Annotated in this window: 864 protein-coding genes, 22 tRNA genes, 6 rRNA genes, 3 other RNA genes and 61 pseudogenes (2 of these 956 only partly in view); 454 read left to right on the top strand and 502 right to left on the bottom strand. The window is 41.4% G+C overall.

Features of this window, described 5'->3' with window-relative positions; translation table 11 throughout:
* The 11 genes from galU to ribD all read left to right on the top strand — a co-directional run.
* Window positions 1-46, top strand: the end of a protein-coding gene (gene galU, locus AACL23_RS04080) for a UTP--glucose-1-phosphate uridylyltransferase GalU (protein WP_339050294.1). The gene continues 848 nt to the left of window position 1, outside the view; the window shows 46 of its 894 coding nt (coding positions 849-894); the start codon falls outside the window, past its left edge; its stop codon occupies window positions 44-46.
* A gap of 61 nt (window positions 47-107) precedes the next feature.
* A complete protein-coding gene (gnd, locus tag AACL23_RS04085; protein ID WP_339050296.1) occupies window positions 108-1,520 on the top strand; it encodes a decarboxylating NADP(+)-dependent phosphogluconate dehydrogenase in 1,413 nt (470 codons plus the stop codon).
* A 161-nt stretch (window positions 1,521-1,681) separates the two neighbouring features.
* The gene (locus AACL23_RS04090) at window positions 1,682-2,182 is read left to right on the top strand and encodes a prepilin peptidase-dependent protein (protein ID WP_012737778.1); all 501 of its coding nucleotides are present in this window, start codon (window positions 1,682-1,684) and stop codon (window positions 2,180-2,182) included.
* Window positions 2,173-2,790, top strand: a complete 618-nt coding sequence (locus AACL23_RS04095) for a prepilin peptidase-dependent protein (protein WP_012737777.1) — start codon at window positions 2,173-2,175, stop codon at window positions 2,788-2,790. The genes AACL23_RS04090 and AACL23_RS04095 overlap by 10 nt, the downstream gene beginning before the upstream one ends.
* Complete coding sequence (locus AACL23_RS04100; protein ID WP_100095928.1) at window positions 2,787-3,266, top strand: YgdB family protein; 480 nt, start codon at window positions 2,787-2,789, stop codon at window positions 3,264-3,266. The genes AACL23_RS04095 and AACL23_RS04100 overlap by 4 nt, the downstream gene beginning before the upstream one ends.
* A gap of 41 nt (window positions 3,267-3,307) precedes the next feature.
* On the top strand, window positions 3,308-3,676 hold the full coding sequence (locus AACL23_RS04105) for a prepilin-type N-terminal cleavage/methylation domain-containing protein (protein ID WP_012737775.1): 369 nt from the start codon (window positions 3,308-3,310) through the stop codon (window positions 3,674-3,676).
* Between the two features lie 58 nt (window positions 3,677-3,734).
* Window positions 3,735-7,106: an exodeoxyribonuclease V subunit gamma gene (gene recC, locus AACL23_RS04110; RefSeq protein WP_339050305.1), complete on the top strand. Its 3,372-nt coding sequence runs from the start codon at window positions 3,735-3,737 to the stop codon at window positions 7,104-7,106.
* Complete coding sequence (gene recB, locus AACL23_RS04115; RefSeq protein ID WP_012737773.1) at window positions 7,072-10,698, top strand: exodeoxyribonuclease V subunit beta; 3,627 nt, start codon at window positions 7,072-7,074, stop codon at window positions 10,696-10,698. The genes recC and recB overlap by 35 nt, the downstream gene beginning before the upstream one ends.
* A gap of 2 nt (window positions 10,699-10,700) precedes the next feature.
* The gene (gene recD / locus AACL23_RS04120) at window positions 10,701-12,587 is read left to right on the top strand and encodes an exodeoxyribonuclease V subunit alpha (RefSeq protein WP_339051579.1); all 1,887 of its coding nucleotides are present in this window, start codon (window positions 10,701-10,703) and stop codon (window positions 12,585-12,587) included.
* 30 nt (window positions 12,588-12,617) lie between these two features.
* Window positions 12,618-13,091, top strand: coding sequence for a transcriptional regulator NrdR (gene nrdR / locus AACL23_RS04125; protein WP_100095926.1), 474 nt, complete (start codon window positions 12,618-12,620; stop codon window positions 13,089-13,091).
* Between the two features lie 12 nt (window positions 13,092-13,103).
* Window positions 13,104-14,282: a bifunctional diaminohydroxyphosphoribosylaminopyrimidine deaminase/5-amino-6-(5-phosphoribosylamino)uracil reductase RibD gene (gene ribD, locus AACL23_RS04130; protein ID WP_095033738.1), complete on the top strand. Its 1,179-nt coding sequence runs from the start codon at window positions 13,104-13,106 to the stop codon at window positions 14,280-14,282.
* 6 nt (window positions 14,283-14,288) lie between these two features.
* On the opposite strand, the gene AACL23_RS04135 is transcribed toward ribD, so the two are convergent.
* On the bottom strand, window positions 14,289-16,220 hold the full coding sequence (locus AACL23_RS04135; protein ID WP_339050308.1) for an exoribonuclease II: 1,932 nt from the start codon (window positions 16,218-16,220) through the stop codon (window positions 14,289-14,291).
* A gap of 146 nt (window positions 16,221-16,366) precedes the next feature.
* Between AACL23_RS04135 and AACL23_RS04140 the strand changes: the two are divergent.
* The 3 genes and pseudogenes from AACL23_RS04140 to ubiH form a co-directional block, all read left to right on the top strand.
* A pseudogene (locus tag AACL23_RS04140) lies at window positions 16,367-16,441 on the top strand (IS6 family transposase); the annotation flags it as partial.
* A gap of 41 nt (window positions 16,442-16,482) precedes the next feature.
* Window positions 16,483-17,802, top strand: coding sequence for a Xaa-Pro aminopeptidase (pepP, locus tag AACL23_RS04145; protein ID WP_254591773.1), 1,320 nt, complete (start codon window positions 16,483-16,485; stop codon window positions 17,800-17,802).
* Window positions 17,802-18,986: a 2-octaprenyl-6-methoxyphenyl hydroxylase gene (ubiH, locus tag AACL23_RS04150; RefSeq protein WP_095033736.1), complete on the top strand. Its 1,185-nt coding sequence runs from the start codon at window positions 17,802-17,804 to the stop codon at window positions 18,984-18,986. Before pepP ends, ubiH begins: the two co-directional genes overlap by 1 nt.
* Here the strand turns inward: ubiH and aat are convergent.
* Window positions 18,971-19,663 carry a leucyl/phenylalanyl-tRNA--protein transferase gene (gene aat, locus AACL23_RS04155; RefSeq protein WP_100095924.1) on the bottom strand — a complete coding sequence of 231 codons (693 nt, stop codon included), beginning with the start codon at window positions 19,661-19,663 and terminating at the stop codon, window positions 18,971-18,973. The two genes, ubiH and aat, sit on opposite strands and share 16 nt — an antisense overlap.
* Before the next feature lie 259 nt (window positions 19,664-19,922).
* Between aat and recA the strand changes: the two genes are divergently transcribed.
* The 3 genes from recA to gap all read left to right on the top strand — a co-directional run bounded on the left by recA (window position 19,923) and on the right by gap (window position 23,368).
* Window positions 19,923-20,987, top strand: coding sequence for a recombinase RecA (gene recA, locus AACL23_RS04160; protein ID WP_012737766.1), 1,065 nt, complete (start codon window positions 19,923-19,925; stop codon window positions 20,985-20,987).
* Window positions 20,988-21,054: 67 nt separating this feature from the next.
* On the top strand, window positions 21,055-22,119 hold the full coding sequence (locus tag AACL23_RS04165; RefSeq protein WP_012737765.1) for an AI-2E family transporter: 1,065 nt from the start codon (window positions 21,055-21,057) through the stop codon (window positions 22,117-22,119).
* A gap of 256 nt (window positions 22,120-22,375) precedes the next feature.
* Window positions 22,376-23,368, top strand: a complete 993-nt coding sequence (gap, locus tag AACL23_RS04170; RefSeq protein WP_095033735.1) for a type I glyceraldehyde-3-phosphate dehydrogenase — start codon at window positions 22,376-22,378, stop codon at window positions 23,366-23,368.
* 199 nt (window positions 23,369-23,567) lie between these two features.
* Here the strand turns inward: gap and minE are convergent, their stop codons facing one another.
* The 4 genes from minE to trxB form a co-directional block, all read right to left on the bottom strand.
* Window positions 23,568-23,852 (bottom strand): cell division topological specificity factor MinE, encoded by a 285-nt coding sequence (minE, locus tag AACL23_RS04175; protein WP_095033734.1) that lies wholly within the window; start codon window positions 23,850-23,852, stop codon window positions 23,568-23,570.
* 3 nt (window positions 23,853-23,855) lie between these two features.
* The gene (gene minD / locus AACL23_RS04180; RefSeq protein ID WP_012737762.1) at window positions 23,856-24,668 is read right to left on the bottom strand and encodes a septum site-determining protein MinD; all 813 of its coding nucleotides are present in this window, start codon (window positions 24,666-24,668) and stop codon (window positions 23,856-23,858) included.
* 16 nt (window positions 24,669-24,684) lie between these two features.
* Window positions 24,685-25,398, bottom strand: a complete 714-nt coding sequence (minC, locus tag AACL23_RS04185; protein WP_012737761.1) for a septum site-determining protein MinC — start codon at window positions 25,396-25,398, stop codon at window positions 24,685-24,687.
* Window positions 25,399-25,579: 181 nt separating this feature from the next.
* Window positions 25,580-26,554, bottom strand: a complete 975-nt coding sequence (gene trxB / locus AACL23_RS04190) for a thioredoxin-disulfide reductase (RefSeq protein ID WP_174888237.1) — start codon at window positions 26,552-26,554, stop codon at window positions 25,580-25,582.
* A 247-nt stretch (window positions 26,555-26,801) separates the two neighbouring features.
* On the opposite strand from trxB, the gene AACL23_RS04195 reads away from it, so the two are divergent.
* Both AACL23_RS04195 and AACL23_RS04200 read left to right on the top strand, forming a co-directional pair.
* Window positions 26,802-27,407 (top strand): DNA translocase FtsK 4TM domain-containing protein, encoded by a 606-nt coding sequence (locus AACL23_RS04195; RefSeq protein ID WP_012737759.1) that lies wholly within the window; start codon window positions 26,802-26,804, stop codon window positions 27,405-27,407.
* A 203-nt stretch (window positions 27,408-27,610) separates the two neighbouring features.
* Entirely contained in the window at window positions 27,611-29,377 is a 1,767-nt protein-coding gene (locus AACL23_RS04200) for a potassium/proton antiporter (protein WP_100097050.1), read from the top strand.
* An 85-nt stretch (window positions 29,378-29,462) separates the two neighbouring features.
* Here the strand turns inward: AACL23_RS04200 and AACL23_RS04205 are convergent.
* The 4 genes and pseudogenes from AACL23_RS04205 to alaS form a co-directional block, all read right to left on the bottom strand.
* Window positions 29,463-29,539: transfer RNA gene (locus AACL23_RS04205), tRNA-Arg, on the bottom strand.
* A gap of 9 nt (window positions 29,540-29,548) precedes the next feature.
* A tRNA-Ser gene (locus AACL23_RS04210) sits at window positions 29,549-29,641 on the bottom strand.
* 299 nt (window positions 29,642-29,940) lie between these two features.
* Window positions 29,941-30,108, bottom strand: a pseudogene (gene csrA / locus AACL23_RS04215) (carbon storage regulator CsrA); the annotation flags it as partial.
* Window positions 30,109-30,286: 178 nt separating this feature from the next.
* Window positions 30,287-32,914, bottom strand: a complete 2,628-nt coding sequence (gene alaS, locus AACL23_RS04220) for an alanine--tRNA ligase (protein ID WP_339051585.1) — start codon at window positions 32,912-32,914, stop codon at window positions 30,287-30,289.
* Between the two features lie 277 nt (window positions 32,915-33,191).
* Here alaS and prfB point away from each other — a divergent pair.
* The 6 genes from prfB (at window position 33,192) to lysA (ending at window position 39,411) form a co-directional block, all read left to right on the top strand.
* Window positions 33,192-34,290 (top strand): peptide chain release factor 2 gene (gene prfB, locus AACL23_RS04225; RefSeq protein ID WP_339050317.1). Its coding sequence is split into 2 segments (ribosomal slippage): window positions 33,192-33,266 and window positions 33,268-34,290, totalling 1,098 coding nucleotides; the frame shifts between segments, so codons are not numbered across the junction.
* Window positions 34,291-34,299: 9 nt separating this feature from the next.
* The gene (lysS, locus tag AACL23_RS04230) at window positions 34,300-35,814 is read left to right on the top strand and encodes a lysine--tRNA ligase (RefSeq protein WP_100095919.1); all 1,515 of its coding nucleotides are present in this window, start codon (window positions 34,300-34,302) and stop codon (window positions 35,812-35,814) included.
* Between the two features lie 511 nt (window positions 35,815-36,325).
* On the top strand, window positions 36,326-36,760 hold the full coding sequence (locus tag AACL23_RS04235; RefSeq protein WP_095034748.1) for a winged helix-turn-helix domain-containing protein: 435 nt from the start codon (window positions 36,326-36,328) through the stop codon (window positions 36,758-36,760).
* Between the two features lie 202 nt (window positions 36,761-36,962).
* The gene (locus AACL23_RS04240) at window positions 36,963-37,622 is read left to right on the top strand and encodes a winged helix-turn-helix domain-containing protein (RefSeq protein ID WP_095033729.1); all 660 of its coding nucleotides are present in this window, start codon (window positions 36,963-36,965) and stop codon (window positions 37,620-37,622) included.
* The gene (locus AACL23_RS04245) at window positions 37,607-38,083 is read left to right on the top strand and encodes a hypothetical protein (RefSeq protein ID WP_012737750.1); all 477 of its coding nucleotides are present in this window, start codon (window positions 37,607-37,609) and stop codon (window positions 38,081-38,083) included. The genes AACL23_RS04240 and AACL23_RS04245 overlap by 16 nt, the downstream gene beginning before the upstream one ends.
* 65 nt (window positions 38,084-38,148) lie before the next feature.
* Window positions 38,149-39,411: a diaminopimelate decarboxylase gene (gene lysA, locus AACL23_RS04250; RefSeq protein WP_339050325.1), complete on the top strand. Its 1,263-nt coding sequence runs from the start codon at window positions 38,149-38,151 to the stop codon at window positions 39,409-39,411.
* Here the strand turns inward: lysA and AACL23_RS04255 are convergent.
* The 3 genes from AACL23_RS04255 to AACL23_RS04265 all read right to left on the bottom strand — a co-directional run bounded on the left by AACL23_RS04255 (window position 39,408) and on the right by AACL23_RS04265 (window position 41,802).
* A complete protein-coding gene (locus AACL23_RS04255) occupies window positions 39,408-40,085 on the bottom strand; it encodes an amino acid ABC transporter permease (RefSeq protein WP_100102828.1) in 678 nt (225 codons plus the stop codon). The two genes, lysA and AACL23_RS04255, sit on opposite strands and share 4 nt — an antisense overlap.
* 1 nt (window position 40,086) lies before the next feature.
* Window positions 40,087-40,830, bottom strand: a complete 744-nt coding sequence (locus tag AACL23_RS04260; protein WP_100095918.1) for an amino acid ABC transporter permease — start codon at window positions 40,828-40,830, stop codon at window positions 40,087-40,089.
* 138 nt (window positions 40,831-40,968) lie between these two features.
* Window positions 40,969-41,802, bottom strand: coding sequence for an ABC transporter substrate-binding protein (locus AACL23_RS04265; protein ID WP_100095917.1), 834 nt, complete (start codon window positions 41,800-41,802; stop codon window positions 40,969-40,971).
* A gap of 348 nt (window positions 41,803-42,150) precedes the next feature.
* Here AACL23_RS04265 and mioC point away from each other — a divergent pair, with 348 nt between their 5' ends.
* The 14 genes from mioC to gshA all read left to right on the top strand — a co-directional run bounded on the left by mioC (window position 42,151) and on the right by gshA (window position 54,776).
* Entirely contained in the window at window positions 42,151-42,618 is a 468-nt protein-coding gene (gene mioC, locus AACL23_RS04270; RefSeq protein ID WP_012737746.1) for an FMN-binding protein MioC, read from the top strand.
* Between the two features lie 337 nt (window positions 42,619-42,955).
* Complete coding sequence (mnmG, locus tag AACL23_RS04275; protein WP_339050329.1) at window positions 42,956-44,839, top strand: tRNA uridine-5-carboxymethylaminomethyl(34) synthesis enzyme MnmG; 1,884 nt, start codon at window positions 42,956-42,958, stop codon at window positions 44,837-44,839.
* 22 nt (window positions 44,840-44,861) lie between these two features.
* Window positions 44,862-45,497: a 16S rRNA (guanine(527)-N(7))-methyltransferase RsmG gene (gene rsmG / locus AACL23_RS04280; protein ID WP_015874598.1), complete on the top strand. Its 636-nt coding sequence runs from the start codon at window positions 44,862-44,864 to the stop codon at window positions 45,495-45,497.
* Window positions 45,498-45,664: 167 nt separating this feature from the next.
* The gene (gene atpB, locus AACL23_RS04285; RefSeq protein WP_339050333.1) at window positions 45,665-46,489 is read left to right on the top strand and encodes a F0F1 ATP synthase subunit A; all 825 of its coding nucleotides are present in this window, start codon (window positions 45,665-45,667) and stop codon (window positions 46,487-46,489) included.
* Between the two features lie 86 nt (window positions 46,490-46,575).
* Window positions 46,576-46,815: a F0F1 ATP synthase subunit C gene (gene atpE, locus AACL23_RS04290; RefSeq protein WP_015874596.1), complete on the top strand. Its 240-nt coding sequence runs from the start codon at window positions 46,576-46,578 to the stop codon at window positions 46,813-46,815.
* A 63-nt stretch (window positions 46,816-46,878) separates the two neighbouring features.
* Window positions 46,879-47,349: a F0F1 ATP synthase subunit B gene (gene atpF / locus AACL23_RS04295; protein WP_015874595.1), complete on the top strand. Its 471-nt coding sequence runs from the start codon at window positions 46,879-46,881 to the stop codon at window positions 47,347-47,349.
* Between the two features lie 14 nt (window positions 47,350-47,363).
* Window positions 47,364-47,894, top strand: coding sequence for a F0F1 ATP synthase subunit delta (gene atpH / locus AACL23_RS04300; protein ID WP_015874594.1), 531 nt, complete (start codon window positions 47,364-47,366; stop codon window positions 47,892-47,894).
* Between the two features lie 67 nt (window positions 47,895-47,961).
* Window positions 47,962-49,503, top strand: coding sequence for a F0F1 ATP synthase subunit alpha (atpA, locus tag AACL23_RS04305; protein ID WP_015874593.1), 1,542 nt, complete (start codon window positions 47,962-47,964; stop codon window positions 49,501-49,503).
* Window positions 49,504-49,543: 40 nt separating this feature from the next.
* Entirely contained in the window at window positions 49,544-50,413 is an 870-nt protein-coding gene (gene atpG, locus AACL23_RS04310) for a F0F1 ATP synthase subunit gamma (RefSeq protein ID WP_171967870.1), read from the top strand.
* A 27-nt stretch (window positions 50,414-50,440) separates the two neighbouring features.
* A complete protein-coding gene (gene atpD, locus AACL23_RS04315; protein ID WP_095034743.1) occupies window positions 50,441-51,823 on the top strand; it encodes a F0F1 ATP synthase subunit beta in 1,383 nt (460 codons plus the stop codon).
* A gap of 24 nt (window positions 51,824-51,847) precedes the next feature.
* On the top strand, window positions 51,848-52,288 hold the full coding sequence (locus AACL23_RS04320) for a F0F1 ATP synthase subunit epsilon (protein WP_174888270.1): 441 nt from the start codon (window positions 51,848-51,850) through the stop codon (window positions 52,286-52,288).
* Window positions 52,289-52,514: 226 nt separating this feature from the next.
* Complete coding sequence (gene rplU / locus AACL23_RS04325) at window positions 52,515-52,826, top strand: 50S ribosomal protein L21 (RefSeq protein ID WP_015874589.1); 312 nt, start codon at window positions 52,515-52,517, stop codon at window positions 52,824-52,826.
* Window positions 52,827-52,846: 20 nt separating this feature from the next.
* Window positions 52,847-53,104 (top strand): 50S ribosomal protein L27, encoded by a 258-nt coding sequence (rpmA, locus tag AACL23_RS04330; RefSeq protein ID WP_015874588.1) that lies wholly within the window; start codon window positions 52,847-52,849, stop codon window positions 53,102-53,104.
* Between the two features lie 109 nt (window positions 53,105-53,213).
* A complete protein-coding gene (gshA, locus tag AACL23_RS04335; protein ID WP_171967869.1) occupies window positions 53,214-54,776 on the top strand; it encodes a glutamate--cysteine ligase in 1,563 nt (520 codons plus the stop codon).
* A 49-nt stretch (window positions 54,777-54,825) separates the two neighbouring features.
* Here gshA and AACL23_RS04340 read toward each other — a convergent pair whose 3' ends face one another.
* Genes AACL23_RS04340 through AACL23_RS04350 form a run of 3 tightly spaced genes read right to left on the bottom strand, consistent with a single transcriptional unit; the run spans window position 54,826 to window position 57,252 of the window.
* Window positions 54,826-55,125, bottom strand: coding sequence for a hypothetical protein (locus AACL23_RS04340; protein WP_100103674.1), 300 nt, complete (start codon window positions 55,123-55,125; stop codon window positions 54,826-54,828).
* A gap of 38 nt (window positions 55,126-55,163) precedes the next feature.
* Window positions 55,164-56,423: an HlyC/CorC family transporter gene (locus tag AACL23_RS04345; RefSeq protein ID WP_044612416.1), complete on the bottom strand. Its 1,260-nt coding sequence runs from the start codon at window positions 56,421-56,423 to the stop codon at window positions 55,164-55,166.
* A gap of 46 nt (window positions 56,424-56,469) precedes the next feature.
* Window positions 56,470-57,252 carry a cytochrome C assembly family protein gene (locus AACL23_RS04350; protein WP_339050343.1) on the bottom strand — a complete coding sequence of 261 codons (783 nt, stop codon included), beginning with the start codon at window positions 57,250-57,252 and terminating at the stop codon, window positions 56,470-56,472.
* 178 nt (window positions 57,253-57,430) lie between these two features.
* Here AACL23_RS04350 and ffh point away from each other — a divergent pair, with 178 nt between their 5' ends.
* The 5 genes from ffh (at window position 57,431) to rplS (ending at window position 60,960) form a co-directional block, all read left to right on the top strand.
* Entirely contained in the window at window positions 57,431-58,792 is a 1,362-nt protein-coding gene (ffh, locus tag AACL23_RS04355; protein WP_015874583.1) for a signal recognition particle protein, read from the top strand.
* Window positions 58,793-58,933: 141 nt separating this feature from the next.
* Window positions 58,934-59,194, top strand: coding sequence for a 30S ribosomal protein S16 (gene rpsP / locus AACL23_RS04360; protein WP_015874582.1), 261 nt, complete (start codon window positions 58,934-58,936; stop codon window positions 59,192-59,194).
* 27 nt (window positions 59,195-59,221) lie between these two features.
* Window positions 59,222-59,746: a ribosome maturation factor RimM gene (gene rimM / locus AACL23_RS04365; protein ID WP_015874581.1), complete on the top strand. Its 525-nt coding sequence runs from the start codon at window positions 59,222-59,224 to the stop codon at window positions 59,744-59,746.
* Complete coding sequence (trmD, locus tag AACL23_RS04370; RefSeq protein WP_171967913.1) at window positions 59,746-60,546, top strand: tRNA (guanosine(37)-N1)-methyltransferase TrmD; 801 nt, start codon at window positions 59,746-59,748, stop codon at window positions 60,544-60,546. The genes rimM and trmD overlap by 1 nt, the downstream gene beginning before the upstream one ends.
* 66 nt (window positions 60,547-60,612) lie before the next feature.
* Window positions 60,613-60,960 (top strand): 50S ribosomal protein L19, encoded by a 348-nt coding sequence (rplS, locus tag AACL23_RS04375; protein ID WP_015874579.1) that lies wholly within the window; start codon window positions 60,613-60,615, stop codon window positions 60,958-60,960.
* A 73-nt stretch (window positions 60,961-61,033) separates the two neighbouring features.
* Here the strand turns inward: rplS and AACL23_RS04380 are convergent, their stop codons facing one another.
* The 4 genes from AACL23_RS04380 to rapA all read right to left on the bottom strand — a co-directional run bounded on the left by AACL23_RS04380 (window position 61,034) and on the right by rapA (window position 68,609).
* The gene (locus AACL23_RS04380; RefSeq protein ID WP_339050347.1) at window positions 61,034-63,874 is read right to left on the bottom strand and encodes a glycosyltransferase family 32 protein; all 2,841 of its coding nucleotides are present in this window, start codon (window positions 63,872-63,874) and stop codon (window positions 61,034-61,036) included.
* 108 nt (window positions 63,875-63,982) lie between these two features.
* The gene (gene dut, locus AACL23_RS04385) at window positions 63,983-64,441 is read right to left on the bottom strand and encodes a dUTP diphosphatase (protein WP_044612413.1); all 459 of its coding nucleotides are present in this window, start codon (window positions 64,439-64,441) and stop codon (window positions 63,983-63,985) included.
* Window positions 64,425-65,630: a bifunctional phosphopantothenoylcysteine decarboxylase/phosphopantothenate--cysteine ligase CoaBC gene (coaBC, locus tag AACL23_RS04390; RefSeq protein WP_339050350.1), complete on the bottom strand. Its 1,206-nt coding sequence runs from the start codon at window positions 65,628-65,630 to the stop codon at window positions 64,425-64,427. The genes dut and coaBC overlap by 17 nt, the downstream gene beginning before the upstream one ends.
* Before the next feature lie 45 nt (window positions 65,631-65,675).
* Window positions 65,676-68,609, bottom strand: a complete 2,934-nt coding sequence (rapA, locus tag AACL23_RS04395) for an RNA polymerase-associated protein RapA (protein WP_339050352.1) — start codon at window positions 68,607-68,609, stop codon at window positions 65,676-65,678.
* 841 nt (window positions 68,610-69,450) lie between these two features.
* Between rapA and AACL23_RS04400 the strand changes: the two genes are divergently transcribed.
* Together AACL23_RS04400 and AACL23_RS04405 are read left to right on the top strand one after the other, a co-directional pair.
* A complete protein-coding gene (locus tag AACL23_RS04400; RefSeq protein ID WP_015874571.1) occupies window positions 69,451-69,741 on the top strand; it encodes a DNA-binding protein in 291 nt (96 codons plus the stop codon).
* A 105-nt stretch (window positions 69,742-69,846) separates the two neighbouring features.
* The gene (locus AACL23_RS04405) at window positions 69,847-70,530 is read left to right on the top strand and encodes a helix-turn-helix transcriptional regulator (protein ID WP_100097036.1); all 684 of its coding nucleotides are present in this window, start codon (window positions 69,847-69,849) and stop codon (window positions 70,528-70,530) included.
* A gap of 237 nt (window positions 70,531-70,767) precedes the next feature.
* Here AACL23_RS04405 and AACL23_RS04410 read toward each other — a convergent pair whose 3' ends face one another.
* The gene (locus AACL23_RS04410; RefSeq protein WP_100097035.1) at window positions 70,768-72,213 is read right to left on the bottom strand and encodes a hypothetical protein; all 1,446 of its coding nucleotides are present in this window, start codon (window positions 72,211-72,213) and stop codon (window positions 70,768-70,770) included.
* 289 nt (window positions 72,214-72,502) lie between these two features.
* Window positions 72,503-72,661: pseudogene (locus tag AACL23_RS10215) on the bottom strand (Tn3 family transposase); the annotation flags it as partial.
* Between the two features lie 244 nt (window positions 72,662-72,905).
* On the opposite strand from AACL23_RS10215, the gene yigL reads away from it, so the two are divergent.
* Window positions 72,906-73,739: a sugar/pyridoxal phosphate phosphatase YigL gene (gene yigL, locus AACL23_RS04420; RefSeq protein ID WP_100097034.1), complete on the top strand. Its 834-nt coding sequence runs from the start codon at window positions 72,906-72,908 to the stop codon at window positions 73,737-73,739.
* Here yigL and rsmD read toward each other — a convergent pair.
* Window positions 73,698-74,300 (bottom strand): 16S rRNA (guanine(966)-N(2))-methyltransferase RsmD, encoded by a 603-nt coding sequence (gene rsmD / locus AACL23_RS04425; RefSeq protein ID WP_100097168.1) that lies wholly within the window; start codon window positions 74,298-74,300, stop codon window positions 73,698-73,700. The two genes, yigL and rsmD, sit on opposite strands and share 42 nt — an antisense overlap.
* 302 nt (window positions 74,301-74,602) lie before the next feature.
* Here rsmD and ftsY point away from each other — a divergent pair.
* From ftsY to ftsX, 3 genes and pseudogenes are all read left to right on the top strand, one after another.
* Window positions 74,603-75,541 (top strand): annotated as a pseudogene (ftsY, locus tag AACL23_RS04430) (signal recognition particle-docking protein FtsY); the annotation flags it as partial.
* Window positions 75,538-76,224: a cell division ATP-binding protein FtsE gene (ftsE, locus tag AACL23_RS04435; protein ID WP_095034729.1), complete on the top strand. Its 687-nt coding sequence runs from the start codon at window positions 75,538-75,540 to the stop codon at window positions 76,222-76,224. The pseudogene ftsY and the gene ftsE, both read left to right, overlap by 4 nt.
* Window positions 76,196-77,146 carry a permease-like cell division protein FtsX gene (ftsX, locus tag AACL23_RS04440; RefSeq protein ID WP_339050359.1) on the top strand — a complete coding sequence of 317 codons (951 nt, stop codon included), beginning with the start codon at window positions 76,196-76,198 and terminating at the stop codon, window positions 77,144-77,146. The genes ftsE and ftsX overlap by 29 nt, the downstream gene beginning before the upstream one ends.
* A 353-nt stretch (window positions 77,147-77,499) precedes the next feature.
* On the opposite strand, the gene icd is transcribed toward ftsX, so the two are convergent.
* The 6 genes from icd to AACL23_RS04470 form a co-directional block, all read right to left on the bottom strand.
* Window positions 77,500-78,753, bottom strand: coding sequence for an NADP-dependent isocitrate dehydrogenase (gene icd, locus AACL23_RS04445; RefSeq protein WP_015874562.1), 1,254 nt, complete (start codon window positions 78,751-78,753; stop codon window positions 77,500-77,502).
* 69 nt (window positions 78,754-78,822) lie between these two features.
* Complete coding sequence (gene rep, locus AACL23_RS04450; RefSeq protein ID WP_339050361.1) at window positions 78,823-80,853, bottom strand: DNA helicase Rep; 2,031 nt, start codon at window positions 80,851-80,853, stop codon at window positions 78,823-78,825.
* 29 nt (window positions 80,854-80,882) lie between these two features.
* The gene (locus AACL23_RS04455) at window positions 80,883-81,590 is read right to left on the bottom strand and encodes a hypothetical protein (RefSeq protein WP_100097030.1); all 708 of its coding nucleotides are present in this window, start codon (window positions 81,588-81,590) and stop codon (window positions 80,883-80,885) included.
* A gap of 109 nt (window positions 81,591-81,699) precedes the next feature.
* Entirely contained in the window at window positions 81,700-82,710 is a 1,011-nt protein-coding gene (gene rsmC / locus AACL23_RS04460; RefSeq protein ID WP_100097029.1) for a 16S rRNA (guanine(1207)-N(2))-methyltransferase RsmC, read from the bottom strand.
* Between the two features lie 29 nt (window positions 82,711-82,739).
* The gene (gene fabA / locus AACL23_RS04465) at window positions 82,740-83,255 is read right to left on the bottom strand and encodes a bifunctional 3-hydroxydecanoyl-ACP dehydratase/trans-2-decenoyl-ACP isomerase (RefSeq protein ID WP_100097028.1); all 516 of its coding nucleotides are present in this window, start codon (window positions 83,253-83,255) and stop codon (window positions 82,740-82,742) included.
* Between the two features lie 70 nt (window positions 83,256-83,325).
* Window positions 83,326-85,062, bottom strand: coding sequence for an AAA family ATPase (locus AACL23_RS04470; RefSeq protein WP_171967855.1), 1,737 nt, complete (start codon window positions 85,060-85,062; stop codon window positions 83,326-83,328).
* Window positions 85,063-85,237: 175 nt separating this feature from the next.
* On the opposite strand from AACL23_RS04470, the gene AACL23_RS04475 reads away from it, so the two are divergent.
* Window positions 85,238-90,652, top strand: coding sequence for a C80 family cysteine peptidase (locus tag AACL23_RS04475; RefSeq protein WP_339050366.1), 5,415 nt, complete (start codon window positions 85,238-85,240; stop codon window positions 90,650-90,652).
* A 110-nt stretch (window positions 90,653-90,762) separates the two neighbouring features.
* Here the strand turns inward: AACL23_RS04475 and AACL23_RS04480 are convergent, their stop codons facing one another.
* The gene (locus tag AACL23_RS04480; protein WP_100097025.1) at window positions 90,763-91,257 is read right to left on the bottom strand and encodes a hypothetical protein; all 495 of its coding nucleotides are present in this window, start codon (window positions 91,255-91,257) and stop codon (window positions 90,763-90,765) included.
* A gap of 275 nt (window positions 91,258-91,532) precedes the next feature.
* On the opposite strand from AACL23_RS04480, the gene pdxJ reads away from it, so the two are divergent.
* From pdxJ to AACL23_RS04495, 3 genes are all read left to right on the top strand, one after another.
* Window positions 91,533-92,261: a pyridoxine 5'-phosphate synthase gene (pdxJ, locus tag AACL23_RS04485; protein ID WP_100097167.1), complete on the top strand. Its 729-nt coding sequence runs from the start codon at window positions 91,533-91,535 to the stop codon at window positions 92,259-92,261.
* A complete protein-coding gene (acpS, locus tag AACL23_RS04490; RefSeq protein WP_100097024.1) occupies window positions 92,261-92,641 on the top strand; it encodes a holo-ACP synthase in 381 nt (126 codons plus the stop codon). The genes pdxJ and acpS overlap by 1 nt, the downstream gene beginning before the upstream one ends.
* Before the next feature lie 133 nt (window positions 92,642-92,774).
* Window positions 92,775-92,864: transfer RNA gene (locus tag AACL23_RS04495), tRNA-Ser, on the top strand.
* Window positions 92,865-93,062: 198 nt separating this feature from the next.
* On the opposite strand, the gene AACL23_RS04500 is transcribed toward AACL23_RS04495, so the two are convergent.
* The 5 genes from AACL23_RS04500 to AACL23_RS04520 all read right to left on the bottom strand — a co-directional run bounded on the left by AACL23_RS04500 (window position 93,063) and on the right by AACL23_RS04520 (window position 97,327).
* Window positions 93,063-94,292 (bottom strand): RhoGAP domain-containing protein, encoded by a 1,230-nt coding sequence (locus AACL23_RS04500; protein WP_339050370.1) that lies wholly within the window; start codon window positions 94,290-94,292, stop codon window positions 93,063-93,065.
* A gap of 199 nt (window positions 94,293-94,491) precedes the next feature.
* On the bottom strand, window positions 94,492-94,944 hold the full coding sequence (fur, locus tag AACL23_RS04505; RefSeq protein WP_015874548.1) for a ferric iron uptake transcriptional regulator: 453 nt from the start codon (window positions 94,942-94,944) through the stop codon (window positions 94,492-94,494).
* A gap of 89 nt (window positions 94,945-95,033) precedes the next feature.
* Window positions 95,034-95,570 (bottom strand): flavodoxin FldA, encoded by a 537-nt coding sequence (gene fldA, locus AACL23_RS04510; protein WP_100097021.1) that lies wholly within the window; start codon window positions 95,568-95,570, stop codon window positions 95,034-95,036.
* Between the two features lie 334 nt (window positions 95,571-95,904).
* Window positions 95,905-96,810, bottom strand: coding sequence for a TIGR01777 family oxidoreductase (locus tag AACL23_RS04515; protein ID WP_100097166.1), 906 nt, complete (start codon window positions 96,808-96,810; stop codon window positions 95,905-95,907).
* Between the two features lie 400 nt (window positions 96,811-97,210).
* Window positions 97,211-97,327 (bottom strand): autotransporter outer membrane beta-barrel domain-containing protein, encoded by a 117-nt coding sequence (locus AACL23_RS04520; RefSeq protein ID WP_339050374.1) that lies wholly within the window; start codon window positions 97,325-97,327, stop codon window positions 97,211-97,213.
* Between the two features lie 71 nt (window positions 97,328-97,398).
* Here AACL23_RS04520 and dcm (AACL23_RS04525) point away from each other — a divergent pair, with 71 nt between their 5' ends.
* The gene (gene dcm / locus AACL23_RS04525) at window positions 97,399-98,538 is read left to right on the top strand and encodes a DNA (cytosine-5-)-methyltransferase (RefSeq protein WP_422389641.1); all 1,140 of its coding nucleotides are present in this window, start codon (window positions 97,399-97,401) and stop codon (window positions 98,536-98,538) included.
* A 26-nt stretch (window positions 98,539-98,564) separates the two neighbouring features.
* Here dcm (AACL23_RS04525) and AACL23_RS10220 read toward each other — a convergent pair whose 3' ends face one another.
* Window positions 98,565-98,765 (bottom strand): tail fiber assembly protein, encoded by a 201-nt coding sequence (locus AACL23_RS10220; RefSeq protein ID WP_422389623.1) that lies wholly within the window; start codon window positions 98,763-98,765, stop codon window positions 98,565-98,567.
* Window positions 98,766-99,018: 253 nt separating this feature from the next.
* On the opposite strand from AACL23_RS10220, the gene AACL23_RS04530 reads away from it, so the two are divergent.
* Window positions 99,019-99,783: a BRO-N domain-containing protein gene (locus AACL23_RS04530; RefSeq protein WP_339050378.1), complete on the top strand. Its 765-nt coding sequence runs from the start codon at window positions 99,019-99,021 to the stop codon at window positions 99,781-99,783.
* 385 nt (window positions 99,784-100,168) lie between these two features.
* Here AACL23_RS04530 and AACL23_RS04535 read toward each other — a convergent pair.
* The 23 genes and pseudogenes from AACL23_RS04535 to AACL23_RS04645 all read right to left on the bottom strand — a co-directional run bounded on the left by AACL23_RS04535 (window position 100,169) and on the right by AACL23_RS04645 (window position 119,021).
* Window positions 100,169-101,058, bottom strand: a pseudogene (locus tag AACL23_RS04535) (phage tail protein).
* A complete protein-coding gene (locus AACL23_RS04540; protein ID WP_339050382.1) occupies window positions 101,045-101,644 on the bottom strand; it encodes a YmfQ family protein in 600 nt (199 codons plus the stop codon). Before AACL23_RS04540 ends, AACL23_RS04535 begins: the two are co-directional and overlap by 14 nt.
* Window positions 101,634-102,704: pseudogene (locus AACL23_RS04545) on the bottom strand (baseplate J/gp47 family protein). The gene AACL23_RS04540 and the pseudogene AACL23_RS04545 overlap by 11 nt, the downstream one beginning before the upstream one ends.
* Window positions 102,694-103,098 carry a phage GP46 family protein gene (locus AACL23_RS04550; RefSeq protein WP_422389642.1) on the bottom strand — a complete coding sequence of 135 codons (405 nt, stop codon included), beginning with the start codon at window positions 103,096-103,098 and terminating at the stop codon, window positions 102,694-102,696. The pseudogene AACL23_RS04545 and the gene AACL23_RS04550 overlap by 11 nt, the downstream one beginning before the upstream one ends.
* 3 nt (window positions 103,099-103,101) lie before the next feature.
* Window positions 103,102-103,671 carry a phage baseplate assembly protein V gene (locus AACL23_RS04555; protein ID WP_339050386.1) on the bottom strand — a complete coding sequence of 190 codons (570 nt, stop codon included), beginning with the start codon at window positions 103,669-103,671 and terminating at the stop codon, window positions 103,102-103,104.
* A gap of 44 nt (window positions 103,672-103,715) precedes the next feature.
* Window positions 103,716-104,774, bottom strand: a complete 1,059-nt coding sequence (locus AACL23_RS04560; protein ID WP_339050388.1) for a phage baseplate assembly protein — start codon at window positions 104,772-104,774, stop codon at window positions 103,716-103,718.
* Window positions 104,771-106,090, bottom strand: coding sequence for a DNA circularization N-terminal domain-containing protein (locus AACL23_RS04565; protein ID WP_339051590.1), 1,320 nt, complete (start codon window positions 106,088-106,090; stop codon window positions 104,771-104,773). Before AACL23_RS04565 ends, AACL23_RS04560 begins: the two co-directional genes overlap by 4 nt.
* A 30-nt stretch (window positions 106,091-106,120) precedes the next feature.
* A complete protein-coding gene (locus tag AACL23_RS04570) occupies window positions 106,121-107,989 on the bottom strand; it encodes a phage tail tape measure protein (protein ID WP_339050390.1) in 1,869 nt (622 codons plus the stop codon).
* A gap of 54 nt (window positions 107,990-108,043) precedes the next feature.
* Window positions 108,044-108,397 (bottom strand): phage tail assembly protein, encoded by a 354-nt coding sequence (locus AACL23_RS04575; protein WP_339050392.1) that lies wholly within the window; start codon window positions 108,395-108,397, stop codon window positions 108,044-108,046.
* Window positions 108,394-108,750, bottom strand: a complete 357-nt coding sequence (locus AACL23_RS04580) for a phage tail tube protein (protein WP_095033970.1) — start codon at window positions 108,748-108,750, stop codon at window positions 108,394-108,396. Before AACL23_RS04580 ends, AACL23_RS04575 begins: the two co-directional genes overlap by 4 nt.
* Window positions 108,750-110,249 carry a phage tail sheath subtilisin-like domain-containing protein gene (locus tag AACL23_RS04585; protein WP_339050397.1) on the bottom strand — a complete coding sequence of 500 codons (1,500 nt, stop codon included), beginning with the start codon at window positions 110,247-110,249 and terminating at the stop codon, window positions 108,750-108,752. Before AACL23_RS04585 ends, AACL23_RS04580 begins: the two co-directional genes overlap by 1 nt.
* Window positions 110,246-110,452 (bottom strand): hypothetical protein, encoded by a 207-nt coding sequence (locus AACL23_RS04590; protein WP_339051663.1) that lies wholly within the window; start codon window positions 110,450-110,452, stop codon window positions 110,246-110,248. The genes AACL23_RS04585 and AACL23_RS04590 overlap by 4 nt, the downstream gene beginning before the upstream one ends.
* Before the next feature lie 477 nt (window positions 110,453-110,929).
* A pseudogene (locus AACL23_RS04595) lies at window positions 110,930-111,019 on the bottom strand (hypothetical protein); the annotation flags it as partial.
* Window positions 111,016-111,552 (bottom strand): phage tail terminator protein, encoded by a 537-nt coding sequence (locus AACL23_RS04600; protein WP_339050399.1) that lies wholly within the window; start codon window positions 111,550-111,552, stop codon window positions 111,016-111,018. The pseudogene AACL23_RS04595 and the gene AACL23_RS04600, both read right to left, overlap by 4 nt.
* Window positions 111,549-112,073, bottom strand: coding sequence for a hypothetical protein (locus AACL23_RS04605; protein ID WP_171967328.1), 525 nt, complete (start codon window positions 112,071-112,073; stop codon window positions 111,549-111,551). Before AACL23_RS04605 ends, AACL23_RS04600 begins: the two co-directional genes overlap by 4 nt.
* Complete coding sequence (locus AACL23_RS04610; protein ID WP_339050400.1) at window positions 112,060-112,443, bottom strand: phage head closure protein; 384 nt, start codon at window positions 112,441-112,443, stop codon at window positions 112,060-112,062. Before AACL23_RS04610 ends, AACL23_RS04605 begins: the two co-directional genes overlap by 14 nt.
* A complete protein-coding gene (locus AACL23_RS04615; RefSeq protein WP_171967324.1) occupies window positions 112,440-112,757 on the bottom strand; it encodes a head-tail connector protein in 318 nt (105 codons plus the stop codon). Before AACL23_RS04615 ends, AACL23_RS04610 begins: the two co-directional genes overlap by 4 nt.
* Window positions 112,758-112,807: 50 nt before the next feature.
* A pseudogene (locus AACL23_RS04620) lies at window positions 112,808-114,093 on the bottom strand (phage major capsid protein).
* A 12-nt stretch (window positions 114,094-114,105) separates the two neighbouring features.
* Window positions 114,106-114,963 carry a head maturation protease, ClpP-related gene (locus tag AACL23_RS04625; RefSeq protein WP_339050401.1) on the bottom strand — a complete coding sequence of 286 codons (858 nt, stop codon included), beginning with the start codon at window positions 114,961-114,963 and terminating at the stop codon, window positions 114,106-114,108.
* Window positions 114,964-115,040: 77 nt separating this feature from the next.
* Window positions 115,041-116,309 (bottom strand): phage portal protein, encoded by a 1,269-nt coding sequence (locus AACL23_RS04630; protein WP_339050402.1) that lies wholly within the window; start codon window positions 116,307-116,309, stop codon window positions 115,041-115,043.
* Window positions 116,309-118,057: a terminase large subunit gene (locus AACL23_RS04635; protein WP_339050404.1), complete on the bottom strand. Its 1,749-nt coding sequence runs from the start codon at window positions 118,055-118,057 to the stop codon at window positions 116,309-116,311. The genes AACL23_RS04630 and AACL23_RS04635 overlap by 1 nt, the downstream gene beginning before the upstream one ends.
* On the bottom strand, window positions 118,008-118,475 hold the full coding sequence (locus AACL23_RS04640) for a phage terminase small subunit P27 family (protein ID WP_339050406.1): 468 nt from the start codon (window positions 118,473-118,475) through the stop codon (window positions 118,008-118,010). The genes AACL23_RS04635 and AACL23_RS04640 overlap by 50 nt, the downstream gene beginning before the upstream one ends.
* A 207-nt stretch (window positions 118,476-118,682) precedes the next feature.
* Window positions 118,683-119,021 (bottom strand): HNH endonuclease, encoded by a 339-nt coding sequence (locus tag AACL23_RS04645; RefSeq protein ID WP_100096708.1) that lies wholly within the window; start codon window positions 119,019-119,021, stop codon window positions 118,683-118,685.
* Window positions 119,022-119,053: 32 nt separating this feature from the next.
* On the opposite strand from AACL23_RS04645, the gene AACL23_RS04650 reads away from it, so the two are divergent.
* Window positions 119,054-119,350, top strand: a complete 297-nt coding sequence (locus AACL23_RS04650; RefSeq protein ID WP_422389624.1) for a type II toxin-antitoxin system RelE/ParE family toxin — start codon at window positions 119,054-119,056, stop codon at window positions 119,348-119,350.
* Window positions 119,351-119,363: 13 nt separating this feature from the next.
* Window positions 119,364-119,654 (top strand): HigA family addiction module antitoxin, encoded by a 291-nt coding sequence (locus tag AACL23_RS04655; RefSeq protein ID WP_095033963.1) that lies wholly within the window; start codon window positions 119,364-119,366, stop codon window positions 119,652-119,654.
* On the opposite strand, the gene AACL23_RS04660 is transcribed toward AACL23_RS04655, so the two are convergent.
* From AACL23_RS04660 to AACL23_RS04675, 4 genes are all read right to left on the bottom strand, one after another.
* Window positions 119,655-119,852, bottom strand: a complete 198-nt coding sequence (locus tag AACL23_RS04660) for a DUF551 domain-containing protein (protein ID WP_095033962.1) — start codon at window positions 119,850-119,852, stop codon at window positions 119,655-119,657.
* Between the two features lie 5 nt (window positions 119,853-119,857).
* A complete protein-coding gene (locus tag AACL23_RS04665) occupies window positions 119,858-120,319 on the bottom strand; it encodes a lysis system i-spanin subunit Rz (protein ID WP_100096710.1) in 462 nt (153 codons plus the stop codon).
* Window positions 120,316-121,389, bottom strand: a complete 1,074-nt coding sequence (locus AACL23_RS04670) for a site-specific DNA-methyltransferase (RefSeq protein WP_339050415.1) — start codon at window positions 121,387-121,389, stop codon at window positions 120,316-120,318. Before AACL23_RS04670 ends, AACL23_RS04665 begins: the two co-directional genes overlap by 4 nt.
* A gap of 71 nt (window positions 121,390-121,460) precedes the next feature.
* Window positions 121,461-121,826: a RusA family crossover junction endodeoxyribonuclease gene (locus tag AACL23_RS04675; protein WP_339050417.1), complete on the bottom strand. Its 366-nt coding sequence runs from the start codon at window positions 121,824-121,826 to the stop codon at window positions 121,461-121,463.
* Between the two features lie 394 nt (window positions 121,827-122,220).
* On the opposite strand from AACL23_RS04675, the gene vapB reads away from it, so the two are divergent.
* Window positions 122,221-122,457 carry a type II toxin-antitoxin system VapB family antitoxin gene (gene vapB, locus AACL23_RS04680; RefSeq protein WP_174889570.1) on the top strand — a complete coding sequence of 79 codons (237 nt, stop codon included), beginning with the start codon at window positions 122,221-122,223 and terminating at the stop codon, window positions 122,455-122,457.
* The gene (locus tag AACL23_RS04685) at window positions 122,457-122,855 is read left to right on the top strand and encodes a type II toxin-antitoxin system VapC family toxin (RefSeq protein ID WP_100096713.1); all 399 of its coding nucleotides are present in this window, start codon (window positions 122,457-122,459) and stop codon (window positions 122,853-122,855) included. The genes vapB and AACL23_RS04685 overlap by 1 nt, the downstream gene beginning before the upstream one ends.
* A 211-nt stretch (window positions 122,856-123,066) precedes the next feature.
* On the opposite strand, the pseudogene AACL23_RS04690 reads toward AACL23_RS04685, so the two are convergent.
* Window positions 123,067-123,522, bottom strand: a pseudogene (locus AACL23_RS04690) (ATP-binding protein); the annotation flags it as partial.
* Between the two features lie 134 nt (window positions 123,523-123,656).
* Between AACL23_RS04690 and AACL23_RS04695 the strand changes: the two are divergent.
* A pseudogene (locus tag AACL23_RS04695) lies at window positions 123,657-124,641 on the top strand (IS3 family transposase).
* A 35-nt stretch (window positions 124,642-124,676) separates the two neighbouring features.
* On the opposite strand, the pseudogene AACL23_RS04700 reads toward AACL23_RS04695, so the two are convergent.
* From AACL23_RS04700 to AACL23_RS04725, 6 genes and pseudogenes are all read right to left on the bottom strand, one after another.
* Window positions 124,677-124,958 (bottom strand): annotated as a pseudogene (locus AACL23_RS04700) (lysozyme); the annotation flags it as partial.
* Window positions 124,959-125,131: 173 nt separating this feature from the next.
* Window positions 125,132-125,299: a hypothetical protein gene (locus AACL23_RS10225; protein WP_407079217.1), complete on the bottom strand. Its 168-nt coding sequence runs from the start codon at window positions 125,297-125,299 to the stop codon at window positions 125,132-125,134.
* A 210-nt stretch (window positions 125,300-125,509) separates the two neighbouring features.
* Window positions 125,510-125,755, bottom strand: a complete 246-nt coding sequence (locus AACL23_RS04710) for a hypothetical protein (RefSeq protein ID WP_100096717.1) — start codon at window positions 125,753-125,755, stop codon at window positions 125,510-125,512.
* 142 nt (window positions 125,756-125,897) lie between these two features.
* Window positions 125,898-126,236: an antiterminator Q family protein gene (locus AACL23_RS04715; RefSeq protein ID WP_100096718.1), complete on the bottom strand. Its 339-nt coding sequence runs from the start codon at window positions 126,234-126,236 to the stop codon at window positions 125,898-125,900.
* Window positions 126,233-126,613 (bottom strand): RusA family crossover junction endodeoxyribonuclease, encoded by a 381-nt coding sequence (locus AACL23_RS04720; protein ID WP_100096049.1) that lies wholly within the window; start codon window positions 126,611-126,613, stop codon window positions 126,233-126,235. Before AACL23_RS04720 ends, AACL23_RS04715 begins: the two co-directional genes overlap by 4 nt.
* Window positions 126,610-126,819, bottom strand: a complete 210-nt coding sequence (locus AACL23_RS04725) for a hypothetical protein (protein ID WP_339050426.1) — start codon at window positions 126,817-126,819, stop codon at window positions 126,610-126,612. The genes AACL23_RS04720 and AACL23_RS04725 overlap by 4 nt, the downstream gene beginning before the upstream one ends.
* A 277-nt stretch (window positions 126,820-127,096) precedes the next feature.
* Between AACL23_RS04725 and AACL23_RS04730 the strand changes: the two genes are divergently transcribed.
* Complete coding sequence (locus AACL23_RS04730; protein ID WP_158530974.1) at window positions 127,097-128,338, top strand: hypothetical protein; 1,242 nt, start codon at window positions 127,097-127,099, stop codon at window positions 128,336-128,338.
* Between the two features lie 212 nt (window positions 128,339-128,550).
* On the opposite strand, the gene AACL23_RS04735 is transcribed toward AACL23_RS04730, so the two are convergent.
* The 3 genes and pseudogenes from AACL23_RS04735 to AACL23_RS04745 form a co-directional block, all read right to left on the bottom strand.
* Window positions 128,551-128,964 (bottom strand): Mor transcription activator family protein, encoded by a 414-nt coding sequence (locus AACL23_RS04735; RefSeq protein WP_234817382.1) that lies wholly within the window; start codon window positions 128,962-128,964, stop codon window positions 128,551-128,553.
* On the bottom strand, window positions 128,906-129,556 hold the full coding sequence (locus AACL23_RS04740) for an ATP-binding protein (RefSeq protein ID WP_100096722.1): 651 nt from the start codon (window positions 129,554-129,556) through the stop codon (window positions 128,906-128,908). The genes AACL23_RS04735 and AACL23_RS04740 overlap by 59 nt, the downstream gene beginning before the upstream one ends.
* A gap of 39 nt (window positions 129,557-129,595) precedes the next feature.
* Window positions 129,596-130,585: pseudogene (locus AACL23_RS04745) on the bottom strand (IS3 family transposase).
* 211 nt (window positions 130,586-130,796) lie between these two features.
* Here AACL23_RS04745 and AACL23_RS04750 point away from each other — a divergent pair.
* The 3 genes from AACL23_RS04750 (at window position 130,797) to AACL23_RS04760 (ending at window position 134,487) form a co-directional block, all read left to right on the top strand.
* Window positions 130,797-131,051 (top strand): phage integrase Arm DNA-binding domain-containing protein, encoded by a 255-nt coding sequence (locus AACL23_RS04750; RefSeq protein WP_100096724.1) that lies wholly within the window; start codon window positions 130,797-130,799, stop codon window positions 131,049-131,051.
* A 300-nt stretch (window positions 131,052-131,351) separates the two neighbouring features.
* Window positions 131,352-133,442 carry a C80 family cysteine peptidase gene (locus AACL23_RS04755; RefSeq protein WP_339050431.1) on the top strand — a complete coding sequence of 697 codons (2,091 nt, stop codon included), beginning with the start codon at window positions 131,352-131,354 and terminating at the stop codon, window positions 133,440-133,442.
* Entirely contained in the window at window positions 133,360-134,487 is a 1,128-nt protein-coding gene (locus AACL23_RS04760; RefSeq protein ID WP_339050433.1) for a hypothetical protein, read from the top strand. Before AACL23_RS04755 ends, AACL23_RS04760 begins: the two co-directional genes overlap by 83 nt.
* A 154-nt stretch (window positions 134,488-134,641) precedes the next feature.
* Here the strand turns inward: AACL23_RS04760 and rpoS are convergent, their stop codons facing one another.
* The 5 genes from rpoS to ftsB are packed head-to-tail and all read right to left on the bottom strand — an operon-like array spanning window position 134,642 to window position 138,225.
* Entirely contained in the window at window positions 134,642-135,658 is a 1,017-nt protein-coding gene (rpoS, locus tag AACL23_RS04765) for an RNA polymerase sigma factor RpoS (RefSeq protein WP_339050435.1), read from the bottom strand.
* A gap of 54 nt (window positions 135,659-135,712) precedes the next feature.
* Window positions 135,713-136,678: a murein hydrolase activator NlpD gene (gene nlpD, locus AACL23_RS04770; protein WP_422389625.1), complete on the bottom strand. Its 966-nt coding sequence runs from the start codon at window positions 136,676-136,678 to the stop codon at window positions 135,713-135,715.
* Window positions 136,679-136,688: 10 nt separating this feature from the next.
* Window positions 136,689-137,162, bottom strand: a complete 474-nt coding sequence (ispF, locus tag AACL23_RS04775; protein ID WP_044612558.1) for a 2-C-methyl-D-erythritol 2,4-cyclodiphosphate synthase — start codon at window positions 137,160-137,162, stop codon at window positions 136,689-136,691.
* Window positions 137,163-137,182: 20 nt separating this feature from the next.
* The gene (gene ispD / locus AACL23_RS04780) at window positions 137,183-137,908 is read right to left on the bottom strand and encodes a 2-C-methyl-D-erythritol 4-phosphate cytidylyltransferase (RefSeq protein ID WP_095033893.1); all 726 of its coding nucleotides are present in this window, start codon (window positions 137,906-137,908) and stop codon (window positions 137,183-137,185) included.
* A gap of 2 nt (window positions 137,909-137,910) precedes the next feature.
* Entirely contained in the window at window positions 137,911-138,225 is a 315-nt protein-coding gene (gene ftsB / locus AACL23_RS04785) for a cell division protein FtsB (protein ID WP_015874084.1), read from the bottom strand.
* A gap of 127 nt (window positions 138,226-138,352) precedes the next feature.
* Between ftsB and queD the strand changes: the two genes are divergently transcribed.
* The gene (gene queD, locus AACL23_RS04790; protein ID WP_015874085.1) at window positions 138,353-138,733 is read left to right on the top strand and encodes a 6-carboxytetrahydropterin synthase QueD; all 381 of its coding nucleotides are present in this window, start codon (window positions 138,353-138,355) and stop codon (window positions 138,731-138,733) included.
* Between the two features lie 10 nt (window positions 138,734-138,743).
* Here the strand turns inward: queD and AACL23_RS04795 are convergent, their stop codons facing one another.
* A complete protein-coding gene (locus AACL23_RS04795) occupies window positions 138,744-139,313 on the bottom strand; it encodes a Sua5/YciO/YrdC/YwlC family protein (RefSeq protein WP_339050439.1) in 570 nt (189 codons plus the stop codon).
* A gap of 17 nt (window positions 139,314-139,330) precedes the next feature.
* A complete protein-coding gene (gene dprA, locus AACL23_RS04800; RefSeq protein ID WP_100096729.1) occupies window positions 139,331-140,431 on the bottom strand; it encodes a DNA-protecting protein DprA in 1,101 nt (366 codons plus the stop codon).
* Window positions 140,432-140,553: 122 nt separating this feature from the next.
* Between dprA and def the strand changes: the two genes are divergently transcribed.
* The 18 genes from def to tatC all read left to right on the top strand — a co-directional run bounded on the left by def (window position 140,554) and on the right by tatC (window position 159,278).
* Window positions 140,554-141,069, top strand: coding sequence for a peptide deformylase (gene def, locus AACL23_RS04805; protein ID WP_100096730.1), 516 nt, complete (start codon window positions 140,554-140,556; stop codon window positions 141,067-141,069).
* 73 nt (window positions 141,070-141,142) lie between these two features.
* A complete protein-coding gene (gene fmt / locus AACL23_RS04810; RefSeq protein WP_015874088.1) occupies window positions 141,143-142,102 on the top strand; it encodes a methionyl-tRNA formyltransferase in 960 nt (319 codons plus the stop codon).
* Window positions 142,102-143,391, top strand: a complete 1,290-nt coding sequence (rsmB, locus tag AACL23_RS04815) for a 16S rRNA (cytosine(967)-C(5))-methyltransferase RsmB (RefSeq protein ID WP_339050443.1) — start codon at window positions 142,102-142,104, stop codon at window positions 143,389-143,391. The genes fmt and rsmB overlap by 1 nt, the downstream gene beginning before the upstream one ends.
* Before the next feature lie 17 nt (window positions 143,392-143,408).
* Window positions 143,409-144,785: a Trk system potassium transporter TrkA gene (trkA, locus tag AACL23_RS04820; protein WP_095033888.1), complete on the top strand. Its 1,377-nt coding sequence runs from the start codon at window positions 143,409-143,411 to the stop codon at window positions 144,783-144,785.
* Between the two features lie 64 nt (window positions 144,786-144,849).
* Window positions 144,850-147,156, top strand: a complete 2,307-nt coding sequence (locus AACL23_RS04825) for a Tex family protein (protein ID WP_100096732.1) — start codon at window positions 144,850-144,852, stop codon at window positions 147,154-147,156.
* A gap of 18 nt (window positions 147,157-147,174) precedes the next feature.
* On the top strand, window positions 147,175-148,461 hold the full coding sequence (gene hemL, locus AACL23_RS04830; protein ID WP_339050446.1) for a glutamate-1-semialdehyde 2,1-aminomutase: 1,287 nt from the start codon (window positions 147,175-147,177) through the stop codon (window positions 148,459-148,461).
* Window positions 148,462-148,761: 300 nt separating this feature from the next.
* Complete coding sequence (gene mreB, locus AACL23_RS04835) at window positions 148,762-149,805, top strand: rod shape-determining protein MreB (protein WP_015874093.1); 1,044 nt, start codon at window positions 148,762-148,764, stop codon at window positions 149,803-149,805.
* Window positions 149,806-149,814: 9 nt separating this feature from the next.
* Window positions 149,815-150,672 (top strand): rod shape-determining protein MreC, encoded by an 858-nt coding sequence (gene mreC, locus AACL23_RS04840; RefSeq protein WP_015874094.1) that lies wholly within the window; start codon window positions 149,815-149,817, stop codon window positions 150,670-150,672.
* 134 nt (window positions 150,673-150,806) lie between these two features.
* Window positions 150,807-151,295: a rod shape-determining protein MreD gene (gene mreD / locus AACL23_RS04845; RefSeq protein ID WP_015874095.1), complete on the top strand. Its 489-nt coding sequence runs from the start codon at window positions 150,807-150,809 to the stop codon at window positions 151,293-151,295.
* A gap of 33 nt (window positions 151,296-151,328) precedes the next feature.
* Window positions 151,329-152,816: a ribonuclease G gene (gene rng, locus AACL23_RS04850; RefSeq protein WP_100096735.1), complete on the top strand. Its 1,488-nt coding sequence runs from the start codon at window positions 151,329-151,331 to the stop codon at window positions 152,814-152,816.
* An 87-nt stretch (window positions 152,817-152,903) separates the two neighbouring features.
* Window positions 152,904-154,349 (top strand): metalloprotease TldD, encoded by a 1,446-nt coding sequence (tldD, locus tag AACL23_RS04855; RefSeq protein ID WP_100096736.1) that lies wholly within the window; start codon window positions 152,904-152,906, stop codon window positions 154,347-154,349.
* Window positions 154,350-154,450: 101 nt separating this feature from the next.
* Window positions 154,451-154,966 carry a DedA family protein gene (locus AACL23_RS04860; protein WP_015874098.1) on the top strand — a complete coding sequence of 172 codons (516 nt, stop codon included), beginning with the start codon at window positions 154,451-154,453 and terminating at the stop codon, window positions 154,964-154,966.
* A 15-nt stretch (window positions 154,967-154,981) separates the two neighbouring features.
* Window positions 154,982-155,743, top strand: a complete 762-nt coding sequence (gene ubiE / locus AACL23_RS04865) for a bifunctional demethylmenaquinone methyltransferase/2-methoxy-6-polyprenyl-1,4-benzoquinol methylase UbiE (protein WP_100096737.1) — start codon at window positions 154,982-154,984, stop codon at window positions 155,741-155,743.
* Between the two features lie 13 nt (window positions 155,744-155,756).
* Window positions 155,757-156,404, top strand: coding sequence for a ubiquinone biosynthesis accessory factor UbiJ (locus AACL23_RS04870; protein WP_234817383.1), 648 nt, complete (start codon window positions 155,757-155,759; stop codon window positions 156,402-156,404).
* Window positions 156,401-158,032, top strand: coding sequence for a ubiquinone biosynthesis regulatory protein kinase UbiB (gene ubiB, locus AACL23_RS04875; RefSeq protein ID WP_100096738.1), 1,632 nt, complete (start codon window positions 156,401-156,403; stop codon window positions 158,030-158,032). Before AACL23_RS04870 ends, ubiB begins: the two co-directional genes overlap by 4 nt.
* 23 nt (window positions 158,033-158,055) lie before the next feature.
* Window positions 158,056-158,310, top strand: a complete 255-nt coding sequence (tatA, locus tag AACL23_RS04880) for a twin-arginine translocase TatA/TatE family subunit (RefSeq protein WP_015874102.1) — start codon at window positions 158,056-158,058, stop codon at window positions 158,308-158,310.
* Between the two features lie 3 nt (window positions 158,311-158,313).
* Complete coding sequence (gene tatB, locus AACL23_RS04885) at window positions 158,314-158,526, top strand: Sec-independent protein translocase protein TatB (protein ID WP_100096739.1); 213 nt, start codon at window positions 158,314-158,316, stop codon at window positions 158,524-158,526.
* A 32-nt stretch (window positions 158,527-158,558) separates the two neighbouring features.
* Window positions 158,559-159,278: a twin-arginine translocase subunit TatC gene (tatC, locus tag AACL23_RS04890; RefSeq protein ID WP_015874103.1), complete on the top strand. Its 720-nt coding sequence runs from the start codon at window positions 158,559-158,561 to the stop codon at window positions 159,276-159,278.
* Window positions 159,279-159,285: 7 nt separating this feature from the next.
* Here the strand turns inward: tatC and coaA are convergent, their stop codons facing one another.
* Complete coding sequence (coaA, locus tag AACL23_RS04895) at window positions 159,286-160,236, bottom strand: type I pantothenate kinase (protein ID WP_100096740.1); 951 nt, start codon at window positions 160,234-160,236, stop codon at window positions 159,286-159,288.
* Between the two features lie 307 nt (window positions 160,237-160,543).
* Between coaA and dnaA the strand changes: the two genes are divergently transcribed.
* From dnaA to gyrB, 4 genes are read left to right on the top strand one after another with little or no spacing between them, the layout of a single operon-like run.
* Window positions 160,544-161,896, top strand: a complete 1,353-nt coding sequence (gene dnaA, locus AACL23_RS04900; protein WP_100097138.1) for a chromosomal replication initiator protein DnaA — start codon at window positions 160,544-160,546, stop codon at window positions 161,894-161,896.
* 16 nt (window positions 161,897-161,912) lie between these two features.
* A complete protein-coding gene (gene dnaN / locus AACL23_RS04905; protein WP_339050458.1) occupies window positions 161,913-163,019 on the top strand; it encodes a DNA polymerase III subunit beta in 1,107 nt (368 codons plus the stop codon).
* Window positions 163,020-163,037: 18 nt separating this feature from the next.
* Window positions 163,038-164,117, top strand: a complete 1,080-nt coding sequence (gene recF, locus AACL23_RS04910; protein ID WP_100096741.1) for a DNA replication/repair protein RecF — start codon at window positions 163,038-163,040, stop codon at window positions 164,115-164,117.
* Window positions 164,118-164,141: 24 nt separating this feature from the next.
* Window positions 164,142-166,556, top strand: a complete 2,415-nt coding sequence (gene gyrB / locus AACL23_RS04915; protein ID WP_015874107.1) for a DNA topoisomerase (ATP-hydrolyzing) subunit B — start codon at window positions 164,142-164,144, stop codon at window positions 166,554-166,556.
* 152 nt (window positions 166,557-166,708) lie between these two features.
* On the opposite strand, the gene trmJ is transcribed toward gyrB, so the two are convergent.
* A complete protein-coding gene (gene trmJ, locus AACL23_RS04920) occupies window positions 166,709-167,440 on the bottom strand; it encodes a tRNA (cytosine(32)/uridine(32)-2'-O)-methyltransferase TrmJ (RefSeq protein WP_193432650.1) in 732 nt (243 codons plus the stop codon).
* 163 nt (window positions 167,441-167,603) lie between these two features.
* Between trmJ and AACL23_RS04925 the strand changes: the two genes are divergently transcribed.
* A complete protein-coding gene (locus tag AACL23_RS04925; protein WP_015874109.1) occupies window positions 167,604-168,395 on the top strand; it encodes an inositol monophosphatase family protein in 792 nt (263 codons plus the stop codon).
* An 89-nt stretch (window positions 168,396-168,484) separates the two neighbouring features.
* On the opposite strand, the gene fumC is transcribed toward AACL23_RS04925, so the two are convergent.
* From fumC to AACL23_RS04970, 9 genes are all read right to left on the bottom strand, one after another.
* Window positions 168,485-169,882 (bottom strand): class II fumarate hydratase, encoded by a 1,398-nt coding sequence (gene fumC, locus AACL23_RS04930; RefSeq protein WP_015874110.1) that lies wholly within the window; start codon window positions 169,880-169,882, stop codon window positions 168,485-168,487.
* A gap of 23 nt (window positions 169,883-169,905) precedes the next feature.
* Window positions 169,906-170,967: a quinolinate synthase NadA gene (nadA, locus tag AACL23_RS04935; protein WP_100096743.1), complete on the bottom strand. Its 1,062-nt coding sequence runs from the start codon at window positions 170,965-170,967 to the stop codon at window positions 169,906-169,908.
* A 257-nt stretch (window positions 170,968-171,224) separates the two neighbouring features.
* On the bottom strand, window positions 171,225-171,908 hold the full coding sequence (locus tag AACL23_RS04940; RefSeq protein WP_234817384.1) for a hypothetical protein: 684 nt from the start codon (window positions 171,906-171,908) through the stop codon (window positions 171,225-171,227).
* A gap of 876 nt (window positions 171,909-172,784) precedes the next feature.
* A tRNA-Trp gene (locus AACL23_RS04945) sits at window positions 172,785-172,860 on the bottom strand.
* Between the two features lie 73 nt (window positions 172,861-172,933).
* Window positions 172,934-173,049, bottom strand: a 5S ribosomal RNA gene (gene rrf / locus AACL23_RS04950).
* Window positions 173,050-173,108: 59 nt separating this feature from the next.
* Window positions 173,109-176,010 (bottom strand): 23S ribosomal RNA (locus AACL23_RS04955).
* A gap of 83 nt (window positions 176,011-176,093) precedes the next feature.
* Window positions 176,094-176,169 (bottom strand) — tRNA-Ala (locus AACL23_RS04960).
* A 56-nt stretch (window positions 176,170-176,225) separates the two neighbouring features.
* Window positions 176,226-176,302, bottom strand: a tRNA-Ile gene (locus AACL23_RS04965).
* 85 nt (window positions 176,303-176,387) lie between these two features.
* Window positions 176,388-177,936: ribosomal RNA gene (locus tag AACL23_RS04970) — 16S ribosomal RNA — on the bottom strand.
* 1,187 nt (window positions 177,937-179,123) lie between these two features.
* Here AACL23_RS04970 and AACL23_RS04975 point away from each other — a divergent pair.
* Together AACL23_RS04975 and AACL23_RS04980 are read left to right on the top strand one after the other, a co-directional pair.
* A complete protein-coding gene (locus AACL23_RS04975; protein WP_044612239.1) occupies window positions 179,124-179,459 on the top strand; it encodes a hypothetical protein in 336 nt (111 codons plus the stop codon).
* Between the two features lie 42 nt (window positions 179,460-179,501).
* A complete protein-coding gene (locus AACL23_RS04980; RefSeq protein ID WP_012738022.1) occupies window positions 179,502-180,164 on the top strand; it encodes a hypothetical protein in 663 nt (220 codons plus the stop codon).
* 234 nt (window positions 180,165-180,398) lie between these two features.
* Here AACL23_RS04980 and AACL23_RS04985 read toward each other — a convergent pair whose 3' ends face one another.
* From AACL23_RS04985 to AACL23_RS05000, 4 genes are all read right to left on the bottom strand, one after another.
* Window positions 180,399-180,956 carry a YcbK family protein gene (locus AACL23_RS04985; protein WP_339050465.1) on the bottom strand — a complete coding sequence of 186 codons (558 nt, stop codon included), beginning with the start codon at window positions 180,954-180,956 and terminating at the stop codon, window positions 180,399-180,401.
* Window positions 180,957-181,016: 60 nt separating this feature from the next.
* Window positions 181,017-181,760, bottom strand: coding sequence for a 23S rRNA (guanosine(2251)-2'-O)-methyltransferase RlmB (gene rlmB / locus AACL23_RS04990; protein WP_095033875.1), 744 nt, complete (start codon window positions 181,758-181,760; stop codon window positions 181,017-181,019).
* Window positions 181,753-184,101 (bottom strand): ribonuclease R, encoded by a 2,349-nt coding sequence (gene rnr, locus AACL23_RS04995; protein ID WP_422389626.1) that lies wholly within the window; start codon window positions 184,099-184,101, stop codon window positions 181,753-181,755. The genes rlmB and rnr overlap by 8 nt, the downstream gene beginning before the upstream one ends.
* Window positions 184,102-184,178: 77 nt before the next feature.
* The gene (locus AACL23_RS05000; RefSeq protein ID WP_100096749.1) at window positions 184,179-185,489 is read right to left on the bottom strand and encodes an adenylosuccinate synthase; all 1,311 of its coding nucleotides are present in this window, start codon (window positions 185,487-185,489) and stop codon (window positions 184,179-184,181) included.
* A gap of 257 nt (window positions 185,490-185,746) precedes the next feature.
* Here AACL23_RS05000 and AACL23_RS05005 point away from each other — a divergent pair, with 257 nt between their 5' ends.
* The 3 genes and pseudogenes from AACL23_RS05005 (at window position 185,747) to AACL23_RS05015 (ending at window position 188,880) form a co-directional block, all read left to right on the top strand.
* Window positions 185,747-186,370, top strand: coding sequence for a TIGR04211 family SH3 domain-containing protein (locus AACL23_RS05005; RefSeq protein WP_012738027.1), 624 nt, complete (start codon window positions 185,747-185,749; stop codon window positions 186,368-186,370).
* A gap of 320 nt (window positions 186,371-186,690) precedes the next feature.
* A pseudogene (locus AACL23_RS05010) lies at window positions 186,691-186,795 on the top strand (ATP-dependent 6-phosphofructokinase); the annotation flags it as partial.
* A gap of 327 nt (window positions 186,796-187,122) precedes the next feature.
* Window positions 187,123-188,880, top strand: coding sequence for a hypothetical protein (locus tag AACL23_RS05015; protein ID WP_339050471.1), 1,758 nt, complete (start codon window positions 187,123-187,125; stop codon window positions 188,878-188,880).
* A 170-nt stretch (window positions 188,881-189,050) separates the two neighbouring features.
* Here the strand turns inward: AACL23_RS05015 and tyrP are convergent, their stop codons facing one another.
* From tyrP to AACL23_RS05095, 16 genes are all read right to left on the bottom strand, one after another.
* On the bottom strand, window positions 189,051-190,181 hold the full coding sequence (tyrP, locus tag AACL23_RS05020; RefSeq protein WP_234817387.1) for a tyrosine transporter TyrP: 1,131 nt from the start codon (window positions 190,179-190,181) through the stop codon (window positions 189,051-189,053).
* A 98-nt stretch (window positions 190,182-190,279) separates the two neighbouring features.
* Window positions 190,280-191,410, bottom strand: a complete 1,131-nt coding sequence (nrdB, locus tag AACL23_RS05025; RefSeq protein ID WP_100096751.1) for a class Ia ribonucleoside-diphosphate reductase subunit beta — start codon at window positions 191,408-191,410, stop codon at window positions 190,280-190,282.
* 35 nt (window positions 191,411-191,445) lie between these two features.
* Complete coding sequence (nrdA, locus tag AACL23_RS05030) at window positions 191,446-193,734, bottom strand: class 1a ribonucleoside-diphosphate reductase subunit alpha (RefSeq protein WP_100096752.1); 2,289 nt, start codon at window positions 193,732-193,734, stop codon at window positions 191,446-191,448.
* Window positions 193,735-194,043: 309 nt separating this feature from the next.
* Window positions 194,044-195,291, bottom strand: coding sequence for a tight adherance operon protein G (locus AACL23_RS05035; protein WP_339050476.1), 1,248 nt, complete (start codon window positions 195,289-195,291; stop codon window positions 194,044-194,046).
* A 147-nt stretch (window positions 195,292-195,438) separates the two neighbouring features.
* Window positions 195,439-196,074: a tight adherence pilus pseudopilin TadF gene (tadF, locus tag AACL23_RS05040; RefSeq protein WP_044612240.1), complete on the bottom strand. Its 636-nt coding sequence runs from the start codon at window positions 196,072-196,074 to the stop codon at window positions 195,439-195,441.
* Window positions 196,061-196,525, bottom strand: a complete 465-nt coding sequence (locus tag AACL23_RS05045) for a TadE/TadG family type IV pilus assembly protein (RefSeq protein ID WP_100096754.1) — start codon at window positions 196,523-196,525, stop codon at window positions 196,061-196,063. The genes tadF and AACL23_RS05045 overlap by 14 nt, the downstream gene beginning before the upstream one ends.
* Window positions 196,522-197,286, bottom strand: coding sequence for a tight adherance operon protein D (locus tag AACL23_RS05050; RefSeq protein ID WP_339050480.1), 765 nt, complete (start codon window positions 197,284-197,286; stop codon window positions 196,522-196,524). The genes AACL23_RS05045 and AACL23_RS05050 overlap by 4 nt, the downstream gene beginning before the upstream one ends.
* Window positions 197,283-198,110: a type II secretion system F family protein gene (locus AACL23_RS05055; protein WP_234817389.1), complete on the bottom strand. Its 828-nt coding sequence runs from the start codon at window positions 198,108-198,110 to the stop codon at window positions 197,283-197,285. Before AACL23_RS05055 ends, AACL23_RS05050 begins: the two co-directional genes overlap by 4 nt.
* A 1-nt stretch (window position 198,111) precedes the next feature.
* Entirely contained in the window at window positions 198,112-198,996 is an 885-nt protein-coding gene (locus tag AACL23_RS05060) for a type II secretion system F family protein (protein ID WP_100096756.1), read from the bottom strand.
* Window positions 198,996-200,279 (bottom strand): CpaF family protein, encoded by a 1,284-nt coding sequence (locus AACL23_RS05065; protein ID WP_339050485.1) that lies wholly within the window; start codon window positions 200,277-200,279, stop codon window positions 198,996-198,998. The genes AACL23_RS05060 and AACL23_RS05065 overlap by 1 nt, the downstream gene beginning before the upstream one ends.
* 11 nt (window positions 200,280-200,290) lie before the next feature.
* Complete coding sequence (locus AACL23_RS05070) at window positions 200,291-201,424, bottom strand: pilus assembly protein CpaE (protein WP_339050487.1); 1,134 nt, start codon at window positions 201,422-201,424, stop codon at window positions 200,291-200,293.
* Between the two features lie 4 nt (window positions 201,425-201,428).
* On the bottom strand, window positions 201,429-201,881 hold the full coding sequence (locus AACL23_RS05075) for a hypothetical protein (RefSeq protein WP_095033864.1): 453 nt from the start codon (window positions 201,879-201,881) through the stop codon (window positions 201,429-201,431).
* Window positions 201,878-203,149 carry a type II and III secretion system protein family protein gene (locus tag AACL23_RS05080; RefSeq protein ID WP_339050490.1) on the bottom strand — a complete coding sequence of 424 codons (1,272 nt, stop codon included), beginning with the start codon at window positions 203,147-203,149 and terminating at the stop codon, window positions 201,878-201,880. The genes AACL23_RS05075 and AACL23_RS05080 overlap by 4 nt, the downstream gene beginning before the upstream one ends.
* A gap of 113 nt (window positions 203,150-203,262) precedes the next feature.
* Window positions 203,263-204,090 (bottom strand): hypothetical protein, encoded by an 828-nt coding sequence (locus AACL23_RS05085; protein WP_100096759.1) that lies wholly within the window; start codon window positions 204,088-204,090, stop codon window positions 203,263-203,265.
* 52 nt (window positions 204,091-204,142) lie between these two features.
* Window positions 204,143-204,565 carry an A24 family peptidase gene (locus tag AACL23_RS05090; protein WP_046493565.1) on the bottom strand — a complete coding sequence of 141 codons (423 nt, stop codon included), beginning with the start codon at window positions 204,563-204,565 and terminating at the stop codon, window positions 204,143-204,145.
* A gap of 184 nt (window positions 204,566-204,749) precedes the next feature.
* A complete protein-coding gene (locus AACL23_RS05095) occupies window positions 204,750-205,007 on the bottom strand; it encodes a hypothetical protein (RefSeq protein ID WP_339050492.1) in 258 nt (85 codons plus the stop codon).
* A 486-nt stretch (window positions 205,008-205,493) separates the two neighbouring features.
* Between AACL23_RS05095 and tolC the strand changes: the two genes are divergently transcribed.
* Entirely contained in the window at window positions 205,494-206,873 is a 1,380-nt protein-coding gene (tolC, locus tag AACL23_RS05100; RefSeq protein WP_100096762.1) for an outer membrane channel protein TolC, read from the top strand.
* Between the two features lie 115 nt (window positions 206,874-206,988).
* On the opposite strand, the gene crr is transcribed toward tolC, so the two are convergent.
* The 15 genes from crr to secG form a co-directional block, all read right to left on the bottom strand.
* Window positions 206,989-207,501 carry a PTS glucose transporter subunit IIA gene (gene crr / locus AACL23_RS05105; protein WP_012738045.1) on the bottom strand — a complete coding sequence of 171 codons (513 nt, stop codon included), beginning with the start codon at window positions 207,499-207,501 and terminating at the stop codon, window positions 206,989-206,991.
* A gap of 136 nt (window positions 207,502-207,637) precedes the next feature.
* Window positions 207,638-209,362, bottom strand: coding sequence for a phosphoenolpyruvate-protein phosphotransferase PtsI (gene ptsI / locus AACL23_RS05110; RefSeq protein ID WP_100096763.1), 1,725 nt, complete (start codon window positions 209,360-209,362; stop codon window positions 207,638-207,640).
* 51 nt (window positions 209,363-209,413) lie between these two features.
* A complete protein-coding gene (gene ptsH / locus AACL23_RS05115; protein WP_012738047.1) occupies window positions 209,414-209,671 on the bottom strand; it encodes a phosphocarrier protein Hpr in 258 nt (85 codons plus the stop codon).
* Between the two features lie 171 nt (window positions 209,672-209,842).
* On the bottom strand, window positions 209,843-211,639 hold the full coding sequence (locus tag AACL23_RS05120) for a DEAD/DEAH family ATP-dependent RNA helicase (protein WP_339050494.1): 1,797 nt from the start codon (window positions 211,637-211,639) through the stop codon (window positions 209,843-209,845).
* The gene (gene yrbN / locus AACL23_RS10230; protein ID WP_100096765.1) at window positions 211,629-211,709 is read right to left on the bottom strand and encodes a protein YrbN; all 81 of its coding nucleotides are present in this window, start codon (window positions 211,707-211,709) and stop codon (window positions 211,629-211,631) included. Before yrbN ends, AACL23_RS05120 begins: the two co-directional genes overlap by 11 nt.
* 433 nt (window positions 211,710-212,142) lie before the next feature.
* On the bottom strand, window positions 212,143-214,293 hold the full coding sequence (gene pnp, locus AACL23_RS05125) for a polyribonucleotide nucleotidyltransferase (protein WP_339050496.1): 2,151 nt from the start codon (window positions 214,291-214,293) through the stop codon (window positions 212,143-212,145).
* A gap of 158 nt (window positions 214,294-214,451) precedes the next feature.
* Window positions 214,452-214,721, bottom strand: a complete 270-nt coding sequence (rpsO, locus tag AACL23_RS05130) for a 30S ribosomal protein S15 (protein ID WP_012738051.1) — start codon at window positions 214,719-214,721, stop codon at window positions 214,452-214,454.
* A 249-nt stretch (window positions 214,722-214,970) separates the two neighbouring features.
* Window positions 214,971-215,912 carry a tRNA pseudouridine(55) synthase TruB gene (gene truB, locus AACL23_RS05135; protein ID WP_012738052.1) on the bottom strand — a complete coding sequence of 314 codons (942 nt, stop codon included), beginning with the start codon at window positions 215,910-215,912 and terminating at the stop codon, window positions 214,971-214,973.
* Entirely contained in the window at window positions 215,902-216,318 is a 417-nt protein-coding gene (gene rbfA / locus AACL23_RS05140) for a 30S ribosome-binding factor RbfA (protein WP_164703705.1), read from the bottom strand. The genes truB and rbfA overlap by 11 nt, the downstream gene beginning before the upstream one ends.
* A gap of 67 nt (window positions 216,319-216,385) precedes the next feature.
* On the bottom strand, window positions 216,386-219,034 hold the full coding sequence (infB, locus tag AACL23_RS05145) for a translation initiation factor IF-2 (RefSeq protein WP_339050499.1): 2,649 nt from the start codon (window positions 219,032-219,034) through the stop codon (window positions 216,386-216,388).
* 109 nt (window positions 219,035-219,143) lie between these two features.
* Window positions 219,144-220,628: a transcription termination factor NusA gene (nusA, locus tag AACL23_RS05150; RefSeq protein WP_339050501.1), complete on the bottom strand. Its 1,485-nt coding sequence runs from the start codon at window positions 220,626-220,628 to the stop codon at window positions 219,144-219,146.
* A 23-nt stretch (window positions 220,629-220,651) separates the two neighbouring features.
* A complete protein-coding gene (rimP, locus tag AACL23_RS05155; RefSeq protein WP_422389643.1) occupies window positions 220,652-221,095 on the bottom strand; it encodes a ribosome maturation factor RimP in 444 nt (147 codons plus the stop codon).
* A 275-nt stretch (window positions 221,096-221,370) separates the two neighbouring features.
* A tRNA-Met gene (locus tag AACL23_RS05160) sits at window positions 221,371-221,447 on the bottom strand.
* Window positions 221,448-221,515: 68 nt separating this feature from the next.
* A tRNA-Leu gene (locus AACL23_RS05165) sits at window positions 221,516-221,602 on the bottom strand.
* A 74-nt stretch (window positions 221,603-221,676) separates the two neighbouring features.
* On the bottom strand, window positions 221,677-222,006 hold the full coding sequence (secG, locus tag AACL23_RS05170) for a preprotein translocase subunit SecG (protein ID WP_095033854.1): 330 nt from the start codon (window positions 222,004-222,006) through the stop codon (window positions 221,677-221,679).
* A gap of 339 nt (window positions 222,007-222,345) precedes the next feature.
* Here secG and ychF point away from each other — a divergent pair, with 339 nt between their 5' ends.
* Window positions 222,346-223,437 carry a redox-regulated ATPase YchF gene (ychF, locus tag AACL23_RS05175; protein WP_339050504.1) on the top strand — a complete coding sequence of 364 codons (1,092 nt, stop codon included), beginning with the start codon at window positions 222,346-222,348 and terminating at the stop codon, window positions 223,435-223,437.
* Window positions 223,438-223,486: 49 nt separating this feature from the next.
* Here the strand turns inward: ychF and pabB are convergent, their stop codons facing one another.
* From pabB to AACL23_RS05255, 16 genes and pseudogenes are all read right to left on the bottom strand, one after another.
* Entirely contained in the window at window positions 223,487-224,869 is a 1,383-nt protein-coding gene (gene pabB, locus AACL23_RS05180; RefSeq protein WP_339050506.1) for an aminodeoxychorismate synthase component 1, read from the bottom strand.
* Between the two features lie 51 nt (window positions 224,870-224,920).
* Window positions 224,921-225,766 carry a prepilin peptidase gene (locus AACL23_RS05185; RefSeq protein WP_339050508.1) on the bottom strand — a complete coding sequence of 282 codons (846 nt, stop codon included), beginning with the start codon at window positions 225,764-225,766 and terminating at the stop codon, window positions 224,921-224,923.
* Entirely contained in the window at window positions 225,763-226,161 is a 399-nt protein-coding gene (gene gspS2 / locus AACL23_RS05190) for a type II secretion system pilot lipoprotein GspS-beta (protein ID WP_100096772.1), read from the bottom strand. Before gspS2 ends, AACL23_RS05185 begins: the two co-directional genes overlap by 4 nt.
* Window positions 226,162-226,243: 82 nt before the next feature.
* On the bottom strand, window positions 226,244-226,726 hold the full coding sequence (gene gspM, locus AACL23_RS05195) for a type II secretion system protein GspM (RefSeq protein ID WP_339050511.1): 483 nt from the start codon (window positions 226,724-226,726) through the stop codon (window positions 226,244-226,246).
* 10 nt (window positions 226,727-226,736) lie between these two features.
* The gene (gene gspL / locus AACL23_RS05200) at window positions 226,737-227,993 is read right to left on the bottom strand and encodes a type II secretion system protein GspL (RefSeq protein ID WP_339050513.1); all 1,257 of its coding nucleotides are present in this window, start codon (window positions 227,991-227,993) and stop codon (window positions 226,737-226,739) included.
* On the bottom strand, window positions 227,990-228,979 hold the full coding sequence (gene gspK / locus AACL23_RS05205; RefSeq protein ID WP_174889271.1) for a type II secretion system minor pseudopilin GspK: 990 nt from the start codon (window positions 228,977-228,979) through the stop codon (window positions 227,990-227,992). Before gspK ends, gspL begins: the two co-directional genes overlap by 4 nt.
* 85 nt (window positions 228,980-229,064) lie before the next feature.
* Window positions 229,065-229,670, bottom strand: a complete 606-nt coding sequence (gene gspJ / locus AACL23_RS05210) for a type II secretion system minor pseudopilin GspJ (protein WP_171967230.1) — start codon at window positions 229,668-229,670, stop codon at window positions 229,065-229,067.
* Window positions 229,667-230,041 (bottom strand): annotated as a pseudogene (gene gspI / locus AACL23_RS05215) (type II secretion system minor pseudopilin GspI); the annotation flags it as partial. The pseudogene gspI and the gene gspJ, both read right to left, overlap by 4 nt.
* 22 nt (window positions 230,042-230,063) lie before the next feature.
* Window positions 230,064-230,594 (bottom strand): type II secretion system minor pseudopilin GspH, encoded by a 531-nt coding sequence (gene gspH / locus AACL23_RS05220; protein ID WP_100096777.1) that lies wholly within the window; start codon window positions 230,592-230,594, stop codon window positions 230,064-230,066.
* Entirely contained in the window at window positions 230,595-231,065 is a 471-nt protein-coding gene (gene gspG / locus AACL23_RS05225) for a type II secretion system major pseudopilin GspG (RefSeq protein WP_100096778.1), read from the bottom strand.
* Window positions 231,062-232,291 carry a type II secretion system inner membrane protein GspF gene (gspF, locus tag AACL23_RS05230; protein ID WP_339050518.1) on the bottom strand — a complete coding sequence of 410 codons (1,230 nt, stop codon included), beginning with the start codon at window positions 232,289-232,291 and terminating at the stop codon, window positions 231,062-231,064. The genes gspG and gspF overlap by 4 nt, the downstream gene beginning before the upstream one ends.
* Before the next feature lie 3 nt (window positions 232,292-232,294).
* Entirely contained in the window at window positions 232,295-233,791 is a 1,497-nt protein-coding gene (gene gspE / locus AACL23_RS05235) for a type II secretion system ATPase GspE (protein WP_339050520.1), read from the bottom strand.
* On the bottom strand, window positions 233,788-235,851 hold the full coding sequence (gene gspD / locus AACL23_RS05240) for a type II secretion system secretin GspD (RefSeq protein ID WP_100096781.1): 2,064 nt from the start codon (window positions 235,849-235,851) through the stop codon (window positions 233,788-233,790). The genes gspE and gspD overlap by 4 nt, the downstream gene beginning before the upstream one ends.
* A gap of 68 nt (window positions 235,852-235,919) precedes the next feature.
* Window positions 235,920-236,429, bottom strand: coding sequence for a type II secretion system protein N (locus AACL23_RS05245; RefSeq protein ID WP_100096782.1), 510 nt, complete (start codon window positions 236,427-236,429; stop codon window positions 235,920-235,922).
* Window positions 236,430-237,225: 796 nt separating this feature from the next.
* On the bottom strand, window positions 237,226-238,512 hold the full coding sequence (locus AACL23_RS05250) for a hypothetical protein (protein ID WP_100096783.1): 1,287 nt from the start codon (window positions 238,510-238,512) through the stop codon (window positions 237,226-237,228).
* Between the two features lie 711 nt (window positions 238,513-239,223).
* Window positions 239,224-239,346: a hypothetical protein gene (locus AACL23_RS05255; RefSeq protein WP_267892407.1), complete on the bottom strand. Its 123-nt coding sequence runs from the start codon at window positions 239,344-239,346 to the stop codon at window positions 239,224-239,226.
* 224 nt (window positions 239,347-239,570) lie between these two features.
* Between AACL23_RS05255 and AACL23_RS05260 the strand changes: the two genes are divergently transcribed.
* The gene (locus AACL23_RS05260; RefSeq protein ID WP_012737981.1) at window positions 239,571-239,936 is read left to right on the top strand and encodes a transposase; all 366 of its coding nucleotides are present in this window, start codon (window positions 239,571-239,573) and stop codon (window positions 239,934-239,936) included.
* Between the two features lie 17 nt (window positions 239,937-239,953).
* Window positions 239,954-240,358, top strand: coding sequence for a transposase (locus AACL23_RS05265; protein WP_158530960.1), 405 nt, complete (start codon window positions 239,954-239,956; stop codon window positions 240,356-240,358).
* 441 nt (window positions 240,359-240,799) lie between these two features.
* On the opposite strand, the gene AACL23_RS05270 is transcribed toward AACL23_RS05265, so the two are convergent.
* A complete protein-coding gene (locus AACL23_RS05270; RefSeq protein ID WP_012737983.1) occupies window positions 240,800-241,063 on the bottom strand; it encodes a phage protease in 264 nt (87 codons plus the stop codon).
* A 134-nt stretch (window positions 241,064-241,197) separates the two neighbouring features.
* On the opposite strand from AACL23_RS05270, the gene AACL23_RS05275 reads away from it, so the two are divergent.
* Together AACL23_RS05275 and AACL23_RS05280 are read left to right on the top strand one after the other, a co-directional pair.
* Window positions 241,198-241,401, top strand: a complete 204-nt coding sequence (locus AACL23_RS05275) for an antitoxin MazE family protein (RefSeq protein ID WP_012737984.1) — start codon at window positions 241,198-241,200, stop codon at window positions 241,399-241,401.
* A complete protein-coding gene (locus AACL23_RS05280) occupies window positions 241,398-241,721 on the top strand; it encodes a type II toxin-antitoxin system PemK/MazF family toxin (RefSeq protein ID WP_100096784.1) in 324 nt (107 codons plus the stop codon). Before AACL23_RS05275 ends, AACL23_RS05280 begins: the two co-directional genes overlap by 4 nt.
* 485 nt (window positions 241,722-242,206) lie before the next feature.
* On the opposite strand, the gene pilV (AACL23_RS05285) is transcribed toward AACL23_RS05280, so the two are convergent.
* Window positions 242,207-242,638 carry a shufflon system plasmid conjugative transfer pilus tip adhesin PilV gene (gene pilV, locus AACL23_RS05285; RefSeq protein ID WP_100096785.1) on the bottom strand — a complete coding sequence of 144 codons (432 nt, stop codon included), beginning with the start codon at window positions 242,636-242,638 and terminating at the stop codon, window positions 242,207-242,209.
* A gap of 152 nt (window positions 242,639-242,790) precedes the next feature.
* On the opposite strand from pilV (AACL23_RS05285), the gene AACL23_RS05290 reads away from it, so the two are divergent.
* Together AACL23_RS05290 and AACL23_RS05295 are read left to right on the top strand one after the other, a co-directional pair.
* Window positions 242,791-243,045, top strand: coding sequence for a FitA-like ribbon-helix-helix domain-containing protein (locus AACL23_RS05290; protein WP_012737989.1), 255 nt, complete (start codon window positions 242,791-242,793; stop codon window positions 243,043-243,045).
* A complete protein-coding gene (locus tag AACL23_RS05295; protein WP_100096786.1) occupies window positions 243,042-243,467 on the top strand; it encodes a type II toxin-antitoxin system VapC family toxin in 426 nt (141 codons plus the stop codon). The genes AACL23_RS05290 and AACL23_RS05295 overlap by 4 nt, the downstream gene beginning before the upstream one ends.
* A 54-nt stretch (window positions 243,468-243,521) precedes the next feature.
* Here AACL23_RS05295 and AACL23_RS05300 read toward each other — a convergent pair whose 3' ends face one another.
* The gene (locus AACL23_RS05300) at window positions 243,522-244,031 is read right to left on the bottom strand and encodes a type 4 pilus major pilin (protein ID WP_095033840.1); all 510 of its coding nucleotides are present in this window, start codon (window positions 244,029-244,031) and stop codon (window positions 243,522-243,524) included.
* A gap of 49 nt (window positions 244,032-244,080) precedes the next feature.
* On the opposite strand from AACL23_RS05300, the pseudogene AACL23_RS10235 reads away from it, so the two are divergent.
* The 6 genes and pseudogenes from AACL23_RS10235 to AACL23_RS05325 form a co-directional block, all read left to right on the top strand.
* Window positions 244,081-244,176 (top strand): annotated as a pseudogene (locus AACL23_RS10235) (integrase); the annotation flags it as partial.
* Between the two features lie 200 nt (window positions 244,177-244,376).
* A complete protein-coding gene (traI, locus tag AACL23_RS05305; protein ID WP_339050531.1) occupies window positions 244,377-245,675 on the top strand; it encodes a TraI/MobA(P) family conjugative relaxase in 1,299 nt (432 codons plus the stop codon).
* Window positions 245,665-246,276 carry an LPD7 domain-containing protein gene (locus tag AACL23_RS05310; RefSeq protein ID WP_339050533.1) on the top strand — a complete coding sequence of 204 codons (612 nt, stop codon included), beginning with the start codon at window positions 245,665-245,667 and terminating at the stop codon, window positions 246,274-246,276. Before traI (AACL23_RS05305) ends, AACL23_RS05310 begins: the two co-directional genes overlap by 11 nt.
* Before the next feature lie 130 nt (window positions 246,277-246,406).
* Window positions 246,407-246,763: an HU family DNA-binding protein gene (locus AACL23_RS05315; protein ID WP_339050535.1), complete on the top strand. Its 357-nt coding sequence runs from the start codon at window positions 246,407-246,409 to the stop codon at window positions 246,761-246,763.
* Window positions 246,764-246,768: 5 nt separating this feature from the next.
* A complete protein-coding gene (locus tag AACL23_RS05320; RefSeq protein WP_339050537.1) occupies window positions 246,769-247,719 on the top strand; it encodes an Rpn family recombination-promoting nuclease/putative transposase in 951 nt (316 codons plus the stop codon).
* A 258-nt stretch (window positions 247,720-247,977) separates the two neighbouring features.
* Window positions 247,978-248,289: pseudogene (locus tag AACL23_RS05325) on the top strand (ProQ/FINO family protein); the annotation flags it as partial.
* Between the two features lie 6 nt (window positions 248,290-248,295).
* Here the strand turns inward: AACL23_RS05325 and trbC are convergent.
* The 11 genes from trbC to AACL23_RS05380 all read right to left on the bottom strand — a co-directional run bounded on the left by trbC (window position 248,296) and on the right by AACL23_RS05380 (window position 261,340).
* Window positions 248,296-250,443: an F-type conjugative transfer protein TrbC gene (gene trbC, locus AACL23_RS05330; RefSeq protein WP_339050539.1), complete on the bottom strand. Its 2,148-nt coding sequence runs from the start codon at window positions 250,441-250,443 to the stop codon at window positions 248,296-248,298.
* Window positions 250,436-251,329, bottom strand: a complete 894-nt coding sequence (locus AACL23_RS05335) for a DsbC family protein (RefSeq protein ID WP_339050541.1) — start codon at window positions 251,327-251,329, stop codon at window positions 250,436-250,438. The genes trbC and AACL23_RS05335 overlap by 8 nt, the downstream gene beginning before the upstream one ends.
* Window positions 251,330-251,446: 117 nt before the next feature.
* Entirely contained in the window at window positions 251,447-252,556 is a 1,110-nt protein-coding gene (locus AACL23_RS05340; protein ID WP_339050543.1) for a conjugal transfer protein TrbA, read from the bottom strand.
* A gap of 230 nt (window positions 252,557-252,786) precedes the next feature.
* The gene (locus AACL23_RS05345) at window positions 252,787-253,206 is read right to left on the bottom strand and encodes a type II toxin-antitoxin system VapC family toxin (protein WP_339050545.1); all 420 of its coding nucleotides are present in this window, start codon (window positions 253,204-253,206) and stop codon (window positions 252,787-252,789) included.
* Between the two features lie 9 nt (window positions 253,207-253,215).
* The gene (locus tag AACL23_RS05350; protein WP_234810962.1) at window positions 253,216-253,473 is read right to left on the bottom strand and encodes a type II toxin-antitoxin system Phd/YefM family antitoxin; all 258 of its coding nucleotides are present in this window, start codon (window positions 253,471-253,473) and stop codon (window positions 253,216-253,218) included.
* Window positions 253,474-253,558: 85 nt separating this feature from the next.
* A complete protein-coding gene (gene excA, locus AACL23_RS05355; protein WP_100096795.1) occupies window positions 253,559-254,197 on the bottom strand; it encodes a plasmid IncI1-type surface exclusion protein ExcA in 639 nt (212 codons plus the stop codon).
* A 70-nt stretch (window positions 254,198-254,267) separates the two neighbouring features.
* Entirely contained in the window at window positions 254,268-256,415 is a 2,148-nt protein-coding gene (locus AACL23_RS05360; protein ID WP_339050549.1) for a DotA/TraY family protein, read from the bottom strand.
* Window positions 256,416-256,516: 101 nt separating this feature from the next.
* Complete coding sequence (gene traX, locus AACL23_RS05365) at window positions 256,517-257,065, bottom strand: conjugal transfer protein TraX (protein WP_339050551.1); 549 nt, start codon at window positions 257,063-257,065, stop codon at window positions 256,517-256,519.
* A complete protein-coding gene (gene traW / locus AACL23_RS05370; protein ID WP_339050553.1) occupies window positions 257,058-258,185 on the bottom strand; it encodes a conjugal transfer protein TraW in 1,128 nt (375 codons plus the stop codon). Before traW ends, traX begins: the two co-directional genes overlap by 8 nt.
* A 99-nt stretch (window positions 258,186-258,284) precedes the next feature.
* Window positions 258,285-259,772 carry a hypothetical protein gene (locus tag AACL23_RS05375; RefSeq protein WP_339050555.1) on the bottom strand — a complete coding sequence of 496 codons (1,488 nt, stop codon included), beginning with the start codon at window positions 259,770-259,772 and terminating at the stop codon, window positions 258,285-258,287.
* Window positions 259,766-261,340, bottom strand: coding sequence for a hypothetical protein (locus AACL23_RS05380; protein ID WP_339050557.1), 1,575 nt, complete (start codon window positions 261,338-261,340; stop codon window positions 259,766-259,768). Before AACL23_RS05380 ends, AACL23_RS05375 begins: the two co-directional genes overlap by 7 nt.
* Before the next feature lie 136 nt (window positions 261,341-261,476).
* Here AACL23_RS05380 and AACL23_RS05385 point away from each other — a divergent pair, with 136 nt between their 5' ends.
* Window positions 261,477-261,764 (top strand): ribbon-helix-helix domain-containing protein, encoded by a 288-nt coding sequence (locus AACL23_RS05385; protein WP_100096800.1) that lies wholly within the window; start codon window positions 261,477-261,479, stop codon window positions 261,762-261,764.
* Window positions 261,761-262,057 (top strand): type II toxin-antitoxin system RelE/ParE family toxin, encoded by a 297-nt coding sequence (locus tag AACL23_RS05390; RefSeq protein WP_100096801.1) that lies wholly within the window; start codon window positions 261,761-261,763, stop codon window positions 262,055-262,057. The genes AACL23_RS05385 and AACL23_RS05390 overlap by 4 nt, the downstream gene beginning before the upstream one ends.
* Window positions 262,058-262,081: 24 nt before the next feature.
* Here the strand turns inward: AACL23_RS05390 and AACL23_RS05395 are convergent, their stop codons facing one another.
* The 11 genes from AACL23_RS05395 to icmT form a co-directional block, all read right to left on the bottom strand.
* On the bottom strand, window positions 262,082-262,675 hold the full coding sequence (locus AACL23_RS05395) for a TraT conjugal transfer protein (protein WP_339050560.1): 594 nt from the start codon (window positions 262,673-262,675) through the stop codon (window positions 262,082-262,084).
* A gap of 29 nt (window positions 262,676-262,704) precedes the next feature.
* Window positions 262,705-263,100 (bottom strand): DUF6750 family protein, encoded by a 396-nt coding sequence (locus tag AACL23_RS05400; RefSeq protein ID WP_339050562.1) that lies wholly within the window; start codon window positions 263,098-263,100, stop codon window positions 262,705-262,707.
* A gap of 47 nt (window positions 263,101-263,147) precedes the next feature.
* Window positions 263,148-263,687: a conjugal transfer protein TraQ gene (traQ, locus tag AACL23_RS05405; protein ID WP_339050564.1), complete on the bottom strand. Its 540-nt coding sequence runs from the start codon at window positions 263,685-263,687 to the stop codon at window positions 263,148-263,150.
* 12 nt (window positions 263,688-263,699) lie between these two features.
* The gene (gene traP, locus AACL23_RS05410) at window positions 263,700-264,452 is read right to left on the bottom strand and encodes a conjugal transfer protein TraP (RefSeq protein ID WP_339050566.1); all 753 of its coding nucleotides are present in this window, start codon (window positions 264,450-264,452) and stop codon (window positions 263,700-263,702) included.
* A gap of 25 nt (window positions 264,453-264,477) precedes the next feature.
* On the bottom strand, window positions 264,478-265,650 hold the full coding sequence (gene traO / locus AACL23_RS05415) for a conjugal transfer protein TraO (RefSeq protein ID WP_339050568.1): 1,173 nt from the start codon (window positions 265,648-265,650) through the stop codon (window positions 264,478-264,480).
* A 3-nt stretch (window positions 265,651-265,653) separates the two neighbouring features.
* Window positions 265,654-266,616, bottom strand: a complete 963-nt coding sequence (locus AACL23_RS05420; RefSeq protein ID WP_339050570.1) for a DotH/IcmK family type IV secretion protein — start codon at window positions 266,614-266,616, stop codon at window positions 265,654-265,656.
* 38 nt (window positions 266,617-266,654) lie between these two features.
* Window positions 266,655-267,323: a DotI/IcmL/TraM family protein gene (locus tag AACL23_RS05425; protein WP_100096806.1), complete on the bottom strand. Its 669-nt coding sequence runs from the start codon at window positions 267,321-267,323 to the stop codon at window positions 266,655-266,657.
* A 24-nt stretch (window positions 267,324-267,347) separates the two neighbouring features.
* A complete protein-coding gene (locus AACL23_RS05430) occupies window positions 267,348-267,779 on the bottom strand; it encodes a conjugal transfer protein TraL (RefSeq protein WP_339050573.1) in 432 nt (143 codons plus the stop codon).
* Window positions 267,780-267,790: 11 nt separating this feature from the next.
* Window positions 267,791-268,120 (bottom strand): hypothetical protein, encoded by a 330-nt coding sequence (locus AACL23_RS05435; protein ID WP_339050575.1) that lies wholly within the window; start codon window positions 268,118-268,120, stop codon window positions 267,791-267,793.
* A gap of 80 nt (window positions 268,121-268,200) precedes the next feature.
* A complete protein-coding gene (locus AACL23_RS05440; RefSeq protein ID WP_339050577.1) occupies window positions 268,201-270,516 on the bottom strand; it encodes an LPD7 domain-containing protein in 2,316 nt (771 codons plus the stop codon).
* A 14-nt stretch (window positions 270,517-270,530) separates the two neighbouring features.
* Complete coding sequence (icmT, locus tag AACL23_RS05445) at window positions 270,531-270,791, bottom strand: IcmT/TraK family protein (protein ID WP_100096809.1); 261 nt, start codon at window positions 270,789-270,791, stop codon at window positions 270,531-270,533.
* 105 nt (window positions 270,792-270,896) lie between these two features.
* On the opposite strand from icmT, the gene AACL23_RS05450 reads away from it, so the two are divergent.
* The gene (locus AACL23_RS05450; protein ID WP_015873471.1) at window positions 270,897-271,139 is read left to right on the top strand and encodes an antitoxin; all 243 of its coding nucleotides are present in this window, start codon (window positions 270,897-270,899) and stop codon (window positions 271,137-271,139) included.
* Window positions 271,136-271,555: a type II toxin-antitoxin system VapC family toxin gene (locus tag AACL23_RS05455; RefSeq protein ID WP_234817398.1), complete on the top strand. Its 420-nt coding sequence runs from the start codon at window positions 271,136-271,138 to the stop codon at window positions 271,553-271,555. Before AACL23_RS05450 ends, AACL23_RS05455 begins: the two co-directional genes overlap by 4 nt.
* Here the strand turns inward: AACL23_RS05455 and traJ are convergent.
* The 7 genes from traJ to pilV (AACL23_RS05490) all read right to left on the bottom strand — a co-directional run bounded on the left by traJ (window position 271,550) and on the right by pilV (AACL23_RS05490) (window position 277,004).
* A complete protein-coding gene (gene traJ, locus AACL23_RS05460; protein ID WP_100096810.1) occupies window positions 271,550-272,719 on the bottom strand; it encodes a plasmid transfer ATPase TraJ in 1,170 nt (389 codons plus the stop codon). The genes AACL23_RS05455 and traJ overlap by 6 nt on opposite strands.
* A complete protein-coding gene (locus tag AACL23_RS05465; protein WP_100096811.1) occupies window positions 272,706-273,515 on the bottom strand; it encodes a type IV secretion system DotC family protein in 810 nt (269 codons plus the stop codon). Before AACL23_RS05465 ends, traJ begins: the two co-directional genes overlap by 14 nt.
* Window positions 273,512-273,961, bottom strand: a complete 450-nt coding sequence (locus tag AACL23_RS05470) for a DotD/TraH family lipoprotein (protein ID WP_100097144.1) — start codon at window positions 273,959-273,961, stop codon at window positions 273,512-273,514. The genes AACL23_RS05465 and AACL23_RS05470 overlap by 4 nt, the downstream gene beginning before the upstream one ends.
* A gap of 67 nt (window positions 273,962-274,028) precedes the next feature.
* On the bottom strand, window positions 274,029-274,493 hold the full coding sequence (locus AACL23_RS05475) for a lytic transglycosylase domain-containing protein (RefSeq protein ID WP_339050584.1): 465 nt from the start codon (window positions 274,491-274,493) through the stop codon (window positions 274,029-274,031).
* A gap of 42 nt (window positions 274,494-274,535) precedes the next feature.
* A complete protein-coding gene (locus AACL23_RS05480; RefSeq protein ID WP_339050586.1) occupies window positions 274,536-275,156 on the bottom strand; it encodes a prepilin peptidase in 621 nt (206 codons plus the stop codon).
* 2 nt (window positions 275,157-275,158) lie between these two features.
* A complete protein-coding gene (gene pilM, locus AACL23_RS05485) occupies window positions 275,159-275,590 on the bottom strand; it encodes a type IV pilus biogenesis protein PilM (RefSeq protein ID WP_100096814.1) in 432 nt (143 codons plus the stop codon).
* A 49-nt stretch (window positions 275,591-275,639) separates the two neighbouring features.
* The gene (pilV, locus tag AACL23_RS05490; protein ID WP_339050589.1) at window positions 275,640-277,004 is read right to left on the bottom strand and encodes a shufflon system plasmid conjugative transfer pilus tip adhesin PilV; all 1,365 of its coding nucleotides are present in this window, start codon (window positions 277,002-277,004) and stop codon (window positions 275,640-275,642) included.
* 71 nt (window positions 277,005-277,075) lie between these two features.
* Here pilV (AACL23_RS05490) and AACL23_RS05495 point away from each other — a divergent pair, with 71 nt between their 5' ends.
* Window positions 277,076-277,366, top strand: a complete 291-nt coding sequence (locus AACL23_RS05495; RefSeq protein ID WP_015873465.1) for a CopG family ribbon-helix-helix protein — start codon at window positions 277,076-277,078, stop codon at window positions 277,364-277,366.
* The gene (locus AACL23_RS05500; RefSeq protein ID WP_015873464.1) at window positions 277,354-277,653 is read left to right on the top strand and encodes a type II toxin-antitoxin system RelE/ParE family toxin; all 300 of its coding nucleotides are present in this window, start codon (window positions 277,354-277,356) and stop codon (window positions 277,651-277,653) included. The genes AACL23_RS05495 and AACL23_RS05500 overlap by 13 nt, the downstream gene beginning before the upstream one ends.
* Window positions 277,654-277,766: 113 nt before the next feature.
* Here the strand turns inward: AACL23_RS05500 and AACL23_RS05505 are convergent, their stop codons facing one another.
* Genes AACL23_RS05505 through pilO2 form a run of 5 tightly spaced genes read right to left on the bottom strand, consistent with a single transcriptional unit; the run spans window position 277,767 to window position 282,589 of the window.
* A complete protein-coding gene (locus AACL23_RS05505; RefSeq protein ID WP_339050591.1) occupies window positions 277,767-278,276 on the bottom strand; it encodes a type 4 pilus major pilin in 510 nt (169 codons plus the stop codon).
* A 10-nt stretch (window positions 278,277-278,286) separates the two neighbouring features.
* Window positions 278,287-279,351, bottom strand: coding sequence for a type II secretion system F family protein (locus tag AACL23_RS05510; protein WP_339050593.1), 1,065 nt, complete (start codon window positions 279,349-279,351; stop codon window positions 278,287-278,289).
* Window positions 279,311-280,885: a GspE/PulE family protein gene (locus AACL23_RS05515; protein ID WP_339050595.1), complete on the bottom strand. Its 1,575-nt coding sequence runs from the start codon at window positions 280,883-280,885 to the stop codon at window positions 279,311-279,313. Before AACL23_RS05515 ends, AACL23_RS05510 begins: the two co-directional genes overlap by 41 nt.
* On the bottom strand, window positions 280,882-281,292 hold the full coding sequence (gene pilP / locus AACL23_RS05520; RefSeq protein ID WP_339050597.1) for a type IV pilus biogenesis protein PilP: 411 nt from the start codon (window positions 281,290-281,292) through the stop codon (window positions 280,882-280,884). Before pilP ends, AACL23_RS05515 begins: the two co-directional genes overlap by 4 nt.
* Entirely contained in the window at window positions 281,279-282,589 is a 1,311-nt protein-coding gene (pilO2, locus tag AACL23_RS05525; RefSeq protein ID WP_339050599.1) for a type 4b pilus protein PilO2, read from the bottom strand. Before pilO2 ends, pilP begins: the two co-directional genes overlap by 14 nt.
* 68 nt (window positions 282,590-282,657) lie before the next feature.
* On the opposite strand from pilO2, the gene AACL23_RS05530 reads away from it, so the two are divergent.
* Window positions 282,658-282,936 carry a BrnT family toxin gene (locus AACL23_RS05530; RefSeq protein WP_015873100.1) on the top strand — a complete coding sequence of 93 codons (279 nt, stop codon included), beginning with the start codon at window positions 282,658-282,660 and terminating at the stop codon, window positions 282,934-282,936.
* The gene (locus tag AACL23_RS05535; RefSeq protein ID WP_100096820.1) at window positions 282,911-283,198 is read left to right on the top strand and encodes a BrnA antitoxin family protein; all 288 of its coding nucleotides are present in this window, start codon (window positions 282,911-282,913) and stop codon (window positions 283,196-283,198) included. The genes AACL23_RS05530 and AACL23_RS05535 overlap by 26 nt, the downstream gene beginning before the upstream one ends.
* Window positions 283,199-283,207: 9 nt before the next feature.
* On the opposite strand, the gene AACL23_RS05540 is transcribed toward AACL23_RS05535, so the two are convergent.
* The 6 genes and pseudogenes from AACL23_RS05540 to AACL23_RS05565 all read right to left on the bottom strand — a co-directional run bounded on the left by AACL23_RS05540 (window position 283,208) and on the right by AACL23_RS05565 (window position 286,609).
* Window positions 283,208-284,890, bottom strand: a complete 1,683-nt coding sequence (locus AACL23_RS05540; protein WP_100096821.1) for a PilN family type IVB pilus formation outer membrane protein — start codon at window positions 284,888-284,890, stop codon at window positions 283,208-283,210.
* Window positions 284,887-285,069: pseudogene (locus AACL23_RS05545) on the bottom strand (TcpQ domain-containing protein); the annotation flags it as partial. The gene AACL23_RS05540 and the pseudogene AACL23_RS05545, both read right to left, overlap by 4 nt.
* Window positions 285,070-285,102: 33 nt before the next feature.
* On the bottom strand, window positions 285,103-285,471 hold the full coding sequence (locus AACL23_RS05550; protein ID WP_234817399.1) for a hypothetical protein: 369 nt from the start codon (window positions 285,469-285,471) through the stop codon (window positions 285,103-285,105).
* An 11-nt stretch (window positions 285,472-285,482) separates the two neighbouring features.
* Window positions 285,483-285,683 (bottom strand): hypothetical protein, encoded by a 201-nt coding sequence (locus AACL23_RS05555; RefSeq protein ID WP_100096822.1) that lies wholly within the window; start codon window positions 285,681-285,683, stop codon window positions 285,483-285,485.
* A 138-nt stretch (window positions 285,684-285,821) separates the two neighbouring features.
* A complete protein-coding gene (locus tag AACL23_RS05560; RefSeq protein WP_158530960.1) occupies window positions 285,822-286,226 on the bottom strand; it encodes a transposase in 405 nt (134 codons plus the stop codon).
* A gap of 17 nt (window positions 286,227-286,243) precedes the next feature.
* Window positions 286,244-286,609 (bottom strand): transposase, encoded by a 366-nt coding sequence (locus tag AACL23_RS05565; protein ID WP_012737981.1) that lies wholly within the window; start codon window positions 286,607-286,609, stop codon window positions 286,244-286,246.
* Here AACL23_RS05565 and AACL23_RS05570 point away from each other — a divergent pair.
* From AACL23_RS05570 to AACL23_RS05575, 3 genes are all read left to right on the top strand, one after another.
* Complete coding sequence (locus AACL23_RS05570; RefSeq protein ID WP_157791468.1) at window positions 286,595-286,903, top strand: DDE-type integrase/transposase/recombinase; 309 nt, start codon at window positions 286,595-286,597, stop codon at window positions 286,901-286,903. The two genes, AACL23_RS05565 and AACL23_RS05570, sit on opposite strands and share 15 nt — an antisense overlap.
* A gap of 56 nt (window positions 286,904-286,959) precedes the next feature.
* Entirely contained in the window at window positions 286,960-287,064 is a 105-nt protein-coding gene (locus tag AACL23_RS10240; RefSeq protein ID WP_086935016.1) for an IS3 family transposase, read from the top strand.
* 83 nt (window positions 287,065-287,147) lie between these two features.
* A complete protein-coding gene (locus tag AACL23_RS05575; protein WP_158530980.1) occupies window positions 287,148-287,390 on the top strand; it encodes a hypothetical protein in 243 nt (80 codons plus the stop codon).
* 20 nt (window positions 287,391-287,410) lie between these two features.
* Here the strand turns inward: AACL23_RS05575 and AACL23_RS05580 are convergent, their stop codons facing one another.
* The gene (locus tag AACL23_RS05580; protein WP_015874449.1) at window positions 287,411-287,662 is read right to left on the bottom strand and encodes a plasmid partition protein ParG; all 252 of its coding nucleotides are present in this window, start codon (window positions 287,660-287,662) and stop codon (window positions 287,411-287,413) included.
* Window positions 287,659-288,290, bottom strand: a pseudogene (gene parA / locus AACL23_RS05585) (ParA family partition ATPase). The gene AACL23_RS05580 and the pseudogene parA overlap by 4 nt, the downstream one beginning before the upstream one ends.
* An 826-nt stretch (window positions 288,291-289,116) precedes the next feature.
* On the opposite strand from parA, the gene AACL23_RS05590 reads away from it, so the two are divergent.
* Both AACL23_RS05590 and AACL23_RS05595 read left to right on the top strand, forming a co-directional pair.
* Window positions 289,117-290,238: a hypothetical protein gene (locus tag AACL23_RS05590; protein WP_339050607.1), complete on the top strand. Its 1,122-nt coding sequence runs from the start codon at window positions 289,117-289,119 to the stop codon at window positions 290,236-290,238.
* A gap of 471 nt (window positions 290,239-290,709) precedes the next feature.
* Window positions 290,710-291,334 (top strand): annotated as a pseudogene (locus tag AACL23_RS05595) (recombinase family protein).
* A gap of 279 nt (window positions 291,335-291,613) precedes the next feature.
* Here AACL23_RS05595 and AACL23_RS05600 read toward each other — a convergent pair.
* The 3 genes from AACL23_RS05600 to AACL23_RS05610 form a co-directional block, all read right to left on the bottom strand.
* Window positions 291,614-292,009 (bottom strand): type II toxin-antitoxin system VapC family toxin, encoded by a 396-nt coding sequence (locus AACL23_RS05600; protein WP_100096828.1) that lies wholly within the window; start codon window positions 292,007-292,009, stop codon window positions 291,614-291,616.
* Entirely contained in the window at window positions 292,006-292,242 is a 237-nt protein-coding gene (locus AACL23_RS05605) for an antitoxin (RefSeq protein WP_015874453.1), read from the bottom strand. The genes AACL23_RS05600 and AACL23_RS05605 overlap by 4 nt, the downstream gene beginning before the upstream one ends.
* Window positions 292,243-292,606: 364 nt before the next feature.
* On the bottom strand, window positions 292,607-293,167 hold the full coding sequence (locus AACL23_RS05610; RefSeq protein WP_100096829.1) for a recombinase family protein: 561 nt from the start codon (window positions 293,165-293,167) through the stop codon (window positions 292,607-292,609).
* 248 nt (window positions 293,168-293,415) lie between these two features.
* Between AACL23_RS05610 and AACL23_RS05615 the strand changes: the two genes are divergently transcribed.
* On the top strand, window positions 293,416-293,793 hold the full coding sequence (locus tag AACL23_RS05615) for a GNAT family N-acetyltransferase (protein ID WP_158530981.1): 378 nt from the start codon (window positions 293,416-293,418) through the stop codon (window positions 293,791-293,793).
* A gap of 146 nt (window positions 293,794-293,939) precedes the next feature.
* A pseudogene (locus tag AACL23_RS05620) lies at window positions 293,940-294,966 on the top strand (IS110 family transposase).
* A gap of 1,022 nt (window positions 294,967-295,988) precedes the next feature.
* On the opposite strand, the gene AACL23_RS05625 reads toward AACL23_RS05620, so the two are convergent.
* Entirely contained in the window at window positions 295,989-296,405 is a 417-nt protein-coding gene (locus tag AACL23_RS05625; RefSeq protein ID WP_407079218.1) for a DUF7146 domain-containing protein, read from the bottom strand.
* An 86-nt stretch (window positions 296,406-296,491) separates the two neighbouring features.
* On the opposite strand from AACL23_RS05625, the gene AACL23_RS05630 reads away from it, so the two are divergent.
* Both AACL23_RS05630 and AACL23_RS05635 read left to right on the top strand, forming a co-directional pair.
* Window positions 296,492-296,719, top strand: a complete 228-nt coding sequence (locus AACL23_RS05630; RefSeq protein WP_015873792.1) for a type II toxin-antitoxin system Phd/YefM family antitoxin — start codon at window positions 296,492-296,494, stop codon at window positions 296,717-296,719.
* Window position 296,720: 1 nt separating this feature from the next.
* Window positions 296,721-297,050: a type II toxin-antitoxin system RelE/ParE family toxin gene (locus AACL23_RS05635; RefSeq protein WP_100096831.1), complete on the top strand. Its 330-nt coding sequence runs from the start codon at window positions 296,721-296,723 to the stop codon at window positions 297,048-297,050.
* A 503-nt stretch (window positions 297,051-297,553) separates the two neighbouring features.
* On the opposite strand, the gene AACL23_RS05640 is transcribed toward AACL23_RS05635, so the two are convergent.
* The 4 genes from AACL23_RS05640 to AACL23_RS05655 form a co-directional block, all read right to left on the bottom strand.
* Window positions 297,554-299,125: a phosphoethanolamine transferase gene (locus AACL23_RS05640; RefSeq protein ID WP_100096832.1), complete on the bottom strand. Its 1,572-nt coding sequence runs from the start codon at window positions 299,123-299,125 to the stop codon at window positions 297,554-297,556.
* Window positions 299,126-299,582: 457 nt separating this feature from the next.
* Window positions 299,583-300,254: a glycerophosphodiester phosphodiesterase family protein gene (locus AACL23_RS05645; protein ID WP_339051602.1), complete on the bottom strand. Its 672-nt coding sequence runs from the start codon at window positions 300,252-300,254 to the stop codon at window positions 299,583-299,585.
* A gap of 662 nt (window positions 300,255-300,916) precedes the next feature.
* Entirely contained in the window at window positions 300,917-301,429 is a 513-nt protein-coding gene (locus AACL23_RS05650) for a winged helix domain-containing protein (RefSeq protein WP_339050615.1), read from the bottom strand.
* Window positions 301,426-302,040, bottom strand: a complete 615-nt coding sequence (locus AACL23_RS05655) for a cupin domain-containing protein (protein WP_234817401.1) — start codon at window positions 302,038-302,040, stop codon at window positions 301,426-301,428. Before AACL23_RS05655 ends, AACL23_RS05650 begins: the two co-directional genes overlap by 4 nt.
* A 508-nt stretch (window positions 302,041-302,548) precedes the next feature.
* On the opposite strand from AACL23_RS05655, the gene AACL23_RS05660 reads away from it, so the two are divergent.
* The 5 genes from AACL23_RS05660 to AACL23_RS05680 all read left to right on the top strand — a co-directional run bounded on the left by AACL23_RS05660 (window position 302,549) and on the right by AACL23_RS05680 (window position 306,993).
* Complete coding sequence (locus AACL23_RS05660) at window positions 302,549-302,881, top strand: FitA-like ribbon-helix-helix domain-containing protein (RefSeq protein WP_320410213.1); 333 nt, start codon at window positions 302,549-302,551, stop codon at window positions 302,879-302,881.
* A complete protein-coding gene (locus AACL23_RS05665) occupies window positions 302,878-303,303 on the top strand; it encodes a type II toxin-antitoxin system VapC family toxin (RefSeq protein ID WP_044612395.1) in 426 nt (141 codons plus the stop codon). Before AACL23_RS05660 ends, AACL23_RS05665 begins: the two co-directional genes overlap by 4 nt.
* Window positions 303,304-303,898: 595 nt before the next feature.
* On the top strand, window positions 303,899-304,138 hold the full coding sequence (locus AACL23_RS05670) for a hypothetical protein (RefSeq protein ID WP_339050620.1): 240 nt from the start codon (window positions 303,899-303,901) through the stop codon (window positions 304,136-304,138).
* 122 nt (window positions 304,139-304,260) lie between these two features.
* Window positions 304,261-305,829 carry a hypothetical protein gene (locus tag AACL23_RS05675; RefSeq protein ID WP_339050622.1) on the top strand — a complete coding sequence of 523 codons (1,569 nt, stop codon included), beginning with the start codon at window positions 304,261-304,263 and terminating at the stop codon, window positions 305,827-305,829.
* Window positions 305,830-305,904: 75 nt separating this feature from the next.
* The gene (locus AACL23_RS05680; RefSeq protein WP_339050624.1) at window positions 305,905-306,993 is read left to right on the top strand and encodes a hypothetical protein; all 1,089 of its coding nucleotides are present in this window, start codon (window positions 305,905-305,907) and stop codon (window positions 306,991-306,993) included.
* 78 nt (window positions 306,994-307,071) lie between these two features.
* Here the strand turns inward: AACL23_RS05680 and AACL23_RS05685 are convergent.
* Window positions 307,072-307,761: pseudogene (locus AACL23_RS05685) on the bottom strand (IS6 family transposase).
* A gap of 290 nt (window positions 307,762-308,051) precedes the next feature.
* On the opposite strand from AACL23_RS05685, the gene AACL23_RS05690 reads away from it, so the two are divergent.
* Entirely contained in the window at window positions 308,052-308,687 is a 636-nt protein-coding gene (locus AACL23_RS05690; RefSeq protein WP_171967907.1) for a ParA family protein, read from the top strand.
* Window positions 308,684-308,920, top strand: coding sequence for a hypothetical protein (locus tag AACL23_RS05695; RefSeq protein ID WP_015874472.1), 237 nt, complete (start codon window positions 308,684-308,686; stop codon window positions 308,918-308,920). The genes AACL23_RS05690 and AACL23_RS05695 overlap by 4 nt, the downstream gene beginning before the upstream one ends.
* Before the next feature lie 822 nt (window positions 308,921-309,742).
* Here AACL23_RS05695 and AACL23_RS05700 read toward each other — a convergent pair.
* A complete protein-coding gene (locus AACL23_RS05700; RefSeq protein ID WP_235661239.1) occupies window positions 309,743-309,895 on the bottom strand; it encodes a hypothetical protein in 153 nt (50 codons plus the stop codon).
* Window positions 309,896-310,040: 145 nt separating this feature from the next.
* Between AACL23_RS05700 and mobA the strand changes: the two genes are divergently transcribed.
* The 4 genes from mobA (at window position 310,041) to AACL23_RS05720 (ending at window position 312,358) form a co-directional block, all read left to right on the top strand.
* Window positions 310,041-310,349, top strand: a complete 309-nt coding sequence (gene mobA / locus AACL23_RS05705) for a plasmid mobilization protein MobA (protein ID WP_171967833.1) — start codon at window positions 310,041-310,043, stop codon at window positions 310,347-310,349.
* Between the two features lie 3 nt (window positions 310,350-310,352).
* A complete protein-coding gene (gene traI, locus AACL23_RS05710) occupies window positions 310,353-311,639 on the top strand; it encodes a TraI/MobA(P) family conjugative relaxase (RefSeq protein ID WP_234817402.1) in 1,287 nt (428 codons plus the stop codon).
* A 238-nt stretch (window positions 311,640-311,877) separates the two neighbouring features.
* On the top strand, window positions 311,878-312,129 hold the full coding sequence (locus tag AACL23_RS05715) for a BrnT family toxin (protein ID WP_100096837.1): 252 nt from the start codon (window positions 311,878-311,880) through the stop codon (window positions 312,127-312,129).
* Window positions 312,113-312,358, top strand: a complete 246-nt coding sequence (locus AACL23_RS05720) for a BrnA antitoxin family protein (RefSeq protein WP_320410216.1) — start codon at window positions 312,113-312,115, stop codon at window positions 312,356-312,358. Before AACL23_RS05715 ends, AACL23_RS05720 begins: the two co-directional genes overlap by 17 nt.
* Before the next feature lie 85 nt (window positions 312,359-312,443).
* On the opposite strand, the gene AACL23_RS05725 is transcribed toward AACL23_RS05720, so the two are convergent.
* The 15 genes from AACL23_RS05725 to AACL23_RS05795 form a co-directional block, all read right to left on the bottom strand.
* Window positions 312,444-312,800 carry a tail fiber assembly protein gene (locus tag AACL23_RS05725; protein ID WP_100096998.1) on the bottom strand — a complete coding sequence of 119 codons (357 nt, stop codon included), beginning with the start codon at window positions 312,798-312,800 and terminating at the stop codon, window positions 312,444-312,446.
* Window positions 312,801-312,808: 8 nt separating this feature from the next.
* The gene (locus AACL23_RS05730; protein WP_339050632.1) at window positions 312,809-314,095 is read right to left on the bottom strand and encodes a hypothetical protein; all 1,287 of its coding nucleotides are present in this window, start codon (window positions 314,093-314,095) and stop codon (window positions 312,809-312,811) included.
* Window positions 314,092-314,628, bottom strand: a complete 537-nt coding sequence (locus AACL23_RS05735; RefSeq protein ID WP_339050634.1) for a phage tail protein I — start codon at window positions 314,626-314,628, stop codon at window positions 314,092-314,094. The genes AACL23_RS05730 and AACL23_RS05735 overlap by 4 nt, the downstream gene beginning before the upstream one ends.
* Window position 314,629: 1 nt before the next feature.
* On the bottom strand, window positions 314,630-315,511 hold the full coding sequence (locus tag AACL23_RS05740; protein WP_339050636.1) for a baseplate assembly protein: 882 nt from the start codon (window positions 315,509-315,511) through the stop codon (window positions 314,630-314,632).
* Complete coding sequence (locus tag AACL23_RS05745; protein ID WP_015874477.1) at window positions 315,508-315,843, bottom strand: GPW/gp25 family protein; 336 nt, start codon at window positions 315,841-315,843, stop codon at window positions 315,508-315,510. The genes AACL23_RS05740 and AACL23_RS05745 overlap by 4 nt, the downstream gene beginning before the upstream one ends.
* Entirely contained in the window at window positions 315,840-316,385 is a 546-nt protein-coding gene (locus AACL23_RS05750) for a phage baseplate assembly protein V (protein ID WP_339050638.1), read from the bottom strand. The genes AACL23_RS05745 and AACL23_RS05750 overlap by 4 nt, the downstream gene beginning before the upstream one ends.
* A 29-nt stretch (window positions 316,386-316,414) precedes the next feature.
* Window positions 316,415-316,948, bottom strand: a complete 534-nt coding sequence (locus AACL23_RS05755; RefSeq protein ID WP_339050640.1) for a phage protein Gp37 — start codon at window positions 316,946-316,948, stop codon at window positions 316,415-316,417.
* Window positions 316,945-317,394, bottom strand: coding sequence for a phage virion morphogenesis protein (locus tag AACL23_RS05760; RefSeq protein WP_100096842.1), 450 nt, complete (start codon window positions 317,392-317,394; stop codon window positions 316,945-316,947). Before AACL23_RS05760 ends, AACL23_RS05755 begins: the two co-directional genes overlap by 4 nt.
* Window positions 317,394-317,822, bottom strand: coding sequence for a DUF1320 domain-containing protein (locus AACL23_RS05765; protein WP_339050643.1), 429 nt, complete (start codon window positions 317,820-317,822; stop codon window positions 317,394-317,396). The genes AACL23_RS05760 and AACL23_RS05765 overlap by 1 nt, the downstream gene beginning before the upstream one ends.
* Window positions 317,823-317,828: 6 nt before the next feature.
* Window positions 317,829-318,173: an HI1506-related protein gene (locus AACL23_RS05770; protein ID WP_100096844.1), complete on the bottom strand. Its 345-nt coding sequence runs from the start codon at window positions 318,171-318,173 to the stop codon at window positions 317,829-317,831.
* 38 nt (window positions 318,174-318,211) lie between these two features.
* Window positions 318,212-319,132 (bottom strand): Mu-like prophage major head subunit gpT family protein, encoded by a 921-nt coding sequence (locus AACL23_RS05775; RefSeq protein ID WP_339050645.1) that lies wholly within the window; start codon window positions 319,130-319,132, stop codon window positions 318,212-318,214.
* On the bottom strand, window positions 319,132-320,049 hold the full coding sequence (locus tag AACL23_RS05780) for a phage protease (RefSeq protein ID WP_339051604.1): 918 nt from the start codon (window positions 320,047-320,049) through the stop codon (window positions 319,132-319,134). Before AACL23_RS05780 ends, AACL23_RS05775 begins: the two co-directional genes overlap by 1 nt.
* A gap of 219 nt (window positions 320,050-320,268) precedes the next feature.
* Window positions 320,269-320,568, bottom strand: a complete 300-nt coding sequence (locus AACL23_RS05785; protein WP_015874484.1) for an addiction module antidote protein — start codon at window positions 320,566-320,568, stop codon at window positions 320,269-320,271.
* On the bottom strand, window positions 320,565-320,861 hold the full coding sequence (locus tag AACL23_RS05790; protein ID WP_100096848.1) for a type II toxin-antitoxin system RelE/ParE family toxin: 297 nt from the start codon (window positions 320,859-320,861) through the stop codon (window positions 320,565-320,567). The genes AACL23_RS05785 and AACL23_RS05790 overlap by 4 nt, the downstream gene beginning before the upstream one ends.
* A 41-nt stretch (window positions 320,862-320,902) precedes the next feature.
* Entirely contained in the window at window positions 320,903-321,358 is a 456-nt protein-coding gene (locus AACL23_RS05795) for a phage minor head protein (protein ID WP_339050649.1), read from the bottom strand.
* A 322-nt stretch (window positions 321,359-321,680) separates the two neighbouring features.
* Here AACL23_RS05795 and AACL23_RS05800 point away from each other — a divergent pair, with 322 nt between their 5' ends.
* Window positions 321,681-322,442 carry a hypothetical protein gene (locus AACL23_RS05800; RefSeq protein ID WP_339050651.1) on the top strand — a complete coding sequence of 254 codons (762 nt, stop codon included), beginning with the start codon at window positions 321,681-321,683 and terminating at the stop codon, window positions 322,440-322,442.
* Window positions 322,443-322,892: 450 nt separating this feature from the next.
* Window positions 322,893-323,617: pseudogene (locus AACL23_RS05805) on the top strand (class I SAM-dependent methyltransferase).
* 263 nt (window positions 323,618-323,880) lie between these two features.
* Here AACL23_RS05805 and AACL23_RS05810 read toward each other — a convergent pair.
* Together AACL23_RS05810 and AACL23_RS05815 are read right to left on the bottom strand one after the other, a co-directional pair.
* Window positions 323,881-325,269, bottom strand: a complete 1,389-nt coding sequence (locus AACL23_RS05810; protein WP_100096850.1) for an MFS transporter — start codon at window positions 325,267-325,269, stop codon at window positions 323,881-323,883.
* 80 nt (window positions 325,270-325,349) lie between these two features.
* On the bottom strand, window positions 325,350-325,739 hold the full coding sequence (locus AACL23_RS05815) for an iron-containing alcohol dehydrogenase (RefSeq protein WP_234817409.1): 390 nt from the start codon (window positions 325,737-325,739) through the stop codon (window positions 325,350-325,352).
* Window positions 325,740-326,248: 509 nt separating this feature from the next.
* On the opposite strand from AACL23_RS05815, the gene AACL23_RS05820 reads away from it, so the two are divergent.
* The 4 genes and pseudogenes from AACL23_RS05820 (at window position 326,249) to AACL23_RS05835 (ending at window position 329,222) form a co-directional block, all read left to right on the top strand.
* The gene (locus tag AACL23_RS05820) at window positions 326,249-327,115 is read left to right on the top strand and encodes a hypothetical protein (protein ID WP_234817410.1); all 867 of its coding nucleotides are present in this window, start codon (window positions 326,249-326,251) and stop codon (window positions 327,113-327,115) included.
* A 27-nt stretch (window positions 327,116-327,142) separates the two neighbouring features.
* Window positions 327,143-327,629 (top strand): annotated as a pseudogene (locus AACL23_RS05825) (transposase); the annotation flags it as partial.
* 474 nt (window positions 327,630-328,103) lie between these two features.
* Window positions 328,104-328,370 (top strand): helix-turn-helix transcriptional regulator, encoded by a 267-nt coding sequence (locus tag AACL23_RS05830; RefSeq protein ID WP_171967838.1) that lies wholly within the window; start codon window positions 328,104-328,106, stop codon window positions 328,368-328,370.
* A gap of 90 nt (window positions 328,371-328,460) precedes the next feature.
* Window positions 328,461-329,222: pseudogene (locus AACL23_RS05835) on the top strand (IS5 family transposase).
* A 162-nt stretch (window positions 329,223-329,384) separates the two neighbouring features.
* On the opposite strand, the pseudogene AACL23_RS05840 reads toward AACL23_RS05835, so the two are convergent.
* Window positions 329,385-329,711 (bottom strand): annotated as a pseudogene (locus AACL23_RS05840) (helix-turn-helix transcriptional regulator); the annotation flags it as partial.
* 200 nt (window positions 329,712-329,911) lie between these two features.
* Here AACL23_RS05840 and AACL23_RS05845 point away from each other — a divergent pair.
* Complete coding sequence (locus tag AACL23_RS05845; RefSeq protein WP_234817529.1) at window positions 329,912-330,100, top strand: DUF3955 domain-containing protein; 189 nt, start codon at window positions 329,912-329,914, stop codon at window positions 330,098-330,100.
* Between the two features lie 372 nt (window positions 330,101-330,472).
* Here the strand turns inward: AACL23_RS05845 and AACL23_RS05850 are convergent, their stop codons facing one another.
* Window positions 330,473-330,784 carry a DUF167 family protein gene (locus AACL23_RS05850; protein ID WP_015874499.1) on the bottom strand — a complete coding sequence of 104 codons (312 nt, stop codon included), beginning with the start codon at window positions 330,782-330,784 and terminating at the stop codon, window positions 330,473-330,475.
* Window positions 330,785-330,796: 12 nt separating this feature from the next.
* Between AACL23_RS05850 and msrB the strand changes: the two genes are divergently transcribed.
* On the top strand, window positions 330,797-331,186 hold the full coding sequence (gene msrB / locus AACL23_RS05855; protein WP_015874500.1) for a peptide-methionine (R)-S-oxide reductase MsrB: 390 nt from the start codon (window positions 330,797-330,799) through the stop codon (window positions 331,184-331,186).
* Window positions 331,187-331,784: 598 nt separating this feature from the next.
* The gene (locus tag AACL23_RS05860) at window positions 331,785-331,997 is read left to right on the top strand and encodes a hypothetical protein (RefSeq protein WP_171967839.1); all 213 of its coding nucleotides are present in this window, start codon (window positions 331,785-331,787) and stop codon (window positions 331,995-331,997) included.
* A gap of 26 nt (window positions 331,998-332,023) precedes the next feature.
* On the opposite strand, the gene AACL23_RS05865 is transcribed toward AACL23_RS05860, so the two are convergent.
* Window positions 332,024-332,335 (bottom strand): hypothetical protein, encoded by a 312-nt coding sequence (locus AACL23_RS05865; RefSeq protein WP_234817411.1) that lies wholly within the window; start codon window positions 332,333-332,335, stop codon window positions 332,024-332,026.
* Window positions 332,336-332,642: 307 nt separating this feature from the next.
* Here AACL23_RS05865 and AACL23_RS05870 point away from each other — a divergent pair, with 307 nt between their 5' ends.
* Window positions 332,643-333,371: a hypothetical protein gene (locus tag AACL23_RS05870; protein WP_339050660.1), complete on the top strand. Its 729-nt coding sequence runs from the start codon at window positions 332,643-332,645 to the stop codon at window positions 333,369-333,371.
* Between the two features lie 30 nt (window positions 333,372-333,401).
* On the top strand, window positions 333,402-333,908 hold the full coding sequence (locus AACL23_RS05875) for an ADP-ribosyltransferase (RefSeq protein WP_015874505.1): 507 nt from the start codon (window positions 333,402-333,404) through the stop codon (window positions 333,906-333,908).
* 267 nt (window positions 333,909-334,175) lie between these two features.
* Here AACL23_RS05875 and AACL23_RS05880 read toward each other — a convergent pair whose 3' ends face one another.
* A complete protein-coding gene (locus tag AACL23_RS05880) occupies window positions 334,176-335,015 on the bottom strand; it encodes a hypothetical protein (RefSeq protein WP_339050663.1) in 840 nt (279 codons plus the stop codon).
* 1,015 nt (window positions 335,016-336,030) lie between these two features.
* Here AACL23_RS05880 and AACL23_RS05885 point away from each other — a divergent pair.
* From AACL23_RS05885 to aspA, 4 genes are all read left to right on the top strand, one after another.
* Window positions 336,031-337,338, top strand: a complete 1,308-nt coding sequence (locus tag AACL23_RS05885) for an AppA family phytase/histidine-type acid phosphatase (protein ID WP_422389644.1) — start codon at window positions 336,031-336,033, stop codon at window positions 337,336-337,338.
* Window positions 337,339-337,484: 146 nt separating this feature from the next.
* On the top strand, window positions 337,485-337,994 hold the full coding sequence (locus AACL23_RS05890; protein ID WP_174889351.1) for a methylated-DNA--[protein]-cysteine S-methyltransferase: 510 nt from the start codon (window positions 337,485-337,487) through the stop codon (window positions 337,992-337,994).
* A gap of 145 nt (window positions 337,995-338,139) precedes the next feature.
* Window positions 338,140-338,216: transfer RNA gene (locus AACL23_RS05895), tRNA-Ile, on the top strand.
* Between the two features lie 266 nt (window positions 338,217-338,482).
* The gene (gene aspA / locus AACL23_RS05900; RefSeq protein ID WP_100097150.1) at window positions 338,483-339,913 is read left to right on the top strand and encodes an aspartate ammonia-lyase; all 1,431 of its coding nucleotides are present in this window, start codon (window positions 338,483-338,485) and stop codon (window positions 339,911-339,913) included.
* 71 nt (window positions 339,914-339,984) lie between these two features.
* On the opposite strand, the gene AACL23_RS05905 is transcribed toward aspA, so the two are convergent.
* From AACL23_RS05905 to pstS, 9 genes and pseudogenes are all read right to left on the bottom strand, one after another.
* Entirely contained in the window at window positions 339,985-341,043 is a 1,059-nt protein-coding gene (locus AACL23_RS05905) for an EscU/YscU/HrcU family type III secretion system export apparatus switch protein (protein ID WP_100096861.1), read from the bottom strand.
* A 2-nt stretch (window positions 341,044-341,045) separates the two neighbouring features.
* A complete protein-coding gene (gene sctT, locus AACL23_RS05910) occupies window positions 341,046-341,831 on the bottom strand; it encodes a type III secretion system export apparatus subunit SctT (RefSeq protein WP_339050666.1) in 786 nt (261 codons plus the stop codon).
* A gap of 1 nt (window position 341,832) precedes the next feature.
* Window positions 341,833-342,102 carry an EscS/YscS/HrcS family type III secretion system export apparatus protein gene (locus tag AACL23_RS05915; RefSeq protein WP_015874514.1) on the bottom strand — a complete coding sequence of 90 codons (270 nt, stop codon included), beginning with the start codon at window positions 342,100-342,102 and terminating at the stop codon, window positions 341,833-341,835.
* Window positions 342,099-342,749 carry a type III secretion system export apparatus subunit SctR gene (sctR, locus tag AACL23_RS05920; protein WP_095034600.1) on the bottom strand — a complete coding sequence of 217 codons (651 nt, stop codon included), beginning with the start codon at window positions 342,747-342,749 and terminating at the stop codon, window positions 342,099-342,101. The genes AACL23_RS05915 and sctR overlap by 4 nt, the downstream gene beginning before the upstream one ends.
* Before the next feature lie 142 nt (window positions 342,750-342,891).
* Window positions 342,892-343,605: a phosphate signaling complex protein PhoU gene (gene phoU / locus AACL23_RS05925; protein WP_095034845.1), complete on the bottom strand. Its 714-nt coding sequence runs from the start codon at window positions 343,603-343,605 to the stop codon at window positions 342,892-342,894.
* A gap of 13 nt (window positions 343,606-343,618) precedes the next feature.
* The gene (pstB, locus tag AACL23_RS05930) at window positions 343,619-344,383 is read right to left on the bottom strand and encodes a phosphate ABC transporter ATP-binding protein PstB (RefSeq protein WP_339050670.1); all 765 of its coding nucleotides are present in this window, start codon (window positions 344,381-344,383) and stop codon (window positions 343,619-343,621) included.
* A 155-nt stretch (window positions 344,384-344,538) separates the two neighbouring features.
* Entirely contained in the window at window positions 344,539-345,441 is a 903-nt protein-coding gene (gene pstA / locus AACL23_RS05935; protein ID WP_100096863.1) for a phosphate ABC transporter permease PstA, read from the bottom strand.
* The gene (gene pstC, locus AACL23_RS05940; RefSeq protein ID WP_171967843.1) at window positions 345,442-346,398 is read right to left on the bottom strand and encodes a phosphate ABC transporter permease PstC; all 957 of its coding nucleotides are present in this window, start codon (window positions 346,396-346,398) and stop codon (window positions 345,442-345,444) included.
* Between the two features lie 206 nt (window positions 346,399-346,604).
* Window positions 346,605-347,658, bottom strand: a pseudogene (gene pstS / locus AACL23_RS05945) (phosphate ABC transporter substrate-binding protein PstS).
* Between the two features lie 389 nt (window positions 347,659-348,047).
* On the opposite strand from pstS, the gene pilM (AACL23_RS05950) reads away from it, so the two are divergent.
* From pilM (AACL23_RS05950) to hofQ, 5 genes are all read left to right on the top strand, one after another.
* On the top strand, window positions 348,048-348,884 hold the full coding sequence (gene pilM, locus AACL23_RS05950) for a type IV pilus biogenesis protein PilM (protein ID WP_339050674.1): 837 nt from the start codon (window positions 348,048-348,050) through the stop codon (window positions 348,882-348,884).
* Between the two features lie 126 nt (window positions 348,885-349,010).
* Window positions 349,011-349,421, top strand: a complete 411-nt coding sequence (locus AACL23_RS05955; RefSeq protein WP_339050676.1) for a PilN domain-containing protein — start codon at window positions 349,011-349,013, stop codon at window positions 349,419-349,421.
* Window positions 349,422-349,432: 11 nt separating this feature from the next.
* The gene (locus tag AACL23_RS05960) at window positions 349,433-350,035 is read left to right on the top strand and encodes a hypothetical protein (protein ID WP_100096867.1); all 603 of its coding nucleotides are present in this window, start codon (window positions 349,433-349,435) and stop codon (window positions 350,033-350,035) included.
* Window positions 350,025-350,429, top strand: a complete 405-nt coding sequence (locus AACL23_RS05965; RefSeq protein WP_100096868.1) for a hypothetical protein — start codon at window positions 350,025-350,027, stop codon at window positions 350,427-350,429. Before AACL23_RS05960 ends, AACL23_RS05965 begins: the two co-directional genes overlap by 11 nt.
* A 46-nt stretch (window positions 350,430-350,475) precedes the next feature.
* Entirely contained in the window at window positions 350,476-351,735 is a 1,260-nt protein-coding gene (hofQ, locus tag AACL23_RS05970) for a DNA uptake porin HofQ (protein WP_100096869.1), read from the top strand.
* Window positions 351,736-351,933: 198 nt separating this feature from the next.
* Here hofQ and AACL23_RS05975 read toward each other — a convergent pair whose 3' ends face one another.
* The 3 genes from AACL23_RS05975 to AACL23_RS05985 form a co-directional block, all read right to left on the bottom strand.
* Window positions 351,934-355,212, bottom strand: coding sequence for an FG-GAP-like repeat-containing protein (locus AACL23_RS05975; protein ID WP_339051612.1), 3,279 nt, complete (start codon window positions 355,210-355,212; stop codon window positions 351,934-351,936).
* A 70-nt stretch (window positions 355,213-355,282) separates the two neighbouring features.
* Window positions 355,283-358,534: a C80 family cysteine peptidase gene (locus tag AACL23_RS05980; RefSeq protein WP_339050682.1), complete on the bottom strand. Its 3,252-nt coding sequence runs from the start codon at window positions 358,532-358,534 to the stop codon at window positions 355,283-355,285.
* 608 nt (window positions 358,535-359,142) lie between these two features.
* Window positions 359,143-359,457, bottom strand: a complete 315-nt coding sequence (locus tag AACL23_RS05985) for a BON domain-containing protein (RefSeq protein WP_015874533.1) — start codon at window positions 359,455-359,457, stop codon at window positions 359,143-359,145.
* A 302-nt stretch (window positions 359,458-359,759) separates the two neighbouring features.
* On the opposite strand from AACL23_RS05985, the gene rnm reads away from it, so the two are divergent.
* From rnm to prfC, 4 genes are all read left to right on the top strand, one after another.
* A complete protein-coding gene (rnm, locus tag AACL23_RS05990) occupies window positions 359,760-360,641 on the top strand; it encodes an RNase RNM (protein WP_339050684.1) in 882 nt (293 codons plus the stop codon).
* 7 nt (window positions 360,642-360,648) lie between these two features.
* Window positions 360,649-361,269: an L-threonylcarbamoyladenylate synthase gene (locus AACL23_RS05995; RefSeq protein ID WP_015874535.1), complete on the top strand. Its 621-nt coding sequence runs from the start codon at window positions 360,649-360,651 to the stop codon at window positions 361,267-361,269.
* 68 nt (window positions 361,270-361,337) lie between these two features.
* A complete protein-coding gene (gene rluB, locus AACL23_RS06000) occupies window positions 361,338-362,204 on the top strand; it encodes a 23S rRNA pseudouridine(2605) synthase RluB (RefSeq protein ID WP_171967848.1) in 867 nt (288 codons plus the stop codon).
* A 576-nt stretch (window positions 362,205-362,780) separates the two neighbouring features.
* Window positions 362,781-364,367: a peptide chain release factor 3 gene (gene prfC, locus AACL23_RS06005; protein ID WP_339050687.1), complete on the top strand. Its 1,587-nt coding sequence runs from the start codon at window positions 362,781-362,783 to the stop codon at window positions 364,365-364,367.
* A gap of 87 nt (window positions 364,368-364,454) precedes the next feature.
* Here prfC and hemE read toward each other — a convergent pair whose 3' ends face one another.
* Window positions 364,455-365,525: a uroporphyrinogen decarboxylase gene (gene hemE, locus AACL23_RS06010; RefSeq protein ID WP_339050689.1), complete on the bottom strand. Its 1,071-nt coding sequence runs from the start codon at window positions 365,523-365,525 to the stop codon at window positions 364,455-364,457.
* Window positions 365,526-365,688: 163 nt separating this feature from the next.
* Window positions 365,689-366,792 carry a porin gene (locus tag AACL23_RS06015; RefSeq protein ID WP_339050691.1) on the bottom strand — a complete coding sequence of 368 codons (1,104 nt, stop codon included), beginning with the start codon at window positions 366,790-366,792 and terminating at the stop codon, window positions 365,689-365,691.
* Between the two features lie 262 nt (window positions 366,793-367,054).
* On the opposite strand from AACL23_RS06015, the pseudogene AACL23_RS10245 reads away from it, so the two are divergent.
* Window positions 367,055-367,712: pseudogene (locus AACL23_RS10245) on the top strand (IS5 family transposase); the annotation flags it as partial.
* 551 nt (window positions 367,713-368,263) lie between these two features.
* On the opposite strand, the gene AACL23_RS06030 reads toward AACL23_RS10245, so the two are convergent.
* Complete coding sequence (locus tag AACL23_RS06030) at window positions 368,264-368,527, bottom strand: phage integrase Arm DNA-binding domain-containing protein (RefSeq protein WP_339050696.1); 264 nt, start codon at window positions 368,525-368,527, stop codon at window positions 368,264-368,266.
* 151 nt (window positions 368,528-368,678) lie between these two features.
* Window positions 368,679-369,050 (bottom strand): hypothetical protein, encoded by a 372-nt coding sequence (locus tag AACL23_RS06035; RefSeq protein ID WP_100096875.1) that lies wholly within the window; start codon window positions 369,048-369,050, stop codon window positions 368,679-368,681.
* A gap of 328 nt (window positions 369,051-369,378) precedes the next feature.
* On the opposite strand from AACL23_RS06035, the gene AACL23_RS06040 reads away from it, so the two are divergent.
* The gene (locus tag AACL23_RS06040; protein ID WP_015873959.1) at window positions 369,379-369,840 is read left to right on the top strand and encodes a hypothetical protein; all 462 of its coding nucleotides are present in this window, start codon (window positions 369,379-369,381) and stop codon (window positions 369,838-369,840) included.
* Between the two features lie 4 nt (window positions 369,841-369,844).
* On the opposite strand, the gene AACL23_RS06045 is transcribed toward AACL23_RS06040, so the two are convergent.
* Together AACL23_RS06045 and AACL23_RS06050 are read right to left on the bottom strand one after the other, a co-directional pair.
* Window positions 369,845-370,054: a hypothetical protein gene (locus tag AACL23_RS06045; protein ID WP_339050700.1), complete on the bottom strand. Its 210-nt coding sequence runs from the start codon at window positions 370,052-370,054 to the stop codon at window positions 369,845-369,847.
* A gap of 433 nt (window positions 370,055-370,487) precedes the next feature.
* Window positions 370,488-371,096 (bottom strand): helix-turn-helix domain-containing protein, encoded by a 609-nt coding sequence (locus tag AACL23_RS06050; protein WP_015873957.1) that lies wholly within the window; start codon window positions 371,094-371,096, stop codon window positions 370,488-370,490.
* A 324-nt stretch (window positions 371,097-371,420) separates the two neighbouring features.
* Here AACL23_RS06050 and AACL23_RS06055 point away from each other — a divergent pair, with 324 nt between their 5' ends.
* Entirely contained in the window at window positions 371,421-371,675 is a 255-nt protein-coding gene (locus AACL23_RS06055; RefSeq protein WP_339050702.1) for a hypothetical protein, read from the top strand.
* Window positions 371,617-372,102, top strand: a complete 486-nt coding sequence (locus tag AACL23_RS06060) for a Mor transcription activator family protein (RefSeq protein ID WP_339050704.1) — start codon at window positions 371,617-371,619, stop codon at window positions 372,100-372,102. Before AACL23_RS06055 ends, AACL23_RS06060 begins: the two co-directional genes overlap by 59 nt.
* Before the next feature lie 10 nt (window positions 372,103-372,112).
* On the opposite strand, the gene AACL23_RS06065 is transcribed toward AACL23_RS06060, so the two are convergent.
* The 7 genes from AACL23_RS06065 to AACL23_RS06090 form a co-directional block, all read right to left on the bottom strand.
* Window positions 372,113-372,484 carry a pentapeptide repeat-containing protein gene (locus tag AACL23_RS06065; RefSeq protein WP_339050706.1) on the bottom strand — a complete coding sequence of 124 codons (372 nt, stop codon included), beginning with the start codon at window positions 372,482-372,484 and terminating at the stop codon, window positions 372,113-372,115.
* A complete protein-coding gene (locus AACL23_RS06070; protein WP_100096880.1) occupies window positions 372,408-372,914 on the bottom strand; it encodes a pentapeptide repeat-containing protein in 507 nt (168 codons plus the stop codon). The genes AACL23_RS06065 and AACL23_RS06070 overlap by 77 nt, the downstream gene beginning before the upstream one ends.
* Window positions 372,871-372,978, bottom strand: coding sequence for a hypothetical protein (locus AACL23_RS10250; protein ID WP_422389645.1), 108 nt, complete (start codon window positions 372,976-372,978; stop codon window positions 372,871-372,873). Before AACL23_RS10250 ends, AACL23_RS06070 begins: the two co-directional genes overlap by 44 nt.
* A gap of 197 nt (window positions 372,979-373,175) precedes the next feature.
* On the bottom strand, window positions 373,176-373,475 hold the full coding sequence (locus tag AACL23_RS06075; RefSeq protein WP_339050709.1) for a hypothetical protein: 300 nt from the start codon (window positions 373,473-373,475) through the stop codon (window positions 373,176-373,178).
* Between the two features lie 58 nt (window positions 373,476-373,533).
* Window positions 373,534-373,740 carry a hypothetical protein gene (locus AACL23_RS06080; protein ID WP_339050711.1) on the bottom strand — a complete coding sequence of 69 codons (207 nt, stop codon included), beginning with the start codon at window positions 373,738-373,740 and terminating at the stop codon, window positions 373,534-373,536.
* 99 nt (window positions 373,741-373,839) lie between these two features.
* Window positions 373,840-374,127, bottom strand: coding sequence for a hypothetical protein (locus AACL23_RS06085; RefSeq protein ID WP_339050713.1), 288 nt, complete (start codon window positions 374,125-374,127; stop codon window positions 373,840-373,842).
* Between the two features lie 119 nt (window positions 374,128-374,246).
* The gene (locus AACL23_RS06090; protein ID WP_339050715.1) at window positions 374,247-374,609 is read right to left on the bottom strand and encodes a hypothetical protein; all 363 of its coding nucleotides are present in this window, start codon (window positions 374,607-374,609) and stop codon (window positions 374,247-374,249) included.
* Between the two features lie 423 nt (window positions 374,610-375,032).
* On the opposite strand from AACL23_RS06090, the gene AACL23_RS06095 reads away from it, so the two are divergent.
* Both AACL23_RS06095 and AACL23_RS06100 read left to right on the top strand, forming a co-directional pair.
* Complete coding sequence (locus tag AACL23_RS06095) at window positions 375,033-376,136, top strand: glycoside hydrolase family 3 N-terminal domain-containing protein (RefSeq protein WP_339050717.1); 1,104 nt, start codon at window positions 375,033-375,035, stop codon at window positions 376,134-376,136.
* Window positions 376,137-376,559: 423 nt separating this feature from the next.
* Window positions 376,560-376,874 (top strand): hypothetical protein, encoded by a 315-nt coding sequence (locus AACL23_RS06100; protein ID WP_193432605.1) that lies wholly within the window; start codon window positions 376,560-376,562, stop codon window positions 376,872-376,874.
* 302 nt (window positions 376,875-377,176) lie between these two features.
* Here AACL23_RS06100 and AACL23_RS06105 read toward each other — a convergent pair whose 3' ends face one another.
* The gene (locus AACL23_RS06105; protein ID WP_339050720.1) at window positions 377,177-378,655 is read right to left on the bottom strand and encodes a hypothetical protein; all 1,479 of its coding nucleotides are present in this window, start codon (window positions 378,653-378,655) and stop codon (window positions 377,177-377,179) included.
* Between the two features lie 430 nt (window positions 378,656-379,085).
* Window positions 379,086-379,238 (bottom strand): hypothetical protein, encoded by a 153-nt coding sequence (locus tag AACL23_RS06110; protein WP_158530988.1) that lies wholly within the window; start codon window positions 379,236-379,238, stop codon window positions 379,086-379,088.
* Window positions 379,239-379,613: 375 nt separating this feature from the next.
* On the opposite strand from AACL23_RS06110, the gene AACL23_RS06115 reads away from it, so the two are divergent.
* Window positions 379,614-380,969 (top strand): hypothetical protein, encoded by a 1,356-nt coding sequence (locus tag AACL23_RS06115; RefSeq protein WP_339050722.1) that lies wholly within the window; start codon window positions 379,614-379,616, stop codon window positions 380,967-380,969.
* A gap of 202 nt (window positions 380,970-381,171) precedes the next feature.
* Here AACL23_RS06115 and AACL23_RS06120 read toward each other — a convergent pair whose 3' ends face one another.
* Entirely contained in the window at window positions 381,172-381,294 is a 123-nt protein-coding gene (locus AACL23_RS06120; RefSeq protein WP_407079235.1) for a tail fiber assembly protein, read from the bottom strand.
* Window positions 381,295-381,439: 145 nt separating this feature from the next.
* On the opposite strand from AACL23_RS06120, the pseudogene AACL23_RS06125 reads away from it, so the two are divergent.
* Together AACL23_RS06125 and AACL23_RS06130 are read left to right on the top strand one after the other, a co-directional pair.
* Window positions 381,440-382,516 (top strand): annotated as a pseudogene (locus tag AACL23_RS06125) (IS3 family transposase).
* 15 nt (window positions 382,517-382,531) lie between these two features.
* Window positions 382,532-382,776, top strand: a pseudogene (locus tag AACL23_RS06130) (ATPase, T2SS/T4P/T4SS family); the annotation flags it as partial.
* A gap of 102 nt (window positions 382,777-382,878) precedes the next feature.
* On the opposite strand, the gene AACL23_RS06135 reads toward AACL23_RS06130, so the two are convergent.
* From AACL23_RS06135 to rpmH, 7 genes are all read right to left on the bottom strand, one after another.
* Window positions 382,879-383,235 carry a transposase gene (locus tag AACL23_RS06135; RefSeq protein WP_339050724.1) on the bottom strand — a complete coding sequence of 119 codons (357 nt, stop codon included), beginning with the start codon at window positions 383,233-383,235 and terminating at the stop codon, window positions 382,879-382,881.
* 98 nt (window positions 383,236-383,333) lie between these two features.
* Window positions 383,334-383,597, bottom strand: a complete 264-nt coding sequence (locus AACL23_RS06140) for an IS630 transposase-related protein (RefSeq protein ID WP_202972847.1) — start codon at window positions 383,595-383,597, stop codon at window positions 383,334-383,336.
* 178 nt (window positions 383,598-383,775) lie between these two features.
* A complete protein-coding gene (mnmE, locus tag AACL23_RS06145; protein ID WP_100096886.1) occupies window positions 383,776-385,152 on the bottom strand; it encodes a tRNA uridine-5-carboxymethylaminomethyl(34) synthesis GTPase MnmE in 1,377 nt (458 codons plus the stop codon).
* A 113-nt stretch (window positions 385,153-385,265) separates the two neighbouring features.
* Entirely contained in the window at window positions 385,266-386,909 is a 1,644-nt protein-coding gene (gene yidC / locus AACL23_RS06150; protein ID WP_015874343.1) for a membrane protein insertase YidC, read from the bottom strand.
* Between the two features lie 2 nt (window positions 386,910-386,911).
* Complete coding sequence (gene yidD, locus AACL23_RS06155; RefSeq protein WP_044612389.1) at window positions 386,912-387,181, bottom strand: membrane protein insertion efficiency factor YidD; 270 nt, start codon at window positions 387,179-387,181, stop codon at window positions 386,912-386,914.
* Window positions 387,160-387,507 (bottom strand): ribonuclease P protein component, encoded by a 348-nt coding sequence (rnpA, locus tag AACL23_RS06160; RefSeq protein ID WP_015874345.1) that lies wholly within the window; start codon window positions 387,505-387,507, stop codon window positions 387,160-387,162. The genes yidD and rnpA overlap by 22 nt, the downstream gene beginning before the upstream one ends.
* 14 nt (window positions 387,508-387,521) lie before the next feature.
* Window positions 387,522-387,662, bottom strand: coding sequence for a 50S ribosomal protein L34 (rpmH, locus tag AACL23_RS06165; RefSeq protein WP_015874346.1), 141 nt, complete (start codon window positions 387,660-387,662; stop codon window positions 387,522-387,524).
* A gap of 428 nt (window positions 387,663-388,090) precedes the next feature.
* Between rpmH and AACL23_RS06170 the strand changes: the two genes are divergently transcribed.
* Together AACL23_RS06170 and AACL23_RS06175 are read left to right on the top strand one after the other, a co-directional pair.
* Window positions 388,091-388,801, top strand: coding sequence for a hypothetical protein (locus AACL23_RS06170; RefSeq protein ID WP_339050730.1), 711 nt, complete (start codon window positions 388,091-388,093; stop codon window positions 388,799-388,801).
* A 20-nt stretch (window positions 388,802-388,821) separates the two neighbouring features.
* On the top strand, window positions 388,822-395,955 hold the full coding sequence (locus tag AACL23_RS06175) for a hypothetical protein (RefSeq protein WP_339050732.1): 7,134 nt from the start codon (window positions 388,822-388,824) through the stop codon (window positions 395,953-395,955).
* 80 nt (window positions 395,956-396,035) lie between these two features.
* On the opposite strand, the gene dusA is transcribed toward AACL23_RS06175, so the two are convergent.
* Entirely contained in the window at window positions 396,036-397,067 is a 1,032-nt protein-coding gene (dusA, locus tag AACL23_RS06180; protein WP_339050734.1) for a tRNA dihydrouridine(20/20a) synthase DusA, read from the bottom strand.
* A 92-nt stretch (window positions 397,068-397,159) separates the two neighbouring features.
* Here dusA and AACL23_RS06185 point away from each other — a divergent pair.
* Both AACL23_RS06185 and AACL23_RS06190 read left to right on the top strand, forming a co-directional pair.
* Window positions 397,160-397,824, top strand: a pseudogene (locus AACL23_RS06185) (tyrosine-type recombinase/integrase); the annotation flags it as partial.
* Window positions 397,825-398,302: 478 nt separating this feature from the next.
* The gene (locus tag AACL23_RS06190) at window positions 398,303-399,652 is read left to right on the top strand and encodes a hypothetical protein (protein ID WP_339050736.1); all 1,350 of its coding nucleotides are present in this window, start codon (window positions 398,303-398,305) and stop codon (window positions 399,650-399,652) included.
* A 137-nt stretch (window positions 399,653-399,789) separates the two neighbouring features.
* On the opposite strand, the gene AACL23_RS06195 is transcribed toward AACL23_RS06190, so the two are convergent.
* The 4 genes from AACL23_RS06195 to AACL23_RS06210 all read right to left on the bottom strand — a co-directional run bounded on the left by AACL23_RS06195 (window position 399,790) and on the right by AACL23_RS06210 (window position 401,481).
* Complete coding sequence (locus AACL23_RS06195) at window positions 399,790-400,221, bottom strand: tail fiber assembly protein (protein WP_339050738.1); 432 nt, start codon at window positions 400,219-400,221, stop codon at window positions 399,790-399,792.
* Window positions 400,222-400,225: 4 nt separating this feature from the next.
* Window positions 400,226-400,372 carry a hypothetical protein gene (locus AACL23_RS06200; RefSeq protein WP_174888513.1) on the bottom strand — a complete coding sequence of 49 codons (147 nt, stop codon included), beginning with the start codon at window positions 400,370-400,372 and terminating at the stop codon, window positions 400,226-400,228.
* A 264-nt stretch (window positions 400,373-400,636) separates the two neighbouring features.
* Window positions 400,637-400,801, bottom strand: coding sequence for a hypothetical protein (locus AACL23_RS06205; protein ID WP_234817416.1), 165 nt, complete (start codon window positions 400,799-400,801; stop codon window positions 400,637-400,639).
* Window positions 400,798-401,481 (bottom strand): ATP-binding protein, encoded by a 684-nt coding sequence (locus tag AACL23_RS06210; protein WP_339050740.1) that lies wholly within the window; start codon window positions 401,479-401,481, stop codon window positions 400,798-400,800. The genes AACL23_RS06205 and AACL23_RS06210 overlap by 4 nt, the downstream gene beginning before the upstream one ends.
* A 368-nt stretch (window positions 401,482-401,849) precedes the next feature.
* Between AACL23_RS06210 and AACL23_RS06215 the strand changes: the two genes are divergently transcribed.
* A complete protein-coding gene (locus AACL23_RS06215; RefSeq protein ID WP_015874321.1) occupies window positions 401,850-402,245 on the top strand; it encodes a hypothetical protein in 396 nt (131 codons plus the stop codon).
* Here the strand turns inward: AACL23_RS06215 and AACL23_RS06220 are convergent.
* Together AACL23_RS06220 and AACL23_RS06225 are read right to left on the bottom strand one after the other, a co-directional pair.
* Entirely contained in the window at window positions 402,204-402,464 is a 261-nt protein-coding gene (locus AACL23_RS06220) for a hypothetical protein (protein WP_339050743.1), read from the bottom strand. The two genes, AACL23_RS06215 and AACL23_RS06220, sit on opposite strands and share 42 nt — an antisense overlap.
* A 539-nt stretch (window positions 402,465-403,003) precedes the next feature.
* A complete protein-coding gene (locus AACL23_RS06225; protein ID WP_015874319.1) occupies window positions 403,004-403,591 on the bottom strand; it encodes a helix-turn-helix domain-containing protein in 588 nt (195 codons plus the stop codon).
* Between the two features lie 108 nt (window positions 403,592-403,699).
* Here AACL23_RS06225 and AACL23_RS06230 point away from each other — a divergent pair.
* The 9 genes and pseudogenes from AACL23_RS06230 to AACL23_RS06270 all read left to right on the top strand — a co-directional run.
* Window positions 403,700-403,903, top strand: a pseudogene (locus AACL23_RS06230) (YdaS family helix-turn-helix protein); the annotation flags it as partial.
* Between the two features lie 593 nt (window positions 403,904-404,496).
* A complete protein-coding gene (locus AACL23_RS06235; protein WP_048901574.1) occupies window positions 404,497-404,682 on the top strand; it encodes a hypothetical protein in 186 nt (61 codons plus the stop codon).
* A 111-nt stretch (window positions 404,683-404,793) separates the two neighbouring features.
* Entirely contained in the window at window positions 404,794-405,033 is a 240-nt protein-coding gene (locus tag AACL23_RS06240) for a hypothetical protein (RefSeq protein ID WP_048901573.1), read from the top strand.
* A 357-nt stretch (window positions 405,034-405,390) separates the two neighbouring features.
* Window positions 405,391-406,554, top strand: coding sequence for a hypothetical protein (locus AACL23_RS06245; protein ID WP_339050747.1), 1,164 nt, complete (start codon window positions 405,391-405,393; stop codon window positions 406,552-406,554).
* Between the two features lie 309 nt (window positions 406,555-406,863).
* Entirely contained in the window at window positions 406,864-407,304 is a 441-nt protein-coding gene (locus tag AACL23_RS06250; RefSeq protein ID WP_158530989.1) for a hypothetical protein, read from the top strand.
* Between the two features lie 518 nt (window positions 407,305-407,822).
* A complete protein-coding gene (locus tag AACL23_RS06255) occupies window positions 407,823-408,101 on the top strand; it encodes an anthrax toxin-like adenylyl cyclase domain-containing protein (RefSeq protein WP_267892410.1) in 279 nt (92 codons plus the stop codon).
* The gene (locus AACL23_RS06260; protein WP_267892411.1) at window positions 408,076-408,804 is read left to right on the top strand and encodes an anthrax toxin-like adenylyl cyclase domain-containing protein; all 729 of its coding nucleotides are present in this window, start codon (window positions 408,076-408,078) and stop codon (window positions 408,802-408,804) included. The genes AACL23_RS06255 and AACL23_RS06260 overlap by 26 nt, the downstream gene beginning before the upstream one ends.
* 5 nt (window positions 408,805-408,809) lie before the next feature.
* Entirely contained in the window at window positions 408,810-409,118 is a 309-nt protein-coding gene (locus AACL23_RS06265; RefSeq protein WP_234817417.1) for a hypothetical protein, read from the top strand.
* 332 nt (window positions 409,119-409,450) lie between these two features.
* A complete protein-coding gene (locus AACL23_RS06270; RefSeq protein ID WP_015874313.1) occupies window positions 409,451-409,942 on the top strand; it encodes a YajQ family cyclic di-GMP-binding protein in 492 nt (163 codons plus the stop codon).
* 15 nt (window positions 409,943-409,957) lie between these two features.
* On the opposite strand, the gene djlA is transcribed toward AACL23_RS06270, so the two are convergent.
* Window positions 409,958-410,788, bottom strand: a complete 831-nt coding sequence (gene djlA / locus AACL23_RS06275; protein ID WP_095034557.1) for a co-chaperone DjlA — start codon at window positions 410,786-410,788, stop codon at window positions 409,958-409,960.
* Between the two features lie 415 nt (window positions 410,789-411,203).
* Between djlA and greA the strand changes: the two genes are divergently transcribed.
* The 5 genes from greA to glmM all read left to right on the top strand — a co-directional run bounded on the left by greA (window position 411,204) and on the right by glmM (window position 416,872).
* On the top strand, window positions 411,204-411,680 hold the full coding sequence (greA, locus tag AACL23_RS06280) for a transcription elongation factor GreA (protein WP_015874311.1): 477 nt from the start codon (window positions 411,204-411,206) through the stop codon (window positions 411,678-411,680).
* Window positions 411,681-411,831: 151 nt separating this feature from the next.
* A complete protein-coding gene (rlmE, locus tag AACL23_RS06285; RefSeq protein ID WP_015874310.1) occupies window positions 411,832-412,458 on the top strand; it encodes a 23S rRNA (uridine(2552)-2'-O)-methyltransferase RlmE in 627 nt (208 codons plus the stop codon).
* Between the two features lie 50 nt (window positions 412,459-412,508).
* Window positions 412,509-414,443 carry an ATP-dependent zinc metalloprotease FtsH gene (ftsH, locus tag AACL23_RS06290; RefSeq protein ID WP_100103563.1) on the top strand — a complete coding sequence of 645 codons (1,935 nt, stop codon included), beginning with the start codon at window positions 412,509-412,511 and terminating at the stop codon, window positions 414,441-414,443.
* Between the two features lie 236 nt (window positions 414,444-414,679).
* Window positions 414,680-415,522, top strand: coding sequence for a dihydropteroate synthase (gene folP, locus AACL23_RS06295; RefSeq protein WP_100096893.1), 843 nt, complete (start codon window positions 414,680-414,682; stop codon window positions 415,520-415,522).
* A 6-nt stretch (window positions 415,523-415,528) separates the two neighbouring features.
* Window positions 415,529-416,872 (top strand): phosphoglucosamine mutase, encoded by a 1,344-nt coding sequence (glmM, locus tag AACL23_RS06300; RefSeq protein ID WP_100096894.1) that lies wholly within the window; start codon window positions 415,529-415,531, stop codon window positions 416,870-416,872.
* An 84-nt stretch (window positions 416,873-416,956) separates the two neighbouring features.
* On the opposite strand, the gene AACL23_RS06305 is transcribed toward glmM, so the two are convergent.
* The 4 genes from AACL23_RS06305 to AACL23_RS06320 are packed head-to-tail and all read right to left on the bottom strand — an operon-like array spanning window position 416,957 to window position 421,430.
* Window positions 416,957-418,234 (bottom strand): HlyD family type I secretion periplasmic adaptor subunit, encoded by a 1,278-nt coding sequence (locus AACL23_RS06305; RefSeq protein ID WP_100096895.1) that lies wholly within the window; start codon window positions 418,232-418,234, stop codon window positions 416,957-416,959.
* Window positions 418,235-418,238: 4 nt separating this feature from the next.
* Window positions 418,239-419,561 carry a TolC family protein gene (locus AACL23_RS06310; protein WP_422389627.1) on the bottom strand — a complete coding sequence of 441 codons (1,323 nt, stop codon included), beginning with the start codon at window positions 419,559-419,561 and terminating at the stop codon, window positions 418,239-418,241.
* Window positions 419,545-420,690 carry a hypothetical protein gene (locus AACL23_RS06315; protein WP_339050760.1) on the bottom strand — a complete coding sequence of 382 codons (1,146 nt, stop codon included), beginning with the start codon at window positions 420,688-420,690 and terminating at the stop codon, window positions 419,545-419,547. Before AACL23_RS06315 ends, AACL23_RS06310 begins: the two co-directional genes overlap by 17 nt.
* A gap of 14 nt (window positions 420,691-420,704) precedes the next feature.
* Entirely contained in the window at window positions 420,705-421,430 is a 726-nt protein-coding gene (locus AACL23_RS06320) for a hypothetical protein (protein ID WP_100096897.1), read from the bottom strand.
* Between the two features lie 165 nt (window positions 421,431-421,595).
* On the opposite strand from AACL23_RS06320, the gene AACL23_RS06325 reads away from it, so the two are divergent.
* Window positions 421,596-431,156 carry an Ig-like domain-containing protein gene (locus tag AACL23_RS06325; RefSeq protein ID WP_339050763.1) on the top strand — a complete coding sequence of 3,187 codons (9,561 nt, stop codon included), beginning with the start codon at window positions 421,596-421,598 and terminating at the stop codon, window positions 431,154-431,156.
* Window positions 431,157-431,377: 221 nt separating this feature from the next.
* Complete coding sequence (locus AACL23_RS06330; protein WP_339050765.1) at window positions 431,378-437,266, top strand: hypothetical protein; 5,889 nt, start codon at window positions 431,378-431,380, stop codon at window positions 437,264-437,266.
* A gap of 28 nt (window positions 437,267-437,294) precedes the next feature.
* On the opposite strand, the gene AACL23_RS06335 is transcribed toward AACL23_RS06330, so the two are convergent.
* From AACL23_RS06335 to AACL23_RS06360, 6 genes are all read right to left on the bottom strand, one after another.
* Window positions 437,295-442,577, bottom strand: coding sequence for a C80 family cysteine peptidase (locus AACL23_RS06335; RefSeq protein ID WP_339050767.1), 5,283 nt, complete (start codon window positions 442,575-442,577; stop codon window positions 437,295-437,297).
* Between the two features lie 201 nt (window positions 442,578-442,778).
* The gene (locus AACL23_RS06340) at window positions 442,779-444,221 is read right to left on the bottom strand and encodes a protelomerase family protein (protein WP_339050769.1); all 1,443 of its coding nucleotides are present in this window, start codon (window positions 444,219-444,221) and stop codon (window positions 442,779-442,781) included.
* Between the two features lie 557 nt (window positions 444,222-444,778).
* Window positions 444,779-445,057 (bottom strand): YqjK-like family protein, encoded by a 279-nt coding sequence (locus tag AACL23_RS06345; protein WP_100096904.1) that lies wholly within the window; start codon window positions 445,055-445,057, stop codon window positions 444,779-444,781.
* Complete coding sequence (locus AACL23_RS06350) at window positions 445,054-445,449, bottom strand: phage holin family protein (protein WP_339051615.1); 396 nt, start codon at window positions 445,447-445,449, stop codon at window positions 445,054-445,056. Before AACL23_RS06350 ends, AACL23_RS06345 begins: the two co-directional genes overlap by 4 nt.
* Window positions 445,450-445,453: 4 nt before the next feature.
* Window positions 445,454-445,756, bottom strand: a complete 303-nt coding sequence (locus AACL23_RS06355; RefSeq protein ID WP_015873389.1) for a DUF883 family protein — start codon at window positions 445,754-445,756, stop codon at window positions 445,454-445,456.
* Window positions 445,757-445,909: 153 nt separating this feature from the next.
* A complete protein-coding gene (locus AACL23_RS06360) occupies window positions 445,910-446,578 on the bottom strand; it encodes a DedA family protein (RefSeq protein WP_015873390.1) in 669 nt (222 codons plus the stop codon).
* Between the two features lie 308 nt (window positions 446,579-446,886).
* Between AACL23_RS06360 and arnC the strand changes: the two genes are divergently transcribed.
* From arnC to arnF, 6 genes are read left to right on the top strand one after another with little or no spacing between them, the layout of a single operon-like run.
* Window positions 446,887-447,873 carry an undecaprenyl-phosphate 4-deoxy-4-formamido-L-arabinose transferase gene (arnC, locus tag AACL23_RS06365; RefSeq protein WP_422389628.1) on the top strand — a complete coding sequence of 329 codons (987 nt, stop codon included), beginning with the start codon at window positions 446,887-446,889 and terminating at the stop codon, window positions 447,871-447,873.
* Window positions 447,873-449,885 carry a bifunctional UDP-4-amino-4-deoxy-L-arabinose formyltransferase/UDP-glucuronic acid oxidase ArnA gene (gene arnA / locus AACL23_RS06370; RefSeq protein WP_100096906.1) on the top strand — a complete coding sequence of 671 codons (2,013 nt, stop codon included), beginning with the start codon at window positions 447,873-447,875 and terminating at the stop codon, window positions 449,883-449,885. Before arnC ends, arnA begins: the two co-directional genes overlap by 1 nt.
* Window positions 449,882-450,781 (top strand): 4-deoxy-4-formamido-L-arabinose-phosphoundecaprenol deformylase, encoded by a 900-nt coding sequence (gene arnD / locus AACL23_RS06375; RefSeq protein WP_100096907.1) that lies wholly within the window; start codon window positions 449,882-449,884, stop codon window positions 450,779-450,781. Before arnA ends, arnD begins: the two co-directional genes overlap by 4 nt.
* 7 nt (window positions 450,782-450,788) lie before the next feature.
* A complete protein-coding gene (arnT, locus tag AACL23_RS06380; RefSeq protein ID WP_422389646.1) occupies window positions 450,789-452,447 on the top strand; it encodes a lipid IV(A) 4-amino-4-deoxy-L-arabinosyltransferase in 1,659 nt (552 codons plus the stop codon).
* A complete protein-coding gene (arnE, locus tag AACL23_RS06385) occupies window positions 452,444-452,779 on the top strand; it encodes a 4-amino-4-deoxy-L-arabinose-phosphoundecaprenol flippase subunit ArnE (protein ID WP_339050781.1) in 336 nt (111 codons plus the stop codon). The genes arnT and arnE overlap by 4 nt, the downstream gene beginning before the upstream one ends.
* A complete protein-coding gene (gene arnF / locus AACL23_RS06390; protein WP_339050783.1) occupies window positions 452,776-453,171 on the top strand; it encodes a 4-amino-4-deoxy-L-arabinose-phosphoundecaprenol flippase subunit ArnF in 396 nt (131 codons plus the stop codon). The genes arnE and arnF overlap by 4 nt, the downstream gene beginning before the upstream one ends.
* Before the next feature lie 34 nt (window positions 453,172-453,205).
* Here arnF and mrcB read toward each other — a convergent pair whose 3' ends face one another.
* The 5 genes from mrcB to pssA form a co-directional block, all read right to left on the bottom strand.
* Window positions 453,206-455,587 (bottom strand): bifunctional glycosyl transferase/transpeptidase, encoded by a 2,382-nt coding sequence (gene mrcB / locus AACL23_RS06395; RefSeq protein ID WP_100096909.1) that lies wholly within the window; start codon window positions 455,585-455,587, stop codon window positions 453,206-453,208.
* Window positions 455,588-455,640: 53 nt separating this feature from the next.
* Window positions 455,641-458,535: a DNA polymerase I gene (gene polA / locus AACL23_RS06400; RefSeq protein WP_339050786.1), complete on the bottom strand. Its 2,895-nt coding sequence runs from the start codon at window positions 458,533-458,535 to the stop codon at window positions 455,641-455,643.
* A 252-nt stretch (window positions 458,536-458,787) separates the two neighbouring features.
* Window positions 458,788-459,744, bottom strand: coding sequence for a hypothetical protein (locus AACL23_RS06405; RefSeq protein WP_339050789.1), 957 nt, complete (start codon window positions 459,742-459,744; stop codon window positions 458,788-458,790).
* 358 nt (window positions 459,745-460,102) lie between these two features.
* On the bottom strand, window positions 460,103-460,993 hold the full coding sequence (locus tag AACL23_RS06410; RefSeq protein ID WP_339050791.1) for a hypothetical protein: 891 nt from the start codon (window positions 460,991-460,993) through the stop codon (window positions 460,103-460,105).
* Window positions 460,994-461,379: 386 nt separating this feature from the next.
* Window positions 461,380-462,744, bottom strand: a complete 1,365-nt coding sequence (gene pssA, locus AACL23_RS06415) for a CDP-diacylglycerol--serine O-phosphatidyltransferase (protein ID WP_339050793.1) — start codon at window positions 462,742-462,744, stop codon at window positions 461,380-461,382.
* 303 nt (window positions 462,745-463,047) lie between these two features.
* On the opposite strand from pssA, the gene aspS reads away from it, so the two are divergent.
* From aspS to ruvC, 3 genes are read left to right on the top strand one after another with little or no spacing between them, the layout of a single operon-like run.
* Window positions 463,048-464,817, top strand: a complete 1,770-nt coding sequence (gene aspS, locus AACL23_RS06420) for an aspartate--tRNA ligase (protein ID WP_100096912.1) — start codon at window positions 463,048-463,050, stop codon at window positions 464,815-464,817.
* A gap of 50 nt (window positions 464,818-464,867) precedes the next feature.
* Window positions 464,868-465,632, top strand: a complete 765-nt coding sequence (locus tag AACL23_RS06425) for a YebC/PmpR family DNA-binding transcriptional regulator (protein ID WP_015873404.1) — start codon at window positions 464,868-464,870, stop codon at window positions 465,630-465,632.
* A 5-nt stretch (window positions 465,633-465,637) separates the two neighbouring features.
* Window positions 465,638-466,117 carry a crossover junction endodeoxyribonuclease RuvC gene (gene ruvC, locus AACL23_RS06430; protein ID WP_015873405.1) on the top strand — a complete coding sequence of 160 codons (480 nt, stop codon included), beginning with the start codon at window positions 465,638-465,640 and terminating at the stop codon, window positions 466,115-466,117.
* Between the two features lie 125 nt (window positions 466,118-466,242).
* Here ruvC and AACL23_RS06435 read toward each other — a convergent pair.
* A tRNA-Phe gene (locus tag AACL23_RS06435) sits at window positions 466,243-466,318 on the bottom strand.
* Window positions 466,319-467,085: 767 nt separating this feature from the next.
* Between AACL23_RS06435 and AACL23_RS06440 the strand changes: the two genes are divergently transcribed.
* Window positions 467,086-467,751: an acyl-homoserine-lactone synthase gene (locus AACL23_RS06440; protein WP_339050796.1), complete on the top strand. Its 666-nt coding sequence runs from the start codon at window positions 467,086-467,088 to the stop codon at window positions 467,749-467,751.
* On the opposite strand, the gene AACL23_RS06445 is transcribed toward AACL23_RS06440, so the two are convergent.
* From AACL23_RS06445 to pepN, 3 genes are all read right to left on the bottom strand, one after another.
* Window positions 467,734-468,465, bottom strand: coding sequence for a LuxR family transcriptional regulator (locus AACL23_RS06445; protein WP_339050798.1), 732 nt, complete (start codon window positions 468,463-468,465; stop codon window positions 467,734-467,736). The two genes, AACL23_RS06440 and AACL23_RS06445, sit on opposite strands and share 18 nt — an antisense overlap.
* Window positions 468,466-468,531: 66 nt before the next feature.
* Complete coding sequence (gene purL / locus AACL23_RS06450) at window positions 468,532-472,434, bottom strand: phosphoribosylformylglycinamidine synthase (RefSeq protein ID WP_339051617.1); 3,903 nt, start codon at window positions 472,432-472,434, stop codon at window positions 468,532-468,534.
* A gap of 143 nt (window positions 472,435-472,577) precedes the next feature.
* Window positions 472,578-475,193, bottom strand: a complete 2,616-nt coding sequence (gene pepN / locus AACL23_RS06455) for an aminopeptidase N (protein ID WP_339050801.1) — start codon at window positions 475,191-475,193, stop codon at window positions 472,578-472,580.
* Window positions 475,194-475,365: 172 nt separating this feature from the next.
* Here pepN and asnS point away from each other — a divergent pair, with 172 nt between their 5' ends.
* A complete protein-coding gene (asnS, locus tag AACL23_RS06460) occupies window positions 475,366-476,766 on the top strand; it encodes an asparagine--tRNA ligase (protein ID WP_100096916.1) in 1,401 nt (466 codons plus the stop codon).
* 226 nt (window positions 476,767-476,992) lie between these two features.
* Here the strand turns inward: asnS and AACL23_RS06465 are convergent, their stop codons facing one another.
* Both AACL23_RS06465 and AACL23_RS06470 read right to left on the bottom strand, forming a co-directional pair.
* Window positions 476,993-477,238, bottom strand: coding sequence for a hypothetical protein (locus AACL23_RS06465; RefSeq protein WP_100096918.1), 246 nt, complete (start codon window positions 477,236-477,238; stop codon window positions 476,993-476,995).
* 75 nt (window positions 477,239-477,313) lie between these two features.
* Window positions 477,314-478,561: a hypothetical protein gene (locus tag AACL23_RS06470; protein ID WP_100096919.1), complete on the bottom strand. Its 1,248-nt coding sequence runs from the start codon at window positions 478,559-478,561 to the stop codon at window positions 477,314-477,316.
* 280 nt (window positions 478,562-478,841) lie between these two features.
* Between AACL23_RS06470 and AACL23_RS06475 the strand changes: the two genes are divergently transcribed.
* From AACL23_RS06475 to AACL23_RS06565, 18 genes and pseudogenes are all read left to right on the top strand, one after another.
* Window positions 478,842-479,051, top strand: a complete 210-nt coding sequence (locus AACL23_RS06475; RefSeq protein WP_100096921.1) for a hypothetical protein — start codon at window positions 478,842-478,844, stop codon at window positions 479,049-479,051.
* A 2-nt stretch (window positions 479,052-479,053) separates the two neighbouring features.
* A complete protein-coding gene (locus tag AACL23_RS06480; RefSeq protein ID WP_100096922.1) occupies window positions 479,054-479,434 on the top strand; it encodes a RusA family crossover junction endodeoxyribonuclease in 381 nt (126 codons plus the stop codon).
* Between the two features lie 48 nt (window positions 479,435-479,482).
* On the top strand, window positions 479,483-479,776 hold the full coding sequence (locus AACL23_RS06485) for an antiterminator Q family protein (protein WP_339050806.1): 294 nt from the start codon (window positions 479,483-479,485) through the stop codon (window positions 479,774-479,776).
* Between the two features lie 160 nt (window positions 479,777-479,936).
* Window positions 479,937-480,260, top strand: a complete 324-nt coding sequence (locus tag AACL23_RS06490; RefSeq protein WP_100096924.1) for a hypothetical protein — start codon at window positions 479,937-479,939, stop codon at window positions 480,258-480,260.
* 180 nt (window positions 480,261-480,440) lie between these two features.
* Window positions 480,441-480,779 (top strand): phage holin, lambda family, encoded by a 339-nt coding sequence (locus tag AACL23_RS06495; protein ID WP_015873424.1) that lies wholly within the window; start codon window positions 480,441-480,443, stop codon window positions 480,777-480,779.
* A 3-nt stretch (window positions 480,780-480,782) separates the two neighbouring features.
* Window positions 480,783-481,262 (top strand): lysozyme, encoded by a 480-nt coding sequence (locus tag AACL23_RS06500; RefSeq protein ID WP_100096925.1) that lies wholly within the window; start codon window positions 480,783-480,785, stop codon window positions 481,260-481,262.
* Window positions 481,262-481,729: a lysis protein gene (locus AACL23_RS06505; RefSeq protein ID WP_100096926.1), complete on the top strand. Its 468-nt coding sequence runs from the start codon at window positions 481,262-481,264 to the stop codon at window positions 481,727-481,729. Before AACL23_RS06500 ends, AACL23_RS06505 begins: the two co-directional genes overlap by 1 nt.
* Window positions 481,730-482,048: 319 nt before the next feature.
* A pseudogene (locus AACL23_RS10255) lies at window positions 482,049-482,328 on the top strand (hypothetical protein); the annotation flags it as partial.
* Between the two features lie 16 nt (window positions 482,329-482,344).
* Window positions 482,345-482,713, top strand: a complete 369-nt coding sequence (locus tag AACL23_RS06520; RefSeq protein WP_015873426.1) for a phage tail tube protein — start codon at window positions 482,345-482,347, stop codon at window positions 482,711-482,713.
* Window positions 482,713-483,048 (top strand): phage tail assembly protein, encoded by a 336-nt coding sequence (locus tag AACL23_RS06525; protein ID WP_100096068.1) that lies wholly within the window; start codon window positions 482,713-482,715, stop codon window positions 483,046-483,048. Before AACL23_RS06520 ends, AACL23_RS06525 begins: the two co-directional genes overlap by 1 nt.
* A 108-nt stretch (window positions 483,049-483,156) precedes the next feature.
* Window positions 483,157-484,992: a hypothetical protein gene (locus AACL23_RS06530; protein WP_339050812.1), complete on the top strand. Its 1,836-nt coding sequence runs from the start codon at window positions 483,157-483,159 to the stop codon at window positions 484,990-484,992.
* Between the two features lie 129 nt (window positions 484,993-485,121).
* A complete protein-coding gene (locus AACL23_RS06535; RefSeq protein ID WP_100096072.1) occupies window positions 485,122-486,204 on the top strand; it encodes a phage baseplate assembly protein in 1,083 nt (360 codons plus the stop codon).
* A complete protein-coding gene (locus AACL23_RS06540; RefSeq protein ID WP_234817454.1) occupies window positions 486,204-486,800 on the top strand; it encodes a phage baseplate assembly protein domain-containing protein in 597 nt (198 codons plus the stop codon). Before AACL23_RS06535 ends, AACL23_RS06540 begins: the two co-directional genes overlap by 1 nt.
* A gap of 30 nt (window positions 486,801-486,830) precedes the next feature.
* A complete protein-coding gene (locus AACL23_RS06545; RefSeq protein WP_339051619.1) occupies window positions 486,831-487,247 on the top strand; it encodes a phage GP46 family protein in 417 nt (138 codons plus the stop codon).
* Window positions 487,237-488,385: a baseplate J/gp47 family protein gene (locus AACL23_RS06550; protein WP_100096074.1), complete on the top strand. Its 1,149-nt coding sequence runs from the start codon at window positions 487,237-487,239 to the stop codon at window positions 488,383-488,385. The genes AACL23_RS06545 and AACL23_RS06550 overlap by 11 nt, the downstream gene beginning before the upstream one ends.
* A complete protein-coding gene (locus tag AACL23_RS06555) occupies window positions 488,382-488,978 on the top strand; it encodes a YmfQ family protein (RefSeq protein WP_100096075.1) in 597 nt (198 codons plus the stop codon). The genes AACL23_RS06550 and AACL23_RS06555 overlap by 4 nt, the downstream gene beginning before the upstream one ends.
* 51 nt (window positions 488,979-489,029) lie before the next feature.
* On the top strand, window positions 489,030-489,731 hold the full coding sequence (locus AACL23_RS06560; RefSeq protein ID WP_100096930.1) for a hypothetical protein: 702 nt from the start codon (window positions 489,030-489,032) through the stop codon (window positions 489,729-489,731).
* 4 nt (window positions 489,732-489,735) lie between these two features.
* Window positions 489,736-490,272, top strand: a complete 537-nt coding sequence (locus AACL23_RS06565; RefSeq protein WP_339050818.1) for a tail fiber assembly protein — start codon at window positions 489,736-489,738, stop codon at window positions 490,270-490,272.
* A 68-nt stretch (window positions 490,273-490,340) separates the two neighbouring features.
* On the opposite strand, the gene AACL23_RS06570 is transcribed toward AACL23_RS06565, so the two are convergent.
* From AACL23_RS06570 to dcm (AACL23_RS06580), 3 genes are all read right to left on the bottom strand, one after another.
* On the bottom strand, window positions 490,341-490,544 hold the full coding sequence (locus AACL23_RS06570; RefSeq protein WP_339050821.1) for a hypothetical protein: 204 nt from the start codon (window positions 490,542-490,544) through the stop codon (window positions 490,341-490,343).
* A 261-nt stretch (window positions 490,545-490,805) separates the two neighbouring features.
* Window positions 490,806-491,507 carry a hypothetical protein gene (locus tag AACL23_RS06575; protein ID WP_339050823.1) on the bottom strand — a complete coding sequence of 234 codons (702 nt, stop codon included), beginning with the start codon at window positions 491,505-491,507 and terminating at the stop codon, window positions 490,806-490,808.
* Between the two features lie 526 nt (window positions 491,508-492,033).
* Entirely contained in the window at window positions 492,034-493,170 is a 1,137-nt protein-coding gene (dcm, locus tag AACL23_RS06580; protein ID WP_422389647.1) for a DNA (cytosine-5-)-methyltransferase, read from the bottom strand.
* Window positions 493,171-493,241: 71 nt separating this feature from the next.
* Here dcm (AACL23_RS06580) and AACL23_RS06585 point away from each other — a divergent pair, with 71 nt between their 5' ends.
* Complete coding sequence (locus tag AACL23_RS06585; RefSeq protein ID WP_339050825.1) at window positions 493,242-493,382, top strand: hypothetical protein; 141 nt, start codon at window positions 493,242-493,244, stop codon at window positions 493,380-493,382.
* 193 nt (window positions 493,383-493,575) lie between these two features.
* On the opposite strand, the gene AACL23_RS06590 is transcribed toward AACL23_RS06585, so the two are convergent.
* Entirely contained in the window at window positions 493,576-494,226 is a 651-nt protein-coding gene (locus tag AACL23_RS06590; RefSeq protein WP_339050826.1) for a hypothetical protein, read from the bottom strand.
* Window positions 494,227-494,741: 515 nt separating this feature from the next.
* On the opposite strand from AACL23_RS06590, the pseudogene AACL23_RS10260 reads away from it, so the two are divergent.
* The 8 genes and pseudogenes from AACL23_RS10260 to AACL23_RS06625 all read left to right on the top strand — a co-directional run.
* Window positions 494,742-494,843 (top strand): annotated as a pseudogene (locus tag AACL23_RS10260) (hypothetical protein); the annotation flags it as partial.
* 25 nt (window positions 494,844-494,868) lie between these two features.
* The gene (locus AACL23_RS06595) at window positions 494,869-495,393 is read left to right on the top strand and encodes a group II intron maturase-specific domain-containing protein (protein ID WP_234817425.1); all 525 of its coding nucleotides are present in this window, start codon (window positions 494,869-494,871) and stop codon (window positions 495,391-495,393) included.
* A gap of 177 nt (window positions 495,394-495,570) precedes the next feature.
* Window positions 495,571-496,140 carry a group II intron maturase-specific domain-containing protein gene (locus tag AACL23_RS06600; RefSeq protein ID WP_234817426.1) on the top strand — a complete coding sequence of 190 codons (570 nt, stop codon included), beginning with the start codon at window positions 495,571-495,573 and terminating at the stop codon, window positions 496,138-496,140.
* Window positions 496,141-496,144: 4 nt separating this feature from the next.
* The gene (locus tag AACL23_RS06605; protein WP_234817427.1) at window positions 496,145-496,348 is read left to right on the top strand and encodes an HNH endonuclease; all 204 of its coding nucleotides are present in this window, start codon (window positions 496,145-496,147) and stop codon (window positions 496,346-496,348) included.
* 76 nt (window positions 496,349-496,424) lie between these two features.
* Window positions 496,425-496,826: a hypothetical protein gene (locus tag AACL23_RS06610; protein WP_193432609.1), complete on the top strand. Its 402-nt coding sequence runs from the start codon at window positions 496,425-496,427 to the stop codon at window positions 496,824-496,826.
* Between the two features lie 68 nt (window positions 496,827-496,894).
* Window positions 496,895-497,779, top strand: a complete 885-nt coding sequence (locus AACL23_RS06615) for a BRCT domain-containing protein (RefSeq protein ID WP_015873440.1) — start codon at window positions 496,895-496,897, stop codon at window positions 497,777-497,779.
* 114 nt (window positions 497,780-497,893) lie between these two features.
* Window positions 497,894-498,478 carry a hypothetical protein gene (locus AACL23_RS06620; RefSeq protein ID WP_015873441.1) on the top strand — a complete coding sequence of 195 codons (585 nt, stop codon included), beginning with the start codon at window positions 497,894-497,896 and terminating at the stop codon, window positions 498,476-498,478.
* 144 nt (window positions 498,479-498,622) lie between these two features.
* Window positions 498,623-498,784, top strand: a complete 162-nt coding sequence (locus AACL23_RS06625) for a hypothetical protein (RefSeq protein ID WP_158530992.1) — start codon at window positions 498,623-498,625, stop codon at window positions 498,782-498,784.
* Between the two features lie 8 nt (window positions 498,785-498,792).
* Here AACL23_RS06625 and AACL23_RS06630 read toward each other — a convergent pair whose 3' ends face one another.
* Both AACL23_RS06630 and AACL23_RS06635 read right to left on the bottom strand, forming a co-directional pair.
* Window positions 498,793-499,332 carry an HIRAN domain-containing protein gene (locus AACL23_RS06630; protein WP_100096935.1) on the bottom strand — a complete coding sequence of 180 codons (540 nt, stop codon included), beginning with the start codon at window positions 499,330-499,332 and terminating at the stop codon, window positions 498,793-498,795.
* An 80-nt stretch (window positions 499,333-499,412) separates the two neighbouring features.
* Window positions 499,413-499,733, bottom strand: coding sequence for a helix-turn-helix domain-containing protein (locus tag AACL23_RS06635; RefSeq protein ID WP_171967302.1), 321 nt, complete (start codon window positions 499,731-499,733; stop codon window positions 499,413-499,415).
* A gap of 208 nt (window positions 499,734-499,941) precedes the next feature.
* Here AACL23_RS06635 and AACL23_RS06640 point away from each other — a divergent pair, with 208 nt between their 5' ends.
* The 4 genes from AACL23_RS06640 to AACL23_RS10265 all read left to right on the top strand — a co-directional run bounded on the left by AACL23_RS06640 (window position 499,942) and on the right by AACL23_RS10265 (window position 501,480).
* Entirely contained in the window at window positions 499,942-500,214 is a 273-nt protein-coding gene (locus tag AACL23_RS06640; RefSeq protein ID WP_339051620.1) for a Cox family DNA-binding protein, read from the top strand.
* Between the two features lie 326 nt (window positions 500,215-500,540).
* Window positions 500,541-500,747 (top strand): hypothetical protein, encoded by a 207-nt coding sequence (locus AACL23_RS06645; RefSeq protein WP_339049906.1) that lies wholly within the window; start codon window positions 500,541-500,543, stop codon window positions 500,745-500,747.
* 41 nt (window positions 500,748-500,788) lie between these two features.
* On the top strand, window positions 500,789-501,076 hold the full coding sequence (locus tag AACL23_RS06650; RefSeq protein WP_339049907.1) for a hypothetical protein: 288 nt from the start codon (window positions 500,789-500,791) through the stop codon (window positions 501,074-501,076).
* Between the two features lie 140 nt (window positions 501,077-501,216).
* Window positions 501,217-501,480, top strand: a complete 264-nt coding sequence (locus AACL23_RS10265) for a YqaJ viral recombinase family protein (protein ID WP_193432642.1) — start codon at window positions 501,217-501,219, stop codon at window positions 501,478-501,480.
* A 626-nt stretch (window positions 501,481-502,106) separates the two neighbouring features.
* On the opposite strand, the gene AACL23_RS06655 is transcribed toward AACL23_RS10265, so the two are convergent.
* Complete coding sequence (locus AACL23_RS06655; protein ID WP_100096170.1) at window positions 502,107-502,427, bottom strand: DUF1640 domain-containing protein; 321 nt, start codon at window positions 502,425-502,427, stop codon at window positions 502,107-502,109.
* A 144-nt stretch (window positions 502,428-502,571) separates the two neighbouring features.
* Between AACL23_RS06655 and AACL23_RS06660 the strand changes: the two genes are divergently transcribed.
* The 4 genes and pseudogenes from AACL23_RS06660 to AACL23_RS06675 form a co-directional block, all read left to right on the top strand.
* Window positions 502,572-503,426, top strand: coding sequence for an ORF6N domain-containing protein (locus tag AACL23_RS06660; RefSeq protein ID WP_171967747.1), 855 nt, complete (start codon window positions 502,572-502,574; stop codon window positions 503,424-503,426).
* A 127-nt stretch (window positions 503,427-503,553) separates the two neighbouring features.
* Window positions 503,554-504,261: a phage antirepressor KilAC domain-containing protein gene (locus AACL23_RS06665; RefSeq protein ID WP_339050834.1), complete on the top strand. Its 708-nt coding sequence runs from the start codon at window positions 503,554-503,556 to the stop codon at window positions 504,259-504,261.
* A gap of 521 nt (window positions 504,262-504,782) precedes the next feature.
* Window positions 504,783-504,938, top strand: a complete 156-nt coding sequence (locus AACL23_RS06670; RefSeq protein ID WP_171770469.1) for a hypothetical protein — start codon at window positions 504,783-504,785, stop codon at window positions 504,936-504,938.
* Window positions 504,939-505,068: 130 nt separating this feature from the next.
* Window positions 505,069-505,575: pseudogene (locus AACL23_RS06675) on the top strand (replication protein); the annotation flags it as partial.
* 92 nt (window positions 505,576-505,667) lie between these two features.
* Here the strand turns inward: AACL23_RS06675 and AACL23_RS06680 are convergent.
* Window positions 505,668-505,790: a hypothetical protein gene (locus AACL23_RS06680; RefSeq protein WP_267892635.1), complete on the bottom strand. Its 123-nt coding sequence runs from the start codon at window positions 505,788-505,790 to the stop codon at window positions 505,668-505,670.
* Window positions 505,791-505,917: 127 nt separating this feature from the next.
* Here AACL23_RS06680 and AACL23_RS06685 point away from each other — a divergent pair, with 127 nt between their 5' ends.
* A complete protein-coding gene (locus tag AACL23_RS06685) occupies window positions 505,918-506,460 on the top strand; it encodes a hypothetical protein (protein WP_339051664.1) in 543 nt (180 codons plus the stop codon).
* Here AACL23_RS06685 and AACL23_RS06690 read toward each other — a convergent pair.
* Window positions 506,379-507,353, bottom strand: a pseudogene (locus AACL23_RS06690) (IS3 family transposase). The gene AACL23_RS06685 and the pseudogene AACL23_RS06690 sit on opposite strands and share 82 nt — an antisense overlap.
* 167 nt (window positions 507,354-507,520) lie before the next feature.
* Here AACL23_RS06690 and AACL23_RS06695 point away from each other — a divergent pair.
* Window positions 507,521-507,745: pseudogene (locus tag AACL23_RS06695) on the top strand (DDE-type integrase/transposase/recombinase); the annotation flags it as partial.
* A gap of 34 nt (window positions 507,746-507,779) precedes the next feature.
* Here the strand turns inward: AACL23_RS06695 and AACL23_RS06700 are convergent.
* From AACL23_RS06700 to AACL23_RS06710, 3 genes and pseudogenes are all read right to left on the bottom strand, one after another.
* Window positions 507,780-508,499, bottom strand: a complete 720-nt coding sequence (locus tag AACL23_RS06700; RefSeq protein WP_339050840.1) for a hypothetical protein — start codon at window positions 508,497-508,499, stop codon at window positions 507,780-507,782.
* A gap of 91 nt (window positions 508,500-508,590) precedes the next feature.
* On the bottom strand, window positions 508,591-509,337 hold the full coding sequence (locus AACL23_RS06705) for a hypothetical protein (protein WP_339050842.1): 747 nt from the start codon (window positions 509,335-509,337) through the stop codon (window positions 508,591-508,593).
* Window positions 509,338-509,435: 98 nt separating this feature from the next.
* Window positions 509,436-509,665: pseudogene (locus AACL23_RS06710) on the bottom strand (helix-turn-helix domain-containing protein); the annotation flags it as partial.
* Window positions 509,666-509,692: 27 nt separating this feature from the next.
* On the opposite strand from AACL23_RS06710, the pseudogene AACL23_RS06715 reads away from it, so the two are divergent.
* From AACL23_RS06715 to ltrA, 4 genes and pseudogenes are all read left to right on the top strand, one after another.
* Window positions 509,693-510,149 (top strand): annotated as a pseudogene (locus AACL23_RS06715) (recombinase family protein).
* A gap of 259 nt (window positions 510,150-510,408) precedes the next feature.
* Complete coding sequence (locus tag AACL23_RS06720; protein ID WP_234810969.1) at window positions 510,409-510,576, top strand: Rpn family recombination-promoting nuclease/putative transposase; 168 nt, start codon at window positions 510,409-510,411, stop codon at window positions 510,574-510,576.
* On the top strand, window positions 510,551-510,745 hold the full coding sequence (locus AACL23_RS06725; protein ID WP_234813220.1) for an Rpn family recombination-promoting nuclease/putative transposase: 195 nt from the start codon (window positions 510,551-510,553) through the stop codon (window positions 510,743-510,745). Before AACL23_RS06720 ends, AACL23_RS06725 begins: the two co-directional genes overlap by 26 nt.
* A gap of 530 nt (window positions 510,746-511,275) precedes the next feature.
* A pseudogene (gene ltrA, locus AACL23_RS10270) lies at window positions 511,276-512,974 on the top strand (group II intron reverse transcriptase/maturase).
* Between the two features lie 164 nt (window positions 512,975-513,138).
* On the opposite strand, the pseudogene AACL23_RS06750 reads toward ltrA, so the two are convergent.
* Window positions 513,139-513,348: pseudogene (locus tag AACL23_RS06750) on the bottom strand (Tn3 family transposase); the annotation flags it as partial.
* A gap of 49 nt (window positions 513,349-513,397) precedes the next feature.
* Between AACL23_RS06750 and AACL23_RS06755 the strand changes: the two are divergent.
* Entirely contained in the window at window positions 513,398-513,763 is a 366-nt protein-coding gene (locus AACL23_RS06755) for a transposase (protein ID WP_012737981.1), read from the top strand.
* A 17-nt stretch (window positions 513,764-513,780) separates the two neighbouring features.
* Window positions 513,781-514,185, top strand: a complete 405-nt coding sequence (locus tag AACL23_RS06760) for a transposase (protein WP_158530960.1) — start codon at window positions 513,781-513,783, stop codon at window positions 514,183-514,185.
* Window positions 514,186-514,215: 30 nt separating this feature from the next.
* On the opposite strand, the gene AACL23_RS06765 is transcribed toward AACL23_RS06760, so the two are convergent.
* Window positions 514,216-514,749, bottom strand: coding sequence for an IS630 family transposase (locus AACL23_RS06765; RefSeq protein ID WP_320410229.1), 534 nt, complete (start codon window positions 514,747-514,749; stop codon window positions 514,216-514,218).
* Window positions 514,679-515,038 carry an IS630 transposase-related protein gene (locus AACL23_RS06770; RefSeq protein ID WP_015874446.1) on the bottom strand — a complete coding sequence of 120 codons (360 nt, stop codon included), beginning with the start codon at window positions 515,036-515,038 and terminating at the stop codon, window positions 514,679-514,681. The genes AACL23_RS06765 and AACL23_RS06770 overlap by 71 nt, the downstream gene beginning before the upstream one ends.
* Before the next feature lie 113 nt (window positions 515,039-515,151).
* Here AACL23_RS06770 and AACL23_RS06775 point away from each other — a divergent pair, with 113 nt between their 5' ends.
* Window positions 515,152-515,463: a hypothetical protein gene (locus tag AACL23_RS06775; protein WP_234817433.1), complete on the top strand. Its 312-nt coding sequence runs from the start codon at window positions 515,152-515,154 to the stop codon at window positions 515,461-515,463.
* 138 nt (window positions 515,464-515,601) lie between these two features.
* Here AACL23_RS06775 and AACL23_RS06780 read toward each other — a convergent pair whose 3' ends face one another.
* From AACL23_RS06780 to AACL23_RS06805, 6 genes and pseudogenes are all read right to left on the bottom strand, one after another.
* Window positions 515,602-516,423 (bottom strand): heme ABC transporter ATP-binding protein, encoded by an 822-nt coding sequence (locus tag AACL23_RS06780; RefSeq protein WP_407079220.1) that lies wholly within the window; start codon window positions 516,421-516,423, stop codon window positions 515,602-515,604.
* A pseudogene (locus AACL23_RS06785) lies at window positions 516,423-517,421 on the bottom strand (FecCD family ABC transporter permease). Before AACL23_RS06785 ends, AACL23_RS06780 begins: the two are co-directional and overlap by 1 nt.
* Window positions 517,418-518,239 (bottom strand): heme/hemin ABC transporter substrate-binding protein, encoded by an 822-nt coding sequence (locus tag AACL23_RS06790; protein WP_100096946.1) that lies wholly within the window; start codon window positions 518,237-518,239, stop codon window positions 517,418-517,420. Before AACL23_RS06790 ends, AACL23_RS06785 begins: the two are co-directional and overlap by 4 nt.
* Before the next feature lie 16 nt (window positions 518,240-518,255).
* Window positions 518,256-519,311 carry a hemin-degrading factor gene (locus tag AACL23_RS06795; RefSeq protein ID WP_100096947.1) on the bottom strand — a complete coding sequence of 352 codons (1,056 nt, stop codon included), beginning with the start codon at window positions 519,309-519,311 and terminating at the stop codon, window positions 518,256-518,258.
* 77 nt (window positions 519,312-519,388) lie between these two features.
* Window positions 519,389-521,443 (bottom strand): TonB-dependent hemoglobin/transferrin/lactoferrin family receptor, encoded by a 2,055-nt coding sequence (locus tag AACL23_RS06800; protein WP_339050852.1) that lies wholly within the window; start codon window positions 521,441-521,443, stop codon window positions 519,389-519,391.
* A 290-nt stretch (window positions 521,444-521,733) separates the two neighbouring features.
* A complete protein-coding gene (locus AACL23_RS06805) occupies window positions 521,734-522,441 on the bottom strand; it encodes a methyltransferase domain-containing protein (RefSeq protein ID WP_100096949.1) in 708 nt (235 codons plus the stop codon).
* Between the two features lie 53 nt (window positions 522,442-522,494).
* Here AACL23_RS06805 and gloB point away from each other — a divergent pair, with 53 nt between their 5' ends.
* Window positions 522,495-523,244: a hydroxyacylglutathione hydrolase gene (gloB, locus tag AACL23_RS06810; RefSeq protein ID WP_100096950.1), complete on the top strand. Its 750-nt coding sequence runs from the start codon at window positions 522,495-522,497 to the stop codon at window positions 523,242-523,244.
* Between the two features lie 172 nt (window positions 523,245-523,416).
* Window positions 523,417-524,652 (top strand): transglycosylase SLT domain-containing protein, encoded by a 1,236-nt coding sequence (locus tag AACL23_RS06815; protein WP_095034680.1) that lies wholly within the window; start codon window positions 523,417-523,419, stop codon window positions 524,650-524,652.
* 10 nt (window positions 524,653-524,662) lie between these two features.
* Here the strand turns inward: AACL23_RS06815 and AACL23_RS06820 are convergent, their stop codons facing one another.
* Window positions 524,663-525,469 carry an endonuclease/exonuclease/phosphatase family protein gene (locus AACL23_RS06820; RefSeq protein WP_095034681.1) on the bottom strand — a complete coding sequence of 269 codons (807 nt, stop codon included), beginning with the start codon at window positions 525,467-525,469 and terminating at the stop codon, window positions 524,663-524,665.
* 147 nt (window positions 525,470-525,616) lie between these two features.
* Between AACL23_RS06820 and AACL23_RS06825 the strand changes: the two genes are divergently transcribed.
* The 6 genes from AACL23_RS06825 to AACL23_RS06850 are packed head-to-tail and all read left to right on the top strand — an operon-like array spanning window position 525,617 to window position 531,096.
* Window positions 525,617-526,600, top strand: a complete 984-nt coding sequence (locus tag AACL23_RS06825) for a metal ABC transporter substrate-binding protein (RefSeq protein WP_015874434.1) — start codon at window positions 525,617-525,619, stop codon at window positions 526,598-526,600.
* Window positions 526,597-527,487 (top strand): ATP-binding cassette domain-containing protein, encoded by an 891-nt coding sequence (locus AACL23_RS06830; protein ID WP_015874433.1) that lies wholly within the window; start codon window positions 526,597-526,599, stop codon window positions 527,485-527,487. The genes AACL23_RS06825 and AACL23_RS06830 overlap by 4 nt, the downstream gene beginning before the upstream one ends.
* Complete coding sequence (locus AACL23_RS06835) at window positions 527,488-528,363, top strand: metal ABC transporter permease (protein ID WP_171967820.1); 876 nt, start codon at window positions 527,488-527,490, stop codon at window positions 528,361-528,363.
* Entirely contained in the window at window positions 528,363-529,193 is an 831-nt protein-coding gene (locus AACL23_RS06840) for a metal ABC transporter permease (RefSeq protein WP_171967819.1), read from the top strand. Before AACL23_RS06835 ends, AACL23_RS06840 begins: the two co-directional genes overlap by 1 nt.
* The gene (locus AACL23_RS06845) at window positions 529,190-529,741 is read left to right on the top strand and encodes a metal-dependent hydrolase (RefSeq protein ID WP_015874430.1); all 552 of its coding nucleotides are present in this window, start codon (window positions 529,190-529,192) and stop codon (window positions 529,739-529,741) included. The genes AACL23_RS06840 and AACL23_RS06845 overlap by 4 nt, the downstream gene beginning before the upstream one ends.
* Window positions 529,741-531,096: an L-cystine transporter gene (locus AACL23_RS06850; RefSeq protein WP_339050862.1), complete on the top strand. Its 1,356-nt coding sequence runs from the start codon at window positions 529,741-529,743 to the stop codon at window positions 531,094-531,096. Before AACL23_RS06845 ends, AACL23_RS06850 begins: the two co-directional genes overlap by 1 nt.
* A gap of 1 nt (window position 531,097) precedes the next feature.
* Here AACL23_RS06850 and ispE read toward each other — a convergent pair whose 3' ends face one another.
* Together ispE and lolB are read right to left on the bottom strand one after the other, a co-directional pair.
* Entirely contained in the window at window positions 531,098-531,973 is an 876-nt protein-coding gene (gene ispE, locus AACL23_RS06855; RefSeq protein WP_015874428.1) for a 4-(cytidine 5'-diphospho)-2-C-methyl-D-erythritol kinase, read from the bottom strand.
* Window positions 531,970-532,620 carry a lipoprotein insertase outer membrane protein LolB gene (gene lolB / locus AACL23_RS06860; protein WP_100096954.1) on the bottom strand — a complete coding sequence of 217 codons (651 nt, stop codon included), beginning with the start codon at window positions 532,618-532,620 and terminating at the stop codon, window positions 531,970-531,972. Before lolB ends, ispE begins: the two co-directional genes overlap by 4 nt.
* Before the next feature lie 165 nt (window positions 532,621-532,785).
* Between lolB and hemA the strand changes: the two genes are divergently transcribed.
* The 6 genes from hemA (at window position 532,786) to yjgA (ending at window position 538,638) form a co-directional block, all read left to right on the top strand.
* A complete protein-coding gene (gene hemA / locus AACL23_RS06865; RefSeq protein WP_100096955.1) occupies window positions 532,786-534,090 on the top strand; it encodes a glutamyl-tRNA reductase in 1,305 nt (434 codons plus the stop codon).
* Between the two features lie 44 nt (window positions 534,091-534,134).
* Window positions 534,135-535,217, top strand: coding sequence for a peptide chain release factor 1 (gene prfA, locus AACL23_RS06870; RefSeq protein ID WP_100096956.1), 1,083 nt, complete (start codon window positions 534,135-534,137; stop codon window positions 535,215-535,217).
* Between the two features lies 1 nt (window position 535,218).
* Entirely contained in the window at window positions 535,219-536,076 is an 858-nt protein-coding gene (gene prmC, locus AACL23_RS06875; RefSeq protein ID WP_339050865.1) for a peptide chain release factor N(5)-glutamine methyltransferase, read from the top strand.
* Between the two features lie 105 nt (window positions 536,077-536,181).
* Window positions 536,182-536,874, top strand: a complete 693-nt coding sequence (locus AACL23_RS06880; protein ID WP_148121467.1) for a DUF1190 family protein — start codon at window positions 536,182-536,184, stop codon at window positions 536,872-536,874.
* A 20-nt stretch (window positions 536,875-536,894) separates the two neighbouring features.
* Window positions 536,895-538,055, top strand: coding sequence for a glutathionylspermidine synthase family protein (locus AACL23_RS06885; protein WP_100096957.1), 1,161 nt, complete (start codon window positions 536,895-536,897; stop codon window positions 538,053-538,055).
* A gap of 31 nt (window positions 538,056-538,086) precedes the next feature.
* The gene (gene yjgA / locus AACL23_RS06890) at window positions 538,087-538,638 is read left to right on the top strand and encodes a ribosome biogenesis factor YjgA (RefSeq protein WP_044612591.1); all 552 of its coding nucleotides are present in this window, start codon (window positions 538,087-538,089) and stop codon (window positions 538,636-538,638) included.
* A 56-nt stretch (window positions 538,639-538,694) separates the two neighbouring features.
* On the opposite strand, the gene AACL23_RS06895 is transcribed toward yjgA, so the two are convergent.
* Window positions 538,695-538,771, bottom strand: a tRNA-Pro gene (locus AACL23_RS06895).
* A gap of 143 nt (window positions 538,772-538,914) precedes the next feature.
* On the opposite strand from AACL23_RS06895, the gene hemB reads away from it, so the two are divergent.
* Complete coding sequence (hemB, locus tag AACL23_RS06900; RefSeq protein WP_100096959.1) at window positions 538,915-539,931, top strand: porphobilinogen synthase; 1,017 nt, start codon at window positions 538,915-538,917, stop codon at window positions 539,929-539,931.
* Between the two features lie 6 nt (window positions 539,932-539,937).
* Here the strand turns inward: hemB and rfaH are convergent, their stop codons facing one another.
* Window positions 539,938-540,426: a transcription/translation regulatory transformer protein RfaH gene (gene rfaH, locus AACL23_RS06905; RefSeq protein WP_100096960.1), complete on the bottom strand. Its 489-nt coding sequence runs from the start codon at window positions 540,424-540,426 to the stop codon at window positions 539,938-539,940.
* A gap of 120 nt (window positions 540,427-540,546) precedes the next feature.
* Between rfaH and ubiD the strand changes: the two genes are divergently transcribed.
* Both ubiD and fre read left to right on the top strand, forming a co-directional pair.
* Complete coding sequence (gene ubiD / locus AACL23_RS06910) at window positions 540,547-542,034, top strand: 4-hydroxy-3-polyprenylbenzoate decarboxylase (RefSeq protein ID WP_015874419.1); 1,488 nt, start codon at window positions 540,547-540,549, stop codon at window positions 542,032-542,034.
* Window positions 542,035-542,757 carry an NAD(P)H-flavin reductase gene (gene fre / locus AACL23_RS06915; RefSeq protein ID WP_339050871.1) on the top strand — a complete coding sequence of 241 codons (723 nt, stop codon included), beginning with the start codon at window positions 542,035-542,037 and terminating at the stop codon, window positions 542,755-542,757.
* Window positions 542,758-542,802: 45 nt separating this feature from the next.
* On the opposite strand, the gene rpoH is transcribed toward fre, so the two are convergent.
* Window positions 542,803-543,660 (bottom strand): RNA polymerase sigma factor RpoH, encoded by an 858-nt coding sequence (gene rpoH / locus AACL23_RS06920; protein ID WP_015874417.1) that lies wholly within the window; start codon window positions 543,658-543,660, stop codon window positions 542,803-542,805.
* A gap of 197 nt (window positions 543,661-543,857) precedes the next feature.
* Between rpoH and lpcA the strand changes: the two genes are divergently transcribed.
* The 9 genes from lpcA (at window position 543,858) to asnB (ending at window position 553,422) form a co-directional block, all read left to right on the top strand.
* Window positions 543,858-544,478: a D-sedoheptulose 7-phosphate isomerase gene (lpcA, locus tag AACL23_RS06925; protein WP_100096963.1), complete on the top strand. Its 621-nt coding sequence runs from the start codon at window positions 543,858-543,860 to the stop codon at window positions 544,476-544,478.
* The gene (locus tag AACL23_RS06930; protein ID WP_100103603.1) at window positions 544,471-545,268 is read left to right on the top strand and encodes a class II glutamine amidotransferase; all 798 of its coding nucleotides are present in this window, start codon (window positions 544,471-544,473) and stop codon (window positions 545,266-545,268) included. The genes lpcA and AACL23_RS06930 overlap by 8 nt, the downstream gene beginning before the upstream one ends.
* Entirely contained in the window at window positions 545,265-546,227 is a 963-nt protein-coding gene (locus tag AACL23_RS06935) for an ABC transporter permease (protein WP_015874415.1), read from the top strand. The genes AACL23_RS06930 and AACL23_RS06935 overlap by 4 nt, the downstream gene beginning before the upstream one ends.
* Entirely contained in the window at window positions 546,214-547,113 is a 900-nt protein-coding gene (gene sapC, locus AACL23_RS06940; RefSeq protein WP_339050875.1) for a putrescine export ABC transporter permease SapC, read from the top strand. Before AACL23_RS06935 ends, sapC begins: the two co-directional genes overlap by 14 nt.
* Window positions 547,113-548,105: a putrescine export ABC transporter ATP-binding protein SapD gene (sapD, locus tag AACL23_RS06945; RefSeq protein ID WP_339050877.1), complete on the top strand. Its 993-nt coding sequence runs from the start codon at window positions 547,113-547,115 to the stop codon at window positions 548,103-548,105. Before sapC ends, sapD begins: the two co-directional genes overlap by 1 nt.
* Window positions 548,105-548,920: an ATP-binding cassette domain-containing protein gene (locus AACL23_RS06950; protein ID WP_100096965.1), complete on the top strand. Its 816-nt coding sequence runs from the start codon at window positions 548,105-548,107 to the stop codon at window positions 548,918-548,920. Before sapD ends, AACL23_RS06950 begins: the two co-directional genes overlap by 1 nt.
* 94 nt (window positions 548,921-549,014) lie before the next feature.
* Window positions 549,015-549,794 (top strand): enoyl-ACP reductase FabI, encoded by a 780-nt coding sequence (fabI, locus tag AACL23_RS06955; protein WP_100096966.1) that lies wholly within the window; start codon window positions 549,015-549,017, stop codon window positions 549,792-549,794.
* 234 nt (window positions 549,795-550,028) lie between these two features.
* On the top strand, window positions 550,029-551,744 hold the full coding sequence (gene yejM / locus AACL23_RS06960) for an LPS biosynthesis-modulating metalloenzyme YejM (protein ID WP_339051621.1): 1,716 nt from the start codon (window positions 550,029-550,031) through the stop codon (window positions 551,742-551,744).
* Between the two features lie 13 nt (window positions 551,745-551,757).
* Window positions 551,758-553,422, top strand: coding sequence for an asparagine synthase B (asnB, locus tag AACL23_RS06965; protein ID WP_339050881.1), 1,665 nt, complete (start codon window positions 551,758-551,760; stop codon window positions 553,420-553,422).
* Window positions 553,423-553,472: 50 nt separating this feature from the next.
* On the opposite strand, the gene AACL23_RS06970 is transcribed toward asnB, so the two are convergent.
* The gene (locus AACL23_RS06970; protein ID WP_015874408.1) at window positions 553,473-554,021 is read right to left on the bottom strand and encodes a DUF721 domain-containing protein; all 549 of its coding nucleotides are present in this window, start codon (window positions 554,019-554,021) and stop codon (window positions 553,473-553,475) included.
* A 104-nt stretch (window positions 554,022-554,125) separates the two neighbouring features.
* On the opposite strand from AACL23_RS06970, the gene secA reads away from it, so the two are divergent.
* A complete protein-coding gene (secA, locus tag AACL23_RS06975; RefSeq protein ID WP_339050883.1) occupies window positions 554,126-556,846 on the top strand; it encodes a preprotein translocase subunit SecA in 2,721 nt (906 codons plus the stop codon).
* Window positions 556,847-557,016: 170 nt separating this feature from the next.
* Window positions 557,017-557,361 carry a hypothetical protein gene (locus AACL23_RS06980; protein ID WP_339050885.1) on the top strand — a complete coding sequence of 115 codons (345 nt, stop codon included), beginning with the start codon at window positions 557,017-557,019 and terminating at the stop codon, window positions 557,359-557,361.
* 4 nt (window positions 557,362-557,365) lie between these two features.
* Here the strand turns inward: AACL23_RS06980 and AACL23_RS06985 are convergent, their stop codons facing one another.
* From AACL23_RS06985 to smrB, 11 genes and pseudogenes are all read right to left on the bottom strand, one after another.
* Window positions 557,366-557,503: a hypothetical protein gene (locus AACL23_RS06985; RefSeq protein ID WP_158530993.1), complete on the bottom strand. Its 138-nt coding sequence runs from the start codon at window positions 557,501-557,503 to the stop codon at window positions 557,366-557,368.
* A gap of 8 nt (window positions 557,504-557,511) precedes the next feature.
* Window positions 557,512-558,162, bottom strand: a complete 651-nt coding sequence (adk, locus tag AACL23_RS06990; RefSeq protein WP_015874406.1) for an adenylate kinase — start codon at window positions 558,160-558,162, stop codon at window positions 557,512-557,514.
* A gap of 169 nt (window positions 558,163-558,331) precedes the next feature.
* Window positions 558,332-560,260: a molecular chaperone HtpG gene (gene htpG, locus AACL23_RS06995; RefSeq protein ID WP_100096971.1), complete on the bottom strand. Its 1,929-nt coding sequence runs from the start codon at window positions 560,258-560,260 to the stop codon at window positions 558,332-558,334.
* Window positions 560,261-561,432: 1,172 nt separating this feature from the next.
* A pseudogene (recR, locus tag AACL23_RS07000) lies at window positions 561,433-562,040 on the bottom strand (recombination mediator RecR).
* A 3-nt stretch (window positions 562,041-562,043) separates the two neighbouring features.
* Window positions 562,044-562,370 carry a YbaB/EbfC family nucleoid-associated protein gene (locus tag AACL23_RS07005; protein WP_015874399.1) on the bottom strand — a complete coding sequence of 109 codons (327 nt, stop codon included), beginning with the start codon at window positions 562,368-562,370 and terminating at the stop codon, window positions 562,044-562,046.
* Window positions 562,371-562,411: 41 nt separating this feature from the next.
* Window positions 562,412-564,334 carry a DNA polymerase III subunit gamma/tau gene (dnaX, locus tag AACL23_RS07010; RefSeq protein ID WP_100096972.1) on the bottom strand — a complete coding sequence of 641 codons (1,923 nt, stop codon included), beginning with the start codon at window positions 564,332-564,334 and terminating at the stop codon, window positions 562,412-562,414.
* 43 nt (window positions 564,335-564,377) lie between these two features.
* Complete coding sequence (apt, locus tag AACL23_RS07015) at window positions 564,378-564,935, bottom strand: adenine phosphoribosyltransferase (RefSeq protein WP_015874397.1); 558 nt, start codon at window positions 564,933-564,935, stop codon at window positions 564,378-564,380.
* Between the two features lie 148 nt (window positions 564,936-565,083).
* A complete protein-coding gene (locus AACL23_RS07020) occupies window positions 565,084-565,701 on the bottom strand; it encodes a TfoX/Sxy family DNA transformation protein (protein ID WP_015874396.1) in 618 nt (205 codons plus the stop codon).
* Window positions 565,702-565,973: 272 nt separating this feature from the next.
* Window positions 565,974-566,567 carry an aminoacyl-tRNA hydrolase gene (gene pth / locus AACL23_RS07025; protein WP_015874395.1) on the bottom strand — a complete coding sequence of 198 codons (594 nt, stop codon included), beginning with the start codon at window positions 566,565-566,567 and terminating at the stop codon, window positions 565,974-565,976.
* A 37-nt stretch (window positions 566,568-566,604) separates the two neighbouring features.
* Window positions 566,605-567,552 (bottom strand): ribose-phosphate pyrophosphokinase, encoded by a 948-nt coding sequence (locus AACL23_RS07030; RefSeq protein WP_100096973.1) that lies wholly within the window; start codon window positions 567,550-567,552, stop codon window positions 566,605-566,607.
* 192 nt (window positions 567,553-567,744) lie between these two features.
* Complete coding sequence (gene smrB, locus AACL23_RS07035; protein ID WP_100097162.1) at window positions 567,745-568,266, bottom strand: endonuclease SmrB; 522 nt, start codon at window positions 568,264-568,266, stop codon at window positions 567,745-567,747.
* 208 nt (window positions 568,267-568,474) lie between these two features.
* Here smrB and ubiI point away from each other — a divergent pair, with 208 nt between their 5' ends.
* Window positions 568,475-569,689 carry an FAD-dependent 2-octaprenylphenol hydroxylase gene (gene ubiI, locus AACL23_RS07040; RefSeq protein ID WP_100096974.1) on the top strand — a complete coding sequence of 405 codons (1,215 nt, stop codon included), beginning with the start codon at window positions 568,475-568,477 and terminating at the stop codon, window positions 569,687-569,689.
* Here the strand turns inward: ubiI and ygfZ are convergent.
* Complete coding sequence (ygfZ, locus tag AACL23_RS07045) at window positions 569,641-570,651, bottom strand: tRNA-modifying protein YgfZ (RefSeq protein WP_015874390.1); 1,011 nt, start codon at window positions 570,649-570,651, stop codon at window positions 569,641-569,643. The two genes, ubiI and ygfZ, sit on opposite strands and share 49 nt — an antisense overlap.
* Before the next feature lie 121 nt (window positions 570,652-570,772).
* Here ygfZ and AACL23_RS07050 point away from each other — a divergent pair, with 121 nt between their 5' ends.
* From AACL23_RS07050 to AACL23_RS07065, 4 genes are all read left to right on the top strand, one after another.
* Window positions 570,773-571,003, top strand: a complete 231-nt coding sequence (locus AACL23_RS07050; RefSeq protein WP_234817434.1) for a hypothetical protein — start codon at window positions 570,773-570,775, stop codon at window positions 571,001-571,003.
* A 314-nt stretch (window positions 571,004-571,317) separates the two neighbouring features.
* Window positions 571,318-571,653 carry a cell division protein ZapA gene (zapA, locus tag AACL23_RS07055; RefSeq protein ID WP_015874387.1) on the top strand — a complete coding sequence of 112 codons (336 nt, stop codon included), beginning with the start codon at window positions 571,318-571,320 and terminating at the stop codon, window positions 571,651-571,653.
* Between the two features lie 77 nt (window positions 571,654-571,730).
* Window positions 571,731-571,911: non-coding RNA, 6S RNA (gene ssrS / locus AACL23_RS07060), on the top strand.
* Between the two features lie 166 nt (window positions 571,912-572,077).
* Window positions 572,078-572,689: a 5-formyltetrahydrofolate cyclo-ligase gene (locus tag AACL23_RS07065; protein ID WP_100096976.1), complete on the top strand. Its 612-nt coding sequence runs from the start codon at window positions 572,078-572,080 to the stop codon at window positions 572,687-572,689.
* 13 nt (window positions 572,690-572,702) lie between these two features.
* On the opposite strand, the pseudogene serA reads toward AACL23_RS07065, so the two are convergent.
* From serA to asd, 5 genes and pseudogenes are all read right to left on the bottom strand, one after another.
* Window positions 572,703-573,948, bottom strand: a pseudogene (serA, locus tag AACL23_RS07070) (phosphoglycerate dehydrogenase).
* 6 nt (window positions 573,949-573,954) lie between these two features.
* A complete protein-coding gene (gene rpiA / locus AACL23_RS07075; RefSeq protein ID WP_100096977.1) occupies window positions 573,955-574,611 on the bottom strand; it encodes a ribose-5-phosphate isomerase RpiA in 657 nt (218 codons plus the stop codon).
* A gap of 54 nt (window positions 574,612-574,665) precedes the next feature.
* Entirely contained in the window at window positions 574,666-575,916 is a 1,251-nt protein-coding gene (locus tag AACL23_RS07080) for an O-antigen ligase family protein (RefSeq protein WP_407079237.1), read from the bottom strand.
* Window positions 575,917-575,947: 31 nt separating this feature from the next.
* Entirely contained in the window at window positions 575,948-576,805 is an 858-nt protein-coding gene (locus AACL23_RS07085) for a glycosyltransferase family A protein (protein ID WP_100096979.1), read from the bottom strand.
* A gap of 104 nt (window positions 576,806-576,909) precedes the next feature.
* The gene (gene asd / locus AACL23_RS07090; RefSeq protein ID WP_100096980.1) at window positions 576,910-578,019 is read right to left on the bottom strand and encodes an aspartate-semialdehyde dehydrogenase; all 1,110 of its coding nucleotides are present in this window, start codon (window positions 578,017-578,019) and stop codon (window positions 576,910-576,912) included.
* 90 nt (window positions 578,020-578,109) lie between these two features.
* Here asd and AACL23_RS07095 point away from each other — a divergent pair.
* The 3 genes from AACL23_RS07095 (at window position 578,110) to AACL23_RS07105 (ending at window position 579,854) form a co-directional block, all read left to right on the top strand.
* Window positions 578,110-578,197: transfer RNA gene (locus AACL23_RS07095), tRNA-Ser, on the top strand.
* Window positions 578,198-578,554: 357 nt separating this feature from the next.
* Window positions 578,555-579,310, top strand: a complete 756-nt coding sequence (locus AACL23_RS07100; RefSeq protein ID WP_100097007.1) for a YciC family protein — start codon at window positions 578,555-578,557, stop codon at window positions 579,308-579,310.
* A gap of 1 nt (window position 579,311) precedes the next feature.
* Complete coding sequence (locus AACL23_RS07105) at window positions 579,312-579,854, top strand: septation protein A (RefSeq protein WP_015874379.1); 543 nt, start codon at window positions 579,312-579,314, stop codon at window positions 579,852-579,854.
* 52 nt (window positions 579,855-579,906) lie between these two features.
* Here AACL23_RS07105 and AACL23_RS07110 read toward each other — a convergent pair whose 3' ends face one another.
* Together AACL23_RS07110 and AACL23_RS07115 are read right to left on the bottom strand one after the other, a co-directional pair.
* Window positions 579,907-580,479: a TonB family protein gene (locus tag AACL23_RS07110; protein WP_235661234.1), complete on the bottom strand. Its 573-nt coding sequence runs from the start codon at window positions 580,477-580,479 to the stop codon at window positions 579,907-579,909.
* A gap of 226 nt (window positions 580,480-580,705) precedes the next feature.
* Window positions 580,706-581,287 (bottom strand): Ail/Lom family outer membrane beta-barrel protein, encoded by a 582-nt coding sequence (locus AACL23_RS07115; RefSeq protein ID WP_171967806.1) that lies wholly within the window; start codon window positions 581,285-581,287, stop codon window positions 580,706-580,708.
* Between the two features lie 605 nt (window positions 581,288-581,892).
* On the opposite strand from AACL23_RS07115, the gene cls reads away from it, so the two are divergent.
* From cls to AACL23_RS07135, 4 genes are all read left to right on the top strand, one after another.
* On the top strand, window positions 581,893-583,359 hold the full coding sequence (cls, locus tag AACL23_RS07120) for a cardiolipin synthase (protein ID WP_339050901.1): 1,467 nt from the start codon (window positions 581,893-581,895) through the stop codon (window positions 583,357-583,359).
* Window positions 583,360-583,853: 494 nt separating this feature from the next.
* Window positions 583,854-584,276, top strand: a complete 423-nt coding sequence (locus AACL23_RS07125; RefSeq protein WP_015874375.1) for an H-NS family nucleoid-associated regulatory protein — start codon at window positions 583,854-583,856, stop codon at window positions 584,274-584,276.
* A gap of 241 nt (window positions 584,277-584,517) precedes the next feature.
* Window positions 584,518-585,369: a formyltetrahydrofolate deformylase gene (gene purU / locus AACL23_RS07130; protein WP_015874373.1), complete on the top strand. Its 852-nt coding sequence runs from the start codon at window positions 584,518-584,520 to the stop codon at window positions 585,367-585,369.
* A 96-nt stretch (window positions 585,370-585,465) separates the two neighbouring features.
* The gene (locus tag AACL23_RS07135) at window positions 585,466-586,089 is read left to right on the top strand and encodes a response regulator (protein ID WP_100097012.1); all 624 of its coding nucleotides are present in this window, start codon (window positions 585,466-585,468) and stop codon (window positions 586,087-586,089) included.
* 543 nt (window positions 586,090-586,632) lie between these two features.
* On the opposite strand, the gene AACL23_RS07140 is transcribed toward AACL23_RS07135, so the two are convergent.
* On the bottom strand, window positions 586,633-587,154 hold the full coding sequence (locus AACL23_RS07140; protein ID WP_100097014.1) for a hypothetical protein: 522 nt from the start codon (window positions 587,152-587,154) through the stop codon (window positions 586,633-586,635).
* Between the two features lie 519 nt (window positions 587,155-587,673).
* On the opposite strand from AACL23_RS07140, the gene AACL23_RS07145 reads away from it, so the two are divergent.
* The 6 genes and pseudogenes from AACL23_RS07145 to AACL23_RS07165 all read left to right on the top strand — a co-directional run.
* Window positions 587,674-588,192, top strand: coding sequence for a thermonuclease family protein (locus tag AACL23_RS07145; protein ID WP_234810985.1), 519 nt, complete (start codon window positions 587,674-587,676; stop codon window positions 588,190-588,192).
* A gap of 30 nt (window positions 588,193-588,222) precedes the next feature.
* Complete coding sequence (locus AACL23_RS10275) at window positions 588,223-588,324, top strand: excalibur calcium-binding domain-containing protein (RefSeq protein WP_100097015.1); 102 nt, start codon at window positions 588,223-588,225, stop codon at window positions 588,322-588,324.
* A gap of 676 nt (window positions 588,325-589,000) precedes the next feature.
* Entirely contained in the window at window positions 589,001-589,552 is a 552-nt protein-coding gene (locus AACL23_RS07150; RefSeq protein WP_234817439.1) for a BRO-N domain-containing protein, read from the top strand.
* Entirely contained in the window at window positions 589,549-589,794 is a 246-nt protein-coding gene (locus AACL23_RS07155; protein ID WP_234817440.1) for a hypothetical protein, read from the top strand. Before AACL23_RS07150 ends, AACL23_RS07155 begins: the two co-directional genes overlap by 4 nt.
* A gap of 277 nt (window positions 589,795-590,071) precedes the next feature.
* Window positions 590,072-591,073, top strand: a complete 1,002-nt coding sequence (locus AACL23_RS07160; RefSeq protein WP_339050907.1) for a phage integrase Arm DNA-binding domain-containing protein — start codon at window positions 590,072-590,074, stop codon at window positions 591,071-591,073.
* 15 nt (window positions 591,074-591,088) lie between these two features.
* Window positions 591,089-591,406, top strand: a pseudogene (locus AACL23_RS07165) (phage integrase central domain-containing protein); the annotation flags it as partial.
* Window positions 591,407-591,501: 95 nt separating this feature from the next.
* Here AACL23_RS07165 and AACL23_RS07170 read toward each other — a convergent pair.
* Window positions 591,502-591,765: a phage integrase Arm DNA-binding domain-containing protein gene (locus tag AACL23_RS07170; RefSeq protein ID WP_339050696.1), complete on the bottom strand. Its 264-nt coding sequence runs from the start codon at window positions 591,763-591,765 to the stop codon at window positions 591,502-591,504.
* A gap of 151 nt (window positions 591,766-591,916) precedes the next feature.
* Window positions 591,917-592,201 (bottom strand): hypothetical protein, encoded by a 285-nt coding sequence (locus AACL23_RS07175; RefSeq protein WP_100097018.1) that lies wholly within the window; start codon window positions 592,199-592,201, stop codon window positions 591,917-591,919.
* Between the two features lie 15 nt (window positions 592,202-592,216).
* Between AACL23_RS07175 and AACL23_RS07180 the strand changes: the two genes are divergently transcribed.
* Together AACL23_RS07180 and AACL23_RS07185 are read left to right on the top strand one after the other, a co-directional pair.
* Window positions 592,217-592,516: a hypothetical protein gene (locus AACL23_RS07180; protein WP_339050709.1), complete on the top strand. Its 300-nt coding sequence runs from the start codon at window positions 592,217-592,219 to the stop codon at window positions 592,514-592,516.
* Between the two features lie 161 nt (window positions 592,517-592,677).
* Window positions 592,678-593,010, top strand: a pseudogene (locus AACL23_RS07185) (IS3 family transposase); the annotation flags it as partial.
* Window positions 593,011-593,022: 12 nt separating this feature from the next.
* Here the strand turns inward: AACL23_RS07185 and AACL23_RS07190 are convergent.
* The gene (locus AACL23_RS07190) at window positions 593,023-593,241 is read right to left on the bottom strand and encodes a hypothetical protein (protein ID WP_339050909.1); all 219 of its coding nucleotides are present in this window, start codon (window positions 593,239-593,241) and stop codon (window positions 593,023-593,025) included.
* Window positions 593,242-593,943: 702 nt separating this feature from the next.
* Here AACL23_RS07190 and AACL23_RS07195 point away from each other — a divergent pair.
* Window positions 593,944-594,315 carry a hypothetical protein gene (locus tag AACL23_RS07195; RefSeq protein ID WP_100097020.1) on the top strand — a complete coding sequence of 124 codons (372 nt, stop codon included), beginning with the start codon at window positions 593,944-593,946 and terminating at the stop codon, window positions 594,313-594,315.
* Between the two features lie 801 nt (window positions 594,316-595,116).
* On the opposite strand, the gene AACL23_RS07200 is transcribed toward AACL23_RS07195, so the two are convergent.
* The 11 genes and pseudogenes from AACL23_RS07200 to AACL23_RS07250 form a co-directional block, all read right to left on the bottom strand.
* Complete coding sequence (locus tag AACL23_RS07200) at window positions 595,117-595,689, bottom strand: tyrosine-type recombinase/integrase (RefSeq protein WP_268904242.1); 573 nt, start codon at window positions 595,687-595,689, stop codon at window positions 595,117-595,119.
* Window positions 595,690-595,695: 6 nt separating this feature from the next.
* A pseudogene (locus AACL23_RS07205) lies at window positions 595,696-595,908 on the bottom strand (phage integrase central domain-containing protein); the annotation flags it as partial.
* A gap of 15 nt (window positions 595,909-595,923) precedes the next feature.
* Window positions 595,924-596,178 carry a phage integrase Arm DNA-binding domain-containing protein gene (locus AACL23_RS07210; protein ID WP_339050911.1) on the bottom strand — a complete coding sequence of 85 codons (255 nt, stop codon included), beginning with the start codon at window positions 596,176-596,178 and terminating at the stop codon, window positions 595,924-595,926.
* The gene (locus AACL23_RS07215; protein ID WP_339050913.1) at window positions 596,153-596,380 is read right to left on the bottom strand and encodes an excisionase; all 228 of its coding nucleotides are present in this window, start codon (window positions 596,378-596,380) and stop codon (window positions 596,153-596,155) included. Before AACL23_RS07215 ends, AACL23_RS07210 begins: the two co-directional genes overlap by 26 nt.
* Window positions 596,381-596,480: 100 nt before the next feature.
* Window positions 596,481-596,903, bottom strand: coding sequence for an antA/AntB antirepressor family protein (locus AACL23_RS07220; RefSeq protein ID WP_339050915.1), 423 nt, complete (start codon window positions 596,901-596,903; stop codon window positions 596,481-596,483).
* A 381-nt stretch (window positions 596,904-597,284) separates the two neighbouring features.
* Window positions 597,285-597,794: a BRO-N domain-containing protein gene (locus AACL23_RS07225; protein WP_339050917.1), complete on the bottom strand. Its 510-nt coding sequence runs from the start codon at window positions 597,792-597,794 to the stop codon at window positions 597,285-597,287.
* A gap of 288 nt (window positions 597,795-598,082) precedes the next feature.
* Window positions 598,083-598,835 (bottom strand): phage antirepressor KilAC domain-containing protein, encoded by a 753-nt coding sequence (locus tag AACL23_RS07230; RefSeq protein ID WP_339050918.1) that lies wholly within the window; start codon window positions 598,833-598,835, stop codon window positions 598,083-598,085.
* A 170-nt stretch (window positions 598,836-599,005) separates the two neighbouring features.
* The gene (locus AACL23_RS07235) at window positions 599,006-599,653 is read right to left on the bottom strand and encodes a thermonuclease family protein (protein WP_339050920.1); all 648 of its coding nucleotides are present in this window, start codon (window positions 599,651-599,653) and stop codon (window positions 599,006-599,008) included.
* Window positions 599,654-599,680: 27 nt separating this feature from the next.
* Window positions 599,681-600,337 carry a lambda exonuclease family protein gene (locus tag AACL23_RS07240; RefSeq protein ID WP_422389648.1) on the bottom strand — a complete coding sequence of 219 codons (657 nt, stop codon included), beginning with the start codon at window positions 600,335-600,337 and terminating at the stop codon, window positions 599,681-599,683.
* A gap of 17 nt (window positions 600,338-600,354) precedes the next feature.
* Window positions 600,355-600,930: a DUF669 domain-containing protein gene (locus AACL23_RS07245; protein ID WP_339050924.1), complete on the bottom strand. Its 576-nt coding sequence runs from the start codon at window positions 600,928-600,930 to the stop codon at window positions 600,355-600,357.
* Window positions 600,927-601,610, bottom strand: coding sequence for an ATP-binding protein (locus AACL23_RS07250; protein ID WP_339050926.1), 684 nt, complete (start codon window positions 601,608-601,610; stop codon window positions 600,927-600,929). Before AACL23_RS07250 ends, AACL23_RS07245 begins: the two co-directional genes overlap by 4 nt.
* 147 nt (window positions 601,611-601,757) lie before the next feature.
* Here AACL23_RS07250 and AACL23_RS07255 point away from each other — a divergent pair, with 147 nt between their 5' ends.
* Entirely contained in the window at window positions 601,758-601,880 is a 123-nt protein-coding gene (locus tag AACL23_RS07255; protein ID WP_339050928.1) for a hypothetical protein, read from the top strand.
* Window positions 601,881-602,049: 169 nt separating this feature from the next.
* On the top strand, window positions 602,050-602,589 hold the full coding sequence (locus AACL23_RS07260; protein WP_422389629.1) for a DUF1640 domain-containing protein: 540 nt from the start codon (window positions 602,050-602,052) through the stop codon (window positions 602,587-602,589).
* Between the two features lie 4 nt (window positions 602,590-602,593).
* On the opposite strand, the gene AACL23_RS07265 is transcribed toward AACL23_RS07260, so the two are convergent.
* On the bottom strand, window positions 602,594-602,872 hold the full coding sequence (locus AACL23_RS07265) for a hypothetical protein (protein WP_339050930.1): 279 nt from the start codon (window positions 602,870-602,872) through the stop codon (window positions 602,594-602,596).
* Window positions 602,873-603,252: 380 nt separating this feature from the next.
* Complete coding sequence (locus tag AACL23_RS07270; protein ID WP_015873497.1) at window positions 603,253-603,954, bottom strand: XRE family transcriptional regulator; 702 nt, start codon at window positions 603,952-603,954, stop codon at window positions 603,253-603,255.
* Between the two features lie 122 nt (window positions 603,955-604,076).
* On the opposite strand from AACL23_RS07270, the gene AACL23_RS07275 reads away from it, so the two are divergent.
* From AACL23_RS07275 to AACL23_RS07330, 12 genes are all read left to right on the top strand, one after another.
* Window positions 604,077-604,301 carry a helix-turn-helix domain-containing protein gene (locus AACL23_RS07275; RefSeq protein WP_015873496.1) on the top strand — a complete coding sequence of 75 codons (225 nt, stop codon included), beginning with the start codon at window positions 604,077-604,079 and terminating at the stop codon, window positions 604,299-604,301.
* Window positions 604,302-604,371: 70 nt separating this feature from the next.
* Window positions 604,372-604,854 (top strand): YmfL family putative regulatory protein, encoded by a 483-nt coding sequence (locus tag AACL23_RS07280; RefSeq protein ID WP_339050934.1) that lies wholly within the window; start codon window positions 604,372-604,374, stop codon window positions 604,852-604,854.
* A 78-nt stretch (window positions 604,855-604,932) separates the two neighbouring features.
* The gene (locus AACL23_RS07285) at window positions 604,933-605,181 is read left to right on the top strand and encodes a helix-turn-helix domain-containing protein (protein ID WP_216657348.1); all 249 of its coding nucleotides are present in this window, start codon (window positions 604,933-604,935) and stop codon (window positions 605,179-605,181) included.
* Window positions 605,182-605,295: 114 nt separating this feature from the next.
* On the top strand, window positions 605,296-606,156 hold the full coding sequence (locus tag AACL23_RS07290) for a helix-turn-helix domain-containing protein (RefSeq protein ID WP_100096044.1): 861 nt from the start codon (window positions 605,296-605,298) through the stop codon (window positions 606,154-606,156).
* Window position 606,157: 1 nt separating this feature from the next.
* Entirely contained in the window at window positions 606,158-607,000 is an 843-nt protein-coding gene (locus AACL23_RS07295; RefSeq protein ID WP_339050941.1) for an ATP-binding protein, read from the top strand.
* Complete coding sequence (locus AACL23_RS07300) at window positions 606,997-607,206, top strand: hypothetical protein (RefSeq protein WP_339050943.1); 210 nt, start codon at window positions 606,997-606,999, stop codon at window positions 607,204-607,206. The genes AACL23_RS07295 and AACL23_RS07300 overlap by 4 nt, the downstream gene beginning before the upstream one ends.
* Window positions 607,203-607,583, top strand: coding sequence for a RusA family crossover junction endodeoxyribonuclease (locus AACL23_RS07305; RefSeq protein WP_100096049.1), 381 nt, complete (start codon window positions 607,203-607,205; stop codon window positions 607,581-607,583). The genes AACL23_RS07300 and AACL23_RS07305 overlap by 4 nt, the downstream gene beginning before the upstream one ends.
* Window positions 607,580-607,921 carry an antiterminator Q family protein gene (locus AACL23_RS07310; RefSeq protein ID WP_100096050.1) on the top strand — a complete coding sequence of 114 codons (342 nt, stop codon included), beginning with the start codon at window positions 607,580-607,582 and terminating at the stop codon, window positions 607,919-607,921. Before AACL23_RS07305 ends, AACL23_RS07310 begins: the two co-directional genes overlap by 4 nt.
* A gap of 206 nt (window positions 607,922-608,127) precedes the next feature.
* Entirely contained in the window at window positions 608,128-608,493 is a 366-nt protein-coding gene (locus AACL23_RS07315) for a RusA family crossover junction endodeoxyribonuclease (RefSeq protein ID WP_339050946.1), read from the top strand.
* 71 nt (window positions 608,494-608,564) lie between these two features.
* Window positions 608,565-609,647, top strand: coding sequence for a DNA-methyltransferase (locus AACL23_RS07320; protein WP_171967760.1), 1,083 nt, complete (start codon window positions 608,565-608,567; stop codon window positions 609,645-609,647).
* Window positions 609,648-609,717: 70 nt separating this feature from the next.
* Window positions 609,718-609,906, top strand: coding sequence for a phage holin family protein (locus AACL23_RS07325; RefSeq protein ID WP_100103418.1), 189 nt, complete (start codon window positions 609,718-609,720; stop codon window positions 609,904-609,906).
* A complete protein-coding gene (locus AACL23_RS07330) occupies window positions 609,903-610,400 on the top strand; it encodes a lysozyme (RefSeq protein ID WP_339050950.1) in 498 nt (165 codons plus the stop codon). The genes AACL23_RS07325 and AACL23_RS07330 overlap by 4 nt, the downstream gene beginning before the upstream one ends.
* 121 nt (window positions 610,401-610,521) lie before the next feature.
* Here the strand turns inward: AACL23_RS07330 and AACL23_RS07335 are convergent, their stop codons facing one another.
* Window positions 610,522-611,385 carry a hypothetical protein gene (locus AACL23_RS07335; RefSeq protein WP_100096052.1) on the bottom strand — a complete coding sequence of 288 codons (864 nt, stop codon included), beginning with the start codon at window positions 611,383-611,385 and terminating at the stop codon, window positions 610,522-610,524.
* Between the two features lie 294 nt (window positions 611,386-611,679).
* Between AACL23_RS07335 and AACL23_RS07340 the strand changes: the two genes are divergently transcribed.
* The 26 genes and pseudogenes from AACL23_RS07340 (at window position 611,680) to AACL23_RS07460 (ending at window position 634,177) form a co-directional block, all read left to right on the top strand.
* Complete coding sequence (locus AACL23_RS07340) at window positions 611,680-612,159, top strand: lysis protein (protein ID WP_171967320.1); 480 nt, start codon at window positions 611,680-611,682, stop codon at window positions 612,157-612,159.
* Between the two features lie 68 nt (window positions 612,160-612,227).
* Window positions 612,228-612,566: an HNH endonuclease signature motif containing protein gene (locus AACL23_RS07345; RefSeq protein ID WP_339050953.1), complete on the top strand. Its 339-nt coding sequence runs from the start codon at window positions 612,228-612,230 to the stop codon at window positions 612,564-612,566.
* Between the two features lie 207 nt (window positions 612,567-612,773).
* Window positions 612,774-613,241 carry a phage terminase small subunit P27 family gene (locus tag AACL23_RS07350; protein ID WP_339050406.1) on the top strand — a complete coding sequence of 156 codons (468 nt, stop codon included), beginning with the start codon at window positions 612,774-612,776 and terminating at the stop codon, window positions 613,239-613,241.
* The gene (locus AACL23_RS07355) at window positions 613,192-614,940 is read left to right on the top strand and encodes a terminase large subunit (protein WP_339050404.1); all 1,749 of its coding nucleotides are present in this window, start codon (window positions 613,192-613,194) and stop codon (window positions 614,938-614,940) included. Before AACL23_RS07350 ends, AACL23_RS07355 begins: the two co-directional genes overlap by 50 nt.
* Window positions 614,940-616,208, top strand: coding sequence for a phage portal protein (locus AACL23_RS07360; RefSeq protein WP_339050402.1), 1,269 nt, complete (start codon window positions 614,940-614,942; stop codon window positions 616,206-616,208). Before AACL23_RS07355 ends, AACL23_RS07360 begins: the two co-directional genes overlap by 1 nt.
* Window positions 616,209-616,285: 77 nt before the next feature.
* A complete protein-coding gene (locus AACL23_RS07365; protein ID WP_339050401.1) occupies window positions 616,286-617,143 on the top strand; it encodes a head maturation protease, ClpP-related in 858 nt (285 codons plus the stop codon).
* A gap of 12 nt (window positions 617,144-617,155) precedes the next feature.
* Window positions 617,156-618,442 carry a phage major capsid protein gene (locus tag AACL23_RS07370; RefSeq protein ID WP_339050955.1) on the top strand — a complete coding sequence of 429 codons (1,287 nt, stop codon included), beginning with the start codon at window positions 617,156-617,158 and terminating at the stop codon, window positions 618,440-618,442.
* 50 nt (window positions 618,443-618,492) lie between these two features.
* Window positions 618,493-618,810, top strand: a complete 318-nt coding sequence (locus tag AACL23_RS07375; protein WP_171967324.1) for a head-tail connector protein — start codon at window positions 618,493-618,495, stop codon at window positions 618,808-618,810.
* Window positions 618,807-619,190, top strand: a complete 384-nt coding sequence (locus AACL23_RS07380; protein ID WP_339050400.1) for a phage head closure protein — start codon at window positions 618,807-618,809, stop codon at window positions 619,188-619,190. The genes AACL23_RS07375 and AACL23_RS07380 overlap by 4 nt, the downstream gene beginning before the upstream one ends.
* Window positions 619,177-619,701, top strand: coding sequence for a hypothetical protein (locus tag AACL23_RS07385; RefSeq protein WP_171967328.1), 525 nt, complete (start codon window positions 619,177-619,179; stop codon window positions 619,699-619,701). The genes AACL23_RS07380 and AACL23_RS07385 overlap by 14 nt, the downstream gene beginning before the upstream one ends.
* Entirely contained in the window at window positions 619,698-620,234 is a 537-nt protein-coding gene (locus AACL23_RS07390) for a phage tail terminator protein (RefSeq protein WP_339050399.1), read from the top strand. The genes AACL23_RS07385 and AACL23_RS07390 overlap by 4 nt, the downstream gene beginning before the upstream one ends.
* A 38-nt stretch (window positions 620,235-620,272) precedes the next feature.
* A pseudogene (locus AACL23_RS07395) lies at window positions 620,273-620,320 on the top strand (hypothetical protein); the annotation flags it as partial.
* Window positions 620,321-620,797: 477 nt separating this feature from the next.
* Window positions 620,798-620,956: a hypothetical protein gene (locus AACL23_RS07400; RefSeq protein WP_339051665.1), complete on the top strand. Its 159-nt coding sequence runs from the start codon at window positions 620,798-620,800 to the stop codon at window positions 620,954-620,956.
* Window positions 620,953-622,452 (top strand): phage tail sheath subtilisin-like domain-containing protein, encoded by a 1,500-nt coding sequence (locus tag AACL23_RS07405; protein ID WP_339050957.1) that lies wholly within the window; start codon window positions 620,953-620,955, stop codon window positions 622,450-622,452. The genes AACL23_RS07400 and AACL23_RS07405 overlap by 4 nt, the downstream gene beginning before the upstream one ends.
* Window positions 622,452-622,808, top strand: a complete 357-nt coding sequence (locus AACL23_RS07410; RefSeq protein ID WP_095033970.1) for a phage tail tube protein — start codon at window positions 622,452-622,454, stop codon at window positions 622,806-622,808. Before AACL23_RS07405 ends, AACL23_RS07410 begins: the two co-directional genes overlap by 1 nt.
* On the top strand, window positions 622,805-623,158 hold the full coding sequence (locus AACL23_RS07415; protein ID WP_339050392.1) for a phage tail assembly protein: 354 nt from the start codon (window positions 622,805-622,807) through the stop codon (window positions 623,156-623,158). The genes AACL23_RS07410 and AACL23_RS07415 overlap by 4 nt, the downstream gene beginning before the upstream one ends.
* A gap of 54 nt (window positions 623,159-623,212) precedes the next feature.
* On the top strand, window positions 623,213-625,081 hold the full coding sequence (locus AACL23_RS07420; protein ID WP_339050390.1) for a phage tail tape measure protein: 1,869 nt from the start codon (window positions 623,213-623,215) through the stop codon (window positions 625,079-625,081).
* A 30-nt stretch (window positions 625,082-625,111) separates the two neighbouring features.
* Window positions 625,112-626,431 carry a DNA circularization N-terminal domain-containing protein gene (locus tag AACL23_RS07425; RefSeq protein WP_339051627.1) on the top strand — a complete coding sequence of 440 codons (1,320 nt, stop codon included), beginning with the start codon at window positions 625,112-625,114 and terminating at the stop codon, window positions 626,429-626,431.
* Window positions 626,428-627,486, top strand: a complete 1,059-nt coding sequence (locus tag AACL23_RS07430) for a phage baseplate assembly protein (RefSeq protein WP_339050388.1) — start codon at window positions 626,428-626,430, stop codon at window positions 627,484-627,486. The genes AACL23_RS07425 and AACL23_RS07430 overlap by 4 nt, the downstream gene beginning before the upstream one ends.
* A gap of 44 nt (window positions 627,487-627,530) precedes the next feature.
* Window positions 627,531-628,100 (top strand): phage baseplate assembly protein V, encoded by a 570-nt coding sequence (locus tag AACL23_RS07435; protein WP_339050386.1) that lies wholly within the window; start codon window positions 627,531-627,533, stop codon window positions 628,098-628,100.
* Between the two features lie 3 nt (window positions 628,101-628,103).
* Window positions 628,104-628,508, top strand: coding sequence for a phage GP46 family protein (locus AACL23_RS07440; RefSeq protein ID WP_422389642.1), 405 nt, complete (start codon window positions 628,104-628,106; stop codon window positions 628,506-628,508).
* A complete protein-coding gene (locus AACL23_RS07445; RefSeq protein WP_339050959.1) occupies window positions 628,498-629,568 on the top strand; it encodes a baseplate J/gp47 family protein in 1,071 nt (356 codons plus the stop codon). The genes AACL23_RS07440 and AACL23_RS07445 overlap by 11 nt, the downstream gene beginning before the upstream one ends.
* Window positions 629,558-630,157 carry a YmfQ family protein gene (locus tag AACL23_RS07450; protein WP_339050382.1) on the top strand — a complete coding sequence of 200 codons (600 nt, stop codon included), beginning with the start codon at window positions 629,558-629,560 and terminating at the stop codon, window positions 630,155-630,157. Before AACL23_RS07445 ends, AACL23_RS07450 begins: the two co-directional genes overlap by 11 nt.
* Window positions 630,144-631,033 (top strand): annotated as a pseudogene (locus tag AACL23_RS07455) (phage tail protein). Before AACL23_RS07450 ends, AACL23_RS07455 begins: the two are co-directional and overlap by 14 nt.
* A gap of 26 nt (window positions 631,034-631,059) precedes the next feature.
* On the top strand, window positions 631,060-631,167 hold the full coding sequence (locus AACL23_RS10280) for a tail fiber assembly protein (protein ID WP_171967449.1): 108 nt from the start codon (window positions 631,060-631,062) through the stop codon (window positions 631,165-631,167).
* Window positions 631,168-631,456: 289 nt separating this feature from the next.
* A complete protein-coding gene (locus AACL23_RS07460) occupies window positions 631,457-634,177 on the top strand; it encodes an autotransporter outer membrane beta-barrel domain-containing protein (protein WP_339050963.1) in 2,721 nt (906 codons plus the stop codon).
* Window positions 634,178-634,230: 53 nt separating this feature from the next.
* Here the strand turns inward: AACL23_RS07460 and dcm (AACL23_RS07465) are convergent, their stop codons facing one another.
* Window positions 634,231-635,349, bottom strand: coding sequence for a DNA (cytosine-5-)-methyltransferase (dcm, locus tag AACL23_RS07465; RefSeq protein WP_422389649.1), 1,119 nt, complete (start codon window positions 635,347-635,349; stop codon window positions 634,231-634,233).
* A 71-nt stretch (window positions 635,350-635,420) separates the two neighbouring features.
* Between dcm (AACL23_RS07465) and AACL23_RS07470 the strand changes: the two genes are divergently transcribed.
* Together AACL23_RS07470 and AACL23_RS07475 are read left to right on the top strand one after the other, a co-directional pair.
* On the top strand, window positions 635,421-635,537 hold the full coding sequence (locus AACL23_RS07470) for an autotransporter outer membrane beta-barrel domain-containing protein (RefSeq protein ID WP_339050374.1): 117 nt from the start codon (window positions 635,421-635,423) through the stop codon (window positions 635,535-635,537).
* Between the two features lie 455 nt (window positions 635,538-635,992).
* Window positions 635,993-636,364: a hypothetical protein gene (locus tag AACL23_RS07475; protein ID WP_100097020.1), complete on the top strand. Its 372-nt coding sequence runs from the start codon at window positions 635,993-635,995 to the stop codon at window positions 636,362-636,364.
* A gap of 899 nt (window positions 636,365-637,263) precedes the next feature.
* On the opposite strand, the gene AACL23_RS07480 is transcribed toward AACL23_RS07475, so the two are convergent.
* The 16 genes and pseudogenes from AACL23_RS07480 to AACL23_RS07555 form a co-directional block, all read right to left on the bottom strand.
* A complete protein-coding gene (locus AACL23_RS07480; protein WP_339051631.1) occupies window positions 637,264-637,836 on the bottom strand; it encodes a tyrosine-type recombinase/integrase in 573 nt (190 codons plus the stop codon).
* A gap of 6 nt (window positions 637,837-637,842) precedes the next feature.
* A pseudogene (locus AACL23_RS07485) lies at window positions 637,843-638,055 on the bottom strand (phage integrase central domain-containing protein); the annotation flags it as partial.
* A 15-nt stretch (window positions 638,056-638,070) separates the two neighbouring features.
* Window positions 638,071-638,325, bottom strand: coding sequence for a phage integrase Arm DNA-binding domain-containing protein (locus AACL23_RS07490; protein ID WP_339050911.1), 255 nt, complete (start codon window positions 638,323-638,325; stop codon window positions 638,071-638,073).
* Window positions 638,300-638,527 (bottom strand): excisionase, encoded by a 228-nt coding sequence (locus AACL23_RS07495; protein ID WP_339050913.1) that lies wholly within the window; start codon window positions 638,525-638,527, stop codon window positions 638,300-638,302. Before AACL23_RS07495 ends, AACL23_RS07490 begins: the two co-directional genes overlap by 26 nt.
* Window positions 638,528-638,627: 100 nt before the next feature.
* Entirely contained in the window at window positions 638,628-639,050 is a 423-nt protein-coding gene (locus AACL23_RS07500; RefSeq protein WP_339050915.1) for an antA/AntB antirepressor family protein, read from the bottom strand.
* Window positions 639,051-639,167: 117 nt separating this feature from the next.
* Window positions 639,168-639,446, bottom strand: coding sequence for a hypothetical protein (locus AACL23_RS07505; protein ID WP_339050967.1), 279 nt, complete (start codon window positions 639,444-639,446; stop codon window positions 639,168-639,170).
* Between the two features lie 35 nt (window positions 639,447-639,481).
* Entirely contained in the window at window positions 639,482-639,664 is a 183-nt protein-coding gene (locus AACL23_RS07510) for a hypothetical protein (protein ID WP_339049419.1), read from the bottom strand.
* A 23-nt stretch (window positions 639,665-639,687) separates the two neighbouring features.
* Window positions 639,688-639,996: a hypothetical protein gene (locus tag AACL23_RS07515; protein WP_339050969.1), complete on the bottom strand. Its 309-nt coding sequence runs from the start codon at window positions 639,994-639,996 to the stop codon at window positions 639,688-639,690.
* 111 nt (window positions 639,997-640,107) lie between these two features.
* On the bottom strand, window positions 640,108-641,517 hold the full coding sequence (locus AACL23_RS07520) for a DUF935 domain-containing protein (RefSeq protein ID WP_339050971.1): 1,410 nt from the start codon (window positions 641,515-641,517) through the stop codon (window positions 640,108-640,110).
* Window positions 641,511-642,950 (bottom strand): phage terminase large subunit, encoded by a 1,440-nt coding sequence (gene terL, locus AACL23_RS07525; RefSeq protein ID WP_339050973.1) that lies wholly within the window; start codon window positions 642,948-642,950, stop codon window positions 641,511-641,513. Before terL ends, AACL23_RS07520 begins: the two co-directional genes overlap by 7 nt.
* On the bottom strand, window positions 642,934-643,464 hold the full coding sequence (locus AACL23_RS07530) for a hypothetical protein (protein WP_044612367.1): 531 nt from the start codon (window positions 643,462-643,464) through the stop codon (window positions 642,934-642,936). Before AACL23_RS07530 ends, terL begins: the two co-directional genes overlap by 17 nt.
* The gene (locus AACL23_RS07535) at window positions 643,464-643,769 is read right to left on the bottom strand and encodes a hypothetical protein (protein WP_339050976.1); all 306 of its coding nucleotides are present in this window, start codon (window positions 643,767-643,769) and stop codon (window positions 643,464-643,466) included. The genes AACL23_RS07530 and AACL23_RS07535 overlap by 1 nt, the downstream gene beginning before the upstream one ends.
* A 118-nt stretch (window positions 643,770-643,887) precedes the next feature.
* Window positions 643,888-644,292: a 3TM-type holin gene (locus tag AACL23_RS07540; RefSeq protein WP_100096537.1), complete on the bottom strand. Its 405-nt coding sequence runs from the start codon at window positions 644,290-644,292 to the stop codon at window positions 643,888-643,890.
* Window positions 644,292-644,777 (bottom strand): M15 family metallopeptidase, encoded by a 486-nt coding sequence (locus tag AACL23_RS07545; RefSeq protein WP_339050980.1) that lies wholly within the window; start codon window positions 644,775-644,777, stop codon window positions 644,292-644,294. Before AACL23_RS07545 ends, AACL23_RS07540 begins: the two co-directional genes overlap by 1 nt.
* Before the next feature lie 190 nt (window positions 644,778-644,967).
* Entirely contained in the window at window positions 644,968-645,312 is a 345-nt protein-coding gene (locus tag AACL23_RS07550) for a hypothetical protein (RefSeq protein ID WP_171967341.1), read from the bottom strand.
* 379 nt (window positions 645,313-645,691) lie between these two features.
* Complete coding sequence (locus AACL23_RS07555) at window positions 645,692-645,937, bottom strand: hypothetical protein (RefSeq protein ID WP_339050982.1); 246 nt, start codon at window positions 645,935-645,937, stop codon at window positions 645,692-645,694.
* A gap of 280 nt (window positions 645,938-646,217) precedes the next feature.
* Here AACL23_RS07555 and AACL23_RS07560 point away from each other — a divergent pair, with 280 nt between their 5' ends.
* The 4 genes from AACL23_RS07560 (at window position 646,218) to AACL23_RS07575 (ending at window position 648,609) form a co-directional block, all read left to right on the top strand.
* Window positions 646,218-646,481: an IS630 transposase-related protein gene (locus AACL23_RS07560; protein WP_202972847.1), complete on the top strand. Its 264-nt coding sequence runs from the start codon at window positions 646,218-646,220 to the stop codon at window positions 646,479-646,481.
* Window positions 646,482-646,579: 98 nt separating this feature from the next.
* On the top strand, window positions 646,580-646,936 hold the full coding sequence (locus AACL23_RS07565; protein WP_339050984.1) for a hypothetical protein: 357 nt from the start codon (window positions 646,580-646,582) through the stop codon (window positions 646,934-646,936).
* Between the two features lie 158 nt (window positions 646,937-647,094).
* Complete coding sequence (locus AACL23_RS07570) at window positions 647,095-647,295, top strand: hypothetical protein (RefSeq protein ID WP_339050986.1); 201 nt, start codon at window positions 647,095-647,097, stop codon at window positions 647,293-647,295.
* A gap of 168 nt (window positions 647,296-647,463) precedes the next feature.
* Window positions 647,464-648,609, top strand: coding sequence for a site-specific integrase (locus AACL23_RS07575; RefSeq protein ID WP_339050988.1), 1,146 nt, complete (start codon window positions 647,464-647,466; stop codon window positions 648,607-648,609).
* A 446-nt stretch (window positions 648,610-649,055) separates the two neighbouring features.
* On the opposite strand, the gene AACL23_RS07580 is transcribed toward AACL23_RS07575, so the two are convergent.
* The 29 genes and pseudogenes from AACL23_RS07580 to AACL23_RS07710 form a co-directional block, all read right to left on the bottom strand.
* A complete protein-coding gene (locus tag AACL23_RS07580; protein WP_215231430.1) occupies window positions 649,056-649,496 on the bottom strand; it encodes a tail fiber assembly protein in 441 nt (146 codons plus the stop codon).
* 2 nt (window positions 649,497-649,498) lie between these two features.
* Window positions 649,499-650,089: a gp53-like domain-containing protein gene (locus tag AACL23_RS10285; protein WP_407079232.1), complete on the bottom strand. Its 591-nt coding sequence runs from the start codon at window positions 650,087-650,089 to the stop codon at window positions 649,499-649,501.
* Window positions 650,090-650,181: 92 nt separating this feature from the next.
* Window positions 650,182-650,518 (bottom strand): annotated as a pseudogene (locus tag AACL23_RS07585) (phage head-binding domain-containing protein); the annotation flags it as partial.
* Window positions 650,519-650,546: 28 nt separating this feature from the next.
* Entirely contained in the window at window positions 650,547-652,424 is a 1,878-nt protein-coding gene (locus tag AACL23_RS07590) for a DNA transfer protein (protein ID WP_339050994.1), read from the bottom strand.
* The gene (locus AACL23_RS07595) at window positions 652,424-653,812 is read right to left on the bottom strand and encodes a phage DNA ejection protein (RefSeq protein ID WP_339050996.1); all 1,389 of its coding nucleotides are present in this window, start codon (window positions 653,810-653,812) and stop codon (window positions 652,424-652,426) included. Before AACL23_RS07595 ends, AACL23_RS07590 begins: the two co-directional genes overlap by 1 nt.
* A gap of 12 nt (window positions 653,813-653,824) precedes the next feature.
* Window positions 653,825-654,454 carry a DNA transfer protein gene (locus AACL23_RS07600; protein WP_100096546.1) on the bottom strand — a complete coding sequence of 210 codons (630 nt, stop codon included), beginning with the start codon at window positions 654,452-654,454 and terminating at the stop codon, window positions 653,825-653,827.
* Window positions 654,432-654,899: a DUF2824 family protein gene (locus AACL23_RS07605; RefSeq protein ID WP_015980015.1), complete on the bottom strand. Its 468-nt coding sequence runs from the start codon at window positions 654,897-654,899 to the stop codon at window positions 654,432-654,434. The genes AACL23_RS07600 and AACL23_RS07605 overlap by 23 nt, the downstream gene beginning before the upstream one ends.
* A complete protein-coding gene (locus AACL23_RS07610) occupies window positions 654,899-655,255 on the bottom strand; it encodes a hypothetical protein (RefSeq protein ID WP_015980014.1) in 357 nt (118 codons plus the stop codon). The genes AACL23_RS07605 and AACL23_RS07610 overlap by 1 nt, the downstream gene beginning before the upstream one ends.
* Window positions 655,255-656,670, bottom strand: coding sequence for a packaged DNA stabilization protein (locus tag AACL23_RS07615; protein ID WP_339051001.1), 1,416 nt, complete (start codon window positions 656,668-656,670; stop codon window positions 655,255-655,257). Before AACL23_RS07615 ends, AACL23_RS07610 begins: the two co-directional genes overlap by 1 nt.
* Entirely contained in the window at window positions 656,642-657,124 is a 483-nt protein-coding gene (locus tag AACL23_RS07620; RefSeq protein ID WP_339051003.1) for a packaged DNA stabilization gp4 family protein, read from the bottom strand. Before AACL23_RS07620 ends, AACL23_RS07615 begins: the two co-directional genes overlap by 29 nt.
* Window positions 657,105-657,296 carry a hypothetical protein gene (locus AACL23_RS07625; RefSeq protein ID WP_339051005.1) on the bottom strand — a complete coding sequence of 64 codons (192 nt, stop codon included), beginning with the start codon at window positions 657,294-657,296 and terminating at the stop codon, window positions 657,105-657,107. The genes AACL23_RS07620 and AACL23_RS07625 overlap by 20 nt, the downstream gene beginning before the upstream one ends.
* Window positions 657,297-657,343: 47 nt before the next feature.
* The gene (locus AACL23_RS07630) at window positions 657,344-658,615 is read right to left on the bottom strand and encodes a P22 phage major capsid protein family protein (protein ID WP_339051007.1); all 1,272 of its coding nucleotides are present in this window, start codon (window positions 658,613-658,615) and stop codon (window positions 657,344-657,346) included.
* A gap of 10 nt (window positions 658,616-658,625) precedes the next feature.
* Window positions 658,626-659,522 (bottom strand): phage capsid protein, encoded by an 897-nt coding sequence (locus AACL23_RS07635; RefSeq protein ID WP_100096551.1) that lies wholly within the window; start codon window positions 659,520-659,522, stop codon window positions 658,626-658,628.
* 50 nt (window positions 659,523-659,572) lie between these two features.
* Window positions 659,573-661,735 carry a portal protein gene (locus AACL23_RS07640; protein WP_339051633.1) on the bottom strand — a complete coding sequence of 721 codons (2,163 nt, stop codon included), beginning with the start codon at window positions 661,733-661,735 and terminating at the stop codon, window positions 659,573-659,575.
* Window positions 661,735-663,144 (bottom strand): PBSX family phage terminase large subunit, encoded by a 1,410-nt coding sequence (locus tag AACL23_RS07645; RefSeq protein WP_339051009.1) that lies wholly within the window; start codon window positions 663,142-663,144, stop codon window positions 661,735-661,737. The genes AACL23_RS07640 and AACL23_RS07645 overlap by 1 nt, the downstream gene beginning before the upstream one ends.
* A gap of 16 nt (window positions 663,145-663,160) precedes the next feature.
* Entirely contained in the window at window positions 663,161-663,574 is a 414-nt protein-coding gene (locus AACL23_RS07650) for a DNA-packaging protein (RefSeq protein WP_100096553.1), read from the bottom strand.
* Window positions 663,575-663,647: 73 nt separating this feature from the next.
* The gene (gene lysC, locus AACL23_RS10290; protein ID WP_422389630.1) at window positions 663,648-663,860 is read right to left on the bottom strand and encodes an Rz1-like lysis system protein LysC; all 213 of its coding nucleotides are present in this window, start codon (window positions 663,858-663,860) and stop codon (window positions 663,648-663,650) included.
* Window positions 663,796-664,182: a hypothetical protein gene (locus AACL23_RS07655; protein ID WP_015874051.1), complete on the bottom strand. Its 387-nt coding sequence runs from the start codon at window positions 664,180-664,182 to the stop codon at window positions 663,796-663,798. Before AACL23_RS07655 ends, lysC begins: the two co-directional genes overlap by 65 nt.
* A 4-nt stretch (window positions 664,183-664,186) precedes the next feature.
* Window positions 664,187-664,651, bottom strand: a complete 465-nt coding sequence (locus AACL23_RS07660; protein ID WP_015874050.1) for a lysozyme — start codon at window positions 664,649-664,651, stop codon at window positions 664,187-664,189.
* Window positions 664,614-664,841: a phage holin family protein gene (locus AACL23_RS07665; protein ID WP_015874049.1), complete on the bottom strand. Its 228-nt coding sequence runs from the start codon at window positions 664,839-664,841 to the stop codon at window positions 664,614-664,616. The genes AACL23_RS07660 and AACL23_RS07665 overlap by 38 nt, the downstream gene beginning before the upstream one ends.
* Before the next feature lie 196 nt (window positions 664,842-665,037).
* On the bottom strand, window positions 665,038-665,316 hold the full coding sequence (locus AACL23_RS07670) for a phage holin, lambda family (RefSeq protein ID WP_339051014.1): 279 nt from the start codon (window positions 665,314-665,316) through the stop codon (window positions 665,038-665,040).
* A gap of 623 nt (window positions 665,317-665,939) precedes the next feature.
* On the bottom strand, window positions 665,940-666,701 hold the full coding sequence (locus AACL23_RS07675) for a hypothetical protein (protein ID WP_339051016.1): 762 nt from the start codon (window positions 666,699-666,701) through the stop codon (window positions 665,940-665,942).
* Window positions 666,702-666,958: 257 nt separating this feature from the next.
* A complete protein-coding gene (locus AACL23_RS07680) occupies window positions 666,959-667,945 on the bottom strand; it encodes a cytolethal distending toxin subunit B family protein (protein WP_339051018.1) in 987 nt (328 codons plus the stop codon).
* Window positions 667,946-668,196: 251 nt separating this feature from the next.
* Complete coding sequence (locus tag AACL23_RS07685) at window positions 668,197-668,571, bottom strand: hypothetical protein (RefSeq protein ID WP_339051020.1); 375 nt, start codon at window positions 668,569-668,571, stop codon at window positions 668,197-668,199.
* Window positions 668,572-669,045: 474 nt separating this feature from the next.
* A complete protein-coding gene (locus tag AACL23_RS07690) occupies window positions 669,046-669,450 on the bottom strand; it encodes a hypothetical protein (RefSeq protein WP_339051022.1) in 405 nt (134 codons plus the stop codon).
* Window positions 669,451-669,611: 161 nt separating this feature from the next.
* Entirely contained in the window at window positions 669,612-669,980 is a 369-nt protein-coding gene (locus AACL23_RS07695) for a hypothetical protein (protein ID WP_339051024.1), read from the bottom strand.
* A 166-nt stretch (window positions 669,981-670,146) separates the two neighbouring features.
* A complete protein-coding gene (locus tag AACL23_RS07700) occupies window positions 670,147-670,593 on the bottom strand; it encodes an antiterminator Q family protein (RefSeq protein WP_339051026.1) in 447 nt (148 codons plus the stop codon).
* Between the two features lie 451 nt (window positions 670,594-671,044).
* Complete coding sequence (locus AACL23_RS07705) at window positions 671,045-673,282, bottom strand: VapE domain-containing protein (protein WP_339051028.1); 2,238 nt, start codon at window positions 673,280-673,282, stop codon at window positions 671,045-671,047.
* A 3-nt stretch (window positions 673,283-673,285) separates the two neighbouring features.
* Complete coding sequence (locus AACL23_RS07710) at window positions 673,286-673,570, bottom strand: helix-turn-helix transcriptional regulator (protein ID WP_339051030.1); 285 nt, start codon at window positions 673,568-673,570, stop codon at window positions 673,286-673,288.
* 95 nt (window positions 673,571-673,665) lie between these two features.
* On the opposite strand from AACL23_RS07710, the gene AACL23_RS07715 reads away from it, so the two are divergent.
* From AACL23_RS07715 to AACL23_RS07730, 4 genes are all read left to right on the top strand, one after another.
* Entirely contained in the window at window positions 673,666-674,364 is a 699-nt protein-coding gene (locus AACL23_RS07715) for a S24 family peptidase (protein ID WP_339051032.1), read from the top strand.
* A 513-nt stretch (window positions 674,365-674,877) separates the two neighbouring features.
* Window positions 674,878-675,801, top strand: coding sequence for a hypothetical protein (locus AACL23_RS07720; RefSeq protein WP_339051034.1), 924 nt, complete (start codon window positions 674,878-674,880; stop codon window positions 675,799-675,801).
* Complete coding sequence (locus AACL23_RS07725) at window positions 675,773-677,092, top strand: DUF2800 domain-containing protein (RefSeq protein ID WP_422389631.1); 1,320 nt, start codon at window positions 675,773-675,775, stop codon at window positions 677,090-677,092. Before AACL23_RS07720 ends, AACL23_RS07725 begins: the two co-directional genes overlap by 29 nt.
* A gap of 15 nt (window positions 677,093-677,107) precedes the next feature.
* Window positions 677,108-677,662 carry a DUF2815 family protein gene (locus AACL23_RS07730; protein ID WP_100096565.1) on the top strand — a complete coding sequence of 185 codons (555 nt, stop codon included), beginning with the start codon at window positions 677,108-677,110 and terminating at the stop codon, window positions 677,660-677,662.
* 270 nt (window positions 677,663-677,932) lie between these two features.
* Here AACL23_RS07730 and AACL23_RS07735 read toward each other — a convergent pair.
* Both AACL23_RS07735 and AACL23_RS07740 read right to left on the bottom strand, forming a co-directional pair.
* Window positions 677,933-678,007 (bottom strand) — tRNA-Lys (locus AACL23_RS07735).
* A gap of 7 nt (window positions 678,008-678,014) precedes the next feature.
* Entirely contained in the window at window positions 678,015-678,455 is a 441-nt protein-coding gene (locus AACL23_RS07740) for a hypothetical protein (protein WP_339051036.1), read from the bottom strand.
* A 90-nt stretch (window positions 678,456-678,545) separates the two neighbouring features.
* On the opposite strand from AACL23_RS07740, the gene AACL23_RS10295 reads away from it, so the two are divergent.
* The 5 genes from AACL23_RS10295 to AACL23_RS07760 all read left to right on the top strand — a co-directional run bounded on the left by AACL23_RS10295 (window position 678,546) and on the right by AACL23_RS07760 (window position 681,772).
* Complete coding sequence (locus AACL23_RS10295) at window positions 678,546-678,731, top strand: hypothetical protein (protein ID WP_407079503.1); 186 nt, start codon at window positions 678,546-678,548, stop codon at window positions 678,729-678,731.
* Between the two features lie 36 nt (window positions 678,732-678,767).
* Window positions 678,768-678,971: a hypothetical protein gene (locus AACL23_RS10300; protein WP_422389632.1), complete on the top strand. Its 204-nt coding sequence runs from the start codon at window positions 678,768-678,770 to the stop codon at window positions 678,969-678,971.
* 221 nt (window positions 678,972-679,192) lie between these two features.
* Window positions 679,193-681,256, top strand: coding sequence for a DNA polymerase (locus AACL23_RS07750; RefSeq protein ID WP_339051038.1), 2,064 nt, complete (start codon window positions 679,193-679,195; stop codon window positions 681,254-681,256).
* Between the two features lie 139 nt (window positions 681,257-681,395).
* The gene (locus AACL23_RS07755) at window positions 681,396-681,500 is read left to right on the top strand and encodes a hypothetical protein (RefSeq protein ID WP_320409951.1); all 105 of its coding nucleotides are present in this window, start codon (window positions 681,396-681,398) and stop codon (window positions 681,498-681,500) included.
* Window positions 681,491-681,772, top strand: a complete 282-nt coding sequence (locus AACL23_RS07760) for a VRR-NUC domain-containing protein (RefSeq protein WP_339051040.1) — start codon at window positions 681,491-681,493, stop codon at window positions 681,770-681,772. The genes AACL23_RS07755 and AACL23_RS07760 overlap by 10 nt, the downstream gene beginning before the upstream one ends.
* On the opposite strand, the gene AACL23_RS07765 is transcribed toward AACL23_RS07760, so the two are convergent.
* Window positions 681,720-682,082 (bottom strand): DUF1640 domain-containing protein, encoded by a 363-nt coding sequence (locus AACL23_RS07765; protein WP_422389633.1) that lies wholly within the window; start codon window positions 682,080-682,082, stop codon window positions 681,720-681,722. The genes AACL23_RS07760 and AACL23_RS07765 overlap by 53 nt on opposite strands.
* A gap of 107 nt (window positions 682,083-682,189) precedes the next feature.
* Here AACL23_RS07765 and AACL23_RS07770 point away from each other — a divergent pair, with 107 nt between their 5' ends.
* The 6 genes and pseudogenes from AACL23_RS07770 to AACL23_RS07795 all read left to right on the top strand — a co-directional run bounded on the left by AACL23_RS07770 (window position 682,190) and on the right by AACL23_RS07795 (window position 687,917).
* Window positions 682,190-682,993, top strand: coding sequence for a KilA-N domain-containing protein (locus AACL23_RS07770; RefSeq protein WP_339051042.1), 804 nt, complete (start codon window positions 682,190-682,192; stop codon window positions 682,991-682,993).
* A 304-nt stretch (window positions 682,994-683,297) separates the two neighbouring features.
* On the top strand, window positions 683,298-684,077 hold the full coding sequence (locus AACL23_RS07775; protein WP_339051044.1) for a BRO-N domain-containing protein: 780 nt from the start codon (window positions 683,298-683,300) through the stop codon (window positions 684,075-684,077).
* 65 nt (window positions 684,078-684,142) lie between these two features.
* A pseudogene (locus tag AACL23_RS07780) lies at window positions 684,143-684,442 on the top strand (Rha family transcriptional regulator); the annotation flags it as partial.
* Window positions 684,443-684,492: 50 nt separating this feature from the next.
* A complete protein-coding gene (locus tag AACL23_RS07785; protein WP_215231439.1) occupies window positions 684,493-684,891 on the top strand; it encodes a hypothetical protein in 399 nt (132 codons plus the stop codon).
* 19 nt (window positions 684,892-684,910) lie between these two features.
* Window positions 684,911-686,293: a DEAD/DEAH box helicase gene (locus AACL23_RS07790; RefSeq protein WP_339051046.1), complete on the top strand. Its 1,383-nt coding sequence runs from the start codon at window positions 684,911-684,913 to the stop codon at window positions 686,291-686,293.
* A 451-nt stretch (window positions 686,294-686,744) separates the two neighbouring features.
* On the top strand, window positions 686,745-687,917 hold the full coding sequence (locus AACL23_RS07795; protein WP_339051048.1) for a site-specific integrase: 1,173 nt from the start codon (window positions 686,745-686,747) through the stop codon (window positions 687,915-687,917).
* Window positions 687,918-687,942: 25 nt separating this feature from the next.
* On the opposite strand, the gene AACL23_RS07800 is transcribed toward AACL23_RS07795, so the two are convergent.
* Window positions 687,943-688,019: transfer RNA gene (locus AACL23_RS07800), tRNA-Arg, on the bottom strand.
* 821 nt (window positions 688,020-688,840) lie between these two features.
* Here AACL23_RS07800 and AACL23_RS07805 point away from each other — a divergent pair.
* The 7 genes from AACL23_RS07805 (at window position 688,841) to rpe (ending at window position 696,600) form a co-directional block, all read left to right on the top strand.
* Complete coding sequence (locus tag AACL23_RS07805; RefSeq protein WP_015874023.1) at window positions 688,841-690,064, top strand: acetate kinase; 1,224 nt, start codon at window positions 688,841-688,843, stop codon at window positions 690,062-690,064.
* A gap of 70 nt (window positions 690,065-690,134) precedes the next feature.
* Window positions 690,135-692,264 (top strand): phosphate acetyltransferase, encoded by a 2,130-nt coding sequence (gene pta / locus AACL23_RS07810; RefSeq protein WP_015874022.1) that lies wholly within the window; start codon window positions 690,135-690,137, stop codon window positions 692,262-692,264.
* A 110-nt stretch (window positions 692,265-692,374) separates the two neighbouring features.
* Window positions 692,375-693,208 (top strand): PA4780 family RIO1-like protein kinase, encoded by an 834-nt coding sequence (locus tag AACL23_RS07815; protein WP_095034643.1) that lies wholly within the window; start codon window positions 692,375-692,377, stop codon window positions 693,206-693,208.
* 102 nt (window positions 693,209-693,310) lie between these two features.
* The gene (gene aroK, locus AACL23_RS07820; RefSeq protein WP_015874020.1) at window positions 693,311-693,832 is read left to right on the top strand and encodes a shikimate kinase AroK; all 522 of its coding nucleotides are present in this window, start codon (window positions 693,311-693,313) and stop codon (window positions 693,830-693,832) included.
* A 33-nt stretch (window positions 693,833-693,865) separates the two neighbouring features.
* Window positions 693,866-694,963, top strand: a complete 1,098-nt coding sequence (gene aroB, locus AACL23_RS07825; protein ID WP_339051055.1) for a 3-dehydroquinate synthase — start codon at window positions 693,866-693,868, stop codon at window positions 694,961-694,963.
* Between the two features lie 134 nt (window positions 694,964-695,097).
* Window positions 695,098-695,910, top strand: coding sequence for an adenine-specific DNA-methyltransferase (gene dam, locus AACL23_RS07830; protein WP_015874018.1), 813 nt, complete (start codon window positions 695,098-695,100; stop codon window positions 695,908-695,910).
* Between the two features lie 12 nt (window positions 695,911-695,922).
* Window positions 695,923-696,600, top strand: coding sequence for a ribulose-phosphate 3-epimerase (gene rpe / locus AACL23_RS07835; RefSeq protein ID WP_015874016.1), 678 nt, complete (start codon window positions 695,923-695,925; stop codon window positions 696,598-696,600).
* Between the two features lie 140 nt (window positions 696,601-696,740).
* Here rpe and AACL23_RS07840 read toward each other — a convergent pair whose 3' ends face one another.
* Window positions 696,741-697,457 carry a helix-turn-helix transcriptional regulator gene (locus tag AACL23_RS07840; RefSeq protein WP_044612361.1) on the bottom strand — a complete coding sequence of 239 codons (717 nt, stop codon included), beginning with the start codon at window positions 697,455-697,457 and terminating at the stop codon, window positions 696,741-696,743.
* A 171-nt stretch (window positions 697,458-697,628) separates the two neighbouring features.
* Between AACL23_RS07840 and trpS the strand changes: the two genes are divergently transcribed.
* The 4 genes from trpS (at window position 697,629) to ubiA (ending at window position 701,090) form a co-directional block, all read left to right on the top strand.
* Window positions 697,629-698,651: a tryptophan--tRNA ligase gene (trpS, locus tag AACL23_RS07845; protein WP_015874013.1), complete on the top strand. Its 1,023-nt coding sequence runs from the start codon at window positions 697,629-697,631 to the stop codon at window positions 698,649-698,651.
* 30 nt (window positions 698,652-698,681) lie between these two features.
* Entirely contained in the window at window positions 698,682-699,641 is a 960-nt protein-coding gene (locus AACL23_RS07850; RefSeq protein ID WP_339051061.1) for a hypothetical protein, read from the top strand.
* An 80-nt stretch (window positions 699,642-699,721) separates the two neighbouring features.
* Window positions 699,722-700,249 (top strand): chorismate lyase, encoded by a 528-nt coding sequence (gene ubiC / locus AACL23_RS07855; RefSeq protein ID WP_015874011.1) that lies wholly within the window; start codon window positions 699,722-699,724, stop codon window positions 700,247-700,249.
* Window positions 700,242-701,090, top strand: a complete 849-nt coding sequence (gene ubiA, locus AACL23_RS07860; RefSeq protein ID WP_095034637.1) for a 4-hydroxybenzoate octaprenyltransferase — start codon at window positions 700,242-700,244, stop codon at window positions 701,088-701,090. Before ubiC ends, ubiA begins: the two co-directional genes overlap by 8 nt.
* Window positions 701,091-701,099: 9 nt before the next feature.
* Here the strand turns inward: ubiA and metJ are convergent, their stop codons facing one another.
* The 4 genes from metJ to folA all read right to left on the bottom strand — a co-directional run bounded on the left by metJ (window position 701,100) and on the right by folA (window position 707,392).
* Window positions 701,100-701,417 (bottom strand): met regulon transcriptional regulator MetJ, encoded by a 318-nt coding sequence (metJ, locus tag AACL23_RS07865; protein WP_015874009.1) that lies wholly within the window; start codon window positions 701,415-701,417, stop codon window positions 701,100-701,102.
* A gap of 81 nt (window positions 701,418-701,498) precedes the next feature.
* Window positions 701,499-704,123, bottom strand: coding sequence for an ATP-binding protein (locus AACL23_RS07870; protein WP_339051065.1), 2,625 nt, complete (start codon window positions 704,121-704,123; stop codon window positions 701,499-701,501).
* A 39-nt stretch (window positions 704,124-704,162) separates the two neighbouring features.
* Window positions 704,163-706,727, bottom strand: coding sequence for a DNA mismatch repair protein MutS (mutS, locus tag AACL23_RS07875; RefSeq protein WP_339051067.1), 2,565 nt, complete (start codon window positions 706,725-706,727; stop codon window positions 704,163-704,165).
* Between the two features lie 179 nt (window positions 706,728-706,906).
* Window positions 706,907-707,392 (bottom strand): type 3 dihydrofolate reductase, encoded by a 486-nt coding sequence (gene folA, locus AACL23_RS07880; RefSeq protein WP_100097123.1) that lies wholly within the window; start codon window positions 707,390-707,392, stop codon window positions 706,907-706,909.
* Window positions 707,393-707,616: 224 nt separating this feature from the next.
* On the opposite strand from folA, the gene ffs reads away from it, so the two are divergent.
* Window positions 707,617-707,713: signal recognition particle sRNA small type (ffs, locus tag AACL23_RS07885), an RNA gene on the top strand.
* A gap of 286 nt (window positions 707,714-707,999) precedes the next feature.
* Here the strand turns inward: ffs and AACL23_RS07890 are convergent.
* The 6 genes from AACL23_RS07890 to dksA form a co-directional block, all read right to left on the bottom strand.
* The gene (locus tag AACL23_RS07890; RefSeq protein WP_029588993.1) at window positions 708,000-708,203 is read right to left on the bottom strand and encodes an HHA domain-containing protein; all 204 of its coding nucleotides are present in this window, start codon (window positions 708,201-708,203) and stop codon (window positions 708,000-708,002) included.
* Between the two features lie 504 nt (window positions 708,204-708,707).
* Window positions 708,708-711,848, bottom strand: coding sequence for an efflux RND transporter permease subunit (locus AACL23_RS07895; RefSeq protein ID WP_339051069.1), 3,141 nt, complete (start codon window positions 711,846-711,848; stop codon window positions 708,708-708,710).
* Between the two features lie 63 nt (window positions 711,849-711,911).
* Complete coding sequence (locus AACL23_RS07900) at window positions 711,912-713,057, bottom strand: efflux RND transporter periplasmic adaptor subunit (protein ID WP_100096581.1); 1,146 nt, start codon at window positions 713,055-713,057, stop codon at window positions 711,912-711,914.
* A gap of 248 nt (window positions 713,058-713,305) precedes the next feature.
* Entirely contained in the window at window positions 713,306-713,818 is a 513-nt protein-coding gene (folK, locus tag AACL23_RS07905) for a 2-amino-4-hydroxy-6-hydroxymethyldihydropteridine diphosphokinase (protein WP_015874001.1), read from the bottom strand.
* A 12-nt stretch (window positions 713,819-713,830) separates the two neighbouring features.
* The gene (gene pcnB, locus AACL23_RS07910; RefSeq protein ID WP_422389650.1) at window positions 713,831-715,282 is read right to left on the bottom strand and encodes a polynucleotide adenylyltransferase PcnB; all 1,452 of its coding nucleotides are present in this window, start codon (window positions 715,280-715,282) and stop codon (window positions 713,831-713,833) included.
* Window positions 715,283-715,356: 74 nt separating this feature from the next.
* Window positions 715,357-715,812, bottom strand: a complete 456-nt coding sequence (dksA, locus tag AACL23_RS07915) for an RNA polymerase-binding protein DksA (RefSeq protein ID WP_015873999.1) — start codon at window positions 715,810-715,812, stop codon at window positions 715,357-715,359.
* 199 nt (window positions 715,813-716,011) lie between these two features.
* On the opposite strand from dksA, the gene uvrB reads away from it, so the two are divergent.
* The 10 genes from uvrB (at window position 716,012) to AACL23_RS07965 (ending at window position 730,488) form a co-directional block, all read left to right on the top strand.
* Window positions 716,012-718,027 (top strand): excinuclease ABC subunit UvrB, encoded by a 2,016-nt coding sequence (gene uvrB / locus AACL23_RS07920; protein WP_339051075.1) that lies wholly within the window; start codon window positions 716,012-716,014, stop codon window positions 718,025-718,027.
* A 56-nt stretch (window positions 718,028-718,083) separates the two neighbouring features.
* Window positions 718,084-718,809, top strand: a complete 726-nt coding sequence (locus AACL23_RS07925; RefSeq protein WP_339051077.1) for an amino acid ABC transporter ATP-binding protein — start codon at window positions 718,084-718,086, stop codon at window positions 718,807-718,809.
* A gap of 345 nt (window positions 718,810-719,154) precedes the next feature.
* Window positions 719,155-721,887, top strand: coding sequence for an NADH-quinone oxidoreductase subunit NuoG (nuoG, locus tag AACL23_RS07930; RefSeq protein WP_339051079.1), 2,733 nt, complete (start codon window positions 719,155-719,157; stop codon window positions 721,885-721,887).
* A 20-nt stretch (window positions 721,888-721,907) separates the two neighbouring features.
* On the top strand, window positions 721,908-722,861 hold the full coding sequence (gene nuoH / locus AACL23_RS07935) for an NADH-quinone oxidoreductase subunit NuoH (protein ID WP_158531006.1): 954 nt from the start codon (window positions 721,908-721,910) through the stop codon (window positions 722,859-722,861).
* A gap of 74 nt (window positions 722,862-722,935) precedes the next feature.
* Window positions 722,936-723,478 carry an NADH-quinone oxidoreductase subunit NuoI gene (gene nuoI, locus AACL23_RS07940; protein WP_015873993.1) on the top strand — a complete coding sequence of 181 codons (543 nt, stop codon included), beginning with the start codon at window positions 722,936-722,938 and terminating at the stop codon, window positions 723,476-723,478.
* A 122-nt stretch (window positions 723,479-723,600) separates the two neighbouring features.
* Window positions 723,601-724,167: an NADH-quinone oxidoreductase subunit J gene (gene nuoJ / locus AACL23_RS07945; protein ID WP_339051644.1), complete on the top strand. Its 567-nt coding sequence runs from the start codon at window positions 723,601-723,603 to the stop codon at window positions 724,165-724,167.
* Between the two features lie 143 nt (window positions 724,168-724,310).
* The gene (nuoK, locus tag AACL23_RS07950) at window positions 724,311-724,613 is read left to right on the top strand and encodes an NADH-quinone oxidoreductase subunit NuoK (RefSeq protein ID WP_100096588.1); all 303 of its coding nucleotides are present in this window, start codon (window positions 724,311-724,313) and stop codon (window positions 724,611-724,613) included.
* Entirely contained in the window at window positions 724,610-726,511 is a 1,902-nt protein-coding gene (gene nuoL, locus AACL23_RS07955; protein ID WP_339051082.1) for an NADH-quinone oxidoreductase subunit L, read from the top strand. The genes nuoK and nuoL overlap by 4 nt, the downstream gene beginning before the upstream one ends.
* A gap of 41 nt (window positions 726,512-726,552) precedes the next feature.
* Complete coding sequence (nuoM, locus tag AACL23_RS07960; RefSeq protein ID WP_015873989.1) at window positions 726,553-728,055, top strand: NADH-quinone oxidoreductase subunit M; 1,503 nt, start codon at window positions 726,553-726,555, stop codon at window positions 728,053-728,055.
* A 393-nt stretch (window positions 728,056-728,448) separates the two neighbouring features.
* The gene (locus tag AACL23_RS07965; RefSeq protein WP_339051085.1) at window positions 728,449-730,488 is read left to right on the top strand and encodes a hypothetical protein; all 2,040 of its coding nucleotides are present in this window, start codon (window positions 728,449-728,451) and stop codon (window positions 730,486-730,488) included.
* A gap of 283 nt (window positions 730,489-730,771) precedes the next feature.
* On the opposite strand, the gene dxs is transcribed toward AACL23_RS07965, so the two are convergent.
* The 3 genes from dxs to xseB are packed head-to-tail and all read right to left on the bottom strand — an operon-like array spanning window position 730,772 to window position 733,900.
* Entirely contained in the window at window positions 730,772-732,640 is a 1,869-nt protein-coding gene (dxs, locus tag AACL23_RS07970) for a 1-deoxy-D-xylulose-5-phosphate synthase (RefSeq protein WP_100096591.1), read from the bottom strand.
* A gap of 26 nt (window positions 732,641-732,666) precedes the next feature.
* Window positions 732,667-733,605 (bottom strand): (2E,6E)-farnesyl diphosphate synthase, encoded by a 939-nt coding sequence (gene ispA / locus AACL23_RS07975; protein ID WP_339051088.1) that lies wholly within the window; start codon window positions 733,603-733,605, stop codon window positions 732,667-732,669.
* Window positions 733,606-733,609: 4 nt separating this feature from the next.
* Window positions 733,610-733,900, bottom strand: coding sequence for an exodeoxyribonuclease VII small subunit (gene xseB / locus AACL23_RS07980; protein WP_015873985.1), 291 nt, complete (start codon window positions 733,898-733,900; stop codon window positions 733,610-733,612).
* A gap of 126 nt (window positions 733,901-734,026) precedes the next feature.
* Here xseB and AACL23_RS07985 point away from each other — a divergent pair, with 126 nt between their 5' ends.
* Complete coding sequence (locus AACL23_RS07985; RefSeq protein ID WP_015873984.1) at window positions 734,027-734,179, top strand: hypothetical protein; 153 nt, start codon at window positions 734,027-734,029, stop codon at window positions 734,177-734,179.
* Between the two features lie 21 nt (window positions 734,180-734,200).
* On the opposite strand, the gene AACL23_RS07990 is transcribed toward AACL23_RS07985, so the two are convergent.
* From AACL23_RS07990 to AACL23_RS08000, 3 genes are all read right to left on the bottom strand, one after another.
* A complete protein-coding gene (locus AACL23_RS07990; protein WP_339051091.1) occupies window positions 734,201-734,941 on the bottom strand; it encodes a helix-turn-helix transcriptional regulator in 741 nt (246 codons plus the stop codon).
* Window positions 734,942-735,343: 402 nt separating this feature from the next.
* On the bottom strand, window positions 735,344-736,009 hold the full coding sequence (locus AACL23_RS07995; RefSeq protein ID WP_015873982.1) for a hypothetical protein: 666 nt from the start codon (window positions 736,007-736,009) through the stop codon (window positions 735,344-735,346).
* Entirely contained in the window at window positions 736,006-736,212 is a 207-nt protein-coding gene (locus AACL23_RS08000; protein WP_171967365.1) for a hypothetical protein, read from the bottom strand. Before AACL23_RS08000 ends, AACL23_RS07995 begins: the two co-directional genes overlap by 4 nt.
* A gap of 500 nt (window positions 736,213-736,712) precedes the next feature.
* Here AACL23_RS08000 and AACL23_RS08005 point away from each other — a divergent pair, with 500 nt between their 5' ends.
* Window positions 736,713-737,201 carry a hypothetical protein gene (locus AACL23_RS08005; protein ID WP_234809377.1) on the top strand — a complete coding sequence of 163 codons (489 nt, stop codon included), beginning with the start codon at window positions 736,713-736,715 and terminating at the stop codon, window positions 737,199-737,201.
* 224 nt (window positions 737,202-737,425) lie between these two features.
* Here AACL23_RS08005 and prmB read toward each other — a convergent pair.
* Window positions 737,426-738,360: pseudogene (gene prmB / locus AACL23_RS08010) on the bottom strand (50S ribosomal protein L3 N(5)-glutamine methyltransferase).
* Window positions 738,361-738,460: 100 nt separating this feature from the next.
* Between prmB and murB the strand changes: the two are divergent.
* The 6 genes and pseudogenes from murB to AACL23_RS08040 all read left to right on the top strand — a co-directional run bounded on the left by murB (window position 738,461) and on the right by AACL23_RS08040 (window position 744,677).
* Window positions 738,461-739,492: a UDP-N-acetylmuramate dehydrogenase gene (gene murB, locus AACL23_RS08015; RefSeq protein ID WP_100096595.1), complete on the top strand. Its 1,032-nt coding sequence runs from the start codon at window positions 738,461-738,463 to the stop codon at window positions 739,490-739,492.
* Window positions 739,489-740,445: a bifunctional biotin--[acetyl-CoA-carboxylase] ligase/biotin operon repressor BirA gene (birA, locus tag AACL23_RS08020; RefSeq protein WP_015873977.1), complete on the top strand. Its 957-nt coding sequence runs from the start codon at window positions 739,489-739,491 to the stop codon at window positions 740,443-740,445. Before murB ends, birA begins: the two co-directional genes overlap by 4 nt.
* A gap of 221 nt (window positions 740,446-740,666) precedes the next feature.
* Window positions 740,667-741,314: an endonuclease III gene (gene nth, locus AACL23_RS08025; protein ID WP_015873975.1), complete on the top strand. Its 648-nt coding sequence runs from the start codon at window positions 740,667-740,669 to the stop codon at window positions 741,312-741,314.
* A 310-nt stretch (window positions 741,315-741,624) separates the two neighbouring features.
* The gene (locus AACL23_RS08030; protein WP_339051097.1) at window positions 741,625-742,929 is read left to right on the top strand and encodes a serine/threonine transporter; all 1,305 of its coding nucleotides are present in this window, start codon (window positions 741,625-741,627) and stop codon (window positions 742,927-742,929) included.
* Window positions 742,930-743,163: 234 nt separating this feature from the next.
* Window positions 743,164-743,248: transfer RNA gene (locus AACL23_RS08035), tRNA-Leu, on the top strand.
* Between the two features lie 163 nt (window positions 743,249-743,411).
* Window positions 743,412-744,677: pseudogene (locus AACL23_RS08040) on the top strand (tyrosine-type recombinase/integrase).
* Window positions 744,678-744,725: 48 nt separating this feature from the next.
* Here AACL23_RS08040 and AACL23_RS08045 read toward each other — a convergent pair.
* Window positions 744,726-745,796 (bottom strand): N-6 DNA methylase, encoded by a 1,071-nt coding sequence (locus AACL23_RS08045; protein ID WP_339051099.1) that lies wholly within the window; start codon window positions 745,794-745,796, stop codon window positions 744,726-744,728.
* Window position 745,797: 1 nt separating this feature from the next.
* A complete protein-coding gene (locus AACL23_RS08050) occupies window positions 745,798-747,345 on the bottom strand; it encodes an N-6 DNA methylase (RefSeq protein WP_339051101.1) in 1,548 nt (515 codons plus the stop codon).
* A gap of 583 nt (window positions 747,346-747,928) precedes the next feature.
* On the opposite strand from AACL23_RS08050, the gene AACL23_RS08055 reads away from it, so the two are divergent.
* From AACL23_RS08055 to AACL23_RS08070, 4 genes are all read left to right on the top strand, one after another.
* A complete protein-coding gene (locus tag AACL23_RS08055) occupies window positions 747,929-748,099 on the top strand; it encodes a transposase (protein ID WP_100103364.1) in 171 nt (56 codons plus the stop codon).
* A 115-nt stretch (window positions 748,100-748,214) separates the two neighbouring features.
* A complete protein-coding gene (locus AACL23_RS08060) occupies window positions 748,215-748,397 on the top strand; it encodes a hypothetical protein (RefSeq protein WP_157791431.1) in 183 nt (60 codons plus the stop codon).
* Between the two features lie 35 nt (window positions 748,398-748,432).
* A complete protein-coding gene (locus tag AACL23_RS08065; protein WP_339051107.1) occupies window positions 748,433-748,639 on the top strand; it encodes a DDE-type integrase/transposase/recombinase in 207 nt (68 codons plus the stop codon).
* Entirely contained in the window at window positions 748,636-748,827 is a 192-nt protein-coding gene (locus AACL23_RS08070) for an integrase core domain-containing protein (RefSeq protein ID WP_339051109.1), read from the top strand. Before AACL23_RS08065 ends, AACL23_RS08070 begins: the two co-directional genes overlap by 4 nt.
* Before the next feature lie 287 nt (window positions 748,828-749,114).
* Here the strand turns inward: AACL23_RS08070 and AACL23_RS08075 are convergent, their stop codons facing one another.
* Window positions 749,115-749,939 carry a hypothetical protein gene (locus AACL23_RS08075; RefSeq protein WP_339051111.1) on the bottom strand — a complete coding sequence of 275 codons (825 nt, stop codon included), beginning with the start codon at window positions 749,937-749,939 and terminating at the stop codon, window positions 749,115-749,117.
* A gap of 188 nt (window positions 749,940-750,127) precedes the next feature.
* Entirely contained in the window at window positions 750,128-750,466 is a 339-nt protein-coding gene (locus AACL23_RS08080; protein WP_095034619.1) for an antiterminator Q family protein, read from the bottom strand.
* A 491-nt stretch (window positions 750,467-750,957) separates the two neighbouring features.
* Between AACL23_RS08080 and AACL23_RS08085 the strand changes: the two are divergent.
* A pseudogene (locus AACL23_RS08085) lies at window positions 750,958-751,369 on the top strand (DDE-type integrase/transposase/recombinase); the annotation flags it as partial.
* A gap of 311 nt (window positions 751,370-751,680) precedes the next feature.
* Entirely contained in the window at window positions 751,681-751,938 is a 258-nt protein-coding gene (locus AACL23_RS08090) for a hypothetical protein (protein WP_339051114.1), read from the top strand.
* A gap of 205 nt (window positions 751,939-752,143) precedes the next feature.
* Here the strand turns inward: AACL23_RS08090 and AACL23_RS08095 are convergent, their stop codons facing one another.
* Window positions 752,144-753,349 carry a hypothetical protein gene (locus AACL23_RS08095; protein WP_100096602.1) on the bottom strand — a complete coding sequence of 402 codons (1,206 nt, stop codon included), beginning with the start codon at window positions 753,347-753,349 and terminating at the stop codon, window positions 752,144-752,146.
* Between the two features lie 302 nt (window positions 753,350-753,651).
* Between AACL23_RS08095 and AACL23_RS08100 the strand changes: the two genes are divergently transcribed.
* Together AACL23_RS08100 and AACL23_RS08105 are read left to right on the top strand one after the other, a co-directional pair.
* Window positions 753,652-753,861 (top strand): hypothetical protein, encoded by a 210-nt coding sequence (locus tag AACL23_RS08100; RefSeq protein ID WP_100096603.1) that lies wholly within the window; start codon window positions 753,652-753,654, stop codon window positions 753,859-753,861.
* Window positions 753,862-753,863: 2 nt separating this feature from the next.
* A complete protein-coding gene (locus tag AACL23_RS08105) occupies window positions 753,864-754,016 on the top strand; it encodes a hypothetical protein (protein WP_158530967.1) in 153 nt (50 codons plus the stop codon).
* Between the two features lie 51 nt (window positions 754,017-754,067).
* On the opposite strand, the gene AACL23_RS08110 is transcribed toward AACL23_RS08105, so the two are convergent.
* From AACL23_RS08110 to AACL23_RS08130, 6 genes and pseudogenes are all read right to left on the bottom strand, one after another.
* Complete coding sequence (locus tag AACL23_RS08110) at window positions 754,068-754,325, bottom strand: pentapeptide repeat-containing protein (protein ID WP_234817523.1); 258 nt, start codon at window positions 754,323-754,325, stop codon at window positions 754,068-754,070.
* A 45-nt stretch (window positions 754,326-754,370) separates the two neighbouring features.
* A pseudogene (locus AACL23_RS08115) lies at window positions 754,371-754,451 on the bottom strand (pentapeptide repeat-containing protein); the annotation flags it as partial.
* A gap of 14 nt (window positions 754,452-754,465) precedes the next feature.
* The gene (locus tag AACL23_RS10305; RefSeq protein ID WP_158530968.1) at window positions 754,466-754,576 is read right to left on the bottom strand and encodes a hypothetical protein; all 111 of its coding nucleotides are present in this window, start codon (window positions 754,574-754,576) and stop codon (window positions 754,466-754,468) included.
* A gap of 118 nt (window positions 754,577-754,694) precedes the next feature.
* Window positions 754,695-754,985: pseudogene (locus AACL23_RS08120) on the bottom strand (transposase); the annotation flags it as partial.
* Between the two features lie 82 nt (window positions 754,986-755,067).
* Entirely contained in the window at window positions 755,068-755,427 is a 360-nt protein-coding gene (locus AACL23_RS08125; protein WP_012738147.1) for an IS630 transposase-related protein, read from the bottom strand.
* A 58-nt stretch (window positions 755,428-755,485) separates the two neighbouring features.
* A pseudogene (locus AACL23_RS08130) lies at window positions 755,486-755,803 on the bottom strand (inverse autotransporter beta domain-containing protein); the annotation flags it as partial.
* Window positions 755,804-756,023: 220 nt separating this feature from the next.
* On the opposite strand from AACL23_RS08130, the gene AACL23_RS08135 reads away from it, so the two are divergent.
* Window positions 756,024-756,218, top strand: coding sequence for a hypothetical protein (locus AACL23_RS08135; RefSeq protein ID WP_234813521.1), 195 nt, complete (start codon window positions 756,024-756,026; stop codon window positions 756,216-756,218).
* 8 nt (window positions 756,219-756,226) lie between these two features.
* Here the strand turns inward: AACL23_RS08135 and AACL23_RS08140 are convergent, their stop codons facing one another.
* From AACL23_RS08140 to AACL23_RS10310, 3 genes and pseudogenes are all read right to left on the bottom strand, one after another.
* Window positions 756,227-757,774 (bottom strand): hypothetical protein, encoded by a 1,548-nt coding sequence (locus AACL23_RS08140; protein ID WP_339051120.1) that lies wholly within the window; start codon window positions 757,772-757,774, stop codon window positions 756,227-756,229.
* 358 nt (window positions 757,775-758,132) lie between these two features.
* Window positions 758,133-758,802 (bottom strand): annotated as a pseudogene (locus AACL23_RS08145) (DDE-type integrase/transposase/recombinase); the annotation flags it as partial.
* A 29-nt stretch (window positions 758,803-758,831) separates the two neighbouring features.
* Window positions 758,832-759,089 (bottom strand): transposase, encoded by a 258-nt coding sequence (locus AACL23_RS10310; protein WP_422389634.1) that lies wholly within the window; start codon window positions 759,087-759,089, stop codon window positions 758,832-758,834.
* Window positions 759,090-759,212: 123 nt separating this feature from the next.
* Here AACL23_RS10310 and AACL23_RS08150 point away from each other — a divergent pair, with 123 nt between their 5' ends.
* The 5 genes from AACL23_RS08150 (at window position 759,213) to lpdA (ending at window position 766,114) form a co-directional block, all read left to right on the top strand.
* Window positions 759,213-759,464 carry a hypothetical protein gene (locus AACL23_RS08150; protein WP_339051122.1) on the top strand — a complete coding sequence of 84 codons (252 nt, stop codon included), beginning with the start codon at window positions 759,213-759,215 and terminating at the stop codon, window positions 759,462-759,464.
* Window positions 759,442-759,669, top strand: coding sequence for a DUF1493 family protein (locus AACL23_RS08155; protein WP_320410210.1), 228 nt, complete (start codon window positions 759,442-759,444; stop codon window positions 759,667-759,669). The genes AACL23_RS08150 and AACL23_RS08155 overlap by 23 nt, the downstream gene beginning before the upstream one ends.
* A gap of 715 nt (window positions 759,670-760,384) precedes the next feature.
* Window positions 760,385-763,051, top strand: coding sequence for a pyruvate dehydrogenase (acetyl-transferring), homodimeric type (gene aceE, locus AACL23_RS08160; protein ID WP_339051125.1), 2,667 nt, complete (start codon window positions 760,385-760,387; stop codon window positions 763,049-763,051).
* Between the two features lie 26 nt (window positions 763,052-763,077).
* Window positions 763,078-764,664, top strand: a complete 1,587-nt coding sequence (aceF, locus tag AACL23_RS08165) for a pyruvate dehydrogenase complex dihydrolipoyllysine-residue acetyltransferase (RefSeq protein WP_339051127.1) — start codon at window positions 763,078-763,080, stop codon at window positions 764,662-764,664.
* A gap of 16 nt (window positions 764,665-764,680) precedes the next feature.
* Window positions 764,681-766,114, top strand: a complete 1,434-nt coding sequence (lpdA, locus tag AACL23_RS08170) for a dihydrolipoyl dehydrogenase (protein ID WP_100096609.1) — start codon at window positions 764,681-764,683, stop codon at window positions 766,112-766,114.
* A 184-nt stretch (window positions 766,115-766,298) separates the two neighbouring features.
* Here lpdA and nadD read toward each other — a convergent pair whose 3' ends face one another.
* The 7 genes from nadD to purH all read right to left on the bottom strand — a co-directional run bounded on the left by nadD (window position 766,299) and on the right by purH (window position 775,815).
* Window positions 766,299-766,982, bottom strand: a complete 684-nt coding sequence (gene nadD, locus AACL23_RS08175; protein ID WP_339051130.1) for a nicotinate-nucleotide adenylyltransferase — start codon at window positions 766,980-766,982, stop codon at window positions 766,299-766,301.
* A complete protein-coding gene (gene holA, locus AACL23_RS08180) occupies window positions 766,972-768,030 on the bottom strand; it encodes a DNA polymerase III subunit delta (RefSeq protein WP_100096611.1) in 1,059 nt (352 codons plus the stop codon). The genes nadD and holA overlap by 11 nt, the downstream gene beginning before the upstream one ends.
* Window positions 768,027-768,614, bottom strand: coding sequence for an LPS assembly lipoprotein LptE (gene lptE, locus AACL23_RS08185; protein WP_100096612.1), 588 nt, complete (start codon window positions 768,612-768,614; stop codon window positions 768,027-768,029). The genes holA and lptE overlap by 4 nt, the downstream gene beginning before the upstream one ends.
* Window positions 768,607-771,216: a leucine--tRNA ligase gene (gene leuS / locus AACL23_RS08190; protein WP_100096613.1), complete on the bottom strand. Its 2,610-nt coding sequence runs from the start codon at window positions 771,214-771,216 to the stop codon at window positions 768,607-768,609. The genes lptE and leuS overlap by 8 nt, the downstream gene beginning before the upstream one ends.
* 90 nt (window positions 771,217-771,306) lie before the next feature.
* The gene (trkH, locus tag AACL23_RS08195; protein WP_339051134.1) at window positions 771,307-772,758 is read right to left on the bottom strand and encodes a Trk system potassium transporter TrkH; all 1,452 of its coding nucleotides are present in this window, start codon (window positions 772,756-772,758) and stop codon (window positions 771,307-771,309) included.
* A 75-nt stretch (window positions 772,759-772,833) separates the two neighbouring features.
* A complete protein-coding gene (purD, locus tag AACL23_RS08200) occupies window positions 772,834-774,120 on the bottom strand; it encodes a phosphoribosylamine--glycine ligase (protein ID WP_044612586.1) in 1,287 nt (428 codons plus the stop codon).
* 90 nt (window positions 774,121-774,210) lie between these two features.
* Window positions 774,211-775,815: a bifunctional phosphoribosylaminoimidazolecarboxamide formyltransferase/IMP cyclohydrolase gene (gene purH, locus AACL23_RS08205; RefSeq protein WP_100096614.1), complete on the bottom strand. Its 1,605-nt coding sequence runs from the start codon at window positions 775,813-775,815 to the stop codon at window positions 774,211-774,213.
* A 313-nt stretch (window positions 775,816-776,128) separates the two neighbouring features.
* On the opposite strand from purH, the gene AACL23_RS08210 reads away from it, so the two are divergent.
* The 8 genes and pseudogenes from AACL23_RS08210 to wecA all read left to right on the top strand — a co-directional run bounded on the left by AACL23_RS08210 (window position 776,129) and on the right by wecA (window position 784,935).
* Window positions 776,129-777,677: ribosomal RNA gene (locus AACL23_RS08210) — 16S ribosomal RNA — on the top strand.
* A 62-nt stretch (window positions 777,678-777,739) separates the two neighbouring features.
* A tRNA-Glu gene (locus AACL23_RS08215) sits at window positions 777,740-777,815 on the top strand.
* A 113-nt stretch (window positions 777,816-777,928) separates the two neighbouring features.
* Window positions 777,929-780,830, top strand: a 23S ribosomal RNA gene (locus AACL23_RS08220).
* A 59-nt stretch (window positions 780,831-780,889) separates the two neighbouring features.
* Window positions 780,890-781,005: ribosomal RNA gene (rrf, locus tag AACL23_RS08225) — 5S ribosomal RNA — on the top strand.
* Between the two features lie 73 nt (window positions 781,006-781,078).
* Window positions 781,079-781,154, top strand: a tRNA-Trp gene (locus tag AACL23_RS08230).
* Window positions 781,155-781,363: 209 nt separating this feature from the next.
* Window positions 781,364-781,783 (top strand): annotated as a pseudogene (locus AACL23_RS08235) (phosphomannomutase CpsG); the annotation flags it as partial.
* A 742-nt stretch (window positions 781,784-782,525) separates the two neighbouring features.
* Window positions 782,526-783,785 carry a transcription termination factor Rho gene (gene rho / locus AACL23_RS08240; protein WP_015874358.1) on the top strand — a complete coding sequence of 420 codons (1,260 nt, stop codon included), beginning with the start codon at window positions 782,526-782,528 and terminating at the stop codon, window positions 783,783-783,785.
* 76 nt (window positions 783,786-783,861) lie between these two features.
* Window positions 783,862-784,935: a UDP-N-acetylglucosamine--undecaprenyl-phosphate N-acetylglucosaminephosphotransferase gene (gene wecA, locus AACL23_RS08245; protein WP_100096282.1), complete on the top strand. Its 1,074-nt coding sequence runs from the start codon at window positions 783,862-783,864 to the stop codon at window positions 784,933-784,935.
* A 45-nt stretch (window positions 784,936-784,980) separates the two neighbouring features.
* Here the strand turns inward: wecA and AACL23_RS08250 are convergent, their stop codons facing one another.
* A complete protein-coding gene (locus AACL23_RS08250; protein WP_339051138.1) occupies window positions 784,981-786,285 on the bottom strand; it encodes a hypothetical protein in 1,305 nt (434 codons plus the stop codon).
* 845 nt (window positions 786,286-787,130) lie between these two features.
* Here AACL23_RS08250 and AACL23_RS08255 point away from each other — a divergent pair.
* The gene (locus AACL23_RS08255) at window positions 787,131-792,890 is read left to right on the top strand and encodes a C80 family cysteine peptidase (RefSeq protein WP_339051140.1); all 5,760 of its coding nucleotides are present in this window, start codon (window positions 787,131-787,133) and stop codon (window positions 792,888-792,890) included.
* A gap of 166 nt (window positions 792,891-793,056) precedes the next feature.
* On the opposite strand, the gene AACL23_RS08260 is transcribed toward AACL23_RS08255, so the two are convergent.
* The 4 genes from AACL23_RS08260 to AACL23_RS08275 all read right to left on the bottom strand — a co-directional run bounded on the left by AACL23_RS08260 (window position 793,057) and on the right by AACL23_RS08275 (window position 798,076).
* Complete coding sequence (locus tag AACL23_RS08260) at window positions 793,057-794,091, bottom strand: hypothetical protein (RefSeq protein ID WP_339051142.1); 1,035 nt, start codon at window positions 794,089-794,091, stop codon at window positions 793,057-793,059.
* Between the two features lie 100 nt (window positions 794,092-794,191).
* On the bottom strand, window positions 794,192-794,941 hold the full coding sequence (gpmA, locus tag AACL23_RS08265; RefSeq protein ID WP_100096286.1) for a 2,3-diphosphoglycerate-dependent phosphoglycerate mutase: 750 nt from the start codon (window positions 794,939-794,941) through the stop codon (window positions 794,192-794,194).
* A 100-nt stretch (window positions 794,942-795,041) separates the two neighbouring features.
* Entirely contained in the window at window positions 795,042-797,105 is a 2,064-nt protein-coding gene (locus AACL23_RS08270) for a peptidase domain-containing ABC transporter (protein ID WP_339051145.1), read from the bottom strand.
* Between the two features lie 197 nt (window positions 797,106-797,302).
* Window positions 797,303-798,076 (bottom strand): alpha/beta fold hydrolase, encoded by a 774-nt coding sequence (locus AACL23_RS08275; protein ID WP_171967206.1) that lies wholly within the window; start codon window positions 798,074-798,076, stop codon window positions 797,303-797,305.
* 80 nt (window positions 798,077-798,156) lie between these two features.
* On the opposite strand from AACL23_RS08275, the gene seqA reads away from it, so the two are divergent.
* From seqA to nuoF, 6 genes are read left to right on the top strand one after another with little or no spacing between them, the layout of a single operon-like run.
* Window positions 798,157-798,687 carry a replication initiation negative regulator SeqA gene (seqA, locus tag AACL23_RS08280; RefSeq protein WP_012737998.1) on the top strand — a complete coding sequence of 177 codons (531 nt, stop codon included), beginning with the start codon at window positions 798,157-798,159 and terminating at the stop codon, window positions 798,685-798,687.
* A 56-nt stretch (window positions 798,688-798,743) separates the two neighbouring features.
* Complete coding sequence (locus tag AACL23_RS08285; protein ID WP_339051149.1) at window positions 798,744-799,196, top strand: NADH-quinone oxidoreductase subunit A; 453 nt, start codon at window positions 798,744-798,746, stop codon at window positions 799,194-799,196.
* A 5-nt stretch (window positions 799,197-799,201) separates the two neighbouring features.
* Window positions 799,202-799,882 (top strand): NuoB/complex I 20 kDa subunit family protein, encoded by a 681-nt coding sequence (locus tag AACL23_RS08290; protein ID WP_012738000.1) that lies wholly within the window; start codon window positions 799,202-799,204, stop codon window positions 799,880-799,882.
* 7 nt (window positions 799,883-799,889) lie between these two features.
* On the top strand, window positions 799,890-801,689 hold the full coding sequence (gene nuoC, locus AACL23_RS08295; protein ID WP_100096290.1) for an NADH-quinone oxidoreductase subunit C/D: 1,800 nt from the start codon (window positions 799,890-799,892) through the stop codon (window positions 801,687-801,689).
* Window positions 801,690-801,691: 2 nt separating this feature from the next.
* The gene (gene nuoE / locus AACL23_RS08300) at window positions 801,692-802,216 is read left to right on the top strand and encodes an NADH-quinone oxidoreductase subunit NuoE (RefSeq protein WP_012738002.1); all 525 of its coding nucleotides are present in this window, start codon (window positions 801,692-801,694) and stop codon (window positions 802,214-802,216) included.
* A complete protein-coding gene (nuoF, locus tag AACL23_RS08305; protein ID WP_100096291.1) occupies window positions 802,213-803,631 on the top strand; it encodes an NADH-quinone oxidoreductase subunit NuoF in 1,419 nt (472 codons plus the stop codon). The genes nuoE and nuoF overlap by 4 nt, the downstream gene beginning before the upstream one ends.
* Window positions 803,632-803,719: 88 nt before the next feature.
* Here the strand turns inward: nuoF and AACL23_RS08310 are convergent, their stop codons facing one another.
* The 3 genes from AACL23_RS08310 to AACL23_RS08320 are packed head-to-tail and all read right to left on the bottom strand — an operon-like array spanning window position 803,720 to window position 809,335.
* Window positions 803,720-805,834, bottom strand: coding sequence for a type I secretion system permease/ATPase (locus AACL23_RS08310; RefSeq protein ID WP_339051153.1), 2,115 nt, complete (start codon window positions 805,832-805,834; stop codon window positions 803,720-803,722).
* A gap of 1 nt (window position 805,835) precedes the next feature.
* Window positions 805,836-807,212, bottom strand: a complete 1,377-nt coding sequence (locus AACL23_RS08315; protein WP_339051155.1) for an HlyD family type I secretion periplasmic adaptor subunit — start codon at window positions 807,210-807,212, stop codon at window positions 805,836-805,838.
* Window positions 807,209-809,335 (bottom strand): peptidase domain-containing ABC transporter, encoded by a 2,127-nt coding sequence (locus AACL23_RS08320; protein WP_171770492.1) that lies wholly within the window; start codon window positions 809,333-809,335, stop codon window positions 807,209-807,211. Before AACL23_RS08320 ends, AACL23_RS08315 begins: the two co-directional genes overlap by 4 nt.
* 553 nt (window positions 809,336-809,888) lie before the next feature.
* Here AACL23_RS08320 and bioA point away from each other — a divergent pair.
* Window positions 809,889-811,190: an adenosylmethionine--8-amino-7-oxononanoate transaminase gene (gene bioA / locus AACL23_RS08325; protein WP_100096293.1), complete on the top strand. Its 1,302-nt coding sequence runs from the start codon at window positions 809,889-809,891 to the stop codon at window positions 811,188-811,190.
* 91 nt (window positions 811,191-811,281) lie between these two features.
* On the opposite strand, the gene AACL23_RS08330 is transcribed toward bioA, so the two are convergent.
* The 5 genes from AACL23_RS08330 to AACL23_RS08350 form a co-directional block, all read right to left on the bottom strand.
* Window positions 811,282-814,002, bottom strand: a complete 2,721-nt coding sequence (locus AACL23_RS08330; RefSeq protein WP_339051157.1) for an autotransporter outer membrane beta-barrel domain-containing protein — start codon at window positions 814,000-814,002, stop codon at window positions 811,282-811,284.
* A 241-nt stretch (window positions 814,003-814,243) separates the two neighbouring features.
* Window positions 814,244-815,413 carry a hypothetical protein gene (locus AACL23_RS08335; RefSeq protein ID WP_339051159.1) on the bottom strand — a complete coding sequence of 390 codons (1,170 nt, stop codon included), beginning with the start codon at window positions 815,411-815,413 and terminating at the stop codon, window positions 814,244-814,246.
* A gap of 23 nt (window positions 815,414-815,436) precedes the next feature.
* Window positions 815,437-817,872 (bottom strand): TcfC E-set like domain-containing protein, encoded by a 2,436-nt coding sequence (locus AACL23_RS08340; RefSeq protein ID WP_339051161.1) that lies wholly within the window; start codon window positions 817,870-817,872, stop codon window positions 815,437-815,439.
* A gap of 88 nt (window positions 817,873-817,960) precedes the next feature.
* Window positions 817,961-818,497, bottom strand: a complete 537-nt coding sequence (locus AACL23_RS08345; protein WP_339051163.1) for a hypothetical protein — start codon at window positions 818,495-818,497, stop codon at window positions 817,961-817,963.
* Window positions 818,498-818,593: 96 nt separating this feature from the next.
* Complete coding sequence (locus tag AACL23_RS08350) at window positions 818,594-819,355, bottom strand: hypothetical protein (protein ID WP_044612235.1); 762 nt, start codon at window positions 819,353-819,355, stop codon at window positions 818,594-818,596.
* Window positions 819,356-819,612: 257 nt separating this feature from the next.
* On the opposite strand from AACL23_RS08350, the gene AACL23_RS08355 reads away from it, so the two are divergent.
* The 4 genes from AACL23_RS08355 to rhlE all read left to right on the top strand — a co-directional run bounded on the left by AACL23_RS08355 (window position 819,613) and on the right by rhlE (window position 824,413).
* A complete protein-coding gene (locus AACL23_RS08355) occupies window positions 819,613-820,500 on the top strand; it encodes a DMT family transporter (RefSeq protein ID WP_339051165.1) in 888 nt (295 codons plus the stop codon).
* 76 nt (window positions 820,501-820,576) lie between these two features.
* Window positions 820,577-821,683 (top strand): 3-phosphoserine/phosphohydroxythreonine transaminase, encoded by a 1,107-nt coding sequence (gene serC, locus AACL23_RS08360; RefSeq protein ID WP_012738015.1) that lies wholly within the window; start codon window positions 820,577-820,579, stop codon window positions 821,681-821,683.
* A gap of 69 nt (window positions 821,684-821,752) precedes the next feature.
* Entirely contained in the window at window positions 821,753-823,069 is a 1,317-nt protein-coding gene (gltP, locus tag AACL23_RS08365) for a glutamate/aspartate:proton symporter GltP (protein ID WP_339051652.1), read from the top strand.
* A 99-nt stretch (window positions 823,070-823,168) separates the two neighbouring features.
* Window positions 823,169-824,413: an ATP-dependent RNA helicase RhlE gene (gene rhlE, locus AACL23_RS08370; RefSeq protein ID WP_095034242.1), complete on the top strand. Its 1,245-nt coding sequence runs from the start codon at window positions 823,169-823,171 to the stop codon at window positions 824,411-824,413.
* 85 nt (window positions 824,414-824,498) lie between these two features.
* Here the strand turns inward: rhlE and AACL23_RS08375 are convergent, their stop codons facing one another.
* A complete protein-coding gene (locus tag AACL23_RS08375; protein WP_339051169.1) occupies window positions 824,499-826,181 on the bottom strand; it encodes a hypothetical protein in 1,683 nt (560 codons plus the stop codon).
* Between the two features lie 376 nt (window positions 826,182-826,557).
* Here AACL23_RS08375 and purE point away from each other — a divergent pair, with 376 nt between their 5' ends.
* The 4 genes from purE to zapD all read left to right on the top strand — a co-directional run bounded on the left by purE (window position 826,558) and on the right by zapD (window position 829,653).
* Window positions 826,558-827,082, top strand: a complete 525-nt coding sequence (gene purE / locus AACL23_RS08380; RefSeq protein WP_016857128.1) for a 5-(carboxyamino)imidazole ribonucleotide mutase — start codon at window positions 826,558-826,560, stop codon at window positions 827,080-827,082.
* Window positions 827,079-828,176, top strand: coding sequence for a 5-(carboxyamino)imidazole ribonucleotide synthase (gene purK / locus AACL23_RS08385; RefSeq protein WP_339051175.1), 1,098 nt, complete (start codon window positions 827,079-827,081; stop codon window positions 828,174-828,176). Before purE ends, purK begins: the two co-directional genes overlap by 4 nt.
* A 104-nt stretch (window positions 828,177-828,280) precedes the next feature.
* On the top strand, window positions 828,281-828,901 hold the full coding sequence (gene coaE / locus AACL23_RS08390) for a dephospho-CoA kinase (RefSeq protein WP_100096301.1): 621 nt from the start codon (window positions 828,281-828,283) through the stop codon (window positions 828,899-828,901).
* The gene (gene zapD / locus AACL23_RS08395; RefSeq protein WP_100096302.1) at window positions 828,901-829,653 is read left to right on the top strand and encodes a cell division protein ZapD; all 753 of its coding nucleotides are present in this window, start codon (window positions 828,901-828,903) and stop codon (window positions 829,651-829,653) included. Before coaE ends, zapD begins: the two co-directional genes overlap by 1 nt.
* Before the next feature lie 150 nt (window positions 829,654-829,803).
* Here zapD and tal read toward each other — a convergent pair whose 3' ends face one another.
* Window positions 829,804-830,760 (bottom strand): transaldolase, encoded by a 957-nt coding sequence (gene tal, locus AACL23_RS08400; protein WP_100096303.1) that lies wholly within the window; start codon window positions 830,758-830,760, stop codon window positions 829,804-829,806.
* Window positions 830,761-831,077: 317 nt separating this feature from the next.
* On the opposite strand from tal, the gene rpsL reads away from it, so the two are divergent.
* The 10 genes from rpsL (at window position 831,078) to rplL (ending at window position 839,320) form a co-directional block, all read left to right on the top strand.
* The gene (rpsL, locus tag AACL23_RS08405) at window positions 831,078-831,452 is read left to right on the top strand and encodes a 30S ribosomal protein S12 (RefSeq protein ID WP_015873275.1); all 375 of its coding nucleotides are present in this window, start codon (window positions 831,078-831,080) and stop codon (window positions 831,450-831,452) included.
* A 97-nt stretch (window positions 831,453-831,549) separates the two neighbouring features.
* Window positions 831,550-832,020 (top strand): 30S ribosomal protein S7, encoded by a 471-nt coding sequence (rpsG, locus tag AACL23_RS08410; RefSeq protein WP_015873274.1) that lies wholly within the window; start codon window positions 831,550-831,552, stop codon window positions 832,018-832,020.
* A 131-nt stretch (window positions 832,021-832,151) separates the two neighbouring features.
* On the top strand, window positions 832,152-834,257 hold the full coding sequence (gene fusA / locus AACL23_RS08415) for an elongation factor G (protein WP_100096304.1): 2,106 nt from the start codon (window positions 832,152-832,154) through the stop codon (window positions 834,255-834,257).
* 85 nt (window positions 834,258-834,342) lie between these two features.
* A complete protein-coding gene (tuf, locus tag AACL23_RS08420) occupies window positions 834,343-835,527 on the top strand; it encodes an elongation factor Tu (RefSeq protein WP_015873272.1) in 1,185 nt (394 codons plus the stop codon).
* 77 nt (window positions 835,528-835,604) lie between these two features.
* Window positions 835,605-835,988 carry a preprotein translocase subunit SecE gene (secE, locus tag AACL23_RS08425; RefSeq protein WP_015873271.1) on the top strand — a complete coding sequence of 128 codons (384 nt, stop codon included), beginning with the start codon at window positions 835,605-835,607 and terminating at the stop codon, window positions 835,986-835,988.
* 1 nt (window position 835,989) lies between these two features.
* Complete coding sequence (nusG, locus tag AACL23_RS08430) at window positions 835,990-836,529, top strand: transcription termination/antitermination protein NusG (RefSeq protein ID WP_015873270.1); 540 nt, start codon at window positions 835,990-835,992, stop codon at window positions 836,527-836,529.
* 374 nt (window positions 836,530-836,903) lie between these two features.
* Entirely contained in the window at window positions 836,904-837,332 is a 429-nt protein-coding gene (gene rplK / locus AACL23_RS08435) for a 50S ribosomal protein L11 (protein WP_015873269.1), read from the top strand.
* 4 nt (window positions 837,333-837,336) lie between these two features.
* The gene (gene rplA, locus AACL23_RS08440) at window positions 837,337-838,038 is read left to right on the top strand and encodes a 50S ribosomal protein L1 (protein ID WP_015873268.1); all 702 of its coding nucleotides are present in this window, start codon (window positions 837,337-837,339) and stop codon (window positions 838,036-838,038) included.
* A gap of 357 nt (window positions 838,039-838,395) precedes the next feature.
* Window positions 838,396-838,893 (top strand): 50S ribosomal protein L10, encoded by a 498-nt coding sequence (gene rplJ, locus AACL23_RS08445; protein WP_095034235.1) that lies wholly within the window; start codon window positions 838,396-838,398, stop codon window positions 838,891-838,893.
* A 52-nt stretch (window positions 838,894-838,945) separates the two neighbouring features.
* Window positions 838,946-839,320 (top strand): 50S ribosomal protein L7/L12, encoded by a 375-nt coding sequence (gene rplL / locus AACL23_RS08450; protein ID WP_015873266.1) that lies wholly within the window; start codon window positions 838,946-838,948, stop codon window positions 839,318-839,320.
* A 77-nt stretch (window positions 839,321-839,397) separates the two neighbouring features.
* On the opposite strand, the gene AACL23_RS08455 is transcribed toward rplL, so the two are convergent.
* A complete protein-coding gene (locus AACL23_RS08455) occupies window positions 839,398-839,556 on the bottom strand; it encodes a hypothetical protein (RefSeq protein ID WP_158530922.1) in 159 nt (52 codons plus the stop codon).
* Between the two features lie 198 nt (window positions 839,557-839,754).
* Between AACL23_RS08455 and rpoB the strand changes: the two genes are divergently transcribed.
* Both rpoB and rpoC read left to right on the top strand, forming a co-directional pair.
* Window positions 839,755-843,780: a DNA-directed RNA polymerase subunit beta gene (gene rpoB, locus AACL23_RS08460; protein WP_100103101.1), complete on the top strand. Its 4,026-nt coding sequence runs from the start codon at window positions 839,755-839,757 to the stop codon at window positions 843,778-843,780.
* A gap of 263 nt (window positions 843,781-844,043) precedes the next feature.
* On the top strand, window positions 844,044-848,267 hold the full coding sequence (rpoC, locus tag AACL23_RS08465; RefSeq protein ID WP_100096305.1) for a DNA-directed RNA polymerase subunit beta': 4,224 nt from the start codon (window positions 844,044-844,046) through the stop codon (window positions 848,265-848,267).
* Between the two features lie 147 nt (window positions 848,268-848,414).
* Here the strand turns inward: rpoC and AACL23_RS08470 are convergent, their stop codons facing one another.
* The 4 genes from AACL23_RS08470 to hemC form a co-directional block, all read right to left on the bottom strand.
* Window positions 848,415-851,438, bottom strand: a complete 3,024-nt coding sequence (locus tag AACL23_RS08470; RefSeq protein ID WP_339051185.1) for an autotransporter outer membrane beta-barrel domain-containing protein — start codon at window positions 851,436-851,438, stop codon at window positions 848,415-848,417.
* A 360-nt stretch (window positions 851,439-851,798) separates the two neighbouring features.
* Entirely contained in the window at window positions 851,799-852,419 is a 621-nt protein-coding gene (locus tag AACL23_RS08475) for a heme biosynthesis HemY N-terminal domain-containing protein (RefSeq protein WP_339051654.1), read from the bottom strand.
* Window positions 852,361-852,639, bottom strand: a complete 279-nt coding sequence (locus tag AACL23_RS08480) for a uroporphyrinogen-III synthase (protein ID WP_339051187.1) — start codon at window positions 852,637-852,639, stop codon at window positions 852,361-852,363. The genes AACL23_RS08475 and AACL23_RS08480 overlap by 59 nt, the downstream gene beginning before the upstream one ends.
* Before the next feature lie 8 nt (window positions 852,640-852,647).
* A complete protein-coding gene (hemC, locus tag AACL23_RS08485; RefSeq protein WP_100096308.1) occupies window positions 852,648-853,577 on the bottom strand; it encodes a hydroxymethylbilane synthase in 930 nt (309 codons plus the stop codon).
* 96 nt (window positions 853,578-853,673) lie between these two features.
* Between hemC and smpB the strand changes: the two genes are divergently transcribed.
* Together smpB and ssrA are read left to right on the top strand one after the other, a co-directional pair.
* Complete coding sequence (gene smpB / locus AACL23_RS08490; protein ID WP_015873256.1) at window positions 853,674-854,156, top strand: SsrA-binding protein SmpB; 483 nt, start codon at window positions 853,674-853,676, stop codon at window positions 854,154-854,156.
* Between the two features lie 101 nt (window positions 854,157-854,257).
* Window positions 854,258-854,659: a transfer-messenger RNA gene (gene ssrA, locus AACL23_RS08495) on the top strand.
* Between the two features lie 135 nt (window positions 854,660-854,794).
* On the opposite strand, the gene uvrD is transcribed toward ssrA, so the two are convergent.
* The 10 genes from uvrD to purM form a co-directional block, all read right to left on the bottom strand.
* Window positions 854,795-856,990 (bottom strand): DNA helicase II, encoded by a 2,196-nt coding sequence (uvrD, locus tag AACL23_RS08500; protein WP_339051190.1) that lies wholly within the window; start codon window positions 856,988-856,990, stop codon window positions 854,795-854,797.
* A 49-nt stretch (window positions 856,991-857,039) separates the two neighbouring features.
* Window positions 857,040-857,876: a diaminopimelate epimerase gene (gene dapF / locus AACL23_RS08505; RefSeq protein ID WP_015873253.1), complete on the bottom strand. Its 837-nt coding sequence runs from the start codon at window positions 857,874-857,876 to the stop codon at window positions 857,040-857,042.
* A 12-nt stretch (window positions 857,877-857,888) separates the two neighbouring features.
* Window positions 857,889-858,044 (bottom strand): LPS translocon maturation chaperone LptM, encoded by a 156-nt coding sequence (gene lptM / locus AACL23_RS08510; RefSeq protein ID WP_015873252.1) that lies wholly within the window; start codon window positions 858,042-858,044, stop codon window positions 857,889-857,891.
* Between the two features lie 334 nt (window positions 858,045-858,378).
* Window positions 858,379-858,666, bottom strand: coding sequence for an HU family DNA-binding protein (locus tag AACL23_RS08515; protein WP_100096310.1), 288 nt, complete (start codon window positions 858,664-858,666; stop codon window positions 858,379-858,381).
* Between the two features lie 47 nt (window positions 858,667-858,713).
* The gene (gene rpsA, locus AACL23_RS08520; protein WP_339051195.1) at window positions 858,714-860,408 is read right to left on the bottom strand and encodes a 30S ribosomal protein S1; all 1,695 of its coding nucleotides are present in this window, start codon (window positions 860,406-860,408) and stop codon (window positions 858,714-858,716) included.
* A gap of 119 nt (window positions 860,409-860,527) precedes the next feature.
* Window positions 860,528-861,208 carry a (d)CMP kinase gene (gene cmk / locus AACL23_RS08525; protein ID WP_339051197.1) on the bottom strand — a complete coding sequence of 227 codons (681 nt, stop codon included), beginning with the start codon at window positions 861,206-861,208 and terminating at the stop codon, window positions 860,528-860,530.
* Window positions 861,209-861,242: 34 nt separating this feature from the next.
* Entirely contained in the window at window positions 861,243-862,541 is a 1,299-nt protein-coding gene (gene aroA / locus AACL23_RS08530) for a 3-phosphoshikimate 1-carboxyvinyltransferase (RefSeq protein WP_339051199.1), read from the bottom strand.
* 43 nt (window positions 862,542-862,584) lie between these two features.
* Window positions 862,585-863,133 (bottom strand): spermidine N1-acetyltransferase, encoded by a 549-nt coding sequence (speG, locus tag AACL23_RS08535; protein ID WP_015873247.1) that lies wholly within the window; start codon window positions 863,131-863,133, stop codon window positions 862,585-862,587.
* Window positions 863,121-863,783: a phosphoribosylglycinamide formyltransferase gene (purN, locus tag AACL23_RS08540; RefSeq protein ID WP_193432643.1), complete on the bottom strand. Its 663-nt coding sequence runs from the start codon at window positions 863,781-863,783 to the stop codon at window positions 863,121-863,123. The genes speG and purN overlap by 13 nt, the downstream gene beginning before the upstream one ends.
* 10 nt (window positions 863,784-863,793) lie before the next feature.
* Window positions 863,794-864,861, bottom strand: coding sequence for a phosphoribosylformylglycinamidine cyclo-ligase (purM, locus tag AACL23_RS08545; RefSeq protein ID WP_095034229.1), 1,068 nt, complete (start codon window positions 864,859-864,861; stop codon window positions 863,794-863,796).
* A 448-nt stretch (window positions 864,862-865,309) separates the two neighbouring features.
* Between purM and AACL23_RS08550 the strand changes: the two genes are divergently transcribed.
* From AACL23_RS08550 to AACL23_RS08565, 4 genes are all read left to right on the top strand, one after another.
* Window positions 865,310-865,385, top strand: a tRNA-Thr gene (locus AACL23_RS08550).
* A gap of 61 nt (window positions 865,386-865,446) precedes the next feature.
* Window positions 865,447-865,531 (top strand) — tRNA-Tyr (locus AACL23_RS08555).
* Window positions 865,532-865,578: 47 nt separating this feature from the next.
* A tRNA-Gly gene (locus AACL23_RS08560) sits at window positions 865,579-865,653 on the top strand.
* 20 nt (window positions 865,654-865,673) lie between these two features.
* A tRNA-Thr gene (locus AACL23_RS08565) sits at window positions 865,674-865,749 on the top strand.
* 271 nt (window positions 865,750-866,020) lie between these two features.
* On the opposite strand, the gene AACL23_RS08570 is transcribed toward AACL23_RS08565, so the two are convergent.
* Together AACL23_RS08570 and dnaQ are read right to left on the bottom strand one after the other, a co-directional pair.
* A tRNA-Asp gene (locus AACL23_RS08570) sits at window positions 866,021-866,097 on the bottom strand.
* Between the two features lie 119 nt (window positions 866,098-866,216).
* Window positions 866,217-866,942 carry a DNA polymerase III subunit epsilon gene (gene dnaQ, locus AACL23_RS08575; RefSeq protein WP_015873242.1) on the bottom strand — a complete coding sequence of 242 codons (726 nt, stop codon included), beginning with the start codon at window positions 866,940-866,942 and terminating at the stop codon, window positions 866,217-866,219.
* Between the two features lie 62 nt (window positions 866,943-867,004).
* Here dnaQ and rnhA point away from each other — a divergent pair, with 62 nt between their 5' ends.
* Window positions 867,005-867,469 carry a ribonuclease HI gene (gene rnhA / locus AACL23_RS08580; protein WP_100096314.1) on the top strand — a complete coding sequence of 155 codons (465 nt, stop codon included), beginning with the start codon at window positions 867,005-867,007 and terminating at the stop codon, window positions 867,467-867,469.
* A gap of 91 nt (window positions 867,470-867,560) precedes the next feature.
* Here rnhA and AACL23_RS08585 read toward each other — a convergent pair whose 3' ends face one another.
* The 12 genes from AACL23_RS08585 to pdxH form a co-directional block, all read right to left on the bottom strand.
* Window positions 867,561-868,913: an APC family permease gene (locus tag AACL23_RS08585; protein ID WP_100096315.1), complete on the bottom strand. Its 1,353-nt coding sequence runs from the start codon at window positions 868,911-868,913 to the stop codon at window positions 867,561-867,563.
* A gap of 78 nt (window positions 868,914-868,991) precedes the next feature.
* On the bottom strand, window positions 868,992-870,482 hold the full coding sequence (locus AACL23_RS08590; protein ID WP_100096316.1) for an amino acid permease: 1,491 nt from the start codon (window positions 870,480-870,482) through the stop codon (window positions 868,992-868,994).
* Window positions 870,483-870,630: 148 nt separating this feature from the next.
* Window positions 870,631-871,707: an alanine racemase gene (alr, locus tag AACL23_RS08595; RefSeq protein ID WP_339051207.1), complete on the bottom strand. Its 1,077-nt coding sequence runs from the start codon at window positions 871,705-871,707 to the stop codon at window positions 870,631-870,633.
* A gap of 18 nt (window positions 871,708-871,725) precedes the next feature.
* A complete protein-coding gene (gene dnaB, locus AACL23_RS08600) occupies window positions 871,726-873,129 on the bottom strand; it encodes a replicative DNA helicase (RefSeq protein ID WP_015873237.1) in 1,404 nt (467 codons plus the stop codon).
* 181 nt (window positions 873,130-873,310) lie between these two features.
* Complete coding sequence (lipA, locus tag AACL23_RS08605) at window positions 873,311-874,291, bottom strand: lipoyl synthase (protein WP_100097094.1); 981 nt, start codon at window positions 874,289-874,291, stop codon at window positions 873,311-873,313.
* Between the two features lie 2 nt (window positions 874,292-874,293).
* The gene (gene lipB / locus AACL23_RS08610) at window positions 874,294-874,986 is read right to left on the bottom strand and encodes a lipoyl(octanoyl) transferase LipB (RefSeq protein ID WP_100096317.1); all 693 of its coding nucleotides are present in this window, start codon (window positions 874,984-874,986) and stop codon (window positions 874,294-874,296) included.
* Window positions 874,987-874,998: 12 nt separating this feature from the next.
* Window positions 874,999-875,262 (bottom strand): DUF493 family protein YbeD, encoded by a 264-nt coding sequence (gene ybeD, locus AACL23_RS08615; RefSeq protein WP_015873234.1) that lies wholly within the window; start codon window positions 875,260-875,262, stop codon window positions 874,999-875,001.
* Between the two features lie 24 nt (window positions 875,263-875,286).
* On the bottom strand, window positions 875,287-876,441 hold the full coding sequence (locus AACL23_RS08620) for a serine hydrolase (protein ID WP_015873233.1): 1,155 nt from the start codon (window positions 876,439-876,441) through the stop codon (window positions 875,287-875,289).
* A gap of 109 nt (window positions 876,442-876,550) precedes the next feature.
* On the bottom strand, window positions 876,551-877,666 hold the full coding sequence (gene mrdB, locus AACL23_RS08625) for a peptidoglycan glycosyltransferase MrdB (protein WP_100096319.1): 1,116 nt from the start codon (window positions 877,664-877,666) through the stop codon (window positions 876,551-876,553).
* A gap of 5 nt (window positions 877,667-877,671) precedes the next feature.
* A complete protein-coding gene (mrdA, locus tag AACL23_RS08630) occupies window positions 877,672-879,564 on the bottom strand; it encodes a peptidoglycan DD-transpeptidase MrdA (RefSeq protein ID WP_339051660.1) in 1,893 nt (630 codons plus the stop codon).
* 15 nt (window positions 879,565-879,579) lie between these two features.
* Window positions 879,580-880,854 carry a tyrosine--tRNA ligase gene (tyrS, locus tag AACL23_RS08635; RefSeq protein WP_095034222.1) on the bottom strand — a complete coding sequence of 425 codons (1,275 nt, stop codon included), beginning with the start codon at window positions 880,852-880,854 and terminating at the stop codon, window positions 879,580-879,582.
* Between the two features lie 89 nt (window positions 880,855-880,943).
* Window positions 880,944-881,606, bottom strand: a complete 663-nt coding sequence (gene pdxH, locus AACL23_RS08640; RefSeq protein WP_015873229.1) for a pyridoxamine 5'-phosphate oxidase — start codon at window positions 881,604-881,606, stop codon at window positions 880,944-880,946.
* A gap of 236 nt (window positions 881,607-881,842) precedes the next feature.
* Here pdxH and AACL23_RS08645 point away from each other — a divergent pair, with 236 nt between their 5' ends.
* Entirely contained in the window at window positions 881,843-882,313 is a 471-nt protein-coding gene (locus tag AACL23_RS08645; RefSeq protein WP_100096321.1) for a glycine zipper 2TM domain-containing protein, read from the top strand.
* A gap of 909 nt (window positions 882,314-883,222) precedes the next feature.
* On the opposite strand, the pseudogene AACL23_RS08650 reads toward AACL23_RS08645, so the two are convergent.
* The 4 genes and pseudogenes from AACL23_RS08650 to rlmKL form a co-directional block, all read right to left on the bottom strand.
* Window positions 883,223-883,540: pseudogene (locus tag AACL23_RS08650) on the bottom strand (TerL protein); the annotation flags it as partial.
* Between the two features lie 163 nt (window positions 883,541-883,703).
* Complete coding sequence (gene slyA / locus AACL23_RS08655; RefSeq protein ID WP_015873225.1) at window positions 883,704-884,159, bottom strand: transcriptional regulator SlyA; 456 nt, start codon at window positions 884,157-884,159, stop codon at window positions 883,704-883,706.
* Between the two features lie 1,559 nt (window positions 884,160-885,718).
* Window positions 885,719-887,644, bottom strand: a complete 1,926-nt coding sequence (locus AACL23_RS08660; protein WP_339051213.1) for an ABC transporter ATP-binding protein — start codon at window positions 887,642-887,644, stop codon at window positions 885,719-885,721.
* Entirely contained in the window at window positions 887,635-889,782 is a 2,148-nt protein-coding gene (rlmKL, locus tag AACL23_RS08665; RefSeq protein ID WP_339051215.1) for a bifunctional 23S rRNA (guanine(2069)-N(7))-methyltransferase RlmK/23S rRNA (guanine(2445)-N(2))-methyltransferase RlmL, read from the bottom strand. The genes AACL23_RS08660 and rlmKL overlap by 10 nt, the downstream gene beginning before the upstream one ends.
* A gap of 191 nt (window positions 889,783-889,973) precedes the next feature.
* Between rlmKL and AACL23_RS08670 the strand changes: the two are divergent.
* A pseudogene (locus tag AACL23_RS08670) lies at window positions 889,974-890,207 on the top strand (2Fe-2S iron-sulfur cluster-binding protein); the annotation flags it as partial.
* A gap of 45 nt (window positions 890,208-890,252) precedes the next feature.
* On the opposite strand, the gene pyrD reads toward AACL23_RS08670, so the two are convergent.
* The 5 genes from pyrD to znuA form a co-directional block, all read right to left on the bottom strand.
* A complete protein-coding gene (gene pyrD / locus AACL23_RS08675; RefSeq protein ID WP_339051217.1) occupies window positions 890,253-891,263 on the bottom strand; it encodes a quinone-dependent dihydroorotate dehydrogenase in 1,011 nt (336 codons plus the stop codon).
* 19 nt (window positions 891,264-891,282) lie between these two features.
* Entirely contained in the window at window positions 891,283-891,774 is a 492-nt protein-coding gene (gene rppH, locus AACL23_RS08680) for an RNA pyrophosphohydrolase (protein ID WP_095034217.1), read from the bottom strand.
* Window positions 891,775-891,938: 164 nt separating this feature from the next.
* Window positions 891,939-892,898: a lauroyl-Kdo(2)-lipid IV(A) myristoyltransferase gene (gene lpxM / locus AACL23_RS08685; protein ID WP_100096325.1), complete on the bottom strand. Its 960-nt coding sequence runs from the start codon at window positions 892,896-892,898 to the stop codon at window positions 891,939-891,941.
* 32 nt (window positions 892,899-892,930) lie between these two features.
* Complete coding sequence (mepM, locus tag AACL23_RS08690; RefSeq protein WP_339051219.1) at window positions 892,931-894,244, bottom strand: murein DD-endopeptidase MepM; 1,314 nt, start codon at window positions 894,242-894,244, stop codon at window positions 892,931-892,933.
* A gap of 19 nt (window positions 894,245-894,263) precedes the next feature.
* Window positions 894,264-895,184, bottom strand: a complete 921-nt coding sequence (znuA, locus tag AACL23_RS08695; RefSeq protein ID WP_100097095.1) for a zinc ABC transporter substrate-binding protein ZnuA — start codon at window positions 895,182-895,184, stop codon at window positions 894,264-894,266.
* Window positions 895,185-895,253: 69 nt separating this feature from the next.
* On the opposite strand from znuA, the gene znuC reads away from it, so the two are divergent.
* From znuC to AACL23_RS08710, 3 genes are all read left to right on the top strand, one after another.
* Entirely contained in the window at window positions 895,254-896,000 is a 747-nt protein-coding gene (gene znuC / locus AACL23_RS08700) for a zinc ABC transporter ATP-binding protein ZnuC (protein WP_015873212.1), read from the top strand.
* A complete protein-coding gene (gene znuB, locus AACL23_RS08705; protein ID WP_015873211.1) occupies window positions 895,993-896,781 on the top strand; it encodes a zinc ABC transporter permease subunit ZnuB in 789 nt (262 codons plus the stop codon). Before znuC ends, znuB begins: the two co-directional genes overlap by 8 nt.
* A 514-nt stretch (window positions 896,782-897,295) precedes the next feature.
* Window positions 897,296-897,871 (top strand): winged helix-turn-helix domain-containing protein, encoded by a 576-nt coding sequence (locus tag AACL23_RS08710; protein ID WP_100096327.1) that lies wholly within the window; start codon window positions 897,296-897,298, stop codon window positions 897,869-897,871.
* A 111-nt stretch (window positions 897,872-897,982) separates the two neighbouring features.
* On the opposite strand, the gene zwf is transcribed toward AACL23_RS08710, so the two are convergent.
* The 6 genes from zwf to xthA form a co-directional block, all read right to left on the bottom strand.
* On the bottom strand, window positions 897,983-899,458 hold the full coding sequence (gene zwf / locus AACL23_RS08715) for a glucose-6-phosphate dehydrogenase (RefSeq protein WP_015873208.1): 1,476 nt from the start codon (window positions 899,456-899,458) through the stop codon (window positions 897,983-897,985).
* A gap of 126 nt (window positions 899,459-899,584) precedes the next feature.
* Window positions 899,585-901,453, bottom strand: a complete 1,869-nt coding sequence (gene rpoD / locus AACL23_RS08720; protein WP_339051224.1) for an RNA polymerase sigma factor RpoD — start codon at window positions 901,451-901,453, stop codon at window positions 899,585-899,587.
* A 118-nt stretch (window positions 901,454-901,571) separates the two neighbouring features.
* Window positions 901,572-903,329 carry a DNA primase gene (gene dnaG, locus AACL23_RS08725; RefSeq protein WP_339051226.1) on the bottom strand — a complete coding sequence of 586 codons (1,758 nt, stop codon included), beginning with the start codon at window positions 903,327-903,329 and terminating at the stop codon, window positions 901,572-901,574.
* 193 nt (window positions 903,330-903,522) lie between these two features.
* Window positions 903,523-903,738 (bottom strand): 30S ribosomal protein S21, encoded by a 216-nt coding sequence (rpsU, locus tag AACL23_RS08730; RefSeq protein ID WP_015873205.1) that lies wholly within the window; start codon window positions 903,736-903,738, stop codon window positions 903,523-903,525.
* Between the two features lie 292 nt (window positions 903,739-904,030).
* Window positions 904,031-905,875, bottom strand: a complete 1,845-nt coding sequence (gene sppA / locus AACL23_RS08735; RefSeq protein ID WP_339051228.1) for a signal peptide peptidase SppA — start codon at window positions 905,873-905,875, stop codon at window positions 904,031-904,033.
* Window positions 905,876-905,928: 53 nt separating this feature from the next.
* The gene (xthA, locus tag AACL23_RS08740; RefSeq protein ID WP_015873203.1) at window positions 905,929-906,735 is read right to left on the bottom strand and encodes an exodeoxyribonuclease III; all 807 of its coding nucleotides are present in this window, start codon (window positions 906,733-906,735) and stop codon (window positions 905,929-905,931) included.
* Window positions 906,736-907,463: 728 nt separating this feature from the next.
* On the opposite strand from xthA, the gene murJ reads away from it, so the two are divergent.
* Entirely contained in the window at window positions 907,464-908,999 is a 1,536-nt protein-coding gene (gene murJ, locus AACL23_RS08745; RefSeq protein WP_100096330.1) for a murein biosynthesis integral membrane protein MurJ, read from the top strand.
* Between the two features lie 6 nt (window positions 909,000-909,005).
* Here the strand turns inward: murJ and argS are convergent, their stop codons facing one another.
* Entirely contained in the window at window positions 909,006-910,736 is a 1,731-nt protein-coding gene (gene argS / locus AACL23_RS08750; protein ID WP_100096331.1) for an arginine--tRNA ligase, read from the bottom strand.
* A gap of 611 nt (window positions 910,737-911,347) precedes the next feature.
* Between argS and brnQ the strand changes: the two genes are divergently transcribed.
* On the top strand, window positions 911,348-912,667 hold the full coding sequence (brnQ, locus tag AACL23_RS08755; protein ID WP_100096332.1) for a branched-chain amino acid transport system II carrier protein: 1,320 nt from the start codon (window positions 911,348-911,350) through the stop codon (window positions 912,665-912,667).
* Window positions 912,668-912,702: 35 nt separating this feature from the next.
* Here the strand turns inward: brnQ and dapB are convergent, their stop codons facing one another.
* Window positions 912,703-913,524 (bottom strand): 4-hydroxy-tetrahydrodipicolinate reductase, encoded by an 822-nt coding sequence (gene dapB / locus AACL23_RS08760; RefSeq protein WP_015873199.1) that lies wholly within the window; start codon window positions 913,522-913,524, stop codon window positions 912,703-912,705.
* A gap of 424 nt (window positions 913,525-913,948) precedes the next feature.
* Here dapB and AACL23_RS08765 point away from each other — a divergent pair, with 424 nt between their 5' ends.
* The 5 genes from AACL23_RS08765 to AACL23_RS08785 all read left to right on the top strand — a co-directional run bounded on the left by AACL23_RS08765 (window position 913,949) and on the right by AACL23_RS08785 (window position 916,694).
* A complete protein-coding gene (locus AACL23_RS08765; RefSeq protein ID WP_123875465.1) occupies window positions 913,949-914,359 on the top strand; it encodes a hypothetical protein in 411 nt (136 codons plus the stop codon).
* Window positions 914,343-914,879: a C80 family cysteine peptidase gene (locus AACL23_RS08770; protein ID WP_044612256.1), complete on the top strand. Its 537-nt coding sequence runs from the start codon at window positions 914,343-914,345 to the stop codon at window positions 914,877-914,879. Before AACL23_RS08765 ends, AACL23_RS08770 begins: the two co-directional genes overlap by 17 nt.
* A 129-nt stretch (window positions 914,880-915,008) precedes the next feature.
* Window positions 915,009-915,665 carry a hypothetical protein gene (locus tag AACL23_RS08775; protein ID WP_339051234.1) on the top strand — a complete coding sequence of 219 codons (657 nt, stop codon included), beginning with the start codon at window positions 915,009-915,011 and terminating at the stop codon, window positions 915,663-915,665.
* Window positions 915,652-916,290 (top strand): hypothetical protein, encoded by a 639-nt coding sequence (locus tag AACL23_RS08780; RefSeq protein ID WP_100096338.1) that lies wholly within the window; start codon window positions 915,652-915,654, stop codon window positions 916,288-916,290. Before AACL23_RS08775 ends, AACL23_RS08780 begins: the two co-directional genes overlap by 14 nt.
* Entirely contained in the window at window positions 916,287-916,694 is a 408-nt protein-coding gene (locus tag AACL23_RS08785) for a hypothetical protein (protein WP_100096339.1), read from the top strand. Before AACL23_RS08780 ends, AACL23_RS08785 begins: the two co-directional genes overlap by 4 nt.
* A 108-nt stretch (window positions 916,695-916,802) precedes the next feature.
* Here the strand turns inward: AACL23_RS08785 and AACL23_RS08790 are convergent, their stop codons facing one another.
* From AACL23_RS08790 to recG, 5 genes are all read right to left on the bottom strand, one after another.
* On the bottom strand, window positions 916,803-917,201 hold the full coding sequence (locus tag AACL23_RS08790) for a hypothetical protein (protein WP_095034207.1): 399 nt from the start codon (window positions 917,199-917,201) through the stop codon (window positions 916,803-916,805).
* Window positions 917,202-917,497: 296 nt separating this feature from the next.
* Window positions 917,498-918,403 carry a hypothetical protein gene (locus AACL23_RS08795; RefSeq protein ID WP_339051238.1) on the bottom strand — a complete coding sequence of 302 codons (906 nt, stop codon included), beginning with the start codon at window positions 918,401-918,403 and terminating at the stop codon, window positions 917,498-917,500.
* 571 nt (window positions 918,404-918,974) lie between these two features.
* Window positions 918,975-920,660, bottom strand: a complete 1,686-nt coding sequence (gene groL, locus AACL23_RS08800; RefSeq protein ID WP_339051240.1) for a chaperonin GroEL — start codon at window positions 920,658-920,660, stop codon at window positions 918,975-918,977.
* Between the two features lie 59 nt (window positions 920,661-920,719).
* Complete coding sequence (locus AACL23_RS08805; protein ID WP_100096343.1) at window positions 920,720-921,025, bottom strand: co-chaperone GroES; 306 nt, start codon at window positions 921,023-921,025, stop codon at window positions 920,720-920,722.
* 225 nt (window positions 921,026-921,250) lie between these two features.
* Window positions 921,251-922,746, bottom strand: the 3' portion of a protein-coding gene (gene recG, locus AACL23_RS08810) for an ATP-dependent DNA helicase RecG (protein ID WP_193432627.1). It continues 586 nt past the right edge of the window; 1,496 of the gene's 2,082 nt are visible here — the last part of the coding sequence; its start codon lies beyond the right edge, outside the window; it ends in the stop codon at window positions 921,251-921,253.

The following is a 922,746-nucleotide window of genomic DNA, read 5'->3' on the forward strand; positions in this document are numbered from 1 at the left end:
AGAAGGCTCCGCATTTTTAAATTGGTTAAAAAATCAAAATTTTTAAAACATTCACTCTTCTTCTTTTTTATTCAATAAAAAACACGTTTTTTAAAATAGGAATTCATATGCGCAAGCAACAGATAGGTGTCATAGGTATGGCGGTCATGGGCCGTAACCTGGCACTTAATATTGAAAACCAAGGTTATTCTGTCTCCATCTTTAACCGTTCTCATGAAAAAACAGACCAGGTTATCGAAGAAAATCCAGAAAAAAATCTGCTCCCTTGTTACAGCTTAAAAGAGCTTGCGGAATCACTGGCAACACCTCGCCGGATCCTGCTGATGGTCCAATCAGGATCCGCAACAGACGACACCATTCGCGCACTGACGCCATATTTAAATCAAGGAGATACTTTAATTGATGGAGGAAACAGTCACTATCAGGACACCATTCGAAGAAGTGAAGAATTATTAAAACAAGGGTTTTATTTCATGGGGATCGGCGTCTCAGGAGGTGAAGAAGGCGCTTTAAAAGGCCCCTCGATTATGCCAGGGGGGCAAAAAGAAGCTTATGAATTAATGGCTCCTATGTTCAAAAAAATTGCCGCAAAAGCCGAAGGAGAACCTTGTGTCAAGTACATCGGCCCAAATGGTGCAGGTCATTATGTAAAAATGGTGCATAACGGCATAGAATACGGGGATATGCAACTGATTGCTGAAGCTTATTCTTTGTTAAAGCAAGGCTTAAACCTCAAAAATTCTGAGCTATCAGATATTTTTAAACAATGGAATCAAGGTGAACTTAGCAGTTATCTTATTGAAATAACAGCAGATATTTTTTGCAAAAAAGATGAGCATGGCCATGATCTCATAGACTTCATCCTAGATGAGGCCGCCAACAAAGGCACAGGTAAATGGACCAGTCAAAGTGCTTTAGATCTCGGAATTCCTTTAAGTCTCATAACAGAATCCGTATTTGCCCGTTATTTATCCTCTTTAAAAACACAAAGAATCGCGGCAGCTAAAGTACTAACAGGGCCCAAAATTCAGCCATTTCACGGGCAAAAAGCAGAATTTATTGAAAAAATACGATCTGCTCTGTATTTAGGAAAAATCGTTTCTTATGCGCAGGGATTTCAACAACTACAAACAGCCTCTGAAAAAAACGACTGGAACTTAAATTACGGCGACATTGCGAGTATTTTTCGTGCTGGCTGCATTATTCGCGCTCGATTTTTACAAAAAATAACAGAGGCTTATCATCAAAAACCAAACATTTCCAATCTGTTACTTGCAGAATATTTCAAAAAAATTGCGGATCATTATCAGCAGGCATTGCGTGATATCGTCTCTTATGCGGTACAAAATGGTATTCCCGTTCCCGCTTTTTCTGCGGCCATCACTTACTACGACAGTTATCGCTCGGCACTATTACCAGCTAATTTAATTCAGGCTCAAAGAGATTATTTTGGGGCACACACTTATAAACGTAATGACAGTGGTCAGGCGGTCTTTCATACAAATTGGGTAACCGATTAACTCAAAAACCATCAGCTGATTGAATCAGCTATTGATATAAAATGCGAAGCAGATCACATCTTGTGGTTTATGAATGAAAAATATGAAAAATTTCTGTGCACCAGATCCAAAATTTGCTGATCCACGCTGGAAATCAAATCCCCGGCCAATACACTGGCTTCATGAAACCTTTTATTATAAAAAAGCAAAAAGGCATCAGCCTAGTTGAGCTCTTATTTGCAATTTTTTTAATTTCAATCATAACAAATTGGAGTGTACGAAGTTGGTACAGCCACCAGCAAAAAGAACGCTTACTGATCACGGCTCGTTCTTTGCTTATTTTTTTAAATCAACTTCAGGCAAATGCCTATTGGTATAATCGAACTGATTTTTTATGGGTTTATTATCATTCTGGCACTTGGTGTATTGGCAGTGGAAACATGGAATTGAATGCGTGTGAAAAATCAAAAAATTCGATTTACAAGCCCGATTACAAGGATATTTCCCTGTCTCATTTTCCACTCAAAAACATGGCTTTTTATGGGCGACGTAATACCGCACAGCCAGGCCATTTTACTCTGACCAATTCAGAGGGGTGCATTCGACTCATTATTTCAAAACAGGGCAGAATAAGACTATGCAGTCAAAATAAAAAAATAGCGGATCTTCCGTTATGTCGTTAAGAAGAAAAGGGGTGCCATTAAATGAAAAACAAACAAGTAAAAAAGGGTTTACCCTGATCGAACTGCTTCTGGCGCTCAGCTTTGGAAGCTTCATTATACTGAGCAGTGCAAAAATTTATCCACACTTCAGATATCAAACAAAATTTTTACAAGAATCTTTTCGCCTTGATCAAGCGATGAGGCAACTCATGTTTTCGATTGAAAAAGATCTCAGAAGAGCTGGGTTTTGTAATGGCCAATGCCCAGGGATGATCCTGCGCATTGGCCAATATCCTGGTGAAATGAAAAATTCATGCATTATCTTGTCTTATGACCTTAATAAAAATGGAAAACTAGAAGGAGAACAGCATCGTGAGTCTGAATATTTTGGTTATCGTCTACGTAAAGGTGTTTTAGAAATACAACGAGGGCAATTACATTGTTCTGGTCATGGTTGGGAAAAAATATCTGATCCGCAAGAAATAAAAATAACGCATTTTAGTATTACTCAGCTTCCCAAATCGAGATTAGGCACATTATTTAAAACAGATTTCTTTGCCAATAATCACACAAAGAAACCGCCCATTCAGCGTCAGATTAACAGTGTGATTAACAATAAAAATTTATGAAACGGCCTTATCAAAAAGGAACTGGCACCTTAATATCTGTGCTCATCATTTTCACCATGGGCCTATTATTATTGACGGCTTTACAAAGAGAACTGGAAGGCGCCTTCAACATCAGCGGCCAAGAGCGCTTTTATTTAAAAGCATACAATCAGGCGGCCTCATCGCTCAGTTGGGGAGTAAGCAAACAGTGGCCATTAAGATCACTTTCACAGAGAACCTCTAGACGCCATCAAGGCTGGTATTGTCAAACAGAACAAATCAATCAATTAAAATCCTGCATTAAGCCGATGTTAGAGATCGGTATCTTTTTGATAAAAGGGGAAAGTATATTGGGGAACAGATCAGAAAAAATTATCCTTTATCAAAGTGCCCAAACAAACGAAATGCCTAACACCACAGAGCAAAAATTAGTCCCTGTCACAGGAGGATGGCTCGATTTTTGCCCTGTAAAAAATGAAAAATTTTGTCTGGACTAAGCCGATAAAAAACTGCAGATAACGATCGTCAAAAAGAGAGCATGAAAAAAAATAAAAAATTACAATTCAATTTATTAACTTCTCAAAAAGGTTTTAGTGTGTTTGAGGCATTGATTGCAGCTCTGCTATTTTCTATCTCTGCGCTTGGATTGTTAGAATATCAACAAAAATTACTACAGGGATTTCAACGTCAATGGCAAATGAGACAAGCAAGTGCACTTATTCAACAAAATATCGAAATTTTTTCAGAGACTCACCACCCTGTTTTTTCAAAATTAACAAACCCAACATCAGGTTGGAAACTTGAAAAAATCCCAAGAAGAGTTAATGCAAATTGCATCAACTTTCATGTTGAAGCAACATCGCCACAGAATCAAAAATTTTCTTTAAATCGCTGGTTTTGTGAATGATAGAGAAAATTCAATCCTTTACCTTAAGAGCAAATAAAGAGTTCTCAATGGAGAAAAAATGTTTATCACTTATCATTCCAATCAACTGGATTTATTAAAAACATTAACAAGCACATTGATAGAGAAAGAACCTCTAAAAAATCCTTTTCAAAAAGAAATCATATTGGTACAAAGTCCGGGAATGGCTCAGTGGTTACAAATTCAACTCGCACAATCTTTAGGCATTTCAGCAAATATTCAGTTTCCTCTTCCTGCGACCTTTATTTGGGATATGTTCACCAAAGTTCTAAAAAACATTCCAAAAGAAAGCCCTTTTAACAAAGATGCCATGACATGGAAACTGATGTGTTTACTGCCTGATTTATTACAAAATCCTATATTTGCATCCATAAAACATTATCTACAAGACGACGAAGATAAACAAAAAATTCATCAATTGGCGATACGGATTGCCGATCTGTTTGATCAATATCTGGTTTATCGCTCAGAATGGTTAGACGGGTGGGAAAACGGCAAAAAATTTGACGACCTCAATAAAAACCAAGATTGGCAGGCCGCTTTATGGGTCTCATTAATCCGCTACTCTCGGCAACTTGAACAACCAGAATGGCATCGTGCTCGCCTATATCAAAGATTTATCCAAGCCCTAAATAAAAATGATGTTGACTCTGATCTTTTACCCAAAAGGGTCTTTATTTTCGGTATCTCTACCTTACCCCCCATTTACTTAAAAGGTTTAGAAGCATTAAGTAGACACATGGATATCCATTTCATGTTTAACAACCCTTGTCGTTATTTTTGGGGCGATATTCAAAACTATGACATTCTGGCTAAATTAAACATCAAAAATACCAGCAGTGATTTACGCAATATTGAGGAAGAACAAATCAACCCCTTACTTGCATCTTGGGGGCGACTAGGCAGAGACCATCTCTATTTATTATCTCAAATAGAAGGGCTCCAAGAAATTCACGCTTTTGTTGACATTGAGCCAGATAACTTACTTCATGCGCTACAACATGACATGTTAGAGTTCAAAAATCAGGCGACCCGTCACTTTTCTGAATCAAACTCTCATCACAACAAAAAACGTTTACTGGATATCAACGATCGCTCTATCGGTGTTCATTCTTGTCACAGTCAACAAAGAGAAGTGGAAATCTTACAGGATCAACTTCTGAATTTATTTTCTGAGGATCCTGCTTTGACTCCCAGAGATGTCATTGTGATGGTCGCAGACATCGATAATTATGCGCCCTATATACAAGCCGTATTTAGCAATGCTTCTTTAGAACGCTATCTACCTTTTGCTATTTCAGACAGAAAAATGACACAGGTTCATCCTGTCTTACAGACTTTTATAAAATTGCTTGATTTACCACAAAGTCGATTCAGTTCTGAACAAGTATTGGGATTATTGGAAATTTCTGCGATATCTCAAAAATTTGAGATCCAGGAAAAAGAGTTATCCCTATTACGTGAATGGGTAGAAGGATCAGGCATACGTTGGGGGCTGGATAATGAAAACGTACAGGACCTCTCTTTGCCAATCACAGGTCAACATACCTGGCAATTTGGTTTAAAACGTATGTTCTTAGGTTATGCCATGGACAGCCAAGCAGGCGATTGGGAAGGCGTATTACCCTACGATGAATCCACCGGGTTGGCGGCAGAATTAATAGGGAAGTTGGCTCAACTGTTAATGATGCTAAGCATATGGCGCAAAAAATTAAAAACCTCACGCTTATTATCAGAATGGCTTCCTCTCTGTAGAGATTTATTTTACGCATTTTTTGAATCCAATGCTGAAACAGAATCTATCTTCATTCTGATAGATCAACAGTGGCAAAACATTATTCAGTACGGGCTCTCAGCCCAGTACGCCAATACAGTGCCTGTCAGCTTAATACGGCATGACTTGGTGACTCGTTTTGAGAATCAACGGATCAGCCAGCGTTTTTTAGCGGGCCCCATCAATTTTTGCACTCTGATGCCGATGCGTTCGATTCCTTTTAAAGTCGTCTGTTTACTAGGAATGAATGAAGGGATTTATCCAAGAATATTGCCTCCTCTGGGTTTCGATCTGATGGCAAAAAAAAGACAAAAAGGGGATCGTAGCCGTAGAGATGACGATCGATATCTTTTCCTTGAAGCATTATTATCAGCTCAACAATATCTGTATATCAGCTACATTGGGCGTTCTATTCAAGATAATAGTCAGCGTTACCCTTCGGTATTAGTCAGTGAATTGCTTGAATATATTGGAAACAGTTATGTTTTGCCGGGAGATGAGAATCGCAACTCTGACGAAAGCATGTCCAGGGTAATTCAGCACCTCCTTTTTTGTCATACACGAATGCCTTTTTCTGCCAAAAATTTTATTAAAGGAACAGAACAACAGAGTTATGCGATTGAATGGCTTGAGGCTGCAAAAAAACACACCCAAGAGCAAAAACAGCCTCAAGATGATTTTATTAAACCCCTAGTCTCAGAGCCTTTCTCAGAAATCACTCTAGATGAATTAATCAACTTTTACCGACATCCCATCAAAGCCTTCTTTCAACTACGCTTAGGCGTACAGTTTAGGGTAGAGCAAAAAGAGTTATCGAATGAAGAACCTTTTATCCTGGATCCTTTAGCACGTTATCAATTTAATACAGAGCTTTTAAATGCGTTAATAGAACAAAAAAATGTTGATCAGCTGTATGCAAGAATGCAAGCGTCTGGGCGTTTACCTTTTGGTCATTTTGGTAAAATTTATTGGCAACAGCAAAAAAACGAAATGGGGTTGATAGCGAAAAAAATTCAGACAGAAACCGGGCATACAGAATTTTGTCGCCTGGAAGTCAATACAACTTTGGGTGAGAGAACCTTGTCTGGCTGGATAGCACATGCTCAAACAGATGGATTAATACGTTGGCGTCCTCGTACATTGACCATAGTTGATGGCTTGTTACTCTGGATTGAACATTTGGCTTACTGTTTATCAGGAGGTAAAGGTGAAAGCCGTATTTATGGAAAAAAAGAGTCAGTCTGGCGATTTTCTGCTTTATCACAATCCGAAGCAGGGCAACATCTCAGCCTATTCATTGAGGGATATCAAAAAGGAATGATTCAACCTCTACTGTTATTAAATCACAGTGGATGGGCATGGTTAACAAAATGTTACGATTTAAAAAATCGGCACATTTTATGGGATGAAAAAACGCAAGCAAAAGCAAAAGATCATTTATTAACCGTATTTCAAGGTAATCCTAAAACAGGGGTCAGAGGAGAAGGAGACGACCCTTACATACAGCGCCTCTTCAGATCAATCAATGACACTCATGTAGACCGTATTTTACAGGAAGCAAAAAACTATTTATTGCCAATAGCACATCACAACATCATTAAAAATGGAGTTTTCAATGAAAAAAATTCAATCACTTGACCCGATGATTTTACCGCTTTTTGGGGAACGTTTGATTGAAGCTTCTGCAGGCACGGGAAAAACCTTCACTATTGGCATACTCTATTTGCGCTTACTGCTGGGTTTGGGCGGTCATCATGCTTACATACGTCGTTTAACAGTCGAGGAGATTTTGGTAGTCACCTTTACCCAGTCGGCAACAGAAGAACTCAGGGGCAGAATTCGCTCTGAGATCTATAACTTAAGAATGGCTTGTCTTAATGAAGGGACTCAAAATGCTTTTTACCAAAAATTATTGGCAGAGATCACAGATCTTAATGCGGCGGCCTCAATACTATTGTTTGCAGAACGCAATATGGATCAAGCTGCTATTTATACAATTCATGGATTCTGCCAAAAAACTTTACTGAACAATGCATTTGAATCTGGTGTTCTTTTTAAACAAACATTCATTCAAAATGAAGACAAGCTTATTCGCCAGACTTGCGCTGATTTTTGGCGGCGCTCCTGTTATTTATTATCATTTGAAGAAGCGGTAGCAATCAGTCAAGAATGGGCTAGCCCTCAAGCATTACTTAAAGAAATTTCCCCTTACTTAGAAGGAGAAGCGCCACAATTACGTAACCCGCCTTCTGAAGACGAAAGCATTCAAAGCCGTCATCAAAAAATCATAAAACAAATCACCGAACTTAAGCTCAAATGGCAAACCACAGTTCCAGATTTAAAAACATTAATCGACAAATCGGGGGTAGATAAACGCACTTATAACAGCAGATATCTCCCGATTTGGTTAGAAAAAATCACTCAATGGGCCTATCAAGAAAGTGGGTCCTATTTTTTACCAAAGGAGTTAAACAGGTTTCGTCAATCCATTCTTTTTGAAAAAACTCAAAAAGGACATCCTCCTCAACATCCTCTTTTTTCGCTCATTGATTTTATTTTTTTTCAAGGCCTGACATTACGAGATGTCGTGCTTACAAAAGCGATTAAAGAAATTCGCCTTTCTCTTGAAAAAGAAAAACGAAGACGAGGAGAATTAAGCTTTGATGACTTACTCAAAAACCTGGATACAGCACTCAAACAAAAAGGAGGAAACTTACTATCCGAAACCATTAGAAAACAATATCCTATTGTAATAATTGATGAATTTCAGGATACCGATCCTCAACAGTATCGTATTTTTCACTCTATCTATGCTAAAAAAAAAGATTGTGGCTTATTACTGATAGGCGATCCCAAACAAGCTATTTACGCTTTTCGTGGCGCCGATATTTTCACTTATATTCGTGCACGCTCTCAAATCGCGCATCAGTACACATTAGAAACCAACTGGCGTTCTTCTCCGGCCATCGTCAAAGCAGTCAACCAGCTTTTTACTCAAATTGAGACCCCTTTTTTATTTTCACAGATCCCTTTTGTTGAAGCGATTGCTTCAGACAAAAACAGAACTTACCAATTAACAATAGATAAAAAAATACAACCTGCATTACATTTTTGGTTACAGAAAGGGGAAGGGATCACTGTTAATCAATACAAAAAATGTATGTCTAATCAATGCGCGATTGAAATAAGAGATTGGTTAACAGCAGGCCAACAAGGGCGAGCACAGCTGATGAGTGATCAGGGGGTACGCTCAGTGAAAGCAGCTGATATTGCGGTTTTAGTCAGAACCCGCACTGAAGCGGCTTTAGTAAAAAAAGCGTTAAACAGGCTGTCTATTCCTTCGGTTTATATGTCTAACAGAGACAGTGTCTTCGATACGCCAGAAGCAAAAGATCTACTATGGATTTTGCAAGCGGTGTTAGCACCTGAAATCGAAAAATTTTTACGTTGTGCTATGGCAACCAGTTTATTGGGGTTGAACACAAACGCCTTACAGGCGCTACAGTCCGATGGGCAAGCATGGGATGCTTTGGTCGATGAATTTCATGACTATCGTCAACATTGGCAAAAAAAAGGGGTCTTACCCATGCTGAGAAAACTCATTTTTCAGCGTCGGTTGGCAGAAAACCTATTGAAAACCCAAGAGGGTGAGCGTCGTTTAACCGATTTACTACATCTCAGTGAACTGCTACAGCAAATTTCAGAGGAACTGGACAGTGAACAGGCATTAGTCAGATGGCTTGCTCAAAAGATCACAGAATTCAATGCTGAATCAGAAGATCAGAAACTGAGGCTAGAAACAGATTGTGATTTGATTCAAATTGTGACTGTTCATCAATCTAAGGGATTACAATATTCATTGGTTTGGCTCCCCTTTATAGGTTATTTTCAACATCAGCCACATGATGAACGCGCCCAAAAAGAAGTTTTTTATCATGAACCTGAACACTGTACCGCGGTTTTAGACTTTAAGGCCACCCATGAAAATAGGGCTTTAGCTGAAAAAGAAAGACTCTCAGAAGACCTACGTTTACTGTATGTCGCATTAACACGTTCTGTTTATCATTGCTCTATCGGTATTGCTCCTTTCATTAAAGGGGGAAGAAAAAAACAACGAGAAAGTGACATACATCTGAGTGCTTTGGGGTATCTGATTCAAAAAGGCATGGCAGGGGATGCTCAATATTTATCTGAAAAATTAAAGGAACTGGAAGGCGAGCATATTGCCGTTTCTTTGGCAAATCCCTCCGATTTTAGCCTTTGGCAACCAACAAAAGAACCATTACCTGAATTAACAGCCAGGCACTTTACAAGAAAAATGCAAGATCATTGGCAGGTCACCAGTTATTCGAAATTACAAGACTCTTCGAGCTTAACCCATTCAACGGTTAATCGGCTCAAAACCGATCATATTTTAATGCAAGAATTGTTGCCTTCTTTGGACACTGAAGTCATCACAGACGTCATGAACGACCCCCTTTTTTCATCAGAAAACAGCTTGAGCCCTCATACCTTTCCACGTGGAGCGATACCTGGAACATTTCTTCATGATCTATTAGAACGATTAGATTTTAGTCAATCGATTGAGATCGAATGGTTAAAGATGCAATTACTTCAAAAAGGATTTGATGAAAAATGGCTACCAATGTTGCATGATTGGTTAACAGAGATCCTGGATACCCCGCTCAATGACAAAAGAGATCTGAGTTTATCGAAATTAACAGAAAAAAATAAACAAGTTGAATTGCAATTTCATTTGCCCATCGATGCAATGTTGGAATCCTCAAACCTAGATGTGTTGATTAAAAAACACGATCCTCTTTCAGCACTGTGCTCAACATTATCTTTTCCAAAGGTGCAAGGAATATTGACGGGGTTTATTGATTTGGTTTTCTTCTGGCAAGATCAATTTTATCTTTTGGATTACAAATCTAACTGGTTAGGAACAAGCGCTAAAGCGTATCATCGTCAGTCTATAGAACAGGCGATGGCCGAACATAGATATGATTTACAGTATCAATTATATACGTTGGCTTTACATCGTTATCTACGCCATCGGATTCCGAATTATCAGTATGAACGCGATTTCGGTGGTGTTATCTATTTATTTTTACGTGGGGTTGATAGCCAAACTTTGGGACAGGGGATTTTTCATTGTTGCCCATCATTTCAGCTTATTGAAGGGCTTGATCAGCTCTTTAAAGGGGAAAAAGGAGGGGCGACAGAATGACCATGATGGGGTTATTAAATCAAGCCCTGGATCAAAAATTATTGCGTTTTCTTGATGTGCAATTTGCACAAATCATTGCTGCTCATCATTCACCTTTATTGCAGCTCGCTTGTGCTCTATTGAGCTCAGATGCCGGTGCAGGACATGTTTGTTTACCCTTAGCTCGCTTAGCCCCTGAATATTTTTTTGATGGCCGTCACCCTGAATTGGCTGAAGCTTTATGGCAAGCCGCCGGAAAACCAAATAAAAATGCATGGTTGAACGCATTTCAATCCTCCTCGCTCGTCGGTGAAGGCACTTCACCAACCCCTTTGGTCTTGGAAAAAGAACGGCTTTATTTGCAAAGAATGTGGAAAAATGAAGGTCAAGTGATTCAATTTATTTCAGATTATTCTTTAGAAAAAATGACATACCATAAAAAAGATGAATCTCGTCTCAAGCAGATCCTTGATCAACTATTCACTTCGAATGAATCTGATATTAACTTTCAAAAAGTGGCGGCTGCGGTGGCGATTACCAGTAAAGTCGCCATTATTTCAGGAGGACCAGGGACAGGAAAAACCACCACAGTGGCGAAATTACTCACCGCCTTGATACGGCTTGCAGGAGAACGGACTTTACGTATTGAACTTGCCGCGCCCACAGGAAAAGCCGCCGTACGTTTAACACAATCGCTAGGCAACGCTTATCGTGAATTATCACTGAGCGCGGGAGAATCGCGACGCTTGCCAGAAAAAGCTTGTACTTTGCACCGTTTACTTGGGGCGTACTCTAAAGGACATCAATCTCGTTATCATAAAAATAATCCATTAGATCTGGATGTTTTAGTCGTGGATGAAGCTTCTATGGTGGACTTGCCGATGTTGGCCCGATTAATTGATGCTTTACCTAACTCAGCCCAAGTCATCTTCCTTGGTGACAGAGATCAACTTGCTTCAGTAGAAGCGGGGTCTGTATTAGGAGAAATTGGGCGTTTTTTGTCTCTTGGTTACAGCACATCACGAGCGGAAGAATTAAACAGGCTGACAGGATATGATTTGAAAGGGCATCCAATAGAACATTTTCCAAATCTCTGTGTTGCTCATGTCTGTGATCAGCTTTGTTTACTCAATAAAAATTATCGTTTTGATAAAAAATCAGGGATAGGTGAACTGGCGCAAGCCGTTAACTCAGGTCAGCATCATAAAGCGCACTCTATTTTAAGGGATGTCAATAAAAAATATGTTGATATCAGACAACATGCACTGAGTGATGCTAAAGATTACCAAAAATTACTGAAAGACTGCGTTGCGGCTTATCAGCCCTATCTTGAACTGATTAAACAGGGAAAAGATCCTGAAACCATATTACATGCTTTCAATCGTTACCAACTGTTATGCGCACTGCGCACGGGCTCATTTGGTCTAGAGGGTTTAAATACACAGATTGAAAAAACTTTGTGTCATAGTGGTTTATTAAGCCTATCCCAAAAACCTTTCAATAATTCATGGTATTCCGGGCGACCTATCATGATAGAGTGCAATGACAGTTCATTAGGGTTATTTAATGGTGATCTGGGCATGACTCTTTATGATCACTCGGGTGCCTTAAGAGTGTATTTTCAATTTTCAGATGGCCACATAAAATCCGTGCAACCGAATCGTTTGCCAGCGCACAGTACGGCATACGCGATGACCGTTCATAAATCACAAGGATCTGAATTTGAACACACTGCATTGGTGTTGCCTGATCATTTTACCCCTATCGTCACCCGAGAACTGGTTTATACGGCCATCACTCGAGCTCGTCAAAAATTAACGTTATATTCCACCGATAAAGTATTGAATCATGCGATTCTAAACCCTACTCAAAGACGAAGTGGTTTAGTTGCACGGTTAAAATCTTTTTAAAAATCCAAGGAAGTTCTACTAAGGAGTTTTATGCATTGTCCTTTTTGTAATACGGTTGATACAAAAGTGATAGATTCTCGTTTGGTGTCTGAAGGGTCTCAAATTAAACGTCGACGCCAGTGTGCCATTTGTCATGAGCGCTTTACCACCTTTGAACACGCAGAGTTGGTGATGCCCCGTGTTATAAAAAACGATGATCTTCTTGAGCCTTTTAACGAACAAAAATTACGCAGCGGGATGAGAAAAGCGCTGGAAAAGCGCCCTGTCAGTACAGATGCTCTTGAAACAGCCATTCATCAAATCAAATCTCAGCTTCGTGCAACCGGAGAACCTGAAGTTCCTAGCAAAATGCTCGGGCAATTTGTGATGGAAGCCTTAAAAAAATTAGATAAAATTGCCTATATTCGCTTTGCTTCTGTTTATCGCAGTTTTGAAGATGTCCGTGAATTTGGCGAAGAAATTGCCAAGCTTCAAGACAATCCCTCCCTCCATCAAAAGGATTAAAGAAGGGCTGTTATGAAAAAAACACATTCTGCTGACTCTGTGAAATGTCAGGATGAATTTTATATGTCTTATGCACTGAGATTGGCAAGTTTGGGTCGTTTTACGACCACACCTAATCCGAATGTGGGATGTGTTCTCGTGCGTCATGGACAAGTGGTAGGTGAAGGTTATCATTTGCGTTTGGGCGAGCCCCACGCAGAAATTCACGCCCTTCAAAAAGCGGGCCGTTTAGCAAAAGGCAGTGTGGCTTACATTACTTTGGAACCTTGCTGTCATTATGGAAAAACGCCTCCTTGTGTTGAAGCCTTAATTAAAGCTGGCGTCAAGCGTGTAGTGGTTGCAATCGAAGATCCTAATCCAGAAATTGCTGGTAGAGGTTTGTATCAACTCAAGCAGGCTGGTATTGAAGTGACATCAGGAATTTTAAGCGCTGAGGCTCAAGATCTGAATCCCGGATTTTTAAAACGCATGCGAACGGGCTTCCCTTATATACAACTCAAAATGGCTTGTTCTCTGGATGGTCGTACGGCTATGGCATCAGGAGAGAGCCAATGGATAACCTCAGAGCAATCCCGCCAGGATGTGCAGTTTTTCAGAGCACAAAGCTCGGCCATTTTAAGTACAGGTGTCACAGTGTCAGCAGATAATCCTGCTTTAACAGTACGTTGGGAATCATTACCGAAAAAGACTCAAGCCCTCTATCCTCAAGAGAGTTTACGTCAACCCGTTAGAATTATTTTAGACAGGCACCATAAAGTGACTCCTCAACATCAGGTCGTTCAACAACCTGGAACTTGCTGGCTCATTAGAACAAAAACTGATCATCAAGATTGGCCAAATCAGGTAGAACAATGGATCTTTTCTAGTATTCAATGGCCCGATAAAAAAAATGCGATTGATTTAGCGTCATTAATGACGGCATTAGCAAAACGAGCAATGAATTTGATTTGGGTCGAAGCCGGTGCTGAGCTGGCAGGAGGATTATTAGAAGCGGGCTTGGTTGATGAATTGATTCTTTATATGGCGCCCAAGCTTCTGGGAAATACTGCTCGTGGATTATGCCAGTTACCTGGATTAAATGAATTAGCCAAGGCTCCCGAGTTTGTTTTACAAGAGGTGAAACAAATGGGACCAGACTTAAGACTACGCTTAAAACCTGATCCTGGTTTCTCAATATCAATGGGAAAATAAAAACATTCAGATGGGTCTTGCAATCAGATTTCGGGTATCTAACCGCACTTGCGCTAATTGAACTTCAATCATGTCCCCCTGGCGATAAATAATATCTTCATTCTTGTAAACCGTCCCCATTTCAGAATTGAATACAATCTCACTACGGACAGAGTGAATCAAAGAAGCCGGAATAAAAGCGATGGCTCCGTTCTCTAACAACCGAACTCGAAGGCCACCACGAGTCATTTCCATAATTTTTGCGGAAAAATTTTTGTCAGTGCCTGCTATGGGATTGAGATAACGAGCATAGAGCCAGTCGCTGATATCTCGCTCTGCCATTCGATTGGCACGGCGACGCTCTGCAATTAATTCAGAGATATTTTCATCGAGCTTTTTCGCAGATCGATTGGCAATCACCATCTTTAACAACCGGTGATTGACCATATCACTGTATTTACGAATCGGAGAAGTCCAAGTCGCATACAGGGGCAAACCCAAACCAAAATGTGGGCCTGGCTCAACACTCAATTCAGAAAATGCCTGTAAACGACGCAGGCGACTTTCAAGCGCTTCATTGCCTAACGAATCCAACTGACGACGTAATTGACAGAAACCTTCTAATGTCAGTAAATCAGCAGGGGGAAATTCGATACCATGGGTTTTGAGTATTTGTGCGGCTTGTTTTACCAAAGCAGGATCAAAGCCCCTATGTACGTTATAAAAACCAAAACCTAAACAATCTCGTAAAATCACCGCGGCACAAATATTAGCCGCAATCATACATTCTTCAACTATGCCGTGAGCAATACGCCTTTCGTCAATAATGACATCAAGTACATTCCCATTTTCATTGATCACAAAACGATATTCTGAACGATTTTTAAAGACCAAAGCATGTTGCTGACGCCAATGATGTCTTACGTCGTAGATATGTTTCAGCCATTGAATTTGTTCAGCAATCTCAGTATTAGGCGGCACCCAATCCCCTTGATTTTCTAGCCAATCAGATACTTTGTTATAAGCCAGCTTTGCTTTTGAGGTGATCCAGGCGCTCGAAAAACGAATATCCTCACCTAAAGCGCCCTCAGGCGTAATGGTGACACGACAAATTAATGCAGGGCGACGCTGATCAGGGCGAAGTGAACAGATATCATCTGCAACTTCGCGTGGCAACATCGGGATATCAAAGCCGGGCAAATAAGTTGTAAAAGCCCTCTGACGAGCCGCCGTATCTAATGGACTATTTTCATCAATATAGGCAGTTGGGTCTGCGATAGCCACCATCAGCATGAAAGAGCCATTGCCCAGATCCGACACACAAAGTGCATCGTCCATATCTTCAGTGGAGGCGTTATCAATAGTAATAAAATTTAAATCCGTTAAATCTTCACGTTCAGATTCGGTTTCATTGAGCGCCAACGGGCACATATCAGGCGGAGTACGTTCAAGATTGTGGCGAGTTAAGGTCACCCACCAAGGCGCGAAATTATCTTCGCCATGAGCAATAAAAGAAGTGATCTCTGCTTTAAAAGCTCGAGCACCCTTCAGAGGATGCTCCCGCATTTCGGCAACGGCCCAATCTCCCTCTTCAAAAGAGTGTGCGATATCAGCAGAGACATAACATGGAATAGCTTCTTTTAATAAAGGATGATCTGGTCTGATCAGCAAAAATGTCCCTCTTTTTTGTACACGACCCACAAAACGGGAGAGGAAAGGTTCCAGCAGCGTTTCCGGTTGAACCATTTCACGATCTCTATCGTTATACAGGCTGCCCTGTACACGATCGCCATGCATGACCTTTTTCATTTGTGGAGGAGGAATGAAATAACTTTTTTGCGCATCGATTTCAAGAAACCCAAAACCTTTTTCGGTTCCTTTAACGATGCCTTCAATTTTGGGCGCTGAAACATGAAGTTGTTTTTTTAGCTTTGCAAGTAGAGGATTATTTTGAAACATACTTGTCCAGTGAGTTGTATTATTTTGTAGTGTAATTTGGGTTGACAGTTTTACCGGAATGAAAAGCATACAGCAAGTGAGTCTTGTCATTTAAGACGGGCCTATGTAAGGTTGCGTCGCGTTAAATGATTGGGAGACTCTATCCAAAACAAATCAAATATCTCAATAATCTGGTTGAGCAGGATCATCGAAATGTGAAAAGACGCATACGACTGATGCTATGGGCTTCACTTCTGAGTTAATTCATTCAAACACACAATTTATGATCACTTTAAAAGAATACCAAAAACGACGTCAAAAACTACTGGCAAAGATGTTGCCCAACAGTGTAGCACTCATTTTTTCTGCTCCTCAGGTCTTTCGAAGCACAGATTCGGAATATCTTTATCGTCAAAACAGTTATTTCAATTATCTTTCAGGTTTTAAGGAGCCAGAAGCCTTATTGGTGTTGATCAAAGAGACTCAAAAAAAAACGAAGTCCATTTTATTGAATCGAGCTCGAGATCCCCTTGCTGAAACTTGGTCTGGCGCTCGCCTGGGTCAAGAATGGGCACCCCAAAAATTGGGAATTGATCACGCATTGCCCTTTGATGAAATAGAAGAACATCTTTATTTATTTTTAAAAAATCAAGAGGTTGTGTATCACGCACAAGGCCAATATGCGTATGCGGATGAAATATTTTTTTCAGCCTGCAAAAAACTACGATTAAAATCACGCCAAAGTTCTAGTGTGCCACACGTGCTGATGGATTGGCGACCCTGTCTTGATGAAATGAGGTTATTGAAATCAAAAGAAGAGATCAATGTATTGCGCAAAGCTTGTGAAATCAGCGCTCAGGCTCATATTCGTGCTATGAAAAAATGTCGTCCAGGCCTCTACGAATATCACCTGGAAAGCGAAATTCAGTACGAATTGAGTCAACGTGGCGCTCGTTCTCCGGCTTATAACAGCATTGTAGCTACTGGCGAAAACGCTTGTATTCTGCATTACACTGAGAATGAATCCAAACTCAATGCAGGGAATTTGGTGTTAATTGATGCGGGCTGCGAATACCAGGGCTATGCGGGGGATATTACAAGGACCTTCCCTGTCAGCGGTCAATTTACCGCTCCACAGAAAGCGTTATATGACATTGTTTTAGCCGCCCAAAATAAAGCCTTAGAGTTATACAAACCAGGTATCAGTATTCATGAGGTCACCCAAGAGGTCACACGTATCATCACAGCAGGTTTAATTAACCTTGGAATATTAAAAGGAAGTTTAAAAAAACTGCATTCTCAAAAAGCCTATAAGCCCTTTTTCATGCATGGATTAAGCCATTGGTTGGGGATGGACGTACATGATGTCGGAGATTATGGCTCTGATGAAAAAAATCGCCCTTTAAAAGAGGGAATGGTATTAACGGTGGAGCCTGGATTATATATTTTTTCGGACGCGAAAGTGCCTGAGCAGTATAGGGGGATCGGCATTCGTATCGAAGACGATATTTTAATCACAAAAACAGGCAATGAAAATTTAACCGCCGCTGTTCCGAAAGATCCCGAACTCATTGAATCTTTGATGTCATCTCAAGAAGCATGATGGGCGTTATTATTGTCGGCGGGGGCATGGTAGGTTCTACCTTAGCTTTGGCTGTGGCATTCCTGACTCGTGGTCAGATTCCCATCAGACTGATAGAAGCTTTTGTGCCAGATCAAAATGCGTCTTTTTCTGATGATAAAAGAGCGATTGCGTTGGCACATGGCACTTGCCAACAGCTTGAAAGATTAGGCATTTGGAAACCACTATCACATGACGCAACGCCTATCACAAACATTCACGTCAGCGATCAAGGTCAGTGTGGTTTTGTTCATCTCAGGGCTCAAGATCATCACATTCCTTTTTTGGGCCAGGTGTTGTCATTAAAGACGGCGCAAAATAGGTTATTTTCTTTATTAAAAAGCACTCCTGGCATTCAGCTTTATTGCCCTGCCCAGGTTTTACAAATATCTCGTACCCAAAAAATGGTGCGCGTTACGTTAAATCATGGTGAAACCTTAGAGGCGCCATTATTGATTGCGGCGGATGGCTCGCATTCTTCGCTTGCTCAAGCCTGCCATATTCAATATCAAAAAAAAGATTACCAGCAATTTGCTGTAACCACTCACATCCGCACAGAAAAAGCGCTGGGAAGTTGTGCTTTTGAACGCTTTACCTCTGAAGGGCCTCTGGCATTGTTACCGATTTCTCAGGAAGAAAGTGCTCTGGTTTGGTGTCATTCTCAGGCTAACCGTTTTTTGGTAGAAGCCTGGAACGATGCTGATTTCCTGCAGCAGTTACAAAATACGTTTGGCTGGCGTCTTGGAAAGATACTGAAAGTAGGGCCACGTTATAGCACGCCACTTTATTTGACGTTTGCCTCCCGGCATATCAGCCATCGCTTGGCATTGGTAGGGAATTCGGCCCAAACTTTGCATCCTGTTGCGGGTCAAGGGTTTAATCTGGGCTTAAGAGATACGATGACTTTGGCTCAAATTTTAGCCGAAGCCGCGGCTAAAGGCGATGATTTGGGAGAATATTCCGTATTAAATCAATATCAAAGGCAGCGGCAAAAAGATCAACAAAATATGATCACCCTGACTGAAGGATTGGTGCATTTATTTTCGAATGCCTTGAAACCATTGGTAGTGGCTCGTCATTTGGGGTTGATGACAATGGAAGAAGGGCCTTTTTTTGCTCAGCTGTTGTCCCGCTCAACTTTAGGCTGGTCTCACCCGAGAGATTGAGGCGACCAGACCCCTTTAGGGAGTGAAACGCGTTGTGCCTGATCTAATAGCGATAAAAAATCGTTTCTGGGGATCTGTTCTGCTCCAAGAGAAGCGGTGTGTGCATTTAACACCTGGCAGTCAATCCATTTTCCTCCTTTTTGCGTAAAATAATGCTCAAAAATGATTAAAGCACTTTTAGAAGCATTATCTGCGATGCTGAACATGGATTCACCGCAAAACATCGCCCCTACGGATATGCCATATAATCCCCCCACTAATTTATCCTTCAGCCAAACCTCTACAGAATGGGCTCTACCCAATCGGTGTAGTTGACAATAGGCTTTTACAATATCAGAGCTGATCCAGGTGCATCCCGAGCGTTTTGTAGCACAGGTAGTGATCACATCAGAAAAAGCACAATTCAGGCTAAAGTGGTAAGGGCAACGTCCAGGTCGAATAAAACGTTTCATACTGCGGCTCACATGGCATTTTAAAAGTACGGCGCGAGGATCAGGGGACCACCATAAAATAGGCTCACCCTCGTTGAACCAGGGGAAAATACCGTTTTGATATGCGACTAACAATCTTTCAGGGCTGAGATCTCCACCTGAAGCCAACAACCCATTCGGATCTTTAAGTGCTTTTTCTGGCTTGGGAAAATCAATGATATTTTTTGATAAATTTTTGATAAACATTGGTTTTTAATCATATTCCTTTTTATTTTTAGCCCTGTGAAAAATTTTTGTATTGTTTGGAATGGATTTTTCGAAAGTGATCCCAAGTTCTGATTAATACAATAGAAAAAAAAAAGAAATACTATTATCATCAATCGCATCATTAAATTAAACATGACACAAGATTTCAGCTTCCAAATAGATATATAAAGTTTCTTTATCAAGGTAAAATAACCCTCAATTATAAAAATCAATTTTAACTTATTCAAAAGGAATAAAAATGATCCGAGATGAGAACAAACAAAAAGCATTGGCCGCTGCACTTGCTCAAATTGAAAAACAATTTGGCAAAGGATCTATTATGCGCTTGGGTGAAGACCGTTCAATGGATGTAGAAACGATTTCTACTGGCTCACTTTCGCTTGATATTGCATTGGGGGCAGGCGGGCTTCCTATGGGGCGTATTGTTGAAATTTACGGTCCTGAATCATCAGGGAAAACGACTCTCACTTTACAAGTCATTGCGGCGGCTCAACGTGAAGGAAAAGTGTGTGCATTCATAGATGCAGAACATGCGCTGGATCCTGTTTATGCAAAAAAATTAGGTGTCGATATCGATAATTTACTTTGTTCTCAGCCAGACACGGGGGAACAGGCGTTAGAGATTTGTGATTCGCTCACCCGATCTGGGGCTGTCGATGTGATCATTGTTGATTCTGTGGCGGCCCTAGTGCCCAAAGCTGAAATTGAAGGTGAAATTGGTGATTCTCATATGGGGCTTGCCGCACGCATGATGAGCCAAGCCATGCGTAAATTGGCCGGCAACCTAAAAAATGCCAACACTCTGCTGATTTTTATTAATCAAATTCGGATGAAAATAGGGGTCATGTTTGGCAACCCTGAAACCACGACAGGTGGAAATGCGCTTAAATTTTACGCTTCAGTACGTTTAGATATTCGCCGAGTTGGGGCTATTAAAGAGGGTGAAATGGTCATTGGGAATGACACTCGAGTTAAGGTCGTCAAAAATAAAATTGCCGCCCCTTTTAAACAGGCAGACTTTCAAATTCTTTATGGTGAAGGCATTAATACCCATGGTGAATTGATTGATTTGGGCGTGAAACACCAATTAGTTGAAAAAGCGGGTTCTTGGTATAGCTACAATGGTACTAAAATTGGCCAGGGTAAATCGAATGTCACTGAATATCTAAAAACCAATCCATCCATTGCAGCTGAGCTGGATAAAATATTACGTAATAGATTATTAAACCCAGTGTGTGAAAAAGATAAAACGGATTTGGATCCTTTAGATAAAATCTATCATGAAAATAGTACTGCATTTTAACAAAATACGGGACATCTTAAAACTTTAATCAGTTTTTGAAGATGTCTACTGAACGGAGCTTTCCTTGATGTTGGACATGTTATTAAAATGGTATCGCCGTCATTTTACTGATCCTCAAGTGGTTGCCTTATTAATTATATTAGTCGGGGGGTTTTGTATTCTTTATTTTTTAAGCGGTATTTTAGCGCCCCTTTTAGTCGCTATTGTATTGGCTTACCTTCTTGAATGGCCAACCTCAAAATTACAGGTTCTAGGATGCTCCCGTTTGTGTGCGGTGAGTATTATACAAGCATTATTTGTGGGGGTTGGTTTGTTAGCCATCTTTGTGGTCGTCCCAAATGTTTGGCAACAAGGCATGAATTTAACTTCAGATATGCCGAAAATGCTCAATCAGTTCAATAATTTTTCCAGCACCTTGACGAAACGTTACCCCACGTTGGTTGATGCAGGCATTGTTGACATGATAGCGGACAATCTACGTAATAGACTGGCAGGAGTCGGCGATTCAGTTGTAAAAATCTCTCTTGCTTCACTCATTGGCTTATTGACCCTCGCGATTTATCTGATTGTTGTACCTTTAATGGTTTTCTTTCTATTGAAAGATAAGAAACAAATGCTCAATAACTTTCAGAAAATATTGCCTCGTGATCGCAGCTTGGCTGGAAAAGTTTGGAAAGAGATGAATCAACAAATTACGAACTATATTCGCGGTAAAGTGCTTGAAATGGTGATTGTTGCTGTTGCAACTTATTTGGTTTTTTGGATCCTGGATATGCGTTATTCACTTTTATTAGCAGTGTTGGTCGGTTTTTCCGTACTGATACCCTATATAGGTGCTGTTATTGTCACCATTCCTGTGGTACTGGTGGCTATGTTTCAATGGGGGATAGACGCACATTTTTGGACATTATTGATTGCTTATCTTGTTGTACAGGCCTTAGATAGCAATCTGTTAGTGCCTGTTTTATTTTCAGAGGCAGTTAATTTACATCCATTGATGATCATTTTATCGGTCATCATCTTTGGCGGCCTTTGGGGTTTTTGGGGGGTTTTCTTCGCTATTCCTTTGGCCAGCTTAGTAAAAGCAGTGATTCAGGCTTGGCCCAAAGAGTTGACACCCAAAGTGAAATAGAGAGTGCGCTACATTTAGTGACAGCCCTAATAACTCGTTGATTTAAAGAAAAAGTAAATAAATGATTAGAATGGTCACTAAAAACTGAATATTTCTATAAAAAACATTATAATTCAATTAATTAATTGCTTTTGATTGAAATCATTTATGATGATTTGTTGACAACAATATGAACAAAAAAAGGATTCGTTGTATAATATTAATGCAAAATCCTAAAAGGTAATAGTTTGATTTTTTCATCAATTGGATAAAACATATGAGTATAAAAGTAGGTATTAATGGTTTTGGTCGTATCGGTCGTATTGTGTTTCGCGCCGCTCAAGAACGAACTGATATTGAAGTCGTTGCGATTAACGATTTGTTGAAAGCAGAGTACATGGCTTATATGCTCAAATACGACTCCACTCACGGTCGTTTTAAAGGAACGATCGATGTTGAGGGAAATGATCTTGTCGTAAATAATAAAAAAGTCAGGGTCACTTCAGAACAAAAACCCGAAGCCATTAATTGGGGTGCATTAGGAATAGATGTGGTGATAGAAGCCACGGGATTCTTCTTAACAAAAGAAGAGGCAACCAAGCATCTTAATGCTGGTGCCAAAAAAGTACTTATTAGCGCGCCCCCAAAAGACGACACGCCAATGTTTGTGATGGGCGTCAACCATAATCAATACGCGGGACAAAAAATTGTTTCAAATGCCTCTTGCACAACCAACTGCTTAGCACCTTTGGCAAAGGTTGTTCATGATAAATTCGGTATTATTGAAGGCTTGATGACGACGGTGCATGCAACAACAGCGACACAAAGAACGGTTGATGGCCCTTCTGCTAAAGATTGGCGTGGAGGTCGTGGGGCAGCGCAAAATATCATTCCTTCTTCCACTGGTGCTGCAAAAGCGGTCGGCAAAGTCATCCCTTCTTTAAACGGAAAACTCACAGGCATGGCTTTTCGTGTGCCGACCCCTAATGTATCTGTGGTAGATCTCACTGTTCGTTTAGAAAAGCCTGCATCTTATTCAGAGATCTGTGATGCAATCAAAGCAGCTTCAGAAGGCGAATTAAAAGGCATCCTAGGATATGTGGATGAAGAAGTCGTCTCTACTGATTTCAATGGTGAAAAACTAACCTCAATCTTTGATAAGAAGGCGGGTATAGAACTGAACAATCATTTTGTGAAATTAGTGTCTTGGTATGACAATGAAACAGGGTACTCTAATAAACTGTTAGATTTAGTCGCTCATATAAAGTAGGCACATAATAAGTTCCTTCATACAAGTCACTTAAACACCCTCATTTCGCAAGCTTTTTATTGATACATAAAAAAACCACCCTTGGGTGGTTTTTCGGCTCTATTACGTTAACTACTTGAGTGGCAATACGACAGACAATAAAGCCTCATCAAAAGATCCCTTTCACCGTCAACCCTCGCCCAATTCGAGCAAAAATAAGTCAGGGCTTAGAACAATCACCTGTGCTACTGACTTCCGGTAAGATGACATTCAGCTCCAAAACCGAAACATCATCTTCCTTTTGCTCAAATTGAACATGAAGCGCGTTGGGATCCACCTGAACATATTTACAAATCACCGCCAAGATATCGCGCTTCATATCAGATAAATAAAGAGGATCTCTGTCACAACAACGACGCTCCCTCACGATAATTTGCAACCGATCTTTCGCAATATTTGCAGCACTGTTTTTTTTATCGGGTGAAAAGAAATCAAAAAAACCCATAGGTTATCCCCCAAAAATGCGTTTTAAAAAACTCTTTTTTTCTTCCTGAACAAATCGAAAATCACGATCTTCCCCCAATAATCGATCCACGGTATCCGAGTATGCTTTAGCTGCATCTGAAGTGAGATCTAGAATGACCGGTTCTCCCTGATTTGAAGCACGTAATACCGATTGATCTTCTGGAATAACACCAATTAATGGGATCCTCAGTATATCCAAGACATCTTCCGTACTTAGCATATCACCCCGAGCCACGCGAGTAGGATTATAACGAGTCAGCAAAAGATGCTCCTTCACGGGTGCTTCGCCTTTTTCACTACGACTCGATTTTGCTGCAAGAATACCTAATATACGATCTGAATCACGAACTGAAGAAACTTCAGGGTTAGTGGTAATGATGGCTTCATCCGCAAAATACAACGCCATCAAAGCGCCCGTTTCAATCCCAGCAGGGGAATCACAAATAATAAAATCAAAATTCATTTTATTGAGCTGTTCAAAAACAGCTGCTACACCTTTTTGTGTCAGTGCATCTTTATCACGAGTTTGTGATGCCGGTAAAATATATAAATTTTCTACACGTTTGTCTTTTATTAATGCCTGATTTAATGTGGCATCATTTTGAATTACATTAATAAAATCATATACAACCCGACGTTCGCATCCCATGATTAAATCAAGATTACGAAGGCCAATATCAAAGTCAATCACAACAGTTTTTTTGCCCTTACTAGCTAACCCCGTTGCGATGGCCGCACTTGATGTCGTTTTGCCAACCCCTCCTTTTCCAGAGGTCACAACAATAACTCGTGCCATAAAATCACTTCCTTAATTAAAAAATTGAATCAAATCGCTTGAAAATTAAAGTTTTATTTAATAAACGCAAGTGAACAGCTTGGCCGAGATATTCAGGAGAAATGTGATCATGCGATACATATTCCCCCGCTATTGCTATTAATTCTGCCGCGCAATGTGTCAAAAAAATCTCGGATTCAATATCACCTGAAGCTCCTGCTAATGCTCGTCCGCCCATGATGCCGTAAACATGGATATTACCATCAGCAATCAATTCAGCACCCGCGCTCACATTGTTGATGACCACTAAATCACTATTACGAGCATAAATTTGCTGCCCAGAACGTACCAGTGAATGAATAATCTGAGTTTTAGAAAAATCCTTCTTAGGTGAAGGTTCTTTTTTTGAAATCCATTGTTGAGTTTTACCTTCATTCATAAAAGGCAAACCTAAAGCAACTAATGCCTGTTTTTGATTTTCATCTTTGCAACCGCTGATACCAACAAGTTTTAAACCTGTTGAAATCACCGCTTTATGAATTTCATGCCAATTCGCTTCTTTAGATAGGGCAGAAATATTGATGACAACAGGGGCACTTTCAAGAAAATCAGGTGCCTGTTCTATTTTTTTCTGTAAAGCATGACGAATAAGCTCAGGCCGTGAATCCAGTAAATGAATCACCGTTAAAGTAAAGCTGCAACCTTTTAGTTCAATAGAGGATTCTAATAGTTTAATAAGCGGCTTTGACATCTGTCTTAACCCAGTTGATTGTTAAAAAATGCCACTCAATACATCTTGATTTTTTTATTTGATATAAAAACATTCGACAGAAATTGATAAAAAAGATTGATGAATCAATATAATATTTAAATTAAATTTAATTTTTTAAAAAAACATATATTTTTATGTTTAAATTAGATCAATTTAAAGTTTATTTAAATCTGTTATCCATTATATCCAGATAACGCTCGGCATCTAAAGCCGCCATGCAACCACTCCCTGCAGAAGTGATAGCTTGTCGATAAATAGGATCCATGACATCTCCCGCTGCAAAAACACCCTCAACAGAAGTTTGAGTGGCATTCCCTGTTAGTCCGCCCTTTACTTTAATGTATCCTTTTTCTAATTCCAGTTGACCTTTAAAGAGCTCCGTGTTCGGGATATGCCCGATCGCAATAAAAACACCTGTCACATCTAATATTTGAAAGACACTCCCGTTCTCAGTGTGAGAAGGCTTTAAACGTACTGCTGTGACGCCCGATAAATCCCCTAAAATTTCATCTAGAATGCTATCTGTATGCAAAATAATATGGCCAGAAGCCACTTTTTTCATTAATCGATCTCGCAGTATTTTTTCAGAACGAAATTCTTGTCGGCGATGAATTAAATGAACTTCACGAGCGATGTTAGCTAAATAAAGCGCTTCTTCTACTGCTGTATTACCTCCTCCAACCACGGCCACTTTTTGATTACGATAAAAAAAACCGTCACAGGTAGCACAGGCAGAAACCCCTTTTCCTTTAAAATCTTCCTCGGATTTGAGACCAAGATAACGAGCAGATGCCCCTGTTGCTATAATCAAAGCATCACAGCTGTATTCTTGATCGTTACCAAACAGATAAAAGGGACGTCGTTGTAGATCCACTTTATTAATGTGATCAAACAGAATTTCTGTATTAAATTTTTCTGCATGTTGATGCATCCGCTCCATTAACGTAGGCCCGGTTAAAGATTCAGGGGAGCCAGGCCAGTTTTCAACGTCTGTCGTTGTGTTTAATTGTCCTCCCTTTTCCATTCCTGTAATTAAGATGGGCTTTATATTAGCACGAGCCGCATAAATGGCCGCCGTATAACCTGCAGGCCCGGATCCCAGAATAATACATTGATGATGTCTTGAAATATTCACATTTCCCTCTTCTTATTTAAATCATTTTTTTACTAAATGTCAGCTACATCATATCCGAAATTTTTATATTGTGTTATGGACCCATTCGAGAAAACACTTTATATTCATTAACAAAAAAATTGAATCAAATAAAAAAGTATTCATTTTTAAGTAAGCCTAGCCTTTTCGAGGCTGAATCTACCTTTAAAATTTATTTCAAAGTAAGTAAGAGCTCACGAGACTGTTTTATTAAAATTAAGAGGTTTTTTTGGATCAAGAAAAAAATAATATAAAAGAAAATACCCTTTTTATTAAAAAAAAAGGCTTTGAAAGTGTGTTGGCTATTTTATGTATTTTCGCCACTTATTTGATGCTGATATTGTTCAGTTTCGATCCATCGGATCCCAGTTGGTTTCAAACAGCCTGGCATGATTCTGTTCACAATCCAGGAGGTCATGTCGGAGCCTATATAGCAGGACTCTTGTTTTTTATTTTTGGACTTTGTGCCTATGCTTTATCCCCTGTTATTTTTTTATTTTGTGGCACGATCTTTTATGAAAACAAAAATAAAAAATCAAAAAATTATTTCCGTCTTTCATTCCGTTTGATGGGGAGCATATTATTGATATTTGCCTCTTGCTCTCTCATAACCCCTAGTTTTAACGATTTTTATTATTTTTTATCAGGAGGTTTACTGGGGTATGTAGTGAATCATGAGATGTTGTTTCATTTTAATCATTTAACTATCACCATGCTGTTCTTGTTGATCTGGGCACTAGGTGCCACTCTGTTGACAGGTTATTCCTGGTTGCTTCTTGCCGAGAAAATAGGTGTTTATACAATCCGTTTGGTCTTTTTTATTCGCACTCTTTAGTTAAACAACTGAAAGATAAAAGATTGTTGTCCCACCAGTCCACAGTGGTAATCGTGAAGTATTGGTTCCTGCTGATTTGTAAAGCCAATGTAAATTTCAAGTGAAATCGAGTTTTATCTGTATAATGCTTATACTATTTTTTAATTAAAATTTATTTTTTTATAAAAATAAATATCAATATAAATAATAAGGAGAAGATGATCTTGAATGCCATCACTATTAATAATCTTTTTTTGATTGGCTCCATATTGGTGGGAACGAGTATTTTATTAAGTTCCTTATCCTCTCGTCTGGGCATCCCTATTCTGGTTATTTTTCTTGCTATTGGCATGCTGGCAGGGGGAGAAGGTGTGGGAGGTATCGCTTTTGATAATTATCCCATCGCTTATCTGATCAGCAACCTGGCATTAGCAGTTATTTTGCTTGATGGAGGTATGCGAACACGCGCCTCTTCATTTCGTGTAGCACTTTGGCCTGCTTTATCACTTGCCACTGTGGGCGTCATGATCACCACAAGTTTAACGGGTGTTATGGCTGCTTGGCTTTTTCATTTAGATATTATTCAGGGTTTGTTGATAGGAGCCATTATCGGATCTACCGATGCCGCGGCCGTGTTTTCATTATTAGGGGGCAAAGGCCTTAATGAACGTGTGAGTGCCACTCTTGAAATTGAATCCGGCAGTAATGATCCGATGGCGGTTTTTTTGACGATAACTTTAATATCCATGATCTCCAATGGGCAAACTCATTTAGACTGGATGTTTTTAGTTGATTTATTACAGCAATTTGGTCTTGGGATCCTGATAGGCTTAGGAGGAGGAAGGTTATTATTGCTCCTTATTAACCGAATGAACCTTGCTAATGGGCTTTATCCTTTATTAGCGCTGGCAGGAGGACTGGTGACTTTTTCTTTAACGACCTCTATGAATGGCAGCGGAATTTTATCTGTTTATCTTTGTGGTCTGGTGTTGGGGAATCGCCCTATTCGTAACCGTTTCGGTATACTCCATACTTTAGACGGACTGGCATGGTTAAGCCAAATCGGTATGTTTTTAGTATTGGGTTTATTAATCAATCCAACAGATTTAATCACAATTGCGATTCCGGCGTTGCTGTTGTCTCTTTGGATGATTTTGTTTGCCCGCCCTCTTTCTGTTTTTATTGGATTACTTCCTTTTCATAGTTTTAATTTTCGTGAGCGTATTTTTATTTCTTGGGTAGGATTAAGGGGTGCTGTGCCCATTATTCTCGCTGTTTTCCCCATGATGGCAGGGTTGGCGAATGCACATTTATTTTTCAATGTCGCCTTTTTCATTGTGTTAATCTCCTTGTTGGTACAAGGTAGCACTCTTTCGTTTGCTGCACGTAAAACCAAATTAGTGGTACCTCCTCGATTGGCGCCGATTTCCCGTGTTGGATTAGATATCGATATTAACAATGAATGGGAACAATTTACGTATCAGCTCAGTTCGGACCAATGGTGTGTCGGTGCTGCTTTACGTGATTTAGAGATGCCGGAAGGTACCAGAATTTCAGGGCTTTTTCGTGACAAAAATCTGCTTCATCCTACAGGGAGCACCCGTTTGAAGGACGGAGATATTTTATGTGTGATAGGACATGAACGTGATCTCCCTGCTCTGGGTAAGCTTTTCAGTCATACCCCTCGTGTTCAGATTGATGAAAGGTTCTTTGGTGATTTCATTCTTGATGCTGATGCAAAATTAGAAGAAATTTCTCATATTTATGGATTAAATTTAGAAAAAGTCGCTGACCAACAAAAGAGTTTAGGCGAATTTGTGATCTATTTACTTGAAAAGGAGCCAGTGATAGGTGATCAAATAAATTGGGACGGATTAACCTGGACCATTGCTGAAATGGAATCTCAACGAGTGAGTAAAGTAGGCATAAAAATAATGAGAGATAAAAAAAGATCAAAAATTTCAGATGAATCTACCAAACCGATAAATTAATTCATCATCTATCATCACTGACAAAGAACCCGGCATCCAAACAGATCCCGGGTTTTTTATCGAACGAATTGATAACAAAAAACTTTGGTGCACCCAGGAGGATTCGAACCTCCGACCGCCCGGTTCGTAGCCGGGTACTCTATCCAGCTGAGCTACGGGTGCTAAATAAACTGGCGGTGAGGGAGGGATTCGAACCCTCGATACAGCTTTTAACTATATACTCCCTTAGCAGGGGAGCGCCTTCAGCCTCTCGGCCACCTCACCAGCATTTTGTCAAAAGTATCGATCTTGATTAATCGAAAACTTTCACTAAAAAATAGCTTTTCTTGAAACAACAAGGCTGCACATATTACTTTTTCAAGCTTATAAGTCAAACGGTTTTTCCTGGTTAAGCGAGATTTTAATGATAAAAAAATCTTCGCGCCGATTAAAAATATATCTCATCAAAATTAATCACATTAAAAATATGACTTAATTCCAATTTATTCATTTTCTTACTTGTCACAAGCGTCTTCGTTTTGATACTTTTTTTCATATTTATCATTTATTTCATTTCTTTCATCTTTTTTATCTGCTTGAATACGGTTGTAAATTTCTTCACGGTGGACAGCGACCTCTTTTGGAGCATTGATACCAATTCGTACTTGGTTACCTTTTACACCTAATACTGTTACTGTAATATTATCTTCAATAATCAGCGTCTCACCAACTCGACGAGTCAGAATAAGCATGTTTTTCTCCTTGAAAATTTAAAAAAATTGCACCTCTTAGCTTCTCGGCTAGATCTATGGTCTACCGTAAAAAATAGCTGATATAGCCACATAACATGTAAGCAACCCATTCAGATTTCTAACCTTGAAATAAAAGTTTAGTTGAAGCTAAGAGCTTTGCTTTTTATATATTAAACATTTATGAATGTGAGACTATCCATTTTTCTGCTTCGGCTAATACAGTCGCCAAAGAGTTGATATTTGTTCCCCCAGCTTGGGCCATATCGGCTCGACCACCCCCTTTCCCTCCAATTTTGGGTGCAATATAGTGTATTAAATCATCTGCTTTTATTTGTTGAGTTAAATTTTTTGTAACACCAGCAATAAATGAAATTTTATTTTTTGTCACATTTGCTAACAAAATCACCGCAGAGCCTAATTGATTTTTTAAATCATCTATCATTCTTCGCAGAAGAATGGGCTCTACGGCATCTAGCTGAGCTATCAAAATTTTTATTTCCTTTATTTGTTTTACATTTTTTAATAGCAATGAGGTTTTTTGCAGTATTTCTTGATCTTTAAAGTGTTGTAATTTTTTTTCCAAAACTTTATTGCGATCTATGATTATCCCAATCCTTTTAATCAACCCCTTTTCATCGCTCTTTAGCAAACGAGCGAGATCTTGTAATACATTCCTTTGTTGACATAAAAGTGCATTTGCCTCTTCACCTGTTATGGCTTCAATACGTCTGATACCAGCAGCTGTACTTGATTCTGATGTAATATGAAATAAACCGATATCACCAGTACGTCGGGCATGGGTCCCACCACAAAGCTCAATAGAAAAATCACCCATGCTCAACACTCTGACCTGATCCTCATATTTTTCACCAAATAAAGCGGTGGCACCTTTCTTTTTAGCGTCCTCAAGTGACATGATCTGAGTTTCGATAAGATGATTTTGACGAATCTGTTGATTGACCAACGATTCAACATTTTCAATTTCATCAGGGGTCATCATTTTAAAATGAGAAAAATCAAAACGACAGCATTTTTCATTGACCAGAGACCCTTTTTGAACAACATGTTTCCCTAAAACTTGCCGTAGTGCTGCATGAAGCAAATGTGTTGCAGAATGATTTGATCGAATGTGGCCGCGAACTTTATTATTAACACAAGCCTGAATGTGATCACTAATTCGTAACGATCCTTTAGAAAGCCGCCCTAAATGGACGATGGCCTGACCATATTTTTGTGTATCAGACACCATAAAATGTGCCGTTGTACTTTTCAGATAACCTTTATCCCCAACCTGTCCACCTGATTCTGCGTAAAAAGGTGTCTTGTCTAATATGACAAGGGCCTCTTGACCGGCATGAATTTCATTGATTTCTTCTCCACGAAAAAAAAGAGCCTTGATGACGGTTGTTTGCTGCAGCTGTTCATAACCACAAAACTCAGTGTGATGAGCTACCCGAATGAATTTATTGTAATCTGTCGAGAATGCGCTGGCTTGACGCGCCCTGGCGCGTTGTTCCGACATTTTTTGATGAAATGTCACTTCATCTATTTTTAAATTTCGTTCACGACAGACATCGGCTGTTAAATCGAGTGGAAATCCGTAAGTGTCATATAAAAGAAAAGCCGTTTCGCCTTCCAGGGTGTCCCCTTTGAGGTGATCGAGTTTTTTATCTAACAGAGATAAACCCCTCTCTAAAGTATGAGAAAACAGCTCTTCTTCTGTTTTTAATACCTGCTCAATCATCACTTGATGATGTTTGAGTTGATCGGTGATTGGTTTCATGACTCCAATCAGAGACGTTAATAACTGATAAAAAAAAGGCTTTTTAACGCCTAATTTATTCCCATGTCGAATGGCACGACGAATGATGCGCCTTAAAACATAACCTCTACCTTCGTTTGAAGGCCTGACACCATCAAAAATCAAAAAAGCACAAGCGCGAATATGATCGGCGATAACCCTTAAAGATGGATTTGAGTCATCCGTGGCACCCGTCACTTTTTTAACCCCTGAGATAAGATCACGAAACAGGTCAATCTCATAGTTAGAAGACACATTCTGTAATACAGCTGCCATCCGTTCTAACCCCATACCCGTATCAACAGAAGGCTTGGGTAAAGGCAACATCGTACCATCTGCAAGACGGTTAAACTGCATAAATACAATGTTCCAAATTTCAATATAGCGGTCACCCTCTTCCTCAGGGCTCCCTGGCAGCCCACCCCAAAGATGATCGCCATGATCGTAAAAAATTTCGCTACAAGGACCACATGGGCCTGTTTCACCCATTTGCCAAAAATTATCAGAACAAAAGGCAGCGCCTTTATTATCACCAATCCGGATAATCCGTTCACGTGGAATACCAATTTCATCTGCCCATATGTTATAGGCCTCATCGTCTGTTGAATAAACGGTGACATAAAGCCGATCTTTAGGTAAATGAAACCATTCGGATCCCGTCAAAAGTTCCCAAGCAAAATAAATGGCTTGTTGTTTAAAATAATCACCAAAACTAAAGTTACCCAGCATCTCAAAAAAAGTGTGATGGCGAGCAGTATAGCCCACATTCTCGAGATCATTATGTTTTCCACCTGCCCGTACACAACGCTGTGAGCTGGTTGCACGAGAAAAATCCGGATCTTGTATCCCTAAAAAAATATTTTTAAAAGGATTCATTCCCGCGTTGGTAAACAACAGTGTAGGATCATGATGAGGGATCAAGGAACTACTTGATACCACCTGGTGTCCTTTGCTCTTGAAAAAATCAAGAAATTTTTGACGTATATCAGCAGTACTATTGTGCATCATGTTTATATTGTCACTTCCCTGAGGATAGTATGGTTTTTTGAAAATTTCAGACATAAAGGTTAAGTGTGTACCATGCCATCATAGACTGCAAGGGAGTTTTATTACTCAATATTGCTTTGTCTTAGGTCCCTCAAATGATTTTTTTAATAGTGTTTCCTATTTGATAGGACAGCCCTGTTTCTGATAAGCGAGACTATTCAGCATCATTTCAATCCATTATAATTACTGATTAAAATGCCATATCAATTTGCCAAAAAACCTAAGGCACACCAACATGTTTGAAATCAATTTAATAAAAAATCAGATACAAAATTTTTCAGATAGAGCTGAAGCTCTCCGGGGGTATCTTTGACTACGATGAAAAAAAAGAAAGATTAGAGGAAATTAATGCAGAATTAGAACAACCTGATATTTGGAAACAGCCTGAGTGGGCACAAAAATTAGGAAAAGAACGGGCCATTTTACAGGAAATTGTTGAAACCTTGAGTCAATTAGAAAAAGAATTAAAGGATGTATCGACTTTACTAGATTTGGCCATTGAAGCTCAGGATCAGGAGATTTTTAACGAGGCCGTTTTTGAACTGGAAGCTATAGACAAAAAATTGAATCGCTTAGAATTTCGTCGAATGTTTTCTGGCAAAAATGATTTTGCTGATTGTTATCTAGATTTACAATCAGGTTCTGGTGGTACAGAAGCACAAGACTGGGCAAACATGTTGCTTCGAATGTATCTACGCTGGGCAGACTCCAAAGGTTTTAAAACAGAAATTATTGAAATTTCGGATGGTGAAGTTGCAGGGATAAAATCTGCGACTCTTAAAATCACAGGAGATCATGCTTTTGGCTGGTTACGGACTGAAACCGGCGTTCATCGCTTAGTGAGAAAAAGCCCGTTTGATTCAGGCGCAAGGCGCCATACTTCTTTTGCGTCCGCTTTTGTTTATCCTGAATTAGAGGACAACATTGATATAGACATCAATCCTGCCGATTTACGTATTGATGTTTATCGTGCTTCTGGCGCAGGGGGGCAACATATTAACAAAACTGAATCTGCTGTACGTATTACTCATTTACCCACCAATATAGTCACTCAATGCCAAAGTGATCGCTCTCAACACAAAAATAAAGAGCAGGCCTTCAAACAGTTAAAAGCCAAGCTATACGAATTTGAAATGCAAAAGAAAAATGCAGATAAAAAAATAATGGAAGACAATAAATCAGACATTGGATGGGGGAGCCAAATTCGTTCTTATATATTGGATGATTCTCGTATCAAGGATTTACGCACGGGTTTAGAAACACGCAATACTCAAGCCGTTCTTGATGGTTATCTTGATAAATTTATTGAAGCCAGTTTAAAAGCGGGATTATAAGGATCTAGCATGTCTGAAGAAAAAATATCTATTACAGAGCGAAAAGAACTTAATCATGAGTTACAAACTCGTCGAGAAAAATTGGCGTTATTACGAAAAAAAAGCATTGCCTTCCCAAATGACTTTCGTCAGAAACATTTTTCTGGTGATTTGCATACTGAATATGATCATAAAGAAAACGAAGAACTTATCGCTTTAAATAAGGAAGTGATTCTTGCGGGGCGTATGATGACAAGACGTATCATGGGTAAAGCCTCTTTTTTTACTCTTCAAGATACAAAAGGCCGAATTCAACTTTACGTTTCTCGCGATGATTTACCAGAAGGCATTTATAACGAAGATTTCAAAAAATGGGATTTAGGCGATATTTTAGGGGTGCGAGGTCGATTGTTTAAAACAAAAACAGGAGAGCTTTCTGTTCATTGCACCGAATTGCGTTTACTCACGAAAGCATTGCGCCCACTGCCAGATAAATTTCACGGGCTTCTAGATCAAGAGGCACGATACCGTCAACGTTACTTAGATTTGATCGTCAACGAAAAATCTCGAAAAAACTTTATCTTACGTTCAAAAACAATTTCAATGCTACGCCAGTTTATGATGGGCAAAGGGTTTATGGAAGTGGAAACTCCTATGATGCAATCTATCCCAGGAGGAGCTGCAGCTCGCCCATTTTTAACGCACCATAATGCGCTGAATATCGATATGTACTTGAGAATAGCGCCTGAATTGTATTTAAAACGTTTGGTGGTCGGGGGATTTGATCGCATATTTGAAATCAATCGTAATTTTCGTAATGAAGGTATTTCATTACGCCACAATCCTGAATTTACCATGATGGAGCTTTACATGGCGTATGCGGATCACCAGGATTTGATTGAGTTAACAGAGGAACTTTTTCGTGAGTTAACCCTAAACGTATTAGGAACGCATGTAGTAAAATATGGCGAACATATTTTTGATTTTAGTCAACCTTTTCAAAAATGGACAATGAAAGAAGCCATTCAAAAATATCGACCTGAAATTAATATTAACGATTTAGAAGATAAAAATAAGGCGATACTGATTGCAGAATCTCTAGATGTTCGTGTAGAAAAATTTTGGGAATTAGGGCGAATTCAATGTGAAATTTTTGAAGAAACGGCAGAAAAACATCTTATTCAACCTACTTTTATTACTGAATATCCAGCAGAAGTGTCACCATTAGCGCGTCGAAATGATCATAATTCTTTTATTGCGGATCGATTTGAATTTTTTATTGCAGGTAAAGAAATTGGCAATGGTTTTTCTGAATTGAATGATGCTGAAGATCAAGCTCAACGTTTTACCGAACAATTAAACTCAAAAGAAAAAGGCGATCATGAAGCGATGTCTTATGATCAAGATTATATTATTGCACTAGAACACGGATTACCTCCGACCGCAGGTTTAGGAATAGGTATTGATCGTATGATTATGCTATTGACTAATAGTATAAATATCCGTGATGTTATTCTATTTCCAACAATGCGCCCATTAAAATAAATAGAGTTTTCTAATTAAAAAAATAGACTGTTAATATAGAAGCCTGCTTTTTTTACTTTAACATTAAAATATTTTATTCATACTTTTGAAGTATGAATTTAAAGTTATATGAACTATTGATTTGTTGTTTTTTAATAGTAATATTAAGCTAATTTAAGAAATAGAAATCAAATAACATTTAAATATTATTTGATTATAAAAATCATACATATAAATTATATAAAATAACATATTATCTTAAATAATTTTTTATTTTTAATAAAACAAAAAATAGTCTTAGCTACATGATTTTAATCATAATTATTACTAATAACAATTGATTAATTTTAATTATTAATAATAAAAAAACATAAAATTTAGTATTTATTGTTTTTGATTATATAATAATATAATTTTATTTGATTTTTTTTACTAAGATAAATAATAATGTATATAGAAGTTAAATTTTTTTAAATTTATTTTTTTTATAAGAATAAATTCTACTTTGTTAATTTCATTAGGGAGTTATAACATGTATACCGATAGCGTGTCTGTAGTAACAGAAAGTAAGTTCATCGATATTAACAGTAAAGATATTATTGATTACAAATCAGAAATGTCATTAGATTGTTGTATGAATAAAGTTCATTTTCATAATAAAAAGATAAGTATTAATATAAACGAAAGACAAAAAAGATTAATGATGTGTCTTTTTAATGATATTAATAGAAAAAGAGATATTATTAAAGTAGTATGGTACGAAAATCACAAAGGTATATCAGATAATAATTATCATCAACTGATACATAAATTTAGAGTTTTATTAAAAGAATTTGGTATTCCTATAGAAATTTTAAAAACCATCAATAGATACGGATTAAGGTTAGATTATAGTTTATTGTCTTCTTCTGTAAACAGTGTTCTTAGTCTTAACCGTTTTAATGATTACAATGAAAAAAATCTTTAAAAAAATAAAAGAGTTCTATTTACAAAATAGGACTCTTTTATTTTAAAGAACATTATAATTATGTCATAAAATGTAATTTTTTGTCTTTTTTGTGTAATTTTGTTTTAATTATTTTATTTTATATTGTATTTTTAATGAAATTTAACACTTTAATCAAAATTAAAAACATTATAAAAATAGCTAAAAACTAAAAAAGACAAAAATGAAAAATATATTTATTGGAAATTCTCTTTTTATTCCTAAAACTCGTGTGATTAAGCAAGAAGGAAGAGAAATCAAAATCAGAAATAAAGAATCAGAATTACTTTTTTTACTTTGTAAAAAATATCCTAATCACATTTCAAGAGAAGAAATCGAAAAACAAATTTGGACACAAACTTATGTGACCGATAACACACTCACTCAAACAATCAGTAATTTAAGAAATGGATTAAATGATAAAAAGCACGAAATTATTATTACCATACCAAAAAAAGGGTATTGCTTAAATATCGAACCTAAATTTATAGATGACGAAAAGATAAAAATAGAAAACCTAAATAGTGACTTCAAAAAAAATAGCACATTAAAAAATATTCCCTTTTTTAAAAATGGATCTTCTTCTACATATATATTAAGCAGCTTTTTTTTCTTTCTTTTTTTTTCTATTAATTTTTTTGTTTTTTTTAAATTAGACAGAATAAAAATAATTCACATAAAAGCAGAAAAACTACCGATTACAGTTAATTTAGATGAAGAAAAAGACAAAGAATTTTTGAAGGAATATAAAAAGCCTCCGTTTATTTTTTTGAAAAAAATAGATGATGGAACTTACATAGCATGTGAACCTTATAAAGGAGGCTTAACATGTCTAAAAAAATAATTTATTACTATATTTTAATCATATTTTTTGGGATCTTAACAGGAGGCGTCTGCGGTTTTATCTATGCTTACTACCATCCAATGGATGAAATAAGTGGTTATTGGAAAACCAATTATTTTTTTAGCACGCCTGTAGGGCTTTATCATATTAATACACATGTTCATATTAATGGCCGTACAATAACGTTATCTAGTGATCTGTATGATCAGAAATCAAACCTTAAAATTAACCAAAATTCCGTTTATACTATTATTGATATCAGCGATAGGGTTTTTAGTGAGAAAAGCGAATCCTTTATAACGGATAAAGTTCAAAATGACGAAACTCTTGATAGTTTGTTTAAAGCCCCTTTTTCTATTAGTCGCCCCACATTTTATTTTTTAGATGAAAATACAGTGCTGGTCGATCAGTCACAAGGACTGATGATATTAAGTGCCCGTTTATGGCAACGGAGCCGCTAGCTTTCTTTCGCAATGTTAAGCAGCCCTGATCCTGTCAATTAAATATTTACTAATAAAGGCATTTCATGTCTCTTTTTTTGAATGATTCTTTCCCCCCTATAAAAAACGATCAATTCCTTTTTATATTAAAAAAATTTAAGTCCCCTATCTGGATTTATCATTCTGATACTATTATAGAAAAAATAAAAAAATTATCGCTTTTTGATTCAATTCGTTTTGCTCAAAAGGCGTGTTCAAATATCCATATTTTGAAATTAATGCGTGAACAGAATGTTAAAGTCGATGCGGTTTCATTGGGAGAAATAGAAAAAGCCTTAAAAGCAAATTTTATTCCTGGAGAAGCCTCTTCCGATATTATTTTTACGGCCGATCTCTTGGATAAGATGACTTTAAAAAAGGTGATTCAACTAAATATTCCCGTTAACGCAGGCTCCATTGATATGCTGGAGCAAATAGGTCAATCAGTATCAGGGCATCCAGTATGGATAAGAATTAATCCTGGCTTTGGTCATGGACATCATAAAAAAACCAATACAGGGGGAGAAAACAGCAAGCACGGTATATGGCATGAAGATTTACCTAAAGCTTTAGAAAAAATCGCACAATATCAATTAAAACTCATCGGATTCCATATGCATATTGGTTCTGGTGTTAATTATCAACACCTAAAGAAAGTATGTGATGCTATGGTTGAGCAAGTCATAAAATTGAACCAGGATATTAGTGCCATTTCAGCAGGCGGGGGATTATCTGTTCCTTATAAAAAAGGAGAAAAGGAGGTTGACACAGAACATTATTACAATTTATGGCACCGAGCCCGAAAAAAAATTTCCAAACACTTTGGTCATCCTATCAGTCTTGAAATTGAACCGGGACGTTTTTTAGTTGCAGAATCAGGAGTGCTCATTGCACAAATTCGGGCCATTAAAAATATGGGCAATCAACACTATATTATAGTAGATGCCGGTTTTAATGATTTGATGCGACCTGCAATGTACGGCAGCTACCATCGGATTTCATTGTTACCTGCAGATGGTCGCGATGTTTCAAAAGAAAAAAACATTAAAACCGTGGTTGCGGGGCCATTATGTGAATCAGGAGATGTCTTTACTCAAAATCAAAATGCTTGCCTGGAAACGCGTTACCTTCCCCCCGCTTTTGTGGACGATTACTTAATATTTCATAATACAGGGGCTTATGGCGCTTCAATGTCATCAAATTACAACAGCCGTCCTTTAATACCAGAGGTTTTATTAAAAAATGGAGAAGTACAATTGATTAGACGTCGACAAACCATAGAAGAGCTTATTTCATTAGAATTATTTTAATACGTATCTTTTTTAAGAAAATAATTAACAGAAAAATCTAATATGAAACATAAAATAAAATAAATAAGCCCCACAAATAAAAAGACTTCCATGGAGTGTACCATGGTTCTGTTATTGACCTGTGTCGCCAAAAACGTCAATTCATTAACCCCAACAATATAAGCCAATGAGGTGTCTTTTATGAGTGATATCCATTGATTGACAAACGAAGGAAACATGACGCGCAACACCTGAGGTAATATAATGAATCTTAATATTTGCCAGCTATTCAAACCTAATGATAAACCTGCAGACCACTGACCCTGACCAACAGCAACGATTCCTGACTTAACTGCATGCGCTAAGTATGCCGACGTAATCAAAGCAAGCCCACAAACAACAGTCGTGATTTTGGGAATATCCCATCCAAAAGCAATAGGCAATAAAAAGTAAATCCAAAAAATTAACATAATAACAGGGATAGCGCGAAAAAATCCTAATACAGCGGACAGAATCCCAGAGCATATACCTCTGCTCAGAGCCAATCCGATACCCCATATCACACCCAAAACAGAGGAAGCTATGCCCGCCAGAATGCTGATCCATAGGGTTAGGGCTGCTCCTCCTACTGGCCCATCAGGATAAGCTCCACAGAGCAAGTAACGCCAATTTTCTGAAATAACCGAAAAATCCATTTTAATGCCACTTCCGAGGAACACGTTGATGATGCCAGGTATTCCAGGCTTCAATTAAAGCAATGAGTAAAATATATAAAAATGTAGCAACACCAAATGCCTGAAAGGTGCGCAAAGTTTCTGTTTCAACCTGGCGCGAAGCGTAAGAAAGCTCAGCGACACCAATAGCCATCGTCAATGAAGAATTTTTAATAATATACATGTATTGACCCAGCAAGGGAGGTAAAGCAATTTTCAATGCCTGAGGAAAAATAACATACTTCATGGATTGCCAATGGGTTAAACCCAGCGCTTGAGCCGCGTTTTTTTGACCCAATCCTACCCCAGCAATACCGGCACGAAACTCTTCAGCGATAAATGCAGATGAATAAAGCGTTAAGCCTATCAAACCGGATAAAAACTCAAAAGACGGCCAATGAAAAGTAAAGTAAAAAATCACTAATTCATGAGGGCTATTTAACCATTGCATCCAAGATGAGGGTAAAATTTGACCCGAGCCAAAATACCAAAAAAAAAGCTGAACTAATAATGGAGTATTGCGAAATAACATGCAGTAGCAGGTGACCATAACCCTTTGAGCTTTGAAATCACTTTCTCTGGCGACCGCTAAAAAAATTCCTAATAAAGTTGAAAAAATAACAGTACAAACAGATATATACAGTGTAATAAGAAAACCATCCCACAACCAAATAATATATTTAGTGTCTAAAAATTCATCAATTAAATAACTTAATGGAAAATTCATATAATGATATCCAAAAACATTTTTTAATAACCTAATTGGTAATATCAAAATTTACTTAATATTTTAATAAAAAAATAAGTCCTGCACCAAAACAATGTAGGACATATTAAATTTTTTAAATCAACACGAATCGGCTTTTTAGCGGTTACTCTCTACTAAAGGGGTAAATTTAAAATCACCACGAGGTTGTGCTGTTTTAGTATCAGGACCAAACCAACGATTATAAATTTTCACTGCTTCGCCTTCTTTTTCCATCTTTAATAAAATAGTATTAATCGCATTAATTAAATTTTTCTCTCCTTTAGCAGTTGCAATCCCTTGATATTCTTTGGTAATACTAAAAGGCGAAATTTCAAAATTCGCTTTCATCTCTGCTTTTAAATTGCCCATCAAACCCACTAATTTAGCGTCATCTTGAGTAATCGCCTGAACATTTTCATTCCTTAAAGCCATGAATGCTTGAGGGGTATCATCATAAGAAATAACAATGGCTGATGGATAATTTTCACGCAATGTGATTTCCTGTACGGTGCCTTTATCTGCACCAATCCGCAGTGATTTGAGGTCGTCAGGTTTTTTTAATACCCCTTTTTTTGCAATAAATTTCTGACCTGTTGAAAAATAGGGCAGACTGAAATCCACTTCTTTTGCCCTTTCAGGTGTAATAGTAAAATTAGCCGCGATTAAATCCACCTTTTTAGATTTCAATAATGGAATACGATTAGCAGGATTTGTTTCAACAAATTCGATATTGACCCCAAAAGCTTTACCAATAGCATGAGCAATATCGACATCATATCCTATCAGTTTTTTTGTTTTTGGATCGTAATAACCAAAAGGAGGATTATTATCAAAAACAGCAACACGGATTTTTCCCGCTTTTTTTATATCATTGAGTTTATCGGCTTTTACCATTACAGAAAAAGGAATAAGAAGGGTCAATAACGTTAACATTAAAGCACGGTAATTCATAAAAAACTCCTAAATAATTAAATTTTCAAAAACGTCCATAAATTGATTAAAAATTAATTTTACATCGATATGGCCCTAACAAAACAGATTATCAGTACAAAATTATAAGGATAAATAATTTAAAGAAATATATTTATAACTATTTTAAAAAGAATTTCTTTTATTTTTAAATAAAAATAAAAGAAAGGTTTTTTTTAAAAAAATTTTTTACACATACAATATGTCATATTTTTTTTATACAAAACAAACAAAAAAAATAATTTTTCATATTTTATCCACAGCTAGATCACAATAAAATCGCAGAGTAGACTATTAATCTTTTCTTTTTAATTTAATTGGTTTCTTTCTATGACTTCTATGACTTTTATCACAGGCAGTACATTAGGTAATTCTGAATATGTTGCAGAACATTTGTCGGAAAAATTAACAGAAATGGGATTTGTCACAAAAATTTTTCATGGGCCTCAATTGAGCGAGCTTAATCTCAGTGGTTTATGGTGCGTGATCACTTCCACTCACGGAGCAGGAGATCTCCCCGATAATATTAAACCCCTGTTTAAACAAATTATTGAGGATCAACCAGACTTATCAAAAATCCGTTTTGGATCTATAGGTCTTGGTAGCTCAGATTACGGCGATACTTTTTGTAAGGGGATCAAAAAATTAGATCAACAGTTAATTTTAAAAGGCGCTCAAAGGATCGGAGAAATATTAAAAATAGATGTAATTGAACACGAAAATCCAGAGGATCCTGCGGAAGAATGGATAAAAAACTGGATTAATTTAAATAAAAATTTTTTAATAAGCTGTGGGTAACCATGTTGAAAAGCTGTGAATAACCTGTGTATATCTACGGGATAACTATTGTAAAAAAACACCCTGTGGATAAAAGTCATTTTTATCCACACTTTATACACAAGATAATCACAGGTAATCCACAGGAATTGATCTTCTTAAAAGCAATGATAGATATGGCAAAAAACCACTTATCCACAGAAAACAGTGATCCTAATAATAAAAATAATAAAAGATCTTTAAATAAAAAGATCTTATTAAAATAACAACCGAATAATCTGATTTCACTCTTGATCAAAATTTAAGTAGAATAGATCCAGAAAGATTGGAAAATTTTTTTCGCCCAAGGTAAAGTGACATGTTTTATCCAGATCAATTTGACGTTATTGTGATAGGTGGAGGCCATTCAGGAACTGAAGCCGCTATGGCCTCGGCTCGTATGGGTTGCAAAACGTTATTGCTGACACATAACATCGATACCTTAGGTCAATTATCTTGCAATCCAGCGATTGGAGGGATAGGAAAAGGACAACTTGTCAAAGAAATCGATGCACTTGGTGGACTGATGGGAATGGCTGCCGATAAAGCCAGTATTCAATCCAGGATACTCAACGCCAGTAAAGGCCCTGCCGTAAAATCGACCCGAGTTCAACTCGATCGCACTGTTTATCGTAAAGTTATTCGATCCGCATTAGAAAATCAGACCAATTTATCGATTTTTCAGCAACCTGTTGATGACTTGATCTTAAAAAACGATCTAGTTGTCGGTGCCGTCACTAAAATGGGGTTAAAATTTCATGCTAAATCAATCGTATTAACGGTAGGGACTTTTTTAGACGGAAAAATACACCTGGGTTTAGAAAATTATAGCGCTGGACGTGCTGGAGATACCGCTTCCATCTCGTTAGCCTCACAATTAAGAAAACTTCCTCTACGAATAGGCCGCTTAAAAACTGGCACGCCTCCGAGGATAGACGCCAGAAGCATTAACTTTAAAAACTTAAAAATCCAGCTGGGCGACACTCCCTCACCCTTATTTTCTTTTCTTGGAAGACAACATCCCCCTCTCACACAGAAACCTTGTCATATCACCTATACCAATGAAAAAACGCATGAAATTATTCAAAAAAATTTAGAAAGAAGCCCTATATACACGGGAATCATTGACGGAATAGGCCCAAGATACTGCCCCTCTATTGAAGATAAAATCATACGTTTTTCTGATCGGAGCGCTCATCAAATTTTTTTAGAGCCAGAAGGGCTTACCAGTAACGAAATCTACCCTAACGGTATTTCAACCAGTCTCCCTTTCGATGTACAACTGAAAATAGTTCGTTCGATTCAAGGAATGAAAAATGCTTTTATCGTTCGCCCTGGTTATGCGATTGAATATGATTACTTTGATCCCCGTGATTTAAAACCCACTTTAGAAAGTAAACATATTCAAGGCCTGTTTTTTGCGGGACAGATTAATGGCACAACAGGCTATGAAGAGGCGGCAGCTCAAGGATTATTAGCAGGATTAAATGCAGGGCGCCTTGCTCGAGGGGAAGAGGGATGGTTTCCACTCCGTAATCAAGCTTATATCGGTGTGTTGGTTGATGATTTAACGACTCTAGGAACTCAAGAACCTTATCGTATGTTTACCTCACGTGCTGAGTATCGATTATTGCTTCGAGAGGATAATGCAGATTTACGTCTGACAGAAATAGGTTATCAATTAGGGCTCGTCGATGAAAACAGATGGTGTCGTTTCAATCAAAAAGTAGAATTGATAGAACAGGAAAAACAAAGGCTGCGCAGCATATGGATAAAACCAAATTCAGATAATCAGATAGACCAAATTATTAAATCGCCATTATCTCGTGAAACGAATGCTGAAGATCTTTTGCGCAGGCCAGAGGTCAATTACTCTTTACTGACTTCTTTAAAACCGTTTTTACCTTCACTAGAAAACAACGAAGCAGGTATGCAAGTTGAAATTCAAATAAAATACGAAGGCTACATTATTCGTCAAAAAGAAGAAATTGCAAAGCAATTACGCAACGAAAATACTTTGTTACCTTTAAGTTTTGATTATTCGCTCATTTCTGGCTTATCAAATGAAGTGGTCTCTAAACTAAACGATCACAAACCAATCTCATTAGGACAAGCATCACGTATTTCTGGCATCACGCCTGCCGCGATATCTATTCTGCTAGTTTGGTTAAAAAAACAGGGCTTATTGCGGCGTAGCGCTTAATTTTAAATAAAAAGGGATTATTGTGTTGGACGAATTAAATATTTTGCTTTCAATCGCAAAAATAAACTTATCCGAAGAACAAAAACAAAAAATAATAAGTTATATCGAACTTCTGTGTCAGTGGAATAAAACTTATAATTTCACTTCCGTTCATGATCCAAAAGAGATGTTGATAAAGCATGTTTTAGACAGCATTATTGTTGCTCCATATTTAAAAGGTCGAAAATTTATTGATGTGGGTACAGGGCCAGGTTTACCTGGCCTCCTTCTTGCGATTGTTCTCCCTGATTCTCATTTCACCCTACTAGATAGTATTGGAAAGCGTATCTGCTTTTTGCGCCAAGTTCAGCAATCTCTTAGATTAACTAATATTCAACCCATACAAAGCAGAGTAGAGTCTTTTTTTCCGAGCAAACGTTTTGATGGCGTCATCAGCAGAGCGTTTGCCTCACTAAAAAATATGCTGTCTTGTTGTGAGCATTTGGTTGATAAAACAACAGGGTGTTTTTATGCTTTGAAAGGAGTAAAACCTGACCATGAATTGGCTGATTTGCCCTCTCAAATTACTTTGAAATCTATTTTTAAGCTACAAATACCCAAATTAGAGGCAGAACGTCATTTGATTGTTTTAAAAATAAACGCATTATTCGTTACATAAAATGGTTTCGCCTACTGAGAACACAAAAATTGCGTCAGTATCTCTCTCAAATAAGAGAATGAAAGAAAATTTCTTGTTTATGCAATTGAAGACTTTTGTTATCCTCGGTTCCGTTTTTGCTTTCTATAAATTTTATATTGCATTAATTTAAAAGGGTAAAAGACATCATGTCTGGATTAGGAGAAAGTCGTAGTTCAAAGGATTATATAAGTCACCATCTGGATCACTTGCAGTTAAATTTACTTAATTTTAAATGGGTTGATCCGAACTCAACGGATCCCGTTCCATTCTGGACAATCAACTTTGACTCTTTGTTTTTCTCTTTCACTTTAGGTCTTCTTTTTTTACTGTTATTTCGTAAGGTTGCCGTTAGTGTATCTAGTGGGACACCCGGAAAATTACAAATTATGGTGGAATTAGTGATCGGTTTTATCCATAAAAACGTTCAGGACATGTACCACGGAAAAAGTAAAGTCATAGCGCCTTTAGCGTTAACCGTCTTTGTCTGGATATTATTAATGAACTTTATGGATTTACTCCCTGTTGATTTACTCCCTTACTTAAGCGAACATTTGCTAGGATTGCCCTCATTAAGAGCAGTTCCGACTGCTGATGTGAGCACAACGCTGTCAATGGCTTTGGGTGTATTCATTCTTATTTTGTTTTATAGCATCAAAATAAAAGGGGTATCCGGTTTCATAAAAGAACTGACCTTAAGACCCTTTAATCACCCGGTGTTCATTCCTATTAACTTGCTTTTAGAAATGGTCACCTTGATTTCAAAACCCATTTCATTGAGCTTAAGGCTCTTCGGTAACATGTATGCAGGAGAACTCATTTTTATCTTGATCGCGGGTTTAATGCCCTGGTGGTTTCAGTGGATATTGAGTGTCCCTTGGGCGATCTTCCATATTCTGATCATTACATTACAAGCTTTTATATTTATGGTTTTGACGATTGTTTATCTCTCGATGGCTTCTTCAGAGCACTAATTTTATATTTTTGTAACAACATCAGGATTCAAAAAATACATTTTTTTACTATCGCTTTATCAACAAAAACAAAACTGGAGACTATGATGGAAAATATAAATATGGACCTATTGTACTTAGCTGCGGCCATTATGATGGGGCTGGCGGCTATCGGCGCTGCAATTGGTATCGGCATATTGGGGGGGAAATTTTTAGAAGGGGCGGCACGCCAACCTGAGCTCATTCCTTTATTACGTACTCAATTTTTCATCGTGATGGGCTTAGTAGATGCGATTCCTATGATTGCTGTTGGTTTAGGTCTTTATATTATGTTTGCCGCGGCATAAAAATGATTATATTTTCACTTTTTAATCACATGAAATCATCCACTTTTAAAGAGGTATTGTGTTGTGAATCTTAACGCAACAATCCTCGGACAGGCTATTGCGTTTGTCCTTTTTGTTCTTTTTTGTATGAAATATGTATGGCCTCCCATTATTAATGCCATTGAAAAACGTCAGAAAGAAATAGCTGATGGTCTTGCTTTTGCAGAAAATGCCAAAAAAGATTTGGAGTTGGCGCAGGTTAATTCAACCGAACAAATCAATAAGGCTAAACTGCAGGCCCAAGTGATTATTGAGCAGGCAAATAAACGCAAGTCTCAAATTATTGAAGAAGCGAAAGCCGAGGCAGAACAACAGCGTTCTCAAATTTTGGCACAAACAGAGACAGAAATTGAGGCAAAACATCAGCGATCTTATGAAGAATTGCGTAAAAAAATTGCTGTGTTAGCAGTCATTGGAGCTCAAAAAATTATCGAACAGTCTATAGATGAAAAAGTGAATAGTGACATCATCGATAAATTAGTCGCTGAACTATAAGGAGAAAGCGATTTATGTCTATGGCTACCATCGCTCGTCCCTACGCTAAAGCTATCTTTGACTTTGCTGTTGAACATCATTCAATTGAACATTGGCAGAATATGTTGGCTTTTTCTGCACAGGTCTCGGCTCATAAGCAAGTTACTCAATGGCTTTCTGGCGTGATGCATTCCGAAAAGACAGCACAGATATTTATTAGTCTTTGTTCTGATCACCTCGATGAATTTTCTAAAAATTTCATTAAAATTATGGCTCAAAATGGTCGTTTATCGCTTCTGCCTGAAGTACTGAAGCAATTTATGGCGTTGCGGGCAATGATCAATTCTGTGATTGATATTGAAGTGTTTTCTGCCATCCCCTTGAATGAAGATCAGAAGAAAAAAATTATTTTTGCCTTGGAAAAACGTTTACAGCTTAAGGTGACATTAAATTGCAAAATAGATGAATCTATTTTGGCGGGCGTGATTATCCGTCATGGAGACAGGGTCATAGATGGCAGTGTCAGCAATCGTCTTAAAAGACTTAAAAATTTTTTATTGTCTTGAACATGATAAATATTTTAATGTCATTTAAAGCATATTTTAAAACAGATTCTTAAGGAAACTGGAGCACATGCAACTGAATTCCACCGAAATCAGCGAACTGATAAAAGAACGTATTACTCAGTTTAATATCGTGAGCGAGGCTCACAATGAGGGCACTATTATTTCCGTCAGTGATGGCGTGATTCGTATCCATGGTTTAACTGACGTGATGCAGGGTGAAATGATCGCCTTACCTGGTGATCGCTATGCAATAGCGCTTAACCTTGAGCGAGATTCTGTCGGAGCCGTTGTGATGGGATCTTATATCGATTTAACAGAAGGTATGAAAGTACAATGTACAGGTCGCATATTAAGTGTCCCGGTGGGTCATGGTTTATTAGGCCGAATTGTCAATACATTAGGAAAACCGATTGATGGCAAAGGAACCCTAAACAATCAGGGGTTTTCTCCTGTTGAAACCATTGCGCCTGGTGTCATTGAAAGGCAATCCGTCGATCAACCTCTTCAAACGGGTTATAAATCCGTCGATTCAATGATCCCTATCGGCCGTGGTCAACGCGAACTGATTATCGGCGATAGACAAACAGGAAAAACCGCTTTAGCGATTGATACCATCATTAACCAACGCGATTCAGAAATAAAATGTGTATACGTCGCCATAGGCCAAAAAGCCTCTACCATTGCAAATGTGGTTCGTAAACTTGAAGAGCATGGCGCCTTATCAAACACAATTGTGGTTGTCGCTACTGCTTCTGAATCCGCCGCTTTGCAATATTTAGCGCCTTATTCTGGCTGTGCCATGGGAGAATATTTCAGAGATAGAGGCGAAGATGCCTTAATTGTTTACGATGATCTTTCTAAACAAGCCGTGGCTTATCGACAAATATCTTTACTATTACGTCGTCCACCAGGTCGAGAAGCGTATCCTGGCGATGTTTTCTATTTGCATTCTCGTTTACTTGAAAGGGCGGCACGGGTTAATGCCGAGTACGTTGAAACTTTTACTCAAGGTAAAGTGAAAGGCAAAACAGGCTCTTTGACTGCTTTACCGATTATAGAAACGCAAGCGGGAGATGTTTCTGCCTTTGTTCCTACTAATGTTATTTCGATTACAGATGGCCAAATTTTTCTTGAATCTGGATTATTTAATGCGGGTATTCGTCCTGCGGTCAACCCAGGTATTTCTGTTTCTCGTGTCGGGGGGGCGGCTCAAACCAAAGTTATGAAAAAGCTCTCAGGGGGTATTCGTACTGCTTTGGCTCAATATCGTGAGTTGGCGGCTTTTTCTCAATTTGCATCTGATTTAGATGATTCAACCCGTAAACAACTCAATCATGGTCAAAAAGTCACCGAATTACTCAAACAAAAACAATATGCACCTCTATCGGTTGGGCAACAATCTTTACTCCTATTTGCTGCAGAAAAAGGATATCTAGAAGACGTTGATCTCACATCATTAGCAGGTTTTGAAACAGCATTATTGTCTTTTGCAGAGCGTGAACATGCTGAGCTTTTAAACCAACTCAATCAAACCGGTGATTACAATAATGAGATTGAAAAGAAGATAACAGATCTTCTTGACCACTTTAAATCGAGCCAGGCTTGGTAGCATGAGCGTTAAAAACAAGCTGTGATTGAGGAAAATCAAAATGATCAGTGCAAAAGAGATACGCTCCAAAATAGCCAGTGTCAAAAGCACGCAGAAAATTACCAAAGCGATGGAAATGGTCGCTGCCTCTAAAATGCGTAAATCGCAGGAAAGTATGTCCGCGACTCGTCCTTATGCAGAAATGATACGGAAGGTAATAGGCCATCTTGCTCTCGGTAACCTGGAATATAAACATCCTTACTTGCAAGAACGTAAAGTGAAACGAGTCGGTTATCTGGTCGTTTCTACAGACAGGGGGCTTTGTGGTGGTCTGAACGTGAATCTTTTTAAAAAGATATTGACTGATATGCATGATCAGTCTGAAAAAAATGTGGCATCTGAATTATCTTTGATCGGATCAAAAGGCGTCGCTTTTTTCAATTCTATAGGGGCTAAAATAGTGGCTCAAGTGACCGGCATCTCTGATAAGCCTTCATTACCCGATATCATTGGCCCTGTACAAGCGATGTTAAAGGCCTACGATGAAGGTCGTTTGGATAAATTATACATCGCGAACAATAGATTCTTTAATACCATGTCTCAACAACCCCAAATCACGCAACTTTTGCCGCTTCTTCCCATGGATGAAGGCCAGATAGGTGTCACAAAAAAATCTTGGGATTACTTGTATGAGCCTGAGCCTAAAGTCTTGCTCGACACACTTTTACGGCGCTACATAGAATCTCAGGTGTATCAGGGTGTGGTTGAAAATATTGCCAGTGAGCAAGCTGCAAGAATGGTTGCCATGAAAGCGGCTACCGATAATGGGGGCAACCTCATCGATGAATTGCAGCTGATTTACAACAAGGCTCGTCAAGCGAGCATTACTCAAGAATTGACCGAGATTGTAGGCGGCGCTTCAGCGCTTTAGAACAGATTATTAAGTAGAGGATTTGAAATGTTGACTGGAAAAATTATCCAGATAATTGGTGCTGTAGTGGATGTAGAATTTCCTCAAGAGGCTGTACCTAAGGTATACAACGCCCTTGAAGTTAAAAATGATGCCATCAAATTGGTAATGGAAGTACAGCAACAATTAGGGGGAGGAGTGGTTCGGTGCATTGCAATGGGATCTTCTGATGGTCTTCAGCGCGGGCTTACTGTCACTGATTTAGGTCATCCTATTAAAGTTCCTGTCGGTAAAGAAACCCTGGGGCGGATCATGAATGTATTAGGTGACCCGATTGATATGAAGGGGCCCATAGGTGAGCAAGAAAGATGGTCTATTCACCGTCAACCTCCTTCTTACGAGGAGCTTGCCAATTCACAAGAACTACTAGAAACCGGCATCAAGGTGATGGATTTGATTTGTCCTTTTGCGAAAGGCGGAAAAGTGGGGCTATTTGGGGGTGCCGGCGTTGGGAAAACCGTCAACATGATGGAACTCATCCGTAACATTGCGATAGAACATTCGGGATATTCTGTTTTTGCCGGGGTGGGTGAACGTACTCGTGAAGGAAACGATTTTTATCATGAAATGACAGAATCTGGCGTTTTGGACAAAGTGTCTCTTGTCTATGGCCAGATGAATGAGCCGCCAGGAAATCGTCTCCGTGTGGCGCTCACCGGCTTGACTATGGCTGAAAAATTTCGGGATGAAGGCCGAGACGTTTTATTATTTATCGATAATATCTATCGTTATACCTTGGCGGGTACTGAAGTATCGGCGCTTTTGGGGCGCATGCCTTCTGCGGTGGGTTATCAGCCGACTCTAGCGGAGGAAATGGGTGTCTTGCAAGAACGCATTACTTCCACCAAAAAAGGTTCGATTACTTCTGTTCAAGCCGTCTATGTTCCTGCAGATGATTTAACCGATCCTTCACCTGCCACGACATTTGCTCATTTAGATGCAACTGTGGTTTTAAGTCGTCAAATTGCATCTCTGGGGATTTACCCTGCCGTGGATCCATTAGATTCAACGAGCCGACAGCTTGATCCCTTAGTTGTGGGTCAAGAGCATTACGATGTTGCTCGAGGTGTACAATCGATTCTTCAACGTTATCAAGAACTCAAAGATATCATCGCGATTTTGGGGATGGATGAATTATCAGAAGAGGATAAACTGGCGGTTTCTCGGGCGCGTAAAATTCAGCGTTTTCTCTCTCAACCTTTCTTTGTCGCGGAAGTCTTTACGGGGGCGCCAGGGAAATTTGTCTCTCTCAAAGACACCATTTCTGGCTTTAAAGGGATAATGAACGGTGACTATGATCATTTACCGGAGCAGGCGTTCTATATGGTTGGCACCATTGAAGAAGCCTTGGAAAAAGCGAAAAAATTATAACGCACCGGATTGGAGATAAATATGATGACACCCACTTACCTTTTAAATGTTGTCAGCGTCGAGAAAAACATGTTTTCTGGTGTTGTACAAAAAATCCGGGTCACAGGCAGCGAGGGGGAATTGGGTATTTTCTCTGGACACGCCCCTTTATTGACTGCCTTGAAGCCAGGGATGGTGTGTATGATAAATGAGCAAGGCGAAGAAGAATTCATTTATTTATCAGGAGGGATCCTTGAAGTTCAGCCAAAGCTAGTCACTATCTTGGCGGACACCGCCATTCGAGGGGAAGATTTAGATGAAGAGAGGGTGTTAAAATCAAAATGCGATGCAGAGGCGAATCTCAACAAACCGCATGCTGATATTGATTACACTAAAGCCTCAATTGAATTATCCAAAGCACTTGCAAAGTTGAAAATTATAGAACTGATAAAGTTAATATATGGCACTGTTAATAAAGTCCATTAATTTATGCAGTTTGTTTCGGGCTGGAGACGGGGCTCTGGGAGTTTAAAAAAATAGGCAGTTCTCCTTACTCTATTCTTATTTACATTTCCAATAGATTTATGGCGCGATGGCTATGCCTTCTTTCGATTCTGTTCTTGTTATCTGTTTTATATTTGCGTAAAATGCCCGGCTTATTATTAATGTATGGGGCTTTTTTATTTTTTCGCTCAGAAATCGGGGCTTTAATATGTACGCAGTTTTTCAAAGTGGTGGTAAACAACATCGTGTAACTGAAGGCGAGACTGTTCGTTTGGAGAAGCTGAGCAATGTAACCGGTGAAAAAATTAATTTTAATCAAGTCTTGATGATCTCAGATGGTGAAACGATCAAAGTCGGCGCTCCTTTGATTAATGGAGGCCTGGTTCAGGCGGAAGTGATGGCACACGGTCGTGCTGATAAAATTAAAATCATTAAATTTCGTCGTCGTAAGCATTATCGCAAACAGCAGGGCCATCGCCAGTGGTTTACAGATGTGAAAATTATTGGAATTATAAGTTAATACTTCAAGAGGAGTGATGTATGGCACATAAAAAAGCGGGTGGGTCAACTCGTAACGGTCGCGACTCTGAAGGTAAACGTCTGGGCGTCAAGCGTTTTGGAGGAGAAAAAGTTCTGGCAGGTACTATTATTGTTCGTCAGCGCGGCACTAAATTTCACCCTGGGGTTAATGTAGGTTGTGGAAAAGATCATACATTGTTTGCTTTATCTCATGGCAAAGTGAAATTTGAAGTTAAAGGTACTAAGAACCGCAGTTTTGTCAGTATTGAAACGGAATAAAATTTTGAACCCTGATCCAGTAATGCTATAAAAAAGCCTCAAAATTTTTGAGGCTTTTTTATTAATGTGTTATCCGATCATATTTGTTTTTTCAAAAAGGTAGGTCAATGTGATCCCAGACGTATCACAAGCGCTTTCTTGGTTGGAAGCACATCCAAAGGTATTAAAAGGCATCCGACGAGGTATTGAAAGAGAAACACTAAGAGTGACACCCAATGGTCACTTGGCAATGACAATTCATCCTAAAGTGTTAGGGGCTCCTCTCACTCATCCATGGATTACTACTGATTTTTCTGAAGCCCTATTGGAATTTATTACTCCTGCTGATCAGGATATCCAAAAATCGTTGATGTTTTTACGCGATCTTCATCGTTACACCGCGCGTCAGTTAAGGAATGAACGTTTCTGGCCTTTAAGCATGCCATGTTTTATTGAAACTGAAGAAGATATTCCGTTGGCTCAATACGGTTCTTCTAACCTGGGGCGTTTTAAAACGCTTTATCGCGAAGGCTTAAAAAATCGCTATGGGGCATTGATGCAAACCATTTGTGGTGTTCACTATAATTTTTCTCTGCCATTGGCATTTTGGCAAACAAAAGAAGGCATAGAAGACGAAAAAAAAGGGAAAAATGTCATTTCCGACGGCTATCTTCGCTTAGTGCGTAACTATTACCGTTTTGGCTGGGTGATTCCTTATTTATTTGGTGGATCCCCTACAGTGTGCTCTTCATTTTTAAGAGAAAAAAAATCCTCTCTGGCGTTTGAAACATTTGGGAAAAATACGTTATATCTGCCGTATGCCACCTCTTTACGTTTAAGTGGTTTAGGCTATACCAGTGCCGCTCAAAGCAATTTAAAAATGAATTTTAATGATTTGAATATTTATGTGAATGATTTAAAAAAAGCCACTCGAATTCCTTCCAAAGAATATGCAAAAATCGGTTTAAAAAATAAAAATCGTTATTTGCAGTTAAATACCAATGTATTGCAAATAGAAAATGAATTATATGCTCCCATTCGACCTAAGAGGAGTACTGAAATAGGTGAGCTTCCTTCCGATGCTTTATTGAAAGGAGGGATTGAATATCTTGAAATCCGTTCTTTAGACATCAACCCATTTTCACCTATAGGGATAAATGAAACGCAAATTCGTTTTTTGGATCTTTTTTTAATTTGGTGTGTATTGGCGCCCTCCAATGAGATGAGCGACGAGGAATTACTTTATACTCAGAAAAATTGGGAAAAAGTGATATTGGAAGGGCGTAAACCCGATCAAGTGCTGAATATCGGTACCGAAAGAAACCCTCAGTCTATCAAAAGAATAGGAAAAACCTTGTTTCAAGGTTTAACACGAATAGCAGAAATCATCGATGAAAAAGATAAAAAATATCAAAAAGCGTGCGATGAACTGCTGATGTATTTTGAAGATCCTGATTTGACTTTTTCTGCTCGTTTTCTTAAAGAAATAAAAGCAAACCAAGGCGAGAGCATTGGGCTTAAGCGTGCCGAAAAATATTTTGAACAGCTTAAAAAAGAGCCCCTTGAGCTACTTACAGAAGCTCAATTATGTGATGAGTCTCGTTCATCATGTCAACGCCAAGCTGAACTAGAGCGGGGGGATACTATCAGTTTTGAGGAATATCTGCGACTTCACTCCGGTCGTTATCGTTAATTCAGGAAGAGGGCTCATATTCCTCAGGTAGACAATTTATTTTTCACAATCATTTCTGAGTATCTTCTTTATACCATGGCTGATTATCTTTAGCATCAGCAAAAAATTCTTCTTCAGGTTCTTTATGATAACTGCTAGCCGCAAGATCAATATATCCCATTCTTTTTTCGATTTCTTTTTGTCTTTTACTGTCAGCTTCGTTTAGACCAACAGTAACATTAATAGATTCTATCTCTTCTTTTAATCTGGTTATCTGATTTTTTATATTTTCAAAATCAGCACCTGATATTTTCGGATTATCATATCTTTTTTCTAATATTGTTACCCCAATTTTCCTATCTGCTATCATAAGCTAGAGTAATAAAAAGTTTCGATAAGCTTTTATTTTTAAGACAAGGCTTTGATTCTGACTTGTCTGATCCTGTTTTCCTGTACCTCCATCACGGCAATTTGGTAAGAACCAATACATAACTCAGTATTCACAGGCGGGATTTCACCTAACTCTTCTAACAACAGGCCGTTGATTGTGCGTGATCCGATCGGTAATGACCAATTAAATGCTTTATTTAAATCACGGACACTGGCACTGCCATCAATTAATACAGAACCATCACTTTGAAGATTCACCTCTTCCGCTAAATTGGGAGACATCGAGGTCGTAAAATCTCCCACAATTTCTTCAAGAATATCTTCTACTGTGACCAGCCCTTGAATATCACCATATTCATCAACAATAATGCCCACTTTTTCTTTATTACGTTGAAATTTAATCAGTTGTATATTTAAAGGGGTTCCTTCAGGAATAAAGTAAATTTCGTCGGCCGCACGTAATAAATTTTCTTTATTAAATTCTTTTTTTTCTGTCATCAGCCGGTAAGCTTCTCTGACTCTCAGCATACCAATTGCATCATCCAAAGATTGACGATAAAGCAGAATGCGGCCATGTGGTGAATGCGTGAGCTGACGCATAATGGATTTCCAGTCGCTATTCACATCAATACCCACTATTTCACTTCGGGGAACCATAATGTCGTTGACGGACACTTTTTCTAAATCAAGCACCGAAATCAACATGTTTTGATGACGCCGTGAAATCTGTGAATGGGATTCATTAACAATACTACGAAGTTCTTCTTTACTGAGCTGATCAATATGATGAATAGATTCCTTGATTCCAAATAATCGCATGAGTAAATGCGTGGTGCCGCTTAAAAAGCATAGCATCGGCATCATGATTTTTTGCAATGGAATTAGCAGGAAGCTGCTTAAAAAGGCCGTTTTTTCGGGATATAAAGCCGCAATCGTTTTTGGCATCACCTCAGAAAAAACCAATATCAAAAAGGTTAACAACCCAGTGGCTATGGCAACGCCTATATCACCATACAAACGCATTCCAAGAATGGTTGCCAAAGAGGAGGCAAGAATGTTTACCAGATTATTGCCGACCAGTACTAGGCTGATCAGGCGAGCAGGACGTTGCAATAATTTTTCTACTCGAAGTGCTCCGCGATTTCCTTGCTTGGCAAGATGGCGTAAACGATAACGGTTCAGGGTCATCATGCCTGTTTCAGAGGCAGAAAAATAAGCAGAAATGATGATCATAACGATTAAAATAAAAATAATGGTGCCAGTTGAGACTTGCTCCAACAGAGGTTCCTTCTGTATATAGGTTAATAGTAGAAATCAATGTTTTTTAAAAACTTGAAGTTAAACGATGACCAGAATAAGCCAATGTGAGCAAAAATGCTCCAATAAAACTTAACCACAATGCAGGTCGCCCTCGTAAACCTGAACGATAATGACCCCAAAGCAACAGGATATAAACACACCAAGCCATTATTGAAAAGATACCTTTCTCTATATTCACTCTGTCAAACAAATTATCTTTGTAAAAAAGACCGCTGAGCAAAGTGAGTGTCAGTAAAAGTGTGCCAATTTGAGTAATATGAAATACATGACGCTCAATGTTCATTAATGGAGGCATATCAGAAATAAAATTGATTTTTTTGTGCTTTAATAAATAATCTAGAAAAACCAGTTGTAGCGCATATAACATCGCAATAATCAGAGTAGAGTATGCAAAAAAAGCGAGCCCAAGGTGAAAAAATAATGTCGTATTAAGCGATAAATGAATGATAAATTCACTAGGCATAAAATTTGAAAAAATAATATTCACCATGTCAAAACTATACACAATCGGTAAAAAAAACCAACCGCGACTAAGGAAAGCAGTGAGCGTCATCATGAAACAAACAAGGATACTAATGATAGAACAAATGTTCATTAAACTCAGGTTTTGCCCACTATGAACATTGAAAATTTGATATTTGAGTGCCACTGCATGACACAATAAAGCGCTGATGGCAAACACCAAAGCCCATCTTCGATAGTTGCTGTTGCGCCCTAGTAAGCTTGGCACAATCAAACTCAGGCTAAATGAATAGGCTGTCAGGGCGATAATCGAAAAAATAGACATGGCGAATCCAATCAACACCGGCTAAATTAATGAAAAGAGTTGTGAAGTATAGCTTTACCTGAGTTGCCCTCCAACTTTTATGTCAAGTTAAATCAAAGATGATTTATGCTATTATCTCCCTTTTTTTATTTTCAATACGATTCCCACAGGGCGAATTGATTTATTTGAGCAGAAACCCATGTTTAATAATTTAACTGAAAGATTATCACGCACGCTACGTAATATCAGTGGTCGTGGCCGACTAACAGAAGAAAATATTAAAACCAGTCTGCGCGAAGTACGTGTTGCTTTGTTAGACGCAGATGTCGCTTTATCCGTGGTACGCGATTTTATTCAACGGGTGAAAAAAAAAGCAATGGGCCACGAAATTAATAAAAGTTTAACACCTGGCCAGGAATTTATAAAAATTGTGAAAAATGAGATGACCTCCGCAATGGGCGAGTTCAATACCGAACTTAATTTAGCGACGCAACCGCCTGCGGTGATATTAATGGCTGGTTTGCAAGGGGCGGGTAAAACAACCAGTGTCGTCAAATTGGGCAAATTTATCACTGAAAAACAAAAGAAAAAAGTTTTGCTGGTCTCGGTGGACGTTTATCGGCCTGCGGCCATCAAGCAATTAGAAACCCTTGCACAATCGGTGAGTATTGAATTTTTTCCTTCTCACTTTGAAGAAAATCCCGTTGATATTGTCACTCAAGCTTTAAAACACGCCAAACTTAAATTTTATGATGTCTTAATTGTGGATACAGCGGGTCGTTTGCATGTTGACGAAAATATGATGAATGAAATCAAACAGCTGCATTTGTCTCTTGATCCTGTTGAAACGCTTTTTGTGGTAGATGCAATGACAGGTCAGGACGCCGCAAATACCGCTAAAGCCTTTAACGAAGTACTTCCACTGACAGGTGTCATCTTAACTAAAGTGGATGGAGATGCTCGAGGTGGTGCCGCATTATCTATTCGACATATCACGGGGAAACCCATTAAATTTCTTGGGGTCGGCGAAAAAACAGAGGCACTAGAACCTTTTTATCCTGAACGAATTGCTTCCCGAATTTTGGGAATGGGGGATATCTTATCTCTTATTGAAGATATTGAAACTAAAGTGGATAAAGTTCAGTCTCAAAAGCTGGCGGAAAAACTGAAAAAAGGTGCCCAATTTGATTTAAACGATTTTTTAGAGCAACTGAAACAAATGCATAACATGGGAGGGATGAGCAGTATGTTGAGCAAATTGCCTCAAATGGGTCAATTACCCGATCAAGTCAAATCCATGATGGACGATAATTTAACCACTCGCATGGAAGTCATCATTTGTTCTATGACCAAAAAAGAACGCATTAAACCCGATATCATCAAAGGTTCTCGAAAGCGGCGTATTGCAGCGGGCTCGGGTACAAAAATCCAGGATGTAAACCGTTTGCTGAAACAATTTTATGAAATGCAAGGCATGATGAAAAAAATGAAAAATGGAGGATTATCTAAAATGATGAGAGGAATGAAAGGGATGATGCCATTCAACCTTTTTGGGGGGTAAATTTAAGAATACAAGATTGAAATCATTTCAGAGAGTCACGAACATTGCTTTTTGTTATTAAATCAGTCAGAATTCTCGACTTTTTACTAGGAGTTTAGGTCGATTAAGCTTCAGAGAATATTCTTTATATGAGAGGGCAGTATGGTAAAAATTCGCTTGGCTCGCCATGGTTCTAAAAAACGTCCTTTTTATCAAATTGTTGTGTCTGACAGTCGCAATGCACGTGATGGACGTTTTCTTGAAAATGTGGGGTTTTTTAATCCTGTCGCATCAGGTAAAGCAGAAAAATTACGATTAAATATAGATCGCATTGAACATTGGAAAAATGTTGGGGCAGAGCTTTCTGAACGTGTTCAGGCTCTTGTCAAAGCCGAGAAAAAAAATCTTCAGACGGCTTCTTAATCTAGAGATAAATTTCAGGCGCTACTAATGACAACCCACTTAAAGCAACCTGTTATTGTCGGGAAAATAGGTTCAACCTATAGTGTTCGGGGTTGGCTTAAAATGTTTTCATTCACTGAAAAGACAGACAGTATTTTTGATTATCAACCTTGGTTTATTCAACATAAAAATCATTGGCAATTTATCGATATTGAAGATTGGAAGTGTCATCAGCAAGATTTTTTATTAAAAATCAAAAATATTGATGAAAAAGAAAAAGCCCAGCATTTTGTGAATGCTGAGATTACCGTCGATGCTTCGCAATTGCCTGTGCTCGAAGAAGGTGACTATTACTGGAAAGATATTATTGGATGTCAAGTCATTCATATTTCTGGTGACGTTATCGGAACAGTCGTTTCCATGATAGAGACGGGTGCGAATGATGTCATGGTAGTCCAAACACAGATTCAAGATCACAAATCCTGTTTAGTTCCTTTTCTTTGTGATCAAGTTGTAAAAAAAGTCGACAAGGTCATGCAGCAAATTCAAGTAGATTGGGATCTCGATTTTTGATGATTTCAACCGAACTTCAAAGCGTCAGCGAAAATAAATTATGGATAGGGGTAATCAGCCTTTTTCCCGAAATGTTTCGGTCAATAACGGACTATGGTGTTACTGGTCGTGCTATCAAAAAGGGGATTATTCATATCCAGTATTGGAACCCTCGTCACTTTGCTCAGAATTTCCATGCCAGTGTTGATGATCGTCCTTATGGTGGTGGCCCAGGCATGCTGATGATGGTGCAGCCTTTAAGGGATGCCATTCATTCAGCAAAAAAAGAAGCGATTCATACAGGCAAAAAAAAAGTGATTTATCTTTCTCCTCAAGGAAAAAAACTGGATCAACAGGCGGTGCGTCAACTGGCGCTTTACAAAAATATGATTTTGGTCTGTGGGCGCTATGAGGGTATAGATGAACGTTTAATCGACACTGAAATTGATGAGGAATGGTCTGTAGGTGATTATGTTCTTAGTGGAGGCGAATTACCGGCCATGACCTTAATTGATGCTGTCTCTCGTTGTATTATGGGCGTTTTAGGTCATGAAGCTTCTGCTAATGAAGATTCTTTTTCTGAAGGCTTGCTTGACTGCCCTCATTACACCCGACCTGAAAATGTTGATGGAATGGAGGTCCCAAACGTATTGCTTTTAGGAAACCATGCTAAGATTCGCCGTTGGCGTTTAAAACAATCTTTGGGGCGAACATGGCTTAGAAGGCCGGAATTATTGGCAAAACTCACTCTGACTGATGAGCAGATTTTATTATTAGACGAGTTCCAGAAAGAACAAAAACTGAATGATTATCATCGATAAATAACATTAATTTTTTAACCCCTCTTTTTTAAAATATCAGTTTATCTAGGAATGAAGAGAGACATTATGAGCGATATCATTAAACAAATTGAAGAAGAACAAATGAAGAAAGATGTTCCCGCCTTTCGCCCTGGGGACACATTAGAAGTGAAAGTATGGGTAATCGAAGGCACAAAAAAACGTCTTCAAGCTTTCGAAGGTTTTGTGATAGCCATTCGCAAGCGTGGATTAAATTCTGCCTTTACCGTGCGTAAAATTTCTAATGGTGAAGGTGTTGAAAGAGTTTTTCAAACTCATTCGCCTATTATTGACAGTATTACTGTCAAGCGTCGTGGTGCTGTTCGTAAAGCAAAATTATATTATTTACGTGAACTTACTGGTAAAGCCGCTCGTATTAAAGAAAGACTCAATTGATTTTTTATATAAAACGGTGATAAAAAAATACGCCACCGTTTTTATTTTTTTGTACTTGATTTTTCAAATATATTTATCGAGTGTAATTCCAGGAATGTTCATTTCCTATTTCTATTTTAAATTTTCGATAAAAGGGTAAATAATAATCAACAGCTTTATTTATTTCTGTTTGATATAACTTCCAGTTTTTAGGTAAAGGATCCATAATAGAAATGAGTCTCATTGAATCACTTAAATGGTAATAATATTTAATTTCTTCTTTTAATACATCATTAAAAAGCTGGGGTCCCACTTGATGAAATATTTTTTTCATATAATCATTTACTAAATCTTTATTGGTTTCATTTCCATTATTATCCTTTTTTAAATAAGGCCGTTCCTCAGTATAAAATATCTTGTTTTCAGAATAACGTTTCTCCATTTCTTTAATAATTTTTTTAAGAACAGGATTATTAGGGTGACTGGCAAAATTACTTGTATTATACCCTTTAAAATTAGTTGAATGATGTTCCACCTGTAAATTTAATAAAATGTCTTTCGGTCCTGCAATTAAAATAATTTTACTTACATCATTAGGGATCATATCATCGGTATCCAGATAAATGCCCCCATATTCGTCTATGATCCAGTAACGAAGAACATCAGATGCGGCTGAGTAATTTTTAGCTGGCTCTTTAAGAAAAGCCTGGAATTGTTTTCCAGATAATGTTTTTTTAAATTGATTAAAAAAAGATTCATTTTCAAGATTGCTCACACTCAAATTTAAAATACCCCGTAACTGATTTTTAACATTATGAAATGTACTGGGAAGAGAAGCCGAAATATGTACGATAGATTGATAATCACTGCTATTCCAGGTATTACGTGTCATATTTTTTATTAATTCTTCAGGAATGTTTTTATCTCCTAACCATATATAATGAATTTTTTTAGGAATAGGTTTCGCTGATAAATTAATACTTGGGAGCTCTGGTAATGGAACTGTGTTTAATTGAATATTTGAAAAATTTTCTGATAAAACAGGTTTTTTATCAACAATAAATTGCTTTCGGTTTTTAATCGGTTTTTGAATATTTTTTGTTTTATCCTTTAATTGATCCGATTTGCCTTCATACGGGTTTATATTTCGTGTTTCAGATTTTATTTTAGTGAATGCTGGACCTCCTCCTTTTAAAGCTAATTTCACCCATTCTCCATTTTTATTAAGAATCACAAATTGGCTTGTTTGTTGAATTTTTTTATCTGCATTGATTTTATATAATTGATAATGTCCATTTTTGTCGCTGTATTTATTAATATAAAAAAGATGATCATCTATATGAATAGACTTCATGTCAGTCAAAATATCAGAGGGTTTATTTGAAACCAAAGCCAGTGTTTGTTTTTTAGGAGGGCCAGAAGGGGCAATATGATCAATTGGTGATTCTTTTTGTAACTCGGTTTCTAATGATTCTGATGTTTGAGAAAATGCGTAAAAAAAGAGAATATTCACAACGCCATTAATAGAACTAGATAGTGCTTGATTAAAAGCGGCTTTTCTTTCTTCAAAAGAATCTGCATTAAAACTTTTTTCAACATTAATTCCTATTTCAGTTAACCAAAGGCTGCTGTTGACGATGAGCCCAAGCTCAGGTTGAATGAGCTGCAAGGGTAATAGTACGGTACTCAATGCGGAAATATTCAAAAGAGCTGTATCCCATCTGATTTCAGCATTTGATTTTATTTGAGTATCGGCATCCTTCTCCATTCTCATTTTTTGTTGTTTTGTTAAAAAACGAAAGGCGTCCTCTGTGATATTTGAATGAGCATATTTTATATATTGATCATCCCAGATACCTTTCTCTATGATTTCAGTGACACTTTTATGAAAAAGTCCTTTCTGTCTATCATTTAAAGAAAAATGAGATAGTAATTTATTTTTTTTATTTTCATCCAAAGACTGTATTTTTATCCAGGTTTTGATTTCTTCTAGATTATTAAATTCGAGAAATGCGTTTTCTTTATAGTTTTTTTTACTTTTTTTTTGCAATTCAATTATATTATTTGGAATATAAAGAATATATTTTGTTTTATTTTTATTAATAATGATAAGTATATCGGTAGATATATAATCTTTTATTTTAAAAGGGAAAATATCATATTGATAATTTGAAAAATTATCATATGTCAAATCACTAATGGATAAAGGTACAAAATAATCAGTATTTGGTTGATATTTATAAGCAAGATTATCCACTAATTTTAATGATAAATGATACCCTTCTTCAGATAAATCGTTTGTACTGTATTGTTTTACTAATCGTGCAATAAAATTTGCTTTTGCAACTATTCGATATTGATTTTCATATTTTGTCCAATAATCAGTCAGAGCGGTTTCATATATTTTTGAAAAATTGATATCCCATAATAAGTTCATTAGTTCAGAGGGCCTTATTCTGACTTCATTTCGGTGATCATAACATTGAGCACCGGCGCCTTCTTTATAAACACCGACATAATCATCTAAAAAATCAGGATTTTCATGATTAAAGGCACTAAAATTTGTCAGTACAGTTTGAGTTAAAGTTTCTGATTTTGTTAAGTCCCCACAGTGTTCCCATCCAGTAATGGTATCATGGTTATTTGAAGCACTTTTAAATCTATTTAAATAAGTTTTATTAGGATTAATATCTATATTAAAATTTTTTTTTATATTTTTCTTAATATAAGAAGAAGCCATTTCAATGATATTAGGCATATTTAATACGACCTCGTATGCCATTTTTTGATATTTTTTAATTTCTAATAAATCACTTTCATTAAAATGAATATGAGATTGAATGCTTGTGGGCACTTTAATATCTATTTCTTTAGCAAAAGACTTTGATATAAAGAATAAAATGATTGGGTAATACCATATTCCATTATTGATCACTAAGAAGTACTCCATATGACATATCCGACACTATTTTTTAATTTTAAATCTGAACAAAAACATAAAAAATAAATCAAGCTTTGATGTTTATTTATTTTTCAGATTGAATTACTGCCGGCCAGAGTGACCAAAGCCTCCCGATCCACGTTGACTAGATGTAAATTCAGACACGATATTCAATTCAACCTGTACAACAGGAACAAACACCATTTGAGCAAGCCTGTCACCAGGATTGATCAAAAAATCGATTTGACTTCGATTCCATACAGATAACATCAATTCACCTTGGTAGTCAGAGTCAATGAGCCCTACTAAATTTCCTAAAACGATCCCGTTTTTATGCCCCAACCCGGAACGCGGTAAAATCATAGCGGCTAGATGAGGATCGGCGATATGAACCGCCAATCCTGTCGGTAGAAGCCGGGTTTCTCCTGGAGATAAATGTTGAGGCGCCTGGGTACAAACCCTCAGATCTAAACCAGCAGATCCGCTGGTTGTATAAGTGGGTAAGGGAAAAACATCACCAATCCGTTTATCAAGGATTTTAATATCAATTTTTTTCATCATAACGAGTCAAAACCTCTTTGATTAAAAGCTGTGCAAGAATATTTTTATCTTCCAGTGGCAACGTTTTTTCTCCGTTTTCCCAAAAAAGATGTAAAGCATTTCTATCAGAATCAAACCCTTGATCTGAAAGCGAGACATCATTTGCACAGATGAGATCTAGATTTTTTTGAATTAATTTTTGTCGAGCATATTTTTTCATATCATGAGTTTCGGCAGCGAAGCCAACGACAAAAGGACGATTTTGTGTCATATGAGCGACCTCAGAAACAATGTCTGGATTTTTGACCATTTCCAGCCTGATTTTGTCTTTGTGTTTCTTCATTTTTTGTTCGGAGCATACTTGAGGTCGATAATCCGCCACAGCGGCACAGGCAATAAAAATATCTTGTAAGTGTGCTTGTTCTCGCACATTTTGTTGCATTTCAAGGGCGCTGATGACATTGATTCGATGAACACTGGCAGGGGTTTCTAAAGAAACAGACCCAGAGATTAAGGTCACTTGAGCGCCCAGTTGAGCGGCCGCCTTTGCGATTGCAAATCCCATTTTCCCGGAGCTTTGATTACTGATAAAACGCACGGGATCAAAAGCTTCTCGAGTGGGCCCTGCCGTGATCATGATGCGCAACCCGTGACCATCTTTTTGGGTTGAAAAATGATTTTTTACCAAAGCCACAATATCGCGAGGCTCCAGCATACGACCTGGTCCGTTATCCCCACAAGCCTGATCGCCACTGTCTGGTCCCCATAATAAAATGCCCCTTTCGGCCAGAATTTTTAAATTGGTTTGAGTGGCTTTCGCTCGGTACATTTGTTGATTCATCGAGGGAAGGACGACGACAGGAACGGGAGCACTTAAACAGAGCGTGGTTAATAAATCATCGGCCATGCCGACGGCAACACGTGCCACAAAATCCGCAGTGGCGGGTGCTATGATCAATAAATCAGCCCATTTTGACAATTGAATATGCCCCATGGCTGATTCAGCCGCAGGGTCAAATAAGTGATCAGAGACGGGGTGTCCAGAAACGGCTTGTAAAGTCAAAGGAGTAATAAAATATTTGGCTGCCTCTGTCATAACAACACGAACCTTTGCCCCATTTTCACGCAACCGTCGCACGATATCTGGAGATTTATAAGCAGCAATACCCCCACTGATGCTAAGCAGAATATGTTTTCCAGAAAGCGGCATTATTTCATGATCCCCTATTTTTTTAAAGACAATGTGATCATACCTTTATTCATGTGTGACCAAAATTAAACGAATGGCATCAAGGCGAAAGACAGCTTGACTAATATGGTTGAGAGTGTGATCACGGCTTTTTTCCAGAGACGCTATTTCATCATCCCGAATATTAGGGTTCATCATTTTTAATGCTTTTAATCGGTTTAATTCACAGCTTAATTCATTATCAGCTTCTTTTTTTGCTGACTCAATCAAGGCATCGGCCTCTTTAGTGATGATGGATTTTGATAATTCCAATATATCCTGTACTTCTTTTTGTACCGCTCTAATACATTGATGAGCGGTATGACGATCAACTTTATTGAGCATGGCATTCATCTTCTCAAACGCCACTTGATTCGCTAAATTATTTCCTTTTTTATCCAGTAACATGCGTATCGGCGTGGGAGGTAAAAAACGCGCCAGTTGCAAAGATTTTTTGGCTTGCACCTCGACGACATAAATCAACTCTGTCAGTAGAGTGCCTACAGGCAAGGCTTTATTTTTTAAAAAAGCAACAGAACAACTGCCGATTTCACTAGATAAAATCAAATCGATTCCATTTCGAATGATGGGATGCTCCCAGCTGAGAAACTGTGCATCCTCTCTTACCAAAGCGGTCTCGCGATCAAAGGTGATTAAATTTCCCTCCGGTGATAAACCAGGAAAATCAGGGAAAAGCATATGATCAGAGGGGATCAATAGCATCATATGCTCGCTCTGATCCTCTTGATGAATACCAATAATATCAAACAGATTCATGGCAAATTCGATTAAATCAACATCATTATTCTGTTTTAGAATCGCTTGCGCGTATTTTTCCCCGTTTTCTCCTCCACTTGAATGCAACTCAAGCAAACGATCGCGCCCTTGCTCTAATTCTAATGTGATGGCTTTTGCCTGTTTCTGACATTCCTCGATCAATTGATCGAAACCTTCTGATTCATCTGGTGCACTCAAATATTTTTTTAATCTTTGCTCAAAACTGGTATAGAGTTTATGCCCAACGCAGCAGCTTTTTTCTAAGGCATTCAACCCTTCGTGATACCAACGCAGTAAAATGCTTTGGGCACTGTTTTCGAGATAGGGAACAAAAATATCAATGTCATTTTTCTGACCAATTCTATCAAGGCGCCCTATTCTTTGTTCCAGTAAATCTGGATGAAGAGGCAGATCAAAGAGCACCAGGTCATGTGAAAATTGAAAATTGCGGCCCTCTGATCCTATTTCTGAGCACAGAAGAACTTGGGCTCCTTTTTCAATTAAAGAAAAATAAGCCGCTGCGCGATCCCGTTCAATCAATGATAAACCTTCATGAAAAACAGCCGAACGAATCCCTTGGGCTGTTCTTAATATATATTCCAGCTCTAATGCTGTGCGTGGATGAGCACATATGACCAGTACTTTTTTATCGCGATATTCGAGTAAAAAGTTTATTAGCCATGTGACTCGAGGATCAAAGTGGAACCAATCTTCTTTATCTGCCTGTTTTTGATACGCCCTTTCTAGATAGAGCTTATCTTGAATGGAAGTCGCTGTATTCAATGCTTGAATACAGGTTTGATACTGAGAGGGGAAAGGCAGCTTAATGGCATGTAATTTTCTTTTTTTAAAGCCCTTTATGCTATTTCGGGTATTCCGAAATAAAACACGGCTGGTTCCATGGCAATCTATCATAAAATCAATGAATTTTTGGGCCTGGGTTTGGTCTTCCTCTTTAAGACGGTCTGTTTTCTTGTTTTTTTGAAAATTTTCTCCAAGCTCATGGATGAGCCTTAACAAAGGCCCGAGATCTGTTTGATCAACAGTTTGAGTTAAAAAATCGGTTAATTGCTTTATTTTTTCTGTCGCCAGAGGTTTTCTTTCCAGAATAAGCGTCACTACCTCTGCAATCAGACGATAATTTTTTTGCTCATCAACAAATGTGTTGTAATCATAAAAACGATTTTTATCCAGTAAACGTAATCGAGCGAAATGACTCTCTTCACCAAGTTGTTCTGGGGTAGCCGTTAAAAACAGTATGCCCGGGACACGATCCGCCAGCTGTTCAATAGCCTGGTATTCTGGGCTGGCGTTTTTTTCACTCCAGGACAAATGATGGGCTTCATCTACAATCAATAGATCCCAATCTGCATTGACAAGATCCTTGAGTAGCGTTTCCTTTTCTTTAATCAAATCCAACGAACAAATCACCCATTGCTCTGTTTCAAATGGATTCATACCGTCACATGCGGATTCAGAATATCGATTTTTGTCGAAAAGAGAAAAATGCAGATTAAAGCGGCGCAACATTTCCACCAGCCATTGATGTTGCAGACTTTCAGGCACGACAATCAAGACACGTTCAGCTCGGCCTGACAAGAGCTGTTGATACAGGATCATGCCTGCTTCTATTGTTTTGCCCAGACCTACTTCATCGGCCAAAAGAACACGTGGCGCGTGGCGCTGTCCTATTTCATGCGCAATATGTAATTGATGAGGGATCAGACTGGCACGAACGCCTCGTAAACCCTGAGACAAAAACCGAATCTGTTTGCTCTGATGTGTGAGTGCCCGAAAACGCAAAGCAAAATGCGTAATATTATCGATTTGCCCTGAAAAAAGACGATTTTTGGGATGACGAAAAGTCAGTTTGCTGTTTAAAAATGTTTCACGGATCACCGCTGTATTTTTTTCTGTATCTGTTCTTGTGCCGATGTAGCTGATCAAATGGTTTTCTTCAACCACATCATTTACTTGCAGTGACCAACCCTCTTGATGCTGAATCAGATCACCCGGATGAAATAAAACCCGTGTAATAGGTGAACCCTGCTTCGCATAACGCCTTTTCTCGCCCGTTGCAGGAAAAGCCAGGGTCACCATACGTAGATCAATTTCAGTAATAGTACCTAAACCCAGTTCCGTTTCTGTATCGCTTACCCAGCGTTGGCCCAAAGAAAAAATCATAAATGACCTGTTTTCTTATTTTTGTAATGGAAGAAATGATATTTTTAATGAGCAGTATATTAATTAAAATACTCATGATCGTCATTTTTAAAAATCGCGATTTTTTCGGTTTCTCCTTTCTGTATGCCTCAAATTTACAGTATTCGTTAAAGTTTAAAAAGAGGTGCATAAATAGAATGTTGTCACAAAAATAGACTCAATCACCACGTTCCGAAAAATTTGTTGGGATAAGGGGTAGAATTTTTTGTTAATCAGGAGTGTTTCTCTAATGGGTGTCTGTAAAATTCATTTGTTCAAGAGCACTCTAAATAAAAATTTTATTGAAGATAAAAAAAGAGCGTTGGCCATCAACCGCTTTACCTGAGTCTCTTCTTAAGTCACCTTCAATAAACAAATTGAAATAAAAACGATAAGTAGTTATATTTAGTCAGTTGCCTAATACAAGGTAATCAAGGTTTAGTAGCCTGAATACGAAATCGGACTACCGCTTAATGCGGTTTTTTTATGTCCGTTATAAACCACAGTTACGTCTGCATTATGGTGGGGCGTAGCGGGGGAGCCGAAAGGTTCACCGGTTTCTTTCGTTCCGGTCTACTAACCTTGTTACGTCTCACCACCCCGTTTAGTAGCGGTTTGGTGAAATTTTAAAATCAACGAAAGAGGCCAAAACTATGGCTACCATTAAACTCCGCTTTAAATCCATCAATTTATACTTGATTATCTCCCAAAATTTTAATCAGCTTGTGCAAGGCATAGCGAGACGCTTTATACTTCAAGATAATATCCATATCCTTTCCTTTTTATTCATAGAAAACATCTCGACTTTTCATGGAGGAGCGGCATGAAAATCTTCGATCCTCATGATTATCCTGAGTTACGTGATATTTTTCCTGAATTAACGCCTGTCCAGTTTGAGCATTCGTTGTTATATGCCTTTGGCCTGTCTCAAAAAGAAATATCGACGGTTCGTGATGTGTCATATAAGGTGGTTAAAGCGTCAATCTCAGAGGCCAAATCTCAGTTTGAATCGAAATCCCTGACAGGATTATTGACGGTGATACACGTGAGATTAGTGCTTTTTGCTTTGTATCGGTGCCAGAGACACAGTGGTATAACGGTGAGTCAAGAATAAAAATGTATAGGTGCCTTTAAGGCACCTATATTTTTTTTAGAAGATTTGATACTGATAACTCAAAGTTATTCAATCTCTTTTCAAGATAAAACCGATGAGTTTAGTATGAGTTTCAATCCAAAAGACATTTCAAATCAGATGATTTATCTATTGAACAATCATCCTCATCCCTGCCACATCCGTGATAAAACCTCTCATTATCTTTATATGAATCTCGCGATGCGTGAATTATTGAATTTACCCAAAGGGGTTCCTATTGAAGGGAAAGGCATATCTGAAATAAAACCCGACATGCAAGGATTTTTTGAAGGTATCTCTCAGCAGGAAAAGGGGGTCATACAAAAAGAAACTTCTGTTTCTTTACTGATAACGGAGCATTTTGGAAAAGACCATCGGATTCAACCCTGTATTTTTGACATTCATCCCTTCTTTAATCAATCAGGTCAACTTATCGGGACAATGGCAGAAGCCAGACAATGCCAATTTTTTTCACCATTGGAGTATATCCAGGGTAAATCACCGAAAACATTAACAACACAACTACCCAATACGATGTTTACTCAACGCGAACTCGAGCTCATTTTTTATTTTTATCATACTGTAAGTCAAAGAGAAGTAGCTGAAATTTTAAATCTCTCTCATAGAACGGTTGACAATAAATTGCGCGGGATTGATGAAAAAATGGGCGTTTTTAACCAGGAGGGATTCAAAAAATATGTTGAAGAAAGAGGACTCAATAAGGTTATTCCCGATCATTTATTAACGTCGAGTATTAAGCTGATTGATTGACTATATATAACCATAAGCTGTTTATTGAAAATATGATCTGACCTTAAATTTGATGACAAGGTACTGAGAGTTGAGCGAAAACAAGTTTCATTTAAAAGTCTGCCCAACTCTTATATAAGTTCAGTATCATATTGAACGTTTTTTGGCAAAATAAAAGAACACAAAAGGCTTGCTTTACGCTTTGATAGCTTGATGTCACCTTCTTTTCTTTCTTCGCCATTGCTTGGCTTAAGATTCTTAATTTACTTTGTTAACAGTGCCATCCAAAACTTTTTTTTCAACATCATCTAATAGAGAACGCAAATCACTGGTTGTAATCCTGTTCTCTTGTTTACAAAGTTCATCTGTTTTTTTATAAACTTTATTTGTAATGTAATTTATTGATTTATCACACATTTTTGTTTTATTATTAGATAATTTTAAATGCATTTTAAATTTCATAAAAATATTTTGTGATATAGGATATATTACTGGATGAGCTCCAGCACCATTAACAACCCATGTACCGTTTTTATTTTGCGTGCATTTAACTCCCTTTTCTTTACATACTTTTCCAATTTCAAAAAGAAATTTTTGTCCTGTCTCCGAAGATTCACCGTATTTTTTTTTAAAATCATCTATTTTTTGAGCATAAACATTAGCTAATCCTGCATCGATAAGTTGATTTCTAGTCGTTTGATCATATTTTGCCTCATCAAAAATAGATTTTCCTTCGGGCAATTTTAATAATTTACTCAATTTTAATAATTCACTGTTGAACAAAGTTGAATAATTTACTGGATTCCTGTTAAAAGCGTCTCTATCAAAATTACTATTAACCTTATTGGTAATTTTTGTATCTTTAGATTCAACTGCTGATGATCTATTTAAAAATTGATTAAAAACTTTCATTTCTTCTTTCGTCAGACTAAACAAATAATTTTTACGTTCTTCTGGAAGTTGACTGAATGCTTTTTTAACTAATTTTAGATGACTACCTATTTCATTATTTGATCGATTAATTTTTGAAAAACATTCATAATATTCATTCACACACTTACAATATTTTTCAATTGCTTGAGCTTGTTTGACTAATTCTTTTGTGCTTAATTCTGGATTGATTTCGATCTTTTCTGTTTTAGCAGGAAACGATGTATTGTTATAATCACTTTTTGGCACAAACTTGGGTTGTCGATATATATGAGTTTTTATGAACTGCCAATCACGATTTATACTTTTTTCAGCTTCTAAACGAATATGTCTTTCTTTTGAAAGTTTAAATTCATCAAAACTTTTATTTATTTTGATTAAATCATTTTTTAAAAAATTATTTTTATTCAGTAACTTTTGAATATTCTCAACGTCTTTTGTTACTTTTTTATATAATTGAGATGTTTGAGTCTTCTGATTTAAATCTTGAGTGTCAATCGAACTATTATGCTCTTCACCTGTTGAATTTTTTATCGTCTCATTAAGAGATGTTTTTAATTTTTCTAAATCTTCTTTTTGATTAGAAAGTTTCGTGTGTTTTGCGTCAGAAGTTTTTAATTTGTTTAATTTAGCATCAATTGCTTTTTGACTAATTTCTATTAGATTGTTTAAACTAACTAATTTTTCAAGTAATTTACTTTGTTTTTTAATTGCCCCAGAAAAATGATAACTCTCTTTCGTGCCAAATATATTACCTAAGATATTCATCTTCATTCTGATGTCCTATTTTGTATTTTATTAAGTTAAATCTCAGAGAGAATTTTAAATTTACTTAAAAAAATACGCTTTTAGAAAACGCTCAAATGACACTGTTAATTAAATTAAATTTAATTAAATAGAAAGGTTTGGCTGTTTAAGGTTGAATCTTCAAATCTCCGGTTATTATTCAAAGTTTGCCTATTTGTTCGGTCCCGGATAATGATCTATACCGATCACCATCACTTTCATATATGCAGGTGTTCCAGGTTTTGTGTCTCTTCCTCTTCCTTGAGTCAGCCTTTGCAAAAACGGCTCGGGCAACTGCATTGCGGTTTTCAGCCTTATTTAAAGCGGATTGCACTCGGCGGCGTAGGCCGATCGCGAAATCATTCGAGCATAAACAACGTTTCTTGATGCGACCAATTTCACGTAATGATTTTGCCAGGCCATTCTGTTTGGGATAGCAGCCAACTCAGCGACTTTTCTAGTCGTAGAGAGAAATGTGTCATGATAAGCTGGCGGTGTATGGTAGTTGGAAGAGCGTAATTACGTAAATATTTCTGATACGCGAAACATGAAGTTTTATTTGAATAACATCGATTACGATCCTAAGCTTTCAATCTGACATTCCATTTTTTCACAGTATTAGGCTTCTTTATCCTCCCATCTTTTGTTAAACGAATTTAATTAAAGGTAAAAATATAGATATGTATCATATTGTTGCTTCTGATTTAGATGGTACCTTGTTGCTACCTAACCATACTTTATCGACTCATACCAAAAAAGTACTCAAATCCTTAGCTAAACTTGGTATTCACTTCGTTTTTGCGACAGGGCGACATCATATCGATGTTTCACAGATCAGAGATAATTTAGGGATAAAAGCCTTTATGATCACCTCTAATGGAGCGCGTGTTCATGATCCTGAGGATAAATTGATTTATACTGATGATCTTGATAAAGATATTGCTAGTGCTCTCTATGAAATGGAATACCATAATCCCGATATTCTCACGAACGTTTACCTAAATGATGGTTGGTACGTCAGCCGTGAAAGCCCTGAACAGGCTGATTTTTTTCGTGAATCTCTCTTCCATTACCAAGTTTTTTCACCTGATAAGCTAAAGACAGAGGGTGTCTGTAAGGTGTATTTCGTTTGTTATGATCATCAAAAATTGCTGTCGCTTGAAAAGGCAATTAATCTGCGTTGGGGTGAGCGTGTCAATGTCAGTTTTTCATTACCTCATTGTTTAGAAGTGATGGGTGGGCGTGTATCCAAAGGTCATGCATTAAAACAGGTGGCCGAAATACTGGAACATTCTCTTGAAGAGTGTATTGCTTTTGGTGATGGCATGAATGATTTAGAAATGTTATCGATGGTGAAAAAAGGCTGCATTATGAGTAACTCGTATCCACGTTTGAAACAGTCATTGCCTAAAATGGAAGTCATCGGATCTAATATGGATAATGCGGTTGCAAATTATTTGCAGAAGCTTTTTTTAAAAACGCCTTTGATGACAAAACCACTCACGAATAAATAATCGATAAGCCACTTGCCCCGTTATTTTTTCTTTTTGTAATCTCCAATGAGAAGGAATCATCTCCAGGTTATGACTGGATTCGGATTCAATATAAATCCACGCTTCATCAGCCAACCAGCTTTGTTGCTCTAGTAATGGAATGGCGTATGACAGAAGCCCTTGATGAAACGGAGGATCAAGAAAGATCAGATCAAAGGGCCTCTCACAGGGGCGAGCCAACCAGTTCAATGTATTGGTCTGTATCATCCGTGCATTTTTTGCTTCTAATACGGACAAATGTAAAAGCAATTGTTTTGCAACACGGTCATTGGACTCTAATAGCACGGCTTCTGCTGCATGGCGAGACAGTGCTTCAAGCCCTAGAGCCCCACTTCCAGAAAAACAATCAAGACAACGAGCATCTTTGATCATAGGAGCCAGCCAATTAAACAAAGTCTCTCTCATGCGGCAGCTGGTTGGCCTTAATCCAATACTGTCAGAGATGGTCAATTTTCTTCCTCGCCATTGACCGCCGATAATTCGAATCTGCCCTTGACGTTGAGCTTGTGATGGTTTTGCCATAAAAAATAAAGAAAGCCTTGTCATGCTTAAGAGAAGAAAATGATAGACTTTATCTTTCATACCTCAGTAGGTTTGATTAAACAAAAAATGTCATCACAGGAGTATACTCACAAATGGCAAAAGAAAAAAAATCTCATTTTTTTTCCTGGCTTGGCCGTAGCCGCCAAAATAAAGAAAAAGATGTTATCGATCAAACACACCAAAGTGATTCCATCGATCTTTGCAATGAAAAGACTTCCGGTGTTCCTTTTATTGAAATACCCCCCTCATCTTCTCAAAAAAATGATATTGATACTCAAAAGCCGCCCGAAAAAGCAGGATTTTTTACCCGATTAAAAAATAGTTTAAAAAAAACCAAACAATATTTGGGAACAGGTTTTATTGAATTATTTAAAGGCAAAAAAATAGATGATGATCTCTTTGAAGAACTAGAAGAACAATTATTAATGGCAGATGTGGGCGTGGAAACGACTCAAAAAATCATTGATTCGTTAACAACGCATTCCAATAAAAAACAATTAAAAGAGGCGAGTGGGCTGTATGTAAAATTGAAAGAAGAAATGTTGTCCATTCTTTCAAAGGTCGAGCAGCCCTTAAAAGTGAGCAATAAAAGCCCTTATGTGATTTTAATGGTCGGGGTCAACGGCGTAGGAAAAACCACCACGATTGGAAAATTAGCCCACCAATTACGTCAACAAGGTCTGTCTGTTCTATTGGCGGCCGGTGATACCTTCAGAGCAGCAGCAACGGAGCAGCTAAAAATATGGGGAGAACGCAACCAGATTCCTGTCGTCGCACAACATGACGGCGCAGATTCCGCTTCAGTTATTTTTGATGCTGTGCAATCGGCCAAAGCCCGTGGCATTGATGTTGTTTTGGCTGACACTGCAGGGCGTTTGCAAAATAAAACGCATTTAATGGAAGAGCTCAAAAAAATTGTGCGAGTGATGAAAAAATGGGGAGAGGAATTTCCTCATGAAGTCATGCTCGTACTCGATGCCAGTACGGGTCAAAATGCCATCAATCAAACAAAACTCTTTCATGAAACGGTCCCGTTGACCGGACTTGTATTGACTAAACTTGACGGTAGCGCTAAGGGCGGCATCATTTTTGCGATTGCTGACCAATTTGGTATTCCGATTCGCTATATTGGTGTTGGAGAAAAAATAGAAGATTTAAGGCCTTTTAATGCAGGCGATTTTATTGAAGCGCTTTTTGTGAAAGAGGATGAATCAGTATGATTCACTTTCTTGAAGTCAGTAAAGTCTATTTAGGGGGAAGGCAAGCTTTACAAAATGTGAGCTTTCATCTCACAAAAGGACAAATGGCCTTTTTAATGGGACATTCTGGTGCAGGAAAAAGTACTTTACTGAAACTGATTTGTGGCCTCGAACGTGCGAATGCCGGCCGTATTTTATTTTCAGGCCACGATATTACTCGTTTAAAAAATGCTGAATTGCCATTTTTAAGACGACAGATTGGGATGATTTTTCAAGAGCATCATTTATTATTTGATCGTACCGTCTATGACAATGTGTCGATGCCATTGATCATTACAGGCAAGTCGACTGAAAATATGCGTCGTCGTGTTTCTGCGGCCCTGGACAAAGTGAATTTGCTCGATAAAGCAAAAAATTTTCCTGTTCAGCTCTCAGGAGGAGAACAACAGCGTGTCGGCATCGCTCGTGCCATTGTTAATAAACCCATGGTTTTGCTCGCAGATGAACCTACAGGTAATCTGGACCCCAGCTTATCTCAAACTATTATGCAACTGTTTGGAGAATTTAATCGTGTGGGGGTGACTGTGTTGATCGCAACTCATAATATAAAGCTGGTTAATCATTCGCAGCATTTACTGTTAACCTTAAACCAGGGGCGAATGTCAGTATCGACAAATGATGAAAAAGAAAAAAATAATATTTAAAACCTTCAAAGGTGCCTGGCTTGAGCAATGGCGATATTCATGGAGACAGACTTTATTAGGTCTGCGGCGTCAGCCACTATCGACTTTTCTGACGATAATGGTCATCGCCTTCTCTCTTACTTTACCCAGCCTTTGTTATATTTTTTGGAAAAATGTTCATCATGCAGCAATCTTGTGGTATCCCAAACCGCAGCTGACCGCTTTTTTAGATAAAACCCTGGATGAGTCAGCCTCGAAAAACCTGGTCGCTATTTTAAAGCAGGAACATGGGGTAGATAAAGTACAGTATTTATCTCGAGAAGAGACTTTGGCTGAATTTCGAGAGGCCTCGGGTTTTTCCGATGCTTTGAAAATGTTGGAGGACAATCCTTTGCCTGCTGTGGCAATCATCACGCCTCAAGCACAGTTTCAAACCACAGACGCGTTGAATAAATTAAAAATTAAAATCAATAAAGTGGTGGGTGTCACTGAAGTCCGTATGGACGATAGCTGGTTTATTCGTTTAGTGGCCGTGACAGAATTGATCAAAAAAACCGCTTTAGTCATCGGTTTATTAATGTTGACCTCTGTTTTTTTGGTCATAGGTCACAGCATCCGATCCAGTCTTTTTAGTCAAAGAGAAGCGATGAATGTCATGAAACTGATTGGAGCAACGAAGAGTTTTATTTTACAACCTTTTTTAAATGTAGGCGTTTTACTCGGTTTCACTGGTGCACTTCTCTCTTTTATTTTATCTCAAGCATTGATTTGGAAATTAGATGTGTGGGTCACTCAATCCGCCCGATCCTTCGACACGATTTTTGTTTTTCGGGGCTTAAATTGGAATGAAGGTCTGTTATTGCTTTTGAGTGCGGCCATGATGGGTTGGGTATCTGCCTGGCTTGCAACAGTACAACACTTGCGTAAATTTACAGTCAGTTGAAGTGAGCGATAGTTTTTTTAATAGACCTGTGAACCTCTATGAGGTCCTTCCAATTGAAGACACAATGAAAACAGACGCCCTGGTTTTTTAAAGGGTTATTAGTGGTGATCCCGGTCTAAAGCAAGATAAGAAATGACAAAGAAATTCGGCCTTTGACATGTATAAACCGTTTTTTTTTCGATGTAGACCTCAGACATCATTTAGAGCGCAATCCTAACCTGGCAGCACAAATCATGATGGGGTACGCTTCTTAAAAAGCCCCCTTATCTTGACCCCTATCAAAATAAAAATGGGCAGTTCTATACAAATCCAGACTACCCTGAATACCATGAGTTCAGCGGGTAGCATGCTTTTTACATATTTTTAATGATATTTTGAGCAAATTCACTGCATTTATTTAATGTGGCACCTTCCATCAAACGATGAAAATCGTATGTCACGGTTTTCGCAGAAAAGGTGCGTTGCATCGCTTCAATGATTAAATCGGCGGCTTGCGTCCATCCCATATGCCTCAACATCATCTCAGCTGATAAAATCAGCGAGCCTGGGTTGACTTTATCTTGCCCCGCATATTTCGGCGCCGTTCCATGAGTGGCTTCAAATAATGCACATTGTTCGTTGAGATTCGCCCCAGGCGCAATCCCAATGCCGCCCACCTGTGCTGCTAATGCATCAGAAATATAATCGCCATTGAGATTCATACAGGCGATCACATCATATTCTTTGGGGCGTAGTAATATTTGCTGTAAAAAGGCGTCCGCAATCACATCCTTAACAATAAGGCTTTTTCCATTTTTAGGATTCTTGATTTCAAGCCAAGGGCCGCCATTAAATAATTTTCCGTTAAATTCTTCACGTGCCAATTCATAGCCCCACTCTTTAAATGCCCCTTCCGTGAATTTCATGATATTGCCTTTATGCACCAGGGTGACAGATGCACGATCGTTGTCGATGGCGTATTGAATGGCCGCTCTGATCAGTCGTTCACTCCCCTGCTTTGAACAAGGCTTAATGCCAATGCCGCAATTTTCGGTGAATCGAATTTTTTGGATCCCCATCTGTTTTTGCAAAAATTCAATCACTTTTTTGGCGTCTTCTGAACCGGCCTTCCATTCAATCCCCGCATAAATATCTTCCGTGTTTTCACGAAAAATCACCATGTCCGTTAATTCAGGCTGCTTAAGTGGGCTAGGTGTGCCCGTGTAATAACGAACTGGACGTAAACAAACATAAAGATCGAGCTTTTGCCGTAATGCGACGTTTAAAGAACTCATGCCACCTCCTATTGGCGTTGTCAGTGGTCCTTTAATCGCAACATGATATTGACGAATCAAATCCAGGGTTTCGTCGGGTAACCAAACGTCTTTTCCATAAATTTGAGTCGATTTTTCACCGGCATAAATTTCCATCCAGGCGATTTTTCTTTTGCTATTATAAGCCCGCTCAACCGCCGCATCGACCACGTTGATCATAGCTGGCGTGATATCAACGCCAATCCCATCCCCTTCAATAAAGGGAATAACAGGATGATCTGGAACGATTAACTTGCCATCAAAACAAATCTTCTGGGCTTTATTTTTAGGTGGAACAATGACTTTGCTGTTCATGAATGTCTCCTGCTCAATGTCAAATGTTTCAATGTCTGAATCATTATTTGATAATGGCTTTTTGGCCTTTTATTTTTTTCTGGCTTTTTTCAATTGTGCTCTAAGAGCGGCTAAATGCCCCTCGCTTCTTTCCATTCTTTCCTCTGTGCTGATTTCTTTTTGCCTGGATTCCCAATCGAGATCATCTTGCGGCAACTCAAGCAAAAACCGGCTGGGTGTTTGTGGAATACATTCACCATATTGGCGCCGCTCACGGCAAAGGCTGAAATACAATTCATTTTGTGCCCGCGTGATGCCGACGTACGCCAAACGCCGTTCTTCCTCGATATTGTCTTCATCGATACTGGTTTGATGAGGCAATAAACCTTCTTCCATGCCCACCAAAAAGACATACGGAAATTCAAGCCCTTTCGAGGCATGTAAGGTCATCAGTTGTACTCGATTTGCCTGTCCTTCATTTTCTTTTTTTTCCAATACGTCATTTAACGTAAAACGGGTGACCACTTGAATTAAGGTCATGGGCTCATACAGATCGGATCCCCTCAACATCTCTGTCATCCATTTAAAAAGCAGATCGACATTTTTAATCCTAACTTCCGCGGCTTTGGGGCTGGGTGCGCTGTCCTTAAACCAATGTTTATAATCGATCCCGCTCAATAATTCTGAGATGGCGTCTAAGGGATCTGTATCTGCCAAACGCCTGATTTTTTCCATCCAATGGGAAAAACGCTGCAGTGAGTCAAGGCTACGCGCAGACAAAAATTGACTCAAACCCAGATCAAAGCTGGCTTGAAAAAGGCTTTTACGACGCTGATGCGCCCATTGAGACAGCTTTTGAATCGTCGTTACGCCAATTTCACGTTTTGGTGTATTCACCGCACGTAAAAAAGCACGGTCATCACTGGGATTGGTTAACAATCGAAGATAAGCCAAAAAATCTTTAATTTCAGGCCGCGCAAAAAAAGAGTCTCCCCCTGAGATATGATAAGGCAGACGATGTTGCAAAAGCAGCTTTTCAAATAATCGTGATTGATGGTTCCCACGATACAAAATGGCATATTCGCCATATTGTGTTTTTCTCATTAACTGATGAGTGATGATCTCGTTGACAACGTGCTCCGCTTCATGATCTTCATTGTCAGCCGTGATCACTTTCAAATGCTCGCCATAAGCCAAAGTTGAAAATAACTGTTTTTGAAATACGTGAGGATTATTGGCGATTAACACATTCGCGACTTTAAGAATACGGCCTGAGGAACGATAATTTTGCTCTAACTTGATCACCTTAAGTTGCGGAAAATCCTCTTTTAACAAAGATAAATTTTGCGGTTGGGCGCCGCGCCAGGAATAAATAGACTGATCATCATCTCCGACCACCGTAAAGCGTGCGCGCTGACCCACCAACAATTTCACCATATGATATTGACTGCTGTTGGTATCCTGATATTCGTCCACCAGCAAATATCCCAGACGATTTTGCCAGCGCTCTCTAACGTCTTTATTGTTTCGAAGCAACTGGGTGGGTAATACAATCAGGTCATCAAAATCAAGCACACGACAGGCTTTCATGTGCTCATCATACAAGCCATAACAATAAGCCAATTGTTTCTCCTGATCTGTTTCAGCTGATGACAGCGCAGCCTCAGGGCACGTCAAATGATTTTTCCAGTGAGAGATAGCCTTGACTAAAGCCTCTAATTGAGTTTTATCATTATTCAAACATGTCTCGGTCAATTCTTTCAGCAAAGTCCATTGATCCTGAGCGTCGAATAGAGAAAAAGTGGGGCCCATGTTTAATTGAGCAAGCTCCGCTCTGATGATTTCCAGACCCAAAGCATGAAACGTAGAAATGATAAGGCCAAACGTTTCTTTGCGACCTAAAATATCAGCGACTCGCTCTTTCATTTCTCGAGCGGCTTTGTTCGTAAAGGTGACCGCCGCGATCTGCCGTGAAAGATACCCACAACGACGAATTAAATGGGCAATTTTATGGATAATAACCCTTGTTTTGCCGGATCCTGCCCCTGCCAAAACCAGGCAGGGACCTGTGACAAATTCAATCGCTTCTTTTTGTTGCAAATTTAAGCGCTGTTTGTTCATGCATTTTCTTTTTTATGTATCCTCAAAAATTAAACTACCGTTGATGAAAGATAAGAAGGAAGGGTGGATTCATCAGCATGATCAAAAGAAACAGTGCAAGTTGGCGCTTTTTCTGAAAGTTCAACATTTGAAAAATGGGGCGTTAAATCTGCCAGCTCTTGGGTTTCCAAGCCTATGAGTTCATCATCATATCGCTTTTTTTCTTCATTTTTTTGGCTGGCAAAAAAGGGAAATATGTAATCAAACACCGAGCGTAAAGTAGAGCGGTTATCTTGAGCTTGATGATCAATCACCGCAATTTTTTCCTTTGAAGGCATCGGCTGTTCTCCCTCTTTAAACTCATGATAAGTGACTTTGTTACGGTTAGGAGGTATCCAATAAGTAGAAAAAATTCCTTTTACCATGGGTTGGTCATCTGTGTTTTCATAATAGCTGTAATTCGTGTCATCAACACTGATTAAAAATTCATTATGGATATTTAGAAATATGTCTTTTGGTACTTTTTTCAAATAGACCTTTTCTGTGACAGACGACAATTTTCCCTCTTCCCAAATACTTTTTCTAATCACATAATTTTTTTTACCGTTGAAACCCTCGTTATAAATAATTTCACTCAAAACTTTAGGTTGATTTTTTAAAATCGGTGCTTCCAAAGCAACCGGCTCATTTTCTGAAATGGCTTGTTTTGATGAGAAAAAATAAGGGAAATTCGGGAGAATATGATTAAATATAGACATAGCATTTTGCTCCTTTAATAAAAATGAATAAGTTAATATTTAATGACTAAAGCACTTTGATTATAGACATTTTTATTTTTTTATTTTTTAAGTTGAGTACATCAAAGAATTAAAGCGTGGCTTGATATACTTTAAAGCGAGCGTTTTGAGTCAATACTTCATAGTGACCAAAAGTACGATTCAATAATTTAGGATAAGGTAAAAAAGCATTGGCGACGAGCCTTAATTTTCCGCCTTTATAAAGATGTTCAGGGGCTTCCTCAATACATTTTTCTATCATTTTCAGATCTGTTTTTAGGCCTTTATGAAAAGGAAGATTGGATAAAATGAGATTAAATCGTTCTGGAATATCTGAATATAGATCGCTGGGAACCACCCTTGCCTTGATATGATTCACAGCCAAATTGGCCCTGCTCGATTCAAGAGCCGCCGCATTCACATCGCTGAGTGTCAGTTCAATTTGAGGAGATTGACGAGCCAAAATTGTGCCTAATACACCCGCACCACAGGCCAGATCCAGCACCTTACCACTCAAGGGAATATCAAACGAAGACAGCAACAATTGACTGCCTTCATCTAATTGATTGGCACTAAATACGCCTGGGAGCGTTTTTATTTGCACATCTTTCACCTGATATCGGCGCCATTGGCTTTCCATATTGAAAACCGGTTTTTGTTTTAAACAACCATAATATAGACTGCAACGACGCGCGGCATCCATTTTATGCAAACCGACATTTTCAGCCAAAAGGTCTTTAGCACTGCCTATACCACTGCGATTCTCACCGACAATAAATATATTGGTTTGGCTGGGGAACAAGGAACATAAATGTTCTAATTGAAATTGCGCTTGGGCTTTATTTTTAGGCCAATAAAAAATGACCGTATCTGTCTTGGAGACAAGATCTTCAGACGGTAATACACCAAATTGAATATCATTTTTTAATACAGGGCTCAATAATCGCCAGTGATGATATTCTTGAGTATGAACCCTGATTTGTTTGGCGTTGAACTGAGCGGGAAGCAGATCTTGTAGATCACCCGAAAAAATCACAGATCGCTCAGCAAATTCACGAGTATGGCGCAATAGTATTTGACTCGGCGGGGTTAAATCCGACATTCGTTGCTGGTTCCCTTACATCATCTTTACTAAAACGAAGTATTTTTAAATAATCCCACTTTGAGATCATCGGCGGTGTAAATTTGCTGGCCGTCTGACAACACTTTACCGTCTGCTATCCCCATAATTAATTTACCCGTGATCACTTTTTTAAAATCAATACAATAAGTGATTTTTTTTGAATCAGGTAAAACCTGGCCCTTAAACTTGACTTCTCCGACCCCTAACGCACGTCCTTTGCCTTCATTCTCTAACCAGCCAAGATAAAATCCGACCAATTGCCACATGGCATCCAAGCCCAGACAACCTGGCATAACAGGATCATCAATAAAATGGCAACCAAAAAACCACAGATTGGGATGGACATCTAATTCTGCTTCCACGTAACCTTTACCATGCATACCCCCATCCTTGGTCATGGTAATGACACGGTCAATCATTAACATGTTGCTGGCGGGCAGCCGAGGTCCTTTTGGACCAAATAACTCGCCACGTGCTGAAGCTTCCAAATCTTTTCTGGAATAGGCACCATATTCATTCATCATATTTTTTAATTAGCCTTATATTAGTTTTAAACACTTAAATGAAACTTTAACCCTTTTTTGCGATGGGCTTTCAATGTTTCTGAAACCATTCTAAACATCGGCCCAAAAATCCTCGACGATCATGATGATGGACTTGTGCTATACGTTGCCGGATTTTGTGTAATAAATTCGGTTTATCTGTGTCGGAATAAGGCATACCTGTCAACAAGGGCAACGCATCCGCGACGGTATCTACCGCCCACAGGTGAAAATGCCCCTGTTTGACTGCCTCAACAACAGAATCATTTAAACAAAGATGGCGAACATTTTGACCAGGTAAAATCACCCCTTGAGACCCCGTCAAGCCTCGACGATCGCAAACCTGAAAAAATCCTTCTATTTTTTCGTTGATTCCCCCAATAGGCTGAACACGACCAAATTGATCGATAGAACCTGTCACCGCACGCGCCTGATGGATAGGCTGTTGAGCCAAAGCACTCGCAAGCGCGCATAATTGTGCTAAGGAAGCACTATCACCATCCACTTCAGCATAGGATTGCTCAAAAACAAGAGAGGCTGAAAATGGTTGAGCATGATCCAGTGCTAACTCAGAAATTAAAAAGGCCTGCATAATCATCATGCCTTTAGCGTGAATGTCGCCCCCCAATTCTGCTTTTCGTTCTACATCCACAAATTCGCCATCACCCAAATGCACAACACAACTGATGCGAGTCGGTTCTCCTAACGCCTGAGGATGGCCAGGGTATTCAATGACAGCCAATCCATTGACCTGGCCTATCACATCGCCTGTGGTTTCAATAAAAATTTGATCTTCTTCGATATCGTTTTGTATACATTCACAAAGATAATTTTGCCGCCAATGACGAGCGCTGATCGCATCATTGAGAGAATTAGCCGTTATCTTGCCCTGTTTTTCGTACAGAGATACTTCAGATAAACACTGTTTTATCCACACAGGACAAAGAGGTAAACGTTCCTTGTCGCCTGTTTCACGCACGGCTTCCCGGATGAATACCGGCCAGGCGTCAGACACCAAAGGCATATCTGTCAAACTATGAATGTAACGACACCAGAGGTTTATTGCTTCAGGATTCTTTAAAGACAGCTCAGTTTCAAATTCACCATAAAATGAAAACAAATTCAGTTCAGATTCTACTTGAAAAAAATCTTCTAACCGCCATGCATCCCCTACTAGTACTAGTTTCACATCCAAAGGCATGGGTGGAACCGTCACTGAAAGAGGACGCTTCTCGTCTGGTGAAAGCCATTCGAAACGCCTTTGAATGATCATTTGTTTTAATCGACGCCATATCAGGGGTTGGGCCAATAAAGTGCTGACAGAAATGACCAATACTCCTCCACCATTGACACGATGGATAAGACCAGGTTGTAGATCAATCTTGTTTTGATGAAATTTAACGGCACCAAACATTTGTTCTGGTTCAATCCAATTTTGAAAAAGGCAAACGGCTTGAGATGCGAAGGTATCCTGATCTCGACAGGTCGAAAACCAATGAATTTCATTGTCTTCAACAGCATAACGACCGCTAGAGTACTTTAAAGGTTCAGTATATTGTTTTTGAACAACCTGGCTGATAAGGGATAAATACTGATCATGTTCCTGTGCTTTAATGATCATAAAGCGCTCTTGGGATTGAGGACGACAAAATAAAGCCAACGCATTGCTTAATCTCGGCTGTACATCTTCAAAAGAGATAGGTTCTAAATCAGATGCCCGAAGAAATAGCTCCTCATAAGGGACCATATTCGGCAGCAAAGACTGCCATTTAAGATGTTGATGAGTCAAAATAGTCGATACTTTCATGTGTTAGATAAAAAGAATAAAGCATGATTATACAAGATTCCAATAAGCGACAACAGAGAAGAGAAAAGGCTTATTGAAGATCTTAAGTGCTTCTACTATGCTCCAAATAAAATGCCTGTCTTCGCACTTTTCTATTTTTTAAGGATGAAAAATAACCATGCCCCAAGGTCAATTCCCCCCGCATTCTTTGATCACCCATGATCAATCTGATGGCCAGATCCGTCGTACTAAACGAAATACCAATGAACGGGTACCCTTTGTATCCGTTAAACAATGGAAGGTTCAACCTGTCATAACAAGGCCGCCCCTATCTGGCGGTTTGACCCGATATGCGGGACAACTGATTATTCAGCTACAAGATGACGATACTGTGCTTAAGGCTGCAGTAAATCTCACTGAAAAACACCCAGGCTCAGTTTTAGTTCAACTGGATAAACGAAATAATTATCGTGTATTACATGGCTCTCCAAATACGCTTCAAGGCAAATTACGTTGGCAATTAGTCGGTCACGGCAGTAGGCCTCGTGCTCTCTCTCGCTCTATTGGATCCTTCTCTGGTATGAAGCCTGCTAGTTTAGCCAGGCTTTTAAAAGATTTTAACCAAAAATTTAACCAAATACATGGTATTAAAATGATTCCAAATCGCATCAGTTTAGTGGGATGTCAACTGATGAGTCACAAACGCAAAAATTTTGCCACTCAATTTGCCAGGGAGATAAAGCGCCAGGGTATTCAGGCGGAGATATCGGCCAGAACACAAACACTCTATGTTTCTGGTGTTGGTAGAAAGTTTACCGATAATACGAGATCACAGGGAGCGACTCAGACGGCAGGGGATACAATTCTATTAGGCTGGAATAAAAATGGAGAGCTGATACAGAAGAAGCACAGCAGCGCTTTTCGGTTGTTATCTCCTGTATTGGATGATTGGTCACCCCAGAATTTTACTGATCCCAAAATAAAAAGTGAAAAATTCAGGTATCTTGTTTATGCTTCTTCAATTCAAGATTTAATTTTTCGCACAGGCATTTTTTCAAAAAATAAAGATATTAAAGATATATTTAAGCAATCTGATTTTATTTCATCCAGTATCATGTCAAATGACACAATCAGAAGCTATTCGGTGGGATTGATATTACAGGTTCCCAACCAGAATATTTTAGCTGCCGCACCACACGAAGCCATTGTTGAGACTAATTTAGACAGTTTAGTCAATCAGTCTGGTGACCAGGCCTCCCGCATAAAAATAAATTTGCTGCAAAAATTGAAAGAGTTGACCAGTCGCAAGACAACATTGCCTCTCACAGACAACACCACTCTCTCTGAGTTAAAACGCAAAGGTCTGCTATCGAATCAATTATTTTCTTACCCGCAACGAGTCGCCACGCCGGATAATATTATCAATAGAACCCTTTTACGAAATAAAGTACTGATCACTGGGCGACCCGATGTCAATATTTATCCCCATTATCCTGTAACAGAAGAAATTAAAATCACAGGTCTGTTTTTGATAGATCATGATGCCCCCAAAAATAGAAATGAGGATCAACAGGTTTCATCCTCAGCGTCTCTTTTATCGAAAAATATTAATATATTACGTGAGTCGGCTGGAAATGTTGCCAAAGAATTAGGGATTCCATTAAAGGTCATCAAAATCTCTCATCACACTGATGATACTAGTGGTCATCAAAGAGATACGACAACAAAAATGAATCAAGAAAGTTCGATACATCTTTCAGAGACTATACGTAATGAAAAAGATCCCGCATCTTCTTTAAACGAGAAGTTAAAACGAGTTTCAGTCTTGGTGAATGATATTTCTTCCGACAAGTGGACTTCATTTAGTAAAAATGATCTCAAACTATTAATGGATTTTTTTCACTCTCCCTCAGGAGAACTCGATTGGAAAAAATTTTACCAGACATCCTCTGATCCCCTGCTTTATTCTCAATTTATGAGTCAAGTACAAAGTTTGAGGCAATTAAGTGAAACTCATGATCAATTCATTCGATCAACAGGGCAGACTGCTTTAAAACGGACTGCTGAGTGGGAAATTTTTATCGTCGAAAATATGGTCAATTGGAAAGAACGGATACAGCTATACAGTAATATGAGTGGATTTCAGGCTAGAATTCATTCTTGTATGCAAACGATTTATATAGGTGATGGCAGTATATTGGCGCAACAAAAAGCCCAAAAAGTGAGTTTGGCTTATTTAAGCATACTCAGTCTGGATGATAGAGAGTTACGTTTAAAATTACTGAATCAATTTCAAATTCATGCTGGGATAAATCAACAGGAAATATTTTTTCAAATCGATAATAACGACGAAAAAACTTTAGTGAGCCTGATTAATCAGCTAAAAGCAGAGTCTGCTTTTGTTGCAAAAGGCTCACAGAATATCTATCAATTTTTTGAAACATTGGTTAATGAAACACAAGGGTATTATCAGCTGCGTATGGGTCAAAATATCTTAACGATAGCGAAACGCAAGATTGGATATGAAAAAACAAATTGGTATGTCTATGATGCTAATTTTGGTGAAATATGCGTTACCACTGATAATTTTCAAAAAATCAATATTCCCCTTAGAACAATGTTAATTGAGTACTTAATGCGCTTAAGGGATGTGCCTCAAAAAGACGGGTTATTTGTATTTGATGTTTATCAGTTGAATCTTGACAAGATTTCAAAATCTATTCCTTTTCAAAACCTGGAAAGCTTTATCAGAGACACGGATGTGTTATCAGATCGTTCTTTGAACCAGAAGCATAAATCCCAGAAAAACAGGGGCAGCTTAGGTGTTTCAAACACATATCATGCCATCGATAAGTTGGGCCAGGCAACACAGGCTCTTTCTTGGATCGGATCTTTAAGATTCCTCTCTCATTACTCGCGGCGTCGTTCTTCTGGTCAATTAATGGAATCTGAAAAAGAAGCGCTGGATTTAGAGGCGAAGCTGGTTATGGCGGGTCTTTTTTATGATGCGGGGGGGGCTATTTTAGAGTTGGGTTTTAGAAAACTGGGCTCTCACCTTATTCAAAAGCTTTCTTATCAATCCGCTCAGATTTTTGCTTCTAGAATGAAACTTTTTCGGTATGCAGCGGGACTGAAACTGGCTCAATATGGAGGATCTATTTTAAATATTTTTGGCGCTTTTTTTGATATTTATCAAGTCAATATAGCAGCCAGTAAACTTAAAACAGAAACTGACCCTGATATCCAACAAGATTTAAAGGTCAGTATTGGCCTTTCTTCTTTAGGCGCTGGGAGCAGCGTCATAAGCGGCTTGGGATTATTAGCCCTAAGCGGGAAAATGGCATTAGCGGCTGGCACTATTGGTATCGCCTTAGGGATTTTAACCGCTGTAGTTGGGAGAATATATTACTCAGCTCGTGAAATTGAAAAAATAGAGAGCTACACTAAATTGATATTGTTACAAAAATTACGCACTGGCCTGTTTCATTTTTTGGGCGCAGAAATTGACGTAGAGGTCACCAATAAGGTCAACAAAGCAGTAACAGCAGAAGAGGCTAAAAAAAATATTCATCACCAGTTAAGAGCAAATTTTCAATCATTATTGAACTCAGATGATGAAATAGAGTCGATCTATTATAGTACAGGACCCATAATTCTGGAGGAGTATCACTATAAAAAATTAACAGGAAAAAATTTAGCTTCAAGAAGGAGCATTCAACATAGATTAAATCCGCAATATCCAGCTAATAAAACCATAAGAGACAAAATATTACCCTCTGAAGCTCCAGCCATCCTATCACACTATAAAGACCATGTAAGAAGAACTGAGAGCAATCAAACTATCTATTTTGATCTCGCTTTAGAAAACAGTGAGTATACATTTTATGACATCAAAGGGCTTTCACCTACTGACGATAAGATCGTTCTTCATACCGATTCCGATTCCGATAAAAATGGTACTTTTTCTGTCAAAAGACCGATAGAACCTTCAAGGTCTTTATCACCCTCTGTTTCTATTATAAAAACAAATAGACTCGATTCTACAACAGCGGATAAGATTTGTTTTTTTTGGGGCGCGGGAAACGATGAAGTGGTAGGTCATAGCCAAAAAAGAAATATTTTTGACATCGGTGATGGTATCAAAAATTTTAAGGGAGGCAATGAATCTGATACTTTTATCTTTACTGGAACTATTGTGCCCGATAAACCGAGCGTATTAGATGGCGTGAAGGGTTTTGATTTTTTGATAGCAAATACAAAGCCGTCACAAGCACAAGGCGGATACTATATTCATTTGAAGGAAGAGTACTTTGCTTTCACTGATTCGTCGCAAAAAATAGCCATATTAAAAAATATTCATAACGTAGAGATCTGTTCAGAAACAGACGATGTTATTTTGGGCAACAATCAACCCAATATTCTTAATGGAAATGGAGGGTATGATAAATTGATGGGTTTTTATGGCAATGATATTTTAGTGTCGCAGGCCGGTGAGCTTGATGGAGGAGAAGGCACAGATTTTTATCGTATTTTACAAAATACACGTTCTGATCACGCGACACTAATCATCAAAGAAGAAAATAACCCAGAAGAATTTAGCCCTGTTTTTTTAGATTATACGGTGAACCAGATCATCAGTATTAAAAGGATCAAACAAGATGTATTCATTGAATTACGAAATAAAAATAGCAGCATAACCACGCTGACATTGTCTGATCTCTATATTTTTTCAACTCAACAGCAAAAAGGAACTTTAACCGCCCAATATATTTTTTATACCCAGGATGGCATGATTTTTACAGGTCTGCCTTCTGAGATCACGTTCAATTTTGATAACGAAGAACCGGAACCCCTCACCTTAATAGCGCAATATGTTCCAAATTTTGATAAAAAATGTCACCTTCCTAAAACTGACAGTGAAGAAACGCCGTTAATCATTCAGAAAATGTCCTGTCAGCAAACACCCGGGGTGATCGCACTCAAAGATGAAAAAAAAATATTGCCGGATTTTTTGAAATTAGTCCCGCAAGAAAGTGGGTTTGATGATGATTTACAAGGAGATGATCTCAGCAACATTTTACTGAGTACAACAGGTCAAGATAAATTAGAAGGAAAAGGAGGAAGAGATATTTACATCGTCGAAGACAGGCCGATAGCAAAAGAGGTGCGCATTGATAATTATGATGCCCCTGCAACGGGCGACCCCGAGCAAGACATTTTGCTTTTGCCTTTTTCACTGAAAGAGATTGCAATAACACAAGAAGAGGACGATGTGATAGTGAGTCATCTCGATTCACCTGCAGAACATGTTACGCTACGTCTGATAAATTTTATGAAAGATGAACCCTATAGGCATCTTTCCGTTGTGGACAAAGAAGGAGCTGTGCACACAGTGAGCATCAACTTTCGGGATGAGGCCGGTCTCATTTCATATCAACTGTTCCCCAACCTCAGATTGAAGAACGAGTTTAATCACCTGAATCACCTAAATCAATTGAGGCAAATCACTTCTGGATTTTCAGAGATAGGGGAAGTCTTTCATGTCCCTGGAGACAAAGTTTTGCAGACAGTGACACCGGTGATTTCATCTTAAACTCTCTGCTTCACCTTTAGGGTGGACCCCTCTGATGTGATGAGAATATGAAAAAAGAGGATAATAAATATCCTCTTTACCTTGATCATTTGGAGCGCTGTTAATTTTTATTAATCAAATTTTCCAAATTTTTCACAAAATGCACGCGCAATTTCTTCAAGTATGTTTTTTTGCCGCATCTCCAAAAGCTCTTTATTGCGTTTTTTGTTATTAATATCTTTTTCTAATTCCTTTATTTTTTTATCAAGATTCCTCTGAGTACCAGAAATTCTTCCCTGTAATAATGAAATCTTTGTAGTCTTTTCCTGATCACTTTTACTGAAAGAGACTTTTTTTCGGGAATATTTTCCATCTAACTCACTCTTGTGAACACCTAACTCCTTCTTTAAACCTCTTGCATTCTTCAAGTTTTCTTCAAGAGTAGTGAGTTCTTGTTCTTCTTTTATTTTTTTTGGGGTGAGTGCTTGAGTGCTAGTATTACTCAAGGACTTGATTTGTGATGTAAAAGATTTTTTTTGTTTTCCCAATTCACAGAATTCCTTTTCTAAAGCATTTGTTCTTGCAGCTAAAGCGCTTGTACTGTTTGATGATCTAAATATAGCCATGATTTTTTATCTATTTTTTAATTTGATTGAAATTAACTTGTTTTTAATCGCTTTACTCAAAAGAATTTATTACTTGGTTATAAGCATTATTAATGAAAAGAAATATAAACTGTATAAAAATAAAAAAATATCAAAAAACGCTCATTTTATGGGGATCAGTGGTTTTAACTGAGATGGCCATTCTAGAGATGGCGATCAATGAGTGACATTAAAGTGACGGTAACGTTAAAATACCTGCCTTATTTATGCTTTTATTTTTAATCAGAGAAACATCAATGAAAGATCTCCTGTTGGGTGTCAATATAGATCATGTCGCCACGCTGAGAAATGCCCGAAGGGCCCTTTATCCCGATCCCGTTCAAGCGGCTTTTATTGCAGAACAAGCAGGCGCCGATGGCATTACGGTACATCTGCGAGAAGATAGACGGCATATCACAGAACGCGATCTTCACCTTTTATCTCAAACGATTCAGACACGTTTAAATTTAGAAATGGCGGTCACAAATGAAATGCGAGAGATGGCTTGTGCCATCAAACCGTATTCCTGTTGCCTGGTGCCCGAAAAACGAGAAGAAATTACAACAGAAGGCGGTTTGGATATGACAGTACAAACCGATAATATTGTTGAAATGATCGAGGTGTTATCAAAAGCAGGGATTGTGATATCTGTTTTTATTGATCCTGATAAGCATCAGATTGATTTGGCCGCACAAGCGAAAGCACAATATATTGAACTTCATACTGGCACTTATGCCAATGCGTCCGGCAATCAAAAAAGCAGTGAGCTCAAACGCATCGTGGATGCGGCGGCTTATGCATCTCAAAAAAAACTGAAAGTCAATGCAGGGCACGGCCTGAGTTACCATAATGTGAAAGCGATTGCGGCCATATTAGACATAGAGGAACTCAATATTGGCCATGCGATCATTGGCCGAGCACTGATCTCGGGTTTGGCGCCGGCGGTCAGCGAGATGAAAAAACTGATGAAAGAAGCGCGACAATAATGGCCATCTTGGGCATGGGCACAGATATGGTTGAAATCGCTCGCGTTCAGGCCATTATCGCCCGCAGCGGCGACAAGCTTGCTCATCGCATTTTAACTCCCCTCGAATTATCTGAATATCAACAACATCAACAGCCTGTTCGGTTTATTGCAAAGCGTTTTGCGGCTAAAGAGGCCGCAGCGAAGGCACTAGGAACGGGCTTTCGCAATGGCCTGGAATTGAGGCATTTTCAAGTGATTCATGACGAACTTGGAAAACCACATTTACTGGTATCAGATAAAGCCAATGAGATGGCGGTCAGGCTCAGCGTTAAATCCTGGCATCTTTCGATATCAGATGAAAGGCACTATGCAATAGCATTGGTGATCGTTGAAGGGTGAAACTCAAATTTGGACAATGAAAGAAACAGAAAAACGTAACAGGCCGAGGTTTTAAGTCAGACCGAACAAATAATTCTTGACCCTAATAAAGAGGATCCCTATATTACGCCGGCATTAGAAAAGTGTCATGAACGGTGAGGTGTCTGAGTGGCTGAAGGAGCACGCCTGGAAAGCGTGTATATGCGAAAGCGTATCGAGGGTTCGAATCCCTCTCTCACCGCCAAATCATGTATCACTGAAAAATACCTCTGTAACAATCAATCAACATGACGTTTCCAAATCCCCAACTATATATTCGCCTCTGACATATCTACTACAGCCGTAGTTCAATTTTCGGCTTATTGACCTTGAAAGCATCTATATCTCGTCGGAGAGGTCACTTATAGACAGAAAAATAATAGCGTATGAAGGTTTAATTTAACTATAGGCTTGTAATAGTTATATTAGTGAAAATTGCTTCTAAAGTATCTTTGTGAAGAATTTTTTCAATCATTTTAGGTATTTCTTTAGATTGTTCCAGCAACAAATTTGGGTTTCCAGATTCACATTTAATAAGATTTGGAATACATGTTGTGAAAGATGTTACATTAAATTTGCTATTCTCATTATTGGATGCTTTTTCGAAAAATTTGCCTAGCGTTTTAAGTATCATCAAGAATTCTTCTGGATACTTAGAGTTGATTATCTTAGAGAGCTCTTCCCCTATTTCCTTATGGGTTATTTTATTAGAGAGTATTGTTTGAACCTCTTCATATTTTAAAGGGGTGACTCTTTCCATAATTCTTTTAAAAAAACCAATCGCAGTGTCTCGATTATCGATTTTATCAATATCAACTTTCTCACCAGAATTAACCTGTTGTGTAAGCTCATTAAGGTGTGAAGAAGAACCTGATTCCCTAAATAATCCATCCAAACCTTCAGTTTTTATAAGTTCATCTATTTTTTTTAATAATTCGTTCAGAGTGTCTTTGCTTACGGTTTTACCTCCAGCAATTTCGGTTTTTGAAATCGTTGTCGCATCATTACTTTTGGTTTTGGTGCGTGGAAAACAACTCCGAAATAAAAAAGAAAAGACCTCTTTTATACCCTGCCATAATCGGGATAATTTATTTTTTTTCTGTGCTGAGACTGTTTCTGGACGCTCTTCTTGTTGTTGTACTGGTTCGCTTACCTGTGCTGAAGATGCCTGTGTGAATAATGATACTGCTGGTTTTCTTAATTTGAACTTGTTTTCTATCTTGTCGTCGTCTGCAGCTGAGGCTATTTTTTGATTATTGTTGGAAGCATTGGCAGTTGATGATGAGTTTGTACCAGCGGGTTGAAACTTATGGAAGTTAGTACTATACAACCACGCTTCTTTTGTACTTTCGATTTTTTCTCTTGTTACCGTTATTTTCCCTCCTTCTCCTCCTTCTTCTCTTTTTGTTAATTTTGAAGATGCTTCTGCGCTTTGACGAGACCCCGGATTCTTTGTTGTATTTTTAACAGCTTTAACAGCTTTAACAGCTTTAACAGCTGTAAACAAATTAGAGCCGCTAGTGGAGTCTGGAATATGATTCAGACTTCCACATCCCTCACTGCGATGTAATGTATTTGTTTCACTGAGGTGACCAGATGAGTGGCTTCGTTGAAGAGTCGGATTTATTGACATATATTTCCCTCATTAAAACTATCAATTCATTTTTATATTAAAATTTATTAAAACATTATTTGAAATTTGGTTTTCAATATTATTCGTTGATCAAAAAATAATTTTTATAAAAACTACGGCTCAGTTCAACTCTGATAATTTTAATTGTAAAAATATAGATAAACTACTATAAATCGCTCAAAATTTTTGATTTTATTTTTTACACATCACTGTTTTTTTCTTTTAAATCTTCCTCTTTAGAACATTCGTCTCTTTCGCAATGCCCATATAAACATAAACTGCGGTCGGTTAATTTGATACCGTGCTTTTTGGAAATTTCCCGTTGACGACCTTCAATACATTTATCAAGAAACTCAATCACTTTTCCACAATCCAGGCAAATTAAGTGATTGTGATGCTGTTGTTTTATTTCAAACACACATTTCCCACCTTCAAAATGATGGCGTGTGACAATCCCCGCATCATCAAACTGATTGAGAACCCGATACACAGTTGCCAAACCGATTTTTTCATTCATATCTATCAGTTTTTTGTAGAGATCTTCCGCGCTGACATGATGACAGACTGGATCTTGCAAGATCTCCAGTATTTTTAGACGTGGGAGGGTGACTTTAAGGCCCGCTTTTTTTAAAGCTATATTATTGTCTTTCATCTCGGTTCAATCCTATACATACTGTGCTTAACTCGGGCTCTTTAGTATAACCGTATATCTCTATCTGCTCTGTGTCCTCAAGGCTTATTTTACGCCGTTTTATCCGTCTTTAATATTTCGAGCCCCAACTCTAAAGAAACCTGCTTGAGCCAGTTATCCACGCGATCTTGCGTGAGCTCACTTTGTCTATCTTCATCGATGGCTAAACCAATAAAGTGCTCATCATCGAACAGCCCTTTTGAGGCTTCAAAATAATACCCTTCGGTTGGCCAATGCCCGACAATCTTCGCCCCATGAGGCTCGATAATATCGCGTATCATCCCCATCGCATCACAAAAATATTCGGCGTAATCTTCCTGATCACCGCAACCAAATATGGCCACCGATTTATTTTTGAAATTGATCTCCTCCAGGGTTGAGAAAAAATCATCCCAGTCACATTGGGCTTCCCCGTAATACCAAGTCGGAATACCTAAAAAAAGAATATCAAAGTTTTCTAAATCTTTTTGATGACTTTTGGCGATGTCATAAACCTTCGCCTGCTCACCAAATTGCTTTTGAATCAATTTGGCAATGTTTTCAGTGTTGCCTGTGTCACTGCCAAAAAAAATACCGATATTGGACATAGTACTTATTACACCTTAATGGAATCAGTTGAATGATTTTTTAATCAATGAATTAACAAAACAATATCATATCAAAACCTCAGAATTTCTCTCACAAAAGGGATCGTGCGTTTGAGTTGTGCACGAATGGATGCTTTTCTTAATTGCCAAATTCAAATGCAAGTTTTGGACAATATCATTGTGAATGAAGATATTTTTTATTTATTCAATTTTTTATTGCAGTCTAATTCATTAATACCAATCAGTGAATTTGATGATTCAGGAGGCGAAGTTCATGGTAATTGCTGAGCATCCTCCAGATGCCCAAAAAATGAGCGACGGTTATAGTACATATTTAATCATGTTCATGAAAAATCGCTTTTTCCAACATGGGATATTGAAAAAAGAAGTTCGCTTTTTGTAAATATTCAGGAATGACTTCTTGACCAGAAAGTAATAGCTCATCGCCCATTTGCCCAAATAATAACTTAATGAAAAAAATGGGGGTTTGAAGAAAACAAGGTCGATTCAAAGCTTTTGCCATATTTTTTGCCAACTGCTTTTGTGTCACGACTTCAGGGGCAACCATATTGATTGGGCCTGAAATTGATGGAGTTTTAATGATAAGCCGTATTGCTCGCACTAAATCCTCAATGTGAATCCAGCTGATTTGCTGTTGTCCGCTACCCAGTATGCTGGCCAAGCCAAGTTGATAAGGCATTTTCAATTTTTTCAGCATGCCATGTTGTTTTTTCAAGACGACCCCAAACCGCATAAGGGTATAGTTAATTTTATTTTCTAGTTTTTTCTGGACGGTAGATTCCCATACACGAACAACTTGTTGTGAAAAACAATTTTCTTGGAGTGTTATCGGTGTGTTTTCTGTATTTTTTATTGTATTTAAACCATAAATACCGACAGCGCTGGCATTAAGGAATCGCAATGATTGTGGTGCGCTTGAATTTAATGCCCAGCTGGCCAGCTGGGCAGTAGTTTCTACACGGCTTTGTAAAATTTTTGTTTTTTGCTCGCTTGTCCAACGTTTATCAGCGATATTTTCACCACAAAGATTAATGACGATTTGATAATCCGTTGCTGACTCTGATTTCAGTCCCTTCCAGTCGACGGCATGATGTTGAGGAAAACGTCTTTTTAGCTGGTCCATATCTCGACCCAATACGGTGATCTCAAACTCATCCGAAAATGATGATACTAAACTGCTTCCAATAAAACCGGTGGCACCGGCAATCAATATTTTCATGATGGCTGTCTCTTCTTTTTCCTGTTTCAGATGGACTTTTTTATTTTTCTCGAATAAAACTCGCGCTCGCATATTTCAATTAATATGGCGATGTTAATAAAGTCATTTAAATTACGATATTCGATCCTGTAATACAAACTTATTAAAAATAATTCATTTAAAATCAATTATATAACTTATTTTTTGATTAAAAAATAGACAACAAAAAACCTAAAAACTCGACAAAACACGATATTTTAAGTGTGATTTAACAATCACTTAAATTTTATTATGACCTGTGATTTGGCTCAAAATCAGAACATTCAGTGCTTTTTTCACTCTTTCATTTTCCAGTCACTTTCCTTTCTTAAACTTCCTTCCCGCCAGACGCCCTTATCATATAAGCAGTTGGGCACGGTGGTCATTGAAAATGATATTTGACCCCGATGGTACCCCCGGTGTCTTGCGTACTTTTTTCCCCAGTTTGTTGAGCCACATCTCCCCATACATCTAAACGCGCACGGATTAATGTCCGCACACATTCCCAGAGAGCAAGATATGAGACATACCCAGCCGCCAGAACGCCTGAAACAGGCGCGCAGCAGGTTCATGCAACCCATGCTCGAACCCGTGTTGCGCGACCTGCTGCAACAACCCGCCGCCCGCACAAAAAAAGTGAGCCCCCGCTTCCGCTTCATTGACCTGTTCGCCGGCATTGGCGGCATCCGTATGGGCTTCGATGCTCAGGGCGGTGAATGCGTTTTTACCAGCGAATGGAACAGGTTCTCGAAAAAGACCTACATTCAGAACTACGGCGCCCCTCATCCGTTTGTGGGTGACATCGTTCCATATCCGGCAGAGGACGTGCCGGACCATGATGTACTGCTCGCCGGGTTCCCCTGCCAGCCGTTCAGTATTGCGGGCGTCAGCAAAAAGAATTCGCTGGGCCGCCCACATGGTTTCGAATGCACCACGCAGGGAACCCTGTTCTTTGACGTGGCCCGTATCATCGCCACCAGACGCCCCAGGGCGTTCCTGCTGGAAAACGTCAAGAACCTGCTTTCACACAACAAGGGCCACACCTTCAACGTCATCCTGCAAACGCTCAGGGACGAGCTGGGCTATGATGTGCATTACAGGGTAATCGACGGGCAGCACTTCACACCGCAGCATCGCGAACGAATCATCATCGTCGGTTTCCGCGAAAAAACGGGCTTCTCATGGGATGACCTGAAACTACCGGAAGAAGGTCCGCGCCTTGCGTCAATTCTGCACAGGACGGATGGCACAGAGCCGGTGCTCCCCTGGGATGGAGAGCGCTTTTTCGATCACGACAGGCGGGCCGTGCCGCTCCGATACACGTTGACGCCCAACCTGTGGGCCTACCTTCAGACCTATGCAGACAAGCACCGCGCCGCCGGCAATGGGTTCGGCTTTGGTATGGCCTATCCCGACAGTGTGACACGCACACTGTCAGCCCGGTATCACAAGGACGGGTCAGAAATCCTGGTATGGCAGGGCAGCAACAACCGGCCGAGACGCCTGACGCCACGTGAATGCGCCCGCCTGATGGGCTTCCCTGACGCTTTCCAGATACCTGTCAGTGATACACAGGCTTACCGTCAGTTCGGCAATAGCGTCGTCATGCCGGTCATGCAGGAAGTCGCCCGCATCATGACGCCCCACGTGCTGGCTCAGATCGCACATGAACGAAACGGCACTTCACCTGCATTGCCCCTGTTTTCCTGATGGTTGACGTAGTAGACCGCTTCATCCTACCCCCTCGGCACTCCGGGCCAAGTGATTTCTTCTGCTGAGGGGTCGAGGCGATGAAGGGCGATGCGATAGGCTTTCCATACTGTTAGGACGAGACATGTTCGTTGCCTAACAGAGGGAAAAATGTTCAGATGAAAAATTTCACTTGAACTGCTTCTGAGTTTATTTATGTTCACAACATTGACGAAGAGATAACCCATGCGCTATATTCATCAAGCATCTGCAAATTCAGGTGCCGGGATTATCAACCCGAATATCTACAAAGGCGCATACCACGCCAGACGTGGTTTTTTTATGCGTACATCCTGAACATCCTTCTATGGTGGACTGGATGGGGCAGTCGAAAGGCTGACCGGATTCCTTTGTAGCCGGTGTTGATAACCCTATTCAGTTCATCACCAATGAGATTATCAACTCCGGTGGTGATTATCCTAACTACAAAGGAATACCACTATGAAAAATCAACCTATTTGTTTATCTTTCCAAGAATCACATGACATACGCATACAATTATTAAATGGCGAACCATGGTTTTGCCTCGTTGATATATGTTCTGTTTTAGAACTGCAAACTCGTTCAATTGGTAAATTTCAACTTGATATGCAAGGGGTGGAAAAACTTTCCACTCCCACGGTCGGTGGAAATCAAGAACTGGTATTTATCAATGAACCGAATCTTTATCGAGTTATTTTTCGTAGTAACAAACTTGAAGCCAAACAATTTCAGAACTGGATATTTAATGAAGTTCTCCCTCAAATTCGAAAAACAGGGCAATATCTTCCTGAAAAACACCAACCTCAATCACCCGAAGTGTTTAACGGCAACGACCTCAACAACCTGGCTCGCCTGGTCTGGGAGATGAGTCACGGATTTCGTTTTGACAACTCATGGCGTCACGGCATTTGGTCTGCTCTGCGGCAGGTCACCGGGATTCCCTCTCCGAAACCGTTTCAAACCCGTCACATTCCTCTTATTGCCGAAGAATGCGTTCGGATTTTTCATCTGACGAATCGCTTCAAAGACGTCGTCGCAGACACAGAAAAACAGGTCATCCGTCGTGTTATTCGACAACGGGAAGACGCCGATAACGTCATTTCGGAAATGAACGCTTTACTGGAAGCGGCGGCACATCACACCGAACACACCTTGGCATCGACCCTGGAAAAGTGGCAACAGCGTGAATTAACGCAATTTCTTCACCGAGGCCAGACGACTTAAACCTCGCCTTTTTTTGACTTTTTACTCTCACCTTTTATCGGGCGGGGTCTTCTCGCCCTTGATAAAACACGACCCTAAATATCGATTTTTTCAACACATCACGCCCATAGAAAAAACCCCTCTGAAAAAGTGACTTTCAAAGGGGTGCCAATAGGGCTAACAACAAGGAAGCCATGACCATACCAAAGTAAAAAAGCAAATGATACTTATATCTGATTTTTTGTTAAAAAAAATTCATATAATGAATCATTCCTTTTTAAGGAATACGCTCTATTCCACTGATGAAATAGCCCCCCACTCCGGCCTATCAGGCCAAGCTATTTCCCCCGCCTTGGGGGCAAGGGGCTTTCCAGGCGAAGCGGGGTATTCTACAGAGGCATCAAGCTCAAGCGCCTCGAACAATGTAGTTGAATGCGATATTACGGGGCCGGTTTTCGTGGGCGGTGGGGACAACCCGGGAGGCATCAAACGCAGAGACGGAGCCCCAGTTATCAGGGTCGCCTCTTTTGATGGCCGCACTGAATTCGAGGTCTGATAAAAAGCCCCAGTGGCGGTCACCCAAGGTCCCCATTGCCCTTGCCTCACATACCCGAACTGGCCCGTGATGTTTCTGATGGCATCGCCCTGGGTGCTCAATACCTTTCTGCCTGTATCCACTTTTCTGCCGGCATCCGCGCCCCGAATAAATTCTCCCCGTAAGTCCGGCAATTGTCCTGAAGGATAGGCCAGGGCTAAGAGGGGATAGTGTGTTTTGTCAAATCGGTCTCCATTGCACAGACGCCACCCGGTCGGTGGCCTGTCCGTTGGCCAGGGCAGAGGCACCCCGACCGGGACTTCCAGACGTAATATTTGTGGCGTCACCGCATTCACATCGGTGGCGGTGAGCTGCACATCCTGAGTGAGGGATTTGCCATTAATTTTACGATGATACGGGATGGCCTCTTTGGCCAGTTCGACCGTTTCTGTCAATCCGAGGTTTTCTATAAATTGCGCTTTGTCCAGGATGTCCTTGCCGTTTTTCTTTTTAGACAGCTTTCGATTGGCCGCGTTTTCGGCACAGGTCTGGATGGCCTGATACAGTTGCGTATGTTCGTGTTTGTTTAATCTTGTCCCTGTTTTTTCAATGACGGTGCAGAGTTCTTCCTGGAGGGCATCAAAGAAGTCGCTGTTCAAATCCGTAGCACGGGTCCCGGTGGTGGGGTCTCCGTTGGTAAACCCCGGTTTGCCTTGCCCAAATTTGTCAGGTTGGACCGTGGGGGTGTCAATGCGATGCATGATTGTCTCCTTTGGGGTAAGCAAAAAGGACCTGGGTATGGGACGGACACAGGCGCTCTATCACACATTCGACCGCCCGCTCGCCCCAATGACGCAGGGGGGAATCACAGGCACTGACACAGGTCATGGTTCGTATCCTGGCCTCGGCAGGGATATGGACTCGCCAGTAATAGCGCCATCGGTCGCCCCAAGCGGGGTCAGGGGAGCGGTCAAGGTGTTGACACTGTTCCAGGGTGGCCGTGGGATAGCCCAACAGGCGGAGCTGTTCGAGGAAAAAGCCCTCATGCATCCCACCGACGGTGTTGACCTTGGCATCGAGAATCTGTTGGCGCTCTTCCCGGGTTTGGGGTTTGGGGTCAAGACAGGGGTCCGGCAAACCACAGAGGGTGTCGTAACGGTCGGTCAGTTCCATCGATTGGGCCGGGTTGATTTCCTTCATCAGGTCGTCGGCCCGCTGATGCACTCTCGCCAGAGACGGGGCCAGGCCGTCGAGCAGGGGGTTGTCCCCGGCCCAGGCAGGGCCGGGCGGTAACAGCGATTGTAACAGTCGCGTATAATCTTCATCTAAATTCGGTTTATGGGGCATAGGGCGTCCAGGTCACGGGGCCTGATACGGGCACCTCGGTTTTGCCCAGCAGAATGTCGGTGGTCGGCAGCCTCAACTGGTGGGCCACTTCTCCGGCCGCCAGGCTGATGACCTCCCTCAGGCGGGAGAGAAAAAGTGTGCTTCCCGGTTCGCCCTCCCGTTGAAAAAAGGCCTGGATTTCGGCGATGACGGCAGACCGGATGTCGGGCCGGTCGGTCGATAACGCGAGAGAAACAGGCACGGATTTGGGGTTCACCGCAAAGACCGTCAGGCCACTGCCCGCCACGGGAGCAAGGGGTAAAATGTGTTCTCTGACTTGAGTCAAGATGTCCTGTGTGGGTGCCGGATGGTCCGGGTCGTCGGTGGCCACCATGACGCCCACGGTACCTGGTCCGTTTTTATGTCGATGCGTCCAGGCGCGGCTTATTCCCAACACTTCTTTCGCCCAGCGCACGTAGTCTCCATCCGCGCCCCCTTGAGGGATGTCATATCAACGCGCGATGATGCGCTGTCGCCAGCGCTCCAGGTCTTCGATATCGTGGCCGCCCTGTATCTCATCGGCATAGCCCGTGGAAGAAAGCCCGGGTATCGGGCTCAGCAGTCTCAGGGCGGTCTTGTCTTCACAGTTGCCGGCCTGTCCTGCTTCCTGTGCCACCACAGGCACGCGAAGCACGCCGTTGAGGGCTGAGGTCATTTTTGTGGTGGTGTAGGTCTGCCCATCGTCTCTTTGTATTTCAGTATCAGAGGACATCGACAGGGCATTGGGCACCCCTTCCCAGCGCACAAATCCCGTGGCCGTCGTGGCCCCTTTACGCGGACAGCGCTTGATGTTCGCATGTCGCACCAGCCACGCTTCATCCGCCAGGTCCGGTAACATGTTTCTCGCTAAATAATCGAGATACCCGTATAAGGTGTGCACGGCCGCCGCCTGAACCCGCGCAGTGACTTCCGCATCACAGCGCCTTAACAGATTGTCTTCGTTCAATCGGGTGAACAAATCACTTCGGATGGTGTCGATTAAGGTCGGTAGTGAGGGGCGGGAGAATCCGCTATGTGGCATGAATGGCCTCCCAGATATTGTCAAAGGTGAGGGTTGTCGGGGGGCTCTGGCGCACGGTGAGGGTCAGCGTCGCGGTGAGCGTATCGAGACCGGAACGAGTGACCGCAATATCCATGCGATCCACTATTCCATCCTCCCTCATCCACTGGAGGGCTTGCGCGATATAGTCACGGGCTTTTTGTGCGGTCTGCGCGGTGAGCCTGCTTCGCCTGAGCAGATACAGTCTTGAGCCGATGCGGTCATTCGCCACCGTGGGCCACGTATCGCCCCACCAACCCATCGGGGTTTCGGTGTCGTCATCCGGCTCCGCCCGTCGCCAGGTGAACAGGGAGATGACCACCGCTCGGGTCAGGCTGTCTGAAACGGTCTCAGCAGGATGGCCATTGACCCTCATCATTTACCTCATCCTCTGATGAGGCTGGCCTGTGCTGCCCCCGCTGTCGCCCGAGTGGGTGTGACTGTTGTACTGGTCTCGCATTGAACTCAGGGAACCCAGCTTGTCCTGTATTTCAGACTGGGAGACGATGGATTTTTCAGCGGTGATTTCTCCGGAGGTGTCCACCCGAGGGGTATCGAGCACCACTTTATTTTTGGCTTTCACCACAAAGGTGTCGGTGGTGACTTCTATCACCCGTCCGCGTTTGAGCACAATATGGTCTCCTTCATCCGTATACAGGGCCACTTCTCCCGTTTGTAAGTCTTTGAGACGATAACGCCTGTCGGCCATATTGATGACGATGCCATGCGAGCGGTCGCCAGAGAGAAACAGGGCCACCCCTTCCGCGCCGGCATGGGCGGTGGAGGTGAATCCGTACGGCTCCAGGTATTCCATCCCTGCTTTCGTTTCCCCTGCCATCAAGGAGACATCCACTCGCTGGCAGGCCGCGGTGCTGTCAAGCCGGTTCACACAGGCTCTTGACCACAGGCGGGAGAGGTGTCGCTGCAACACAGACAGCATCTTTTGCATACATCACTCATTGATTGAAGTAAAAAAAATAAAACAGGACCGTATCAAAAAAAATTCTCTTCTTCTGACTTCTGTTCCTGAAGAGGGGGAATATAAGCCGCTTCGGGGGCCACGCGTAACTGGCAGAGGGTGCCCCCTTCATTCTGGGTATACACGACTTCTCCAATCACCAGCTCTCGATGGTGAAAACCCAGCACGGGGTCGAAGACGCTCACCCGCTGGTTTGGCTGCCATAGACTGCCGTTGCCTTGTCGCCAGCCTTGAACCGTATAGGTGGTTTCTTCGGTTCTGGCGGCGCGCTGTTGGGCTTCAAATTCGGCCCGTTGACGACAGCTCGCCCCGGTGGCCTGACCGGATTGCTGAATATGTTGCGGGCGATAACGTGTGATTTGGCGGTCTTTCGCTTTCGCTCTCAGCGCGGTTAAGGTGGCTTCGCCAAAATCGGCATCGTCACCACTGCGTTGTCCCGCCACCTGATATTCGGAAAAACGGTCCCGGATACTTTGCTCGGTATCACCGCTTAAAATATTGTCACCCCAGACCAACGCCGTCGTGGCTCGGTCATTCCCCACCCTGCCTATCAACAGATTGCCGTGCTCATCATCCCATGCCAGCGCCTGCTGGAGTCCCAGGGCTTTGTTTAAGACTTCATGCACCGTTTCACCGTAATCCGCCTGGAGCCTCTGTAATCGCGTTTTTGGAACACCTTGATTGATGACTGTGATGCCAAACGGCTTGGTCAGTTGGGTCGCTATTTGAATTAAGGTGTGATCGTCAAAATCGGTGGGCGAGGCCGCACAGTCAATCAAATCCGCGGTTTTACTCCGGCCGGTGATGCCGACATGGATACTGAGGGCATCGTAACGGACAGGCGTGGCTTCAATCCATCCGGTTAACACTTTATCCTGACCCATCAGGACTTCGACAAGCTCCCCTTTTTGAATTCTGGGCTGTAACGGCGCACTGCCCGACTCCCCAGGCCACTGGCGAGTGATTTCTACATTGAAATCGCGGGCAAGACGCTCAATCCCGGCGGAGATTTGGACACGCGTCCAGCCGCCCCAGTCACGCCCGTTGACGCGTAATATCACCGCATCCGTCATCGGAGAGGGACGCGTAATGGCTGCTGCGGGACAAACCCCGGATGAGGCACCCGATTACGTGAGGTGATGTCGGTTTCTCTTGCGGCATGGTCATACCACTGCGCCGCCAGAACCAAGGCGGGGCGCACGGTTTCTGGGGTGCGCAGGACCGTTTTTTCACCTTGCGCCAATCTCGTGGCCATATCACGATGCACCTCCGTTTTCACTCGCTGCAAGGCCAGAAAAAGCGCATCATCTGGCGATAATGTCTGTTCGCGCTCAATGGCCTGATTCAGCGCCTCTCTCACTGCCATCAATGTCTCCCACGTGACCGCGGTACTCTCAACTTCACTGTCTGACGCATCTAAACCTGCGTGCAAGGCGGGATGGGACAGATTGACCTGTATCTGACGTTTCTCACGTTGATTAACCGGTAACAGGGCGGTACGCGGTGGGGGCAGTTGTGTGAGTCGCAGGGCTGCCTCATGGATGGCCGTCATACGCAACAAAGCCGCAATACGATTACTTTGTCTACGTTCCGCCTGTACGCTGGGCCTATCGCTTTTCCAGACGCCACGCGGGGCCAAATCATGCCCCAGCGTGATGCCCGATAGCGTCTTGATTTGCTGGGTGAGCGTGGCGGCGTTGTGCGCGGTCCGCCTGCCCGAACGCCACAGTCGTTGTATGGCTTCAATCAGATGTTTACCGGCAGAGCCCTGTGCCAGGATGACCGACATATCCCCCTGCAGCAGGCGGGAAGCCGCGGCTATCCCGATGTCGATACGGTCAAAGGCCTGGGTGATATGGCCCATCCTGTCTTTGGCATTCGCCAGCACACCGGCCTGTGCAAAATCCGGCAAGCCTTTCAGGCCCACACGGGTAAACGCGTCAGAAATCCGATCGTTCAATGCGGAACTGGAAGAGAGGAGTGTTTGGCTCGTGGCGATGCCTGCGGTCGGAAAAGACAGTTCCCCGGCTTCGACGACACTGAAGCTGACGCGGCACAGCCGACCTTCACGGCCGCTGTGGCGGACCCGGACGTCACCTTCCATGCACACAGAGAGTTCGCCGTAGTACGGGTGAACCAGCGTTCCCGGCCCCGGGGTTTCGATGGCGATAATCAGTCTGTCTCTCTGGACCAGATAGTCTTCCCCCACCAGATAGGCACTGATTTGAAAGCGTCGGGTCGCCCGACCCAGGTCTTCGGTATAGGGTTGGTCGCGGTTCGGATATTCGTGCGTCTGGACCCGTCGACCCAAGGTGGCTTCATCCCCTTCGACCTGAAACGGCACGCCCCGAAACGAGGCGGGGTGTAACCTGTTTGTCCAGTCCGTCATCATCCCTCCTCAGAAAAAAGTGGGCCGTTTTTACCGCCGGGCAAAGCGATTGTATCCGACATCGTAGTTCAACCAGACAGGGGATTGCGTGGCGGGTTGCACGGTCATGCCGGGCGGGGCATTTTGAAAGGAAACGGTCAGTTCCCCGGGCTGGGGTCTTGGGCTGGCCAGTGATAACTGGGCGGGTGGGCGTCCCTCAATATTGAGCAGCTCTTTCAGGCGAGGGAGAAATCCCGTGTAACCTCGGGCCTGTTCAGCCTCCTGTAACCGATTGACCAGCAACGTTCCCACATTGGTATGCTGCCTTGCCGCCTCACCGCGGAGCGTGTCCAGCCGTTTCATCCAGTCAAACAGCACCGCAATCGTGACGGTGACCACCCCCATGCTGGCCATGCCTTTGAGACTCTTCGACAGCTTCATCACCTGAGCCTGTGCGCCTGACAGGCCTTTCCCCATCGATAATAGCCAGGACCCCGCCGTCAATACCGCGACGCTTTTGAGCCCGGTTTCCCAACCCCCTATTGCCTGAATAACGCCATCAATATTTCGCCAGACTGCTTTAATCATCGGGCCGATCGTTTCCCAGTTATCGACGATAAGTCCACCGCCTATTACCATTAACGTGACCAGTTTACCCAGCGTTGACATGTTCATCACGCTGTTAAAAATCTTGAAGGCCCGAGTGACCACCCCTACCGCCGTCGCGGTGCCCAGTAGATAAACACCCCACTGAGCCAATGATTTTATCAGTTCTGGATGGGCTTTTATCCAGTGACGACATTGCTCGATCAATGGCCTCACCCTGTTGAGTGTTCTTGTGATAGCGGGTAAAAAAATGGACCCTATAGTGACGCTGGCGACGTATATCTGATTTTTAAACAGCTGTATCGCATTGGCGGTAGTGGCCGCACGGGCGGCATATTCTTTCTGCATCGAGCCCGCGTACTTTTGTACGTCGGCCACTCTATCGAAGTTCACTTTTAATCGTTCAAGGTTGCTCAACAGCGGGGCAATGGCACCGAGAGATTCTGAGCCGAACAGCGCTTTCATGACCGCAGACTGTTTGGCTTTCGGGACCTGACTCAGTGTGTCGAGCACCTTCAGTAGCGCCCCTTTGGCGTCTTTTTGCATCTCCACGGCCAGTTGAGACGGATTGATGTTAAGAAAGCGCAGCGCCTTTTTCTGTAACAAGGTGGCTGATTTGCCTGAGGTTAACGCCAGCATCAATTTTTTAATGCCCGTCGCCGTCACATCGGCCTCAACCCCCATCCCCCCAATCGTCGCGCCCAGCGCCGCCATCTCACCCGAGGCCATACCGGCCACCGCGCCCAGTGGGCCAATCCGGGTCACAATGTCAGAGATTTTTGCGGCATTGGCCGGTCCGTGATTGCCAAGGTCATTGATTTTATCGGCCAGCGAGACGACCTCATTTTGCGTTAACCGGAACGCGGTACGCCAGGTCGCCATCATCTGACCGGCTTGCGCTGCACTCTGGTCAAAGGCCACCCCCATTTTGACGGCCGCACCAGCAAAGGCCAAGAGCTCGTTTTTGGCGATATTCGCCTGTCCCCCCGCCGCCACAATTTGACCTATCCCCTCCGCCGCCATCGGTAAACGATGGGACAGTGCGAGAATATCCTGCGACATTTTTTTAAACTGCTCAGGGGTCTCAAACTCAACGACTTTTCGGACATCTGCCATCGTGGATTCAAAGTCTATCGCTTGTTTGATGGGGCCGGCCATCGCCGTCATCACCCCTGCCCCCAGGGCCGCCGCGCCCACCATCCCTGCCCTGAATTCCTGCTTGAAGGTCTTGACTTCCCGACGCATGCCTTTGAGCGGGGCCGAGAGTTTGTCGACCGCCGTGATGATTGCTTTGAGTTCGACCTGGTCAGCCAAGGTGTTGCTCCTGCTGAATTCGAATCGCTTGCGCTTCTAAATCAAATAACTGATTCAAGGGACGCTGTCGTAAATCGAAGGGATTGATTCGCCAGAACCAGGCGATGTTGTAGAATCGTCGGCTGAGACGGCTGAGTTCTGGGCACCGGTAAAAAAACCCACGAGGGTCATCGACGCGACAAACACATCATGTAGCGCCAGCTGTTGTGCGGAGGAACGCGGTATCCCCGCCAGTTCAGGCAGATAAGCCAGGGCTGAACGCGTATCCAGTCGCATATCGCCTCGCTCAGAGTAACTGAAAGGAATGCCGAACTTTTCAACCTGATCGAAAGTGGGTTCCTGAATGTCCAGTACTGAAATGGTTTCGTTGTGGACCTTGATTGGCTTGCTGAGTGCGATGGAGGTCATTGATAAAATCCTTCCTGTCCGTGAAATTCGAGGTCAACGGTGCCCTCTTCGGTGTGGTGGTTGGCTTCACCCGAGAGCCAGGCGCCTGACAGCACATACACCTGCCCATTCGCCAGTTCGGCGGTGAGGGTCATCTGGGTCGCGCTGACCAGTTTTTGAAGGGGAAACGCGCGCTCGACGATAAAGGTGCCCTTGACAAAGGGCGCCCGGTGGGTTTCCTTGTAAAAGACCTCCCCATTGAGGCCGAGAATATCTTCCCGAACGACGGTGTTCATCGGCACCTCTATGCCGCCGCTCAGGGTCAGTTGTTGACCATCCACTTTGAAGTAACAGGTACCCGCGGTCTTTCTCATCAGACGTTCTCCTGGTATTGCAACCGAAATTGATTGATGACAGCAAAGACCCTGAGCGCATTCACATAATCGGGCGGAAACAGGACATCCAGCCGGTTCGGGTCATGCGCATGGCGCTCGACGATGAGATGGGCACGGAAAGCCTCCACATTTTCCACCATGCCTTCCCGCTCGAGCTGGCGATACACCGCGCACAGCTCCGCCCGAATGACCGAGGGCGTGACAATCGCCTGGCCGGCACCAAAGCGGGTGCCGTCGTCAGCGAGCTTGTGTCGTCCATACCTGGAGGTGATGACCGATTTGAGTCGCCTGAGGACAGACGCACTGGTGTGCAGGGTTTCGCTGTCGAGATAACTGTTGTCTGCCACGCCCGCCGCATTTTTTTTGTACGTCGTGATGTCGCGCTGTATCCGCAAGGCACCCCCTTCGACATACGCGGTCGCGATGCCATGGGACAGGAGCGATTGCTGCTCTGTCAACGTAAAGCGTTTGCCCACGGGCGCGGGCAAGACGCCGTTGAGCTCGCCTGTTTGGGTGGGTCTGGCGGGGTCTGCCCGCAGAAAAACCGCCGAGCGGGCCAGTCGTGCCGCCACCCCTTCATCCAGGCAGGTCTGGATGGCCGGTTCATAGCCGGCGACCGTCAGATGCGGTGAGTTTAAAGACTCGCCCAGGGCAACCAGTTCAGATAAGGAGCCCGTTTTGGCCGTGTACACATGACCGTAAAGTTGTCGGTACGGACTCCAGCGGCCGCTCTGGTCGTTCATTTCCTGCTCAAACAGGGCCAGGGTGTCGCTGTCGTGAAAGGGCAGACCGATAAAGTCAAAGGGGGTATCGCCCATCGCGGCGATGGCGGCCGTCACATCGGGGGTATAATCGTCTCCCCTCATCCTGTCGACCACTAAAGCCAGCCCCGGAGGCGAGGTCTCCTCTCCCGCTGACAGCGGATTCGTCGACAGGGGAATGTCGCGGCCCGTCATGCCCGAATGCCGGGCAGTCAAAAGAATCTCCCCATCCTCCCTGAGTCTGGCGGTCACCGGCAAATCCGATGCGGTGTTGATGGCCTGGGTGAGATGCTCGGCTATCTCATCGAGCGTCTGGGCCGGATTCACCGCCACCCGAAGGCGACGGCAGCCTATCCACAGGCTCAGCACCCCTGGAGCCTGAGGTCTGCCGACCAGGCCCAGACAGGACCAGGCCGGCCCACCGGGGGGCTTCGGCTCCGGCACCGCGATGACCCACAGTTCCCCCAAAGGGTCAATGCGACGATAGGCCGTCACCATGCGGTGCAGTTGACTCCCGCGGCCCGTCAATTTTTGAGCGAGCGCCTCAGTCGGCATCCTCACCGGGGTATTCGTCTTTATCGGGGCGTCGGGCAAAGCGTGACCGAGCAATAAGGCCCTGCGGCTCTCCTGGGCCGTATTCGCCCGGCTGTTGTCCATCTCCGCGTAAAACAGCGGGACGCGCAGGTCTGAGGGAAGGGTGTTGAAACTGATGCTCATGGGGTCTCCTCCGATGGGGGCATGTGTGGGGTCAGACGAATGTTCCCGGCAGGCATTTCTTCCTCAGGGTCTTCCTCAGGTGCTTCCTCAGGCGCTTCCTCAGGGTCTTCCTCGGGCGCTTCCTCAGGTGCTTCCTCAGGCGCTTCCTCAGGGTCTTCCTCGGGCGCTTCCTCAGGCTCTTCGTGGGGTTCGGGCAAAGGCACAGACGGCCCCTCACCGGCGCTGGCGCTGTCATCGGGCTGATCTTCGTCGCTGTCTTTGTCCAGGGGGCAGGGTTGATACCAGACGCCGCCCTTGTGCACGTACGTCACCTCTGCACGGTCAGGGACGGGCAACAGCGAGGTGCCGACGGGCAATCGTTCAAACCCCCTGTTTTCCCTGTATATGAACGCCTCCCCTCTCTGGCGCTGAAAGAAGGCCTTTGGCGCCGTCAATGTGCGCGACACCTCGTCATCGTCCAGGCGGCGAAACCAATCTCCCCCCTCGGGCAGACAGGTGCCGGTTTCATCGGGAGATTCGGGCGAGGGGGCTTTGCCATCGTGACGGCGCCGAAACCACCAGTGCCCCTGCGTGTACACATAGGTCCCGTCTTTGTTCCACTCTGTGGGCCTGGCCGGGATGCGTTCGACTTCCCGCGCGCCTAACCGTCGAAACCAGTAGCCCTCTTCGGGCACATAAGCCCCGTTGGGGGGCAGTGCCGTTTCAGGCAGGCCGTGATAATTGGGCATGGGCACGAGGCGCCCTCGGTTGGGTTTGACAAACATCGTCATTTGGTTGACTCCAGTGAAAGAAAGAGGTCGGGCTCAGGGGAAGGACGCTCGAGACAGAGGGTGCCCCATTCGGGCAACGCGGCCAACTCTTGCGCTTGACGGGTGTCTTCAGGGTGAATCTCGGTGCGGACCTGAAATTCAAATAAGTAATGATATTCCGCGCGGTTGGCCTCTAACGGCTCTCCCCCCGCATATTCAATGGTCCCACCCTCCGGGTCAGGTGCCCAACCGAGCAACGCGCGCCAAATGTCCGCACGTACGTCATGCAGCAGGTCCACCGAGGGCCGTCCCCCGCTCCCATGACGGCGGTGATGGAGAATCACCACCACAGAGAACCGTTCGGTGAGGGCCTGCCAATAGGCATTCTGGGCACGTTGTTCCCCCACGACCTCTTCTCCTGGGAGGACATAGGCCGCGGGGAGGGCCAGTTTGCCGCACTCGGGTAAATCTTCGTAGTGCGCCACGCTGCCGACCCTGTTTTCAAAACGGGGGCAATGGGCGCGTAAGGCCGAAATAACAGGACTCAATTTCATGAATGACTCCGTCGGCGCTCAGGCCGAAGTGATTTACGCAGTGCTTTCTTTAACGTGTAGCACGTCCAACTTTTCAGACGCATTAATGTGGCAACCATGTAATTTTGACGTTTCTCAATTCGCCAACCACCGCTCTTGTGGTGACTCTTTTGTCGTTTATGTTGTTTAGGCATGCCGTAGGACGCGCTGCGTACCCCGTGATGCAGAAAAACAGGGTAAAAATCGCCTGCAATATCTTGACTGCCTATCCCTCGCTTCTGATTGGGCGCTATCTTGACCATCAATCCGGGTCGTCGTGAGGCAGGGCGAGGGACGTGGTAACCGATAGATTGCGCTAGTCGGCCCGTTTGCCATCGGGGGGTCTCTCCTGCTTGAGAACGGCCCCCCCGCTTCATCAGTCGACGACGCGCTTCTTCCTGATGCCTTTGACCGATTTTCATAAAAGCACGGCGAACCAGGAGACGATTAAAGACCAGATCTTTGGGTTGATGAAACTCAATATGGAGATTATCCAAACTCATTTCCTCTTTCTGGTTGACTGCTGGTTTCTTCGCACGAAAAGGCCAGAAAACGACCCGCACTGTGGATATCCGTCACGCCACGTATCTGGTAAACCACACCCTTAATCACTGCTTGACTGCTGTCGTAAAGCGACTGTCTGTATCTCACTATGATTTTATGCGTGACGGTTTTGTTGATTTGAAAAGAATGGATGCGCAGGGTGTCACTGACGGGGATCAATTGTCCCCAAACCGTACACGCGCCTTGATTCGCCGCCTGTGTTCCACTGGCGCCTATCGGTTCATCCTGTCGCGTATAAAACAAAATGCGCTTGTTTAACTGTCCCGGCTCGGGGAAACGAGAATGCGCTCTACCATAATGAGGTGTCATAATCCGCTCAGCCTGTAGTCATCCACCAGAAACCTGAAAAACGGAAAAACAGATAACTGTTCTATATCTGATACCCCTCCACGATGCTCATATAACCCCGTCACCAGGAGCAGCATACCCTGAATAATCGCGGCATTGATAACCAGTCCGTCAGGGTCAGTTTTAGGCACGGATGCTTTGTAGAGATGACGGTTCAGATGGGCGATGGTTTTTTGCTCTACGGCGGCGATATAACTCTCCAGCAGCATATCTTCACTGTTATCGTCCAGTTCAATCCTGCATTGTCGTTTGACCTGTGCCTTGTTAATCCACATGGGGGTTTATTTCCAGTCAAAAAATGGCCTGCATCGGCAGACCATCCTGTTTAAGTGGATGACTCCCCACCATGATTCCCTGATTGACCGCTTTTCCGCGCACCTCCTGCATTTGACGGAGCGGAAGGTGAGACCTCTATCTGGGTTAAATTCCCTTTGATAAACGCTTCAGGACGGTAAACCGCGAGCGCCAGACGCTCTTCACAACGGATGGAGATCATGTTTTTTTCAAAATCATCGGTATTCTCGGTACTGATCACCACATTCGCTTCTTCACGGTCAAACAGTTGCGCCCCTAAACTGAATGCCCCCACCAGGAATTTGTCTTTAAACCCAGCGGCTTCTGTGACGACGACGGGCAAGCCCCACAATGTCGGCGTCGTCAGGGCTGCCGGATTGGAGAGGAGATAACGCCCCAGCGTATCCTTGATGAGTTCAATCTGTGCCCAGTTGCTGAAGTGCAACACATGTCCTGTCGCAGGAATACGGGCCAGTTGCGCTTGCAGCATGGCCAGACGCAAATCATCAATCGCGGTGCGGTGGGAGGGGGTTAATTCCGCCTGGAATGCAGTGGCCTGCGTGAAGATCCCGTTCAGGTTTGAACCGGTACCGTCCCCGAAGAGCATTTGCTGCTCTTCCACGTATTTGAGGCCATAACGCAATTCCATGTCGATCAGGGAGGCCAGTTGCGAAAAATCATCCAGAATCTGCCTGGATGCCTTAAAGAGATGGGCAATCGTGCGAACGGGGACTGTGCCTCTTCAAATTCAATCGTGCTATAGGGCTTAACGGTATTTTCCGCAACCGTCCTGGCATGATTGGTCAATCCTTTCTGCTTCACGTAGTAAATCGTGTTACTTTGCGTCTTTCCACTGGCGATCAAATCACGAATGAACAACCGTGGCTTCGGCTGGGTCAAGAGGTCTGATTGACGGTCTGGCGCGACAATCGTTCCTCTGACATCCGATGAAATCAGGGCGGCGTTAACCGGTGCTATCACCCGTTTACTCGATTCCATTCCCGAGCCTAAAGCCTGTACTGCCTCCATGCCCACCACCTGTTGACCGATAGAACTCACCACGTTCAACGCATTGGCCACCGGCATTTGGGCGATATGCTGTTCCACTTCCCCCACCTGGGCTTTCAGGGTTTTTTCTGCTTCGCGCAAGGCATTGAGTTCGACCGCCATTTTATCGACGGCCGCTCTGGTTTCTGAGGAAAGCTGCCCGGATTTTTGCGCTTCCTTCAGGGCTTTTTCTGCCTGGGCACTATATTTGCTGCTGGCTTCTTCAATAGAAGCGGTGACTTTTTTAAACATTTCATTCATCTCAGACATATAGTCTCCAGTTTAATGGGGTATTGACACCAGACGACGCAAGGCATTGTCCAGTTGCGTCCAGGTCTCGGAAGAAACCTCATGGGCAGCGCAGGGCGTACCGTGAGAGGGGGGGATAGCGCCCGGCATATCACCCCGTAAGGCGTTCAATAATCCTCGTCGTTCAGCACGGGGCGTATTGGCTTTTGCCAGGAGGGCATCCAGTTTTCTCAGGGCGGCGATGGGCGAATCGTTATCCTGTTGCGTGCTGTCTGAGGGCAGGAGGGCATCCGCAAACCCTTTCTCTATCGCTTCGCCTCCATTCATCCAGGTTTCCCTGTCCATCATCGCGGTGATCGTCGTTTCATCCATGCCGGTTCTGGCGACGTAAATCTCCCGCATCGCCAAATCAAAGGGCGCCATTTTTTCCGCCATGTCGGCAAAGTCATGGCGATGACCGACTGCCATACCCCAGGTGTTGTGGATCATCAGGAAAGCACTTCGCCCGATTTGTATCTCATCGCCTGACATGGCAATGATGGAAGCGGCTGAGGCCGCGAGTCCCAATATTTTCACAGTGACCTTGCCGGGGTATTCACGTAGCTGATTGTAGATAGTCAGCCCTTCAAACAGATCGCCCCCCGGCGAATTGATATTGACGGTGACCGCTTTCCCCTCCAGTGACCGCAATATTGCCCCCATTCGTTGAGCGGTCACGCCTTCGCCTGCCCAATCCTGCCCAATCGACTCAAATATCGATAGCGTATTCTCATCCTGGCTCGATGCCCTGATGCGGCTGTTCCACATGGCCAATGCGGACGGTAAAATTTCACTGGTCATTGTCGGACAGGGAAAAACCGCCGGTAATACCGGAAGGGCATTTTTTTTCATCGGGAAAAACTCCAGTTATTCTGTTGCTGGCCAGGCCAGGCGCTGCTCGGGGGATGAGAAGGGGATGGGGCAGGGCATCACCCGGCATTGAGCGCGGCTCGCGCTTTTTTGCCGTCATTTTCCTGTCCCAGTTGATGGAGTGGCGTCAGGTTCAACTGAACGGTATACAGCTCACCGCCCTCAATCGGCGGCAGATTTTCCAGCCGTCGCACATCATTGCGACTCATCCAGCCATTTTGTAACGCAGTGGTGTAATAGGCCGCTCGACCATTACTGTCCGTTCTCAGTAGGCCTTCCACAGAAAACTCTGCAAAATGGTCTTCGTCATTCTCCAGCAGGCAACGGGCGATCTCCTGTTCAATGTTCACCAGTAAGGGCCGTAATGTATTGGTCAGGAAAATCAGGTTCATCCCTTCTACGCTGGAGGCCCAACTGCTTTGTTGGGTCATATGACCGACCATAAACGGCGGGACACGATACCATCGACAGATTTCTTCGACGCTATGATCGCGGCTTTCCAGCATCTGAGAGGTTTGTGGGTCAAGGGTGATGCCATTGAATTTCATCCCGGCTTCCAGCAGCATGACTTTTCCGGTATTTTCTGACCCTGAAAATCGCTCAAGCTCTTTATTAAACGTGTCTCGTTGCTCCCTGGTGAGTAATTTGTCGAAAGTGACAAAACCGGATGCCGACATGCCTTTCTGGAAATACCGTGCCGCCGTTGTTTCGAGTGACATGGCCGAGCCAAACACCTCACGACCGGATTTCAGCGGCATCATGCCGCAAACCCCATCTAACCCAAAACCACGTATGTGCATCATGTCGTTATCTGCAATCACCCGGGGTTTTAATGACGGATCACCTCTGGGGTTCTCGGTATCATGGTATTCCAGTCGCCCATTATTCCGTCGTATCACGGTGATGTTTTGGGGTAATCGCGGGACTAATGCAATCAGACGTTGCCCTATTGTCTTTTTTTCAATAAAGGCATTGCCGCGTAAACATAAACTGGCCACCACCATCTGCATAAAGCGGGAGGGGGTCATGTCCAGGTTAGGGCGCCGACACAGGACGTTGTAAACAGGGTGTTGCTGCGCCAGGCTGCGTGAGCCATCCGGTTCGCGGTGATACAGTTTGAGCGGTAACGTGGATATCGATTCACTCAACAGCCGCACACAGGCCCAGACGGCGGACAGTTGCAGGGCTTTATCGGCCGTCACCACTTGCCCGCTTTGACTCTGGCTATAGTCATGAAACGACGACCGTGTCTCCGTGACATTCTGTGGCACCCCTAGCCAGTTGAGCAGGGCACTTTTGATTTTTCCGGGGGATTTGTGTTGTTTCACTACAGCCCTACCATAATCGGATTCGTTAAAAAGCCATCCAGATCGCCGATTTCTTCCTCCACACCCTCGGCGGCCCCGATGGCCATCGCCAACGCAACAACACCGTCAATGCGCCCGTTACTGCGACGTTTACTAAAAACCCGGTTGCCGTTTTTGTCTTCTTCAATCACGGTATTCGCGGCGTTCCAACGTAGGCAGGGGTTGAAATCAATACGTAATTCGCCACCGAGAAGACGCTGCTCAAACAATTCAATGGATCGCGGCATCCAAAGTCCGGATTGTTTTGATTTGCCGAAGCCTTGTCCGTGAGGCGTTAATACCGTATTCACCCCTTCGTTTTCCAGTTCTGGCCGTAAATAATCCATATGATACGCATCGTAGGCAATACGATTGAGGGTATATCGTGCAGATAATTCCGCTATCCGTTGGGCAACAAAACCCAGATTAATCGCATTCCCTGGCGGTGCGTTAAGATAACCTTCTCGCAACCAGGCATCGTAAGGCACTCTGTCGACCCTGGCACGTTCCAGCAAGGTGTCTTTCGGTGTCCAGAACTCGACATAAGCCACTTTTTCTTCCGGCCAATAAAGCGCCAGCGCCGTTAAATCCTGCTTGCCGGATAAATCCAGCCCCCCGTAGCAGGGTGAGTTTGCCAGCGCCCCTAAATCCAGCGAGGTTTCCTCACACGCCATCCAGCGATCACTATTTATCCAGGGATTCTCCGCATCGACCCACTGACAGAAATTAAGACGACGCACCAGGCTCTCTTTGGCGGGCATACCCCGGGCTTGCGTGACTTGCTCCTGCAAATAGCGATCGCTGAACGTATGACCTAATGAGGGATTGGCTTTTTTCCAGCAACCGTTCTCTTTAAAAGGGTCATCACCTTCGTCCAGCGAACAGATGAACGCAAAAAAGCTCTCATCTTCCATGCTCCCTTCTGCCACTTTACGCCCGTATTCGTGATAGTCGTAGCACACACTGGTTTTGTTATGGCCGCTATTGGTGATCATGAAAATCAATGCCTGTTGGCGGCCTTTGGTGCCCGCCCGCATCATTTCAACGACCTGATGACTTTTGTGTTCGTGAATTTCATCAATCAAGGCACAGTGAGGACGGGGGCCGGATTGCCCATTATCGGCGCTGATAGGCCGGAAAAAAGCACTGGCCTGTAAAAAGGCCAGATTCCATTCCTTGCCCGCCCCACCGGATTTCTGTATTCGTTCGGCCAGCCTGGGCGATTGGTCTACCATGGCGACCGCGTCACGAAACAGGATCATCGCCTGGTCTTTTTTGGTGGCGGCGGCGTAGACTTCGGCTCGCGCTTCATTATCGGCCACCAGACAGTACAACCCAATGCCCGCCGCCAGAGGGGATTTCCCCGATCCTTTCCCTGCCTCAACGTATGCCATCCGAAACCGGCGTTGTCCTTCACTGTTTTTCCAGCCGAAAAGGGAGCCCACGATAAAACACTGCCAGGGTAGCAAATGAAACGGCTTGCCTTCATAGATACCGCCGTTCAATTTCAATACGTTGAAAAAAAAACGAATAGCCCGCTGAGCTGCCGATAAGTTCCACAGGATACCGCGGGTATTCGCCGTGGCTAAATCCCGCAAGTGACGTTGACAGGCATGACGAATATCAGGCCCGGCAAGCTCCGCGCCTGAAACTACCGCAGTGGCATAGTCTGTGGCTAAATCAGTGAGCGAAGAATTCGTCGAGTTCGTCAGGTTCTTTTTCCGTGTCATGCGTCCTCACCTTTGTTCTTGCCGCAGGTGTCAAGCCAAATTCCACCAGATAACTTTTAAAGCGTTTATCGGCATCAGACAGCATGGAAACGGCGGGATTGGCCTTGATTAATACACCGTTCTGGGAATGCACCTCAAATGTTTCCCCCTTTCTCTGTATCATGGCGCGATACCGTAGAATTTCATCGTAAATATCACACAGCCTTTCCAAAGCAAAAGCATCAGCGAGGGTTAACACGCTCATACTATTGAGTAATTGAGTCAGCCGTTCCCAGGTGTCTTTTGCCGTATTGGATAAATGTGTTGGGGGTTGCGCTGAATAAGGTGGTGGTGTAGGCTCAGCGCTATTGAGGGGTCTTCTTCCCGGATTGCCGGTCACTAATTTTAATGCGGTGGGTTTTGGGCGTCTTCCCGCCATCAATATATCCTTTTTGTCAAGATTTCACAAAAAGTGTCTATATTTCAACTATATACGATATTTTGTGAAACTGGTTTTCATTTCGCGACTGTGTGTACAAACGGGGCCAATGGGTCAGGAAGTCCTTCTTAGAGAAACTTTTAACCCACCCTATCCACTTATCCTGTTGATATATAATAAAAACATAATAGATCCTCGATGAGGAGATCACTTTTTACCCTGATACCAGTGACTATCGGGATCACTCGGCATCCCGTTTTCATCACAGCCATAGCCTTTGTTACCTTTTTCCATCCGTTGCTTGGTGGTGTTGTGATGCTGAACACAGAGTGGCTGCCAGTTATATTCATCCCAGAAACGTTTTTGTGCTGCCGTGACTTCTTCTGTTGTCTGAGCAAAGCGCAGACGGTGAGGAATGATATGGTCAACCACCGTTGCCGGATTAATAAAATTATTGGCTTGACACATGGCACATAAAGGATTTCTGGCAAGAAATGCCCGGCGTGCTTTATCCCAGCGGAAATTGTAGAGTTGTTTTTTTTGCATAATTTTAAAACAAGCTTGTATCATGTAACGTTATGAGATACAGTTTTTACATGATTATAGGATTTCGACACAAAGGACTTGCCGCCTTCTATGCAACAGAAACAACACGAGGCATTCAAGCCGCACATGCTCCAAAGCTACGCCGCATCCTTTCTTTACTCGATGTTGCTGAAAGCCCACAAGATCTAAATATACCTTCTTTCAAATTACACCCACTAAAGGGAGATAAGAAAGATCACTGGTCTATATGGGTTAATGGCAATTGGCGAGTCACCTTTCGCTTTGTTGGTTCAAATATTGAACTGGTTGACTATATTGATTATCACTAAGGGAGTTAATACTATGATGAAAAATCCCCCTCATCCCGGTGAATTATTACGAGAAGATGTGATAAATGAATTGGGTCTATCTGTTAAAGAAGTCGCTGAACATTTGAAAATATCTCGCGTTTCGCTTTCTCGAGTACTTAACCAGCACGCAGCTATTAGTCTCGACCTTGCCCTACGTCTAGAAATGGCAGGGATTAGTACAGCGCGCGCATGGCTTGCTATGCAGCTTAATTATGATTTAGCACAAGCTAGAAAACATCGACAACCAACAATTGAGCGCCTAGGGCTTGTTAATAACATTTAATTAATTCTTCGGCAGCTCAGGCAGCGGCATCCAGTGGTTAGCGGTACACATTTTCTGAATACCTTGGCAACAATCTGCATAGTGAAACTGAGAATTATCCAGATAAACACCCACCAGATATTCTTTTCTGTCCTTTCGATAAATAAGTGCTGTTTCGTTAATCTCTGGCATACTTACACGACAATCAATCCAGTTCATTAATTCTAATTTTCCTGTTGATTCGACAAAACAACCTTCCGTATGTAATCCTGAAGGTATTTTATTTTTGCTTGGTCGCTGATGATTCCGGCTCTGATATCGAGAACGTTTCGTCCAGCAATTGAAGAGAGTTCGATGGTTCCTGCATGGCCCAGGCTGCTGGGGCGGGGAGTGCTGACTGGACAGTGACCTTTGACGAGCACCCGACCACCGCGATCAAGCTTACGACGCAAATGATGATTCTTGGCTTGCACATCGGCTAATTCCTTCGTGTGTCTGTCATCCAGCGCCGAGATGGTCTGTATTTGATGGCTTAACTGCTCAAATGCAATCTGTTGTTTTTCCCTATCCGACACGGCAATCTTTCGTGCTTTTTCAGCATCGTAATACAGCGTCCGGTAATACAGGGTTACACCTGACATTGAGGTCAGTAGCAAAGCGATAACAAGAGGAATTTTCCAGGTCATAATTGGTCATTGATTTGAGGAATAAGATTTTCTATTTCTTTTTTAGTCTGCAAAAATCTATCTGTTTCTAACTCCACGCCGATAGCTTGCCGACCTGATTGAATGGCGGCTTTCACCGTCGAACCGGAACCCATAAAGAAATCTGCTACAGTATGTTTCGGCTTGCTACTGGCGTTAATAATGTGCTCAAGCAAGGCTGCGGGTTTTTCACAAGGATGTTTACCGGGATAGTACAGTACGGGTGGAAAATTCCACACATCGGTATACGGCACATCTTTGGTGACAGAAAAAGGTCGGCGCAAGTTTTCATACTGTCGTTTAAGTTCGTCATAGCTTTTCATCAGTTCACCGTAATCACGCTGAAGTTCGTCGTGCGTGAAACTCAGTGGATGGTGATTTTTGGAGAGAGACGCCGCTGATTTTTTCTCTGCGGCTTTTTGCGAAAAGAATTCTTGCAAACGTTCATACTGTGTTTTGTTCGGTAACTGCCACTGAGAATACGAGAACCAATGCCGATGCATATGGCTTCCCATATACTGTTCAATTTCTTTGCCCGTGATATTGAGCTGATTTTTTGCGGTGATGAAATAGTCAATCAACGAAGCAAACACTTCGCTTTTTAACTCAGCACATTTATAGCCATCCTTATTTTTTGCTGTACCCTCTGCCCCGTACTGCTCTGCAAACAATATTCGCTCGGTGCCTGGAAAATATGAGCGTAGCCATTCTTTTGAGCATCCAGTCCCACGACCATAGGGTTTAGCCCAAATAATGTGATTTAACATCCTCATGTGATTTCTTGGCATAATTTCGGTATCTGCGGCCAATTCTGCGCTACAAAACAGGTAGAGACTGCCGTTTGGCTTTAATATCCGCTGGAATTCAACGAGGTAATCATTTAGCCACGCCAGATATTGCCCGGTTGTTTTCCACTGCCTGTCCCATGCACAGGATTTAACACGGTAGTATGGCGGGTCAGTCAATATCAGGTCGATAGAATCATCAGGAAGTGTTTTAACGTATGGCAAAGCGTCGCCGTTAACCAATATCGGCTGGTTTGAAAAAGTCATCGTTATGACCTTGGATTTTAAATGTGATTGAGCTTGTTGGTGTATTAATGATTTTTTCAGACAGCGACGATTTAACAATATTCATCAATTACAACAACACACTTGCCGCCTTTCACGCCGCTGTTGTGATCCATCTTCTCAACGGTCATCACGCGAACCTGGTTGTCATCGTTCCAAATGTTTGCACCGGTTAACGAATCCAGCACGCCTTTGGAATAATTATCCACATCACGCTTGATCTTGTTGGGTAGATAGAGCTGCATCAATACAGAGAGCTCCCCTTGAAATTTTTGACATCCGGATTTCTGGCGCATCTCGTTGACAATTTTTGCGGTTGTTGCTTTAAATTCTTTGGCTTTATCACTGAGGTAAGTTCGGTTTGAATTCTGCCGCCAATAGGTATTCACGCTGGGCGGGAAAGGCAGTTCGATTATCATGATTAATGCGCTTTCAGTCTATTGTTTAAACTAAGATGGGATTTTTGTATAACGGAGAGTGCCAGACTGTGTTAATCATGCCGCGTGGCGTTGGGTGGTTATTTCGGCGTTCTTCCAACTTAACCGACACATCCCAAAGTTTGGGGTCAGTGTTAAGTGTTTTCTCAACGTGATAGCCCTTCTCCGTGTATTGCTTTACCAGCCTATTGGCTTGTAGTGTGTTGATGGCCTCGTATCGGAACCCGCTTTTTCGTAAATATGTCATCAGTTTTTATTGAAATTTTAAAGTGAGAAGTTGAGTAAAATTTTATAAAGAGATAAGTGTGTATTTTGTGTGTACATTTTTATAAAATTTAGTTAATGTACATCCATGTACAGTCAAGGAGCATTAGGAATGCAAACAACAAAGATATTCAAAAATGGCAATTCACAAGCAGTAAGAATCCCTGCTGGACTTGCTTTTGACAATACAGATATCGAGCTTGAAATCGAGCGTATTGGCGATGAAATCAGAATCCGGCCTGTTCGTCAGTCTCTAGAAAATGTCATGGACATATTTGCCAACTTTTCACCTGATTTTATGTCTGAAGGTCGTGCTGATCAGGAACAAGCAGATAGGGATACCCTCTGATGCCTCGCTACATGCTGGATACAAACATGTGTATCTATCTCATAAAGAATCAACCTAAACAGGTAGCAAGACGTTTCGTGAACTGCTTCGTTGGCGATGTTGTTATGTCAGCAATTACCTTTGCCGAATTAGACTACGGAGTAGCGGTATCCAAGGATCCAGAACGCGAGCTAAATAACCTTAATAAACTCGTGAAACTGATAAATGTAATGCCATTTGATGCCAATGCTGTTCGTGCCTATGGTGCAGTTCGTATGGCAACAAGAGAGCGCAAGAAAGACCACCTAGACAAGCTAATAGCTTCACATGCTATTGCATTAAACATCATACTAGTGACTAACAACGAACGCGATTTCATCGCTTATCCAGGTCTTCAAATCGAAAATTGGATAACATAGACGCAAACGATTTGTCAGGCCGTAGCCGCCGCTACGTGCTTCTTAGCCGCCTTAAAATCGACTTCTGAGTATCACTCAACGGAAAAACCGCCTATAAGCCTCTACAAGGCGTTCAAACTCAAAATAGCCATAGTTTGGAGTTAAAGGTGCCTTAAAATCGATTCCTGAACGATACCTCAGTGTGTTTTATGATTCACTACGATTAACAGCCTCATGCAGCTATGCGTGAACGGTAACTGCTCCACGTGAACGTCAACGTGCAACCGCCACCGTCGTTCATCCGGTCAATCACGCGCTCTCCGATAAATCCGGTCAGTTCGTTCAACGCCAGATTGCTGATGAGTATCGTTGGCTTCATGCTCTCGTAGCGCGTGTTGAACACCTCGAACAAAATCATTTTTTCTGCTTCACTACCAAACTGAACGCCTACCTCGTCGATAATAAGCAAGTCAGGCTGCGTATAACGCTTAATGACCTCCGCTTGTGAGCACTCTGCATTTTTGCTCCAGGTTGATTTAAATTCGCGGGCAATTCGCAGAACGGTCGTGAATAGCGTTGAACTTTGATGTTCGTTGATAACGTGCCTAGCAATCGACAGGGCAAGGTGATTCTTGCCGGTTCCTGGCTTACCACACATCACCAGACCGCCGCCCCGCTTAAGGCGTTCTGTAGTGGCATAGTTAATTTGGCCACCTGATAAAAACCAGGTGATAGACTTAAGTTATCAATACAGGTGTAAAAATGGATAAGAAACACAAACTCCCCTACAGCCCTGAATTTAAGCTAGAAGGGGCTCAATGAGTGACAAAACAAGGATATAGGGGGATAGAAGGAGCAAAAGCAATGGGCGTGAGTAAAAGCGCCATGAGTTCCTGGTTGAATCAGTGAAAAGGGGAATGAGAAGGGAAAAGCCTCTCGGGGTCTCCTATGACACAAGAACAGCAAAAGAGCCGCGAATGAGAAAAGAAAATGAGACGAATAGAAGAAGAGAACAGCCTGTTAAAAAAGGCTTCAGCTCTCTTAATGTCAGAGTTCCTGAACACTTCCCGTGAGTAGAGAAACTTAAGAAGAGCCATGCAGTGACACGCTCAGGTACGTCAGGAGCAAGAACGATGTTTGCCATGGTATCAGAACGGGGTATTCCGCCAAGTCGCTATCGGGCAACGAGAGTCATGCGTCAGTTGGAACGGGTCAGCCATCAGCCAGCGACTCATCAATATAAAAAGGCGAGACAGGAACATCAGGCTATTCCTGACGTGTGAGCGCGTCAGTTTTCTGTGGCTGCCCCTCATCAGATGTGACCTATCTCTGGGCAGGGAATCGTTGGACCTGTCTAGCCGTACTGATAGACCTGTTTGCACGTCAACCGACAGGATGGGCCCTCTCTTCTTCCCCAGACAGTGAATTCACCTGCAAGGCATTGTGGATGGCTTATGAATCAAGAGGACGCCCCAACGGCGTCAGGTTTCATTCAGCTCAAGGTTGCCATGACACGAGCCTGACGTTCAGGCAGCCACTCTGGCGCTATCGTATGACCCAAAGTCTCAGCCGTAAAGGTCATTGTTGGGACAACTCTCCTATGGAACGCCTGTTCAGAAGCCTCAAAACAGAATGGGTACCCAAAGCAGGGTATCCAACTCAACACGAAGCCAGGCGGGATCTTGTTGATGATCTCATTGGCTACTACAGTCAAACGCGGCCTCATCAATACAACGGGGGATGAACGCCAAATGAACCGCAGCGGTTGTACTGGAAAAAACACAAGATACTGGCCTGTTTTACTTGACCACTACAATTCAGCTTTTTCAGCAGTGTCGAAGTGGCAAACGCCTTAACACCGATGTTAAACAAAAGAGAGCCCAGCGCGTCGAACTGATTCTGCGTCACCGTCACCTTGAGCAAGATATCGAGTTGAAGACAGATGAGGGTGATATCTTCACGAAAAAAAGTCTCTGCCTGCCCGGGTGTGAGGGTGTCCCCTGCCTTCACGCCTGAGGTATGCCCGTAGCCAATCGTCCATCTGCTGCCAGGGCAGAGATAGGCTTTCAGCCTCAACGCCTCAAACGCTTTTATCTGCTCAATACCCTCAGGACTGATGTTCATCGTGACTCTCCATTTTTTCGCTCAGTCCAGGATTGCAGTCGGGCCCGAAGGTAATCCGTGCCCACATAACCAATGTAAATGGCCAGCACCTGAGGGGCGGAGGCCGGCAGGGTGCCGTGAAACAGGCCTTCGACCATCATCAGGAGGGGTTGGCTAAAAAACGCCAGCGTACTTCAGGACAACGCATCGAGTAATCGCCGGCTCCAGGCATGTTTTCCCCACGCATTGCGTAACAACGAAAACAGGGCGGCGAGGCTGGCGTAGCCAAAATCGGCTTGATGACCCCGAATCCAGGCCAGCAACGCAACCCAGAATCCAGGCTCTTTCTCAGGCATGGTCATAGGGGGAGAACAGGGTGATATCGAAGAATCGTGTTTTCATTTCGCCAGACGGGGGGATTTTAAAATGCAAAAAGCCCCCACCGAAGTGGAGGCTTTTTGTTTGTAACTACTGTAGTATGGGGCGATTATGTGGGGTCACGGGGACACAGTCAAGTACTTTTTGTGGCTTTTTTTGAATGGCATTCCCCACTTCTCACCTGATTTATTTCTTTATGCGCTAACAAAGGTGAGGGGGTTAATTATGCTATACGCAAAATATGAAGAAGTATTTGTAGGAATAGAGCATATATCCACACCAGAAAAACCAGAAATACCTTCTTTTAATAGTAAATAGTCATTCCCTTCATTAGCCGCTAAATTGAAAAAATCAAAACCATTTTTTTTCGCCTCCTCTACATCCATTATCAAACATTCGTACTTCGGTTTTTCCAATTTTTTCACGTTGATATTTAGCATGGTTTATTGTCCTTATTGTTAAAAAATCTAAAAAAATTTGATGAATCAACAGATTCCGCTGTATTTTAATCCATATTTCAAAAAATTAAAAACGATTACTGCTGATTAAAATAGATTGTTTAACCTTAATGCGTCGATTATTTTAACCTTCCAGGAGGGCATCGACCTGACCTGCGATATAGGCTTCTGAACGGGTTAAATACCCTGAGATAGATTTATGGTCTCGTTTGAGGGCGCGGCCTATCGCCCGACAAGACACCTTGCCTCGATAATAGGCGACGACAATCTCATAGCCCAATGAATCAAAGTGCTTGAGCCTGGCGACTGCCCGGTCCACTTTTTCTGCCTCGTTATCGGGCAGCATCGGCCGAATATCACTACTGGCCATGGGTACAGGCCAAGATGACAGGGGATATTCCGTCCCCACCCGCGTGCCTGCCCAGTTGCCCCAGGCGGTCAATCGATATCGAATCTCTTTCATACCGCTGCCTCCTCGACGTACTGCTCAATCACCACCACACATTTGCCGCCTTTGGTATCGCTGTGAGGGTCCTTTTTCTTCACCGTCATCACTCTGACCTGGGCGTCATCGGCCCAAATCCCTGCTTTGGTCAGGGCATCTAATACGCCTTTAGGATAATTATCCACGTCTCTCACCCGTTTGTCCGGCAGATACAGTGTGAGCAGTACGGAGACGTCCCCAAGGAAGGGGTGATGACCCTGTTTCATGGACGATTGGGCGACTTCGATGGCGGTCAATCGCTGAAACCGTTTCGCCGCCTCGCTTAAGTAAACACGACGGGCGGTGCGCACCCAGTAGTGATTCACACTGGGCGGAAAAGGCAGTTCAATTCTCATCGCCATAAGGGATTGAGCATCGAAAAAGGGGTTTTGGGAAAGCGGTCTCTTTCTGGAAGCGACACCACCACATCCCACAACCGGACATCCTCGTTCAGATATTTTCTCATTCGATACCCTCGCTGCTGGTAATGATGCGTTAAAAAATCGGCTTCCTCGCTGTTGATGCCCGTATAGCGGAAGGGGGTGTTGAGGGAAATGCTCATCTGTTTTGAGTGGCAAGAGGGAGTACAAATACGAAGAAGGTATGGGTAAAAAAGCGGATGAGAATATCAGGCATGGTGCCTCCTAAGGAGGAAAACCCCTAGGATAACTGACGTAATAGACCTTATTCAGGTGCAAAAGTGCACTTTAAGGGGAAGTCAAGGAAAGTGGTTATAAACAATGAGCGGTTTTTTAAAGCTCGTTTTGATAATAATGAATAATATTCAGAAAATTTATATTTTCTTCATCATTCATTTAAACAATAGCAGGAAAAAACTCATGCCAGGCGCAGTTAATAATCAAAATACTCAACCGATTCATCATCACACACCAACATCACAACCTAATAAACTCAGTCGATTCTTAAAGGCTTTACGAAAGGTATCCAATGATATTTCCACCCGTTTCGTAGATTTATTTTGTTGTTGTTTTTCTAAACCTAAACCGAGAACAGAAAACACCACAAGCAAAGCAACACAAGATGATTCTCACCGCTTGAATGATAATAATCATAACAGTGAAAAAATCAGGTTCACAGAAAATGGTTTATCTACTTCTGCTGATGTAACCAGCGCATCGCCTAAAAAACAAAATTTATCTGAACCCCCCTTTATTCTTACTGAAAATGAAAATATTAAACCAAAACAAACGTTTCATCCTGATTTCAATCTACAAGGCTCAAAACTAGAAGAATTCTATCCTTCTGGATACATATATGATGAACCTCCTATTATAATCCCTGAATTTTCTGATGTTGAATATAAGGGCTTATTAAATTCTTTAACTAAAGAATCGCTCAAGAAAAATTCATTTAAGATGACCAGTAACACTATTGCTCGTATAGTAAAAGAATTAGGTGGTGAAGCCGAAGAACAAATTAGTCACAACTCAGAAAAATTACGTGCTTTGATGGAGATTTATATCCAAGGTGAGGGTGTTTGTTATGGATTAAGAACAAGAATGGCGCTAGCCCTCTCTCAAGGCAAAACACTAGATCAAAATATGCTAGTTGTTGATCCAAAAACTAAAAAATCAATGCTAAAATTTTCGGAATGGAATGAGGTTTATAAAGCACAAACTGATCAGAGTAATAATTTTGGCAAAAATGAAGATATACTGGAAAAGCTTGGTTTTAAAAAATTTCATCAATATGAAATGGAATTACAAGAATGGCGCGAACCACGTTCTGAATTTTTTGAGAGGTTACTCAACCGTATCACTGATAAGGCTAATCAACATAAAGACAAAGACGTTTATATAACGCTTTTTTCTGGATCAAATATTGCAGCTGACAAGCTTATTGGTCATGCGTCACTAATTATGATTGAAAAGTCCCAAGGCGAGGGGAAAAGAAAAATATATTTTTATGATCCAAACATTAAATATTTGTATAAAATGAACGAATTTAAACACTTTAAATTTGTTTTTAAAACATTGTATGATGCGGATAAAAAAGATCTGACTAACTCCTACTCTAAATTTGAGGATTTTAAAATGCAACATTACACAAAACCTGAATAGCTCAAACTTTATCTCAATTCATCATCCTTTTTTAAAATAGGGTAAAATTTAAAGAGATTTAAACGCGCTCTAAGTCTGAAGAGTAAAAAGATGCATTTTTTTATTTCAAGGCACGGATTTATTTTTAAATAAATTATTATAATTTAATAGTGACATGTCTACTTTTTCGATTAGACAAATGAGGTGATTGTCTGGCTTAAATTAGGTGATATTTAAGCACGTTTTATAACATTCAAGACCTGCCTTCTTGAGAGGCCATATTTGAGGGCCAGGTGGTCGGCTCTGGAGCCGGTGAGGGTGCCGCTGTGATAGTCCTGTCGGATGTGATGATTACGCACGGCGCGAAAAAAATATTTACTCGGCAGGTCTAACACAGTGCCGGCATAATGTGCACAGAGCCGCTCGGCATCTTGACCTCCCAGCAAGCGACCCAACGGGTCGTTTGCCTGGATTTTTTTAGGGACATAGACTCTCGCGCCCCCCATGCTTTGACCCAATTTGCAGGTGAGGGCAGGGCCTAAGAGGTTGGTCATTTCCTGTAGCAGATTCGGTAAAATACAACCTCCTTTAAACGCACTGACTTTTCTGTTGTCGATAGCTGTTCCAGGTGAACGCCAGTGTGCCACCCCCGCCTTCCTGCATCCGGTCCATCACCCGCTCTCCGATACAGTCGGCCATTTCCGCTGGGGCCAGATTGCTGATGAGGACGCTGGGTTTCAACTGCTCGTAACGCGTATTCAGGATTTCAAACAGAATGATTTTTTCAGTGTCACTGCCAAACTGGACCCCCAGTTCGTCGATGACCAGCAAGTCTGGGCGGGCATAGTCCTGAATCACCTGGGTTTCGGTTTTCTCAGCGGTCTTGCTCCAGGTGTTTTTAACGGCTCGAATCATCTGCAGGGCACCTGTCAATAACACCGAGGCCTGATGTGTCTGGATGAGGCTTTTGGCCATCGACACCGCCAGATGATTTTTCCCCGTCCCCGGACGACCACACAGGACCAGTCCCCCACCTTGCGACCGTCGTGTGGGCCAGTGCTCTGCGTAGCGTTGACAGACGGCAAGACACTGTCTGGCCTGTGCATTCACCGGCTGGTATGACTCAAAACAGGCCTGTTCAAAACGGGGCGGAATGTGGGCGTTTTTCAGCAATGTTTGAATCAGAGCCTGTTTTTTTCTGGCCTGCTCTGCTTGCACCTGGTTTTGCATGTCTGCCATTTTTGTCTCAAGGCACCGCGGGCAGTCGCTGTGTAGTGCTCAAGTAAAACAGGCCAGTATCTTGTGTTTTTTCCAGTACAACCGCTGCGGTTCATTTGGCGTTCATCCCCCGTTGTATTGATGAGGCCGCGTTTGACTGTAGTAGCCAATGAGATCATCAACAAGATCCCGCCTGGCTTCTTGTTGAGTTGGATACCCTGCTTTGGGTACCCATTCTGTTTTGAGGCTTCTGAACAGGCGTTTCATAGGAGAGTTGTCCCAACAATGACCTTTACGGCTGAGACTTTGGGTCATACGATAGCGCCAGAGTGGCTGCCTGAACGTCAGGCTCGTGTCATGGCAACCTTGAGCTGAATGAAACCTGACGCCGTTGGGGCGTCCTCTTGATTCATAAGCCATCCACAATGCCTTGCAGGTGAATTCACTGTCTGGGGAAGAAGAGAGGGCCCATCCTGTCGGTTGACGTGCAAACAGGTCTATCAGTACGGCTAGACAGGTCCAACGATTCCCTGCCCAGAGATAGGTCACATCTGATGAGGGGCAGCCACAGAAAACTCACGCGCTCACACGTCGGGAATAGCCTGATGTTCCTGTCTCGCCTTTTTATATTGATGAGTCGCTGGCTGATGGCTGACCCGTTCCAACTGACGCATGACTCTCGTTGCCCGATAGCGACTTGGCGGAATACCCCGTTCTGATATACCATGGCAGACATCGTTCTTGCTCCTGACGTACCTGAGCTTGTCACTGCATGGCTCTTCTTAAGTTTCTCTACTCACGGGAAGTGTTCAGGAACTCTGACATTAAGAGAGATGAAGCCTTTTTGAGGATATCTTTCTCCCGTTCAACCTTGCGGAGTTTGGCTTCCAGCTCTTGAATCCGTTGTTGGTCTGCTGTCATTGTTTTACCCTGGGAAATAGTTTGTCCTCTTTTTTCGCTCATTGACCGCTTCACCCCATCACGGAGGGCGATGATACTCACGCCCATGGCTTTTGCTCCTTCTATCCCCCTATATCCTTGTTTTGTCACTCATTGAGCCCCTTCTAGCTTAAATTCAGGGCTGTAGGGGAGTTTGTGTTTCTTATCCATTTTTACACCTTTTTTGATAACGTGAGTTTATCACCTGGTTTTTGTCAGGTGGCCAAATTAACTATGCCACTACAATATGACGTAAGGCCTCATCTCATCGGCCGTAGGCCTTGCCTTATTCATGCATAAAAAACCTTAATGGAGAAAATACATGGCCCGCAAAAGAAAAACGGCTAATCGGGACTTGCCTCCTCATCTGTACGTTCGCAACAACGGCTACTACTGCTACCGAGACCCAAGGACGGGGAAAGAATATGGATTAGGAAAGGAAAAGCGGATGGCCATCAATGAAGCCATTTCGGCCAATCGGCAGATTTTTGACGCCCCTGTGAGCCTGAACGACAGAATCAACGAAGTGAAGGCGCTCTCAATGACAGAATGGATGGAACAATTTACAAAAAAATGACAGCAACGCTCAACTTGTATCAAATCTAAAAAAGACAGATATATAAATAATAACATGATGACTGAATTGCAGAAATTTTAATAAGACAGCCGTGGGGGATTAATGCGTAGGCCCAGTGGTGAAATGGAATTTTGATCCGTTTTTTATAAAATATAGATTTATAAGGTCTCATTTTTAATGAGACGTGTTTTAGAACATCCTTAGTAATTCGAATATACTCTAAAACAGAGATATCTATTAATACTAATACAAAAATGACTCCCTCAGAATTTTTCTATTTTTTAAGGATGAAAAATAACCATGATCCAAGAGCAATTCCCCCGAAATTCTTTTATTCCTCATCATCAATCTGGTCTGCCTGTTCATCGAACCAAACGGACACCTGCTGATTTTGTGCCGGTTACCCAATGGGATGGCCTATATGAAACTGTCATGACAAGATCTGATGGCGGTTTGACCCGATATGCGGGACAACTGATTATCCAGCTAGAAAATGATCCGATCATCCTGGATGCTGCCTTGAGACTAGCGGAAAAACATCCCGGCTCAGTTTTAGTCCAACTTGACCAGCGAAATCATTATCGCGTGTTATCAGGCTGTCCAAAAGCGCTTCAAGGCAAATTACGTTGGCAAGTAGTAGGACACGGCAATCCCGCTCGTGCAAATACATCACCCTCTATTAGGAGAATGTCTGGCATGAACCCGGGTGGTTTAGCCGAACTTTTAACTCATTTTAATCAACATTTTAGTAAAAAATATCATATCGACAGTACTCCAAACCGGATCAGTTTAGTGGGATGTCGGCTGATCAATTACACCCCCCCTAATTTTGCGACTCAGTTTGCGAGAGCGATGAAACGCAAGGGTATTCTGGCCGACATATCGGCCAGAACAGAACTCGTGGCTGTCGCTGATGGTTCTGGCTCTGGTAAAAAATTTACTACTCAAACACTATCAGAAATCGGGGCTCAGACGGCAGGCAAGACTTTACTTTTAGGCTGGAATAAAAATGGTGAGCTGATACAAAAAAAGCACAGCAGTGCTTTTAGGTTGTTATCTCCTGTATTAGATGCTTGGGCCCCTCGGTATTTTTCGGATCCTAAAATACAAAATAAAAGATTTAGGTATCTTGTTTATCCTTCTACCATCACAGATTTGACGTCACGTAAAGGCATTTTTTCAAAAAACATTCAGGATAAACTCAGGCAAGCTGATCTGATTTCTGCCAGTATTTTGTCAAATCAGACCCTCAGAGATTATACGGTAGGCGTGATATTAGAGGTCCCCGAACAAAATATTTTGGCCGCCGACCCAGATGCAAACGCGATTGAAGCCAATTTAAAAGGGGTTATAAAAAAATCCGGCGGCGAGCTGTCTTTAATAGAAACCAATGGGGTAAAAAAAACCCATCAGATTATGAATACCATCGACGAGCGATCAGCCCTGGCAAAAAGCATCCCTTTTTCTGAGTTAACACGCAATGGTCTGTTATCGAAGCAATTATTTTCGTACCCACAACGAGTGGCCACGCCTGATGATATTATCAATAACACTGTTTCGCGAAATACAGTGCTGATCACTGGTCGAGCAGATGTCAATATTTATCCCCACTATCCGGTGACAGAAAACATTAAAATCACCGGGCTATTTTTGATATCTTCTGATGATCTTAAAAATACCGGGGAGGCCACACATTTTTCCGGTTCAGAGGCTCTAACATCAAAGAATTTTCGGTTATTCAGTGAGGCTGCTCGGGACATTGCCCAAGAATTAGACGTTGAACTCAAAATTATCAAAGTAAGTCAGTGGGTTGATGGCCTCACCGGTCATACAAGGAACATCACCACAGAAATGAATCAAAAGAGCTCGAAAAATCTTTCAGATATGGCTCGTACTCAAAAACATATGACGTCTTCTTTAACGGACAAATTAAAACGAATTTTGATTTTGGTCGATCACCTTTCCTCGAGGCGGGAGAGCTTATTAAGCCTAGGTCATTTGCAACTCTTAACGGAGTTTTTTCACCTCCCCTCAGGAGAACTCGACCGAAAAAAATTATATCAAACATTGTCTGATCCCCTGCTGTATTCTGAATTTACAAGTCAAGTACAAAGCCTGATGCAATTGAGTGACGCTCATGATCAACTAGGGGGTTTAACAGGACAGCTGGCCTTAAAAAGAACCGCTGACTGGGATAACTTCGTCGTCGAAAATCTGTTGAATTGGAACGAAAGGATAAAATTATACAATAATACGGCTGAATTTCGGGCTGAAATTCATCCTTCTGTACAAGCGATTTATATAGACGATGGCAGTGACTTGGCGCAACAAAGAGCTGTATGGAGGAAAGGGCACAGATTGTTATCGTGTTTTACAAAATACCGGTTCTGATCCGGCGACACTTATCATCAAAGAAGAAGATGCCCCAGAATCATTAAGCCCTGTTTTTTTGGAATATTCCGTAACCCAAATCATCGATATTAAAAAGCTGAAACAGCGGCTGTTCATTAAATTACGTAATGACAATCAAAGCATCACCACCTTAACGTTATATGATCTCTATGTTTCTTCCGTTGATGAGCAAACCAGAAGATTAACCAGCCAATATATTTTTTATACCAAAGATGGCGTGATTTTTACGGGCTTCCCTCCTAAAATCGCGGTCAATCCTGATGAAGAAGAACCTGAGCCGCTCACTTTAATGGCACAATATGCCCCAAAATTTGATCAAACATTTCATTTCCCTAAAACCGATAGCGAAAAAGCCCCTGTCATCATTCAAAAAATGCAACATCAGAAAACTCCCGGGGTTCTCGATGTCAGAGGCGAAACCAAACTATTGCCTGATTTTTTGCGATTGCTTCCTCAAGAAACGGGGTTTGATGATAATTTACAGGGAGATGAACGTAGAAACACCTTACACAGTAAAACAGGTCAGGATACCCTGGAAGGCAAAGGCGAAAGAGATGTGTACATCATCGAAGACAGACCTATGGGAACAGAAGTGAGCATCAATAATTATGATCAACCTGAAACGGGCGAACCCGGGCAAGACATTTTACTGCTGCCTTTTTTACTGGATGATATTGAGATAAGACAGGAAAAAAAGCATGTCATTTTGAGTCATCTCGATTCGCCCACAGAACATGTCACTATTCGTCTGATGAATTTTATGGAAGACAAAAGCTATAGACATCTTTCCATCATGGATAAAGAAGGGCGAATGCACACAGTGAGACTCAACTCCAGCAATGAACCAGATCTGATTGTGGATCAATTGATCCCGGATATGACCGTGAGCGACGGCCATCATATCTTAAGCCAGTTAAGACAAACCACTGCTGGATTTTCAGAGGTAGAGCAAGTCTTTAATATTCCTGGAGACAAAATTTTGCAGACTTTGCAGGCAAAAATGATACCGGTTATTTCATCTTAAAGCCGCCTTATCACTCTTTATAGCTAGCTGGTTGATAGTCCCCTATGAATAAAGGGGACACATTTACATTTCAACTCTTTAAAAAAAACCATATGTATTCGGATGTGACAAAGTTCAAGCCACTACATACATGTATCGAATATTCAATTGTTTATCATCGAAATAATGCTTCTATGTTTAAACCTTGTGTTTGCAGCATTTCTTTCAAACGGAGCAAGCCTTCAACCTGAATTTGTCGAACACGTTCACGCGTTAAACCAATTTCACATCCCACCTCTTCAAGTGTCGCGGGCTCGTAACCTAATAATCCAAAGCGTCTTGCTAAGACTTCTCGTTGCTTAGTACTCAATTCAAATAGCCATTTAACGACGCTTTTTTTCATATCATCATTTTGGGTTGTATTCTCAGGATCATTGTCAGTTTCATCAGATAAAACATCTAATAATCCTTTTTCTGCCGCATTTCCAAAAGAAGTATCAACAGAGCTGATACGTTCATTAAGCCGTAACATACGGCTGACATAATCAACAGGTTTATTCAGTTGCTCTGCAATTTCTTCTGGGCTGGGATCATGATCAAGTTTATGGGAAAGTTCTCTTGCAGCACGTAAATATACATTTAACTCTTTGACGACATGGATAGGTAAACGAATAGTTCGCGTTTGGTTCATAATCGCACGCTCAATCGTTTGACGTATCCACCATGTGGCATAAGTTGAAAAACGAAAACCCCGCTCAGGATCAAATTTTTCAACAGCACGAATGAGACCTAAATTACCTTCTTCAATTAAGTCTAATAATGGCAGACCACGATTGATATAACGACGAGAAATTTTTACCACTAAACGTAAATTACTTTCTATCATTCTTCGACGTGACGATTCATCGCCACACAATACACGGCGAGCAAAATAAATTTCTTCTGCTGCTGTTAATAAGGGAGAATAGCCAGTTTCACCAAGATAAAGCTGAGTTGCATCCAGTACTCGCTGTGTGACATTTTCTACTAATAATTCATCTTCTTCGTCTTCATCTAACTCACTTTCAGTAGATTCATCGACTAGTAAAAATTTTTCAGTGAAAATTTCTGGGTCTAGATTATTTTTTTCACTGTACTGCGTAAAATTAATATCTTCATTTAACTCGTTAACTTTCAGCGTATTTTGTCTCATATGCTGCTCCTGCCCGTAATACCGAAAACAAAATTTCAGCGTATTTTGCTTAATTTATCGCTGCGAAAGGTACTGCAGCGGGTTGACGGATTTCCCTTTATAACGAATTTCAAAATGTAACTTTACTGAACTGGCTCCGGAGCTACCCATATTTGCTATTTTTTGCCCAGCTTTGACTTTTTGTTGTTCCCGGACCAGTATCTTGTCATTATGAGCATAGGCACTCAGGTAATCATCACTGTGCTTAATAATGATTAAATTACCATAACCTCGTAATGCATTCCCTGCATAAACCACTTGCCCATCTGCTGTTGAAAAAATAGGTTGTCTTCGGGAACCACTGATATCAATCCCTTTATTACCTCCTTCGGAAGCAGAAAATTCATCGATAATTTTTCCGTCAGTCGGCCATTTCCATTGAAGCGTGGGAGCTGTACCCTGATTTTTTGAGGTATTAATCGGATTACGAGGCAAAGTAACATCAGGTGTTGATTTTGCAACAATAGCTGATTTTTGCAATATTTCGCTAACATTTTGTTTACCTGAATGTTGAGAATACGCGTTAGTTGATTGAGAATCAACCATTGTTGTTTGAATTTCCTGGTGAGATGGGCGAAGAGGTAAGCCAATAGAAGTCACGTCTTTTTGTTTTATCATCTGTTTAGAGTTTTTATCTAACTGAATTAACTGATGAATTTTTAGTGTATAAGGTTCAGGAATATTATTTTTTTTTGCTAAATCACGATAATCATTTCCTGTAAGCCAAGCAATGTAAAATAAGGTGTCACCTCGTTTCACTCGATAGGTATGCCCGTTATAACTGCCTTTAAGAGTATTATCATAACTGCGGTTATAGATAATTGTATGCATTCTGTCATGTTCTTGTTTAATTTTAATAGAATGGTCTCTGGCAACACTAATAGGCGCTGGTTTTGAGTCTTTATTACTACAGGCAAAAAGAGAGAAGTTGGCAATCATAAATAGAGATTGATATAAAATGCGGCGGGTGTTTTTTTTCATTATATTATCTTCATTTTTTGATTAATAAAACCACTGCTTCAGATGCAATACCTTCACCACGGCCAATAAAACCCAATTTTTCGGTTGTGGTGGCTTTGATATTAATGTGATCTATGTTGCACTGAAGATCTTTGGACAGATTTTCTCTCATTTCTGGAATGTAAGGTGCCATTTTAGGTTCTTGTGCAATAATAGTGATGTCTATATTCCCTAATTGATATTTTTTCCCCAGAATTTTCTCATAGCTTCTGCACAATAAGGCGCGACTATCGGCATTTTTGAAATCTGGGGAGGTATCAGGGAAAAGTGTTCCAATATCACCTAAAGCTGCAGCACCGAGCAATGCGTCAATCACTGCATGTAAGACCACATCCCCATCTGAATGGGCTATCACACCCTGTTTTTCAGGGATATAAACCCCCCCAATGATCAGGCGAGAAGACCCGCCAAATTTGTGGACATCAAAACCCTTTCCTATGCGTATTAGATTTAACATATTCACGTTCATGGTGATTCATCATGTTTTTGGTTTAAGTAAAATTCAGCTAACTTTAAATCTTCTGGATAAGTGATCTTGATATTGTCAGATCTCCCTTGGATTAATAGTGGATGATAACCATAGCATTCAAGTACAGAGGCTTCATCTGTGACGAGTTTTTTTTCTGCTAAGGCACGTGATAAACAATTTTTTAATAATCCAAAAGGGAATAGCTGTGGTGTCAGGGCATGCCAAAGTTTGGCTCTCTCAGGGGTAGATGAAATAGTCATATCAGCCTGAGCTATTTTTATTGTATCTCGAACAGGCGTGGCTAATATACCTCCTACTTCACTGTGTTGAGTAATAGAAAGTAAATGCTCTATATCTTCATCACTGACACAGGGGCGAACGGCGTCATGAACCAGGATCCATTTAGAATGAACGTTAAGGTAACCAAAATATTTTAACCCTGCCAAAACAGAATTTGCACGTTCTTTTCCACCTAAAGCCACCCGAATTTTCGGATGTCGAGCAAGAGGTGTTGATTGAAAAAAATGATCTTTAGGGTGAATCACAATCATAATCTGTTGAATACAAGGATGAGATAATAAAGGTTTAACCGCGTATTCAAGTATTGTTTTACCTCTGATTGAGAAATATTGTTTTGGGCAATCTGTTTTCATTCGAGACCCGATGCCTGCAGCAGGCACAACAGCCATTACCTGAAGAGAAAGAGAAGTGTATGTGTTCATTTTTATCTTAATTGTTTAGCAGGAGAAACGATGTTGGTTTTTGAGGATTCAGGGATCAAACGATAAAATTTTTCATCTTGTTTGATCATCCCTAAATCATTTCGAGCACGCTCTTCCAGTGCTTCTTTTCCCCCGTCTAAATCGTTAATTTCAGCAAAAAGTTGGGCGTTTCTCATTTTTAATTCATTATTTTTTATTTTTTGTTCTGCGACATCCTTTTTAATTCGGACAAAGTCACGAATCCCATTTTTCCCTAACCAAAGAGAATATTGTAATCCAATTGCTAATAACAGCAGCAGCAATATAAATATTTTCATATAACCTCTTAAAAATGGCCTCATCATTCTATTAATTTTGGGTGTACTTTAGTCCAGAAGCTTTTTAAAATCCTTATAAGCCAATAAAGGTCTATAAAAATATGTTTAAAAGAGGCAATTTTGTATTATGAACACCAGTTTGTTTAAAGAATTTCAATTTGAGGCAGCTCATCGTCTTCCTTACGTTCCTGAAGGACATAAATGTCGGCGTTTACATGGTCATTCATTTGTAGTTCGATTAGAAATTATTGGCAAAATTGATACTAAAAGTGGTTGGATTATGGATTTTGCTGATTTGAAAGCAGCATTTCAACCTATTTGGAATAAATTAGATCATCAATATTTAAATGATATCGAAGGATTGGAAAATCCAACCAGTGAGTTATTGGCCGTTTGGATTTGGGATCGACTTAAGCCTAAATTACCTCAATTAAGTTCAATCACTATCAAAGAAACCTGTTCAGCAGGTTGTATTTATAGAGGCTCTGAGACCCATTTAGGGCAATAGACCTTCATACTTATCCTGAGCGAATTAATCTATCGGTCAACGCATCTCTGATTTCAGAGGGTTTCATATGCCCTCCTACATTGCCTGATAACACAGACAACTGATAGCCGAACTGTAAAACCACTTCTCTGGATGTACGGCAAGGTGTTTGGCCTGTTATGTTAGCACTGCTTGACACCAAAGGCTTACCAAAGCAGGAACATAACTGTCTGACCAAAGGATGAGCAGACACTCTGACTGCCAATGAATTAAATTCCCCACTTAACCAAAAGGGTGTTTGGATAGAGGTTGGGAAAACCCAGGTTAGGTGCCCTGGCCAGCTTGTAAAAATTTTTTCACGTTGTTCAGCACTGACCTGCTCATCATTAATATAGGGTTGTAATTGCTGATAACTGGCTGCTATCAAAATCAATCCCTTTTTTTGAGGGCGTTGCTTTAAAAGCAATAAATTATTCACCGCTTTTTGACTATCTGGATCACAGCCTAAGCCAAAAACAGATTCTGTCGGATAAGCTATTACCTGCTCTTTTTTTAATGCTTTTAAGACTGAAGCGAACGTAGGGTTATTTTTTATCTGCATGTCATCATTACACCTTACTATTTAAGACGAATATACCCGCCGTTCACGGAAGAAACCCATCCTTCAAGTTCCAGGTCAAGTAATTGGATGAGTATTTGTGATACTGGTTGATTTGTACGTTGGGCAATCAGATCAACAGGAGTGGCTTCATACTCTATGCTGCTCAATAAAGCAGGAAACGGCAGCTCCAATGACGACTCTGATTGTGTAAAAGCCACACTGGCAGACCGAGACATCGGCAACCATTTTAGTGAACTTCTTATTTGCTCAATAATATCTTGGGGTTTGTTGACCAAATAAGCGCCTTGTTGAATTAACCAATGAGTCCCTTCGCTGGTAGGGCTTCCTAGAGGACCAGGTAAAGAAAATACGTCGCGACCTTGTTCAAGTGCATAACGAGCGGTAATAAGAGAGCCACTTCTCAGAGAAGCTTCTACCACGACAACTGCGGCGCTCAGCCCACTGATAATTCGGTTTCTTTTTGGAAAATGCGTGGCCAAAGGCAGAGCAGTAGTTAAAAACTCAGATACAATAGCGCCCCCTTCTTCTGTAATACGTTTGGCTAAATCACAATGACGTCGAGGATAAATATTTTCTAAACCACTGCCCAGTACGGCAATGGTTTTACCCGTTGAATTCAAGGCAGATTGATGGCAAATGCTATCAATTCCAATCGCTAATCCACTGGTAATAATCAATCCGGTCTGGACGAGCTCTTTGGTAAAATATTTTGCCCAACGCTCACCATAGTGGCTGAAATTTCGGCTGCCAACCATGGCAATTTGTTCTTGAGAAAGAGTAGAGATATCTCCTATCGCAAATAATAAAAGAGGTGCAGAAGAGATATAAGTGAGTTGTTTTGGATAGTCTGAATCACCATACACCAGCAGATGATGAGCATCTTTTTCTAACCAGGTTAAGGTAGCGTTAATGTATTTTTCATTTAAAGGTGAAATAAATTGTTGGCATTGTTTTTGGTTTAAACCTCCGGCCATAAGCATATCCGGATCCGGGTGAATGTCAGCATAACCCTGTAAATATTCTGCTACTTTCATCCTTTGAGCGGTATTTAACCCTTTGACCATACTCATTCGTAACCATATTTCTGCTTTTAACATAATCTCTCTCTTTACAAAGCCTGTTATGAAACAGGCCTGATATGATGTTGTTCATCAATAACAAAAATGATTAAAATGAGCATTCAGTATTTTTTATTACTTCAATAGATATCGAATAATTTATGTCAATATTACAAATATTACATTTTCCAGACGATCGGCTTCGCAAAATTGCAAGTCCAGTTAAAAAAATGGATGATCAAATTCGGCAAATAGCGGATGATATGCTGGAAACTATGTATCAGGCGGAAGGCATTGGTTTAGCGGCAACGCAGGTCAATATTCATCAACAGATTATTGTTATTGATGTTTCAGAAGATCGTCATCAGCCTCTCATATTAATTAATCCGGAATTATTAGAAAAAAGCGGAGAAACCGGCATTGAAGAAGGTTGCCTTTCTATTCCTGGCGAAAAAGCGTTCATACCAAGAGCAAAAGAGATTACCATTCAAGCATTAAACCGTGAGGGGAGATCTTTTAGGTTGTCTGCCGATGACTTATTGGCGATTTGCATTCAACACGAAATGGATCATCTTATTGGGAAGCTTTTTGTCGATTACCTTTCGCCCTTTAAGCGTCAGCGTATCCAAAAAAAAATGGAAAAACTGCAAAAAATTAATGAAAAAAAAGATAAATGAACCAATAGCACAAAACAACTTACCGCTTTCTATTGGTTTTGAAAGACGTCTCATCTCAATTTAAGGAAGCTCAGTGTCCGAATCTTTAAAAATTATTTTTGCAGGGACCCCAGATTTCTCAGCCTGTCACCTTCAACATTTATTATCTCATAGACAAAAAATTCTCGGCGTTTTTACACAACCCGATCGTCCTGCTGGAAGAGGGAAAAAACTGGCTTTTAGTCCGGTAAAAATCTTGGCCACCCAACATCATATTCCCGTCTATCAACCTCATTCACTCGGTTTAAAAGAAGAGCAACAAAGTATCCTTGATTTAGATGCGGATGTCATGGTCGTGGTTGCCTATGGTTTACTCCTTCCTCAAGCGGTATTGAACATGCCTCGTTTGGGATGCATTAATGTGCATCCTTCTCTTCTTCCTCGCTGGCGGGGCGCGGCTCCGATTCAACGGGCGATTTGGGCAGGAGATCAAGAAACGGGGGTGACTATTATGCAAATGGATTCAGGATTAGACACAGGGAACATGTTGTATAAAACCGTTTATCCAATACAGCCCGATGATACCGGCGCGAGTTTGCAGGCTAAGTTGGCCGCATTAGGATCTCAAGATTTATTGCTTACATTAAAAAAAATGGCTGAAGGCAAGATGCACGGAGAAACTCAAGATGAACAAAAAACAACTTACGCTCACAAATTAACTAAAAAAGAAGCGCGCCTCGATTGGTTGCTGCCTGCTGCTCATTTAGAACGCTGTGTTCGGGCATTTAACCCCTGGCCTGTCAGTTATTTCATAATAAATGAACAAATTATAAAGGTCTGGGAAGCTCAAGCCATGCCCGATTCGCAGCAAGTTTCTCATCTCCAGCCAGGCACCGTCCTAAAAGCGGATAAAAACGGGATCCAAATTCTTACTTCTGAGGGTGTGTTAAACATGACGAAATTCCAGTTGCCTGGTAAAAAAATTATCTCTGCCTGGGATTTTCTCAATTCAAGAAATGAATGGTTTCAAATAGGGAAGCAACTTTTATCCTGATGAAAAATACATATCATCTTCGCGCTATTGCTGCTCAAATTATCAGTCAAGTATTAGATAAAGGGCGTTCACTCAGTGTTGTTTTGCCTGAAGTACAGAATCATGTCCCTTATAAAGATAAGGCATTGCTCCAGGAACTGTGTTTTGGCACCTTGAGGGTGCTGCCAAGGTTGGAGCATTGTGTGAAGCATTTAATGACACGCCCGTTAAATGCCAAAAAACGTCTTTTGCATTTCTTGCTGATGGTTGGCTTATATCAGCTCATTTATACCCGCATTCCACCACATGCTATTTTATCTGAAACAGTGAAAGCGGCTGCTGTTTTGAAATATCCACAATTCAAAGGATTGATAAACGCGATACTGCGTGAATTTGAGCGGAGAAAAGAAAGCTTACTTCAAAAAGTGGAGGCTCAAGATCCTTATTTACATCCACAATGGTTATTGCAACGAATAAAAACCGCTTATCCTGAACAATGGCCATCTATTTTGAGGGCGAATAACGAAAGACCTCCAATGTGGATAAGGGTTAATGTGCTTCATCATTCTAGAGAAAAATATCTGACAGAATTAGAAAAATCAGGAATCAAAGCAAAAGCGCACTCTATTTGCCTTGACGCAGTACAAATTTTGCCCCCATGTTCAGTCAAAGAACTCCCTGGTTTTGATCTGGGTTGGGCAACAGTCCAGGATGTGTCGGCTCAAAGATGTATTGATTTACTCGACCCCCAAAACGATGACTATATTCTTGATTTATGTGCGGCCCCTGGTGTTAAAACAACTCATATTCTTGAGAGGGCTCCCAGTGCTGATGTATTAGCGGTCGATATCGATGCAAAGCGTTTAGAGCGCATAAAAGAAAATTTACAACGTTTGCATTTATCAGCCAGGCTAAAAGTGGCTGACGCTCTTGTACCTGAGCAATGGTATGAAGGAAAAATGTTCGATAAAATTTTACTGGATGTGCCTTGTTCCGCCACAGGTATTATTCGTCGCCATCCTGATATCAAATGGCTCAGGCGTGATAGTGATATCGCAGCACTGGCTCAATTACAATCCGAGATTATCAAAGCTGTCTGGCCAACGCTCAGACAGGGAGGGATGCTGCTTTACAGCACTTGTTCTATTTTACCTGAAGAAAATCAACAACAAATCACCGAATTTTTGAAACATGAACTCAATGCAGAAAGCATAACAATTCAAGATGAAGCAGTAATAGGTCTACAAAACTTGCCCCAAACTGATGAAGGTGATGGTTTCTTTTATGCAAAAATCACCAAGCGCTCGTGACAAGGGTATAAAAAATTATGAAAATCATTATTCTTGGAGCAGGGCAGGTAGGTGTAACACTGGCAGAAAACCTGGCGAGCGAAAATAATGATATCACTGTTGTTGACATTGATGTCAACCGCTTGCGTGAGCTACAGGACAAGTTAGATCTACGAGTGATACAAGGGCAGGGATCTTATCCTCGTATATTAAGAGAAGCAGGTGCTCAAAATGCAGATATGTTAATTGCAGTCACCAATTCTGATGAAATCAATATGATGGCCTGCCAGGTGGCTTATTCATTGTTTAACACACCCAATCGCATCGCTCGTATTCGTTCTACTGAATATATTTTTGAAACGGCGAAGCTTTTCCAACCCGAAGTCATACCTGTTGATTATCTGATTTCACCAGAGCAATTAGTCATCGATTATATTTATCAGCTCATAGAGTATCCTGGGGCTTTGCAAGTGATTAATTTTGCTGATAAAAAAATCAGTATTGTTGCAGTAAATGCGTATTATGGCGGTCCTCTTGTCGGTAATGCACTTTCTTCTTTACCTGAACGTATGCCTCATATCAACACAAGGGTTGCGGCTATTTTTCGGCAAGATAGACCGATTCGGCCACAAGGGTCCACTATTATTGAAGCGAATGATGAAGTGTTTTTTGTGGCCGCTTCGCAACACATTCGAGCTGTGATAAGTGAATTACAGCGTTTAGAAAAACCTTACAAACGGATTATGATAGTCGGAGGCGGTAATATAGGGGCTGGTTTAGCACTAAAATTAGAAAAAAATTACTATGTTAAATTAATTGAGCGTAACAAAAATAGAGCCACCGAATTAACAGAAATGTTAAATAATACGATTGTTTATTATGGTAATGCCTCTGATCAGGAATTACTGGCTCAAGAGCAAGTAGAGCAAGTCGATGTTTTTATCGCTGTGACTAATGATGATGAAGACAATATTATGTCAGCCATGTTAGCAAAAAAGATGGGCGCTAAAAAAGCCATGGTGCTGATTCAACGTAGTGCGTACGTTGATTTAGTGCAGGGCGGCGTCATAGACATTGTGATTTCACCGCAACAAGTCACTATTTCAGCGTTATTGGGTCATGTGCGCAAAGCAGATATTGTCAGTGTTTTTTCACTTCGCCGTGGTGTTGCTGAAGCCATTGAGGCGATAGCTCATGGTGATGAAAGCACATCTAAAGTCGTCGGTCGTAAAATTAAAGATATTAAGCTTCCTTCGGGTACGGTTATTGGGGCTATTGCACGCGGTGATGAAGTGATTATTGCCAATAATAACGCTGTCATTCAACAAGGGGATCATATTGTGATGTTTATTACTCATAAAAAATTTGTGCCTGATGTTGAGCGATTATTTCAACCTAGCCCCTTTTTTTTGTAACTGACTATGAAAAATAAATAAAAATAATCTCCTCTTTCGCTCCATTACGTTGATGATAAAAATCATGATGAATTCATTAAACCATCTTCTTGCAGAAGAAATTAAAGCCGATCCCAAGCAGGTTTCTTGTGCAGTGCAGCTATTAGATGAAGGAAATACCGTTCCTTTTATCGCGCGTTATCGTAAAGAAATCACAGGGGGATTAGATGACACTCAACTTCGGTTATTAGAAAGCCGGTTGGGTTATTTGCGTGAATTAGCGGATCGTCGGCACAGCATTTTGAAGTCGATAGAGGAACAGGGAAAGCTCACCGATGCTCTAGCCAATGCGATTAACAGCACCCTAAACAAAGCAGAATTGGAAGACCTTTATTTGCCTTACAAACCGAAGCGTCGTACCAAAGGGCAGATTGCGATCGAAGCAGGTCTTGAGTCTCTTGCCGAAACGTTATGGCAGGACCCGCATCAAGATCCTGAGATCTTGGCGCAACAATATATCAATGCTGAAAAAAACATCACAGACACAAAATCCGCTTTAGAAGGCGCACGTTATATTTTAATGGAGCGTTTTGCGGAAGACGCGGCATTGCTCTCAAAAGTGCGTCAATATCTTTGGAAAAATGCGCATTTCGTTTCTCAGGTTTTACCTGAAAAAGAAGAAGTGGGCGCTAAGTTTCGTGATTATTTTGATTATCAAGAGCCTATTGCAAAAATTCCCTCACATCGTGCGCTCGCGCTATTTCGCGGGCGTAGTGAAGGTGTGCTTCAATTGGCTTTAAAGGTGCTTTCAGACGAAGATCCCAGCGAAGCGATTCTGGTGGAGCATTTTAACATTCGGCTTAATAATGCGCCTTCGGATCATTGGCGCAAAACCGTGTTGCAATGGGCGTGGCGTGTGAAAATAATCCCCCATCTTGAAACAGAGTTGATGGGGAATGTACGAGAAATGGCCCAAGAACAAGCCATTGAAGTCTTCGCACTCAATATGAAAGATTTGCTGATGGCGGCCCCTGCAGGGATGCGTCCCACGATGGGAATGGATCCTGGGTTAAGAACCGGGGTGAAAATTGCGGTAGTCGATGCCACAGGAAAATTGCTCGCGACCGATACGGTGTATCCCCACACAGGTCAAGCAGCCAAAGCGGCTATCCGAGTGGCGCATTTGTGTCTTGAACATCAGGTAGAATGGGTTGCGATTGGGAACGGAACGGCATCCCGAGAAACAGAACGCTTTTATGCAGAAGTTCAAAAGCAGTATCCGGAAGTCAACAGTCAAAAAGTGATTGTCAGTGAAGCAGGGGCTTCCGTTTATTCCGCTTCTGAACTGGCGGCAGAAGAGTTTCCTGATTTAGATGTGTCTATTCGTGGTGCTGTCTCTATTGCTCGACGGCTACAGGATCCTCTGGCTGAATTAGTGAAAATCGATCCAAAATCGATTGGGGTGGGCCAATATCAGCATGATGTCAGCCAAACGCAGTTGGCTAAAAAATTAACGGCCGTGGTGGAAGATTGTGTCAATTCAGTGGGCGTCGATCTCAATACCGCCTCCGTTCCATTACTGACTCGAGTGGCTGGCTTAAGCACAAGCATGGCAAAAAATATCGTGAATTGGCGTGATCTTAACGGCCGTTTTATTCATCGGCAGCAATTACTCAACATTAACCAAGTCGGCCCAAAAGCGTTTGAACAAAGCGCGGGATTTTTACGCATCAATAATGGAGACAATCCTTTAGATGCTTCCACTGTTCATCCTGAAGCCTATCCAGTAGTGGAAAATATTTTGAAATCGACGAAACAACACTTATCTCAATTGATGGGCAACATCTCCATTTTAAGATCATTAAATCCAGAGAATTTTGTGAATGACCGATTTGGTCTCCCCACAGTGCGCGATATTTTGAAAGAGCTTGAAAAACCAGGGCGGGATCCGAGACCTGAGTTTAAAACGCCGATCTTTTCTGATGAGATAGAAACGCTCAAGGATCTGATTCCAGGCATGATTTTACAGGGCTCTGTCACTAACATCACTCATTTTGGCGCTTTTATTGATATAGGTGTACATCAAGACGGCCTGGTGCATATCTCTTCCATGGCTAATCAATTTGTGACAGATCCTCATCAGCTGATCAAAACGGGCGACATTGTACAGGTTAAGGTGCTTTCTATTGATATGGAACGCAAGCGTATTGCTTTGAGCATGCGATTGGACGAACAGATCGCTGATAAAAAAGACAAAACGGCTTCTGAAAATGAATCAAAAGAAAAGAGACTGACCAAAAAAAGACCTCTTAAAAATGCCCCCATCAGTCATTTTAAGAATTCTGCACTCAGCGATGCGTTTGCTTCTGCGATAAAAAATAAACGTTCATAGTCATTAGGAACTTGGTAAATGAATGATTCCAATAAACTATACGACCTCGCTCAGTGTTTTATTCCAGGAGGGGTGAATTCTCCAGTTCGGGCATTTCAAGGGGTGGATGGTAAGCCTTTCTTTGTAGAAAAAGCAGCTGGCGCCTATTTATATGATGTAGACGGTCGAGCTTACATTGATTATGTCGGATCTTGGGGGCCGATGATATTGGGACATCGTCATCCGGTGATATGTGATGCACTGACTAAAGCGATTGAAAATGGGATTAGTTTTGGAGCACCCACTGAAATAGAAGTGAAAATGGCGCAACTATTGACCCAATTAGTGCCCAGTATGGATATGGTGAGAATGGTGAATTCAGGCACAGAAGCGACCATGAGTGCCATCCGCCTGGCAAGAGGATTCACAAAACGAGATAAAATTATCAAATTTGAAGGCTGCTATCACGGTCATTCAGATTGTTTACTCGTCAAAGCCGGTTCGGGGGCTTTAACATTAGGGCAAGCTGATTCGCCAGGGGTTCCAAAAGATTTTGCTCAACATACTTTAATCTGTACCTATAACGATCTGAGCTCAGTCCGAAAAAACCTGGAGGATTATCCAAAAGAAGTAGCGGCTATTATCGTAGAGCCCGTTGCGGGAAATATGAACTGCATCCTTCCATCAGAAAATTTCTTGCCTGGATTGCGTCAATTATGTGATGAATTTGGAGCATTACTCATTATGGATGAAGTGATGACGGGTTTTCGGGTGGCTTTAGGAGGCGCTCAAGAGTATTACAATATCAAACCTGATCTTACCTGTTTAGGAAAAATTATCGGGGGAGGAATGCCTGTCGCTGCTTTTGGAGGGCGCAAGGAGGTGATGTCAATATTGGCGCCTTTAGGTCCAGTGTATCAGGCAGGGACGTTATCAGGCCATCCGCTCGGAATGGCGGCGGGTTTTGCCTGCTTAACAGAATTGGCTCGGCCTGGTTTGCATAAAAAATTAACTGAATTGACGACATTATTAGTCCTAAACCTAAAAAAGGCGGCTCAAGAACACAATATTCCTTTGATCATTAATCATCTTGGGGGGATGTTTGGTTTTTTCTTTACTGATGCGAAAGTAGTCACTTGTTATGAAGATGTAAAAAAATGCAATATTGAACGTTTTAAACGTTTTTTTTATTTTATGCTTAAAGAAGGGATTTATTTCGCGCCCTCTGCGTTTGAGGCAGGTTTTATGTCATTAGCACACGGTGTTGAAGAAATTGAAAAAACAATCAGTTCTGCAAGGCGCTGCTTTGCTCAAAGTCGATTCTGATGCCATGGGCTGTATTTGATAAACGCAAAAATTCAGCATTTTCTGGCGATCTCAATTTTTTGAATTTTAACCGCTAAATTTTTCATGTCTAAGCTCCCTGTAAAACCTCTGAGGGCTGTCATCAATTTTTACCTGTTAAGGATTATTTTTTATTTATCTTGAACTTTATTTTAAAAAATCAGCTGACATTGCATTTAAATTCTCACTCTAATTAACATCTCTGGCCTTGTTGGCATCCCTTCTGACTGATACAGTAGGTGAATTTCGTGACCTCTTCATTTTTAGGACTTTTCCGCCATTATGTTTAAGAAATTTCGTGGCATGTTTTCCAGTGATTTATCCATTGACTTGGGTACCGCCAATACCCTGATTTATGTTAAAGGACAAGGGATCGTACTGAATGAACCTTCAGTAGTTGCTATTCGTCAAGATAGAGGCGGCTCCTCTAAAAGAGTCGCTGCTGTAGGTACTGATGCCAAACAGATGTTGGGACGCACTCCGGGTAATATCGCGGCCATTCGTCCTATGAAAGATGGAGTCATCGCCGATTTTTTTGTCACCGAAAAAATGCTCCAGTACTTTATTAAGCAGGTTCATAGCAATAGTTTTATGCGCCCAAGCCCCCGTGTATTGGTGTGTGTGCCTGTCGGTGCGACACAAGTGGAACGTCGTGCAATACGCGAATCGGCTCAAGGAGCCGGTGCCCGTCAAGTATTTCTTATTGAGGAACCCATGGCAGCCGCTATTGGCGCAGGTCTGCCCGTTTCTGAAGCAACAGGCTCCATGGTCGTTGATATTGGAGGAGGTACTACTGAAGTCGCTGTCATTTCCTTAAATGGTGTCGTTTACTCCTCTTCTGTTCGTATTGGTGGTGATCGTTTTGATGAAGCGATCATTAATTACGTGCGCCGCAATTACGGCTCCTTGATTGGTGAAGCCACAGCCGAGCGAATTAAACACGGTATCGGCTCTGCCTATCCTTGTGATGAAATCCTGGAAATGGAAGTTCGAGGCCGTAATTTAGCGGAAGGAGTACCACGTGGTTTTACTTTGAATTCAAACGAAATTCTTGAAGCGTTACAAGAGCCGCTAACGGGTATTCTGAGTGCCATCATGGTTGCTTTAGAACAATGTCCTCCAGAATTAGCGTCTGATATTTCAGAACGTGGGATGGTGTTAACAGGCGGGGGAGCTTTATTACGTAATTTTGAACGCTTATTAATGGAAGAAATAGGTATCCCTGTGGTGGTCTCTGAAGATCCTCTGACCTGTGTTGCTCGTGGAGGAGGAAAAGCCCTGGAAATGATCGATATGCACGGCGGTGACTTATTTAGTGAGGAATAAGTATCCATTATGAGGCGTCTTTTTAGTCATGATTCGTCACTTGAATTACGACTTTTTTGTGCTGTTTTTCTGGCCATATTACTGGTTATTTTGGATGCTCGATTAGGTGCTTTGGTTAAAATACGCCGTTATCTTGATACCGCAGTCTCACCCTTGTATTTTTTAACAAATACCCCTGGAAAAATATTAGACCGTGTCTCGGGAATGCTGAAAACGCATCAGCAGTATGAACTGGAAAATCAAACTTTGCGTCGGGATCTCTTCCTTAAAAATATTGATTTAGAAAAATTAAAACAATTAAAAAAAGAAAATAGCCAGCTACGAGCGCTGATGGCTTCGCCTTTAGTTCAAACAGAAAAAAAAATGATAACAGAGGTGCTTTCGATAAGTCGTAATCCTTACAGTGATCAAATTGTAATTGATAAGGGAAGCTTTCATGGTGTTTATGAGGGGCAGCCTGTGATCAACGACAAAGGCGTCGTCGGCCAGGTGATGAGTGTCAGTCAACTGACCAGCCGAGTGCTCTTGATTTGTGATACATCACACGCCATACCCGTACAGGTTTTACGTAATGATATTAGAGCTGTGGCAGTAGGTAGAGGATGTCAATACGATCTACTACTAGAGTATCTCAATAATGACGCAGATATTCATGATGGTGATATTTTGTTGACCTCAGGCTTGGGCGGACGTTTTCCTGAAGGGTATCCTGTTGCTGTTGTTTCTTCAGTGAAAATCGACACTCAGAGAGCAGACAGCATTATTACGGCTCGACCGACTGTAAATTTAAAAAATTTCAGGTATTTATTACTGATATGGGATAAAAATTATCATGCGAATATGCCGTTGGATCCCCAAATTCAGTAAACCAGGTAATGGATATAGGTTTACAAAAAAATGATATTAAGTGATGTTATCAAAAGAGGGTATATTTCCTCTTATTCCACAATAATGCCTTCTGCAAAGTCAGCTGAGACTGTTTCTCAGAAAAGGTAATATCAATGAGCTATTATAAAAGCCGTGGGCGCTGGGTCATTTATTTATCATTTTTGATTGGAATCATATTGCAAATCATGCCTTGGCCACAGCAAATTGATATGTTTCAACCCTCGTGGCTTCTTTTAATTTTTATTTATTGGGTGATGGCTTTACCTCATCGAGTTAACCTGGGCACGGGTTTTATTTTAGGGTTAATCACAGATCTTTTATTGGGATCTACTCTGGGTATTCATTCATTGGGAATGAGTATGATTGCTTATTTGGTTACCATTAAATTTCAGACATTCCGAAATATGGCATTATGGCAACAAACTTTATTTGTTATATTGCTCTCTATAATTATGACCATCACGGTATTTTTGACCGAGTTTTTGATCATTCATGTCTCATTTAATACTGGAATTTTTTCAAATGCCCTCATCAATGGTATTGTTTGGCCTTGGCTATTTTTATTGATGCGAAAAACCCGGCGAAAATTTTTGGTCCAATAATAACAATTATCTTAAAATTTAAGAGAAATAACAGTGACTTCTGAATTATTAATCAATGTCACCCCTTTTGAAACCAGAGTAGCGTATATCGATGACAATATTCTGCAAGAAATTTACATTGAACGTGAAAATGAAAATAAGACAGGCTTAGTTGGAAATATCTATCAAGGCCGTGTTACTCGGATCTTACCAGGAATGCAAGCGGCCTTTATTGATATTCAGCTTGAAAAAGCGGCTTTTCTTCATGCTTCAGATATTCTTTCATTAAAGCCTCCAGAAAATGAGGATCAAAGACAAGACATCGCTGAACTCATTCATCTGGGGCAAAATGTCATGGTTCAGGTGATAAAAGATCCATTAGGATCCAAAGGGGCTCGTCTGACTACTCATATTACTTTAGCTTCGCGTTATCTGGTTTTAACCATGACACCAGAAGTGGCCATTTCTCAACGTCTTGAAAATGAGCAGGAAAGAGAGCGTTTAAAAAATATCGTTTCGTCTTATTGCGATAAAAAAAACGGTTTTATTGTCCGCACTGCCGCTGAAGGAATGGATGAAAAAGCATTGGCGTCTGATGCCGCTTTTCTTAAATCGCTTTGGGCAAATATCATTGCAGGAAAAACACAAAACGGCAGCAAAAACGTTTTGTATACCGAGCTCCCTTTGAAAAAACGTATATTACGTGATTTTACAGTAGTGGCTAGTCTTGATCGCGTTAGGATAGACGATCAACAAACCTATAATTCGTTGAAAGCATTCAGTGAGGAATATATTCCTGAAATGCTCCCTAAATTAGAACATTATCCTGTTGAAAAAAAAACTAATCAGCCACTCTTTAGTTTTTATCATGTTGAAAACGAAATTCAATCCTTGTTGAATAAAAAGGTGCCATTAAAATCTGGGGGTTGCCTGATCATTGAGCAGACAGAAGCCATGACAACCATCGATATTAATACCGCGGGTTTCGTCGGTTATAAAAACCTTGAAGAGACTATCTTTGATACCAACATTGAAGCAACACGGGTGATTGCACGTCAGTTACGTCTACGAAATTTAGGGGGTATTATCATTATTGATTTTATTGATATGAAAAACGAGGAGCATAAAAAAAACGTATTATCTTCGTTGAAGAAAGCATTAAATCAAGATCGTGTCAAAACAACGGTCGGTGAGTTTTCACCCTTAGGATTAATAGAGATCACTCGCAAACGTACCACTGAAAATATTGAAAAGATACTTTGTGATCGCTGTCAAACTTGCGAAGGCAGAGGTTGGTTTAAATCACCTGAAACCGTCTGTCATGAAATTTTCAGAAAAATGATACAGCTACATCATTCTTCTGATTCACAGCAAATGTTAGTGTACGTGTCAAATCGTGTTAGTGATTTTCTTCTGCACCAAAAAGCGGAGACATTAGCTAAAATACAATGCCTATTAGGTAAAAAAATTCAAATAAAAATAGACCCGCTTTATACTCAAAATCAGTTTCATATTTTAACAATCTCACCCCCATCTGTTTAATGGATATGGCTGTCCTGTCACACAGGATCACGGTGTAGACCAGGTTTTGTAATTTTTTTTAACAATAAAAAATAATGAGTGATACATATGCCTCTTAACTTTGTCAGTGAGCAGCTACTTGCTGCTAATAAATTAAATTATCAACATTTATATCAGGTATTAGGCCAGCTATCAGAACGGAAGCTGAGCTACGCGGATCTTTATTTTCAATCCAATTATCATGAAGCCTGGATTATTGAAGATAGTATTGTTAAAGAAGGTATTTATCATATAGATCAGGGGGTCGGAGTACGGGCTGTCAGTGGCGAAAAAACAGGTTTTGCTTATGCAGATCAAATTACATTGAACACACTACAGAAAAGTGCCTGCTCCGCCAGAAACATAGAAAATCAACCTCATCAAGTGACATCTGTATCATTTAAAAAATACCCGCATCCTATCCTTTATCCTCCTTTAGATCCCTTACAAAGTCTCCCCCAAGAAGAAAAAATAGCGATCCTGCATCAGGTGGATAAAGTTGCTCGAGCGGCCTATAAAGGGGTTCAGCAAGTGACGGCCAGTTTAAGTGGCACTTATGAGCTCATTTTGGTGGCCGCAACAGATGAGACACTTGCGGCAGATATACGACCATTGGTGCGTTTATCGGTCAACGTGCTCGTTGAATCTGAAGGAAAACGTGAACAAGGGAGCAGTGGAGGCGGCGCCCGTTTTGGATATGATTATTTTTTAGGGATAGAAAATGGAGAAATCAGAGCAGAGGCGTTCGCTAAAGAAGCGGTCAGAATAGCTTTAGTGAATCTTTCAGCGCTTCCTGCTCCCGCAGGTAGTATGCCAGTCGTATTGGGTCACGGGTGGCCAGGGGTTTTACTTCATGAAGCGGTGGGTCACGGGTTAGAAGCTGATTTTAATCGTAGGGGAACCTCTGCATTTAGCGGGAAAATAGGCCAAATGGTGGCATCTGAGCTCTGCACTGTGGTTGACGATGGCACATTAAATGCGCGAAGGGGCTCACTTGCTATTGATGATGAAGGCGTCCCAGGGCAATACAATGTGTTGATTGAAAATGGGGTTTTAAAAAACTATATGCAAGATAAATTAAATGCCCGTTTGATGGGAGTGGCCCCCACGGGTAATGGTCGTCGTCAATCTTATGCCCATTTGCCGATGCCCCGTATGACGAATACTTATATGTTATCAGGGAAATCAACGCCAGAAGAGATCATTGGCAGCGTCGAATATGGTCTTTACGCGCCAAATTTTGGGGGTGGACAAGTCGATATTACTTCTGGTGATTTTGTATTTTCGACTTCAGAAGCTTATTTGATTGAAAACGGATCTATAACACATGCTGTCAAAGGAGCCACTTTGATTGGCTCGGGCATTGAAGCTATGCAACAAATTTCTATGGTAGGGAATGATTTAACTTTAGACAAAGGCGTTGGTGTCTGTGGCAAAAATGGACAAAGTGTTGCTGTCGGAGTTGGGCAGCCAACATTAAAATTAGAGGCGCTAACAGTCGGCGGAACAATCTAGGCTATAAAGGTCTATGTAAACGGATGGCATAGATTTGTAATGGCTTCACACTATTACCTCTTTACAGTTCAAGTTCAATGAGAATATAAAACCTAAATCGTATGATAAAATTTATTACCGACTTTGTTTCTGATCATCAAATTTGGATGATCCCCATCATTTTTTTCCTCGCTTTTGGTGAATCACTCGCGTTTGTTTCCTTATTACTTCCGGCGACTGTTATTTTACTTGGTTTGGGTGCATTAATAGGTCAAAGTGCCATTCCTTTTTTGCCAATATATATTGCAGCTGTGCTGGGCGCTTTTTTAGGGGACTGGCTTTCTTACTGGATTGGTGCTCGTTATAACGACAAAATAGCAACAATTTGGCCTCTGTCTCGTTACCCTTATTTATTAAAACGTGGCCATGTATTTTTTGAGCGTTGGGGTATTTTTGGCGCTTTTCTTGGCCGTTTTTTTGGGCCTTTACGTGCTGTTATTCCATTGGTGGCCGGTATTTGTGGTATGTCTCAATACTACTTTCAGTTAGCTAATATAACCTCTGCACTCATTTGGGCCTTCGGTGTATTAGCCCCTGGCGCTTTCGGTATAAAATCGCTCTCTCATTGGATAGGTTAATCTAGAGTTTTAAAAATGACTGATCAGCACAAAGAAAATAATACGACTCATTTTGGATTTCGTACTGTAGATAAAAATAAAAAAGCCGATATGGTCGCAGATATATTTGATTCTGTTGCGGCTAAATATGATCTTATGAACGATCTGATGTCATTTGGTATTCATCGTCTTTGGAAACGCTTTACTATTGAATCCAGTGCGGTACGTCCTGGCCAAAAAATCCTGGATCTTGCGGGTGGCACCGGAGATTTTACAGCAAAATTTTCTAGAATGGCGGGTGAAAAAGGTGAAGTCATTTTGGCAGATATAAATTCCTCCATGTTAATGATAGGCCGTGAAAAAATAAGAAATCAGGGCAGGATTAACAATATTCATTACGTTCAAGCGAATGCAGAATCATTACCCTTTTGTGATAATTACTTTGATTGTATTACGTTTGCTTTTGGTCTACGAAATGTGACTGAAAAAGAAAAAGCATTGTCTTCAATATTGAGGGTATTAAAACCAGGAGGGCGCCTTCTTGTGCTTGAATTTTCAGCGCCTGTATTTCCTTGGTTAAGAAAAATTTATGATGTTTATTCATTCCATGTCTTGCCTAAAATGGGAAAAATTGTTGCTCAAGATGAACAAAGTTATCGTTATCTCGCGGAATCTATCCGAATGCATCCTGATCAAGACACGCTCAAATTAATGATGATGAATGCAGGATTTGAGCAGGTCACTTATTCGAATTTAACGGGCGGTATTGTGGCTTTACACCGCGGTTTTAAATTTTGAGAGGGCTTATTTCGTGCTGTTATTAGAGAAAGAAAAAAAGACAGAACCAAAAATGATGGCAATATTTTTTTCTTCTGTTCTCGAGAGAGTTTTAAACAGCTCATCATTCCATGACAAATATATCAATGCAGTTCGTTCACGTCTCTCAGGGAAAGTATTAAGTCTGAAGTTAGGCGAATTAAGTTTCTCTTTATCATTTTTATTCACTGAACATCACATTGATGTTTTTACTGATTGGTCTGGTTCAGCCGGTTGTACGATTATCACCCGCTTTGATACTCTGCTCAGACTGATGAAAAATCGCGAAACATTATCTTTATTGATACGTGAAGGGAAGATCATGGTAGAAGGCGATATTCAGATTATGCAACACTCGGTCACGTTACTCGATCTTGTGGAATGGGATATCGCGGAATGCTTATCTCCTTATTGCGGCGATTTAGTCGCAGAAACAGTGAAACAGTTTCTTTGTAAAGGCCATGATTTTGTGGTTTCTCATTTAAAGCGAAAAAAACGTCATTTATCAGAGGCCATCACAGAAGAATGGAGACTCATCCCTCCTTCTCTTGCTGTTGAATCTTTTAAAAAAGAGGTCTGTGCCATTAGACTCAATGTCGAGGCCCTGAACGCCAGGATATCTCGGATGGAAAAAAATCAATGACGCTAAAAGATATTGGGCGTTTATATTTCATTATTAAAGTATTTCTTGATTATGGATTAAATGAACTCATTCCACGGACGCGTTTTACCCTTCCAATACGAGGGGGTTGTAAATTATTTTTTTGGATCCTTCCCCTTGCTAAAGATAAGCCACTCGGTGAACGTTTGCGTTTGGCTCTCCAAAGATTAGGGCCTGTCTGGATTAAATTTGGGCAAATGATATCCACTCGTCGGGACCTTTTTCCTGCTGATATTATTGACGAGCTCGCCCTGTTGCAAGATCAGGTTGAGCCGTTTGATGGTTTGATTGCTCGCCAACAAATAGAATCTGCTTTAGGTGGCACATTAGAAACCTGGTTTGAACATTTTGATCTTAATCCCCTGGCTTCGGCGTCTATTGCTCAAGTACACACTGCCCGTCTAAAGAAAAATGGAAAAGAAGTGGTGCTTAAAGTGATTCGGCCCGATATTCACGCCGTGATCGTAGCCGACATCAGTTTAATGTATTGTTTAGCCGGATGGTTGCCTAAATTACTTTCTTTTGGGTATCAATTACGCCCCAAAGAGCTCGTCAAAGAATATGAAAAAACGTTATTAAATGAATTGAATCTCTTGCGCGAAGCGGCGAATGCCATGCAATTTCGCCGTCATTTTGAAAATAATGAGATGCTTTATATTCCTGAAATTTATTTCGATTATTGTCGTGAAAATCTGCTGGTCATGGAGCGTATTTATGGCATCCCTGTTTCAGATATTGCAACTCTACAAAATCAGGGCACCAACATGGCGCGGCTCGCTGAACGAGGAGTTCAAGTCTTTTTCACTCAAGTCTTTCGAGACAGTTTTTTTCATGCAGATATGCATCCCGGTAATATTTTTGTTAATACTGGAAATCCAGAAAACCCACAATATATTGCTGTTGATTTTGGTATTGTGGGATCTTTAAATAAACAAGATAAACATTATCTTGCCGAAAATTTTATGGCTTTTTTTAATCGCGATTATCGTCGTGTGGCGCAATTATATATTGATTCAGGGTGGATCCCTATTGACACAGATGTTGAGGATTTTGAATTCGCTATTCGTACAGTTTGCGAACCTATTTTTAAAAAGCCTTTGGCTGAAATTTCTTTTGGTCATTTTTTAGTGAATCTTTTTAATACCGCCAGGCGTTTTAATATGAAGATACAGCCTCAATTGGTTTTATTGCAAAAAACTCTGTTATATGTCGAAGGACTCGGTCGTCAACTTTATCCTGAGCTTAATTTATGGACAACGGCAAAACCTTTTTTAGAGGATTGGTTAAAAAGTCAAGTAGGAATGAGGTCTGTATTATCGCAATTCAAAGAAAAGATCCCATCATGGACAAAAAAATTTCCTGAGCTGCCTGATTTGTTGTATGACAGTTTGCAGCAGCATAAAAGATGGCAATACAATGTCGAGCAATTTATGTCTCAGTTTCAAAAAGAAAAAAAGCGGTCTCGCAAATCCCGTTATTTGTTTTACATTGGGGCAATATCAGTCACTGCGGGCGTATTCTTACAATGGATGGATTCTGGGCTTCTTTTCTTGATGTTTTATATTTCAGGTGTGATTGTGTGGTTAAAAGGCTGGAAATATTTGAATTGATTTTACAAGCGGAGGAATAGAATATGGGAGGAATCAGCATCTGGCAATTACTTATTATTGCTCTTATTGTACTTTTATTATTTGGCACTAATAAACTGAGAACCTTGGGTTCAGATCTCGGATCGGCAATGAGAGGCTTTAGAAAAGCAATGAAAGAGGATCATGCTAATGATGCTGTTTTTTCAGAAAAGATGATAAGAGAAAAACCTCTTAAAAAAGAGGTTCGAACATCTGAAAAAAAAAATCACAATACCAATCATCAAAGAAAAAAGGTCTAGGTCATGTTTGATATTGGCTTTAGTGAGTTACTACTGGTGATTGTATTAACTTTGTTGGTTTTAGGTCCTAAAAAATTACCTATAGTAGTCAAAACAGTCACGCGTTGGATTCGGATATTACGTTCTTTTTCTGAGACAATACAAAATGATTTATCCAAAGAATTTCGCCTTGAAGAAGATGAACCTAAGCATTTAAAAAAATCCAGGAGATCATGAATGCTGAGCAACTCTACGAATCTAAAAAATAAATGAAGGATAATACATCTCTTATCAGTCATTTGATTGAATTACGCAAAAGGTTATTACATTGTATTATCACTGTATTCGTCGTTTTTTTATCGTTGGTTTATTTTTCTAATGATATCTATCAGTGGATATCGGCCCCTTTGATAAAGCAGTTTCCAGTGGGCGCAACCATGATTGCAACTGGTGTGGCCTCTCCTTTTATGACGCCTCTTAAACTGACTCTAACTCTGTCAATATTTATTTCAGTGCCATTCATTCTTTATGAAGTCTGGGGTTTTGTAGCCCCGGCATTGTATCAAAATGAACGCCGCCTTATGCTGCCATTACTGATTTCAAGCACCTGTCTTTTTTATGTGGGTATGGCATTTGCTTACTTTATTGTATTCCCACTCGCCTTTGATTTTTTTGCAAAATCAGCCCCTAAAGGGGTCTTAATCGCTACAGATATCAATCACTATCTAGATTTTGTCATGACGTTATTTATGGCGTTTGGTGTTTCTTTTGAAGTGCCGGTTGCCATTATTTTATTCTGTTGGATTGGCGTGACAACTCCAGATCAATTAAAAAAAAAACGCCCTTATGTGTTCGTAGGCGCATTTATCATTGGTATGCTTCTAACCCCTCCGGATGTATTTTCACAAACTTTGCTTGCCATTCCGATCTATTTATTATTTGAAATCGGGGTCTTGAGTGCAAAATTCTATTTGCCTAAGCGGTCGTAAAAAGCGTTTATTTTTTAAGCCACACGCTTTTTACCTCATGATTATCGCCCTTAGTCATAATCAAACTGGCTCGTTCACGTGTCGGTAAAATATTTTCATTTAAATTTAATCCATTAATTTCTGTCCATAAGCGACGAGCGACAGTCATCGCTTCTTTTTCACAAATTTGAGCATAATGATGAAAGTAAGAATTGGGATCAGAGAAAGCCCCCCGACGAAATTGAAGAAATCGGTTGATATACCAATGCGCTAATAAATCATAAGAAGCATCGACATAAATAGAAAAGTCTACAAAATCAGACACAAAAACATGATGAGGATCATGTGGATAATCCATCCCACTTTGTAATACATTCAACCCTTCCAGGATCAAAATATCCGGCTGTTGAACTATTTTTTTTTGATTAGGAATAATGTCGTATCTCAGATGAGAATAAACAGGGGCCTCTACTTTAGGGGCGCCCGATTTGATCCTGGAAATAAACTTGACCAGATTTTTTATATCGTACGACTCGGGGAATCCTTTTTTTTTCATTAACCCCCGTTCGGTCAGAACTTTATTTGAATGCAAAAAACCATCGGTTGTCACCAACTCAACACATCGATGTTCTGGCCAACGACTGAGTAAAGCCTGTAATAAACGTGCTGTTGTACTTTTACCGACAGCAACACTGCCGGCAATGCCAATAACGTAGGGCACGTTTTGCTTGTGAGTCCCTAAAAATTCTTCTAGAATCGCCCTCTGCCGTAAATTTGAACTAATATAAAAATTCAGTAATCTGGACAGAGGCAAATAAATGGCAGCCACTTCTTCTAACGAAAGGTTTTCATTAATCCCCCTTAACCTGATTATTTCTTCTTCTGTCAATATTAATGGAACAGAATCACGCAATGAAGCCCATTGAGCGCGATCAAACTGTAAGTAATGCGTTGCCAAATGGGCATTTTTTGGATTCATCAATTGATTTTACTCATTGTCAGGATTTCTAAATGACATCTATAGTACATCTCACCAATCCTGTTACGAAGAAATCTATATCTTAATAAAAAATTTTAGCCATCTGTTTCATATTCAGGGAAGAAGATCTATGTTTGAGTTTCAGGTATGATCCTGTCTTGTGTAAAGCGCTGTATTCTATCTCCCCGGCATGAAGCTCAAAGTGTTTGTCGCACTTTAGCAGCAGAGCATCGTCAGGGGGGCCTGTGATCAATGTGGTACAATGACAGAAAATCTTTTAATGAGTTTTGTTTGAATGGAGTTTGCCGTGTCACTTTCGCTTTGGCAGCAATGTCTTGCCCGATTGCAAGACGAATTACCTGCCACAGAATTTAGTATGTGGATACGCCCTATACAGGTGGAATTGATCGACAATACTTTAACGTTTTATGCCCCTAACCGTTTTGTTTTGGATTGGGTTCGTGACAAATATATTGATCATATTTGTCATTTATTAAATGATTTTTCTCCTCAGGAAGTGCCGTCTCTTCGCTTTGAAGTAGGGAACAAATCATCCCCACAAATCGACTCTGAAACGAACCGACCAGCTTCTTTAAAACCAAGTTGGGCGCCTTCCCCTATTAAATCTGGGTATGTTTATCGATCTAATGTCAATCTTAAAAACACCTTTGATACTTTCGTAGAGGGTAAATCCAATCAGTTGGCTCGGGCTGCCGCAATACAGGTCTCTGGTAACCCGGGAGCTGCTTATAATCCTCTTTTTTTATATGGTGACACAGGTCTTGGAAAAACACATTTATTGCACGCTGTAGGCAATGGCATTATTGCGCATAAAACCAAAGCAAAGGTGGTGTATATGCACTCTGAACGCTTTGTGCAAGACATGGTTAAAGCGTTACAAAATAACGCAATCGAAGAATTTAAACGCTATTATCGTTCGGTCGATGCATTGTTAATAGATGACATTCAATTTTTTGCCAATAAAGAACGTTCTCAAGAAGAGTTCTTTCACACGTTTAATGCCTTATTAGAAGGCAATCAGCAAATTATTTTGACGTCGGATCGTTATCCTAAAGAGATTAATGGAGTGGAAGATCGCCTCAAATCTCGTTTTGGTTGGGGATTAACCGTGGCGATTGCCCCCCCAGAACTTGAAACGCGCGTAGCGATTTTGATGAAAAAGGCGGATGAAAATAATATTCGGTTGCCAGGAGAAGTGGCGTTTTTCATCGCCAAACGTTTGCGATCTAATGTCCGTGAGCTTGAAGGTGCTTTGAACAGGGTGATGGCGAACGCAAATTTCACAGGCAAGGCGATTACCATCGATTTTGTACGAGACGCTTTACGTGATTTATTGGCCCTGCAGGAAAAGTTGGTCACCATTGATAATATTCAAAGAACAGTTGCCGCGTATTATAAAATTAAGGTCGCGGATTTACTTTCCAAAAGGCGATCACGTGTCGTCGCCCGCCCACGTCAAATGGCGATGGCTTTAGCTAAAGAGCTCACCAATCATAGTCTTCCTGAAATTGGCGACGCGTTCGGGGGACGCGATCACACCACTGTGCTGCACGCTTGCCGAAAGATCGAACAATTGTGTGAAGAAAGTCATAATATGAAGGAAGATTTTTCTAATCTCATTCGAACATTATCCTCCTAGTATATAAAACGATGACATGAAATTTATTATTGAGCGTGAACATTTATTAAAACCATTACAACAGGTTATCAGCCCTTTATCCGCGCGTCCGACGATGCCTATTCTTGGAAACTTACTATTACAGGTCAATGAGAATGTGTTGTTCTTGACGGCTACTGATCTACAAATGGAGATGGTCGTTCGAGTGGTTTTATCTCATTCTGATTTGCATGAGTCAGGTTCTACCACCGTTCCCGCTCGCAAGTTTTTTGATATTTGGCGAGGGTTGTTAGAAGGATCGACCATCACCGTTACCCTGGATGGTGATCGCTTACTTGTCTATTCAGGGCGAAGTCGATTTTCGCTTTCTACTTTACCCTCATCTGGTTTCCCTGGTTTAGATGATTGGAAAACTCAGGTCGCATTTTCGTTACCCCAAGAGACATTAAAAAAATTAATTGATGCCACTCAGTTTTCTATGGCACATCAAGATGTCCGTTATTATCTCAACGGAATGCTCTTCGAAACAGAAAATAAAGAGTTACGTGCTGTTGCAACGGACGGACATCGTTTGGCATTGTGTTCTATGTCTATCGATGAGACTTTGCCTTCCTATTCAGTCATAGTGCCTCGCAAAGGAGTGATAGAATTAGGACGTTTATTAGAGGCCAGCGTTCATCCTGTAAAGTTGCACATCGGTGAGCATAATATTCGAGCTCATCTGGATAATTTGACCTTCACCTGTAAATTAATCGATGCGCGTTTCCCTGATTATCGTCGGGTTCTTCCAAAAAATCCGAATAAAATACTTGAAGCAAAATGTGACCTTCTCAAGCAGGCTTTTTCCCGAGTGGCTATTTTATCGAATGAAAAATTTCGGGGGGTGCGGCTTTATCTGAGCCATAATCAAATGAAAATAACGGCCAATAATCCGGAACAAGAAGAAGCAGAAGAAATTTTAGATATTGAATACGAGGGAGAAGAACTCGAAATTGGTTTAAACGTAAGTTATATACTCGATATTCTCAATATTTTGAAATGTGACAAAGTCCGTTTTCTGTTGATCAATGCGGCCAGTAGCCTGCAAATTGAAGATCATTCAAGTCAGATGGTGAGCTATATTCTCATGCCGATGCGGCTTTAATGTTGATATGAGAATTCAATGGCATTAACACGATTACTGATTCGTGATTTTCGTAATATCGCTTACGCGGACCTATTTTTGGGAGTAAAATTTAATTTTTTTATCGGCAGGAATGGCTCAGGTAAAACCAACTTACTAGAAGCGATTTATACTTTGGGTCATGGTAAGGGATTTCGCACTTCACAAACGGGACATCTTATTCGTCATGATGCTCATGAGTTTGTGCTGCATGCGAGGCTAAAAAAAGATCATGAAACCGCGCTCATCGGTTTAAGCAAAAATCGTCAAGGCGAAACACAAGTGCGTATCGATGGATCGAGCAGACATAAGTTCGCTGATTTGGCGAAAATGCTTCCGATACAATTAATGACACCTGAAGGTTTTTCTTTACTCCTTGGCGGCCCTAAGTTTCGGCGGGCTTTTCTGGATTGGGGCTGTTTCCATCATCAATCCGAGTTTTTCAATGTATGGGCAAATTTTAAAAAATTACTCAGACAACGCAACGCCTTATTACAGAACATCAACTGTTATGATCATATCTATCCTTGGGATAAAGAACTGATTCCTCTGGCTCAACGTATCAGCGAATGGCGAAAAAAATACATTGAAATGCTTGTACCCCATATTACTGCCCGTTGTGCAGTATTACTGCCGGAGCTGTCACTGAACTTCTCTTTTCAACAGGGCTGGGATCCGAATCGGGCATATGGCGAGTTATTAAAAAATCAGTTTGAACGCGATAAAATACTGGCTTACACCAACTATGGCCCTCATAAAGCAGATTTTCGTGTCAGAGCAGAGGGCAAAACGGTAGAAAATATATTGTCAAGAGGCCAGCTAAAATTATTGATCTGCGCACTTCGATTAGCACAGGGCGAATTGTTGACCCAGCAAACCGGGCTAAATTGTTTTTATTTGCTGGATGATTTTCCTTCTGAATTAGATGCGACTAGAGGACGGTTATTAATCGAATGTTTGAAATCGACTCAAGCGCAATTTTTCATCAATACCATCAACAACGAATCTATCGTTGAGATGGTCAATGACACCTCAAAAATATTTCTTGTCGAAGACGGCAAAATAGCGCTTCAACCATAAAGTCAACATTAAGAGAGAAACTGAATGTCAAATACTTATGATTCATCAAATATCAAGGTATTAAAAGGGCTGGATGCCGTTCGTAAACGTCCAGGGATGTATATTGGTGATACAGATGATGGGACCGGTTTACACCATATGGTGTTTGAGGTTGTGGATAACGCGATCGACGAATCCCTTGCTGGATATTGTAAAAAAATCACGGTCATTATTCATGAGGATAATTCTGTGTCAGTAGAAGATGATGGTCGAGGCATTCCGACCGGTATTCACGAGGAAGAAGGAGTTTCGGCAGCCGAGGTCATCATGACTGTCTTGCATGCTGGCGGTAAATTTGATGACAACTCCTATAAAGTGTCAGGCGGATTGCATGGTGTAGGGGTTTCAGTGGTGAACGCCTTATCTGAAAAATTAGAGCTGACTATTTCTCGTGAAGGCTCGATACACCAACAAACTTATGTCATGGGTGAGCCCCAAGCTCCTTTAAAAGTGATGGGTAAAACGGAATTGACAGGAACTAGGGTCCGTTTTTGGCCGAGTCTAAAAACATTTACCAACCAAACGGAATTTCAATACGATATTTTGGCAAAGCGTTTACGCGAGCTGTCTTTTCTTAATTCTGGTGTTTTCATTTGCCTTGAAGACAAACGCAACGATCAAGAAAAGCATTTTCACTATGAAGGCGGTATTCAAGCTTTTGTGACATATTTAAACAAAAATAAAACCCCCATCCACCCAAAGGTATTTTATTTTTCGACTGTCAAAGATGACATTGGTGTAGAAGTCGCTCTGCAGTGGAACGATGGATTTCAGGAAAATATCTACTGCTTTACCAATAACATCCCACAGAGGGATGGCGGCACCCATTTGGTCGGTTTCCGAGCCGCGATGACCCGCACCATGAACAGTTATATGGAAAAAGAAGGTTTCAGCAAAAAATCAAAAATCAATGCGACTGGAGACGATGCGCGTGAAGGTTTAATCGCGGTCATTTCAGTCAAAGTGCCGGATCCCAAATTTTCCTCTCAAACCAAAGACAAGCTGGTGTCTTCTGAGGTCAAAACCGCGGTTGAAACCTTGATGAATGAAAAACTGGTCGAGTATCTTCTTGAAAATCCGTCTGATGCAAAAACAATTGTCAATAAAATTATCGATGCGGCGCGTGCCCGTGAAGCGGCCCGTAAAGCTCGTGAAATGACAAGACGTAAAGGTGCCTTGGATCTCGCCGGTTTGCCCGGGAAATTGGCGGATTGCCAGGAGCGTGATCCGGCTTTATCTGAAATTTATCTGGTAGAAGGCGACTCAGCAGGCGGATCTGCAAAACAGGGCCGAAACCGTAAAAATCAAGCCATTCTGCCTTTAAAGGGAAAAATCTTGAACGTAGAGAAAGCGCGTTTTGACAAAATGCTGGCTTCTGAAGAAGTCGCTACGCTCATCACGGCCTTAGGCTGTGGGATAGGCAGAGACGAATATAATCCCGACAAATTGCGTTACCACAGCATTATTATTATGACAGATGCGGATATCGATGGCTCACATATCCGTACTTTATTGTTGACTTTTTTTTACCGACAAATGCCTGAATTGATTGAACGAGGACATATTTTTATTGCACAACCTCCTTTATACAAAGTGAAAAAAGGCAAGCAGGAACAATACATCAAAGATGATGATGCCATGGAAAAGTACCAGATGTCTTTAGCCTTGGAAGGCGTCAAATTTCATACTCATCCCCAGGCGCCTGCGCTTTCTGGTGCCTCGCTCGAAAAATTGGTGCATCAACATTATAGTGTGCAGAAAACGCTTAATCGAATGGAACGTCGATATCCTCGGGCCCTTTTAAATCAGATGATCTATCAACCAACCTTACAGGAAGGCGACCTCAAAGATTCCGAAAAACTTCAAGCCTGGATGACCCTGCTGGTGGATAAATTAAACGAAAAAGAAACGCAAGGCAGTCATTATATTTTTGTATTGAATAAAAATACAGAGAACGAAATATATGACCCTGTATTGAAGATTCGTACCCATGGTGTTGACACGGACTATCTGCTCGATCTGCACTTTATTCAAAGTAGCGAATATCAAAAAATCTGTCACTGGGGCGATCAATTACGAGATCTGTTAGAACCTGGTGCTTTCCTTCAACGAGGAGAAAAAAAGACCTGTATCAACAGTTTTGAAGAGGCCCTGGATTGGCTGATGAAAGAATCTCGTCGTGGCTTGGCCATTCAGCGCTACAAAGGATTGGGAGAAATGAATCCGGGCCAGCTCTGGGAGACCACCATGGACCCAGAAACGCGTCGCATGCTACAGGTCAGGATAAAAGACGCGATCGCCGCAGATCAATTGTTTACAACGTTGATGGGAGATGCGGTAGAGCCTAGACGAAATTTTATCGAAGAGAACGCTTTAAAAGCGGCTAATATTGATATTTAACGTTAATTTCATGCTGCCCTAATAGTATGAGCGCATTCGAATGAATGAAAGAAAAAGAATAGATGACACAACGACGGCATACCAAATCGCACATAAGCGACGTCGATTAATATTTTACGCTGAACGTGCACTGCCTTGTCGATAAAAATACATTATTTTTTTGAATTTATTGGAGATTTTTTAATACAGGTCAATATACCGCGTAGAATATTGAGCTCCTTATTCTCTAGGCGAGCACGTGTAAATAATCGCCGTAAATGATGCATTGTTTGTATTGGACGAGCCGGATGAATAAAACCAACGTGCAGCAAAACTTCTTCTAAATGTTGATAAAAACATTCTAACTCGTTGACTAAAGGGTAATTGGGTATTTTGGATATCTGAGATTCAGAGGCGCTTTTCAAATAAGCAAGTCTGATTTCATAAGACAAAATTTGGACTGCCATTGCTAAATTCAGAGAGCTGTATTCTGGGTTAGTAGGGATGACCACATGATAGTGGCATTTTTGCAATTCGAGATTGCTCAAACCTGTCCGCTCACAGCCAAACACTAATGCAACAGGGCCGCTCTCGGCCTGATGAAGACTATATAGTGCGCATTGTTTGGGATCTATTTCCGGCCAGGATAAAGTTCGTGAACGCGCGCTGGCGCCTATCACCAGATTGCATTCAGCCAAGGCAGTATCTAGAGTGTCTACCAGAGTAGCCCGCTCGATCAGATCAGCGGCCCCAGCCGCCAATGATATGGTTTTTGCGTCCGGTTTTTTGGATGGATTGACTAAATAGAGATCACTCAATCCCATGGTTTTCATTGCTCTTGCGACAGAGCCTATATTGCCAGGGTGAGAAGTTTCAACCAAAACAATACGAATATTGTGCAATATACGAACCATAAAAATACTCAATTAAAAAGTGAATTTTATCACATGATGACCTTTGCTACTCTTTCATGATTTTATTGAAATGTGTATACTCGCCCGCTTTTGGCTATGGGTTCTTGATTTATAGATCTCTTGCTCTTTAACATCTGTTTATGGATACCAATCAATGCACCCGATGCTCAATATCGCCATACGCGCGACCCGAAAAGCAGGGAATTTTATTGCTAAATGTTATGAAACTCCCTCTTATAATCAAGAAAATAATGAGTTTGTCTCCTTTGTCCAACAACAAGCAGCGCAGAGGATCATTGAAACAATTCATCAATCCTATCCCACTCACATTGTGACCACAAAATATGACGATGCAATACCTGAGAAAGAGTCTGATATGAAATGGATAGTGGATCCAATAAACGGTATAAATAATTTCCTGAAACGCCTCCCTCATTTTTCCATTTCTGTTGCTTTACGTGTCAAAGGACGGACAGAAATAGCCATCATTTATGATCCTATTCGTAATGAATTGTTTACTACCACTCGAGGGCAAGGTGCTCAGCTTAATGGTTATCGTCTCCGCATGAACAATAAAACGAAGGATCTCACAGGCAGTACAATCAGTACTCTTTTATCTATCGATCAAAAAAAGCACGCACCTCATGAGCTGAGCCAATTGATCATGTTGCTTATCAACAAAAAAATGAATTTTCATTGTTCGGGCTCGTCTGCCCTCGATTTTGCCTATGTCGCCGCAGGCCGTTTGGACAGTTTTTTCGCTATCGCCATTAAAAAACAGGATTTTTGGGGGGGAGAAATGTTGGTGAGTGAGGCAGGTGGGCTGGTCACCGATCTTTCAGGGGGCCATGATCATGAGATATCTGAGAATATCATTGCGGCTCACCCCATGATGATCAAAGCGTTACTGAAAGCCATCGGTGAAATAAAAATGGACAAAGAATAGAAAAAGATAAAACTGAATGTCTTTTTTAACTATTCTGGCGCCCCCCGTACATAAAAAACAAGGAGGGGCCCCAGCCACTCTGATAAAAACTATATTTTTTTGTTTCCGACCATATCTTCTGGGCGCACCCACTTTTCAAACTGTTCCTCCGTCAGATAGCCCAATGTTAACGCCGATGCTTTAAGCGTAAGACCTTTTTTATGTGCTAACTTCGCAATGTCCGCCGCTTTGTCATAACCAATATGCGTATTCAACGCCGTCACTAACATCAGTGAATCATTTAATAACTTTGTGATACGTGTTCTGTTAGGTTGAATATCTTTTGCACAATATTGGTTAAACCCATGTATGCCATCTGATAATAATTCCATAGATTGCAGATAGTTATAAATAATCATGGGGCGGAATACATTCAATTCAAAATTACCTGAAGCCCCACCAATGTTAATCGCGACATCATTTCCCATCACCTGAGCACATAACATGGTCATGGCTTCACATTGGGTAGGATTGACTTTACCTGGCATGATCGAGCTGCCAGGCTCATTTTCAGGAATAATAATTTCGCCAATCCCAGAACGAGGGCCAGATGCAAGCCATCTGATATCATTGGCAATTTTCATTAAGGACGCGGCCAGACCTTTTATTGCACCATGCCCATGCACCAACGCATCACAGGTCGCCAACGCTTCAAATTTATTTGGCGCGCTGACAAAGGGCTCTTTTGTCATCTCTGAGATTTTTTTCGCGACACGTTCAGCATATTCTGGATGTGTATTTAACCCAGTGCCTACGGCTGTCCCCCCTAATGCCAGCTCATAAAGATGCGGTAAAGTGGCTTGAATATGATCGATGCTATGAGACAGCATCGCGGCCCAACCTGATATTTCTTGGCCTAAAGTGAGCGGCGTGGCATCTTGCAAATGCGTGCGGCCGATTTTCACAATAGAATGGAACTCAGCTGATTGTTCTTGAAAAGTTTTTTGTAATATTTTTAATTGCAATAATAAATTTTTCTTAAGCGCACACACAACAGATATGTGCATGGCGGTTGGAAAAACATCATTAGAACTTTGGCTTTTATTCACATCGTCATTAGGATGGACCAAACGCGCCATGCCTCTTTTGCCGCCTAAAATTTCACTGGCTCTATTGGCGAGAACTTCATTGATATTCATATTGGTTTGTGTGCCAGATCCTGTTTGCCAAACAGATAAAGGGAATTCGCCAATATGTTTTTTTTCTATAATTTCTTGGGCTGCTTTAATAATGGCCTCGCCCTTTGCTTTTTCTAAACATCCCAAATCGATATTCACTTGAGCGGTGGCATGTTTCACGATGGCGAGCGCTTCAATCAATAAAACCGGCATTTTTTCAGTAGAAATAGAAAAATGCTGTAATGAACGCTGAGTTTGAGCGCCCCATAATTGTCCATCCGGTACTTCTATAGAACCCATGGCATCTTTTTCAATACGTTTTGTGAGCATGACGACTCCAGTTGATACTAGGATCAAATCCTTTCTGAGGTGCTTTTGAAAGAGGATTTTAATGAATTGGCAAAATCTAACATGCGATTTAAAGGAATCAATGCTTTTTCAATCAATCCCTTTTCAACAAAAATTTCATGAGGGCTGCCCTGTGCTTCTAGTGCCTCGGCCATGGCTTGTAAACCATTCATCGCCATCCAAGGGCAATGAGCACAACTTTTACATGTTGCGCCTTCACCGGCTGTAGGGGCGGCCAATAGCGTTTTATCAGGGCACATTTGCTGCATTTTATAAAAAATCCCTCGGTCTGTCGCAACGATCAAAGTTTGATGAGGTAAGCTTTTGGCCGATTGAATCAGCTGGCTGGTTGATCCCACGGCATCTGCCAACTCGACCACCGTTTGAGGAGATTCTGGGTGCACTAATACCGCCGCGTCAGGATAAAGCGCCTTCATTTGAACTAAGGCCTGTGTTTTAAATTCATCATGAACAATACAAGCCCCTTGCCAGCAAAGGATATCTGCCCCCGTTTTTTTTTGAACATAATGTCCTAAATGTTTATCTGGCGCCCAAATGATTTTTTCCCCTAAATCGTCCAGATGTTCTATCAATTCCACCGCAATACTTGAGGTGACGACCCAATCTGCTCTTGCTTTGACGGCGGCCGAGGTGTTGGCGTAGACCACCACGGTACGATCAGAATAAGTATCACAAAAAGCGCTAAATGCATCAGCAGGGCAACCTAAATCCAAAGAGCATTCCGCTTTTAGCGTCGGCATCAATACCGTTTTTTCTGGGCTCAAAATTTTAGCCGTTTCCCCCATAAAACGAACGCCGGCAACCAGTAAAGTCGATGCAGGGTGATGACAACCAAAACGCGCCATTTCTAATGAGTCGGCGACACAACCCCCTGTTTCTTCTGCCAAAGATTGAATATCTGGGCTGGTGTAATAGTGCGCGACCAATACCGCATTCCTTTTTTTTAACAATCCTTTGATTTTTTCACGATAAAATACGGTTTCATTCTGGCTCAATGAAACGGGAGCAGTAGGGAACGGATAATCAATTGAATTTAGATCTAACATAGGTCATCGCTCATACATCGTTCAATTTTTTGCATTAAATGTCATATAGATTGCACTTGTTGACTTAAATTTTCAATAATCGAAAGGTACTCATTTATTCAATTTATGGGTTGTTGTGTAAAGTAGGTGTTTTTAAAGAGGGAATGTATGATAAAGTAATTCGAATATTTATTGAATGAGAATCTTATCTTTGAAGACCAATCAACAAATTGCATATTTGACTCAAAAAAATCTTATTATAAAATTTATCTAACGACTCAAGCATGCAGTTTTTTATCTGCTTTTAAGGAGTTTAAAAGACTTTTGATCTCTTCATCGTTATATGTTGAAAGACCCTGTAATTTAGATAAATAATCATAATATTGATTTATCTTATAACTATTATTTTTATAAATACTTGCTATATTAGCATGTGTCAAATTGGTTTTTCCGAAAAGTTCCTCTTGAACTGTATAAAAAGCAGCTTGATCCACAAGACCCTTAAAATCTGTTTTCAGTAAATCATCTGTAGAATTTTCATCACTAAAACCATGATCTTTCCCATGCTCTTCGCATATATTTCGGATTTTTGCAATTACTAGAAAATCATCTAATTTAAATTTAACATTTTCAAATAAAACGAAGGCCATTGCTATTCCAGTTACTTCTTCTTTTTTATTTGTATGCACCCCTTTTTTAAGATCATTGTATTTATTTCGACACTGGATCACTGTTTCAAGATTTATGTGTTTGATTTTTCTTAAATCATTTAGAAAATTTTCTCCCTGAGAACGTACATCTATTTTTTTAGAATTTAAAAAATTATTTAATTGAATATTGTTATTTGAATTTTTCATTTTTTTGAAAAATTTTTTCACTTTATTTAAAAGGTTGTTTTTTTGTGATGGAGTCTCAAAAACATATTTTCTATTGGTAGAAAAAAATGGAATTTTTATATGCATAAACACCTCGATTAAAATATATAAATTATATTTGAATATTTTAATTGAAGTGTTTAATAAATTTTTACAAAAAACGCTCTTTTTCATCTATAAGAGATCAAAATTAATCTGACTACTATAAATTTTTATGGAAAGAGCATAGCCGAATATGTTGTTTAATTTTAAAAAATAAATATATTGATATAAAAATATACTGAAAAAATATTAAATCTAAAAAATGAAAATAATTTTCATTTTTTACAATTGTAACGGTTATGGAAACACTGAAAACCTAAAAATAATCTGATAAAAAACGAGGTTAATACGTTTTCTTTTAACGGTATAGCGCCCTCTAGCGCATTTTTTAGTATCAAGGGCGAATGAGAGGCATTTTAATACCCGAAAAGGATGTTCAACCTTAGCTCGGATTTTCGCGATAAAATCTTGATGATGAGTGTGTTTTTCCTCTACCTAGGGGTTGGGCCAACGGGGCGAAAACCTACGCTAAAAAGATAATGTTATGAAAATCATGTTCTATTTTTAAAATGCTCTAAAGTTTCTATTTTAGAAAAGCATGCAGTTGGTATGATTATTCATCAGATTTCATTAATTCATTTTTGAAAAAAACAACTCTTTCGGTTTCCTTAAATCCCAGTGCTTTCAGATGCAGGTTCTTTTATACAGGAAGCACTTGAACATATTAATACGTCATTTTCTAGCTTGGGGAGATATGTGCTCAATGTTATTGAGGTCAGATGAGTAAGTCGGAAGATATTTCAAGTATTTTTTGGATGTTTTTAATTGTATGAAAAACAGGAGCCTCAATGGCAATCAGGGGTAAAAGGTGTTGTAAACAGTTGAAGAGGTGAGATGAAATTTGAACTTTTATATTAAGCATGGCAGGGGTGGGGAGATTTGAACTCCCAACACCCGGTTTTGGAGACCGGTGCTCTACCAATTGAACTACACCCCTAAAAATGTCTTTTCAGTAAGTATGTCGTCAACAGAAAGGCCGGCTTTAAATGTTTTGGCTGCTTATGTAAGGAGCCTGGCGGTGTCCTAGTCTCACATGGGGAAACCCCACACTACCCTCGGCGCAACGGCGTTTCACTTCTGAGTTCGGGATGGTTTCAAGTGGGTCCACCGCACTTTGGCCGCCAAGCCATATTTTTTTTCTTCAGAATAAGCAAGTCATGCGCTCTAAAACAGTTTCGGTGTTGTAAGGTTAAGCCTCTCGGGTCATTAGTACTGGTCCGCTGAATACATCGCTGCACTTACACTCCCAGCCTATCTACGTCATCGTCTCTAACGTCCCTTACCACAATCTCTTGCGGGGAAGACTCATCTTGGGGCAAGTTTCCCGCTTAGATGCTTTCAGCGGTTATCTCTCCCGCATTTAGCTACCGGGCAATGCCATTGGCATGACAACCCGTACACCAGTGATGCGTCCACTCCGGTCCTCTCGTACTAGGAGCAGCCCCCCTCAATCTTCCTACGCCCACGGCAGATAGGAACCGAACTGTCTCACGACGTTCTAAACCCAGCTCGCGTACCACTTTAAATGGCGAACAGCCATACCCTTGGGACCTACTTCAGCCCCAGGATGTGATGAGCCGACATCGAGGTGCCAAACACCGCCGTCGATATGAACTCTTGGGCGGTATCAGCCTGTTATCCCCGGAGTACCTTTTATCCGTTGAGCGATGGCCCTTCCATTCAGAACCACCGGATCACTAAGACCTACTTTCGTACCTGCTCGAGCCGTCACTCTCGCAGTCAAGCCAGCTTATGCCTTTGCACTCACCTCACGATGTCCGACCGTGATGAGCTGACCTTCGTACTCCTCCGTTACTCTTTAGGAGGAGACCGCCCCAGTCAAACTACCCACCAGACACTGTCCTCACCCCGGATAACGGGACCAAGTTAGAATATCAAACATCAAAGGGTGGTATTTCAACAGCAGCTCCACATAGACTGGCGTCTACACTTCTTCGCTTCCCACCTATCCTACACATTAAGGTTTCATATTCAGTGTCAAGCTATAGTAAAGGTTCACGGGGTCTTTCCGTCTTGCCGCGGGAACACTGCATCTTCACAGCAAGTTCAATTTCACTGAGTCTCGGGTGGAGACAGCCTAGCCATCATTACGCCATTCGTGCAGGTCGGAACTTACCCGACAAGGAATTTCGCTACCTTAGGACCGTTATAGTTACGGCCGCCGTTTACCGGGGCTTCTATCAAGTGCTTTGTTTTGACACTCACACCATCAATTAACCTTCCGGCACCGGGCAGGCGTCACACCGTATACGTCCACTTACGTGTTGGCACAGTGCTGTGTTTTTAATAAACAGTTGCAGCTAGCTGGTCTCTGCGGCTGGCCTCAGCTCCAGAAGCATGTCCTTTCACCTAACGCCAGCGTGCCTTCTCCCGAAGTTACGGCACCATTTTGCCTAGTTCCTTCACCCGAGTTCTCTCAAGCGCCTTAGTATTCTCTACCTGACTACCTGTGTCGGTTTTCGGTACGATTGACTATTACCTGTTGCTTAGAGGCTTTTCCTGGAAGTTCGGCATCAGCAACTTCTTACCCCATAAGGGCAATCCTCATCACGCCTCAGAGTCAAGATGCGCCGGATTTGCCTGGCGCATCCTCCTACACGCTTGAACCGGGACCACCGGCCCCCGGATTGCCTAGCCCTCTTCGTCCCCCCTTCGCAGTAATACTCAGTACAGGAATCTTAACCTGTTGCCCATCGACTACGCTTTTCAGCCTCGCCTTAGGGGTCGACTTACCCTGCCCCGATGAACGTTGGACAGGAAACCTCAGTCTTTCGGCGAGCGGGCTTTTCACCCGCTTTATCGTTACTCATGTCAGCATTCGCACTTCTGATACCTCCAAAACTCTTCTCAGAGCGTCTTCTTCGGCTTACAGAACGCTCCCCTACCATGCGTTTGCACGCATCCGCAGCTTCGGTGCATGGTTTAGCCCCGTTACATCTTCCGCGCAGGCCGACTCGACCAGTGAGCTATTACGCTTTCTTTCAATGATGGCTGCTTCTAAGCCAACATCCTGGCTGTCTAAGCCTTCCCACATCGTTTCCCACTTAACCATGACTTCGGGACCTTAGCTGGCGGTCTGGGTTGTTTCCCTCTCCACGACGGACGTTAGCACCCGCCGTGTGTCTCCCGTGGTCATATTCTTCGGTATTCACAGTTTGCATTGGGTTGGTAAGCCGGGATGGCCCCCTAGCCAAAACAGCGCTCTACCCCCGAAGATAAACCCACGAGGCGCTACCTAAATAGCTTTCGGGGAGAACCAGCTATCTCCTAGTTTGATTGGCCTTTCACCCCCAGCCACATGTCATCCGCTCATTTTTCAACATAAGTCGGTTCGGTCCTCCAATGTGGATTAACACATCTTCAACCTGCACATGGCTAGATCACTAGGTTTCGGGTCTATACCTTGCAACTCATCGCCCAGTTAAGACTCGGTTTCCCTTCGGCTCCCCTATTCGGTTAACCTTGCTACAAAATATAAGTCGCTGACCCATTATACAAAAGGTACGCAGTCACTTCTCATTGCTTCGAAGCTCCCACTGCTTGTACGTACAGGGTTTCAGGGTCTATTTCACTCCCCTCCCGGGGTTCTTTTCGCCTTTCCCTCACGGTACTGGTTCACTATCGGTCAGTCAGGAGTATTTAGCCTTGGAGGATGGTCCCCCCATCTTCAAACAGGATATCACGTGTCCCGTCCTACTCTTCGAGCTCACTCTGCTGCAATTTTCAGGTACGGGGCCATCACCCTCTATGGCTCGTCTTCCCAAACGATTCCCCTAATTGCGCAAAGATGGTGACTCCGGGCTCCTCCCCTTTCGCTCGCCGCTACTTAGGGAATCTCGGTTGATTTCTTTTCCTCAGGGTACTGAGATGTTTCAATTCCCCTGGTTTGCCTCGCAATACTATTTATTCATATTACGATAGTGCATATTCTGCACTGGGTTGCCCCATTCGGGTATCAACGGCTAACACGCTTTTTATCAGCTTACCGTCGCTTTTCGCAGATTAACACGCCCTTCTTCGCCTCTGACTGCCTAGGCATCCTCCCTGTACGCTTCATTACTTAACCTTACAACCCGAAATTGTTTCTGACTTACAATCTCTTGCTTATCCCTTATTTTTAAAGAGCAATTTCTTGAAAATGATTTAACTTGGTGGAGCTAAGCGGGATCGAACCGCTGACCTCCTGCGTGCAAGGCAGGCGCTCTACCAGCTGAGCTATAGCCCCATACAATAAAAAAATTATCTTAAGTTACAACATACCATCAAAAATTTAAGGTAAGTTGGTGGGTCTGAGTGGACTTGAACCACCGACCTCACCCTTATCAGGGGTGCGCTCTAACCAGCTGAGCTACAGACCCAATGTAAGATACAAAAACGAAATGTCGTCTTTTTTCATGATTTATCAGATAATGTGAGTGGACACTGATAGTGAGAGTTTATAGTTAAGGAGGTGATCCAACCGCAGGTTCCCCTACGGTTACCTTGTTACGACTTCACCCCAGTCATGAATCACAAAGTGGTAAGCGCCCTCCTTGCGGTTAAGCTACCTACTTCTTTTGCAACCCACTCCCATGGTGTGACGGGCGGTGTGTACAAGGCCCGGGAACGTATTCACCGTAGCATTCTGATCTACGATTACTAGCGATTCCGACTTCATGGAGTCGAGTTGCAGACTCCAATCCGGACTACGACGTACTTTCTGAGTTCCGCTTTCCCTCGCAGGTTCGCATCCCTTTGTATACGCCATTGTAGCACGTGTGTAGCCCTACTCGTAAGGGCCATGATGACTTGACGTCGTCCCCACCTTCCTCCGGTTTATCACCGGCAGTCTCCTTTGAGTTCCCGCCTCTACGCGCTGGCAACAAAGGACAAGGGTTGCGCTCGTTGCGGGACTTAACCCAACATTTCACAACACGAGCTGACGACAGCCATGCAGCACCTGTCTCACGGTTCCCGAAGGCACTTGCGCATCTCTGCACAATTCCGTGGATGTCAAGAGTAGGTAAGGTTCTTCGCGTTGCATCGAATTAAACCACATGCTCCACCGCTTGTGCGGGCCCCCGTCAATTCATTTGAGTTTTAACCTTGCGGCCGTACTCCCCAAGCGGTCGATTTAACGCGTTAGCTCCGGACGCCACAGTTCAAGACCGCAACCTCCAAATCGACATCGTTTACAGCGTGGACTACCAGGGTATCTAATCCTGTTTGCTCCCCACGCTTTCGCACCTCAGCGTCAGTCTTTCTCCAGGGGGCCGCCTTCGCCACCGGTATTCCTCCAGATATCTACGCATTTCACCGCTACACCTGGAATTCTACCCCCCTCTAGAAAACTCTAGCGACCCAGTTTCAAATGCCATTCCCAAGTTGAGCTCGGGGATTTCACATCTGACTTAACTCACCGCCTACATGCCCTTTACGCCCAGTTATTCCGATTAACGCTCGCACCCTCCGTATTACCGCGGCTGCTGGCACGGAGTTAGCCGGTGCTTCTTCTGCGAGTAACGTCAAAAATAAATGGTATTCGCATTTATCGCTTCCTCCTCGCTGAAAGTGCTTTACAACCCGAAGGCCTTCTTCACACACGTGGCATGGCTGCATCAGGCTTTCGCCCATTGTGCAATATTCCCCACTGCTGCCTCCCGTAGGAGTCTGGACCGTGTCTCAGTTCCAGTGTGGCGGGCTATCCTCTCAGACCCGCTAGAGATCGTCGCCTAGGTAAGCCTTTACCTTACCTACCAGCTAATCTCATCTGGGCTCATCCGACGGCGTGAGGCCCGAAGGTCCCCCACTTTGGTCTCGCGACTTCATGCGGTATTAGCTGCCGTTTCCAGCAGTTATCCCCCTCCTTCGGCCAGATTCCCAGACTTTACTCACCCGTCCGCCGCTCGCCGACGTGAACTCAGTAAACTGCGCTCACTCGATGCCGCTCGACTTGCATGTGTTAGGCCTGCCACCAGCGTTCAATCTGAGCCATGATCAAACTCTTCAATTCTTACTTCTTATTCTCTTCGTCTCACAAACATCTCTGTTTGCTCAACATCATAACGTTAATATCATTCCCTCTCACTTCAGTGCACACACACATTATCTGATAAATTTTTAAAGAGCTGCTTCCTAATCACAACATGACCGCGCATTCTACTCACTTATTCTCTCCCGTCAACTCCTTTACATCCCTTTCTTCCATTACAATACACATCTATCATGCTAATTAAAGTATGCTCCCGAATTATTATCCCAACGAGAGATCATTTTACGGGGAACGATCATCACCAGCCGAAACGGTCGGAACATATTGATGAGATTGCTCATTAAGGCTTACTGGCGTGGCAGAAAAAACACCAATACGGCCAACGAAATTTAGCCGAAATTGCCCTTCAGCGTTTGCATGTCTGGAAATTGACTTCATTCACAAAAATTTAAGTACCAGGAACAGGAAATCAGGAAATCAGGATCGCTTTTGGGATATGAAATCAATTCCCCCGGTTTGGTATGCTTCAAAGCTATAGAACCGCCTAAAATTTAGAACGCGTTTGCGATAGCTGAGTACCAAACAACGCCAATTATTGTATGAGTGTTTTTTTATATTTATAAAAAGAAATATCAAAATTAGCATTTCCATACAGTAAAAAATACATATTAATAATATTTAAAGTACAGGGATTATTATGAATGTTTCTGATGATCTGGGTAAAAATTAACGATAACTATATTTATACTTAGTGATGTAAATTTATTTACTCTAAATATTTTTTAAATGACCTTATTTTCGCAAAAAGCTAACTTGAGTGAAATACATGAAAAAGTTCAAAATGATACTCTTTATTTAAAATAATAAAATTCAATTACTTAATGTTATTAACAGTTCTATTTTTTAGATATTTCTGCTTTTTTAGCTTACCCAAATGAAGTTTGGTGAAACATAGATGGAAGGACTATGACTTCTCAAGAATTTATTCAATTAATCAACGCTGATGCCCATATAGATATTACTTTCGAATATCATAATCACCATGTCTATTTTTTCTCACCTGTGATGCAGATTACAAAACCTCTTTTAAAAAAAGTAGCTTAAACATATGAGATACCTAACGATTTCGAACGTGAAGCTCTTAGGAAATATCCTATTGTATAAAGCACTGGATAATAGTAGTAAATTGAATGGATTAGCCTAAACGTATGACTGGCGGTTTCATTACCCGCAACAATTTAGCTAAACGCATTTTGTATCGCAGCCTACCAATCGCTCAGGATTATGCTATAGACACTGGATTTTTTGGCGAACACACCAGAGAGATAGTTCGTACTGGTAGGTCGATTCTCTTCCATCATTCCATAAATCAAGCGAATAACGCTCATTTGGTTCAAGGATGGCTCAATTCGATACTTGAGTCGATGAATTTTTCTAAACCGATGCAATGTATTGCAAAACTGATTATAAATAAAAATTTTGGGGCTACTGTTTTGCAAGATTCTTTCGTTGAACGAGTGCTGACTACCTTGACAGATTATTAAGAAAACGATTTTTTATTCACGCTCGAAGGATCTAAATCTACAATGAAGTTATTTTTTGCATATAGGAACGAAATGCTTCAGAAGATTCTAGAACACAGTGAGCTCGATAACAACAGCGTTTCTTTAAAGAACATTCAAGAAGAGCTTGAGAACGAAATCGACAAAGAAATAAAGGGCCATCATGAACACCTTCAGTACTCGAAGTTATACTCAATGCTATATAAAATCATAAAAAATAAAAACACTCTCAAATATGGTACTGAAATATTAGACAATTCAGACCCTACTTTGAAGTATAACATTCAAGTAGTAAAAAACGCTGTTTTAGCCAAGCTAGAAAAAATGGAAAATAATAAAACCAAAAATAATTCTAAACAAAACTTTTTTACAAAAAACAAGACTTCTTTAACAAAAGAACAGATAGCAAATATGAAAAAAATAATCCAGGAAGATGGCATAGACTTGAGTTCTATTTTAAGTGGTAAAACTTTAGAAGTTGTTAAACAAAATCTCAATCAAGAATTACGGTTGTTTTCTAAGAAATATTATTCAATACCAGAAGATGGTAAAAAAATAAGCAGTAAAATATTCATAGAACGAAATAAAAAGGATGCTAAATTTGAGCTTCATAACCTATATCTTTTAAAACCTCAGCTTTTAAAAATGCTATCCGCTATCAACAGCGAGAATTCTGAAAATGTTTAGATAAAATTGACCCACCCGGCGAGTGCAGGGCGTTGTTGGGTTACTCAGCGTGATATGGCACTGTTAACAAAGTTAATATTAAGATAGGCTTTGTTTTTTTGAGGGTGATAAAAAAGGACAGCGCCTGGATATGAAAGCTTTTACGGGGCTTTGGATAAAGAGAAAATGGAGATCTGTATGTTTTCATCCGTGACACAACTTTTAGTGACAATACTTTTAGATTGCATCAGAGCTCTATTGATATGATGACCAGTTGCGTACCGGACCAGTATCAATATGAATAAAATGACTTTTAGGATAATAACCTACTCCCCCGGCTCTCATTCTTAATGCCGCTTTATAAATTTTGTTCAGTGGTATGCCTTCAATGTAAAAATCCACAGCACGACCTAAAGTATGAAAGCTGTTTATAGCTACAGCAGAGCTGCTCTTTCTTAATAAATTATTGGTTTTTTTTGTTCGATAACCTGAAATAAGCTGTATAGGTTTACTGGTACCCAATAAATTTTGTAAACGATACAGTTGATTAAATAATTGAGAGTCAATAGATTTTAATTTATTGGCTCTAAAATCTCGAAATATGTAATTTAAACGAGACAGCCCTTTTTTATTATATTTTCTTCCATCGAAAAACTCTGTTTTAATAAATTCTCCTGTATGAGTGTGATTAATTTGTAGTATTCTCGGCTTCGGACGGGATGCCGCCAAACCCAAAGGAGATAACAGAACCGATCCCAAAAAAGCGCCTCCTAAAATAAACCACTTCCGTCGATGCTTATCTATTTTATCCATAGTTGTCTCTGTGAATAATATCAATATTAAATAACCTTAACGACCTATAAAAAATGGAATTCATATCTTTTTCATATTGCGTTGACGTACTGCTTCAAACAGACAAACACCAGTGGCAACCGATACGTTTAAAGAAGAGACCCTGCCCAGCATGGGAATTCGTATTAAATGATCACAATGCTCTCGAGTTAAACGACGTAGCCCTTTTTCTTCGGATCCCATCACTAAAGCCATAGAGCCTGTCATCCTCGCTTCATACACCGTTTTTTTTGCTTCGCCTGCCGTACCTATAATCAAAAGATGATATTCCTTCAATACTCTGAGAGTACGAGCCAGATTGGTAACCCTGATCACGGGAATATTTTCGGCAGCGCCACTGGCCGCTTTTTTTACAGTGGCGTTCAAAGGAGCACTCCGATCACGTGGCAATATGACGATCTGTACGCCGCTGGCCTCGGCACTACGTAAACAGGCCCCTAAATTATGAGGATCAGTGATGCCGTCTAATACCAAAACAAAAGGGGTATCCAAGCTATTGAGTAAGGCTGGTAACTCATTTTCTTGATACTGATGCGCAGAACACACTTTCGCCATGATGCCTTGGTGGACTCCGCCGCCAGTTTGAGCGTCTAAATATTGGCGAGAAGTGAAAAGAATACTCAGACCAGCCGATTTGAGCTCTTTTACCAAGGATTGAAGACGATAACTGTCATTATTCTGTAAAACAAAAATTTCCAAAAAACGCTCTGGGTGATGCTCTAAAAATGCTTTAATACTGTGGAAACCGTAAATAATGTCACTCATCATCTTTCTTAATAGTGGTTTTTTTTGGATTGGTTCTCGCCCGCTTTTTTTGAGGGGGCGCTTTCGTATTTTTCATTTTGGTTTTTTTTGCGTTTTCTCGGGCGGTTTTCCCTTTGACTTGAGGTTTTCTGTCACTGGAAACTAAAGAAAAATCAATTTTACGTTGATCCATATTCACCGCCTCTACCCTAACTTTCACCGTATCCCCTAAACGATAAAGGATCCCTGAAGATTCCCCTATCATACGTTGCCCAATACTGTCATACCGATAATAGTCGTTATCCAGACTAGAAACATGCACCAAACCATCAATTAAAAAATCATCAAGACGAACAAAAAATCCAAAACCAGTCACGGTGGTGATGATCCCTATAAAGACATTCCCAACCTGATCACGCATAAAATCGCATTTTAACCAATCAGCCACATTTCTGGTCGCTTCATCAGCACGACGTTCTGCCATGGAAGCATGTTGGCCCAGTTCAAGCATTTCTTCATAGGTGCTGTGCCAACCTCCAGTCGGTGTTGAGCGTGTTTTGAGAGGATCTTGTTGCTTCGTATTTTGTTCGTTCGATGTCTTCCAAAGGAGATATTTAATCGCTCTATGCATCACGAGATCAGGATAACGGCGAATAGGGGAAGTAAAATGTCCATAAGAGCTTAATGCCAAACCAAAGTGACCTCTGTTCTCGGGATCATAAACCGCCTGCTTCATAGATCGCAGTAGCATGGTTTGCAACATTTGTTGATCTGGGCGATCCGCTATTTTACACATCAGTTCTGCATAATCTTTGGGTTGTGGTTTGAGATCGCCTCCTAATGCCAAACTGAGTTCACCCAAAACGCTGCGTAATCCTGTCATAGCGTCGTCTGAAGGGCGATCATGGACGCGAAAAAGCACTGGCTCTTTCTGTTTTTCAACGAAACGGGCAGCGGCAATATTGGCTAGAATCATGCATTCTTCGATCAATTTATGTGCGTCATTTCGTAATAAAGGCTCAATGCGTTCTATCCGCATTTGCTCATTAAAAATGAATTTGGCTTCTTCTGTTTCAAATGCAATCCCTCCGCGTTGTTCTCTTGCACGATCAAGCATTTTATACATCGCATAAAGCTCTTCAAGATGAGGGATCAAAGGTTGATATTGATCACGTAAGCTTTGTTCACCATCAAGGATGCGCCATACTTTTGTGTAAGTTAAACGTGCGTGTGATTTTATGGTGGCTTCATAAAATCGATAAGATGAGAGTTTGCCTTGCGCAGAAAGCGTCATTTCACAGACCATGGATAAACGATCCACTGATGGATTGAGGGAACAGAGTCCATTTGACAAAATTTCAGGCAGCATCGGAATGACTTGAGAAGGGAAATAGACTGAATTACTTCGATTTTTTGCTTCATCGTCCAGTGCGGTATTAGGGCGAACGTAATAGCTCACATCTGCAATCGCCACCCATAAACGCCAACCCCCTCCTCGTTTTTTTTCGCAATACACCGCATCGTCAAAATCACGGGCATCTTCACCATCAATGGTCATTAAAGGCAATGCTCGTAAATCAACTCGTCCTTGTTTAGCCTCTTCGGGAACCTCTTCCTTTAATTGGCCTATTTCTTTTTTTATTTCATCTGACCAGAGGTAAGGAATTTCATGGGTACGTAGCGCCATATCAACGGCAATGCCTGTACCCATATTCTCCCCTAATATTTCAATAATTTTACCTACAGCTTTACTGCAATAGGTCGCGCGCTGAGTGAGCTCTACCACCACCAGAAATCCCATACGGGCGCTTTGAGCATGTTCCGATGGAATCAAAATATCAAAGCTCAATCGGGCGTCATCGGGCACAACAAAACCGACACCGGCATCGACAAAATAACGACCGACAATCTGGCTTTTTTTGGGTACCAAGACTCGCACAATCCGTGCTTCCCTTCGCCCTTTGCGATCAGGGCTCAAGGGTTGCACCAGAACGACATCACCATGAATGGCTTTTTTCATCTGTTCCGCAGAAAGATATAAATCGTCTTTACTCCCTTCAACACGTAAAAAACCAAAACCATCACGGTGGCCTATCACCGTGCCTTTTAATAAATCTAAGCGTTCTGGCAACGCGTAACATTGACGGCGAGTAAAAACCAGTTGTCCATCACGTTCCATAGCTTTTAAACGACGCCTCAGGGCTTCCAGAGACGCTTCACCTGATAAATTCAGATCATTAGCCAACTCTATACGGCTAACAGGCGTTTCACGTTGAGCAAGGTGCGCTAAAATAAATTCTCGACTAGGAATAGGAGATTCGTATTTCTTTGCTTCACGTTCAAAGAAAGGATCTTGCGACATCAAAATTTCTCCTTCGTTGTCTATTGTCATTACAATGCCAAAAGCGCATTTTGTAAAAAATTTTAGTCGATCTTTTTCTATTTTTTTATCATTTCATCAAATGGGTGTCGCAAAATAATGGTTTCTTCGCGATCGGGTCCGGTAGAAATGATATCTACCGGGACACCAGTCAGTTCTTCAACACGTTTGATGTAATTTAACGCCGTTTGAGGCAACTGGCTTTTCTCTTTAATGCCAAATGTGCTTTCTTTCCATCCCGGTAAGGCTTCATATATAGGTTCAACTTCTGCCCACTCAGCCGATGTAATAGGGGTATTCATGGTTTCCGTGCCATCAGTTCTCTTATAACGCACGCAAATTTTAACGGTTTTTAGCCCATCCAATACGTCCAATTTGGTCATACACAAACCAGATAAGGAATTCATTTGAACCGCCTGCCGCAAGCTGACGGCATCAAGCCACCCTGTACGGCGGCTTCGGCCTGTCGTGGCGCCGTATTCATGGCCTTTATCACGAAGAAAATTCCCTGTCTCGTCATTGAGTTCGGTAGGGAAAGGGCCTGCCCCCACACGAGTCGAATAGGCTTTGACGATCCCTAAAATATAGTCAATATACAAAGGACCAAAACCAGCACCTGTTGCGACACTCCCCGCAGTGGTATTAGAAGAGGTCACATAAGGATAAGTACCATGATCGATATCTAAAAAAGTGCCTTGTGCGCCTTCAAATAGTAAATTTTCAGCCTTTTCTCTGGCTTGGCTTAATACTTGCGTGACGTCAATCACCATATTTTTTAATATATCGGCAATGCCCCATATACTCTCAACAACACGCTGGTAGTGAACCGGCTCTGCTTTATAATAATGGACCAATTGAAAATTATGGTATTCAATGACCTCTTTAAGCTGTGATTCAAAAGTTATTTGATTGAAAAGATCACCTAAACGTAATGCCCTGCGGGCGACTTTATCTTCATAAGCAGGCCCTATTCCACGGCCAGTGGTACCAATGGCTTTGCTCCCTCGCGCTTTTTCCCTTTCATTATCCAAAGCGACATGATAAGGAAGGATCAGTGGACAAGCGGCAGACAGCAATAACCTGTTACGAACAGGCACACCTTGCATCTCAAGTTCTTTGATCTCTTTGATTAAAGCATGAGGCTCCAAGACCACGCCGTTACCAATAATATTGATGGTATTATTGCGCAAAATGCCAGAAGGGATTAGATGTAAAACCGTTTTTTTACCCTTGCTGATTAAGGTGTGGCCGGCATTATGCCCGCCTTGATAACGCACAACATATTTTGCCCGTTCAGTCAGCAAATCAACAATTTTGCCTTTACCTTCGTCACCCCATTGTGCTCCAAGCACGACTATATTTTTACCCATGTCAAAAATCACCTAATTGCTTAAAAAAAGATTCTAACATTTGATTTTTATGCTGACAGCACTTTATTTGTTTTTTTAAAAAAATTGAAAAATTCGATGGATTTAATGATGGGCGGTTTGATGAAATCTTTTGCAACGCCGTATTGAGGGCAGTCAATTCAAATGAGGTTAAAATGATAAGCGCGTTGCATCTGCGCCATTAAACATCTACTATTTAGCTCATTTCCAGTTACCTTATTAATGAAAACGATGACATCATGCAAAAACGACATTGCATCTATCTTGCGATATTGAGTTTACCTATCTCTTTAAGTGCACAAGCAGCAGAAGAAGAACGTTATATTTCAGATAACCTAACGACCTATGTTCATAGCGGCCCTGGGGATGAGTATCGTATCCTCGGTGTATTAAAAGCAGGTGAACCCGTCACTTTGCTGGACGTCCACACCACCACTCAGTATGCTCAAATCCGCGATAAAAAAGGACGTGTTGTTTGGCTCCCTGCGAAGCAGCTCAGCCAAGTACCAAGCCAACTTTCACGTTTACCCGACTTGGAGCAGAAAATTAAAAATTTAACGGATCAATTAAATGACACTCACCATCGTTTGAAAGAGCGTAGCCAAGAAATACAAGAAAAAATTGCGCTCAGTGAAAAATTGATTGAGGGTTTAAAAAGTGAAAATAAAGGATTAAAAGAGCAGCTTACTATCCGCAATCAACAGATCAACGAAATTGAAAATAAAACAAACGCCGAGAAAAACAACATCATGATGAAATGGTTTACTTACGGAGGAATGGTGGCTGGCACAGGCTTTATTTTGGGTTTGCTGCTTCCTTTTTTGATTCCGCGTCGTAAAAGAAATCACCGTTGGATGGATTAGGTCATGTATCTGATATTTAATCGGGTTTGTCTCATTGATCGGGAAATCTGAGTTTTGGATAATAAATTGATATAAATCAGGTGATCATTCTTTGATAATAAGCAGAGTGAGTGGCTTATGTGAAGATAATTATGAGGTTCGATTATTTTATAAAATCCCCCCCTCTTTAATGGGATACTGGCTGTTTTTCATCTTTTATCATCCTCAAAAACAGAGATTATTTTAAACATTTACTTTGTTAACAGTACCATACCATTACACAGCCATTACACCTTTCACAGTGAAGGGGAAGAAATCGACCTCAATGATTGAGCCAAGAGGTGAGTTGCTGTGTAGGAGTGCGGGATGATAAAATGGTGCATGAGTCTATTTCTGAATGTATTACTCTAGATAATAAACGTAAAAAATTCAAACATAATTGGTGAGATACCGCCAATACATTCTTTTAAATCTCCTTTTAATCATACACTTTACTCAAAATCAATTAATTCATTAAAAAGGATCTTTCATGCGGCCTCGTTTATTTAAAGCGCTTTTTTTTTTCTGTATCCGCAAAAATAAATAAGGCATTTTCTGTTCATAGATGCATGTATATTCTGTTTTTTTTCTATGTCCTTTTAGGTATTTTTGGACGCTTTCCTTGGAAAGCAGATGAACCTTATTTTTTTGATATCTCTTGGAATATGGTTATTCACAACGCATGGCTTGTGCCTCATGTGGGTGATTTTCCGTTTATGGAAAAACCTCCATTCATGGCTTGGATAGGTGCCTTTTTCATAAAAATTCTGCCATTTTTACCTGCTCATGAATCATCGCGATTCGCGGTAGTACTCTGTATTTGCATTACAGTATGGGCTTTTTTATTGGCATCTCGTTGTTTGCATGAAGAAATTAGTTGCAAAAAATGTGGGCCAAATTTGACCACAATGCCCATTTTGGCGAACTGGCAAATGAATGCTCTGTGTTTATTAGTCGGCACATTAGGTTTTGTTGAACACATTCATAAATTCACAGCAGATCTTGGTCAATTGGCTGGGGCAATGATGGCTTTGAGTGCACTGATTCTTGTTGCATCGCCTACTTCAGAAAAACGTCCAAGCTACTATGGCAGTTTATTTGGCTCGGGTATTGGCATCGCTTTTTTATCAAAAGGATTATTTATTCTTTGTATTCTTGGTTTAAGTGTTTGCATTTTTCTGGTTGTTTTTTCTGATTTTCGGCACAGGCTTTCGTTGAAATTTTCCTTTTTTGCTACCTTAACCGCCTCTCCTTTCCTGCTCATTTGGCCTTGGTTGATTTATCGAACTCACCCAAATTTATTTAATGAATGGTTTTGGCTCAATAACATCGGGCGTTTTTCAGGATCAGCAAGGTTAGGTGGCAATGATGTGACTTATGTTGACAAATTCGTCTCCATATTGTTTAACGGAGCCCCGACCTCTCTTTTTTTATTGGCAGGGTTAGCGCTTTTATTATTTCGCTTATTACGTTCTTGGTCTTGTAAACTTAAAACAACTCAAGAAAAAAATTCGATATATCCGGCAATAAAAACACGAGGCTATTATGTCGCTATTGTTTTTTTGATCACCGGTTTATGCACTTTGTTCGTCTCAGCCTCTATGCGTGATCTTTATTTGCTCCCAATCTTGCCTGCCATGATTTTAGTCGCACTGCCTTTTTTACATTTAATGGAATCAATAAATTTAAAATGGCAAAAAGGATTAAATATTTTCTTTTTTATGATGTTATTAATCATATTGATGACTTGGATCAATCTTGGTTATAACGGTGAAGCCACGTTACTAGGTCTAATATGGCATAATGTAAGCGATGTTTTGCCTCTTCCTTTCGTGTTGCATACAAATGGCATGCTGGTGGCGTTAGTATGCTTTTTGATCATCTGCTGGTGCCGTGTCGTTCGACAAAACGATAAAAATATTATTCGTTCCTGGGGTTGTGGCCTTGCCATACTGTGGTCTACGACGGCTTTACTCTTGATACCCTGGATTGATGCATCTCGAAGCTACGAACAGACTTTTTTATCTATGAACTCCGTCATGGCTAATCATAACGGATGCCTGATAACAGAGGGATTAGGTGAATCAGAAATCGGGATGCTTCACTATGTAACAAGCAAAGCGGGTATTTCAATGACATTTTTTGAAAAAAAGTACTCAAATATCACTGAAAATTCTACATTAGACCTTTTTGAAAACCGCAGCGAAAGCTGTGAATTGGACTCACCTGAAGCCGCAACGCGGCCACCGGGATGGTGTACTAAAGCAGATCGAGATGGCAAGCACACCCGTTTATTAGGAAAGGTAAAGGAGAACCTGCAACCCTCTGCCGATTTTTTAACATCGGCCCTGTTACCGCGTTGCGCATTTCTTCTGGTGCTAGATGAAATTAAATTTCCTCAAAAAAATATTTCGCCCATCTGGACACCTATTTGGAGTGGAGGTCGCCTTACTGATGAAAAAGGCTTTACTTTGTACTATAAAGGCCTGTGAAAACCCTAATGTAATGGATGTAATGGCCCATCCTCACTTTTCCTCTGGTTGATTTGCGTCAAGGTGGTCGTGTTAGCACCGCTTTTATCGAGGTTTACAACTTTAGGTTTACCTTGGGGGCAAAAGGCCTTTCGAAAAAGGCCAGGATAAAAACAATCCCATTTTGTCATTCATAATACGACAGAATCTATCTGAAAACCCATCACGGCAAAACCACAACCCAACACTAGGAGCAGCCCCGGTTTACCGCCCCATACCTGATAATTTCCTTGATGTATTTTTCGTACTTTCCATACCATCAGCGCGGGTAATATGAGGGCCAACACAGCCAATGCAATAGCGGCAAAACCTAATGCCATGATAAAACCATTCGGATAAAAAAGGGCGAATATCAGTGGGGGCAAAAAAGTCATCACGCCTGTTTGAAAACGCCCTTTGGCGGTGTCGATTCTTTTAAAAAGATCGGCCAAATAATCAAATAGCCCTAATGCAACACCGAGAAAAGACGTCACCAAGGCGAAATCGGAAAATAAATGTAACGTCACTTCAACATGAGAAAAATTCAAAACAGTACGTGTAGCTTCTAACAGCGCGTTTAAACCCGTTTTTTGAGCTAAAATTCCGATAAAAGTTTCAGAAGAAATGCTGCCTAAGGTCACGAGTTGCCAAAAAATATAGGCGATTAACGGGATGGCACTGCCTACAATAAAAACACATCGCAGTTTACGAACATGCCCCCCCATATAATGCACAATGCTGGGGATGCTCCCGTGAAAACCAAATGAAGTGAAAATAATCGGGATGGCTGAAAGGACCAAACCCTGCTGTAAAGGCAACGTTAAAAGATGGGGAATGCGAATATGGGGGGCCATCACCGCCAGCATCAGTATTAAAAAGATAATTTTTGCGCTGAATAAAATTCGGTTAAAAAAATCGACAGAATGTGTCCCTACACAAACCACTGCCCCACCCATCAGGGTGAAAATCAAAACCCCGCCCACGCTAGAAAAAGATTGGCCTGTCCATGCACTGATGGTAGAAGCGATTAATTCCCCAGCGCCGCTAATATAGGCCGAGGTTAAGGCATACATTAAAAAGAGCATGCTAAACCCAGTGATCCCATAGCCGATCTTCCCAAGATAACATTTTGCAAGCGCTGCTAATCCTGTCTGGATGGGATGATGCTGGTAGACTTCCAGAAACAGTAAAGCGGTGTAAGACATTAATAACCATATTAAAATCAATATCAGCAAGGTGGCTCCAAAACCTACGCCTGCGGTGGCCAGGGGCATGGCCAGCATGCCCGCCCCGATAGTCGTTCCTGCAACAATTAAAATACTGCCTAGGGTGCGATTTTTCACTTTCACTTCCTCAACCAATTTTTTAATATTTATTTTTCTTAAAGTTTAAAATCTTTCAGATCGTTTGAATCTATCTCAGCATCAATTTGCCCCACCAAATAGGAGCTGACTTCAACTTCTTGAGGGGCAACCTGTACATTATCAGAGACTAACCAACTGTTAATCCAGGGAATAGGATTAGTTCGAATGCTAAACGGTGCGTCGAGTTTCACGGCTTGCATGCGGATGTTGGTCATATATTCTATATATTGGCAAAGAATATCCTGGTTTAAACCGATCATCGAGCCGTCCCGAAACAAATACGCTGCCCATTCTTTTTCTTGCTGAGCCGCCAACAAAAATAAATCACTACATTCCTGCTGGCATTCTTGAGCGATGTCAGCCATTTCAGGATCATCTTTCCCTGATCGCATTAAATCCAGCATATGCTGAGTACCCATCAGATGTAGCGCTTCATCTCTGGCAATCAGCTTAATAATTTTGGCATTGCCCTCCATCAATTTACGTTCAGCGAAAGCAAAAGAACAAGCAAAGCTCACGTAAAAACGAATGGCTTCAAGTGCATTGACACTCATCAAACATAAATAAAGCTGCTTTTTTAACGCATATAAATTGACCACTGTGGTTTTGCCATTCACTTGATGGGTACCCTCATCCAATAGATGGTAATAGCTGGTCATTTTGATCAAATCATCATAATAAGCAGAAATATCCTTTGCCCGTTTTAAAATCTCTTTGTTGGTCACGATGTCATCAAAAATACAGCTGGGATCATTAACAATATTTCGGATGATATGAGTGTAAGAACGAGAGTGAATGGTTTCTGAGAATGCCCAGGTTTCTATCCAGGTTTCGAGTTCTGGAATGGAGATGAGAGGGAGTAAAGCGACATTAGGGCTGCGGCCTTGGATGGAATCCAATAAAGTTTGATATTTGAGATTACTGATAAAAATATGTTTTTCATGTTCAGGTAAAGACTGATAGTCAATACGATCACGGGAAACATCAATCTCTTCTGGACGCCAAAAAAAAGACAATTGCTTTTCAATTAATTCCTCAAAAATGGGATACTTTTGCTGATCATATCGAGCAACGTTCACCGTTTGACCCAAAAACATAGGTTCAAGTAATTGATTATTTTTTTTCTGAGAAAAAGTGGTATAGCCCATTCCATAACTCCATTGTAGGTTTTAAAACCGATCTGTTAAATTTTACAACCACCGCTGGAACACTCATCATCCATCGATAGATTTTCTTTGACATCAGCCTGCACATCATCTGCACCATCACGTGTATTGTGATAATACAGCGTTTTGATCCCCCATTTATAAGCGGTTAAAAGATCGGTTAATAATTGTTTCATCGGTACTTTACCGTTAGAAAAACGCCGTGGATCATAATTCGTATTGGCGGAAATCGATTGGTCCACAAATTTTTGCATTAACCCCACCAGCTGAAGATACCCATCATTATCAGGAATATTCCATAACAGCTCGTACGCTTCTTTTAAAGATTCATATTCTGGAACAACCTGGCGCAAGATACCGTCTTTTGAGGCTTTAATGCTGACATAACCTCTCGGCGGTTCAATGCCATTGGTGGCATTAGAAATTTGTGATGAGGTCTCAGAAGGCATTAGAGAGGACAGCGTAGAATGACGTAAACCAAACTTAAGAATATCTTGACGCAAAGATGCCCAATCATAATGCAGGGGCTCCTGGTGGATATCATCAAGATCTTTTTTATAGGTATCGATAGGCAAAATGCCTTTAGCGTAACGGGTTTGATCAAACCAGGGGCAAGCCCCTTGTTCACGTGCCAAATCATTAGAAGCCCGAAGAAGATAGTATTGAATGGCTTCAAAAGTACGATGGGTCAAATTATTGGCACTGCCATCAGAATAACGAACCCCATTCCTGGCTAAATAATACGCAAAATTAATCACACCAATACCCAGAGTGCGGCGCGAAACCGCGCTTCTCTGTGCCGCCGGAATCGGGTAATGCTGATAATCTAATAAGGCATCTAAGGCGCGCACAGAAAGAGTGGCTAATTCCTGGAGTTCGTCCAGGCTGTTGATGGCACCCAGATTAAACGCCGAGAGCGTGCAAAGGGCAATTTCCCCTTTTTCGTCATTGATATTGTTGAGCGGGGCGGTCGGTAACGCAATCTCCAGGCACAGATTAGATTGCCGAACGGGCGCGACTTTGGGATCAAAAGGGCTATGCGTGTTACAGTGATCCACATTTTGGATATAAATACGGCCTGTTGATGCCCTCTCTTGCATCAGCAGAGAAAAAAGCTCGACCGCCTTGATCTTCTTATGACGAATGTCAGGGTCGGCTTCATATTGCACATAGAGCCGCTGAAATTCACTTTGATCTGAGAAAAAAGCCGCATATAAGCCTGGCACATCTGAAGGGCTAAACAGCGTGATCTCTTCTCCTTTTAACAACCTCTGATACATCAATTTATTGAGTTGCACGCCATAATCCATATGACGCACTCGATTGCCTTCAACGCCTCGGTTATTTTTCAGCACAAGCAAACTTTCGACTTCAAGATGCCATAAAGGATAAAAAACAGTGGCAGCGCCACCCCGTACCCCTCCTTGAGAGCAGGATTTGACCGCGGTTTGAAAATGTTTATAAAAAGGAATGCAACCGGTATGAAAGGCTTCACCGGAGCGAATAGGGCTGCCCTGCGCACGGATAGCGCCCGCATTCACACCGATCCCTGCACGCTGTGACACATATTTGACAATCGCGCTGGCAGTCGCATTAATCGAATCCAAACTGTCGCCACATTCAATTAAAACGCAAGAGCTAAATTGACGAGTGGGGGTTCTGACACCCGCCATAATCGGCGTAGGTAAAGAAATTTTAAAGGTGGAGATCGCATGATAAAAGCGTTTGATGTAATCCAAACGTGTTGAAGCCGGATAACGAGAAAACAGACAAGCAGCGACCAAAATATATAAAAATTGTGCACTTTCATAAATTTCGTGATTCACGCGATTTTGTACCAGATATTTCCCTTCCAATTGCTTGACTGCAGCGTAAGAGAACGTCATATCTCGCCAGTGATCAATACATTCATCCATCTGTGCAAATTCATCTTCACTATAGTCTTCCAAAAGATGGGGATCATATTTTCCCATTTTGACCATTTTTGAAACATGCTCAAATAAAGGGGGCGGCTCAAAACGGCCATAGGCTTTTTTTCTGAGGTGAAAAATAGCAAGGCGGGCAGCGAGATATTGATAATCGGGCGCTTCACAAGAAATTAAATCAGCGGCCGCTTTAATCATGGTTTCATGAATATCTTCAGTTTTAATGCCGTCATAAAACTGAATTTGAGAACGTAATTCAACCTGAGAAACCGAAACATGATTGAGCCCCTCTGCTGCCCAATTAATCACCCGGTGAATTTTATCCAGATCAATCGATTCTTTTCGTCCATCACGCTTAGTCACAAGTAAGCTGTGGTTCATTTGCTTTTTACCTTTAAAGAAGTCAAAAACGTTTTATAAAAATAGTTCAAATTAAAAAAGGAAAATTGAGTCAAAACACAATATATAGTGCCTACAAATTTTTTTTATAACAAGATAATGATAAATCGCCGATCTGGCAAGTGAGAAAATTGAGGAATTTGTGAATAACCCAGTGGATAATTGTGTGGATAACAGGAGATCGCAATGACAAACAGGAGATTAGCGTCAATAAAAAAAAGACAGTTTTGATAAAAAATGTCTCTCTTCGAGATGAAAAAGGGCGTGTTGCATCAAAAAAATGACATTAAATTAATGGACAACATTAGTCCCTACAGCATCATCTCCACTGGCTTGAAGAATTTGCTTAAGCTCGTCGTCCACATTATTTAAATTATTATAATTATGCATATTTTTTTCTCCTATACACTGTGTTTTCCAATAATTGTGGCTTTCAATTGACCCGCCGGTACTGATGAAATACATTTTAATGCCGCTATTTTTTATTTTCTCGCACAGGCCTTCTTTGATTAAGCTCTCAGATATGTTTAAGGTATTATTGTTAAATCGTATTCGTAAAACTCTTTTATTATCATCATTAATCGCCATGGGGGGCGCTTCCTCTGTATCAGATATGATAATTAATAATTTTTTACTATTAGTTCCCCTCGATAATAATTTAACGCCAGACAATATTCCTGAACTTATTAAGTTGTAACCGGGAATGAGTTCATCCTTAATAATCATGAAAATTTCATTTTTTTCACGAGTCAGAGGAATAGGATCCCTGTATAAAGAGAGGCCACATAAACGATTATCCAGGCTTGCAAGACTAATGACATTAGAATCCGTCATGGCAAATGGTATATTGTTTACTGTTTTTACAAAATCAATACTTTTGCTAATAACTTCTGTTTGTCGAGGTGCTTTAAATTGAGCAGGACCAAAATTCATGTTGTCATAATTAGGTTTGAAAAGAAAAACAAAAGGTTGCAAACAATACCGTCCTTCTTTCACTCCCCACGAAAAAGGCACAAAACCCACTTTATTTAAGGGATTCATCTCTAAAATAGTATTTATTTTTTCTATCAACACTTCTTTTAACTCATTAATTTCTTGTCTTGTCTCCCAACTCATTCGAAGTGGATTTTCTATCGTATGACGATAAAAACTAAAAACAAAAACAACATCCATAGGCTCTTCCTGATACGCTTTTTGAGCTGCCGCTTTACCTGAAACACTCATTGTTGAAAATAAATTAAAAATAGATGAATAAGCATTTCTTAATGTAATGGTATATTTTCTTTTTAAATCATTTTGATTGGGAGAAATAATCTCAATACTTTCATTAGTTGCTGTTGTTGAAGGAATAAAAGACTCAATATGACTGAGGGCTAAAAAACGATTTCGATCTCCTGGCGTTCCAGAGGTATCGCCATTATCTTCCGCCGTTAATATTAAACTCGTTTGTTCTAAAACTTGCTCTGTTTTAATTTTTTCATTAATTAAACGACAGTATTCAAAAGTGGCATAAATTAAAATAAGAAAAACAGAAAACATAATGAGAAAAAAAACAAAAATAGCGCCTTTTTGATTTTTGAAAAAATATTTTACAGGTTGAACTCCCTTATTCAATAAATAAAATAATCTCAGTTTTTTTATGATACTCAACATCGTTATTGTTTTTCCTTAAAATTTAAAAAAGAATCAGCGGGCCAACATCATGGGCGAGGAAGATTTAATCTCTGGTAAAAAATGGCTGGGGAACACGCTTAAATTAAAATCCGGTGGGGGCATACAAATGGTCACTCGATAAAACGGGATCCATTCATGATTGATGCCTCTCCCCTTTTTTTTAACGGAGAATGACCTCTTTTCTGTTCTTTCGATCCTTTCGACGATCGCCCTCAACGATTCTGCAGGCGAGCAAGATGGCGTACCCTGAGCACTACTCAGCGGCCTCACGAATGTTTGTGCGTTTTGTATCTGAGTTTGGTTCGTCCCTGGGGACTGCGGATCATCTTCAAAATAAAGAGATTCTAACACCAGCGCAGCTCCAGGCTTGTTAAAATCCATATGATTATCTCGAAATAATTCGCTTGCGACACGTACTAATTGATCCGCCTGTGCCTCTGTTAAAAGAGGCTGACCAGCATATAATACAGTTCTTTCTCTTAATACGCTTGAAAGCGAGTAAGCAATAGAATCGAATCTTCCTTTTGTATTGATGTATTGAGCCGTGGTGCTTAATATAAAAAATAAAAGCACAAAAAATAAAGTCACCAGACACAATTCAACTGTGATGCTTCCTCGTTTATCATGAAAAAAATTAAAAACGTTCATGTTCTTGAACAAAAAGCACCTCACGAATTAAAGTAAAATTCATTAGAAAACCTGGCAATAAAAAAGGCTGATATCTATATTCCACTCTGTATTGACCCAATGGCTTACTGTTGGCATCGGAGTAATGATGATTACTGATAAAATCGTCGAGATTTGAATAAAATTTCAGACTTAAATTAGCCCCCCTCGCGTCAAAAAAAGGACTCAGTTGATTCGTTTGTTTTGCTAATTCAGTTGCAAGTGTTGCTTGGTAATTGACGTTTGGAGTATTTTTAGCTCTTTGAATCGATTTTAAAATCGCCAGATCAAGAGAGATGCTCGTGATGAATAAACGGGCTGATTCAAACAAGAGAAACAAAAGCAAAATCAACATGGGCAGACACAATAAAAATTCTGTCATAACCACTCCTTCACGGGCACGAAAAAATTGATACAAAGACGTTTTTTTCATTTTTTACCCTTAATTGAAAGGTTTGGTTGGGAGATTTGGCTTAGTGCTTTAATCAGCTTATCTGGATAATCAGATATTTTTTCCATTTCAATTATCTTTTTTGCATAAGAATTATCTTTTATTTGAACTAAGCAAAAAATCAAATTATGTATTAATTTTGGATCTTTATTACCGTTTAGATATTCCGGTAAAAGAAAAGAAATGGCTTTTTTATAATCGTTCTTTAAAATAGCAAGCACGGCAAAATTGTTTAATACAGTGGAATCTGAAATAAAAAGATCTCGAGATTGTTTAAAAGCGTTTTCTGCTTTTAAAAAGCTCCCTGTATTGGCTAATGAAATACCATATAAATTAAACCATTCCGCACTTTTTATATTATTTTTCAATATATTTTCGATAATAATTTGAGCTTCTTCATTTCTATCTTTTTTGATTAAATTTTTTATATGTAATAAATGAATTTTTTCATCTTGTTTCAAATCATGAGATTTTGAAACAAGAGGTTCCAGGTAGTATAAAGAAGAATCGTTATCTCCAGATAAATAATAAAACTCTGATAATTTTAATCTGACTGTGCTGTCTTCTTTTTTTTGTAAAAGATTACGATATAAAGCAATTAACCCAGGATAATTTTTTGATTTAATAAGAACACTTTCTTGTTTTATTTCATCTGTTTGATAATCTTTTTTAGGAGAAACTGTACAGCCGGTAAGTAATATTAAAATTGTAGATAAAATAATTCTATTGATTTTTTGGCTCATAAGAATTGATCTCCTAAAAATAACTCTAAAGCAGTTGGGGATATAATTAATAGTATAAAAGGAATAAGGATAAACAAAAATAAAATCAAGGTTAATTTTACGGATAACTTACTTATTTTTTCTTCAGATTCCATTAATTGCATTTCTCTAATATCGGTTGAAAATTTCATTAAATGCTCATATACCGAAGAACCGAAATCAACACTATTTTGTACTGCATTACAAAACATTTTTATTTCTAAAAAAGAAACCTCTTGATACAATGTTTTAATCGCATTTTCAAGACCGTGGACTTCTGCTTTACGAACGACCTGCATGATTAATGAAGCGATATCCTCATTAATTTTATAAAAATTTTCAGCACTATAAGTTAATGCATTTTCTATCGTCATTCCGGCTTGAATACAAGCTGCTGTCATATCAATGAAAAAAGGAAAAGAAGATAACATCAAGCGAGTTTTACGAAAAATAATACTTTTAATTAATAATTGATAAAAACCAATAGAAAAAATACTGCTCGTCAAAAATAGTGCAATTAATATATTTTTTGAGTATTCAATTTTCCAAAAAAATAAAGCTGCTGCAAAAATTAAAGCAAATAGACTAGTAATACAAAATATGATCTTGTTTTTTTCTAATAAAAAATCTGGAATTTTGATCACAGAATAAGTCGTTTTTGTTTTTAATGCAGGTTTGTTTTTTTGAGTTTCAACCTTCTTGTCATTGACTTTTTTATAAACCGATATTCTTTTTTTTCTATCAAAAGAATAAAACAATAAAGTTGTTCCTAAAAAACACAAAATAATAAAAATAAAGAACATCATATTATATTGCTTTCCTGAACATATATCTCATGATAAAAATGCCTAAAGTATTACTTGCCAGGCAATAATAAATAATTATTTTCCCTATTTCATAAGAAAAAATTTTTTGAAAAGATAAAGGATTCATAAAATAACTGAACGCAAAAAATATAACAGGTATCAATGTGACCACCCATATAGACATTCTGATCTCCCCTGTCATCGCCATTTTTCTTTTTTCCATTTTATTATAATTTGTAACAACCTGGTTTAATCTATGGATTAATTCTCTTAATTGGCCACCTTGATTTATATTAAGCATCAAAATATTAATGAACATATAAAATTCAGGGTAAGAAAAACGCTGATAGGCATCATAGAAAACGGTGTTAATGTTTTCGCCAATAGATAAACGACGAAAAATTAAATCACATTCTTTACCTAAACCGCCTTTAATTTCCTGGCCTGCTTTTTTAAGTATTTCATTAACACTTATTCCGCTGACAGAACCCATATTAAATATTAATAAAAGTTCTGGAAATGTTTCTGTAAAATATATTTTTTTTTGCTTTTTGTAATATAAAATTTGAATAAAAATAATGAAGGCAATAAAAATAATCGCAAAAACAAAACACAACAAATAACTTAATTTGAACAAAAAATGATTGATAAAAAAAGCAAAAATAAAGCAGAAAAGAGGCAATAAAATATAACCTTTCTTTTTTTCATGAAAAATTTCTTGAATATCAATAAACCAATTTAAGGTTAATTTTTTAAAAAATTTTTTTTCAAAAAATAAGCTTGATTTCCTGGTTTGTTTTTGATTAATCTTCTTTTTAATTTTTATCCAGTTAATAACATTAAAAAAAAATAGAAATAAACCAATGACTAAAATCATATAAAACATTATTTATTTGCTCCGTCAAATATTTGATTTAATTCTTGACTCATATTAAAAATAGTGGCGCGCTTTCTAACAGAAGAACGAATAAATAATCCATGATTAACAAATTCACCACTGAGTTTGCCTGCGTGATTTCTTTCTTCTGCAGGAACAAAAGAAAAAATGTCCTGTAAAAGCACATTGTCTCCTTCCATTCCCATAATTTCTGTTATATGGGTGATTTTTCGAGAGCCATCATTCATGCGAGAAGCCTGAACAATCAAATTCACTGCCGAGGTGATATTACGACGAATCACATTAATCGGTATTTTCGTGGATCCCATCATAATCATGCTTTCTAAACGCGTGATCGCATCTCGAGGCGTGTTCGCATGTATGGTAGTAGAGCCGTCATGACCTGTATTCATGGCCTGAAGCATTTCAAAGGTCTCTTCTCCTCGACACTCACCGATAATAATTCTATCGGGTCGCATACGGAGCGCGTTAATCACCAGATCACGCATGTTCACTTGACCTGTATTTTCAAGACCCGCGAGGCGGGTTTCCATTCTGACAACATGGGATTGCTCTAAATTCAGTTCAGCCGCATCTTCAAGCGTAATAATTCTTTCATTATCAGAGATATATTTTGATAAGGCATTCAGCAAGGTGGTTTTACCAGAGCCGGTTCCCCCAGAAATAATAATATTGGCCCGGCAACGGCTGGCAATAATTAAAAAATTAGCCATCTCACTGCTCAATGCATTCATATCCAATAAATCTTTTAAGCGCCGATTATTTTTAGCAAATTTTCTAATCGAAAGCGCAGTACCGTCGAGCGTGATAGGATTAATCACCACATTTAATCGGCTACCATCTAATAATCGAGCATCACCTAAAGGCCGTGATTCATCTATCCGTCGATTGACCTTTTGCATTAAACGTTTAGCAATGTCCGTTAATTGTTGATTGTTAATAAAGCGACAGTTTGCTTTTTCAAGTATGCCTTTTCTTTCAATAAAAATGTTTTCTGGACCATTCACCAGAATATCACTGACAGAATCATCTTCCATTAATTGCGTTAACGGACCAAAACCCATGATTTCATCTGCTATCATATCAATCATAAAATACTGAGCCTGAGTATTTAAATGATATTGATTATTATTAAAATATTCGTCAAAAATATCGACTAAAGCAGAGATTAATTTTTTTCTATCTGTGATTAAATGATCTACCTTTTCAATATCAAGGTTAGATAACATCTCTAGTCGTATTTTTTCTTGAATTTCTAAACTAATCAGCATATTTTCTCATTTTATTTTTTTATCATTTTTAAAAATGGCGTTAGCCAGCCTTTTTGTAAATAAAAAGGAATATCTTTTAAACCCAGAATTGATTGCGATAACTTCAAAAGATTTTTTTTGTGTTTTTCATAATAATAAGGAGAATGAACAAAATTTTTCGCATTTTTAATATAAGGAATTTTGATATCAATCGATCTTTCTAGTAAAGATTCAATATCTGGTATGGCAAACATATCTTTTGTTTTTGGACGATTTTCATTAACACAGGTGATTATTCTAGTTGATTTTTGATTGTTTTTTTTAAAACGTTCAAAAATATTAATAAAGTTTTTAGCCACCCTGACAGATGTCATAGAATGATCGAGCACTAACACAACAACATGAGAATGATTGATATATTTTTCTAAATCTTCTCTTTCAAAAAGATAAATAGGTTGATCAAATATAATAAAGTGATATTTTTTTTGTAAATTTTCTTCAATATTAGAGATAGATTTTTCACCTAAAAATAAAATATCTAAATTTTTTTGATAATTAAAAACAGTATTTCCGATTTTACTCTCAGTGATTAAATCAATATCCTGAGATCCCTGTTTCCCCTGTGATAATAATATTAAAGAATTTTTTAATTCGTTGATGGATTGTGCTAACTGATAGCTGAGCAAAGACGAGCCAACGCCCCCCCTACAGCCTAATACGCTGATTAAAAATGAATTTCTCAGTTTTTTAATTGAAATCCCTTTTATAAGATGTTGTGTCAACTCTGTTATCTGTGAATCAGCATGTAAATATAACAAACCCTGTTCAGTAAATTGTTGTGCAACACGGATAGAATCATTGCTTCCTACTAAAACGCACCAGGCCCCAGAAGGAATCTGGCTTTGAACAAAATTTAAAATAAAATCAACGTCTTTATGGCTGCCTATATCTAATATCACGCCTGAGAGAGCATCAGGAAAATCTACATGGGTCAATTCAGAAAAATCTAAAGACATTTCTTTTATATTTTGAATACCAGATAAATAAACCTGATCTGAAATTTTGCCGCTCAATTCAGTGTTCTTTGAAAGAATAGCCACCAAATTTTCACTTGGGCGTTGATTATTTTGAGAATGAATTGAATTTTTACTTAAAAATAGCGACATAAATTTATTCTGACTTTAGATGAATAATAGAATTATGACGATTTGCATTCACAGCACATCCTAAATGCTTTTCATCACAATTGGTGGTTTCTTCATTTCGTTCTTTAAGATAGATCATTATATGCTGATTCTTTTTTTCAAAAGAATAAGGATTTGCTCTTTCTACCAAAATCACCCCAGCAGGAATATTCATGGCCATTAATTCTTTTTTTAAAATCATTCCACTTTTAAGAGAAGATTTTATGGGTAGCAGCAATTTTATATTAAGAGAAGGGGTGTTTTTATAAATTTTAATAATGTCATCAAAAATCATTTTTTTATTTAAATGATGAACTTCATAACTTTTTATTTCTTTTTCAGGCAGATAAAAATAAGATCCCTTAGGAGGTTGAACGGGCCCTGCTTTCAGTGAAAGTGTTAAAAAGATTAAGCTGATACCGATGAAAATATATTTCATTGAATAAATCCTCCTTTGCCAAGAAACGCCTCGGCTTCTTTTTTCTGAGATATGTTTTTTATGACAGAAAGATTTAAAAAACGCGCAATAGAGGGTGTTTTCATAAAATCCGGGAGCGTGATTTCTTTAGAAGGAATGGGTTTCACTAAATTCACTGTGGCCACCACAATTAATTCAATACTTCTGTTATTAGTTTTGGTATGACGAAAGAAGCTGCCTAATATGGGGATATCACCTATGAAGGGCACTTTTTGAAGCGCCTCTTGTTCCTCTTGATTGATTAACCCACCTAATACAAAACTTTCTCCATCGGCCAATTCAACAGTGGTGTTTGCTCTGCGTTTTTTTAAGGAAGGCATAGTAAACTCTTCAGCTTTTGTATTACCAATAACGCTACTGATCTCTTCACTTAACATCACTTTAATACGCTTGTTTTCATTGACTTTGGCTGTCACGCTTAACTTAATGCCGAACTCCTTAAAGTCAATGCTGGCTCTATTCGATGCGTCTCTGTCCTTGACGTAAGGGATCTCTCCCCCAACTAAAAAAGAAGCACTTTCACCAGATAGAACAGATAAATTAGGTTCAGCAAGAACCCGAGCAATGCTGTCATCTTGAAGGGCATTGACCAAGTGAGTGATTCTATCCGCGGTAAAATTAAATTTATGAAAAGAAAAGGTGCCTAAGTTAGCCCATTTAAATCCAATATTGTCTTTAAATTCTTTTGAGACTTCGACAATACTGAGTTTAACGTTCACCTGATTAGAGACAGGGAGTTGAATTTGGTTGATCAGGCGTTCATAAACCTTATTGGTCAAAGAAGAGTTGACATTTTCTGTAGTTTCACTGGCATCGCCCTTATCACTAATGTCTAAGCGAACAGAAACTGTATCTTTATCATTGGATTTAGGACTTTGTATCGATTCCCCAACCATTCTGACGATATTGTCTCTGACTTCTTCTGTGGGTGCCATGCCTGTTAAAAGATAACTTTTCCCTATTTTTTCTATCTGAACCTGACTCTCAGGGTATAGCATCCGAATTTTATCAGAGACGACTTTGATGATATTATCCACCATCACAGTCGCATGATATGAAATATTTTGATTGGGCTCGAAAAAAGTGAACTCTGATTTTCCTTCTGCTTTCGCATAAATAATGACTGTATTATGGTCCACTATTTTATAATCTGCGACAGCGGGGTTAGAAACAAAAACAGTATCGATGTTTTGTTTTTTTTTAATCACAAGGGATTCTCCTTCAGACATAAAAAGATCGCCTGTGTTTGCTGCGTTCGCAGATCCGGGCAATGTGAAAAATCCGAAAATAAAAAATATTAATTTTATACATCTTTGATAAAAAAATATTCTTTTCAATTGAGTTACCCTCTTAATTCTTTGATGACTTTTAATTTAGGCATAATTGTAGAGAGTTTATTTTCTTGACTAGAACCTTTCATAGGGACCAGGATCAAATCCCCTGATTGTTCCGTCATGAAAATAGTTTCTAAATCAGAAACTTTAATACTGACATCAATATAACCTAGCGTATAATTTTTGTTATTTTTATTTATTTTTGATGATTCTTCATCAGAATATTTTTTTATACTCACAATTTGTATATCAGGAATAATCTTTGTAAGGACATAATCTTGATTATTGTTAGTAGAGCTATTATTTGATTTAATAGAAATATGGTCAGGGTTATTTATCTGGTTTGAATTTGAACTTTCTGCAGTTCTGAGTTGCAAAGAAACATGATCTCCAGGATGAAATAAATTAAGTAAATACTGATTTTTTTTACCTATCTCAAAAGTATAGATCATTTTTCCTGATTCTAAATTAAATTTTATAAAATCCGGGCTTTCCGGTTCCGCTATCATTGTTCTTGTAATATAAGCATTTTTTTCTAAATTATTTTTTAACAAAAATCCTTCAATCGAAGACAAAGGAGATAAGTTATTTTTAACTAAAGGGCTAGATTCAGGAAGTTCTTGATGACTCAAAATATAATCTTTATTGTTTAATAAAGCCCCAATCTCCAGATTTTCTTTTGCTTTGGCCAATAAAACATACACTTTCTTTTCACTGATCACATTGGTGGCATTAGTGATCAAATCTTTTTTATCGTCTTTATTATTTGTGAGTAATCCAAAAACACCAATCACAATAATTAATATAGAAAATAGTAACACTACTCTATAATTCATTTTGGTTTTATTCCCTTTTTTTAAATAAATGATTTAAAAAAATTAAAAATACTTAATAAGTAATACTTAATAAAAATCCTAAGGCAATGGCAACCCCATAAGGGATCCCTCTTTTTTTTATGTCAGAAAAAGAAATCAACATTCCTAAAAGCAGAACCAATAAACCACAGATTGAAGTGTAAAATATAAAATTTAAAATTTGTAAATGATTTAAACCCAATATCAAGGCGGTTATTAATTTAATATCCCCACCGCCCATCAGGCCAAGAACAAAAATAAAAAAACCTATCAATAAAAAAATAAAGGCACTTAAAAAATTGATATTTTCATTAAAAAAGTACCCATATAAAATGCTTGTCACCGCAATCATGAAGACTAATTTATTACTGATGAGGCGATATTTGATATCGGTGTAACAAACAATCGATAGTTCAAAAAAAAAGAGACTGATTAAAAAAAACGGTAATATTTCCATATAAAAATATTCTTATTAAATAAGATACCTTCTTAAAATCTACAAAACTGAAATATAAAAGCTCAAAACTCTCACTTTAAATATAATCGCAATTCTATTTTATAGAGTGATAATACACTTAAAATTTTTAAGAAGATAACCCACATTTAAAAATTTTTTTAAGCTGTCTGAATGATGGATTACTCTAATTACTACCACCACCTGCACCACCACCTGCACCAGCACTAGAAGTAGAAGTAGAAGTAGAAGTAGTAATAGCTGGGATATTCTCCACACCATCTTTAATCAATTTTTCCAACGGTGTCTTAAGAACTGCTCCTAATCCGACTACAACACCAATAAGTATGACATACTCAACAAGCGTTGCTCCACGCGTATCTTTTATAAATTGCCTGAAATAAGTTTGACAAAAAACGTAGGGTTTAATAAAAATGTTTCTCATGATTTTTCCCTCTTTTATATATAAGATAATAAGAGTTTATATATTATGTTGTTATATTCACAAATTATACTTTTTTATAAATAAAATTTATTTTTAATACACTCAATTTATTTAAAAAAATGAATGAATCTCAAAAAAAATTTATTGATCTTTTGTAATGTTGATTTTAAAAAACAACAAAAATAAACAAGAATAATTTTAAAAAATCCTACATCATTCATCAGGCAATAGAAATGAATTTTGATAGCACTGTTAATAAAATTAATATTGGCATAGTCTCTGCTTTTATCTTTGTATCAGACTAAAAAAAGAAAGTTTATCTCAAGATTGGGTTTTTTAGATTGCCATATCAGTAAAAATAGATTTTTTTAGAATCGAATTTAAAGAATTATGTTATTATCACAGCATCTATTTCAGTTGAGTATTTAATCAAATCGTTCACGACATGCATTATTCTTAATATATGTGTTACAAGGATTCAACATAATGAAAAAAAAGCGTCATTTTTTTTTAATTGGATTAAATTTGCTGTGTTTTAGTTCAATCAGTGAAGCTGAAAATTTGTTACAGGTTTATCGGCAAGCAAAAAGCAGTAATCCTGATTTACGTAGTGCAGCAGCAGAACGAGATATCGCATATGAAAAAATCAATGAATCACGTAGTTCCCTGTTGCCTCAGATAGGTTTAAGTGGTCTTTATGGTTATCAGGAAGGCTTGAGAAGTAACACAAATTTGAAATCTAACAAAGCGACCGCTTCATTACAATTAAGACAAACTCTTTTTAATATGTCGAAATGGCGAGAAATGACGTCTAATCAAAAATCAGCGGGTATCCAGGAGGTTGATTTTCAAGTCAAAGAGCAAAAATTATTGCTGAGCACCGCAACGGCTTATTTTAACGTATTGAGAACTATTGATATCTTGTCCTTTACCGAGTCAAGAAAAACAGCGATTTATCGGAAATTAGATGAAACAACACAACGATTGAACGTTGGATTGGTCGCAATCACAGATGTGCAAAACGCCCGTGCTGATTATGACATGATTTTAGCTGATGAGGTGAAAGCTCGTAATGAGCTTGATAATGCTTTGGAAGCATTGCGTGAAATCAGTGGGGGTGATTATGCTTCCTTGAGCACTGTTAATGTAGATCGCCTTAAGGTTTCTCGCCCCGAGCCCGTTAACCAGCTCGTTAAAGAAGCAGAACAAAAAAACCTGGAATTACTGGTTGCCCGTCTATCTCAAGATTTCGCGCGTCATCAAATTAAATTGGCACAAGCGGGTCATATGCCAACCCTGAATTTAAATGCTTCCAGTGAATTCAGCAACATCTACAAAAGGAAAGGGCCTTCGAGTGAAAAGAGTTATAACGGGGAAAATAGCGTGAGTATTAATTTAGATATTCCACTGTATCAAGGAGGGTTTACCCATTCTAAAGTTGAGCAAGCTCAACATAATTTTGTCAGACTCAGTGAAAAATTGGTCAGTAAAAAACGAGAAGTGTTTAAAAACCTTCGCTCTTCGTTTAATAATATTTCGGCTGCCATCAGTGGTATTAATGCTTATCAACAAGCTGTTGTTTCTGCAAAAAGTTCATTAAATTCGATGGAAGCCGGTTATAATGTCGGGACGCGTACTATTCTTGATGTATTAAAATCGACCTATGAGCTTTATGACGCTAAGCAAAAGCTTTCTAATGCACGTTATGATTATTTGATTAATACATTAAACATAAAATATAGTTTGGGTACTTTAAACGAGTCAGATTTAGCCTCAATTAATAACCTGTTAGAAAAATCTGTTTCTACCTCTGCGACTACATTGGCTCCTGAAGTTTCAACATTAACGAAGAAAAGAAAATTTTAGGCCTGGGAATAGCGCCCTACAAAACCGCAGACGAGAAATTCTTGTCAGTTGGAGACGGGGCCTAAAATCGGGGTCTATAAGATGTTTTTTTCTGATGTGAAAATAAAAAAACATCTTATTTTCTAATACGAAGAATAGGCGTTTCACCTGCTTTGACTTGACCTGTGAGTTTTATCATCTCTTTCATTTCGTCCATATTAGAAATCACAACAGGCGTGAGACAGGATTTCGCTTTATTTAAAAGTAGCGGCAGATCAAATTCAAGAATCACCTCTCCTTTTTGAACATACTGGCCTTCTTTTCCAATACGTTTAAACCCTTCGCCTTTTAGCTCAACAGTATCAATACCAAAATGAACAAAAAGCTCAATACCATTATCGGATTGCATAGAAAAAGCATGATTGGTTTCAAAAATTTTTCCAATGGTGCCGTCAATCGGCGCTCTTATTTTGCTGCCTGTAGGTTTGATAGCAATACCGTCACCTACAATTTTTTCAGCAAAAACAACATCCGGGACCTGTTCAATTGGAATAATTTCCCCAGATATAGGAGAATAAATATCAATGATTCTATTTAATTGTTTATCATCTGATGAAAGCCATGATTTTAATTTATCGATCAACCCCATGATTTTTCTCCTAGATATTAATCTTTAGTTCGGTATTTTAAGGCGATGCATTCTACAAATGAATAAGCGTGTGTTTTTAGAACAATAAGTATTTTTATTGTTTCCAGGTTTCTTTGTGTAATAACGGTCTACAGTATTATTTCGATTCCGTTTTAGAGAAACGGCTAAGCACATGCATAATATCTTCGGTGGTTGATTGACTCAGTACTTCTTCGGCGAGTTTTTTTGCTTCTGAAAATTTTGTTTTACGAATAATCCCCTTTATTTTTGGGATTGCAATCGCACTCATACTAAATTCATCCAGCCCCATGCCGAGTAGCAAACAGGCCGCACTTTTATCACCTGCAAATTCACCACACATGCCCGTCCATTTGCCTTCTGAATGAGAAGCATCAATGACCCTTTTTATTAAGTTGAGTACAGAAGGAGACATGGGATTATAAATATGGGCAATGAGTTCATTTCCACGATCAACTGCTAAAGTATATTGCGTCAAATCATTTGTGCCGATACTAAAGAAATCCACTTCTTTTGCAAGGTGATGAGCATTAATAGCTGCAGAGGGTGTTTCTACCATAATGCCTATTTGAATTTTTTCATCAAAATTAATTTTTTTGCCGCGTAATTGTTCTTTCAATAATTCTATTTCTGATTTGAGTATACGTATTTCTTCAACAGAAATAATCATCGGAAAAATGATTTTGAGTTTCCCAAAAGCAGAAGCCCGTAAAATAGCTCGTAATTGGGTATGTAATATATCTTTACGATCCAGGCTAATCCGAATCGCCCGCCACCCAAGAAAAGGATTCTGCTCTTTTGGAAGGTTCATATAGGGTAAATCTTTATCACCTCCGATATCCATGGTCCGAATGATCACAGGCTTTGGAGACATGGTTTCAGCGACAGCTTTATAGTTTTCAAATTGCTCCTGTTCTGTCGGAAAATCATTCCGATTCATAAAAAGGAATTCCGTACGATACAGCCCAATGCCTTCTGCGCCATTATTTTTAGCACCAGGGATATCATTTTCAGTACCAATATTGGCAAAAATTTCAACTTGATGCCCATCTTGAGTCACGGCGGGTAAATTTTTTAACTGAACGAGTTCTTCTTTTTCAGTCATGTATTGATGTTTGAGCTCCATTAACTTATTGATAATATCTTGAGTGGGATTGACATAAACTCTGTTATTAATACCATCAAGAATTAAATTATCCCCATTTTTGATTTGTTTTGTGGCATCTTTAGTGCCAACAATAGCGGGTAATTCAAGTGAACGAGCCATAATAGAAGTATGAGAAGTACGGCCACCCAAATCAGTGATAAACCCCAACACTTTTTCAAGATCAAGTTGTGCGGTTTCAGAAGGGGTTAAATCTACAGCCACTAAAATGACCTCTTCCGTCATGCTACCCAGATCAGTGACAGGCAAGCCAAGCATATTTTTAAGAAGACGTTTGCCAATATCACGTATATCAACAGCCCGCTCTTTCAGATATTCATCATCCAGTTCTTCCAACTCTTTAGCTTGAGCTTCAATCAAAAAATGAACAGCAGAATCAGCAGACACATTTTTATTTTTAATGCGATGGATGACATCTTTTTCAAATTCTTCATCTTCTAATAGCAGGATGTGGCCGTCAAAAATGACGGCTTTTTCTTCGCCTAATGTCATCTTTGCTTTCGCTCTTATGGCTGCAAGTTGTTCAGAAGATTTCGTACGAGCCCTTATGAAACGATCGATTTCAAAATCGATCAGCGCTGGAGAAATATGATTCGAATTGATGGTGATTTCATTTTCTACTAGCAAATAGGCTTTAGCAAAAGCTATCCCCTCGGACACTAAAATACCTGAAATCATTAGATTTCCTTATTTTTTATAAAAAATTTTAACGTTAAAACAGTCGAGGCTTTACTTAAGTTCTGCCAGTAATTTGACTAAATATTCAACCGCCTTTTTTTCGTCTTCACCCTCAGCTGATATAACAATACTAGTACCTTCAGCCAAACCTAAAGTTTGCAATTTAAACAGGCTTTTGGCACTGGCACTTTTTCCGTCTGAAATGACTTTAATATCACATTTAAATTGTTTTGCTTCTTTAACAAATTGGGCAGCTGGACGTGTGTGTAAACCATTTGGAGCTTCAATAGTAACTTCTTGTTCAAACATTCTGTTTACCTAAGTTTCAAAATTATAATGAAATTACACTTATTATCAGTTCTCGGCTCTTGTCAGTTTTCGATTATTATGTCTGGATTTTCTCCTGCTTAATATCCTGGCTGACAAGCTGCCATCCCTCTTTTTAGGATGGATATCAATCAGACACAGAGGTCATATTTTTTAACGAGCCACTCCTGCGAATGAACGACGATGCTGAGCATCATACGGACGATTTTGATCGCTGAGTGAACGAGTTGATCGCCTCTCTGATGATGGGCGACGTTCCCGTCGCTCCTGCGGACAATCACCTAAAAGTTTAATATTGATAGGCTTATTGAGAATATGTGTACGAGTGCAATGAGACACAATGTTTTTGTGCATTTCTTTTGGCAGCTCGATGGTCGAATGGGAGGGAAACAAGCTGATGTTGCCAATATAACGGCTGCTGATATCACCTTCATTTGCAATGGCCCCCACTATGTGACGAATCTCTACACCATCATTACGACCCACTTCGATACGATACAGTTGCATTTCTCCAATATCGCGTCGTTCTCGGTAACAAGGGCGTTCAGACGAGTCACGATAATCACGCCAGCGATGAGTTGAACGGACCTCTCTTTCATGACATTCGCGACGCGCTGAACGAACAGGATCTGGCGGTAAAATTAACGGACGCTCACTCTGGGCCATTTTTAGCAAAGCGGCTGCAATCATTTCTAAATCAAATGGTTCTTCTGGCCGTAATTTTTTCAGCAAAGTTTTATACATTTCCAAATCACTGCTTTCAATGTGTTGTCTGACTGTAGCGGCAAATTTTTCTAATCGACGTTGGCTGAGTAATTCTGCCTTGGGTAACTGAATCTCCGGAATAGGCTGTTTTATAACACGTTCAATATTTTTTAATAAACGGCGCTCGCGATTTTCAACAAATAACAAGGCCCGCCCCGCCCTACCGGCTCTTCCTGTACGACCAATACGGTGAACATAAGACTCAGAATCCATGGGAATATCATAATTAACAACAAGACTAATACGATCAACGTCCAAGCCTCTTGCGGCTACATCAGTAGCAATTAAAATATCTAAACGACCATCTTTTAATCGCTCTAAAGTTTGTTCACGTAAAGATTGGTTCATATCACCGTTTAACGCCGCACTGTTATAACCACTGTCTTCCAATGCTTCTGCGACTTCCAGTGTAGCGTTTTTTGTTCGTACAAAAATAATAGCAGCATCAAAATCTTCTACTTCTAAAAAACGAACCAAAGCTTGATTTTTACGCATACCAAACACAGGCCAGTAACTTTGATTGATATCAGGTTTAGTGGTGACATTAGAATGAATGCGAACTTCTTTTGGCTCTTTCATGAAACGGCGAGTAATGCGGCGAATGGCGTCTGGCATAGTCGCGGAGAAAAGTGCTGTTTGATGTTCGGCGGGGATTTTAGCCAGGATGTTTTCCACATCTTCTATAAATCCCATACGCAGCATTTCATCAGCTTCATCCAATACCAGACCTGTCAACGAAGATAAATTCAAAGTGCCTCGTTTTAGGTGATCTAATAAACGCCCTGGGGTACCCACCACAATCTGTGGTCCTTGACGTAAAGCTTTTAATTGAACGTGATACGGTTGCCCCCCATAAAGTGCTAATACGTTAATGCCTTTCATATACTTGGAAAAATTGGTTAATGCTTGAGCAACTTGAACAGCGAGTTCACGGGTAGGTGCTAACACCAGAATTTGAGGGGCTTTGATATCAGGTTTAATATTCTGTAAAAGAGGTAAACCAAAAGCCGCTGTTTTTCCGCTTCCGGTTTGTGCCATTCCGAGCACATCAGAACCGTTTAGCAGATGCGGAATGCATTCCAATTGGATAGGAGAAGGTTTTTCGTATCCTAAATCAGTAAGAGCAGAAAGAATAGATGGGGACAGCCCCAATTTAGAAAAAGAGATAGGTAACTCAATCGTCATGTAAAAATGCCTCATTAAAAATGGCGGCCAGTCTACATAACTTGTCGAAAAAAAATGGAATGATTTTCATTGAAAAGTGTGAACTGGCTCAAATTAAATTATAAAAAATAACAATGATCTACTAGTTAGGTATATAGTTAGGGGTAAAACAAAAATAAATCAGTTGGGGGCGTATTTAGTTTTGTTTTTAATGCTTTACCCTCTAATAAATGCGCCTGTTTTTGACCCATCAGTGCCAATCCTGACAATTCACATCGAAGGCTTCATAGACAGTATCAAAATTTGTGTCTGTGTTAAATGAGTTCCTAAATTCTTAAAATAGTTAAATTTTTAAAATCTATCAGGAAATCTCCAATCCTTAAAAAAGAATTACGTTCAAACAATCAGAAACAAAGGGGCCGTATTATACAGCACTCCTCTCTGATATAAAAGCTGCACTTAATTTGGCGCCCTGTTATGCGCTTTTATTGAATGCGCCTACCCTAAATTAATTTAAAAAATTTTTACTGTTTCTGCGATTCTTCGAAAGAGGAATCAACAGGAGTATCTTCTATTTTATGTTCAGAAGTATCCGCTATAGCATCTTTGATGCTTAAACGAATACGGCCTTGGCGATCAATCTCTAAAACTTTGACTGATACCTGTTGCTTTAATTTTAAATGATCTGTTACTTTTTCTACCCTACCTTCAGCGATCTGCGAAATATGAACCAACCCTTCTTTAGCAGAGGCAATCGAAACAAAAGCACCATAATCTGCAATCCGGGTTACTGTTCCTTGATAAATGCGCCCCACTTCAATATTGGCTGTAATTTCTTCGATGCGTTGTTGAGCAAAGGCAGCACTTTTTTGACTTAACGCAGCAATAGTAATATTGCCATCATCTGAAATGTCAATCTTGGTATCCGTTTCATCAGATAGCGCACGGATCACCGCTCCCCCTTTACCGATAACATCTTTAATTTTTTCAGGATTGATTTTTATATTGTAGATATGAGGGGCATACTGAGAGATGGTAGAACTCGCTGAACTAATGACCTGATTCATCACACTCAAAATATGTAAACGTGCCGCTTTTGCGTGATGCAAAGCAGATTGCATAATTTCAGGTGTAATACCTTCAATTTTCATATCCATTTGCAATGCAGTAATGCCTTCAGAAGTCCCTGCTACTTTAAAATCCATATCACCGAGATGATCTTCATCGCCTAAAATATCAGATAACACAACAAATTTATCCTCTTCTTTGACGAGCCCCATAGCGATACCTGCAACGGCAGATTTGATAGGCACACCTGCATCCATAAGGGCAAGAGAAGCACCACAGACCGAGGCCATCGAAGAAGAACCGTTCGATTCTGTAATTTCTGAAACCACCCGAACAGTGTAAGGAAACTCTTCTATATTCGGCATCACAGCCATCAATGCTCTTTTTGCTAAACGAGCATGACCGATTTCGCGTCGTTTAGGTGAGCCAAGCATGCCTGTTTCTCCCACAGAATAAGGCGGGAAATTATAATGAAATAGAAAAGAATCTGAGCGTTCGCCCATCAGATCATCTATTGTTTGAAGATCACGCGAGGTACCCAAAGTCGTTGTGACCAATGCTTGAGTTTCACCACGAGTAAATAATGCCGACCCGTGTGTACGGGGTAAAATACCTGTACAAGCGTGTAAAGCCCGAATCATATCCTTATCACGACCATCAATACGAGGCTCGTCTTTTAAGATACGTTGCCGCACGAGATTTTTCTCAAAATCGTAAAGAATATCTTGAATTTGCTCCGCATTTACAGTTTCGTTTTCTTTTAAAATCCTTTCAATAATATTTGTTTTTATCTCATTCAATTTAGCGTAACGTTCTTGTTTATCGGTAATAAGATAAGCGTTGCTTAAATCTTTTTTATCTTCTTCTGTAATACAGGATCTCAATTTTTCATCCACAATTTTAGGTGTAAAAGGCCATTTTAATTTACCTGCCTTTTTCACCAGATCATTGATGCTTTCAATGACGATCTGCTGCTGCTCATGACCAAAAATAATAGCGCCTAACATTTGCTCTTCAGTTAAAATATTGGCTTCTGATTCAACCATTAAGACTGCGTTTTTTGTACCGGCAACCACTAAATTTAAATCACTTTGTTTTAACTCTTCAGGAGTAGGATTAAGCACATACGCCCCATTGATAAATCCAACCCGGGCAGCGCCTATAGGCTCATGAAATGGGATACCGGATAAGCTTAATACAGCAGAGGCGCCTATCATGGCAACGATATCTGGATTCACCTTCGGATTCACAGAAACGACCGTCGCTATGACCTGTACTTCATTTAAAAAATCTTTAGGAAATAGAGGTCTGATAGGACGATCAATTAAACGAGAAGTTAAAGTTTCCCCTTCGTTTGGGCGAGTTTCACGTCGAAAAAAATTACTGGGAATACGGCCAACAGCATAGCTACGTTCTTGATAATGTACGCTTAAAGGGAAAAATGTTTGTCCAGGTTTGGCCTCTTTTTGGGCGACGACAGTAACCAAAACGGCAGTACCTTCAATGATTACCATTACAGCGGCCGTAGCCTGGCGGGCCATCATGCCCGTTTCTATGGTGACTTTGAGCTGCCCGTAATCAAATCTACAGATAGTCGGAGTGAACAAAATAGTATCCTTTTCTTATATAATAGGCGGTGTGAAATTTTTTTATGATGCTTATTTCTAAATCAGTATCAGAAAGCGATAAACGATAAAATTGATATATTAGATAAACTGTAGAAAAAGGGGCCGATTGGCCCCCTTTAATGTGATTATTTTCTGCATTATTTACGTAGACCTAAGGATTGTATCAGATCTGTATATTTGGATATATTTCGTTTTTTTAAATAATCAAGCAACTTACGACGCTGAGAGACCATGCGCAAGAGACCCCTGCGGCTATGATGATCTTTTTTATGTTCTAAAAAATGTTTTTGCAAATCATTAATTCTTAGTGTCAACAGAGCAACTTGAACTTCAGTAGAACCTGTATCATGAGCAGAACTACCATGCTCAAGCACTACTTTGGCTTTTTGTTCAGCATTTAGAGACATAATTTTTAACCTCAAAAAATGTAATAGAATGGACCCGATCTCTAATTCAGAAATTGACTACATCAAGCTTTGTGCCATTCTATTTTGTGTTGATATTCTCCCTTCTTAAAGCAGTAGGGCATTTCTGATACATCATAGCCAAATGCATTTTGATTGATCAAAATCATTGATTGTAAGACGAACAACCATGGTGGCTTTTATTGAGCATCTTGTTATTGAATGTCAAAAATAACGTGATTTTATGACGTGTTATAAAGCATCTGAAACATTTCTTAATAAACGTTTTGGCGCGATTCGGCCATGAGCATCAATAATACCAATACCAATAAAATGACGCTCACCACCTTCAGTGAGGCGTACCATGGTGTCGGTAGGATTGTCAAAAAATGAAACAGGCTGACCTTGTTTAATACAAGCAGCAGCGCCAGATTCTAAGTTAACTTCTGGAAGGTGTAAAGCAGTGCTCTCAATCGGCAATAGCAATAAATCTATTGCAGAGCCTAAAGTATTATTTTTCAATGTCAGTTCTTCGAGTTTTTCTAATGTCACCATGGAGTCATGCGTGTAATCTGCTACCTGTAAACGACGAAGATCGCTGACATAAGCACCGCAGCCCAATACTTCGCCTAAATCGTCTACTATTGTTCTAATATAGGTGCCCTTGGAACAGTGAATTTCAAGTTCTAGTTCATGCCCCTCCCAACGAAGACATTGTAAATCAAATACGGTAATGCGCCGAGCTTCACGATCTAATGTCACTCCTTGACGTGCATATTCATATAGAGGTCTTCCTTGATGTTTTAATGCAGAATACATAGAAGGTATTTGTAAAATAGGCCCCCTAAATTTTTCCAGGGCTTCTTCTAACTGAGGTTGCGTAAATGTGATTTCTCGTTTGTTAATAACGCTGCCTTCAGCATCAGAGGTTTCTGTTTTATGACCCAGATAAGCAGTCACTCGATAGCGTTTATCCGCATTAAGCAAAAATGGCGAAAATTTAGTGGCCTCACCGAGGCAAATCGGCAACATGCCTGTTGCTAAAGGGTCTAATGCACCTGTATGCCCTGCACGACGGGCAGCAAAGAGAGATTTCACTTTTTGTAAAACTTGATTTGAGGAAAAATTTTTGGGCTTATCTAATAATAAAATCCCATTAACATCACGACCGGAGTGTCGGCGTTTAGATTTCATTTTTGATGTTACTGTCAGTTTTTTGATGTTTTTGATCCGACTTGGTAGCATGAGTGACTAAGTTATACATACGTATGCCTTCGATTAACGAGTCATCATAAATAAAAGTCAGGTGCGGCACGATTCGTAGGCACATTGCTTTCCCCAATAATACTCGGATATAGCCAGAAGCTTCCTGAAGAGCCTTAATCCCATCTGCATGATGATGATCTGGAGCCATATTTTCTGTTAAATCATTGAGAAACGTCACAAAAATTTTTGCATAGGCTAAGTCACGAGACATTTTAACGCTGGAAACGGTGACCATTCCAACTCTTGGATCTTTAATTTCACGTTGAAGGATGAGGGCAATTTCTTTTTGTATCTCGTGAGAAACACGTTGAGCACGACTAAATTCTTTCATGATATTCGTCTCCAAATAAATTGAGGTTTAACAAGCTCATTGAGAGAGATATTGCTCATGTTGTATCTTTTTAAGAAATAGTTCTTTTAATTTCAATTATTTCAAAAACTTCAATCGTATCATTCACTTGCACATCATAATTTTTCACTCCAATACCACATTCTATTCCATTACGTACTTCGTTCACGTCATCTTTGAAACGACGTAAAGATTCTAGTTCACCCTCATAGATGACCACATTATTACGGAGTACACGAATAGGACTGCTGCGTTTAATCAGGCCTTCAACAACCATACAACCAGCAATGGCCCCAAATTTCGGAGATTTAAATACGTCACGAACCTCTGCAAGACCAATAATTTTTTGTTCATATTTGGGTGAAAGCATGCCACTCATGGCTTGTTTAACTTCATCAAGCAAATTATAAATGACAGAGTAGTAACGTAAATTTAAGTTTTCTGCTTCTACTAAACGACGCGTTGCCGCATCAGCGCGAACATTAAAGCCCAGAATAATCGCGTTGGATGCTGCTGCTAAAGTCGCATCTGTTTCTGTAATACCTCCCACACCTGAACCAATGATTTTAATTTTCACTTCATCTGTCGACAATTTTTGTAATGCCTCTCTGATGGCTTCACAAGAACCCTGTACATCAGACTTTAATACAATATTTAATTCTGAAATTTCACCTTCCCTCAGGCTATCAAACATATTCTCAAGTTTTGATTTCTGTTGGCGAGCCAGCTTGATTTCACGAAATTTACCCTGTCGATACAAAGCAACTTCACGCGCTTTTTTCTCATCACGAACAACAGTCACAGCATCTCCTGCAGAAGAAACACTGGACAACCCAAGAATTTCTACTGGGATAGAGGGGCCAGCAGAAATCACTTCACGGCCTAATTCATTACGCATTGCACGCACTCTGCCGTATTGAAAGCCACATAAAACAATATCTCCCTTATTTAGAGTACCTTTTTGTACTAATACTGTTGCCACTGGACCACGGCCTTTGTCTAAGAAAGACTCTATAACCACTCCATTGGCCATACCGCTTTTTACGGCTTTTAGCTCAAGGACTTCTGCTTGTAATAAGATAGCGTTGAGAAGATCGTCAATACCTGTTCCTACTTTTGCAGATACATGAATGAATTGAGAATCTCCACCCCATTCTTCAGGCTGAATACCATGTTGTATCAGCTCTTTTTTAACACGATCGGGGTCCGCTTCTGCTTTATCTATTTTATTGACCGCGACTACCACCGGAACTTTGGCAGCTTTAGCATGCTGAATCGCTTCAATAGTTTGAGGCATAACCCCATCATCGGCCGCGACCACTAATACAACGATATCCGTTGCCTGGGCACCTCGAGCTCTCATAGACGTAAAAGCAGCATGTCCTGGAGTATCTAAAAAAGTGATCATGCCATTTTCTGTTTCAACGTGATAAGCCCCAATATGTTGCGTAATTCCGCCCGCTTCTCCTGTGGCTACCTTCGTTGAGCGAATATAATCGAGTAATGAGGTTTTCCCGTGATCAACATGACCCATAATAGTCACAACAGGTGCACGATGTACTGTTAAAACACCGGTATCTCTATCACTCATTAAAGCTTCTTCTAGCTCATTTTCCCGTCTCAGGATCACTTTATGACCCATTTCTTCTGCTACCAATTGTGCGGTTTCTTGATCTATGACTTGATTAATTGTTGCCATAGCGCCCAATTTCATCATGGCCTTAATGACTTGAGAACCTTTAACGGCCATTTTATTGGCTAATTCAGCAACACTGATGGTTTCACCAATCACGACATCACGATTAAGAGCGACCACAGGCTTATTAAAGCTCTGTTGTAGGGCACTTGGCTTACGTTTGCTTTTTCGAACGACTGCTCTGGCTTCTTCACGATCCGTTTTGGACTCTGAGAGTTTATTGGTCTTTTTCTGTTTTGTTGTTTTAGTCCCACGATGACGACTACGTCGATCCCCTTCAACTTTAGCGTCATTTTCGTCTTCTGCAGCACGAGCGTGTTCTGAAGTTGTTACATGGTAATCCACCGAATCAATTTGATCTGCCACCAGCTCTGACCACTTGGCTTCATTTTCAATGGCCATTTTTCGAGCTTGTTCGGCAACACGCTTTGCTTCCTCTTCGACTTTACGCCTGACTTCTTCTTCGGCAAAACGCTTCAGCGATGAGGCTTCTGCTTCACGCCGCGCTTTTTCAGATTGAGCTTCTTTTTTCTGTTTTTCTTTAAGAGAATGGCGTTCTTTTTTGGGGGATTCAATTTTTGCTTTTTCAATGGCTTTAGTTTTAAGCGATTTTTGAGGAGACGTTTTATTGAGTGATTCTTGAGAAAATGTGTTTTTTGTTATTTTGGGTATTTGAGCGTTTTCCTCTTCTGGAAGCGGCGCTTCTGGCTTTGTGACAGATGGATTAACATAAGTACGTTTTTTACGTACCTCAATATGCACAGTTTTACTTTTTCCGCCAGTGACTTGAATATTTAAAACACTACGGGTTTTTCGTTGCAAAGTAAGCTGATTACCCACGGTGCCCTGTTGACGATTAAGGTGCGCCAGTAATTTTTCTTTTTCTTGCTGGGTTACAGTATCCGTTTGAGATTTTTTGATCCCTGCATCAAAAAATTGTTGCACTAAACGATCAACGGAAGTTTTAATTTCTTCTGCCAGCGATTTTACGGTTACATCTGTCATGCTATTCCTTCCTAAACTACAAGTTTATTGCGTATTATTTTTTAAGCTCATTAAAATCAAGTCATTTCCGTTGATGTTGCGTGAAAATTTAAAAATTCTGGATAAATGTTTAGGTATTATCATCGCTAAACCAACAAATTCCACGGGCAGCCATAATCAGCTCACCGGCCTTATCATTACTCAGACCCTCAATATCAGCCAAATCGTCAATAGACTGCTCAGCCAGATCTTCCAGTGTGGATATGCCAGATGCAGATAATCTAAAGGCAATTTTAGAATCCATATTGGGTAAATTTAATAAATCATCAGAGGGGGAGTTACCACTAAAATTTTCTGCCAAGGCAAGGGTGGTTAATGTTTTTTTGGCTCGATCACGCAATGCATTAACCGTTTCTTCGTCAAGCCCTTCTATCTCTAATAGCTCCTCAATAGGGACACAAACCAATTCTTCTAAAGAAGACAAACCTTCTTCAATTAAAACTTCAGCAAATTCTTTATCAATATTAAGGTGTTGAATAAAAGTATGTACAATAGAGTCGACTTCAGCTTGATTTTTTGACTGCAGTTCTTCTGCCGTCATCACATTTAATTCCCAACCACTGAGTCGTGAAGCCAAACGCACATTTTGCCCATTACGTCCAATCGCTTGAGCCAAGTGAGTAGCTTCAACAGCAATATCCATTGTATGCTTATCTTCATCTATGGTGACACTAACCACCTCTGCAGGTGCCATTGCGTTAATGACAAACTGAACAGGATTATCATCCCATAAAATAATATCGATACGTTCACCGCCCAATTCAGTGGAAACAGCTTGCACACGAGCCCCTCTCATTCCTACACAAGCGCCCACAGGGTCAATACGTTTATCATTACTTTTTACTGCAATTTTCGCTCTAGAAGCAGGATCTCTCGCAGCGGCCTTGATTTCAATCAATTCTTCGCCAATTTCAGGGACTTCAATACGAAATAACTCTATCAGCATTTCTGGGCGTGAACGACTGATAAACAATTGAGCCCCTCGTGCTTCAGGACGAACATCATACAAAACACCACGAATACGATCACCTGTACGAATATTTTCTCTTGGCAACATGTCTTCACGACCAATAATGCCTTCGGTATTATTGCCCAGATCAAGATAAATATTTTCACGAGTCGCTTTTTTTACTACGCCGGTGACAATTTTCCCCTGATGTTGACGAAACTGCTCAACGAGCATCGCTCTCTCAGCCTCTCTGACTTTTTGTACTATGACCTGTTTGGCTGTTTGTGTTGTAATTCGATCAAAAATGACAGATTCAATTTGATCTTCAACATAATCACCGAGCTGAATTTGAGAATCTTGAAACTGAGCCGCTTCTAAAGTGATTTCTCGTGTGGGTGATGTCACAATATCAACGGCGAGCCAACGACGAAAAGTATCAAAATCACCGGTTTTACGATTAATGTTGATACGAACTTCAACGTCTTGATCATATTTTTTTTTTGTTGCTGTCGCCAATGCGCTTTCTAATGCCTCAAAAATTTTTTCGCGAGGAAGAGATTTTTCGTTTGAGACGGCTTCTACAACAGCTAAAATTTCTTTATTCATAACTAGTTGCCTCATCCAAGCCCTTAGAAGTGGGGTACCAAATTTGCTTTCTGAATGTTGCTTAGTGCGAACACTTCATCTTTTTGATTAACAGCAACAATGATTGATTCACCATCAACGGATTTAATAATGCCTTGCCATTTACGCTGATTTTGAATGGCCATTCGTAACATCAGATTCACTTTTTCACCGATAAATTGAGCGTAATGCCTGGCAGTAAAAAGCGGACGATCAAGACCTGGAGAAGAAATTTCCAGGTTATATGGAACAGTTATGGGGTCTTCAACATCCAATACCGAACTGACTTCTTTGCTGACATCAGAACAGGAATCAACAGTGATCCCTTCTTCATGATCTATATAAATACGCAATACCGATTGGCGACTTTGAATAAACTCAATCCCAACTAATTCATAGCCTAATCCTTCAACCGGGGCTGTAATAATTTTTTTAATTTTTTTACTAATATAGACAAGCCAACGCTCCTCAGTAGGTTTCTGTTCCAAAGAAGGGCTTGGCTGCACGATTTCTACACAGGCAAAGCGGGGGCTGCTCAATAGAAAACCAGCCGGTTAGGTCAAAACCTGTGCCTGATATCGCTACCCTGAAAGCCGAGGTGTTTATGAAACACCGAGAAACAGCTAAAAATCTCGATAAACTTGCTTTTAGATAACAAAAAACCCCGAAACTCGGGGCTTTATAACTGGATTTTTTTGCCCCTTAACAGGCTAAAAAAATAAATTGGTTGCGGGAGCTGGATTTGAACCAACGACCTTCGGGTTATGAGCCCGACGAGCTACCAGACTGCTCCATCCCGCGTTCAAGAGCGTGAAGATAGTACGTGGCTAACAACTAAAAAGCAAGTCATTTGAAATGCTTATTTTAGATGGTACCGAGGACGGGACTTGAACCCGTAAGCTCAATTGAGCACTACCACCTCAAGGTAGCGTGTCTACCAATTCCACCACCACGGCAGGGTCTTTATAACAACTTCAAATTGAAAAATTCGAAAAAGGCATCCATTCATTGTCGTATTTTTTCTAATAAATTATTGTGGGATATCTGTCTGAGGCTTATTAACAGGATTTTCTGTTTTTTTCGCCTGCCCTGATTTCTCGGGCTGATTCAAATTTTCCCACTCACTTTTTTTATTGGTCGCAATATTGCCTAAAATAAGGCTGATTATAAAAAATAAAGTGGCCAATACTGAGGTCATACGGGTCATAAAATTTCCGGAACCGTTGGAACCAAATAAACTGGTTGATGCGCCTACACCAAAAGATGCGCCAACATCGGTCCCTTTACCCTGTTGTAACATAATGCAGCCGACTAAAAGTATTGAAATTAAAAGAAAAAATATCAAGAGTGCATGATACATATTTTTTATGTTTTATCCTTGTACTTGTTTTTTAGATCGCCTGAAAACATCTTTTATCGGATCTATTTAACCGAGGCCAAAGATCTGATTTAACGGGCGGTGCATACTAACGAAAGTGTTGAACACAAGCAATACCCATTTATTTAATCTCACGAAGTGAGATCCACTTTCATTCTTTTAAATTTAACAATCATATCTCAACATAGAGCCTATGATTCGTATTATTGTACCCTGTCACTCCAACCTGTTCTCTTACCAAGGATGATGTAAACATATATAATCAATGTATTTTTAAATAAAAAATTATTTTTCTTTATTCATCTAAAAGGTATTTAAAGCATGGGATTTAAATGTGCGATTGTGGGTTTGCCTAATGTAGGAAAATCCACTCTTTTTAATGCATTAACACAGGCGGGTATTGAAGCTGCCAACTTTCCTTTTTGTACCATAGAACCCAATAAGGGGATTGTGCCCGTCCCAGATCTTCGACTTGAGCAGCTCGAAGCGATTATTCAGCCTAAAAGTGTTGTGCATACCCATATGGAGTTTGTGGATATCGCCGGGCTAGTGAAAGGCGCCTCCAAGGGCGATGGTTTAGGAAACCAGTTTTTAAGCCACATTCGTGAAACTGAGGCTATTGCACAGGTAGTTCGATGCTTTGATGACGATAATATTATTCATGTTGCAGGCAGAGTCAATCCTGGCGAAGACATCGATATTATCAATACAGAATTGGCTTTGTCTGATTTGGAAACCTGTGAACGTGCACTTGATCGGATTCAAAAGAAAGCAAAAGGGGGAGATCAATCCGCTAAGATAGAATCAACAACGTTAGAAAAATGTTTAAGTTTTTTGAAACCAGGAAAGATGCTACGCACTCTCGATTTAACAAAAGAAGAAAAAAATACGGTGGCTTATCTTGATTTTTTAACCTTAAAACCAACTATGTATATTGCTAACGTCGATGAAAACGGGTTTGAAAATAATCCTCATTTAGATAAGGTTTATCAGATTGCAGAAAAAGAAAAAGCCGTTGTGGTGTCTGTCTGTGCTGCAATAGAAGCCGATCTGATTGAACTGGAAGAAGCAGAACGTCCAGCATTTATGGCTGACATGGGGCTTACAGAGCCCGGTTTAAATCGAGTGATTCGAGCAGGATATCAATTGTTGAATTTACAGACTTATTTTACTGCCGGTGTTAAAGAAGTGCGCGCCTGGACAATTCCTATCGGGGCAACCGCACCCCAGGCCGCGGGTAAAATCCATACCGATTTCGAAAAGGGATTTATCCGGGCTCAAACCATTTCTTTTAGTGATTTTATCGCTTTTCAGGGCGAACAGGGGGCAAAAGAATTCGGCAAAATACGTTCAGAAGGCAAAAATTATATCGTGCAAGACGGGGATATCATGAATTTTTTATTTAATGTTTAGATGAAATTCAAACCTCTTACTGTAAGAGGATATTTGAGTATCCTCTTTTTTATTTATTCAACCCAGTTTTCAACTGTGGCAGTATTCGTGCAATTTTATCCAATGTTTCTTGATATTCTGCCTGCTCTTCACTATCAGCAACAATGGCTCCTCCCGCCCAACAATGAATTTTTCCTCGTTCTGTTAATAAAGTACGGATGGTGATATTGGTGTCCATGGTGCCACAGAGACTGATATACCCCATATTACCGCAATACAGATTACGACGATGAGGCTCAAGTTCTTCGATAATTTCCATGGCCCGCACTTTAGGAACCCCAGTCACTGAACCTCCAGGAAAACACGCCCGCAATAAATCAGTACAGGTATATTCCTGACGCAGCCTGGCTGCTATGGTGCTCACCAAATGATGTACCGCCGGAAAGGTCTCAACCACAAAGAGCTCAGGCACTTTTACCGTACCTGGTTGCGCCACTCGCCCGATATCATTACGCAGCAAATCAACAATCATTAAATTCTCAGCCCGATCTTTTTTAGATGAGGCTAATCGAGAAGCTTGTTGCTCGTCCTGCGCCTTGTCTGGCAAGCGAGGCAAAGTACCTTTGACAGGCCTTGTTTGAATGTGATGATTTTTTAAATATAAAAAACGTTCTGGCGATAAGCTGAGGACCGTATTGTTAGGTAAACGCATAAAAGCAGAAAAAGGAGCTTGATTGTTTTGGCTTAAATGCAAAAACGCTTGCCATTCATCACCTTGATAATCTGCACTGAAACGCTGAGCAAGATTAATTTGGTAACAATCACCCTGATGTAAATATTTTTTTATCTGGCGAAATTTTTGACCATATGCTTCGCGAGACATACTGCTTTGCCAGTCTGAATGGAGTTTAAAAGGTTGAATAAAGTGAGAGGCTTTATTTTTTTGTTCTTCCAACCATTGTAAACGTAGCTCAATATGGTTATGGCAAACTAAAGTCAACTTTTTTTTGTGATGATCAGCAATCAAAGCCCAGTCATATATACCTATCGCCATATCAGGCAAATCGATATCCTTCTGATTTTTTTCTGGTAATCGTTCAATTCTGCGCCCAAGATCATATCCAAAAAGCCCCAGTGCACCTCCAAGAAAAGGCAAATCAGACTGTGGTTCTGCTGTCAAATTCAACTTATTTAACTCTTGCTTTAAAAGCATAAAAGGATCGAGCTCGCTTTTTTCAATCACATCAGATGCCATATGAAGGTGACGAACAATTTCTGTATTTTTTTCTGAAGTCGTTAAAGTCACCAGCGGATCTGCGGCCATGATATCAAAGCGATTATGAGCGTGTTGAGCAAATCCAGAATGGAGTAAAACAGCCCAAGGCTGCCCTGAAAAAGAAGAAAAATACTGTAAAAGAGCATCGGGTTGATAATTTAATTTTTTAAAAATCATGTGATAAACATCAAATAGGTTGTTAAAAATAAAAAAATCTCTGTTGAGATCCTAAGTCGATTTTGAAAGCAGCCCCATAAAACCTGGAAACAGTAATACCGACCAACCACCCAGAGCCAGCCAAATCCCAAATGGGATCTTGTCTTTTGTGCGCCCAGACAATAAAGTAAATAGTATGCCCGAGAATGACGAGATTAAAGCGACATAAATCAGATTTTGCACTCCAACCCACGCCCCTAAAGCACCAAATAGTAAAAAATCCCCCGATCCTAGCCCTTCTCGGCCAGAAAGAAATTTAAACCCCCAATATAGGCTCCATAATGAGAAATACCCGATCATGACACCGCTGACAGCCTGGGATAAATTCAGGGGGCTGTAACCCAGTAAAGCCACCAAGAGGCCAAGCCAAAGTAAAGCGTAATTTAAAGAATTCGGAAGCCAAAGATGATCGACGTCAATCAAACTGAGAATAATCAATAAGACGCTGCATCCCATTATCGCCATACTCCAAAAAGAAAGCCCCCAAAACATCACCGGAAGGGTAAATGCAATCCCAGTGAATAACTCTACTGCTGGATAACGAAGAGCAATCTTTTTTCGACAAAATCGACATTGGCCTTTTAAATATAACCAAGAGAGCAAAGGGATCTTATCGTAAAAACGCAAAGGGGTTTGACATTCAATACAGTGCGAAGGAGGTAAAATGAAATCAAAACGTTCTGTTTTTTTAGAGGGGATCCCCAACTCATTTTGGGCTTCAAGGCGCCAGGCGTGTTCGAGCATTTTAGGGTATCGGTAAATAACGACATTTAAAAAACTGCCGATCACAAGACCAAAAATAAAAATGACCACAAAGATAAAAGGCATATTTTCCAGCATTTTTAACTGAATCATCATGGCTTTTCTGTCTTATAGAGGCAGTCTTTATAAGATAAACTCATCCTTGCAAGCGGCTTATTCCAACTTCCACTGATACTCATGTCATACTGAACATTTTGCTGGAGCACATTTAAAATCTCGTTTGAAGCACATAACTGTTTTTTATATTCTTCTAAAAATTGATCCGGTGACTTTGTAAATTCAGCGCCCTGTTCCTGCATAAATATCATGTTGATTTTGTTAGCCTGATGGTGGGCCATCATCAGCACATAGTGCCCACTTTTGACAGGAAGATATGGTCTGATTTTATCGACCTGTTTTTTGGCAAGTGTGCTCGCAGGATCGATGGCGACAGGTTTAACACATCCATTTAAAATAAAAATCAATAAAAAAAATATCAATTGATAAAACATCAGCACTCCATTAGCTTAAAAACCCATTCAACCTGTTGAAAATCCATAAAATAGGGCGGTAAATTTTAGGGGCACGGAAACCTTATTTGACATCTCTGATGAATTCTAAACGCTGCACCTCTACTATCCCTGGAATGCCAGTCTCAATCAGGTCAAGATAAGCGGTTTGTATACCGTGCCGATATTGCAGATCGAATAACCAAGAAACTAATTTTTTAAAAGACACCTCAGCGATCCAAACCCGTAATGCTTTTTCTTCCTCTTGCATTTTAATGATTTCCATACCCGCCTGAGCCGCACTCTGATGCACTATGTTCGACAGACTTTCATCAGGTAAAATGGCTTTTTGATGTCTTCGGTTTAGCCATTCTTTCAGTGCCGGTTTAGCCAAATGAATTTGATGTAATAACTGACGATGTTGCTCAAGCTTTTTTTGTGCCAGTAAGATTTTTTTTTGTAAGGGGTGCCAAACAAGCGAGTAAGACAAAAATGTGAGAAGACAAAATACTCCTCCTATCAAAAAATAACGTTCTCTTAATGATAAATGATGCCATCTTTGTTTCATCTTATGATCTTCATTTGGTTACTTTTAAATGATTCGCTTCCACGGTTTTGTTTTTTAAGGTGAAGGTGCTATTAACTCGTTTTTTTTCTTGTACCAAAACGCCTTGTTCCACTATAAATTTTTCTGAAAGACCATTGCGTAACTGTTCGAATTCAGAAAAATGATTGACTCCGATCTGCAAATATAATGAGTGATGCTCCCGAGCGTATCTTAACGCAAACCAATGCATATCTCTTGGTTGAATACGCATATTTGCGATTCCGATCGCAATTTGAGCCAAAAAATCCATCAGATGAGGCACTTTGGGCTGTGATTTCATCTGATTTGTTAAAGCGTTAAATTGTGCTTTCAGATTGACCACTTTTTGTGGCTTGAGGAATAAGGCTTGATAAGCCTGTTCTGCTTTGATTTGCGTTTTTTTGATTTCCTGTGTTAAGCGATGGAATATCAATCCCTTCTCTATGACAGATAAAATAACAAAACAAAGGATCGCCATGCAGGCCGCTGCCGCCCCTTTTAATAAAGGCATACGGATTCTCTTGTTTTGTCTGTAAGGCCCTGAGAGTAATGTGATGTTGGGAGAAAGACATCCTCTTGCCAATACTGTAAGAGCAGGGATTAGATTCCCTGCTTGCCAAAAAAAAGAAGAATCTTCAGGAGGAGAACTAAAACTACGGATATTTTGGTTGAGTGTGCTATCACGCGTCTGATCTTGCTCTGCTTTTACGAGATACAAGATAGGTAAGCATTCCTGTTCAAGTGTAAAACCTTGATAGCTTCCCTCTCTGAATAACCAGTCGTTTCCTAATTTGACCGCCGTGGTTTCTCCTTCTTGGTAAGGCAGAGCAAGCCAATCAGGTATTATCCGCGTTGCCTGTAGACCTGCATGCGCTAACCAATCCAGGCAGGTTTGTATGTAAGAATGCGCTATCACAGCAACAGTCACACGTTCTTTGACCACCTCTAATGCCACAAAATGCAATCGTTCAATATTGTCTGCTACGCTGTCTTCCAAAAGTGCGGGTAAGGCTTGATCGATCTTTTTTTCGGCTCTTTTAGGTAAAAGGCACGATTGTATCGATACCTGTTGCCCCGGTAATAAAACCTGAATATCAGATCTTAAAGAAAGCGCTGAAAGCTCAGTGAGTTCACTGACTTGATTCAGCTTTCCATAGTCTTTAATGAGATCTTCATTGACGGAATAATGAATCCAGTGAACCGATTGATCTGGTTTTTCCGGTAAGCGAATCACCAGGATATCCGTCATTCCAATTCTCCTGATTGGTGTCTGAGTACATAAAATGGGCCTGAACCTTCGCGTGCTAAAAGAGAGTTTAAAACGAAGTCCTCTCCCCGACTCATGTTAATTTGAGCGCGTAACATAAAGTAATCGCTGCTCAGCGTCAGATAAGCACGAAGCTTTTGTTGTATTTTGACGTTTAATCCATCTAATTCCGGTAGACGAAATACCTCGTTCAAGTCACGCCAACCCTTTTCAGGGCGAGCCAGAAGAATCTGTTTGGCTTGGCGCAATGAAAGATGGGGCGTCAACAAAGCCGCTAAGACCTGCGCCTTATCGGGTTTAAGGGTGTTAAGGTTGAGCTGTTGAGAGGAGGTCGGTAATACGCAGATGCATGTTTTTAAAAGACGATATTTTTGGGCTGTGATGCCTTTGACAACGCGTAATTCACTTTCATCCATTAAAAAACGCCCTGACGTTGAGACAGCAGGCTTTGAAAGCATAAAACTGTTGTTCACTTTGGGATCAATAGGCTCAATTTCAGGCTTAGGCTTGTTCATGAATTCCACTATGTGATTCGCCATATTCGATGCTTCATAAGGCGGAATATGGAGCATGTTAAGCAGAGCTATCAATTGTATCCTGGGCGATTGCTTTTTTTTGCTTTGAGAAAAGGGATCTATGAGCGCATTCATATTAAAACAGGTCTGAAAGTCACTGAGTTCCAAGCGGATGGAAGCCTCTTTAAGAGGATAAACTCCGGATGATTTTGCCCAGCCCTGTGCCAAAGTGACTTCCTTTTCATGCGCTAAACTACGCGTCAATTGACTGATCGCAAGCGACTCAGCAGCGATGGCGTACCAATAAGCTTGTTGTGATAATTTTTGAGTTTCAACTCGCCTCATATTCTGTTGTAAACGTTCAGTCATCTCGAGGGCCAATACACTAAACACGGACAATAAGATCAATACCATCAGTAGTGCCATGCCAGGCTGTTGAAGAGATTTTTTCATTTTTTGATGAGGCTCTGTCTAAAATCGATGACAAACGACCATACCCAGTGTTCGCATTTGGGGCGGATGAAACCCACAGCACTTGCTACGATTTTAAGAGTCCATACCCAGTCAGTAAAAAAATGCGCTCAACAGTGCCTTTTTGTTTGCGTTTTATCTGTAAATGCACGGCTGAAACATTTTTCGAATTCCATTCATGGATCCACTGGCGATCCTGATAAAAGCGCAGATGCAATTGTTCGACATCCGTTAATAAAACATCAATCTGTGGCTTCTGAGTTTCGGCACTTTGCCTGTTCAGCGCGTCTAAAGACCAGGTTAAGCGCTCTAGATTGTTTTTTTTGACTCGATAACCGACTTTGAAGAGGTGGCTTCTTTTCAGTGCCATGTTGGGATTTGGCAAACCTCCAGATACCATAATCATGCCTCCACTATCTGAGTCTAAAACACCAACACCTGCATGAAAATTGGATTCAGAAATATGAAAGACCATATGTGTGATATCTCTATGCAACCATTGCATGGTTTTTTGATATGCCTCTATATTTTGAGTGATCTCCATGCCTGCTTTTTGAAAGCGGGTTACACCATCCATCAGCGCATAAGCCAGCAAACTCATCAGAGAAAAAATAGAAATCGCTGTCAATAATTCCAATAATGTAAAGCCATTGGATAGTGGTTTTCTTCTCAATAGAGATGCCCCCTATTGGGTTTATCTGAAACACTCAAATAAGTACGAATTGAGGCGGATAAAACTGAAAAATCAGGGTGCAAACTCACATCCAGATCAATTGCCTGTAGTAATCTCTCTTCAGGCAAAAGCTGCACACGCCAATACCAAATACGCTTTCCCATCATCACTTTTCCATTGTGTGGCCCAGGCTTTTGCTCAGAATGAGCCAGTTTCAACAAAGCGAGTTGATTGTCGGCAACCCAACCTGCTTGCATTTTTTCTTCTAATATGGACAGATTTCGGATCTGATTTTCTTTGAATTCCAGTATCATGACCGCAGTTAAAGAAAGGATGGAGAGAGCAATCATTATTTCTAACAAGCTGAATCCTTTTTTTTTTCGTTATGGCATTTCATTGAATCACGCCTATGTGATTTAAGTTCATTTCCCCGTTTTCTTTCAGTTCTGCCGCCCAAATCGGCCTTTTCTGAGCATGATGAAATTCAAGCTCAAACGCAGGGATCACGCTCTGCCCTAATAACCAGATTTGGGGTAAGGTTTTTTCAGATATCGTTTCATCGTGCCAATCTGATTCATACGAAAAAATCTCAGTGGCATCTTCTGTTGGTTCTTCGAATGTGTGATTGAATGTGAGTCTTAAAAAGATATCTGGAGGCAGTGTGATTTTTTTTATTCCTTGCCACTGACCCTTTTTTCGACGCATGATTTCATATCCATGACGATAAAATCGAATGCCATGCATTTCCCCTTTGATGAAAGCCTCTTCCTGTGTACGCTGTAACAGTCTATAAAAGCGTTTTGCTTCCTCTTTTAAGCCTGTTTTTTCTTTTGTGGAGGCTGTCATCAAAATCATAGCGCCCATCAGCCCAATCAAAAAAATCACCAGCATACTTTCTATCAATGTAAAACCGTTTGAGCCCATTTATTTTTGATACTCGTGTAGATTCCAGTTCCCGATGTCTGCCGCATTGCCTTCACCGCCTTCTTCTCCGTCCATGCCGAGTGAATAAATATCCATAACGCCTTTTTCCCCAGGGTGGATGTATTGATACGGATGACCCCAGGGATCCTTGGGTAAACGTTTAATGTAACCCTGTTTTCGGTAGTGAAGCGGTTCTGGAGAGCGCATCGGCTTACTGATTAGGGATTGCAATCCCTGCTCGGTGGTGGGATACAGATCGTTATCGAGCTTATACATATCCAGGCTGGTTTCTAACGCCACAATATCGCTGATCACCTTTTGTTGATCCGCTTTTTCTTTATTGCCCATTAAATTAGGAATCACCAGACTGGCTAAAACACCAAGAATGACAATGACCACCATGATTTCTAACAGGGTAAATCCACGAGCTGTTGTGTGATTTAATGACATTGTTTTTTTAAAATGATTCATAGATTAACCATATTATTGAGCGCCAATATAGGTTGCAAAATTGCAATAACGATAAAGAGCACGATGCCAGACATGATGATGATCAGAACAGGCTCAAAAATACTGATGACTAATGTCATCAATAATGAAAATTCGCGATCCTGATTATCCGAAGCTCTTTCCAGCATTATATTGAGCTCGCCACTGCGTTCACCAGATGCAATCATATGCAGCATCATGGGTGAAAATAAACGGCTTTTTGAAAGAGAAAACAGCAAAGAACGCCCTTGTCGTATCTGCTCCGCTGCTGCTAATACCTGCTGTTCTACATATGTATTTGAAGACACTTTAGCCACAATGCCCATCCCTTCGACTAAAGGGATTTGACTGCCCGATAAAATGCTTAATGTTCGTGCAAAACGTACGGTATTCGAGATTTTGATGATTTTCCCCATCAACGGGAGTCGTAAAATCATCCGATGCCAAACGATCTGAATGCCTTTTCGTCGAAGTAAATATTTAAATAACCCGAGAAGTAAAACGAACACCAAGATCACATATAAACCTTGGGTCTGAATAAACGCACTGATGTCCATCAGTAATTGTGTTGAAAACGGCAAATTTGTACCTGAATGTTCAAATTGGGCCACCACTTTAGGCACCACAGAAGACAATAAAACACCGATCACGATAACGGAAACAATACTGAGGATCATTGGATATAAAAGAGCTTGTAGTATTTTTCCCTTCATGTGGTGACGTTGCTCCATGTGATCCGCTAAACGATTGAGTATCAAGTCAAGATGACCTGATTTTTCACCAGCGGCAACCATGGCGCAAAACAGATCGTCAAACATATCTGAATACTCACTTAGGCTATCTGCAAAGGGGTATCCTTCTAATACACGGCTGCGAACAGATAACATTAAGCTGTTGATATGGGGTTTTTCACATTGTTCTGAGACCGCTTTTAAACATTCTTCTAATGGCAATTCCGCTTGAACCAGTGTCGCTAACTGACGTGTGATTAAAGCTAACTCCGCTGTGCTTGCTTTGCTTCGCCAACGAATGCGTCTACGATGACCCAAAGTTTTTGTGGCACGTTTCTCCTCGATTTCTTTTAGAAGTAAGGGAATCCATCCCTTTTCTCGCAATTGTGATCTGGCTTGACGTGGAGAATCTGCCTCTATGGCTCCCTTTTGGGTTTCCCCTTCACTATCTAGCGCTTCATAAGAAAATACCGACATTTTTTATTCTACTTGTGTGACACGAAGAACTTCTTCAAATGTTGTTTTACCCGCACGTACCTTTGCAATACCATCGTCTTGAATCGCTAGGGTATGACGACGAATATATTTTTCCATGTCCTGTTCTGATGCTTTTTCGTGGATCATATGGCGCAGCGTTTCGTCCACCAGCATCAATTCATAAATACCCGTACGACCGCGATACCCTTTACCGTGACATTTTTTGCATCCAATAGGGTGATATAAGGGAGTCGATGCCGGCACAGGATGAGATGAAAAATCTAATTGTGGATTAGAAAAAAGTTCTGCTCGAGAACAATCTGGACAAAGCGTACGAACCAAACGTTGTGCCAAAACCCCTACCAAGCTTGAAGAGATCAAAAAGGGCTCAATTCCCATATCTTTTAAGCGTGTCACAGCGCCTACCGCGGTATTGGTATGCAAGGTTGATAATACGAGATGCCCTGTCAGCGAAGCTTGTACCGCAATTTGAGCTGTTTCCAGATCACGAATCTCTCCTATCATCACCACATCCGGATCCTGGCGCAAAATGGCTCGCAACCCACGAGCAAAAGTCATCTCTATTTTAGAATTCACCTGTGTTTGCCCTACGCCTTCAATGACATACTCAATGGGATCCTCTACCGTTAAGATGTTACGCTCAGTGCGATTTAATTCCTGTAAGCCTGAATATAAAGTGGTGGTTTTCCCAGATCCTGTAGGACCCGTGACCAGCAAGATCCCGTGAGGCTTAAATAGCTGTTTTCGAAATGTTGAAATTAAATCAGATGACATCCCTAAATCATTTAAATTGAGGATCCCCTGATGTTTATCTAAAAGGCGCAAAACGACGCGCTCTCCATGAGCGGAAGGCATGATAGAAACGCGAACATCCACCGAACGCCCCCCAATGAGTAAAGTGATTCGACCATCCTGAGGGATCCGCTTTTCTGCAATATCTAATTTTGCCATGACCTTGATACGTGAGACGAGTAAGGCCGCTAATTGACGCTTTAATCGAAGTATTTCACGCAATATGCCGTCAATCCGAAAACGAATGAGCAAGGCGTTTTCAAAGGTTTCGATATGAATATCAGAGGCCACTTCTTTAATCGCTTCTACGAACATGGCATTGATCAATTTAATGATGGGCGCATCATCTTCACTCTCTAATAAATCTTCAGTGATAGGTAATTCTTCAGCCAAGACATACAAGTCACTCTCGCTGCTGATATTTTCCATCAACTGACGCGCTTCTATTGAATCCCGTTGATAGGCAGTGCTCAATCTCTGTTTAAAATCGTTTGCTGATAAGGCAAAGGGCCTGAGTTTTATGCCTGTGACCCTTCGTACTTCTAAAAAAATATTTTTTTGCAAGGGCGGAACGTAGTAAAGCGTAGGCACATCGGCACTATCCGTCTCTACAATCACTGAAAAACGGCGGGCATAACTGAAAGGGAGGCGAGTTATCCCGGTTTTTTCTGATCTTAATGAGATCATGATTTTTTAGTTATCGCTAGTAGAGCGCGAATTTCTGCTGGATATTCAGATTCTTTTCCATCAGCAGGAAGCAGTGGCTGCTTTGTGCGGGGCATTAAACTCAATCCTGGGTGATTTTTATACAGTTGCTCAGCTCGCATATAATGATATTTTCGTTGTGAAATGCCGTCAGCAGAGAGCCCATCTCGTAAAATGGTAGGGCGGATAAATATCATCAAATTACGTTTTGTTTTTTTATTAACAGTGGATTTAAAAAGATGCCCCAAGATCGGAATGTCTCCTAGTACAGGTACTTTAGATACACTTTCCCCGCTCTCTTCATCGAGAAGCCCCCCCAATACAATTAATTGACCATCATCAGCCAATACAGTGGTTTTGAGTTTACGTTCCGCAAATTTGATATCAAGCTTGGTTTCCCCCTGAATTTTTGATACTTCTTGCTCTATCAGCAACTGTACGGTGTTCCCTTCGTTGATTTGAGGGGTGACTTTTAACATCACACCAATTTTTCTTCGTTCGACAGTATTAAAGGGATTCGTGTTATTCGCGTTTGCCGCCGAGCCCGTGAGTACAGGGACATCTTCACCTACCATAAACGAGGCTTCTTGATTATCTAAAGTGGTAATACTTGGAGTGGAAAGTACATTCACACTGGAATCGTTTTTCACCGCTTGAACCAGTGCTTGCCAATCTCCTTTAATAATACCGACCTTAGCACCACTGAAACCCGAGAGCAGTTTGCTCAGCAATGAGATATCACTAGACACTTGGGAAGGTAGGAACGTTTCGTTTTGATTCAAGGTATTCCCTGTTTTTGACTCCGCCTGCCGTCGGGCCAAAGTTAACGCTCCTAATGGAATTTGATGGCCATTATTAAATTGAATCAAGCTGTTGTTCGCTTGCCACTGTACTCCGAAATTAATATCACTGATTTCTGCAACTTCAACAATCAGTGCCTCAACATGTACTTGAGCACGACGTATATCCAACTGTTCAATGATGCTTCGTATAGATTGCATCACATCTTGAGATGCTGTGACCACGAGCGCATTTGTTTTTTTACTGGCGGCAATCGAAACAGACATTCTATTTTGATCTTGACCCTGCTCGTTTTGTTTCCCTTTTAAGGTGTTGCTCACTTTTTCAATGATGTCAACTAAATCTTCGGCTTGACTGTATTTAAGGTAAAACACCTGACTGTAGCCGCTTTGCTGAGTTTCTGAATCCAGTTCCTGTATTAATTTTTTGATTTTTTGGCGCATTTTAGGTTCAGCATGGATAATAACGCTGTTAGTCCGTTTATCGGCTACCACTGTATATTTTGATATAGACAAATCATTTTGGGGGGCATTTTTATTTAAAGCATTGATGACCCTAACCATTTCCGTTGCAGACGCATTTTTTAATGGGATGACTTCATTGAATTTATCTGCATTCGAATCTATAAGCTCAATAATAGAAAACAAACGCTTAATAACAGCCGCCCTTCCTGAGAGAATAAGAATATTCGACGGACCATGGCTGATGATATTTCCTGATTCCCCTCGATCTATCAGCTGACGCAATACAGGGGTCAGTTCACGTGCTGAAATATTTTGAAGGGTCATCACCTGTGTCATCATTTCGTCACCGAAATAAGGATTTTTTTGGTGAGTTATGACAGGAATGGGCTCCGTTTTAACATGCATGCTTCTGACAATTTTGAGCGCGCCGCCATCAACTGGAATGGCGGCATAGCCTTGTGCTTCTAACACATTGAGAAAAAGTTGATAGTATTGCTCTGTCGATAAAGTATCTGTGCTTCTAATGCTCACCCGACCTTGAATATGAGGCCCCATGATCATCGTTTTATTTAGGTTAACTCCAACAGTATCAATAAAAGCGCGCAAATCGGTATCTTGAAAGTTGGCCGAAAAATGATCGGCTAATAAGATGGAGGGAAAGAACAAAAAAAATAATAATAAAATCAATGGGAAAAAATAAGGATAATTTATCTTTTTTACAAAAGAAAAAATTCTATGTCGAAAAATGTGAAGGCGTAATATATCAGACCAAAACATAACGTTCCTTTTTATGTTTTTATATCAATGCAATCTTAATATCAGAGATATTGATATTCAGAAAAATTTTATTCAATCAGGTTTTGATTTAAAATTTTTTCGTGATCATCTCTTAAAGATAAACTTTCTTGCACCCCGTTATTTTCAAGCACAATTTTTTTAGATAAAACTTTGAGTAAAATAATATGACTACCATCAATTGTTTCACCAGGGACGTAAATTTTTTGTATGCCATTGTTTTCGATGACTGCAACGCTTTTATTTTCAGAAGCAGCAGGAGCTGTGCCACGTAAAATAAAGGGACTTTGTGTTTTAGGCAATCTGTTTTGTTGAATTTTACGATCTGGATCACCAAACCAGTTTTGTTTAAAAATAAGATTGATATCGATTTGCGGTAAAGATCGAGATAAAACAGGCTCAGAAGGAGAGTCTATGATAGGAATGTTTTCACTAGGGGAGAGAAAAAACAAACATAAAGAAGTGGTTTTCCATACAACCAGGCTCCAAAGAAGAAAATGGATAAAAATGATCAAATTGTTTTGAGAGATCACATTTTTAAAAAAATATTGATATCGCATATCTTTTGTTTAAAAAACACCATAAAAATATTTTTTATATTCAATGAACTAAAAAATAAAATGAAAGCTATCACTTTTAATATTCTTTTTATTCTTTAAGTATTTTAAATATTAAAAATATTGAAAGATAAAAAAGCATCATTAAATCAAAATTATATTAATAATAATTTCTAGGCAATATTTTAAATAAAAATTATTTAAAAAACAAACAAATAATAAATTTTCAGGTTAAAAAACAAGCAATAAAAGACAATAAAATCGGATGAAAGACGATATTTTAAGTATTATTTAACAATCATTTAAGTTTTATTATGACCTGTTATTTTGCTTGAAATTGGCATCAAAAATAAATTTCATCAACGATTAATCAAGTAACAGCAAGTAAGAAATTTTTTCTTCTTTCACACTTCCCTCCAACGCGACATTGTAAACATGGTTGTTCAGGTTTTGGTTTGCGATAATATTTGTTTTTGACACATTCATTTGTTAATAAAAAATCTTCTGGTCTTTAGACAATTATAGAAGCTATATTACATCCTCTATTCAATTTTTACACTAGGTAATACTAAAAAACATACCCACAAAAAGTGCTTAAAACCGCGTTTTTTTATTAAACAACAGGTTTAAAATTTAATTTCGAATAATACTATCTTTTGATAATACAAATAAAAAGGTTTTATAAATTTTATTTAGTCTGTTTGATTTTAAAATTAATCATAAGAAACAGCTAAATGACGAATAGACATATCTCCACTCCTTAAAGCTGTGATTAAAGCCTCTCGCCATTTTGTCGGCATTATAACGCTGTCTGGGGAAAACCCTTTGAATCAGAAGCAGTAGCCCGGGAAAAACTATGTTTAACTTCTCCATCAGGTTTAGAATTTAAACTAGTTGAAGAAAATTTTATTTGGGCAAATTCTCCATTTTTAGTTGTTTTAATTAATGAAAAACCCAAACAAGATTCTTGATTAAAACCATATTTAAAAGCTATGGCTGTGTGTGGAGTACTCCCATTTCGATGTGATAACCAACTGGGCTCTATCGATTTTCCATTGCGTTCTCCTGGCACACCTGATGCATATCGATTTATTGAGTTAGCTCCGGTATTATTGAGAGTCAATTCATTCAATTTTCCATTTTGACCACCAAAAATATTCACAGGAACGATTTTTATTGCACCTGTCTGAGTTTCTACAAGACCTGTAAACCATTGTCCTGGAGAAGCAGATTCCCAAACAGCCATATTTTCACTGTCAAAATGTAGTTGATCTTTTGGTTCTGGGTTGTAGATGTTGTTTGTCAACGAAGTTGAGGGTGTGTTAGAAAAAGTTTTTGTTACATTTTTGTTTTTTATTACCGCGTTATCTGCTTTTTCTGTTGTAACACTAGACGTGTTTGCTTGAGTGTGAGAATCGTTATTATCACCTATAATGTCACTAACGGAGTTATCCGCAGGTATAGAATATTGACGATTCACAGTGATTTGTTCAGGTGTGTTAGTCGTTCCCCTTGCTTCTATGGCGCTATTGAATTCTTTTTGCTTTCTTTTGTTTGTTGTATTTTGACGTTGCTGTTCACAAGAATCATTAAAAATCTTCAAATTTTCGTCTCTTTCCTTTCTTAAACCCTCACGCTTTATGCTTTTATTCCCCCGCTCCGCATCCTTATATGCATATTTTCTTTCATCTTGAACTTTATTTTCTTGAGCATGGGCGTCATGCTCTGGAATTCCGTTAAAACTCATAGTAGTTACGGCCCCTACCAATCCTTCCAATGCACCCCCTTCAGTTGATGAGGTTGTCATTCCTGAAGATTGACCAGCCACCACGTTGAATATACAAAAAGTTCCGAGAATCATTTTGTCAACAATCGAATCTTTTGTAGGGGTTACTAATGTTTTTAAATTCTCTAAAGCATCCATGAGCGGGTTTGTTTTTTGCTTCAAATACCCGGGAAAATATGAGCGTAAGATTGAATCTTCTTTGAACATTTTATTCGTTCTTTTGTATAAATCCTGTATTGTCTTGTCGTCAAATTGTTCTGTCTTTATTGCGTTTTGAAATTCATTTTGAATATTTTCCATTTTTTCTTTACTGAGCGAAGACCCAATTCACTTTATTTCTTCCCACAATTTAGGCGAGTCTATTAGCTTTTTAAGCTCCTGAGAGATGTTTAATGCCGGTTTTGTCTGTTTTTCAGCCTGGATGTCATCCAGAGATGGATTTTTATTTTTGACTGAAACGAGTTCACTGGCTATTTTTGATGAGGCACATGCCACATGCGTTATTTGACGTATAAAAACCGATGTTCTCTTGATGAGATATACATAGACGATCGACTGACATTTTTATTTCCCCAAATATTATTTAAAAAATGAATAATTATAAATTAAGCCCCTAAATATTTTTTATATTCAGATTTTTAGAAGCATTATTTGTATATATTTTGTTTAATTTATTTTTTTGTTATTAATATATGGCATCTCTCTAACAAAAATAAATATCAAAAATCTCTGATGTTTTATTCTTCCAAAATAAAGACCATCAAAACATCAGGTAATACCTGAATAAGCTGTCTTAAAGAGTTAAGATAGGGGGAGGGAGAGTTTAAATAGTCTAAGCATTGAACTTTGACTGATGGGTGATTTCATTCAATTTAATGAAAAACCAAGCCATTCGGACACTTCTGCTACGCTGCATCCTTCGGGACAAAAGCCACTGATATCGTAACCCATTGAGCATATGACACCATCGGATTCATACTCGATTTTCATCGTCTTTGGCTGAAAAGTTTTTTAGCACTCATACCAGTCCTGAGCGTCTTCTGAAATAAGAAAAATGACCCCCATAGCGCTTTCTAGCGCTTTTTTGTCAGAGGATTCAGGGTGATAACGTTGAAAATTTTTAAGGTTTTGCATTACATACACCACACATTCATCCAGTTATAATTGATATTTTTTTGCAGAGGGCGCCGCTGAATGTAGTCAACATATTCATAAGAGTTCGAGTTATACGCGCCGGTAATCACATGTGGCATGTTCATCACGATAGCCAGGCCCACGCCATACCTGGACTTCTTGCATATGGCACTGTTAACAAAGTTAATGTTAAGATATTCTCTGTTTTTTAGGGGGATAAAGAAATGAAAAACAGGCACTATCCGCTCAAAGAGTGTGATTTTATAAAAATCATCGAACCTCATATTATAAAATATGATAAACGTCCAGGCAGACCTGCAAGCATCAGTCATTATCAGTTTTTTTCAGCTGTTTTGTACGTATTGAGAACGGGTATCCCTTGGCGTGATGTACCTGATTTATACGGTCATTGGCATACGATTTATATGCGCTTTAAAAGATGGAGTGAAAATGGCTTGTTCTGGAACTTGCTTTATCGTTTACAACAAAAAAAGAAAATCAAAATGGACTGTACATGGGTAGACAGTACGACGGTCGCCATCCACCGACACGGCTCAGGAAGCCTTAAAAAAAGGGACCTCAATCGATAGGGCGCGGCCGAAAAGGCGTGAGCACTCAAATTCACGTGGGTCTTTCAGGCCGCTTTCTCCGGAGTGCCTGTCTATCTGAAGGACAGCGCTCCGATATGAAAGCCTTTACTGAGCTGTGGATAAAGGGAAATGGGAGGAAGGTGAGCTACATCATCGCTGATAAGGGAGTTGACTTTTTTGATGTCAGAAAATTAATCCGGGATAGTGGAAAGAGCCCTGTGATACCCCGACGAAAAGGGGCTGTTTGCACCGGCATTCAACCTAATGATAAAGAAAAATACAAAACACGCTCTGCGATTGAACGTTTCTTCTTCAGCATAAAAGAACAAAAAAGACTCGCTTTACGCTTTGATAAACTCGATATCACCTTCTTTTCTTTCTTCGCTATCGCTTGTCTTAAAGTCTTTAATTTACTTTGTTAACACTGCCATGTCCCAATCGAATATCGCGCACAAAGGTATTATTTAGTCATCCGTTGAGGGGCCGCCCCAGACCGCTCCGTGAATATTGCCGTCGTTCTGGTATTTGGCGGTTTTGCCGTTCTTTGACACCGTGAGGGTGTCGTTCGCTTGGATTTTACCCTGCACTTCACCGCCATGCCGTTTATCCAGTGCATTTTTTCACAATCCACCGTTTCTGATAAACCCAGGTTTTCTATAAATTGCGCCTTGTCCAGGATATCTTTGCCGTTTTTCTTTCGAGATAATTTTGTGTTCGCGGCGTTTTCGGCACAGGTCTGGATGGCCTGGTAGAGTTGCGTATGGTGATGTGGGTTTAATCTTGTCCCTGTTTTTTCAATGACGGTGCAGAGTTCTTCCTGGAAGTGTTCTGGTCAAATAATTTCGGATAAAACTCAAGAAGTTTTACACCACTGAAAGGGCGGGATCGCCCTTGGGGGCTTTGAGTTCAGTCGCATGTTCAATATCAATGGGCAGGTCGGCGTGGTTGGCCTGAAAAGCATCCACCATCCCTTGGGGGTGATCATTGACCCAGGAACGGCCATCCCGTCCGGTGATCTGTTCACCGACAGGGATTAATTCCACCCACAACGGGGTTCCCTTCTGGGCAGCGGTCGCTTCCAGAAGGGGCCGAAGTTCCGTGTTTAAGGCAAAAGTGTGTGTTGTCATGCCCGCCAAGGTAGCGCGGGCAAAGGAGGGAGTTCAGATGAAAAATTTCACTTGGCACAGCATAAACAGTACTATTTTGTTACATGTAACATGTGCTATACTGCGTACTGAGCTATTACAGGAGAGCATTAATAATGACTGTTAATCAACGTGTCAGAAAACACCGTGAAGCGTTAAGGCAGGCAGGCTATCGACCTGTCACTATCTGGGTTCCGGATACTCGCGATCTTCAGTTTATTGAGAAATGCAGAAATCAATCCGTTAGCCTGAATCAACGAGATGAAACAAAAATAATGGACTGGATAGATGAAGTGAGTGATACGGAAGGCTGGGAATGAAACGAGGTAATATTGTCACTGTTGTCAGCAACGGGGATTATGGCAAACCTCGTCCAGCCTTAATTGTTCAATCCGATATATTTTCTCAACATCCTTCTGTGGTAGTGGCACCGTTTACCAGTGTTCTTACTGGCGCTTCTGTTTTTCGTTATCGTATGGAGCCAGACGATAGCAACGGTCTTAACTGTATTTCAGAAGTTATGCTGGACAAATTAACAACCGTGCCTCGTCATCGTCTGGGTAATTTTTGTGGTAGCGCATCAAAAAAAGATATGCAACTGGTAACACAGTTAATGGCCGTTTTTTTAGGCATTGTTTAATTTGAATTGAGTCTCCTTCTTAAAAATGTTCGGAACAACAGTGCGCATACTCACGGCTAACACCCCCTTTTTAGCGGATTGTGCCTACAATAGACCTGAATTCGATCTATGCTGCGGGATTTTTGGCTATCTCGGAGATAATGTCTATCTGCTTATCCAGTTCGCACTGGAAAATTAGCGTATCAACAGGTCTTCCTCGCTTATCAGATACGTCAAGCCGTTGATGCTGCTTTGGCGGAGGGCAAGACATTGAAACAGTTTCAGGATGAACTGGAACCCCTCCTTGGAAAGCGGGGTTGGCTGGGAAAGGTATTGATGGAGGATGGCTCTATGGTTGAACTCGGCACGCCACGCCGTTTAGAAATCATCTACAACACCCACATGAGAACGGCCCGCGCCGCGGGGCAATGGGTGCGTATCGAACGGAACAAAGCGGCATTGCCGTATTTGAGGTATGGGCTTGGGCCTTCAAAAGAGCATCGACTTCAACACGTATAGCTAAAGGCGTAGAGGGGTTCAGTCCAGCCCCCCATCACCCCTCTGGCTGACCCGCCCTCGATGTAACCGCCGCTGCCTCCGATTCTCATCGCCATTTTCCGGGCGGCACTCAAACTCAGCGGAGCCCCGCCTGTCAAAAAAATCATATGATGAAATTTTAACGGGGCCGGTTGAACAATGCGGGGGTGATAACGCTGCGAAAAAAGATTGGTCTCTGAAAAGCCGGCCGGTAAATACCCCGCCTGTATCAGCTCTGGTACACCCAGAATATAAGGAGACGTGGCCGCGGTGCTGTATTGCTGGTCTTTGTTAAACTCATAGACCAAAGGCAACACGATCAGAGCAAAGCAAAACAGCCCGACCCCCAAGCCGATGCAGGCATCGAAGATCTGCCAGATGCCCTTCTTTAAAGATGTCATTGTTCTCTCTCCTATGAGGAGCCGGAAGGTTGTCTTAATCTCTGCTGATCAATACTGTTAAAATCATCGATGAGTGAACCAAAATTATTTTGCAAAATTGCATTCAATAACATATTATGACTTCATTGAATGCTTATTTTTGAGGTAAGACTATGTCAATGTTAACAGTCCGTAATTTACCTGACGAAGTACACCGAGCATTGAGGGTAAGAGCCGCGCAGCATGGACGTAGCACCGAAGCTGAAGTCCGGGAAATTTTAGCGATAACCGTTAAACCAGAAACACGTGTCCGTTTGGGGGATGCCCTCGCTGATTTGGGACGCAATATCGGCTTAACAAATAAAGATTTTGAGATATTCAATCAGGTAGAAGATAAAATCCCCGCCGAACCGACGAAATTTGAATGATTGTTCTCGATACTAATGTGGTTTCAGAGTCGATGAAACCTCAGCCCCACCCGGCTGTTCGCGCTTGGCTGAACGATCAAGCGGTTGAAACCTTGTATCTGTCTAGTGTGACATTGGCTGAGTTGCTGTTCGGTATTGGGACCCTTCCAACAGGTAAGCGTAAGAGTATGATTGAACAAGCGCTTAACGGTTTGATGGGCCTGTTTAAGGCTAGGGTGCTTCCATTCGACACTGACGCCGCGCGGCATTACGCCGAATTGGCTATGACGGCCAAAGCCAAAGGGCAAGGATTCCCAACCCCAGACGGATATATTGCCGCAATTGCAGCCTCCCGTGGATTCATTGTTGCGTCACGTGATATTTCTCCCTACGAAGCGGCCAGAGTCACCGTGATTAATCCATGGAACATGCAAATAAAGTAGGGCGGGGTCGTTTTACATCCTCATTCTTGAATGTTTTTGTAAATCTCAAGGGCCTTACATATTCGTAGTAAAAGTCACCGTATTGTTTCTTCCAGCAACACAGGCGGCAGAGGCCTGTGCCGGTGATATCTCGCCCGTCATCGCAGGCGCACTGTTGATTCGGACCGAAGCGATATCTCCATTGCTTAAGGTCGTGGCGAGTTTCATGCAATCTTTTTCATTCATGCCGGCTGTTGAGACCATAAAACCGATTCCGCTGCCGGTGACGGTGATGGCCCCGCCGCTGGCATTAAAAAGCCGGTCTCCCACAATCGAAATGCCTTTAGGGATGGCCCCTGAGCGGATGAGCGCAGGGACCAGGTTAGCGGTGCCATAGCCGGTTGAAATACGTAATGATTTAGTTTCATTCAGCAACGTATTAATAGAGGCCACCGATGAAGTTGAATACACTTTCACATACAACCCCATCCCCGCCGCAGCGACCATCGCCAGCCCCACAAAGGCCATGCCCCAACCGATACTCGCATCACTGATATTAAAAATACCTTGCTTTAACGATTTCATTTTTTTTCCTTTTAGAAGTGAAACGCCCTTTCAATCAAGCCATACATGAGGTAAAGAGTTTGCCCAGAAATTATTGGGCCACAAATCGGCGAATATGACAGACAAAGACCGAGACAGCAGGGGCAGTGAATGGGAGACGATTTGAATTTCTTTTTTAATTTTTGGGGATTCAATTGAGTCTCTAAAAAAACAGAGCTGAATAAGACCATTATGAGTGAATTGTGATTTATTGTGACTTTTTCATTTTAAAGTATTGATATTTATAAAAAATAAAATATGGCATATTACGACCTATTAGTGGCCTTAAAAAAGGCGATTTTGAAAATTGATTTTAAGGAATAAAGGATGGTCGTTGTCATTCCAAAAAAGCGCCGTGATGGAAAATCAAGTTTTCTTAAACTGGTGTTTTACCTCTCTTTCCGTGAAGATAATCCAGGTGATATTCCCGTGACCGCTGATGCTTTTTTTGACCGTCCTTCCACTTCTAAAATCGCGGTGTTTGATCGTTTAATTGATTATATTGATCGCCATGCTTCCCCTGAATCACAGCAGCTCATCACGCACCTACCCGATGGGAGTCATCGGATTCTTTGTGAAGGCGTTTTATGTCAAACGAACACGTTGAGTATTGAAACCGCCTCCTCTGAAATGAATGCGGTGGCCTCGAATAATCGTCGTTGTCTCGATCCGGTTTATCATTTTATTTTGTCTTGGCCGGAGACGGACTCTCCGACGGTAGAACAGATTTTTGAAAGCGCGCGGCATAGTCTTAAAGCCTTGGGGATGTCTGACCATCAATACGTGACTGCGATTCATCGTGACACCGATAACCTCCATTGTCATGTGGCGGCCAACCGTATTCATCCCCTTTCTTATCGTGCAGTGAACCTCTATAACGACGTTAAAATTTTGCACAAAGCCTGCCGAAAATTAGAGCTTAAATATGATTGGAAACCGGATAATGGGTGTTGGAAGAGAGATCAAAATCATCAGATTATTCGAGCTGAATCTCAATATCCCTCGGCTCCGAGAGCAGCGACGCAGTTTGAATATCACGAAGATAAAGAAAGTTTTTATTCGTATGTGGTTCGTACGTGCCGAACAGAGTTGACTTCTATTTTAAAAGGGCCGCTTCAAGAATGGGAAGAGGTGCACGCTGTTTTTTTAAGGGCCCATCTGGAATTAAAAAAGAAAGGTTCTGGGTTGGCGATTTATGACAAAAATTGTCCGAACAATGTTCCTTTAAAAGCCAGCAGTTTACATCCTCAACTCACTCTTTCGAAATTAGTGCCTCGCATTGGCGAATTTGAAAATGCGCCCCGAGTGATGGAATTTAAAAATGAACAAGGGGAGGTGACCTTAACAAACTATATGGTGAGTTCACATTATGATGATCGACTTCATTTGCGTGATCATCAAGCTCGAATGACTCGCCGATTAGAACGCGCTGAGGCCCGAGAAGAGTTAAAATTGCGTTATCAAACTGACAAAAAAGAAGCGAAATGCCCTTCTTTTGACGCAAAAAATCGTTTCAGAACTCTTTCCATGACCTTTCGTTTCCGAAGAGCCCATGTGTGTGTTGCGGTGCGCGATCCTTTTTTCTCATTTAATGAGAAAACTGGCCTGGCATGTATTGGCTTTTGAGCGAGAAAAAGCGATGGCCGAGTTGCGTTTAAAATTAAAGGAAGAGCGGGAGAACTGGTATCGTTCTCCAGAAAATCGGCGACTGTCTTATCGTGTTTGGGTGGAACAGCAGGCGTTAAAAGGAGATAAAGCGGCGATTAGCCAGTTAAGAGGGTGGGCTTACCAGGCGCGGGATGAGCGCACGGCTTATCTCAGTGAGACTGTCATTGAATGTGCCGTTTCAGATGATATTGAGCCGGTTGAGCTGAAAGGCTATACCCATCATATCCACCGTGACGGGGCGATTTTATACAAAAAGGAAGGGGTCACCCAAATGATTGACCGAGGGGAAACCATTGAGATGGCCAGACCGTTTGAAAACGAGGGGGACAATATGGTGGCGGGGTTACGTTTGGCAGAGCAAAAAAGTGGAGAGAAACGGGTTTTCTCGGGTCCGCGGGAGTACGTTGAGAAAGCGTGTTCGTTGGTTCGAGATTTGAATGAAATGGGGGAAACTTCCTTGACGTTAACAGACTCCCTTCAGCAGAAACGGGTTTGTGAAATTCGCCCTCAAGATAAACCCGCTCCTATCTCGTTTGACTCTCCGAATTTGACTCCCTGAGCGCATCGCCCCTTTTTATTTTTATCATTTGTTGGAAATGGGTTGTTGTTTGTTGATATTTCGTTAAAAATGGGCAGAGATAGCGTATTTATCGGGCGGTATATTTGATAACAATTTGAAAGGATAAAGGATGAATAAAACTGAGTTAATTGAGCAGGTCCGAGACAAGTCGGGCCTGACGAAGGCTCAATCAGCAGAAGCGGTCAACGCTGTTTTTTCGAGTATTATCGAAGCATTGGGGAAAAAAGAGCCGGTGCAAATCATCGGATTTGGGACTTTTAAAGTCCGCCATCGCAAAGAGCGGATGTCTCGTCATCCCAAAACGGGTGAAAAAATAAAAACCCCGGCTCGTGAAGTCGCTGTGTTTTCTGCGGGGAAAAGGCTGAAAGACTCCGTTCATTTACAATCGCCCAAAGAAACTCAAGTGGCTAAAAAATCAAAAATCGCCGCGAAAAAGTCATCGTCCTTGTCATCCAGGAAAAAGTGACTTCCATGAAAATGTTTCTGCCGCACGACGCTTTGTTTAAGCAGTTTTTGGGAGATATTGCCCTTGCCCGCAATTTTTTTGAAGTGCATCTTCCGGCGGATGTTTTGAGTCAAGTCTGCCTGTCTTCGTTGAAAAGGGTGTCGGGTTCTTTTGTTGAGCCGACTTTGAAGCAATCTCATTCCGATATGGTGTATTCGTTTGAAACCGTGACGGGAAAGGACGGGTATTTATATTGTTTGCTGGAGCACCAAAGTACGGCAGATAAAATGATGGCTTTTCGAATGAAAAAATACAGCCTGGCGGTCATGCAACAACATCTTGACCAAGGTTATTCTACCTTGCCGTTGGTCGTGCCAGTCTTGTTCTACCATGGAGAAACGAGTCCTTACCCGTACAGTCTGGATTGGTTCGATTGTTTTGATGACAAAGAAGCCGCGCGGAGATTAGATTCTGAGCCTTTTACTTTGGTAGATGTGACGGTTATTCCCGAAGAAGACATTCTGAAGCATGGGATGATTGCCTGGCTTGAACTGGTCCAGAAACTGGTCCGAGTTCGTGACATGATGGACATCGCGCCTTATCTTATTCGTCTGGACAAGCGTTTCCCGTTAAACGATGACCTATTTAAAAGTTTGTTGTATTATCTCTTTCAAGAGGGAGAAACGGCCTCTCGCCCGTTATTTTTTGAGGCCCTTTCTTCGACCACTCAACGGGAGAATGTGATGACGATAGCAGAAGAGCTGAGAAAGGAAGGCTTGGAAGAAGGTTTAAAACAGGGTGTTCAGCAGGGGATACAGCAGGGGATACAGCAGGGTGTCCAGCAGGGTAAAGAAGAGGGCCTGAAACAGGCTACCCTGGCCATCGCCAAAAAGCTGATGGCCGATGGAGAAAGTCCAGAAAAAATCCAAAAATATACGGGGCTATCGAGGGAAGACATCGATCGGTTATTTCATTGATGAGGCTTCATAAAAAAGCGCATGAACTCCATCCCATTTGAAAAAACGCTGACCTTAGGCCCCAGAAGGTCAGAAAGCAAAACCCCCTGTTTGATGAATCCACGTAGGGGCGTTTCTCCCTCTTCATCACTTATTGCCTTAAAAAAGAAACCGAAGAAAAAAGAGCCAGAGAAAGTGGCTGAGACCAAACCTCTTCCGTTATCCCCCTAAAGTCAAAAAAAACCGCACAAGCAGCCTAATGTCTCTTTTGAGCATGCAGTAGAGACCCTTTCTGCTTATTGGCCCGACTTGTTTGGTCATGGGCTCAAATTAATGAAAATAGACCTCCTTGAGGATTTGTATGAGGACATCAACACACAGGAGTTACCGCTTTCAAAAAAAGGGCTCCGCCGCTGCATTAGAGCGATAGCGCGCTCTCGTGATTATCTTGAACAAGGGGTTCTGGGGGCTCAACGGTATGATAAGCACGGTCAGCCCTGTGGGCAGGTGACCGAGGAGCAATCTCAGTTTGCCCAAAAATACCTCAATAAAAGCTATTTTTCTGAAGATTTGAGGGGGCCTGTCCCGTGAGATTCGTCAGGGTGTTGAGTGTTCGAGTGTAATCTCTTTAGGCTCTTTGTCTGCTCTGTATTGCCCTTCGGTTATTTTTAAGGAATGACGCGCCGCTTCGAACAGGATTATGCCTCGCTCCTCGGGGGTGTGAGACAGGTCGTTACGGTGGTCCAAATTCTGTGTTATTTCACAGAGATGATGGAGTGTTTTATCGAACAGCCTGACGTTCAAAGTGCCTTTATTCTCTTGAGTGTCAGCTGTTTTTAAGCGTTGTAAAATTCCCTGGACCTCCTGTTTAAAAGCGGCCCCTTTGTGTCGCAATTCAGGGACAACCTCACATAATGCGTCGAAATCAGGGCGTTTGAGCTCTATAAACCGGTTAATCCGCATAGGAAGCTTTGAGGACAATTTTTCCTCATCTGGAATAAAAATCGCGGCACTTCGTACCACGGCATCCTGAAATACGATGACGCCCTCCCCCTTGTTGAGGGCTTTGAGTTCCGTGAGTTCAATGTTATCGCGTTCACGAATGTGATGGGTATCGGCGTCTTCATACCGACTGCCACTGAGACTGCCTTTACGCTTAACGGAAGACAGTTCGCTATAATAGCCCTTCCCCGCCGCAGAACGAATCAGATTAAAGGTGTCCTGGGCATCCTCTAAGGCCATAAACCATTTGGTCCGCTGATTGGCGCTGACGGTGAAAAATTCGCGCATTGATTTGTCCATCATGGATTGCACATCCTGTGCGGCTATCATGAGCATGTATTGCAAAGAGCGCATTTGAGCGGCCATTTTGTCAAGACCTGAGGCAAAATAAGCGCCCAATTCGTCAAAAATAATCGGGTAAGGAAATTTTTGAGCAAATTTTTGGCTGAGTAGCACGTCCTCTCTTTTTCCTTCTAACTGTCCGCATAAATCTTGACTGAGGGTCATTCTCAGTCCTGAAATATAGAGTTTTCCGAGGGTCGAGGCTTCTGAGTTCGACAACTCCAAGGCCGGAATCAAGACCACGAGAATGCGGTCATTATGGAGTACATCTTTTAAATCGATGTCGCCCGCGCCTTGTGGGAACACCTGGCCGTAAATATCATTAAACAGGCTGAGCATGCGAGTGAACTGCTGTATCAAAAATCCGTGTTGTTCCCAGACCGTTTTCGACCATTCTGAGGGGCTGTCGATGAGGGCCATATCAAAGCCCGCGAGGGTGTTCAGATAATGTTCAAGCGGCTTGTAGCCTTCTTCATGCCAGTGGTTCTCTTTGGCTTCTTGATAGAGTTCGACTATTTTTCGAAGAGGTAAATAGTCTTGTATGACCCTTTGTGAGAGGAATAATCCGTCTTTTTCTCTTTTGTAGCACAGGGCGTAAATCAAGGCGGCTATCATGGCTTTGGCTTTTTCCTGCCAGCCATTTTCATTGCTGCCAACCTTGGGCAGCAAGCTGTCCATCAGCTGGATGATGAACGTTTCGGAGGCATTCGCAAAGAGATTGATGGAGTTGGACTGGGGGCGGGATTGGTCGCCGTTCACCAAATTTGAAAATTTGCTGTTACCCGCGGTCAAAAAGTTGAGGACATAAACATCATCTTCCCGCCCAAAGCGCCGTGCCAGTGACCAGACGGCAAAGGCCAATTTGTTTTCCGCTTTCCCATCGGATAAGCACATCCCTCGACCCCAGCAGAGGGCATTGAGATAAACAGACAGGATGGCTTCTGTTTTTCCTGCGCCGGTAGTGGCGATGAGCTGGATATGGCGTAAGGCGTCATCCAGATTGAGCCAGAGTTCGCGCGCCAATGATTTTCCTCGGGCGTAACCCAAGCAGAGTATGCCGGCCGCTTGTTCACAATGACGGGTGCGCGTGATAAAGGAAAACAGTCCTGCACCCCCCTTTCGGGCTTTAAAGCCTTCCTGCTCTGTCGTCAAATCAGGGCCTCCGATATCGGTCGGGAGCCGTATGGGCATTCGAAACGGCCTGTCACAAAAAATAATCAACAAGATCACGCAAGCCGGTAATCCCATAAGCAAAGTCACCGGCCAGAGGCACCCTAACACGAGCGCGATCAAGAACCCCCATTGTACGCCGGTGGGAGAGAGTACAGTATCGGTTAAGCTGGGATTAAAAACAGGACGATTGATTCGATGGGGATCGAGAGAAGAGGGGCGTTTATTCATGGTGTTTCTCCTGTTGATGAGCGGCGTTCATAAAAATAGCCAAGGTGTCCTCGTTTTTGAGCGCACTGAATGGAATAGGTCGCCCATCATCTGAAATCAGCTGAGGTGTGCCCCTAAAGCCGTAGGCGGAAAAGGCTTTGTTGTTCACCGCCAAGGCTTTTTCGCCGATGTCACAGGAAGCCGAGGGGGTTAAGGGGGGATCATCAAATAATGAGTGCCACAATGCTTTTCGATGCTCTGGTGAAGCACAGAGCACAGGGATCACTTGATCTGCGGTGGTTTTTTTCCCTATCAAACTGACCGGAAAAATCTCAATATTGACCTTTTTACCGATGGCCTCCAAGGTGGGTTCGAGGTCCCTGCAATGGGGGCAAAGAGGATCTGAAAACACGTATATCGTCCGAGAATGACCTGTGGTCAACGGCACCGTAAAGATTTTTCGTTGAGCGGCGTCGCGTAAATTGTGGGCTAATGTCGTCAATGCGGGGGAGGGGTCTTGCATCAGACCTTTTTCGGTGGCGTGTTCCTCGGGTAAGAGGGGCGCTGAGGTGGCGTCTGCTCTGGCGAGGGGGGTGTCGTCTGTTGTGTGGATTTCAGACAATAATCCGTGGCTGCCAATGGCCAGTAGTGCCAACAAACCCAAGCCGAAAAAGAGGTTTCGCCAGAACAATTTTGTTTTTTGCCGCCGAACCAGGGCCTCTGTCAGCGCATTGAGAAGATGTTGTGCCTTATCCGGCGACTCACTGTCACTGAAGAGAACGAGGTCTTTTTGATGTTTTTGTCGGAAAATCAGACTATTTTGGCGGATAAAAAAATGGGGTTCCTTCCCAAGACTGCATGTAAAAAGCACCGACCCACGGTCAGCATCACCGATGCGAGTGGTCATCAGGTTACCTATGAGGTGTGTGAAAAATGGTTTTGAGTGCATCAAGTCCCCCCGTGAGAGAATATTTTTTCATTTAAAAATGGATGAGTGAGAGGGTATTTCGTGGGTGTTTTGTGACTATTTTTTAATCCGATCATCGATCACTTTTCCGATGTGGATTAAATCCTTTTCCAATCCCTGGACGGCATACCTCAGCACAGGAGAGGGTAAGGTGACTTTATGTTTAGCCGTTTCTTGTTCCCACTGCATCTGAGTGACGATACCCGCACCTTCTATAAAGGGTTTCGGGCGATCAGATGAACACAGGGCATACCAAAGCGGCCGATCCAGCCCCTTTAGCCAACGAAATCGCGCCGTCGGTAAATGGAGGTCATTTGAGTGCAGAGCGGAGAGAGCGGTTCGAGCATAGGGGTGTTTTTTTATCCAGTTTTTTGCGTCTGGATGACCCGAGACTTTTTTAAAGGCCTTGTGGGCTATTGAGAAGACGGGAGTGCCTCTTTGGCCTTTATCGCGGCGGCTTTTGATTAAGCAGGACCGATTGAGGGTATCGAGCAGTGCTTCTGCCGCTTGACGGTCATTGAAAAAAAATGGCCATCCAAAAATGGCCCATAAGGCCCGTTCATAGGCATTCAACTCAGAGAGTTGGGTGATTTTTCGTCCCAGTTGTTGCGTAAAAACGACCTGGGCCTTTTCATGGTCAAGACGCTGGTTGAGAACCAGGTGATGTTTGTGAGCAAATTCTTCGGGAGAAAGTGCGCTTTGGTGCTCGGGCGGATTGGTATTTAAGAGTTGAGTTTTTCTATCGCCGTAACACAGGGCCGGAATCACAGAGGGAGAAAACCTTGCCATGATTTTTGGGAGTGTGTGAATACTGATTTCCCGTCTGGTTTTATTTGCGGGATGGGTTAAGGTGACATAGATAGCCAGAAGACAAAGCGGTATTAAAAAGAGCAGTACTATGCCGGCCGTTTGGTTCATGACAGCCAGCCAGTGCAGGATGGTCACGTTGTCGGCATTGTTGGCCGTTTGGGCCAATAAGTTCATCCGCGGCGCGGCAAAAGAATGCATCAAAGGCACATCACAGGCTCGCCAAAGGTGATAGAGCGCGGCACAACTCCAATAAATCACCTCCTCTAAAAAGAACCAAACGATGACGGATACGCCTATGAAGGCACTGAGTAACAGAAATCCGTCGTTTTCAGGGGGAGAAATTCGATGTTTGTCCATGATGAACCTCTGTTTGGAATTTAAGGAAATGAATAATGACAAAACCTCTCTCAGAAAAAGCAGAGAAAATACTTAATCGGTTTGAAAAAGAACTTGAAGTGAATAGCCTGTTTAAATGAGTGACGATGGCAAGAAAAGAGATTGAGACCGGTGACATCATGACACCAGAAAAGGCCATCGAACGATAAAGGGGGTTATAGAAAATAACGAGGAGCTGTTGTTTTACTTATTCAACAAGTAACGTAATTATTTAAAAATGGATTGAAAAGGGGTAAATCAAATGCCTCAAAGTCACGAGTATTTCTGGTGACGACAGTAAGATTATGCGTTAATGCAGTTGCAGCAATCATGGCATCTTCATAAAGCGTATTCGATTTTCTATGCATCAGCTTTGCCCATAATTGAAACGTTTCTGCACTCATCGGTAATACATTATAGGTAGAAGAAATTTGAGTGAGCCATGTTTCAATTGAGGATGCTCTGATGGCATCTTGTTCTCGGGTGATTTCTATTCCCGCCTGAATTTCTCCTATCGTCACTGCGCTAAGAAAAAGGCTTGCATCAGGAATGTTTTCAATCCAGGAAACGACAGCCCCATGCGGGCGAATTTTACGGATCTCTGAAATAATATTGGTATCAAGAAGGTACATGAGAAGGGGTTAAAGTTTGAGCACAGAACGTCGTTTTGCCGCTCCGCGCTGAGGTAAGTCAATATTAAAACGGTTCTCTTCAGACAAAAGCAAATCTTTGAATGATTTTCGTGACTCTTTATCCCAATGGTTCCATTCAGTGAAGGGAATAAGTACCGCAATTTTTTCGCCTCGCCGAGTGACTAGTTGTGAACCCTTCTGAATACAGGAATTCAAGAATTCACTGAAACGTGCTTTGGCATCTTGTACTGTCCAAATATTCATCATGTCACCTCGTGATTATGACTAGTTATTTGACTAGTTTAATTTAATGATATAGTTCATGCAAGAAAAATATTCTTCATTGCTGAAATCAGCAGGGCAACATCTTAAATCCCATTTTCTTTGAGAGATGTTTCGTACTGTCTTCCACGTACCCCGGGAAATGATAAGGATAGTGGTAGTGTTGATTTCTCATGACGCACAGCTTTTCATACAGTAGCCAAGCGTGATTATTCTGAATATCGATGAATGGGACTTCGGTTGAGTTGATGTAGAGTCTGAGTTTATTGTTGCCGGTTAATTCGCATTGACGCCAGTTACTGACATTAAACCCAAAAATATCGATTTCTTTTTTGTTGAATAAACGGATATAAAGCATAGTGCCGCGTTTAGGGTCAATCCCAAAATAGGCACTGGAATGCATTTCACAAATTTCATTTTCTGGGGCGGGGTCGTAACTTTCGTCGCTTTTAATCACGGAAAGGATTTTAGCCAAGCGTTGGCGTTTGTTGATGTAGCTTAGGATGCACCAACATAATGGAATGATTAGGCCAGACCAAGAAAGCATAGAAAGGAATATATCTTTACTATTAGAATAATGGTATGCGCGATCATTAATCATCATAGTAGAGACAATTGCGTAAAAAAAAAGTGTTGGAATACCTACCCATACATAAAAAGACACAGCAAGAAAGACCAAGGCTTCACCAATCGTTTTCTTGTTTCGCATGGTTGACCTCCTCATTTGTATTCATGAATTATAGCACTCACTCTCTGATTTTTTAATTAAACCCCTGAATTTATTTAATGCCATCTTCTTGATCATGGGCAGTAGGTTTAGGCACGAGCTTCTTTGGTGAGGGCGCTGTTTTTGCACCACTGCCAAAGTTAGCAAACATTCCCTTAATGGACTCATTCATCCCTCCCAACATACTGGCGCCTTCACGGCCCCCTAACCATGAAATGACATAATCGGGCATGCTGACCTGCAAGCTGAATGCACTGGAGACGAGGGTGGTGCAAATTCGCGCATAAATCATCAAAACGCCCACAATACTGATTAAACCGGTGATGGAATCGGCTTGAACATTGGCGAGCGCTGAAGCAAACAGGGTATTTAGGAGGGTGCCTACTGCGACGACGACCAGACTGGCAAATAGAAAGCCAAAGACCATCAACATAGGGCGCAGCATGACATCAATTAAAAAAACATAGCCATAGGCGGAGCGGCTTCCTCTGTCTTCCTCACCTCCTAAATGGGTAGCAGCCCATAATGAGCCTGCCGTTGCGCCAATAAGTACGCCCACAATCCAGTTAGTGGCGGCGCTGATCCAGTAAATAAAAGGAATAAAGGGCAAGTAAACCGATAAACTAAATCCGATGCTCAACAGGACAAACACCAAAAAATAGACCACGGGTCCTATCGCTTGAAGCAATCTATCCGCCACATCTCCAGCTCCTGTAATGATATTAATCACATTGCCTGCTAAATTACCTTTACCCCAAGCGGTGAATAATTTAGCAGCAGTATAAGTACTTAATATTGATGTAGCACCGCCTAATGTATAATCCCCAATCGCTTTCATTTTTAACAATGGGTTGATTTGATCGTTTGAATCATTTTTTAAATTGAAATTTAAGTTTACAGCATCTCTTACAATATTTTGTCCCCAAGAGTTACTTATTCCAACCAAAACAGACGCCGTATCTGTCGCATCACTGACTTTCTGACTATCTTTACTACTCTGTGTCCCTAATGGTGCGGTATAAGTACTGTTCTGAATTTGAGCCCGGTAAGCGACCGTCAATTTTTCGTGATAAGAGCCTACTCCTATCTCACCTAATTTCGACATTCCTGTCACAGTAGGACGCATATTGACGACGGCGTTGGTTTTATTATTGGCGGTAGCAAAGGTTTGATACCAGCTTCCCAATGCCAGCCAACCGTACTGTCTGAGCTGATCGGCGACCACATCCTGTAACTGGGTTTCATGATTCATCGCGCGGACTTCCTGTTTGATGTAGTCCTCATATTCTCGGGCCGCTTTCTGGATTTGACTTTCCACATCCTCTATTTTCCCTGTGCCGGTGTCGAGTTTTTTCTTAAATTGCTGCACAAACTCATAAGCCGCTTTTGAAAGCTGATTTTGCATGCGATGAAGCGATTGAGTTTGTGCCAGGACTAACGGCGCGGTGTTCACGGGCACGCTAAAAAGCGGTGTCCAGTGCGTATTTTTTGGGGTCACAGGGAGGCGGGCCGAGCCACATTGCGCGCTGCCATTGCTGATGATAACGCCTTCTGGAAGGGTTTTGGTGCGCATATAAGGCGTCCCTTTTGCTGGGCCGCTTTCACTGTACATCCTGTGAAGTTCCTCATTGATGCCATACAGACACAGGTTCATTTCAAAGATGGCCCGAGAAGCGGTGAGCGTTTGTGGCGCAATGGGTTGCATCACCAGGGAATGCCCGCCTTGAAGTAAATTTGCCGCTTTATCGGTGAGGAGATTAGCCGAGCCGACCCCCATGATGGACGCGGCCCAAAGAACCATCAATTGTGAGAGTGACCAGCCTGAAGAAGTCGGCACCAGACTGAGAAAACCGAGCAAGACAGTCACAGGATAAAGAGGGCTTCTGCCGCTTCTGAAGACTTGACCTTGATGACCGGCTTGCACCATTTGACGCAAAGTGACGGTAATAAACCAAAAGAGGGCAATGGTGGCAATCAGGCTGTTAAAGACAAAAAAAAGTTCCCCAATCATCGTGGTGTGTGTCGGATGTAAGGGGTTATTCACGATATCCCCAAAAATCATCACTAACATTTGCCGGGATAAATCGCCACTGCGCTTTGCTGCGTCAGATAAGTGTTGAAAATTGACCTCTTCGGCAAAAATTTGCGGGGAACAAACTATCAGTGAAAAGACACTGACGAGACGGAGTCCCTTTTTCATTTTAATGATTCCAAATAAGCGGTGTAAGTGGATGTACTGAACTCATTAAATGAGTCAATGAGATGAAAAAAAGGCGTGATTTTGGGTATTCGTGAACCCCTTCAGCGCTTTATGTTCAGCGTGTTTTTAATCCAAGCCGTTTCTTCTAAAAAAGCCCGAAATTCTCCCCGTTCTTCCTGGGAGACGCGTTTTTCTCTTAGCTGCCAGAGTCGGTATTCGCAGATAAGGGCCCGCATCAATCCCAATGCTGAGACAGCCATACCAATCAGGGCAAAAAAGCTGGCCTTTATCCATATCATCATAGGTAGCGTGTGAGCATGGAATAACAGCGACCCCATCAGGAGCACTAACAGCCCCATCGGGAGGATAAAAACACAAACCCACCGATATTTTGAGGCGCGATACTGTTGTTGGAGTTGAGTCGGCGTGAAACCACTGTCCCGGACGGCGTCTTGCCAGGACAGTGACGATGTCACCTGTTTGTTTTCTGATTTTTGGGGATACAGCCCCTGTATTCGGTTCATCAGTGTCATCCAGGGTCGGATTGACACCTGTGCGATACGACGCGTTTCCGACAATGGCAATAAGATATTCAAAAAATAAGTGCTGGCTTTGAGCCCGCGTTTTAACCTGCTGTCGGGTTTATTCATTTCGACTCACTCCTGCGCTGATGTGTTGGCGTTTTTGGTGCAATAAAGGCCGAAATTCCTGTACTGCCTGAAGGCCCAGTTGCTGACCCTGGAGAATATTGCCCTCCTGAAGCTGTTGTTTGATGCCGAGTAACAGCCAGTTTTGAAGGTTCTGGATGCGTATCGATTCACGCAGGAGGTTATCGCCTTCCATCGATTGCAGGTCGGTCAGGTAGTCTGTATTGGCGTAACGCCGCCCGACTTCAAAAAACTCGAATTCTCTTTGAGAGAGGCTTTGAGTTCTTTTGGCCTCCGGTGAGGCCTGTTGCTCAAAATACGCGGCCGCCGAAGGGGTTTGCAGGGTTTCTCTTAACACCGCTCGGGTCTGTGGACTGGCCTGACTGGCGGCAATGAGGGCGCGTTGCGGATGGCTGGCCGCAGAAACGATGGTCTGGTATTGATGCAACAGTCCCTGATATTGCTGACCCGAAGCCGTGTTGAGTTCTCCTTTTTTGAGGGGGTCTCCGGCCGATCTCTGGGTGGTATTTTTTAGGTACATCATCGCCGCATCCGTCTGTGCCTGAGTCAAGGTCAGGGCAGGGGCGCTGCCCACTTTGCCCGCCCCAGAGAGCACGGAGCGTAATTCGATATCGCCATTGGGCAGCTCGGAGATTTTTTTACATAGAGGCGCACCGCCGGAAGCGGTATATTCTTCTGCACTGCAATAGTCGGCATGGATTTTGGCGGCGCGAAATTGTTCCTGCTCTACAGGCTCTGCTGAGGTATTGATCGCCGTTTGAATATGTCGATGAGCAATCCCGTTTCCTTTCGCCAGATGGCTTTGTGTGGCCGTCGCGTTTGCAGTGACCTGGTTTGCCATCCCTGAGGCCGATTCGCTGCAAATGCTCTTGGGGACGGTATAACTGCGACGGGCGGCTTCGAGCCGCTGCGTTTTTCGAATAAAGGTGTCCTGATCTCGTTGTGTTTTGGCCGTTTCTGCCAGCATGGAAGCCAATTTATTGCTGTTTTGATTGATGGCGGTGCCAATCTGAAATTCGGTGGCGGCGATTTGCGCTAACGTGGCATTGATGGCTGAGAGCGCAGGGACCACTTGGGTGCTGATGGGGAGACTGTGCGTCACTTCGACCGGCATGGTCAGATAAGAGTAAGGTGCCGGTCAGGAATATTTTTCTCATGGGATGGGCTCCTTTTGAGTAAAAATGGAAGACGAATAAATTTTTTACCATCGGGTGCCTCTGCTGGACATCAGCTCATCGGCCAGTTGTCGAATGAGGTTGGTGCTCTCTTGTTCTCCTGCCTGTTTTTGCCGGTGTTCGATGATTTTTTCTGCACTGCCCGTGGGAAAATGTTCCGCTAAAATATTTCGAGCCGTGCGGCCATCGAGTTGTTCGTACAACCTGTTTCTCAGGGCACTGTCTTTGGGGGTGGAATTGAGCGCCCAGAGTTCTCTGGGCCCCACAGTGTTTTTCAGAATGTGCACAATCCGACCTGTTTTGGTGCGAAAAACCGCCAAAAAGCAGGTGCCGCTGCCATCGGGGGCCGCGCCTTTACTCAGGCTCATAAACCGCCGTATTGTGGCCGCGGGCACCTGAAAATGCTCGGTGAGTATTTTGGCGTCTTCGGGCCTCACGCGCATCAGATACAGAGAGTTCGCCGATTTGAGTAAATCCGGCGGAAAATCGCTCAGATATTGGGAAGAGAGCAGGGTTCGGATCCCGAATTTTCGTTGTTCCCGGTCCTGGGTTTCCAGCGCGCTAAAAATGAAAGGGACTTTTCGGGCATTGTGCAATTCATCGTACACTTTGGTTTTCATTTCTTGATCGAGTTGCTCTAACCGAGCCAGATGAAAATCCCTGTAACGCGGATCGATTTTTGACAAAAGCTCTTCCCGATGTTGAGGCAAACTATACTCTCCGCCCGCCACCTGTCCTGCAAACAGATAGAGGATCCCCGTGCGTAATTGCCCTTCATTCGTGTTATCCCCCATCACGTTATTGAGATCGAGGGCGATCACACGCGTATTGGGATCGAGTGCAAACTTCGTTCGTCCTGCCATCATGCGATATTCTGTGCTGGCCTGGGTGAGGCACCGTGAAAGGGTTTTAAGCAACTTTTCCTGCGATCCGTCTCGATGAATATCGCCAAAGGCATGACGCACATCTTCATGATTGAGGGCACTGTGTAAGTCCGTCAGCTCTGGCACGGCTTGGTATTGCGCCAGGGTGGCCTCCTTGATGTGACCTGTTTCAAACAACCTGTCTCTGACCTCATACCAGGAAAAAGACTCCCATTCTTCAGGGGAGTCGATCTCTGACAGTGCGGTATCTACTTCAGGCACCAAAGTCGGGGCGTACCGGATCGGATTTTTTTCTGCGTTATGGCGATACACCTCATCGATGACGCGACTTAAAATTTGCTGCGTGTCTTTGGCATTAGGGGGATGACCTGTGGTGGGATCGGTACACAGGGCGGTACACAGCTGGATCAGCCAACTTCGCTCTGTGGTTAATGGGAATCGGGCCCCCAACTGGATATCAAAAGGATTGCGGCACTGCTGGGCGTCATTTTGTAAAACGATCCCGATCACTTCATTTCGGCGCTCCGGTGGCAGGGCATCCCCGATCAATCGGATGAGACCTTGCGCGCTGTAGCCTTTGTCGATGATGCTCAAAAAAGGCAACTGGCTCTGTCCATGGCTGATCACCACTTCTTGAGGACGTTCAGCAGGACAGATTTACCAGATCCGGGTTCTCCCGTCACCATTTCTGTACATTTTTCTTGAAGTGCACTTCCCAGCCGTACAGGAAAGGGTTTCCCATCGACGGTCTGAAAGACCACACTGGCTTCATTCGGCCAGGGTGTGGCAGGCCGGTTCAACGGCATCATCGCCAGTGCCGCCGACAAGGGAGGAAAGAGCAAATGCACCCCACCGGCAGAAGAAGCGGCTAAAATAGTGGACGTCCAGGCCCGTAGCGGATCGCCAAAAGTGCGGGTGACCTCGCAGACGCCCCAGGATTGGACCGCTTTTTGGAGCATGGTGAGGTTTCTTTTGACGCCCTGGGGATCATCCGCCCAGGTACTGGCTGTGATGGTCATCACACAGGTCGGATCCCGCTCATTATTTTTCGCCAGCCACTGGACAGAATCATAGAGTGGGCGCAACGAAGGGATCACCGAGAGAAACTCCAGGGCAGTGCGTTTTTTTCCTAACACGTCATGGCCGCAGGGCATCAAATCAAAACGTACCCGAAAGGGGACTTTGCGGTTAATTTTATGAAAAAGTTGGGTGAAGGTTTCGGGTTTTTGGGGGCCGAGCGTTAAGGCTAAGCTGCTGTGCCAAAGCCCGTCAATTTCAACCAAAGCTCCGTGGGTGTTCACTTCTTGTGAAAACAGCTGAAAATTTAAGTAAGGTGGCACCATGGTACTGTGATCGTCGCCTTTGGGTCGCCCATGGGGAAACAGGAGATCTCCGGGCAAGAGAGGTTGCCAGTCACGGGATGTGCCATGGCGATCCGTTTCTTCCCGGATATGGAATCCCACTTCATGGGCTTCCATCAATCTCAGTAAGACGCCTTGACCATCCGTCGAAAAATCCTGTTCTATTTTACTCAGGAGGGCATCATGCCGAATTTTAAGTCCTTCCAAACGCAAATGTTCGGGATCTTGTCCAAAACGTGCGACAGGGGCCCCATTGAGTCGTGTTTGAAGGCGCTGTTGCTCTTCTTTAAGCTCTGAGGCCGGCAATACTGTCCGCCCGGTATACACCACCATAAAAGCGCGTTCCCGTGCCATAAAAGGCACCGAGTGCTCTATTTTTTCTTGGAGAATATCGTCCAGATCGAGGCCACAACGTCGGATGGCGCGACATTGGGGGGCCATCAGCTGGGTTAATTCTTCTCTGGCTTTATGGGGATCGCGCTCAAAGACAAAGCTGAGTTTATGGCCCCAACTTTTAAAATCGCTGGCCAGCGCCGTATGTAATCGCGCAATATAATCACGAAAAGACTCTGGGTCTTCTTTTTGAGCCCGCTCGTTAAAGGTGTCTTTTTCATCGAACTCACAAAAAGCCCCCTGTATTTCAAAGACACTGGCGTAATCGCCTGTGTGGGTGACAAAAATGTAAGGGGCTTTCAAGGCAGGTCGAAGCATTTTGTCTTCCTGGGTTAAACCAATCACGGTACGCAGATCACAATAAGCAGTGAAATCTTTCCCTAAGGTGTAGCGAGAGACGGCGGCGAGCGCAGATTCAATCTGAGTCAGGATGTTTTCAATCATAAGGATGATATCCAGGGTTTTTTTGATGTAATGAAACCGAACTATGTTGAGCGGATGGCGTATTTTTTAATTGCCCCTTTTTTTTGCTTTGATATGATAGTACGAATAATTCTTACTTTTAATGAAGGGGTTCTTTATGGCCAACGCCGAGAAAATCAGTATTGCTTTGCCATCAGAAATGGTTCATATCATCCGTATCGCAGTGGCTACGGGTGAATATGCATCGAGTAGCGAAGTGGTTCGTGATGCGTTACGTGACTGGATATATAAAAATAGTCTGCGTCAGAAAAAAATGAGCGAGCTGCGTCAACTTTGGAAAGAAGCGATCAGTGATAAAACCCCTGCTAGCTCGATGGACGATGTATTGAATCGTCTCGAAAATAAATATCAGGTGATGGCTGACAAAGCGGATGCAAAAAAGTGAATCGATTGGAAATTTCCAGCTATATTGAAGGTGATCTGGAGAATATCGCTGATTATATCGGCCAAAATAATCCCCGCCGCGCAGTGACCTTCATTCGGGAGCTCCGCAAAAAATTTTATGACATTCAATCTAACCCGTTGATTTATCAACTGCGTCCAGATATTGGAGAGGGAGCCCGCATGGCTTATGTCGGGCGGTATGCCATACTTTTCCGTGTTATGGGTAATATTGTTCGGATTGAACGCGTCGCTTATTGTGGTCGAAATTTAGTCGATATTTTATCTTGTGAATAAAGCCCCCACTTTGAACAGCGACCATTAATCATGGCTCAGAAAACCTTGATAGATCTCAGCCCATTGTCTTGTGTCGGATTCAATCCCCTGTTCAGCAAAGAACCCCTTCCCTATGAATTTTTTGGGGGGCAGTATCAGAGCCAGATGTCGCCATCGATGTTGATACTGTCTGCGTTGTTCCTCACTCGCTTGCTGGAGCGCTTGCGCAAAGGCTTTGGGCTGCGAAGTGCCCCAATAGGCTTCCACCTCTTTTTTATGCTCTGCCAGCCAATTCATTACCGCTTTGCCCGCCTCACGATAAACGGGGTCTGGGGATTGCAGTGCAAAAAAAGCGGCTCTCTGCAAGTGATTGACGTCTTCGGGCTTCATTTCGGGTAGATAGGCCACAAAGCCTTCGTCCATTTTAAGAGAATCCAGGTTTTGCCACGCTTCGCATAAGGGATCGACCACCGTAAGAGGGTCTTTATCGTGGTTGAGAGGATGGCTCTCCCCCTCCTGCCGCCGGTTATTTTTTGAGAGGTAGCCACAAAAAAAGCACGGAGCCTCGCTGTTTTTATCCGTGCTTTTTTTTTGTGATGAGGGGCCGTCCTTTGGGCTGAGTATAGAAAAAACCAGCATGAGTGATCCTCCATTTATTTTTTCAAAAATCAGCTCAGGTTGACGGGTCTGAGTCCGGCCTGCTTTTGTCCTCGACTGATGAATTGATCGAGGGCAATTAAAATACAGCCAATGCCAATGAATATGGCAATACTGGATCCTTTGATATGGGGGTCATTTTTTTTGCGTAACCACAAAAAAATCCCGGCAATGACGCATCCGACTCCGGCGACTTGCGCGGCCATCATCAACCCAGGTTTGACGCTGGCGATCCCTTGAGTGATATGGTTGACCATCCCTGCAATATCTTCATCGGCAGAGGCGGTCTGGGTCACACACAGGCCGATCAGGGCTATCAAGCCCTGAACTATTTTTTGGCTGAGACGATGAGTCGAAATACACAGATGGACGTAAAAAAACAAAATTTTGTCGTGAAATGAACGCATTGAAAATTCCTTAAAAAAGTGACATGAAAAAATGAGATCTGACTTGATTACCAGACGATATTGAGGGTATTTTTGAGTGCGGTGAGTAAATAGGGATTACAGATCAGCAGCGTGCCTATCAGCATTTTGACCACGCCATGAGACACATCTTCTCCTGCGCTCAGGCCGGTATGACCGTCGATTAACGACCTTTTCATGCGCCGGATGCCCTGGTAGAAAAAAATAACGCCTAACAGGCGCAACAAAGTGAGAACGGCATTGATGGCTTCTGCCGCGGGGCCATACCGAGAGGGGGAGACATAAGCAATGGCATCAAAGGTGACATCGCCAAATCCCAGTTGATGCGCAGAGGCATTCATGATTTGTTTTAATGAGATCAGTCCCCCACACATCATCAAAAACAGCACCCCCTTTCCCAGGGAAAAGCGGGCGCCCTGTCGATGCGTTTTAGGGCGGACAAAGCGCACACAATAAATGATCGCGCTGAGGATCCCCATCATCACAGAGAGGGCCATGACGAAGTTGATCCCCGATTCCGTGAGCCTGTTGGCCAAATGACCCAACATTTGGATAAGGTCGGTATTCATAGGGTTTCCTTTTTATTTGATCACCCCCGCAGAGGTGTCTATTTGACGTTTTGCTGTGTCAATTTTATAAATTTTTATTTTTCCCAATGTGTCGCCTTCGCGCACCGCATAAGTGCTGCCTTTGTATGCGATCCACGCCATGCCCTGTGACAGGCTATGAAGGTGATAGCCGGCTGTCCCTGAGGAAGGTCGGGGTCTTTTTTGATTGAGTTGAGGGGCTTTTTTTTGAGCGAAGACCTCTTTTTGAGTGCGGTGACTTTCGAAACGGATGGCCATGTCCCCGAGTTGTTGCTTGAGCTGCTTGATCTCTTGATTTTTGGCATCGAGGCGAGCGGATAAAGCCTCCATCGCTTCCCTGTTTTCCTCAGCAAAAAGACGGCGGGCTTCGAGAATGAGGGCCATTTCTTGTTGAAAGCGGGTGAATGCCTCGGACAGAGCCGCGTTGTTTTGCGTATTGACATTCCATGAGGGGATCGCTTTTTCCTCTGAATCTTTTTTTAAAAAGGCAGCGGGTTCTTCTACGTCCTGTGAAGAGGCAAACCGCGCGAGGGCTGGCTGTTCTGAGGGAGGAGGCCAAAAAAGATAGGCTCCTCCAAGAACCATAAAAAAAGCGAATATGACGAATTCCTTTGCCCCTAAACCCAAAAAAATCTTCTTGTTCGAAGGGAATTCAGGGGGGGGTGTGGGCTCTGTAGAGAGGTTGGAGGCCTCATGATGATCTGAGCCTCCTTGATCAAAATCAAACCGATCTTTTGTTTCGTTCATGGTGTTTTTTCCTTTGATGGAAAGGTCATTTCGCTCTTTCTGATTTGAGACGAAGATTATCTTTTTCATAAACGCCGCCCATAAACTGGATGGCGATGATGTGTCCCCGGTGAAGAGTGACCTGTTGGATGGGTAATCGCGCGGCATCATGGGTCATGACCTGAGCGGCCTGTTGGCCTATCCCCCCGACGATCGTGCCTGCAATGGCCCTGCCATCAGGATTCGAGGGGCGAGTTTGTATCACCGTGCCTTGAGGCGTGATCGTATTTTGAGTGTTGGCTTGCTCAAACAGTTGCCCTGCGCGACCCATTCCCATCGCCACCGCAGGTAAAATAATGCGAGAAAAATAACGATGATTGACTGTACTGGCGACAGAGGATTGCAAGGTTTTTTCATCGAGGGCGTAGGCCTCCACGGCATACGTTTGTCCGCGCCAACTCATGCGCTCAAAGTGAATGGTGAGTCCGTCACCGACCAGTTGAACGCGTTTTGCCTGTAATTGCGCCCCGGCATAAGCGCCTGTGGGCACTTTTGCCAGTACCTGCGAATCAGGATTATCCGAATCGACGGCGGTTTCAATCACCGCAGGGACCCGGGTATAGGGGGGTACAATGGCTTTCTCAGTGATGTCATTGCCTGTCAAAGGCAGAGGGGCCGTCGATGGTTGGGCTACACTGTCTGTCCATGTGCCTTCAGAGACCGCTTCTCCTCCTTCAATGAGAGGGGCCCCTTGAAAGGCCACGGGTTGCCATTGCGCATTTAACTCCTGGAGCAAGGTGTCGATGGCTTTTCTTCGGTGTTCATTGGCGCCGGTTTCCGTGAATGCGCTTCCTTTTTCCTGCTCCGTGACAGGAGGGGGCGCATACCGATTTTCGTCTGGAAGAGAGGCCGGGGACGGTTTTTGATTTTCTTCTGTCCCTTCCCTGATGCGAGCCACAAAGCTTTGGCCTTCCTCTCGGGCTTTTTCTGATTCAGTCCTGTTGTATTTTTCTAACAGTGCCCGGTATTCGGCGCTTTCTGTGGTTGGTCGGCCTGTCTGTGCGGCGACACTGTCAATCTGGACGATCGATTTCGTTTCAATGGGGGTGTCTGTCCATTGGAGGACCAAATAAATCAATACAGCTAAAACAACAATGCAGATCATCAATAATATCAATGATTTCCCCGCCTCCCTCGCGAGCTCTTGTTCAATTTTCATGAGTTACTCCAGCTCAATGATCAACGGCTCTGTCTTCCCCATCACAGAAAAATGCACGGTGGGCGTGAGGGGTAATTTCCACAAATGCGTGCCATCGAGGGAGGAGAGCGTTTGTTCAAATTCGTCTCTGATGTCACTTTGGGTGCGAATATAAAGATGCTCCCCCCATTGCCAAACGGTGGTTGAGGGCACCTGACCCCGGGTACGAAGTGGTTTGGCGTCAAGTGGGGGTACGCCATCCAGAAAAGCTTGAAGCAGATGGTTGTACAAGGCGATTTGACTGTCAGGGGGCGCGCTGGGTTTGGCATTGGGGCCTCTTTGGGGGATCCGCAAATCCAGACGGCTGTCCATGATCTGGGTTTGAGCTCGGCTCTGTGGAGATCCGCTGGTGAGATGGATCACCACGGGGACGGGCAAGCCCTCCAGGTAGACGGTGATATTGCCGGTGTCATAACGGCGCAATGCCTGAACGGCGATGAGCGCGCTGCGAGGGATATAACTGACCTGAAAGCCTTTATGATTGGAGTTCAGGGGCGGGGCACCGAGTGTCCATGGCGCACCAGTACTGTCAGAAAAAGTGAGACTGCTGGTTTGATTGGCCGCCGTGCGTAAAATCGGGATGCTGGCCCCCGGCGATAAATTGACCGTTAATGTGCTGATACGAGGGACGATGGTCCTGGGCTGATAGGCCCGTCCACGACGAACTTCATCGGCCCCCCGACTGAGCGCCTCAATTTCAGGTCCTGATAAAGGAAGCGCTTGCTCCTGGGCATAGCTCAGTGCGTCGGAGGGCAGAGGCAAGGGTTTGTTCTTTTTCGAATTTTGATTATTTTTTCGCTCAGAGCTTGAGGGCTCTTCTGTGGTTGATGATGCGGAATGGGCGGGCGTCCACTGGCGCGGTTTGTCGGACGCCCTGGCGTCTGTGAATACCACACTGAGGACTAAAAAAAGAAGCCGTAATGTCATGATAAATTCGCCTGTTGATGGGTCAATAGATATTTTTTTCATTTCGCATCAAAGGTGACTAATTGAGTCACTTCCAGTCCATTGGGTTTTTCTCTCACATCGGCGCGTTGCAGAAAGAGAGAAAAAATAAAGCGTTGCTCGGGTAGAGACCGCGTCTGTCCTGAGAGTTTTAAGGTCACGGGATACTGGATTTCCCACGCATAGACGCCATTGGACAAAGGCCCTTTTTGGCGAACGACGCCGGGCGCTAACATGACGGCCAGATTCATTTTTTTATCTCGGACGGCGGCTAAGACGTTCGATTGTGTCAACGCCTGGTAATAACTTTTAAATCCTTCTTCTGAAAAATAAGAAGCCACTCTGCTCATTTGCTCTTTAAAATGGACAAAATCCATCGTAAACGCTTCTCGGATGGCCTGAGCGCCAAAATCTGACACTTGAGATACCGTCAACACCGGTTGATGTGTTGGGATGAGAGGGATCACTCGTCCTTCCTGTGTCGCAAAGTATTTGACGGGGGGATGCGCCACTGTCCAGCCTAAATAGCCATTGAGCAGAAGCGACACGATGAGACACAGGCTGGTTGTCAGGCAGAGTGTTAATGTGGTTCTGGCAAATTGAGCCCCCAGTTGATTTTGATGATGGAGCTCAAGAGCCGCTCGGTACATTGAATCATTGTCCGACAGAGCCTCGGATTTATTTTTCATGTCAGTGAATCCCAAAATAATGAGTTAATTGAGCGTAAAAGGAGATCCCTTTTTTGGATCAGGGAGGATCGTTTGTGAAGCGGAAAGCGTTTTTGTTGGGATTGAATAGTCCGCCACTGTCCATTCTTCCCAAGGATTGATGTGGCTCGGGATAACACGGGAGATTTTTTCTCGACCCGCCGCACAGACCTTGTCTTTAATGCCATTTAAGATGCTCGACAGGTCAGGAAAGGTCGGGACGGTGAGGGAGGTACTGAGGCTGCCTAAACATTGCTGTAACGCGGTGGTGGCGTACTGTTCCCGTTTTTCCCAGGCATTGGCCGCTTTTTTTGCCTGCTCATACCCCATTTGACTGCCGATTTGAGCCGCTTGATGTGCGCGACAGGGCTCGGCTTGAGTGAAGAGGCTGATCAACCATAGGCCTGCGCACCCTAAAAGGTTTTTGAGTGTTTTCATCGCCATCTCCTTTATGGTGCGGGACTGGGGGGATCCTGTTGATCGGGTTTCGGTGTTTCCTTGACTCTTAAGAGATTGTTTTCTTCAGGTGACTTTGTCATAGGGGGATATGGTGCTTTAAATCCCCATTTTTTATTAAACTCGACTGTCTTCTTTTCTGGCTTCTCCATCTGAGCGATGACGGGGTCTTTTTCACCTTCGAGACGAAAAACAAAGCGGTTCGTCTTCGAGAGGCCATCCCCCTGATTGAGGGCATGTCCGTATCCCATCGGGCGGACTCCCCCCTCATCCACGACATTGAGCCTCAGATAGGGCGCGCCGCTGGCTTTTTGACAGAGCATGCCGATATGCTCCCTGATGCCAAACCATCCCCTGCACAGAGTTTCCCTGTCCCTGCACTAAATGCAGTCTCATTTTTCCCTCAGGGGAATGCGCTGTCATCACCCTGTTCCCTGAATCTGGGTGAGTTGTCGGCAGTACCCCCCTGGTCTGGATGGCCTGTCTTTGTCGTGCCCTTGCCATCGGGTTGCACCCATAACCCATCGGACTGATGGGAGGGCAAAGGCACTGTCATGGCGGTTTGTGTGAGAACGGCCTGTTGTATTTTATTAAAGGTGGCCCTGTCGTAGGCCATCAGCGCCGAAGGGGGAAAGGCGTCTTTTTCGTCTGCCACCAAAAGACGAGTATCGATGGCGGAGGCGATCTCCCATTGAGTGCGATGCCCTTCTTTTTTTTCCCAACGAACGAGGTTTCCCTGCGCATCTTTGATGGGGATGTTCAGGGTCAGAGGCTTCTTCCCCAGGCAACGAAGGGTGATCAACTCGCCTGTCTTCATACCACTGTCATTTAATGCCCCTTCTAGTTCCTTTCCCCATATCACCTTTTCCCCTTCCTTTGTGCGCATTCTCACAAAATAACTCATGCCTTTTTCTGCCTTAAATTGATAGGGCGCGGCTCTGTGTTCGAGTAATTTTCCTGTCAATGGCCCCTCCATCGTGGGCTCTGGCGGTGCAGTTTGGGATGTTTTTTGGGGTGTGACCGTTTCCCTGTTTGCCACAAGGGCATCGGTTTGGGGTTTTTCTGTCGATTTGGCTTCTTTGTCTTGATGTAAACGCTGCATGGCCCTCTCGAGTTGATGTTGCTGCTGAGGATTTTTCAAAACGACCTCAAGCCGATGCTCTGCAATCACATCGATGGCCTTTTGTTTAAAGGCGTCACTGCCCGTGAATTCGATTTTTCCATGATAATGTTGCTTTGCTACCCACAGCGCGGCGAACACCATCGTATTATTTTGGCTGGCTTGCGGAGACGCCATCGTTATTTGCTGCCCGTGATCGACAAAAGCGCGTTCTCCCTGATGAAAATACACCACCGTGCCGTTTTCATAGCGATGGGTGATATTTTGCATGAGTGTATCTATGTTAAGCGGGGTGACCTGAGGGGTTTTTTCTCCCTTTTCAGCGCTGAGTGACGCTATTTTGATGCTGTTCTCTCCATCAGACGGCCCTTTTTTTTGAATGGGGGTCTGTGATGTTGGCATCACTACTGATTCATTGTTCTCAACAGGAGGGTCGAGATTGACCTGCGGCGCACTCTTCTTAACGCCCGACTCTAAATAAGGCGCTATCTGTGATGTGACCGCTTTGATGCCTTGAGATTGCTGCACATCGTTAAAATCGGTCAAATTCTGCTTTATTTCTGCTTCGGTAAAGACCGGTACAATGACGGTGCCCTGGGTCAGCTCTGCGGCTTCCTGCGCTTTTTGTACTCCTTTATTGGTGGCATTTTTTCGATCGTCATCGGCTAAAAAAAAGTGATCATTATCAGGGTAGCGCTGCGCTAAAGAGTCCGCCACCTTTGGCATATTCCCCGCATCGACGGTCATCACGACGGGCAACCCCGTCGCCTGTGCAATGCTGGCCGCAGTGGCATAGCCTTCGGCGTAGAGTAAAGGCTGTCCCGCTTTAACGGTCCCTCCCACAACAAAGAAGCCGCCTGTTTTTTGAGCCCCCTTTTTCAGCGATTTAAAGCCGGTTTTGTCAATCCGTTGAATGGTTCTGATGTCCCCTTCGGCATTACGCAAGGGAATGACCAACCTGCCCTGTCTGTCCTGTTTGATGCCTTGGGTGAGCGGTATCCCTTTTCGCCGCAAGTAAGGATGTGAGGCCTCGGCTTGGGGCAATAAGGCAAAAAGTTGACGAACCCGCCAGGCATGGTGCTGATGTTTGCGTGCCTGCTCCGCCTCTCGGGTCTGTTTTTTTTGTGCAGCCAGTGCCCGAAGGTGATGTTGAGCGGGTTTATGCACTGATGATGACGATAAAGAAGATTTCCATTTGATGGGATCACTATGGAGTCGGTGATTTTGATACCAACCCGCAGGAGTCCCATCCAGATAACCGGTATAGGCCCCTGTTTTTTGACCTGATTTGTCCTCGCTGGTTTTCACCCGATGAAGCTGCCCGTCCATTTCTGGAGGGCCGTCGAGTTCAAATCCTGCCTCTGTTAATACCTGCGCAAATTCGTCTCTGGGATCGCGTTTTGTGGGCGCTTGAGACATCGGATCGGGCAGCCATCTCTGTAATGCAGAGAGATTGGCCCCCGGTTTGGCAAACCAGAGTTTTAAATCTTTATCGAACCCCAAGGCATTTTCACCCTGGGGTAACTTTTTGGCCGCCTCTTTGGCGAGCGAGAGCTCGTCATAAGGAATGACCAGCCACGTCTTTTCCGTTGCCATCATAGGCCTGTCTCCCGTTATTCAACAAATTTTCGAATCCACCAAGGACGCCCCAGGACGGGATTACCTCGCATCAGATGCAGCCCTCTTTGGGTTAACACAGTGAGCGTGACGCCAAAAAGGGAGAGCCCTTTAAAAAATAAAATCAGGGCGGTACAAATGGCGAGCGTCAGAAAGGTAGGCCAACGAAACCAGGCAAAATAAATCGGTAACAGCAGCGCTGGAATACCCAAAATCGTGAGAGGCCGTGAAGCGTCTCTCCAAGGGGAGATTTCCATAGAAGTTCCTTAAAAAATGAATTTAAATAGAGACAATAATATCTATTCTTGATATATATCAATCAAGAATGTATACTTTTGAAAAAAAGAGAAAAGGAGAGAGCCATGTCAGTCACTGCCAAGATATTTACTACCGGCCGTAGTCAAGCGGTTCGGCTCCCCATGGAATTTCGATTCCAGGGCTCGGAGGTGTTCATTCGTCGTGATCCAGAAACGGGCGATGTGGTTCTGTCGCCCAAGCCAGCCTCTTGGCAAGATTTTTTTGTGCTGGCTGATAGCACTGACATCCCTGATGATTTCATGCGGGATCGTGATCATTTGCCCGAAGAAAAAAGGAATTTGTTTTGAAGCACTTTATGCTGGATACCAATATGGCAAGCTATGTCATTAAAGGTCATCCTCCACAGGTGCGCCGTAAATTGGCTGAAGTGCCGATGGAAAGCATCGCCGTCTCTACTATTACTCAGGCTGAGCTGCTTTACGGTTTGGCACGAAAGGGGCACCCAGTTGCCCTTTCCCGCCTGATACGAGAGTTCCTGCTCCGTGTGAAGGTGTTGCCTTGGGATGAAAAGGCCGCGATCGTCTATGGAGACCTAAGAGCTTCTTGCGCTTCTTCCGGCATCACTCTGAGTGCATTAGATATGTTGATCTTGTCACATTCAGTCTCATCCAAGAGCATTCTCGTCACACACGACAAGGCTTTTTCACTTTTGACTTATCCTGATGTCTTTGTTGAAGATTGGAGTAAGCGCGCTGAATCATAAGAGCGTATTTTTCTTTCTCTCTTCCCTTTCGCTGTGACTCATGACGGTGAGGAGCTCTTCGTCATCAATACGGTCTTCCTGATATAATGGCCATGCTTTATCAGCCAAACGGGCTTTTTGCGTTTTTAAACGTCGGTTAATCCATGCGCTCCATTGGGTGTAATTCAACTCAGAGAGCGCTTGTCGCACGGCTTCATCAAAAATGAGATATTCACGAATGGCCTGGCGTTGGCCGTCTGTGGTGCGTAATAACTGCTGCACGACAATCACCTGTAATATCCCCAGCAAATCGTGCGCGACGGCTTCCCGCCTGTCTGTGGGAAACATCAAGACCGCTCGGGGAATGGTTTCAGCGGGGGAATGGGTGTGCAAGGTAGACAAACACAGATGCCCTGACTGACCGCAGGCAATGGCCCCCATCAAGGTCTCCCCATCTCGAATTTCTCCCACCCCAATGACATCAGGCGCCTGGCGTAGCGCCAGTCTCAGTCCTTCCGAAAAGCTGCTCACGTCACGCCCAATTTGGGATTGGGTCGGAGGCAAACGATTTTCTGGCGTGCCGAGAATATATTCAATGGGATCTTCGAAGGTGACGATTTTTCTATCGGGATACACACGCCCACAATATTGATAAATGGCCGCCAGTAACGTCGATTTCCCCGAGCCGGTTTCGCCACACACCCAGATTAATCCCTTATGGGGCAACAGATTTTTGAATAACTCAGGCTCGATGGCCAAACTCTCGAGTGTCGGGATTTGGGAAGGAATGAGCCTTAAGGTGACGGCCAGGGTTAATTCCTGACGTCCCGCGGTGGCTTGAATGAAATTGGCCCGAAACCTCAGGCGTTCTCCTCGTGGTAATCCGTAGCGTCCATTCGCATCGCCCTCGAGCTGGAGTGCCCGATCAACCCCCTGCCCTGATTTCACCATCGCCTTGATTTCTGGCGTAAATATCTCATCGACTAACTGGGTTAATCTGGCCTCTTCCAGGCGAAAGGCACTGGCTTTGATCAATCGCCCGTAACGGCCGACAATCATGGGCGCGCCGCCCTGGAGATGAATGTCGGTGACATGGTGACTCGCACACCAGGCGAAAAATCGCCGCAGGGTGTCTGCCGTTAATCCCGCGCTGAAATCAAAGGGCGGCAGGCTATTTTCCGTCATTGGATTTTTTCTCCGTCGTGATGATGGGCTGCCAATCGAGGTGATCGATGTTGAATTGAGCGCGTTGTTTTAAGCGCTTTATTTTATCGCCTAAAATCAGTTGATCTGGGGTAACCACGACCGTTTGTTGCTGCTCTGTGACCCTCGGGGGTGTCACCATGCCTTGTTGCAACAGGGTGGAATATTGCAGCATGCCTGTATAATCCCGGGTTAAACGATGAAAATTGGCTTCTAAAATCCGGTCTGCGCTTTCCCGTCCTTCTGACCAGCCTTTTTCTATCGCTTTTCGCCAAACGGTGCGTTGTTCGCCATTTTTCGGTCGTACCGCGTTGTCAGGTAGCGCCGTGGTGGTGGTGCTTAACCCTGCCATCAGATACGGACGCCAGCTGGGCGGATGGCTCACAAATCGTTCTGGAGACAGGATATGGTAGATGCGGCTGGCAGAGCGGATGTGATCGTCTGTGATATGAGCGATGTCTTGAGCCGAGACGATGACCGGGGGCAACCACCCTTGGGGGCTGATTAAGGTTCGAAAATCATAGAGGGTATTGAGGATGTTTTCTTTGTCTCTCAAAGCCCCTTGCAGTTCCCATGCCCGCTGCGCTTTTCCGCCTCGAAATCCTAAGGTGTGCCCTGCTTCTGTCAGCATTTGATACACCGTCTCACTCATGCCTTTGTGTGGGTGTGAGGGATTAAGGTAAGCGGTGATATCCGGCGGGGGTTTTTTTTCTGGCTCTTGAGCCCAGGCCGACCCAGTGAGGATGAGTAGCCACAGCATCAGCCCTGATTTTTTCATCTGTGTCCTGCCTTCTCTGGAAGAGAAAAAAACAGATGCAGACTATGGGGGTGTCTTTTGAGTGTCGCCCGCCAGCGGATTTGGGTTTCAATCTGGCGAAGGAGCGCGTCAAATCTCATCTCCTGCACGCTGACATTGACCGGAAGAGGGCGCCGGTGGCCACTGCAGGCAAAGGTGAGCCCTCTTTGACGCGCTAATTGAGCCAATAACGCCAGCGCATCTCCCTGCCAGTCCAGGTTCACCCTGTTGTCTTCACTCAGAATGGGCTGAGCAAACTGCGATCGTTTTTGATGTAAAGCCCCCGATTGATGGAGCGTTACCTGCTTCATTGAAATAGAACGCGCGGCCTTCTCTAAGGCCAGGACTGCATCAGGCGCTTTATCGATTTTGGGCGTTTGACAGCCAGACAATATCAAACCTGTTAAAAACGCGATGGTTTTTTTCATGGGGATGTCCGTTAAAAAAGGGTTTGGGTGGATGCATGCCGTCACTTGAGCCACAAAATCACTGCCTTTATGGACGCTGACTCCGCAATTGCTGATACCGCCGATACACCTGTCTGGCATATTTTATCCGGCGGTGTTGGTTATTTTTGGCAAAACCCGCGTTGTAGGAGCCTAAGCACGACCAGTGATGCCCGCACATGTTGAGATGTCTGGCCAAAATCCAGGCGCCTGTCTGAACATTCAGACAGGCGTTGCTCAGCAAGTCTTCTTTTGACCTGATGACGCCCAGTGTCTTTAAGGCTGGAATGTGAAGGGAGTTGATTTGCATCAATCCAAAATCGGTACTCAAGACCTTTCCCGCTTTATTTTTATTGTGATTGATCGCTCTGGGATTGAGACCACTTTCCTGTATTGCCATCGCCTCCAGCAACACAGAATCTAACTGGTAACGTAGCCCCGCGGCTTGAAAGCATAACGCGGCAGCAGGGCCAGAGAGGGTGAGCAGCAAAAAGAACAACGCTGTTTTTTTCATGACGATGACTTGAAAGAGAGCCTGCTTTCGCCTTTCAAAAAATCAGATAACACCATTCATCAAGAAAGAAAAAAGCAGAAAGGGAATAAAGGGGAAATGAGGTTGTCGAAAAACTGACCCGTATAACAACGCCAGTAAAATAGACCCACCGGCGACCATGACCGCCGTCGTTTTATCTAACCATAAGCCGATGGACAGGGCGATATAGATATCTCCTGAGGCAAACACCCAGACTTTTTTTTTGAGCCAGCTGAATCCATTGATGACGATAAAAGGAAAAACAAACAGGCCCGTGGCCATGAACGCCTCTTCCGGTGAAGGGCCTATTGTGCCGGAAGCGACACCATAGACGCTGACGCCACTGAACAAAAAAATCAAACAATCCGGTACCCAACGCCGGACGATATCGATGTAACTCAAGACGGATAACAAAAAAAGCCCCCCCGACAAATACCCCTGTTCAGGCTTAAACCAATAAAAGACCGGGGCAATATTCAATAGGGCGACGGCGGCCAGCGGATACATCGGCGGGGTCGTTTCCCGGGATGGTTTGAGGTCGTCGCACTGTGAAATGACGTTTTTTTCCACTCTGACAATGATGTTAGGGAGGGAAACGGCCATCACCAAGGCGCTGAGCGAGGACAATAACAATAACAGCATCATCGTCATCTCATGTAGACAAGGTGGTTTTCAGGGATAAACGGCGGCTTTGGCATTTGGCCGGACAGCGTGATGAGATGATGCTCATCGGTGACCCCCATCAGGGAGGAATGGTCCGTGGCACTCATTAAACCGGCATACAGGCCGGCTTGATTCGGCATATCAACATAACCGATGCCATTTTCAATATGCATTCTTATCTCCGGTTTTTGGCCTAACCAAGGGGGAAGTAAGCCATCAGCATTGACCGTACCGGTATACGCAGGATACTTTTTTTTAAAGGTCGACAACCTGTCTGCATACAGTAGAAAGGTCGTGGTGAACAGACTGTCCGTCACCTGTGATGTGACCTCGGCGTCTTTTTCCTTCAGGGTATTGAATAAATGCGTACCCAGAAAAATGAAAAAAACCACTAACACGCTATTGAGATTCAGCATGATGTCCTTACAGGGTGATTTCAATGAAACAAGAGTGTAGAGGGGGACGTTAATTCGACAGATCGATTCTGATATCACTGCTCAGGTGGTAATGGGCTGAGCTCAGTGCCACGCGGAGGTGATCGCCCTGGGCTATTTTTAAGCGATATTGTTTTTGTACGACGCCCACGGTGTCGTAGCCCCAGTAGTGGCCACCCCCTCCGGTTTTTCTGACATTTAATCCGTTCGTGATCTGTTCCCTCACTCTGCCATTGAGCGACAGGGTAAAGTTCGCCATGGCGGTGTGTGAGCCGTCGACCGCAAAAAATCTCGATGAAATGGAGACCAGGACAAAATGAAAATCGCCTGTGGACTTTACCGATAATGCATTCACTCCGGCGCGTGACAGGTGGCCTCCCCCTGCTCCCTTCCATACCCCTGATTGACAGGACAGTATGGCCCCGCTCGCATCACGGCTCAGTAAACCATTCTCGTTACATTTGGCTCCCGCCACCGAGATGTTATCGAGTTTCACATAGCCGCCTAGCACGGTGCCTGAGGTATAAATCGATTTCCCGTTAATGGCCTTAATCCAGGTTTTATCGGTCATATGCCATCCGCCTTCTCCCTCAGAGGAATACCACCCTTTGGATCCCTGGGTGATCAACCAGCCGTCTGTGGTCATGTCGCCGCCAGAACGAAGGGCGCCTTCAATGTGCGCTGAGCCTGTGGCATGCAATTCTTTGGTTTTGACTTTATTCGCATTGAGTTGATTGACCGCGTTAATGTCGTTTCCCTCCATATTAAGCGCCGTTTTCATCGTATTTAACTCAGCCTGACCCGGCACCGCATGGCGATACAAATAATCATTTTTGCCTGAGCCCTGAGAAAAAAATCCGGCGATGACCACATGACCCTCTCCGGGGTGATAGCCCCCAAACGCCGAGATGGGTTCAGTCCAGCCCCCCATCACCCCTTTGGCTAACCCGCCCTCAATGTAACCGCCGCTGCCTCCGATTCTCATCGCCATTTTCCGGGCGGCACTCAAACTCAGGGGAGCCCCGCCTGTCAAAAAAATCATATGATGAAATTTTAACGGGGCCGGTTGAACAATGCGGGTGTGATAACGCTGTGAAAAAAGATTGGTCTCTGAAAAGCCGGACGGTAAATACCCCGCCTGTATCAGCTCTGGCACACCCAGAATATACAGAGACGTGGCCGTGGCACGGTTTCCAATCCTCAACGCGTTATCCATCATGTATTTGTGCGTGGCTTTTTCTACTCGCAGCGCATGGCTGGCCGCCGTGCTGTATTGCTGGTCTTTATGAAAGGCCGTCACCAGCGGGATCACGATCAAAGCAAAGCAAAATAATCCCACGCCCAAGCCTATGGAGGCATCGGAGATCTGCCAGATGCCCTTCTTTAACTGTTTCATTATTTCGTCCCCATTTTTATAAAAATGTGATAGTGTTATCTGTAACACCAATGACATAAAAGGAGAACTGTATGCACCTCAATGAACGGCAGACCATCACGCTTCGACTTGAAAAAAACCTCAAAGAAAGAGTCAAATATTTGGCTGATGATAAGCGGAGTTCTTCTCATGCACTCATGCTCGACGCCATTCATCAATATGTCGAACGAGAAGAAAAACAAAGCGCTTACCGTAAAAATGCATTAGCGGCCTGGCAGGAATACCAGGAAACAGGCGAACATATTACCGCAGAGGAAGCACTGAACTGGCTTGATACTTGGGGGACGCCCAACGAGAAAAGTGCGCCCACATGCCACAAGTAATTATTCAGAAACGAGCTCAAGAGGATTTAGTTCGTTTACAAGCCTTTCTTAAAAGAAAAAATCCATTAGCGGCAAGAAAAGCGGCGAAGGCCATTTCAAATAGCATTAAGTTATTAATCGATATGCCATCAATAGGACGTCCGGTTGAGGGATTGAATATTGAATTTCGAGAACTCATCATCGATTTTGGCAGCAGCGGGTATGTTTTATTGTATCGTGATGACACGGAACTTGATCGTGTGGTCATTTTATCCATCAAACACCAAAAAGAATCAGGCTATCAGTAAGGTTGTCTTAATCTCTGGTGAGCAATGCTCGTCGAATGCTCAATGAGTAAACGCAAGATATACATCAAAAAAATCCGTCTCTTTGAGCCGTGATTGAAAAGACATGAAGGGCCTTACATATTCGTAGTAAAAGTCATCGTATTGTTTCTTCCAGCAACACAGGCGGACGAGGCCTGTGCCGGTGATATCTCGCCCGTCATCGCAGGCGCACTGTTGATTCGGACCGTAGCGATATCTCCATTGCTTAAGGTCGTGGCGAGTTTCATGCAATCTTTTTCATTCATGCCGGCTGTTGAGACAATAAAACCGATTCCGCTGCCGGTGACGGTGATGGCCCCGCCGCTGGCATTAAAAAGCGTGTCTCCCACAATCGAAATGCCTTTAGGGATGGCCCCTGAGCGAATAAGAGCGGGCACCAAATTGACCGTGCCATAACCCGTAGAGCTGCGCAGCGATTGGGTTTCGTTGAGCAGGGTGTTGATGCTACTGACGGCTGAAGTCGAATAGACTTTGACATACAACCCCATCCCTGCCGCAGCGACCATCGCCAGCCCCACAAAGGCCATCCCCCAACCGATACTGGCATCACTGATATTAAAAATACCTTTTTTTAACGAGTTCATTTTTTTTCCTTTAAAAGTGGAAGGCGATTTCAATCAAGCTGTACATAATGCCCACAATGCCGACCGTCGCGGCCGCGCCCCCAAACATACTGACTAATTTGATGACATGGCCTTGCCGTTCGACCTGCATTAAGGTGGTTGCTAACAATCGCTCTCCAAATCGCTCTAACGCCCCTTCCTGATTCGAGGTCTCAAACACACTGTGCATTTTGATGATCGCGTCCTCGCTGGGGAACTCATATCCCGCTGTATCTAACGCCGCGCCTAAATTTTCTTCCCCATCGGCGAGACGCGCTAATGCCGCATTGATTTTTTCTATTAACCAGGGGGATTGGGAGAGGTCTCTCATTTTTATCAGCGCATTTTTAACCGGGATGTTGGAGGACATTAAGGCACTGACACTGGTGACAAAAGTCGATCCCTGTATTCCCTTATAAAAGGAATACGGGGGAAATTTGTCCGCATAAAACCGCCTTTTCCCGACCCAGCGCGGAAAAGAATACACAATGAGAATGCAGGTCAGCACCAATCCGATGAAGAGCCACCCCCCATAGGTAATGAGGAAAAGATAAAAATAATACACGCCTTTTTGAGCCAGGCTCCATTGGACCAGGGGCACGGATTCCAGGAGCAACGGAACGAGCATCACGCAGGCGAGGGTTAAAATCGTCAAAGACAACGAAAAAAGATAAGCACTGGTCAACAGCGCGCCCCGAATCGCCTTTTTTAATTGTTCGGTGGAATGCGCGATGTGGATGGCTTTCTGGAAGCCATCCGCAGGACGACCGGCAATATGGCACGCCTCTATGACACTGATTTCCTGCTCTGGAAACCACGCCTTTAATGCCTCTGCTAAAGGGGTCCCTTCCTCAAAATGCGCCGCGCATTCTTTTAATATCTGCGCGATTTCGTTATTCGGTTTCTTTCCTCGGCGCGTGTAATTGATGATGAGCTTGTCAAAGGTTTTTTGAATGCTTTGGCCGTCCAGCAAATAGTGCCTGAAATTGTCGTAAATATCGGCGCGATCATCGGCGTTAAAAGTCCACTGACACACGAGCCGTTTTAATTTGTTCACTCCACTCTCTCCTGTGATGTTGTGCTTTTTCTCTGATGTCTTCGGTGAACACCAAAAAATCCCGGTCCAGGTTACAGACCTCCTTATGTGCCATGACGGGATCGATCCTTCCTTCATTAATCAGTCGAAGGGTATTGTCACACAAGGTCTGTCCGCCTTTTTGATACCAGTAGTCATAGGCATGGGTTTTTCCCCGCTCGTGATATCGGCGCATGAATTCGGCATCGACTTCGATGACTTCAAAAATCCCCACCCGTCCTTTCACCCCTTTTCCTTCACAGTGTTCACACCCGGAGAGATTTTTCAGGTAAACCTGCTCTGGTTGGCAACATTGTTCAATTAAGTCCTGAAAAACCGGCAAAAGGTCATTTTTATGTTCAAGATAGGGTTTTTTACAATGAGGGCAGAGTTTGGGGGCGAGGCGTTGTCCCACCAGACAGGTGATGAGGGCGGCATCGCTGATGAGGTCGTTTTCAACCTGTAAGCTTTTCAGGCGCGCAATCGTATCCACCGGATGCGTCGTATGCAGCGTGGTTAACACATAGTGGCCCGTTTGGGCCACTTCAATCGCCGCGGTGGCTGAAAGGTGATCGCGCACTTCCCCGATGACAATACAGTTAATATCAAGCCGCATCAGGCTTTTGACGGATTGCCACCATTCTTCTTTGGGGCCTAACGCGGTTTGCACCGCCCCTTTAATCGGCGACTCGACCGGATTTTCAACGGTGGCCAGATGGATCCCAGGGTCTCTGGCCGTCATCCGTTCGCTGATCACCTGAACCAGGGTACTTTTCCCCGATCCCATCGGCCCGGTAAAAAAAATCACCCCCGTCGGTTTCGATATCGCCCGTTCAAGAACCGCTTCCTGTGGGGCAGTCAACCCTAATTCATTCAGGGACAAGGCCCTGTCACGTCGGGTTATCAAGCGGATCACGGACAGCAATCCTTCCGAAGTGGGGCGGCTGGCAAAACGGCCCCCGGTCAGCCCCAGGGAGTGCACATATTCTTCCCTCACTTTGGCATCGGAGGGCTCTGAGTAAGACACCGAAGCGTGACTCTGATGAAGACACATCGTGTTGTAGAGGCAATTGACATACCGGTTGCCCTCCTCCGCCGCATATTCCTCGTAATAAGCCAACTTTCCGTCGATACGAAAATAGACTGAGCAGACAATTTTTTCCAGACGGATATGCACATCCGAGGCTCTTTGAGTGACCGCGTCACTGAGGATTTTAATGATTCTTTTTTGTATGGTTTTTGTCGATTTGTTCTCTTCATTCTCTGCGTCCGACTCCGCCGATTTTTTGAGTTCGACAATGTCCGATAACGCACAGGGCATTAACGTGAATTGAACGTTATTTTCTTTTAACCGGAGCTCATACTCCATCACTTCAAGACAATCAATAAAAGGCAAAGCGACTTTTAATATCAAAGTGCCGTCATCGCGTTTCACTAAACAGATCGCGTCATTTAACTTTTCAGGTAAACGGTCATCCGGCACGGCATGAGCGCCCGATAAAGGAATGACTTTCATGGTGTCGCCTCAGTTAACATCATTTTATTACCCGAAAAATGGGTGATAGTCACCTCATCCAATGAAACCTGAGTGAGCGTAAAACCGCCTGGGATCGCGTCCCCTTTTTTTCGGGTCATTTCAGTGCCATCAGGAAAACGCAAACGCACAGACAGGCTTTTTCCATGGCCAATCATTTTCGTGATACGCGGAATGGGATCCGGTTTGAGGGACATCGTGGGGCTCCTGTCTAACGAGCCCGTCAATCCCACCTCGTCTTTGGCTTTATTGCGTGCGGACAAGGCCTTGTACCAGGTGATTTGACTTTGCAAGGCATCCAGTTCACCAACGGTGTTGATGTCAGAGGTGGCGCTCAGTAATGAGGGAAAAAGGGTCAACAAAAAAAGAAAGACTTTATGGCTTTCCATACATCACCCCTTGTACCTGATATTGGATGGCGGCGTTATCCTGATTGATCAGCAAGGCGATTTTTTTTATTCTCATCCCGGGGAGTGCACTCTCTTTAAAGATCATTCTCGGAGGAATCGCGCTCTCATAGCTGAAATGCATTTCCCGCCAGTTCGGCAAGGGAAAGTCGATGCCCTGTTCGTCTGTTTTCTTTCCCGCAAAAGGCACCTCCGTTAACCTGAACCTGAGATTATGTCGTTGCAATAATGTCATGAGTTTGTCACGCTGATGTGACAGGGGCAGTAACGGGTCGTCGCCTTCGGGTATGGCATGGATGGGAAGAAAGAAAACGGCGGCCCCGGTTTGTTTTCCGTTAAAGCGGGGGGTCACCGAATAGCGTTTTTCCACACTCCATTTAAAATCCATCGCGCCCACAGCAGAGCCCTCAAGCCGAGCAAAAAGCAGTTCCGCCTTATCATGAAAACAGGTGATCTGAGCGGGGATCCACCCGCCTAATGACAAAGGGATGTCCTGTATTTTTTTGTCGCATCCTTCAATAAAATGTTGAACAGACGGTTTATCTACCCAAGGGGGCTTTAGGCTGAGCAGGGCCGATTGATAGCGAGCGGCTCTATTGATGTCGTCGGCTAATTTTTGTTTTTCTACTGCCATTAAACGGGCTTTATGTTCTTGATGATCCCAATATTCATTCAAAAAATAGAGCACACTCAGGATAAAAATAAAAAAAGACGCCCAACAAATCTTTTCCTTTTGGGTCAGTCCCCAGGTCAAGGGTTTAAGCCTGAATTCTTTTTTCAGATTTTTAACGGCCAGTACGTCCGACCAATCCCTCTCATCCGTCACCCATAAAAACCGTTTGTCTCCAAACACCTTCACTTCCCCCTCGCCTTGGGATAAACGGGCCGTCATATCCCCCACCTCTTGCTCCAAGGCCTCTGAATGCACGATTTTATCGGTCCAGGGCATCACCAACCCGCCGGTGGAGGCAATCACAATATAATGATCCTCCATTGACTCTACTGGGAGCACGGCCAGCCATTTACCGGGGATCAAGGACACCAATGACACCGCCAGCGAATACTTTCCTTTGAGTGGGACAGAAAATTTGGGCGCGAAGCCTGCTTGAATCGATCCGTTTTGCCGGATGGCGACGACATCCAGGTGTTCTCTTTTCCCAATGGCTTTCACTTCTTTCATAAAATGTAAGCCCCCTTTAATCGCCCGCCATTCAAGCCCGACGACGAAGGACTTTTTGTTGTAAGTCACAATATGTATTGGTTTTTTTTCGTGGGACATACATTTTTTCTCATGTATTTCAAAAAATAACATTGAAATACCATTTAATTGTATGTACGATTTGATAAATGAGAATTGAATACGATGCAGTGAAAAATCATCGCAATATTTTGGAACGTGGACTGAGCTTTGATAGCGTTAAGGATTTTGATTTTTCTACGGCCTTCTTTTTTATCGATGAGCGCAAGAATTATCCCGAAGTTCGCTATCTTGCTGTCGGTTACTTAAAAAATCGCTTACACGTTCTGTGTTTTTCTGACATTAAAAACGGCATCAGAGTCATTAGTTTTCGTAAAGCCAATACCAGAGAGGGCATTAAATATGAAAAATCACTTACCCTTGATTGATAAAGAAGGTGAGGTACGTGAACTCAAAGAGGAAGACTTTGCTTTGATGAGACCCGCTGAAGAGGTATTACCCCTTTCTGTTTTGAAAACGCTCGGCATCCGAGGCCCACAAAAAGCCCCTACCAAGCAAAAAATAACCATTCGTCTTTCTCAGGAAGTGGTAGATGCCTTTCGAGCCACAGGTAAACACTGGCAATCTCGTATGGACTGTGCGATGAAAAACTGGTTGAAAGAGCATTCTCCCCATGATGTCAAACCTTGACCCACTTTTTTAACGCAATAAAGGGGTGATGGTGATCACAAAAGATTCTTTCTTGCTTTTCCCTGACATCCCTCCGCCGAATAAAAAATGGCGGGAGGAACCGACTCCTCGTTGACTCCCGTCTTGAATATTTTGTTCAAAACCACTCATGAGAACCGTTTCTCCAGGCTTGAGCCATACCCGTTGTGGAATAGAGCGGGAGTCGGTATCGGGCGCTTCGATGCTTTCAGTTTTGTTCCTGTTTTCTATTCTTCTCAGCCGATTGAGCGAGGAGATATCCATCATCATCGTCAGCATCATTTTTTCATTGCCCTCTAAGATTTTTGGCATGATGTTAATGTTGGTACCGGTGGTGATTTCCCCGGGTTCGAGTGATTGAACCGGCTCAGCGCCCGTCGTTGTGTTGCCCGTCGTGACCGACGTTTTGCGCAAATAAGTGGTTTGCTTTCCAATCTGCATTCCCGCAGTCGCCAGATTCGTGGTCATGATAGACAGTGTTTTCACATCCGATACCTTGACCTGCTCAGACAAGGCTTTCAACAAAAATTGTGACCCCGCCCATTGCGACGCTCTCCCCGTGGCCGTCTGCAAAATTTCAAACCCCCCATTGGCCAGATTCGAGCCCGCATTAAAGGCATTCGCCACATGAATCCCGTATTTTCCTGACAAGGATTTAAAAATGATATTCCAGTCAATGCCTGACTGGTCAGCCGTCTCCGTGTGCACGGTGTACACCACCACTTTAAGCAAGACCTGTTTCGACAGCTTGATATTTTCATCTCGCAGGTACTCCCCAATGCGGTTGACCACTTCGGGAACATCTGTCACCACCACCACCCCTGAGGTTTGATTGAGACTGAGCCGCCCCACGCCCGGGGTTAACATGCTTTCCGCGGTTTTTTGGATATCGCCGTAGAGGTCATTGGCCATTTCGGTTTGTTGGGAGGTACTTGAGCCGCTACTCGATCCGCCGCCTCCTGTGCTACTTTGAGTGGATAAACCACTCTTTTGATGATGCTTAAGAGCATATTTTGCATTCGTCGGATCGATATTAAAACGACGGGTTTCCAGATAAAAAAGCGTGATTTCTTCATTTTTGACCCGCCATGAGACCCCTAAACGGGCGGTCACCATATCCAGCAAACCCGCCACATTGCCAGAGTAAGCGACATCCGTGATCGTATTGTTCATCGAGGCTGTTGCTGAATTCAAGCGACTCGTCTGAATGTCCATTGAGGGCAAAGGCATCATGCCGTCGTTATCCATCGGGGGAATGGGCGAAGGCCCCCGATCCCTCTGCTGAGTTTGACCCTTTCCGCCGAGATGAGAAGCCCCTCTGCTGAGCAATGCCGCGGCATCTGGGGAAATGTTCACCCGGAAACCGCATTGCTGTGTCACATCCTGAGCAAACTGGTAAATAGTCTGAGGTTGAGACGTTTTGTAAGTCATATGACAACGTTTTATTTTTTCTGGGATCGCTTTATTGACGGATTTGATGGGAACCGGGTTAATCCATTGCTCTTGATAAAATGTCACCACGGGACGCGCCGTTGAGGCGTCTTTCAGTAGAGCACTGACCTTATCCGAATCTGTTTGAGCCGCTTCCATCACGTTATCAATGCGACGGTGCACTGCACAGCCAGAAAGAAAGAGCGCAATGCTCATGCAAACCGCTAAAAATGGCCTGTTCATGAGTGTCTCTCCTGGTCATCGACTTTGAGCAGACATTGTGTCGTATTGATCCCTGCAAATAGGGGCACCGTGGCCTTGGCATATAAACGAAATATTCCATTCAAGGCGTCACGGAAAGTGCCAGAAAAGGATAAAGGCGCATCTATTCTGTAGTTGGTGTCGGTATCCCAAACAAGATGCCAGGCTCTCCTTTTTTCGGGGGCACATTTTTCCTAAATCCATAAAGACAAGGTGTCTTTGAGGGTAGAGCCTTGCTCTGCGCGCCAGGTTTTCTCTGTCTGAAGAGGTTTTTGGGGCATATCCTCTGTCTTTTTCACAACAGAGTTTCCTGTTGTATTGAAAATGGGTTTTTGCAAGGAGACCTTCTTTTGTGTCTGAGGGGGTATGGGGGCGATGTGTTTATTCTGAGCCCCCTCAATCCTCATTCCACTGGATTGTTGGAGTCTCTCTTGCGCCAGAGCTATCTTTTGACTGCTCCGCTGTATTTGTGACTCGACAAATGGGGCAGGGGCATTGTCATTATGGCGAGTGGGGGAACCCGTACAGCCGAACAGCAACAGGGAAAAAAGGAGAGTTTTCACGGGGAAGGTCATCAAAATGGGCGATTTTTTGAGCGCCGTGCTGTCAGGGTCAATTGAATTGAGTCCGTGATTTTTCTTTTTAGGGCAGATATTTTTTTGAGGATGACCAGAAGTAAATAACGATAGCGCTGAGGATTTTTTTGGGGAGGGAATGCGGCCCTAATCAAACGACGCCGTCTTTTTTGTTCTTGCCCTCTGTCCTGTTTTTTCATTTTTTTCTCCCCCCTTTTAAAATCACAGTAAGATTGAAATACCGCGTTGAAATGCGCATTTTTTTATAAAGCCCCCTAGCTAAATGGAGATAAAAATCCGCCCGGCGGTCTACGCTTAACAAAGGTTTTATGGCAGTGTTAACAAAGTAAATTAAAGACTTTAAGACAAGCGATAGCGAAGAAAGAAAAGAAGGTGATATCGAGTTTATCAAAGCGTAAAGCGAGTCTTTTTTGTTCTTTTATGCTGAAGAAGAAACGTTCAATCGCAGAGCGTGTTTTGTATTTTTCTTTATCATTAGGTTGAATGCCGGTGCAAACAGCCCCTTTTCGTCGGGGTATCACAGGGCTCTTTCCACTATCCCGGATTAATTTTCTGACATCAAAAAAGTCAACTCCCTTATCAGCGATGATGTAGCTCACCTTCCTCCCATTTCCCTTTATCCACAGCTCAGTAAAGGCTTTCATATCGGAGCGCTGTCCTTCAGATAGACAGGCACTCCGGAGAAAGCGGCCTGAAAGACCCACGTGAATTTGAGTGCTCACGCCTTTTCGGCCGCGCCCTATCGATTGAGGTCCCTTTTTTTAAGGCTTCCTGAGCCGTGTCGGTGGATGGCGACCGTCGTACTGTCTACCCATGTACAGTCCATTTTGATTTTCTTTTTTTGTTGTAAACGATAAAGCAAGTTCCAGAACAAGCCATTTTCACTCCATCTTTTAAAGCGCATATAAATCGTATGCCAATGACCGTATAAATCAGGTACATCACGCCAAGGGATACCCGTTCTCAATACGTACAAAACAGCTGAAAAAAACTGATAATGACTGATGCTTGCAGGTCTGCCTGGACGTTTATCATATTTTATAATATGAGGTTCGATGATTTTTATAAAATCACACTCTTTGAGCGGATAGTGCCTGTTTTTCATTTCTTTATCCCCCTAAAAAACAGAGAATATCTTAACATTAACTTTGTTAACAGTGCCATATTAGGGTGGGCCCTGGCAGGACATAGGCGGACTGAGCTCTGTTTAGCGGCTTTACAAATGGCGTATTGGCGTAGAAAGCCCGATAAGGGGCTCATTTACCACTCAGATAGAGGCAGTCAGTACACCAGTAGCGAATACGGGCAACACCTGTCGGTCATGGGGATGCGGGCAAGCCACAGTGACAAGGGCAGTGCTGGGATAATGCCCCTACTGAGCGCTTCTTCCGCACTCTGAAATATGAATATTGACACTAAGAAGCCCTTAAAGACCCCCATGATTCCAAGCTCGGTGTGCTGGACTATTTGGCTTGTTACAATAGTAAACGTCCCCACAGTGTACTCGGATATCTTTCTCCGATGGAGTTTGAGCGAATACCATTCATCAATGTGTCTTAAAAATTTGTTCGGGTTTACTTGACCATTGCACTGTTTTCAAGTTTGTGGCCCAATACGGTCGCATTGATTATGTTGCCAGCAACATGAGTGAGACAACCCGTGACAAAGTGACTGCGGTCATAGAGGCCGGCTGGTCTGTTGAAATTTATTATCGGGAAGTCAAGCAGACTTGTGGAATAGAACGCTGTCAGGCCCGCACGAGTCGAACGCAAAACAATCACATTTTTTTAGCCATATCCGCTTGGTTTGAGCAATATAAGCGGCGCGTATCTCAAAAAATGTCCTTTTATCTTATCAGCAAAAATGGCAGTGGATTAAAACCGTGATTTCTGATTACATGAGATCCTTACTCTCTTTGCCTCACTAAATCACTGCGAAACTCGTGGTTAAGTAAACCACGAACTTCATCTGCTATTTTTGTCCCCCTCAAGGCACAAGCGGATTTAACCGCTTTATGTAAACTTTCAGGAATATCGATAGTCAGTCTTTTCATTTTTTCTGGCACTTTTTTCGTTTCTTCAATAGCTCGAGTCTCAACCCATGAATCAATATCAGGTCTATCTGGTTTAACGCCAAAAATTATTTTTTTATTACTCATGATGGCAACTCCAAAATTTCATCGACCAAAGCAGATATTTCCTTTGCATCACTACTATGAGGTTCTAATTCAAAAACAGCTTTTCCAGCTGCCACTGATTCAGCAAAAATAACCCTTTGAGTGACAGTTGAGTGAAGAACATCTGTTGAATAGGTCGCTAACGCATCACACACGTCACGCCCAATGGCCGTATTTGCGATTTTGCGATTAACAACAAATACGGATTTAATGTTTTCTTTATAAATTTTAGCTTCATTGATAAGAGCAATGACTTCCTGCGCAGCCCACACATCATATGGACTGGGCTGAACAGGTATAATAACCATGTCTGCCGCCATAATCGCAGAACGAGCAAGCTCGGTAACACGAGGAGGGCCATCAATAATGATGTGTTCGTAGTCCTCTGCAAATTTCCTGATTTCCTTATGCAGAGTGGCTCTCGGTAAACCGACAACGGTAAAAAGGGATTCTTCATCTCGAGCAGCGGCCCAATCCAAAGAACTTCCTTGAGGATCAGCATCCAAAAGAAGAGTTCTTTTACCATTTAAGGAGAGCTGAGCCGCAATATTAATACTTAACGTGGTTTTACCCACCCCCCCCCTTTCTGGTTCAAAACTGAGATAATCATAATTGATACCCTTTACGATAAATCTTAAAATCGCAATTCATTAAAGTAGTATTTGCGATTTAATTTTTACAAAAAATAAAACATGAGTCAAGAAAAACAGAAATACGACTATCTGTTTTTACGATAATATAAGTTGGTAAGATATCTAATTAAAGTTGAAAATTCGAGTCAATGAGTTGAATTTAGACTAGCCATAAAAGCTAATTGGCTAAAATTAAGGCCTTTTACCCAGATTTTTGTTCCGGCCGTTCTATTTCTTTGGCCGCTTAAAAACCGCCCGCCTCTTTTAACTTGAATACAATGCCCCCTCTTTTTTTCATCAAATTGAATGAATAACGCATCAGTCAAAATCAATTCTCAGGTTATCTACTGATGTTTTCATGGCTTCTATTTTGGTGAAATAAAAGATGAGCGGTTTTTGATATTTATCTTTCATTAAAGGAATAAAAATTACATAACAATTAAACTGAAAAAACACGAATCATTCCTCTAAAAGGCTCAATATAAAAATATTTAGGAGCTTAATATTATTGAGACTGAACAGACAATCAAAAATTACGGCGGTCTCACTACTGGAGAATTAATAATGATTTCTATAAAAAAATTCAAAAATTTTATACCAAATATAGGTTTATTGAGTTTCCCTAAAACGGGGAAAAATCAAAAAAATACAACAAATCTTACTGATTTTACTCGAATCATAAATTCCCTAAATACGATTAATTATGAAAATGTCACTGAATCACAAAAAAAAGGCAGTTATAACGAGATAGAAGAATTATCATTCGACTTTTGCTAGGATGATTTTTTAAATAAGCTGATTAAATTGATCCCTGAGATAGGTGAAGTGATTATAACTCAAGGTAACAAAGAAGAAGCTCGTGAATTCCTTGAAGGATTATGCGTTAGTTTATCTGCTTATTGCATGATAGAAGAACATGTTCATGGGCCAGGAGGGGGTAAAGCTTATATGAAGTGGTTAACAGAACTAGTTAATGCTTATGTCGATAATGAATCAAGAGATGTTAATGATATTAAAGGTATCCAAAAAAGATTACAGAGAAATTATCGCCGTCAGCTTCTGGGGCCAGTCATCAAAGATTTAGTAAATTTACAATATAGCAGTAACTATTATTTTGAATATTATCATATCCAAGATCGAAAAAATGAAGTAGATGCGGCAAAGCTATTATATGAGGAAACATTTAAAAAAAATGGATTAATATGGAAGCGTAATCGTAAAAACGATATATTTGAGCCCGAAGAAGTTAAGTATAAAGATATTATGGAGTCAGTAAGAGCGGATAAAGTGAATGAAAACATTCATCTCAGTTTTATGTCAATGGATCATGCGACGTCTATCGTTGTGCATAAGTTGGAAGAAAATAAACATATATGGTCATTCTGTGACCCCAATTTTGGTTTAAAAGCATTTGATAACTATTCCGATTTTCGTAAATTTATGAATGAATATTATGACGATCTTAAATCCTTTGAAAAAAAATCTCTCCCTAAAGTTTATTTTTATAAATTTGATGGAGATAAAACATGGAATCGGATTCATCATGAGTGTCATGAACATTCATCGGCCGGTGAACTAAAATATATTTTAGATACATTCATAGGAAATAAAGATAAAAATCAACCGAAATTATTTAAATTAAATAAAAATATCACCGGTCAAATTATGGCTTATGAGCTAAAATTTGATGATAATGGCCGTGAAATAATCAAATCACTCACTGTTAAAACGAAAAAAAATAAAACAGAAAAAGTCGTCGATGTTGAGTTGATTAATGTTAACTCAGCTGATTTGTTTGATGTTCATAAAGCATTAATAGCCAATATCAGTTTTATTGAAAACCTTAAAAGTGATGAGCGATTACTGCTCAACATGTCGAAATATTGGATGTCCAAGCATGTGATAACCCAGCGCATGGCAAGGTAAAAAATCATGTATCCACTACAGTTGTAATTAAATCAAACATGTGAAGAAATCCGCCTCTGATAATGATAAAGTTTCTCTATGGCTTAATTTTCTCGTCGCCAATATAACTCGTGCCATAAATCACACCTAGATTTTTTTACCACTCATTTAAATTAATCTCATTTTACGATAAATCTTAAAATCGTAATTAATTAAAGTAGTATTTACGATTAAAAGCATCTCAAATAAAAAACGAAGGACAAAAAACACAGAAAAACGTATTTCTGTATTTACTACAAAATGTTATGACAAATTCTATTCCACAGATAAAAGTATTTAAATTATTTTGAAGTTTAATATTTACGTAAAAAGTTATCGCCTAAGGGTATATCCTGATGAAATAATTAAAAAAGTGAATGAATGGTCATAATGACATAATCTATATGCGATATGTTTTATGAAATAACTTAAATGCGATAATAAGGTGAAAAAATGTTCATCAGAGCTTATTTAAGAGCATCAACGAAAGATCAATTTGCTGATTGAGCAAAAGAGATGCTGGAGTAATTTATTCAGGAACGCGGCCAGAGAATCGCCTGCTATTACAGGGAAAATGTCAGCGGCATAAAACTCGACAGACCGGAGCTAGGACGATTACTGATAGACAGTCATCGGAATGATATTTTACTGGTAGAAAAAATAGACCGCTTGACTCGACTGAGCAACACGGGATGACGCTGAAAAAGCAGATTGAGCAACATGAGCTGCGAATTGTCAGCCTGGATGTCCCCACTTCATGGCAAGCCTTGTCTGATCTAGAAGCATCACCGAACGATCCGATCACCCGTGCCGTGATTGCCGATATGAACAATATGCTGATAGATCTGATGGCCGCAATGTCACATAAAAACTGGTTGAGCCCTCGATAGAGACAAAATCAAGGAATTGAGCGGGCACATATAAGTTGGGTAAATATCGAGGTAAGCAAGCTGGCGAAGAACGACACAAAAAAGTGTATATACTACAGACAGGTAAAAAACCAAGCATTAAAGAAACTGCTGAAGTGACTGACTATAGTTGCTCGCAGGTATGTCGAATAAAAAACCTATATCGATAAAAAAGTCTGCATTGGTTCTCTATTTCTCATCATTGGGATGTTAAGGCTATTTACACAAAAAAATTTACAGACTCTTGCCTAACGTGAGTTTTCGTTCCACTGAGCGTTAGATCCCTATTACTCCTGAAATTCAAGATTTACCTCGTCGAGGCGAAGGGACTTTCACAATGAATGCGCTGACCGTTGTGAATTAATGGTGACTGAGAAAAGCTGTACGGGCTATGGGGTCTTATTAGCCTGCTACTGCTTGCTTCCCCCCTGATGACTCCAGATGCTAAATTATTTATGAGAGCTAACCCAGTTCTCAGTGCTTAAGCCAACACGAGTATAAGAATAAAAATCATCAATATTGTTCGTTACAAGAGTAACATTCAACGATATTGCGTGAGCGGCGATCATTCTATCGAAGTTTGCTTTTCGATTTGGGAAAAAATGGGTTAACTCTCCATATTTATCTGCTTGTTTTATTCCAAATGGTTCTACATCCAAAACCGATAGTAAGTTCTCAACAGTATCTCTACCCTCTTTTTTAATTCCACAACACAGTTCAGCCCAAGTGATTGCACTAATTATGATTTCTCCCTTTCGATAATTATCGAATTTTTTCACAATTTCGGGGGGACATTTTTTAATGAGATAGATACAGATATTCGTATCTAACATGTACTTTTTCATGACCAGTCCCTTTTATTTTCCTCAAACTCAGGGCGCCTACCTATAAAGTTTTGATTTAAAGTATGTAATATTCGAGGTATATCGCCGAGAGTGCGTTCTTTCGGCTCTACGATAATACGATTACCTTCGCGATAAACAACTAACTCTGTTTGCGGCGGAAAAGCCATCTTAGCAGGGATACGTACAGCTTGTGAGTTTCCTGCACGAAATTGACGCGTATTAAATGTCGACATAAAAAGTTCCTTAACTCAGCACATAAAGTTATAACACGTTATTACGTTTTTTTATTATTGTCAATTTTATCTTTAAGGTGGGCAATTCATGGGGCAGACAAGAGAAACTCATTGAAAGTTTATTCTTAATATATCTCAGGGGTTCCAACACTCAGGCTTGTTGTTATTTCGAGGAAAAATCACTTTTATTTCCTGATTTTTAGGTGTTTAAGAAGCACTAGCGTTTGTAGGTTATTTAAGAGTTGATGCTGATGATTCAAAAATAAAAAAGAAATAAAATCAAAATCAAAAATTTAGATAAATTCATAATATACTCATTAAATAATTAATGTATAGACTCAACTGCTTTAAAAACCGTCATGGTCTACTCTCCTCTCTTCAAATATTGATATAACGTTTCCCGACTGATACCCAAGTCGCGTGCAACCTGTGCTTTTTTATCGCCGGCAACAACGCGGCGATATAGTTCGGTCATTTCACTCTCCGAGAGTGATTTTTTTCGACCACGGTAAGCGCCCCTCTGTTTGGCTAATGCAATCCCTTCGCGCTGGCGTTCTTTGATTAAGGCGCGCTCAAATTCAGCAAATGCGCCCATGACAGATAACATCAGATTGGCCATGGGTGAGTCTTCGCCGGTAAAGCTAAGATGTTCCTTGACAAACTCAATGCGGACGCCGCGTTGCGTCAACAGTTGAACGAGGCGGCGTAAATCATCAAGATTACGGGCCAGACGATCCATGCTATGCACCAACACGGTATCGCCACTACGGGCGAAACTGAGTAATGCCTCCAATTCTGGTCGTTTGATATCCTTGCCCGAGGCTTTGTCGGTAAAAATGCGATCGACTGTGATGCCTTCGAGCTGCCGCTCTGAATTTTGGTCAAAAGTACTGACCCGAATATAGCCAATACGTTGTCCCGTCATTAATTATCCCCAAAAGTGTCAGAGATAACTCTATAACCTTTGTTTTTTTGTGTCAATAAATAGAAAATTTGATTCTATTCTGACAGTTTTGTGATGAGAGCCTAACATCAGGATAGGGTATAGCTCAATCTGACAATAGGAGAACTGTATGCTTGATAAAAGGAATGGCCGTGGCGATATACTTAGGTTTCGCTTGGCGACCCCTGCGGACATCGGCTCACTGGCCGCTCTGCACGGATGATTCGCCGGTGACTGACTCTTCAGCTAGAAAAAAATTCATTGCGGCATTCCAATCCGCTCTGATGAACATCGAAGAACAGAGCAGATTCGTGCCTTTTGTAGCTGAAAGTAACAGCCAGATCGTCGCAGTCTTGTCGATAATCAAAGTGGCAAAAATTCCTCACCCCGACGACATCAATGGTCAATGGGGATATCTAACAAATGTTTACACATTGCCGGAATTTCGGAATAAAGGAACTGGCGGGCGCCTGCTCGCTGAAGCTAAAAACTGGGCGGAAGCTCAACAATTGGAATTGCTGGTCGTCTGGCCAAGCGACAAGAGCTACGCATTCTACGAGCGTGCCGGTTTCCGGCGCGAGGCAGATCCACTGGTGCTAAAACTTTAAGCGAGCTCCACAGGAAAGTGTTGGACAACTACAGTTGTTCAGTAAAGCTTGGCGAATGAAAGGGACTTCCCCTAAATTAAGTTTACTGTCCTCACTTTTGTGCCATTATGGGGAAGATAACCAAAATTCGAATATAGGGGAAGACCATGATTATTACAACCGTTGGGATAGACCTTGCTAAAAATGTCTTTGCTGTTCATGGTGTTGATAAAAATGGTATTCCTGTTCTAGTTAAGCCTAAAGTGCCTCGAACCGCATTGCCAGAGCTAATGGCTAATTTACCTCCTTGCACGATCGGCATGGAGGCCTGTTCCGGCGCACATTACTGGGCAAGATTATTCACGCGGTATGGTCATAACGTCCGACTCATGGCGCCTAAATTTGTTTCTCCTTATCGCTTAGCAGGTAAAGCCGGGAAGAATGATGCGGCGGATGCGCTGGCGATTTGTGAAGCGGTTCGTCGGCCACATATGCGTTTTGTTCCTGTTAAAGATGAAGAACAACAGTCAATGCAATGCTTGCACCGTACCCGACAGGGATTTATTGAAGGGCGGACTGCATCTTATAACCGTCTTCGTGGATTAGTCTCTGAATTTGGTTTCATTGCACCACAACGTACGGAATCGTTACGCCGCCTGGTTGCAGAGCACAGGGAAAACCTACCAGGATGGGTCCGGCATTGCATCGATACTCTGCTAGAACATATTGATGCCATTGAGTTGAAAATTGCTGAGTATGATCGCATCCTGGCAACAATCGCTAAGCAGGATAGTCGCAGCCAAAATCTGATGAAACTCAAAGGGGTGGGTCCAACAACGGCGAGTGCGCTGGTTGCTAATTGGCACTGCTCATGATTTTAAAAATGGGCGTCAGTTGGCAGCTTGGCTCGGTTTAACACCGTCACAGTACAGTAGTGGGGGAAAATCCAGACTGGGAAAAATCACCAAAGCGGGTGATGCCTACTTACGCACCTTGCTTGTCCAAGGAGCACGTTCTGTCATGATTGGTGTGGAGAAGCAACAAGATCCTTTCAGTCAGTGGGTGAGTTCGCTGATCAACCGCCGAGGTTACTGGCGTACTGCTGTGGCAATCGCAGCCAAAAATGCCCGTTTATGTTGGGCGTCCCTGTTTTATGGTGATGACTTCAGGTTCTACAATAAGTCATTTAATTGACTCAGTAAAAATATCTTATCTGAACTGTCAGCGTTGATGTAAAAGGGTTAGACCCCCGTGAGGCATTTCTGTAAAAGTACTGGATATTATTATCCGTTTAGCGAACGAGAATCTTACGAGCGTCTTTCATCAGGGTCCGAATCGATAATGATTCATCATGGCCGTTTATAGTACCGCAGTCTTATCCCTTTAACTTCAGTGATAGATAGCCAGACAGAAAAAACCGGGGTTGACTAATCGGGGAAGCCCTTATAGAAGCCCTTATAGTACTTTAATTTCCCTTTCGTCAAACGACCCCTCTATGACCAAAAAAAGACTGAAGTATCCCCCAAAAAAATAAATGCGGTCACTGTGTGAGCTTGAGGCAGAAATGTTTTAGGGAAGACAACATGAGGGGGGAGTCACCAATCCGGTTATCTGGTGAAACCGAAAATGTTTCTTTTGGGGGTTTAGGGAGCAACACCAAATAGGCTTCTTGATATTTTGTAAAGACAGGCCAATCTTATTATTTGTATTACATACTATTAATATTCATTCAATATGAACCAACGAAATGATAAAAAAGCTTAATCTTAATCAAAGATGAACTTAAAAAAATTAGAAACCGTTTTAAAAAACATGATAAGAACAATGATATGATGGTTCTATTACTCTAAATGAATTAAAAGAAATATTAGGTGATTATTTTAGTGATGACGATATAAAAAAGAGTTTTAAGGAAATGGATTGAAATAAAGCTGGCCACGTCAGCTTTCATGAATTTTTGAAAGCTAATGTTAATTAAATTGAATTTTCATCAATTAAAATTCAAAAAATCATATTCAGCATACCCATTGGAAGTAGCCTCCTAAAAGTTGAGAGACTGTCAGGAATTCTGTGTAAGTGCGCGTTTTTCATAAATATTCCGACAAGCGTTCTGGGCATTCAATCATAAAATGATTGAATGCCCAGAACGCTTGTTTTGTACAGGCATAGTTCACGTCTGTAGCGAGTATTTGGGAAACCGAGGCTTCCCTGACTCATCAGGACATCGTTCCAGTCAATCCCTTTCGCTCTAGGCTGGGGAGATTAGGCAGCAGGAGGTACACACGAATGCCGCGCTTCTCCAGCTTGGCTTTCAACACGTTCGCTGACTTCTCACCAGTTACAGACTTATCTTTGTCAGCCCAGATCAGTACGTTATGAACACATTCCGGAATGGGCATCATTTTCTTGGCGTTGCCGACCTTGGCCTTCTTACCGTTTTGGGTGAGATATGTGCGCTGGAGCGTTACCAGATTGCCCCAAACATCTCGGACTCGGATAGCGCACACGATAGACGGGAACTCCCCAATCTCCGTCACCTCAGTTTCTGGTGGGCAACCAGCGCATCCAACAAGAACAACCGCGATCGGGTCAGATTTCAATCGCCTGTCATAATGTGGCCGCCAGTTGAACATTCAGGTAATTCCGTCCAGATACACTTTGCATTGAAACCATATTTAGATTAAATTTAAACTTAATTATAAAAAAGGGGGGATTTGTCATGAGAGTCGAAACAATCAGTTATGTGAAAAAAAACGCCGCCACGCTTGATCTGGCAGAACCGATTCTTGTCACACAGAACGGCGTTCCTGCGTATGTGATTGAGTCATACGATGTGCAAAAGGAGCGGGAAAACGCCATCGCATTACTGAAGCTGCTTACCCTCTCTGAGAAAGATAAAACTGACGGCAAGGTCTACTCAAGAGGCCAGCTGCTCGAGGGGTTATGATATGGGCGTTGTATTTCAATACACTAATACCGTCAAAATCTGTATCGATGATATTTCGAGTTATTTATTACGGCGTATAGAGGCGAAACGAAAAGAGGTTATCACCGCCATTATTGAGCAATTCGAAAAACGAGTGAGTGATTTCCCCCTGGGCTGTCAGATGTGCCCGGAATTGCTTAAAATAGGCTGTGCTCAATATCGTGAATGTAATACGGCAAATGGTTATCGTGTGCTGTATTCAGTCGAAGATGAAACTATTACAGCTCATGCTGTTTTGTCCCAAAAGCAGGACATTCAGCAACTGCTATTTAAGCGTATGATAAGTTTTTAATTAGACGCATAATCAATCTATGACGGACCGTCATAGGTTAAAAAATGCTCTTGGCATACAAAAAATTCTGTTTCCCGAACTGGGATTTTTTCTAGCTGATAGTTTTTTAGCCCTTGATAAATAGGCAGTAATTTCAAATAATGAAATACTAGTGTATTACATGTGTCATTCTTGGTTATTCTATTTTATTGTCAGAAAATGCGCATATTCCCGCTGATCCATCGAGAAAGTGACGCCTATCTGCGTTTCCCAAGTCCAGTGCAAACACCTTTTGCGTTAACGTGGGGTTGATGGCCGAGAGCACAGAAACTACTTGAGTACTGATGGGGATGCTTAAAAGTGACAGAACCGCCTAAAATTCAGAAAAAAACTCTGGCGCAGGGTAACCGAACAACGCCACGTACTATCGGCGTAAAGCAAAAGGCTTACTATGAAAAATATGATGCGATTGAAACAAGCCTTATCAGATAAAAGCCTCCTTTTGGGGTTTTATTCGTGAGTTATCATTTACCACTAATATCTATTGCAGGATCTGTATAGTCAGTCGTCTTTGCTATATAATTCCTTAAACCATAATCATTAGGATCATCTTTACAATCGAAAAAACTGTAGTTTTTATTTATTTTTTCGTTCTTTATGCCAATCCATTTAGCTATGCCATCAATAAAGTTTAGTCCTGATTTAAAAGAATAACACTCTTTTCTACTACTAGAATCAGATGATGTTTCGAACAATGGTATGTCATAACTAAACTTACTTAGCCTACTATTGTTTAGGTATATAACACCGTCAGTCTCATTGTGTGTTAATCCATGATCAGCAAAGTATAACATTGAGTAAGACCCCTGATTTTTAGAAAATTCTTTCATCATAAATGAATTTAATTTATGTAAAAACTCATCAGTTTTATTAATGGATGATATATAACAATTGATGTAAGAATATTTTTTATCGTTAACATTGGCTATTTTTTTATAATCGATCAATCTATCACAAGCATCAGAATGGGAACCATATAGGTGAACTACAATAAATTTCTTTTCTTTTGATTTTTTTATTATTTCTTTTATTTTTTCTAACAATAAAAAGTCACTGGTATTCTTACTATCATAATTTCCGTATTTTAAAAAATATTTATAATCACTTTTTTTAGCTATTGCAGAAATAGGAGTATCATGGTATCCAAAGTATCCTTGATTTGATAGCCAATAAGTTTTTATATCCGCTGACTTTACTAAATCAATCAATGTTAAATGATAGTTAGGTTTCCAGTTTTTAAAATCTGGTTTCGTTAACATTAACCTTAATGAAGAAACAGTATTTGAGCCTCCAGACGTTAATCCATTCACTAAAATCCCATTATTACTACTCATAAACGGAGTGTTATTTATTGGATAACCAAATGCATGGTGATAATCTTTTCTCGCACTTTCACCGATAACAAGAATGTAATTATCATATTTCGAATTTTCTAGATGAGATCTACCCCATTCTGAAGAAGATTTAAAATTATTTAACATAACAATTTCATTTTTAACTTCTAAAATCGATCTTATCGTAATTTTAAAAAATTCTGCTGGAGATTGATTTATCATAGAAAAAATAACAAAAATACTTATTAATGTTTTATTTTTATAAAACTCAATGTTGTTTTTTACGATAAAAAATCGATATAAAAAAATACCAGAAATTATAAAGATTGGATAAAAATAATTCTTTATAGGTATATGAGTCAAAAACTCTTTCATTTCGAGAAAATCTGTTGCAAAAACAGATGCCACATATGAATAATCAGGCGTTCCATAAATTATTCCTATTGGTGAATATATTGCATATAAAGTACACATAGGAAAAACTAAAAACCAAAAAGCTTTTTTTGATGAAGTCAAAATAACAATTAATATTAAAAGTAAAAAAATATTTCTTTCTGATGGAAGAATACCCGCGCATTTTAATATTAGCTTTGCTGTAAAAAACAAAATAACAAGAGAAATAAAAGAAAAAAATATTTTATTAAATTTCAAATTTTTTAAATTAATTGTTTTAATAATATTATTAATAGACGTTTTAATCATTTCTTTCTCATTAAAGAAGGGGAGAATGTCAAAAATATAGGGTTGAAGACGGTTTTCTTTTCCAAAGTGACCCGTTATCAATAAAGATATGGAAGTTTCTTTTTGTATAACTATCTCCTCTTGTTTATTGGTACCTTCAAAAAATTCCGATATGTCCGGTTTAATTTCAGATAACCCTTTCCTTGGTGCACTTTAATGACAATATAGTCCGGTACAGATTATCTCACAGGCGATTACGCCACAGGGTGACCTTTTCCATGACCGCGTCGAAGTCAGGAGCTTGGCGAATAACCATGACGGCTATTACTGCTTCGGCGTCCTTAAGGTTCTGTCGCATTAAGGCTTTTTAAATTGCCATAACCACATTATGTTGTGACTGGTTAAGCTGAATTTTTCTTAATGCGACAGAACCAACAAAACCAACTCAAAAAAATGCTTTTTTTTATTAAGAAACAAGTTAATTTGGGATTTTATTATAATAAACACCATCTAAATAACTACGATATTCAATTACTTGTTGTGTAATTTCATCATTAGTTCCAAAAAGGTACATATAAATCTTTATTCCATTTAACCTTATTAATTTCAATTTAAACTTATCTTCATAAGAAAATGGTTTCCCTGCTACAACATATTTTAGATTGTTTTTTTTAAAAAACTCTATCATTGAAATAAAATCATATTTTACAAGTAGAGTTTTTGTTATCTGACTAAGAGAGTAATAGTTAGCCATTGCACCGTCAAATATACCTCCACCCATTCTCATGGATTTTTTAGAGAAAAGCTCCATTTTTATTTTTGATTTATCATAAAATAAATTTACCATTTTTAATGGTTTATCAACTTTATCTGTTATAAATACAACATCAGGATGTGATAAAAACCAATTATTTATATCTTCAAAGCTCATTGCGGTATATTTGTTCAAAATTTTATATCGTTTAAATTCTTCAAGATTGGGTGGTAATTCGCCAGAATATCCCGTTTGTTGAGCCCATGTTTTCCAGTCATGTGTTCCAACATAGTACCCATCTTTTGTTTCTCTAATATCTAATTCAAATATTTTTGCACCTTCATTATATGAATTATTAAGCGCTTCAAGGCTGTTAGTATATATATGTCCATCTATCTATCCGCCAGCATGAGCAATTATATCAATTGAGTTTTTATTGAATTGAAATATCCTATATTCAACAAAAGAATATAGTCCTATTATAGATATAATAAGAAACAATGATATATACTTTAAGATATTAATAAATAACATTAAACCTCTTTGTATAAAGAGGAGCACGTTTCGCCTAGCCAAGATGATGCTCCATTAACGAATTGATTCAGCAAAAATGACCGTCATTTATCAAATTAATCCTTGTAAGGCATGACAAAAACGAGTTTAGCACTGAGATATAAAATTCTAAAAATAGCTAAAAATTACGATTCATTAATCAGTTAATTAATGAAATAAATATAACTTATTGCAATAACTTTAAATTAAATTTTGTGATTTTTTCTAATTATATATTATGTCGAATTAAACTTAAAAATCGCTGATTTATCATAGGCTTATTTGGGCTTTATGTGATTAAAAAGACTTCTTGCCTGTGTATATAAAAACCCCTATGAAAGGGTGACTTTCATAGGTATAGGTATAGGTATAGGTATAGGTATAGGTATAGGTATAGCTATACTATAGCATCAGGGAATTTTCTTTACCATACCAAAATGAGAGTAAATGATACTTATATTTATGTGATTTATGTCATTTTTGATGAAAATCATTCATCAACGGCATCAGTCTTTTTTTATGGATGAGAAATACCAATACCCTTGATTCATCAGCAAGGTTAACTGTGCCAAAAAATCGTCCTCGTTGATGAATTTTATGAGCATCTGGCCATCAATCATCCTGTGACGTGCCAGAATATTCCAGGCGTCGGCATGATCTGAGTCAAGCGACTCGCCGTTGACAAAATAGCGGTCGCCGATGTGTAACATACGCAGCCCCATTAACCGGTGCAATGGATGTCCCTGTTGCAATAAGGTCTGAACCTGTGAAGTGGCGTACACCTGCGCCGCAGGCGACTTCGGTAACTCATAGGCGGTTTGAGACATCTCCTGAACAAACCAGGTTTCAAGATGCTCTCTCTTCTGGACCAGGAATTGACTCATCATCTCTTGGACGGCGGTGATGTCTTGAGGCAGAATTTCGGTGGGATCTTCACGCAGGAGTAAATCGGGCGAGGGAGCATACTCAATGCCTCGATGGCTTTCATCTGAAAGCGACTCAGTCCATTTCCTTATCATGCGCAGGCTGTTGTCTGTCCAAAAATGAAGGCAGTAACTCTCATGGCGGCTTCGGACGAAATGGCTTCATGGGCAGAGCCTTTGGGGATATACAGCATATCCCCGGAACTCAGCTCTTCATCCATCATTGCTTCAGAAAAGTCGTTCTGACCATCATCAAAAACCGGCGATGACCCTCGATCTCCTACACGCCAGCGGCTACGTCCCATCCCTTGTATCACCAACACGTCAGACGGTTTAGTCTGAGGGCCAATCCCACCGCCGGGTACTGAAAAAACCACCGTCAGCTCTTCTTTGACCCAATCGGGGAAGACACGAAACAGAGACAGGAATTTTTCAGCGGGTCTGTGCGAATGATTAATCGCTTCCACCCGTAGTGACCAGTTTCGTTGACCTAATGAGGCATACCCATTAAAGGGTTTATGCACTAATTGATATTTTCCATGATTCCTTTGAATGAGTTGGCTCTCGAGGGCTTGTTCTGTCACCAGTTTTTCCAGCTCTTCAGGCGAAACCGGATTGATAAAATGAGAAATCGCTTTTTTTAAAAATACAGGCCGCTTTTGCCAATGGTGTTGTAAAAAATCTTCCCAGTTGATGATGAGATGCATGTGCTACATTCTCCCTGTTTTTACTATCAAAATGAATAAAATACTCCTACCATCAAGGTTTTTTGGCGGTATCGCATCTTATTTAAAATGATGATATCAAATCAAATATTGATTGGCATTTCTTATTATATTGACGTTGTTATTATTTCGGTTTGGGTCATTCATTTTATCCCCCTCTCGCTCCAAAAACAGGGTTTCCTGTTAATTTCATTTTTAATAACTCTGATGGTCTTTAACGTCATACCACATACCGAAAAAAATTTTGAGGTTTAAAAAAATCCTTTTGGAAAAGCCAGTAAAAGAAAGGGCGGTTTATCAGATTTGCGACATGATAGGAGTGTCAAAGCCAACGCTTTACAAATATATCGAGGTTGCCAGAAGTCGTTTGACGAAAGGGGTGTTTAGTTCCGGCCCCTCCGAAACGGGAGGCGAGAAGCCCCAGCCAATAAATCAAAGGCCAATCCAAATTGGCTAATCTATTTTTGGCTACCCAAATTGACCATGCAACATGAAAAATACTTGTGTTTTGGTGCTTACGCTGTACAATGGTATCATTGATATCCTGAAACAGAAGAGATACCAAATGGCAAACGTAAATGTAAGAAATCTGCCCGATGAGGTGCATCGGGCCATCCGAATCCAAGCCGCCCAGCATGGCCGCAGCACTGAGGCCGAAATTCGCGACATTTTGGAGCGGGCAGCGAAGCCCGAGGGCCGCGTGAAACTTGGCTCTTTCCTGGCTTCCATCGCGCGCGAGGCTGGCGGCCTGAGCGATGAAGAACACGCCTTATTTGAGAGCGCGGGCATCAAGTCTCCAGCCCGTGCGGCGAGCTTCAAATGATCCTGCTCGATACGAACGTGATTTCGGAGACGCAGCGCCAGGAACCCGATGCCCGCGTCCTTCACTGGATCGACGCGCAAGCGCTGGAAACGCTCTACCTTTCCGCGATCACGGTAGCCGAGTTGCGTGCAGGTATCGCTCTGATTCCGGCAGGAAAGCGCAGGGACAGCCTGCATGAGAACTTGGAAAAGCGCCTGCTGCCGATGTTCGCCAATCGGGTGCTGTCGTTCGATATGGCTTGTACGAAAGCCCATGCCGAGCTGCTGGCCAAATCCCGCGCTGCCGGCTTGGCGATCGAAACGGCCGATGCCTTCATTGCGGCCGTCTCTCTCGCCAACGGCTTCACCGTCGCCACCCGCGACACCAGCCCTTTTGAAGCTGCTGGGGTGAACGTCATCAATCCATGGGAGGCGGCGCAGTGACAACGGCCCAGAACAGTGACAAGTAGATCTACTTGTCACCAATACCAACCCCTGCGCTCTAACGCCGGTTTTTTAGGAATGGCGAACTCGTAAAGGGCTGCTGACCATTACAGCTAACATTTAAATAGTGATGGGTACATGTATCAACTATTCATTTGATCTGATATTCCATATATTTTAAAAAAAGGTTGAACTCCCTATAAAAATCATTCTTAAGTAAATACATAAATACTTATGTAAGTATATATGTATATTTATATAATATAATATAATATAATGATATAACTGACAGTGCCCATTTTATCGCTTTTAGAACAAAACTCAGGTTTTTATCGAATTTTTTCATGGCCTCTATTTTTGTCAAATAACAAAATGAGCGTTTTTTAATATTTTTTTATTTTTTAAATGATTAAAATTCTCTGAAAAATTGTTTCATTTAAATAACATTAAAAATAAAGGTACGTAAAAATATTTAATAATTTTATCCAAAGAACTTTTCCCGAAAATACTTTAAAAAAAGATCAATACTTCATGAAGTATTAATAAATTGATTTTTAAAAAAAATCATAACCTATTACATTTATCAAGGCAAAAAATGAACGTTTATAAAGAAAAAATCATTACAAATCCTATTGTTTTAAATAATTCTACAAATAAAAATAATTCATCAATAATCCGTTCTTTTAAATCAGCAAGCTCTCAAAATAAATACTTTTATGTTCCAAGTCCTATTTTGGAAGAATCTCAACCACCAGTTATTAACCGAGATTCTGGATATGAAATAGTCAGTCAGAATATAAAAAATATTTTAAATAAAAACCGGATTTTACCGTAATTGTTGATACAGAAAAAGTAAAAGAAGATTGTATAAGATCTATTCAAGATAATTTAAAAAGTGAAAAATTTCTTTCAGTTCTAAAGCGAGAATGTAGCGATTTGTCAGACGAAGAGATTAAATTGATATTAAGTAAACAAATAAATGTTATTTCAATTGAAAAAAATCCATTAGATTTTATTGATAATAACGACAAGATTTATATATTGGGACACGGGTCAGCTGGACGTAAAGGAATTTACGTTACACCCAAAAAGGGTGAGAAATATTGTTATCATACAGATAACATCGTTGATGTATTATCGAAAAGCGGATTAAGTCAATCACATATATCTTTTAAATTACTTCCATGTCACTCAGCAGATAGCAAACCTCTAGAGTTATTAGATCCTAGCGAAGAAGCATATTCTAGAGCTTCAGAGCCGTTTGAAAAAATAGTTAAGGGTAAAGACACCACTGTGACTGTAAAACCACTGGCTCATCATTTTTCTGAATCATTAAACAAAAAGGGGTTTTGCAATGCAAAAGTGACAGGCTACCATGGTTCCGTTCAACGGTTACCTTTTAAAGGGACAGACGGATTATATCATTCTGGAGTACTAGGTAATGAAGATTACGATTCAAAAAGAAGAAGTGAACATAAAGAAATATTTAATTTTTCTGGTAGATTGAAATCCTCTCAAGTCAATACACCAGAGAATGAAGCTGGCCCATCTGGATATCATCATAATGAGGCTAATACCAGTACATCAGCCACAGAGAGCACCCCAACACCGAGTACTAGCACAGCCGCCATGGGCAATAGCGCCGGAACCTCTGCTCATCAAAATACCGCAGCCATATCGAATGCAACAGCACATGCAGCATTGACTTCAAGTTCATCAGAAGTCGAATTGGATAATTTGTTTCAACCCCTCTCTGAGAATAATGACACCTCTAAACCGGTGAGCACAGAAGAAAGCCGAAAAGAAAAAGCAGAGAAAGCCCTCGAAAATATCAAAAACGAGGATACGAACACACGCCTGCGGGAAAGCAGGACGTTAAGACAGCTCAACGAGACTCAAACAACACCAAGAAATGAAGGAACAAATTTCGAAAGGCCTACAGAGTCCTTAGAGCCTCATCAGCCGGTCGCCAAGCTTGATGTTTCAGAGGTGCTTGACTTGATGTTAAGAGAGTTAAGAGAAAACAAAAGTGCTTTTAGATATAAGAATTTCGCGAAAAACCTCGCTTTCCTCTCACAGTTTGCGACAGCAGATGAAATTGTTTCCATTTTTTATAACAAAGATTTTGTCAAGGAGTTTGTTCACGAAGCTCAAAAAGTGAGTCCTCTTTGTAGGTATCCTTCGGAATATGACAGACAAAAACTGGCTCTATTTAACATGGCCTGTGACGTCGTCGCTGAACTTGCCGAAACTGGGAAGCTTCCCGAGGAAGGCTATCGCGTTTGGTGTAATAAAGAGAAATTATGGTCTCCCACATATTGTATTAAACAACATATCAAGAACCTAGGAATAAATCTTAAGGCATTTCTTAAAATAGCCAAACGTGCAGATTTTCCTTCATCGGGCTTTAAAAGTCATCAAGAGTGTTTAAAATACATTGACAAAGACCTCGAAAAGAAACAAGAGAAAATGGATAGAAGACTATCAAATATCAAAAAACAACTGCAGGCGTTAGGCCAGCGGTAAAGGGATTCGGTTAAAACGGTTGACCTCGATAGCCCCGCTGAAAAAAAAGATATTCTTTCTTACGTAAGAACGACAATGGAAAAATTAGCCAACGAGGCTGAAGAACTTGAGAGAACAGATGAAGACTTAGGAGAAGCGTTAGACAGTCAAAGACAGCGAGACGCAATCAATGCCCACAACGATAATCAAAAACAAAATCAACGAAGGGCTCAGTCTATGCAGAGTTTTTCCTATTTTTCTCAAGGCAATAAAATACAGGCAGAGCAATCTCATCACGAAAGAAGGCTACGAGATGCTCAGACTCAACATCAGAAAAAAATCGATTATCAACTATATGACCACGAAAGAGCACTGCAAACAAAAATAATTGACTTCAGAACCAGTAGTTTAGCCATTGACACTGAAAGAAATCTGGCAATAGAGATGAGCGATAAAAAACATCGGTTAGAACAAGAACAAAAGCAGTATCATCAGTTAGGTCAGACGCCTGCACCGACAGCGATAGGACAGTCTGAGGAACATCCGCCAACCGACATGCAATTAAATGGTTTTAAGAACAATCCGCCAGAGGGTGTTCCCGTAAATCATTCAGGATTACCCAACGCGGGCAATCCTCATACATTACCTGAAACTAACAGCCATGACTCAGCCCCACGGACTGCGCCTATCAATGACGGAGGCCTCGCAAACGATGCAGAAATGAACAGTATAGGGACACGTTCATCAACAGCTTATTTACGTTTCCCCGGTGCGACATTCACTCCGCACGGAAACAAAAACAATGTTGTTGGAATTAATATGCCTATTCAAATACCTAATAACCAAGGGGGGATGGATACTGGCAGTGTGAGCCTGGATGTCAAACCAGAAGAGGGAAAGACAGTTATTTATGTCAATGACAATCCTATTGAGTCTACAAGCTATGAAACTGAAACACAGGCACATCAGCCATTTCAACGACCTCAACCACCCACCTTGGTTGATTTTCGGACAAACGCTGATGGTATTGGAGCGCACTTTAGAAGTACCGATGGCTCAGAAGTTCAGACTGCACTGTCTTGGACTTCGTTCGACGGTTTGAAAATTCAAAATTATGATTCTCAAGAAACAATATCGATTAATACATTCGCTATAACTCAGAAACCGAGTAAAAAATTGATTTAAGCCGGTTTCTAATAATGCGACTAAAACGGCACTGTTGCAAATATGAGGATGGGTAAGTCCTGATTTCAGTAAAAAGACTTACATTTCAAATACTCTGTTCACCAGACGCATTTCACCTGGTGGATGACCGAAATAAAACGATTCTGCCTGGCCTTTGCGCAGTGCCCGCATCACTTCAATGCCCTTTATCGTGGCATAAGCCGTCTTCATCGATTTGAACCCCAGCGTGGCGCCAATGATCCGTTTCAGCTCGCCATGATCGCATTCGATCACGTTGTTACGGTATTTAATCTGACGGTGCTCAACGTCAGGCGGGCACCGGCCTTCGCGTTTGAGCAGAGTCAGCGCCTTGTGAGTATTGATAAAGCGTGGGATCTGCCAGCGTTTCACATTGTTTAAAATCTTACCCAGAAACCGGTATGCGGCTTTGCTGTTACGACGGGAGGAAAGATAAAAATTGAGGGTACGTCCTCTGCTGTCGACGGCACGATATAAATAAGCCCACCGGTCATTGACCTTCACGTAGGTCTCGTCAATGGGCCACTGGCTGAGCTCGGAAGGATTATTGCGCCAGTACCCCCTCAGCCGCTTTTCCATTTCCGGAGCATAGCGCTGAACCCAGCGGTAGAGCGTCGTATGGTCGACACTGACAACGCGTTCAGCCAGCATTTCCTGGAGTTCGCGATAGCTGATGCCCTATTTGCAGTACCAGCGTACCGCCCACAGAATGATGTCCTGGTTAAAATGTCGACCTTTAAATATGTTCATGGGCAGTATCTTTGATAAATTTATTGACAAGCCTATCAGTTTGCTGATCTTTGCAACAGTGCCTTCCATAATACGACGGCGTTAGTAACAAGCCCCAGTGCTCCCAGTTGATCTTCCTGACCGTCGGTATATCGCATTAACACTCTCAAAAAAATCGAATGAATCATACATTACTTACTTATATAAATACATACTTACTTATTTATATAAGTAAGTATGTATTTTTTATAAAATTAATATATATTAAATTACGTATATACATGCTTAATTACATAAAAAAGGGGCAATTAATGAGGATTTCGATAGTTAATACAAAAGGTGGTGTTGGAAAAACTACAACTGCTGTGCATTTAGCTACTTATTTGTCTTCGTTGGCATCGACACTATTAATAGATGGAGATCCGCAGGAAAGTGCAGCCACTTGGGCTTCTTGGCGGCGAGAACGTTTGGTGAAACGGGGTAGTTTATTGCTTACTACTACTTGTCTTCATGGTAAAGCTATTTATGATGAAGGAAAATCCCTTTCAAAAGGTTTTATGCATACAGTAATTGATGCAGGAGGGAGGGATGCGCCCGGTCTAAGAAACGCTTTATTACTATCAGAATTGGCGATTATACCAATCGGAGCATCTCATCTTGATGCGGCAGCTATGACAGATTTATTAGAGGTTCTGGATTTGGCTACGGATTATAATCCAACATTGAAGGCAAAAGTTTTGTTAAGTCGTATTGATCCTAGAACAAAAGATGCAAAAGAAATGATTGAATTTTTAAAAGAAAATGATTTAGAAGTGCTGTCGGCTCGTGTATGTGAACGGGTGTCGTTTCGACGAGCAATTGGAGAAGGAAGTACTGTAGAAGAGCTTGGGAAGGATACTGTCGCTATTTCAGAAATGAATTCGTTTTATAAGGAGATTTTGTCATGAAAAAGAAACCTTCTTTGGATGAATTTCGTAGCGGAGGTGGTGAAACCGTAACAGAAAAAACGAATGAAATATACTCTGTCTCCGAGAGAGCCAATAAAACTATTCGCATCAGAAAATCTTTTGAAAAAAAACTTAAAGAGAATGCTTTCTATCGTTCAATGAAAGAAAATCGTAGAGTCACTGAGTCTGATATTATTGATGAAGCATTAGAAAAATATTTTAAAATTCTTTAAAAATGAGACTGTACCAAAATTTATGTAAATTCCCGTATTCGATAATCTGTCGTTATCTTGACCCCATCATTTGATATCCGGTGTCGGTGTTGTTCCGAAAAAGATCGTCGCCGCCTTTAAGATAAAGCCGTTTTTATGCTTTCATATACAGCTCTATATATTTACTTTTGTGTAAGACACTAAATAAAATTCATAAAAAACCCCTCCGCAATCCTGACTTGAAAAGAGAGTGTCAATATATGGCTAATACTAGGGAAGCTATGACTGTAATAAAGTTTAAAGGTAAATAATACCTAAAAATTCATAAAATGAATCATTTTTTTAATTACTCCCACCTTCTGTAATTCGACCGAACTACCCACAGTATTAAATAATGTAACTACCATCCAAAATGAATCAAATCTACTATAAAAAATCAGAAAGCAAATTATGAAAAATTTAGATTGCATTAAGGAAAATCAATGTTGAAACTTGATAAATTAAAGTTCAGTCAATGGAAAAACGTTCGAAGAATTATATTAAAAAAATATACCTACTTATTTTACATCTATATGAAGAAAATAATGACGAGGAGTTGTATTTTAATAAACTTAATAATATATAAAACTTATTTTTTTAAAAATAGAAATTTTTTAAAAAAATAGAGAAATTTTATATAAAATTTTTATCAGTAATAACTTTATATTATTTTATAATAATGAAAAAAATTTAATGAAAATAAAACAAAAATTGTAATGTCAATTTGTATTTATTTTTTTTAAAAATAAAATTAAAAATTTATTCATTTTGTTATAAAAAATAATAATATTAATTATTTTTTAATCACTTTTTTTCTAATTTTTTATCAGAAATCATTTTCTGGATAGATTTTAATCCGACTTTTATCCCTGCACTTTCAAGAGCCGATTTAATATCTTCTGAAATGTACCCTTTATTTAAAGCTAATTTGATTATTTGCGCCTTTAAATTTTCCAAGACATCGTCTTTATTTAGTCTTATATTTTTTAGGACAGGATATGTTTTGTTGAACCGCTTGCAAGCAAGCGTCCCAACAACCGTTCCCTTCGGTCACTAACAACCTGGTCAGGGCGGTGCCCCGACACCCCTGATTGGAAACTCCATGAGCCAAAGCGAAAAACGCCAAAGAACCCAATTATTATTGGGTATCCGATGTACTCCAGAAGAAAAAAAACTCATTCAAGAGAAGGCCGAAGCCTCTGGTTTAAGAGTGGGAGAATTTCTGCGCCGCTGTGCCCTGGGAAGACGCATTACTCCCAAAACTGATGTGAAACTTATCTCTGAATTATCAAAGACAGGACTGCTTCAAAAACAGCTTTTTAACGAAGGAAAAGGGGTTCATAGTCAAGAGTACTTAGATATATTAGCGGCCTTAAAAAAGGCGATTTTGAAAATTGATTTTAAGGAATAAAGGATGGTCGTTGTCATTCCAAAAAAGCGCCGTGATGGAAAATCAAGTTTTCTTAAACTGGTGTTTTACCTCTCTTTCCGTGAAGATAATCCAGGTGATATTCCCGTGACCGCTGATGCTTTTTTTGACCGTCCTTCCACTTCTAAAATCGCGGTGTTTGATCGTTTAATTGATTATATTGATCGCCATGCTTCCCCTGAATCACAGCAGCTCATCACGCACCTACCCGATGGGAGTCATCGGATTCTTTGTGAAGGCGTTTTATGTCAAACGAACACGTTGAGTATTGAAACCGCCTCCTCTGAAATGAATGCGGTGGCCTCGAATAATCGTCGTTGTCTCGATCCGGTTTATCATTTTATTTTGTCTTGGCCGGAGACGGACTCTCCGACGGTAGAACAGATTTTTGAAAGCGCGCGGCATAGTCTTAAAGCCTTGGGGATGTCTGACCATCAATACGTGACTGCGATTCATCGTGACACCGATAACCTCCATTGTCATGTGGCGGCCAACCGTATTCATCCCCTTTCTTATCGTGCAGTGAACCTCTATAACGACGTTAAAATTTTGCACAAAGCCTGCCGAAAATTAGAGCTTAAATATGATTGGAAACCGGATAATGGGTGTTGGAAGAGAGATCAAAATCATCAGATTATTCGAGCTGAATCTCAATATCCCTCGGCTCCGAGAGCAGCGACGCAGTTTGAATATCACGAAGATAAAGAAAGTTTTTATTCGTATGTGGTTCGTACGTGCCGAACAGAGTTGACTTCTATTTTAAAAGGGCCGCTTCAAGAATGGGAAGAGGTGCACGCTGTTTTTTTAAGGGCCCATCTGGAATTAAAAAAGAAAGGTTCTGGGTTGGCGATTTATGACAAAAATTGTCCGAACAATGTTCCTTTAAAAGCCAGCAGTTTACATCCTCAACTCACTCTTTCGAAATTAGTGCCTCGCATTGGCGAATTTGAAAATGCGCCCCGAGTGATGGAATTTAAAAATGAACAAGGGGAGGTGACCTTAACAAACTATATGGTGAGTTCACATTATGATGATCGACTTCATTTGCGTGATCATCAAGCTCGAATGACTCGCCGATTAGAACGCGCTGAGGCCCGAGAAGAGTTAAAATTGCGTTATCAAACTGACAAAAAAGAAGCGAAATGCCCTTCTTTTGACGCAAAAAATCGTTTCAGAACTCTTTCCATGACCTTTCGTTTCCGAAGAGCCCATGTGTGTGTTGCGGTGCGCGATCCTTTAACTCAACCCCGTGCAGGAATTGTCCGGGCATAATATTTCCTCACTGTTAGGACGAGACATGTTTCGTTGCCCAGCAGATTGCCCAACAGAGGAAACCCTGTTCAGATGAAAAATTTCATCTGGGCGGCTTTTTTGAAGTTTTGGGGGACGAAGTTCTCAACAGCTCAAACGTTTTGGCTTTTGTATTTTAATCGCTTACAATACTACAATTATATAACTACAATTAAGGAGTGATCGCCTGAAATTTTCATGGGACGAAACCAAAAATAAAATGAATCAGCGTAAACATGGGGTGAGTTTTGAAGAGGCCATGCAAGTATTTAACGATCCTTTTCACATAACACGTCAAGATCGGACTGAAAAGGGAGATTTGAGGTGGCAAACGATAGGGATGTCTGACCGTATCATCATTTTATTGGTCGCACATACCTGGAATGATGAGAACAAAGAAGAACATATCCGTATTATTTCAGCACGACGTACAACCCGCATTGAAAGGAAGATGTATGAACAAATGCCTTAAATCTGCTCAAAAACCAGAAAAGCCAATAGATTTTTCAGATATTCCTGAAACCTGCGAAAAAGATTGGGTAGGCGCATCACGGGGACAGTTTTACCGCCCTATTAAAAAACAACTGACTGTGCGCATAGATGCCGATGTCCTGGAATGGCTTAAATCAGAAGGGGATGGCTATCAGTCTCGTCTCAATCGTATTTTACGGAGCGCGATGTTATCGAAAATGCAGAGCTAAAGAACACAGCCGCAATGAGTGACAGTGCCCCCCTCCCGCTCACTCCGGCCTTTGTAACACAAATCTGGGTAAAGGTCCCTTCATCCTACCCCCTCGGCACTTCAGGCCAAGTGATTTCCCCCTCCGAGGGGTCGAGGCGATGTAAGGCCACGCGATAGGCTTTCCAGGCGTTGAGGGCGTGGATTTCCTGCTCGGTGGCCATATTTAAATCGACCGCATCCTGCAGGGGCCCTATATGCTGACGGGCCTGTTCGAGTAATCCCTGTTTCTGCCCGGTCTGTCTTTTCAGACGACGCTGATTTAAGGCTTTTTGATGGAGTTCAAGGGCTTCTTCGTAGCTAAACCCCATCTGAACGAGTTGATAAGGGTGGTCCGCTGGCACATTCACATATTGAACCCCATTGTTGTCTGTCAGACTCTCAAGATACACTGCTCCGTTCATGATTAACCTTATTTTTTGGGTTGATAACGTTTGTCATAGTCAAAGGCATAAGGCATCGTCACATCTGCATAGTCTTTTCCTAAAGCAGGGTCATCCGACCCAAAGGGTTTGACCATAAATCGAATTTCAAATGCAGAGTCAATAGAAACAGAGTCTTCTTCCTTATGTTTTATTTTATCGCCTCCTGCGTATGACCATTGAAAAATTTCCACCTCTCCTTCTTCACGAGAAAACCCTAAACGATGATGAGAAAAGCTGCTCGTCACAAAATACGTGAGCCCTCCGCGTAAATAGCCTCCGCTGTAGACAGGCGAATGGTTCAATGCCCCTGCACTCAGTCCATTTATCATCGGATATTTTCCATCTACAGGACGAGCAATACAGAGCATTCTATAATTAAGCGCTTTCACCGTTTTTCGGTAACTTTGATGCAGTCGTTTGATATGGAAGTATTGAGCATCACCGCCCCAAGGCGTATCTCCCCCTTCCAATTGCACTAATAATCCTGCAAGGTGTGTGATATCTTGACCAAAAGGAAATTTTTCACGATCCGTAGCGTAGGAACGATGGATTGTCAGCCAATTATTTGCGCCCTCATTGGGCGGAAAACGCCACCAGACGGGATAATATCGCTCAGTACTCAGACCCGTTAAATCAATCGTGGTGGTATAACGCGGCTCTCCTTCCAGTTCTTTAGCTTTGACCGTCTGTTTCCAGTCGTGACATTGCACTACCCGTTCATCATCCCCTCTCATCACGGTATGTTGAGTCGTCCCGAGAGGCAGGGTGGCCGTATGACTTAATCCCAGGTTTTGGATAAATTGCGCTTTATCCGGGATGTCTGCCCCGTGGTCATTTTTGGAGAGCTTTTGAGAGAGTTGCTGTAAAATCTGAGTGCTGAAATCCCTCTCTTCTCCTAAGGCTTTGGCCAGCTCCTTTAAGGTGTCCAAGGCCTCTGGCGCCCCGTCGGTGAGCGCGTTGACCGCCCGAGTGACAAATTCGGTGGTCGCCAGTTGACGACTGCTGTTTTTGAATTTAGGCGTCGGGGCCTTAGGCTCACCCGTAAAATCAGGGCTTTTTTTAAGCGCATAAACGGGATGCGGATCCTCTTCCTCCCTGTGGTGATAGAACTCGGTGTTGAGCCTGTCTTGTCCTTCTTTTAAAAAGGTCGTGCGATTGCCCAGCTGTTGGGCCTGTCGATTGGCAATGCCCTCGGGTCCCCCTAACACAGGGTCACGGGTTTCAATTTGATAAATGCCGTCTTCCCATTGAGACAGTTCCGTCAAGTCGGTCATGCGTGGCTCCCATAAGAGTATTGGCCGTTATATCGGGCTTGTTGTGAAAAATCATAATGAAAAGGGGGATATTCGAGACTGACCAGATGACAACGCGCCGGTGCCCACGCTTTCAGGGATTTTTTGAGCATTTTTGCCTCGGCCGCCGTGATAAGACGTTGAAAAATAACGCGATAACAGGCCCATCGTTCAGGGTCGCCAGACACAGGTTGCTCTCTTCCTACGCCTTCGATGACCGTGACTTCCCCAAATCCAGGACCGCGCAACAGACTTCGGATCGAAGAGAGGGTGCCCTTGTAGCGATGCGCTCGAGCTGAGTGCTGGATCACTTCCCGTTGCGTGCGTTCATCCCAGTCACTGTGCCATTGATCGACCGATAAGGCCCATGCCAGCCAGGGGAGCAGATCGGCTGGGCACGTCTCAGGATTCCATAACCGACCGATTTCAATAGGGATTTTGCCCAGTCTGGCGGTAGCCGCTTCTATGCCCCGCTCTTCCTGAGTGGCATTCGGGGGGAGGAGGGTTTCCCTCATCTCAGCCCCCTTCAGAAACGTGGATAGCGGTCGCAAAGGCCGCCTGATGCGCTCGAACCAAAATATCCTCAGCAGGAGAGGTCATCCGCACGTTTTGCACACCGGGCTGGTGCAGGGCGGCATACAACCCGGACAAGGTGACATCAAAGCCCAGCTGATGCTGTTGAGTGGCATACTCCGTCACCTTGATTCTGGATTGTTCCGCGACAACAGATCGATCCGGGCCAGGATAAAAGGTCAGATGGGCGCTGATGTGGTATTCAATGATGTCCGCCGCCTGTACGGTGATATGGTCCGTTAATGGCCGTATCGCTTCGTGGTTGAGCCGCGCTGTGACGGCTTGAAGCAACGCGGCATCAGGGACCCCTTTTTCGTCCATACTCAACACGGTGACCCGCACTTCACCCGGCGACGGGCTGGTCACCGAGACATCCTTGACGTCACCCGAGGCGGCCAGGGTGTGATAGACATAGGCACCTATGGGCCCCGCTGTGCTGTAACCTTCCAATGATAACGGTATTCTTTGGCGGAGCCTTTCATCGTCTTCATAAGTGGCAGGGAAAGCGGGAATGGCATCAGGGTTGCCGGGGTCAATGACCAAACGGGAAACACCGAAAAGTGCGGCAAGATGATCCAGGTCCTTGCCTTTGGCATAGGCCAGCATCACTGAACGGCCCGCATCGTTGACCCGTTGCCGCAATAATAATTCACGATAAGCCGCGACTTCCAGAATTTTGCAAGCGGGATCGGATGCCACCAGGGCGGTCAACTCAGGTGCCCGATGACGCAAGTCAGCCAGCATTTCAGACAAAATACTGTCATAATCCAGGGGTTGGACCACATCAGGGTCGGGCAATATCGCCAGATGAATCGCGTTGGTCATACCACCAGTCCTTCCAGTTTGAGTTCCTTACCCTCAGGCAAATACTCCCCAACCAGATCAAAGGTGATATGTCCCTCTTTCACACGGGTGACACCCACATGTAAAAGCCTGAATCGGGGCTCCCATCGTTCCAGGGCTTCCGCCGTGGCCGCCACCATTTCAGCCATCGTGTTTTCATTCAAAGGCGCATCCACCCATTCAAACAGACGGCACCCATATTCACGGCGCATCACACGGCTGCCGACAGGGGTCGTCAGAATATCGGTGATGCTTTGGCGAAGGTGCGCGTGACCTTTCAAAATCTGCCCCGTGGTCCTGTTGACCCCATTCATTGCGGTGCTCCCGGTGTTGAGGTCGCTGCCCCTGTTTCAGGGGAACGGTGTGTATGGCTGTTGTAAATATCGCGGTCCTCTTGCATGGAACGGGTATGATCGGTGATGTCTTCTGTCGCCCTGATATGTCCCGTGACATGCACATCCCCCACAATAGAAACGCCGCCTTGAGAAATCAGGGCAGTCGTTGCGCCCTCAGGCAGCATGATTTTGAAAGCGTGCGCTTCACGGTCATAGCTCAAATCCGCCCCGTCCGCAAAACGGGTGCGGCGCACGGTGGGCCGGTTATCTGTCGCGGGAAACGGGTTTTGATATAAAGCGGGCAGCACGACCCCTAATTCTGGCTCACCGTCAGGGCACAGGAGGAGCACCTGTTCACCGATTTCCGGTGCCCAGTAATCCACATCATGACTGGCACGGGCAGTCATCCAATGAAGCCAACCCGTTTCAAGGGGCCCTGCTTCGACTTTGACCCGTGCATTGTGATAATCCGCGTCAGTAATCGTGCCGATCAAAACAATATTGGAGAGTCGGCGTTCCACTTCCGCCAGGCGTTGTAAAATGTGATTGATCATCCCAGCACCTTGTCATAAGCCATTTCATCACCGAAGTGTTCAACATCATCCGATACATACACGGTTGACGGGAGAATCCCCCCGTCCCACACGTCTTGACCGATTCGAAGTGATTGTTCCCAGGTCACGGCCCACATCGCCACGCCCTGGCGTTCCACCTGACCGCTGAACAGGTTGTCGGCTTTAACGCCCTTCGCATCCATCGTGCCTGTAACGCCCCAGCGTTGCCCGGGGATCAAAACCAGCAGGCTTTCAACGATGGCCAATGCCGCTTCATCTTTGGGTAATTGCCGGCGGTCTCCTGTAACCACAAAAGCCGCCAGTCGAAGTACGGCTTCATTTTCGCCCGTCTCCAGCATATGAACCCTGGGCGTTCCCATCAAAGCCACTCGCACAGCGGGTAACTGGGTAGCAATCCGTTTTAATTCATCCAGGTTAAACCGCCCCGGGTGGGGGGCGACTGCTTTCAGTTCAGGCAATTGGGCGTTGATTTTGTCCATAATCGCCTGGCGTAATGCGGTCAATTTCATAAAGCCCCTTGAATCAACTGATCGGCCCAATCCTCAAGGGTGTTTTGCAATTCCACGAGGTTGTCAGCACTGATACCCAGGAATTCGCGTTGTGGCATTCCCCTTTTCGTATCCCCAAACTGGTGACGGGCGGCATACATCAGGTTTGTTCCAATGTCAGTACGGCCCAATCCGAACACCGATTGAATGGAGTCGATTAAATCCCCGCTGCTTTGAAGGAGGTCTTGATGGCGGTGTCTTGATTTTGCGTACCGTGGCGACCATTGTGGCCACTTATCCCCGTCAGGGCTTTCTTTTTCATCGATGAAACGGTCAACCGTCTGCTTTTCAACCAGATTACCCAACACGCTCAGCACCTGTTGAGGATCGATGCCCCCAAGGCGGTCAAGCAGGAGGTTCAGGCGTTCAATGCCGCGAAGTTCGAGTGACGCCCCTACGCCCGCCATTAGAAAGCCCTCAATTGATGCCGGCTAAACCACCGCGTATGGGAGTGACTGCATGCCCCCTCTGTTCCGGTGGGCGTTGTTGTCTCGCTGTCGGTGACAGGTAATTCCGCTTTGCCTTGAGTAAGGCGTTCCAGCCAGGCCACGGCATCTTCATACCGTTGGCGTTTTTCTTCTGTTGTACCGCCGCCGTCCTGGGCCAGCCAATAAACGGCAATATCAACACACAGACGTTTGAGCAGGTCAGGAAAATGCATCAGGGGAAGGGGGTAACGGGTCGATAGATACGAATCCATCAACCCGCTGGCGTCAGACAAGGCATGTTCCACCGTGGTCATGTCTGCCCTGTCGTTATTATTTCGGTCCGCTATCGTATATAAAAAATCCTCACCGACTCGGTGCGTCATCTCTTCGAGGGTGGCATAAGGCATGAAACATTACCCTTCTGCGATGCGTTTTTGGTAAATAGCCCAGGCCCTGTCACGTTGTGCGGCAGTGATGTCTTGACCCATCACATTTTCGAGGTCTTTCACGGGGGGCTTTTTGTCTGGGTCAATGATGCCGATGGCTTCCACGATGTTTTCAATCCGTTCGCCGGGGGTATCGTCAACAGGCGCTTCAGCCCCTTCCATCACGCTCAACAGGGGCTCTGCCTTAATTTGTGCCCATTGGTGTTCAGTGAAATTCGAGCGTTCTATCATTTTCCCTTCTGAGGTAAACAACTCACCCGCACGGCGAAAGCCCTGCCTGTTTTTTGAACGAATAAAAAGGCGTTGATTCATGACTCACCTCTCCGAAAAAAAAGCCCCGTTTCTGGGGGTTACAGATAATCAGGCACCACCAGTTCAAATTTGCCTTTGAGTTCGTTGGATACGGGGTCAGAGCCCTCCACAAAGAGTTCGCGCTCAAGCAATTGAGTGGCTTGCTTCTCAAGAGCAGTCGGGACAACCAGCATTTTGGGTTTGATGCCCAGAGGACGCCCCCCATCCGCTTTAAACCCCCGCATGTGGCTGTAGACGGTCCAGAGGTTGTCCAAGGTTAAGGGCGCTTTCACCCCATACGCCATTTGCCAGAAGCCAAAGCCGACGTTACAGCGCAAATCGACGCCGTAGCGATACTCGCCTCGCATGAAGACCGCCTCATCCTCTTCCTGAGTCATCCTGATAAACTGGGGTTTTTTACGCTCCTGGTAAATGAGGGGCTTGAGCGCCCGGCTGGTATCCAGTAAGTACCAGGCCTCCCCTGTGTAACTGGCGTCAATGAGCACATTCGAGACACTGATATCTTCACCCTGACCGTCCATCTGGCGGTTGACAGGGTGGTCAGTATCAAAGAAGTATTGGCCGTCATAACATTCAGAATGAAAACCCGATTTCAGCAATGGAAACACCAGTTCATCTGGAAAAACGGCCGTAGCACGGCCCATTTCTTCCATCATCGGGGCGTAAATGCCCAGGTTGTCATCTTCAATGTGAGTGCGCTTGACACCCACGGTGCTTTCAAATGTCTTATTGAGGATTTGATAGCCGTGGGATGCCATGTTTTTGATCACACGGTCACCGACCCACTCACGAAAACCCGGCCATTGACCCAACCAGCCATAGGTATTGCTGGCGGTACTGGATTGAATGACCGTGGCAATTTTATTGTACTGAGGACGGGCCATCCCCAGACCTTTTTGAAAGAAAGTGTGGTAGCCCGTAAACAGGCTTTTCAATAGTGCGGGGGTCACGATAGCCATTATGCGGCCTCCTTGATTTGATTGAATTCGTCTTTATCATCCAGACCCAGCAATAAACAGGCGGCCTTGTCTTCTTCACTCAGTCCCTGGCTGTGTTTGTTGACCGCCTTCCTCTCCCAGTCGGTGTCTTCGCCCATTCTGGGGGCACACTGAAGAAACGCTCGAAAGCGTGTCAGACCCCCGTCCTGCTGACAGCAAGCCCGGTGATAATCCACCGTAGCCGGGGTAATGGCGCCCATTTTCTGGGCTTTTTCCAGTTCGTCTTCAATGTGCTGATGAAGCGCCCTGTGTTCGATTTCCCTGAGCCTGATTTCAGCGGCCTGAGCCCGATTCAATGCGGCATCGTGGTCAGCGCGGGGCACAAATTTTTCCAAAGACGGGTGACTGGCCCTGTTCAGTGCCTTGTCCTTGTCTGTTTTCATCTGGTGAATGGCGGATACCGCCTGAGCTTCAGTCGCTTGCGCTGATAGACCCAGTGCGGTACAGAGTGCCAGTGGTAAGGTCATCGCGGGTTCTCCGGCAGGTTGGATGCGCTGGTTCAGCGCGGTTAAGTGAAGGTTCGGCTGATTGGTCAAACCCGCCGAATACAGTTGCAAGATACGTTTTGTGTGCGTGTCGAAGGTGAATACCGGGGATAAATACCTGTAAGATTTCTCCTCCATGAGTGAACGGCCTTGAGGGTTCCATTCAACCCATCCCCAGATAGCCCCCCCATCACGCACTTCCAACCCTTTAATCCAACCCACTGCGGGGGCGGGATCGCCCTTGGGGGCTTTGAGTTCAGTCGCATGTTCAATATCAATAGGCAGGTCCGCGTGGTTGGCCTGAAAAGCATCCACCACCCCCTGGGGGTGATCATTGACCCAGGAACGGCCATCCCGTCCGGTGATCTGTTCACCGAAGGGGATTAATTCCACCCACAACGGCGCCCCCTTCTGGGCAGCGGTCGCTTCCAGAAGGGGCCGAAGTTCCGTGTTTAAGGCAAAAGTGTGTGTTGTCATGCCCGCTAGGGTAGCGCGGGCAAAGAAGGGAGTTCAGGTGAAAAATTTCACTTGATCGGTGGGAGCGACATTTTTGACTCGTTGTGCAAATTTAGCCAGGCACCCGACGCAGCCAGAAAAAGCGTTCTTCCAGTTTTAATGAACGGCGGTCGGCTTCGCGGACAATTCGATCCCGAGTGCCTTCATCAGCACCAGTGTCGTACGCAGCGTCGGGTTGCCCTCGGCGCTGAACGAGCGATAAAGCTGTTCGCGTGATAGACCAGTCTGACTGGCGATTTGCGTCATGCCTTTGGCGCGGGCGATGATGCCCAGAGCGTGAGCGATGAATCCTGGATCGTTTGTCTCGAACGCACCGGCCATGAAGTCAGCGATGGCTTGGTCAGATTTCAAGTGCTCAGCAGGGTCGAAGGGGGTCAGTTTTTTAGTCATGGTCATTCTCTCCATTCATCAGCGAGGCGAAGTGCGGTTTTGATGTCACGGCCCTGCGATCCTTTGTCGCCACCAAAGAGTAGGACGATGATCGCATCGCCGCGCCACTGGAAGTAAACCCGGTAGCCAGGGCCGTAGTGAATACGAAGCTCGCTTACGCCCTTGCCAATCGGTTCGGCGTCACCGAGGTGACCGTAGGCCAGCCGCGCCAGCCGCAAAGAAATGGCCGTGGTCGCCCGCTCGTCTTTGAGCTTGGTATACCATTTGCGAAAGGTTTCAGTCTGCTTCAACTCGATCATGCCATTAATGTAGTCTAAAAGTTACACGAAGACAAGCCTTTTTAGCGGATTGTGCCCACAATAGACCTGAATTCGATGTCTTTTTCTTTTCCAAAAGTTTGAGTGTGGGATAATCTGGCTTTGCCGGGGTGAACATTCCAGCCGGGGTCTATGCCTACCGGCACTTCTTCCACTTTGCCAGTACGCCTGTTTTCCCAAAGAGTGGTTTTTTGTTCTGGAGCCTCAGAGACTCCCCCTCGTTGTGACGCTTGGCGTTCGGTCATCTGCCGGACACGACACCGACACCCCCAACCATTCGGGGGTAGATGGGTATCCCAAAACGGCTCATCCACAGGAAGAATCACCCCTTCCCACTGTACGTGTTGAAGTCGATGCTCTCTTGAAGGCCCCAGTCCATACCTCAAATACGGCAATGCCGCTTTGTTCCGTTCGATACGCACCCATTGCCCCGCGGCGCGCGCGGTTCTTTCGCGGCTCTTTTGCTGTTCTTGTGTCATAGGAGACCCCGAGGGGCTTTTCCCTTCTCATTCCCCTTTTCACTGATTCAACCAGGAACTCATGGCGCTTTTACTCACGCCCATGGCTTTTGCTCCTTCTATCCCCCTATATCCTTGTTTTGTCACTCATTGAGCCCCTTCTAGCTTAAATTCAGGGCTGTAGGGGAGTTTGTGTTTCTTATCCATTTTTACACCTGTATTGATAACTTAAGTCTATCACCTGGTTTTTATCAGGTGGCCAAATTAACTATGCCACTACAGTCAGGGCACCTACACCGGCACGTACATTACCCGCACCGTGGGCACGGGCCTGAAGGCGACGTTGACGCTCGGGGAGGGTGTTGGCTCTGCTGCTGAGTCAAACGCGTATGAAATCTACGATAAACCCAGCGTTGATAGTGTGAACGTTCCTGATGAAGTTCAAGAGGGACAGCCGATTAGTCTAGTTTATAGGTTTATAAGTAATAATACGGGTAGTGATACTTCGACCTTCCAGTGGGAATGGTGGGATGAGCAGGAAAAGGTTTGGAAGAAATCTGGGTTAGCTTCAAACCAGAGTAGGTCTCTGATTCCCGACTCTAGCTATTCCGGCTATCAAGTTAGGGTTGTTATTACTCCTAAAGGAAGTAAGCGGGGCATCAAAGGGGATTTGGTTATAAGTAATTCGATAAAAATATTACCTTCTAAGCCTGAGGTTCGCAATGTAACAATTTCATCAAGGTTCGCGTGGGGTCACGACGTTCCGAAAGGCGGTTTATTTGTTATTGTAAAATATGATTTTATACATAACAACACGGGTAATGATCAATCCATTTTTCAGTGGCAATACAAAGAATATAGTACATGGAAAGACTTTAACTCGATTGAAACAATAGATAGCAAAAAATTACAATTGTCTGTTACTAAACAATTTTTGTTTTCAAGCCAAAATTTTACTTCTTATAATATAAGGAAGTATGCTCCGATCAGGGTGCGTATTACCCCTAAGGGATCTAAGAAGCAGAGCATTACGGGAACAGTAGTTGAAAAGGATATGGGATGTCTAAATCAGTTACTAAATCCTGCATCGACTTGCAGTCTGTAAAATAAACTGTGTAAATGGCATTCTAATAAAAACTTTATTGAGGATAAACAAATGCCTATCAGTGAAGAACTGATAGACCAGCTGCTTAATCTCCTCAAATTGTTCACGGGTGATATCTCTGGGGTATATTTTTCTCATGCCCAAATTATCAAGCTTCAACGTGTTTTAGTAAAGACTCTCAACAGGTTCTGAGACTGGGGGAGAGGTCCATACTGTTTTTTTGAGGGCGTATTTAGAATTAAAAAAGAAAGATTCAGGGTTGGCGATTTATGACAAAAATTGTCCGGATAATATTCCTTTAAAGACCAGTCGTTGACATCCTCAACTCACGCTTTTGAAATTATAACCAAGCAACTTAATAATGATTAAGTGATATATTTTTCAAACAAGATATCGATGTCACACTGAAGTTCTCTTTTTCCGGAGCTCTAGGCCTATGAGGAAAAATGAATGACCCAAAATATTTATGATCATCCAGAATTTTTTGAAGTCTATGCTCAGCTGGAGCGTTCAGTGAAAGGCTTAAAGGGTACCCCTGAATTGCCTGCCATTGAACGCATTTTACCGGATTTTAAAGGTCTTGATATCGTTGATCTTGGCTGTGGGTACGGTTGGTTTTGCCGAGAGGCAAGAGCAAAAGGAGCAAAGCAGTTACCCGGTCTGGATATATCGACAAAGATGTTAGATAAAGCCCGACAAATGACCCAGGATGCTGAAATTACCTATCAGATAGCCAATTTGGAAAAATTGGTTTTTTTAGAAAATCAATATGATTTGGTATATAGCTCTTTAGCCCTACATTGTGTAGAAAATTTATCCGGTTTATTAAAAACGGTGTATCAAGCCTAAAACCAAAGGGATATTTTGTTTTTTCCGCAGAGCATCCCATTTATACTGCACGAAAGCAGCAGGGTTGGCTAATCGATAAAGAGGGACAAAAATTTTGGCCCGTAAATCAGTATCAAGTAGAGGGGAAAAGGGTGACAAACTGGCTAAGTGATAAAGCAGCATCGCACTCTTGGGACTTATGTAAATATGTTAATTCAGTCTGGTTTTATAATAAAGCATCTTGAAGAATGGGCTCCTCAGAACAACAAGTGATTCAAAATTCAGCATTAAGCGAAGAGATACACCGCCCAATGATGTTTTTTCTTTCCGCTCAAAAAAATACTTAACAAAATCTTTTTAAGATCTGATCCTGTTGTTCGGATTTTTTGCTTTTGGGTTTCCAAGCCGGGATCTGGGTTAATTTTTCAAAAAAATAAAACAAAAAAATAGACTTATTGGGGATACAAAGTCAGTTAATATCAACGAGCTAAAAATATTCAAAGTATTTCTTTAAAAAACTAAAAATGCATTGGCTAATAAATTGAACTCATTAAAAAAACTGCCCACCAGCTTGACAAGTTCCAAAATTCAGTGTCCTGAGTCTGAAATGTCATATCTCCTCAAGCTGAATATGACGCGTTTCTCGAGCAAAGAGATACGTTATAGCCCCAAGAAAAAAGATAAACGCGAAGATCAAAAAGGGGGTTAAAACGATATTCTGAGACAATGATTCACTACCGATAATCGCCCCTAAAAAAATAGGGCCAATTATTTTAGCCGTGGCTCCGACTCCATAACCCAGCCCAAGACAGGTCGAGCGGATAGGATTAGGGAACATTTCCCCACCAAATGCATTGATAACCCCAAATGCACCATCACCAAACATCATCGCTATAAAAATCCCGACAAAGAAAACCCAACCCGAAGAGATCATATTTAGCCCCAAAAAAGGCAAAATGGTCGTGATCTGTATACAAAACGCAGCAATCGTGCATCCTAAAGCTCCCATCAAACCGCAGATAAAAAGTGTCCAACGCCGCCCAAGATAATCACAAGCCCATGCCGACAGCAATCGACCGATTAAATCTCCTAAAGAAAGGATCATGAATAAATTCGCCACCCTATGAATACTAAAGTTGAAAGATTCATTCAGTAGCGCTTGTCCCCAGGACTGAATAATAAAACTACCGAATAGAAAACAAAATGAACCCATAGCCACAATAGTCAGTGGTTTTCGATAGTCTTTGATCATCTTGAGATAAGACGGTTGGGCAGCAGAGACATGTTCAGGTAAATCTCCCACTTGAGTGACCGGAATAGTCATCGCCCAGGCATAGGCTTCACGCGCGTGCTGAAGGCGTCCTTTTGAGACTAAATATCGGGGGGATTCTGGGATAAATTTTGTCCATGCCAGCAAGACCACTGGGATACAACCCATCATCAAAAGACCTCGCCAGCCCAACAGGTCAGCCAGATAAAGCGTGGCGAGAGAGCCCAAAAATAACCCCAATGGTATGAACGCTGAAGTCAAACCCGTGAATAACCCCCGATTTTTGGATGGCAAAAATTCTTGTACATAGGGCACAGAAGTCACGTTCAGCCCGCCAACCGCGATGCCGACACAAATGCGCATGATGGAAAAAAAGACCCAACCATTTGCAGGCGTTAAGGCAGAGAGCCCAGTAAAGATGACCAGCATTAAAATACATGAGATAAATGATTTTTTTCGACCATATTTATCCGCGAGCCAACCCCAAACAATCGCCCCGATGACGGTTCCCAGTCCCGCTCCGGCCAGGATAACGCCAGACTGTATTGCGTTTAATGACCACTGTGGGTCTTTCATCACCAGGGTAATGACAAAACCGACCAAAAATAAGTCAAAAAATTCCAGAATACTGGCCATAATGACCATGCATATCAGGGATTTTTGATTTTTTGTCAGAGGCGCTAAATCAAGTTGTTGTATCGATGTCATATCTGCTTTTACTGAGGGCATAGAGCGTGACTCCATATATTATTTAAAGCGGTATCATATCTCGATGAGGTAACGTGTTCTGTCAGCTTGATTTTAAGCGACTAAAGTTCCGGATGTTGTTTGTGATAAACACGGTAGCTGTCGAACACCCCTTCGTCTGTATAAATCAGCAGCGCGCTGCAAGACGCATCTCTGGACGCCACTGCGGGCGCAATGGTGAAACTGGGTTTCAGCTCGTCTGCCACCGCTTTGGTGGTATCCAGGGTCTTGCCCCCTCCTGGTCCGACAACGACAGAGGTTTGCTCGTTGAATGTGAAACCCGCCAAGAGGGCGATTTCTTTTTGAGATGACTCCCCATTAAAACGTTTATAACGGTAAGCGATGTCGGCTTTTTTCAGAGACGTCTTCACTCGGGCTTCAACGATTGTCCAGACCGCGTTGTTTGCAATAAGAAACACCTTGCTGCCCAGCGCCGACAGATAAAGCCCCAATTCATTCAGTATCCCCTGCCTTGAACATATTTTCCTGGTGAAGAAAAAAGAAAATTTCTCATCATATTAACCTCGGTCTTTATACATCGGTGTCAAATTCCCGGAAGATATGGCTCTTTTTTTGAAGAGTTCAGATATAAGATTTCAGTGTGACTCCTTCCTTTATAGACTGCAATCGTGTTTGGCGTTGGTTTATTTATGACAAGATGACAACTGAGAGATAGGTCTGAGCGCAAATCATCATGATAATTTGACTTCATAATCAAGCGAGAATTTAAATAAAGTAAAGTAAAATTAAACTATAATACTAAACAAAAATGCGCTTTTTTTGAAAGTTTTTTTAGAAAAAATGTAAAAATTTTTCTTGGGTTTACTTTTAGACATCAAATTATAAAACCTAATGACATTGATAAGATTTTACTATTATTTTAAATAACTAAAAAGGATTGTATTTGGTTTAGATTTAAGTTTTATAATTTTCAGAAAAAACAAATATGAAAAGAGGTAACATGAATATAAAAATAAATTATTTAATAAAAAATTTTAAAAATGATGAAAATATTAATATAAATTTAATTAATGAAAATAAGTTTATTATTTATATAAAAAATTTTTTTTATCAAATAATAACACTTGGACTCAAAAGATCTTTATATGAGGCAAAATCAGAAGATAAAAAAGAATTATTTAATATAGCATTTTCAGTATATGCCTCTTTACCACAATCTTTTTTAAAGATAAATGAAAATTATACAAGAGATATGTATTTCTCTCCTGATAAAAAATATAAAATTCATCAATTTGGATACAAAATTTACATTAGCAAATTAAATGAAAAAAATGAAATTATTGATTCACGTACCGAAATTGCTGATTTGAGCAACCGGGATAAATTTGAAAAATTTAAAAAAAAATTCCAGGAAATTAAAAAACATGATGACTATCAAAAAAAAGTTGATAATAATTATAACATTATAAGCAAGTTAAATTATAAGGAGATTAATTTTTTATCAGATTTTAGAAAAGTCATTATTAATTATGTAATAGAAAATTATACATCTTATGTAGATCATATAGATGGTATAAATTCTAGATCTGACAATAATTTAAAAGAAAAGGTAATTTCTTTAGAAGATTTTAAAAAAAAATATAAAGAAACACCTACGCCAGAATATATTGCCATGGACGATATTGCTACTATGATGGATTATTTTTTCATCGAAAATCAAGAATTAACAAAAGAATTACTAGAAGCAGATGTTCATGAATATTATATGTATGAATTTTGTAGAGATTATAAAGACGATCATATTATGTTAAATTTTTTAGCTATATCATCCTATCTTGAGGGTGTTTATGATAAAAATAATGATTAATTTATCAGCTCAAAAAAATATGAATACAGACAAAAAAATGGCCGTGATGCGTTCAGTCGATTTTTAATTGTCGATGCCCAGAGCGTCAAAAATCCCGATACTGACAAAGACAAAGGCGATGATCTGGGGAAAAAGATTTCAAGGGATACAGCGTCATATTGTTGTGGATACTCAAGGGCTTCCTCAGGCCGTTGTTGTTACAACAGCCAATGTGACGGGTAGAGAAGGGGCACTCGATGCACTCGCAGGGCATCAGGACAATCTGAGGAAATGAAAATGCCTTTTGACGGATGGAGGCTATACAGGTGATAGGTTTGCTCTGTTGAGCAAACTCTTGGCCCAACGTCATCAATGGCAGACGTTTACGGTCATTCCTGAACGTTGGGTGGTTGAACGCTCATTGAGTTGGTTCGAAAAATGCCGGCGGCTTTGGAAAAATGGCGAACGAAAACTCAATACCAGCGTGCAAGTGGTCAATTTGGCTTTCTTGGCGGTGTTCTTAAAAAAACTCTGAATAGGTCTAAGACATTACCGGCATAAGACGCACAAAGCCGCTCGGCATCTTGACCTCTCAGCAAGAGGGCCAATCGGTAAATTTGCGGCATCGACGGGCAACTCTCTGGCTTGTAAAATACTCGCCGCGGGGGCTATAGCATATTTAGCAAAGTAAATTAGGCATCTTTCCACTATCCCTGCTCCATTTTCTGACATCAAAAAAGTCAACTCCCTCTCAAAAAAAACAGCGATTATCTTAATATTGACCTTTTTAACAGCGACATAGTATAAGTGACCTGATGAGATTGGGCGCAAATTTAAGGGTCGTTGTTTCCCAGGTGTTACCTTACCTCTTAAAATTTAACCGACTATATTTTGAGATAAGATGCACCTTTACCTTCCTCCTGTTGCTTTCTGGCAGTTACGTCATTAACGTTTTAGTTTTTCAGGCTTTTACCCTGAGAATTTTGTTAATGTCTAGGGGATAAAATTGATGAAATTATTTACTATTAATGATTTTTCACCTTATTTCACCTTGTTTCCCAAGCTTTCTAAAAGAGAAATTGAGGTTTTATCTATGTCTCGTTCTGGTTTAACCAGAAGTGAAATCGCTTTGGAATTAAACCTCAGTGTTAGTACTGTCGATAATTATTTTAACAACGCCATGCATAAGTATGAATTAGAATCATCTTGTGCATTAAGGGCGTTTTTTAATTTTGTGATACAAGACAGCTTCATAAAAATGATTATATATAAATAACTGATTTGCTCAGCTCTAGATAGTGTCGTCACGTAATAAAAAATCAGTTATGATTAAGGGAATAAAAATCCTTGTTGAGAGAATGTCAAAATGAATCTAGCCCATCGCCGTCACGATATATCGGATCATGTTTGGAGTCTTCTGGAGCCTCATCTACCAGGAAGAAAAGGGTCTTGGGGATGAATAGCCCGAGATAACCGGCAGTTTATTAATGCTGTTTTCTGGATATTGAGAACCGGCGCCCCTTGGCGTGATTGACCGCCGGATTACGGTGGTTGGAAAAATACACACCGCCGGTTTTGCCGCTGGCGTGACAAATGGCTATGGGAGTCTCTCTTGGAAGCGCTGATTGTGGAGCCGAATTTTGAATGGCTGATGATCGACGCCACTCACAGTCAAGTTCACCCTCACGCGGCAGGGGCAAAAGGAGGTCATCAGGATATGGGGAGTACAAAAGGGGGCTCAACAGCAAAATACATTTGGCCGTGGATGCGCATGGTATGCCGGTCAGAGTCATTATTACATCAGGTACCACAGCAGATTGTATACAGGCTGAAAGCTTGATTGAAGGCATCAAAGCAGAAAATTTGCTGGGGCTGGGGCTATGATAGCGATCAAATTCTCAGACAGGCTACAGAGGCTAATATGCAAGGGGTGATTCCCCCTAAAAAGAATCGGAAAATTCAACGTGAATATGATAAAGCCCTCTACAAACATCGACATCTCGTGGAGAATGTTTTTCTGCATCTCAAGCGCTGGCGGGGGATTGCTACTCGTTATGCAAAGAATACCGCCTCTTTTCTCGCTGCAGTACAAATACGCTGCCTTACTCTATGGCTCAATATTTCATGACGATACTATGCAGGAACTGGCTTTTATGAAGGGAGTCTTACTGTGGATAAAAAAATCGGGTTTACATTTCTCCCCAATTCCATTTTTATCTTCAACGAAGTTTTTATTAGAATGTGATTAACACGGCTGATTTTATATACATCCACAGAGAAACCCTCCGCATTACCAAAAAAATTGTACCCCTTGTCTCAACAAATTTTTCGGAACATAGTGATTGAGTCCATTTGTGTGACAATATTCTATCAATCCAGAGAGCGAAGTGACCCCTGTTTTTTCATAAATTCTTTGTAATCTATTCTCGATAGTTCTATGAGATAAGCACAACTTTGTCGCGATCTCTTTATTGGACAGCTTCTGAAAGGCATAAAATATGATATCCAGTTTTTTTTCTGTAAAAGTATCTACAGGAGGATTTAATGTCAGAACGGAGGACTTTAAATGACTAAAAAAATCACTGATAGAGATGAAACTGAATTTTTTAGCATAAAAAAAGTCCTACTGATCGGTCAAATATGTTAATTAGTGATCAAGACTGTTCATCATTAATAACTTTTTAGCTTGAGACATCCATTGTTGATTTTCTTTAGCATTAAAAATCACCCCCATTAAAAAACATTTGTGTACTAAGGTATAGTATGTGTATTGGATCTTTAAAAAACCGAAAATTTTTGCGTCTAATGTGGTTTTTAATGCTGTCCTTCTCTATTTTAGGGTGGTTCGTATACGCTTTATTGTCAGATAAAACATCTTGGGTCGATACTGATGGCGTTTTACATGAACCGCTGTTTGGTCTTATCCCAATCAGTTATTTTTTCGCGTTGGTAGCCATCGTGCTCGCATTATTCGATCTGGCCCTCAAATTCAGGAAATATAATTGATGTTTTTATTTATTTTTACAAATTTCAGTTAAAACAAGTAAAAGTAAATAACGCTCATTTTACCTTTTCAAAGGACTGGGCATAAATAAGCATTTTGATTTTTTTTAAAAATAGGTTTTTTTAATCCGGCCAGTAAGTGCAGGGTTGGGTGACTAGAAAAAATATAGTAATTAAATCAAAAGTATTACACGCCATAAGTTATTTGCATGAAGATAAATCGGCGTTAAAAAAGCAAGCAAAATCAATGATAAAAAATACATAAGGTATATTAATATGTCTTTTTCAGAAAAAAGTCTATTTTAGAGGACATGACATGTATTCAAGCATTTTGAACACTACCCATACGTAGCAGGGGTAAACTCGCACAATCAATTATAATTTATTTCTATCCGCTAAAATTTGTTTGATTTCTACAGGAATGACTTTAGGTTCAACAATACGAACTTGCTTATGACGTGATAGCTGTCCTTTTTCAATCATAATATGGCTCTTGGCCACTTTACACTTTTTAGAAAGAAAATGGATTAAATGTTTGTTTGCTTTATTATCAACGGGCAAGGCAGTCAGATTTATTTTAATTTCATTGTGATGAATGCCCACGATGTTATCAAACCTGGATTGAGGTTGAATATAAACATTTAATATTAAAGATTTATCTGCAAATTTTATCATGTACAAATACATTAAGAATTAAAGATGAAAACAAAAAAATTAAACCATATACAAAATCATGTCACGCAACAATCTGGAACAGAACCCCCTTTTTCAGGAAAGTTGTTAAATAATACAAAAGAGGGAATTTATAGTTGTTTGTGTTGTGATACCCCTCTTTTTTCTTCAGACAATAAATTCGATTCTAAGTGTGGGTGGGCGAGTTTTAATGAAACGATTCATGCTCAAGTCATAAAATACAATCATGATTTTTCTCATGGTATGAAACGTATTGAAGTTCGTTGCACCCATTGTGATGCTCATTTAGGTCACGTTTTTCCAGATGGCCCAAAGCCAACGGGGCAGCGTTACTGTATTAATTCTGCCGCATTGAGTTTTACTGATAAAAAGTCAGGAGAAATCATAGAAGGTTAAATAAATAATATTATTAAACCTAAGATTCCTGATTTGCCGATTTTACTCTGAGAATCCAGTTTTCCGTGTCTTACTGAACTCTCGGTCCCCCGCCCTAATGCTGTAGCCTCGAATACGGTTTGTGGTTTTTCCTCATTGGTAAAAAACCGAAGCCAGTTGACAGTAAAAATGCGAATATTCGCCTCAATGTCGCTTAGAGTCTGTGTTTTCGGTGATGACAATATGTCTGACATTAAATTCTAATAGATTCAACAGAATTAATCATTATTAAGCAAATAACCAACATAAAAATTACGGTCAATTTCAAAAATTCCCCGGAAAATTTTTACCAATAAATCTTATTTTCATAGATAGTGTCCTGAAACTTTGATAATAGGATGGAGAATAGTAAAAAGCCCTCTGAGTTAAAATGTGGAGTATTGAAAGGTGTCGAGAAAGGTTATTGATGAAAATATGTGGGAAACACTATATCAATTCTTACCCGCGCCTAAAGGCAGACATGGAAAGGATGACCGTTTATTTTTAGAGGCGGTCTGCTGGATTATAAGGACGGGTGCGCCGTAGAGGGATTTACCGCCTGATTATGGGGACTGGAAAAGTGTCTATAATCGCTATAGCCGCTGGGTTAAGTAAAGTGCACTTCAATGAAATAGTTGAGGTGTTAAAAAAAGAGGGCGATCACGAATGGGCTATGATTGATGTAACGATTATTCGTGCTCATCAGCATTCATCGGGAGCAAGAGGGGGCAAGAGTTTCACGGGGTTCAGTACGAAAATTCATGTAAAGGGGACGCACTTGGAAGACCATTGAAGTTTATTTCAACGCCAAGACAAATGTCAGATATGATTATGTTTTTTGTGATTTTCATCATAATCTACGCGCCTAACCGCTGTTGCATGCAAACCAAAATTATCCATTATTCGTTTTGTCGACTTTCCATTCGGGGGTTTTGCAAAAAAAATATTATACAGTTCATCTCCGTGTTTTCCTTCTGTCAAGCTTAGAGTCTCTTTATTGGTAACATCTTTTCGTTTAATCTTCTGGGGAAGCTCTCCATAAAAACCCTTCTCTTTGGCAACAACCCCATATTGATGTGCTGTAACTTCATTGGCAAAAACCGGTGATTTTTTATCACGAAAATTTAACATGAATGTCCACTTATTTGCTTTATATTTATTATAAAAATATAGCTTTTTCGATATTACATGATACTTTTTGATTTATAAAAATCATTTTATATAAATCTATTAATTAGATGATTCAATCAACTTATAAGGCGTTAGCCATAAAATTTAATAACAACAATCTTTAACAGCGCCATATAACCCGATGTTTTTATAAGTTGTTTTTTGACCACCCGTAAAAATGAGCGCTTTTTGTAATTTTTTTTAATTTAAAAACGTAAAATACCCTAAATTTATTTAACAGCATAAAACATAAAAAAAGGTAAGTATTATGAGTTTATTTTTATGTCTAAATTGCCTAAGTTCCAATCGAACGACTAAAAATTCAATTCAGTCTCAAAAAGCAAAAACAGGGATCTGGCAACAGTTCAAAAAATTTTTTGTAGGGATCAAAAACTTAAAGACCTATATAAAATCTGTTGTGTCAGGAAACGGCGCCTATTCAAAAGAGACCGGAAAATCAATGGCAGGCGCAGCGTTAAACACGCTCACAGTTGAAAGCAGATCAAAAGAATCATTAAATCTTATTTCAAACAGCGAAAACAAATTTTACGCCAAAGCCGCAAAAGAATGCAAAAAAAAAGACGAAGGATACTTAAAAGCAATCCAAACAGCCACAAATCCTGAATTTTTAAATGCAAAAGAAAAAAGTGTCAAAGATAATTCGACACGTGGCACTCATCATACCTCTATTCAGAGCGGGGATAATCATACTTTAGTGCCTAATCCTTCCAGTTCAGTTTCTTCAAATGCGGCTGTTGATCCTACAATTGGAGCAAAAACAATCTCTGATTCTTCAGAAGTGCCTAAAAATGTTGTTACTACGTTGAATGGCAAAAATAAAAAGCTTCAAACAGAAAGTAAAAGTTTAGACAAAAATTTCCTTGAAAAACTTTTTACTGAATATTACGGGAAAAGGGCTTTGAGAAGGCATCATTTCCTCTTAATGTCGAAAAAACAGCAGTATGGTTTTACTGTGGTGCCGCACACATTACAGTAAATGAAGCTCTGAGAAATGGTGAAGTTATGAATGAAGCAGATACCTTCTGTTCATCAGGGGCTTAGTTCTGCTTTTGAGGTAAAATCTGATAATCAAAAACTGGAAAAGACTTACAGAGGTGTGAACGGTCCTGATAGTTTTGATAAAATTTCAGAAGGAGAATCTACGAGTGATACAGGATATCTTTCAACGTCCCGTAAATTCCAAGTCGCTCAAAGGTTTAGTAAATCTCTTTCGGCTGAAACTCGTGGGTCAATATCAGTCATTTTCGGTAAATCAGGTATGGATATTAGTGACGCATCTATGTTTAATAATAGTGAATCTGAAGTTCTTTATAGGAATAATACAGAAATGACACTTCTATTTTCTGGAATCAATAAAAAAGATGTTAAATTTAGAGTTCTGCAGGAGAAGAATTTACCTGATGAAACAGGAACTGAGAAAAGATTAGTAGATGCATTGGATTTAAATATTTCTAATCTAATGATAAACACAAATAGGAGCCTGTTGAAGATTTTGTTTAAACGCCTTTTTTAAAATCTTAAAAATAATATTAATTTCAATCTATAATTAAAATAACTTTGTTAACAGTGCTATGCCTCAAACTCATAGAACTGTCTGACATTCATAAAGACAGCCCTCTTGATGAGTAACCGAATAACGCCATTCTTAAGCGGTCAGAAAAATAAAACGAGCCTGTACCCAAATCTGGTTACAGGTCTATTTATCTTGGCCCTTCGGCACTTCCGGCCAGTCTATTTCCCCCGTCTTGGGATCAACGTCGATCAATGAACAGAGCTAATTTTAGATTGGCACTACAGTTGGAGTATACTGGTGAGTGGCTTTTTCTTGAAAACCGTGATCGCCAAAATCCGAAACAGGAACTGTGTGACCGTGATAAGCAAGAGTTGACATCGCTTCTGATATTTCATTGATGTTTGTGGAAATCAAAGAGGATCGACGATTTGCTTCACGTAAACCTTCCTGACAGGCCAGATTTATTAACTCTTTTATGTTAAAATCAGAAGCAGAAATATTTTCTTTTTTTAACATGTCATACACTTCTTTAAGTGTGAAATCAGGTTTTATGTTTTTTGGTATAATGTCAATTGTTTTTTTAACTATGTCTATTTTTACTTCATAGACTTCATTGTTTCTGGTTTCAATTTGTTGGATATTTTCATTAATTATTTGATCAATTTTGTTAGGGTTTTCTATTAAATCGTCTTTTATGCTGGAAGCTTGTTTATATAAATTTTGGTTCGCTTTATCTCTATTTTTTATTGTTTCGTAAATTTCAAATAAAACTTGACGTGTCTCTTTGGGAAGATTTTTATCTAAAAATTTTGTGTAAAACATATCACGCACATTAGACTTATCGATAGGAATATCTTGATATAAATTATTTTTAGTGAATGCTGCTTCGGAAAGATGAGCAGCACAGCTTTTTTTTGAGAAACGCTTCTCAATTTTACTGAGAAGCGTTTTTCTCAAATTCTCTTTTTGAGTCAAACCCCTTGATAAAGCATCAGAAAAAGAGGAAATTAAAAGATCGAATTTTGAATCACAGTAATCGACGAGACTATCAGCGAAGACATTGATGTGATAGGTATCACTCCCCAATGTTTTTTCTTGATTCATCATTGCATCAATATAATCACTTTCGTTTTCATGAAGGTATAATTTCAAGGTAGCATGCGAGCTTTTTATTTGACCAGAATTTTGATGAAAATTCTTAAAAACCCGGATGAATTTAGACTTAATATGGTGTTTGAGTTTTAATTCAAATTGGTCTGTAGGAAGTTTACGTATGTTGGTATAAATATCTTCTCCGTCACTATCTTTACCAGTATTGAACCAAACTGCTCTGCGAGGCGTCAGTGATTTCCAAAAATTTAAAGTTTTTTCCCCATAAATTTGAATGTTTAATTGATTGTTTTCACCCAGATTAAAATTCATTTTTTTCTCATATTTTGAAATTTGGGGTGTCAATTTCAGTTCAGTTTCTGGGAGTTGTTTTATGGCTGTGGCAGGAGAAAAAAGTTGTGTAAAAAAGGTATGTATAAACACGGTTTGTTTTCCTTATCTTAAAATTAAAAAAACGCTTTTTTTAAAAAATTCATGTTGATGAATCAATATTTTTTTGAATCAAAATATATGATTTTCATTATTTAAGCTTTTTATCTATCTGGATTTCTTATTGAAATTTAATGCGAACTGATTTTAACCGTTATTTTAGCGCATTAAAGTGATTTACGCTTATTATTTCTTGTATTTTTTAAATTTATTCATTAAAAATGTTTTATTTAATAGAAAATACATTTTGATACAGCCACGAGTTTCGCCAAAGAACTGTGGGCGCTTTTAGCATCTTGGGTAGACAAAGCAAGGCCCTGTTGATTGATGGCCGATGATACTGTGCTAGCGAAAACTCGCCGCAAAAAAATAGAGGGGGTTCATTATCAGTATTAGGGCAATCAACATGATGTTATAGCAGGCATCGGCTGAGTGAACCTGTTTTTTTCTCACTAAATCAGTGCGAAACTTGTGGTGAGGCCAGAAAAAACAATGGCAGAAATGCATCAAACAGCAAAAATCATCAAACCAAAACAAATCAACTTTAACCAATCAGGGGAGAGCGAAAATCGTCATTAACATACTGTCAGACATCAATCGGATCGTATATCTCACTATCCTATTGATTTCTTTTCCGCTGCATGCTCAGCATTTCAGTGGGTTGACGCTGGAAAGTGTGGTCATTGTCAGTCGGCATGGCGTAAGGGCGCCCACCAAATTCACACCTTTAATGCAAAGGGTGACTCCTAATAAATGGCCTGTTTGGGAGGTTCCTTATGGATGGATGACTCCCCGTGGAGGGCAACTGGTTTCATTCATGGGGAGATATCAACATCTCAGACTTGTCAATGAAGGTCTGTTCCAGGAAGGCAAATGCCCAACAAAAGACGAAGTTTCTGTTCTTGCTGATATAGACCAGAGAACACGAAAAACAGGAGAAGCTTTTCTTTCAGGGTTTATGCCATCATGTTCTTTACCCATACATAACCCGCTAATTTTCAACAAAAAAGTCCCTCTTTTTAATCCAATAAAAGCAGGTATCTGTCATATGGATGAGGGGCATGTGAAGCTGGCTGTTCTTATGCGTGCAGGGGGATCTTTGGAACATTTTACTCAAAAGAATCAGCCGGCTTTTTCTGTTCTAGAGAACGTTTTAAATTTCGCACACTCTGATTTTTGTAAAAACAATCCACCAGGAAAATCCTGCACGCTTATAAACGCTCTCCCAGCTGGCCTCCAGGTTCATAGAGATAATGTGTCACTCAGTGGTGCACCTGGCCTTGCTTCAATGTTGACTGAGATTTTTCTTTTACAACAGGCCCAAGGGATGTCTCATGTCGCCTGGGGAAAAATTTCCAGTAGGGAAGAGTGGGATCAATTGCTGAGTTTACATAATGCTCAATTCGATCTTCTGCAGCGAATGCCTTATATTGCCCGCCACCGCGCAACGCCTTTGTTAGATTTAATACTGATGGCACTGACTCCGGGGAATAAAGGGAAAAATGTTGACGGCATTACACTCCCTGCGTCTTTGCTGTTTATCGCTGGACACGACACGAATATTGCGAATATTGGTGGTGCGTTAGGGATGAAATGGCAGCTTTCTGGCCAGCCTGACAACACCCCCCCAGGCGGAGAACTTGTTTTTGAACGTTGGGTTCGTGTGAGTGATAACACACAATGGATAAAGATATCTATCGTCTATCAGACATTAGAGCAAATGAGGAATATGAGCCAGTTGTCACTAGAAAATCCGCCTGTTCAAGTGAACCTGGCTTTGCCTGCATGTGAAGAACAAAACGAGCAACAGATGTGTTCATTGAAAAGTGTTCAAAAAATCATTCAATCAGTACGCATTCCTGAATGTAGCATCTGCAGTAAGCATCATTAATACTTTGTTAAATCAGCACTAAACAAATTTAACTGCTCAATCCAATCAAAAACAGCATCATTACAGTTCTCACGCAAGAAAGCAGGTTCGGAAAATAGCACGTTATCGACTATTTTTGAGAAAATTTTTTTCGGGGGAAGCCTACCATGAGTATCTATTTTTCTGTTGGTGGTTGTTCATTGGGTAAAGTTTTAGTTGCTCAAAGCGCATTCGGGGTATGTGCTATCCTGATGGGAGATGACGAGACATTGCTGATGAATGAACTCAAAGCGATTTTCACCAGAGAGACGTTGCTGGAAAATCATGGATTGCTTAAACCGCACTTAGGACAGGTGAGTCATTTTATTGATTCACCTATGGATAAAATAGCTTTTCCGCTCGATATTCAAGGGACTCTATTCCAGCTGAGCGTCTGGCAGGCATTACGAGATATACCGTTTGGGGAGACACTGAGTTATCGAGATATGGCCAGAAAAATACACCGCCCCGATGCGGTGCGAGCGGTAGCAAACGCGTGCGCTTCCAATCACCTGGCGGTGGTCATTCCTTGTCATCGTGTCATTCGTACCGATGGTACGCTGTCTGGTTATCGTTGGGGCATTGACCGAAAACGCCAACTGTTAGAAAAAGAAGCAAGATGTTTGTATGATGCCTGACTTTTTGACGATGCAAACCCCTGTGAGAAGCCATGAATCATCTTTGCTTGGAAAGGCTGAATTGAAACCAACTCATCTAAAAATTCTGAACTGCTTAGATCTAGACCTCCTCGATAATAATACCGTATAATGCCGGCCTCATTTAGGCCCCTTAGCTCAGTTGGTTAGAGCGCGCGACTCATAATCGCTAGGTCGCTGGTTCAAGTCCAGCAGGGGCCACCAATGACAAATGAATTGACATTTCATCCCTTCTTTTTTCATCTTCAATACAAAAGCACAGCCTATAGTTTTTTTGCAAGAGCTCTATTGCGAAAGAAATTTTTACAAATTGTTGAGCTTTTTATCATAATATTTATTAAAACCTGATTTCTTTTTGTCACTGATGTGACTAGGCTAATAGAAAATTTAAAGTGAAATTACCTTATTTTTTTACTGGCAGAGTCGTCAGACTCTTCGAATGCAGATACCTCATTAAGAGAATGATAATGATGACAAAAAAAAGCTTTCGTATAGAAGAAGACCTTTTAGGTAAACGACCCGTTCTCAATAGTGCTTATTATGGGATTCATACCGTAAGGGCCATTGACAATTTTCAGATCAGTAGTCACAAGATTAGCGACGTGCCTGAGCTTATTCATGGAATGGTGATGGTAAAAAAAGCCGCCGCCATGGCGAACAGTGAGCTAGGTACACTTTCTCGCGAAGTTGCTGATATCATTATAAAAGCCTGTGATGAAATTCTAATTAACCAAAAATGCATGGATCAGTTCCCTGTAGATATTTTTCAGGGTGGTGCCGGGACTTCCTTGAATATGAATACGAATGAAGTACTTGCTAACATTGGGTTGGAGCTTATGGGGTATCAAAAAGGCCAATACGAGCACCTTAATCCTAATGATCACCTCAATCAATCTCAATCTACAAATGATGCTTATCCTACAGGGTTTCGCCTTGCGGTTTATGTTTCTATTGGAAAATTGATCATCGCAATTAAAGAGTTACATCAAAGCTTTGGTAAAAAAGCAAAAAAATTTTTCGACATTCTAAAAATGGGCCGCACCCAGTTGCAGGATGCTGTTCCTATGACATTAGGCCAGGAATTTAAGGCTTTTGAAGTTTTGCTTAATGAAGAAATAAAAAATCTAGAGCGCACCAGAAAACTATTATTAGAAATTAACTTAGGGGCTACAGCGATTGGTACCGGCTTAAACACACCGGAAGGTTACCAGGTGCTGGTGATTAAAAAATTGTGTGAGCTGACTCAATTAAAATTTGTAGCTGCAGATAATTTAATCGAAGCCACTTCAGACTGCGGTGCGTATGTCATGGTGCATAGTGCGCTAAAGCGTTTAGCGGTGAAAATGTCAAAAATTTGTAATGATTTACGTTTATTATCTTCAGGCCCTAGAGCGGGATTAAATGAAATTAATTTACCTCAACTACAAGCAGGCTCTTCCATTATGCCTGCGAAGGTCAATCCTGTGATCCCAGAGGTGGTCAACCAAGTCTGTTTCAAAGTGATTGGTAATGATATTTGTGTGACCATGGCGGCAGAAGCGGGCCAACTTCAATTAAACGTAATGGAACCCGTCATTGCTCAGGCTATGTTTGAATCTATTCAGATTCTGACGAACGCTTGTCAGAATTTAAAAGAAAAATGTATAAAAGGTATCACTGCCAATAAGGAGGTTTGTGAACATTCTGTTCTCAACTCTATCGGTATAGTGACTTATCTTAATCCTTTTATTGGACACCATAATGGAGATATCGTTGGTAAAGAGTGCGCAAAAACGGGTAAAAGTGTTCGTGAGGTTGTATTACAAAAAGGCTTACTCACAGAAGCGGAGCTAGATAATATTTTATCCGTTGAAAATTTGATGCGCCCCAGATACATCGCAAAGCGGTATTATGATGATTAATTTTTTCAAGAAATTTGTGCTCACGAAAATATGCTCAGACCAGGCCTTCTACGCTGACTAAAGTCTTATCATTATGTTGATTCATCATCGGCTTGATATTCTAAATTTAAGACAAAACGTAATATCGCCGCCACAGGTTCAAAAAGATGCTCAGGGATAATTTCATCACAATTCACTTCATTATGTAGCATTTGCGCGAGTCTCACATTTTCAACCACTGGCACATCAAATTTTTCGGCTAATTTAATAATGGTCTGAGCCCTTGTTCCCTTTCCTTTTTCAAGCACGATAGGTAGCGGCGCTTCTTCTGGATGATAAAATAAACACACCGCAAAATGAGTGGGATTTTTAATCACTGCGGTTGAGCCTTTGACTTTATTAGAGAGGCTTCCGCTTTGAATTTCCTGTTGTAATTCTCGACGTTTAGATTTTATTTCAGGATCACCATCGGTATCTTTGTATTCACGTTTGATTTCTTCACGGGACATTTTCATTTTTTTCATGGTGTTATAATGCTGAAAGCTGTAGTCCAAGATACCAAATATCACGTAACACGCGAGCAAAGATCCCAGCAACCATTGCATTAAAGTACCAAATATCGGAAAAGCACAATGAGTGCCACAATACGATAAATATCCAAAGGTAGGTGCATATTCGCGAAGTAGATAAGCAAAAATTAAAGAGACTAAAATCACTTTAAATAATGATTTACAAATTTCAAACAGGCTGCGGAGGGAAACCAAATTTTTAAAATTACTGATAGGATTGATATGTTGGCCTTTAAAACCGATTGCTTTGGTTGCGAGTAGAGGGCCAACCTGTGCCATAACGACCAGTATGGTCGCTAATGCTAATCCCCCTCCTAATACTCCCATAATCTGTAAAAACACACTGGCTATTTCAGAGGTCAGATCGAGTACCGCAATGCCTATAGGTTTATCTGATTTTTTTATACTACTGGTAATTAAAAGACCCATCAAATTCACTAAATCAGGCCCGACTAATGAAAAATAAATGAGAATAATGGCCAATTGTGTGCCTGAAGTAATTTCGACACTTTTAATGACCTCTCCCTTTTCCCGGGATTCTTTTATGCGTTTCTCTGTAGGTTTTTCGTTTTTTTCAGGCATGATCAGCCGCTCTTTAAAATTTTAACCAGATAGGTCATATTTTTTTCAATATGTTTAATTTCATTCAAATAATGGTGAAATGCAAAAGGCAAACTGATCAGCAATAAAAAAAGGGCCATAATGCTCTTGATAGGCATGGCAAGAAAAAAAACATTAAGTTGTTGTGCGGAACGGTTAATAAGCCCTAACGAAAGGTCTGTTATTAGCATCACTAACAATGCAGGTAAAGCGAAGTTAAAACAAAGTTCGAACATTAACCCCCACTGCATTTTTATAAAGCTTAATAATTTTTCTCCAAAAAATAGAATTTTTTCTCCTGGGTATAATAGGTCATAAGAACCATAAATTACCCTCAATAATGAATTAAATCCCCCTGCAATTAAAAATAGTACAGACAAAACCTGGCTAAATAAAATGCCGAAAACAGAGGATTGCATTCCCATAGTAGGGTTAATAGCACTGGCCATAGTCGCGCCACGCATGGTGTCTATTAAAGAAGCGGCCATTTCAATCGCCCAAAATGGCAACGCAGCAAAGAAACCTATGGTGACACCGATGACCAGCTCCATCATGATAGCGAAGCACCAATGAATTAATATGTGAGAATGTATTAAAGAAGAAGAAATGGTGATGGGAGTGATAGGCAAAGCAATCGCCACCAATAACCCATTACGCAACAGAGAACTACCTAAACTGTGAGTCGTGAATACAGGAAAAATCAACAAAACCCCTAAGGGGCGAGCCATCGCAAGTCCGAGGGCGGTCAGCCAAGGAATATATTCAGCCATTTTATTGGTGCATATTCCCAATTTGTAAGAAAACTTGATGGGTATAATTCAGCATGGTACTTCCCATCCAGTGATAGCTCATCAGCAAACACAGGCAAACTGCCAATAATTTAATTAAAAATTGTAATGTTTGATCCTGAATCTGTGTCAACGCTTGAAATAAACTGACCATCAAACCCACTAATGAGGCCACTACCACAACAGGCATCGAAAGAATTAAAACAATCCAAAGTACCTGAGTGGTTAATTGAATAATAATGGCATTACTCATCGGTAAGATCCTACCAATTGCCCCAATATCATGTCCCAACCTCCCACCAGAAGGAAAATAAGTATTTTGAAAGGTAATGAAATGGTCATAGGTGACATCATCATCATGCCCATCGCCAATAGAATATTGGACACGATCAAATCGATGGCCACAAAAGGAAGATAAAGTAATAGACCTATTTTAAAGGCCTCAATAAGCTGGCTTACGGTAAAAGCGGGCATTAATATCAGCAATGAATCTGAAGCAACTTTATCACGGTACTTTTTTGGCCAATTATTTTTAATCATATCGGAAAAAAAATTGATTTGCTCCGATGAGGTGTTATGAAGAAGAAATTGACGATAAGGATCGAGCGCTTTGCTGTTAATTTGCTCGACAAAAGTGCCAAAATCCTGTGATAATTTTTCTCCTTTTAAGCTTTCATTCACCTCCAAACCGACCGGAGCCATGATGAAAATCGTCAATACCAAAGCCAAACCATAGATAGCAATATTCGGAGGTGTTTGTTGCACACCTAATGCATTACGTAATAAAGAAAAAACGACCGACAACTTTAAAAAGCAAGTCCCCATCACGACCAGTAATGGAAAAATAGATAATAAAAAGAGTAAAGTAATTAATTCATAGGAGCTATTGACTAATTCCATGACCTATCCCAATAGACCTTTTGCAAGATCATTTCAAAAATCTATTAAAAATGACTGTATATTATTGGAGACGATCAACAAATAGCATAGGGTGATAACTGGATATCGATCATTCAAGCTATATTATTTATGAATGATGATGTTACCTGGATAACAGCTTTTTTAATTCATTCCCACCCTTATGACGAATATCCTGTCCTTCAACATAATAAACAATAAACTCACAAATATTTTGGCAGCGATCTCCTATCCGTTCGATGGAACGAGCGCAAGAAAGCGCAGTGATCACACTGGGGATAGTGCGGGTATCTTCCATCATATAGGTCATTAATTGGCGCACTATTCCTTCATATTCTTGATCTACCTTTTCATCTTCCTGATAAATTTTGATGGCCATATTAAGATTCATGGTTGTAAAAGCATCGAGAACGTCGCCGAGCATCTGGATAGTGTGTTTACCTAAAGATTCAAGACTGGCTAAAACAACTGATTTTTGTTGATCAGATAATGTTTTAAACGCCGTAGAGCAAATTCTCTCAGCGACATCTCCAATACGTTCTAATTCTGAAATGATTTTGATAATCGCTATCACTAAACGTAAATCCTTTGCAATAGGTTGACGTCTTGCGATAATAAGGACGCAGTCTTCATCGATTTTCATTTCCATTTCATTCACTTTTTTATCTGCTTTGATCACTTTTTTTGCTAATTGCATATCTTGGTCGTGCATCGCTTTAATAGCATCAGTCAATTGTTTTTTGACTAATTGTCCCATGGACTGTACCTGAGTATGAATTCCCTCAAGATCAGCATTAAACTGTCCTGAAATATGTTTATCTAAATTAAGATCGTTCATAAAGTGCCCTACGTTAGCCATACCTTCCTGTAATATAATCCTCTGTTTGTTTTTTTTTCGGCGTAGTAAACAAAATATCTGTACCACTGAATTCAATTAATTCACCCAAATACATAAATGCGGTGTAATCAGAACAGCGAGCTGCCTGTTGCATGTTATGAGTCACGATGACTACGGTGTAGTCTGATTTTAATTCACTGATCAGTTCTTCTATTTTACCGGTAGAAATCGGATCAAGAGCAGAACAAGGCTCATCGAGCAATAAGACTTCGGGTCGGATGGCAATCCCCCGTGCAATACACAATCTTTGCTGTTGTCCCCCGGATAAACTATAGCCACTTTGTTGTAGTTTATCTTTAATTTCATTCCAGAGTGCGGCTTTAGTCAGCGCCCATTCAACTCGCTCATTCATTTCAACGCGTGAAAGATTCTCAAAGAGCCGGACTCCAAATGCAATATTATCGTAAATAGACATGGGAAAAGGCGTTGGTTTTTGAAAAACCATCCCGACTTTTGCTCGCAACAAGGCAATATCCTGTTTATCGGTCAGAATATTTTGACCATCCAACGATATACTGCCTTCTGTTCTTTGCTCTGGATACAATTGATACATTTTATTAAAGGTGCGTAATAGAGTTGATTTGCCACAGCCTGAGGGTCCTATAAAGGCCGTGACTTGATTTCGAGTAATATCTAAAGAAATATTTTTTAGTGCCTGAAACTTTCCGTAATAAAAATTCAGAGAACGCACCTGAATTTTGCTGATGTCAGTAAGCATAATAATTAAGACTCATCTCTTTGATGACATTTTTTTGTAGTGCATTTGTATAGTAAGCATGAGAGTTCCGTAAAAATTTGTTTCTTTCTTAAAAATAAAGTCGTCATATTTAATATCCACTCATAATTCAAGATAAAAGCCTAATATCATAGTTTTTAAACTTTCTTCTTTTTAGAGAAAATGATGCGCGCTAATATATTTAAAAATAACACACAAAACGTAATCAATAACACGCCCGCCCAAGCTAACTGTTGCCATTGAGAAAAAGGGCTCATCGCAAATTTAAATATGGTAACCGGCAAATTAGCAATTGGTTGACTTAAATCTGTGCTCCAAAATTGATTAGACAACGAAGTAAACAGTAGGGGTGCGGTTTCTCCGGAAATACGAGCAATCGCCAAAAGAATACCGGTCAAAATACCGGGAATAGACGCCTTCAACGTGATAGAAAAAATCATACGCCATTGAGGAGCGCCCACTGCATAAGCCGCTTCTCTCAAACTATCGGGTACCAAAGTGAGCATATTTTCAGTGGTACGTATCACAATTGGGATCTGTAATAATGCCAACGCAATCAACCCCGCCCATCCAGAAAAATGCTCCATTTGAGTCACGACAAAAGTATAAACAAAAAGGCCGATCACAATTGAAGGGGCTGACAATAAAATATCATTGATAAAACGAATCATCTCTGCCAAACGAGATTGACGACCATATTCTGCCAAATAAATGCCTGACATGACCCCCAATGGGGTTCCTACCAAAGTGGCTCCTGAAATCAACAAAATACTGCCCATAATTGCATTAGCTAAACCCCCTCCCTCTGTATTCGGAGGTGGGGTCATCTCAGTAAATAAAGCGAAAGACATGCCATCCATACCTTTGACTACTGTAGAAAACAGGATCCATATTAACCAAAACAACCCAAAAATCATCGTGATCATTGAAAGTAACAAAGCCATTTTATTTTTATTACGGCGCCAAGCTTGCTTTCTAGTTCGAGTTGCCATCAAAGTCAGCGGACGCTTTATTTTTATATTCTGATCAGCTTCCTTCATCTAATGCCCTTCTTTTTTAGAGATGCGTGAAATCATCCATTTGGATAGGGTGAGCACGATAAATGTAATGAAAAACAAAATCAGACTTAATTCCATCAACGCGGCAGTATGTAAACCCGATTCAGCTTCAGCAAATTCATTTGCAATGGCGGAGGTAATACTGTTGCCCGGCATGAATAATGAAAAACTGTTTAATTGATAGGTATTCCCGATAATAAAGGTGACTGCCATTGTTTCGCCGAGTGCTCGCCCAAGGCCTAACATGATCCCACCAATCACTCCGTTTTTTGTAAATGGCAACACAACATGCCAGATGACTTCCCAGGTTGTGCATCCAATACCATAGGCAGATTCTTTCATCATAATAGGTGTTTGATCAAAAACATCCCTCATCACAGAAGCAATATAGGGAATGATCATAATAGCTAAAATAACCCCTGCAGCTAAAATACCAATGCCAAAAGCAGGGCCTGAAAACAACATTCCAATAATAGGAATTCCTGAGACAACATCAGCAATAGGCTCTTGGAAATATTGAGCGAATATCGGTGAAAAAACGAACAATCCCCACATTCCATACACAATACTAGGAATAGCCGCCAAAAGTTCAATGGCCAATCCCAATGGCCTTTTTAACCAATTGGGCGCTAACTCTGTCAAAAACAACGCGATGCCAAAGCTGACGGGGACGGCAATCACAATAGCGATGAGCGATGTCACTATCGTTCCGTAAATGGGAACTAAAGCACCAAAATGATCAGCAGGAGGATTCCATTCTTTGGTCCAAAAAAAAGAAAACCCGAATTTTTCTATGCTAGGCCAAGAAGTCAAAAGCAACGATAGGATGATCCCGGATAACAAAAAAAGAGTGAAAAAAGCGGCCAGTTTTACCAAAGTACTAAAAACAGTATCACCGTATTTATTGGGTAATTTCACCGAAAGACTGGACTTAACCATGTATAATTTCCATCGCAAGCAAACCATTATTTTTACAAAGATCAAGTGTAAAATAGACATGAAATTTTTTATGTCTGATTACAGTTGTTAAAAATGAGTTCAAAATACTTGTTTTTTCGCCATTAAAAACACTCTTATACAAGACAGATCACAGACCAAAAATACTGCCTTTTTTCGCTTGTTTTTTATATTAGTTTGAGAATTGATTAAGCTTTAAAAAAAGCTTGACCATTTTTATTCTTACAGCTGAGTTTCCCATGCCTTACGTATCTGATTAGTGACAGAGTCGGGCAGGGTAGCATAATCAAGATCATTCGCCTCTTTAGCGCCATATCTATAAGCCCAATCAAAAAATTTGAGAACATCGATACGTCTATCATTGGTCTTTTTGGGTGTTTTCTTTATCAGAATGAACGTTGCTGCTGTGATTGGCCATGAATTATCTCCTTTTTGATCTGTTAGATCCTGAGCAAAAGAGTGTGTCCAGTCAACATCCTTTGCCGCCGATTCAAAGCTGGTTAAATTTGGTGTAACAGACCGATTATTTGCAGACAATAATCTAGTGTAGGCTAAATTATTTTGCTTCGCGTAAGAGTATTCCACATAACCAATCGAACCAGGTAAACGTTGAACAAAAGCGGCGACCCCATCGTTACCTTTCCCTCCTAATCCAATTGGCCAATTAATATTAGAGCCCTCGCCTATTTTTGCTTTCCATTCAGGATTTTTTTTAGAAAGATAATGCGTAAAAACAAAAGTTGTGCCTGAGCCATCTGCACGACGCACGACGGCAATATCCTGATCAGGCAATATCATCTTAATCTCAGGATTTAAAGCTATAATTTCAGGATCATTCCACTTTTTAATTTTACCTAAATAAATATCTCCCAGCACTTTACCATCTAATATGAGCTGATCTGATTTAATACCAGGGATATTGACGGCCAAGACGATCCCTCCAATCACAGTGGGAAATTGAAATAAATTATTTTTCAGTAATTGTTGTTCCGTTAAAGGAATATCCGAAGCCGCGAAATCAACTGTATTGGCAATAATTTGTTTGATACCTGCGGATGAGCCGATACCTTGATAGTTAATTTTAGCGCCCATCTTTTTTTGATAGGAATCTGCCCACTTTGAATACAAAGAAGTAGGAAATGTCGCGCCAGCCCCCGTTAAGTTCGTACTAGAAAATGCTGAGGCCGTGATTAACAAAATGCTACTTAAAACACAAAGGAAAGTGATATGCCGTAATTTCATAATGGGCCTTTTATATTTTGCGATCTGAAATGAAAGTTAAAAAACTTGCTTGAACAAATTGTCTTCATAAACAGAAAGATGTGCAAGCAATAAAAAATAATAGATTTTTTGTAAAATCGTAGCCTGATGATTCAAATCATAAGTAAAATTCAAAAAAACACCCACACCCCATTTTTTTCAGAAGGCCTTTCAGAAGAAAATTTCGATAAAACTCGCATTTTTATGTAAAGAAAAGAAATAACAAAAAATATTTTCAGATCCTCTTGGAAGCTTCTGCATTAAGTCCCCCAATCACATTTTATAAATAAATTCATCGTAGTATAAAGGTCTAACAGAAAACCCCGATAAATTTCTTTTTCATTTTTTAAAAGATATGGAGATCTCTAAAAATGTTTTTTTCACTATGGCAGGTAGGTTTAGATATTCAAATGAGCGGAGTCCGCGCGCTTGCTGTTTTAAAACGCCGTTATGGCTGGCAGGTGCGCTATTGGTGGTATCATCCTCTTGACAAAGGTGTTCTACAAAACGGAAATTTACACAAGCCTGAAAAATTAACTGAGGTTTTTCGTTTATTGGCTCAACTCCTTCCAAAAAATATTTCATTACGTATTAATTTGCCTGCACAAAGAATTTTACAAAAAAGTATTCCTAAACCAGATAAAAGATTAAGAGAGCCAGCCTGCAGAGAATTTATTCAATTTAATGCCAAAAAGCAGTTTTCAATTAATGATCAAACCTTATCATTGGATTATCGAGCTCCAATAAAAAATAGCACGTCATTATTAATGACAGCGGCTCATCAACAAGAAATCAATGCCTGGCAAAATTGTCTTGAAAATGCGGGACTAAAACCGAATGTGATTGACATTTCGCCTTGTGCTTTACGCTATATGGCTGCAGAAGCAAAATTATCACAGGAACATATTTTGTTACATCAGTTGGAAAATGAATGGCTATGGACATCCCCGTTGAACACGCCTTTTCGCTATGGCTTAATTTCTGGAACGCAAGAAAACATAATCGAAGAGCTCCGCTGTGTTTATTCAGACGGATATCGTCCGATGTCTCAAATTTATTACACGGGTCTGCTAGAGGTAGCTCCACCTAAAAATACCATTCCATGGTCTCCTTTTTTAGCATTTAAACAGTTTCAACCCACATTACCTGCGTTACCTATGTCTTTTGCATTAGCAGGTGGTTTGGCTGTACGTCCAAAGGATTTTTAATGTTTCAGGTTAATTTTTTACTTTGGAGGGAGAATAAACTAAAAAAAAAGTGGCTATTTTTGGAGCGGATTTTTTTTACTACAAATACTCATCATCATAACGGTCACTCTATTTATTCATTTTTTTTTGCAAAATGAATATCAAAAAAGAGAAATAACTTTACATTTATTATTACAAAAACATGAAAAATTACAAAATACATATAATAAAACTAAACAAAGATTAATTGATTTGAAAGACATACAATCAAGCATACAAATTTATGAAAATATATATCAAAAAACAAAAAGTTATTTAACATTATTAAATCAATTATCAAATTTTATTCCAGAGCGTTGTTGGTTATTAGAGATAAAACAAAAAGATCAAACATTTATTTTGGATGGAATCAGTCATGATTACAATAGTATTGCACTTTTTATAGAAGGATTAAGTCAAAAAATATTGATCCATAATATTGAATTACAGAAAGTAAGTCAGAAAAAAAAAGGGGTATTTTATTTTACTATAGCAATAAATGAGTTTTTATCATTATAAAGCGATAAATCATGAATAAAAAATTTCAAAATTATTTTAATAGACCAATATGGCAGATTTTTTTATATCAATGGTTTTTTTTAGGTATATTGATTTATGTTTTATATATATTTGATTTGCATCTAATATTTAATCTATTGAAGCTAAAAAAAGACGAAATTTTAAATCAAAAAAAAACGATTGAAAAAATTGAAAATAAATTATCTTTATTACCTGAGTTATTTTATTTAGAAAAAGAAATACAAATGTTAAAATTAGAAAACATTTTTTCATTGAAAATGGAACACCAAAAAAACAGCTTAAAAAATAATTTTTATCAAAAATTTAATCATTTAAACATCCAACTTATCAACTGGGAAAAACAAAAAACAGAAATTAAAGAAAATTTAATACATAAAAATTGGATAGCTTACATTAATACTGATTATTATGGAATCATCAACTTTTTAGTGGAATTACTAAAAACCAATCCTCCGATTTTAATTAAAAAAATAGATATATTTAATAAATCAAAAAATTTTCATGATCTCATTCATGAAAAAGAAAATCTTGAAATGACTATTCAGATCACAGAAATTTTACCTATAAAGGCGATAATTAAAAATGCACAATAACAAGAAAAAATATAAATTTATTTTTTTATTTATTGTTCATGTGTTTACTCAATATAGCTTTGCTAATGAAAATATTCACTATAAAGAACTAAGAAGAGATCCTTTTAAACCTTTTTTGTTAATACCTTGTAATCAAGGTTTGGATAAAATAAAAAAATGGAAACTAAAAGGTGTATTAGGTAAAGAAAATAATTATAAAGCTTGGGTGATTAATCAAAATGGGGAATGGCATCAATTAAAAACAAAAGAATTTATTCTAACAAATTGGGAAATAAATAAAATCACTCTAAATCGAATTAATATGAATTATATTTCCGTTTATCATCCTGAAAAAAAAGACATCCACAAACATTGTGAAAAAAACTTGTCAGAAATAGCACTTTTCCTTGATTAAGGAATATCATAAATGATTTAAAATAATCAAAAAGGTTTAAAATTTGATGATTAAAATAATAAAAATTTTTATCGGGGCCTATTTATTTTTATTAAGTAGCTTGAGTTTTTCTAAAGAACAAAAAGATATTTTTGTCAATATGGAATTTAAAGACACGCCTGTGGTTGTTATTTTACAAGCTTTAGCAGATTATCAAAAATTGAATTTGGTCATTGCAAAAGGGGTACAGGGAAATCTAAGCCTAAGATTAATAGAGGTTCCTTGGTCACATGCATTAGATGTGATTTTACGGATGAGTCAATTACGAATTGAGCGTAAAGATAATATTCTTATGGTTTTTACAGAACAGGAAATCATTAATAAACAAATAGAAAAATTACAGATAAAAAAAGAAAAAAAATCCCAATCAAAAAAAATGAATTATTTAATTTTTACATTCCAACATGCAGACTCGGAGGAAGTAGCAAAAAATTTAAGTGCCAACAGAGGTTTTTTGCTTTCTCAAGAAGGGAATGTGATAGCAGATAAAAGAACCAATAACCTTTTTATTCATGATACAGCACAATCTTTGGCAGGATTAACAAAATGGTTAAAAGAAATAGATTCTCCTTTACGGCAAATAGAATTATCAGCTCATATTGTGACAATGAGCAGTGAAAATTTATATGAATTAGGTATTAGATGGGGCATGAATGCCTTAGAAAAGGGCAACCCGCTTGGAATTAAAAATTTTAATATTAATTTACCGCTAAAAAACACCGCAATTGCTGCAAATTTTCAGGTTGCAAGCATTAATAGCCGTCTTTTAGATCTTGAGCTCAGTGCATTAGAACAAGAAAATCAAGTAGATATTATCGCGAGTCCCCGCTTGATAACTTCTCACCAGCAAACAGCCAGTATCAAGCAGGGCACCGATATTCCTTATCAAATCAATGGTAAAAAAGAGAATGTCAGCATTGAATTTAAAGAAGCGGTATTAGGGATGGAAGTCACTCCTACCATATTAGGCAATGATAAAATTAGATTAAAACTAAAAATCAGTCAGAATATGCCAGGTATGGCGATTAAACGCGGGGATGCAGAAAATCTTGCGATCGATAAACAGGAAATCACCACACACATTATAGTAAAGCATGGTGAAACGATTGTTCTTGGAGGCATTTTTCAGAAAAAAAATAATCATCGAATCGATAAGGTACCGGGGTTTGGAAACATTCCTTTTTTGGGGGCTTTATTTAGACAAGATGTTAATCAACAACGACGGCGTGAACTGGTCATTTTTATTACACCCAAATTGATTCATTAGAGTGATTCTCATATATTTCAGCTTATTAGATATGGCACTGTTAACAAAGTCTGTTTGTAAAAATAAAACTCATTATTTTTGCTTATTTGCTTTCAATAAGCCGGGAGCCGTTTTATTTTTTTATGATCAATTATTTTTTTGTTCGCGATGAGTGATTTTTGCGTCTTTAAGTGAGTTTGTTAACAGTGCCATAGTCAATCAAGGGTGTATTACAGTGGTAGCGACTTGTCCTGCAGCAGGGTTTAATGGGTTCCAGTGTCTGTGTAGAGTCTCTGTCTGAGACGCCAGTGATTCACTTTGTGATGACGCAAAACCCGCCATGGATTCAGGCAATCTTCCTGCTGTCAAGTCAGACTCCGAGACCTTGCTCACTGCCCCAGGAGAGCCTGCCCCTAAATCCAGGCGCTTATTTTTCAGCGCGCTGTCATGACGTACCATCACCCTGTCATTTTGGTCCGTTCCCTCAGGCCTGCCAATAGAGACCAGACCTTCTTCGTTCACCTCTACAGGGGCGACATCCCCATTGAGGTCGATTAATGAGAGAGGACGGTCAGGAGCCTCTTTGATGAAATGTTTGATACGGACACTAGCGTGGGTATCGCCGACAGGGCTCAGCACCACGTCGTCTTTGTCTGTGGTGAATACCGTCTCTTGCAACAACCAGGGGACTTCTACTCTATCCTGTATCAGAGGGTCGTCCTTATGATGAGGCATGACATGACGATGAATGACGATGTCCCGTTTTAAAACCGCATTCTCTACCACATAATGATGGGCCATGCCGGTGCCCATCAAAAGCTCTTTTTGGTGAAAGTTATCTAAAATCAGGGGAGGCACAGGCCATCGGCCATCCGCCTGTTGCATGAGCGTTTCAGGAAACCCGGTGATGAACATGCCATCCCGGGTGTACAAAAAATAATGATGCTGCAGGGCTCGCGTCTTTCCTTGTGCTGGGCCGTACATGTTTTTGAATCTCACCTCAGTGAGACTCTGGTTATCATTTCTCAGGGTCAACACCATGTCGCCCCCCGACTCTGTGTCCTTGAGAGACAGGCTCATCACATTGGCCGCGTTATAATCTAATATGATGTTGCTGGTGTCATGTTGACCCACGGTCTCTTTGACCTCTATTTCGGTCAGCGTGTCTGCGGCGCGGTTGTTTTGTAAAATGCGATAGCTGTCGATGCCCTCACCTCCTGTCGCGGTCCCTGAGCTCAAGCTTAAAATGTCATTCCCACCGTGACCTACCAGGGTATCTGACCCACCGGCACCCTCCAGATGATTATTCCTGTCGTCACCAATCAGAATATCATTCGTCTCACGGTGACCTATCGCATGTTCGATATTCTCTAATGTCGCTATCTTGGTATCCTCGCCGACATATTTGACCTCTCCTTTGTGCAGGTCAATCTGATAGCCTCTGCCGTTAGCCGGCTTGACCGCCGCTATCACGGTGTCCTGGTCATCTTTCGCGCCCTCCTCAGCACGGATAGGGCCCGCACCGTTGAAATGGCCGGGTTGACTCGGTGCCTGCTGCCCTTGCAGTAAAAAAGTATCGGCGCAAGACCCGCCCGTGAACTTTTTGGTCCCCCCCCCGACGTCGAAATAGTTCCGCCTCGATGGCTGTCCTGTCATTTCATCCTCACCATCACCCAATTTGTAGTAGGCAATCAGGTCCCTCTCACGACGGCTCTCAAAAGGATGCGCATGCACCTCCCCTTGCTCGTTTAAAGAGATTAACTCCAGATGAACAGCGCCCTGGCGGATACCCACTATTTTCTGTTCGTTCTGCTTCGCCAGCCGGTTAGGCCGATACGCGACCTTTGCCCCTTGCTCTTCACGGCTTTTGTCGTCGCTCGCCTCCCCCAGGGTCCCCTCTGCCTGCCCATAAGACATCGTATAACTCCCATCATCCTGAATGACCACCAAATCTGAACGACCATCCCCATTCATATCATGCAGCTGTAATTGCGACGGATTAAAAACGCCTCCAAATCCCTGCACCGCCGCCTGCGTTTGATTCGCTAAACGTCTCAAGGGCTGTCCAGGCGTCCGGCTCCCCAATCGCGTCTCTAATTGACCGTCCCTGGTCACAGAAAGAATATCTCCCAGGCCGTCCCCATTGATATCCCCCGCAAGATGATGGAGATATTGAGCAGAATGAAGAGGGGCATCGGGATGAGATACCTCCTCGGGCATACCCAGCATCTTGCCGGCATCACCATAATGAACATACAGGCTGTTTTTCACAAACGACACCCAATCCGGATGCCCGTCTCCATTGACGTCCGTCAATACCGGCGCGGCCTGTGACAGCGCGGGTAATTTGACGCCCTTGATTGTCTTGAAAACAAAGTCTTCCGTGGGTTGCCCCAGCAAAATCTGGACAGGAGCCCCGCTATCCAAGAAAAACATGATGTCGTCCAGACCATCCCCGTTGATGTCCCCCACCAGATGACGCACATGGTTTGCATAAAGCCCATGGTAAAAAGTGTTTTTCGTGTCCATTTTTTTGACGGGACCATAGGCACCGTTTTCATCTGCAAACAAGAAAAACAGCCCCTCTGGGCTGAAATAACCGATATCAGGACGGCCATCGCCGTTAAAATCCCCCAGCGCGCCCGGTGCGCGATGTCTGCCTTTCATCTCTAGAGACGCCGTCAACGATTGTGTGTTTTCGTCCACGAATCGACCCAGCGATTGACGATGCCCCGCCGACAGGGTCATCATGATATCGGCATCACTCCTGTCGTCTCTCGATGTCAGCGTAGGAGAATAGTATTCATAGTCACTGTCTTCGACCGTCATTTCTCCAGAAATGAGCAAATTCGACTTTAACCGGTTGAGTTTGTCTGACAGGGCCCGTTTCCCCTGGGTTATCTCATCCGGGTGCACGCGGTCTTCCTCCATGCCAGCATGATGCGCGACAATTTTTTTATAGCGTTGAGGGGTCAGTAATATCTGGCCCAGGCTGCCATACACCTTCTCTATCTGGCCATGGCTCAGTAATAACGTTTGGAATTGAGCTGTCTGTGCTTTCTGATGCTCTGCCTGGGCATGGGCCAACATTTGATGGCGACTGGCCTGATTGGCGAGCTCGGGGGCTAAATATTCACCGCTAAAAAGACGCCAGCCACTATCGAGTTCTTCTAAAACGCTCAACTGAACCCATTTTTTCAATTCCTCTACTTGACGCACCGCCGAATAAATCATTCCCCCCAAGACCAATCCCCCTCCCATGATGAGCCCAGCCGGGCCCGCTAACAGCGACGCCTGGCCACCCACCGCAAAAGCAATCGCCATCCCTATATTTAACATCGCTCCCGCAACGGAAAGCGCATCGTTCACAATCAAATCCTGACGCGCTTTTGGCTCGGCCGTGCTGGGCAGCTCACTGAAAGCGCGATAGGCCTGAACCATATCAAACCCACTGGATAATGCCCCTAATACGGGCCCCCAAAAACGCGCCACGTTCATTCCAACGCCCGATGAAATCCCATTTTGCACTAAACGTCTGCCGTATTGACCTAACCCAGATTGGGTCGCATCAATCCCGATATTCGAGCTGAAAGAGGCGATGGCCAAATGATGTTGAAAAATCAATTCTTCTTTTTGTGTTTCTGTTAGCCCCCCCTTGTTCAAGAGATCCCGATAGTCTTTTAAATCCCGCAACCCCCTCAGGTAACCGTACCCTTGCATCCCAAAACCGGCTCGAGCGCTCAATCGATTGAGACGCCCCCCCCCCGGCGGGAGCCAGCACGCTTTTCAACGACCCCCAAAGCGCCGGCGGGATGTCGAGGCTCGATGTCATCGGCGCCGGCGCCCTTCGTTGGACATGTTCATTAATCCGGTTGAGTTGCTCTGAAGCCACCATGGTCGACGCCTTATCGTCCCCCTCTAGCAGAGAGGGCGGGCTTTTCACGTCCAGCTGTTGTTTCAAAAAACGCACGGCCTGCTGGGTGCTCAGCTCACCGCCATCCGCATGATGCAAATAAAACGCCAGACGTTGCGCATCAAACCGCAGTTTTTCCACCACATTTCCTTTTCTAAAGTGCTCGGGAGACAGGGGCTGGCCCTCGACCATGGCCCCCATCTGATGTAAGGCCTTTCTGCTCAGGGAAATCTCCCCGGCGTCCGATGACCGGTCCCCTGACGGGGGCTCATCCCCTGAGCCCGTTTGTAATGACGCCAGGGCAGACCTCGGTTCCACCAGAGAGTCCAGGGGCGGCTCCCAACTCGACAGCGTCTCCTCAGACAACACCCCAGAGACCCTGTCAGAAAAACGGGTTTTCTGTACGACCAGTTCACCCTCAGGTGTCCAGCTGAGCACCACTTTATCCGGGATCTCCTCACTGGCCGCTTCATTGACCACCGAGAGTTTTCTGCCCTGGGCATTCACCCTCACAGGGAGCCGACGAGCGCCAATATCTGTCTGCCATCCTGCCTCATGCTTGAGGGCTTCCCCAAAATGCTGGGCATAGCTCTTGTCTTCCACGCCGGCTGCCGCCAATGAACACCCCACCAGGCTGATGTATTTGGGTCGGGGATTGATACGAAACTGCTTTTTGAGTTGTGCATTCAACGCGATGAGTTGATTCGACAGTTGCTGGGCGCTCAAACCTCCAAAAGTGGCGGGATACCCCTCATTTCCTCCCTCACGACTATGCCCCACCACTTGCCAGCGTAAATCACCTCGAAGCAGATACGGGTCACCTTGCACCACCTCATGTCCTCCGTCCTGCTTCAACTGGATGATGAGGCTTCTTTCCGCATGTTTGCCTGCCAGTTTTTTCGCCGCGTCACTCACCACCCTGTCCTCTTCAAGCTCCACAATGATTTGACCTGCAAAACGGCTCTCAGTATTTGTAATCGTTCTGTTTGGCTCCGATAATCCAGACTGGGTAATGTATAAACCTGCCAGTTTTTTCGCCACTTCACTCACCACCCTGTCCTCTTCACGCTCCACAATGATTTGACCTTCAAAACGGGTCTCAGTATTGGTAATCGTTTTGTTTGGCTCGGATAATCCAGGCTGGGTAATGTATAAATCGGATAAAAAATCGATGTAGTTAGATTGTAATTTATGGGTTTGGGTTTGGGTTTGGGTTTGGGTTTGGGTTTGGGTTTGGGTTTGGAGTTGAGTTGTATCAATATTGGGACTTAACGCTAATAAGGTAGGATTACCTTTATTTTCATTTCTCTCAACCTGAAAACCCTGGTGTTTTAAAAAAGTCTCTATTTCTTTTTGAAATTTATTGATCACGAGTACTTGAGCACCTCTTTTAATAGCCGGTATTACATCATCTTTAATTTTTTGATAAAATTCATTTTCATTTGTATATTTGTTATTGAGATAATCGCTTAATATAATTAAATCACCAGCACCGATATTCTTTCTTTTTAATAACGCCCAGCCATCTTCATTAAAAAATTCTGTGTCTTCCTTTGTATTTTTATGAATGTGATGAATAAACTTTATTTTTTGATGATTAATTATCGATGGAAATATGCGTGTTTTATTTTTTTGTTCAACAAAAACTGAAATCGGAAGATTAAGCACATATGTATCTGGTTTATTAAGCTTTACATCAATGCTGGAATCATCTTTAAAATGAAATGAGTTTTGTGCAACATAATATAATGCCGCTGCATAGGCATTGAAATGTTTCGCTCGAATTGGATCCTGAGGTATATCCAAAATCAGTCTGCCATTATCGCTTACGGAAGAAGTTAACATAATTAAACTTTCTTCAAAGTAATACATTATATTCTCACGAAAATTTTTTTTTATAGTTTGGTTTATGTTTGAAGAATTTGATTCAATAAATAATTCGCTATTAAAGTTTAATCCATGTTTTTGGGCTATATTTAATATATCGTTTTTAATAACTTCAATATTTTTCAATACCTCATCGGGATAATTAATAATCGCTTTTTGAGTCAAGATCACAAAAGGATTAGTATCATTTATTATGATTTTTCCTTTAAATCCCAATAATCTTATCCAGTTAGAATAGATCGCTGATCCAGACATGGGTTCTATTACGCGCTTGATAACGTGACCACTATCATTTTTACGATTAATGATATCTGCAATCAATTTACCATTCACATAAAATAGTTTTTTTACAGTGCTGCCAGGCATTTTAAAAGAGGACAGGCCTTGTAAATTAAGCTTGATATTACCATATAGGTTTTCCCCTATTACTTTTTTGTATATTTCTTTTTTTCTTTCTTCAGGCGTTTTACTGGAATCATTGATTGTTTTTTGCATGTAGCTCGAAAGCATATTATTGTTGTGATTTAAGGCTGTGATAGGATAATTTGGATTATTCGTACTTCTTGATTGATGATATATAGTGTTATTTCCATATTCAGATTTTTCTAAACCATATGATTTTGGTTCTGTTATATCAATAAAAAATGATGGCATTTGTCCTTTTTCTGTGACTTTCGGTATTTTTTGATTCATATCTGATAGATCTGTTTTTTCTAACTTTCTTTTTCTCGTGCTTTCTTTGGTTATTCTTTGTGTTGGAAGGATTGATGAAATAGAGAATTCAGGAGTGAGATTGACGGGGTTAACAATCGGGTTCTGACTGAGGCTATGATTGGTATCATTAGTTCTTGCCTGCGTTGTAGGCACTCGATGCATAGAGAGGTTAAGAGGAGCTTCCTGCATAGGAGGATAAAGAGCGGGATCAGCAGAATTGACAGCCAGATTTCGACCCGAGTCGTTATTTATGTCATTTAATGATGTGAATTTGTTAGATAAAAAATTTTTTTTCCCATTTTCCATAGCTTAATTCCTTGTAATGAGCAAACTGGCGAGAAGCCCCGATCTGTGACGATGGTGTGAATATTGTATGCCGATGATGTTTTGAAATTCCGGACAGCCTTATAAAGCGCTGCTGTATTAATGGATAGTCAATTAAGGTTGGTGGGCTTATACGCCTTGCGGTAACTAAAAGTATTGAGGGGATTAATGCATTGAAACCGTGTGGACATGTGGCGTTTATGTAACATATGTTGCTTTCCCTTTCAGTAAAATTTTAACTATTCCATAAGTTTTTTATCCTAACATAGCTATACATGACTTTAAAGACCATTTAATTAACAATCCATATTATCTGCCGCTTTATCATTGTGAATACACTCATTATCATCCTAATCTTTCCATGATGCGATTTGAGAATTTTTTGACGCCATATTGCCAAAAATCTTGCCATTTTTTAGAGATAGGATCAATGATCGTTTTTAAACGATAAAACCAGCATCTTCAGGTTGAATAAGTATATCAATGGCGTAAACGTGATGGGCTACAAGACACCGCCCCATTTCTCATTGTTTGCAGACGAAGCTGGGCTGCCCAAGCAGCCATCACATCATTACACTTTCTATCTTTATTTATTTCACTTGCATTTTATTGGAAACTGACTTGACGCCTGAAACACCACGAGTCACCTTTATTGCCTGTTGAATTGCTTGAGGACTGCTAACAAAACCACTTAATTGCACTTTACCTTTAAAAGTTTCGACATTAATTTCCGTTGATTGCAAATTTTTTTCTGCTAACAAAGCCGCTTTGACTTTGGTGGTAATCACAGTGTCGTCCAAATATCCCCCCGTTCCTTCTGATTTTTTAGTAGGCACACAAGAAGAAACTGCAAAAGTTAATAAAATAACACTCAATAACAAAGTTAAAGTTTTAATCAGTTTCATAAAAAACGCTCCAATATTTTATTTTTTTCATCAACTAAAAAATTATTTTTTCTATCTATAACTAAAAGGAATATTAAGTATTAATTAAAAAATAGGATTATTCAAATTATTATTAATCATTTATTATATGATTTTAAATAAAAATACTCATTTTTTAATATGATTTTGAATCAAGAACAATAATAAAATGATTTCTCTATATGCATTATTTTTTATTTTTAAAAATAAAGATCTATTTTAAAAAATTTCATTCATTTTAGAGAATATAATTATTCTTTTTTAAAATTCGTTTGGTTTTCATCATGATAGAAAAAAAGACAAGTATCATTTATGATCTTCATAGCCATACCAGTGCATCTGATGGTTTATTAACACCCATGCAATTAGTGCATCGAGCCGTTACAATGGGGGTTCATATTCTGGCTATCACGGATCATGATACGACTTCAGGTTTAATGGCAGCAAAAAAAACCATCCAGGAACAGCAACTCCCAATTCAATTAATTGATGGTGTGGAAATTTCTACTTTATGGAGAAAATATGAAATACATATTGTGGGGCTGGGTATTGATATAAATCATCCTGTTATAAAAGCATTTTTAGACAAGCAATCAGAACGGCGTTATGAAAGAGCTCAAAAGATCAGTGCAGCGCTCGAAGAAATAAAGATCTCCAATGTTTGGAAAGGAGTTCAGGATTTAGCAGGCAAAGGGCTGGTGACTCGAGCCCATTTTGCTCGCTATTTACTGAATTTAGGTAAAGGCTCTAATATCAAGCAAATTTTTAAAAAATATTTGGTAGAAGGCAAACCAGGCTATGTCTTGCCTGAATGGGGCAGCATAAAAGAAGCGATAGAAATCATTAAAAAAGCAGAAGGATATGCTGTTTTAGCGCATCCTGCGCGTTATGGTTTTTCAAATCGATTATTAAAAGTGCTTCTGGCATATTTTGCGGATCAAGGCGGGGATGCCATGGAAGTCGCACAATGTCAGCAGGCAACGCATGAACGTACATTATTAGCGCAATATGCCAACGAATATCATTTATTAGCCTCTCAGGGATCAGATTTCCATCACCCCTGCTCCTGGATAGAATTAGGTCGTCATTTATGGTTGCCTGCAGGATCTGAGCCGATATGGGATCACTGGAATATCACAGTAAGTCAACCTTCAAAGATGATATAGGTAGATCATGAGTCAATTTTTTCACCTTCATCCTAAAAATCCTCAAATACGCTTAATCAATCAAAGCATTGATCTTCTCAAAAAAGGAAGTGTGATGGTTTATCCCACGGATTCTGGCTACGCTTTAGGCTGTCTTTTAGAAAAAAAATCCGCGCAGGAGCGTATTTGTCAAATTCGGGAAAGAACAAGCGATCATCACTTTACCCTGGTTTGCCGTGATTTATCTGAGATTGCGCTTTATGCTTACCTTGATAACAGTGCTTTTAGATTAATTAAAAACAACACGCCTGGGCGCTATACTTTTATATTAAAAGCAACGAAAGAAGTCCCCCGTCGTTTAATGAATGAAAAACGGAAAACCATTGGTTTACGAGTGCCTTCTAATGATATTGCCTTAGCATTGCTAGATGCATTAAACGAACCGTTGATGTCAACGACGCTTATTTTACCTGGCGATGATTTTGCACAATTTGATCCAGAACAGATCAAACAAAAGTTAGGAAAAAAAGTCGATCTCATTATTGATGGAGGTTGTATCGCTGAGCAACCGACTACGATCATCGATCTTACAGATGGCAATCCGGTATTAGTTCGATCAGGAGGAGGGGATACAAGCCCTTTTTTATAATCTATACCAATTTAAGTCTATCTTCTTTTTTTATCACGACGCCTGTGAAGGCGACACAGAGGCTTTTTATGAGTGAAAAACTGCAAAAAATTTTAGCGCGGAGTGGATATGGCTCACGGCGAGAAATCGAAGAAAAAATCCAACGAGGGCTTGTGAGTGTGAATGGTAAAATATCCACACTCGGTGATCGCGTTTCTGTTATGCCTTCCACCCAAATTCGCCTGGATGGGCGAATACTTCCTATTACAGAACCACAAAAAATACCCTGTCGTGTTTTAGCTTATTATAAAATTGAGGGTGAGATTTGCACAAGAAAAGATCCCAAAGGCCGGCCGACTGTTTTCGATCGTCTTCCCAAATTACATGATTCACGTTGGATAGGAATTGGGCGGTTAGATATCAATACGTCTGGTTTACTGTTATTCACTACGGATGGAGAGTTAGCGCATCGTTTGATGCATCCTAGCCAAGAAATAGAGCGTGAATATGCCTCACGCATTTTTGGACAGGTCAATGAGCCAAGCATCAAACAGCTCACCCAAGGCATTCAACTAGAAGATGGTATGGCTGCTTTTCGTCGCGTCACCTTTGGAGGAGGTGAAGGGTTGAATCATTGGTACAACGTCATTCTGACTGAAGGTCGAAATCGTGAAGTGCGCAGGCTCTGGGAAGCGATTGGCGTACAAGTCAGCCGTCTGATTCGAATACGATACGGTGATATAAAATTGCCAAAAGGGTTGCCTCGTGGCGGATGGAAAGAGATGGATATCAGTACTATTCATTATTTACGGGAGCTGGTGGGGTTAAAAAAAGACATCACCAATACACTGCTTATTGAAAAAAAAGAGCAGCGATTTTTTAAACCTCGTCAAATTCGTCGCGCTGTTAAACGACATGTGATGTCCTCTACACGGAGTTTTAAAAAGAAAAATTAGCCTGTAAGAAAACTGTAATGCCATGGGTCCGTGGGTTAATCTGAATCATTTGCGTCAGTCGAGAAGCTTAAGAAGAGCCACTCGGTGAACGATTATTTTGTGAACACATTTCCTTCGCAAAGACACTATATTGAAAACAAGTGAATCAGCTAGGCGGCACTGCGGTTTGATATCCCTTGCGTTTTTACAGTGCCAAAATGAATGGTTAAAATTTCCAGGTCATCCCTAAAGAGATATTCCAAGGGGATTATCTGTTCTCCCCCTTCCTGTATCCAGCCACAGCGCTGACATTCACTGACTGGCTCATATGATTAAGCGATTTAAAAATGATTCATTGATATATTCAAGCAAACAAGGAATCGATGTCACAATGAAGTTCTCTTCTTTTACTTTTAGCGTGAGCCTATGCGTGTTCAATGGGATGCTTAGGGGAGTAAGGAGGCAAATATTCAATCATATGCCCCGCATTGACAAAGAAAGCGGTTTAAGATTTGTTTTCAATAAAATTATATAATCGGGAAATTATTCATTCTTTTCACCACTTAGCCCATGCATGTTTATTAAGGTTTAGACCTAATGAATTCAAAATTTATTAAACAAATTCAAAAACGTAGAACTCTAGCCATTATTTCCCATCCTGATGCAGGTAAAACCACTATCACAGAAAAAGTCTTGTTATTTGGACAAGCCATTCAAATTGCGGGCACGGTCAAAGGCCGAGGCTCGAATCAGTACGCAAAATCCGATTGGATGGAAATAGAAAAACAACGAGGCATTTCCATCACCACTTCGGTGATGCAGTTTCCTTATAAAGGATGCATGATTAACTTGCTGGATACCCCAGGCCATGCGGATTTTTCTGAAGACACTTATCGCACTTTAACAGCAGTAGACTGCTGTTTAATGGTGATTGATACCGCGAAAGGGGTAGAAGAACGGACTCGAAAGTTGATGGAAGTCACCCGGCTACGTCATACCCCCATTTTAACCTTCATGAATAAATTAGATCGTGATATTCGTGATCCCATAGATATTTTGGATGAAATAGAAAAAGAATTAAAAATTGCCTGTTCGCCTATTACTTGGCCTGTGGGATCGGGCCGATATTTTAAAGGTGTTTATCATTTGTATGAAGATAAAACCTATCTGTATCAAACAGGAAAAGGTCACACTATTCAAAAAATAAAGAGCATCGAGGGTTTAAATAATCCTGAGTTGGAAGTTGTCCTGGGAGAAGATGTTGCAACCCAATTACGACAGGAACTTGAGCTCATCAAAGGGGCATCTCATAAATTTGATCTAAACGCTTTTTTATCTGGTCAATTGACGCCTGTTTTTTTTGGCACTGCACTGGGCAATTTTGGGGTGGATCATATACTGGATGCTTTGGTGACATGGTCTCCATCGCCGACAGAGCGTGAAGCTGAGCAACGTAAGGTGTTTGCAGAAGAAGAAAAATTAACGGGATTTATCTTTAAAATACAGGCAAATATGGATCCGAAACATCGAGATCGCATCGCTTTTATGCGTATCGTTTCTGGATCTTATAAAAAGGGCATGAAATTATTTCAAGTGCGTACTCAAAAAGAGCTCATGGTCTCAGATGCACTCACTTTTATGGCAGGTGATCGCACACAGGCTGAAGACTCTTTTCCTGGTGATATTATTGGCTTGCATAACCACGGCACCATTCAAATTGGCGATACCTTCACGCAAGGTGAAACCCTAAAATTTACAGGTATTCCTCATTTCGCGCCTGAATTATTTCGTCAAATTCGCCTCAGCGATCCTCTTAAACAGAAACAGCTTTTAAAAGGCTTGATCCAACTGTCAGAAGAAGGGGCCGTACAAATTTTTCGGCCTCTTTCGAATAACAATATGATTTTAGGTGCTGTAGGAGCACTGCAATTTGATGTTGTCGTTTCGTGTTTAAAAAACGAATACCATGTTTCTGCAGTTTATGATGTGGTGAACATCTGCACAGTGCGTTGGGTCTCTTGCTATGAGAAGAAAGAATGGGCGGAATTTACAAAGAAAAACGAGAACAATTTAGCGTTAGATGGAGGTAATCATCTGAGCTATCTGGCGCCGACCTTAGTCAATCTTCGAATGGTTCAAGAACGTCATCCCAAAATCATTTTTAGAAAAATACGAGAACAGTGAAATGTAAAAATGACAAGAATAAAACAGGGGTTAAAAACTTTTACAGCCCGGGAAACAATAAACTCATCAGAATATTTGAAGAAAAGCCTATCCTGACGCAGCGTCATTTTTTGATAAACGATGTACCGCATCTACAAATATACGCACGTGCTCTGGGGGGGTGTCTTGATGAACGCCGTGGCCTAAATTAAAAATATGCCCCGTTCCTTTTCCAAAAGCCCCTAAAATAGAGGCGACTTCTTTTTCAATAATAGGTGCTGGGGCATACAAAACAGCGGGATCCATATTTCCTTGTAATGTAACCTTGTCTCCTACACGGTGACGGGCCTCTCCAATGTCGGTTGTCCAATCGAGTCCTATCGCATCACAACCCGTTTCTGCGATGGCTTCTAACCATTGTCCGCCGCCTTTAGTAAATAAGGTCACCGGTATTTTGCAACCTTCATTTTCCCGCGTTAGGCCCTCAATAATCTGATGCATGTAATTTAATGAAAAAATACGATAATTTTCTCCGCTTAATACCCCGCCCCAAGTATCGAATATCATAATAGATTGAACGCCTGCTTGAATTTGTGCATTCAGATAGAGGATCACAGTCTGAGTCAGTTTATTCAACAATAGATGCAAGGTGGCCGGTTCGGTATAAAGCATGGCCTTCAATCGACTGAAGATTTTGCTGCTCCCACCTTCGACCATATAGGTCGCTATTGTCCAAGGGCTGCCTGCAAATCCAATCAAAGGCACCGTGCCTGCCAATTCTTTTCGAACAGTGCGTGCTAAATCCATCACATATCGCAATTCTTTTTCTGGATCAGGAATAGGGAGTTTTTCTATGTCCGCTTTCATGCGAATAGGAAAATGAAACTTTGGGCCTTCGCCTGTTGTAAAATAAAGTCCCAATCCCATGGCATCGGGAATCGTCAAAATATCAGAAAATAAAATAGCCGCATCTAATGGGTAGCGACGTAAGGGCTGAAGGGTGACTTCACAAGCCAATTGTGTGTTTTTACACAGAGACATAAAATCGCCCGCTTGCGCTCGTATTTTTTTGTATTCAGGTAAATAGCGCCCAGCTTGACGCATCATCCAAACAGGCGTTATATCAACGGATTCTCGCAATAACGCCCGAATATAAGCGTCATTTTTTAAGATTTTCATCAAAAATCCTTAAATTTTTCTGTTACGAAGGTGGAAGCTTTTGAAAAATCAAGTAAGAGAGAGGATATCAGATAAGCTAAAGGCAGAGTTAAAACTCTGCCTTATAGTAGGATTTAAGTGTTGAGGATAAAGCCTAAATCACCTTGGCGGGTTTCTGCCTCATTTAGAACTGATAAACTATACCGGCACCAATCACATCTTTGGTATTAATCCCATTTTGCTTATTAAAATCATCATCCTTCTTTAACAGATTGATTTTATAATCGACATAAGTGGAGAAATTTTTGTTGAAATTGTAGTAAGAAGCAATTGAAATATATTTTAATAAATCTTTATTTGTGGTTTTTTCGTCTGAAACAATTAAACCTTTACCCTTGGATTGAACATAGGCCAAAGAAGGACGCAAACCAAAATCAAATTGATATTGAGCAACTAATTCAATATTTTGTGCTTTTTTAGCAATTTTTAAATCACTATCATTGCCATAAGGGGTCATATTTCTGGTTTCTGAGAACACCGCCGCCAAATAGATATTGTTTAAGTCGTACTTCGCACCGACATCCCAAGCTTGAGCCTGTCTACCTGGACTCAAATTCCTTTGTTGATTGGTTCGATTAGAAATAGAATATCCCGCACCAAAATCAATGCCATAGCCTACATCATAAGTAGAAGAAACCGCCCACCCATCGCCATTTTGTGAAAAAGCTTCCTTATCAGAAACATCTGATTTTCTGCCATTTTCATTTTTACCTTGATACTGAATGGCGAAACTCAACCCATCTACCAAGCCAAAAAAGTCCTTGTTACGATAAGTCAGCAAACCGGTTGCCCGTTTATTCATGTAATTATCTGTGATAGCGAAATTGTCACCAAAAACCGGCAAGACGTCCGTATATGAAGCAATGTCGTATAAAACGCCATAATTACGGCCGTAGTCAATGGATCCATATGTAGTCTCGATACCAACAAAAGCCAAACGTGTTTTATTCCGTTTGCTGCCTTGAGATTCAGTATCGCTGGCTGTGATTTCGTATTCCCATTGCCCATAAGCCTTGATGTCATGATTAATCTGAGTTTCACCTTTAAGGCCGAACTGAATGTAGGATTTATCTCCATCTTCTCCACCATATGAAGAAAATTGATGACGAGCATCGATCATACCGTATAAATTGAGTTTATTTCCCTCTTTATTGTAAATTTCTACGGCATTTACAGTACCGGACGCTAATAAAACAGGGATCATGACTGCAAGAAGATGACGTTTCATTTTTATTACCTCATTTAGTTTTATTTTAATACTTGCCATTGCGCACAATTACTTTTATCAAACGATTGCTAAAAACTAGGCCCCAGGGTCATTCATGCTTGAAGAATGCATCTGTTGCCGCCTTAATTTAGTTTAAAAACGAGACTAATTACAAACCATTTTATCTCAAAAACACGTAAAAGTATAAAAAAATATTAATTTTAGGGAACTTTTTTTAGGGGGCTATAATATCGAGATATTAAAACAGTGATTTTATTTAAAAATGAATAAATTAATTTTATTAGGGCATTGCCGGCATGAAATGACGGATAGTGTTTGGGAAAGACATAGAGCCTTTTCTGCCAGGTAGGAAAGGCAAGTGGGGCGGGATAGCAAAGGTCGCTTATTTATTAATGCTAATGCCGTGTTCTGGATATTCAGAATCGGCGCTCCGTGGAGGGATCTGCCGCCGGATCACAGCGACTGGAAAAATACGCACCGCCGTTTTTGCCGTTTGAAAGACAAAGGTATATGGATATCGATTCTTTCAGAGCTGACTTTTAAAGAGATGGGAAGTGTTTAATGATGGATGCGACGTACATAAAGATTCATCTCCATGGTACAGAAACAGTGGGCGATAACGATGGAATGGGCGTGAAAAAAGGCAAGTTAAACCTGATTTTCGATGCACACGGAATGCCACTCAGAGGGTCTTTAACAGCGGGTACGGTGGCGGATTGTAAAGCGGCTACCTCTCTGCTCAAGGATTTAAGAGGAGATTATTGACTGTCAGAACGGGTTTATGACAGTTATGCCATCATTGAGCAAGCGAAGGAGCAGGGAATGCAATCTGTGATAACCCGAGAAAACATAGAAAATTCCCTCGAAAGTTTGATAAGGCGCTCTATAAAAATAGCCATGTTTTCGCAAAAATTAAAGAATAGCGAGGAATTGCAACCCTATATGCTAAAAGAGCCTACTCCTTTTTCCATAATTAATATAAAAAATTTTATTCAACATAAATATCAATATAACGATTGACTTTTTTATTAAATAGAAAGATTTCAGCTATCGGATATATAACGGCAGTTTTTTAATAAAAAATCAACATATTAGAATGAAAAAGTCACAATAAATCACAATTGAGTCATCATGTTATTATTTATCTTTGTCTTTTTTAGAATTTAAATCACAATTTCTCTGCTGTTTCGATATTGATCTATATATTCGCCGATGGGTGGCCCCATAATTTTTGCGCACAATCTTTATTTTTTTCATCACTATGCAACCTGGCCGATCAGCTTCCGTTTCTTCAATCGCCTCCAACATTTAACGTTAATGGTATCGCTCATTTCATCCCTGTTTTTTCTTGCTGAAGCCGCCACTTCCCATCATGAATATCTTGCCACTGCATTCGTTCGATATCTCCGAGTCTTTGACCTGTAAGTAAGGCTAAATTCATTCCTGATTTGATACAAGCTGAGCGTTGCTGTCATTTTTTTGTAAATTGTTCCATCCATTCTGTCATCGAGAGCGCCTTCACTTCGTTGATTCTGTCGGTCAGGCTCACAGGGGCGTCACAAATCTGCCGATTGGCGGAAATGGCTTCATTGATGGCCATTCGCTTTTCCTTTCCTAATCCATATTCTTTCCCCGTCCTTGGGTCTCGGTAGCAGTAGTAGCCCTGATGACGAACATGCAGATGAGGAGAGAGGTCCCGGCCGTTTTTCCTGTTCGGGCCCTGTATTTTCTCCATTAAGGTTTTTTATGCATGAATAAGGTCGATGCCAAGGTATTGTCGGTTTGATGTGCCGCCGCTTCCAATAAAGCGTTCATTGCAGAGCAAACCAAATGCCGTGACGCCATGAGTGGTCAACATGAAATCCGTGACTCATCTCCAAAACGAATCAAGCCAGGTTATTGAGGTCGTTGCCGTTGAATACTTCCGGGGATTGAGGTTGGTGTTCTGGCACTCCGACTTCTTTATCGAGAATATCTAAACACCATTTTCGAAATTCTTTGGCGACAGGCGTGTTGGCAAACATCGCTATCAAATGCTCCCCACACAGGGAGAAAATTCTTCCCGTTTTTTCACACAAGCTGTTGTTTATTCCGTTGAACGTCAAATTGACGGTCTCGGTCATGCACGGTGTAAACTCATCTTTTTTAGGGTCATAAATTCGTGTCACAAAATCTGCTCTTGCGTATTGCAATGCGTTAGCAAGCTCGGCAGAGCTTTTCGCATGTTGTGGGTTGTAAATAAAAGGATTCAAAGTCATGCCATCTCTTGATAGCCTGATTCGGTGTTAGGGAAACAATCAGGTTGTCCGGCCAATGTCATCCAAAGAAAGGCCCCTACAATATTCAACGTCATGGCAACCTCCTTTGATTAAGGGGCTTCAACAAGCGAATAAACCACTCAATCAAAGGATGACGAGGCGGTTTTTTTGGCTGACCCCGTCGATGTGGGTGTTTTTTCATCAAAAACTCCTGAAATACAAGGCGATCCAGGCCCGCCTGATGAAAGGGGGAAAATGAAACGAAATGTTAAATTTTGCAGATTGAGCGTCAGATCGGTTACACTGGTCTTAAAAAGGAGGTTCCCCTATGGGTCAGGTGGCATTTGATACATTGCAGGCAACAGAAGATCTAGAAACGGTCGGTATGTCGAGAGAACATGCGCGGGCAATATCTCTTATTGTGCGTAGGTCTCATGAAGTGGCTGATGTGGCGACGAAGGCGGATATTGCGGACGTGAAGCGTGATATCGCCGACGTCCGAAAAGACTTATCCGCTGAGATCGCTGATGTCCGTAAAGACTTATCTGCTGAGATCGCTGATGTCCGCAAAGATATGAAAATTCAGTCTGAAAAAGTGGATGCTCAATTTGCAGATGTCCGTAAGGATATCGATACCCGATTTGAAAAAGTGGATGCTCAGTTTGCTGATATTCGTAAAGATATGAATAACAAATTAGAGAAACTGGGTTTAAGTTTAACGATCAAAATGGGCGGAATGATAGGCTTTTTAGTGGTGTCTATCGGCCTGATGTTGAAGTATCTTCGTTAAGTCTTTAACGATGACTTTTCGCCCGAAACAACCACACCCTGTAGAGCATTCGGTTATCTAAGCTGTATTCGCGTGTGGGGCGATGTAAAAGCACTTTAGGTACGCTTAAAACAACCCCCCCCTTTTTTTCGCTCTTCCCTCCACTGTGTTTCCAATCTTTGTCTTTCTTCTCGACAACGGACGGTCCGTCTGAGTTTGCATCTTTTTTTGGCATTCATACGCATTCTCCTGTCAATGGGTTTGGGTGATGAGGGGGTCTTCACTAATGTTGCCATATGGTCGTGATCTCATCCCGAAATTCACTGAGTGAGGGTGTACACCTTCTCGGCATACCTTTGAGTTTTTAAAGAGCGTCCGCCTAGGCGGGTAAAGTATTATTTATTAATATATCCTAAGATATTTTTATTGCAATATCTTTGAGTTTACTTTTGGTTATATCTATAGTATAACTATGATATCTGAGAGATTTTTATATCTGCATCAGAAAAGATGAGAGTAAATGATAAATGTAAGATAAATAGCAATAAATTGAATTATCACTCAGTTTTGAATGGGCAATATATATATATTTAAAAAGGATTTTTTATGATAGAGATAATACGACTAAAGGCAGGGAAATATAAGGTTGCTCAACCTTCTTTAAGTTTTTATCTTCGACGAAGACTGCGAGAAAGATACACCAAAACACCTATAAGTGATGATTTAGATGTTAATTCGAACAAAGGTATTCTTAAATCATCTACAGATAAAAACCCAAACATGCCACCTTGCATGAAACGATAAACTGACATTGTATCATTAATGCAAGCGTAGACTAAATCGCCTGTTCCAGGTATCTCTTCTGTGTCTACAACAATTAACGTCCCCGCCGGAGCATCGGCACACCCACTGTTGATATCAAGACGATAAGCCCTGCAGTATTTTGATTTCACCAAATCAGGAACCAACACTTTTTCTCCGGTAGGACCATTTTTCCCATACACAGCCACTGAAAAAATATCATCATAAGAAATATTTTTTTCGAGATTTTCTTTTTCATTCTCTCTTATCAATCCCTTGCCTTCACTTAACCATTCTGGCCTAACGCGCAACACTTTAGCTATTTCAATTAATTTCGTGCTACTGAGCGCTTTTCCATTGAGTAATTTCCAAATACTGGGTTGAGTCATGCCGGCTGCATCAGCTAATTTTGCCTGTGTCAGTCCTGTTTTCTTCATTGCCATTCTTAAGCGTTCAGCCAATGTTTTTTCATTCATGTTGCTCAAGATATAACTTGAGGTATTTTTAGTCAAATACTCAAAAGAATTGCAAATTAATAAACTAAAGGCTATTATCTCTTATCTAAAAAGGGTGCAGGAGTTAATTGATGTCCATAAATATACATATACAACATGCGATTAACATAGCCGGTAGCCAAAAAAATTAACTCAGTCAGCGATTTTGGGATGGTTATATTTAAAAAAAGTGGCACCCAAAGTGCTTTGAAACGACCATTGCAGAAATAAAAATCCGAATGCACAGAGAACAACACAGAGCCCAACAAGCACGAATGCACACCTTGCTCAAACAGGCGCCCCGTTTTGCGTCTGCCTGAATCATATCAGCCGGTGAATACACAGGCCGCCAGACAGTGCCTACGCGTCTGTCAAACCTATGCAGAGCACTGGCCCGCACGAAAGGCGCAAGGTTGCGGATTGGTTCTGAGCAATCTGGCCCCAACCGAACTGGCCGACTGTATCGGAGAGAGTGTGATGGACCGGATGCAGGAAGGCGGGGGTGGCACATTGGCGTTCACTTGGGGCAGTTATCGACAACGAAAAGGTCAATGTGTTTAAAGGAGGTTTTATTTTACCGAATGTATTACAGGAAATGACCGACGTCCTAGGCCCTGCCCTCACCTGCAAATTAGGTCAAAGTATGGGCGGTGCGCGAGTGTACATTCCTAAAAAAATCCAGGCAAACGACCCATTGGCCCTCTTGCTGGGAGGTCAGGATGCCGAGCGGCTTTGTGCACATTATGCCGGCAATGTCTTAGACCTGCCGAGCAAATATTTTTTTCGCGCCGTTCGGAATCATCACATCCGACAGGAATACCACAGTGGCACCCTCACCGGCTCGAGAGCCGACCACCTCGCCCTCAAATATGGACTCTCAAGACGGCAGGTCTTGAATGTGGTTCGGCAGAAACAGAGTCATTTGGATGAAGGTGTCGCTCAAATGTCATCTGACAGACAATCACTACGCCCAATTTCAATGATTTAAATTATTTGTTTTATAATTCCTTCCATTTAAAATGGTTTCCTACGTTTACTTTTGCACCAGTGAGTATCGCACCACTGGCAAGCAGCTCATCTTCTGTCATATCCACATTTCTTAAGTCCGCGTTAGTGAAGTCTGTGCCTTTTAAATCCGCGCCTGTTAAATCCGCGCCTGTTAAATCCGCGCCTTTTAATGTCGCGCCTTCCAGGTTGGCTTTCTTAAAGTTAGCACAATGCAATTTGGTGTTATTGAAATTCGCTTTCTGTAAATTCGCTTCACTGAATCTAGTGAATTTTAGAGACTTGTTTTCACTGAAATTTACGTTCTCTAGACTCGCCCCGCTGAAGCAAGCGTGAAATAGTTTTGTTGTGCTTAGGTCCATCATTTAGATTCGTTTCAGACATGTCTGCTCCGAACATATCCGTATTTCGCATGATTGAGCCCCTAAAATCCGCGCCCTGTGCATTTAAGAAGATTAGTTGCAACTCATTTAAGTTCGTGTTCGTTACGTCTGCGCCTACTGGTAGACGCAGTCCATCTAGAACTGTTTTTCCTTGTTCTCGTAACTCGTTAAATACATGTTTGTACTCAATTGAATCATACTGTTGTGAATCATCTGGGTGCTCTTCGTTATGTTTTGCAATCAATTCCATTATTATTTCTTCTATTATTGATTTTGTAGAAGTAGATAAACCATTTGCTTGAGAATCATCTTGTGTTGCTTTGCTTGTGGTGTTTTCTGTTCTCGGTTTAGATTTAAAAAAACAACGACTAAATGCAACTATGATACGGAAGCTGGCGTGGCTTGCTTTCAATGCCTGCCTCACGTATCAATTGGGCTGTTTTGGAGCGCCCTGCGGGCGCTCCTTCCTGCTTCAGCGCGGCCGATAACGTGCGGGACCCTGCCGCGCCCCGGCTATTTCTGTGTCATTCCATCAGCCGTATTTTCAGGCGTTCACGTTCAGGGGTGCCTTTTTTCTGCCGATGACATTGATAATAGTCAGTACTTCGATTGAGGCCAAAGACATCACATCATTCTGTTTTAGGGTAATCCTCACTTCAGTCATTAATCAGGCTTATCGATTGTAAAAGTCTGACATTAAGAGAGCTGAAGCCTTTTTGAGGATATCTTTCTCCCGTTCAACCTTGCGGAGTCTGGCTTCCAGCTCTTGAATCCGTTGTTGGTCTGCTGTCATTGTTTTACCCTGGGAAATAGTTTGTCCACTTTTTTCGCTCATTGCCCGCTTCACCCCATCACGGAGGGCGATGATACTCACACCCATGGCTTCACTGCCTTGACGAAACGGGTAATTTTGTTCGATAACCAGATGGGCTACTTCGCGTTTCAATTCTGCTTTAAATGTTGGCTGAGACATTTTCTTGTACTTCCTTTGTTCAGTAACGCTTTCGGGATTAATTTACTGGCTGAATTCATTAAGACAGAACACACCCTCCGCCACAATGTTCCCGTAGAGGGCTGTCTGGTTCAGGCATTAAATCGACTTCTCCTCCTGTCCCAGTAAAATGAATGGCATGACCACTGCCCGGCGGGGAGATAACGACCCTGCTGAAAACCAGGTTCGTTTTTCCGCCGGCAGACACAATCAGGTCACCTGCGGCATGGAGAGACGTGATGGTCACGGTCGTGTCTGTGGCGCCTGTGTCCGAATAAAGCACCGCGGAGGGGGTGTGGACAGAGTTTGAATATGGCTGTCATGAAGATGAATCGTTGCATTTCCGTTAGTTGCTACAGCATGAGCACCTTGCCCCCCTACATTGATGTCCAGATGATGGCCTGTCACCCTGGCATTCTCCAATGCGATAATACCCACGAGTCTTTTGCCCGATGCTGCTCAGGGTGCTGTCTTTGAGAGTAATATTGGCACTGTAAGAATTGACCAGCCTACTATCCGCGCCCTGTGAAGTTATCTTCAGCTGATGAGCCGTGACCTCTGTCTCTTTTCCTGTGGCCCAAAGACCATAAAATTGATTTTGGGTGCCGATGAGGGTGCTGTTCGCGATATCCACTTTCCCCCTGTTTGAACAGCGACCGCGGTGTCGTTGGCACCCTTCAAGGTTATCTCCATATGCCTGAGTGTCAGGGTGGAGTTTTCTATCGCCCAGAAAGCATAGGAACTTCCTGCTGCTTATGTATCAACTAAAATTTTTTTATCCTCAGCGCCCTCCAGCGTGACAGTGGACTCTCCGCTCGCTTTGACGGCGGTTTTTTTACTTCTACCGCTGGATAGGGATAGCGCCTGGCCTGGTTGATTATTCACTTGAGCTTTACTCTTCGCTTCTATCCCGTCAGAATAAACCTGTTGAGTCAGCTCATGTTGTCCTCCATCAAATATCTGTGGGTCTGAAAAACCGGCTCCACTGTGTATCAACATCGTCAACGCAGACAGCCTGAGGGTGTGCAGTGTGATTTTTTTGTATCGCATCGCATCGTTTTTCAGTCTGGTTGGAAGGGATGGGCTCGTGATGGATGTCGCGTCATACAGACTCATCTATTTTCTCAGCCAATAAGCAAACAGGCTTTTACAAAAAAATCAAATTTCTAATGAGCAAAAGGAGGAAACAGATGAGGTCTTTTTTTGAAGATCTTTGATGGACTGATTGGCCCGCTCGACCTTTTCTGTTAATCCGAGGCGTTAGATAAATTGCCCTGTATCCGGGATGTCTTTTCCGTTTTCCTTTTGATATAACTTGGTGTTTGCCGCGTTTTCGGCACAGGTCTGGATGGCCTGATACAGTTGCGTATGTAAAACATAGCCTGATCAACAAAACTTCGTCACAAAAGCATAGAGGAATATATAGTGTCTATTTTTAATCATTTTACTATTAAACTTTTTTGTGTATTGCTAGTGTTTGCCCTTTCCGCCTGTTCTTTTCCATCAAAACGCTAGGAGGAGTCTATTGCAGAAACTTCGATGAAAGAAAAAATAGGGCAAATGCTGACTGTAGGTTTTGATGGCTTTGTTTTAGAGCCCAGCAGCCCGATTGCTCTTGCCATTCAAAACAGACAGATTGGAGGAGTCATTCTGTTTGATTATGGTTTAAAACGTCAAGCCTATCAAAGGAATATCAGAAATCCTGCTCAATTAAAGAGATTAACAACAGCATTGCAAAATATGGCTAAAGAAGCTGACCAATATAGAGTTAATTCAGCAGAATCTTCATATCCTTTAATTATTGCAGTTGATTATGAAGGTGGAGCCGTAGATCGTTTAAACAGCCGCTATGGTTTTCCTAAAACCTATTCTGCACAACAGTTTTCCAAATTACCCGCTAAGCAAGCAGAACAACAAGCTAAAAATATGGCTGAAACCTTGGTAACCTCAGGTATCAACGTGAATTTTGCGCCAGTTGTTGATCTGTTATACGGACCCGAAACATTTATCGCACGAAAAGAACGCAGTTTTTCAAGCATTCCTGAAAAAGTGGAAGAGAGCGCAGAATTCTTCTCTCGTGCTTATGGAAAAGCTGGAATAGCTTGTGCTTATAAACACTTTCCAAGGCATGGTAGTGCAGTAGGTGATACTCACCTGGGTTTTGTAGATGTCACCGATACCTGGAAGAAAAAAGAATTAAAACCGTATCAATACCTACTTGCTCAGAAGGACGCCTGCCCGATTGTTATGACTGCTCATGTTGTTAATCGTCATTTAGATCCCAGCGGTAAACCGGCTACCTTGTCTAAGGCTATCATACAAGGAAAGTTGCGTGATGAGATGGGATTTCAGGGCATTGTTAGCACCGATTGCATGCAAATGAGCGCTATCGCGGATAATTATAGCTTGAGTGAAGCATTAAAGCTGTCTATTAATGCCGGTGCCGATATGTTGATTTTTAGTAATCAGCAATCTCCTGTTTGGCAAAATCCCGCAGATGTCATTGATCTTATTTATGCGCATGTAAAATCAGGCGAGATTAAATCCAGCAGAATTGAGAGCGCTTATCAACGTATAATACACCTCAAGAAGAAATTGTCAGATGTAGATAAAAACATTGCTAACATAATTGACACACAATAAGGATATACAATGAGTTCGTAGCTCAGTTTTGTTGATAGTGGCAGATGATTATATACTCAAAATGCAGTCGCTCATCGCACAAAAAGGCGGGGGATGTAAGAGCATAGCACTTTCTTGCCCCGCATCTTCAAGTTTATTGAATATATATCAAACAATGATCTTAATGTCGTTGATGAACCTGAAATGATCGGGCCGTCTGATGTCATGCTGAGCCGGGGTAAAGCGGCGAACATGAACAAGGGCTTCAATAGCTTAAGACACGAACATGGCAAAAACCGGGTAAAACCCCAACACGAATGACGTTAAAAGAAATCCTGGACAGTATCGCACGTGAACCCCATTTAACGCCTAAGCTGAGTGATGAGTTTGGCACCATAGACTATGAGGTAGTTCAATCAGACGAATGAGCATGATTTAAATTTATTGACCCGATTGGGAGGCAAAGTGGGTGCCGTTGCCAAACCTGCGAGCGGGTTCTTACTCTACGCAGGTTTTCATCATAACAAAAAATCTGAAAATGAGCAGAGGCTTGAAAAAATTGAAAGTATTGATGGTGTTCATGATAAAACAAAGAAAGATAATTTGATAAAAAAATTAAACATGTCTAATCATGATATTTTCGACGAAAATAAGGTATGCGGTAGTTTTGTTCCCTATCAAACCCTTTCAAAAAGCTATGGCGCGTTTATGGCACACGTTTTATTACGCTTTCCTTTTATCTCCATTTTTTATTTTTAAAATCATCAAATACACTAGGACAAAATTGGGACACAGAACAAAGAATAAGGCTTTATAAGATTGTTTGCCTTTATTACATGATGGCAGGCAATAAGAAAGAATTCATGCGATAAGTGAGGGATTTAATAAGGGGCTCTCAGCACTTCCAAGTCGTAGGTCACTGGTTCGAATCCAGTAGGGCATACCAATGAAATCAAGGAGTTATCAAGATATTTTTCCTCAACATCACAAGGAGTGCCAACCGACTGGATATTTTAAAAAACCTTCAAGTGCAAGGATAGCTTAACAGTCACATAATGTTTCTATCGCTCACGTTTACCCTCTCTAAAATTTTGTATTGCTGTCAGCATGGTCGAAAGCTTCTCAAGGTCGAAGGGCGTGATCGTTAAGTTTTGATTGAAAAACGTTTTTGCTTCTTCTGTTGGTTTGCCTTTTTCTGATAGTTGTACAATCTGATTCATATGTAAATCAACTTTATGAAAATCACCGTCATGCTTTACAATTCCAAAAAAATGCCCAGAACTAGCTGCTCCTGATCTTACAAGAAAAATAGAACCTAATTTGTTTAGGCTTTCCATAAAATTATCTTTATTGAGAGTATAATTATTTCCAGAATTATAACTATGAATAGTGTCCGAGCTGAAGACAGATGATAAGTCTGGTTCAAAATCATCATCAGGACATGATGTTTTCCCTACAAAGGTTATTTTTATACCCAATATGTGAGCCAAAAGAGTTGCTGTATATTCAGAACATGAATGACTTATTGTCTGTAGATAAATTTTTTCATTTTCCGTAAAACCTTTAATTTTTTCTAAAAGTTCATCTGCGCGTTTGGATTCATCTCTTTGATTACTAAGCTCCATGGCTTTCTCTGGATCGTATTTTTTTGCCATTTCGTCATAAAAAATCGTGTTTTCAGCTGTAATTTTTTTATGTTCTTCATTTATTCTATTTATTTCTTCTATACGTTTTGTTCCTATACCAAAATCGTACTTTATTTCAGCAAGACGTCGTCCCGGATGCTCAATCAAATCAGCAATCCTTGCTAATTTTCCATTTTCGTCAACTATGAAGTTGTTAATTTCTTCAGGATTATTCGAATCAATATTTAGAATGCCTTGAGGCTTTGCTGAAGAATCAGCAGAGATTGTTTTTGCTTCACTTCCAATAGAAGAATTAGGCACTAAAGTACTATTATGATTATCCCCGATCTGAATAGAGGTATGATTAGTGCCACGTGTCGTCACATCATCATCTCTGACAGTTCGTTGTCTAAAGGAATCGATAGTTGGTTTCCTGCTAGGGGGCATTGAATCCAAATGCCAGTTTAGTAATCTGTTTATTTCCTGGGTCCAGGCTTTGACACTTTTTTCTATTCCATTTAAAGATTCAGTATTTTTGGCTGTTTGGATTGCTCTTGAGTATTCTCCGCCTTTTGCTTCGTATTCTCTTGCGGCTTCGGCGTATGGGCTGTGTGTGCTGTTTAAAATAAGATTTAATGATTCTCTTGCTCCTTTGATTTCATTGACTAATTCTTTTGATCTGCTTTCGACTGTGAGCGTGTTTGACGCTACGCCTGCCCTTGATTTTCCGGTCTCTTTTGAATAGGCAACGTTTCTACTTAACACAACAGATTTTCTATCCGTCTTTAAGTTTTTGACCCCGACAAAAAATTTTTTGAACTGTTGCCAGATTCCTGTTTTTGCTTTTTGAGACTCAATTGGAGTTTTAGTCGTTCGATTGGAACGTAGACAATTTAGACATGAAAATAACTTCATAATACGTACCTTATTTTTTTATGTTGTTAGATAAATTTAAGGTATTTTAACTTTTTAAATTATAAAAAAATTGCAAAAACCGCTCATTTTTATGTGTGGTCAAAAATAACTTATAAAAACATCGGGTTATATGGCGCTGTTAAAGATTGTTGTTATTAAATATTATGGCTAACGCCTTATAAGTTGATTGAATCATCTAATTAATAGATTGATATAAAATGATTTTTATAAATCAAACAGTATCATGTAATATCGAAACAGTTATATTTTTATAATAAATACAAACGCTCAAACATCGTCCCGCTTCGATTTGACCAAAGAGGTAAGGCCCCTCAGGCCAGTCTATTTCCCCCGCCTTGGGATCATAGGTATCTACAGATCATGGAGGGTTAAGAACCAGCATCGCGAAATGAGCAAGTTCTTCAGGGGTCTATTCTGCTAATAAAGTCAAGGTATTGAGTAAGATGGATAGTCCTGCGAGCAGAGCTGGAGCGCTTTCTATTCGTCCTCGTTTTTGTTGTCGTCCGGATAATCGACAAATTAACTGACGGGCGGCTACATTGTCGTCTCCATACCAGTACACATGCCATACTGGCTATCAATAACCTGCGTAGCACAGCTCCAGCACTAAGCTGACGCCATTTTTCTACGTCATGTCCAGCCCCTTTGAGCAGCTTCAAAAAGGAGTCGATACTCCAGCGCCAGCCCAAAACCAGCGAACGGATAAGTCAGTAACAGTAAAAAGGCATATATAAAAGTGCACTTAAGATTTGAAGTAATTTATTTACAAAAAATTGATTAAATAAAGATTACTTGACGTTTCTTTTGATTAAAAGAAATACAATATATTAAATTATCTTTCAATTTATTCACTTTAAATTCTTTCTATTTCAACATCAGATTTGATTGATGTTGAATGAAATTACAAAATTTATTTCAATCAAAGTAAGAGTGCATTATGCCTATAATAAATCTAAAATTTTTCAATACTACAAAACCTACAATTGAAAAAAAATTCGTAATTCATTCTGAACATCTAAAAGATCAAGCATCTAATATTGCAGAGCGATTAATTAATGCCAATAACATCAGCGACTTCAAATTTAATTTTTTATTAAAAAAGCTTGATAAAGCTCAACAAAAAAATATTGCATTGATTGATAATCACATTAAATTTTTTAAAAAAAAGCTGACTGATCTTCATAATTCATTAAAAACTACAACAAGCGAAAGCAAAAGCGAAATCGAAGATATAGAATTGGTAATAAATGAATTAGAAAAAGAAAGAGAAAAAATATCACATGAAAAAACATTACAATTAAAGCGAGCGGCGGATATAAAAAGGGAGAATCTGGAAGCCCGACATCCCGGTAAAATACACTATGATGAACCGATTACGCCTTTTATCCTTATGACTTATGATGAGGCTTTAGAAATATTAGATGAAAATACATGGATAAATAGAAATCACCAAAAAACGCAGAGCGCAGAAATGAAGGAGGATATGAAGCCGCTCTTTGATATTCTAGAAACATGTGATGCGGAGCTCATCAAGCAGCCGAGTCAGCGTAAAGGAAAGCTTAAATCTGTTTCAAGGTATTCTAAAAAAACCGCTGGTGGTATTTGTTGGGGACACATGATGGAAGGCATAATACAGAAGTCTCAAGGAAAAACTTTAGATTCTTCAATGCGATTTGGTAATCAAATAAAGGCCTCATCACTGAATAAAATCATCAAGAAACAGATGAAATTTGAGAAACAACGTAACAAACTTGACTTGGAACTTGCAAAAATTGTCAATAAATATCAGCCACTGAAATGGTATTACGAGCATGGCAATCCTCAACACGCTGGTAAGGTAAACTTACTACAAAAAAAAATCCAAAAACTGCAGGAAAAAATTGACAAGCTGGATACAGGAGAAACCTATCTAACAAAACATAATTTCATCAAAATTGGTGAAACCAAGCGTGAACTTAGCCCAGAAGATATACAAAGTGAAGAAGCTGTTGAGACATTTGTTTCATCGTTTATCGGTGATATGACAGCTAATAAAGAAGAACATCAAAAAGTTTATAAAACAATTGGTGCAACAGATGGAAAACGGGGCGGTCACGCTATGAGTATTCTTATTGAAAAGCAAGGGGGAAAAGAAATATTCACTTTTTCTGATCCAAATCACAATCGTTCAGTGCGTATTGATGACAAACAAAAATTTGAGATTTTTTTGCGTAAGAATTTTTCAGAAACATTTTTTGTTCAATTAAAGGAGGTGACAGTGACAGATTTTATTTATAAAGATGAACAATCTTAAAGCACCTGGCTGTAAATAAACTGGTATCAAAGTTTTTTTGCATGACGTTCAACGGTAAGGGAAATCGACGAACTTTTCAACCCCTACTTTCATGCCGGAGAAGCGATTTCAAAAACCTTAAAGCAAGATAATAAGAGTTCATTTCAAGAAATCGCCAATAAATTTTTTCAGAGACCAAACAAATAAAAACGGCTGATTCATTCTATCCCTTCGGCACTCCGGGCCAGGTGATTTCTTCTGCTGAGGGGTCGAGGCGATGGAGGGCAACACGATAGGTTTTCCAGGCTTGGAGGGTTTGGGTTTCTTGCTCTGTGGCCACCCCCAGGTCTGCCGCATTGTAGTGGCATAGTTAATTTGGCCACCTGACAAAAACCAGGTGATAAACTCACGTTATCAAAAAAGGGGGAATAATGAACAAAAAACACAAACTCCCCTACAGCCCTGAATTTAAGCTAGAAGGGGCTCAATGAGTGACAAAACAAGGATATAGGGGGATAGAAGGAGCAAAAGCAATGGGCGTGAGTAAAAGCGCCATGAGTTCTTGGTTGAATCAGTGAAAAGGGGAATGAGAAGGGAAAAGCCTCTCGGGGTCTCCTATGACACAAGAACAGCAAAAGAGCCGCGAATGAGAAAAGAAAATGAGACGAATAGAAGAAGAGAACAGCCTGTTAAAAAAGGCTTCAGCTCTCTTAATGTCAGAGTTCCTGAACACTTCCCGTGAGTAGAGAAACTTAAGAAGAGCCATGCAGTGACAGGCTGATGTCAAGTGTTTGGGATACATCAAAGCCGTTATCAATATGGGGTAAAGGGGGTTAATAGAATCAAACCTGAACAGATAGAGTGACAAGCTCAGGTACGTCAGGAGCAAGAACGATGTCTGCCATGGTATCAGAACGGGGTATTCCGCCAAGTCGCTATCGGGCAACGAGAGTCATGCGTCAGTTGGAACGGGTCAGCCATCAGCCACCGACTCATCAATATAAAAAGGCGAGACAGGAACATCAGGCTATTCCTGACGTGTGAGCGCGTCAGTTTTCTGTGGCTGCCCCTCATCAGATGTGACCTATCTCTGGGCAGGGAATCGTTGGACCTGTCTAGCCGTACTGATAGACCTGTTTGCACGTCAACCGACAGGATGGGCCCTCTCTTCTTCCCCAGACAGTGAATTCACCTGCAAGGCATTGTGGATGGCTTATGAATCAAGAGGACGCCCCAACGGCGTCAGGTTTCATTCAGCTCAAGGTTGCCATGACACGAGCCTGACGTTCAGGCAACCACTCTGGCGCTATCGTATGACCCAAAGTCTCAGCCGTAAAGGTCATTGTTGGGACAACTCTCCTATGGAACGCCTGTTCAGAAGCCTCAAAACAGAATGGGTACCCAAAGCAGGGTATCCAACTCAACAAGAATCCGGGCGGGATCTTATTGATGATCTCATTGGCTACTACAGTCAAACGCGGCCTCATCAATACAACGGGGGATGAACGCCAAATGAACCGGAGCGATTGTACTGGAAAAAACACAAGATACTGGCCTGTTTTACTTGACCACTACATGGGGCTTTTTTCAAAAAAGCCGTCCAACACAAACTCAATATCATTATTTTGGGGGGGACGGGTTCGGGTAAAACCACCTTTGCCAAGCAGTAGTTGACCTTTTTCCCCCCGAACGGCGAATGCTGACCATTGAAGAACTGAACGAATTAAAACTCCCGTATCACCCAAACCATGTTCATCTTTTATACGGAGACACGGTGTCATCTAAAGAACTGGTTTCTTGCTGCATGAGGATGAAAGGGGATCATATAGCTGAACGAAATAATTTTGGTTACGTCATGTAATGAGAAAATAAAGCATCGATACTGCAATTGACCGCTCTTCTTTTGCTTTTTGCTTCTGCCCATTTATGCTCAATAGGATAGATATTCAATGATATGCCCCGCGTCATCGATCACTTTTTGAGTGTCCAAACGTTTGTGGAAGGTCGCATTATCCATGACCACCACAGAGTCGGGGGGCAAACTCGGCAGAAGTATCTGAATGACCCAGGCGTGAAACACATCACTATTCACAGAACACATGAACAATCCCACCGCCATCAGCGCTTTTCCCAGTAACGCACCGATGCACATTGGTTCGCCCCTTTGCCTGCCAATTATGTTGACCGAAACAGCGTTGACCCCGTGGGGCATAGCCATATCAACGCGGCATATCATGGGCAAAGCCGCTTTCATCCAGGTAAACGACTGATTTTCGCGGTTTTTCATAGTCAGCTATCTTGTTTTGGAAGGCTTGCCTCATATCTTCGTTGGCCTTGGGATGATTGAGGGGTTTTTTTATAGGTGACGCCCAAATGTTTCAGGGCCTACCAAATGGCTTTGGTACACCCCCCGAAACGTTTACCCCTTTCATGCTGGTAAGCATCCGGGTAACGCTCAACATCCTTGAGTAAAGCCGCTTTATCTATTTTACGCTGCCGGGGGGAAGAGGGGTTCTTTTCAATTCGCTTCAGCCAGCGGGTAATCGAAGTGGCACCGATGTGAAAGCGTTTTGCCGTTTCTCTTATGCTCCACTTTTCTTTTTCTCTTACATTCAGCACGTGACGGCGAAAATCAACTGAATGACTCATCTCTCTCCCTTTCGAAATCATTAAATTTATTTCGTTAGGCTATATCATACTGGGGGACAGAAGGGGGAAATAATAGGGTAATAAGAAATAATCAAGGGAAACACAATAGAGAAAATTTAATCTAACTTATTAATTTTAATTGTTTTTAATATACTCTTTGTTTTCTTTTTTTTCGTATTCATTTACCAATACAAAAGCTGGAAAAAATTTTTCCTAATAAATCGTTAGAACTGACCTGACCTGTTATTTCACTCAGAACCTGTTGTGCCAAACGCAATTCTTCGGCTAAGAGTTCGCTCAAAAAATTTCCCGATGACCATTTTTGTCTAGCGGATAAAAGATACTGTGCCGCATTTTCTAGTGCCTCTAAGTGCCTCCGGCGCGCTAAAAATCCTCCCTCCATATTGCCTGAAAAACCCATTGTTTGTTGCAGATGTTCCCGCAAAAGATCAATCCCTTCGCCTGTTCGAGCAGAAAGAGAGATGAATGTGCCTTCCTCGGTTTCAGTCAATGCAACATCTTCACCTGTGATATCCGACTTATTGCGTATCAGAGTGATAGGCAAACGAGATCTGGATAAACGTGCCTCCCATTCTGGCCAAAGTGGATAGATTGTTTTTTCTGAGCTTGTGCTTCCGTCAACAATGAATAATATTCTGTCTGCTTGCTCAATTTCATTCCAGGCTCGTTCAATACCTATTTTTTCAACTGGATCTTCCGTTTCTCTAAGCCCCGCTGTATCAATGATATGCAAAGGCATGCCATTAATCTGAATCTGTTCTCGCAATACATCACGGGTTGTGCCTGGTATCTGAGTCACGATAGCCGTTTCCCTGCCTGTGAGCGCATTCAATAAACTGGATTTACCTACGTTTGGACGGCCCGCTATCACTATTTTCATTCCCTCACGTAACAGCTGACCTTGGCGAGCTTCCGAGCGCACTTTATCTAAATCATGAATCACCCTATCTAATTGAGTTTCAATCTTGCCATCAGATAAAAAATCAATTTCTTCATCAGAAAAATCCATTGAAGCTTCAATATAGACTCTTAAATAAGTGAGCGATTCTATCAATTGATTAATACGTAAAGAAAAAGTGCCTTTGAGAGAATGTAGAGCGCAACGGGCAGCTTGCTCGGTACTGGCATCAATGAGATCCGCAACAGCTTCCGCCTGAACCAAGTCTAATTTATCATTCAGAAAGGCCCTTTCAGAGAACTCCCCCGGACGAGCAATACGAACACAAACATCAGGCAGATTTAAAATCGCTTTGAGTAATAAATCCAGAATAATAGGGCCCCCATGCCCTTGTAGCTCTAAAACATCTTCACCTGTAAATGAATGGGGCGCAGGGAAATATAACGCAATACCTTGATCTAAAATATTCCCTTCGGGATCCTTAAATGCAAGATACTCGGCGTAACGCGCACGAGGCAATTTACCCAGTATCTCTTTCGCGACTGTTTTTGTGGCACACCCTGAAATACGCAAAATCCCTATACCACCACGTCCGATAGGGGTGGCTTGGGCTACGATGGTGTCAGTGTGACTCATGCGAACCTCGGTTTAGAATCTCTTGTGTATCATTGATACATCAAAAGCAGATTGAGCTTGTTCTAAAAAATAAGGTTGTCTATTGGACCGCTCAATAAAGTATTTATTTTAAATTATTTCTTTTTATCACGGTTATGTAAGCCTCGACTTTCCAAACCACGATAAATTAATTGCTGCTGTATAATGGTAACCAGATTACTCACGATATAGTAAAGCACTAATCCTGAAGGGAACCATAAAAAGAACACAGTGAAGATCACGGGCATAAAGTTCATGATCTTTTTTTGCATGGGATCTGTGATGGTACTTGGGGACATTTTTTGAATAAAATACATGGTCAGCCCCATCAGTATTGGTAAAATATAGTAGGGATCCTGAGCAGATAAATCGTGAATCCATAGGATAAAGGGCGCGTGACGGAGCTCAACAGAACCCATCAACATGTAATACAGCGCCAAAAAGATCGGCATTTGAATGATCAAAGGCAAACACCCACCGAGTGGATTCACCTTTTCAGATTTATACAATGCCATCATCTCTTGACTCATGCGTTGTCTGTCATCCCCTATGCGTTCGCGCATCTCTGTCAGCTTAGGCTGTAACATCCTCATCTTGGCCATGGAAGTATATTGTGCTTTGGTTAAGGGATACATGATCCCTCTGACAATAAAGGTAATCAGGATGATAGAAAGCCCCCAATTACCGACAAAACCATGGATAAATTTCAATAATTTAAACAACGGCTGTGAGATAAACCAGAGCCAGCCATAATCTACAGTCAAGTCAAGATGAGGTGCAATCACCGCCATCTTATCCTGTAGCTCGGGGCCCACCCATAAGGTCGCTGATAATTCCTTTTGCTCGCCAGGATTGACCAGGACAGGAAGGCTTTTAAAACCCGAGGCGACCAAACCATGGCCTAGGTGACGAGAATAAAAATCATGAGTTTCACCGGCGTTAGGGATCCAGGCTGTCGCAAAGTATTGCTGTAGCATGGCAACCCATCCCCCCTGAGTCGTGATATTTAAATTTGCATCTTCAATATCACTAAAGCTGTACTTTTTATATTTATCTTCTTTAGAAGAGTAAGCGGCGCCTCGATACGTATGTAAAGCAAAATTACTGCTAGCGGTATCACGATGTTTAGGAAGCTGAGTACTTTGTTTTAATTGACCAAAAAAATTGAACTCCAAGGGAGTACTGGAAGCATTGTTTATCCGATAAAGCACACGAATCGCATAATCATTACGTTTGAGGATAAAAGTTTTGGTCAATACCAAGCCGTTTTTATCCGTAAAAGTCAGAGGGATCTGCAATTCATTTTGACCTTCAGGCAATACAAAATGAGGCTGTTTTACGGAATAAACAGGGCGATGGCCATTGAGAGGATTATCTGGGCCATTTTTCCCAGTGAGTCCACTTTGAGCTTCATAAACAAAATCTGGTGTACTTTCGAGCAACTGAAAGCTTTTCTTTGAGCCTAAAGTATCTGGATATGCAAGAAGGTTTGCTTGTTGAATATCTCCCCCTTGTGTATCGATGGTCAATGACAACACATCTGTTGTGACAGTGATTTTTTGCCCTTGAGTATTGGAGAGCGGCACCAGGGTTGAAGTCTCTGTTCCATTATTATTAGTCACAAGGGCAGTACCATTTTCAACCGCTTTCAGCGGATTATGATCGACTTGCCAGGTTTGCCAGATCATAAAAGAGACGAAAAAGAAAGCGATAAGTAGAAGATTACGTTGTGAATCCATCTTTAATATTCTCTGTGATCGTGATGTTTCGGTGGCACAGGGTCGTTTCCTGCTGAATGTAGAGGGTGACATCTTATGATACGTTTGGCAGTAAGCCAGCTGCCTTTTATCACTCCAAATCGGCGCAGCGACTCAATGGCGTAATCAGAGCAGGAAGGATAAAAGCGACAAGAAGGAGGTAAAAAAAAGCGGGAGATCAATTGATAAGCTTTTATCAAATACAGCATCAACTTAATTAAAATTTTTGAACTTAATGAGAGTAACGACGCCATAATCTTTCCAAAACTGCATTCAAAACCTGGTTATCGAGCTTATCCACTCCTTTTTTAGCCAAAATGATAAAATCCATGGGCAACAAAAAATGCTGATGTAAACGAAAACTTTCTCGAGTCAGCCGTTTAATCCTATTTCGGTGATGTGCGTGTTTCACGTTTTTTTTTGAAATAGCGAAGCCAATACGTGGATGCTTTAGATCATTGATACGAGCAAGCACTGTGATTTGTTCAGTACTGGCTCGCTGAGGTTTTTCAAAGACAAAACCAAAAGAATGAGGAGTTAATAAACGTAACTCTCTTGGAAAACTAAACTGAACAACCAATGCTGTATGTATAATCAGTGAGAAACGGTGAGACGAGTACGGCCTTTTGCGCGACGACGAGCCAAAACTTGACGACCATTTTTATTGGCCATCCGAGCACGAAAACCATGACTACGATTGCGTTTTAAAACAGAGGGTTGGAAGGTGCGTTTCATGAAAATATTTACCTGAGCTTAAAATAATGACAGATGAAGCACGAAAAAATTGATACACTGAGGGCGGCGATTGTAATGATTACATCTTTTGGAGTCAATTTTAGATAGCAAATTTATTCTGTAAAAAAGTACAACCCTTTACTTTTTTTGAGGCGATTGTTCAAAACTCATTCAATTTTTCAGATTTTGTCATTTTTTAATTTAAGGCGATCTACAGAAGCGGTTATTTTATTATGAATAATTTTTAATATATTTCATTTTTAATGAATAAAAAACAAGTTTTTATATTTATTATTAAAAAATGATTTTTATACTATATTAATGTGCTTTATTAACTGATTTTATAAATCATAAATATAATCATTATGACTAGTCATATTTATTAAAAAAAGAATATCAGGATAACTTATATTACAAGGACAGAACTCATGGATAGATTAAAAAAGATTTTCAAAAAAAACTTTATTAAAAAAAGCGCTTCTCAGCCAGAATCCTTCCGAATTGAAGGGATGACATCAAAATTCAATGAAAAAATCGAAAACTCTATTGAATCGTTTGCCAGGTTTCCAGAAAAAATATGGGATAAATCCGAACTTTATCGATTTCTGATGGAAAGAGGATCAAAAATAAACGAAATCACCAGATCTTTTGATTTTTCTATTTGGAATAACTGGGATCAGGAAATCGAGAAAGATGCCCACGTGCTGATGAATATACGAGAAGTCCAAAAAGAATATTTTTCTAATTATACAGAAGGCGGGCGAAGTATTGGCATCATCTTCAAAGATTTGATCTTTTCTCAAATCAACGAACAGGATATCAACAAAATTGCCCAACAAATGAAGCAATATCCTCAAATTGATTTTAAAGAAAAACTTAAACTTATTTTACGGAACATGTTTTGGGAAATATTAAAAGAAGATCGGCCTGTTCAAATTTTTAAACCCCGGCTTTATGAAAAAGGCGCCATTCAACTTCATCAATTAAGCGATATGTATTCACGACGAAACGTTATAGGTCAAGCTGGAAAAATAACGTGGAAAAAGGTGAGCCGATGTTTTTTTGATTTTGATGTGAATAAAATGATTGAATTACCATTGCCTGACGGCAAAAAATATTTGCACGCGTCAAAAAGATAAAAAAAACTCAAGAAAATAAAGTGAATCCATTTATTTTTGAATTAGAAATTTCAGGAATAAAAAAAACAGATATTGTTATTCCAAATTTTGTGATATCCAAAAATACGCCATTTTCTATTTTTGTAAAAAATCATGAGTATCCCGTTTTATTTAAAGAAGAATCGAGTCATATTTCTATTTTAGAAACACAAAAATCAGACGGAACCACCAGAAAAGAAGTTAAGGTTAAAAAAAAAGGAATATTTAAAGAATCTTTTATTGAATCTTTCTCTATTGAAGAAGAAACAAATCCTATCGTCAGATTTAAAATAAAAAAACAATTTGATTATAATAAAAAAGACAACTTACAAACATTGATCCCAATCACTACAAAAGAGGGAGAAAAAATAATTGGCCGTGCAATATATGAATTTAATGATGGTACTACATTAAATTTTTGGGAACCCCATCGACCTGATAATCATTTAATTAATATGATACATAAAGATTTAAAACTCACACCAGATAACGAGTTAAAAATATTCAAAACATATTTTAGAGCAAAAATTGTTAATATTTTATTTAATCATAAAAATTACGATCAACAGACATTACACTTTTTTTTTAAAACGATTTTTGAAAATTCCAAATTAAATTCTTTAACTCAATTAGCGTTTAAAAGTTTGATAAAAAACAATAAAATTTCTATAAATCAACTCATCAGTCGAGAGTTTTTAGATAAAATGTTTTTTTTTAAAAAACAGATTTTTTCAAGTATTCAAAATAATTTAAATGAATTTATTTCTCCTTATATTGATGCGATTACTACAAAAGATATTTCAACAGCGGATCTAACCTCTTTTATTGACGAAAAAAGCATTGAAATTGTCCATGATGTATTCAATAAAATGCTCAATACCCCGCCTTGTGAATTAAAAATAGTGGGTCTGCAAGAACCTGGCCAAAAATCTTTGATAATAAACAGGCCATTAAATATGGATGATATTGGTAGAAAAGTGCCTGTTATTCTAAGGAATATGAGGAGCTATGCGCGAGTTGATCCTATTTATGATGAGAGTAATTATCAATCTACTGATCGTAAAATGATTGGATTTCAACTTAAGATCTCAGGTCTTAATCCCCGAGAAATGCAAATATTAGACCGGTATGGTTTTGGTGACAGTAAATTTAAGTTACCGGGTTTCGATAACGAAATCATTTATCAGGTTTTTTATAAAAAAAATCTTTTTATTCCTCATGATCATCTACAGCAGACCAGCGCCAATATTGCTCCATTGGCTCTTGGGGCAAATTTTAAAATTAATTTTACCGATAAAATCATCATTTCTCCACTTGAAGCGAGACTGGATAATTTAGAGACGAAGACCATCGATGATGGTAGGCAAGAAATAGAAGCCACAGTTAAAATTCTCACAAAACTGACTTCTCAGCAAATTCAGCATTTAAAATCACACTCCATTTTACAAAGTAATGTTTTAGTATCTCATGCTCAAATGCCAAAACGGGCGACATATGCGAAAGTGGTGTATCGTGTCACTCATCAAGAAAAAGCAGGTACAGAAAAAGAAGAAACCATTGGTTACTTTCAAAAGCCACCCGCAAAAAACCAGAGTGTATCAAAATTAAAAAAAACAATCGCCGATCAACTCTGGTCAACCGTAAATATCGACACCCTTATTCAAGAAATGGAAATGAATATTCTTGCAGGGCGGGCACCCAATTTCAGGCCAGGTCCAGAGACAGCTGAGAATGCTCTTGTAGGGCATGTGATTTTAAAATTGGATTATCAATGGAAATCCACTGAAATCGCGCAAAAAATCGCCAATGAATGCACAGGAAATCTACTTCTTATTAATCTCACAAGAGAAGGAGAATACGAAGCGTTTGGTGATAAAACCATTTTAAACCGATCATTAAACTGGTGGATAGTGGGAGAAAGAAAAGGCCAATTTGTCGGCGGATATTCCGCCACAAATTTAGCAGAAGTCATCGCCGATCTGACTTCAAGCCTGCAAGAAGAGTTACAGCTTAATCATCAACCTAATCCTGCAAACATCAGCGTTGTCAGTGACAATACAGACAATACAGAAGAATTTAATAATGCATTGATTTCGTCGCTCCGTGAACAGGGTATTTCTGCCCGCATCCCTAATGAAGTCACTGAGCCATTGATAGAAAAAGGCCTTCGCGTTTTTGCACTGTTAGAAGCACTGAAGTCAAAGCAACTGAGTTTTAATCATCTCAATGCCAATCAATGGAAAGATTTGGCCAGTTTCTTTCAGAACATGAAAGGCACTTTAGACACCAAAAAATTACTTTTACATATCACTGATCCTGAAATTTTAAACCGCTTTGGCGCTCATATTTTGAGCTTAGAGGGAATAGATTTCCCCTTTTCTTTTAAAGGTTCGCAGGCATTGGATGCTCTGGAACGCAGGTTTGAAGTGCAACGCAATGTCAACCTGGCGTTACGAGAATGGAGTGCGATATATGGCGGTTCATTCAAAATGCTTCCACAAAATTTTTATATTCCAGAAATTCCAGGTGCACAATTAAACGCAAGAGCACTGATATGGGCTTATTATCATGCGAGCCAAATGGGTGAAAACGCGCGGTTAAAATTTTTTACTCTTTTAAAGGCCAGGGCGGCACTTCAACAGCAAAGACATAGAGGCCTGATTGACTCATCTGGTCTTAGAGACTTAGAGGAGTTTGATCTTCGTTTCCATCACTTAAAGTTAACACAGGCAAATGTGAACCGCCCTGCTTTAGATTATTCTTTTACATCCTTAATAGAGCCAGGCGATTACCTCTTATATTCAAAAACAGGCGGCTCATTAATGGTGAGTGTTAAAGATTCAGTAAAGCAATGGCATTACACCCTGTATGACCCCAACATCGGTGAATTAAAAATCAGTGTTAATAAAACCCCGGCGGCCTCTCAAATACTCGGACAGGCTTTAGAAAAGTATTTCAATCAAAAAATCAACCCGCTAAATCAGAGTGCTCGAACCATCGGTGAATATTATGGCTTTAGAAAAGAAAATAATCGCTATCATATTTCAATATTACCACTCAATCGCGCGTTGACAGAGGTCTCTGATACTGCGGCTGACTTAAAGGCCGCGCTCAGAGAGTTTCACGCACTCTCATCTTCATTGAAAGATCCTCAACAAGTTGTTGTTGATAAGCCACAGAGTCTTCCCATTAACGCTTCAACAGAAATCATTCATCCGCTTTCCTCTTCAGTCAATCCAGAACCAACCACCAGCAAACCTGAGACAACAGGCTCTCCCGTAAAAAAGACAGAGCCCGGCACGGTATCCAGGAATGCGTCGCAAAAAATAAAACAAGAGAAGCTCAGACAAATTGATCAGCGTATGGGCACGACTTTCAAAGTCATGAAAATAGGCTCAACAATAGACTTTATGATCGACTATATAAAATATTTTGTTCTTTTCGGCAAAAAGAAGGAGATGAGCCAAGAAGAATCTCAACTGACCAAATATCAAAATATGCAAGCCATCAATCTGACGGTTAATTTTGTGGTGGATGGGATGCAATACACTTTTTATCATCGAATGAAGGAGATGCAAAAAGGCTCGAATATTTCCAGAACGTTAATGAGTGTAGCCACAAAAATAAAATTACAGGGGAATGCTGTCCCAAAAGGCATTCAAATGTCGGCCCAAGCCTCAAAAATGAGAGGGTTGATTGCAGGCGCTTTTGCGGTAAATACCTTAAATTTTATTGGTGTGGTATTTGATATTTATTTCACCTATGACTGTTTTAATCAGGCTTCTACTGAAAAAAATGCGGATAAAAAAACGGACTTGATGGTACAGGGAGTATTTCAGTCTATTCAGTTGGCCAGCGGTGTAGTCGTAGCCATCAGCACTTTGGGCGCTGTTTTTATGCCAAAAATGAGTGTTGCAGGCATGCTGTTAAGCGCGTGGACATTAGGATTGTCCATCTCAATGGCTCTGGCAGCCAAGGTGTATTCTTCTATCAGTATGGTGAATGTGGTCTCAAAAGAGATCGGGTTAAGCACTGCCGAAAAAGTAAGAGAGGGGCTTTATATCTCTTTAATGAATCATCCAACACCTGAAACACAAAACAGGCTCACTGAAAAGAAAACGAGGGAAATATTAAAAGAAAAATTTGATATACAAGTAGCTGAAAAGGCCCATAAAACATTCAATTTACTGCAAAATATCCATGCCAGTGACTATTTTTATGTGACATCGGATTTCATTTTACAAGAGAAGCATTATATAGAGCTCACCTACTTCACGAACAATCACACCAAAGGAAGGGTGCCTCCTTCTTTTGAAAGTTTTTTTAACGGAAAGCAAAATATTTATGACCATTCGAATCTACCGGGTTATTTTCATCCTGAAGAAGTAGAAGAAAGAAAACATATTTATACAAAAATGATCAATGAAATGAAGCCAAATCCAGGGAAGGGCACTCTCGTCACGCATTACCAGGAAAATGAAAGCCCCTATTGTTATTACGATTTCGTTCGATTCACTGAGTCAGATGATGTGGTTAATGCCAATGAATTATCAGAAAATTCTTTTCTTGTTGAGCAGCTCGAAAGAGCTTCTTTCCCGAATTGGCCATTGATCACTGAACCTGCTCATTCTAACGACCTTAATGGTTCAGATCAAAATGATGTGTTAATTCTTCCTGGAAATCAGCTGGGGAGTATCAGTGCATATGCAGGCGATGACATTTTAACGCTACAGAACGGCCTTGCGATGGGAGGAATTGGAACGGATACGTATTGTATTGTTCGCAGCGTCCTTAAAAGACCGTATATCAATCCGAACGTAGTCGATAGATTTACGGTGGATATCATCGATCAACCCGGAGAGTTCAGTTACATAATGCTGAATTATGATTTCAACGAGCTCAAAAAAATGGAATTGTTACGAGAGGGGGATTCGTTTTATCTTGTGCTTTCAATGAATAATCAAAATAACAGCGAAACGGTCATAAAAATAAAAGATGTCTACCGTTTAGATACCAAAAACGAAGCGTTACTTGTTTTGAGCAACAGGTTTACCCTCATTACAGACGACGGGTTATTATTGGCACCTCTTTTTCCTGCTTTTATAAAGACCCCTATGGAGCAGGGAAACATACCATTTCACCTGAAATTTGATGCGATATATAGCGTTGATTATGATCAAGCCTCTCATCAACCGGCCTTGATTGACCCAGTCAATAAAACTTTAACAAAAACCATAAAAAACAGGACCAGGGTGATTCAGCTATCTGATGATATCCATTTTATTAAAGACCAGCCTATCGGTAGATCAGAATTATGTGCTTCGTTCTCGGCGTTTTTAAAGCCGAAAGAAGACAGTAGCGCCGTCTTTGATTTGGGTGGAGGAAATGATAAGGCAACAGGATATCTCAATAAAAAAAATCATTTTTTCCCGGGGACAGGAAACAAGCAATATCAAGGCGGTCATTTTGCAGATATTTTTAATTTAGAATCTGGTCAGGCGACAGGATCTAAAGGACGAGACACCTTTAACATTTTAAATCATTCTCAACCAAAAGATGCGAAAGTGATCATAGTAGAAGAAAGCAATGAATGTAGTGATATTTATCTGCATTATACATTGAGAGATATCGAATCGATCCGTCTTGATGAAAGAGGAAACGAGTACGATCTGAACATACGGCTTAAAAATGCCAACACCACTTACACCACGTTAATCCTGAGATCGTTATATCGCCAGGACTCTCAAGAGTCTGCGGCGCTCATTTTAGATAAAAATGCGATTTTTTATACTCAGGATGGCGCGTTGATGACCCCACAGTGGCCTGATAAACTGGAACAAAAAGAAGAATTTGAAGGGATATTTAATGTGCAATATCACTATTTACATGATCTCAATCATCAAGACTATTTTGAAAAAATACCGCCTGATCAAGTCAATATCCTTTTTAAGATTGGTTCAGGCCAAAGCCCAGATATCATCAAAGTAGGAGAGAACGAAATTGTCCTCACCAGGGAACAAAATCTGATTCTGAGTGACACACCTTTTAACGATAAAATGGAAGGTAATGAAGAAGCGAATATTTTTTTCAGTTACAGAGGAGCAGACTTTTTAATAGGAAACACGGGACAAGACGTGTATGAAATAGGCCTCGATGATCGAAAAATACCCAGAACAGTAGTGATCGACAATCAAGACGATCAATCAGAGCCAGAAATAGATGAAATCATTCTTCCCATGAACATTGATCAGATGACTCAACCCATCCGAAAAGACGATGACATTATTCTACGCTCCAGGCTGGAGTACGATTCACAGAAAGCGTTAGAGATTGTTTTGATCAATTTTATGAAGGGAGAAAAGTATCGCCACATCAAAATCAGAGATGCCTCAAATGGCCTGTACGATATAGATGTTGATGATTTTGATCAGCCTTATATCGGGCAACCTAAAGCAAAAGTCATCCCCTCAGAAAGTAGTGATGTGATCCTTATCACAGATGCAGAAAATTTACCGCACCTGTTTTTTGCTCAGGCAGGAGATGACGTAGTCGTGGATAAAAGCAGGGCAGCAAGACACATCAAAGGCGGTTTAGGCGATGACGCTCTGATCAATCACAGCCTTACCGGTAAAACCCTGGATGGAGAGCAGGGCAAGAATGAACTCCACGGACATGATGGTGATGACATGTTTCAATTAGGTCGTGGTATCGATCACGCAAATGGAGGGAAAGGGGATGATTTTTATGATTACACCTATCGCGATGGTGACGCGGAATTTCCTGCTGACGATCAGGTGAAAGCCATCATTCAGGATAAAGAAGGAGAGAATACATTAACATTAAATCAGGTGACGTTAGAGAACATCCAGTATCAATGGAAAAACGAGGGAAAAGATCTTCATCTGTTCATATCGAAAAAAGCCAACCGTGAAAAGCAAGATGAAATTATTCTGCAAGACGTGAGTGAGTCCATTGCGAAAGTCATGCTCGGTGAACATAGTATGAACATTGAGCAACTTATTCAGAGTATTTCCGCTGTCATTCCTCAAGACCCTGAGGCTCAAGGCACTGATCGTTTTGTTCCTGATTTTGCCTCTGAAAATCCGATGCTTTCTGGGCAATGGGTTCATTTTTAATGGGTATTATGGTGCTTTGATCAGATTCAGATGGATACACAAACCCTGGAGTCAAACTCCAGGTCGTTTTTGAAAGAGCTCTAAGCATGAGGTGTCACAAAAGATAACGCTCTGTCAATCACAGAAACATCTGCTCCTGATTGATAAGCATTTTCGCTGAGATAACGACGCCATTGTCGGGCACCTGCACAGCCTTGAAATAAGCCTAACATAGGTCGAATCAGATGTTTCAGAAAAGTGCCACGAGATAATTCTTGTTCAATATAGGGATAAAATGCTTTGATTGAAGCGGTAATATCGATTAGAGGGTCTTGTGCATTAAAAAGCTCAGAGTCAACCTGAGTTAAAAGGGTTGGGTTTTGATAAGCGGCTCGGCCGATCATCACACCTTCTACATATTGCAGATGTTGTTTCGCTTCTTCTAGTGTAGAGATTCCTCCATTGATCACAATATTTAACTTTGGAAAATCTTTTTTTAACTGATAAACCCGAGGATAGTCTAATGGAGGTATTTCTCGATTTTCTTTTGGACTCAATCCAGAAAGCCAGGCTTTTCGAGCATGAATAATCACAGTATCAATTTCACGGGAAATCTTTTCTATAAATTGAGACAAAAATTCATAGCTATCCTGCTCATCTACACCAATACGGATTTTGATGGTCACGGGAATTGAAACCACGTCACACATCGCTTTCAAACAAACACAAACTTGTTCAATATCTTGCATCAAAGCGGCTCCGAAGGCGCCTTTTTTGACCCGAGGAGAGGGGCATCCCAAATTTAAATTAATTTCCTGATAACCTCTTTGTTCGCCTAATTGTGCGCACTGAGCTAATTCAAACGGATTATGCCCCCCCAGCTGTAATGCAACAGGTTGTTCTTCTTCACTATAGTCAAGGTAGTCTGCTTGACCATAAATGAGTGCGCCTGTAGTCACCATTTCTGTATATAGAAAGGCGTTTTTTGTTAATAAACGATGAAAATACCGGCAATGTCGATCGGTCCAATCGAGCATGGGCGCAACGCAAAATCGGTGGGAGAAATATTTTGGAGCTATGCCACTGTTTTCGCTGTTCTGTCGCGGGTTATGGGATTCTTTATTTTCGTGCATTTTTTATGTCGTATTTTTGCTTTATCAGTACACCATAGGGTACACCAGATCAATGGTGTACCGGGATAGGGGATACAGGAATTGGCAGAAGTATGGCTTACTATAACATGGTAAAACGTCCGCGTGCTGACGGTACTCTAAGGTACCGCTGAACTGCTGGCGTGAAAGAAGGTGGCAAACATCTACACCGCGAAACGCGAACCTTTGGCAAACCGCTTCATCCATAGTTAACCATGATGTGAGTTACGTATCTTCTGTTTTAGCTTCTGCCAAACCTGTCTACGGTATCGACTACATAACCCACCCCGCAACCGATGCAAGGCCACTCCTGCTCCAGATGGGGTTGACAGGAAAATCCAAACGCCGTAGCCGGCGCCCGGTAAGTGACGAATTGGATAGATTGTTGGAAAGACTGGAAGCACGAAGCGATCACGTTGTCGCTAAAATCCCCTTCGTTGATATTCTGAACTTCTCAATACTAAGTTGCATGCGGGTGGGTGAGGTGTGCAAAATCAGGTGGGAGGATGTGGACGAGAAACAAAAAGCGGTACTGGTGAGAGACAGAAAAGACCCGAGCAAAAAATCGGGTAATCACATGCTAGTACCACTGCTCGGAGAAGCCTGGGCTATAGTGCAGCGCCAGCCCAAAACCAGCGAATTGATTTTTCCCTATCATCCCCGCTCTGTCACCGCTGGTTTTCAGCGTGTGCGTAACGCTTTAGGAATAGAAGACTTGCGTTATCATGACCTGCGGCGTAATATACGATATTTTAAATGTGATTTAACAATCACTTAATTTTTATTATGACTTGTGATTTTGCTCAAAATCAGGAAATTCAGTGCTTTTTTCAATCTTTGATTTTCTCCCTCCTCCCCCTTTTTTACACTCTCTTCCAGCATGATGCTGTACCTAGGGTTCACCCAAGATGGGGGCGACTATTTTGATGGTTCAGACCCCATTTACCTTCTCCTTAAATCCCTATAAATTTCATGCTTTTTCCTCCATGACGGATAAGTCAGTAACAGTAAAAAGGCATATATAAAAAAGTGCACTTAAGATTTGAAGTAATTTATTTACAAAAAATTGATTAAATAAAGATTACTTGACCTTTTTTTTATTAAAAGAAATTCAATATCTGAATTTATTAACTTTAAATTCTTTCTATTTGAAGATCAGATTTGATTGATGTTAAATCAAATTACAAAATTTATTTCAATCAAAGTAAGAGTGCATTATGCCTAGAATAAATAAAATGTTTTCCAATACTGAAAAACTCACAACTCAAGAAGAATTAAAAATTCACTATAAATTTCTAAAAACCCAGAAATCTAATATTGCAAATAAAATAATTAATGCCAATAACATCAGCGACTTAAAATTTAATTTTTTACTTAAGAAGTTTAATGTAGTTCAACAAAAACAGATTCGCTTGATTGATAATCGTATTAAACTTTTACAAAAAGATCTGGCTGATCTTAAAAATCCATTAAAAACTACAACAAGCGAAACCGAAATCAAAAATACAGAATCGATAATAAATATATTAGAAAAAAAAAGAAAAAAAATATTAGATGAAAAAACATTAAAATTAAAGCGAGCGGCGGATATAAAAAGGGAGAATCTGGAAGCACGACATCCCGGTAAAATATACTATGATGAACCGATTACGCCGTTTATCCCTATGAGTACGGGTGACGCTTTAATAATATTAGATGAAAATACATGGATAAATAGAAATCACCAAAAAACGCAGAGCACAAAAACGAAGGAAAAGATGAAGTCGGCCTTTGATGTTCTAGAAACATGTGATGCCGAACAACTCATCAAGCAGCCGAGTCAGTCTAAAGGAAAGCTTCGCTCTGTTTTAAGGTATTCTCAAAAAACATTGAGTGGTTGTTGTTGGGGACACATGATCGAAGGCATAATACAGAAGTCTCAAGGAAAAAATTTAGATTCTTCAATGCGATTTGGTAACCAAATAAAGGCCTCATCACTGAATAAAATCATCAAGAACCAGATGGAACATGAGAAACAATATGAAAAAATTTTGAAGCAATACACAAAAACTTTCAGTAAGTATCAGAGCCTTAAATTGGATTACGATAAAGGCATGACTCAACATGTTAGTGAGTTAAACGTACTAGCAGAAAAAATCAACAAACTGGCGGAAAAAATTAGAAGTGCAGCTACAGGAGAAATCTATCTAACAAAACATGATTTCATCAAAATTGGTCAAAACACGCGTGAATTAGAAAATAAAAAAGATAAAAAAGCTGTTGAGACATTTGTTTCATCGTTTATCGGTGATATGACAGCTAATAAAGAACAACATCAAAAAGTTTATAAAACAATTGCACTAAACAATAAAAAAGGTTTCGCTCATGCGGTGAGTATTTTTCTTGAAAAGCAAGGAAAAACAGAAACATTTACTTTTTCTGATCCAAATTACAATCGTTTAGTATGTATTGATGATAAACAAAAATTTGAGAATTTTTTGCGTAAGAATTTTTCAGAAAAGTATTTTATGAAATTAAAGGAGGTAATAGTGACAGATTTTATTTATAAATTGGATGAACAATCTTGAAGTCTCTGGTTGTAAATAAATTGGTATCAAAGTTTTTTTGCATGGCGTTCAACGGTAAGGAAAATAGACGAACTTTTCAACCACTACTTTCATGCCGGAGAAGCGATTTCAAAAACCTTAAATCAATAAATGAGCGGTCATTTCACGAAATCGGTAATAAATTCAGCGGCCAGAGGGCCTATGGCTTTGCTCGCTCTGTCCATCCATTTTTCTTTTTCCCTCACCGCTTGCCGCGTCCGTTCTGCCTCTGTATAGGTCCCTCTCAACACTTGATGATCGTCAAAAATCCATTCTCCATTATTTTCTGCGCCCTCAGGCAGCGAATCCAGCTCGACAATATTGCAATTTAAAGGGAATAAGGTAGAAGCATCTCTCGCGATAGAGACCACCGTGTTTTTTTCATCAAACATCACTTTGAATGTGTCTGGCTGAAACGTTTTTTGAAGGTCATACCAATCATCGCCGTTTTCATCCTGTAGGTATGAAGCATTGATGTTGTATTTCAACTCCCTTTGTTTTTCTGATAATGCTTCAATATCTGTCTTGTTAAAATTTTTATACATCTTCATCACATTATCCCTGCCCTACGGTTATCCACTGCCCATTAATATTTTTCTGTATGAATCGGTAATAGGCATAGCTTTTTATCTCCCAGAGACCATCCGTTTTAAACCCAGTGACCACGGCGCCGTTGGGGCGTCCTCTTGATTCATAAGCCATCCACAATGCCTTGCAGGTGAATTCACTGTCTGGGGAAGAAGAGAGCTTCAGTGTGACATCGATACCTTGTTTTCAGAATATATAAATTAATCAAAATTAAATCGCTTAGCCATAAAGGTTACTGACAGATGTAGAACTGGAGTACTGTTAAGCGTTAGCAAGCTCGGCAGACGTCAACCAGATTTGGTCCTTGTGAGAGAGGGTTTTTAGAGCGGTATTGCGAAATATTAAAGTAGTCATATACACTCAATTTCTTTCTCTATTTCATTGAGATGGGACATTTGATTTCCAGCAATCCCTCCTGCTGGGCTGCACACGGAACCGGGCGTCTGTTATCGTCACGACATACGCCCCAGAGTCCGTGATAAAGCCACTTTGGCCGGCCGCTAACGCCTGTTGTGGATTGTAAATAAAGGGATTCAAGGTCATGCAAGGGCTCCTGTGGTGTGTTGGGAAGGGGTGAGCTGGTAATAATCACATAAAGCGGCATCGACGAAAGACAAATCGTTGTCAATCTCTGCGCTGTCAAACAGACCCATGGGGGATTTGACGGTATCAAAGCCGTTATTTTGAGTACTCAAGAGGTATCGACCGTCTTTGACACAGGTCCGAAGCACGGTGGTGAACATCCCCTCGAGGGTGATTTTTTCATCCAGTAATTTCCCCACGGTTTTCATCTTGATTTTGCCGGAGGCGGTGTCTTCGCTGTGAGACAAAAAATACACCCTCAGGTCAGGGGGCGTGTGATGAATCGTGTGGTGAAGGATGTCCCAGGTATGATGCGCAATCTCGGTGAATTTCTCGTACGATTTTTCCTCTCCCCGCCGCATAAACTCGTTGGCCATGATGTATTGAAAATCATCGACGACGGCGATGCGTTTTCCGTAGGAATAGGCTCTGGCCAACGCCATCTTCACCGGCTGCCAGAGGTCACTGACATAAATACTGCTGTGAGGGTCTTTGGTCTCCCAGGGTCTCCAGGCTTTGGCCGGAAAGGGCAGCGGTTTTTGAATAGACTGAATCAATAAACAGGTTTTGGGATTGAGGTGTCGCAGACTGGCTGTTTTCCCGGTCCCGGATTCTCCTAAAATCAAGCTGACCGTGCCCATGAGGGTCTCCTTTGCGGCGTGTGGCGATAAAAGCGCGGGCCATCTCCCGATAGCCTGATTCGGTGTTGGGGAAACAGTGCCGTTGTTCCGCCAAATCAATCAACAGAAAGGGGCCTAAAATGCAAAATTTCATGGTGTTCCCTTTTGTTTTAGGATATGCAATAAGTGAAGAAACTAGGCAATCAAGGGGTGATAAGGGGGCATTGTCTTCTGTCCAGGCCGATGTTGATGTTTTTTCATAGGATGCTCCTGTAAATAAAAGGCGAGAGAAGCCCGCCTGATGAAAGGGGGAAAATGAAACGAAATGTTAAATTTTGCAGATTGAGCCGTAGATGGGTTACACTGGTCTTAATAAAGGAGGTTCCCCTATGGCTCAGGTGGCGTTTGATACATTACAGGCAACAGAAGATCTGGAAACGGTCGGTATGTCGAGAGAACATGCGCGGGCAATATCGCTCATTGTGCGTAGGTCTCATGAAGTGGCTGATGTGGCCACCAAGGCCGATATTGCGGACGTAAAGCGTGATATCGCCGATGTCCGTAAAGATATGGATACCCGATTTGAGAAAGTCGATGCTCAATTTGCTGATATTCGTAAAGATATGGATACCCGGTTTGAGAAAGTCGATGTTCAGTTTGCCGATATCCGTAAAGATATGGATAACAAACTAGAGAAACTGGGTTTAAGTTTAACGATCAAAATGGGCGGAATGATAGGCTTTTTAGTGGTGTCTATCGGCCTGATGTTGAAGTATCTTCGTTAAGTCTTTAACGATGACTTTTTGCCCGAAACAACCACACCACACCCTGTAGAGCATTCGGTTATCTAAGCTGTATTCGCGTGTGGGGCGATGTAAAAGCACTTTAGGTACGCTTAAAACAACCCCCCCTTTTTTTCGCTCTTCCCTCCACTGTGTTTCCAATCTCTGCCTTTCTTCTCGACGCCGGACGGGTCCGTCTGAGTTTGCATCTTTTTTTTGCATTCATACGCATTCTCCTGTCAATGAGTTTGGGTGATGGAGTGGTTTGATGCTGGCCATATGCTCGCCACTTCATCCCGAAATTCACTGAGTGAGGGTGTACACCTTCTCGGCATACCGTTGAGTTTTTAAAGAGCGTTCGCCTTGCGGGGTCAAGCTTTCTACGAAGCATTCCGGACTTCATAATCGTCGGACAGAGACTCCGTAGATTTTCCCTGTCTGTTTCGCAGTGTTGTTTTTGGTTTAAAAATAATAGCAAATAGGATTTGCTAAAGCGTAATACTAAAAGCTATAAAGTATTTGTAATGATTTTTTATAAAACATGAAGTTTTATAAATGGCCTAATAAAACTATTAATTTTTATGATGTTGATTTTTTAAAATCAAAAATTTCAAATCAAAACTAACGTGATGCAATGGAGAAAATAATGACTCTTTATTTTCAATTTTAGGAGCGCAACATGATTTGTGTTTGGCGTAGGGTCAAAGAAGGTGTTTATAACGAATACACCATTCCTGCACAGAAGATTAAGGACTATCGTCTTAAATCACGAAAAAGAAAAACAGCAACCCCAATAAGTTCACCGATTCAGACAAATCAAACAAAGGAACTTTTTTGTCATCAACAGATAATAATCCAGGCCCGTTACTGGGTAAAAATCGATAAACGGAAATCATATCCGAAATCATAGCGACCACCAGGTCGCTTGCTCTTGGCTTAACCGCCGTATCCACAATTACTATGGAACCAACCGGAGCTTCTTTGCAACCACTATTACGATCAAGAATATAAGCACGCCAGGTAGAAACCGACTTTCCTTCAGGAAGGTTCACGATATTTTCTGTTTCCCCTTCTTTATTCCAAACACGTACTTCGTTAGATGAATCAGAAGGAGAAATAAAAGAGGAAATACTTTCTCCTTCCATTTCCCCTACACCCCGCGCAAGCCAATCAGGATTCACTTTTAACGCATGAGCAATGTCTACAATTTTTTTAGAACCTTTTGAGGTGCCTTTAGTTAATTTAAAAATAGTAGACTGAGAAACTCTTGATGCCTTGGCGAGGGTACCCTGACTGAAGTTTCTGGATTGCATGGCAAAATTCAGACACTGGGCAAGTGTACTTTTCATGAAAGATAATTTCTAGCCAAGAGTATTACTCGTCAAATTTGTTTTGCTATTGCATATATCAATACTAATTATTATTGTTAGTCACCGTTCAATACTATTACGATAATCCTGATGAATAAGGCTATTAAAAAAGCAATAAAAATTGCACGCAGTCAAAAAAAACTCGCAGATTTATGTGGAGTCAAACAACCCACAGTATGGCGATGGCTTCATGGTGGAGGAATAACTTTTCGTTATCTGAAGTCGATTGTTGAATCCAGTGGTGGAGAAATCAAGCCCCATGAATTGAATAAAGATTTTGAAAAATATCTATTTATTAACATGATTTTTTCACAATGCAGAGCAAAAAGTAACCCAAAGGACACATTGATGATGATGGAAAAACGGGAATTAATTAACCAAATGCTGAAACACATTCAAGGAGGCAAATCGGTGGCCGCCGCTTATTTAGGGATGAATGAGCCGAAATTTAATAACCGCCTCTATGAACATAAGGGCTCACGGTTTTTTGATATCGATGAAGTTGAGTGCCCTTCAAACGCTCAGTCAAAGCTCAATGCCCATATTTAAACTCTCCCTCCCCCTATCTTAACTCTTTAAGACAGCTATTCGGGTTATCACCTGATGTTTTTATGGCCTTTATTCTGGTGAAATAAAAAATCAACAGTTTTTGATATTTATCTCTAACTCAAGGGAGACAACATTACACAACGGTGAATTTGCTCAATGCGTTGTATTATTCTGACGGGGTATCTCATACCCGTTGTATTTGAAAATAAAACACAAGCTCAATTACTTTGTACTAAGCCAAATTGTTCATTAAAGCGACTCAGCATCTTATTTAACTTAAAAAACTCAGAGCTAGTAGCAGCAGTAACATACTATAAATTTACTAGGGAATTATAATGTTAAAAATTATAAATTTTTTATTTAACAAATCTGATTCATGCAATTTATTAAAAAAAGATCGGGCTAATTGTGATGTCCTTCCATATAAAGTCAGCAATACAACAGATAAAAAAATAATACTGTTAAAAAAACGTGATGCAGATCAGTGCGATGAAAGTTATGTCACAGCTCAGGTTCTTTAAGATCATGGAATTCATGATTATGAAAATTTTGTAGCTGTCAGAGTACAGGATGACATTTATACTGATTTTGAAAAAAAACAAATTCAAGGGCATCAGGAAGTTCAGGCAAAAGTGTCAGACTGTTATCATCGAAAGCCTTTTTTGAAAGGCATTTTTAGAGGAACTGAGAAATCTGCTTGTTTAATTGCAAAAGAGGAAGCTAGATATGCTTTAAATGTAATGATTATGACAAAACAGGCTTTTAATGAAGAGCGCTCAAATCCTTTAAACTTGCAAAAGAGATATGCACACACAAACGCCCATTCTTGGGTAGTATGCCCTCTAAAAACACTAATCGATCAAGGCTGTTAAGTCTATCCTGATACGTCATCACATCTAAGGCCCGGCGATGGTCACCCTTTTATTATCACTCTTCCGAAAACAACTAAAACGAATGTTGAGATTTATCCAATAAACGAAGAATCCAGCTCTAAGCCCAATAAAGCAGTTTTAAATTCTCCTAAAGAGACTAATACTAATAGAATGTTTTCTTCTAAGCGACAAAAAAACGAGGCTCTATCATCTTCTCATTCTACGAACTTGAATTGTGATCTTGAAAAAATTAAAAAGGTAGATTACAGACGATGTGACGTTTTTAAGATTAAGCAAACGAACCATAAGAATACTTCCGAAAAAATTTGGGTACAGGAAACAGGATATATCAATAATTTGCAAAATACAGGTGAACCAGCTCTTCTGATTCACCATTTAGATGGTCTATTCTCTATAGAAGCAGAAGGGACAGCTCTTAATGTTAACGATTTTTTTGAGTTTATGAGAAATAAGTACCCCAATTTGATGAAGAAAATTGAAACAGATAAGAAACTACTACACCTTATAGCGTGTTACATGAAAGACAGTATCGCTCAGGAGATTGCAAATAAGTTAAATAGAACGGTAATAATCTATGGTGATCCTGAAAAAGAATTAAAATCTTCCTTAAAATCTACTACGGATTCCTATTATACTTTTAGCAGCTTGTATAAAAAAAAATCTCAATTTTTTAACGAAACTCAAGTTATTGATACAAAAGGCGTAGTAAAAATTAAGCGTTCTATTGCCAAAGCTCGAGCAATTTTCCCAAAAGAAAATGAGTTAGAAAAAAAGTTAAAGAGTCCTGAATACCAAAAGCTTGTCCAAGACAGATGGAATAGGACGGATATGTTACAAAAAAAAAGCGAAAGTGCCACGACAGCTTATTCTGCCTCATTCTCACATAACAATACAGCAAGTACTTCTACTACCGCTTTTCAGAATAGCCCCCCTAATCAAATTTTTTCAGAGCAAAAATCAGCACTTGGTGCTAATGCTAAAGATATACGTCCTTTTATTTTAGATCAGTTAGTCAAAACCAAAGATATTGGTGATTTTTTGGAAATGACAAAAAAAATGCTCGACACTGTTGCCCCTGAAGAATTCAAACGTATTTTTTCTGAACCAGCTGTTGTCAAACAGTGTCGGTATTTTTGGGACAAATCTAGTTTGGCTATGGGCGATAAAGCGAAAATACTGAAACTTCCATCAGAAATATCTCAGGGTGCCGAGTCTTCTCAAGTTGAAAATATGGTTATTGGTTTGAAAAATAAAATACAGGAAGCAATACAAACTTTGGGAGAAGTTAAAACACGGGATAAAGCATCTCAAAAGATGTTAGATGCTCAAAGAAAGGCAGAACAAAAACATGATACAGAAATGAAGAAAAGGCAAATCGAACGAGCGATTGAATCTCAACAAAACCTTCTGGCGTTTTCTCAAGATAATCACATAAGAAGGCTACAATCTCAGGAAACGAAAATTCAGCAAGATTTTCAGACGCAACAAGAAAAAAAATAGAGAGCACGAAATATCATGAAAAACGGGAGCAAGAAGCAAAACAATTGAGTCAAGAATGGTGCACAATGCCATTCAAAATGAGCATCAGTCTTATAAAGATAAGTTAGCCTTAGAGCAGGCTTCTAAAAAGCGCTCAGAAGATGAGCAGAAATCAAATAACAGGGACAGGACAAAAGTCACCCAGAGTTAAAAGATTCTAACAGAAATTCGTCAAGTTCACAGGATGAACCTGGCAAAAACAGCCCATTAAATGGCGCTCACGGAAATCACTTAGAAGCTTCATTAGAACAAAACAGCAGTATAAAGCCATTGTCATCTAATGATGAGATTAGGAATTTATTGCGGCAGGCTAAGGTGACTAAGGGAGAAGATGATAATCTTCATCTTGAACTAGATGTTAAAATACCTCATAAAAACAACGATACGAATGATAATGCCACTTTGAGTCTTGATGTGTCTATGGGACAGACAAAGACCGTTTTTTATAAAAATGACGCCCCTCCCACTTTTGGGTCTAGAGTGCCTGAAACTCAAAAAAAGGCCCGTACATCAGCAACGCTTGTGGATTTGCATACAAGCGCTCGTGGTGTTGGAATACATATAAAAAATTCCTCTGGCTCAATTAAGTCAGCCTTACCTCGCGATTCGTTCGATAATTTGCAGGTTAAAAACCATGATTCTGGTCAGACAACGTTTATTAGTACAGGAAGTTTTCCTAATAAATCAGCCCCTAAATCTATAAAAAATTGATTTAAAACTGTTTTTACGGCAACTTCTGTTTGAACTGGCCTGGAAATCAGGTTATGTCAATTCGGCTGCCAGGTCATGAACTACATAGAGACTCCTCTATAGAAGCCTTTCCAACACTTGAAATATTCGGAAAACCCTAGCTAGCTTGTTATGCTGGCAGGGAGCCAAAAAATGAAAGATAAAAAGAAGCAATCAAAAAGAAAAAATACGAGCCCTATTTTAAGCAAAATCACAGGTCATAATAAAAATTTAATTATTGTTAAATTACACTAAAAATGTCGTATTTTGTTAAGTTTTAGTGTCTTTTATTATCTATTTTTAACATAAAAATCAATTACAAAAAATTGCACAAATAAACCTTATTTGACGTTTATTTTAATTCAAATGAATAAAATATTCTGAATTCAAAATAATCCAAGGTAAAAAATTATGGCAATAGCTAAAACTAATAATATGCTGGATATTATTAATAATAAAAATTGACTAGAATCTGATTAAATTCAAGTCTGCTTAAACCTATGTCGGTATCAAACTCGCCTGAAAATTTGTCAAAAAATGTACTAAATAGTGAATTGAATGTTTCACTAAAGGATGAAGCTCACATAGATGACGGCAAAAAATTGAATATTGATAAAATCACAAAATTATGCCAAGAACAAAAGGTCGGTATTGTGCCAGAGCATCTCATAGAATTGCAAATTTTGGCGCAAAAGAAAAATTGTATTATCTCGATTCGTCCTGTTGATTTGATGGCAACAGATCTGATAAGGGATGGTCATCCGACTAAAGTGGTTTAAGATAAAAGGGAAAAGCGCAAACTGGGGGCCACAAACAGCTTTTATTTGTGTCAATCAAGCATTAAGTAAGCTGGCAGATCAGCCACAAAAGACGCTCAATAAATTTAATACGGCGGTACAAGAGTGTTTGGATCAAAAAAATGCTAAGGAAGTAGATTTAAAGATAACAAAAAATCGGATTGAATTACTTGAAAAAGAAGGCATTGTCTACGAAGTAGAAAAAAATGATTCGGGGGCTATTACTAAATTAAAAGCCAAAACATCAGAAAACGTAGAGCATGAATTTACACTAAATCCTTGCGATGAAGGGTCTGAATTATACTTGGTCAATTACAATGGAGCACCGGTTAAAGTACTGAGTTCAGTGGGGAACAATGAAAAACCACTGACAGCTGATTATGATATTTTGATGATTGCCCCTTCAATAGAGGATTTCGGTTCTAAGGATAATTTAGCTGTGCCGGATGTTGCAAGAACAATTGTTGATCACAGAATGGAGATTTACAATAATAAAAAAACAAATAAGACGCAAACTTCTTCACTAGAGAAGTATTTAGATTCGACTAATCCAATAAAAATCAAAAAACGTCATCCGGATAAGATTATAGTACAATCAATAAATTATTTAGTAAGCTTAAGCCTGATTTTAATAGCTTCAATGCAAGAGAAGACAAAGACATTGGTAATGCTACGCCACGTATGAGTGAGATGATCGATGAAATTAATATGTGTCTGGTTGGTGCAAGAGGTGAGAAGGTTGTGCACCATAGCAGCGATAAAGGTAACCCTGTAACTGATCCAACAGCAAATTTCCCTGCTACATTTGCACTATCTAAAAGTATGGGGAGGTTTGATGAAATCTGTGTTATAAAAGACCAAAATGAGTTAAAAGATATGGTGCATCTGTTAAAAGATGAGGGCTATCATGTGCCATTAAATCCACTTTGGGAAGAAGATGTAACAAACATACGTGCTTCATATTTTACAGCCGCTAAAAAAGTTTTTTTATCTAATTAAAGAAAACATAAAAGAAGAATATAGAGCTAAATCACTTAAAAATGATTATAATCAATAAAATTATTGATATAATTTAAATTTAATCAAAATAAAATTATTTAGCCATATCGTCTCGGCGATGGGCTAAGTTCATTATTAAATTCTCTCAAATGCCATTTTTATCCCCTCAATGATAACCTGTTTTCTTTCATTACCTGACGACTCTATCTAAAGTGTCCGGAAATATTAAACCATTAAATTCTTTACAAAAAATAGAAATTTGAATTTTATAGTCATATCATTTTAATAACATTGATGTTTTAACGCCACTCTAAATTCAGGAAAATAATCACATGCCTTCTTTTGATATTGTGTCTGAAATTGATACACAAGAAGTTCGTAATGCGGTTGAAAACGCTACCCGTGATCTGTCCACTCGTTGGGATTTTCGTCATGTCACCGCTCGTTTTGAATTTGATGAAAAACAAAAAAGCATCAAAGTGACCAGTGAATCTGATTTTCAAGTGAAACAGATGCTTGAAATCATCTCTGAAAAACTCGCAAAAAGAGGGATTGAAGGCGGGGCTTTGGATATTTCCGCAGAGATTTTGCACAGTGGAAAAACCTATAGCCTGGATGCCAAATTGAAACAAGGGATTGAGTCTTTAAAAGCCAAAAAATTAGTGAAGCTCATTAAAGACAGTAAATTAAAAGTGCAAGCTCAAATTCAGGGTGAACAGGTAAGGGTGACAGGTAAATCGCGCAACGATCTGCAAGCGGTAATGGCTTTAATTCGCACTGGAGATCTGGGTCAACCTTTTCAATTTAATAATTTTCGAGATTAGGCCTGGTGATAAGTTTCACTTAAAGCCTTTTTCACGTTTAATAAAATCATAGGCAGCTTGAATTTTTTGCGTTTTTTCTTTGGCTATTTCCATCATCTCAGGAGGTAGCCCTTTTGCTATCAATTTATCAGGATGATTTTCACTCATCAGTTTTCGGTAGGCGCGTTTAATAGTAGCACTGTTGTCATTGACGTTCACACCAAGCACTTTACAGGCATCGGATAATGTCGGTGCTTGCCCGTTTTGTGAGCTGCGCCCAGAAGAAGAATAGGTTGCATGCTGATACCAGTTTTTGTGCCCAAATTGGCTGCCACTTTCCATCATATTGAGAAATTGATGAAACTGTCTTTGAGAAATGCCCAGCTCCTCGGAAATAACATACAGCACTTGACGCTCATTAGGGTGGAGAATGCCATCAGAAAAAGCGGCTTGAAATTGAATTTCCAAAAACATTTTAATTAAATCGACCCGCCCTAAGCAGATGCCCCGTAATTGCTGTAATTTTTTTCTTAAAGGAAAATCATTTTCTTTGCCTTCACGAAATGCAGCCTGAGCGGCGGCCCGTGCTTCACCATGTAATTGCATTCTATCCATCAATGTTGTCGCGAGCTGAATATCGGTTTCAGTGACGCGTCCTTTGGATTTTGTGATATGCCCCATGACTTGGAAAGTGGTGCAAAAAAATAGAGATTGTCGATTTTTTTGATCAGAAAAAAAATGTTGATTTCTGGTTCTTAACCTGAGATCTACAATATTTCCAATAAAAAAACCTAATAATACACCCCAGAAACCAAGGCCAGATAAAAATCCCAACAAAGCCCCAAACCATTTTCCCCAATACAGCATATGCTCCTCAATTCATTTTTCGCTTATTCAAAACACACTATTGTATTAGTCAAAAAGATGACTCATAAACTTAAAGAAAGGGGGTGATCCTAATAATAGCGTTTAATGGAAAAAAATAAGCAGTAATATTTTTTAATGTGGCATATAAGGCTTTTAAAGCGCGTTACAGACTATCATGAATTCAAATTAGTACCAAATAGAGCAAGATAGAAACAAAAAAGTAAACGGTGATCCTAAAACAACTTTGAGTTAAAATCAGTGATAGATAAAAGAACTCAATCGCTCCAAAACTTTTGGCGATTTTTTAAATATAATCGTACTGTGAGCGGCACAAAACATAAAATGCGCGTCTGTTTTACAGTGCATATAAATTAGAATAATGACTCTTTAAAAAAACAATATGAGGTATTGATGAATGACACAGATCCCTATGACGCTACGTGGCGCAGAGAAATTACGCGAAGAACTTCAGCATCTAAAGAGTGTCCTTCGCCCTCAGATCATCGCAGCTATCGCAGAGGCTCGTGAGCATGGTGATTTAAAAGAGAATGCGGAATACCATGCAGCTCGTGAGCAACAAGGATTTTGTGAGGGCCGTATTCAGGAAATTGAATCAAAATTATCTCACGCTCAAATTATTGATGTTACTAAAATAGCCAACAAAGGTATCGTTATTTTCGGCGCAACAGTGACCGTATTGAATACTCATTCAGAAGAAAAAAAAATCTATCAAATTGTGGGTGATGATGAAGCGAATTTCAAAAAAGATCTTATTTCTGTTAACTCCCCCATCGCGCGAGGTTTAATTGCTAAAAAAATCAGTGATGTTGCTGTGATTCACACCCCGGGCGGTGAGGTCGAATACGAAATTCTTGATGTTAAATATTGTTAGTATGCATGCATTAACGATTTTAAAACCCTCAAATCCCCTTTTTGATAAATAGCGCCAATAGAGCACAGTCCATGAATATTTTTTATATTACTATTTTGACTCATGGAAGCACTGATAATCGATTTAAATGAAATGAATGTTTAGAGAAAAAATGTCCAGTAAAAAGCGTTCAGCCAGTTCCCGCCGCTGGTTACAAGAACATTTTAATGATAAATATGTGATTGAGGCTCAGAAAAAAAAATTACGATCACGCGCTTGGTTTAAACTTGATGAAATTGACAATACCGATAAAATTTTCAAAAGAGGTATGTTTGTTCTCGATTTAGGCGCTGCACCTGGAGGTTGGTCACAATATGTGGTCAATAAAGTGGGTCTTAAAGGCAAAGTGATTGCCCTTGATTTACTCCCCATGGATTCAATCTTGGGAGTAGAGTTTTTGCAGGGTGATTTTCGAGAGAAATCTATATTAAAACGCCTTTTAAATTGTATTGGAGATAAAAAAATAGATGTTGTTATCTCTGATATGGCCCCCAATATGACAGGAATATCCTCAGTAGATATACCAAAATCGATGCATCTCGCCGAGTTAGCCTTCGACATATCTCGTGATATACTCATACCCGGCGGGAGTTTTTTGGTCAAAGTGTTTCAGGGAGAGGGGTTTGAACAATATTTAAGGGAAATGCGTTCTCTCTTTAAAAAAGTTAAAGTACGTAAACCAGATGCTTCACGAATAAGATCACGTGAAGTTTACATTGTAGCGACAGGTCTAAAATGATCATAACCTGGCGCTTCTTGTTGATAGATTGTAAATATGAGGTTAATTCCTTGAGTGATATGGCAAAAAATTTGGTTCTTTGGTTAGTGATTGCAGTTATTTTAATGTCAATATTCCAAAGTTTTGGTCCCGGTGAATCAAAATCCCCAACAGTTGATTATTCCACTTTTATATCTGATCTGACTCATGATCAGGTTCTTGGTGTCCGTATTAATGGTCGAGAAATTGACGTTAATAAAAAAGATAACACGAAATATATTACCTTTATCCCGATTAATGATCCTAAACTTTTAGATACTTTGCTGACTAAAAACGTGAAGGTTATTGCTCAACCGCCCGAAGAAACCAGTTTACTGACTTCTATTTTTATTTCTTGGTTTCCCATGTTATTGCTGATTGGTGTTTGGATATTTTTCATGCGCCAAATGCAGGGTGGGGGAGGAAAAGGGGCGATGTCTTTTGGTAAAAGTAAAGCCAGAATGCTGAGTGAAGATCAGGTTAAGACCTCTTTTGCAGATGTGGCAGGTTGTGATGAAGCCAAAGAAGAAGTCAGCGAATTGGTTCAATACTTACGTGAGCCTGGGCGTTTCCAAAAATTGGGCGGAAAAATTCCAACCGGTATTTTGTTGGTAGGCCCTCCGGGAACAGGTAAAACTCTGCTGGCAAAAGCCATCGCAGGGGAAGCAAATGTTCCTTTTTTCAGTATTTCAGGATCTGATTTCGTCGAAATGTTTGTAGGTGTTGGGGCGTCTCGTGTTCGCGACATGTTTGAGAAAGCGAAGAAAGCCTCACCCTGTATCATTTTTATTGATGAAATTGATGCTGTGGGTCGTCAGCGTGGAGCTGGCTTAGGTGGTGGGCATGATGAACGTGAACAAACCTTAAATCAAATGTTAGTCGAAATGGATGGCTTTGAAGGTAACGAAGGCGTCATCGTGATTGCTGCAACCAATAGACCCGATGTGCTTGATCCCGCTTTGTTACGTCCAGGTCGTTTTGATAGACAGGTGGTGGTTGGTTTACCAGATGTTCGTGGACGTGAGCAAATTTTAAAAGTTCATATGCGGCGTGTCCCTCTTGATATTGATGTGAATGCCTCTGTTATTGCACGAGGAACGCCTGGTTTTTCTGGCGCGGACTTAGCCAATTTAGTGAATGAAGCGGCCTTATTTGCGGCACGTTTTAAAAAACGTGTGGTTTGTATGAGCGAGTTTGAAAAAGCCAAAGACAAAATTATGATGGGTGCTGAGCGTCGTTCTATGGTCATGACAGAAGAACAAAAAGAAGCGACGGCTTATCATGAGGCAGGACATGCGATCATAGGCCGCTTGGTTCCAGAGCATGATCCGGTTCATAAAGTCACCATTATTCCTCGGGGTAGAGCATTAGGCGTGACATTTTTTCTTCCAGAAGGCGATGCCATCAGTGCAAGTCGTCAGAAACTGGAAAGTCAAATTTCCACCCTTTACGGTGGCCGTCTCGCTGAAGAAATTATCTATGGTACAGAGCAGGTATCCACCGGTGCTTCTAATGACATTAAAGTTGCCACTTCCATTGCACGGAACATGGTCACTCAGTGGGGTTTTTCAGAAAAGTTAGGACCTTTACTATATTCAGAAGAAGATGGAGAAGTCTTCATCGGGCGCTCAGTAGGAAAAAGTAAGCATATTTCCGATAAAACGGCCTGTATTATTGACGAAGAAATCAAATCACTCATTGAACGTAACTATAATCGTGCTCGTGAATTATTGATGGCAAATCTGGATATATTGCATTCTATGAAAGATGCTTTGATGAAATATGAAACCATTGATGCTCCACAAATTGACGATCTTATGAATCGTACGACGGTACGTATACCTGCAGGTTGGGACGATAATATTGACACCTCTTCTGAAAATGACGATTCTTCAAAATCTGAAGAAAAACCAGATCCCCCTCTCTTTTCAGATAAAAAGAATACAGACGGGTCTAATGTGGGCTAAAACAAAGAAATTTTTCCACGAAATATGTCATGATCTTAAACACTCAATTCATCTTATATTTTATATCCCATGTTGTCGTAAAAACTCGTTCTTTAATGGACGAGTATCATTTTCATCCAAAGCCTCTTGCCATCTGGAAGATGACACTTTGCTCTGACCTAATCAAAATAGCTTTGCATTTCGTCGTTATTTCCTTTTGCCGATCAAATGACATATTTATTTAAAGGTTTAAAAATATGGATTTTTCTATTGGAAAACACAGATTGGATCTGTTATGCCCAAAAGTGATGGGGATTTTAAATATTACGCCTGATTCATTTTCGGATGGCGGATCTTATTATAATTTTGAACAAGCCTCACAACATGCAGAAAAAATGATATCTGCAGGGGCAGATATCATTGATATAGGAGGAGAGTCAACCCGACCTGGGGCAATTCCAGTCACTGAGCAAGAAGAGCTTGATAGAGTGATACCTGTTTTAGAATATTTAGCAAAACGCTTTAACACCCTGCTTTCCGTAGATACATCAAAACCCGCTGTGATGCTTGAAGCTAAAAAAGCGGGGGCTCATATGATCAACGATGTTTTTGCACTCAGAAAGCCAGGTGCTTTAGAAGCCGCAGCAGAAACAGAGTTACCTATTTGTCTCATGCACATGCAAGGTCATCCCGAGAATATGCAACAATCGCCTCGTTATCATAATGTGCTATCTGAGGTCAATGCTTTTTTTAAAGAGAATATTGAACGCTGTCTTTCGGCGGGCATCCCAAAAAATAAATTGTTGATCGACCCAGGTTTTGGCTTTGGTAAAAGTTTAACTCATAATTATCAATTACTTGCAAATTTAGAAAAATTTCAGCATTTTCATTTACCGATGCTGGTTGGGATGTCAAGAAAATCCATGATTGACGGACGGCCTGGTATTCTTCCAAAAGAAAAAGTGATTGGCAGCATTGCTTGTGCCGTCATTGCAGCGATGAAAGGAGCACATATCATTAGGGTACATGATGTTAAAGAAACAGTTGAAGCCCTACATATTGTGAATCGAACGAAAACTCAAATAATAAAAAACGAGTAAAAAATAATGCATCATCGCAAATATTTTGGTACGGATGGCATTCGGGGAAAGGTAGGAGATATGCCGATCACCCCTGATTTTTTCTTAAAATTAGGTTGGGCAGCAGGCAAAATTTTAGCCCGTCAAGATTCGCGTAAAATTATCATCGGCAAGGACACACGTATTTCTGGTTACATGCTGGAATCTGCTTTAGAAGCAGGGTTAGCCGCCGCGGGGTTTTCTGCTCTATTAACAGGCCCGATGCCCACACCTGCCATTGCTTACTTGACTCGCACTTTTCGAGCGGAGGCAGGCATTGTCATTTCAGCCTCTCATAATCCTTTCTATGATAATGGGATTAAATTTTTTGATATTAATGGCAGCAAGCTCTCTGATAGCCTGGAAGAAGCCATTGAAGCACAACTAGAAAAGCCCCTCACCTGTGTTGAATCTGCTCAATTAGGCAAAGCCCGCCGAATTGTCGACGCGGCAGGCCGTTACATTGAATTTTGTAAAGGCACTTTTCCAAGTGAATTCAATTTAAAAAATTTTAAAATAGTGGTCGATTGTTCAAATGGGGCTACTTATCACATTGCGCCGAGTGTGCTTAAAGAGCTAGGTGCAACGGTGATTTCTATTGCTTGTGAACCAAATGGGTTAAATATTAACAAAGAATGTGGTGCCACCAATATCGGCATGTTACAAAAAAGCGTGCTGGCAGAACAGGCTGATCTGGGAATAGCACTAGATGGAGACGGTGATCGGCTGATCATGGTGGATCACCTGGGTAACAAAGTGGATGGTGATCAAATAGTTTATCTTATTGCTAAAGAAGCCTGTCGTCAGCAGCAATTAAAAGGGGGTGTTGTTGGAACGATCATGAGTAACATGGGGTTAGAACTTGCTCTTCAAAGATTGAAAATTCCTTTCATCAGAGCCAAGGTCGGTGATCGCTACGTTTTAGAAAAAATGCAAAAACATGGTTATCGTATTGGAGCTGAAAATTCAGGCCATATCATTTTATTGGATAAAACCACCACAGGAGACGGTATGATAGCGGCTTTGCAAGTGTTTAAAGTGATCATTCAAAATCAAATGACCTTGCATGAGCTTTGTAGTGAAATAAAGTTATTGCCACAAGTATTGGTTAATTTTTCTTTTTCTGGCAACAAAAATGTTTTGCAATCTGATGCAATAGCCTCTTTGGTCAAAAAAGTGGAATCTACCTTGGCAGGAAGGGGCCGAATCTTATTACGTACATCAGGCACTGAGCCTGTGATCCGCGTAATGATTGAAGCTGATCAAGAGGAGCATTTCATAAAAACATTAGCTGAAGAAGTGGCTGAGAAAATAAAAAAGAGTTTGTACTAAATTGAACAGGATAAAAGTGTTGTGTGGGGTTAATTGATTGTAGAGTCGAGATTTTTAAGAGCGCGCTTGTTTTCTCTAAAAAACTTAAGGTTTGTTATATTGCGTTAAATGTACCGGTTCTGAGAAAACATGACTGATTCCTTTTGTTAAAGGTGAAATAAGATAGGACATAATCGAGTGTTTTCCTGTCACCACTCTGGCATCAACCGCCATACCAGGTTTTAACCAATCCATGTCTTCATTTTTGACATTAAAACTAATGATGACTTTGTAATAACGCTGCACACTCCCATTTGTGTTCTCCTCGTAAGAATCCGGGCTGATTTTTTCAATGCTGGCTTGATAAAATTTCCCCTTGGCTTTCACCAGAGACAAGATATCCACCAGCGCCTGTTCACCTACATAGAGTTGATCACGATATTTAGGATTCACTTTTATCTCTGCTTGCATGGTATTGACCGAAGGTTTGATCTCGAATAACAGATCTGCCGCCTGGATAACCCCCCCTTGAGTTGAAGCGCTTTTATTAATTTTATAGATCACCCCATTGACCGGAGCTCGAACATTTTCTTCCTCTATTTGTTGCTCAAAAATTTTTAACGGCGTGCTCATCAAATTCAGCTCTTGCTGATCTTTTGACAGTTGACGGGATAATGACAGCCGTAATTCGTTATCCAGGGCTCGAATTTCATTTTTCACTAAATGACTGTCATTTTTTTTTAAAATAATGTTATTTTCCGTCTCGTCCATCTCTGATTTTAACTTAATAAAGGCCTGCTTTTTATTCAGATAATTCGTATACGACGTGATCCCTTTTTTTACCAAAGGGTGCAATATATCCACCTCTTCACCCAGAAGTGCAACCTGTTCTTTTTTCCCTTTCAGTTGCATTTTCATCCCCGTAATTTCAGATTCAAGCGAACCCAGCTTGAGCGTTTTCGTATGAATTTGACTTTTCACTAATTCAATATTCGCTGACAGCTCTTTATTTTTTATTAAGCTGATGTCTTGCCACGCAGAAAAATCTTCTACCGCATTCTTATTTAAAAGCGACGTCAGCTCCTCAATGTCTTTCACTAAAAATGCTTTCTGGGCTTTTAATCGTTCATATTCCTTTCTTAAATCGAGGTTGATCACTTTAGCAAGGAGAGCGCCCCTTTTAACGCTTTCCCCTTCTGAAACATAGATTTTCTCAATCACGCCGCCTTTTGATAAGGAAATAAATTGAGTGTTATCACGGTTCGTTATCATGCCTTGGCCATGAATCACCGAATTTACTTTGATAATAGAAGCGGCGATGATAATGATCAGGCTCATTATCATCATCATCATCATCAGGGTGTCAGTTTGTTTCCTGTTCATTTATCTATTTTTCCGCTTGAGGAGTTTGGCTCACCCCTAAGTAATTCGTTAATTGAGACATCAACCCTAATTGTCTTGATTTCGCCTGTCGCTGAGAGTATTCACTCTCAATCATGTTGATAAAAGACTGAAAATATTCCCCTCTGCTAGAAATCAGGTCTAACAAGGTTTTTTGACCCAGATCAAACTCTTTTTCATAAAGAGTCGACAGTTGAAGCGCATTTTCATAAGAACGTTGATTCACGACATAAGTTTCTTTTGCAGCGGCGTATTGAGAAATCATATTATTGATTTCAAATTGCGCTTTGAGTAAAAACTCTTCGATGCGTAATTTAGATTGAGTATAAGCCGAGGAAACTTTTAAATCTTGTGCGCTATTTTTAAATCCATTAAAAAGATTGAGGCTGACATTAAGTTTCACTCGGCCTTCATTTTTATAAGTATTACGATCTGTATTGCCAAGTGGATGGTTATCCACATATTCTGCGCTCAGATCGACGGCGGGAAAGTAAGAAGAATGCGCCCCGTTCATTTCTTCCAGTGCCGCATTTTGTGATTGAAGCAAAATATGATAATCGTGGTTAAACAGCTTTATTTTTTGCATCATTTTGGCTCGATCACTGATGAAAGCATACCGTTCAAGCAAGATATGAGGCTGACCTACCTGTTCAGAAGAGAGGCTCCTTAGGCCCGTCATATTTTTAAGTTTAAACATTTCTGAATCTAGCATCGATTGATACATAATTTCGCGGCTATTGAGTGAATCAATTGAGACCTGTACTTTTCTCAAATCAGACTCGAGAGCCACTCCCGATGAAACCAGTAAAGAAAAATTATCCAGCATCTTTTTATAAAAGGCTTTTTCTTTAACAATCCCCTCTAATATTTCTTTGTATTTGTTAATATTTAAGTAAGAGTCGCTGACTTCTTGAGCGACAGAGTTTTGAGATTTGGCATAATCGAAATGCGAGCCCTCTTTTTCGTATTCTGCTCTTCTAATCGTCGCTGATCTCACCCCAAAATCGGTGACTCGATAAGCCACAGACACTTTATTTTCAATATTTTTTTCACTATCCGACGATTGTTTCTTTATTCCGGTGCCGGCAGCACTGTAATCTAAAGTAGGATAAAGCGCGGATTTTGCTGTTTGTAAATCTCCTTTTTTACGTTCTGTTTCATAGTAAGCAATTTTGACGGAAGGTTGATGTTGCATGGCCGCTTTGATCAGCCTTGTTAAAGAATGGGAATGAGGTTGGTTTACCGCCGCAGCAGAAATATAAGATTGGGAGCATAAAATGAAAGCCATTATTTTATTTTTCATTTTCATCCTCATCCCTTTTTGTTAACAAGGTTTTTTTAACGATTTTTTGATACATCGAGGTGATTTTTTCCAACAAGGGAATAAAGCTCTCTTTATAACTTTCAACTTCAGCTTGAATTTCCTGCGTTTTGTCAATCAAAACACCATGCTGATTTGAGATTTCTTTTTTGATGTCTGCAAGAGATTCTCCGTTTTCTTCATTCTGAGTCATTAGAGTTTTTTGATTGACCTCTATTGTTTCAAGTAAAGCACTTTGTTCAGAAAACGAATGATTGTTTAGACCCGAGAGGGCTTCCATCAGCTTTTGGTGGTACTGTAAAGTTTCCTTATTTCTGTTTTCTTCATTTTTAACGAAGTACTGACAAAAATCTTCAAAGCTTTTTTTGAACTCTGACACTTCAGGCGACTCGATTCGAACCGTTCTTACCTGATTTGGTGTCGTCTCAGTTTCCAGGTGTTCAAAGGCCAGGCGTTTTAATTCCCCCAATAATTGTGAAAATGCGCTTCGAACAAACACGCTTTGTCCAATCAGTAAAATGGCACACATGACCCCGTAAATAGAAGAGACAAATGCAGTATTCATACCACGAAGAGGTTCAGAAAGAGCAGAGATAATATGGATGATCATATCCAGAGTGTCATCCGTAGAACTATCTGAACTGTGATGAGAGGTTTCAGAAAGCATACTCCCGATACCACTGATGGTGATCGACAATCCAGCAAAAGTTCCTAAAAGACCTATCAACGTAGAAACATTACTACAGCTAATGATAAAGGAAACACGTTGAGCGCGGGTGGCGCTCACTTCGGTAGAGATGTCTTTTAATAACGGCCGGGAAGACGTTTTATTTTTTTCAGAAAATAATTTTTTGTTAAAATTTGCCAGCAGACTACTGTGACTCATACTGTTTTTATATTTAATAATATTTTTACTATACAAGGATTGCCATATAGAAAATAAAGCCGAAATACTCCCTAAAACATAAATAAAAATAATGACAGAATTATAAGCTGCTGAAACCATAAAATTGTCAATCACATAATTTTTGATACCAGGGATTAATAAGCAAAAGATTGGTAAGACAGCTAATATCAAACATAAAATTAAAGAACGATAAAAAAATAATTTTTTCATTAAAAAAACCTTTCTCAATTTTTAGGGACGATAACAGCTTTATTTTCTAAGCTGTCTGAAGTGGTGTTGACGTTAAGGCTGAATATTACGCTTGGATCAACTGATTTGATTTCTCGCATTAAAATCACACCTCTTTCATAAGCCAGTCGTAATGAATCTGAAAATGAAATTTCAGATTTGGGAATAAAAATCTCGATTTCAAAAATTTTGTGGTTTGTACTTTTAATCCAATCCATCATTTTTGTAATATCTTCTTTAAGATAAGTGTTGACCTCACCTTTATATTCAATCGTTAACGTATTTCCAGTTATAGTCACCCGTGTTTTATCTTTATTATGGGCGATATCATTATTTCTGTTTTTAACCTGTTTTGGCACTCCTTTAACTATATTTTCATTTTCGATTTGAATTTGAGAGAGCTCATTCTGTGTATTGTTTTTATTCGCTAGCACTTTATCTTGAATGGCAGTATTTAAATGACCGTTTTCAATATCGGGCTGAGTTTTTTGAATTGAATCTTTGACTTGAGTTTTATTTAGTGCGTTGAGTGAATTTTCTTGTTTCGATTCTATTAAATCGGCCTGTTTTTGATAAATCACTTTTCCCTCCCCACCTATCGCACTTTCATAAACGACCAACATGTTATTGAGTAAAAATATCAACATGATAAAAATAAAAATACATAACATGCTCGAAAAGGTATCCACAAAACTTGGCCAGGGATTACTTTCTTCTTCCATTTGAACTCCATTAAAAATATGGATGATGTTGATCACATTTTCACAAAAAAACAAATTAAGATGATATAAAAAAATAATATATCAAAAATTGATATATGCACTAATATAAATTAAATTATTTAATAAAAATAACACATAATTAATCTCTGTTTTCAAGGAAATACTATGGCGACTCAAAAAATATTTGCACAACATAATTCCAGGATTGATTTGTCTTCATTAGGGAATAAAAATCAGGTTCAAGTGGCGATATCAGGACCCGACCTAAAACTAACCTCGCCCCAAGGCAGTGTGACCATTGTGAATGGGGCGATGTATTCCAGCTTAAAAGACAGCCAACTGTCTTTTCAGTTTCAGGATGGTTCTTTAAAAGGTAAAGATTTACTAGGTCAGGTCAACCTTGAGAATATCGACTTTAAAAGCGCCGATACTTTTTTAGTCGATCATGTTCAAAATAAAGTGCTTCAAGAAGAACAGGAAGCGCTGAAACAAAAAATGAGACAGGCCGAAAAAGACAAAGAAGAGGCAGAAAAAGCGAGAGCAAAAGCCGAGAAAGAGAAAGCAGAGGCACAGAAAGCCGCGTTAGAAGCGCAGGAAGCACAAAAATCCTCTCAACAAATTGAAGAAGCGCTCAATGAATTTTTAACGCAAGCGAACACCAAAGCGGCCTTGGCTCAAATCCCCCCTGATGAAAGAGACATCTCTCTGGATTCTGCCTCTTCTTTACATAAAGAATCGAGTACAACGGTAGAAGTTGCCCAAGTCAACAAAAACGCCAACCGAAGCAGTGGATTAAACAACCCGGCCCCAAACCCTAAAATCGATTTAAAAATCAGTCTGGCGCTTGACGACAAGAGTAATAGCAGCGGGCAAAAAGATAATTTAACGAACGTGACTTCACCTAAATTAGTGGGCACCACCATGCCAGGCACTGAGGTGACGATTCAAAAAGGCAGCACAACATTAGGGAGCACCAAAGCGGATGGTCAAGGTAATTTTACCTTTACTCCCACTGATTTAACAGATGGCCCCCATGAATTTATGGCACTGGGAGAATATAAAGGGAATAAAGCCCAGGCAAAATTATCTCTCGTGATTAAATCGAGCACTCAAACCCCTACTTTTGAGATGAATTCAGAAGACATTGCACTCACGCAAGAGGAGCGCTCTGACATTTTTTTGATTAAAAATGTGACGCCGACCATTCACGGGAAGGCGGAAGCCAACACGCAAGTCAGCGTTTATAATAAAAAATCAACCGATGATAAAGGAACACGACTAGACACAGTTCAAGTCAATTCAGTGGGAGAATGGAGCTATACCTTTAAATACCCTCAACTTGCTCAAGGGGGTAACAGTATTAGTGTCGTTGCAGAAGATGCCGCCAAAAACACCGCTGACATCACCAAAACGATTGATTTGGATTCAATCCCTCCAACAATAGAGAAAATTGAAATTGCACAGGATTTTCTTATTAGTGACCGTGTTGCCAATACGAAAACGCCGACATTCAAAATCACCACAGAGCCTGACGCCAGGATTGAACTTTATTTACCAGGCAACACGAATCCGTTAGATGTAAAACAATCATCAAAAGAAGTGGAAGATGGCAAGCAAGCCTATTATTTGAAAATACCTGAATCCACCTTTACGGATGATGGAGACTATAAAATCGAGGTAGTTGCCACGGATAAAAGGGGCAATAGTACAGAAAGAACAGAATTTAACTTTGAGGTGGATACGGTTGAGGTGAGGGACGTAGAAATTACCTTAGAGGATAAAACAGGGGATAAAGCATCAAACTTTACTGACAAGGAATTACCCAAATTGCTTTTCAAGCCGACCGGAAAAAACATCACGAAAATAGAGATTGAGCTCAAAAGCAGTAGTGGTGAGAAGAGTCAAAAACACACACTAGAAAAAGAATCCTGGAATACCTATTGGACGCCGAAAGAAAAATTAACAACAGAGGGGGCATATACGGTTACCGCGACGGCTTATAAAGGGAAAAAACCAGGGAGTCAAAGCACAGAAACAATCTACTTTTACAACACTCAACCTACTATCTCAACGATTGAACTCGACAGGAGTATCCAAGGTCGTGACCCTAAGTATACGAAAAACTCCAAACCAACATTGTTGGTGAAAATTGAGCCACAAGATGCATCCAGGGCATGGAAAGTAGAGTACGAGATAAAAAATAGCAAGGGCTCCGTTGAAAACAGCGAGGTCACACAGCTGAGTAATGCGACCTATACAGTGAGGCCTCAGACTGATTGGAGTCATGGTGAATACACAGTCATCGCGAAACTGTTGGATAAAGCGGGCAATTCTTGGACGAAAAGCGAGGTATTTTATTTTAATGATACCAAACCTGACCCCTCTATCACATTTGCCGAGGGTACTGATTTATATCAAATAGACAATAAAAAAATCATAGACAACGACAGTAAAAAATTCGTGATAAAAAATGCAAAAGGAAACATAGAATTACACGAAAAAGATTTGATTACAGTCAAATTGACAAAAAAAATGGGAGCAAAAACTACCTCTGAATCCTTTAATAATACAGACTCAAACAAGGATTTTTCTTATCACAATCAACAAAAAGAATGGAAATTTTTTCCTGAAAAAAAATGGGAGGAAGCCGATTATCAACTCCAAGTAACCGTAACCAATCAATATGGAAGCGTAGGGACCTCTAAGAGTGAGCTCACCTTCACCATAGTCGATGACGTACAGCAACCCAAGATTGAGCTCTTACGCTCAGATAACACAGCCTATGGTGATGTTACGGGTAACATTACCAACAAAGTTCCTCCCAAATTCAAATTCACTGATATAGACGGCAATGCCGATAAAGTGATCCTTTTAATTAAGGATGCTTTAGTCACGAATTCTACAGAATCAGTCATTTTTGAGGGGAAAAAATTAGATAAGTTGAGGGAGCCTGGTTATGAATATACATCTGAATTGGGCGAAAAAGGTAAAAGTAAAAACTATAATTTAACTGTGACCAGCCATGTGGGAGGTAAAAATAAAGCTTCTGAAGCAATAGAGGTATTGATTGATAATCAATTGACTATTCCAAAAATTATGTTAGATCCAGACACACATCCTATGGTATCAGGGAATAGCGTCAGCTCAACAACACCGACATTTAGGCTGACTGACATCGACACAGATGTCAAAGAGGTCAAACTGACATTTTCAAATAAATCACCATCGATTACCTTCTATCCTAATAAGGAACTTTCTGAAGACTTAAAAAGTAAAGGCGTGTCAGTGTCAAAAAAAGATAAGTATTACACTTACACACCTCAAAAAGAATGGAGTAACGGCACACATCAAATCACACTCACCGTCACAGACCAGGCAAACAATGAAAAGTCATCCGAATACAATGTCACCATTGATACCAGTGAAGTCGCGACACCCGAAATCATCCTTGATAGCAAGGATTCATTTGAACAGCAAAAAAATATCACAAAAAGTAAAAACCCTAATTTTAAATTAAAGAAGATTGCTGAAAACGCCCAAAGTGAGATTCAAATCTCTATTTTTTCTGTTAACTCCAAAAGTTCTTCTACTGAATTGGGTTCGAAAAAAATCACTCAAACCGACGCGATTAAAGGTTTTAATTTAAATTTTCTTACAAAAGACTCTAAAGATGTTGAAATACAAAACGATGGAAAATACCAGATTCAAGCCGTGGTCACATCAACAGCAGGTAGTAAGAGCGCACCTGGAAGCTTAGACTTTACGATTGACAGTGCTGACGCCCCAGCCCCCACCATTGAACTTGTTGGCAATACCGGCACTGATGGAAACCCTGTCACCAATAAAACGCAGCCTGAATTGATTCTCAAGAATATCGATAGCTCCCGCTTAGATTGGGGTAATCCTCAACTGATTAAGGTGACCTTCCTCAAAAAAGGGGGCAGTAACGAGGATAAGAAAACCCAAAATTTTGGACAATCGCAGATAAACATAAAAGAAAGTGATGATGATTCTACTGACAGTGAATATGAGCTCACGTGGAATAAAGAAGGCTTAACTCCTGGCGAGTATACCGTCACAGCCCAGGTGACCTACCAGGCGGGTCAAGTCGGTACAGGTAGTCTGAATAACAATAATGAGATGACCATTTACACCACCCCGCCGAAATCGACGATTAAATTTCTTGAGAAGCTGAATCTGAATAAAGTTGACGATCAATTTAAAGTCAGCAAAAGTCAGATGAAGTTTCAGATTGATCTCAATGAAGAGAATATACCCACAGGAGAAGGAACGACTTCGGTTCAGGTCATATTAAAAGACTTGGAGGGGAATCAACAAAAAACCCAGACAGCTATACTAAATCAAGGGATATGGACTGCAGATTTATCAGAGCCAGATCAAATCTCTAAAGGGGGGACATACCAGGTCGTGGCAAAGGTCACAGATCCGCATGGAAATGAGGGTTCATCTCAGCCGCTGTCCTTTGAATTGCTCGACGGGCTAAACCCCCCCGTGATTAAAATAAATGCTGAAGATCACACCCCTTATAATCAAAACGAAGACCCTAACATTAAGATCACCTCAAAAAGAACCCCGCAGTTTACTTTTGATGAGATAGATGACGTTGTCAATAAAGTGACCGTTTCTGTGTCTAAATCTAAAGATAAAAATGCAGATCCCAAGACAATCAAGTACACAAAAATCCCCGAAGGAAAATGGAAGAATGATGAGGATGATCAGAGGTATAACTCGAATCAAATCCCAATTCTATTTCAAGAAGACGGTGAATATAATATGACCCTGAAAGCGGAAACGACGGGGGGTCTCGAAGCCACTTCAAACAGACTGACTCTCGGTGTGTATGTAAATGTCATCCGCCCGAGCATTGCTGTAAAGGGTAAAGACGAGCGCAGGTTATTGAGCGGAACCGCTAAACCCACCTTTGAGATTAAGAATGTCGATCCGCATGCCAGAGAAATTAACATTACCGCCACCCCTGGAGAATCTGAAGAAACCGCAAAAAAATTTCAGGCGGTGCTCAATCAAGACGGGTCAATAAAAACAAACTCTGATAATGGTTTTTTTGAAAAAATTGAGAGCGGCTACCAATTTATACCTAGTAAAAATTTGGACGAAGGAAAATATAGTATCGTTGTTTCGGTCATCAATGAAGCCAGACAACCCTCTTCAGATTCTTCATCACTGGCGCTGATCATCGATACCATCAAGCCAGCTCAGCCCAGCATCGTACTCTCTGAGGCGAGTAACACCACTCATCCGAAGGACTCTCTTCATGAAAAATGGACAAGTTCCAGGAAGCCGACATTTACTATCGACCTGAAAGACAACAATACAGATAATCCCATCAAAAAGGTGGAGGTCATGGTTAAAGGCGTAGGAAACAAAACATATATCGCTCAAAAAAATAATTCAACCAATCAGTTTGTTACAGAGGGTGAAAGTGAAAAAGGTGCATTCTCATTAGAGATTAATAAGAAATTAACCTTTACTCCTGATGATGAATGGGGGAAAGGCGAATACAGCCTGTCAGTGAAAACCTATAATTCAGTGGATCAACCTAGTGATGTTTCTAAAAAAGAAGTGGTTAACGTTAATGATGATCAACCTGATCGACCCAAAATTGAACTGGCCCATGCTGACCAAACGAATCCATTGAAAGAAAAAAGTTTTGAACATATCACTAAAAATGGGAGCCCCAAATTCGCCATCAGCAACATCGATTTAAAAAAAGACAACATACATGAAAAAGCCGTCACCATCAGCATTACCAAAGGGAGTAACTCCATCATCTCGGGCACAAAAGTGACATATGAAAACGGCCATTTTTTTTATAATACGTCCAACTTACAGGGTAGCAGTGGAGATGGCAAATATACAGCCACAGTCAGGGTCACCAATAAAGCGGGGATACCATCAACATCCGACCCATTTGATTTTGAAATCGATACCACTGCTCCCAATCCACCCGAGATTGACTGGACATCAGGCTCCTTAGTCACAACCACCGTCACAGATAACAATGTCCTCAAAACAGTCGCAAAAAGAGACGAAGATTTCGTTTTTCAGGTCAAAACAGATAAAGAGATTGACGATCCAAAATATATTACAGCCAAGATTAATAATAATTTGCTAACTAAACCACCAAAAAAAATCGATAAAAAAGAAGAAGGGAAAAACATCTGGGAGTTTACCTATACAGATCTTCTTCCAAAAGGCAGTAATAGATTATCGGTCGAAGTCAAAGACAAAGCGGGCAATACAAACAACAGTGCGGAAAGCGACTTTATGGTACTGAACGAATTGCCCGCCCCCAAAATAGACATGGCCCATAACACCAATGCGGAGGGGAAAACCAGCACGCCTTATATGATCAACAAAGCCAATATGGGTAAAGCTGATAAGAGAAAGTTAAACATTAGCCTGGATGATAATACGCTATTTCCGTATGTTGAGATGAAGGCGGAACTCATGACATCCCCAGATTCAAGCGCTGAGCTCTCTATCAAAAAAAATCATGATAACAACTGGACAGTGGAGATACCCGAAAGGCAAGCTGATGATCAATATACATTGAAAGTCACCGCCACAGATGTGTTAAAAATGACGCAGAAAACCGAAGTAGGTTTTGAGGTTGACACGACCCTTACCAACATACCTGTTATCGAACTGAAAGATTCGGGCACAAAGAGTTCTGACTCCACAGACGCACAGGAAACAACACAAACAAAGCCAGTCTTTATGATTCGAAACATCCCGGAAGATATCTATAAGATAAACATTAAAATTTCAGGAGATTCAAAAGAGGATAATTATAATGTAGAGAATCTGACTAATCTTACAGATAAATCAAAAGAGTGGAGTGGTATTCAAAATGCTTTAAAAGATAACCAAACATACTCAATCACAGTCACTTTTACAGACAGGGCAGGCAATACAAGCAATAATGGTGATGCTCCATACAAAATCAAAAAAATCGCCCCATTTGTTTTCAAAGATCCGGAACTCATACTCGATCCGGAGACCGACTCAGGCACTCAGGGGGATTTCAAAACGAATCATAACCAACCTGTTTTAGTCTTTAAGAACACGAGCGATGGAGAGGTGAGTGGGGGTAATCTGACGCTTAAAAATAAAAATAATACTAAGAGTTATACATATCCTTTTGCAGGATTCGAGCATAGAGCTGGTAGCAAAGAATACAAAATTGATTTAACAAAAAATAATTCTTTAAGTACTCAAGAAAAAACAGCCTTTCCAGCAGGAGAATACAGAATCACTGTAGAGTTGACTTATGACAATAATGAAACATATCAGAAGAAAACCACTTTAAATGAACCCCTGATCATCAACCGAGATAAACCCGCAGCAGTTTCTAATGTTAAGTACACTTTCAATGAAACAGATGGAGTGAAAACCATCAAGATAGAAGGGAACAAACCAAAAAACACAGATATTTTCATTCAATTTAAAGGTCAAAGTGAGATAAATATCACAAAAAAAGGCAATACCTCTGTATTCGACGTGGAGGCCTTCGACACTACCCAATCCTGGGGGCAACAGAAAAGCTTTACCCTCTTCGTTAAAGACGATATCGGCAACCAATCCGAGAATACTCAGGTCGACATACCACTCCCGCCTGCCATCACTCGATATCGTGCTTTAGACGAGAATCAACTTGAGGTATTTGTCAAAAAAGAAAACCTAAAACAAGGCGATAAAATTGTTCTTAAAAATCAAAGTAATCAAAAATACGAACATACAGTGACTGCAGTTAATTTAAGCAACAATAGTTTTCAATTTACAACTAACAAGGAATTCACAGGCAAATTTACGGCTTATGTCATCCGGGCAGAGCGGCACGAAAGCGAAAAAATTGAAAGAACGATACCCAAGACTCCTACAGAAGTGGATTACACTTTCGTTGGGAACGGTAAATTTTTTAGCGTCAAGGGAAAGGTAAAAGAGGGAGAAACATTAAATACAAAGCTCTCAGGTATTGATAATACTCAAAAAAGTCATAAAGCCTATAAAGAGGAAGTGGTAAGGACGAAAGTAATAGAACATAACGTCAATGAAATGAAATTCGAGGTGTTTTCTTCAAATGAAGAGGGCGGAGAAAGTCAGTCGATTATAAAAACAATTAATCCTGTAGTTCTTTATTGGGATTATACTTCGGGGCACTACTTCATAAGGTTTAGTGGTTGGAAACCCGAGAATGATCATAAATTAGGGGCTGCTTATCCTAAAGAACCCTTTAAATATTCACATGAATTAAGGGTGGACGCTGCACTCATAAAATATAAGACATTACCGTACAAAAGTAGTCAAAATTATCGAGTCATTGAATTTGATGACAGTTTTTTGTATGAATTGTGTAGATATGTGAATTATGACCTCTTCGAGGATATAAGGAAAAGGGGCGCAAAAGATTTTTTCTGGAAATTTAACGGATTTGAACCAGGAGCACTTTATAACTCGATGAAATTTATCAGCCTGGAAGAGGTTTTAAAATTTATAAAAAGTGATGAATTATGGGATCCTGATGGCGATATCGATAAAAAAAATCACTTAATGAGGGTATTGACAACGCAATGGGACATTCGGCCTGTTAACGTTAATACCGAAATATCCAATGGGAATATTATAATCAAAGGAAAAATCAACAAAAAAATAGAAGGAGAAATATTTTTGTTAGATGGTAATAGCAATCCTATATCTCAGAGATATTCAACCACATATTCTGATGACGAAAGGGGTAACATAAATTTTGAAACAAAACTTGATGGGGTTATTCCAAATCGCTCGAATATGTACCTTTATTTCAAAACTAAAGACATAAGTAACTCAATTATCTCTTTTTGGGTAAATATTAAATCAGATCCAGAAAATAATCATGATAATAGAGAAAAAGACATGTTCCAAAAACTGTACGCAAAAGCTAAAAAAATATTAGAAAGTGGTAAAAATTACGATACTGTGTTCTCTGAAATAAACTTTGATGAAGAAATGGATGAATCTCCGAAGACCGAGGAACATCAATCCGACCCTGAAACAACCCATCAAACCAAACAACCAACCGAAAGCTCACCTGAAGAATCGACAACAGAAGATCCATCTGAACGCTCTAAACGCAGCACCTCACTCACAGAGCAAGAGGAAAACCCTGTAGACACTGGGGCACAGCAAGTCAACCTGACTCAACCCCAAAAACAAGATATCCCACCTGAGCTGGTGGAAGAGCCGAAAGCGGCCGCACTACAAAATTCGATTGAATTACTCAACCCCATCACATCAGATGAAAACACCACCGCGGATCTCACCCCCAGCTTCACACTCAACGCCCCGAAAGAAACGCCTGATGCCGTCAAAGCGATGGTCACCCTGGATAATCGCCCCGAATATGCGCTTGAGCTCATTGACAACCAAGGGGTATTCACTGTCGAGATGCCGTTAGCAGAAGGCCCACATCAACTCAAGGTGAAATTTATCGATCCAGATGGGGATTGGATCTGCCTGGATAAAACGTTCACCATCGATGCGTCTTCTGAAAGAATACTGAGCAGCCTGGAAACCCCAGACAGATATCAAAGCGACCTTTCAACAGGCTCAAAAACGAGCCCGTCAAAAGAAAATGCGGATATTTTAATGATGACGCCTGTTTTACATCTGCCTGAGCATGAGGAGGAATCTACGTATTACTCATGATATGGGTGATGGTCATGTCAACAAGGCCGAGACATCTCGGCCTTTTTTAATAGCGCGCAATATCACTTCCCTGGTGACCTTCTGAATCTGTTTTATTACAATCAAACACCATGATTTTTTTCATATCATCAAAATATGTTCATTTTTAAAAAAATTTGGTGGTCTGTTTTTTAAAATCAATATCATTCATTGGATGAAAATATATTAAAAGGACTCAATATATGCCAAAAAATTCTGACTCGTTTATTTCCGATTTCGGCCCTCACTTTGTGATGGAAAATTCATTTGATTTTAATCAATACTATCAAGTTTTTAAAAAAGCAAAAAATCGAATCAAAACAATAGATCGTTTATCTGATTATTATGATGGGAGTACGGGATTATGTCTTGCTTTGTCTGTTCGTTATCTGATTGAAGAACGTAATTTTGGTTTGGGAGGGGGTAAAGATTATATGTTATGGTTGAAAACCATAGCAGAAAGCGATGATAAAAATCATTTGATGACAATAGGAAACAAAGATGCATTTCAGGTTGAAACAATAATAAAAAATCAATATCGTCATCAACACCTTTCAACTGAACTTGAGAAAATCATCAGATTACAAAGCTCACAAGATTTTGAAATAAAAGGAGACGAACTTTCAAATAAAAATTTCAATCAAAATACCCAGTCAATTGCCTCTGATTTACTTTTACACGCCAATAGAGAATATTCAGAATATATCCATAAAAATGGTTTAGAAATTAATCAAAAATATCATTTTAAAAGAGGAATGCCTTTAGAATCCATTTCTAAAACAAATTTTTCTGATTTTTTTAATTATTTTAAATTTCCTTTGGAAAATCAGTATTTTTTATTTTTTACAAAAACCCATGCGATGGCGATCACCGTCATTCATGACCCTGTTCAAACAATCTGGACCTTTTTTGACCCTAATATGGGTGCTTATTCATTTAACAAATATGATGCCTGGCGAAATTTTATGACCGATCATCTCCTGAACACTGTGAGTGTCAATAATGGCAAAAAAATTTACAAGTTCGGTTATACAGAATCAGGGAAAGAGATTGAAATAGAATATACACATTTAGTGCGAAGAAATCACTCTGCTTATAACGAAACCTGGAAGGAAGCCGCATCACAGGAAGAAAATTATTTAATTGAATCTTTAATTAAAAAAAGAACTCAATTTAAATTTAATGAAAAAGTCACAGGAAAATTACTTGCTTGTAATTTGAATGCTCAAAATAAAACAACTGATATTACGATTAAAATTACTCATAACGAAATAAATGAATTCACAGTGACATTGCCTTATCACCGTTTTGATCAAATACGTGATGCTGTCATGCACCGGATTGATAAAAAAGGGAATTTAATTTTGAATGAGTATTCAAAAAATATTTTAGGTGATTTGGAACCGGCTCAGGATAGAGTCGGGCGGGTGAAACAAGTGATGCGCATCATTAACGATATTGCACATAAAAAAGTGGATTATACCTTTATTTATCAAGATAAAGGGATGCTTCATTTGTTAACTGGTTTTTTTAAAGATAGAGATCAGAATTTTAATGGTAAAAAATTTATTAAAATCTGTTTCGATCCCATAGAAAGAAATCATTGGATGTTAAAAGCCAGACAATTACTGGCCACTAGAGCTTTTCAAAATCAATCAGATAAACTAAGCGATGAAAAATCTTTAGAAAAAACGTATTATTTGAATTTAATCAAAGAAAATAATTTAAGTGATTTAATGGTTCTGGCCTCTAAAAAAGAATATCAAAGAGCAGGGATTTACATTAATATTGCACCTCAATTTCTTTATATTCCAAATGAGATTAATAACAATCTTGCACTGGGTTTTATTTGGTTAAATGCAAAAAGAAAAGGAAAAACATTTCAGGAAAGTTTTTTAAAATTTCTAGCAACCTATTCTTTAATTTATGCTGATAAAGCGGATGTCGAGATCAGCGATTATGATACAGAAAAATTAAAAGAATTTGAAAATTTATTTCAATCTCTCAAAAAGGAGATAAAAAAAGAAAAAAATAAAATTTTTATAATGAATCCAATGTGTTCACCGTTACCAAAAATCCCTGGTCGTTATTTTTTAAGTTCTACCAAATCGGATAATGGATATATTTTAGTTTTAGATATCACTCAACACCATCAAGGTAATACGATTACCTTATATGATCCGATTGTAGGGGATATTCAAATGAAAACCTCTAGTCAGGATAACACTGAATTTCATCAATTTCTTAATGATTATCTTGATTACAAAGTTTTTGATAATAAAACCAGGGCAGAATTATATGGATTTCAAAAATTTCAGGAAAATTATTATTTTGAAGTCACAAAATTAAGCCCAATTCATTTAACTAAATTAAATATTTTAAATAAAATAAATGATTTTATATCTCATGTTGATTTTGACAGAGAGCGGATTTTTAAATTACCAGATATTACTTTAAATAAACTCACTTTATCCCCGTCATTAATTTATAAAATGGGCGGCATATTTGGTGATAAAGGGCTTTCATTAGAACATTTTTCTTCTCCATCAGATTTACTATATGGTCTTCGTTTTAATGCAAGAAAATTAAAAAATTATCTACTCAACAAAAAGATAGAAAAAAGTGAAATAGAAACAGCAATCACATTTTTAAAAGAAAAAATAAAAATGAGTCCATCAATCCATTCATTATTAGAAGGACAAAAAGAAGATAAAAAAATTGCCGCTGATTTGATTAAAGATATTTATGAGAATAGTCATTCTGCTTCTAATTTTAAAAATCAGTTTTTCGAAAAAAAATTATATAAGAACATGAATAGAATAGATATTTTAATGCACGTTGCTTATTATTTTCATGGATTTTATGAAATTATCAAGATTAAAGATCTGTTAAAAGATAAATCATTAACACAAGAAGAAAGAAAGATACTGGAAATGCAACAAAAATCCATTTATTTCAGTCTTTTTATTAGTGCTGATATGGATCTGATTCAGTATGGTTTACATAAATTACACATAAACCTGATCGGAATACCCAGGCATCAATTACAGCTTTATTCCCCTTTAATCCAAAAATGGGTGAAACACGGGAGCAAGGCACTGCCTTTTGTAAACCTGGGATTAGGTTTAGGCATGTCTTCCCTCGATTTCTATCATGCTTATTTGCATTTTGAAAAAATGTCTCAAACATCTGATTCAAAAACTCGACAGGATTTGCAGGTAAATGGGTTTTTATCATTGTTCAGTGGCGTGCTCGGTGTGGGTACGAGTGCAGCAGCCATGATTGGATATAAAGCCGCTTTTTGGGGAGGGGCTGCAGGCGGCGCTACGATGGCAGCCGCCACGAAACTGATTTTAATGAGTGGAGTTGCCGGGATCCTCGGCGGATTGTTCGTTCTTTTATTCTCACAATCATACTCTAGCATACGTCAATTAGAAGATATTCAAAATCATGTTGAACTCAATACAGAAGAGTTTTGGGAGAATTTTGTGCGTCTGTTCCTGGGATTAAACCCCAGTGTTGAATTAGAAAATAAAACGTTAGAAGCAATAAGTAAAACCGCTGCCCGTCAACAATATAATCAAATGTTAGAAGCCAACGCGAAAAAAATATTGAAGAGTTTATCTTCTCAAAAAATCAATAGTTATTTTTATAGTCAACAAGATTTTGATATAAAAATGAGACCTTATAAATTACTTTCTTATCGAAAATGGATTAATCCTTCATTTACCCGTGCATTCGTAGACATAGAAAAAGATAAGCTTTTTCCTAAAGAAGCTGAGAAATTTATTGAGGCTAATGCGCGTGAAAAAATAAATATTAAAGATAGTCAATATCGTTATCCTGAGCCTTCTGCTTTAAAACCAATTAATGATTATATTGATGCTAATGAAGAGGATGACAATAATCCTACGGTTAAAAAAATATCTTCAGATGAAACAGCGATTGCTAAAGGGGAGTCAACTGCTTTATTTGATCTCGGTGATGGGGATGATATTGCTGTGGGATATCATGACAGAAAAAATTTTTTTAAAATTACAAAGGGTGCTAAACAGTATACCGGAGGAAATAAATCAGATATTTTTTATTTATCCAATACTTCATTAAATACTGATGAATCGATACTACTGAGCAAATTTGATGGTTTGGCGGGTGAAGATACTATTGTTTTTGATCAAGTGTTATTAAGAGATGTCCGTTATTTTATTGATTTAATGATGGGGCAAATTTATTCTGGCTCTAGAAATAATAAAAAATTAGTTGCAAATATAAAAAATATTGAACATGTTTACGGAAATTCAAAAACCAATGATGAGATCAAAGGAAATAACGAAAATAACTATCTGAATGGAGGGGGTGGATACGATGAAATCTGGGGATATTTTGGAGATGACGTCTTGACCTTTGAGCAAGGTAGTATTGATGGAGGTGAAGGCAATGATCATTATATTCTTTTGCAAAATTCTACCTCTGAGAATGTTATCGCCCATATTTATGAGGTTAAAGACGATTTTTCGTTTATCAATCTGCATTATAATGTAGCCGACATCACGTCTGTCTTTTTAAAAAAAGACCATGATATTTATTCGATCGATATCACACTGCGAAATAAAAATAAAACAGAAACGACATTAGCACTTCATGATATTTATTCTTTTGAAAAAGAAGATGTTGAAAAAAAATATTTACTCTTAAACAATCAGTATATTTTTTCTACTTTAGATGGTTTTTTATTATTTCCGAATTGGCCACAGGTCATAGAAAAAAATCTGGAGGGCGCCTTTCCTTTGTCCCTGACATTCAATGCACAATATAATCTGTTCAGTGATATCGAAAATAGATCTGATATTAAAAATTTTTCAAAAGAGCAGATTAATTTTATTTTTAGAAAAATTGCTCAACAAGATCTGCTGATAGTCGGTGAAAAAAGATTTTTTCTTCCTGACTCAGTGAAATTAATGATGGTAGATACCCCTTTTAATGACAAATTAATCGGGGATTCAGAAAATAATTTATTCATCAGCCGAAGAGGTAATGATCAATTAGAAGGAGGAGCAGGAAGAGACATTTATCGAATTGAACACCCCGATGATAATGAACGTAGAATATGGATTAATAACAACGACAACAGTACAAATCCTGACTATGATTTGCTGATTTTACCTGTTGGGATTGAACAAATGAATATTATCTTTAAGGGAAGTGATGACGTCATATTAAAGACAAACTCTTCAAATCAGGAGAAAAAATTAGAAATTGTTTTTTGGCAGTTTATGAAAAACAAGTCTTACCAGCATATCACTATATTAGACGCACATTATCAGTTATATCATATAGAGGTGAATGAAGAAGGGAAAATTTATTTAGATCAATATGATACTCATATAGTTCCTACAGAAAAAGAGGATCATCTTGTTTTAACCGATGGTGATTATTTTACTGAAGAAAAATTAGATGCCGGCGCAGGCGATGATCTGATCATAGACCATAGCCATCATCATCGTACTCTGCATGGTGGTGACGGAAATGACCGTATTATTGCAACGGGTAACGGCAATAAACGGCTTTATGGCGACGCAGGGAACGATACAATATTGGCTTATGAAGGCAACAACTTTATTTATGGGGGCACAGGGAATGATTTTCTTTCAGGTGGTGTCGGGGACGATATTTATTTGATCACCCCTAACGACGGACATACTGTGATTGAAGACACAGGCGGCAACGACACTTTAATTTTATATGGTATGGATGAGGGTGAATTTCATACAATAGAAGAAGGCGAAGATCTCGTATTTAAACTCTCAAACCCTGAGTTTGAAAACAGATTTTCCGTCAAAATTAAAAAAGGCGCTTGTAGTACTGATGAGCAAAAAATAGAAACAATAAAAACACATCATCCTGATTTAAAAAAAACGATCACAGCTGATGCGCAAAAAGAAATGACGCAGGAAGAAAAAGAAAAAAGTGAGAATATTCCACCTGAATTAATGAAAGAACTGATGTCTTATTTTAATGACAATCAAAGTGGTTCATTCAGACAAAAAATCGCGAGGGATCCAGATCAGTTGATATCGGTTTTGTCGCATTAAACATTTTTACATGGGGCTTATGAAAGCCCTATACAGAGATCATTTTTGGTGAAAAAGTATCCAAAAATTTTTCACCAGGCAGATTGAAGACTTTTTCTAATTCGTGAAATTCAGACACACTTTGCTTTAATTGGCTTAAGATCGTCTCCCTTTCATTGATTCTGGTATCAGGGAACAAATGATTGAAAATCAGGTCAGGCTCATTCTTAGGATTAAGACCCATTGTATGAATATGTCCTTCTTTATCCATAATGGAAAGATGCCTATAGGGTTCATCTTTCATAAAATTCATCAAACGCAGATTCACATGTTCTGTCGGAGAATTGAGATGCGTCAAAACGACATCATCATCATCTTGTCTTATCTCAATTTCATCGAGTGAAAAAGGCAAGAGTACAATATCTTGCGCAGGCTCACCCTTTTCAGGGGAATCATAATTATGGATTCTCACCTGTGTTCCTGCAGGTCGATCGTCGATGATATAGATGTCTGTTCCTCCTTTACCTTCTAAAATATCTTCGCCGACCTTACTGTGTAAGGTGTTGCTGAGATCATCTCCCTGTAAATCATCATCAAACCCACTTTCTTGAGGCGCTAACCTTAAAAAATGGGGCAATATTTTTGCTTGGCCCATGACTTCGATCAGCCCAGGTTGTTGCTGATGGGCCATTTTTTGAATGATTAACCCTTGTTTTGTGCTTTTGGTTTCAGAGAGAGGAGAATTTTTATGAACGTTTCCAGTATAGGTTGCTATTAAATCGAGCTGTTCCGGTTCTTCTGTGTACGGATTGAAAGGTATTTCAGCGGGCAGACCCCAAAACATCACACCATCCTGGGTATAAAAAATATATTGTGCCGTTAACGTTCTTTTTTGTTTTTTCAATGAGGGAAGATAGAGATCAAATAGTGTTAAGGTAGTTATACTCTGATTGTCATTGATTAATTCAATAAACAGATGCTCTTTGATCCTTTTAATATTGCTGATTTGAGTCACGGAATAATCCAGAATAACATGGCTGAATTCTTCTGGATCATCTTCTTCTGTGATGATAAGTAACGCGGATTCAGAATAGGTGTTTTGTAAAACACGATAACAATCTGTGCCATTTCCTCCATGAAGCCCCCCGGCCTGAGCGACTAAAATATCATTGCCACCAAATCCCCTCAGTGTATCCCGACCTCCCTGACCATTCAGGATGTTTGATTGATCGTTTCCAAAAATCACATCGTCTGTGTCTGAGCAGGTCTCGATATGATGAATATTTTTTAACGTCGCTATTTTTTGCGTGCTATTAGTGAAATAAAAAGAGCCATCATGTAGATTGACACGGTACCCTGTTTTGGATGCATTTTTTTTTGCTATCAGTGTATTGAACCCACCGTCTCCATCGAACACGCTGGGTTGAAAGGGAGGCGCCGTGCCCCTGAAAATAAAAGTATCGGATTGAGTGCCCCCCTTGAAATTTTTGAATCCGTCGCCGATGTCAAAAATATGGCTTTTTTCTGGGTGACCGACCACTTCATCGTTTCCATCACCCAAAAAAAAATACATTTTATGGGGTGTTGCAGAAGCCGGTTCATCCTCTTTCATCACAGACGCAGAGAGTGATGAGGCACCTGGCAGCCCATCTTGTCTTTTTACAAATAAAACGCTTTCTGAATGCACCTCATTATTCATGGAGATCTGATCATCAGTGGCTGAAAGCCCTTCAATGTCGTAAAACCTGTATTCACTTTTTTCTATCGAAAGATGCGTATAAACAGGAATGTTCCCCGTTTTTTTAGCTTTATATTCTGATAATGCCCTTTCCGCTTCAGAGGGGAGTATTTTATCTTCTATGTCTATTTTAAATAAAGAAGGACTTCCTCCTACAGGTTGATTAAACTCCGCCGATCTTTTTCCTGTTAATTTTTTATATCGATGTTCCTCTAAAATGATTTTTCCTGTGCTGTAATATACCGCCTCTATTTCATCATCTGACTCTAATAATGTTTGAAAAATTTTTTTAAAATACCCATCAAAATGGTTTTTGGCCTCTTTTTCTGCCTGTCCTTTTGCGAGCTCATTGAGGACCTTGACGTCCATTTCTAATCCCAAAAAATTCAGCCAGCCGCTGCGTAATTTTTGTAATGTGGTCAATCGGGTGTAGCTCTCAATCTTTTGAACCTGACGAACCGAAAAATAAATTCGCCCTACTACAGAAAGCGCAATTTCTAAGGTCATTCCAATCGCACCAGCGACCAGTCCCATGGTTCCGGCTAAAGCAAATAATGCCAGGCCACTTGAGATCCCGATCGCCACGCTTAAACAAGAAAGAACGATACTGACTTTTAAATCTTGTCGGACATCCAGATCAATCGTCGTTTTAAGTTCAGTGATATCTCTCTGAGCTTGATAAATATCCAAACTGGCGCCCAAAATACTTAAAACGGGAGCACCATATCGAGCCAGCCTGGATCCCGCTAAATACTTCAAACGTTGAATTTTAGAAGACACCATCACAGCGGACGGAAAAGAAAATGTTTGAATAATGTGCGATTCCAGTTTTCTAAAACCAAATGTTAAAAGCTCGCTTCCCATATCATACACAAGACCTGCCATAGCGATTTGAGCTTCGAAGTCCAATGCCTGTTTTTGAGACTGACTGAGCTGGTCGGAAGAACGACGCCGCCAGTAATGAGACAGGCATGTGACAGTTCGGATCCATGAGAGCCTTTGATTTGCCTGGCCCAAAGTACCGATGACACTCGATACCTTTGAAATTCGGGGGCTAATGCTATTTTTCTGAGGTTTGTCAGGCTTGAATGGAGATGGAGAGTGTAGCGAGCCATCATCCGTATCGCTGATAAATTTTGTTAATTTTTTAATAGAAGGGGATTGAAAAATGTGAAAAAAATTTAATTGATCAACATCAACGATAAAGAATCCATCTTTCTGAGGTAAATACATTAAGCGCTTAAAATAATCATTGAGCATTAATCTCAGGGTGATACTGGTTTTTTGAAAATGATGACTCCTCATCATGATTTCGCCAAAATTAGCATCATAGACATACCAATGGGTTTGTTGGTTTGTTGTCTGACGTTTTGCGATAGATAAGAGATGTTGACCGATACGCAGCTGGTAATAACCTGACTTTTGATTATCCAGTGTATTAAAAAATTCATGAAGACTCTGGGGGCCTTTTTTGATAAAAGCAGACCCTGCTTCGACATCATTAATCAGCTTTCCAAAAATTTCGGGAAGTTCATTATCAAGATAAGTCAATTGATTGAATATTTTTTGTTCATTTATCTGAGCATGAGTTTGAAATGCCTTCAATAATTTCAAACGTAAATTCTGATCACCTAGCCTAAGCAAGCTCAAATAAGCAAGATTCACTTTGATCGCTTTTTGTTGCGCTAATTGACTTCCATCGCCGATATAAATAGCTTGCATGCATGTATTGATTTCAGGCAAAAATCCATACATATGATTGTACAATTTTATCTGTTTATTCCAGTTCACCTTGTTTTTGATCAAAAAGGCATTCCAGTCAGCGGTCCGTTTTAAAGTAGTCTGGCCTGTGACATGAATAAATTGATCTTGAGTTTCGCCGTATTTCATCAAGATTTTTATTTGATTGATAAATTGGGAATAAAGGATGGGATCAAAAGATGTTTCATAAAGTTTTTTCCAATCGAGTTCTCCTGATGGGAGATGAAAAAAATCTGTTAACAAGCGGATATCACTGGGACTAAATGAGGTCAACTGATTTGAGGCGAGACCATTCACCAAAGCCCAAACTCGTTTTAGCTTCTCTGTTAAAGAAGAATCGAGGTTTTTTTGATCATGGGCCCTCTCTGAAAGGGTTATAGAATTCTTTTGATTCATTTTTGTTATGACATCCTTATCATGATCCTTTGAATCATCAATGGCCGAAGGTATTTTGATTATTTTTAATTCTATGTTGAATTCTTGAGCCATTTTTTGAGCAGCCTCACGTATTGAGGTGACATTTTTCGATGAAAGACCCTCTGACAAGGCAAGGTGGTGTGATTCCTCAGTATGTTGAGTGAGTTCAGAATAAATTAAAAATAGCCCTGTGATTTTGATTTCTTCTGTCACAGGAAAATGGGGGTAAATATTGACATCGGGTCGTCCAGTGATGAGTACGGTATTTCGTGTAGTGGTTTTTCTTATAATCTCATCAGGTTTGGCCACGCGTTGTCGGTAGGAAAATAATTGTTTCGATAACAGACCCTGACGCGCTAATTCAGAAAGAGGCGTATTTGGTGTCGTCGCTAATTTATCGAGATGATCGTCAGATGTGTCTATAGCGGTTTTTAAATTCGCTTCGAGGATTTTTTCATAAGGCGCCGCGGCCAAAATATTTTGCTTAGGGACCTCTAATATCACCCCAACCGTATAATCTCTGAGTGTTTCATTTGACAAAATACTGGCAGAAATCACATCAGATTGCCTGAGTTTATGCTGAATATCTTTTGAAAAGATGCCTTTGCGCCCCATGAGATCTGTGATTGAGGAAGGATAAACAAGATATTTAAATGTCTCACTCACCATTTTAGGATCCGTAAAATGGTCTGGTGCCCAGGCATCTAATACAGGAGATAACAATCGAAAAGCACTGCTGTGTTTTTTATGTATCAACTCCCCTTTTTGATTCCAGCCTAGTAGCAAAGTATCCCCTGCTGTCTGGGCACGTTTTTCTGATACCGTTTTACGGGTGAACTTTTTACCACCACCGTAGTGAGGAATAGATACCCGTCTTGTTCTGGCTGATATGTCCGCCTGAATACCTTTTTTTTTCATGGCATGTGCAAATTGTGTGGCAAAATTTTTGCCTTCGTGGTCGATCAGTTGACAGCTCACTAAACTGATTCGGTTTGGAGTACTGTCGACAGCATATTTTTCACTAAAATGTTGATTAAAATTTTTTAAGAGATCGGCTAAATCATCAGGAGTCATGCCAGAGAGCGTCTTGGTAGTTGGATGCTCAGAACTTGAGTGTCCTACCAATTGCCACCGCAATTTACCTTGAAGCCTGTATGGAGAGCCCGATAACACGCGATAATGATGGTGTTGATCGAGTTGAATCAAGACGGAACCTGGGTGTTTTTGTGCCAGTCTCACGGCACCATTGAGAATATCAGGGTCATTTTCTAGCTGAATAATGAGTTGCCCCGCATATCGGCTCGACCCTCCATCAGTCCTTTCTGTAAAGTGATTTACTTTATCCCACTGATGAAGCGGTAAAAAACGGGTAGAATTTTGTTGAGAAGAATTTGATAAAGATGGCTTCTGGCTCATGGTGATTTTTCGTCCTTAAAAAATCGCAAAGTGCTGATGGTGGGATATGAAAAATTCATATCATCAATCATTCATTTTCGTTTAAGCGAGTCACGGAAATAAATGTTAAAACATTCTGAACCTGTTGTTCGGTTCCTCATTTGAGAAAGGGTAGTACCTATCCATAGGTTTCAGCAGATTTGAGTCGCTGGGTTATGTTGGTCAGTATTGAGCTAACTGAATAAAGTCCTTAAGGTACTTTTTAATAGTATTGAGATTGAGCTGCTTACCCTCAAAGAGGCAGTGCCGTCGAATGTATGATGGCGTCATTTTTTCCAACTTTAAGCCATTGATCACTTCTGATTTTAGCCATTCGTGCATCACTGACATTTTGGGGGCTCTCGCATAACGCATGACATCAGCATCCGCTTTCTCTAAATATGCCGTCAGCGATTTTTGCAGGTCGGTGATTTTTTCATGATTGTTTTTTTCAGCGAGCTCAATACTCTGAACGGAACTGTCTAGGCGGAACGCTTCATAGTGCAACTGCGTTTCAATGAGTGAGTGGCCAAGAACCCGATGACGATACGCTGAGCGGGCTTCCCCTTCTTTGAGATGGTCTTCGTAGGTCACTTCTGTATAAAGCGCCCTGCAGTCTTTGAGACTAAATTGTCCATGTTGAAAAAGCGCGCGTACCGCCCTGTTCATTGTGCTTTCATATTTTTTATGCACCGACTTGTTATGGTCGTAGTCTTTGATACCGCCTTTTTTAACTTCACTTTTTATCATTTCCCCAAAAACATTTTGATATTTCAAAGGGTCATTTTGTGTTTTTTTTCTGAGTTTATCTAATGCTTTCACTACTATTTGAGCCTCAATCATGGAAGGGATTTGATATGGAGATATTTCTTCAAACAAGTAGCGATTTTTGGTTTTGAGCTGCCCGCTAAACAATAGCGTTTTATCATCCACCGCATTTAAAGAGGCCGTTTTCATTATCTCTGTGAGACGCCGCCCAGAAGCTAATGCAATCCCTATACACAAATCACTGGTAGATGGCTCAGTTTTAGTCAACAGGTTGCGTGCCAGAGTTTTAACCCATTCAGGGTTCACAAGTATTTGAGTGTGCAATTTTTTATTCAGTTGTTTCTGATCATCATCACGGATCCAATCCTTAATGGCACTTTTGGGTTCAAACATATAATAAGCGTGGTGCTCAATTCGGAGGCTCAGCAAATCACGACGAAAGTCTGATCCCGTGACTGTATTAGCACGAAGAAGAATGATATTTTCTCTTAATTTTTCTATGGGCAGGTGTGGATCCAGTTTTTTATGAAGACCTTCTTTTTTGTTGCCATACTTACGTAAAAAGGTATTGATATGGTGTTTTATGGCATGATGCCTGAATCCTAGCGCTTTGATCCCATTCCGGTAATTTTGCATTAACTGAGAGTAATAACGGTATGAGCAGACAGGTTCACTGAGTAGTTGACCGGTCTGTTTATCGACAATGACATTAAGGTGCTCATGCTCTCTTTGAGATATTTTGTTGCATCGGTCAGTCAAATATTTGGCGGCTTCTTTCTCTTTTTTTTTGTCAGCCTCTTTTTGTATATGTTTCACCTTGTTAAGAATGTCTTTCACTCTATTTAATGAACGAGCCATCGTGATTTCCTCTGAAAAAAGTCACTGTACCCGTGAAGATATACGAAATCATCTAGATGATCAATTGCACCCGCATCTATTTTTAGATGCTGAAATTTAATGTGACAGACAGATTTCATTGTGTTATCTGGCAGTGGAGAGTCAAAAAACTGGGGTTCATACGCGCTGTTTTACCCTTGATTTGTGCCGATAAGGCTGACCTGCTTGTTGAGGTCTGAACCTGTCATGATGATAAAGGCTGAATGCTAAGCCTGCTGATTTAGCCTTGAATCAATCTATTTTTTGAAGGAGTTGATTTTGGCAACGTGTTTTTGTCGGACCTTGCCTGGGGCGCCGAAGTATAGTCGATGTGTCGCCTCAGCTTTTTTTCTGAACAATCTATTCACGTAGTTGTTTGATCAAAAACCTGAGTTTTGGATAAGACACTGATATAAAAATGAGCCAATCCCATGACAAAGTGGAGCAAAACTCAATTGATATTGACATTTACAAAAGATTTTCATATGTGGGATGTTTTTAAACATACAGGGCTTTGTTTGATTCTTACAAAATGAGGCTTAAAAGAAACTTCGGATTAAACGCATAAAACTCCAGGCTTGCAGGATCCGCCTGGAACCCATGAATACTCGAACAGGATGACGAATCACATAAAAAGCTAAAACGCCTGAGGCCAAAATAAAATATTTATTTGTACTGGTGATTTTGATCCACGCACGATCATAAGGTGCCATGATTTTGGAGTAAGTCTCAAAATCATTAATAAGACCTAAACGCTGCTGCTCGATTTTAGAAAGCATTGATTTTATTTCTTGATCCAACTCGTGATTTTGTTTCACTTGTCACCTTTCAATAAATTTTTATCAATTTCAAGTTGATTTCGAGTGTGGATCAATAATGTGGAATGAGGTCTTTTTTTAACAATCCAAAAAACACCTAAAAGCGACAATCCCAAAAAGACTGTGGTGATCATCCCCAGTATGAAAAACCGGTAAACAGGGTCAATGCTCCATATCAGCAGTATTAATAAAGTGATTAATCCAAAAAAAGCACAGAGCAAAGTCATGCCTGCAATGAGCAATAACTGGATTAATCTGTTTTTTTCTTCTTCCAGTTCAATCACTACCAGCCCAAGACGCGTCTCTATTGTGCTGACTATCGTGCTGGTAATGCGTCGAACAACATCAAAGAGCTTTTGGCTGGGGCCTTTTTTCTCAATTTTCTCTTTCATATGATTAACGACGCGATAATAAAACACCCAACACAAGACCCGCTGCAGCACCAATTGCTACACCTGTCCATGGATTATCATGCACATAGGTGTCGGCTTTATCTTTTAATTCTTTGGTTTTATCCACCATTTTCTCACCCGTCTCACTGAGCTGATCACGAGTCGATTTCAATATATTCTCTGCCCTGGAACGCATCTTTTGTAGCTCTGCTTTCGGTTTATCGGATGAAGATAATACTTCTTCGAGAGTATCTGCCATCGTATTGAGCTCCTTACGTAAGTTTTCAGCAGTGTCATTTTTTGACATAAAATTATTCTCCAGGTTATGAGGTGATTATTCAAAAATTTTTTTTGCTAAAGGGGGATCGTTGATTCAAGATTAAGCATAGTCATAAATATCAATACTGCCACTCATTTATCCTACATTTGACATAGATGATTTTTTCATCATTGCTACTACTTACTTTCGTTTTTTTATGCTTTCTCTTTTTTGCAAAAAAAAATATACAGAGCCGATAAGACCGACTACCAGTAATACAACGGGTAACAGTATCAATAACAGCATTAATTTATCTTCATATTTTAAAAAAATATTCGTTTTCCCTAATGTGAAGCCGAGAGAAGTGAGTATTAAAACCCAGAGTAATCCACTGAGAACATTAAATAACTGAAAACGTGAATTATTAAGACCAGAAATGCCTGCTAAAGTGGGTAACAGAGTTCGAATAAATGCTAAAAAACGTCCAATTAATAGCGCAGATAAACCGTGACGATGAAATAGTTGATGAGCACGTTCATGATAATGCACAGGCAGATGAGCAAGCCATCCTTGTATCATTTTAGTATTTCCTAACCACCGCCCTTGAAGATAACCCACCCAGGATCCCAAACTGGAAGCTATCGTCAAAACAATCAGAGTCACGGGAAAATTCATCGCTTCTCTTGCAATTAAAACACCGACTAAAATCAAGAGACTGTCTCCGGGCAAAAAAGCCGCAGGCAATACCCCATTTTCTAAAAAAAGAATGAGGAATAATAAAATATAAATCGCCCAAGCAAGGGAAGGATCAGCCAGTGTTACGTAATCTTGTTCCCATAAGGCATTTAACAGTTTTCTAATGATATCCATGCGATGCCCTATTAAAATAGTTTCAAATGTATTTTCTGGGAGTAAACATTTTAAAATTCAACTGACATAAAAATGTCAGATATTTTATCAAACTTAAAGAATCTGAAACAGAGAAATGTGAATGCCACTCCCTGTTTTTTAATAATGGATATGGTAACAATAGTACAATTGAAACGTTTGACTGAAATAAGTGCTCGCCGTAAAGTGTGTGCCGAGATCTATACCTGAAATTTCCCCGGTTACTGCCTCATATGAAAAGCCATGATGTTGATATGACGAATGAGTGCCTTACAACACATTTATAGGTGATGCCTGTGCTAGAAATTGAACCCATTAAAAAAGTGTCTGTGGTTATTCCCGTTTATAATGAGCAGGCGAGTCTGCCTGCCTTGATTGAAAGAACAGCCGCTGCCTGTAAAACTTTGAGTCAATCCTATGAAATTATTCTTGTTGATGATGGTAGTAGTGATGATTCATCAGCCCTTTTAACTGCTGCAGCTGAAAAAGAAGATCTTTATATTACTGCCATATTATTGAACAGAAATTATGGTCAACATTCAGCGATTATGGCCGGTTTTAATCATGCCAGTGGCGATCTGATTATTACGTTAGATGCTGATTTACAAACCCCCCCCGAAGAAATACCCCGTTTGGTGCAGACCGCAGAAGAAGGCTACGACGTGGTCGGTACGATAAGATCAAATCGGCAAGACTCGTTTTTCCGAAAAACCGCTTCTAAATTAATAAACTTAATGATCCAACGTACGACTGGAAAAAAAATGAAGGATTACGGGTGCATGCTAAGGGCTTATCGTCGGCATATTATAGACGCTATATTAAACTGCCATGAGCGAAGCACTTTTATCCCTGTTTTGGCCAATATCTTTGCTCGCCGTACTCACGAAATTCCAGTTCAGCATGCAGAGCGTGCTTTTGGTGAGTCAAAATATGGCCTAATCCAACTGATTAATCTGATGTACGATCTCATAACCTGCCTGACGACAACACCTCTGAGGCTATTGAGCCTGATAGGCAGTATCATTGCTTTATCCGGATTTGCTCTGGCTGTTTTGTTGGTAGTTTTACGATTAATCTTTGGCTCCATTTGGGCAGGTGGTGGCGTATTTACACTGTTTGCCCTGCTGTTTATTTTTATTGGAGCCCAATTTGTAGGCATGGGATTATTAGGTGAATACATCGGCCGTATTTACAATGATGTCCGTGCTCGTCCACGCTATTTTATTCATAAAATCATCACCGCTCAGCCTGTTAAAAATCCTCAGAGAAAAAAATAATGAAAGCCATTGTATTTGCCTATCACGATATTGGCTGTGTTGGTCTGCGCGCATTAATAGACACCGGCTACAATATTCAAGCGATTTTTACTCATACGGATGATCCTCTGGAAAATCGTTATTTTTCTTCTGTTGCTCACTTGGCAACAGAGATGGGATTAAGGGTATTTGCTCCTGAAGAGGTGAATCATCCTTTGTGGGTGGATCGTATTCGAGCGTTTGAGCCTGATATTATTTTTTCTTTTTATTATCGACATTTATTAAAACAAGACATTTTATCCATTGCACCTCAAGGTGCTTTTAACTTACATGGTTCTTTATTGCCACGTTATCGTGGTCGTGCCCCAGTGAATTGGGTATTAGTGAACGGAGAGACCGAAACCGGCATCACTCTTCATCAAATGACAGAAAAACCCGATGCAGGTCCCATACTGGGGCAATTAAAAGTGCCGATTCATGTGATGGATACGGCTCTGATTTTGCATAAAAAAATGCGAGTGGCGGCTCAAACTTTATTGATGGATTTACTGCCTGCTTTAAAGAAAAGCCCACTATCTTTACAACCGCAATCTGAATCAGAAGCCAGCTATTTTGGACGTCGTACTGCGGCGGATGGAGAAATTTACTGGGAAAAATCTGCGAATGAGATCAATAATCTGGTTCGCGCTGTAACTGAGCCTTACCCAGGTGCTTTTAGTTATATCGATCAACGTAAATTCATTATATGGCGTTCTCGTCCTGTCGATGATCTTCAAAATCATCAAAAACAACCGGCTGGCACTGTATTAACCATCAATCCTTTTACGGTCTCCTGTGGCCAGGGAGCGCTAGAAATCATCACGGCTCAAAGTGAGTCTGGCTTATATTTACAAGGTCATCAGTTGGCAGAAGAAATGAGCATTGTTCCCGATGTCAGATTAGGAATAAAACGCTCTTTTTCTTTAAAAAGGCGCACTCGGGTTTTGATATTAGGGGTGAATGGTTTTATTGGTAACCATCTTACAGAACGTTTGTTGCAACGCGATCAATACGAAGTGTATGGCCTGGATATTGACTCTGAGGCGATCAGCCGCCTCATGTCTAATCCTCGTTTCCACTTTGTGGAAGGCGACATGAGTATTCATTCTGAATGGATTGAATATCATATTAAAAAATGCGATGTGATCCTGCCTTTGGTGGCGATTGCCACGCCTATTGAATATACCCGCAATCCATTACGTGTTTTTGAGCTCGATTTTGAAGAAAATCTGAGGATCGTCCGCTATTGCGTGAAATACCATAAACGTATTGTTTTTCCTTCGACATCAGAAGTGTACGGCATGTGTCACGATAAAGAATTTAATGAAGATACTTCCCCATTAATTGTCGGCCCTATTAATAAACAGCGATGGATTTATTCTGCCTCTAAGCAATTACTGGATCGTGTGATATGGGCCTATGGCGAAAAAGAAGGCCTGAAGTTTACCCTTTTTAGACCCTTTAACTGGATGGGGCCACGTTTGGATAATTTGCATTCCGCCCGGATTGGCAGTTCCAGAGCCATTACACAACTTATCCTCAATCTGGTCGAAGGCACTCCGATTAAATTAATCGATGGCGGTGAGCAAAAACGCTGTTTCACCGATATTAATGATGGCGTCGAAGCGTTATTTCGTATCATTGAAAACGGGGAAAGTTGCAATGGAAAAATTATTAACATTGGCAACCCTCATAACGAAGCCAGTATTCGTAAGTTAGGACGAATGCTTTTAGAGAGCTTTGAAAAACATGAATTACGACATCACTTCCCTCCTTTCGCTGGATTTAAAACTATTGAAAGCAGTGCTTATTATGGCAAAGGATATCAAGATGTTGAACACCGTACTCCCAGTATTCATAACGCCCGGCGTTTGCTCAACTGGGCGCCTCGTATTTCGATCGAAGAAACAATAGAAAAAACGTTGGATTTTTTCTTGCGCAGTGCTGTACAGGAACAAAAGCGACTACAAGTAAAAGGCAAGAAAAATCAATGAAAAAAGTGGGGTTAAGAATTGATGTTGATACTTACCGTGGCACCCAGCAAGGGGTACCTGTACTGCTGAATTTACTTGAAAAACACGATATTTTAGCCAGCTTTTTTTTCACTGTGGGGCCGGATAACATGGGGCGACACCTATGGCGCTTGCTACGCCCCCGTTTTTTTTGGAAAATGCTGCGTTCTGATGCGGCATCTTTGTACGGCTGGGATATTTTATTGGCGGGGACGGCCTGGCCTGGTAAGCAAATAGCCCAACGTTTAGGTTTCTTAATGAAAAAAACGGCCCAAAAAGGGCATGAAGTCGGCCTTCATGCCTGGGACCATCATGCCTGGCAAGCGAAATCAACACGCTGGTCGGCGGAGCAGCTGCATCAGCAAATACAAAAAGGCCTCCAGATTTTAGAAACAGTGGTAGAAAAAAAAATCACCTGTTCGGCTGCACCAGGCTGGCGAGCGGATTTAGGCGTGCTGGCGGTGAAAAAACATTTTGCTTTTACTTACAACAGCGACTGCAGAGGAACCCATCCGTTTCGGCCACAGCTGGCAGATGGACGTATTGGCCAAGTGCAGATCCCTGTGACTTTGCCCACCTATGATGAGGTGATTGGCAGTCAGGTACAAGAGAAAAATTTTAACGATTATATTTTGAACGCTATTTTAAAAGCGCATGAAATACCCGTGTATACGATTCATGCAGAAGTAGAAGGCATCAGCAAATCTTCTATGTTTGAAGAATTTTTATTAAAAGCAAAAAAAGCAGGCATTGCGTTTTGCCCTCTTATCGATTTGTTACCAGATCATAAAAATGATTTGCCATTAGGAAGAGTGGTTCGCTCTGCATTCCCGGGGCGCGAAGGTTGGCTCGGATGTCAAACTGAGCTAAACGAATAAAAATATGCTGAAATTATTTAAAAATCATATGGTGATTTTAGTCACTATTTTTTCTTTACTGTATTTAATCCCTGTTGATCAGCGATTACTTTGGCAACCTGATGAAACGCGTTACGCTGAAATCAGTCGGGAAATGCTCGAAAGAGGCAACTGGGTTGTCCCTTATTTCCTGGACATCCGTTATTTTGAAAAACCGATTGCAGGTTATTGGATCAATAACATCGGTCAGTGGTTATTTGGTCATCATAATTTTTCGGTGCGTTTTGGCTCTATATTCAGTACGGCTCTCACGGCTTGCCTGATTTTCTGTCTGTCAATCCGTCTATTTCATAACCGTATGACGGCCACCATCGCAACGCTTATCTACCTGACTTTTTTTTTGGTATTAAGTGTAGGCTCTTATGCCGTATTAGACCCCATGTTGTCTCTTTGGCTTGCTGCAGCCATGGTAAGTTTTTATGGCACTCTCGATGCAAAAAGTACCCGGCAAAAATTCATCGCCTATGTGCTGCTTGGAATAGCCTGTGGCATGGGATTTATGACAAAAGGATTTCTCGCTTTAGCCATCCCTGTGATTTCTGTTTTACCTGTTATGGTTCAACAAAAGCGGCTCAAAGAACTTTTTTGCTTTGGGCCGATTGCATTGTTATCCGCTTTTTTATTGTCTCTTCCTTGGGTCTTGGCGATTGCGCATCACGAGCCTGATTTTTGGCACTATTTTTTTTGGGTGGAACATGTCCAACGTTTTGCAGAAGACAACGCTCAGCATAAAGCGCCCTTTTGGTATTATCTTCCGATATTTTGTATTGCAGGTTTGCCCTGGCTGGGGCTGATGCCTGGCGCCCTTCTCAAGGGTTTTCGGGAGAGAAAAACCCGCCCTCAATTGTTTTTTTTGCTCAGTTGGATATTGATGCCTTTCTTGTTTTTCAGCCTTGCTAAAGGAAAGCTCCTAACTTACATTTTGCCTTGTATGGCTCCGCTTTCTATATTGCTGGCGGCCTATGCAAAAGATTGCGCGGCTCAAACACGAATGAAAGCATTCAAAATCAATGGTGTGATCAACATCGTTTTCGGTGTTTTTTTTATCCTTGTTTTTCTGGTGGGCATGAAATGGATGCCGACATTTCTTCTGTATCAATCACAAGAAACCCCAAAAATCATTTTAGGGTCTGTCTGTGCGCTTGCGTGGGCGAGCCTGGGTGCATGGAGCCTTAAAAATAATGCACAAAACTGGCAATATGCGGCGGCTTGTCCGGTATTATTCGCTTTATTGGCAGGTTATCTCATCCCCAAGAAACTGATTGATACAGAACAACCTCAGCATTTCACCCAGAATAATAAAGCTCTGTTAAGTGGAAGCCGTTACATTTTGGTTAACAGCGTCGGGGTGGGCGCAGGAGTAGCATGGGAGCTGAATCGTAGTAACATCATGATGTTTCATCAAAAAGGCGAATTGAGTTATGGGCTGAGTTATCCTGACAGCAAGAATAAATATGTCAGTGCAGCTGATTTTCCTCGATGGTTAGCACAGGCACGTCGAAAGGGGGATGTTTCTCTGATGTTGCTTTTGTCTGAAGGTGAAGGCACTCCAACACATTTGCCGAAGGCGGACAAAATTGAATCAAGCCATCGCTTAATTCTATTGTGGTATAAAAAAACCTCATGAATCGTTATTTATTATTGTTATTTGTGATTTTTTTAACCTGCGCAGGTCAATTATCACAAAAGCAGGCGACTCATTCCTGGAAAGAAAATGCCAAAAGACAAACGTTGATTTGGCTGGGCCTGTCTGTGATTTTCCTGGCGGGTGGAATGTTACTATGGTTGAAGCTATTACAATATCTCCCTTTGAGCCAGGCTTACCCGTTTTTAAGTATTAATTTAATTTTGATGACCCTTTCAGGCCACTTTTTCTTTAAAGAGAAAGTCACCCTTCAGCATTGGCTAGGCATCGGTATCATGATGGTCGGCATTTTACTATTGGGGCAGGGTATATGAAAGGTTATCTTTATGGATTGAGCAGTGTCCTGCTGGCCAGTTTTGCTCAGTTATTGCTGAAATGGGGTATGATCGACCTTCCAAAGACAGAGACGATTGAGATCAATCTCTCTTTTGTGATTGCTCACATGCATTCGTTGATGGCGATTATTCTTGGTCTGCTGGCCTATATGATCTCCATGTTATCCTGGTTTTTTACCTTGCGTTATTTACCCCTTCATCAAGCTTACCCGCTCATTAGCATAAGTTACGCGCTGGTCTACTTAGCCGCCGTATCCTTGCCTTGCTTCAATGAAACAGCCACTATACTCAAAACACTGGGCGTCAGCCTTATTTTACTGGGAATCTGGATCGTGGTTTTTCCCTCAAAGCACAAAAAAATCACTCATTAATGCTTTCTTTATTTAAAGACTTTGATAGCCAGTTTTAAAATATATTTTTAATCGAATCGAGCACTGACTTTTCTTTTAATTCGTTGGGGGGCGTCGTTTTTTCAGATGTCTTGCACAGCACATCTGGATCTTCTGTCCACACAGGGATCGTGCTTATCTGATTATGAGGCTCTGTATCACAGATAAAATGACCCGTAGTACTATCAATGTTCATATCAACGATACCTGCTGGCTTCCTTGATATCAGCGGTAAAGGGGGCTTTGTTTCAAGATATCTACGATACAAGGTCAGTGCGCCAGTCGAGCCTGTGAATTGAGTAGGACCATTATTATCACGCCCTAGCCAGATAATCGTGACCTCTTTACCGTCAATGCCAGCAAACCAGCTATCACGTAAATCATTGGTTGTGCCTGTTTTCCCCGCTAAATGAAATGTTGAAAATTCAGAAGATAAAGATCGTGCTGTGCCTCTTTTAACGGCTTCTTGCATTCCATACAAAACGAGATAACTTGCCTGTGCGGACAGTTTGCGTTCAGATTGTGGAAAACTTTGATACAGCATGGAGCCATCTGCTGCGATAACGGAACGCAAAGCAGACAAGGTAGCTTTATTCCCACCACTGGCGATGGTTTGATATTCCTGTGCGACCTCTAATGGAGTTAAATTAATGGCCCCCAGTAGCATGGAAGGCATAAGAGGGCCGGTAGAGGCAGGTGCTCCTAGCTGTTTCATTGTTTGACTGATTTGATCCAAACCAATAGACATTCCCAGATTCACAGTGGGAACATTTAATGAATCAACTAATCCATCTAATAACATAACCTGGCCACGAAATTTTCGTGAATAATTTTTCGGTTCCCATACCGATCCATTAGGGAGCTCTAATGATAAAGGTTGATCGAATAACCAGGTATTGAAGCGGTATTGATGCGGTTGATTCAAAGCCGACAAATAGATGGCTGGCTTGGCTAAAGATCCAATAGAGCGCCGTGCTTGCAAAGCTCGATTAAATCCAGAAAATTGAGGTTGAGATCCGCCTACAATAGCCCGAATTTCACCGCTCAAACGATCGATGACGACCATAGCGCCTTCTAGATCACTTAAATCATGCTCGGAACCTTTTAAAGCGGGAATACCTGATTCAATGGCTTTTTCTGCGGCATCCTGAGAAACAGGATCCATCGTAGTAAAAATTTTAGCGCCTGAGAGATGCTGGGCTTTATCCCCTAACTTTTGTTTTAATTCTTGCCGAACCATTTCGATAAAGGCAGGTTGTGGCACAATAACCCCACCTTTAGGCTGGACATCCAACGGACGGGTGCTGAGGGTATGATAAAGCTTCTCATCAATATTGCCTTGATTTTGAAGTAATTTCAGAACTAAATTTCGTCTTTCCAGGGTGAATTCAGGATTTCGCCAAGGATTATATAACGACGCTCCTTTGACCATCCCCACCAACATGGCTTGTTGATCTAAACTCAGCTCATCGACGGGCCGGCCAAAGTAATACAGGCTGGCTAACGGAAACCCTCTGATTTGATCGTTGCCGTTTTGACCTAAATATACTTCGTTGAGATACAATTCCAGGATCTTGTCTTTACTGTAATGATGATCAATCAATATTGCCATATAGGCTTCATTCGCTTTTCTCCAAAAAGACCGTTGATTGTTCAAAAATAAATTTTTGACTAATTGCTGAGTTAAGGTGCTTCCTCCCTGTACTGTTCTGCCTGCCAGTATATTTGCCAGCAACGCCCTGCCTATCGAATAAAAATTAATACCATCATGTTGATAAAAATGACGATCTTCTATCGCGAGTAATGTGTTGACCAGGCTTTCTGGAAAGCTGGATCGAGGTAGAAATAAACGCTGTTCTCCACTAGGGGTTTGTAACATGGTGATTAATCTGGGATCTAATCGAAAAAAACCAAAAAAACGCTGGTTATCCAAATTTTCAATCTGAACTAATCGGTCATTATGAAAAAGCAGACGTGCATGAACCTGATCTTCTTTGGCGTCTGGAAAGTTAAACGGACGGCGCAGCATGTCAATACTGTTATCTTGTACGGTAAATTCGCCAACTCGAAGCAAATGGTTCACTTTCCTGTATTGCGTCGCTATCAATAAATTGATCATCTGCTTTTTACTGTAAGCCATTCCAGGCTCCAGGTTAAGCATACGGCCATACACTGCGGCTGGTAGTACCCACACTTGTCCATCAATCCGCTGGCGGATTTTTTCATTGAGATAAAAACCATAAAGTATGACTACTAATCCAGCACTTAAAAACAAAATGAACAGCAAGCGAAGGAAAACCCACTTTTTTTTGGAATGCTTAGGTTTAATAGAAGGATGAAGTTTACTGTGGATTTTTTTATTTTTTTGGCCAATCGGCTCATGGCCATAATGTGACATTTTTTTGTTCTCCTGGTCAGGATAAGTGTGTTTGATATGACTTTAGAAAAAGTCTAGTGTGCCTGCTCCCAATTATTGCCAAACCCGATATCGACTTTAAGTAATAAATTTTGCGTACTTTTTTCCATTAACTCACGAATTTTATCTGTCGCACTTTTTAAAACACTCTCATGAACCTCAAATACCAATTCATCATGAACCTGCATAATCAAATTCACACGGGATTTTTGTTTTGGGGCTAACTTTTGCTCCTCTTGTTTTAACCAAAAATCGATATGAATCATGGCTCGTTTGATAATGTCGGCGGCGGTGCCTTGCATGGGCGCATTAATCGCTTCGCGTTCAGCGGCCTTACGTCTCGTGGCATTTTTTGAGTAAATATCGGCCAGGTATAAACGACGCCCTTCTAAAGTGGTGACATAGCCATTTTTAACCGCTTCTTCTCTTGTCCGCTGCATGTAATCCAGGACTTTGGGATAATGCGTAAAATACAGGTTCATATATCTTTCGGCTTCAAACCTGGAAACATTTAATTGACGCGCTAATCCAAACGCACTCATGCCATAAATCAGGCCAAAATTAATCGCTTTTGCACTACGGCGTTGCTGCGCTGAAACCTGTGAAACAGGTAAACCAAATACCTCTGCCGCGGTGATCAGATGAATATCTTGACCTTCTGAAAAGGCATTCAACAAACCTTGATCTTGTGAGAGGTGCGCCATAATCCGCAATTCTATCTGAGAATAATCTGCGGCGACAATCTGGTAACCCCTGGGCGCAATAAAAGCGTGACGAATACGCCGACCTTCCTCATTGCGCACGGGAATATTTTGTAAATTAGGATCACGAGAGGACAAACGACCCGTTGAAGTCACGGCCTGATGGTAAGAGGTATGCACCCGGCCAGATAGAGGATGGATCATGAGAGGGAGCTTATCCGTATAAGTGGTTTTTAATTTTGTCAGGCTACGATGCTCAAGAATAATTTTTGGTAAAGGATAGTCTAACGCCAATTCTGCCAGAACTGCTTCATTGGTCGAAGGCGCGCCTTTTGGGGTTTTTTTTAATACCGGTAGTGTTTGCTTCTCATATAAAATCGTCTGTAATTGCTGAGTCGAATTTAAATTAAACGTCTCGCCTGCGATGTCATGGGCTTTTTTTTCAAGCTCCGTCAATCGGAGCTGTAATTCTTTAGAATGATTGAGCAATATATCAGGATCGATCATGACACCAGTCCGCTCCATACGTGACAACACTGATAACAGAGGCATTTCAATTTCTTGTAATACTTTCATCAAATCTGGATTTTCTTTGAGCTTTGGCCATAGTGCCAAATGCAATCGTAAGGTGACATCGGCATCTTCTGCAGCATAAATGGCGGCTTGTTCTAATGGGATCTGATTAAAAGTCAGCTGATTTTTTCCCTTGCCAGCGATATCTTCAAAAGACAGGGTTTTATGATTCAGATGGCGTTCAGACAAGCTGTCCATATCATGCCGACCGGCCACACTATTGAATACGTAGGATTCGAGCATGGTATCAAAAGCAATGCCTTGAAGCTTTATCCCATAATTCGCTAAAAGACTTTGATCAAATTTAAGATTTTGCCCGACTTTCAGTGCCTGGGGATCTTCTAATAAGGGCTTAAAAAGTGCGAGCACTTTATCCCTGTTCAACTGAGCAGGCGCCTCGGGATAATCGTGACCGAGAGGCAGGTAAGCCGCTTTTCCAGGCGCCACAGCAAAAGATATCCCAATTAAATGGGCCGTTTTTGTATCCAGCCCATCGGTTTCTGTATCAATCGCAAAAAGAGAGGCCTTTTTAAGACGCTCAAGCCAAACAAACCATCGTTCTTCATTCAGAATGGTTTCATAATCATCCGTTGAAAAAATCGCTTTTAATGGATCGGTAGAGGAGGATGTTGGGTTATTTTTTGAGCTTTTAGAGTTTAAATGGGTTGCTGGCCATTTCCCGGCTTCAACATCTGCTAAATACGTTTTAAATTCATAGTGAGAAAATAATTTTTTTAATTCATCTATCTGAGGGGGGCAAACCTGTAATTCATCACAACGTATATCTAATGAAACGTCTGTTTTGATGGTCGCCAATTGGCGGGATAAATATGCCTGTTCTTGATGTTTTATCAGCTTTTCAGCCAAAGTCCTGGCCCCGCGAAAAGATAAATCAGCGATTTTATCTAAATGATCAAATAACTTATCCAGCCCTCCCATACCTTGTAACAACGCTTGAGCCGTTTTTTCGCCAATCCCCGGGACGCCCGGGATATTGTCAGCGCTGTCACCCATTAAGGCGAGTAAATCCACTATCAAATCGGGCGGGACGCCAAATTTTTCACACACCCCATCAGGATCAAGGGTTTTATCATTCATCGTGTTAATTAAGGTAATATGAGGACTCACCAGCTGAGCCATGTCTTTATCACCCGTGCTTATCACCACCTCATAACCTGCTTTTTCTGCGTCTTTAGCCAAAGTGCCTATCACATCATCGGCTTCTACACCCTCGACAACCAGTAAAGGCAACCCCATGGCCGACAAAATGTGATGTAAAGGGGCTATTTGTGCGCGCAGATCATCCGGCATAGAAGGGCGATGTGCTTTATATTCTGAAAAAAGGTCACTACGAAAGGTCTCACCAGGGGCATCAAAAACAATGGCCATATTTGGGGGGGAATATTGTAAAAAAAGGCGGCGTAACATATTTAGCACGCCATAAATGGCGCCTGTGGGTTCGCCCTTTGAATTGCTTAAAGGAGGGAACGCATGAAAGGCGCGGTATAAATAAGAAGAACCGTCCACCAACAGCAAAAGTTGATGAGAGCAATTTTTTACTGACTCAGGAACAACGGCTTCAGAGGCTTGATTATGATTGATGGTAGAAATAGGGAACTCAGGCTGTAACTGATTTTTTGTTTTCCTGGACATCATTTTCTTCATTTCTAATGTGAATAAGCAAGGTTTCTCAAAATTTTAATCTACTTTAACTCAATTCCATATGGCATTGTTAACCAGGTCACTTAAAGAGTTTAAGACAAGCAATCGAGAAGAAAGAAAAGAAGGTGACATCGAGTTTATCGAAGCGTAAAGCGAGTCTTTTGTTTTCTTTTATCTTGCCAAAGAAACGTTCAATAGCAATGCGGGTTTGGATATCTTTCTGAAGATCGCCTGTGCGCAGCTAATCTAATTCTCTAATACACTCGAGTGTATTTTTATTTTTAGTAATGTATCTCTTTCTGATTTTGTGAGTTGTTTTAATGTCGATATATGTTCAGGTTTGTCTATTATTTTTTCCTCTTTCTTAAGTTTTTCTCTTAAGATGATGATGAAGTCTTCCATTAAGGGTTGATATTTATGTGCATCAGAAATCAATGCGGGATCTTCTACATTTTTTCCTACTTTGTAGGCGGTAAATTCCATTATTCCTCGTAAACGTTTTCCAAAAGCTCCTTCCATTTTATTTAGTATTTGTTCTTGTTCTTGTTCTTGTTCTTGTTCTTGTTCTTGTTCTTGTTCTTCTATTACTTTCTCTGAAGCAAAAGGGAAAAGATACCTGGTTATTATTTCACGGTTAAATTCGCGCCGAGCTCCATGATCAAGTAATTCTTTTTTATTATCTTTATTCTTTATTGACCACTCTTTATCTATTTCGTCTATAAGAATTTTAAGATTTTTAAGATTTTTAAGATTTTTAAGATTTTTAAGAAACATATCTTTATTTTCTGTTTTAGCTGATTTTTTTATTTCATTTAAAACGGATATTATTTTTTTTTCGTATATTGGTATGTCATTAACGTAAAAACTGATCTCTCCATCTTTGTATTCGTTTTTATAAAAATTTTTTTGATGTTTTTTTATTGCCCGATTTTTTATTTCCAGAAAAATTTCAATTTTTTTATTCAATGAATTTTTTGGATCTTTGATTCTTTTAAGTAGAAATGATGCATATTCTTTATCTTCTTTATTTTCAAAAAGGGATTTAATATCATTACATACTTTTTTCTCTCGATTTTTTGAAAAAATATTAAATATATTAATATTGCTGGTTTTTCTTAATGATGATAACAAAGAATTTTTCCCATTATCACCAGGAAGACCTTGTTGAGTTACAGAACTTGTTGAACAAGAATTAACATTCATATAATCATCTCTAAAAATAATAGTCATTTAATTAAATAAACTCTTATAAAGAGTCACCCACGCTGGCATGCCTTGTACCAATCGGAAAAAATCCGAAACAGGAACATAAATTCTTCATCTGGCTTGTGCCAATGGTTGATTGCTTTCACTCATTTTTAACGGCATCGTATTTCATTTGAAACGATGATATCAAAAAAATGTTTATTTGCATTTATTATATTAAGAATATTAATATTTTTTATGATTTAGGGTAATGACGAGGTGGCCATTGAGCTGTTGGTCATTCATTTTGTCAACCCTAATCAGCGCGTTTTAATGTACGATGTGAATTATTGATTTAACACTTACTTCTATTGAATTAAATTTTGGTATTCATTTCCAATCCAAAAAATTTACATAGCGTAGTATTGGTTTTACCGATAGGTCTCACAGAAAGCAGGGTTTTTAAAAAATCTAAATTATGATGATGATCTAAACTTTTGCTGATTTCAATATTAAGCCTTTGCTTTAAATTCATTTCAGAGAAAGCAATAATTGGTGAAAGAAGAGGGTTTTCTTTAGTCATTAAACCGAGACCGAGAGAACATAACTGTTCCAGGTTGTCAAAATCTCGCTTTAAAAGCGCCTGTTTCAGAGGCTCAGCTCTAAACTCGCCAACAGTTGCACGTCGGTTAGATAACTTTAGCTTTCCGTCATTAAACTCGGCAACGAAACAATTGTTTCCACGACCTTCTTCCGACGGCAGATCCTTTATTTCAATTAAATTTAACCCACTGAATGCTGGATTTTTAAGATTGTCCTCAAGCATTCTTTGGACTTCTGGCTCGTCAGACATCGTCTGAATTCTTAATTTGATTAATTTATCTGTATCTAGATATTGTGGGTATTGATAGAGATCGTCTTCGAATTGGTGTGTAACCTGTAAAGTGCATATCCCCTGAAAACAATTTGCATTTTTCTCGCGACTGAGCCAATCAGACTCAAAAATGACATCATCACAGATGACGAATGAAAACGAATATGAAGAGCTGTCGTTATCGTTTATTAATATTTTAAAGTCTTGCTGGTATTCTTCATTGGCTAATTGGCGAAGCTTATCAAAACGCAATGCCATATTAAAATAAGGCATCTCTTCGAATGTTTTTTCTTCATTGGCTGGACATGCTATTTGCTCATACAATTTTATAATTGTTTCACGTTTTTGGCCGTTACGAAAAAAGCGATCAAATAATCTGTCGATGAGACCCATAAATTGAGCTTCTTTCAACGAATCAGATTTTAATATTCGGTTTAGTCGTTTATGACTTAATGGATAAGTAAAACATGTGTTTTGACTAAACACTGTGTTGGAAATAGTAGACAAAATTCGATTCTCCAGGTTATTTTTTGCCGAAATAATTTTAAAAAAAGGATTTACGCAAAATGTATCACCTTGAATAAATCCTGTTTATTTATGTTGAATGTAATTCAATTAAAAAAATAATATTTTAGAGAAAAAATATTTTATAAAATACCAAAAATCGCTTATTTCTTACATTTCACCAAAGTAAAAACCATGAAAACATCAGGTGATAACCTGAATATGAGACAAAATTTTCAATAAGCTGGGTGCCGGATTGATATCTTATTTCAATTTTACAAAACACGGTTAATCAAACGATCGATACGTATTCTACACAAACGGCGAATCAGGGTTCGTACTTTGAGGGGATATTGTTGAATACTGTCGAGTTCCAGGTAGTTCTGGATCACTTTAGTATGCTTTTGGATACATTTTAATTCTTTGACTCTTTGATGTCTTAGCTCCTGTTTCGGATCCCGGATTAAAAGAGCATTTTCTAAATCAAAATGCCAGGCTCTGAGATTCAGGTTACTACCGGTCAGCAATTGCCACTCATCATCAATCCAGATCCCTTTGATATGAAAACTGTGAGCTTCGTGTTTCCATAATCGAACGATCAGATTACCCTTATCGAGATAAGGCTGCATTCGTTTTAAAAAGCGCGTTAAATTGATTTCATACAGGTAAGGTAAAATGGAAATCATTTTAAAGGGTTGATCGGGAAGGGTATAAAAATCATTCGCTGTTTTATCCCCTACTATAATTTTTACTGTCTTGCCTTCTTTGAGCAGAGACGTGATATTCCGTTTTATTGAGGAAGGTAAATTAAAATAAGGGGTGCAAATACTGAGTTGTTTTTGAGTTGAAGAGATAAGGTATTCAATGGTTTTATTCAGCATATTTTTTTTGCCTAATCCGACCAAAGGGGTAACTGATAATTCATCTTGACTGGCATAACACAAATTCTCTGTAACAGAATAATTGGCTTGTCTTAATGAAAAACGCAAGCGTTGCACGTGATATTTCATGTCACAAATTTTATGTCTTGTTTTGCTATTCAAGGGTTGTACAGCATTTGAACTCAAAATATGTATTTTGAGATAATTGATCATGAGCAAGACTAATTTAGCGTTTTTTATCAGTTGATAACGATCGTAACGATATTTGCTCCCTTGATGAAGATAAACATTATTGATGCTGGCACCACTGTAAATCACCGTATCATCAATCATGATTCCTTTAAGATGCATGACTCCGAGGGCTTCTCGTGTATTCACGGGAATGCCGTAAACAGGCAAAAATACCTCTGAATTTTTTTTTGCCATTTCATAATACCAATCCGCATTATTGTGTTCTGACATGACACCAATACGGCCACGTTGGGCACGATGCCAATCTACCAGCACACAAATATCTAACTCTGGGCGTTTTTTTTTTGCTTGATACAAAGCAGACAATACATCGTGTCCTGCTTTATCCTTTTCCAGATAAAGTACGGCCATATAGATACGTTGAGTGGCTTGCGCGATCATCTGTAGCAGAGTGGTTCGAAAAACGGTTGGGCAATACAGCGTTTTAATGTGATCAACTGATTGGGAAAGTTTGGGCATTTGTGCAAGTTGTTGTGTGTGTTTTTTGCGCTTAAATTTTGACAACATGACCGTGCCTGTCTTCCCTTTTGGTTAGACCTCTTTCAAAAAACTGTTGAGAGAGGGCTGTGAATTCAAGATGCTCGGAGCGTAGATAGCGCGGAGTGTACACAAAGTAGATTAGGATGGCGAGCATCCTGTCTTTTTTCAAAGCGCCCTTTTTAAAACAAAAATGAAATCACACGATTGGCATGATTTAAAAATGAGGGTTCCTGTGCACTGATATGAAATTCCTTTATAATCCCTGCTTTTTTGAGATCCCTCATATTATGGATCTGCTTGACATCAAACGAAATAAAAAAAGGATCCGTTATGCGTACTCATTGTTGTGGGGAATTAAGTCTCTCTGTCCTAAATCAAACGGTTTGTTTGTGTGGCTGGGTCGATCGACGACGTGATTTGGGAGGCCTGATTTTCATCGATATGAGGGATTTTTCTGGCATTGTGCAAGTTTTTTTTGATCCTGAACAACAAGCGCTGTTTGAACAGGCTTCCTCTCTAAGAAATGAATTTTGCATTCAAATCACAGGAAAAGTGAAGGCTCGTCCTCATCATCAAATCAATCAAAAAATGTTGACAGGGGCGGTAGAAGTTTTTTCAGAGAATTTGACGATCATCAACTGTTCTGAGCCACTGCCCCTTGATCGCAACCAAAATAATACTGAAGAACAAAGACTCAGATATCGCTATTTGGATTTAAGGCGTCCAGAGATGTTGGCACGTTTAAAAACCCGTTCAAAAATCACCTCTTTTGTGAGGCAGTTTTTAGATAAAGAAGGATTTTTGGATGTTGAAACCCCGACTCTGACCAAAGCAACACCAGAAGGCGCTCGAGATTATTTGGTGCCGAGTCGGGTTCAGAAAGGAAAATTTTATGCTTTGCCTCAATCCCCCCAGCTGTTTAAACAGCTATTGATGGTGTCTGGCGTTGATCGCTACTATCAAATCGTCAAATGTTTTCGTGATGAAGATCTTAGAGCGGATCGTCAGCCTGAGTTTACCCAGATTGATATTGAAACTTCTTTTATGACGGCTCAACAGGTACGAACCGTGACAGAAAAATTGATACGTCAATTGTGGTTACAGATCAAAAATATTGATTTGGGCGCGTTCCCTGTGATGACTTTTGAGGAAGCGATTCGACGCTTTGGCTCCGATAAACCCGATTTGAGGAATCCATTAGAGCTGGTGGATCTTGATGATGTGCTCAAAAATGTAGATTTTAAGGTATTTTCTGAGCCTGCCAATGATGCTCATAGCCGAGTTGTCGGCATCAGAGTGCCTAACGGAGCAGATATCAGTCGTAAACAAATCGATGAATATACCGCCTTTGTGCATATTTATGCTGCGCGAGGATTGGCCTGGTTAAAAATAAAACAGGCGGATGCAGGGCTCGAAGGCATCCAAAGCCCGATAGCAAAATTTTTGAGCCCTGAAATATTGGAGCGCATTTTAAAGCGGACGCAAGCAAAAGATGGCGATCTCCTCTTTTTTGGGGCAGATAAAAAGAAAATTGTGACCGAGGCGATGGGGGCTTTACGCTTAAAACTGGGGCTTGATCGCCAATTGACGCAACTTGATCGATGGGCGCCATTATGGGTCATCGATTTTCCCATGTTTTCAAACGACACGGAGACAGGTTTGACGGCGATGCACCATCCCTTTACGTCGCCTAAAAATACGAATTTATCTGAATTTGCTGCAAACCCAGAAACGGCGCTGGCGAATGCCTATGATATGGTCATTAATGGTTATGAGGTCGGTGGCGGCTCTGTGCGTATTCATCACTCTGATCTGCAACAACAGGTATTTTCATTGATTGGAATTGAAGCGAACCAGCAAAAACAACAGTTTGGTTTTTTACTGGAAGCATTAAAATATGGGGCGCCTCCTCATGCTGGAATCGCTTTTGGTTTAGATCGCCTGGTCATGTTGTTGACAGGAACCAATAACATACGAGACGTTATCGCTTTCCCTAAAACGACTGCAGCAGCTTGCCTTATGACGGATGCTCCGAGCTTTGCATCGGATTCCTCATTGCAAGAGTTATTTATCGATGTGGTAAAAAAAGAAAAAAAATAAACCCCAAATTTTATAGATACTTATACTTTTTAAAAAATAAAGGGCGTTTTATGGCAGGTCACAGTAAATGGGCCAACACCAAGCATCGAAAAGCGGCTCAAGATGCGAAAAAAGGAAAGATTTTTACTAAAATCATTCGTGAATTAGTCACCTCCGCCAGATTAGGGGGAGGAGATCCAGCCTCTAATCCTCGCTTACGCACGGCCATTGACAAGGCATTATCCCATAACATGACGAGGGATACCTTGAACAGAGCGATTGCGCGTGGTATTGGCGGAGGCGAAGACAGTCATATGGAAAATATTTTGTATGAAGGCTATGGTCCTGCCGGTACAGCGGTAATGGTTTCTTGCTTAAGCGACAATCGTAATCGTACTGTGTCTGAGGTTCGTCATGCATTTACAAAAACAGGCGGCAATTTGGGCACCGGTGGTTCTGTTTCTTATTTGTTTACTAAAAAAGGGGTTTTTTCTTATGCGCCAGGTTTAAACGAGGATCAGGTGATGGAGCTGGCTTTAGAATCAGGCGCAGATGACATTATGGTTTACGACGATGGAGCGATAGATATTTTCAGCTCGCCAGAGTTTTTTGAAACGATTAAAAAGACGTTGGAAACCGCAGGTTTGATGGCTTCCACAGCTGAGATCTCGATGATACCTTCAACAAAAATAGATTTAAACCTGGAAAATGCACAAAGATTACTTCGTTTGATCGATATGCTGGAAGATTCCGATGACGTACAAGAGGTCTATCACAATGGAGATTTCTCTGACGAGATTTCCGCCGCTTTGTTTTTTAAAAACACAAAGCCATAGAGATCATGCCCATCATTTTAGGGATCGACCCCGGTTCTCGTATCACCGGCTATGGGGTGATCTCTGAGAAAAAAAATCAACTGATTTACCTGGGCAGTGGCTGCATCCGCACTTTAGATAACGGATTACCCCATAAATTAAAGCTGATTTATGCGGGGGTGACAGAAATTATTTCTCAATTTAGGCCTGATTTTTTTTGTATAGAACAGGTTTTTATGTCAAAAAACGCGGACTCGGCGTTAAAATTAGGCCAAGCGCGAGGGGTCGCTATAGTCGCGGCGGCCAATCAGAATTTGCCTGTATTTGAATATGCCGCCAGGCAAGTAAAACAAACCGTGGTTGGCAACGGTGCTGCGGATAAAAAACAAGTTCAGCACATGGTTCGTTATCTATTAAAACTCCCCTCTGCGCCAAACACCGACGCAGCCGACGCCTTGGCAATAGCGATTACGCATTCTCATCTTTACGCATTTCACGCACATTAACTCTGTGAGAATTCTATGGCTTAAAGCACAATCCGAACTGAATGATAGATAGGTTGAGGAGACGAGGCTGGCGTCAGATGTGATGATTTAGAAAAAAAGAGATTTAGACGGGCGGCTATAACGTATGGTGCCCAGACTCGGAATCGAACCAAGGACACGAGGATCTTCAATCCACTGCTCTACCAACTGAGCTATCTGGGCAATCGCGCGCATTAAATCGTATTGTCTCTGTGTCGTCAACGAATTTTTTTGAAATCACACAAAAACCTGGAAGTTAGGACTGATAAAAATTACAAAAAGTGAATTTTTTAATATTACACATCAGAAAATGCAATTATTCATAAATAAATATGATGTATTTTAGAAAAATATTAAAAAAAAGTATCATTTACTTTTATTTTTTGCTATGTTCATGTCTTCATTTGTGTTGCCACATATTGGCACCCCTTTTTCAAGTTACGCTTGTAGAGGGGTTTTTTATGTGTCTCAAGCAGAGACTAATATTCAAGAAAAACTCATAGAGTGAATAAGTGATAGATATGTTGAATTTATCAAAATTCCTGTAGTGTCGAAGTTATTTTTAAAAAATGTTGAGAGGTCTCATTCTATTTGAGGTTATTTTATCAAGGGGATCAGCTGATCATGTTTTTTTGAATCTATTTTTATTTTAAATAGATCTTCAATAAGCATTTCAATATATTCGTATATAATATTCTCTAATTTTTAAAAAATATTTTTTTTGCTTAAAAAAGCTTTAAAAAATTTTTTATATTAAATTTAATTGGTACAGTGATAAAAAATAAAAACAAATTTTATTTTTTTAAATAAAAGACCAATATTTCAATACATTTTAATCAAAAATTGACCGGGATGAAATTTTGTTTAAAAAATAGCAATCAATGATTACTTAGTGATATTTTTAATAACAATGATTGCTGATACCGTGTCGTTTTTAAATGGAGATAAAAATGATAAAAATATTTGATATAAATTACACTCTACTATCTGAAAAAAAATCAAATGAGCTGTTTTGTATCAGGAAACAGATATTTAAAGATCGGCTTGATTGGTCTGTTACTTGTAACAATAATATGGAATATGATGAATATGATAATAAAAATGCCACTTATATTTTGGGTATCTATTCCGATCAAGTAATATCTGGACTCAGATTTATTGATATGAAAAACAACAATATGATCACAGGCGCTACATTTGATTCTTTTTTTGGAAAAAAAGAGGTGATTAAAGAAAATCATCTTGATGCCAGTCGATTATTTATCGATAAAGAAAAAATTAAAAATCTTGATTTAAATACTTATCCACTCAGCGCCATGCTTTTTTTAGCTATGATTAATTATGCCATCACTTTTCTTTATGACGGAATTTATGCAGTTGTTAGCCAACCCATGTTGATTATTTTTAAACGTTCAGGATGGCTTATAAAAGTTATAGAGCATGGTATTTCAGAAAAAAAAGAGAAGGTCTATTTGATCCATATGCCTGTAGATAGAAAAAATCAAAAAATTTTAATTGATTATGTCAATCGAATGAATATAAAAAAGAATATCCCTAAAAAGAATATCTCTAATATTACCGATCTTTATAATTGGCCCTTATGTTTTGGTATCTGAAAAAACAGGTTTAATCAATTTTAATTCAACTCCAAGTCTGATGGCATGTTTTCCATTTATAACACCTAGCTTTTTCACCACATTGCCCATATGAAATTTGACGGTACCTAATTTGATGCCAAGAATCATTGCAATTTCTTCGTATGTTTTTCCTACACTAGACCAATACAGAATTTCATTCTCTCGTGTAGAGAACATTTCTTTATCTTCTCTTTTGTGGTGTTTAATATCCATCTCTTTATAAAGTAAAAGCATTTTATCATGTACAGTAATCAGTAACGTTTGAAGTTTATCTTTATTAGATATGATTAATTCATTAAATGCTGCTATATAATCTTGATCTGCCATCATGGATAATAGTGCGAGGTTATTTTTATGATCATGAACAATAAACGTATACCCATGAGTAATATTATAGTGTTTTGACATTTTGAATATTTTAGAAAGCTTGAGATTTAAGTTGATCATAATATTTTCATCCCAAGAAAAGGAGGTGATCCTGTTCAGTGACATAATAATGATGGGATCAATCTTTTGATATTTATTTTGAATATAACATTCAAACCAAATTGGATAGCTAGTAATAATGGATATCTCTGTGATATTTTTTTTATTCAAAATAGCATAAGCATATTTTATGTTGCCATATTTATTTAATTCATTATCTAAATAATTTTTAATTGCATTATTAATGGTTCCATTATTAAAAAACATGTCTCTCCCTCTCTCATTTAACCTTAATTTGATATTAAATGACTCATTTTATTTCATTAAATCAAATTACGCTAATTCCTTACGGGCATTACGAAAAATTCGCATCCAAGGGCTGTCTTCTCCCCACGCTTTAGGATGCCAAGAGTGCGTGACCGTTCTAAAAACCCGATCTGGATGTGGCATCATGGCGGTGACCCTGCCATCTTTGCTTGTGATACCCGTAATACCACCCATCGAACCATTAGGATTGGCGGGATATTGCTGCGTCGTTTGCCCGAAATGATCGATAAAGCGTAACGTCACCAGATGCTCGTTCTCTAAGGCCTCTAAATGCGCCTGATCTTTGATTTGAATCCGTCCTTCACCATGCGAAACGGCGATCGGCATATGTGAGCCCTCCATGCCTTTCATCCATAAAGAAGCGCTTTTTTCTACTCTGACCAAACTCAAACGCGCCTCAAAACGTTCCGACACATTATTTACAAAATTTGGCCACTGTTCCGCACCCGGGATCAGCGCTTTTAAATGTGAAAGCATTTGGCATCCATTACAGATCCCTAACGCCAGCGTCTGTGAGCGATGAAAAAAATCAAAAAATACGGCCTTTATTTTTGGATGAAATAAAATCGACTTGGCCCAGCCCCCTCCAGCGCCTAATACATCACCATAAGAAAACCCCCCACAGACGCCCATAGCCTGGAAAGCGCTTAAATCTTGCTCGCCAGAAATCAGGGAGCTCATCCTCACGTCAACAGCCTCAAAACCCGCACGATGAAAAGCCGCGGCCATCTCAACCTGGGAATTCACGCCTTGCTCTCTTAATACCGCCACTTTGGGTTTTATTTTTAATCCAATGTAAGGCAAAGTGATATCTTCACCAGGATCAAAACTCAGTTTAGCGTTTAAACCCGGATCCGATTCATTTTGTTTCGCTTGATGCTCCTGATCTGCGCAATCTGGATTATCTCGTAAACGCTGCATTTGCCAGGTCGTCTCAGCCCACCAGCGGCGTAAAGTACCGCGTTTTTCACTGTATATCGTTTTTTGACCTTGACGAATCACAAACGCTTCTCCTGGGATTGCGCGCCCCAGGTCATGCACGAGATCTGCCAAACCATATTCTGAAAAAATGTGCTTGACTGCCGATCGATGAGGGGCCGAAATTTGAATGACCGCCCCCAGTTCTTCATTAAATAAAGCCGCCAAGGCATCCTCGCCCAGTGATTGAATGTCTATCTCCAGGCCACAATGACCCGCAAAGGCCATTTCCGCCAAAGTCACGAATAGACCCCCATCTGAACGATCGTGATACGCCAGGAGCATTTGTGCCTGTACCAACTTTTGGATCGCGTTAAAAAACGCAGCTAATTGGGATGTGTTACGCACATCCGCGGTATGATCTCCCAGTTGCCGATAGACCTGAGCCAGCGCCGTGGCACCGAGCGCGTTCTTTCCTGCACCGAGATCAATCAAAAATAACGCATTGTCGTTTTTTTCATTCAGATGCAGCTGAGGTGTGACCGTACGTCTCACATCCTGAACAGGCGCAAAAGCGGTGATCACCAGCGATAAAGGCGATGCCATTTCACGACATTGCGCCCCTTCTTTCCAGGCCATTTTCATTGACATGGAATCCTTTCCGACAGGAATGGTGAGCCCTAATTCTGGACAGAGACCTTCGCCGATGGCTCGCACGGCATCATATAAACCCGCGTCTTCCCCCGGGTGCCCAGCCGCTGACATCCAATTGGCAGAAAGCTTAATCCGTTTGAGTTCACCGATCTGGGTTGCGGCGATGTTGGTCAGCGCTTCTCCTACTGCCAGGCGTGCCGAGGCAGAAAAATCAATCAGCGCGACAGGCGCGCGTTCCCCAATAGACATGGCTTCACCATAATAGCCGTCAAAACTTGCTACAGTGACAGCGCAATCGGCCACCGGCACTTGCCAGGGCCCCACCATTTGATCTCGACTGACCATGCCTGTCACAGTACGATCACCGATAGTGACTAAAAAGGTTTTCTCTGCAACGGCCGGTAAATGCAATACTCTTTTCACGGCTTCCTGAATAGAGATATCGCTTGTGTTGAATGCGTGATCAGGCGCAGACAAACGCACGACATCTTTTTTCATTTTGGGCATGTTGCCCAGCAACAATCGCAAGGGGAGATCAATCGGTGCATCATTAAAATCACGGTCTTTGAGTAAGAGGTGTTTTTCTTGAGTCGCTTTACCTATCACGGCATAAGGCGCTCGCTCACGACGGCAAATCGCCTCAAATTCTGCCATGTTTTCTGGCGAAACCGCCAAAACATACCGCTCTTGAGATTCGTTGCACCAAATTTGCAACGGGCTCATCCCCTGCTCATCGATTGGAATGTCTCTTAATTCAAAAATCCCCCCTCGATCTCCATCGCTGATTAATTCAGGCATAGCATTAGACAACCCACCTGCCCCCACATCATGAATAAATAAAATGGGATTGTTCATGCCTCGCTGCCAGCAACGATCGATCACTTCCTGACAACGGCGTTCCATTTCTGGGTTGTCTCTTTGTACCGAGGCATAATCCAAATCATTATCAGATTCTCCCGATACCATAGAAGAAGCAGCGCCTCCGCCTAATCCAATGTTCATGGCGGCTCCACCCAGCACAATTAATTGCGCCCCCACGGGAATCTCAGCTTTTTTGACCTGCTCTGCCGCGATCTGACCTATGCCTCCGGCCAGCATAACCGGCTTGTGATACCCCCTCAACTCAGTGCCATTATGGCTGCATACCTGTTCTTCATAGGTCCGAAAATATCCCAAAATGTTTGGGCGCCCGAATTCATTATTAAAAGCTGCGGCACCCAACGGGCCTTCGGTCATAATGTTGAGCGCACTCGCAATGTGAGCGGGTTTTCCAAAATTTTCTTCCCATGGTTGCTCAAAGTGAGGAATACGCAGGTTAGACACCGAAAATCCGACCAGCCCCGCTTTGGGTTTTCCTCCTCTGCCTGTGGCACCTTCATCACGAATCTCACCGCCTGCTCCCGTGGCAGCACCAGGCCAGGGGGAAATCGCCGTCGGGTGATTATGGGTTTCGACTTTTATCAGAATATGCATTTCTTTTTGATGATAGACATAGGTCGCGTTTTCAGGGGAGGGGAAAAAAGCGTCCACCTCAAAACCCTGCATCACGGCGGCATTATCTTTATAGGCAGAAAGAAGATATTCCGGTGTTTTCAAAAACGTGTTTTTGATCATGTCAAATAATGAACGATCTTCAGCGACACCGTCGATCACCCAATCCGCATTGAAAATTTTATGGCGGCAATGTTCTGAATTGGCTTGGGCGAACATATAAAGCTCAACATCTGTTGGATTACGGCCCAATGTCATAAAGGTTTCAAAAAGATAATCGATTTCGGCAGGCGCCAGCGCCAAACCTAATGCCGTATTCGCTTTTTCTAATGCGTGACGCCCTTGCTCCAATATCCGTATATGGTTTAAAACCGAAGGGGGATGCGCATCAAAAAGCGCCTGGGCTTGTTTCAGATCTGTCAAGACCTGCTCTGTCATCGGATCGTATAAAAGCGAAATCAGCGATGCCCAATCCGAATCCGTCATCTCTTGGGCTTGCACATAAAAAGCCACGCCTCGCTCCAAACGTGCAACCCTGGATAAACCACAATGATGCGCGATATCTGTGGCTTTGGAAGACCAGGGCGAAATGGTGCCCAATCTAGGCGTGATCAATAATAATCGCCCTGTATGCTGATCGGTTTGATGATGCGTAGGGCCGTATCGAAGCAAGGCTTTTAATACCGCAGTTTCGTGCTCATCAAGGGTTTCGTGGAGGTGTGCAAAGTGCACATATTGTGTATGGATACTTTTAATCGAGTTACTCGAACATTGATTTTGAAAGCCATCTAATAGTTTTTTAATTCGAAAAGTAGATAAAGCGGGCGCACCGCGCAGGATTTCCATCATGAAAAATTCTCTTTATTTTTTAAAGCAAAGTGAGGCATGCGTCATGCCTCGAATCGACAGTCTTTACTACCGTTTTCAAGACATGCTCTTTACGTATTTTTTGTATTGCTCATCATCTTAAAAAAGAAATAGGAATCATATTAATCCTCTAACGCTTTGAGAATTTTTTCATTCAGATCCTTCGATAAATTGTTCAAGGCCTTGAGTTTTTCCAGTACCTGTTTCATCCATTTTTGGCGAACTGAATCATAACGCTTAAAACGAATAAGGGGTTCTATCAAGCGTGCCGCAACTTGAGGGTTTTGAGTATTGAGCGTTGTCAAAATTTCAAGAAAAAGCGTGTAACCTGCGCCGTCTTTGGCATGGAATACAACAGGATTAGACGAAGCAAAAGCCCCTAATAAAGCGCGCACCCGGTTAGGATTCATCAAACTAAACGAAGGATGTGTTAATAACGCGCGGACTTTATCGACGACTTCCTTTTCAGGGCAAGTGGCTTGCAGGAAAAACCATTTATCCATGACCAGCGGATCTGAATGCCAACGGCTTTCAAAATCCGATAATAAAAAATCACGACAGGGTAATTGGGCGGCGACCGCCGCTGTTAAAGCCGCAAAGGTGTCCGTCATATTGCTGGATGTTTGATATTGGGTTTTCACCCGCTGATCGGCGATATCGGTTCGCCCAAACGCAAGATATTGCAGGCAGATATTTTTGAGAGCCCGCTTTGCGGTATCGGTATGAGTGACACGATAAATGGGGGTTTGATGCTTTTGATATTGATCCCAAAGTGTCTCTGATAAAGACGCTGAAAAAAAGCGAAGCCATTTTTGGCGAACAAAATGAATGGCATCAGGATCAATGAAACAGGAAAGCTCAGCAATTTCATTTTCTGAAGGGATCGTCAATATTTCAGCGATTAATGCAGGAGAGAGATTATCATTGAGCAAAACATGTCGAAACACTTCTATCAAATGCAATGGTAAAGTTAAAGGCTCGTTTTCATGAAATTCAGCGATATTTTTTTTGATATAACTATTCAAAAGACGTTGACTCGCATCCCAACGAGAAAAATCATTACGAGCATTCTGCATTAAACATATCAGCTGTTGATCGGTATAAGGGTAATCGAGCTTGACTGGAGCTGAAAATTCACGCAACAGAGAAGGAACAGGCTCAGAAGACACAGAATCAAAAATAAAGGTCTGTTCTGCTTTTATCACATTCAGAACAGAGTCGATGGGCTGCCCCTGGTTTTGCAAAGGAATGACTTCACCTTTCTTTGTGTACAATTCAATATCAAGCGGAATATGCAGCGGATATTTTTTTTCTTGATCGGCCGTGGGCGGCGTGATTTGAGAGACTTGCAAATGATATTGCTGTTTTTGAGCATCATAATGATCGCGAATGATCAATTCGGGTGTCCCTGATTGGCTGTACCAACGCCGAAATAAGGTCAGGTCTAACCCTGAGGCGTCTTCCATCGCTTGAACAAAATCATCACAGGTGACCGCGCAACCATCATGGCGGCTGATGTAACGCTTCATGCCCGCCTGAAACACAGATTCACCCAACAAGGTGTGCAGCATGCGGATCACCTCTGCCCCTTTTTCATACACGGTTAAGGTGTAAAAATTATTCATTTCCATGACTTTATCGGGGCGAATGGGATGCGCCATAGGGCTGGCATCTTCAGCAAATTGTGCTGAGCGCATCAGGCGTACATTTTCAATGCGGCGAACGGCTCTGCATCCTGAATCTGAGCTAAATTCCTGATCACGAAATACCGTGAGGCCTTCTTTAAGGCTAAGTTGAAACCAGTCTCGACAAGTCACTCGATTGCCGGTCCAGTTATGAAAATATTCATGGGCTATTACGGCTTCAATATGAAGATAATCTTTATCGGTGGCGGTTTCTGTTTTGGCGAGCACATATTTAGAATTAAAAACATTCAATCCCTTGTTTTCCATAGCACCCATATTAAAGAAATCGACGGCGACAATCATATAAATATCGAGATCGTATTCCAGACCAAAGCGGTTTTCATCCCATTTCATGGCTTTTTTGAGCGCACTCATCGCCCAGTCAGCGCGATCTAAATGCCCTTTGTCAACAAAGAGTTCTAATTCAACAGAGCGGCCTGATTGAGTGGTAAACTGATCTCTTAAAACATCAAAATCACCGGCTACCAGCGCAAATAGATAAGAGGGCTTTGGAAAGGGATCTGCCCATTCAACCCAATGACGACCATCTTTGAGTTCTCCTTGCCTGATTTTATTCCCATTAGACAGCAAATAGGGGTAACGTTTTTTATCGGCCAGAATGCGCGTTGTAAAACGCGCTAATACATCGGGCCTATCTAAAAAGAAGGTAATATGTCGAAACCCTTTGGATTCACATTGCGTACATAAAGTCTGCCCGGAGAGGTATAATCCTTCTAAAGCCGTGTTTTTATCTGGATGAATTTCATTAACGATCGTCAGGCTAAAAGCCTTCGGTAATTGCTCAATGATGAGGTGATCGTCTTTTTGGGAATAATGAGGCCAGATCTGGTCATTAACGCTCACGCTGATTAAAATGAGGTTTTCACCATTGAGAATTAAAGGCGTGTCTTCCGATGTTTGGCGCTGTATCTGGCTGGTGGCTGTCACCCTCGTTTTTTTTTCATTGAGATTAAAATCAAGGTGGATATCAGAAATAAGATGACTGGGAGGACGATAATCCTGTCGGTATTTTATTTGAGGCTGGTTTGTCATAAAAACCCTTTTGTGAGATGAGGCCTGTTGTCAAACCTATGACCGGCTGTGATTCCTGCGTTGCCTTTTTTTATAACAGGTCTATTAATGAATATGATCAATTTTCACGCATGATAATAAAGAAACAAGGCTGTTTTGACTATCTTCCATACCCTAATATAAGAGAAATTTTATGAAAACAGTCCCCCTGGTGGATGTACTACAAGGACATATTGACCTTGGCCACACAATCATTGTGCGTGGTTGGGTACGCACACGCCGGGATTCTAAATCCGGGATTTCCTTTGTTGCACTTTATGATGGCTCCTGTTTTGACACACTACAGATCGTGATTGAGGATTCGCTCGAAAATTATCACGATGACATTCTGCATTTAACCACCGGTTGCTCAATAGAAGTGAGCGGCACAGTGGTTGCTTCTCAAGGTAAGGGGCAAAAATTTGAAATCAGGGCAAACCACCTAAAGGTCATAGGTTGGGTGGAAGATCCCGAAACCTATCCTATAAGCCCTAAACGTCATAGCGTTGAATATTTACGCGAAGTGGCGCATTTACGCCCTCGTACGAATTTGATAGGGGCTGTCACACGAATACGTCATCATTTGGCGCAAGCCATTCATCGTTTTTTTCATGAAAAAGGCTATTTTTGGATCGCGACACCCATCATCACTACCTCAGACACAGAAGGAGCGGGTGAAATGTTTCGGGTGTCTACCTTAGATTTGGCCAATATCTCAAAAACGGCGGATCAGAAAATAGATTTTAGTGAAGATTTTTTTGGTAAAGAGGCTTTTTTAACCGTCTCAGGTCAGCTCAATGCAGAAACCTATGCCTGTGCTTTATCAAAGGTATACACCTTCGGCCCGACTTTCCGGGCAGAAAATTCTCATACCAGCCGTCATTTAGCCGAATTTTGGATGGTAGAGCCTGAAGCCGCATTTGCAACCTTGGAGGATGTCGCGCTTTTGGCGGAAGAAATGCTGAAATATGTTTTTTCGGCCATTTTGAAAGAAAGAGAAGATGATCTGAATTTTTTTACAGAGCGTGTGGATAAAAAAGCCAAAAAACGTTTAGAAGAGTTTATTTCTTCAGATTTCGCTCGTATTGATTATACCGAAGCGATAGAGATTTTGCGGCACTGTAACCATTCTTTTGTGCATCCCGTGTCTTGGGGCATTGATCTCTCTTCTGAACATGAACGTTATTTGGCAGAGACACATTTTAAAGCGCCGGTGATCGTCAAAAATTATCCCAAGGACATTAAAGCGTTTTATATGCGTCTGAATGAAGATGGAAAAACCGTAGCCGCCATGGATGTGCTGGCGCCCGGAATAGGTGAAATCATAGGGGGCTCACAGCGTGAAGAACGCCTTGATAACCTGGATCAACGTTTAACAGAAATGGGGCTTAATAGAGAAGATTATGCTTGGTATCGTGATTTGCGCCGATATGGAAGCGTGCCCCATGCCGGTTTTGGCTTAGGTTTTGAACGTTTGGTCGCCTACGTCACCGGTGTAGAAAATGTTCGTGAAGCGATTGCTTTCCCTCGCACGCCTAAAAATGCGTCTTTCTGATTTTTTCAAAATAAAGTGCTTCGATAAAATTTTGAATGAGCAGGGCGATGGCTACTGGTATGACCTTCAAAAAACCAAAGCCTATCGCGTCGCCCTCCATCGCGCACCTCAAAGCGGGGTAAATAGATTGGCCTCAAGTGCCGAAGGGGTAGTATCAAGGGTATTTTTATTTGTTTGGCCCGAAAACGCGCTTATTTACCGATTTCGTGAAATAACCGCTAAATTATCACTTTTTGGGGGTTAATAATGCTTCCCCAGCAGCAAAACAGCGGTTGAAAAGTTCGTCCATTTTTCTTTTATCTTCAGGTGTCATGGGTGGAATTTTTGTGGGGTCTGTTTTGGGGTCTGTGACACAATTGGTCACTTTGTTTATTTGAGTGGCGATGCCGACAGGTCTCCCTTTTGAGTCATTGTAAACTTTATCGTCTTTTTTAAGTAAGGGCTGATTTGAAGTAGAGGGATTAAGATGCATATAAAAACGCCTGAAATTTATAAAGACCTCATACTGAGGTACTTTAAATAACTAAATGATTTTTTTATTTCAGCACTAAGCATTATAAGAACCCTTAAATAATAACATGTCCGACAAATATGGAGGATTTGATGATTTTTCGGCATACTCATGAGGATCTTTTAAGATACTTGCAACATTTGAATGAAATTCTGGTTTTACATGCTTCTTAATCCACTTGCGGAAGTAGGGTTCATTCTTATGATTCATTATTCCATTGATCTGATCTATTTTTTTTATAGGTACTGCATCAAATGCTATTTGAAACTTACTCTTTCTTGTGGTGGCTTCTATCATCGCTAAAAGAAAAGCGTATTCATCACATACTTTTAAGTAAGGTTTTTTTGCTGCAGCTTCGTCAGGCGTAAAGGAAAAAGAGTGAGAAAGACCACCAAAAGCATCGGGTCTTAAAACCCTCAATAATTTTGTTGTGGTACAACCGGGGGTCATATGAGGTTTAATTATTTTTGGTTTTGTTGGATCTATTTTTACTCTATTTTCTATATCAATAAAATTAACATTTTTCCCGTCGTAAGCTAAATTCTCTATTTTTATGTCAGTTAGATAGGTGTTTTTCTTGTGTAATGTCCCTAAATCTTTTACGGCATTTTCAAAATGATCAGGATTAATAAAATTTTTCTTTTGGAGGTAATCACTAAGATTATCACCTCCAAAACGAGCAATCATTATGTCAGAATCAACCGCTATACCAGGTATTACAGTTGACGTACCCTCTAAATCATCGTTGTTATTAATTTCTCTTCCAAATAAATTACCTTTAAATTTAAGTTGAACAAAATTTTTATCTATTGTAGTAACATCTTTAAAAGTGCCTTCCATAGGTGAGTCTGGATATTCAGTTGGAGAGTACATCCCACGTAATATGTCGTTTTGATTATTTTTCTGAAAATAATAGGTTCTACCGTTGTGTTCTGGTTTTGTACCGCCATAAGGTTTACTACTTACAATTCCGTAATCATTTGGTGTAGCTTCTTTTACTCTTATTACATGTGCTCTATAGTATCTTTGAATTTTACGTGCAGAAATATTTTGTAGTATTTTCGCAAGCTTTGCGGCCCTGTCATTTTCGTCAATTTTCGCTTGCCCTTGAGGGTTTTTAGGGGTTTTAGAAAAACCACAACGAAATAAATCTACGAAACGGATGTAAATATTATTAGATACCTTTCGTAAAGCCTTTAAGAACCGACTGAGTTTATTAGGTTGTGATGTTGGTGTGTGATGATGAATCGCTGGACTATTTGTAGTATTAACTGTTTTTTTCATGATTTTTTTCTACTATTGATTCAATGAATTAGTAATAAAGTATCAATTTTCAGAATAGTATTTGTTCTTATCAAACGCCGCATTCAAAAAACGCTCATTTCTTGACTTCCCCTTAAAGTGCACTTTTGCACCTGAACCTGACCTGTATGATTTGCCATCCTTAGGGATTTCCGTCTCCAGGGGCACCCTTGTATTCTTCCATGTCGCAGACCACAAAAACATCCAGCAATCACCTCACACTTGCGTGTTTACAATACTCAGGTTTCCCTCGAGGGGCAGCATGAACGCGGATTTTAAAACCCTCTTCCGTTATACAGGCATCAGTCAGGAGGAAGCCGATTTTTTAATGCATCATTACCAGCAGAGAGGGTATCGAATGAAAAAATACCTGAACGAGGATGTCCGGTTGTGGGATGTGGTGGTGTCTCTGCCAGAAACAGCCCGCTTTCCCAAAACCCCTTTGTCGATGCTCAACCCCCTGTGGCGGTGAGCATGAGAATTGAACTGCCTTTTCCGCCCAGTGTGAATCACTACTGGGTGCGCACGGCCCGTCGTGTTTACCTCAGCGAGGCGGCGAAACGGTTTCAGCGATTGACCGCCATCGAAGTGGCCCAATCGTCCATGAAACAGGGTCACCGTTCATTCCCTAGCGACGTTTCCGTAGCGCTCACACTGTATCTGCTGGACAAACGGGTGAGAGACGTGGAGAATTATCCCAAGGGGGTATTCGATGCCCTGACCAAAGCAGGGATTTGGTCCGATGACGCCCAGGTCAGAGTGATGACGGTGAAGAAATTTGATGCTGATAACAGGATTAAAAATGGCAAATGTGTCGTGGTGATTGAAGACTATATCGAGGAGGCAGCCATATGAAAACGATTCAGTATCGATTGACCGCGTGGGGCAACTGGGCAGGCACCCGTGTGGGAACGGAATATCCCGTGTCATCCTGTGTCATCCTGGCCTGTGCCGATGGCCAGTAGTGATATCCGGCCGATGCTCTGTGACGATGAAGCACAAAAGATAGACCTTGCGGTCGCCCGACTCAAACAGGTGGATTCGCTGGGTTACGATATTATCGTGGCCTGTTATCGAGGCAAGGCCTCTTGTCGGGCGATAGGCCGCGCCCTCAAACGAGACCATAAATCTATCTCAGGGTATTTAACCCGTTCAGAAGCCTATATCGCAGGTCAGGTCGATGCCTTTTCAGAATAAGACAAGACTCACACAATCTTGAAAAATTCACATTATTGAGGCTAAAAATGTTTTTTCATCATTCATTGTTTTTAAATTTTTACAAATTTATTAATATTGCTTACGTTTTTATTCGGACATCAAATACTTTGATGGCCTATTTAAAAAAAGGAAATTCATCATGTCAACAAAAAATTTGATTGATTATTTTAATGGCTTCATCGGCCGCTTGAAGTTTGCTTGCGAAATCCTCCATGCTGGTAAAAAAGCGCATCGGCGGAATTGTGAGGCAGAAAATTTGAAGGCTGTCATAGAAAAGCTCAATACTAGACGCAAAAAGTTGAATGCTGTTATGGTGATAGGAGAGCCGAAGGCGGCTATTCTTTTAAAAGAAAACACGACCAGTTTCAATCATGATGAAAACGCAGTTTCTGCACATAACTCAATTTTGCATTTTCATGATTCAAATCACAATTTCATCATCAATCAAAACAAATTGCTCTAAAAGTTTTCCTCTCAAAAAAGCCACAAAAAGTACTTGACTGTGTCCCCGTGACCCGACATAATCGCCCCATACTATATTAGTTGCAAACAAAACACAGAGCCTCCACTTCGGTGGGGGCTTTTTGTTGTCTCAAATATGCCTCAAAAAAAGGGTCGTCCTATTTCATGATGTTTTCCCCCTATGACCATGCCTGAGAAAGAGCCTGGATTCTGGGTTGCGTTGCTGGCCTGGATTCGGGGTCATCAAGCCGACTTTGGCTACGCCAGCCTCGCCGCCCTGTTTTCGTTGTGGCGCAATGCGTGGGGAAAACATGCCTGGAGCCGGCGATTACTCGATGCGTTGTCCTGCAGTACGCTGGCGTTTTTTAGTCAACCCCTCCTGATGATGGTCGAAGGCCTGTTTCACGGCACCCTGCCGGCCTCCGCCCCGCAGGTGCTGGCCATTTATATCGGCTATGTGGGCACAGACTACATCCGCGCGCGCATCCAATCATTCACTCAGCGCAAGAATGGAGAGTAACCCATGGACATCAGCCCTGAAGGCATCGCACGAATCCAGGCGTTTGAGGGGCTTAAGCTCACTGCCTATCAATGCAGTGCAGACAAATGGACTCTCGTCTACGGGCATACCGCAGGCGTGAAGGCCGGTGACACAATGACCCCCGGGCAGGCAGAGGCTTTTTTGCGTGAAGATATCACCCTCATCTGTCTTCAACTTGATATCTTGCTCAAGGTGACGGTGAGGCAGAATCAATTTGACGCGCTGGGCTCTCTTTTGTTTAACATCGGGGTGAAGGCGTTTGCTCACTCAACGCTGCTTGGAAAGCTGAACGCGGGCGATGAAGCCGGCGCGGCGGCCGAGTTCCCTAAATGGTGTTATGGCACGGTCAAAGGCAAAAAAGTCGCATTACGGGGATTAATGGCACGACGTCAACAGGAGAAAGCGCGGTTTGAAGCGGTTGAACTGTCTCTGATGAAAGCGCCACACAGAGTCACCGCCTGATGCGCTGGACAATCCCTGGGATGATAATGGTATTACTGGCTTCACTGCTCAGTGTCGCTGTCTATTATCGTCATCAATATCAGCAGTCTGAACAGGCCCTTCAAAAAGCCGTTTTAGAGCTCGTTCAGCATCAGGCCTCTCTTAAACAGCTTCGCCAGAAGATAAAGACGGTGTCACAACTGGATGCACAACACACCAAAGCACTGGAACATAATAAAAATCTTGTTGCCCAGCTTGAGCGGGATGTGGCTGATGGCCGTCGCCGGTTGCGTGTCAAGGCAACCTGTCACGACCTGTCCACCAATACCACCCCCTCCGGCGTGGATGATGCAACCGCCCCCCGACTTGCTGACGCCACTCAACGGGATTATTTCCTCCTCCGAAACAGAATCGACATCGCCGGGCAGCAAATAACAGGCTTGCAGAATTATGTGAGGCAGGTCTGTTTGAATAAGATTCAAAAATAATGAGGGCCGTCAATTTATGCCGATGCAGTGGCTGGAAAGTATGGGGAGATAAAACCATTTAATGGCTCATCTAAAAGATCTTGAGCGCCAATTAATGGCCCTCAAAAAGCAGATCCCTTTTGCGACAGCGCGAGCGTTGACCAGTACGGCGCGTAAGATTCAGGAGGCGCAAAAGGACAACCTGCAAAGCAGGCTGGATAATCCAACGCCTTTTACTGTTAACTCTGTAGCATCCAAAGCGGCCAGAAAGACCAACCTGAAAGCCAAGGTATTGATCAGGCCCACGGCCGCCGAATATCTGGCCCCCGAGGAGTTTGGCGGCACACGGCACCTTGGCGGTAAAGCTTTGCTCAACCCCAAAGGCGTCAGGTTTCTGGCAGCGGAAGAAGTACCAGCCCCTAACAGGTAAGAAGAAAGGAAAGCGTTCGTTGATATTAGGTTACGTTGTTCAGGATAGCAAGGGGTTTGCTGCTGGTCTGATGGTTGAGCAGAACGCGAAGAATCCCAGTCGTGTTGATGTTCTCTGGGATGGTGTATTAATGAATCAGTTACGTATTTTCGCTGTTTTGGCGCAATTCCGCTTACAACCATCATCATGATATTTAAGGATCTGTTATGGCTGATACAACCGGTTTACTCGCGGGGACCGCTTATGTCACTGTTGATGGTTTAACAGTGATGGTCGAGGGTTCGTTTAAATATAAACCCACTCGCGTTAAACGTGAAACACTGACCGGAATGGATGGAGTTCACGGTTACAAAGAAAAACCCTCAGCAGGGTCTATTTCAATGTCATTGCGTGACAGTCGTGGAACGTCTGTTATTGGATTTAACAATCAAACCAACGTCACTGTAGTTGCTCAGTTAGCCAACGGTAAAACTATTATTGGTAGTCATATGTGGACCGTTGATGAGCAGGAAGTGGATTCCGAAGATGCGAAGTTTGATGTTAAATGGGAAGGTCTTTCGGTTACGGAGAATTAATGATGGCAACAGTCATTAACGATTTGGCTTTTCTGGATAGTCTGGAATCATCGTTTACGCTCAACCTTATTAAGCCGTTATCCTCCGTAGATGGTAAGGAAACCTTTAATAGCCTTGTGATAAAAGAACCCTGTTTTTCTCAAATTGAACAGTTTTATGATGAGCAGTCTAAAAACGGGAATATGTCGGCGATGGGACTACTTATTTCATTATTAAGTGATCCGTTCATCCCTCAAAATATAATCAAGAGTATGAATTACCGTGATTATAGGAAAGCGGAGAAATATCTGCTGGATTTTTTGCGTTATCCGCCATCGTTTGGGGGAACGCAGTAGCCGAAGTGACACATTTTTATCACTGGGGTCCTTATGAGGCGGGCAAATTACCCGCCAGCCGTTTTTTATTCTGGTACTTACAAATGAAACGCATGGGAGGGGGAGTTCATGGGTGAACAGTTCGATTTTGATTTGGTAGCCAATGATGATGCATCAAAGCAAATTGATCGTATTATTCGCTCAGTGCAGTCTCTATACCCGCCGTTAGATAAATTAAAAGGAGGTTTAAAACCTGGAGGGCAAGACACTTTAAATGGTCTGGATTCTATTACAGGACAATTTAAGGGGTTGAATACCTTTGCTAAAGAGGGTGTTCAGTTAATTGGCGATATGGTCTCCCCATTAAAAATGGTGGGTGGGTTATCTCTTGGCATTGGTGCCGCTGCCGCAGGGATGTATAAAACGGTGACGGGCATGAGAGAAGCGGGTAAAAGTGCGCAAGAACTCTCTACGTCTGCACAGAACGCGGGATTAAGCGTTGAGAAATTCACTCAGTTATCCGGTGCGATGCAAATTTTGGGTATGGATGCCGATGCGGCTAAACAATCTGTTGAGGGACTTTATGGTGTATTTAATGACGCTCTCCAGGGAAGAAGTCACGACACGTTATCTCTTCTTAATCAAATAGGCGCCCAGATTGCTAAAAATGATGATGGAACCGCTGATTTAACGGGGACGATGCGTCATCTGTCCAGGGTATTTCCGGCTTTAAGTTCTCAGAATCAGAAAAAAGTCTCCGATAGGTTGGGCCTTGATGCTAATAGCTTAAAATTACTCAGGACGGGTAATTTTGATGAGTTAATGAGTCAGTCTAAAGATTTTGGGCTGACTGTTCCTGATGGGCTAAATGACGATCTCACTGGCATCAATGGCGCTATCAATGAAATGGGCGCTGCATGGGATGGTTTGAAACAAAAAACCAGAGGCGGTTTTTACAGCCTGCTGCTGTCCGATGGTTCAGTTAAAGATGGCATGGAAGGCATCACGGATATATTAACTCATGGCCCTGATAATGTTGCATTAATGCACGCTTTGGGGGTAACAAGAGGGGATGAGTCTCAACAGCTGAGAAAGGGATATAACGACCCTGAATTTTATAAGACGCTGACCATCACCGAAAAAACGGCGATGGATTTTGGGGTTATGACGGATGGTCTACGTGAGAAATTCCAGGCGTATTACGGTCCTAAAGAAATGGCCAATCAGTTGGCGAGCGATCTGGCCGTTGCGCTGCAACGCTCAAATTCAACGGGTGTAAACAGTTATCAGGGGGTAAATATTGGCCAGCCCAGTGCCGGTGTTAACCCGCGCGCACGGTCAGTGCGGAATAATAACCCGTGGAATATGAACTATGCTCGCCAGCAAGGCGCGGTGATGGAGCCTGGTGCTGGTGGATCTGCCCGGTTTGCAAAATTTGAGACGCCCGAGGTGGGCATTGCTGCCGCTGATCGCCAGTTAATGCTGTATTACACCGGGCAAAGCAAGGCCGCACGGAATCGGCCTCTGACGACAATAGAGCAAATCATTAGCACTGCCTCCCCACTTTCAGACGGGAATAATACACGCGCCATGATATCGGGAGCCAGTCGGGAGCTTGGGGTGAAACCAGGCGATCAATTGAATCTCACAGATCCAGCGTTAAGAGCGCGCGTATTAACCGCCCTGTTTAACCAGGAAGGTAACAACCCGTGGTCCTCAGAACAGGTTCAATCCGTCATTAGCGGCGCGCCGGTTAGCCAGGTTCAGAACAGGACGGAAAACAACAACGTTTCTAACACCTCCACAGTCAATAACAACAGTAAATCCAGTACATCGACGGTGAATAACAGTAAAAGCCAGGATCACAGCCAGGGTATTGCCGAGGCGGTTCGGGAGGGGCTTTCTAACACCAAAGTTGACCGAACGTGGGGCAAATCTGGCCCGTTTCACAGAATACCAGTTTGATACCTCTCTCCCCTCGCTTGTTCTTTCTGAGCGTATTTATCAGGATCCGGCACGCAATAACGAGCTGGTGAGATGCGTTAATCCTGTTCACCCGGCATTTATGCCACTGGATTTTAAGGCGCTCAGCAAATGACAACCGAAAAAACGGAAAAAGTAGACGAGCTATACCTTGAGGTCAGGGCGCGCGCGTTGCACGGCTGGGACCGGATACGGATTACGCGCGGCATTGAGAGAATGCCCTCAGACTTTGATATTTCCATCATGGACTATTACCCCGGTGGCGAACAACAGTGGGTTAGTCCTGGTGATCCGTGCGTTGTGAAGTTGGGGGAAGACATGGTCATAACCGGCTACGTTGACCGCTGTTGCCCATCAATCCGCCCAAATCAGCATCAGATTCGTGTGACCGGTCGTGGAAAATGTCAGGATCTGGTTGATTGTTCGGCGGAGTGGGAAAGTAATGTGATGACGGGGCTCGATGCACTGGCCATGTCTCAGCGTCTCGCCGCACCGTACGATATTCACGTGACAACAGACGTGACCGGACTACAGGCCGCGCCGCAATTGACGATTAACTGGGGGGAAAGTCCGCAAGAAATTATTGATCGTGTGTGCCGCTGGAGCGCGTTACTGGCGTATGACCTCCCGGACGGCAATTTATACCTCACCCGCGTGGGCACACAAAAAGCCGCGTCAGGGGTGATGCAGGGCGAGAACATACAGGCGGCAGACTATCAAAGCAGCATAGACCAGCGTTTTTCCCACTATGCTGGGTTGTCCATGTCGGTTGCGCCGCTTTATGAAGTGGGGTCCTCCGTTGAATATGGCGGAACGTTTCTGGCCAGCGCCCAGGACCCTGAAAAAATGCGCCCTCGCAAGAAAATAGACATCATCGAAAGCACGATGATCGCGAATGGTGTGGCCCAACAGTATATCGACTGGGAAATGAACCGGCGCTACGGTCGTTCAAAAGCTCTCCGCGTCGTTGTGGACAGCTGGCGCGATAAGTCCGGTAAACTTTGGGAAATCAATACCCAGATTCCGATCAGTATTCCCGTTTTTAACATTACAGATATGTATTGGTTGCTCTCTGAAGTGACGTTTACTCGCGATCAGCGTGGGACGACGGCCGAGCTTGTTTTGATGCCGCCAGAGGCGTTCACCGTTGAGCCGTACCAGTTCTATCAGCAGGTAAGGGAGCTTAATAACTAATGGATATCAGCGCCGCTTACCGTCAACTCTTGCGCCGCGTTCAGATGGCGTTATCTATTGGCCGAGTGACGGCAACCAGTGATAGCGGCCCCATTCAAAAGCTGCAGGTACAGACTCCCTTAGAGGTGCGAGGCGATACGCCGCGTATGAGCGACTTTGGTTTTTCGTCTGGTTTGCCGGTGGGCACTGACGTGGTAATCGCGTTTTTAGGTGGGGACCGTTCATCAGGCGTCATTATTGCGTCAAATCATCAATCCCATCGGCAATCTGGCCTGAAACCCGGAGAGACGGTTATCTATAGCCAGTGGGGCCAGCTCGTCAAGCTCACGGAAACAGGCATCACCATAGACGCAGATGGTCAGCCGGTGGACGTGGTGAATTCTACGGTAGTGACGATCACAGCCAGTGAAGAAGTGTTGGCAAAAACGCCGGTTTTGAAATGCACTGGAGACATTATTGACAACTGTGAAAGCAATACAGCGACCCTTAAGCAGCTCCGGGAGGCGTACAACGACCATGATCACCAGGTTAAAAACGTTCAGGGTGGTCACCGCACAATCGACAGTGCAAAACCGTCTCAGCCGGTAGGAGGGTAGCCAGTGAGTGATATCAAAACAGTCTGGAAAATGGATTCCGGTGACTGGGTATCAGAAACCGGTGATCTGGCCAGCGGTGACGATCTTGATACAGCAGTTTTCATTTCCCTTTTTACAGATCAGCAAGCGCGGGCAGATGATATCTACGATCGTGACGATCGCCGGGGCTGGTGGGGCTATTTGGGCGAGGATTACCGTATAGGCTCCCGCTTATGGCTGATTTATCGTCAACGTTTATCCCGTGACACGGCCGAAAAGGCCAGGGACTACGCCCGCGAGGCGCTGCAATGGATGATTGATGACCTTATAGCGGGATCTGTCGAGGTCACTTACCGCATAGTCTATCCGTCGACCTTATATCTGTACGTTACTATTGAGCAGCCGGACGGGAGCAAAAGAAGTGTTGAATTTGACTGGGCATGGGGAGAAATAGCGAATGCCGTATAAGCACCCAACACTCACTGATCTGAGGGGGCAGGTGAAGAGCGATATACAGAGTGCGTTACCGAAAACAGGTGGACTGCTTCGGTTTTCGAACCTGGCGATCACCGGTGATGTTCAGGCGGGTTTGTCATATGGCCACTATGGCTATCTTGACTGGGTAGCACAACAATCAACGCCTTTTACCGCAACAGATGAGTATTTAGCAGCGTGGGCGGCATTAGTGACCGTATATCGAAAACCCGCCACTGCCGCCAAAAGCTCAGCCGCCAGATTGACAGGGGCTGGAGGGACAGTCCCGGCCGGGGCCGTTATCAATCGCAAGGATGGGATCAAATACACCCTGGATAATTCTGTCACCATCGGGCTTGATGGCACTGCGTTAACGCCAGTCACCGCTGTTCTGGTCTCTCCGCTTGATGATCCCACCGCTGGTGGCGTACTCGGTAATGCGCCAGTGGGAACCGTGCTGACGCTTGATAACAGTTATTCCGGTGTTGATTCTCAGGTCACGCTGATTCATCCGGCTAGTGGTGGTGCTAACGTTGAGACAGACGAGCCTTTACGAACCCGAATGCTTCTGGCGTATCAGGCATTACCGCAAGGCGGGAGCAAGACTGATTATGTGAATTGGGCGCTGGCGGTCCCGGGTGTGACGCGTGCGTGGTGTGTGCGCCGTCTGATGGGCGCGGGAACGGTCGGAATATACATTATGTGTGATGGGGACGATCAGACCAACCACGGCTTTCCTTCTGGCACTGATGGCCTCTCGCACCATGAAGACTGGGGCTGTTACGCAAAAGCCACCGGTGACCAGCTGCGCGTTGCTGATGCCATTTATCCGAATCAGACGATAACGGCTCTGGTTTACGTTGCTTCCCCGATCCCTAAAGTCATTGATTTTGCCATTACCGGCATCATCAAGCAGGAACAGGACCTGACCGCCGCCATTAGCACCGCAATTAACCTGGTATTTTTTACCCGAGGAGATCCTGCAGGGGAAGGTATTGTCACTCTGTCGTCAATTAACGCGGCGATCGCTTCTGCTCCGGGAACGGATGGGTTTTTGATGACCTCTCCGACTCAGAATATCACGCTGGGCGTGGGCGAACTCCCGCAACTCGGAACGGTGACCATTACATGACCAGCCTGTTCACTACGTCCGATTATCAATCGGCGTTACTGGCGCATTTCCCGCGTGGGCGCGTTTGGCAAACGGGGGCTGATAATCCACTCACCAAACTGGCCCAGGCGTTGGCCACGTCATTTCAACGCGTAGACGCCAGCGCGATTGGTCTGCTTACTGGTGGTTTCCCGGCCACGGCGCTGGAGTTGCTACCGGAATGGGAGGAGTCATTAGGTCTGCCCGATAATTGCACGATTGGCGAAACATATACCATTGAGCGCCGTCGCCAGGCTGTTGTATCCCGGCTGGTGGGCAAAGGATCACTCTCAAAACAGTGTTATACCAGTTTGGCCAAAACGCTAGGATATGACATTACCATTGATGAGTTTCGTCAGGCTCGGGCAGGGTTTAGCGTATGTGGTGAGGCAATTAATGGGGATGACTGGCCATTTGTCTGGCGGGTTAACGCCCAGCAAACAACGTATGTTCGGGCTAAATGTGGTGTGACTTATTGTGGAGAGCCGCTGGCTACCTGGGGCAATAACATGCTGGAATGTACACTTAACCCACTGGCCCCGCCGTTCACAGTGCTGTTATTTGGCTATCACTGATTAAATAAAACGTTTTTTTAAATTCATCAAATTAACTTTTGAGGATTCTCTATGCAAAAAATTGGCGATATTACCAATACCGCGACGCCAGACGGTGAATTTACCGAGGGTAATGTGGCTGGTGGGGTCAGCCCTACATTATTACCTGCTAAGTGGTTTAATACCATACAACGTGAGCTATGTCATGTTATTACCAAAAATGGGGGTGTATTAAATCCTGATGATGACACACAGATTGTTGAGATTCTAAACTCAGTATTTTTATCCAAAAATGACAACGGGGCGGACATCCCGGATAAACATCAATTTATAGAAAATCTGGGGTTGTCAGAAACGGTCGATTGTGCAAAAAATGCACTGGATAAACGGCACGGCGGTGAAGTGCAGGGACAAATTCAAGTGAACGACACCCTCAGGGTGTCAAAGAACGGAAAAACCGCGACCTATCAAGAAGATGGCAATATTGACGGAGAGTGCTGGGGCGGGCTCTTAAATCAATGGATCACCACCAAAATCACGGAAGCCGTACAAAGCCGGGCCCCCTGGGAGGAAGTCAATCGCACCTTTGTCCGGGACATCAGATTATCCAGTGCGCAACTCATGAGTGTTCAGGGCTATGACCGACAACTTCCCGCAGGCGCTGTGGTCACGGGGTTTAAAACGGATGGTCTCTGGGAGATAAAAAGCTATGCCTATTACCGATTCATACAGAAAAATATTAATGGGCAGTGGATAACCGTAGGGCAGGGATAATGTGATGAAGATGTATAAAAATTTTAACAAGACAGATATTGAAGCATTATCAGAAAAACAAAGGGAGTTGAAATACAACATCAATGCTTCATACCTACAGGATGAAAACGGCGATGATTGGTATGACCTTCAAAAAACGTTTCAGCCAGACACATTCAAAGTGATGTTTGATGAAAAAAACACGGTGGTCTCTATCGCGAGAGATGCTTCTACCTTATTCCCTTTAAATTGCAATATTGTCGAGCTGGATTCGCTGCCTGAGGGCGCAGAAAATAATGGAGAATGGATTTTTGACGGTCATCAAGTGGTGAGAGGAACCTATACAGAGGCAGAACGGACGCGGCAAGCGGCGAGGGAAAAAGAAAAATGGATGGACAGAGCGAGCAAAGCCATAGGCCCGCTGGCCGATGCGGTAGAACTAGGGATAGCGACCGAACAAGAGGTCCAGGCTCTCAAGATCTGGAAAGCCTATCGTGTCGCCCTCCATCGACTCGAACCCAAGGCGGGGGAAATCACCTGGCCTGAAGTGCCGAGGGGGTAGGATTACAGGTGTTTTTATTTGTTTGGCCGCTGAAAATTTATGACCGACTTCGTTAAACGATCTCTCATTTATTGCTTTAAGGCTTTTGAAATTGCTTCTCCGGCATTAAAGCAGCGGTTGAAAAGTTCGTCCATTTTACTTTTATCTTCAGGTGTCATGGTTGGAATTTTTGTGGAATCTGTTTTGGGGTCTGTGACACAATTTGTCACTTTGTCTATTGTGAGTTGCGATGCCGACAGGTCTTTCTTGTGAGTCATTGTAAACTTTATCATCTCTAAGTAAGGGCTGATTTGAAGTAGAATGGTTAACGTTCATATCAAAAACTCCTGAAATTTAGAAAGACCTTATATTGAGGGACCTTAAATAACTGAATGATTTATTTTTTTATTATCTGACCACATACATGATAAATATCAAATGATTTTTTCATCAATCCCCTTTTTATTCGATGAATCATCATTATTTTGTTAATAGTGCTGTCTAACCAAGAAAGCTGTAAACCATCACAGGATGCAGACGTGTTTTAAATATTATTAACGAAATTCTTTAAATTTTTCTGGAGGGAAAGCCGACATATAGCGAGCCACTTTTTTATGAATATTCATATCGGTTTTGTAATGGCCACTTTCATTACTCCAATTATTTATGTTTCCATTTTCTACCTCAAACATTCCTGCATAATAAACGTCTAGTCTACCACTTTCGCTCATTGCCAGAGATACGTGACCAATTCTCTTTCCATCAGAAGAGAATTGCCCTTCACAGGTACTGATAATTTCGAACTTAGTCTTAGAATTAAGGGAAGGAACAACAATAAACACATATCGGTCATCAGATAAAATACTTCCTAAATTTTTTTGATTTATTGTGACGCAAAATTTTTTTTCTTGAGGGCAGTGACCCTGTTTAATATTTTTAGCTTGAGAATCAATTTTTAGCGGTTTTAGATCCTGAAATGAAGGAAATATAGTTATATTTTTATCTGATAGAAAGTGGGGATTTTGTTCTATTTTCTTATCTTTAGAAACAGTTAATTCTTTAATAAAAGTTTTAATAGCCACTTTTTTATTTTCATTAAAAGTTTTTTTATGTGTTCTTTCTAATCGTTTTAAAAGTCTAGGACTATTTTTAATTGATGTTGGTGTTAATCTTTTTGACTCTAACAACTTTAACTCTGATTCACTAACATTTATTCCTAAAATATTTCTTATAGTAGTATTGGTAATTAAGCTCATTTATTTCCTAAAAATAATTTAAATATGTTTATTTGTTTTAAATTTGAATGTAAAAATTTAAGTCTTTAAAAATACTTATTTTAAGCCTCTTTTTGTGAAAATTTTTCAAGTCATCATTTTTTTGTAAATGATTGAGCAAAAAAGCAATTCTTTCTTTCGAAGCATTAAGCTTTATATCAAGTTCTTCTTTTATCAGAGGTGTATAAGGTATTTTTTTATGAAAATTTTCATATTATTTATTTTTTTATAGCTAAAACGCGCAATGTGGGCATTCAGACTTTTAAATATCATTTACGTTTCTTAAATCCAGTTTTGGATAATTTATTTTATTAAATCATTTTTAAACTTTGAGATTTTTTAATTCAAAATATTTTATAAGTTTCAATTTAAAAAACGTCAAACACCGTTTATTTATGTAAATTTTTATTGAACTATCTGTAAATAAATTGATTTCTCTCCAAAATACGTTTTTGTATTTGCACTTACTTCCTTCGGCTACGTGTCGCGCGGTCTACTACGTCAACCATCAGGAAAACAGGGGCAATGCAGGTGAAGTGCCGTTTCGTTCATGTGCGATCTGAGCCAGCACGTGGGGCGTCATGATGCGGGCGACTTCCTGCATGACCGGCATGACGACGCTATTGCCGAACTGACGGTAAGCCTGTGTATCACTGACAGGTATCTGGAAAGCGTCAGGGAAGCCCATCAGGCGGGCGCATTCACGTGGCGTCAGGCGTCTCGGCCGGTTGTTGCTGCCCTGCCATACCAGGATTTCTGACCCGTCCTTGTGATACCGGGCTGACAGTGTGCGTGTCACACTGTCGGGATAGGCCATACAGCCGAACCCATTGCCGGCGGCGCGGTGCTTGTCTGCATAGGCCTGCAGGTAGGCCCACAGGTTGGGCGTCAACGTGTATCGGAGCGGCACGGCCCGCCTGTCGTGATCGAAAAAGCGCTCTCCATCCCAGGGGAGCACCGGCTCTGTGCCATCCGTCCTGTGCAGAATTGACGCAAGGCGCGGACCTTCTTCCGGTAGTTTCAGGTCATCCCATGAGAAGCCCGTTTTTTCGCGGAAACCGACGATGATGATTCGTTCGCGATGCTGCGGTGTGAAGTGCTGCCCGTCGATTACCCTGTAATGCACATCATAGCCCAGCTCGTCCCTGAGCGTTTGCAGGATGACGTTGAAGGTGTGGCCCTTGTTGTGTGAAAGCAGGTTCTTGACGTTTTCCAGCAGGAACGCCCTGGGGCGTCTGGTGGCGATGATACGGGCCACGTCAAAGAACAGGGTTCCCTGCGTGGTGCATTCGAAACCATGTGGGCGGCCCAGCGAATTCTTTTTGCTGACGCCCGCAATACTGAACGGCTGGCAGGGGAACCCGGCGAGCAGTACATCATGGTCCGGCACGTCCTCTGCCGGATATGGAACGATGTCACCCACAAACGGATGAGGGGCGCCGTAGTTCTGAATGTAGGTCTTTTTCGAGAACCTGTTCCATTCGCTGGTAAAAACGCATTCACCGCCCTGAGCATCGAAGCCCATACGGATGCCGCCAATGCCGGCGAACAGGTCAATGAAGCGGAAGCGGGGGCTCACTTTTTTTGTGCGGGCGGCGGGTTGTTGCAGCAGGTCGCGCAACACGGGTTCGAGCATGGGTTGCATGAACCTGCTGCGCGCCTGTTTCAGGCGTTCTGGCGGCTGGGTATGTCTCATATCTTGCTCTCTGGGAATGTGTGCGGACATTAATCCGTGCGCGTTTAGATGTATGGGGAGATGTGGCTCAACAAACTGGGGAAAAAAGTACGCAAGACACCCGAGGTACTATCGGGGTCAATATCATTTTTAATGACCGCCGGGCCGAACTGCTTAGATGATAAGAGCGTCCGGCTGGAAGGGGGGGGTTAAGAAAGGAACGTGACTGGAAAATGAAAGACTGAAAAAAGCACTGAATGTCCTGATTTTGAGCAAAATCACAGGTCATAATAAAATTTAAGGTATTGTTAAATCACACTTTAAATATCGTGTTTTTAGTTATTTACACAAATTTATTGACAGGCTCACCCCAGTTTATTTTGTTGTTAACTTTGAGTTCACTGACTCTACGTCAATATAAAAATCAGCAACAAGGAACGGCTCTTGTAAGAAACGTTTTAAATAAGAATCTGTACCGCGTCTAACCGCTGTTGCACGCAAACCAAAATCATCCATTATTCGTTTTGTCGATTTTCCATTCGGGGTTTTTTCAAAGAAAATATTAAGGAGTTCATCTCCCTCTTTGCCTTTTGTCAAATCTAGAGTCTCATTATTTTCAACGTTTTTTCTTTTAATTAGCTGAGGCAGCTCTCCATAAAAACCCTGTTTTTGGGCAATAATCTTATATTGGTATGCTGTAACCTCATTAGCAAATACTGGTAATTCTTTCTCACGATAATTTTTTATGAATGTCCACTTATGTGATTTATATTTATTTTCAAAATGGCCTTTATTTTTTTTATTGAAACTAGTGATTTGATTTGGCTTCGTCTTTGTCTCTTTATGAAAGAAGTTTTTGCTGTCTTCTATATACTGACTACTTTTCGGGTTCGGGGAAATGTGATGAGGAATAGATGATGTTGAATTAGATACAGTTTGAATGCTTTTTACAAACTTCTGTGTTGACGATGTTGACGATGTTGACGATGTTGACGATGTTGACGATGTTGACGATATAGGTCTCATAACATTCTTTCCATTAAAGTTAAAAAGTTATAACAGGTTAAATAGTTAATTTTAAGAAATTTTAATATTTTTTAACAAACAAAACTATCAAAAAACGCTCATTTTATTTGACAAAATAGAGGCCATGAAACCATCAAGCAAATACCTAAATGCTGTTTTTAAAGAGATAAAGTACGAGAGTATGAATAAGCTAAAAATTAACTTTTGACTGAGTAAGTCATATTCGATCAAATTTATGAAACTGAATTAATCCCTATTTTTGATGAAAATCACAGGTCATAATAAAATTTAACTCATTGTTAAATCACACTTAAAATATCGGCTTTTATCCCATTTTATGGTCTTTTGCTGCCTGTTTTTTAATCAACAAATCATTTATCTAATTGATTTTAAATGAGTTATTTTTTAAAATTTGTCTTTTCAGTCGAAAGATTGCAGATGGAAGCCTGTTGAGGTTAATCAAACAAACGATACAGGTTGGTATAGCGAGAAGTGGAAACATAGAGGTAACAGAGGTGGGTGTGCCACAAGGTTCACCGTTGTCGCCGCTATATAGCAATATCTACCTAAACGTTATCGACCAGGTGTGGCATAAAAGAGGGTACCCTGAAAAGCTAGGTGCCACCCTGCATCGATATTGCGATGATGCAATATTTAGTATGCAAGAAAAGTGCAGAGCCGGTATTAGAAGCGTTTGCATTTCTGGCAGAAAGGATAGGTCTGACCTTAAACCGAGAAAAGACGCGTATAACAAAGTTAAGCGATGGATTTGATTTTATCGGGTTCAATTTTGTGAAACGCAAAAGTCCTAAGAGCGGAAAGAAAGTCATATACACTTTTCCAGCAAAGCATGCGCAAAAGGCTATACGGAATAGTTTGAAATTTCTGACATCAAGAAGAGCACCTGTCAGTCCCAAAGAATACGTGGAATTAGTGAAACCGGTGGTGATGGGATGGGTTAATTATTTTCGTCACGCCAATGCTAGCGATGCCTTCCGCGGACTACAGCGCTTTATTAATATTCGTTTTCGTAGATACTTAATCCGCAGAAGTAGAGGCCGTGGGTTTGGATGGAAGAAATTTCCAAACGGTAAGCTTTATGCAATGGGAATAGTTTACATTGGTAGTGGCATGATGGAGTATCCAACGAAACTTGCGCATGATTGACGATGAAGACTGTCGGACCGCCGTATTCGGGAAAACTGAACGTACGGTGGGATGAGAAGGGAATGATAGGTAAGCTAGAAAATAGCCCCTAGTCATTCCTTTACTCTAGATTTTGTGATAACAGGTATCTCACATGAACTCCTTGAATCAAGGGTCAAACCGCTGGTTGAGGGATTCATGGCAAAAAGAGGCTTGCGTCTATCACAAGAAAAAACGGGAATTACCCATATTAGTGAAGGGTTTCATTTTTTAGGACAGAATGTGAGATCTTTTAACGGCAAATTTTTAATAACACCCGCCAAAAAAAATCTCACAAACTTTTTGAAGAAAATGAGAACCACGATAAAGAAGGAAAGGTCAAGTAGCGCATGGAAACTGATAACTCAATTCAACCCGATAATGAGAGGGTGGGTAAATTACCATCGACATGTTGTGGCGAAAGAAACCTTTTCTAAAATCGATCATCTGATTTGGCAAGTTTTGTGGAAATGGTGTTTAAGACGTCACCCAAAGAAAGGTAAATATTGGGTAAGAAAAAAATACTTTACCGTTCAAGGGAATAACCAATGGGTGTTCAGTGGAAAATCGCCAGAAGGCAAAATGTTCACACTGTACAAAGCCTCTTCCACACCTATAAAGCGCCATATAAAAATCAGAAGTGAAGCCTGCGCATTCGATAAAGAATGGGAAATATATTTCGAAAAAAGGCTAGAAAATACCTGGAAACAAGAAGCCGTAGGAAAGTAAGAAAGTGAGAGCATTATGGAGAAGACAAGATAAACGCTGTTTGTGCTGCAACCAATTAATTACTCAAGAAACTGGCTGGAACATACACCATAAAGTCGAAAGAGTGAAAGGAGGCGAAAATGAACTGAGTAATCTTGAACTTTTACATCCTGATTGCCATCGACAAAAACATAGTAGGGCTGCTGGTTACGATCGTATAGTATCGTAACTTATAAAGGCTTGAGCGGTATGCGGGGAAACTTGCACGTACCGTTCTTAGGGGGCGGCGTGACAGAGATGTCACGTTGCTACCCGACCATATCCGACGACGGGATATGTTGGAACTTGCTGTAGAGTTAGCTAATCTAATAGAAAAGTGGAAGTATTCTAAAGAACAATGCAAGAGTTTATTATATTATATAGCTCAGGCAGGAAATACGATTGACGGCGAGGGATTTATCCGAACCCTTGCGGAAAAGGCACCGACTTACCGGGAGGATTTTATGACGATTGCAGAACAGTTAGAAGCTAAGGGTGAAGCCAGAGGTGAGGCTAGAGGCTATCAGCTAGGCCAGCAAGAAGGCTATCAGCTAGGCCGACAGGATGCTAACAAGGAGTTAGCACAGCAGCTTCTATCTGATGGTATAGATCGCACAAATGTTAAGCGCTATACCGGCCTTTCAGATAGTGAACTAGATCAACTGTGAGGCAAGAAGCCAGCTTGCCTCTAGCTTAAATGTGAATAATTATTAACGCCCTAATAGGGAAATTAGGTGTGGAAAAGTTTAACAGGTTTAATTACTTTAGAAATCGAGATAAACATTTTGCTAACTTGATTAGTATCATAGATGGAATTATCTGTGATGGCTGTGTTAATTCGCAAGAAATTTTATACTTAGACACTTGGCTTCTTAATGCGAATGAGATTAGTGATAATTTTTGTTTTAAATCTATTCGGCGTAGAATATCTGATGTTTTAGCTGATGAAACTATTGATTCTACTGAACTAAATGAAATTAAAAAAGATTTAATTATAATTCAAAAAAACTTGTTGGAGCTTCCTTATCTTCATTTAAATTCAATTGAATCAGATAGGCATTTATTTGAAGGATTATGCAAAGGCATACTATCAGATAAAGAATTAAATGATTCAGAAATAAAATACCTTAAGTGGTTTTTGTCAAAAAACGATAATCTTAAAAAAAATTATCCAGGTAAAATTATTTACGATATTGTAAAATATATATTACAAGATTCTATTGTTACAGAAGAAGAAAGAGAATTTTTAAGAAAAACATTAATTTCTTTTACTGGGTGTGATATTGAGTCTGGGGTTGTTGATGGGTTCGCAACTCAATTACCTATTGATATTATTAATAAATTTGAAGCATCAGGAAAAACAGTTTGTCTTACTGGTGAATTTATTTACGGTAAACGCAGTGTATGTGAACAAGAGATCATTCGGCAAGGGGCAAATGTAATAGGTAATGTTACAAAAAAGTTAGATTATTTAATAGTGGGAACTATGAGTTCTAAAAATTGGCGATATACTTCACATGGTAGAAAAATTGAGAAGGCGGTTCACTATAGAGATGAGAAAGGTATTCCATTAAAAATAATTAACGAAGAACAATGGCAAGATTTTTCATACTCAAACTGAAATGCACCTAATTAGAGCAAGAAGTCAATGGGTCAAACATTAAAAATTTTCATGGTGAAAACGTAAAGGCGTATTGATGACTTCCCAACTTTCACCCGAAGAAAGAATTAACGATTGAAAAATATAGATGATTATTTGAATAAGCATTTATTTTGGAAAGTTTCATTCAAAGATATTCTTGTTTGCATAATATTTTTTATTCTAATGTTCATGCTAGTGAAATGCAAAAGAAGTACAGATAACATTGTTACTGTTCCTACTGATTCAGATGTTATATCAAAACCAATTCATAATTGGCTAAAACCGTTCATAATAGAATCATATGGATTAAAAGATGGAGTACTTATTATTAAAATGAAAACAAGAAGAGTGGCAAATGAAATAGATGAAGAGTATTCGAATGCAACAGTACATTTTACTACTTTTTGTTATATTAATTATAATGATGAAATAACAAAGAGGGCTTTGAATGGAGAAATTCTAAGTGATTTAGAACGGGACAATTTTCTAATCAAGAAAGAAATACAAGACGCACCACCCATCAAAAAGATCATATTTATTACCCCATCAAAAAATGAGGGGACGATAGTATCTACCATAAATGCCGGGTCAAATGAATGTAAAAAGATAGGTAAAATGGATAACGATAAAAAATCAAAATATATGGAAAAATTAATTGAGGTCGAGAAACATTATTGAGTTTGGATCCATCTTGGATATTTGGGTAATAAGATGTCTGAGTAGTAACTTTTTTACGACGAACCGAATAATGCTTCGCATGCAAAGCAATTTTGCATCAGATTGCAGAGAAAGCAACTGATTATCGGGAGGATGTTATGACGATTGCAGAACAGCTTGAAGCAAAAGGTGAAGCTAGAGGCTACCCAGTTAGGCCGACAGGATGGGGTTAAAGAAGCTAATCTTCAACTGGCAAAACAGCTTCTATCTGATGGTGTAGCACGAGAAAATATTAAACGCTATTTCCTGCATCTTCAAGTTAATTGAGTATGTTTTTATTTGAATATTAAAAAATAAACAGCAATTAATATTGCTATATTAAGTATGTAGTTTATTACTTTTTTAATTATTACATTGTTTTTATCAGTTGCAGATGACATACTCCTTTTTTCAAGACGCTTTTTTCTTTGCTCATCTTTAATACGCTTGTACATTTCTTCAACATCATTTTCTGTCCAATTAGTATTTATGGTGATATGAACATACGGTGTGGCGTTATCACTCCACGAAGGCAGCCATACTTTGTAAATTTCAGTCGATGTAATTTCTCCTCCTTCTTTTAACATTGGCGATATTTCTTTAACATCTTCACGAGGAACAAAGCCAATCATTAAGTTATTGAATCCAAAAAATCCTGATTTTGAAATATAAACACCTATTGCATTTCTGTCATGCTTGTTTCCACCATGGCGAATTAAACTAACATTGATTTTAGTGTAGTCGTCAATATCTAAATGTTTTTTAATAATATCTTTTCTTGATGTTCCATCTTTATTGTCATAATAAATTCCTGCCACCTCGAAGTTGTATTCCATTGAATTAATTCCTTTGTTCAACAAAAACCTTATAAATTATAACATTATTGTTTCTGCAAACATCCAGAAATCATGTAGTGCTAACAATCATTCTCCTTCGTATGGAAGGATTTTCTTTGATCCTTCTTCTCCTCCGAGACCTCTGAGCCACTGAGAGAGAAAGCCGGTTGAATTTGTCCGGCATTTGGTGCTGTTTTATCGGACATTAGCCACATAGTATATTTATTCAATTTAGGGTGTTTCACAATTTTATCAATAACGTTTAACCCTACTCCACTCTGTCCTGTTTCATAATTTCGTATTGCTCCAAGGCTTATACCAGTTAATGCTGAAAATTCTGGTTGAGTAAGCCCTTCTGCATGACGAATATCTTTTAGTTTTTTTCCATACTCACTTGACATCATCCTTTCCTCAGGATTATTATGTTTAAAACATCCTTTATAAAGGATGCTTTCTTAAGCAAATGCTGAGAAATCCACCACAAATCAGGTCAATTCAGGCAAGTGCACCCAGTGTTAAGCATAACAGATGTCAAGCTCCATTTTGATGTTTAAAGGGTCAGGAACGGTCTATAGCGGTCTGGAAGGGTCTGAAATACATGAGGCACCAATGATTAAGAGTGACTACACAGGGCAATATCCCGTTGAAGCGGTAACGATAGAAAAGTTTGCCGAGTTGATCGGTAAGACCGATGAAGCCGTCAGATTAATGATTAAACGAGAAAAATTGCCTGTGGTGGATTTTCAAGACCCGAACAAACCTAATTCACGGGTAAGTGAAACGTGGATATATCTCGCTGAATTCAACCGCATAGTACGAGAAGCCTACTTTAACCGTCCTGCAGAAGAGCGAGACGCTTGGCTTAAATGGCTTGGATTGTAAACCAGGCAAGAACTTTGAACACAAGTTCATAAACAAATTGAACTGGCGTACACCGATAAGGTGTGCAGGTAATTATTTTAACATAGTCGAACGGCGCGACTTTAAACCCTGCGTCGGGTGCTCGGCGGGCTAAGGATGGGCGGCAATGATGCACAATAAAATATTTATAACCAATGCACTTCGTACAGAGGTGCATTCATTACAAATGTTTTATACACCAATTCAAAGGTTCAATGATGGAAACATGAACAAAAACCCCGATATTTAATGCTGTAGATGAATTAACGGTAAAAGAAAAAGAAATCTGTATCGAAGATGCAAAAGATTTGTATGAATCTTTGTGTGACGGTGATGTTGCCAGGTGGCTTACTCAAAAAACCGCAGGCTGTCGATATCGAGCATGGAAATTGGCATTAGAAAAATACCCCCATCTTGCATTATTGCCATTCGACTTGGTGAATATGGCGGCCCAATACGAATATGTCATGCGAAATGATGACATCAGCTACAACGTAGCTGAACAAATCATTTAACTCAGGATTAATAATCCGCTATCGCCGAAGAAGGAAGCAGTATGGACATTCAAACTGAAAATGAAATTCTTCGCGCGATGAAACACTTAACAATCGAGGAAGTAGAGGCATGTATACCAGAGGGGGAATACTTATACGAGCGCTTGACTAATCCCTATATTGCTCAACTATTTTCTGGTTCAAAGTCAGGTGAAAAATATGATGCTTTACTGCTGGCACTGGAAACGAATGATAGCTTTAATGACGCACTCTATGACGTTATGCAGACAGCAGCGCAAATTCTGTATCTGATGCGATGCCAGGATGCTGACAACGAGGGGCCAGAGTGATGATTTGGCATGACGTCGCGCAAAATACCGAGGTGTGGAACGAATTGAGAAGCGGAAAAGTGACGGCATCTCAATTTGGCTGTGTTATGGCAAATAGGTGAAAAGCGTTTGGTGAACCGGCAAAGCGATATGCACTACAAATTGCCCTTGAGATTATCAAAGGTAAAAAATCCGAATTCAGTTTCACTAATGAGCACCTGCTACGCGGACACGAGCAAGAGCCGATGGCTAGAATGCTCTATGAGATTGAGAGGAATGTTGATGTCACCCATTGCGAATTTTTCGACCTCGGTGATTATGGCGATAGTCCAGACGGCCTTGTAGAACGCGATGGTGTGATAGAAATCAAGTCAGTGACTTGGCCCCCCCGTGCATTTTGCTACTTTGCAACGTGGCTCTTTTGACCCGTCCTACAAATGGCAACTTATCGGACATCTTGACTGTACGGGTAGGAATTGGGTTGATTTCGTGAGCTATTGTGCTGATTTCCCTGAAAACAAACAGTTAATCATTCATCGCCTGCAGAGAAAAGATTGTGACGAAGAAATAAGCCAGCTTTGCATAAGGAGAAAGGATTTTCTCAACTTAATTGGTGAAACAATAGCCATCATTCAACGAGGATAACCCGTGAGTATCGCAACATTAATTTTAGGGGATTCGGGAGGAAAAGAAAATCAACCAGCCTGCGCAATTTTGATCCACAAAAAACTCTGTTAATCCAATGTATAGACAAGCCATTACCGTTTCAATCAACGCATTGGAAAGTAAGAAATAAATCAAACGAAGATGGCAGCGTTATTAAAATGGACTGGGTTAGAACTCGTACTGGGCATCACAGTTGCCAGGTATTCCGCCTGAGGTTCTACCAGAAGCCTTGGCTTCAGTAATAAAAACATGTGCATATTTGGTTCCAAAGAACGTAAAGCCAGATGCATATTAATGCAGAAAACACGCGCTATCAAAACTCATTTGAGGGATACATTGACGAAAGAATAACCTGTTTAATTAGGTTAACGCGGATTTAATCCGACTAGTGAACAAGTTTGAGAATAGCGGTAAGCGCACCTACTGCGAGTATTAACATACCACCTAATCTGACTGTTAATTGTAACCCCAGTTTGTCAAACCGATTTTCCATGTCCTTACGAACTTCTGCAATCTCAGCAGATAAATCCTTACGCATGTCTTCTAAATCGCGTTTTACCTCAGCGATATCGGTCTTCGTCGCTACATCCGCCACTTCGTGTGACTTGCGAACAGCGATAGAAATCGCTCTGGCCTGCTCTTTCGGCAACCCTGCGTTTTCAAGGGTTTCGACGAATTCTTGAGTATCAAATGCAACCTGGCCCATTGTTGTATCTCCTTTTTAAGTCGAGTTTAAACGCTTCAGGGTCAACAAGCAAAATTGTACCCCGTCAACACCTTTCAACAAAATTCATTTAATTTCTTTGCAATTCAACCTGCATCATACCTGGCTCACTAAAGGAAAGCCGCGGTGCAAACTGAATTAATTACTATCGATTCTAATCAATTACCTATTATCGAGTGGAAAAATATTCGTGTTGTTACTACAGAAACCCTTGCTAAAGGGTATGGTGCCAGCATGAAAAACATTCAAGCTAATCTAGCAAACCATAAATCTCGTTTTGTCGAAGGTATCCATTATTTCAAGCTGGAAGGTAATGAATTACAACAGTTTAAGAGGGTACCCGATAATATCGGGTTGGTTAGTAAATATACAAGTCAGCAGATTTTGTGGACAGAAAAAGGCGCAGCTCGTATGTCAAAAATTGTTGATACCGATGAAGCCTGGTCTTTCTTTGAAAAAATGGAATCTGCTTACTTTAATCAAAAATCACTACCGAATGACCCAACAACTTTAGGCTTACCTAATTTCCTTGACCCTGCTGAATCCGCAATTGCCTGGGCTGAGCAACACAAAAAAGTTCAACTGTTAGGTGTACAGGTTCAACAACTTGAAACCGAAATTGATTGCTTACAAAACCTGTTACAGGTTGGTATGTCCCCCGTCCAGTTTTGCAAACAGCTTAATGGCGTAAACATTAACCAGGTCAACCTTTTTCTCGAATCGCGTCATTTTCTCTACAATGCAGAAAAGGATATCTACAAGTCTCATGTCTGGCGAGTACAGGCTTATTCACGCGATAAATATTTAACCGAGTCACCCTATATTGAAACAACGGGTTTTGGGCAACGTCAGTGTTACAAAATTGTTCTGCTAAAGAAAGGGGCTTCATGGTTATATCAGCAATATCTCAAAGGTAAGCTACCAATGAAGAAAGACTGGAACGGTCAGTTTACCCACGAAAAATATGGTCAGGTGGCATAGAACTATTATTAATCAGGGCTTTATTGTCGCTCGTATTATTGCTGCATCCAAAGCTATAACGGAATTGTGGCATAAACCCATGTACGCATTGACGAAAGAGCAAAACATGAGCTAAATGGTACCTAATATGAATTTAATCATTAGTAAACTTCAAATGATTTCGTTAGAAATTGCTGAATTCGTTGGAAGTCGCCATGACAAAGTTAAACAATCAATAGAACGCCTTGCAAACCATGGCACTATTCAACTTCCCCCAGTGAGGAAAGTTGAGAATAAACAATCAAATAGCCCAAATCGTTTCACTGAAGTTTATATGTTTCAGGGTGAACAAGGGAAACGAGACAGTATCATTGTGGTTGCTCAACTCTGTCCTGAATTTACAGCAAGATTAGTCGATAGATGGCAACAGCTAGAGCAAGAGAAATTACTTGGATTTAATCCTAATGATGAAATTGCTGTATTGGAAAACTTATTACAAGAAAAGAAATACAACAAAGAACTCACTCATAAAATAGAAGAAATGAAACCTGATGTAGCCGCCTTAGAGCGAATCGCCAGATCCGATGATGCTATGTGCGTGACTGATGCCGCTAAACAATTACAACTACGCCCCAAAGACCTGTTTGATTTCCTGAGTGAAAATAAATGGATTTACAGACGATTAGGCAGTCCGTGGATTGCTTATCAGGACAAAATTCAACAGGGATTGATTGAGCACAAAGTAACAACGATTACGCACACTAATGGCATTAATGAAACAAAAACACAGGTTCGTATCACGCCTAAAGGGATTGCTAAATTGGCGAAACTGTCAAATCTAGAAATAGCAGCCTAATTAAACGTCATGATGAACCGATTTTCGGCAAACAACGAATGGATGAATTGACGCAAGGACGAAACATGCGCTATATTCTATCCAGCACCCCAACAAAACGGGTGCCGGGTTTAGCATCCCAATCCATGAAGCGGACACTAGCCGCGTAAGCGGTTTTTTTGCGTCCGTGATAACCAGCGTTGCGCCCCTAAATATGGTGGGACGTAGCGGGGGAGACGCAAGTCTCGCCGGGTTCTTCGTGGCCGGTATGCTAACCCTGTTACGTCTCGCCACCCCGTTTAGCATCGGGATGCGAGGTTTGAAAGAACCCACGAAGGAGGCCACCGCTATGGTTGCTACCACCCCAACTCGCCTTGAGTTTATTGATACCTACTGGATTATCCCAGAATACGCGACTGAGCCTTACGGCAAAGTGTCATTTACACGCCAAGACTGCCGTACCTTCCACTCCATGTTCAAATATAGCCGCCTAATCTGGGCCGGTCGTCAACCTGTACGTACTTGCATAGGGGGAAATTAACATGAGAATTGTTGATATCTCCCCTGCCCAGCAGGAAAAAATAAAGCTTGAAATTAGTCACGAAAGTCATAGCAGATTAATTAGATCAAGAGAAGTTGCCGCCAACATCTATAAGTATCTTGAAGCGGGAGAAGCTGAATTTAGACCCATCCCGTAGCTCCCTGAAATTTTGGATTATCTGTGCAAAGACATTGATGTCATTTTACATGAAATCGATAAATGGGAATTGAGAAGTAGCTTATCAAACGCCTATTTATTTAAAGAAAACAATTTACAGGAGCCATGTCATGACTAATGTCACCTATGCTGATTTTGAAGCTCAGAAAGAAGAAAATAAAATTAATGTTATTGATCTGGAAGAAGGATACACCAGAATTTCAAATGAACTTCTTGAGGGGATACTAACCGCAGGTTTAACACAACACCAACTTTTGGTTGTTATGGCAATTATTAGAAAAACCTATGGCTATAACAAAAAAATAGACTGGGTGAGTAATTGGCAGATATCGGAATTAACAGAACTGTTGCCGCATAAATGCTCAGAAGCTAAAAGTGCATTACTTAAAAGAAAAATCCTTATCTCATCAGGACGGTTTGTAGGAATAAATCAATGCCTGAGTGAGTGGGAAGATAAGACTTGTGTGAATGAAATGTTACCCGAATCAGGTAATCAACCGAACGATTACCCAAATGAGGTACAGTTATCCCAATTAAGTCATGACAAGTTACCTGAATCAGGTAATAACATAAAGTCTTACCCGAATCAGGCAAACACAAAAGACAAACTACAAAAGACAATATATTAAAACCAAATAAACCCCCTATAGTCCCCCTTGCGGAAAAATCAAAATCGTTTGACCCAAGCTCACCAGAACTTCCCACTTGGCTACCCAAACCCATCTGGGATGCTTGGGTGCAGTACCGAAAGGAAATCAACAAGCCGATTAAATCCCAGCAGACGGTGATTCAGGCTATCAAGCTGCCAGGCCAGTGCCGAGACAATGGGCATCAGCCGGAAGCCATTATCAACGCCAGTATCGCCAACGGCTGGCAAGGGCTCTTCGAGCCGCAACAACCGGCACGAACCCAGCAACCCAAGGCCCACTTTGTCGCAGATAGCTTTGCTGACAAAGACTATGGAGAACCGCAGCTCCCTGATTGGGCGAGGGAGTGTTTGTCGAGGGAGGGTCTATGAACTACAGCGCAGAAATGACCACTGTTCGCCAAAAGCTGGCAGACCTGAGTGTGCCCCCAAGCCACTAGAGCACACGGTTTGTGAGGAAAGAAACGCCATCTGTGACAGGCACGGCGTATTCAAACAACGTTGCCGCAGGATAGCACTCTACGGCAAAGAGATTGAGACAAAAACCGAATGCCCTGCTTGCCTGAGCGAAAAATTATCTGAGTTACAGCAAGCGGAAGCAGAGCAGGAAAAATACCGCAAGCGCTCAAAAATTAAAACGCTGATGGATAATTTGAACCTGCCTGAACGCTTTTCCGATGTCACCCTGGATAACTACGAGTCAGTGAATCCGGATGCGGCCCGTTGCTTAAAACTTTGTAACGACTATGCCACCCATTGGCCTGTCTGTAGTGGTCAAGTAAAACTGGCCAGTATCTTGTGTTTTTTCCAGTACAACCGCTGCGGTTCATTTGGCGTTCATCCCCCGTTGTATTGATGAGGCCACGTTTGACTGTAGTAGTCAATGAGATCATCAACAAGATCCCGCCTGGCTTCTTGTTGAGTTGGATACCCTGCTTTGGGTACCCATTCTGTTTTGAGGCTTCTGAACAGGCGTTCCATAGGAGAGTTGTCCCAACAATGACCTTTACGGCTGAGACTTTGGGTCATACGATAGCGCCAGAGTGGCTGCCTGAACGTCAGGCTCGTGTCATGGCAACCTTGAGCTGAATGAAACCTGACGCCGTTGGGGCGTCCTCTTGATTCATAAGCCATCCACAATGCCTTGCAGGTGAATTCACTGTCTGGGGAAGAAGAGAGGGCCCATCCTGTCGGTTGACGTGCAAACAGGTCTATCAGTACGGCTAGACAGGTCCAACGATTCCCTGCCCAGAGATAGGTCACATCTGATGAGGGGCAGCCACAGAAAACTGACGCGCTCACACGTCAGGAATAGCCTGATGTTCCTGTCTCGCCTTTTTATATTGATGAGTCGCTGGCTGATGGCTGACCCGTTCCAACTGACGCATGACTCTCGTTGCCCGATAGCGACTTGGCGGAATACCCCGTTCTGATACCATGGCAGACATCGTTCTTGCTCCTGACGTACCTGAGCTTGTCACTGCATGGCTCTTCTTAAGTTTCTCTACTCACGGGAAGTGTTCAGGAACTCTGACATTAAGAGAGATGAAGCCTTTTTGAGGATATCTTTCTCCCGTTCAACCTTGCGGAGTTTTTCTTCCCGCTCTTGAATCCGTTGTTGGTCTGCTGTCATTGTTTTACCCTGGGAAATAGTTTGTCCTCTTTTTTCGCTCATTGACCGCCTCACCCCATCACGGAGGGCGATGATACTTTTGCTCCTTCTATCCCCCTATATCCTTGTTTTGTCACTCATTGAGCCCCTTCTAGCTTAAATTCAGGGCTGTAGGGGAGTTTGTGTTTTTTGTTCATTATTCCCCCTTTTTTGATAACGTGAGTTTATCACCTGGTTTTTATCAGGTGGCCAAATTAACTATGCCACTACACATAATACCCTTTTATGCCTCTACGGACTATTGCCTTTGTGGATTGAGGTGAGCCGAATAAAGTACCTGAATAATCTGGTAGAGCAAGACCATCGGGGCATTAAACGCATCACTCAGTCTACGCTGGGATTTAAATCGTTTAAAACAGCAGAGGCCACTATTGCAGGAATTGAGCTACACCCGATGCTCAAAAAAGGACAGCTCGAAAACCCAGGCACTATCCCAGCCTGGAAACAGTTTTATTCTTTAGCAGACTAACTGTGTCCTGAATAAAGACACCCAGCGCTTCAGATTATTTTTTCGACAGAACCTGTTTTTGCTTGCGCTGCTGCCCAACCCTAGCGCGTTCAGATCTTTCGTTATCTGCAATTTTTTTCTTTAACGCCGCTAATTCAGTGAGATTTTTCTTACGAAGTACATCGTTAGCCGACTTCTCCTGCCGCAATTTCTCAAGTTCAAGGAGGTTAGCTTTAACCATATTAACGTATTTATTCCGATTCATATGAGTTTTCTTATCTAGAAGAGCTTGTCTATTTTCTTCAGCTTTAACTAATTTAGTTTCTATAAATTTTCTCGTTTCATCTAATTTAGCCATTTCTTGTTCTAGGTTTGATTTTGTTTGATTACTGGCTTTCCTATTTACTGCGAGCTTACCTTTAACCGGTGGTTTAGCAACTGCAGCGACTTCTTCTTTTGAACCTTCAATCGGTTTAGCTAATAACGGCTCATTGTTTAATATAGTATTCTTTCCAGAATCCGTACTTGATCGGTGGTTAGGGTATATTGTTTCTAACTGCTGACACTCTGACAGCTCCGGGGAAAATTTGCCTTCAACCACTTTGGCATCACTTTGTAGATGATTGACATTTAATTCAGTATTTTGCACTTTTTGAGTTTCATCTAAGTTTGCTAATAGAGATTTAGTGTTCGCAGTCAGAACAGTCGAAACATTTTGCCCATTTGTCGAATTTGGAAAATCGTTAGAACCAACCTCACCCACCGATGTATTCATTTCATCTAAAGCAGGTTTAACCGATACTGTATTTAACCCTTGAAACGTATTTAACGGAGCACTCTTTTTAATCCTGTCAACTAGCGCAGTCTTACTTCCGGTAAAAAAAACTGCTAATCCACTGCCATATTCTGGTTTTCATTGAACGCGTATCAAGAATTTTTAATGCAGAACCAGCATTGGCATTTCCTTGAACCAACAATTCATTTTTTACTGGCTTGCCCTGTAGAAAATGAATGCGACAATCAAGCTGGACAAAGGGTCTTTCACTGTCTGGATTGCCTGCTAACGGCTCCTCACCATATTGCACTATTTGATGCATCACCCACTCACCAAGGTTGTTTCCGGAGATAAAATTAATCGATCTACTCGTTGGCGGCCCCTGTAAAAATTCAGGCTTTGTTTCTAATCTTTCTATTTGTTTTGATACAACTTGCTCAACCACAGTTTCGCTAAATTGTTGCTGAATAAAATTGTTTAGATTATTAGAATCAATAGGGCTTAATTCATCCGTAATCAATCTATTGTTTTTCAATTGAGCAACCACAGCTTTACTACATTGTTGCGGAATACCATTGTTTAGCTCATTAGTTTTAGTCCATTTATGGTTTTCAAAAGGCGCTACATCACAAGGAAAACCATTCAGGTAAACGCTCGGTTTAACCGCCCCATCGGATTCATCAGCCTCTTTTTTTGAAGAAGGATCCTTAGAATTAAAGGAAATATGTCTATCGCTAGCGCCTTTTAGATTCGATCCAAAAGGATGGGTTCTATTAATACTCTGGTTTACCAGAGTATTAATAGAAGCAACCTGAGTATTGAGCAATGTCTTTATCATTTTGGTGTTTTCCAAGATATAAAAATATAGGGTTACTATAAATAAAAATCGCGCGCTATGCTGTCAGTATTTGACCTTAATCTATCAGATTATTTTTTCGACAGAACCGCTTGTTCTGTATAAGGTTCAACCCGATTTTTTTCGATAGGTTTTTTCGGCTTATTTCAACAAGCGCAGTCTCACCACCCTGTTCGTAAAGCTTTTTAAATCGGTAATAGCTATCCCTGCTGTACCCCATAACCTTGCAAGCTGACTAAACATTACCCAGTTGTTTCGCCAGCTCAAGTAAACCTAATTTTGGTTTGATTATTTTTGCTGTTTGATTCATTTTTAACTCTCCTTCAGACAACAATCCCTGGATATTCAAATCAAGGCGCTGAAATCAGAAGGCGTTAAAGATACCCGTATTTTTACTGATAAAATGACAGGGAGTCACGCGGCTCGAGATGGCCTTCAACTTTCTACGGCTCAAGGTAGAAGAGGGAGATGTTGTTCTGGTTAAAAAACTCGATAGATTAGGAAGAGACACCGCTGATATGATCGAGTTAATCAAAGAATTTGACCAAGCGGGCGTGGCGATTCGATTGCCGGATGATGGCATGAGCACAGAAGGGGCGATGGGCAAAATGGTGGCTACCATTCTTTCTGCTGTCGCACAAGCAGAGCGCCAGAGAATTCTGGAAAGAACGAATGAAGGACGAACAGAAGCGAAAGCCAAAGGCGTTCAATTTGGTCGTAAGCGGTCGATAAACCATCAAAAAGTGAAAGCGCTTTATCAAAAGGGCATAGGGGCCACAGCGTTATCTCAGTAATTAAACATAGCCCGCTCAACAGTCTATAAAATCTTGAAAATGCCTTAGCTCGGGGTTTCCTGCCACTCAGCGTCAGACCCCATAATCAAAACATTTCATCCTTATCTGGGATTTTTGATGAAAAAAATTCATCAAATGTATCCTTCTTTTTGTTAATTTAAGCGGGGGATTGGGAATATGATGTCTTTCCTTTCAAGAAAGGGTTCTGTCACGCATTTGTGATAAGCTCATTAATCATTTTGACATTGAATGTATAACGATGACCCAGAAATTCACCCCAACCCCCCATGATGCGGTTTTTCGCCAGTTTCTCCATGAAAAAGAGACGCCTCAAGACTTCTTCGAGATATGGCTTCCTGATGAGATAAAAGCCCTGTGTGATTTCACGACGATGGATGAAAGTGGAGTCGGGGTCTTTTGTCGATGAAGACATGAAGGCGTATCAAAACGATATTCTGTATTCATTAAAGACAAAAAAAGGGAAAGGATATCTCTACATTTTGATTGAATCGGTGCGACGTGAAAGTCGTTTTGATTATTGTCTTAACTCTGTAGAGGGAGCAAGACGCACTGTTTCCCCAGTGCTAGCCTACTGAGCCAAGCGTTGCTGGTAACGGCGAGGTTTGAAGCGCTCAGGACAATGAAACGCTTCGTAAGAGAAGGAAGAACCGCGAGGTGAAACCAACGACTGCCAGCATCAAAGCGGTCAGCGAGCCAGGCTGAATGGTATGGTCAACATAAGTGAACTGCTGTTTAAAACTTCATAATCAAGCCGCCAGCCAAAGATGCTGACAGGCTTGAACCAAAAGGGTTGTGATGGGCTACTCGGGCGACTCTACGAGTACAGGAACATCAACATCACTGGAGTAGAGGCAGGACCTAACCCATTCATGTCATCAAAGCGGAACACGGTAAGCCCGTAGGGTGGCTCGTTCAGAGCAAGGCAAATCGCAAGAAATGCTGATCATCATGCGGGTAAAGGAAAGTGGAGAAAGCGAAGGCTCAATCGTAATCATTGAGATAAGGGGTGCGAATAAAATCAACATTCTCCTGCGCGAAAGTGGACAAACTTCCACTGGGTCTTTCTTGACAAGAATATTTGACTATTTTGAATGAGGGAAAGCAGATGACAGGAGCAGTCATACCTGGTGCACCTTCACACTTGAGCGGTGATTGGACAAACATTGTATGGTCTCAATGTTATCGAGAAGTGAAAAAGCTTCAAATTCGTATTGTTAAGGCATGGCAGCAAAAACGCTGGGGTAAAGTGAACGCTTTACAACGACTGCTGACGCATTCATACAGTGCCAAAGCATTGGCCGTACGACGCGTCACAGAAAATCAAGGTAAAAACACACCTGGGGTTGATGGTGTAACATGGCCTACTCCCTCCAGTAAAACCCAAGCGATTGAAACACTCAAGTTAAGAAGTTATCGTCCCTTACCATTAAAGCGGGTCTATATTCCGAAGAAAAAGGATCAACGGCGAGCTTTGGGGATCCCTGGTATGAAAAACAGGGCAATGCAAGTCCTTCACTTGTTATCTCTAGAACCCATAGCAGAAGCGCTGATCCTCATTCTTATGGCTTTCGCAGCGGGCGTTCGACAGCGGATGCTACAGAGCAATGTCACTCTGTATTAGCTAAGCAAGATAGAGCTCAATGGATACTTGAATGTGATATTTGTCGCTGCTTTGATGATATTTCACATGATTGGCTATTTCAAAATGTTCCGATGAACAAAGCAGTCTTAAGGAAATGGCTCAAAGCGGGTTATATTGAGACGGGGCGGCTCCATGCTACTTCCTCGGGTACGCCGAAAGGAGGTATTATTTCTTCTGCGCTGGCCAATTGGTGTTTAGACACGCTACAAACACTATTAGCACTCCACTTCAAAAACGGATGGAAAAAAGACAATGGGTCATCCATAAAGTCAATCTCATTCGGTATGCCGATGATTTTATTATTACCGGTGCTTCAGAAGCTCTGTTAAAAAATGAAGTCAAACCTGTGGTAGAGACCTTCCTTCAAGCTAGAGGATTACAGTTAGCTCCGGAGAAAACCACGATTAAGCATATTACGGAAGGCTTTAATTTTCCAGGGCAGAATATTCGAAAACAGGGTCAACGTCAGACGTGTCTGATTAAACCATCAAAAGAAAATATAGCTGCCTTTCTAAGCAAAACACGTAGACTCATCAAACAAAATATCGGGATTAAGCAAGTAAATTTAATAGGTTTACTGAATCCTCTTATTCAAGGATGGGTTAATTATCATCGACACGTGTGTGCAAAAAAGGTGTTTAGTCAGGTTGATCATGAGATATGGAAAGCATTATGGACATGGTGTTGTCGAAGGCATCCTGACAAAGGCAAACGTTGGATTAAAAATCGATATTTTTCACGAAGAAGTACCCGTAACTGGATATTTTCAGCTGAGAAATCGATCCGATGGCCTGACGGCAATCCGGTCGTTATTTGCCTGAGAAAAGCAAGCGATACTCCTATCCGAAGACACATCAAAATCATCAGCCAGACCAATCCCTATGATCCTGCTTGGGAAAGGCAAAGACAAGCGAGAAAGATGCTGTACACGCTCACAGGCAGAAAGAAATGAGAGCATCTATGGCGTCGGCAAAAAAGACGATGTCCTATATGTCAACAAATCATGGATAAGGAGTCTGGATGGCATATTCATCATGTTATTACCCGCGTCAAAGGAGGCCCTGACACGCTCAATAATTTGATATTACTTCATCCAGTTTGTCATCGCCAATTACATAACCAGGATCTCTGTGCCACACCGGCTTCTACAAAGAGGCTTTGAAAGGCTTGAGCCTAATGCGGCGAAAGTCGCAAGCTGCGTTCTCAGGCGAGGGCGGCTCAGTAATGCTCTGTCCTTACCCGACCAATCGACCCCCGATAAACTGATTGCCTGGCGATTAATGCGCTATAGTATCGGTCCACTTGGAAAACGGAAAATATCCCACGCTAAGACTGTTTTTTGTACAGAGTAGTATCGACTGCACGTAATGCGCGGTATTTTCCTGATCCCAGCTTAACGTTGTTACCCCAGACATAATCTCCACTCAGATTAATATGTTCCCAACCCAGAGGGGAAAGATGAGATACCAGTTGCTCATTAATCTCGATACCTTTTCGTTTCAGTGAATCAATGGCTCTTTCTATATATGGCACTGTTAACAAAGTTAATGTTAAGATATTCTCTGTTTTTTAGGGGGATAAAGAAATGAAAAACAGGCACTATCCGCTCAAAGAGTGTGATTTTATAAAAATCATCGAACCTCATATTATAAAATATGATAAACGTCCAGGCAGACCTGCAAGCATCAGTCATTATCAGTTTTTTTCAGCTGTTTTGTACGTATTGAGAACGGGTATCCCTTGGCGTGATGTACCTGATTTATACGGTCATTGGCATACGATTTATATGCGCTTTAAAAGATGGAGTGAAAATGGCTTGTTCTGGAACTTGCTTTATCGTTTACAACAAAAAAAGAAAATCAAAATGGACTGTACATGGGTAGACAGTACGACGGTCGCCATCCACCGACACGGCTCAGGAAGCCTTAAAAAAAGGGACCTCAATCGATAGGGCGCGGCCGAAAAGGCGTGAGCACTCAAATTCACGTGGGTCTTTCAGGCCGCTTTCTCCGGAGTGCCTGTCTATCTGAAGGACAGCGCTCCGATATGAAAGCCTTTACTGAGCTGTGGATAAAGGGAAATGGGAGGAAGGTGAGCTACATCATCGCTGATAAGGGAGTTGACTTTTTTGATGTCAGAAAATTAATCCGGGATAGTGGAAAGAGCCCTGTGATACCCCGACGAAAAGGGGCTGTTTGCACCGGCATTCAACCTAATGATAAAGAAAAATACAAAACACGCTCTGCGATTGAACGTTTCTTCTTCAGCATAAAAGAACAAAAAAGACTCGCTTTACGCTTTGATAAACTCGATATCACCTTCTTTTCTTTCTTCGCTATCGCTTGTCTTAAAGTCTTTAATTTACTTTGTTAACACTGCCATGGCTAAGCGATTTAATTTTGATTAATTTATATATTCTGAAAACAAGGTATCGATGTCACACTGAAGCTCTCTTCTTTTACTTTTAGCTTGAGCCCATTTGTGCTCAATGGGATTGAGGTCAGGAGAGTAAGGAGGCAAGTATTCCATCAGATGCCCTGCCTTGATAATGGCGCGTTGAATATCTTCTCGCTTGTGGAAAGAGGCGTTATCCATAATGATAACGCCCGGGTGAGGAAGAGCGGGCAAGAGCTCTTGTGTGACCCAAGCATAAAACACATCGCTGTTAATGGAGCCAGTCAAGAGCGTGACCGCGATGAGGGTCACCCCCAATAGAGCGCTAATGACGTTGGTACGCCCCTTAGCCTGCCAATCGTGCGTCCCAAAACAGCGTTGACCTCGTGCACTGTAGCCATAAAGGCGCGGCATATCGTGGGCGAAGCCGCTTTCATCGAGATAAACCCGCGATTTGCCCTGCTTTTGATAGTCAGCGATTTTTTCCTGGAACAGCTGTCGTGCCTCTTCGTCTGCCTTGGGATGACGCAGAGTTTTTTTTATAGGTCAGACCCCATCTTTTCAACGCCTGCCAAATGGCTTTGGGGCACACCCCGAAACGCGCCGCCCGTTCCCGTTGATACGCATCCGGATAATCCTCAACATCTTTGATGAGCGCTTCTTTATCAATTTTACGCCGACGTGAAGAACAAGGGGCTGGCTCGATACGCTTGAGCCATCTTGTGATTGAGGCTGTACTGAGATGAAATCGCTGAGCTGTTTGTTTGATACTCAGACCTTCTTTCTCTCGAATCTTCAGAACTTTTTTACGCAAATCCACTGAATAGCTCATTTCTCTCCCTTATCTAGTCTTTTACTCTCAACATTCATTTCTTGATTTTATCTCCTAATCAAAATTAAATCGCTTAGCCATACAACCAAAATCGGGATGAGTTTACAGAAGGTATGTCATTGGTCATTGATTCAGTGACCAATGGAATAAACAACAGTTTACGTAAAATTGAGACACGCATCTTCTCCCTGTGTGGGGCGCATTTGATAGCGATGTTTTCCAACACGCCTGTCGCCAAAGAATTTCGCAAATGGGGTTTAGATATTTTAGATAAAGAAGTCGGAGTGCCAGAACACCAACCTCAATCCCCGGAAGTATTCAACGGCAACGACCTCAATCACCTGGCTCAATTAGTCTGGGAGATGAGTCACGGATTTCGTTTTGACCACTCATGGCGTCACGGCATTTGGTTTGCTCTGCAATGAACGCTTTATTGAAAGCGGCGGCACATCAAACCGACAATACCTTGGTATCGACCTTATTCATGCATAAAAAACCCTCATGAAGAAAATACATGGCCAGAAAAGACAAACCGGCTAATCGGGACTTACTATATTAACTAACTAACGTTGCAAGAAAACTTGTGGGATCGCGCTATCAGGATGTGCCTGAACGCTGACATCTGCATGATACCAACGGGTTAAAATTTTTTCGGTTAATACCTCAGACGCGGTGCCTTCTGCAACGGCTCTACCTTCATGTAGTAATAAAATACGGTCAGCATAGAGTGCGGCCAAATTCAGATCATGCAAAACACAGCAGACTCCTAAAGGTTGATGCCGTGTTAATTGACGTAATAGACGTAAGCTGTGCTGCTGATAATAGAGATCGAAAGAAGATGTCGGTTCATCTAGCAGTAAAAAGCAAGGCGTAGGCTCATGGTGCCAAAGTTGAGCTAATGCACGTGCAATCTGTACTCTTTGCTGCTCTCCACCGGATAATTTTCGGTAGTCTCTCTGAGAAAGCGCGGCACACCCCGTTTGTTCCATAACCATTTGTACAATATGATCAAGTTGATGAGCACCATGAGGCGCCCTGCCCATCGCCACGACTTCTTTAACGCTAAATGAAAACAATAGGTGACTGGATTGGCACATCATCGCACGAGTTTTGGCTAATAAATGCTGGGGCCATTGAGACAGAGGCTGACCTAATAAATCGCAACGTCCCAATGTCGGCGATAAATAGCCACTGAGCAATTTCATTAAGGTAGATTTTCCCGCGCCATTCGGCCCGATAATGGCCACTATTTCGCCCGGCTGGATTTGCATAGAGAGAGTTTGGATTAAAAAACGATTACCGAGACGGTAATGTAAATTTTGCACGTTGAGCAAAATAGGCGTGCGCGAAGAAAGCGCATTTTGACAAAATCCTTTAAAACTCACTATGAACACCGAGCTTGTTTGAGTATCAGCCAGAAAAAGTAAGGGGCCCCGATCAGGCTTGTGATCAAACCGACTGGCATTTCTGCAGGGGCGACGATGGTTCGAGCCAGAGTGTCTGCGGTGATCAATAAACAGGCACCGCCTAAGGCTGCCCCTGGCAATAACCAGCGATGATCGCTGCTTAAATGAATCCGTGCTAAATGAGGCACAACCAAACCGATAAAACCGATGACGCCTGTTATTGACACTGAAACCCCCACCAGCAAAGCGCTTAATAATAATAGCTTTCGTTTCGTTCGGGCCACATCAACACCGAGGTAATGCGCCTCTTCATCACCCAATTGCAATAAATTCAGTTTATTGGCTTGAAATAATGTGATGGCGATGGCAGGGAGAATCAAAGTCGTTGCAATGAATAATGTGCGCCACTCTATTTGGTTGAGAGCGCCCATCATCCATAAAGAGAAATGTCTCAGTTGTTGATCTGTGCTCAAATAACTCAGGAGGCCGATGCCGGAACCACATAGTGTATTGATGGCAATGCCAGCCAATAATAAACGGCTTAAGTTGCAGCGCTCACCCGATCGACTTAAAAAAAGGATCATGAAAGAAATCAGTAAGCTGCCTATAAAAGCGGCAATTAAATGGGAGCAAATCCCTAAAAACGGTAAAGTGAAAGGCATCATCGTGGCTAAAGCTACTAAAAATGCGGCGCCGCTGCTGATGCCTAATAAGCCGGGCTCCGCTAATGGGTTTCGAAACAGCCCTTGCATAACGGTGCCGGAGACAGCCAGTGCACTGCCGATCAATATCGCCAAAAGCACTCTCGGTAAACGAATATTGAGCCAAATTTGTCAAGCCATGTCTTCTAATGGGGCATGCCATAAATTGTAAAAAGAGAGTGTGAGCGCGCCCAAATTAGCTGATCCTATGCTGATCAATATTAATAATGTCAGGAAGGCGCCAAGTTTATAACGAGCGGTGTCGGTTTTTTTCATTTTGAATAGGATCTTACTGTCCGATATAACTGACTCATCACGTTGGGTGTTTGTAATCCAAAACCCAGCAAAGCCATAGCATCGAAAACAAGGACACGCCGGTTCTTGCCTGCCGGTGTTTTATCCATTCCTGGCAGTTGCCAAACCTGATCTAATCCTCCTAAAGACTCAACACTTTCCGTGGTGACCAGAAGGAGATCTGGCCTACTGGCGATAACACCTTCCGCAGATAATCGGCGGTAATGCTTGAACCCTTGCATGGCATTTTGGCTACCCACTGCTCTAATGACCGCATCGGCTGAAGTATCCTGCCCCGCAACCATGGGAGAGCCGCCTCCATAATTCATAATGAACAGGATTTTGACGGGCACAGGGGTATTTTTAATGGACTCGATTTTTTTTTGATATGTTTGAGAAAGTAATTCACCTTTTTCTATTTGATGAACCGCCTGAGCGATGGTCTGAATTTTTTTTGTCACGCTCTTTAATGTGAGCTCCGCTGGTACTTTGACGACCTTAACACCGTTATCTGATATCTGTTTCAGGACCAAGGTAGGTTGAGCCTGTTCGGTGACCAGTACCAGCGTGGGTTTCATCGCCAAAATCCCTTCTGCATTGAGCTGTCGCATATAGCCAATGTTAGGCAGGGTTTGAATTTCTTTGGGTTGAAGACTGGTGCTGTCGCGAGCCACTACTTGTGAACCCATGCCCAATGCGTAAACAATTTCAGAGACATCTCCACCAATGGTAACAATCCGCTCCGCCGATATAGCAAGAATAGGGGATAGCAATAAACCCACTAAAAACCAATATTTCATTTTTTAGGACTCTGCGTTAATAACTTAATAAAGAAAAGGTTTGACGACGCCATTGTTTTTGTTCGTTCTGCCCTTCAGCACGCTGGCCAAACAATTGCACAATTTGATCGCCATTCGCATCGAACACTTCCAGGCTGGTGACAAAGCCGTCTTTGGTATTTTTTCGGGTAATCCAACTTTCGGTAATCGCATTGATATTAAGATGCAACCTAAAAGTAGAATTAGAAGCAGTCATCCAGGGATGTTGCGGCGTTAACATCACATATTCAATCGCGCCCGTAAAAATTTGAGTACAAGCGCGATTAGGAACGAAAATCATGATGTTATTCTGTTCTTGTGACGACTCTTCAAGCAGAGAGATCAAAGCCGTGTTTTTCACTCTTCTAGCCAGATCCTGGTTTTTAACTGCATGAAACAGCTGCGTTCGTTTGACGCCATATTGATTTAATAATTTAAAAAACTGATGGACATCATCCATGGCCCGCCATTGCATTTCAATTTCTTGAATTAATTCATTGGAAGGCTCAAATGTTTTTTGCGAGGGTGTTTGATTGGGTTTTTCGGCAGAAATATGTGGAGCCCCTGGTGTTTCTGTCGCATATTTTTTGATCACAGCAAGCCAAGCGGTTTTATCGGTTTCATTAATACAATGCACTTCATGAACGCCATCGCCCTGCGTGTCGTAAAAGTGAATGCTGTATTTTGGGCCTGTTGAACCAGGTTCTTCAAGGCTAAAAACGTGACCAAATTGATTAAAAAACAAACGTAAATCTAACGCCCCAGGATTGAGGATCACACCTGAATGCCCATTTGGGATGATTCTTTGATTTTCGTAACGCCCAATCACTTCGTGTATGGCGTGTTGATTCCGTGTTATGGAAAGCGTTGTACCCACACTTTCCAATTCAGACAATAACGTACGCACATCTGCCTGTAAGTATTGTACACCCTGCCCAAGACGAGCCTGCATCGATTCTGCCGTGCTGATGTTGAGTCGTTCGTCAATCGCGGTATTTTTGTGTGAATGATTCTGCTGGGTCTGTAACGCTTCTTTATAGAAAGACGATAGCATGGTTATATTTTTATCCTGTTAGATGAGTGACAGATCCCATAGGTTTTTTATCTCTGTGGGAAATTTTATACAAAAAATTACCACTGATAGCTGATCAATAATTTCGCGGTGCGACCTAATTGTGGAACGCCTTGTGGTGAGTAGTACTCTTTGTCAAAAGCATTCGCCAATACCAGATTGGTCGTCACGCCTTGAAACTGATTCTGGCCTTTGTAGCTAAGATAAAAATCATGAACCGCGTAGCCTGGTTGTGCTTTGATTTCCTGTGAATGAGTCGTGCCAGGGGATTTCATAAAATCTGTGCTTTCTGCTAACGTCATTACCCAGCCAGCTGAAAGATCCGTTTTTGGTATGGGAATATCGAGAGAGCTTGTGAGTGTGTCAGGGTTGATAGAAGAAATATAAAGCCCTGTTTTTTCATTTTTACCGCGGGTGCGGTTATAGGCTAAATTCCACCCAAACCAAGGCGTTTTGTAGTTTAATACGGCATCCCAACCCCAAATATTGGTATCCGGAACGTTGACATACTGCGTAGTGCCCTTTCTAAAATTCACCTCTGTTGTGATGTAATCTGTTGCTTGAGTACTAAAATAGCTGGCTTTAAATTCTACACTGTCTTCTGTTAGAACCAGATCATCAAATTTCACCCCAAAACCATATTCCTGGGTCGCATTTTTTTCTGGTTTTAAGTTGGGATTCGGCTTGAAACGGTTACCCCGAAAATGTTGGGCATCATTGTACATCTCACCCATAGTCGGTGCCCGGAAAGCCTGTCCATAAGAAGCAAACAACATGAGCCAATCGGTGGGAGTGAGGGTGACAGCCCCTCGTGATGACCAATTATCCGCAGAGATATCTGCATTTTTGGGATTTTTAGCTTTATAGCGATCAAAGCGGGTGCCTATTAAGAGCGACACCGGTAAATCACGGAAAGTGATTTCATCCTGAACCCAACCAGACGCAAAATTGGTTTTTGCATCAGGAAAAGCCTTAGCGGGACCTTCGGGTTTTTGTTTTTGCTGATAAAATTCAGTACCGTAGGTCAATAAATGAGCGGCAGGGCTATGTGTCAATAAACGACTCCGGTTTTCTAATTTTGTACCCAGCGTTTTTTGTGTTCGTCCTTGATCTGCTCGTTTTTTGACTTTGTCATTAATGCTCACATCTGAATAATACAGGGTGGTTTTGGCATCCAGCCAATCTGATGTTTTTGGATTAAGGGCATAACTGAACTGTACATCTTTTTGAACTGTTTTGCGGTCCGTCATGGGATTTCTTAGTGAAGGGTTGACTTCTTGCGGATTCAAAATTTCCTCAGCATTGTTGCGATAATAGCGCACATTAGCACTGAGAGATTGTGAGTCGTCTATTTTCCAGGTGCCTTTTGCCATAAGGTTACGAATCCCTTCGTCATTTGGCGCATTGATACCATCACTTTCTTTAATATTTCCGACATTACGACCACTAAAAGTGATTAAACCATCCAGATCATCGGTTTTACCAAAGACCGTCGCACCTATACCAAGACTGCGATCGCCTGTGGCACCCATGCTGAATACGCGATATCCTGAGTTTCGACCAGGTTGCAATAGATCAACCGTATCCACAGTTTTATAAGAAATCACCCCCCCCAATGCGCCACTGCCGTACAATAATGCGGAAGGCCCTCGCACAATTTCTACTTGTTTGATGAAGCTGGGATCAATGAAATGACCACTCATGTGCCCTGTATCTAAATTTTGGCGCACACCATCTATCAGTGTAAGAATCCCTTTTCCTCCATATCCCCTCATATTAACATCTTGACCGTTTTTGCGACCAACCCCTTCAATCGTGATGCCTAGTGTGGAAAGCAATATATCGGCTGCGGACGAAGCGGTGTCACTTTTGGCATTATCTCTGTCAATCACAGTGATCATCATGGGCGTAGAAAAAGTATCACGTGGGTTACCCGTGGCCGTCACGGTGATGGTTTCTGTTTTAAGAGACTGTTTATTAAAAGAAGGCTTCTTTTCTTCTGTTTCGATTTTATCTGGCATCCCGCTTTCTGCATAAGCTAAAGAAGGCAAAGAGATGGCAAGGGTTAAAGAGGAAAGACGTAATAATTTTGGCAGTGTAAGTGTAAAAGACATAAGTCAGTTCTCTGTATAAATTTAAGAATAACCAGGTATCTATAGACAGATGGCATTGTTTTTTTCGGTGCAATCGATCTATCAAAAGACGCTTCTAAATATGCTGGCGGCCTTGATCCTGGCAAGAAATCTGGGAGGCTTCTTTTTATTTAAGAATGATTCTCATTATTATATATAATCATTTATTACTTCAAGTAAAAATTTTGCTTTTGTTTAAGAGAAAGTCATGAAACGAGGGGAAATCGGGATCATCATTATGAAAATCAAAAGAATTTTAAAAAAATAAGGATTTAGATTTTATAATTTTCTGTGCTGACTGGGCTAAAACAACGTTTAGGCGTTCTCAATTTGAGTGCATCTAAACTTAATGGCATGGTTCGCTTACGAGCAATGATGAGGCTAAGACAACTAATGGCAGGTAAATGAATATTCATAGAATATTCTCCCCGATGATGCCAGGGAAGAACATGAAACCCGATTTGATGGACGATTTCATAATTAAGTAAACCTAGCCAATCTAATACACGCATTCTAGAAAACATTGGGCAGACATAAGGTTGCCTCCGCTTTATCACAGGCAGTAATTTTCCGATCCCTAACAAACTGAATGAATTAAAATGACTGATCACCAACCAACCGTCATCAACTAATATGCGGTCGACTTCTCGTAAAAGACGATAAGGATCCTCCACTGCGGATAAAGTATGAAAAAGCAGGCAAACATCCGACGATTTTTCAGAAAAAGGCAATTGGTTAAGGTCAGCAATGACTTGCATTTGATCACCCTGCTCCCCAACATTAATCTGATGGGGGATCGCACATTCGCGAGTGTCAATTTCTGTGCTAAGCGCTCCGATTTTGAGCAAATAAAAGCCAAAAAATTTTGGCCACCAAGGTTGCATATGTTGTTGAATTTCAAAACGATAATTTGGGCCTAATGGAAACTCATTCCAAGAGCTGGGCGCAGGTATTTTTAGGTATGAACTGAGAAGTTTCATTGTGCTATGGTCTATTTTTGTTAACGTCAACAATACGTTTTGAGAGAGATTTTATGAGACTGATTCATATTCCAGCACTAGAAAGTAACTATATTTGGCTTTTGGCGGATTCCAATCAGCATTGTGTGATAGTCGATCCCGGCGAGGCTTCTCCTGTTGAATCTGTATTAACATATAAAGGCCTTTTACCCCAAGCCATTTTATTGACCCACCATCATCAAGATCACCTGGGAGGTGTACCTCAATTATTGCGGCGTTTTCCAGATATTCCTGTCTATGGTCCAAAAGAAACGAACAAAAAAGGCGCGACCATACTATTAAAAGAGGGAGATCAGTTATTTATTTGTTCTCAAACATTTTCTGTCATTGAAGTCCCAGGACACACTTTAGGCCATATTGCATACTATGCTGCTCCTTATCTTTTTTGCGGGGATACGTTATTTTCAGCCGGTTGCGGACGTTTATTTGAAGGTACGGCAGATCAAATGTATGACTCAATCCAAAAATTAATACAATTACCAGATGAAACCTTAATTTGTGCAGGACACGAATATACACTTTCTAATCTCAAATTTGCTCGCTCGATTTTACCTGATGATCCACAGATTGCTCTCTATCAGAAACAGGCAGAACAATTAAAAGCAAAAAATCAACCTACGTTACCCGCTCTCCTTAAGCTTGAGCGTCAAGTCAATCTTTTTTTGCGCTGTAAAGAAAGCTTTTTACAAAAAAAAATGGGCACTCACAAACATGATCCTCTGTCTGTTTTTTCTACTTTACGTGAAATGAAAGACCGTTTTTAAATCAGATTGATTCAATAACCGTAGAGTTTTGTCAATTTAAGGTAAATAAAGCGAAAACATAGAGCTTTTAAAGCAGATCCGATTGTGTTGCTTTCGCAAATACAGTAGATTTGCTCATTTTTTAATCAACAGATTAATTCTAACTAGAAAATATTCAGATTAAAGAGATTCTATGAAAATAAAAACTATATTTTTGGCTGCTGTTTTTTTAGCCAGCTGTCAGTCTATTAAATACCAGAAACAAGCTGAAAAACCTATTCAAAATTCTATAGATGTCTCCACTGAAAAGACAATGGTGACCCGAAATGTCAATCAAGGGTTGACAGTAAAAAAATCAGAGGCTGACTTTAAATCTGATACCCAGAACATTCAAAATGTAGAGCAAAAAAATCTATGGTCTTTTGTTAAAAAGCATTTAAACGAACCGATTGAGGACAATGAGCGCATTCGTGAGCAAAAAGAAAAGCTTTTAAAAACCAAACAACATTTTTACAATCTGGCATTAAATGCTGAGCCTTACATGTATCTTATTGCTGAAGAGATTCAAAAACGCAACATGCCGATGAAATTGGTTTTACTCCCCATAGTAGAAAGTAATTTTAATCCAGCCGCCATTTCATCTGCCAAGGCTGCTGGCTTGTGGCAAATGTTGTCTAGTACTGCTAAATATTATGGTGTGAAACAAAATGAATGGTATGACGGCCGTCACGATGTACTTGCGTCTACCCATGCTGCCTTGGATTTAATGCAAAATTTAAATCGTAAGTTCAACGGAGACTGGTTGCTGACCATCGCCGCTTATAACTGCGGGGAATATTGTGTATTGAGACAAATAAAAGCCAATAAAGCACAGGGGAAACCGACTCATTTTTGGGCTTTATCTCTCCCTCGAGAAACCTCTTTGTATATCCCTAAGATGCTCGCTTTGAGTGACATTATTAAAAACAGTGAAAAATATGGGGTCAAATTACCAATATCTGATGAAAATAGGGGTTTAATTGTAGTCAATCTCGATCATCCTATGAAATTAACTCAAGCGGCTGAAATGTCTGGATTACCTTTATCTAAATTTAAATTATATAATTTTGGCTATAAACATAGCAGTACCCCATTGAGTGGGCCTCATTATTTTATGGTGCCTCAATCTCATGCCCAACAATTTAAAATCGCTTTAAAAACAAAGAAAAAATCAATGGAGGAAGCGACGCTTTTAGCAAATCATAAAAATGATGATATGCCCTCTGTATTTTATAAAGTTGCAGCAGGGGATACATTATCTGGTATTGCTCAGAGAATGAACATTAAGGTTCATGATGTAAAAAACTGGAATCAATTAGAAGATTTGAATTTTTTAAAAATCGGGCAGGTTTTACAGCTGAAAAATGAGTTAAATTATCTCAATGGCTAGGCTACTGATATTAATCAATGGTATTTGATGAAACATCGAATTGAACTAACAAAGGATTATGATCTGAGGCTTGTGTGGCTAATACAGAGGAATGGATCAGATTAAGGCCTCTAAAAAAAATAAAGTCTAATGGTCTCCCAAAAACCAGGCTTCGATTATCAACAGGAAATGAAACCTCTTCCAGGTTCATGTTTTGAGTAAATGCCTTTAGAGCTTTTACTCTCTTTTTACTCCAGGTATTAAAATCCCCCGCTAAAATCACAGGCCCTTTATGGGCCGCTATTTGTTTTCCAATGGGTTCAAGTTGTTGATTATAATTTTCAATACCCAGACTGAAATTAATCGCATGAATATTGATCACCATCAATAAATTTTCTTTATAAGTTGGGTAGACTGTGATTAATGCAGATTTTGAAAAACCCAATAGAGGCTCTCTTGTGCGTAGTGGATAACAATAAACAGGAAAGGCTGAGGATAATGTCATGACACCATAGGAATGCTTAGGCAATGAAAAAGCCGGGACTTGATCGGCCGTTAAGTAATAAGAGGCAACAAAATCGAGCATTTCTGGATTTGTTTTTACTTCCTGTAGCAACATCAGCTGTGTATTCTCTCCGTTTTTTTTAAGCACAGAAAGCCAACCTTTTCGTTGTTGTTTTAAAATATTCCACACCATGACCCGGAACGTTTTTGTGATTGTCAGAGGTAATTTGGGTATCCTGGAATATTTAGGTTGCGAGTTGAAATCTGAAACAATATGTTTCACAGGTTGACCGTTAACATACCTTATCGCATATGTTTTTTTTGTTTTTAGCACTATAATTTTCCCTTATTAATAAATCTCATGGGATTTTTTTATTAAATTTATGGTAAACAATAGCATTATTTAAAAAATTAATGTATTTCTAAAGTATTCCCTTCATTTAAATGACATTCTTTAAAATTAACAAAAAAAATAACATATATGTTTAATAAATATAAAAATACGGTTTTAAACCAGAAACCTGTTGATTACGTTTTAAATCATTTTTTTTATCGCCTTCGTTTTTTTTATCTCACATTATTATCGATTTCGTTGTTTTCAATCAGTACTTTTAACCATGCCGAAATATCGGCTTCTAAAAATCATAGGCTATTTAAAGTCATCACCACTTTCACCATTATTCAGGATATCGCCCAAAATATTGCAGGCGATGCGGCTGTGGTAGAGTCCATTACCAAACCAGGCGCAGAAATCCATGGTTATCAGCCTACTCCACGCGATATTTTGAAAGCACAATCCGCTGATTTAATTCTATGGAATGGGATGCACCTGGAACGTTGGTTCGAGCGTTTTTTTGAAAACATTAAACAGGTTCCCGCGGTGATTGTGACCCAAAATATACAACCCTTACCTATCCGTGAGGGGCCTTACCATGGCATTCCTAACCCTCACGCCTGGATGTCGCCTTCTAATGCTTTAATTTATATTGATAATATTTGCAACGCTTTCAAAAAACATGATCCCGAACATGCCGCTGTGTATCAACGAAATGCTGAGACTTATGCTCTTCAAATTCGTGCCCTAGATGCGCGATTGCGGGCACGTTTAGCTCGTATTCCAGAAAATCAACGCTGGTTAGTCACCAGCGAAGGGGCTTTCAGTTATTTGGCACAAGATTACGCTTTCAAGGAAGCTTATTTGTGGCCGATCAATGCAGAGGAGCAAGGATCTCCTCAGCAAGTTCGTAAAGTAATTGATATTGTTCGTCAATATCGCATCCCCGTTGTATTTAGTGAAAGCACCATTTCTGACAAACCTGCAAAACAGGTCAGTAAAGAGACAGACGCACAATATGGGGGTATTCTTTATGTCGATTCCCTCTCCAATAAAAATGGGCCTGTACCTACTTATATCGATCTGCTCAACATCACAGTGCAAACGATAGCAAAAGGATTTGGTCAATGAAAAGTGACATGTTTATCCGCCCTGAGCTTTTAGTAGAAAACGTTTCTGTCACTTATAAAAATGGTCATACCGCCATTTATGATGCGAGTTTTGCTTTATCAGGCGGTGTAATCTGTGCGCTAGTGGGCGTCAATGGCAGCGGTAAATCGACTTTATTTAACAGCATTATCGGGCTTATTAAACCAACATCAGGTCATGTGAGCTTGAATCATCAACCCATCAGTTATGCTTTGCGTAAAAACAGCATTGCTTATGTACCACAAACAGAAGAGATTGATTGGAATTTCCCTGTCCTGGTCAAAGATGTTGTCATGATGGGGCGCTATGGAAAAATGAATTTTTTTCGGATCCCCAGCCAAAAAGATAAAAATATTGTGAATCAGGCCATAGAGCGTATGGGCCTATCTGAATTAGCAACACGGCAAATTGGGGAGCTGTCTGGTGGACAAAAAAAACGGGTATTTTTAGCACGTTCACTGGCACAAGAAGCGTCTGTCTTGCTACTTGACGAGCCTTTCACTGGTGTCGATGTTAAAACAGAAAACGCCATTATTGATTTGTTGCGTATTTTACGGGATACAAATCACTTGATTTTGGTATCAACCCATAATTTGGGGAGCGTGCCAGAATTTTGTGATCACGTTATTTTTATTAACCGAACAATTTTGTGTGCTGGTAGGACAGAAACGACTTTTACACAAAAAAATCTGGAAATGACTTTTGGCGGTGTACTTCGGCATATTAATCTCTCTGGTTCGGCACTGCATGAGGATAATGATGGCCGCAGCGTGACGGTGATTACTGATGATGAACGCCCTGTAGTGTTTTATGGCCATACTAAAAATGATCCTCCAACTCAAACTAAATCCAAGGGGACATCTTCTTAAATGTGGGACATTTTACTGCAACCCTTTCATTACAATTACATGGTCAAAGCAATATGGGTGAGTACCATTGTCGGGGCAACCTGTGCTTTCCTTTCTGCTTATTTGATGTTGAAAGGCTGGTCACTGATGGGGGACGCGCTTGCTCACTCTGTTGTTCCAGGCGTCGCCGGGGCGTATGCCTTAGGGTTACCTTATGCGGCAGGCGCATTTTTTACGGGGATGCTGGCTGCTCTATCAATGACGCTGATGCGACATATCACTTCCTTACGTGAAGATGCGATTATTGGTTTTATTTTTTCGACATTTTTTGCGGCTGGGTTATTGATCCTTTCGTTGAATCCCACCTCAATCAATGTGCAATCTATTATTTTCGGCAATATATTAGGGATTGCTGATCATGATGTATGGCAGGTTCAACTCATTATTTTTATTTCTTTTTTCACTCTCTGCATCATTTGGAAAGATTTATTGGTGGTCTTTTTTGATGCAAATCATGCGGTTTCTATCGGCTTATCACCGTTTCGATTAAAAATTATCTTTTTTACACTTCTGAGTGCCTGCACGGTTGCAGCATTGCAAACGGTGGGCGCCATTTTAGTGATCTCTATGGTGATCACACCTGGCGCAACCGCTTATCTTCTAACAGATCGTTTTGGCTATTTGTTGATCATGGCGATCGTGATTGGTGCCGTGACCAGTGCGCTTGGTGCTTATTTGAGCTTTTACCTTAATGGTTCCACAGGCGGAATCATCGTCACTCTACAAACGTTGTTCTTTTTATTGACTTTTTATTTTTCTCCTAAATATGGTGTACTGGCTCGCCGTTATCATGTCTATAAAAAAAATCGCCTCAGTCTTCCTCAAGGAAAATCTTGATGAATACTGTTTTCAATCTGATCACGGAACCTTTTACTTATCCTTTTATGCAACGGGCCTTAATGATTGCCGTAGTGACAGGCATGGTATGTGCCGTGCTTTCATGCTACCTGGTACTCAAAGGTTGGTCATTAATGGGGGATGCCATCTCTCATGCGGTATTACCCGGCATTGTGCTTGCCTTTTTATCAGGAATACCATTATCAATAGGCGCATTTGCTTCTGGCATTTTTTGCGCTTTTGCCACTGGATATATTAAAGAAAACAGTAGAGTCAAACAAGATACTGTAATGGGCATCGTTTTTTCAGGCATGTTTGCGTTGGGTCTTGTTTTATTTTCAACTGTGGATACGGATCAACATCTCAGTCATATTTTATTCGGTCATATATTGGGTGTTACAATATCTGAATTTCATCAAACCCTCTGGATCTCTGGGGTGACTCTTTTTGTAATGTTATTAAAACGTAAAGATTTTATGTTGTACTGTTTTGATAATAATCATGCCAAAGTCATCGGATTACCTGTTACATTATTACATTATGGGTTGCTTTGTTTACTTTCATTGACGATTGTGGCTTCTTTTCAAGCGGTTGGAGTGATATTGGTGATAGCGATGTTGATAGCACCTGGTATGACTGCTTTGATGCTATGTCAACAATTTCATCAAATGCTGATCATCGCGAGCCTGGTTTCAGTGATTTCCTGTGTTTCCGGCATTTTATTGAGCTTTCATATCGATGGTGCTACAGGGCCTTGTATTGTGATAGTACAGGCAGTCATTTTTATGACTTCATTAATTTACAAGCAAATCAATGGCATCAAAAAATGACTGGGGAAGGACATTTAATTTTTTCTGTCGCTTGTGCCATTTTTGCTAAAAAAGCCGCATTGACACCTCAATTAGCGAATGGAGATTGGTGGCATATTATCCCAGCCGCACTGTTAACATCCTTATTACCTGATATTGATCATCCTTATTCCCTGCTAGGACAAAGATTAAGATGGATTTCACGCCCAATTGCCCTTGTATTCGGCCATAGAGGTTTCACTCACAGTCTTTTTGCGATTATTGCCGGAATCATTTTATTTCAGATCAATTTTGCAAGTCATGGTGTTTTCGCAACAGATGTGCTGCAGGGGATGGTGGTAGGATATTTAAGTCATTTACTAGCCGACATGTTAACGCCATCAGGTATTCCCCTTTTCTGGCCATATCGACAACGTTTTCGAATTCCTTTGATTAATACAAAAAGGAGTCAATTATCAGAACGAATATTTTGTGTATTGTTAGTTCTTATCGCACTGTATTGGCAAACTGATACAGCCACTTCCATACAGCTTTATGTTAAAAAACTTCCAATTTTTGGCGACTTCTAATGTATCTACTCATTATGATGAATTTGTTGGCATTTCTAGTTCTGTTACTACTGTTGGCTCAAACTTCTTATATGAACTGGAGTTTAACAAAAAAAGTTTTTACTGGTCTTGTGATGGGGGTTTTATTTGGGGTTTCGTTGCAATTTATATATGGCGCCAATTCAATTATTTTGCAGGAATCAATTAGCTGGTTGAATATTGTTGGGAGTGGTTACGTTCAATTATTACACATGGTCGTCATGCCCTTGATATTCAGCTCTATTTTAAGTGCGGTTTCAAAATTACATAATGTTTCTTCGCTTGGAAAAATAAGTTTGATCAGCATCGGTACATTACTTTTCACGACTGTCATTGCGGCTCTGGTAGGCATTTTTATTATTCATTTTTTTGATTTAACGGCAGAAGGCCTCATCCAAGGTAAAGCAGAAACGACACAATTAAATACCATTCAAAGTAAATATATGTCGCAGCTCACCGAGTTTAGCCTACCTCAGTTAATCCTTTCATTTATCCCCAAAAATCCATTTTTAGCCCTGGCAAGTGCCACATCTACCTCTATTATCAGCGTCGTCATTTTTGCCACTTTTTTAGGTGTAGCCGTCTTAAGAATGATCAAAATTGATGTAACGAGGGGTAAAAGCGTATTATCGGCGATTGATTGTCTTCAAGCCTGGGTCATGAATTTAGTCCGTTTGGTGATGCTACTCACCCCTTATGGTGTCTTGGCCCTGATGACAAAAATAGTCGCCACTACTGATGTCCATCACATATTGAAATTAGGTCATTTTGTGATTGCCTCTTATGTAGGTTTGGGGGTGATGTTTTTAGTACATGCCTTGTTGCTATTTCTTTCAGGTGTTGATCCCAGAAAATTTTTTCGGCACGCTTGGCCTGTTTTGACTTTTGCGTTTACCAGCCGTTCTAGCGCGGCGAGTATTCCTCTTAATATTGAAGTTCAAACTCATCGGTTGGGGGTGCCTGAGTCTATTGCCAATTTTTCAGCTTCCTTTGGTGCGAATATTGGACAAAATGGTTGCTCGGGACTTTACCCAGCGATGCTGGCCACCATGATTGCACCTACTATGGGGATTAACCCGTTAGATCCCTTATGGATAGCCACATTAGTGGCGGTGGTGACCATCAGTTCTGTGGGTGTTGCGGGTGTTGGAGGAGGCGCGACCTTTGCAGCCTTGATGGTACTACCGGCGTTAGGTTTTCCAGTGACATTGGTGGCTTTGCTGATTTCTATTGAACCCTTGGTGGATATGGGTCGCACTGCATTGAATGTGAATGGTTCTATGAGTGCTGGTGTCATTACAAACCAGTTCATGAAAAAATCAACACCTCCATCATAAATCAGGATATCTGTGATCTCACATCCAAAAAATCCTTTTTTAAAGGAGAAATTTGGGTACTAGATGCCACGAAACCATAGATCCCCTTGGGAACCTTCTCGAGTATGTCACGTGCCTCGGATTCTGTATTAAATTCACTAAAAATACAGGCGCCCGTTCCAGTCAGGCGTGCCGGCGCGTATTGTGAAATCCAGGAAAGCAGTTCATCAACCTTGGGAAAACGTTTTCTTACGACAGGTTCGCAATCATTATGATAAGGTGCGGCCAAAAGTGTTGAGAGTGAGCGTCTGGGCGTGTTCCTTTTTAACTCAGGATCAGAAAAAATCATTTTGGTTGAAATCTTCACATCAGAATATAAAACCAAATACCATTTTAGGGGCCATTCAACAGGTTGCAGACGATCTCCTACGCCTTCTGCAAAAGCTGAGTTTCCATAAATAAAAACAGGGACATCTGCTCCTAATTTTAAACCTAGCACTGCCAGTTCATCTTCGCTAAAATTGAATCCCCATAAGTGATTCAGGGCCAATAACACCGTTGCCGCATTAGAGGATCCGCCCCCTAATCCCCCTCCTATTGGTACGTACTTTTTAATGCTGATCTCAGCCCCTCTTGGTAAAGAGCCTGTTTGTGATTTTTTTCCTGGCTGCTGCTGTAATAAACGTGCCGCTCGAACTACTAAATTTTGATCATGGCTCACATTCGGGATGGGCGTCATTAAAAGGATTTGTTCATCCTGGCGAGGCACAATCGTGATTTCATCCCCATAATTGAGAAAAATAAACAGTGTCTGCAATTGATGATAACCATCAGGCTGCTGCCCTGTGATATAAAGAAACACGTTGAGTTTTGCTGGAGAAGCCCAAACCTGTTTCATTTTAATATCCAATGATTTATTTTGAGTGTCATTCTCTGATCTTGATGATTTGGAGAAATCAAATATAGTTCAAGCCGTTCAGGCAATATAGGCGTTATTTTTGTATTGTACGCTTGATAGTAGACTTTCCAGGTTTGTTCTTTTTTGTGATGAATCAGCGTTTTTAGGCGAGATTGGCGATTTAAAATGATCTCATCAGCATCGCTTGATGCGCCTACAATCCAACGAGACAAATGCTCCAAAGGAATCGGTATTCCCGTTAATTTGAATAAAATCTCTTCTGCATTACCCTTTATCTCGCCTTGATCTTTATATTTGGCCATATCAACACGTCCATTGGTCACTTTAAGTTCAAATTCAGTTTGGCCAAGAGGGCTCAGCAGCAATAAATGATAATTTTTAGGCGAATATTGTTGCCAGAAAAATCGAGCATAGGCCTTTTTTTCATCAGAAAAATAAGCCACTGATCCCTGAATTTGAAATTGCTGAATTTGTTTTAATTGATGCTGATATTCTTGCCATTCATCAGAAGCGATATGATTTTTTAATACAGAAGATGATTCGGGCGCTTTTAAAGCGCTACAGGCAGCCAGTAATAAAACGCTCAATGGTAATAACCGATAAAAACAGATTTTAAAGATCAGCATATTGACATTCTCTTTTCAAAAAAAACAGGGTCATGAATAGAGGGCTGTTTTTTTATAGATGACAAGGATCTCTTCTATCACGTAGAATCCCACTCAAACAGTAGACCTTACTTTATCTCTATAAAAGTTTTTAATTTTTCAGATCATCATCCGAAATTTCTTTTCATGACTTTACTCGCGCTAGGTGTTAATCATAAAACAGCGGCTGTTGCTCTACGTGAAAAAATGAGTTTCTTACCTGACTCTTTTGAACAGGCGTTCCATCATTTAATCCAAACAACCCTGGTAAAAAGCGGCGTGTTTTTATCCACATGCAATCGAACTGAGTTCTATCTTAGCGCACAAAATCAGTCAGGTTTAGAAAAAAAACTGATTCAATGGTTATGTGAATATTGCCATCTGAAACCCGAAGAGCTGATCAAAAGCTTATACTGGTATTATGATGATCAGGCCGTTGAGCATCTGATGCGTGTTGCGAGCGGACTAGACTCTCTGATATTAGGAGAGCCACAAATTTTGGGTCAAATTAAAAAAGCATTTACTCAATCTCAACCGCACCAAATCATGTGTCGTGACCTAAAGCGGTTATTTCAAAAATCTTTCTCAGTCGCAAAACGAGTGCGAACTGAAACCGATATTGGTGTGCACGCTGTCTCTTTTGCGTTTGCGGCCTGCAGTCTGGCGCGGCAGATTTTTGAATCTCTTTCTGAAGTGACCGTACTGTTGATTGGAGCAGGAGAAACCATTGAGTTGATGGCGCGTCATCTATTTAAACATAAGGTAAAACGTCTTATTATTGCAAATCGTACTTTTGAAAAGGCACTTTGCCTCGGAAATGACTTCGGCGCTGATGTCATCAGATTCGAAGAGATACCATCCCGTTTATATGAAGCTGATATCACCATGAGCTCAACAGCCAGCCAGTTGCCTGTCATTGATAAAAACATGATTAAGCAAGCGCTTAAAAAACGACGAAATCAGCCCATGCTTTTTATAGATATTGCGGTACCAAGAGACATTGAGCCTGAAGTGGGTCATGTGCCAAATGTTTACCTCTACAATATCGATGATTTACAAAGTATTATTGAACGTCATCTTTCCCATCGAAAAAGGGCCGTTTTCAAAGCGGAGTCGATTATAAAAGAAGAAAGTCTTAATTTTATCTCTTGGGTCAGATCACAAAGTTCGTCTGAAATGATTCGCGAATATCGTTCTAAAGCAGATCAAATACGGATTGCTCTCACAGAAAAAGCATTAGCGGCGATCAAAAAAGGAGATAATCTAGAAAAAACATTGTATGCATTGACACATAAGCTGACGAATCAGCTGATTCATGCGCCAACCTCTTCTTTGAAAAAAGCGGCTCTTGATGGTGACATTGAGCGCTTTAAATTTTTGCATGAGAGCCTGGAACACTCTGGATTACTTCATTTTAAAAAACAGGCTACTAAAAAAAGACACCCTAATTAAAAAAACGATTTCTTATCCCCTTTGTTATAGGACTGGCACTAAAAATGAAGCCATCTTTTATTAAAAAATTAGAAGCATTACAAGAGCGTCACGAAGAGTTGCAAGCGCACCTTGCAGATCCTTTGACCATTCAAGATCAAGAACGCTTTCGTATGATGTCTCGAGAATATGCTCAGCTCAGCAACATTGCTGAGCTTTTTACAGAATGGCTTAAGCTACAAAATGACATGATAGCTGCGAAAAGCTTGTTGCAAGATCCTGAAATGCATGAAATGGCCACTGAAGAATTAGAAAAAGCCAAAATTCAAAGTGAGCAATTAACACAACAGTTACAAATTTTGTTATTACCCAGAGATATCGATGATTCAAGAAGTTGTTTTCTAGAAATTCGGGCAGGCACAGGGGGTGATGAAGCCGCGATTTTTGCCGGAGATTTGTTCCGAATGTATGCCCGATATGCCGAATCGCGTTCCTGGAAAATGGAAATCATCAGTGCTCATGAAGGTGAGCATGGCGGCTACAAAGAAATGATTACCAAAATTTCTGGGGAAGGGGTGTATGGGCAATTAAAATTTGAATCAGGCGGCCATAGAGTACAAAGAGTGCCTACGACTGAATCACAGGGGCGTATTCACACCTCGGCTTGTACTGTTGCGGTTATGCCAGAAATTCCTGAAGAAGAGTTGCCGAAAATCACTCTTTCTGATTTGCGTATTGACACATTTCGTTCATCCGGTGCCGGTGGTCAGCATGTCAACACCACAGATTCGGCGATTCGCATCACACACTTACCAACAGGCATTGTGGTTGAATGTCAAGATGAGCGTTCTCAGCATAAAAACAAGGCAAAAGCGATGTCTGTATTAGGCGCGCGTATGCACGCCGCGCAGGTTCAAAAAAGGCAACAGGCTCAAGCTTCTGAGCGGCGAAATTTGCTGGGATCTGGTGATCGCTCTGATCGTCATCGTACTTATAATTTTCCTCAAGGTCGGGTCACAGATCATCGTATCAATCTCACCTTATATCGTTTAGATGAAGTGATGTCCGGTAAGCTAGATATATTGATTCATCCTCTTTTACGTGAGCATCAAGCCGATCTTCTTTCCGCATTATCTGAACAGGAATGAGATGAATTATCAGCAATGGTTTATTAATACCATTCAGAGATTAGCTCAAAGTGACAGCCCAAAAAGGGATGCTGAAATTCTTTTGGGATATGTGACCGGTAAACCTCGTAGCGTATTACTTGGTTTTGGTGAGACAAAATTAACAGTGAAAGAACAGGCATCGCTTGAAATCATAGTGCAACGTCGGGCGCAAGGTGAACCTATTGCGTATTTAATAGGCGAACGCGAATTTTGGTCTTTGCCTATCTCGGTATCACCGGTGACCTTGATTCCCCGCCCTGATACCGAATGTTTAGTAGAGCAAGCGTTGAAACATATCCCTCGGGGAGCTTCACGTGTTTTAGATTTAGGCACAGGGACGGGGTGTATCGCCTTGGCTTTAGGGCATGAGCGTTCAGATTGCACGATTATTGGTACGGATATAAAAGAAGAGACCATCAAACTGGCTTCTCATAATGCAAAAAAACTGGGGTTGCCACATCTTTCTTTTTTTCAGGGAAACTGGTTTTCAGCCGTCAATGGATATTTTTCTGTGATTGTCAGTAATCCGCCTTATATAGATGCCGAAGATCCTCATCTTAATAAAGGCGATCTTCGCTACGAACCGCTCAGCGCATTGGTATCGGCAGATGAAGGTCTTGCAGATGTAAAGCATATTATCAGGGAATCTCCACATTATCTGAGATCCTATGGCTGGTTGTTACTTGAGCATGGATGGCAGCAGTCAGATAAAATACAAACATTATTCTATCAAACCGGCTTTTCTTCTGTGTCCACTTATAGAGATGATGGAGGGCATCCCAGAGTGACATCTGGTCAATGGGTTCCTGCATCCTTGAAGGCTAAAAACAGAAAATGATAACACGGTTAACAACGCGTTTATTTTTTTACTTTAGATTTTTTAAAGAACGCTAATAAAGCTTGTGATAAAATCCTTGAAATAAAAAATGTGAGGTAAATGACTATGAAACGGACCCATCATATCCATAAAGAAAAATTTCGTAAATCCTGGCGCGGTTATCGGCTTGCTCCGATTGCATTATCTATTAGCACGGTATTTTTTTTGACCGCGTGTGAAAAATCAGATCAAACCGTCTCTCTTTATCAAAATGCAGACGATTGCTCCAAAGCCAATCCTTCTATGAATCAGCAATGTGCACAGGCATATCAAGCCGCATTAAAAGAGGCGACAAAAACATCACCTAAATATGCCAGTCGTGAAGACTGTGTCGCTGAGTTTGGTCAATCACAATGCACTAAAGTGACATCTGAACAGGCGGACATACTGGCCACTTCATCCACAGCAGACAAAAATAGCACTGCACAACCGCAGCAAAGTGGCAGTATGTGGATGCCATTAATGGCCGGTTACATGATGGGGAAAATGATGGGAGGAGGATTCAACCAGCAACCTTTATTTACTTCTCAATCTTCCACTAGCCCTATGAAGGATAAGTTTGTGGATGCCACAGGAAAAAATTATGGAGCAGCAACCTATGGTCGTACCATGAATCTCCCTAAAAGCGCCCTTGCTCCAAAACCTTCTGTCACAAAAACCATCACTCGAGGGGGATTTGGCCAAACCGTTGCTCAACAAGCCTCAATGAAACAGGGTGGTGTTTCTTCAAAATCCTTCTCTCGTGGAACCGGGGGATAATACGTGCTGGTTTTTTCGTTATGAAACGTGTCACCATTAAAGAACGTCCAGATTGGCGTGAAAAAGCGTCTGAATTTGGTTTTTATTTTCACAGCATGCACGGCAAAGCTTACTGGTCTGAAGAAGCTTACTATCAATTTACCCTCGCTCAGATTGAGGAACTAGAAAATACCACGGCACAGTTGCATGAAATGTGTTTAGAAGCTGTGGAAAAAGTCGTCAATAGTGAAGAACGACTGACCCAATTTTGTATTCCTCGGCATTGCTGGGATTTTGTAAAAGCTTCATGGGATACAAGGCAACCTTCTCTTTACTCGCGACTGGATTTGGCTTATGACGGTCAAAGCCCAGCAAAACTTCTTGAGAATAATGCGGATACGCCGACTTCTTTGTATGAAACGGCATTTTTTCAATGGTTGTGGCTGGAAGATCAAATACAAGCTCAACATTTAAGCAGGGAAGCAGACCAGTACAATAGTTTGCAAGAAAAGCTGATCTATCGCTTTGCTGAACTCAAATCTCAACATGGCTTTACTTTTTTACATTTTACCGCTTGTCAGGACAGTGAAGAGGATCGTGCCACAGTGCAATATTTAAAAGACTGTGCAAAAGAAGCGGATCTGGAAGGCCGCTTTCTTTTTATTGACGAGATTGGGTTGGGGGAAAAGGGCGAATTGACTGACACAGATGATCAGGTTATCCAACATTTGTTCAAGCTCTACCCTTGGGAATTCATGTTTAGAGAAATGTTCTCAACGAAATTAGAAGGCGCTCATGTCAGTTGGCTGGAACCTGCCTGGAAAAGTTTGATTTCTAATAAAGCCCTGTTACCTTTGTTGTGGGAGATGTATCCCCATCATCCTAATCTTTTACCTGCTTATTTTCTTAATGATCCCGCCATCAATTTATCCAGTTACGTGGTTAAACCTCTTTTTTCAAGAGAAGGGGCGAACATTGAGATCGTAAAAAAAGGGGAAAAAATCGCGCGATCTGCAGGGCCTTATGGGGCAGAAGGGAAGATTGTACAACAATTTCATCCATTACCCCGTTTTGGCGATAGTTATACTGTGATAGGGAGTTGGCTGGTTAATGATCAACCCTGTGGAATAGGCTTACGTGAGGATAATGAATTAATTACGCAAGACCTTTCGCGTTTTTATCCACATATTATCTTGAATTGATGGTTAGCCGACCGGTGAAATATTGATGAATATCAATGAAAAATTTGAACATAGTCTGAATGAGAGAGTTCAAAGAAAAAATGATGATCATACGCAATCTATTGTTGTCAGTAAAAGTGAATTAAAACGGGATGCTGAGGCATTAAAAAAATTAGGCCGAGAATTGATTGGTTTAAGCAAACAGGCTTTAAAACATATTCCTTTGGATACAGATTTACTGGAAGCCATTGAGCTGGCTCAAAAAATAAAAAAAGAAGGCCACCGACGACAGATTCAACTGATTGGAAAAATGTTACGCTCTCGACAAGAGCAGCTACAATCGATTAAAGCCGCATTAAATGAACGACATCACCGTGATCGTGAGGATATTGCACTTTTGCATCAATTAGAAAATTTGCGCGATTCCATCGTAGAAGGAGGCGACAGTGCGATTGTGGACCTATTGCAACTGTACCCATCGGCAGACCGTCAACATATTCGGAGCTTGATTCGAAATGCTCAAAAAGAAAAAGCGGCTGGTCAATCTCAAAAAGCTTTAAGACAAATATTTGAATATCTTCGTCTGTTATCAAAAACAAAATAATTGCAATGGATTGAGATAGATGAGGAAGGCAAAAGGGAGGATTTTATGGACTATTTTGGTCGGCATGAGAGGATTTGAACCTCCGACCCCCGCCACCCCATGACGGTGCGCTACCAAGCTGCGCTACATGCCGAAATTTGCGGTGATCGTATCTTTTTTTTTTTTTTATGCAAGCTTTTAGCTGGTTGCCAAGAATATATTTATTTCAGGGATTAAAAACATCGTCATTAAGTATTGACTCTTAAATCAAGATGAACCATCACTCAGTAAATCAATATGAATGATTGCCTAAGCACTTTCCCCTATCGTCGTATGCGCCGTGGGCGCCGATATGGTTTCAGCCGTCGTTTACTGGCTGAACATCATCTCAGCTTAAATGACCTGATTTACCCCGTATTTATCATGGAAGGTCATTGCCGACGTGAAGAGATCGCTTCGATGCCTGGCATTTTTAGGATGAGCCTCGATCTCTTACTCAAAGAGGCAGAGCAGGTGGCTCAATTAGGCATTCCTGTGATGGCTTTATTTCCAGTGATTGATCCGAGCCTCAAATCATTACAGGCAGAACAAGCCTATCATCCCGAAGGATTGGTGCAACGCGCCATTCGCTTATTAAAAAAACATCTACCTCAGTTGGGTGTCTTAACCGATGTGGCATTAGATCCTTATACCTGCCATGGTCAAGATGGTGTTATCGATGAACATCAGGATGTGATCAATGATCTCACCAACAAGATTTTAGTACGGCAGGCTTTGTCTCAAGCAGACGCAGGTGCAGATATTATCGCGCCGAGCGATATGATGGACGGGCGTATCAGAGTGATTCGATCTGAATTGGAAAAGCAGGGGTTTTATAATACACAAATCATGGCGTATTCAGCAAAATATGCTTCCTGTTATTATGGCCCTTTTCGTGAAGCCGTTGGTTCGAGCCATCACTTAAAGGGAGGCCATAAAAAAACATATCAAATGGATCCCGCTAACACTGATGAAGCTTTACAGGAAGTGGCTCTAGATATACAAGAAGGCGCGGATATGGTCATGGTAAAACCTGGCATGCCTTATTTGGATGTTGTACGCCGAGTCAAGGAGACTTTTGGAGTGCCCACTTTTGCTTATCAAGTCTCTGGCGAATATGCCATGCATCAAGCCGCCATCCAAAACGGATGGCTACAAGAAAAAGACGTTATTATGGAATCATTACTTTGTTTTAAGCGTGCGGGTGCAGACGGCATCTTAACTTATTTTGCGAAACAGGTAGCACAATGGCTAAATGAAAATAATCAAAAATAAAAAAGCTTATTTTTTTTGAAATTGATGATTGTCAAAACTTTTTGAAACTTGTTGATGAAGCAGATTCATCAATAAAATAGAACGCATTTCACCATCAGGCTGAGAGTAGATTGCTTGTAATCCAACAAAAGGGCCTTCAGTAATTGAAACAAGATCGCCGGGTGTCGGAATACGAAAATCGACTGATTTATCGAATGTCCGCTGTTGTATTTGAGTGACAACGATATCTGAAACCACGGCCAGCTGGTTTCCAAAACGCACAAAATCTCTTACACCACGGGTGGCTTTGATACAGGTGGTGTGAATCATTTCTGGATCAAAATGGATAAATAAATAATTAGGAAATAAAGGCTCTTCTACTTGGATGCGTCTGCCTCTCAAGCATTTTTCGACTGTGACCAAGGGTGTCAGACAGGACACTTTTTGTCGTTCTAAATGTTCTTGAGCTCGAGAAACCTGTCCCCGTTTGCAATACAATAAATACCAGGATTTCATCATACTTCAGCACGTTAAAATAGAGCGGATGGGTAATATTATACATACAGTACCCTAAATAAAAACGCCAAAAAAATGGCTCATAAACAGTTTATTTTAATTTTTAAAATGTGAACAACCATGAAATACAAAGATCTCAGAGATTTTCTAGCCTTACTTGAAGCAAAAGGGGAACTGAAACGTATCCATCAAACTATTGATCCTTTTTTGGAAATGACCGAAATTTCTGATCGCACATTGCAAGCCCAAGGGCCCGCTCTTTTATTTGAGAAACCCAAAGGGCATGCCATGCCGGTTCTGTGTAACCTTTTTGGTACCACTCAAAGGGTTGCCATGGGCATGGGCCAGAAAGACATCAGCACCTTGCGTGAGCTGGGGCAACTGTTAGCTTTTTTAAAAGAGCCAGAACCCCCCAAGGGTTTTCGTGATTTACTTTCCAAGTTGCCAAAGTTTAAGCAAATCTTAAATATGCCGAATAAAATCCTGACATCCGCGCCCTGTCAGGAAGAAATCTGGAAAGACAATTTAGATCTCGGTTGTCTCCCTGCGATGCATTGCTGGCCAGGTGATGTCGCCCCGCTCATCACTTGGGGGTTAACCATCACACGAGGTCCTCATAAAGAGCGACAAAATTTAGGGATTTATCGTCAACAGGTGCTATCCAAAAACAAGATCATTATGCGATGGCTTCCACATCGTGGCGGGGCATTAGATTATCGAGAATGGTGTAAAACAAACCCTGGGCAACCTTTTCCGGTCGCTGTCGCTCTGGGCGCTGATCCCGCAACCATTTTAGGCGCAGTCACACCTGTCCCTGATACGCTGTCTGAATATGCGTTTTCGGGCTTATTGCGTGGCTATAGAACCGAAGTCGTGAAGTGCCTTTCTTCTGATCTTCAAGTGCCCGCCAATGCTGAAATCGTGTTAGAAGGATATATTCAACCAGGGGAGACCGCTGAAGAGGGGCCTTATGGTGACCATACGGGTTACTATAATGAAACTGAGCATTTTCCTGTTTTTACAGTCAGTCATATCACCAAACGACAGGACGCCATTTATCATTCCACCTACACGGGCCGCCCCCCTGATGAGCCTTCCATATTGGGGGCCGCCTTAAACGAGGTTTTTATTCCTATTTTGCAAAAACAATTTCCTGAGATTGTGGATTTTTATTTGCCTCCTGAAGGGTGCTCTTATCGTTTGGCCGTGGTCACGATAAAAAAACAATACGCGGGGCACGCTAAACGAGTCATGATGGGCGTGTGGTCATTTTTACGTCAATTTATGTACACCAAATTTGTGATTGTTTGTGATGATGACATTAACGCTCGCAATTGGAATGATGTGATCTGGGCTATCACGACCCGAATGGATCCTGCAAGGGATACCCTATTAATAGAAAATACACCGATTGATTATCTGGATTTTGCTTCCCCTGTTGCAGGGTTAGGCTCAAAAATGGGCTTGGATGCGACCAATAAGTGGTCAGCAGAAACTCAACGTGTCTGGGGGCGGACCATTAAGATGGACAAAAGCGTTTGTGATCGCATTGATGCCATTTGGGACGAACTGAATATCTTCAATCAACAATCGGTCAAGAAAAAATAAATGGCCACTCTAAACTGTAAAGTGAACTCAGTAGAAGCCATTAACGATACAGTCTATCGGGTAAAATTAACGCCTTTAGGCGAATTTTCATTTCAGGCTGGGCAGTATTTGATGGTCATCATGGGCGAAGGTGACCATCGTCCATTTTCGATGGCATCCACGCCTTTAGAAAAAAAAGAAATCGAGTTACATATTGGGACTTCAGATTTCAACACCTATGGCATGGCCGTGATGGATCGTATTTTTCAAAATAGAGCAATTAATATTGATATCCCGCATGGTCATGCCTGGTTTCGTCAAGGCAGCCGGCGCCCTCTTTTATTGATTGCCGGGGGAACAGGTTTTTCCTATGTGCGTTCTATCTTATTGAGTGCGTTATCGGAACAACCTCATCGTGAAATATCCGTTTATTGGGGGGGGCGTGAGTTAAAGCATCTTTATGATTTAGAAGCATTACAGGCCCTGAGTATCCAGCATTCAAGGTTTACTTTTGTGCCCGTTATCGAACAAGCTCAGCCAGGTTGGAAAGGGAAAACAGGGACGGTATTAAACGCTGTTTTAGAAGATTATGAGCTGCTCACGGAACAAGAGATTTACATTGCGGGTCGTTTTGAAATGGCGCAAATTGCGCAAAAGCAATTTTGTGAAAGGCGCAATGCAAATTCAGCCAGAATTTATGGGGATGCTTTTGGTTTTCTTAAAACAGCCTCTGAAAATTTTTAGGAAAAATCAACCTCTCAATTTTTGATTTTTGTCCTTGCTGACAAATTAAATGTCTATGGATAAACGTAATTTTTTCATCGCATTTTTTTCTAATTGACGAACCCGTTCAGCAGATACACCATAGCGATCAGCTAACTCCTGTAACGTCGATTTGTTGTCATCATCCAGCCAACGGGCGCGAATAATATCCTGGCTACGTTCGTCCAAACCTTTTAATGCAACCCATAGACTGTCAGCCGCATGATCTCCCCAATTATTTTTTTCGATATTATCTGCAAAATCAGAATTTTTATCTTCTAGATACATCACAGGCGCTGGCGATTGACCCTCTCGGGATTCATCTTCTAATGGTAATTCAAATGCCATATCCTGTGCTGACATACGTGATTCCATTTCTCGAACATCTTTACTGGTCACGCCTAATTCTTTCGCCACCATGTCAACTTCGTTTTGACTAAACCAGCCCAAACGTTGCTTCGCTTTGCGCAAATTAAAGAAAAGTTTGCGTTGAGCTTTGGTGGTCGCCACTTTAACGATTCGCCAGTTACGTAAAACGTATTCATGAATTTCTGCCTTGATCCAGTGAACCGCAAAAGAAACCAGGCGTACACCCATGTTCGGGTTAAAACGTCGAACCGCTTTCATCAAGCCGATATTGCCTTCTTGAATCAAGTCAGCTTGCGGAAGACCGTAGCCAGAGTAATGACGAGCGATGTGTGCGACAAAACGTAAATGAGATAAAATAAGCTGCCTGGCGGCATTTAAATCGCCGTGAGAATGAAGACGTTCCGCTAAAGCCCGTTCTTCTTCTTCGGTAAGCATCGCATAAGAATTCGATACTCTAAGATAAGCTTCCAGGCTGCCCTGAGGCATTAAAGCCAGAGTGGGCATTTCTTTCATCATGTAAACCTCCTCTCATCAATTTTTAGTATGTGATACTAATCATTCTTGAGATAGTTTCTATTAAGGGTTAATTTAATCGCAGGATGCAATAAAATAAATGGCCGCATTGTAACATTGAAAAAAGAAGATTCAAGCATCAACCAATGAGCTTGTTCTGATGGCTTAAACACCCTTACCGCATCAATAGAGAGAAGATCATGTGTATTGATTTAATTCGTTTTGAATTACAGCAAGCAGCTCAGATTTTAAATCAGTTTATGAGCGATGATAAAAATCTTGATCCTGTTAGACAGGCGGCTTTTTTGCTGGTTGATGCCTTTCAAGCAGGTAAAAAAGTCATTTCATGCGGTAATGGGGGCTCTCACTGTGATGCGATGCATTTTGCTGAGGAACTAACGGGGCGTTATCGCGAAAATCGCCCCGGGTATCCGGCCATTGCTATTTCTGATGTCAGTCATATTTCTTGTGTCGGGAATGATTTTGGTTATGAGCATGTCTTTTCTCGTTATGTAGACTCAGTGGGTTGTGAAGGCGATGTATTATTCGCTTTGTCTACCTCGGGTAATTCTAAAAATATCATTAAGGCCATCCAGTCAGCACGACAAAAAAAAATGAAAGTCATTATTTTGACGGGGCAGATGGGTGGTGCAATGTCAAACCTTGCTGATGTCAAAATTTGTGTGCCTCATCAGGGGTATGCTGATCGTATTCAAGAAATTCACATTAAAATAATACATATATTGATTCTTCTGATTGAACAAAAAATGGACATCAACAACGAATCTCTCACTTTTTTAAAGGAGGAAGGCCATGTGTGAATTGCTGGGTATGAGTGCCAATGTACCCACAGATATTTGCTTTAGCTTTACAGGGCTTATTCAACGTGGTGGGGGTACAGGCCCTCATAAAGACGGCTGGGGCATCACTCTATACGAAGGCTACGGATACCGCACATTCAAAGATTCTCAGGCTTGCTTCCATTCGCCTATTGCTCGTTTTATACAAGATTATCCTATTAAATCCCGCACCGTGATCTCACATATTCGACAAGCTAACACCGGCTCTGTCTCATTAGAAAATACACATCCGTTTACCAGGGCTTTATTCGGGCGATACTGGACTTACGCTCATAATGGCCAACTCAAAGATTACGAACAGCTGGATACAGGCGCTATAACACCTATTGGGAACACAGACAGTGAATATGCGTTCTGTTGGATACTCAGCCAATTATCACAGCGTTATCATTCTATTCCTAAGTGTTGGTCATCTGTTTTTTATTTTATTGAAGAGTTATCAACCCAATTAACAAAATCAGGAATTTTTAATATGTTACTGTCTGATGGAGAATATCTTATGGCCTTCTGCGCAACCAAATTGTTCTGGATTACCCGTCGTGCGCCTTTTGGCAAAGCCACTTTATTAGATCAAGATATAGAAGTGGATTTTCAACAACAGACCAACTCTGATGATGTGGTGACTGTAATAGCGACTGAGCGACTCACCACCAACGAAACATGGAACAAAATGATGCCAGGGGAATGTCTGCTTTTTCGCTTTGGCGAAAGCACGAGGGCATCATCAAAACAAAAAGTACTGATATCATGATCATTTTGGCTTTACATCGCGTTTTACTGTTTTTTATGATTCTGCCGATACTGTTGCTCATCAGTTTTAGCCTAAAATTTTTTCCTGTTTTAGCGCCCCTGCACCATATGTCCCTGGAACAAGCTTTTTATCATTTTTTTAACGATCTATTACAATGGGATTTTGGTGTTTCAAAGACCAACGGGCAATCGATCAAAGATCAAATCGCAGTGATTTTCCCCGCTACCATGGAATTATGTTTTCTTGCGTTTTTGCTGGCCTTGTTTTTAGGCGTTCCATTGGGCATAACAGCAGGTATAACGAAAGGGAGGTGGCCAGATACCGTGATCAGTTTTTTAGCGTTCATCGGATTTTCCATACCTGTATTTGTATTGGCATTACTTTTCATCCTTTTTTTTTCCCTGCACTTGAATTGGTTACCTTCGTTCGGACATTTTTCAACTTTAAATCACATTCAACAGGTCACGGGTCTGTCTTTGATAGACAGCTGGTTTTCTACAACCAATAGAAAAGAGCATATGATGAATACGTTAAAACATCTCATTCTGCCTGTCACTGTATTGGCCATCCCCTCCTGTACTGAAGTCATACGCTTATTACGTATCAGTACCTGTCATGTGATGAATCAAAATTATATTAAAGCAGCGGCAACACGGGGATTATCTCTTTTGACCATGGTTTTTTATCACATTTTACCTAATGCACTGCCTCCCATCATGACCAAGCTAGGCTGGCAGTTTTCAACCATGTTAAGTTTGGCGATGATCATCGAAGTCATTTTTGATTGCCCAGGATTGGGATCCTGGCTGATAAACGCGCTGACTGATAAAGATTATGCGGTGCTCTCGGCCGCTGTCACTGCAATAGGTTCGGCTGTGTTGATCATCCATCTGATTGCAGATCTTTTAGGCATCCTCATGGCCCCTCCACAAAAAAAGGAATGGTATGCCCTTCGATAGCATTGAAAACGTTTATAGTGAAAAAAAACCACCCGGTATTTTAAAGACGATCTGGCAGATTTTTCACACAGATATACTGAGTATGACTGGTTTTTATGGTGTTCTCTGTTTGGTGCTACTTTGTATTTTTGGACACCTGATTGCCCCTTATTCTGCTGATCTGGTTTTTGAAAGTCAGATCTTATTGCCGCCTTCTTGGTCACATAATGGGAGCGTGTCTTTTTTTCTTGGTACGGATGATCGAGGAAGAGATATTTTGAGCCGTTTATTGTCAGGAGCAGCGATGACCTTTGGATCAGCATTACTGGTTACTTGTATCGCCGCGTTATTGAGCTTACTGACAGGCGCATTGGGGGGGATGAGTCGAGGTTTTACGGCGTTCATAATGAAACATATTTTTGATACTTTATTTGCTCTTCCTTCTTTATTGATAGCTCTCCTGATTGTGGCTTTATCAGCTCCCTCTTTATTCAACGCAACCCTGGCGGTTTTTTTGGCGATTTTACCGAGAATGACCCGCACTGTTTATCATCTGATCCGTGATGAGCTGGATAAAGAATATGTGATCACGGTTCGTCTGGATGGTGCCTCAAAATTATATATTTTGTTCAGCATTATTTTGCCTAATATTTCTGCAACTTTGGTGATGGAATTAACACGATCTTTATCCATGGCGATCCTTGATATTTCGGCGCTTGGTTTTTTAAATCTGGGTGCCCCTTTTTCCTCATCAGAATGGGGAGCCATGTTAGGCAGCTCGATACATTTACTGAGAGTAGCCCCTTGGGCGGTTTTTTTGCCTGGTATATTGATTTCAATCAGTATTCTTTTGGTTAATATAGTAGGCGATGGCTTATACAGAGCCATAAATAAGAGTGTGCACTGATGCCACTACTTGATATTCGTAATCTGACCATTACCATTATGACGGCAGGTGGCCCTGTAAAAGCGGTTGACAGGGTCAGTATGATATTAACTGAGGGCGAAATAAGAGGTGTAGTGGGTGAATCTGGCTCTGGCAAAAGTTTGATTGCCAAAGCCATTTGCGGTGTGAGTAAAGAAAGCTGGCGAATCACGGCTGATCGTTTTCGTTTCAATGATATTGATTTATTAAAATTATCCCCTCGTGCAAGGCACAAATTAATAGGCCGAAATATTTCGATGATATTTCAAGAGCCTCAGTCTTGCTTGAACCCTGCAAAAAATATTGGCACACAATTGATTCAATCAATACCAGGCTCAACCTACAAAGGCCGTTGGTGGCAAGTGTTTCGCTGGCGCTTGCGGCGTGCCTTTGAATTACTTCATCGGGTTGGTATTAAAGATCCGAAAAAAATGATGAAAAATTATTCTTATCAATTAACACAAGGAGAATGCCAGAAAGTCATGATCGCCATTGCATTGGCGAATCAACCCCGACTTTTGATTGCAGATGAGCCCACCAACTCGATGGAGTCAACAACCCAAGCACAAATTTTTCGTCTTTTAACACGTTTAAATAAAAATAATGGCACCACTATTTTATTGATCAGTCACGATCTACACATGATAAGCCATTGGGCAGATCGAATTAATGTATTATATTGCGGCCAAACAGTAGAAAGCGCGGGTCGGCATGAATTATTAAACACGCCTCATCATCCTTACACTCAAGCCCTGATCCGCTCAATGCCTAACTTCGGACATTCCCTGCCACATAAAAGCCGTCTGAATACTTTACCTGGCGTTATTCCTTCATTAGATCATTTACCCATCGGTTGTCGTTTAGGGCCTCGTTGCCCTTATGCACAAAAAATCTGTATTAAAACGCCTGAATTAAGACAGATAAAAAATCACGCTTTTGCCTGTCATTTTCCGTTAAACATGGAAGAGCAATAATGTCGGACTGTCTGCTTGAAGCGCGTAACCTCAGCAAAATTTTCTACTACCGTACAGGGTTATTTTTTCAAAAATCTGATGAAGCATTGAAATCTGTCAGTTTTACTTTAAAAGAAGGTAAAACCTTGGCAGTGATAGGCAAAAGCGGCTCGGGCAAATCCACACTCGCCAAAATATTATCAGGCAGGATCGAGCAAACTGAAGGGGAGTTATTACTCAATGGCCATCCTCTTCAGTATGGTGATTATGCTTATCGTAGCAAACAAATACGGATGATCTTACCCAATCCGGATATATCACTTAATCCACGTCAAAGAGTGGGAGAATTATTGAATATCCCGCTTAAATTGCACACCTGTTTAACGGATTTAGAACGTAAAAAACAAATACATCAAATTTTACGGCAGGTCGGTTTATCTGTAGAACATGCGAATGATTACCCTCATATGCTCGCTTCAGGTCAAAAACAACGTATCGCCTTAGCCTATGCGCTTATTTTGCAACCTAAAGTGATCATTGCCGATGAAATTTTGATTTCACTGGATATGCCGATGCAAGCTCAAATGATTAATTTGATGCTTGAATTACAAGAAAAACACGGTATTTCCTATATTTATATCACTCAACATCTTGGCATCATCAAACACATCAGTGATCAACTGATAGTCATGAGCGAGGGGGAAATTATAGAGCATGGTCACACCGCTGAAGTTTTGGCTTCGCCTTTACATCATGTTACTCAAAGCTTAATCACAAGCCATTTTGGTCAGGCATTAACGGCGGAGGCCTGGCGTCAAGACAATAAAGATTTTTAATATGCGAATGCATTGATTTTAAAAATAAATATAGGGTTCGCCTATTTTTCTGGCAGCCTCATTCCGTCAAAATCATCAAATAAGGATAATCACTATGGGTTTTCTTGCCGAAAAACGTATTCTCATCACAGGTATTGCCAGCAAGCTTTCTATTGCTTATGGAATAGCTCAAGCCATGAAACGTCAAGGGGCTGAGCTGGCCTTTACTTATCAAAATGAAAAATTAAAATATCGAGTAGAAGAATTTGCCCAAAATTTGGGGTCAACATTGGTTTTTCCTTGTGATGTTGCCGAAGATAAAAGCATCGAGGGTTTGTCCCTGGAATTATCTCAACATTGGCCTAAATTTGATGGTTTTGTGCACTCGATTGGTTTTGCTCCTAGAGATCAATTAGAAGGGGGGTATATTAAAGCGGTCACTCGTGAAGGCTTTCAAATTGCACATGATATCAGTAGCTATAGCTTCGTTGCTTTGGCGAAAGCCTGTCAAAATATGCTCAACGAAAACGCGGCTTTACTGACCTTAACCTATTTAGGTGCTGAGCGAGCGATCCCAAATTACAACGTGATGGGTTTAGCCAAAGCTTCTCTCGAAGCGAATGTCCGTTATATGGCCAATGACTTAGGGCCAAAACAGATCAGAGTCAATGGTATTTCTGCGGGTCCTATTCGTACATTAGCCGCCTCCGGTATTTCGGATTTTCGAAAAATGCTGACACAATTTGAAAAAACGGCCCCCATTCGTCGTACAGTGACCATCGAAGATGTTGGGAATTCAGCCGCTTTTTTGTGTTCTGATTTAGCAGCGGGCATTACCGGTGAGATATTACATGTAGATGGCGGTTTTAGTATTGCGGCAATGGGTGATCATTAATATCAAAAATCTATATCCGAGAGCGAACGCTATTATCTTATCCGGATTCAAATGTCATCTTGAAAAAGCAGAAAATCCGTATTTTTTGTCAAAGCAGAGACCAGATTTTTGATCAAGTACTGCAATGCCTGATGCCATTGATTGACATAGATGTTTTAATCAAAAAATAAATAGTTTCATTAAGTTAAGGATAAAAAATTGAGCAAAAAATTGCATATAAAGCCATTGACCATTTTGCTCATGAAGCGTCAGCATTATCGAGAAAAACTCTCTCAGATGATCAGCTGGGGGCATTGGTTTGTTCTCTTTAACATATTTTTAACTTTAATATTGGGCAGTCGATATTTATTTGTATCTGACTGGCCCACTTCTCTTTTGGGGCGTGTTTATGCCTTGGTCAGTTGGCTTGGGCATTTTAGCTTTATTGTTTTTGTGATTTATATTTTAACCTTATTTCCGTTAACCTTCATTATTTTCTCTCAACGCTTACTTCGATTTTTTTCCGTTATTCTTGCGACATCAGGGCTGGCATTACTACTTATTGATGCTGAAACTTTCACTCGCTTTCATTTACATATGACGCCCATGATATGGGCGTTTTTAATTAACCCTGAACAAACCCAAATGAGCCGGGATTGGCAGTGTTTATTTATTGCCATCCCAATTGTCTTTTTGATTGAGATGTTATTTAGTATTTTTTGTTGGCAAAAATTAAGAAAATTCACAAAAAAAATATTTGTTAATTTATTAATAGGGTTGTTTATTACTGCTTTCTGCACTTCTCATATTTTATACAGTTGGGCTGATGCGAATTTTTACCGACCTATTACTATGCAAAGATCAAATCTTCCTTTGTCTTATCCCATGACGGCCCGAAAATTTTTGCAAAAACATGGTTTATTAAATCAACAAAAATATGAAAAACAGCTCATAGAAAATGACAAACTGAATGCGCCATCGATAGAATATCCCCTGAGTAAAGTGACTTTTGACGATAAAGGAAGTGGCTACAATTTATTGTTGATTGTGATTAATGGCATCAATACCCCTTATTTTGAAAAGGCGATGCCTAAAACGGCCGCATCTGCTGAGGCTCATCTTCAATTTAAAAATCATTACAGCTCAGGTAGTAAAGAAGAGACTGGATTATTGGGGCTATTTTATGGCATTTCCTCCACTTATCTTGATAGCATCTTCTTTACTCGAAAACCCTCTGTACTCATTCGCTCGTTAGAGGCACAAGGCTATCAATTTGGATTATTTTCCTCTGATGGTTTTAAAAACCCTCTGTATAGACAGGCTCTATTCACAGACTTTTCTTTGCCTTCGCCTATGTTACAGAGCAACCGAAAAACCACTGAAGAATGGTATGAATGGTTTAGTAAAAAATTAAATACCCGCCCATGGTTTTCTTATATTCATTTTAACACTGCCTCAACCGCTCTAGAGCCTGATGAAACGCGTATAAAAAATATTGATCAACAGATTTCAGAGATGATAGATGTCCTGAAAAAAGATCCTCAGTTCACTAAAACGGTCATTATTATTACAGGCGCATATGCAGCTGCAGAAAATCAAAATAAAAGAATTCCTTCTAAGGTGCCTCTGATCGTTTATTGGCCCAACATCTCTACTCAAATCATCCATAAATTAACCAGCCATCAGGATATTATGGCGACGATCATGCAAAAATTGTTGCATACTAAAACGGTAGTCAAGGAGTATTCGCAAGGTGAAAATCTTTTTACACCTGAAAGACTATATCCCTGGATATTAACAAAAAAAAATAAAGAACTACTCGTAGTGACGCCCAGGAAAACGATCGCTCTGGATGACAATGGCAGTTACCATACTTATGATCAAAATGGGATTTTGATCCAAAATGATACGTCAGAATTATCACTTTTATTGCAGGTTTTAACTGAAACAAAACGTTTTATTGCAGATTAACAGGAAAATGACTATGTGTTCTATTTTTGGAGTGTTGAACTTAAAAACAGACCCAGCCGAATTACGAAAAAAAGGGTTGGAAATGTCGCGACTGATGCGACACCGTGGCCCGGATTGGTCCGGTGTTTATGCTTCTGATAAAGCTATTTTGGTACATGAACGTTTATCCATTGTTGACACCAATAGAGGCGCTCAACCTCTTTATAACGCGAAAAAAACCCATATTCTTGCAGTCAATGGTGAAATTTATAATCATCAAGCATTACGGGAAAAATATAAAGAACGATATGAATTCCAAACGGATTCAGACTGTGAAGTCATTTTGGCGCTTTATCAAGAAAAAGGAGAACCGTTTTTAGATGAGCTTCAGGGAATGTTTACCTTCATCCTTTATGACGAAGAAAAAGGCACCTTTTTAATCGGGCGTGATCACTTAGGGATTATTCCCTTATATATGGGAGAGGACGAGAATGGCACACTATTTGTGGCTTCTGAAATGAAAGCGCTGGTGCCTGTGTGTCAAACATTAAAAGAGTTTCCTCCAGGCAGTTATTTTTGGAGCCAAAATAAAGAAATCACCTCCTATTATCAGAGAGACTGGTTTGATTATCATCAAGTCAAAGAGAATACAACAGATCCAAAACAACTGACGCAGGCATTAGAAGATGCCGTAAAAAGTCATTTGATGACGGATGTCCCTTATGGATTACTGCTTTCAGGCGGTTTAGATTCTTCTATTATTTCCGCTATCACCAAAAAATTCGCGGCACGCAGAGTGGAAAACAACCAGCATACTGAGGCTTGGTGGCCACAACTGCATTCATTCGCTGTAGGTCTGGAGGGCTCTCCTGATTTATCGTCTGCAAAGGAAGTGGCAAAAGCGCTCGGCACAGTTCATCATGAAATTCATTTCACTGTTCAAGAGGGTATAGATGCGATACGAGATGTGATTTATCACGTTGAAACCTATGATGTCACCACTATTCGTGCGTCTACGCCCATGTATTTAATGGCTCGCAAAATTAAAGCCATGGGGATCAAAATGGTGCTCTCTGGTGAAGGATCGGATGAAATTTTTGGAGGCTATCTTTATTTTCATAAAGCGCCTAATGCGCAAGAATTTCACGAAGAGACAGTACGAAAATTACTGTCATTACATATGTACGATTGTGCTCGAGCGAATAAAGCGATGGCAGCATGGGGTGTGGAAGCTCGAGTCCCTTTTTTGGATAAACATTTTCTGGATGTGGCGATGCGCATTAATCCAAAAGACAAAATGTGTGGTCATGGAAAAATAGAAAAACATATTTTACGCGAATGCTTTCAGTCTGACTTGCCTGCAAAAGTGGCCTGGCGTCAAAAAGAGCAATTTTCTGACGGCGTGGGTTACAGTTGGATAGACTCTTTAAAAGAAAAGGCAAATCAGCAAATCAGCGATCAACAGCTTGAAACAGCACATCTTCGTTTTCCTCACAACCCTCCAACATCGAAAGAAGGCTATTTGTATCGTGAGATATTTCAGGAATTATTTCCGCTGCCATCGGCTGCAGAATGCGTTCCAGGCGGGCCTTCGGTGGCTTGTTCTTCCGCGAAAGCAATGGAATGGGATGCGTCTTTCAAAGATAGCGCCGATCCTTCTGGTCGTGCAGTAGGGGAGATACATCAGTCCCCTTATTAAGCACGCCTCATCTGAAGAGGTTTGCTGGTACTGCTTGAGATTTTCCTCATTTAGATCGGCGGCGGGGATGTCGAGTTTTTTACTAACCCCGCTAAACGTTTTAAGGCATCGCTGAGCTTTTTCGGACTCCTGCTCGCCAGGTTCACTAATAACTCGGCTGTTTTCAAGCTCAGGCAGCGGCTGTTTGATTCATCGGTTTCTTTTTTTTTCATTCCTTCGAGTTTTTGTTTCGTATTGTGAAATTCTAACATTAAGATCGGATTAATCCTGATGTGGATTGAGCACAATGATGGTAAAATTTGTTTTCTCAATGCTGAGAGAAGGTTAAGCTGTTCATAACGTAAACGCATCATCCAGCTTCCATTAGCGATGTCTAATACTAAAATATTTTGTCGATAATTGGCGACACGGCACCATGGCTGTAAAGGGGGTGACAATAATTTTTTTACAACCGCATTCAACTTAAGCAATCCAAGGGCATGTTGCTCTATGTTTTTAGTTTGATCGGGTTGCGATAAAAGATATTCAAGCCTATCTTCCGGGCTTTCTTTTTGGAGCAAAATATTGAGTCGTTGTGGTCGGCTTTCACGTTTTGGCATGTTTTAAACCTGTTTGATGATAAAATCGTTTTGCTTCAACCAAAATACTGTACAACATTCATCTTCTTTCTTGAACCTTTTGTCTTTTAGAGATACTCATCATCATGTTAATCAAATTACTCACTAAAGTATTTGGCAGCCGTAATGAGCGTACTTTGCGTCGCATGCATAAAGTCGTTGATCTGATCAACAGCATGGAATCAAAAATTGAACAATTATCGGATGAAGAATTATCTGCTCAAACTTCTCAATTTCGCGAACGTTTAGCGGCCGGTGAGACATTACAGAGTCTACTACCAAAAGCTTTTGCAGTGGTACGAGAAACCAGTAAACGTGTTTTTGATATGAGGCATTTTGATGTTCAGCTCCTCGGAGGCATGGTACTCAATGAACGTTGTATTGCAGAAATGCGTACAGGTGAAGGTAAAACATTAACAGCGACTTTACCGGCCTATTTAAACGCTTTGACCGGACGAGGCGTGCATATCGTGACGGTCAATGATTATTTGGCCAAACGAGATGCAGAAAATAATCGTCCGTTATTTGAATTTCTTGGGCTTACTGTAGGTATTAACCTCGCTGGCATGAACTCGAATAGCAAACGTGAAGCTTATCAAGCTGATATCACTTATGGTACTAACAACGAATATGGGTTTGATTATCTGCGCGATAATATGGTGTTTAGTCCAGAAGAGCGTGTCCAACGGGAACTATATTATGCACTGGTAGATGAAGTCGATTCTAATTTGATTGATGAAGCTCGAACACCATTGATCATTTCTGGTCCTACTGATGACAGTTCTGATAGATACATTCAGGTCAATACACTGATACCTCACTTGATTCGACAAGAAAAAGAAGATTCCGATACCTTTAAAGGTGAAGGGCACTTTTCGGTGGACGAAAAATCCCGTCAAGTCCATTTAACAGAACGGGGCCTCGTTTTAATCGAAAAAATGTTAATAGAAAATAGCATAATGAAAGAAGGGGAATCACTTTATTCCCCTGCCAATATTATTCTCATGCACCATGTCACGGCGGCATTACGGGCACATGTGCTTTTTATGCGTAACGTGGATTATATTGTTAAAAAAGATGAAATACTGATTGTGGATGAACATACGGGGCGCACTATGGAAGGTCGCCGTTGGTCTGATGGCTTGCATCAAGCAATTGAAGCCAAAGAAGGAGTTCACATTCAAAATGAAAATCAAACCCTTGCCTCTATCACCTTCCAGAATTACTTCCGGTTGTATGAAAAATTAGCAGGTATGACAGGAACTGCGGATACGGAAGCGTTTGAATTCAGATCTATTTATAAATTAGACACCATCGTTATTCCTACAAATCAGCCTATGATACGCCAGGATTTAGTGGATTTGGTGTATATGACAGAAAAGGAAAAAATAGAGGCAATCATTAAAGACATCCGCGCACGTAGTGCCAACGGGCAACCGGTTTTAGTCGGCACTATTTCCATTGAAAAATCAGAACTTATCTCTTCTGAGCTACAAAAAGCAGGTATCCAACATCAAGTTTTAAACGCAAAATTTCATGCAAAAGAAGCAGAAATTGTTGCTCAGGCCGGCCAGCCTGGGGCGGTCACCATTGCCACCAACATGGCGGGGAGAGGCACTGATATTGTATTGGGTGGCAGCTGGCAAAGTGAAATAGCGGCTCTGACTGATCCTTCTGAAAAAAAGATAATGGCGATTAAAGAAGCCTGGAAAATTCGTCATGATGCGGTACTTGCCTCAGGAGGATTACACATTATTGGTACAGAACGTCATGAATCCCGCCGTATTGATAATCAACTGAGAGGCCGTTCAGGTCGTCAGGGAGATGCAGGGTCATCCCGTTTTTATCTATCGATGGAAGATGCATTAATGCGCATTTTTGCCTCTGAACGTGTGTCCGGGATGATGCGTAAACTAGGGATGGCGCCTGGAGAAGCGATTGAACATCCATTTGTCAGCAAAGCGATTGAGAATGCGCAACGTAAAGTAGAGAGCCGAAACTTTGATATTCGTAAACAACTGCTTGAATACGATGATGTTGCTAACGATCAACGTCGAGCCATTTACAGGCAACGTAACGAGCTATTAGACGCCAGCGACATCAGTGAAACGATCAGCAACATACGTGAAGATGTCTTGCAGATGATGGTTGATCGTTATATTCCCCCTGAATCTTTAGAAGAAATGTGGGATGTTCAGGGTTTGGAGCAACGATTCAAAGAAGATTTTGAACTGAATTTACCTATGGCTCAATGGTTAGAAGAAGAGCCTCAGTTACATGAGAAAACCCTGCGTGACCGTATTTTACAGAAAGTGATTGAAAGCCATCATCAAAAAGAAGAGAAGATAGGCGCTCAAATGATGCGCAGTTTAGAAAAAAGCGTCATGTTGCAAACCTTGGATTCTTCATGGAAAGAGCATTTAGCAGCGATGGATTATCTTCGTCAAGGGATTCACCTTCGGGGATATGCACAAAAAGATCCCAAACAGGAATATAAACGGGAATCTTTCTCTCTGTTTTCCTCTATGCTGGAATCATTAAAATATGAAGTGATCAGCTTGCTCAGTAAAATTCAGATCAGTATGCCGGAAGAAGTGAAAGCGTTTGAACTTCAATATTTGAAAGAAATAGAACGGACAGGGAAGCAACAAGAATTGAGCCATCAAAATCACGAAGAAACATTACAATTGGCAGGCGAATCAAAACACAAAATCAATGGCGAAAAAATAGGCCGAAACGACCCTTGCCCCTGCCAGTCTGGCAAAAAATATAAGCAATGTCATGGGCGTTTAGATTTGAAAAAATAAAAAATTTTTCCTTTCTTTTGTTTTTTTTCTTAATTTTGTCGATTACTGACCCCAAAAATGTTTTTTAATTGTGACTTATTGTATGGTTGAAAACGTTTTTGATATCGATGAATGGCGTTTTATAAAAAAGCGTCACTTAAACTTTATTTTTAAATTTAAAAGAGGTCATTATGGTAGCCACAAGTCCCCTATCTATTAGCGCAACAAATACTCGTTCAACAAGCTTGGAGCCATCAAAAATTAGTTCTATGGCATCAGTTACTAGCGTTAATAATAATCAGACAACGCCCGGCTTACGCAACACAAACCAAAATGAACAGGAGTCTTATGAGAAATCTGACGTTGACATGCGAGCCCCGGATATCTCTGGATGCGGCAAGATACCAGGGGTACCCATGATCATGGGGGGAATAGCAGCGATTATTTTTTCTTTAGGAGCTGGTATTTTTCCTATTGGAATCTTTATAGGAATGGTATCGATCATGACTGGATTAGCTTGTTGCAAGGCGTTCTAAGATTTTAGCCATAAAGCAATAAATACAGCGTATTTTTACAACGGCTAAAAGTGTGAATCTTTTGACTTTGACTATTAGCATACTGCATGACAATGGTTGTTAATATAGTAGGATATCGAGCCACTCGTGATTCAAATTTCATTAATCTATCTAACTTTCACCAAGGATACTCGACAGCTGTTGACTGACTTCATTCACTGTTCGAGTACCATCTAATTTGAAATATTTTGTATCCCCTCTCTTTGCGCGCTGACGATAATAATCGACTAACGCCATTGTTTGCTGGTGATATTCCAGCAATCGTTCACGAACCGTGGTTTCTTGATCATCTTTGCGTAGTGTTAAGGATTCACCCGTCATATCGTCTTTGTCTGTAATTTTAGGGGGATTGAATTTTAAATGATAAATTCGCCCAGAGGGCATGTGGACACGCCGGCCTGAAATGCGCTCAACTATAAATTCATCAGGCACCACCAATTCAAGTACATAATCAATTTTAATATCGGCTTCTGCCATTGCATCCGCTTGGGGAATAGTTCTAGGAAAACCATCCAATAAAAAACCTTCTTTGCAATCTTCTTGACGAATACGTTCTTTGACCAAGGCAATCACTAAATCATCAGTGACAAGCTTTCCTGCTGCCATGATACCTTGAACCTGCTGACCTAATTTTGTACCGGCTTTTACCGCGGCACGTAACATGTCACCAGTAGAAATTTGTACAATCCCGTACTTTTTCATAATAAATTGGGCTTGAGTCCCTTTGCCAGCGCCTGGAGCCCCCAGCAAAATAATACGCATGGCATTAATCTCCTTCACTGTTTATTAGATGAGTCATTAATTAAAATCCGCGACTATAGCATTTCTTGTGGATCTGACAAAAGGGCATGAATAAAAAGGAAATTGAAGTGATAAATAAAAACAGCGGCCGTTTTAAATAAACGGCCACTTCGCACAGTGTGTGCAGTGATTAAGCCATCAGTAGTTCGTTCACAGCTCGGAGAAACTGATTGGGATCATCTAACGTACCTCGCTCAGTCAATAAAGCTTGATCCAATAATAAATTAATCCATTGAGCAAACAGGGTATCATCACTGACCTCTGAAGCCCGTTTTACTAATAAATGATTAGGGTTTAACTCAAAAATATATTTGACCTCTGGCGCTTTTTGACCCGCTGCAGCAAGCAGCTTTGCCATTTGAGTGCTCATTTCATCAGTATCTGTTGTCACAATCGACGGCGTATCACTTAAACGATGGGTAAAGCGAACCTCTTTGACCCTTTCACCCAACAAGGTTTTGACTCTCTCAATAAAAGGCTGTAACGCCTGTTCTATTTCCTTCTGCTCACCGTGATGGTCTTCATCAGCCAGCTTATTGAGTGATTCATCTGATTTGCTAATAGATTGAAAGCTTTTACCTGAAAAATCTGTCAAATAACTCATCATCCATTCATCAATACGATCAGATAACAGCAAAACTTCAATCCCTTTTTTACGGAATAATTCTAAATGTGGGCTATTTTTTGCAGCGGCATAACTGTCTGCTGTAATAAAGTAAATTTTTTCCTGCCCCTCGTTCATACGACCGAGATAATCTTCCAAAGAAACACTCTGAAGAGAGCTGTCTGTATAAGTTGATGCAAATCGTAATAATTTAGCGACGGCTTCTTTATTAACAAAATCTTCAGCGGGACCTTCTTTTAAAGCCATACCAAATTGTTGCCAGAATTGCTGATACTTTTCACTGTCTTCTGTAGACAGTTTTTCCAGCATTTGTAATGCACGTTTTGTCAATGCGCTTTTTAAATTTTGAGTCACTTCATTATCTTGTAAAATTTCACGAGAAATATTCAATGGTAAATCATTGGAATCGATTAATCCGCGAATAAAACGCAAATAATTTGGCATAAATTGTTCGGCATCATCCATAATAAACACACGTTGCACATACAGTTTTAAGCCGTGTTTGTGATCACGATTCCACATATCCCAAGGTGCTTGAGCGGGTATATAGAGTAGGCTTGTATACTCCTGTTTACCCTCTACTTTATTGTGACTCCAATTGAGCGGGTCGGTAAAATCATGAGTAATATGCTTGTAAAAGGCTTTATACTCATCGTCTGTGATTTCCGATTTACGACGAGTCCAGAGTGCTTGGGCCTTATTAATTTTTTCCCATGTAACAACAGTTTGGGTTTTGTCAGGGAGATTATTTTTTTCTGTTTCACTGCCTTCCTGGTTTTCGTCTTTATTTTTACACTCAAGCTCAACGGGTAATGAAATATGGTCAGAATATTTGCTGATGATAGAACGTAATCGCCAATCATTTAAAAATTCATCTTCTCCTTCTTTAAGATGCAGAGTAATTTCTGTGCCTCTATCTTCTTTTGTGATGGTGGCAAGGTTGTAATCCCCTTCTCCTTTTGACTCCCAAAATACACCTAATTCAGATGCAACGCCTGCACCACGAGTGCGCACTGTGACTGTGTCTGAAACGATGAAGGCAGAATAAAAACCAACACCGAACTGACCGATGAGTTGACTGTCTTTCGATTGATCCGATCCGAGTGAATCCAGAAAAGCTTTGGTTCCAGACTTTGCTATGGTGCCGAGATTATCGATGACTTCATCACGGGTCATGCCGATGCCATTATCGCTTAATGTCAATGTTCGTTTATCTTTATCAAAAGACAGGCGGACACGAAGTTCGGCTTCTCCTTCGTACAATTCTGGTGAGGAGAGCGCGCGAAAACGTAATTTATCCGCCGCATCAGAAGCATTGGAAATTAATTCACGTAAAAAAATTTCTTTATTGGAATACAGTGAGTGGATCATTAAACTAAGCAGTTGTTTTACTTCAGACTGAAACCCACGGGTTTCCTGGTCTTGCATACTCATGAAGTTACCTCAATCTAAATTATTGCTATGAAAGAGAAAAAGAAATGTTTTATCAATTGATTTCTAAACTAAAAAAAGGGTGTATACGAGATGGGGTTAATAAAGAATTGTTTCAAGTGCTGGATATTAAAAATAATGATAGAAATTTTTTACATATCATTAAGTATATGATTAAATTTAATCATACTTTTTTAATAAGTAATACTTAAAATTGATTTACAATGATCATGCTTTGCGCCATAAAGCATTGATGCTTGAAGTTTTAAAATTCAGTTGATTTAAGCAACAGAAAATTAAAAATAATAAACTTTCATCATTATTCTTAATAAAGAAATAGAGTAATTTAAATTTTTTCATATGCTATAAAAAAAATCACTATTTGAATTTGATTCAAATAGTGATCCCTGGTGTTTTAAATTTTATAAGTATTTCTTGACTGGTACAGCTTAATTAAATGATAATACCGGCATTGTGTTTTCCCTAGTATTAGCCAATTGGCACCTGATCTTATTTAATGGTCAGGTTTTTTTATTTCTTCCAAGCCTCATTCATTATAATTTTTTTATTAAAAGTTAATAGTTAAACTTAGGTCTAGTTTGACGCTATACCCTTAATATTTATTCATATAACATGAAGGCAACTTCAATGTCTGTGTTATTTTAATTCTTAAAACGTTTTTTTCATTTGAAATAAAAAATCCCCGCGTTAAGTAAAATGCCTAAGCGGGGATTCCTGGTGTTTTTATTTTTATAATAATTTCTTGACTGCTAAAACTAATTAAGATAGAAAAATTTAATTACCTGAATTTGCCGTAGTGTTATTTAAATTACCCTGGTTGACCCTGGTGGTGTTATTTTATTTTTTTTACTTTCTCTCAAATTCATGAAACCAAGTATACTTTTTTTATCAAAGATTTATAGTTGAACTTAGGTCTAGTTTGACCCTATACCCTTAATATTTATTCATGTAGCATGAAGGCAACTTCAATGTCTGCGTTATTTTCTTGCTTATAATCAATAAAAATCAATTACAAATTTTATTTATTAAAGTCGATGATAAAAAACTCGATTTTCACAAAAAAATAATTTTTGGCCTTGGGCCACTGTTGATTTAATTTATCTTTTAAGAAGCAGTCCAAATAAACTCAAGTATATTTATAAAAACGACTTTACTCAGTTAAAATTCATGGGCCGTCGTCCCACTAGTGCATGAGATAAAGTAGTCTCATCGACCATCTCAAGATCACCCCCGATAGGTACACCATGGGCAATTTTAGTCGCAGATATTCCGTATTCCTCACACATTTGCGCAATATAGTTCGAAGTGGCTTCACCTTCGACTGTGGGGTTCATTGCTAAAATAACTTCCTGATGGGTTCTGTAGATAATCGATGCTCAAGTAAAGGCAAACCAATATCATCGGGGCCAATACCATCTAAAGGTGACAAGCGTCCCATCAAAACAAAGTAACGGCCAGAAAATTGCCCTGTTTGCTCAATGGCGCAAATGTCGGAAGGACTTTCTACGACACAGATTTGACCCATTTTTTCTCGATAAACATTAGAACAAATATCACAGCAAGGTTGTTCAGTGAAAGTACGACACACACCACAGTGGCCAATTTCCGACATCGCTTTTAATAAAGACTCTGCTAAACGTATACCCTTACTGCGATCACTTTGTAGCAAGTAAAAAGCCATACGTTGGGCAGACTTTGGGCCTACCCCAGGCAAATGGCGTAATGATTCCATCAAAGCTTCAATAACCAAACTGGTTTGCATGAGCTAGAATGGTAATTTTAAATCTGAGGTTAAAGAGATGTTTTTAGAGAGTAATTGGATTTTTTTTGTTTTTTGTTCTGAAAGCTGTTTCACTCCGTGGTTGAATGCAGCAGCAACCAGTTCTTCAACAACTTTTTTATCAGTTTCTTTTACCAGTAAGCTTGAATCAATTTTAACCTCAATGCAATTGCAAGCGCCATTGATCACTATTTCGACTAAACCATTGCCACTTTTCCCAGTGATTTTTAATTTATCAATTTCTGCCTGAATTTCCTGCATTTTATCTTGCATTTTTTGTGCTTCTTTGAAGATTTCTTTATTATCAAGCATAATAAACCTCTCAACATAATATTAAATTATTCATATAAAAGTTAAATAGGGCGAATGCTATTTTTATCTAGCTCTGCATCAAAGAGCCCACAGAGAGTATGAATAGTATCGTCCGCTATGATTGACTGACATGCCTTTGTCAGCATTTCCTCATAAATCCGTTTCCTTAACTCCCATGGAGTCAATTGTAACTCATCATCATCTTCAATAATAATAATTTCAACCATATTATTATAAAAATGACTTAAGGCCTCAGTAAGAATTTTATGTGCTGAATCTGAATTTAGATGACGTTGAGCAGAGCGTAAATGCAAGTAAATTTTGTGATTTATCGTTTGCTTTTTAAAGGAATTTAAAGCAAGTTGATGCACCAATTTTGGCAAACCTAATTGTTCCACTTCCGCCGCCCAAGGATCACGCTTTATGACCTCCTCCAGCAATTTAGAGAGCAACTCCGGTGATTTTTCATATTCTAATACTGGAGATAAAACTTTCTGTGTCGATGATAATTCTTTTTCAGAGAACAACTTGCGTGTATTCGAATCGTCGATTTCTTTTTTTTTAGCTTTAGCAATGAATGAATTTGATTGAACGATTAATTTTTCTAAAGGAACGGATAGCTCATTTTTTAGATTCTCTTTTTTTTTAGACGTAGGCGCATACTGTAATTCTAGTAATTTTGTTCGTGTTTTTAATATTTTAGTTGTATTTAATACTTCTACTATAGGAGTCTCTGGAGCTTTGTTATTGAGGGCTTCCACATTTTCAGTCGTTTGTTTAGACAAATGTGGCATAGAAAAATTTTCGGTGCTATCAAAAAAGTTTTTTTTTATAGATTCAGACTTTGAATCTGGAAAAGATTTTTTGGGATGAAACGCTAACGCTCTTAGAAGCGTCATTTCCACTCCCATACGGTGATTAGGCGCATAAGGAAGCTCTTTACGCCCAATCAATAACGTTTGGTAATAAAATTGAATCTCTTCAGGAGCCAAAGTCCTGGCCAGTTTAGATAAACCAAGCTCAATATGTTCTGGCTCTACTTCATTGTATTCTTTATAAGAAGTCTCTGGTAATAATTGTTTGATAGCAATACGATGGAATAAATTTAACATTTCTATCAGTAAATTTTCCCAATCTTTTCCAACAGCAGCGGTTTGTTCTATCTCGAACATTATTTTTTCAGCATCAGCTTTAGCCAGAGCCTCAATAATAGATAATGATTGCCCATCATCAAGTATCGTTAGCATTTCACGAACAATTTGAGTGGTCACTTTCCCAGATCCAATAGCAACCGCTTGATCGGTAAGACTCAAAGCGTCACGCATACTACCAGAGGCCGCTTTCGCCAATAGTTTTAACGCTTCGGTATCACTATCAATTTTTTCAGCCGCTAATATTTTTTCCAGCTGATTCAGAATAACCAGTGCATTTAATGCTTTGAGATGAAATTGTAAACAACGTGAAATAATAGTGACGGGTAATTTTTTTGGTTCAGTGGTTGCCAGTAAGAATTTCACATGAGAGGGCGGTTCTTCTAAAGTCTTCAGCAATGCATTAAAACTATGCCGTGAAAGCATATGGACTTCATCTATCAAATAAACTTTAAAGCGGCCTTGGGTAGGGGAATACGGCAAGTTATCTAATAGTTCACGTGTATCCTCTACTTTAGTACGAGATGCCGCGTCAATTTCAATTAAATCGATAAAATGTCCCTGTTCTATTCCCTGACAATGAATACACTTACCACAAGGAGTGGCAGTAATACCGCTGGTACAATTCAGCCCTTTTGCTATTAAACGAGCAATAGAGGTTTTTCCTACTCCACGCGTACCAGATAAAAGATACGCATGATGAATACGCCCCAGAGAAAGGCTATTAACAAGTGCAGTTAAAACATGTTCTTGGCCGACCACTTCGGAAAAAGTTTGTGGCCGCCATTTTCGGGCAAAGACTTGATAGCTCATTTATCTTTAATCATTCAATTAATAATTTATTGAGTTGAGGGGTTTATTGAAATGAAACTAAGCTGTAACACTCAACACCTTGAGAAATTAAACGTTTTTTTCCACCTAATGCAGGTAACTCAATAATAAAAGCAGCATGGGCAACTTGCCCATCAAGCCTGCGGATAAGTTTTAGTGTTGCTTCAATAGTGCCACCAGTGGCTAGTATGTCATCAATCACCAACACTTTATCACCGGGATTAATACTGTCTTTGTGTACCTGTAATTGGTCAAAACCATATTCTAAATGATAATTTTCACTAATGGTTTCTCCCGGCAATTTATCAGGTTTACGTACAGGAATAAAACCCAGACCTAAAGCAAGAGCAAGAGGAGCACCAAATAGAAATCCCCTTGCTTCAATAGCTACAATTTTATTTATTTCAAGGGTTTGGTAGTGTTCTACCAAAATTTCAATACTTGCAGTATAAGCTTCTGGGTTAATCAATAAGCTGGTAATGTCGCGAAATTGTATTCCTGATTTTGGATAATCTGGAATGGTTTTTATATTATTTTTAATATATTGAATTTTATTTATAATCGTTGATCTTGCAAAATTCATGGTACAAAAAATCCTGTTTAAATGAATACTTAGCCTACTCAAAGAGTTTTTCATTAACCTCATAAAGTCAATCAAACTCCGGGGCCGATTTTATAAAAGTTTTTCTCGGTTTCTATTCAGACTGGTTTTGTAAACGTAAAAACAATTTTTAGCCTTTTTCGGGATTTTTTATTTCTTCATACCACTCAAGTAATTCATTACGCAAAACTGAAGGTAATACTGCACAATGATAACCACTTATTGCTCCAGCTAAAGCTAAGAGAACGTTAAAACCTAATGATTTATTTAAAGATTTTAATTTAAGGTAAGTACATTTTGCCCCTTTAATTTTTAACTCCTCAGCGCTTTTGATCCCCACTTTCCACAGTAATTTCTCAATAGTAATACTCAAATTAGGTAAATCTTTAAGCCTGACTGGCTGAGATTTTTTATTCAACATTTCAGCTTTTGAGCTTTCGTATGCCAGTTGAACAAAATAAAAAAGCAAATTTTGATCTTCCCATAATGTCGAATCAACGAAGTAATAACGCAATAAAATCGGCATCCCTCTTTTTGCATAAACTAAATTAGACATTTTTCTTGTTTGAAAAATATTCTCAATTTGATCATTCGCACGCAAATACAATTCTCCATCAGAAACAAGTGCAAACATGATCCCATCAACCAACAAAGCATATCCACCAAACTGTGAACGATAAGTGATGGAGCCAAGAAAAGTGAAACGTGATTTCACCTGTTGAATTTTTTGTTCTGATATATCCTTCATATTGTTTATATTCCTTATAACCGAAGATCTAACGAGTATTTTGATTAATTAATGAAGTAACGCTAATTATTAAGTTGCAAAGATACTTAATAAACACCGAGTCTCCAAACAAAAAATGCGTTTGTAAACATTTAGATTTCAATTATGCGAAATACTTTGAAAAATTGAATTAATTTTTGATATTAAAAGATCATTTTCTACCATTGTTCTACACGAAATGATAAAATTTTGTGTCAGTGTTTTAGACATGTATTTTTATGCCTGCATTAAGATTATTTTTTATTTAGGCTTGATGAATGTAAGTGATGTACCGCTTTTATCATATTTTCTTTAAATAAAATTTCAGTGAAAGTGAGGCACTCATCAATCGCATGATCAATTAATTTTTTTTCACTGACAGGGGGCTTACCAAGCACAAAGCCTACAACCTTGCTGGTGTCACCGGGATGACCAATACCAATTCGTAAACGATGAAATTCGCTGTTGTTGCCGAGTTTTTTCTGAATATCTTTTAAGCCGTTGTGTCCCGCATTTCCGCCGCCTGTTTTAAATTTGGCTTGCCCTGGTAAAAAATCTAACTCATCGTGTGCCACTAATAACTCTTCTGGCAAAATTTGATAAAATTTTGTTATGGCAAAGACCGCGGTACCACTCAAATTCATGAAAACATCGGGGATCATCAAAAGTACGTTTTGGTTTGCGATTTTTAATCGCCCTGTGTAACCAAAAAATTTTGGTGATTTTTTTAATGATAGGTTATGACGTTCTGAAAGCTGTTTCACATACCAAGCCCCCGCATTATGGCGGGTTTGGGAATATTCAGCCGTTGGATTTGCCAAACCAACAATAAGTTTAATATTGCTCATCTGTCATCCTGAAAAAAGAGAAAAAATCTGGGAGTGATTAATGTTGAAACATCGCTGAAATAGATTCCTCGTTACTGATTCGCCGAATCGCTTCTGCCAGCATACCGGATAAAGTTAAAGTTCGAACGTTGTTTAAAGCTTTGATTTCCTTGGAAAGGGGAATAGTGTCACAAACGACCACTTCATCTACCAATGAATTTTTGATATTTTTCGCCGCCTCCCCAGAAAAAACAGGATGTGTCGCGTAAGCAAAAACCCGTTTTGCCCCCCTTTCCTTTAAAGCTTCAGCCGCTTTGCACAAAGTGCCCGCAGTGTCAATCATATCGTCAACCAAGATACAATCCCTAGCTGCCACATCTCCAATGATATGCATTACCTGAGAGACATTCGCTTTAGGCCGGCGTTTATCGATAATGGCCATGTCGGTGTCATTCAATAATTTTGCGATAGCACGGGCACGAACAACTCCCCCAATGTCTGGAGAGACCACAATAGGGTTTGCTAAATTTTGTTGCAACATGTCTTCGATTAAAACAGGGCTACCAAATACATTATCAACAGGAACGTCAAAAAAACCTTGTATCTGTTCTGCGTGTAGATCGACTGTCAATACACGATCGACTCCCACACTGGATAAAAAATCCGCCACCACTTTTGCAGTAATCGGGACACGAGCAGAACGGACACGACGATCCTGGCGAGCATAGCCAAAATAAGGAATTACCGCTGTAATACGCCCCGCTGAAGCGCGACGTAAGGAATCGATCATAACGACCAATTCCATAAGATTATCGTTAGTAGGAGTGCAAGTAGATTGAATGATGAAAATATCATCGCCTCTCACATTTTCGTTAATTTGTACGCTCACTTCTCCATCACTAAAACGACCGACCGTCGCCTGGCCTAAACTTGTATATAAGCGATTAGCCACACGTTGAGCCAGTTTAGGAATGGCATTACCAGAAAAAAGTTTCATATCAGGCACGGGAAAAACCTCAGCTAAGAGCAAAAGAAATATATGTTAACCTGATTTAATTGTGGTGTTAATTGAATTTGTAAACTGTTCAAAGGCGACACGCTCTGGAGCTTATGAAAACAATGAGCAAAAAGAGGGGCGAAGTAAGGTCAGCAAAGCGGTTTAGTTAATTGATATTTTTAATCAATTATAAGATGCTGTCTATTTGATGAGTACCAATAAAGCGGCAGATCCACCCCACCTTCTTGGCGCTTGGTGAAAAGCCAATACCTTAGGATGCTGCATAAGCCATAAGGGAGTATTTTTTTTTAAAATATTTCGCCCGTAGCCGTGTATTACATTGACACATTCTATTTTTTGGCGTTTGTAAGCGATTAAACTGCCTAATGCTTCTTTGGCTTGTCTTTGCGTTAATCCGTGCAAATCAAGCAATATATCGGGAAGGTAATCTTCTTTCATCAGTTTTGAAATTTCATTGAGCTCAATATCTGGCTGAATATATTCAACTGGTTCCCCCTCCTTCCAAAATACCGGGCATTGATCAGAAAAATAAGAGATAGCATTCATTTGTTCTTGTCGGAAGCGTATTGCTTTTGTTTCATTTATTTTGGATCGTTCAAAATGAGAATGAAAAACAGTATCCTGATGTAGTTTTTTCGTACCCTTTATCGATTTTCTGAAAAGAATAGATTCCTGTTTTGTTAATAAAGATCGATTTTTCATCATTTTTAAAAAATGCCACGTTTTATAAAAAAATAGAGGTAAGAATTCAAATTGAATACTATTTAAGTTTTATTCTATAAAAATTCAACTATTGATTACAATCCCACTGAATTATTCACACGCTCGATTCTGTACGCGTTCGTTTTTAATTCACAGACTTCATTATTGTTATAAGAGGTTTAATAAATCGGCAAAGGAGAAAAAATAGATGCAATCTGTTGATATTGTTATTGCTGGTGGTGGCATGGTGGGTTTGGCTTTGGCTTGTGGCCTAAAGGGTACAGGCTTGAGTGTTGCTCTTTTGGAAAAGGATTCACTAGAGCACAAAAAAACTCTTTTTTCGAGGGATAAGGCTTTACGCGTATCTGCTATTCATGCAGCGAGCGAACAATTGCTTAAGTATATAGGCATTTGGGATCAAATTTTGGTGCAGGGCGCCTGCGCTTACACCAGTATGGAAGTTTGGGATAAAGATAGCTTCGGGAAAATCTTTTTTCACGCTCAGGAGCAGGGTTGTCATCATCTTGGTTACATCATTGAAAATCAGGCTATTGAGCAAGCACTTTGGCAAAAGGCCACTGAGTCAGATCATATCACTTTATTGGCCCCTGCCCATTTTCAACAGGTGGCCTGGAGTGAAGATGCCGCTTTTGTAACCTTGGCGGATGGGCGTTTGTTGAGCGCTCGCCTCGTTGTTGCAGCGGACGGGGCCCATTCATGGTTGCGTCAATATTCAGCGATCCCTGTTACTTTTTGGGACTATCATCAACATGCATTAGTCGCTGTGATTCGGACTGAACAACCTCATCAGCAAACGGCTCGCCAAATTTTTTATGAGGATGGAATTTTGGCTTTTTTACCCTTAGAGGAGGCGCATTTAAGTTCTATTGTATGGTCATTGCCTTTTAATCAATCGACTCATTTCTTACAATGTCCTGAAGCACAATTTAATCAATCTTTGGCGGTCGCCTTTGATATGCGTTTAGGGCTCTGCGAACTTCAAGGGCAAAGACAGACTTTCCCATTAAAAGCTCGTTATGCACGTAGCTTTGCAGCTCATCGTCTGGTATTGGTCGGTGATGCAGCTCATACCATTCATCCTCTGGCAGGGCAAGGTGTTAATTTGGGTTTTATGGATGTCGCAGAGTTAATTTCAGAAATACAACGCTTGAAAACGCAAGGCAAAGAAATCGGGCATTATCCTTATTTACGTCGTTATGAACGCCAGCGAAAGCAAAGCGCGGCTTTCATGTTAGCTGCCATGCAGGGTTTCGGTGTATTATTTTCAGGAGATAAGCCTATTAAAAAGTGGATCCGTAATACGGGAATCAGTCTGGTCAATCAATGTCCGAGCATTAAATCAAAATTTTTTCATCACGCTATGGGATTAGATGAAGGTTCAAATTTTTTAAAAGATCTATGAGATATCATTAGCCTCCCGTTCTCATCACCTTTAACCCTCAATATGGAGTCTTTCTGGAAATCATGATTTAATATCGCCTGCACCCATAAACTGCCATCTTGAAGTTTTACGGCTGCCAACACAACACCGGTTCTTCGGTAGTCCTCTTCCATCTGAATTTCGAGAGCTTCACCCACATCAGGGACCCGACATGCTTTGCCTGTCAGCCAATAAAGCGCTTTTTTATTCACGCCCCTATATTCTGTTCTTGCGACGACTTCCTGCCCTGTATAACAACCTTTGGTAAAGCTGATCCCCCCTAAAGCCTTCAAATTGGCAGCCTGAGGAATAAATTGCGTTTTATTTTTCGCGTCTATAATAGGGAAACCCGATTCAATATCTAATGCTAGCCATTGTTCACTGCTTCTAAATACGGCTTGATCTTGGAGTTTCTGGATCAAAAAATCACCCTCTTTGAACGCTTGTGATACCAGCAAAAAGCGTTCTCTGGGTGAAGAGAAATGCAATAGACTGTAATCATCTTCGTGCACAACAGGCTCCGTTTCTGTCGGTAATTTTTCAAAGCAGTTTTTCAATACTTTTCTTGCTTGATCACCTGCTATCCCTAATAAAACGGTGCTTTCAGCGATGTCTATCTCCACTTTAGAAAAGACAGCATACTTTCTAAGTTCCATTAGTTCATCATGTAATAGGCTTTTCCGAGTGATAAAAGCCAGGCCTTTTAAATAATGAAACAAGCGTACCGTGCTTAATATTTTTCCTTTAGGATCACAATGTGCCCCTAAGATATGTTGATTTTCCTTCAATAGGGGAACATCTAGAGTGATTTGCCCTTGAAGATATTTCACTCGATCTTTTCCTGTGACTCTGATCAACCCCCAGTCATTGAGCAAAATCACAGTGAATGGTAACTGCTCAGAAGGTAAAGAAGCTTGGTGAGAAAATAAAGATTGATAGATCATATGATATCCTTAGCCACTGATTCCTGCATTATTGAGCCGTTTTATTAAAAACTGTTTTTTATTTAAAAAGTAATTTTTCATTAACGAACGATGTGTTTTTTCTAAAAAAAGGAAGGAACCCATGAGATACATTCAATTTATCATGATGATGATTTTACCATTGAAATTGTTTGCCAATCTAGCAAATGACCTGGAATGCGCTTCTGTTGAAGGCAAAGATATGATCTTGGTAGGCAGAATTATAAAATTTATCGATAAAGATGAATGGCCTGTCTCGAATTTTGTTCTTCGAAATGAAGATGGGAATAATTATTGCGTGCAATTTAAAGATGCATCTAATGGTATCAGATGAAAAATTATATATGATGCATTTCTGTCGGAACAAGACGTAATTTTAAAGACAGATAATCTTCATAGAGTCATTGGTGTTGCGGTGATCGGGTAGTTTTTTTGGTAAGGAGCGCAAGTATTAGGAGCCTAACAATACTATATTTAACCCGCTTTCTTTCTCGGCATTGAAAATCCTTGATTATTGTTTTAAATAAAATATGATTACTTAAGTGAATACTGAATAATACATATTGAAAAAATTCAGATATTGATTGAAACATGTTTCCGACACTTTAACTGAGCGACTTCATAGAAAAACGAGGCAAAAACGCAAGTATGTCTGTAGAACTACAACCCGTGGATATTGAAGTTTTTGGTCGTTTAATCCGAGTGAATTGTCCGGAAGAACAAAAAAAAGATTTACATGAAGCGGCAGAAGAGCTAAATCAACGGTTTCAAGATTTCAAAATGCGTACGAAAGCCATTGGAGCTGAGCAGCTGGTTTTTGTTATTGCCTTGAATCTTTGTTACGAATTGAATCAAGAAAAAACGAAAGCCTGTTCGTTTGCATCCAGCATGGATGAACGTATGAGATTACTTCAAAAAACCATTGATGACGCTTTGTGTGATCAGGTTTCTGTGTCGAAAATAACGGCTTCACCGTTTGAATAAATAAAAGATAATGGTTTTGAGCTTCTTGCAGCACAATTTTTTTGTCTTTTAGTTAATTTTTAAATCAGTACGACAATATATCTCTAGGATGTTTGCCAGCGGGTCAGTCCCCTGAGCCGATATTGAATATAAAAAAATATGGTGTTCTTAACTCGTGAGCATGCTTGGTTCGCCAGGAAGCCTAAAGGTTATGACGCTATATTCACCTTGAACCAAGGGTTCAAGGGCCAAAGCTCGCAGCGGCATCTTGGAGACCCCTTTTAATTTATTGATACGCTATATAGTGATAGCCATTCACAATGGTGAAAAAATAAAATACCCCAATCGTGTCTAAAATTATTATTTTTAATAAAAAATTACTGATTATTTAATTAATTTAAAAATCAGTACTTGCAGGTTTACTGGGTATAGGTGTTCGGTCATATTGATAAATTTTCCTCTGACAGAAGAGAATCTTCTTCTTAGACAAAAAATTCGATCTCAAATGCGTGAGCATCGACGCTTATTGAGTGAAGAAAAACAAAGATCAGCGGTACAATCCGTAATTCAACATGTATCGATACATGAAAAAATCTCTCTCGCACAACATATCGGTGTTTTTCTTTCTTTTGACGGTGAAATTCCTACACAGCCTCTCATCGAATATCTTTGGCAACAGAACAAAAAAGTGTATTTACCCGTAGTGGATCCTGTTCTGGAAGCTCATTTGCTGTTTGTCCCCTATCATAAAAGCACGCCTCTGATCAGGAACAAATGGAATATTTTTGAACCGCCATTAGAGCCGACACAGGTAATACCTTTTGAAAAGCTCAATATCCTGTTTGTGCCATTAGTGGCTTTTGATAAAAATGGACAGCGTTTAGGTATGGGAGGAGGATTTTATGACCGAACCCTTCAAAAGGCTGTATCAAAAGGCCCATATCCAATTGGTTTAGCACATGATTGTCAACGGGTGAAGAATTTTCCTATCGCTAAGTGGGATATTCCACTGCCAGAGATTATGACACCGAGCAAAATCTGGCAGAGGCCATCTTAATTCAGCCTGTTTTTTAAAAAAATAACCGCAATTTAATCGTCCCGTCGATCTCCTTCATTAAACGCGCTGTTTCTTTTATTTTATCGGATGTCTGAGTTTCAACATCAATCACCACATAGCCGACTTGCGCATTTTTTTGTAAATATTGATTTGAAATTTTTATTTTTTGCTCAAAAAAAAATTTGATCAATCTGATTTAAAATGCCAGGACGATTTTGATAAATATGTAATAAGCGGTGGGTGTTTTTGCGATGATAAGGCAAAGAGACTTTCGGAAAATTCACAGAAGAAAGTGTAGAGCCATTATCGTAATATTTCATCAGTTTCACTGCTACTTCATTGCCGATATTTTTTTGGGCTTCTTCTGTTGAGCCAGCGATATGAGGAGTCAGGATCACATTATCAAATTCACGAAGCTTCGACTGAAAAGGTTCGTCTCTACTGGAAGGCTCTTCAGGAAAAACTTCTATTGCTGCTCCCGCCAGATGCTGATTTTTTAAAGCATTGTATAGAGCATCAATATTAACGACCTTACCACGTGACGTATTGATGAGGAGTGATCCCCGTTTCATTTGAGCCAATTCCTTATCTGAGATCATATTTTCAGTCATGGCTGTTTCTGGAACATGCAAGCTGATCACATCGCTGATGTTTAACAAATCACGAAGATCAGCGACTTGTTGAGCATTGCCCACCCGCAATTTTTGCTCTATATCAATCATAGAAAAAAACTTGCAACCCGACACTTTCTGCCAAAATCCCTAATTGCATGCCGATACGGCCATAGCCTATGATGCCTAACTTTTTACCTCGTACTTCATAAGAACTTGAAGATTGCTTGTACCATTCACCCCGATGTGCTTTTGCATTGGCAGCCGGGATCCCTCTCAAAATGATGAATAATTCACCTAATGCCATTTCTGCCACTGAACGAGTATTTGAAAAAGACGCATTAAAAATGGGAATCCCCTTTTTTGCTGCAGCATTCAGATCAACATGGTTAGTACCAATACAAAAACATCCTACTGATATAAGTTTTTCTGCAGAAGCAAAAATTTCTTCGCAGAGATCCGTGCGTGAACGAATGCCTATAAAATGAGTATCACGAATGGCCGCTTTCAATGAAAGCTTATCTAATACCCCTTATGATATTCAATATGAGAATAACCTTCTGCTTTTAAATGATCGACAGCAGTTTGATGAACCCCTTCTAGTAATAAAAATTTAATTTCGCTTTTTTCAGGTGACAATGTTGCCAAAAGATATCACTCCATGATTTCGACAGTATTGGATGTTGCAATTAAAACAAGGTCTGCTGGCCGAAGTGCAAATAGCCCTACGGTGACGACCCCTGCAATTGCATTAATTTTATTTTCCAAATGGATGGGATGGGCCATATTTAAATGGCGGACATCCAATATAATATTCGCATTATCGGTGATTACCCCTTGGCGATATTCGGGTAATCCCCCTAGTTTTACTAGCTCACGAGCGACATAAGAGCGCGCCATTGGGATCACTTCGATTGGTAAGGGGAATTGACCTAATATGTTGACTTTTTTTGTATGGTCCACAATACAAATAAATTTTTTCGCCATGCTCGAAATGACTTTTTCACGAGTCAATGCCGCGCCTCCTCCTTTGATCATCTGCTTATGGTGATTGACTTCATCAGCACTGTCTACGTAGATATCAATAATATCTACCTCATTGGTATCTAGAACAGGAATACCGATATTGTTGAGTTTTCTGGTGGAATCCTCAGAGCTGGAAACGGCTCCTTTGACGAGTTCTTTGATGGAGCCTAGAGCATGAATAAAGTGGGTGACCGTTGAACCTGTTCCTATTCCGACTATCATGTCCGATTTTACATAATTTAAAGCCACCAAACTGACGGCTTTTTTCATTTCATCTTGAGTCATCGTCAATTCACTATTGATTTCATGGGAATAAAAATGAACGTAACATCATTCATGTTAATGAATTCCGATATCCACGTTTTTTTGATTGTGATGTTGTGTTTTAAAGTGGACAGAGCGACTGGCTAATATCGCAGTAAGAATCACAAATAAATGTCCTTCAGAAGAATCTAGCAAAAATGAATTAAAGAAATGGCAAGCCATATAACTCATCAGTACCGCGATAAACATATTCTTGATTTCACTCGGTTGTTGACAGGCCGAGCGAAAAAAACACCACATCCACACAAGAAAAACAGTCAGCCCGAGCAATCCTGATTGAAGGGTTTGAATTAAATATTCATTATGCGGATTATGAATGATGAAATTGCCTTGCTTAGAAACATGCTCAAATGAACCTGCACCGTGGCCTAAAATCGGCGCTTCCTTTATGAGTTGCCAGGAACGTAATGCAAACATTGTGCGTAAGCCCATTGAAGTACCGCAGGCCTCAAGTAAATTTGGCTGTGATGCGGCCAAACATGTTTGGATTTCTTTTATGGCAGTATGTATACGGACGTTTGCCTTATTTGGCACAATGACAAGAACAGCGCCTAAAATAAGCGCAACTATGATCATTCTCAATTGATGCACTTTAGAGCAGGATAAAAAAATCCAGGTAAAAAAAGCAACTACTAAAGCAAGATACCCTGTTCTACCTTGCACCATGAAAAAGATATTATAAACACCCAGGCAAGTCAGTAATGCATACCCGCCAGATTTTATTCCTTTATGATGAAAAGTTTGTTGCAACCAGATCAGCACGGCCAAGGCCATAAAAAAATTTTGGGTGATATGCATCTTAAAAACAGTGGGATTGCTCAGGTAGCCTGTGCCCAACGGAAGATCAAATTCCCAGATGAGAAAACTGGTAAATAAAATAATGGCATTCGCTAATAAAAATCCTTTTACAAACTGTTTGGACAACGATCGAGACATTAAAAAAAAAAGAGAAAGGGGCAAAATAAATAATAGTTTTTTGTATTTATAGATCATCTTGACTCCATAGACATCGTACTGAGTCAGGAGTGAGAGAAGCAACAATAAAAACAAGACAGCAGGTAACCAAACAAGAGGATTTTTAGCTAAAATTTTTATGAAATGGCGATTAGGCCTCAAAAAAACACAGAGTAACGCCAATACAAGCAAAAAATGCATTAAAACATTAGAGGTAGGTAAAGAAAAACCTAACAAGAATGCGATCACAGTTGCAAATGTAGTGAAGCGGTTTTGAGGTGTAAAGTAATTTAAAAATGGAGCGGAAAATATCATTGAGGATCCTAAATTTAAATACTGTATTTTACACAGAGAAACATCTAAACAAATAGCGGAACCACCATAATGGCCTCCACCATCTTTTTTGAACAGGAATCGGAGCTGTTCGAGAATAAATAGTATCAATAGACCATGTAAAGTTCAGAAAGATTCGACTATGACCGTATTCTTTACCGAATCGACTGATTTCAAGCTTTTTTCTTAAATCTATAGGGGTGTTATGAGAAAGATCTCTGTTCAAAGAATGATAACTTTTTTCTCTATCTATATTGCGATCGATGCACCTGAATTTTTTAGCCAGATATTTTGGTTTTGATCCATGATCTTTATGAAATTTGACAAAACGATAATCTTCAGCACCATAATGACCCGCAAATTCCTCATCGTATCCGTACAGCCTGAAAAATCTTGCTCTGGATAAAAAGAAGACATTCGGATGCCCTCTACATGCTTTTTTTGTTTGAGGATCGGTTCGATAAATCCGATAAAAAGATCGCTCAGGATTTCCTGCATTGACGAGATATCTAAAGGTGTCTTCCGGCAGTTTACAATCGAGATCCATCAAAATAATTTTGTCTGATTTTGCATAAACAACCCCTAAATTTCTTGCGCCGGCTTGATTCCATTCAATATCCTCAGTGATTTTTAACCAAGTGATATTGAGATCAAAATGATTTACTTTGTATTTTAATGGAGAGCAATCATCCACAATCACAAATTCAACCTGGTCTTTAATATCATCAGGGTAGTTTTCATACTCTCTCAATAAAGACTCTACAGAATTGATATTGGCTTGATTGCAGTAAAAATGAGTGATGTAAGTGAGTTTGATATGTTGTTTATCTAACATATGCCTTTTTTTGACAATATCGCTGTCTTTCATTTTTCATCCTAAAGGGTTTACGAATACGGTAGGCCTGTTAAAGATTGAAAACATACCGATATTAGAGCTTTTTAAAAATCAACTAAATTCTATTTTTTTAACTTTCACAATAGCAAATTCAACATACGCCGAAGAGGCTCAGCGGCACCCCACAATAGTTGATCGCCAACAGTAAAAGCAGATAAATATTTGGGTCCCATACTTAGTTTTCGTAATCGACCCACGGGCACATCAAGAGTACCGCTTACCGCAGCCGGAGTGAGTCTGTCTAAAGTCGTTTGTTTTTTGTTTGGAATCACCTTGACCCATTCATGATAAGAACCCAGAATTTGTTCTATCTCTTTGATAGGAACATCTTTTTTTAGTTTGAGTGTAATCGCCTGGCTATGGCAACGCAAAGCGCCGATACGTACGCATATGCCATCAATGGGGATCATCGTTTTATTGTTCAAAATTTTGTTGGCTTCCACCTCCGCTTTCCATTCTTCACGAGTCTGGCCATTTGCTGAAGCGATATCAATCCACGGAATCAAACTTGTTGCTAAAGGGGCTTCGAAACAGTCCGTTGGAAGATCGCCGCTCCGTGTCAATGCCATGATCTCGCGCTCTATTGCGAGAATCGTTGCAGCGGGATCTTGTAGCTGTGACGCTACTTCTGTATATAAAAGCCCCATTTGAGTTAATAATTCACGCATATGACGTGCCCCGGCCCCTGAAGCGGCTTGATAAGTTGCAAACGAAACCCATTCGATCAAAGAGGCATTAAACAATCCTCCCAGAGACATCAGCATTAAGCTCACGGTGCAATTGCCGCCGACAAAGGTTTTAATCCCTCTATTTAAAGCACATTCGATCAGGCTCAAATTCACAGGATCCAGCGCTATAACACTGTCTTTTTCCATCCGCAATGCAGAGGCGGCATCAATCCAATAACCCTGCCAACCTGTGGCACGCAATTTCGGATAAACTCTGTTGGTATATTCCCCTCCCTGGCAGGTCAGAATGATATCTAATGATCTTAATGTTTCGATATGATGAGCATCTTGTATTTTGCCCATTGTAGGAGAAAAATCAGGATTGGCTTGACCTTTTTGAGATTCTGTTGTGGAAAAAAAAACCGGGTCTAAGCGTTTAAAATCATCGGTTTCTTTCATACGTTGCATTAATACCGAGCCAACCATGCCGCGCCAACCTATCAAACCTACTTTTTTCATAAAATTTTCCTGATGAAGAGAATTGAAAATAATAAAATTATCTACTACTTTACAACACTGTAGACAGTGTTTATAGTGCGATCCGCGTTTGGAGGGGTGGCTGAGTGGCTGAAGGCAACGGTCTTGAAAACCGTCGACGGGCAACCGTTCGTGAGTTCGAATCTCACCTCCTCCGCCATAGTTATCAATTATACTCCCTTTGTAATCCGAAATACCCTTGGCTTTCAAATCATGAAACGTACAGTCAAGTTTGTAAGCTATTTCCTATCGTTACCTTGACTGTATTTTATTTACCCTCTTTCTACCCCCATCTGTAAACACGAGGCATACTGGCTACCTAAGGATTGACCGGGGTTTTACTCTGCAGTCCTTTATATTCATTTTTTTAATCAATCAAAACAAACGAAAAAACTCATAGCTGTGAATACCCTGTTTAAAAATCCAAAAATATTCGTATGATATGAACTTTTAAGGCACAAGGTACTTGAACGAGAGTATAATGCGTCGTTTTTTATGTTGATTTTTAGGAGCTTCTATGTCTATCACGGCAAATCGCTTATACCGTGACAGTTTTAATTTTTTGCGAAATGAATTATTCACGATTGTATTGCTGACATTATTCGCTGCATTAACAACCGTCATGATTAATCATTTATTTTTACCCACCCAAGAACAACTGAACATTCTAGAAACCACAAAAAACCAGATTGACGCTCAAAATATAGGGATTAAACAGATGATCTCTCAGATGAGCCCTGAGCAGCAAATGGCAATACTGAAAATATCCGCTTGCGCGACTTTTTCAATGCTGTTGGGTCATGTTCTTTTAATAGGAGGGATGTTAAGTATCATGATAGAGATATCAAACAATCGCCCTGTCAGATTTTTGAAAACTCTGTCTACTTTCTTACCTGTACTGCCTAAGTTATTTTTATTGGTTTTTATTTGTACACTATTGATCCAACTTGGACTAACCGCTTTTATTATTCCTGGCATTATTATCGCACTGAGCGTTTCGTTCTCTCCTATTATTTTTATCAATGAAAAAGTAGGGATTTTTTCGGCCATAAGCCGCAGCAGTAAAATGGCATTTGCTCATGCTCGTCTCATTATTCCAGCTATGTTGCTCTGGTGGAGCGCCAAACTCCTGCTTTTGCTGTTGCTCTCAATCAATCACCTTAATATTTCTTCTCACAATATGATGATACTGATATTTAACGCCTTAAATTATTTTTTATTGGCATTCTTACTGGTTTATTTATTTCGTTTATACATGTTATTGCGGGCATAAAATGAAAACACTTTTAGATTTGATCCCGTTAATCATATTTTTTATTTTTTATAAAAAATATGACATCTTTGTTGCTTCCGGTGCATTGATTGTTTCCAGCCTCTTCGTTTTGGCTCTGGTTTGGATAAAATATCGAAAAATAGAAACCATGATGCTGGTGAGTACAATTATTGTCGTGGTATTGAGCAGCATGACATTAATTTTTCACAGTGATATTTTTATTAAGTGGAAAGTGACCATCATTTATTTTTTATTCTCTGCGGCTTTACTTATCGGCCAGTGGATATTTAAAAAAACGTTAATACAACGCCTTTTGGGTAAAGAATTGAGTTTACCTGATCACATTTGGTCAAGAATGAACTTGTATTGGGCGCTCTTTTTTTTAATCTGTGGTATCACTAATATTTATATTGCATTTTGGTTTCCGCTATCAATTTGGGTCAATTTCAAAGTATTTGGTTTGACCGCGGCCACTTTTTTGTTCACTTTGTTGACGGTTGTTTATATTTATCGGCACCTCGATCAAACTGATAAAAAAAAATGACATGAAAAAAGCCACTGAAAAGTGGTTTGAAAGTTTTAGAAAATCTCGCCTTTTATTCGACTGGCATTTGATTATTGTCAAGCTTAAAAATAATCACTGTCACACGGTTTTTAAAAGGATGCGCTTGAAATTTCCACTTTTTCATCGCCGTTTTGACGCTACGTTCAAAAATATGAGGGGGATCAGATTCTAGTAGACGTATATTTTTTACCCTGCCTTGATCATCAATGTCATATTGCACCTTCACTTTTCCCTCAATCCCGAGAGCCAAAGCTCGTGCAGGATAAACAGGTTTCACTTTTTTAAACGATACCGGCTCTGTATCTGCTCCTGTAGAAGAGGAAGCCGTTTGGCTGGATTCAACAACATCACCTTCTCTTTTTTGAATGGATTGAGTCAAAAAATCGGGATCGGAAGAGGCTTCGTTTTTTATCACCGGCATTTTGTTTGGGGCAGATTTTTTAGAGGGATGTTTTTTTGTTTTTTTTATCAGGCTATATTTATTTTTTTTAATCGGTAATGAGCGCAGTTTAGCAGAATCAACAAGATCCGCTGGTGTTGTAAACTTTTGAGAGGGCTGTTCGATAAAAGAGGGCTTTAAAAAAGAAGCTCCATGATAGTTCATGTGCACTTTTAAAGACGAAGACGCTAAATTTGGGGGTGGGATCTCAATAAAAAAATGCAAAAGCATAAAGATCAAAAAAACATGCAACCCTAAAGAAAATAAAAAAGGCCAAGCTTTTAAAAAAGGCGCCCACAAATTTTGTTTTAACATTCTTTATGGAAAATTTTCAACAAATGATAAAAAAAGCCACCTTCCGGTGGCTCATAAATAATATGATTTTGCTTAATTAAAAGCGATAGCCTAAGCCAATTGACCAAACCTTCGCTTTTTTTCCATAGACAGATTTAGCATATTCAAAAGAACCATCGATAACAATATTTGGCATTGGATTCACCTGAACACCTATCATACCTGCAAAGCCGTTTTTCTTGTTATCAAATTTTTGATCAATATCTGTGAACTTATTTGTTTCTTTTACTTTTGAATGAACGACACCTAATGCAGCATAGCCGCTCACCCATTCATTAAAGCGATAAGTTGGCCCTATTAAAAGAGAATAATAATTAAAATTTAATGAATTATTTATATCTGATGACCCAATTTTCCCCGATAGGTCTTCTTTTTTTCTTAAATAAGTGAAAGAAGTGATGATCCCTAGCTGGTTATCTATCTCATAACGATATTTAAGGTTAATCCCTTTAGGGCCAGCATCTTTATTTGTTTTTACAAGATCATTTTTCTCGTTGACAACCCCCAGTGAACTCCAAGCGTAACCTACGGATACAGAATTTTCTAATTCAGCATTTGCAGATGAAATACCGACCATTGAGCCCATTGCTAATACACTGTATATTAAAGTTTTTTTCATAGCACACCCTATTTATTTTGTATAAAAATATTTTTATTGCTAAAGATACATAAAAAGACAAAAATAAAAAACAGAGTTAAGATTGTCTCTTCGATATTATATAAGATAAATCGCATAGCTGTACATGATAAAATTTTCAAAACTTTTATCTCAGGTTTTATTTGACTTTCTTTTTCTTAAATTAACTTATTTTGAATAAAAAAATCTGGCAATTTTGGTTTTAAGATTCTTTACGCAAGGATTTTCAATCCGGTAACTTTATAGAATAGATAGTATGATAAAAAATTGGCTTAATTAAAAACGAATGCCTAAAAAATTGCCGTCACACCTTTTTTATTGCCATTAAACATTTTAGTTTATTCATAAAAAAATCGACAACGATATTTAACGTTAACCCCTTCAGAGTTAATATTTTTCTTAAATTCAAGGTTGAACTCTTTTTCATTAATTCCACATTAATTCGAAGCGTAACCGACGGATAAAGCATGTGCTAATTCAGCATTTGCAGATGAAATACCGACAATGATGTTTAAAATATTATTTGTGTCATTAATTTACTCACTTATTTTGATAAATGCACAAAACAAAAGGATTGTAATTTATTTATGAACACATTTTACACCTTTATCAGCTCGATTGTGTTATTTGGATATTGGCTACTGATTGCAGGGATCACATTACGCATTTTAATTAAACGACGAGGCGTTCCCTCTGCTATGGCTTGGTTATTGGTGATCTATATTTTTCCTTTAGTCGGCATTATCGCTTATCTCTCTTTTGGTGAACTTAATTTAGGTAAGGCTCGGGCGCTGAGAGCAAAAGCTTTATGGCCATTAACAACAAACGCATTAAATCAATCAAAAGACGCCAGACAGCTCTTTTTTCCTCCACATAGTGCTGTCGCAGCGCCTTTATTTCAGCTCTGTGAACTTCGTCAAGGAATCGGCGCGATGAAGGCGCATCAATTAGAGCTCCTCACTACTAATGAGCAAACGTTAAAAAGATTGATAAGAGATATTCAACAGGCTCGACATGATATAAAGATGGTTTTTTATATCTGGCAAGTAGGGGGATGGGTAGATGACATTGCCGAAGCATTAATGGCGGCAGCACGTCGAGGTGTCAACTGCCGTCTCATGCTCGATTCTGCAGGAAGCCGAGCTTTTTTTCGTAGCCAGTATCCCACAATGATGTTGAATGCGGGTATTCATCTTGTCGAAGCTTTAAAAGTGAATGTATTACGAATGTTTTTTCGTCGTATGGATTTGAGACAACATCGCAAAATTGTGCTGATTGATAACTACATTGTGTACACAGGCAGTATGAATATGGTCGATACTTCTCATCATACCAAGAAAAAAAACAAGGTGGGCCCATGGGTTGATCTGATGGCTCGAATGGAGGGTTCTATAGCGACCGCCATCGGCATGGTTTATGCTTGCGACTGGCAAATGGAAACCAGTAAACACATTTTACCTGAATTTTCCCGTCACAATATTGATCTTAAAGAGCATGATAAAACAGCAGGCCCTCTTCAGGTGATTGCCTCTGGGCCAGGATTTCCTGAAGACATTATCCATCAAGCCCTGTTAACGGCAGTGTATTCTGCACGTGAACAACTGATTATGACGACGCCTTATTTTGTCCCGAGTGAAGACTTGCTTCATGCCATTTGTACGGCCTCTCAAAGGGGAGTAGAGGTGATCATTATTCTTCCCTATCGTAGCAATTCTATGATAGTGAGTTGGGCAAGCCGTGCTTTTTTTGCTGACTTATTAAAAGCCAAAGTTAAAATTTATCAATTTCAAGGAGGAATGCTACACAGTAAAAGTGTTTTGGTAGATAAACAGCTGAGCTTAATTGGAACCGTGAATCTCGATATGCGAAGTTTATGGCTTAATTTTGAAATTACTGTTGCCATAGATGATCGTGATTTTGGAGAAAATCTGGCCAGCCTGCAAAATGATTATGTGAAAAATTCTGTTCTTTTAGAAAAAGATCAGTGGGAAAAACGATCTGTCTGGCAGAGCATCATTGAGCGATTGTTTTATTTTTTTAGCCCCTTGTTATAAAAATAATAAGATTGATAAAATACATAAAAAATCAACCTGCTGATCAGGATCAAAAGTATTTATAAAAAATCACTTGTTTATTTTTGTTATGAGTCATATTAATCTATGCGATTAATTTAACTACTTAAAAAAAATTAAGTTTGTCTTTTATTAAAAAAGCTCGACAGTAGATTTTTAGTTAAGTTAATTTAATTTAATTTAACAAATTTGAGACAATTTTTTTCTTAATCATATTAAAAAAGAAAAATTAACTTTAAAGCAAGACATTAATATAAAGGAAACTTATTATTTAATAATAAAATCATGTTTTTATAAAACAACATTTTATCAAAAAGTAAAAATTTATCTAAATTGAAAGTGAATTTGAAAAAATTTTAGCTTTAAGAAGCGTAAAACTTTTGAACTGACTTAAAGTTCGCTATTGCAGAAAAGAAAATAGCATTCTATTATTATTTACACACCCTCTAATATTATTTAAATATGAGATTATAACAATGAGTGAAGCTTTAAAAATTCTGAATAATATACGTACGTTGCGTGCTCAAGCCCGTGAATGTAGTCTTGAAACATTAGAAGAAATGCTTGAAAAATTGATGGCTGTAGTGAATGACCGAAAACAAGAAGAAAATAAGGCTAAAAAGGATAAAGAAGAATATAAACGTAAATTAGAAAAAATGAAGGCAATTTTAGTTGAAGAGGGTATTGACCCTAACGAGTTATTGCAAATAAGTACTTCTAATAAAGTAACAGCTAAAACAAAACGCGCCATTCGCCCTGCGAAATATCAATATATTGACGAAAAAGGTGAAAAAAAGACCTGGACAGGTCAAGGTCGTACTCCTGCGTTAATTAAAAAAGCGCTTGAAGAAAAGAAAAAATCATTAGAAGACTTCTTATTAAAAGACGGCTTATCATAAAGAATTTTATTCATTATAGTCATAAAAAATGATGAGGCATTATCAAAAATACTCTCTTTTTTCTAGAGGGTATTTTTTATTTTCTTAAAAAGAGAATTTTTCTCTAAGGCGAAATTTAAAAAAATTTTATTAATATATTTAAATAATTTAATCATATAAGTTGGGATTTTTTTATTTTCATTCAATTTTTTCCTAAATAAGTCCATAAATTTTAATATCAAGCAAATTCAGGATCTAAATAATTCATGTTAAAAAAAAAAGAGAAACAAAAGTATTACAAACCATTTGCCCTGATTCAAAAGGGTTAATTGCCAAAATTACGCATATTTGTTACGAACATAAACTCAATATTGTTCAAAACAGTGAGTTTGTAGATCATCTCACTGGTCGTTTTTTTATGAGGACAGAGCTTGAAGGGATCTTCGACAATGTGGCTTTATTGGCTGATTTGGAAAAAACATTACCTATAGGCATGCTTCAAAAATTACATACTGTCCGTCGGCAACGTATTATGGTTTTAGTGACAAAAGAAGCACATTGTTTAGGTGATCTTTTAATCAAAACTGCTTATGGTGATCTGGATGCAGAAATTGTGGCAGTCATCAGTAATCACAATGAACTTGGAAATTTAACGGAGCGTTTTGATCTGCCTTATCATTTTATTAGCCACGAGGCGTTGAATCGTGAACAACATGAGCAGCAATTGATTACTCAAATAGATCACTATCATCCGGATTATATTGTATTAGCAAAATATATGAGAGTGCTCACTCCTACCTTTGTCACACATTATCCTCATCGAATTATCAATATACACCATTCATTTTTACCTGCATTTATCGGGGCCCGTCCCTACCATCAGGCATATGAACGAGGGGTCAAAATTATTGGCGCCACGGCACATTATGTGAATCACTGTTTGGATGAAGGTCCTATTATCATGCAAGATGTGATTAATGTAGATCATTCCTATACAGCTGAAAATATGATGCTTGCGGGGCGAGATGTAGAAAAAAATGTATTAAGCAGGGCTTTATCTTTGGTATTGGCCCAACGAGTTTTTGTTTATGGCAATCGTACTATTATTTTGTAATGTTAAATGATTTTTTATAAACAGGCCCCAGTAAACCTAAAGTGTACCTTCTATAAACTATGTGTGTTTTTTTGATTAACTGATGAAGGAACGAATATGGCAAGTATATTGATAGTCGATGATCACCCTGTCGCTCGGTTAGCGATTAGAATGTTATTAGAAAAAGAAAACTACACTGTGGTCGGCGAAGTAGATGACGGTTTTGAAGCGTTACAGCAGGTAAAACAATTCAATCCAGATTTAATTTTGGTTGATATTGATATTCTTTCTCTCAATGGCATTGATCTGGTGCTCCGCTTACGTCATCAAGAGTATAAAGGCGGGATACTTGTTTTGACAGGGAAGGACAACGCTCACTATATCACCCGTTGTAAACAAGCGGGTGCAGACGGTTTTATTAGTAAACGCAATAATTTGTCTGAACTCAAAAATGCCTTACGTTCTATAGAATCGGGTTATAGTTTTTTTCCTTTGCAACGCGCAGAATTTTCTGACAGCAAGCCTTTTTCAGATGAAACAGATAGAATTAATCAGTTGTCTACGAAAGAATTACAGGTTTTATCCTGTTTAAGCAAAGGAATGAAAATACTCGACATTGCAGAACAAATGAAGATCAGTCATAAAACAGTGAGTACTTATAAAAGTCGTATGATGTATAAGTTGCAATTAAACAATATGGTAGATTTATATCATTTCAGCCAAAGGCATAATTTAGATTAATGTCACATTTTTTTCACTTAACAAACGCTTTTTGATTTTTCTCAAAAGGCAATATACAGAATAAAATATTTAAAAATCAAAAGATTAAAAAAATCTCACATAAAAGAAAGAATCGCAACTCAGCCCGATTTAAATATTCCCCCATCGATTTTGCATTGCGCCTATGCTAGATGGGATTTACTACAGATAAAAATCAATAGGTTATGTTTGAATGGTGTACTATTGTTGTACCGCTCGTCGGTTTTGGGGCTGACAGATTTAGAACTAGAGTACTGTAAAGCTTTAGCAAGCTGGGCAGACGTAAACCAGATTTGTTTGTTGTGAAAGATAGTTTCAAGAACAGTGTTACGGAATATCAGGTTGCTTTTCATACGTAATGATTTCCTTTGTAGTGAAGGATAATCACCACCGTTAAGATGCGAATCTAAATAGAATCAGAAATTCTGTTTATCAAGGGAAAATCGGCTGAAATGATAACGAAAATAAAGATAGAAAATCCTCTGATTTAACTGTCTTAACAATTCATACAAAACAAAGAGAGTATCAAATTAAGCGGGATGGCTTACTAGCCAAGTATTTAGGAATATTTCCAGCCATAGTACACACCCATCTGTTATCAATTTTTTTCCATAATTTTTGTGTATCAAGTGTATTTAAGTCTAGGCACATGCCAGCTTCGTTAGTCATAAATTTGAACCCAATACGTGCATAAGCAGATTCAGCTACTTCATTAGCAGCAATGAGTTTAACTATTGGATTTTGTAATTTAGAACAACTTAAAACGTGCTCAATGAGTAAATAACCCGCATTCTGCACACCTGGGTGTCCTACTAAGCGCTCTATGATGATTACTTGAGGAAAAATATTAGCACTTATTAACCCAACACTTTTATTATCTAGCTGGTAAGAAAAGACTTTATTTGTTGATGATTTGATTTTGTCGCTTATACGATCTGCGTGTGTAAGAGCTTCGTGCGCTCTTATTGCAAAAAACTCTCCAAATTCTAATGAATTTTCTACAAGCGGTTTAATACTTAACTTGAAATTTTTTACTAACTTTCTCACTTCACATTTCGGTACCTCAATAATAGGGGCCTGTTGCTGTATGATGTAATGCTTGTCTGATCATTTGCTAACGAAATATTTTTTATTGATGCTTGAATACTGAACATGCTTTTAGACCTTATATATTTTCGTCGCCTCGCCTTGAAATGGCGTTTCATAGCTAAATCACTCAAAAACGATAATTAAAAATTAATTTTTTATTATCAATAATATATTCAATATTATTTAATAAAACTTCAAAAAAACGCTCATTTCAATTGATAAAAAAACTGGCCCGATAGCTTACTTAACTGCGTTAATATGAGTTAAGAAGTAAGAAAGGTTGTGTGGCAATTAAGGAAAAGATGTAATAGGGGAAAGTGGTGTGTTTATTTTTTTAAGCAGCCAGAAGCTAAATTTTTTCTACAGAAAATAATCCTTTCCCTTTCGGTTGAGGGCGCTAATTATCAATGTTGTTTTCGCTTTAATTTCTATACGAACTACTACTGTAGTATATATTTATTCAAAAGGAATTTTACTATGATGAAAAACATCCTGATTCTGCTCATCACGGGTTTGTTGAGCGCTTTCTCGTGGGCGGATGACATCACGGGACGCGTGGTCAGCGTTCATGATGGCGATACGCTCATTCTGCTGACCCCTGAACAAAAGCAGATTAAAATTCGACTGGCAGAAATAGATACGCCAGAAATTGGCCAGCCTTATGGAAACCAAGCCAAAAAAGCGCTCGCTGATTTGGTTTTCGATCAAACCCTCACCGCCCGTTCAAACCAAAAAGACCGGTATGGCCGAGTCCTGGCTCAGCTGTATCTGGGAGAGGTGTGGATTAACGCGGAAATGGTCAAACAGGGCGATGCCTGGGTGTATCGACAACACAGTCGAGACCCGCGTTTGCTGGCCTTTGAAACCCAGGCCCGGGAAGAGAAGAAGGGACTGTGGGCCCTGCCAGAGTCACAACGCGTCCCGCCCTGGGAATGGAGAAAGTCGAGGTGGACCCAAAGGAAACACCCCCCTTTCCTCTCTGAACCCGCCCCATGAACCTGGGGTGCTAAAAGCACCTGCTCACAAATGACCTCCTGTGAAGAAGCCCGGTTTTATTTGCAACAATGTGGGCTGAGTGCATTGGACAGAAACCAGGACGGCGTGCCGTGCGAAAAACTCTGCAGTTAAGTGCAAGGCGTTTTTTTATCTCGGCACGGAAATCAAAGGAAACATCCTATAAGCTCACACAATCAGTCTTAAAGCTATACACTCATTTTTTTTAACTCAGGTTATTCACAATGATTCACATTGATATCCAAATTATTCAAGCATTTTCGAGAGCTTTCGTTGTTAAAAATTTCCGTAATCGGTTTGTACATGAGGCTATTAAAAAGCCAGCCAGACTACACCAACGCATATGTCACGGAATAGAAGACGTGTTTCCTATTGCATATAAGAATTGTTCGTTTCAGTTCTTGCCAGATGAACCGTGCTTAATTTTATGTGGTAATTTGAGATTAGAAAAAAGCACATGGAGCCAAGTACAATCAGTTGGAATTGGTGGTTTTTTAGTGATGAGTTTATCACAGTTAAAATTTTACGCTGAAACGGAAGGTAGGCCAAAATCTGAAATATGGGGGGGCTTCACTCAATCATGGCACTGTTAAAAAAATTTAAATAATTATAAAGTTTTATAAAAAACCGCTCCAGATTAATCAAAATGACTTTCTTAACAATGCCATAATCGGTATCACGGGCATGCCCGATGTATTCCCTTTTTTTAATCTCAGCCCTGCTCGAAAATTTGACGAGTCAATCCTTTGTCCTTTTTTTACCTCAACCCTGTCACTCTGGAGAATGTGTGATGTCTCATATCCTTAAAACACCCCTGATGCTTTTTCAATCTGCTGAGGCCAATATTCAACTGCAAGGCATGCTTTACCAAGGCAAGCCGGTGTTTTTTGCGGTTGAATTGGCCAAGGCGCTGGGATATAAAAACCCACATGAAGCTTTACAGGATAACTGTAAGTTATTGATTAAACTTAATTCTAGCCAGACGCTAGAATTGAATTTAGGTTTTAAACCCAAGGGAATTATCCTTGCCCCAGAGTCTGATCTGTACCGCCTGATACTCAAAAGCAAATTGCCCTCGGCGGAACGGGTTCAAGACTGGGTCTGTGAAGAGGTGTTGCCTACCTTGCGACAGCAGGGGAGCTATAGCATGAATAAAACCCATCGTGACGCAGGGAGTGGCTTACCTGAGTTCCGTAAGGCCAGAGCCATGCAGATTCAAATGGAAATTGCTGAAAAAACATTTCAGTGGGCAACAGGGCTTTCAGATACTGCCCGCCAGGCAGTGATTGCAGGACTGATTAACCCTGTGTCGCAGGGCATGAGGTCATTCCTCTGCCTGTGATTGAAGAACAGCACTATAGTGCGACGCAAGTCGGGAAGATATTTCATGTTTCAGCCAACAAAATAGGCCGTATCGCCAACGACAATCACATGAAGACCGAGGAATACGGAGAATATTATCTCGACACATCTCGCCACAGCAGCAAACAAGTGGAATCCTTTCGCTACAACGAGAAGGCGGTGAAGAAATTCAAGCGCATTCTGATGGCTGAAAAAGAGGTCAAAAACCATGTTTTGGTTTAATCCGTTGACGAAAGAAAGTTTCCTGGTCTATATTGATAACGCACCTGCCAATTCAGGTGTCGGGATTAGCCTCCCGCCGAAGTGACCGCGACTTTATTGACACGCCGCGAGCGTGTTTTTTTATGTCGTCATTCATGCTTCATCTCTATGGTGGACTGGATAGGGCAACCGTAAGGTTGGCTGGTTGGTTACTCCGGTAAGGCTAACCCTGTTCAGTTCATCACCCAAGATTAGCCTCAAAGGTGGTGATTAATATTAAGTAACCATCGGAGGTCTTATGACCAATCAATTACTCACGCCTTTCTGTTTTGAATCTTTCGTAATTCGTGTTGTTAGAATTAATAATGAACCTTGGTTCATTGCTCAAGATGTTTGTTGTACACTACAAATTCAAAACGTGACTCAAGCAATTGAAAGGCTTGATGATGATGAACGGTCTATGTTTAACATAGGGCGTCAAGGGCAAGCCAACATCATTTCCGAATCTGGCCTCTACACCCTCGTGCTCCGTTGTCGAGATGCTGTAAAAAAAGGAACCTTACCTCATCGTTTTAGAAAATGGGTGACTCATGAAGTTCTCCCTCAAATTCGTAAAACAGGACAATATATTCCTGAAAAATACCAACCCCAATCCCCAGAAGTGTTCAACGGCAACGACCTCAATAACCTCGCTCGCCTGGTCTGGGAGATGAGTCACGGATTTCGTTTTGACAACTCATGGCGTCATGGTATTTGGTCTGCTCTGCGGCAGGTCACCGGGATTCCCTCTCCGAAACCGTTTCAAACCCGTCACATTCCTCTGATTGCCGAAGAATGCGTTCGGATTTTTCATCTGACGAATCGCTTCAAAGACGTCGTCGCAGACACAGAAAAACAGGTCATCCGTCGTGTTATTCGACAACGGGAAGACGCCGATAACGTCATTTCGGAAATGAACGCTTTACTGGAAGCGGCGGCACATCACACCGAACACACCTTGGCATCGACCTTATTCATGCATAAAAAACCCTCATGGAAAAAATACATGGCCCGCAAAAGAAAAACGGCTAATCGGGACCTGCCCCCGAATCTCTACGTTCGCAACAACGGCTATTACTGCTACCGAGACCCAAGGACGGGGAAAGAATATGGATTAGGAAAGGAAAAGCGAATGGCCATCAATGAAGCCATTTCCGCCAATCGGCAGATTTGTGACGCCCCTGTGAGCCTGACCGACAGAATCAACGAAGTGAAGGCGCTCTCGATGACAGAATGGATGGAACAATTTACAAAAAAATGACAGCAACGCGGGCTTCGTCCCAACACACTGAAAGATTACCGTGTAAGATTAAAAGCCATCAACAATACTTTTGGTGACAAAGAGATTAAAAAAGTCACCACGAAAGAGATGGCAGAATTTTTGAACAGTTACCCTGAGCAGGGAAAAACCGCCACGGCAAAATTAATGCGCGGCGTACTGATTGACCTTTTCAATGGAGCAATAGCAGAGGGACATTTAGACAATAATCCGGCAGTGCCGACAAAGAATCCTCGCGTACAGATACAAAGAGCCCGCTTATCTTTAGAGGAATTTTTATTGATAAGAGAGTGCAGCCGCCACTTCCCATCATGAATATCTTGCCACTGCATTCGTTCGATATCTCCGAGTCTTTGACCTGTAAGTAAGGCTAAATTCATTCCTGATTTGATACAAGCTGAGCGTTGCTGTCATTTTTTTGTAAATTGTTCCATCCATTCTGTCATCGAGAGCGCCTTCACTTCGTTGATTCTGTCGGTCAGGCTCACAGGGGCGTCACAAATCTGCCGATTGGCGGAAATGGCTTCATTGATGGCCATTCGCTTTTCCTTTCCTAATCCATATTCTTTCCCCGTCCTTGGGTCTCGGTAGCAGTAGTAGCCCTGATGACGAACATGCAGATGAGGAGAGAGGTCCCGGCCGTTTTTCCTGTTCGGGCCCTGTATTTTCTCCATTAAGGTTTTTTATGCATGAATAAGGTCGATGCCAAGGTATTGTCGGTTTGATGTGCCGCCGCTTCCAATAAAGCGTTCATTGCAGAGCAAACCAAATGCCGTGACGCCATGAGTGGTCAACATGAAATCCGTGACTCATCTCCAAAACGAATCAAGCCAGGTTATTGAGGTCGTTGCCGTTGAATACTTCCGGGGATTGAGGTTGGTGTTCTGGCACTCCGACTTCTTTATCGAGAATATCTAAACACCATTTTCGAAATTCTTTGGCGACAGGCGTGTTGGCAAACATCGCTATCAAATGCTCCCCACACAGGGAGAAAATTCTTCCCGTTTTTTCACACAAGCTGTTGTTTATTCCGTTGAACGTCAAATTGACGGTGTGTTCTGTCTTAATGAATTCAGCCAGTAAATTAATCCCGAAAGCGTTACTGAACAAAGGAAGTACAAGAAAATGTCTCAGCCAACATTTAAAGCAGAATTGAAACGCGAAGTAGCCCATCTGGTTATCGAACAAAATTACCCGTTTCGTCAAGGCAGTGAAGCCATGGGTGTGAGTATCATCGCCCTCCGTGATGGGGTGAAGCGGGCAATGAGCGAAAAAAGTGGACAAACTATTTCCCAGGGTAAAACAATGACAGCAGACCAACAACGGATTCAAGAGCTGGAAGCCAGACTCCGCAAGGTTGAACGGGAGAAAGATATCCTCAAAAAGGCTTCAGCTCTCTTAATGTCAGACTTTTACAATCGATAAGCCTGATTAATGACTGAAGTGAGGATTACCCTAAAACAGAATGATGTGATGTCTTTGGCCTCAATCGAAGTACTGACTATTATCAATGTCATCGGCAGAAAAAAGGCACCCCTGAACGTGAACGCCTGAAAATACGGCTGATGGAATGACACAGAAATAGCCGGGGCGCGGTAGGGTCCCGCACGTTATCGGCCGCGCTGAAGCAGGAAGGAGCGCCCGCAGGGCGCTACAAAACAGCCCAATTGATGCGTGAGGCAGGCATTGAAAGCAAGCCACGCCAGCCTCGTTATCAACGCAGTGGTAAAAAAGCCGTTTATGCTCCTGAACACTTGAATCGTGAGTTTACCGTCAAGGCTCCCAATCAGGTGGGGTGTGGCGATGTTACTGACATTTGGTCCGGTACTTGCTGGCTTTATCTCGCGGTTGTACTCGACTTATATGCAAGAAAAATCCTGGGGGGGGGGCTTTTTCCACTTCTCCCGACAGTCAACTGACTCAACAGGCACTCATGTTAGCTTGCGAATCACGGGGAAGACCGAAAAATGTCCTCTTTCATTCAGACCAGGGGAGTCATTATAGTCGCTTATCGTATCGACCACATCTGTGGCAGTATCAGATAAAACAGCCGGGGAAACTGTTGGGATCATCCCCCCATGGCGCGTTTTTTGGCCGTTTAAAGTCAGAATGGCGCCCAAAGTAGGGCTACAACACTGTTCAACAAGCACAAACTGATGTACTACTGCCTTGCCTCACTCATGATGACAATCGAGTCAGGCCGCACAGTGTGAATGATCACCAAACACCATTGATGAAAGCATTTAAACTTTCAGGGGTGTAAAACTTCTTGAGTTTTCTCCGAAATTATTTGACCAGAACATTTACATGTATGGGGCCATGTGGTTCATCAAATCGGGAAAAAAGAGTACGCAGACACCTGAGGTACCATCGGGGTCAAATATCATTTTTAATGACCGCCGTGCCCTCACTGCTTATATGATGACGGCGTCCGGCTGGAAGGGCGTTTAAGAAAGGAAAGTGACTGGAAAATAAAAGATTGAAAAAAGCACTGAATGTGCTGATTTTGAGCAAAATCACAGGTCATAATAAAATTTAAGGTATTGTTAAATCACACTTTAAATATCGTGTTTTGTGGAGTTTTATGGTTTTTTGTTGTCTATTTTTTAACCTAAAAATTATTCATCTAATTGAATTGATTTTAAATGAATTGCTTTTTAAATTTTGTCTTCCAGGATCTGGAATAATTTTAATCTTTTACTTAATGGGTATTATTTTTCTATGAAAAGTAAAAAAACGGGTATTTTTTGCACTCATTTTCGGGCGATTGACAAATTTTTATTACGGACTAGATTCCATAGTGTAATCCTCATAAGTAACATTAAAAATCTTATAAACGGAAGGAGTGTAAAATGAGACTTTCTCTAAAATCAGATTCAAAGAAGTTGCAGAATAAATTATTCGAATATGAACGAGATGAACAAATATCCAATATCGAAGTTCTGGAGATGACTCAGTTGGCTGATGAATCCATGGATAAGGTTGAGGCTAAATATTTAACTGAGAGTAAAGACATTATTCAAAAATCTGTTGATGATATTTCTCAGGCTTTGCAAAAAATGGCGATTGCAATTGAAAAAAACAAACCCTCACAAGAAGATAGTGATAACTTAAACGAGGCAATACAGTTTCAATTAGCTCAGTTGATTGTGAATTACAACCGTACTGTTGGTAAAGTTAAGTTTAAAACTGGATTTTTAAAGTACTTTAAAAAAGACAGTTAGGAAATAACCCCCTGACGAAGAACTTTGTTCGGTTAGCCTGCGCCAGAAGCTCTTTTAACTGAGAAGATTCGCCCTTTTTTTGAAGAAATAATTTGAACCAGTTTCTATTTAATCTCAAGCTTAAAGAAGAAGTTACTTGTGAATATTTTCAGATCATCTGAAAAAAACAGGATCTAGAAAGGCGAAATTCTTCAATCAAAAATCTGATTAACTTAATAAAAATATTTATTCAGCGCCTCTCTAATGATGGCGTCGACATTCTTTGGTTCAATTTCTAAACGTTTGTTAAATAAGGATTTATCTTCAATTGCTCACAATAGACGCTGAGGAAGTGATGTTGTAGTTCTCGCCATCTCATTTTCATATCCCTGTCCCTGTCCTTTTTTTCTTCCATGGCGGAAAAAGCGTTACGTTTATAGAGAGATGGGGTGTTAATAATGTATGTCCACGATAAAAATAGTCGCCCCCATCTTGAGTGGGCCCTGGGTACAGCATCATGCTGGAAGGGAGTGCGAAAAAGGGGGGATGAGGAAAAAATTACAGAAAATATCGCCTTTTATCCCATTTTATGGTCTTTTGCTGCCTGTTTTTTAATCAAAAAATAAGTTATATAATTGATTTTAAATGAATTATTTTTAACAAGTTTGTATTACAGGATCGAATGTGATATATTTTATTTTCTATAAATATCAACACATTAAAATAGAAAAGTCACAATAAATCATAATTCACTCATAATGGTCTTATTCAGCTCTGTTTTTTTAGAGACTCAATTGAATCCCCAAAAATTAAAAAAGAAATTCAAATCGTCTCCCATTCACTGCCTCTGCTGTCTCGATATTTGTCTGTCATATTGGCCGATTTGTGGCCCAATAATTTCTGGGCAAACTCTTTACCTCTCTCTTCACTGTGTAATCTCGCCGATAAACTTCTGATTTCATGAAATGAAGGCGGTGTTTTTCCTTCCCATTTTAAATCTGATTTTTTTCTTAATTCTTTAAATCCGACCGATAAGCGAGCATATTCAGGGTTATTTTTCCCCTCTTTAATTAAAACATATTTTTCTCCTCCTATCTTTTTTCGACATTCGTTGAGAATGCCTTCAAACGTCTCTTGAATCGCTCCCAAACTTAACGTTAATGGTATCGCTAATTTCATCCCTGTTTTTTCTTGTTGCAGCCACCACTTCCCATCATGAATGTCTTGCCACTGCATTTGTTGGATATCTCCGAGTCTTTGGCCTGTCAGTAACGCTAAATTCATGCCTAATTTGACACAAGTTGAGCGGGGATGGCTGCACTGCCTTATCAATAAAAATTCCTCTAAAGATAAGCGGGTTCTTTGTATCTGTACGCGAGGCGTCTTTGTCGGCACTGCCGGATTGGTTTCTAAATGCCCTTCTGCGATTGCTCCATTGAAAAGGTCAATCAGTACGCCGCGCATTAATTTTGCCGTGGCGGTTTTTCCCTGCTCAGGGTAACTGTTCAAAAATTCTGCCATCTCTTTCGTGGTGACTTTTTTAATCTCTTTGTCACCAAAAGTATTGTTGATGGCTTTTAATCTTACACGGTAATCTTTCAGTGTGTTGGGACGAAGCCCGCGTTGCTGTCATTTTTTTGTAAATTGTTCCATCCATTCTGTCATCGAGAGCGCCTTCACTTCGTTGATTCTGTCGGTCAGGCTCACAGGGGCGTCACAAATCTGCCGATTGGCGGAAATGGCTTCATTGATGGCCATTCGCTTTTCCTTTCCTAATCCATATTCTTTCCCCGTCCTTGGGTCTCGGTAGCAGTAATAGCCGTTGTTGCGAACGTAGAGATTCGGGGGCAGGTCCCGATTAGCCGTTTTTCTTTTGCGGGCCATGTATTTTTTCCATGAGGGTTTGTCCAGTGTGATATTTGACGCTGAGGGGGTTGATTTTGATGGCATTGGCTTGAACGAGGTATTCCCTGCCATCGAGACGAGGAGCGGGGTAGATGATGCCCGTGCGGACCCATCGACGGACTTGTTCGATGCAACGGGGGCGAGGCTGTTTTTGATTCCACTCTTTAAGCGTGATTTCCATGGGGTGTTTCCTTTAAAATTGAGATAAAAAAACCCCATTCATTCGAATGAGGCGAGATTGAGGGCGAGGTAAATTTGCCAAAAAAGAACCAAGGTGTGGGTCAGGACAGGATTTCGTTCAACCTGTTTTCAAGAGCGCGCACTTTGTCGTTATAGGTCAGCAGAAGGTGACGTAATTCGGCAGGGTCGTGGATGGACTCAAACGGCTCTTTATCTACATTCATCAAATATTCCCGTAATTCGTGACCTTTTTCGGTACGTGTCAGCATCGCCATCTCTTTCGCTTTCTCCAGGGTGAGGACATAGTCTTTGAACGGGCGTCCGGCATGAGGTCCCGAATGGGTAAAAACGAGATAGTCTGTATTGTCGACCCATTCATATTTTTTGATGTACTGTTTCATCCAGGTTGAAAACGAGAGCCGCACTTCCAAAAAGTGATAAAGGTCACGGGCATTGACCGTTTGAACCGTTTCTCCATTGATGAGGCGCGCTTTGATGGCAATCAGGGGATGTGTTTGAGACATAGTCCAGTCCTTATCAGTCAATAGGCAATGTCTACGGCCGATGAATGAGGCCGTATGAAGGGCGAAAAGACCCCGCCCGATAAAAGGTGAGAGTAAAAAGTCAAAAAAAGGCGAGGTTTAAGTCGTCTGGCCTCGGTGAAGAAATTGCGTTAATTCACGCTGTTGCCACTTTTCCAGGGTCGATGCCAAGGTGTGTTCGGTGTGATGTGCCGCCGCTTCCAGTAAAGCGTTCATTTCCGAAATGACGTTATCGGCGTCTTCCCGTTGTCGAATGACACGACGGATAACCTGTTTTTCTGTGTCTGCGACGACGTCTTTGAAGCGATTCGTCAGATGAAAAATCCGAACGCATTCTTCGGCAATCAGAGGAATGTGACGGGTTTAAAACGGTTTCGGAGAGGGAATCCCGGTGACCCGCCGCAGAGCAGACCAAATACCATGACGCCATGAGTTGTCAAAACGAAATCCGTGACTCATCTCCCAGACTAAACGAGCCAGGTTGTTGAGGTCGTTGCCGTTAAACACTTCTGGGGATTGGGGTTGGTATGCTGGCACTCCGACTTCTTTATCAAGAATATCTAAACACCATTTGCGAAATTCTTTCGCTATCGGCGTATTGGCAAACATCGCTATCAGATGTGCACCGCGTAGGGAGAAAATACGGGTTTTATTTTGTAATAACCCATAACGTATTGATTTTATCGAGGTCACTGATTCAATGACCTCGGTCATTCCAGCTGAAAATTCGTCAATATTTTGGTTGTACAAATTAGTAACGGATTTGGGGTTGGCGTATTGTAAGGCTTTAGCAAGCTCGGCAGACGTAAACCAAATTTGGTCTTTGTGAGAGAGGGTTTTTAGAGCGGTATTGCGGAACATTAATGTGTTCATAGTGATTTCCTTCTTAATTCAAGAATAATCACCACCGTAAGACGCTAACCTAATAGGTGGTGAACTGAACGAAGTTAGCGTAACCGGCAAGAAGGAATCCGGCGAGCCTTACGGCTCCTCCATCCAGCCCACCATTGTGTTGTAATCTGGCGGACTGACGCATAAAAAAGCACGCTTTTGGCGTGCTATGCGCCTTCTTGGTTAAGCGGAACGCTAATCCCGACACCTGAATTGGCAGGTGCAAATGGAATATAGCGCATGCTCGTTCCTATCGTCAATGTGCTTTATTCAAGCCGCCTGATAAGTGAGTTTCTGGGACAGTTTTGCTAATCCCTTCGGGGTCACCAGTACTTGTTCACGAATTTTATCGATACCGTCGTCGCACGGGATAATCGAGATTTTATGCTCGAGATAACCAGACTGAATTTTGTTTTGATAAGCGATCCAATGTTTGCCCCCGATACGGCGGTAAATCCAGCCCTGTTCACGGAGAAAAGCAAACAGGTTTTTGGGACGAACCTGCAACTCCTTGGCGGCATTGGTGATACACATACCGCCCTCAGATTTGGCGATGCGCTGCAAGGCTTGTACATCGGGGGCCATTTCATTGAGTTGACTTTCAAGTGCCAACACTTTTTCGGTGTAGGTCAGCAGAAGTCCGCGCATGGCTGAAGGGTCGTTGAGTATTTGAATCGGATCCGTGGGAAGGGCTTTGGCGCGTTTCTCACACTGGATAAAGTATTGTCGCGCCTCTTTCCCTTTTTCGTTGCGCTCAACCATCGAAATCTCTTTTGCCATCTCGATGCTGATCGCATATTCCTTCACGGGGCGTCCTCCACTGGGGTTTTCCCCAGAATGGGTGAAAACTATATAGTCCTTGTTTTCCATAAATTCGTACTGCTGGATCCGGTTTTTAATCCAGCTTGAAAAATCTTTACCACTTTTTAGGAAAACGTGAAGACTACGGGCATTGACTGTCTGAACCGTTTCTCCCTCCAGGCTATGAGTCTCGAGGGAGATCAGTTGATGTATCTCAGGCATAACAAAGTCCTCAAAATTAAAATGATGAATTTGAATAAGGTGTAGGTGTTTTTTTCAGTGAAACGCGGGGGATAAAAACAAATCAGAAAGACGTGCTTTGCCCGTGATATGGGTTATCACGAGCAGAGGGTTCTGGAATACAGATTGTTTTTCTTGATTGAATATTGCAGTTAACTACAGAGTTTTTCGCACGGCACGCCGTCCTGGTTTCTGTCTAATCCACTCAGCCCACATTGTTTTAAATAAAACCGGGCTTCCTCACAGGAGGTCATCTGTGAGCAGGTGCGTTTGGCGCCACAGGTCCACTGAGCGGGTTCAGAAGCCGAAGCGGTGGGCTTTCCCTGGGTCCGTCTGGATTTTCTCCATTCCCAGGGCGGGACGCGTTGTGACTCTGGCAGAGCCCACAGTCCCTTCTTCTCTTCCCGGGCCTGGGTTTCAAAGGCCAGCAAACGCGGGTCTCGACTGTATTGTCGATACACCCAGGCATCCCCCTGTTTGACCATTTCCGCGTTAATCCACACCTCCCCCAGATACAGTTGAGCCAAAACTCGGCCATACCGGTCTTTTTTATTTGAACGGGCGGTGAGGGTTTGATCGAAAACTAAATCAGACAGGGCTTTTTTCGCTTTGTTTCCATAGGGCTGACCGATTTCTGGCGTATCTATTTCTGCCAGTCGAATTTTAATCTGCTTTTGTTCAGGGGTGAGCAGAATGAGCGTATCGCCATCATGAACGCTGACGACGCGTCCGGTGATATCTTCCGCCCACGAGAAAGCGCTCAGCAAACCGGTGATGAGCAGAATCAGGATGTTTTTCATCAGATATGTCCTTTTGGATAAATGAGGTTACATAGGGAGACTGTCTGTTGCAGGTCGTACTTGAGATGGCATTTTAGCCGCTTTTCGCTTGATAGACTGAATTTCTTTCTCTATTTCATTGAGAAATGCGGGCACGGCCTGTTCAATTTCTTCGTTCAACAGGGGATCAAAAGACACCCGGGTCTGAAAATAGGCGAGCTCAGGCGGGAAGCGATTATCATAGCTGACAAAATCACACCAGGCTCTGCCCGTACACCGCATTTGCGCCTGCATCTGGAGTCGCCAGGCGGGTTTAATCTGCCCTGTTTTAAGGAGCTCTAAGTGTGTCCACGCATTGGGGCATTTGATTTCCAGCAGGCCCTCTTCCTGGACCAGCCCATCCGGACTGGCGGCAAAATCCGGGATAGCCGGATGGGGTATCAGTCCCACTTCTTTCACTTCGTTCCCGGAATACAGGCGGTACAGGTCTCGGGCCTCAGGCTCTAACTCCGTACCTCTTCTCATGGCCGCCGTGACAAACCCCTCTTCCCGTTGCCCGGTCAGACGTTCACAAATCAGCTCGGCCTGATATCGTGCCCGCGAGGCGGCAACCCCCGCTCTGGTTTTGGCCATCAAGTCTCCTAACCGGCTGGCCGTGACTTTGCCACATCGCGCCTGGAACCAGTCTGGGGTTCTTTGTTGCATCATCTCTACCTCCGTGGTTAAAAAGGAATGGCGTCGTCAAAAGCCGACGGATGGACGTTCATCTCCTCCCTTTTTTTGAATACTCGCTCATCTTTGTCTTTGAGAGACGCCAATCGGTGGTCGACATCACGAGCCGGTTGCCCGTCGAGTTTTTCCTTAAGGGTTTGACGGGTCTGGGCGAAAAAGGGCAGCACAATGTCCAGGCGGTAGGTCTCTTTGCCATCCGCTTTGGTTTTCAGGGTTTTTTGTAACATTAGGCCCACTTTTTTGCCGATGAACTCAGACACCGGGCCGCCTGGATGCGTGGGAGGATGGAGTTGTCTCACCCCCGTGCATCCCATCAGGGCGTGAATCAGCTGAAGGCCATACGGGTTGGCCGTCCCGTCTTTTTTTTCATAGTACAAATGAAGGTACTGGGCTTTACGCCCCTCCTCCGTTTCAATCGACAGTTCCATCGATTTGGCCCCGCTGGGCTGAACACTGAACTGGGCGTCTGTTATCGTCACCACATACGACCCTGAGTCGGTGATAAAACCGCTTTGGCCCGCCGCTAACGCCTGCTGTGGATTGTAAATAAAGGGATTCAAGGTCATGCAATGGCTCCTGTGGTGTGTTGGGAAGGGGTGAGCTGGTAATAATCACATAAAGCGGCATCGACGAAGGACAAATCGTTGTCAATCTCTGCGCTGTCAAACAGACCCATGGGGGATTTGACGGTATCAAAGCCGTTATTTTGAGTACTCAAGAGGTATCGACCGTCTTTGACACAGGTCCGAAGCACGGTGGTGAACATCCCCTCGAGGGTGATTTTTTCATCCAGTAATTTCCCCACGGTTTTCATCTTGATTTTGCCGGAGGCGGTGTCTTCGCTGTGAGACAAAAAATACACCCTCAGGTCAGGGGGCGTGTGATGAATCGTGTGGTGAAGGATGTCCCAGGTATGATGCGCAATTTCGGTGAATTTCTCGTACGATTTTTCCTCTCCCCGCCGCATAAACTCGTTGGCCATGATGTATTGAAAATCATCGACGACGGCGATGCGTTTTCCGTAGTCATACGCCCGTGACAGGGCCATCTTCACCGGCTGCCAGAGGTCACTGACATAAATACTGCTGTGAGGGTCTTTGGTCTCCCAGGGTCTCCAGGCTTTGGCCGGAAAGGGCAGCGGTTTTTGAATAGACTGAATCAACAAACAGGTTTCGGGATTGAGGTGTCGCAGACTGGCTGTTTTCCCGGTCCCGGATTCTCCTAAAATCAAGCTGACCGTGCCCATGAGGGTCTCCTGTGAGAGGATGAGGGTGAGGTGAAGTCAATGCTTTTGCTGTCACAAAAAGCCCGCGCCATTTCTCGATAGCCTGAGTCGGTGTTGGGGAAACAGTGCCGTTGTTCCGCCAAATCAATCAACAGAAAGGGGCCTAAAATGCAAAATTTCATGGTGTCCCCTTTTGTTTTAGGATATGCAATAAGTGAAGAAACCAGGCAATCAAGGGGTGATAAGGGGGCTTTGTCTTCTGTCCAGGCCGATGTTGATGTTTTTTCATAGGATGCTCCTGTAAATAAAAGGCGAGAGAAGCCCGCCCGATAAAAGGGGAATGCAATCAATTGAGTGAGTTAATCCGAAATGAAAGGCGTGCGTCTGAAAAGCAAAATTCTGTTCACTGAAATCGGTTTATGATAAAGTCAAGGGTATAAACTCGTTTAAAGGATAAAGAATGGCCCAGACTGCTTATCAAACTCAGAGTAAGGAGTCCACAATCATGAATTATTTAGCCTCTGATACGTTTCAAATTCTTGAAGACCTGGAAGAGTCCGGTCTGGACAAAAAACAGGCCAAAGCCATTTTTCAAGTCATACGTCAGTCACATGAAGCAAAGGATGTGGCGACCAAGGCGGATATTGCGGACGTAAAGCGCGATATCGCTGATGTCAAAAAAGAAATAGCTGATGTCCGTAAAGACTTATCTGCTGAGATCGCTGATGTCCGTAAAGACTTATCTGCTGAGATCGCTGATGTCCGTAAAGACTTATCTGCTGAGATCGCTGATATCCGTAAAGATATCGATACCCGATTTGAAAAAGTGGATGCTCAGTTTGCTGATGTCCGTAAAGATATGGAGTCTCAGTTTGCTGATATTCGTAAAGATATGAATAACAAACTAGAGAAACTGGGTTTAAGTTTAACGATCAAAATGGGCGGAATGATAGGCTTTTTAGTGGTGTCTATCGGCCTGATGTTGAAGTATCTTCGTTAAGTCTTTAACAATGACTTTTCGCCCGAAACAACCACACCCTGTAGAGCATTCGGTTATCTAAGCTGTATTGGCGTGTGGGGCGATGTAAAAGCACTTTAGGTACGCTTAAAACAGGCCCCCTTTTTCGCTCTTCCCTCCACTGTGCTGCCAATCTCTGCCTTTCTTCTCGACGCCGGACGGTCCGTCTGAGTTTGCATCTTTTTTTTGCATTCATACGCATTCTCCTGTCAATGAGTTTGGGTGATGGAGTGGTTTGATACTGGCCATATGGTCGCCACTTCATCCCGAAATTCACTGAGTGAGGGTGTACACCTTCTCGGCATACCTTTGAGTTTTTAAAGAGCGTTCGCCTTGCGGGGTCAAGCTTTCTACGAAGCATTCCGGCTTCATTATCGTCGGACAGAGACTCCGTAGATTTTCCCTGTCTGTTTCGCAGGGGTGATATCGTGAATAATAGAATGTACGATTATTTTAGTCAATCGTTTTTAAGATTATTTTTTATAGTTCGAGTGATTGAGTGATATTAAAGATAAGCTTTGAATTCATGGAATTAACTCTTTTCAATTGTAAAACGTTTGATTTTTAAGTTAATTTCAGATGCGATGAGGGGACTTTAAAAAAAGAGATGAAAGCCCGCTAGAATCAGCGGGCTGAAAACGAGACTTAATCAATGATTCCTGAAACATAATACACTTTTCCTATGACAACTAGCTCATTCATAGGAACAATCACCTCAGGATAATCAGCAGAATTATGACTCTTTAAACGTATTTTTTCCTCCGGAAGCACGAATAATGTGCGGAACATACTAATACCACCAAAAGAAATGGCATAAATTTTCCCATTTTTAATCTCTTTATAGCTCGTATCAAATATCACCATGGATTTTTCATTAATAATAGGAGACATACTATTATCTTGAGCAACCACGGCGATAGAATCATCAATCGAAGCATTCGTTTGCATTAAAACAACTTTGGGAAGCCAAAACATAACTTCAAAATCCTTTTCACCCCCGACGCTGGGGGAAAGCACTCCGTCAATACGGTGATATATTTTTAACGGATACACTTCTTTTTGCACTTCTTGATTCAGGGAATAGCCTGCAACAGTATCAAAAGATGAAAAGGACTGACTTGTGTTCAAATGAGGCCGCATTTCTCCCACCCCTTCTGCAAGCCATGCGGGGTTTACACCCAAAATCTGGGCGATTGGAAATATTTTTTTTGAGCTTTCACCCCCTCCGCTGACGAGTCGCCATACACTAGATTGAGCCATATTGACTTTTTTAGCCAAAGAGCCTTGTGTATAACCCGCTTCTTTCATAGCCAGCTTCAATCTTTCTGAAAAGTTCACTCGATTCATTTCCCTTTATTTATTCATTTAATTCTATCGCTTAATCGATAATAGATCAAAATCGTCAAAACGATTGACATTTGACTGATTTAACGTTTAAAATTGTTCTCAAAGAACAGGAGAACCGATTTATGAAAAATGTAGGATTAGAAAAAGCGATTTCTTTATTGGGAACACAAAAAATCTTGGCTCAGAAATGCGGTAAAGCTCAATCAACGATCTGTGACTGGCTACATGGTCGAAAACGAGTATCAGCAGAAATCGTCCCATTACTTGTCAGGGCAACAGAAGGAAAAGTTTTAGCCTACGAAATTCGCCCTGATTTACCCGATCTTTTTCCACATCCAGAAAGATGAGTTGATTTTATCATGGTCCATCTTCTCAAAATATTCCACTAAACATCACTATAGAGGCCAAGAGCACATTATGGAAAAACGCGAATTGATTCATGAGATGTTAAAAAAAATTGAAGGGGGACGGTCTGTCGCCGCCGCTTATTTAGGCATGAGCGACATCAAATTTAACAATCGGTTATATGAAAGCAAAGGATGTCGATTTTTTAGCGTGGATGAGCTGTTGGCCTTACAGAGCTTAAGCCAATCAAGTTTAGTGGCAGAGTACTTTGCTGAGCGCTCAGACACCCTGGTGGTGCCGATGCCTGAACCAGACACCCTGGATAACGTGGAGCTGTATCACATGGGATTGCGCAGCAACGTGAAGGGCAGTGCTGTGGATGAGTTGATTCTGGGATCGATTCAGGACGACGGCGGTATTGATAGAAAAGAGGAAGAAAAGATTATGGCCGCGCATCGTCAACATATGGCGAGCAGGGATTCTCAAGTGAAGGCCACACTACGGGTGTATGGAAGGGGAAAAAGTGACAGCAATAAAACACAGCATTCAGGATAGCTGGAAGGTAAAGCCGGCTACATATCAGGATAGCCGGCTTTGGTCTCAGGAATATAAATTCCATGAAGGACCTGAACTATGAAACAAAATTCAGGAAAAAACAAGGAATTTTCGATGAGAATGACTTTGATGACCCAAGTGATGAATCATATTTTTGTCGGTCATCCGATTCGAAAACTGATTCTACTCAAACTGGCTCATGATGCGGATGAGAAGGGCGAGTGTACGTCTATCCCTTGCTTGGCCCAATATTGTGAAACTACGGACCGAACAGCGCAAAAACATCTGAAAGAGTTGGTATCAGAGGGATTCGTTCGCATTCAATAGCGCACCTCAGAACAAGAAGAGCATCAATCTCATCTGTATTCTCTGAACTTTACACCATGACCCAAAGCGTCAATAAACACACATTTCTCCCTCTCACTTCAAAAGGAATTTTCGATGAGCATGACTTTGATGACCCAGGTGATGAATCATATTTCTGTCGGCAACCCCCTGCGGAAACTCATTTTACTGAAACTGGCCGACCATGCCGATGAAAAAGGCGCGTGCTGGCCTTCTTATCAGCATATTGCCACAGTGTGTGAATGCAGTAAAAGCACGGTCAAATTGCATATCCAGGCATTAATCAGACTGGGTTTGGTGAGAAAAATTCCACGGGCCGGCACGCATCAGGGGAATGCCTCTAATCTGTATTATCTGACGCTGAAAAAAGCGATGGCCGTTGAACACATTCCGTCTCTCAAATCGACAAAACCTGAGTCAACCGGCGACCTCCCCCCAGGTCAACTGGCAACCCCCCTGGGTGATGTGACACCTCGCTCTGGGTCAGGAGACGACCCACCCCCTGGGGCGACAGCTGACACCAGAATCAGTCAGTCTTTTGAACCAGTCAAAGAACCAGTCATAAAACCTAACACCCAGAATGCGCCAAAATTTTGTTTCAATGACGAGGAGAGGGTGTTTTCAAAAAACCCCAATCCTGTGTCAACAGAAATCCCTCTGCGGAGCAAATACGCCTTTGAGGGGCATGTCATCAAACTCAACCCTGAGGATTTGACACGCTGGGAGTCGTTGTTCCCGCATCTGGATTTGCCCCGAGAGCTGGCCCGACTGGATTTAGAATTCACCCACGACCCACCCAAAAGCTGGTTTTCGGTGGCCAGTGCCAAACTCAACTACCAAAACCGACAGGCCATTGCCGGCGTTCGATGGAGACCCAAATCGAGTTTCAACGTGCCGTTTCAGGAAAAAGACTATGGCGAAACGAGATTACCGGCCTGGGCACTGGAAGGAGCCTAAGATGCGAGAGAGATTGCAATACATTCAGGACAGGCTCAAGACGCTCAATGCGCCTGTAGAAACCATCGCGGGCACGGAGGTCAGGGTGTCCAAGGCCGAGTGTCCAGAGCACGGGTCTTTTGAACAGCGGTGTCGCACCTTTAAGGCCTTGCCTCATGTTCAAACCCGAACCGACTGCCCGCGGTGCCTTGAGACAAAAATGGCAGACATGCAAAACCAGGTGCAAGCAGAGCAGGCCAGAAAAAAACAGGCTCTGATTCAAACATTGCTGAAAAACGCCCACATTCCGCCCCGTTTTGAACAGGCCTGTTTTGAGTCATACCAGCCGGTGAATGCACAGGCGAGACAGTGTCTTGCCGTCTGTCAACGCTACGCAGAGCACTGGCCCACACGACGGGCGCAAGGTGGGGGACTGGTCCTGTGTGGTCGTCCGGGGACGGGAAAAAATCATCTGGCGGTGTCGATGGCCAAAAGCCTCATCCAGACACATCAGGCCTCGGTGTTATTGACAGGTGCCCTGCAGATGATTCGAGCCGTTAAAAACACCTGGAGCAAGACCGCTGAGAAAACCGAAACCCAGGTGATTCAGGACTATGCCCGCCCAGACCTGCTGGTCATCGACGAACTGGGGGTCCAGTTTGGCAGTGACACTGAAAAAATCATTCTGTTTGAAATCCTGAATACGCGTTACGAGCAGTTGAAACCCAGCGTCCTCATCAGCAATCTGGCCCCAGCGGAAATGGCCGACTGTATCGGAGAGCGCGTGATGGACCGGATGCAGGAAGGCGGGGGTGGCACACTGGCCTTCACCTGGGACAGCTATCGATCTCGAGGGGCAGCATGAGCACTGCCTTCAACACCCCTTTCCGCTATACGGGTATCAGTCAGGAGGAAGCCGATTTTTTAACGCATCATTACCAGCAGCGAGGGTATCGAATGAAAAAATATCTGAACGAGGATGTCCGGTTGTGGGATGCGGTGGTGTCTCTGCCAGAAAGAGACCGCTTTCCCAAAACCCCTTTCTCGATGCTCAATCCCTTATGGCGATGAGAATTGAACTGCCTTTTCCGCCCAGTGTGAATCACTACTGGGTGCGCACCGCCCGTCGTGTTTACTTAAGCGAGGCGGCGAAACGGTTTCAGCGATTGACCGCCATCGAAGTCGCCCAATCGTCCATGAAACAGGGTCATCACCCCTTCCTTGGGGACGTCTCCGTACTGCTCACGCTCTATCTGCCGGACAAACGGGTGAGAGACGTGGATAATTATCCTAAAGGCGTATTAGATGCCCTGACCAAAGCAGGGATTTGGGCCGATGACGCCCAGGTCAGAGTGATGACGGTGAAGAAAAAGGACCCTCACAGCGATACCAAAGGCGGCAAATGTGTGGTGGTGATTGAGCAGTACGTCGAGGAGGCAGCGGTATGAAAGAGATTCGATATCGATTGACCGCCTGGGGCAACTGGGCAGGCACGCGGGTGGGGACGGAATATCCCCTGTCATCTTGGCCTGTACCCATGGCCAGTAGTGATATTCGGCCGATGCTGCCCGATAACGAGGCAGAAAAAGTGGACCGGGCAGTCGCCAGGCTCAAGCACTTTGATTCATTGGGCTATGAGATTGTCGTCGCCTATTATCGAGGCAAGGCCTCTTGTCGGGCGATAGGGCGAAAAATAAACAAAAGAGCCGATTACATTACCGCCTGTCTGAGCAGAGCGGAAGCGTACATTGCGGGTCAAGTCGATGTACTCTTAAACATCACATAAAATTTGAATTAAAACTGCTTGACTGTCCGGACGTTTGGACACATAATCGCCCCATACTACAGTAGTTACAAACAGAACACAGAGCCTCCACTTCGGTGGGGGCTTTTTGCATTTTAAAATCCCCCCGTCTGGCGAAATGAACACACGATTCTTCGATATCACCCTGTTCTCCCCCTATGACCATGCCTACTGAAAGCGCATTAATCATGATAATCGAACTGCCTTTCCCGCCCAGCGTGAATACCTATTGGCGGCAGAATTCAAACCGAACTTACCTCAGTGATAAAGCCAAAGAATTTAAAGCAACAACCGCAAAAATTGTCAACGAGATGCGCCAGAAATCCGGATGTCAAAAATTTCAAGGGGAGCTCTCTGTATTGATGCAGCTCTATCTACCCAACAAGATCAAGCGTGATGTGGATAATTATTCCAAAGGCGTGCTGGATTCGTTAACCGGTGCAAACATTTGGAACGATGACAACCAGGTTCGCGTGATGACCGTTGAGAAGATGGATCACAACGGCGGCGTGAAAGGCGGCAAGTGTGTTGTTGTAATTGATGAATATTGTTAAATCGTCGCTGTCTGAAAAAATCATTAATACACCAACAAGCTCAATCACATTTAAAATCCAAGGTCATAACGATGACTTTTTCAAACCAGCCGATATTGGTTAACGGCGACGCTTTGCCATACGTTAAAACACTTCCTGATGATTCTATCGACCTGATATTGACTGACCCGCCATACTACCGTGTTAAATCCTGTGCATGGGACAGGCAGTGGAAAACAACCGGGCAATATCTGGCGTGGCTAAATGATTACCTCGTTGAATTCCAGCGGATATTAAAGCCAAACGGCAGTCTCTACCTGTTTTGTAGCGCAGAATTGGCCGCAGATACCGAAATTATGCCAAGAAATCACATGAGGATGTTAAATCACATTATTTGGGCTAAACCCTATGGTCGTGGGACTGGATGCTCAAAAGAATGGCTACGCTCATATTTTCCAGGCACCGAGCGAATATTGTTTGCAGAGCAGTACGGGGCAGAGGGTACAGCAAAAAATAAGGATGGCTATAAATGTGCTGAGTTAAAAAGCGAAGTGTTTGCTTCGTTGATTGACTATTTCATCACCGCAAAAAATCAGCTCAATATCACGGGCAAAGAAATTGAACAGTATATGGGAAGCCATATGCATCGGCATTGGTTCTCGTATTCTCAGTGGCAGTTACCGAACAAAACACAGTATGAACGTTTGCAAGAATTCTTTTCGCAAAAAGCCGCAGAGAAAAAATCAGCGGCGTCTCTCTCCAAAAATCACCATCCACTGAGTTTCACGCACGACGAACTTCAGCGTGATTACGGTGAACTGATGAAAAGCTATGACGAACTTAAACGACAGTATGAAAACTTGCGCCGACCTTTTTCTGTCACCAAAGATGTGCCGTATACCGATGTGTGGAATTTTCCACCCGTACTGTACTATCCCGGTAAACATCCTTGTGAAAAACCCGCAGCCTTGCTTGAGCACATTATTAACGCCAGTAGCAAGCCGAAACATACTGTAGCAGATTTCTTTATGGGTTCCGGTTCGACGGTGAAAGCCGCCATTCAATCAGGTCGGCAAGCTATCGGCGTGGAGTTAGAAACAGATAGATTTTTGCAGACTAAAAAAGAAATAGAAAATCTTATTCCTCAAATCAATGACCAAGGTATGATTTTTTGACAAAGTGCTACCCTTCCCTCAGAAGAAACATACCCCATCATTCAAACACTCGAAATAAATAAACCTATCCATGAACAACATTGAAAAATACACAACGGGTACTGCCTATGGTGCGAGCGCGACGACGTTTCTATGCGGGGCGCTATCGCTCAGTGAATGGGCGCTGATTACCGGGATTATCTGTTCATTACTGACCGTTGGGCTGAACTGGTACTACCGGCACAAGGAATACCGTTTCCGAACGAGAAACCCATCATGAATAATCAACTTAAAAAACGCCTTCTGGTGGCAACGGCAGGCGGTGTATTAGCACTTGCTGGTGTCCTGGTACAATGGCATGAAGGTAAGCGCTATAAGCCCTATCGTGATGGGGGCGGTGTGCTCACTGTTTGTCACGGTCATACGGGTAAGGACGTTACGCCAGAGGAAATCTATAGCGAAGAAGAGTGTAGCGAGTTGATGAGGCGGGATTTGCAGATAGCACGTTCCGTAGTTGAACATTATGTCACTTTCCCGCTATCCGATTTACAGAAAGCCGCCTTGACTTCATTTGTTTACAACATCGGCAGTGGGGCGTTTGAGCGCTCTACGCTGCTGAAAAAGCTGAACGCCGGAGATTTGAGCGGAGCCTGTGATGAGATGCGCCGCTGGAAATATGACGAAGGAAAAGTATCAAAAGGATTGATTAACCGTAGAGCGATAGAGCGAGAACTTTGTTTAAAGCCAGATTTACTCACCAGTCCGACTCAATGAGCCTTGGCATCGTGCTGGGCTTGTCTATACGACCTGCGCCCCGCTGCGCAAATCACACGTCGAAATATAAGGATTATTATACAAAATTAACAAATAAAATAACATCTTAGCGTTAGTTTGATTAATCAATTCCTGGGTGAGATACTTTTATTTCACGAATATAATAATTTCCTTTATTATCAATATCTATATTCGCTTTCATACTCAAACAGGGATATTTAGCGTCCGGAAGACTTTGCTTATAAATATCAAATCTTTCATTTAAATGATTCTGTATTAGATTCAGTTCAACTTTAACTACATCATCTTTTTTTGTTGATATAGAGATACTTTGCAATTCGGGTGTTCCCACGAAGGACATTCCGCAACCAAGTTCGTGGATCCCATTTTTTATGGCTATAACTCCAGTTTGAGAAGCTATCACATCCAGTGATTTTTTTTGCGCTTTTGGCATATTAACAGTAATTTTTTCAAGTTCTAATTCAGTTAAAAATCCATGTTTGTAAAGTTTAGAATTTAATGTATAGGTGAATCTAGTGGCATCTTTCTTTAATTGTTCTAAATTGAAGTCCCCACGATTCATGACACCGTCAAGACTATGGCTAGCAGCACTTGTTATATCAATACTTTTCCCTGTAGTTGACAAATTTTCTATTGATAAAATATCGGTAATTAATAAATTAACCGTAAATAAATTATCATTAACTTCTGTTATCTTATAAGTGAATTTGTCTTTATAAGCCGGTGATACCATATCTCTCAATTGATTAAAACATTCTATTTTTCTGTCTGGATTATCATTATGGATAACATCAAACAATGCTTTCTTGGCTTCTTCTTTTCGTGTTCCACAAAACCAATCTGTAATTTTACCCCAAAGACTCTCTACATCGCTTTTGTTGGTAGCATTTTGAATTTTACTGATATCATAATCATTGATAGCTATATTAAGTAGAGCTCCTTCAAGCCTTATTTCTGTAGCCATACAATTCTCTCCTTTTTATTATTTATGCAAGACAAGACATAAATTAATAGAATAATCACAACACCAGATCACGATTTTTATAGCAACAAATGATACTCAAAATATTTCAAGAGGATGACGCCACGTGGATATTCATTTTTGCCCTGTATGCGGCCCCTTTTGCAGAGACTGACTTTGCCTCGGTTAGCCGTCAGGAATGCTCATCAAAAGCGCGTGGCGAAAAAGCGAAAGCCATATTTGAGTTAAATTTTGAAACAGCCTAGGCTATTAGCAGTATAGCGTATTGTGTAGAAAATGACCTGGAAAATTCCTCTCATTATCGCTTTGCTACTGACCTCAATGTCAGGTGTAACCCTGTATTACCGGACACTGTATTACGATGCTGAAAAAGCACGAAAGATTGCTGTATCGGATAGGGAAAAACAACAGATTGCATTTGAGCAGCTAAATCGGCAGATGCAGACCGTCACTGCGCTGGACACACAACACACCAAAGAGCTTGAACATGACCAGAACCTTATTGCCCAGCTTGAGCGCGATGTGGCTGATGGGCGTCGCCGGTTGCGCGTCAAGGCAACCTGCCCCAACCTGTCCGCCTATTCCTCCGCCTCCCGCGTGGATGATGCAACCGCACCCCGACTTACTGACGCCACTCAACGGGATTATTTCACTCTCAGAGCCCGCCTCTCCCTCGCAGAGCAGCAAATAACAGGGTTGCAGGAGTATATACGGCAGGTGGTTTTGCGGGATCCACAGGCCAAACCGAATCCCTAAACCTTGAGGTCAATACGGTTGTCCCTGAATAAAAAGGGGGGGAATACTCTCCCCACAAGGTGAACATCGTGAAGAAAAACCAACTATATGGTTCACGCTGGGATAAAGCACGCCGGGCATTTCTTGCAAAAAATCCCTTGTGTGTCATGTGTCAAGCCCACCATTTGATTCATCCGGCCACCGTGGTTGACCATATCATTCCTCACCGTCTGCGCTTTGCTCAGACAACAGAAGAAGTCACGGCAGCACAAAAACGTTTCTGGGATGAAAAGAACTGGCAGCCACTCTGTGCTCAGCATCACAACACCACCAAGCAACGGATGGAGAAAAGTGGCAAAGGCTATGGTTGTGATGAAAACGGGATGCCGAGTGATCCCGATAGTCACTGGTATCAGGGTAAAAAGTGATCTCCTCATCGAGGATCTATTATGTTTTTATTATATATCAACAGGATAAGTGGATAGGGTGGGTTAAAAGTTTCTCTAAGAAGGACTTCCTGACCCATTGGCCCCGTTTGTACACACAGTCGCGAAATGAAAACCAGTTTCACAAAATATCGTATATAGTTGAAATATAGACACTTTTTGTGAAATCTTGACAAAAAGGATATATTGATGGCGGGAAGACGCCCAAAACCCACCGCATTAAAATTAGTGACCGGCAATCCGGGAAGAAGACCCCTCAATAGCGCTGAGCCTACACCACCACCTTATTCAGCGCAACCCCCAACACATTTATCCAATACGGCAAAAGACACCTGGGAACGGCTGACTCAATTACTCAATAGTATGAGCGTGTTAACCCTCGCTGATGCTTTTGCTTTGGAAAGGCTGTGTGATATTTACGATGAAATTCTACGGTATCGCGCCATGATACAGAGAAAGGGGGAAACATTTGAGGTGCATTCCCAGAACGGTGTATTAATCAAGGCCAATCCCGCCGTTTCCATGCTGTCTGATGCCGATAAACGCTTTAAAAGTTATCTGGTGGAATTTGGCTTGACACCTGCGGCAAGAACAAAGGTGAGGACGCATGACACGGAAAAAGAACCTGACGAACTCGACGAATTCTTCGCTCACTGATTTAGCCACAGACTATGCCACTGCGGTAGTTTCAGGCGCGGAGCTTGCCGGGCCTGATATTCGTCATGCCTGTCAACGTCACTTGCGGGATTTAGCCACGGCGAATACCCGCGGTATCCTGTGGAACTTATCGGCAGCTCAGCGGGCTATTCGTTTTTTTTTCAACGTATTGAAATTGAACGGCGGTATCTATGAAGGCAAGCCGTTTCATTTGCTACCCTGGCAGTGTTTTATCGTGGGCTCCCTTTTCGGCTGGAAAAACAGTGAAGGACAACGCCGGTTTCGGATGGCATACGTTGAGGCAGGGAAAGGATCGGGGAAATCCCCTCTGGCGGCGGGCATTGGGTTGTACTGTCTGGTGGCCGATAATGAAGCGCGAGCCGAAGTCTACGCCGCCGCCACCAAAAAAGACCAGGCGATGATCCTGTTTCGTGACGCGGTCGCCATGGTAGACCAATCGCCCAGGCTGGCCGAACGAATACAGAAATCCGGTGGGGCGGGCAAGGAATGGAATCTGGCCTTTTTACAGGCCAGTGCTTTTTTCCGGCCTATCAGCGCCGATAATGGGCAATCCGGCCCCCGTCCTCACTGTGCCTTGATTGATGAAATTCACGAACACAAAAGTCATCAGGTCGTTGAAATGATGCGGGCGGGCACCAAAGGCCGCCAACAGGCATTGATTTTCATGATCACCAATAGCGGCCATAACAAAACCAGTGTGTGCTACGACTATCACGAATACGGGCGTAAAGTGGCAGAAGGGAGCATGGAAGATGAGAGCTTTTTTGCGTTCATCTGTTCGCTGGACGAAGGTGATGACCCTTTTAAAGAGAACGGTTGCTGGAAAAAAGCCAATCCCTCATTAGGTCATACGTTCAGCGATCGCTATTTGCAGGAGCAAGTCACGCAAGCCCGGGGTATGCCCGCCAAAGAGAGCCTGGTGCGTCGTCTTAATTTCTGTCAGTGGGTCGATGCGGAGAATCCCTGGATAAATAGTGATCGCTGGATGGCGTGTGAGGAAACCTCGCTGGATTTAGGGGCGCTGGCAAACTCACCCTGCTACGGGGGGCTGGATTTATCCGGCAAGCAGGATTTAACGGCGCTGGCGCTTTATTGGCCGGAAGAAAAAGTGGCTTATGTCGAGTTCTGGACACCGAAAGACACCTTGCTGGAACGTGCCAGGGTCGACAGAGTGCCTTACGATGCCTGGTTGCGAGAAGGTTATCTTAACGCACCGCCAGGGAATGCGATTAATCTGGGTTTTGTTGCCCAACGGATAGCGGAATTATCTGCACGATATACCCTCAATCGTATTGCCTACGATGCGTATCATATGGATTATTTACGGCCAGAACTGGAAAACGAAGGGGTGAATACGGTATTAACGCCTCACGGACAAGGCTTCGGCAAATCAAAACAATCCGGACTTTGGATGCCGCGATCCATTGAATTGTTTGAGCAGCGTCTTCTCGGTGGCGAATTACGTATTGATTTCAACCCCTGCCTACGTTGGAACGCCGCGAATACCGTGATTGAAGAAGACAAAAACGGCAACCGGGTTTTTAGTAAACGTCGCAGTAACGGGCGCATTGACGGTGTTGTTGCGTTGGCGATGGCCATCGGGGCCGCCGAGGGTGTGGAGGAAGAAATCGGCGATCTGGATGGCTTTTTAACGAATCCGATTATGGTAGGGCTGTAGTGAAACAACACAAATCCCCCGGAAAAATCAAAAGTGCCCTGCTCAACTGGCTAGGGGTGCCACAGAATGTCACGGAGACACGGTCGTCGTTTCATGACTATAGCCAGAGTCAAAGCGGGCAAGTGGTGACGGCCGATAAAGCCCTGCAACTGTCCGCCGTCTGGGCCTGTGTGCGGCTGTTGAGTGAATCGATATCCACGTTACCGCTCAAACTGTATCACCGCGAACCGGATGGCTCACGCAGCCTGGCGCAGCAACACCCTGTTTACAACGTCCTGTGTCGGCGCCCTAACCTGGACATGACCCCCTCCCGCTTTATGCAGATGGTGGTGGCCAGTTTATGTTTACGCGGCAATGCCTTTATTGAAAAAAAGACAATAGGGCAACGTCTGATTGCATTAGTCCCGCGATTACCCCAAAACATCACCGTGATACGACGGAATAATGGGCGACTGGAATACCATGATACCGAGAACCCCAGAGGTGATCCGTCATTAAAACCCCGGGTGATTGCAGATAACGACATGATGCACATACGTGGTTTTGGGTTAGATGGGGTTTGCGGCATGATGCCGCTGAAATCCGGTCGTGAGGTGTTTGGCTCGGCCATGTCACTCGAAACAACGGCGGCACGGTATTTCCAGAAAGGCATGTCGGCATCCGGTTTTGTCACTTTCGACAAATTACTCACCAGGGAGCAACGAGACACGTTTAATAAAGAGCTTGAGCGATTTTCAGGGTCAGAAAATACCGGAAAAGTCATGCTGCTGGAAGCCGGGATGAAATTCAATGGCATCACCCTTGACCCACAAACCTCTCAGATGCTGGAAAGCCGCGATCATAGCGTCGAAGAAATCTGTCGATGGTATCGTGTCCCGCCGTTTATGGTCGGTCATATGACCCAACAAAGCAGTTGGGCCTCCAGCGTAGAAGGGATGAACCTGATTTTCCTGACCAATACATTACGGCCCTTACTGGTGAACATTGAACAGGAGATCGCCCGTTGCCTGCTGGAGAATGACGAAGACCATTTTGCAGAGTTTTCTGTGGAAGGCCTACTGAGAACGGACAGTAATGGTCGAGCGGCCTATTACACCACTGCGTTACAAAATGGCTGGATGAGTCGCAATGATGTGCGACGGCTGGAAAATCTGCCGCCGATTGAGGGCGGTGAGCTGTATACCGTTCAGTTGAACCTGACGCCACTCCATCAACTGGGACAGGAAAATGACGGCAAAAAAGCGCGAGCCGCGCTCAATGCCGGGTGATGCCCTGCCCCATCCCCTTCTCATCCCCCGAGCAGCGCCTGGCCTGGCCAGCAACAGAATAACTGGAGTTTTTCCCGATGAAAAAAAATGCCCTTCCGGTATTACCGGCGGTTTTTCCCTGTCCGACAATGACCAGTGAAATTTTACCGTCCGCATTGGCCATGTGGAACAGCCGCATCAGGGCATCGAGCCAGGATGAGAATACGCTATCGATATTTGAGTCGATTGGGCAGGATTGGGCAGGCGAAGGCGTGACCGCTCAACGAATGGGGGCAATATTGCGGTCACTGGAGGGGAAAGCGGTCACCGTCAATATCAATTCGCCGGGGGGCGATCTGTTTGAAGGGCTGACTATCTACAATCAGCTACGTGAATACCCCGGCAAGGTCACTGTGAAAATATTGGGACTCGCGGCCTCAGCCGCTTCCATCATTGCCATGTCAGGCGATGAGATACAAATCGGGCGAAGTGCTTTCCTGATGATCCACAACACCTGGGGTATGGCAGTCGGTCATCGCCATGACTTTGCCGACATGGCGGAAAAAATGGCGCCCTTTGATTTGGCGATGCGGGAGATTTACGTCGCCAGAACCGGCATGGATGAAACGACGATCACCGCGATGATGGACAGGGAAACCTGGATGAATGGAGGCGAAGCGATAGAGAAAGGGTTTGCGGATGCCCTCCTGCCCTCAGACAGCACGCAACAGGATAACGATTCGCCCATCGCCGCCCTGAGAAAACTGGATGCCCTCCTGGCAAAAGCCAATACGCCCCGTGCTGAACGACGAGGATTATTGAACGCCTTACGGGGTGATATGCCGGGCGCTATCCCCCCCTCTCACGGTACGCCCTGCGCTGCCCATGAGGTTTCTTCCGAGACCTGGACGCAACTGGACAATGCCTTGCGTCGTCTGGTGTCAATACCCCATTAAACTGGAGACTATATGTCTGAGATGAATGAAATGTTTAAAAAAGTCACCGCTTCTATTGAAGAAGCCAGCAGCAAATATAGTGCCCAGGCAGAAAAAGCCCTGAAGGAAGCGCAAAAATCCGGGCAGCTTTCCTCAGAAACCAGAGCGGCCGTCGATAAAATGGCGGTCGAACTCAATGCCTTGCGCGAAGCAGAAAAAACCCTGAAAGCCCAGGTGGGGGAAGTGGAACAGCATATCGCCCAAATGCCGGTGGCCAATGCGTTGAACGTGGTGAGTTCTATCGGTCAACAGGTGGTGGGCATGGAGGCAGTACAGGCTTTAGGCTCGGGAATGGAATCGAGTAAACGGGTGATAGCACCGGTTAACGCCGCCCTGATTTCATCGGATGTCAGAGGAACGATTGTCGCGCCAGACCGTCAATCAGACCTCTTGACCCAGCCGAAGCCACGGTTGTTCATTCGTGATTTGATCGCCAGTGGAAAGACGCAAAGTAACACGATTTACTACGTGAAGCAGAAAGGATTGACCAATCATGCCAGGACGGTTGCGGAAAATACCGTTAAGCCCTATAGCACGATTGAATTTGAAGAGGCCACAGTCCCCGTTCGCACGATTGCCCATCTCTTTAAGGCATCCAGGCAGATTCTGGATGATTTTTCGCAACTGGCCTCCCTGATCGACATGGAATTGCGTTATGGCCTCAAATACGTGGAAGAGCAGCAAATGCTCTTCGGGGACGGTACCGGTTCAAACCTGAACGGGATCTTCACGCAGGCCACTGCATTCCAGGCGGAATTAACCCCCTCCCACCGCACCGCGATTGATGATTTGCGTCTGGCCATGCTGCAAGCGCAACTGGCCCGTATTCCTGCGACAGGACATGTGTTGCACTTCAGCAACTGGGCACAGATTGAACTCATCAAGGATACGCTGGGGCGTTATCTCCTCTCCAATCCGGCAGCCCTGACGACGCCGACATTGTGGGGCTTGCCCGTCGTCGTCACAGAAGCCGCTGGGTTTAAAGACAAATTCCTGGTGGGGGCATTCAGTTTAGGGGCGCAACTGTTTGACCGTGAAGAAGCGAATGTGGTGATCAGTACCGAGAATACCGATGATTTTGAAAAAAACATGATCTCCATCCGTTGTGAAGAGCGTCTGGCGCTCGCGGTTTACCGTCCTGAAGCGTTTATCAAAGGGAATTTAACCCAGATAGAGGTCTCACCTTCCGCTCCGTCAAATGCAGGAGGTGCGCGGAAAAGCGGTCAATCAGGGAATCATGGTGGGGAGTCATCCACTTAAACAGGATGGTCTGCCGATGCAGGCCATTTTTTGACTGGAAATAAACCCCCATGTGGATTAACAAGGCACAGGTCAAACGACAATGCAGGATTGAACTGGACGATAACAGTGAAGATATGCTGCTGGAGAGTTATATCGCCGCCGTAGAGCAAAAAACCATCGCCCATCTGAACCGTCATCTCTACAAAGCATCCGTGCCTAAAACTGACCCTGACGGACTGGTTATCAATGCCGCGATTATTCAGGGTATGCTGCTCCTGGTGACGGGGTTATATGAGCATCGTGGAGGGGTATCAGATATAGAACAGTTATCTGTTTTTCCGTTTTTCAGGTTTCTGGTGGATGACTACAGGCTGAGCGGATTATGACACCTCATTATGGTAGAGCGCATTCTCGTTTCCCCGAGCCGGGACAGTTAAACAAGCGCATTTTGTTTTATACGCGACAGGATGAACCGATAGGCGCCAGTGGAACACAGGCGGCGAATCAAGGCGCGTGTACGGTTTGGGGACAATTGATCCCCGTCAGTGACACCCTGCGCATCCATTCTTTTCAAATCAACAAAACCGTCACGCATAAAATCATAGTGAGATACAGACAGTCGCTTTACGACAGCAGTCAAGCAGTGATTAAGGGTGTGGTTTACCAGATACGTGGCGTGACGGATATTCACAGTGCGGGTCGTTTTCTGGCCTTTTCGTGCGAAGAAACCAGCAGTCAACCAGAAAGAGGAAATGAGTTTGGATAATCTCCATATTGAGTTTCATCAACCCAAAGATCTGGTCTTTAATCGTCTCCTGGTTCGCCGTGCTTTTATGAAAATCGGTCAAAGGCATCAGGAAGAAGCGCGTCGTCGACTGATGAAGCGGGGGGGCCGTTCTCAAGCAGGAGAGACCCCCCGATGGCAAACGGGCCGACTAGCGCAATCTATCGGTTACCACGTCCCTCGCCCTGCCTCACGACGACCCGGATTGATGGTCAAGATAGCGCCCAATCAGAAGCGAGGGATAGGCAGTCAAGATATTGCAGGCGATTTTTACCCTGTTTTTCTGCATCACGGGGTACGCAGCGCGTCCTACGGCATGCCTAAACAACATAAACGACAAAAGAGTCACCACAAGAGCGGTGGTTGGCGAATTGAGAAACGTCAAAATTACATGGTTGCCACATTAATGCGTCTGAAAAGTTGGACGTGCTACACGTTAAAGAAAGCACTGCGTAAATCACTTCGGCCTGAGCGCCGACGGAGTCATTCATGAAATTGAGTCCTGTTATTTCGGCCTTACGCGCCCATTGCCCCCGTTTTGAAAACAGGGTCGGCAGCGTGGCGCACTACGAAGATTTACCCGAGTGCGGCAAACTGGCCCTCCCCGCGGCCTATGTCCTCCCAGGAGAAGAGGTCGTGGGGGAACAACGTGCCCAGAATGCCTATTGGCAGGCCCTCACCGAACGGTTCTCTGTGGTGGTGATTCTCCATCACCGCCGTCATGGGAGCGGGGGACGGCCCTCGGTGGACCTGCTGCATGACGTACGTGCGGACATTTGGCGCGCGTTGCTCGGTTGGGCACCTGACCCGGAGGGTGGGACCATTGAATATGCGGGGGGAGAGCCGTTAGAGGCCAACCGCGCGGAATATCATTACTTATTTGAATTTCAGGTCCGCACCGAGATTCACCCTGAAGACACCCGTCAAGCGCAAGAGTTGGCCGCGTTGCCCGAATGGGGCACCCTCTGTCTCGAGCGTCCTTCCCCTGAGCCCGACCTCTTTCTTTCACTGGAGTCAACCAAATGACGATGTTTGTCAAACCCAACCGAGGGCGCCTCGTGCCCATGCCCAATTATCACGGCCTGCCTGAAACGGCACTGCCCCCCAACGGGGCTTATGTGCCCGAAGAGGGCTACTGGTTTCGACGGTTAGGCGCGCGGGAAGTCGAACGCATCCCGGCCAGGCCCACAGAGTGGAACAAAGACGGGACCTATGTGTACACGCAGGGGCACTGGTGGTTTCGGCGCCGTCACGATGGCAAAGCCCCCTCGCCCGAATCTCCCGATGAAACCGGCACCTGTCTGCCCGAGGGGGGAGATTGGTTTCGCCGCCTGGACGATGACGAGGTGTCGCGCACATTGACGGCGCCAAAGGCCTTCTTTCAGCGCCAGAGAGGGGAGGCGTTCATATACAGGGAAAACAGGGGGTTTGAACGATTGCCCGTCGGCACCTCGCTGTTGCCCGTCCCTGACCGTGCAGAGGTGACGTACGTGCACAAGGGCGGCGTCTGGTATCAACCCTGCCCCCTGGACAAAGACAGCGACGAAGATCAGCCCGATGACAGCGCCAGCGCCGGTGAGGGGCCGTCTGTGCCTTTGCCCGAACCCCACGAAGAGCCTGAGGAAGCGCCCGAGGAAGACCCTGAGGAAGCGCCTGAGGAAGCACCTGAGGAAGACCCTGAGGAAGAAATGCCTGCCGGGAACATTCGTCTGACCCCACACATGCCCCCATCGGAGGAGACCCCATGAGCATCAGTTTCAACACCCTTCCCTCAGACCTGCGCGTCCCGCTGTTTTACGCGGAGATGGACAACAGCCGGGCGAATACGGCCCAGGAGAGCCGCAGGGCCTTATTGCTCGGTCACGCTTTGCCCGACGCCCCGATAAAGACGAATACCCCGGTGAGGATGCCGACTGAGGCGCTCGCTCAAAAATTGACGGGCCGCGGGAGTCAACTGCACCGCATGGTGACGGCCTATCGTCGCATTGACCCTTTGGGGGAACTGTGGGTCATCGCGGTGCCGGAGCCGAAGCCCCCCGGTGGGCCGGCCTGGTCCTGTCTGGGCCTGGTCGGCAGACCTCAGGCTCCAGGGGTGCTGAGCCTGTGGATAGGCTGCCGTCGCCTTCGGGTGGCGGTGAATCCGGCCCAGACGCTCGATGAGATAGCCGAGCATCTCACCCAGGCCATCAACACCGCATCGGATTTGCCGGTGACCGCCAGACTCAGGGAGGATAGGGAGATTCTTTTGACTGCCCGGCATTCGGGCATGACGGGCCGCGACATTCCCCTGTCGACGAATCCGCTGTCAGCGGGAGAGGAGACCTCGCCTCCGGGGCTGGCTTTAGTGGTCGACAGGATGAGGGGAGACGATTATACCCCCGATGTGACGGCCGCCATCGCCGCGATGGGCGATACCCCCTTTGACTTTATCGGTCTGCCCTTTCACGACAGCGACACCCTGGCCCTGTTTGAGCAGGAAATGAACGAGCAGAGCGGCCGCTGGAGTCCGTACCGACAACTTTACGGTCATGTGTACACGGCCAAAACGGGCTCCTTATCTGAACTGGTTGCCCTGGGCGAGTCTTTAAACTCACCGCATCTGACGGTCGCCGGCTATGAACCGGCCATCCAGACCTGCCTGGATGAAGGGGTGGCGGCACGACTGGCCCGCTCGGCGGTTTTTCTGCGGGCAGACCCCGCCAGACCCACCCAAACAGGCGAGCTCAACGGCGTCTTGCCCGCGCCCGTGGGCAAACGCTTTACGTTGACAGAGCAGCAATCGCTCCTGTCCCATGGCATCGCGACCGCGTATGTCGAAGGGGGTGCCTTGCGGATACAGCGCGACATCACGACGTACAAAAAAAATGCGGCGGGCGTGGCAGACAACAGTTATCTCGACAGCGAAACCCTGCACACCAGTGCGTCTGTCCTCAGGCGACTCAAATCGGTCATCACCTCCAGGTATGGACGACACAAGCTCGCTGACGACGGCACCCGCTTTGGTGCCGGCCAGGCGATTGTCACGCCCTCGGTCATTCGGGCGGAGCTGTGCGCGGTGTATCGCCAGCTCGAGCGGGAAGGCATGGTGGAAAATGTGGAGGCTTTCCGTGCCCATCTCATCGTCGAGCGCCATGCGCATGACCCGAACCGGCTGGATGTCCTGTTTCCGCCCGATTATGTGAATGCGCTCAGGGTCTTTGCTGTCATCAATCAATTTCGGTTGCAATACCAGGAGAACGTCTGATGAGAAAGACCGCGGGTACCTGTTACTTCAAAGTGGATGGTCAACAACTGACCCTGAGCGGCGGCATAGAGGTGCCGATGAACACCGTCGTTCGGGAAGATATTCTCGGCCTCAATGGGGAGGTCTTTTACAAGGAAACCCACCGGGCGCCCTTTGTCAAGGGCACCTTTATCGTCGAGCGCGCGTTTCCCCTTCAAAAACTGGTCAGCGCGACCCAGATGACCCTCACCGCCGAACTGGCGAATGGGCAGGTGTATGTGCTGTCAGGCGCCTGGCTCTCGGGTGAAGCCAACCACCACACCGAAGAGGGCACCGTTGACCTCGAATTTCACGGACAGGAAGGATTTTATCAATGACCTCCATCGCACTCAGCAAGCCAATCAAGGTCCACAACGAAACCATTTCAGTACTGGACATTCAGGAACCCACTTTCGATCAGGTTGAAAAGTTCGGCATTCCTTTCAGTTACTCTGAGCGAGGCGATATGCGACTGGATACGCGTTCAGCCCTGGCTTATCTGCCTGAACTGGCGGGGATACCGCGTTCCTCCGCACAACAGCTGGCGCTACATGATGTGTTTGTCGCGTCGATGACCCTCGTGGGTTTTTTTACCGGTGCCCAGAACTCAGCCGTCTCAGCCGACGATTCTACAACATCGCCTGGTTCTGGCGAATCAATCCCTTCGATTTACGACAGCGTCCCTTGAATCAGTTATTTGATTTAGAAGCGCAAGCGATTCGAATTCAGCAGGAGCAACACCTTGGCTGACCAGGTCGAACTCAAAGCAATCATCACGGCGGTCGACAAACTCTCGGCCCCGCTCAAAGGCATGCGTCGGGAAGTCAAGACCTTCAAGCAGGAATTCAGGGCAGGGATGGTGGGCGCGGCGGCCCTGGGGGCAGGGGTGATGACGGCGATGGCCGGCCCCATCAAACAAGCGATAGACTTTGAATCCACGATGGCAGATGTCCGAAAAGTCGTTGAGTTTGAGACCCCTGAGCAGTTTAAAAAAATGTCGCAGGATATTCTCGCACTGTCCCATCGTTTACCGATGGCGGCGGAGGGGATAGGTCAAATTGTGGCGGCGGGGGGACAGGCGAATATCGCCAAAAACGAGCTCTTGGCCTTTGCTGGTGCGGCCGTCAAAATGGGGGTGGCCTTTGACCAGAGTGCAGCGCAAGCCGGTCAGATGATGGCGACCTGGCGTACCGCGTTCCGGTTAACGCAAAATGAGGTCGTCTCGCTGGCCGATAAAATCAATGACCTTGGCAATCACGGACCGGCCAATGCCGCAAAAATCTCTGACATTGTGACCCGGATTGGCCCACTGGGCGCGGTGGCCGGTATGGCCTCGGGTGAGATGGCGGCGCTGGGCGCGACGATTGGGGGGATGGGGGTTGAGGCCGATGTGACGGCGACGGGCATTAAAAAATTGATGCTGGCGTTAACCTCAGGCAAATCAGCCACCTTGTTACAGAAAAAGGCGCTGCGCTTTCTTAACATCAATCCGTCTCAACTGGCCGTGGAGATGCAAAAAGACGCCAAAGGGGCGCTACTGAAGGTGCTCGACACACTGAGTCAGGTCCCGAAAGCCAAACAGTCTGCGGTCATGAAAGCGCTGTTCGGCTCAGAATCTCTCGGTGCCATTGCCCCGCTGTTGAGCAACCTTGAACGATTAAAAGTGAACTTCGATAGAGTGGCCGACGTACAAAAGTACGCGGGCTCGATGCAGAAAGAATATGCCGCCCGTGCGGCCACTACCGCCAATGCGATACAGCTGTTTAAAAATCAGATATACGTCGCCAGCGTCACTATAGGGTCCATTTTTTTACCCGCTATCACAAGAACACTCAACAGGGTGAGGCCATTGATCGAGCAATGTCGTCACTGGATAAAAGCCCATCCAGAACTGATAAAATCATTGGCTCAGTGGGGTGTTTATCTACTGGGCACCGCGACGGCGGTAGGGGTGGTCACTCGGGCCTTCAAGATTTTTAACAGCGTGATGAACATGTCAACGCTGGGTAAACTGGTCACGTTAATGGTAATAGGCGGTGGACTTATCGTCGATAACTGGGAAACGATCGGCCCGATGATTAAAGCAGTCTGGCGAAATATTGATGGCGTTATTCAGGCAATAGGGGGTTGGGAAACCGGGCTCAAAAGCGTCGCGGTATTGACGGCGGGGTCCTGGCTATTATCGATGGGGAAAGGCCTGTCAGGCGCACAGGCTCAGGTGATGAAGCTGTCGAAGAGTCTCAAAGGCATGGCCAGCATGGGGGTGGTCACCGTCACGATTGCGGTGCTGTTTGACTGGATGAAACGGCTGGACACGCTCCGCGGTGAGGCGGCAAGGCAGCATACCAATGTGGGAACGTTGCTGGTCAATCGGTTACAGGAGGCTGAACAGGCCCGAGGTTACACGGGATTTCTCCCTCGCCTGAAAGAGCTGCTCAATATTGAGGGACGCCCACCCGCCCAGTTATCACTGGCCAGCCCAAGACCCCAGCCCGGGGAACTGACCGTTTCCTTTCAAAATGCCCCGCCCGGCATGACCGTGCAACCCGCCACGCAATCCCCTGTCTGGTTGAACTACGATGTCGGATACAATCGCTTTGCCCGGCGGTAAAAACGGCCCACTTTTTTCTGAGGAGGGATGATGACGGACTGGACAAACAGGTTACACCCCGCCTCGTTTCGGGGCGTGCCGTTTCAGGTCGAAGGGGATGAAGCCACCTTGGGTCGACGGGTCCAGACGCACGAATATCCGAACCGCGACCAACCCTATACCGAAGACCTGGGTCGGGCGACCCGACGCTTTCAAATCAGTGCCTATCTGGTGGGGGAAGACTATCTGGTCCAGAGAGACAGACTGATTATCGCCATCGAAACCCCGGGGCCGGGAACGCTGGTTCACCCGTACTACGGCGAACTCTCTGTGTGCATGGAAGGTGACGTCCGGGTCCGCCACAGCGGCCGTGAAGGTCGGCTGTGCCGCGTCAGCTTCAGTGTCGTCGAAGCCGGGGAACTGTCTTTTCCGACCGCAGGCATCGCCACGAGCCAAACACTCCTCTCTTCCAGTTCCGCATTGAACGATCGGATTTCTGACGCGTTTACCCGTGTGGGCCTGAAAGGCTTGCCGGATTTTGCACAGGCCGGTGTGCTGGCGAATGCCAAAGACAGGATGGGCCATATCACCCAGGCCTTTGACCGTATCGACATCGGGATAGCCGCGGCTTCCCGCCTGCTGCAGGGGGATATGTCGGTCATCCTGGCACAGGGCTCTGCCGGTAAACATCTGATTGAAGCCATACAACGACTGTGGCGTTCGGGCAGGCGGACCGCGCACAACGCCGCCACGCTCACCCAGCAAATCAAGACGCTATCGGGCATCACGCTGGGGCATGATTTGGCCCCGCGTGGCGTCTGGAAAAGCGATAAGCCCAGCGTACAGGCGGAACGTAGACAAAGTAATCGTATTGCGGCTTTGTTGCGTACGACGGCCATCCATGAGGCAGCCCTGCGACTCACACAACTGCCCCCACCGCGTACCGCCCTGTTACCGGTTAATCAACGTGAGAAACGTCAGATACAGGTCAATCTGTCCCATCCCGCCTTGCACGCAGGTTTAGATGCGTCAGACAGTGAAGTTGAGAGTACCGCGGTCACGTGGGAGACATTGATGGCAGTGAGAGAGGCGCTGAATCAGGCCATTGAGCGCGAACAGACATTATCGCCAGATGATGCGCTTTTTCTGGCCTTGCAGCGAGTGAAAACGGAGGTGCATCGTGATATGGCCACGAGATTGGCGCAAGGTGAAAAAACGGTCCTGCGCACCCCAGAAACCGTGCGCCCCGCCTTGGTTCTGGCGGCGCAGTGGTATGACCATGCCGCAAGAGAAACCGACATCACCTCACGTAATCGGGTGCCTCATCCGGGGTTTGTCCCGCAGCAGCCATTACGCGTCCCTCTCCGATGACGGATGCGGTGATATTACGCGTCAACGGGCGTGACTGGGGCGGCTGGACGCGTGTCCAAATCTCCGCCGGGATTGAGCGTCTTGCCCGCGATTTCAATGTAGAAATCACTCGCCAGTGGCCTGGGGAGTCGGGCAGTGCGCCGTTACAGCCCAGAATTCAAAAAGGGGAGCTTGTCGAAGTCCTGATGGGTCAGGATAAAGTGTTAACCGGATGGATTGAAGCCACGCCTGTCCGTTACGATGCCCTCAGTATCCATGTCGGCATCACCGGCCGGAGTAAAACCGCGGATTTGATTGACTGTGCGGCCTCGCCCACCGATTTTGACGATCACACCTTAATTCAAATAGCGACCCAACTGACCAAGCCGTTTGGCATCACAGTCATCAATCAAGGTGTTCCAAAAACGCGATTACAGAGGCTCCAGGCGGATTACGGTGAAACGGTGCATGAAGTCTTAAACAAAGCCCTGGGACTCCAGCAGGCGCTGGCATGGGATGATGAGCACGGCAATCTGTTGATAGGCAGGGTGGGGAATGACCGAGCCACGACGGCGTTGGTCTGGGGTGACAATATTTTAAGCGGTGATACCGAGCAAAGTATCCGGGACCGTTTTTCCGAATATCAGGTGGCGGGACAACGCAGTGGTGACGATGCCGATTTTGGCGAAGCCACCTTAACCGCGCTGAGAGCGAAAGCGAAAGACCGCCAAATCACACGTTATCGCCCGCAACATATTCAGCAATCCGGTCAGGCCACCGGGGCGAGCTGTCGTCAACGGGCCGAATTTGAAGCCCAACAGCGCGCCGCCAGAACCGAAGAAACCACCTATACGGTTCAAGGCTGGCGACAAGGCAACGGCAGTCTATGGCAGCCAAACCAGCGGGTGAGCGTCTTCGACCCCGTGCTGGGTTTTCACCATCGAGAGCTGGTGATTGGAGAAGTCGTGTATACCCAGAATGAAGGGGGCACCCTCTGCCAGTTACGCGTGGCCCCCGAAGCGGCTTATATTCCCCCTCTTCAGGAACAGAAGTCAGAAGAAGAGAATTTTTTTTGATACGGTCCTGTTTTATTTTTTTTACTTCAATCAATGAGTGATGTATGCAAAAGATGCTGTCTGTGTTGCAGCGACACCTCTCCCGCCTGTGGTCAAGAGCCTGTGTGAACCGGCTTGACAGCACCGCGGCCTGCCAGCGAGTGGATGTCTCCTTGATGGCAGGGGAAACGAAAGCAGGGATGGAATACCTGGAGCCGTACGGATTCACCTCCACCGCCCATGCCGGCGCGGAAGGGGTGGCCCTGTTTCTCTCTGGCGACCGCTCGCATGGCATCGTCATCAATATGGCCGACAGGCGTTATCGTCTCAAAGACTTACAAACGGGAGAAGTGGCCCTGTATACGGATGAAGGAGACCATATTGTGCTCAAACGCGGACGGGTGATAGAAGTCACCACCGACACCTTTGTGGTGAAAGCCAAAAATAAAGTGGTGCTCGATACCCCTCGGGTGGACACCTCCGGAGAAATCACCGCTGAAAAATCCATCGTCTCCCAGTCTGAAATACAGGACAAGCTGGGTTCCCTGAGTTCAATGCGAGACCAGTACAACAGTCACACCCACTCGGGCGACAGCGGGGGCAGCACAGGCCAGCCTCATCAGAGGATGAGGTAAATGATGAGGGTCAATGGCCATCCTGCTGAGACCGTTTCAGACAGCCTGACCCGAGCGGTGGTCATCTCCCTGTTCACCTGGCGACGGGCGGAGCCGGATGACGACACCGAAACCCCGATGGGTTGGTGGGGCGATACGTGGCCCACGGTGGCGAATGACCGCATCGGCTCAAGACTGTATCTGCTCAGGCGAAGCAGGCTCACCGCGCAGACCGCACAAAAAGCCCGTGACTATATCGCGCAAGCCCTCCAGTGGATGAGGGAGGATGGAATAGTGGATCGCATGGATATTGCGGTCACTCGTTCCGGTCTCGATACGCTCACCGCGACGCTGACCCTCACCGTGCGCCAGAGCCCCCCGACAACCCTCACCTTTGACAATATCTGGGAGGCCATTCATGCCACATAGCGGATTCTCCCGCCCCTCACTACCGACCTTAATCGACACCATCCGAAGTGATTTGTTCACCCGATTGAACGAAGACAATCTGTTAAGGCGCTGTGATGCGGAAGTCACTGCGCGGGTTCAGGCGGCGGCCGTGCACACCTTATACGGGTATCTCGATTATTTAGCGAGAAACATGTTACCGGACCTGGCGGATGAAGCGTGGCTGGTGCGACATGCGAACATCAAGCGCTGTCCGCGTAAAGGGGCCACGACGGCCACGGGATTTGTGCGCTGGGAAGGGGTGCCCAATGCCCTGTCGATGTCCTCTGATACTGAAATACAAAGAGACGATGGGCAGACCTACACCACCACAAAAATGACCTCAGCCCTCAACGGCGTGCTTCGCGTGCCTGTGGTGGCACAGGAAGCAGGACAGGCCGGCAACTGTGAAGACAAGACCGCCCTGAGACTGCTGAGCCCGATACCCGGGCTTTCTTCCACGGGCTATGCCGATGAGATACAGGGCGGCCACGATATCGAAGACCTGGAGCGCTGGCGACAGCGCATCATCGCGCGTTGGTATGACATCCCTCAAGGGGGCGCGGATGGAGACTACGTGCGCTGGGCGAAAGAAGTGTTGGGAATAAGCCGCGCCTGGACGCATCGACATAAAAACGGACCAGGTACCGTGGGCGTCATGGTGGCCACCGACGACCCGGACCATCCGGCACCCACACAGGACATCTTGACTCAAGTCAGAGAACACATTTTACCCCTTGCTCCCGTGGCGGGCAGTGGCCTGACGGTCTTTGCGGTGAACCCCAAATCCGTGCCTGTTTCTCTCGCGTTATCGACCGACCGGCCCGACATCCGGTCTGCCGTCATCGCCGAAATCCAGGCCTTTTTTCAACGGGAGGGCGAACCGGGAAGCACACTTTTTCTCTCCCGCCTGAGGGAGGTCATCAGCCTGGCGGCCGGAGAAGTGGCCCACCAGTTGAGGCTGCCGACCACCGACATTCTGCTGGGCAAAACCGAGGTGCCCGTATCAGGCCCCGTGACCTGGACGCCCTATGCCCCATAAACCGAATTTAGATGAAGATTATACGCGACTGTTACAATCGCTGTTACCGCCCGGCCCTGCCTGGGCCGGGGACAACCCCCTGCTCGACGGCCTGGCCCCGTCTCTGGCGAGAGTGCATCAGCGGGCCGACGACCTGATGAAGGAAATCAACCCGGCCCAATCGATGGAACTGACCGACCGTTACGACACCCTCTGTGGTTTGCCGGACCCCTGTCTTGACCCCAAACCCCAAACCCGGGAAGAGCGCCAACAGATTCTCGATGCCAAGGTCAACACCGTCGGTGGGATGCATGAGGGCTTTTTCCTCGAACAGCTCCGCCTGTTGGGCTATCCCACGGCCACCCTGGAACAGTGTCAACACCTTGACCGCTCCCCTGACCCCGCTTGGGGCGACCGATGGCGCTATTACTGGCGAGTCCATATCCCTGCCGAGGCCAGGATACGAACCATGACCTGTGTCAGTGCCTGTGATTCCCCCCTGCGTCATTGGGGCGAGCGGGCGGTCGAATGTGTGATAGAGCGCCTGTGTCCGTCCCATACCCAGGTCCTTTTTGCTTACCCCAAAGGAGACAATCATGCATCGCATTGACACCCCCACGGTCCAACCTGACAAATTTGGGCAAGGCAAACCGGGGTTTACCAACGGAGACCCCACCACCGGGACCCGTGCTACGGATTTGAACAGCGACTTCTTTGATGCCCTCCAGGAAGAACTCTGCACCGTCATTGAAAAAACAGGGACAAGATTAAACAAACACGAACATACGCAACTGTATCAGGCCATCCAGACCTGTGCCGAAAACGCGGCCAATCGAAAGCTGTCTAAAAAGAAAAACGGCAAGGACATCCTGGACAAAGCGCAATTTATAGAAAACCTCGGATTGACAGAAACGGTCGAACTGGCCAAAGAGGCCATCCCGTATCATCGTAAAATTAATGGCAAATCCCTCACTCAGGATGTGCAGCTCACCGCCACCGATGTGAATGCGGTGACGCCACAAATATTACGTCTGGAAGTCCCGGTCGGGGTGCCTCTGCCCTGGCCAACGGACAGGCCACCGACCGGGTGGCGTCTGTGCAATGGAGACCGATTTGACAAAACACACTATCCCCTCTTAGCCCTGGCCTATCCTTCAGGACAATTGCCGGACTTACGGGGAGAATTTATTCGGGGCGCGGATGCCGGCAGAAAAGTGGATACAGGCAGAAAGGTATTGAGCACCCAGGGCGATGCCATCAGAAACATCACGGGCCAGTTCGGGTATGTGAGGCAAGGGCAATGGGGACCTTGGGTGACCGCCACTGGGGCTTTTTATCAGACCTCGAATTCAGTGCGGCCATCAAAAGAGGCGACCCTGATAACTGGGGCTCCGTCTCTGCGTTTGATGCCTCCCGGGTTGTCCCCACCGCCCACGAAAACCGGCCTCGTAATGTGGCGTTCAACTACATTGTTCGAGGCGCTTGAGGATGGGGGTTTTGGCGCCTCCCTGATTGAGAAAAAAATACACCCTTAACGCCTGGAAAACCTATCGCGTCGCCCTTCATCGCATTGACCCCAAGGCGGGGCAAATAGCCTGGCCAGAAGTGCCGAGGGGGTAGGATGAAGGGACTTGTACCCAGATTTGGGTGCAGGCTCGTTTTATTTTCCTGACCGCTTAAGAATCAGCCCCCCTTTCGCTTCCTCTTTTACCCTCAATACAATCCACCCTTTGTTTTTGCTTATTCAAAGCGCCTCAAAAAAACCCCTCATCTGTTCCCTCCTTTTGCTCATTAGAAATTTGACTTTTTTGTAAAAGCTTATTTAATTATTGAATTGGTCAATATATTAATCAGTCTGTATGACGCGACATCCATCACGAGCCCATCCCTTCCAATAGAGTGAAAAACGATGCGATACAAAAAAATCACACTGCACACCCTCAGGCTGTCTGTGCTGACGATGTTGATACACAGTGGGGGCAGTGTTTCAGAAACACAGATTTTTAATGGAGGAACAAGTCAGTTGACTGAACAGGCTTACCTTGAGGGGATAGAGGCAAGGAATCAAGCTCAAGTGAATAATCGACCAGGACAACCTCTATCCCTATCCAGCGGTGGAAATGAAAAAGCCGCCGTCAAAGCCACTGGAGAGGGCACCTCTGTGATGCTGGAAGGCACTGAAGAGCAAAAAATTAAAGTTGAAACACAAGATACAGGAAGTTCTTATGGTCTTTGGGCGATAGACAAGTCTACCCTGACAGCCAAGCACATGGAGATAACCTTGAAGGATGCCAACGACACCGCGGTCGCTGTTCAGACAGGGGCAAAAGTGGATATTGGGAACAGCACCCTCAGCGGCACCCAAAATAAATTTTATGGTCTTTGGGCCTCAGGACAAGACACAGAGGTCACGGGTCATCAACTGAAGATAAATTCACAGGGAGATGATAGCAAAGCGGTCACTTCTTACAGTGCAAAAATAACTCTCAAAGACAGCACCATCAGCAGTCACGGGAAAAAAGTTTTTGGTATTCTCACATGGGATTCTGCCAAGGTGACAGGCCATCATCTGGACATCAAGGTAGAGGGGGAAAATGTCAGAGCTATAGACGCTAACAGCAATTCCACAGTGGATATCCAAAACAGCACCCTGAGCAGTATCGGGCAAAACGCTTTTGGTATTGTCGCATTGGAGCGTGCCAAAGTGACAGGCCATCATCTGGACATCAAGGCAGAGGGGCAAGGTGCCAACGCTATAAATATTTCAGGAGATTCCACAGTGGATATCCAAGACAGCACCCTGAGCAGTCACGGTGAAAACGCTTTTGGTATTGTCGCAGTGAAGAATGCCAGGGTGACAGGCCATCATCTGGACATCCAGGTAGCGGGTCAAGGTGCTAATGCTATAAACGCTAACGAAAATTCAACGATTCATCTTCATGACAGCCATATTCAAACCCTGGCCACACCCTCCGCGGTGCTGTATTCGGAAACAGGCGCCACAGACACGACAGTGACCATCACGGGAGGGTCTCTCCATGCCGCCGGTGACCTGATTGTGTCTAAAGGCGGAAAAACGAACATTGTTTTCAGCAAGGTCGTTATCTCCCCGCCGGGCAGTGGACATGCCATTCATTTTACCGGGACAGAAGGAGAAGTCGATTTAACGCTGAACCAGACAGCCCTGTCCGGGAACATCGTGGCGGAGGGTGGGAATAAAGCCAAACTGACCCTGGATTCTGGCAGTACCTGGTCGTTTACCAACAATGCTACTGTAACAAACTTGAAAAATGCAGGAGAGATTGTCTTTAAATCCCCTCATGACACCGCTTCGTTTTCTACCCTCACCACAGACGATTACGAGGGCAATTCCGGGAAAATCCTGTTTCACGCCCGCCTGGAAGGCGACGATTCGCCGGCGAATCAATTGATTATCAATCAATCCTCCAAAGGCAACACCCGTGTGACAGTGCGTAATGTGGGCGGGAAAGGGAGCGCCACCAAAGGCGGCATTCGACTGATTGAAGCCAAAGAGGGCACTGACGGCACCTTTGTTCAGGATGGCCCCATCGTGGCCGGCTCTTATCAGTACTCTCTACGGAAAGGGACGACAGAAGACAGTAAAAACCACTGGTATCTGGTGTCCTCATGGTTTGCCCGACCTGAGAGCCTCAGCTATGCCCAGAATCTTCACGCGGCCAATACGATGTTTCACATGACCCTGCATGAGCGCCTGGGTGAAACCCAGTATACCGAGGCCCTGTCAGAGGACAGCCCTGTCCCTGGGATGTGGATAAGGGCGTCAGGAGGTCATCATACCTCTTCCCTGTCTGACAACGACGCGCAATCTCACCGCTATGTGATGATGCTCGGCGGAGACATCGCCCAGTGGTCTTCTAATGGCCTCAACCGTTATCATTTGGGCGTGATGGGCGGATATGGCCATGAATACAGCACAGCGCATCATCGTACGAATGAGATTTCCTCGCAAGGGAAGGTGCGCGGCTACAGCGTAGGGGGGTATGCGACCTGGTATCAAAACCGCAAAGCGCCTTCGGGTTTTTACGTCGATACCTGGGCGCTGTATCACTGGCTCAAGAATGACGTGACGGGTCAGGAGAGGCCGACAGAGTCTTACAAAAGCCGAGGCTTGACCGCGTCTGTGGAGGGGGGATATCTGTTGAAGGTAGGGGAATATGTTTCCCGCTCGGGAATACTGCACAGTTTTTGGGTTCAGCCCAAAGCGCAGCTCACCTGGATGGACGTCAAGCCGGAGGACCACACTGACCAGAACGGCACCCGGGTGACGGGTCAAGGGAATTACCTGCAGAGTCGACTGGGTTTACGGGCGCATCTGCTGGGGCACAGCCCGCAGGATGAAGGAAAACAACGGGAGTTTGAACCCTTTATTGAAGCGAACTGGATTTATCAACCCAAGCCGACGGCCATCAGGATGGACGACAGAAAGTATGAGATTCAAGGGGCGCGTCACCTCGGTGAATTCAAAATGGGCGTGGACGCAAAACTCAGTTCGCGTTTACATCTATGGGGCCATGTGGCTCAACAAATCGGGAAAAAAGAGTACGCAGACACCCGGGGTACCATCGGGGTCAAATATCATTTTCAATGACCGCCATGCCCATGCCTGACCTCATCCGGCTACGTGTCGCGGGGTCTACTACGTCAACCATCAGGAAAACAGGGGCAATGCATCTGCGCCCGCACGTGGGGCGTCATGATGCGGGCGACTTCCTGCATGACCGGCATGACGACGCTATTGCCGAACTGACGGTAAGCCTGTGTATCACTGACAGGTATCTGGAAAGCGTCAGGGAAGCCCATCAGGCGGGCGCATTCACGTGGCGTCAGGCGTCTCGGCCGGTTGTTGCTGCCCTGCCATACCAGGATTTCTGACCCGTCCTTGTGATACCGGGCTGACAGTGTGCGTGTCACACTGTCGGGATAGGCCATACCAAAGCCGAACCCATTGCCGGCGGCGCGGTGCTTGTCTGCATAGGTCTGAAGGTAGGCCCACAGGTTGGGCGTCAACGTGTATCGGAGCGGCACGGCCCGCCTGTCGTGATCGAAAAAGCGCTCTCCATCCCAGGGGAGCACCGGCTCTGTGCCATCCGTCCTGTGCAGAATTGACGCAAGGCGCGGACCTTCTTCCGGTAGTTTCAGGTCATCCCATGAGAAGCCCGTTTTTTCGCGGAAACCGACGATGATGATTCGTTCGCGATGCTGCGGTGTGAAGTGCTGCCCGTCGATTACCCTGTAATGCACATCATAGCCCAGCTCGTCCCTGAGCGTTTGCAGGATGACGTTGAAGGTGTGGCCCTTGTTGTGTGAAAGCAGGTTCTTGACGTTTTCCAGCAGGAACGCCCTGGGGCGTCTGGTGGCGATGATACGGGCCACGTCAAAGAACAGGGTTCCCTGCGTGGTGCATTCGAAACCATGTGGGCGGCCCAGCGAATTCTTTTTGCTGACGCCCGCAATACTGAACGGCTGGCAGGGGAACCCGGCGAGCAGTACATCATGGTCCGGCACGTCCTCTGCCGGATATGGAACGATGTCACCCACAAACGGATGAGGGGCGCCGTAGTTCTGAATGTAGGTCTTTTTCGAGAACCTGTTCCATTCGCTGGTAAAAACGCATTCACCGCCCTGAGCATCGAAGCCCATACGGATGCCGCCAATGCCGGCGAACAGGTCAATGAAGCGGAAGCGGGGGCTCACTTTTTTTGTGCGGGCGGCGGGTTGTTGCAGCAGGTCGCGCAACACGGGTTCGAGCATGGGTTGCATGAACCTGCTGCGCGCCTGTTTCAGGCGTTCTGGCGGCTGGGTATGTCTCATATCTTGCTCTCTGGGAATGTGTGCGGACATTAATCCGTGCGCGTTTAGATGTATGGGGAGATGTGGCTCAACAAACTGGGGAAAAAAGTACGCAAGACACCGGAGGTACCATCGGGGTCAAATATCATTTTCAATGACCACCGTGCCCAACTGCTTATATGATAAGGGCGTCTGGCGGGAAGGAAGTTTAAGAAAGGAAAGTGACTGGAAAATAAAAGATTGAAAAAAGCACTGAATGTGCTGATTTTGAGCAAAATCACAGGTCATAATAAAATTTAAGGTATTGTTAAATCACACTTTAAATATCGTGTTTTGTGGAGTTTTATGGTTTTTTGTTGTCTATTTTTTAACCTAAAAATTATTCATCTAATTGAATTGATTTTAAATGAATTGCTTTTTAAATTTTGTCTTCCAGGATCTGGAATAATTTTAATCTTTTACTTAATGGGTATTATTTTTCTATGAAAAGTAAAAAAACGGGTATTTTTTGCACTCATTTTCGGGCGATTGACAAATTTTTATTACGGACTAGATTCCATAGTGTAATCCTCATAAGTAACATTAAAAATCTTATAAACGGAAGGAGTGTAAAATGAGACTTTCTCTAAAATCAGATTCAAAGAAGTTGCAGAATAAATTATTCGAATATGAACGAGATGAACAAATATCCAATATCGAAGTTCTGGAGATGACTCAGTTGGCTGATGAATCCATGGATAAGGTTGAGGCTAAATATTTAACTGAGAGTAAAGACATTATTCAAAAATCTGTTGATGATATTTCTCAGGCTTTGCAAAAAATGGCGATTGCAATTGAAAAAAACAAACCCTCACAAGAAGATAGTGATAACTTAAACGAGGCAATACAGTTTCAATTAGCTCAGTTGATTGTGAATTACAACCGTACTGTTGGTAAAGTTAAGTTTAAAACTGGATTTTTAAAGTACTTTAAAAAAGACAGTTAGGAAATAACCCCCTGACGAAGAACTTTGTTCGGTTAGCCTGCGCCAGAAGCTCTTTTAACTGAGAAGATTCGCCCTTTTTTTGAAGAAATAATTTGAACCAGTTTCTATTTAATCTCAAGCTTAAAGAAGAAGTTACTTGTGAATATTTTCAGATCATCTGAAAAAAACAGGATCTAGAAAGGCGAAATTCTTCAATCAAAAATCTGATTAACTTAATAAAAATATTTATTCAGCGCCTCTCTAATGATGGCGTCGACATTCTTTGGTTCAATTTCTAAACGTTTGTTAAATAAGGATTTATCTTCAATTGCTCACAATAGACGCTGAGGAAGTGATGTTGTAGTTCTCGCCATCTCATTTTCATATCCCTGTCCCTGTCCTTTTTTTCTTCCATGGCGGAAAAAGCGTTACGTTTATAGGGAGATGGGGTGTTAATAATGTATGTCCACGATAAAAATAGTCGCCCCCATCTTGAGTGGGCCCTGGGTACAGCATCATGCTGGAAGGGAGTGCGAAAAAGGGGGGATGAGGAAAAAATTACAGATTAAAAAAAGTCCCTGAAAAAAACAGACCATCTTCTCCTGGTTTTTGAGCCAAATCACAGGTCATAATAAAATTTAACTCATTGTTAAATAACACTTTAAATATCGCCTTTTATCCCATTTTATGGTCTTTTACTGCCTGTTTTTTAATCAAAAAATAAGTTATATAATTGATTTTAAATGAATTATTTTTAACAAGTTTGTATTTCAGGATCGAATATGATATATTTTATTTACTATAAACATCAACACATTAAAATAGAAAAGTCACAATAAATCACAGTTCAGTCATAATTTATTATTTATATCTGTCTTTTTTAGAATTTAAATCAAACCCCAAAAAATTAAAAAAGAAATTTAAATCATATCCCATTCACTGCCTCTGCTGTCTCGATATTTGTCTGTCATATTGGCCGATTTGTGGCCCAATAATTTCTGGGCAAACTCTTTACCTCTCTCTTCACTGTGTAATCTCGCCGATAAACTTCTGATTTCATGAAATGAAGGCGGTGTTTTTCCTTCCCATTTTAAATCTGATTTTTTTCTTAATTCTTTAAATCCGACCGATAAGCGAGCATATTCAGGGTTATTTTTCCCCTCTTTAATTAAAACATATTTTTCTCCTCCTATCTTTTTTCGACATTCGTTGAGAATGCCTTCAAACGTCTCTTGAATCGCTCCCAAACTTAACGTTAATGGTATCGCTAATTTCATCCCTGTTTTTTCTTGTTGCAGCCACCACTTCCCATCATGAATGTCTTGCCACTGCATTTGTTGGATATCTCCGAGTCTTTGGCCTGTCAGTAACGCTAAATTCATGCCTAATTTGACACAAGTTGAGCGGGGATGGCTGCACTGCCTTATCAATAAAAATTCCTCTAAAGATAAGCGGGTTCTTTGTATCTGTACGCGAGGCGTCTTTGTCGGCACTGCCGGATTGGTTTCTAAATGCCCTTCTGCGATTGCTCCATTGAAAAGGTCAATCAGTACGCCGCGCATTAATTTTGCCGTGGCGGTTTTTCCCTGCTCAGGGTAACTGTTCAAAAATTCTGCCATCTCTTTCGTGGTGACTTTTTTAATCTCTTTGTCACCAAAAGTATTGTTGATGGCTTTTAATCTTACACGGTAATCTTTCAGTGTGTTGGGACGAAGCCCGCGTTGCTGTCATTTTTTTGTAAATTGTTCCATCCATTCTGTCATCGAGAGCGCCTTCACTTCGTTGATTCTGTCGGTCAGGCTCACAGGGGCGTCACAAATCTGCCGATTGGCGGAAATGGCTTCATTGATGGCCATTCGCTTTTCCTTTCCTAATCCATATTCTTTCCCCGTCCTTGGGTCTCGGTAGCAGTAATAGCCGTTGTTGCGAACGTAGAGATTCGGGGGCAGGTCCCGATTAGCCGTTTTTCTTTTGCGGGCCATGTATTTTTTCCATGAGGGTTTGTCCAGTGTGATATTTGACGCTGAGGGGGTTGATTTTGATGGCATTGGCTTGAACGAGGTATTCCCTGCCATCGAGACGAGGAGCGGGGTAGATGATGCCCGTGCGGACCCATCGACGGACTTGTTCGATGCAACGGGGGCGAGGCTGTTTTTGATTCCACTCTTTAAGCGTGATTTCCATGGGGTGTTTCCTTTAAAATTGAGATAAAAAAACCCCATTCATTCGAATGAGGCGAGATTGAGGGCGAGGTAAATTTGCCAAAAAAGAACCAAGGTGTGGGTCAGGACAGGATTTCGTTCAACCTGTTTTCAAGAGCGCGCACTTTGTCGTTATAGGTCAGCAGAAGGTGACGTAATTCGGCAGGGTCGTGGATGGACTCAAACGGCTCTTTATCTACATTCATCAAATATTCCCGTAATTCGTGACCTTTTTCGGTACGTGTCAGCATCGCCATCTCTTTCGCTTTCTCCAGGGTGAGGACATAGTCTTTGAACGGGCGTCCGGCATGAGGTCCCGAATGGGTAAAAACGAGATAGTCTGTATTGTCGACCCATTCATATTTTTTGATGTACTGTTTCATCCAGGTTGAAAACGAGAGCCGCACTTCCAAAAAGTGATAAAGGTCACGGGCATTGACCGTTTGAACCGTTTCTCCATTGATGAGGCGCGCTTTGATGGCAATCAGGGGATGTGTTTGAGACATAGTCCAGTCCTTATCAGTCAATAGGCAATGTCTACGGCCGATGAATGAGGCCGTATGAAGGGCGAAAAGACCCCGCCCGATAAAAGGTGAGAGTAAAAAGTCAAAAAAAGGCGAGGTTTAAGTCGTCTGGCCTCGGTGAAGAAATTGCGTTAATTCACGCTGTTGCCACTTTTCCAGGGTCGATGCCAAGGTGTGTTCGGTGTGATGTGCCGCCGCTTCCAGTAAAGCGTTCATTTCCGAAATGACGTTATCGGCGTCTTCAGCCATCCACAATGCCTTGCAGGTGAATTCACTGTCTGGGGAAGAAGAGAGGGCCCATCCTGTCGGTTGACGTGCAAACAGGTCTATCAGTACGGCTAGACAGGTCCAACGATTCCCTGCCCAGAGATAGGTCACATCTGATGAGGGGCAGCCACAGAAAACTGACGCGCTCACACGTCAGGAATAGCCTGATGTTCCTGTCTCGCCTTTTTATATTGATGAGTCGCTGGCTGATGGCTGACCCGTTCCAACTGACGCATGACTCTCGTTGCCCGATAGCGACTTGGCGGAATACCCCGTTCTGATACCATGGCAGACATCGTTCTTGCTCCTGACGTACCTGAGCTTGTCACTGCATGGCTCTTCTTAAGTTTCTCTACTCACGGGAAGTGTTCAGGAACTCTGACATTAAGAGAGATGAAGCCTTTTTGAGGATATCTTTCTCCCGTTCAACCTTGCGGAGTTTGGCTTCCCGCTCTTGAATCCGTTGTTGGTCTGCTGTCATTGTTTTACCCTGGGAAATAGTTTGTCCTCTTTTTTCGCTCATTGACCGCCTCACCCCATCACGGAGGGCGATGATACTCACGCCCATGGCTTCACTGCCTTGACGAAACGGGTAATTTTGTTCGATAACCAGATGGGCTACTTCGCGTTTCAATTCTGGTTTAAATGTTGGCTGAGACATTTTCTTGTACTTCCTTTGTTCAGTAACGCTTTCGGGATTAATTTACTGTCTGAATTCATTAAGCCAGAACAAGGCCAACGTGCCAGTTATGCAAATATTCCGCCCCCGGGTCTACCGGCGCAAAGGTGCGCTGGGGGTCATCTGGGGTTCCCAATCCATCAACATCTCCGATGCCAATAAATCTATTTCATCCGCCTGGCTTCTGTTGATAGCCCTGTTTGAACAGGCACAGCCCTGTGCGCGGTTTGTTGCGGAGGCTTGAGCGGCGGTTGTAGAGACACTCAATAAATCCGCCTCTTTCGCCGGCTCTGAGAGCCCCAGCTTGGTTCTGACTTCTGACGCCGAGACTTTCAGACCCAAGGGCACCAGCTTTTCTAAATTCGCCGCCAAGGCCGTCACGTCTTCCTTTTCAGGGAGAGTGATCATGACACGCGGGTAAACGGCTTGAGGGCCATAATTAATATCAATATAGGGCCGGATCAGGTCAGGGTTGAGGGTATTGGCCAGTTGCCTGGCATCTGCGGCAATAATGTCTTGCCGTACGGCTTCCTGCGACGCTTCATTGCCTAATTTCCCCGGCGTGCCTTCCGTGGTCGCCGTTTGACCCAATACGGCCTTGGAGATTTGCCGGTCAATCCATTCGACCATACGGGAAAAGACTTCAGAGGCCCCGGACGCCTGCGCGACCTGCTGAAATTCAATCACCATGGAATCAGGCAGGATGGCCGCCGCATCAGAGCCTATATTGGCCACCGCCGTTTTTAATACTTTTTTATCTTCTTCACTGGCTGACGGGCCATATTTGCCTAACCGGAGCGGAATACCGTAACTCTCAAGGAATCCGAGCCAGTCTTTCATGCCATACATCTTGCAGAGATAGGAAAAGGCCACCAGTCGGGCTAACCCCCCACGAAGCGTCAAGCCTGATTTCAATCGCGGTTGATGCACAATAAACTTATAAGGGGGCATCGACAGGCCATGAATGGGGTCGGCTTCGTCCACAATGCGCATGTCTTCAGGATGTTCAGGATGAAACAGGAAGAAACGCGGATCGCGCCAGCGGTATGCTTTCGGTTCCCACTTCACACCCGTTCTATCCCACATAATTTCATTGACACTATAGCCCTTACCGAGGGCGTCCAAGGCATTGTCTACCAGGTCGCCAAAGTCAGGGGCCTCCATCAGGCGGTGAATGTCTTGTGCACATTGTTGTGCCCGGCTGTCTTCGCCCCCGGCAACGACGGTGACCGGTAAACTGGCCACCGCCATCTTGCGGGTACGCAACACGCTGGAATAATGCGGGTCACGTTCTTCCATTTCTTCAGCCAGGGTCAAATACGCCTCCGTATCCCCTTCCGCTGCGGATTTCAAGAGATTGGCCAATCGTTGTGGGGTTAAGCCACTGGCGACCGAACCCCTCCCCCAGAGATGACGAACAGCGGTAGGCCCCGCCAGTTCTAATGATAATGTTTGGGTCTCCTGCTTTTTCTGCGATTTCTTGTTTCGAACCATCTCTACCATGCTCCTTGACGTTTGAAGCGATGACCGCCGTCTTTGACGGGGCTGTAGCCGTAACTTTGTTGCTGATTGCTCACCCAGCCCAAGAATTGGCTGGTGCTGTCGATTTGGTCGTCATGCTCTGCCCGCGGGAAAGTGAATAGCTCTTTCTCAAAATCCAGTAACCAGGCGGCTGAATCAGGAATAAAGACCTTGCCCGCTTCAAATCTCGCAGACTGGGCAGACATGCGGGTCAGCTTGTCCTGTTCAGGGGTGATGGCAATGATGGGGAGTGGGGTACTTGCCTTTAACTCTTGAATCAAAGATTGACCACTGGCTTTGTCCTCAATCAAAATCGCATTCGGGTGCCATTTTTCAGCCAGGCTCTTCACTGCCGACTTTAAACGCGGATATTCCACCCGGTCACGCCACACCTCCAGCAAGTAATAGGCCAGTTGGGTTTCTGCCCATGTGGTACACACAGACGGGTCATTAATTTGATTAGGCTTGTAGGCGGTATCCCATGATTGAACAATTCGGACAGGGTGAGCCGGAGGCGTTTTATAACGATGGACCCACGGCTTTTTAATCATGCCCCCTTCAGCCGGGACCGGTTCCTGCTGGTATTGACCCGAGAAGCCATAAGTGCCTAATGCTGTCTGGGTCTTGGCGATTTCAGGTTTCCCTTCCCGTTCTGGATGCAGAAGTTCACCCGGGCTTCGGGTTTTACGGATACGGCCAAAGTCAATCATCGTCCTGCTGTCTGCGATGGCCGGAATTTTGACATGTTCCCAGCCCCCTTGGGCGAGTAAGTGGCCAGACAGGTCTTTTTCATGAAGCCGCTGCATGACGACCACAATGACGCCGTTTTTCTTGTCGTTTAAACGGCTGTAGAAAGTCTGGTCAAACCATTCCAAGGTTTTTTCTCTTTCTGTTGGGCTTTCCGCTTGTCGTGGATTGTGCGGATCGTCCACAATCAGAAAATCCCCCCCTTCCCCCGTCGCGGTGCCGCCGGTACTGGTGGCTATTCTGTGCCCCCGTGCCGTGGTCACAAATTTGGATTTTTCATTCTGGTCCCTGACCAGTTGAATCTGTGGGAAGACTTTCCTGTACCAGGCGCTTTGAACCACTAAACGACAATCCACACTGTGTTTCAGGGCTAATTTATCTGAATAACTGGAGGCTAAAAACGTTGAACTGGGCGCATGACCCAATACCCATGCGGGCCAGGCGACAGACACGGCGATGGATTTCAGATAGCGCGGCGGTATATTGATGATCAACCGTTTTATGTCACGGTCAGTACAGGCCTTCAGGTATTCCGCTATCAGGTCAACGTGCCAGTTATGCAAATATTGAGCACCGGGGTCTACCGTCGCAAAGGTGCGTTGAATGAAGCTGGAGAGGTCATCACGTAACATCGCCTCATAGAATTGGGCTTTATTGGGTACGTGCATGGAGATATCGCTCTATAATCACGTCATCCACCTCAGACAGGGGGATACGGTCATTTGTTGCTGGGTCATCCAGTCCCCGAATACGGCGGATCACTTCCACATTATGGCGGTTGGTTTCTGTCAATACTTTCAGGTTGCGGGCATCCTGAACGATCAAATGGAGGTACTGTTTCTCTTCAGCCAACCTTTTCAATGCCTTATTGGCGATTTCCAGCGCTAACCGGGCATTCTCCAAACCGGTGCCCATGTCCTTGATGTCTTCAATGGCCGCCGCATCAATCGCTTTAACCACCGCTTCGGGTTGGTTGGCGACTTCGGGGGCGGGTTTACCGGCAAAGTGGGCTTTGACGCGTTCTCGCTTGACCATGCTCCCGTCACGAACCCAACCGTATTGCTTTGCTCTACGGCGAATCGTGCCCTCAGAGGTACCAAACTCCGTGGCCATTTTGCGTAACGACTGCAACCCGGCACGGTACTCGGTTTCGACACCCAGCCAGTCAATGATGTTAGCCATCACTGACCGTCCATTCTTCGTTCAATCAATCTGTCCAATTTGGCATTGATGGCCCGTAGGTCTTGCCTGATTTCGTTTCGGGTTGAGTCAACATGGTTTTCAAGACGCTTATGGTTTTGGGCGAGAAATTCGATGCTTTGCGCGTTTTGTTCAACGCGTTTATCTATCGTTAAGGCCCATGAAAATAAAGACAGGGCAATCACCAGGGTGCTGATGATGTGGCCGATACTCACGGTCTTATCTAAGTGCCACTCGCGGCGGCCATTGGGTGGATTCATTCTATAACCCTTTATGTGATATCGCATTCACGGAGGCGGCTAACGCTGGGTGTTTTCTTCGGCAATCTCCGTTTTTGCTCAATAGAATCGGTCAGCCGTCTTGCCCTCATCAGGCCGCTGCCACGGTGGCTTTTTCAATCATGACCTAGTCCTTACGCATGAGTTCAGTGAGTTTAGGAATGATTTTTTCAGCACTGCGACCCACGACATACCCCCCCAGGCCAATTTGAAGCAATGTCCATGCTTCCTGTGCCAATCTGAATTCTGTCAGGCCGAATGTATCCGCCACCACCAGACCGAGGAAAGTCAACATGGTGAGGGGTCTCCAATTGCGCTGCATCCAGCTTGCCCCCTGTGCTTCAGCGGCGATGACTTTTGTCTTGGTTTCAACAAGACGGGCTTCATAATTTAACATCTGTGCCGCCATAGCACTTTGCATTTCAAACAGCCTGGATTTCACTTGAAGGCGCTCTTCGTCGCTGGTGTGCATTTCATCAATTAACTGTGTGACGGGCTGAACCAGCCCGGATAAAAAAGGCCATACCGCCATTATGAGGCCTCCTCCAGGCATTCATTGTCGGGAAAGTCTGACGAGGAAAGCTCAAAGTGGGGGCCATCCATGAACGGCTTTTTACCCACCGCTTTTTTACGCTCTATGTACGCGATAACTGCGTCACTTAAATGGTCTTCATCGTTAATGCAACTCCAACACGCCCCCCAGTAAACACGAATTCCGAGTTCTTCCGCGGCGTGCTTCATCGCGTCCGCTATCTTGTAATACAACGGCCAATCCCAACGAACTGAGCCATCTAAACAAGCCCCCAAGTCAACGGCGTGACCGGTTAAGTGGCGGCTATTCATTGTTTTGGAAGCGCCCTTGGCCAAGAGGGTTTTCTGGCGTTCGACTGTTCTGACGCCTTCCAGCACAGTAAAATCAATACGGGTGATTTGGATAGCCCGTTCAACCACACACACAAGGTCAGGGTGAACCCCTTCCAGACGTTGGCGTGAGCGGGGGCCTAATTTGTAAGCCATAACGTTACCTCGTTTCAGGTCTTCTGATAACGCGGTAGCTTGGGGATAAACGTTGTCAAAGTTCAGATGAAATGTTTCACCTAATGGGGAGGGGAATGAACAGGTTAAGAAGAATTTTGACGGTTTTTGGCGTCTGATGAAACGATATCAAGAGTCGAAGCCTTGATGGCCGCCAGCACACCAACGGTGACTAAGCGGCCAGTCTGGCGATATTCAGGACCTGGCGAGACGTCAGGCCATACTTTAACGCGAGAATGTTAGCCCGATTCTCTTTTTCAGGTGTCATGCTGTGATATTCGCGGCTGATGATGTCATTCCTCACCTGTCGAAAGACTTTTTTACAGGGGACTTCTATCACATCGCCGCAATAGTAGTCACACAGCTTCTGTGCGGTGTTGGCCCCAAGGACCAGGCTGAACGGGTGGTCCTCTGCCACCTTGGCGGGCACGTATAAACGTGCGCCACCCATTAATTGCCCTAACTTCACCGCCATATCGGGGCCGATGACTTCGGCGATTTCGTGCAATACATTCATACTGCTTTCTCCATTGCGTCATCCGGTTCAGGTTGCGTCATTCGATGCGTCACAGCGTATTTTTTATAAAACTTTTAGAATCAATAAAATATTCTTCATCAGTTTCCAAGGTGACCCTGAGGAGACGCCAGCAGTTTTAGAAGCGACAGGTTTAAACGCCTTGTTTTATAAGGGTTTCGCTTGTTTTAGAGATACCAAGGTGACGGGTGACGCTTATTTTTTAAAAGTATATATATACATTTATTTTTAAGTATTTTATTTTTGTACGCATTAGTAAAAAACAGGCGTCTCCCGTCACCTTTTTCTAAAAAACCCCTTTATTTGAAAGGATTTATTAAGGTGACGGCTATCTTAAAAAAGCGTCACCTTGGCGTCACCTTTAGTCCTCGCATTGCTTTACAGACTCCCTGATTTCCTTGTTATCAAGCTTTTTCCCTTTTACGAGCTGCCATGATCGACGTACTTCACCTTCAATCTTCAGCCTAATAGGCCCAGTTGCGTGATGCTGTAGGAGTTTGGTCAACTGGGTTTCATTAATTTCTATAAATTGATCTTTATCGGATAACTTTCTCAGCTCTCGAATAATCTGCTGAAAAGTCATTGCAGGGTAAGGAGGATTCTCCATCAGTTCCAAAGGTCACATCTAGGGGTAGTAGCACCCTCTTGTCAGAATCTTTTCTAACTCTATGTATAATAATGATATTTTTATTAAAAGGTAACAGGAGTAAGTAGGTAACACCCCCATTTAAAAACTATATATAAATATATATAGTTTTTAAGTTATATTTTTATATAAATTAATAAAATTAGGTGTTACCTGTTACTTTTATCATCCATTAGATTGATTTTACTTGTTTATGTTATAGCTTAACGAAATAAATTTAATGATTTCGAAAGGGAGAGAGATGAGTCATTCAGTTGATTTTCGCCGTCACGTGCTGAATGTAAGAGAAAAAGAAAAGTGGAGCATAAGAGAAACGGCAAAACGCTTTCACATCGGTGCCACTTCGATTACCCGCTGGCTGAAGCGAATTGAAAAGAACCCCTCTTCCCCCCGGCAGCGTAAAATAGATAAAGCGGCTTTACTCAAGGATGTTGAGCGTTACCCGGATGCTTACCAGCATGAAAGGGGTAAACGTTTCGGGGGGTGTACCAAAGCCATTTGGTAGGCCCTGAAACATTTGGGCGTCACCTATAAAAAAACCCCTCAATCATCCCAAGGCCAACGAAGATATGAGGCAAGCCTTCCAAAACAAGATAGCTGACTATGAAAAACCGCGAAAATCAGTCGTTTACCTGGATGAAAGCGGCTTTGCCCATGATATGCCGCGTTGATATGGCTATGCCCCACGGGGTCAACGCTGTTTCGGTCAACATAATTGGCAGGCAAAGGGGCGAACCAATGTGCATCGGTGCGTTACTGGGAAAAGCGCTGATGGCGGTGGGATTGTTCATGTGTTCTGTGAATAGTGATGTGTTTCACGCTGGGGTCATTCAGATACTTCTGCCGAGTTTGCCCCCCGACTCTGTGGTGGTCATGGATAATGCGACCTTCCACAAACGTTTGGACACTCAAAAAGTGATCGATGACGCGGGGCATATCATTGAATATCTATCCTATTGAGCATAAATGGGCAGAAGCAAAAAGCAAAAGAAGAGCGGTCAATTGCAGTATCGATGCTTTATTTTCTCATTACATGACGTAACCGAAATTATTTCGTTCAGCTATATACAGACGATAAAGGCGCTTTTGAAACAGTTCACGATACCAAGCTGGACGCCTTGGAAGAAATGATTCAAGAAGCGGCTGGCCAACCTGTGCTGGTTGCCTACAACTACCAATCAGATTTAGCGCGAATCAAAGTGAGATTCCCCAAGGCTGAACCTATTGGCCATGCCGCTGACACGATTGACCGTTGGAATACTGGAAAAATCCCCCTCCTCAACGCGGCAAGAGGCAGCGAAAATAATAGGAATAAGTGAAGACACTCTGACTAATTGGTGCAAGCTGGGGATCATTAGTTATCAACGCAAAAATCCGTACAAAAAGAAATCACCTTATTTATTTACAAAAGAAGCTTGTATTGAAGCCGTTAAAAATTCGATCAATACTCTCGCTGAGAGCGAGATTGATGTCAGCAGGAGTAAAAAATGTCAATCTTCAAACGTGGTAAAATTTGGTACGGCAGTTACACAACACCGTGCGGAAAAAGAATTAAGGAATCACTTGGCACAGAGGACAAAAAACAAGCTCAGGAGTTACACGACAAACGAAAAGCTGAATTATGGAGAATAGCAAAGTTAGATGATTTTCCTAATGTCACATTTGACGAAGCCTGCTTGAGATGGATTGAAGAGAAGGCTAACAAGAAATCTTTAGACGATGACAAGGGTAGACTTGGTTTTTGGCTACTGTATTTCAGCGGTACCCGATTAAAAGATATGACAGAAGCAAAAATATATAGTGCTATTAGCAAAATGAAAAATAGGCAGGAACAATTAAGATGGAAAAGTAGAGTTAATTCAGCAAAAAGAAAAGGAATAGAAATACCCGCTTATCAAGCGAAAGAAGTTTCTATAGCAACAAAAGCTAAGCATTTGGCACTACTTAAATCAATGATGAGATCTGCTGAAAGAGATTGGAAATGGATAGAAAAATCACCGGTTATTAAGGTTCCATCGGCTAGAGAAAAACGTATTAGATGGTTAGAACCGGATGAAGCAGAAAGATTAATCAATGAATGTCCTGAACCCCTTAGATCGACGGTTGAATTTGCGCTGGCAACCGGGTTACGTCGTTCAAATATCATTAATTTAGCGTGGTCACAAATTGATATGCAAAGAAAAGTTGCCTGGATAGAGCCAGAAAGCAGCAAATCGGGAAAAGCTATAGGTGTGGCTCTAAACGATACGGCTTGCCGTACTCTGACGCGACAATTGGGTAATCATCAAAAATGGGTATTCGTACATACAATGTCAGCAAAGCGATCTGATGGCTCACAAACAAATTCGATTAGAAAAATGCGTGTCGATTCTAATACGGCATGGAGAGCGGCATTAAAACGAGCCGGAATAGAAAATTTTCGTTTTCATGATCTGAGACATACTTGGGCAAGTTGGCTGATACAATCAGGTGTTCCACTCTCTGTTTTGCAGGAAATGGGCGGCTGGGAATCTATCGAAATGGTACGTCGTTACGCACACCTTTCGCCCAGCCACCTGACTGAGCATGCCAAGAAAATTGACGAGGCGTTGGCAAACGATGTCACTAATCTGGCACTTTTAAATAATTCCTAGGAGACAAAGCTACGTAACCCCTTGATTTTATTGGTACGCCCTACTGGATTCGAACCAGTGACCTACGGCTTAGAAGTGAGTAGCTTCACCTTATAATTCATTGATATACCCCATCTTTCCTCGCTCTCACGTCAAAAGATGCTTTCAGAAACGTACAGATAATCCATCATACTTGCGGATACTTGTCCCAAATCCGTCCCACTAAATAAATATAGCTAAGCGTCTTTGTACTAATCACATTAAAAAAGTTATTTTTCAAGTTATACAGAATAATTTGCTAAACAACCATTAAGTCTTTTAGCTCTGTGTTGAATTTCCAATTTTTGGATTAACTAATCCAAAACCGCCCTAACCATTCGTTTAACCACCAAGAAATTTTTATGGCTAAGTTAGTCGCACTTAACAACACACTCAATCACTAAGATAATATCTTTATGATGCAGTTATTACGGTTTCTTAGGCCAATCAATATCCGGCGCGTTTGAGGTATCGAGACGATTAAGCAGTACTCGATATCGCTTCCATGCTGTCAATTTTTGCGTCTCTTCTTGCGTTGCCATCTCCAAATCAATCGCATCTTGCAAAGGGGAAATAACCTCTCTTGCACCCTGCATTAGCCCGCTTTTTTTATCTTCAGCCTCTGTGATTAATTGATGCTTTGTTTTAGGCGGAATATCTACCCAAATTGGGTCACCCTTTTCACTGATCCCTAACGTTTTACCGATAGGGGCTGGATTAAGCGCAAATTCACGATAAACGCTGTAGGGGACTGCTTTGGCTTTATCATCCCAGCTACCCGCTTCGATATAATCCTTTTTCATTGAACCGGCGAACCAGGCTAATTTTCTCTGACCAAAATAATAAGTTTCTTCGTTTACTGAATTCATGATTACCATCCTATTGCAATCCATCTCATATCAGTTAATGGAGAATCCTTATATCCATCAGTGACCAAACTCTGACGCATTTTAAATCCAACTTTATCCGCACTCATTATATTAGGTGCATACATTTCAGATAGCGTATCATCGTAATTGAAATTAGCCAATCCCATTCCGGCTAAGGTATTTGGGAAAGCCATAGGAAATAACTTTCTTGACCTATCAGTTTTATACACGCTACCCCACTGAATAATTATGCCCGTATTCGGATCTTTCATCCAACCATTTGCCAATTTATTTGTTGTCCATTTTACTGAATTTATTTTTGCATCGACTTCTGTTTTTGTATAGGTATCTTCCTCTACTGCCAGCGTGCCATTTTTTTGTGGAAATAATAAAGTGGTCTGTGTGGCTGTATCGTAAATCTGGGTTCTTTTTGAATTTTTGACATACGCAAACTCAGAACCTGCTGACCCGTCTGTACCGCCCAGATTAAAAATCGTATCACCGTTTGAGGATTCAAGGTTAAGTCTTCCAGCTTTGAGGGGTTCTTTTGAATTTTTTTCCGCAAAAGTATCTGTACAGGCTTTTTGGCTCATCACATCGGTTGTTGAGTCACCGGTCGTTTGTGTAGTCGTTCCTTTTAATTTTTCGATATACGCAATATACTGTGCAGCCTGTTCTTTAAATCTATTGGGGCCATATTTCAATATGTCAGCGAAATAAAACTGTTGGGCGCCATCACTATCATAGACCGCCATCGAGTGGCTTTCGACTGTCACAAATTTAGCGATTTGTCCATTATAAACCGGGAACCCGGCGTGATTAATCATAATGGGTTGAGCAACCGGCACTGTTGAGCCATCTTCGTTTTCAATATACACTTGAATCTGGTTCGTTGGTATTGTTGGATCGGTATTGCTTTTACCGATATAGATTTTGCCGTTTGAACATGCCTGAAATTTTCGTCTTAGCGTAAATAACTGAGTGGGCATACTCACGACAATATTGGGGATAATTTTTGACATACCTTTCTCCCTGCATAGAGTAAGTTTTTTATTGCGTTTCTGACTGCTGTTGACTGGAAGAGGCCGCAATGATAGGGCGAAAAAGCTTAACAGCGTTATTTAAGGCCCGCTCATAAGCTGGCGTGCCCGTCTTTTTGTTTGCCAGCCGCAACAATGCGTTTCTTACCGGCCTGGACTCATACATCCTCATCACCATCCCGAAGCCCACTTCACCGGCTAGAGACACCCCGCCAGAGCCGAAAGCCGCTCCAATCCTTAGCGGATTAGCCAATGCCTGACCCGTCTGTGTCACTATATTTGCCGTATCCGCGCGCTGAGTTGTCTGGAGGACATCATTGAGCGCCTCAAGCTCCTTCATATGCCTTGCGCTGAATACCGTGTTATAGATTTCGCCACCAGCTTGCTTCTTCAACTTGCTAATTTGTGTCATGAATTTTGCGGGCGAATCCCCTACCGTTTCAGCAATTTTGGCGATATATGCTGCACGTACGGCATCCTTTCCGGTATTATCCAGCGCTGGCCATATACGTTTAATATCTGAGGCATTACGACTGTAGACTACGCTGTTAATTAACTCGGGGGTGGCTTCACGGGTCGCTTTATTTAGGTTGCGAGCGATGCGTTTATTCAGCACCTTGTTGTAGACGTTTTCGTAATCCGAATTCGCTTTGAGGTAAGTGGCGGCTTCCTGGGGGCTAAGGGACTTGCTGACTGAGTTTCGCAAATCTTTTGTCATGGCATTTTCAACCCGATTTGTGATTGCTTTGGCGTGGTTTGGAAACACCATGGCATCTCCCTGAACATTTGAGCGAAAGGCCGTTCTGTGTTGCTTAAGCAGGTCAAAATCAACACCGCCTTGCTGAGTTAATTCTCCCTTTAAATTTCGGAGGGTATTAAGCAAATTCTGGTCTACCGATGTCCCTAGCTTCTCAAGCCTTGGTAGAACGGTATCAATGGCGTTAACGGCATGGGTTGTTTCTACCGGATTTACGCCCATTTTTTGCGTTATATCGTCAATAACACGCCCCGCGGCATCTTTACGACTTTTCAAATTTGAGGTCAGTGACTTAACCACCGTATCAGGATTGTACTCACCAAACCGGTCGAGATAATCACTGACCAGTTTGCGGCGTGTTGTCTGTTGCGCTGCCCTACGCGCCCCCGTACCCAGCAACGCACCTTCCCCGCCCTGAGTCAGCCCGCGAGTCAGTGCATTCTGGGGTGGAAGCATGTCTGATGTCATTGGCGCAACGCCCATTGATTCAGCTGTCATCATCTTCTGGGCTGCCTCTGGAGCAATCTCACCTTTTAGTGCCGCAATCCCCTTCCCAACCCCTTTTGCCGCTGCAGACAGCAACCCTTGCGCGGCAAGGTTAACCCCAGCATTTGTCGCAGCGTTCTGGGCAAAATCGCCTTGTTGATTCGAGGCATCAGCAAGCGAACCTACCATCATCTTTCCTGCTGCGCCAAGCCCTGGGATAAGGTAATCACCCACTGTCTCCCCAGCCAGGGCGTAAAGGTCTGTAGGCCTGTCTACGGGACGATAAATATCGCCTAATAATCGACCCCCACCGACAGCTTGACTTAATGCATTGATAAGATTAGCCCCGCCTTGAAGGACATCAAACGGGATATTCACTAAACCCCGTCCCGCCTCCGTGAACGGATCTTGTATTTGCGACGATTCATGGGGATTCTGTTTGTCGTGATAAGCTAAGATTTCATCCGTGGGGATATCAAGATTGGCCATTTGAGCCGATGACAACGCATTATTATCGTGATGATTCGCTATTTCCCCAGACTGAGTAGATTGCCCAGCAAAGTACTCGTCAATGGCCTCACCAATACCATCGATGCGAGTACCATCAGGAAACACAAACGTTTTCCCCTTTGCCGTTACTTTCATCACTCTACCTTAAATTGAATGCCTGACTTTGATGTATAGCGACCATCTGATTGCAGACGTTGATTGTGGGCAGCGGAAGAGACGACCAAAGCATCATAGACTCTTCCTGATTGCCCTCTCAGGGCGTTGTATTGACCTTGCATCTTTTTCATTTTTGTTTCTGTTGCGAGTGTAGAATCGCCCGGCTGAGGGAGATACATTTTTGCATATTCTTGCATCTCGGAGAGCGTAATGGCGGCGCCTGTTTCTGGGCGAAGAATGGCATACAGGGCATCCCTTGCATTGACCATGTACTGTTGCTCTACTGGAGAAAGACTCAGGTTCGCAATGGCTCCCTCACCCAGCGCGCGATTGATTAATGCCACGCGTTTAGTGTCTATTTTTTTCCCTAATTTATGCATTGAATCCATGGAATCCTTCAGGCGGAGGGCGAATCCCGCTGCTTTTTTTGATCCCTCATTGGCTTTATCAATGATACTTTGCGCGTGTGGCAGGCTGATTGGCTTAATGCCATCACCCGCAATGGGCTGGTTTATTTTTCCCGTTTCTTCACTCCCATCCGTGTAATATTTGGTTACTGAGCCATCGTCATTTTTCTCAACCTTCATGAGCTTTTTACTGACGGTATTAATACCCGCCGCATTCGCAAATGCCATCGCCGCATCCGGATCTGACTGAAGCATTTCAGCGTATTGACGATAGTTTTGCATCGCCGCAGTAGGCGCATAAGCAGCAGTTAACGCATTTGCTCCACTGATATACTGTCCTCGCATTGTTAAAGTCTCACCTGCTCGATTGCTTCGTTCCGTTTCAGCCAATTTATTTCTGTCAATGTTCCGCCCTTCTTGTTTATCCTGAACGTCAAAATAACTCTTTGGGTCAGCGTGCAGATGAATTAAATCGGTCATTTTGTCAAATTGTTGGGGGTCTTGCTTGTAGGATAAAAAGACTTCTTCGGGTGTCAAACCGAATTGACCTAATAGGGGTACATTTTTCTGTAAAGAAGCGATAAGCGATTGATCGCCCCTTTTCGCTGCAAGACGCAAATCCATTGCCGCTTGACCAATCATCTGATTTCTATCCTGATCAATAAAGCCCATCCCTTTTTGAATGCGCTCGATTTGTTCAGGATGTGCCGCGGCCAATTGCTTCATGGCATCACGATCATTAGCCGCATAAGCCGTACCCAATGATTTCATAAAATCCGCTTCTGACTGCTGTTGTTTGTTCGCCTCTAATCGCTCAGAAATGGCCCCTAAACCCTGGGCTAACATCACACCCGTATTGGGCCTTTCTGCATATTGCGGTACAGTGGGCAAGCCTAATCCGCCCGCCGTTTGATTTTCTATTTGCAGACTTGGCAATCCCGCCAGTTGAAACGTTGCCATAGAAACTCCTGATTAAAATAAACTCCCTAACAGACCGAGCCCTCCACCGATGGCAGCACCCCAGGGGCCGCCAATAGACCCCTTCATCGCCCCAATGCTTGCCCCGGTTAAAGCACCGGCCGTACCCCCACCTAACGCGCGGTGAAATCCAGAAGGACTATTGGCCGCAGCGGCATTAGCAGCCCCCATATTCTGTAATAACTGACCCACGTTATTGGCATAATTTTGCCCGGCAGAAGCCTGTCCACTGGCCGCATTCATCCCAATACCCACTAAATTACCGTAATTTTGCATCTGTCCCGATAACCAGTTTTGACCCAATGCGGGTGCAATCGCGGCTAATTGATTGCCGGTTGCGGTTGAACCTAAACCGCCTGTCGCTTCAGCGGCATTTAAATGTTGATAGCGGGCTTGATTGGCTAAATCATTAAACGGTTGGGAGTGGTAAAATTGGTTTAATGCCTGTCCTTGACCGTCTAATGTCGTCAGATTTTGCAATTCCCCTAATGCCGGGCCGCCCACTTTCATATACGGCGCCAAATTTTGCATCACCTGATTCCATTGTGCTCTTTGCAAGCCGATTGCTTCACGTGATGCTCTGGCCTGTTCGCTTGCGCCATTATCTCCGCTGCTTCCACCCATTGACTAATTCCTCTTTCGTGACTTGATACAGGGTCATATTGATTTGGTGATGACCTGCCGTCAAGGCGTTATCAATCACCCCCACTTTTCGCATCTTCATTAATTGACAAATGACTTTTCCCCATGGGGTCTTCTCAGGGACATACGTGATGACGGTGGAAAAATGGATATTATTAATCAACCAGTTTGAAAATCGTTTTGTTGCCGCTAATGCGTATTGACCTCTGAATCCAGGCTCAAACACCGGATGCACTTCAATTAACTTGTTGCGAATAAATTCAATTGAGAAAAAACCAACGAGCATTAACCCTTCGTAAACACCCACATAAAGCTGATTATTTTTTAATTGATACTCCCCGTTATTTTCCATGGCATAACCGACTTTGGCTTTATCCGTAAAAAACCGATAAAACTGTTCGATATTCTCAATCACTTTAATTTCCATCAGTCAATTAATCCATGCGAACGTAACGCCTCTTCTAATGCGTTAATGCGTTGTCTGGCTGCGATTAATCCATTTTCTAAAGTCTGAATTTCCGATTGATGAGCGGAAGCCTGTATGCTTACCGCATTGATCTGCTGCGCCTGTGTCGCCAGTACCCTATCTTGCTCATCATTTCTTGTTTTCGACTGATAGGCATCGTCCGCCGCTTCATTGGCTTTACCGGCCACTCTACCCATATCCGATAAATTGTTTAAGACAATCATGCGGTAGGCGGTCGAAAAATTAGCGGGTAAAATCGTTGGGTCAATGTGCGTGACCTGAAGCTCAACCGGGTTATCCGCATTACGTCGGTTCATTATTCCATCCTGATTGACAAATCGGATAAGGTCACCGGTGATTTAGTGATGATACGGATTTTAAAGCCGATATTTTTTCTCACGCGTCCAATCCGTCGCCAGAGAATGCGTTTGTCATACTGAAAAGGGGAATTTTGTTCTATTAGTTGTTCTCTGCTGTAATTAATGCCGTCTGTTGTGACAGACAGAAATAACTTATCCGCGATTTGAGCAACACCCGTTGAAGCTTCCAGTTCAAAATCAAATAATCGGGCATTATCCGCTTTTATCATCGGGGTATAAAGAAGGTGTTCAGTCTGCTGTTCATATTGATTTGACGCATTGAAAATTAAATGACCGAGCACGCCTTCTTTCTTATCACCCACGGTGATTTGATTGTCAAAAAACATAAAATCAATCGCCCGATAAGGCTCATCATAAAATCCGCTTTTCAGTAATGACCATTGCGAATATTGATGGCTTGCTGAGCCATCAAAACAAAGGGTGTGTTTGGGCAGGTGAAGGAGTAATAATTCATGGTTGTCAAATCGAATCGACTCCATAAAGGAAGCCGCTAATTCATCCGCAGAATAATAACGGATAATTTTATCGATGGTCGCGGTAGATATTTTGTTTTTTTCACCTGCGCCGATGAGATAAACCGCCGGTTGCCCGGTCGATTGATGGCTCAAGATGGCGTATTTGTCTTGATAACGACATTTGCAATCACGACCGGCAATACCCGCTTGGATCATATAAGCGGCTTGATGAATATAAAGCGGTTGGGATGTATCCGCCGATCCGGTTAAGGTAAAATACTCGATACTTGACGACCCAAAACAAACAATCAGGTCTCGCCATGCGTCGACGGAAACGATGCCATCGGGCTGAGATTCAGCGCGATAAAAAGGCTGATATCTATCCGGTTTGGATTCATCTTCCAAATCAGTTACGCCAAATCGTTCACCCCCTTTTTGTAACCAGATGTAACGCCCCCGATTTCGACAAACATCAATCACTTCACCTAAATCATATTGAGGGTATTTATCCTTTGGCCAGTTTGATAATGCCTTCTCGGTACCGTCATATCTATATAACTTTACTTTACCTTCAAAACAAATCGCCTGACTATGACTAGAGTGAGACATAGATACTCGGCTCATTCCAGCTATATCAGCAACTTCGTTGTCATTACGATAAAGTGTATTGCCACAGACCCGATAGAGCGCGTTATTTTTGGTATTAAAATGGACACCCCGTGAAACACCCTTTGCGTCCTGCTTTTTCTCAATGCCAGGGAAAGAGCGTAAATAACCCGAGGCATTCAGGACTTCTTTGGGTGTGGCTAACATATTTACAGGTAAGGCATCAATATAATCGGCTGTTTTGATATCTTTAACTAATCCTTTAGCTAACGGGATCTGTATTTTTGGCATGAAAACCTCGCTCAACATAATAACTCGCCGTACCTAACGCGGTATAGTTATTCCCCTGGCCAACCGGCATATCACCCCGTCTTGCTATCGAGGGGACGCTCAGCGTATCAGTGAGCAACGCATCATAGGCGGCAGCCGCTGAAGCTTCTTGTCTCGGTGTGGGTTCAATGCCATAATCCGATAACATTCTCAGCATCAATTGATAACCCATCACCTGTTTGTATTTGCGAGGAAGCCCTGAAGCATCATCGGAGGTGGGGTTTTCTTCTTCTGCGGAAAATTGATAGCCCAAATCCCCAAATGTAATCTGCAACTCGGCCATCAAGTCTTCAAGGTCATTAATGCCCTCCTCAAAGGATCGGGGCTCTACATCTATATTAATCGCCTCTGAAGCAATACCCGCTTTACGTAATGCAAACAGAATAATCTCCCCTTTAGTCAGCGGTTTTGTCATCGTTAGCCCTTTTCCCTTTTTTAGGTTCTTGGGATTTCTCTGGTGTCTTTATTTCGTCAATCGACGACACAAAGCCCCTTTTTTCGAACTCAGGGAAATCCCTTGTCACTATCACCGCTTGGACATACCCTGCTGCATTATCCGACCAGGCAAAAACACTTTTTCTTTTCATTTTCACCTCAATAAAAAGGGCACTAAAGCGCCCACTTCGTCATAAATTTAAGGATTACCAAAGAATTGACCGCCCATATGCGGATTAAAGCAGACATAAGCAGGCAACAGGTCAAAACGCATCATCTGCTTGTTTGCATCACCATCCGCATATTTGTGTACACGAATAGAAAACCCTTCATACGTTGCCACTGCTGAGTCAATGCTATGCAATTTTGGCAAGGGGATGGTCCCAAGCCCACAGAAAAACTTATTGTAGAAAAGATTAGGTTTCATCTGTTGTTTAGCCGTTCCTATGATAGAAACTGCATCTCCTGCCTTAACTTTTGCATCAACTGCATTGTATTGAGAATTTTTTTCATCATAAATCGGAACACCAGATAATTTGACAGTGACATCACCCGAAGCGGTAGAGTTAGTCTCTTCCAGCACCGTTGCCGTAAAACTCATCGCTGTTGATCCATTATATAATGTTTGTTTGCTTTGCTGATTTAACCAATGAGTAGACGTGAATTTAAGTTGATCACCGGCTTTTAGGAAGCCTGTTTTACTCGGGGTGGCACCTGTCAATGCTACCGTAAATTGATAGGAATCCTTAACCGACAGATAATCAACGTTAGGGGCGGTTTTAACCGTGATTGTTCCGTCAAAATCACCTTGTTCTCTCGAGGCCAACCCATTAGACATCAATGCACGAATGCCCCCGAAATTACCTGATATCTGCGCACTCTCCCAGGCTGTACGCACTAATTGATCCGCAGCATGTAACCCCGATTGCGCATCCGCAAGCCGTTGGGCTGACCAAGGATCCATGATGGCATAGTTCTCGCCTGTTTTAATACCGATATCTTTTATAAATGAAGCGGTTTGAGCTACATCAGCCCATTTTTTTATCGCTGTATTCGGTGAACCGAGCGACAAAGCGCCATTGTTCATCATAAAATGGGCTAATTCGGTTTCCAGATCAGTGACCATGCGCTCATGAATCGGTGATAGAATTTGTTCAAGCTGATTAAGCTTTAACGCTTCTTCAATTTGTGTCCATTCGACGGCCACCGTGATATATTTACCCACTTTGCCTGTCGCTTTAGCAGAGAAAAGACCATTTTTATCTTTCCCCGTAATGTCACCCGTCTCTGTTCTTTCAGACTTAAATTGATGCGGACGCTTAAAGCTCACACTGTCGCCTGTATTTGAATTTATCTCACCCGATAATAATTGTCTGTCAACGGTTTTACACAAAACAATATCAGACATAAAACCCGGTAAGAATTTTTTTAACACGATTTGACTAATATTTGACTCTAGATTATTTGCCATTTTTTTACTCTTATTCAATCATTGCGCCGGGGCACAATTGGGTAAACTCATCGGATTTCACGTTTCCAGCACCCCCTTTTAGCTCAGGCTCTGGTTTAGGGGTTTTCTTAGGTTTGGGGGCCAGTTTTACCTTCTGGCTAATTTGGCCTAACAGAAACGCGGCACGAATAGGATCATGTTCAGCGGTCAGCCGCTGGCGTAATGCTTTGTTTTTTCCAAGTGCATAGGCGATAAGTTCTGTTCCCTCATCAGCCGCATGAATTAAAATTTCCTGCTGTAATATGGGTACCTCTGATCGCACAACCTCTTCCATCTCCGTATAATCTTTAACGGGTAATTTAGCCGCGCGTTGTTGATGAGACTTTAAACGTTGAATAAATCGTTCCTGAACTTCTTGTTGCTGCCTTTGCTGTGCTTGTTGCTTTTGTTCGACATGGCTTTTGTTCTCATGCCAATCGGTAAGTGCTTTTTCATAGACTTCTTCATCATAATCACACGATCCCAAGGTGGGTTTATCGGGAATAACGTTATTATGATTAACCTGCGATTGATGAGACTGCTTGGTGGTTAATTCCTCAAGCTGACGTCTCAGATCGCGATTTTCTTTCTGTGTTTCTTTAAAACCTTTTCTCAGATCTTTAACCCACTTAGGCGCAGGTTTACCTTCTATTGAGTCATCTTCTTCGCTTAGCGATATTTCTTCATCGCCAATTTGCAATGAATAGTCTTGATCCTGCTCGACTTCCTGATCGGATTTTATTTCAATATTATCAGTATCAACTTTTTGCACTTGAGCAGCATTATTCTCACGCTCTTGCGCTGGCTGCTCAGCGGTATTTTGCGGGGGTGTTTCCTGATTTTTGGATACCGGTATCGCCTGACCATCGATGATCAGTTCGTTTTCCATTTATGACTCCTTAACTCTGCGAGAAGTCCGCAGGTAACTGTAGGTTATGTTCAGATTGAATGGTTTTTAGCCGCATCCCTATTTTGTTTATGCTGCGTATCGGTTGCTTTTAGAATTAACTCGGCATCCGCTCTAGAAGCATCACCCTGTTCTTTTTGGAACTGGTGAAGCATTTTAAGGGCTTCCCTAATTTCTGCTCTTTTAGCACTATCAGCAGAGGCGAGAATTTGAACCATTTTCGCTTCTGCTACTCTCGCCTCAGTTTGTGCCTGGAAGGCTTTCACCTGGATAGCCAGTTCTTCGTTCTTCGCTTTCTGAACCTCCGCTTGCCCTTGCATCAATACCCCTTGAGCGGCGACAAGTTCAGCATTAGGTTGTTGTGCTTGCTGTATCATCTGCGCAACCATCTGCTCTTCTTCTGTATTGCGCGGTTTAACGACGCCCTGCGTTAATAACTGTTTACGGTTATATTCCTTAAACTCGTCGAGTCCTTCACCCTCCATATTATCCAGAATGATACCTTGTAAAACCTGTCGCATTGGGTCTTGCGGTAACATGCCCGCCAACAGATTGGTCAGCACTGAAACCGTCGCATCCCGTCTTGCGGTATAAGACGGCCCCACATCGACCGTGACATCATAACGCCCACTGGATAAGTCATTCATCGCGACGACTTGCCCGGTCTGATTATCATTGATGACCACCGACATTAAGGCGATATCGTCAGTGCCGTCCGCATTAACAATACGGACTTCTCTGTCTGAGCCGTAGACTTCACGGGCCATTGATAGCCAAACTTCACCTGCACGCTTAAGGCTTTTAGCCATATTGTCCAAATAGATAAACGAGGACATATCGGACCGATGCATCAGATGATTAACGGTTTCTTTCGCTATATTACTCGGCATTGGCTGCATCGCCTGGCTTGCTCCCGTCACCTCTTGAATATCGGACCCAGTTTGTTGTAATAACGCCGCCATTGCCTGATTGAGTGGCTGTGGTTGGGTGTATCCCACTGGCGTTGGGGGGGCAATAATATTCCCTTGTTTATCAATAATCTCATTTAAGGGTAGGAAAGCCGGCCTATCTTTATTTCGATTAGCCCAATATTTTTCCAGTTTTTTTATTTGACTTTTACCGACAATGGGAATTGAACCCGTATCCTGAGTGGCCGAATCTGCCAGCATCGACACCTGTAAGTTATACAGACGTTGGGCATCCATAGCTTTTGCTATGTGACCTTCGACTCGCTCAATATCATCGATAAACCACCGCTTACCATATACCGGAATTAACGGGATATGCTCACCGGGTATTCGTTGCGCTTTCTCAAGGAAGCCCTCACCATCCACCACGGAGACATAAACCCGCCGGCGCTTAATGGTTCGCCGTGCCGCCTCAATGAACCCGATGTCTGCCAGCTCATCCTCAACGAGTTCAAGCTGATCACTGTCATAGGTGACGGTTTCACTTGTCAATGGGTTTTGAAAACTCACCACATCCACCGACTCTTTTTTTACTTCGTAGTATTTTGCGATATAAACCACATCAACATCGTACCAATCATAATCCCATGATCGTTCAATGCCGCTCATTAACGTTGACGGGTCTTTGTTGTATTCCGCCTTATACTTTTCAGCAGAGAGTGAGTACATGCAAAAAGCCCATTCTGCGTCAGATTTATCATATTTCTTCGCATCAGGATCGAACCAAACAGAGCGGGCGGGGTCGTATATTGGCTCGAGGCAAATACGTTGTCTCTCATCCATCGGATCAAGCGCATTGACTAAATTTGTCGTCAGCCTAAAGCAACCAAAACCCCCGGTTGAGCCGTCATCAAAAGCGTTATCGCACGCTTCGCCGCCATCCGTTTCTTCGTAGTCTGCGCGGAACAGGCCATTTAATTTATTGGCTAACGCTTCGCTGGCGGCCTTATCGCCGGGCCTAAACTTAACCGTAATCCGATTGTTGCGATATTCGCTGACTATCCGATTAAGCTCGGTCGATATTTTATTAATTTCAAACTTTGGATACTTCTCAAAATGTTTGCCTAATTCAGAGCCCGCGGCCGTTTCCCCTTCCCATTGCCCACCCGGGACGCGCGCAAATCTTGTCGCCTCGAGACATTTTTCTCTCACCGCTTCCTGCGGGGAGTGCGCTCGGTCAAACTTGCGCATAATTTGTTCATGTCTTTTTTGTAATGTTTCAGCCATCATGACCAACTTGACGATGAGGGGACAACGATTTCCGTGTCTTCTGTTATGCGCAGAGGATTAGCAAAGGACATCATCAGCGTATCTGCCATATTGGGCGATTTTATTCCTTTTAATCGCATTTCATCTTTGCTCATCAACTGAATTAATCGGTTTCCGGGTGTGCGTTTTCGTTGTTGTTTAATCAGCTCTGACTTGAGTTGTGACAGTTTCGCTATTTTCGAAGAGAGACTGATCAACGCCTCCGGATCGAGATATTCGCCCTTTTCGACGGCGCGCCACGTTTTATAAAATCGGTCCGCTAAATAAACCCAATATTGCGCGCGTTTGTTTCTAAAGGTATCTCGGTGAGTTCTGTCATCATTATTTGAAGAAGGCAGGTACTCACCATTGCCGGGTACATAGATTTCATCAGGATAATCAGGCGAATCGCCCGCCCCAAAGCCCGTCACCACTATCTTGTTACCGTCATTGCTGTGTCTTAGATGCGTTTTGACAGTGCCGGCCCCTAACCCAATATTGTCATAGATAAAATCATCCGCCCGATAGTCAAACGCTTCATCGAAAGCCGTCATCGTTGCATCAGCAACATCACCTTCTGACCAGCTCACGCAATCTTCAATCAGCACGCCATAGCGTTTGGATAATGCCTTTTCATCCTGACCGGAATCAGCGGGGTCGAAAGTGACAACACGAATTCCGCTTGGTTTAAACCCTAACTTGATATGTGCATCAATCGCCGCCTCCACCCACTCAGGCTGAATTAATGCATCCTCGTAATTCGCATCACACTCGCCCCCGTAAACATGCCGCCATTTTTTATAGTTTTCCCGTTTCATCTTCTGCGCATCATTTTTAAGCTCTGCCGGTAACCAGGGATTATCCAGGTAGCTCACTTTACCAACATATAAATCATCGTCTTCGTAATATCCTTGAGTATCAATTAGTTCCTTGTAAGGCTTGACAAAACGCTTATATACAGCACCGTCTTCTTCTGCTGGATTAAAAGAAAACCATAACTCAGAGCCCGGCTTGCGAATGGTGGGGATAAGGGTATCCAGACTTTTCTCAGATACGGTCTCCGCTTCCTCCACCCAAGCAACATCAAAATCATGTTTGGATTTGATAGAAGCGATATTACGCGCTAGCTGGCCATATTTGAAAATGGAATCATTGATGCCTTCAATGTAAGTATTAAGAATACGAAACCGATTTTGTAATCCCAACGTTTCTACCTCGGCCTGCAATACCGCATGGACAGAATCTTCAATCGAATTCATAAACTCACGTAAACACAGGAATCGGCGTTTATGCATGGAGGCCGTGATTAAGGCTATTTTCGCAAATGAAACGGTTTTCATACCACCCCGACCGCCAAAGTAAACCTTTATGCGTTTCGGTTTGAACATGGACGCGAACTTTTCGCTAATTTGCACTTTCACGCTGAGGTATGCCGATAAATTCAATACTGATTTTGTTGTCCGTTTTTATCGCGCCGCCCGCTTTGCCCGTAAGGGCGGTTTCTTGTTTTTCGGCATAACCGTGATTACATAACATTAACTTAACAATCGTTGGGTTAAATTCACCCGTAAGCCCTTTATTTATCAGACTATTTTCCTGGATGGTTTTGATGGCGGCTAACGTGCCTGAAAATTCTTGATTTTCTTTGGCATATTCCTGTGCGGTAGACCGGCTAATCCCTAAATAACAGGCCAATCCCGCTACACTTGGAACCACATCGCCCACGGTTTTGTATTCCCCCATTAAATACGCTTTGGCCTTTTCGAGGCTTACGGTTAACTTGCTTGGACGTCCCATTTTCTTCTTACTGACCATCATTTACTCGCCAGATTGACTGGAAAAGGCGTAACGCCGTGTTTTGATGTATTTCTGTAGATATTCAGTCTGCTTTTCATTTTTGGCTATCATTTTTCTGTTCTTCAATTCGCCTTATCGCCGCTTTATCCTGGTTACACATCTCGAGAGCCAGTAGCAGTTGCTCATTGAGTACCAGGCTATCGCCCCAGGTCATGTGCTCCGATATCACCGGCAGAGAGCAATCATCCAGGAGCGTGGATGGAATGGGCGCTGGCGGCACGGGGAGATATTTTATCGGCGTGCGCACGCAACCGGTTAACAGCGGCAGTAGGCACAGGCAGATGAGCGCAGCGTTCAGGGGTAATCGCTTCCTGTATCTTAATCGTTTGAGGCTGGGATGCCTGAATGGCCTGTTGGTGTGCATCCTGGGTGGCTCCCGCTATGGTGTTAAAAATATCAACCGCCTGCTCATAGTGGGTAAACTGTGCACGGGCAGCGTCGCGTTCGGCACTCAGTGACTGGTTCGCCAGTTTCAGGCGGCTGTTCTCAACATATTGAAACCTGATTACGATGGAGAGTACGGCGATTGTGATAAGTAACACAGCGGTGAAAAGGAGCTTCCAATGCATGACGTTAATCCGGTAGACAAAGCTCACGCTCTACCGCACGACGATTAATCAGTCCTTTAGAGACTTTACCTTCATCATATTTCCAGCGCCGCATCTCATCACACGCGCCTTGTCTGTCACCCACATTCAGTTTTTTGAGTAACGTTGAACGGACAAAGGCCCCACTTCCTACGTTATAAACGAATGAGGCCAAAGCCGCTTTCTGCATTTCAGTCAGCGGAACGGTAACGTGAGTCTCAACCACCGCCATCGACGCCTTCAGGTCACTATCCAGTAAAGCCTGACATTCTTCGTCTGTGTAGTGTTTACCCGGAATAATCGCTTTCCCTGTATGCCCGTAACACACCGTTAGCACGTCACCCCTGTCTTTATAGGGTTTGTGCCTTAAGCCTTCAAAATACGTTACCATGGTCGAGGCTAATAACACCGCACTACCACCTATGGCCATCAGGATTTTTTTCGGTATCATCATAATGCCGCGCTTTGAGTTTGTATTCTTTTTTGCGGTAGTACACGTTGATAAGAAATGTCCCGATTGTGCAGACAATACCGGTCACCGCTACCCACTGCTCAAGCGTAAAAAAACCTAAAACGGTCGCCATCAGACTTGAGAGATAGGCCGTCGGGGTTGCGTATTTTTCAGACATATTTAGTGACATTTATTTTTTAAGATTTGACGTATAGCGATAACCATTAACAAGTGGACAAACTTATTGTTAATGGTTATCGCTATATTATAAAATTATATGGATCAGAAAATTAAAGTTATGTCCATTTATTAATGGTTATCGCTATAGAACATTAACAAGAGCATACACAAATATACTTCTTAAGCTTTTGCTGCGTTTTCAGAATTTATCCAAGCTTTTTCTTCAACCAACTGCCAATATAGTCAGTACCTAAGTAGCCAATCACGATACTGATTAACCAGGTGTAATCTGTCTTCATTCCTAAAAATAACAGCAATTCATGCGCCACCGAACCGAATAAAGCACACATCAATGCATCAAGTAGCGAGCAGTTAAAGCTTTTTTTCTGATATAAGCCGCGTAGCAAGGCAGTCATGAAAGCCAGCGCAGCCCCGATAATTCGATGCTTGAGGATGTCTAATAGGATTTGGCAAAAATTTGGCATGCTAATCGGTTCTTAGTGTTTTTTTAGAGTGTTAATTCGTGGGAGCAATAAATTATTTAAGTTGAAATGCCTTACGCTTCTACTTCCAATTAATAATAAAGTTAATCAATGTACAGAGAATAGTGACAAGAAAGGCACATTTATGCAGAGACAAAATATCCAAGAACTGTAATAAACGCGGCCCACCTTCTTATAGTCTAAGCTGCGGTGTATTTTTCCATATATGGTTAAACCTTTAAATACAAATAAGGCACATTTATTAATTAGCAGGGTAAATGACTAATTTAATGTACTTTTACGAGAAAAGTTGTTAATTCTTCGTGAATGGTGATCATTTTGAGGTTCTAGGGGCTGTCGTCACAAGATAAACGTGCCGTATTTAGTTCATTTAACGCACTATTTTTGATTAAAAATTACTCAAATGTTACCTGTCATGGTAAGTAATTTATCAAACTTACCATGACAGTTTATCTTTTTTTATATTCGTCTAAGAAAGTAAGTAAAATATGTTTTTCTTTAACTCGTGACCACAGCCCCTAAAGATTTCATTTTTTTTTCGTTTGACTAAGCACCATCATATTTGAATATTAGCCCCCAAAAATTTATTTATTCAACAAAGTCTTTTAGACGAATGAATGTAGGATAGAATAAAATATTTTAGCCATAATTCCTGTAGAAGATTTAAGGAACTTTGGTGCGTTATGGTCGAGAGATTCTGTGTTGTCACCAAAACGACGGTTATCCCAGTCATCTTTTGATTCATACTCCCACTTCCCTTTATCATAAAGGTAGCTCCAGCCTGAGCCAAATGCGCCAGTTAGGGGGTCTGTCGATACAATAGCAACTGGACGCCCATTTTTATCAAAGAATATTTGGCCTGCATATCTCTCAGTAGATATACCCCAATTACTTCCTGATAAGGTTTTCCAATTATCATCTCCATATTTAACATCATCTCCAGTGAAACCAATAGAAAAAGAACCATCATTAAATTCGATACCATATGGACGATAAATAGAGTTGCCTTTTGCTTCCTCTAGACCATAGTCGTATATGCCGTATCCGAAGGCGGTCTTCCAATATGATTTATGATACCAGTCTTTCCATGATGGATAATTTTTCTTGTAAAATCCTCCACCGTTTTTGGCTCGATTAAAAACTTTTTCCACAATAGTTAAATTTAAAGCTTTGAGCTCCCACTCATACAAGGGTGTATTATCATTAAATATCACATGATTAACTGGTCTACCTGAAAAGCAGTACTTGGTAAAATCGTATTTTTTTTCAGCATACGTATAATGATTGGAAAATAATAATAATACTGAAATAACAATAATACTTTTAAGGTTCAGTGATTTTTTCTTCATGCCAATTTCAGCTTCCATTAGTTATTGAAATAGAAAGTTTATATATAAATAAAGCATGGCCTACCCGGGGGCGGGATCGCGAATGTTTTTTAAACAATATGGAAATAAAAAAGTACAAAAAGTGATTAAAAAAAAATATATATACTTTTAGAGCTGTTTTGCGCATCGAAATGTTTATTTATAAACCAATTCGCTCATAAAGTGAACATTCGTGCTTTACCCTGATGGCCTACCGGATTAGTGAATTATTCTTAACCTTCAGAAAGACTTAGGACTCAATTAAATTTAACAGGTTTATGGTCTGAAGGATTCATACTAAGCAAAAGATAAAGCGCTATTATTGCGCTGACATGGTGATCACTATGAGATGCTGACCCACCCAATACACCATAGTCAAGTTCTCTTGAACTACTAGGATTTGGGCTTTCATGTGTACTTTCCCCTGTATGAACATTTTCGATAAATGTTTGCATTGGCGGAGTGGAGCTGAGTATCTCGCTATTCAGCTCGCTGGGAATTCGGTTAAAATCACCTATCATTGCCCATGTGTGATTAGGAGAATTCATTGCCATATAGTCTCGGATTATATTTACAGCTGATCCAGCTTCATTTCTACCACCTCTATCCGGCGCTGCATGTACATTAAAAAAAACAGCATTCTCTAGACGTATTCCTATAATAGGTCGATTTATATTAGTACGACGTTGATTTGTATAAATCGGGGCGGTAAAAAAAATATTGTCTGCTCTTTGCCTTGTAATGATAGCAGTATTTACGCGAGGATACTGGTTTCCGTTACTCATCACGTAATGATCTCTTCTATCATAATAGTATAGATAAAAACTTTCTCCCCTACTAGTTTGCCAACTATACTCTCTCACTGTTCCAAAAAGTACATCATTTTGATTCATTTCTCCTATGTAACAAAGTCTTTGAGCTTCATTAACTATAGAATTATAATCGTGAGATTCTGTTACACTGCCTTCATTTCTCGATGATGTAGGAAGCGCTCCAGCTTCCTGAATTGCCAAAACATCAAATTGACCATTAACCATTAAATTTCTAACATCATTCCAACGAGCACCATTTGTGTTCCATGTACCAAAAATAAAATCTTTTACATCGCGATTATGATTATGGCTCTGAGAGTAGGATATTGGTATAAAAAAACAGACAAACATAAATATGCTGAAGGACTTCACTAGTTGTTTTTTATATAATAAAATAAAATGATCTTTTACTATTTTAGTAAAATTTTTCATTGGTATATACTCATATTAATATTGCTTGTATCTACATAAATCATAAAATTAATTATTAATAATAGCGTTTGACAATGACTTCTATGCCGATAACATCGCTTAGTGCTAATTAAATTAATTCGGCGAAAAAGACGAATTATTTGGACTTTATATTTTTTAATAGCGACCCATTTTTATTGGGGTTGGCGTATGTCCATGTAAATGAATCATATATTCTTGGGGTATAGCGATATGATTCGAACATTGTTTATTTACTGTTGTAAACCAATCACATCAACTGAATAATTTTGGGGAGAACCATAACATTGATTGGTAGAAGACCATGCGTTAATTTTTACACCAGTTAGCAGTGAAGTTTTTAACATATCATACATAGCTCGCCCTTTACCTCCATCATTCAGGTTCGTCAGCCGTTCTACAAAATGTTGCTGTTTATTTTTATTTCCATATTCTTTATATTCAAAATAAATACAATTTCCATCATCAGGGCAATTAGGCCCAATATCTGAGAGCTGACCTATTTCTATCGCACTCACACCACCACTTATACATTTTTGCATCGCATAAGAATTACCAGCCAAAAGAATAAAACTTAATGTAACAATCATAGATTTGAAAAGCGTCATTTACGAATTACTCTATTTAATTAAATTGGGGGTTGTCATCAATTAAACGAAACCATTGTGGCTGTCAGATATAGAAACGGCTTTGTCGTGTAATTGATTGTTTAATATTATTGTTGCAGCAGAACATTTTTATTTTCTCCGTACACAGTTTTTTTTACGCTATATATACCCAATTAACCTGAAGTACAGGACCTGGAAACGTGCTGGTCTGTTAAATATTTTAAGTTGAACTTCGCCCTTAACTATTAATGTCTGATAAAAGGCGCTATTGCGATATCGAAGTATCCCTAGATTCATACTTATCATAAATAATATGAAGAGTCATTTCAGCTTAAAACACACGTTCAACGAAACATTTGGTTCTTATTGATTATGACAATTTTTTAGCGGTTGGTTAATTAATTTTTTACTGATAGGCTTGTTGTTGTTTTTTGAATATTTTTCATCAAAATGCTATTTATACAATTTATACTCTCAATTACTCAAACTAATACTTTCAACGATAACTTCATTGCTTAAGGATGCTACATCTAGGTCATCGTCGTTTATATACAAAGTTCCAACTCCACAATTATCTGAAAAGGACCAAGCTTTAATTTTTAATCCTGTTAATAATGCGGTCTTTAATATATCATACATTGCCATTCCTTTGCCTTCATCATCAAGATTCATTGAATTATGCACATGCCCTGATTTTTTATTTCCATCCTCTACATATTCAAAAGAAATACACTCACCAGATGGACATCCATTTTTTTTATATGCGCCAATTATTAACTTTGTTACGATGGCATTGTTTATACATTGGTTAATTGCATAAGAATTATAGCTAAAAATAATAAAACATAGCACAAAGATTTTTGGTTTAAAAAAAGCCATTTATAACTCCAGTTAGTCTGAAGATTCAAGAAATTCGTATCAGTATTGTTTAGGAGTTAAGTTTTCTATCTGAAATTTACATGATCAAACTTCAAAAATGAAAATCTATGTTTAATACTTCTAGCCATGTCATCTTATATCTTCAAATATCATATGTATATTTAATTACTCAAACCAAGAGCATCAATTGATTTTCCATTCTCAATGTCACAATGTCCTAAATTAGACCATGCATTAATTTTCGCTCCTGTTAACAATGATGCTTTCAACATATCATACATAGCAGAGCCTTTTCCGTTGTCGTTTAGGTTAGTTAAATAATACACGTAATGTGACTTGACTTTATTATCTTCCGAATATTTAAAATAAATACAAGCCCCGCTATCAGGGCATTCGTTCCAATGTTGATCATGCGAGCCTATACGTAATTCTGTTACAACTCCATCTGTTATGCATTTTTGTATTGCGTAAGAATTAAGCGGTACAAAAATAATAATTAATAGAGCTAACATCGATTTAAAAAAAGACATTTGCATCCCCTATATCATAAAAAAACATTAAATTATTTTAGTATTGTGCCTTGAATATTTGTTGAAAAATAAATTTTATGCTAATGACTTTAGTTTAAAAATTAACAGCATAAAATAGACTTTTTAAATAAACTATCTTGAATAATTATTATATTAAAAATTTAATTTATATCATATTAACAAACTTTTTGCGGACCGCACTAATCCTTTTTTCACTTTTTTGTGGGGAATACATTTTAACCTCGGGGTCCATGTCTAATCGCACGGCGAGCAGCGATAAGCACCCGTCAATAAAGCCTTCTGCAATCAGTAATTTTGCCCGTATCAGCCCCTCATCCACTCGACGCCGGCGAGCGATGGCCCGCTTCGAATAGCCCTTGACGTAATACGCGATAATCAGATTTAGCTCTTCCGGCTGGCGCACTTTTTGCAATTGCAACACGCAATTATCGATAATCAGCCCATCCTCATCTGAGCACGAAGGGCGCATAGACGGTCGTAATGGGAGCAATCCCTTAAAACCTGCCGCTATCGGCGACCAGTCTATCCCGGCATTATTATCACGGGTCCAGGTTCCCCATCGCTCTAACACTTGTTGAATATCTCTGCGCATCGTATTTTGCCCTCAGTGGTAATCTAATTGCTTTATTCGAAATATTTTGCGGGGTGAATTTGTCAGTTCACCGGTATTAGCAACTCGCATATGAATTACCAGCACAACAAGTGAAGTAATATTTTATTAATGTCTCTGCTCATGTTTTTTTGCTCCGGTTATGAACGGGAATATTTTTACCGTTCGTAGGCGTAACAACCTGCAACAACCTATAAGCAATAGGTTGTTACGCTTTAACTTATTGATTTTGAAAGAATGTAACAACCGTAACAACCGTAACAACCTTTTTCCTATTAAATATATATATATAAGATATCTATAACCTTCTATGTAATGTTTTGTATGCATAGACTTACCTAAGGCTATTAATAACAAAAAGGTTGTTACGGTTGTTACACTAACTTTAACCTATTGATATTAATAAAATAAATAGTGTAACAACCTAACGAATTTAGGTCGTTACAGGTTGTTGCAGGTCGTTACGCCTCTCCCAAACCCGACAAACTTTTCCATCAACACGACGCAGAACTTGTTTAAAGTTGCAATTTTGCAAAACATGGCCCATTCGCATTTGTTCCCGTCGCGATATATTTTTCGGTTCAAGGTTCAATGCTTCACGTAAAATATCTGCAGATCGTAAAAATTGCCGTGCCCGTGGTTTTTGTCCGGTCATTAAATCCGGTTCATCTAACCAACGCTCGATAATTTCCTGCCACGCATCTTTGATAAAATACTTTTCATGTACCTGATTAGCCAATTGCTCTGCTTCTTGAAATTGAATACCGGTTTCGTTAAAAACTTCTCGCGCTTCTGCCCAAAGTTGAATGACATCCTTTTTGATACCTTCTACATCCATTTTTCCAACTTCAACGGGCAGCCAACGCCGATTACCGGTTTTATCACCTAAAAATTCATCTTCATTCGTAGTACCAATACTCAATGAGCGTCTGGGAAATTGGGTGGCGAATTCTTTAAACTTGGGGATCCACTTTTCATGTGTCCGCGTGACAAAGGCTTTGATAGATTCCAGTTCTTTGGTATTAAGTCCGCGTAATTCGCTAATTTCTGCCACCAGACAGCCTCGCATCTTACGTGCCAGATCATCATCTTTTTCAGCAAAGGAAATTTCAGTAAAAAAAGTCGGATCAGGGGATAACGCCGCCACGCCAGACGATTTTCCAGAACCTTGCGCACCCACCAAGATCGGCACCATATCCGCTTTGATACCGGGCTTTAACACACGTCCCGCAAGGGCTGTCCACATATAGCGCGATACCGCACGGGTATAAGCGGTATCTTCAGTACCCAAATGGGTATGGTAAAACGTTTCGATACGCGGTATGCCGTCCCATTCGAGGCTTTTTAGCCATTCCATAGCGGAATCAAAGGGGTTTTCATCCGCTGCCAGTAATACCACATCGCGAATTAACTCACGTCCAACCGCTCTAAAGCCTCGCTTTTCCATTGTGATACGCAATCGGGAATAATCGGCATCGGTAAAGGTTTGCCACTCTTTAGTGCCAACAGGGGCAAACATGATCTCATCACGAAAAGTATCAAACCGAATTTCTACACCGACAAAATCGGCGCACATAACCGCTTTAGCCGCGTTGTCAATGGTGGCTTCTATTTGGCCTGACGTTTTATTGCGTTTAAAGATAGGCCATTTTGAATTTTCAGTATTGGTCAGGTCGTCGAACTCATCTACCGTAGCTACCGCAGTTTTCAATCGCTCAGCACCGGGATTTACCCACCCTGCTTTTTGCGCTAAACTGAATATCGCCTGATAACCTGTTCTATCGGCACGTAGTTCAGCCCATTTGGCTTCTGCGGCTTCGATATCACCTTTAGCCGCTGCAGAAGACCAATCAAGCCACATCGTTTTAGCTTCATCTTCAAAGCGTGTGTCTTTGAACCAGGCGAGGCGATTGCCCATATCGACCCATGAAGGGTAATTCTCGGCCTGGTTTAATATTTTCGGATACCATAATGCGGAACGTAAATCTTCAAACGTCTGGTCATTGATATTTTGCAAATCGACTAAACGGGTTAAATCGTCATCAGCATGCTTAATAACAGGCGTATTATCCGAGGCTAATAACGTATCCACATCGATCACCGTGCCTTCAAAACTTTCGTACTTAGCCCCTTCATGAGGCGCAAAAATCATATGCGACGGCTCATAGACAGAGCTGTCCCACTTGATTGCTAAATCACTGAGCCATTCGAAACAATCTATCAACTCCTGTTCAATGCGGGGCCCTAGCTGTTTGTACTCTGATGCAGTCACATCACGGGACAACAGAAAACCAATGCGCCAACGTTGTTCACCCTGAGCAACAGGGTGTTCATGGCTGGCAGTGGTATAAGCGAAACATCGATAAAAACGGAGAATGCCTGTTAGCATGTCCCACGCCGCTAACGTACAACCGTCCATGTCGAGCCATAGCACGCTGCGTTTACCCGCATTAAGGGCATTACGCCCTTTCTTGGCATTTTTCATTGCGCCCCAGATATAATTAAGGGCTTTTTTCTTTTTGTCGAAAATGGCTTTTGGATCGGTGGGACTAATATTAATATGTTTGGTTAATTTTTTTATCGCCCGCTGATACTCGGCAAAAGAGTCAGCAACAGCAGGCCTCGGGCGTTTGTCATTAACACTACGCCCGACGGAATAACTTATTTGCATAGGTTATTTGGCCTTTGACTTATTTAGCCTTGATGTACTAAAAGAATTAGTGGCTAGCTCTAAATACAATTTTTCTAAGGCAACCATGGTAGATATACGCGGATCTTTATTCTTTCCTGTCAGTATTCGGCTTATTGAAGGCTGTTTAATACCCGTATTAGCTTCTATTTCTGATTGAGTTAATCCCTGCGCTAATAATGCCTGGACGATTTCTATAGGTGATTTCTTATACACGGTCTTTCTCCAATTGTTCATTTCCTTTAAGCGTTTAAAAATACCAATTCGCATAAATATTTGCAATGCGAAAGATTTATTTAAATTTAAATATAATATGCGTAAAAGTATATTTTGAATTTTATATAGGATTAAAGGGGAGTAACATAATGGGAATGATGACGGCCAAACTAAATAAAAATATCAAGAAATTAATGGCTGAAAAAGGAGTGAAAAGCGTTGCTGAACTATCACGCCGAATTGGGATGCCACAACCTACACTACATAGAATGTTAAGTGGGGAAGTAAAAAGTCCACGATTAAAAATAATCCAAAAAATCGCGGATTTTTTTAGGGTGGAAGCTAATGAATTGCTATATAAAGATTTAATCACATCACATATTTCTATAGAAAATAAGACAAAAGCATACGAAAGAGTTGAAGTCAAGGCTATTCCATTCAACTTCTGTAAGGTGCCCGTGCTGGGAACAACACAATTGGGGGGAGGGGGATATTGGAATTCTAAAGAATCCTCAGCCGGACATGACTATGGTCATATTATTTGGCCGACTGAAGATCGAGATGCTTTTGCCCTTCGTTGTCAAGGTGAATCCATGATGCCGAGAATTCAACATGGAGAATTCGTGGTTATGGAGCCCAACTATAAGTATAAACCGGGTGATGAGGTTCTCGTTCAAGACGATCACGGCCAGGTTATGGTAAAAACATTTCTGTATCAAAGAGATGATGTTGTTCATCTGCTTTCAATTAACTCCAACCATCCGCCGATACGTCTCGCCGCGTCAACTATTGAAAAAATTATCTATGTAGCGGGTATTGCTAAAGATTCGCTTTACTATAGAGAATAAGTAATCCCTTTTTTAAAACCGCCACCTTATTTAAGGTTTAGCAAAATAAATGCGAAAAATAATTGACTAAGTGTATTTTTCGCATAATACTGGTTATGCGTTTATGAATAAACGCCTTGCTCTTTAACAATTTAGAAAGTCGGAACAGCACAGATTTTTCTGTTGAGACCCCTGCGCATAAAATGCGATGTACCGCCAAACGCGATCCGGTTGGCGAGAAGATTAGCCCCGTTTCGTAAAGAATAACGGTCGTGAAAGGGCAACACTGGCAGAAAAAGAAAGGCAAACGCAAACAACATTAAAACGAAGAAGTGGCTAAATAACCAAGCATCACCCTATCTAACACCCTCCATCGGAAAAAATACTATGCAAAAAGCAAAAATTCTGTCATCGGAGCGATTTCCGATGAATAACCACGTCCGGCGCTTACGCTATTTGAGAAAACTTGACGCGTTAAAACGCAACACCCATTACCCGTTCCCTGTCACTTTATATCGTTGAGGTCGACGCATCATGCTTACCGCAAATACCCCTCTGCTGGCCAGACTGGCAGAAAACCATACGCAAATGCTAATGGCGCATAATCAACTGACCGAAGCCCATACAATGTTAATTAGCCAGCTGGTCGTACAATTTGAACATGACCCGCATGAACCGACAGAGGCAAATAAACCGAAACCCTTTGCGCAGGATGTTAAGCCACAACCCGTTGCACCATCAGTTATCGTTGAGCCTAAAGTAGTCATTGAGCCTGCGCCTGTTGTCGAAGCACACACTAAAGCCGATGACAAGCCAGCACCGTTTGTTGCCGAGAAAAAGGGTAAAGTCGCCAAGGCAGAAACGAAACCTGCTAAAGCCGTTAAACCGATGGTTGAAGACCCTAAAGTAGCCATTGAACCTGAACCGGTTGATATTGAATCGCTTGATTTGCGTCACGTGGTCTCCCTGTCCGTCTTGTTCGGTGATAAAGCAGTTAAACCTGACCATACGCAGGTCGCTAAAGCCAAAGCCACTTTTGCGGCCGAAAAAGCAGATGGCGTTACCGGACAAATTGATGCGCTTTATTGCGCTTTAAACGGCATAAGTAACATTAAAACGCTCTCAAAAACCTCGACTTTTGATTTATGCCTAAAAATGCTGGCCAATTGGGATAATCTCTTTGGTATTACCGAACGTCGAGAATTCGCCTTGTCATTACTGCATGAATTGCCTACGCCGACGGAGGTCAAACCGATTGATTTTAATGCGCTTCGCAGTGAGGCCTCCGCACGCATTACTCAATTGGTCAAAGGCGGATATCGTAACGAAGCGCTGGATATCCTTGCATCCTTCAACGCTAAAAAACTAGGTGATGTTACCGATGATAATTTAGCTCGGTTTATTGAAAAAGCCCAAAGCGTTTTATCCGATGATAAATCAGAGGGTAGCGATGGCTGAACATGCAAAACTTGCCCCCTCCTCAGCGCATAGATGGCTTAAATGCCCTGGCAGTGCCGCATTAGAAGCCACCTTACCCGATAAAACATCGCCGTTTGCTGAAGAAGGCAGCGCGGCGCATGCGTTAGCGGAAAGTATTTTAAAAATACGCCAAAACCCGTTTAGTGACGGGCGTAGACGAACATACGGTTTTGATGCGAAAGAGTATATCGGCACGTATCCGCTGCTAAAAGCCAACTCACCCCAAGTGGATGAAGAGATGATTGAACACGTCCAAACCTATATCGATACCGTCTGGCAACTGGCGAACGGGAAAATGTTACAGGTTGAAGAACGGGTGGACTTTTCAGCGGTCATTGGCGTAGATAATTCGTTTGGCACCGCAGATGCGATTATCGTAAGTAGTGATGAACTACAAATTCATGACCTAAAATATGGTAAAGGCGTTAAAGTGGATGCCCAGAACAATGAGCAGCTCATGCTTTATGCGCTGGGCGCTTTACATCAGTTTGACCTTGTTTATGATTTTAAAACGGTTCGTCTTTTTATTCATCAGCCCAGACTTAACCATCTGTCTGAATGGGCACTGTCAGCTGACGAATTAAAAGACTTTGGCGAACAGGCTAAATCAGGCGCGCAAAAAGCCATGAAGATGGCAACCCTTGCCGAGCGCAGTGGTCTCGATGCCCTACCGGATAGTGCCTTTTCACCAGGCGTCAAGCAATGCCTGTTTTGTAAAGCGAAGGGCGGATTGTGTTTCGCCCAGGCGCAATTCGTCCATAATGAAGTCAAAGGCGATTTTGTCGATTTAACCCAACCGCTGGCACCACAATTAAGCGATGCACCAAAACGCATTACGCTACTAACCCCTGAACAAATGGCAAAACTCTACCCGCATGTCGATTTGATAGAGAGTTTTTGTAAAGCCCTGCGAAATCGGGTCGCCGAGGCATTACATACGGGGCAATCGGTACCTGGCTTTAAACTGGTTACCGGCAAACAGGGTAATCGCACCTGGGGTGATGAACGTGAAGCCGAAACCCTGTTAAAAGGCGCCAAACTTAAACAGGAGCAAATCTACCACAAGAAAATTATCAGCCCACCCCAGGCTGAGAAACTCCTTAAAAAAGACAAACCACATCGATGGGCAAAACTGGAAGCGCTTATTGAGCGAGCAGATGGTAAACCCGTTATCGCACCGGAATCGGACCCAAGACCTGCCATTATTACTAACCCCTTAAACGACTTTGACGATGTGACCGAAGCGGCACTCGTTGATAAATCCATTTAATCAAAAGGTAACTTTATGAAAATCAAATTAAACAACGTACGTCTGGCTTTTCCTGAGTTATTTGAGCCTACGCAAGTCAGTGGTCAAGGGGCGTTCAAATACCGCGCCAATTTTCTTATCCCCAAAAGTCGTACGGACCTGATTGAGGAAATCAAAGCCGGTATCAAACACGTGATTGGCGAAAAATGGGGCAACAAGGATATCGAAAAAATCTATAACAGCATTTGTAATAATCCTAACCGTTTTTGCTTACGCGATGGGGATAGTAAAGAGTACGACGGTTACGCCGGAAACCTGTACCTCAGCGCCAGTAACAAATCCCGCCCATTAGTCATTGACCGTAACACCTCCCCGTTAACCGCACAGGATGGTCGTCCCTACTCTGGCTGCTACGTGAACGCCACCGTTGAATTTTACGGCTATGACAATAACGGTAAAGGGGTTTCAGCCTCATTAAGAGGTGTTCAGTTTTTCAGAGATGGCGATGCTTTCACAGGGGGAGGTGTGGCTTCCGTTGAAGAGTTTGACGACCTGAGCATGGCTGCGGAAGAAGAATTATTGGCCAGCTAACACCCGGGAACCACTGCCGCCTTAAGTGGTTAAATAACTAGGCAGTTAGTCACTCGAGGAGGCTTAAAATGAAATTAGATAACCCGCATCGGTATATTGGTGAAACGATTCTAACCCCAGTAATAACAGCCAATATTTGCTTAACCTGGAACAACAGGGTTATGCCGATGAGGAAACCAAAACATTAATCAATATGATTCGACTACTGGTAGAAGAAAACAAGTACCTAAGAAAAGAGAATAATCTATTGGCTAAAAGCCATCGGGGAGTTGGCGGGCTGTGCAGGACTCAAACCCGAAAGCAATGGGCTAAAAGCCCTCTGCTCTATCGTTAAGCTAACAGCCCAATATCATTATAGCGCAGGCATCAAAAAGGCTTTTACCACCAGAGAAAGGATACCCAAAATACCAGCGCCTAACATCCAGCGTATTAACTTTTGCTCAGCGCGAATACCTGACATCTCAAGTTGCAGGTCTTTGCGAACTAGTGATATTTGAGCATCTGTTTTATCGAAAAGATTAACCATATCCTTGCGGACATCAGCTATTTGAGCATCTGTTTTTTCAAAACGAATAGCCATGTCTTTACGAACATCAGCGATCTCAGCAGATAAGTCTTTACGAACATCAGCAATATTACGCTTAACTTCTGCAATATCCGCTTTAGTCGCTACATCTGCAACCTCATGCGATTTGCGTACTACCAGTGAGATAGCTCTAGCCTTTTCTCTAGAAATACCAGCACTTTCTAGTTCTTCCGATGCTTGTAGTGCATCAAATGCAACCTGACCCATAAGTAATCCTCCCGTGTTTAGGTAAGTATAACGGGTTTAGGGTTCCATCTGCAAAATCTTTCATCAATTTCATTATTGAGGAATTTTCACATGCAAAATTTAATGAATGCACAAAATATCACCCTATCCGGCGGCGAAACGATCGACTCACAACAATTACTGGTCATGGTCAATGAAACACGAAAAGAACACGGCGACCCCCCCCAATTAGAAACAACAAATTTATTGAAAAAATTAAGGATGAGCTTGAAGGAGAGACCTACACAAAAAGTGTAGGTCAAAAAAAACGGCGCTGATATTGAAATTATCCAAATGACGCTTAAACAAGCGCTTCGCGTTGCCGCGCGCGAATCTAAAACCGTTCGCCGCTCGCTGATTGATAAACTGGAGCAGCAAAGTAGACCACAAAGCGCGAATGAAATTATCGCGGCAATGGCACTGGCTAACGTTGCACAGGAGCGTCGATTAAAGAGTATCGAGCACCAGGTTGTACAGGTCTCAGAAGAAAGGGTTTGAGTGATGCGAAATGTCGCCAGTTAGTGATGGCGTGGAATATACCTTATAAAAAAGTGCCTCATGTTGTACCCGGTGGCCCAATTACCTAAATGTCAGTGGTTGATGAAGAAGCCTTTAAAAATGCACTGGATAAAATGATGCTTAGGGCTGAGAAATGCGGCAGTCAGTGGTATCACCCTAAAATGGGGCGTTTTTCTGTTACGGCCTGATAAGGATGGATTATGCAAAATTTACTATTTTGCGATTTAGAAACCTACAGCGATATCCCCATTAATTGTGGCACTCATCGCTACGCTGAAAATGCAGAAATATTACTTTTTGCGTATGCGTACAATCATGCTCCTGTCAAGGTGTGGGATGTGACGCAAGATAAAACAATGCCCGCAGATTTAAAAGCCTATCTTGATGACTCAGAAATCTTAACCGTCTGGCATAATGGCGGTATGTTCGATACGGTCATTTTAAAACGAGTGTTAAATATCGACTTACCCTTATCCCGTGTTCACGATACGCTGGTGCAAGCACTAGCACATGGGCTACCCGGTGCGCTTGGCTTGCTTTGCGATATCTTCAACGTCAATAGCGATAAAGCCAAAGATAAAGAGGGTAAAGCCCTTATCTCTTTATTGTGCAAACCCCGCCCTAAAAATAGCAAAATACAACGCGCTACGGCGTTAACCCATGCAGAGGAATGGCAACGTTTTAAGGATTACGCAGGCTCTGATATTTTAGCCATGCGGGAAATTTATCAACATTTACCCAACTGGAATATGAATGTTGATGAAACCGAACTATGGCAGCTAGACCAAAAAATTAATCGCCGTGGGATGTGTATGGACGTTGAGTTGGCCAAAAGCGCCTTGACCGCCGTTGAAAACGAGCAAAAGCGGCTATCAACTGTTACCCAGCAATTAACGGATAATGCCGTACAAAACGCAACACAACGCGATGCTCTGCTACAACATATCGCTTCTGCATTTGGCATCACGTTACCAGATATGCAGGCCAGTACGCTACAGCGCCGCATTAATGACCCTGATATCCCACCGGCTTTACGCGAACTGCTGTCAGTCCGTCTGCAATCCTGTACAACCAGCACCAGTAAATATAAAGCGCTGTTAAAATCGGTGAGTGCAGATGGACGACTTAGAGGAACTAAGCAATTTTGTGGCGCCTCACGCACCGGACGCTGGGCGGGGCGCGTTTTTCAACCAGATAATCTCCCCAGACCCACGCTTGACCCAAACACCATTGATAACGGGATTGAAGCCTTAAAAGCCGGTTGCGCCGAGCTGATTTGTGATGACATTATGCAACTGACCAGTTCCGCGCTAAGAGGGTGTATTATTGCCCCACCGGGTAAAAAGCTGGTTATCTCGGATTTATCGAATATCGAAGGCCGCATGCTGGCATGGCTGGCAGGGGAAAACTGGAAAGTCAAGTCTTTTAGCGAGTTTGATAACGGCAAAGGTGATGACCTCTATAAACTCGCCTATGCACGCGCGTTTAATCTTTTACCTAAAAACGTCACCAAAGACCAACGGCAAATCGGTAAGGTGATGGAGCTCGGCTTAGGCTATGGTGGAGGCGTTGCGGCATTTCTGACATTCGCCCTCGCCTACGGTCTGGATTTAGATGAACTGGCAGAAGCCGCATTACCTAATATACCGCCTGGCGTTAAACGAGAGGCGATGCGCTGGTATCAAAAATCCGTTGAAACAGATAAAACTTATGGCCTTAGCGAAAAAATCTTTGTTACCTGCGATTCCCTTAAGCGTATGTGGCGCAATGCCCATCCACAAACCGTATCATTCTGGTACGACATTGAAGACGCCGTAAAACAAGCGATTCAGTCACCGGGGATAGCGTTTAAGTGCCGTAAACTTAGCGTCCGGCGCGATAAAAGCTGGCTCAGGATTTGTTTACCATCAGGGCGGAGTCTTTGTTACCCTTCTGCGCGAATAGAGAATGGACAAATCACCTATATGGGGACTAACCCCTATAGTCGTAAATGGGAAAGGCTAAAAACCTACGGGGGGAAAATCACTGAAAATATCTGTCAGGCCGCCGCACGCGATGTCTTGGCATATAACATGCCGCCTATTGAAAAGGCAGGTTATGAGATTGTCCTAACCGTCCATGATGAAATTATCAGCGAAGCCCCCGATACACCCCAATTTTCAGCCGAGGGATTAAGCAAACTCTTAAGTTTTAATTCGGACTGGGCTTGGGATTTACCGCTTAGCGCCAATGGGTTTGAGACTTATCGCTACCGAAAGGAATAAATAACACACAGGATAAAATAAACATCATGGCCTTTAGAAAAAACGACAGCCCCCTTTATTTTAAGGCGGCACAGGATTTCACCTTGAACAATCCGGTCAATACCATGAAGCCGCGCGCGCATGGTCACAGGCAAATCGGCTGGCGCGCAATCGCAATAATCGTATCTGGAGTGAGAACCGCGCCGATTTTTGCCTGATGCAAATTAAACGGGAAAACATAAAAAGGATGTATCCATGCGGTTAATTAGGGAAGACAGCATTGAAAAACACCTGGTGAGTGAAGTGCAAAAAATCGGCGGGATTGCCTATAAATTCGTTTCACCCGGACGACGAGGCGTGCCTGACCGATTAGTCGCCCTGCCCAATGGCAAGATTATTTTTGTGGAGTGTAAAGCACCGGGCGAAAAACCTACCCCTTACCAATTACGCGAACACGCACGGCTTTTTGCCCTGGGCCATCAGGTTATCGTACTGGACAGTCAGGATCTAAGCAGCATCTTACCACCTTATGAGTAGTTGTAGGGTGCCTTTTAACCCGTTTTATAATTAAAGTTACAATCGTTGCCGCTGCACCAACGATAGCTAACATGACACCGCTTAGTTTTATTAAAAGACTATTAGTTAACGCTTCAACATCTTTGCGAACTAGTGTTATTTCAGAAGATAAGTCTTTACGTACATCTTCTACATCTCTTTTGGTCGCTACGTCAGCAACCTCATATGACTTACGTACAGCAATAGAAATTGCTGTTGCCTGCTCTTTTGGCAAGCCTGCATTCTCTAATGTTTCAACAAATTCTTGTGTATCAAATGCAACCTGACTCATACGAAAAATCCTCCCGTGTTTAGGTAAGTATAACGGGGTTTAGGGTTCCATCTGCAAAATCTTTCACATTAATACCTTGATTCGTTTAATTACGGAGAAATATTTTTATGTCTAAATTAGTCGTTATCGAAAATACCATTGTACGCCAAGACGCTTTCGCGCGTTATTGTCTAAATGATCTACACCGGGCAGCAGTTGCGCAATGTAAAGCGACAGAATCTCAGCGGCCATCTGTGTTTCTCAGAAGCGAGGGTATCAGCGCTTTTGTACAAAAAGTAAGCGAAGCATCGCAGAGTGCTTCGGTCAATATCATCAAAGGTGGCCTTGAATCTGGCAGCTGGGCAGTTGAAATTATCGCCATCCGCTATGCAGCATGGATAGACCCCTATTTTGAAGTTCAGGTCTACGAGCGGTTTAGGGATTCGGTAAAAAGCAATAACGGCGTACTTGTCGAAAAAGTACAAGCTGGCTTAGCAATGATCGCTTTTTACAAACAGGAACTACGAATAGCACCTTCTGCTATGTTGGGGGCTATGAAAAAACTGCAATCTTCCCTTGGGATACCGGATATACTACCTGATTACGCTGTTGATACACCAGAAGGGAGTTTAACAGGTTCAAGCGAAGTAACGCACTCTTTTACCGAACTTCTACAATTACATGGCAAACCTTACAGTCCACCATCTGGCTTTAAGCGTCTGCAATTATTAGGTATTGTTGAGCGTAAATCACGTCCAAGTAACAAACATCCTGACAAGGAAAAACTATTCTGGTCACTGACGGAAAAGGGATTACAGTTTGGTAAAAATCTTACTGACCCAAACCATCCCCGTCAAACGCAACCCCATTTCTATGATGGCCAATTTCCTAGGTTATTAGGTGTGATGATGAACGGGATTGCAGCGGCATAATAAAAACATTGACATTTTAAATACCCATTGACGAAAGAAAATCATGCGCTATAGTTTATTTGCATCTGCAAAATCAGATGTCGGGATTGACCTCCTGATGTAACTAACAAGGCGCACAGCACGCCGACAGCGTGTTTTTTTATGCGTCAGTCTGCCATATCAAGAATCAATGGTGGGCTGGATGGGGGAGCCGTAAGGCTCGCCGGGATCCTTGTTAGCCGGTAAGGTCAACCTCGTCCAGTTCACCACCCAAGATTGACCTCAAAGGTGGTGATTATCCTTAAATAACAAGGAAATCATTACTATGACTACTTTAATTTTCCGTAATACTGTTCTTGAAACTATTTTCCATAACAGAGAAATTTGGTTTACTTCTGCTGAACTTGCTAGAGCACTGGAATATACAGAAACGGATGCAGTAACAAAAATTTTCAATCGCAATAAAGATGAGTTTTCCGAATGTATGACAACGACGGTCAATTTGGGCGTCGTTAGAAAAACGGGAACGGTTAGAATGCCAGTTCGCATCTTTTCTCTAAGAGGTGCACACCTAATCGCTATGTTTGCCCGTACACATATAGCAAAAGAATTCAGAAAATGGGTGCTGGATATCCTTGATAAGCAAACAGTTAACCAAACCGCTAACTTTACACCAAAATACCAACCCCAACCAAAATCCGTAGAGCGTTTTACCCATTCGGATACTCGAAATCTAACGCATTTAGTCTGGTGCATGACAAATGGCTTTCGGTTTGAACAGTCATGGACTAGAGCGGTGTGGCTGGCGCTACGTGAAGTGACGGGCACACCCTCCCCTGAGCGTTTTCAGGTAGAGCATATACCGTTAATGACTGATGAGTGCAGACGCATTTACTATATCACTGAGACATTGCGCCAAATCATCAATGACGCAGAAAAGCAGGCGATTAAGCGAATTTTACGCAAGCGTGAGAATATCGATACCGTATTAGCGGAGATCAAACAGCTTTTTGATCATTTCCACCATCAACAAATCGGGATAATCACCGAGCACACCGATCACTGGTACGAAGGTGAATTGACCCACTTCCTAGAACGTCACTAATTAATTTTAACGCCCCTTTTTGCAGGGGCAATATTTTATCAATTTCATTATTGAGGAATTTTTACATGCAAAATTTAATAACTTTCCAAAGTTTAACTATGTCAAGTATAGAGATTGCGGAACTGGTCAACAAACGTCACGACAACGTAAAACGGACTATTGAAACATTGGCTAAGAGTGAGATTATTCTCAACTTTCTCAGATTGAGGAAGTTGAGAATAAACAATCAAATAGCCCAAATCGCTTTACTGAAGTTTTTATTTTTGAAGGAGAACAAGGTAAACGTGACAGCATTATTGTTGTTGCTCAACTTTGCCCTGAATTTACGGCTTGCCTGGTTGATCGTTGGCAAGAACTGGAACAGAAATTAACCCCCCCTTCATTACCCACTAACTACATTGAAGCGCTTGAAACCTTGGTTATCTCAGAAAAGGAAAAGGCTGTTATTACTGACCAGAGAGATGAAGCTATCCGTACCAAATCCCATATTAGTCGCAAAAGGGAAGCCACTGCACTCCAACGTAATTCAGCCTACCAGCGCATTGCTAATCGTGCGATACGAGAGCGTGAAAAAATGGCCGCCCGATTTGGCGCAAGTAAAGAATGGGCTTCTCAACAGGCAGTGTGGAGAGCGACGGGAAAAATGTTTGGCTGGAAAGTGTTAAATGCCTGGCTCGACAAACACGATATTTATGACGCACTCACCTCGGGATACCCAACCTGTTTCAATCCTGACCAAAACTGCCGTGAAGTGATTTATCCGAGGGAGGCGTGGCTTGAAATACACGGTATCGATATCGCTGAATTATTTTAAAACAGCTAAAAGGCAATTTATGAAAACCTTCACCCCTCGACCTTACCAACATCTCATTATCAATCACCTACTCGATATCAAACGCTCAAATGTCTGGGCGGGAATGGGAATGGGAAAAACGGCAGCCACACTGACGGCGTTAGAAAATCTCTATTTATCAGGCAGTGAAACCAAACCGACATTAGTGTTAGCCCCGTTACGGGTAGCGCAATCCACCTGGCCAGATGAAGCGCTTAAATGGAGCCACCTGCGTAATATTGAAGTACAACCCATCATTGGCTCTGCCAAAGCACGGATAGCGGCACTCAAAAATACCCATGCCAGCGTATTTACGGTCAATTATGACAATCTCGTCTGGCTGGTTGACATACTTGGTGACACTTGGCCTTTTGGCACAATTATTGCCGATGAGAGCACCCGGTTGAAATCATTCCGGTTACGCAAAGGCGGTAAACGCACCGCAGCCCTCGCCAAAATAGCGCATAAATCTGTTCATCGCTGGGTAAATCTGACAGGCACGCCTTCACCTAATGGCCTGATGGACTTATGGGGGCAAGCGTGGTTTGTTGACCAGGGCGAGCGCTTAGGCAGAACCTATAATGCGTTTACGTCTCGCTGGTTTAAGCGTATCCAGTTGCCCGGGCAACAATGGAGTCGGTTTGAGCCTTTAGGATTTGCGCATCTACAAATTCCGTTAGCGCTTAGCGATGTCACCTTATCCCTTGATGCAGCCGACTGGTTTGATATCGATGAACCGATACACAACGTTATCAACGTTGAACTACCTGCAAAAGCGCGAGCACACTATCATGCCATGGAAAAAGAACTGTTTCTTGAATTGGGCGAGAGTGCGATTGAAGCGTTAAACGCGGCGGCCAAAACAATAAAAATTTTGCAAATTGCCAGTGGCGCTATTTATAGCGATGACAATCGCAATTGGACAGAGATACACGATGCCAAAATTCAGGCGCTAGAGAGTATTGTTAATGAATCAGGAGGGACGCCAGTACTGGTCGCTTACCACTGGAAACATGACCTCGAGCGTTTATTAAAAGCCTTTCCCAAAGGAAAAAATTTAGATGCCAACCCCCAAACCCTTACCGACTGGAATAATGGCAAAATCCCGTTGCTTTTTGCCCACCCCGCAAGCTGTGGACACGGCTTAAATTTACAGGACGGCGGTAATATTCTGGTCTTTTTCTCCCACTGGTGGGACTTAGAGCAGTACCAGCAAATTATCGAACGTATCGGCCCCACCCGCCAAGCGCAAGCCGGACACAATCGCCCTGTCTTTATTCACCATATCGTTGCTAAAGATACCCTCGATGAAGTGGTCATGGAACGACGCAATTCAAAACGGGCAATACAGGATTTATTACTGGAAGCGATGAAAAGGAAATAAAAAAAATACCAGCATAAAGCTGCCCAGCACCAGGGAAAAATATTGCTGTTAACTAACACACAACGGCAACAATATTACCACAAAAAACCATACAGCAAATAATCTCTAGTACTCTCTTTTCCACTAAATCCTATCCCTGGGACGAATTAACCATTCGTGCTTAGGCCATCTGTTTTTGGGGCAATCAAGCACCTGAGAAGGGTGTCAGTTTTTGAATGAGGAATGTAATGAACAAAGCGACTTTAACGCGGCAAGAGGCAGCGAAAATAATAGGAATAAGTGAAGACACTCTGACTAATTGGTGCAAGCTGGGGATCATTAGTTATCAACGCAAAAATCCGTACAAAAAGAAATCACCTTATTTATTTACAAAAGAAGCTTGTATTGAAGCCGTTAAAAATTCGATCAATACTCTCGCTGAGAGCGAGATTGATGTCAGCAGGAGTAAAAAATGTCAATCTTCAAACGTGGTAAAATTTGGTACGGCAGTTACACAACACCGTGCGGAAAAAGAATTAAGGAATCACTTGGCACAGAGGACAAAAAACAAGCTCAGGAGTTACACGACAAACGAAAAGCTGAATTATGGAGAATAGCAAAGTTAGATGATTTTCCTAATGTCACATTTGACGAAGCCTGCTTGAGATGGATTGAAGAGAAGGCTAACAAGAAATCTTTAGACGATGACAAGGGTAGACTTGGTTTTTGGCTACTGTATTTCAGCGGTACCCGATTAAAAGATATGACAGAAGCAAAAATATATAGTGCTATTAGCAAAATGAAAAATAGGCAGGAACAATTAAGATGGAAAAGTAGAGTTAATTCAGCAAAAAGAAAAGGAATAGAAATACCCGCTTATCAAGCGAAAGAAGTTTCTATAGCAACAAAAGCTAAGCATTTGGCACTACTTAAATCAATGATGAGATCTGCTGAAAGAGATTGGAAATGGATAGAAAAATCACCGGTTATTAAGGTTCCATCGGCTAGAGAAAAACGTATTAGATGGTTAGAACCGGATGAAGCAGAAAGATTAATCAATGAATGTCCTGAACCCCTTAGATCGACGGTTGAATTTGCGCTGGCAACCGGGTTACGTCGTTCAAATATCATTAATTTAGCGTGGTCACAAATTGATATGCAAAGAAAAGTTGCCTGGATAGAGCCAGAAAGCAGCAAATCGGGAAAAGCTATAGGTGTGGCTCTAAACGATACGGCTTGCCGTACTCTGACGCGACAATTGGGTAATCATCAAAAATGGGTATTCGTACATACAATGTCAGCAAAGCGATCTGATGGCTCACAAACAAATTCGATTAGAAAAATGCGTGTCGATTCTAATACGGCATGGAGAGCGGCATTAAAACGAGCCGGAATAGAAAATTTTCGCTTTCATGATCTGAGACATACTTGGGCTAGCTGGTTAATTCAGTCTGGCGTTCCACTTTCTGTTTTACAAGAAATGGGTGGATGGGAATCAGTCGAAATGGTAAGGCGATATGCACACTTAGCGTCTAATCATCTTACTGAACACGCCAAACAAATTGACGGCGTTTTTGACAGATTTAATAGAAAAATCTCAAATCATGTCCCAAATTTGTCCCACTTAAAAATATTAAAAAGTTGAATGTCATCTAACCCCTTGATTTTATTGGTACGCCCTACTGGATTCGAACCAGTGACCTACGGCTTAGAAGGCCGTTGCTCTATCCAGCTGAGCTAAGGGCGCAGTGAAAATTTCTATTATTTTTCATGGTTCCGATTATACGGATCCCTATTTTTGCGTCAACACCTCTCTAGTAAGCAGCCAAGGCGAATCTTATTCAAATTCTTGTATCAAAATATCGAATTGAGAGTAGTTTATCCAAAGGTAAGTTAATTTTTTATAAATTAGAGTTTTTTGAGTCCATCATTGATGGTAACAATAGAAATCACATGTCGATTTTGTGATAGACCGGATGAGGTTATAACACTGTTAACAAAACCCATTAAAGACTTTAAGACAAGTGATAGCGAACAAAGAAAAGAAGGTGACATTGAGCTTATCGAAGAGTAAAGCCAGCCCTGGAAAAACCCATTGTCACTCCATCGTTTAAAGCGCCCATAAACCTATAAGATAGTATGCCAATAACCATAAAAAAGGGCACATCACGCCAAGGGACGCCGTTTCTCAATACGTACAAAACAGCTGAGAAAAATACTGATGCCCGCAGGTTAGGTTCGATTATTTTTATAAAATTACCCTCCTTTGATGGGATAGTGCCTGATTTTCATCTTTTATCACCCTCAAAAAAAACAGAAATTATTTTAACATTGACTTTCTTAACAGTGCCATATTAAAAAATTAAGACAAAAGATATTAAAATGATGAACGCCCCTCTACGTTTTTGAAAAAGGTCTATTGATACACACAAACGTTTTCTCAATCATTTGGCTTTTAAGGCATATCGTTTTTTGATAAAAAAATGCTAATCTTGTCAAATCATTAGATTTTTCAAAAACGTATGTTTTACAGTACAAAAAATATATATAAATAATATAGGTATTATTATGTCGAACGCTTTAGTCCTGGTTCTCAATTGTGGTAGTTCATCTTTAAAATTTGCGATTATTAACCCTGATACAGGTGAAACACATCTGTCTGGTTTAGCGGAATGCTTTGATTTACCAGAAGCACGCATAAAATGGGAGACGGGCGACAAAAAACAAAAAGCGCAACTGAGCAACAAGGCGGCACATACACAGGCCTTGGATTTTATTGTAAACACTATTTTGTCAAAAGAAATCGAGCTGGCTTCACAATTAAGCGCTATTGGTCATCGGATTGTACATGGCGGAGAACATTTTACGGAATCTGTGATTATCACTGACGAGGTCATTGAAGGTATTGAAAAAGCGATTCCATTTGCGCCCTTACATAATCCTGCACATTTGATTGGCATTGCTGAAGCTCGAAAATTTTTACCTAAACTTTCTAACAAAAATGTCGCGGTGTTTGATACGGCTTTTCATCAAACTATGCCAGAATGCGCTTATCTTTATGCTTTACCCTATGAATTGTATCAAAATCATCGTATTCGTCGCTATGGTGCACATGGCACCAGCCATTTTTATGTCAGCCAACAAGCGGCCAAATTTTTAAATAAACCTTTGGAAGAACTCAATGCCATCAGCTGCCATCTGGGTAATGGCGGCTCTGTGACAGCGATACGCAATGGGCAATCTGTAGACACTTCTATGGGGTTGACCCCATTGGAAGGCTTAGTCATGGGCACCCGCAGTGGGGATTTAGATCCCGCGATTATTTTTTATTTACATCATGTCCTATCAATGAATATCGATGAAATCGATCAAATGTTGAGTAAAAAATCCGGCCTGTTAGGGCTCACTGAAGTGACCAGTGATTGTCGTTATGTTGAAGATCATTATGATAATTTTAAAAAACCAGAAGCTCGGCGAGCAGTGGATGTATTTTGTCACAGATTAGCCAAATATATTGGGGCTTATACCTCTTTAATGGAAGGGCGTTTAGATCTCGTTATTTTTACAGGGGGGATTGGTGAAAATTCGTCTTTGATACGTGAACTCACACTCAATAAACTCAGTTTATTAGGTTTTGAAGTGGATCCCTCACGCAATTTATTGGCGCGTTTTGGACAATCAGGCGCTATTACAACAGACCATAGCCGTTTAGCAATGGTGATCCCCACTAATGAAGAGAAAGTCATCGCTCAAGACACCGCTCAGCTGACGCGGGCTTTGCAGAATGTGTAAAACCGCTGAATAAAATATGAATCAGTAGGTTATGACAAACAAAAAGAGGTGCATAGTGTTGCCATCAATTATGTTAATTCCAATCGGTACTGGTATTGGTTTAAGTAGTGTAAGTCTAGGTGTGATCCGATCGATGGAACAAAAAGGGATACGATTAACTTTATTTAAACCTATTTCTCAATCAAGCTCTAATAAACCAGATAAAACGACTGCGATTATTCGGGCGCATTCTAATCTCAATGTGGGAAAATCGCTTAATCTTGATTATGTTGAAAGCCTACTCAGAACCAGCCAACAAAATGTTTTGATGGAAGAAATTCTTGCGCATTATCACGAAAGTACCTTGGATAACGAGGTGGTATTGATAGAAGGATTGGTTTCTATACGCCAGCATCAGTTCGTTAATATGTTAAATGAACAAATTGCAAGAACGTTGAATGCCAAAATAATTTTTGTGATGGCGATGGGGAATGATTCACCCGTTCAACTGAGAGAGCGTATTGAATTGGCCCGTTCGAATTTTGGTGGCAGTAAAAACAAAAATATTGTAGGTGTCATCATCAATAAATTAAATGCCCCAATGGATGAACAGGGTCGTACTCGCCCTGATCTATCAGACATTTGTGATGGTTCAAGAAAAACAAATTTGAAAAATATTGATATTGAACATCTTCAAAACCATCTCCCTCTCCCTTTACTGGCTTGTATTCCATGGCATGCTGATCTGATAGCGATTCGCGCTACCGATATCGCAAAACATCTTGGTGCCCAAGTGATCAATGAAGGTGATATTCAGACCAGAAGAATCAGGTCTTTTAACTTTTGTGCTCGCAGTCTCCCTAATATGTTGCAATATTTTCGAGCCGGCGCTTTATTAGTGACCTCTGCAGATCGCTCGGATGTTTTAGTGGCTGCTTGCCTGGCAGCGATGAATGGGGTTGAAATTGGGGCAATTCTTCTCACAGGGGGTTACATTATAGACCCCAGTGTGAATCAGCTATGCCAGCAGGCCTTTCAAACTGGCTTACCCGTTTTTAAGGTGGAGACAAATACTTGGCAAACTTCTTTGAATCTACAAAGTTTTAGTTTAGAAATTCCGGTTGACGATCATGAACGTATTGAAAAAGTGCAAAATTATGTCGCTGACCATATTAGCAATCAATGGATTTGTTCTTTAACTGCTTTTTCAGAGCGAACACACCGTTTATCTCCCCCTGCGTTCCGTTATGAGTTAACGGAGCGTGCACGTAAAGCCAATAAACGGATCGTATTACCCGAAGGGGATGAGCCTCGTACGATCAAGGCCGCGGCTTTTTGTGCCGAACGAGGGATTGCACGTTGCGTATTATTGGGCAATCCAGAGGAAATTCACCGAATTGCAGCGGCACAAGGTGTGGAATTAGGCCAAGAGATTGAGATCATAGATCCTGTGACGACCCGTGAAAATTATGTTGCACGCCTTGTTGAGCTGAGAAAGAATAAAGGCATGACGGAAGTGGTCGCTCGTGAACAATTACAAGATAACGTTGTTTTGGGCACCTTGATGCTTGAACGAGATGAAGTGGACGGTTTAGTTTCAGGAGCAGTACATACTACAGCCCATACTATTCGCCCCGCATTACAACTCATCAAAACAGCCCCAGGGAATTCACTGGTTTCTTCTGTGTTTTTCATGTTGTTGCCGGATCAGGTGCTGGTGTATGGTGATTGTGCGATTAATCCCGATCCCACGGCGGAGCAACTTGCTGAAATTGCGATTCAATCCGCGGATTCAGCGGCTGCTTTTGGCATTGAGCCTCGTGTCGCAATGATCTCTTATTCTACAGGAAATTCAGGCACCGGCAGTGACGTAGAAAAAGTCAGAGAAGCCACTATGATGGCACAAAAAAAGCGCCCTGATCTGATGATTGATGGGCCATTACAATACGACGCCGCTATTATGGCAGATGTGGCTCAGTCTAAAGCACCTCATTCTCCTGTTGCAGGTCAAGCTACCGTTTTTATCTTCCCTGATCTGAATACGGGCAATACGACCTACAAAGCGGTTCAACGCTCTGCTGATTTAGTCTCGATTGGCCCTATGCTGCAGGGCATGCGTAAACCGCTGAACGATCTTTCACGTGGTGCACTAGTGGAGGACATTATTTACACCATCGCATTAACGGCCATTCAAGCCGTATCGATTAAAAATGGAACTTAATGGAATGATGAGCAAAATAGGATTCAACAAAATACAGACTCCAGAATAATAGACTGATAAACTTCAGTCTTAATCATCAGAAACAGGCTGATTAAAGGTATAAGAACCCCATGAAAGCACCAAAACGACTCCAGACTTTGATTGATGATGGTCTGGTTGATGAAGTGATCAGACAATTAAAAAGCGGAAAAGAAGCCGATGTTTATGTTGTTCGCTGCGGCTCTGATATCCGTTGTGCAAAAGTATATAAAAAAACAGAAAATCGCAGCTTTAGACAAGCAGTGGCATATCAAGAAGGCCGAAAGGTACGTAGCAGCAGACATGCTCGAGCTATGACAAAAGGATCTAAATTTGGCCGAAAACAGCAGGAAGAAATCTGGCAGAATGCTGAAATTGACGCTCTTTATCTATTAGCTCATGCCGGCGTTCATGTTCCTCAACCTTATGTTCACCTTGATGGTGTCTTATTGATGGATCTGATTACGGATGAAGATCACTTGCCGGCACCTCGTATCAGTGATGTTTTTTTTACTGAACAGCAGGCACTGTCAGATCATGAGATGATCATTCAATCTGTGGTTCGAATGCTTTGTATCGGTTTGGTACATGGAGATCTTTCTGAATTTAACGTTCTCAGAGGATCTGCAGGTCCTGTGATTATTGACTTGCCTCAAGTCGTTAATGCTTCAGCAAATCATCACGCAAAATCCATTTTAGAAAGAGATGTAGGTAACATCACCCGTTTTTATGGGCAGTTTGCACCCACATTACTGAATCGAAAATACGCTCAGGAAATGTGGGCGTTATATTCGGAAGGGCAGTTAACACCTGAAACTCAATTAACGGGTTATTTTAAGGATGATACTAAAACAGCAGATGTCAAAACAGTCATAGAAGAAATTCATGCTGTGATTAGTGAAAAGAAGGAAGAAGGACGTTATTAGGTTACACGAAAAAAATTTGCTTTAATGAGTCACCATGGCATTTATGCATATCATGAAAAAATCTGTTTTTCACAAACCAATTACCTCGACAATACCGAAAATATGATAGAGAAACGAAATATTTTTCTGGTCGGGCCTATGGGTGCCGGCAAAAGTACTATTGGCCGACAACTAGCCCAACAGCTCAGTATGGAGTTTTTTGACTCTGATAAAGAAATTGAGCGATGTACAGGCGCTGATATCAGCTGGATATTCGATCTCGAAGGGGAACAAGGCTTTCGGTATCGTGAAGAAATATTAATTAATCAACTCACTGAAAAAAAAGGCATTGTGTTGGCGACAGGGGGAGGTTCAATTAAATCTAAAGAAACCCGAAACGTTTTATCAGCCCGTGGGGTGGTCATTTATTTAGAAACCAGCATTGAAAAGCAATTGATCCGGACTCAGCGTGATAAAAAGCGCCCTCTATTACAATCAGTAGGTCAGTGTCCTCAGTTTTTTCAAACACTGGCAAAAGAACGAAATCCTCTTTATGAAGAAATCGCCGACATCATTATCCCAACAGAAGATCACAGCTTCAAAATCGTTGCAAAAAAAATTATTCACCTATTAGAAAAACCCTAATTTTTTGTATTTCAAAAGGTCATTAACGTCACTATGAAGAAAATGACGATTACTTTAGGTCAGCGCAATTATCCTATTACCATTTCTTCAGGATTATTGAATCATTTTGATTCTTTTGAACCGATCAAAAAAGGGGACCAAGGCATGTTGGTGACGAATCAAACCTTAGCGCCTCTTTATCTTTCTTCAATTCGAACGGTTTTAGAGCAAGGCGGCGTCAGGCTCGATCATATCATTTTACCCGATGGTGAAAAATATAAGTCATTGGCGTCTATTGAACTGATATTTACTGAACTTTTAAAAAAATGGCATGGGCGTCACACCACTTTGATTGCCTTCGGAGGGGGCGTCATAGGAGATTTAACAGGTTTCGCGGCAGCCTGTTATCAAAGAGGCATCCGATATATTCAAATCCCCACTACTTTGTTGGCGCAAGTAGATGCTTCGATAGGCGGAAAAACGGCCGTTAACCATCAACTTGGAAAAAACATGATTGGCGCTTTTTATCAACCTGCTTCTGTCATTATTGATATTGACTGTTTATCTCATTTGCCTCTGCGTCACTTTAGTTCAGGGTTAGCTGAAGCCATCAAATATGGTATTGCTTTTGATTTTGATTTTTTTTGTTGGTTAGAAGCCAATATGGATTCTTTATTAAGAAGAGATGTTGATGCTTTAAGTCATTGTATTAGTCGTTGTTGTCAAATAAAGTCCAAAATAGTGATGGAGGATGAACGTGATGAAAATGGCTTAAGAGCCTTACTTAATTTAGGTCATACCTATGCTCATGCCATTGAAACAGAAACGAATTATACTTTTTATCTACATGGTGAAGCGGTTTCTATCGGTATGTTGATGGCCGCTCAAACCGCTCAAACCGCTCAAAAATTAGGGCTATTTTCCAAGACCGATATCATACGAATAAAAAAATTATTATTACGGGCAAAGCTGCCCATTCAAGGATTTCATCAGATTGATCCAAAATCCTGTTTATTGCATATGATGCATGATAAAAAAGTCATGAATGACAAATTACGATTAATTATCCCAACCGCTATAGGTCAGTCAGAAATATATGAGGGAATCGACAATGATATTGTTCTCGCTTCTATTAAAGAGACGTTAATGTGATCAATGAGTTAATAAAAAACAGGTTGCTAATCCTGTAAAAAAACAAATCGACTCGGTTTTATTCTATGACTGCTGGCTTGGAGAAATGAAATGGAGGTGAAATTTTCAGCCCTTTTACAAAAAGGGTCAGCATTTTGAAGAAAAAACGGGCTTTTTTGAAATGGGCGGGCGGAAAATACCATCTCATTGAAGAGATACGCCGCCATCTTCCCTCAGCAGATTGCTTGATTGAACCTTTTGTTGGGGCCGGTTCCGTTTTTTTAAACACGCACTATCGTTATTACATTCTGGCCGATATTAATCGTGATTTAAGCAGCCTCTACAATATCGTGAAATCACGTGTTGATGATTTTGTGCGTGATTCACGTTTGCTTTTTCATCATCAATGTAATAATGCAAAACAATTTTATGGGCTCCGGAAGGAGTTTAATACCTGTAAGGATGAATATAGGCGAGCCCTGTTATTTTTATATTTGAATCGCCATGGTTACAACGGCTTGTGTCGTTATAATTTAAAAGGAGAATTCAACGTCCCTTTTGGATCTTACAAAAAACCTTATTTTCCAGAGGAAGAATTGTATTTTTTCTCTGAAAAAGCACAAAACGCCATTTTTATCTGCGAGAATTATCAACAAACTTTAATGCAAGCCTCAGGGAGGGCAGTGGTATATTGCGATCCACCTTATGTTCCTTTATCTATGACCGCTAATTTTACTTCTTATTTTCATAACGGCTTTAATGCTTTAGATCAACAAAATTTAGCTCAGATGGCTCATCAGCTCCGTCGTGACAATCAAGTTTCAGTTTTGATTTCCAATCATGATACGGCTCTGACACGGCAGTGGTATCATCAAGCTTCACTCCATGTAGTGAAAGCCAGGCGTACCATCAGTTGTAATGGTTTTGGCCGTCGTAAGGTGGATGAACTTTTGGCTTTATACCGTTAACTAAAAAAATTCATGAAAAAATATTTAATTGCGCCTTCTATTTTATCTGCAAATTTTGCCCGCTTAGGCGAAGATACTGCCAACGTCCTCAGAGCAGGTGCCGATTTTATCCATTTTGATGTGATGGATAACCACTATGTGCCTAATCTGACGATGGGCCCGATGGTGTGTCAAGCCTTGCGGGATCATGGAATTGAAGCGCCCATCGATGTGCATCTCATGGTAAAACCCGTGGACGCCCTGGTTAGCCGTTTCGCTCAAGCTGGGGCGAGCTATATTTCGTTTCATCCTGAAGCTTCAGAACATATTGATCGAACTTTACAGCTGATTAAACAACAGGGATGCCAGGCTGGTTTAGCGTTTAATCCTGCCACTTCTCTCCATTATCTCGATTATGTTCTGGATAAGTTAGATCTGATTTTATTGATGTCTGTCAATCCTGGTTTCGGAGGGCAAGCCTTTATTCCCAGCACGTTTAAAAAATTAAGCCAAGTCCGAAAAATCATTGACGACAGTGGCTATGACATTCGTTTAGAGGTTGATGGTGGTATTAAGGTTGATAATATTGCTGAAGTAGCACATTGCGGAGCGGATATATTTGTAGCCGGTTCTGCTATTTTCAGCCAACCTGATTACCATGTGGTCATTCATGCCATGCGAAATGAATTACTTAAAGTTAAAATTAATTAGATATATGATCTATACCTATTTAAAAAAATAGTCTCATTCAAAAAATTTTGATGTATTCGTTGATTTGTTTTTATGTTTAAATTTATTATTTTTAATTTTTATAAAATAAGTAAAAAATATATTGAATATTATTTTTGAATTTAAAAAGCATATGAAATTTGTTTTAATAATTTGAGTTCATAAGCTAATTTTATAGCATGCCTTGAATTAATCGCGCCTAATTTATTAGTTATATTTTTCATATGAAATTTAATACTACATTCTTTAATACCTATTATTTTTGAAATTTCTTGATAAGTTTTACCGATACTTGCCCAATGTAAAATTTCATTTTCTCTTTTTGACAAGCCAATATTTTTTTTGGTAGGTATTTCAAATTTTTCATAAAGAGACAGTAACTTTTGATGCGTTTTAACTAATAATAAATACATTTTTTCTCTGTCTATAAAAAAATCATTTGTTTTTAAAGGTCTGTCATCAAAAATGGATAAAATCGCCAGATTTTGCTTATAATCATGTAGAACAAAAGTATGACCTCTACTGATATCGTATGTCTTGGCTTGATCCAGTACCTTTGGTAAGGCCAATTTCGATGAAATTAAAATATTTTCATCCCATTCAAAATCCTCAACCCTGGACAAAGCCTTAATAACAACAGGATCAATTAACTGGTGATTAAATTCCAGGTATATATCAAACCATTCGGGACAGTTACTTATAATGCATATATGATGAAAATCTTTTTTATGTATGACTAAATAACCAAATTTATTTTTATGGTTTTTCAGCATATTCTCTTCTAAATATTCTTTAACTTTTTTGTTGATTAGCTCGTTTTTAAAAAACATTTTGGACATTTTTATTCATTCCATGAAACACATTAAATTTAATTATAAAATTTTAAAATCAATGATATTTGAAAAATATTTTTAGTATTATGTAAAAAATATTTTATTTTTGGAATTATAATCAGAAAACGAGTAAATATAAATAATTTTATACCATTGAAAATTTCAAAAAGGCATCAAATGAATCAATCAAATGTCATCAAATCCGTCGTATTTAGTGGGGCTCAACCCTCTGGCTCTTTAACTATTGGAAATTATATGGGTGCCTTACGTCAGTGGGTAAACCTACAAGAAGATTATGACTGTATTTTTTGTATTGTTGATTTACATGCCATCACCACACGCCAAAACCCAGAGTCTCTGAGAAAAAGCACTTTAGACACATTAGCGTTATATTTTGCATGTGGAATCGATGCAAAAAAAAGCACTATTTTCGTTCAATCTCATGTACCTGAACATACGCAATTAAGCTGGATTCTTAATTGTTTCACTTATTTTGGTGAACTCAATCGAATGACACAATTTAAAGATAAATCTTCACGCCATTCAGAAAATATGAATGCGGGCCTATTGAATTATCCGGTTTTAATGGCAGCTGATATTTTGCTATACCAAACCCATCAGGTACCGGTCGGAGAAGATCAAAAACAACACCTGGAATTGGCTCGAGATATAGCAAAACGTTTTAACGGTATTTATGGCGATATTTTTGTGATTCCTGAGCCTTTTATTGCTCAAAGTGGAGCACGGATCATGTCATTACAAGAGCCAAACAAAAAGATGTCCAAATCAGATGAGAATCGAAATAATGTAATCGAATTATTAGAAGATCCTGAAAATATTATCAAAAAAATAAAAAAAGCGATGACCGATTCTGATGAGCCCGCTCAAATTTATTACGACATAAAAAACAAACCAGGGGTGTCGAATTTGCTGGATATATTATCTGGAGTGGTCAATAAAAATATGTCTGAGTTGGAAAAAAATTTTTCGGGTAAAATGTACGGTCATTTAAAAACAGAGTTAGCGGAAGCTCTTACTCATATGCTCAATGATATACAGAAACGTTATCAACATTATCGTTCAGATGAACCCTATTTACAGCAAGTGATGAAGCAAGGGGCTGATCAGGCCAGGGCGCGAGGACAGCTTACAATAAAGAAAGTGTATGACGCCTTGGGTTTTGTGCCTGCTCCTTTCTAAATACATAATAATTAATAATAAGGATAATAAATGAATATTTTACGTTTTTCTTTCATGTTAGTTACCCTCACATTCACCTCTTTTCCTGTTTTTTCAGCGCCGTTAAAAAATTATTTATATACTTCTTCGGGTAATTTAGAAAAAATCAAACCTCTGTTAATACGCCCAGACATTGATGGCGTACAAATAGTTTATAATTGGAACATCTTGGAAAAACAAAAAAATCAATATGATTTTTCTGAAATTGAAAAAGATTTAGAGTATGTCAATAAATTACATAAAAATTTATTTATTCAACTTCAAGATCGTTTTTTTTCACCTGATGCTAAAAACGTACCCTATTATTTATTGAATGAGCCTGTCTACAAGAAAGGCCTTGTTCATCAGTATGATAATCCGGGAGAAAATAAACCGATTGCTTCAGGTTGGGTGGCGCAACAATGGAATCCTGAGGTACAAAAAAGATATCAAAAGTTAATAAGCGAATTAGCCAAGAAGTTTGATGGCCGTATTTTTGGTATTAATTTACCTGAAACATCGATTGATATTGATATCAAAAAAGACACAACAGGGTTTACTTGTGAAAAATATTTCAATGCTGAAATAGAAAATGCGCTTTTCACCAAAAAAGCTTTTAAGAAATCTCATGTGGTGCAATATATTAATTTTTGGCCTTGCGAATGGAATAATGACCATCAATATATGTCAAAATTTTTTGCATTAGCAGAAAAAAATAATATCGGATTAGGTGGGCCCGATATTATACCGAATAAAAAAGGCCACATGAAAAATGCCTATCCTTTTTTTCATCAGTATAAAGGAAAACTCGGTTTGGTCGCCATGGCAGTACAAGAGCCTACTTTGACTTATACAAATCCCCAGACTCGTCGACCTTTTACAAAAGCTGAATTCACAGATTATGCAGAAAATTATCTGGGAGCCGATATTATCTTTTGGAGTCTTTCTTCTCCTTGGCTCGATCGTCAATAAAAATAATGTGATTGAGATAAAATAATCATCAGAAAAAGTGATAATAAAAAACCACTTTATTTCTGTCAGAGAAGTGACTTATGTCCACGAAAAAAAAATCCATTATCAAATGTATTGATTGGCGCTCTATTGAAGAGCCTGATTTGCCATTGGAAGTGGCGGGATGGCTGATGGAAGCAGGCTCTATGACTGAGCGCTTTGAGCGACATTGTCACAAGATAATCATCGATCTCAAACACGAAGGCTTTATTGAACATCAGGCTTTATCTGATGAAAAAGAGCTGCTCCCTGAGAGCCCACGTTATTGGATACGAGAGGTCGTGATGTGTGCTGATGATGAACCCTGGCTACTTGGCCGTACCGTTATCCCACAGGATACCCTGTCAGGGCCTGAACATGCGCTGTTGAATCTAGGCAAAACACCTCTTGGGCGCTATTTGTTTAGTAGTAAGGATCTGAAACGAGATTACATTCAAACGGGACGTCAAGGTGATCTCTGGGCAAGGCGATCCTTATTACAGTTATCCAATAAACCGCTATTATTAACAGAAGTTTTTTTGCCTGCTTCCCCGCTGTATTGCCATTCCAGGAACACCAAGCTTGCATAAAAAAACATGGAAAGCTTATTGCCGGCTCATGCGTATCGATAAACCCATAGGCATATTCCTGCTTTTGTGGCCGACCTTATGGGCACTCTGGATAGCCAGTAAAGGGATCCCTGATATCAAAATATTGGCCATCTTTATATTAGGGGTTTTTTTCATGAGAGCGGCGGGATGTGTGATCAATGATTATGCTGATAGAAAGATTGACGGTCACGTGAAACGTACTGCAAGTCGACCCATACCCAGTGGCGAAGTTGATCTCAGATTTTGCAAAATTCTGTTTTTTGTCCTGATTTTTCTTTCTTTTTGTCTGGTGTTGATGCTCAATCATATGACGATTGCGATTTCTCTGGTTGCGGCTCTACTCGCTTGGGTCTATCCCTTTATGAAACGGGTCACACATTTACCTCAGCTTATATTGGGATTGGCTTTTGGATGGTCAATTCCCATGGCTTTTTCTGCTGTGACTCAAACCTTACCTATAGTTTGCTGGCTGTTACTATTTTTAAATCTTTGCTGGACGCTCATCTATGACACCCAATATGCGATGGTAGATCGTAATGACGATTTGCGAATTGGTGTTAAATCTACTGCAATTTTGTTCGGCCAGCATGATAGATTGATCATAGGTTTATTACAATTTATCACAGTTTTTTTAATGATATTAGTGGGATATTTGATGCAGTTTGGAGTCTTGTTTTATATTTCTGTTGGATTAGTCGGCATGTTATTTATATATCAACAAAAATTGATGATAAGTTCAGATGGATATTTTCAAGCTTTTATGAACAATCATTATGTCGGGTTCATTTTATTTTTAGGCATTTTTTCACATTATTACTAATAAATGGGGTCAGTATTCCCAGGTATCAGGATTGATCCCCAGATCACGCATTAATATCCTGGCTGCTTGAGGAATTTCGTCATTCCGTTCTTTTCTCAGATCATCGTCATTCGGCAAAGGTTGGCCTGTGAAAGCATGCAAAAAAGCTTCGCATAATAATTCACTGTTAGTAGCATGGCGTAAATTATTAATTTGTCGACGAGTTCTTTCGTCTGTCAGTATTTTGAGTACCTTCGTTGGAATGCAAACGGTAATTTTTTTAACCTGCTCACTTTTTTTGCCCTGTTCAGCATAAGGGCTGATATATTGGCCATTCCACTTCGCCATAAAACCTCTTATTTTTAAATAACATAATTCTAATGATTATCCTTCTTTCCTTCAAGGTTAGGACTTATTTTATGGTAAATCTTAACTCAAAAATTGAGACAAATGCGCTTCGGCGGCAATAGTTACGTTTTCTATCTCATCTAATAATTCAAACCACTCCGCCTGTAAATCTTTAACAAGGGTTTTTTTATGTAATTCCTTTTCAAGGACACCACAAATTTTTTGCAGCTGAGGCAACCCGCTATAAGCCGCGCTGCCATGAAGCTGGTGGATAACAGATAATATATTCGCTTCTTCCTCAGCGTTTATTGTCTTATCCCCCAGATCCAAAATTTCCTGAACTCGTTTTTTAACATCAGGAAGCAGTTCTAAAAGCATTTTCAAGAGATCACAGGCCAAATCTTTTTTATAAGCGGCTTGTTTCAATGCCAGATCCCAGTCTAGTGAAACAGGTGGTATTTTTCCGCCCACAAAAATGGCAGGGCTGTGAGATACCATTTTTTTGCTATAGCGTGAAATTGCTTGAATCAGACAGTTTTCATTAATAGGTTTTGTTAAATAATCTGTTATCCCCGAGGCTAATAACAGCTCGTTCTGCCCCTGTGTGGTATCGGCTGTCACGGCAATGATGGGAGTATTTCGATGTAAAGGCAATTGATGTATCAGCTCACTGGTTCGGATCCCATCCATTTTTGGCATCTGAATATCTATCAGAATCACATCAAGCTGAGTTTGAGTCGCTATAGACAATGCTTCTTCTCCGTTGCTGCACAAAATGATTTTATCTACTAATGGTTCAAGTAAAGTGCCGATTAATTTTAAATTTGCGGGATTATCGTCCACCGCCATCACTCGAAAAGCTAAGCGGTTAGATAAATATGTTGAAGCTGTTGGCAACAACTCAGAGGGCGCATTTTTTTTAAACGTTTTTTTTTCGAGCAACAAAGGAAACAATCGACGAGCCGAAATGGGTTTGATAAGGCATCCTTTGGCACCGAGCTGTTTCAATTGTTCTGAATCTACATGCGATTGACTGGGCAATGCCAAAATAATTTCGTCCGCCAGTGCCATGGCGGTCATTAATTGATCGTTGTGCTCCGCCATATTATCGCGAACAGGAATGGGAACACCGAGCAGCACAAAATCGTAATTTTGCTTTGGCAACCCCATAAAAGAAGCGGCATAAGTCACTTTTAATGGGGTCATATTCAAAATATCAAGCGAAGCTTTGGCAACAACAGAATTGGATTCAATATAAGCCAGTTGTTTTCCAGCTAAAATATCCATAGGGAGAGGAAGATCTGTGATCTGTTGATTCAAATCGAGCTTAATATTAAATCTAAACGTAGACCCCTGATTGACTTGACTGTCAAAATTGATCTCCCCCTGCATTGCCTGGACAAGTTTTCTTGTGATAGCAAGACCTAAACCTGTTCCACCGTGGCAACGAGAAATACTCGCATCCGCTTGTATAAAAGCCTGAAATAATTCTGCCTGCTGTTCAGGGGCGATCCCCTTTCCAGTATCCTGGATTTCCACCAGCAAGTGGATGCTCGCCTCTTTTTTTGCAATTAAAGCGACCTGAACAATAATATGGCCCTTTTCTGTAAATTTAATCGCATTACCTAATAAATTGGTGATGATTTGCTGAAATCTCATTGGATCTCCCATCACCCAATCGGGTACATCATGATGTATTTTTAGAATTAATTCCAAGCCTTTTTCATGGGCACTGTGAGCCAGTAAAATCATCACTTCATCTACATTTTTCCTCAATTGAAAAGGAATATGATCTAAAATGAGTTTTTTTGCGTTCAATTTCGAAAAATCTAATACATCGTTGATAATAGACAATAAATTATGAGCAGATTGTTTCATCGTTTTAATATAATCGGTCTGAGTGGGCGTCAAAGAAGTTTTGAGAGTTTGTCGGGCGAAACCTATGACACTATTGAGAGGCGTCCTCAATTCATGCGATATATTGGCCAAAAACTCTGATTTCATGTGAGAGTCTTCCTGCACTTTTTTCTTGGTCATTTCCAACTCTATATGTTGAATTTCCATTTTTGCCAGGGTTTTGCGTAAATCTGAAGTGGCTTGACCGATGATTTTCAAACGATAAATAAATAATGTGGCCATACAGAAAGCAAAACTCAAGAACACCCCCAAAATCAGACATTCCTTCCGTTGTTGTAAGCGTGTGGCCTGTAAATCGAGATCGATGGCGATATACCCTAAAACGGGTTCCTGTCTATTATTTACAGGCAAATGATATCCTAAGAAGCGGACCAAATGATGCTCAGAAGTAATGGGTATTCGTAAAATTAAGGAATTTTTCAAATGAGTGCGCATCAGCTTTGTTGGAATAGGGGTATTTTTAGGAAGCCTTAAGGAATAATAATCAGAATTTGAAGTCACAAAAAGCGTGTTGTCTGTATTAAAAATGGCGATAGATTTGACGATACTTGAATGTTGACGATGTTGCCTATAAATCAGCCGCCGGGCAAACTCCTTGTTTTGATATGTCATGGCGTATTCGCTGACAATAGCTAAGGATTGAATAATATAAGTGCCTGCATGAATCACCTGTTTTTCTAATTCATGATAGCGATGCATCATAAAAAAGGCGCTGAGCAGCAGCCCAAGCAAAACCGTAGGAGAGAGCATTAAGATCATCATTCGGGCACGAAAACTGTATTGAGTCATATCAGTTCCAATAAAAATTCTGTACCCCAATATGTCGATTTAAAACATCTTTTGTAAATAATATATCCACTGTAATGCATCATACGGTGTCATCGTATCTGGCTTTAAGGTTTTTAATTTACGAATAACAGGATGATCCGTAGACGCTTTTTCAAAAACAGGCTTTGAAGCAGGGAGGGATGGTTTCGTATGCCCGTTCTCTTCTAAAGTAAATTCCAGCTCCTCTAATCTTTGACGAGCCCTATCGATGACTTTCTTTGGCACGCCCGCTAAAGCAGCGACGGCTAAACCATAACTTTTGCTTGCAGCACCTTCATGAACAGAATGCATAAACGCAATCTCATCTCCTTGCTCCAAAGCTTGAAGATGAACGTTCACTATGCCGTTGATTTTTTCTGGTAAGCTTGTTAATTCAAAATAATGAGTGGCAAAAAGCGTCATGGATTTAATGTGGATAGACAAATTTTCGGCACAAGCCCAAGCCAGAGAAAGGCCATCATAGGTGGAAGTCCCCCGCCCGATTTCATCCATCAAGACCAAACTTTTCTCCGTGGCATTATGTAAAATATTCGCGGTTTCGGTCATTTCAACCATAAAGGTAGAACGGCCTGAAGCCAGATCATCTGCCGCGCCAATACGAGTAAAAATACGATCAACGGATCCAATGATGGCTTTGTCAGCGGGTACAAAACTTCCGATGTGTGCCAACAATACAATCAGTGCCGTTTGGCGCATATAAGTACTTTTCCCACCCATGTTAGGACCAGTGATGATCAACATCCGGCGCTCAGGAGACAAAGAAATGGGGTTGGCAATAAAAGGTTGTTTTGAAACCTGCTCTACCACTGGATGGCGCCCACCCGTAATTTCAATCACGGATTTTTCAGTCAAAACAGGGCAAACATAGTTGAGTGTATCTGCTCTTTCAGCCAGATTAGAAAGCACATCTAATTCAGCCAGCGCGGTAGAACTCGTTTGTAATGAGGCAATATGAGGTAGCAACAAATCAAAAATTTCTTCATAGAGATCTTTTTCTATGCTTAATGCCTTTCCTTTGGAGGTGAGCACCTTATCTTCATATTCTTTTAATTCAGGAATGATGTAGCGTTCGACGTTTTTCAGTGTTTGACGCCGAGCATAATGAGCGGGAATCAAATGACTTTGGGCACGACTCACCTGAATATAGTAGCCATGTATGGCGTTAAATCCTACTTTTAGGGTATCTAGTTTTAACTCATGACGCTCACGTATTTCGAGTTCATTTAAATAATCATGAGCGCCATCAGATAGTGCCCGCCATTTATCTAATTCTTCGTTATATCCTGTGGCAATAACGCCTCCATCCCGTATTAATACAGGGGGAACGTCTACTATCGCTCGCCGCAGTAAATCAAGTAATGCATCAAATTGACCTATTTCAGATAACAATTTTTTTAAATGTTGAGATTTACACGTATTTAATACGTCATGAATTTCAGGTAACTGCTCAAAAGCCAAGCGCATTCTGGCTAAATCTCTTGGCCGTGCGGTACGCAATGCGAGCCGGGCAAGAATACGTTCTAAATCACCGACTTTACGTAAAAGCGGTTTTAAATCAGAAGCCACATGCTGTAATACCCTGATGGCTTCTTGTCGATGATGCAGTGTGCTCATATCTGTTATGGGCATATGAAGCCAACGCTTTAACATTCGACTCCCCATAGACGTCACCGTACAATCCAAAATACTGGCCAGCGTATTTTCTGTACCCCCTGATAAATTTTCAGTTAATTCTAAATTACGCCTGCTGGCAGCATCTATGGTGACATTGTCTTCCTCGTGTTGCAGGATCAGTTCTCTGATGTGAGGTAACGAAGTACGTTGTGTATCTTTGACATATTGCAGTAAGCAGCCTGCTGCTCTTAAAGCCAAATGTGCCTGTTCTACACCAAAGCCCGTTAAATCTTGTGTACCAAATTGTAGATTGAGCTGTTGACGGGCCGTTTCGAGCTCAAATTCCCATAAAGGGCGGCGACGCAAACCTTGACGGGATTCAATCAAATCAATGAGCTCAAAGGTTTCGGGATAGAGTAATTCAGAGGGATGAGTACGTTGTAATTCGGTTTTTAAGGCTTCGAGGTCTTTTGGTTCCATTGCTCGAAAGCGCCCTGAACTGATATCTAAGGTGGCATAACCCAAACCTTGTTTGTCTTGCCAGACAGCGGCCAGTAAATTATCTTGTTTCTCCTGCAATAATGCTTCATCACTGATGGTGCCAGGCGTCACGATACGAACGACCTTGCGTTCAACAGGCCCTTTGCTCGTTGAAGGATCTCCTACCTGTTCACAAATAGCCGCAGATTCACCTAATTGAACAAGTTTTGCTAAATAATTATCGATGACATGATAGGGCACGCCTGCCATGGGAATAGGTGTGCCTGCAGATTGCCCGCGTTGAGTCAATGAAATATCCAGTAATCTGGAAGCGCGTTTGGCATCGTCATAAAACAATTCATAAAAATCGCCCATTCGATAAAACAAAAATACCTCTGGATGTTCAGATTTAAGCCGTAGGTATTGCTGCATCATTGGGGTATGAGATTCACATTTATTGATACTGTCCATAGGAATATTTCTCCTGCTTTAAGTGAATTTAAAATTAACAGGGAATGCCATTTTTAAAAATGAAGGAGAGAAAAATATGATCTGGTTTTTTGCGCTGCATATTAACCGATTTAGCTTAAAACAAATACTTCAGCCACATTAATATTTTGATATGAATCCGATCAAAAAGGCTGACATCCTCATCCTACTCTGTGAAAAATTTGAAAGGAAAAAGAATAAAGATGACTATTATCGGGAGAATGAGATTCTTGAAATACCATTTCCCACTGTTGTTGTTCATATTCAGGAAAATAAGTATCACCTTCGATATTTTTTAAAACCTCAGTGAGGTAAAGACGATTCGCTTGAGGTAAAAATTGACGATAAATTTCAGCGCCTCCAATCACCATGACTTCAGGGGCATCCTGAGCCGCTTTTAATGCTTTTTCCATCGAAGAAACCCCTATCACTCCTGGAGAGGCAATCCCTTGGCGGGTCATCACAATATTCATCCGCCCAGGCAAAGCTCGCCCTAGAGAGTCGAAAGTTTTACGCCCCATAATAACAGGTTTGTGAAGAGTATTTTTTTTAAACCACGCAAAATCAAGAGGGAGATGCCATGGCATCTTATTATTCAAGCCAATCACACGATTCTGAGCCATGGCGGCAATTAAACTGATGATCATAGTCTTAAGTCCAAAAATGAGAAAAATCAACAGATCTCTTACAAAACTGACCTCGGGTGGAGGGTTGTGCTTTATGATCAAGCTCCCATCGGATAATATTGAATGTTGATACATTTAAAGTAAGCATTTCAAGCCCTTTTTATAGTAATCCTGGTTGCTATTTGAAGATATATGTTTGATAATGCGGCCGCTCAGAAACTCTAAATCATCTTCAATGGTAGCTCTGTTGGTCACCTGGTAATACTCACTTGTGAATTCGGTCAGATCCGGAAGGAAGCAGCCGTAGCAGGCTTTGTATGTATTTGGATGCAGCCAGCAGAGTTGCCACCTCAATTTTATTTTCTACAGCTAAATGTCAATTTCTCAATCATCACTTTCATTTTTTTATGAAAGCTATTTAAATTCCTTAAAAGAATTTTTTGGTGTTATTCTAAATTTTGAATAAAAAAACACCATATTTAAAATAAGTTATTATTTGTAATAAATTATTTTAAATTTTTTAATCAATTAATAGATAAAGTGACTTATATATTTATAATATTAGAAAATGAACTCATTTTTTATCAAGCCAAAAATTAACATGGCGTCGCACTAAATGTTAAATAAATTATTTAACATGTTGCCACACTGATGGAGGGATTTTATCGTAGAGTTTATTCATGGTCAGTTCAGCTAAACGATGATCAGCCGCAGAATAAAATAATTCAAGTTCATCATCAGGAAGTTCATACTTATTCTTTTCGATGACACGCTCTAAAGTCTGAAGGGTTGTACATTTTCTTAAACGCATCAGATACTTTTTTTTCGTCATAATAGGTTTTGTTGTCATAGTTTATTTTTTCTCAATATTTAAATTTAGGGTTGTTCTTTATTATTATTCTATTTTTTTAGAAAATAGATGGATTAATTTCAAAAAAAATATCATAAAAATTGACAATATAAATTCTATAAATGCTAAACAGAATAAAATATTTCATTAATTAAAGAGTTTTTTATTTTGAAAGAATGTCTTTGATGTAAGTGATTTCTGACAAGGCATTTTTCATATCTTGAGATACAAAAAATCATATTATTTATATAGAGTTTAATGCAAAAGCGAGAGTTTTCATTAATATTTAATGCTTGTCAAGTAAAATCAGGGGATATTCTTTTCAAAAATTTATCAGTGAGATAGATGCTCTATATCTTTACTTTGAAAAGATCCAACGTAAAAATTTATAAAAATTAATTCACCTTGGTTTTTTATAAAAAAAGCTAAGCTAGCTTATTAAGCATTTATTAAGAATGGCCTTTTTTCGGACATCAATTATAAAAATCAGTTTTTATCTGAATGTTGAATACCAAGGTGCGTTTTTTGACCAAATCGACGCAAAAAAACCACAAAAAACACCGGAACAAAATAAATGGCTAAAACGGTAGAGGCTATCATACCGCCAATCACCCCAACACCAAGGGCATGTTGTGCTCCTGAGCCCGCCCCATGGCTCATCGCCAGAGGTAAAACACCCAACATGAATGCTAAAGAGGTCATCAAAATCGGACGTAAACGCATTCGAACAGCAGATAACGTGGCTTCTATCAGACCTTTCCCTTCTTTTTGAATTAAATTTTTTGAAAACTCAATAATTAAAATCGCATTTTTAGCCGATAAACCAATAGTGGTTAACAAGCTGACCTGAAAATAAACATCGTTGTCCAAACCACCTAAATAAGCGGCTAATAGTGCCCCCAGGACCCCAACAGGTACAACCATTATCACTGAAAAAGGAATTGACCAACTCTCATAGAGCGCGGCCAGGCATAAAAAGACAAAGATCAGGGAAATGGCATATAAAAACAGAGATTGATTAGCAGACATACGCTCCTGAAAAGAGACGCCTGTCCAATCATAACCAATACCATTCGGAAGTTTTTTTGCGAGCTCTTGCATCAATGCCATGGCTTCCCCTGTGCTTTTACCAGGCGCCGCTTGACCTTGAATTTTCATTGATGGAAAGCCATTATAACGTTCTAAACGGGGTGAATTATATTTCCATTGAGTGGTAGAAAAAGAAGAAAATGGCACCATTTGACCTTGTTTATTACGAACATACCAATGGTTAATATCCTCTGGCAACATTCGAAAAGGAGCGGCGCCTTGAACAAACACTTTTTTGACTCGCCCCGCATCAATAAAATCGTTTACATAGATTCCAGCGAATGCAGAACCTAGTGTCGTATTAATATCAGAAAGAGAAAGTCCAAGGACTCGTGCCTTTTCTTTATCCACTTCAATTTTAAACTGCGGGCTGTCTTCCATTCCACTGGGGCGCATATTAACTAATACATCTCGATGTTGAGCTGCCATCGCCAATAATTGATTACGCGCTTGGGTTAACTTTTGGTGGCCTAAATTTCTTTGGTCAAGTAATTCAAAGTCAAAACCAGTCGCAACACCCAATTCAGTTATTGGGGGCAAATTAAAAGCGAACACCAGCCCATCCTTGATTTGTGAAAAAGCTCTAGATGCACGCGCTACAACAGCCGAGACGGTATCTTTTTTCTCAGTACGTTGACTCCAATCGTTTAAACTAATAAATACAAGGCCCATATTTTGACCCTGTCCATTAAAACCAAAACCACTCAAAGTCAAGACAGACTTAATCACATCTTTTTCTTGAGTTAAAAAATAATCAGTGACTTGTGAGAGCACTTTATCTGTTCTTTCTTGACTGGCGCCGACAGGGAGCTGAACCATCGTCACAAAAACACCCTGATCTTCCTCTGGTAAAAAGGAGGTCGGTAAACGCAGAAACAAAACACACATACCAATCACAATAAACAGATATATTATCAAGTAACGCCCTGTCCCTTTTAAAATATGCTTCACACTATAAGTATAATGATGGCTGCTTTTTTCAAAAATATGATTAAACCAGCCCAAGAATGCGCTGACTTTATTTTTTTTATCTTTATCAATAGGCTTAAGAATAGTGGCACATAATGCAGGGGTGAGGATCAAAGCCACCAAAACCGATAACACCATGGCGGAAACAATGGTGACAGAAAACTGACGATAAATTTCCCCAGTCGAACCTCCTAAAAAAGCCATTGGAATAAATACCGAAGACAAAACTAACGCTATTCCTACTAAGGCCCCCTGAATTTGTTGCATCGATTTCTTAGAGGCTTCTTTAGGTGAAAGCCCGTCTTCGTGCATCACCCGTTCCACATTTTCAACGACAACTATGGCATCGTCCACCAATAGACCGATGGCGAGCACCATTCCGAACATCGTTAACGTATTGATGGAATAACCCAATACTGAAAGAACGCCAAATGTGCCCAGTAACACAACCGGAACAGCAATCGTCGGTATCAATGTCGCTCTGAAATTTTGAAGAAAGAGATACATCACCAGGAAAACCAGGACAATCGCCTCTAACAAAGTCTTAATCACTTCTTGAATCGATATTTTAATAAAGGGGGTCGTATCATACGGATGGACGACTTTAAAACCAGCAGGAAACGGAGGCTCAAGTTTGATCAACTCTTCTTTTAGTGCATTAGAGGCTTCTAGAGCGTTTGCGCCCGTAGCAAGTTTGATGCCCACACCAGTAGCCGGCTTTCCATTGTAAAGAGTGTTAAGTTTATAACCTTCTGCACCAAGTTCAACGTTCGCGACATCTTTTAAGCGTACTTGAGAACCGTCAGGATTGGCTTTAAGTAAAATCTGAGAAAATTCTTTTGCAGAAGTCAAACGGGTTTGAGCAACAATCGAAGCATTGAGTTGTTGCCCAGCAATAGTAGGTGCTGAACCTAACTCTCCTGCCGCAACCTGGTTATTTTCTGCTTGAATGGCGTTCATCACATCAAGCGGAGTGAGCTTAAAATCATTTAATTTATAGGGATCCAACCAGATACGCATCGCGTGCTGTGCGCCAAAAAGTTGCACGTCACCGACACCGTTTATTCGACTGAGCGGATCTTTTAAATGAGAAGCCACATAGTCTGCTATTTCTTCTTGTTTCATCGATCCATTTTCTGAGATAAAAGCAAGAAACATTAAAAAATTTCCTGTGGATTTTTCTACTATAACACCTTGTTTTTGAACCTCTTTCGGTAAAGCTGGCATCACTCTTTGTAATTTATTCTGAACCTGTACCTGAGCAATATCAGGATCCGTTCCCAGGTTAAAAGTCAGAGTAATGTTGGCATTTCCAGAAGAATCACTGTTAGAAGACATATAAAGCAGGTTATCGATACTATTCATATTTTGTTCAATAACCTGAGTCACCGTATTTTGTACCGTTGTGGCATCTGCTCCAGGGTAATTCGCCACGATTAAAATAGTAGGAGGAGCCACCGCAGGGTACTGAGCTACGGGCAATTTTGTGATCGCTAATGCACCCAGAAACATCACGATGAGGGCGATAACCCAAGCAAAAATAGGGCGCTCTATAAAAAAATTAGCCATGAATAACGGCTCCGTTAAACCTTTTAAGGTTTTTAGTGAGACAAACTGTAAGCAGAGCAAACATCAAGATTCTTCTTGCACTTTGACTTGCATCCCTTGGGCAATTTTTTGTAAGCCGGTGACAATAACGCGATCGCCTGGCTGTAAACCAGAAGTCACAAGCCATTGATGACCGATCGCTTGAGCTGTTTTGAGCTTACGTAGCTCTACTTTATCGTTTTTATCCACCACCATGGCGGTTGCTTGACCCTCTGGATCACGAGTCACTCCCTGCTGTGGTACCAACAAAGCGTCACTTTTTACACCTTCGTCTAAACGAGCACGAACAAACATCCCAGGCAATAACAATTTATGAGGATTAGGAAAAACAGCTCGGATTGTAATAGATCCCGTCGTTTGATTAACTGTAATATCTGAAAATTCTAAAGTGCCTATTTCAGGATATTCAATGCCACTTTCTAATAATAACTTTACCTTTGTTTTTCCGTTTTCATGTTTTAATTGGCCACTCGCGAGTTCCTGTTGTAAACGTAAAAAATCCCCGCTCGATTGTGTTAAATTGACATACATAGGATCAATCTGCTGAATGGTAGTTAAAGGATTGATTTGAGCGTCTGTTACTAATGCACCTTCCGTCACAGATGACTTCCCACTACGACCGCTCATAGGGGCGATAATTTTAGTATATGAAAGATGAATGGTTGCTTTTTCCAGGGCAGCTTTTGCGCTAAGAATCTCTGCATCGGCGCGCATCGAAGAGAGTAATGCTTGATCGTAATCTTGTTGGCTAATGTAATGCTTGCCATGTAAACTTTTATAGCGTTTTAAGGTGAGCCTGGCGATTTTGGCATTTGCTTGCGCTTTTGCTAAATCACCCTGAGCACTGTCATAGGCTGCTTTATAAGTGGCTGCATTGATTTCATATAATGGGGCACCCTCAGTGACATCACTGCCTTCTACATAATGTCGTTTTAATATTATCCCGTTAACCTGTGGCCGAACTTCCACAATCCGAAATGCAGATGTACGACCAGGGAGCTCACTAGTCATATTAAGAGATTGCGCTTTCAAAATAATCACACCCACTTCAGGCATTTGTGGATGAGTATGTTTAGGAGGATGTTTGTTATTATCACATCCTGTCATCAGCAAACTCACTGAGAGCATAAAAACCGTTGCCAGAGTTAAAATTTCTCTATTTTTATTCATAAAAACCTCAAATTTCTGATGGATATATACGAATGAACAACATTAAATAAAAGTCAAATTGTATTAAATTTACTTTTATTAAGATTTTGCTCTGATGACAGATCTGATTAAGTAATCATTAAAGATGATTTATTCTTAAAATAGATTATATATAGAAATACCATTTACATGCAGGAAAAATGTAAATCAGCCTTTGATGAAGAGAGAAAAAGCGTGGCCCCCGGCTGTATTGCCCAAAACATTAGGTTTTACGGCAGCCCCGAGGACAATTCACAAATATCCAATAAATCCTCTTGCCTCAATTTAGCTAAACATTGAGCTAAAGATTCACCATCAGGAAAGATCAGATCAGGAGCAATATCTGATAATGGATAAAGTACAAATACACGATCTTTTATCCCATAGTGAGGAACCCTCAAACGCGGAGTACTGATGATTTGATCCCCATACAATAAAATATCTAAATCCATTGTTCTTGGTCCCCACCGATCTTTTTCTCTGATTCGTCCATGGTTCAGTTCAATCAATTGTGTATGATCTAAAAGTGTCTCAGGAGAAAGTGAGGTATCGAGTGAAACCACTGCGTTTAAGTAATTTGGCTGATCCTGTGAACCGAGTGGTTTTGTTTGATAAAACGACGAAATTTTAACCGTATCAGGCCTATCAGATAAACGAGTTAAAGCGGTTATTGCACTTTTTATCTGTTTTTCAGGTTCTGATAAATTACTCCCCAAACCAATGTAAACCCGGGTGTTTGACATATTTTTTACCTTCTACTCAGTGTTCAATGTTTTAATATCAGGCGTTCTTTTGGAACGAGAGCTCCGACGACTTGAGTCTTGTTGGAGAGCATCTATCATCAATTTTTTTTGCAATACTGTACCTGCTTGAAACTCAGCCCACCACTGAGCAATTTTTTTAAGATTATGCTGATTTTCTACTTCTGCTCTTAAAACTAATAAATCATATGCAATGCGAAATTTAGGATGTTCCGTCAATTGGAATGCGCGGGGTTTTTGAGAATGAGAGAAACGAATTTGAAATAACCAAATATCCTTCATCACCATAGTAAAACGTTTAGGAATCGCAAAAGAACGACAAATTTCATTCAAAATATCATCCGCCGCCATCGAAAAAGTTTCAATATAGGTCAATTTGCCGTGTTCTTTTTTTATATTTTGAGTTCTTTCAACGAAGGGATACCAAAACATGGCCGAGAACAAAAAAGCGGGATGAATCCCTAATTTATTTTTCAAGCGTTCATCGGTATTTTTGAGCGCCTGAATGATGATCTTTTCCATAAAGGAATCGCTTTTTTGAGCCAGATTTCGAGCAATCAATGGAAATAACAATGGAAAAAGTTGATATTCACAAAGCTTAAGATAAGTTTTGTATCCATGACCGGACTGTAATAATTTCAATGATTCTTCAAATAATCGTGCACCGGGGACTTCCTTTAATAGGAAAGCGAAGCGGGGTATCGGTTTTCCTGTTTCAGGACTGATAGCCATATCTAACTTGGCTGAAAAGCGCACGGCTCTTAGCATTCGCACTGGATCTTCTGGATAACGTATTTCAGGATCACCAATTAAACGAATGAGCCCCTGTTTGATATCTTTCAGGCCACCTGTGTAATCACGTAATGTAAAATCGGCTATCCCATAGTACAAACTGTTAACAGTAAAATCACGACGATGGGCGTCTTCTTCAATAGAGCCAAAGATATTATCCCGAAGTAACATGCCATTTTGTGCGCGTTGAGAAGAATGACTGTTTTGGTTTGCAGATTTTAGCCCATGATGGCCTCGAAAAGTGGCCACCTCAATGGTATCTGTGCCGAACATAATATGCGCCAAACGGAAACGCCGACCAATTAATCGACAATTTCGAAATAATTCACGCACCTGATCTGGCGTGGCATTAGTGGTAATATCAAAATCCTTGGGTTTTTTACCCAATAACAGATCACGCACTCCCCCTCCAACCAAATAGGCCTCATAACCCGCCTTATTTAAACGATAGAGTACTTTCAGCGCATTTTCACTGATATTTTTTCGAGAAATAGGATGTTTTTTGCGAGGTATAATGGTCATCCCATTTTTTTTCTGAACTTCTTTTGTGACGATCTTCGAGAAACCTGTTGAATTCTTCCCCTGATCAAACCCTTTATTTTTATTCTTTCGAATAAAAATTTGATTAAAAAAATGAGTGACTCGACTAAAAATAGGACACCTCAGAAATGGATAATAAATTTTACGCTTTTTTAACTCATGATTGAAAAGAAAGAATGAGCCTTATTTTAGCCCATCCCCTGTTTTTCACGAATTTCAGCCAAGGTTTTACAATCAATACACATATCGGCGGTAGGGCGTGCTTCTAAGCGACGGATTCCAATCTCTACGCCACATAAATCACAGAAACCAAAATCGTTTTTCTCCACTTTTCTGAGCACTTTTTCGATTTTTTTGAGCAATTTTCTTTCTCTATCCCGATTACGTAACTCAAGACTAAAGCCTTCTTCTTGAGCCGCTCTATCAACCAAATCAGGAAAATTGGCCGCCTCATCCTGCATATGAGAGACAGTACGACCGACTTCATCTTTCAGTTGATGGTACCAGGCATTCAGAATTGTTTTGAAATGCTGGAGTTGTATTTTATTCATATACTCTTCGCCGGGTTTCTCTTTATAAGGTTTCACACCAGCAATATTAAGAAGACTCAAGGACGAAGTTTTACGTTTTTGCTGTTCTTGCATGTAATCCTCCTACTATTTATAAAAAACACCTAAACTTTATACAGAAAAATGAGCGGCGCTATAAATAACAGATGGTAGATAAGTTGGCAATTACTCCATAATCTTAGAGTCAATCTCAAGTCTGAAGAGAGACTGAAAACAAAAATCAAATTTAAGTTAAAATTGATTTTTTAAATCATTTTTCATGGAAGCCAATAAAATGCGTAAAGCATTCAAATTACACTCAAATTTTAAACCTTCTGGAGATCAACCTGAAGCCATTCATCAACTGAAAGAGGGATTAAAAAATGGTTTAATGCATCAGACGTTATTGGGGGTTACAGGTTCAGGAAAAACTTTTACGGTCGCGAATGTTATCGCCGATCTTAATCGGCCCACGATGATCCTGGCACCTAATAAAACATTGGCTGCTCAGCTATATGGTGAAATGAAAGATTTTTTTCCAGAAAATGCCGTGGAATATTTCGTTTCTTATTATGATTATTATCAACCTGAAGCCTATGTACCCAGTTCAGACACCTTTATCGAAAAAGACGCCGCCGTTAATGAACATATTGAGCAAATGAGGCTTTCTGCCACGAAAGCGCTTCTGGAACGTCAGGATGTCATCGTGGTGGCTTCGGTTTCTGCTATCTACGGCTTGGGTGATCCTGATCTGTATCTGAAAATGATGCTTCATTTAACAAAAGGTATGATCATAGATCAAAGAGCCATCCTGGCGCGTTTGTCAGAATTACAATACAGTCGTAATGATCAGGTTTTTCAGAGAGGGACTTTTCGCGTCAGAGGCGAGAATATTGATATTTTTCCAGCAGAATCAAGCGATTTTGCGGTGAGGATCGAATTATTTGATGATGAAGTAGAACGCCTATCATTGTTTGCTCCTTTAACGGGGCACATACAGAAGACGGTTCCCCGTTTCACCGTTTACCCAAAAACCCATTATGTCACGCCCAGGGCGCGTATTTTACAATCTATGGAAGAGATCAAAATTGAGCTGGCGCAAAGACGTGAACAGTTGTTGGCGAACAACAAGTTGGTTGAAGAACAGCGCCTAACCCAGCGTACTCAATTTGATCTGGAAATGATGAACGAGCTGGGTTACTGCTCTGGGATTGAAAATTACTCACGTTATCTCTCGGGTCGTGCTGCCGGAGAACCACCTCCAACCCTATTTGATTATCTTCCTTCAGAAGGTCTATTGGTAATTGATGAATCACATGTGACCATTCCGCAAATCGGTGGTATGTATAAAGGTGACCGTTCTCGTAAACAAACCTTAGTAGAATATGGCTTTCGTTTGCCTTCTGCTTTAGATAATCGGCCCATGCGTTTTGAGGAATTTGAATCGCTTGCACCTCAAACCATCTATATTTCGGCAACTCCGGGCCCCTATGAACTCGGAAAATCAGCGGGAGAGCTGATAGAACAGGTGGTTCGTCCAACAGGCTTACTGGATCCTATTATTGAAGTCAGGCCCGTGGCTACCCAGGTAGATGATCTTTTATCTGAAATTCGACAGCGGGTGGTGATTGATGAGCGCGTGCTGGTGACCACATTAACAAAACGCATGGCAGAAGATTTAACAGAATATTTAGCAGAACAGGGGGAACGTGTCCGTTATTTACACTCAGATATCGATACTGTAGAGCGTGTTGAGATCATTCGTGATTTACGACTAGGAGAATTTGATGTTTTGGTGGGCATTAACCTGTTGCGAGAAGGTTTGGATATGCCTGAGGTGTCTTTGGTGGCCATATTAGATGCAGATAAAGAAGGTTTTTTGCGATCTGAGCGCTCTTTAATTCAAACTATTGGCCGCGCTGCACGGAATTTAAATGGCAAAGCCATTTTATATGGTGACAAAATCACGGTTTCAATGAAAAAAGCCATAGATGAAACTGAACGTCGGCGTAAAAAACAAGAGTCTTACAATAAAGAAAAGGGTATTGTTCCAAAAAAATTAGAGAAAAAGATTCGGGATATTTTAGAGCTGGGCCAATCCTATACCAAAGGGAAAGCGAGAAAAGGTACTAAAACACTTGAAGAAAACAGCGCTAGCTATACTGCCCTCTCCCCAAAAGCAATTAAGAAAAAGATTGATGAATTAGAACAAAAAATGCACGATCATGCACAGAATATGGAGTTTGAAAAAGCTGGGCAACTACGAGACGAGATTCAACAACTGACCCTATTATTAAAGACGCCTCAATAAACCTGGTGAGGCAGCTCATTTTTACTGTACATTTTGTCATATTGAAAGGATAAAAAATGATTTCTTTACGCAATGTTTCTAAATGGTATGGTAGTTTTCCTGTGCTGAAAAAGTGCTCTATAGAAGTGAAAAAAGGAGAAGTGGTTGTTATTTGTGGTCCTTCTGGATCAGGAAAATCCACTTTAATTAAAACCATCAATGGATTGGAAGCCATCCAAAAAGGCGATATTCAAGTCAATGGTATTTCAGTTCAAGACAAAAAAACACATCTGGCGTTACTACGAATACAAATAGGCATGGTTTTTCAGCATTTTGAGCTGTTCCCTCATTTATCAATTACAGAAAATTTAACACTGGCTCAAATCAAAGTATTAAAACGGGATAAATCTTCTGCCATTGAAAAAGCCTTATTCATGTTAGGAAAAGTGGGGCTCTTGGCACAAGCAGATAAGTTTCCGCCCCAGCTTTCAGGGGGGCAAAAACAGAGAGTAGCCATTACTCGGGCGCTTTGTATGGATCCTCTGGCGATGTTATTTGACGAACCGACTTCTTCTTTAGATCCAGAGAACATCAGTGAAGTCTTGGATGTGATGGTGCAACTCGCCAATGAAGGCATGACCATGATCGTAGTGACTCACGAAATGGGTTTTGCTCGTAAAGTCGCAGACAGAATGATTTTTATGGATGAAGGAAAAATTTTAGAAGACACCTTAAAAGAGGATTTTTTTCATCAAGCAAAAACAGAACGAGCGAGGGATTTTATTGCAAAGATTTTGCATTAACTCTCTTCAAAATCGATAAAAAACAATAGTTTTTTCGGTAGCCGTTTTTTGTAGACCTGCTCTTTATTATTTTGCAAGAAAATATCCTCCCTGATTTTTTTAAATTTCAGAAGAGGTTATAATGAAGAGGCAAAAATTAAACGAATTTGAAATAAAAAGCGCATTTTTTTTAAATGCGAATGACATAAAAGAAACTTCGTTTTACACCTACTATGATCTACACAAATTTAGGGGGATACATGTTCACCCTCAGTGAACCTTCACAAGCCAACAGGCATTTTAGGCCCGTTTCTGAAGAGTCTCGCCACAAGCTCAAAATTTTATTGATCACTACAGCAGGCGTATATGGCAACAATACATGTTGATGGTAAAGAATATGAAGTCAACGGAAGCGATAACCTATTACAGGCTTGTCTTTCTTTAGGTCTTGATATTCCTTATTTTTGCTGGCATCCGGCCTTGGGAAGTGTTGGGGCTTGCCGACAATGCGCGGTCAAACAGTATCAAAATGCCGAAGATACTCGAGGACGCCTGGTGATGTCGTGCATGACGCCCGCCATTGAGGGCACATTCATCTCCATAGCAGACGAAGAAGCGAAACAATTTCGAGCCAGTGTGGTCGAATGGTTGATGCTCAACCATCCTCATGATTGCCCCGTATGTGAAGAAGGGGGTCACTGTCATTTACAGGATATGACAGTGATGACCGGCCATAACTCACGAAGATATCGCTTCAACAAACGTACCCACCAGAATCAGCAGCTCGGCCCCTTTATTGCGCATGAAATGAATCGTTGCATCTCTTGCTACCGCTGTGTGCGTTACTACAAAGATTATGCGGATGGCACAGACTTCGGTGTTTATGGCGCGCACGATAACCTGTATTTTGGTCGTCCAGAAAGTGGCACCTTGGAGAGCGAATTTTCGGGTAACCTCGTCGAAGTCTGTCCTACTGGGGTATTTACCGATCAAACCCACTCTGAACGCTATAACCGAAAATGGGATATGCAATTTGCGCCCAGCATCTGTCACCAATGTAGTGTGGGTTGCAATACGAGCCCAGGCGAACGTTATGGTGAGTTACGTCGTATTGAAAATCGCTATAACGGCAGTGTAAATCATTATTTTCTTTGTGATCGAGGGCGATTTGGCTATGGCTACGTCAATCGAAAAGATCGTTTGCGTCAACCCTTACAGCGTCGTGGAGAAGACTGGATCACTTTAAATGCGCAACAGGCTATTCAAGTGGCACAGGGGATCATCAAAGCCTCTAAAAAAGTCATCGGTATTGGTTCCGCTCGCGCCAGCTTGGAGAGCAACTTTGCCTTAAGGCAATTGGTAGGTGCTGAAAATTTTTATACCGGCATGGCTGAATCAGAACAAAGACAAGTAGAATGGATGCTGAAAATTCTGAAAGAAGGGGGCATATACACTCCCTCTCTGCGTGAAATAGAAAGTTATGACGCTGTCTTGATTTTAGGAGAAGATCTCACACAAACCGCGGCTCGCATTGCTTTATCGATACGCCAAGCTCTCAAAGGCAAAGCCAGAGCGATGGCAAAAGCACAAAAAGTGTCGGATTGGCAAATTGCGGCAGTCTTTAACATCGGGCAAAATGCCAAAAATCCGCTTTTTATCACTAATATTGACCAGACCAAAATGGATGATATCGCGGCCTGGAATTATTGTGCCCCCGTTGCAGATCAAGCGCGCCTCGGATTTGCGATAGCACACGGTTTGGATCCTTGTGCTCCAGCAATTGATGACTTATCACCTTCTCTTAAGTCAAAGGTAGACATCATTGTAAAAGCCTTATTTGAAGCTAAAAAACCATTGATCATCAGTGGTAGCAGCTCAGGAAGCGAAGTACTGATTCAGGCATCCGCAAATGTAGCGATGGCCTTGAAAGCAAAAAATGCGCAAGTGGGTCTGGTCTATGTGCCCTCTTCGGCCAATAGCATGGGGCTGACCATGATGGGGGGTAAATCGCTTGATCAAGGGCTACAGGAACTCACGAACGGTTCGGCTGATACAGCCATTGTTTTAGAAAATGATCTGTATCGCCATGCACAGGCGGATAAAGTCAATCTGGCCTTAAAACAAGTCAAATCTCTCATGGTATTAGACCACCAGAATACAGGTATCATGGAAAAAGCGGATTTGATTTTCTCAGCCGGCAGCTTTGCTGAAAGCGATGGAACTCTGGTGAATCAGGAAGGCCGTGCTCAACGATTTTTTCAAGTCTATGACCCCTCTTACTACGACAATCAAAACCACTCTGCCATCTTTGCGAGCTGGCATTGGCTCAGGGCGCTTCATAAAACAGAGGCAGATTCTGTCAAAACAGCCGGTACTCTAGATGAGATCATTCAAGACTGTGTTGATGAATTACCGCAATTCAAAGGCATTACTGAAGCGGCCCCTAATGCGGCTTTTCGTATCAATGGGCAAAAATTAGCCCGATCGCCTCATCGCTATAGTGGTCGCACGGCTCAGCGTGCACAAATCAGCGTGCATGAACCTTGTCAACCCCAAGATCAGGATTCTCCCTTTGCTTTTTCTATGGAAGGGAACAACAGCCCTTTTGCCGATCGCCAACAAATCCCCTTCGCCTGGGCACCAGGTTGGAACTCTCCTCAAGCTTGGAATAAATTTCAGGCAGAAGTCGGTGGACACCTTCGTTTTGGCGATCCAAGGGTACGTTTGATTCAATCTTCTAATGGAAGATTGCCATATTTTGACACAATCCCCCAGATTTTTCAGAGGGACAGTACCTCTTGGGTGGTGGCACCTTATTACCACTTGTTTGGGAGTGAAGAACTGTCTCAGCGTGCAGAAGTCATTCAGAAAAGAATGCCTGATCCCTACTTCGTCCTTAATAGAGAAGAAGCCAGAGAACTGGGTTTACACGCCGATCAGGAAATGGAATTCATCTGTGCCGGTCAAACACTTCGTTTGCCGTTGCTTTTAAGTCATCACCTTTCCCCAGGTCAAATCGGTCTACCGCTTGGTTTACCAGGTATCCCCCCTTTTTGGGTGGGCTGCTCTATTGAACAGTTACGTGAGGTGTCCTTGTGAGTGAATCCGCGTTTGAGTTTATGCCTATTTTGATCGAAGTCTTAAAAGCGGTCTTGATTTTGGTTGTCGTGGTTTTTTGCGGGGCCTTTATGAGTTTTGCTGAACGCCGACTGCTGGGTTTATTTCAAAATCGCTACGGGCCAAACAGAGTGGGTTGGGGCGGATCACTTCAACTCGTCGCAGACATGCTGAAAATGTTCTTTAAAGAAGACTGGACTCCCCCCTTCTCTGACAAAGTCATTTTTACTCTGGCGCCTATGATTGCTTTCACGTCCTTGCTGTTGGCCTTTGCTATTGTGCCTGTTAGCCCGACCTGGGGGGTCGCTGATCTCAATATCGGTATACTCTTCTTTTTAATGATGGCCGGTTTAGCGGTGTATGCCGTTTTATTTGCCGGCTGGTCCAGCAACAATAAATATGCTCTATTGGGCGCGATGCGCGCTTCTGCACAAACCTTAAGCTACGAAGTTTTTATTGGATTAGCGCTGATGGGGGTTGTGGCTCAAGCCGGTTCTTTCAACCTACGTGATATCGTTCATTCACAAGCCCACCTTTGGAACGTCATCCCTCAATTTTTTGGTTTTATCACCTTTTTGATCGCGGCGGTGGCGGTTTGCCATCGACATCCCTTCGATCAACCAGAAGCAGAGCAAGAGCTGGCCGATGGTTATCATATTGAATATTCTGGCATGAAATTTGGATTGTTTTTTGTCGGTGAATACATCGGCATTGTGACTGTCTCAGCACTCATAGTGACATTATTTTTTGGAGGATGGTACGGCCCCTGGTTACCGCCCGTCATTTGGTTTGCTCTGAAAACCGGTTTTTTTATGATGATGTTTATTTTAATTCGAGCGTCTTTACCTCGTCCTCGTTATGATCAAGTGATGTCTTTTGGCTGGACAATATGTCTGCCATTAACACTATTGAACTTGCTGGTCACTGCGGCGGTCATTTTATCAAAAGGCTCTTAACCGCCTGTTTTCAACGCCTATCTTCTCTCAGGCGCTGGGTTTGACCTCTGAAATTATTTCAGAAAGGGAACAACATGACTTTTAAAAAACTTTTATTAGGCCTTGCCACTCAGTTGCGAAGCTTGTGGATGATAGGCTTGCATGCGTTTCATAAAAGAGAAACGCAGATGTATCCTGAAAAACCAGTTTATTTACCCCCCCGTTATCGAGGGCGCATCGTGCTCACGCGTGATCCTGATGGCGAAGAACGTTGTGTCGCATGCAATCTCTGTGCCGTGGCCTGTCCTGTAGGTTGTATTTCATTACAAAAAGCGGAAAAAAAAGATGGGCGATGGTATCCCGAATTTTTTCGAATTAACTTTTCTCGTTGTATTTTTTGCGGTTTATGTGAAGAAGCTTGCCCTACTACAGCCATTCAATTAACACCTGATTTTGAAATGGGAGAATTTAAACGCCAAGACCTTGTTTATGAAAAAGAAGACCTATTGATCAGCGGTCCTGGAAAATACCCTCAATACAATTTTTATCGTGTCTCGGGTATGGAAATAGAAGGTAAACAAAAAGGTGATGCTGAGAATGAAGACAAGCCAATTGATGTGAAAAGCTTAATGCCATAAAGCTTTTTTTTTGAATCATATCGGCTAATCGTGATCAAAAATGAGTTTAAAATGCCGATTTATTGTCATCTTTTTTAAAAATCTTTTGTGCTCTTATTCATTTAAAGTTGGAGATCGTGACATTGGAATTTTCTTTTTATACCGCTGCGTTGGTGTCTGTCTTGGCTACTGTTCGGGTTATTTTTCATACCAATGCCATCCACTCGCTTTTGTACCTCATCATTTCATTATTAGCGATTTCTGTTGTGTTTTTCTCTCTAGGGGCTTACTTGGCAGGGGCGTTAGAAATTATCGTGTATGCCGGAGCCATTATGGTGCTTTTTGTCTTTGTGGTCATGATGCTCAATTTAGGACAATCCGAAGAAAAACAAGAACGCGTAGGGTTAAAACCGGTTTTTTGGGTGGGGCCCAGCTTGCTCTGTTTCCTATTGCTCTTAGCGTTGCTTAAAGGATTTCATGGGCTTTCAGGAGAAAGCATGATAGGAACATGGGTGAGCGCAAAATCCATCGGAGTGCACCTGTTCAGCGCTTATATTCTTGCTGTAGAACTGGCCTCCATGCTGCTACTGGCTGGTTTGGTAGTGGCTTTTCATTTAGGAAAAGAAAATAAAAAAAGACTCGAAGAAAAAAAGAGTCCCGCGTCTTTTGGGGAAAAAATATCAAAAAATGATCTGTCAAAAACCATTTAAAAAAATAGATCAACACAAAATAGATATCTCTTAAAAACCCAATGGGTATCCTCTGATGCTGTTTGATAAAAAATGGGCAACACAGAAATCAGAGTTCTTCATCGATTTTGTAACAGATCTAATAAATGATTGGAGAAAACAGCATGATTCCTATGCAACACGGGCTAATTTTGGCTGCTATTTTGTTTACATTAGGACTGACAGGGCTGCTCATACGCCGTAATTTAATTTTTATGCTGATCAGCCTTGAAGTCATGATCAATTCAGCTGCGCTGGCCTGGGTGGTCGCTGGCAGCCATTGGGGGCAACCCGATGGACAAATTTTCTATCTATTGGCAATCACTTTGGCTGCAGCAGAAGCCAGTATTGGATTGGCGTTGCTTTTACAACTGTATCGACGCCATCACACACTCAACATTGATATTTTGAGCGAGATGCGCGGATGAACTTACTTTTTTTAACACTGTTTTTTCCCTTATTGGGATTTTTGCTGCTGGCTTTTTTTGGAAGAAACTGGTCTGAAAACAAAGCGGCACTGATTGGTGTAGGAGCGATTGGCTTATCCGCTTTAACAACACTCTATGTTGGCGTTAATTTTATCACTCAAAAAAACGCTTTATCGTCACCAGATAGGCCTTTTTTCTTTGAACAAACTCTGTGGCAGTGGATATCGACCGATTATTTTCATATTCCAATAACTCTGATATTAGACGGCCTCTCCCTAACCATGCTTTCTGTGGTCATAGGCGTCGGTTTTTTAATTCACCTGTATGCCTCCTGGTATATGCGTGCAAAACACAGCTCTCACGATGAAAAAGAGCAGGCTAAAGTGGGTTACGCCCGTTTTTTTGCTTATACCAATTTATTTATTGCCAGCATGGTAGTCCTGGTATTAGCGGACAACCTCCTGTTGATGTATCTCGGTTGGGAAGGCGTTGGTTTATGCAGCTACTTGCTGATCGGCTTTTATTACACTCATCCTGCCAATGGTGCGGCCGCGATGAAAGCCTTTGTCATCACCAGGATAGGCGATGTATTTTTGGCTTTGGGGCTGTTTATTCTCTATCAACAGCTCGGGACCTTAAATATTCGTGAGCTGATGATCCTGGCACCTGCACACTTGGCGGTGGGCTCTGATGCCATCACCTGGGCCACATTGATGTTATTGGGCGGCGCTGTTGGTAAATCGGCCCAATTGCCACTTCAAACTTGGCTGGCAGATGCGATGGCGGGCCCGACACCCGTTTCTGCCCTAATTCATGCCGCGACCATGGTCACTGCAGGCGTTTATTTAATTGCTCGCACGCATGGCTTATTTTTGATGGCGCCAGAGATATTGCACTGGGCAGGCATCATCGGAGCAATCACGTTGCTGTTAGCAGGCTTTGCGGCGCTTGTACAAACGGATATTAAGAGAATATTGGCCTATTCAACCATGAGTCAAATTGGCTACATGTTTCTGGCCTTAGGTGTCCAAGCCTGGGATGCTGCGATTTTCCACCTGATGACCCATGCTTTCTTTAAAGCGCTTTTATTTCTTTCTGCTGGCTCTGTGATCCTCGCCTGCCATCATGAACAAAACATCTTTAACATGGGGGGTCTCCGTAAACCACTGCCATTCCTTTATCTGTGTTTTTTGGTCGGCGGTTCAGCTTTGGCGGCGTTGCCCGTCATCACAGCGGGTTTTTACAGTAAAGACGAGATTTTATGGGGAGCATGGCTTCATAACAATATAGAGCTGATGATCGCTGGTTTGGTTGGGGCTTTTTTGACGGCGGTTTACACTTTCCGCATGATTTTGATTGTTTTTCACGGTGCGCCTCCAGAACATCCTCCTTATAAAGCCGCTCCCAGAGAAATATCTCATCATGTGCCACTCTGGGTGTTGTTAATACTCTCTACGTTTATAGGGGCGTTAATTATGCCTCCTTTGGCGGGGGTTTTACCAGAAAACCATGCACTTGAAACCGGCAAAACGATCCTGGCATTTTGCTCAGGGCTGATTGTGATAACAGGTATTTTACTGGCGAGCTTTTTGTATTCAGGGGATAGACACTGGGCTCAACGGTGCCAAAAAACCTCTATCGGGACTTTTTTGAGCGCCTTATGGTTCAACGCGTGGGGATTTGACCGTCTTTATGATCGCGTATTTGTAAAACCTTATTTATGGATTGCACGCTGTTTACAAAGCGATCCCCTCAATACCAGCATGAATTTTTTATCGCTTTTGTGCCTCTGGGGAAATCGCCTCTTTTCTTTGAGTGAAAATGGGCAGATACGTTGGTACCTAGCCTCTATGGGCGCCGGTGCTGTCTTGATATTAACGCTGTTGTTGATGAATTAATAAAATTGACTGAATTTTTTTAACTAGGAACGTAAAACGCCATGCTCGCACCCGCTACTGCTACCTTATTGCCTTGGCTTATTTTTATCCCTTTTTTAGGGGGATTGCTCTGCTGGCAGCTAGAGCGTTTTGGCTCATTTGTGCCCGTCTGGACAGCTTTAATCACTATGGGCGTCAGCTTATTACTGATTTTTCAAATCTATTGGCAAGGATGGGGCAACTCTCATTCCGCTTTTTTAGCCCCCATCAAAATGTTTCCCGAATGGCGGGCAGAATTTGTATTACCCTGGATTCCGAGCTTAGGCATTGAATTTCACCTGGGATTGGATGGATTATCCTTCTTAATGCTGGGATTGACTGTTTTATTAGGCACTTTAGCCGTTCTTTGCTCATGGCAAGAAGTCAAAAAAAATCAAGGATTTTTTTATCTCAATTTGCTCTGGATTTTAGGTGGCGTCATCGGCGTCTTCCTGGCTATTGATCTTTTTTTATTCTTCTTTTTCTGGGAAATGATGTTGGTTCCCATGTACTTTTTAATTGCCTTATGGGGACATAAAGCGTCAGATGGAAAAACCCGCATCAGTGCGGCCACGAAATTTTTTATTTACACTCAAGCCAGCGGCTTAATCATGTTGATCGCTATTTTAGGATTAGTTCTTCTGCATTATCGGGCCACGGGAGAGATCACCTTTAATTATGAGAATTTATTAAATACGCCCATGTCTCATCAGGTCGAATATCTCTTGATGTTGGGATTTTTTATTGCCTTTGCGGTCAAAATGCCTGTCGTTCCCTTACACGGCTGGTTACCCGATGCACATAGTCAAGCGCCTACGGCAGGCTCAGTCGATTTGGCCGGCATTTTATTGAAAACTGCCGCTTATGGCCTTTTGCGTTTTTCTTTACCTTTATTTCCACATGCCTCACATGAATTTGCGCCAATCGCTTATTGGCTCGGCATTTTTGGCATTTTTTACGGTGCATGGATGGCGTTTAGCCAAACGGACATCAAACGTTTGATCGCTTACACCAGTGTTTCACATATGGGATTTGTTTTGATCGCCATTTATACTGGGAGCCAACTGGCCTATCAGGGCGCGGTGATTCAAATGATTGCGCATGGGCTCTCTGCCGCTGGCATGTTTATCATCTGCGGGCAGCTTTATGAGCGTTTGCATACGAGGGATATGCGTGAAATGGGCGGGCTTTGGGGTCGCATCAAATATTTGCCTGCGATTTCTCTGTTTTTTGCGGCCGCAAACCTGGGAATGCCCGGCACAGGCAATTTCATCGGGGAATTTATGATTTTATTTGGCAGCTTTGAAGTCGTGCCCCTGATCACCAGCATCTCTACTTTTGGACTTGTGTTCGCTTCAGTGTATTCATTGATCATGATGCAACGTACTTTTTATGGTGCACCTAAATCGAAAAGCCCCCTCTCACCCATGACAGCAAGAGAAGGCTTAATCCTGATGCTCTTACTCACGCTATTGGTCCTGTTAGGATTTTATCCACAACCCGTTCTGGATATTTCTCATCTCTGAGAAAATAAATCGGTCATTAATATTTAATTAACAGTAAAATCAGCAATCTAAAATAAAAAAATCATATGTCCTATTAACAAAGTAATTTTAGTTAACTAACTTGAAATAACTTTTTTAAAAAAGTTAAAAAAAGAAATTATTCCAATTGATCTCCTCAACGAAAATTAAAAACCCAGTTAAGAAATATTAAGCACTAATCACTTTAATTTTTTTAGATAAGAATTAAAATTAATCTTTATTAAAGAATGATAAAAAATATTAAATGCTGAGAAAGCTTAAATGATTAAAATTGAATTTTCTGATTCAGAAAAATGATATTTTTTATTGATCCATCAATCTGGATTTTTTTAAAAAATTATTCTTTAACAACTCAAAATAAGGGAAATATTAATTATGTTAGATTCTGGTACAAGAAAATCGAGAGGTAGAAGCACTTCTGTTCAAGAAAAAAACAAAAAATTTACTCAAAAAGCAACGTTTAAGCTGGGTAAAAACGAGGAATTTACAATTAATCTTTATGGGAAAAAAAATAAAAACATCTTTAATAGAATGAGTGAAAATGCTTTTAAGGAAGCGTTTAGAAAGATTTTATTGACTGTCGAAGAGAAATTTGAGGAAATAACAATAAAAAACAGGCCGGCTACTTTTAATTTATTTATTTCTAAAAACTACAATGATGATAAACAATTCATTAACCAAAGCAAGAAAAGTGTTAAAGAAAATTATAATATGCATGTCAATACTTATTACCACCAGGAAAGTGAACAACCCGATAGGATAAAAGCAGTTTTTGCTCAGGCTTTGATTTGTCATTGGGCTGATCAGAAAAATTTTGAAAATCCAATTCTAGACACGATTATGGATGGTATCGCCAATTATATTTATGATTTATCAAAATCTAAAAATTATAAACCTATTATGATCGACGATAAGATCGTCAAAGAAATTAAAGGCAAAGGCTTCGCAGAAATTATCAAGGACACAGATCTTGTTAAAAAATATCCATCAATCAAATCCGCTCTGATTTATTTTATTGATAAAAATTCTCCTAATTTAAATTTAATAAAAAAATGGTCAAACTTAATTAATCAAAATACTTCATTAAAAGAATTGGAAAAAGTTTTTAATCAAGATATCGAGGATCTTAGCCAAAAACTCAAAAAAAACAACGAATCTCACATATTTGATAAATTTATAGAGAGAGAAGAATCAAAAGCGGAGTTCGTAAGTAGTCATTATGGATTGCAGATATACACACAACCAGACCCATCAACGTTTCATTTTGAGAAACCTGAAAAATCTGATATCAAAGAACCAATACATCAAAAAACTGAAGAAATAATACCTCCTCAAGTTTCATTACCTACTCAACAAGAAAACACTTTCTATCTGAAAAAGACCTTTAGCTTTGATCTAAAAGATGGTAAAAAAATAGACGTTAATCTTCATACGAAAAATCACTTCAATGATACTTTTCTTTCTCAAAAAAATATTTCTGATGCATTAAAAAAAGTTGTCGAGACATTCGTAAAATTAAATCTAAGGCCAGATCTGGATGCTACATTTAATTTATTTATTTCTCAGGACGTCTCTGATCTTCAAAAATCCATCGGGAGCAATGAAAATGATTCAGATAGTCATGTCTATGATATGCGTGTCAATGCCAGATCTGGTACATCGCAAAGTTATACAGATAATTCTCTTTTAAGACCAATTGACATGAATGCTATAACAAAAGTTTTTGCTCAATCTTTAGCTTCTCATGTTACCAAGAATAAAAATCTTCAAAACACGATTCTGGGAGCCTTTGGAGATTATATTTATGATTTGTCAAAAATTAAAAAAGAAGGAACTCCTTTTATTTTGAAAGAGACTAATGATTATCAATGGATGCGAAAAATCAAAAATTTTGAATATAACAAGTTAATCAATTTTATGAAGAAAGATTCATTACTACAAAAAGTAATGCTTGCGCTTTTGGATCAAAAATCTCGCAGGACAGCAATAAATTTTTGGGTGGAAGAAATTAATAAAAATAATCATTCACCAAATGAGTTTTTAGAAGCACGAATGAATAAAATTAGAGACAAAGTAGGAGAAGAGAGGTTGCGAAAATCCTTGATAGAATTTGTAGAAAAATATACATATGAAAATTTTACTAAATACAAGTATTACTCACCTATAAATGGTATTCATTATGGTGATTTGACAAATCAAGACCCACCTCAATCAGCTTATTCTTATGAACATAAAATACCTGCTTCTTTCTTCCGATCCAGTAAATCAATGAGATCTCCAAGCGATACTGAGAACATATCTCTGATTAGAGATGCTTCTGGTAGTTTTGTTTCTCAAGAAAGGGTTATTTATAACAACCATTCACCCGTTCAAAACGGATCTAAAAATTCAGCTATTATCTTTCCAAATAATTAAATAAATGTATCCGGTCGTGTTTTTACGACGAATATGACCGGCACTTTATTTAAAAGCAGAAATAAATGATAAAGCCCCAACACTTAGATGGGGCTTTTTTTAGCTTGAGTTTCTCCCCAAAATAGGGTTTTTTAGTTTTTCACGGTGTCTTTATCGTCAATTCGGTAGTCGACAGGCACACATTTAGTGCTCTTTATGACATGGTACAAAAGGTTCACTAACCTGATTCCTGCCAAAAAATCCTTTCCAGAAAACCTTATCTTTGCTGGTGATATTCGGATTTTTACATTTCAGATTCGCAATAGGCTTGAATTTGCTTTTGAATCCCCCGACTGTCTAACCCATATGCCGCTCTCATTTCGTTCTGTTCCCCCTGTGGGATAAATTGATCGGGTAGACCAATGTTTAAAAGCATCACTGTTTTTTTGTGAGACATCAAGCACTCATTCACCGCACTGCCTGCACCACCTTTGATCACATTTTCTTCTATTGTCACTAAAAGACTGTGGTTTGATGCCATCGCCAATATCAACTCAGTATCCAAAGGCTTGATAAATCGCATATCGACCAAAGTGGCATTGAGATGAATAGCCACTTCCCTCGCCACACTCAGTAAAGTCCCAAAACACAAAAGGGCTATCTTTTCCCCTTGAATTTTGATTTCAGATTTACCAATGGTTAAAGGAAATAAAGGTTGCAAAGCCACTCCCGTGCCTTGACCTCGGGGATAACGCACCGCTGCAGGCCCAGGATGCAGATATCCAGTGTGTAACATTTGCCGACACTCATTTTCATCGCTGGGCGCCATGATCACCATGTTGGGGATACAACGCATGAAAGAGAGATCAAAGGCGCCTTGATGTGTTTGCCCATCTGCACCTACTAGCCCTGCTCGATCAATCGCAAAGAGCACAGGCAAATTTTGTATCGCTACATCATGGATCAGCTGGTCATACGCACGTTGTAAAAAAGTGGAATAAATCGCGACCACGGGCTTGTATCCTCCAATGGCTAAACCCGCTGCGAAGGTGACCGCGTGTTGCTCAGCGATGGCGACATCAAAGTACTGTTTGGGATATTCTCGAGAAAAACGCACCATGCCAGAGCCTTCTCGCATAGCAGGTGTGATCGCCATTAATCGCGGGTCAGTGGCTGCGGTATCACAGAGCCAGTCCCCAAAAATGTTAGAATAGGTCGGTATCGAATCAACCGTTTTCGGTAAAGTCCCTGACAGGGGATCAAATCGAGGAACCGCATGCCAAGCAATCGGATCTTTTTCAGCAGGTGTATATCCTTTGCCTTTTTTTGTCACGACATGCAGCAATTGAGGGCCTTTGAGATGGCGCATATTTTCAAGCATGTGGACCAGCGTGTAGATATGATGACCATCAATAGGCCCGATATAGTTGAAGCCCAATTCTTCAAATAAAGTACCAGGTACCACCATTCCTTTTAAGTGTTCTTCTGTCCGTTTTAAAAGCGCTTTAATAGGTGGTGCAGCGGAAAACGCTTTTTTGCCTTTTTCACGAAGGCGAGTATAAAATGAGCCTGATAATAATTGCGCAAAGCGATTGTTTAATCCCCCGACATTTTCTGAGATAGACATGTCATTATCGTTGAGTATCACCAACATATCGCTGTGGAGCTCACCGGCATGATTCATGGCTTCAAAAGCCATTCCTGCTGTGATGGCACCATCTCCAATCACGCAAATGATCTTTCGCCCTAAGCCTTCTCGTTCTGCGGCGACAGCTAAGCCTAAACCGGCGCTGATAGAAGTAGAAGAATGCCCCACAGAAAGGACATCGTAATCACTTTCTTCTCGAGATGGGAAAGGGTGTAACCCATTTTTTTGTCGAATGCGGTCAATTTGATCTCGTCTGCCTGTTAATATTTTGTGGGGATAGGCTTGATGGCCTACATCCCATATCAAATGATCAAAGGGCGTTTTGTAAACATAATGCAATGCCAGGGTGAGCTCAATCACACCTAGCCCAGATGCAAAATGCCCACTCGACTGGCTCACCGCGTCCAGTAAATATGATCGTAATTCTGAGCACAATTCTGGCAAAGATTCTTTAGGCAATAAACGCAATGACTCTGGCGTTTCTGCTAATGCTAAGGTGGGATATTTTTCTTTATTAAAATTCATTCAGTACTCATGCTAAGTGACATTTTTTAATAATGACGCTCTAAAATAAAGTGAGCACAAGCCTGTAAAGGCAGCGTGTTATAGACACTGGCTTCAGGCACTGTTAAAGCAGATAAAGAAGACTGATAAAGAGCCGCCATTTTTTTTTTGGCGCCTTTTAAGCTCAATAAGCCCGGATAAGTCGCTTTACCTCGTTGTTGATCTGATTTTGGTTTTTTCCCTGTTTTTCTGGCCTCCCCGATTTCATCCAAAATATCATCTTGCACCTGAAAGGCCAGCCCGATACTTTTGGCGTATTGATCTAGCCAGGGAAGGGCTTTTCGCCCGGTTTCACCAGCGGCTAGCGCGCCTAGACGCACCGCGGCCCGAAGCAAAGCCCCGGTTTTATGGTGATGAATCAGCTCAAGGGTCTCAAGAGAAATGTCTAAATATTCAGACGCCATATCTAATGCCTGCCCTCCACACATACCAGTGGCACCACTGGCCCGCGCAAGCTCAGATAGCATTGCTAATCTATCTTCTGTGACGACATCTGGCATGCGGTCATCTGCCAAAATCGAAAAAGCCAGGGATTGTAGTGAATCGCCCGCCAAAATGGCATTAGCTTCACCAAATTTGACATGGCCGGTTAATTCTCCTCGACGCAAATCGTCATTATCCATAGAAGGAAGATCATCATGGAGCAAAGAGTAAGAATGAATGCATTCTATAGCGGCCGCAGGCGCATCGAGATTGCTCAATGACAAGCCGAGCATTTGCCCTGTGGCGTATACCAAATAAGGACGTAAGCGTTTACCGCCCATCAAAGTGGAATAACGCATGACGTCTAGCAATACAGTATTATAGGCGGGCAATTTGTCCAGTGCACTTGATAGGTACGTCTCAACACGTTTCTGATATTTTGAAAGCTGCTGATCAAAATCAAAGGAAGTGTGTTGATCCGAAAAGGAGATTTTATCAGGCATACCATTACTCAGAATCAAGGGTGAACGGATTTAATTTCGCATCAGGGGTATCGCTGAGTAAAATTTTTACATGTTGTTCTGCCTCTAACAACGTTTTTTGCGTTTGTTTTGTTAATTTGATGCCTCGTTCGAATTCATTGAGGGCTTCTTCTAATGAAAGATTGCCCGACTCCAGGCGAGTAACAACCTGCTCCAAATCATTTAAGGCGGTTTCAAAACTGATCGAGGCATTTTTTTTTATTTTGGATTTTTTTTTCTCAGAAAAGTCTGAGCTTGCAGAGGTTAATTTTGGCATAAGGGGTCTCAAAAGAAATCAATGATCAAGATTGAAAATAGGTTTTAAAATAGTAGCATTGAATCTTCAGATGAAGATGAACCAACCATATCAGCTCTATCCTTTTCTTCCACGGGGAGCATAATCATGAGTCAGGGGTATGTCGTTGGCAAAACCGCTTTCATCAAGATAAATCATCTCTTTTTCAACTGCACAGCATTCAGGGCTTACGATAAAAGCAAAGTTCCTGATAGAGGTGGGATATTTGCTCTTATGGCTTTCAGCGAATCACTGCATTAAGGTCTTTAAAATAAGCCGCTTTCACAGACTCATATCAAGTAGCTTACTGACCGGACTCAGGAGTGTCTGTGGAATATAGTGATCATAACCTTTATGCCTGCAGTACTCGCTGAACTGAGATAAAGAGTTAGCCCCTGCTTTACGATATATGACCTGTAATTTATTTTCCACTGTACGGTGTGATAATCCCAAATGAAGGGCAATGAGCTTGCTACTCATATTTTGCAACACACAAAAAATAACCTCGAGTTCTTTTTGGGTAAATACGTTTTCTGGCGGATAAAATAAAAAGTAGCCGGGCTTGGCACGTGATAATAACTGTTTTTTTAGTAATAGGTCCTCAACTTTTCTAGCGTGAAAAATGGTCCCAATACAAAGCCGACTGTGTTCTTCATAAAGCGGATATTTATCAAAATAATAAAGTCTCATCAGTTGATCGGTTTCATAGGGGTGAATTTCAATGGAGCAAAGACGATCCTTGCGCTCGATTGTTTTGCGATCATGCTGCTGAAAATGAGAGGCGAAACTCGCGATTGGAGAGGGTAATTCATCATCAAGGTGTCCGGCAATACAGAACACTTTGGGGTTGATATTGAGAAGTTGGTAATAAGCAGGATTAGCGTAAATATATTTTGAATTAATATCCTTGACACCCCACGGCTCCTGTGAGGATTCCCAAAACATGAGCAATTGCGCAGGTAAAACGGACAAAGAGTGCCCCGTATCTTGAGCCTCTCTCGCAATTTTTTCTATATTGTTCACATGAATGCACCTCGTTTGTTAAGTTAAAGCTATATATTTGACATTATTGAAATGGACCTCAATCCTTCATTTGCCTTACAAAATTTATGTTCTGGCACTATGGATAAAAAACTCGCACAGACATTTGCTTATACCCAAAAATTTCGTGGATTGCAAAATTGTCTTTTGCGGGTTGTCCACCAAAATATAGACTATTAAAAAAATCAGGCGATAACCTGAATTTTTCTCTGAAACGGGCAAGATATAGAGGCATTATAATCGGCTCGTCATTAAGCCTGAATCATGAATAACATTGAATTGAATCTATTGAAACACGCCAAAAATTTTTTAAGAATAAATTATTGATATTGTTTATTGACTTGGATTGACAAGGAAGTAAAAATTGACGCTAAAGTCTTGTTTTTAGATATGTGTTTTTGATAAGTCAAATTGAGAGTGTGAGTCGTAGGGCTTTAAATAAACAGGTTTATTAATCTCATTACTAAATTCTTCGGCAATTGCTTTTTGCATGTTGATCTTAATATTATTAATGGATTCAGCAAAATCATAAATCCACTCATTTTCCGCTCCTGTTGTGCTTGTAATATGGATAGCATCTAGCAAACAAAGTGGTCTGTGATAATAATCAAAACATTTCATTTGTAATAAAATCCATTTTTGCGCCAAGCTCTGATAAACCGCCATTTTTTGTTTTACTTTTCCATCCAATAAATGTAGAAAGATTTTTTTTTGATTCGCAGGAGAAATCCCTTCTAGTTTATTTAGCTTGTTATCATACGACACTTTATTTAAAGCACAATTGATAGGAATATTTTTGTCTAAAAGGTCACTATCATTAGTTAATTCTCTTTCTTTTATATCAGAAATATCTTTTTCAGTATTTCCGTAGACAAACGTATCTTCATCTATAGCATCTTGAATCAAAAAAGAAAAAGTATATGCTCCGTCTTTTTTTGGTCTAATAAATGCTTGAAATTTATTTTGATAAACAGGATGGGCCATTTGCTTGAGTTGATAAAAAGCAATCACTTTTTTTACTGCTGATTCAGTGTTAATTAAGTTCATCATTCATAATTTTGATGTGTTAACTCATGAACTTTTTCTAGCACTTGAGTTTTTTTGGTTCGACAAAAAAAACCTTTAATGGTTTCCCATACGCCCATATCGGTAGTGTTTTTCTTTGACAGATTTTTAATCGCGTATTCGATATTTTTTTCGTTAAGCACTTTCTGGTATAAACCATTATTTTGACTTTGAATAGACAGCGACATGATATTTCTCCTTAAGCATTCTTGAAGGGCGAACGCTTTAAAATATAGCAAAAAACAAGAGTAAAAAATACTTATATATGATGTTTTATTAAAAAATTTATAAAAGGCTCAAACAGGTTAATTGATTGGAACACGATATTATTGCCCGTATTATCGAGGAAAAGGTCTCTGTCTCGGTTAGCAGACATTAAATACACGGGGGAAGGCGTATTTAACCCGTTCAGAAGCCTATATCGCAGGTCAGGTTGATGTGCTTTTAGAGGGACTGAATATTCAGAAAAAAACCATGATTATCTGGAATTGAGGTTAAAAAATATATTTTCATAAAAATTAATTATTTTTAAATTTTTGGAATATGTATTAAAATAGACCCACATATGTTAATGCATCAAATCCTCTGAATGCATTCAGAAAAGGTATTTTTTAACAAATAAGGAAAATAACAAATGCTAAATGTTCACGTGCAAAAAATAAAGGACCAAGATTTCCGGATTGATCATATGAAAGAAGAAGTTTTTTCTAAAAACATAGCGTATTTTCAGCAAATACCAGAGAAAATCAAAAAAACCGGGGGTGATTTTTTAAATTTACCAGCGGATTATGATACATATTTTTTGGAAACAGATCATAAAATGGATGAATTTCTATTGAATTTTAAAAATGAATTGAAAGACAGAAAACACGAAAACGTGACTCTTAGTGAAGAAAAAGAAGAGATCCATCGTAAATTTGAAGCAGCTATAGAAGCAGCTCTGTTTGAAGTGGAAATAGTCCTAAAAGAAAATCAAGACAAATTGCAGGTGCAAGAAATAGAGGATCTGATTAATGTTTTAGCAGCTAACAAAAATGACGGTATTCCATTATTAAAAGAAAGTGTTTCTGGTTTTTCTGGCGTGGACACATATTTTATTCCTGCAAACAATGATTCATCTTTTTCGTCTGTTAACGATAACGATAACTACTTGCTCACATTTGTCAGCTTATCGTAGTTGTAAAGGTTTTTCCCTTACAAACCTACTATATTAAGAAGACAACCATAAGTTAAATAAATTGTCTCCGGTATTGTTTTAATGAACATGACCGGAGTTTTTATTTTAGAAATAGGGAGTAAAATTTCAACAAAACATAAAAAGGCTTGGGCCTCGTAACTCCTCATAATTCTCTGATTCTGCGGCAAGCGTGCACAAAATACAAAGTCTCTGCCAAGGATAAATTAAGATGTCTGCCCAGAAAAATAAGTATCCACCTGTTCTTTTGTCAGCACAAACAACCCCCCCCCCCTTTCTGACATTGCAGCCATAAAAAAGGAACATCAGGATGTTTTTCTATTAAACTTCCTTGACTGTTGCCGACTTCACAAATCAATACCCCTTTCTCTTTTAAAAACCTTCCGGCACTACTTAATATGCGCTGTACTAGTTTTAAACCATCTTCTCCTGCTTCTAATCCAAGACGAGGCTCAAAAAGAAATTCGGGCGGTAAATCGTTCATATCTTTGGCATCCACATAGGGAGGATTAGTCACAATCAAGTCATAAGTGATGCGGGGCAAATCGTTAAATAGATCGGAATAAATAGGGGTGACTCTATTTTCAAGCCCATATTGCTCAATATTACATTCGGCTACAGCAAGAGCACCTCTAGAGATATCTACTGCATCTACTTCTGCTTCAGGAAAAGCCTCTGCGCAAGCAATCGCAATACAGCCACTGCCTGTGCACATATCCAGTATATGAGCAGGTTTTACTGATAATAAACCATAAAAGTGATCCTCAATGAACTCCCCTATAGGAGAACGCGGTATCAAAACTTGCTCGTTAACATAATACGACTGTCCACAGAACCAAGCGGTATTAGTGAGATACGCTACTGGAATACGTTCATTGATCCTGCGAATAATGCGCTCAAGAATACAGTGGCGTTCACTTAGGGTTAATCGTGCACTTTTTATTTCTTTGGGCATATTGATAGGAAGCGATAAACTAGGGAGGATGAGTTGTACTGCTTCATCCCAAGGGTTATCAGCCCCATGACCGTAATAAATATCTGAAGCATTGAATTGGCTGGTGGCCCAGCGCAGCCAATCTTGAATGGTATGTAATTCTTTTAAGGTATCTTTTATAAGTACTTTATCAGAAAAGGTGCTCACAAATTTGCATTCTCTTTAGAAGGGAAGGATTTCGTCTTCAACAATACGCTCATGATATTATCTAAAACTAAAAAATAGATGGAAAAATAAACCTCATTATATGATGCCTCTCAAATCTCTAAAACATTTAAATACGTTTTCTATTCCTGCCCATGCAGTTGATGTGATTTCCGTAGATTCAGTCAACATTTTAATTGAGGCTTTTCGTAATACGAAAAATCTCAAACTTCCTTTTATTTTCTTGGGATCGGGCAGTAATGTCCTCTTTTTGGAAGATTTTTTAGGTGTTGTGCTATTAAATCAAATAAAAGGGCTCAGTTACACAGAAAGTGAAACTGATTGGCATTTGCATGTTGGCGCGGGTGAAAACTGGCATGAATTAGTCTGTTACACATTACAACACAATATCTTGGGTTTAGAAAACCTTGCTTTGATACCAGGTTCTGTAGGAGCAGCACCCATACAAAATATTGGAGCCTATGGTGTTGAATTCGATCAAATTTGTGAATACGTTGATCTGCTAGATCCCTGTACCGCTGATTGCCAGAGATTGAGCAGAAAAGATTGCCGTTTTGGATATAGAGACAGCATTTTTAAACATTATTATAAAACCTGTTTTGTTATTGCTGTCGGCATTAAGCTAAAGAAATGCTGGGTGCCTAAATTAGATTATGGTGATTTAAAAAAACTGGATCCTTTTAAGGTGACGGCAAAAGAGATTTTTGATTTTGTTTGTGCGATTAGGCGAAATAAACTCCCTAATCCGCTGTTGATCGGGAATGCTGGAAGCTTTTTTAAAAATCCACAGGTGGATCGCGATACCGCTGCTTTGATGATCAAAAATTATCCCGATTTGGTTTATTACCCTCAAGCGGACGGAACAGTAAAATTAGCCGCAGGCTGGCTGATAGATCAATGTCATTTGAAAGGATATACAATAGGCGGTGCGGCTGTCCATGATCGTCAAGCATTGGTCCTGATAAATAAAAATCATGCCTCCAGTCAAGATATATTGGACCTGGCACGTCATGTTTATCAAAAGGTTGCTTTCACATTTTCAGTTTACCTGGAACCTGAAGTACGTTTTATTTCTGCTGAAGGAGAAATCAATCCAATGGCTGTTTTATCGTGAAAAATTTTATCGTGCCTTTTCGTTTAATCCGATTGTTATCAACGGGGGCTGCCTATTCAGGCGAACAATTAGGGCAATATCTTGAAATAAGTCTTTCAGCCGTCAATCAACATATTCAAACGCTCCGACATTGGGGGCTGGAAATCGAGGCTCAAACGATTAAGGGATATTATTTATCGTCTCCTATTGAATTACTGGATGAAAAAAAAATATTGAGAGATTTACCTGAAGGCCGGATAAAAGTATTGGCTTTAGTCGATTCAACGAATCAGTATTTATTAGATAATATAGAGACACTCCGTTCTGGTGATGCCTGTGTCGCGGAGCACCAAACAGCAGGGCGAGGAAGGCGGGGCCGAGAATGGGTTTCACCCTTTGGTCAAAATCTTTATCTTTCGATGTTTTGGAGACTCGAAAAAGGGACGGCAGCGGCTGTCGGATTAAGTTTGGTCATAGGGATTGTGATAACGCAAGTGTTGCGCAATTTGGGGGGAATAGACATCCGAGTGAAGTGGCCAAACGATCTGTATTATCGGGATAAAAAATTGGCAGGGGTTTTGGTGGAGCTTCTGGGAAAAAAATTTAAACCCGCTCAAGTGATTATTGGTATGGGTATTAATATCAACAACCCATCATCAAACAAAGGGATTGAGCAAAATTGGAGCCATCTCAAAGAAGCAGGAATAACAATAGATCGTAATAAATTAACCGCTTTATTATTATCGGAATTACGTTCTCAACTCATTGAATTTGAAAAGACAGGTTTATCTACTTTTATTTCGAAGTGGCACGAGTTGGATAATTATCTTAATCGACCCGTCAAATTAATCGTCGGGGATCAACAAATACAAGGCATTGCCAGAGGTATTGATCAACACGGGGGGTTATTATTAGAAACAGAAGGAGGCATCAAAACTTATCAGGTTGGAGACATTTCTCTTCGTGGAAGATGATTTGTGTTCACAGAAGTTTGAGTAAAACGGATTATAAACATTTTCATAATATCAAAAATATTTTCAACTTGTATGACGGTGAAGCCTCCATTTTTTTAAAAATGACAAATAAAAAATCTTTGTTTTTCGCCTCAAAGATATAGACACAATCAAAATATGGCGGGGGACAGAACAATCAGCCAACCGGAATGGTAATCACACATTTGATGAAAAAAATAGAGATGAATCAAAAAAAACGCAGGGAAATTTTAGCTCGTTTACGTGATCAAAATCCTCAGCCTCGTACTGAATTAGTGTATAGCACTCCGTTTGAATTGTTAATATCAGTCTTGCTTTCAGCTCAAGCCACTGATCTAAGTGTGAATAAAGCTACCTCAAAACTCTATCCTGTGGCGAATACCCCAAAGGCGCTTTTATCATTAGGCGTCAATGGGCTCAAAGAATATATTAAAAGCATTGGATTATTTAATACCAAAGCCGAAAACATTATTAAAACCTGTTCTCTGTTACTGGAAAAATACCAGGGCGCCGTGCCCGAAGATAGAGCGGCATTAGAATCTCTGCCTGGTGTCGGTCGTAAAACAGCCAATGTGGTTCTTAATACCGCTTTTGATTGGCCGACTATTGCTGTTGATACTCACATTTTTCGTGTTTGTAACCGAACGAAATTCGCATCTGGTCAAAATGTTGTTTTGGTTGAAAAAAAATTGCTTAAGGTCGTACCAGAGGAATTTAAAAAAGATTGTCACCATTGGTTGATTCTCCACGGGCGATACCATTGTATCGCGCGTAAGCCACGTTGTGGCTCTTGTATCATTCGGGATTTATGTGAATTTAAAGAAAAAACAGAATTGACGGCTTCGTTCTAAATATTTTGAAATAAGTCGTTGCTCTATCCGTTTTTTCCTATAGGTATTTTTCTATCCTCCTTCAAAAAATAAATCCCATCATTTTTTTATGCTTTATAGAACTTTTTTATTTTTTAATAGTCATAACATATGCCATTGCTTTTAAAATCCACATTGTATCGAGGATCCCGATAAATCTCCTTTTTAGGTTTTGTTTATCGGGTTTTTTATTGTTTTAATATATGATATTTTAATGAAAAATTCTTATTTATTATTTCTTATTTTAAATCAATCCCCCCCAAAAAAATCATAGAAAATTACAATAACTATTATGAAGATCATTAAAAATTCCCCCTTGGTTTCAAAAAAATCGAAAGATGCTCTGCCCTGGTCCAAAAATGACACTATGTGGATGTTAAGCTTGTATGGCACCGCTATTGGCGCGGGAGTTCTTTTTTTGCCTATCAACGCAGGTATTGGCGGTTTATTGCCACTGATAGTCATGACGCTGATTGCCTTTCCAATGACCTTTTTTGCTCATAGAGGTCTTTGTCGTTTTGTACTTTCAGGGGCACATCCAGAGAAGGACATTACCGAAGTAGTGGAAGAACATTTTGGTGTCGGAGCCGGTAAACTGATCACATTGCTGTATTTTTTTACGATTTATCCGATTTTACTGGTTTACAGTGTGGCTATCACCAATACGGTCGAGAGCTTTTTGATACATCAAATGCACATCTCCCCCCCCCCACGCGTACTTTTATCCTTTACTTTAATTTTTGGCTTAATGAGTATTGTCCATTTTGGAAAAAATGTGATTGTGAAAGCCATGAGTATTTTGGTCTTTCCATTTATTTTCGTATTAATGCTGCTGACTTTTTATTTAATCCCCTACTGGTCAGATGCTATTTTTTCAAATGTATTCTCCAACGAAACCACCTCTACCAAGAGTATTTTAATGACTTTATGGCTCATTATTCCTGTGATGGTATTTTCGTTTAATCATTCACCGATTATTTCGGCTTTTGCAGTAGCAAGCCGTAAAAAATACGGCGTAGATGCTGAAAAAAAATGCGGAAGTATCCTGGCATGGAGCCATATCATGATGGTGATCACGGTGATGATGTTTGTTTTTAGCTGTGTGCTTTCTCTATCTCCCTCGGATTTAGTACAGGCAAAATCAGAGAATATTTCTATTTTGTCTTATTTAGCGAATCATTATAATAGGCCTCTTATTGCCTACATCGCGCCTATTATTGCTTTTATTGCGATTTCAAAATCTTTTTTGGGGCATTATCTCGGAGTCCAGGAAGGATTCAATCGGTTAGTGATGCAATTAATGTGTACTCAGAATAAAAAGGTAAAGACGACGTATTTAAACCGTATCACCGCCATCTTTATGCTGATCAGCACCTGGATAGTAGCGACGCTAAACCCTAGTATACTGGGTATCATTGAAACGCTGAGCGGCCCTGTCATCGCCATATTACTTTACTTAATGCCGATGTATGCTATCCATAAAATTCCAGCAATGCGTCAATACAGTGGCTATACGAGTAATATTTTTGTGGTGATTATGGGGTTAATGGCAATCTCTGCCATTCTTTATAATTTATTGGATTTTTGGGCTCCCTAACCCCCCCCAAATGTATATAGGCCCACCTTTTGTATGAGTAAGACAGTTGACGAAAGAAGTCTTATTTATCGTTTATGCTGCTCATCAAATAGGCATTGTGAGAGAAAATGCTCAGTGTTCACCCGAGATTTGATGAAGCGCAATTTTTTGTAATAACGCTTTTTATATAACAGTTGCATGAAAAAGAACCTCGGGTATAATCGCTGGCGGTTTTCACAAACGCCTTTTCTCAGTGCCGAAGTGGCGAAATTGGTAGACGCAGTTGACTCAAAATCAACCGCTTTCGGGTGTGCCGGTTCGAGTCCGGCCTTCGGCACCAGTATCTAGTCCATCCTCATCCGAGGAAGTCCAAAAAACCTTTAAAATCAAAGATGGCGGTGATTTTATCATCCGGCGTCCTCCAAGCACATCCGTTGCAATCCAAACCCCGCTGGGGGCATAATTGGGGGCATCCCCACTTCGATAAGAAATGTGCCCCCAAAATGAAGCTGAATGCCCGCCAGGTCCACACTGCAAAGCCTAAAGAAAAAAACTATAAAATGGCCGATGGTGGCGGTTTGTACCTTGAGGTCACGATCAAAGGATCAAAGTACTGGCGCATGAAGTACCGACGGCCAGCCGATAAAAAAGAAGACCGGCTTGCCTTTGGCGTCTGGCCGACAGTGACGCTTGCTGAGGCTCGTGCTAAGCGTGACGAAGCTAAAAAGATGTTAGGGCAGGGTATTAACCCTAAAGCTGAGCAGAAAGAAGCCCAATCTGAGAACGCCGGGGCTTATACTTTTGAAACGATCGCTCGCGAATGGCATGCGAGTAACAAGCGCTGGAGTGATGACCATCGTTCGCGGATGCGCTACCTTGATCTGTATATTTTTTCTCATATTGGTTTGGCAGATGTTCGTAAGCTGAAAACCAGCCAGCTGTTAGCACCCATTAAGGCTGTTGATCCCAGTATGCCAGTATGCCAGTGGCAGGCACGATGTCGCTCAGCGCTTTCAGCAGCGCGTTACAGCAATAATGCGCTATGCCGTTCAGAACGATTACATTGAATCCAACCCTGCTATTGATATGGCCGGGGCACTTTCTACGGTCAAGGCTCGGCATTACCCTTTAGTCGTTTTCCAGAGTTTCTTGCGCGCCTTGCCGCATATCGTGGACGAATTATGACACGTATTGCCGTAGAGCTTTCATTACTGACTTTTGTCCGTTCCAGTGAGCTGCGCTTTGCCCGGTGGGATGAGTTCGATTTTGAAAGAGCCTTGTGGCGGATACCTGCACAACGCACAGAGATAAAAGGCGTTCGTTACTCCCATCGTGGCATGAAGATGAAAGAGGAGCATCTTGTACCGCTAAGCCGTCAGGTTTTAACTTTGATGGAAAAGCTGAAGCAATTAAGCGGTGATAATGAGAGGCTCTTTCCCGGCGATCACGATCCTAAAAAAGTCATGAGCGAAAACACGGTTAACAATGCCCTACGTGCTATGGGGTATGACACGAAGACCGAGGTTTGCGGGCATGGCTTCAGGACAATGGCACGAGGCGCGCTGGGTGAATCAGGGTTGTGGAGTGAAGATGCGATAGAGCGGCAGTTGAGCCATTCTGAGCGAAATAGCGTACTAGCTGCCTATATTCATACATCAGAGCATTTGGACGAACGCCGCTTGATGGTTCAATGGTGGGTAGATTATCTATATTCGAATAAAGATACTTATACCACGCCTTTTGATTTCGCTAAAAATAATGAGCGGTAAGTGAATCGATAACTTTGAAAAAAAGGGCGCTTAGCGACCTCATAATTTTTATTTTGGTGGCTTAAATGCGGATAAAATTATTTCCGCGTCATTTGTTACAAGCTCAAGGTTGTTAACCGCCAAGTCAATTATTTGTTTTTTCGAACTAACGGTTTCCTTTTCTAAAGCCTCAAGTTTTAATAAGGATTCAACAAATTCTTTTTCTGTAGTTTCCTTAGGGTAGGGGATTGATAAAGACTTCATAGCATCCCATTTCACTCGCGTTCTATTAGCTCCCGTAGCTACAAGTAAAATTTCTGATAAAACTACTGGAGATCTCAATATAGCCCAAAGCATTTTAGGTTCAAAACCTGGCTTTGCTCTTAAGATAGTGTATTCTGAAGATACAACGCAGCCGCCCAAATCTTCAGGTACTACGGCTATACTTCCATAGCTGGCCGCAATATTAGATATGACCACATCACCTTCAGAAACGCGATAAAGTCTATTGTATTGCGTATCAGCAGGGAAGATTGCATTGCCAGCCTCAGACGAACCGTCATAACGAACTATTAAAGGCACTTCAGTCGCTGAGTGTTCTGCACACTCAATTACTTCATCCTCAGTAAATACTTTAAGCTCAAGAGCATCCTCAATTTTTGTAACTTTGAAACCTTTAGAAAGCCAATTTTCTTTGTTACTACCTACTGTCATAAGGCAGTGTTTAACATCTAATCTATCGGAAATTCTGTCAGCATCTACGATATACTTTTCATTACCATTGCCGCTTGTAAATTTTTGGTATTCATGGGAAATATCTTCTATTTCTTCTTTTGCTTTTTTCTTATTGTGTGCATCAATAGGCAATGTGCGAGCTCTTGCTGGATCGTCGATGCCCACAAAGACACATGGATACATGAAAATACTAGGTTGTGATTCATTCTCAGTATGTTTTTTTGTCAGAATCAATATGGATGTTTTCACGCGAGCCATAGAACGTTGAAAAGCATCACCTGGTAGAGATACTACAGCATTAATGATAAACTTTTCTCGAAGCCAGTCTCTAAACCATGAGTAGTCTTTTCCATTCAGGATTCCATCATCAATGACGGTTAAAAGTCGCCCACCTTTTTTCAACACATCATAGTACCTTTCCATGAACATTAAGTTTAGAGCGAAGTTCAGTTTTTACTTTGCCAGCGTCATAGGTTTTTAAAGAATATTGAGAAAGGATTCTTTCAGCATTTGAAATCTCGTTTTTTTCCTTATCTTTTGACTTGCCAATTGAGTACTTTTTAGCAAATGGTGGATTAGTAATGATAACATCGAAAAAACCTTCTTTATTGGCATAAATATTGCGCATCTGTTCTTTTTCTGCCAGCAACTCAGGTTTGTCCGTTTTATGAACTGGCAACTCTTTGTCTAATGCGTCAATGTTGTATATGCAACTTCCGCCATCTCCATGTAAATACATATTTAGCCTGGCAATACGCGACAAATTTGGATCTCTTCCTATATCTGCGCCAAAAATATGTCCGTAGGCAATGGCTTGCTTGTACTCCTCTTTCTTTTCTTTGGAAAGTGAAGGGTTTTTTTCTATTTTACTCCACATGTCTGCAAAAACATCGATTAAAAATCCTCCTGTGCCGCAGCATCCATCATAAACACGATCACTTCTTGATATATCTTGCGCGTCAATTTTAAGCCCAGCAAGAGCTACGCCTAGTTTTACAACACTTCGCGGGGTAAAATATTGCCCTAAATCTTTACCGCGCATAGTTGCACTCAAGAAGGTTTCAAATAATCTACCATTAAGATCTGCATCAATGCCAAATAGAAACAAATGTTCGAGTTTAGATACTACGCCATTTATAGTTTCGGGCGTAAGATTTATCTGGTCATCCTTTTCAAATATTCTCTTTTTCTTCTTAGTAGATATTTCTATTTCCATTTTCGAAATGAAATCAGAAAACCATATTGAACTCAACGGGTTAGCCGTATGTTTTTCCTGTTCTGCTAACAGTTTTCTAGAAAATCTTACATCAGCCAATGGAACGTTGAATTGTTCCTCTTCAACCTTATTAGGGTATTTGTCACGTATTTCTCTATCGGATAATAGTTTGAGCGCTACTATTTTAACAAACTCCATAAATGCGGCGCCTTGACTGATGTTGTCATTTTTATATATAAATTGGTGACACCAAGCAAAAGCTTCATTAACATCTTTTAAGGGGGCTTTCTTTAATTGCAACGAGTTTTCTTCATTTGAATCTTCAGTCTCTTTAGATAGCTCATTTACATTTAGCAACTCCTTGAGTTTTTTGAATTTATTATTGTCATTTTCAAAATCAGAAAAACTCAAGGCTAATATTGGCATGTTTAAATCATGCTTGTAGAGTTGCGTGAGGTTTCCGTTACTAAGTAAAAAATATTTAACGGGTTTATTTTTTTCATGCTCACCATTTATTGTTGCACAATAATCTCTTGGCTGGAGTATATGATCCTCCAAACTTTCACTAGGAGATTTGGCCTCAACTATTAACCGGATTTTATTTTTAAGCACAACTCCATAATCTGGACGATACTTTACAGCTCTGCGTGAATTTAATTTTTTTACAGATAACTCGGCAAGAGAGCGTTTAGGTCTGATGTTTTGGTCTTCATAACCTAATTCTGTTAGCAATTTCATAAGGAAAAAATTCTCGACATCAGCTTCATTATAAAGGTTATCAGAATTGCAAAATATATTTTTCACGTTATCGGTTTACTCGTTTGATTCAATAAAAGCAACTTGTTGCTTAGTTTCAAAGCTGCATACATTTTATCCAGCCTCAGCTTAGGCAGAAGCTAACATCAGCTTTTAGATGCTACAACGCTGGCATAAAGGAACATCTGCTTTTCTGGAAAGATTACATAGACATTTCTGCTTACTGATTGAATTTAGCTCCTCTGTTATGTATAGCGCGATAGCGCGCGCTCGTAGCCCCGCCACGCCTGCCCGCTTTATGTAGCGGTTTTCATGCACCTGCATGATTAGCTCTGAGCCGCGCCACTGCTGGCCTTTCCTGCCGTCACGGGTTGCCGGAGACTCATGCGTTTTCATGCAGCATAGACATGCACTCACGCACCAGGCGTAAAAAAGCCCGGCACGGGCTGGGCATCGGTGAATTTGTGTCTCTGTGGCTCAGAAAAGTTTACGCTTGCTACGGTCGGTTCTGGCTACCCGGAAAGGATGCGCACCGCTCACGCTCAGCACGTCATCGAGGCGGTTAATGAGCGAAAAAAGAGGACAAACTATTTCCCAGGGTAAAACAATGACAGCAGACCAACAACGGATTCAAGAGCTGGAAGCCAAACTCCGCAAGGTTGAACGGGAGAAAGATATCCTCAAAAAGGCTTCATCTCTCTTAATGTCAGAGTTCCTGAACACTTCCCGTGAGTAGAGAAACTTAAGAAGAGCCATGCAGTGACAGGCTGATGTCAAGTGTTTGGGATACATCAAAGCCGTTATCAATATGGGGTAAAGGGGGTTAATAGAATCAAACCTGAACAGATAGAGTGACAAGCTCAGGTACGTCAGGAGCAAGAACGATGTCTGCCATGGTATCAGAACGGGGTATTCCGCCAAGTCGCTATCGGGCAACGAGAGTCATGCGTCAGTTGGAACGGGTCAGCCATCAGCCACCGACTCATCAATATAAAAAGGCGAGACAGGAACATCAGGCTATTCCTGACGTGTGAGCGCGTCAGTTTTCTGTGGCTGCCCCTCATCAGATGTGACCTATCTCTGGGCAGGGAATCGTTGGACCTGTCTAGCCGTACTGATAGACCTGTTTGCACGTCAACCGACAGGATGGGCCCTCTCTTCTTCCCCAGACAGTGAATTCACCTGCAAGGCATTGTGGATGGCTTATGAATCAAGAGGACGCCCCAACGGCGTCAGGGTTCATTCAGCTCAAGGTTGCCATGACACGAGCCTTTGACCCAAAGTCTCAGCCGTAAAGGTCATTGTTGGGACAACTCTCCTATGGAACGCCTGTTCAGAAGCCTCAAAACAGAATGGGTACCCAAAGCAGGGTATCCAACTCAACAAGAAGCCAGGCGGGATCTTGTTGATGATCTCATTGGCTACTACAGTCAAACGCGGCCTCATCAATACAACGGGGGATGAACGCCAAATGAACCGGAGCGGTTGTACTGGAAAAAACACAAGATACTGGCCTGTTTTACTTGACCACTACAGTATTCTTAAACGTCGCATCAAATCTGGTTCACACCGGCATTAAAAAAGCTTGACTGTCCGGACGGTTTGGACAGTCAAGCACTTTTTGTGACTTTTTTTTGAATGTCATTCCCTATTCTCAACCAAAAACTCCGGCCATGTTTATCAAAACCGTGATGGAGTTAATTGATTACGCTGACGGGTTGTCTATGTAGATTTATAGAAAAAAACCTTCATCAGAACCATGATAATGGGTTAAAAAATGATAAAAAACTTGATTGCTGGGGGTTTGTACTACTAGATACACTGTTTGCAGGAATAGCACCTTTATCCCCATCAAAACCAGCAACAGCGCTATACAAAATAATAGCAGACTGTTGTTTCCCTATATTCGTTCTTTCTACATCAATATCAACATGTTGTTTCTCTACGTTTTTTATTGCTTCATCAGTATCAAGCTGGTTTTGATGAATATTATTTGCTGTTTTTTCTACTCTTGCTATTGCTGCCTTGTTTTTTTCGTTCAGTTGATTAATCTCGAACTCGAATTGTAACGACTCTCTTTTTCTTTCTTTTGAAAGCGGTTCATTTTCGTTTTTTGCCTTCAAATCGTCTTTTATTTTGATAGATTCAAGAGGTTGAACACTCTTTTTAAGTGACTCCTTATCGTGTGTTTGTTTACGATCATCTGAATCAGTAGTACTTTTAATGGAGTTTTCATCCTGCGCCGCGTCTTTAATTAGCTGAGACAGACGCTCCATTAATTTTTTGTGAGTCATTTCACTTCTTCTATCTCTATCATCCTGCAAATTTTTCTCTATTCTGTCTCGCTCATCATCACGTTCCTTGCGCGCGTTTTCCTCTTCTATATTCCGCTTTTCCCAATTTTTGGCTGATTCATTCAATATGTCGCTCAAATTACTTCCATCTGGATTGAGTTTACTAAAAATTATCTCTCTCTTATCGTTAAATTCTTTGTTGATTTTTTTCACATCGTCTTCATATTTTTTGTGAGGCTTCAAAATCATTTCTATCGATGATGGCACATTTGTACTTGACATTAATTATTTTCCTTTTAGGAGTAAAAATACTTTTCTGAAAAGTATTTAGAATGTTTTGATAAATAAATAAACACTGTTGTATTTTAATGAATGTTTCAAACATTTAAAAATGATTCATCATAAATGATGATGAAAAAACATTTTTTAGCCTCAATATGTGAATTTTTTAAGATTGTTTGAGTCTTGTCTTAACCTTCCAGGAGCGCATCGACCTGACCTGCGATATAGGCTTCTGAACGGATTAAATACCCAGAGATGGATTTATGGTCTTTTTTGAGGGCCCGCCCTATCGCCCGACACGACGCCTTGCCTCGATAATAGGCCACGATAATATCGTAACCCAGCGAATCAACCTGTTTGAGTCTGGCGACCGCACGGTCTATCTTTTGTGCTTTATCGTCACAGAGCATCGGCCGGATATCGCTGCTGGCCATCGGTACAGGCCAGGATGACATGGGATATTCCGTCCCCACACGGGTTCCTGCCCAGTTGCCCCAAGCGGTCAGTAAATATCGAATCTCTTTCATACGGTTTCCTCCTCAACGTACTCCTCAATAACTACCCCACATTTGCCATTTTTAATCTTGTTATCGGCATCAGATTTCTTCACCGTCATCGGTCCAAATGCCTGCTTTGGTTACAGGTCAGGTGATGGCCTAATGTTTTTGTGGTCTGCGCCATGGGAAAATACAAAGCTGCCCCTAGAAACGAAAAATCCTAGGATGACTCACCGAATAGCCGTTGTTCAGGTGCAAAAGTGCTCTTGGGGGGGGGGTGAAGGACAAGAGATTAAATAAAAATTGAGCGGTTCTTTAAAGCTCGTTTTGATAATAATGAATAATATTCAGAAAATTTATATTTTATTCATCATTCATTTAGTCAATAGTAGACAAAGACTCATGCCAACCAAAATTGGTAATACAAATACTCCAGCGATTAGCAATCGATCAGGAGCATCACTACCTAAGAAATCAAGCGTATTCGTAAGCGCTTTACGAAGGGTATCCAATATTTGCCTCGTTATCAACGCAGTGGTAAAGAAGCCGTTTATGCTCCTGAACACTTGAATCGTGAGTTTACCGTCAAGGCACCCAATCAGGTGGGGTGTGGCGATGTTACTGACATTTGGTCCGGTACTTGCTGGCTTTATCTCGCGGTTGTACTCGACTTATATGCAAGAAAAATCCTGGGGGGGGGGGCTTTTTCCACTTCTCCCGACAGTCAACTGACTCAACAGGCACTCATGTTAGCTTGCGAATCACGGGGAAGACCGAAAAATGTCCTCTTTCATTCAGACCAGGGGAGTCATTATAGTCGCTTATCTTATCGACCACATCTGTGGCAGTATCAGATAAAACAGCCGGGGAAATTGTTGGGATAATGCCCCCATGGCGTGTTTTTTTGGCCGTTTAAAGTCAGAATGGCACCCAAAGTGCTTTGAAACGACCATTGCAGAAATAAAAATCCGAATGCACAGAGAACAACACAGAGCCCAACAAGCACCAATGCACACCTTGCTCAAACAGGCTCACATTCCGCCCCGTTTTGCGTCTGCCTGAATCATATCAGCCGGTGAATGCACAGGCCGCCAGACAGTGCCTACGCGTCTGTCAAACCTATGCAGAGCACTGGCCCGCACGAAAGGCGCAAGGTTGCGGATTGGTTCTGAGCAATCTGGCCCCAACCGAACTGGCCGACTGTATCGGAGAGCGCGTGATGGACCGGATGCAGGAAGGCGGGGGTGGCACACTGGCCTTCACTTGGGGCAGTTATCGACAACGAAAAGGTCAATGCGTTTAAAGGAGGTTTTATTTTACCCAATTTATTACAGGAAATGACCGACGTCCTGGGCGCTGCCCTCACCTGCAAATTAGGTCAAAGTATGGGCGGTGCGCGAGTGTACATTCCTAAAAAATCCAGGCAAACGACCCATTGGCCCTCTTGCTGGGAGGTCAGGATGCCGAGCGGCTTTGTGCACATTATGCCGGCAATGTCTTAGACCTGCCGAGCAAATATTTTTTTCGTGCCGTGTGCAATCATCACATCACATCCGCCAAGAGTACCACGGCGGCACACTCACCGGCTCAAGATCAGACCACCTGGCCCTCAAATATGGCTTGTCGAGAAGGCAGGTGTTGAATGTGATTCGGCAGAAAAAGTGAGGGATTTTAGGATTTTTTGGAAAAGCTTTACCTAAAAGCGTGTTACTTCTGTTTGACATCTAACATTTCTGATAAATATGGTTGAGTGGTTGAGGTTTTCGCATACTCATAAGGATCTCTTAACATATTTTCAATATGCGAATGAAATGCGGGTTGTACATAGGTCCTAATCCAATTAAGAAACATGCTCTTATTTATATCGTTCATTGCTCCAGGTTTATCTGATTTTCTCCAATCGTTTTTTCGTATGCCAGACCAATCTTCTTTGGTAAGTATGCTAGATACGGTAGAGTATATTATCGTCAAAAGAAAAGCGTATTCATCAGCTGTTTTTAAGTAATGCCGTTTTTCCCCAATTTCGTCTGCAGAGTTAAGTTTTACAGCGTCCCACAATTTAGGTGTGATATATCCTGGTGTGCGGTAGGGATTAAGGTTAGTTGCTGAGTCTGCTCTTATTCTATCTTCTACATCAAAAAAAGTAACATTTTTTCCGTTAAAACCGCAATTGTTCATTTTTATGTCAGCCAGGAAGGTGTCTCTTTTATGTAATGTTGTCAAATCTCCTAAGGCATTTTGGAAATAAGCAGGATGCATAAAATTGTTATTTTTCAGGCAATCAATCAGATTCCAACCTCCATAAGGAGTAATCATTTTGTCAACATCGACTGCTATACCAGCTTTTATAGTTGACGTTCCAACTAAATCGTCTTGATTATTACAGTCTGCATTAAATGGGGGAGATTTTTCTGGACTATGTAGTTTAAGAAAAACATGTGAGCCATCCATTCGAGAAACATATTTAGAACCGCCTTTTAGATTTTGATTTGAATCTAATTTTTTAATTGGACGGTAATGAATACGTTCATATTTATTTTCATCATTTACCTTATAAAAAAATACGGCATCTTTGTATTTTTCGCCTGTAATTTTATTTTTATAATCACCGTGATAAGTTATTTCTTTATATCCGAGAGAATTTTTATCAATTTTTTCTAATTCATTTTTAGGAAATGAGATACATGATGCTTTAGCAAAATCTTTTTCAGATATTGTCTCCATTTGAAATTCATTCGATTTTTGAGAGACTGTTGTTTTTTTAAAAACATTACAAATATTAGTTATGGCTCTGCCAAATCTGGAAAATAATGATTTATTTATTTGAGGATTTTTAGTGTAAATTAATTTTACATCGTGTGATGCAATTTGTGAATTACTGTAGTTTTTTGATTTTAAATTAAATTTAAGCATGATTTTTTATAAAATTGATGATTGATGAAATATTAATTTCATTAGATATTAATTTTTTTCATCAAAATAAACTTTCAAAAAACGCTCATTTTCTTTTTTTTGATGCCTTTCCCTTAAACTTTCTTTCGTAAAACCCAAGTGCACTTTTGCACCTGAACCTGACCTGTTTGATGTCGCCATCCTTAGGGATTTCCGTCTCCAGGGGCACCCTTGTATTCTTCCATGTCGCAGACCACAAAAACATCAAAAAACCACCTCATACTTGCGTGTTTACAATACTCACGTTTCCCTCGAAGGGCAGCATGAGCGCTGCCTTCAAAACGCCGTTCCGCTATACGGGCATCAGTCAGGAGGAAGCCGATTTTTTAACGCATCATTACCAGCAGCGAGGGTATCGAATGAAAAAATATCTGAACGAAGATGTCCGGTTGTGGGATTTGGTGGTGTCGCTTCCAGAAACAGCCCGCTTTCCCAAAACCCCTTTGTCGATGCTCAACCCCCTGTGGCGGTGAGCATGAGAATTGAACTGCCTTTTCCGCCCAGTGTGAATCACTACTGGGTGCGCACGGCCCGTCATGTTTACCTCAGAGAGGCGACGAAACGGTTTAGCCGTTTGACGGCAGCAGCGGTGGCCGAGGTTGCAATATGGTCATCGCCCCTTCCTTAATGTGGTTCGGCAGCAGTGTCATTGATATTAAAATGATTTAAATTATTTGTTTTATAAACACTCCCATTTATCCCAGTCTCCTACTTTTGCACCAGTGAGTATCGCACCACTTGCACGCAGCTCATCTTCTGTCATATCCACTTCTCTTAAGTCCGCGTTAGTGAAGTCTGTGCCTTTTAAATTCGCGCCTATGAATTTCGCATTACTGCAATCGGCGCCCTCTAGGTCCGCTCCAAGTAGAGAAGCTTCAGAAAAATTGATATCTATGCACGTCGCATTCTTTAGTTCCGCTTTATCTAAAATAACCATAGACAGCTGAGTTTTATATTCAAAAATGGCCTCATTGAACGTCGCGCCTTCCAGGTTGGCTTTCTTGAATTCAACACTAAACAATTTGGTGTGATTGAAGTTCGCTTTCTGTAACTTTGCTTCACTGAAGTTAGCCTGCTCTACGCTCTTTTTTCACTTAAATCTACCTTCTGTAGACTCGCCTCTACGAAGTACGCAAAATGTATTACGGTTGTTCTTAGGTCCAGGTCATCCAGGTTCGCTTTAGACATGTCTGCGCCAACTATAGCCTAACGAAATAATTTCGGTTACGTCATGTAATGAGAAAATAAAGCATCGATACTGCAATTGACCGCTCTTCTTTTGCTTTTTGCTTCTGCCCATTTATGCTCAACAGGATGGCGAGTAAGGAGGCAGATATTCAATGATATGCCCCGCGTCATCGATCACTTTTTGAGTGTCCAAACGTTTGTGGAAGGTCGCATTATCCATGACCACCACAGAGTCGGGGGGCAAACTCGGCAGAAGTATCTGAATGACCCAGGCGTGAAACACATCACTATTCACAGAACACATGAATAATCCCACCGCCATCAGCGCTTTTCCCAGTAACGCACCGATCACATTGGTTCGCCCCTTTGCCTGCCAATTATGTTGACCGAAACAGCGTTGACCCCGTGGGGCATAGCCATATCAACGCGGCATATCATGGGCAAAGCCGCTTTCATCCAGGTAAACGACTGATTTTCGCCGTTTTTCATAGTCAGCTATCTTGTTTTGGAAGGCTTGCCTCATATCTTCGTTGGCCTTGGGATGATTGAGGGTTTTTTTTATAGGTGACGCCCAAACGTTTCAGGGCGGACCAAATGGCTTTGGTACACACCCCGAAACGTTTAGCCCTTTCATGCTGATAAGCATCCGGGTAACGCTCAACATCCTTGAGTAAAGCCGCTTTATCTATTTTACGCTGCCGGGGAGAAGAGGGGTTCTTTTCAATTCGCTTCAGCCAGCGGGTAATCGAAGTGGCACCGATGTGAAAGCGTTTTGCCGTTTCTCTTATGCTCCACTTTTCTTTTTCTCTTACATTCAGCACGTGACGGCGAAAATCAACTGAATGACTCATCTCTCTCCCTTTTAAAATCATTCAATTTATTTCGTTAGGCTATAGTTTACCCCGACAGTAACGCCCTCGAATGCTTTTCTAGCTTATCGACACCAAATAATGCCACCTGATCGCCATAATACTGTTTATAAGTCAATTTGCCGTCGAGATTTGGCCACGCAGAAAGGTAACCTTCTGCACGAATGTCCCACCCACTGGCCGGTCTTTCTTCGTAATCTTCTTTATCCGGAGAATTTTTCCAGCCTGATAAACTGAAATAGCTGTTTGTGCTTAACTTAAGATAATCGCGTGAGTATTCAAGACCGAAGCCGCCACGGGTATGATTGCGTGATGCATCATAATCCAAAAAACTATTGATTCCAGACATAAAGTCGTTAGCGAAACAGCTAATAGATAGAACTGTTTTGCTGGGGATAGTAATAAGCTTTCCTGATCTGGGTACCCGTATTGCCCTTTAATGGAGGAGCTGATTTTTACGCTTGCAGCGTGGAAGAATTAAAAAAAGAGGGCACAAAATCACTGGCGATTTTTTTTGATGAATGCTGTAAAGATGGGGTAAAGCCTTAAAAAAATTTAAAGGTAAGGTAACCACCCGATTGACCACTGAGCGACATAAAGCACTTACTGTGACAGCACAAGCGAAAAGTGTTTCAATCAATGAACTACTGAATGAAGGGGTTGATTTAGTTATTCAAAAACATGCTTATATCACTCCTGATCCGCTGGGTTTGAGCCATATCAGAGGCGCGTATCTCAAAAAATGTCCCTTTATCAGCAAAAATGGCAGGTGATGAAAACCTCAATTTCCGATGACATGAGATTCTGACTCTCTCTCGATTTGCCTCAATGAATCATTTTGAAAAAATTCTTTAAGTGACTCAGCCGCATCTAATAGTTTACTATACGATAATGCCCGTCTACTTTTATTAAACATCTCTTGCTGCTCTTTAGGCATCTTGAGAAAATCATCAGCAAAACGAGATAAAGTAATATTAGGTGCAATATTAGAGTCCTCAGCAATCAATTCCATGGCTTTTTGTACGAAAATACCACAGGCATTAGGTGCGTTTTTTTGAAGATTCTTTTTTATATGACCTGGATCATCTGGCTTAGCAACAAGCTTATCGGATAATTCCTTGATTTCCTTAAGTTCCTTATCATTAAGATAATTAAGACTATCAAACAATACAGCGGTTTTCTTGTTTCCTTTTGAAAAAACACCAAATAAGACCCAATGATCTTTTCTAAACAATAAAGGAACAAAATTACCGTATATCTTATTTTTGTCCGAAATGTCGTGATGGGGTATCTTTAATTCTTCTATCAAATTATCTTTACTCGTTCCTAGACATCGCGGCTCTAAAAATTTAAATTGCTTGGATTTTTTATTTAATTCTTTACAAAGAATCGCGATTTCACAGTGATTTAAAAATCGGTCATCATTGAAATTAAATGATGATGAAAGTCTTTCAGAGACTATAAGATCTTCTTTAACATCGCTTTCGCTAAAATTCATGTATAATGGCAAAATTTCGGCTAATCCACTCTCAATTTTTCCAAGCATCTGATTATGTTCAGATTTTTTATTATGAAAACCTGCAATGATCAGTAGTTTATTAGGTAAACATAATTTATGTTTTTCATAATAACGTAAACTTTCCTTACCTAAATATTCTTGAAGAGGGTAATATTTTTTAGTTTCAAATTTTGAAAGGTTTTTGTTGTCCTTATTGACCGTATATAAGTCAAAAAGTAAATTTTCTGCTTCTTGAGCCTCTTGTTGATTGTCTTTTTGGCAAGCTTTTTTAAAAAGTTCTTTAATATCATTTTTATTAAAATTTTTAAATTCTTTAGAAGCAACAGATGTGTTTGAAGAAACTGAACTGGAAGGATTACCTACTAAAACAGGATCATTTGTGCGTGCTTCTGGCTGAATCGATTCAGGCGAGTTCGGCGCCTTTTCTAAAGAGGTAGATATACTTTGAGAAGCAATAACAGTATTGATAGATTGATTTTTAACGAGTTGCTCAAAAAAAAGCGTTTTACTATTTTCATCAGAAAAGTTTTGGTTTAATTTTTTGTTTAGAGAACTCAATTCATTGCGTGATAAAAAAGATTTTTCCTTGTTACTCCCCTCAGTCTTTATATAACTTATTCTTATAGAAGAATTTCCCACTTTAGTAAAGTTGAACGTAAATTTCTCTTTTTCTAATACAAATTTGTCTGTTTTTTTGTCAAAAACCATTAAATCATATTGACCAGTTAGACTTCTAGGTACAAAGATTTTGTCTTCGCCAAATTCTAAAATAGGATAGTGATTGGCTTTTGATATATCTAAAATTGCCATAAATGAGCTTTCCCTGAAAATGAAGAAATGATGTATATAAAAATAAATTTAATATTTAAAATCATATCAATGCGTTATTTAAATGCAGCTGCCACTTTTTTTGGGAGTTTGTTTGTAAAACTATGCAATCTAAGAAGCAGTCACTTTATTAGTTTACATTTACCGTTGTTCGTGATTTTTGAAAAATTTCAACGATGATTTTTATTTTTTGCTATTCGATTTTATCTCCTTTTAATACAAATAAATATCAAAAACCGCTTATTATTTTTTATTTTTGCCAAAATAAGGACCATCCTCAGGCCGCCCTGACAATGTAGTTGAAAGCCCATTAAGGGGTCGATGTTCGTGGGTGTAGTGGTCAAGTAAAACAGGCCAGTATCTTGTGTTTTTTCCAGTACAACCGCTCCGGTTCATTTGGCGTTCATCCCCCGTTGTATTGATGAGGCCGCGTTTGACTGTAGTAGCCAATGAGATCATCAACAAGATCCCGCCTGGCTTCTTGTTGAGTTGGATACCCTGCTTTGGGTACCCATTCTGTTTTGAGGCTTCTGAACAGGCGTTCCATAGGAGAGTTGTCCCAACAATGACCTTTACGGCTGAGACTTTGGGTCAAAGGCTCGTGTCATGGCAACCTTGAGCTGAATGAACCCTGACGCCGTTGGGGCGTCCTCTTGATTCATAAGCCATCCACAATGCCTTGCAGGTGAATTCACTGTCTGGGGAAGAAGAGAGGGCCCATCCTGTCGGTTGACGTGCAAACAGGTCTATCAGTACGGCTAGACAGGTCCAACGATTCCCTGCCCAGAGATAGGTCACATCTGATGAGGGGCAGCCACAGAAAACTGACGCGCTCACACGTCAGGAATAGCCTGATGTTCCTGTCTCGCCTTTTTATATTGATGAGTCGGTGGCTGATGGCTGACCCGTTCCAACTGACGCATGACTCTCGTTGCCCGATAGCGACTTGGCGGAATACCCCGTTCTGATACCATGGCAGACATCGTTCTTGCTCCTGACGTACCTGAGCTTGTCACTGCATGGCTCTTCTTAAGTTTCTCTACTCACGGGAAGTGTTCAGGAACTCTGACATTAAGAGAGATGAAGCCTTTTTGAGGATATCTTTCTCCCGTTCAACCTTGCGGAGTTTGGCTTCCCGCTCTTGAATCCGTTGTTGGTCTGCTGTCATTGTTTTACCCTGGGAAATAGTTTGTCCTCTTTTTTCGCTCATTGACCGCCTCACCCCATCACGGAGGGCGATGATACTCACGCCCATGGCTTTTGCTCCTTCTATCCCACTATATCCTTGTTTTGTCACTCATTAAGCCCCTTCTAGCTTAAATTCAGGGCTGTAGGGGAGTTTGTGTTTCTTATCCATTTTTACACCTGTATTGATAACTTAAGTCTATCACCTAGTTTTTATCAGGTGGCCAAATTAACTATGCCACTAAACTCTGGGGCGTATGTCGTGACGATAACAGACGCCCGGTTCCGTGTGCAGCCCAGCGGGGCCAAATCGATGGAACTGTCGATTGAAATGTTGGAATGGTATGACAAGAATTATAATTCTAAGCCCCTTTTTTCAAAAGATAAGCCTGGGCTAACGCTTGAAACCAGTCTATCGACAGGTAAATATCCTTGTGCCAGAGAAACTGGTGACGAAATAATGAATGACTATCTTCGAACGATTTAACGTTGATAACAGCGAATTTGATTTTCTTGCATACTGGCCTTATGAAAAAGGATTTCTGCCTAACTTCTTAAGGCCTAAATCCCAAAAGCTCCCTGACGTTGAACTGAAGCCCTTAACCATTCATATGCTCGTTGAATCAGCGAAAGCCGGACGGTGGCTTTTCAGCTCCATGCAAGCGCTGCTATCTCGTCCAGAAAAAGCTTAGCGCGGTTAGGTTCCGTCTTTCGGAGCCTAAATCATCGGTCGGGGAATCTGCTAGCTGGCTACTCTTCAAGCTTAGAGACCATCTGCCCCTAGAAAACTGATTAAATAAACAGGGGGCACAAAAGGGGGCATTCTTGGTTATTTATCATTTTATTTTAATATAAAACAGAGGGTTGCAGTATTGTTCGAGTCCGGCCTTCGGCACCATAAGCAAATTAACAAAATTAATAAAATTAACAGTAGTTATTATTGTCGGTCTAACAACGTAAAGCATCTTGGTTTGTGTCCAAAATAGCTTGATCCAGAATACTTCTCATTCTTCCAACTCTTCTCTCGTTATATCTTTTTTATAGCACCTGATTTTTTAAAATAAATAAAAATTACTCTATTATGCATTTATCAAAGCATATTTTATGAAACAGCCGTGCTGCATTATTTAATGATGATTGCTCAATTGTTGGCCTAAGTGTTAAAATGCTTCCCATTTTTATCTGAGCTGATGATTTTTAGGTGTTATATCGACCATCAGGCGAAGAAAAGTAAAAACTAAAAGCGTAGAGTAAACATGGCTTGAGGGCTGTTACGGGATGAAATCTGCAAATGAGTGAACCACTTTAGAGATCCTGTTTAGAGAATAGGGGATGCCATCAAACTTCTTGAAAAACCTAAAGATAAATGTCGTTTAACTCAAAAAATAAGTATAAGGAATAATCAGCATGTCAGATCCTTTATCAAACAATGACGTGGATCCCATCGAAACACAAGACTGGCGAAAGTCGATTGAATCGGTGATCCGTGAAGAAGGTGCTGAGCGTGCTCAGTATCTGATAGATCAAGTTTTAAGTGCCGCTCAAAAAATGGGAGCCCCTCTTTCTCAAATATCTCTCCAAAAAAATTATATCAATTCTATCTCAACAGAAGAAGAACCCCCTTATCCAGGGGATTTAAAACTAGAACGCCGTATTAGAGCGGCGATTCGTTGGAATGCCATCATGATGGTTCTAAAAGCGTCGAAAAAAGATTTAGATTTGGGCGGGCATATTGCGTCCTTTCAATCTTTTGCGACCTTTTATGAAGTCTGCTTTCATCATTTTTTTCGTGCCCCTAATCAACACGACGGTGGCGATTTGGTTTTCTTTCAAGGCCATATCTCCCCGGGTATTTACGCTCGGGCTTTTTTAGAAGGTCGTTTAACCGAAGAGCAACTCGATCATTTTCGCCAAGAAGTCGAAGGAAAAGGTCTTTCTTCTTATCCTCACCCTAAATTAATGCCGGAATTTTGGCAATTCCCGACCGTTTCTATGGGCTTAGGGCCTCTTAATGCCATCTATCAAGCCAAATTTTTAAAATATCTTGAACACAGAGTCTTAAAAGACACCTCTAAGCAACGGGTATACGCCTTTCTAGGAGACGGAGAAATGGATGAACCCGAATCCAAAGGCGCTATTACCATCGCCGCTCGAGAAAAGCTTGATAATTTGGTGTTTATTATTAATTGCAACTTACAGCGTCTTGATGGCCCCGTAACCGGCAATGGGAAAATTATTGATGAGCTCGAAGGCATTTTTAGTGGCGCAGGTTGGCAGGTCATCAAGGTAATTTGGGGAGGGCGCTGGGATGATCTACTGAGTAGAGATACCAGTGGTAAGCTATTCCAATTGATGAATGAAACTGTAGATGGCGATTACCAAACCTTTAAATCTAAAAATGGCGCTTATGTACGCGAACACTTTTTTGGGCGATATCCTGAAACGGCAGCTTTAGTCAAAGATATGAGCGATGATGAGATATGGGCGCTCAACAGAGGGGGCCATGATCCTGTTAAAATTTTTGCGGCCTTAAAAAAAGCACAGGAGACCAAGGGAAAACCAACCCTGATTCTGGCTCATACTATTAAAGGCTATGGGATGGGTGAGGCGGGTGAAGGAAAAAATATTGCTCATCAACTTAAAAAGATCAATATGGAAGGGATACGCTATTTGAGGGATCGTTTTAACATCGCTGTCAAAGACGAAGACATTGAAAAATTGCCTTACGTCACCTTTGAAAAGGAGTCTGAAGAAGAGAAATATCTGCATCATCAACGTCAATCTTTAGGCGGATATTTACCCTCTCGTTTGAAAAATTTCACGCAAAAACTAGAGCTCCCCTCACTGCAAGATTTCAGCGCTCTGTTTCAAGAGCAAACAAAACACATCTCTACGACCATCGCTTTTGTGCGCGTATTGAATGTGATGTTAAAAAATAAATCTATTAAAGATCGAATTGTGCCTATCATCGCCGATGAAGCACGTACCTTTGGAATGGAAGGGTTGTTTCGCCAAATTGGCATTTACAACCCCGGCGGTCAGCAATATGTCCCGCAGGATCGTGAACAAGTCGCTTATTATAAAGAGGATGCCAAAGGGCAAATTTTACAGGAAGGGATTAATGAGCTGGGCGCCGCTTCTTCCTGGTTAGCCGCGGCCACGTCTTATAGCACGAACGATCTCCCGATGATTCCTTTTTATATCTATTATTCTATATTTGGGTTTCAACGGATTGGCGATCTGTGCTGGGCAGCAGGTGATCAACAGGCACGTGGATTTTTGATAGGCGGCACTTCGGGCCGTACCACGCTCAATGGGGAAGGTTTACAGCATGAAGACGGTCATAGTCACATTCAATCGTTAACCATTCCAAATTGTGTTTCTTACGATCCTGCTTATGCGTATGAAGTGGCTGTCATTATGCATCAGGGCCTTGAAAGGATGTATGGCGAAGCGCAAGAAAATGTTTACTATTATTTGACCACCTTAAATGAAAATTATCACATGCCCGCGATGCCAAAGGGAGCAGAAGAAGGCATAGGCAAAGGCATTTATTTGTTAGAAAGTCTGCCTGGTAAAAAATCCAGGCTTCAGTTAATGGGATCAGGGGCTATTTTGCGTCACGTTCGCGAGGCGGCTCAAATTTTATCTCAACAGTATGACATTGCCTCTGATGTCTACAGTGTGACTTCATTTACTGAATTGGCACGTGATGGTCAAGATTGTGAGAGATGGAACATGTTGCACCCAGCCGAAACACCGAAGGTGCCTTATGTTGCCCAAATTTTGCATCAAGCCCCGGTGATTGCCTCCACGGATTACATGAAATTATTTGCTGAACAAATTCGGCCTTTCATTCCCACTCGTCATTTTCGTGTTTTAGGAACAGACGGTTACGGGCGTTCCGATAGCCGTGAAAATTTACGACATCACTTTGAGGTCAATGCGGCTTATGTGGTCATTGCTGCATTGACAGAGCTCACCAAAATAGGGGTTTTTAATCCTGAAGAAGTTCAAGAAGCGATGATAAAGTTTAATATCGATCCGAATAAACCAAATCCCCGTTTAGCATAAAATCATTTTCAAAAGGTAACTCATCAATGGTGATTGAAATTAAAATGCCTGATATCGGTACAGACACCCCAGAAGTCATCGAAATCATGGTAAAGGTCGGCGATGTCGTGGTGCCAGAGCAAACGCTGCTTTGTGTTGAAGGAGATAAAGCGTCAATGGACATTCCCTCTCCACAAGAAGGCACGATAAAGGAAATCAAAGTTTCCGTCGGAGATAAAGTCGAAACCGGCAAATTGATCATGCTTTTTGAATCCAGCACAGAGGCTGTCCCAGAAAAAAAAGGGAAGACACCAGCCCCAGCCCCTGCCATACCTGCTCAAGAAAACACAAAGACAGTGTCTTTACCGGATGTGGGATCTGATGAATTAGAAGTCACAGAGATTTTAGTCAAAGTGGGGGACTCGGTAACAGAAGAACAATCTTTGATCACCGTAGAAGGGGATAAAGCTTCCATGGAAGTGCCAGCCCCTTTTTCAGGCACAGTGAAAGAAATTCAAATAAAAACAGGGGATAAAGTCAAAACCGGTTCGATGATCATGATCATGAATACAATAGAGAAAATCACACCGGCGCCCGATCAAAAAACGGCAGATGCACTGCCTGAGCAAAAACCAGAAATCACCCCTTCCAAGCCCAGCGCACCTTCGAACACGACAACAAGCATAGAAAAAACAACTCCTTCCTTCACAGAGGAAGCTTATACACATGCGACGCCAGTGATTCGCCGTTTGGCGCGTGAATTGGGTGTTAATCTTGAAAAAGTCGCAGGGACCGGCCGCAAAAGGCGCATCTTGAAAGAAGATGTCCAATCTTATGTGAAAAATGCAGTACAGACTGCAGAATCCGCATCTTCTGGCCAAGGAAACCTAACGCCCCTTTTGCCTTGGCCAAAGATCGACTTTAATCAATTTGGTGAGACCGAAGAAATAGCATTAACACGAATTCAAAAAATCTCTGGGGATAATCTCAGCCGTAACTGGGTCATGATCCCTCATGTCACCCAATTTGATGAAACAGACATCACGGACCTTGAAGATTTTCGCAAAAAACAAAACATCGAAGCGGAAAAAAGGAAGCTCGACGTTAAAATCACGCCTGTCGTCTTTATGATGAAAGCTGTAGCGCAGGCCTTAAAAACCTTCCCCCGCTTTAACAGTTCCCTGTCGTTGGATGGGAAAAAACTGATTTTAAAAAAATACATCAACATTGGGGTGGCGGTCGATACACCGAATGGCCTGGTCGTGCCTGTTTTTCGTGACGTGAACAAAAAAGGCGTGATTGAGCTATCCAAAGAACTGATGTTGATTTCTCAAAAGGCACGCTCAGGTAAATTAACCGCTTCGGATATGCAGGGGGGCTGCTTTACCATTTCCAGTTTAGGCGGGATTGGGGGAACGGCATTCACGCCGATTGTGAATGCCCCTGAAGTGGCCATTCTTGGCGTGTCAAAATCTGCCATCAAACCCATTTGGAACGGGAAAGAATTTCTTCCTCGTTTAATGCTGCCTTTATCTCTGTCTTTCGATCATAGGGTGATTGACGGCGCGGCAGGCGCTCGTTTCGTGAGTCATATCAGCGTTATCATGGCTGATATTCGTCGTCTGATTATGTAACACTAATGAGGTTTTAATGAAGAATACTCAAGTCAAAACTCAAGTCGTCGTGATTGGGGCAGGCCCTGCAGGATATTCCGCGGCATTTCGCTGTGCAGATTTAGGGTTAGAAACACTATTGGTTGAACGTTACGCCACCTTAGGGGGAGTGTGCTTAAACGTGGGTTGCATTCCTTCTAAAGCATTACTCCATGTTGCTAAAGTGATCTCAGACACAAAAACACTAGAAGAACATGGGGTGAGTTTTGGCGCACCCAAAATTGATTTAAAGAAAATGGTGGGATGGAAAAACAACGTAATTCAAAAGCTTACCGGTGGATTATCGGGCATGGCGAAAATGCGTCAGGTCAAGGTGATAACAGGCGAAGCTCAATTTAGCGGATCTCACACTCTGTTGGTCAAAACCCAGAATGTAGAACAAACTGAAATCCGCTTTGATAATGCGATTATTGCGGCGGGTTCGAGCTCAATAGAACTTCCTTTCATTCCGCACGAAGATCCTCGCATTTGGAATTCGACTGATGCATTGAAACTAGAAACCATTCCAAAACGTTTATTAGTGATGGGCGGAGGGATTATCGGTTTAGAAATGGCGACCGTTTACCAAGCACTGGGGTCAGAGATCGACGTCGTTGAAATGTCAGATCAACTGATCCCTGCGGCTGATAAAGACGTCATCAAAATTTTCACCAAAAAGATCGAGAAAAAATTCAATATCATGCTTCAAACCAAGGTCACTCAAGTCAAAGCTCAAAAGGACGGCATTTTTGTGACGATGGAAGGCAAAGCCCCTGAAGAGCACCGTTATGATGCGGTTTTAGTGGCTATTGGGCGGAAACCCAATGGAAAATCGCTCAACGCTGAAAAAGCAGGTGTGATGGTGGATGAACGTGGTTTTATCTGTGTGGATAAACAATTACGCACCAATATTCCCCATATTTTTGCTGTGGGCGATATTGTAGGCCAACCGATGTTGGCCCATAAAGGCGTACACGAAGGCCATGTGGCCGCGGAAGTCATTTCGGGGTTAAAACACTATTTTGATCCCAAAGTCATTCCTTCTATTGCTTATACTGAACCTGAAGTCGCTTGGGTCGGATTAACAGAAAAAGAAGCCAAACAAAAAGGCATTGAGTATGAAATCGCCATTTTCCCTTGGGCCGCTTCAGGTCGAGCCATTGCTTCTGATTGTTCAGAAGGCATGACTAAGTTGATTTTTAATAAAAAGACGGGTCGTATTATGGGCGGTGCGATTGTCGGCAGCAATGGCGGAGAATTACTGGGAGAAATCGGGCTGGCCATCGAAATGGGATGTGATGCGGAAGATATGGCGTTAACCATCCATGCTCACCCAACCTTATATGAATCTGTGGGATTAGCAGCTGAAATTTATGAAGGCAGCATCACCGATTTGCCTAATTCGAAAGCAAAAAAAAGTAAAGCACAATGAAACTCAGGGTAAGTAAAACTTAAGCTATAGCACTGTTAATCAAGTAATTTTAGTTAATTATATGCCTTAATTAGATACCAAAGCGTTTTTCATCTATTCCAGATTATTAGATAACCCTGCATTTGATATGATATTTTGATTTTAGAAGGAAGAAATTAACGGCCCGAGGGATGGATACATTTGTTCAGATAACGTATAACTTTTTTAATTGAATATACTCCCAAACTGAAGAGGGCAAAAGAGATTGACAAGATTCCCCAGACTGGCAACGACGTCGGATTTCACTTGAAGAAATAGGCCATAATGGAGTTTTCGCCAAATAAAAAAAGCCATAGGGTTGTTGATGTAACTTTTTTGTGACCTGATTTTGTTGTATTTGACGGGCTTTTAGTCTGGGTTTCTGTTGAAGAAAATGCGTTATGTTTCCTTCACAGGCGCGGGCGCAAACCAAAATATGAAAAAGCTCAAAAAAAGATTCCCAATCATGCCAGCTCGGTAAGGATAAAAAAGAATCTTCTCCCATGATAAAAGCCAAAGGTGTGCTATCACCATATGCCTGACGTATTTGATTGGCTGTATCCAAAGTATAAGAAGGGCTGTTTTTTCGCAACTCACGATCATCAAGGCTAAATAAGGGCTGATGTTGTATGGCTAGTGCTAACATGTCCCAGCGTTGCTGTACGGTCGCGATAGGCTGTGATCGATGAGGGGGAATATGATTCGGCAATAAATAAACTTTTTTTAAACCAGTTTGTCTGGCTAATTCAGAGACAGCGTTTAAGTGGCCTAAATGAATAGGATCAAAAGTACCGCCAAACCAAGCACAGAGAGGCGGACTTCCATGTTGATCTTTGGATTTAAGGCTCATCAAAAAAACATTCAGTAAAACTCTGAGGATAGAGGCTAAGCACAGGCTGCCCACATAACAACAAAGAAAGGGTCTCTAGTTCGGACCATATCGAAAGTGCATAATCCTGCTTTAAAGATATCTCTATTTGACAAAACAAATGCACCCCTTGTTTTAATACGTTCAGTGAAAGACGTTGCAGCGCCTGAGTAAAATAAGTACGACGGCTTTGCCAAACTTGATGCTGCTGAAACAAGGTTATTAGGGGCACTTCTGCCATGGCACGTTTTAAAGTCACCAATAACAACAGATCGGGCTGTAATATTCTCAGTAAAATAACAGGCTCATGTTCTTCTTGTTGCAATTTTTTTAAAATCAGTAAGGCGCGTTCCGTCTTTCCCTCCAGCAGGGCATTTGACCACTGGTATGGCGTAAAATGTGCAAAATTATTTAACAGAGGCTCAATTTTCGGCAAGCTGAGTTGCTCGTTGGGATAGACTAACGAAAGAAGGGTTAACAGCTGTGAAAGCGCCAGAATATTCCCTTCATAACATTCACAAAGCCGCTCAATACAAGGTAAATCTATATCAAAACATAAACTTTTACTTCGCGTTTTGATCCAGGCCGGCAGCCTTTGGTGATTGGGTTTTTCACAATTGATTTTGCACGTATAAGGCGCTAACGCCTTATACCAAGGGCTGTTTTCTTGTGCCTTGGTCAGCTTATGAAACCTCATCATCAGTAAAATATTTTGATGTAACAACTGAACTAATTGCCCCAATCTGTCTTTCATTGAAGCAGGTAACAGTTTGTGTGGAAAAATCACCAAAAGCGTTTGCCGAGAAGAAAAAAGGCTCAATTCCTGAAAAATACGAAAGATATTCTCCCATTCTGTATCCCCTTCTATCGTCACGGTAAAATGCTCTGTAAAATTCCTCCGAAGGGCCGCTTCACGAATATGATCCTGGCTTTCCTGTAGCAGCAAGGGCTCATCACCATAGAGCAAATAACAGGCACTCAAATTCATTTTTAAGTGTTCCTGTAATTGCTCAGCATCAATCAACTTCATTTCACTGTCACTTTAGGTTTAATATCTGTCAGAGGTTTTTTTGAATTTTTTAAAAGATCTTCATGAACTTTAGTGAATTGTCGAATTAATTTTTTTGCCGCTTGTTTCATCATTTCTTTAGTCAGAATTTCATTCTCGGCTTCTTTAGGTAACGTCATTAAAGGGTTATCTAGAAAAGAGCGAAATACCGTCACTTGTATCGGATAAATACCGCTACCTGGTATCAGTATTTCAGCTGATACGGTCAGTGAGAGCTGATTTTCAGCCTTAACCCCATCTTGAAAAACAGACACCGGATTTGTTCTTTGTGATGAGCCTGCGATCCTTAAAGTAGGGAGATCAGTGCGTTGGCTATCATCCAAAATGATCACCCGATTCAGGCGTAATTCTTGACGAATAAATTGGGTCAAAGGGCCATAGGGATCACTGCTGTTCAGGATGATGGTTTTGAATTCTTTGGGTACCTCAGTGATTTCTCTCAAATGAAAACCACAGCCCATGGTGGTGAGTATCATCAATCCTATCGTCCCTGCAAAAAGAAGAGATACCAAAGAGTGTTTCTTTTTAATTTTATTTTTATTCATTGTTGACCACTAAATTTAAGAGTTTATTGGGAACGTAAATGACATGACACGGGGTGATGCCCTTGAGATGTTTTATGACAGTAGGCTCTTGCAATGCAGATTCATAAACCTCTTGCTGCGTTGAATTCATAGGAACTGTAATTTTAGCGCGCATTTTTCCATTTATCTGAATCACGACTAACGTTTCATCTTCTATCAAGGCGTTTTGATCGACCACAGGCCATAAGCTGTCGTCAATATTGAGCGGATGTGTCTCATCAGGAGATTGATGAAGATGTTGCCATAGAATAAACGAAATGTGCGGTGTAAAGGGGTACAGCATTTTTATCACCGAAATGCAGGCTTCTTGTATCAGAGCGCGATCTTGCTCTGTATTTGTGGGCGCTCGATAAAGTTGATTCATCAGCTCCATAATGGCCGCAATGGCCGTGTTAAATGTCTGACGACGTCCAATATCATCGGTTACCTTTGCAATGGTTTTATGCAAATTTCGTCTCAAATTTTTTTGGGTTGAATTTAAGTTCTCTTTTTTAAGAGGCTGAGTAGGGCCTTGAATAACATGATCAAAAACGAATCGCCAAAGACGTTTTAGAAAACGATAAGCCCCTTCCAAGCCCGATTCTTGCCATTCCAAAGTCATTTCAGGGGCAGACGCAAACATCATAAATAAACGGACAGTGTCAGCACCGTATTTCTCCACGATGGCTTGAGGATCAATACCGTTATTTTTAGATTTAGACATTTTACTCATGCCGGCATGAATGAGATCACGGCCCTGTGCATCAAACGCGTTCAAAAATTGGCCTTTGTTGTCGCGTTCTACAGTCACCTCCGTAGGAGAAACCCAAACACGTTCGCCATTCTGGGCGTTGTAATAAAAAGCGTCAGCTAAAACCATGCCTTGGCACAACAAACGTTTTGCAGGTTCTTTCGAATCCACCAACCCTTGGTCACGCATTAATTTATGGAAAAATCGAAAATAAAGCAGATGCATGATCGCATGTTCAATTCCACCCACATACTGATCGACCGGCAGCCAATAATTCGCGGCGGCTTTCTCGATCATGCCTTGATCGTATTTTGGACAAGCATAGCGCGCGTAATACCAGGAAGATTCGATAAAGGTATCAAAGGTATCTGTTTCACGTATCCCAAGCTGGCCAGCGACACTCGTTTTCGCCCAGTCTTGATCCGCTTTGAGTGGATTAATCATGTCTTTTATGAACGTTTTCTCTGGCAGAATGACTGGCAACTGATCTTCGGGTGTTCCGATAATACGCCCGTCTTCGAGTGTGATCATGGGAATGGGCGCGCCCCAGTAACGCTGTCGAGACACTCCCCAGTCACGCAAACGATAATTGACTTTTCTCTGACCTGTTCCTAAATCCACTAATTTATCGATAATCCGATCACAACTCTCCTGGTATGAAAGACCGTTAAATTCACCTGAATGACATAACCGGCCTTTTTCTATTAAAGGTTTTTTTTGTACGTCCGGTTCTGTGCCATCTTCTAACAAAATGACCGCTTTTATCGGCAAATGATATTGAGTGGCAAATTCCCAATCCCGCTGATCGTGCCCTGGAACTCCCATGACTGCGCCAGTTCCGTATTCCATCAATACAAAATTGGCCACCCAAATAGGGATTTTTTTTCCCGTTAATGGATGCAGGGCAAAAAAACCAGTATCAATGCCTTTTTTTTCTATGGTCGCTGTCTCTGCTTCTGCCATCTTAATGTGACGGCATTCCTCAATAAACGTGGCTAAAGCTGGAACATTTTTGGCGATCTCAGCAGAGAAAAAATGATCTGGTGCTATGGCGATGAAAGCCACTCCCATCAAAGTATCTGGACGCGTGCTATAAACAGTCAAATCTGTTTTCTCATCATGATCGAGTGGGAATCGAATCTCTACACCTTCTGAACGCCCAATCCAATGGCGTTGCATCGTTTTGACCTGCTCAGGCCAGTGCTCTAATTCATCCAAATCATCTAATAGTTGATCTGCATAGGCGGTGATTTTAATAAACCATTGAGGTATCGATTTACGCTCTACTTTACTGTCACAACGCCAGCATCTCCCATCTATCACTTGCTCATTCGCTAACACAGTGAAATCTTGTGGACACCAATTGACATCAGAGGTTTTTTTGTACACCAACCCTTTTTCGTAAAGTTGAGTGAAAAACCATTGTTCCCAACGATAATATTCGGGCTTGCAACTCGTGAGTTCGCGGCTCCAATCGTACGCAAAACCCAGAGATTGCAACTGTTTTTTCATATATTGAATATTGGCTTTCGTCCAATCAATAGGCGAAGTTTTATTTTTTATAGCGGCGCCCTCCGCGGGTAAACCAAAAGCGTCCCAACCCATGGGCTGCAGCACATTTTTCCCCAGCATTCTTTGGTAACGCGCAATCACATCTGTAATGGTATAGTTTCGTACATGCCCCATGTGTAACCGGCCAGAAGGATAAGGCCACATCGCGAGACAATAATACTTTTCTTTTTTGGGATCTTCTTTAACGGTAAAAGTCTGTGTTTGTTCCCAATGCCGCTGAACATGAGATTCAATATCTTGATGACGATAAATATCTTGCATAATCAATCAGTATTGTCCTAAATATAAAAATGAAAGATGAGGTGTCAGATTTATGCACTTTTTAGTATCACTTTTTCTTGAAAACTCGTATCACTCACGCCAAAAAGTAGGAGTAAACAAAACCAGCAAAGTAAATACCTCCAGGCGTCCAAATAACATGGTGAGCACTAATATCCACTTAGCTTCAGCATTGATGCCTGTAAAATTGTCCCGTAGGACACCCAAACCAGGCCCTAAGTTATTTAAAGTCGCGGTCACTGCAGAAAAAGCAGAAAATTCATCAACGCCGGTCGCAATAATCGCCAACATGCTACAAATAAAAACAGCCACATAAGCAGAAAAAAAACCCCATACTCCTTCCAATACCCTATCAGGTAATACCTTATTACCCAATTTGATGGTGTACACAGCATTAGGGTGAACCAATTTTTTTAATTCGCGCGATCCCTGCAGATATAATAGCAAAATACGAATCACTTTTAATCCACCACCTGTTGATCCCGCGCATCCACCAATAAAAGAACTACATAACAGTAACATGGGTAAAAATAATGGCCACTGAGCAATACTATGTGTACTAAAACCAGCGGTGGTGGCCATCGAAATCACTTGAAAAAAAGCCTGATTCAATGCGGTTAAACCCGTTTGATACACATTATGAATCCATAGTACGAAGGTGCAGAGTATAACGAGTATAAATTGAAGAAAAATGAATGTGCGAAATTCAGGATCATGGCAATAGACTTTGAGACTACGACCACTCAATAGCCCAAAATGCAGGCCGAAATTACAAGCAGAAATTAAAAGAAAAATAGCAGTAATGGTATTAATAACAGGATTATCGAAATATCCAATGCTGGCATCATGCGTAGAGAATCCTCCAATCGCAATCGTAGAAAAGCTGTGGCAAATCGCATCAAATATCGACATCCCTGCACCCCAAAGACAAAAAGCACAGGCCATGGTTAATACAACGTAGATCAACCATAATGTTTTAGCGGTTTCAGCAATTCTAGGGCGCATTTTATTCTCTTTGAGTGGCCCTGGCATTTCGGCACGATATAGCTGCATGCCTCCTACTCCTAAAATAGGTAAAATGGCCACCGCCAGTACGATAATCCCCATGCCACCTAACCATTGCAACATTTGTCGATAAAACAATATCGCTTTTGGCAGGGTATCTAAGCCAACCAGAGTAGTCGCTCCTGTTGTCGTTAACCCAGAAAAGGATTCAAAAAAAGCATCTGTCACAGAAAGATTAGGGCGTTCCGAAAATAAAAAAGGTAATGCGCCCACGCTGCCTAACACCGTCCAAAAAAGCACGACAATCAAAAAACCTTCACGAGCTTTTAATTCACTTTTGTGCCTGCGGTTTGGAAACCAAAGAAAAAAACCGATGGTGAGGGCGACAAAAAAAGTTTGAGTGAAGGCTTTCCCTGCTCCATCACGATAAAACAAAGCGACCAGACCGGGAATAAACATGGTTCCAGAAAATAAAATGACCAGCAACCCAACAATGCGGGTTATCGCACGAAAATGCATTCCAGCAGCTTTCCTTATTTTAAAAGCGGATTGAGGTATTTGAACTTTTGAGAGGGGCATAAAATCAATACTGACTTAATTTTTTCGTTCAATGGCCCTATATCCAATGTCTTTTCGAAAAAAACACCCTTCCCATTGAAGCTTTTTTGTAAGTTGATATGCCCTTTCTCTTGCCTTAGAAATATCATTACCTAATGCTGTTAAACAAAGCACTCTTCCACCAGAGGTGACGATATGATGGTTTTCATTGAATCGAGTGCCTGAATGAAATATTTTTTCATCTGATCTTTCTTTATAAGGCAACCCCGAAATCATATGACCTTGTTGGTATTCTCCAGGGTAACCCTGCGAGGCCAACACGACACCTAATGCGCAGCGTTCATCCCAAATGACATTTTTTCCGTTCAGTTGCTTTTTTGTCGCGGCTAAACAAAGTTCTACTAAATCGGAGCGCATACGCAACATAATGGGTTGCGTTTCTGGATCTCCAAAACGGCAATTAAATTCAATGACTTTAGGTTCCTTATTTTTACAAACCATTAATCCGGCATAAAGAAAACCAGTATATTCATGCCCCTCAGCCGCCATACCTTTTACGGTGGGGAGAATAATTTTTTGCATGACTTTTTCATACATTTCATCAGTGATAACGGGTGCTGGCGAATAAGCGCCCATGCCACCTGTATTGGGGCCTTGATCGCCGTCATAAGCTTTTTTGTGATCCTGACTGGTTGCCATGGGTAACACATTTTCTCCGTCAACCATGACGATAAAGCTGGCTTCTTCACCTTCAAGAAATTCTTCAATCACAATCCGATGCCCGGCATCTCCAAAAGCATGACCAGATAGCATATCTTTGATGGTACTTTCCGCTTCTTTCTGAGACATCGCCACCACAACGCCTTTTCCCGCCGCTAATCCATCCGCTTTAATGACAATAGGGGTGCCTTTGGCTTGAACATAATGTAATGCTGCTTCTTGATCCGTAAAAGCTTGATGTTCTGCCGTCGGAATGTTGTGTCGGTTTAAAAAATTTTTAGTAAAAATCTTTGACCCTTCCAATTGAGCGGCGGCTTGAGTAGGGCCAAAAATCACTTGGCCCGCCGAACGAAAAGCGTCAACAATACCGATCACTAAAGGAGCCTCTGGCCCTACGATGGTTAAGCCGATGTGTTGAGTTTGAGCAAAATTTAATAATTCTGAAATATCACAGGTATCAATCAGCACATTTTCTAACATGGGCTCTAAAAAAGTGCCGGCATTGCCAGGAGCGACGTAAACTTTATTCACTAAAGGAGACTGAGCCGCTTTCCAACTGAGCGCATGTTCTCTGCCCCCATTGCCGACAATTAAGACGTTTATTTTCTTCATACAAAATTCCGTGAATATTTTTGAGTGTTATGGGTTGCTTTTTAGAATAAGGCTCAGATGCTTTTTATGTATTCAATCAAGTTAATGGCGAAAATGGCGCATATTTGTCAAAATCATCGCCAGATTTTTTTGATCAGCACGGGCGATAACGTGAGCATCGTTGATGGAACCACCAGGTTGGATGATACAGGTGACGCCTAAAGCTGCAGCTTCATCAACACTGTCAGGAAAAGGTAAAAAAGCATCAGAGGCCATAGAAGAGCCCTCTAGGGTTAACCCTGCATCCACTGCCTTCATACCTGCAATTTTAGCCGAATAAACACGGCTCATTTGTCCGGCGCCAATCCCAATCGTTCTATTTTTTGTTGCGTAAACGATGGCATTTGATTTGACATATTTGACTACTTTCCAAGCAAATAGAGCATCTTCTTGCTCTTTTTTTGTGGGTTGACGTGTTGAAACAATTTTTAAATCAGACGGCGCAATCATACCTAAATCATTTTCTTGTACCAGTAGCCCACCCTGAACGCTTTTAAAATGTAAACTGGGAAGGGGTTTATCTTGGATTTCAGCAATCAGAACACGAACGTTAGGTTTTTTTGCTAATGCAAATTTCGCCTCTTCTTTTATGGCCGGTGCAATAATGACTTCGACAAATTGGCGATGAATAATGGCATCAACGGTATTGAGATCTAAAGTTCGATTAAAAGCGATAATACCGCCAAACGCTGAAAGGGAATCACTGGCATAGGCTTTTTCATAAGCTAAAAAAATAGAATCATCGTCTATGGCAACGGCACAAGGATTGGCGTGTTTTACGATAACACAAGCAGGTTTAGTAAATTCTTTCACACATTCAAGCGCCGTATCAGCATCATTGATATTGTTGTATGAAAGAGGTTTCCCCTGTAATTGCTGCGCATTTGAGATACCCCTTTTTATTGATTTTTTTTCTACATAAAAAGCGGCTTTTTGGTGATTATTTTCACCATAACGCATGTCTTGTTTCTTAATGTATTGAAGGTGGAGATTATCTGGAAAAGAAAAATGTTTTTGGTTTTGAAAAAAGGGTTGAGAGGAATTTAATGAATCAAAATAATGGCTTATCATACTGTCATAGGCAGCGGTATGTTGAAATGCTTTAGTCGCTAAAGAAAAACGAGTTGAATGACTTAACGTTTTTTTATTTTTATTTAATTCATCTATGATCGATGAGTAATCAGAGAAATGAACAATCACCGCTACATCTTGATGATTTTTTGCAGCGGAGCGAATCATTGTTGGTCCGCCAATATCAATATTCTCAATCGCATGTTCTAAGGAGCAATCAGTTTCAGCAATAGCTTGGGAAAAGGGATATAAATTGACAACGACCATATCAATAGGCTCAATCCCATGCTCTTCTAGAATAGACTCATCTTGGCCTCGTCGAGCCAAAATCCCTCCATGTATTTTGGGATGCAGCGTTTTAAGACGCCCTCCCATTATTTCTGGAAACCCGGTATAACTAGAAACGCGTTGAATTTTGACATCTTTTTTAGAAAGCAATTCTGCAGTGCCTCCAGTAGAAATCAATTGTATTCCAAGCGCAGACAATGCTGTGGCAAAATCAACGATACCCGTTTTATCAGACACACTGATTAGCGCGCGGCAAATTGGGCGTTTTATTAAAGAATTTAAAGACATGAATTTTATTCCTTGAGCGTATCACTAAAATTTGTTCACAAAATGATATACCGAATTTAAAAAAAAGGGGGCTCTAATCTTTTTATTAAATGAATTAGCATGATAGATGTGTATTGTAATGGAAGAAAGGGATGTAAAGGAGTTGACGGGAGAGAATAAGTGAGTAGAATGCGCGGTCATGTTGTGATTAGGAAGCAGCTCTTTAAAAATTTATCAGATAATGTGTGTGTGCACTGAAGTGAGAGGGAATGATATTAACGTTATGATGTTGAGCAAACAGAGATGTTTGTGAGACGAAGAGAATAAGAAGTAAGAATTGAAGAGTTTGATCATGGCTCAGATTGAACGCTGGTGGCAGGCCTAACACATGCAAGTCGAGCGGCATCGAGTGAGCGCAGTTTACTGAGTTCACGTCGGCGAGCGGCGGACGGGTGAGTAAAGTCTGGGAATCTGGCCGAAGGAGGGGGATAACTGCTGGAAACGGCAGCTAATACCGCATGAAGTCGCGAGACCAAAGTGGGGGACCTTCGGGCCTCACGCCGTCGGATGAGCCCAGATGAGATTAGCTGGTAGGTAAGGTAAAGGCTTACCTAGGCGACGATCTCTAGCGGGTCTGAGAGGATAGCCCGCCACACTGGAACTGAGACACGGTCCAGACTCCTACGGGAGGCAGCAGTGGGGAATATTGCACAATGGGCGAAAGCCTGATGCAGCCATGCCACGTGTGTGAAGAAGGCCTTCGGGTTGTAAAGCACTTTCAGCGAGGAGGAAGCGATAAATGCGAATACCATTTATTTTTGACGTTACTCGCAGAAGAAGCACCGGCTAACTCCGTGCCAGCAGCCGCGGTAATACGGAGGGTGCGAGCGTTAATCGGAATAACTGGGCGTAAAGGGCATGTAGGCGGTGAGTTAAGTCAGATGTGAAATCCCCGAGCTCAACTTGGGAATGGCATTTGAAACTGGGTCGCTAGAGTTTTCTAGAGGGGGGTAGAATTCCAGGTGTAGCGGTGAAATGCGTAGATATCTGGAGGAATACCGGTGGCGAAGGCGGCCCCCTGGAGAAAGACTGACGCTGAGGTGCGAAAGCGTGGGGAGCAAACAGGATTAGATACCCTGGTAGTCCACGCTGTAAACGATGTCGATTTGGAGGTTGCGGTCTTGAACTGTGGCGTCCGGAGCTAACGCGTTAAATCGACCGCTTGGGGAGTACGGCCGCAAGGTTAAAACTCAAATGAATTGACGGGGGCCCGCACAAGCGGTGGAGCATGTGGTTTAATTCGATGCAACGCGAAGAACCTTACCTACTCTTGACATCCACGGAATTGTGCAGAGATGCGCAAGTGCCTTCGGGAACCGTGAGACAGGTGCTGCATGGCTGTCGTCAGCTCGTGTTGTGAAATGTTGGGTTAAGTCCCGCAACGAGCGCAACCCTTGTCCTTTGTTGCCAGCGCGTAGAGGCGGGAACTCAAAGGAGACTGCCGGTGATAAACCGGAGGAAGGTGGGGACGACGTCAAGTCATCATGGCCCTTACGAGTAGGGCTACACACGTGCTACAATGGCGTATACAAAGGGATGCGAACCTGCGAGGGAAAGCGGAACTCAGAAAGTACGTCGTAGTCCGGATTGGAGTCTGCAACTCGACTCCATGAAGTCGGAATCGCTAGTAATCGTAGATCAGAATGCTACGGTGAATACGTTCCCGGGCCTTGTACACACCGCCCGTCACACCATGGGAGTGGGTTGCAAAAGAAGTAGGTAGCTTAACCGCAAGGAGGGCGCTTACCACTTTGTGATTCATGACTGGGGTGAAGTCGTAACAAGGTAACCGTAGGGGAACCTGCGGTTGGATCACCTCCTTAACTATAAACTCTCACTATCAGTGTCCACTCACATTATCTGATAAATCATGAAAAAAGACGCTGTCCCCTTCGTCTAGAGGCCTAGGACACCGCCCTTTCACGGCGGTAACAGGGGTTCGAACCCCCTAGGGGACGCCACAGAGATGTGTTCAAAACTATCTTAAAAACAGCTTCAGTGTTTTCAAGAAATTGCTCTTTAAAAATAAGGGATAAGCAAGAGATTGTAAGTCAGAAACAATTTCGGGTTGTAAGGTTAAGTAATGAAGCGTACAGGGAGGATGCCTAGGCAGTCAGAGGCGAAGAAGGGCGTGTTAATCTGCGAAAAGCGACGGTAAGCTGATAAAAAGCGTGTTAGCCGTTGATACCCGAATGGGGCAACCCAGTGCAGAATATGCACTATCGTAATATGAATAAATAGTATTGCGAGGCAAACCAGGGGAATTGAAACATCTCAGTACCCTGAGGAAAAGAAATCAACCGAGATTCCCTAAGTAGCGGCGAGCGAAAGGGGAGGAGCCCGGAGTCACCATCTTTGCGCAATTAGGGGAATCGTTTGGGAAGACGAGCCATAGAGGGTGATGGCCCCGTACCTGAAAATTGCAGCAGAGTGAGCTCGAAGAGTAGGACGGGACACGTGATATCCTGTTTGAAGATGGGGGGACCATCCTCCAAGGCTAAATACTCCTGACTGACCGATAGTGAACCAGTACCGTGAGGGAAAGGCGAAAAGAACCCCGGGAGGGGAGTGAAATAGACCCTGAAACCCTGTACGTACAAGCAGTGGGAGCTTCGAAGCAATGAGAAGTGACTGCGTACCTTTTGTATAATGGGTCAGCGACTTATATTTTGTAGCAAGGTTAACCGAATAGGGGAGCCGAAGGGAAACCGAGTCTTAACTGGGCGATGAGTTGCAAGGTATAGACCCGAAACCTAGTGATCTAGCCATGTGCAGGTTGAAGATGTGTTAATCCACATTGGAGGACCGAACCGACTTATGTTGAAAAATGAGCGGATGACATGTGGCTGGGGGTGAAAGGCCAATCAAACTAGGAGATAGCTGGTTCTCCCCGAAAGCTATTTAGGTAGCGCCTCGTGGGTTTATCTTCGGGGGTAGAGCGCTGTTTTGGCTAGGGGGCCATCCCGGCTTACCAACCCAATGCAAACTGTGAATACCGAAGAATATGACCACGGGAGACACACGGCGGGTGCTAACGTCCGTCGTGGAGAGGGAAACAACCCAGACCGCCAGCTAAGGTCCCGAAGTCATGGTTAAGTGGGAAACGATGTGGGAAGGCTTAGACAGCCAGGATGTTGGCTTAGAAGCAGCCATCATTGAAAGAAAGCGTAATAGCTCACTGGTCGAGTCGGCCTGCGCGGAAGATGTAACGGGGCTAAACCATGCACCGAAGCTGCGGATGCGTGCAAACGCATGGTAGGGGAGCGTTCTGTAAGCCGAAGAAGACGCTCTGAGAAGAGTTTTGGAGGTATCAGAAGTGCGAATGCTGACATGAGTAACGATAAAGCGGGTGAAAAGCCCGCTCGCCGAAAGACTGAGGTTTCCTGTCCAACGTTCATCGGGGCAGGGTAAGTCGACCCCTAAGGCGAGGCTGAAAAGCGTAGTCGATGGGCAACAGGTTAAGATTCCTGTACTGAGTATTACTGCGAAGGGGGGACGAAGAGGGCTAGGCAATCCGGGGGCCGGTGGTCCCGGTTCAAGCGTGTAGGAGGATGCGCCAGGCAAATCCGGCGCATCTTGACTCTGAGGCGTGATGAGGATTGCCCTTATGGGGTAAGAAGTTGCTGATGCCGAACTTCCAGGAAAAGCCTCTAAGCAACAGGTAATAGTCAATCGTACCGAAAACCGACACAGGTAGTCAGGTAGAGAATACTAAGGCGCTTGAGAGAACTCGGGTGAAGGAACTAGGCAAAATGGTGCCGTAACTTCGGGAGAAGGCACGCTGGCGTTAGGTGAAAGGACATGCTTCTGGAGCTGAGGCCAGCCGCAGAGACCAGCTAGCTGCAACTGTTTATTAAAAACACAGCACTGTGCCAACACGTAAGTGGACGTATACGGTGTGACGCCTGCCCGGTGCCGGAAGGTTAATTGATGGTGTGAGTGTCAAAACAAAGCACTTGATAGAAGCCCCGGTAAACGGCGGCCGTAACTATAACGGTCCTAAGGTAGCGAAATTCCTTGTCGGGTAAGTTCCGACCTGCACGAATGGCGTAATGATGGCTAGGCTGTCTCCACCCGAGACTCAGTGAAATTGAACTTGCTGTGAAGATGCAGTGTTCCCGCGGCAAGACGGAAAGACCCCGTGAACCTTTACTATAGCTTGACACTGAATATGAAACCTTAATGTGTAGGATAGGTGGGAAGCGAAGAAGTGTAGACGCCAGTCTATGTGGAGCTGCTGTTGAAATACCACCCTTTGATGTTTGATATTCTAACTTGGTCCCGTTATCCGGGGTGAGGACAGTGTCTGGTGGGTAGTTTGACTGGGGCGGTCTCCTCCTAAAGAGTAACGGAGGAGTACGAAGGTCAGCTCATCACGGTCGGACATCGTGAGGTGAGTGCAAAGGCATAAGCTGGCTTGACTGCGAGAGTGACGGCTCGAGCAGGTACGAAAGTAGGTCTTAGTGATCCGGTGGTTCTGAATGGAAGGGCCATCGCTCAACGGATAAAAGGTACTCCGGGGATAACAGGCTGATACCGCCCAAGAGTTCATATCGACGGCGGTGTTTGGCACCTCGATGTCGGCTCATCACATCCTGGGGCTGAAGTAGGTCCCAAGGGTATGGCTGTTCGCCATTTAAAGTGGTACGCGAGCTGGGTTTAGAACGTCGTGAGACAGTTCGGTTCCTATCTGCCGTGGGCGTAGGAAGATTGAGGGGGGCTGCTCCTAGTACGAGAGGACCGGAGTGGACGCATCACTGGTGTACGGGTTGTCATGCCAATGGCATTGCCCGGTAGCTAAATGCGGGAGAGATAACCGCTGAAAGCATCTAAGCGGGAAACTTGCCCCAAGATGAGTCTTCCCCGCAAGAGATTGTGGTAAGGGACGTTAGAGACGATGACGTAGATAGGCTGGGAGTGTAAGTGCAGCGATGTATTCAGCGGACCAGTACTAATGACCCGAGAGGCTTAACCTTACAACACCGAAACTGTTTTAGAGCGCATGACTTGCTTATTCTGAAGAAAAAAAATATGGCTTGGCGGCCAAAGTGCGGTGGACCCACCTGAAACCATCCCGAACTCAGAAGTGAAACGCCGTTGCGCCGAGGGTAGTGTGGGGTTTCCCCATGTGAGACTAGGACACCGCCAGGCTCCTTACATAAGCAGCCAAAACATTTAAAGCCGGCCTTTCTGTTGACGACATACTTACTGAAAAGACATTTTTAGGGGTGTAGTTCAATTGGTAGAGCACCGGTCTCCAAAACCGGGTGTTGGGAGTTCAAATCTCCCCACCCCTGCCATGCTTAATATAAAAGTTCAAATTTCATCTCACCTCTTCAACTGTTTACAACACCTTTTACCCCTGATTGCCATTGAGGCTCCTGTTTTTCATACAATTAAAAACATCCAAAAAATACTTGAAATATCTTCCGACTTACTCATCTGACCTCAATAACATTGAGCACATATCTCCCCAAGCTAGAAAATGACAATGCAAATTTATGCCTAAATTATATCCTGTTTTAAACCCTATGATATTCGTGGGCGCTTAGGTGAAAAACTCAATCAGCAGATCGCCTATCGTTATGCCGAATTAACCCAAGCCAAAACCGTCGTCGTCGGTGGTTATGCGCGTTTAAGCAGCGAAAGCCTGAGGTGCGCCCTCTCTCGCGGTTTATAAGAAGGGGCGGGGTAAATGTACTCTCGATATTGGTGTTTCTGGTACAGAAGAAGTCTATTTGCCATCTTTTCTCTTGGTATCGAGAGTGGTATTGAAGTCAATGCCAGCCACAATTCCATTGATTATAATGGGATGAAACTCGTGCAAAAAGGGGCTCGCCCTATCAGTGGCAATACAGGGCTCAAAAAGATCCAAGAATTGGCTGAATCAAATTTGTTCTCATCTCTTTCTCAAGGCAGCTATAAAAAGCCTCTCGACCATGACATTTCACTAATTTTCAATCGCGTTCCACAAGGCCTTAGAAAATCCCTGTCGCCGTTGCTTTCTATCAAAAAATCAGTGTAAAATTCAAATGCTTTAGGTTTGATTCCTGCAACTTTCTCCATTCATTTTCGTGACTGAAGAATCATGTTCAGTATTATCTTATCCTTAAGAGCTCTACGTAACATCAGTGATCAATAAACAATTAAAATGTCTATCGCCAGATGAATTTTTTGAAATTTATTTGTCTCTAGACGAACAATAAGAAGCATGTTAGATTCCACCAGCTGCGGTTCCATCATATCTATAAAAATCTGAGCGATTTATGTTATAAAAATCATTTATTAGCCCCTAAATGATATTAATGTTAACAGCATCAGATGAAATGTATAACTAGAGTTACATTTTTATTTGGATATTATTATCGGCCTGTTTTTTTCTTAACATCAGCACTTCCTTTCAAAACCCTAGCGAGGATTGTGTGTTTAAGTCTCTCTACGCCCAGCTAACGTAAGTGCACATAGAGTATATAAAAACGACCAGCGCGCTTCCCATAAAATACTGGCCACACAGAAAAATCGCATTCTTTATATTAGGTTTTAAAAGCAAGTCTAGTGACTAAAATGTGACCCGTTTGTTACATATCACATTTCGAACAGGCGGTTCACGCTGCTATACCATTCATGAACATACTTCAAAAATGACTTCACGCTATTAAGAACCCATCACTATGAATCTTACTGAATTAAAGAATACACCCGTTTCTGAGCTGATCACGCTAGGCGAAAATATGGGACTAGAAAACTTAGCTCGTATTCGTAAGCAAGACATGATTTTTTCCATTTTGAAGCAACACGCAAAAAGTGGGGAAGATATTTTTGGAGATGGGGTTTTAGAAATATTACAAGACGGCTTTGGTTTTCTCCGTTCTTCGGATAGTTCTTACCTTGCAGGCCCTGATGACATCTATGTTTCGCCCAGCCAAATACGCCGTTTTAATTTACGGACTGGGGATACGGTTTCAGGGAAAATTCGCCCTCCTAAAGAAGGGGAGCGTTATTTTGCTTTATTGAAAGTGAATAAAGTCAATTACGACAAACCTGAAAATGCCCGCAATAAAATTTTATTTGAGAACCTAACGCCTCTACACGCAAATTCTCGTTTACTTATGGGGAGAGGTAACGGTTCAACAGAAGACTTGACTGCTCGAGTTTTGGATCTCGCCGCGCCTATTGGCTGTGGTCAACGAGGTCTCATTGTTGCCCCTCCCAAAGCGGGAAAAACTATGTTGCTTCAAAATATTGCAAGCAGTATTGCGTATAATCATCCTGATTGTGTTTTGATGGTGCTGCTGATTGATGAGCGGCCAGAAGAGGTGACAGAAATGCAACGCCTGGTCAAAGGGGAGGTCATCGCCTCTACTTTTGACGAACCTGCGGCGCGTCATGTGCAAGTTGCTGAAATGATGATAGAAAAAGCGAAACGTTTAGTTGAACATAAAAAAGATGTGATCATTTTACTTGACTCGATTACGCGTTTGGCTCGTGCATATAACACGGTCGTACCTTCTTCTGGAAAGGTATTAACAGGGGGTGTGGATGCCAACGCTTTACATCGTCCAAAACGATTCTTTGGAGCAGCTCGGAATGTGGAAGAAGGAGGCAGTCTTACCATTATTGCTACGGCATTAGTTGAGACCGGTTCTAAGATGGATGAAGTGATCTATGAAGAATTTAAAGGTACCGGGAATATGGAACTACATCTTTCTCGTAAAATTTCTGAAAAACGGGTCTTCCCTGCGATTGATTACAACCGATCTGGTACGCGAAAAGAAGAGCTGCTAACGACTTCTGAAGAACTACAAAAAATGTGGATTTTACGTAAAATTATCCATCCTATGGGTGAGATAGATGCTATGGAGTTTCTGATTAATAAGCTGGCGATGACAAAAACTAATGACGAATTTTTTGATATGATGAGACGTTCATAACATTTAAATTTTTTTCAAAAATTCATTAAAGTCACAAAGTAAAAAATCAGCTTATTTCTTATAGAGAGCGGTAAAATTGAATTTATTTGTGTTCAGTGCACATCTTCTCAGCATCTTCTTTTTTTCTTTAGTTTGCCTGTTAGCTGCTCGAAAAGTGGCTAAATATATCGGGCTTGTGGATGAGCCGGATCATCGTAAACATCATCAAGGCGCGATCCCATTGGTAGGGGGAATCTCCGTTTATGCTGGTATTTGTTTTGCCTTACTTACTGCCGATCAATTTATCCCTCATGCGGGAGTTTATTTAGCTTGCGCTGGTTTGCTAGTATTTGTTGGGGTATTAGATGATCGCTTTAATATTAGTGTCAAAATAAGATTGTTCATACAATTTTTAGTCAGCGTTTTTATCATGTCTTTTGCAGGGCTTCATTTAAATAACTTGGGATTTATCTTCGGTTTTAGAGAATTAGGATTAGGTCCCTTTAGTTATATCATTACCTTGCTTTCTGTATGTGCTGCGATCAACGCTTTTAATATGATAGATGGAATAGATGGTTTATTAGGTGGATTATCCTGTATTTCTTTTTTAGCAATAGGATTTTTGCTGTATCAAAAAAGTGAAATGGCATTAGCACTATGGTGTTTTTCCATAATTGTGGCTATCACCCCTTATGTTTTATTAAATTTAGGGTTACTGGGTGAAAAATACAAAATTTTTATGGGGGATGCTGGAAGTACCTTGATTGGATTTACCATAATATGGTTGCTTTTACAGACGACTCAGGGGAGTGGGCATCCAATTCGTCCTGTCACTGTATTATGGACCACTGCCGTTCCTTTAATAGACATGATTGCGATTACGTATCGCCGTTTACGCAAAGGAATGAACCCTCTTTTCCCTGATCGCCAACATTTACATCATTTGATGATGCGCTCTGGTTTCACCTCTCAACAAACCTTAACACTAATCATTTTTTTTGCTGCTCTATGCGCACTGATTGGGATCATAGGTGAGTTTTTTATACCTGAATGGATTATGTTTGCATTATTTTTATGCATGTTTTTTGTATATAGTTATAGTGTCAAAAATGCTTGGCGATTATCTCGTCTCATCAAACGCATCAATAAAGCATCTAAAATAAAAAAATAGACGAAAACCCCTATGATCTCAAGGGTTTGATTTTCAGAATTCAATTTACGTCTTTTTATTAAGATTATTAAGAAAATTTTTTATTTTATCTTTTTCAGCTGCTTTAATGAGCTTCTCAAAATCGTTTGTATTTTTTTTGAAATGCTCATAGACTTCTTTGTGAGAAAAGAAGATTTTTACAGCCTCCTCATCACCGTTTTTTACGGCAACATAAACAGCAGACTCTCCAGCTCGATTTTTTGGGTTCAAATCAAACTGCTGTTTACCCCCCTCAATCAACCAGTTCTCTAGATTTGTAGAATTTGTATTCGCTTTGTTTTTTCTTTGTTCTAGAACAGCATGCAAAACTAAAGGAAAAAGCGATTTTAACATTTGTTTATCGTTCTCGTTTTTAGCCATATTCCAAAGACTGTTAATTTGATTATTATCCATATTTATCGTTTTACTGCTGTTTTCTTTTTTATATTCTTTAAGAAATAACTTTATATTTTGTAAATTTGGGGATTTCAAAATTCGATCAAAATCAAATTTTTCTTTATTTTTATTCCCTATTTTTGTTAAAGAAAAAAGTCGCTGAAATAAAGAAACAACTCGATTCTTTATACCCTGCCATCCGGAAAGTTTATTTTTTCCTGCTGGTGCTGGTGCTGGTGCTGGTGCTGGTGCTGGTGCTGGTGCTGGTGCTGGTGCTGGTGCTGGTGCTGGTGCTGGTGCTGGTGCTGGTGCTGGTGCTGGTGCTGTTTTTGTTGTTAGTTCTGTTGGTAATTTTATTACTGCTTCTGTTGATGGTTTTATTTCTGCTTTTTCTGCTTTTTCTGCTTTTTCTGCTTTTTCTGCTTTTTCTGCTTCTAGCGATTTTATGGCTTTTGGTTTTCCTACTAATTGTGTTTTTGATGTTGATGATACTTCTATATTTTGAAATACCCATTTAAAAAGCCTTTCTTGACTCATTGGAATAAACCATGGTTGTTTTTGAAGTGCGGCACTCAACAATGGGTCAAATTTTAATATTAGTGGTATCTCTTGTGTTTGTGGTACTTCTTTTTTTCTTTGTAATACCCTTGTTTCAGAAGAGTTTTTGTTACATTTTTTTGGTCTGTGTAATTTTTCCCGGGGGAGTCTACGATATAATACCGGGGTATCCTTTTCCTTTTTTTTATTTTCTGTTTCTGTGTTAGGATCTATTTTTTCGTTTGATGATGTCTTTTTTTGTAAAATTTCATTATCAACCAAATTTCTAACCCTCAACACATTTTTACTGAAAAGATTTGAAAGACCGCGTGTAGAACTTTCGCAAGCATTAGCTATCGATGAGTAATAATTACTATTAATTTTTTCTAAAAATTTCATTTTTCATCCCTAATTTTTTTAAAAAAGTTTGCTTTAAATTTAGTATCGTAATATTTTTTGATACAAAAGCGATTTTTTAAATCACAATTGATTTAAAATTGTAAAAATTTATTTTAATTTTAAATGAATAAATAAACTGTCATAAAAAGCTCAAAATTTGTTTTTTTTTGCCGCATTAAGAAGAAAAGATAAAACGAAAGTATGATTATTTTTTTAAGCCCACAGAAAATAAAATGGTTCTGCTATTATTTCGGTTCCCTTGCTTAATTAAAGGCATTATTCTCAGAACTCAACGATGCTCAGGCGAGTGAACAACCAAAATCCCCTTTTCTCCCCATTATCTTTTTTAAAAAGTACTTTAAGAATATAGTGGAATATCTTACTATAAGCTCAGTTTTAATACAGGCCAACGGCGACCTGTACTCATGTACGGCAAGATAAATTGTTCAAACTGATCAAGAGTCAAATTCGTTGGAGCTATTGATAGTACGGAGTTTTTATCATGGATTGAGTCCATCAGTTTTGAGTTTGAACTCAAATCGCCCATTTCCCGCCAAATTATTGCTTTAAAAAACCCGAAGCCAGTTGAGAGAGTAATCCCTGTGATTTTATCTTAAAGTCTTTCCCATTTGATAAAACCAGCTTAAACACTATTCATTACAATGACCATTTCTTTCATGAATACAACACCATTCCAATCGTCTTGAAACCCGGTTATTTAAAAAGTGGGGTTTCTAAAAATCCTTAAAAATCTAAATTTTATACTGTACGTCGTAAAAATTCCCTGTCTTCAGCAGGATGTAATACGCACAAAATAATCACACAAGGTAAAAGAGTAAAAAATCATGGGTAATTCTGTTTCAGCAAGACACACAAGAGAAGCAAATCAGCAGATGACATCATCTAATTCCGAATCTTCAGAAATAGGTAATGATCTTAACCAATACCAAATAACCAACACAGAAAATCGAGATTTGATTGAAAAGAAAATTTTAAAGCTTGCTCGTGTCGATGGGAAATCGTTTAACCCTGAATATTTAGATTTTGATTCAAATTCAGCTATGGAAGATCTTTTTAAAAAAAGAACACGATTACAAAAGGACGCTAAGCTTTATTTTAAAGAAAAGAGTATTCAAGGAAGAAGTGAGTTTCATTTGTCTTTATTTGCAAATCAGGGGAAAACCGCTGAATCTATTTCTATTAAAGAGTTCTTGAGAAATAACAGCGGGTTAGTGATTGGCGAATCTCACTCAGCATTAACTAGCAAAAAATTATTGATTGATAATATGAAAATTTTAGCGAGCAAAGGAGTGAAAGTATTATATCTTGAACATTTATTTTCAGATTTACATCAAGAGTATCTCGATAAATATTTTAGTAGTGGCAAGATGCCTAAGCAATTACATGAATATTTAAACATATTAGACCGTGGACATCATACAGACCGATCAGGTCAATATACATTTCTTAAATTAGTGGAAGCAGCGAAAAATGCAAAAATTAAAATTATTGCAATTGATTGTGCCGCCAGCTACATAAATGAAGGTATTAATTCCAGAGATAAATCAAAAACACGTATTCAAATGATGAATTATTTTGCAGAAAAAATAATTTCTCAAGATGTTAAGAATAATAATAAGAAATGGATAGCTTTTGTCGGTAATACACATACGAATACGATGCATGATACACCTGGGCTGGCCGAATTAACGAATGTCATTGGAATAAGAGTTGAAGATAGTAATGAAAATAATCTCTCTATTGATCCTGGAAAAAATATTGAAGGTATAGAAAACATACAAAGACCGGGAAAAATTTTTATTAAGGCAGATCTTTTATTAAAAATAAACGTAAATTCTCATGATCAAATCAATATTGAAAGACTCCCCATAGCACCTTCAATAAAGCACTCTCATCCAGTAAGTGATAAAAGCTTCAGCCAAGCTGAGACCCGTTTTGCAGGACAAATCATTGTAGAGCTTGAAGAGGACAGGGTGGTGAGCGAAGCGGCGAAAAGACTGGCAGGTAAACATGCCGAAAGAAGCCTCATCATCCAGTTGAAGAAGGACGGGGGATATGAGGTGGTGAAAGGTAACCCGTATCTGCTTGGTGGTGATTTACACTGGCAAGTGGTGGGGCATAGTCGTGAGGGAGCAAATGAGGGGTATCCCGGCACCTTTGGAGGTTCGAGCGCCCAGCAACTGTCGAATCAACTCATCGCGTTGCATGCACAACTCAAAAAGCAGTTTCGTATCAATCCCCGACCCAAATACATCAGCCTGGTGGGGTGTTCATTGGCGGCAGCCGGCGTGGAAGACAAGAGCTATGCCCGGCATTTTGGGAAAGCCCTCAAGCATCAGGCAGGATGGCAGACAGATATTGGCGCTCGTCGGCTCCCTGTGAGGGTGAATGCCCAGGGCAGAAAACTCTCGGTGGTCAATGAAGCGGCCAGTGAGGAGATCCCGGATAAAGTGGTGCTCAGCTGGACACCTGAGGGTGAACTGGTCGTACAGAAAACCCGTTTTTCTGACAGGGTCTCTGGGGTGTTGTCTGAGGAGACGCTGTCGAGTTGGGAGCCGCCCCTGGACTCTCTGGTGGAACCGAGGTCTGCCGTGGCGTCATTACAAACGGGATTAGGGGATGTGCCCCCGGCGTTGGACCGGTCATCGGACGCAGGGGAGATTTCCCTGAGCAGAAAGGCATTACATCAGATGGGGGCGATGGTCGAGGGCCAGCCCCTGTCTCCCGAGCATTTTACAAAAGAAAATGGGGTGCAAAAACTGCGGTTTGATGCGCAACGTCTGGCGTTTTATTTGCATCATGCGGATGGCGGTGAGCTGAGCACCCAACAGGCCGTGCGTTTTTTGAAACAACAGCTGGACGTGAAAAGCCCGCCCTCTCTGCTAGAGGGGGACGATAAGGCGTCGACCATGGTGGCTTCAGAGCAACTCAACCGGATTAATGAACATGTCCAACGAAGGGCGCCGGCGCCGATGACATCGAGCCTCGACATCCCGCCGGCGCTTTGGGGGTCGTTGAAAAGCGTGCTGGCTCCCGCCGGGGGGGGGCGTCTCAATCGATTGAGCGCTCGAGCCGGTTTTGGGATGCAAGGGTACGGTTACCTGAGGGGGTTGCGGGATTTAAAAGACTATCGGGATCTCTTGAACAAGGGGGGGCTAACAGAAACACAAAAAGAAGAATTGATTTTTCAACATCATTTGGCCATCGCCTCTTTCAGCTCGAATATCGGGATTGATGCGACCCAATCTGGGTTAGGTCAATACGGCAGACGTTTAGTGCAAAATGGGATTTCATCGGGCGTTGGAATGAACGTGGCGCGTTTTGGGGGGCCCGTATTAGGGGCATTATCCAGTGGGTTTGATATGGTTCAGGCCTATCGCGCTTTCAGTGAGCTGCCCAGCACGGCCGAGCCAAAAGCGCGTCAGGATTTGATTGTGAACGGTGCGCTTTCCGTTGCGGGAGCGACGTTAAATATAGGGATGGCGATTGCTTTTGCGGTGGGTGGCCAGGCGTCGCTGTTAGCGGGCCCGGCTGGGCTCATCATGGGAGGGGGATTGGTCTTGGGGGGAATGATTTATTCGGCGGTGCGTCAAGTAGAGGAATTGAAAAAATGGGTTCAGTTGAGCGTTTTAGAAGAACTCGATAGTGGCTGGCGTCTTTTTAGCGGTGAATATTTAGCCCCCGAGCTCGCCAATCAGGCCAGTCGCCATCAAATGTTGGCCCATGCCCAGGCAGAGCATCAGAAAGCACAGACAGCTCAATTCCAAACGTTATTACTGAGCCATGGCCAGATAGAGAAGGTGTATGGCAGCCTGGGCCAGATATTACTGACCCCTCAACGCTATAAAAAAATTGTCGCGCATCATGCTGGCATCGAGGAAGACCGCGTGCACCCCGATGAGATAACCCAAGGGAAACGGGCCCTGTCAGACAAACTCAACCGGTTAAAGTCGAATTTGCTCATTTCTGGAGAAATGACGGTCGAAGACAGTGACTATGAATACTATTCTCCTACGCTGACATCGAGAGACGACAGGAGTGATGCCGATATCATGATGACCCTGTCGGCGGGGCATCGTCAATCGCTGGGTCGATTCGTGGACGAAAACACACAATCGTTGACGGCGTCTCTAGAGATGAAAGGCAGACATCGCGCACCGGGCGCGCTGGGGGATTTTAACGGCGATGGCCGTCCTGATATCGGTTATTTCAGCCCAGAGGGGCTGTTTTTCTTGTTTGCAGATGAAAACGGTGCCTATGGTCCCGTCAAAAAAATGGACACGAAAAACACTTTTTACCATGGGCTTTATGCAAACCATGTGCGTCATCTGGTGGGGGACATCAACGGGGATGGTCTGGACGACATCATGTTTTTCTTGGATAGCGGGGCTCCTGTCCAGATTTTGCTGGGGCAACCCACGGAAGACTTTGTTTTCAAGACAATCAAGGGCGTCAAATTACCCGCGCTGTCACAGGCCGCGCCGGTATTGACGGACGTCAATGGAGACGGGCATCCGGATTGGGTGTCGTTTGTGAAAAACAGCCTGTATGTTCATTATGGTGATGCCGGCAAGATGCTGGGTATGCCCGAGGAGGTATCTCATCCCGATGCCCCTCTTCATTCTGCTCAATATCTCCATCATCTTGCGGGGGATATCAATGGGGACGGCCTGGGAGATATTCTTTCTGTGACCAGGGACGGTCAATTAGAGACGCGATTGGGGAGCCGGACGCCTGGACAGCCCTTGAGACGTTTAGCGAATCAAACGCAGGCGGCGGTGCAGGGATTTGGAGGCGTTTTTAATCCGTCGCAATTACAGCTGCATGATATGAATGGGGATGGTCGTTCAGATTTGGTGGTCATTCAGGATGATGGGAGTTATACGATGTCTTATGGGCAGGCAGAGGGGACCCTGGGGGAGGCGAGCGACGACAAAAGCCGTGAAGAGCAAGGGGCAAAGGTCGCGTATCGGCCTAACCGGCTGGCGAAGCAGAACGAACAGAAAATAGTGGGTATCCGCCAGGGCGCTGTTCATCTGGAGTTAATCTCTTTAAACGAGCAAGGGGAGGTGCATGCGCATCCTTTTGAGAGCCGTCGTGAGAGGGACCTGATTGCCTACTACAAATTGGGTGATGGTGAGGATGAAATGACAGGACAGCCATCGAGGCGGAACTATTTCGACGTCGGGGGGGGGACCAAAAAGTTCACGGGCGGGTCTTGCGCCGATACTTTTTTACTGCAAGGGCAGCAGGCACCGAGTCAACCCGGCCATTTCAACGGTGCGGGCCCTATCCGTGCTGAGGAGGGCGCGAAAGATGACCAGGACACCGTGATAGCGGCGGTCAAGCCGGCTAACGGCAGAGGCTATCAGATTGACCTGCACAAAGGAGAGGTCAAATATGTCGGCGAGGATACCAAGATAGCGACATTAGAGAATATCGAACATGCGATAGGTCACCGTGAGACGAATGATATTCTGATTGGTGACGACAGGAATAATCATCTGGAGGGTGCCGGTGGGTCAGATACCCTGGTAGGTCACGGTGGGAATGACATTTTAAGCTTGAGCTCAGGGACCGCGACAGGAGGTGAGGGCATCGACAGCTATCGCATTTTACAAAACAACCGCGCCGCAGACACGCTGACCGAAATAGAGGTCAAAGAGACCGTGGGTCAACATGACACCAGCAACATCATATTAGATTATAACGCGGCCAATGTGATGAGCCTGTCTCTCAAGGACACAGAGTCGGGGGGCGACATGGTGTTGACCCTGAGAAATGATAACCAGAGTCTCACTGAGGTGAGATTCAAAAACATGTACGGCCCAGCACAAGGAAAGACGCGAGCCCTGCAGCATCATTATTTTTTGTACACCCGGGATGGCATGTTCATCACCGGGTTTCCTGAAACGCTCATGCAACAGGCGGATGGCCGATGGCCTGTGCCTCCCCTGATTTTAGATAACTTTCACCAAAAAGAGCTTTTGATGGGCACCGGCATGGCCCATCATTATGTGGTAGAGAATGCGGTTTTAAAACGGGACATCGTCATTCATCGTCATGTCATGCCTCATCATAAGGACGACCCTCTGATACAGGATAGAGTAGAAGTCCCCTGGTTGTTGCAAGAGACGGTATTCACCACAGACAAAGACGACGTGGTGCTGAGCCCTGTCGGCGATAGCCACGCTAGTGTCCGTATCAAACATTTCATCAAAGAGGCCCCTGACCGTCCTCTCTCGTTAATCGACCTCAATGGGGATGTCGCCCCTGTAGAGGTGAACGAAGAAAGTCTGGTCTCTATTGGCAGGCCTGAGGGAACGGACCAAAATGACAGGGTGATGGTACGTCATGACAGCGCGCTGAAAAATAAGCGCCTGGATTTAGGGGCAGGCTCTCCTGGGGCAGTGAGCAAGGTCTCGGAGTCTGACTTGACAGCAGGAAGATTGCCTGAATCCATGGCGGGTTTTGCGTCATCACAAAGTGACTCACTGGCGTCTCAGGCAGAGCCTCTACACAGACACTGGAACCCATTAAACCCTGCTGCAGGAAAAGTCGATACCACTGTAATACACCCTTGATATGCTATATTTGGTGTCATCTGACATTTTGAACTGTGTATCTATGGATAAGAGATCAACCTGACGAGCTGTCCCAACCGCCATGAAACTTGATTATGATGCTTATGATGATAGTCATGGACGGTGGGTTTGTCGGTGAGGTTGATTTTACTCTGTGTGGATAAAGCTACTGATAATCTCCTTCGCTGTCGTCTGAGCTGCTATCAATAAATGTATCAATACAAATAGATGCTTCGTAACGATCGTTAAAATCACATTGATGCTCTAATACTTCAGAGTCTATCAAGATGGTATCTACAAGATGTTTTAACAATGTTCTTTCGATTTTTTGCTCATCTTTATTTGAATTTTTGATATATTCGAAAACATCATCCTTAATCAAAGGATCAATAATTTTGTTGTCCCTGTTCCAAGGATCAATAAGTAAAAGCACGTCTTTTTCTTGATTTCTTTCAGTACATATATCGATAAAATGAGAATATGAACCATCATGGGCATGATGTTCTCCAACACCACAGTAATTTTCCATCTTTTTTAATAACTCCTCATTTGAAGAGTAAATAATTAAGGCGTGATTTTTCAAAGAATCAGGATTAATATTCGGATCTTTTTGTGTAAAACAGATAACCCGCATTTTGTTCGGATTGACCCCTTCCTGACATAAAAAATGATAGAATAAATAAGAGATTTCTCCGCAGAAAGTGGGGGCCCCCTCTATATATTTATCTTCGGTTTCACTGATCATCTCGATTGTTTCAGGTGATGCGGATGTTGTCTGCTTAGAAGTTTGCTCTTGCAATGAAAGTGGGTCTTGATATGTTTTCGCCACCAGTTCAGCATAAATTCTTTGTACAGTGACCAGATCTCTATCTGCTTTAGCCTCATCAAGTTCTTTTTCTAAATCATCAGGCATATTGTATATATGAGCAGACAGGCGATCGCGCATAGTTATAATATCACTTGCCCGGCAAGCACCGTCTGTTATAACGTCAGGTCTGTTTGCTTTATTACAAAAGACACTGGCACGATGAAAAGCAGAAAGAATACTCTCTTTTAAAATGACATCTTTTTCCAGAGAGGGATAGTATTTATTTTCAATATTATCAATGACATTATTGGTACTTTCATGCCGTACGAAAAGAGGTTTTTGATTTATATGACCGGTTGTCGATGTCCCAGGTAAATTTTTAATTGTATACATAGGTTATTCTCCTAAGATTTGAATTAACACTACATTGAACCAAAATTATCCGTTATTCGAATCGAAAAGCAGTGACAGAAAAATTATTTTATGAAGGCATTCAAGCTTTTCCTTGAGCTGCCACCGCAGCCACTTTTTGAGTAATTTCTTCTGCGTTGCCTAAATAATAATGGTTGATAGGCTGCAAAGATGAATTAAATTCATACACCAAAGGAACGGCCGTTGGAATATTAATTTCCATAATTTCTTCTTCACTTAAATGATCAACATATTTGACGAGCGCACGAATAGAATTTCCATGAGCGACAATAATTACCCTTTTTCCATCGATGATACGGGGCTTAATCACTTCATCCCAATAAGGCACGACACGATCGACGGTGGTGGCTAAGCTCTCTGTCAGCGGCAGATCATTTTTATTGAGCGTGGCATAAAGGCTATCATTAGCAGGAGAACGGGGATCATTTAAAGTTAATGCAGGAGGCAAGGTTGAAAATCCTCTACGCCATTGCTTCACTTGTTCAGATCCGAATTTTGCCGCTGTCTCTGATTTATTGAGACCTTGGAGTGCGCCATAATGACGCTCATTCAGGCGCCAGGATTTTTCGATTGGTAGATTCTGTTGTTGCAGTACATCTAGAATGAGAGAAAGCGTATTAGTGGCACGTCGTAAAACGGAAGTGTAAGCAAAGTCAAAAGAGAATCCTTTTTTTTTTAGTAAATTACCGGCCTGTTGTGCTTCAACACGACCTTTTTCGGATAGATCAACATCAGCCCAACCAGTAAAACGATTTTCTTTGTTCCATTCACTCTCACCATGTCTTACTAAAATTAATTTTTTTATTGTCATCACTAAAATTCCTCAATAGAGTACTGATTAAAATAAATAGGGTTAACTCAGCTGGCGCGCACAAACACGAATAGCCTCTGCTTTTACTCTTACTTTGATTTTACAACATCAATTTTTCTGGTGAACAATCACGGGTAATCTGTCCATTTTGCATGACCAATACGCGATCGAAATATTTGATCAAATTGCGCCTGTGTGTCACCGTTAATAATGTTTTAGCCGTCATAAAAGTGTCTAAATTTTCAAAAATCTTTTTCTCGGTATTTTCGTCAATATTTGAGGTGGGCTCATCCCACAAAAAGATACTGGCATCACTACTCAGACTACGTGCAATCAACAGCTGCTGCTGCTGCCCAGAAGAGAGATTTCTAGCCATAAAATTGACAGGAAAACGTAAGCCCATCGGATGTTGCAAGATAAAATTACAGTTAGTCAAAGCGAGCGCCTGTAATATTCGTTCGCGATCTGAATGTGCTTTTAAAGCAAAGTTACTTTCTATTGTCCCTGTAAATAATACATCATGGGCGGTGACCACACTCAATTGTTGAGAAAAAAAAGATTGAGATAGATGACTCAGATTATATCCATCATAAAGAATAACCCCTTCTGAAGGTGAGATATAACCAGATAACAATGTTAATAATGAGCTTTTACCTGCTCCAGAATCACCCAGAATCACTACGCGCTGGCCGGCTGGAATATCCAGGGAAAGATTGCTGATCACCGCCGGTGACTGGGGATGATATTGATAACTGACTCCCATTAGAGAAATTTGTCCACTGCAGTGGCTGATAGATTGTAGCGTGGGTTTGTTTTTTTTATCATTTTCAAAAAAGGCGATTAAATCTTTAGCGGTTTTTTCAGCAGAAAGTAAAGAGACCACCGTTGATGAAAAGTGAGAAATAATCCCAGATATTCTACCTGAGACAATCACCGAGGAAACAATTGCCCCAGTGGTAACGCTACCATTAATCACCATAAAAAAAGCGATTACCATAATACTAATATGAGAAACAGAAGATATGCTCGCTAGCATGGATTGATAAAAGAGAGTAAATTTGCGAATTTTTAAATTAAGATAAGATTGCTGATTAGAACTGTTTACCCAATCTAATAATAAATTTTTATTATTTAACGTGTGGATCATTTTAATAGAATAAAAAACTTCAGTCATAAAAACATTTCTATTTTTTTGCACTTTTTTTTGCTTTTCTATTAATGAATATGTGTAGTGATGATGAATGAATGCGATTAATATCGAAAATAAAAACATAAAAATGGGGATAAAAACCACCCATCCTACATTCAGATAAATCACTAAAATAAAGATAATTAATAAAGGAATGTCCGCTAAGCGCTGAAAGACGGTATTGAGTAATACTTGCTTTACTTTTTGAAATTCGTGCCATAAAACGAAGGCAGAAGACATCGATCGCCCATCTTTTTTCTTATTGTAAATAACCGCTTCCAAAAATGAGACATCAATATCCACATCATCTTTTCTTGAAATAATGGATTGATAGATATCTTTTGACGATCTCAGAATAAATTCAAAAATAATAAATAAGGCCGCAATAAATACAATCCCAAACAATGATGCAGTTGAGGCACTGGGCACCAGTTTATCGTAATAAAGATTACTAAATACAGGGATAGTTAAGGCAAACAGCGCCATAAAAAATGATGAGAAAAAATATTTACTGTAAAAAATTTTGTTGGTCGATAGCGCCTGCCTTAATATGTTAATCACTCGAATGCCATCAACCACTTTTTGTAATGGTTGCAATCTGAAAGCCGAAATCAGCGCGAGTCTTTCCGCTGATAAGCTCACTTCACAAATTTGCCCTCCAGCCTCAATCAATTTAAATTTTTTGCCACCTCCTATGCACGCCATCCATTCCATATCTGGTGTTAATAAAATGATTGGCATAGATTCATTAAGCAAATCTTCTGAGCCATTAAAATGGACTTCCTGTAGCACGAGGCCTAATGATAAAAAAAAATTTTTTAATTTTACCGTATCATTGATGTTATTTCTATCATATTGTTTAAATAGACGCTCCAGTTCATTTTTGTCAACATCAATTTTAATATTAATGCTTTTAGCAACAAGGGATAAAGCATCCTCTGCTGAGAGATAGTAAGACTCAGGTTTTTTTCCCATTCATTTTGTCCGTTGCAGGAGTAAAAATATCATTACTTATGATAGACCTTTATGAACGCTTAGCCTACTGGATTCACCAGGACTATTGAAAAACTGATAGTTAAAATTTCAATTGAAGAAAAAAGGTCGTCATAATGTTAATTAGAGGTGGTTTCTGGGGTTACCTTTGACGATTTTGGTAAAATTAGCTGAATTGGTCAATGCAGGATTTTTGAAAAAAAATGCTGTATGGCACGTAAAACGACATCAGGTTTTTCGGCATGAGGTGAATGACCACAGCCGGAAATCACATGGGATCGCGCTATAGGGAAATAGCCTGCAATCTGTTCTCTATACTCTCTTTTGATGTAAGGAGACAACGCACCGCAGAGAAACAGCAAAGGACCTTGCCATGTTGGAATAGGTTCCCAGCCAGCGATATATTGGTATTGATCCCATAAAACCGGCACATTAAATCGCCAGATGCCTTCGTGAAAAGATTTCAGTAAAAATAAAATAATATTTTCATCTTTGACAAAATCACGCATTAATTTACCCGCCATATGACGCTGAGTGATTTTGGCATCAGTTACCGCGTTCAGTGCCATAAATATCTGATTATGCCGGTCAAGAGGGTAAACAACAGGTGCAATATCAATGATTACCAACGTTTTAATTATCTCTGGTATCAGCGCAGTCATCGTCATAGCAACTTTTCCGCCCATCGAATGCCCAATGATGATCACTTTTTCGATTTTCAGCTGATCTAATAGTTCCAATACATCCTGAGCCATAGCAAAATAATTCATCTCAGGTGAATGAGGAGATAGACCATGGTTACGCAGATCAAGCTGTATAACGTCGTGGTGTTTTTGAAAATCACGACCGAGCATGCTCAAATTATCTAAATTACCAAAAAGCCCGTGGATCAGAATTATAGGTAAATTAGGAGAAGTACTGTCAGATTGATGTAAAATAAAGTTTAATTTCATCGCAAAATTCACACTGAATAAAAATAAATTTTAAGTTATTCTATTATAAATGAATCTAACAAAAATGGCCTTGGATTAAAATGAAACTTATTGAAGTTGATGAAGAACTTTATCGTTATATTGCCGCTCATACCCAATATATTGGTGAAAGTGCCTCAGAGATTTTACGACGAATGTTCTCATTGACTCAAAAAAAACAGACAGAAATAAAGATCAAAAAGACACCGAAAATTCATCAATCCTCAGTGAAAGCAACTCTTTTTAGTAGAATACAAATTCTCAACGACATTTTATCATCTGAAACTTATGCTTCAAAAAATAAGGTAATCGCCCGTTTTATGTTGATTTTATCCACCTTATATGATCTAGATAGCAAAGCTTTTTCTGTGGCTGCCGAATCATTACAGGGTCGTAAACGGGCGTATTTTTCAGGCAGTAAAAATTTTTTACTCAAAAATGGCACACACACAAAACCCAAACAAATACCTAAAACACCTTATTGGGTGATAACCAATACAAATAGTGAACGCAAACGCACCATGTTAAAAAATATGATGATCGCGATGAAATTTCCAAATGAAATAGCAAAAAAAGTGTCTCAAACGATATAGATGTTTTATCATCCCCTCTGACTTGGCTACAGGAAAAAATAAAAAGGCTAAATAAAATGCAAAACACACCCCAAATTTTTGCGCATCATTGGGCATTTGCCATTTTTAGTATTTCTGCAATAGGGCTTTGTCTTGCTATGCTGTTGGGGGCTTTTTTTCTGGGAGGCAGGGTCAAGGCCAGATCTAAAAATATTCCCTATGAATCTGGTATTGATTCGGTCGGCTCAACGCACATGCGCTTATCTGCTAAATTTTATTGTATCGCCATGTTTTTTGTTATTTTCGATGTAGAAGCCCTTTACCTTTATACTTGGGCCATTTCTATTCGTGAAAGCGGATGGACCGGTTTTATTGAAGTGAGCGTTTTCATTTTTGTATTATTGGTGGGGTTACTTTATTTATCGCGAATCGGTGCATTGGATTGGGCACCGATTGGTTCTAGAGGCCGTGTTCAATCCAATCCCTCTATTTATAAAATGGCACAGCAGCGTCAGTCTAATAACGAGTAACCATCATGAAATACACTTTAACGCGCGCAGAACCGAATGATAAAGATCATTTTACCTATCCTTTACAAACGCAAAAAAATGTCAGCCGAGACCCCCTCGATGAACAAGCTCATCGTAATATTTATATGGGGAAGCTCGAACATGCCTTGCATGATACAGTGAATTGGGGCCGAAAAAATTCTCTATGGCCTTATAACTTCGGCCTTTCTTGTTGTTACGTGGAAATGGTCACTTCTTTTACGGCGGTTCACGATGTCGCGCGTTTTGGTGCAGAAGTATTGCGCGCTTCACCCAGACAGGCCGATTTTATGGTGGTGGCCGGCACTTGCTTTACTAAAATGGCGCCGGTGATACAGCGTTTATATGACCAGATGCTAGAGCCGAAATGGGTGATTTCTATGGGCGCCTGTGCTAATTCTGGCGGGATGTATGATATCTATTCTGTGGTGCAAGGTGTCGATAAATTTCTTCCCGTTGATGTCTATATCCCTGGCTGTCCTCCTCGACCTGAAGCTTACATGCAAGCCTTATTCCTGCTTCAGGAATCGATCGGTAAAGAACGTCGCCCACTGTCTTGGGCAATTGGCGATCAGGGTGTGTATCGCGCTGTCATGCCGTCAGAAAGAAAGCGTAAACATGCCGAGCGCATTGCAGTGAAAAATTTACGCACTCCAGACGAGATTTAATCTTTTTATGACAGACTTAATCATGGCTGAAAACCTTTACAAACCTTGCCAAACTGATGATCATCTTGATGATTCTGTGATAGCCAGGCTATCGGCGCGTTTTGGGCAAAAATCACTGTTCGTTCAAGCAACGCGTACCGGCATGCCGGTCGTTTGGGTCAAAGCAGATCAGCTTGTTGAGGTTATTTTGTTTTTGCGTCAAGAGTCCCAGCCTTATGTGATGCTTTTTGATTTACATGGGGTCGATGAAAGGCTTCGTACCCACCGTGAAGGTTTGCCTGAAGCCGATTTTTGTGTTTTTTATCATTTACTTTCGATTGAACGTAATAGAGACATTCTACTGAAAGTCGCTCTGTCTGAAAAAAAATTGTGCTTACCGACTATCACTTCTATTTTTCCTAATGCGAATTGGTATGAACGTGAAACCTGGGAGATGTTTGGCATCACTTTTGAGGGCCATCCGCACTTAAAACGTATTTTGATGCCGGACACTTGGAAAGGCCATCCTTTACGCAAAGATTATCCCGCGCGCGCAACAGAATTTGATCCCTTCGAGCTGACCAAACAAAAACAAGATCTGGAAATGGAAGCCTTGACTTTTAAACCAGAAGATTGGGGCATGAAGCGAGGCACACAGAATGAAGATTTTATGTTTCTCAATCTTGGCCCGAATCATCCTTCTTCTCATGGTGCTTTTCGTATCGTCTTGCAGCTCGATGGAGAAGAAATTGTCGATTGCGTTCCAGACATTGGATATCATCACCGCGGAGCTGAAAAAATGGCCGAGCGTCAGTCTTGGCACAGCTATATTCCGTATACCGATCGTATTGAGTATTTGGGCGGCTGCGTTAATGAAATGCCTTATGTCTTAGCGGTTGAAAAATTGGCCGGCATCACGGTTCCTGATCGAGTTAAAAGCATTCGTGTGATGCTGTCAGAGCTCTTCCGTATTAATAGCCATTTACTGTATATCAGCACTTTTATTCAAGACGTGGGCGCCATGACGCCGGTATTTTTTGCCTTTACTGATCGACAAAAAATTTACGATCTGGTGGAAGCCATTACTGGATTTCGTATGCATCCTGCTTGGTTTCGTATTGGAGGTGTCGCGCAGGATCTGCCTCAGGGTTGGGAAAAATTGCTTCGTACTTTTCTCGATTGGATGCCAAAACGCCTGAATTCTTACGTCAAAGCCGCGCTTGAAAACAGCATTTTAAAAGGCAGATCTATGGGGATCGCCAGCTACAATGCGTCAGACGCTTTGGCTTGGGGTGTGACGGGGGCAGGGCTACGAGCAACCGGCATTGAATTTGATGTTCGTAAATGGCGGCCTTATTCAGGTTATGAGCATTTTGAATTTGACGTTCCCGTGGGTTATGGTCAAAGTGATTGCTACACGCGGGTGATGCTCAAGGTAGAAGAAATACGTCAAAGTATGCGTATTCTGGAACAATGTTATCAACACATGCCTGCGGGGCCTTTTAAAGCAGATCACCCACTTACTACGCCGCCGCCGAAAGAACGCACCTTGCAACATATTGAAACCCTGATTACCCATTTTTTACAGGTCTCTTGGGGGCCAGTCATGCCTGCGAATGAATCCTTCCAAATGATTGAGGCCACCAAAGGGATTAACAGCTACTACCTAACCAGCGACGGGGGAACCATGAGTTATCGAACAAGGGTTCGCACACCCAGCTTTGCTCATCTTCAACAAATTCCCTCTGTGATCCGAGGGAGCTTAGTGTCTGATTTAATTGTTTATCTGGGCAGTATCGATTTTGTTATGTCTGATGTGGATCGCTGATCATGAGTCATCATAAAAATCTTTCTGAGCATCAAATTGATGCCATGAATGTCGTGCCATTTGTATTAAGCTCCGAAGAACGTGATGCGATAGAGGAAGAAAAACACCATTATGAAGACGCCAGAGCCGCTTCTATCGAAGCGTTAAAAATAGTACAAAAAAAACGAGGGTGGGTCCCTGACGAGGCGATTCATGCGATTGCAGAAGTGCTCGGCATCCCTGCCAGTGATGTCGAAGGGGTTGCGACCTTTTACAGCCAGATTTTTCGAAAACCTGTTGGGCGCCACGTGATCCGCTACTGCGACAGCGTTGTGTGTTACATCACGGGCTATCAAAAAATACAAGCTGTGCTTGAAGAAAAACTCGGTATTCAGCCTGGGCAGACCACAAAAGATGGTCGCTTTACTTTATTGCCGACCTGTTGCCTTGGCAATTGTGATAAAGGGCCGACCATGATGATCGATGATGACACCCATAGCCACTTACAGATAGAAAATATTGACACCTTATTGGAGCAATATCCATGAATTCGGCCCCTGCTTCTATCACTGGTGCGTTTAAAAAAATTCACAAAGCCCCTGAAACGCACCCATTGACCTGGCGTTTACGTGATTCTCAACAACCACTTTGGTTGGAAGAATATCGCAATAAAAATGGCTATTTAGGAGCAAAAAAAGCATTAACTCGCCTCACTCCTGAAGAAATCGTGCATTCAGTGAAAGAAGCGGGTCTTAAAGGTCGAGGTGGTGCAGGGTTTTCCACAGGCTTAAAATGGAGTCTCATGCCTAAAGATCCCAACATGCGAATTCGCTATCTGCTTTGTAATGCGGATGAAATGGAGCCGGGCACTTACAAAGACCGGCTTTTGATGGAGCAACTGCCCCATTTGCTGGTGGAAGGCATGCTCATTTCGGCTTTTGCGCTTCAGGCCTATCGTGGCTACATTTTTTTGCGAGGAGAATATATCGAGGCGGCAGTCCATTTGCGGCGAGCGATTGTTGAAGCCACTCAAGCAGGGCTGCTCGGCAAAAACATTATGGGGAGTGGGTTTGATTTTGAACTCATGGTCCACACGGGGGCAGGACGTTATATTTGCGGGGAAGAAACGGCCCTGATTAACTCCCTGGAAGGGCGTCGTGCCAATCCGAGATCCAAACCGCCTTTTCCTGCCTCCTCCGGTGTTTGGGGGAAACCGACCTGTGTCAATAATGTAGAAACTCTTTGTAATGTGCCTGCGATCATGGAGCACGGCGTAGCCTGGTATCAAGGCATTGCTCCTGATGCGAGTCGTTTTGCTAAAAGTAAAGATACGGGCACTAAATTAATGGGGTTTTCTGGAAGGGTGAAAAACCCGGGTGTCTGGGAATTGCCCTTTGGGATCTCTGCTCGTGAAATTCTAGAAGACTATGCCGGTGGAATGAAAAACGGTCTCAAATTTAAAGCTTGGCAACCTGGCGGCGCAGGCACAGATTTTTTGACAGAAGAGCATCTCGATCTCCCTATGGATTTCGAACACATTGGAAAAGCCGGCAGTCGTCTTGGAACGGCGCTTGCAATGGCGGTAGATCATGAAATCAATATGGTTTCTTTAACTTGCAATTTAGAAGAATTTTTTGCCCGTGAATCCTGTGGCTGGTGTACGCCTTGTCGAGATGGCCTTCCTTGGAGTGTCAAAATTTTGAAAGCGCTTGAACGAGGCGAAGGTCGAGAAGGGGATATAGAAACGCTGGAGCAGCTTTGTCGCTTTTTAGGCCCAGGAAAAACCTTTTGTGCACATGCACCTGGGGCGGTCGAGCCTTTACAAAGTGCTCTTAAATATTTTCGAGAGGAGTTTATAGCGGGTATCACCAAAAAAGAGCCCCCTCATCTTTATCTCAAACCGATTAAAGGGGTTCAGCCTAATTATGTGATGGCCGATAACTTATTGAAAGCGCGTTGGTGACAGATTGAGTGGGAATTTTTAGACCTCTTGAATATTCTGGGTAATTTCAAGAGGGTTCTGTTTATCTTAAAAGAAATAAAAAAAGCGATTAAGTGGTTTGTAGCGCCCATAAACGCGCATAATGGCCGGATTGTTCCACCAGTTCGCTGTGAGTGCCTTCCTCGTGAACAACCCCTTCTTTTAGCAACAAAATACGATCACAACCCCGTAAGGTATTGAGACGGTGGGCAATACAAATAACGGTACGATTGCGAGTAATTTCAGGCAGTTGACGCATAATAGCCGCCTCTGATTCATAATCTAAGGCACTGGTCGCTTCATCTAAAATTAAAATTTGAGGATCCGCCATTAATGCTCTTGCCAACGCAATCCGTTGCCGTTGCCCACCAGAAAGCATGCCGCCTTTTTCACCCACCTGTGTTTCATACCCCTGAGCTAAGCCCATGATAAAATCATGAGCGCCGGCCAAACGGGCGACTTTTTCTACTTCTTCCATATCAGCATTAGGTCGACACTGACAGATATTCTCCTGTATTGTCCCAGAAAATAAGATGCTTTCTTGTAAAACCACACTCATTCTGCGGCGTAAAGCGGTTGGATCTGTGATTGCCAGGTCTTGTCCATCGACTAAAATTTGACCGCTTTGTGGTGTGTATAAACGTTGCAATAACTTGGTCAGGGTAGATTTCCCAGAACCAGAAGGCCCTGTTATTCCAACAAATTCACCACTTTTTATGGATATATTCAAATTTTGTAGTATCTCTGGTGTGTCCTGAGAATATCGAAAACGAACCTGTTTAAAAGCGATACGACCTGCACTCTGAGCAGATGAAACCAAACCTGAATTACCGGGTTCACTTGGGCTATCTAAAATGGTGCCAATTCTCTTTAATGCAATTTTTGTATGTTGCAAATCTTGCCAAATTTGGGCTAAACGTAATATGGGCTGGGTGACGTAACCCGAAAACATATTAAATGCGACTAACTCACCAGGGGACAATTTGCCTTCTAACGCGAGCTGAACACCATACCAAAGTAATAAAGCGGAGGTTATTTTATAAATTAAACTAATGCCCTGGCCTGCTAAATTACCCACTTGTTTGGTATTGAAAGCCGAACGAACAAAATTCGCTAAATATTGTTGCCACTGACGGTTGAATTGTTTTTCTGTTGTCGTGGTTTTAATGGTTTCAAGACCCGTGATCACTTCGGTTAAAAAAGAAGTGGCATTGGCACTCTCTTCATATTCACGTTCGACTCTTTTTTGTAAAATTTTCCCCACACACAGCCAAAATACCAGGTAACAGCACAAGGATATCAATACAATTGAAGTCAACTTGACGCTGTAATAAAACATGACTGCAATAAAGGTGCTGACAAAAAATAAATCCAATAACATGGTTAAGGCTGATCCTGTCAGGAAGCTTCTAATTTGCTCCATCTCACGGACCCTGGCAATAATTTGCCCCGTTTGTCTGCTGCTGAAATAGTTTAAAGGTAAACTCATCAGATGACGATAAAGACGGGTGTTAAGCTCAGCTCCAACTCGAGTAGAAAGATTTGAAAATAGCCAGCCTCGCAAAAAAGTATAAATAGGTTCAGCAATAGCCAATCCTATCATCGCCATACCTAATACGATCAGGCTATCTATACCACGACTGACCAACACCTTATCAATGACTGTTTCAAACAGCATAGGACTCACCAAAAGTATGGCCTGTAATAATAGAGAAATAACAACAATATTGCGTAACTGCCTACCGTGTTTCAGAATCAAAGGTAAAAACCAGCCAAAACCAAAAGCTGCCTTCTTGGCTGGCTTTTCTGCTTTTGCCAATAAGATGGCTTTCCCTGACCATAACTGATTGAGCTGCTCACGAGAGATACTCCCCTCGTTATCAGAAAGAGGAGAGTAAACGACGGCATGAGTTTCGTTCAGATTTAATAATAAATACCAATTTCCCCCCTCTGAAAATAAAACAGGTAAAGGCATTGTGTTTAATCGAGCGACAGGTTGTTTAATTCTACGTGCTCGAAGTCCAATCCAATTTGCGCATCGACAAAGAGCGATGTCGTCTATTTTCTCTATCGGCAAACCCAACTTATGTTCTAACTGGGCAGACTCTATTGCTAAATCAAAGCAAGCGGCTCCCCTTGCAAGCGCCAGTAAAGAAGGAACGCTGGACTTTTTGTGGTTGGCCATTTTAACGTTCCCTCATCGCTTCAGATTGATACTGCTGTAGAGGGCTGAGTAAATAATCAATCACGCGACGCTTACCCGTTTTAATTTCAGCGTTGACCGACATACCCGCAGATAGGCGTACTAATTGACCATCCACTTTCAAGGTATCATCCATTAATTTAATACGAGTAGGGAAAATAAGCCCCTGCTTTTGGTCTTCCACTGCATCCAAAGAAACATGTTTGACTTCTCCTTTTAAAGTGCCGTAACGAGTATAAGGAAAACTATCCACCTTCACTTCCACTGTTTGCCCGGGTAATACAAACCCGACATCCTTATTTAATACCATGGCTTCAATTTCCAGATGAGTATCTTCTGGTACGATGGACATTAATTTTTGTGCCGAAGAGACCACCCCCTCTAATGTATGTACAGAAAGTTCTTGCACCGCACCATCAATAGGAGATCTCAACATTTGTAAACGCTGCCTATCCATTAATTTAATTTTTTCTTGTTTTAGTTGACTGATGTTTTCCTGAACTTTGTTAAGGCGTTCACGATAATCGCGTTTTTTTTCTGCCATATAACGCTGTTTTTCTTGTAAATAACTTTGCTTTTCTGAAAGCAAAATTTTTTGTTTTCCTTGCATTTCACTTAAAAGTGCCTTCCCGTTCAACCATTCTTTCTCTTTTTCCAAGAGATCTATTTTTGCGATAGACTGCGTTTTTGCCAGTGTACGAAGGGCTTTTAAACGTTGTTCAATATTTTGAATCAGCGTTTTTTGATTCGATATTTGTTCTTGCACTGATTCATCATTCGTTTGATTGACCGCTATTTTCATATCTTGACGTTCTAACTCGGCGTTCACCTCATCAAACTCTCGTTGCAGTAAAGCACGGCTGGCTTCAATTAACTCTTCTGTATCTGCAGGAGGGGAAAAATGGGATAATGGAGCTGAAGTGAGCAGGGCCGTTAACCGGGCTTTTTCCAGGCTACGATGAGCAAGTTGTTCACTCACTTTCAGTACTTCAGTATCAATTCCAACCGGATTAAGCTCAAGCAAAACTTGCCCCGCTTTCACTTTTTGGCCATCTCGTACATTGATGGCAATGACCGTACCGGGGTCAAGAGATTGGATCACTTTAGTACGATCAGACACGATAACTTTACCTAAAGCAGTGGCATGAATGTCCAGTTTTCCGATAATCGACCAAAGCAATACCAACAATAAAAATCCTAAAATTAACCAGGCAGTACGACGAGCCCAAGGTGCTGCAGGGCGTTCAATGATTTCTAAATAAGCGGGTAAAAAATCATATTCATCCCGAGTGAGTTGTACTTTCTTTTCTTTCTCGCGCCATTTCATCATTTTTTGATAAAAGGCCTGCAAAAATTTCATTTCATTTCCTCAGTGCTAAAGTTAATTTGTTGTTGCCATAAACGGTAGTAGCTTCCCTTAAAGGCTAATAATTCATCATGTGATGCTAATTCTGTCAGCACGCCTCCTTCAATAACGGCAATCCGATCACAATGACGGACTGTAGATAAACGATGTGCAATGGTGATCACCGTTCGGCTAGCCACAATCTCTGCCATATTTTTCATGATTTGACTTTGAGAATCGTCATCTAATGCGCTGGTGGCTTCATCAAAAATCAGTATTTTGGGATCCGATAACAACGCACGTGCGATGGCAATACGTTGACGTTGCCCTCCTGAAAGAGAAGATCCCCCTTCAGATAAAACAGTGTCATATCCTAGAGGTAAAGCCAGAATAAATTCATCCGCACCTGCCAGACACGCGGCCTTAACCACCTGTTCCAAAGGCGCTGTAGGAAAAGCATGGGCAATATTTTCTCGTACGGTGCGATTAAATAAGTAATTTTCCTGCATCACCACTCCGACCTGACGTCTTAAAGCATGAGCGTCGAACTGATTAACATTTTTTCCGTCTATTAAGATCTCCCCTTGTTCGGCTGTATAAAGGCGTTGTATCAGACGAGCTATCGTGCTTTTGCCTGATCCAGAAGGCCCAACTAATCCAATATGCTCCCCTGAAGAAATTCGTAATGTCAATTCACGTAGTACGGGAGGAAGATCAGGACGATAACGAAAAATGACTTTATGAAGACTGATTGCCCCTTCAAGAGGTTTTTTAGGTTTAAAACCAGACCCACTATTCTCCATAGGTAAAGTCAATATATCTGCCAATAAAGACAATCCCACTTGAGCACGGATGCTTTGTTGCCACAAATCTACCAGTTTCGTCATCGGTAACATGGCTTGAACCAATAACATATGAAAGGCGATCAATTGACCAATACTCAGATGAATCCCCATGACCTCGTAAGCCCCAAACACAATCACTGAGGTCGTGGTCAATTTTTGTAACAGCTGGGCTGTTTGAGTACTGAAATTTTGTACATTCTGTACATCAAAATTCGCTTTAGCAAAATCGCATGTTTGCTCCTCCCAACGATGTTGCATTCGGGGCTCTAACGCCAAGCTTTTCAGGGTTTCAACGCCTGCTACAGTTTCCGTTAAAAAAGACCCATTTTGGGCCGCACAGCAAGCCAGTGTTTCTACTTTTTTTTGTAAAGGTTTTGTGGTCATGAACGCCAAAACAACAAAACAGGGTAAAGACGCTAAGGCAATCAGCGTGAGATAAGGGGAAATAAACCACATCACCGTAAAAAGAACGACGGAAAAAACAACATCCACTGATAAAGTCAAAGCAGAACCGGTAATAAATTCACGAATGCTGTCGAGCTCGCGTACTCGGGCGACAATATTCCCCACGTGGCGTTGTTTGAAGTAACTTAAAGGCAGATGAATCAAATGATGAAATAATTTCCCCCCCAGTTGAATATCGACCCGAGTGGTCGTGTGGGCAAATAAATATTCCCGTAAACTTTTGAGCACCACTTCAAAGACCCCAACCACCACTAAAGTGATAACAAGCACATCAAGCGTTGCCAATGCGTTGTGAACCAATACTTTATCCATCACCACCTGAAAAAACAGAGGCGCAACCAGCGCTAATAATTGCAACATCAAAGATACCAATAATACCTGGGTTAATTGGCGACGATGCCGAAGAAAAACAGGAATAAACCAACGAATATCAAAACGGGATTGCTTGCAGAACAAACAAAGGCCGCCCCATAGATTGTCTAATTCCGATCTATTGATGATTTCCGGTTTTTGTGTATTAGAGTATTGTAATAAAGCTTGTTGTTGATTTATGCCCGCTAATATCACAAACTGGCCCGTTTTATCACGGAAGGCCAAAGGTAAGTGTTGGGGTTTTAATTTGTCTAATGTTAATGAACGCAAATGAAATTTCGCGGAAGAAAGCTTTCCAAACTGGTTTAAGTTCCTTTTTAACTGTTCTTGAGTCACTCGATCTTCATCATTAAAAAGGCAACTATTGCGAAATTTTTCAATACTGATCGGATGCAATCCAGCCAGGTTTAATAAACGCGCAGAACAAACCAGAGCTGATAAAAGATGATTTTCAATAACCAAAGTCGATTGCTCCTAAAAAATTTTTTATTTATTACGAAAAATGAATCATTCTTGCTTAAATTATCAACAAATATATTTGTACATAAGATTTGATAGAAATACGAAGGGAAAAAAGGCGGATTTAAGAAAACACCTATTCATTTTTTAATTTCTTCAAAATCCATTTATCCAAGAATTTATTTCCTATATTAATTACTCTTAACTTAAAAAATGATCACATGGATTATCAATAATTGTTTTTATTAAAGAAACGTTAAAAAATAAAGCGAGAAAAGATCTTAAAAATTTTTGCTTGATTTTTATAAATTAATATTCGAATTGTGAATAATTAAAAAATAAGAATTATTAATATTTGAAATAAAAACTAAATTTAAACCACGATATTATGAATATAGATGTAAAAAAATTCAATCAAAAATATACTGAGGTTGTTTTAAAATACATTTACATTTTTAATTTATTTTTATGATGAATTGCCTGACATCGAGAATATCGAATATGGCGTTTTTTTTAGCGCAAAGATCAGATAAAGAGAAAATCATTTTTGATGAAGCAAGATGATCTGGATTTTGATCGCCATCATATCTGGCATCCCTATACCCGCATGATCGATCCTTTGCCCTGCTATCCCGTGAAAAGCGCTCAGGGCGTTGAGCTCATACTGGCAGATGGGCGACGTTTAATCGATGGGATGTCTTCGTGGTGGGCGGCTATTCACGGCTATAACTGTCGGGAGCTGAACCAGGCGCTTCATCAGCAAATAGAAAAAATGTCTCACGTCATGTTTGGTGGGATCACCCATTCGCCGGCCATTGATCTATGTCGACAATTAATCGCTCTGACACCCGATCCCCTGGATTGTGTTTTTCTCGCAGATTCTGGATCTGTGTCAGTCGAAGTGGCGTTAAAGATGGCGTTGCAATATTGGCACGCCAAAGGAGAGCGCCGATCAAAAATCTTGAGCTTTCGTCAGGGCTATCATGGAGATACCTTTGGCGCCCTTTCTGTTTGTGATCCTGAAAATTCTATGCAGGCGCTTTATCAGGGATATGTGGCAAAAAATTTATTTGCGCCTGCCCCTCCTGCCTATCAGTTTTCAGAGGGTCATTTTTTTGACGCACCTTGGAATAACGAAGAAATTCAATCATTTTCACAACTCATAGAAACAAATAATACGGATATTGCGGCGGTTATCCTGGAGCCGATTGTACAAGGCGCGGGGGGCATGCGTATTTATCATCCCGCTTTTTTGCGTGAAGTCAGTGCTCTGTGTGAGAGGCATCAAATTTTATTAATAGCCGATGAAATAGCCACAGGATTTGGCCGAACAGGCCGGTTATTTGCGTGCAATTATGCGGCCATCGCGCCGGATATCTTATGTTTAGGGAAAGCGCTGACAGGAGGATATCTCACCCTATCAGCCACTTTATGTACCAGAGAGGTAGCCAATACGATCAGCAAAGGAAAAGCAGGCTGTTTTATGCACGGCCCTACTTTTATGGCGAATCCATTGGCCTGTGCGGTTGCAAATGCAAATCTGGCAATCTTGGCGCGTCATGAATGGCAACCTCAGGTGAAAGCCATCGAGCATCAGCTTTGGGCAGAATTATCTCCTTTATCCGCGCATCCTACCGTTTTGGATGTACGGGTGTTAGGCGCGATAGGGGTGATAGAAATGAAAAAAGCAGTGGATGTGGCCTCATTACAACGTGAATTTGTTGCGCAGGGAGTGTGGATCCGGCCTTTTGGAAAACTGATTTATGTGATGCCCCCTTATATTATTCGCCCAGAACAGCTCACGCAATTAACTCAAGCTATGGCACATGTTATTTTTAATAGACAAAATTAAAAAAATAATTCATTTAAAACAAACAGACATATTGCCATCCCAAGCCTGTCTCATGTGTGACAGGCAGATAAGGTTTGTTTACGGCCATCCTTCAAAAATGATATTTAACGCCCACCGCCCCTCGAGTATCTCTGTAACTTTTTTTGCCTATTTGATGAGTCACATGGAGCAATAGATATAAACGCGAACTGATTTTTGCGTCCACGCCCATTTTGAATTCCCCAAGGTGACGCGCCCCCTGCATCTCATGCATTTCGTCGTCCATGCGGATGGCCATCGGTTTGGGTTGGTAAATCCAGTTCGCTTCAAAAAAGAGTTGAAACTCCCGTGGTTTTCCTTCGTCCTGCGGACTGTGCCCCAGCAAATGCGCCCGTAAACCCAGCCGACTCTGCAGATAATCCCCTCGGCCCGTCACACGGGTGCCATTGATGTCAGTGTGGTCTTCGGGTTTGACATTCATCCAGGTGAGCTGGGCTTTGGGCTGAACCCAAAAACTATGCAGTATTCCCGAGCGGGAAACTACTTCCCCTGCCGTCAACAGATATCCCCCCTCCACAGACGCGGTCACCCCCCGGCTTTTGTAAGACTCCGTACGCCGCTCTTCAGGCGTCACGTCATTCTTGAACCAGTGATACAGCGCCCAGGTATCGACGTAAAAACCCGAAGGCGCTTTGGGATGTTGATACCAGGTGGCATACCCCCCTGCACTATAGCCCCGCACCTTCCCTTGCGACGACATCTCATTCGTACGATGATGCGCTTTGCTGTACTCATGGCCATATCCGCCCATCACCCCCAAATGATAACGGTTGAGGCCATCAGAAGACCACTGGGCGATATGTCCCCCTAACATCATCACATAGCGGTCAGATTGCGCGTCGTTGTCAGACAGGGAAGAGGTATGATGACCTCCTGACGCCCTTATCCACATCCCAGGGACAGGGCTGTCCTCTGACAGGGCCTCGGTATACTGGGTTTCACCCAGACGCTCATGTAACGTCATGTGAAACATCGTATTGGCCGCTCGAAGATTATTCGCATAACTCAAACTCTCCGGCCGGGCAAACCATGAGGACACCAGATACCAGTGGTTTTTACTGTCTTCTGTCGTCCCTTTCCGTAGAGAGTACTGATAAGAGCCGGCCACGATGGGGCCATCCTGAACAAAGGTGCCGTCAGTGCCCTCTTTGGCTTCAATCAGTCGAATGCCGCCTTTGGTGGCGCTCCCTTTCCCGCCCACATTACGCACTGTCACACGGGTGTTGCCTTTGGAGGATTCATTGATAATCAATTGATTCGCGGGCGAATCGTCGCCTTCCAGGCGGGCGTGAAACAGGATTTTCCCGGAATTGCCCTCGTAATCGTCTGTCGTGAGGGTAGAAAACGAAGGGCTGTCATGAGGGGGTTCAAAGACAATCTGTCCTGCATTTTTCAAGTTTGTTACAGTAGCATTGTTGGTAAACGACCAGGTACTGCCAGAGTCCAGGGTCACGTTGGCTTTATTCCCACCCTCCGCCACAATGTTCCCGTAGAGGGCTGTCTGGTTCAGCGTTAAATCGACTTCTCCTCCTGTCCCGGTAAAATGAATGGCATTTCCACTGCCTGGCGGGGAGATAACGACCTTGCTGAAAACAATGTTCGTTTTTCCGTCTGCAGACCTGATGAGGTCACCGGCGGCATTCAGAGACCCGCCCGTGATGGTCACGGTCGGGTCTCTGGTGTCTACAGCGGAATAAAGCAGCGCTGAGTTTTTGTCCAGGGTTTGAATATGGCTGTCATGAAGATGAATCGTTGAATTTTCGCTAAATCCTACAGCCTTGGCACCTTGACCCTCTACCTTGATGTCCAGATGATGGCCTGTCACCTTGGTACGCCTCAATGCGACAATACCAAAAGAATTTTTCCCGTGACTGCTAACGGTGCTGTCTTTGATATCCACGGTGGAATCTGCTTGAGCGTTTATAGCCTTAGTACCTTGTCCCTCTACCTTGATGTCCAGATGATGTCCTGTCACCCTGGCACTGTCGAATGTGACAATACCAAAAGAATTTTCTCCGTGACTGCTAACGGTGCTGTTTTGGATATCCACTGTGGAATCTCCTTCAGCGCTTATAGCTCTGGCACCTTGACCCTCTACGTTGATGTCCAGATGATGTCCTGTCACCCTGGCAGCCTCGAATGTGAGAATACCTCGAGAGTTTTCTCCTTGACTGCTGATGGTGCTGTCTTTGAGCGTTATCCTGGCACTGTAAGAAGTGACCGCTCTACCCCCATCTCCATTTCGTGAATTTATCTTCAGTTGATGACCCGTGACCTCTGTCTCTTTTCCTTTCGCCCAAAGACCATAAAAATTCTTTTTTATGCCGCTGAGGGTGCTGTTCCCGATATCGACTTTTGCCCCTTTTTCCACAGCGACCGCCCAGTCGTTGGCACCCTTCAACGTTATCTCCATATGCCTGAGTGTCAGGGTGGAGTCGTCTATCGCCCAAAGACCATAAGAACTGCCTGCGGCCTGGGTGTCCACTGTAATTTTTTGCTTTTCAGTGCCTTCCAGCATCACAGAGGTGCCCACTCCGCTGGTTTTCACCGCGGTTTTTTTACTTCCACCGCTAGACAGGGATAGAGGTTGTCTTGGTCGATTATTCACCTGAGCTTGATTCTTCGCTTCTATCCCGTCAGGGTAAGCCTGTTCAGTCAACTCATGGGTTCCTCGATTAAAAATCTGTGTTTCTGAAATACTGCCCCCACTGTGTATCAACATCGTCAGCACAGACAGCCTGAGGGTGTGCAGTGTGATTTTTTTGTATCGCATCGTTTTTCACTCTGGTTGGAAGGGATGGGCTCGTGATGGATGTCGCGTCATACAGACTGATTAATATATTGACCAATTCAATAATTAAATAAGCTTTTACAAAAAAGTCAAATTTCTAATGACCAGCAGAGTAAACAGGATGGCACTGTGAGCCCGGTGTTGAGAGTTGGAACGTTTACTGACAGAAGCAAGGCACAAGGGGCATGATCTGCGGCACTGTGCTTGCTCAGTTTGATGGGATTTAATTGAATTCAGTGTCAAACACAACCGTGACTCTTCCACTGTAAGTATCTGGCGCGTTTTTTAGCATTGTTTCCACATTATCCGAAGCGACTGAAAAATTTATATCTCCTTGTTGATTATTAACATCCGGAGGGAAAATAATATCATCAACATGATTTTTTGTTTGAAGCAATTTATTTTCTGGAACAGCAAAATCAGGCAGCGCCAGCCGCGTTTGAACCGGAACCAATGTTTGGTTTTTTTTACTTTCGATAGCACATCCACTTTGAGATTCATATTCACATTCCAGATAAACTTTAAAAGGCCCGGAACTTGATAAAGAAAACCGGGTTTTACCGGTCAGGGGGTATCGATTTTGGTGCCAGTTTTGCCAATTTTGATTGATCGTGGCTGCTCTACAGTTGCCTGCTTGAGCACATGGCTCCAGTTGCACCTTTGAATGACCTGTGAGGTGAACCTTCAGATGATGCTTCACATTTAAAACAAACTTAATTGTAAAATGGTCTATGTTTTTGCTGAAATTTGAATGTGTGTTAACAATATTGTCAATCGAATAACTCACTTCTCCTTCGTATCTTCCTGAGTGAATTTTTAATAGATTATTGTTATTCAAAAATATTTGATAAGCAAAACCTATTGCAATTTGATCAGATTGATTGAGATCATTAATTTGAAATTTACAATTATTTCCGTTTTTCAAGCTTATTAAATATCTTTTTTCAATCACGCCAAGATATGGTTCTGTATCGGTTACTCCTTCGCAGAAGGATTCTTCGTAATTGATATTTTTAAGATTATTTTCTGTCGATGGTTGATATCTGAAATCTAATGTATTTAGATGAAACATCAAATTTATTGTTTGTAAAGAACGATTTTGTAATTTTAATGTCACTGTTTTTGGGGGAATGGATTTCAAATCAATATTTGACTTTTGAGTATTAACATTGGGAGTCAGTTTCAATTGTAGTGCTGATGATACAAACTGCCTCGGAGGATCTCCCGATCCATTGACACCAGTCTGTATAAAATTTGGTATATTAAAAGAATCAACTCCTTGTCTCTCCTCAATGAATGTAAGACCGTTTTGATTTTCAGCATCCCATTCATAATAAAGTGTCACTTCATTTGCCCTCGCTGCCATGTTCACGGCAAGCAATAAGATGCTCATTGAGAGCACCCTGAATATTAACCTCATGATTTTTCTTCTCCTACACTGACTGCTCTGCACAAGACAGTGTTGATAAAGTGAATTTGTTTTTTCTTGTCCATCTCTGAAGGCAGCGCACATTGCATCTTGGGGCGCCCTTCTTTTTCTGTAACGCTCAGTAAGCGATTCGATACCCCAGAATCAAGGGTCAATACGCCGTCGGCATTGATCATCGCACCGGCAACATCGCTGCTCACGTATCGATTCTTGAGCACGTTTCCTTGCTCGTCTTTCAACATGCCGACCAACGTGAAGGTTTTCATGGCTTTTACTTTAAGGTACTTCACGCTTCCGCGATTCATTTGCACGCTATGATGCTCAGGGAAAACCTGCACACCTTCGCCCCCTCTGGCCGTAAACTGGATGTTGTTCTTTTCCCATAACTGGATTGGCACAATATTTTTGCCCTTGAACAAACGTTTTTCGCCCATATTTCCAGAAGCCAGAATGCTGGTACTGTCATCATCTGCATCGACATCTACAATAAGCGCTGACTCCATTCTGTTATTGCCGTTAGCAGCGCCTACCTTGCCGCCGCCCAGCACCAGTACCTGGCTCAAATTTCCGCCCACAGTATGGGAACTGCCTTGTATATGATGTTGCGTATAGACATTTCCGCTCAGGTAACGTGCTTCGATTGCCCCATTTGTGCTGATGATGGTATTTCTCGAGCTTTGTGAAACACCGGCGCCCAGTGTGCGAATGGGATTATCATCATCACCCGGTTCCCATTGATATTTCAGGCTGGAGTAATTCTGATGTTGATTTAAACCCGTCTCGGCTGAAATTCTGTGACGGTTAGCCGGCGCAAGCGCAACACTGACGCCAAATGAAACGCCTTGGTCACGCTCTTTTTTGTCAAAGCCCGGTCTGTGATACCCACTGAGTCTGAAATTCGTATTATGGCCTGATATCTGGGTCGATTTGCTGAGAGAGATATCAGCACCGAATCCCTTATTTTGAATTCTATCTACATATTCCGCGCTGAGCATGAGTGACGTTGACCAGGGCAGTCTCAGAGACAAATTCGTCCCCCAGGTATGTTGACGCTCGCGAGATCGTGTTTTCTGATCATGATATTTTTTGTTCGTTGATCGCCAGTATAGGCCCGCTGAGCCGATGGGAATTTTGCGGTAATAATGAATAGTGGTATTTTTGCTTAAGTGTTCCTGAGTATTGCTCAGCGTGTACTGGGTAAATAACCGGTCATTCTCAGAGATCGTGATGTTCGCCCGCGTGCCGACCTGGGTCTCCTTTTCTGCCAGAGCCCCGCTTAAACCGACAATCGCCCGGGGATGTGCCAGGATATCGACTTCACCACCCACCGTAAAAGGATTATTGTTTTGTTTGTGATGCCAGCTGGTGCCGAATGTTCTTCGTTGTCCTCCCCAGAAGTTGAGACGCCAGCGTTTGTCTGGATCATTCCAGCCCTGGGGCTTGTAAATCTGCGCTTTTTGAGTGTCCACCGTTTGGCCATTTTCAATAATTTTGATCGTGATATCGTAGATACCATTGGGCAGCTGACGCGTGTCCAGTGCTTGTATGCCAGATTGAAGCTGTTGGGTATAGATGAGTCTCTCGTTTTGCCAGACTTCGGCAATGGATTGATTGCGCCCGGTGATATAAACCGGAAATGCACTGACACTGTCCTGGCGGATGAGCAATGTATCGGAGGTGCCCCACATGGCACCGACCACCGAGTGATCGCCAAAACCTGATGTCTGGACGTTACTGGTATCTGAGCTGGGTGTGAATAATCCTAAACGAACAAAACTGCCTTGAAGCTCTTTTTGAGAGAAAAGTTGATACAGGCTTGAGCTGCTTTTTCGATGATGACCCTCTCCCGTACCGGAAGAATAAAAGGAAGCGTTCTGGCTCCAGCCGGCAAACGAGGATTTTAGGGTGGAGTTGATCCCCCAGCTGCGTTCTTTATGGGATGTGCCCCTGGCAGACACCGTGTTATACATCATCACCCCGCCAGGCATGTCTTTGGGCAGAGAGATAAAATCAGTTTTGACCTGGCCTTTTTCATACTGCGAGGTGTACAGTTTCAGCACAGAATTATCCAGGCGGTATTCCACCGCCATCAACCCAGAAGGGCAATTTTGGGTGCATTGACCCACAGACACCCCCTGCTTTAGAACGTCAGCCCAGCGCGCCTTAATCTCGGGATCAACGTCATCAGCCTGATAAGATGTATCAACAATACGAATGAGTCGAATTTCACCATTTTCTTTCAACGAAATCGCCGCATCAAAAAGCGCCGTATCATTGAGATAAACCTGCACAATCAGCTCGGAGTCATAAAAATACCGCTTGAAATCGTCAGGCAACCCGCGCATATGAGAGGCCAGTGTCATTTCTTGTGCAGGGGCGAAAAGAGGGGTGATGGTCAATAGAACAGATAAATATTTTTTCATGAATCAGCCGCCAAAAGATCTTGGCGGCCTCCGTGGGAGCGAATGATGACGAATTCAGTATCCTGAACTTCAGTTTGCTTCGCGGGTTTTATGAGATAGTTGCATCAAATTGCAAAGTCACAGTTCCTTCATACTTACCTTCTGGTGCGTTTTCATAAGATTCAGAGGTAATTTTTAAATGAATCCCTTTTTGATCAAAAGACTTCAGATCATTTTGATTGAAATTGGCTCCCGACTCAATATTCACTAATTGTTGATTATTAATCAAAATACTTCCTATACTAATGTTATCTGTCAAAACCCTTTCCCCATCCTTTAAAAGAATCAATTGTGGTAGATGATTAATAAGTTTCACTTTTAAACTCTGAACCTTCTCAGCGTTTAAATATCTGATATCAGTTTCTCCTGTAAATATTTCCTTCGTTGTATCTGCCGTCATTGCTAGCTCAATCTTTTTTTCCTCAAGTTTGAACTCTTTCTCTGGAACTTGTGCAGTTAACTCAATATCCAGATTTTTTGGGTCCGCTATAGATTTCACTGAGATCACACTCGCTGCGCAGGATAACGCCGCCACGGCCAAATATTTTTTTAAAACACACAAATGGGTTTTTTTAAACGGTTGCATAAAATGCATATTTCCTTAATTCAATCGCTTAATAGCGATGATGTGACATAAATATGGCTGCGTTTTTGTTGATAACACAGCCGCTACTGACCCGCGTTAATCACTGAATTTCCGCTGGTTATTCCCCTCAATGAGAGTGAAATTCGTTTGATATCCCGATTTTTTATTCATAGAGTATGTTCTGCCTGGCAAAACAAACCGACGGCTATAAGGACCACAGCCTGTATTTGCATTTTTGCATTCACGAATTTTATTGAGAGAAATGGTAGTATTTCCGTTATTCTGGATGGTGATCACCTTAGGGGAGTCCGCATTGATCACAGAGTTAAAAACAGGCTTATCAGGCTGAACAATGAGAATGCTGCCATATCCGGCTAAAATATTGACACCCGCCTTCATCTCTTGACTGTGTTTTTCCAGCGCTTTTTTATCGAGTCCAAAATCGTCGTCAGCCTTAGGTGCAACGGGGATAAACCTGATACGAAAATATCTTTCGGTTGTTCTATCGCCTGGCCACAAAATACGCACGGCCTGAAACCCGCCAGGCGGAATAATGAGGCGTAAAGGCGTGACAATCAGTCTGTTTTTTTCGAGGACGTTTCCCGTGACTTCTTTGAGTGGTATTTCTTGAGAGGTATTTTTGTCGCCGGGGTGAATTTCGAGCAGTTCAACACGGACAAATGCGGTTGAATCTCCGCTATTATAAATTCGCTTGCTCATGCTTTGTGTTTCTGAATTGAGCACATCGTACATAGCGCCAATCGAGATCCCCGCGGTAGCGGACACAAATAGGGTTTGACCGAAAAAGCAAAATCCAGAAAGGGTCATCATTAAAACCTGTTTAAAACGGCCCATCATATCCTCATATATCTGACCCTTTTTTTCAGGGAAAAGGTAAAATGAATACTATATAACCAGGGAGGGATCGTAATGGATTTAAAAATGACTTGTTGTGACTACGCTTTAATTTTTAATATCATTTATTAAAATTATTCATTGATATCTTTTTTATGATTAATATTTATTAATGATTAAAAAATATTGATTTTGGGGTGTGTACGGTTTATCTATCGTCGGCGATGGTGAACCTGTTTTCATTTTTGTGGAATATGATTATGCGCAAATTGATTGTATTCATGCTATTTACGTTGGTGACCTTCACTTGGGGAACCACTTGGATGGCAATGAAAATAGCTGTTGATACCATCCCTCCTATATTTGCAACAGGGCTGCGGTTTTTATGCGCGGCCCCTGTTTTGCTTTCTATTGCCTGGGCCACAAAAACACCGCTTTTATTTCCTTCGGGCCAAAGAGGGTTTCAAGTCATTGTGTGTCTGTTTTATTTCGCTATTCCCTTCACATTAACCATCTATGGTGAACAATTCGTGGGCTCAGGCCTGGCTTCGATTATGTTTGCAAATATGCCTGTGGCCGTTTTAGTGGCTTCCCTGTTTTTTTTGAAAGAAAAAGCGCATTTTTTACAAATAGTGGGATTAACCCTCTCAGTGACCGCCTTGTCATATATCTTATTTCAAGAATCTCAAACAGAGGCTCAAAGCAATTTATTCGGTATTTTAAGCCTTGTTTTAGCCGTTATTATGCATGCTTGCATGTATGCACAGTGTAAAAAACGCGCCTGTCAGGTTGCAGTCGTGACTTTCAATGCCCTCCCTTGTTTAGGAGCAGGTGTGATTTTATCTATTTTGGGATGGTACGCTGAGAAACCGCATGTTCAATATTTCTCTATGGCTTCTCTATGGGCGGTGATGTATTTGGGGCCTTTTGCGGGTATTTTTGGTATTTTGTGTTACTTTGCGCTTCAACAAAAAGCCGGTGTCTTTCAAGCCTCTATTGCCTTTTTGATCTTTCCTTTAATTGCGCTCAGTTTTGAAAATCTGGTGTATGGGCATACACTTTCTAATCGCTCGATGATTTCTGTGGTCCCATTGATTTTCGGTATTTTGTTAACGTTGATTCCTAAAAAACACTTAAGAATACATTGAGATCAGTAAAGGGCGAGACATAATCCATTCTTAATCAAAAGAAATCAATGAATCAAAAATAAAAAGGGAAACATTAATGCCTCTGATTTATAATTTTAGTGCGGGCCCTGCGATGCTGCCCGCAGAAGTCGTATTTCAAGCAGAACAGGAGCTGGCTGAAAGAAAAAAGAAAGGAATATCGGTGATGGAAATCAGTCATCGAAGTGAATTTTTTCAAAAAATAGCAAAAGAATCAGAGCAGGATCTCAAAGATCTGCTGAATATCCCCTCAAATTATAAAGTGCTTTTTTGCCAGGGAGGTGCCAGAGGTCAATTTGCAGCGGTTCCTATGAATTTATTAGGTGAAAAAAAAACCGCGGACTATATCACTGGAGGATATTGGTCAAAAAGTGCCATTCTGGAAGCAAAAAAATATGGCGTCCCGAATATCATTGATGCCAGTGTTCGTAAGCCAATCAGTGGCGTTTTTTTTCAATCCATCAAACCCATAAGTGAGTGGCAATTAAGTGAGGATGCCGCTTATGTTCATTACTGCCCTAATGAAACCATAGAAGGTATTGCCATTCATGCCCCCCCGATTTTCTCTCATCATAAAGATGTGGTGGCTGATTTTTCTTCTTCTATTTTATCTTGCCCTATTGATGTGGACCGTTATGGGGTGATTTATGCCGGAGCTCAAAAAAATATCGGGCCCGCTGGCTTGACCGTGGTGATTGTTCGTGACGATCTTTTAGGAAAAGCCCACCAACACACTCCCTCCATTCTCAATTATCAGGTTCTTGCAGACACTCAGTCTATGTTTAACACCCCGCCGACTTTTGCTTGGTACCTCTCTGGCTTGGTATTTAAGTGGCTCAAAGATCAGGGCGGGCTAATTGAAATACAAAAACGTAATCGCGAGAAGGCCCAATTGCTCTATTCCACCATCGATGAGAATGAATTTTACCTCAATCAGGTTGCGCCTACTCACCGTTCATTGATGAATGTCCCTTTTTCATTATCGACATCTACCCCAAGATTAGATGAGTTGTTTTTAAGCGAAGCTAAAAAAAGAGGATTAGAAGGTTTAAAAGGCCACAGAGCAGCAACAGGAATGCGAGCTTCTATTTACAATGCCATGCCTGTAGAGGGCGTCCAAAAGTTAACGGAGTTTATGGTTGAGTTTGCCCGGCGTTATGGTTAATTTTTTTCGATTGGCTAAAGTCAATTTTATATGTTTTCTATCAAATCATTTTTGAGGGGCATATTCATGATAAAAAATATCAACATCAGTCTGGCATGGCAAATTTTGATTGCATTAGTTTTGGGAATAGTCGTAGGGGCGGTGCTTCACCAAAATATAGAAGCAAAGGATTGGATAATTAAAAATATCCTCAGCCCAGCAGGAGAGATTTTTATCCGTTTGATTAAAATGATAGTTTTGCCTATTGTGGTTTCAACTTTAGTTGTCGGCATTGCAGGGGTGGGTGATGCAAAAAAATTAGGCCGCATTGGTCTCAAAACCATTATTTATTTTGAAATCATCACCACCTTAGCCATTTTTCTCGGTATTACTTTGACGAATATTTTTCATCCAGGTGATGGCATTGACATGTCATCACTGGCTGTGATCGATATCTCTCAATACGAAAAAACCATGGCGAACGTACAACATTCCTCTCACAGTTTAGCGAACACCATTTTATCTTTAATTCCATCGAATATATTTGCTTCCATGGCAAATGGGGATATGTTGCCCGTTATCTTTTTTTCAGTTTTATTTGGTTTGGGTCTGTCATCCTTACCCGAAAAAACTCAAAAGCCGTTGCTTCAAGTGTTTCAATCTATTTCAGATACCATGTTTAAAGTCACTTACATGATTATGCGTTATGCCCCTATAGGTGTGTTTTGTCTTATTTCGGTGACGGTCATTCACTTCGGGTTTACCTCTTTAATCCCATTAAGTAAATTAATCATTTTAGTTTATGGTGCCCTCCTTTTCTTTGGTTTGGTGGTGTTTGGCATCGTTGCAAGATTGTGTCATTTGCGGATCTGGACTTTAATCCGTATTTTAAAAGACGAGCTGATACTGGCTTATTCGACTTCCAGCTCAGAAACAGTACTGGTTAAAATAATGGAAAAAATGGAGGCCTATGGTGCACCTAAAGCGATCAGTAGTTTTGTTGTGCCAACAGGATATTCGTTTAATCTGGACGGCTCTACTTTGTATCAAAGTATCGCGGCCATCTTTATTGCCCAGTTGTACGGTATTGAGCTTTCTTTGAATCAGGAAATTACTCTGGTGTTAACCATGATGGTGACGTCGAAAGGAATTGCAGGCGTGCCTGGAGTTTCTTTTGTGGTGTTATTAGCCACTTTAGGGAGTGTGGGTATCCCGCTCGAAGGTTTGGCTTTTATTGCTGGAGTAGATCGCATTCTGGATATGGCTCGTACCGCGTTGAACGTCGTGGGGAATGCTTTAGCGGTTTTGGTGATCGCCAAATGGGAAGGGCAATTTGATCACAATAAAGCATTAGAATACGAACGTACTTTTTTCATTAAAACGTCTTCTCATTGTCAAAAAAAGTAAACATAGCGATGTTAACTATTCTTCCCGGAGATGAAATGCTATTAGAGTGCTTCCCAACTGATACTAGAGATCCCGTCAAAAATCTGGAGCTTTTTTTATATGTCATTCCATTCTCTCGGCTTAAATGCTGATATCCTGCGAGCCGTGTCAGAGCACAATTACTCTGCCCCCACGCCAATACAACGCCAGGCCATACCCCTGATTTTGGCTAAACGTGATTTAATGGCAAGCGCACAGACAGGCACAGGAAAAACGGCCGCTTTTACTTTGCCTTTATTACAGTTATTGAGTCAGAACACCGCTCTCGTGAAAGGCCGCCGCCAGATACGTGCTCTGATTTTAACGCCCACCCGTGAACTGGCCGCTCAGATTGCTCAAAATGTATCTGATTACAGTCAATACCTTCAATTACGTTCACTGGCCGTTTTTGGCGGGGTGAGTATTAATCCTCAGATGATGAAATTACGAGGCGGAGTTGATATTTTAATCGCGACACCAGGGCGGTTACTCGACTTGGAACACCAAAATGCACTGGCTCTTTCTCAAATTGAAATTTTGGTATTAGATGAAGCAGACCGCATGTTAGATATGGGCTTTATTCATGATATCCGCCGAATTTTGGCAAAACTGCCAAAGAAACGGCAAAGTTTACTTTTCTCTGCCACTTTTTCTAATGAAATAAAATCATTATCAACGAAATTATTAACTCATCCCGCTTTTGTAGAAGTGGCCCCTTGTAATACTACTGCTCAGCAAATTTCTCAATATGTGCATTTTGTGGATAAAAATCGTAAAAGAGCGCTGTTATCTCATATGATAGGCCGTGGAAATTGGCAACAGGTATTGGTCTTTAATCGAACAAAACATGGGGCTAATCATCTTTCTGAACAGCTTAACAAAGATGGTATTACCGCTGCCGCGATTCATGGCAATAAAAGTCAAGGGGCCCGTACCCGTGCATTAGCCGATTTTAAGGAAGGTAAAATCACAGTATTGGTCGCGACCGACATCGCCGCTCGTGGTTTAGATATCGATCAACTCCCTTATGTTGTTAATTATGATCTTCCCCATATTCCAGAAGATTATGTGCACCGTATTGGTCGAACTGGAAGAGCTCAGCACGCTGGACAGGCCATTTCACTGGTTTGTGTTGATGAAGATAAATTACTCAAAGACATTGAGCAGCTCTTGAAACGTGAGATACCTCGTATGGCTGTTCCTGGCTATGAACCTGATCTGCGTATCAAAGCAGAGCCTATTCAACAGCGTCGTCAAAATAGAGGAAAGAGGGAGGGCAGGCAGAGCGTCAACAGAATTGGCAATATAAAAGAAAAAAATCATTGAAATAAAATTTCAATGATTTTGATATGTAATAGTAAGCCTTATCGCTCATAGATAAATCTATGATCTATTTTATGACAGAAAAAACCTACATCGTGGCAGTGACTGCAGGTAATTTGACAATATTTGCCTCTTCAATCTGCTTGGTATGGTTGATAGGGATTGATATTGCCTCTACTGAACAATTGCCAGAGAAAGATGACATTGCCTCTTCTAAACTCTGATTGGCACCGGCGCTATTTCTATTTAGTAACGGTTCAATAATCTCGCTCATTATTTCAATGTTTGAGGTCATCAATTGAAATAATGGAGATGACTGAATCAATAAATTTTTTTGAAGGGCTTGAATTACCTGTCCTGAAACTGATCGAACTGGTCGCGTATGATCGCTCTGTTGATTGATGCTTTCTGCTACTGAAGATGGGACTTGAGATTCTTTGGCTGCTACATTGGCGGCGGCTCCTGCCTCAGACCCAACCTGAGCATTGTCTTGATGGGGTTCTGTGTTGGCTTTTGCAGAGGTTTCCTCGGCTGCTCCTGCCTCAGACCCAGCCTGAGCGTTGTCTTGATGGGGTTCTGTGTTGGCTTTTGCAGAGGTTTCCTCGGTGGCTTCTGCTTCAGACCCAACCTGAGCATGGTCTTGATGGGGTTCTGTATTGGCTTTTGCAGAGGTTTCCTCGGTGGCTTCTGCTTCAGGCTCAACCTGAGCATGGTCTTGATGGGGTTCTGTATTGGCTTTTGTAGAGGTTTCCTCGGTGGCTTCTGCTTCAGGCTCAACCTGAGCATTGTCTTGATGGGGTTTTGTGTTGGCTTTTGCAGAGGTTTCCTCGGCTGCTCCTGCCTCAGACCCAACCTGAGCATGGTCTTGATGGGGTTCTGTATTGGCTTTTGCAGAGGTTTCCTCGGCTGCTCCTGCTTCAGGCTCAACCTGAGCATTGTCTTGATGAGGTTCTGTATTGGCTTTTGCAGAGGTTTCCTCGGCTGCTCCTGCCTCAGACCCAACCTGAGCATGGTCTTGATGGGGTTCTGTATTGGCTTTTGTAGAGGTTTCCTCGGTGGCTTCTGCTTCAGGCTCAACCTGAGCATTGTCTTGATGGGGTTCTGTATTGGCTTTTGTAGAGGTTTCCTCGGCTGCTCCTGCCTCAGACCCAGCCTGAGCATTGTCTTGATGAGGTTCTTTTTTTACTACAGGGGCTTTATTAGCCGATGGTTCCAATAATTTCATCAGATACTTCCCAAAAGAGACCTTTATATCATCTGGTTGCTCCTGCATTAAGGCTTTGAGTAAATCAAATAAAATTAAGGTCATATTCTTATGGCGCAAACTCAGAGGCGCAATCAAATCTTCAATAACTGTATTTGCATTTGCATTACTGACGGCAACACCTTGATTATCCAGTAGGTGATGTGCAGAAGATTTATCAGGATTCAAAGAGGGTTCGATAAAAGTGGTTATTTTATTGCCGTTTTTATCAAAAATCGCGGAATCCTTTATTTCTCCATTTTCTTTTAAAAGAGTGATTTTTTTTTGATAAAGACGCTCATTTCCTTTGGAATTTTTTCTGTAAAACCACTCTGTTATTTTACGTTGTGGTTGATCATTATTATCATTAAAAAATTTTTCTTCTTCTTTCATCAGAAGATTTGTAACAGGATCTAAACTGCTCACTACTGCCTTCCTGGCAAAATTTTCACTCCACTTTGAATTAAATTCCGGATATTCATTCTGAAAAGATACCTCGTCATTAATGAGTTTTACTTTTTTAAGCATAGTCTCGATCCTTATTTTGATTGAAGTTTTCAGTTGTGAAGAAACATTAAGTGTTTACTTTTTATAAAATCATTCCATAAAAATGAAATTGCTTTGAATATAAAAACAAATTATTAATTTTATTTTTTTATTTAATGCAAAGTGATATTAAATAATTAATTTAATATAAATAATTAGGTTTATTTTTATATAAAGTAAATTTACTTTGAGTAAAAAGAGTAGTGCATTTAAAAAAAAAAGCAAAAATTGGACCAAATAAAAAAATCGGCGGCCCATTCAATCAGAAAATATTTTTCTCATTTTTCTTCATATTGGCCTCATGTTATAATCTCGCTCTTTTTTTGATTAAAAAGCGTAAAGTTGGAGTAAAATTTTTATGACCATACATGTATTTTCTTCCGAAAAAATCAGAGCGAAAATTGCGATTATCATGGGCTCACAAAGTGATTGGGATACCATGAAACCAGCAGCAGATATATTGAGCGAGTTAAAAATTGCTTATGATGCGGAAATTATTTCAGCTCATCGCACCCCCGATAATTTATTCAAATTTGCTGAACAGGCAGAAACTCGTGGCTTCAGTGTTATTATCGCAGGCGCTGGTGGAGCGGCGCATTTGCCTGGCATGATCGCAGCTAAAACTTTATTACCTGTATTAGGTGTCCCCGTAGCAAGCACTTCACTAAATGGAATAGACAGCCTTTATTCGATAGTGCAGATGCCACGTGGTATTCCTGTTGGGACACTGGCCATTGGAAAGGCAGGCGCAGCAAATGCCGCCTTACTCTCAGCGCAAATTTTGGGCTTACAAGATCCCACATTGGCATACCGTTTGACAGAATGGCGTAAACAACAAACACAGGAGGTTCTCAATCATCACGATCCACGCGAGAAAAAATGAAAACAGTTTACATCTTAGGTCAGGGTCAGTTAGGGCAAATGTTAAGACAGGCAGGGGAACCCTTAGGAATTAAAGTGTACCCGCTTTGTCTTGAAATCGATGAGTCAAGAGAAAAGAGATCGCCACCAGACATCATTACAGCTGAAATTGAACATTGGCCTGACAACGTCTTTGTTCGTCAATGGGCTCAGCATCCCTTATTGATTAACCGTGATACCTTTCCGCTTTTAGCCGATCGATTCACCCAAAAGCAATTATTAGACGAACTGTCACTCCCAACGGCACCTTGGCAATTATTAACAAAAGCAGAGCTTTGGCCAAAAGTGTTTTCTTCTTTTGACTCCTTAGCCGTAGTGAAACGTCGAAAGGGAGGCTACGATGGAAAAGGGCAATGGTGTTTGCGCCCTGGAGAAGAACATTCGCTTCCTTCTGATCTTTATGGTGCCTGTATTGTTGAGAAAGGGATTCGCTTTTCGTACGAAATATCATTAATAGGGGCACGCAATCATAGAGGGCAATCGGTCTTTTATCCTATTACCTATAATTGGCATGAAGCGGGTATTTTACTTGCCAGTGTTGCTTTCCCGACAAAGCAGCAAAGATTGCAAGCTCCGGCAGAATCGATGTTATCTCGTATTATGAATAAACTCGATTATATCGGTGTTATGGCGATGGAATGTTTTGTTGTGGGGAATGATTTATTGATTAACGAACTTGCTCCTCGGGTACATAACAGCGGGCATTGGACCCAAAATGGGGCTTCTATCAGTCAATTCGAGCTACATTTAAGAGCTATTTTAGACTTGCCTCTACCTTTACCTGTGGTCAGTAGCCCCTCGGTCATGTTGAACTTGATTGGTATTCACCTTAACCCATCTTGGCTATCACTACCTTTAATACATGTTCATTGGTATGGCAAAGAAGTCAGAGCGGGTCGAAAATTAGGGCACCTGAATTTAAACGATCCTAGTATCAATCGATTAATCGAAACCCTGGATGCATTAGCGCCTTTGCTGCCTCAAAGTGATCAAGTGGGATTACTTAAAGCAAAAGAAAAATTGGAAAATACGCCAAAAAATTTTACAGATCTTTAAAAAAGAGGCGCGCGCATTTTTTGTTTTTAATTTATTCTCTTTTTTTTCTAAAATACGATATATTCAATTTTTATTTAAATCGCCATTTAATATTGAGAATAATAATGAGCTACATTGTTGCTCTGACAGGTGGTGTGGGGAGTGGGAAAAGTACTGTTTCGGATATTTTTGCAAGCTTGAATGTTTCCTTGATAGATACCGATATTATTGCTCGTCAATTGGTTGAACCAGGGTGTTTGGCATGGAATGAAATCATAAAACGATACGGCCATCATATTCTTTTGGATGATGACACCCTTAATAGAGCGGCATTACGTCAAAAAATATTTAATGACCAAAAAGAAAAAGAATGGCTAAATCGATTATTACACCCACTCATTGAAAAAGAATCTCTGCATCAAATGCATCAGTCTTCTCAACCCTATCTGATCTGGATCGTGCCTTTATTGTTTGAAAATCATTTACATCACAGGGCTAATCGAATTTTGGTCGTGGATGTCAGTGCTAAAACACAATTACTACGTACCATGAAAAGAGACAATGTCACTCAAGAAGAAGTTAAAAAAATTTTAGCGTCACAGCTTTCTCAAAAGCAGCGCCTCGCGTTGGCTGACGATGTGATTAGCAACAATGGGGCTATTGAAAAATTGCCTGCGTTAGTACGATCACTTCACCATCAATACTTAAAACTGGCGGCCTGTTTTTCATCAGAGGATTTACATTGATGAGTGATATCAACACAATGATACTTGTTGAACATCCACTCAATGAAAAAATGCGTACTTGGCTTCGTATTGAATATTTATTAAAACAATTGCTGTATCAAAAAAATTTCAAAAATATTGCATCTGCTTTAACCTTTTTCCGCGCAGCTTCAGATTTAATAGATATACTGGAGCGCTTCGAAATTCGAGGCGATTTATTGAAAAAACTAGAACATCAACAACAAAAATTATCAAATTGGCTCTGCGCACCTAACACAGATAAAGATCTGATTGACTCTTTAATCACAAAATTAGAAGACTCTACGAACGCACTCATATCGGCACCTCGTATTCGAGATCATCTAAAAGCAGATCGCTTAATCATATCGGTTCGACAACGTTTAAGTATTGCCGGGGGATGTTGTAGCTTTGATTTGCCGGCATTACATCTATGGCTGCATTTATCTGATGAAGATCAAACTCAGTATATCGATCATATCATTCACACTTTAAAACCTTTACATCATGCACTGATGATGATTTTAGATTTCGTTCGTCAGTCTGGTTCGCTTGAGATGGTAAATAGTTCGAATGGATTTTTTAAAGGAAATACAGAAAAAGGGGAGTTATTGAGGTTACGTATTCCATTAAAACATCGTGTTTATCCAAAAATTTCGGGTCATAAAAACCGTTATGTGATTCATTTTATCCCCTTAGAGCCTGAACAGAGTCGTTCTGTAGATAATTTTTCATTTGAACTGGCGTGCTGCTAAATATGCTGAATCTGGAACAGGTTTAAAACGAAAATATTTACATACGTATGACGACGCTACGCCTTATAAGATTGGCAATCGAGTTGATTATGACGCCATTGGTCAAAAAATTATTGGAAAATAAAAAGGCAGTTCAATCAAAGAAGCATTTTAAGCAAGCAGGTTAGAAATCACATTTTTTAATTTTTCTTGATCTTCTGCAAATTTACGGATGCCCTCAGAGAGTTTCTCGACAGCCATGGGATCCTGATTGTGTTGCCAGTAAAATTCAGATTCTGTAAGGGGCGTTGGCTTTTCTTTCAGGGCACCCCGAAACACTAACTTCTGCTCCACAGTACCTTGTTGCTCTGATAATTCCTGCAATAAGGAGGGTGAGATCGTTAAGCGGTCACAACCGGCCAATTCTAAAATTTCAGCTGTATTACGAAAACTAGCACCCATTACCACGGTCTCATAACCGTGTTTTTTATAATAATGATAAATTTTTTGTACAGAAAGAACACCAGGATCTTGAGTAGGTAAAAACTCTTTCGTATCACTATTCTTTTTATACCAGTCAAGAATACGACCAACAAAAGGTGAAATCAGAAAAACGCCTGCCTCTGCACAAGCACGTGCCTGAGCAAAAGAAAATAACAGGGTCAGATTACAACGAATCCCTAATTTTTCCAGGGCTTCAGCAGCACGGATGCCTTGCCAAGTCGCAGCCAGTTTAATCAAGATACGATCTTTATGAATATCGGCTTCATGATAAAGTGAGATTAACTTTTGAGCTTTTTCAATACTGGCGTGGATATCATAAGACAGACAAGCATCCACTTCGGTCGAAATACGACCAGGAATCAATTTTAAAATTTCTACCCCAATGTCGACAGCGAGTTTATCGGTAGCGTCAATCTGATGTTGTTTTGGATCTGAGCTTTGCCTTTTAGCCCAAGCCACGGATCGATCGATCAAGTGGCGATATGCTGGAATTTTTGTGGCATTTAAAATTAATGAAGGATTCGTGGTCGTGTCTTCGGGTTGATAAGATTGTATCGCTGAGATATCACCCGTATCCGCCACAATAGTGCTGAATTGGCGTAAAGCTTGTAATTTATTCATCATATTCACACTCTCATTCTTTTACGAGCAACATTTACGAACTATTCTGGTTTGAGTTTCAAGAAAAAAATGTATTTGATATTAACATTTTTAGGCATCAGTGAAATAAATCAATCAAAAATAAGGGGATTGCAAAAATAAAACGAGATTCAATAAAAACATTATAAATCAATTTTTTATTTATATTTAAAGTTTTTCCAGATACGATTATCTCTCAGATAATCTGTATATTTCTTGACACATTAAAAAGTCAGCCATAGAATTCTGCGTCCTCGTATTTTGCGATGACTGCATACAAAAAATTAGGAGTTCTCTAAAGAATGCCAACAATTACTCAACTGATTCGCAAACAACGCGTTAAGAAGTCTGTGAAGAGCAAGGCTCCTGCACTAGCAGCTTCTCCTCAGAAACGTGGGGTATGTAAACGCGTGTACACCACCACCCCTAGAAAGCCTAACTCTGCAATGCGTAAAGTTTGTACTGTGGTCTTTACTAACGGTTATGAATGTATTTGTTACATCGGTGGTGAGGGTCATAATGTACAGGAACACGGTGTTCTTTTGGTTAAAGGGGGGGGGGTTAAAGATTTGCCCGGGGTTAAATACCATATCGTTCGCGGCGCCCTTGACTGTTCTGGTGTCAAAGATCGTAAACAGGCTCGTTCAAAATATGGTGCAGCAAGGCCAAAGGCTTGATAATCACTTCGTTAAGTAAGGCCAGACATTTCACTTTCATATCAAAATAAATGTTCAGAGTTTTGGGTAACCCTGAATTAACAACGGAGTTATTTTAATGCCACGTCGTCGTATTGTTGGTCAACGTAAAATTTTACCAGATCCTAAATTTTCATCTGAATTGTTAGCAAAATTTATTAATATCCTGATGGTTAGTGGTAAAAAATCCCTCTCAGAATCTATAGTATACACTGCGTTGGAAATACTAGTTCAACGTTCTTCTAAAAGTCATCTAGACGCTTTTGAAGCGGCTTTAAACAATGTGCGTCCCACAGTTGAGGTGAAGTCCAGGCGTGTTGGGGGTTCTACCTATCAGGTGCCTATCGAGGTTCGTCCAGTTCGACGTAATGCTTTGGCCATGCGCTGGATTGTAGAAGCAGCCCGTAAACGTGGCGATAAATCTATGGCACTACGCCTGGCAAACGAATTGGCTGATGCGATGGAGAAAAAAGGGTCTGCTGTAAAAAAATGTGAGGATGTTCACCGTACGGCAGAAGCCAATAAAGCTTTTGCACATTATCGTTGGTAGTGTTTCACCGCTCGAAAATTTTGCTGAAATAAGCGTATTTAATACAATATAAATGAGCAGTGAGTTTCCCTTAAAAAATCAGTAAGCGTAGGTGAAGCTCGAAGAGGCTTTTAGGAAAAATAGAGGATAAAATGGCCCGTAAAACCCCGATTAAGCACTACCGCAACATCGGTATTAGCGCTCATATCGACGCTGGTAAAACAACGACGACTGAACGTATCTTGCTTTATACTGGTGTGAATCACAAAATTGGTGAAGTGCATGATGGTGCAGCCACCATGGACTGGATGGAGCAAGAAAAAGAACGGGGTATTACCATTACTTCTGCTGCCACGACTGCTTTTTGGTCTGGTATGGCGAAACAGTTTGAGCCTCATCGAATCAATATTATAGATACTCCTGGGCACGTTGATTTTACTATTGAAGTAGAACGTTCGATGCGCGTTTTGGACGGCGCCGTGATGGTCTACTGTGCAGTAGGTGGAGTCCAACCTCAGTCTGAAACTGTATGGCGACAAGCCAATAAATATCATGTTCCACGTATTGCATTTGTCAATAAAATGGATCGTATGGGCGCTAATTTTTTACGCGTGGTGGAACAAATAAAAACCCGGTTGGCAGCAAATCCCGTTCCTATTCAATTGGCCATAGGTTCAGAAGAAAAATTTACCGGTGTGATTGATCTCGTAAAAATGAAGGCTATTCACTGGAATGAAAAAGATCAAGGTTTAACCTTTGAATATCAGGATGTGCCTGATGATATGCAGCAACTGGCTGAAAAGTGGCGCCAAAATATGATTGAATCTGCGGCAGAAGCTTCGGAAGAATTAATGGATAAATATTTGGGTGGCGAAGAGTTAACGGAAGAAGAAATAAAGCAAGGCTTACGTCAGAGAGCATTAAAAAATGAAATTATTTTGGTGACATGCGGTTCTGCATTTAAAAACAAAGGTGTTCAGGCAATGCTAGATGCCGTTATAGAATATCTTCCAGCGCCTATCGATGTTGAAGCTATAAAAGGAGTTCTAGATGATAAAGGGACTCCCGTTATACGTCATTCAAAAGACGAAGAACCTTTTTCCGCATTGGCTTTCAAAATTGCAACTGACCCTTTTGTCGGTAATCTGACATTTTTCCGTGTTTATTCTGGTGTTGTGAATTCTGGCGACACTGTATTGAACTCCGTTAAAGGACAAAAAGAACGTATTGGTCGTATCGTACAAATGCATGCCAATAAACGTGAAGAGATCAAAGAAGTTCGTGCAGGTGACATCGCAGCGGCGATTGGTTTGAAAGATGCTACTACTGGCGATACCTTATGTGATTTAGCTCATCCTGTTATTTTAGAACGCATGGAATTTCCAGAGCCTGTTATTTCTGTTGCATTGGAGCCAAAAACCAAAGCAGATCAAGAAAAAATGGGCATTGCATTGGGTCGTTTGGCGAAAGAAGATCCTTCTTTTCGTGTGTGGACAGATGAAGAATCTAGTCAAACCATTATCGCAGGAATGGGCGAACTTCATTTGGATATTTTGGTTGACCGTATGAAACGTGAATTTAACGTAGAGGCTAATGTAGGGAAACCTCAGGTGGCTTATCGTGAAACCATCCGTAAGACAGTCGAACAAGAAGGTAAATTTATTCGTCAATCAGGTGGTCGGGGTCAATATGGTCATGTCTGGTTACGCATTGAACCTCTAGAACCAGGTGGTAAAGGATATGAATTTTTAAATGAAATTGTCGGGGGTGTGATACCGAAAGAGTACATACCTGCTGTGGATAAAGGGGTACAGGAACAACTAAAAAATGGCGTGCTGGCTGCTTATCCTGTTGTAGATGTGCGGGTTGCCGTTTTTGATGGTTCTTACCACGATGTCGACTCTTCTGAGATCGCTTTTAAAGTTGCAGGGGCTATGGCTTTTAAAGAAGGTTTTATGAAGGCAAAACCTGTACTTCTTGAACCTGTTATGAAAATTGAAGTGGAAACACCAGAAGAGTACATGGGCGATGTGATTGGCGATTTAAACCGTCGCCGTGGAGTGATTGACGGTATGGATGATACATCCACAGGCAAAACAATTCGTGCACAGGTTCCTTTATCAGAAATGTTTGGGTATGCTACGGATCTTCGTTCCCAGACCCAAGGGCGTGCCTCTTATTCTATGGAGTTTCTACAATACAGTGAAGCGCCTGCTAATGTTTCTAAAACCATTATTGAATCACGTAATACTAAGTAAGTTTTAAGATAATATTAAATTTCGTATTTTTTCTTCCATTTATAAAAAGCGTTATTAAAGAGCGCAAGAGTTAAGGAATATCACTGTGTCTAAAGAAAAATTTGAACGTAAAAAACCACATATAAACGTGGGAACAATAGGTCACGTTGACCATGGTAAAACAACCTTAACAGCGGCTATTACCACTGTTCTGTCTAAAAAATATGGGGGTCAGGCTCGTGCGTTTGACCAAATTGATAATGCACCAGAAGAAAAAGCCCGGGGCATTACCATCAATACCTCTCATGTTGAATACGAAACTCCAACTCGTCACTATGCGCATGTCGACTGCCCAGGACATGCCGATTACGTTAAAAACATGATAACAGGTGCGGCGCAGATGGATGGGGCTATTTTAGTCGTGGCCGCTACAGACGGCCCGATGCCTCAAACTCGTGAGCACATTTTGTTAGCACGTCAGGTAGGGGTTCCTTACATTCTTGTTTTCTTAAACAAATGCGACATGGTGGATGATGCAGAGTTATTAGAACTCGTAGAAATGGAGGTAAGGGAACTGTTGTCTCAATATGACTTCCCGGGTGATGATACACCGATAATACAAGGCTCAGCCCTGAAGGCGTTAGAGGGAGATGAGGCATATCAAGAAAAGATTGTAGAGCTGGCAAATGCTCTAGATAAATACATTCCTGAGCCACAACGTGATATTGATAAACCATTTTTACTGCCCATAGAAGATGTATTTTCTATTTCAGGGCGAGGCACGGTGGTCACAGGTCGTGTAGAAAGAGGAATGATCAAAACCTCAGATTCAGTAGAAATTGTGGGGATTAAAGATACGGTAACAACGACCTGCACAGGAATAGAAATGTTTCGCAAACTGTTAGATGAAGGGCGAGCGGGAGAAAACGTTGGTGTTCTTTTGAGAGGCATTAAGCGAGAAGAGATTGAACGAGGCCAAGTACTGGCGAAGCCAGGATCTATAAACCCCCATACTAAGTTTGAAGCTGAAGTGTATATTTTAACAAAAGAAGAAGGAGGACGTCATACTCCCTTTTTTAAAGGTTACCGTCCCCAATTTTATTTCCGTACAACAGATGTGACGGGGACAATTGAGCTTCCAGAAGGGGTAGAAATGGTGATGCCTGGTGATAACATTAAAATGCTAGTGACTCTGATTCATCCGATTGCAATGGACGACGGTCTCCGCTTTGCTATCAGGGAAGGGGGACGTACCGTAGGTGCGGGGGTGGTTGCTAAAGTTATTAAATAAATTTGATGTAGTTCTCTATAAAGGGGCATCAATCGATGCCCTTTTTTCCTTGGATACACCTTTAAGGATTTGGTTTTATGGGTGCAAATAGCGAAACTCAAAAAAATAAGCCTCGTCTAGATATGGTGAAATGGCTCATTGTTTTTTTACTATTGATAACGGCGATTTTAGGTAATTACTATTACCAAAATGTTAACTTACCGCTGCGTGCATTTATCATTGTTATTATTATTTCTATTGCAGGCGGAATGGCACTGCTCACCAAAAAAGGCAAAGCGAGTTTAGAATTTGCTCGTGAAGCACGTATAGAAATGCGAAAGGTCATTTGGCCGACTCGTCAGGAGACGCTTCAAACTACTTTAATTGTTGCATTAATAACACTAGTGATGTCACTTATTTTATGGGGAATTGATAGTATTTTAGTCCGCCTCATTTCCTTTATTACTGGCCTGAGGTTCTAAGATGTCTGAAGTAACGAAAAAACGTTGGTATGTTGTTCAGGCTTTTTCCGGATTTGAAAGCAGAGTAAAGCAATCTTTACATGAACATATTAAGTTGCATAGCATGGAGGATTATTTTGGCGATGTGATGGTTCCGACAGAAGAGGTCGTTGAAGTCCGCTCTGGGCAACGCCGAAAAAGTGAACGCAAATTTTTTCCAGGCTATGTATTAGTACAAATGATCATGAATGATGCAAGCTGGCATCTCGTACGGAGTGTACCCAGAGTCATGGGTTTTATTGGTGGAATTGTGCCTACTCCTATTACCGATAAAGAAGCGGATGCCATCATCAATCGTTTACAGCAGACCACAGATAAACCAAGACCAAAAACATTATTTGAACCCGGTGAATTAGTTCGTGTTAATGAGGGCCCTTTCGCTGAATTTAACGGTACTGTCGAAGAAGTCGATTATGAGAAAAGCCGCCTAAAAGTTTCTGTTTCTATTTTTGGTCGAGCAACTCCGGTTGAGCTCGATTTTAGTCAAATAGAAAAAGGGTAACTATTTTTTATTAAAATTTTGGCCAGTTTTAAAATATAAATCATCATTTGAATCTTGCCGAAGATATCAAATCACAATACAATTGAGCGCTTTTTATTTTTTATCATGAGTTCATGCCATTTTTTTTGGCATTAAAAGTAAAAATTTTTTAATAAAATTCCCGTAAAAATCAAAAAAATAATTGGATACTCGTTATAAAAAAAGCACAAAATTTATTGAGATGATCGAAGCTTCATATAAATACAGGGTTATGCTCGTTTTTTAAAAACGTACCAAGTCAACTAACATAATTAAATCAACGATTTAATTTATTAAATTTGTAAAACATGGGGAGCCCCAAAAAGGCGCTATAACCCAAATTAAGGAAATTATAAATGGCTAAAAAAATACAGGCTATTGTTAAGCTTCAAGTTTCAGCTGGAATGGCTAACCCAAGTCCTCCGGTCGGGCCTGCTTTAGGTCAGCAGGGGGTGAATATTATGGAATTTTGCAAAGCCTTTAATGCGAAGACTGAACCTTTAGAAAAGGGTTTACCAATCCCTGTTGTCATTACTGTCTATGCTGATCGTTCTTTTACTTTTGAAACTAAAACCGTTCCTGCTGCAGTTTTATTGCTAAAAGCAGCGGGTGTTAAATCGGGTTCTCCAAAACCAAATACAAATAAAATAGGTAAAGTCACTAAAACTCAAGTTCGTGAAATTGCGGAAACCAAGCAGGCAGATATGACGGGGACCAGTATTGATGCAAACATTCAGTCTATATTAGGCACGGCTCGATCCATGGGATTAGAGGTGGAGGAATAGTAAAATGTCAAAATTAAGCAAACGTATGCGTGTTATCCGTGAAAAGGTAGATACTGCTAAGCAATATGATCTTGATGATGCCTTCCTTTTGTTGAAAAAGCTCGCCACCGCCAAATTTACAGAAAGTGTTGATGTGGCTGTAAATTTAGGGATTGATGCACGTAAATCTGATCAAAATGTAAGAGGTGCCACTGTTTTGCCGCATGGTACAGGCCGTTCTGTCCGTGTTGCAGTATTTACTCAAGGAGCAAATGCCGAAGCGGCGAACAATGCAGGTGCAGAACTGGTTGGAATGGATGATTTAGCCGCTCAAATTAGAAATGGTGAAATGAATTTTGATGTTGTGATTGCTTCTCCTGATGCAATGCGTGTTGTTGGTCAATTAGGCCAAATTCTTGGCCCACGCGGCTTAATGCCAAATCCAAAAGTAGGGACAGTGACTCCTAATATCGCAGAAGCAGTTACAAATGCTAAGGCAGGACAAATTCGTTATCGTAACGACAAAAACGGTATTATCCACACTACAATTGGCAAAATTGATTTTGATGCTCATAAATTGAAAGAGAATTTGGAAGCTCTCATTTCCGCATTAAAAAAAGCCAAGCCAGCTACAGCAAAAGGGCTTTATATCAAAAAAATCAGCTTATCAACCACTATGGGGGCAGGTCTTATGATTGATCAAAGTGCTTTGTCTTCTCTTGTTTAACTTTTAGTGATTTTTATTATTTGTGCTCAATGTCAAGACAAATAAATTTTAGAGCTATCGTTATCGATTCAAGATGTGGGTAAAGTTCGATGCTAATGTAACCTTAGCCACTAACATTAAGTAATTGGATTTTCGGCTGAAGCTTTATCTATTAAAGCCGCCGTTCAAGATCGCCAGGTGCAAAAAAAGTGCTTAATTGCCTGCGTAGACGGTGACAGAGCAGCCATAAAAGATAAATTTTATTTTTTTGCTCGATTCTGTTCACCATGTTTCAGAACCCGTGTGAGGTTCGTTTTTTTAATGAATCTCGGGTGATGTCAATGTCGGGTTCCCCGCCTAAATTAGGAGCAAAAATTAATGCCATTAAATCTTCAAGACAAAAAAGCCATTGTTGATGAGGTCAAAGAGATTGCCAAAGGTGCACTTTCTGCTGTAGTTGCTGATACTCGAGGGGTGACTGTTGCTAAAATGACAGGCCTACGTAAAGCAGCTCGGGAGGCAGGTGTATACATGCGTGTTGTTCGCAATACTTTAATGCGTCGCGTTGTTGTCAGTACTGATTTTGAATGCTTGCAAGACACCTTTGTGGGCCCAACTTTGATTGCATTCTCTACTGAACACCCTGGCGCCGCGGCCCGTTTGTTTAAAGAATTCGCCAAACTCAATAAAGAATTTGAAATCAAAGCTGCGGCTTTTGAAGGCACTCTGATTCCCGTATCAGATATTGATCGTTTAGCCACCTTACCTACTTATGAGGAGGCAATTGCACGACTCATGGCAACATTAAAAGAGGCTTCTGTAGGTAAGCTTGTTCGAACACTCGCGGCTTTAAAAGCAAAAAGAGAAGCTATTTAACCAATTTTACTTTCATCTATTAAACATAGATTCAATTTTAGGAATACTTTTTATGTCTATCGATCAAAAAAAACTTGTAGATATTACTAATTCTATTAGAGAAATGACCATCACAAACGTACTAGATCTGATCTCCATCATGGAAAAAGAATTTGGCGTTTCTGCAGCAGCAGCTGTTGCTGTTGCAGCTGCCCCTGCAGAAGCAGTTGAAGAAAAAACAGAATTTGACGTTATATTGAAATCCTTCGGTGAGAACAAAGTGGCTGTGATTAAAGCGGTACGTGGTGCGACAGGATTAGGCCTAAAAGAGGCAAAAGAATTGGTCGAAGCTGCTCCAAAAAATGTGAAAGAAGGCATTAATAAAGAAGAAGCAGAAAGCTTGAAAAAAACGCTTGAAGAAGCCGGTGCTGATGTTGATATTAAATAAAAATCAATATCCAATACGCTAAAACCTCATAGTTCAAGGAATGTTAAGAGCAATGTTCTTCAGAAAGCCTCGATAGTTCATTCAATGAATACAGGGTGTTCGTCGTTAAAAATGTGAAGCAATCCTCGTCCTTGAAGGCGTCTATTACCTATAAATTGACGTATTTTAAGATCAAAAGCCATCCTGAATTGAAGAATATGACGGGCATCAAGTATTCGAAGAGTGATAGTAAACATTAAAAGACACATTTTCGATATTTCATCGACAGTTATCCAAAAAAATCGTGTTGTATAAATCGCCCTTTTTTAAGCATTCGTTAAACATTTTTTGGGATAGCACGAATAAAAAACCATTTTGTCTGTGTTGTAATGAAAAATTTTATTCATTGCCTTAAAAGGGCAGACTAGGTCATTGAAAAGCGAGCTGAGGAACCTATGGTCTACTCCTATACCGAGAAAAAACGGATTCGTAAAAATTTTGGAAAGCGTCCACAAGTATTAGATATACCTTATCTGCTTTCTATCCAGCTCGATTCATTTCAAAAATTTATCGAGCAAGATCCCAAAGGGCAACAAGGTCTAGAAGCTGCATTTCGTTCTGTTTTTCCTATTCAGAGTTACAGTGCCCACTCTGAATTACAGTATGTCAATTATCGTCTTGGTGAACCTGTATTTGATGTTAAAGAATGCCAAATTCGCGGGGCAACCTACTCTGCACCTTTGCGAGTTAAATTACGCCTTGTTGTTTATGAAAAAGAGGCGCCCGAAGGTACAGTTAAAGACATCAAAGAACAAGAGGTCTATATGGGAGAAATCCCACTGATGACTGAAAATGGTACTTTTGTTGTTAACGGTACTGAAAGGGTCGTGGTCTCTCAGTTGCATCGTAGCCCCGGTGTTTTTTTTGACAGTGATAAAGGTAAAACGCATTCATCGGGCAAAGTTCTTTACAATGCAAGAGTGATTCCTTATCGCGGATCTTGGTTAGATTTAGAGTTTGATCCAAAAGATAATCTATTTGTACGTATTGACCGTCGCCGTAAACTCCCTGCAACGATCATTTTGCGCGCATTGGATTATAGCACCACTGACATTTTGAATTTATTTTTTGAAAAAGTACGCTTTGAAATTTGTAACGACAAATTAGAAATGAATTTAGTTCCAGAACGTCTTCGTGGTGAAACAGCTTCTTTTGATATTCAAATCAATGGCAAAATTTATGTTGAAAAGGGTCGCCGTGTTACTGCTCGCCATATTCGTCAACTTGATAAAGACCAAATTCAGCGTATTGAAGTCCCTGTCGAATACATTATTGGTAAAGTTGTCGCACAAGATTATATCGATGAAAATACAGGTGAATTGATATGTTCTGCTAATACAGAACTTTCATTTGATTTGTTGGCTAAACTCAGCCAAGCCGGTCATCAGCAAATTGAAACCATATTCACTAATGATTTAGATCATGGTGATTATATCTCTCAAACTTTGAAGGTTGATCCCACCACCGATCGCTTAAGTGCTTTGGTTGAAATTTATCGTATGATGCGTCCAGGCGAACCTCCAACACGTGAAGCAGCTGAAAATTTATTCGAAAATTTATTCTTCTCTGAAGAGCGTTATGACTTATCCGCAGTGGGTCGAATGAAATTTAATCGATCATTATTACGTGATGAAATCGAAGGATCAGGCATTTTAAGTAAAGAAGACATTATTGAAGTAATGAAAAAATTGATTGGTATTCGTAATGGTAAAGGTGAAATTGACGATATTGATCATCTAGGTAACCGTCGCATCCGTTCTGTTGGCGAAATGGCAGAGAATCAGTTTCGTATTGGTTTAGTGCGTGTTGAAAGAGCGGTTAAAGAACGTCTTTCTTTAGGCGATCTTGATACCCTAATGCCACAAGATATGATCAACGCTAAGCCCATTTCTGCGGCAGTCAAAGAATTTTTTGGCTCTAGCCAGCTCTCTCAATTTATGGATCAAAATAATCCATTATCTGAAATTACACATAAGCGCCGCATTTCTGCTTTAGGTCCAGGCGGATTGACGCGAGAACGAGCAGGTTTTGAAGTTCGAGATGTTCATCCTACCCATTACGGTAGAGTCTGCCCTATTGAAACGCCTGAAGGTCCAAACATCGGTTTAATTAACTCTTTATCTGTGTATGCGTGCACGAACGAATACGGTTTTTTAGAAACGCCCTATCGAAGTGTACATGAAGGTGCAGTCACCAATGAAATTCATTATTTATCCGCCATCGAAGAAGGCAACTTTGTTATCGCTCAGGCGAACTCAAATCTAGACGATAACGGTTATTTTATTGAAGATTTAGTGACGTGCCGTAATAAAGGTGAATCCAGCTTGTTTAGAAAAGAACAAGTCGACTATATGGATGTTTCAACGCAACAGATTGTCTCTGTAGGGGCGTCTTTAATTCCATTCCTAGAACACGATGATGCTAACCGTGCTCTCATGGGTGCGAACATGCAACGCCAAGCTGTTCCTACTTTACGTGCGGATAAACCTTTGGTCGGTACAGGTATGGAACGCGCTGTGGCTGTTGATTCAGGTGTCACTTGCGTTGCTAAGCGAGGAGGCAGTGTTCAGTATGTTGATGCATCCCGTATTGTCATAAAGGTCAATGAAAACGAAATGCATCCCGGCGAAGCCGGGATTGATATTTACAATCTTAACAAATATACGCGTTCCAACCAAAATACCTGCATCAACCAAATACCCTGTATCAATCTCGGGGAACTGGTTGAACGAGGTAATGTACTTGCCGACGGCCCTTCAACAGATTTAGGTGAACTTGCATTAGGCCAAAATATGCGAGTGGCTTTCATGCCTTGGAATGGATACAACTTTGAAGACTCCATCTTGGTTTCTGAACGCGTTATGCAAGAAGATCGTTTTACCACTATTCAAATTCAAGAATTGGCTTGTATTTCTCGTGATACCAAATTAGGTTCTGAAGAGGTCACCGCAGACATTCCTAACGTTGGAGAAGCCGCGCTGTCTAAACTAGACGAATCCGGAATTGTATACATAGGTGCAGAAGTCAATGGTGGTGATATTTTAGTAGGTAAAGTCACGCCTAAAGGTGAAACTCAATTAAGTCCAGAAGAAAAATTGCTACGCGCCATTTTTGGAGAGAAAGCCTCTGATGTAAAAGATTCTTCTTTGCGTGTGCCTAATGGTGTTTCTGCTACTGTGATTGATGTACAAATTTTCACACGAGATGGTGTAGAAAAAGACAAACGTGCATTAGAAATTGAAGAAATGGAGCTCAAACAAGTCAAAAAAGATCTCTCCGAAGAATTAAAAATTCTAGAAGCGGCTTTATTTGGGCGCATCAAAGCGGTTCTTATTTCTGGCGGTATCACATCTGAAAAACTAAGTCGATTACCTTGTGAGCGGTGGTTGGAGCTGCCTCTTTCTGAAGAACAAAAACAAGAGCAGCTTGAGCAATTGGCCGAACAATACGATGAAATGAAAGCTGAGTTTGATAAAAAAATGGAGGTTAAACGCCGAAAAATTACCCAAGGTGATGATTTGGCTCCAGGGGTCCTTAAAATTGTTAAAGTTTATTTGGCAGTCAAACGTCAGATTCAGCCAGGCGATAAAATGGCGGGGCGCCATGGCAATAAAGGCGTTATTTCTAAAATCAATCCTGTAGAAGATATGCCTTATGATGAAGAAGGCAATCCAGTCGATATCGTATTAAGTCCATTAGGTGTCCCTTCACGAATGAATATTGGTCAAATTTTAGAGACCCATTTAGGGATGGCCGCCAAGGGGATTGGAAACAAAATCAATGAAATGCTAAAAAAGAATGAACGTGTCTCCAAGCTGCGTAAATTTATTCAAAAAGCCTATGATCTCGGGGATGGTGTTTGTCAAACAGTAGATTTAAGTACTTTTTCTGACAAAGAAATATTGTCTTTAGCTGAGAACCTGAAAAAAGGCATGACTATTGCAACTCCTGTTTTTGATGGTGCCAAAGAAAAAGAAATCAAACAATTGTTAAAATTGGCAGATCTCCCTACTTCTGGTCAAATTAATTTGTTTGATGGGCGAACCGGTGAACAATTTGAGCGCCCTGTGACAGTCGGTTATATGTACATGCTCAAATTAAATCATCTCGTGGATGATAAAATGCACTCTCGCTCTACCGGCTCTTACAGTCTAGTGACTCAACAGCCTCTGGGGGGTAAAGCGCAATTTGGTGGGCAACGGTTTGGTGAAATGGAAGTCTGGGCACTAGAAGCCTATGGTGCCGCTTACACATTACAAGAGATGCTTACAGTGAAATCCGATGATGTCAACGGGCGCACCAAGATGTATAAAAACATTGTTGATGGTGATCACCGTATGGAGGCGGGTATACCTGAATCCTTTAACGTACTATTAAAGGAAATTCGTTCGCTTGGCATTAACATTGAATTAGAAGAATGAATTTACTAGACCTTTTGCAAAACCTGGAGAGGGCTTTTGATTCAAGGTACCGGGAGCTCAGGTACTTTCGTTTACATAGAGTAGATGGAAATACCGAGCACCACCCAATCCTGAGGCCACATTCCGAGGTCGATTTTGAAAGAGGTCTTTTTTTTGGACCGTAGGCTTTTAAATTTTGAAGCTACGATCAGTGCGTTAGTCACAGTTGCATTCAAGCTTAGGTTTGGGTATTTCTCAGTCTTAACTCCGACAGGGGCCAATACGTGAAAGATTTAATAAAATTTATTAAGGCACAAAATAAAACTGAAGAGTTTGATGCGATTAAAATTGCCTTGGCATCTCCAGATATGATTCGTTCGTGGTCATTTGGTGAAGTTAAAAAACCAGAGACCATTAATTACCGTACCTTTAAGCCGGAACGGGATGGGCTTTTTTGTGCCCGTATCTTTGGCCCGGTGAAGGATTATGAGTGTTTATGTGGTAAGTATAAGCGTTTAAAACATCGTGGGGTCATTTGTGAAAAATGTGGTGTCGAAGTGACACAAACTAAAGTACGTCGCGATCGTATGGGCCATATCGAATTGGCTTCACCCACTGCACACATCTGGTTTTTAAAATCTTTACCGTCTCGTATTGGCCTTTTATTAGATATGCCTTTACGTGACATCGAGCGTGTATTGTATTTTGAATCCTATATTGTGGTTGAAGGTGGCATGACCAACCTTGAACGCCGGCAAATCCTCACCGAAGAACAATATCTAGATGCACTTGAAGAATTTGGTGATGAATTTGATGCAAAAATGGGGGCAGAAGCCATCCAGTTTCTTCTCAAAAATTTAGATTTAAAAGCAGAATGTCAGCTTTTACGAGAAGAATTAAATGAAACAAATTCTGAAACCAAGCGCAAAAAATTAACGAAACGTATCAAATTGTTGGAAGCCTTTATTCAATCTGGTAACAAACCTGAATGGATGGTGCTCACCGTCTTACCTGTACTACCCCCTGACTTGCGTCCATTGGTGCCTTTAGACGGAGGCCGCTTTGCAACTTCTGATCTCAATGATCTTTATCGCAGGGTCATCAATCGTAATAACCGATTAAAACGTCTTCTTGATTTAGCAGCTCCTGACATTATCGTGCGTAATGAAAAACGGATGTTACAAGAAGCGGTTGACGCTCTTCTGGATAACGGCCGTCGTGGGCGGGCTATTATGGGCTCCAACAAACGCCCATTGAAATCTTTGGCAGACATGATCAAAGGAAAGCAAGGACGTTTTCGTCAAAATTTATTAGGTAAACGTGTGGATTACTCAGGCCGTTCTGTTATTACGGTTGGACCTTATTTACGCTTGCATCAATGTGGTTTGCCAAAAAAAATGGCACTTGAGCTGTTCAAACCTTTTATTTATGGAAAGCTTGAGTTACATGGTTATGCGACCACCATTAAAGCCGCCAAAAAAATGGTAGAGCGTGAAGAAGCAGTGGTATGGGATATTTTAGACGACGTCATTCGTGAACATCCTGTATTGCTCAATCGTGCGCCCACATTACACCGTCTGGGCATTCAGGCATTTGAGCCTGTTTTAATTGAAGGCAAAGCCATTCAGCTGCATCCTCTGGTTTGCGCGGCTTATAACGCAGATTTTGATGGCGATCAAATGGCCGTACATGTCCCCCTGACTCTAGAAGCACAGCTTGAAGCACGTGCACTGATGATGTCGACCAACAACATTTTATCGCCTGCTAATGGTGAGCCTATTATAGTGCCTTCTCAAGACGTTGTTTTGGGCCTTTACTACATGACCCGCGACTGTGTGAACGCCAAAGGGGAAGGCATGCTTTTAAGAAGCCCTAGAGAGGCAGAGCTGGTATATCGTTCAGGCGTTGCTTCTTTACATGCTAAGGTCAAAGTTCGCATTTCTGAAGAAATCAGGAACACTGAAGGAGATGTTTTTTCGCAAACAACCCTGGTGGATACAACTATTGGGCGGGCTATTTTATGGATGATTGTACCTAAAGGTTTACCTTATTCCATGGTCAATCAACCTTTGAATAAAAAAAGCATCTCAAAAATGTTAAACAGCTGTTATCGTATTTTGGGATTAAAATCTACGGTGGTTTTCGCTGATAAAATTATGTATACCGGTTTTGCTTACGCTGCGCGATCAGGGGTTTCTGTTGGAATCGACGACATGGTGATCCCGATTAAAAAAGCAGAAATTATTTCGGAAGCCGAATCAGAAGTGGCGGAAATACAGGAGCAATTTCAGTCAGGTTTAGTCACAGCAGGTGAACGTTATAATAAAGTCATCGATATCTGGGCAGCGGCTAATGAACGCGTTGCCAAAGCGATGATGGAAAATCTGTCTGTTGAAAACGTACTAAACCGTGAGGGTGTTGAAGAGCAACAGGTGTCTTTTAACAGCATATTCATGATGGCCGATTCAGGCGCAAGAGGGTCTGCAGCTCAAATTCGGCAATTAGCAGGCATGCGTGGCTTAATGGCAAAACCAGATGGTTCCATTATTGAAACGCCGATTACAGCCAATTTCCGTGAAGGCTTAAATGTACTGCAATACTTTATTTCGACGCATGGTGCGCGTAAGGGATTGGCTGATACGGCATTGAAAACGGCGAATTCTGGTTATCTGACGAGGCGTTTGGTCGATGTTGCACAAGATTTGGTGGTCACTGAAGATGATTGTGGAACACATGACGGTATTCTAATGACACCTGTTATTGAAGGAGGAGACGTTAAAGAGCCCCTAAGAGAGCGTGTATTAGGCCGAGTGACCGCCGAAGAAGTCCTGAAACCAGGAACGGCAGATATCTTAATTCCCCGTAATACTTTACTGAGTGAAAAATGCTGTGATCTACTAGAAGAGCACTCAGTAGATAGCGTCAAAGTTCGTTCAGTCGTCAGTTGTGAAACTGATTTTGGCGTTTGCGCCCATTGTTATGGCCGAGATCTCGCTCGGGGTCATATCATCAATAAAGGGGAAGCAGTAGGTGTTATTGCCGCGCAATCTATCGGTGAACCAGGCACGCAGCTCACGATGCGTACTTTCCACATAGGAGGGGCAGCATCCAGAGCAGCGGCAGAATCTAGTATTCAAGTCAAAAGCAAAGGGAATCTGAAGTTAGACAATGCCAAATTCGTGATGAATGCCTCAGGTAAACTGGTCATCACTTCTCGTAATACAGAATTGAAATTACTCGATGATTTTGGGCGTACCAAAGAAAGCTACAGAGTGCCTTATGGTGCAGTCATGGCTAAAGGTGATGGAGCGGAAGTGACTTCTGGAGAAACGGTGGCCAACTGGGATCCTCACACCATGCCTGTCATCACTGAAGTCAGTGGTTTCATTCGCTTTGCTGACATGGTCGACAGTCAAACCATTATCAGACAAACAGATGAGCTCACGGGGCTATCATCCCTGGTTGTGCTTGATAGTTCAGAGCGTATCGGAAGTGGGAAAGATTTACGACCGGCATTAAAAATAGTGGATGCCGAAGGCGAGGGCGTCTTGATCCCAGGTGCGGATATACCGGCTCAATATTTTTTACCGGGTAAAGCGATTGTTCAATTAGAAGATGGGATTCAAATTACTGCTGGCGACACCTTGGCCCGTATTCCTCAAGAATCTGGTGGTACTAAAGACATCACAGGGGGGCTTCCAAGGGTGGCAGATTTATTTGAAGCGCGCCGACCCAAAGAGCCTGCTATTTTAGCTGAAATCAGCGGTATTATTTCCTTCGGTAAAGAAACGAAAGGCAAACGTCGTTTAGTGATTTCACCTTTGGATGGCAGTGATGCCTATGAGGAGATGATCCCAAAATGGCGTCAACTCAACGTCTTTGAGGGAGAGGTTGTTGAACGTGGTGATGTCGTATCTGATGGCCCAGAATCCGCCCACGATATTCTTCGTCTGAGAGGGGTACATGCTGTCACTCGTTATATTACTAATGAAGTACAAGAGGTCTATCGTCTTCAGGGGGTTAAAATAAACGATAAGCATATTGAAGTGATCGTGCGCCAGATGCTACGAAAAGCGACCATAGTGAGCTCAGGAAGTACAGATCTTCTAGAGGGCGAACAAGTAGAAGTATCAAGCGTTAAGCTTGCAAATCGTAAGCTTGAATCTGAGGGTAAGATCCCTGCTATTTACATTCATGATTTATTGGGGATCACAAAAGCCTCTTTGGCGACAGAGTCCTTCATTTCGGCTGCCTCCTTTCAAGAAACCACTAGAGTACTCACAGATGCGGCGGTATCAGGTAAAAGAGACGGACTTCGTGGTTTAAAAGAGAATGTCATTGTGGGCCGTTTAATTCCCGCTGGTACTGGTTATGCTTACCATCAGAATCGTAAGCACCAAAAACAAAAAGAAGAAAAAGGGGCATCAGATGATCTGCAAATCAGTGCCGATGAAGCGAGTGCTCACTTGGCTGAATTACTGAATGCAGGGTTTAATCAGGCTAACTAGAGATACTCGGCTCATTATAAAGAAATGAGTGTTTTAGCGATTTTTTATTTATTTTTTCGTGAAACCTCACATTGATAGCCTTTGGCTTTTCTAGACAAATCCCTCGATTCAATCGAGGGATTTTTTATTAATGCGACCCAACCTCATTTAAAAATGATATTTAACGCCCAGCACCCCTCGAGTATCTCTGTAGCTTTTTTTGCCTATTTGATGCGCCACATGGCCCCACAAATATAAATACTCATTCATTTTCGCTTCTACTCCGGTTTTGAATTCAGCGATGTGACGGTTGCCCTGAATCTCATGTGTTGAGTCGTTCATGCGGATGGCCACGTGTTTGAGATTATGTATCCAATTCGCTTCAATAAAGGGTTCAAACTCGCGATGTTTTCCTTCATCCTGTGGGCTGTGCCCGAGCAAATGCGCACGTAAACCGAGCCGGATCTGGAGATGTCCGCTTCGACCGGTCACCAGGGTCCCGTTGGTTTCAGTGTGGTCCTGCGGCTTGACGTCCATCCAGGTCAGCTGGGCGGTGGGCTGAACCCAAAAAGAGTGAAGTATGCCAGAGCGTGAGAGAACCTCCGCGACCTTAAAGGCATATCCGCTCTCCACCGACGCGCTTAACCCCCTGCTTTTGTACGACTCGGTGGGCAGCTCTTGCCCCGTGACGGCATTGTAAAACCAGTGATAAAGCGCCCAGGTATCGACGTAAAAACGAGAAGCGTCGTCGTCGCTCTGATACCAGGTAGCATAGGCCCCTGCGCTGTAGCCTCTGACCTTGCCTTGGGAGGACAACTCGCTGTCATCGTGATGGGCGGTGTTCTGGTCTCGTCCATATCCGCCCATAAAACCCACATGGTAACGGTTCAGGCCGTCTGAAGACCACTGGGCGATGTCTCCGCCGAGCATCATGACATAGCGGTGAGATTGAGCGTGGGTGTCTGACATGGAGGCGGTATGATGACCTCCCACGGCCCTTATCCACATGGCGGGGGCCGGCCTTTCGCTTGCCCGAGGCTGTGTATACTGAATTTCTCCCAGACGTTCATGTAACGTCATTTGAAACATCGTATTGGCCGCGTGAAGATTGTTGGCATAGCTCAAACGCTCAGGTCGGAGTGTACTTGAAATAACAGGAGCAGCAGGAGGAGGAGGAGCAGGAGCAGGAGCAGGAGCAGAAGCAGGAGGAGAAGCAGGAGGAGAAGCAGGAGGAGAAGCAGGAGGAGAAGCAGGAGGAGGAGTGGAGAGAGAATTATTGGGGACCTCAGGTCTGGAAGAGACAAGATACCAGCTGGTTTCATCTCTTCCCGATTGACTCCCTTTTTTCAGGTAGTAATCATAAGCCCCTGCAACAATACGCCCGTCCTGAATAAATATTCCCTCAGATTCTTTTCCTTTTATCTCAATGATTTTAATCCCTTCTTCTGTTTTAGCCCCTTTCCCCCCCACATTGTGCACTTTGACACGGGTGGTTTCTTTTGAGTTGTTGTTTATAATCAATCTATCTGTGGGGGAATCATCACCTCCTAAGCGCGTATTAAAGGTTATTGTTCCATTATTACCGCGATAATCGTTTGTTGTTATTGTATTAAAAATGTTGTTCTGAGATGTAAATACAATATTTCCTTCATTTTTTAACTGTTCCAAAATGGAATGACCTGTGACCGACCATGTGCTGGTAGGGTCGACGGACAAATTGGTCGCCTTGAACCACCCATTTAACTCACTCTCGTTTGATAAACTCACACTGGCTTTACTGACATTGTCCGCTAAAATATTGCCGTACAGTTTTGTTTGTTTCACCTCCAAATTGACCTCTCCATTATCAACGACATTAAGGGCGTATCCACTTCCGGGAGGGGAGGTCATCACATTGTTTAGAACAACTGCGATTGTTCCGCCTTTTGACAGAATGAGATCACCGCCGGCCTTTAAGGAACCCCCTTTAATTTGAAGCACCCTCTCTCTTTTTTCTTCAGTGTCTGGGGGTTCTCCATAAACAATTGCTGAATCTGTTTTGATTGTTTCGATATGAGAATCATTGATTTTTAATGTACTGTTAGGGGACAGCCTTAGCGCATGAGATAATGCTCCTGTGGTAGTCACGCTGCTGTTTTTATCAATACTTATTAAAGCCCCGCTTTGAACTGTGACACCTCCGCTGTCGTCACCATGGATGTTTATTGTCAGTTGATTGGCCGTTAAATTTGAATGAGCTCCCTTTGCCCAAAGGCCGTCAAAATTATTCCCTGTGCCGGTAATCGCGCTACCTTCGTGTATAATGCCCGTTGCGCCTCTAGAGACCCTGACACCGGCGGGAGATCTGACACCACTGCCTTTTTCAGCATTCATCGTTATTGTCATCTCATCCATCTCAAAATTTGTTCCATGTCCGCTGGCCCAAACACCGTAAATATTGTCTCCCTTAACGTTAATAGTGTTGCTACCCTTGAAAATTACTTTTGCCCCCTTTTCTGCTTTGACAGCAATACTTTTTTCATCATTCACGTTGATATCTATATTATTGATGGCCAGCGTTGTATTTTTTCCCTGAGCCAAAAGGCCGATAAATTTTTTCTCTTTGCCGGTAATGGTGCCATTATTGATATCTACATTTGCACCGTCGATCACTTTGACACCGTAAGAATTTTCTTTTGTTGTTGTAATATCGATTTTATTTGAAACAATATTGGTGCCTGGTTTTGAGGCGTAAAAACCAGAAAAATCAGAATCTTCGCCGATAATGATGCTATTGTTAATGGTTATCTGTGCTTTTTCTGTCGCCATGATACCGTAATCAAAATCTATTCCTGTGATATGAATTTTATCTGCATGAATTTTTGTATTTTTATCAGAGGCAGACAACCCAGCAATCCCATCTTTAACTGTGATTTGAATCGGTTTATCCTCGCCCCCTTTCAAAGTTAAAGTGGAGGCATCAGACACGTTAATTGCATCGTATTCAACAGTGAATACTGATACTTTTAGAGCCCCTTCATTTATCACTTTAGCTTGGTTCGTTATTTCTATCCCCTGAGTGTAATACGCCTTATCTTTCAGTATTGTATCTTCTTCAAAAATCTTTGGTTCTGCAAAACCGGGGCCACTTTGTATCATAAGGGTAAGCACATAAAGCGTGATGGTGTGTTTTACTATTTTTTGATATCGCATAATTTTAACTCTATTTAATGGGTCTTTCCGTTTGTTTATAGGTGATGAGGAAGGAGGTGAGAAAGTTAAAATTGATAAAGTGATTCTGAATTCATCATTCATTTTTTTATTTTTTTGTTTTTTTGTTTTTTTATAATTATTTTACAATAATATATAAAAATACATATTTCATTTAAATATATATTTTTTTTACAAAAAAAAGAATATTTCCTGTTTTGTGATCAATAGGGTGAAAAATATCTTAAATGGGAGCGCGTCATCTGTGCTCTGCGGTTCTTTCAAAAGATTTTTGTCACCACGTGAGCCCAGTGATCTTTCTGACTGATACCCGGATTGAGCTTGAGTAGGTGATCAACAGGTTTAATCAGATTTTAAACGCCGTTTTGAACCTGAAGTGGTGGTTGTAGGCAGGCTCCGATGAAGCTTTTGTTCCAGTGCCTGTATTTCGTTTTCGGGGTGCAAGCGCATTTTTCGCATCACCGGTAAAATTTTTAGCAAAGAAGGATAAGATTTTGTTTGTAAAAAAATTTTCTCGGCCAAACGTAATACTTCAGGATGTTCTGGGGCTTTTTTTAAGAGAGGATAAATACCTGTTTGCGCCAAATCAATGTCGCCTCGGCTGAGCTGAATACGAACGCGAGTGATATTAAGTGTCAATCGATTTTTTTCTGCCTGTTTTCTCCCTGTAAATTTTTGTTTTATATATTGCTCTGCTTGAGCAAGATATTGGTCACTATCGGCATGACGGCTTTCTTTTTCAGCGGCCATCGCGGCGAGTAAATAGTTGAATATGGGGTTTTCTGCCTGTTTTATCTGAGACATCAGTTTCGTTTCTACCTTTTGAAAATCTCCCTCCAGAAATTTTATCAAGGCTTCTTTTTCTTGTTTTAGCGATTTTCGATGGATAAACCTACGCCGAAGATTAAAAATACTCTTTAAAAATTGCGTAATAAAAAATAGATGGAGGCCAAGAAAGAGGATTGTTTTTAAAAAAAGAGGCTAAGTAATCAATCGCAGTTTTTGACACAACAAATATCATATCTTCTTCTCGCATCTGTGTTATCCGTTGAGACAACTCCATCAGATCTCGCCCTTGAGAAAATTCAATTAAGGGATAATGATAGGCCGTATGTCCGTGCGCCTGAATAAATTGAACCAATTCTTCCCCCATTGGTGAAGGTCGGGTGACTAAAACAACCATAAAACCCTCTATTGTCGATTCAGTTGTGCCAAAATTGCTTCTGCTCCTCGAGATAACAACTCATTCGCTAATTCAAACCCGATCTTTTCCGCTGAATCAAAATTCCCTCGTCTTTCACCATCAATGATCAGCTGGCCATCAGGAGCACCAACAAAAGCCCTGAGCCATAACTCGTCATTTTCTATTTCAGCATAGCTACCAATAGGGGTCTGGCAGCCCCCTTCAAGACGCTTTAGTAGGGCTCGTTCACAAGAGATCTTCAATTGAGACGGTCGATGATTTAAAGTCGCCACTCGTTGAAGTGTGACAGTATCGTCTAATCGGCATTCAATCCCTATTGCACCTTGACCTGCTGCCGGCAATGATGTTTCTGGCCTGAGAATCTGAGTCATGCGATTTTCCAACCCGAGACGTTTTAAACCCGCGACTGCTAACACAATGGCATCGTAATCTCCTTGATCCAGTTTTTTCAAACGAGCCCCTACATTACCTCGTAAATCTCGAACAACGATACCGGGATAATTTTTGTATAATTGGCATTGCCTCCTTAAGCTGGACGTTCCCACTACGCTGCCTTCAGGCAATTGAGCCACATCATGATATCGCAAAGAAAGAAACGCATCTCTGGCATCCTCTCGCTCACAAACTGCGACTAATCCCAATCCCTCTGGGAAATAAAGAGGCATATCTTTTATAGAATGCACGGCAATATCCGCACGATTGTCTAAAATAGCCCGTTCTAATTCTTTTACAAAAAGCCCTTTTCCTCCTGTTTTTGATAAAGCTGTGCCGAGTATATTATCGCCTTGAGTGACCATAGGTAGTAATATCACCTTCAAATCAGGGTGAAAAAATTCTAAACCTGTTTTCACATAGTGCGCCTGCCAAAGTGCCAAGGGGCTTTGTCTTGTAGCAAGACGGATCATATTGTTTGACATAAAAAGCGACTTTTTTTCGAAAAATGTAATAAACAAGAATACATTTTATGTAAATGAGATTTTATTCAATAATTCATGCAGTATAATCACCAGACTATGATAAAGAAAAAAACATACAAACCCGGCTCAGCCACGATCGCACAAAATAAACGTGCTCGCCACGAATACTTTATTGAAGAAGAATTTGAAGCAGGTGTAGTTTTACAAGGTTGGGAAGTCAAAGCGCTTCGAGCCGGTAAAGTCAATATCAGTGACAGCTACGTTCTCTTAAAAAAAGGTGAAGCTTTTTTATTAGGCGCCACCATCACACCTCTTAACGTGGCATCTACTCACACTGTCTGTGAATCCATGCGTACCCGAAAATTACTCCTGAAACAACGTGAAATAGATTCTTTATTTGGTCGTATCAATCGAGAAGGCTATACGGTCGTTGCTCTTTCGATGTATTGGAAAAATGCTTGGAGCAAAATTAAAATCGCCGTGGCGAAAGGGAAGAAAACACATGATAAACGAGACAGCATTAAAGATCGCGACTGGAAAATCAATAAAGATCGCATTATGAAAAATGCGAACCGATAGCGATTTTGTAAAAATCGTAGGATTCAACAGTCATAATAATCGATTTTGAAAAAACTTGATTGATTCATGCTCTGTCTATTTGCTACACTGCGTCCACTTTTGGGGCTGATTCTGGATTCGACGGGATAAGCAAAGCCCAAGGTGCATGCCGAGGGGCGGTTGCCTCGTAAAAAACCGTGAAAAAATAGTTGCAAAAATTAATAAAAACAGACCCGCTGCTAACGGCTACATGCCTGTAGCTGCTTTAGCCGCTTAATCAGCTTAAAAAACTGAGGGTCTCCTTTCTCCCTAGCCTCCGCTCTTAGGACGGGGATCCAGAAAGGTCAAATAAAAAGAGATCGCGTTAAGACCTTGCTTAGGGTTAAATCGTTAAATTCAATTAAGCTCATCTGTTAATAGAGTGTCCCTCCTCTGCTTTCAGATAAAATTAAGGATGGACTAAGCATGTAGTGCCGACGGTGTAGTTATTTCGGACGGGGGTTCAAATCCCCCCAGCTCCACCAAATAAACGATTGGTCGTCGCAAAAAAATACTGACAAACCGAAAAAGACCCACGCATTTATTGTGTGGGTTTTTTATTGCCTGTTTCTTTCGGTTTGGCCAGGCTTTCTTGGATTTCCCCTTTTTCAGGAAGATTTTTATATGATTTCTAATCTTGCGTAAGCGACGACTAACCATTTTAATTGGTTACCAGAAAAGGCAACCTGGACACGAGCATGTTGACCACTGCCTTCTAAATCTTTGACGGTGCCTTCCCCAAACTTAGGATGTCTCACACGTTGATCTAAAGAAAAATGCCCCTCGTTTTCATTACTCTCATTTTGATGGCTGTGGATTTTATATTTTGATTTGTCTGTAAAACGGGAATGAAATGGCTGAGAAATGATTGACCCTAATCTTACCTGTTGTATGCAGTCTTTTGGTAATTCGTCAATGAAACGAGAGGGAATATTTCTCACTTCTTCTCCATAAAGTCGACGTCTTTCCGCATAAGATAAGGTCAATTCTTTCATTGCACGCGTTAAGCCGACATAAGCCAGACGACGCTCTTCTTCCAACCTTCCACTTTCATTCAAGGCCATTTTACTAGGAAACATGCCTTCTTCCATTCCAACAATAAAGATTTTAAAAAATTCCAAACCTTTAGCAGAATGCAGCGTCATCATTTGTACTGAGTCTTGGGAAGTGTCAGCCTGACCTTCACCTGCCTCCAGGACCGCATCGGAAAGAAAAGCCTGTAATGGTGACAAAGTGTCATCTTCATACTGACGATAATCATACTGTTGTGTCGCATTGACCAGCTCTTCTAGATTTTCAATACGTCCTTGCACTCTTTCGCCTTTTTCTTCTTGATACATTAACCAAAGCCCAGAATCTTTGATGACTCTGTCTGTTTGTAAATGTAACGGCATTTCTGATGTTTCATAAGCCAATGAATCAATTAACTCAATAAAACGCCTCAAACCTGAAGCAGCTCGGCCCGCCAATATTTTTTCATGCAACAAAATTTGAATGGTTTCCCAAAGCGTTTTTTCACGATCTCTTGCAGCCTGACGCAATACAGATAAGGTGCGCTCACCAATACCACGAGCGGGTGTATTAATCACTCTTTCAAATGAGGCATCATCATGGCGATTAGAAATCAAACGCAGATATGCAAGCGCGTCTTTAATTTCTTGCCTTTCAAAAAAACGATGACCCCCGTAAATACGGTGAGGAATATTTCCTTGTAAAAACGCTTCTTCTAATACTCGAGACTGTGCATTACTACGATATAAAATGGCACAATCTTTTAATTGGCCTCCTTTCTCGTGCCACTTTTTAATTTGATGAGCCACAAAACGGGCTTCATCTAATTCATTAAAAGCATGATAAAGAGAAATGGGCTCCCCTTCTTTTTGAGCAGTCCATAAATTTTTGCCCATTCGCCCTTCATTATTGGCAATCAAGGTATTGGCTGCCGTTAAAATATGAGGAGTTGAACGATAATTTTGTTCGAGTCTTACTGTTTCAGCACCTTCAAAATCTTTTAAAAAGCTCTGAATATTCCCCACCTGCGCCCCGCGCCAGCCATAAATAGATTGATCATCATCTCCCACGATCATCACTTTTGCCCTTTTTTCAGCCAATGCACGGATCCAGGCATATTGGACAGTATTGGTGTCCTGAAATTCATCAACCAAAATATGACTCCATCTCTGCTGATAGTGATCCAGGATATTGGTGTGATTGAGCCATAACTCATAGGCACGTAATAACAGCTCTGAAAAATCGACTAATCCAGCTCTATCAGTGGCTTCTTGATAGGATTGGTAAATATCTCGCCAGGTATTTTCAATGAAATTAGAGTGATTTTTAGTATGTTGAGGGCGATGTCCCTGATCTTTTTTATGATTGATGTACCACATGGCTTGCCGTGGAGCCCAACGCTTTTCATCTAAATTCAATGATTTAATAATTTTTTTGAGCAAGCGTAATTGATCATCGTTATCGATAATTTGAAAATCTTTTGGCAAATTCGCTTCCAGATAATGCATTCTTAAAAGACGATGGGCTAATCCATGAAAAGTGCCAGTCCACATGCCATCTTGCATTGATCCCATCAAAGCCGACACACGATGACGCATTTCGGCAGCGGCTTTATTAGTAAAGGTGACGGAAAGAATGGAATAAGGAGAAACATGTTCAACTGAAAGTAACCAGGCAATTCGGTGCACTAACACTCTGGTTTTTCCACTTCCTGCGCCGGCCAGTACTAATATATGATCAGCAGATGAGGTCACCGCAGTACGTTGTTTTTTATTTAAAGTATTGATTAATTTAGAATAATCCATAAATAGCCTTTATTCATTCTTTCGTACAAAAATTGACATCTTTTGAAGTTCATGGCTTAAAGCTCATATGAATTACTCCGTCATAAACATGGTCTGCAGGCCCTGTCATATAAAGGCAATGGCCTGTTCCTTTCCAGCAGATGTCGAGATTGCCTCCTTTTTGTTCAACATGAACTTTTTCATCCAGCAGATCCTGCTGAACCCCTATCGAGACTGCAGCACAAGCCCCACTGCCGCAGGCCTGAGTTTCTCCAGCGCCACGTTCATAAACGCGCAGATGAATATGCTTTCGATCAATGATTTGCATAAATCCGACATTTGTCCCTTCGGGAAAAGACGGATGGCACCCCAATAAAGGGCCAATCAATTTAATCTGATCGGAGTCGAGCTTTTCCACCTGTATAATACAATGTGGATTACCCATAGACACAATCCCACAAAGTAGTTTTTGTTCAGCGACATCTAATTCATAAATTTTTTTTATTGTTTTTGAACGAAAAGGGATAGTTTGAGGGAAAAAATCAGGCTCACCCATATTAACGCAAATTTGATTTTTCTCTTCTAGATGAATTTGCATTTTTACGGTCTTGGTACTCACCTGAATATTTTTTTTATTCGTTAAGCCTTTTAAGTGAACAAAACGCCCCAAGCAACGAGCACCGTTACCACATTGAAATACTTCACTACCATCTGCATTAAAAATACGATAATGAAAATCCAATTCTGGACTATTAGGAGGTTCCAGCAACAATAGCTGATCAAAACCAATACCAGTATGCCGATTCGCTAATCGACAGATAAACTCTGATCGTAGATGAACATTTTGGGTTACAGCATCAATGATGACAAAATCATTACCCAGGCTGCACATTTTTGAAAACCGCATACGTTAACTCTGCTAAACCTTGATGATGAAATTTTTTTTAACCTGATGAGCGGATGTTTGAGCTGTTTCTTTTGGCAGGTGTTCTATGGGTGGAAAATACAATGGCCCTTTTAAACCACAAGAGGTGATTATCAGTGTGATTGATAAAATGAATAGTTTTTTTTTCATTATTTTAAGCTCTATCCTTGATATGAAATTATTTTAATCGATCAAAATGTGAAAAGAATATCCTGGATATTTTCTATTTTTTTTAACGCTGTCTTGAGAAAGACATCTCTGTGGTATCGAAGCAATTTGTATCTTAATTACCTGTTTCATCGCTCTTTTAATGTGCTTAATTTTAAAGAACAGAATCACAGTTCCTCTCTATTAGCTAGCAGGAGACTTTTTCGAGGTAAACCAGGCTCTGGTCTAAATGCTTCAGAAAATATTCGTCCTTATCTGGAAGAGAATGTCGAAAGAAGGGAATAATTGAAAAAAATTTTAAAGTGATACTTGAGTTTTACTTATATACGTTCACACGATCACGCAATTTTTTTCCTGGTTTAAAATGTAAAACATATTTACTCTTTACTTTCACCCCAGAATAACCCGTTCTAGGGTTACGTGCAGTGCGTGGACGACGGTATCGAAGAGTGAAACTCCCTAATCCCCGAATTTCAATTCGCTTCCTCTCAGATAATTTTTCTGACATATATTGTAAAATTCGGTTTACTATTTCATGAATCATTTCAGGATCCGTAGAATCCAGGCGTTTAACAAGCCTTTCAACAAACTCAGATTTCGTCATATTACCTCAGGTTTTTTAGTGAGGGGGTATAATACCCCCTTTTGTTATTAATCACCTTTTGTCGCTATTTTAAAGGCTTCAGTCATCGCGTTAGGGGTGTTAGAAAAATTTGCTTCCTCTTTTTTATTATTTTTAGCTGCTGATACAGACTCTTTTTTTTCAGTTTCATCTTTCAATGGAGCCAAGGTAACAAGACGGGCTTTACGATCACAACCTGTGTATTTAGCTTCAATGGTATGACCCACTTCTATGGATCCCATAGGGAAGTCAACAGAGGTCTCAGGTAAATCTGACAGATTAATACAGCCCTTGACACCATTTTCTGTTAGTGTAACAAAAATTTTTTTATCATGAATTTCAATAATTTGACCACTAACTAGCGTGCCTTTTTTATTTAAAGAAATATACTGGTCAAGCGGATCTTCTGATAACTGTTTTATACTCAAAGAGATCCTCTCGCGATCTGCGATCACTTCTGATAGTACAGCCTCAATTTCTTGGCCTTTTTTGTATTCACGAACCGCTTCTTGACCTGAAACATTCCATGAAATATCGGATAAGTGAACCAAACCATCAATGTTGTCTTCTAAACCAATAAAGATGCCAAAATCAGTAATGGATTTAATCTTACCTTTAACAATATCGCCTTTATTATGATTTTCATCAAATTTTTCCCAGGGATTTTCTGTGCATTGTTTTAATCCGAGAGAGATACGACGACGCTGTTCATCGATATCCAATACTTTCACTTTGACACTATCTTTAAGTTTCACAACCTTAGAAGGATGAATATTTTTATTGGTCCAATCCATTTCTGAAACATGAACTAATCCTTCAACACCTGGTTCTATTTCAACAAAACAGCCGTAATCAGGGATATTAGTGACGCAACCGGTGATTTCATCATTGGCTTTGTAACGCTCTGAGATACCCACCCATGGATCTGGAGAAAGTTGTTTTAAGCCGAGTGAAATACGAATTTCATCTCCGCGGCGTTCGATTTTCAGAATTTTGACAGTGATTTGATCCGAGATACTCACGACTTCACTTGGATGTTTAACACGTTTCAATGACATATCAGTGATGTGTAATAAACCATCAATCCCACCTAATTCAACAAATGCACCATAGTCAGTCAGATTTTTAACGGTACCTGAAACTTCTTGACCTACTTTTAGCCTTTCCAATAATTGTTCACGTTCTGCGCTGTTTTCTGATTTGATGACGTCTCGACGTGAAACAACCACATTATTGCGTTTTTTATCCAGTTTAATAATTTTACATTGATGCTCTTTATTCTCAAGATGCGAAGTATCGCGTACAGGATGTACGTCAACCAAAGAGCCAGGTAGAAAGGCTCTAATACCATCCATATCAACAGTAAAACCTCCTTTGACTTTACCGGTAATCATTCCAGTCACAAATGTGCCATTGGTATAAGCTTCTTCTAATTTTTTCCATACTTCCTGGCGCTTGGCTTTTTCACGAGATAATAAAGTTTCACCAAAACCGTCTTCCATAGAATCCAGGGCAAGGTCAACTTCATCTCCTATTTGAATTTCTACTACTCCTTGTGCACTTTTAAATTGCTCTAAAGGAATAGAGGATTCGGATTTTAAACCAGCATCAATCCGTACAATGTCTTTTTCAATAGAAATGACGGTACCACGAATCATGGATCCTAGACGTATTTCAATTGTTTTTAGTGATTCTTCAAAAAGTTGAGCAAAAGATTCTGTCATATTAATGATCTTGAGGAGTGTTTAATTTAACACCCACCTGGCATCCTGCTTGATGGGGTTGTGATAAAAGGTCTGCTTCAGTTCCTTTGAGCAGATCCGAGATATTGATTTCATTTGTTCTAAAAAGTGAGCCATTTTTTTGCGTGCTCTAACACTTGTTCAACCACTTCCTGAGCTGGCATATGAGTAGAATCTATTATTAATGCGTCCGAGGCTGGTAATAAAGGAGCAATTTGTCTAGTAGCGTCACGATCATCTCGATCGTTCATTTTAGATAAAATGCTGCTGAAAGTAACATTAAACCCTTTTTTTTGCAACTCGATCATCCGCCGCCGAGCACGTTCTTGGGGGGATGCATGAAGGAATATTTTGACAAAAGCATCTGGGAAAACCAAAGTGCCCATATCTCTACCATCAGCAATTAAACCAGGTGCTTTTTGAAACGCCCGCTGTCGCTTGAGCAATGCTTCTCGTACTTTCGGAAAAGAGGCCAATTGAGACGCAGAATGAGCCACTAATTCAGTGCGAATTTTATCGCTGACATCTTCTTTATCTAAAATAACCCGTAAGCATCGATTTTGTGACTGAAAAGAAACATCAAGATGAATAGCCAGAGGAATTAAATCCGCTTCCATACTGAAATCGATTTGATGCCGCAGAGCAGCTAATGCAAGTACTCGATAAATAGCTCCTGAGTCTAGAAGATGCCATCCCAGATAGTCTGCTAATGCTTGACACAGTGTCCCTTTCCCTGCTCCACTAGGCCCATCAACCGTTAATACTTGGTTTACTTTTTTCATTTTTTCTCTTCATGACCAAATATATTAAGAATTTTTATACAGTACCGCTAAGATAAGCCAGTTTTTGAAAAAAATCAGGAAAGGTTTTTGAAGTGCACCTTGGATTTAAAATGCGTATTGGCATATCTGACAGAGCCATTAATGAAAAAGACATTGCTATACGATGGTCGTTGTAGGTCTGAATTTCAGCTGCTTTTAAATTTTTTGGAGAAATAATTTCGATATAATCTTGCCCTTCTTTGATTTGTGCCCCCAATTTTCTTAATTCAGCCGCCATCGCAGAAAGACGGTCTGTCTCTTTAAGACGCCAATTATAAATATTTTGAATCCTTGTAGGGCCTTCGGAAAATAAAGCCGTCGTTGCGAGTGTCATGGCGGCATCCGGCATACTGTTCATATCCATATCCATATCCATATCTATGCCTTTTAATCGTCCAGGACGACATTCAATATAATCCTCTCCCCAATGAATGAAGGCCCCCATTTTTTGTAACACATCTGCAAATTGAACATCCCCTTGTATGCTTTTTTGACCGACACCTATCACACGGACACAACCTCCTTTGATGGCTGCTGCGGCTAAAAAATACGACGCCGCTGTTGCATCCCCTTCGATTCGATAGTGTCCAGGTGATTTAAATTTTTGATGGGCCTTAATGTTGAAGGTGCGGTAATGTTTATGCGTCACACTGATCCCAAAAACACGCATTAAATGCAATGTCATCTCTACATAAGGTTTAGACACCAGAAAGCCTTGCACTTCAATAGCGGTATCTTGTTCGGCCAAAGGCGCCATAATCAATAAAGCGGTCAAAAATTGACTTGAGATATTCCCTCGGAGGGTTAAATTTCCGCCACGAAAACCGCCACGAAGGCGAAGAGGAGGAGAATTTTTTTTTTCTAAATAGGTGATTTGAGCATTACCTTGACGTAACGCGTCGACCAGAGGATCCATGGGCCTTTCTTTCATTCGTGCTCCCCCTGTCAATACTACATCAGATTGACCTAATGAAAGAACGGCCGTCAGAAAACGCATCACAGTACCTGCATTGCCGGTCATTAATTCAATCGGATGAGGGGTGTTTAACGGCCCGTTGACTCCTTCTACTTCACAGCAGGTGCCATTTTTTGAAACAGTATAACGGACTCCAAGCGCTTTGAGGGCTTCTAGCATATATCGAGTATCGTCACTGTCTAAAAAGTTGGTCAGCCGAGTTTTTCCAGCAGCCAAAGCGGATAATAAAAGAACACGATTAGAAATACTTTTTGAACCTGGTAAATAAACTGTTCCATTGATCTTTCCGATAGGTTCTAAATTGAGAGATTTTGACATATAAAGAATGATTATTTTAAATGATATAAAAGTGTTAAAAAAATTAGGCCTGTTTTTTGTATTGCTCCAAATACTGCCGTTGAAAAATACACATACGGATCGCAGTACGATATTCGCCATCAACAAAAAACTCTTCTTTCAATTCTCCTTCTTTTTTAAATCCTAATTTTTCATAAATATGAATGGCTTTTTGATTATCTTTATCCACAATAAGATATAGCTTATATAAATTGAGCACTGAAAAAGCATGTTTCATCACTAATTTCGTCGCAATAGTTGCAAAGCTTTTTCCCTCATAAGCAGGATCGATAACAATGAAAAATTCCGCCCGTCTGTGGAGATGATTTATCTCTAGTAATCCCACTAACCCGACTTTGATTCGATTATTTTCGGCCTTGTTATTTTCAATAATAAAGCGGCGCTCCGTTTGATCGTGAATATGTTTATCATACAGATCCGACAATTCCATAAAGGCTTCATAAGGCTCCTCAAACCAGTAACGCATGACGCTGGCGTTATTGTCTAATTGATGAACAAAATAAAGATCATCTCTTTCTAAAGGACGTAATCTAATGTCAGTTATGGAACACATGTTGAATCCTTTTTTTCAGTAAGAGGTTGGCCGTCTAACCAAGCGATCCCTGACCTCATTTCTAAACGTCCTTGCATAAACCAGTCGACCACTTTTGGATAAATATGGTGTTCCTGAACTTTGATACGCTCCATAAGGGTCTTTTCAGAATCATCGGGGAACACCGATATTCTGGACTGCAAAATCACAGGGCCTCCATCCAGCTTTTCAGTCACAAAGTGTACTGAAGATCCATGCTCCTTATCACCGTTGGCAAGAACCCGCTGATGGGTGTGTAACCCTGGATATTTAGGAAGAAGCGAAGGATGGATGTTCAGTATTTTTCCCTTATAGTGTTGAACAAATGTGGGAGTAAGAATACGCATATAGCCGGCTAACGCAATCAAATCAGGTTGATAAGAATCGATTTTTTGAATGAGGTTTAAATCAAACTCAATGTGATCGGGCTGAGTTTTTGCTTCTAAAATTTGAATCGGAATTTTTGCTTGTTTTGCTCGTTTTAATCCATAAGCATTAAGTTGATTACTAAAAACACCGCAAATTTTACCCCGTATTTTTCCGGCTTTTTGAGCGTTTATCAATGCCTGAAGGTTGCTCCCTTCGCCTGAGATCAATATCACTATATTTTTTTTCAACGGAATGTTTTTCATCATTTATATTTCAATTATTGAGTATGCTTTTTTTAAAAATTATTCGCTCAGAACTGGTTTTTGATGAATCTACCCTGCCTATTCTCCAGGCTTTTTCACCGACACTGGTTAAAAAATCAAGGGTTTTATCTGCCTGATTTTCAGGCAAAGCTATGATCATGCCTACGCCACAATTAAAGGTACGATACATTTCTTGCTTATTGATATTTCCTGTTTTTTGTAACCAATCAAAAATACAGGGCCATTGCCAGCTGGATTCTTCAATCAGCACGCAGGTATTTTTAGGCAAGACTCGGGGGATATTTTCAAAAAATCCCCCTCCAGTCAGGTGAGCAATAGCATGAATGTCCACGTTTTGCGTTTCTATTAACGTAAGAATAGATTTAACGTAAATTCTTGTCGGCTCTAATAAATGATCGGCCAGACTTTTTCCATTTAACATCCATGTTTCAGGATCTTTTTTGCTCAAATTCAAAACCTGACGTACTAAAGAGTACCCATTAGAATGTAAACCACTAGAAGCCAATGCCAGCAAAGTGTCTCCGGATTTTACGTTTTGATGGCCATTGATCAGTTTGGATTTTTCGACAACACCCACACAAAAACCCGCCAGATCATAATCTTTAGCTTGATACATACCCGGCATCTCAGCGGTTTCGCCTCCTACTAACGCACAGCCTGCCTGTTGACAGCCTTCAGCAATACCTGCAATAACACAGGCTGCAGTTTCAACATCCAGCTGACCTGTTGCAAAATAATCTAGAAAAAACAGCGGTTCAGCTCCTTGAACGATCAAATCATTGACACACATGGCGACCAAATCGATACCGATGGTTTCGTGACGTTTCAAATCAATGGCCAAACGTAACTTAGTGCCCACGCCGTCAGTCCCTGACACCAAAATGGGCTCACGGTATTTTTGTGGCAACGAGCAAAGTGCGCCGAATCCTCCTAATCCTCCTATGACTTCGGGCCGGTGGGTTTGTTTGACTGCTTTTTTAATACGCTCAACCAGGAGATAGCCGGCATGAATGTCGACGCCCGCATCTTTATAATTAAGAGAAACATGATCGGTCACGGAGAGATCCTCTGAGTAAATGACGAGAGTGTGATGTATAAAACAAAATTTTAAAAGGGCTATGAAAGAACTTTCAAATAGAAATAGAGCGTTTATTATTTATGAATATATGATTTTAGATGGTTTTAAATCGCCATAATTTGTCTAAGCCTTTTTTGATGCCAATTCTTGGTGTCGTGATGTATTTGGGTTGATGCTCTGAGAGTATCACGTTCATAAAAGGTGCGCGGTAAAATAGTATTTTTCATCATTAATAAAGAGGTTTTAAATGTAAGAAAGCCATATTTATTTATATTTTATCCCCTTTTCCTAGTGCAAATAGGGATTTTTGGAACATAAATGAACACAAAAACAGGATGCCATAGAAAAATATTTTGAATTTAAATCGGATAAACTTAATTTTTTTGTTGCATAGAAGGCTTTCACTCCCTAAAATGCGCCCACTTGAGCCGGCATAGCTCAGTTGGTAGAGCAACTGACTTGTAATCAGTAGGTCCCGAGTTCGACTCTTGGTGCCGGCACCATAAATAACCTGATATACCATACCATTTCATCGTTAGGCGTTCTTATTATTTTTAATACTTTGGTGGGATTCCCGAGTGGTTAAAGGGAGCAGACTGTAAATCTGCCGTCATCGACTTCGAAGGTTCGAATCCTTCTCCCACCACCATATTGAGTCTTATTTTAAATAAAACTTTCTATACCGAGTTCCGGCATGCGGGCATCGTATAATGGTTATTACCTCAGCCTTCCAAGCTGATGATGTGGGTTCGATTCCCACTGCCCGCTCCAACAAGTTGTGTTGATATTGTGTTGATATAGCTCAGTAGGTAGAGCACACCCTTGGTAAGGGTGAGGTCGGCAGTTCGAATCTGCCTATCAGCACCATTTCCCCTCTCTCTCTCTGATCCTTTCTTCTGTTTGATTTTGACCTGGTGTAAGACGTTAACCTATAAGCATCATTAACCCAGACCTTTCGTTTAGAGCGAGAGCTTGAAGTGTTGCTTCATAGACTTTTTTTAAATATTTATAAAGCATCATGATGAGCATTATTATAATCATTCTCATAAAGACGATCTGGGGGATTTGCCTAACGGAAAAAAACAGGAGAATGAAGCGGGCAGAGGAAACCCCTCTTCATGGTGATTGATCCTGGAAATGGCGGTGCGGACGGGATTCGAACCCGCGACCCCCGGCGTGACAGGCCGGTATTCTAACCAACTGAACTACCGCACCAAAATGTATTTTGGTTTAGAACGGGCGCGATGATACGGTTGCACCTTAATAAGGTCAACTGTTTTTTGAATTTATTGGCTTTCTTTTTTAAATAGAGAGACAGACTGCCGATTCTTCTGTTAGGTGGCAGATCGCCATATGCAAGAGCCTTCTTTCTTTTCTAAGAGATCCAGGCTCGCTTGATGCTCATCAAGCTCATCACAGCTGGCGTAAATGATCTTTAATTGAGATGAAGTTTTGACCCGCTTTGGACGCACTGTCATGTTACGAATGTCTGTCTCATCCGTTTCGTCTGAAAAAGAAAATAACGTTTGCCCGCCGGTCATGGCTAAATACACTTCTGCTAAAATCTGCGCATCAAGCAATGCCCCGTGTAAAGTACGTTTGCTGTTATCTATCTGATAACGATCGCATAAAGCATCTAAACTATTGCGTTTACCAGGAAATAAACGGCGGGCGAGTGCTAAAGTATCGGTGACCGTACAAAAAGTGTTTGTTTTTGGGATATTTTGCTGGAGCGCCGAAAATTCATAATCCATAAAACCAATATCAAAAGCGGCATTATGGATGATTAATTCAGAACCGCGTATAAATTCAAAAAATTGAGAGAAAATTTCAGAAAAGCGCGGTTTATCGGATAAAAATTCATCACTAATACCATGAATTTGATAGGCTTCGGGATCCACCTGACGGTTGGGCCTCACATACGTATGAAAAGTCTTGCCTGTGAGGCGACGGTTAATGACTTCAACCGCCCCAATCTCGATAATATTGTGGCCCTCATAATGAGGGCCTGTTTTATTCAGTCCGGTGGTTTCAGTATCCAAAACAATTTGTCGGGTCATGGGCGTGTTCTCAGGAAGAATTTGTGCGAAAATAAAATTTTTATACAATTTTATCACACACAATGAAACAGGTAGAGATTTTCACAGATGGTTCCTGTCTTGGTAATCCGGGCGCAGGGGGATACGCCAGTATTTTACGTTATCAACAGCATGAAAAAATATTCAGCCAGGGTTATCGGCTGACCACCAATAATCGAATGGAATTGATGGCCAGCATTGTCGCCCTTCAGGCTTTAAAATCGCCCTGCACAGTGACAATTTTTACGGACAGTCAGTATGTTCGTCAGGGGATCACCCAATGGGTCGTTCATTGGAAAAAACGCGGCTGGAAAACGAGTGAGCGTAAAGAGGTCAAAAATATTGATCTATGGAAAGCATTGGATGCCGAGATTCAAAAGCATCAAATAAATTGGCAATGGGTCAAAGGTCATGCGGGTCATCCAGAGAACGAGCGCTGTGATAAGCTGGCTCGTTTAGCCGCGAGTTCGCCTACTCAAGAAGATAGGGGTTATCAGGGATCATGTTAGAAAAAAGAGAAAGTGATCGTTAAGCCGTTTCTTTTTTCGCTTCTCGCTCTGTTTGATCAATCTCAAACATAAAAAAACAACAATAAATTTTCTAATATTGTTTTTGAAATAAACGCGTTTTCCATGCCAAATAGAACAAGCCGAGAGCCGCCCATATAAAACCTAACTTCATAGAGCTGCTTTCAAGGTTAATCCATAACATAGTGACAGTCGCGACCCCTAATCCAGGTAAAATAAGATAATGCCAAAGATTAAATAGACCTCTATGGCGCTTTTCATGATAATAAAACTGAAAAATGACCGATAAATTGACAAAGGTAAAAGCAATCAAGGCCCCGAAATTAATTAATGCGGTGGCCGTGACCAAATCAAAAGTAACGGCAGATAAGGCAACAATACCAACGAATACTATGTTAAGACTCGGAGTTCGCCATTTTGGATGCACGTAGCCGAAAATTTTGTTGGAAAACACCCCATCGCGTCCCATCACATAAAGTAAACGTGAAACCCCTGCTTGAGCCGCCATTCCTGATGCCAAAACAGTCACACAAGAAAAACATAAAATGATGGATTGGAATAATTTCCCAGCCACAAACAGCATAATATCGGGTTGAGAGGCATCAGGATTGATAAAACGTGAAACATCAGGGAAATACAATTGTAAAAAGTAAGCCACAAAAATAAAAATAAGGCCACCTATCATGGTCGTTAGAAAAATGGCTTTGGGGATCACTGAAACAGCATCTTTCGTTTCTTCAGATAAAGAGCTGATGCCGTCAAAACCAAGAAAAGAAAAGCATAATATGGTGGCACCTGTGATCATGGGTATCAAATAAACTTCATCTGAATAAAAAGGACGAATGCTGATTAAGGTGCCTTCTCCTTCCCCCTGATAAATTCCATTCATCAATAATCCAACGAAGATCAGCATAATAGCGATCTGAATGAATACAATAAGACTGTTAATGTTGGCGATGACGTTAATGCCGCGAAGATTGAGCAGAGTGGTTAAACAAGTTAATCCTGCAACGAACATCCAAGGGGGTACATGAGGGAAAATCGCGGAAAGATAAATTTTCGCCAACAGAATATTGATCATTGGCATAAATAAATAATCTAATAAAGAAGACCAGCCAACCATAAACCCAAGGTGGGGATGGATGGATTTCTGGACATAAGTATAAGCCGAGCCCGCAGAAGGAAAACGTTTAACCATCTTGCCATAGCTGAGGGCAGTAAAAAGGATGGCAATTAACGCAATAATATAGGATGCAGGAACATGCCCCTGTGTCAAAGATGAGACGATACCAAAGGTATCAAAAATGGTCATGGGTTGAAGATAGGCCAACCCCATCATCACGACTTGCATTAAGGTCAAGGTTTTTCTGAGTTGTATACGGTTATTACTGGCTGTTTGATTGATGCCTGGCAGAGTGAGTGACATATTTTTCTCCTAAAAACCTTATCTGATATTTCATCTCAAAAATGCGTTGAGGATGATGAGATTTTTTTAAAAACTGTGTCAGATCTTTTGATCGTCTTGCCATTGTGGAAACTGCATCTCTGAGTATTGAACGAACTTTGTGCCATGTAAAAGTTTATATCCAAACCAGATAGAAAAAAATAAAGGCAAGCCAATATAAGTCGCGGTCACCGAATACCAATCGATGCTATCTGCCAAAAAAGCCTCATAGTTCTGGCCGAGTGTGATCATCAAACAAACAAAAAAAGCAAAGATGGGCCCCCATGGGAAAAAGCTCGACTGATAGGGTAATGCATTCAAAGAGCGATTTTGAAAAATGTATCCTTTTCTAAAACGATAATGACTGATGGCAATGCCAAGCCAGGCGATAAATCCCGTCATTCCTGATGTATTTAATAACCATAAATAGACAGTTTGATTTCCAAACATTGAACTGAAAAAACACAGAGCAGAGACTAAAGTGGTGGCACAAAGCGCATGACGAGGAACGCCATTATCAGATAATCGCGCAAAAATTTTGGGGGCTTTTCCTTCACTTGCCAAGGTAAACAGCATGCGTGTCGCGGCATACATCCCCGAGTTACCCGCAGATAAAACGGCCGTGAGGATCACGGCATTCATGAGGGCCGCAGCAGATAATAATCCTGCATTTTGAAAAACTAAAGTAAAGGGGCTGACACTAATGTCTTTGATGTCATTGTGTAATAAATGGGGATCAGTATAAGGAATGATCAGACTGATGATAAGAATCGCGAGGATGTAAAAAAGTAAAATTCGCCAAAACACTTTACGGATGGCACAGGGAATATTTTTAGCCGGCTCCTGAGATTCACCTGCGGCGACACCCACTAATTCAGTGCCCTGAAAAGAAAACCCCACGATCATGGCCACCCCAATCATAGCTGAGAATCCTCCCACAAAAGGCGCTTCTCCTAGAGTCCAATTATCCCAGCCTGTGACTTTGTTGCCTTTAAGAACGCCTAATATCATCAACAAACCAAGAATAATAAAGACAATCACGGTGGTGACTTTAATCAAGGAAAACCAATATTCAGATTCAGCAAACCCTTTCACAGAGAGATAATTCAACATAAAAATAAGAGCGAGAAATAAAGCGCTCCAAATCCAGCCTGGGGTATCAGGAAACCAATAATGCATCACCAATTGAGAGGCCACTAAATCAACGGCAATGGTCACCGCCCAGTTGTACCAATAATTCCAGCCGAGAGCAAAACCAAAACCTTCTTCAACATATTTTGCGCCATAGGTTGCAAAGGAACCAGAAACAGGCATAAAGGCCGCCAGTTCTCCTAAACTGGTCATTAAAAAATAGACCATCAAACCAATTAAGAAATAAGAGAGTAAGGCTCCGCCTGGTCCCGCTTGAGAAATCGTTGCGCCAGAAGCAACAAAAAGCCCTGTACCAATAGATCCGCCCACCGCAATCATCGCCAGGTGACGCGATTTGAGTGCCCTTTGCAACTTTTTTGGTCGATGGGTTACCGTCTTGTTGATATTTTTTTCAAGCATTTTTAATCCCAAAAAATAATGTGTAAAAAACTTCTTGGCTCTAAAAATATAGAGGTATAAAGTCAAATTGGGGAGGGATTGTAACAATTCATGGCCTGCTGGCCAGATGAATTTGGGTTAACATTTCAAAGAAATGGCCATTCTTAAATTAATTTACGTAGCTGATTGCGACACGGCCTGTCAGTTTGCTCACCAACTCATAAGCAGTGTATCCGATATAAGACGCCACTTTTTCTAACGACAATTGATCGCCCCACAGTACAGCTCTATCCCCCACCTTATCAGTCGCATCCCTGCCTAAATCCACTGAAATCATATCCATCGACACTCGACCCACAATAGGCACTTGACGATCATTGATCCATACGGGCGTGCCTGTAGGAGCACTTTGTGGGTAACCATCGCCATAGCCAATCGCCAACACACCCAGGAAAGTGGCAGTTTGACTGATCCATTCCCCTGCGTAGCCTACGGTTTCCCCTGCCTTATGCTCACGCACTGCAATTAAAGGGGATTGCAAAGTCATCACCGGCAATAAGCCATAATCACGACCAATAAAATGTTCAAAAGGAGAGATCCCATAAAGGGCGATACCAGGGCGTACAACGTCTCGATGTGATTGAGGGCAAAGCAAAATAGCACCGGAGGCCGCAATCGATTTTTGCCCTGGTTTGCCTTGAACAAACGCATCAAAAGAACGGATTTGCTGCTCTGTTACAACAGGATGATGAGGATTCACGTCAGAAAGATGGGTGATGATATGAATGGGCTTGGCCACATTAGGACAATTTTGTAAACGTTGATAAAAGGCGTCTGCTTGCTCAAGACGTACACCTAAACGGTGCATGCCAGTATCTATTTTCATCCAAACTCGGACAGGTTCAGGTAGACGCACTTTTTCTAACGCCACCAGCTGTTCAAAATTGTGTATCACCGTTTCAATATGATTCACTTGCAATACAGCTAAATCTTCTAGAGAAAAAAAACCTTCTAACAACAAGATAGGCTTGATGATCCCACCCGAACGCAATGTTAATGCCTCTTCTATGCGAGCGACAGAAAAGTAATCTGCGTTTTTAAGCGCCTGCGCCACTGTCAGTAATCCGTGACCATAAGCATTCGCTTTAACGACAGCCATTAAACGGCTTTTAGGGGCGTATTGTTGAATTTTTTCAAGATTATGCCGAAGTGACTTAAGGTTAATGATCGCGGTGGCGCCTTTCATTGAGCACCTTGCGTTTTGTCAATGATAATCATCATATTGAGTGCCCGCATAATTATCAAATCGAGAGAACTGACCACTAAATGTCAAACGTATAGAGCCTGTCGGGCCATTTCGGTGTTTACCTAAAATAATCTCAGCAATCCCTTTCATTTCGCTATTTTCGTTATAAACCTCATCACGATAAATAAACATAATTAAATCCGCATCTTGCTCGATCGAGCCTGATTCTCTCAAATCAGAATTGACAGGCCGTTTTTCCGCTCGTTGTTCTAACCCTCTATTGAGCTGAGATAACGCCATGACCGGAACCTGTAATTCTTTTGCCAATGCTTTTAGTGAGCGGGATATTTCTGAAATTTCTAATGTTCGATTCTCCGCTAAAGCCGGGACACGCATTAATTGAAGATAATCAATCATAATGAGGCTTAAGCCATCGTTTTCACGAAAAATTCGCCGAGCACGAGAACGAATCTCTGTAGGGCTCAAAGCAGAAGAATCATCAATATACATATTCCCTTTTTCTAATAGCATTCCCATCGCACTGCTGATACGAGCCCAATCACCGTCTGCTAGTTTACCGGTACGCATACGGGTCTGATCAATACGAGAAAAGGATGAGAGCATACGTATCATCAACTGATGAGCAGGCATTTCTAAACTAAAAATCAAAACAGGTTTTTCTTGTGTCATGAGTGCATTTTCACAGATATTCATGGCAAATGTGGTTTTTCCCATAGAAGGGCGAGCCGCCACAATAATAAGATCGGATTTTTGCAAGCCTAACGTTTTTTCATCAAGATCCCGATATCCTGTTGACACACCGGTCACACCATCATGTGGATGACGAACAAGGTGTTCAATACGATTGACTGTCTCTGTTAACACATCATCAATCGTCTTGGGCCCGTCATTTTGCCTTTGTCGGTTCTCAGCAATTTTAAATACCCTGGATTCCGCAAAATCGAGCAAATCTGTACTGCTGAGGCCTTGAGGTTCATAGCAGGCATCCGCAATTTCATGTGTCACTGAAAGCATTTCACGGACGATGGCTCTCTCTCTCACAATATCGGCATAAGCAGAAATATTAGCGGTACTAGGGATATTTTTAGCCAATTCGGCTAAATAGGCGAATCCTCCTACTTTTTCTAAATCTCCCTTTTGCTCTAAAGCATCAGACAAAGTCACCAAATCAATCGGCGCATTTTTTTGAACGAGACGTTGCATGGCCATAAAGATCCTGCGATGAGGCAAACTAAAAAAATCGATGTTGCCTACACGTTCAGAAACGTTATCCCAACGTTCGTTATCTAACATCAGACCCCCGAGCACAGACTGCTCGGCTTCTATAGAATGGGGGGGCAATTTTAGCATTTCTATCTGCTGATCTTTTAGCATTGTTGTCTGTGATTTTTTAGTGGCCATTATTTTACCATTAATATCAGTAGTGCCTGAGATGGGACTTATAAAAGAAGAGGATGACATTTGATACTGATCCCAAAACACAATAGGCTGGCAATGACCCTGCCGATAAAGATGGGCACTGACTTAGACATCAATGATCTTCATGTTTTATCGGGGCATTGTTGATCACTCTCCGGAAGTTTTATTTGACCTCAACCCCTTTTGCTTGCAAATCTGCATGATAAGAAGAACGAACAAAAGGGCCACAAGCCGCATGCGTAAAACCGATTGCCATGGCTTGTTTTTTCATTTCTTCGAATTTCGCAGGGCTCATATAACGCTGTACAGGAAGATGATGCCGACTGGGTTGCAAATATTGACCTAGCGTCAACATGGTCACGCCGTGTTGACGCAAATCAGACATAACGGAGATAATTTCATCATCTGTTTCACCTAAACCGACCATCAAACCAGATTTGGTCGGTATCTCGGGATTCTGAGATTTAAAACGGGCTAATAATTCCAATGAGCGTTTGTAATTCGCACCTGGCCGTACCTGCCGATAAACCCGCGGCACATTTTCTAAGTTATGATTAAACACATCAGGGGGAGTGAGCGTTAAAATTTCCAGTGCACGATTCACCCGACCACGAAAATCAGGCACTAATATTTCAATTTTGATCGCAGGATTTTTTTGGCGAATTTCAAAAATGCAATCAGAAAAATGTTGGGCTCCGCCGTCACGTAAATCATCTCTGTCTACAGAAGTGATGACAACGTAACTTAACCCCATGTCTTGAATGGTTTGGGCTAATTTTTTGGGCTCATCTTGATCGGGGGCGTTAGGCCGGCCGTGTGCCACATCACAAAAAGGGCATCGACGAGTGCAAATAGCGCCCAAAATCATGAAAGTGGCCGTGCCATGACTAAAACATTCCGATAAATTCGGACAAGACGCCTCTTCACAAACAGAATGCAGTCCATTTTTACGCATCGCGGCCTTGATATTTTGGATACGCGTAGAATCAGCAGGCAGCCTGATTCTTAACCATCCTGGTTTGGGCAGAATTTCTGGGGCTTCAGTGAGTAGTGTTTTTATCGGGATTAATCGGGTTTTTTCTGCATCACGGTATTTTATCCCTTGCTTCATTACTCCTTGTTTTATTAGTGTACTTTTAGTCATAGTCATGTTGATTTCCAGTGAGGCAATAGGTCTGGATAAGAAAACGCCTGAACAAATTGATGGACCAAAATCGGCTGTACCCTTTTAGGAGTACAGATTTCGTTTAAATCTCGCATTTGTATCATTTTCATCCCTGCATAACCACAAGGGTTGATGAAAAGAAAAGGCGAAAGATCCATAGAAACATTCAGAGCGCATCCATGAAAAGCACAGCCTTTACGAATTCGTAGCCCTACAGAACATATTTTTTGCGGCGTGCCGTCCTCTTTCATCACATACACTCCAGGTGCTCGAGGCTGTGTTTGAGCGATAATTCCAAAATGCTCTAACGTTTTTATCACTGTATTTTCAAGTTTTGTTACCAATTCACGGACTCCAATCTGTTTTCGTTTCAAATTGATCATCACATACAAAATTTGTTGGCCTGGCCCGTGATAGGTGATTTGCCCACCCCGATCACTTTGAATAACTGGAATGTTTCCGGGGTTGAGCAGGTGCTCCGCTTTGCCCGCTTGCCCTTGTGTAAAAACCGGCGGATGTTCTACTAACCAGATTTCATCAGGGGTACTTGAAGACCGCTGATCCGTAAAATCGCGCATCGCCTCATAGATAGGATAATAGGGCTGTAATCCAAGATCTCGTACCACAAGATTTTTTGGAGATACCGTGCTTTTGTTGTTTAGTATTATCGTCATTTATTGATCATTTTATAACACCATTCGAACAAATTTCAGCGCTGACAGCTCTTGGTAAAGGGTTTCTACCTGTTTGATATCAGTCACCAAAACGGTTACTGATATCGAATGATAGGTCCCTTTGTGACTTGGTTGAATTTTAGGATCATAGTTACCAGGAATATAATTCTGGATGGTCGTCATCACTTGTTCCAGCAATTGAGGTTTTGAAAAACCGATGACCTTGTAGGTCAAGGCGCAAGGAAATTTGAGAAGCTCATTTAATTTGCTGTTCATTCTTAATGTCCTTTTTAAAACCGATTAACCAAACCAACGATGAAACATCAGTTTCATATAATCAAGCATGCGGCTAAAGAAGCCCCCTTCTTTCACTTCATGGAGAACGACCAATGGACGAGGTTCTTCAATAATTTTTCCGTTCAGTTCAAAATGAATACTCCCGACGATCTGATTTTTTTTTAATGGGGCACGTAGTTCTGACTGATTTAGGACAAAGCTGAGCTTAAGATGTTTGCCCTGATCTTTAGGAAGGGTTAAGTAAATGTTTTTATCGACACCCAATTGAGCCGTATTCACATCACCAAACCAAACGGGCCTGGAGGCAAATACGTCTCCTGCTTTTAATGGCTCAACGGTTTCAAAAAAACGAAAGCCCCAGGACAACAATTTTTTGCTTTCGGCTTCACGCTCTTTAAAAGTACGCCCACCTAATACGACTGAGATCAAACGCATAGGCCCCTGAGTAGCAGAAGCCACGAGGTTATAGCCTGCTGCATTGGTATGGCCTGTTTTGATACCATCTACATTAAGGCTTTTATCCCACAATAGTCCATTACGATTCAATTGCCGAATCTGATTAAAGGTAAACTCTTTTTCTTTATAAATCGCATATTCATCCGGAACATCATGAATCAATGCTCGGCCCATCAATGCCATATCACGAGCTGAAGTATATTGGCCTTCTGAATCTAGACCATGAACATTTTTAAAGTGCGTGTTTTTTAGCCCCATCTCTTGAGCATAAGCGTTCATTAAATGCACAAACGAATCTTGGCTCCCTGCCACATAATTTGCCATGGCAACACAAGCATCATTACCAGACTGTAAGGTGATCCCCCTCGTCAGTTGTGCGACTGAAACCTGATCGCCGGGTTTTAAAAACATTAACGATGAGCCTTTAAATTCAGGGTTTCCTGTGGACACGGCGTCTTTACCAACAGTGACTATATCATTCACGCCAATTTTTTCTGATTTAATCGCTTGACCAATAACGTAACTGGTCATCATTTTTGTCAGGCTGGCGGGCATACGGTGTTCATCGGCATTTTTTTCTGCCAGAATTTTCCCTGAGTTGTAATCCATTAAAATATAAGAAACAGCCTTTATTTCTGGCGGAACAGGAATCAAGTTGCTAAGAAGAATACTGTCAGAATAAGCCAAAGTGGTTAAATGCATCCCCATGATCACGAGGGGAAAATGAAAAATAATTTTTTTTATAAAATGAAAAAAAATGGCAAACTTGATTATCACGAGATCGTCATCCAAAAATGATATGAGATGGAACTTACAAATTCTTTGACAACATTTTTCGATGTGTATGTATTGACATCACAATACCAAAACCTGCCATCAAAACTATTAATGCTGAACCTCCATAACTAATCAGAGGCAGAGGAACACCAACGACCGGTAAAAGACCGCTGACCATACCTATATTAACAAAAACATAAACAAAAAAAATCAGCATGAGGGAACCGACCATGACCCGTCCAAAGGTTGTCTGCGCTTGAGCTGCAATCATTAAACCGCGAATAATCACACATAAATAAAGAGCGAATAAAATTAAAACCCCTGTCAATCCTAATTCTTCGGCCAATACCGAAAAAATAAAATCGGTATGTCGTTCAGGTAAAAACTCTAGCTGTGACTGTGTTCCATTCAACCATCCTTTTCCATGCATGCCGCCAGATCCAATGGCAATTTTTGATTGAATAATATGATAACCCGCACCCAGTGGATCGCGTTCTGGATGCAATAGCATCATGACTCTATCGTGCTGATAATCATGCATCAGAAAAAACCATAAAATGGGGATAAATGCGAATAGAAATAGTAGCAAAATTCCGATTAATCGCCCGTTCATGCCAGCCAAAAATAATACAAAAAAGCCAGAGACTGCAATCAAAATGGCGGTACCAAGATCAGGCTGAGAAGCGACTAATAGTGTAGGAAGTGCTATCAAGCATACAGCTATGGCGGTATTTTTTAATGAAGGAGGGCAAATATCACGATTGATAAAACATGCCACCATAAGAGGTACGGCAATTTTAGCAATTTCTGAGGGTTGAAAACGAATTATGCCTAAATCCAACCAACGTTGAGCCCCTTTACTGATTTGTCCAAAAACATCCACCAATATTAATAAAACGATACAAATAAAGTAGAGATAAGGGGCAAATCTTTCATAAAATCGCGGGGAAATGTGCGCCATGAAGAGCATGACAAGTAAACCGATCATAATTTGTGCCATTTTACGCTCCATCATGGCAATATTTTGACCACTGGCGCTCCACATCACAAAAATACTATAAATCAAGAGTATTAAAATAAAAATCATCAGGGGGACATCTATATGAATTTTGTTCCAAAATGCCTGTTTTTTTTGCTCTAAGCGGCTCATATGATTTAAGTATCCTGGTTCGTATCTTTTAAAACTGCAGCAGTAGGTGTCGTCTTATGATTGTGTACAAAAATATGATCCAGGATATGGCGAGTTATGGTGGCTATAGGCTGCCCGACGCCTCCATTTTCAAGCACCACTGCGACGGCGACGGTAGGATTATCAAAAGGGGCAAAAGCAGTCATTAACTTATGATCACGTAAATGTTTGGCCACTTTGTTGACATTATAGGTTTCGTAGCTGTAGACTTGGGCTGTTCCTGATTTTACTGCTGGTTTATAAGACGTTCCGATAAAACTTTTGTATGCAGTCCCATTAGGTCTATTGGCAACACCATACATTCCGTCTTTTATCAGATCCCAATAATTAGAGTGAATATCGGTCATTTGGATATGATCTTTTTGACGATAGGGAAGCCATAGATGAGAGCTCTTGGTTCCAAGAAGTAAATGAGGAATTTTAACAGTACCATTATTAATTAATGTCATTAAAACTTTCACCATTTGTATCGGAGTAGCCGTCCAATATCCTTGACCAATGCCCACAGAAATAGTGTCACCTTGATACCAGGGTTTTTTATACTTTTTTTCTTTCCATTCTCGATTTGGCATGACACCCGCGTTTTCTTCTGATAAATCTATACCGGTATATTCGCCAAAACCAAATTTTTTCATCCATTCACAAAGTTTGTCGATACCCATATTGTAAGCAATTTGATAAAAAAAAGTATCAGCCGACTCTTCAATCGCTTTGGTTACATTTAAATGTCCATGACCTCCTTTTTTCCAGTCACGAAAGCGTTTTTCTGATCCCGGCAGCTGCCAGACATCAGTATAAAATGAAGTGCTATTTTTATTTATAACACCAGAGCTCAGAGCAGAAACAGCGATATACGGTTTTACGGTAGACGCGGGGGGATAGACACCTTGGGTAGCGCGATTGATCAAAGGACGATCAGGATCGTTGAGTAAGCTTTGATACTGTTTACTGGAAATACCATTGACGAAAAGATTGGTGTCATAACTTGGGCTAGAGACTAAAGCCAAAACTGCTCCAGAATTCGGATCTGTGACTATGACGGCAGCACGGCTACCTTCAATCAGTTTTTGAATATAAATTTGTAATTTGAGATCTATGGTTAAATAAATATTTTTTCCAGCTTGAGGAGGATGTTCATTCAGCTGTCTTATGGTACGTCCTCGATTGTTGATCTCAACTTCTTCATAACCTGTTTTACCATGTAATAAAGATTCATAATAACGCTCTATTCCTAATTTGCCGATATCAGGGCTTGCCGCATAATTCAACAAGTGTCCTTTTTTTTCTAACTCTTCTTTGTCTTTGGCATTAATTTTGGCGACATAACCGATAACGTGGGTTAAAGCAGAGCTATAAGGGTAATAGCGTCTTTGATAGACTTTAATTGCGACACTAGGAAAATGAAACTGATTCACAGAAAAACGAGCGATTTCTGCCTCTGTTAAAACTGATTTCACTAAAATTGGCATGAAAGCTTTTGAATGTTGACGTTCTTTTTTAAAATTAGCGATATCTTCGTCTGTAACATTGACTATTTTTTTTAAGTTTTTCAGGGTTTCATCAATATCTTTGACTTTATTCGGTGTCAATTCTAATTGATAAATCGTACGATTTAACGCCAAGGCTACGCCGTTTCGGTCATAAATCAGGCCTCTACTTGGCGCAATAGGAACTAGTTTGATCCGGTTCTCATTGGAGCGGGTACGATAATCGTGATAATTCACCACCTGCAAATGATACAGGTTCGTTATCAAAATCGATATCAGTAAAAAAACGATCACAAAAGCTATTAATATACGGCGAACGAATAACGCGGTTTCAGCTGAATAATCCCGAAAAGGGTTTAGGTTTTTTTTTATCATCATTAAAAAAGTTTACTGCCAGATGATTAAACAATAATACTTTTTGCCACGACGCAATAAAGTATATCTATCTAATAATCGATCTTCACTGGTAAAAATATATTCAGGTTTGAGTTGTTTTTTACCATTGACACTGATAGAAGAAGATTGAATTAAAGTTCGAGCCTGAGAACGTGAAGGTGCAAGCTGGGCACTAACCAGTGCTTTTTGCAGGTCAGCATCTGTTTCTAACCTCACGATTGGGATGCCATCTTGTGCCAGCTGTGAAAAATCTTCCTCTCGCATATCATGTGGGTTGCCTGTAAATAAACTAGCAGTAATGCGTTGTGCAGCAGAAAGACCTTCTTTACCATGTACCATTTCTGTTATCTCATTTGCTAACACATACTGTGCCTGAGGCGCTTTATCATTTTTTTTATCTTGCTCTTCCAAAGCATCAATGGCATTTAAATCGATAAAAGTAAATAATTTGAGAAAACGGTAAACATCCGCATCGGCAGTATTGAGCCAAAATTGATAGAACTGATAGGGGCTTGTTTTTTTTGCATCTAACCAGATTGTATTTCCTTCGGTTTTACCAAATTTGCTTCCATCCGCCTTAGTGATTAAAGGTACTGTTAAGCCGTATACAGATCGCCTGTTTAAACGATGTGTCAAATCAATCCCAGAGGTGATATTTCCCCATTGATCTGAGCCACCAATTTGAAGTTCTACCTTATGATTTTTATTTAAATAAGCAAAATCATAACTTTGTAGTAAATTATAGGAAAATTCAGTAAAAGAAATTCCGCTGTCGGTACGAGATAATCGTTGTTTTACCGCCTCTTTGTTCATCATTTGATTGACGGAAAAATGTTTTCCAATATCCCGCAAAAAAGTCAATACATTGATATGACTAAACCAATTGTGATTATTTTCTATTGTAGCGCTGTGATTACCGCAATCAAAATCAAGAAAGGGCTCCACTTGTTCGCGTATTTTATTGACCCATTGATGTACTGTATCAATATCGTTTAATTTTCTTTCGCCGGCTTTAAAACTGGGATCACCAATCAGACCAGTGGCGCCTCCAACCAATATGATGGGTTTGTGACCTACAAGTTGAAAACGTTTTAAACATAATAAAGGCACTAAATGCCCCAAGTGAAGGCTATCTGCAGTAGGATCAAAGCCACAATATAAAGAAATCTGCCCCTGATAAAGGCGTTCGGAAAGCCTTGTTTTGTCTGTCACTTGAGCTATCAGCCCACGTTGTTCTAGTTGTTCAATCAGGTTATTGCTGATCATTAAAAACTCCGATTACTTGATCATAAATTTTAAATCAGGCTTTCTCGTTTGCGCTGATACTTCGGACAAAAGATTTGAAACACAGCCTGTTATGGGCTCAAACGGTCAATTGTCCATTCATTTTCTTTTTTTTGATAGATAAAACGGTCATGCAAGCGATGGAGACCTCCTTGCCAAAACTCTACCGAATGAAAACGAACTCGAAATCCACCCCAAAAATGAGGTAAAGGAACTTCACCTTCCTGAAATTTTTGTTTGAATTCCAAAAAACGATTTTCCAACACTTCACGTGTTGCAATGATCTCTGATTGGGGGGACGCCCAAGCAGCAATCTGACTTTCTTTTGGACGACTTTGAAAATACTCGCGAGATTCTTGAGTCGATATAGGTTCTGCTTGACCTAGAAAAATTACCTGTCTGTCTAGCATGTACCAAGGAAAAAGCAAGCTAGTATTACGATTTTTTTTTAAATGTTGTGCTTTTCGGCTATTAAAATGAGTAAAAAATACCAGTCCTTCTTTATCATAATATTTTAGCAATACTATGCGTTGAAAAGGCTGGCCGCTAGAATCTACAGTTGCAACACACATCGCTGCAGGATCCGAAAGACCAGCGTCACATGCGTCTTTTAACCAATCTTTAAATAGATCCAATGGACAAGAACTGAGACCGCTACGTCGGAGTACTGTGTTTTTATATTCTCGTCGAAGATCATGAACAGGTACGTTATTTATTTTATTGTTTTCACTCATAATGATCCTTTAATCACTTAAAATGAAAAAATGATGAGCTGATTACTTTTGCTCACACAATTCTCAATAAGTTTTCAATTTTAAAAAAAACGTGCTTGGCGGCTTCATTTTGATAATGATAAAATATCTCTGATTGAGTAATGATTTTTATAGTCAAAAAGTCATTTTTAATGGTTAAGTCTTATTTGAGTATACTATTGTGGTCAGTTAAAATGCTTTTTCAATAGGAAATAGTTATGTTAAAACCTTTATTTACCGTTTTTATTTTGGCGACAACTTTAACAGGTTGTGTTGGTCCTAGCTCTTTATCAGGAGATGTTTTTAGTGCTTCAGAGGCCAAAAAAGTACAAAATGTCAGCTATGGCGTTATCATTTCAATACGTCCGATCACCATTCAAAAAGATGGTGATCGAATCCCGTTGGGCGCTATTGGTGGTTCTGTATTGGGCGGATTATTAGGTAATACCGTTGGAGGAGGTACAGGCAGAACGTTAGCAACAGGAGTAGGCGCGGTTGCTGGTGGTGTAGCAGGTCACAGTGTTCAGAATTTTTTAAATAAATCTAAAGGGGTTCAATTAGAAATACGTAAAGAAAATAATGATATTATTTCAGTAGTACAAGAACAGGGCTCTACTCAGTTTTTTGTCAATCAGCGTGTGATGATAGCCAGCATTGGTAACAGTGTCACTGTAAGCCCTCATTATTAATATTAATAATGATATTAATGCATTATTGAATAAAAAAATTAAGCAGGGTTTTAAACGAACCCTGAGCTTATTTTTTAATCGAAAAATAACTTTAAATATCATCATATTATTAATGAATAAGTTAATTAACATAAAGACATTTTAAATTATTTTTATATACACATATATGTACAAAATTATTTTTGATACCCCTTTGATATCTTTGGCAAAATACCAAGAACAAAACTGCTATGTCTCACAAAGCCACTTACACGCAACTAACAGTTAAGAGTTAATAACTTCCTCCAACGCTGCTAATATTATGGCGTTACCTTTATTCTGTGTGTTAACAAAGATTATTAAATTTAATTCTACAATATTATTTCTTTTATTGTTTATATTTATATTTTTTCTGTCTGTGGCGCTCATTATGGAAAGTATTTTTTTACCGGATGCCTGTCTACAGTTTTATTTAATAAATATGAAATAAAAAATGATTGGATCAGAATAATTGTTTTTTTTGTTAGGCATTGCTTCATTAATAAGTTCATTTTTTATAAGTGGTGATTATTATGGAAATCCTGTTTTTATTTCTATATCTATTTTATTTTTGAGTTTAGTTTTGTCAAAACCCGTTTCTTTATCAAATAAATTGTTTATATACTGTGGTGAAACGTCATACAGTATATATTTATGTCATATTATATTAATGTTTGGTATTAGTTACCTTGTATATTTGTTATTTGGTGTGGTAGATATTAATAATTATACTGCTATTTTAATTTATTCAATATCTGCATTATTAATAGCTGTGATTTCATTCTTTTCATATAAGTATATAGAGTATCCTTAAATACCGTTATCACCTTCTGAACTGGTATAGGCGTTGAGCCTTACCCACTAAGAACAGGCCAACACAATTGGTGTTCAGCTTAAGCCCATTTCGCGGCTCTTTTCGGTAATGCCATTTTCACGCCTTTGCCAGCATGTCATTATCCAGTCAACCTACGCTTCCTGTTCAGGAAACAGCAAAAAAGGTACAGTCACCGGTAATCCCTAATCAATATTACGCGGGTCTGTGGTCATGCCCCAGTCAATAATAAATTGCGCCGGTAGAAATCGGTATTTTGCTTATAGAAGTTTGATACTTTCCGGTTACTCACGAAGACGTTGTGGCCGCTCAGCGCGCCATTCAAACACCTGAACATAATCCAGTTTTTTAAAGTCAAAAGGGAACGGTAATGGCATGGGAATTTATCCGGAAAAAAGGCGCGGTAAAAAAATATATTGCACATAACTGTATATATAAAAAACAGAAAACAGGAAATTAATTCATATACTACATTTTGATATTAAAATAGTATTTTTAATTTAATATTATTCTTTTTGTGAATAAATAAACTGTTATTTATTATGTAACAGTAGTATTTTTTATATCTTGTAAATCTTTAATGTTTTTTTCAATTTTTTCTATCAAATTTGATAATAGTTTAATTTCTACTTCAGAAATTCCTTGCAAAATATCTTTGCTTGTTTCATGAATAACATTTTCTACTTTTTTAATAGTGTCACTGGCTTCACTTGTCAGCTTTATACGCTTGGCTCGTCGATCGTTCGAGCAACAATGCCTGGTAATTAAAGCTTTGTCTTCCAATTGATCAAGAGTCCGCACCAATGAAGGCTGTTCTATACCAATTGCTTTCGCTAACTGTATTTGAGTTTGAGATTGTTCAAGCGGTAAACGGTTAACATTATACAATGTCACCCAGTGTGATTGGGTTAAATCCAGTGGTTTTAGTTTTTCATCGATTAAAGCCCGCCATAAGCGCACTAATCGAGCTAAATCAGATCCTAGTGTCGATTCCAATCTCTCCTCCTTAATCATTATCATTCTGTTCTGATTCCTAAAATCAAATTCATTCTGAATGATAAAAATATAAATTTATCCACTAAAAATGTAATTTTTACATTTAATATATTAAATATACTATAAAAATAATTAAATTTCATTTAAATAAATTTAACATAAACAATCAATTTCTATTTAAAGCACGTATTCAAGTAATAATAATGTATTTTTTTTAAAAAAATCAACAATTATAATACATATTATAAAAAATTAAGTCAGGAAAAATAAAAACAAAGATGTTTTTAGTTTTTAATTTTAGAATTTTTATAGAGTAGATATATACATGAAAATTATGGCTGTTGAATTAAATGAAGATTGGAAAACCAACTGTCTTGAACGATAATTTATGAAGCTATCTGATGGTACGACTCATTTTAATGGAATAAAAAGTCAGTCAGAAAGCGCATTTAAAATGCTTTTGAATGGCTTTTTATATCATGATACGATCAGTGCCAGTACATCTTTCAACGCTTTTATGATGATATGTTAGTCTTAAAATATGCATGTTAAGCTGGGTTTTTTAAGGATGATAAAAAATAAAAACAGACATTATCCTATCAAAAAGGGTGATTTTATAAAAACAATCGAAACTCATATGATTAAATATGATAAAGGAATCTCCCAAACAGGCCAGGAGTCACACTGTGAATTAAAGGTGTCAATTTAGTGGGCGCTTTTATGCCATGCTGGCTGACAATGACCACACTTTCCAGCGTCCACCCACTTAAATGCTGAGCACGATCCGAGTGATGACTGACAGTATATTAATGACGATTTTCTCTGTTTGATGCATTTTCTCACTCCTTTACATTTAGATAAATATTTTATTAGCCTTGAAAATTTTATTTTTCTGTTGTTTAAAATTTTTTTATTTTTATAAAGTGTATACTCTTTGTTCACAATTAATTTAAATTTAAATTAAATTGTTTTTATTTAAAAAATTAAAATGAAGTTATTTAAAATAAATAAAAAACAGGATATGTATAAAAATATTACCAAGCAGTATAACTTTAATAAGTCGTACAAAAAAATAGTAAAGATAATTGCTAAAATCGTTGATTATATGAAATTCACTTTAATAAGAAATAATAGTACAGCTAAACTTAATAAAAAATGTAGAAAATTAACAGAAAAATTTAATTCTTTAAAGAAGTAGTTATCAAGTAAAGAAATAAAAAATACTAAAATTAAATTAAAAAAACTTTAAAAAAAGCCATTTTTACGAAGAAATTATTAAAAGCAGCAAAAAATAATAATAAGAAGATAAAGAATATGACAGCAGAAGAAATTTTGCAGAAAAGTGTTGAATTTCGTCATAAATCTAACTTAGAGAACATAAAAAAATAGATTTTATGATTAAAGAAAATGAAATCTGTCTTTATTGGTTTTAAATTTTTGAATGTTTAAAAGTTTTTCCCTTATAATTTTACATATATAAACAGTTGAGTTAAATTAATTGTGGTCCCGTGACCCGAAATGTCGGGTATTTTATCTCATCTGGCTTTTATTGGATTTTTTTATTTTTTTTCAAACGCCTCTAAATATGCCCATCGGGCAAAGGCCTCTTCCAGAGCTCGTTCAGAATCCCTTAATGTGTTCAGTTTCTGTTGTGTTTCGTTCTGAGGTTTTGAAAAAAAATCAGGGGTGCTGACCTCAGATTGCAAAAGAGCGATTTTTTCTTCTAATGCTTCTAATTCCATAGGTAATTGTTCCAGTTCTTTTTTTTGCTGATAACTCAGTTTATGTACTGAAGTTTGATGTGTTTTCGAGCTTCCAGGTGTACCCCTCTGTTTTTGTATGGGCAATGGCGATGGAGGCGCCTCTATTTTTTGATGCATGGATTTGGAAGCCGCTCGTTGTTGATGAGCATCAGAATATCCCCCAATAAAACGATTGATTTGCCCATCGCCTTCAAAAATCCAACATTCTGTCACCGCATTATCCACGAATTGTCGATCATGACTGACCAATAATACAGTGCCTTGATAGGCTTCTATCATTTCTTCTAACAGTTCCAATGTTTCAATATCTAAATCATTGGTGGGCTCGTCTAAAATAAGCAGATTGCTGGGTTTTAAAAACAGTTTGGCAAGTAATAAACGATGACGCTCTCCCCCTGAGAGCACTTTGACCGGTGTCATCGCTCGTTTAGGATGGAATAAAAAATCTTGTAAATAACCCAAAACGTGACGCGAGCGCCCGTTAATCATCACTTCTTGTTTCCCTTCTGCCAAGTTGTCCAGCACCGTTTTTTGTGGATCTAATTCTGCCCGATGCTGATCAAAATAGGCCACATCAAGATGCGTACCGCGATATATTTTTCCACTTTCTGCTTTCAATTCGCCAAGCATCAACTTTAATAACGTGGTTTTACCGCACCCATTCGGACCCACAAGTGCAATTTTATCTCCTCTCAACACCTGAACAGAAAAATCATCAACCAGGATTTTGTCTGATAATATATAAGAAACATTTTCTAATTCAAAAACCATTTTTCCTGAACGCTTTTGCTCTTCCCATTGTATTTTTGCCTTACCCATGACTTCTCTGCGTTCAGAACGTTGTTGTCTTAATGATTTTAAAGCTCTTACCCGACCTTCATTGCGGGTTCGGCGGGCTTTAATCCCCTGGCGGATCCAGATCTCTTCTTGAGCCAATTTGCGATCAAATTCCGCATTTTGAAGTTCTTCAACCCGTAAGGCGTCTTCTTTTTTCTCCAAATACAAGGCGTAATTTCCTGGCCAAGAAGTCAATTTCCCGCGATCCAGATCCACAATACGGGTCGCGATGGTGCTGATAAACGAACGATCATGGGAAATAAAAACCAGGCTGCCTTCAAAATTTTTTAAAAATTCTTCTAACCATTGAATGCTTTGAATATCCAGGTGATTGGTAGGTTCATCCAGTAATAACACTTCAGGAGCGCTGACGAGGGCTCTTCCTAAAGCCGCTTTACGTAGCCAACCGCCCGATAAAGAAGATAACTTTTGCTCAGCAGATAACCCTAACTGTTTGAGCACGTCATGAATGCGTGCCTCTAATTGCCATAAATCTTGATGATCTAGGATATTTTGCAATGTCGCCAATTGTTCCAAATTTTTTTCGCTGGGATCCGTTTCTATTTTATTTAAAATATCTTGGTAGGTTTTTAAATGAGCGGCCTGTTCTTTCACACCTTCAGAAATAAAATCAAATACAGTGCCCGCCACCTCTCGAGGAGGATCCTGCTGTAAGCGTGCCACCACCAGATCTTGTTGATAAACCATTTGACCATCATCAAGTGACATTTCTTTGTTTAAAATTTTTAACAGCGTGGATTTTCCTGTGCCGTTACGTCCCACCAAACAGACCCGTTCATTGGGTTCAACATGTAATTGGGTGTGATCCAATAAGGGGGCGTCGCTGAATGAAAGGTAAGCCCCCGATAAGCTGATTAATGACATGGTTGTTTTGGTTCCTTATTTTTTTTTGTTAATAGCCAGCAATGATGCATTGGCCGATGATGAGCAAAATCCATCGATTCTGTTTGTCTTCTGAGATCTTTTGCTTCAAACCCTAAAAAGGCGATTTGAGATAAATCAAGATGAAAACCTCGTTTATTACAAGAAAAAATCAGTTTTCCTTGAGGACGCAGTAGCGTTTTGATCGTTTTTATCAGTAATAAATAATCTCGTTGAACTTCAAAAGTGCTTTTCATCCGCTTTGAATTTGAAAAAGTCGGGGGATCAAGAAAAATGAAATCAAATTGCTCATCTTTTTGATGCTGGAGCCAAGTGAAACAATCCTCCTGGATAAAACGATGCCGTGATCCCGTCAATCCATTGGTGTTGAGATTTTTTTTTGCCCATTCCAAATAAGTACGGGACATATCGACACTGGTGGTGCTTCGCGCGCCGCCCAATCCCGCATGAACAGTGGCACTGCCGGTGTAAGCGAATAGATTTAAAAAATCTTTTCCTTGGCTGAGTTTCGCGAGCATTTGGCGAGTAAGACGATGATCTAAAAACAGCCCAGTGTCCAGATAATCCGTTAAGTTAACCCATAAACGTGCATGGTATTCTTTGACTAAAACGAGCTCTTCTTTTTGAGCTAATTTCACATATTGTTGTTTGCCGGATTGAGGCTGACGAATTTTGAGGATCAGCTGATTGGGCGCTAATTTCAGCACGGCCAAGCTGGCTTGAATCATATCTTGCAAGCGTCTTCGCGCTTTTTTTTCATCAATCGTTTTAGGCGCTTTATATTCTTGAAGGATAACCTTATCACCATAGCGATCTAAAGCCACGTTATAATCCGGCAAATCCGCATCATATAAACGATAACAGTCAATGCCTTCTTTTTGTGCCCATTTGCCCCGTTGACGGCTATTTTTACGCAGCCGATTCGCAAAATCTTCAGCAGGGATTGTCAGGGGATCATCTCTTAAAGAATAATTTTTTTGATAACAATCAAGCGCGCCATTTTTCGCTTTAAATTGCCGATCAGCGCGTAATGACAAAAAGCTCAGTAAATCAGATGAGCCACTGAAAATGGAGGCTTTCCAACCTCCGAACACGGTTTTCATCACGCGCCCTAAGGTGGTGTAAAGCACCATTAATTCAGGCTCACTCGAAAGCCGTTCTCCATAAGGAGGGTTACAAACCAGTGTTCCTGCCGATTTTTTATCCCACAGATTGATCAGCGGGAAATTCACCACCAGCTGGCTCACCTCTTGAACGGATAATTTGATGAGATCTTCTAAGCCTGCTTCATGAACATTGTTTTTTGCGATCCTGATCGCTTGGGGATCTTGATCTGCGCCAAAAAAATAAGGTGCTGTATTTTTCAAACCATCAGCCGCCCGAAGCTGAGCTTTTTTAAGCAAATCGCCCCATAAAACAGGATCAAATCCCTTCCAGGCTTGAAAGCCCCAATGCGAACGCTTTAACCCAGGTGCTTGATCGGCGGCCATCATGGCGGCTTCAATCAGTAATGTGCCCGAGCCGCACATCGGATCCACCAAAGGTGTGCCTTTTTGCCAGCCAGACCTCATTATAATTGCCGCGGCCAAGTTTTCTTTTAATGGCGCTTGACCGCCTTGAGCCCGATATCCCCGTTGATGCAAACCCTGTGCTCCACTGAAATCTAGTGAAATATGTGCTTTATCTCCTTGCAGGAAAACATGAATGCGGATATCTGGACGTGATGTTGAAACAGAAGGACGATCATTGTGTTCTTTCATAAAGTGATCTACAACAGCGTCTTTCACCTTTAGTGCGCCATATTGCGTATTTCGGATGGCGTCATTCATACCTTTAAAATGCACCGAAAAAGTGTTATCGATAGAAAATAAGTTGAGCCAATCAATCTCTCGAGCACCCAGATAGAGATCTTGATCACGCTGAATTGAAAATGTGGCAAGCGGCAATAAAATTCGGGAAGCAAGACGGCTCCACAATAAGCTTTGATACAAAAGCCGATCATCGCCTTGAAAATAAAGGCCTCCCTGAACAATTTGACAATCCGTTGCACCTAATTCGATCAATTCATTTTTAAGGAGTTCTTCTAAACCGTACGCGGTACTGGCAAAAAAATCAGTCATATATAAAGTGCGTTTTTATGGATAGGAAAAATGGAATATGGATATATCTTTCAAGATGATACCTTTTTATCATCGAGTAGCGAAAAATTAATCATCAATGTTTTGGAGAAAATGAGATGTCCTCCCCTCACGAAAAAAAATCAGAGCTGAGCTCAATACCTTCGATAACGGACACCACAAATCAAGTCTGTATCGAATTTAATGGCCGTTGTTTTTTGGGCAATAAGCAGCATGTGCTATTGGAACAGTTAGAAGAGCAAGGCATAGAGATCCCTTATTCTTGTCGCGCTGGGATCTGTCGTTTTTGTCAAATAAAAATAATAATAGGAGAAGTGAAAACATTAACTCAAGATGCCATGGATAAAGACGGCAATATTCTTTCTTGTTGTTGCATCCCTAAAGGAAATTTAACGCTTTCGGATTAAAGCAAAATAAAAAACGTCCAGAAAAAAATCTCTCGTTCATTCACATCAAATATGATGAATGATCTTTTTAATTAAAGCAGGCCCCTGAAAAATCAGCCCCGAATAAAGCTGTAATAAAGATGCCCCAGCAGCAATTTTTTCACGCGCGGCCATCAATGAGTCAATCCCCCCGACACCGATGATAGGAATGCGACCTTTTAATTCTTTTGATAAAAGTCGAATGGTCTCGTTGCTGCTTGGCTGTAAAGGCCGTCCGCTTAGCCCTCCTGATTGCTGGCAGTGATTCAAACCTTGAATTAAAGAATGATCTAAAGTCGTATTGGTCGCAATGACGCCATCAATCTCATGTTTGAGAAATGCATCTGCAAGTTTAATGAGTTCTTCTTCACTTAAATCCGGTGATATTTTGACTGCTACAGGCACATATCGATCATGTTGCTCGTGTAATTGAGTCTGTTTTTTTTTGACTGAAGTCAACATATCTTCTAAAAGATCGCCATATTGTAATTGACGCAATTTTTCAGTGTTAGGTGATGAAATATTCACTGCGATATAACCCGCATAAGGGTAAACTTTATCCATACAGATGAGATAATCTTCTTTGCTGACTTCTAAAGGGGTTTCTTTATTTTTCCCGATATTAATCCCCAATACACCCCCAAATCGGGAACGTTTAATATTATTAATTAAATAATCCACCCCTGAGTTGTTAAAACCCATACGGTTGATCAACGCTTCTGCTTCTGTGACTCGAAATAATCGAGGCTTTTGATTCCCTTGTTGAGGCAGAGGGGTCACAGTCCCAACTTCAATAAAACCAAATCCCATTGCCCCTAATACATCGATACAATCGCCATTTTTATCTAATCCAGCCGCTAATCCCAGAGGATTTTTAAAGGAGAGGCCCATACAATCAACCGATTTCGTCGGAACAGACTGACTGATTAAAAATTGTAATGGTGTGCCTGTAATACGTTTAAGATGACGAAAAGTAAATTCATGACTGTGTTCAGGATCTAGTTGAAACAGTATTTTTTTTAAACATGAGTAGAACATTATTTTCTCCACCGGTATGTCATATCAAATGCTTTTGAATCAAAGAAACGAAAGAAAAAAACTCTTTCATCACCTGACGATAAACATCCCGCTTAAAAGACACCACCTGGCGTACTGGATACCAAAAGCTTACCCAGCACCAGCCATCAAATTCTGGGGCTTTTGTGCATTCTACATTGATATTGCTATCGTCACAGGTTAACTCTAATAAAAACCATCGTTGTTTTTGGCCAATACAGACTGGGTCTGTATTCCATCGTACTAAATGTTTGGGTAATTTGTAACGCAACCAGTAATGAGTGGAAGTCAATATTCGAACATCTTTTTTATTTAGCCCCAGTTCTTCAAATAACTCACGATACATTGCCTCCTCAGGCGATTCAGTCAAATGAATTCCTCCTTGAGGAAATTGCCAGGAATGCTGCCCATAACGCTTAGCCCATAAAACTTGCCCTTTTTTGTTACAAATTACGATACCGACATTTAAGCGGTAGCCATCATTATCAATCACTTATTACCTCAATAAGTTCATTATTCAAAAATCCCTCGATTTTCTCATACTCGATAGAAAGGGTAAACTATTGAAAAAAAATTTGCCGACCATCCTCTCTCCATGTAAGCAAAGATATCAGTTTGATCATTTCGAAAGGCTTTAGAGTGCGGATTTTTAAAAAATCAAATATCTTCTCGTAGATAAGGCTCTATTTCACCTTTCCGGCGTGTTTTGAGCAACTTTAGGCTCCAAATATATTGTGATGGGTAACGAATTAAAAAAATTTCGAGCTCTTTATTGATATGACGTGCCACCTCGGCATCCTCTGCTGCCAGCAACTGATTCATAGGGGGGCGAATAAAAATATCCATCCTGTGAGTACGATAATTATAGACCGGAAATATGGGAATAACGACGGCGTTGCATATTTTCATTAAACGTCCTAAGGTCGGTAAAGTGGCCTTGTAAGTATCAAAAAAATCAACAAAAATACTTTTTTCAGGGCCATAATCTTCATCTGGCGCATAGTGCCCCCAAAATCCTTTTTGTATCGCATGAATAAACGGTTTAATTGTATCTTTACGAGCATGCATATATGCCCCAAAACGCATTCGTGCAGAATTCCATAAATAATCAAATAGGGGATTACGTTGTTGGTGAAACATAGCGGTGATCGGTTTGCCCTCGCTGGTCAATAACATACCGGGAATATCTATTGACCAAGCGTGGGGAAGAAGAAGAATGATGTTCGTCTTCTTTTTTTCAATCTCATCTAAAATAAAGCGATCATGCCAATGTACTCGTGAGGCCAAGAATTGAGGACCTCGAAGACAAAGATCCAATATAAGCATAATCGGCTGTGTTGAATTGCAAAACATCTCATCAATGATTTTTTCACGCTGAACCTCAGTGAGATTCGACATGCAATAAATGAGGTTGATACGAGCCCGCCGACGCGCTCCTTTAGCACATTTTCCTACCAGAAAACCAATGAAAGCCATGAGGCCATCACGCCATTTAATAGGTAAATAGCTTAAAAGTACCAACAAACCAACACCGAACCAGATCCCCCAATAACGCGGATGTAAAAAAGCTTTGTCAAAACGCGGAATAAAACCAGCATGATTATTTTTTTTGTGCATAAAATTTACGGCTCGATTGTTTTAAGCACAACTTAAATAGAGTTTAACTGCGCAATGGTGTTTTGACTCATTTGTAAATAATGACGAAGCGCTGAGCCCGTTAAATTTTTTGTAGCAGGTAATTTAACCGTGATCGGGTTAACCGGTTGTTGATTAATCCAGAATTCGTAGTGAAGATGAGGACCTGTAGAGCGACCTGTGCTACCAGATAACGCAATTCGATCACCACGTTTTACTTTTTGTCCTGGTTTAACCAGTAATTTATTTAAATGCATATAACGTGTGCTGTATTGGCGGCCATGCCGGATAGTTACAAGGTTTCCCGCGGCACCAGTGTGTTTGGCAACCAAAATTTCTCCATCCCCTGTGGCTAAAATGGGCGTTCCTATTGGCATTGAAAAATCCACACCTTTATGAGGCAAAATCCGGTTTGTCACTGGATTAAGACGCTTTGGATTAAAACCAGAAGAAACCTTGAACTGTTTTAACGTAGGGAAACGCATAAAACCCTGTGCCAGGCTTTCCCCTTTTTCATCGTAAAATAAACCATCTTCATCTCGTATCGCGTAATAGTTTTTGCCTCCTGAAAAAATTCGAACGCCCAGTAATCGGCTTTGATTATTTTCGCCATTTAAGTATTCGCGCGAGAATAACGTAAAAAATGGATCGTTTTTCTGTAATTTATTAAAATCGAGCTTCCACTGTAATGCCTTTACAACAGCGTGTATTTCAGAAGCATTTAATCCTGCTTTTTTTGCACTGTTGATGAAATTACCATCTAGATGCCCGTTCAAGAGGCTAGAATGCCATTCGCCTTTCTGAAGTATTTGAGTTTCTTTGAAATGATGGTCTAGGCGATCATAAATACGAGTTTCACTCCTGGAAACTCTCCAGGTTAATTGCTCTAAATTGCCATCTCCGTTAATTTTCCAGGAGATCTCCTGACCTGTTTTTAAATGACGTAATGCGGGATTATTGGCCGACAGCAACGCAATATCTGAAATATCAATACCATATTGTGCTAAAACAGTTTCGAGGGTGTCCCCTGATGCAATGACATGCTCCTGAACGTTGTTGGCATGAATTTCTTGATCATTTAATTCATCTTCAGGTGTCTCATCAAATTTGGATTGATCTGATTGATCAATAAAGTCCGTATCTTGAGGTAAAGACGAAGTAGAAGGGATATGAGAAACCCGCGATTCCATTTTTTTTTGAGGAGAATGCATGAGAGTTTGTAACAAAATAAAAAATAAAATAAGGAAAGCGAATGAAATGAGCATCAAACGCTGGAGGCGCCCTAAATTGTGATAAACCAAAGCGATGTTCTGAGTTAATTTTTGCAATGGAAGATCCCTATTCGTTTTATTTTAAGCAAGCATAATATTGCATTGATAACTCAAGCAGAAATTTCATATAGCTGTCTTTATTCATTGGAATTTTGCTTCCTAATGGATCTAAAACTCCTGAGCGAACGGCTGTGCCCTGAGCCAAAGCATTAATAACGGCGGGCTTAAATTGAGGCTCAGCAAAAATACAGACTGCTTTTTTAGCAGTGAGCTGAGATTTAATTTGATGTAAACGTTCTGCACCCGGCTGGATTGAAGGATTGAGCGTGAAGTAGCCCAAGGGAGAGAGATTAAACTGTTTTTCAAAATAACCATAAGCATCATGAAAAACAAAATATCCTTTTTTTCTAACAGGATAGAGCATATTCGCAATTTTTTGAATAGTTTTATTTTTTTGATTTTTAAAATTTTTTAGATTTTCATCTAATCTTTTTTTATCATTAGGATGTAATTTTAGTAGCTGATGGTGAATATTGATTGCGATTAATGTCCCTATTTCAGGTGATAGCCAAAGGTGCATATTATAAAAATTTGCACGATGCTCATGTTGGCCCGAATCTTGACTGGATATCAATAAACGCTGTACTTCAGGTAGTTCAGAAATGGTTATTTTTTTATTGACGGGTATGGATTTTAACGCTTTAGCTAAAAAGGCTTCCATTGTTGGATCAACCCAAACAATTAAACTGGCGTTATTAATGGCCTGAATATCCGATGGCCGCAACGCATAATCATGCGGAGAGGCACCTATCGGTAATAAAACTTTTACAGGCATAACGCCGTCTGAAATCGCTTCAGCAATAAAACCAAGGGGGCGTATCGAAGTCACAACTGCAGCCGATACCATTTTAAAACAACAGGTTGCGATTAAAACCACCGCACAAATAGCTTGATGCAAATTTATTTTTCTTTTTAAAAAATTGAAATGGAATAACATCATGAATATTCGCTCTGGTAAATTTAGTGTAATATTATAACATTATATGTATTCTCAAAATCAAATCATATGTCTTCATTAATCACTTTAAATAAAGTATCAGTTTTTTTTGGCGCAAAAAAAGTTTTATCAGACATTTCTTTTTCTCTCTATTCAGGAAAGATACTCACTTTAATCGGCCCTAACGGCGCAGGTAAATCTACTCTTGTACGTATTATATTAGGTTTGATTTCTCCAACCGAAGGAAGCGTGATCCGTCAATCTCATCTGCAAATAGGCTATGTTCCTCAAAAATTACATTTAGATCCGAATTTGCCTTTAACAGTAAAACGTTTTATGAGCTTAAAACCAAAAATAAAATTAGAGCATGTTTTATCTGCGTTGGAACGCGTTAAATCTTTGCACTTATTGAATGAACCTATGCAAAAATTATCGGGAGGAGAAAATCAAAGGATATTGCTGGCTAGAGCGCTTCTTAATAAACCCGCAATTTTGGTATTGGATGAGCCCACTCAAGGGGTCGATTCTAATGGTCAGTTGGCCCTATATGACTTAATAGAAAAGTTAAGAAATGAACTCAATTGTGCGGTTCTGATGGTCTCTCACGATTTGCATTTAGTGATGGCGCAAACAAACGAAGTCCTCTGCCTTAACCAACATATCTGCTGTTTTGGTGTCCCCAAAATGATTTCTGTGCATCCGGAATTTATCGCGATGTTTGGCAATTCGGGGGTTGAGCGTCTGGCCCTCTATCGTCATCATCATGATGCAAAAGAAGAAAAAAAATCGCCACACTGGCACTCAACTCATGATTGAATTACTTTTTCCTGGCTGGCTGGCTGGCATATTACTGGCCACTGCCGCAGGGCCGTTAGGCTCTTTTATCATTTGGCGACGCATGTCTTATTTTGGCGATACTCTCGCTCATGCTTCTTTATTGGGTGTCGCTTTCGGGTTGTTACTTAATGTTAATCTGTTTTATGCAGTGATTTTTATTACCTTATTATTGGCGTGCTTGCTTGTGTGGTTAGAGGGGCAATATCAACTCCCTGTGGATACTTTGTTGGGTATTTTAGCACACAGTGCTTTATCTCTTGGTTTGGTCATTGTCAGTTTAATGTCCAATGTCAGAATAGATCTCATGGCGTACTTATTTGGAGATTTATTATCCGTGACAATCGCTGATATTCTTTTAATTGCATCTGGAGTCATGCTCGTATTATTGTTATTACTTTGGAAGTGGCGTCAACTGCTTTCAATCACAATCAGTGCCGAGTTAGCTTATGTAGAAGGCATTAATTTAAAAAAAAATCAAATGCTTTTGATGTTCCTTGTGAGTCTGACCATTGCCCTTTCCATGAAATTTGTGGGTGTCTTGATCATCAGCTCGTTGTTAATTATCCCTTCTGCGACCGCTCGTCGTTTTGCTCACACACCTGAACAAATGGCAGGCACAGGTATTATAGTAGGTGTTTTAGCTGTGACCGGCGGGTTGGCTTTATCTGCTTTTTATGACACCCCTGCTGGCCCTTCTGTTGTGCTCTGTGCCACAGTAATGTTTTTACTGAGTTTATTAAAAAAATCCCAAAATCTTTGATGGTTTTTTATTTTATTTAAAAAAGCATTTATTGAGCGATAAAAATAAAATTTTTAATAAAAAACAAATTTTTTACAAAATTTAACTATTTTTTATTAATTTTTTATCTTCAATAATACATATCTCACCCTTAAAATAAAAAATATATTAATTTTATGTAATTAATTTTAATAAAAATATAAATAATAAAAATATAAAAAAATCTTAATTTAAGAAAAAAAAGAAAATGAAATAAAAAATGAGCTTTAATAATAATTAATAATTTATATTCTAATATTTATATTAAAATTGGCTTGTTATAAATAATTAATACATGAGATAATCTTTATTAGAATTTTTAAATAAAAATTAATTAATAATTAATCAGATTCTAAAATTTAGTTAATAAAATAAGAGAGCCGCCATTTTTATTTTTTAAATAATTTTAATGGATGCGAAAAGGTGTTTAAATATGAAAATATTTATTACCTATAATATAAAAAATCCATATAACAGAAAATAGGTATTCATTCATATGGAGACAAGTGAGATCGCATTTAAGTTAGAAGGGAGCGTTCTTTTTCCTCCTTCAGAACGCTGTTTATATGGTGCGGATGGTTCAGTGGCGATATTAACTGAAAATAATTTAAGATTTTTATTATTGCTTCTTAATGGTGTTACAGAAAAAGAAGAAATTATTAATCAGGTCTGGAAAGAACAAAGAGGAGCAGTCAGTGAGAGCAGTTATTACGGTCAACTGTATATGTTGAGAAAAGCATTTCTACAGGTAGGATTAAAAGAGTCTCTTATTCGCACCATTCCTAGAAAAGGAGTACAATACACTGGTAACGTCACTCGAATCCTTTGGTCTGATCATTGTGAAAAAATAGAAGAAAAAAATCATATTGAAATAAAAAACAATACTCAAAAAGAAAAAAAAAATCATTATGAAATAACTCAACAATATTTGATGAAAAAAAATTTCACGCAAGGAAAACAAAATTATTTTTTCAATTCAAAATGGCAGAAATTAATTTCTATATTAGCCATTTTTGGAATTTGTTGGTTATCTTTTTTATTGATGTTAATTTTAATTATTCTTTTAAAATAAAGATAAAAAACAACATTTGATTTAAATCAAAAATATTTATAAAAATAAACATTTTTTACTTTAAAATTTAACTATCATTTAAAATAGTAAAAACAAAAAAGGTTACTCAAATTATTTATTAAACTCATGCCATATATATCCCTCTTTTTTTATCATTTCTATAGATGCCTCTGGGCCCCAAGTGCCCGCGGCGTAAAATTTTGGTGTGAGATATTCTGTTTCCCAAGCCTGTACGATAGAATCAACCCATTTCCAGGCCTCCTCAACTTCATCTCTACGAACAAAGAGAGACTGGATCCCTCGCATGGCTTCCAATAAAAGACGCTCATATGCATCTGGAATTTGTTGATTAAAAGTTTCAAAAAAACTCAAATCGAGCTTGGTCATTTGTAATCGATGCTTATGATTTAAGCCTGGTACTTTATTGAGTACCTGAATTTCTATCCCTTCATCAGGCTGCAAACGAATAATCAATTTATTTTGTGGGAGCGACTGATAAGAATGATGAAATAAATTCACAGGGGGAGGTTTAAAGTAAATCACCACTTCAGAACATTTTTCTTTCAAGCGTTTCCCTGTGCGCAAATAAAAAGGAACACCCGCCCAACGCCAATTATCGATATCTACACGAATAGAAACAAAAGTTTCAGTATTGCTGTTTTTGTTTGCACCCGTTTCTTCTAAATACCCTGGTACGTTTTTGCCATGAATAAAACCTGAAGTATATTGCCCCCGTACCGTATTTTTTTTTACATTCGATGCATTAATAGGGCGTAATGATCTCAGAACTTTCACTTTTTCGTCACGAATACGGTCGGTTGTGAGATCGACGGGCGGTGCCATAGCAATCATGGCTAACACTTGCAACAAGTGGCTTTGCACCATGTCTCTCATTTGTCCTACATTATCAAAATAACCCCATCGCCCTTCAATCCCGACTTTTTCCGCGACGGTAATTTGCACCTGATCAACAGTCCGGTTATCCCAATTTGCAGAAAAAAAAGAATTCGAAAAACGCAGTGCCAACAAATTTAGCACGGGCTCTTTCCCTAAATAATGATCAATACGATAGACCTGTGATTCATCAAAATATGTCGCCACTTGATCATTAATCGCTCTAGATGAACTCAAATTGGTGCCTAAGGGTTTTTCCATCACAACTCTAGTGGGCTTATTATTGAGCTTCGCTTGTGCCAATCCTTTACAAATGGATCCAAAAGTGTCAGGAGGCATTGCGAGATAATTGAGAGTGATCCGGTTTTTTTGGTCCAACATCATTTTTAAACGCACAAAATGGTCGTTTTCTCTCACATCTAAAGTGCAAAAATCAAGACGGGATTGAAATTTTTGCCAAAGGGGGTTTTCCAAATCCTTTATTAAAAAGGTGTGCAAGGATTCTTTGACAAATTCTGAGTAAGTATTTTTGTCCCAATCAGCGCGCCCCACACCTATGATACGAGTGTCTGGATGAAGGTAATTTGCTTTTTCGAGTTGATAAAGAGAAGGAAGAAGTTTTCGACGCGCTAAATCACCTTTCGCACCAAAAATCACAAGATCACAGGCTTGAGCGGCTTTATTGACAGCCATATTTGTTTCCTTTAGAGACACTATGACGACTGAATAAAAAAATAAAAAAATAAAAACAAAGATATCATGTTTGAGGTGACCGTCACCGTAGCGCTTGGTTTTGTCAGAACCAAAGCGAGGTGATGATCAATCGTCCAAGAAACTTTTTAATACATCTGAACGACTTGGGTGGCGTAATTTACGCAATGCTTTTGCTTCAATTTGACGAATACGCTCACGTGTGACATCAAACTGTTTACCCACTTCTTCTAAAGTATGGTCGGTGTTCATGTCGATACCAAAACGCATTCGTAATACTTTTGCTTCACGAGCCGTCAAACCTGCGAGTACATCGTTGGTGGCCAAACGCAAGCTTTCTGACGTCGCTGAATCCAAAGGCAGCTCTAGTGTTGTATCTTCAATAAAGTCTCCCAAATGTGAATCATCATCGTCACCAATCGGGGTTTCCATAGAAATAGGCTCTTTGGCTATTTTTAAAACTTTTCGGATTTTTTCTTCAGGCATCAACATGCGTTCTGCTAATTCTTCCGGTGCGGGCTCTCTGCCCATTTCTTGCAGCATTTGACGAGAAACACGATTGAGTTTGTTGATGGTCTCAATCATATGCACTGGAATACGGATGGTACGAGCCTGATCTGCAATCGAACGCGTGATGGCCTGACGTATCCACCAAGTGGCATAAGTTGAGAATTTGTAACCGCGACGGTATTCAAATTTATCGACGGCTTTCATCAAACCAATATTGCCTTCCTGGATCAAATCTAAAAATTGTAGGCCCCGATTCGTGTATTTTTTAGCAATAGAAATGACCAAACGTAAATTGGCCTCAACCATTTCTTTTTTCGCCCGACGCGCCTTGGCCTCACCTATCGCCATACGACGATTAATATCCTTGACCTGCTCAATAGATAAACCGGTTTCTTCTTCTATTTGTCGTAATTTTTGCACGTTACTTTGAACGTCTTCCAATACATCATTGAGTTTTTCTACCCAAGGTTTTTTCATCGCTAATGCCGTTTTGAGCCAGCTATTGTTGGTTTCGTTATTCAAAAATAATTCTATGAAATTTTTCTTGGGCATTTTGCATTGTTCAACACAAAGCTTAAGAATCAATCGCTCTTGAACTCGCACTCGATCCATCATGGATCGCATACTGCTCACCAAATAATCAAATTGTTTTGGTACTAAACTGAACTGTTTAAAAATTTCCGCCAGCTTTAAAATTTCAGTGGCAGTGGTCAGATGATGCCGGCCCTTTTGCTTTATCGCTGTGCGAGTGCTTTCATATTGTGCCCGTAATTCAGAAAATTTTTGCTGTGCTAACTCAGGATCAATGCTGTTATCGTCCTCAACTTCGCTTGTGTCAGAGTCCTCTTCGTCATCAATTTCTGAATCTGAAAGCTCAGAGCCAACATGAATGGCACCAGGAAGTACGTTTTCCTGAATGTTAGGATCAACAAAACCATTGATTAAATCCGATAATCGGAGTGCGCCCAGCTCAACACGATCATATTGCTCTAACAAATAAGTGATGGCTTCGGGATATTCAGCCACCGAACATTGCACTTGATGAATGCCTTCTTCGATGCGTTTAGCAATGTCAATTTCACCTTCTCGTGTCAGTAATTCAACGGTGCCCATTTCACGCATGTACATGCGCACAGGATCAGTGGTACGCCCAATTTCGGATTCAACACTCGAAAGCACCTGTGTGGCTGCTTCAACAGCATCATCATGAGTTTCTCCTGTATTTTCCGCCAGCATTAAATCATCTGCATCTGGGGCTTGTTCTACGACCTGTATGCCCATGTCGTTAATCATTTGAATGATGTCTTCAATTTGATTAGAATCAACAATATCTTCTGGCAGATGATCATTGACTTCAGCATAGGTCAAGTAACCCTGCTCTTTACCGCGGGCAATAAGTAATTTGAGTTGTGACTGTGGGTTTTGTTCCATAAGGCTGTCCACACTGGTATCTGGGTTGGTATTCATCGGCAAAAAATAGCCAACAATCGTTTTTTGGGCTGATATTTATCGCCGCTGCCCAAAAAAAAGCGGCCATGATAGAGTGGGTTCTCCTTGTTTATTGCCAATGAAGCTTTTTGATGCCTCATTTTTTTTTACTGAGGGTTTCTGTAATCAAACGAACTTCTTGTCGTTCCGATGTGTTTAAACCTAAAGGCGCCCTCGCTCGGGCAATAAGTATTTCTAATCTTTGTTGCAAAATCGAATCAAAGAGATGATTTAAAGCATCTGTAAAAATGATTTGTATCATTTTCTCTTCTTTAAACTCCATGTCTCCCCAAGCAGAGAGTTGTTCTAGCTGTTTTTGGCATTCTTTGCCGCGGTAAAGCTCTAGCAAGTGTGCTGTATTCAAACCAGGACATGCAAGACAATGCTCTAATAGCTCAATAAAAAGCGTTAATCCCGCGATGCGTGCCTGTTGAATATCGTCCAAAGAAGGCACCATTTTCGCTAAGCGTGGATTTTGTATCAGTAATGCAATCAATACACGCATCGTAGTGGGCTTTAATTGTTTCGAAGAAGGCATCTTGCTCACTCCCTTTTTGGGCAGTAATCTATCTAACAGATGATCTTCCAAGATGCCTAATTTTTTACCTAATTCTTGCCTTAAATAAAGCCGTAGTGTTTCTCCTGGTACTTGATTAATTAAAGGTAAAGCTAATGAACTCAATTTTGCGCGTCCTTCCGGGCGATTAAGTTCAATACCGAGCATCACGGTATCAAATAAAAACGCTGAAAAAGACTGAGCCTGTTCAATTCGCTGTTCAAACGCCACTTTCCCTTCTGAGCGAAGTAAGGTATCTGGATCTTCGCCTTCAGGTAAGAAGATAAAACGCAATTGGCGACCGTCATTCAGATAAGGTAATGCGGTTTCGAGAACACGCCATGCCGCTTTTCGACCTGCTTTATCTCCATCATAACAACAAACAATTTGATCGGTGGTTCGAAACATTAACTGAATATGTTCTTCAGTGGTGGCAGTGCCCAAAGAAGCGACGGCATAACGAATACCAAACTGTGCTAAAGTCAGCACATCCATATAACCTTCTACCACTAATAATAGCTTAAGATCAGATTGGCTGAGTTTTGCCTCATATAATCCATAGAGTTGGCGACCTTTATGAAAAATATCTGTTTCAGGTGAATTCAGATACTTTGGCATCTCTTGGTTTATAACACGGCCCCCAAAAGCGATCACGTTCCCTCTTTTGTCACGAATAGGGAACGTAATTCGTTCACGAAATCGATCGTAAATTCGCCCGTTATCACTGGTCACCAGCATCCCCGCGTCTTTTAGCTCAGACGTATTTTCATGGCCAAAATGATCCAGCAAATTACTCCAGCCCGGTAAAGCGAATCCTATAGAAAAAAGCTCAATGGTAGAGTCATTCAATCCACGTTGGGCTAAATAATGTCGCGCTTTATAAGCGGCCGGATCTTTCAGAGACTTTTGATAAAACGCATTGAGCTTTTCCATCCACTGATACAAATTGTACCTTTGATGACGGCGTTGTTGCACCTGTTCTTTTAAGGCATCCGTTTTTTCACTCGGCACTTCTAAACCATGAATTGAGGCTAATTCTTCAATACTTTCAACAAATTCGAGGCGTTCAAATTTCATTAAAAAATCGATCACATTACCGTGTGCTCCACAGCCAAAACAATGATAAAACTGCTTTTCATCGTTCACACTAAATGAAGGCGTTTTTTCATGATGAAAAGGGCAGCAGGCATAAAAATTTTTCCCTTTTTTTTTCAGAGGTAACCGCGCGTCTATCAGAGCAGCTATATCAGTGCGTGTTAACAAGTCATTGATAAATTTACGAGGAATTCGTCTAACCATAAGCGTTTAGTCGCCTGTAAAAAACGCGAAAAAGCTGCGCATTTTTGATTTAAAATGCACAGCCTAAAGTCAATATCATTTTGTCTTGATTCGATCGATATCCAGGTTCATGAAAGCGAACACCTAACTCTGCATCAAATCTCAATATTATTGATCAGAAAAACGGAACGTGATGACGAATAAAACTTTAATCTTAATAAAGTCGAGTACGGCGGGCGTTTTCTCTGGCTAATTTCTTAGCATGACGTTTTATAGCAGAAGCACGAGCACGTTTACGTTCAGTGGTAGGTTTTTCATAAGACTCACGACGACGAACCTCAGCTAAAATACCTGCTTTTTCGCAAGAACGTTTAAATCGGCGAAGAGCGACATCAAAAGGTTCATTTTCACGTACTTTAATTATAGGCATATGCCTTTTACCCCAAAATCAACATTAAACTGACTTTACACCGGCTCCTGTGCCAGCATTCTTAAAAATAGTGCCGAATTCTACTGCAAAGACCGCTTTCTTGTAAAGCAGCGCCTTGTTCTTACTTTTATTTCCTAAGTTCCTGCCTACTGGTGATTGCGCTTTTCGGTGACTGTGGTGCGCTCTATTATCTCTGATTAAAAAAGTCTTAAAGGAAACTGTGCCGGCATCACAGATGGTCAAAAAACAACTTGAGCATTTATTTGAACCATCGGCAATCTATTTTAAAGATCTAATTAACCTCGCTACAATTTAGACAGATGGCATAACGATTTAATGGATCTTTTAAAGACTGAACAAAATCAGGAGAATGTCGATTGAATATGCTCACGATATCAGACAGCGGCGACTGCATTTTAAAAGCAAAAGGCAGAGCCGTATTTATCTGATCAAATAACATATCTCTGAAGTTAAGTTGATCACCAAACTGATAGAGTTGATAATTTTTTAGATTTGCTAATTCTGCCGCTTTTTCAACAGCGTCATCAAAATCACCGAGCTGGTCTATCAAACCATTATTTTTAGCATCCAAACCCGTCCAAACACGACCTTGAGCAATAGAGTCAATCTGCTTAGGATCTTGATGTCGAGCTGCTGCGACCAATTTAACAAAAGTTTTATAGCCATTCTCAACATTCATTTGCATGATTTTAGAAAATTCAGGCGATAAATTTTTGGTGATAGAAATATCAGATAAGGGCGAGGTACTAACGCCATCAGTTGAAACCCCAATGCTTTTTAACGAATTTTCAAAGGTATTGATCACACCAAAAATGCCAATAGAGCCAGTCAGAGTGCTTGGGCTGGCAATAATATAATCCGCAGGGGTAGAGATCCAATATCCCCCAGAAGCGCCCAATCCGCCCATCGAAACCACCAGCGGTTTTTTAGCTTCGTGCAATGTGGCTAATTCAGAGCGAATCAATTCTGAAGCTGAAACACTGCCACCGGGGCTGTTCACACGTAAAATCACCGCTTTAATTTTGGGGTTTAAACGTGCTTGACGAATTTCGTAGGCAGCATCCTCTCCGCCTACGTTATTTGGTGTTTTAAGACCGTCTGTAATCATGCCATTCACAAAAATAACGGCTATCTGATGGTCATTTTTTGTGGGGTCTATTTTAAGTTTAAGATTATACTCATAAATGCTAATAAAATTAAAATCTTCATTTTTTTGATCCCATCCAAAAACACGAACCAATTCTTTTTCGACTTCTGAACGAGAAGCTAATTGATCGACCCATTTGTTATTCAAAGCATACTGAGCGGTATTTCCACCGTTGGCTTCTAATCGACTCAATAACTCTGGGATTGCAGGGAAAAATTGTTCCGCCGTTAAATGACGATTTTTCGCCACAACTTCAAGATAATTTCGCCATAACTGATGAATCCAACGTTGATCTGCCTCTCGGGCATCAGGCGACATATCATCTCGCGTAAAGGGTTCAACCGCAGATTTATAAGTCCCTACACGAAAAATATGACTGTTGATCTTTAGCTTATCTATAAGAGATTTATAGTAAAGCTGATGAGTTGCAAACCCGTGTATATCTACTGTTCCTTGGGGGCTTAAATAAATTTTATTGGCGAAGCTGGCAAGATAATATTGTTCCTGAGTATAGCTATCACCTATCGCATAGATGGGCTTTCCTGTCTCTCGAAATTCGAGAAGCGCCTTCCCAATATATTGTAAAGACGGTTGATCGATCGCGATTAAATGACTTAATGATAATACTAAGCCGTTGATATTATTATCGACTTTGGCTTGACGCAACATGTTTACGATATCAAACAGAGAATTTTCTTGAAGCTTATTTTTGTCCCGTTCTAATAATTTTTTGCTCCACTGGCGAAAAAGAGTATTGGTAGCGGGTTTATCTTGTACAACACCCGTTAAATCAACCAATAGTGCCCCTTTTACCGGCTCAAGGGGTTTATTTTGAAAATGGAGATAGGTCATCACTCCAATTATAATCAATAACAAAAAGCATAAATTTAGAACCAATACTCGCATAAAATTAATTGACCGCCATATCCAGCGAATAAAACCGCCCATGAATTGCCATACAGTACGCATTTATTTTCCTCAAAAATACAATCAGTTAGTTACAAAACCGTAATTTGCTTTCATCACAACTTAAATTCAGACCAAACAGGAGCATGATCAGACGGTTTTTCCATTCCACGGATCTCATAATCAATGCCACTGTTAATAGCCAAGCGCGCTAAAGGGACGCTTGCCAGTAATAAATCAATGCGAAGCCCTCTATTTTCATCAAAACCTTTTGAACGATAATCAAACCACGAATATTGATGTTCATAGTCAGGGTAAGCAACTCGAAAGAGATCAATTAATCCCCAGGATTGAAGATGTTCAAACCAAGCACGTTCTTCTGGTAAGAAAGCACATTTACCGCTGCTCAACCAACGTTTTCGATTTTGTTCGCCAATGCCAATATCTCCATCGGTGGGGCAAATATTAAAATCTCCCATGATCAGCACATGTGATTGAACAGAAAAATGCTGTGTTAAATAGCGATGTAAATCTTCATAAAAACGGGCTTTGGCAGGAAATTTCGTGGGATGCAAACGACTTTCACCTTGCGGAAAATATCCATTGATCACAGTGATTGTGCCTTGAGGGGTTTTTAAATCGGCCATAATAATACGGCGTTGCGCATCTTCTTGATCTGTTGGAAAACCTCGCCGGATCGCTAAAGGCGAATCTTTAGTGAGTAATGCCACACCATAATGACCTTTTTGTCCATGATAAAAAACATGATAGCCATGACGACGAACTTCCTCCAGAGGGAACATATCGTCATGGACTTTTGTTTCCTGCAAACCAATGAGGTGCGGATCATGTTTTTCAATAATAGCAGCGAGTTGATGAGGGTGCGCCCTCAGCCCATTTATATTAAAAGAAACAAATTTCACTTTAGGATCCACTTTGAGTCAAAAACAGGCCGGTATGCTAACAGTCAATCGAGAGTGAAAAAAGACGGAGAAGCCGCATTTTTGATCGGCTTTGATCGGCATATACCCTGTTCAACTGAATGTATGGATCTTTAATGAAAAATGCACCTCATTTTTCATTAAAATAATGATTTTAAACAGAGTTTAGCCATCTCATTTTTTGGTCATATTCCCATGGTTCTTTACGGTTACTCTTAGGGCGAATTACCGGGATAAACTTCTCAATTGCAAGCACCCGCGTTTCATCGCTCTTATAAGCCTTATACTCAATATAAAATACAAAACAAATTTGACGAGCAATACTCTTGTCTATAAATTACCTTTTATGAAAAGTATCATTGTCCAGGTCCGGCGTTTAAATTTTGCCATGCAATCCAAAAACTTCAGTCAGACTACCTTAGAAAAGGCATCAAGAGTTTTTCATCCCACTATTTTCAATTGCAAATTAAATAAAGATGCCTCAAAAGGTTCTAAAAAATTGTAGACATTTCCCATGTAAAAGTGAATCCTGATTCGCTTGCGCGATATGTAGGATACACGGGGCATGTTTTCAATATGTTGATCGAGTGTTAGAAATATTCATTTCTTTTAATTAATGTTTCAGCGATTTTGTCATGCATCTCTTCAGATAGCGACGTTATCGATAAAGCGATACAAACTTATTCTTGAAATGACATGTTTGGCCCTATATGAATCTATTAAAATCGCTGGCAACCGTCAGTTCCATGACCTTTTTTTCTCGGATATTAGGATTTACTCGTGATGCAATCGTTGCTAAAACATTCGGTGCAGGGGTGGCGACCGATGCGTTTTTCGTTGCTTTTAAATTACCGAATCTGTTAAGGCGTATTTTTGCTGAAGGGGCTTTTTCTCAAGCCTTTGTGCCGATTTTAGCAGAATATAAAAATCAAAAAGGAGAAGAGGCCACACGCACCTTTGTCGCTTACATTTCAGGCTTGCTAAGCTTGGTCTTAATCGTGATCACCGCATTAGGTATACTTGTCGCACCTTGGATTATTTACGTCACGGCGCCGGGTTTTTGTGATACACCCGATAAATTTGCCTTAACTTCTTCTTTACTACGTATTACCTTTCCTTATATTTTTTTGATTTCGCTGGCTTCTTTGGCGGGAGGATTACTCAATACCTGGAATCATTTTTCGATTCCTGCTTTTACGCCTACCCTCCTCAATATCAGCATGATAGGGTTTGCTTTATTTGCTGCTCCTTATTTTGATCCGCCTATATTGGCATTGGCTTGCGGGGTGTTGTTGGGAGGGGTCCTCCAGCTATTTTATCAATTGCCTTATTTGAAAAAAATCGGGATGCTCGTCTTACCCCGTATTGATTTAAAACATGCTGGAAGTTGGCGAGTGATGAAACAAATGTGCCCTGCTATTTTAGGGGTCTGCGTCAGTCAAATTTCTTTGATCATCAATACTATTTATGCTTCTTTTTTGGTCTCAGGTTCTGTTTCCTGGATGTATTATGCGGATCGTTTGATGGAATTTCCCGCGGGGATATTAGGCGCCGCATTAGGTACCATTTTATTACCTTCCCTTGCGAAAAGTTTTGCAAATGGCGAGATACTTGAATATTCCAGACTGATTGATACGGGTCTTCGGCTGTGTTTTTTATTGGCTTTGCCTGCAGCTTTTGCCTTAATCATCATTGCCAAACCTTTGACCCTGTCCTTATTTCAATATGGCAAATTCACCGCTTTTGACGCAGAAATGACACAAAGAGCGTTAATTGCCTATTCGATTGGTTTGCCAGGATTGATTATGATCAAAGTATTAGCCCCCGGATTTTATTCGCGCCAGGATATTAAAACGCCCGTGAAGATAGCGTTGCTCACATTATTCATGACTCAAATAATGAATCTGATCTTCATTGGTCCTTTAAAACACGCAGGTTTATCCCTCTCTATTAGTTTGGCTGCCTGCCTAAACGCCGCATTACTCTATTGGCAATTACGCAAAAAAAATATTTTTCAATCACAAAGCGGTTGGTGCCCATTTATCGCAAAATTATTGATGGCAGTTTCTGTGATGTGTTTAGTTTTGTTCGGACTCCTATCGATCATGCCCCCTTGGGATTTAGGAGGAATGGCCTACAGATTGTTCCGTTTGTCAGGTATTGTGATTGCAGGGGCCATCTCTTATTTTTCTGTTTTATTGATTTTAGGGGTCAGACTAAGACATTTTTTTCAGAGATTACATTAAACTTCCTTACATTCTCTCGACCGTCTCAATACCTAAATTCTTTAGCCCCAGCTTAAGAGTTTTTGCGGTCAGCCAGGCTAATTTTAATCGGCTCTGACGAATCTGTTCATTTTTGGCATTAAGAATAGGGCAATGCTCATAAAAAATAGAAAATCGGGTGGCTAAATCATAAAGATACGAACACATCAAATGAGGCGTACCATCCCGAGCCACAGTGCTGATCATTTCTTCAAACTGTAATAAAAGAATGGCCAAACTCCTTTCTTTTTCCTCTTGAATGATGACAGGCGACATGATCTTTTTTTCATCCAAGCCTGATTTTTTAAATAATGATGTCACGCGGCTATATGCATATTGAATATAGGGGGCTGTATTGCCTTCAAATGACAACATACGATCCCAATCAAAAATATAATCAGTGGTTCGATTTTTTGATAAATCCGCATATTTAACCGCCCCTATCGCCACAGCTTGAATCAGGTTATTTAAATCGGTTTCATTCAAATCTGGATTTTTCCCCCTAATTAATTGCCCTGCACGCTCTACTGCTTCATCCAGCAAATCTGATAATTTGACGGTGCCACCTGTACGAGTTTTAAAAGGCTTGCCATCTTTTCCAAGCATCATGCCGAACATATGATGCTCCAATGAAACAGATTCAGGCACATAACCTGCAAGGCGCGTAATTGTCCAAACTTGGGCTAAATGTTGATTCTGACGAGAATCGATATAATACAGAATACGGTCTGCCTTTAAGGTTTCACAACGATATTTGACACAAGCAATATCGGTGGTCGCATAAAGATAGCCCCCATCTTTTTTTTGAATCACCACGCCCATCGGCTCGCCGATTTTATTTTGATATTCTTCAAGGAAAACCAACACAGAACCTTGATCTTTGACCGCAACGCCTTTGGCGATCAAATCTTCAACAATATTCGGCAACATATTGTTATAGAGGCTTTCGCCCATCATATCCTCAGGGGTCAGAGTCACTTTGAGCCGTTCGTAAGATAGGTGATTTTGTGTCATTGTGATATCGACCAGTTTTCGCCACATCTCACGACAATAAGGATCCCCGCTCTGTAGTTTGACGACATAATCCCGTGCGCGTTGAGCAAAAATCTCATCCTCATCATAATGTTTTTTTGCTTCGCGATAAAAATGTTCTAAATCTGATAACACCATTTCTAGCGCGTGATGATGTTGAATTTTTTCTAGATAAGCTATCAGCATGCCAAACTGAGTTCCCCAATCACCGATATGATTAGCTCGAATAACATGATGGCCAAGAAAAGACAGAGTGCGCGCCATGGCATCGCCAATAATGGTTGAACGTAAATGACCGACATGCATTTCTTTGGCGACATTAGGCGCTGAGTAATCGATCACAATTCTTTGGGGTGTCACCGGAGTCAGTCCTAATTTTGGCCCGATAAAAACCGCCTCTATTTTTTGAGAGATCCATTGCTCATTCAAAAAAATATTGATGAAACCTGGCCCTGCGATCTCTACTTTTTTCGCGATATCCGAAAGGTCTAGATGCTCAAGCACTCTTTCTGCTAATTCTCGGGGTGGGATTCGTTGTTTTTTGGCGGCGGACATCACACCATTGGCCTGATAATCCCCAAATTGGGCTTTAGTTGAAGGATGCAGCTGAGCATCGCTGTCATCAGGCGCACCGGCCATTATCAGGGCATGACGTATTCTGTCTGATAAAAATAGTTGAATATTCAAGAGATAAGCCTTAATACGAGGTTATTGAGTCGCCCTATTTTAACAAAAATACTTTACAAAATCATGAATGATATCCTGAACATTGACTTTTTATAAAATTGAGACTCACTTTTTTATGTTAATGAAAATTAATATGATTAAAATTTAAAAAAATAATATTAATATTATAAAATTTATTATCATTCAGAAATGAACATGCCATTTTATAAAATATGAATATATTTTTATTCTTTTAACTAAAACGATTAATTTATTTTTTCATTTAAGTTTGATCTAATGAATAAAAATATTTTACTGATTATTTATATTGATTAATATTTCATCATTTTAATAAAAAATGAGTATATTTTTATTGATTTTTTATTTTATAATCTCTTTATGCTAAAAATGAATCATATTTATTTATCTGTTTTATTCATTTAAATTTAAATAGATAACAATAATCTATTTTATAAAAATAAAAAACTTTACATATCATAAAAATAATTATATTACTTAAAAAAGTTTTTATAAATTTATATCATTTTCAATGAACTGGAAAAATGGCTAATGAAATTTTTCTACCGGATTAATTGACTAAATAACACAATAAATTAGGTGAAAAAATAAATATGAATAATCGCTTATCATTCAGAGATATTTTGGCATTGGGTTTTATGACTTTTGCCTTGTTTGTAGGAGCCGCTAATATTATCTATCCTCCTATAATAGGCTTACAATCTGGCGAACACTTATTGTTTGCAGCAGCAGGTTTTTTAATAACGGCTGTGGGTTTACCTGTCATTACTATTGTGGCATTAGCACGTGTTGGAGGCAGAATTGATAGCCTCAGTGCTCCGATAGGTCGAAAAGCAGGTCTGATTTTGGCTACAGCGTGCTATTTATGTGTGGGGCCCTTGTTTGCCACACCCCGTACTGCCACTGTTTCCTTTGAAGTTGGTATTGCTCCTCTCACCGGCGACGGCGCACTGCCCTTGCTGATTTATAGTATCATTTACTTCGGGTTGGTGGTTTTGATTTCATTATACCCTGGCCGTTTGTTAGACAGTGTTGGGCATATCCTGGCTCCGTTAAAAATCTTGGCTTTGAGCATTCTTGGCATCTCTGCCTGTTTATGGTCTTCGGGTTCTACGATCCCTGCCAGTGAAATTTATCAGAAAATTCCCTTTTCAACGGGTTTTGTGAATGGTTATTTGACCATGGATACTCTTGGAGCTTTGGTATTTGGGATTGTCATTGTGAATACAGCTCGTTCTCGTGGCATTGTTTCCCCGGCGTTACTAACACGCTATACCATTTATGCGGGTTTGATTTGTGGTATTGGGCTGACATTAATTTATATGAGTTTGTTTAAACTAGGCTCTGATAGCGGTGTTTTAATTCCAAATGCTCAAAATGGTGCCGTCATTTTACACGCTTATGTTCAACATACCTTTGGTGATTTAGGAAGTATTTTTTTGGCGGGGTTTATTTTCATTGCCTGTATGATCACTGCGATTGGTTTAACCTGCGCCTGTGCTGAATTTTTCAGTCAATTTTTGCCTTTTTCTTATCGCACTTTGATTTTTATATTAGGTCTTTTTTCAATGCTGGTTTCAAATTTGGGATTAAGCCATCTTATTTATTTTTCGGTTCCCGTACTGACAGCCATTTATCCTCCTTGCATTGTATTAGTATTATTAAGTTTCACCTTGAATTGGTGGCGTAATCAAACGATTATCGTTTCTTCAGTGATGCTGATGAGTTTGATTTTTGGTATTTTTGATGGCTTAAAAGCTTCAGTTTTCTCAGATCTCTTACCTTCCTGGATTGAATATTTTCCCTTAACAAAAGAAGGACTCGCTTGGTTACCGCCTTCTATCATCATTTTTCTTATCGTTGCAATCTATGATCGCATTTTTTCTAGAGAGCAAAAAATAGTTTCATCTTAAATATATTCTCCTCGCCTTTTAAAAGGCGAGGAGCTTTAAAATTCATTAAAATCAAGTACGTCATTCATATCAAAAACCCCTTTTTGATTTTTTTTAGCAAGCCAAAGCGCGGCTCTGACAGCCCCATTTGCAAAATTGATTCTACTGGTTGCTTTATGAGTCATTTCAAAACTTTCTCCTACACCGGCAAATAACACGGTATGTTCCCCAACAATATCACCCGCTCGAATAGTAGAAAAATGAATTTTACCTAATGCTCTCTCATTTAAGGAAGCGGTCAGATCAAAAATAGCCTCTTTTTGTAAATCTTTTCCTAACGCTTTTGCAATCTTTTCGCCCATTGCTAAGGCCGTACCAGAGGGAGCATCTTTTTTATAACGATGATGTGCTTCAATAATTTCAATATCTGAATGATCCCCTATCATGGCCGCCGTTTTTTCTAAAAGTTGTAGCATCAGATTGACTCCGATACTAAAGTTTGCTGAAAATACGATCCCTATCTTTTTTGCTGCTTTTTTGATCTCTTCTTTACCGAATTCATCAAAACCTGTCGTGCCAATAATCATGGATTTTTGGTGCTTGCAGCAAAAGGCTAAGTGAGACAGCGTCGCCTGTGGAGAGGTAAAATCAATCATAATGTCAAAAGCATCAGATATGGCTTCTAAATCATCACTAAACACAACCTTGATTGAACCGATACCCGCAAATTCGCCAGCGTCAGTGTTAATAAGTGGAGATTTCTTGCGTACTAAGGCGGCGACAAGGCGTGCTGTTTGAGATTGATGGACCGCCTGAATTAATTGCAAACCCATACGCCCTGAGGCACCCACAATAGCCATCCGCACTTTTTTTGTCATAAGGATCCTTTTTTATTTAAAAAATAAATTCATAACGAAATAGCGAAAAAATTTATGAAAGATATGACAGGATTTTACTTTTTTGTGAATGATTTTTTAAAATTTGAACTGTCAAAGTCTAGGCTTGAGCTGACGTTATGGATCAAATTTCTCAAAAAGCCCAGATAAATATAGTGCTCACATCTTTTAAAGCGCTTTTTCTAATTTGGTTAGAATAGAATAAGCTTCCTCAACATTTTAAAAATGAAGATTCATTAATAAAGAAAAATATTTATTCATTTTTAATCAAAATGAATGTGATTTATAGATTTACTTATAAAAAAGCACGGAGAGTACGAAAAAAATAGATTACACTAAAGACCACGATATTTGTGGCAATATCGAATAATATGTTCGGGCAGACGAACAACAGGTCAATAAATCTTTGCGTTCAGTGACATCCGGCAATATTGACATAAATTTAAAAACTAAATCTGAAACGAATTTTTCTGTTCATGGTTTTTTGAAAGAGATAAAGCAACAACCAGACGCCAGTGAGTTCATCGTATTTAGTACAATCACAGTAACATCATCAGGGTATGAACTACTATCTTCAAAGTGCAGTCGTGTTATCGACCTAGGTGTACAATCTGCTTCTGTTGCACGTAAACACGCCGAAGATTGGCTTTCTGGTTATTTAGAAGCAAACTCAGATATTAACGCTAGGCAAAAAGTCATACTTGTCTTCGATAAAACAGTGCCAAAGTATAACCTCTTTACTGGTCAGCTTCCCTCGCACGTTTTGGTCTCCCCCTCTACAGATCTCACTGTTGCTGGCTATGAAGACTCTGAATGAACGCCATCACCAAACGTTGGGCGACCACCAAGCGCAAGCCTTGTCGAATCACCTCAGCCTGTTGAATAAAAAACTCAAAGCAAGTCATGGCATCGATACGACACCGGACTATATCAGCTTGGTGGGGTGTTCGTTGGCAGACAAGGACGGCGAGGGCTCTAAGAGCTATGTCCAGCAGTTGGGAGAAGCCCTCCATCAGAAAGCAGGGTGGCGTCTGGAGATGGGGGCCCGTCAGCTTCCGGTGAGCGTGAATGAGGAAGGCAGAAAAATGTCGGTCGTGAAGGGAGCCAATCGCCCTGTTTCGGATAAGTCAGATAAAATCGTATTTAATTGGGCGCCTCAGAATGAATTCGTGCCCAAAAACAGTCTCACTGCCCGTGTGAATCGGGTATTGACCCTGATGGACAGTCTGGCCTTGGGTAAGCAAACGATTGGCCGCTCGATGAACAACAACGGCGTGATGCGGCTGATTTTTTCCATCATTCGGACGGTCAGTTCGATTTCATACGTTTCATGTTGACTGTGAAAATGCTCCGGCGCTATCGCGTATGGGCGAATGAGGCCCTTCAATTGCTACAATTGGGTGACGCCCATAGGCAATTAGAGCCCCTCAGTGGCCAGGAGGCGCTGATAAAGAGTCAAGCGTGGCATGTCACGCAGTCTGACCTTGGCGAATTGGCAAAATTTGGGCCGCATCCTGCACAATCAACAGTTCAAAATCACATATCAATTCAGCCCCCAGTCGCTGTTTATCGATGATAACAGCGCGTACGCTTCGGAAATGGCGCAAGGCCTGGGTTTTTTTGCTTGGTTGCAAGCGCATCAGTCGAGTGAGGAGGGAACCGCGCGATTTTTTAAAGGGATCCTCACCCAGGCTGTGCTGAATGAACATCAGGCCATGGGGCCGATATCCGAGCAGGACACCCAGCAGCTGCAGCAATTTCGGGAACATTTTCACAATATCATGATCTCAAACTCTGCCGAGCACCTCGACCTCTTTGAGTCTATCCTATTGATGGAACATTTTGAAGTGGGTGATTATATGATGAAAAAAGGGGGCAAGACATGGATGCTTTCTGTGTGTCAAGAGGCTTCGTCTAGGCAACCGACGGTATATTTGTATGAGCCGAATTTGGAAGAAATCCGTATCAGTGATGACAAGGTCAGGGCCATCAAACACTCTAATCTATCCATCATGTCTGCAGACGATCATTTATCAAGGGCAACGTACCGTATGATAAGCCTGTCAGATTTGTCGACTTCTATGGGCCATCCCCCCCAAGTTTTACCGAGTGAACCTCAGTAAGGCTCAAAACCAGCTTCCTGCGTTGGGGCAGTTTCAAAAATTATTGACAAATTTTGAGCCTGAGGTGGACCGGTTAGCGGCGGTCGGTGACATTCCGTTGGGCAAAGTGGCGCTACCTGCGAAGACATTACATAAGATGGGTGCCAGAGTCGAGGGCAAGCCCTTTTCTATGAAGCATCTTGCAAAAGGCAACTTAGCCCAAATTCTGCGGTTTGATGCCAGCAAATTAGCGCAATATATTCAGAAGGCTGATTACAGTGATGTCATCACGCAACAGGCGGTGCGCTTTTTGAAACAACAACCTGAGTTCAAACGCAATCGCGCTGATTTGCTAGCAGGCGGGGATACGGCGACGCAAAAAGCGGCGGTACATCAACTGAACGCGATTGACCAACATGTCCAACGGATTTCCCCCATGGAATCGACACTGGACATCCAGCCGGCCCTTTGGCGTGAGTTAAAAAGTGTGCCGGTGACAGACCGTTGGGCCGGTCTCAATCGGGTCGGCGGTCGAGTTGGTCTGGGCATGCAAGGATACGTTTATCTTCGGGGTCTGCGTGATATCAAACGCGCTATCGAGCGTCTACAAAAACACGATTTAAGCCAAGAAGAGAAGAAAGAGTGAATGCTGAATTGGATTGGGCCATCGCCTCTTTTGCCTCGCACCTGGCGATTGATGCCGCCCAATATGGGTTAGGTCGATATGCCAGTCGTTTAGCGCAAAAAGGGATGAAAGTGAATTTTAAACTGATACGTTTGGGACGGCCCTTATTAGGCGGATTATCTTCTGTTTTCGACATAAGTCAAGTTTACCAAGCGTTGGTTGACAGTGAGTATGAATACTATCAATCCCATTTTGACAATGATAGAGACGACAAAACCGATGAGGATATCCTCATCACGGAGCCTAACCGACATCACGCTCGCCTGTTGGGTCAATTTGTGGACGAAAACGGAGCACCATTGACAAAGTTTTTTGATGAAGAAAGCCCCAAGCGGCCCTTCCCACAGGGCGCTGGGAGATTTTAACGGCGATGGCCGTCTGGATATCGATTACTTCAACCCAAAGGGATTATTTCTCTTATTGTCGGAGACGCCTTGGTCTGTCACCTTTCGATGAGGTTCAGCACCTACGCATCACACATGAGGTTGTTCAGTCCTTTGGTACTCTACTATTGATGTAATATTTTCATCATTATATGTCACTATACTAATAGCTTTAGGAATACTAATGGCTTCATTAATAGAAGATTTCTGTTCATGAGTTTTACTATAAGTTAAGTCCCATTCAGAAAAAGATATTTTTTCTCCTAAATCTAAATAATAAAATGAGTAAACATTCAATTTATTGACACGATTCTCCTTCCAAAAAAGTTCAAACCATTCTTTTATTTTATTCTTCCCTTTTAAAGAAATTCCGTCGGGTTGAATAATGTGACACTCCTCATCTAACGCCGAAAGAAATTGTTCTAAATTATTTTTTTTAAAGCCTTCCATATAATCGTCAAGCAATTTTTTTGCGCCCGATTTATCCATAAAAAATCTCCTTATGACATGATTAAAAAATCAACTAATTGAAACTTGAAAAGTTTAGTAAAAAACTTTGTGATTCAATTAAAACCAAACTCTTTGGTCAGATTTTGTACATTAATTGTAATCAGGATAATAAAATTTAATGTTTGAGTGTAAGATACACAGAAACGATCACTCGCAAAGATGATTATCTCCGATCATAACGATGACGGAGGTCCAAATCTTGTTTTTGAGTGGCTGCAAGAGAATTAAATTTCAGGGTGCTTTTTTAATTCATTTTTAACCGTTTTTCCAGTGTTTTAAATAGCCCATATAGAGCGAAAATCACTGAGGGTAATCATGTTATTTTCTATACAAAGTTTATCTATTTTTTGATTGATTTCATTATTATACAGTTTTAATAAGGTGGATATTTGAGCATCATTTTGAGGATTACTAATTTCTTCACTAAGTAAATTTTTCATTTTATTAACAAATTTGCCTCCCCTCTTCGAATCAAGAGCTGAATTAAAATCGAATTGAATTTCAATGTTTCTACATTTTTTTTCAATTTCTAAACAAAATTTTTCGCCGGCATTCCAATTGAAATCAGGTCCATTTTCGACATAATTCCTCTTTCCTTCAAAAAAAGTCGAAGCGAATATTGCAGAGACGAGTTCATTTCTAAGATTTACATCAGTTTCTGCTTTATTTATTTTAGAATTTATTTCAGAAAATAAACGACACGCTTGAAGACGGTTAATAATAGAATCTACCCTTCTTATGCTTTGTAAGTTATTTACATAACGAACAGTCGCACCAGTAACACAATTTTTAGAAGATTCTTTATTATTATAATTTTGACGAAATTCCTCGCTTTTCTGTATCGTTTCGTTTTCTGTCAGATTTTTTCTCTCTTTTGTCATATTCTCAAGCTCATGTTTTTCTGCTAATTTTAATAATTTTTTCAAACATTTCGCTTCTTTTAAAATTTTCATCACTTGATCTTCAGTGTTTTTTGTTCCTTTACTTAAAAAATTCTCATCTAAAATATTAAATTTTTCTACTAATTTATTACATTGTTTATTAATTTTAGCTGTACTTTTGTTGTTTACTGAAATTAATTCCATATAATATGCTGTTGGTTTAGTAATTATATTTGTTATGTTTTTTATTTTTGTGTTTGTACGATTAATAAAGTTTATGCTGTGCGATAATATTGTCATAAGTATCCTATGTGTCATTCATTTTAAATAACTTCATTTAAATATTTCAAATAAAAATAATTTGATTTAAATCAAAAATTTTTATGACATAAATATATACTTTGTAAAAATAAAAAAATTCAAAAAAACGCTCATTAAATAGTTTTAAGAAACGAACAAATGAAATTTTCAAGACTAATAAAATATACACTACAGCCCTAATTAACTAGGTTGTATTAAATTAATAGGTAGCATCAGCTAAAATGGTGTTTTTTTTATCAAGATGACCGCTCTTTGAGTGGGCTAACTCAGGCAATGAGTGCATTACATCAGTTCATCAGATTTGAAGGGAGTTTAAGAAAGGGAAGTGATTGAAAAATTAAAAAAACACTGAATTTTCTAATTTTAAACAAAACAACAGGTCATAATAAAATTAAAAATCATTTACATATTTGATATTAAATGAACTATTTTTTTAAACCTTATCTTTTTTTAAAAAATGCGGCTTTTTTCATAAGAAAGGTTATAGCTCAATGAGCTATAACCAAGGCATTCATGCAACAGATTGACTATGTATGTGATGCTTTTTGTATTACATCATACCATTCATTCCGCCCATTCCGCCCATTCCGCCCATTCCGCCCATTCCGCCCATTCCGCCAGAACCCATATCGGAGACTTTTTCTTCTTTCGGTAAATCAGTGACCATGCATTCAGTCGTTATCATTAATCCTGCGATAGAAGCGGCATATTGCAATGCAGAACGTGTCACTTTGGTAGGATCTAAAATTCCCATCTCAATCATGTCACCATAAGCTTCTGTTTGTGCATTATAGCCGTAATTATCATTTCCTTTGTTTTCTTTGACTTTATTAGCAATCACAGAGGCTTCTTCGCCAGCATTGACCACAATCTGACGCAGAGGAGATTCCATGGCCCGAAGAGCAACACGAATACCCACATTTTGATCTTCGTTATCCCCTTTCAAGCTAGAATTTGCAATTTTAGAAGCGACGCGGATCAAAGCAACACCGCCGCCTGGAACAACCCCTTCTTCTACTGCTGCTCTTGTTGCTTGTAAGGCATCTTCCACACGAGCTTTTTTCTCTTTCATCGCAATTTCAGTCGGAGCGCCCACTTTTATAACAGCGACTCCCCCTGACAATTTAGCAACACGCTCTTGCAGTTTTTCTTTATCATAATCAGAAGTCGCATTTTCAATCTGTTTCCTGATATTTTGAACACGAGCCTCGATCCTGGATTTTTCACCTGCTCCATCAATAATAGTGGTTGCATCTTTAGTAATGACGACACGTTTTGCCTTGCCCAGATTTTCTTGGGTTGCTTTTTCTAAAGAATCCCCTGTTTCTTCTGAAATCACATGACCGTGAGTTAATACTGCAATATCCTGTAGCATCTCTTTGCGGCGATCCCCAAAACCGGGGGCTTTGACAGCAGCTACTTTGACGATGCCTCTCATCGTATTGACCACCAAGGTGGCCAGAGCTTCACCTTCAACGTCTTCTGCGATAATGAGTAATGGTTTTCCTTCTTTTGCCATCACTTCTAATATGGATAACATGTCTCTGATGTTAGAGATTTTTTTATCGACTAATAAGATGTAAGGGTTGTCAAATTCAATAGAGCTGCTTTCTTGCTTGTTAATAAAATAAGGAGAAAGATAACCGCGATCAAACTGCATTCCTTCCACAACGATGAGGTCGTCTTCCAGGCCAGAGGCTTCTTCAACAGTGATCACGCCTTCGTTAGTAACCCTCTCCATTGCGTCTGAAATTAATTTACCTACCTTTGCATCTGCATTGGCAGAGATGGTGCCTACCTGTGCAATTTCTTTAGGATCTTTGCAAGGTTTAGATAACTTTTTCAGTTCTTCAACAGCGGCGTCTACTGCTTTATCAATACCACGCTTAAGATCCATGGGATTCATGCCTGCTGCAACTGCCTTTAACCCCTCGGTGACAATGGATTGTGCTAACACGGTCGCTGTGGTGGTGCCGTCTCCTGCCGCATCGTTTGCTTTAGAGGCGACTTCTTTGACCATTTGAGCACCCATGTTTTCAAATTTGTCTTCCAGCTCAATTTCACGGGCCACAGAAACACCGTCTTTAGTAATAGAAGGCGCTCCATAAGATTTATCTAATACAACATTGCGACCTTTGGGACCCAAAGTCACCTTTACTGCATTAGCCAGAATGTTGACACCCTTTAACATTTTTTTTCGGGCGTCATTACCAAATTTTAAGTCTTTAGCTGCCATTTTTACTTTCCTTAAATTTGTTGTGGTTCTAAAAATTTATTGACGGATGCGTCGGGCATTTATGCCCCAACAATTGCTAGAATGTCGGATTCAGAGAGGATTAAAACCTCTTCATTGTCAATTTTTTCTGACTTCACGCCATAGCCATCGTTGAAAATAACAAGGTCGCCTACTTTAACGTCCATAGGTCTCACCTGACCGTTCTCAAGGATGCGACCTTTACCCACTGCTATTACTTTGCCACGGCTAGATTTACCCGCCGCAGAACCAGTTAAAACGATACCCCCAGCGGATTTAGATTCAGCCTCTTCACGTTTGAGAATAACACGGTCATGTAATGGACGAAGCTCTTTACTGTTTGACATTCATAGTTCTCCTGATTGAGACAATTATTATCATATTTAAGATTCATTCTGATCTATTTTAATCGATCAGTACCTCGGTCTAATAAATGGGGGTGTTTTCCTTTACCTTCAAGGGAATTGATAAAAAAATTTATTCAGAGTTGAGAAAACGTTTGTAAAAAATTTTTGGGGAGGGGCTCTTATCTTATTGTAAGAAATAATTCTTATATTTTTCTTATATTTAAATTAAGCATGTCGATAATGTTCTCCTTCAGGCAACCAACGCGCCATTAATACTTTTGCTTGTTTCGGATATTCTTTATGTAAAAAAAGCGCCCACTCACAAATTTGAGATAATAAATCTTGATCTCTGACGATGTCTGCCACTTTAAATTTTAAAGAACCGGTTTGACGGGTACCCAATAACTGACCTGGCCCTCGTATTTCTAAATCTTTTTGTGCTATCACAAAACCATCATGAGTTTCACGCATGATTTGCAAACGCTGTTGGGCGACTTGACTCAACGGGGTTTTATACAACAACACGCAATAGGAGGCGATAGAACCTCTGCCAATTCTCCCTCGTAGTTGATGTAATTGTGCCAATCCAAGACGTTCAGGATTTTCAATGATCATTAAACTGGCATTAGGCACATTGATTCCCACTTCGATGACAGTAGTCGCCACTAATAGCTGTATTTCTCCACGATGAAAAGCTTGCATGATGATGTCTTTTTCAGACTCTTTGACCCTCCCATGTAACAAACCCATTTGAATATCTGGAAGTGCTTTTTTTAGCTCTTCGTAAGTGACTTCAGCGGCCTGCGCTTCTAATAGTTCAGATTCATCAATCAGCGTACAGACCCAGTAAGCTTGTCGACCTTCTGATAAACAGATTTCTTTAATACGATCAATAATCTCAATACGACGAGTATCCGGTATGACCACCGTATGAATAGGAATGCGATCAGAGGGTAATTCATCAATGATAGAAGTATCCAAATTCGCATAGGCACTCATGGTGAGTGTTCGTGGAATAGGGGTCGCTGTCATGATGAGCTGATGTGGGTGAAAGCCTTGTTTTTCTGCTTTAGACCATAATGCTAAACGTTGATGAACACCAAAGCGGTGCTGTTCATCAATGATCACCAAGGCTAAAGCTGAAAATTTTACATGTGCCTGAAAAATGGCCTGTGTCCCTATCACCATCAAGATCTTTCCTGAAGCGATGGCGTTTTTCTGAGCTTGACGTAACTTACCTTTTTGTTTTCCCAAGAGGCATCCTGCAGACAATCCCAAAGGGGTAAACCATTGCTGAAATTGAGTCAGATGTTGCTCTGCCAATATTTCAGTCGGCGCCATCAGGGCGACTTGCTTGCCGTGAGCGATGACTTGCAATGCGGCCAAAGCGGCAACCAATGTTTTACCCGAACCCACATCTCCTTGAATCAGCCGCATCATTGGAGTCGATCTCGCCAGATCACGTTCAATCTCTGAAACCACTCTTTGTTGAGCCGAGGTCATTTTAAAAGTCAAAGAAGATAAAAAGCTTTTTTTTAACGCCTCTTTTTTAGAAAAAGGAAGCGCACGATGATGTTTTGCATTTTCGCGAGCGGTTAATAAACTCAGGTGATAGGCCATTAATTCTTCAAAAATCAGCCGTATACATGCCGGATGTCGCCATTGTGTTAACTTTTCCAGTGAAATATTTTTGGGCGGACGATGTAGTGTTTTGATGGCTT

This window comes from Candidatus Williamhamiltonella endosymbiont of Tuberolachnus salignus (assembly GCF_964019775.1).
Taxonomy (GTDB): domain Bacteria; phylum Pseudomonadota; class Gammaproteobacteria; order Enterobacterales; family Enterobacteriaceae; genus Hamiltonella; species Hamiltonella defendens.

Excerpts from the sequence above, each read along its gene's own strand:
- gnd (WP_339050296.1), top strand. The coding sequence starts at position 108 with ATGCGCAAGCAACAGATAGGTGTCATAGGTATGGCGGTCATGGGCCGT.
- AACL23_RS04090 (WP_012737778.1), top strand. The coding sequence starts at position 1,682 with ATGAAACCTTTTATTATAAAAAAGCAAAAAGGCATCAGCCTAGTTGAG.
- AACL23_RS04095 (WP_012737777.1), top strand. The coding sequence starts at position 2,173 with ATGTCGTTAAGAAGAAAAGGGGTGCCATTAAATGAAAAACAAACAAGT.
- AACL23_RS04100 (WP_100095928.1), top strand. The coding sequence starts at position 2,787 with ATGAAACGGCCTTATCAAAAAGGAACTGGCACCTTAATATCTGTGCTC.
- AACL23_RS04105 (WP_012737775.1), top strand. The coding sequence starts at position 3,308 with ATGAAAAAAAATAAAAAATTACAATTCAATTTATTAACTTCTCAAAAA.
- recC (WP_339050305.1), top strand. The coding sequence starts at position 3,735 with ATGTTTATCACTTATCATTCCAATCAACTGGATTTATTAAAAACATTA.
- recB (WP_012737773.1), top strand. The coding sequence starts at position 7,072 with ATGGAGTTTTCAATGAAAAAAATTCAATCACTTGACCCGATGATTTTA.
- recD (WP_339051579.1), top strand. The coding sequence starts at position 10,701 with ATGATGGGGTTATTAAATCAAGCCCTGGATCAAAAATTATTGCGTTTT.
- nrdR (WP_100095926.1), top strand. The coding sequence starts at position 12,618 with ATGCATTGTCCTTTTTGTAATACGGTTGATACAAAAGTGATAGATTCT.
- ribD (WP_095033738.1), top strand. The coding sequence starts at position 13,104 with ATGAAAAAAACACATTCTGCTGACTCTGTGAAATGTCAGGATGAATTT.
- AACL23_RS04135 (WP_339050308.1), bottom strand. The coding sequence starts at position 16,220 with ATGTTTCAAAATAATCCTCTACTTGCAAAGCTAAAAAAACAACTTCAT.
- pepP (WP_254591773.1), top strand. The coding sequence starts at position 16,483 with ATGATCACTTTAAAAGAATACCAAAAACGACGTCAAAAACTACTGGCA.
- ubiH (WP_095033736.1), top strand. The coding sequence starts at position 17,802 with ATGGGCGTTATTATTGTCGGCGGGGGCATGGTAGGTTCTACCTTAGCT.
- aat (WP_100095924.1), bottom strand. The coding sequence starts at position 19,663 with ATGTTTATCAAAAATTTATCAAAAAATATCATTGATTTTCCCAAGCCA.
- recA (WP_012737766.1), top strand. The coding sequence starts at position 19,923 with ATGATCCGAGATGAGAACAAACAAAAAGCATTGGCCGCTGCACTTGCT.
- AACL23_RS04165 (WP_012737765.1), top strand. The coding sequence starts at position 21,055 with ATGTTGGACATGTTATTAAAATGGTATCGCCGTCATTTTACTGATCCT.
- gap (WP_095033735.1), top strand. The coding sequence starts at position 22,376 with ATGAGTATAAAAGTAGGTATTAATGGTTTTGGTCGTATCGGTCGTATT.
- minE (WP_095033734.1), bottom strand. The coding sequence starts at position 23,852 with ATGGGTTTTTTTGATTTCTTTTCACCCGATAAAAAAAACAGTGCTGCA.
- minD (WP_012737762.1), bottom strand. The coding sequence starts at position 24,668 with ATGGCACGAGTTATTGTTGTGACCTCTGGAAAAGGAGGGGTTGGCAAA.
- minC (WP_012737761.1), bottom strand. The coding sequence starts at position 25,398 with ATGTCAAAGCCGCTTATTAAACTATTAGAATCCTCTATTGAACTAAAA.
- alaS (WP_339051585.1), bottom strand. The coding sequence starts at position 32,914 with ATGCACAATAGTACTGCTGATATACGTCAAAAATTTCTTGATTTTTTC.
- lysS (WP_100095919.1), top strand. The coding sequence starts at position 34,300 with ATGTCTGAAGAAAAAATATCTATTACAGAGCGAAAAGAACTTAATCAT.
- AACL23_RS04235 (WP_095034748.1), top strand. The coding sequence starts at position 36,326 with ATGTATACCGATAGCGTGTCTGTAGTAACAGAAAGTAAGTTCATCGAT.
- AACL23_RS04240 (WP_095033729.1), top strand. The coding sequence starts at position 36,963 with ATGAAAAATATATTTATTGGAAATTCTCTTTTTATTCCTAAAACTCGT.
- AACL23_RS04245 (WP_012737750.1), top strand. The coding sequence starts at position 37,607 with ATGTCTAAAAAAATAATTTATTACTATATTTTAATCATATTTTTTGGG.
- lysA (WP_339050325.1), top strand. The coding sequence starts at position 38,149 with ATGTCTCTTTTTTTGAATGATTCTTTCCCCCCTATAAAAAACGATCAA.
- AACL23_RS04255 (WP_100102828.1), bottom strand. The coding sequence starts at position 40,085 with ATGGATTTTTCGGTTATTTCAGAAAATTGGCGTTACTTGCTCTGTGGA.
- AACL23_RS04260 (WP_100095918.1), bottom strand. The coding sequence starts at position 40,830 with ATGAATTTTCCATTAAGTTATTTAATTGATGAATTTTTAGACACTAAA.
- AACL23_RS04265 (WP_100095917.1), bottom strand. The coding sequence starts at position 41,802 with ATGAATTACCGTGCTTTAATGTTAACGTTATTGACCCTTCTTATTCCT.
- mioC (WP_012737746.1), top strand. The coding sequence starts at position 42,151 with ATGACTTCTATGACTTTTATCACAGGCAGTACATTAGGTAATTCTGAA.
- mnmG (WP_339050329.1), top strand. The coding sequence starts at position 42,956 with ATGTTTTATCCAGATCAATTTGACGTTATTGTGATAGGTGGAGGCCAT.
- atpB (WP_339050333.1), top strand. The coding sequence starts at position 45,665 with ATGTCTGGATTAGGAGAAAGTCGTAGTTCAAAGGATTATATAAGTCAC.
- atpE (WP_015874596.1), top strand. The coding sequence starts at position 46,576 with ATGGAAAATATAAATATGGACCTATTGTACTTAGCTGCGGCCATTATG.
- atpH (WP_015874594.1), top strand. The coding sequence starts at position 47,364 with ATGTCTATGGCTACCATCGCTCGTCCCTACGCTAAAGCTATCTTTGAC.
- atpA (WP_015874593.1), top strand. The coding sequence starts at position 47,962 with ATGCAACTGAATTCCACCGAAATCAGCGAACTGATAAAAGAACGTATT.
- atpG (WP_171967870.1), top strand. The coding sequence starts at position 49,544 with ATGATCAGTGCAAAAGAGATACGCTCCAAAATAGCCAGTGTCAAAAGC.
- atpD (WP_095034743.1), top strand. The coding sequence starts at position 50,441 with ATGTTGACTGGAAAAATTATCCAGATAATTGGTGCTGTAGTGGATGTA.
- AACL23_RS04320 (WP_174888270.1), top strand. The coding sequence starts at position 51,848 with ATGACACCCACTTACCTTTTAAATGTTGTCAGCGTCGAGAAAAACATG.
- rplU (WP_015874589.1), top strand. The coding sequence starts at position 52,515 with ATGTACGCAGTTTTTCAAAGTGGTGGTAAACAACATCGTGTAACTGAA.
- rpmA (WP_015874588.1), top strand. The coding sequence starts at position 52,847 with ATGGCACATAAAAAAGCGGGTGGGTCAACTCGTAACGGTCGCGACTCT.
- AACL23_RS04340 (WP_100103674.1), bottom strand. The coding sequence starts at position 55,125 with ATGATAGCAGATAGGAAAATTGGGGTAACAATATTAGAAAAAAGATAT.
- AACL23_RS04350 (WP_339050343.1), bottom strand. The coding sequence starts at position 57,252 with ATGTCTATTTTTTCGATTATCGCCCTGACAGCCTATTCATTTAGCCTG.
- ffh (WP_015874583.1), top strand. The coding sequence starts at position 57,431 with ATGTTTAATAATTTAACTGAAAGATTATCACGCACGCTACGTAATATC.
- rpsP (WP_015874582.1), top strand. The coding sequence starts at position 58,934 with ATGGTAAAAATTCGCTTGGCTCGCCATGGTTCTAAAAAACGTCCTTTT.
- rimM (WP_015874581.1), top strand. The coding sequence starts at position 59,222 with ATGACAACCCACTTAAAGCAACCTGTTATTGTCGGGAAAATAGGTTCA.
- trmD (WP_171967913.1), top strand. The coding sequence starts at position 59,746 with ATGATTTCAACCGAACTTCAAAGCGTCAGCGAAAATAAATTATGGATA.
- rplS (WP_015874579.1), top strand. The coding sequence starts at position 60,613 with ATGAGCGATATCATTAAACAAATTGAAGAAGAACAAATGAAGAAAGAT.
- dut (WP_044612413.1), bottom strand. The coding sequence starts at position 64,441 with ATGATGAAAAAAATTGATATTAAAATCCTTGATAAACGGATTGGTGAT.
- coaBC (WP_339050350.1), bottom strand. The coding sequence starts at position 65,630 with ATGCCGCTTTCTGGAAAACATATTCTGCTTAGCATCAGTGGGGGTATT.
- rapA (WP_339050352.1), bottom strand. The coding sequence starts at position 68,609 with ATGATTTTTTCTTTGGGCCAACGCTGGGTAAGCGATACAGAAACGGAA.
- AACL23_RS04400 (WP_015874571.1), top strand. The coding sequence starts at position 69,451 with ATGAAAATCTTCGATCCTCATGATTATCCTGAGTTACGTGATATTTTT.
- AACL23_RS04405 (WP_100097036.1), top strand. The coding sequence starts at position 69,847 with ATGAGTTTCAATCCAAAAGACATTTCAAATCAGATGATTTATCTATTG.
- AACL23_RS04410 (WP_100097035.1), bottom strand. The coding sequence starts at position 72,213 with ATGAAGATGAATATCTTAGGTAATATATTTGGCACGAAAGAGAGTTAT.
- yigL (WP_100097034.1), top strand. The coding sequence starts at position 72,906 with ATGTATCATATTGTTGCTTCTGATTTAGATGGTACCTTGTTGCTACCT.
- rsmD (WP_100097168.1), bottom strand. The coding sequence starts at position 74,300 with ATGGCAAAACCATCACAAGCTCAACGTCAAGGGCAGATTCGAATTATC.
- ftsE (WP_095034729.1), top strand. The coding sequence starts at position 75,538 with ATGATTCACTTTCTTGAAGTCAGTAAAGTCTATTTAGGGGGAAGGCAA.
- ftsX (WP_339050359.1), top strand. The coding sequence starts at position 76,196 with ATGATGAAAAAGAAAAAAATAATATTTAAAACCTTCAAAGGTGCCTGG.
- icd (WP_015874562.1), bottom strand. The coding sequence starts at position 78,753 with ATGAACAGCAAAGTCATTGTTCCACCTAAAAATAAAGCCCAGAAGATT.
- rep (WP_339050361.1), bottom strand. The coding sequence starts at position 80,853 with ATGAACAAACAGCGCTTAAATTTGCAACAAAAAGAAGCGATTGAATTT.
- AACL23_RS04455 (WP_100097030.1), bottom strand. The coding sequence starts at position 81,590 with ATGTCTATATTTAATCATATTCTCCCGAATTTCCCTTATTTTTTCTCA.
- rsmC (WP_100097029.1), bottom strand. The coding sequence starts at position 82,710 with ATGTCGGATTTAACCCCGCCGAGTCAAATACTATTGCGCCATACTCGT.
- fabA (WP_100097028.1), bottom strand. The coding sequence starts at position 83,255 with ATGATGAATGAATATGGTGCCTATTCCAGAAAAGATTTGGAAGCTTCA.
- AACL23_RS04475 (WP_339050366.1), top strand. The coding sequence starts at position 85,238 with ATGCCCCAAGGTCAATTCCCCCCGCATTCTTTGATCACCCATGATCAA.
- AACL23_RS04480 (WP_100097025.1), bottom strand. The coding sequence starts at position 91,257 with ATGGCTATATTTAGATCATCAAACAGTACAAGCGCTTTAGCTGCAAGA.
- pdxJ (WP_100097167.1), top strand. The coding sequence starts at position 91,533 with ATGAAAGATCTCCTGTTGGGTGTCAATATAGATCATGTCGCCACGCTG.
- acpS (WP_100097024.1), top strand. The coding sequence starts at position 92,261 with ATGGCCATCTTGGGCATGGGCACAGATATGGTTGAAATCGCTCGCGTT.
- AACL23_RS04500 (WP_339050370.1), bottom strand. The coding sequence starts at position 94,292 with ATGTCAATAAATCCGACTCTTCAACGAAGCCACTCATCTGGTCACCTC.
- fur (WP_015874548.1), bottom strand. The coding sequence starts at position 94,944 with ATGAAAGACAATAATATAGCTTTAAAAAAAGCGGGCCTTAAAGTCACC.
- fldA (WP_100097021.1), bottom strand. The coding sequence starts at position 95,570 with ATGTCCAATATCGGTATTTTTTTTGGCAGTGACACAGGCAACACTGAA.
- AACL23_RS04515 (WP_100097166.1), bottom strand. The coding sequence starts at position 96,810 with ATGAAAATATTGATTGCCGGTGCCACCGGTTTTATTGGAAGCAGTTTA.
- dcm (WP_422389641.1), top strand. The coding sequence starts at position 97,399 with ATGCAACCCATGCTCGAACCCGTGTTGCGCGACCTGCTGCAACAACCC.
- AACL23_RS10220 (WP_422389623.1), bottom strand. The coding sequence starts at position 98,765 with ATGGGTTATCTCTTCGTCAATGTTGTGAACATAAATAAACTCAGAAGC.
- AACL23_RS04530 (WP_339050378.1), top strand. The coding sequence starts at position 99,019 with ATGAAAAATCAACCTATTTGTTTATCTTTCCAAGAATCACATGACATA.
- AACL23_RS04540 (WP_339050382.1), bottom strand. The coding sequence starts at position 101,644 with ATGCCCCATAAACCGAATTTAGATGAAGATTATACGCGACTGTTACAA.
- AACL23_RS04550 (WP_422389642.1), bottom strand. The coding sequence starts at position 103,098 with ATGAGGGTCAATGGCCATCCTGCTGAGACCGTTTCAGACAGCCTGACC.
- AACL23_RS04555 (WP_339050386.1), bottom strand. The coding sequence starts at position 103,671 with ATGCAAAAGATGCTGTCTGTGTTGCAGCGACACCTCTCCCGCCTGTGG.
- AACL23_RS04560 (WP_339050388.1), bottom strand. The coding sequence starts at position 104,774 with ATGACGGATGCGGTGATATTACGCGTCAACGGGCGTGACTGGGGCGGC.
- AACL23_RS04565 (WP_339051590.1), bottom strand. The coding sequence starts at position 106,090 with ATGACGGACTGGACAAACAGGTTACACCCCGCCTCGTTTCGGGGCGTG.
- AACL23_RS04575 (WP_339050392.1), bottom strand. The coding sequence starts at position 108,397 with ATGACCTCCATCGCACTCAGCAAGCCAATCAAGGTCCACAACGAAACC.
- AACL23_RS04580 (WP_095033970.1), bottom strand. The coding sequence starts at position 108,750 with ATGAGAAAGACCGCGGGTACCTGTTACTTCAAAGTGGATGGTCAACAA.
- AACL23_RS04585 (WP_339050397.1), bottom strand. The coding sequence starts at position 110,249 with ATGAGCATCAGTTTCAACACCCTTCCCTCAGACCTGCGCGTCCCGCTG.
- AACL23_RS04600 (WP_339050399.1), bottom strand. The coding sequence starts at position 111,552 with ATGAAATTGAGTCCTGTTATTTCGGCCTTACGCGCCCATTGCCCCCGT.
- AACL23_RS04605 (WP_171967328.1), bottom strand. The coding sequence starts at position 112,073 with ATGAGTTTGGATAATCTCCATATTGAGTTTCATCAACCCAAAGATCTG.
- AACL23_RS04610 (WP_339050400.1), bottom strand. The coding sequence starts at position 112,443 with ATGACACCTCATTATGGTAGAGCGCATTCTCGTTTCCCCGAGCCGGGA.
- AACL23_RS04615 (WP_171967324.1), bottom strand. The coding sequence starts at position 112,757 with ATGTGGATTAACAAGGCACAGGTCAAACGACAATGCAGGATTGAACTG.
- AACL23_RS04625 (WP_339050401.1), bottom strand. The coding sequence starts at position 114,963 with ATGAAAAAAAATGCCCTTCCGGTATTACCGGCGGTTTTTCCCTGTCCG.
- AACL23_RS04635 (WP_339050404.1), bottom strand. The coding sequence starts at position 118,057 with ATGACACGGAAAAAGAACCTGACGAACTCGACGAATTCTTCGCTCACT.
- AACL23_RS04640 (WP_339050406.1), bottom strand. The coding sequence starts at position 118,475 with ATGGCGGGAAGACGCCCAAAACCCACCGCATTAAAATTAGTGACCGGC.
- AACL23_RS04645 (WP_100096708.1), bottom strand. The coding sequence starts at position 119,021 with ATGCAAAAAAAACAACTCTACAATTTCCGCTGGGATAAAGCACGCCGG.
- AACL23_RS04650 (WP_422389624.1), top strand. The coding sequence starts at position 119,054 with ATGAGATACAGTTTTTACATGATTATAGGATTTCGACACAAAGGACTT.
- AACL23_RS04655 (WP_095033963.1), top strand. The coding sequence starts at position 119,364 with ATGATGAAAAATCCCCCTCATCCCGGTGAATTATTACGAGAAGATGTG.
- AACL23_RS04660 (WP_095033962.1), bottom strand. The coding sequence starts at position 119,852 with ATGAACTGGATTGATTGTCGTGTAAGTATGCCAGAGATTAACGAAACA.
- AACL23_RS04665 (WP_100096710.1), bottom strand. The coding sequence starts at position 120,319 with ATGACCTGGAAAATTCCTCTTGTTATCGCTTTGCTACTGACCTCAATG.
- AACL23_RS04670 (WP_339050415.1), bottom strand. The coding sequence starts at position 121,389 with ATGACTTTTTCAAACCAGCCGATATTGGTTAACGGCGACGCTTTGCCA.
- AACL23_RS04675 (WP_339050417.1), bottom strand. The coding sequence starts at position 121,826 with ATGATAATCGAACTGCCTTTCCCGCCCAGCGTGAATACCTATTGGCGG.
- vapB (WP_174889570.1), top strand. The coding sequence starts at position 122,221 with ATGCAAACAACAAAGATATTCAAAAATGGCAATTCACAAGCAGTAAGA.
- AACL23_RS04685 (WP_100096713.1), top strand. The coding sequence starts at position 122,457 with ATGCCTCGCTACATGCTGGATACAAACATGTGTATCTATCTCATAAAG.
- AACL23_RS10225 (WP_407079217.1), bottom strand. The coding sequence starts at position 125,299 with ATGACCATGCCTGAGAAAGAGCCTGGATTCTGGGTTGCGTTGCTGGCC.
- AACL23_RS04710 (WP_100096717.1), bottom strand. The coding sequence starts at position 125,755 with ATGCTAAATATCAACGTGAAAAAATTGGAAAAACCGAAGTACGAATGT.
- AACL23_RS04715 (WP_100096718.1), bottom strand. The coding sequence starts at position 126,236 with ATGAAAGAGATTCGATATCGATTGACCGCCTGGGGCAACTGGGCAGGC.
- AACL23_RS04720 (WP_100096049.1), bottom strand. The coding sequence starts at position 126,613 with ATGAGAATTGAACTGCCTTTTCCGCCCAGTGTGAATCACTACTGGGTG.
- AACL23_RS04725 (WP_339050426.1), bottom strand. The coding sequence starts at position 126,819 with ATGAGCATTTCCCTCAACACCCCCTTCCGCTATACGGGCATCAACAGC.
- AACL23_RS04730 (WP_158530974.1), top strand. The coding sequence starts at position 127,097 with ATGCCAGGCGCAGTTAATAATCAAAATACTCAACCGATTCATCATCAC.
- AACL23_RS04740 (WP_100096722.1), bottom strand. The coding sequence starts at position 129,556 with ATGGCAGACATGCAAAACCAGGTGCAAGCAGAGCAGGCCAGAAAAAAA.
- AACL23_RS04750 (WP_100096724.1), top strand. The coding sequence starts at position 130,797 with ATGGCCCGCAAAAGAAAAACGGCTAATCGGGACTTGCCTCCTCATCTG.
- AACL23_RS04755 (WP_339050431.1), top strand. The coding sequence starts at position 131,352 with ATGATCCAAGAGCAATTCCCCCGAAATTCTTTTATTCCTCATCATCAA.
- AACL23_RS04760 (WP_339050433.1), top strand. The coding sequence starts at position 133,360 with ATGGCAGTGACTTGGCGCAACAAAGAGCTGTATGGAGGAAAGGGCACA.
- rpoS (WP_339050435.1), bottom strand. The coding sequence starts at position 135,658 with ATGAGACAAAATACGCTGAAAGTTAACGAGTTAAATGAAGATATTAAT.
- nlpD (WP_422389625.1), bottom strand. The coding sequence starts at position 136,678 with ATGAAAAAAAACACCCGCCGCATTTTATATCAATCTCTATTTATGATT.
- ispD (WP_095033893.1), bottom strand. The coding sequence starts at position 137,908 with ATGAACACATACACTTCTCTTTCTCTTCAGGTAATGGCTGTTGTGCCT.
- ftsB (WP_015874084.1), bottom strand. The coding sequence starts at position 138,225 with ATGAAAATATTTATATTGCTGCTGCTGTTATTAGCAATTGGATTACAA.
- queD (WP_015874085.1), top strand. The coding sequence starts at position 138,353 with ATGAACACCAGTTTGTTTAAAGAATTTCAATTTGAGGCAGCTCATCGT.
- AACL23_RS04795 (WP_339050439.1), bottom strand. The coding sequence starts at position 139,313 with ATGCAGATAAAAAATAACCCTACGTTCGCTTCAGTCTTAAAAGCATTA.
- dprA (WP_100096729.1), bottom strand. The coding sequence starts at position 140,431 with ATGTTAAAAGCAGAAATATGGTTACGAATGAGTATGGTCAAAGGGTTA.
- def (WP_100096730.1), top strand. The coding sequence starts at position 140,554 with ATGTCAATATTACAAATATTACATTTTCCAGACGATCGGCTTCGCAAA.
- rsmB (WP_339050443.1), top strand. The coding sequence starts at position 142,102 with ATGAAAAATACATATCATCTTCGCGCTATTGCTGCTCAAATTATCAGT.
- trkA (WP_095033888.1), top strand. The coding sequence starts at position 143,409 with ATGAAAATCATTATTCTTGGAGCAGGGCAGGTAGGTGTAACACTGGCA.
- AACL23_RS04825 (WP_100096732.1), top strand. The coding sequence starts at position 144,850 with ATGATGAATTCATTAAACCATCTTCTTGCAGAAGAAATTAAAGCCGAT.
- hemL (WP_339050446.1), top strand. The coding sequence starts at position 147,175 with ATGAATGATTCCAATAAACTATACGACCTCGCTCAGTGTTTTATTCCA.
- mreB (WP_015874093.1), top strand. The coding sequence starts at position 148,762 with ATGTTTAAGAAATTTCGTGGCATGTTTTCCAGTGATTTATCCATTGAC.
- mreC (WP_015874094.1), top strand. The coding sequence starts at position 149,815 with ATGAGGCGTCTTTTTAGTCATGATTCGTCACTTGAATTACGACTTTTT.
- mreD (WP_015874095.1), top strand. The coding sequence starts at position 150,807 with ATGAGCTATTATAAAAGCCGTGGGCGCTGGGTCATTTATTTATCATTT.
- tldD (WP_100096736.1), top strand. The coding sequence starts at position 152,904 with ATGCCTCTTAACTTTGTCAGTGAGCAGCTACTTGCTGCTAATAAATTA.
- AACL23_RS04860 (WP_015874098.1), top strand. The coding sequence starts at position 154,451 with ATGATAAAATTTATTACCGACTTTGTTTCTGATCATCAAATTTGGATG.
- ubiE (WP_100096737.1), top strand. The coding sequence starts at position 154,982 with ATGACTGATCAGCACAAAGAAAATAATACGACTCATTTTGGATTTCGT.
- ubiB (WP_100096738.1), top strand. The coding sequence starts at position 156,401 with ATGACGCTAAAAGATATTGGGCGTTTATATTTCATTATTAAAGTATTT.
- tatA (WP_015874102.1), top strand. The coding sequence starts at position 158,056 with ATGGGAGGAATCAGCATCTGGCAATTACTTATTATTGCTCTTATTGTA.
- tatB (WP_100096739.1), top strand. The coding sequence starts at position 158,314 with ATGTTTGATATTGGCTTTAGTGAGTTACTACTGGTGATTGTATTAACT.
- tatC (WP_015874103.1), top strand. The coding sequence starts at position 158,559 with ATGAAGGATAATACATCTCTTATCAGTCATTTGATTGAATTACGCAAA.
- coaA (WP_100096740.1), bottom strand. The coding sequence starts at position 160,236 with ATGAATCCAAAAAATGCCCATTTGGCAACGCATTACTTACAGTTTGAT.
- dnaN (WP_339050458.1), top strand. The coding sequence starts at position 161,913 with ATGAAATTTATTATTGAGCGTGAACATTTATTAAAACCATTACAACAG.
- recF (WP_100096741.1), top strand. The coding sequence starts at position 163,038 with ATGGCATTAACACGATTACTGATTCGTGATTTTCGTAATATCGCTTAC.
- gyrB (WP_015874107.1), top strand. The coding sequence starts at position 164,142 with ATGTCAAATACTTATGATTCATCAAATATCAAGGTATTAAAAGGGCTG.
- AACL23_RS04925 (WP_015874109.1), top strand. The coding sequence starts at position 167,604 with ATGCACCCGATGCTCAATATCGCCATACGCGCGACCCGAAAAGCAGGG.
- fumC (WP_015874110.1), bottom strand. The coding sequence starts at position 169,882 with ATGCTCACAAAACGTATTGAAAAAGATGCCATGGGTTCTATAGAAGTA.
- nadA (WP_100096743.1), bottom strand. The coding sequence starts at position 170,967 with ATGTTAGATCTAAATTCAATTGATTATCCGTTCCCTACTGCTCCCGTT.
- AACL23_RS04940 (WP_234817384.1), bottom strand. The coding sequence starts at position 171,908 with ATGCATATAAAAATTCCATTTTTTTCTACCAATAGAAAATATGTTTTT.
- AACL23_RS04975 (WP_044612239.1), top strand. The coding sequence starts at position 179,124 with ATGACTGGCGGTTTCATTACCCGCAACAATTTAGCTAAACGCATTTTG.
- AACL23_RS04980 (WP_012738022.1), top strand. The coding sequence starts at position 179,502 with ATGAAGTTATTTTTTGCATATAGGAACGAAATGCTTCAGAAGATTCTA.
- AACL23_RS04985 (WP_339050465.1), bottom strand. The coding sequence starts at position 180,956 with ATGGATAAAATAGATAAGCATCGACGGAAGTGGTTTATTTTAGGAGGC.
- rlmB (WP_095033875.1), bottom strand. The coding sequence starts at position 181,760 with ATGAGTGACATTATTTACGGTTTCCACAGTATTAAAGCATTTTTAGAG.
- rnr (WP_422389626.1), bottom strand. The coding sequence starts at position 184,101 with ATGTCGCAAGATCCTTTCTTTGAACGTGAAGCAAAGAAATACGAATCT.
- AACL23_RS05000 (WP_100096749.1), bottom strand. The coding sequence starts at position 185,489 with ATGGGTAAAAATATAGTCGTGCTTGGAGCACAATGGGGTGACGAAGGT.
- AACL23_RS05005 (WP_012738027.1), top strand. The coding sequence starts at position 185,747 with ATGCAAAAACGACATTGCATCTATCTTGCGATATTGAGTTTACCTATC.
- AACL23_RS05015 (WP_339050471.1), top strand. The coding sequence starts at position 187,123 with ATGGCTTGGATAGGTGCCTTTTTCATAAAAATTCTGCCATTTTTACCT.
- tyrP (WP_234817387.1), bottom strand. The coding sequence starts at position 190,181 with ATGCTGGCCATGCCCCTGGCCACCGCAGGCGTAGGTTTTGGAGCCACC.
- nrdB (WP_100096751.1), bottom strand. The coding sequence starts at position 191,410 with ATGGGCTATACCACTTTTTCTCAGAAAAAAAATAATCAATTACTTGAA.
- nrdA (WP_100096752.1), bottom strand. The coding sequence starts at position 193,734 with ATGAACCACAGCTTACTTGTGACTAAGCGTGATGGACGAAAAGAATCG.
- AACL23_RS05035 (WP_339050476.1), bottom strand. The coding sequence starts at position 195,291 with ATGTTTTCTGTTTTTCTTATTTTAATTTATGCCACTTTTGAATACTGT.
- tadF (WP_044612240.1), bottom strand. The coding sequence starts at position 196,074 with ATGAACGTTTTTAATTTTTTTCATGATAAACGAGGAAGCATCACAGTT.
- AACL23_RS05045 (WP_100096754.1), bottom strand. The coding sequence starts at position 196,525 with ATGAAAAAAACGTCTTTGTATCAATTTTTTCGTGCCCGTGAAGGAGTG.
- AACL23_RS05050 (WP_339050480.1), bottom strand. The coding sequence starts at position 197,286 with ATGAGCCAAAAAATCAATAGAATTATTTTATCTACAATTTTAATATTA.
- AACL23_RS05055 (WP_234817389.1), bottom strand. The coding sequence starts at position 198,110 with ATGATGTTCTTTATTTTTATTATTTTGTGTTTTTTAGGAACAACTTTA.
- AACL23_RS05060 (WP_100096756.1), bottom strand. The coding sequence starts at position 198,996 with ATGTTTTATATGATTTTAGTCATTGGTTTATTTCTATTTTTTTTTAAT.
- AACL23_RS05065 (WP_339050485.1), bottom strand. The coding sequence starts at position 200,279 with ATGCTGATTAGTTTAGAAATTCAAGAAAAAATACGACTAGAGATGTTA.
- AACL23_RS05070 (WP_339050487.1), bottom strand. The coding sequence starts at position 201,424 with ATGTCGCTATTTTTAAGTAAAAATTCAATTCATTCTCAAAATAATCAA.
- AACL23_RS05075 (WP_095033864.1), bottom strand. The coding sequence starts at position 201,881 with ATGAAATATATTTTCATCGGTATCAGCTTAATCTTTTTAACACTTTCA.
- AACL23_RS05080 (WP_339050490.1), bottom strand. The coding sequence starts at position 203,149 with ATGTCTGAAGGAGAATCCCTTGTGATTAAAAAAAAACAAAACATCGAT.
- AACL23_RS05085 (WP_100096759.1), bottom strand. The coding sequence starts at position 204,090 with ATGAATTATAGAGTAGTGTTACTATTTTCTATATTAATTATTGTGATT.
- AACL23_RS05090 (WP_046493565.1), bottom strand. The coding sequence starts at position 204,565 with ATGGAAATATTACCGTTTTTTTTAATCAGTCTCTTTTTTTTTGAACTA.
- AACL23_RS05095 (WP_339050492.1), bottom strand. The coding sequence starts at position 205,007 with ATGAGAAACATTTTTATTAAACCCTACGTTTTTTGTCAAACTTATTTC.
- tolC (WP_100096762.1), top strand. The coding sequence starts at position 205,494 with ATGAAAAAAAAGCGTCATTTTTTTTTAATTGGATTAAATTTGCTGTGT.
- crr (WP_012738045.1), bottom strand. The coding sequence starts at position 207,501 with ATGGGGTTGATCGATAAATTAAAATCATGGCTTTCATCAGATGATAAA.
- ptsI (WP_100096763.1), bottom strand. The coding sequence starts at position 209,362 with ATGATTTCAGGTATTTTAGTGTCCGAGGGGATAGCTTTTGCTAAAGCC.
- ptsH (WP_012738047.1), bottom strand. The coding sequence starts at position 209,671 with ATGTTTGAACAAGAAGTTACTATTGAAGCTCCAAATGGTTTACACACA.
- AACL23_RS05120 (WP_339050494.1), bottom strand. The coding sequence starts at position 211,639 with ATGACGATTGAGTTACCTATCTCTTTTTCTAAATTGGGGCTGTCCCCA.
- yrbN (WP_100096765.1), bottom strand. The coding sequence starts at position 211,709 with ATGAAAATCATTCCATTTTTTTTCGACAAGTTATGTAGACTGGCCGCC.
- rpsO (WP_012738051.1), bottom strand. The coding sequence starts at position 214,721 with ATGTCTCTAAATGCTGAACAAAAAGCCAAAGTAGTGCTTGAGCATGGT.
- truB (WP_012738052.1), bottom strand. The coding sequence starts at position 215,912 with ATGAAATCTAAACGCCGACACTCCGGTCGTGATGTTAATGGGATTTTA.
- infB (WP_339050499.1), bottom strand. The coding sequence starts at position 219,034 with ATGACAGATGTAACCGTAAAATCGCTGGCAGAAGAAATTAAAACTTCC.
- nusA (WP_339050501.1), bottom strand. The coding sequence starts at position 220,628 with ATGAATAAAGAAATTTTAGCTGTTGTAGAAGCCGTCTCAAACGAAAAA.
- secG (WP_095033854.1), bottom strand. The coding sequence starts at position 222,006 with ATGTATCATGCACTCTTGATATTTTTTCTTTTAATTTCAATACTTTTA.
- ychF (WP_339050504.1), top strand. The coding sequence starts at position 222,346 with ATGGGATTTAAATGTGCGATTGTGGGTTTGCCTAATGTAGGAAAATCC.
- pabB (WP_339050506.1), bottom strand. The coding sequence starts at position 224,869 with ATGATTTTTAAAAAATTAAATTATCAACCCGATGCTCTTTTACAGTAT.
- AACL23_RS05185 (WP_339050508.1), bottom strand. The coding sequence starts at position 225,766 with ATGATGATTCAGTTAAAAATGCTGGAAAATATGCCTTTTATCTTTGTG.
- gspS2 (WP_100096772.1), bottom strand. The coding sequence starts at position 226,161 with ATGTTTTATCAATTGATATTTTTTTTATTGATTTTTATTTTAAATGGA.
- gspM (WP_339050511.1), bottom strand. The coding sequence starts at position 226,726 with ATGAAACAAAGATGGCATCATTTATCATTAAGAGAACGTTATTTTTTG.
- gspL (WP_339050513.1), bottom strand. The coding sequence starts at position 227,993 with ATGACGGATATCCTGGTGATTCGCTTACCGGAAAAACCAGATCAATCG.
- gspK (WP_174889271.1), bottom strand. The coding sequence starts at position 228,979 with ATGAAAAAATCTCTTCAACAGCCTGGCATGGCACTACTGATGGTATTG.
- gspH (WP_100096777.1), bottom strand. The coding sequence starts at position 230,594 with ATGGGCTCAAACGGTTTTACATTGATAGAAAGTATGCTGGTGATTTTT.
- gspG (WP_100096778.1), bottom strand. The coding sequence starts at position 231,065 with ATGAATCATTTTAAAAAAACAATGTCATTAAATCACACAACAGCTCGT.
- gspF (WP_339050518.1), bottom strand. The coding sequence starts at position 232,291 with ATGTCGGTATTTTCTTATGAAGCGCTAGATAGTGAAGGGGAAACCCAA.
- gspE (WP_339050520.1), bottom strand. The coding sequence starts at position 233,791 with ATGATCTCATTAAGATCAGAAAAAACCGGGATAACTCGCCTCCCTTTC.
- gspD (WP_100096781.1), bottom strand. The coding sequence starts at position 235,851 with ATGTTTTGGTCTGATATATTACGCCTTCACATTTTTCGACATAGAATT.
- AACL23_RS05245 (WP_100096782.1), bottom strand. The coding sequence starts at position 236,429 with ATGCGATATCAATATTTTTTTAAAAATGTGATCTCTCAAAACAATTTG.
- AACL23_RS05250 (WP_100096783.1), bottom strand. The coding sequence starts at position 238,512 with ATGGAAAATATTCAAAATGAATTTCAAAACGCAATAAAGACAGAACAA.
- AACL23_RS05255 (WP_267892407.1), bottom strand. The coding sequence starts at position 239,346 with ATGCAAAACCTTAAAAATTTTCAACGTTATCACCCTGAATCCTCTGAC.
- AACL23_RS05260 (WP_012737981.1), top strand. The coding sequence starts at position 239,571 with ATGAAAAACAGGCACTATCCGCTCAAAGAGTGTGATTTTATAAAAATC.
- AACL23_RS05270 (WP_012737983.1), bottom strand. The coding sequence starts at position 241,063 with ATGACAACACACACTTTTGCCTTAAACACGGAACTTCGGCCCCTTCTG.
- AACL23_RS05275 (WP_012737984.1), top strand. The coding sequence starts at position 241,198 with ATGACTGTTAATCAACGTGTCAGAAAACACCGTGAAGCGTTAAGGCAG.
- AACL23_RS05280 (WP_100096784.1), top strand. The coding sequence starts at position 241,398 with ATGAAACGAGGTAATATTGTCACTGTTGTCAGCAACGGGGATTATGGC.
- pilV (WP_100096785.1), bottom strand. The coding sequence starts at position 242,638 with ATGACATCTTTAAAGAAGGGCATCTGGCAGATCTTCGATGCCTGCATC.
- AACL23_RS05290 (WP_012737989.1), top strand. The coding sequence starts at position 242,791 with ATGTCAATGTTAACAGTCCGTAATTTACCTGACGAAGTACACCGAGCA.
- AACL23_RS05295 (WP_100096786.1), top strand. The coding sequence starts at position 243,042 with ATGATTGTTCTCGATACTAATGTGGTTTCAGAGTCGATGAAACCTCAG.
- AACL23_RS05300 (WP_095033840.1), bottom strand. The coding sequence starts at position 244,031 with ATGAAATCGTTAAAGCAAGGTATTTTTAATATCAGTGATGCGAGTATC.
- traI (WP_339050531.1), top strand. The coding sequence starts at position 244,377 with ATGGTCGTTGTCATTCCAAAAAAGCGCCGTGATGGAAAATCAAGTTTT.
- AACL23_RS05315 (WP_339050535.1), top strand. The coding sequence starts at position 246,407 with ATGAATAAAACTGAGTTAATTGAGCAGGTCCGAGACAAGTCGGGCCTG.
- AACL23_RS05320 (WP_339050537.1), top strand. The coding sequence starts at position 246,769 with ATGAAAATGTTTCTGCCGCACGACGCTTTGTTTAAGCAGTTTTTGGGA.
- trbC (WP_339050539.1), bottom strand. The coding sequence starts at position 250,443 with ATGAATAAACGCCCCTCTTCTCTCGATCCCCATCGAATCAATCGTCCT.
- AACL23_RS05335 (WP_339050541.1), bottom strand. The coding sequence starts at position 251,329 with ATGACCACTCGCATCGGTGATGCTGACCGTGGGTCGGTGCTTTTTACA.
- AACL23_RS05340 (WP_339050543.1), bottom strand. The coding sequence starts at position 252,556 with ATGGACAAACATCGAATTTCTCCCCCTGAAAACGACGGATTTCTGTTA.
- AACL23_RS05345 (WP_339050545.1), bottom strand. The coding sequence starts at position 253,206 with ATGTACCTTCTTGATACCAATATTATTTCAGAGATCCGTAAAATTCGC.
- AACL23_RS05350 (WP_234810962.1), bottom strand. The coding sequence starts at position 253,473 with ATGATGAATATTTGGACAGTACAAGATGCCAAAGCACGTTTCAGTGAA.
- excA (WP_100096795.1), bottom strand. The coding sequence starts at position 254,197 with ATGCGAAACAAGAAAACGATTGGTGAAGCCTTGGTCTTTCTTGCTGTG.
- AACL23_RS05360 (WP_339050549.1), bottom strand. The coding sequence starts at position 256,415 with ATGAAAAAGGGACTCCGTCTCGTCAGTGTCTTTTCACTGATAGTTTGT.
- traX (WP_339050551.1), bottom strand. The coding sequence starts at position 257,065 with ATGAATAAACCCGACAGCAGGTTAAAACGCGGGCTCAAAGCCAGCACT.
- AACL23_RS05380 (WP_339050557.1), bottom strand. The coding sequence starts at position 261,340 with ATGATTGAAAACATCCTGACTCAGATTGAATCTGCGCTCGCCGCCGTC.
- AACL23_RS05385 (WP_100096800.1), top strand. The coding sequence starts at position 261,477 with ATGGCCAACGCCGAGAAAATCAGTATTGCTTTGCCATCAGAAATGGTT.
- AACL23_RS05395 (WP_339050560.1), bottom strand. The coding sequence starts at position 262,675 with ATGCTGGTTTTTTCTATACTCAGCCCAAAGGACGGCCCCTCATCACAA.
- AACL23_RS05400 (WP_339050562.1), bottom strand. The coding sequence starts at position 263,100 with ATGCGTTCATTTCACGACAAAATTTTGTTTTTTTACGTCCATCTGTGT.
- traQ (WP_339050564.1), bottom strand. The coding sequence starts at position 263,687 with ATGAATACCGACCTTATCCAAATGTTGGGTCATTTGGCCAACAGGCTC.
- traP (WP_339050566.1), bottom strand. The coding sequence starts at position 264,452 with ATGAACGAAACAAAAGATCGGTTTGATTTTGATCAAGGAGGCTCAGAT.
- traO (WP_339050568.1), bottom strand. The coding sequence starts at position 265,650 with ATGAAAATTGAACAAGAGCTCGCGAGGGAGGCGGGGAAATCATTGATA.
- AACL23_RS05420 (WP_339050570.1), bottom strand. The coding sequence starts at position 266,616 with ATGACATTACGGCTTCTTTTTTTAGTCCTCAGTGTGGTATTCACAGAC.
- AACL23_RS05425 (WP_100096806.1), bottom strand. The coding sequence starts at position 267,323 with ATGAAAAATAAATCCGAGGCTCTGTCGGACAATGATTCAATGTACCGA.
- AACL23_RS05430 (WP_339050573.1), bottom strand. The coding sequence starts at position 267,779 with ATGAAAACACTCAAAAACCTTTTAGGGTGCGCAGGCCTATGGTTGATC.
- AACL23_RS05435 (WP_339050575.1), bottom strand. The coding sequence starts at position 268,120 with ATGCTCTGTCAAAAAGCCAGCGGCGCGCCCTATCTGAGGCTCAATGTC.
- AACL23_RS05440 (WP_339050577.1), bottom strand. The coding sequence starts at position 270,516 with ATGATGGCAACGGAAAAGACGTGGCTGGTCATTCCTTATGACGAGCTC.
- icmT (WP_100096809.1), bottom strand. The coding sequence starts at position 270,791 with ATGGAAATCTCCCCTTGGAGAGACGCTTCACGGCCTCTCACGATTTTG.
- AACL23_RS05450 (WP_015873471.1), top strand. The coding sequence starts at position 270,897 with ATGTCAGTCACTGCCAAGATATTTACTACCGGCCGTAGTCAAGCGGTT.
- traJ (WP_100096810.1), bottom strand. The coding sequence starts at position 272,719 with ATGACGGAAAATAGCCTGCCGCCCTTTGATTTCAGCGCGGGATTAACG.
- AACL23_RS05465 (WP_100096811.1), bottom strand. The coding sequence starts at position 273,515 with ATGAAAAAATCAGGGCTGATGCTGTGGCTACTCATCCTCACTGGGTCG.
- AACL23_RS05470 (WP_100097144.1), bottom strand. The coding sequence starts at position 273,961 with ATGAAAAAAACCATCGCGTTTTTAACAGGTTTGATATTGTCTGGCTGT.
- AACL23_RS05475 (WP_339050584.1), bottom strand. The coding sequence starts at position 274,493 with ATGAAAAAAACAGCGTTGTTCTTTTTGCTGCTCACCCTCTCTGGCCCT.
- AACL23_RS05480 (WP_339050586.1), bottom strand. The coding sequence starts at position 275,156 with ATGATGCTGTTATTGTTATTGTCCTCGCTCAGCGCCTTGGTGATGGCC.
- pilM (WP_100096814.1), bottom strand. The coding sequence starts at position 275,590 with ATGCTGAATCTCAATAGCGTGTTAGTGGTTTTTTTCATTTTTCTGGGT.
- pilV (WP_339050589.1), bottom strand. The coding sequence starts at position 277,004 with ATGAAACAGTTAAAGAAGGGCATCTGGCAGATCTCCGATGCCTCCATA.
- AACL23_RS05495 (WP_015873465.1), top strand. The coding sequence starts at position 277,076 with ATGCACCTCAATGAACGGCAGACCATCACGCTTCGACTTGAAAAAAAC.
- AACL23_RS05500 (WP_015873464.1), top strand. The coding sequence starts at position 277,354 with ATGCCACAAGTAATTATTCAGAAACGAGCTCAAGAGGATTTAGTTCGT.
- AACL23_RS05505 (WP_339050591.1), bottom strand. The coding sequence starts at position 278,276 with ATGAACTCGTTAAAAAAAGGTATTTTTAATATCAGTGATGCCAGTATC.
- AACL23_RS05515 (WP_339050595.1), bottom strand. The coding sequence starts at position 280,885 with ATGAAAGTCATTCCTTTATCGGGCGCTCATGCCGTGCCGGATGACCGT.
- pilP (WP_339050597.1), bottom strand. The coding sequence starts at position 281,292 with ATGGAAAGCCATAAAGTCTTTCTTTTTTTGTTGACCCTTTTTCCCTCA.
- pilO2 (WP_339050599.1), bottom strand. The coding sequence starts at position 282,589 with ATGTCCCACGAAAAAAAACCAATACATATTGTGACTTACAACAAAAAG.
- AACL23_RS05530 (WP_015873100.1), top strand. The coding sequence starts at position 282,658 with ATGAGAATTGAATACGATGCAGTGAAAAATCATCGCAATATTTTGGAA.
- AACL23_RS05535 (WP_100096820.1), top strand. The coding sequence starts at position 282,911 with ATGAAAAATCACTTACCCTTGATTGATAAAGAAGGTGAGGTACGTGAA.
- AACL23_RS05540 (WP_100096821.1), bottom strand. The coding sequence starts at position 284,890 with ATGAACAGGCCATTTTTAGCGGTTTGCATGAGCATTGCGCTCTTTCTT.
- AACL23_RS05555 (WP_100096822.1), bottom strand. The coding sequence starts at position 285,683 with ATGAAAAAACAGGACAGAGGGCAAGAACAAAAAAGACGGCGTCGTTTG.
- AACL23_RS05565 (WP_012737981.1), bottom strand. The coding sequence starts at position 286,609 with ATGAAAAACAGGCACTATCCGCTCAAAGAGTGTGATTTTATAAAAATC.
- AACL23_RS05575 (WP_158530980.1), top strand. The coding sequence starts at position 287,148 with ATGAGTGAGACAACCCGTGACAAAGTGACTGCGGTCATAGAGGCCGGC.
- AACL23_RS05580 (WP_015874449.1), bottom strand. The coding sequence starts at position 287,662 with ATGAGTAATAAAAAAATAATTTTTGGCGTTAAACCAGATAGACCTGAT.
- AACL23_RS05600 (WP_100096828.1), bottom strand. The coding sequence starts at position 292,009 with ATGAAAAAGTACATGTTAGATACGAATATCTGTATCTATCTCATTAAA.
- AACL23_RS05605 (WP_015874453.1), bottom strand. The coding sequence starts at position 292,242 with ATGTCGACATTTAATACGCGTCAATTTCGTGCAGGAAACTCACAAGCT.
- AACL23_RS05610 (WP_100096829.1), bottom strand. The coding sequence starts at position 293,167 with ATGACGGGACAACGTATTGGCTATATTCGGGTCAGTACTTTTGACCAA.
- AACL23_RS05625 (WP_407079218.1), bottom strand. The coding sequence starts at position 296,405 with ATGTTCAACTGGCGGCCACATTATGACAGGCGATTGAAATCTGACCCG.
- AACL23_RS05630 (WP_015873792.1), top strand. The coding sequence starts at position 296,492 with ATGAGAGTCGAAACAATCAGTTATGTGAAAAAAAACGCCGCCACGCTT.
- AACL23_RS05635 (WP_100096831.1), top strand. The coding sequence starts at position 296,721 with ATGGGCGTTGTATTTCAATACACTAATACCGTCAAAATCTGTATCGAT.
- AACL23_RS05640 (WP_100096832.1), bottom strand. The coding sequence starts at position 299,125 with ATGATTAAAACGTCTATTAATAATATTATTAAAACAATTAATTTAAAA.
- AACL23_RS05650 (WP_339050615.1), bottom strand. The coding sequence starts at position 301,429 with ATGATAAGGAAATGGACTGAGTCGCTTTCAGATGAAAGCCATCGAGGC.
- AACL23_RS05655 (WP_234817401.1), bottom strand. The coding sequence starts at position 302,040 with ATGCATCTCATCATCAACTGGGAAGATTTTTTACAACACCATTGGCAA.
- AACL23_RS05660 (WP_320410213.1), top strand. The coding sequence starts at position 302,549 with ATGAAAAATACTTGTGTTTTGGTGCTTACGCTGTACAATGGTATCATT.
- AACL23_RS05665 (WP_044612395.1), top strand. The coding sequence starts at position 302,878 with ATGATCCTGCTCGATACGAACGTGATTTCGGAGACGCAGCGCCAGGAA.
- AACL23_RS05670 (WP_339050620.1), top strand. The coding sequence starts at position 303,899 with ATGAACGTTTATAAAGAAAAAATCATTACAAATCCTATTGTTTTAAAT.
- AACL23_RS05680 (WP_339050624.1), top strand. The coding sequence starts at position 305,905 with ATGGAAAAATTAGCCAACGAGGCTGAAGAACTTGAGAGAACAGATGAA.
- AACL23_RS05690 (WP_171967907.1), top strand. The coding sequence starts at position 308,052 with ATGAGGATTTCGATAGTTAATACAAAAGGTGGTGTTGGAAAAACTACA.
- AACL23_RS05695 (WP_015874472.1), top strand. The coding sequence starts at position 308,684 with ATGAAAAAGAAACCTTCTTTGGATGAATTTCGTAGCGGAGGTGGTGAA.
- mobA (WP_171967833.1), top strand. The coding sequence starts at position 310,041 with ATGAGCCAAAGCGAAAAACGCCAAAGAACCCAATTATTATTGGGTATC.
- traI (WP_234817402.1), top strand. The coding sequence starts at position 310,353 with ATGGTCGTTGTCATTCCAAAAAAGCGCCGTGATGGAAAATCAAGTTTT.
- AACL23_RS05715 (WP_100096837.1), top strand. The coding sequence starts at position 311,878 with ATGAATCAGCGTAAACATGGGGTGAGTTTTGAAGAGGCCATGCAAGTA.
- AACL23_RS05720 (WP_320410216.1), top strand. The coding sequence starts at position 312,113 with ATGAACAAATGCCTTAAATCTGCTCAAAAACCAGAAAAGCCAATAGAT.
- AACL23_RS05725 (WP_100096998.1), bottom strand. The coding sequence starts at position 312,800 with ATGAACGGAGCAGTGTATCTTGAGAGTCTGACAGACAACAATGGGGTT.
- AACL23_RS05730 (WP_339050632.1), bottom strand. The coding sequence starts at position 314,095 with ATGACCGACTTGACGGAACTGTCTCAATGGGAAGACGGCATTTATCAA.
- AACL23_RS05735 (WP_339050634.1), bottom strand. The coding sequence starts at position 314,628 with ATGAGGGAAACCCTCCTCCCCCCGAATGCCACTCAGGAAGAGCGGGGC.
- AACL23_RS05740 (WP_339050636.1), bottom strand. The coding sequence starts at position 315,511 with ATGACCAACGCGATTCATCTGGCGATATTGCCCGACCCTGATGTGGTC.
- AACL23_RS05745 (WP_015874477.1), bottom strand. The coding sequence starts at position 315,843 with ATGAATGGGGTCAACAGGACCACGGGGCAGATTTTGAAAGGTCACGCG.
- AACL23_RS05755 (WP_339050640.1), bottom strand. The coding sequence starts at position 316,948 with ATGAAATTGACCGCATTACGCCAGGCGATTATGGACAAAATCAACGCC.
- AACL23_RS05760 (WP_100096842.1), bottom strand. The coding sequence starts at position 317,394 with ATGGCGGGCGTAGGGGCGTCACTCGAACTTCGCGGCATTGAACGCCTG.
- AACL23_RS05765 (WP_339050643.1), bottom strand. The coding sequence starts at position 317,822 with ATGCCTTATGCCACCCTCGAAGAGATGACGCACCGAGTCGGTGAGGAT.
- AACL23_RS05770 (WP_100096844.1), bottom strand. The coding sequence starts at position 318,173 with ATGAATCAACGCCTTTTTATTCGTTCAAAAAACAGGCAGGGCTTTCGC.
- AACL23_RS05775 (WP_339050645.1), bottom strand. The coding sequence starts at position 319,132 with ATGGCTATCGTGACCCCCGCACTATTGAAAAGCCTGTTTACGGGCTAC.
- AACL23_RS05785 (WP_015874484.1), bottom strand. The coding sequence starts at position 320,568 with ATGACCATGACTAAAAAACTGACCCCCTTCGACCCTGCTGAGCACTTG.
- AACL23_RS05790 (WP_100096848.1), bottom strand. The coding sequence starts at position 320,861 with ATGATCGAGTTGAAGCAGACTGAAACCTTTCGCAAATGGTATACCAAG.
- AACL23_RS05795 (WP_339050649.1), bottom strand. The coding sequence starts at position 321,358 with ATGACACAAGAACAGCAAAAGAGCCGCGAAAGAACCGCGCGCGCCGCG.
- AACL23_RS05810 (WP_100096850.1), bottom strand. The coding sequence starts at position 325,269 with ATGCCCTCAGTAAAAGCAGATATGACATCGATACAACAACTTGATTTA.
- AACL23_RS05820 (WP_234817410.1), top strand. The coding sequence starts at position 326,249 with ATGAATATAAAAATAAATTATTTAATAAAAAATTTTAAAAATGATGAA.
- AACL23_RS05830 (WP_171967838.1), top strand. The coding sequence starts at position 328,104 with ATGAAATTATTTACTATTAATGATTTTTCACCTTATTTCACCTTGTTT.
- AACL23_RS05845 (WP_234817529.1), top strand. The coding sequence starts at position 329,912 with ATGCTGTCCTTCTCTATTTTAGGGTGGTTCGTATACGCTTTATTGTCA.
- AACL23_RS05850 (WP_015874499.1), bottom strand. The coding sequence starts at position 330,784 with ATGTATTTGTACATGATAAAATTTGCAGATAAATCTTTAATATTAAAT.
- msrB (WP_015874500.1), top strand. The coding sequence starts at position 330,797 with ATGAAAACAAAAAAATTAAACCATATACAAAATCATGTCACGCAACAA.
- AACL23_RS05865 (WP_234817411.1), bottom strand. The coding sequence starts at position 332,335 with ATGTTAAATTTTCGTGATAAAAAATCACCGGTTTTTGCCAATGAAGTT.
- AACL23_RS05870 (WP_339050660.1), top strand. The coding sequence starts at position 332,643 with ATGAGTTTATTTTTATGTCTAAATTGCCTAAGTTCCAATCGAACGACT.
- AACL23_RS05875 (WP_015874505.1), top strand. The coding sequence starts at position 333,402 with ATGAAGCAGATACCTTCTGTTCATCAGGGGCTTAGTTCTGCTTTTGAG.
- AACL23_RS05880 (WP_339050663.1), bottom strand. The coding sequence starts at position 335,015 with ATGATGAATCAAGAAAAAACATTGGGGAGTGATACCTATCACATCAAT.
- AACL23_RS05890 (WP_174889351.1), top strand. The coding sequence starts at position 337,485 with ATGAGTATCTATTTTTCTGTTGGTGGTTGTTCATTGGGTAAAGTTTTA.
- aspA (WP_100097150.1), top strand. The coding sequence starts at position 338,483 with ATGACAAAAAAAAGCTTTCGTATAGAAGAAGACCTTTTAGGTAAACGA.
- AACL23_RS05905 (WP_100096861.1), bottom strand. The coding sequence starts at position 341,043 with ATGCCTGAAAAAAACGAAAAACCTACAGAGAAACGCATAAAAGAATCC.
- sctT (WP_339050666.1), bottom strand. The coding sequence starts at position 341,831 with ATGGCTGAATATATTCCTTGGCTGACCGCCCTCGGACTTGCGATGGCT.
- AACL23_RS05915 (WP_015874514.1), bottom strand. The coding sequence starts at position 342,102 with ATGAGTAATGCCATTATTATTCAATTAACCACTCAGGTACTTTGGATT.
- sctR (WP_095034600.1), bottom strand. The coding sequence starts at position 342,749 with ATGGAATTAGTCAATAGCTCCTATGAATTAATTACTTTACTCTTTTTA.
- phoU (WP_095034845.1), bottom strand. The coding sequence starts at position 343,605 with ATGAACGATCTTAATTTAGATAAACATATTTCAGGACAGTTTAATGCT.
- pstB (WP_339050670.1), bottom strand. The coding sequence starts at position 344,383 with ATGCTTACTGACATCAGCAAAATTCAGGTGCGTTCTCTGAATTTTTAT.
- pstA (WP_100096863.1), bottom strand. The coding sequence starts at position 345,441 with ATGAAGGAAGCTGATCAGAATATAAAAATAAAGCGTCCGCTGACTTTG.
- pstC (WP_171967843.1), bottom strand. The coding sequence starts at position 346,398 with ATGGTTAAGTCCAGTCTTTCGGTGAAATTACCCAATAAATACGGTGAT.
- pilM (WP_339050674.1), top strand. The coding sequence starts at position 348,048 with ATGTTTTTTTCACTATGGCAGGTAGGTTTAGATATTCAAATGAGCGGA.
- AACL23_RS05960 (WP_100096867.1), top strand. The coding sequence starts at position 349,433 with ATGAATAAAAAATTTCAAAATTATTTTAATAGACCAATATGGCAGATT.
- AACL23_RS05965 (WP_100096868.1), top strand. The coding sequence starts at position 350,025 with ATGCACAATAACAAGAAAAAATATAAATTTATTTTTTTATTTATTGTT.
- hofQ (WP_100096869.1), top strand. The coding sequence starts at position 350,476 with ATGATTAAAATAATAAAAATTTTTATCGGGGCCTATTTATTTTTATTA.
- AACL23_RS05975 (WP_339051612.1), bottom strand. The coding sequence starts at position 355,212 with ATGAACGTGGCGCGTTTTTGGGGGCCCGTATTAGGGGCATTATCCAGT.
- AACL23_RS05980 (WP_339050682.1), bottom strand. The coding sequence starts at position 358,534 with ATGGAAAATGGGAAAAAAAATTTTTTATCTAACAAATTCACATCATTA.
- AACL23_RS05985 (WP_015874533.1), bottom strand. The coding sequence starts at position 359,457 with ATGAAACTGATTAAAACTTTAACTTTGTTATTGAGTGTTATTTTATTA.
- rnm (WP_339050684.1), top strand. The coding sequence starts at position 359,760 with ATGATAGAAAAAAAGACAAGTATCATTTATGATCTTCATAGCCATACC.
- AACL23_RS05995 (WP_015874535.1), top strand. The coding sequence starts at position 360,649 with ATGAGTCAATTTTTTCACCTTCATCCTAAAAATCCTCAAATACGCTTA.
- rluB (WP_171967848.1), top strand. The coding sequence starts at position 361,338 with ATGAGTGAAAAACTGCAAAAAATTTTAGCGCGGAGTGGATATGGCTCA.
- prfC (WP_339050687.1), top strand. The coding sequence starts at position 362,781 with ATGAATTCAAAATTTATTAAACAAATTCAAAAACGTAGAACTCTAGCC.
- hemE (WP_339050689.1), bottom strand. The coding sequence starts at position 365,525 with ATGAAAATCTTAAAAAATGACGCTTATATTCGGGCGTTATTGCGAGAA.
- AACL23_RS06015 (WP_339050691.1), bottom strand. The coding sequence starts at position 366,792 with ATGAAACGTCATCTTCTTGCAGTCATGATCCCTGTTTTATTAGCGTCC.
- AACL23_RS06030 (WP_339050696.1), bottom strand. The coding sequence starts at position 368,527 with ATGGAGAAAATACAGGGCCCGAACAGGAAAAACGGCCGGGACCTCTCT.
- AACL23_RS06035 (WP_100096875.1), bottom strand. The coding sequence starts at position 369,050 with ATGACTTTGAATCCTTTTATTTACAACCCACAACATGCGAAAAGCTCT.
- AACL23_RS06040 (WP_015873959.1), top strand. The coding sequence starts at position 369,379 with ATGGGTCAGGTGGCATTTGATACATTGCAGGCAACAGAAGATCTAGAA.
- AACL23_RS06045 (WP_339050700.1), bottom strand. The coding sequence starts at position 370,054 with ATGCCAAAAAAAGATGCAAACTCAGACGGACCGTCCGTTGTCGAGAAG.
- AACL23_RS06050 (WP_015873957.1), bottom strand. The coding sequence starts at position 371,096 with ATGAATGAAAAAACATTGGCTGAACGCTTAAGAATGGCAATGAAGAAA.
- AACL23_RS06065 (WP_339050706.1), bottom strand. The coding sequence starts at position 372,484 with ATGATGGACCTAAGCACAACAAAACTATTTCACGCTTGCTTCAGCGGG.
- AACL23_RS06075 (WP_339050709.1), bottom strand. The coding sequence starts at position 373,475 with ATGTCTCAGCCAACATTTAAAGCAGAATTGAAACGCGAAGTAGCCCAT.
- AACL23_RS06090 (WP_339050715.1), bottom strand. The coding sequence starts at position 374,609 with ATGAGTCTGTATGACGCGACATCCATCACGAGCCCATCCCTTCCAACC.
- AACL23_RS06095 (WP_339050717.1), top strand. The coding sequence starts at position 375,033 with ATGAAAGAAAAAATAGGGCAAATGCTGACTGTAGGTTTTGATGGCTTT.
- AACL23_RS06105 (WP_339050720.1), bottom strand. The coding sequence starts at position 378,655 with ATGAAGTTATTTTCATGTCTAAATTGTCTACGTTCCAATCGAACGACT.
- AACL23_RS06115 (WP_339050722.1), top strand. The coding sequence starts at position 379,614 with ATGCCTATAATAAATCTAAAATTTTTCAATACTACAAAACCTACAATT.
- AACL23_RS06135 (WP_339050724.1), bottom strand. The coding sequence starts at position 383,235 with ATGAAAAACCGCGAAAATCAGTCGTTTACCTGGATGAAAGCGGCTTTG.
- AACL23_RS06140 (WP_202972847.1), bottom strand. The coding sequence starts at position 383,597 with ATGAGTCATTCAGTTGATTTTCGCCGTCACGTGCTGAATGTAAGAGAA.
- mnmE (WP_100096886.1), bottom strand. The coding sequence starts at position 385,152 with ATGAGTCACACTGACACCATCGTAGCCCAAGCCACCCCTATCGGACGT.
- yidC (WP_015874343.1), bottom strand. The coding sequence starts at position 386,909 with ATGGATTCACAACGTAATCTTCTACTTATCGCTTTCTTTTTCGTCTCT.
- yidD (WP_044612389.1), bottom strand. The coding sequence starts at position 387,181 with ATGGCGTCGTTACTCTCATTAAGTTCAAAAATTTTAATTAAGTTGATG.
- rpmH (WP_015874346.1), bottom strand. The coding sequence starts at position 387,662 with ATGAAACGCACCTTCCAACCCTCTGTTTTAAAACGCAATCGTAGTCAT.
- AACL23_RS06170 (WP_339050730.1), top strand. The coding sequence starts at position 388,091 with ATGGATAGATTAAAAAAGATTTTCAAAAAAAACTTTATTAAAAAAAGC.
- dusA (WP_339050734.1), bottom strand. The coding sequence starts at position 397,067 with ATGCACGAAAATAAAGAATCCCATAACCCGCGACAGAACAGCGAAAAC.
- AACL23_RS06190 (WP_339050736.1), top strand. The coding sequence starts at position 398,303 with ATGCCTAGAATAAATAAAATGTTTTCCAATACTGAAAAACTCACAACT.
- AACL23_RS06195 (WP_339050738.1), bottom strand. The coding sequence starts at position 400,221 with ATGAAGATGTATAAAAATTTTAACAAGACAGATATTGAAGCATTATCA.
- AACL23_RS06200 (WP_174888513.1), bottom strand. The coding sequence starts at position 400,372 with ATGGCTTATGAATCAAGAGGACGCCCCAACGGCGCCGTGGTCACTGGG.
- AACL23_RS06205 (WP_234817416.1), bottom strand. The coding sequence starts at position 400,801 with ATGACCTTGAATCCCTTTATTTACAATCCACAACAGGCGTTAGCGGCC.
- AACL23_RS06210 (WP_339050740.1), bottom strand. The coding sequence starts at position 401,481 with ATGGGCACGGTCAGCTTGATTTTAGGAGAATCCGGGACCGGGAAAACA.
- AACL23_RS06215 (WP_015874321.1), top strand. The coding sequence starts at position 401,850 with ATGGCTCAGGTGGCGTTTGATACATTACAGGCAACAGAAGATCTGGAA.
- AACL23_RS06220 (WP_339050743.1), bottom strand. The coding sequence starts at position 402,464 with ATGCAAAAAAAAGATGCAAACTCAGACGGACCCGTCCGGCGTCGAGAA.
- AACL23_RS06225 (WP_015874319.1), bottom strand. The coding sequence starts at position 403,591 with ATGAAAAGTACACTTGCCCAGTGTCTGAATTTTGCCATGCAATCCAGA.
- AACL23_RS06235 (WP_048901574.1), top strand. The coding sequence starts at position 404,497 with ATGTTAAAAATTATAAATTTTTTATTTAACAAATCTGATTCATGCAAT.
- AACL23_RS06255 (WP_267892410.1), top strand. The coding sequence starts at position 407,823 with ATGTCGGTATCAAACTCGCCTGAAAATTTGTCAAAAAATGTACTAAAT.
- AACL23_RS06260 (WP_267892411.1), top strand. The coding sequence starts at position 408,076 with ATGGTCATCCGACTAAAGTGGTTTAAGATAAAAGGGAAAAGCGCAAAC.
- AACL23_RS06265 (WP_234817417.1), top strand. The coding sequence starts at position 408,810 with ATGATCGATGAAATTAATATGTGTCTGGTTGGTGCAAGAGGTGAGAAG.
- AACL23_RS06270 (WP_015874313.1), top strand. The coding sequence starts at position 409,451 with ATGCCTTCTTTTGATATTGTGTCTGAAATTGATACACAAGAAGTTCGT.
- djlA (WP_095034557.1), bottom strand. The coding sequence starts at position 410,788 with ATGCTGTATTGGGGAAAATGGTTTGGGGCTTTGTTGGGATTTTTATCT.
- greA (WP_015874311.1), top strand. The coding sequence starts at position 411,204 with ATGACACAGATCCCTATGACGCTACGTGGCGCAGAGAAATTACGCGAA.
- rlmE (WP_015874310.1), top strand. The coding sequence starts at position 411,832 with ATGTCCAGTAAAAAGCGTTCAGCCAGTTCCCGCCGCTGGTTACAAGAA.
- folP (WP_100096893.1), top strand. The coding sequence starts at position 414,680 with ATGGATTTTTCTATTGGAAAACACAGATTGGATCTGTTATGCCCAAAA.
- glmM (WP_100096894.1), top strand. The coding sequence starts at position 415,529 with ATGCATCATCGCAAATATTTTGGTACGGATGGCATTCGGGGAAAGGTA.
- AACL23_RS06305 (WP_100096895.1), bottom strand. The coding sequence starts at position 418,234 with ATGAACAGGAAACAAACTGACACCCTGATGATGATGATGATGATAATG.
- AACL23_RS06310 (WP_422389627.1), bottom strand. The coding sequence starts at position 419,561 with ATGAAAATGAAAAATAAAATAATGGCTTTCATTTTATGCTCCCAATCT.
- AACL23_RS06315 (WP_339050760.1), bottom strand. The coding sequence starts at position 420,690 with ATGAAAAAATTATTTTTTTATCGTTCTTTAATTTTATGTTTGATATTA.
- AACL23_RS06320 (WP_100096897.1), bottom strand. The coding sequence starts at position 421,430 with ATGGAAGAAGAAAGTAATCCCTGGCCAAGTTTTGTGGATACCTTTTCG.
- AACL23_RS06325 (WP_339050763.1), top strand. The coding sequence starts at position 421,596 with ATGGCGACTCAAAAAATATTTGCACAACATAATTCCAGGATTGATTTG.
- AACL23_RS06330 (WP_339050765.1), top strand. The coding sequence starts at position 431,378 with ATGCCAAAAAATTCTGACTCGTTTATTTCCGATTTCGGCCCTCACTTT.
- AACL23_RS06335 (WP_339050767.1), bottom strand. The coding sequence starts at position 442,577 with ATGAGCCAGAAGCCATCTTTATCAAATTCTTCTCAACAAAATTCTACC.
- AACL23_RS06340 (WP_339050769.1), bottom strand. The coding sequence starts at position 444,221 with ATGGCTCGTTCATTAAATAGAGTGAAAGACATTCTTAACAAGGTGAAA.
- AACL23_RS06350 (WP_339051615.1), bottom strand. The coding sequence starts at position 445,449 with ATGAAAGAGAAAATTGAGAAAAAAGGCCCCAGCCAAAAGCTCTTTGAT.
- AACL23_RS06355 (WP_015873389.1), bottom strand. The coding sequence starts at position 445,756 with ATGTCAAAAAATGACACTGCTGAAAACTTACGTAAGGAGCTCAATACG.
- AACL23_RS06360 (WP_015873390.1), bottom strand. The coding sequence starts at position 446,578 with ATGGATATCATTAGAAAACTGTTAAATGCCTTATGGGAACAAGATTAC.
- arnC (WP_422389628.1), top strand. The coding sequence starts at position 446,887 with ATGCCTGTGCTAGAAATTGAACCCATTAAAAAAGTGTCTGTGGTTATT.
- arnA (WP_100096906.1), top strand. The coding sequence starts at position 447,873 with ATGAAAGCCATTGTATTTGCCTATCACGATATTGGCTGTGTTGGTCTG.
- arnD (WP_100096907.1), top strand. The coding sequence starts at position 449,882 with ATGAAAAAAGTGGGGTTAAGAATTGATGTTGATACTTACCGTGGCACC.
- arnE (WP_339050781.1), top strand. The coding sequence starts at position 452,444 with ATGAATCGTTATTTATTATTGTTATTTGTGATTTTTTTAACCTGCGCA.
- arnF (WP_339050783.1), top strand. The coding sequence starts at position 452,776 with ATGAAAGGTTATCTTTATGGATTGAGCAGTGTCCTGCTGGCCAGTTTT.
- mrcB (WP_100096909.1), bottom strand. The coding sequence starts at position 455,587 with ATGTCACATTATGGCCATGAGCCGATTGGCCAAAAAAATAAAAAAATC.
- polA (WP_339050786.1), bottom strand. The coding sequence starts at position 458,535 with ATGATGTCCAGGAAAACAAAAAATCAGTTACAGCCTGAGTTCCCTATT.
- AACL23_RS06405 (WP_339050789.1), bottom strand. The coding sequence starts at position 459,744 with ATGAATGTTAATTCTTGTTCAACAAGTTCTGTAACTCAACAAGGTCTT.
- AACL23_RS06410 (WP_339050791.1), bottom strand. The coding sequence starts at position 460,993 with ATGGGTCTCATCGACAGATTATTTGATCGCTTTTTTCGTAACGGCCAA.
- pssA (WP_339050793.1), bottom strand. The coding sequence starts at position 462,744 with ATGTTGTCAAAATTTAAGCGCAAAAAACACACACAACAACTTGCACAA.
- aspS (WP_100096912.1), top strand. The coding sequence starts at position 463,048 with ATGCGTACTCATTGTTGTGGGGAATTAAGTCTCTCTGTCCTAAATCAA.
- AACL23_RS06425 (WP_015873404.1), top strand. The coding sequence starts at position 464,868 with ATGGCAGGTCACAGTAAATGGGCCAACACCAAGCATCGAAAAGCGGCT.
- ruvC (WP_015873405.1), top strand. The coding sequence starts at position 465,638 with ATGCCCATCATTTTAGGGATCGACCCCGGTTCTCGTATCACCGGCTAT.
- AACL23_RS06440 (WP_339050796.1), top strand. The coding sequence starts at position 467,086 with ATGATAAAAATATTTGATATAAATTACACTCTACTATCTGAAAAAAAA.
- AACL23_RS06445 (WP_339050798.1), bottom strand. The coding sequence starts at position 468,465 with ATGTTTTTTAATAATGGAACCATTAATAATGCAATTAAAAATTATTTA.
- purL (WP_339051617.1), bottom strand. The coding sequence starts at position 472,434 with ATGGAAATCCTGCGCGGTGCGCCCGCTTTATCTACTTTTCGAATTAAA.
- pepN (WP_339050801.1), bottom strand. The coding sequence starts at position 475,193 with ATGACAAACCAGCCTCAAATAAAATACCGACAGGATTATCGTCCTCCC.
- asnS (WP_100096916.1), top strand. The coding sequence starts at position 475,366 with ATGAAAACAGTCCCCCTGGTGGATGTACTACAAGGACATATTGACCTT.
- AACL23_RS06465 (WP_100096918.1), bottom strand. The coding sequence starts at position 477,238 with ATGCATCTTAATCCCTCTACTTCAAATCAGCCCTTACTTAAAAAAGAC.
- AACL23_RS06470 (WP_100096919.1), bottom strand. The coding sequence starts at position 478,561 with ATGAAAAAAACAGTTAATACTACAAATAGTCCAGCGATTCATCATCAC.
- AACL23_RS06475 (WP_100096921.1), top strand. The coding sequence starts at position 478,842 with ATGAACGCGGATTTTAAAACCCTCTTCCGTTATACAGGCATCAGTCAG.
- AACL23_RS06480 (WP_100096922.1), top strand. The coding sequence starts at position 479,054 with ATGAGAATTGAACTGCCTTTTCCGCCCAGTGTGAATCACTACTGGGTG.
- AACL23_RS06490 (WP_100096924.1), top strand. The coding sequence starts at position 479,937 with ATGTCAACAAAAAATTTGATTGATTATTTTAATGGCTTCATCGGCCGC.
- AACL23_RS06495 (WP_015873424.1), top strand. The coding sequence starts at position 480,441 with ATGACCATGCCTGAGAAAGAGCCTGGATTCTGGGTTGCGTTGCTGGCC.
- AACL23_RS06500 (WP_100096925.1), top strand. The coding sequence starts at position 480,783 with ATGGACATCAGCCCTGAAGGCATCGCACGAATCCAGGCGTTTGAGGGG.
- AACL23_RS06505 (WP_100096926.1), top strand. The coding sequence starts at position 481,262 with ATGCGCTGGACAATCCCTGGGATGATAATGGTATTACTGGCTTCACTG.
- AACL23_RS06520 (WP_015873426.1), top strand. The coding sequence starts at position 482,345 with ATGGCTGATACAACCGGTTTACTCGCGGGGACCGCTTATGTCACTGTT.
- AACL23_RS06525 (WP_100096068.1), top strand. The coding sequence starts at position 482,713 with ATGATGGCAACAGTCATTAACGATTTGGCTTTTCTGGATAGTCTGGAA.
- AACL23_RS06530 (WP_339050812.1), top strand. The coding sequence starts at position 483,157 with ATGGGTGAACAGTTCGATTTTGATTTGGTAGCCAATGATGATGCATCA.
- AACL23_RS06535 (WP_100096072.1), top strand. The coding sequence starts at position 485,122 with ATGACAACCGAAAAAACGGAAAAAGTAGACGAGCTATACCTTGAGGTC.
- AACL23_RS06540 (WP_234817454.1), top strand. The coding sequence starts at position 486,204 with ATGGATATCAGCGCCGCTTACCGTCAACTCTTGCGCCGCGTTCAGATG.
- AACL23_RS06545 (WP_339051619.1), top strand. The coding sequence starts at position 486,831 with ATGGATTCCGGTGACTGGGTATCAGAAACCGGTGATCTGGCCAGCGGT.
- AACL23_RS06550 (WP_100096074.1), top strand. The coding sequence starts at position 487,237 with ATGCCGTATAAGCACCCAACACTCACTGATCTGAGGGGGCAGGTGAAG.
- AACL23_RS06555 (WP_100096075.1), top strand. The coding sequence starts at position 488,382 with ATGACCAGCCTGTTCACTACGTCCGATTATCAATCGGCGTTACTGGCG.
- AACL23_RS06560 (WP_100096930.1), top strand. The coding sequence starts at position 489,030 with ATGCAAAAAATTGGCGATATTACCAATACCGCGACGCCAGACGGTGAA.
- AACL23_RS06565 (WP_339050818.1), top strand. The coding sequence starts at position 489,736 with ATGAAGATGTATAAAAATTTTAACAAGACAGATATTGAAGCATTATCA.
- AACL23_RS06570 (WP_339050821.1), bottom strand. The coding sequence starts at position 490,544 with ATGATAAAGTTTACAATGACTCACAAGAAAGACCTGTCGGCATCGCAA.
- AACL23_RS06575 (WP_339050823.1), bottom strand. The coding sequence starts at position 491,507 with ATGAGCTTAATTACCAATACTACTATAAGAAATATTTTAGGAATAAAT.
- dcm (WP_422389647.1), bottom strand. The coding sequence starts at position 493,170 with ATGCAACCCATGCTCGAACCCGTGTTGCGCGACCTGCTGCAACAACCC.
- AACL23_RS06590 (WP_339050826.1), bottom strand. The coding sequence starts at position 494,226 with ATGAGACCTATATCGTCAACATCGTCAACATCGTCAACATCGTCAACA.
- AACL23_RS06595 (WP_234817425.1), top strand. The coding sequence starts at position 494,869 with ATGATGCAATATTTAGTATGCAAGAAAAGTGCAGAGCCGGTATTAGAA.
- AACL23_RS06600 (WP_234817426.1), top strand. The coding sequence starts at position 495,571 with ATGGCAAAAAGAGGCTTGCGTCTATCACAAGAAAAAACGGGAATTACC.
- AACL23_RS06630 (WP_100096935.1), bottom strand. The coding sequence starts at position 499,332 with ATGGAATACAACTTCGAGGTGGCAGGAATTTATTATGACAATAAAGAT.
- AACL23_RS06635 (WP_171967302.1), bottom strand. The coding sequence starts at position 499,733 with ATGTCAAGTGAGTATGGAAAAAAACTAAAAGATATTCGTCATGCAGAA.
- AACL23_RS06640 (WP_339051620.1), top strand. The coding sequence starts at position 499,942 with ATGATTAAGAGTGACTACACAGGGCAATATCCCGTTGAAGCGGTAACG.
- AACL23_RS06650 (WP_339049907.1), top strand. The coding sequence starts at position 500,789 with ATGGACATTCAAACTGAAAATGAAATTCTTCGCGCGATGAAACACTTA.
- AACL23_RS06655 (WP_100096170.1), bottom strand. The coding sequence starts at position 502,427 with ATGGGCCAGGTTGCATTTGATACTCAAGAATTCGTCGAAACCCTTGAA.
- AACL23_RS06665 (WP_339050834.1), top strand. The coding sequence starts at position 503,554 with ATGAATTTAATCATTAGTAAACTTCAAATGATTTCGTTAGAAATTGCT.
- AACL23_RS06670 (WP_171770469.1), top strand. The coding sequence starts at position 504,783 with ATGAGAATTGTTGATATCTCCCCTGCCCAGCAGGAAAAAATAAAGCTT.
- AACL23_RS06680 (WP_267892635.1), bottom strand. The coding sequence starts at position 505,790 with ATGCCCATTGTCTCGGCACTGGCCTGGCAGCTTGATAGCCTGAATCAC.
- AACL23_RS06685 (WP_339051664.1), top strand. The coding sequence starts at position 505,918 with ATGGAGAACCGCAGCTCCCTGATTGGGCGAGGGAGTGTTTGTCGAGGG.
- AACL23_RS06700 (WP_339050840.1), bottom strand. The coding sequence starts at position 508,499 with ATGAATACATCGGTGGGTGAGGTTGGTTCTAACGATTTTCCAAATTCG.
- AACL23_RS06705 (WP_339050842.1), bottom strand. The coding sequence starts at position 509,337 with ATGATAAAGACATTGCTCAATACTCAGGTTGCTTCTATTAATACTCTG.
- AACL23_RS06720 (WP_234810969.1), top strand. The coding sequence starts at position 510,409 with ATGACCCAGAAATTCACCCCAACCCCCCATGATGCGGTTTTTCGCCAG.
- AACL23_RS06755 (WP_012737981.1), top strand. The coding sequence starts at position 513,398 with ATGAAAAACAGGCACTATCCGCTCAAAGAGTGTGATTTTATAAAAATC.
- AACL23_RS06770 (WP_015874446.1), bottom strand. The coding sequence starts at position 515,038 with ATGAGCTATTCAGTGGATTTGCGTAAAAAAGTTCTGAAGATTCGAGAG.
- AACL23_RS06775 (WP_234817433.1), top strand. The coding sequence starts at position 515,152 with ATGTCATTGGTCATTGATTCAGTGACCAATGGAATAAACAACAGTTTA.
- AACL23_RS06790 (WP_100096946.1), bottom strand. The coding sequence starts at position 518,239 with ATGAAATATTGGTTTTTAGTGGGTTTATTGCTATCCCCTATTCTTGCT.
- AACL23_RS06795 (WP_100096947.1), bottom strand. The coding sequence starts at position 519,311 with ATGCTATCGTCTTTCTATAAAGAAGCGTTACAGACCCAGCAGAATCAT.
- AACL23_RS06800 (WP_339050852.1), bottom strand. The coding sequence starts at position 521,443 with ATGTCTTTTACACTTACACTGCCAAAATTATTACGTCTTTCCTCTTTA.
- AACL23_RS06805 (WP_100096949.1), bottom strand. The coding sequence starts at position 522,441 with ATGAAACTTCTCAGTTCATACCTAAAAATACCTGCGCCCAGCTCTTGG.
- gloB (WP_100096950.1), top strand. The coding sequence starts at position 522,495 with ATGAGACTGATTCATATTCCAGCACTAGAAAGTAACTATATTTGGCTT.
- AACL23_RS06815 (WP_095034680.1), top strand. The coding sequence starts at position 523,417 with ATGAAAATAAAAACTATATTTTTGGCTGCTGTTTTTTTAGCCAGCTGT.
- AACL23_RS06825 (WP_015874434.1), top strand. The coding sequence starts at position 525,617 with ATGTTTAATAAATATAAAAATACGGTTTTAAACCAGAAACCTGTTGAT.
- AACL23_RS06830 (WP_015874433.1), top strand. The coding sequence starts at position 526,597 with ATGAAAAGTGACATGTTTATCCGCCCTGAGCTTTTAGTAGAAAACGTT.
- AACL23_RS06835 (WP_171967820.1), top strand. The coding sequence starts at position 527,488 with ATGTGGGACATTTTACTGCAACCCTTTCATTACAATTACATGGTCAAA.
- AACL23_RS06840 (WP_171967819.1), top strand. The coding sequence starts at position 528,363 with ATGAATACTGTTTTCAATCTGATCACGGAACCTTTTACTTATCCTTTT.
- AACL23_RS06845 (WP_015874430.1), top strand. The coding sequence starts at position 529,190 with ATGACTGGGGAAGGACATTTAATTTTTTCTGTCGCTTGTGCCATTTTT.
- AACL23_RS06850 (WP_339050862.1), top strand. The coding sequence starts at position 529,741 with ATGTATCTACTCATTATGATGAATTTGTTGGCATTTCTAGTTCTGTTA.
- ispE (WP_015874428.1), bottom strand. The coding sequence starts at position 531,973 with ATGAAACAGGTTTGGGCTTCTCCAGCAAAACTCAACGTGTTTCTTTAT.
- lolB (WP_100096954.1), bottom strand. The coding sequence starts at position 532,620 with ATGCTGATCTTTAAAATCTGTTTTTATCGGTTATTACCATTGAGCGTT.
- hemA (WP_100096955.1), top strand. The coding sequence starts at position 532,786 with ATGACTTTACTCGCGCTAGGTGTTAATCATAAAACAGCGGCTGTTGCT.
- prfA (WP_100096956.1), top strand. The coding sequence starts at position 534,135 with ATGAAGCCATCTTTTATTAAAAAATTAGAAGCATTACAAGAGCGTCAC.
- prmC (WP_339050865.1), top strand. The coding sequence starts at position 535,219 with ATGAATTATCAGCAATGGTTTATTAATACCATTCAGAGATTAGCTCAA.
- AACL23_RS06880 (WP_148121467.1), top strand. The coding sequence starts at position 536,182 with ATGAAACGGACCCATCATATCCATAAAGAAAAATTTCGTAAATCCTGG.
- AACL23_RS06885 (WP_100096957.1), top strand. The coding sequence starts at position 536,895 with ATGAAACGTGTCACCATTAAAGAACGTCCAGATTGGCGTGAAAAAGCG.
- hemB (WP_100096959.1), top strand. The coding sequence starts at position 538,915 with ATGAATGATTGCCTAAGCACTTTCCCCTATCGTCGTATGCGCCGTGGG.
- rfaH (WP_100096960.1), bottom strand. The coding sequence starts at position 540,426 with ATGAAATCCTGGTATTTATTGTATTGCAAACGGGGACAGGTTTCTCGA.
- ubiD (WP_015874419.1), top strand. The coding sequence starts at position 540,547 with ATGAAATACAAAGATCTCAGAGATTTTCTAGCCTTACTTGAAGCAAAA.
- fre (WP_339050871.1), top strand. The coding sequence starts at position 542,035 with ATGGCCACTCTAAACTGTAAAGTGAACTCAGTAGAAGCCATTAACGAT.
- rpoH (WP_015874417.1), bottom strand. The coding sequence starts at position 543,660 with ATGATGAAAGAAATGCCCACTCTGGCTTTAATGCCTCAGGGCAGCCTG.
- lpcA (WP_100096963.1), top strand. The coding sequence starts at position 543,858 with ATGTGTATTGATTTAATTCGTTTTGAATTACAGCAAGCAGCTCAGATT.
- AACL23_RS06930 (WP_100103603.1), top strand. The coding sequence starts at position 544,471 with ATGTGTGAATTGCTGGGTATGAGTGCCAATGTACCCACAGATATTTGC.
- AACL23_RS06935 (WP_015874415.1), top strand. The coding sequence starts at position 545,265 with ATGATCATTTTGGCTTTACATCGCGTTTTACTGTTTTTTATGATTCTG.
- sapC (WP_339050875.1), top strand. The coding sequence starts at position 546,214 with ATGCCCTTCGATAGCATTGAAAACGTTTATAGTGAAAAAAAACCACCC.
- sapD (WP_339050877.1), top strand. The coding sequence starts at position 547,113 with ATGCCACTACTTGATATTCGTAATCTGACCATTACCATTATGACGGCA.
- AACL23_RS06950 (WP_100096965.1), top strand. The coding sequence starts at position 548,105 with ATGTCGGACTGTCTGCTTGAAGCGCGTAACCTCAGCAAAATTTTCTAC.
- fabI (WP_100096966.1), top strand. The coding sequence starts at position 549,015 with ATGGGTTTTCTTGCCGAAAAACGTATTCTCATCACAGGTATTGCCAGC.
- asnB (WP_339050881.1), top strand. The coding sequence starts at position 551,758 with ATGTGTTCTATTTTTGGAGTGTTGAACTTAAAAACAGACCCAGCCGAA.
- AACL23_RS06970 (WP_015874408.1), bottom strand. The coding sequence starts at position 554,021 with ATGCCAAAACGTGAAAGCCGACCACAACGACTCAATATTTTGCTCCAA.
- secA (WP_339050883.1), top strand. The coding sequence starts at position 554,126 with ATGTTAATCAAATTACTCACTAAAGTATTTGGCAGCCGTAATGAGCGT.
- AACL23_RS06980 (WP_339050885.1), top strand. The coding sequence starts at position 557,017 with ATGGTAGCCACAAGTCCCCTATCTATTAGCGCAACAAATACTCGTTCA.
- AACL23_RS06985 (WP_158530993.1), bottom strand. The coding sequence starts at position 557,503 with ATGAAATTTGAATCACGAGTGGCTCGATATCCTACTATATTAACAACC.
- adk (WP_015874406.1), bottom strand. The coding sequence starts at position 558,162 with ATGCGTATTATTTTGCTGGGGGCTCCAGGCGCTGGCAAAGGGACTCAA.
- htpG (WP_100096971.1), bottom strand. The coding sequence starts at position 560,260 with ATGAGTATGCAAGACCAGGAAACCCGTGGGTTTCAGTCTGAAGTAAAA.
- AACL23_RS07005 (WP_015874399.1), bottom strand. The coding sequence starts at position 562,370 with ATGCTTGATAATAAAGAAATCTTCAAAGAAGCACAAAAAATGCAAGAT.
- dnaX (WP_100096972.1), bottom strand. The coding sequence starts at position 564,334 with ATGAGCTATCAAGTCTTTGCCCGAAAATGGCGGCCACAAACTTTTTCC.
- apt (WP_015874397.1), bottom strand. The coding sequence starts at position 564,935 with ATGAATTTTGCAAGATCAACGATTATAAATAAAATTCAATATATTAAA.
- AACL23_RS07020 (WP_015874396.1), bottom strand. The coding sequence starts at position 565,701 with ATGAAGGATATATCAGAACAAAAAATTCAACAGGTGAAATCACGTTTC.
- pth (WP_015874395.1), bottom strand. The coding sequence starts at position 566,567 with ATGAGCAATATTAAACTTATTGTTGGTTTGGCAAATCCAACGGCTGAA.
- smrB (WP_100097162.1), bottom strand. The coding sequence starts at position 568,266 with ATGAAAAATCGATCTTTATTAACAAAACAGGAATCTATTCTTTTCAGA.
- ubiI (WP_100096974.1), top strand. The coding sequence starts at position 568,475 with ATGCAATCTGTTGATATTGTTATTGCTGGTGGTGGCATGGTGGGTTTG.
- ygfZ (WP_015874390.1), bottom strand. The coding sequence starts at position 570,651 with ATGATCTATCAATCTTTATTTTCTCACCAAGCTTCTTTACCTTCTGAG.
- AACL23_RS07050 (WP_234817434.1), top strand. The coding sequence starts at position 570,773 with ATGAGATACATTCAATTTATCATGATGATGATTTTACCATTGAAATTG.
- zapA (WP_015874387.1), top strand. The coding sequence starts at position 571,318 with ATGTCTGTAGAACTACAACCCGTGGATATTGAAGTTTTTGGTCGTTTA.
- rpiA (WP_100096977.1), bottom strand. The coding sequence starts at position 574,611 with ATGACTCAAGATGAAATGAAAAAAGCCGTCAGTTTGGTGGCTTTAAAT.
- AACL23_RS07085 (WP_100096979.1), bottom strand. The coding sequence starts at position 576,805 with ATGAAAGACAGCGATATTGTCAAAAAAAGGCATATGTTAGATAAACAA.
- asd (WP_100096980.1), bottom strand. The coding sequence starts at position 578,019 with ATGAAAAAAGTAGGTTTGATAGGTTGGCGCGGCATGGTTGGCTCGGTA.
- AACL23_RS07100 (WP_100097007.1), top strand. The coding sequence starts at position 578,555 with ATGTCTATCACGGCAAATCGCTTATACCGTGACAGTTTTAATTTTTTG.
- AACL23_RS07105 (WP_015874379.1), top strand. The coding sequence starts at position 579,312 with ATGAAAACACTTTTAGATTTGATCCCGTTAATCATATTTTTTATTTTT.
- AACL23_RS07110 (WP_235661234.1), bottom strand. The coding sequence starts at position 580,479 with ATGAACTATCATGGAGCTTCTTTTTTAAAGCCCTCTTTTATCGAACAG.
- AACL23_RS07115 (WP_171967806.1), bottom strand. The coding sequence starts at position 581,287 with ATGAAAAAAACTTTAATATACAGTGTATTAGCAATGGGCTCAATGGTC.
- cls (WP_339050901.1), top strand. The coding sequence starts at position 581,893 with ATGAACACATTTTACACCTTTATCAGCTCGATTGTGTTATTTGGATAT.
- AACL23_RS07125 (WP_015874375.1), top strand. The coding sequence starts at position 583,854 with ATGAGTGAAGCTTTAAAAATTCTGAATAATATACGTACGTTGCGTGCT.
- AACL23_RS07135 (WP_100097012.1), top strand. The coding sequence starts at position 585,466 with ATGGCAAGTATATTGATAGTCGATGATCACCCTGTCGCTCGGTTAGCG.
- AACL23_RS07145 (WP_234810985.1), top strand. The coding sequence starts at position 587,674 with ATGATGAAAAACATCCTGATTCTGCTCATCACGGGTTTGTTGAGCGCT.
- AACL23_RS10275 (WP_100097015.1), top strand. The coding sequence starts at position 588,223 with ATGACCTCCTGTGAAGAAGCCCGGTTTTATTTGCAACAATGTGGGCTG.
- AACL23_RS07150 (WP_234817439.1), top strand. The coding sequence starts at position 589,001 with ATGTCTCATATCCTTAAAACACCCCTGATGCTTTTTCAATCTGCTGAG.
- AACL23_RS07160 (WP_339050907.1), top strand. The coding sequence starts at position 590,072 with ATGACCAATCAATTACTCACGCCTTTCTGTTTTGAATCTTTCGTAATT.
- AACL23_RS07170 (WP_339050696.1), bottom strand. The coding sequence starts at position 591,765 with ATGGAGAAAATACAGGGCCCGAACAGGAAAAACGGCCGGGACCTCTCT.
- AACL23_RS07180 (WP_339050709.1), top strand. The coding sequence starts at position 592,217 with ATGTCTCAGCCAACATTTAAAGCAGAATTGAAACGCGAAGTAGCCCAT.
- AACL23_RS07195 (WP_100097020.1), top strand. The coding sequence starts at position 593,944 with ATGAGACTTTCTCTAAAATCAGATTCAAAGAAGTTGCAGAATAAATTA.
- AACL23_RS07210 (WP_339050911.1), bottom strand. The coding sequence starts at position 596,178 with ATGGCCCGCAAAAGAAAAACGGCTAATCGGGACCTGCCCCCGAATCTC.
- AACL23_RS07215 (WP_339050913.1), bottom strand. The coding sequence starts at position 596,380 with ATGGAAATCACGCTTAAAGAGTGGAATCAAAAACAGCCTCGCCCCCGT.
- AACL23_RS07220 (WP_339050915.1), bottom strand. The coding sequence starts at position 596,903 with ATGTCTCAAACACATCCCCTGATTGCCATCAAAGCGCGCCTCATCAAT.
- AACL23_RS07225 (WP_339050917.1), bottom strand. The coding sequence starts at position 597,794 with ATGAACACATTAATGTTCCGCAATACCGCTCTAAAAACCCTCTCTCAC.
- AACL23_RS07230 (WP_339050918.1), bottom strand. The coding sequence starts at position 598,835 with ATGCCTGAGATACATCAACTGATCTCCCTCGAGACTCATAGCCTGGAG.
- AACL23_RS07235 (WP_339050920.1), bottom strand. The coding sequence starts at position 599,653 with ATGAAAAACATCCTGATTCTGCTCATCACCGGTTTGCTGAGCGCTTTC.
- AACL23_RS07240 (WP_422389648.1), bottom strand. The coding sequence starts at position 600,337 with ATGCAACAAAGAACCCCAGACTGGTTCCAGGCGCGATGTGGCAAAGTC.
- AACL23_RS07245 (WP_339050924.1), bottom strand. The coding sequence starts at position 600,930 with ATGACCTTGAATCCCTTTATTTACAATCCACAGCAGGCGTTAGCGGCG.
- AACL23_RS07250 (WP_339050926.1), bottom strand. The coding sequence starts at position 601,610 with ATGGGCACGGTCAGCTTGATTTTAGGAGAATCCGGGACCGGGAAAACA.
- AACL23_RS07255 (WP_339050928.1), top strand. The coding sequence starts at position 601,758 with ATGCAAAATTTCATGGTGTCCCCTTTTGTTTTAGGATATGCAATAAGT.
- AACL23_RS07260 (WP_422389629.1), top strand. The coding sequence starts at position 602,050 with ATGGCCCAGACTGCTTATCAAACTCAGAGTAAGGAGTCCACAATCATG.
- AACL23_RS07265 (WP_339050930.1), bottom strand. The coding sequence starts at position 602,872 with ATGAAGTGGCGACCATATGGCCAGTATCAAACCACTCCATCACCCAAA.
- AACL23_RS07270 (WP_015873497.1), bottom strand. The coding sequence starts at position 603,954 with ATGAATCGAGTGAACTTTTCAGAAAGATTGAAGCTGGCTATGAAAGAA.
- AACL23_RS07275 (WP_015873496.1), top strand. The coding sequence starts at position 604,077 with ATGAAAAATGTAGGATTAGAAAAAGCGATTTCTTTATTGGGAACACAA.
- AACL23_RS07280 (WP_339050934.1), top strand. The coding sequence starts at position 604,372 with ATGGAAAAACGCGAATTGATTCATGAGATGTTAAAAAAAATTGAAGGG.
- AACL23_RS07285 (WP_216657348.1), top strand. The coding sequence starts at position 604,933 with ATGAAACAAAATTCAGGAAAAAACAAGGAATTTTCGATGAGAATGACT.
- AACL23_RS07290 (WP_100096044.1), top strand. The coding sequence starts at position 605,296 with ATGAGCATGACTTTGATGACCCAGGTGATGAATCATATTTCTGTCGGC.
- AACL23_RS07295 (WP_339050941.1), top strand. The coding sequence starts at position 606,158 with ATGCGAGAGAGATTGCAATACATTCAGGACAGGCTCAAGACGCTCAAT.
- AACL23_RS07300 (WP_339050943.1), top strand. The coding sequence starts at position 606,997 with ATGAGCACTGCCTTCAACACCCCTTTCCGCTATACGGGTATCAGTCAG.
- AACL23_RS07305 (WP_100096049.1), top strand. The coding sequence starts at position 607,203 with ATGAGAATTGAACTGCCTTTTCCGCCCAGTGTGAATCACTACTGGGTG.
- AACL23_RS07310 (WP_100096050.1), top strand. The coding sequence starts at position 607,580 with ATGAAAGAGATTCGATATCGATTGACCGCCTGGGGCAACTGGGCAGGC.
- AACL23_RS07315 (WP_339050946.1), top strand. The coding sequence starts at position 608,128 with ATGATAATCGAACTGCCTTTCCCGCCCAGCGTGAATACCTATTGGCGG.
- AACL23_RS07320 (WP_171967760.1), top strand. The coding sequence starts at position 608,565 with ATGACTTTTTCAAACCAGCCGATATTGGTTAACGGCGACGCTTTGCCA.
- AACL23_RS07325 (WP_100103418.1), top strand. The coding sequence starts at position 609,718 with ATGAACAACATTGAAAAATACACAACGGGTACTGCCTATGGTGCGAGC.
- AACL23_RS07330 (WP_339050950.1), top strand. The coding sequence starts at position 609,903 with ATGAATAATCAACTTAAAAAACGCCTTCTGGTGGCAACGGCAGGCGGT.
- AACL23_RS07335 (WP_100096052.1), bottom strand. The coding sequence starts at position 611,385 with ATGGCTACAGAAATAAGGCTTGAAGGAGCTCTACTTAATATAGCTATC.
- AACL23_RS07340 (WP_171967320.1), top strand. The coding sequence starts at position 611,680 with ATGACCTGGAAAATTCCTCTCATTATCGCTTTGCTACTGACCTCAATG.
- AACL23_RS07350 (WP_339050406.1), top strand. The coding sequence starts at position 612,774 with ATGGCGGGAAGACGCCCAAAACCCACCGCATTAAAATTAGTGACCGGC.
- AACL23_RS07355 (WP_339050404.1), top strand. The coding sequence starts at position 613,192 with ATGACACGGAAAAAGAACCTGACGAACTCGACGAATTCTTCGCTCACT.
- AACL23_RS07365 (WP_339050401.1), top strand. The coding sequence starts at position 616,286 with ATGAAAAAAAATGCCCTTCCGGTATTACCGGCGGTTTTTCCCTGTCCG.
- AACL23_RS07370 (WP_339050955.1), top strand. The coding sequence starts at position 617,156 with ATGTCTGAGATGAATGAAATGTTTAAAAAAGTCACCGCTTCTATTGAA.
- AACL23_RS07375 (WP_171967324.1), top strand. The coding sequence starts at position 618,493 with ATGTGGATTAACAAGGCACAGGTCAAACGACAATGCAGGATTGAACTG.
- AACL23_RS07380 (WP_339050400.1), top strand. The coding sequence starts at position 618,807 with ATGACACCTCATTATGGTAGAGCGCATTCTCGTTTCCCCGAGCCGGGA.
- AACL23_RS07385 (WP_171967328.1), top strand. The coding sequence starts at position 619,177 with ATGAGTTTGGATAATCTCCATATTGAGTTTCATCAACCCAAAGATCTG.
- AACL23_RS07390 (WP_339050399.1), top strand. The coding sequence starts at position 619,698 with ATGAAATTGAGTCCTGTTATTTCGGCCTTACGCGCCCATTGCCCCCGT.
- AACL23_RS07405 (WP_339050957.1), top strand. The coding sequence starts at position 620,953 with ATGAGCATCAGTTTCAACACCCTTCCCTCAGACCTGCGCGTCCCGCTG.
- AACL23_RS07410 (WP_095033970.1), top strand. The coding sequence starts at position 622,452 with ATGAGAAAGACCGCGGGTACCTGTTACTTCAAAGTGGATGGTCAACAA.
- AACL23_RS07415 (WP_339050392.1), top strand. The coding sequence starts at position 622,805 with ATGACCTCCATCGCACTCAGCAAGCCAATCAAGGTCCACAACGAAACC.
- AACL23_RS07425 (WP_339051627.1), top strand. The coding sequence starts at position 625,112 with ATGACGGACTGGACAAACAGGTTACACCCCGCCTCGTTTCGGGGCGTG.
- AACL23_RS07430 (WP_339050388.1), top strand. The coding sequence starts at position 626,428 with ATGACGGATGCGGTGATATTACGCGTCAACGGGCGTGACTGGGGCGGC.
- AACL23_RS07435 (WP_339050386.1), top strand. The coding sequence starts at position 627,531 with ATGCAAAAGATGCTGTCTGTGTTGCAGCGACACCTCTCCCGCCTGTGG.
- AACL23_RS07440 (WP_422389642.1), top strand. The coding sequence starts at position 628,104 with ATGAGGGTCAATGGCCATCCTGCTGAGACCGTTTCAGACAGCCTGACC.
- AACL23_RS07445 (WP_339050959.1), top strand. The coding sequence starts at position 628,498 with ATGCCACATAGCGGATTCTCCCGCCCCTCACTACCGACCTTAATCGAC.
- AACL23_RS07450 (WP_339050382.1), top strand. The coding sequence starts at position 629,558 with ATGCCCCATAAACCGAATTTAGATGAAGATTATACGCGACTGTTACAA.
- AACL23_RS07460 (WP_339050963.1), top strand. The coding sequence starts at position 631,457 with ATGCGATACAAAAAAATCACACTGCACACCCTCAGGCTGTCTGTGCTG.
- dcm (WP_422389649.1), bottom strand. The coding sequence starts at position 635,349 with ATGCAACCCATGCTCGAACCCGTGTTGCGCGACCTGCTGCAACAACCC.
- AACL23_RS07475 (WP_100097020.1), top strand. The coding sequence starts at position 635,993 with ATGAGACTTTCTCTAAAATCAGATTCAAAGAAGTTGCAGAATAAATTA.
- AACL23_RS07490 (WP_339050911.1), bottom strand. The coding sequence starts at position 638,325 with ATGGCCCGCAAAAGAAAAACGGCTAATCGGGACCTGCCCCCGAATCTC.
- AACL23_RS07495 (WP_339050913.1), bottom strand. The coding sequence starts at position 638,527 with ATGGAAATCACGCTTAAAGAGTGGAATCAAAAACAGCCTCGCCCCCGT.
- AACL23_RS07500 (WP_339050915.1), bottom strand. The coding sequence starts at position 639,050 with ATGTCTCAAACACATCCCCTGATTGCCATCAAAGCGCGCCTCATCAAT.
- AACL23_RS07515 (WP_339050969.1), bottom strand. The coding sequence starts at position 639,996 with ATGTCTCAGCCAACATTTAAACCAGAATTGAAACGCGAAGTAGCCCAT.
- AACL23_RS07520 (WP_339050971.1), bottom strand. The coding sequence starts at position 641,517 with ATGGTAGAGATGGTTCGAAACAAGAAATCGCAGAAAAAGCAGGAGACC.
- terL (WP_339050973.1), bottom strand. The coding sequence starts at position 642,950 with ATGCACGTACCCAATAAAGCCCAATTCTATGAGGCGATGTTACGTGAT.
- AACL23_RS07530 (WP_044612367.1), bottom strand. The coding sequence starts at position 643,464 with ATGGCTAACATCATTGACTGGCTGGGTGTCGAAACCGAGTACCGTGCC.
- AACL23_RS07535 (WP_339050976.1), bottom strand. The coding sequence starts at position 643,769 with ATGCGATATCACATAAAGGGTTATAGAATGAATCCACCCAATGGCCGC.
- AACL23_RS07540 (WP_100096537.1), bottom strand. The coding sequence starts at position 644,292 with ATGGCGGTATGGCCTTTTTTATCCGGGCTGGTTCAGCCCGTCACACAG.
- AACL23_RS07545 (WP_339050980.1), bottom strand. The coding sequence starts at position 644,777 with ATGGCTTACAAATTAGGCCCCCGCTCACGCCAACGTCTGGAAGGGGTT.
- AACL23_RS07550 (WP_171967341.1), bottom strand. The coding sequence starts at position 645,312 with ATGAATGTATTGCACGAAATCGCCGAAGTCATCGGCCCCGATATGGCG.
- AACL23_RS07555 (WP_339050982.1), bottom strand. The coding sequence starts at position 645,937 with ATGGAGAATCCTCCTTACCCTGCAATGACTTTTCAGCAGATTATTCGA.
- AACL23_RS07560 (WP_202972847.1), top strand. The coding sequence starts at position 646,218 with ATGAGTCATTCAGTTGATTTTCGCCGTCACGTGCTGAATGTAAGAGAA.
- AACL23_RS07565 (WP_339050984.1), top strand. The coding sequence starts at position 646,580 with ATGAAAAACCGCGAAAATCAGTCGTTTACCTGGATGAAAGCGGCTTTG.
- AACL23_RS07575 (WP_339050988.1), top strand. The coding sequence starts at position 647,464 with ATGTCAATCTTCAAACGTGGTAAAATTTGGTACGGCAGTTACACAACA.
- AACL23_RS07580 (WP_215231430.1), bottom strand. The coding sequence starts at position 649,496 with ATGAATTCAGTAAACGAAGAAACTTATTATTTTGGTCAGAGAAAATTA.
- AACL23_RS10285 (WP_407079232.1), bottom strand. The coding sequence starts at position 650,089 with ATGAGCCAAAAAGCCTGTACAGATACTTTTGCGGAAAAAAATTCAAAA.
- AACL23_RS07590 (WP_339050994.1), bottom strand. The coding sequence starts at position 652,424 with ATGAAAGTAACGGCAAAGGGGAAAACGTTTGTGTTTCCTGATGGTACT.
- AACL23_RS07595 (WP_339050996.1), bottom strand. The coding sequence starts at position 653,812 with ATGGCAACGTTTCAACTGGCGGGATTGCCAAGTCTGCAAATAGAAAAT.
- AACL23_RS07600 (WP_100096546.1), bottom strand. The coding sequence starts at position 654,454 with ATGGGTGGAAGCAGCGGAGATAATGGCGCAAGCGAACAGGCCAGAGCA.
- AACL23_RS07605 (WP_015980015.1), bottom strand. The coding sequence starts at position 654,899 with ATGGAAATTAAAGTGATTGAGAATATCGAACAGTTTTATCGGTTTTTT.
- AACL23_RS07610 (WP_015980014.1), bottom strand. The coding sequence starts at position 655,255 with ATGAACCGACGTAATGCGGATAACCCGGTTGAGCTTCAGGTCACGCAC.
- AACL23_RS07615 (WP_339051001.1), bottom strand. The coding sequence starts at position 656,670 with ATGCCAAAAATACAGATCCCGTTAGCTAAAGGATTAGTTAAAGATATC.
- AACL23_RS07620 (WP_339051003.1), bottom strand. The coding sequence starts at position 657,124 with ATGACAAAACCGCTGACTAAAGGGGAGATTATTCTGTTTGCATTACGT.
- AACL23_RS07625 (WP_339051005.1), bottom strand. The coding sequence starts at position 657,296 with ATGAAAAGAAAAAGTGTTTTTGCCTGGTCGGATAATGCAGCAGGGTAT.
- AACL23_RS07630 (WP_339051007.1), bottom strand. The coding sequence starts at position 658,615 with ATGGCAAATAATCTAGAGTCAAATATTAGTCAAATCGTGTTAAAAAAA.
- AACL23_RS07635 (WP_100096551.1), bottom strand. The coding sequence starts at position 659,522 with ATGGAAAACGAACTGATCATCGATGGTCAGGCGATACCGGTATCCAAA.
- AACL23_RS07640 (WP_339051633.1), bottom strand. The coding sequence starts at position 661,735 with ATGGCTGAAACATTACAAAAAAGACATGAACAAATTATGCGCAAGTTT.
- AACL23_RS07645 (WP_339051009.1), bottom strand. The coding sequence starts at position 663,144 with ATGTTCAAACCGAAACGCATAAAGGTTTACTTTGGCGGTCGGGGTGGT.
- AACL23_RS07650 (WP_100096553.1), bottom strand. The coding sequence starts at position 663,574 with ATGATGGTCAGTAAGAAGAAAATGGGACGTCCAAGCAAGTTAACCGTA.
- AACL23_RS07655 (WP_015874051.1), bottom strand. The coding sequence starts at position 664,182 with ATGCATTGGAAGCTCCTTTTCACCGCTGTGTTACTTATCACAATCGCC.
- AACL23_RS07660 (WP_015874050.1), bottom strand. The coding sequence starts at position 664,651 with ATGATACCGAAAAAAATCCTGATGGCCATAGGTGGTAGTGCGGTGTTA.
- AACL23_RS07665 (WP_015874049.1), bottom strand. The coding sequence starts at position 664,841 with ATGTCACTAAATATGTCTGAAAAATACGCAACCCCGACGGCCTATCTC.
- AACL23_RS07670 (WP_339051014.1), bottom strand. The coding sequence starts at position 665,316 with ATGCCAAATTTTTGCCAAATCCTATTAGACATCCTCAAGCATCGAATT.
- AACL23_RS07675 (WP_339051016.1), bottom strand. The coding sequence starts at position 666,701 with ATGGAAGCTGAAATTGGCATGAAGAAAAAATCACTGAACCTTAAAAGT.
- AACL23_RS07680 (WP_339051018.1), bottom strand. The coding sequence starts at position 667,945 with ATGAAAAATTTTACTAAAATAGTAAAAGATCATTTTATTTTATTATAT.
- AACL23_RS07685 (WP_339051020.1), bottom strand. The coding sequence starts at position 668,571 with ATGACGCTTTTCAAATCTATGATTGTTACATTAAGTTTTATTCTTTTG.
- AACL23_RS07690 (WP_339051022.1), bottom strand. The coding sequence starts at position 669,450 with ATGGCTTTTTTTAAACCAAAAATCTTTGTGCTATGTTTTATTATTTTT.
- AACL23_RS07695 (WP_339051024.1), bottom strand. The coding sequence starts at position 669,980 with ATGTCTTTTTTTAAATCGATGTTAGCTCTATTAATTATTATTTTTGTA.
- AACL23_RS07700 (WP_339051026.1), bottom strand. The coding sequence starts at position 670,593 with ATGCGCAGAGATATTCAACAAGTGTTAGAGCGATGGGGAACCTGGACC.
- AACL23_RS07705 (WP_339051028.1), bottom strand. The coding sequence starts at position 673,282 with ATGCAAATAAGTTATTCCGTCGGGCGTAGTGTTAATGACAAACGCCCG.
- AACL23_RS07710 (WP_339051030.1), bottom strand. The coding sequence starts at position 673,570 with ATGCGAATTGGTATTTTTAAACGCTTAAAGGAAATGAACAATTGGAGA.
- AACL23_RS07715 (WP_339051032.1), top strand. The coding sequence starts at position 673,666 with ATGGGAATGATGACGGCCAAACTAAATAAAAATATCAAGAAATTAATG.
- AACL23_RS07720 (WP_339051034.1), top strand. The coding sequence starts at position 674,878 with ATGCTTACCGCAAATACCCCTCTGCTGGCCAGACTGGCAGAAAACCAT.
- AACL23_RS07725 (WP_422389631.1), top strand. The coding sequence starts at position 675,773 with ATGATAAATCAGAGGGTAGCGATGGCTGAACATGCAAAACTTGCCCCC.
- AACL23_RS07730 (WP_100096565.1), top strand. The coding sequence starts at position 677,108 with ATGAAAATCAAATTAAACAACGTACGTCTGGCTTTTCCTGAGTTATTT.
- AACL23_RS07740 (WP_339051036.1), bottom strand. The coding sequence starts at position 678,455 with ATGGGTCAGGTTGCATTTGATGCACTACAAGCATCGGAAGAACTAGAA.
- AACL23_RS10295 (WP_407079503.1), top strand. The coding sequence starts at position 678,546 with ATGCAAAATTTAATGAATGCACAAAATATCACCCTATCCGGCGGCGAA.
- AACL23_RS10300 (WP_422389632.1), top strand. The coding sequence starts at position 678,768 with ATGACGCTTAAACAAGCGCTTCGCGTTGCCGCGCGCGAATCTAAAACC.
- AACL23_RS07750 (WP_339051038.1), top strand. The coding sequence starts at position 679,193 with ATGCAAAATTTACTATTTTGCGATTTAGAAACCTACAGCGATATCCCC.
- AACL23_RS07760 (WP_339051040.1), top strand. The coding sequence starts at position 681,491 with ATGCGGTTAATTAGGGAAGACAGCATTGAAAAACACCTGGTGAGTGAA.
- AACL23_RS07765 (WP_422389633.1), bottom strand. The coding sequence starts at position 682,082 with ATGAGTCAGGTTGCATTTGATACACAAGAATTTGTTGAAACATTAGAG.
- AACL23_RS07770 (WP_339051042.1), top strand. The coding sequence starts at position 682,190 with ATGTCTAAATTAGTCGTTATCGAAAATACCATTGTACGCCAAGACGCT.
- AACL23_RS07775 (WP_339051044.1), top strand. The coding sequence starts at position 683,298 with ATGACTACTTTAATTTTCCGTAATACTGTTCTTGAAACTATTTTCCAT.
- AACL23_RS07790 (WP_339051046.1), top strand. The coding sequence starts at position 684,911 with ATGAAAACCTTCACCCCTCGACCTTACCAACATCTCATTATCAATCAC.
- AACL23_RS07795 (WP_339051048.1), top strand. The coding sequence starts at position 686,745 with ATGTCAATCTTCAAACGTGGTAAAATTTGGTACGGCAGTTACACAACA.
- AACL23_RS07805 (WP_015874023.1), top strand. The coding sequence starts at position 688,841 with ATGTCGAACGCTTTAGTCCTGGTTCTCAATTGTGGTAGTTCATCTTTA.
- pta (WP_015874022.1), top strand. The coding sequence starts at position 690,135 with ATGTTAATTCCAATCGGTACTGGTATTGGTTTAAGTAGTGTAAGTCTA.
- AACL23_RS07815 (WP_095034643.1), top strand. The coding sequence starts at position 692,375 with ATGAAAGCACCAAAACGACTCCAGACTTTGATTGATGATGGTCTGGTT.
- aroK (WP_015874020.1), top strand. The coding sequence starts at position 693,311 with ATGATAGAGAAACGAAATATTTTTCTGGTCGGGCCTATGGGTGCCGGC.
- aroB (WP_339051055.1), top strand. The coding sequence starts at position 693,866 with ATGAAGAAAATGACGATTACTTTAGGTCAGCGCAATTATCCTATTACC.
- rpe (WP_015874016.1), top strand. The coding sequence starts at position 695,923 with ATGAAAAAATATTTAATTGCGCCTTCTATTTTATCTGCAAATTTTGCC.
- AACL23_RS07840 (WP_044612361.1), bottom strand. The coding sequence starts at position 697,457 with ATGTCCAAAATGTTTTTTAAAAACGAGCTAATCAACAAAAAAGTTAAA.
- trpS (WP_015874013.1), top strand. The coding sequence starts at position 697,629 with ATGAATCAATCAAATGTCATCAAATCCGTCGTATTTAGTGGGGCTCAA.
- AACL23_RS07850 (WP_339051061.1), top strand. The coding sequence starts at position 698,682 with ATGAATATTTTACGTTTTTCTTTCATGTTAGTTACCCTCACATTCACC.
- ubiC (WP_015874011.1), top strand. The coding sequence starts at position 699,722 with ATGTCCACGAAAAAAAAATCCATTATCAAATGTATTGATTGGCGCTCT.
- metJ (WP_015874009.1), bottom strand. The coding sequence starts at position 701,417 with ATGGCGAAGTGGAATGGCCAATATATCAGCCCTTATGCTGAACAGGGC.
- AACL23_RS07870 (WP_339051065.1), bottom strand. The coding sequence starts at position 704,123 with ATGACTCAATACAGTTTTCGTGCCCGAATGATGATCTTAATGCTCTCT.
- mutS (WP_339051067.1), bottom strand. The coding sequence starts at position 706,727 with ATGGACAGTATCAATAAATGTGAATCTCATACCCCAATGATGCAGCAA.
- folA (WP_100097123.1), bottom strand. The coding sequence starts at position 707,392 with ATGATCATCAGTTTAATTGCCGCCATGGCTCAGAATCGTGTGATTGGC.
- AACL23_RS07890 (WP_029588993.1), bottom strand. The coding sequence starts at position 708,203 with ATGACGAAAAAAAAGTATCTGATGCGTTTAAGAAAATGTACAACCCTT.
- AACL23_RS07895 (WP_339051069.1), bottom strand. The coding sequence starts at position 711,848 with ATGGCTAATTTTTTTATAGAGCGCCCTATTTTTGCTTGGGTTATCGCC.
- AACL23_RS07900 (WP_100096581.1), bottom strand. The coding sequence starts at position 713,057 with ATGAATAAAAATAGAGAAATTTTAACTCTGGCAACGGTTTTTATGCTC.
- folK (WP_015874001.1), bottom strand. The coding sequence starts at position 713,818 with ATGTCAAACACCCGGGTTTACATTGGTTTGGGGAGTAATTTATCAGAA.
- dksA (WP_015873999.1), bottom strand. The coding sequence starts at position 715,812 with ATGCAAGAACAGCAAAAACGTAAAACTTCGTCCTTGAGTCTTCTTAAT.
- uvrB (WP_339051075.1), top strand. The coding sequence starts at position 716,012 with ATGCGTAAAGCATTCAAATTACACTCAAATTTTAAACCTTCTGGAGAT.
- AACL23_RS07925 (WP_339051077.1), top strand. The coding sequence starts at position 718,084 with ATGATTTCTTTACGCAATGTTTCTAAATGGTATGGTAGTTTTCCTGTG.
- nuoG (WP_339051079.1), top strand. The coding sequence starts at position 719,155 with ATGGCAACAATACATGTTGATGGTAAAGAATATGAAGTCAACGGAAGC.
- nuoH (WP_158531006.1), top strand. The coding sequence starts at position 721,908 with ATGCCTATTTTGATCGAAGTCTTAAAAGCGGTCTTGATTTTGGTTGTC.
- nuoI (WP_015873993.1), top strand. The coding sequence starts at position 722,936 with ATGACTTTTAAAAAACTTTTATTAGGCCTTGCCACTCAGTTGCGAAGC.
- nuoK (WP_100096588.1), top strand. The coding sequence starts at position 724,311 with ATGATTCCTATGCAACACGGGCTAATTTTGGCTGCTATTTTGTTTACA.
- nuoL (WP_339051082.1), top strand. The coding sequence starts at position 724,610 with ATGAACTTACTTTTTTTAACACTGTTTTTTCCCTTATTGGGATTTTTG.
- nuoM (WP_015873989.1), top strand. The coding sequence starts at position 726,553 with ATGCTCGCACCCGCTACTGCTACCTTATTGCCTTGGCTTATTTTTATC.
- AACL23_RS07965 (WP_339051085.1), top strand. The coding sequence starts at position 728,449 with ATGTTAGATTCTGGTACAAGAAAATCGAGAGGTAGAAGCACTTCTGTT.
- dxs (WP_100096591.1), bottom strand. The coding sequence starts at position 732,640 with ATGAATTTTAATAAAGAAAAATATCCCACCTTAGCATTAGCAGAAACG.
- ispA (WP_339051088.1), bottom strand. The coding sequence starts at position 733,605 with ATGCCTGATAAAATCTCCTTTTCGGATCAACACACTTCCTTTGATTTT.
- xseB (WP_015873985.1), bottom strand. The coding sequence starts at position 733,900 with ATGCCAAAATTAACCTCTGCAAGCTCAGACTTTTCTGAGAAAAAAAAA.
- AACL23_RS07985 (WP_015873984.1), top strand. The coding sequence starts at position 734,027 with ATGAGTCAGGGGTATGTCGTTGGCAAAACCGCTTTCATCAAGATAAAT.
- AACL23_RS07995 (WP_015873982.1), bottom strand. The coding sequence starts at position 736,009 with ATGATGAACTTAATTAACACTGAATCAGCAGTAAAAAAAGTGATTGCT.
- AACL23_RS08000 (WP_171967365.1), bottom strand. The coding sequence starts at position 736,212 with ATGTCGCTGTCTATTCAAAGTCAAAATAATGGTTTATACCAGAAAGTG.
- AACL23_RS08005 (WP_234809377.1), top strand. The coding sequence starts at position 736,713 with ATGAAAGAAGAAGTTTTTTCTAAAAACATAGCGTATTTTCAGCAAATA.
- murB (WP_100096595.1), top strand. The coding sequence starts at position 738,461 with ATGATGCCTCTCAAATCTCTAAAACATTTAAATACGTTTTCTATTCCT.
- nth (WP_015873975.1), top strand. The coding sequence starts at position 740,667 with ATGAATCAAAAAAAACGCAGGGAAATTTTAGCTCGTTTACGTGATCAA.
- AACL23_RS08030 (WP_339051097.1), top strand. The coding sequence starts at position 741,625 with ATGAAGATCATTAAAAATTCCCCCTTGGTTTCAAAAAAATCGAAAGAT.
- AACL23_RS08050 (WP_339051101.1), bottom strand. The coding sequence starts at position 747,345 with ATGAAATTGCTAACAGAATTAGGTTATGAAGACCAAAACATCAGACCT.
- AACL23_RS08055 (WP_100103364.1), top strand. The coding sequence starts at position 747,929 with ATGAGCGAAAAAAGAGGACAAACTATTTCCCAGGGTAAAACAATGACA.
- AACL23_RS08075 (WP_339051111.1), bottom strand. The coding sequence starts at position 749,939 with ATGTCAAGTACAAATGTGCCATCATCGATAGAAATGATTTTGAAGCCT.
- AACL23_RS08080 (WP_095034619.1), bottom strand. The coding sequence starts at position 750,466 with ATGAAAGAGATTCGATATTTACTGACCGCTTGGGGCAACTGGGCAGGA.
- AACL23_RS08095 (WP_100096602.1), bottom strand. The coding sequence starts at position 753,349 with ATGCTTAAATTTAATTTAAAATCAAAAAACTACAGTAATTCACAAATT.
- AACL23_RS08100 (WP_100096603.1), top strand. The coding sequence starts at position 753,652 with ATGAGCGCTGCCTTCAAAACGCCGTTCCGCTATACGGGCATCAGTCAG.
- AACL23_RS08105 (WP_158530967.1), top strand. The coding sequence starts at position 753,864 with ATGAGAATTGAACTGCCTTTTCCGCCCAGTGTGAATCACTACTGGGTG.
- AACL23_RS08110 (WP_234817523.1), bottom strand. The coding sequence starts at position 754,325 with ATGGTTATTTTAGATAAAGCGGAACTAAAGAATGCGACGTGCATAGAT.
- AACL23_RS10305 (WP_158530968.1), bottom strand. The coding sequence starts at position 754,576 with ATGTCTAAAGCGAACCTGGATGACCTGGACCTAAGAACAACCGTAATA.
- AACL23_RS08125 (WP_012738147.1), bottom strand. The coding sequence starts at position 755,427 with ATGAGTCATTCAGTTGATTTTCGCCGTCACGTGCTGAATGTAAGAGAA.
- AACL23_RS08140 (WP_339051120.1), bottom strand. The coding sequence starts at position 757,774 with ATGGCAATTTTAGATATATCAAAAGCCAATCACTATCCTATTTTAGAA.
- AACL23_RS08150 (WP_339051122.1), top strand. The coding sequence starts at position 759,213 with ATGCCACTAAACTCTGGGGCGTATGTCGTGACGATAACAGACGCCCGG.
- AACL23_RS08155 (WP_320410210.1), top strand. The coding sequence starts at position 759,442 with ATGACTATCTTCGAACGATTTAACGTTGATAACAGCGAATTTGATTTT.
- aceE (WP_339051125.1), top strand. The coding sequence starts at position 760,385 with ATGTCAGATCCTTTATCAAACAATGACGTGGATCCCATCGAAACACAA.
- aceF (WP_339051127.1), top strand. The coding sequence starts at position 763,078 with ATGGTGATTGAAATTAAAATGCCTGATATCGGTACAGACACCCCAGAA.
- lpdA (WP_100096609.1), top strand. The coding sequence starts at position 764,681 with ATGAAGAATACTCAAGTCAAAACTCAAGTCGTCGTGATTGGGGCAGGC.
- nadD (WP_339051130.1), bottom strand. The coding sequence starts at position 766,982 with ATGAGCCTTAAATCCAAAGATCAACATGGAAGTCCGCCTCTCTGTGCT.
- holA (WP_100096611.1), bottom strand. The coding sequence starts at position 768,030 with ATGAAGTTGATTGATGCTGAGCAATTACAGGAACACTTAAAAATGAAT.
- lptE (WP_100096612.1), bottom strand. The coding sequence starts at position 768,614 with ATGAATAAAAATAAAATTAAAAAGAAACACTCTTTGGTATCTCTTCTT.
- leuS (WP_100096613.1), bottom strand. The coding sequence starts at position 771,216 with ATGCAAGATATTTATCGTCATCAAGATATTGAATCTCATGTTCAGCGG.
- trkH (WP_339051134.1), bottom strand. The coding sequence starts at position 772,758 with ATGCATTTTCGTGCGATAACCCGCATTGTTGGGTTGCTGGTCATTTTA.
- purH (WP_100096614.1), bottom strand. The coding sequence starts at position 775,815 with ATGTCTTTAAATTCTTTAATAAAACGCCCAATTTGCCGCGCGCTAATC.
- rho (WP_015874358.1), top strand. The coding sequence starts at position 782,526 with ATGAATCTTACTGAATTAAAGAATACACCCGTTTCTGAGCTGATCACG.
- AACL23_RS08250 (WP_339051138.1), bottom strand. The coding sequence starts at position 786,285 with ATGAAATTTTTAGAAAAAATTAATAGTAATTATTACTCATCGATAGCT.
- AACL23_RS08255 (WP_339051140.1), top strand. The coding sequence starts at position 787,131 with ATGGGTAATTCTGTTTCAGCAAGACACACAAGAGAAGCAAATCAGCAG.
- AACL23_RS08260 (WP_339051142.1), bottom strand. The coding sequence starts at position 794,091 with ATGTATACAATTAAAAATTTACCTGGGACATCGACAACCGGTCATATA.
- gpmA (WP_100096286.1), bottom strand. The coding sequence starts at position 794,941 with ATGACAATAAAAAAATTAATTTTAGTAAGACATGGTGAGAGTGAATGG.
- AACL23_RS08270 (WP_339051145.1), bottom strand. The coding sequence starts at position 797,105 with ATGGGAAAAAAACCTGAGTCTTACTATCTCTCAGCAGAGGATGCTTTA.
- AACL23_RS08275 (WP_171967206.1), bottom strand. The coding sequence starts at position 798,076 with ATGAAATTAAACTTTATTTTACATCAATCTGACAGTACTTCTCCTAAT.
- seqA (WP_012737998.1), top strand. The coding sequence starts at position 798,157 with ATGAAACTTATTGAAGTTGATGAAGAACTTTATCGTTATATTGCCGCT.
- AACL23_RS08285 (WP_339051149.1), top strand. The coding sequence starts at position 798,744 with ATGCAAAACACACCCCAAATTTTTGCGCATCATTGGGCATTTGCCATT.
- AACL23_RS08290 (WP_012738000.1), top strand. The coding sequence starts at position 799,202 with ATGAAATACACTTTAACGCGCGCAGAACCGAATGATAAAGATCATTTT.
- nuoC (WP_100096290.1), top strand. The coding sequence starts at position 799,890 with ATGACAGACTTAATCATGGCTGAAAACCTTTACAAACCTTGCCAAACT.
- nuoE (WP_012738002.1), top strand. The coding sequence starts at position 801,692 with ATGAGTCATCATAAAAATCTTTCTGAGCATCAAATTGATGCCATGAAT.
- nuoF (WP_100096291.1), top strand. The coding sequence starts at position 802,213 with ATGAATTCGGCCCCTGCTTCTATCACTGGTGCGTTTAAAAAAATTCAC.
- AACL23_RS08310 (WP_339051153.1), bottom strand. The coding sequence starts at position 805,834 with ATGGCCAACCACAAAAAGTCCAGCGTTCCTTCTTTACTGGCGCTTGCA.
- AACL23_RS08315 (WP_339051155.1), bottom strand. The coding sequence starts at position 807,212 with ATGAAATTTTTGCAGGCCTTTTATCAAAAAATGATGAAATGGCGCGAG.
- bioA (WP_100096293.1), top strand. The coding sequence starts at position 809,889 with ATGAAGCAAGATGATCTGGATTTTGATCGCCATCATATCTGGCATCCC.
- AACL23_RS08330 (WP_339051157.1), bottom strand. The coding sequence starts at position 814,002 with ATGCGATACAAAAAAATCACACTGCACACCCTCAGGCTGTCTGTGCTG.
- AACL23_RS08335 (WP_339051159.1), bottom strand. The coding sequence starts at position 815,413 with ATGAGCATCTTATTGCTTGCCGTGAACATGGCAGCGAGGGCAAATGAA.
- AACL23_RS08340 (WP_339051161.1), bottom strand. The coding sequence starts at position 817,872 with ATGAAAAAATATTTATCTGTTCTATTGACCATCACCCCTCTTTTCGCC.
- AACL23_RS08345 (WP_339051163.1), bottom strand. The coding sequence starts at position 818,497 with ATGCAACCGTTTAAAAAAACCCATTTGTGTGTTTTAAAAAAATATTTG.
- AACL23_RS08350 (WP_044612235.1), bottom strand. The coding sequence starts at position 819,355 with ATGATGGGCCGTTTTAAACAGGTTTTAATGATGACCCTTTCTGGATTT.
- AACL23_RS08355 (WP_339051165.1), top strand. The coding sequence starts at position 819,613 with ATGCGCAAATTGATTGTATTCATGCTATTTACGTTGGTGACCTTCACT.
- serC (WP_012738015.1), top strand. The coding sequence starts at position 820,577 with ATGCCTCTGATTTATAATTTTAGTGCGGGCCCTGCGATGCTGCCCGCA.
- rhlE (WP_095034242.1), top strand. The coding sequence starts at position 823,169 with ATGTCATTCCATTCTCTCGGCTTAAATGCTGATATCCTGCGAGCCGTG.
- AACL23_RS08375 (WP_339051169.1), bottom strand. The coding sequence starts at position 826,181 with ATGCTTAAAAAAGTAAAACTCATTAATGACGAGGTATCTTTTCAGAAT.
- purE (WP_016857128.1), top strand. The coding sequence starts at position 826,558 with ATGACCATACATGTATTTTCTTCCGAAAAAATCAGAGCGAAAATTGCG.
- purK (WP_339051175.1), top strand. The coding sequence starts at position 827,079 with ATGAAAACAGTTTACATCTTAGGTCAGGGTCAGTTAGGGCAAATGTTA.
- coaE (WP_100096301.1), top strand. The coding sequence starts at position 828,281 with ATGAGCTACATTGTTGCTCTGACAGGTGGTGTGGGGAGTGGGAAAAGT.
- zapD (WP_100096302.1), top strand. The coding sequence starts at position 828,901 with ATGAGTGATATCAACACAATGATACTTGTTGAACATCCACTCAATGAA.
- tal (WP_100096303.1), bottom strand. The coding sequence starts at position 830,760 with ATGATGAATAAATTACAAGCTTTACGCCAATTCAGCACTATTGTGGCG.
- rpsL (WP_015873275.1), top strand. The coding sequence starts at position 831,078 with ATGCCAACAATTACTCAACTGATTCGCAAACAACGCGTTAAGAAGTCT.
- rpsG (WP_015873274.1), top strand. The coding sequence starts at position 831,550 with ATGCCACGTCGTCGTATTGTTGGTCAACGTAAAATTTTACCAGATCCT.
- fusA (WP_100096304.1), top strand. The coding sequence starts at position 832,152 with ATGGCCCGTAAAACCCCGATTAAGCACTACCGCAACATCGGTATTAGC.
- secE (WP_015873271.1), top strand. The coding sequence starts at position 835,605 with ATGGGTGCAAATAGCGAAACTCAAAAAAATAAGCCTCGTCTAGATATG.
- nusG (WP_015873270.1), top strand. The coding sequence starts at position 835,990 with ATGTCTGAAGTAACGAAAAAACGTTGGTATGTTGTTCAGGCTTTTTCC.
- rplK (WP_015873269.1), top strand. The coding sequence starts at position 836,904 with ATGGCTAAAAAAATACAGGCTATTGTTAAGCTTCAAGTTTCAGCTGGA.
- rplA (WP_015873268.1), top strand. The coding sequence starts at position 837,337 with ATGTCAAAATTAAGCAAACGTATGCGTGTTATCCGTGAAAAGGTAGAT.
- rplJ (WP_095034235.1), top strand. The coding sequence starts at position 838,396 with ATGCCATTAAATCTTCAAGACAAAAAAGCCATTGTTGATGAGGTCAAA.
- rplL (WP_015873266.1), top strand. The coding sequence starts at position 838,946 with ATGTCTATCGATCAAAAAAAACTTGTAGATATTACTAATTCTATTAGA.
- AACL23_RS08455 (WP_158530922.1), bottom strand. The coding sequence starts at position 839,556 with ATGTTTACTATCACTCTTCGAATACTTGATGCCCGTCATATTCTTCAA.
- rpoB (WP_100103101.1), top strand. The coding sequence starts at position 839,755 with ATGGTCTACTCCTATACCGAGAAAAAACGGATTCGTAAAAATTTTGGA.
- AACL23_RS08470 (WP_339051185.1), bottom strand. The coding sequence starts at position 851,438 with ATGCGATATCAAAAAATAGTAAAACACACCATCACGCTTTATGTGCTT.
- AACL23_RS08480 (WP_339051187.1), bottom strand. The coding sequence starts at position 852,639 with ATGGTTGTTTTAGTCACCCGACCTTCACCAATGGGGGAAGAATTGGTT.
- hemC (WP_100096308.1), bottom strand. The coding sequence starts at position 853,577 with ATGTCAAACAATATGATCCGTCTTGCTACAAGACAAAGCCCCTTGGCA.
- smpB (WP_015873256.1), top strand. The coding sequence starts at position 853,674 with ATGATAAAGAAAAAAACATACAAACCCGGCTCAGCCACGATCGCACAA.
- uvrD (WP_339051190.1), bottom strand. The coding sequence starts at position 856,990 with ATGGATTATTCTAAATTAATCAATACTTTAAATAAAAAACAACGTACT.
- dapF (WP_015873253.1), bottom strand. The coding sequence starts at position 857,876 with ATGCGGTTTTCAAAAATGTGCAGCCTGGGTAATGATTTTGTCATCATT.
- lptM (WP_015873252.1), bottom strand. The coding sequence starts at position 858,044 with ATGAAAAAAAAACTATTCATTTTATCAATCACACTGATAATCACCTCT.
- AACL23_RS08515 (WP_100096310.1), bottom strand. The coding sequence starts at position 858,666 with ATGACGAAATCTGAGTTTGTTGAAAGGCTTGTTAAACGCCTGGATTCT.
- rpsA (WP_339051195.1), bottom strand. The coding sequence starts at position 860,408 with ATGACAGAATCTTTTGCTCAACTTTTTGAAGAATCACTAAAAACAATT.
- cmk (WP_339051197.1), bottom strand. The coding sequence starts at position 861,208 with ATGAAAAAAGTAAACCAAGTATTAACGGTTGATGGGCCTAGTGGAGCA.
- aroA (WP_339051199.1), bottom strand. The coding sequence starts at position 862,541 with ATGTCAAAATCTCTCAATTTAGAACCTATCGGAAAGATCAATGGAACA.
- speG (WP_015873247.1), bottom strand. The coding sequence starts at position 863,133 with ATGTGTTCCATAACTGACATTAGATTACGTCCTTTAGAAAGAGATGAT.
- purN (WP_193432643.1), bottom strand. The coding sequence starts at position 863,783 with ATGAAAAACATTCCGTTGAAAAAAAATATAGTGATATTGATCTCAGGC.
- dnaQ (WP_015873242.1), bottom strand. The coding sequence starts at position 866,942 with ATGACCCGACAAATTGTTTTGGATACTGAAACCACCGGACTGAATAAA.
- rnhA (WP_100096314.1), top strand. The coding sequence starts at position 867,005 with ATGAAACAGGTAGAGATTTTCACAGATGGTTCCTGTCTTGGTAATCCG.
- AACL23_RS08585 (WP_100096315.1), bottom strand. The coding sequence starts at position 868,913 with ATGTCACTCACTCTGCCAGGCATCAATCAAACAGCCAGTAATAACCGT.
- AACL23_RS08590 (WP_100096316.1), bottom strand. The coding sequence starts at position 870,482 with ATGCTTGAAAAAAATATCAACAAGACGGTAACCCATCGACCAAAAAAG.
- alr (WP_339051207.1), bottom strand. The coding sequence starts at position 871,707 with ATGAAAGGCGCCACCGCGATCATTAACCTTAAGTCACTTCGGCATAAT.
- dnaB (WP_015873237.1), bottom strand. The coding sequence starts at position 873,129 with ATGGCCACTAAAAAATCACAGACAACAATGCTAAAAGATCAGCAGATA.
- lipA (WP_100097094.1), bottom strand. The coding sequence starts at position 874,291 with ATGACTAAAAGTACACTAATAAAACAAGGAGTAATGAAGCAAGGGATA.
- lipB (WP_100096317.1), bottom strand. The coding sequence starts at position 874,986 with ATGACGATAATACTAAACAACAAAAGCACGGTATCTCCAAAAAATCTT.
- ybeD (WP_015873234.1), bottom strand. The coding sequence starts at position 875,262 with ATGAACAGCAAATTAAATGAGCTTCTCAAATTTCCTTGCGCCTTGACC.
- AACL23_RS08620 (WP_015873233.1), bottom strand. The coding sequence starts at position 876,441 with ATGCATTTAACCACTTTGGCTTATTCTGACAGTATTCTTCTTAGCAAC.
- mrdB (WP_100096319.1), bottom strand. The coding sequence starts at position 877,666 with ATGAGCCGCTTAGAGCAAAAAAAACAGGCATTTTGGAACAAAATTCAT.
- tyrS (WP_095034222.1), bottom strand. The coding sequence starts at position 880,854 with ATGATCAGCAATAACCTGATTGAACAACTAGAACAACGTGGGCTGATA.
- pdxH (WP_015873229.1), bottom strand. The coding sequence starts at position 881,606 with ATGAGTGAAAACAATAAAATAAATAACGTACCTGTTCATGATCTTCGA.
- AACL23_RS08645 (WP_100096321.1), top strand. The coding sequence starts at position 881,843 with ATGTTAAAACCTTTATTTACCGTTTTTATTTTGGCGACAACTTTAACA.
- AACL23_RS08660 (WP_339051213.1), bottom strand. The coding sequence starts at position 887,644 with ATGTCATTAATCAGCTTATCGGGGGCTTACCTTTCATTCAGCGACGCC.
- rlmKL (WP_339051215.1), bottom strand. The coding sequence starts at position 889,782 with ATGACTGATTTTTTTGCCAGTACCGCGTACGGTTTAGAAGAACTCCTT.
- pyrD (WP_339051217.1), bottom strand. The coding sequence starts at position 891,263 with ATGTTCTACTCATGTTTAAAAAAAATACTGTTTCAACTAGATCCTGAA.
- lpxM (WP_100096325.1), bottom strand. The coding sequence starts at position 892,898 with ATGCACAAAAAAAATAATCATGCTGGTTTTATTCCGCGTTTTGACAAA.
- znuA (WP_100097095.1), bottom strand. The coding sequence starts at position 895,184 with ATGTTATTCCATTTCAATTTTTTAAAAAGAAAAATAAATTTGCATCAA.
- znuC (WP_015873212.1), top strand. The coding sequence starts at position 895,254 with ATGTCTTCATTAATCACTTTAAATAAAGTATCAGTTTTTTTTGGCGCA.
- znuB (WP_015873211.1), top strand. The coding sequence starts at position 895,993 with ATGATTGAATTACTTTTTCCTGGCTGGCTGGCTGGCATATTACTGGCC.
- AACL23_RS08710 (WP_100096327.1), top strand. The coding sequence starts at position 897,296 with ATGGAGACAAGTGAGATCGCATTTAAGTTAGAAGGGAGCGTTCTTTTT.
- zwf (WP_015873208.1), bottom strand. The coding sequence starts at position 899,458 with ATGGCTGTCAATAAAGCCGCTCAAGCCTGTGATCTTGTGATTTTTGGT.
- rpoD (WP_339051224.1), bottom strand. The coding sequence starts at position 901,453 with ATGAATACCAACCCAGATACCAGTGTGGACAGCCTTATGGAACAAAAC.
- dnaG (WP_339051226.1), bottom strand. The coding sequence starts at position 903,329 with ATGGTTAGACGAATTCCTCGTAAATTTATCAATGACTTGTTAACACGC.
- rpsU (WP_015873205.1), bottom strand. The coding sequence starts at position 903,738 with ATGCCTATAATTAAAGTACGTGAAAATGAACCTTTTGATGTCGCTCTT.
- sppA (WP_339051228.1), bottom strand. The coding sequence starts at position 905,875 with ATGCGTACTGTATGGCAATTCATGGGCGGTTTTATTCGCTGGATATGG.
- murJ (WP_100096330.1), top strand. The coding sequence starts at position 907,464 with ATGAATCTATTAAAATCGCTGGCAACCGTCAGTTCCATGACCTTTTTT.
- brnQ (WP_100096332.1), top strand. The coding sequence starts at position 911,348 with ATGAATAATCGCTTATCATTCAGAGATATTTTGGCATTGGGTTTTATG.
- dapB (WP_015873199.1), bottom strand. The coding sequence starts at position 913,524 with ATGACAAAAAAAGTGCGGATGGCTATTGTGGGTGCCTCAGGGCGTATG.
- AACL23_RS08770 (WP_044612256.1), top strand. The coding sequence starts at position 914,343 with ATGAAGACTCTGAATGAACGCCATCACCAAACGTTGGGCGACCACCAA.
- AACL23_RS08775 (WP_339051234.1), top strand. The coding sequence starts at position 915,009 with ATGTCACGCAGTCTGACCTTGGCGAATTGGCAAAATTTGGGCCGCATC.
- AACL23_RS08790 (WP_095034207.1), bottom strand. The coding sequence starts at position 917,201 with ATGGATAAATCGGGCGCAAAAAAATTGCTTGACGATTATATGGAAGGC.
- AACL23_RS08795 (WP_339051238.1), bottom strand. The coding sequence starts at position 918,403 with ATGACAATATTATCGCACAGCATAAACTTTATTAATCGTACAAACACA.
- groL (WP_339051240.1), bottom strand. The coding sequence starts at position 920,660 with ATGGCAGCTAAAGACTTAAAATTTGGTAATGACGCCCGAAAAAAAATG.
- AACL23_RS08805 (WP_100096343.1), bottom strand. The coding sequence starts at position 921,025 with ATGTCAAACAGTAAAGAGCTTCGTCCATTACATGACCGTGTTATTCTC.